This window comes from Desulfonema magnum (assembly GCF_017377395.1).
Taxonomy (GTDB): domain Bacteria; phylum Desulfobacterota; class Desulfobacteria; order Desulfobacterales; family 4be13; genus Desulfonema_C; species Desulfonema_C magnum.
Genome location: NZ_CP061800.1, coordinates 2998919 through 3921664 on the forward strand (window position 1 = coordinate 2998919; position 922746 = coordinate 3921664).

Annotated in this window: 648 protein-coding genes, 10 tRNA genes, 6 pseudogenes, 2 CRISPR repeat arrays and 2 riboswitches (2 of these 668 only partly in view); of the genes and pseudogenes, 373 read left to right on the forward strand and 291 right to left on the reverse strand. The window is 45.4% G+C overall.

Features of this window, described 5'->3' with window-relative positions; all coding sequences use genetic code 11:
• The 6 genes from dnm_RS11905 to dnm_RS11930 form a co-directional block, all read left to right on the forward strand.
• Positions 1–17848, forward strand: the 3' portion of a protein-coding gene (locus dnm_RS11905) for a DUF4347 domain-containing protein (protein WP_207682866.1). The gene continues 2537 nt to the left of window position 1, outside the view; only the last 17848 of its 20385 coding nucleotides appear in the window; the start codon falls outside the window, past its left edge; its stop codon occupies positions 17846–17848.
• A gap of 543 nt (positions 17849–18391) precedes the next feature.
• Positions 18392–19096, forward strand: coding sequence for a SapC family protein (locus tag dnm_RS11910; RefSeq protein ID WP_207682867.1), 705 nt, complete (start codon positions 18392–18394; stop codon positions 19094–19096).
• A 689-nt stretch (positions 19097–19785) separates the two neighbouring features.
• Positions 19786–22188 carry a site-2 protease family protein gene (locus tag dnm_RS11915; RefSeq protein ID WP_207682868.1) on the forward strand — a complete coding sequence of 801 codons (2403 nt, stop codon included), beginning with the start codon at positions 19786–19788 and terminating at the stop codon, positions 22186–22188.
• A 1548-nt stretch (positions 22189–23736) separates the two neighbouring features.
• Entirely contained in the window at positions 23737–24258 is a 522-nt protein-coding gene (locus tag dnm_RS11920; protein WP_207682869.1) for a hypothetical protein, read from the forward strand.
• A gap of 425 nt (positions 24259–24683) precedes the next feature.
• A complete protein-coding gene (locus dnm_RS11925) occupies positions 24684–25568 on the forward strand; it encodes a hypothetical protein (protein WP_207682870.1) in 885 nt (294 codons plus the stop codon).
• Between the two features lie 111 nt (positions 25569–25679).
• Complete coding sequence (locus tag dnm_RS11930) at positions 25680–26450, forward strand: efflux RND transporter periplasmic adaptor subunit (RefSeq protein ID WP_207682871.1); 771 nt, start codon at positions 25680–25682, stop codon at positions 26448–26450.
• A gap of 7 nt (positions 26451–26457) precedes the next feature.
• On the opposite strand, the gene dnm_RS11935 is transcribed toward dnm_RS11930, so the two are convergent.
• Positions 26458–27759: a hypothetical protein gene (locus dnm_RS11935; RefSeq protein ID WP_207682872.1), complete on the reverse strand. Its 1302-nt coding sequence runs from the start codon at positions 27757–27759 to the stop codon at positions 26458–26460.
• Positions 27760–27815: 56 nt separating this feature from the next.
• On the opposite strand from dnm_RS11935, the gene dnm_RS11940 reads away from it, so the two are divergent.
• The 57 genes and pseudogenes from dnm_RS11940 to dnm_RS12215 all read left to right on the forward strand — a co-directional run bounded on the left by dnm_RS11940 (position 27816) and on the right by dnm_RS12215 (position 82065).
• Positions 27816–29249, forward strand: coding sequence for an efflux RND transporter periplasmic adaptor subunit (locus dnm_RS11940; RefSeq protein WP_207682873.1), 1434 nt, complete (start codon positions 27816–27818; stop codon positions 29247–29249).
• Positions 29250–30066: 817 nt separating this feature from the next.
• Positions 30067–30666 (forward strand): AlbA family DNA-binding domain-containing protein, encoded by a 600-nt coding sequence (locus dnm_RS30870; RefSeq protein ID WP_246556296.1) that lies wholly within the window; start codon positions 30067–30069, stop codon positions 30664–30666.
• A gap of 8 nt (positions 30667–30674) precedes the next feature.
• A complete protein-coding gene (locus dnm_RS30875) occupies positions 30675–31214 on the forward strand; it encodes an ATP-binding protein (protein ID WP_246556297.1) in 540 nt (179 codons plus the stop codon).
• Positions 31215–31347: 133 nt separating this feature from the next.
• Positions 31348–33861, forward strand: a complete 2514-nt coding sequence (locus dnm_RS11950; RefSeq protein WP_207682874.1) for an O-linked N-acetylglucosamine transferase family protein — start codon at positions 31348–31350, stop codon at positions 33859–33861.
• Positions 33862–35097: 1236 nt separating this feature from the next.
• Positions 35098–35526, forward strand: a complete 429-nt coding sequence (locus dnm_RS11955; protein ID WP_207682875.1) for a DUF29 family protein — start codon at positions 35098–35100, stop codon at positions 35524–35526.
• Between the two features lie 55 nt (positions 35527–35581).
• Positions 35582–36928, forward strand: a complete 1347-nt coding sequence (locus dnm_RS11960; protein WP_207682876.1) for an MBL fold metallo-hydrolase — start codon at positions 35582–35584, stop codon at positions 36926–36928.
• 466 nt (positions 36929–37394) lie between these two features.
• The gene (locus dnm_RS11965; RefSeq protein ID WP_207682877.1) at positions 37395–37580 is read left to right on the forward strand and encodes a hypothetical protein; all 186 of its coding nucleotides are present in this window, start codon (positions 37395–37397) and stop codon (positions 37578–37580) included.
• Positions 37577–37801: a hypothetical protein gene (locus tag dnm_RS11970; protein WP_207682878.1), complete on the forward strand. Its 225-nt coding sequence runs from the start codon at positions 37577–37579 to the stop codon at positions 37799–37801. The genes dnm_RS11965 and dnm_RS11970 overlap by 4 nt, the downstream gene beginning before the upstream one ends.
• A complete protein-coding gene (locus dnm_RS11975) occupies positions 37798–37935 on the forward strand; it encodes a hypothetical protein (protein ID WP_207682879.1) in 138 nt (45 codons plus the stop codon). The genes dnm_RS11970 and dnm_RS11975 overlap by 4 nt, the downstream gene beginning before the upstream one ends.
• Positions 37936–38897: 962 nt before the next feature.
• Positions 38898–39887 (forward strand): annotated as a pseudogene (locus tag dnm_RS11985) (ISAzo13 family transposase).
• On the forward strand, positions 39857–40078 hold the full coding sequence (locus dnm_RS11990) for a hypothetical protein (RefSeq protein WP_207682884.1): 222 nt from the start codon (positions 39857–39859) through the stop codon (positions 40076–40078). The pseudogene dnm_RS11985 and the gene dnm_RS11990 overlap by 31 nt, the downstream one beginning before the upstream one ends.
• A gap of 392 nt (positions 40079–40470) precedes the next feature.
• Positions 40471–40644, forward strand: coding sequence for a hypothetical protein (locus tag dnm_RS11995; RefSeq protein ID WP_207682885.1), 174 nt, complete (start codon positions 40471–40473; stop codon positions 40642–40644).
• A gap of 50 nt (positions 40645–40694) precedes the next feature.
• Positions 40695–40892 carry a hypothetical protein gene (locus tag dnm_RS12000; protein WP_207682886.1) on the forward strand — a complete coding sequence of 66 codons (198 nt, stop codon included), beginning with the start codon at positions 40695–40697 and terminating at the stop codon, positions 40890–40892.
• Between the two features lie 434 nt (positions 40893–41326).
• Positions 41327–41815: a hypothetical protein gene (locus dnm_RS12005; protein WP_207682888.1), complete on the forward strand. Its 489-nt coding sequence runs from the start codon at positions 41327–41329 to the stop codon at positions 41813–41815.
• 118 nt (positions 41816–41933) lie between these two features.
• On the forward strand, positions 41934–42293 hold the full coding sequence (locus dnm_RS12010; RefSeq protein WP_207682889.1) for a hypothetical protein: 360 nt from the start codon (positions 41934–41936) through the stop codon (positions 42291–42293).
• A gap of 98 nt (positions 42294–42391) precedes the next feature.
• A pseudogene (locus dnm_RS12015) lies at positions 42392–43330 on the forward strand (GSU2086 family protein); the annotation flags it as partial.
• Positions 43331–43440: 110 nt separating this feature from the next.
• On the forward strand, positions 43441–44148 hold the full coding sequence (locus dnm_RS12020; protein ID WP_207682891.1) for a phosphoribosyltransferase: 708 nt from the start codon (positions 43441–43443) through the stop codon (positions 44146–44148).
• A gap of 41 nt (positions 44149–44189) precedes the next feature.
• The gene (locus dnm_RS12025) at positions 44190–44681 is read left to right on the forward strand and encodes an SIS domain-containing protein (RefSeq protein ID WP_207682892.1); all 492 of its coding nucleotides are present in this window, start codon (positions 44190–44192) and stop codon (positions 44679–44681) included.
• 157 nt (positions 44682–44838) lie between these two features.
• Positions 44839–45015: a hypothetical protein gene (locus dnm_RS12030; protein WP_207682893.1), complete on the forward strand. Its 177-nt coding sequence runs from the start codon at positions 44839–44841 to the stop codon at positions 45013–45015.
• Positions 45009–45314 (forward strand): type II toxin-antitoxin system RelE/ParE family toxin, encoded by a 306-nt coding sequence (locus tag dnm_RS12035; RefSeq protein WP_207682894.1) that lies wholly within the window; start codon positions 45009–45011, stop codon positions 45312–45314. Before dnm_RS12030 ends, dnm_RS12035 begins: the two co-directional genes overlap by 7 nt.
• Positions 45315–45574: 260 nt before the next feature.
• Complete coding sequence (locus dnm_RS12040; RefSeq protein WP_207682895.1) at positions 45575–45853, forward strand: hypothetical protein; 279 nt, start codon at positions 45575–45577, stop codon at positions 45851–45853.
• Positions 45854–46174 carry a toxin-antitoxin system TumE family protein gene (locus dnm_RS12045; RefSeq protein ID WP_207683657.1) on the forward strand — a complete coding sequence of 107 codons (321 nt, stop codon included), beginning with the start codon at positions 45854–45856 and terminating at the stop codon, positions 46172–46174.
• 214 nt (positions 46175–46388) lie between these two features.
• Positions 46389–46835 carry a hypothetical protein gene (locus dnm_RS12050; RefSeq protein ID WP_207682896.1) on the forward strand — a complete coding sequence of 149 codons (447 nt, stop codon included), beginning with the start codon at positions 46389–46391 and terminating at the stop codon, positions 46833–46835.
• 131 nt (positions 46836–46966) lie between these two features.
• Positions 46967–47137, forward strand: coding sequence for a hypothetical protein (locus tag dnm_RS12055; protein ID WP_207682897.1), 171 nt, complete (start codon positions 46967–46969; stop codon positions 47135–47137).
• Positions 47138–47161: 24 nt separating this feature from the next.
• A complete protein-coding gene (locus dnm_RS12060; RefSeq protein WP_207682898.1) occupies positions 47162–47470 on the forward strand; it encodes a hypothetical protein in 309 nt (102 codons plus the stop codon).
• On the forward strand, positions 47458–47589 hold the full coding sequence (locus dnm_RS31260; protein ID WP_276571879.1) for a hypothetical protein: 132 nt from the start codon (positions 47458–47460) through the stop codon (positions 47587–47589). Before dnm_RS12060 ends, dnm_RS31260 begins: the two co-directional genes overlap by 13 nt.
• Before the next feature lie 23 nt (positions 47590–47612).
• A complete protein-coding gene (locus dnm_RS12065; protein WP_207682899.1) occupies positions 47613–47804 on the forward strand; it encodes a toxin-antitoxin system TumE family protein in 192 nt (63 codons plus the stop codon).
• A 680-nt stretch (positions 47805–48484) separates the two neighbouring features.
• Positions 48485–49654, forward strand: coding sequence for a UDP-4-amino-4,6-dideoxy-N-acetyl-beta-L-altrosamine transaminase (gene pseC / locus dnm_RS12070; RefSeq protein WP_207682900.1), 1170 nt, complete (start codon positions 48485–48487; stop codon positions 49652–49654).
• The gene (locus tag dnm_RS12075; RefSeq protein ID WP_207682901.1) at positions 49651–50562 is read left to right on the forward strand and encodes an aldo/keto reductase; all 912 of its coding nucleotides are present in this window, start codon (positions 49651–49653) and stop codon (positions 50560–50562) included. Before pseC ends, dnm_RS12075 begins: the two co-directional genes overlap by 4 nt.
• A complete protein-coding gene (locus dnm_RS12080) occupies positions 50559–52649 on the forward strand; it encodes an aminotransferase class III-fold pyridoxal phosphate-dependent enzyme (RefSeq protein WP_207682902.1) in 2091 nt (696 codons plus the stop codon). Before dnm_RS12075 ends, dnm_RS12080 begins: the two co-directional genes overlap by 4 nt.
• Complete coding sequence (gene pseI, locus dnm_RS12085) at positions 52646–53698, forward strand: pseudaminic acid synthase (RefSeq protein ID WP_207682903.1); 1053 nt, start codon at positions 52646–52648, stop codon at positions 53696–53698. The genes dnm_RS12080 and pseI overlap by 4 nt, the downstream gene beginning before the upstream one ends.
• A gap of 3 nt (positions 53699–53701) precedes the next feature.
• Positions 53702–54787, forward strand: a complete 1086-nt coding sequence (gene pseG, locus dnm_RS12090) for a UDP-2,4-diacetamido-2,4,6-trideoxy-beta-L-altropyranose hydrolase (RefSeq protein WP_207682904.1) — start codon at positions 53702–53704, stop codon at positions 54785–54787.
• Entirely contained in the window at positions 54780–55766 is a 987-nt protein-coding gene (gene pseB / locus dnm_RS12095; RefSeq protein ID WP_207682905.1) for a UDP-N-acetylglucosamine 4,6-dehydratase (inverting), read from the forward strand. Before pseG ends, pseB begins: the two co-directional genes overlap by 8 nt.
• A 36-nt stretch (positions 55767–55802) precedes the next feature.
• Positions 55803–56870, forward strand: coding sequence for a radical SAM/SPASM domain-containing protein (locus tag dnm_RS12100; RefSeq protein ID WP_207682906.1), 1068 nt, complete (start codon positions 55803–55805; stop codon positions 56868–56870).
• Between the two features lie 18 nt (positions 56871–56888).
• A complete protein-coding gene (locus dnm_RS12105) occupies positions 56889–58025 on the forward strand; it encodes a hypothetical protein (RefSeq protein ID WP_207682907.1) in 1137 nt (378 codons plus the stop codon).
• Positions 58000–58899, forward strand: a complete 900-nt coding sequence (locus dnm_RS12110; RefSeq protein WP_207682908.1) for a class I SAM-dependent methyltransferase — start codon at positions 58000–58002, stop codon at positions 58897–58899. The genes dnm_RS12105 and dnm_RS12110 overlap by 26 nt, the downstream gene beginning before the upstream one ends.
• A 14-nt stretch (positions 58900–58913) precedes the next feature.
• Positions 58914–60446: a B12-binding domain-containing radical SAM protein gene (locus dnm_RS12115; protein ID WP_207682909.1), complete on the forward strand. Its 1533-nt coding sequence runs from the start codon at positions 58914–58916 to the stop codon at positions 60444–60446.
• A gap of 28 nt (positions 60447–60474) precedes the next feature.
• Complete coding sequence (locus dnm_RS12120) at positions 60475–61353, forward strand: methyltransferase domain-containing protein (RefSeq protein ID WP_207682910.1); 879 nt, start codon at positions 60475–60477, stop codon at positions 61351–61353.
• A 16-nt stretch (positions 61354–61369) separates the two neighbouring features.
• Positions 61370–61870: a GNAT family N-acetyltransferase gene (locus dnm_RS12125; RefSeq protein WP_207682911.1), complete on the forward strand. Its 501-nt coding sequence runs from the start codon at positions 61370–61372 to the stop codon at positions 61868–61870.
• Between the two features lie 8 nt (positions 61871–61878).
• Complete coding sequence (locus dnm_RS12130) at positions 61879–62616, forward strand: WbqC family protein (RefSeq protein ID WP_207682912.1); 738 nt, start codon at positions 61879–61881, stop codon at positions 62614–62616.
• Positions 62600–67267 carry a radical SAM protein gene (locus tag dnm_RS12135; protein ID WP_207682913.1) on the forward strand — a complete coding sequence of 1556 codons (4668 nt, stop codon included), beginning with the start codon at positions 62600–62602 and terminating at the stop codon, positions 67265–67267. The genes dnm_RS12130 and dnm_RS12135 overlap by 17 nt, the downstream gene beginning before the upstream one ends.
• 31 nt (positions 67268–67298) lie before the next feature.
• Positions 67299–67568, forward strand: a complete 270-nt coding sequence (locus tag dnm_RS12140) for a type II toxin-antitoxin system Phd/YefM family antitoxin (RefSeq protein WP_207682914.1) — start codon at positions 67299–67301, stop codon at positions 67566–67568.
• Positions 67549–67803 carry a Txe/YoeB family addiction module toxin gene (locus dnm_RS12145; RefSeq protein WP_207682915.1) on the forward strand — a complete coding sequence of 85 codons (255 nt, stop codon included), beginning with the start codon at positions 67549–67551 and terminating at the stop codon, positions 67801–67803. The genes dnm_RS12140 and dnm_RS12145 overlap by 20 nt, the downstream gene beginning before the upstream one ends.
• Before the next feature lie 75 nt (positions 67804–67878).
• Positions 67879–68925, forward strand: a complete 1047-nt coding sequence (locus dnm_RS12150) for a class I SAM-dependent methyltransferase (protein WP_207682916.1) — start codon at positions 67879–67881, stop codon at positions 68923–68925.
• A gap of 43 nt (positions 68926–68968) precedes the next feature.
• Positions 68969–72889 (forward strand): TylF/MycF/NovP-related O-methyltransferase, encoded by a 3921-nt coding sequence (locus dnm_RS12155; RefSeq protein ID WP_207682917.1) that lies wholly within the window; start codon positions 68969–68971, stop codon positions 72887–72889.
• 103 nt (positions 72890–72992) lie between these two features.
• A complete protein-coding gene (locus tag dnm_RS12160; protein ID WP_207682918.1) occupies positions 72993–73259 on the forward strand; it encodes a hypothetical protein in 267 nt (88 codons plus the stop codon).
• Positions 73259–73684: a type II toxin-antitoxin system VapC family toxin gene (locus tag dnm_RS12165; protein WP_207682919.1), complete on the forward strand. Its 426-nt coding sequence runs from the start codon at positions 73259–73261 to the stop codon at positions 73682–73684. Before dnm_RS12160 ends, dnm_RS12165 begins: the two co-directional genes overlap by 1 nt.
• A gap of 2 nt (positions 73685–73686) precedes the next feature.
• A complete protein-coding gene (locus dnm_RS12170; RefSeq protein ID WP_207682920.1) occupies positions 73687–75057 on the forward strand; it encodes a glycosyltransferase family 4 protein in 1371 nt (456 codons plus the stop codon).
• On the forward strand, positions 75054–75266 hold the full coding sequence (locus dnm_RS12175; RefSeq protein ID WP_207682921.1) for a hypothetical protein: 213 nt from the start codon (positions 75054–75056) through the stop codon (positions 75264–75266). The genes dnm_RS12170 and dnm_RS12175 overlap by 4 nt, the downstream gene beginning before the upstream one ends.
• Before the next feature lie 34 nt (positions 75267–75300).
• Positions 75301–76149, forward strand: coding sequence for a UDP-glucuronic acid decarboxylase family protein (locus tag dnm_RS12180; protein WP_276571880.1), 849 nt, complete (start codon positions 75301–75303; stop codon positions 76147–76149).
• Positions 76150–76508: 359 nt separating this feature from the next.
• Entirely contained in the window at positions 76509–76970 is a 462-nt protein-coding gene (gene tnpA / locus dnm_RS12185; protein ID WP_207682922.1) for an IS200/IS605 family transposase, read from the forward strand.
• Positions 76971–77751: 781 nt separating this feature from the next.
• Entirely contained in the window at positions 77752–78039 is a 288-nt protein-coding gene (locus dnm_RS12190) for a ComEA family DNA-binding protein (RefSeq protein ID WP_207682923.1), read from the forward strand.
• A 55-nt stretch (positions 78040–78094) separates the two neighbouring features.
• Positions 78095–78331 (forward strand): RelB antitoxin-like protein, encoded by a 237-nt coding sequence (locus tag dnm_RS12195; RefSeq protein WP_207682924.1) that lies wholly within the window; start codon positions 78095–78097, stop codon positions 78329–78331.
• Complete coding sequence (locus tag dnm_RS12200) at positions 78321–78632, forward strand: Rossmann-fold NAD(P)-binding domain-containing protein (protein ID WP_207682925.1); 312 nt, start codon at positions 78321–78323, stop codon at positions 78630–78632. Before dnm_RS12195 ends, dnm_RS12200 begins: the two co-directional genes overlap by 11 nt.
• Before the next feature lie 968 nt (positions 78633–79600).
• Positions 79601–80062, forward strand: a complete 462-nt coding sequence (gene tnpA / locus dnm_RS12205; protein ID WP_207682926.1) for an IS200/IS605 family transposase — start codon at positions 79601–79603, stop codon at positions 80060–80062.
• Positions 80063–81286: 1224 nt separating this feature from the next.
• Complete coding sequence (locus dnm_RS12210; protein ID WP_207682927.1) at positions 81287–81766, forward strand: Uma2 family endonuclease; 480 nt, start codon at positions 81287–81289, stop codon at positions 81764–81766.
• A gap of 2 nt (positions 81767–81768) precedes the next feature.
• The gene (locus dnm_RS12215) at positions 81769–82065 is read left to right on the forward strand and encodes a hypothetical protein (RefSeq protein WP_207682928.1); all 297 of its coding nucleotides are present in this window, start codon (positions 81769–81771) and stop codon (positions 82063–82065) included.
• Between the two features lie 10 nt (positions 82066–82075).
• Here dnm_RS12215 and dnm_RS12220 read toward each other — a convergent pair whose 3' ends face one another.
• On the reverse strand, positions 82076–82852 hold the full coding sequence (locus dnm_RS12220; RefSeq protein WP_276571881.1) for an ISAzo13 family transposase: 777 nt from the start codon (positions 82850–82852) through the stop codon (positions 82076–82078).
• A 227-nt stretch (positions 82853–83079) separates the two neighbouring features.
• On the opposite strand from dnm_RS12220, the gene dnm_RS12225 reads away from it, so the two are divergent.
• Complete coding sequence (locus tag dnm_RS12225) at positions 83080–84180, forward strand: transposase (protein WP_207677902.1); 1101 nt, start codon at positions 83080–83082, stop codon at positions 84178–84180.
• Here the strand turns inward: dnm_RS12225 and dnm_RS12230 are convergent.
• From dnm_RS12230 to dnm_RS12245, 4 genes are all read right to left on the reverse strand, one after another.
• Positions 84177–84740, reverse strand: coding sequence for an ISAzo13-like element transposase-related protein (locus tag dnm_RS12230; RefSeq protein WP_207682930.1), 564 nt, complete (start codon positions 84738–84740; stop codon positions 84177–84179). The genes dnm_RS12225 and dnm_RS12230 overlap by 4 nt on opposite strands.
• A 111-nt stretch (positions 84741–84851) precedes the next feature.
• Positions 84852–85484: an HK97 family phage prohead protease gene (locus dnm_RS12235; RefSeq protein WP_207682931.1), complete on the reverse strand. Its 633-nt coding sequence runs from the start codon at positions 85482–85484 to the stop codon at positions 84852–84854.
• Between the two features lie 349 nt (positions 85485–85833).
• Entirely contained in the window at positions 85834–86703 is an 870-nt protein-coding gene (locus dnm_RS12240; protein WP_207682932.1) for a response regulator, read from the reverse strand.
• Between the two features lie 323 nt (positions 86704–87026).
• A complete protein-coding gene (locus tag dnm_RS12245; RefSeq protein WP_207682933.1) occupies positions 87027–88394 on the reverse strand; it encodes a sensor histidine kinase in 1368 nt (455 codons plus the stop codon).
• Positions 88395–89637: 1243 nt separating this feature from the next.
• Here dnm_RS12245 and dnm_RS12250 point away from each other — a divergent pair.
• The 3 genes from dnm_RS12250 to aroB all read left to right on the forward strand — a co-directional run bounded on the left by dnm_RS12250 (position 89638) and on the right by aroB (position 93513).
• On the forward strand, positions 89638–90894 hold the full coding sequence (locus dnm_RS12250; RefSeq protein WP_207677974.1) for an IS110 family RNA-guided transposase: 1257 nt from the start codon (positions 89638–89640) through the stop codon (positions 90892–90894).
• Between the two features lie 409 nt (positions 90895–91303).
• Positions 91304–92326, forward strand: a complete 1023-nt coding sequence (aroF, locus tag dnm_RS12255) for a 3-deoxy-7-phosphoheptulonate synthase (RefSeq protein ID WP_207682934.1) — start codon at positions 91304–91306, stop codon at positions 92324–92326.
• Between the two features lie 161 nt (positions 92327–92487).
• On the forward strand, positions 92488–93513 hold the full coding sequence (gene aroB / locus dnm_RS12260) for a 3-dehydroquinate synthase (protein WP_207682935.1): 1026 nt from the start codon (positions 92488–92490) through the stop codon (positions 93511–93513).
• A gap of 715 nt (positions 93514–94228) precedes the next feature.
• Here aroB and dnm_RS12265 read toward each other — a convergent pair.
• Positions 94229–97096, reverse strand: coding sequence for an efflux RND transporter permease subunit (locus dnm_RS12265; RefSeq protein WP_207682936.1), 2868 nt, complete (start codon positions 97094–97096; stop codon positions 94229–94231).
• 614 nt (positions 97097–97710) lie between these two features.
• On the opposite strand from dnm_RS12265, the gene dnm_RS12270 reads away from it, so the two are divergent.
• From dnm_RS12270 to dnm_RS12290, 5 genes are all read left to right on the forward strand, one after another.
• Complete coding sequence (locus dnm_RS12270; protein ID WP_207682937.1) at positions 97711–98463, forward strand: alpha/beta hydrolase; 753 nt, start codon at positions 97711–97713, stop codon at positions 98461–98463.
• A 113-nt stretch (positions 98464–98576) separates the two neighbouring features.
• The gene (locus dnm_RS12275; protein ID WP_207682938.1) at positions 98577–102632 is read left to right on the forward strand and encodes a choice-of-anchor Q domain-containing protein; all 4056 of its coding nucleotides are present in this window, start codon (positions 98577–98579) and stop codon (positions 102630–102632) included.
• 82 nt (positions 102633–102714) lie between these two features.
• On the forward strand, positions 102715–103293 hold the full coding sequence (locus dnm_RS12280; protein WP_207682939.1) for a PilZ domain-containing protein: 579 nt from the start codon (positions 102715–102717) through the stop codon (positions 103291–103293).
• A 358-nt stretch (positions 103294–103651) separates the two neighbouring features.
• Positions 103652–104185, forward strand: coding sequence for a PilZ domain-containing protein (locus dnm_RS12285; protein WP_207682940.1), 534 nt, complete (start codon positions 103652–103654; stop codon positions 104183–104185).
• Between the two features lie 491 nt (positions 104186–104676).
• Positions 104677–105165: a PilZ domain-containing protein gene (locus dnm_RS12290; RefSeq protein ID WP_207682941.1), complete on the forward strand. Its 489-nt coding sequence runs from the start codon at positions 104677–104679 to the stop codon at positions 105163–105165.
• Between the two features lie 371 nt (positions 105166–105536).
• Here dnm_RS12290 and dnm_RS12295 read toward each other — a convergent pair whose 3' ends face one another.
• Together dnm_RS12295 and dnm_RS12300 are read right to left on the reverse strand one after the other, a co-directional pair.
• The gene (locus tag dnm_RS12295; RefSeq protein WP_207682942.1) at positions 105537–105833 is read right to left on the reverse strand and encodes an integration host factor subunit alpha; all 297 of its coding nucleotides are present in this window, start codon (positions 105831–105833) and stop codon (positions 105537–105539) included.
• A gap of 550 nt (positions 105834–106383) precedes the next feature.
• A tRNA-Thr gene (locus tag dnm_RS12300) sits at positions 106384–106459 on the reverse strand.
• Positions 106460–106488: 29 nt separating this feature from the next.
• On the opposite strand from dnm_RS12300, the gene mfd reads away from it, so the two are divergent.
• From mfd to dnm_RS12335, 7 genes are all read left to right on the forward strand, one after another.
• Positions 106489–110136, forward strand: coding sequence for a transcription-repair coupling factor (gene mfd, locus dnm_RS12305; protein ID WP_207682943.1), 3648 nt, complete (start codon positions 106489–106491; stop codon positions 110134–110136).
• Between the two features lie 202 nt (positions 110137–110338).
• Positions 110339–111031, forward strand: coding sequence for a SurA N-terminal domain-containing protein (locus dnm_RS12310; RefSeq protein WP_207682944.1), 693 nt, complete (start codon positions 110339–110341; stop codon positions 111029–111031).
• Between the two features lie 102 nt (positions 111032–111133).
• The gene (locus tag dnm_RS12315) at positions 111134–112135 is read left to right on the forward strand and encodes a peptidylprolyl isomerase (RefSeq protein ID WP_207682945.1); all 1002 of its coding nucleotides are present in this window, start codon (positions 111134–111136) and stop codon (positions 112133–112135) included.
• A 98-nt stretch (positions 112136–112233) separates the two neighbouring features.
• Positions 112234–113586: a magnesium transporter gene (gene mgtE, locus dnm_RS12320; protein WP_207682946.1), complete on the forward strand. Its 1353-nt coding sequence runs from the start codon at positions 112234–112236 to the stop codon at positions 113584–113586.
• Between the two features lie 360 nt (positions 113587–113946).
• Entirely contained in the window at positions 113947–114204 is a 258-nt protein-coding gene (locus tag dnm_RS12325; RefSeq protein ID WP_207682947.1) for a type II toxin-antitoxin system HicA family toxin, read from the forward strand.
• Positions 114201–114488 carry a type II toxin-antitoxin system HicB family antitoxin gene (locus dnm_RS12330; protein ID WP_207682948.1) on the forward strand — a complete coding sequence of 96 codons (288 nt, stop codon included), beginning with the start codon at positions 114201–114203 and terminating at the stop codon, positions 114486–114488. Before dnm_RS12325 ends, dnm_RS12330 begins: the two co-directional genes overlap by 4 nt.
• Positions 114489–114740 carry a magnesium transporter gene (locus tag dnm_RS12335; protein WP_276571899.1) on the forward strand — a complete coding sequence of 84 codons (252 nt, stop codon included), beginning with the start codon at positions 114489–114491 and terminating at the stop codon, positions 114738–114740. It abuts the gene before it with no gap.
• Between the two features lie 23 nt (positions 114741–114763).
• Here dnm_RS12335 and dnm_RS12340 read toward each other — a convergent pair whose 3' ends face one another.
• The 5 genes from dnm_RS12340 to dnm_RS12360 form a co-directional block, all read right to left on the reverse strand.
• On the reverse strand, positions 114764–115192 hold the full coding sequence (locus tag dnm_RS12340; RefSeq protein WP_207682950.1) for a PaaI family thioesterase: 429 nt from the start codon (positions 115190–115192) through the stop codon (positions 114764–114766).
• Between the two features lie 421 nt (positions 115193–115613).
• On the reverse strand, positions 115614–116327 hold the full coding sequence (locus dnm_RS12345) for a DUF1722 domain-containing protein (RefSeq protein ID WP_246556299.1): 714 nt from the start codon (positions 116325–116327) through the stop codon (positions 115614–115616).
• A gap of 332 nt (positions 116328–116659) precedes the next feature.
• Entirely contained in the window at positions 116660–117616 is a 957-nt protein-coding gene (locus dnm_RS12350; RefSeq protein ID WP_207682951.1) for a hypothetical protein, read from the reverse strand.
• Positions 117613–118992, reverse strand: coding sequence for a CHASE2 domain-containing protein (locus tag dnm_RS12355; RefSeq protein ID WP_207682952.1), 1380 nt, complete (start codon positions 118990–118992; stop codon positions 117613–117615). The genes dnm_RS12350 and dnm_RS12355 overlap by 4 nt, the downstream gene beginning before the upstream one ends.
• Positions 118993–119168: 176 nt before the next feature.
• On the reverse strand, positions 119169–122660 hold the full coding sequence (locus dnm_RS12360; protein ID WP_207682953.1) for a CHAT domain-containing protein: 3492 nt from the start codon (positions 122658–122660) through the stop codon (positions 119169–119171).
• Positions 122661–123090: 430 nt separating this feature from the next.
• Here dnm_RS12360 and dnm_RS12365 point away from each other — a divergent pair, with 430 nt between their 5' ends.
• The 5 genes from dnm_RS12365 (at position 123091) to dnm_RS12385 (ending at position 125215) form a co-directional block, all read left to right on the forward strand.
• Positions 123091–123252, forward strand: coding sequence for a hypothetical protein (locus dnm_RS12365; protein WP_207682954.1), 162 nt, complete (start codon positions 123091–123093; stop codon positions 123250–123252).
• A gap of 77 nt (positions 123253–123329) precedes the next feature.
• On the forward strand, positions 123330–124250 hold the full coding sequence (locus tag dnm_RS12370; protein ID WP_207682955.1) for a hypothetical protein: 921 nt from the start codon (positions 123330–123332) through the stop codon (positions 124248–124250).
• A complete protein-coding gene (locus dnm_RS12375; RefSeq protein WP_207682956.1) occupies positions 124235–124507 on the forward strand; it encodes a hypothetical protein in 273 nt (90 codons plus the stop codon). The genes dnm_RS12370 and dnm_RS12375 overlap by 16 nt, the downstream gene beginning before the upstream one ends.
• 146 nt (positions 124508–124653) lie before the next feature.
• On the forward strand, positions 124654–124911 hold the full coding sequence (locus tag dnm_RS12380; RefSeq protein ID WP_207683660.1) for a type II toxin-antitoxin system RelE/ParE family toxin: 258 nt from the start codon (positions 124654–124656) through the stop codon (positions 124909–124911).
• Positions 124912–124924: 13 nt separating this feature from the next.
• Complete coding sequence (locus dnm_RS12385; RefSeq protein WP_207682957.1) at positions 124925–125215, forward strand: HigA family addiction module antitoxin; 291 nt, start codon at positions 124925–124927, stop codon at positions 125213–125215.
• A 429-nt stretch (positions 125216–125644) separates the two neighbouring features.
• Here the strand turns inward: dnm_RS12385 and dnm_RS12390 are convergent, their stop codons facing one another.
• The 5 genes from dnm_RS12390 to dnm_RS12410 form a co-directional block, all read right to left on the reverse strand.
• A complete protein-coding gene (locus dnm_RS12390; protein ID WP_207682958.1) occupies positions 125645–126550 on the reverse strand; it encodes a response regulator in 906 nt (301 codons plus the stop codon).
• 98 nt (positions 126551–126648) lie between these two features.
• The gene (locus tag dnm_RS12395; protein WP_207682959.1) at positions 126649–127260 is read right to left on the reverse strand and encodes a hypothetical protein; all 612 of its coding nucleotides are present in this window, start codon (positions 127258–127260) and stop codon (positions 126649–126651) included.
• Positions 127261–127352: 92 nt separating this feature from the next.
• Positions 127353–128282 carry an inorganic phosphate transporter gene (locus dnm_RS12400; RefSeq protein ID WP_207682960.1) on the reverse strand — a complete coding sequence of 310 codons (930 nt, stop codon included), beginning with the start codon at positions 128280–128282 and terminating at the stop codon, positions 127353–127355.
• 79 nt (positions 128283–128361) lie between these two features.
• A complete protein-coding gene (locus dnm_RS12405; protein WP_207682961.1) occupies positions 128362–128994 on the reverse strand; it encodes a TIGR00153 family protein in 633 nt (210 codons plus the stop codon).
• Positions 128984–129388 carry a CBS domain-containing protein gene (locus dnm_RS12410; protein ID WP_207682962.1) on the reverse strand — a complete coding sequence of 135 codons (405 nt, stop codon included), beginning with the start codon at positions 129386–129388 and terminating at the stop codon, positions 128984–128986. Before dnm_RS12410 ends, dnm_RS12405 begins: the two co-directional genes overlap by 11 nt.
• Before the next feature lie 1237 nt (positions 129389–130625).
• On the opposite strand from dnm_RS12410, the gene dnm_RS12415 reads away from it, so the two are divergent.
• A complete protein-coding gene (locus tag dnm_RS12415) occupies positions 130626–131666 on the forward strand; it encodes a C-terminal binding protein (protein WP_207682963.1) in 1041 nt (346 codons plus the stop codon).
• Positions 131667–132249: 583 nt separating this feature from the next.
• Here the strand turns inward: dnm_RS12415 and dnm_RS12420 are convergent.
• Positions 132250–133293: a hypothetical protein gene (locus dnm_RS12420; protein WP_207682964.1), complete on the reverse strand. Its 1044-nt coding sequence runs from the start codon at positions 133291–133293 to the stop codon at positions 132250–132252.
• Between the two features lie 934 nt (positions 133294–134227).
• On the opposite strand from dnm_RS12420, the gene thiS reads away from it, so the two are divergent.
• Positions 134228–134440, forward strand: a complete 213-nt coding sequence (gene thiS, locus dnm_RS12425) for a sulfur carrier protein ThiS (RefSeq protein WP_207682965.1) — start codon at positions 134228–134230, stop codon at positions 134438–134440.
• 15 nt (positions 134441–134455) lie between these two features.
• Positions 134456–135016 carry a class I SAM-dependent methyltransferase gene (locus dnm_RS12430; protein ID WP_207682966.1) on the forward strand — a complete coding sequence of 187 codons (561 nt, stop codon included), beginning with the start codon at positions 134456–134458 and terminating at the stop codon, positions 135014–135016.
• 1 nt (position 135017) lies between these two features.
• Here dnm_RS12430 and dnm_RS12435 read toward each other — a convergent pair whose 3' ends face one another.
• The 3 genes from dnm_RS12435 to dnm_RS12445 all read right to left on the reverse strand — a co-directional run bounded on the left by dnm_RS12435 (position 135018) and on the right by dnm_RS12445 (position 142483).
• On the reverse strand, positions 135018–138158 hold the full coding sequence (locus tag dnm_RS12435) for a transglycosylase domain-containing protein (RefSeq protein WP_207682967.1): 3141 nt from the start codon (positions 138156–138158) through the stop codon (positions 135018–135020).
• Between the two features lie 1355 nt (positions 138159–139513).
• On the reverse strand, positions 139514–140689 hold the full coding sequence (gene ahbC, locus dnm_RS12440) for a 12,18-didecarboxysiroheme deacetylase (RefSeq protein WP_207682968.1): 1176 nt from the start codon (positions 140687–140689) through the stop codon (positions 139514–139516).
• A gap of 45 nt (positions 140690–140734) precedes the next feature.
• On the reverse strand, positions 140735–142483 hold the full coding sequence (locus tag dnm_RS12445) for an AAA family ATPase (protein WP_207682969.1): 1749 nt from the start codon (positions 142481–142483) through the stop codon (positions 140735–140737).
• Positions 142484–143467: 984 nt separating this feature from the next.
• Here dnm_RS12445 and dnm_RS12450 point away from each other — a divergent pair.
• On the forward strand, positions 143468–143668 hold the full coding sequence (locus tag dnm_RS12450; RefSeq protein ID WP_207682970.1) for a cold-shock protein: 201 nt from the start codon (positions 143468–143470) through the stop codon (positions 143666–143668).
• 329 nt (positions 143669–143997) lie between these two features.
• Here the strand turns inward: dnm_RS12450 and coaE are convergent, their stop codons facing one another.
• From coaE to dnm_RS12470, 4 genes are all read right to left on the reverse strand, one after another.
• A complete protein-coding gene (coaE, locus tag dnm_RS12455; protein WP_246556301.1) occupies positions 143998–145422 on the reverse strand; it encodes a dephospho-CoA kinase in 1425 nt (474 codons plus the stop codon).
• A gap of 243 nt (positions 145423–145665) precedes the next feature.
• Positions 145666–146871 carry a PHP domain-containing protein gene (locus dnm_RS12460; RefSeq protein ID WP_207682972.1) on the reverse strand — a complete coding sequence of 402 codons (1206 nt, stop codon included), beginning with the start codon at positions 146869–146871 and terminating at the stop codon, positions 145666–145668.
• A 48-nt stretch (positions 146872–146919) separates the two neighbouring features.
• Positions 146920–147417, reverse strand: a complete 498-nt coding sequence (locus dnm_RS12465; protein ID WP_207682973.1) for a DUF2889 domain-containing protein — start codon at positions 147415–147417, stop codon at positions 146920–146922.
• 581 nt (positions 147418–147998) lie between these two features.
• A complete protein-coding gene (locus dnm_RS12470; protein ID WP_207682974.1) occupies positions 147999–149081 on the reverse strand; it encodes a TRAP transporter substrate-binding protein in 1083 nt (360 codons plus the stop codon).
• A 665-nt stretch (positions 149082–149746) separates the two neighbouring features.
• Between dnm_RS12470 and dnm_RS12475 the strand changes: the two genes are divergently transcribed.
• The 32 genes from dnm_RS12475 to dnm_RS12630 all read left to right on the forward strand — a co-directional run bounded on the left by dnm_RS12475 (position 149747) and on the right by dnm_RS12630 (position 188213).
• Positions 149747–151273: a transposase family protein gene (locus dnm_RS12475; RefSeq protein WP_207678904.1), complete on the forward strand. Its 1527-nt coding sequence runs from the start codon at positions 149747–149749 to the stop codon at positions 151271–151273.
• 438 nt (positions 151274–151711) lie between these two features.
• The gene (locus dnm_RS12480; RefSeq protein WP_207682975.1) at positions 151712–152482 is read left to right on the forward strand and encodes a ParA family protein; all 771 of its coding nucleotides are present in this window, start codon (positions 151712–151714) and stop codon (positions 152480–152482) included.
• 304 nt (positions 152483–152786) lie between these two features.
• The gene (locus dnm_RS12485; RefSeq protein ID WP_207682976.1) at positions 152787–153344 is read left to right on the forward strand and encodes a tetratricopeptide repeat protein; all 558 of its coding nucleotides are present in this window, start codon (positions 152787–152789) and stop codon (positions 153342–153344) included.
• Between the two features lie 82 nt (positions 153345–153426).
• A complete protein-coding gene (locus dnm_RS12490) occupies positions 153427–155376 on the forward strand; it encodes a methyl-accepting chemotaxis protein (protein WP_207682977.1) in 1950 nt (649 codons plus the stop codon).
• Between the two features lie 3 nt (positions 155377–155379).
• A complete protein-coding gene (locus dnm_RS12495; protein ID WP_207682978.1) occupies positions 155380–157452 on the forward strand; it encodes a chemotaxis protein CheW in 2073 nt (690 codons plus the stop codon).
• Between the two features lie 235 nt (positions 157453–157687).
• On the forward strand, positions 157688–158770 hold the full coding sequence (locus dnm_RS12500; RefSeq protein ID WP_207682979.1) for a protein-glutamate methylesterase/protein-glutamine glutaminase: 1083 nt from the start codon (positions 157688–157690) through the stop codon (positions 158768–158770).
• 273 nt (positions 158771–159043) lie between these two features.
• Positions 159044–159910, forward strand: coding sequence for a HEAT repeat domain-containing protein (locus dnm_RS12505; RefSeq protein WP_207682980.1), 867 nt, complete (start codon positions 159044–159046; stop codon positions 159908–159910).
• An 87-nt stretch (positions 159911–159997) separates the two neighbouring features.
• Entirely contained in the window at positions 159998–161647 is a 1650-nt protein-coding gene (locus tag dnm_RS12510; protein ID WP_207682981.1) for a chemotaxis protein CheA, read from the forward strand.
• A 294-nt stretch (positions 161648–161941) separates the two neighbouring features.
• Positions 161942–162328 carry a hypothetical protein gene (locus dnm_RS12515; RefSeq protein ID WP_207682982.1) on the forward strand — a complete coding sequence of 129 codons (387 nt, stop codon included), beginning with the start codon at positions 161942–161944 and terminating at the stop codon, positions 162326–162328.
• Between the two features lie 362 nt (positions 162329–162690).
• Positions 162691–163053 carry a response regulator gene (locus dnm_RS12520; protein WP_207682983.1) on the forward strand — a complete coding sequence of 121 codons (363 nt, stop codon included), beginning with the start codon at positions 162691–162693 and terminating at the stop codon, positions 163051–163053.
• Positions 163054–163286: 233 nt separating this feature from the next.
• Positions 163287–163898: a chemotaxis protein CheC gene (locus dnm_RS12525; protein ID WP_207682984.1), complete on the forward strand. Its 612-nt coding sequence runs from the start codon at positions 163287–163289 to the stop codon at positions 163896–163898.
• A gap of 154 nt (positions 163899–164052) precedes the next feature.
• The gene (locus tag dnm_RS12530; protein ID WP_207682985.1) at positions 164053–166653 is read left to right on the forward strand and encodes a response regulator; all 2601 of its coding nucleotides are present in this window, start codon (positions 164053–164055) and stop codon (positions 166651–166653) included.
• 90 nt (positions 166654–166743) lie between these two features.
• Entirely contained in the window at positions 166744–167346 is a 603-nt protein-coding gene (locus dnm_RS12535) for a chemotaxis protein CheC (RefSeq protein ID WP_207682986.1), read from the forward strand.
• A 1317-nt stretch (positions 167347–168663) separates the two neighbouring features.
• On the forward strand, positions 168664–169263 hold the full coding sequence (locus dnm_RS12540) for a hypothetical protein (RefSeq protein WP_207682987.1): 600 nt from the start codon (positions 168664–168666) through the stop codon (positions 169261–169263).
• Positions 169264–169536: 273 nt separating this feature from the next.
• Positions 169537–171651: an ATP-binding protein gene (locus dnm_RS12545; RefSeq protein ID WP_207682988.1), complete on the forward strand. Its 2115-nt coding sequence runs from the start codon at positions 169537–169539 to the stop codon at positions 171649–171651.
• A gap of 512 nt (positions 171652–172163) precedes the next feature.
• Complete coding sequence (locus tag dnm_RS12550; protein ID WP_207682989.1) at positions 172164–174242, forward strand: ATP-binding protein; 2079 nt, start codon at positions 172164–172166, stop codon at positions 174240–174242.
• A gap of 12 nt (positions 174243–174254) precedes the next feature.
• Entirely contained in the window at positions 174255–175088 is an 834-nt protein-coding gene (locus tag dnm_RS12555; protein ID WP_207682990.1) for a CheR family methyltransferase, read from the forward strand.
• 253 nt (positions 175089–175341) lie between these two features.
• On the forward strand, positions 175342–176178 hold the full coding sequence (locus tag dnm_RS12560) for an STAS domain-containing protein (protein WP_207682991.1): 837 nt from the start codon (positions 175342–175344) through the stop codon (positions 176176–176178).
• Between the two features lie 17 nt (positions 176179–176195).
• Positions 176196–176594: an STAS domain-containing protein gene (locus dnm_RS12565; protein ID WP_207682992.1), complete on the forward strand. Its 399-nt coding sequence runs from the start codon at positions 176196–176198 to the stop codon at positions 176592–176594.
• A complete protein-coding gene (locus tag dnm_RS12570; protein ID WP_207682993.1) occupies positions 176575–176994 on the forward strand; it encodes an anti-sigma regulatory factor in 420 nt (139 codons plus the stop codon). Before dnm_RS12565 ends, dnm_RS12570 begins: the two co-directional genes overlap by 20 nt.
• 38 nt (positions 176995–177032) lie before the next feature.
• Positions 177033–178022: an ATP-binding SpoIIE family protein phosphatase gene (locus tag dnm_RS12575; protein ID WP_207682994.1), complete on the forward strand. Its 990-nt coding sequence runs from the start codon at positions 177033–177035 to the stop codon at positions 178020–178022.
• Between the two features lie 99 nt (positions 178023–178121).
• Positions 178122–179168: a hypothetical protein gene (locus tag dnm_RS12580; protein WP_207682995.1), complete on the forward strand. Its 1047-nt coding sequence runs from the start codon at positions 178122–178124 to the stop codon at positions 179166–179168.
• Positions 179152–179346, forward strand: coding sequence for a hypothetical protein (locus dnm_RS12585; protein ID WP_207682996.1), 195 nt, complete (start codon positions 179152–179154; stop codon positions 179344–179346). The genes dnm_RS12580 and dnm_RS12585 overlap by 17 nt, the downstream gene beginning before the upstream one ends.
• A gap of 644 nt (positions 179347–179990) precedes the next feature.
• Positions 179991–180362, forward strand: coding sequence for a response regulator (locus tag dnm_RS12590; protein ID WP_207682997.1), 372 nt, complete (start codon positions 179991–179993; stop codon positions 180360–180362).
• A 238-nt stretch (positions 180363–180600) separates the two neighbouring features.
• The gene (locus dnm_RS12595) at positions 180601–180882 is read left to right on the forward strand and encodes an STAS domain-containing protein (protein WP_207682998.1); all 282 of its coding nucleotides are present in this window, start codon (positions 180601–180603) and stop codon (positions 180880–180882) included.
• A 483-nt stretch (positions 180883–181365) separates the two neighbouring features.
• A complete protein-coding gene (locus dnm_RS12600) occupies positions 181366–181734 on the forward strand; it encodes a response regulator (RefSeq protein ID WP_246556303.1) in 369 nt (122 codons plus the stop codon).
• A 262-nt stretch (positions 181735–181996) separates the two neighbouring features.
• On the forward strand, positions 181997–182356 hold the full coding sequence (locus dnm_RS12605) for a four helix bundle protein (protein WP_207682999.1): 360 nt from the start codon (positions 181997–181999) through the stop codon (positions 182354–182356).
• Between the two features lie 493 nt (positions 182357–182849).
• Positions 182850–183215 carry a response regulator gene (locus dnm_RS12610; protein ID WP_207683000.1) on the forward strand — a complete coding sequence of 122 codons (366 nt, stop codon included), beginning with the start codon at positions 182850–182852 and terminating at the stop codon, positions 183213–183215.
• A gap of 11 nt (positions 183216–183226) precedes the next feature.
• A complete protein-coding gene (locus tag dnm_RS12615; RefSeq protein WP_207683001.1) occupies positions 183227–183592 on the forward strand; it encodes a response regulator in 366 nt (121 codons plus the stop codon).
• A 9-nt stretch (positions 183593–183601) separates the two neighbouring features.
• Positions 183602–186376: a chemotaxis protein CheA gene (locus tag dnm_RS12620; protein WP_207683002.1), complete on the forward strand. Its 2775-nt coding sequence runs from the start codon at positions 183602–183604 to the stop codon at positions 186374–186376.
• A 117-nt stretch (positions 186377–186493) separates the two neighbouring features.
• Positions 186494–187630, forward strand: a complete 1137-nt coding sequence (locus dnm_RS12625; protein ID WP_207683003.1) for a methyl-accepting chemotaxis protein — start codon at positions 186494–186496, stop codon at positions 187628–187630.
• Positions 187631–187901: 271 nt separating this feature from the next.
• Positions 187902–188213: an STAS domain-containing protein gene (locus dnm_RS12630; protein WP_207683004.1), complete on the forward strand. Its 312-nt coding sequence runs from the start codon at positions 187902–187904 to the stop codon at positions 188211–188213.
• A gap of 277 nt (positions 188214–188490) precedes the next feature.
• Here dnm_RS12630 and dnm_RS12635 read toward each other — a convergent pair.
• The 8 genes from dnm_RS12635 to dnm_RS12670 form a co-directional block, all read right to left on the reverse strand.
• A tRNA-Asp gene (locus dnm_RS12635) sits at positions 188491–188569 on the reverse strand.
• A 111-nt stretch (positions 188570–188680) separates the two neighbouring features.
• Positions 188681–188759: transfer RNA gene (locus dnm_RS12640), tRNA-Asp, on the reverse strand.
• A gap of 50 nt (positions 188760–188809) precedes the next feature.
• Positions 188810–188885, reverse strand: a tRNA-Val gene (locus dnm_RS12645).
• Between the two features lie 83 nt (positions 188886–188968).
• Positions 188969–191413, reverse strand: a complete 2445-nt coding sequence (lon, locus tag dnm_RS12650) for an endopeptidase La (protein WP_207683005.1) — start codon at positions 191411–191413, stop codon at positions 188969–188971.
• Between the two features lie 93 nt (positions 191414–191506).
• Positions 191507–192766 (reverse strand): ATP-dependent Clp protease ATP-binding subunit ClpX, encoded by a 1260-nt coding sequence (gene clpX, locus dnm_RS12655; protein WP_207683006.1) that lies wholly within the window; start codon positions 192764–192766, stop codon positions 191507–191509.
• Position 192767: 1 nt separating this feature from the next.
• Complete coding sequence (clpP, locus tag dnm_RS12660) at positions 192768–193397, reverse strand: ATP-dependent Clp endopeptidase proteolytic subunit ClpP (protein ID WP_276571882.1); 630 nt, start codon at positions 193395–193397, stop codon at positions 192768–192770.
• Positions 193398–193494: 97 nt separating this feature from the next.
• Positions 193495–194787 (reverse strand): trigger factor, encoded by a 1293-nt coding sequence (tig, locus tag dnm_RS12665; RefSeq protein WP_207683007.1) that lies wholly within the window; start codon positions 194785–194787, stop codon positions 193495–193497.
• A 105-nt stretch (positions 194788–194892) separates the two neighbouring features.
• A tRNA-Leu gene (locus dnm_RS12670) sits at positions 194893–194979 on the reverse strand.
• A gap of 1012 nt (positions 194980–195991) precedes the next feature.
• Here dnm_RS12670 and dnm_RS12675 point away from each other — a divergent pair.
• From dnm_RS12675 to dnm_RS12685, 3 genes are all read left to right on the forward strand, one after another.
• Positions 195992–196068: transfer RNA gene (locus tag dnm_RS12675), tRNA-Pro, on the forward strand.
• Between the two features lie 710 nt (positions 196069–196778).
• A complete protein-coding gene (locus dnm_RS12680; RefSeq protein WP_207683008.1) occupies positions 196779–197144 on the forward strand; it encodes a response regulator in 366 nt (121 codons plus the stop codon).
• 5 nt (positions 197145–197149) lie between these two features.
• Entirely contained in the window at positions 197150–197662 is a 513-nt protein-coding gene (locus tag dnm_RS12685; RefSeq protein WP_246556304.1) for a type I restriction enzyme HsdR N-terminal domain-containing protein, read from the forward strand.
• A gap of 549 nt (positions 197663–198211) precedes the next feature.
• On the opposite strand, the gene dnm_RS12690 is transcribed toward dnm_RS12685, so the two are convergent.
• Positions 198212–199510 (reverse strand): ATP-binding response regulator, encoded by a 1299-nt coding sequence (locus dnm_RS12690; RefSeq protein WP_207683009.1) that lies wholly within the window; start codon positions 199508–199510, stop codon positions 198212–198214.
• A gap of 705 nt (positions 199511–200215) precedes the next feature.
• Between dnm_RS12690 and dnm_RS12695 the strand changes: the two genes are divergently transcribed.
• From dnm_RS12695 to dnm_RS12705, 3 genes are all read left to right on the forward strand, one after another.
• On the forward strand, positions 200216–201937 hold the full coding sequence (locus dnm_RS12695; protein WP_246556305.1) for a PfaD family polyunsaturated fatty acid/polyketide biosynthesis protein: 1722 nt from the start codon (positions 200216–200218) through the stop codon (positions 201935–201937).
• A 202-nt stretch (positions 201938–202139) separates the two neighbouring features.
• Entirely contained in the window at positions 202140–208973 is a 6834-nt protein-coding gene (locus tag dnm_RS12700) for a type I polyketide synthase (RefSeq protein WP_207683010.1), read from the forward strand.
• Between the two features lie 759 nt (positions 208974–209732).
• Complete coding sequence (locus dnm_RS12705; protein WP_207683011.1) at positions 209733–210254, forward strand: O-acetyl-ADP-ribose deacetylase; 522 nt, start codon at positions 209733–209735, stop codon at positions 210252–210254.
• A gap of 79 nt (positions 210255–210333) precedes the next feature.
• Here the strand turns inward: dnm_RS12705 and dnm_RS12710 are convergent, their stop codons facing one another.
• The 3 genes from dnm_RS12710 to dnm_RS12720 all read right to left on the reverse strand — a co-directional run bounded on the left by dnm_RS12710 (position 210334) and on the right by dnm_RS12720 (position 214870).
• Entirely contained in the window at positions 210334–210558 is a 225-nt protein-coding gene (locus tag dnm_RS12710) for a hypothetical protein (RefSeq protein ID WP_207683012.1), read from the reverse strand.
• A 1294-nt stretch (positions 210559–211852) separates the two neighbouring features.
• Entirely contained in the window at positions 211853–212515 is a 663-nt protein-coding gene (locus tag dnm_RS12715) for a DUF11 domain-containing protein (RefSeq protein ID WP_207683013.1), read from the reverse strand.
• A 930-nt stretch (positions 212516–213445) separates the two neighbouring features.
• On the reverse strand, positions 213446–214870 hold the full coding sequence (locus dnm_RS12720; protein WP_207683014.1) for an ISL3 family transposase: 1425 nt from the start codon (positions 214868–214870) through the stop codon (positions 213446–213448).
• 168 nt (positions 214871–215038) lie between these two features.
• On the opposite strand from dnm_RS12720, the gene dnm_RS12725 reads away from it, so the two are divergent.
• On the forward strand, positions 215039–215530 hold the full coding sequence (locus dnm_RS12725; RefSeq protein WP_276571883.1) for an Rpn family recombination-promoting nuclease/putative transposase: 492 nt from the start codon (positions 215039–215041) through the stop codon (positions 215528–215530).
• Between the two features lie 124 nt (positions 215531–215654).
• On the opposite strand, the gene dnm_RS12730 is transcribed toward dnm_RS12725, so the two are convergent.
• Positions 215655–216908, reverse strand: coding sequence for a transposase (locus dnm_RS12730; protein WP_207683016.1), 1254 nt, complete (start codon positions 216906–216908; stop codon positions 215655–215657).
• Between the two features lie 184 nt (positions 216909–217092).
• Here dnm_RS12730 and dnm_RS12735 point away from each other — a divergent pair, with 184 nt between their 5' ends.
• A complete protein-coding gene (locus tag dnm_RS12735; protein ID WP_207683017.1) occupies positions 217093–217497 on the forward strand; it encodes a hypothetical protein in 405 nt (134 codons plus the stop codon).
• Between the two features lie 418 nt (positions 217498–217915).
• Here dnm_RS12735 and dnm_RS12740 read toward each other — a convergent pair whose 3' ends face one another.
• Genes dnm_RS12740 through dnm_RS12750 form a run of 3 tightly spaced genes read right to left on the reverse strand, consistent with a single transcriptional unit; the run spans position 217916 to position 218387 of the window.
• The gene (locus dnm_RS12740) at positions 217916–218107 is read right to left on the reverse strand and encodes a hypothetical protein (RefSeq protein WP_207683018.1); all 192 of its coding nucleotides are present in this window, start codon (positions 218105–218107) and stop codon (positions 217916–217918) included.
• Entirely contained in the window at positions 218104–218247 is a 144-nt protein-coding gene (locus dnm_RS12745; RefSeq protein ID WP_207683019.1) for a hypothetical protein, read from the reverse strand. The genes dnm_RS12740 and dnm_RS12745 overlap by 4 nt, the downstream gene beginning before the upstream one ends.
• Positions 218244–218387: a hypothetical protein gene (locus tag dnm_RS12750; RefSeq protein WP_207683020.1), complete on the reverse strand. Its 144-nt coding sequence runs from the start codon at positions 218385–218387 to the stop codon at positions 218244–218246. Before dnm_RS12750 ends, dnm_RS12745 begins: the two co-directional genes overlap by 4 nt.
• A gap of 601 nt (positions 218388–218988) precedes the next feature.
• On the opposite strand from dnm_RS12750, the gene dnm_RS31850 reads away from it, so the two are divergent.
• From dnm_RS31850 to dnm_RS12775, 5 genes are all read left to right on the forward strand, one after another.
• A complete protein-coding gene (locus dnm_RS31850) occupies positions 218989–219174 on the forward strand; it encodes a hypothetical protein (RefSeq protein WP_246556306.1) in 186 nt (61 codons plus the stop codon).
• A 162-nt stretch (positions 219175–219336) separates the two neighbouring features.
• Complete coding sequence (locus tag dnm_RS12760) at positions 219337–220053, forward strand: enoyl-CoA hydratase/isomerase family protein (RefSeq protein ID WP_207683022.1); 717 nt, start codon at positions 219337–219339, stop codon at positions 220051–220053.
• A gap of 189 nt (positions 220054–220242) precedes the next feature.
• Entirely contained in the window at positions 220243–221139 is an 897-nt protein-coding gene (locus dnm_RS12765; protein WP_207683023.1) for a TIGR01777 family oxidoreductase, read from the forward strand.
• Positions 221140–221293: 154 nt separating this feature from the next.
• Positions 221294–221941 (forward strand): hypothetical protein, encoded by a 648-nt coding sequence (locus dnm_RS12770; protein WP_207683024.1) that lies wholly within the window; start codon positions 221294–221296, stop codon positions 221939–221941.
• 541 nt (positions 221942–222482) lie between these two features.
• Positions 222483–223025 (forward strand): nitroreductase family protein, encoded by a 543-nt coding sequence (locus tag dnm_RS12775; protein WP_207683025.1) that lies wholly within the window; start codon positions 222483–222485, stop codon positions 223023–223025.
• 149 nt (positions 223026–223174) lie between these two features.
• On the opposite strand, the gene dnm_RS12780 is transcribed toward dnm_RS12775, so the two are convergent.
• The 3 genes from dnm_RS12780 to dnm_RS12790 form a co-directional block, all read right to left on the reverse strand.
• Positions 223175–223891: a transglutaminase-like domain-containing protein gene (locus tag dnm_RS12780; RefSeq protein ID WP_207683026.1), complete on the reverse strand. Its 717-nt coding sequence runs from the start codon at positions 223889–223891 to the stop codon at positions 223175–223177.
• Positions 223892–223896: 5 nt separating this feature from the next.
• Positions 223897–224463 carry a LysM peptidoglycan-binding domain-containing protein gene (locus tag dnm_RS12785; protein WP_207683027.1) on the reverse strand — a complete coding sequence of 189 codons (567 nt, stop codon included), beginning with the start codon at positions 224461–224463 and terminating at the stop codon, positions 223897–223899.
• Positions 224464–224534: 71 nt separating this feature from the next.
• Entirely contained in the window at positions 224535–225140 is a 606-nt protein-coding gene (locus dnm_RS12790) for a hypothetical protein (protein ID WP_207683028.1), read from the reverse strand.
• Positions 225141–226303: 1163 nt separating this feature from the next.
• Here dnm_RS12790 and dnm_RS12795 point away from each other — a divergent pair.
• From dnm_RS12795 to dnm_RS12805, 3 genes are all read left to right on the forward strand, one after another.
• Positions 226304–232498, forward strand: a complete 6195-nt coding sequence (locus dnm_RS12795) for a C13 family peptidase (RefSeq protein ID WP_207683029.1) — start codon at positions 226304–226306, stop codon at positions 232496–232498.
• A gap of 647 nt (positions 232499–233145) precedes the next feature.
• Complete coding sequence (locus tag dnm_RS12800) at positions 233146–236361, forward strand: DUF4114 domain-containing protein (protein ID WP_207683030.1); 3216 nt, start codon at positions 233146–233148, stop codon at positions 236359–236361.
• Positions 236362–237155: 794 nt separating this feature from the next.
• Complete coding sequence (locus tag dnm_RS12805) at positions 237156–237368, forward strand: hypothetical protein (protein WP_207683031.1); 213 nt, start codon at positions 237156–237158, stop codon at positions 237366–237368.
• A gap of 11 nt (positions 237369–237379) precedes the next feature.
• Here the strand turns inward: dnm_RS12805 and dnm_RS12810 are convergent, their stop codons facing one another.
• Positions 237380–238708 (reverse strand): hypothetical protein, encoded by a 1329-nt coding sequence (locus dnm_RS12810; RefSeq protein ID WP_207679484.1) that lies wholly within the window; start codon positions 238706–238708, stop codon positions 237380–237382.
• Positions 238709–238982: 274 nt separating this feature from the next.
• Here dnm_RS12810 and dnm_RS31605 point away from each other — a divergent pair.
• From dnm_RS31605 to dnm_RS12855, 8 genes and pseudogenes are all read left to right on the forward strand, one after another.
• Positions 238983–239393 (forward strand): annotated as a pseudogene (locus dnm_RS31605) (NHL repeat-containing protein); the annotation flags it as partial.
• Between the two features lie 117 nt (positions 239394–239510).
• Positions 239511–244703 (forward strand): DUF4114 domain-containing protein, encoded by a 5193-nt coding sequence (locus tag dnm_RS12825; protein ID WP_207683032.1) that lies wholly within the window; start codon positions 239511–239513, stop codon positions 244701–244703.
• A 109-nt stretch (positions 244704–244812) separates the two neighbouring features.
• Entirely contained in the window at positions 244813–248235 is a 3423-nt protein-coding gene (locus dnm_RS12830) for a MopE-related protein (RefSeq protein ID WP_207683033.1), read from the forward strand.
• A 226-nt stretch (positions 248236–248461) separates the two neighbouring features.
• Positions 248462–256336 (forward strand): CHAT domain-containing protein, encoded by a 7875-nt coding sequence (locus dnm_RS12835; protein ID WP_207683034.1) that lies wholly within the window; start codon positions 248462–248464, stop codon positions 256334–256336.
• Positions 256337–256628: 292 nt separating this feature from the next.
• On the forward strand, positions 256629–257828 hold the full coding sequence (locus tag dnm_RS12840; protein WP_207683035.1) for an exo-beta-N-acetylmuramidase NamZ family protein: 1200 nt from the start codon (positions 256629–256631) through the stop codon (positions 257826–257828).
• Between the two features lie 87 nt (positions 257829–257915).
• Positions 257916–258122, forward strand: coding sequence for a hypothetical protein (locus dnm_RS12845; RefSeq protein ID WP_207683036.1), 207 nt, complete (start codon positions 257916–257918; stop codon positions 258120–258122).
• Between the two features lie 139 nt (positions 258123–258261).
• Entirely contained in the window at positions 258262–259140 is an 879-nt protein-coding gene (locus dnm_RS12850) for an ATP-grasp domain-containing protein (RefSeq protein ID WP_207683037.1), read from the forward strand.
• A complete protein-coding gene (locus dnm_RS12855) occupies positions 259140–259454 on the forward strand; it encodes an HNH endonuclease (protein WP_207683038.1) in 315 nt (104 codons plus the stop codon). Before dnm_RS12850 ends, dnm_RS12855 begins: the two co-directional genes overlap by 1 nt.
• Here the strand turns inward: dnm_RS12855 and dnm_RS12860 are convergent.
• The 10 genes from dnm_RS12860 to dnm_RS12905 all read right to left on the reverse strand — a co-directional run bounded on the left by dnm_RS12860 (position 259434) and on the right by dnm_RS12905 (position 272694).
• Positions 259434–259913, reverse strand: a complete 480-nt coding sequence (locus dnm_RS12860) for a regulatory protein RecX (RefSeq protein WP_207683039.1) — start codon at positions 259911–259913, stop codon at positions 259434–259436. The two genes, dnm_RS12855 and dnm_RS12860, sit on opposite strands and share 21 nt — an antisense overlap.
• A 6-nt stretch (positions 259914–259919) precedes the next feature.
• Positions 259920–260789: a DMT family transporter gene (locus dnm_RS12865; RefSeq protein WP_207683040.1), complete on the reverse strand. Its 870-nt coding sequence runs from the start codon at positions 260787–260789 to the stop codon at positions 259920–259922.
• Positions 260790–261058: 269 nt separating this feature from the next.
• Complete coding sequence (locus dnm_RS12870) at positions 261059–261796, reverse strand: MBL fold metallo-hydrolase (RefSeq protein ID WP_207683041.1); 738 nt, start codon at positions 261794–261796, stop codon at positions 261059–261061.
• 434 nt (positions 261797–262230) lie between these two features.
• A CRISPR array of direct repeats spans positions 262231–264301; the repeat unit is 37 nt; unit sequence GTTCCATCACATAAAGGTTCCGGGTGTCTGTCCTGAC.
• A 720-nt stretch (positions 264302–265021) separates the two neighbouring features.
• A complete protein-coding gene (gene ahcY, locus dnm_RS12875) occupies positions 265022–266278 on the reverse strand; it encodes an adenosylhomocysteinase (protein ID WP_207683042.1) in 1257 nt (418 codons plus the stop codon).
• Between the two features lie 128 nt (positions 266279–266406).
• Positions 266407–267570, reverse strand: coding sequence for a methionine adenosyltransferase (gene metK / locus dnm_RS12880; protein WP_207683043.1), 1164 nt, complete (start codon positions 267568–267570; stop codon positions 266407–266409).
• Positions 267571–267750: 180 nt separating this feature from the next.
• Positions 267751–268611 carry a pantoate--beta-alanine ligase gene (panC, locus tag dnm_RS12885; protein ID WP_207683665.1) on the reverse strand — a complete coding sequence of 287 codons (861 nt, stop codon included), beginning with the start codon at positions 268609–268611 and terminating at the stop codon, positions 267751–267753.
• A 719-nt stretch (positions 268612–269330) separates the two neighbouring features.
• Positions 269331–269813 carry a Crp/Fnr family transcriptional regulator gene (locus dnm_RS12890; protein WP_207683044.1) on the reverse strand — a complete coding sequence of 161 codons (483 nt, stop codon included), beginning with the start codon at positions 269811–269813 and terminating at the stop codon, positions 269331–269333.
• A gap of 69 nt (positions 269814–269882) precedes the next feature.
• Complete coding sequence (gene nuoF, locus dnm_RS12895; protein ID WP_207683045.1) at positions 269883–271667, reverse strand: NADH-quinone oxidoreductase subunit NuoF; 1785 nt, start codon at positions 271665–271667, stop codon at positions 269883–269885.
• 49 nt (positions 271668–271716) lie between these two features.
• Positions 271717–272085, reverse strand: coding sequence for a (2Fe-2S) ferredoxin domain-containing protein (locus tag dnm_RS12900; protein WP_207683046.1), 369 nt, complete (start codon positions 272083–272085; stop codon positions 271717–271719).
• Positions 272086–272199: 114 nt separating this feature from the next.
• Positions 272200–272694, reverse strand: coding sequence for an NADH-quinone oxidoreductase subunit NuoE family protein (locus dnm_RS12905; RefSeq protein ID WP_207683047.1), 495 nt, complete (start codon positions 272692–272694; stop codon positions 272200–272202).
• A gap of 1294 nt (positions 272695–273988) precedes the next feature.
• Positions 273989–274067, forward strand: a riboswitch (cyclic di-GMP riboswitch).
• A 189-nt stretch (positions 274068–274256) separates the two neighbouring features.
• Between dnm_RS12905 and dnm_RS12910 the strand changes: the two genes are divergently transcribed.
• From dnm_RS12910 to dnm_RS12985, 16 genes are all read left to right on the forward strand, one after another.
• Positions 274257–279566 carry a right-handed parallel beta-helix repeat-containing protein gene (locus dnm_RS12910; RefSeq protein WP_207683048.1) on the forward strand — a complete coding sequence of 1770 codons (5310 nt, stop codon included), beginning with the start codon at positions 274257–274259 and terminating at the stop codon, positions 279564–279566.
• A 130-nt stretch (positions 279567–279696) separates the two neighbouring features.
• Entirely contained in the window at positions 279697–280305 is a 609-nt protein-coding gene (locus dnm_RS12915) for a hypothetical protein (RefSeq protein ID WP_207683049.1), read from the forward strand.
• Positions 280306–280814: 509 nt separating this feature from the next.
• Positions 280815–281384 (forward strand): isopentenyl-diphosphate Delta-isomerase, encoded by a 570-nt coding sequence (idi, locus tag dnm_RS12920; RefSeq protein WP_207683050.1) that lies wholly within the window; start codon positions 280815–280817, stop codon positions 281382–281384.
• Positions 281385–281393: 9 nt separating this feature from the next.
• Entirely contained in the window at positions 281394–281609 is a 216-nt protein-coding gene (locus dnm_RS12925; protein WP_207683051.1) for a hypothetical protein, read from the forward strand.
• A 30-nt stretch (positions 281610–281639) separates the two neighbouring features.
• Positions 281640–282992, forward strand: coding sequence for an adenylosuccinate lyase (purB, locus tag dnm_RS12930; protein WP_207683052.1), 1353 nt, complete (start codon positions 281640–281642; stop codon positions 282990–282992).
• 897 nt (positions 282993–283889) lie between these two features.
• On the forward strand, positions 283890–284273 hold the full coding sequence (crcB, locus tag dnm_RS12935; RefSeq protein ID WP_207683053.1) for a fluoride efflux transporter CrcB: 384 nt from the start codon (positions 283890–283892) through the stop codon (positions 284271–284273).
• A gap of 3 nt (positions 284274–284276) precedes the next feature.
• A complete protein-coding gene (locus dnm_RS12940; protein ID WP_207683054.1) occupies positions 284277–284612 on the forward strand; it encodes a putative PII-like signaling protein in 336 nt (111 codons plus the stop codon).
• Between the two features lie 409 nt (positions 284613–285021).
• Positions 285022–288162: a DEAD/DEAH box helicase family protein gene (locus dnm_RS12945; protein ID WP_207683055.1), complete on the forward strand. Its 3141-nt coding sequence runs from the start codon at positions 285022–285024 to the stop codon at positions 288160–288162.
• A 183-nt stretch (positions 288163–288345) separates the two neighbouring features.
• Positions 288346–289359 carry an AAA family ATPase gene (locus tag dnm_RS12950; protein ID WP_207683056.1) on the forward strand — a complete coding sequence of 338 codons (1014 nt, stop codon included), beginning with the start codon at positions 288346–288348 and terminating at the stop codon, positions 289357–289359.
• Positions 289359–292004 carry a S8 family peptidase gene (locus dnm_RS12955; protein WP_207683057.1) on the forward strand — a complete coding sequence of 882 codons (2646 nt, stop codon included), beginning with the start codon at positions 289359–289361 and terminating at the stop codon, positions 292002–292004. Before dnm_RS12950 ends, dnm_RS12955 begins: the two co-directional genes overlap by 1 nt.
• A gap of 154 nt (positions 292005–292158) precedes the next feature.
• Positions 292159–295476: a type ISP restriction/modification enzyme gene (locus dnm_RS12960; RefSeq protein WP_207683058.1), complete on the forward strand. Its 3318-nt coding sequence runs from the start codon at positions 292159–292161 to the stop codon at positions 295474–295476.
• 109 nt (positions 295477–295585) lie between these two features.
• Positions 295586–295753 (forward strand): AAA family ATPase, encoded by a 168-nt coding sequence (locus dnm_RS12965; RefSeq protein WP_207683059.1) that lies wholly within the window; start codon positions 295586–295588, stop codon positions 295751–295753.
• A gap of 489 nt (positions 295754–296242) precedes the next feature.
• Positions 296243–296872, forward strand: a complete 630-nt coding sequence (locus dnm_RS12970; RefSeq protein WP_207683060.1) for a helix-turn-helix domain-containing protein — start codon at positions 296243–296245, stop codon at positions 296870–296872.
• Positions 296873–296886: 14 nt separating this feature from the next.
• Positions 296887–297132: a hypothetical protein gene (locus dnm_RS12975; RefSeq protein WP_207683061.1), complete on the forward strand. Its 246-nt coding sequence runs from the start codon at positions 296887–296889 to the stop codon at positions 297130–297132.
• Positions 297133–297199: 67 nt separating this feature from the next.
• On the forward strand, positions 297200–301051 hold the full coding sequence (locus dnm_RS12980) for a hypothetical protein (protein WP_207683062.1): 3852 nt from the start codon (positions 297200–297202) through the stop codon (positions 301049–301051).
• Positions 301052–301361: 310 nt separating this feature from the next.
• On the forward strand, positions 301362–304568 hold the full coding sequence (locus dnm_RS12985; RefSeq protein ID WP_207683063.1) for a hypothetical protein: 3207 nt from the start codon (positions 301362–301364) through the stop codon (positions 304566–304568).
• A gap of 525 nt (positions 304569–305093) precedes the next feature.
• On the opposite strand, the gene dnm_RS12990 is transcribed toward dnm_RS12985, so the two are convergent.
• From dnm_RS12990 to dnm_RS13005, 4 genes are all read right to left on the reverse strand, one after another.
• Entirely contained in the window at positions 305094–306833 is a 1740-nt protein-coding gene (locus dnm_RS12990) for a PD-(D/E)XK nuclease domain-containing ATP-binding protein (protein ID WP_207683064.1), read from the reverse strand.
• Positions 306834–306941: 108 nt separating this feature from the next.
• Positions 306942–307853, reverse strand: coding sequence for a M28 family peptidase (locus dnm_RS12995; RefSeq protein WP_207683065.1), 912 nt, complete (start codon positions 307851–307853; stop codon positions 306942–306944).
• A gap of 30 nt (positions 307854–307883) precedes the next feature.
• A complete protein-coding gene (locus tag dnm_RS13000) occupies positions 307884–309212 on the reverse strand; it encodes an acetyl ornithine aminotransferase family protein (protein WP_207683066.1) in 1329 nt (442 codons plus the stop codon).
• A 259-nt stretch (positions 309213–309471) separates the two neighbouring features.
• Complete coding sequence (locus tag dnm_RS13005; protein WP_207683067.1) at positions 309472–310266, reverse strand: YkgJ family cysteine cluster protein; 795 nt, start codon at positions 310264–310266, stop codon at positions 309472–309474.
• A 409-nt stretch (positions 310267–310675) separates the two neighbouring features.
• Here dnm_RS13005 and dnm_RS13010 point away from each other — a divergent pair, with 409 nt between their 5' ends.
• The 6 genes from dnm_RS13010 (at position 310676) to dnm_RS13035 (ending at position 317955) form a co-directional block, all read left to right on the forward strand.
• Positions 310676–310819, forward strand: coding sequence for a hypothetical protein (locus dnm_RS13010; protein WP_207683068.1), 144 nt, complete (start codon positions 310676–310678; stop codon positions 310817–310819).
• A gap of 70 nt (positions 310820–310889) precedes the next feature.
• Positions 310890–312020 carry a nuclease-related domain-containing protein gene (locus tag dnm_RS13015; RefSeq protein ID WP_207683069.1) on the forward strand — a complete coding sequence of 377 codons (1131 nt, stop codon included), beginning with the start codon at positions 310890–310892 and terminating at the stop codon, positions 312018–312020.
• Between the two features lie 69 nt (positions 312021–312089).
• Positions 312090–313277 (forward strand): DNA-methyltransferase, encoded by a 1188-nt coding sequence (locus dnm_RS13020; RefSeq protein ID WP_207683070.1) that lies wholly within the window; start codon positions 312090–312092, stop codon positions 313275–313277.
• A 779-nt stretch (positions 313278–314056) separates the two neighbouring features.
• Positions 314057–316678, forward strand: a complete 2622-nt coding sequence (locus dnm_RS13025; RefSeq protein ID WP_207683071.1) for a bacteriohemerythrin — start codon at positions 314057–314059, stop codon at positions 316676–316678.
• Positions 316679–317007: 329 nt separating this feature from the next.
• Entirely contained in the window at positions 317008–317160 is a 153-nt protein-coding gene (locus dnm_RS13030; protein ID WP_207683072.1) for a hypothetical protein, read from the forward strand.
• A 57-nt stretch (positions 317161–317217) separates the two neighbouring features.
• Positions 317218–317955 (forward strand): LutC/YkgG family protein, encoded by a 738-nt coding sequence (locus dnm_RS13035; protein ID WP_207683073.1) that lies wholly within the window; start codon positions 317218–317220, stop codon positions 317953–317955.
• A 342-nt stretch (positions 317956–318297) separates the two neighbouring features.
• Here the strand turns inward: dnm_RS13035 and dnm_RS13040 are convergent, their stop codons facing one another.
• The 3 genes from dnm_RS13040 to dnm_RS13050 form a co-directional block, all read right to left on the reverse strand.
• The gene (locus dnm_RS13040; RefSeq protein WP_207683074.1) at positions 318298–319104 is read right to left on the reverse strand and encodes a hypothetical protein; all 807 of its coding nucleotides are present in this window, start codon (positions 319102–319104) and stop codon (positions 318298–318300) included.
• A gap of 190 nt (positions 319105–319294) precedes the next feature.
• Positions 319295–319747 carry a DUF8741 domain-containing protein gene (locus dnm_RS13045; protein WP_492208005.1) on the reverse strand — a complete coding sequence of 151 codons (453 nt, stop codon included), beginning with the start codon at positions 319745–319747 and terminating at the stop codon, positions 319295–319297.
• A 113-nt stretch (positions 319748–319860) separates the two neighbouring features.
• Entirely contained in the window at positions 319861–320682 is an 822-nt protein-coding gene (locus tag dnm_RS13050) for a BrxR family helix-turn-helix transcriptional regulator (RefSeq protein ID WP_207683076.1), read from the reverse strand.
• A 93-nt stretch (positions 320683–320775) separates the two neighbouring features.
• Here dnm_RS13050 and dnm_RS13055 point away from each other — a divergent pair, with 93 nt between their 5' ends.
• From dnm_RS13055 to dnm_RS13110, 12 genes are all read left to right on the forward strand, one after another.
• A complete protein-coding gene (locus dnm_RS13055; RefSeq protein ID WP_207683077.1) occupies positions 320776–321510 on the forward strand; it encodes a CRISPR-associated endoribonuclease Cas6 in 735 nt (244 codons plus the stop codon).
• A complete protein-coding gene (locus dnm_RS13060) occupies positions 321510–324380 on the forward strand; it encodes a hypothetical protein (protein WP_207683078.1) in 2871 nt (956 codons plus the stop codon). The genes dnm_RS13055 and dnm_RS13060 overlap by 1 nt, the downstream gene beginning before the upstream one ends.
• Complete coding sequence (cas7d, locus tag dnm_RS13065) at positions 324380–325390, forward strand: type I-D CRISPR-associated protein Cas7/Csc2 (RefSeq protein WP_207683079.1); 1011 nt, start codon at positions 324380–324382, stop codon at positions 325388–325390. Before dnm_RS13060 ends, cas7d begins: the two co-directional genes overlap by 1 nt.
• A complete protein-coding gene (locus dnm_RS13070) occupies positions 325387–326025 on the forward strand; it encodes a hypothetical protein (protein WP_207683080.1) in 639 nt (212 codons plus the stop codon). Before cas7d ends, dnm_RS13070 begins: the two co-directional genes overlap by 4 nt.
• Positions 326016–327998, forward strand: coding sequence for a DEAD/DEAH box helicase (locus dnm_RS13075; protein ID WP_207683081.1), 1983 nt, complete (start codon positions 326016–326018; stop codon positions 327996–327998). Before dnm_RS13070 ends, dnm_RS13075 begins: the two co-directional genes overlap by 10 nt.
• A 206-nt stretch (positions 327999–328204) precedes the next feature.
• Complete coding sequence (locus dnm_RS13080) at positions 328205–328747, forward strand: Dna2/Cas4 domain-containing protein (protein ID WP_207683082.1); 543 nt, start codon at positions 328205–328207, stop codon at positions 328745–328747.
• 199 nt (positions 328748–328946) lie between these two features.
• Positions 328947–329090: a PD-(D/E)XK nuclease family protein gene (locus dnm_RS13085; protein WP_276571884.1), complete on the forward strand. Its 144-nt coding sequence runs from the start codon at positions 328947–328949 to the stop codon at positions 329088–329090.
• Between the two features lie 266 nt (positions 329091–329356).
• Positions 329357–330325, forward strand: coding sequence for a CRISPR-associated endonuclease Cas1 (gene cas1 / locus dnm_RS13090; protein ID WP_207683084.1), 969 nt, complete (start codon positions 329357–329359; stop codon positions 330323–330325).
• A gap of 2 nt (positions 330326–330327) precedes the next feature.
• Positions 330328–330630 (forward strand): CRISPR-associated endonuclease Cas2, encoded by a 303-nt coding sequence (cas2, locus tag dnm_RS13095; RefSeq protein ID WP_207683085.1) that lies wholly within the window; start codon positions 330328–330330, stop codon positions 330628–330630.
• Positions 330631–330753: 123 nt separating this feature from the next.
• Positions 330754–337569: direct repeats of the CRISPR family, unit length 28 nt; unit sequence GTTATTTCTCCCCATGAGGGGTTATGAG.
• A 696-nt stretch (positions 337570–338265) separates the two neighbouring features.
• A complete protein-coding gene (locus dnm_RS13100) occupies positions 338266–347709 on the forward strand; it encodes a choice-of-anchor D domain-containing protein (RefSeq protein WP_207683086.1) in 9444 nt (3147 codons plus the stop codon).
• 129 nt (positions 347710–347838) lie between these two features.
• Positions 347839–348900, forward strand: coding sequence for a 4Fe-4S binding protein (locus tag dnm_RS13105; protein WP_207683087.1), 1062 nt, complete (start codon positions 347839–347841; stop codon positions 348898–348900).
• A 119-nt stretch (positions 348901–349019) separates the two neighbouring features.
• Positions 349020–354230 (forward strand): PKD domain-containing protein, encoded by a 5211-nt coding sequence (locus tag dnm_RS13110; protein WP_207683088.1) that lies wholly within the window; start codon positions 349020–349022, stop codon positions 354228–354230.
• Positions 354231–354296: 66 nt separating this feature from the next.
• Here dnm_RS13110 and dnm_RS13115 read toward each other — a convergent pair whose 3' ends face one another.
• The 14 genes from dnm_RS13115 to dnm_RS13180 form a co-directional block, all read right to left on the reverse strand.
• Entirely contained in the window at positions 354297–356201 is a 1905-nt protein-coding gene (locus dnm_RS13115; RefSeq protein ID WP_207683089.1) for a propionyl-CoA synthetase, read from the reverse strand.
• A gap of 201 nt (positions 356202–356402) precedes the next feature.
• On the reverse strand, positions 356403–357335 hold the full coding sequence (gene mdh / locus dnm_RS13120) for a malate dehydrogenase (RefSeq protein ID WP_207683090.1): 933 nt from the start codon (positions 357333–357335) through the stop codon (positions 356403–356405).
• Positions 357336–357471: 136 nt separating this feature from the next.
• Positions 357472–361125 (reverse strand): pyruvate:ferredoxin (flavodoxin) oxidoreductase, encoded by a 3654-nt coding sequence (gene nifJ / locus dnm_RS13125; protein WP_207683091.1) that lies wholly within the window; start codon positions 361123–361125, stop codon positions 357472–357474.
• Positions 361126–361384: 259 nt separating this feature from the next.
• On the reverse strand, positions 361385–362149 hold the full coding sequence (locus dnm_RS13130; RefSeq protein WP_219739704.1) for a succinate dehydrogenase/fumarate reductase iron-sulfur subunit: 765 nt from the start codon (positions 362147–362149) through the stop codon (positions 361385–361387).
• Complete coding sequence (locus dnm_RS13135) at positions 362146–364059, reverse strand: fumarate reductase/succinate dehydrogenase flavoprotein subunit (RefSeq protein ID WP_207683092.1); 1914 nt, start codon at positions 364057–364059, stop codon at positions 362146–362148. Before dnm_RS13135 ends, dnm_RS13130 begins: the two co-directional genes overlap by 4 nt.
• 143 nt (positions 364060–364202) lie before the next feature.
• Entirely contained in the window at positions 364203–364844 is a 642-nt protein-coding gene (locus tag dnm_RS13140) for a succinate dehydrogenase cytochrome b subunit (protein WP_207683093.1), read from the reverse strand.
• A 612-nt stretch (positions 364845–365456) separates the two neighbouring features.
• The gene (locus dnm_RS13145; RefSeq protein WP_207683094.1) at positions 365457–365972 is read right to left on the reverse strand and encodes a hypothetical protein; all 516 of its coding nucleotides are present in this window, start codon (positions 365970–365972) and stop codon (positions 365457–365459) included.
• 231 nt (positions 365973–366203) lie between these two features.
• Complete coding sequence (locus dnm_RS13150; RefSeq protein WP_207683095.1) at positions 366204–366725, reverse strand: NUDIX hydrolase; 522 nt, start codon at positions 366723–366725, stop codon at positions 366204–366206.
• A gap of 52 nt (positions 366726–366777) precedes the next feature.
• On the reverse strand, positions 366778–367536 hold the full coding sequence (locus tag dnm_RS13155) for an ATP-binding protein (RefSeq protein WP_207683096.1): 759 nt from the start codon (positions 367534–367536) through the stop codon (positions 366778–366780).
• A 17-nt stretch (positions 367537–367553) separates the two neighbouring features.
• Positions 367554–368111 (reverse strand): response regulator, encoded by a 558-nt coding sequence (locus dnm_RS13160; protein WP_207683097.1) that lies wholly within the window; start codon positions 368109–368111, stop codon positions 367554–367556.
• Between the two features lie 235 nt (positions 368112–368346).
• Positions 368347–369129 (reverse strand): sensor histidine kinase, encoded by a 783-nt coding sequence (locus dnm_RS13165; protein ID WP_207683098.1) that lies wholly within the window; start codon positions 369127–369129, stop codon positions 368347–368349.
• A gap of 182 nt (positions 369130–369311) precedes the next feature.
• Positions 369312–371639, reverse strand: coding sequence for a sensor histidine kinase (locus tag dnm_RS13170; RefSeq protein WP_246556309.1), 2328 nt, complete (start codon positions 371637–371639; stop codon positions 369312–369314).
• 963 nt (positions 371640–372602) lie between these two features.
• On the reverse strand, positions 372603–373142 hold the full coding sequence (locus tag dnm_RS13175) for a recombinase family protein (protein WP_207683099.1): 540 nt from the start codon (positions 373140–373142) through the stop codon (positions 372603–372605).
• The gene (locus dnm_RS13180; RefSeq protein ID WP_207683100.1) at positions 373114–374109 is read right to left on the reverse strand and encodes a ParA family protein; all 996 of its coding nucleotides are present in this window, start codon (positions 374107–374109) and stop codon (positions 373114–373116) included. The genes dnm_RS13175 and dnm_RS13180 overlap by 29 nt, the downstream gene beginning before the upstream one ends.
• Positions 374110–375032: 923 nt before the next feature.
• Between dnm_RS13180 and dnm_RS13185 the strand changes: the two genes are divergently transcribed.
• The 29 genes from dnm_RS13185 to dnm_RS13320 all read left to right on the forward strand — a co-directional run bounded on the left by dnm_RS13185 (position 375033) and on the right by dnm_RS13320 (position 404082).
• On the forward strand, positions 375033–376541 hold the full coding sequence (locus tag dnm_RS13185; RefSeq protein ID WP_207683101.1) for a serpin family protein: 1509 nt from the start codon (positions 375033–375035) through the stop codon (positions 376539–376541).
• Positions 376542–376717: 176 nt separating this feature from the next.
• A complete protein-coding gene (locus tag dnm_RS13190; protein ID WP_207683102.1) occupies positions 376718–378778 on the forward strand; it encodes a serine protein kinase PrkA in 2061 nt (686 codons plus the stop codon).
• A 96-nt stretch (positions 378779–378874) separates the two neighbouring features.
• On the forward strand, positions 378875–379537 hold the full coding sequence (locus dnm_RS13195) for a cytidylate kinase-like family protein (protein WP_207683103.1): 663 nt from the start codon (positions 378875–378877) through the stop codon (positions 379535–379537).
• 412 nt (positions 379538–379949) lie between these two features.
• Positions 379950–380081, forward strand: a complete 132-nt coding sequence (locus dnm_RS31265; RefSeq protein WP_276571885.1) for a hypothetical protein — start codon at positions 379950–379952, stop codon at positions 380079–380081.
• Positions 380082–380191: 110 nt separating this feature from the next.
• The gene (locus tag dnm_RS13200; RefSeq protein WP_207683104.1) at positions 380192–382429 is read left to right on the forward strand and encodes a CHAP domain-containing protein; all 2238 of its coding nucleotides are present in this window, start codon (positions 380192–380194) and stop codon (positions 382427–382429) included.
• Between the two features lie 374 nt (positions 382430–382803).
• Positions 382804–383085, forward strand: a complete 282-nt coding sequence (locus dnm_RS13205; protein WP_207683105.1) for a hypothetical protein — start codon at positions 382804–382806, stop codon at positions 383083–383085.
• Positions 383069–383338, forward strand: coding sequence for a type II toxin-antitoxin system RelE family toxin (locus dnm_RS13210; protein WP_207683106.1), 270 nt, complete (start codon positions 383069–383071; stop codon positions 383336–383338). The genes dnm_RS13205 and dnm_RS13210 overlap by 17 nt, the downstream gene beginning before the upstream one ends.
• A 77-nt stretch (positions 383339–383415) precedes the next feature.
• Positions 383416–383637, forward strand: coding sequence for a cohesin domain-containing protein (locus dnm_RS13215; RefSeq protein ID WP_207683107.1), 222 nt, complete (start codon positions 383416–383418; stop codon positions 383635–383637).
• Between the two features lie 152 nt (positions 383638–383789).
• Positions 383790–385427 (forward strand): hypothetical protein, encoded by a 1638-nt coding sequence (locus dnm_RS13220; protein ID WP_207678195.1) that lies wholly within the window; start codon positions 383790–383792, stop codon positions 385425–385427.
• 49 nt (positions 385428–385476) lie between these two features.
• Positions 385477–388164 (forward strand): cohesin domain-containing protein, encoded by a 2688-nt coding sequence (locus dnm_RS13225; protein WP_207683108.1) that lies wholly within the window; start codon positions 385477–385479, stop codon positions 388162–388164.
• Positions 388165–388341: 177 nt separating this feature from the next.
• Positions 388342–388680: a type II toxin-antitoxin system RelE/ParE family toxin gene (locus dnm_RS13230; protein WP_246556311.1), complete on the forward strand. Its 339-nt coding sequence runs from the start codon at positions 388342–388344 to the stop codon at positions 388678–388680.
• A 2-nt stretch (positions 388681–388682) separates the two neighbouring features.
• Complete coding sequence (locus dnm_RS13235; protein ID WP_207683109.1) at positions 388683–389021, forward strand: helix-turn-helix domain-containing transcriptional regulator; 339 nt, start codon at positions 388683–388685, stop codon at positions 389019–389021.
• A gap of 219 nt (positions 389022–389240) precedes the next feature.
• Positions 389241–389519 (forward strand): type II toxin-antitoxin system RelE/ParE family toxin, encoded by a 279-nt coding sequence (locus tag dnm_RS13240; RefSeq protein ID WP_207683110.1) that lies wholly within the window; start codon positions 389241–389243, stop codon positions 389517–389519.
• Positions 389520–389527: 8 nt separating this feature from the next.
• Positions 389528–389833 carry a HigA family addiction module antitoxin gene (locus dnm_RS13245; protein WP_207683111.1) on the forward strand — a complete coding sequence of 102 codons (306 nt, stop codon included), beginning with the start codon at positions 389528–389530 and terminating at the stop codon, positions 389831–389833.
• A gap of 123 nt (positions 389834–389956) precedes the next feature.
• A complete protein-coding gene (locus dnm_RS13250; RefSeq protein ID WP_207683112.1) occupies positions 389957–390199 on the forward strand; it encodes a hypothetical protein in 243 nt (80 codons plus the stop codon).
• Positions 390196–390600 carry a type II toxin-antitoxin system VapC family toxin gene (locus dnm_RS13255; protein ID WP_207683113.1) on the forward strand — a complete coding sequence of 135 codons (405 nt, stop codon included), beginning with the start codon at positions 390196–390198 and terminating at the stop codon, positions 390598–390600. The genes dnm_RS13250 and dnm_RS13255 overlap by 4 nt, the downstream gene beginning before the upstream one ends.
• A 345-nt stretch (positions 390601–390945) precedes the next feature.
• On the forward strand, positions 390946–391365 hold the full coding sequence (locus tag dnm_RS13260; protein ID WP_207683114.1) for a CdiA C-terminal domain-containing protein: 420 nt from the start codon (positions 390946–390948) through the stop codon (positions 391363–391365).
• Positions 391366–391609: 244 nt separating this feature from the next.
• Positions 391610–392110: a SitI3 family protein gene (locus dnm_RS13265; RefSeq protein ID WP_207683115.1), complete on the forward strand. Its 501-nt coding sequence runs from the start codon at positions 391610–391612 to the stop codon at positions 392108–392110.
• An 83-nt stretch (positions 392111–392193) separates the two neighbouring features.
• The gene (locus tag dnm_RS13270; protein WP_207683116.1) at positions 392194–392478 is read left to right on the forward strand and encodes a type II toxin-antitoxin system HigB family toxin; all 285 of its coding nucleotides are present in this window, start codon (positions 392194–392196) and stop codon (positions 392476–392478) included.
• A gap of 13 nt (positions 392479–392491) precedes the next feature.
• The gene (locus dnm_RS13275; RefSeq protein ID WP_207683117.1) at positions 392492–392971 is read left to right on the forward strand and encodes a helix-turn-helix domain-containing protein; all 480 of its coding nucleotides are present in this window, start codon (positions 392492–392494) and stop codon (positions 392969–392971) included.
• Entirely contained in the window at positions 392968–393429 is a 462-nt protein-coding gene (locus dnm_RS13280; RefSeq protein ID WP_207683118.1) for a hypothetical protein, read from the forward strand. Before dnm_RS13275 ends, dnm_RS13280 begins: the two co-directional genes overlap by 4 nt.
• Positions 393398–393676, forward strand: a complete 279-nt coding sequence (locus tag dnm_RS13285) for a type II toxin-antitoxin system Phd/YefM family antitoxin (protein ID WP_207683119.1) — start codon at positions 393398–393400, stop codon at positions 393674–393676. The genes dnm_RS13280 and dnm_RS13285 overlap by 32 nt, the downstream gene beginning before the upstream one ends.
• Complete coding sequence (locus dnm_RS31610) at positions 393609–393794, forward strand: Txe/YoeB family addiction module toxin (protein ID WP_353740345.1); 186 nt, start codon at positions 393609–393611, stop codon at positions 393792–393794. The genes dnm_RS13285 and dnm_RS31610 overlap by 68 nt, the downstream gene beginning before the upstream one ends.
• Positions 393795–393957: 163 nt before the next feature.
• On the forward strand, positions 393958–394158 hold the full coding sequence (locus dnm_RS13295) for a hypothetical protein (protein WP_207683121.1): 201 nt from the start codon (positions 393958–393960) through the stop codon (positions 394156–394158).
• A gap of 322 nt (positions 394159–394480) precedes the next feature.
• The gene (locus dnm_RS13300; protein WP_207683122.1) at positions 394481–395863 is read left to right on the forward strand and encodes a DUF444 family protein; all 1383 of its coding nucleotides are present in this window, start codon (positions 394481–394483) and stop codon (positions 395861–395863) included.
• A 97-nt stretch (positions 395864–395960) separates the two neighbouring features.
• Positions 395961–397616: a SpoVR family protein gene (locus dnm_RS13305; RefSeq protein WP_207683123.1), complete on the forward strand. Its 1656-nt coding sequence runs from the start codon at positions 395961–395963 to the stop codon at positions 397614–397616.
• A 413-nt stretch (positions 397617–398029) separates the two neighbouring features.
• Complete coding sequence (locus dnm_RS13310) at positions 398030–399967, forward strand: methyl-accepting chemotaxis protein (RefSeq protein WP_207683124.1); 1938 nt, start codon at positions 398030–398032, stop codon at positions 399965–399967.
• 12 nt (positions 399968–399979) lie between these two features.
• Positions 399980–401245, forward strand: a complete 1266-nt coding sequence (locus tag dnm_RS13315; protein WP_207683125.1) for an ABC transporter substrate-binding protein — start codon at positions 399980–399982, stop codon at positions 401243–401245.
• 512 nt (positions 401246–401757) lie between these two features.
• Entirely contained in the window at positions 401758–404082 is a 2325-nt protein-coding gene (locus dnm_RS13320; protein WP_207683126.1) for a serine protein kinase PrkA, read from the forward strand.
• 281 nt (positions 404083–404363) lie between these two features.
• Here dnm_RS13320 and dnm_RS13325 read toward each other — a convergent pair whose 3' ends face one another.
• Complete coding sequence (locus dnm_RS13325; RefSeq protein ID WP_207683127.1) at positions 404364–404813, reverse strand: cache domain-containing protein; 450 nt, start codon at positions 404811–404813, stop codon at positions 404364–404366.
• A 1228-nt stretch (positions 404814–406041) separates the two neighbouring features.
• On the opposite strand from dnm_RS13325, the gene dnm_RS13330 reads away from it, so the two are divergent.
• Complete coding sequence (locus tag dnm_RS13330; protein WP_207683128.1) at positions 406042–406563, forward strand: gamma carbonic anhydrase family protein; 522 nt, start codon at positions 406042–406044, stop codon at positions 406561–406563.
• Positions 406564–406590: 27 nt separating this feature from the next.
• A complete protein-coding gene (locus dnm_RS13335; protein WP_207683129.1) occupies positions 406591–406890 on the forward strand; it encodes a hypothetical protein in 300 nt (99 codons plus the stop codon).
• 218 nt (positions 406891–407108) lie between these two features.
• On the opposite strand, the gene dnm_RS13340 is transcribed toward dnm_RS13335, so the two are convergent.
• Entirely contained in the window at positions 407109–408224 is a 1116-nt protein-coding gene (locus dnm_RS13340; RefSeq protein ID WP_207683130.1) for an oxidoreductase, read from the reverse strand.
• Positions 408225–410173: 1949 nt separating this feature from the next.
• Between dnm_RS13340 and dnm_RS13345 the strand changes: the two genes are divergently transcribed.
• Complete coding sequence (locus dnm_RS13345) at positions 410174–410824, forward strand: DUF2959 family protein (RefSeq protein ID WP_207683131.1); 651 nt, start codon at positions 410174–410176, stop codon at positions 410822–410824.
• 451 nt (positions 410825–411275) lie between these two features.
• Here the strand turns inward: dnm_RS13345 and dnm_RS13350 are convergent, their stop codons facing one another.
• The 4 genes from dnm_RS13350 to dnm_RS13365 form a co-directional block, all read right to left on the reverse strand.
• The gene (locus tag dnm_RS13350) at positions 411276–411473 is read right to left on the reverse strand and encodes a zinc ribbon domain-containing protein (RefSeq protein WP_276571900.1); all 198 of its coding nucleotides are present in this window, start codon (positions 411471–411473) and stop codon (positions 411276–411278) included.
• The gene (gene efp / locus dnm_RS13355; RefSeq protein ID WP_207683133.1) at positions 411470–412033 is read right to left on the reverse strand and encodes an elongation factor P; all 564 of its coding nucleotides are present in this window, start codon (positions 412031–412033) and stop codon (positions 411470–411472) included. Before efp ends, dnm_RS13350 begins: the two co-directional genes overlap by 4 nt.
• Positions 412034–412149: 116 nt before the next feature.
• Complete coding sequence (locus dnm_RS13360) at positions 412150–412335, reverse strand: hypothetical protein (protein ID WP_207683134.1); 186 nt, start codon at positions 412333–412335, stop codon at positions 412150–412152.
• A gap of 87 nt (positions 412336–412422) precedes the next feature.
• Entirely contained in the window at positions 412423–413286 is an 864-nt protein-coding gene (locus dnm_RS13365) for a phosphoribosylanthranilate isomerase (RefSeq protein ID WP_207683135.1), read from the reverse strand.
• 1263 nt (positions 413287–414549) lie between these two features.
• Here dnm_RS13365 and dnm_RS13370 point away from each other — a divergent pair.
• The 7 genes from dnm_RS13370 to dnm_RS13400 all read left to right on the forward strand — a co-directional run bounded on the left by dnm_RS13370 (position 414550) and on the right by dnm_RS13400 (position 420102).
• Positions 414550–415248: a tetratricopeptide repeat protein gene (locus tag dnm_RS13370; RefSeq protein WP_207683136.1), complete on the forward strand. Its 699-nt coding sequence runs from the start codon at positions 414550–414552 to the stop codon at positions 415246–415248.
• A complete protein-coding gene (locus tag dnm_RS13375) occupies positions 415245–415421 on the forward strand; it encodes a polymorphic toxin-type HINT domain-containing protein (protein WP_207683137.1) in 177 nt (58 codons plus the stop codon). The genes dnm_RS13370 and dnm_RS13375 overlap by 4 nt, the downstream gene beginning before the upstream one ends.
• A gap of 170 nt (positions 415422–415591) precedes the next feature.
• A tRNA-Ser gene (locus tag dnm_RS13380) sits at positions 415592–415681 on the forward strand.
• A gap of 39 nt (positions 415682–415720) precedes the next feature.
• Positions 415721–415813 (forward strand) — tRNA-Ser (locus tag dnm_RS13385).
• Positions 415814–416590: 777 nt separating this feature from the next.
• Entirely contained in the window at positions 416591–418357 is a 1767-nt protein-coding gene (locus dnm_RS13390; RefSeq protein WP_207683138.1) for a flotillin family protein, read from the forward strand.
• Between the two features lie 23 nt (positions 418358–418380).
• Positions 418381–419319: a S1C family serine protease gene (locus tag dnm_RS13395; RefSeq protein ID WP_207683139.1), complete on the forward strand. Its 939-nt coding sequence runs from the start codon at positions 418381–418383 to the stop codon at positions 419317–419319.
• Positions 419320–419457: 138 nt separating this feature from the next.
• Positions 419458–420102, forward strand: a complete 645-nt coding sequence (locus tag dnm_RS13400) for a flavodoxin family protein (RefSeq protein ID WP_207683140.1) — start codon at positions 419458–419460, stop codon at positions 420100–420102.
• A 292-nt stretch (positions 420103–420394) separates the two neighbouring features.
• On the opposite strand, the gene dnm_RS13405 is transcribed toward dnm_RS13400, so the two are convergent.
• From dnm_RS13405 to dnm_RS13485, 17 genes are all read right to left on the reverse strand, one after another.
• On the reverse strand, positions 420395–421186 hold the full coding sequence (locus dnm_RS13405; RefSeq protein WP_207683141.1) for a hypothetical protein: 792 nt from the start codon (positions 421184–421186) through the stop codon (positions 420395–420397).
• A gap of 29 nt (positions 421187–421215) precedes the next feature.
• On the reverse strand, positions 421216–422136 hold the full coding sequence (locus dnm_RS13410; protein WP_207683142.1) for a DUF6268 family outer membrane beta-barrel protein: 921 nt from the start codon (positions 422134–422136) through the stop codon (positions 421216–421218).
• On the reverse strand, positions 422133–422801 hold the full coding sequence (locus dnm_RS13415) for a chemotaxis protein CheW (protein WP_246556313.1): 669 nt from the start codon (positions 422799–422801) through the stop codon (positions 422133–422135). Before dnm_RS13415 ends, dnm_RS13410 begins: the two co-directional genes overlap by 4 nt.
• A gap of 17 nt (positions 422802–422818) precedes the next feature.
• Entirely contained in the window at positions 422819–424486 is a 1668-nt protein-coding gene (locus tag dnm_RS13420) for a methyl-accepting chemotaxis protein (RefSeq protein WP_207683143.1), read from the reverse strand.
• Between the two features lie 668 nt (positions 424487–425154).
• Positions 425155–428526 (reverse strand): CHASE3 domain-containing protein, encoded by a 3372-nt coding sequence (locus dnm_RS13425; RefSeq protein ID WP_207683144.1) that lies wholly within the window; start codon positions 428524–428526, stop codon positions 425155–425157.
• Between the two features lie 258 nt (positions 428527–428784).
• Positions 428785–432114 (reverse strand): methyl-accepting chemotaxis protein, encoded by a 3330-nt coding sequence (locus tag dnm_RS13430; RefSeq protein ID WP_207683145.1) that lies wholly within the window; start codon positions 432112–432114, stop codon positions 428785–428787.
• A gap of 2657 nt (positions 432115–434771) precedes the next feature.
• A complete protein-coding gene (locus tag dnm_RS13435) occupies positions 434772–435143 on the reverse strand; it encodes a response regulator (RefSeq protein WP_207683146.1) in 372 nt (123 codons plus the stop codon).
• A 495-nt stretch (positions 435144–435638) separates the two neighbouring features.
• Positions 435639–437861 (reverse strand): response regulator, encoded by a 2223-nt coding sequence (locus dnm_RS13440; RefSeq protein WP_207683147.1) that lies wholly within the window; start codon positions 437859–437861, stop codon positions 435639–435641.
• 68 nt (positions 437862–437929) lie between these two features.
• On the reverse strand, positions 437930–439885 hold the full coding sequence (locus tag dnm_RS13445; protein WP_207683148.1) for a HAMP domain-containing methyl-accepting chemotaxis protein: 1956 nt from the start codon (positions 439883–439885) through the stop codon (positions 437930–437932).
• Positions 439886–440068: 183 nt separating this feature from the next.
• Positions 440069–442180 (reverse strand): HAMP domain-containing methyl-accepting chemotaxis protein, encoded by a 2112-nt coding sequence (locus dnm_RS13450; protein WP_207683149.1) that lies wholly within the window; start codon positions 442178–442180, stop codon positions 440069–440071.
• Positions 442181–442294: 114 nt separating this feature from the next.
• Complete coding sequence (locus dnm_RS13455; protein WP_207683150.1) at positions 442295–443269, reverse strand: hypothetical protein; 975 nt, start codon at positions 443267–443269, stop codon at positions 442295–442297.
• Positions 443270–443340: 71 nt separating this feature from the next.
• Entirely contained in the window at positions 443341–446235 is a 2895-nt protein-coding gene (locus dnm_RS13460) for a methyl-accepting chemotaxis protein (RefSeq protein WP_207683151.1), read from the reverse strand.
• A 190-nt stretch (positions 446236–446425) separates the two neighbouring features.
• Positions 446426–448579, reverse strand: a complete 2154-nt coding sequence (locus tag dnm_RS13465) for a chemotaxis protein CheA (protein ID WP_207683152.1) — start codon at positions 448577–448579, stop codon at positions 446426–446428.
• 167 nt (positions 448580–448746) lie between these two features.
• Positions 448747–449115: a response regulator gene (locus dnm_RS13470; RefSeq protein ID WP_207683153.1), complete on the reverse strand. Its 369-nt coding sequence runs from the start codon at positions 449113–449115 to the stop codon at positions 448747–448749.
• Entirely contained in the window at positions 449112–449459 is a 348-nt protein-coding gene (locus dnm_RS13475; protein WP_207683154.1) for an STAS domain-containing protein, read from the reverse strand. Before dnm_RS13475 ends, dnm_RS13470 begins: the two co-directional genes overlap by 4 nt.
• A 66-nt stretch (positions 449460–449525) precedes the next feature.
• The gene (locus dnm_RS13480; RefSeq protein ID WP_207683155.1) at positions 449526–451457 is read right to left on the reverse strand and encodes a methyl-accepting chemotaxis protein; all 1932 of its coding nucleotides are present in this window, start codon (positions 451455–451457) and stop codon (positions 449526–449528) included.
• Between the two features lie 1030 nt (positions 451458–452487).
• Entirely contained in the window at positions 452488–454155 is a 1668-nt protein-coding gene (locus dnm_RS13485) for an electron transfer flavoprotein-ubiquinone oxidoreductase (protein ID WP_207683156.1), read from the reverse strand.
• An 813-nt stretch (positions 454156–454968) separates the two neighbouring features.
• Here dnm_RS13485 and dnm_RS13490 point away from each other — a divergent pair.
• Positions 454969–455628 (forward strand): phospholipase D-like domain-containing protein, encoded by a 660-nt coding sequence (locus tag dnm_RS13490; RefSeq protein ID WP_207683157.1) that lies wholly within the window; start codon positions 454969–454971, stop codon positions 455626–455628.
• 103 nt (positions 455629–455731) lie between these two features.
• Positions 455732–456169, forward strand: coding sequence for a hypothetical protein (locus tag dnm_RS13495; RefSeq protein ID WP_207683158.1), 438 nt, complete (start codon positions 455732–455734; stop codon positions 456167–456169).
• Positions 456170–456950: 781 nt separating this feature from the next.
• On the opposite strand, the gene dnm_RS13500 is transcribed toward dnm_RS13495, so the two are convergent.
• The 20 genes from dnm_RS13500 to dnm_RS13590 form a co-directional block, all read right to left on the reverse strand.
• A complete protein-coding gene (locus dnm_RS13500) occupies positions 456951–458096 on the reverse strand; it encodes a glycosyltransferase family 4 protein (RefSeq protein ID WP_207683159.1) in 1146 nt (381 codons plus the stop codon).
• Complete coding sequence (locus tag dnm_RS13505) at positions 458093–459547, reverse strand: lipopolysaccharide biosynthesis protein (RefSeq protein ID WP_207683160.1); 1455 nt, start codon at positions 459545–459547, stop codon at positions 458093–458095. The genes dnm_RS13500 and dnm_RS13505 overlap by 4 nt, the downstream gene beginning before the upstream one ends.
• A gap of 17 nt (positions 459548–459564) precedes the next feature.
• Positions 459565–460512: a sulfotransferase gene (locus dnm_RS13510; RefSeq protein ID WP_207683161.1), complete on the reverse strand. Its 948-nt coding sequence runs from the start codon at positions 460510–460512 to the stop codon at positions 459565–459567.
• An 18-nt stretch (positions 460513–460530) separates the two neighbouring features.
• Positions 460531–461484, reverse strand: coding sequence for a sulfotransferase family protein (locus dnm_RS13515; protein WP_207683162.1), 954 nt, complete (start codon positions 461482–461484; stop codon positions 460531–460533).
• Positions 461474–461791 (reverse strand): hypothetical protein, encoded by a 318-nt coding sequence (locus dnm_RS13520; protein ID WP_207683163.1) that lies wholly within the window; start codon positions 461789–461791, stop codon positions 461474–461476. The genes dnm_RS13515 and dnm_RS13520 overlap by 11 nt, the downstream gene beginning before the upstream one ends.
• 70 nt (positions 461792–461861) lie before the next feature.
• Positions 461862–463568, reverse strand: coding sequence for an SPFH domain-containing protein (locus tag dnm_RS13525; protein WP_207683164.1), 1707 nt, complete (start codon positions 463566–463568; stop codon positions 461862–461864).
• A 141-nt stretch (positions 463569–463709) separates the two neighbouring features.
• Positions 463710–464624, reverse strand: coding sequence for an ORF6N domain-containing protein (locus dnm_RS13530; protein WP_207683165.1), 915 nt, complete (start codon positions 464622–464624; stop codon positions 463710–463712).
• Positions 464625–464690: 66 nt separating this feature from the next.
• Positions 464691–464855, reverse strand: coding sequence for a hypothetical protein (locus dnm_RS13535; protein ID WP_207683166.1), 165 nt, complete (start codon positions 464853–464855; stop codon positions 464691–464693).
• A gap of 254 nt (positions 464856–465109) precedes the next feature.
• Positions 465110–465244, reverse strand: coding sequence for a hypothetical protein (locus tag dnm_RS31270; RefSeq protein ID WP_276571886.1), 135 nt, complete (start codon positions 465242–465244; stop codon positions 465110–465112).
• Between the two features lie 37 nt (positions 465245–465281).
• Positions 465282–465758: a DNA-binding protein gene (locus dnm_RS13540; protein WP_207683167.1), complete on the reverse strand. Its 477-nt coding sequence runs from the start codon at positions 465756–465758 to the stop codon at positions 465282–465284.
• Positions 465759–465817: 59 nt separating this feature from the next.
• Positions 465818–466177 (reverse strand): HNH endonuclease, encoded by a 360-nt coding sequence (locus dnm_RS31615; RefSeq protein ID WP_353740334.1) that lies wholly within the window; start codon positions 466175–466177, stop codon positions 465818–465820.
• The gene (locus dnm_RS13550) at positions 466095–467423 is read right to left on the reverse strand and encodes a hypothetical protein (RefSeq protein WP_207683169.1); all 1329 of its coding nucleotides are present in this window, start codon (positions 467421–467423) and stop codon (positions 466095–466097) included. The genes dnm_RS31615 and dnm_RS13550 overlap by 83 nt, the downstream gene beginning before the upstream one ends.
• A gap of 90 nt (positions 467424–467513) precedes the next feature.
• Positions 467514–467732 (reverse strand): type II toxin-antitoxin system HicB family antitoxin, encoded by a 219-nt coding sequence (locus dnm_RS13555; RefSeq protein ID WP_207683170.1) that lies wholly within the window; start codon positions 467730–467732, stop codon positions 467514–467516.
• Positions 467729–467986: a type II toxin-antitoxin system HicA family toxin gene (locus dnm_RS13560; protein WP_207683171.1), complete on the reverse strand. Its 258-nt coding sequence runs from the start codon at positions 467984–467986 to the stop codon at positions 467729–467731. The genes dnm_RS13555 and dnm_RS13560 overlap by 4 nt, the downstream gene beginning before the upstream one ends.
• A gap of 448 nt (positions 467987–468434) precedes the next feature.
• Positions 468435–468722, reverse strand: coding sequence for a hypothetical protein (locus dnm_RS13565; RefSeq protein WP_207683172.1), 288 nt, complete (start codon positions 468720–468722; stop codon positions 468435–468437).
• A 71-nt stretch (positions 468723–468793) separates the two neighbouring features.
• Positions 468794–468934: a hypothetical protein gene (locus dnm_RS13570; RefSeq protein ID WP_207683173.1), complete on the reverse strand. Its 141-nt coding sequence runs from the start codon at positions 468932–468934 to the stop codon at positions 468794–468796.
• Positions 468915–470348 carry a hypothetical protein gene (locus dnm_RS13575; RefSeq protein ID WP_207683174.1) on the reverse strand — a complete coding sequence of 478 codons (1434 nt, stop codon included), beginning with the start codon at positions 470346–470348 and terminating at the stop codon, positions 468915–468917. The genes dnm_RS13570 and dnm_RS13575 overlap by 20 nt, the downstream gene beginning before the upstream one ends.
• A gap of 190 nt (positions 470349–470538) precedes the next feature.
• A complete protein-coding gene (locus dnm_RS13580) occupies positions 470539–473886 on the reverse strand; it encodes an Eco57I restriction-modification methylase domain-containing protein (protein WP_207683175.1) in 3348 nt (1115 codons plus the stop codon).
• A 243-nt stretch (positions 473887–474129) separates the two neighbouring features.
• The gene (locus dnm_RS13585; RefSeq protein ID WP_207683176.1) at positions 474130–477489 is read right to left on the reverse strand and encodes a helicase-related protein; all 3360 of its coding nucleotides are present in this window, start codon (positions 477487–477489) and stop codon (positions 474130–474132) included.
• A 73-nt stretch (positions 477490–477562) separates the two neighbouring features.
• A complete protein-coding gene (locus dnm_RS13590; RefSeq protein ID WP_207683177.1) occupies positions 477563–478489 on the reverse strand; it encodes a hypothetical protein in 927 nt (308 codons plus the stop codon).
• Between the two features lie 458 nt (positions 478490–478947).
• Here dnm_RS13590 and dnm_RS13595 point away from each other — a divergent pair, with 458 nt between their 5' ends.
• The 4 genes from dnm_RS13595 (at position 478948) to dnm_RS13610 (ending at position 482371) form a co-directional block, all read left to right on the forward strand.
• Positions 478948–479730, forward strand: a complete 783-nt coding sequence (locus dnm_RS13595) for a YkgJ family cysteine cluster protein (protein WP_207683178.1) — start codon at positions 478948–478950, stop codon at positions 479728–479730.
• Positions 479731–480375: 645 nt separating this feature from the next.
• Positions 480376–480840, forward strand: a complete 465-nt coding sequence (locus dnm_RS13600; protein WP_207683179.1) for a tellurite resistance TerB family protein — start codon at positions 480376–480378, stop codon at positions 480838–480840.
• 42 nt (positions 480841–480882) lie between these two features.
• Positions 480883–481167 (forward strand): antibiotic biosynthesis monooxygenase family protein, encoded by a 285-nt coding sequence (locus dnm_RS13605; RefSeq protein ID WP_207683180.1) that lies wholly within the window; start codon positions 480883–480885, stop codon positions 481165–481167.
• 706 nt (positions 481168–481873) lie between these two features.
• Positions 481874–482371: a PilZ domain-containing protein gene (locus tag dnm_RS13610; RefSeq protein WP_207683181.1), complete on the forward strand. Its 498-nt coding sequence runs from the start codon at positions 481874–481876 to the stop codon at positions 482369–482371.
• Between the two features lie 163 nt (positions 482372–482534).
• Here the strand turns inward: dnm_RS13610 and dnm_RS13615 are convergent, their stop codons facing one another.
• From dnm_RS13615 to dnm_RS13625, 3 genes are all read right to left on the reverse strand, one after another.
• Complete coding sequence (locus dnm_RS13615) at positions 482535–482876, reverse strand: type II toxin-antitoxin system PemK/MazF family toxin (protein ID WP_207683182.1); 342 nt, start codon at positions 482874–482876, stop codon at positions 482535–482537.
• On the reverse strand, positions 482869–483087 hold the full coding sequence (locus tag dnm_RS13620) for a hypothetical protein (RefSeq protein ID WP_207683183.1): 219 nt from the start codon (positions 483085–483087) through the stop codon (positions 482869–482871). The genes dnm_RS13615 and dnm_RS13620 overlap by 8 nt, the downstream gene beginning before the upstream one ends.
• 126 nt (positions 483088–483213) lie before the next feature.
• A complete protein-coding gene (locus dnm_RS13625) occupies positions 483214–483750 on the reverse strand; it encodes a Crp/Fnr family transcriptional regulator (protein WP_207683184.1) in 537 nt (178 codons plus the stop codon).
• 1108 nt (positions 483751–484858) lie between these two features.
• Between dnm_RS13625 and dnm_RS13630 the strand changes: the two genes are divergently transcribed.
• Together dnm_RS13630 and dnm_RS13635 are read left to right on the forward strand one after the other, a co-directional pair.
• Positions 484859–486049 (forward strand): M20 metallopeptidase family protein, encoded by a 1191-nt coding sequence (locus dnm_RS13630; RefSeq protein WP_207683185.1) that lies wholly within the window; start codon positions 484859–484861, stop codon positions 486047–486049.
• A 276-nt stretch (positions 486050–486325) separates the two neighbouring features.
• A complete protein-coding gene (locus dnm_RS13635; protein ID WP_207683186.1) occupies positions 486326–488899 on the forward strand; it encodes a M20/M25/M40 family metallo-hydrolase in 2574 nt (857 codons plus the stop codon).
• A gap of 182 nt (positions 488900–489081) precedes the next feature.
• On the opposite strand, the gene dnm_RS13640 is transcribed toward dnm_RS13635, so the two are convergent.
• Complete coding sequence (locus tag dnm_RS13640; protein WP_207683187.1) at positions 489082–490464, reverse strand: UDP-glucose dehydrogenase family protein; 1383 nt, start codon at positions 490462–490464, stop codon at positions 489082–489084.
• Positions 490461–490595 carry a hypothetical protein gene (locus dnm_RS31275; protein ID WP_276571887.1) on the reverse strand — a complete coding sequence of 45 codons (135 nt, stop codon included), beginning with the start codon at positions 490593–490595 and terminating at the stop codon, positions 490461–490463. Before dnm_RS31275 ends, dnm_RS13640 begins: the two co-directional genes overlap by 4 nt.
• A 1064-nt stretch (positions 490596–491659) precedes the next feature.
• Here dnm_RS31275 and dnm_RS13645 point away from each other — a divergent pair.
• The 13 genes from dnm_RS13645 (at position 491660) to dnm_RS13705 (ending at position 509659) form a co-directional block, all read left to right on the forward strand.
• Positions 491660–492916 (forward strand): IS110 family RNA-guided transposase, encoded by a 1257-nt coding sequence (locus dnm_RS13645; protein WP_207677974.1) that lies wholly within the window; start codon positions 491660–491662, stop codon positions 492914–492916.
• Between the two features lie 545 nt (positions 492917–493461).
• Positions 493462–494397 carry a sensor domain-containing diguanylate cyclase gene (locus tag dnm_RS13650; protein ID WP_207683188.1) on the forward strand — a complete coding sequence of 312 codons (936 nt, stop codon included), beginning with the start codon at positions 493462–493464 and terminating at the stop codon, positions 494395–494397.
• A 101-nt stretch (positions 494398–494498) separates the two neighbouring features.
• Positions 494499–495272 (forward strand): metal-dependent transcriptional regulator, encoded by a 774-nt coding sequence (locus tag dnm_RS13655; RefSeq protein WP_207683189.1) that lies wholly within the window; start codon positions 494499–494501, stop codon positions 495270–495272.
• Positions 495273–495392: 120 nt separating this feature from the next.
• Positions 495393–495584, forward strand: a complete 192-nt coding sequence (locus dnm_RS13660; protein WP_207683190.1) for a hypothetical protein — start codon at positions 495393–495395, stop codon at positions 495582–495584.
• 166 nt (positions 495585–495750) lie between these two features.
• Positions 495751–497802: a response regulator gene (locus dnm_RS13665; protein WP_207683191.1), complete on the forward strand. Its 2052-nt coding sequence runs from the start codon at positions 495751–495753 to the stop codon at positions 497800–497802.
• A gap of 43 nt (positions 497803–497845) precedes the next feature.
• Positions 497846–498154: an STAS domain-containing protein gene (locus dnm_RS13670; RefSeq protein ID WP_207683192.1), complete on the forward strand. Its 309-nt coding sequence runs from the start codon at positions 497846–497848 to the stop codon at positions 498152–498154.
• Positions 498155–498222: 68 nt separating this feature from the next.
• Positions 498223–501384, forward strand: coding sequence for a hybrid sensor histidine kinase/response regulator (locus dnm_RS13675; RefSeq protein ID WP_207683193.1), 3162 nt, complete (start codon positions 498223–498225; stop codon positions 501382–501384).
• A 104-nt stretch (positions 501385–501488) separates the two neighbouring features.
• A complete protein-coding gene (locus dnm_RS13680; protein ID WP_207683194.1) occupies positions 501489–501995 on the forward strand; it encodes a chemotaxis protein CheW in 507 nt (168 codons plus the stop codon).
• A gap of 453 nt (positions 501996–502448) precedes the next feature.
• Positions 502449–504473: a methyl-accepting chemotaxis protein gene (locus dnm_RS13685; protein ID WP_207683195.1), complete on the forward strand. Its 2025-nt coding sequence runs from the start codon at positions 502449–502451 to the stop codon at positions 504471–504473.
• 527 nt (positions 504474–505000) lie between these two features.
• On the forward strand, positions 505001–506926 hold the full coding sequence (locus dnm_RS13690; protein ID WP_207683196.1) for a methyl-accepting chemotaxis protein: 1926 nt from the start codon (positions 505001–505003) through the stop codon (positions 506924–506926).
• Positions 506927–506962: 36 nt separating this feature from the next.
• Positions 506963–508183 carry a protein-glutamate methylesterase/protein-glutamine glutaminase gene (locus dnm_RS13695; protein WP_207683197.1) on the forward strand — a complete coding sequence of 407 codons (1221 nt, stop codon included), beginning with the start codon at positions 506963–506965 and terminating at the stop codon, positions 508181–508183.
• Entirely contained in the window at positions 508183–509019 is an 837-nt protein-coding gene (locus dnm_RS13700; RefSeq protein ID WP_207683198.1) for a CheR family methyltransferase, read from the forward strand. The genes dnm_RS13695 and dnm_RS13700 overlap by 1 nt, the downstream gene beginning before the upstream one ends.
• Before the next feature lie 163 nt (positions 509020–509182).
• Entirely contained in the window at positions 509183–509659 is a 477-nt protein-coding gene (locus dnm_RS13705; protein WP_207683199.1) for a response regulator, read from the forward strand.
• Here the strand turns inward: dnm_RS13705 and dnm_RS13710 are convergent.
• Entirely contained in the window at positions 509656–512892 is a 3237-nt protein-coding gene (locus dnm_RS13710; RefSeq protein WP_207683200.1) for a PAS domain S-box protein, read from the reverse strand. The two genes, dnm_RS13705 and dnm_RS13710, sit on opposite strands and share 4 nt — an antisense overlap.
• Positions 512893–514064: 1172 nt before the next feature.
• Between dnm_RS13710 and dnm_RS13715 the strand changes: the two genes are divergently transcribed.
• Positions 514065–514595 (forward strand): gamma carbonic anhydrase family protein, encoded by a 531-nt coding sequence (locus dnm_RS13715; protein WP_207683201.1) that lies wholly within the window; start codon positions 514065–514067, stop codon positions 514593–514595.
• 462 nt (positions 514596–515057) lie between these two features.
• Here dnm_RS13715 and dnm_RS13720 read toward each other — a convergent pair whose 3' ends face one another.
• From dnm_RS13720 to dnm_RS13735, 4 genes are all read right to left on the reverse strand, one after another.
• On the reverse strand, positions 515058–515750 hold the full coding sequence (locus dnm_RS13720) for a response regulator transcription factor (protein WP_207683202.1): 693 nt from the start codon (positions 515748–515750) through the stop codon (positions 515058–515060).
• Entirely contained in the window at positions 515743–517962 is a 2220-nt protein-coding gene (locus tag dnm_RS13725) for a cache domain-containing protein (RefSeq protein ID WP_207683203.1), read from the reverse strand. The genes dnm_RS13720 and dnm_RS13725 overlap by 8 nt, the downstream gene beginning before the upstream one ends.
• A gap of 90 nt (positions 517963–518052) precedes the next feature.
• On the reverse strand, positions 518053–518820 hold the full coding sequence (locus tag dnm_RS13730) for a zinc-ribbon domain-containing protein (protein WP_207683670.1): 768 nt from the start codon (positions 518818–518820) through the stop codon (positions 518053–518055).
• Positions 518821–518877: 57 nt separating this feature from the next.
• Complete coding sequence (locus dnm_RS13735; RefSeq protein WP_207683204.1) at positions 518878–520062, reverse strand: trans-sulfuration enzyme family protein; 1185 nt, start codon at positions 520060–520062, stop codon at positions 518878–518880.
• Positions 520063–521073: 1011 nt separating this feature from the next.
• On the opposite strand from dnm_RS13735, the gene dnm_RS13740 reads away from it, so the two are divergent.
• Entirely contained in the window at positions 521074–521541 is a 468-nt protein-coding gene (locus dnm_RS13740; RefSeq protein WP_207683205.1) for a hypothetical protein, read from the forward strand.
• Positions 521542–521689: 148 nt separating this feature from the next.
• Positions 521690–522760 (forward strand): response regulator, encoded by a 1071-nt coding sequence (locus dnm_RS13745; RefSeq protein ID WP_207683206.1) that lies wholly within the window; start codon positions 521690–521692, stop codon positions 522758–522760.
• A 270-nt stretch (positions 522761–523030) separates the two neighbouring features.
• Here the strand turns inward: dnm_RS13745 and dnm_RS13750 are convergent, their stop codons facing one another.
• Entirely contained in the window at positions 523031–524380 is a 1350-nt protein-coding gene (locus dnm_RS13750) for a Do family serine endopeptidase (RefSeq protein ID WP_207683207.1), read from the reverse strand.
• 320 nt (positions 524381–524700) lie between these two features.
• Between dnm_RS13750 and dnm_RS13755 the strand changes: the two genes are divergently transcribed.
• The 14 genes from dnm_RS13755 to dnm_RS13820 all read left to right on the forward strand — a co-directional run bounded on the left by dnm_RS13755 (position 524701) and on the right by dnm_RS13820 (position 542760).
• Positions 524701–527244 (forward strand): TIGR03960 family B12-binding radical SAM protein, encoded by a 2544-nt coding sequence (locus dnm_RS13755; protein WP_207683208.1) that lies wholly within the window; start codon positions 524701–524703, stop codon positions 527242–527244.
• 25 nt (positions 527245–527269) lie between these two features.
• Entirely contained in the window at positions 527270–528823 is a 1554-nt protein-coding gene (locus tag dnm_RS13760; RefSeq protein ID WP_207683209.1) for an Rne/Rng family ribonuclease, read from the forward strand.
• A 15-nt stretch (positions 528824–528838) separates the two neighbouring features.
• Positions 528839–529171: an STAS domain-containing protein gene (locus dnm_RS13765; protein WP_207683210.1), complete on the forward strand. Its 333-nt coding sequence runs from the start codon at positions 528839–528841 to the stop codon at positions 529169–529171.
• A gap of 4 nt (positions 529172–529175) precedes the next feature.
• The gene (locus tag dnm_RS13770) at positions 529176–529592 is read left to right on the forward strand and encodes an ATP-binding protein (RefSeq protein WP_207683211.1); all 417 of its coding nucleotides are present in this window, start codon (positions 529176–529178) and stop codon (positions 529590–529592) included.
• Positions 529593–530282: 690 nt separating this feature from the next.
• On the forward strand, positions 530283–530513 hold the full coding sequence (locus dnm_RS13775; protein WP_207683212.1) for a hypothetical protein: 231 nt from the start codon (positions 530283–530285) through the stop codon (positions 530511–530513).
• A 686-nt stretch (positions 530514–531199) separates the two neighbouring features.
• Positions 531200–531457 (forward strand): DUF2080 family transposase-associated protein, encoded by a 258-nt coding sequence (locus dnm_RS30885; protein ID WP_246556316.1) that lies wholly within the window; start codon positions 531200–531202, stop codon positions 531455–531457.
• Between the two features lie 63 nt (positions 531458–531520).
• Entirely contained in the window at positions 531521–531958 is a 438-nt protein-coding gene (locus dnm_RS13785) for a GNAT family N-acetyltransferase (protein ID WP_207683213.1), read from the forward strand.
• 875 nt (positions 531959–532833) lie between these two features.
• Positions 532834–534417 (forward strand): Hsp70 family protein, encoded by a 1584-nt coding sequence (locus dnm_RS13790; RefSeq protein WP_207683214.1) that lies wholly within the window; start codon positions 532834–532836, stop codon positions 534415–534417.
• A 135-nt stretch (positions 534418–534552) separates the two neighbouring features.
• On the forward strand, positions 534553–535593 hold the full coding sequence (locus dnm_RS13795) for a DUF4388 domain-containing protein (RefSeq protein ID WP_207683215.1): 1041 nt from the start codon (positions 534553–534555) through the stop codon (positions 535591–535593).
• A gap of 180 nt (positions 535594–535773) precedes the next feature.
• Positions 535774–535851: transfer RNA gene (locus dnm_RS13800), tRNA-Pro, on the forward strand.
• A 73-nt stretch (positions 535852–535924) separates the two neighbouring features.
• Entirely contained in the window at positions 535925–536665 is a 741-nt protein-coding gene (locus dnm_RS13805) for a metal-dependent hydrolase (protein WP_207683216.1), read from the forward strand.
• 552 nt (positions 536666–537217) lie between these two features.
• A complete protein-coding gene (locus dnm_RS13810; RefSeq protein WP_207683217.1) occupies positions 537218–537856 on the forward strand; it encodes a M23 family metallopeptidase in 639 nt (212 codons plus the stop codon).
• Positions 537857–538145: 289 nt separating this feature from the next.
• Complete coding sequence (locus dnm_RS31280) at positions 538146–541235, forward strand: methyl-accepting chemotaxis protein (protein ID WP_207683218.1); 3090 nt, start codon at positions 538146–538148, stop codon at positions 541233–541235.
• A gap of 460 nt (positions 541236–541695) precedes the next feature.
• Complete coding sequence (locus tag dnm_RS13820) at positions 541696–542760, forward strand: ADP-ribosylglycohydrolase family protein (RefSeq protein WP_207683219.1); 1065 nt, start codon at positions 541696–541698, stop codon at positions 542758–542760.
• Positions 542761–542894: 134 nt separating this feature from the next.
• Here the strand turns inward: dnm_RS13820 and dnm_RS13825 are convergent, their stop codons facing one another.
• From dnm_RS13825 to dnm_RS13835, 3 genes are all read right to left on the reverse strand, one after another.
• A complete protein-coding gene (locus dnm_RS13825; RefSeq protein WP_207683220.1) occupies positions 542895–543296 on the reverse strand; it encodes a PilZ domain-containing protein in 402 nt (133 codons plus the stop codon).
• Positions 543297–544098: 802 nt separating this feature from the next.
• Positions 544099–545013 carry a glycosyltransferase family 2 protein gene (locus dnm_RS13830; RefSeq protein ID WP_207683221.1) on the reverse strand — a complete coding sequence of 305 codons (915 nt, stop codon included), beginning with the start codon at positions 545011–545013 and terminating at the stop codon, positions 544099–544101.
• An 876-nt stretch (positions 545014–545889) separates the two neighbouring features.
• Positions 545890–547758 (reverse strand): hypothetical protein, encoded by a 1869-nt coding sequence (locus dnm_RS13835; RefSeq protein WP_207683222.1) that lies wholly within the window; start codon positions 547756–547758, stop codon positions 545890–545892.
• Positions 547759–549060: 1302 nt separating this feature from the next.
• Here dnm_RS13835 and glgP point away from each other — a divergent pair.
• On the forward strand, positions 549061–551610 hold the full coding sequence (gene glgP, locus dnm_RS13840; RefSeq protein ID WP_207683223.1) for an alpha-glucan family phosphorylase: 2550 nt from the start codon (positions 549061–549063) through the stop codon (positions 551608–551610).
• Between the two features lie 568 nt (positions 551611–552178).
• The gene (locus tag dnm_RS13845; RefSeq protein WP_207683224.1) at positions 552179–553756 is read left to right on the forward strand and encodes a hypothetical protein; all 1578 of its coding nucleotides are present in this window, start codon (positions 552179–552181) and stop codon (positions 553754–553756) included.
• An 828-nt stretch (positions 553757–554584) separates the two neighbouring features.
• On the opposite strand, the gene pncB is transcribed toward dnm_RS13845, so the two are convergent.
• Positions 554585–555745 (reverse strand): nicotinate phosphoribosyltransferase, encoded by a 1161-nt coding sequence (gene pncB, locus dnm_RS13850; RefSeq protein WP_207683225.1) that lies wholly within the window; start codon positions 555743–555745, stop codon positions 554585–554587.
• A 713-nt stretch (positions 555746–556458) separates the two neighbouring features.
• Between pncB and dnm_RS13855 the strand changes: the two are divergent.
• Positions 556459–557241 (forward strand): annotated as a pseudogene (locus tag dnm_RS13855) (endonuclease/exonuclease/phosphatase family protein); the annotation flags it as partial.
• A 994-nt stretch (positions 557242–558235) separates the two neighbouring features.
• On the opposite strand, the gene dnm_RS13860 reads toward dnm_RS13855, so the two are convergent.
• The 13 genes from dnm_RS13860 to dnm_RS13920 all read right to left on the reverse strand — a co-directional run bounded on the left by dnm_RS13860 (position 558236) and on the right by dnm_RS13920 (position 574638).
• Positions 558236–561133: a S8 family serine peptidase gene (locus dnm_RS13860; RefSeq protein ID WP_207683226.1), complete on the reverse strand. Its 2898-nt coding sequence runs from the start codon at positions 561131–561133 to the stop codon at positions 558236–558238.
• A gap of 173 nt (positions 561134–561306) precedes the next feature.
• Positions 561307–562656 (reverse strand): phosphomannomutase/phosphoglucomutase, encoded by a 1350-nt coding sequence (locus dnm_RS13865; protein ID WP_207683227.1) that lies wholly within the window; start codon positions 562654–562656, stop codon positions 561307–561309.
• Positions 562657–562877: 221 nt separating this feature from the next.
• On the reverse strand, positions 562878–563696 hold the full coding sequence (locus dnm_RS13870; RefSeq protein WP_207683228.1) for an undecaprenyl-diphosphate phosphatase: 819 nt from the start codon (positions 563694–563696) through the stop codon (positions 562878–562880).
• Between the two features lie 439 nt (positions 563697–564135).
• Positions 564136–564360, reverse strand: coding sequence for a helix-turn-helix domain-containing protein (locus dnm_RS13875; RefSeq protein WP_207683229.1), 225 nt, complete (start codon positions 564358–564360; stop codon positions 564136–564138).
• Positions 564361–564480: 120 nt separating this feature from the next.
• Positions 564481–564666 (reverse strand): YqaE/Pmp3 family membrane protein, encoded by a 186-nt coding sequence (locus tag dnm_RS13880; RefSeq protein WP_207683230.1) that lies wholly within the window; start codon positions 564664–564666, stop codon positions 564481–564483.
• A 120-nt stretch (positions 564667–564786) separates the two neighbouring features.
• Entirely contained in the window at positions 564787–566223 is a 1437-nt protein-coding gene (locus dnm_RS13885; protein ID WP_207683231.1) for an RtcB family protein, read from the reverse strand.
• 554 nt (positions 566224–566777) lie between these two features.
• Entirely contained in the window at positions 566778–568325 is a 1548-nt protein-coding gene (locus tag dnm_RS13890) for an ASKHA domain-containing protein (protein ID WP_207683232.1), read from the reverse strand.
• A 60-nt stretch (positions 568326–568385) separates the two neighbouring features.
• A complete protein-coding gene (locus dnm_RS13895) occupies positions 568386–569132 on the reverse strand; it encodes an SIR2 family NAD-dependent protein deacylase (protein ID WP_207683234.1) in 747 nt (248 codons plus the stop codon).
• A 750-nt stretch (positions 569133–569882) separates the two neighbouring features.
• Positions 569883–570719: an MBL fold metallo-hydrolase gene (locus dnm_RS13900; protein WP_207683235.1), complete on the reverse strand. Its 837-nt coding sequence runs from the start codon at positions 570717–570719 to the stop codon at positions 569883–569885.
• A 4-nt stretch (positions 570720–570723) separates the two neighbouring features.
• A complete protein-coding gene (locus tag dnm_RS13905; protein WP_207683236.1) occupies positions 570724–571593 on the reverse strand; it encodes a 50S ribosomal protein L11 methyltransferase in 870 nt (289 codons plus the stop codon).
• Positions 571590–572267, reverse strand: a complete 678-nt coding sequence (locus dnm_RS13910) for a CBS and ACT domain-containing protein (protein ID WP_207683237.1) — start codon at positions 572265–572267, stop codon at positions 571590–571592. Before dnm_RS13910 ends, dnm_RS13905 begins: the two co-directional genes overlap by 4 nt.
• Before the next feature lie 424 nt (positions 572268–572691).
• Complete coding sequence (locus dnm_RS13915; RefSeq protein WP_207683238.1) at positions 572692–573642, reverse strand: histone deacetylase family protein; 951 nt, start codon at positions 573640–573642, stop codon at positions 572692–572694.
• Between the two features lie 246 nt (positions 573643–573888).
• A complete protein-coding gene (locus tag dnm_RS13920; protein WP_207683239.1) occupies positions 573889–574638 on the reverse strand; it encodes an ATP-binding protein in 750 nt (249 codons plus the stop codon).
• 1154 nt (positions 574639–575792) lie between these two features.
• Between dnm_RS13920 and dnm_RS13925 the strand changes: the two genes are divergently transcribed.
• A complete protein-coding gene (locus dnm_RS13925; RefSeq protein ID WP_207683241.1) occupies positions 575793–575984 on the forward strand; it encodes a hypothetical protein in 192 nt (63 codons plus the stop codon).
• Positions 575985–576173: 189 nt separating this feature from the next.
• On the opposite strand, the gene dnm_RS13930 is transcribed toward dnm_RS13925, so the two are convergent.
• Both dnm_RS13930 and dnm_RS31285 read right to left on the reverse strand, forming a co-directional pair.
• Complete coding sequence (locus dnm_RS13930) at positions 576174–577025, reverse strand: DUF8692 domain-containing protein (RefSeq protein ID WP_207683242.1); 852 nt, start codon at positions 577023–577025, stop codon at positions 576174–576176.
• Between the two features lie 287 nt (positions 577026–577312).
• Complete coding sequence (locus dnm_RS31285) at positions 577313–584380, reverse strand: MopE-related protein (protein WP_207683243.1); 7068 nt, start codon at positions 584378–584380, stop codon at positions 577313–577315.
• 2823 nt (positions 584381–587203) lie between these two features.
• On the opposite strand from dnm_RS31285, the gene dnm_RS13940 reads away from it, so the two are divergent.
• The 3 genes from dnm_RS13940 (at position 587204) to dnm_RS31625 (ending at position 589843) form a co-directional block, all read left to right on the forward strand.
• Positions 587204–588130 carry a ketopantoate reductase family protein gene (locus tag dnm_RS13940; protein ID WP_207683244.1) on the forward strand — a complete coding sequence of 309 codons (927 nt, stop codon included), beginning with the start codon at positions 587204–587206 and terminating at the stop codon, positions 588128–588130.
• A gap of 184 nt (positions 588131–588314) precedes the next feature.
• Entirely contained in the window at positions 588315–589169 is an 855-nt protein-coding gene (panB, locus tag dnm_RS13945; protein WP_207683245.1) for a 3-methyl-2-oxobutanoate hydroxymethyltransferase, read from the forward strand.
• Between the two features lie 422 nt (positions 589170–589591).
• Positions 589592–589843, forward strand: coding sequence for a DNA cytosine methyltransferase (locus tag dnm_RS31625; RefSeq protein ID WP_353740335.1), 252 nt, complete (start codon positions 589592–589594; stop codon positions 589841–589843).
• A 374-nt stretch (positions 589844–590217) separates the two neighbouring features.
• Here dnm_RS31625 and dnm_RS31790 read toward each other — a convergent pair.
• A pseudogene (locus tag dnm_RS31790) lies at positions 590218–590463 on the reverse strand (ISKra4-like element ISBeg3 family transposase); the annotation flags it as partial.
• Positions 590464–591011: 548 nt separating this feature from the next.
• Here dnm_RS31790 and dnm_RS13960 point away from each other — a divergent pair.
• The gene (locus dnm_RS13960; RefSeq protein WP_207683247.1) at positions 591012–591674 is read left to right on the forward strand and encodes a hypothetical protein; all 663 of its coding nucleotides are present in this window, start codon (positions 591012–591014) and stop codon (positions 591672–591674) included.
• A gap of 18 nt (positions 591675–591692) precedes the next feature.
• Positions 591693–592880, forward strand: coding sequence for a C39 family peptidase (locus tag dnm_RS13965; RefSeq protein ID WP_207683248.1), 1188 nt, complete (start codon positions 591693–591695; stop codon positions 592878–592880).
• A gap of 172 nt (positions 592881–593052) precedes the next feature.
• Here dnm_RS13965 and dnm_RS13970 read toward each other — a convergent pair whose 3' ends face one another.
• From dnm_RS13970 to dnm_RS14055, 18 genes are all read right to left on the reverse strand, one after another.
• The gene (locus dnm_RS13970; protein WP_207683249.1) at positions 593053–593655 is read right to left on the reverse strand and encodes a VOC family protein; all 603 of its coding nucleotides are present in this window, start codon (positions 593653–593655) and stop codon (positions 593053–593055) included.
• Between the two features lie 93 nt (positions 593656–593748).
• Complete coding sequence (gene manA / locus dnm_RS13975) at positions 593749–594966, reverse strand: mannose-6-phosphate isomerase, class I (RefSeq protein WP_207683250.1); 1218 nt, start codon at positions 594964–594966, stop codon at positions 593749–593751.
• Entirely contained in the window at positions 594963–597554 is a 2592-nt protein-coding gene (locus tag dnm_RS13980) for a serine protease (RefSeq protein ID WP_207683251.1), read from the reverse strand. The genes manA and dnm_RS13980 overlap by 4 nt, the downstream gene beginning before the upstream one ends.
• Before the next feature lie 334 nt (positions 597555–597888).
• Positions 597889–601104, reverse strand: a complete 3216-nt coding sequence (locus dnm_RS13985) for an ATP-binding protein (protein WP_207683252.1) — start codon at positions 601102–601104, stop codon at positions 597889–597891.
• 61 nt (positions 601105–601165) lie between these two features.
• Complete coding sequence (locus dnm_RS13990) at positions 601166–601942, reverse strand: response regulator (RefSeq protein ID WP_207683253.1); 777 nt, start codon at positions 601940–601942, stop codon at positions 601166–601168.
• A 115-nt stretch (positions 601943–602057) separates the two neighbouring features.
• A complete protein-coding gene (locus dnm_RS13995) occupies positions 602058–604634 on the reverse strand; it encodes an Hsp70 family protein (RefSeq protein ID WP_207683254.1) in 2577 nt (858 codons plus the stop codon).
• Positions 604635–604841: 207 nt separating this feature from the next.
• Positions 604842–606689 (reverse strand): DNA mismatch repair endonuclease MutL, encoded by a 1848-nt coding sequence (mutL, locus tag dnm_RS14000; protein ID WP_207683255.1) that lies wholly within the window; start codon positions 606687–606689, stop codon positions 604842–604844.
• Between the two features lie 286 nt (positions 606690–606975).
• Entirely contained in the window at positions 606976–607155 is a 180-nt protein-coding gene (locus dnm_RS14005) for a hypothetical protein (RefSeq protein WP_207683256.1), read from the reverse strand.
• Positions 607156–607298: 143 nt separating this feature from the next.
• Complete coding sequence (locus tag dnm_RS14010) at positions 607299–607511, reverse strand: hypothetical protein (RefSeq protein WP_207683257.1); 213 nt, start codon at positions 607509–607511, stop codon at positions 607299–607301.
• 161 nt (positions 607512–607672) lie between these two features.
• Complete coding sequence (locus dnm_RS14015) at positions 607673–608437, reverse strand: glutaminyl-peptide cyclotransferase (protein ID WP_207683258.1); 765 nt, start codon at positions 608435–608437, stop codon at positions 607673–607675.
• Between the two features lie 270 nt (positions 608438–608707).
• A complete protein-coding gene (locus dnm_RS14020; protein WP_207683259.1) occupies positions 608708–610201 on the reverse strand; it encodes an ATP-binding protein in 1494 nt (497 codons plus the stop codon).
• A complete protein-coding gene (locus tag dnm_RS14025) occupies positions 610198–610941 on the reverse strand; it encodes a hypothetical protein (RefSeq protein ID WP_207683260.1) in 744 nt (247 codons plus the stop codon). Before dnm_RS14025 ends, dnm_RS14020 begins: the two co-directional genes overlap by 4 nt.
• 96 nt (positions 610942–611037) lie before the next feature.
• Positions 611038–611763 carry a macro domain-containing protein gene (locus tag dnm_RS14030; RefSeq protein ID WP_207683261.1) on the reverse strand — a complete coding sequence of 242 codons (726 nt, stop codon included), beginning with the start codon at positions 611761–611763 and terminating at the stop codon, positions 611038–611040.
• 11 nt (positions 611764–611774) lie between these two features.
• The gene (locus dnm_RS14035; protein WP_337833605.1) at positions 611775–612368 is read right to left on the reverse strand and encodes a DUF4433 domain-containing protein; all 594 of its coding nucleotides are present in this window, start codon (positions 612366–612368) and stop codon (positions 611775–611777) included.
• Positions 612369–612442: 74 nt separating this feature from the next.
• Positions 612443–613729 carry a dihydroorotase gene (locus tag dnm_RS14040; protein WP_207683263.1) on the reverse strand — a complete coding sequence of 429 codons (1287 nt, stop codon included), beginning with the start codon at positions 613727–613729 and terminating at the stop codon, positions 612443–612445.
• Positions 613713–614654 (reverse strand): aspartate carbamoyltransferase catalytic subunit, encoded by a 942-nt coding sequence (locus dnm_RS14045; protein WP_207683264.1) that lies wholly within the window; start codon positions 614652–614654, stop codon positions 613713–613715. Before dnm_RS14045 ends, dnm_RS14040 begins: the two co-directional genes overlap by 17 nt.
• Before the next feature lie 678 nt (positions 614655–615332).
• Positions 615333–616010, reverse strand: coding sequence for a signal peptidase I (lepB, locus tag dnm_RS14050; protein WP_207683265.1), 678 nt, complete (start codon positions 616008–616010; stop codon positions 615333–615335).
• A 622-nt stretch (positions 616011–616632) separates the two neighbouring features.
• Positions 616633–617814, reverse strand: coding sequence for a M20/M25/M40 family metallo-hydrolase (locus dnm_RS14055; protein WP_207683266.1), 1182 nt, complete (start codon positions 617812–617814; stop codon positions 616633–616635).
• Positions 617815–618361: 547 nt separating this feature from the next.
• On the opposite strand from dnm_RS14055, the gene dnm_RS14060 reads away from it, so the two are divergent.
• Positions 618362–618459: transfer RNA gene (locus dnm_RS14060), tRNA-Sec, on the forward strand.
• A gap of 407 nt (positions 618460–618866) precedes the next feature.
• Here the strand turns inward: dnm_RS14060 and dnm_RS14065 are convergent.
• Positions 618867–622760 carry a response regulator gene (locus tag dnm_RS14065; RefSeq protein ID WP_207683267.1) on the reverse strand — a complete coding sequence of 1298 codons (3894 nt, stop codon included), beginning with the start codon at positions 622758–622760 and terminating at the stop codon, positions 618867–618869.
• An 881-nt stretch (positions 622761–623641) separates the two neighbouring features.
• On the opposite strand from dnm_RS14065, the gene dnm_RS14070 reads away from it, so the two are divergent.
• The 11 genes from dnm_RS14070 (at position 623642) to dnm_RS14120 (ending at position 639374) form a co-directional block, all read left to right on the forward strand.
• Positions 623642–627025, forward strand: coding sequence for a TonB-dependent receptor domain-containing protein (locus tag dnm_RS14070; protein ID WP_207683268.1), 3384 nt, complete (start codon positions 623642–623644; stop codon positions 627023–627025).
• 157 nt (positions 627026–627182) lie between these two features.
• Positions 627183–627383 (forward strand): hypothetical protein, encoded by a 201-nt coding sequence (locus dnm_RS14075; RefSeq protein WP_207683269.1) that lies wholly within the window; start codon positions 627183–627185, stop codon positions 627381–627383.
• Between the two features lie 517 nt (positions 627384–627900).
• Complete coding sequence (locus dnm_RS14080) at positions 627901–628776, forward strand: DUF58 domain-containing protein (protein WP_207683270.1); 876 nt, start codon at positions 627901–627903, stop codon at positions 628774–628776.
• A gap of 2 nt (positions 628777–628778) precedes the next feature.
• On the forward strand, positions 628779–629477 hold the full coding sequence (locus dnm_RS14085; protein WP_207683271.1) for a DUF4381 family protein: 699 nt from the start codon (positions 628779–628781) through the stop codon (positions 629475–629477).
• A gap of 470 nt (positions 629478–629947) precedes the next feature.
• A complete protein-coding gene (locus tag dnm_RS14090) occupies positions 629948–630946 on the forward strand; it encodes a vWA domain-containing protein (RefSeq protein ID WP_207683272.1) in 999 nt (332 codons plus the stop codon).
• A gap of 776 nt (positions 630947–631722) precedes the next feature.
• Positions 631723–633105, forward strand: coding sequence for an argininosuccinate lyase (gene argH / locus dnm_RS14095; protein WP_207683273.1), 1383 nt, complete (start codon positions 631723–631725; stop codon positions 633103–633105).
• Positions 633106–633215: 110 nt separating this feature from the next.
• Positions 633216–634043, forward strand: coding sequence for a diaminopimelate epimerase (dapF, locus tag dnm_RS14100; RefSeq protein WP_207683274.1), 828 nt, complete (start codon positions 633216–633218; stop codon positions 634041–634043).
• 112 nt (positions 634044–634155) lie between these two features.
• Positions 634156–634626: a 2-amino-4-hydroxy-6-hydroxymethyldihydropteridine diphosphokinase gene (gene folK, locus dnm_RS14105; protein ID WP_276571902.1), complete on the forward strand. Its 471-nt coding sequence runs from the start codon at positions 634156–634158 to the stop codon at positions 634624–634626.
• The gene (locus dnm_RS14110; protein WP_207683275.1) at positions 634623–634889 is read left to right on the forward strand and encodes a hypothetical protein; all 267 of its coding nucleotides are present in this window, start codon (positions 634623–634625) and stop codon (positions 634887–634889) included. Before folK ends, dnm_RS14110 begins: the two co-directional genes overlap by 4 nt.
• A gap of 103 nt (positions 634890–634992) precedes the next feature.
• A complete protein-coding gene (locus dnm_RS14115) occupies positions 634993–637686 on the forward strand; it encodes a bifunctional acetate--CoA ligase family protein/GNAT family N-acetyltransferase (protein WP_207683276.1) in 2694 nt (897 codons plus the stop codon).
• 2 nt (positions 637687–637688) lie between these two features.
• Complete coding sequence (locus dnm_RS14120; protein ID WP_207683277.1) at positions 637689–639374, forward strand: hypothetical protein; 1686 nt, start codon at positions 637689–637691, stop codon at positions 639372–639374.
• A 75-nt stretch (positions 639375–639449) separates the two neighbouring features.
• Here dnm_RS14120 and dnm_RS14125 read toward each other — a convergent pair whose 3' ends face one another.
• The 3 genes from dnm_RS14125 to dnm_RS14135 all read right to left on the reverse strand — a co-directional run bounded on the left by dnm_RS14125 (position 639450) and on the right by dnm_RS14135 (position 642019).
• Positions 639450–641246 carry a methyl-accepting chemotaxis protein gene (locus tag dnm_RS14125; protein WP_207683278.1) on the reverse strand — a complete coding sequence of 599 codons (1797 nt, stop codon included), beginning with the start codon at positions 641244–641246 and terminating at the stop codon, positions 639450–639452.
• A gap of 261 nt (positions 641247–641507) precedes the next feature.
• Entirely contained in the window at positions 641508–641849 is a 342-nt protein-coding gene (locus dnm_RS14130; protein WP_276571903.1) for a cache domain-containing protein, read from the reverse strand.
• A complete protein-coding gene (locus tag dnm_RS14135) occupies positions 641846–642019 on the reverse strand; it encodes a hypothetical protein (protein ID WP_207683280.1) in 174 nt (57 codons plus the stop codon). The genes dnm_RS14130 and dnm_RS14135 overlap by 4 nt, the downstream gene beginning before the upstream one ends.
• An 800-nt stretch (positions 642020–642819) precedes the next feature.
• Between dnm_RS14135 and dnm_RS14140 the strand changes: the two genes are divergently transcribed.
• Complete coding sequence (locus tag dnm_RS14140; RefSeq protein WP_207683281.1) at positions 642820–643620, forward strand: substrate-binding domain-containing protein; 801 nt, start codon at positions 642820–642822, stop codon at positions 643618–643620.
• A gap of 586 nt (positions 643621–644206) precedes the next feature.
• Positions 644207–645712: an ATP-binding protein gene (locus dnm_RS14145; RefSeq protein ID WP_207683282.1), complete on the forward strand. Its 1506-nt coding sequence runs from the start codon at positions 644207–644209 to the stop codon at positions 645710–645712.
• 454 nt (positions 645713–646166) lie between these two features.
• Here the strand turns inward: dnm_RS14145 and dnm_RS14150 are convergent, their stop codons facing one another.
• The gene (locus dnm_RS14150; protein ID WP_207683283.1) at positions 646167–647996 is read right to left on the reverse strand and encodes a methyl-accepting chemotaxis protein; all 1830 of its coding nucleotides are present in this window, start codon (positions 647994–647996) and stop codon (positions 646167–646169) included.
• Between the two features lie 738 nt (positions 647997–648734).
• Positions 648735–649667, reverse strand: a complete 933-nt coding sequence (locus dnm_RS14155; protein ID WP_207683284.1) for an ABC transporter substrate-binding protein — start codon at positions 649665–649667, stop codon at positions 648735–648737.
• Positions 649668–650339: 672 nt separating this feature from the next.
• Here dnm_RS14155 and dnm_RS14160 point away from each other — a divergent pair.
• Positions 650340–650651 carry a hypothetical protein gene (locus dnm_RS14160; protein ID WP_207683285.1) on the forward strand — a complete coding sequence of 104 codons (312 nt, stop codon included), beginning with the start codon at positions 650340–650342 and terminating at the stop codon, positions 650649–650651.
• A 559-nt stretch (positions 650652–651210) separates the two neighbouring features.
• On the opposite strand, the gene dnm_RS14165 is transcribed toward dnm_RS14160, so the two are convergent.
• The 9 genes from dnm_RS14165 to dnm_RS14205 all read right to left on the reverse strand — a co-directional run bounded on the left by dnm_RS14165 (position 651211) and on the right by dnm_RS14205 (position 670307).
• Complete coding sequence (locus dnm_RS14165; protein ID WP_207683286.1) at positions 651211–654639, reverse strand: Ig-like domain-containing protein; 3429 nt, start codon at positions 654637–654639, stop codon at positions 651211–651213.
• Positions 654636–661073: an invasin domain 3-containing protein gene (locus tag dnm_RS14170; protein WP_207683287.1), complete on the reverse strand. Its 6438-nt coding sequence runs from the start codon at positions 661071–661073 to the stop codon at positions 654636–654638. Before dnm_RS14170 ends, dnm_RS14165 begins: the two co-directional genes overlap by 4 nt.
• A 228-nt stretch (positions 661074–661301) precedes the next feature.
• Positions 661302–664781 (reverse strand): type IV pilus secretin PilQ, encoded by a 3480-nt coding sequence (locus dnm_RS14175; protein ID WP_207683288.1) that lies wholly within the window; start codon positions 664779–664781, stop codon positions 661302–661304.
• Positions 664768–664905: a hypothetical protein gene (locus dnm_RS14180; protein WP_207683289.1), complete on the reverse strand. Its 138-nt coding sequence runs from the start codon at positions 664903–664905 to the stop codon at positions 664768–664770. Before dnm_RS14180 ends, dnm_RS14175 begins: the two co-directional genes overlap by 14 nt.
• A complete protein-coding gene (locus dnm_RS14185) occupies positions 664902–666116 on the reverse strand; it encodes a pilus assembly protein PilP (protein WP_207683290.1) in 1215 nt (404 codons plus the stop codon). Before dnm_RS14185 ends, dnm_RS14180 begins: the two co-directional genes overlap by 4 nt.
• 467 nt (positions 666117–666583) lie before the next feature.
• A complete protein-coding gene (locus dnm_RS14190; RefSeq protein WP_207683291.1) occupies positions 666584–667279 on the reverse strand; it encodes a type IV pilus inner membrane component PilO in 696 nt (231 codons plus the stop codon).
• A gap of 38 nt (positions 667280–667317) precedes the next feature.
• Positions 667318–668010: a PilN domain-containing protein gene (locus tag dnm_RS14195; protein WP_207683292.1), complete on the reverse strand. Its 693-nt coding sequence runs from the start codon at positions 668008–668010 to the stop codon at positions 667318–667320.
• Positions 668011–668080: 70 nt separating this feature from the next.
• Positions 668081–669136: a type IV pilus assembly protein PilM gene (pilM, locus tag dnm_RS14200; RefSeq protein WP_207683293.1), complete on the reverse strand. Its 1056-nt coding sequence runs from the start codon at positions 669134–669136 to the stop codon at positions 668081–668083.
• Between the two features lie 910 nt (positions 669137–670046).
• Positions 670047–670307: a hypothetical protein gene (locus tag dnm_RS14205; protein ID WP_207683294.1), complete on the reverse strand. Its 261-nt coding sequence runs from the start codon at positions 670305–670307 to the stop codon at positions 670047–670049.
• Between the two features lie 272 nt (positions 670308–670579).
• Between dnm_RS14205 and dnm_RS14210 the strand changes: the two genes are divergently transcribed.
• Complete coding sequence (locus dnm_RS14210) at positions 670580–672055, forward strand: two-component system sensor histidine kinase NtrB (RefSeq protein ID WP_246556325.1); 1476 nt, start codon at positions 670580–670582, stop codon at positions 672053–672055.
• Between the two features lie 2 nt (positions 672056–672057).
• A complete protein-coding gene (locus dnm_RS14215; protein WP_207683295.1) occupies positions 672058–673434 on the forward strand; it encodes a sigma-54-dependent transcriptional regulator in 1377 nt (458 codons plus the stop codon).
• A gap of 701 nt (positions 673435–674135) precedes the next feature.
• Here the strand turns inward: dnm_RS14215 and dnm_RS14220 are convergent.
• Complete coding sequence (locus dnm_RS14220) at positions 674136–674864, reverse strand: tetratricopeptide repeat protein (RefSeq protein ID WP_207683296.1); 729 nt, start codon at positions 674862–674864, stop codon at positions 674136–674138.
• Between the two features lie 1199 nt (positions 674865–676063).
• Between dnm_RS14220 and dnm_RS14225 the strand changes: the two genes are divergently transcribed.
• Entirely contained in the window at positions 676064–677830 is a 1767-nt protein-coding gene (locus dnm_RS14225; RefSeq protein ID WP_207683297.1) for a lytic transglycosylase domain-containing protein, read from the forward strand.
• Here dnm_RS14225 and dnm_RS14230 read toward each other — a convergent pair.
• The 14 genes from dnm_RS14230 to dnm_RS14295 all read right to left on the reverse strand — a co-directional run bounded on the left by dnm_RS14230 (position 677785) and on the right by dnm_RS14295 (position 691428).
• On the reverse strand, positions 677785–678015 hold the full coding sequence (locus dnm_RS14230; protein ID WP_337833615.1) for a thioredoxin family protein: 231 nt from the start codon (positions 678013–678015) through the stop codon (positions 677785–677787). The two genes, dnm_RS14225 and dnm_RS14230, sit on opposite strands and share 46 nt — an antisense overlap.
• 57 nt (positions 678016–678072) lie before the next feature.
• Positions 678073–678795, reverse strand: a complete 723-nt coding sequence (locus tag dnm_RS14235) for a cytochrome c biogenesis CcdA family protein (RefSeq protein WP_207683298.1) — start codon at positions 678793–678795, stop codon at positions 678073–678075.
• Between the two features lie 76 nt (positions 678796–678871).
• Complete coding sequence (locus dnm_RS14240) at positions 678872–679261, reverse strand: thioredoxin family protein (protein ID WP_207683299.1); 390 nt, start codon at positions 679259–679261, stop codon at positions 678872–678874.
• 39 nt (positions 679262–679300) lie between these two features.
• On the reverse strand, positions 679301–679825 hold the full coding sequence (locus dnm_RS14245) for a (Fe-S)-binding protein (RefSeq protein ID WP_207683300.1): 525 nt from the start codon (positions 679823–679825) through the stop codon (positions 679301–679303).
• Positions 679826–680174: 349 nt separating this feature from the next.
• The gene (locus tag dnm_RS14250) at positions 680175–680408 is read right to left on the reverse strand and encodes a thioredoxin family protein (protein ID WP_207683301.1); all 234 of its coding nucleotides are present in this window, start codon (positions 680406–680408) and stop codon (positions 680175–680177) included.
• 225 nt (positions 680409–680633) lie between these two features.
• Complete coding sequence (locus dnm_RS14255) at positions 680634–680963, reverse strand: carboxymuconolactone decarboxylase family protein (RefSeq protein WP_207683302.1); 330 nt, start codon at positions 680961–680963, stop codon at positions 680634–680636.
• A gap of 75 nt (positions 680964–681038) precedes the next feature.
• Entirely contained in the window at positions 681039–682211 is a 1173-nt protein-coding gene (locus tag dnm_RS14260) for a permease (RefSeq protein ID WP_207683303.1), read from the reverse strand.
• Positions 682212–682287: 76 nt separating this feature from the next.
• Positions 682288–682632 carry an ArsR/SmtB family transcription factor gene (locus dnm_RS14265; protein ID WP_207683304.1) on the reverse strand — a complete coding sequence of 115 codons (345 nt, stop codon included), beginning with the start codon at positions 682630–682632 and terminating at the stop codon, positions 682288–682290.
• Positions 682633–682827: 195 nt separating this feature from the next.
• Complete coding sequence (locus tag dnm_RS14270; RefSeq protein WP_207683305.1) at positions 682828–683121, reverse strand: hypothetical protein; 294 nt, start codon at positions 683119–683121, stop codon at positions 682828–682830.
• A 310-nt stretch (positions 683122–683431) separates the two neighbouring features.
• A complete protein-coding gene (lgt, locus tag dnm_RS14275) occupies positions 683432–684253 on the reverse strand; it encodes a prolipoprotein diacylglyceryl transferase (protein WP_246556326.1) in 822 nt (273 codons plus the stop codon).
• Positions 684254–684697: 444 nt separating this feature from the next.
• Positions 684698–685195: a signal peptidase II gene (gene lspA / locus dnm_RS14280; RefSeq protein ID WP_207683306.1), complete on the reverse strand. Its 498-nt coding sequence runs from the start codon at positions 685193–685195 to the stop codon at positions 684698–684700.
• Between the two features lie 787 nt (positions 685196–685982).
• A complete protein-coding gene (gene ileS / locus dnm_RS14285; protein WP_207683307.1) occupies positions 685983–688796 on the reverse strand; it encodes an isoleucine--tRNA ligase in 2814 nt (937 codons plus the stop codon).
• A gap of 1952 nt (positions 688797–690748) precedes the next feature.
• The gene (locus dnm_RS14290; RefSeq protein WP_207683308.1) at positions 690749–691249 is read right to left on the reverse strand and encodes a hypothetical protein; all 501 of its coding nucleotides are present in this window, start codon (positions 691247–691249) and stop codon (positions 690749–690751) included.
• Entirely contained in the window at positions 691246–691428 is a 183-nt protein-coding gene (locus tag dnm_RS14295; RefSeq protein WP_207683309.1) for a hypothetical protein, read from the reverse strand. Before dnm_RS14295 ends, dnm_RS14290 begins: the two co-directional genes overlap by 4 nt.
• Before the next feature lie 433 nt (positions 691429–691861).
• Here dnm_RS14295 and dnm_RS31795 point away from each other — a divergent pair.
• Positions 691862–692606, forward strand: a pseudogene (locus dnm_RS31795) (IS1 family transposase).
• A 26-nt stretch (positions 692607–692632) separates the two neighbouring features.
• On the opposite strand, the gene dnm_RS14310 reads toward dnm_RS31795, so the two are convergent.
• Positions 692633–692770 carry a hypothetical protein gene (locus tag dnm_RS14310; protein ID WP_207683311.1) on the reverse strand — a complete coding sequence of 46 codons (138 nt, stop codon included), beginning with the start codon at positions 692768–692770 and terminating at the stop codon, positions 692633–692635.
• 1689 nt (positions 692771–694459) lie between these two features.
• On the opposite strand from dnm_RS14310, the gene dnm_RS14315 reads away from it, so the two are divergent.
• The 6 genes from dnm_RS14315 to dnm_RS14340 all read left to right on the forward strand — a co-directional run bounded on the left by dnm_RS14315 (position 694460) and on the right by dnm_RS14340 (position 703926).
• Positions 694460–695689 (forward strand): SpoIIE family protein phosphatase, encoded by a 1230-nt coding sequence (locus dnm_RS14315; protein WP_207683312.1) that lies wholly within the window; start codon positions 694460–694462, stop codon positions 695687–695689.
• 32 nt (positions 695690–695721) lie between these two features.
• Entirely contained in the window at positions 695722–696450 is a 729-nt protein-coding gene (locus dnm_RS14320) for an ATP-binding protein (RefSeq protein WP_207683313.1), read from the forward strand.
• 18 nt (positions 696451–696468) lie between these two features.
• The gene (locus dnm_RS14325) at positions 696469–698676 is read left to right on the forward strand and encodes a chemotaxis protein CheA (protein ID WP_207683314.1); all 2208 of its coding nucleotides are present in this window, start codon (positions 696469–696471) and stop codon (positions 698674–698676) included.
• Positions 698677–698782: 106 nt separating this feature from the next.
• Positions 698783–699304: a chemotaxis protein CheW gene (locus tag dnm_RS14330; protein ID WP_207683315.1), complete on the forward strand. Its 522-nt coding sequence runs from the start codon at positions 698783–698785 to the stop codon at positions 699302–699304.
• An 821-nt stretch (positions 699305–700125) separates the two neighbouring features.
• Positions 700126–702663 (forward strand): HAMP domain-containing methyl-accepting chemotaxis protein, encoded by a 2538-nt coding sequence (locus tag dnm_RS14335; protein WP_246556327.1) that lies wholly within the window; start codon positions 700126–700128, stop codon positions 702661–702663.
• Positions 702664–702807: 144 nt separating this feature from the next.
• Positions 702808–703926 carry an NADH:flavin oxidoreductase gene (locus dnm_RS14340; RefSeq protein ID WP_207683316.1) on the forward strand — a complete coding sequence of 373 codons (1119 nt, stop codon included), beginning with the start codon at positions 702808–702810 and terminating at the stop codon, positions 703924–703926.
• Here dnm_RS14340 and dnm_RS14345 read toward each other — a convergent pair.
• Positions 703892–704344, reverse strand: a complete 453-nt coding sequence (locus dnm_RS14345; protein WP_207683317.1) for a hypothetical protein — start codon at positions 704342–704344, stop codon at positions 703892–703894. The two genes, dnm_RS14340 and dnm_RS14345, sit on opposite strands and share 35 nt — an antisense overlap.
• Positions 704345–704407: 63 nt before the next feature.
• On the opposite strand from dnm_RS14345, the gene dnm_RS14350 reads away from it, so the two are divergent.
• Positions 704408–704641, forward strand: a complete 234-nt coding sequence (locus dnm_RS14350; protein ID WP_207683318.1) for a hypothetical protein — start codon at positions 704408–704410, stop codon at positions 704639–704641.
• Here the strand turns inward: dnm_RS14350 and dnm_RS14355 are convergent.
• Complete coding sequence (locus dnm_RS14355; RefSeq protein WP_207683319.1) at positions 704617–705774, reverse strand: MFS transporter; 1158 nt, start codon at positions 705772–705774, stop codon at positions 704617–704619. The genes dnm_RS14350 and dnm_RS14355 overlap by 25 nt on opposite strands.
• A gap of 380 nt (positions 705775–706154) precedes the next feature.
• Here dnm_RS14355 and dnm_RS14360 point away from each other — a divergent pair, with 380 nt between their 5' ends.
• Entirely contained in the window at positions 706155–707057 is a 903-nt protein-coding gene (locus dnm_RS14360; RefSeq protein WP_207683320.1) for an MBL fold metallo-hydrolase, read from the forward strand.
• 90 nt (positions 707058–707147) lie between these two features.
• Positions 707148–707987 carry a D-amino-acid transaminase gene (gene dat / locus dnm_RS14365; protein ID WP_207683321.1) on the forward strand — a complete coding sequence of 280 codons (840 nt, stop codon included), beginning with the start codon at positions 707148–707150 and terminating at the stop codon, positions 707985–707987.
• Between the two features lie 203 nt (positions 707988–708190).
• On the opposite strand, the gene dnm_RS14370 is transcribed toward dat, so the two are convergent.
• Positions 708191–710566 carry a penicillin-binding protein 1A gene (locus tag dnm_RS14370; RefSeq protein ID WP_207683322.1) on the reverse strand — a complete coding sequence of 792 codons (2376 nt, stop codon included), beginning with the start codon at positions 710564–710566 and terminating at the stop codon, positions 708191–708193.
• 617 nt (positions 710567–711183) lie between these two features.
• On the opposite strand from dnm_RS14370, the gene hisI reads away from it, so the two are divergent.
• From hisI to dnm_RS14385, 3 genes are all read left to right on the forward strand, one after another.
• Positions 711184–711570, forward strand: a complete 387-nt coding sequence (gene hisI, locus dnm_RS14375; RefSeq protein WP_207683323.1) for a phosphoribosyl-AMP cyclohydrolase — start codon at positions 711184–711186, stop codon at positions 711568–711570.
• Positions 711571–711786: 216 nt separating this feature from the next.
• The gene (locus dnm_RS14380) at positions 711787–712428 is read left to right on the forward strand and encodes a hypothetical protein (RefSeq protein ID WP_207683324.1); all 642 of its coding nucleotides are present in this window, start codon (positions 711787–711789) and stop codon (positions 712426–712428) included.
• An 85-nt stretch (positions 712429–712513) separates the two neighbouring features.
• The gene (locus dnm_RS14385) at positions 712514–714049 is read left to right on the forward strand and encodes a hypothetical protein (protein WP_207683325.1); all 1536 of its coding nucleotides are present in this window, start codon (positions 712514–712516) and stop codon (positions 714047–714049) included.
• A gap of 82 nt (positions 714050–714131) precedes the next feature.
• On the opposite strand, the gene galE is transcribed toward dnm_RS14385, so the two are convergent.
• The 4 genes from galE to dnm_RS14405 all read right to left on the reverse strand — a co-directional run bounded on the left by galE (position 714132) and on the right by dnm_RS14405 (position 719375).
• Positions 714132–715109 carry a UDP-glucose 4-epimerase GalE gene (galE, locus tag dnm_RS14390; protein WP_207683326.1) on the reverse strand — a complete coding sequence of 326 codons (978 nt, stop codon included), beginning with the start codon at positions 715107–715109 and terminating at the stop codon, positions 714132–714134.
• 1 nt (position 715110) lies between these two features.
• The gene (locus dnm_RS14395; protein ID WP_207683327.1) at positions 715111–715773 is read right to left on the reverse strand and encodes a chemotaxis protein CheD; all 663 of its coding nucleotides are present in this window, start codon (positions 715771–715773) and stop codon (positions 715111–715113) included.
• A gap of 19 nt (positions 715774–715792) precedes the next feature.
• Positions 715793–716302: a chemotaxis protein CheW gene (locus tag dnm_RS14400; RefSeq protein WP_207683328.1), complete on the reverse strand. Its 510-nt coding sequence runs from the start codon at positions 716300–716302 to the stop codon at positions 715793–715795.
• Between the two features lie 190 nt (positions 716303–716492).
• Positions 716493–719375, reverse strand: coding sequence for a methyl-accepting chemotaxis protein (locus dnm_RS14405; RefSeq protein ID WP_207683329.1), 2883 nt, complete (start codon positions 719373–719375; stop codon positions 716493–716495).
• Between the two features lie 296 nt (positions 719376–719671).
• Between dnm_RS14405 and dnm_RS14410 the strand changes: the two genes are divergently transcribed.
• The 4 genes from dnm_RS14410 (at position 719672) to dnm_RS14425 (ending at position 723514) form a co-directional block, all read left to right on the forward strand.
• The gene (locus dnm_RS14410; RefSeq protein WP_207683330.1) at positions 719672–720067 is read left to right on the forward strand and encodes a hypothetical protein; all 396 of its coding nucleotides are present in this window, start codon (positions 719672–719674) and stop codon (positions 720065–720067) included.
• Positions 720068–720400: 333 nt separating this feature from the next.
• The gene (locus dnm_RS14415) at positions 720401–720652 is read left to right on the forward strand and encodes a hypothetical protein (RefSeq protein ID WP_207683331.1); all 252 of its coding nucleotides are present in this window, start codon (positions 720401–720403) and stop codon (positions 720650–720652) included.
• Positions 720636–722318, forward strand: coding sequence for a hypothetical protein (locus dnm_RS14420; RefSeq protein WP_207683332.1), 1683 nt, complete (start codon positions 720636–720638; stop codon positions 722316–722318). The genes dnm_RS14415 and dnm_RS14420 overlap by 17 nt, the downstream gene beginning before the upstream one ends.
• A 26-nt stretch (positions 722319–722344) precedes the next feature.
• Positions 722345–723514 (forward strand): DUF4350 domain-containing protein, encoded by a 1170-nt coding sequence (locus dnm_RS14425; protein WP_207683333.1) that lies wholly within the window; start codon positions 722345–722347, stop codon positions 723512–723514.
• 172 nt (positions 723515–723686) lie between these two features.
• Here dnm_RS14425 and dnm_RS14430 read toward each other — a convergent pair whose 3' ends face one another.
• The 5 genes from dnm_RS14430 to dnm_RS14450 form a co-directional block, all read right to left on the reverse strand.
• Positions 723687–723935, reverse strand: coding sequence for a hypothetical protein (locus tag dnm_RS14430; protein ID WP_207683334.1), 249 nt, complete (start codon positions 723933–723935; stop codon positions 723687–723689).
• Positions 723932–724225 (reverse strand): BrnT family toxin, encoded by a 294-nt coding sequence (locus dnm_RS14435; RefSeq protein ID WP_207683335.1) that lies wholly within the window; start codon positions 724223–724225, stop codon positions 723932–723934. The genes dnm_RS14430 and dnm_RS14435 overlap by 4 nt, the downstream gene beginning before the upstream one ends.
• A gap of 355 nt (positions 724226–724580) precedes the next feature.
• On the reverse strand, positions 724581–725948 hold the full coding sequence (locus dnm_RS14440) for a DEAD/DEAH box helicase (RefSeq protein ID WP_207683336.1): 1368 nt from the start codon (positions 725946–725948) through the stop codon (positions 724581–724583).
• A 368-nt stretch (positions 725949–726316) separates the two neighbouring features.
• The gene (locus tag dnm_RS14445; RefSeq protein WP_207683337.1) at positions 726317–727618 is read right to left on the reverse strand and encodes a CBS domain-containing protein; all 1302 of its coding nucleotides are present in this window, start codon (positions 727616–727618) and stop codon (positions 726317–726319) included.
• A gap of 228 nt (positions 727619–727846) precedes the next feature.
• Entirely contained in the window at positions 727847–728719 is an 873-nt protein-coding gene (locus dnm_RS14450) for a hypothetical protein (protein WP_207683338.1), read from the reverse strand.
• Positions 728720–729829: 1110 nt separating this feature from the next.
• On the opposite strand from dnm_RS14450, the gene cbiE reads away from it, so the two are divergent.
• From cbiE to dnm_RS14480, 6 genes are all read left to right on the forward strand, one after another.
• On the forward strand, positions 729830–731062 hold the full coding sequence (gene cbiE, locus dnm_RS14455; protein ID WP_207683339.1) for a precorrin-6y C5,15-methyltransferase (decarboxylating) subunit CbiE: 1233 nt from the start codon (positions 729830–729832) through the stop codon (positions 731060–731062).
• A gap of 290 nt (positions 731063–731352) precedes the next feature.
• Positions 731353–732147, forward strand: a complete 795-nt coding sequence (cobM, locus tag dnm_RS14460) for a precorrin-4 C(11)-methyltransferase (RefSeq protein ID WP_207683340.1) — start codon at positions 731353–731355, stop codon at positions 732145–732147.
• 45 nt (positions 732148–732192) lie between these two features.
• Positions 732193–733221, forward strand: coding sequence for a cobalt-precorrin 5A hydrolase (locus tag dnm_RS14465; protein ID WP_207683341.1), 1029 nt, complete (start codon positions 732193–732195; stop codon positions 733219–733221).
• A gap of 26 nt (positions 733222–733247) precedes the next feature.
• Positions 733248–734003 carry a precorrin-3B C(17)-methyltransferase gene (gene cobJ, locus dnm_RS14470; protein ID WP_246556328.1) on the forward strand — a complete coding sequence of 252 codons (756 nt, stop codon included), beginning with the start codon at positions 733248–733250 and terminating at the stop codon, positions 734001–734003.
• Positions 734004–734708: 705 nt separating this feature from the next.
• Positions 734709–735821 carry a hybrid sensor histidine kinase/response regulator gene (locus dnm_RS14475; RefSeq protein ID WP_207683343.1) on the forward strand — a complete coding sequence of 371 codons (1113 nt, stop codon included), beginning with the start codon at positions 734709–734711 and terminating at the stop codon, positions 735819–735821.
• A gap of 10 nt (positions 735822–735831) precedes the next feature.
• Positions 735832–739083 (forward strand): DUF1156 domain-containing protein, encoded by a 3252-nt coding sequence (locus tag dnm_RS14480; protein WP_207683344.1) that lies wholly within the window; start codon positions 735832–735834, stop codon positions 739081–739083.
• Positions 739084–739249: 166 nt separating this feature from the next.
• Here the strand turns inward: dnm_RS14480 and dnm_RS14485 are convergent, their stop codons facing one another.
• Both dnm_RS14485 and dnm_RS14490 read right to left on the reverse strand, forming a co-directional pair.
• On the reverse strand, positions 739250–741025 hold the full coding sequence (locus dnm_RS14485; protein ID WP_207683345.1) for a sugar phosphate nucleotidyltransferase: 1776 nt from the start codon (positions 741023–741025) through the stop codon (positions 739250–739252).
• Positions 741026–741240: 215 nt separating this feature from the next.
• On the reverse strand, positions 741241–741513 hold the full coding sequence (locus dnm_RS14490; protein WP_207683346.1) for a type II toxin-antitoxin system HicB family antitoxin: 273 nt from the start codon (positions 741511–741513) through the stop codon (positions 741241–741243).
• Between the two features lie 164 nt (positions 741514–741677).
• On the opposite strand from dnm_RS14490, the gene dnm_RS14495 reads away from it, so the two are divergent.
• Entirely contained in the window at positions 741678–743279 is a 1602-nt protein-coding gene (locus dnm_RS14495) for a hypothetical protein (protein ID WP_207678503.1), read from the forward strand.
• A gap of 365 nt (positions 743280–743644) precedes the next feature.
• Here dnm_RS14495 and dnm_RS14500 read toward each other — a convergent pair whose 3' ends face one another.
• The 17 genes from dnm_RS14500 to dnm_RS14580 all read right to left on the reverse strand — a co-directional run bounded on the left by dnm_RS14500 (position 743645) and on the right by dnm_RS14580 (position 756995).
• The gene (locus dnm_RS14500; RefSeq protein WP_207683347.1) at positions 743645–743845 is read right to left on the reverse strand and encodes a hypothetical protein; all 201 of its coding nucleotides are present in this window, start codon (positions 743843–743845) and stop codon (positions 743645–743647) included.
• Positions 743846–744226: 381 nt separating this feature from the next.
• Entirely contained in the window at positions 744227–744628 is a 402-nt protein-coding gene (gene mce / locus dnm_RS14505) for a methylmalonyl-CoA epimerase (protein ID WP_207683348.1), read from the reverse strand.
• A gap of 94 nt (positions 744629–744722) precedes the next feature.
• Positions 744723–745904 (reverse strand): pyridoxal phosphate-dependent aminotransferase, encoded by a 1182-nt coding sequence (locus tag dnm_RS14510; RefSeq protein ID WP_207683349.1) that lies wholly within the window; start codon positions 745902–745904, stop codon positions 744723–744725.
• A 19-nt stretch (positions 745905–745923) separates the two neighbouring features.
• The gene (locus dnm_RS14515) at positions 745924–746145 is read right to left on the reverse strand and encodes a NifU family protein (protein WP_207683350.1); all 222 of its coding nucleotides are present in this window, start codon (positions 746143–746145) and stop codon (positions 745924–745926) included.
• A gap of 156 nt (positions 746146–746301) precedes the next feature.
• A complete protein-coding gene (locus dnm_RS14520; RefSeq protein ID WP_207683351.1) occupies positions 746302–746823 on the reverse strand; it encodes a GNAT family N-acetyltransferase in 522 nt (173 codons plus the stop codon).
• Complete coding sequence (gene tgt / locus dnm_RS14525; protein WP_207683352.1) at positions 746801–747922, reverse strand: tRNA guanosine(34) transglycosylase Tgt; 1122 nt, start codon at positions 747920–747922, stop codon at positions 746801–746803. The genes dnm_RS14520 and tgt overlap by 23 nt, the downstream gene beginning before the upstream one ends.
• Positions 747923–748044: 122 nt before the next feature.
• Entirely contained in the window at positions 748045–748947 is a 903-nt protein-coding gene (locus dnm_RS14530; protein ID WP_207683353.1) for a restriction endonuclease, read from the reverse strand.
• A 199-nt stretch (positions 748948–749146) separates the two neighbouring features.
• Positions 749147–749425 carry a BrnA antitoxin family protein gene (locus dnm_RS14535; protein ID WP_207683354.1) on the reverse strand — a complete coding sequence of 93 codons (279 nt, stop codon included), beginning with the start codon at positions 749423–749425 and terminating at the stop codon, positions 749147–749149.
• Positions 749388–749663 (reverse strand): BrnT family toxin, encoded by a 276-nt coding sequence (locus tag dnm_RS14540; RefSeq protein WP_207683355.1) that lies wholly within the window; start codon positions 749661–749663, stop codon positions 749388–749390. Before dnm_RS14540 ends, dnm_RS14535 begins: the two co-directional genes overlap by 38 nt.
• Before the next feature lie 478 nt (positions 749664–750141).
• Entirely contained in the window at positions 750142–751224 is a 1083-nt protein-coding gene (gene queA / locus dnm_RS14545; protein WP_207683356.1) for a tRNA preQ1(34) S-adenosylmethionine ribosyltransferase-isomerase QueA, read from the reverse strand.
• Between the two features lie 6 nt (positions 751225–751230).
• Positions 751231–751416, reverse strand: coding sequence for a DUF2065 domain-containing protein (locus dnm_RS14550; protein ID WP_207683357.1), 186 nt, complete (start codon positions 751414–751416; stop codon positions 751231–751233).
• Between the two features lie 1287 nt (positions 751417–752703).
• The gene (locus dnm_RS14555) at positions 752704–752973 is read right to left on the reverse strand and encodes a hypothetical protein (RefSeq protein ID WP_207683358.1); all 270 of its coding nucleotides are present in this window, start codon (positions 752971–752973) and stop codon (positions 752704–752706) included.
• On the reverse strand, positions 752942–753580 hold the full coding sequence (locus tag dnm_RS14560) for a hypothetical protein (RefSeq protein WP_207683359.1): 639 nt from the start codon (positions 753578–753580) through the stop codon (positions 752942–752944). Before dnm_RS14560 ends, dnm_RS14555 begins: the two co-directional genes overlap by 32 nt.
• A gap of 256 nt (positions 753581–753836) precedes the next feature.
• Positions 753837–755399 (reverse strand): metal transporter, encoded by a 1563-nt coding sequence (locus dnm_RS14565; RefSeq protein ID WP_207683360.1) that lies wholly within the window; start codon positions 755397–755399, stop codon positions 753837–753839.
• Between the two features lie 235 nt (positions 755400–755634).
• Complete coding sequence (locus tag dnm_RS14570) at positions 755635–755922, reverse strand: hypothetical protein (RefSeq protein ID WP_207683361.1); 288 nt, start codon at positions 755920–755922, stop codon at positions 755635–755637.
• 387 nt (positions 755923–756309) lie between these two features.
• Positions 756310–756549, reverse strand: a complete 240-nt coding sequence (locus tag dnm_RS14575) for a hypothetical protein (RefSeq protein ID WP_207683362.1) — start codon at positions 756547–756549, stop codon at positions 756310–756312.
• Positions 756550–756731: 182 nt separating this feature from the next.
• A complete protein-coding gene (locus tag dnm_RS14580; protein WP_246556329.1) occupies positions 756732–756995 on the reverse strand; it encodes a hypothetical protein in 264 nt (87 codons plus the stop codon).
• A 295-nt stretch (positions 756996–757290) separates the two neighbouring features.
• On the opposite strand from dnm_RS14580, the gene dnm_RS14585 reads away from it, so the two are divergent.
• The 5 genes from dnm_RS14585 (at position 757291) to dnm_RS14605 (ending at position 762765) form a co-directional block, all read left to right on the forward strand.
• Entirely contained in the window at positions 757291–757755 is a 465-nt protein-coding gene (locus tag dnm_RS14585; protein WP_207683363.1) for a polyhydroxyalkanoate synthesis regulator DNA-binding domain-containing protein, read from the forward strand.
• 445 nt (positions 757756–758200) lie between these two features.
• Positions 758201–759097 (forward strand): poly(R)-hydroxyalkanoic acid synthase subunit PhaE, encoded by an 897-nt coding sequence (locus dnm_RS14590; RefSeq protein WP_207683364.1) that lies wholly within the window; start codon positions 758201–758203, stop codon positions 759095–759097.
• A gap of 116 nt (positions 759098–759213) precedes the next feature.
• On the forward strand, positions 759214–760458 hold the full coding sequence (phaC, locus tag dnm_RS14595; RefSeq protein ID WP_207683365.1) for a class III poly(R)-hydroxyalkanoic acid synthase subunit PhaC: 1245 nt from the start codon (positions 759214–759216) through the stop codon (positions 760456–760458).
• Between the two features lie 119 nt (positions 760459–760577).
• Positions 760578–762116, forward strand: a complete 1539-nt coding sequence (locus dnm_RS14600; protein ID WP_207683366.1) for a GAF domain-containing protein — start codon at positions 760578–760580, stop codon at positions 762114–762116.
• Positions 762117–762333: 217 nt separating this feature from the next.
• A complete protein-coding gene (locus dnm_RS14605) occupies positions 762334–762765 on the forward strand; it encodes a MaoC family dehydratase (protein WP_207683367.1) in 432 nt (143 codons plus the stop codon).
• Positions 762766–762852: 87 nt separating this feature from the next.
• Here dnm_RS14605 and dnm_RS14610 read toward each other — a convergent pair whose 3' ends face one another.
• From dnm_RS14610 to dnm_RS14625, 4 genes are all read right to left on the reverse strand, one after another.
• Complete coding sequence (locus dnm_RS14610; protein ID WP_207683368.1) at positions 762853–763344, reverse strand: PilZ domain-containing protein; 492 nt, start codon at positions 763342–763344, stop codon at positions 762853–762855.
• Positions 763345–763581: 237 nt separating this feature from the next.
• The gene (locus dnm_RS14615) at positions 763582–764235 is read right to left on the reverse strand and encodes a hypothetical protein (RefSeq protein ID WP_207683369.1); all 654 of its coding nucleotides are present in this window, start codon (positions 764233–764235) and stop codon (positions 763582–763584) included.
• 1081 nt (positions 764236–765316) lie between these two features.
• Positions 765317–765541, reverse strand: coding sequence for a hypothetical protein (locus dnm_RS14620; protein ID WP_207683370.1), 225 nt, complete (start codon positions 765539–765541; stop codon positions 765317–765319).
• Between the two features lie 527 nt (positions 765542–766068).
• A complete protein-coding gene (locus dnm_RS14625; protein WP_207683371.1) occupies positions 766069–766530 on the reverse strand; it encodes a PilZ domain-containing protein in 462 nt (153 codons plus the stop codon).
• A gap of 2996 nt (positions 766531–769526) precedes the next feature.
• On the opposite strand from dnm_RS14625, the gene dnm_RS14630 reads away from it, so the two are divergent.
• A complete protein-coding gene (locus dnm_RS14630) occupies positions 769527–770258 on the forward strand; it encodes a hypothetical protein (RefSeq protein WP_207683372.1) in 732 nt (243 codons plus the stop codon).
• Between the two features lie 257 nt (positions 770259–770515).
• The gene (locus tag dnm_RS14635; protein ID WP_207683373.1) at positions 770516–771025 is read left to right on the forward strand and encodes a FlgO family outer membrane protein; all 510 of its coding nucleotides are present in this window, start codon (positions 770516–770518) and stop codon (positions 771023–771025) included.
• Positions 771026–771120: 95 nt separating this feature from the next.
• Here the strand turns inward: dnm_RS14635 and dnm_RS14640 are convergent, their stop codons facing one another.
• A complete protein-coding gene (locus dnm_RS14640) occupies positions 771121–771423 on the reverse strand; it encodes a hypothetical protein (RefSeq protein WP_207683374.1) in 303 nt (100 codons plus the stop codon).
• 671 nt (positions 771424–772094) lie between these two features.
• On the opposite strand from dnm_RS14640, the gene ssb reads away from it, so the two are divergent.
• Positions 772095–772607, forward strand: a complete 513-nt coding sequence (ssb, locus tag dnm_RS14645; RefSeq protein ID WP_207683375.1) for a single-stranded DNA-binding protein — start codon at positions 772095–772097, stop codon at positions 772605–772607.
• Between the two features lie 509 nt (positions 772608–773116).
• Positions 773117–773863 (forward strand): IS982 family transposase, encoded by a 747-nt coding sequence (locus dnm_RS14650; protein WP_207683376.1) that lies wholly within the window; start codon positions 773117–773119, stop codon positions 773861–773863.
• Here dnm_RS14650 and dnm_RS30915 read toward each other — a convergent pair whose 3' ends face one another.
• The 6 genes from dnm_RS30915 to dnm_RS14680 all read right to left on the reverse strand — a co-directional run bounded on the left by dnm_RS30915 (position 773864) and on the right by dnm_RS14680 (position 780484).
• Positions 773864–774943 carry a hypothetical protein gene (locus dnm_RS30915; RefSeq protein WP_246556330.1) on the reverse strand — a complete coding sequence of 360 codons (1080 nt, stop codon included), beginning with the start codon at positions 774941–774943 and terminating at the stop codon, positions 773864–773866.
• Between the two features lie 110 nt (positions 774944–775053).
• Complete coding sequence (locus dnm_RS14660) at positions 775054–776076, reverse strand: ABC transporter substrate-binding protein (protein WP_207683377.1); 1023 nt, start codon at positions 776074–776076, stop codon at positions 775054–775056.
• A complete protein-coding gene (locus dnm_RS14665) occupies positions 776077–776853 on the reverse strand; it encodes an ABC transporter ATP-binding protein (protein ID WP_207683378.1) in 777 nt (258 codons plus the stop codon).
• Positions 776854–777017: 164 nt separating this feature from the next.
• A complete protein-coding gene (locus dnm_RS14670; protein WP_276571888.1) occupies positions 777018–778013 on the reverse strand; it encodes a FecCD family ABC transporter permease in 996 nt (331 codons plus the stop codon).
• Between the two features lie 353 nt (positions 778014–778366).
• Positions 778367–779248 (reverse strand): sirohydrochlorin cobaltochelatase, encoded by an 882-nt coding sequence (locus tag dnm_RS14675; protein WP_207683380.1) that lies wholly within the window; start codon positions 779246–779248, stop codon positions 778367–778369.
• Positions 779249–780220: 972 nt separating this feature from the next.
• Positions 780221–780484 carry a hypothetical protein gene (locus dnm_RS14680; protein WP_207683381.1) on the reverse strand — a complete coding sequence of 88 codons (264 nt, stop codon included), beginning with the start codon at positions 780482–780484 and terminating at the stop codon, positions 780221–780223.
• Between the two features lie 136 nt (positions 780485–780620).
• A riboswitch (cobalamin riboswitch) is annotated at positions 780621–780845 on the reverse strand.
• Between the two features lie 765 nt (positions 780846–781610).
• Between dnm_RS14680 and hutH the strand changes: the two genes are divergently transcribed.
• The 7 genes from hutH (at position 781611) to serA (ending at position 791466) form a co-directional block, all read left to right on the forward strand.
• Positions 781611–783140, forward strand: coding sequence for a histidine ammonia-lyase (gene hutH / locus dnm_RS14685; protein ID WP_207683382.1), 1530 nt, complete (start codon positions 781611–781613; stop codon positions 783138–783140).
• A 473-nt stretch (positions 783141–783613) separates the two neighbouring features.
• Entirely contained in the window at positions 783614–784897 is a 1284-nt protein-coding gene (locus dnm_RS14690) for a TolC family protein (RefSeq protein ID WP_207683383.1), read from the forward strand.
• Between the two features lie 150 nt (positions 784898–785047).
• The gene (locus tag dnm_RS14695) at positions 785048–786316 is read left to right on the forward strand and encodes an MFS transporter (RefSeq protein ID WP_219739705.1); all 1269 of its coding nucleotides are present in this window, start codon (positions 785048–785050) and stop codon (positions 786314–786316) included.
• A gap of 113 nt (positions 786317–786429) precedes the next feature.
• Positions 786430–786729 carry an AF1514 family protein gene (locus dnm_RS14700; protein WP_207683384.1) on the forward strand — a complete coding sequence of 100 codons (300 nt, stop codon included), beginning with the start codon at positions 786430–786432 and terminating at the stop codon, positions 786727–786729.
• A 261-nt stretch (positions 786730–786990) separates the two neighbouring features.
• Entirely contained in the window at positions 786991–787875 is an 885-nt protein-coding gene (gene lipA, locus dnm_RS14705) for a lipoyl synthase (RefSeq protein WP_246556331.1), read from the forward strand.
• Between the two features lie 178 nt (positions 787876–788053).
• Positions 788054–789166, forward strand: a complete 1113-nt coding sequence (gene ald, locus dnm_RS14710; RefSeq protein ID WP_207683385.1) for an alanine dehydrogenase — start codon at positions 788054–788056, stop codon at positions 789164–789166.
• 710 nt (positions 789167–789876) lie between these two features.
• Entirely contained in the window at positions 789877–791466 is a 1590-nt protein-coding gene (serA, locus tag dnm_RS14715; RefSeq protein WP_207683386.1) for a phosphoglycerate dehydrogenase, read from the forward strand.
• A gap of 360 nt (positions 791467–791826) precedes the next feature.
• Here serA and dnm_RS14720 read toward each other — a convergent pair whose 3' ends face one another.
• The gene (locus dnm_RS14720) at positions 791827–792069 is read right to left on the reverse strand and encodes a hypothetical protein (RefSeq protein ID WP_207683387.1); all 243 of its coding nucleotides are present in this window, start codon (positions 792067–792069) and stop codon (positions 791827–791829) included.
• A 365-nt stretch (positions 792070–792434) separates the two neighbouring features.
• On the opposite strand from dnm_RS14720, the gene dnm_RS14725 reads away from it, so the two are divergent.
• The 8 genes from dnm_RS14725 to dnm_RS14760 all read left to right on the forward strand — a co-directional run bounded on the left by dnm_RS14725 (position 792435) and on the right by dnm_RS14760 (position 800635).
• Positions 792435–793091: a response regulator gene (locus dnm_RS14725; protein WP_246556332.1), complete on the forward strand. Its 657-nt coding sequence runs from the start codon at positions 792435–792437 to the stop codon at positions 793089–793091.
• Between the two features lie 651 nt (positions 793092–793742).
• Positions 793743–794582 carry a carboxylating nicotinate-nucleotide diphosphorylase gene (nadC, locus tag dnm_RS14730; RefSeq protein WP_207683388.1) on the forward strand — a complete coding sequence of 280 codons (840 nt, stop codon included), beginning with the start codon at positions 793743–793745 and terminating at the stop codon, positions 794580–794582.
• Between the two features lie 175 nt (positions 794583–794757).
• Positions 794758–795777, forward strand: coding sequence for a quinolinate synthase NadA (nadA, locus tag dnm_RS14735; RefSeq protein WP_207683389.1), 1020 nt, complete (start codon positions 794758–794760; stop codon positions 795775–795777).
• 13 nt (positions 795778–795790) lie between these two features.
• A complete protein-coding gene (nadB, locus tag dnm_RS14740) occupies positions 795791–797362 on the forward strand; it encodes an L-aspartate oxidase (protein ID WP_207683390.1) in 1572 nt (523 codons plus the stop codon).
• Between the two features lie 282 nt (positions 797363–797644).
• The gene (locus dnm_RS14745; protein WP_207683391.1) at positions 797645–798901 is read left to right on the forward strand and encodes a glutamate-5-semialdehyde dehydrogenase; all 1257 of its coding nucleotides are present in this window, start codon (positions 797645–797647) and stop codon (positions 798899–798901) included.
• 33 nt (positions 798902–798934) lie between these two features.
• Positions 798935–799654 carry a nicotinate-nucleotide adenylyltransferase gene (nadD, locus tag dnm_RS14750; protein ID WP_207683392.1) on the forward strand — a complete coding sequence of 240 codons (720 nt, stop codon included), beginning with the start codon at positions 798935–798937 and terminating at the stop codon, positions 799652–799654.
• Complete coding sequence (gene rsfS / locus dnm_RS14755; protein WP_207683393.1) at positions 799651–800064, forward strand: ribosome silencing factor; 414 nt, start codon at positions 799651–799653, stop codon at positions 800062–800064. Before nadD ends, rsfS begins: the two co-directional genes overlap by 4 nt.
• A 202-nt stretch (positions 800065–800266) precedes the next feature.
• The gene (locus dnm_RS14760) at positions 800267–800635 is read left to right on the forward strand and encodes a hypothetical protein (protein ID WP_207683394.1); all 369 of its coding nucleotides are present in this window, start codon (positions 800267–800269) and stop codon (positions 800633–800635) included.
• A 168-nt stretch (positions 800636–800803) separates the two neighbouring features.
• Here dnm_RS14760 and dnm_RS14765 read toward each other — a convergent pair whose 3' ends face one another.
• From dnm_RS14765 to dnm_RS14790, 6 genes are all read right to left on the reverse strand, one after another.
• Positions 800804–801595 (reverse strand): tetratricopeptide repeat protein, encoded by a 792-nt coding sequence (locus tag dnm_RS14765; protein WP_207683395.1) that lies wholly within the window; start codon positions 801593–801595, stop codon positions 800804–800806.
• Between the two features lie 825 nt (positions 801596–802420).
• Positions 802421–803461: an MBL fold metallo-hydrolase gene (locus dnm_RS14770; protein WP_207683396.1), complete on the reverse strand. Its 1041-nt coding sequence runs from the start codon at positions 803459–803461 to the stop codon at positions 802421–802423.
• Between the two features lie 619 nt (positions 803462–804080).
• The gene (locus dnm_RS14775) at positions 804081–804884 is read right to left on the reverse strand and encodes a Smr/MutS family protein (protein ID WP_207683397.1); all 804 of its coding nucleotides are present in this window, start codon (positions 804882–804884) and stop codon (positions 804081–804083) included.
• A gap of 234 nt (positions 804885–805118) precedes the next feature.
• Complete coding sequence (locus dnm_RS14780; protein ID WP_207683398.1) at positions 805119–805523, reverse strand: hypothetical protein; 405 nt, start codon at positions 805521–805523, stop codon at positions 805119–805121.
• 11 nt (positions 805524–805534) lie between these two features.
• Entirely contained in the window at positions 805535–806359 is an 825-nt protein-coding gene (locus dnm_RS14785) for a tetratricopeptide repeat protein (RefSeq protein ID WP_207683399.1), read from the reverse strand.
• A gap of 1394 nt (positions 806360–807753) precedes the next feature.
• A complete protein-coding gene (locus tag dnm_RS14790; protein ID WP_207678904.1) occupies positions 807754–809280 on the reverse strand; it encodes a transposase family protein in 1527 nt (508 codons plus the stop codon).
• 453 nt (positions 809281–809733) lie between these two features.
• Here dnm_RS14790 and fusA point away from each other — a divergent pair, with 453 nt between their 5' ends.
• On the forward strand, positions 809734–811806 hold the full coding sequence (gene fusA, locus dnm_RS14795; RefSeq protein WP_207683400.1) for an elongation factor G: 2073 nt from the start codon (positions 809734–809736) through the stop codon (positions 811804–811806).
• Between the two features lie 510 nt (positions 811807–812316).
• Here the strand turns inward: fusA and dnm_RS14800 are convergent.
• The 6 genes from dnm_RS14800 to dnm_RS14825 form a co-directional block, all read right to left on the reverse strand.
• Positions 812317–813507 (reverse strand): ISAs1 family transposase, encoded by a 1191-nt coding sequence (locus tag dnm_RS14800; RefSeq protein ID WP_207683401.1) that lies wholly within the window; start codon positions 813505–813507, stop codon positions 812317–812319.
• Between the two features lie 240 nt (positions 813508–813747).
• On the reverse strand, positions 813748–815067 hold the full coding sequence (locus dnm_RS14805; RefSeq protein WP_207683402.1) for a transposase: 1320 nt from the start codon (positions 815065–815067) through the stop codon (positions 813748–813750).
• A gap of 235 nt (positions 815068–815302) precedes the next feature.
• Entirely contained in the window at positions 815303–815581 is a 279-nt protein-coding gene (locus dnm_RS14810) for a type II toxin-antitoxin system HicB family antitoxin (RefSeq protein WP_207683403.1), read from the reverse strand.
• A 12-nt stretch (positions 815582–815593) separates the two neighbouring features.
• Positions 815594–815782: a type II toxin-antitoxin system HicA family toxin gene (locus dnm_RS14815; RefSeq protein ID WP_207683404.1), complete on the reverse strand. Its 189-nt coding sequence runs from the start codon at positions 815780–815782 to the stop codon at positions 815594–815596.
• An 11-nt stretch (positions 815783–815793) separates the two neighbouring features.
• The gene (locus dnm_RS14820; RefSeq protein WP_207683405.1) at positions 815794–816543 is read right to left on the reverse strand and encodes a hypothetical protein; all 750 of its coding nucleotides are present in this window, start codon (positions 816541–816543) and stop codon (positions 815794–815796) included.
• A gap of 11 nt (positions 816544–816554) precedes the next feature.
• Positions 816555–816980: a helix-turn-helix domain-containing protein gene (locus dnm_RS14825; RefSeq protein ID WP_207683406.1), complete on the reverse strand. Its 426-nt coding sequence runs from the start codon at positions 816978–816980 to the stop codon at positions 816555–816557.
• 161 nt (positions 816981–817141) lie between these two features.
• Between dnm_RS14825 and dnm_RS14830 the strand changes: the two genes are divergently transcribed.
• The 14 genes from dnm_RS14830 (at position 817142) to dnm_RS14895 (ending at position 826740) form a co-directional block, all read left to right on the forward strand.
• Positions 817142–817345 carry a hypothetical protein gene (locus tag dnm_RS14830; protein WP_207683407.1) on the forward strand — a complete coding sequence of 68 codons (204 nt, stop codon included), beginning with the start codon at positions 817142–817144 and terminating at the stop codon, positions 817343–817345.
• A gap of 18 nt (positions 817346–817363) precedes the next feature.
• Positions 817364–818206 carry a P63C domain-containing protein gene (locus dnm_RS14835; protein WP_207683408.1) on the forward strand — a complete coding sequence of 281 codons (843 nt, stop codon included), beginning with the start codon at positions 817364–817366 and terminating at the stop codon, positions 818204–818206.
• Between the two features lie 12 nt (positions 818207–818218).
• Positions 818219–818395, forward strand: coding sequence for a hypothetical protein (locus dnm_RS14840; RefSeq protein ID WP_207683409.1), 177 nt, complete (start codon positions 818219–818221; stop codon positions 818393–818395).
• Positions 818396–818540: 145 nt separating this feature from the next.
• Positions 818541–818735, forward strand: coding sequence for a hypothetical protein (locus tag dnm_RS14845; RefSeq protein WP_207683410.1), 195 nt, complete (start codon positions 818541–818543; stop codon positions 818733–818735).
• A gap of 152 nt (positions 818736–818887) precedes the next feature.
• Positions 818888–819229, forward strand: coding sequence for a hypothetical protein (locus dnm_RS14850; protein WP_207683411.1), 342 nt, complete (start codon positions 818888–818890; stop codon positions 819227–819229).
• 11 nt (positions 819230–819240) lie between these two features.
• Positions 819241–819456: a helix-turn-helix domain-containing protein gene (locus dnm_RS14855; protein ID WP_207683412.1), complete on the forward strand. Its 216-nt coding sequence runs from the start codon at positions 819241–819243 to the stop codon at positions 819454–819456.
• Positions 819457–819693: 237 nt separating this feature from the next.
• Positions 819694–821952 carry a DUF5906 domain-containing protein gene (locus tag dnm_RS14860; protein ID WP_207683413.1) on the forward strand — a complete coding sequence of 753 codons (2259 nt, stop codon included), beginning with the start codon at positions 819694–819696 and terminating at the stop codon, positions 821950–821952.
• A gap of 294 nt (positions 821953–822246) precedes the next feature.
• Positions 822247–822570 carry a hypothetical protein gene (locus dnm_RS14865; protein WP_207683414.1) on the forward strand — a complete coding sequence of 108 codons (324 nt, stop codon included), beginning with the start codon at positions 822247–822249 and terminating at the stop codon, positions 822568–822570.
• Complete coding sequence (locus tag dnm_RS14870) at positions 822567–823034, forward strand: hypothetical protein (RefSeq protein WP_207683415.1); 468 nt, start codon at positions 822567–822569, stop codon at positions 823032–823034. Before dnm_RS14865 ends, dnm_RS14870 begins: the two co-directional genes overlap by 4 nt.
• Entirely contained in the window at positions 823031–823588 is a 558-nt protein-coding gene (locus tag dnm_RS14875; protein WP_207683416.1) for a site-specific integrase, read from the forward strand. Before dnm_RS14870 ends, dnm_RS14875 begins: the two co-directional genes overlap by 4 nt.
• Positions 823585–824301: a hypothetical protein gene (locus dnm_RS14880; RefSeq protein WP_207683417.1), complete on the forward strand. Its 717-nt coding sequence runs from the start codon at positions 823585–823587 to the stop codon at positions 824299–824301. Before dnm_RS14875 ends, dnm_RS14880 begins: the two co-directional genes overlap by 4 nt.
• 68 nt (positions 824302–824369) lie before the next feature.
• Entirely contained in the window at positions 824370–824606 is a 237-nt protein-coding gene (locus dnm_RS14885; protein WP_207683418.1) for a hypothetical protein, read from the forward strand.
• Positions 824607–824698: 92 nt separating this feature from the next.
• Entirely contained in the window at positions 824699–824929 is a 231-nt protein-coding gene (locus dnm_RS14890; RefSeq protein ID WP_207683419.1) for a YozE family protein, read from the forward strand.
• A 506-nt stretch (positions 824930–825435) separates the two neighbouring features.
• A complete protein-coding gene (locus tag dnm_RS14895) occupies positions 825436–826740 on the forward strand; it encodes a tyrosine-type recombinase/integrase (RefSeq protein WP_207683420.1) in 1305 nt (434 codons plus the stop codon).
• Between the two features lie 371 nt (positions 826741–827111).
• Here the strand turns inward: dnm_RS14895 and dnm_RS14900 are convergent, their stop codons facing one another.
• Positions 827112–828284 carry a TraB/GumN family protein gene (locus dnm_RS14900; protein ID WP_207683421.1) on the reverse strand — a complete coding sequence of 391 codons (1173 nt, stop codon included), beginning with the start codon at positions 828282–828284 and terminating at the stop codon, positions 827112–827114.
• 298 nt (positions 828285–828582) lie between these two features.
• On the opposite strand from dnm_RS14900, the gene dnm_RS14905 reads away from it, so the two are divergent.
• Positions 828583–829398 carry a CbbQ/NirQ/NorQ/GpvN family protein gene (locus dnm_RS14905; RefSeq protein ID WP_207683422.1) on the forward strand — a complete coding sequence of 272 codons (816 nt, stop codon included), beginning with the start codon at positions 828583–828585 and terminating at the stop codon, positions 829396–829398.
• 223 nt (positions 829399–829621) lie between these two features.
• Here dnm_RS14905 and dnm_RS14910 read toward each other — a convergent pair whose 3' ends face one another.
• Entirely contained in the window at positions 829622–829951 is a 330-nt protein-coding gene (locus tag dnm_RS14910) for a transporter substrate-binding domain-containing protein (protein WP_207683423.1), read from the reverse strand.
• A 292-nt stretch (positions 829952–830243) separates the two neighbouring features.
• Between dnm_RS14910 and dnm_RS14915 the strand changes: the two genes are divergently transcribed.
• A complete protein-coding gene (locus dnm_RS14915; protein WP_207677902.1) occupies positions 830244–831344 on the forward strand; it encodes a transposase in 1101 nt (366 codons plus the stop codon).
• Here dnm_RS14915 and dnm_RS14920 read toward each other — a convergent pair.
• The 12 genes from dnm_RS14920 to dnm_RS14975 form a co-directional block, all read right to left on the reverse strand.
• Positions 831341–831757 (reverse strand): transporter substrate-binding domain-containing protein, encoded by a 417-nt coding sequence (locus dnm_RS14920; protein ID WP_207683424.1) that lies wholly within the window; start codon positions 831755–831757, stop codon positions 831341–831343. The two genes, dnm_RS14915 and dnm_RS14920, sit on opposite strands and share 4 nt — an antisense overlap.
• Before the next feature lie 757 nt (positions 831758–832514).
• Positions 832515–833420 carry a DUF5777 family beta-barrel protein gene (locus tag dnm_RS14925; protein ID WP_207683425.1) on the reverse strand — a complete coding sequence of 302 codons (906 nt, stop codon included), beginning with the start codon at positions 833418–833420 and terminating at the stop codon, positions 832515–832517.
• Positions 833421–833740: 320 nt separating this feature from the next.
• Positions 833741–835057: an OmpA family protein gene (locus dnm_RS14930; RefSeq protein WP_207683426.1), complete on the reverse strand. Its 1317-nt coding sequence runs from the start codon at positions 835055–835057 to the stop codon at positions 833741–833743.
• A 211-nt stretch (positions 835058–835268) separates the two neighbouring features.
• Positions 835269–869207 (reverse strand): SdrD B-like domain-containing protein, encoded by a 33939-nt coding sequence (locus dnm_RS14935; RefSeq protein ID WP_207683427.1) that lies wholly within the window; start codon positions 869205–869207, stop codon positions 835269–835271.
• Positions 869208–869969: 762 nt separating this feature from the next.
• Complete coding sequence (locus tag dnm_RS14940; RefSeq protein ID WP_207683428.1) at positions 869970–870413, reverse strand: DUF29 domain-containing protein; 444 nt, start codon at positions 870411–870413, stop codon at positions 869970–869972.
• Between the two features lie 446 nt (positions 870414–870859).
• Positions 870860–871087: a type II toxin-antitoxin system HicA family toxin gene (locus tag dnm_RS14945; protein ID WP_207683429.1), complete on the reverse strand. Its 228-nt coding sequence runs from the start codon at positions 871085–871087 to the stop codon at positions 870860–870862.
• A complete protein-coding gene (locus tag dnm_RS14950) occupies positions 871084–871308 on the reverse strand; it encodes a type II toxin-antitoxin system HicB family antitoxin (RefSeq protein WP_207683430.1) in 225 nt (74 codons plus the stop codon). Before dnm_RS14950 ends, dnm_RS14945 begins: the two co-directional genes overlap by 4 nt.
• Positions 871268–871465, reverse strand: coding sequence for a DUF29 family protein (locus tag dnm_RS14955; RefSeq protein ID WP_207683431.1), 198 nt, complete (start codon positions 871463–871465; stop codon positions 871268–871270). Before dnm_RS14955 ends, dnm_RS14950 begins: the two co-directional genes overlap by 41 nt.
• Positions 871466–871783: 318 nt before the next feature.
• Positions 871784–872284 carry a colicin immunity domain-containing protein gene (locus dnm_RS14960; RefSeq protein ID WP_207683432.1) on the reverse strand — a complete coding sequence of 167 codons (501 nt, stop codon included), beginning with the start codon at positions 872282–872284 and terminating at the stop codon, positions 871784–871786.
• Positions 872284–872496, reverse strand: a complete 213-nt coding sequence (locus tag dnm_RS31635; protein WP_353740346.1) for a colicin D domain-containing protein — start codon at positions 872494–872496, stop codon at positions 872284–872286. The genes dnm_RS14960 and dnm_RS31635 overlap by 1 nt, the downstream gene beginning before the upstream one ends.
• A 671-nt stretch (positions 872497–873167) precedes the next feature.
• Entirely contained in the window at positions 873168–873299 is a 132-nt protein-coding gene (locus dnm_RS14970) for a LuxR C-terminal-related transcriptional regulator (protein WP_276571889.1), read from the reverse strand.
• Between the two features lie 200 nt (positions 873300–873499).
• Positions 873500–873676: an ATP-binding protein gene (locus dnm_RS14975; RefSeq protein ID WP_207683435.1), complete on the reverse strand. Its 177-nt coding sequence runs from the start codon at positions 873674–873676 to the stop codon at positions 873500–873502.
• A 607-nt stretch (positions 873677–874283) separates the two neighbouring features.
• Between dnm_RS14975 and dnm_RS14980 the strand changes: the two genes are divergently transcribed.
• The 8 genes from dnm_RS14980 to dnm_RS15010 all read left to right on the forward strand — a co-directional run bounded on the left by dnm_RS14980 (position 874284) and on the right by dnm_RS15010 (position 883855).
• Positions 874284–874580 (forward strand): hypothetical protein, encoded by a 297-nt coding sequence (locus dnm_RS14980; protein WP_207683436.1) that lies wholly within the window; start codon positions 874284–874286, stop codon positions 874578–874580.
• A gap of 194 nt (positions 874581–874774) precedes the next feature.
• Positions 874775–875848, forward strand: a complete 1074-nt coding sequence (locus tag dnm_RS14985) for a zinc dependent phospholipase C family protein (protein ID WP_207683437.1) — start codon at positions 874775–874777, stop codon at positions 875846–875848.
• Positions 875845–876201: a hypothetical protein gene (locus dnm_RS14990; protein WP_207683438.1), complete on the forward strand. Its 357-nt coding sequence runs from the start codon at positions 875845–875847 to the stop codon at positions 876199–876201. The genes dnm_RS14985 and dnm_RS14990 overlap by 4 nt, the downstream gene beginning before the upstream one ends.
• Entirely contained in the window at positions 876201–876377 is a 177-nt protein-coding gene (locus dnm_RS14995) for a hypothetical protein (RefSeq protein WP_207683439.1), read from the forward strand. The genes dnm_RS14990 and dnm_RS14995 overlap by 1 nt, the downstream gene beginning before the upstream one ends.
• A complete protein-coding gene (locus dnm_RS31290; RefSeq protein WP_276571890.1) occupies positions 876370–876495 on the forward strand; it encodes a hypothetical protein in 126 nt (41 codons plus the stop codon). The genes dnm_RS14995 and dnm_RS31290 overlap by 8 nt, the downstream gene beginning before the upstream one ends.
• 181 nt (positions 876496–876676) lie before the next feature.
• A complete protein-coding gene (panP, locus tag dnm_RS15000) occupies positions 876677–878314 on the forward strand; it encodes a pyridoxal-dependent aspartate 1-decarboxylase PanP (protein WP_207683440.1) in 1638 nt (545 codons plus the stop codon).
• A 252-nt stretch (positions 878315–878566) separates the two neighbouring features.
• The gene (gene htpG, locus dnm_RS15005) at positions 878567–880492 is read left to right on the forward strand and encodes a molecular chaperone HtpG (protein WP_207683441.1); all 1926 of its coding nucleotides are present in this window, start codon (positions 878567–878569) and stop codon (positions 880490–880492) included.
• 1059 nt (positions 880493–881551) lie between these two features.
• Positions 881552–883855 (forward strand): HD domain-containing phosphohydrolase, encoded by a 2304-nt coding sequence (locus dnm_RS15010; protein WP_207683442.1) that lies wholly within the window; start codon positions 881552–881554, stop codon positions 883853–883855.
• Between the two features lie 37 nt (positions 883856–883892).
• Here the strand turns inward: dnm_RS15010 and dnm_RS15015 are convergent, their stop codons facing one another.
• Positions 883893–884045 carry a hypothetical protein gene (locus dnm_RS15015; RefSeq protein ID WP_207683443.1) on the reverse strand — a complete coding sequence of 51 codons (153 nt, stop codon included), beginning with the start codon at positions 884043–884045 and terminating at the stop codon, positions 883893–883895.
• 61 nt (positions 884046–884106) lie between these two features.
• Here dnm_RS15015 and dnm_RS15020 point away from each other — a divergent pair, with 61 nt between their 5' ends.
• Positions 884107–888237 carry a hypothetical protein gene (locus dnm_RS15020; protein ID WP_207683444.1) on the forward strand — a complete coding sequence of 1377 codons (4131 nt, stop codon included), beginning with the start codon at positions 884107–884109 and terminating at the stop codon, positions 888235–888237.
• A 180-nt stretch (positions 888238–888417) separates the two neighbouring features.
• On the forward strand, positions 888418–888738 hold the full coding sequence (locus dnm_RS15025; protein WP_207683445.1) for a hypothetical protein: 321 nt from the start codon (positions 888418–888420) through the stop codon (positions 888736–888738).
• A gap of 16 nt (positions 888739–888754) precedes the next feature.
• Here the strand turns inward: dnm_RS15025 and dnm_RS15030 are convergent, their stop codons facing one another.
• From dnm_RS15030 to dnm_RS31640, 4 genes are all read right to left on the reverse strand, one after another.
• Positions 888755–889228: a PD-(D/E)XK nuclease family transposase gene (locus tag dnm_RS15030; RefSeq protein ID WP_207683446.1), complete on the reverse strand. Its 474-nt coding sequence runs from the start codon at positions 889226–889228 to the stop codon at positions 888755–888757.
• A 5-nt stretch (positions 889229–889233) separates the two neighbouring features.
• Positions 889234–889365 carry an Rpn family recombination-promoting nuclease/putative transposase gene (locus tag dnm_RS30720; protein WP_219739706.1) on the reverse strand — a complete coding sequence of 44 codons (132 nt, stop codon included), beginning with the start codon at positions 889363–889365 and terminating at the stop codon, positions 889234–889236.
• 677 nt (positions 889366–890042) lie between these two features.
• Positions 890043–890435, reverse strand: coding sequence for a hypothetical protein (locus dnm_RS15035; protein ID WP_207683447.1), 393 nt, complete (start codon positions 890433–890435; stop codon positions 890043–890045).
• A 264-nt stretch (positions 890436–890699) separates the two neighbouring features.
• Positions 890700–890816, reverse strand: a complete 117-nt coding sequence (locus dnm_RS31640; RefSeq protein WP_207683448.1) for a transposase — start codon at positions 890814–890816, stop codon at positions 890700–890702.
• 156 nt (positions 890817–890972) lie between these two features.
• On the opposite strand from dnm_RS31640, the gene dnm_RS15045 reads away from it, so the two are divergent.
• Positions 890973–891503, forward strand: coding sequence for a hypothetical protein (locus tag dnm_RS15045; protein ID WP_207683449.1), 531 nt, complete (start codon positions 890973–890975; stop codon positions 891501–891503).
• Between the two features lie 367 nt (positions 891504–891870).
• Here the strand turns inward: dnm_RS15045 and dnm_RS15050 are convergent, their stop codons facing one another.
• A complete protein-coding gene (locus dnm_RS15050; protein WP_207683450.1) occupies positions 891871–892065 on the reverse strand; it encodes a hypothetical protein in 195 nt (64 codons plus the stop codon).
• Between the two features lie 539 nt (positions 892066–892604).
• On the opposite strand from dnm_RS15050, the gene dnm_RS15055 reads away from it, so the two are divergent.
• Positions 892605–893495, forward strand: a complete 891-nt coding sequence (locus tag dnm_RS15055) for a transposase (protein ID WP_207683451.1) — start codon at positions 892605–892607, stop codon at positions 893493–893495.
• A 93-nt stretch (positions 893496–893588) separates the two neighbouring features.
• Here dnm_RS15055 and msrA read toward each other — a convergent pair whose 3' ends face one another.
• Positions 893589–894056, reverse strand: coding sequence for a peptide-methionine (S)-S-oxide reductase MsrA (msrA, locus tag dnm_RS15060; RefSeq protein ID WP_246556333.1), 468 nt, complete (start codon positions 894054–894056; stop codon positions 893589–893591).
• 226 nt (positions 894057–894282) lie between these two features.
• Between msrA and dnm_RS15065 the strand changes: the two genes are divergently transcribed.
• From dnm_RS15065 to dnm_RS15120, 12 genes are all read left to right on the forward strand, one after another.
• Positions 894283–894927, forward strand: a complete 645-nt coding sequence (locus dnm_RS15065; protein ID WP_207683453.1) for a hypothetical protein — start codon at positions 894283–894285, stop codon at positions 894925–894927.
• Positions 894928–895250: 323 nt separating this feature from the next.
• Positions 895251–896396: an AAA family ATPase gene (locus dnm_RS15070; RefSeq protein WP_207683454.1), complete on the forward strand. Its 1146-nt coding sequence runs from the start codon at positions 895251–895253 to the stop codon at positions 896394–896396.
• Positions 896397–896470: 74 nt separating this feature from the next.
• Positions 896471–897397, forward strand: a complete 927-nt coding sequence (amrB, locus tag dnm_RS15075) for an AmmeMemoRadiSam system protein B (RefSeq protein ID WP_207683455.1) — start codon at positions 896471–896473, stop codon at positions 897395–897397.
• Positions 897398–897491: 94 nt separating this feature from the next.
• Complete coding sequence (locus dnm_RS15080) at positions 897492–899759, forward strand: spermine/spermidine synthase domain-containing protein (protein ID WP_207683456.1); 2268 nt, start codon at positions 897492–897494, stop codon at positions 899757–899759.
• A 26-nt stretch (positions 899760–899785) separates the two neighbouring features.
• Entirely contained in the window at positions 899786–900256 is a 471-nt protein-coding gene (locus dnm_RS15085) for a hypothetical protein (RefSeq protein ID WP_207683457.1), read from the forward strand.
• Positions 900257–900590: 334 nt separating this feature from the next.
• A complete protein-coding gene (locus dnm_RS15090; RefSeq protein ID WP_207683458.1) occupies positions 900591–901217 on the forward strand; it encodes a GAF domain-containing protein in 627 nt (208 codons plus the stop codon).
• Between the two features lie 367 nt (positions 901218–901584).
• Positions 901585–902799 (forward strand): 4Fe-4S binding protein, encoded by a 1215-nt coding sequence (locus dnm_RS15095; RefSeq protein WP_207683459.1) that lies wholly within the window; start codon positions 901585–901587, stop codon positions 902797–902799.
• Positions 902800–902819: 20 nt separating this feature from the next.
• Positions 902820–904412, forward strand: a complete 1593-nt coding sequence (locus tag dnm_RS15100; RefSeq protein WP_207683460.1) for a hydrogenase iron-sulfur subunit — start codon at positions 902820–902822, stop codon at positions 904410–904412.
• 14 nt (positions 904413–904426) lie between these two features.
• On the forward strand, positions 904427–905134 hold the full coding sequence (locus tag dnm_RS15105) for a 4Fe-4S dicluster domain-containing protein (protein WP_207683461.1): 708 nt from the start codon (positions 904427–904429) through the stop codon (positions 905132–905134).
• A gap of 54 nt (positions 905135–905188) precedes the next feature.
• On the forward strand, positions 905189–905653 hold the full coding sequence (locus dnm_RS15110; RefSeq protein ID WP_207683462.1) for a heterodisulfide reductase-related iron-sulfur binding cluster: 465 nt from the start codon (positions 905189–905191) through the stop codon (positions 905651–905653).
• 633 nt (positions 905654–906286) lie between these two features.
• A complete protein-coding gene (locus tag dnm_RS15115; RefSeq protein ID WP_207683463.1) occupies positions 906287–906799 on the forward strand; it encodes a PocR ligand-binding domain-containing protein in 513 nt (170 codons plus the stop codon).
• A 171-nt stretch (positions 906800–906970) separates the two neighbouring features.
• On the forward strand, positions 906971–909436 hold the full coding sequence (locus tag dnm_RS15120) for a SpoIIE family protein phosphatase (RefSeq protein WP_207683464.1): 2466 nt from the start codon (positions 906971–906973) through the stop codon (positions 909434–909436).
• On the opposite strand, the gene dnm_RS15125 is transcribed toward dnm_RS15120, so the two are convergent.
• From dnm_RS15125 to dnm_RS15150, 7 genes are all read right to left on the reverse strand, one after another.
• Positions 909437–910324 (reverse strand): response regulator, encoded by an 888-nt coding sequence (locus dnm_RS15125; protein ID WP_207683465.1) that lies wholly within the window; start codon positions 910322–910324, stop codon positions 909437–909439.
• A 73-nt stretch (positions 910325–910397) separates the two neighbouring features.
• Positions 910398–910520 carry a hypothetical protein gene (locus dnm_RS31295; RefSeq protein ID WP_276571891.1) on the reverse strand — a complete coding sequence of 41 codons (123 nt, stop codon included), beginning with the start codon at positions 910518–910520 and terminating at the stop codon, positions 910398–910400.
• Between the two features lie 273 nt (positions 910521–910793).
• Complete coding sequence (locus dnm_RS15130) at positions 910794–911816, reverse strand: MlaA family lipoprotein (RefSeq protein ID WP_207683466.1); 1023 nt, start codon at positions 911814–911816, stop codon at positions 910794–910796.
• A 365-nt stretch (positions 911817–912181) separates the two neighbouring features.
• Entirely contained in the window at positions 912182–912811 is a 630-nt protein-coding gene (locus dnm_RS15135) for an MlaC/ttg2D family ABC transporter substrate-binding protein (protein ID WP_207683467.1), read from the reverse strand.
• A 24-nt stretch (positions 912812–912835) separates the two neighbouring features.
• Positions 912836–913282 (reverse strand): outer membrane lipid asymmetry maintenance protein MlaD, encoded by a 447-nt coding sequence (mlaD, locus tag dnm_RS15140; RefSeq protein ID WP_207683468.1) that lies wholly within the window; start codon positions 913280–913282, stop codon positions 912836–912838.
• A gap of 132 nt (positions 913283–913414) precedes the next feature.
• The gene (locus tag dnm_RS15145; RefSeq protein ID WP_207683469.1) at positions 913415–914155 is read right to left on the reverse strand and encodes an ABC transporter ATP-binding protein; all 741 of its coding nucleotides are present in this window, start codon (positions 914153–914155) and stop codon (positions 913415–913417) included.
• Between the two features lie 69 nt (positions 914156–914224).
• Entirely contained in the window at positions 914225–915028 is an 804-nt protein-coding gene (locus dnm_RS15150; RefSeq protein WP_207683470.1) for an MlaE family ABC transporter permease, read from the reverse strand.
• Positions 915029–915512: 484 nt separating this feature from the next.
• Between dnm_RS15150 and dnm_RS15155 the strand changes: the two genes are divergently transcribed.
• Complete coding sequence (locus dnm_RS15155; RefSeq protein WP_207683471.1) at positions 915513–915845, forward strand: hypothetical protein; 333 nt, start codon at positions 915513–915515, stop codon at positions 915843–915845.
• 406 nt (positions 915846–916251) lie between these two features.
• Positions 916252–917229, forward strand: a complete 978-nt coding sequence (gene dusB / locus dnm_RS15160; RefSeq protein WP_207683472.1) for a tRNA dihydrouridine synthase DusB — start codon at positions 916252–916254, stop codon at positions 917227–917229.
• A gap of 340 nt (positions 917230–917569) precedes the next feature.
• Here the strand turns inward: dusB and dnm_RS15165 are convergent, their stop codons facing one another.
• The 7 genes from dnm_RS15165 to gcvPB all read right to left on the reverse strand — a co-directional run.
• The gene (locus dnm_RS15165) at positions 917570–918736 is read right to left on the reverse strand and encodes a DegT/DnrJ/EryC1/StrS family aminotransferase (RefSeq protein ID WP_207683473.1); all 1167 of its coding nucleotides are present in this window, start codon (positions 918734–918736) and stop codon (positions 917570–917572) included.
• Positions 918737–918746: 10 nt separating this feature from the next.
• Positions 918747–918878, reverse strand: coding sequence for a hypothetical protein (locus tag dnm_RS31300; protein ID WP_276571892.1), 132 nt, complete (start codon positions 918876–918878; stop codon positions 918747–918749).
• A gap of 173 nt (positions 918879–919051) precedes the next feature.
• The gene (locus tag dnm_RS15170) at positions 919052–919339 is read right to left on the reverse strand and encodes an FtsB family cell division protein (protein WP_207683474.1); all 288 of its coding nucleotides are present in this window, start codon (positions 919337–919339) and stop codon (positions 919052–919054) included.
• Complete coding sequence (murJ, locus tag dnm_RS15175; RefSeq protein ID WP_246556334.1) at positions 919333–920883, reverse strand: murein biosynthesis integral membrane protein MurJ; 1551 nt, start codon at positions 920881–920883, stop codon at positions 919333–919335. The genes dnm_RS15170 and murJ overlap by 7 nt, the downstream gene beginning before the upstream one ends.
• Positions 920884–921220: 337 nt before the next feature.
• Positions 921221–921940, reverse strand: a complete 720-nt coding sequence (lipB, locus tag dnm_RS15180; RefSeq protein WP_246556335.1) for a lipoyl(octanoyl) transferase LipB — start codon at positions 921938–921940, stop codon at positions 921221–921223.
• Positions 921909–922061, reverse strand: coding sequence for a hypothetical protein (locus dnm_RS15185; RefSeq protein WP_207683476.1), 153 nt, complete (start codon positions 922059–922061; stop codon positions 921909–921911). The genes lipB and dnm_RS15185 overlap by 32 nt, the downstream gene beginning before the upstream one ends.
• A protein-coding gene (gcvPB, locus tag dnm_RS15190) for an aminomethyl-transferring glycine dehydrogenase subunit GcvPB (RefSeq protein WP_207683477.1) crosses the window boundary here: on the reverse strand, positions 922021–922746 show its 3' end. The gene runs 729 nt beyond the window's last position; the window shows 726 of its 1455 coding nt (coding positions 730–1455); the start codon falls outside the window, past its right edge — the gene reads right to left on this strand; its stop codon occupies positions 922021–922023. The genes dnm_RS15185 and gcvPB overlap by 41 nt, the downstream gene beginning before the upstream one ends.

Consider the following 922746-nt stretch of genomic DNA (forward strand, 5'->3'; position numbering starts at 1 on the left):
TAACTTCGAAGGCGGCCAACTGATTGTTGAGATTCTTAATGCAGATGCGGAGGAAGACAAACTTGGGGTATTGCATGAAGGTGACGGAGGAGGCCAGATCGGAATTTTTTCCGATGAGTTTGTCACTTATGATGGTGAGCAGATCGCTTCTGTGACAGGGGTGGGAACAGGAACCCTGACGTTTAATCTCACAGCAGCGGCGGACACAGAGGCCGTGTCCGAGCTGATTCAGAATGTCACTTACTGGAATGCGGATACAGTATCCCCCACTGAAGGGGACCGCACCGTGAAATTTTCCATGACCGACGGTGACGGGAGTTCGGTAACTTCGAGTGAGCAGTCCATGACCCTCACCGTGGAAGCCGTGAACAGCCCGCCGGTTGTCGAAAACCTTGCTGAATTGGAAGCATGGGTAACACCATATCCCGAAAACAGCGGACCTTTCCCTGTCATTCCCGAAGGATTTGATTTTCAACTAACGGACGACGCGGGTGAAGACGCCAACTGGAATGGCGGAAAAGTGGTGGTGGAGATTGAGGATGGGTTCCGTCATGATGACAGACTCTTTGTGGCTGATGGCGCTCCTGAGATTGGAAGTGAGAGCATTTCAACGTATAAGTCCACACTGACTCTGTATATCAATCAGGATGCGAATACTGATGAAGTGGAAAACTGGATAAAAAGCGTGATGTTCGAGGCTGATGACGAAATCGAGGGCTTTCGCAAGGTCACCATCACCATCACCGATCCTGGCGGGGCAGAAATAAAAATTGATCCCGGGTTTGACGTAAGCGCTACAAATGATCCGCCGGTTCTCGCGGGTATTGAGGGAGATACGCAGAGCTATTCAGAGAGATCTGATCCGGTGCTGCTTGAGTCCGGGGATGCGTCTGTGGCAGACGTGGACAGTCCTGATTTTGACGGCGGCTATCTGCGGGTTAAGATTACCAACGACAGTCTTGTTATTGGCGAAGACATGCTGAGTATCCGCAATGAGGGCAACCTCAGCGGAGAGATCAGTGTCAGCGGCAATGATATTTTTTATGGCGGCTCGCCTTTTGGAAGCTTTACCTATGCTGATGACCAGGGCCTTTTGGAAGTCAACCTGCGTAATTATACAGCAGATACGGCTGCTGTATCTGCCCTGATTCATAATATCCAGTATGAAAATCTCAATACAGTTGACCCCACGGCCGGTGAGCGTAACATTGAGTTCCAGTTGAGCGACGGGGATCGTAATGACACTCCTCACAGTGCAACAAGCAATATCGAAACCCTGAAAGTAACCGTGGTTCCGGTGAACGACGCTCCGGTCATTGAAAATCTTGACGCGGCACTGACTTATGTCGAAGGCGGTGGGGATCTGATCCTTGAGCCGGATTCCAATGTCACGATCACTGATGTTGATTCCCCGAATTTCAGCGAGGGCAAGCTGACCCTTACGATTACCGGCGGAGATCCCGACGAAGATGTGCTGAAGATCATAACGAGTGATGATATTTCATCAACGCCCTCCGGTATCACATATCAGGGAGAGGTGATCGCACCCTCCACGGTATTTGATCAGGACGCGGGTGTGTTTGAATTTAACTTCAGCAGTGACAAGGCCACCCCTGAAGCTGTCGAAGCACTGATTGAGACCATCGCTTATAAAAACACAGACAGCGAGAACCCCACAACGGGAACCCGCACCATCGAGTTTAAGTTGGATGACGGCCATGGCGGAACCAGTGAGGGGTCTGTTGTCACGGTCACAGTGGGCGGCGACAATGATGCGCCGGTGATTGATAATGTCGAAGGCAGTGTCACTTACACTGAGTATGACAATTATGACTATGATTTAAATCAGTTATCCACAACAGGACATGAGCCGCTGTACAACCTCCCGCTGGTGGCATTAACCGCTTCTGTCACGGATGTTGACAGTGATAATTTCGGCGGGGGCCGCCTGGAAGTTGAGATATTCAATAATCTTGAGTCAGATGAGGATGTGCTGGCGGTTTCGGATTTGTATGGCCCGGCAGAGTACAGCAGACTCGGAGTTGACGACAGCGGGCAGGTCACTTACGGTTTTACGCCCATCGGCGATGCAAACTATGAGGCAGACAGCGGTCTTTTAACCGTGACGCTGAATGATACCGCGGATACCACATCGGTTTCCAGGCTCATCCAGAGCATCACCTATGCCAACACCAACTCAGATAACCCTGTTGACTCGGACCGCAGTGTCCGGTTTACTTTGTGGGACGGTGACGGCGGATCTGCCGCGTATCAGTATGTGACCGTGAATGTGGAACCGGTAAATGATGCGCCCATAATTCATGAGCTTCAGGACGACTCATCTGTATATACTGAAGATGGTGATCCTGTGCTTCTGGACCTGTCACCTCCGCTTGCATATGCTGAGGATGTGGATTCTCCGAATTTCAGCGGCGGACAGTTGATGGTTCAGGTCACGGATGCTGCTGTCAACACCGAGGATATGCTGGGCATTCGGACCGAAGGGGATATTTTTGCAGATGCTTCTGCTGTTTTATACGATGATACATTGATCGGCTGGCATAGCTATGATTCTGCGTCAGGTATGCTCACGGTGACTCTGAACGCGGACGCGGACGCGGGGGCAGTGTCCGCACTGATCCGGAACATTGAGTACTATAATTCTAACAGTGCGGATCCCACCGAGGGAACCCGCACGGTTGAGTTCACCCTGACCGATGGCGACGGCGGCACAAGCGATGTAAGACAGACCTTCGTGACCGTGGGGGCTGATAATGACGCGCCCGTGATTCAGAATCTTGACGGCGACTTTCTGCCCTATGAGGAAACCGACGGTGCCATGGTCCTTGACCAGTCAACGCTCGCACTCGTGGTGGATGCGGATGACGGCACCGCCCTGAGTTTCGAGGGCGGACATCTCACGGTTGAGATCACCGCAGGCGGAGACACGGCCGAGGATGTCCTTGGGATTGCCACGGCAAGTGACAGCGCGATTCAGGTTTTTGGCAACAAATTCGTCACTTATAACGACGATCAGATTGGTGTGGCAACATTTGACCCGGCCACTGGAAAGCTGGATATCGCCCTGGAATCCGGGGCTGATATTTCCAATGTCTCAGAACTGATTCAGAGCATCACTTATAATAACACAGATTCTTATGATCCCACCGACGGGGTGCGGACCATCCGCTTTTCTTTGTCTGACAGCGCGGATGTGAGCAATGATTATTTTGTGACAGTGGATGTCAATTCTCCCAATGACGCACCGGTGATTGAGCATATTGCCGGTGACACGGCTGTTTTTGTTGAGGATGCGGATCCTCTTGTGCTGGATGTGGATCCTACGGTCGCATTTGTCTCAGATGTGGATAATCCGAACTTTGACGGCGGATATCTGAAGATCAGCATTGATCCTTCGGATTTTCAGTCTTCCCAGGATGTGCTGGGGATTGCCAGCGCAGGGGATATCACTTATGATAACGGCATCAATGTGCTTTATAAGGGTGTCAATATCGGTACCACAGACCTGGCTGAGTCAGGAAGTGTGCTGAATGTGAGCCTGACTGGCGATGCCACACGGGATGCCCTGTCTGCCCTGGTTCAGAGCATTACTTACCAGAATGTTGAAACCGGAAACCCCGTGGCAGGCGACCGCACCATCTCTTTTATGATGTCTGATGGCGAGGCAAGCAACAATACCAGCGCTATCTATGAGATGACGGTCACGGTTCAGGGAACCAATGATATGCCGCAGATCGCCAATCTTGACGGCGATGCAGCGACGTTTACCGAAGATCAGGACACGGCCGGCGTGATCCTGGATGCAAATACAAATGCCCTGGTTTCAGATGCGGATCAGACTGATTTTGACGGCGGTCATCTGCTGGTTGAGATTACCGGCGGCGACACAAATGAAGATGTACTGGGGATTTCCGCAGGTTATGGCGCGTTGTCAATCGGAACCCAGACATTCGATAAGAGCTTGGGCGTGCTGGATATAGCACTCAATGCAGATGCGGATGCTTCGGATGTTTCCGTTCTGATTCAGAATATTATCTACAATAACTCCGATAGCGATAATCCCACACTGGGAGAACGAACTGTAAAATTCACTTTGTCTGATGGTGACGGGGCTACCAGCCCGGAATACCTCACCACGGTCACGGTGGAGGATACCAATGATGCGCCGGTGCTTGCTGATGTCGAGGCCAGTGTCACATATACTGAGGGCGCGGCCGCCCTGGTGGTTGATTCCGCGGTGTCTTTGTCTGATGTGGATTCCCCGAACTTTGACGGCGGCGGTATCACGGTTGAAGTTATCGGGGGCGATCTGACTGAGGATGTTCTCGGTATTCAGAGCGCAGGCCCTATTGGTGTAGATGGAAATAATATTTCATACAATGGCACGCCCATTGCTACGTTTAACTATAATACGGGAATCCTGAATATTGATCTGCTCGGAGATGCCGCAGATACAGTCGCGGTGAAGTCCCTGATTGAGCATGTCACATATGAGAACTCAGATACTGACATGCCCACGGAGGGCAACCGGACGCTCCGGTTTGCCGTGTTTGACGGCGATGGCGGCTCGAGCAGTTATAATTTCGCCACGGTCGGTGTGTGGGGCCTGAATGATCCCCCGGTGATCACAAATCTCAACGGCGATGCTGTCACGTTTAATGAGGGCAACGGTACCACAAGCAGTGCTGTGTTGCTGGATGTGAACGGTAATGCACTGGTGTCAGATGCTGACAGTACGGATTTTAACGGCGGTACGCTCACGGTTACGGTGATGGGAGATGGTTCGCTTGAAGATATGCTGACCATCCGGAACGAGGGGGTACTTGACGGTCAGATCGGCTACAGCGCGGCAGACGGATCCATTTCTTATGAAGGCGATCTGATTGGTACGGTTACAGCAAGCGGCAACAGTCTGACTGTCCAGTTCAACAGCGAGGATGCAGACCCTGAGGCTGTTTCCGCTCTGATTCAGAATATTCAGTTCTATAATTCAAATTCACTGAATCCGACTGAGGGAGATCGCACGGTCCGGTTCCAACTGGTGGACGGCGACGGCACTGCGTGGAACGGTCTGGGAGATGATTCCAGCGAATATAGTGACGTGCTTGTCACTGTGAACGATATGAATGATGCCCCGGTGATTCACGAACTCCAGGGCGATAGTGTGGTGTACAGCGAGGGACAGGAATTTGTCCGGCTCGATGCTGTGGGTACTGCCGCATGGGTTGAAGACCTTGACAGTTCGAATTTTGACGGGGGCCGTCTGACCATTGAGATTGTTGGCGGTTATGAATCAGACGAAGATGTCCTGAAGCTTGTTGATAAGGATGGCGGCCTTGGTACGGGTGCCGGTCAGATCGGTGTTCACGGCAATGCGATCACATATGAGGGTGAGCAGATCGGGGCAGGGAGTTTTGATGCGGACACAGGGCTGTTTAATATCCTTCTTTATGATGATGCTGATACGGTTTCTGTTGGCGAACTGGTTCAGAGTATTACTTACACGAACACTGATACGATTCATCCCACTGCGGGACAACGTACCATCCGCTTTGCCCTGTATGACGGCAATCTCAATAAGAGCGAAGATTATGATGTTACTGTGATGGTTCAGGATAAGAATGATGCGCCGGTGATTCATGAGATTACTGGCGATGTGCTGAACTACACTGAACAGTATAAGGCCACTGACGGCAGCATTGTTGGCGGCGGTGTGGCCCTGCTGGATCAGGTTCCCACCAGTGCTTTTGTCACAGATACGGACAGTGATGACTTTAACGGCGGCGGTCTGAGGGTTGAGATCGCTGGTGTCACTGGCACTGATTTTGATGTGACCGAGGAAGTCCTGAGTATTATGAATGTGGGCAATAATACCGGAGAAATCGGTTACAATGGTGGCGTGGTCACGTTTGAGGGAGATACTATCGGAACAGCGGCGTTTGTTCAGGATGTTGGAAACAGCATGGGCGTGCTGTCCATTGGCTTTAACTCTGCGGAGGCTGATACAGAGGCTGTGTCTGCCCTGCTTCGAAGCATCACTTATAATCATACAGATTCGGATGCGCCCAGCGGTGGTGATCGAACCGTGCGGTTTGTCCTGTATGACGGAGACGGCGCATCAACAACCACATGGAAAGATTCAAGCGAAGCTGCAATTATGACGGTGAAGGTCACGCCGGTGAATGAGTCACCTGAGATTCAGAACATTGGCGGCGACTATGTGGACTACAAAGAAAGCATTGTTTTAGACTCGGCTGTTTATGGTGACACCCTTGCCGCCGGAGAGAGCAATGCGGCGAATCTTGACATCGGTGCCAATGCCTTTGTTACGGATGTTGACAGCACTGATTTTATTACAGGCACATTGACTGTCGAGTTCGATACGGATGCCTTCTATGCGGGCCAAGATCAACTGGGGATAAGAGATTCATGGTACACAGACCCCGGTTCTATTAGTGCCGTTGCTGGCGGCGGCAATGTTGATTATGATGGGGTTACCTTTGGTACTTGGGGCCGGGACACTGCCGGGACTCTGACTGTAGAATTTACTGGCACGGGTGCTACGCCGGATGTTGTATCCGCACTCCTGCAACATATCACTTATGAAAATCTGCTTCTGACAACTGGTGCCACAGAGGGCGAGCGCACCATTCGTTTTAGTCTCTATGACGGCGATTATGTTGCGTATCCGGATCAGGGCACAAGCCTGTTCCATGATGTCACGGTCAATGTGACCACGGATCAGAATGATCCGCCTGTGATTGGGGCCTTGCATGACCAATCCGTGACATTTACAGAAGAGTCCGGTCCGGTTATGCTTGCCGAAAATGTGGCTGCTGATGTGACGGATTTTGACAGCCTTGATTTTAAAGGCGGACATCTGAAGTTCGAGATCGTCGCTGATACGGATACTTCTGGTTATCAGAACACTGAAGACGTACTGGGAATCACAGATCAGGGATCAACTGGCATCAATTATGACGAGGTGACGGGTGATGTTACTTATCAGGGTTCGTTAATTGGTACCAGTGTAGGCTTTAATGCTGGCACAGGCATATTGGATATCACCCTGACCGAGTATGCAAATGAGACCACTGTGGCTGCGCTGATAAACGCCACATACTTCGACAATACAAATACAGCCGATCCGACTGAGGGCTTCCGTTCAGTGCGTTTCACCATGTCAGACGGAGATGGCGGCTTTGCTCCCACCGGCTCTGATTTCTTTGCAACTGTACCTACGGGAGCTGCGGATAGTTATGTGATGAGTGTGTTCGTGAGTGGTGTGAATGATACGCCGGAAATCCATTGGATTGATGGAGATTACGTCAGCTTCAGCGAAGCTGGCACATCACCCGCTGAGGCCATACTATCAGGGAAACTACTGGATCAATGGGGAATTGCTTCCCTGACAGATCCCGATGATCCGGATGACTTTACTGGCGGTTGGCTCGATATTCAGGTCGGCGGTGATAATGCCGAGTCAGATGCGGATTGGCTGGGGTTTCAATCGAGTACGGGAGGCATTACTTTCGACACAGATATGGGAACGGGAACTGGAAGCTATTCAGCACAGACCGTTGCCTACGATGGTACTGTAATCGGAACAGTTGACTGGTCAACCTCATCGAGTACGTTGCATATAGATTTCAATACCTCATCAAATACTGACCGTGTTTCAGAGTTGTTGCAAAGTATCATGTACGCCAACATAGACACTGCCGCACCCAAGCCAGGTGAGCGCACAGTTCGGTTCCAGTTCTATGATGGTGATGGTGATAACGGCACAAGCAACGCCGCCATTATGACGGTGAATGTAACCGGTGATAACGATGCGCCTGAGATCCACGACTGGAACACAGCGCTTCAGACCTTTACTGATTATACGGGCCTGGGGAACAGCGGGGTTTACCTTGAAAGCGACGGGTATCAGGTAAAACTCCAGAGCGGAGCTACAATTTCGGACGTTGACGTGAACATTGCTTCAGGCGGATGGGAACCGTTCAATGATTTTGACGGCGGCCTGCTGACCATTTCGATGACCGACAACTTTGTCGCTACTGAAGATGTGCTGGGTATCTCCGAAGGTAACGGTATCACGCTCAGTGGTAACATCGTGATGTACAATGGCGAACAACTTGGTTACAGTTCGTTCAATAATGGTGTTCTGACCATTGACATAAATAGCGACGATACGACGGTTTCAAATGAATCCGGAGTTTCAACTCTGTTGCGACAGATCACGTACAGCAATACGAACACGAATAATCCCATGCCGGGTGAGCGTACCATCCGGTTTAACTTCCGGGACGGAGACGGCGGCACCACAGGATGGAACGCTTATGCTGGCTCTGACTTGAAATCGGCTCAGATGACTGTGACGGTATCAGGTGTGAATGATGCGCCTGAGATTCATAATCTTGACAGCGATGTGGCGGTGTTTGCGGATGCCGCAACAGATGTGCAGTTCGTGCTTGATACGGAAGGACACGCATCTGTAGAGGATGTTGACGGCTTTGATAAGAGCCGCCTCGGCGTTACCGGGGCTGTGCTGACCATTGATATGGATTCAGATAGTACCGATACGGCTGAAGATTATCTGAGCTTCAGCACAGATACGGGAGACAATATTAGCTTCACTGGTGAGACGGGTACATGGGCGAGTCCCACTGGTTATATCACCCATTCCGATCTTGCTGGCGCAATCGCTTCATATAGCTGGGATGATCAGTCAGATATTTTGACCATAACTGTCACTAATTCCAGTGCCACTGAGGATCAGGTTTCAGAAGTACTCCGGAGCATTACTTACGTTAATCAGGCTACGGACGGCATAACCGATGGTGATCGTACCATCCGATTCAACCTGACCGATCCCGATGGAACGGATTTCGGCGGCAAGGATTCCAGCGGATGGAGTGTCATGACGCTGAACGTGGGCGGTGCCAACGATGCGCCTGTTATTAATCAGCTTAATGCTGATACCAACTTGGGGTATCTGGAAGATAGCACAAGCTTTGGTCTTCCTGTGCTGCTTGATGATGCCGCCACTACAGCTTATGTGACCGATGCTGATATTGCTGACAACTCGAACTTTGACGGCGGACGTCTGGAAGTTCAAATTATTGGCGGAACAGACAGCTATTATGCAGACGAGGATATACTGGCTATCTCAGACAAGGGAAGTATAACCTTTAGCGCTGGACATGTCTATTACGACAGCACTTCAGATGTAGGTACTGTGTCATGGAATGATGCAAATGGTATGCTGACCATAGATTTCCTCGAAGATGCCAACACAACCACTGTATCAGCCCTGCTTGAGAGCATTGTCTATAATAACGAAGACTCTGAAGACCCCACCAGCGGAGATCGTACAATCCGCTTTGCAATGTGGGACGGAGATGGCGGTTCGAGTGATTATGTAAGCGTAACTGTAGGTGTAACCGCTGTGAATGATGCACCTGAAATCTTCAGCCTTGCGGATAATGGCGTGATATTCAGAGAAGGAATGGACACCACTCTCGGCGTGGCCCTTGATGTCAGTTCCGATGCTACCGTGGAGGATGTTGACAGCGATTACTTCAGCAGCCTCAAGGTTGAGTTTACAGACACTGTTTATTCTGATCAGGATCACCTGAGCATACGCCATGAGGGCGCTGGAATTGAACAAGTCGGGTTTGTTGGCAGCAATGTCTCCTATGAAGGCGAGCTGATCGGAACAGTGGATCTTGCTGATATAGGTTCCACAGACCTTACGATAACATTTAACCAAAATGCTGATGCAGAAGCTGTCTCCGCACTGATCCAGAATGTGATTTACTACAATGACAGCGACGGTCCGACTGTGGGAGAGCGTAGCATCCGCTTCACGCTGACGGATTACGGAGATGGAACAGAGGTGGCCGGTATTGATACGCTTCCTTCTGACGCTACAAGCTCAAGCTACTCGACCACAGTGATAGTGGAAGATGTAAACGATCCGCCGGTGATCCATGATCTTGATGGTGATCTTGTCACTTTTAATGAAAGTGCCGGTGCTGGTGCTGCGACCTCGAACAAGGTAATTCTTGATGCAGGATCGAGCGACGTCAGCGTGACAGATGCTGACAGCACGGAATTTGACGGCGGCAAACTGACCGTTAAGATTCTTGGCGGCGACTTAACTGAGGACGTGATAGGTTTCAGTGATAACTTTACCTTCACAGAAGTGACAGCTATTGGCACAGAGAATATCTACGGCACTGTGGGCGTTGATGCTGCTACACAGCTTGGATCATATACATGGAACCAGGCATCAGGTCTTTTGACCATAGACCTGAACTCAAATGCAACGCCGGATAATGTGGATGATCTGATTCATGGAATCTCTTACTACAACAAAGACACCGTGGATCCCACAGCAGGTGAGCGCACAGTTCGCTTCCAGCTCTGGGATGGCGATCCTGTTGGACCAGGAGCTTCCAGCAACATTGCTGATGTGAAACTCACAGTAAATGCCACAAACGATGCGCCTGTGATCCAGGGCATTCACGGCGACAGTGTGATCTATGTTGAGGAATCTGCGCCTGCGGTGCTTGACCAGGTCGGTTCCATGGGTTCAACCATCTTTGCACTGGGTTCTGTAACAGATGCTGACAGCGATGATTTTGACGGCGGCCGTCTCAAGGTACAGATTTCAGGCGGCGGAGAAGCCAAAGATGTCCTGGGCATCCGGGATGAGGGCTTTGCTGCCGGACAGATCGGTGTTCAGAATGGCTACAACGTGCTTTACGAAGGTCTCCCCATCGGGACATTCACCTATGATGAAATGTCTGTCCTGGATGTGGAACTGAACGACAATGCTGATGCAGAAGCCGTATCTGCTCTGGTTCAGAACATCACCTTTTCCAGCACCAACACTGCTGATCTGGACGAGGCACAGCGCACCATTCGGTTTGCATTGTGGGACAGCCAGGGTGATTCCGTCACTGCTGCCAGCGAAATGACAGTGTTTGTGAAGCCTGTAAACGATGCGCCTGTCATCCAGAACATTGCGGGTGATGTGGTAACCTATTATGAGGCGGGTGACACCACCACAAAGAAAGAACTGGATATTGGTCAGAATGCTTTCGTGACAGATCCTGATGATGCTTCGGCGTTCAGCGTCTTCAATACGGCATCGAGTCCCCATCTGTATGTTGAGATTATGAGCGGCTTTGGTGATAGTACTGCTGAAGACGTGCTGACTATGGCGGCCTTAGCAGGTGTTAGCTCTACTTATGACGCTGCCGAACATCGTTTGGATATAACCTTTAGTGCGGAAGAAACCTATGCTGACGTAAACACGGTGCTTCAGAGTATCACCTACACGAACACCGACTCGGTTAACCCCACCGAAGGCGACCGTCTCGTCCGCTTCTGGATGGATGACAACGACGGAACTGAACGTGGTGGTGTGGAATCCAGTGCCAACTACGACATGACTGTTACCGTCGTGGGTGTGAATGATGCGCCTGAACTGACCGGAACCGAAGAATCCACACTCTACTGGGAGAACAATTCCGCAGATCAGGTTATCCTCGGCACTGACTTTGCAGTGAAAGACGCTGACAGCATGAATTTCGACGGCGGCCGCCTCGAAGTTCAGATTTTGAATACCGGAGTTTTTGATAAAACTGAAGATGTCCTGAGCATTGCTGATCTCGGATATTCAGAAGCTGCATGGGCTGATGGTGACACCGCAGCAGGGAACATCACCTTTGTTGACAACAACAATGTGTTCTATGCCAATTCATCTAAGATCGGAGCGGTCACATATGACGCAAACATCGGCAAGCTGACCATTGAGCTGACCGAACATGCTAATACCACCACCGTGTCTGACCTGATGAAGAACATCACTTACGCGAACACGGATTCCGACAATCCCACACCGGGCGACCGTAAAATCCAGTTCACCCTGTTTGACGGAGACGGAACCGCCAACGACGGCGCTGACAGTGCTTCTCTCGTGGCGACGGTGCAGGTGACTGCTGTGAACGACGCACCTGAGATATTCAACATTGACACCGACGTGGCAGCCTTTAAAGAAGGCGGCGGCGCAATCCTGCTTGACCAGGGTGAAGACGGCTGGGCCCGGGATGTGGATAATAATAACTTCAGCACCCTGGTTGTCAGCATAACAGAGAATGTCGATACCAATGGTGACATGCTGAGTATTCGTCACGAGGGCAATCACTGGGATGAGATCGGATTTAACACAACCTCCGGTGTTGTATCATACGGTACTGCCACAATTGGTACTGCGACTGGGTTTGATAGCACGCAACTGACTATAACCTTTAACGGAAATGAGAATAGCGATGCCGTGGCCACTCTGATTCAGAATATCACCTTTAATAATGAAGATGATAATCTGAATACAGATGACCGCACAATCCAGTTTGCCCTGTCAGACTTTGAAACCACTGGTGTTGCTAATATGAAGGTGACCGTGGAGGAAGTGAATGATGCACCGGAGATTAGCGGCCTCGGCGGGATAGTGGGTTATACCGAAGGCCAGGCTGCGCCGACGATTCTTGATGATAATGTAATCAGCATCACGGATGATGACAGTCTTAACTTTGAGGGCGGTCATCTCAAGGTGCAGATCACGAATCCTGACTCCGCTGAGGATCGGCTGTGGATTAATACGGCTGATGCGAATATCAGTATTGATGCCAGCAATAACGTATTCTTTAGCGGCTCACACATCGGAACAGCCCAATTTAATTCTGCAAGCGGTCTGTTGGATGTGACACTGACCCAGTATGCGGAAACGGCTGGCGTGAAAGAACTGATCGAAGCGGTGACGTATGAGAATACCAACACAGGTGATCCGGCTGATCACGACCGACTGGTAGCCTTTACGCTGGATGACGGAGACGGCGGCACAAGCACAGCACATTATGTGACTGTCCAAGTCACTCCTGTGAACGATGCGCCTGCGGTCTATAACCTCATCGGCGATTCGGTGACTTATGTGGAAGGTGCGGATCCCGTTCTCATTGACCAGAACCAGGACGGCTATGCCATAGATGTTGACAACTCGAATTTTGCCGGTGGCTATCTGGCCTTTGATGTCCAGGGTGCAACAGATGAAGATATGCTCAGTATCCAGAATCAGGGCACAGCCGCAGGACAGGTCAGCTTTACTGATCTTGGTAATAATAAGGGTGCTGTGTTCTACGAAGGTGAGCAGATTGGTACATCAGCCTTTGTCGTCGGAGGCGACGGTCCAAATCAAAACCGCCTGACCATCGGCCTGAATGCAAATGCTGATACTGAAGCTGTAAATGCGTTGATCAAGAGCGTCACTTATGAAAACCTGAACACGGTGAACCCGACCGAAGGTGATCGGCAGATTGATTACATCCTCAGCGATGGTGAATCACAGGCATTTAAAGATAACGCCATGACCGTAACCGTCCAGGACGTAAATGACGGTCCGGTGATCCATGATCTTGACGGCGACAAGCTGACTTACACCGAACAAGATGGTACCAAAGTACTGGATGCAGAGAACTACTACCTGAAGGGTGCTTCTGTGACAGATCCCGACTCTACGACCTTTAACGGCGGGCGTCTGTTTGTGGATATCACCGGTGACTATGATCAGGATGAAGATAAGCTGAGTATCGGAAACGTTAAGAATATCACCTTCAGTGGCACTTCTGGTGACATAGTGGCTTATAACAACAAGACTATCGGTACAGCCACATGGATTGATGATCTGGGACGCCTGAAGATCGAGTTCACCACAGACGATGCCAATACTGAGTCTGTGGGTGCGTTGCTTGAAGCGATCACCTATGAGAACACCGACACCATCAGCCCGACCGAGGGGGACCGCACCATCCGGTTTATGATGTGGGATGGTGAGGACAATCCTGATCCGGTATTCGGGGCTTCCAGCGATTACAATTATGTGACCGTGAGCGTGGAAGACGTGAACACCCCGCCGGTGATTAACAACATCCAGGGCGATTCCGTGACCTACAGCGAAGGCGGTGCAGCCGTATTGGTGGACCAGAACGCGAACGCGTTTGTGACAGACCTGGATTCCCCGGACTTTGACGGCGGCAGGCTTGAAGTTCAGATCACAAATGGTCTGGCAGGTGAAGACATGCTGGGTGTCAAGGCCGAAGGTCAGCTTGCGGTTGAAGACGGCATCTTTGTGAACTACGCCGGAAATCTGATCGCAACCATGAACTTTGACGCAGACAGCACCACGCTGGGTTTTGATCTGAGAGCCGATGCTGATACGATTGGCGTATCCGCGCTGATTCAGAGTATCACTTACACCAACAGAAGCGAGGATGACCCCACGGCTGGAAACAGGACCGTTGAGTTCACCTTGTGGGACGGAGATGAAAGACCAAACGCCAGCACTCCGGTTCAGATGACCGTGGGCGTTGTGGCTGTGAATGACGCACCTGAAATCCATAATATTGAGGGTGATCAGCTCATCTACACCGAGGGCGACAAAGTCAAGATACTGGATCAGGGGACGCTTGCCACTGTGTCTGATCCTGACACTCCAATATTTAATACCGGAACACTGGAAGTTCAGATCGTAAGCGGCTTTAATCCTGATGATTCCAATGAGGATAAGCTGGGCATCCGGAGCGATGGTGACGGACTCGGACAGATCAGCGTTGATGGTAATGATATCAAGTACGGCGGCACTGAAATCGGTAAGGTTACGAGTTCCGACACCCACAAACTGGTCATTACCCTGGACGATGATGCAAATCATGGTGCAGTGGCTGCGTTGATCCAGAACATCACTTATGAGAACACGGATACGAACAGTCCTTATGAGGGCGAGCGTGCCATTCAGTTCAAGTTGTCTGACGGTGATGTGAACCCGGCAACCAGCGACGCTTACACCATGACCGTGACAGTAAATGGTGTGAACGATGCGCCGGTGATTGACACGACGACTCTTGGTGGTGAGCGTACCACATTCTATGAAGCCAATGGCGACGTTGACGACGCGGTGATCCTGGATACTGATGAAAACGCCAGTGTCACAGATCCTGACGGCGGTGAGGACTTCAAGAACGGCAAGCTCACGGTTCAGATTGGCGAAGGCTATGATCCTGATGAAGACATCCTCAGTGTTCGTAACGAGGGGAATGGGTTCCATCAGATCGGATTTGATGTTGCCAACAACGTGTTCTTTGAAGGAGAGCAGATTGGTAAGGCCGAGTTTATTGAAAGTTCCGGCCTGTTGGAAATCAGCCTGAACGACAATGCAAAGATAGACAATGTGGCGGTGTCCTCGCTGATTCAGAATATCAGGTACAACAACATGGACACGGACAATCCCACCGAAGGTGAGCGCACAGTCAGCTTTACGGTATGGGATGCTGACGGTGCCTCAAGCAGCACACGAGACACCTTTGTTGATGTACGGGATGTGAACGACGCACCGGTCATCCACAACATTGGCGGTGACACCATGTCGTATGAAGAAGGCGAAGGACCCAAGGTGCTCGACGTGGGCCTCAACGGATATGTCACAGATGTGGATACCACTGAGTTCAGTCTGGGAACCTTGCATGTTGACCTTACGGTGCTTGATACGGACCCTGCCAATTCGAATACGCCTTTGGAAATGCTGAATATCAACAACGAAGGCTCCGGAGCAGGTCAGATCAGCTTTGCCGGATTTGACGAACACGGTCCTAAGAGTGCTGATGTCTTCTTTGACGGTGTGAAGATTGGTGTGGCAGAACAGAGCTACGGCGGTTTGGAAATAGCCTTCAATGACCAGGCCGACGAGGATGCTGTTTCCGCACTGATCCAGAACATCACCTATGAGAACACAGACACCGTGAATCCGGTTGAAGGGGATCGTACCATTCGGTTCCGCATGTCAGACGGATTCGGCAATAGCGCAGACCCGGTTCCGGATCGCTCATGGATGAGTGACGCGTTCAGCGACTGGTATGAGGCAACGGTAAATGTCCAGGGTGTGAATGACGCACCTGAAATTCACGACCTTGATGGTGAAACCCTGACCTACTACAAGAACGAAGGGATGCAGGCACTTGACCAGGGTACGGATGCCTTTGTCACGGACATTGACAGCACCGACTTTGCCGGGGGCCAGCTCTCTGTTCAGATCGTCGGCGGCGGTGTTCAGACCGAGGATGTTCTTGGTATCAGCACATCCGTGGCAGGCCAGAATATCAGTTTGGCAGGTGACGAGGTCTTCTATAACGGTCAGCAGATCGGTACATATGAACTCTCATCAGATAAGGATACGCTGACCATAGACTTTAACGATGCGTTGAATGATGGTACCGGGGCAACACATACAGAAGCAGTGTCCGCGCTGATTAAGAGTGTTGGTTACGAGAATACCAGCACAACAAATCCGCAGTCTGGCGAGCGTCTGGTCCGGTTCTCTGTGTCTGACGGAGACGGCGGCACAAGTGCTTATGCCAACGTGACCGTTGACCTCCTGGGCAACCGTGCGCCGGTGGTGGACGAGGGTATTGAGGATTGGGACAACCTCATGCTCATGGGCGTAAATCGCTTCACGATTCCTAATGATGCATTTACTGATCCGGACCTCAATGACACTCTGACTTATACAGCCAAGTGGCTGGATGACCAGGGCACGCCATATGGGGATGACGGGGATCTGCCCGGATGGCTGTATCTGAATAAGAACTCTGGTGAATTTGTTGCCGAGCCTACGAATGTGGAAGATTTTGCCATCTTTGACGGCAAGATTCAGATCCAGGTTACAGCTACGGATACCGGAGGATTGTCTGCTGAGACCACCTTTACCATCTTCCAGCCGGAGAACGTCAATACTGCACCGGTTTTCACTGATGCCAGCCCGGGTTTCATGATTTCCGAACATGAACCTGCTGCAACAGGAAATACACTGGAGGGCCAGACCGTATCGGATCCTGCTGTTGTTGACGGTAAGCCCGTTTATACGAGTCTGGGAGCAGATACTGAGCCGGTGAAGGTTGAGGCTGTGGATCCGGACGGAGAACCTATACAAGCTTACCGGATTACCGGCGGCACGGGTTCGGGAATCTTCAACATTGGTGAGAAAACAGGAGAGATCACCCTTATAAGTACGACCGGGAATCCTGACACCACTGCTGATGACCTGGACTTTGAGACTGGTCCGAAGGTCTTCACGCTTGAGATTGAAGCTGAAGATGCCGCAGGCGAAGTTGGTACAACAGAGGTTGTTATTCTGGTCAGTGACGAGAACGATCTGCCTGTAGCAAATGACATACCCGACCAGACTGTCTTGGCATCCAGAGGATACTGGAGCTATAACCTTGATGACCCGAAGACAGAGATAGGTCAGGTTGTTGCGTTTACGGATCCGGATGGTGATACATTGACATACCGGGCCGAGGAGCAGGGCAAAGGAACGCTCCCGAGTTGGCTTGATGATTTTAAAGATGGTTGGCTCAAAGGTGATGCCAGCAAGGTGACATCTACAACAACCTATACTATTGAGTTGTTTGCTGATGATGGTACCGATGAAGTCTCCACCACCTTTAACATCGAGGTCATTGTTGCCAGCTTGGATACGGAGCTGCGGGACGCGCTGCGGTATCTTGATGTGGAAGAGGATGTGTATGAGGACCTGCCCATTGAAGGCGAGGAAGTGGAAGTTCATGACGTACTCATGTATGCTGAAGCCCCTGCTGAAGATGCTCCGGCCGATGCAGACATTGCAGACGCCTTGGCCCTGCTGGATGGTTTCGGGATCGAACCCGTGATCCATGACAAAGGCGGTTCGGCTGATGTTGTCGCCTAGAATCTGATTTTAACTAAGAAACCGGGTTCCTCAAAAAATCCGGTTTCCATATACCTTTACAAACATTTTATGTGTGCATAAAAATTTCCCCCTGCGGATTCTCTCGGAGGGGGAAATTTATTTGAATTGAGAATTGAGAAATGAGAATTATTAACGCGATGTGCAACGTGTAATGCCACGAAGACACAAAGGCACGAAGTCCCGCGAAGGCTCTTTGTGTTCCTTTGTGTCTTTGTGTCTTTGTGGCATTTATTTGTCCGTGATTTCCCGAGTTAAAAAAAAAGTTGCACATGGCATTTATTAATAATTAACAATTGAGTGTAACCAAAATTGAAGTTATGTTTTCATGTTGTCCGAACCCTGATTAAAGGATTAAAAGATTGACAGGATTAGGTATGTGTTTCCGCTGCTGATCTTTAATCATGGAAATCTCTGAATCCTTTAATCAGGGTTCGGACAGATAAGCAGGATTCGGACAGAAGAATCGTGTTTTGTTTTTGGCCACACTTTTTTCAATTCTCAATTAAAAAGGGGAAGAATTTTATGTTTAAAAAAACGGTGCCGCTCAACAAACAGCGCCATGCTGCTAAAAAAATTTTACCGGTGAATGTTTTCAAGTTTGCCGAAAAATCTTATATTGTTTCTTTGATCGCCAATGAATTCACCAAGGCCGCGTCTGCTTATCCCATTGTCTTTGTCAAGGATGGTGAGGAACTCAGACCCTTTGCCCTGCTTGGGCTGGAAAAGGGTCAGAATATGTTTGTGAATGAGGATGGCACTTGGAAGTCGCATTATATCCCTGCCATTATCCGGCGATATCCTTTTGTACTTGGGAGAAACGAGGGCAGTTCTGATCTGGTTCTCTGTATTGACGAAGAGAGTGATTTTTTATCTGATACCGAGGGTGAGCCATTGTTTGATGAAAAAGGCGAGCCAGGCCCCATCATCGAGAAAGCCAGGAATTTTCTGATCGAGTTGCAGCGTTTTAATGAAATGACCGGGCTTTTTTCGAAGGAATTAACCAAACGTGAGCTTTTGTCACCTTTGAAAATGCAGATCAGGAACAACCAGGGGGTTGCCATAAAAATAGATGGGATTTTTGGTGTGAATGAACGCAAGCTGAATGAACTGCCGGAAGCGGATTTCATGGATCTGCGCAAGCGGGGTATGCTGCCGCTGATTTACGCTCATCTGATATCCCTGGGCCACATAGAACGCCTGGTTCAGATGCAAAGCGAAAACGGTTAGAGGATTTGTTTTTGCTTCGTTACACTCGATAATCAAGTTTTTTTATTCAATCCGGCCGGACAGCCTGTCATTCCTGCGAAAGCAGGAATCCATTTTTGGCAGAGGCCACGCCTCCGGGAACAGTGGATTCCTGCTTTCGCAGGAATGACAGAAAAAAAACTTGATTATCGAGTAATAAGCAGGGATTATCTCCCGCAGGAGTTCGTTGATCCTTGCTTATCACTAATCCATGTAGATGAACAGGGATTCAAAATGCCGTCCGGCAAAAAGCTTTAAAATAAGTACAAGGAAAGAACATAAGAAAGGGAAAAAATTCCTTTTCTTATCTTTTTTCCCTGTACTTGTTGGTAAGAAAATGTCGAGGCTTGCTCTTCTGATCTCCACGGATTAGTGATAAGCAGGGAAGATGTCCGTCCGGAGTTCGCTAATCCTTGCTTATCAGTTTGCTCATCTACATGGATTAGTGATAAGCAGGGATTATGACACTCCTGCCCCATGTAATCCTTGCTTATCACTAATCCATGTAGATTAAGACGGGATTCAAAACCTCGTCCGGGAAAAAGCTCTGAAAACAAGTACAGGGAAAGAGGATAAGAAAGGGAATTTTCCCTTTCTTATCTCTTTTCCCTGTACTTATTGGTAAAAAAATGTCGAGGCTTTAATTTAAACACTTATCAGGAGATAGAAAAATGCAGCTCGGTCAAATTCAGCCGAAGAAAGTTGATGCTGCTCAGGCGAGGGATGGCCAGTTAAAGGAGGCGCTTGAACAGGGATTGCGTTTCCCCTGGCTGGGGCTTCGCCCTGATCTGATGCTTCATAAGGGCGCACCGGATGAGAACGGGAAAGAGACTTATGTTCTGGAAGACCCTGTCCGGGGAGATCATTTTGAACTGGGAGAGGCAGAGGCCAAATTTTTTCTTTGTCTGGCTGCGGAAAATGACTTAAAAGCAGCAACAGACAAGCTTATGAAGACCACCTCCCTTCGTCCCTCTGTTAAGGATATCCTTTTTTTTGTCAACATGCTACAGCGGGAAAGACTGGCGATTCTTCCGGAAGGGGCAGATTTTGATTCATCTGACTCCGAGCCTGAGTCTGATGAAAAAGAAGAGCAAAAGAAGAAGCCGGGAATCATCAGGAGAACCCTCGGACCAATTTTTGCGGGAATAGTTCTTATTCTTCGATATATCTGGTGGTGGCTCCAAAGATTCAAGGGCGGAGAAGCTGCAACTAAGCCGCCTCCGGGGAAGGAGCAGACAGAAGAACAGAAAAAATCAGGAGGCGAACCCGGGTTTTCTCTTTCCAATATCTATTTTTTCAGAATACCGTTGCTTCGGCCGGACAGCTTTCTCACTGCAATTTATCCCTGGCTCAGTCCTTTATGGTCTAAGCCTTTTTTGTATGTTTACGGGGTATTTTGTCTGACGGGCCTGGTCGCTGTGATTCAGGAATTCGAACTTTACTGGCATACAGCGAGCTATCTTTTTACCTTCAAAGGCTTTCTGATCTTTATGCTCTGTCTCGGAGTGCTGAAGGTCATGCATGAATTTGGTCATGCCCTGGCAGCCAAGCATTATGGGATTTTTGTCCGGCGCATGGGCATTTATATGATGTTTTTCATGCCGATGCTCTACACCGATGCCACTGAAGCATGGAAACTTCCCTCCAAAAAAGCAAGGCTGATGATCGGGGCGGCCGGGGTGCTGGTGGAACTTTACGTGGGAGGGATTACCCTGTTTTTCTGGTCCATTCTGCCGGACGGGGTCCTGCGCAGTCTTATGTTTTACACCTCCGGGGCAGCAGTGATTTCTACGATTCTGGTAAATGTCAGCCCCTTCATGCGGTTTGACGGATATTATGTGCTCATGGATTATCTCGGCATGAGCAATCTGCGTTCCCGTTCCGTGATGATGTATAAATATTATCTCCGCAAAGTGCTTGTGGCCTGGCAAGGTCCCAAACCAGAGGAACATCCCCGGGGACCCTTCATGGCAATTTTCGGGCTTGGATGCAGTCTTTACCTGATTGTTGTCGTATTTGGTATTCAGATCATGATTTACCAGGAGGTGAGCGAACTCCTGGCCATCTGGTCAATGATCATTCTTTTTATTGTTTTTGTCGCGGGTCCTCTGGTTGAGGAGATTGTATTTTTATTGAAAAACTGGAAAGACTGGGGATCAAAGGGGAATCTCCTTGTCAGATCAGTGATTTTGGGCCTTTTGGGAGCTTATTTGTTTGTGCCTGTGCAGAGTTCTGAAATGATCTCCGCATTTTTTCTTTATAAGGATGTGGCTCGTCTGGAAGCACCAGGACGAGGTCGGGTTATGACAGAGCTTCCGGAAATAAATACATCTGTACAAAAAGGAGACCTTCTGGTAAAAATTCAGGATGACGAGCTGGAACAGGAGTTTGAAAGATCGCACTTTGCTCTGATTCAGGTGGAGAAAACCATCAAAAATATCGCAGCAGGCGGGGCTCAGGGCGGTTACAGAAAATGGCTTCTGGCAGAACGGGAGCGTCTGACGGCCGTGAGCGACAAATTACGCCAGAGTCTGAGCCAGCTTGAAATCCGTTCCCCCATTTCCGGACGGGTTGTGGATATGGATAAAACGCTGCAAAAGGGGTCTTATATTTTTAAAAAAGCTTACATGGTTACCGTGGCTGATGACCGCTTCTCCGAAGTTCAGGCTTATGTGCCTGAAAAGATATATCGTAAGCTGAAAGGGAAGGAGCAGGAGATCATTGCAAGCCTGAATGTCATTATTCCGGATTTGGAGGCCGGGACCATCACAGGAAAATTTCGGGAAATGCTTGACTTTCCAGTGACCGAGTTTCCGAACAATTCGCTTTTTGATTTCGCAGGAGGGTCTATCGTGGCTTCTCTGACTGCCAAGCCTTCTAAATCAGGCTCGCTTCGAGCCAGGGATCCCCATTTTCCGATATTTTTTGACATTTCTCAGCCGCCTGCCTATCTTCGGCATGGAACCCCCTGCTTTGTTCGAATAGGCGGGGAAACCATCAGCGTTATGGGGCGTATTGTCCGGGAAATCTATCGTATTCTGGCAACACGGAAAATTATAGCGACATTTCAATAGTTGTCATTTATGCCTTTCGGAGCGCCAAATTTACAGGGGGAAGGCTGATCAAGCCCTGTAAGGGCGGCATATTTGTAGTATTTGAAAAGTCCTGTAAGGACGGCATATTTGTAGCATAAGAGCCGCATCCCCCCATATGCATCAGGCTAAGATCGTAACTCATTGTTTTTATTAACCCGTGATCTGCCGGACGGGGTTTGCAACCCCGTCCGAAATATTTTCCGACCCCCGAAAACAAACGTTTCGGACGGGGTTGCAAACCCTGTCCGGCAGTCTTAGCCTGATGCATATGCCGCATCCCCCCGCCCGAGTCCCGTAGCGACGGCATATCCGGGGCGGACGAGGAAAATTTCTGATTATAACGGATTCAGGGGAGGCCGACTAAGCCCTGTAAGGGCGGCATATTTGTAGCATAAGAGTCGCATTCCCCCGCCCGAGTCCCGTAGGGACGGCATATCCGGGGCGGACGAGGAAAATTTCTGATTATAACGGATTCAGGGGAGGCCGACTAAGCCCTGTAAGGGCGGCATATTTGTAGCATAAGAGTCGCATTCCCCCGCCCGAGTCCCGTAGGGACGGCATATCCGGGGCGGACGAGGAAAATTTCTGATTATAACGGATTCAGGGGAGGCCGACTAAGCCCTGTAAGGGCGGCATATTTGTAGCATAAGAGTCGCATTCCCCCGCCCGAGTCCCGTAGGGACGGCATATCCGGGACGGAGAGGGAAAATTTCTGATTATAACGGATTCAGGGGAGGCCGACTAAGCCCTGTAAGGGCGGCATATTTGTAGCATAAGAGTCGCATTCCCCCGCCCGAGTCCCGTAGGGACGGCATATCCGGGACGGACGAGGAAAATTTCTGATTATAACGGATTCAGGGGAGGCCGACTAAGCCCTGTAAGGGCGGCATATTTGTAGCATAAGAGTCGCATTCCCCCGCCCGAGTCCCGTAGGGACGGCATATCCGGGGCGGACGAGGAAAATTTCTGATTATAACGGATTCAGGGGAGGCCGACTAAGCCCTGTAAGGGCGGCATATTTGTAGCATAAGAGTCGCATTCCCCCGCCCGAGTCCCGTAGGGACGGCATATCCGGGACGGAGAGGGAAAATTTCATGCTGTAAATATGCTATCCCCACAAGACTTGGAAACATGGGAAATATCACCTGTTGCAAATGTACCCTTCCTGCTGGGACTTTTTAAACACACGCTTAGAGCCTGTAGGTTATCAGTGAGGGAACTCGAAATAAACAAAATACCCGATACAAAAAATGTAGGGTGGGTGGAGCGAAGCGTAACCCACCGCACAAGGTGGGTTGCGCTTCGCTCCACCCACCCTACGTTCCGGGTATTTTATTTTTGGGGAAATCCCTGACCAGTAATACTCGATAATCAAGTTTTTTTTGTCATTCCTGCGAAAGCAGGAATCCACAGCCCCGGAACCGTGATATTTGCCAAAAACGGATTCCTGCTTTCGCAGGAATGACAGGCTGTCCGGCCGGACCGGATCAGAAAACTTGATTATCGAATAATAAGGACTATATCGTTATGAACATCCATCAGTTTAATATGCAGTTTAATCCTGAAGAGGACAGAATTATTTTCAGATTAAACACCGTGAACGGGGAAGAATTCAGATTCTTTCTTACCCGACGATTTGTGAAAGTGTTGTGGCCGGTTTTGTTACAGTTGCTGAGTAATGATTTGAAACGGAGGGAGCCGGTAAAAGCGCATGTGGTAAAAGAGGTGTTGGAATTTGAACGGGAGGAAGTGGTTTCCAAAGCAAATTTTAAGCAGCAATATGTTGAACAGGCAAAAACATTTCCTTTGGGTGAAGATATTATCCTTTTATTCCGTATTCAGGTTAAACAGGCTCCCGGTGGTGACATTCTTTGTCTGCACCCCTCCAAGGGAAAAGGAATAGAATTCATGGTGAACAACACTTTTCTCCATCCTTTTTGCAAGCTCTTACAGGATGCCGTGATCAAGGCGCAGTGGGAACTTGATTACTTGTTCGCTCAGAACAGACCGGTTGAAAAAGCACAGCCCTCTCCCAAGGTGCTCCATTAAACTCGATAATCAAGTTTTTTGTTGTCATTCCTGCGAAAGCAGGAATCCACTGCTCCCGGAACCGGGACATCAGAAAAAAACAAATTCCTGCTTTCGCAGGAATGACAGGCTTTTTGTTCGAATCGGATCAAAAAAACTTGATTATCGAGTTAAAATAAAGGATAGGCGCATAAAAGCAGGCATATCTCGTCCAAGCTCGTCATCTCGTTCCCAGGCTCTGCCTCAATACTTTTCTTCACTTAATGCCGTAGGCTGCCTCTGTCAATGAAACAAAGGTTTTATTCTGATGCGCCCTGCCGGAACATATCCTTGACGAATCTGAGGGAAAATGAGATGATTACATCATTATGCCGAATCAGAAACAGGAGATTGACATAATGATACCACTGAGCCGGGCATTCTGACAATTTAAAATTGCTGAAATTATGAAATCAGAATCAAAACCGCAAAAAACACGCTGGCACCGTCTGCTCGGCAGGCTGTTCAGAGAGCTTCTGGTTCCCACAGGCATTCTGGTATATACGGATGTCCCTGTGATGGGAGAGCCGCCGGAAGCGGACATCCTGCTGCTCAGGAAAAAGCGGAGCCGGTGGACGGAAGAACAGAGATCACGTCTTCCGGACGGTGTCAGAGACACCCGGGCAACGCATATCCTGATCGAATTCAAATACACCGAATCGGTGAACAGAAAAGTTCTGGCTCAGACCCTTTGCTATGATTATCTTTATAAAGGCGGCCAGAAGCTGGGGGATCATGATGTCCGGACCTTTCTGGCCAGTTCAAAAACCCCGAGGGCATCAACCCTGGAAAAATTCGGATGGTACCAGACAGACAGACCCGGAGTTTATAAGAGTCACAATCCTCTGGCGGAATCTGTCACCCTCATTCTGCTGAACGAGCTTGCGGACACACCGCACAATGCCTGGATCAAATGCTTTGCCAGCCGGAGGAGGGAAAAAAAATCCGCGTTTGAAACGCTGATGGACAAAAGGTTTTCATCATTAAGCAGCCAGTTGCAGTGGTTCCTTGAGGGACTTCTGCATTACTGGTTTACCATGGGAGGTGAACATATGGATATTGAAATAACACCCGATGATGTGATGAAGATAGGTAAGAAATGGCAGCAGGCCGTATTGTCAGGCATTTCACCGAAAGACCGCCTGGCAGGGCTTGCACCGAAAGACCGTCTCGCAGGGCTTGCACCGAAAGACCGTCTCGCAGGACTTGAGCTGAAAGATATTTTGGCGGAATTTACTCAGGAGGAAATAGAGGCGTATCTGAAAAAACTGAAGAAAAAACAACGGAAATGAGCTGAGAGAATCATCCGCTCGTTCCCGGTCTCTGCTTCACTGTCATTAAGTGAGGCAGACTCTGGGAACGGGAACTCTGGGCTGAATTTCAGTTAAAAGGTGGATTTTATAATGAAATACAAACAGTTTATTCTGGTCTTTTTTGGGATTTCGATTCTGCTTTCCATGGGACACACCTTGTGGGCAGATCAGTTCCCGGTTGTTGTGGAAGCTGAAGTGAGAGCAGTGCTTTCTGCCGAACGTTCAGGCGTCCTTTCCAGTCTTAAAGTTGATGTCGGCGACACCGTAAAAAAGGGAGCTGTCGTGGGCGTTGTTTTTCACAGAGAACTTATTCTGAAAAAGGAGCAGCGCGAAGCCAACAGAAGATACAAAAAAGTTCAGGTGGAAAATCTGACCAAACTGAATGATAAAGGACTGGTCACAGATGAAGAACTGGCCAAAGCCAAGATGGAGCTGGTTATTAATGAAAAAGAGATCAGTATGATTCAGACTGAGATAGAGCATTCAAACATTCGGGCACCTTTTTCAGGCCGAGTGGTGACTCGCCATATCCAGCCCCATGAATGGGTCACTCCGGGGCGGGAAGTGGTGGAATTGTATGATCCCCGCAAACTGAGAATTGTGGCAGATATTCCTGCCGACATTGCAGTGGAATGGAACAAGGGAAAAACAGATAGTCTTTATTTTCCTGATTTAAAGAAGGACATAAAAGCAAAACTGAAGGTGTTTTCTCCCCAGGTGGATGTTCGCAGTAATACGATCAAGGTCTATTGGACCGTGAGCAACAAAGAAAGGAAAACAGCGCATCTTCTGCCCGGAATGAAGGGGGTTCTGAAGTTTGAAGAAGACCCGGAAATACCTTCCGAACTGGATACACAGTAGCAATTCCTCAGAGGATGTTTGAAAAGTCCTGTAGGGACAGCATATTTGTAGCAATGACATGCCCATGTTTCCGAGTCCCGTAGGGACGGCATGTTTGTAGCAGCAATGACATTCCCCGTGTTTCCGAGTCCCGTAGGGACGGCATATTTGTAGCAATAATGACAAGCCCGTATTTCCGAGTCCCGTAGGGACGGCATATTTGTAGCAATAATGGCAAGCCCCGTGTTTCCGAGTCCCGTAGGGACGGCATGTTTGTAGCAATAATGACAAGCCCGTATTTCCGAGTCCCGTAGGGACGGCATGTTTGTAGCAATAATGGCAAGCCCGTGTTTCCGAGTCCCGTAGGGACGGCATGTTTGTAGCAATAATGGCAAGCCCGTGTTTCCGAGTCCCGTAGGGACGGCATGTTTGTAGCAATAATGGCAAGCCCGTATTTCCGAGTCCCGTAGGGACGGCATGTTTGTAGCAATAATGGCAAGCCCGTGTTTCCGAGTCCCGTAGGGACGGCATGTTTGTAGCAATAATGGCAAGCCCGTGTTTCCGAGTCCCGTAGGGACGGCATGTTTGTAGCAATAATGGCAAGCCCGTGTTTCCGAGTCCCGTAGGGACGGCATGTTTGTAGCAATAATGGCAAGCCCGTGTTTCCGAGTCCCGTAGGGACGGCATGTTTGTAGCAATAATGGCAAGCCCGTGTTTCCGAGTCCCGTAGGGACGGCATGTTTGTAGCAATAATGGCAAGCCCGTGTTTCCGAGTTCTGTAGGGACGGCATGTTTGTAGCAATAATGGCAAGCCCGTATTTCCGAGTCCCGTAGGGACGGCATATTTGTAGCAATAATGGCAAGCCCCGTGTTTCCGAGTCCCGTAGGGACGGCATGTTTGTAGCAATAATGGCAAGCCCGTATTTCCGAGTCCCGTAGGGACGGCATGTTTGTAGCAATAATGGCAAGCCCGTATTTCCGAGTCCCGTAGGGACGGCATATTTGTAGCAATAATGGCAAGCCCCGTGTTTCCGAGTCCCGTAGGGACGGCATGTTTGTAGCAATAATGGCAAGCCCGTATTTCCGAGTCCCGTAGGGACGGCATGTTTGTAGCAATAATGGCAAGCCCGTGTTTCCGAGTCCCGTAGGGACGGCATGTTTGTAGCAATAATGGCAAGCCCGTGTTTCCGAGTTCTGTAGGGACGGCATGTTTGTAGCAATAATGGCAAGCCCGTATTTCCGAGTCCCGTAGGGACGGCATGTTTGTAGCAATAATGGCAAGCCCGTGTTTCCGAGTCCCGTAGGGACGGCATGTTTGCTTTTCAAACATGCTCTTAGGGAAAATTGAAAATAACCCGGCAATTCATTGCCGGAGGTGGTGAAAAAGTGGAACAAACACAGCAAAAACTAACAAATATTCAACCTGCTCGCCAAAAACCGGCAGGTGTTCAGCCCCAGGCAGCCAATACGATCCTGGCGCGGCTGATTCATCTGTCAGTGGCCGCACTGGGAGCTGAATCCCCTGACAAAGCAGGTAATCTCATAGTCAACCAGATTCACACCCTGGTAAAAACAGACAGAGCCATGCTTGTTCCCGTGAAGGGAAAAAAAAGAATATTCTGTATTTCCGGCGATATGGAAGTCTGCAAAGGTGAGGATCATCCCTATTCCCAAGCCGTGCATGAGATCAGAAAAAATTTTCGCAAAGAACGCACCCCCCAGGTCATCACCCGGGAAAATCTGCCGTCCGAGGTGAACGCGCCCAATGCCCGGAAAGTCCTTGAAGCAGTGGGAGGGACCAATATCCTGTGGTTCCCCCTGCTGATGGCGGGAAATCAGGATAGCGGCTTTGCCCTGTGGCTGGAACGATGGAACAGCAAACCGTGGGCTCCGGAGGAAATCAAACTTCTCTCTCATGGAGCCATGTTTTTCGGGCATGCCCTGAGTGATCCGCGCTCAAAGCGTGCAGATTCTGAATCCAAAAAGAATAAATGGTGGAAAAAGCTGTTGTCATTTCCGGTCTTTATCTTGCTGATCAGTCTGATTCCCATGAATGCCCGCATCTCCACACCGGTTGAGGTGATTCCGGACAAGCCTTATTATGTGTTTGCGCCGTTTGACGGCATCATGGAGGAATTGGAGGTCCAGCCCGGGGAACAGGTGAAAAAAGGGGACACGCTTTTTCGATACGACACCCGTGTCCTGGAAAAACAGATGGAAGAGGCCCGCCGCGGCGTGGTTGTGGCCCGGGCTGAATTGGCCCGTCTGGAAGGTGCGGCTTATGACGATAAAGATGCCAGAGCCAGGATTCCCGTACAGAAACTTGAAGTGGAGCGGGCACAGGCAGAAGTGAGGTTTTTACAAAGCCAGTTGGAGCTTTCCGAAGTCAAATCCGGTAACAACGGGGTGGTGGTTCTGGATGATCCTGACACATTAATCGGTGCCCCGCTTCAGACAGGACAGATGGTGTTGCGCGTGGCTGATCCTGAACGCACAAAGCTCAGGCTGGAAGTGCCTGTGACAGATGCCGGGATATTTAAGGAAGGTGATCCTGTTTTTGCCCGGATGGATGCTGATCCTTTGGAATCCTTTCCTGCCCGGGTAAAGTGGATCGGATTTGATGTCACGGTTTCATCAGAAGAAAAGAAAACGCCCGTTCCCTCGGTGCTGGTGGAAGCAGTATGGGAAGGAAAGCCGCCTGTTATTCCTGGTCAGCGGGGAAGGGCCAGCATCCACGGGAAAAAAACTGTGCTTGGCATGGTGTGGTTCAGAAGAGCGCTGACAAGATGGCGGAATCGATTTGGAATGCTGGGAATATGATAATTGATAATTGATAATTTCACTTTTTTTAGCCCCGTAGGGGCGGCATATTTTTAGCCCGCCGGACAGTGTGTGTTTTTTTTAGCCCCGTAGGGGCGACATATTTGTAGCGACCCGTCGTACAGCGTATAATTTAGCCCCGTAGGGGCGACATATTTTTAGCCCGCCGGACAGTGTGTGTTTTTTTTAGCCCCGTAGGGGCGACATATTTGTAGCGACCCGTCGTACAGCGTATAATTTAGCCCCGTAGGGGCGACATATTTGTAGCCCGCCGGACAGTGTGTGTTTTTTTTAGCCCCGTAGGGGCGACATATTTGTAGCGACCCGTCGTACAGCGTATAATTTAGCCCCGTAGGGGCGACATATTTGTAGCCCGCCGGACAGTGTGTGTTTTTTTTAGCCCCGTAGGGGCGACATATTTGTAGCGACCCGTCGTACAGCGTATAATTTAGCCCCGTAGGGGCGACATATTTGTAGCCCGCCGGACAGTGTGTGTTTTTTTTAGCCCCGTAGGGGCGACATATTTGTAGCGACCCGTCGTACAGCGTATAATTTAGCCCCGTAGGGGCGACATATTTGTAGCGACCCGTCGTACAGCGTATAATTTAGCCCCGTAGGGGCGACATATTTGTAGCCCGCCGGACAGTGTGTGTTTTTTTTAGCCCCGTAGGGGCGACATATTTGTAGCGACCCGTCGTACAGCGTATAATTTAGCCCCGTAGGGGCGACATATTTGTAGCCCGCCGGACAGTGTGTGTTTTTTTTAGCCCCGTAGGGGCGGCATGTTTGTAGCCCTCCGGAAATGGAAAATCAAAAAATGATATTTGATGAAGCAGATATCCTGGAATTCATCCGCCAGGGTGAAAACACATCGGTGGAATTCAAAGAAAAGGAATCACGGGCAGAAAGTATCGCTAAGGAGATAGTCGCTTTTGCAAACAAAGATGGCGGTTCCCTTGTTTTGGGCGTTGCTGATGACGGAACAATTTCAGGCATATCTGAAGATAAAAATTATGAGGAATGGATTGCAAATATCGCAAGAAACAATGTTATTCCTGCCATTTGCACTGAGTTTTCTCTGGTCTCTGTTGGTGAAAAAAAAGTTGCTGTCATTACCGTGCCAAAAGGAAAAGACAAACCTTATCAGACAACAGAGGGTAAATATCTTATCCGTGTGGGAACGACAAATCGGGTTGCAACACAGCCGGAACTTTTACGATTGTTTCAGGCATCAGGCGCTTTTCATTATGACCTGACGCCTGTTCGTAATACTGGCATAAAAGACCTGAATATGACAAAGCTGGATAATTATTTCCAGCGTTATCATTTTGATTTTTCTCAAGAAAATGAAGAGCAAAAGAAAAATTTTTTGCAAAATACGGATATTCTGGCTGTCAACGGCGAAGGGGCTTGCTGATTTTCGGTATGAATCCTTCCAGATATCTGCCTCAGAATGGGATTTCATTTGCCTGTTTTCGGGGAAAAACCCTGGATGAAGAACTGATTGACAAACAACATATTGATGGAAATCTGGATTATCAGGTAGATATGGGGACTGCTGTGATAAAGAATCACTTGCCGGTCCCTTCTGTAATTCGGGGGACAAAGCGGGAAAATACAAAATATATTTATCCTGACAAAGTTTTTCGGGAACTTTTGACAAATGCTGTGGTTCATCGAAATTATGCTATTGCCGGATCAAAAACCCGGGTTTTTCTCTTTGAAGACCGGCTGGAGGTTATCAGTCCGGGACGGCTTCCCAATACAGTGACCATTGAAAAATTGCGTTTTGGTGTCTCTTACGCAGTCAATCCGATTCTGGTCAAATTTATGGAAAACTTACGCTATATTGATCAGTTGGGCCGGGGCCTTCCGATGGTCTGTCACGAGGCCGTGAACAATGGTAAAAACGTGCAGTTTAAAGAAATCGGGGAAGAATTCAAAGTGATACTGGAAACTCAGTAGCAGCCTATTGAACAGTGTGTGTTTAGCCCGGCCGCATGTTTTGCATGTTTGTAGCATTTGACACCTGACACCTGACACCTGACACCTAACACCCTAACACCTAACACCTAACACCTAACACCCAACTTTTCTTATGGATATAAATCAATTAGAATCTCTTGTGAATACTTACCTGCAATCTCAGCCTGAGACCATGCAGGAGACAGTGCCGGTCCTGGAAACGGAACGCAGATCCTTGGCAGAAGCCTTTCTTGACACCGCAGATACAGACGTAAAAGAGCAGTACCAAGGTCAGAATGGGAAACGATTTCACCTGCTGCGTCGGGCGGATTTGCAGGATATGCCCCGGGACGCGGCCGGAGAGCAGCTAACAGCCCGTATTCTGCAAAAATGGGACCAGGACAAAACCGCTGGCACGCTGCTCGCTGCCATGCTCATGCTTCAGCCCCGTGAACTTCCCCTGCCCGGGCATTTTACAGACATTGCGGACTGGCTGCGCCAGGCTTATGCGGATTTTCTGCTGACTGCCCCGGGTGTGTTCAGCCGCATCGGGGAAGCAGATCAGTTTGCTGTCTTTTTTGCCGCGATGGTGGACTTGTTCCATCGCTCCCTGGTATCTGACACGCGTTTTGCCGGTGCTGATGAAATTCGTACTCTCTTTGTCAATAAAGCGAATTTTATCCAGTTTTATTTTAATGAGAAAAACCTTTGCAGGACCTATCGTCAGCGTGCGGAAATCATGGAATCCTGGGCCTTGTCCCAAAATGCCCCGCTTGCCCATCTTTTTCCGCTCAGACCCAGGAACCCGAAAATAAAGGTGGGTATTCTTTCAGCGCACTTCACGCCTCAGACGGAAATTTATCTGATGCTTTCCTATTTTGATAAGCTTCCAAAAGAGGCATGTTCAGTGACCCTCTATTCCATGCGCCGAACAGAGCATCCGCTTGAGGAATACTGCCGGACCCGTGTGGATAATTTTGTCCTTCTTCCGGAAGGGGCCTATCCCCAGCAGGTGGATCGCATCCGGGCCGATGACCTTGATGTTCTTCTGATCGGAACAAATACATCGGCTGTCACGAATCCGATTGCCATCATGGCTTTGTTCCGCATGGCCAGGACCCATGTAATTGTTGAGAACTCACCGGTTTCAACCGGATTTACTCACACAGATTACTACCTCTCATCCACCTTCAACGAGCCGGATGAGGACGCACATGAACATTATACAGAGGAACTGTATCGTGTTCCCGGAATGCTCAATTATTACGCGTATCATTTTGACAAAGACCCGCGCACAATAAGCATCACGCGCGCCCAACTGGGAATTCCGGAGGATGCGGTGGTTTATTTTTCCGGAGCCAATTTTTTTAAAATTCTGCCTGATCTTTCTAATGTGTGGTCGTGGATATTCAGTCAGGTTCAGAACAGTTATCTGGTGCTGATGCCTTTTAATCCGAACTGGACCAAGCGTTATCTGTCCATTCCTTTTATCAACCGTGTCCGCACACAAATGGCACAGGCAGGTGTGGATTTCAACACCCGGGTTCGGATTCTCAACCGGGTTCCGACCCGTGCGGATGTTCATGCGGTCATGGAGTTGTGCGATGTGTATCTGGACAGCTTTCCCTATGCGGGCGCGTGTTCCCTGATTGATCCCCTGACAGTGGGGCTTCCCATTGTCTGCCGGGAGAGTAAGACCATGCGGGGAAGCCTCGCTGCTGCCATGCTCAGAGGGGCCGGGCTTGAGGAGATGATTGCCAGAGACTCAGGAGCGTATGTGGAACGGGCTGTTGCGCTGGGACGGGATTCAGCACTGCGTGAACGCACCCGACGCAGTATCAGCGATGCTGTTTCCCGTTATAACCCCTTTTTTGACACGGCTGCCTGCGGTGTCAAGATTGCTGCCGCGTTTACGGAGATGGTGGAACGCCGACATCGTGATGAGATGCGCCTGCTTCAGCAGGAGCCGGATCGTTTAAAGGATATTATTGAAATGCTTTGCACCCGGCTGACCAGGACCGGCAATCGTTTTTTTCGGAATCTTGCTGGTACGGAATTGGCCCGGGTGCTGCTTGTTCCCTATTTTCAATCATTGACAAACAATACTGGCCCTCGGCATCTGATTGATCTCGGGGCAGGTTCAGGGCAGTTTGTAATTCCGTTCCTCAATACTGGCTGGCGTGCGGATTTATTCGAGCCGAATCCGGCATATCAGGCCCAACTCAGTTCCCTCGCGCAGCAACTCCCCGGACGGGTGCGGCTGCTTCCGAAACCGGAACCAGACCATAGTTTGAATCGTGCAGACCTTTTCAGAATCGGAATCGGGAAAGAACAGGATTTCAGTGCGCTGATGAACCACGATTTAGACCGTCTGTCCCCTCAGATAGTTATGACTAAAATCGGAAACCAGGAACCTGCCCCAGTTTCAAGTTTCAAGTTTCAAGTTTCAACTTATACCTCGCTTGTTTTCAGCTATGACGATGAACATCGGCTGGCAGACTTTGGTTTTGGTGAGAGATTCACCCTGCAAAATATCAAGTCAGGGAATATTCTTTTTTTCCACAAAAATGACACCATTTTTCTTGTAACCCTGATCCGCCTGCTGCAAAGCTTTTTACCTGCACAGGAGCGGGGGGGGGGAAATTGAAAATTGAAAATTGAAAATTGAAAATTGAAAATTGAAAATTGAAAATTGAAAATTGAAAATTGTAGATCCGAGTCCCGCAGGGACGGCATATTTGTAGCAGCTCGATGATCAAGTTTTTTTCAGTCATTCGATGATCAAATTTTTTTCAGTCATTCCTGCGAAAGCAGGAATCCACAGCTTTCGGAAGGGTGGCATCGGCCAAAAACGGATTCCTGCTTTCGCAGGAATGACAAGGCTTCCTGGTCGAACCAGGTCAAAAACCTGATCATCGGGTGAGAAGAGGGGATTATGGAAGCAATGATATGCTCCGTGTTTCCGAGTCCCGCAGGGACGGCATATTTGTAGCATAAAGAAAGCCCTGCCGTCTTCCGAGTCCTGTAGGGACGGCATGTTTGTAGCATAAAGAGAGTCCGGCCGTCTTCCGAGTCCTGTAAGGACGGCATGTTTGTAGTATAAAGAAAGCCCTGCCGTCTTCCGAGTCCTGTAGGGACGGCATGTTTGTAGTATAAAGAAAGCCCTGCCGTCTTCCGAGTCCTGTAAGGACGGCATGTTTGTAGCATAAAGAGAGTCCGGCCGTCTTCCGAGTCCCGATAGGGACGGCATATTTGTAGCAGCTCGATGATCAAATTTTTTTCAATCATTCGATGATCAAATTTTTTTTAGTCATTCCTGCGAAAGCAGGAATCCACAGCTTTCGGAAGGGTGGCATCGGCCAAAAACGGATTCCTGCCTTCGCAGGAATGACAAGGCTTCCTGGTCGAACCAGGTCAAAAACCTGATCATCGGGTGAGAAGAGGGGATTATGGAAGCAATGATATGCTCCGTGTTTCCGAGTCCCGCAGGGACGGCATATTTGTAGCATAAAGAGAGTCCGGCTGTCTTCCGAGTCCTGTAGGGACGGCATGTTTGTAGCATAAAGAAAGCCCTGCCGTCTTCCGAGTCCTGTAGGGACGGCATGTTTGTAGCATAAAGAGAGTCCGGCCGTCTTCCGAGTCCTGTAAGGACGGCATGTTTGTAGTATAAAGAAAGCCCTGCCGTCTTCCGAGTCCCGATAGGGACGGCATATTTGTAGCAGCTCGATGATCAAATTTTTTTCAATCATTCGATGATCAAATTTTTTTTAGTCATTCCTGCGAAAGCAGGAATCCACGGCTTTCGGAAGGGTGGCATCGGCCAAAAACGGATTCCTGGTCGAACCAGGTCAAAAACCTGATCATCGGGTGAAAAGAGGGGATTATGGAAGAACTATTTGAATTAAAAAGCTATATCGAGCAGAGACGTTATCCGGAGGCGCTGTCTCTGATTGAGGAGATGGAGGAGATGAGCAGAGATGATAAAATTAATAAAATTGGCAGCTTTATAGAAATTTTTCTTCTTCATCTCATTAAAAAACATGCTGAAAAGCGTACCACCCGTTCATGGGAAGTTTCAATGAAAAACGCTCTGGATAACATTGAAGATGTCAATAAGCGAAGAAAAGCAGGGGGATATTATCTTAATCAGGAAGAATTAGAGGCAATTATAGACAGAAGATATCAAAGGGCAATGAGGCGGGCATCGCTTGAAGCGTTTGAGGGACAATTTGATGAATCAGAACTCGCGAAAAAAGTAGATGAGAATCAAATCAAGAAAGAGGCCCTGCAATCAGTGATCAGTGGTCAGTGAATCAGTTTCAAGTTTCGAGTTTCAAGTTTCTAATTTACTGGCAGAGGTTATAAAAATGAGAACAACTTTTGAAATCATTCATATCGGAGCCGACCATGAGGTCACCGGCTCCTGTCATCTGTTGCGGGCAAACGGTCTGAACATCATGACAGACTGCGGCATGGCTCAGGGCCGAGACACCATGTCACCTGTGGAATCATGGCCGGTTAAGCCAAAGGATGTGGATTATCTGTTTCTGACCCATGTTCATATTGATCATATCGGCCGGATACCCGAGCTGATACAAAAGGGCTTTGCCGGAGAAATCATCACGACACATCCCACAAAATCGTTGCTTTTGCCTATGTTGGAAGATGCCATGGACTTTTCCAATCTCACAGAGCATTCAAAGGCACAATTGGCGAAAACCATTGATGATCTTTCATGGGGATTTGAATATGGTGAAAAATTTGATCTGAAAAAAGGGGTCTCTTTCCAGTTAGGCAGGGCCGGGCATATCCTGGGATCGTGCTTTATTTACATTGACACAGGAAAATATTCTGTGGTATTTTCAGGTGATCTGGGGGTAAAAAACACACCGATTCTGCCAGACCCGGATATTCCTGACCCATGCGATATTTTAATTCTGGAATCCACCTACGGCGACAAACTGCACCAAGACAGAACAGAACGAATACAACGACTCGGACGTATTCTCACAAAGGCATTGTCAGATAACGGCAAGGTCTTTGTTCCGGCCTTTTCCCTGGGGCGGACTCAGGAACTGATCTATGAGATGGATCGCCTGTTTTCAGATTCCCAACTCAGGCAGATGTTCCCGGATTTGAACCCGAAGCATAAAATTCCTGTGTTTATAGATTCTCCTCTCGGGCTTGAAGTTACCAAAATTTACGCAGGGTTATCAGAATACTGGGACAAAGAAGCCCGGGAAATTTATCGCACAGGGGATCATCCCATTGATTTTGATCATCTTTATGCGGTCAGAAATTACAAAGACCATCTGAGGCTCCTTGAAATGTCCGGGCCGGCCATTATCATAGCCGGAAGCGGTATGTGTACCGGCGGCAGGATCATTGATCATCTGAAATCAGGCTTGGATGATCCCAAAAATGATGTGCTGTTTGTGGGATATCAGGCCAAAGGCACACTGGGCAGAGATATTCTTCATTATAGCAGAAAATCCGGCGGTTATGTTGTTATACACGGAGAACGCATTCCCATCAGGGCAAAGGTTTATAATCTGACAGGCTACTCTGCTCATGCTGACCAGAAAGAACTCGCGGAATGGGTGGAAGCCATGCCGGAAGCCCCTGGAAAAATCAAGCTGGTACATGGGGAAAGAGCGGCTCAGGATGCTTTGGCGTCAGTGCTTTCAAACAAAGGATACAAGGTTTCTGTGTGAATTTTTATTTTGCTCCTTATGTTAGCGCACTATACCAAAATTCAGTAGATCGAAAAGTTTCCGGACTGAGCTCGGGACAGCAAAGAAACCCGGCTTTTTTTCCCGGACGGGGTGCCTTCCCCATATGCATCAGGCTAAGATCGTAACTCATTGTTTTTATTAACCCGTGATCTGCCGGACGGGGTTTGCAACCCCGTCCGAAATATTTTCCGACCCCCGAAAACAAACGTTTCGGACGGGGTTGCAAACCCCGTCCGGCAGTCTTAGCCTGATGCATATGGGTGCCTTCCCCGCCGGAAAAAGCCGGGTTTCTCCCCCGTGTGTCGTGTCCGCGCTGTGAGAGCCTGAAAACTTTTCGATTTACTGAAATTGATTCCAGCCATGAGAGCTTTTAAAAAAATGGGATATGAACCGGCTGAATATCAGGACAGATTTTTCTAAAAAACTAAATGCAATAAGAGGGCAAGTGGGAAAGAAAGCAATTAGAAAAAGAATAGAGAGCTTGCTGAAGAGGGTAAGAGAACATGAACTGAAGATTCAGAATGAAAAAATGAAAGAACCGCCGGATTACGGGCTTATTCATCATTGGGAAGCTGAAATCGCTGCTTTCCGTGTAAGCATTGGGAGAGCGGAAAAGAGGCTGAAATCATGAAAAAACAAAGAGAGTTTTTATCTGGAAATAACATGCTGCTGTTTGAAGAATTGGAGCAGGAATGCCTGACAGCAATAAGATATATCGAAGCATTGAAAGTCAGAGAACTTTCTGAAAACCAGAAAGAGGATATTTTAGGGGAACTTTCCGCTTCCATAACCCATCTCAGAATTCAGACGGAACAGCTTGATAAGACTTTTGAAGATATAATGGATGTGTGAATGAAACAGAGGCTTTTGAGGGACAATTTACAGAAACAGAACTTGAAAGCAGGGTTGATCCTGCCCAGGTCAGGCAGACGGCGTTTCAGTTCATTCAGGAAGCCTTGTCCGCCAGTAAGACAAAACAACATTAATGGCATAAGACAGCCTGAATTTCCAAAACATGCCTCATTTTCACAGCAAACAGAAAATGAAAAATAAAATTCGATATCCTGTTCCTGCCCGGCTCACTGCCGGACAAATACAGGGATTACAGAAAGCCTTTGAAAATATTTTGGCTCTCTGGTAATTCGTGTTAAAACTTTTATTAAATTAAAACGGAATGATATCATTTTTTACAGCATTTAAAAATGCGCAAAAAGTTTTCCGCATTAAAAATGCAAAAAGCATATTTGACGTAACATACTGAATTTACATATTATACAAAATTTCGGCATCTATGCCGGACAATTCATAATATTCTGTTATTAAAGGATATACTATCTTTAACGCGGATTACCAAAGAGCCATATAAAAGTTGCCCGTCAGACGGGGAGTCATATCATTCTCAGACACCAACATTTTTGTTTATGCCAAAGTGGAACATGGCTGGTTTTCAAAGGAGGGGAGATGCGGCTGAAGAGGAAAAAGATCAGACTGCTTAAGGAATGAGCATGAAATAATATGCCCATTTTGATTTTTATATGTTAAAAAATTGCGTAATCCTGTAAAGTGTATTTCAAAATCACTTTATCAAAAGGAGATTATTATGCAACCCTATTCCTTAGAAGTAGAAGAAATCATGCGGCGATACTATGAGAGTCTGAATGAAAAAGACCGCCGGCGATATGCCGGTATTGAAGCTTTGAAATTGGGACATGGCGGACAAAATTATATTGCCAAAGTCTTGGGTTGCAGCAGGCGGACTGTGCGCAAAGGAGCGATCGAAGTAAGCGGCCTGCCCGGACACATCGTAGCAAAACAAATTGGAAAATCTCCTGCTGAATCTTCTGAAATACGTAAAAAAGGTGGCGGACGCAAACAGTATCTGACTGAGCACCCTGAAATAGACGAGCAGTTTTTGAATGTGGTGCGTGAGCATACAGCAGGAGATCCGATGGATGAAAAGGTACGATGGACAAATCTGAGGGAGTGGGAAATCGCGGAGGCTCTGGAAAAAAAATACGGAGTAAAAGTGAGTCGTAACATTGTCCGTCAATTGCTCAAAAAGCATGACTATCGGTTGCGTAAAGCTCAGAAACGCAAACCTATGAAAAAAAACGGGTAGTGTTCTAAAACTGGACTTGAACCGATATTTCCTAAATTGATTCAAATGGTTAAGATTTTTAGCTCCAGTTTTGGAACACTACCAAAAAACGTACCAGATCGCGACGCTCAGTTTGACAATATTTTGAAACTCAGATCAGAATACCGGAAGGCCGGTAATCCCGTTATCAGCATGGATACCAAGAAAAAAGAATATCTTGGAAATTTTTACAGGAAAGGCCGACTATATACGCTGGAGGAATTGCAAGTTTTCGATCATGATTTTACAAGTTTTGCCGAAGGTGTCATAATTCCGCATTGTTTTTATGACCTGCGACTCAATATCGGGTATGTTCAGGTGGGAACAAGTCATGATACCAGTGAATTTGCCTGTGACAGTTTCCGTCATTGGTGGTATGGTTACGGTTGCCGAATATATCCAAATGCCACGTCAGTTTTGATATTGTGCGATGGTGGCGGCAGCAACAGTTCCCGACATTACCTTTTCAAACAAGATTTACAAATTCTGGCGGATGAAATCGGGATTGAAATCCGAATCGCTCATTACCCGCCCTATTGTTCCAAATTTAATCCGATCGAACATCGCCTGTTTCCTCATATTACTCGTGCGTGTCAGGGAGTAATCTTTTCAAGTTTGGAGGTGGTGACTGATCTGATAGCCAAAACACATACCAAAAAAGGTTTAAAAGTCTTTGTCCATGTTATTGATAAAGTCTATGAAACCGGTCGAAAAGTTGCTGAAACTTTTAAATCAGAAATGCGAATTGTATTCGACAAAATTTTACCCAAATGGAATTATCGTGCAATTCCAATAAATTAAAATGGGAAAGTTATTTAATACCGATTCCTAAATTAGACGAGGCCGATGACAGAGATGACTATGTGGAAGGCGACATGGCTTTCAGGTTGGGAATCGTATGGGAACTGACAAAGGATGTGATGTCATTCCAAAGAGGTTTTGATGCTGAATCAGGATTACAGAGAAATGTTGTCAGTCTTGTCAGACAATGATGTCAGATTTCTGGTTGTGGGAGCTTATGCGATGGCAGGGCACGGATATCCCATATGCATCAGGCTAAGACTGCCGGACGGGGTTTGCAACCCCGTCCGAAACGTTTGTTTTCGGGGGTCGGAAAATATTTCGGACGGGGTTGCAAACCCCGTCCGGCAGATCACGGGTTAATAAAAACAATGAGTTACGATCTTAGCCTGATGCATATGACGGATATCCCCGTGCAACCGGAGATATTGATATATGGGTCGAACCGTCAGAGGAAAACTCGGAAAAAGTCTGCGAATCTCTGGCGGCATTCGGCGCACCAAGTGAATTTTACAATAAAAACACTTTTGAAGAAAAGGGGATCATCCTTCAGATCGGCGTGGCTCCGAGAAGGATTGACATTTTGACCCATATCGGCGATGTTGAATTTTGTGAAGCCTGGGATAAGAGAAAGATTATTGAAATGGAAGGGCTGAAGATACCGATCATCGGGAGAGAGGAACTGATCAAAAGCAAATTATCAGCCGGAAGAGATAAGGATATCGCAGACGTAAAAAAATTGGAAAATAAAAGCTGAAGTACAGCCGGCCCGGAAAGTCATACGCGAACTTGAAAGGAAGCACGGAAATGAAATTACAAAAATATTCGGAATCGTCCAGAACGCTCTCAGCGCCAACGAGGCAACCTATCTCATCGGTTTCAGATCGGCTGATGAGATCAGAAATCGAGTTGTTAAGGCGAAGAAAGAAACATATCTCCGATTACGCTCAAAAGGAATTGAGAGACAGGGTTGAGGCAGCCCTCCGGGCGTTGCAACGAATTTAGATCGTTGCAACTGGCTCCGCTTGGAAGTCGTAAGAAATGACTCGATTTTATTTGATAAGTACCTAACCATAAGTTTTCGATATTTGATCGGGAAAGAAACCCGGCTTTTTTCCCGGAATGATCCGCCTCCCGTGAAGGAAAAAGCCGGGTTTCTCCGCAGTTCGCAGAAAAAAAGATGTATGAAAAACTTTTGATCGGGTACTTATTTCAGAAAAAAAATTTTTTCCATCAGATCATTGCTCCGTTCCGTGGCTTCAAAGATAATTGCGGCCGGAAACTATGGTTCGGCAGTTGTTCTGACGATGGGAGCGCATGTTCTGAGGTCAGGTGTTCAGTGATACCTGACTGATCTGATGGAAAAGAGGGATATTTCTTGTATTCCCGCAAACAGGGCCGGGGCGATCTGAACTCCCTGAGAAGAGGAATCTCATATTATGATGACAGAGGATAATGATTTTAACGACGCTGTTGTTGAGGAATTCAGGCAGAATTTGCAATATTTATATGGAGAGGTGAAATCGTGGCTCACAGGCTTTGTTTATAAAGAAAATCTTATTGAAATCCATGAAGAATATGCAGTTCCGTACAAGGCTCCCGAACTTTACATATACAAGAGCAATAAATTTCTGTGCAAGATCAGGCCAGTGGGCGCTCATATCATTGCCGCTGACGGAAGGGCGGACCTGATCGGAAAGAGAGACACGTTAAGTATCGCTTTCTTAAAAAACTCACGGTCTGTGAAGCTAAATACTGATACAGAATCGGAACAGACAGATGACGCAGGCCAAAAGGAATACGCCTTATATATTGGCTATGAGGGGGCAGGGTGGTATGTCTGCTGGGGAAAGAGAAGGATTACGAAAATATCCTCTGAAAGTTTTTTTGAGGCAATGGAGAGCGTAAGCGGATATAAGCATCTTTGATGATATCCGGAAAAGATATGAACTTACCGAGAGCCTCTTCAAACTTCTCAAAAAAAATGCGGCGATTCAGGAGGAGGTACTTTGGGAACCCGAACGTCTTTCCGACGCGGATGAAACATTGCAATTCATAGGAGATTTGTTTATCATTGATTTTTTTGCCGCTTTTGAGCGATTATTGCGAAACAGATTGTCAGCTTCCATAGCATCTCAGGAAGATGCGTTGAGCGAACATCTGCTGGAAGTTGTTCGTAAGGAGTCTGAATATATAAGAATCGAATATTTTCTGAAGCATTTTGCAGACCCGCAGCATGTCGGCCTTATAAAACAGATAAAAAAATACAGGGATTGGGTTGCACACGGAAGAAGGGAATTGTCCAGATCACCGGCCAAACCGATTGATATTTACATTATTTTTGAGGTAATCAGATTGGTGGCAGTCGTGTTGGACACTGACGGTTTTCTGTATAAAGAAACGTGAACCATTGTGTCGGGATTAGAATATGTCAAAGCAATGAGCAAAATTTTGATACGGATTCCAAAATGATGTTCTCCTGATTTCCCGAATTTGACCACAGTCTTTTGCAACTGGCTCCTCTTGACAGTCGTAAAAATGACTTGACTTTGTCCGATATTTTAGAAATAAATAGAACTTTTCCCATCAGATCAGCGGTCCGGTCCGTGGCTTCAAAGATAATTGCGGCCGGAAACCATGACTCGGCAGTGGTTCTGATGATGGGAGCGCATGTTCTGAGGTCCGGTGTTCAGCGATACCTGATCAATCTGATGGAAAAGGGATATATTTCCTGTATCGCCACAAACGGGGCAGGAGCAATCCATGATTTTGAATTTGCACTGACCGGGGCCACAACAGAAAGTGTCGCACACTATATCAGAAAGGGACAATTCGGTTTATGGCAGGAAACAGGCCGGATTAATGATATTGTCTCAGACGCGGCAAAAAATGATATGGGGCTGGGAGAGGCTGTCGGGCGTGTGATTGAGGAAGAACGATTTCCCCATTGTGATATCAGCATATTTGCCGCGGGGTATCGGCTGGGTATTCCCATAACAGTTCATACCGGCATCGGATATGACATTGTCCATGAGTTTCCGAACTGTGACGGGGCTGCTTACGGTGCAACGAGTTACACGGATTTTCTGAGATTTGCAAAAGTCCTGGAATCCCTTGAGGGCGGGGTTGTTATGAATTTTGGCAGTGCGGTCATGGCTCCGGAAATTTTTCTCAAAGCCCTCTCAATGGTCAGAAATGTTGCCCGGCAGGAAGGCCGGCAGATTTGTCATTTCACAACTTTGGTATGTGATCTGCTGGATCTCCCGGACAATTATCGTGAGGAGGCTTCCAAAGACAATCCGTACTATTATTTCCGCCCGTGGAAGACCATGCTCGTCAGAACTGTGGCTGACGGGGGAGAAAGTTTTTATGTGAAAGGCCGGCACCCCGAGACAATACCGGCTTTATGGACAGCGATCAGTGAACCGGAAAGGGATTTTTGAGAAATGACTGAAAAGCAGTCTTTATATTAGGAGAGGCTTTCTGAATACAGGTAATGATTACACATCAGCAGCATTGACAGCGCTAAGGCGGCTCGGATTTCCGGAAGACGTTGGATAAGCCGTTCTGGTTGTTTGATAATGATCTTGCGCTGAAATCCCACTCCGGGTATCGCGAGGCTAAATCCGGAGATGAAAAGGCTGCGGCAAGTCTGGTTTCGGATTTGGCGACAGACTTTATTGTCAGGATTAAGGAAAGACTCCCATCCGACGTGATTTTCGTTGCCCCGCATGCTTATGAGGCCGCTGGCGACAACGCCATACCCCAGGTTTTTGCGGCAGCATGCGCCATGATTGCAAAGGGAGATATCGATACTGACATCGTTCAGGTCACCCGGGTGTTTCATACCGGTGCTGATCCGATGGAACGTATGAGCCTGAGGGCGGAGTTTGAAGGGTCCGTCACGCCGGGTTCCCGTTATGTTTTGGTGGACGATGTTATGAACATGGGAGGCACCCTCGCGGAGCTTGCGAATCATATCCGGGGCGCAGGCGGAGTTGTGCCTGCAATTGTCATCCTGGTCAACGCGGGTCGGAGTAAGCGACTACAGCCCGACCGGAAAATCATACGCGAACTTGAAAGGAGGCACGGAAATGAAATCACAGAAATATTCGGAATCGTCCCGGCCGCTCTCACCGCCAACGAGGCAAACTACCTCATCGGTTTCAGATCGGCTGACGAGATCAGAAATCGAGTCGTTAAGGCGAAGAAAGAAACATATCTCCGATTACGCTCAAAAGGCATTGAAAGACAGAGTTGAGGCCGCCCTTCGGGCGTTGCAGGTTTCCGGGTGAGCAAATAATGAGCTGGACAAACAATATTTTAAATCTTAAAAATTGTCTGACATCCCTGTCAGTGTTTAGCAAATCAGGAGATGAAACGGCTCCTGACTCAGCTTTTATGCAATGGAAAGAGCGGACAGTTTATGTCCGTGAAAGCAGAAAAACGGCTTACCTGATTGGGAACGGGGCCAGTGCTTCAATGGCAAGCCATTTTGCTGCTGATCTTGCAAAAAACGGGTACGTTCGCACACAGGTTTTTACGGATTTGTCCCTGATCACCGCCCTTGGAAATGATATAAATTATGAATCTGTGTTTGCGGAACCGCTCCGTTGGCAGATAACGGAGGGGGATATGCTGGTGGCGATCAGCAGATCCGGGAACTCGTCTAATGTGCTTGCCGGGTGTAAAACGGCCATGTCTCTCGGCGGTTATGTTGTGACACTTCCGGCGATGAAACCGGACAATGCTTTACGGTCTTTGGGGAAATCTGAATTTTTATGTGCCTGCTGAAACTTACGGGGCTGCTGAAACTTGTCATGCCGCTATTGGATGGATCAGATGCTTTGAAAGCGTTAACTGGCCTGACTTTTTCAAAGAGCAGGCAACTGATCAGGCTGACAAATCAGACACCCGTCCATTTCCAGATAAACAGGCAGGGAGGTGACAGATGGTTGTAAGAGAGCAGTTATACAAAATCGCAGATGAGCTGACACCGAACGCTTCGATTGAAGATGTCATAGAGAAACTGTTATTGTTATATAAGATTGAAAAAGGACTGAACCAGGCGGATGACGGAAAGGTGATTCCGCATAACGAGGTTGAACAGAGAGTTGAAGAATGGTGAGAGTCGTATGGACAGATCAGGCTTATGAGGATTTGGAATCAGTATTCAGATATATCAGGCGTGATTCAAAAAGATATGCCAAATTGTTTGTCGAAAAGATTCTCAAATCAGTAAAGCGACTTGAATATATGCCGGAATCCGGCAGAATTGTTCCGGAATCTGATAAAAGACATATCAGAGAGCTGATTGTCGGCAGGTACAGAATAATTTACAGAATAGCGGAAAATCAGGTTGACATTCTGACCATACGACACGGAGCAAGGTTGTTCACATTGTCGGATATTATTGATATTGACTGATTACCGGATTTTCAGAATATTTCAAGGCAAGGGGCTTTGCAAAAGAGCAATCAGACGCTCTTAATTTAGGCCGTCTAAATCAGTTAATTTTCCTTATCCGCTTTCCGGCCTGCCCCGATCTGCCCTCCGACAGGCTCAGGGCACGGCTGACATGCGTTCCCTGAGCCTGCCGAAGGGGGGGGAACAGAGACGGACAAAAAATAATGGCAAAAAGTGGCATTTTCAGACGGCTTACTCTTAATTGAATAAAGGAGGATGTTATGGTAGTTATCGCCAAGCAGAATGTTGTTGACATACTCCTGATGGAAGCTTTCTATGAAATGCATCAGGTGCGGGACAGATTAAATTTTTTTCAGGAAAAATATCAGCAAACCTTTGAGAATTTTTCAGTATTTATGAAAAAAGAGAATGAGAATTTTGAATACTTTGATGATTATATGGAATGGAAGGCATACACTAAATTATTTGACGAAGTTTTGAAAAAGATTGAAGAACTGAAAAATGGAAATTTTCAAATCGCTTTAACTGCTCTCAGATAGATAGTAAAACGCTTTGAAGTTACAGATTACAAAACTTGGAAAGGCGGATTTTATTTCAAGCTCAGGATTATCTTGAATAATAATACGGTATTATTTGTAAAAGCGTATGTGGATGAAAGTGAACGTAATTATTCGTTTCATTGGCAGGATGCAGATGACAGGCTAATCATCCGATGGGATAATGCTCCACATCACAGACACATAAAAACGTATCCCAATCATAAACATATTGAGGGAGAGGTGCGGGAGAGTTTTGAAATAACACTGAATGACGTTCCGACATATATTGAACAACATAATAAATTGAGAATTGAAAATTGAGAACGGAGAATTTTTTGCAGAACAGGGGTTGTAACTCCGTCTGCAATGTTTTGTGTTGTATTTAAAAGGAAAAAGGAGCCGAACTTTATACCAACTGGTCTGTGGCAACGCCCTGGACTCCTGAAATCAGGTACAGACCCGGGGGGGCTGTGTCAGGAGACGAGGCGGAAGAAATGCTTAATGCGGTGCGTGACAAACCTGACGGGGTACTGAGATGGATAATGAGATATTGGTAAAAGGGTTCCGTAAAATTGTCAGAATTCTGAGGCGGGAACAGGGGGAGATAGCGTTGTTCATGCTTAAGAGTGCTGATACTGATATTGCAGATTATTGGAATGTCATTGTCAGTACACCGGACTACGACAGCCTCACAACCAAAAAGGCTCTGAAACATCTGGTCAGCATACTTCGCAGTAATCTCAGCAAGGATGTTTTCAGAAGAATTCTCCGCGTGACTGTTTTAAAAACAGATGACCCTTTTACAAGGGAAATAAATCGGGCATTTAATGTGAAAAATTCTGAAGAATATATTCACTTATCTGTTGTGTCAGGTATTTATATCGAAAATGCCATCATTTTCGAGTCTGTTTCTGTCCCGTCTGCCGGGAAAATCAGACATAAAAAGAAACATTCACAGAATAAGATGGCTGATGTTCGGTAGTCAAAAGGATTATATATTGAAGCCCTCCCGATTTCCCGAATTTGACCGCAATCTTTTGCAAGTGGCTCCCCCTTCTTGATAATCGTAAAAATATGACTTGACTTTGTTCGATGTTTCAGAAACAACATGGAATGTTTCCCATCAGATCACTAATTCGGTCCGTGGCTTCAAAAATAATTGCGGCCAGAAACCATGATTTGGCAGTGGCTCTGATGATGGGAGCGAATATTCTGAGGTCCGGTGACAAGGCAGAGCTTTGGTGCCCTACAAGGGGGCAGATGAAGGATATTCAGAATCTCTGATTTCAGATCGGGAAGGGACAAACTATGCAGGAAGCAACTCTCAGTGAAGTCACTATAAAGGTTCCCGCCAATGTCGCTGACATGATAACGACCGGGGAGATCATTATCTTGCTGACTGACAAGGCGTTGAGCAGGGCGGAATATTACCGAAGCAAATGTTCGGAAATGGAACAGAGACACGGAATCGGATACACAGACTTTAAAAAAAAAGTTGAGGAGGCCGAAAGGGAGGTCTTTTCCGACTGGGATGATCTGCTCGTCTGGGAAGGATATCATCTTGGTTACAAAGAGTGGATGAACAAATATGAGGAACTGAGAAATTGTACAGTATAATATCAGCCCTGAACGGATCGGATATTTTTGTTTCTGCTGATGTGACCGAGCTTATTGACGAGTCATCCGTAAAACTGATCAAAGTCAGGGCATCTCTCAGAGACGGATTACTGCTGTAGATAACGGAGTTGAGCAGACCGGATTGTCAGAATATTCATACCACTGGCAAGATGACGGGGAACTGATCATGCGATGGGATAACAGTCCCCATTGGAGGAATGTCAGAACATTTCCTTACCACAAACATGAAGGAGACAGAGTATTGCCCTCCGCAAGAGTCCGTATCTGTGATGTGATAAAAGTGATGGAAGAAACATTGGAGCGTCAGGTTTGAGACAACATGGACAACCTGCTGTTGTTGCATAAAAAGGAATGAACCGGCAGGCAGATGAAGGAAAGGTCATTTCGTATGAGCAGGGAGGTGTTGTAAAAATGTGTTCCCAGCCTTCCGATGCTTTGCTTATGCTGAATTTTCAGAATATTTCAAGGTAAAGTTTCAAACTTTGATAAGGGTTTCTTATGCCCTCCCAATTTCCCGAATTTGACCGCAGGCTTTTGTAACTGGCTCCTTTCTGTTGGTAATCATAAAAAAGATTTGACTTTATCCGATATTTTAAATAGAAAAGATAGTTCTGATATTAAACAGGTGTTGCGATTCGTGGCTTGAAAAATCATTATGGCTAAGAACCGTAGAATGGCATTTGTTTTAATGATGGGAGCGCATGTTCGTCGGTCCGTGTGCAGTGCTGCCTGATTGTTTAGAGTCTATTTTTTGGTTGAGAGAACCGTCTCTGTTGAAATCAAAGCCATGATCAGACGTGAATGGTGATGATTTTAAATGTCACCAAATTTCCAGTTGCAAAGATGCGTTTCCGAACTGCCGATGCTTTGGAAATGTCGGGAATCTTTATGATATAACAGCTTAAAAATATTAAAAAATAAAGAACTGTCTGAGATTCCGAACTCACTTTGCAGTCAAATATAGAATTGAAAAAAATATAAATTTTGTAAGCAATGAATAAAAGTTACTCGTATGGAAAACAATATATTGAAAAAGATGATATTCAAGCTGTCATAGATGTGCTGAAATCAGACTGGCTCACCCAGGGACCGACAATAGGCAATTTTGAAAAATTGCTTTGCGAGAAACTAGGTTCATCCTATGCCACAGCAGTTGCAAACGGGACTGCTGCGTTACATTTGATGGCTCTTGCGTTAGGTTGGATGAAGGGGGATGTGGTGCTGACCACGCCTATTACATTTTTGGCGACAGCAAATTCTGTTTTATATGCGAAAGCCATACCCGATTTTGTTGACATTGATGGGGTTTCCTATACAGTTGATATTGATAAGCTTGAAGATAAGATTGAATATTATCAGAAAAAAGGGAAAAAAATTAAAGCTGTTGTTGCTGTGGATTATGCAGGCCATCCTTGTGAGTGGAAGCAACTTCGTTTTTTGGCAGATAAATATGAATTCCAATTAATCAATGATGCCTGCCATGCCATTGGCGCAATGTATAAAAATGAACATCATTATATATCAATGTATGCAGATACAGCGATATTAAGCTTTCATCCTGTAAAACATATCACAACAGGTGAGGGCGGTGCGATACTCACAAATAGTAAAGAATTTCAAGAAAAAGTAAAAATCCTGCGGACCCATGGCATGACAAAAGATGAAAATCGTTTGGAAAAAAATGATGGTCCCTGGTATTATGAAATGCATGAGCTTGGATTCAACTATCGCATCACAGATATTCAATGCGCTTTGGGAATAAGTCAATTGAAAAAATTGGAGCGGTTTATTCAGAGACGACAGGAAATTGCTCATTATTATGATAGTGTTTTTGAAGGGGATGAACGATTTATTATTCCGCAATGCGCTGAAGACATTTCTCATGCTTATCATCTTTATCCCTTGCAAATCAGATTTGACAGAATTTCCATAACAAAGAAAGCGTTGTTTGAGCGACTGAGGGGAAAAAATATATATTGTCAGGTTCATTATATCCCCATACATTTACAGCCCTATTATCGAAAAAACTTTGGTTTTCAGCCGGGTGATTTTCCTGTGGCTGAGAAATTTTATGAGCAGGAAATGAGTATTCCGGTTTATCCGCAGTTGGAAACTGAGGATTTGGAGTATATATCTTCTACTATCAAAATGTTGGCTAAATGAATTCATCGTTATACACTCTCGGTACAGCGCAACTGGGAATGCCATATGGCGTGGCAAATAAGCTTGGAAAACCTGATATAAAACAAGCATTCAATCTGTTAGACAAAGCGGTTGCTCTGGGGATCAGAAGTTTTGATACTGCAACAGCTTATGGCAATTCTGAAGAAATTTTAGGAGATTACTTTTATCAGAATCAAGGGATTGAGCATGAAATCATTACCAAAATCAAACCGTTGATTCTTGACTCACAAACGCCAGAGGATGTCGCAATTCAGGAAGTAAATGAGTCTGTGCAGGTTTCACTTGAAAGGCTGAAAATTGAGTCAATACCTGTTTTGTTGTTTCATCGCTATGATAATCTGATATGGGAAAACTGTTGCCTTCTTGATTATCTTAATAAGTTAAGCTATATTAAAAAAATTGGTGTTTCAGTCTATACGCCTGAACAGGCTGTCACGGCAATTGGTCTTGATGGAATATCAGCCATTCAGTTACCGACAAACCTTCTGGACATGAGGTTTATCAAAGCCAGGGTTTTTGATTTGGCCGAAAAAAAGGACATCCGAATATATATCAGGAGCGTTTATTTACAAGGCTTAATTTTGATGAATATCGAGGAAATACCATCTTATCTGAAAGTGGCTGAACCTTTTATCAGGCGATTAAGAGAACTGAGTGATTATTATAATCTTTCACTTCAGGAATTCACGGTTTCATTTCTAAAGGCTATCCCAGGAGATAATCAGATTGTCATCGGGTGTGAGGCTCCTGAACAGGTGACTGAAAACGCTCGGCTTATAAAGTCTGTTTCACAAATGAATCGGGAAATACGGGAAAAGCTATTTGAAAAAATGGGTGATATACCTGATTACGTCATTAATCCGTCTTTATGGAAGGTCAATATATGATTGCTACAATTGTTCAGGCGAGGACAGGTTCGACTCGCCTCCCCAATAAAATTCTGATGCAGGTTGAAGACAAGCCTTTGTTATGGTATGTCATCCATCGTCTGAAAAAAGCAGAGCGTATTCAGGATATTATCATCGCTACAACGACTAATGATGAAGATGATGCGATTCAGGCAGTTTGTGATGAGTGGAATGTCAAATGTTTTCGAGGCAGTGAAGATGATGTGCTGGACAGATATTATCAGGCAGCGAAAAAATTTGGTGCTGAAACGATTGTAAGAATAACGGCAGACTGTCCGCTGATTGATTTCAGGGTTGTGGATGAGGTGGTTCAATTCTTTCAATCCAATGATTATGATTACATCTCCAATGTTTTAGCTCCCCGCTATCCTGATGGAATGGATATAGAGGTTTTCAGATTTTCGGCTCTTGAAAAAGCATGGAAGGAAGCAGAATTAAAGTCGGACCGGGAACATGTAACACCGTATATTTTGAATAATTCTAGTTTCAATGGAAAAAAGCTTTTTACGGCGGATAACTATGGCTTTGATTCTGATTTTTCGCATCTTAGACTGACGGTTGATGAAATAGAAGATTTTGAAGTTATTAAATTTTTGATTAAAAATACAGAACCGGATGCCCCTTGGATGGATTACGTCGCATTGTTGACAAAAAATATGGATGTGATGCTGAAAAATGCAAAGTATGAACGAAATGAGGGGTATCAGAAATCTTTACTTGAGGATAAATATCAAACCCTAAGCGGTGGTGAGGCTCAATCAAAAAGTCTGGCAATGCAGGAACGTGCAAAACAGCGTATTCCAGGTATGACCCAACTGCTTTCCAAACGTCCGGATCAGTTTTCTTTGGGTGTATGGCCCGGGTATTACAAAAAAGCCAGAGGGGTTGAAGTCTGGGATCTGGATGACAAACGATATATTGATATGAGCATTGGCGGTATCGGTGCGAATGTATTGGGATATGCGGATCCGGATGTGGATGCTGCTGTCAGTGCCGCGATTCGGATGGGGTCAAGTTCCTCACTGAATTGTCCTGAAGAAATCGAGTTAGCTGATTTGCTGTGCGAGATTCATCCGTGGGCGGAAAAGGTACGTTATGCCCGCACCGGCGGGGAGTCAATGGCGATTGCGGTGAGAATCGCAAGGGCTTATACTGGCAGGGACAAGGTCGCATTTTGCGGTTATCACGGCTGGCATGACTGGTATCTTGCCGCCAATCTCCAGACAGAAAATGCTCTGGGAGAACATCTTCTCCCGGGGCTTGATCCGAGAGGTGTGCCAAAGGGGTTAAAGGGTACGGCTCTGCCTTTTCGCTACAATCAGTTAGATGAGTTGGAAACAATTGTTGCGAAACATAAGGGAGAGTTGGCAGCGATTGTGATGGAACCTATCCGAAACGACCCGCCGGAACCTGATTTTCTGGAAGGGGTACGCACTTTGGCGAATGAAACCGGGGCAGTGCTTATTGTTGATGAAATTTCAGCGGGATTTCGTATGAATTCCGGCGGCGCACATCTGATGATAGGGCTTGAACCGGATATGGCGGTTTTTTCCAAAGCCATCGGTAATGGCTATCCGATTGGTGCTGTGATCGGGAAGGGTGAGATCATGCAGGCTGCCCAGAGTACATTTATCAGCAGCACCTGTTGGACCGAGCGCATCGGACCGACTGCCGCACTGACAACGATTCGCAAGCATAAGGAAACTGATGCGGGAAAGCATCTGACGGATATCGGAAATCAGATACAGTCAGGGTGGAGAAAATTGGCGAAAGATCATGGTTTGTCCATTCATGTTGGCGGTATTCCGCCGCTCAGTCATTTCTCATTTGACAGCGAAAATGCCCTCGGTATGAAGGCTTTATTTGTTCAACTGATGCTTGAGAAAGGCTTTTTGGCTTCGACTTCTTTTTATGCGATGTATGCCCATCAGGTCGAACATATTAAAAAATATCTTCAGGCAGCGGATGATGTTTTCGCTCAGTTGAAGGATGCAGAAGAACATGGGAAAATTAGGGGATTGTTAAAGGGACAGCCTGCGATTCAAGGATTTAAGAGGCTTATATGAAAGCAATAAAAATCTCTGACCGGATTATCGGGAAGAATCGTCCGCCGTTTATCGTTGCCGAAATGTCCGGTAATCATAATCATTCTTTAGATCGGGCGTTGAAAATCGTCGAAGCCGCAGCAAAAGCAGGATGTCACGGTTTGAAAATTCAGACCTATACAGCGGACACAATGACGCTTGATTGTGATCGGGATGAATTTTGGGTAAATGATGATGACAGTTTGTGGAAAGGATATTCGCTTCACAAACTTTATCAGCAAGCTTATACACCGTGGGAATGGCATGAGCCGATTTTTAACCGCTGTAAAGAACTGGGAATAATTGGCTTTAGCACACCTTTTGACGAAAGTGCGGTTGACTTTTTAGAATCTCTTGAACCGCCAATGTACAAAATCGCTTCGTTTGAAAATATTGATCTGCCATTGATTGAAAAGGCGGCAGCGACTGGCAAACCGATGATTATTTCTACGGGAATGGCCACAGCAGCGGAACTGGATGAAACTGTTCGTACAGCGAGGAAAGCAGGATGTGATGATTTGGTTTTACTCAGATGTACAAGTTCATATCCGAGTACGCCTGAAGAATCGAACCTGTTGACAATTCCGCATTTGGAATCACTTTTTGATGTCTTTGTCGGTTTGTCGGATCACACGCTGGGAATCGGGGTTGCTCTTGCAAGCATAGCATTGGGCGCAACAGTGATAGAGAAGCATTTTACTCTGAATCGGGCGGATGGGGGCGTTGATTCAGCCTTTTCAATGGAACCGCATGAAATGGAGATGTTGGTCTGTGAAAGTATGAAGGCATATCAGTCATTAGGAAAAATTCATTACGGTCCTACGGAGAAAGAAAAGGATAGTCTCCAATATCGTCGTTCCCTTTTCGCGGTTGCCGACATAAAAAAAGGTGAAAAATTTACCAGAGAAAACATTCGCAGAATTCGTCCTGGGCATGGTTTGGTTCCGAAATATTATACAACAATTATTGGCAAAACTGCATCTCAGGATATTAAGCGGGGAACTCCTTTACGTTGGGAATTGATGGGATAACTGGTGCAAAAAGATATATTGATTATTCGGGCTGATGCGACAAAGGCTATCGGTACGGGGCACATCATGCGGTGTCTGGCTTTGGCACAGGCGTGGCAGGGTCATGGCAGAGGAAAGGTGATATTTGTCAGTTATTGTGAGAGTGAAGAACTGAAACAGCGCATTTATGAAGAGGGGTTTGATTTTGTTTCGATTGAATCACCATATCCTGATGAATCCGATTTGAAGCAGATGTTGGAAACTTTACGTTTCGCATCTGAAACGAACCTTTGGGCTGTGCTGGATGGTTATCATTTTGACGCGAGGTATCAGAAGATGATCCGGGAAGCCGGATATAAGCTGATGGTCGTTGACGATTTAAATAACTGTCAGCGTTATCACGCTAATATATTGCTTAACCAGAACTTAAACGCTGAAAATACCCCTTACTGCTGTGACACCGATACATGCCTGCTTTTGGGGCTTCAATATGTCATGTTGCGAAGAGAATTTTTGAGATACCAAAACAAAACGCGGCGAATTCCCGAAAGGGCAACAAAGATTCTGGTGACTCTCGGCGGCGCAGACACTTATAATGCCACGTTGAAAGTTATTCAGTCATTGAAGCAGATTGAACAGGGAAATTTGGAGATTAAAATCGTCGCTGGTCCGGCAAACCCGAGAATCAAAAGTTATGAAGAGGCAATTCCCGGTTTTTCATCTGAGATGAGGCTGTTATCTGCTGTCAACAATATGCCTGAACTTTTGGTTTGGGCGGATGTAGCCATTATTTGCGCCGGAGGAACACTCTGGGAATGCATGTTCATGGGTTGCCCTGTAATCAGTTTTGCTATCAATGAAGTTCAACATACCATTCTTAAATTTTTACATGACAAAAGTGTCGTATTATATATGGGATATGTTAAAACTACAAATAATGAAGCGTTGAGTAAATCAATTGAGAGCGTACTTCTATCTTATGAATTAAGAAGCAAATTTAGTGAAAAGAGCAGAAAGATGATTGATGGAAAAGGGATTTTGAGAGTTATTGACAGTATGACCGGACTGGGAAGAGAGCCGGAAAATCAAAAGGAAGTCGCTTATGTTTAATGATCAGACAATTTTGATTACAGGTGGAACAGGGTTTTTTGGCAGAAGGTGTACCGAAATCATACTTGAGCGGTATAAGCCCCGTAAGCTGATTATTTTCAGCAGGGATGAGTACAAGCAGTTTGAGATGTCGAAAATTATTTCAGAAGAAAAGTATCCGTGTATCCGATATTTTCTTGGTGATGTTCGGGACAGAAACAGACTATACAGGGCATTCGACAGAGTTGATTATATTATTCATGCGGCAGCACTGAAACAAATTCCCATACTGGAATACAATCCGATTGAAGCTGTCAAAACGAACATTGGCGGTGCCGAAAATGTCATAGCCGCTGCTGCTGACAGAGGCGTAAAAAAAGTGATTGCTCTGAGTTCAGACAAAGCGGCAAATCCGATCAACCTGTACGGTGCGACGAAATTGTGTTCTGACAAGTTATTCATTTCAGCCAATCAGTTTGTCGGAGGCAAAGGTACCAGGTTTTCGGTTGTCAGATACGGGAATGTTTTTGGAAGCCGGGGAAGTGTCATACCGTTTTTTATGAAGATCAGGGACAAAGGTGTATTGCCCATTACCGACGAAAGAATGACAAGATTCTGGATCACAATAGAGCAGGGTATTGATCTTGTATTGAAGGGTTTTCAAACTATGGAAGGAGGTGAGGTTTTCGTCCCCCGAATTCCCAGTATGAAAGTTGTTGATCTCGCCAGAGCTATTTGTCCGAATTGCAAATTGGAATTTATCGGCATACGTCCAGGTGAGAAGCTGCATGAAATAATGATACCGGAAGAGTCCGCACGTCGGACACACGAACTTGATACCCACTTTACGATATTCCCTGATTATGTTGATTTCAATGATCCGTCTAAGGGCTATCAGTTTGGAAAACTCGTTCCTGAGAATTTTGAATACAGTTCCAATACCAATAGCGAATGGCTGAGTGTGGATGATATAAAACAGCTCATTGCAGAATTTTATTAAAAATATCTGTTTGAGCATAAAAGAAGTGTAAAATTTATGGAATTTATCAATCTCAATAATTATATTCCGGTCAGGAATCCTCAGATAGCTCCGTTTTCACAACTTAGGAAAATGGAACCCCTTCTGATAGATCAGGAACTGCGAATTGTTGAACAAGTAAAAAACTTGGAATATGCTCATCAATTGGCTAAGTCGGGACACAAAGTGGTCAGGGTCAGGAAAATGACGATTCGGAATCCGCATGAGGACAGGATCGAATTTCCCAGACGGATCATTGCTGAAATGACGAGCAAATGCAATTTCTTTTGCAGAATGTGTCCTCAACAGAATTTATCCCGTCCGAGAATACATATGGAAGTTGACGCTTATAAAGCGTTGTTTGACGAGATTGAAACCTATGGTGTCGAAGGGTGTTGGCTGTATCATCTCGGAGAATCTTTGTTACATCCGCAGTTTAACGAAATCATTGAACACATCAGTACAAAGAAAAACCTTGGAAAAATTTGGCTTAGTACGAACGGTCAATATTTCACAGAGGATAAAATCCGAATAATATTAGCTTCAACCATCGGATATATTAACTTTTCTTTGCACGCGGTAACACCGGAAGTTTACAAAGAAGTGGCTCCCCAGGGGGATTATGAGGTTGTTCGCTCCAATCTTGAGACATTTCTGGAACTGAAGGGAGCGGACATTCCCAAAAAGCCATATCTTCATCTTCAAATGATTGAGCAGGAGCCGACAGCGGGAGAGGTTGATGCCTTTATTCGCATGTATCATGAGCGGTCCGAAATCGTCAGCATCAATATGTTGGAGTATGTTAATTTACCGAATAACAAAGATTACGGTATGCTTCAGAGAGAACGTAAGCCGCTAAGGTCGTGTACCAGAGTAAGCCGGGGAGATTGTTTTATTTTTTCAAACGGTGACGTGACATTGTGCGATGTGGCTTATAACGCCGAAATCTGTCTTGGAAATATATTTGAAAAATCTCTGTACGAAATATGGAACAGTCCTGAAAGGAAGAAGATACTTGAATTGAACCAAGAAGGTCGGATGTATGAAATAGAGTTTTGCAGGTCGTGTACCGACTATGATATTTAGGGGGGGCTGTTTTTATTTGTGACTGAGCGAAATTTAAAAATTATGATGGTTTGCCATGATACTGGCTCGGCAAATGCGATTTCTGCGCTGGCAAAGAACTGGGAATGTTCGGAAGATACACTCTTGCCGGTAAGTGCAGGTCCCGCCCGAGAAGTTTTCAAGCGTGAGAAAATTCTTCCTGTTGCATCGTTCTCCGATGACATAAAGGCGTCGGATGCGGAGAGCCTTTTAAACGCCTATTGTCCTGATGTTATCTTAACAGGCACAAGTCTTGATGCGATGACAGAACGTCTCTTTATCAGAAAAGCTTATGAGCGGGACATATTTTGCTTATCATTCATAGACTGGTGGACGAATTTTGGGATACGTTTTTCCACTCCTCGAACAAACGATTTGTATTATTTGCCTGATGTTGTGGCGGTTAGCGATGAGACTGCCATGGAGGGATGTATCAGCGAGGGAATTCCTGAAGATCGTTTGTTGATAACCGGCAACCCGTACTGGGAAAGATTACTGGCTGAAAAATCAGATGACAATGGGGAAGAAGCACGGACAAATATCAGGAAATTATTAGGTGTCTCAGAGGAAGATATTTTTGTTTTGATTATATCCGGTGTGATTCGTCATCTAAACGCGTCTCTTGGTTTTGATGAAAAGGACTTCTGGCGTTATATTACACCGCTTCCTGAAGAGACAAAAAACGGTCAGCGAATCAGGTGGGTAATCAAAAAACATCCAAGAGAGTCGAATCAGGATTTTCAGGAGATGGTGAATGAATATGCACCTGAAGTGTCCGTTATCGGGAATTTTTCCCCAACAGATGCTTTGCTGGCTGCGGATTGCGTATTTGGCACGGTCTCATCCATGCTGCTTGAGGCGGCCCTGCTGAAAAAAAGGGTTGTATCATTACAGCCAAACGTAAAAAAGGGAAAGCTGCAATTCCTGAGAATTTTTCAACAACTCGGTATCCCAACGCTCACGAATGAACAGGAAATTCGGAACATCCTTAATCAGTTGGTGAGCTTGGAAATACCCATACCGAATATTCTGAATCTTCCTGCTCCGATCAGAAGAGGGGAATCCCTGTGTATTATCGCTGACGCACTTCATTCAGGAAAGCGGCAAAGGAATGAAAATGGAGAAAAAAGGCTATAAAATCATTGAAGATCCCAAAGACGGATTTTTGCGTATTCATCCCATTCCAAGTGATGAGGATCTGAAGAAGTATTATGAGGAAGAGTTCTATCAGAGCTATCAGCAGTTTAATGACTCATCACTGGAAGTTCAAAAAGCACAAAAGGAATTTTTTGACTGGCGGTGGGGTGATATTCACCGTGTCTTGAAAAAATTCTTTAATGAGAAAGATGAAAAAGAGTCTCTCAGCATATTTGACGTGGGGTGCGGCTTTTCACAGGCACTTATTTATTTTAAAAATCAGGGTTATGAAGTCGCCGGCATGGAAATAGCCGAAGAAGCCGTCGAATATGCAAAAAAGGAAGATATCAATGTCATTCAGGGAGGAATTGATGATATAGACAAGGTCGGTGCAAAATACGATGTCGTGCTTATGCTTGATGTTCTCGAACACCTGCCCGGGCCTGCTGACGCATTGAAGGCAATTCGTGAGAAGATTCTTAACCCATCAGGTATGCTGGTTATTGACGTGCCTAATGACTTCAACGAGTTTCAAAAAGCCGCGGATGAGGTTCATCATCTGGATCAGTGGTGGTTTGTACCGCCCAATCATATCAACTATTTTTCCGTGCCATCGCTTCAGAAACTGGTTTCAGCCTGCGGATATGAGGTTTTTTATTGTGAAACAACATTTCCCTTGGAGCTTTTCCTGCTTATGGGGGATGTTTATGTGGGCAATTCCGAACTGGGGCCAAAATGTCATCAGAAACGAGTAACTTTTGAGCGGACCCTTCGTAATTCCGGGCGAGAGGAACTGTTGCATCAGTTTTACGAATCGCTGGCCAAGGTGGGACTCGGTCGGCAAATCGTTTTGTTCTGCTATCCCAAATCCTGAGAGAGAAGTAAGTCATGACTAAGATTGCTATCATTTTTCCGACACCTATAGCGACGATTCCTACGGGGCTGACCTATGTGATCAAGCGTTTCAAACAGAATGGCTTTGATGTCAGGGTGTTTATCAATACATTTAAAAAATTTAAAAACATGGATCAGATCAAGAATGATGTGATTGATTCCTTTAATCCTGATGTTGTCGGTCTGTCCTATGGCACATATAATATTCTCGAAGTCTATAGATTGCAACGCTTATGCAAGGAAGGCGGGTATTTTGTCATTGCCGGAGGGCCTCATCCGTCAATAGGCGCGGAAGAAAGCCTTCGGCACGGAGCGGATATCGTCTTTCGGGGTGAAGCGGAACTTGGCATTGATGATTTTTGCAGATGGTTTACAGACGGACAGGACAAAACCATGCTTGTGAAAATCCGGGGAGCCTCTTATATTGATTCGGAAGGCAGGGTTCAGCACAATAAAAAACCCCGGAGACTGATGAAAACCGATGAACTCGGAGAGATGGATGTATCATCCATTGACCTTGAACCTTTTACTGTTGCGGATGGCTCGGTAAAGGGGTTAAATGTGATTTCCTGCGGGCGTGGCTGTCCGTTTCGCTGTTCATTTTGTTCTCATAGTGACTGGTATGCATGGGGAAAGCGAAGTGTGGATAGTATTATCGCCGAAATGGTTCATAAGAATGAGGAATATGGAATCACCCATTTCTGGATGTCAGATGAAACCTTTACAATCCATAAGGACAGGATTCACGAGTTCTGCAAACGCTTGAGGAATGAAAAGCTTCCTTTTACATGGGACGCGGGGACCCGTATCAATTGCGTTGACGAATCCCTTTTAAAGACAATGAAAGAAGGAGGGATGACCAAGATTACATACGGCGTTGAAAGCGCGGATGATGAAACCTTAAAAAAAGTGAATAAGGGGTATTCCGCCAAAGATGCTTATGAAACTGTTTTGATGACTGGAAAACTCGGCATCCCCATGTATATCAATCTGATGACCGGATTCCCATGGGAATCTGTTGAACACGTTGAAAACAACATCAGGTTTATTAAAACCGTAGAAAAATATGTATATTGTTTCCAGTTATATGGTGCGGTGATTCCTTATCCTGACACCGGCATTTATGATGAGTATCATGATATTTATGGATTTACCAATTGGTGGATGCAGGAAGAATTTCAAGATGCCGGTATGGTTATTTATCAAAATGTGGCAAATCCTTATAAAGTGAGTACCTTTTTTCAGCGAAATCTGTATGATGATACCTATGTTGCCGAAGATTATTTTTTCAAATTCGATAAGCCTTATAAACAGGCTGTGGCAAAAATGGGTTTTCTGATAGGATGGAAGGCAATTTGCGCTCAATATAACTCACCTGTCAAATGTTATTTTAAATATGCTGTGGGAAGGGGATCGCAGCTTTTATATGAGATTTTTCCGAGGTTGGAGAAAAGAATCGTCGGTTCTTTGATCAAAACAAACAAAATCCATGAAGTCCGTCTTACTGGCAAATTCGTAGAAGAGTGAAAAAATGCATAGATCAAAGAATATGAAGATGTTAAAGAAATTGTACGATCAGGATACCAATATTATCAGGTACCTCAGAGAATCAGACGATTCTTCAACAAGCCTTGTCGAAGCCATATTGATTTCTTATGATTTGCAGGCGGGTTCATATACAGAGATATTGAAAGACCCCAAGGCAGAGAAATCTCAAATAAGATACACAACTGCCATCGCGGAATTGTTTGATGATAAGCATTGTGACTCAATTCTGGAAGCCGGTGTCGGTGAGGCAACAACGCTTGCGAATGTTGTAAATGCAATGGAAAATATACCGGGTGACATTCTGGGATTCGACATATCATGGTCCAGAGTTCACTACGGAAAAAAATATTCAAAGAACAAAAATGTGAATACGGTCTTATTTGTTGGGAGTTATTTTGAAATACCAATAGCGGATGACGCTGTTGATATTGTATACACTTCTCATTCAATAGAGCCTAACCGTGGAAAAGAAAAAGAAATTCTCTCCGAATTATATAGAATAACAAGAAAATATTTGATATTGCTGGAACCATCTAATGAGTTGGGAACCGAACAAACAAAAAAGCATATAAGAGAACAATATTATTGTAAAGATTTATTTAGGCATGCAAAAGAGTTGAATTTTAATGTGACTGAACACAGAATTTTTGATCACTCTACCAATCCTGCTAATCAGACCGCATTAATGATAATAGAAAAAGATATTCATAGTGAGTCGTGTGAGGATGACTTTTTTGCCTGTCCTTGTTGTAAAAATTCTCTGGTCTTACACAAAGGAAATTATTTTTGTGGCGACTGTCTGTTGATATTTCCGGTTATTGATGGCATTCCATGTCTGATGTCGTCATGTGGAATACTTGGAAGCAAATATATGCAAGAATTGTAATGTCGGGTTTATATCCATGAGTTTTTCCGTACAAATAGCTCCTTTTACCGAAAGATCCATAAAAAAGACTTTTTTATGGATCCAAAATCCGATGTTACGGCGTGATTTTTTGATGCGTGGCGAGCTACCGACGTTTGAAACGCATCTTGTATATTTTAAGAAAACATTAAAAGACCCCAGTCAAAAGGTTTTTGCCATTTTATGTAATGAAGAGCATGTCGGGAACTGCGGATTGAAACATATTGTTCTGAATAAGGAATCCGAACTTTGGATATATATTGGAGAAGAGAATTTAAAGAACAAAGGGGTGGCTTCAATAGCGACAAAGCAACTTGTTGATCACGCTTTTAATGAATTAGGGTTAGTGAGATTATATCTTCATCTTGCAGACTTCAATATGGCGGCTGTAAAACTTTATAAAAAACTGGGTTTTAGCGAAGTGCCTTTAAGGGATTCTTTCGAGTGGGCCAACAGAGGCGTAAAAATTATTCGCATGGAGTTATCAAAAAATATATGAATGTGTCAATGATGCAGCCAACATTCCTTCCCTGGCAAGGCTACTTCGAGCTTATCTATAAAGCGGATGTCTTTATATTCTTGGATGATTTTCAATTTTCAGTACAAGGCTATCATCAGCGCAATCGTTTATTTATAAATAAAAATAAAGCCGATTGGCATACTGTTCCGATTGACAAAAAATCTTCCTTTAAAAAAGCTCTCAATGAGACAAAAATCAACGAGAATATTCCATGGCGAAAAAAGATGTGGAAGCGTATAAAACAGAACTACGGCAAAACACCATATTTTGATATGATTGCTCTTTTTTTGGAAAAATGGTTGCTATCCACTTATAATTCTTTAGCCGAGCAAAATATGATTTTTATCAGGTATGTGTGCGAATCTTTTGCGTGGAAGCGTAAATTTGTTCTTAGCTCTTCTTATCCGTCTGAGAAAAAGCGGTCTGAGCATGTGGTAGAATTACTACGAAGATGCAACGCAAAACAATATTACTGCGCTTATGGTTCATTTGACTATATGCTGGAGGACAAAGTTTTTCCCTTAGATGATATTGACGTTTTTTTTCAAAATTATGATCCAAGACCTTATAAACAAATTCTTTCCGATAATTTCATTCCTTACCTTTCCGTTCTTGACGCTTTGTTCAATATCGGATTTGACGCAACTGCTGATCTGATTGTCAATGGAACCGAAAAGTGGATGACGTGGGAAGATATGCTTTCTCTTTATGCTAAAGAATTCTGAGGTAAAAACGAATATGCCGCCAAAAATTGTTTTGATATTAAATCATGCTGAACGAGAGATAAAGACGGTTGAGAAAGTCCGGTCAGCAATTCAAAAGATCAATCCACAAGCCGAAGTACATATACTTGAATATCGTGATCCCGATTTTGCTATAAAAACATTGGATATCAACCCTCATATCATTATGACTTTTCCCTTTACAGCGATATCTACGTCATATTCTTTTTACATACTGAAACATGCTTTGAATTGCGTATTGATTTGTTTCCGGGCTGAAGGCCTTATTATTGGTGATACATCAATTCTTATTGAAGCACTGGTGGGTTTGGAAAAATATGGGAATAATTTCATTGATTATGAAGTCTTTTGGGGAAGAAATCCTGCTCAACTAGTAGGAAATGCACTTTTAGAGAGAAATAAAGTTTCCTCAATTGACAGAATTAAATATTTTGGGTGTCCTTTTTTTGAAGATTATACCGGGCCGGTTCGTAATGTCGAGAAGGTGTTATCTTCTCATATCCGTTCCAAACTTGGCCAGTATCAAAAGGAAAAAATTCTTTTATTTGTTACAGGATTCTCTTATGCTGATTATTCTCCTCAGGAGATAATCGGATGCGGGGACCAGGTGGATAGAAATGCTGAAAATGCACAAGAAGAATTTGAAGACATGTTGTTAGTCGTTGAAAGAACGAAAAAACTGAGGCAGATGTGGATTGACTCTATTATCAAAAACGCTCTTAATTATCCGGAATTGTTGTTTATTATTAAAACTCATCCTCAAGAGAATGCTCACTATAAAAGTAAAAACCTCAATCCTTACTCGGCATTTCAGGATTATAAAAACATCCTTCTTATTATAGAGAATATCCCTTTTTCATCAATTATACATGAGTGTGGAATACTGTTTCATTATGCTTCAACTACGATGCTTGAAGCCTACCTGTCAAAAATACCATCAGTCTGTATTTACTCAAAAGAATTAAGAAAAATTCATTGCAAACGATTAGATTTTCCTAATGAGTTAGAAATATATTCTACCACATCAGTTGATATTGGCGACATTCCTTCGCTTATATCTTCTCATGTGGCTGAACCTATTCAATTTAAACGAAATGAGAGCGTCGAAAAATATTTGGAAGATCAAATAAATCTGAAAATAGGTGAGAATTATAACCCTTCAGAACGGATTGCTCATTTTTTGCTTTCTCTTATTGATAAGAAAGAAAAAGCTCAGGAGATTTCCCCCGATGATAAATATCTGATAAATTCTATTCGCACAAACTGGCCCGGACAGAAGATAATTCGTGATTTGATAAACAAAGGCATTTCAAAAATACAAAACAACGAATTTCAGGATGCCTTGACCACATACTTGGACAAAACTCTGAAATTGGCGCAAGCCGGACAGTTAAAAGTGCAGAAATTGCAATATTTCCGATCAATTTGTCTGGGCAATATGGGCTTAATTGATGACGCTATTACGGCTATAAAACAGGAACTTGCGGATAATCCTGATGATAGTCAGGCACAGGATTTATATCGTCAGTTGCAATCTGTGCCACAAGAAAAGAAGAAAAACGAAACTCAATACCCTGAAGAATTTACCCGATTGATCCCCGAAACATTCGCAGTGGAAACCATTCTGGGTTGTGATTTGAAATGCCCTGAATGCGCCGTTGGCGGAGATTTTGTCACCCGAAAAAAAGGCTGGATGCAATTTGACCAGTTTAAAATCATCGCTGACAAAATCCGCCCTTTTTGCAAACATCTGTATCTGCATATCTGGGGCGAGCCCATGCTGAACAAAGACATTTTCAAAATGATCGAATATGCATCTGCTTTCACCAGCACCAATATCAGCACCAATGGGAAATCAATGACGGAGGAGAAAGCGGAAAGGCTTATCAGATCAGGAGTTACAGATATTATTGTCTCCATTGACGGCGTTTCTCAGGAAGTTTACGAAAAATACAGAGTCGGTGGTCGTGTGGAAAAAGCTGTGGAAGCCTTGAAAATGCTTCAGCATTTTAACCAGAAATATGGCAACAAGGTTCACATCATGCCGCAATTCATTGTTATGAAGCATAACCACCATGAAATGAATGGGTTTCGGAACCTGTCCGAATCTTTGGGACTCAGACCGCTGTTCAAATCGCCATATATCCGAGACCCGAATTCACATTTTTCAGCTTCGGATGACCCCCGTTTCCAACGCCCTTGCTATCCTGATATGGCTTCACTCAGAGCCGCGATGTGCGAATGCGACAGTGTGAGAAAAGCCTTTAATATTCTGGTGGACGGTTCTGTGGTTGCCTGCTGCCATGACTACGAGAAATTTACCTTTTTCGGTAATATGTTCGAGCAGGATGTGATGGGAATTTGGAACAGCGAAAAATATAAGAAATTTCGCTGGAATGTCATGTCCGGCAAAGCACCAAAATTTTGTAGGGAACGCTGTATGTCCTATTTCCTTGAACATCCTGAACAAGCTTTGACAGATGAGCATAAAGATCAGGTATTGGCTGAAAATCCGGGCAAAACCGAATTGCATAAACAAGACGGACTTAAAATCAATTTATGTAGCGGTTCGATAAAGCTTGAAGGGTATGTCAATATTGATATTTTTTCGGGTTCGGACATTATTTTGGACTTGGAAAAAGACCTGCTTCCCTTTCCCGATAACAGTGCAGATATTGTAGCCTGTATTTCTGCGATTAATTATTTTAGCAGACAGCGGGCATCAGAAATCATCAAAGATGTCCACAGGGTATTAAAGCCCGGGGGTATCGCCCGTTTTGGAACGCAGGATTTACATATCTTGGCAAAAGAATATCTGAAAAAAGATTCGGAATTCTACTCTCAAAAACTTCCTGATGGTCGGAATCGTTTTCCGGGAAAGACTATCGGAGATAAATTCAATGAATTTTTCTACGGGTTTCAAAGCGGTAACAAACATTGCAAATATGTTTATGATTTTGAGAGTTTGAAAGTTCTTTTTGAAGAAGCCGGTTTTTCGTTTATCGAACAAAAAAACTACCGTGAAAGCCTTATTCCTCAAGTCGCACAGCTAGATAACAGACCGGAACAGATGTTTTTTTTAGAGGCGATTAAAGACAAGACAAATTCCGCTGTTTCCAATGCGGAAATCACCCGGGTATTAAATGAAATAAAATCATCTGTTCAGGAAAGAAAAACAGAAGCGTCTGCATTGGACAGCATGAGAAATCAGGCATTCCGCTTATGGGAAACCAATGAAAAAGAGCGGGCATGGCAGCTTTTATTAAAAGTCCTTGAACTACAGCCGGACGACCGACAGACCGTTCTCAAATGTGCGGAAATTTTGGGCAGCTTAAATAAATTTGAAGACTTGCTAAAGCTTTGTACAAGTTTTCTTAACTTAAAGCCGGATGATGCTGAAATCAGAAGAATAGCTGGAGAAGCTCAAAATCGAGTAAAAGAGAATTCACCCGATAGTAACGGACTCGAACAACGACGGCTTGAGTTAAGGAAATTCAATGAATTTTCCAATGCGGTTCATCCTGATGAAACCCATCTTTCCGCGTGTATGCAATGGCTGATAAAAGCGCAGGATGTGAACACCGGCGGCGGAGTGTCCGCGGCGTATCATATGGATTCACAGCGTTGGGATGTGGATTACCCTGAAACCACAGGATATATTATTCCGACCTTTTTGTGCTATTCCAAATTGACAGGCGATGCGTCTTATCGGAAACGTGCTATTGACATGGGAAATTGGGAAATAGCGATTCAATCGCCCGAAGGCGGAGCCGGAGAGCCAGTTGGTGTGTATGGCTTACGTCCCCGTGTCTTCAACACCGGACAGGTTATTATCGGATGGGTAGCTCTTTATGCGGAAACCGGCGATCAGAAGTATTTGCAGGCAGCCCGAAAAGCCGCAGATTGGATCATGGAAAATCAGGATCCGGACGGCAAATGGACAAAAAGCACCTATAGCGGACCCAAGGCATATAAAAGCAGGGTGGCATGGGCATTATTGGAATTATATGGTGTAAGCAAAGAAGAAAAATACCGTATAGCGGTGGAACGCTCCGTCAATTGGATATTTTCCCAAGCTTCTGCCAATGCCTGGTTTGCAAATAACAGCCTGAGTGATCCCGGAAAGCCTTGGACTCATCTGGTTGGTTATGTGCTGGTTGGTCTGATGGAGATTTATAGATTGAATATAAACAATCCGCAGTTTAAAAATGTGCTGAATCTTCTGCATCATGCCGCAAAAAATATTTCCATGTTTTATGCAAAATTAAAAGAAGCGACCCAACAGGGATATTTTTCAACGCTTCCCGGAACATTGGACAGCAATTGGTCCAGCAGTGATAATTGGTCTTGTGTAACAGGTAATGCCCAGATCGAATTTTTCATGAGGAGAATGTCCAAATATACAAATGATCCATCGCTGAAATCATCTGCGGATATGCTATTAAATGACTTGAAAATGTTTCATCTGCTTGGTAGCGTAACGGATCCCAATATTTCAGGAGGGTTAGCCGGAAGCTGTCCTGTGGGCGGTCCTTATCTCGGGTATTCAATACCCAACTGGGGTGTCAAATTTTTTGCAGACAGCCTTTTGCAGAGACTGCTTCCTGAACAGGAGCAAAAATATTTAGGATAACTCAAAATGAGAATAATAGAGGATGGTCATTATGAATGCAATAGCTTATTCAAATTTCAGAAAAAATTTTGCTAATATAATGGAAAAAATATGTGAAGATCACGATCCGGTAATTATTACTCGTAAAAATTTAAAACCGGTTGTGATGATGTCTCTTGAGGACTACAATGCCATTGAAGAAACAATGTATTTATTACGCAGTCCTGCCAATGCCGCCCAATTACGTGCCAGCATTGCCGAATTTGAAGCCGGTAATTTTAACATACGGAAAATGATTGATAATGATGATTGCATGGACTGACCGGGCTTGGAACGAATACTTGTACTGGCAAAAACATGACAAAAAAATTGTTAAACGGATCAATGAATTGATACGAGATATCAAACGTCATCCTGAAGAAGGCATTGGTAAACCGGAAGCACTTCGTTTTGATTTGTCAGGAAAATGGTCGCGCAGAATCAATCAGGAGCATAGACTGGTGTACCAAGTCATTGATGAGATGATAGTAATTTTTCAGTGTCGTTATCATTATTAATAAAACAGCAAGGTGAAGATCGGGATGACTTATAATTTGGGCAGGCGTCAGAAGTTCAGAATAAACCTGAGCGGATTGCAGAATGACCTGAGCATCGCCAGAGAGAAGTTCCAAAGCCGCACTTTTTCAGAGGCATTTGACATCTATGAGCAATTGATCGCCGCGTATCCGAAGCAGGCAGTAGAATTGCTTGCCGAAGTCTATGATTGCTATCAACGATTTCCGTACAAAGACCGATATAATCTTTATCAGGCACGTCAGTTTGATTTCGGCATCAAACCTTCTGATAAGGTGCTGGATATCGGAAGCGGCCATATTCCTTTTCCTCTTGCCACACATTTGGCTGACATAGCCTTGGAGGATCACAAATACGGAAGGGCAGGTGTTCCATTCAAATATGTTGAGGGAAAGCCGGTTTTTGAATGCAGTGTTGAAGACACACCTTTTGAAGATAAAGAGTTTGATTTTGTTTACTGTTCCCATGTTTTGGAACATAGTCAACATCCTGAAAAAGCCTGTCAGGAGCTGATGAGAATTGGCAAAAAAGGGTATATTGAAACGCCCACAAAGGGAAAGGATATATTTTTTGACCAAGCGAAGGTTTCCAATCATAAAATATGTGTAGAAGAGTTTAATAGCCGATTGATTTTTACAGAATACACACCTGATGAAATTGAGGGAATGCAGTGTAATGTTCTGATGCAAATACATTCAAATCCGCAAACAATTCGTGAGAAAGCTTTTTCAGCATTAATGTATTTAAAACCTTGTTTAATAAATACAATGTTTTTATGGAGTGACAAATTTGAATACGAGGTTAGAAAATTTTTTACGGATGTTGGTGATAAGGATAAAAAAAAAGCTTCTGTAAATAAAGGAACTGTAGGAAAAGAAAATAATGATAACAGTGAGTTAGACTGTTACTTGGATTCAATATCAGGAATATCTTCTTATAATAATCAGAACCCATTAATCATACTGACAGACAAGCTTTTTAATTCTGGGTACTTGGATGAAGCAAAAAAAGTATGTGATTTAATCGTGAATCAATTTGGAGAAAATCCTGCGGTAATTAACCTGACCGAGTGCATAAGAAATAAACAGAAGCAAATGAACCAATAATTTATAGAAAATCAGAAAATATTTTGAATGAGGAAAAAAGGAGATGCAATTAGGCCATGAACAATCTGCTGATTTGCCATTGGAAAGAACGGAAAAATCACTTTTGAAGTTTTTACAAATTCATACCTTTTATGTCCACTATCTGAGCAATTATTATAAAGCAAATCCCTCTCTTTCTTCTGCCTCATTTAAAGAACAAATTGATGATTTACTCAGAGACGGTCTCGGCGCTATTCACATGTTTGCCCCCTATATGAACGAATTGGAGGATTATGAAGCCCAACTGATCATAGCGAATAACCCCTATTCTCAGCAACAATGGATGCGTGAAAATCATGTCTTACTTACGAATGATAAGGACTGGATGTATGAAATATCAAGAAGGCAGATAGAACATTTAAAACCTGATGTCCTTTACCTTTCCGATCCGATAACATTTGACAGTCGGTTTGTCCGTTCATTGTCGTGGAAACCATCACTGATAATTGGCTGGCGAGCGGCAAATATTCCCGAAGGTACGGATTGGTCGGAGTTTGATATCATGCTATCCAGTCTTTCTGCTTTAAGAGAGACCGCTCTTACCTTAGGTGCCAAATCAGCGGAGCATTTTTTCCCGGGATTTCCTGTTTTCATACATGAAATGATTCGTGATGTGCAACAGCCTTCCTATGATGTCGTTTTCTCAGGGCAATGGACATTAAATCAGCATCCTCGCCGTAATCATTACCTGACAGAAATTGCCAAAGCAGCTTCACAACCGGGGCAGGAATTTTCCTGTGCCTACTATCTGAGCGGTCAGACCGATAAGATTGTTCCTGAAGTGGCAAAGTATAATTTAGGGGCACATTTCGGAATTTCGATGCATCGTGCCCTTCGCTCTGGCAGGATTGCTATTGATGCCAGAGGGATATTAGAGACAAAAAATTCTGCTCATCAAGAGACAACAGACCTTGCTGTTAAGGAAACTGCTAATATGCGAATATTTGAAGTAACCGGCAGCGGCGTTTTCCTCTTGACAGAATATTTTGAAAATCTCAGCCAGTATTTTGAACCGGGAAAGGAAATTGAGACTTTTCGTGATGAAAAAGAACTGATTGACAAGATTCATTATTATTTGGCAAATCCTGATAAAAGAGAGGCTATCGCACAACGGGGACATGAACGATGCTTGCGGGAATACTCTATGCAAAACAGGGCGCTGGAGTTTGACAAAATTATACGCAAGCATCTCGCACAAAAATTTAATTCAATGAGTCCGCAAACCGATAACAAGAATAGCGAAAACAAAATGATCAGAAAAGAAATAAATAAAGAAGGCTGGGATGCCTACGCACATAATTTTGACAAGTACAAAAAAGACGAAAAAATTCCCGGGCTGGTTTCGGAAGATCACACGCAAGTCCAATATCTGGGAGATGAATGGAATGTGATGTGCAAGGCTATGCGACACCCCTACGGCATTAATGTTTTCTCTGTCGAGGAATTCGCCAAATATCTGAATGATCATTTTGTCTCCTCTTACCTCCCGGAAGGTAATAATCTGAATATCATGGAGATCGGCCCCGGCGGCGGAAGGGTTACTCAGTTATTGTTGCCAAGATGCCAACATCTTTACGCAGTAGATATTTCGACTGAAATGCTTAATCAGTTGAAACAAAGATTTCAAGATGAAGAGAAAATTCAGTATATTATAACAAACGGCTCTGAAATAAAGGAAATTCCTCCAGCGTCTCTGGATGTAATGATTTCTTTTGATGCCTTTGTTCATATGGAGCCTTATGAGATATTCCGTTATTTGGAAATCACAAAAGCATTGCTAAAAGAAAACGGGGTTGGCATTCTCCACTTTTCTGATATGGAAACCCCTATCGGATTTCAGAAATTCAGAGATGATGTTCCTTCTCTTGTGCAAAGCGGAGCAAGCTTTTATACATTTTCGGCAATGTGTAAGAGTATTATGCGCAAGTTTCTTGAGGAACTCGGTTTTGAAGTTATAACGATTACCAATGATATCATACCCAGAGACGCTGTCGCGGTTTTCCAACTGAAAGGTAATCAGAAAAAGAATCATCAAAACATTGAGATGCTTCTTGAACAAGCTGTTAAACATTTGAATGCGAATAACAACACAGAGGCACTTGCCCTTCTTGATAATGCCATCTCTCTGAATCCTGGGAATCACTCAGTACGTTATGGCAGGGCTGTAGCGCTTGCACGGCTCGGACGAATGGATGAGGCGATTGACACATTGAATGCTCTGCTGTCTGTCGAACCGAATCATGAAAAAGCACAAGCATTACTTAATGAGATATTTGTAGCTTTCGTATCAAATCTGATGGTACAGGCGGCCAATGCCTTAAATGCAAATAAGAACAATGAAGCATTTGCTTTGCTGAACAAAGCCAAATCATTAAGAAAACCGGCACAGGGACTTGACTATTTGCGGGCAATTTATTTTTTAAGGATTAATCAGCCAGTTTCAGCCCGTGAAGCTTTGCAGGAGGAACTCCGATATTTTCCGAACAACGAAGATGCCAAAAAAGTACTCAGTCAAATTTCTGCCCAGTATCCGCAATTGGCTTCTCCTAAAATTGACGATCCGGAATTTCAGGAATTGCTTCAGCTTATTCGCCCATACACCATGTTGAGCGAGGAACGTCTCTTTTCCCTATTTTCTTTGGCAAAGCAGGTATGTTTGGAAGATATTCCCGGAAATTTTGTTGAATGTGGCGTTGCCGCCGGAGGCTCGACAGCCTTATTGGCCACAGTTATCAAACGCTACAGCAAACGCCCCCGATGGCATTACGCTTTTGATTCCTTTGAAGGTATGCCAACACCCACGGAACAGGATAAGGACGGCAGAGGTGTCGGAGCCGAAGCAACGGGCTGGGGAACAGGCACATGCGCCGCACCAGAGGAAAGTGTAAAAGAAATCTGTGCAAAGCTTGGTGTCTCAGATATTGTCAAACCAGTGAAAGGATATTTTGAGTCCGCTCTGCCCCAGATGAGAGACAACGCCGGAATGATTGCGCTTCTGCATATGGATGGCGACTGGTATGAATCAACAAAGGCAATTTTACATAATCTGTATGACCATGTTGTTAATAACGGGTTTATTCAGGTGGATGATTACGGGTATTGGCAGGGATGCAAAAAGGCGATCCATGAATTTGAATCGTTAAGAAATCTTCAGTTTGAGATTAATCAAATTGACGGAACAGGTGTCTGGTTCCGCAAACCGGATAAATTTCCTGTCAATGAGTCACTTCCCTCTTCGCTTGTCACCGACTTTCAGAACAGTGACCCTTCTCGCAAAGGCGTTGACAGTCAGATGTCGCAGAATGAACGATTTCAATTATTTTATGCAATTCGGAAGCTTCTGCCTGCCAAATCATCTCCTCTGCGATTTGTCGAAATCGGTTCCTGGGCCGGAGCCTCTCTTCTGCTGATTCATGCGGCTATAAAACAGAGAACACCAAATGTTCAGGGATTTTCCATTGAACCGGGCGGACAGCCCCAGTTCTACGAAGTCCTCAAACATCTCAGCAATGAGGTGTCACACCTTCATATGTTTTCACATCAGGCTGCGCCTCAGTTGAAACAGTTCTTTGAGAAAGACGGCAATTTTCCTGAATTCATCTTCATTGACGGTAGCCATACTTATGAAGGTGTCCGGCAGGATATTACAGATTTCTTTCCGCTCCTTGCTCCCGATGGAATAATGATTTTCCATGATTATCTGCCAGCGATGAATGATGAAAACCGAGAAGCGATTTTCTCCCATCATGGTGGAAAAGAACCGGGAATCCGGCAGGCATGTCAGAAATTAATGGAAAACACCTATCATTGTGAGGTCATTGATATCCCATTACTCTGTCCCACTGACCCGACACAGACCCAGCCGCATCTGCCCATTATTCCGGGAGTGTTTTCGACCCTTCGGGCATATCGGAAATCTGTGTAGCGATTTTCACTCTCATCAAGGTGCCATGTTTGTACGAATGGATTGAATGATAAACGGGCTAAAAATATGGCACCCTGACGGGTCTAAAAACAAGGAGAATATCATGGACACAAGTTTGTTGAGGAAGATTAATGTCAGCTATGACAGTGCCGGAAACTTAAATATCACTATTCCCGAATCATGTATCCGGAACTTTGAAAAGCCGCTGCTCCTTAAATCAGTTACGCGTGCCATTGCAGCCTCAGAAAAACAAAGACATCCCCCCGGAAATTGGAAGTATGACCCGGCTCGGGATATTGTGGGAATATGTCAGAGCGATGTGAATGACGGTTCTGTGAATCACGACGCATATATTTACGGGGCGGACTGATGCAATATTTTACAGATACGGGGGCATGGATTGTGCTGGCAGATAAAAAAGACCGATATCATCAAAATGCGAAAGAAGCATACAATGTGATTCTGAGTCGGAATATCTCTTTGGTAACAACAGATTATATTTTTGATGAAACAGTGACGTGGTTGCGCTACAAAATCGGACATACTATAGCGACGGACTGGGGACAAAAACTTCTCAGCAGTCGTATGGTTGAAATTGTTCAGATTTATGACACATATCTGAGGCCGGCATGGAACATTTTTCAAAAATATTCCGACCAGAAATTCAGCTTCACTGATTGCACATCTTTTGCAGTGATGAAGGCACTCGGTCTTGATACAGCTTTCGGATTTGATGATCATTTCAGAATTATGGGGTTAAATCTGATTCCATCACTATCGAACAAAAAGAAATAAGCATGAAATTAGAAGAACTTTTAAGCCAAAAAATTGAATTGTCCGATTTGTTAGAAAAAGCAGGACGTTCTGAAAAAAAATATAAAGTTGTCCACCTTTGTATGCAGGATTTCGGAGGCGCAGGAAAGGCGGCATACCGATTGCACAAGGGACTGCAATCCATTGGTCTTGATTCTGCCATGCTTGTGCTGAACAAAAAAAGCGGCGACCCGACCGTTAAAGTGTTGCCCGTCAGTTATGCCGGGGATAAGGTAAACTGTCTGGATGCCCCTGCTTATAATTCTCCGATATGGAACCAACAATGCGGAAAGTGGCAAACCCTGTTATCCAATTACCCCGGACGTCCTGCCGGACTTGAAATGTTTACAGATGCGGAATCAAGTGTCAGACTTGATCACATTCGAGAAATACAGGAAGCTGATATCATCAACCTTCACTGGGTTGCGGGTGCTATGGATTATTCCAATGCAGGTTTGGCTTTGATGGGTAAGCCCATTGTATGGACGCTTCATGACATGAATCCCTTTACAGGCGGATGTCATTATACAGGAAATTGTCTCAAATATAAAACCTCCTGCGGCGCATGTCCCCAGTTAGGTTCTGATATTACAGATGATCTTTCATACCATACATGGAATCACAAACTGAACGCTTATAGCGATTTAAACATACACATTGTTGCGCTGAGTCGCTGGCTTGCCGGATGCGCAAAAGAAAGCGCATTGTTTTCAAGGTTTCCCATTGATCTTATTCCGAACGGATTTCCTTTGGACATATTCAAACCTTACCCAAAAACACAAATTCGAAAAGCTTCAAATGTCTCCGAAACCGCAAAATTAATTTTATTCGGCGCAGATTCTGTTGTAAACCAGAGAAAAGGCTTGGCATATCTGTTAGAAGCCTTGAACAGATTTCCCCTGAAAAGCGGACATGAGTATATCCTTGTCACATTCGGCAATTTTCCACAAGGTGCAAATATTACGTCTAAATATCAGGTCCTCAACACAGGTCAGATAGCAGATGAAAATCAGCTTGCTTTGGTTTACAGCGCGGCTGACCTCTTTGTTCTTCCGTCTCTGGAAGATAATCTCCCGAATACAGTTGTTGAGGCAATGGCCTGTGGTCTGCCAATAGTCGGTTTTGATATCGGGGGAATGCCGGATATGGTGGAACATGGAAAGACTGGTTATCTGGCAAAGCCAAGAGATATTGCCGGATTAGCTGAAGGCATTAACTGGGTCATATCGTCTTATGACAACGGTGTCAATTTTTCTGAACGATGCAGGGAAAAGGCAGAGAAAGAGTATGCGCCTGATGTTCAGGCTAAGGCATATAACGAGTTGTATAATCGGATATTGGCAGACGAGCTATGATTGCTACGGCTGTCCCAAAAAAAGCCGACGACGATTTTTCAAGAGCGTTACAAATTGATCCGAATGAGCGAAACACCGTCCTGAACTGTGTCAAACTCTTCAAATTCCACAACAAAATTCAAGATGCAAAAGCCCTCTGTTCCTCCTATCTGCAAACAAACCCCGGCGATTCCGTCATCACCGAGGCATTAAGACGTTTGGAAGCTTAGAAAAGACAAGGTTATCTGGCAACGCCAAGAGATATTGCCAGATCAGTTGAAGGCATTAAGCGGGTTATCTTATTTCGAGCTGATGCGCCATGATATCACATTTCCGCTTTATGTGGAGGTGGATGAAATCTGCAACCTGGCATGTCCTGCTTCGCCGATTCACTATCAGTCTGACCCGGTGCAGACCACCAAGACCAGCGTACACGGCGCAATCAACATGCCGGGACTGGCCAGGCGGGTCAAAGCAAAAATCTTTCAGGCTTCCGCCAGCGAAGTGTATGGGGATCCGCATATCCATCCGCAGACGGAAAGTTACCGGGGCAACGTCAGCTGCATCGGGCTGCGATCCTGCTACGACGAAGGCAAACGATGTGCGGAAACCCTTTTTTTTGACTACCATCGTCAGCACGGTCTGAACATAAAAGTCGCCCGGATATTCAATACCTACGGACCCCACATGCACCCCGATGACGGGCGAGTCGTTTCCAATTTTATCATTCAGGCCCTCAGAGGCGATCCCGTCACCATTTACGGAGACGGATCGCAAACCCGTTCTTTTTGTTATGTAGATGACCTGACAGAAGCCTTTATCCGGTTTATGGATTCTCCGGATGATTTTACCGGTCCGGTCAATCTCGGAAATCCTCGGGAATTTACAATTCTTGAGTTGGCAGAAAAGATTATTCGTCTGACAGGCTCCTGTTCGGAAATTGTGTTCAGTTCATTGCCATCAGACGACCCGAAACAGCGGCAGCCCGATATCCGCCTTGCAAAAGAGAAACTGGGATGGGAGCCTGAAATTCCGCTGGAAGAGGGTCTGAGACGCACCATTAAATATTTTGATGCTTTGCTGGCGAAGAATAAGACCGGTTTAAAAAATTGAAAAGCACTTGAAAATAATTTTTCCAAGCACGGCCCGGAAACCCCAACAGAAAGAATCATCGCAGACATCTCCCCGAATCCTCCTAAGAATAATGACAGATAAACCATCCAAGCCCCGTAGAGGCGGCATATTTGTAGAATAAGCGCAGATAAACCGCCCAAGCCCCGTAGGGGCGGCATGTTTGTAGAATAATGACAGATAAACCATCCAAGCCCCGTAGGGGCGGCATATTTGTAGAATAAGCGCATATAAACCATCCAAGCCCCGTAGGGGCGGCATATTTGTAGAATAATGACATATAAACCATCCAAGCCCCGTAGGTGCGGCATGTTTGTAACAAAGCGAGGGATAAAATTAAAATGGCAAATTCATACATACAGGCCTATCTGCACTACGTTTTTGCCGTGCAGGGAAGACAGAATCTGATTTATGAAGGCAATCAGGAAGAATTATATAAATACATTACCGGCATTGTGACGAACAAAGGGCAGAAGCTCCTGGCGGTCGGCGGAATGCCCGATCATGTGCATGTGTTCATCGGGATCAGCAGGTCAATGGATATAGGGGGCTTTGTTTCCGCAATAAAATCAAATTCGTCCCGGTTTATCAATGAGAAAAAATGGATCTTGGGAAAATTTCATTGGCAGGAAGGTTACGGTGCGTTTTCATATTCCCGGTCCCAGATTGACAGCGTTATCAAATATATTCTCAATCAGAAAAAACACCATGAAAAACGGTCATTCAAAGATGAATATATTGAATTATTAGAAAAATTTGATGTATCGTATGATGAAAAATATTTGTTTGATTGGATTGAATGATAAATGCTGTATGCTACAAAGGGCTACAAACATGCCGCCCCTACGGGGCTGTAAATATGGTTCTTCCGGGGGGGCTACAAACATGCCGCCCCTACGGGGCTGTAAATATGGTTCTTCCGGGGGGGCTACAAACATGCCGCCCCTACGGGGCTGTAAATATGGTTCTCCGGGGGGCTACAAACATGCCGCCCCTACGGGGCTGTAAACATGGTCTCCCCGGGGGGCTACAAACATGCCGCCCCTACGGGGCTGTAAATATGGTTCTCCGGGGGGCTACAAACATGCCGCCCCTACGGGGCTGTAAACATGGTCTCCCCGGGGGGCTACAAACATGCCGCCCCTACGGGGCTGTAAGCATGGTCTCCCCGGGGGGCTACAAACATGCCGCCCCTACGGGGCTGTAAATATGGGGCTTCCGGGGGCTACAAACATGCCGCCCCTACGGGGCTAAAAACATGGTCTCCCTGACGAGCTACAAACATGCCGCCCCTACGGGGCTACAAACATGGTTCCCCCGACGAGCTACAAATATGTCGCCGTCGCCCCTACGGGGCTAATCGGACAGCGTGTTTGAAGCCCCGTAGGGGGCGATATGTTTGTAGCCCGTCGGACAGCATATTTTTAGCCCCGTAGGGGCGGCATATTTGTAGAATCAGAAAAAACACCATGAAAAACGGTCATTCAAAGATGAATATATTGAATTGTTAAAAAAATTTGTTTGATTGGATTGAATAATAAATGCTATATGCTACAAAGATGACGCCCCTGCGGGGCTGTAAAAATGGTTCTTCCGCCGGCTCTGATCATGACTGAGAATAAATTTGTATCTCTTGCCGAACGAATCATCAAACATCAGAAGAAATACGGCCCGTTCAGAACGCCCGGAAACATAACAAAATTCAGCGGAATCGGTCCTAAGAACTTTGAAATAAACAAAGACCGGATCACCATCGGAGAGCCGGAGGAAAAAACAAGCAAGGAGAAAGCTTCCGAAAAGAAGGACGCAGGCACGGATAAAATGAAAGATAAAGATAAGGTATCTGGAGATAAGAAAGTCTTTGAAGTATAGGTTCGTATCAGAGATTCGGGAGATATCACAGATATACAGATATAAGGAGAGACAGATGAACGATATACTCGGAGAACAGTATGTTTTTGATAAAAAAGGCAACCCGACAGCAGTCATCCTTCCGATAGAAGAATATGAGAGAATTCTTTCCGCCTTGGAGGAAAGCGGAAATTTCAGCGATACAGAACTGCTCTCAAAGTCGCCGGAGTTTTTGAAACTGGTACGACGGGGCCTGGATGACATCCGTTCAGGCAGAGTCAGACACTGGAAGGAAGTTTGGGATGAACTATGATGTCCTTATCCGGTTTATGAATTCTCCGGATGATTTTACCGGTCCGGTCAATTTAGGAAATCCCCGGGAATTTACAATTCTTGAACTGGCAGAAAATATTATCCGTCTGACAGGCTCCTGTTCGGAAATTGTGTTCAGTTCATTGCCATCGGACGACCCGAAACAGCGGCAGCCCGATATCCGCCTTGCAAAAGAGAAACTGGGATGGGAGCCTGAAATTCCCCTGGAAGAGGGTCTGAGACGCACCATTAAATATTTTGATGCTTTGCTGGCGAAGAATAAGACCGGTTTAAAAAATTGAAAAGCACTTGAAAATAATTTTTCCAAGCACGGCCCGGAAACCCCAACAGAAAGAATCATCGCAGACATCTCCCCGAATCCTCCTAAGAATAATGACAGATAAACCATCCAAGCCCCGTAGAGGCGGCATATTTGTAGAATAAGCGCAGATAAACCGCCCAAGCCCCGTAGGGGCGGCATATTTGTAAATAAGCGCAGATACCCCGTCCAAGCCCCGTAGGGGCGGCATATTTGTAGAATAGCGCAGATACCCCGCCCAAGCCCCGTAGGGGCGGCATATTTGTAGAATAGCGCAGATACCCCGTCCAAGCCCCGTAGAGGCGGCATATTTGTAGAATAGCGCAGATACCCCGTCCAAGCCCCGTAGAGGCGGCATATTTGTAGAATAGCGCAGATACCCCGTCCAAGCCCCGTAGAGGCGGCATATTTGTAGAATAGCGCAGATACCCCGTCCAAGCCCCGTAGGGGCGGCATATTTGTAGAATAAGCGCATATAAACCATCCAAGCCCCGTAGGGGCGGCATATTTGTAGAATAACGGGATATAAACCATCCAAGCCCCGTAGGGGCGGCATATTTGTAGAATAACGGGATATAAACCATCCAAGCCCCGTAGGGGCGGCATATTTGTAGAATAACGGGATATAAACCATCCAAGCCCCGTAGGGGCGACATATTTGTAGAATCAGAAAAAAACACCATGAAAAACGGTCATCCAAAAGTGAATATATTGAATTATTAGAAAAATTTGATGTATTGTATGATGAAAAATATTTGTTTGATTAGATTGATTGATAAATGCTATATGTTACAAATATGCCTGTGAATATGGTTTTTCCAGTAGAATAATCGGCAAAAAACACCGTCCAAGCCCTGTAGGGGCGGCATATTTGTAGAATAATCGGCAAAAAATACCATCCAAGCCCCGTAGGGGCGGCATATTTGTAACAAAGCAAAGGATAAAATTAAAATGGCAAATTCATACATACAGGCCTATCTGCACTACGTTTTTGCCGTGCAGGGAAGGCAGAATCTGATTCATCAGAAGAACGAGGAGGAACTGTACAAATACATCACCGGAATCACGAAGAACAAAGGGCAGAAGCTCCTGGCAGTCGGCGGAATGCCCGATCATGTGCATGTGTTTGTCGGAATCAACAGGTCAATGGAGATAGGGGACTTTGTTTCCGCAATAAAATCAAATTCATCCCGTTTCATCAATGAGAAAAAATGGATACTGGGAAAATTTCATTGGCAGGAAGGTTACGGTGCTTTCTCATATTCCCGGTCCCACATAGACAGAGTTGCCAACTACATTCTCAATCAGAAAAAACACCATGAAAAACGGTCATTCAGAGAAGAATATATCGAATTGCTGAAAAAATTTGAGATAGAGTATGATGAGAAATATTTGTTTGATTGGATTGAATGATAAATGCTGTATGCTACAAAGGGCTACAAACATGCCGCCCCTACGGGGCTGTAAATATGGTTCTTCCGGGGGGGCTACTTGGAAATCCGTCCCTCCTGGGGTGATGAAAATGTCACAAACCGGGCTGACAATTGCGATCCCATTTTTATTCCGAAAATTTTTTATGACTTAAAAATCAGGCAGTTAAAAAATGAGGGGAACAAAAACGGGATCAGCTTTTTCAGAGCCTTGGAAACATTTTCATCACCCCACGTCCCTCCTCTGGCTCTTAATAATTTAAAGGGGTTATTCCCCGAACAGGGGGGGACGAATTTACAAGTTGCTGTAGTAGCTCAGAAAAAACACCAGGATGGTCGTTCAAAGATGAATATATTGAATTGTTAGAAAAATTTGATGTATCGTATGATTAAAATATTTGTTTGATTGAATTGAATGATACCCATTATTCGGTTAATAAAAATGGACTTTTATTAATTTTATATAAAACAATATCAAATAGTTATCAATATTAACCCGTAATATCAGACACTTAAAATAACTATTTGATATGTATATCTATTACATATTTACTAACTATATTACTCATATAGTAATTCGGTTCTTTTAGCACTGGTAAAAAGGTTTTTTATTCCTTAATATCAATTTGTTACACCAACTTATTGATATTGCGGCTTATTATTACAATATATTGATATTTAAGGATAAAGAAATAACCGAATAATGGGATGATAGATACTATATACTACAAATATGCCGCCCATACGGAGCTGCCAATGCAATATTTTACAGATACGGAGGCATGGATTGCGCCGACGGATAAAAGACACGGATATTATCACTCGATGATCAGGTTTTTTTGATCCGATTCGGTCAGTCCCTTTGTCATTCCTGCTTTCGCAGGAATGATAAATAATTTGAATTATCGGGTGACTCCGGATGCAGTGGATTCCTGCTTTCGCAGGAATGACAGAAAAAAACTTTATCATCGAGTCAATACCGTTCGGCACGATTTTTGCATACATTTGTAACTAACTGAATTCATATATCCGGGAAACTGAAATCCCGAAATGTCCGCCGGGCGTTTTTCGGAAACAATTTCTCCAAAATGCGGAAATGCCGGGCATTTCCGTCCGGCTATGCAAAAATCATGCCGAACGATATTGTCATCGAGTACCAGAATGCAAAAAAAGCAAGTGTGAATCAATAAAAAACAGGAAAAACATCATGAACTGGCAAGAAATATGCTCCTATCCGAATTTGCAGAATCTGCCGTTTAAGATCGAATTAAACCAACAGGGACAGATTATTATGAGTCCGGCAAAACTTTATCACGGTGCCTTTCAGAGTGAGATCAGTTACCTTATTAAACGGCTTCAGCATCACGGAAAAATTGTGGTTGAATGTGCTGTCAGAACAAAACACGGGACCAAAGTTGCGGACGTGGCTTGGTTTTCCCAGGAGCGCTGGGAACAGGTGAAAGACGAGTTCGAAAGTCCGGTCGCACCTGAAATCTGCGTGGAGATTGTATCAGAGAGTAATACCCGGGAAGAATTATTTCACAAGAAAAGATTATACTTTGAGAAAGGCGCAAGGGAGTTCTGGCTGTGTGAAAAAAACGGAAAAATGAAATTCCATGATCACCGGAAAGGGGAAATATCAGCGTCTCTGCTGGTTCCCGAATTCCCTGAAATGATTGAAATATAGGTATGGCAAGCGGTGTTGTATCATGCTGTCAGGACGTGTTTTCAAAGAATAACTCAACAAGGGGAGCGAGGCGATTTCTGAAAAATCCCAACCCATTGTTTTGCAATGCAATTCGCAAAGATTTTGAGCAGGTGAGGCAGAATCTCTTAAAAAATGATGCCATAAAGCTTCTTCTGAATGTGGAAATGCACTTGGAAGGCTACAAACATGCCGCCCCTACGGGGCTTTTAAGGATGGGTCTTCCGAAGGTCTACAAACATGCCGCCCCTACGGGGCTTTTAGGAATCGGTATTAAATAACTTTCCCATTTTAATTTATTGGAATTGCACGATAATTCCATTTGGGTAAAATTTTGTCGAATACAATTCGCATTTCTGATTTAAAAGTTTCAGCAACTTTTCGACCGGTTTCATAGACTTTATCAATAACATGGACAAAGACTTTTAAACCTTTTTTGGTATGTGTTTTGGCTATCAGATCAGTCACCACCTCCAAACTTGAAAAGATTACTCCCTGACACGCACGAGTAATATGAGGAAACAGGCGATGTTCGATCGGATTAAATTTGGAACAATAGGGCGGGTAATGAGCGATTCGGATTTCAATCCCGATTTCATCCGCCAGAATTTGTAAATCTTGTTTGAAAAGGTAATGTCGGGAACTGTTGCTGCCGCCACCATCGCACAATATCAAAACTGACGTGGCATTTGGATATATTCGGCAACCGTAACCATACCACCAATGACGGAAACTGTCACAGGCAAATTCACTGGTATCATGACTTGTTCCCACCTGAACATACCCGATATTGAGTCGCAGGTCATAAAAACAATGCGGAATTATGACACCTTCGGCAAAACTTGTAAAATCATGATCGAAAACTTGCAATTCCTCCAGCGTATATAGTCGGCCTTTCCTGTAAAAATTTCCAAGATATTCTTTTTTCTTGGTATCCATGCTGATAACGGGATTACCGGCCTTCCGGTATTCTGATCTGAGTTTCAAAATATTGTCAAACTGAGCGTCGCGATCTGGTACGTTTTTTTTCATAGGTTTGCGTTTCTGAGCTTTACGCAACCGATTCACTACCGTACACTTTTTTTAACTATTTTTAATTATTATATAAAGACGACCATAGTTGGTTTGAAATTTAAATAACTGTTTGTTTTTTAAATTTTTTTAAGATTCACCATCGGCTGTTTTTTCTGAGTAAATATTACTCATCTGAGATTATGACACAAAAAAATCTTAACAGAAAAATATAATAATGGTATGACAGCTTTCAGAAAATAACAGATAACAGGGAGGCTGTCATGAGCGACAATGTGAACAGATATCGTGAGATCAGAAAGGCTTTGGACAATATGTATCCGAAACAGCCGAAGGGAAACGAGGCCCGGCGCCTGAACACGCTGGCCGCGATAATCAGCGGCATCACGGGGAGCGGGAGCTGCCAGCTTCCGAAAATTGCAGGCAAAGTTCCGGATGAGAACGCCGCGCCGGCGAGTGTGGAAAAGCGTATAAAACGTTGGATTTCCAATGACAGCATTGAATCTGAAACATTTTTTCTGCCGTTCGCACAGGCGCTGCTGATCAGTCTGGGACTTTCCGAAATTGTGCTGGCAATGGACGGAAGCACGGTCGGCCGGGGATGCGTAACCCTGATGATCAGTGTGATTTATAAAAAACGTGCCCTGCCCCTTGCTTACACGGTGGTCAGAGGTAAGAAAGGTCATTTCCCGGAAGAAAGCCATGTCGGACTGGTCGGGGAGGTTGCCAACGTGATACCGGAATCCGCGCAGAAGGTTATTTTTCTTGGTGACGGAGAGTTCGACGGTGTCGGTTTGCAAAAAAATCTGGCCGAACGGGGATGGCTGTATGTGTGCCGAACGGCATATAATACCAAAATTTTTTGGGACGGAGAGGAGCATCGTCTTAATGTTCTCGGTGTGTTCACGGTTCCGGACAGCTATCGGTACATACGCAATGTTTTGTTCACAAATAAAAAATACGGACCGGTGACGGTTGTCGTCTGGTGGGCGAAAGGAAATAAGGAACCGATATATCTGGTTACGAATATGAGATCGCCCTGGGAAGCCTGCCAATATTATTCCAAACGGTTTCGTATCGAAACATTTTTTTCCGACCAGAAAAGCCGGGGGTTTAATATTCATAAAAGTCATATTTCCGACCCTGACCGGTTGCGCCGCCTTATGATCGGAGCGTGTCTTGCCTACATCTGGATTGTGTTCCTGGGAACACTGGCAACGGAACAGGGCTGGGACAGAATTATTCACCGTGCCGACCGATGTGATCTGAGTCTCTTTCAATTAGGTCTGAGCCTGTTGGAATATTTTTTAAATTACGACATACCTGTTCCGGTTGCCTTTCAAATGTTCAATCCGACTCTCTAGTCATCAATCATAAACGGAACCTGTGTCACATACAATTTATAAAATAAAATCAGATTATTATAAAAAGTGTACGGTAGTGAACGCAACCGATAGTCATGCTTTTTGAGCAATTGACGGACAATGTTACGACTCACTTTTACTCCGTATTTTTTTTCCAGAGCCTCCGCGATTTCCCACTCCCTCAGATTTGTCCATCGTACCTTTTCATCCATCGGATCTCCTGCTGTATGCTCACGCACCACATTCAAAAACTGCTCGTCTATTTCAGGGTGCTCAGTCAGATACTGTTTGCGTCCGCCACCTTTTTTACGTATTTCAGAAGATTCAGCAGGAGATTTTCCAATTTGTTTTGCTACGATGTGTCCGGGCAGGCCGCTTACTTCGATCGCTCCTTTGCGCACAGTCCGCCTGCTGCAACCCAAGACTTTGGCAATATAATTTTGTCCGCCATGTCCCAATTTCAAAGCTTCAATACCGGCATATCGCCGGCGGTCTTTTTCATTCAGACTCTCATAGTATCGCCGCATGATTTCTTCTACTTCTAAGGAATAGGGTTGCATAATAATCTCCTTTTGATAAAGTGATTTTGAAATACACTTTACAGGATTACGCAATTTTTTAACATATAAAAATCAAAATGGGCATATTATTTCATGCTCATTCCTTAAACATCAGAATATTGCTTTCAACAAAAAAAAAATAAGAATATAAGCTGTAAAAGTAAAGAACAAAATATCCGCAATCTGTCTTCTCTCTTGCTGAGGTTCCGGAGAAAATACAGGCTTTGCATCCTCGTTGGCTCCGATGGGAGTTATGGAAAGTTCAAGCAAATACCAAACCTTGATGATTCTGGTGGGTCCCGGGACAGTCTGCCCGTTTACATTTTCTGTTTTTCCTTCGGGAATCACATATGAATCTTTCAAAACCCATTCAAAACTCACAGAAAAATCTGTGAGATGTCCCTCTCTGACCTTTTGTGCAGCTTCTCTGCCATCAGCAGTTCCGGAAAAAAACACGTCACACACCAGCATCTGGTCTCTGACCTCGAAATTCCGAACACTTCCCAACACACTTGAAACACTTGTCCAATTATGGGAATCCAACAAAGGAACCTGTCCTGATGGCGGCAGCCGGACACCGCTGACAAGGCTTATCATATTAATAAAGATATCATATTCCGGATCATGTCTGAGGATCGGTCTTTCAGTTGCGGCAATAACCTTTACTGACCTGGTTTTGTCATCAAAAGAAGCGGGCGTCACAGGAGTGTCAAGCCGCCTTGTTGTCAGCAGTGGTTCATTCATTTTGTTTCTGAAAAACGATAATCAAGTTTTTTTTCTGTTATTTCTGCAAAAGCCGAAATCCACTGCTCCCGGAATTACTGCATCAGCCAAAAACGGATTCCTGCTTTCGCAGGAATGACAGGCTTTTTATTCGAATCGGGTCAAAAACTTGATCATCGAGTGAAAAAAGGTATTTTGAAAAATATAAGTACCTGAGCAAACGTTTTTATATATCTTTTCCTGCGAACGGCGGAGAAACCCGGATTTTTCCTGCGAAAGAGGGCATCATCCCGGTAAAAGCCCGAGTTTCTTTTCCGGGCAGATATCAAAAAACTTATGGGCTGATACTTATCAGGGAATATACTTCATTTCAATCAAATTTTCTGAGCATTGCCTCAAGCTGATTTATCTTTGCTTCCAATAGTTTTTTCATTTCAGGATCATCAGGAGGACAGTTCTTTAAAACAAAATATCCCGTATTCAGGACATTCCTGCTGCGAATATTGTCAGGGAGTTTGCTGACTTTTAGATATTTATCCAGGGTCCGGGTTCTGGGACCGCTTTTATCCATGGACACCGTCCATATTTTACTTTCCTCCGCCATATCCACTTTTGTTTTTCCTGTTGTCTGCTCCCAGTAACGCAGAGAAAGACCCATTATCTCAACCAGAGCTTCCCGTATTTTGAGATTCGAAAGATCATGCTCCGCTTTTTCACGACGGACAATTTCCTCTTCAAGCAATTCTTCAAGATGATGGCGGTATTTTTTCAGTTCTTTGTTTGCCGCTTTAAGTTTTTCCTTTTCTCGGGTCAGTTCCTCATTTGCCCTCTCAAGTTTTTCCTGTTTCTCTCTGACCTGATGAATCAGTCGGAGTTTTTCCATTCCTTTTTCAATTGCCACATCCAATTCATCAACACTCACAGGCTTTCGCAGATAATTGATTGCCCCGAGTCTCATGGCCTCAATTGCTGTCTCAACATCTCCGTGCCCGGTGATAACAACGCACTGAATGTCCGGATGATGTTCTATGGCCTTCTGCATAAGCTCAATACCATCCAGGCCCGGCATCCGTATATCCGCAATGAGAACATCAGCTTTGCATCCTTGCAGCATATCCAGAGCATCTTCACCGCACTGGGCCGCACGGACCGTGTAAGAACGTGCTTCAAGCTGCCATTTCAAATATTTGATTAATTCCGGTTCATCATCAACCAGAAAAATGGTTCCTTTTGTATTCATTTTTTCATATAATTTAAGTACCGCCGCGATCAGGCTTCTGTTTTCCGGAGCCGGGGAAGGCGCAAATTATACCGGGACTCTGATCTCCCGGAATGAGTTATGAAAATCAGGACGCTGAAACTCGATAATCAAGTTTTTTTGACCTGGTTCAAACAAAAAACCTGTCATTCCTGTGAAAACAGGAATCCACGGTTCCCGAAATCGTGGCACCGGCTAAAAATGGATTCCTGCTTTCGCAGGAATGACAAAAAAAGCTTGGTCATCGAGTGAAAATCATTTTTCGGAATCTTTGCGAAAAATGATTTTCGCACGGCTGTGAATCTTCATGTTTCACTTTTTATTTCCGAATTCTCAGTTTTAATCCTTATGCGAAACACGCTCCCCTTGCCTCCGGCACTTTCTGTCTCAATAGCCATTTTAAATTCTCTCACAAAGCCGTTCACTATGGAGAGTCCGATTCCTGTGCCTTCTCCCACCTCTTTGGTGGTGTAAAAAGGTTCCATACAGCGATCTCGGACTTCCGGAGTCATTCCGATACCATTATCTTCGACTTCGAAAACAACAGTCTCGTCTTCAGGCTCATGCCTGAGACGCACTGCCACTTTCTTTTGATATTCTTTTCCTGAAATTTCGCCCTTTTTATCCACGGCATAGCGGGCATTGGAAAGGAGGTTTACAACGATTTGTTCAAATTTTTGCGGATTGACTCTCACGCTGGGCAGATTATCAGGCAAAGAAAGGGTTAAGGCGATTCGGTGAATTCTGAACTGCTCTTTGAAGAAAGACAGGGCAGCATTCACAGGCGGGACAAGGTCCGAGAGTCTCGGAATATCAGAGCTGATACGCACAAAGGAGCGCATATTATTGATAATAGCGGATGCACGATTCACCTGTCCGATAACAGACTCCACAGCTTCATGTTCCATGATTCCGGGGTCTTTTCGTTTAAAATAGGCGTTCAGGCCGTCTGCCGCGATACGAATAATTGACAGCGGCTGATTGATCTCATGGGCGATCCCTGTAGCCATTTCCCCCATGGCTGTAAGACGACCGGTGTGGACCAACTGAGCCTGTTTCTCCCGTAGTTCTTTCTCAGCTTTTTTTATCTTGGCAATCATGCCGTTCAGGGCAAAACAGGTCAGTATCAGGAGCGCAAGCCCGACGCCTGCTCCCGCGAAAAACATGGATTTCACCCCGTTTTTAAAATACCGGAAGAATTCATTGCTGTTGTGCAGTCTGGCAATTCCCATCGGTTCTTCGCGGCTTTCGGAATAAAGCGGAATTTCAGTGACAAAACACTCATCACAGCTGCTGTTTCCCCTGTTCAGATTTACCTCCCCGCCTTCACAGGACATGATTGCCGCATCACAGTTGACCTTTACCTCCACGCCCACGGTAAAAAGGTTGCCAGTGTCAGGGTCTTTTAAGATAAGCATTTTATCCAACGCTTTTATGACCTGGGCGTTCTGAACGTCCCCTTTCACAGCGTTCAGCGCGTCAGCTAAAAAAAGCGCCTGGGACTGTGCCATGCGGTTTGCAGTGATACTCACTTTTTCCATCACCTGAGGTTCCAATACCATCATCCAATAAACTACCATGGCACCTTCCAGAGCAACTGCCAGAATTAAAAACATGAGGTTAATCCTGACTTGGAGATATACGGTGTTTAATTTTTCACTGTTTCTGATCATGTCAGACATCCTTAAAGTATGAAAGTCAAATTTCCGGCATGTGTGCGGGAGAACAAAAAAAACCGGCTTTTTCCCGGAAAAAGTGCCTCTCCGTGCTTTGCACTTATCGTTTTTAAAAAAATAATGTTTGGCACTCCGGATAATTTTTTCTTAATGCCTGTCAGGGCATGTCGGATTCCGCGACGCTTCATTCATGCCGCGAAATTTTTATAATAAATTATATATGAAGTTGTAAAGAAAATAAATACTCATGAAAAAGCCGGGTTTTTCATCCCCGCTTATGAAAATGTTCTCAGATAAAAAACCCGGCTTTTCAAAATTTATTTTCACGGTAATGATAAATAAGAGATAAACGCACATGAAAAAGCCGGGTTTTTCACCCCCGCTTATGAAAATGTTTTCAGATAAAAACCCCGGGTTTTCAAAATTTATTTTCACGCTAAAATATGACTGATTCTGATGAAAAATGTTCATTATCAATATCCGTTGTCCTATCTTGAAGTTAAAAAACAGAAGACCGTGCGAACAACAACGGTAAAAATAATTTCCATCAGTCTCCTGCGATGAGAAATATCTTGACAACGCAGGACAGGGTTTGATATGTGAAATGGTAAATTATAATTAAGTAAGGATAAGCATGAATTTTCAAATGACACACCTGAATATGCAACATGGTTTTTGGCGCTGGTGGCGGAAAAGCGAGAGGGAGGGGTGTGCCATTTGGTTTGTTATTGTCTGAAACTGACAATAACAGTTTATAAATATTAAATAAAAGACCATGGTCGCTCTGAAGCCCACGGTCTTTTTTTATTTAAAGGGGCTGTGGGATAATATTTCCTACAGCCCTTTTTTTGTCAGGGCCATGAAAATTGGGAATTTTCAATTTATAAAATTTTGTCATAACACAAGGATTTCCGATAAGAAGAGGGGATTTTCATATAAACGGACATGAGCTGCCGGTCACAACGAAGTATGAAAGTTTTGCATTTTTTCCTGACACTTAACACTTAACACCTGACACCTGACACTTTCATATAAACGGGCATGAACTGCCGGTCACAAAGAACAATAAAATTTTTGTAATTTTTTCCTAACACTTAACACCTAACACCTAACACACTTTCATATAAACTCCCATGTCCTGCGGACACAACAAAGGATGAAACTTTTGATTTTTGGTTCAAAATGTCATAACTACTCTCAGAATAAATATTTATCAACAATTATAACAGGAAGGACGGTTATGACTAAAAAATCAGACACCCCGATTATTTCAGTAATGCATCCCGTTTGTTGCGGACTGGACGTTCACAAGAATATTATTTCAGCATGTCTTATTACTCTGAATCCCCTTGGCTCGCCGCAATATGAAGTGAGGGAATTCCCGACTTTTACAGACAGCCTTTTCCTTTTAAGGGACTGGCTGACCGACAATAATTGTCCGACAGTTGCAATGGAAAGTACAAGTGTGTATTGGCGTCCGGTTCACAATATCCTTGAAGGACATCTGGATGTTGTCCTGGTAAATGCGCGCCATATAAAAAATGTTCCCGGCAGAAAGACGGATACCGAGGACAGCAGATGGCTTGCCAATCTCCTTCGCCACGGGCTTGTGAAAGGCAGTTTTATTCCGGCAAAGGAAGTGAGACAATGGCGTGACCTGACAACGCTTCGGAAAAATTACACACAGACTCTCGGAGATTACAAGAGGCGTGTTCATAAACTGTTCGAGACCGCCAATATCAAAATCAGTTCTGTGGTGACCGATCTGTTCGGAGTGACAGGACGTAACCTGATCAGTCTCCTTTGTGACGAAGATGCGGATTTAAGCCTTGAAAATATTGAAAAATGTGCGAAAGGAAGTCTCGGTTCCAAAAGTGCGGAACTTCATCGCAGTATTCAGGGTTTTTTTGAAGATCACCATCGTTTTCAGTTAAAACTGCTTATGGATACAATTGAGGCAACGGAGCGGAATATTAAATCCGTAACTGCCCGTCTTGCCAGGCTTATGAGGCCTCATCAGGAAGTTTTGGATCGTCTGGACGAAGTATACGGGATTAACACAGTGGCCGGTCAGTCAGTGCTCAGTCATATAGGATTCACACTGGAAGAATTCGGAAATGAGGCTGCTTTCTGTTCCTGGGCAGGACTTTGTCCCGGAAATAATGAAAGTGCCGGCAAGCGTAAAAGCGGCAGGTCCCCGGTCCGAAATCATCCCTTTAAAACAGTCATGGTTGAAATTGCATGGTCTGCCATTAAGAAGAGGGACTCATATTATAAGGACAAATATTATCGTATAAAATATCGGCGCGGAGCCAAAAAAGCTGTTGTCGCAGTTGCTCACAGCATAGCAAAGGGAATTTATCATATAATAAAATACGGAGAATCTTTTGAGGATCTGGGTAAAGGATATCTTTCCGGCAAAAATCAGGAAAAAAAGATAAACAGACTAAAAAAACAGGCCGCACAGTTAGGATATGACCTGGTTGCTTCCGCTTAACAGAGAATAACCTTAAAATAAATTGAAAACTGTAAAGAATATGAAGAATATACCGAATCCGTTTTTTAACAGGAAAGGATAATAACAGCCTGATGTAAATAAAACTGAAGCACTTCACATTTTAAGGTCGGTGAAAAAATGGCGCCGCGAGCCCGATATAAACATGACCGGCCGGTCACCTGCACAACAAAATGTCAGCTCTTTTAAGAGACTACGAATATAAAACTTTTTTTTCAGGACCGGCCTCATTTTTTAAGAAGTGCGGAAATATTTTAAAAAGTCGTTCGGAGACTACGGGACAAGTGTTTTTTTACTCTGAATATCCGTATTCGGCAATTATTTTATTCAGATAACGAACTAAATTTATTTCTTATTAATTAGAGTTTCATATAAAAAAGGAGAAATAATAATGCTAGTTGTAATGAATCACAAAGCAACACCCGAAGATATTGACGCTGTGGTAAAGGCCATTGAAAGCAGAGGTTATGTGGCCAAACCGATTCCGGGAGGAGACAGGACAGCCATCGGTGTTCTGTATAACAAAGGAGCTGTTGACAATTCCTTTTTTCTCGGGTTAAAAGGGGTTAAGGACGTTGTTCCTGTCACACGCCCCTATAAGCTGGTCAGTCGTGAATTTCATCCTGAAGACACAGTCATCCGCATTGGTGATGTATCCCTGGGAGCCGAAAATCTCACAATCATAGCCGGGCCCTGTGCCATTGAAAGTGAAACGCAGGCCCTGACCATAGCGGAGCATGTTCAGCGGGCCGGAGCCCATATATTCAGAGGCGGCGCGTTTAAACCGAGAACATCTCCGTATTCCTTTCAGGGTCTGGGAGAGGAGGGATTGAAAATTCTGGCAAAGGTAAGGGAAACCACCGGAATGCCGGTGGTCACCGAAGTCATAGACCATGAAACCTTTGATTTGGTAGAACAATATGCTGATATTATTCAGATTGGCACACGAAATATGCAGAATTTCAGTCTTCTGAAACGCGCGGGACACTCGTCAAAGCCTGTGGTTCTGAAGCGGGGCATGGCCGCGACCATTGATGAATGGCTCATGGCCGCGGAATACATTCTTGAAGGAGGAAATTCCCAGCTCATTCTTTGCGAAAGGGGTGTCCGAACGTTTGTGCATCACAGCCGGAATACGCTGGACCTTTCAGCGGTCCCCGTGGTCCGTAAGGAAAGCCACCTTCCCATTATCATTGATCCCAGCCATGCCGCGGGACGCCGGGACCAGGTGATTCCCCTGAGCCGGGCAGGCGTGGCCGTTTCGGCTCATGGTCTGATGGTGGAAGTGCATCATGCACCTGAGCAGGCCCTGAGTGACGGGGGACAGTCGCTTTATCCGTATCAGTTTGAGCGTCTGTGTCAGCAGGTTCGCTCCATTTTTGGCACGTTCCGGGCTGAAGAAAACGGCCATTGATCAACAGATCAGAACCGCTTCTGTCGGATTGACAAATCCGACAGTTTCAGTTCGGATTTGTCAATCCGAACCGAGCAAAACAGAGCTGTTCCCCAAACTTTTCGATTCACTGAAATTACAGGTTCTTTCGTCTGAGATGAACACGATGAGGAGAAAATATTTTGAAAACTCTTGAAATTCACGGCTCCGGCGGTGATTCAACCATAATGATCGGAGAGAGGCTCCGAAATCTGAAAACATATATTCCTGTGGAAAAAACTGTGATTATCACAGATACCAATGTGAGGCGTCTTTACCAAAAGGAGTTCCCGCCCTGTGAGGTGATTGAAATCGGCTCGGGGGAGGCGATAAAGACGCTGGACACAGTTCAGTTCATATATGAAAAACTCGTGAACCTTGAAGCAGACCGGTCAGCGTTCATCGTGGGGATTGGCGGGGGAATTGTATGTGATATTGCCGGATTTGTCGCATCCACTTATCTGCGCGGGGTCCGGTTCGGTTTTGTGTCCTCAACCCTGCTCTCTCAGGTTGACGCCAGTGTCGGCGGTAAAAACGGTGTCAATTTCAAAGGGTATAAAAACATGGTGGGCGTGTTTAATCAGCCAGAATTTGTCATATGTGATCTTAATCTACTGAAAACACTGCCAGAATCCGAACGACTGTGCGGCTTTGCGGAAATCGTCAAACACGCGGCAATTGCAGATCCGGACCTGTTTGCATTTCTTGAGGAAAATCATGAAGCGGCCCTTGAACTCGACACCAAGGTCATCGAAAAACTGGTCTGTGACTCGGTGGTGATCAAATCATCTGTTGTGAACCAGGATGAAAAGGAAAAAGGAGAGCGCAGAAAACTCAATTTCGGCCACACCTTGGGCCATGCCATTGAGAAAACCGCCCATGTCCGTCACGGGGAAGCCGTCAGCGCGGGCATGGTCGCGGCCTGTGCCATATCCGTGAACCGGGGCTGTCTGGCAATAGAAGACGCGAAACGCGTTGAAACGCTTCTCCATAACTTGAAACTTCCGACCCGCCTTGAAGCTGACAGGGAAAACGCCCTGGATGCCTTAAAAAAAGATAAGAAGAGAGAAGGGGAGCATATCAATTTTGTCTTACTCGATGCTATTGGTCACGCCATTGTGGAGGAAATACCCATTCGGGAACTGGAGAAAGTGATCCGTAAAAATTGAGAAACAGAAATCAGGAAATTAATTGTTGCGGACAGGTCTGCAAATGCTGATGTTATCAAGATAACATATTGTAATTTAAATAAATAAGAACTATACTAATCAAAAGTCACTGACAATTCAGCAGATAACTTGTTCATTTTATCAAAACGTCAAAACTTACAGACCTATGCGATGGGACACAGTCCGGGGTCGGATATGGAAAATTTGTTGACAATCAAGGCTTCGTCACGGTCTGCCAAAGAGAAGTTTCATACCTCCGAAAGAAATGTCTCAGGCCTACTCTCGTTTTCAGCCCGTGAATTGATCCCTCGGCTTTATTTTCGGCCGGGACTGATCTCCTATCTCAAATTTAGCCCCAGCCCGGGGTGATGAAAATGTTTCCAAAGCTCTGAAAAAGCTGATCCCGTTTTTGTTCCCCGAATTTTTTAACTGCCTGATTTTTAAATCATAAAAAAATGCGGAATAAAAATGGCTGATTGTAACGGATTTTGGGGAGGCCCGGGGTTTTTTCCGCGGTATCGGGCAATATGACAGCGGACAGGAGGATGAGACGGATGTCCCGGCCCGGAATATCCGGTAAATCCTTAAATCCGATGTCATATTCGCGGGCCTCCCCCGAATCCGTTATAATCAGAAAAATGGGATTGCAATTATCAGCCGGGTTTGTGACAGTTTCATCACCCCAGCCCCAGCCTCCCGCTCGGATATCCGAAAATTAACTGTTTATCTTACACTTCTCCCGCCGACTCAGCGCGCCGCAAATCACCGCTGCAACCGGAACAATCCCGATGCCGATAAACGTCAGCGTGGTCCATTTCCACGGAACATAGGGCGCGATGCTGAGGATAATAAAAGCCACCGCGGCAAATGCGGAGATGCCGCAGGTGAAGCAATTGCACGAGGCATCCATCGGCTCCTCTCTCACAAAAAGCCGTTTTTCAAGCACACGAATCAGAGCAGGCAGCAGCACCAGCGTAGTGATCCCGCTGATGAGAAGAATCGTTGCCAGCAGCACGCCCACGGTTTTATACGGAACCAGCGGAGCCATAAGCAACGGCAGAAATCCCGCGGCAATCACGACAATATTACGGGTGATGGCGCGGGCCGGTTCCCCAAACACCGTGGGAATGCTCTTCTCCCATGACCCATGCTCCCAGTACATCGCTCTGGAGCGTGCCAGAAAATGGATGGCAAAATCAATCGCCAGACCCAGGGTCAGACTGCTCAACACGGCCACTGGCATATCATAATCTTTCCCCACAATGCCCACAATCCCATAAATCAGGGCAATGGTGATGGTCAGGGGAATCATGCTCAGAAATCCCCACAACGCGGAGCGGAACAAAATCGTCATCAGGAGAAAGACCACCAGGAAACTCCCGCCAAACGCCTCCAGCATCCCTGTCACCATTTTATCCTGCCATATGACATTGATATATGTCAGGCCAAACCATTCGTGTTTCAGAGACATGGGCGGCGGATTCTTTTGCACAAAGTCATCCACCGCATCCACCACTTTCTGCATCTGGTTGTTATCGCCGCTTTTGAGCTGGACCCACAGACTGCTGGTTCGGTAATCCGGTGTGACAAAATGCCAGAGATCATGGGGTCTGTGGCTGTTCTGATACTGAATCAGACATTCCGCGACCATGCGATGATTATCCGGGATGCGGTAATCCTCTGCTTTGCCTGACAGCAGATCCCGGTGAACGGTCCGCACCACATCGGCCAGAGAATTGGATTTGCCCACAATTCCCGTGTCTCTCATAACTTCATCCAGAGAAACAAGATAATTCAGCACCTCGGGGTTTTTGAAAATCTCCCCTTTCTGACGCTGCTGATCCACAAACAATGCAGCTTCATCCCAGGCAAAAGATGCCTCACCTTCTGCTGTCGGCGATTTGTCTCCGGCAGCTTCGGAGAGTTTGTCAAAAAATTCATCTTTGTTCTCTGCCTGCGTTTTTTTCGCCATGACCGCGAGTTCATTAAAAACCATGACCGAAGCTTCAGGAAAATCTGCGGTGAGTTCCTGACCCCGCTTTTTTGCGGCATTTGCGAATTCCGTTGCAGTTTTCTCAGGCTCCCATGCTTCCTCGCCTGCTGAAAGTCCGAGATAAGCCATGTAAGTTCCTGCGAAATACTTATTCAGCTCCTTGTCCGCCACGCGGATGGGATGGGACGGGGTAAACCATTTGACCGGATTGTCATTAATGTTGATCAGGCTGATACCATATCCGGCGATAAGAATCAGAATTCCTGCCAGCGTCAGAATGCCCATTGCCCATTTATAGGCAAATTTTCCAACCCAGCCCAGAAATATGTCAATGATACCGGCATGGGTCTCCCCTTTTTCATGATCATGAACCGCTCCGAAATTCTCCAGCGTCTCCGCGGGAATAAACATCACATAAGCAGGTATGAAAACAATAGTCAGTATCCACGCCATCAGAATTCCGACGGCCACAAACACGCCAAAAACCTGAACCGGCGGAATCGGAGTCATGGCAAGGGAGGCAAAACCGGCCGCGGAGGTCAGGGAGGTGTAAAGCATGGGCATAAAAAGCTCATCAATGACGGTTTCAATGGTCTGAACTTTGTCCTTTGTCTGCTGATACCTGTCAAAGAATTCACTGATGATATGGATGGAATCCAGCACCGCAATGGGCATGATAAAAATGGGAATCATGCTGCTCATAATATGGATAGGGAATCCGGCAATAATCAATGCTCCCATTGTGAAGATCACGGACAACAGCGCGACAATCAGCGGGGAAACGATCAGCACAAGCTTGTGGAAAAAGAACAGCATCAGAATGAAAATCACCACCATGGCCGCGGGCGCGGAAATCGCCATCTGAATAAACATTTCCACGCCAAAGGTATCTTCCGCAACTGGCAGGCCCGTAATGTAAAATTTGTCATTGTTTTTCGGAAACGTGGCAATTTTGTCATTCAGGGCAGAATAGACCCGATAGCTGAGGTCCTTGCTGGTCAGCGGCAGATACAGGCACACAGCCATCCCCGGCTTATCCCCCACGCTGGACACCAATGTATCTCTCAGAAAGGGAATTCTCAGGGCCTTGTCCCGGATTTCAGTGGCTTTTTCCTGGGTTTCCGGGGGCTGTCTCATAAGCCATTCAAATTTGATCATCCCTTCTCCGGGTTCAATATTATCCACTTCAGAGGGCGCAATCAGATCAACCTCAATGACACCGATTTCTTTGCCATGTTCCGTCCATCTGAGGGTTTTGGCAAATTCAGCCAGTTCGTAAACGTTTTTAAGGGACTCAGGATTAAACACGCCTTCAGGATGTGTGTCATTCACAACACCTACCACAACCATGTCGTTCAGGCTGAACTTTTCTTTCATTTCATGATGAAACACACGGACATGCTCATCCGCACCGAGCATGTTTTCCGGATCCGTATCCACCTGAACCGGATTCAGAAATCTGAAAACTCCGGGAAATACAGAGGGCAAAGCTGCCACAAGCGCGATGCACAGCATAACCGCGACCAGTCCGAAGGCTATGGGTTTGTAATGACTGACAGATAATTCTGTAAGACGACTGCTGAATTTCATTTTTTACTCCTTTCTGTAATTCGGTGTTAAGTGTTAAGTGTTAAGTGTTAAGTGTTAAGTGTTAAGTGTTAGGTGTTAGGTGTCAGGACGAGGTTTGTAAGCCCGTCCGGCAAAGGCAAATTATCCCGTCCGACAAAAACTCGGAAATCTCATGTCCCCCTTTCTTTTTCAAAAAAGAAAAACTGAATTACGGCTTTCTTTTTGTAAAAATAGTCTTGATCATTATCCATTATATTATATAATCATAGCAATTCAGTGGTCAGTCTTCAGCTTTCCGTTTTTATCGGATGCGCGCGTCTGCGGCTGCCATTCTCCTGGTTGCCATACAGGATGCTGTTCTGTCATAATATCCTGAAAACCGACGGCTTGCTCAATTTAGGATATGACCTTTTATCATTTTCACTCCCTGTTCATCAATAATTTTTTTTATTGCACAGCCTGAAATTGATAATGAATGATGTGTAAACAACTTATCTGATGGTTGTATTATAGGTGTGAAGTGTCAGGAAAAAAACTCTGATACTTGTTTATGACCGATGCGTCTTAATGCTTATTCAGAGCAGTTCTGAATAATAACCGGTATTCTTTACATAAAGATACCCTATGAGGATTATATGCCAAATAAAACAGAAACAGACTCAGTTTGCAAGAAAATCACTTTTTCATCTGATGGTTTTCTTCTGAACGGAACCCTTCATTTGCCTCCGGTTCCCCGGCCTCCTGTTGTGATCGGCTCTCACGGCCTTTTCAGCGACGGAGACTCTCCGAAACAAATTGCATTGGCCGAGGCATGTAACCAGTGCGGTATTGCTTTTTTCAGATTTGATCACCGAGGCTGCGGTCAGAGCGAAGGGGTATTTAATGATGTGACATCCCTGCAAGCCCGATGTAATGATCTGACAGACGCAATAAAAATCCTGCGATCCGGAAATGACACGGAAAACCGGACAGGGCTTTTCGGGAGCAGTCTGGGCGGTGCGGCCTGCCTCACCGTGGCAAGCGTTCTTGATGTTGATTCACTGGTGACAGTGGCCGCGCCTGTACGCATCACTTCTGATATCGAAGCCATTAACGCCATTGAAAACTCAGCAAATTCAAATATGCCGGATACGTTGTTTTATAAAAAAAATCTCCAGTTTGATATTTCTGACAAACTTTCGATGATTCGCAATATCCTGATATTTCATGGTGATGCTGATGATGTTGTCCCGGTTTCCCATGCCCGGGAAATCTGGGAAAAAGCCGGGGATCCTAAAAAACTGATCATACAAAGACAAGGGGACCACCGCATAAGCGATGAAATTCATCAGAAAGAATTTATCAAAGAGACTGTGTCCTGGTTCAGAACAACCCTTTTGCAACAATGAAAAAATCTTGCTTTAAAAAAAAGAATGTTTTATATATTAAAAAGGACATTTTTTAAAAAATCGTGAACAATATCTCAATAGTTAAGCATAATTCTGAAAAAGGGGAACATCTCATGAAAAAAAAGCAACACATCAGAATAGCCAAAAGCTTTATTTTTGTCTGCGGGCTGGCATTCCTGTTATCAGGACTTCTGAATGTTATGTCTGTTCCCCTGATCTGTGCCGCGACCATCACCGTGGCCAATGGCAATGACAGCGGGGCAGGTTCTCTCCGACAGGCAATTGCCGAAGCAGCACCGGGAGATATCATTAACTTTAATGTGGGAACTGTGACCCTCACCAGTGAACAACTGACGCTTAACAAAAATGTGACCATTGACGGCAGTACCGGGGAAGTCATCATTCAACGAAGCAGTCAGCCGGATACGCCTGACTTTCGTATCTTTTATATTAACAGCGGTGTCACTGCCCAACTGAAGCAAATCAAAGTGACCAACGGCAAATTATCTGATGGCAGTGACGGCGGCGGAATATATGCTGACACGGCCGCGGTCGTGCTGAAAAACACTACGGTGACCGGAAACATGGTCTGCAATAAGAATTTTAACAGCGACACCGGCAACTACGGAGCCAACGGTGCAGGCATATATGTGAACAGCGGCACGATCACCCTGGAAAACACCACGGTGAGCAGTAATACCACAGGGTATGAGGACACTGAAAACACATATTATGGCGGCAATGGTTCCGGAATATATGTGAATGACGGCGCGGTCATGCTGAAAAACAGCGCCGTGACCGGAAACACCACCTCCAAGGGGAATTTTAACGGCGGTGACAGCTATGACGGCGGCAATGGCGGCGGCATCTATGTTGACAGCGCCGGGGTTGTGACGCTGGAAAACAGCGCTGTGACCGGAAATGCCACAGGCCATGGGAATTACAATCGCAGCAGCGGCGACGGCGGCGACGGCGGCGGCATCTATGTGAACAGCCAAAGCGCGGTCATGTTGGAAAACACCACTGTAAGCGGGAATGTCACCGGCCGTGACAGCGGCTATGGCGGAGACGGAGACGGGGGCAGCGGTGCCGGTATCTGTATATATAATGGCACGGTGTTCCTGAAAAACAGCGTTGTCAGCGGAAATGTCACCGGCGACGGCGGTGAGATTGAGAGCGACAGAGGCGGAGGAGAAGGTGCCGGCATATATGTGAACAACGGCACGGCAACATTGAAGAACAGCACGGTGAGCGGAAACATCACCGGAAATTCGGCTGGGAACGGCGGGGGCATCTATGTCGGCAACAGCACGGTCACACTGGAAAATGCCACTGTGACAGCGAACACCGGCAGCATGGGCGGCGGATTATATATCCTTTCCCAAAACCATAACGTCACTCTCAGGAATACCATCCTCGCGGGTAACACAGCTTCGGATGTGAGAGGTCCGGATTGCTATGGCCCGCTTACGTCTGAGGATTACAATCTTATCGGAAACAGATCCGGTTGCACAGCCATATTTCAGGAAAATGATCTGGCAGGGACTTCTGCCAGTCCCACTGATCCTAAACTCGCTTCTCTCGCGAACAATGGCGGCCCCACTCAGACCCATGGTTTGCAGAGCGGTTCCCCTGCGATTGATGCCGGGAGTTGTTATGACATGGCTGGCAATCCTGCTGAATCTGACCAGCGCGGGTATTACAGAAGCGGCACCCGATGCGACATGGGCGCGTTTGAATACCAGGGGCTTAGTCTTAAAAGAATTTTTGTAAAACCAGACGCGCTTGAAACTGGCAAAGGCGATTCCTGGAATAATGCCGCCCGTCTGCAAGATGCCCTTGCTCAGGCTGATGCAAAGGAAATCTGGGTGGCAGCAGGCACTTACACACCGGACAGCGGAACCGGATTTCAACTCAGAAGCGGTGTGGCGGTTTACGGCGGCTTTGACGGAACAGAGACATTTCCTGATGAGCGGGATTGGGAAACCAATCTCACCACGCTCAGAGGCAACGGCAGTTATGCGGTGACCGGGAGCGGTGTGAATAACACGGCCATTCTGGATGGTTTTACTGTTACCAGCGGGGTTGCAGGCGGAATATACAATGACGCAGGCTCTCCCACAGTGACCCGTTGTATTTTTACCGGAAACACCGGCACAAACGGGGGCGGGATGTTCAATAACAGCAGTTCGCCAGTGATGACCCACTGCGTTTTCAGCGAAAATTCCGCGACAAACGGCGGCGGGATATATAATAACGCCGGTTCACCGGTGCTGACCAACTGCATCTTTAATGGAAACACTGCCACAAACGGGGGCGGAATTTACAATGACGCGAGTTCGCCAGTACTGACCAACTGCATTTTCAATGGAAATTCTGCAACCTCATATGGGGGCGGAATGTGCAATAACACCCGTTCTCCCCGTGTGGCAAATTGCACCTTTTATGGAAACACCGCATCCGGCGGCAGCGGAATATATAACATTTCTGCTTCACCTGTGATCACCAACAGTATTTTATGGGGGAATACCGGGCAGATTGGCAACAGTTCCTCGTCTCCCGGTGTTACTTACAGCCTTGTTTATGATGAGAATCCCGAAACTGTTTATCCCGGTACTGGCAACAAAAACGGAGACCCGCTGTTTGCTGACTCTGCGGAGGGCAATTTTCACTTAAAACCGGGATCTCCGGCCATTGACGCAGGTGCTGGCTGTTCAACGCCTGACATGGACGGCGTGACACGGCCCCAGGCCGTGCATGAGAACGCCTGTGATATGGGAGCCTTTGAATTTACTGACCAGCCCCCGAGCGTGACATCTGAAATCCGGGACAGAATCGCGTTTGAAGATGACCCTTACATCGCAATAGAACTGACTCATGTGTTTACAGATCCTGACAATGACCCTGTCACAAAATCAGTGGTCTCGAACAGCAACCCTGATCTGCTTACGGCAATCATCAGCGAGGATAATAATGATATACTGATATTGGATTTACTGGAAAATCAGAGCGGTGAGGCAGAAATTGTGATCCGGGGCACCTCAAATCTCAAATATGCAGAAGATACGTTTACCATCACAGTCAGTTTGGTGAGTGATCCGCCCACGGTGGCAAACCCCATAGAAGATGTGGAAGCGGATGAGGACGGGCCAAATACGATAATAGACCTGAGTAACGTATTTACAGATGTTGACAGTGAGGATGACGCGATTAGCAAATCTGTTCTTCCGATCAGTAATTTCAGTCTGGTTACGGCAACAATTGACGGAAACACGCTGACATTGGATTACCAGAAAGACCAGTACGGCAGCGCGGATATTGTGATTGAAGGATCCTCAAAAGGTCTGACAGTCAAAGATATATTCACTGTGACAGTGAATCCAACAGATGATCCGCCGGTGATCGCGAATCCGATAAAGGATATGGTGGTCAATGATCATGAAGGAACCACTTCCGTCTCTTTATACACCGTATTTACGGACATTGATAACGAAGATTTGTTAATTGAGAAATCTGTGTTGTCAAACAGCAGGCCCTCCCTGGTCTCCGCAAGCATCATCGGCAACACACTCACACTGGATTATCAGGAGAATCAGATCGGCACAGCGGTCATTAGCATTCAGGCCACATCCAATGAAAAAACAGTAACTGATACCTTCACGGTAACGATCAGGGCCATAAGAGCGACAGGTTTTGACAAGGTCATAAACAAAAAACCTCCTCTCACTTTTTCCGGGACCGACTTCAGCAGACAGTTCACCGGAGACACACTGAACAACGTCAGAATTACGTCATTGCCTGCCAACGGAACACTGAAACTGAGCGCCAGTAATGTAAAAGCAGGTCAGCAAATTCCTGTCAGCGATTTGGACAATCTGACCTACTATCCCAATGCCGGCTATTATGGCCAGGACAGTTTCAGATGGAACGGAAGCAATGATGTTGGCTATGCGCCCGAGGACGCATGGGTCAGTCTTACGGTCACGATTGATGCCGGGGATGTGGATTATAACGGGAGTGTTGATCTGAGGGATGCTGTTCTTGCCCTACAGATTATGACAGGTTTTACAACAGGGGATGTCTATATGGGGGCAGATATAAACGCCGATAAAAGGATCGGAACGGAAGATGTGATTCAGATTCTCCTTTATATAATTTCAAATTCCTGACACTGACTGCCGCAATCTGAAAGCATGTGAAAATAAAATTTTCGCACGCGTTTGTTCAGATAAAAAATTCAGGGTGGTGACAATGACAAAAAAAACAGTTTTTATAAATAACGACGGAATGGCCAGATTTGAATGTCCGAATTGCAAAATTACCGTTGTCGCAGATGTTTCTCAGTACAGAAACATTGACAAGGCCGTTAAAATAAAATGCCACTGTAAAACCTGCGGGCATTATCATAGCGTGCTTCTGGAAAGAAGACAGCATTACCGGAAAAAAGTCAATATCCCCGGACTGTACAGGTGGAATCAGGAAAAAATTAAAAGGCCGATGACCGTAAAAAACCTCTCCCGCTCGGGTCTGGGATTCCAACCGGAAATACAAAAAAAATTAAAAATCGGTGACCTGCTGTTCGTGGAGTTTCATTTGGATAACACATTGATCAAAAAAAAAGTGATTGTAAGATCCACGCCAGGTTTTCATATTGGCACTGAATTTTTTAACCTTCCCGGAAAATCAAAAAAACGAGCGGATGAGGATTATGACATGGCTATTGCACGTTATACCTATAAAGATGTGTCTTCCAAACCTGCGGGAACCTTTAATGGGCAGAAAACGCTTTTATGGGAGACATTTGGAATTTCAGATAATTCAAATCAGTAAACTAAAATCATCGCACCTGACTGATTTTAATTCGATGTGTTGTTCTTGTCCGGACGCTGCTGAGTTTAAGATCAGTAAACACAGATTCATATTGACGGTGTTTCCCCTGTGAAATACCGATATGAGTTTTAAAAAAATGCGAATCTCAGATTGTTCCCGGGTACCGGAGTTCGGGAATGAGACAGATATTCAGCCGGGCTTCTAACCACTCGTTATCAAAAAAAATAATTCGAATAGGCAATCTTTTTTAATAAAATTGTTGGTTATGATATGATATTCGGCATTCGCCAAACGGTTCCACTCATTGAATTGTAAAGGCTATCGAACGGATATTTTCAAAATTCTTACGGTGATCAATATGACAAAACAAACGGTTTTTATAAATAACAATGAGATGGCTAAATTTGTATGCCCGAATTGTGAAAATACCGTATTTGCAAATGTTTCCAAATATAAAAATATTGACAAGGCAGTCAGAATAAAATGTCGTTGCAAAAACTGCGGGTATTCTCACGCTGTACTTTTGGAAAGAAGGCAGCATTACCGGAAAAAAGTGAATATTCCCGGATTTTACTTCTGGAACGGAGAAAAGGTAAAAAAACCAATGATGGTAAAAGACCTGTCGCGCTCCGGTCTGGGATTTGAATCAAAGGTCAAAAATGAGCTGAGAATCGGCGACAAACTGCTGGTAGAATTTCGCCTGAATGACAAGAATAAGACACTGATCATCAAAGAGGTTGTCATAAGAGCTATGCCCGGAGTTCATGTTGGTACCGAATTTACCGCAAATCCCAGAAAACCGAAAACCCGTCTTGACAAGGCCTATGATATGGCTATTGCGCATTATATTTTGCACGCGGAGTTAATAGAATCCCGGCAGACCGAAGTATGAAGTTTCAGGTGTCAGATATCAGGGAAAATTCTGAAATATTCATGTCTTGCTGTGAGGGCAGATTCCGGAACTCCGGGTTCGGATTTGTCCATCCGAACCTGGCCTTTTTTAGTGCGAATATGTTTTTTAACGGACTCCTGACACATTTTTATAAAACTGACATTCAGGTGAATGTTCATTTTTTTAATTAATAAAATCAAATGATTAATTTGATTTTTGGTAAAAAGCTGTCACGCGTCTGTTTAAAATAAAATTCTATGCTGATATTCGCAAAAATATGTCAGTCGGATAATTTATTTAAAAACCGAAAAATATATGTCCGGATACTTATAGCTTTTAAGAAAGTATTTTCGGGATTGCCTGTCATAAAGCCATAAAAACAGGCTCAGTGAAGCAGCCGCATCACCTGCGCGCTCCGTCCGATCTGTCCCCGAATATTTTCTTAAATACTATCTTATCTGATAATCAAATTAAAATTCAGGATCATTGAAATGACAGAAACAAAAAAGGTTTTCATAAACAACGATAATCTTGCCACATTCGTATGTCCCGAATGTAACAAGGCAACAACTGCGGATGTTTCCGATCAGATGCAAGTCAACAAAGTCGTTAAGATACAACACACATGCGCGTGCGGATATTCTCAGACCGTTCTTTTGGAAAGAAGGAAATATTATCGAAAATATGTGAACATACCCGGAGAATATTTTTTGAATCAAAAAAAGATGCCAATGACAGTAAGAGATCTGTCACGTTCTGGTCTGAAATTCGAATTAACAGAGGAAAGGCGTCTGAAAGTGGGTGACAAACTGGTCGTACAGTTTGTTTTAGATAACCCGCAACATACACGGATTCAAAAAGAAGTGATTATAAAGAAAATATCCGGTCTTTATATTGGTACCGAATTTTGTTCCAGAGACCCAAATAATCCCATTGACAAGGCTTATGATGTGGCAATCGGGTTTTATACCTTCAGTTAATGTCAGATTCGACAGCATGTAACTGGCCGTGGCAAAAATTGTCACACTCAGATTTTGAGTGTGACCGACAAAATGAAATAATTTCACCAGATGGAAAAAATTTCCTGTTCCCGCGCCCCGTTTTCCTATCCCATGTTCTGCGTGGAAACCTGTCCGGCACATTCACTGTCCCCTGCCGGCAATTGCCAAACCAAAGGGTGGGTAAGTGCTATTGCCTTACCCACCCTGCCCCGATCTTTATTTAAGCAATCAGAAACTGGCTTTTTAATATCTTATAAACGGCCACGAGCGGTCCGCTCACAACGAAGCATGAAAGAACTTTTAACTTTAGTCACTTTAGCTCACTTCAGTCACTTTCATATAAAAAATTTCTAATTGTCGGATTGTTCCGGATGATTGATCTTGTTTCTTAATTTTCCGGAACATTTGAATGTGACAACTCTTCTTTTTCTCAGCATTAAATCTTCACCTGTGGCGGGATTTCGTCCCCGTCGTTTCTTTTTATTTTTTACGCAAAATTTTCCAAATCCGGAAATAAGAACATCTTCTCCTTCTTCCAGTTCTCTTTTAATAATTTCCAGCAGGCCTTCGATAATATCAATAGACTTTTTTTTGGTAAAACCCAGTTCATGTACTTTTGCTACGATATCACTCTTGGTTAACGCCATTTGTATCCTCCTCTTGATCATGACATAAGCCCCGTGGGCATTTTTCTGACATTCCGGGAACGAACAATCGTCATATCCCTTTATTATTAAAGGATTATATTGTGTATGTCCTGCATACGATATCTGTATGGTCGTATGCAAAATGTATCAGAATTTTTGACCGGGTGCTTACTTATTCTTCGGGGTACCAGTACAAAATTATCTTAATTTATATGGATATTGGATAAATGTCAAGATGTTAAGGGATTAAAATAATATTAATGAAATGATTTCTGTAAATGAGCCTTGAAGTTTATAATACTTTTTTGATATGTTTATCTGATTTGATAATATTTTGAAATTCAGCAGGGTCCGAAAGCACGGCCTCGGTTCACTGGAATTTTAAAAAAAACATACGGTTATCAATTTTATTGTATGGTGTTGACAATAACCTGATTGTAATATTATTCTCATTTAACAAAATTCAGTACAGACCAAATAACAAAGGATTTTTACCTTATGTTCTGACACCGGGAGGTGGGAACAAGTGGTAAAAATCCCTTATTTTCAGTGGAGCCGGCGATGGGACTTGAACCCGCGACCTGCTGATTACGAATCAGCTGCTCTGCCACCTGAGCTACGCCGGCATAACAATAAAAACGACCTTAGCGTTTCTATGAACAAAAATCAAGAAAAAAAAGCACTCCGATTCATTATTGATGAAATTCCCGGCAGACGCCATGTTTTCGAATGTTCAGGGCTGTCCGGATCTGACAAGGCTTATTTTATATCCAGATTGTATCAGGAACATAACATACCCATTATTATAATTGTATCTTCATCAAAACATGCAATAAAATTTTCAGAAGACCTGCATTTCTTTTGTTCCCGGATCGGATCCCAGGGGCGAAGAGAATTCCCCATAAAATGTTTCACACCTTATAATATTCTGCCATTTCAATTTCTTTCCTACCATAATAAAACTGCGGCAAATCGGATCCGTGTGCTTTACGGACTGGCAGCAGATGAATCTCCTTCAATCGTGGTGACAACTGCTGAAACTGTTTTGCAAAAACTTATTCCAAAACAGGAATTACGGGATTATGCAGAACTGATGATGGCAGGTGAGGAAATTGACCGGGATTTTTTAATCAGAAAACTGATATCCGGCGGGTATGTTCAGTCCGTTATTGTGGAAGAACCAGGGGATTTTTCCGTGAGAGGGGGAATTGTGGACGTTTTTTCCCCACTCTATCCGGATCCCCTCAGAATAGAGTTTTATGGTGACACTGCTGATTCTTTAAGATTTTTTTCACCTGCAACCCAGCGAACCAAAAGAATTGTACCAGAGGCAGTTATCCTTCCGGCCCGGGAAGCTGTTCTGAAAATGGAAAACATGGATCAGCTTATTAGCCGGATAAAAAGGCAGGCAGTCACGTTTGATCTTCAGCCGAACAAAGTCAGCGATATTATTGACCGTATCAAAAATGAAGGGGCATTTCCAGGCATTGAAAGTCTGATCTCACTGATTTACCCATCACTTGACACTTTTTTTGATTACGCACCGGACAATGCCCTTTTCATCCTCATAGAACCGGATGAATTGGACGCGGCAGCGGAAGCATCCCGAAAGCAGGCATTTAACAATTATATGACTGCCCGTAATGAAGGCAGACTTTGTGTTGAGCCGGAAGCCCTTTATTTAAACTGGTCAGAAGCAAAAGAAATGCTTGCCCGGAAAAGTTCCCTGACACTCAAAGCCCTGCCCGTGTTAAAATCCCCCGAGCCGGAACATGAAAATGAAAATGAAAAAGGAGTTCCAAGTTTCCAGTTTCCAGTTTCCAGTTCCGAGTTTCCAGTTTCCAGTTCCGAGTTTCCAGTTTCCAGTTTCCAGTTTCCAGTTTCCAGTTTCCAGTTTCCAGTTTCCAGTTTCCAGTTTCAAGTTTCAGACAACACCGATATCAGTACGGAACTGAAAAATTACAAAGAAAAAGAGAATGTTCTCTTGCCGCTTGTCAACTGGATAAAGGATAAAAAAGCGTGCAGATACGTCACCGTTTTTGCGTTCAGCACAGGACCGAGGATTGATCGCCTAAAATCACTTCTTGAGCCTTATGGCATCCGGCTCGAATTTGCTGAGACATTCCCCGATATCAAACGCGGCAAAGGGCTTGTCTGGGCATGTCCGGGCCGAATTTCATCAGGATTTGTCTGGCCGGATGAGTCTGTTGCCATTATCACAGAAGATGAAATATTCGGCACCCGATACCGCAGAAAAAAAATTCCCCGGCAAAAGGTTCAGACTGAGCTGCTTGATTATGCAGAATTAAAAACAGGGGAACTTATTGTTCATGCCGAACATGGCATTGGGCGGTATGAAGGTCTTGTAAAGCTGACATTAGACGGAATCATCAATGATTTTCTTCTGATGACCTATAAAGACAATGACAAGCTCTATCTTCCTGTGGATCGGATGAGCATGGTCCAGAAATACATGGGACTGGAGAGCATTGAGCCTGTTCTGGACAAAATGGGGGGCAAATCATGGGAACGGGTGAAAAGCAAAGTAAAAAAATCTGTGGAAAAGATGGCCGGAGACCTGCTGAAGCTCTATGCGGCCCGCAAAGTCAGAAAAGGACATGCGTATGGGAAGCCAAATGATTTTTTTGAAGATTTTGAAGCAGGTTTTCCATATGAAGAAACCGCGGACCAGCTCAACGCCATCAATCACGTACTGGAAGATATGCAGGCCCCGACTCCCATGGACAGGCTGGTCTGCGGTGATGTGGGATATGGCAAAACAGAAGTGGCGCTGCGCGCGTCCCTCATGGCAGTAAACGAAGGCAAACAGGTGGCTGTCCTTGTTCCCACCACTGTTCTTGCTGAACAGCATTTTATGACGTTTTCCGAGCGTTTTGAACGTTATCCTATAAATATTCAGTGCCTGAGCAGATTTCGCTCTTTAAAAGAGCAGCGTGCAATTACAAACAGTCTTAAAGAAGGAACAACGGATATTGTCATCGGAACTCACAGACTGCTTCAGAAAGATGTCAGTTTTAAAGATATCGGGCTTATCGTCATTGACGAAGAGCAGCGGTTTGGCGTCAAGCACAAGGAAAAGCTGAAAAAAATAAGGAGTACCGTGGATGTTCTGGCATTAACCGCGACCCCGATTCCCCGGACGCTTCACATGTCCATGATGGGAATACGGGATATCAGTATTATTTCAACGCCGCCTGAACAGCGTCACGCCATTATCACCTATATTTCCGAATTTGATGATGTCATTATTTCAGAAGCCATAAAAAAGGAACTGGGCAGAAACGGGCAGGTATTTTTTGTACACAACAATATTAATACAATCTATGCAATGGCCGCCCATTTGAAAGAACTGGTCCCCGGGGTGAAAACGGATGTCGCGCATGGCCGGCTGGATGAGAAAGAACTTGAAAAAGTGATGCTCAGGTTCATGAACAAAGAAACAGATTTGCTGGTATGCACCACCATCATTGAATCCGGGCTGGATGTTTCCTCAGCCAACACCATTCTTATTAACAGGGCGGACAGATTTGGTCTGGCCCAGATTTATCAGTTGCGCGGACGGGTGGGGCGGGCAGATGAGCAGGCTTATGCGTATCTTTTTATCCCCAGTGAAAGCACGTTGAGCAAAGATGCCCGGAAACGTCTGAAAGTGTTAATGGAACACAGTGATCTTGGCGCGGGATTTCAAATTGCCATGAGTGATCTCAAGATCAGGGGAGGGGGAACAATCCTTGGAGCATCCCAGTCCGGCCATATTGCCGCGGTCGGTTATGATATGTTTCTGAAGCTCATGGAAAATGCTGTATCTGAATTAAAAGGCGAGCCTGTGGCAGACCCCCTGGAACCGGAAATCAACCTGAATATGTCCGCGTTCATATCTGAATCTTATATCCCTGACATTGACCAGCGTCTTTCAGCATACCGGCGACTGGCAAAAATGACGGACCTCCGGGAACTTGCAGAATTCAAAGCGGAACTCACAGACCGTTTCGGAACTTTGCCTGCTGAGGCGGCCAATCTTCTTTTAAAGATCATGTTGAAAGTATTGTCAATAAAAGCAGGAGTAAAACGGCTTGATCTCACAGAAAATCACCTGTTATGTTATTTTTCAGAAACGCATCAGAAAAATCCCTTTGGAATCATTGACATGATCACCTCAGACCAGGATCGCTTCAGATTCACATCTGACCATATGCTTAAAGTCAGCCTTTCAAAACGCGGGAGTTCTTTGGTTCAGACCAAAAATATCTTGAAACAAATTGCACATCGTGTTAATAATTAAAATTTTGATTTTTCTGATATCTCTTTTACAAAAAAAGCAGAGCCTATGTGAACAATTCAATTACCAGACACTTTTTTTGTTCCGAACACTTAACACCGAACACTTAACACCGAACACCGAACACTTAACACTTAACACCGAACACTGAACACTTAACACCGAACACTTAACACCGAACACTTAACACCTGACACTTTCACAAATGATAAATTATCTTTATAAATTGGCAATCCTGACAGGCGTGTTCCTGGCAATTTGTGTTATATCAGGATGTCCTGACCGAACCTCCGAGGAAAAGGGTAAATTTTTAATTCGGGTCGGGAGCAATGTGATGACAGTGCCTGAGTTCACAAAGGCTTTTGAAATCGTCAAAACAGCTTATCCAACGGATATGATGCAGAATGCTGATTATGCAAATGAGGTTCGCTTACAAGTTCTGAAGCAGATGACCGAAAGAATGATTCTGTTGGAAAGAGCCGGAGAGCTTCATATTGAAATTTCTGACGCAGAACTTGAAGCGGCTGTCGCGGATATAAAAAAAGGCTATCCCGAGGGGATGTTTAAGAAGGTCCTGATTGAGTCTGCCATTTCTTTTGATTCCTGGAAAAATGAATTGAAAATTCGTCTGCTCATGGAGAAGGTGATTGCCAGAGAGCTGGGGGAAAAGATCACCATAACGTCAGAGGAGATTGCAAATTACAGGGAAGAACATCACAGAGCCGATGATTCAGCCACAGAATCAGAAGAGAAAACAGAAGATACGAATGAAATGCTGGCAGGCCGGTTGTACAGAGAAAAAACAGAAGAAGCTTATCACTTGTGGATAAAAAAACTTGAGGAAAAATATACAATTGAAATCAACAAAGCGGAATGGGAGAAGATAGCTGATTTATAATCAGCTCACGGCGGAACATGCCCGGCAATGCCGCCAATTTTATAACCAAAACTCCTGGCGGGTTTCACCACACATCGTCCGCCAGATCATCTCGGAATTAAAATGAGAATCAGATACTTGAATAACTTATTGAAAAAAATCGTATTGCGTGTTATTTGTGCGTTTATTTTCTTTGGATTATTTGCTACTTCAGGAAAAGCTGAACTGGTTGATCGTATTGTTGCCATCGTGAATGATGATATTATTTCACTTTCCGAACTGAACGAGATGTTTGAGCCTTACGCTGAAAATATAAAGTCACGCGGACTTTCATCAGAGGAAGAGCGTGCGGCGCTTTTCAAAGTCCGGGAGGATATACTCAGCCATCTCATTGATCAGAAACTTACGGATCAGGAAACAAAACGATTCGGGATCAGCGTAAAAGAAAAAGAAATAGATAAGACCATCGAGCGTATCAAGGAATCAAATTTTTATACAGATGAAGATCTGAGGAAGGGACTGGCCAGACAAAACCTGACCATGGAGGAGTATCGTGAGCGTATCAGAGAGCAGATACTCAGAAGCAAGCTGGTCAATATGGAAATAAGATCCAGAATCGTCATTACCAAAGAGGATATAAAATCCTATTATGACAGCCACAGCGAAATATACCAGGGAGAGAAAAAATATCATCTCCGGCACATCTTATTGGAAATACCTTCACTTGCCGATGAGACAGGAAAACTTGAGATAAAAGAAAAAGCAGACGCGATGCTTGAAAAAATAAAAACCGGAGAACCCTTTGAAAATATGGCCAGAAAATATTCTCAGTCATCAGCAGCAGCCAAAGGAGGCGACCTGGGGATGTTCGGCCATGACGTGCTTTCTCCCCAGCTTCGGGAGACCCTGAAAGGAATGAAAGCCGGTGAGGTCACACCTGTGCTTGATACGGATCTGGGCTATCAGATATTTCTTGTTCAGGAAATCAGAGATGCCCGGGCCAAATCGTTGGAGGAAGCCTCTCCTGAAATTCAGGAAAAGCTTTACAAAGAGATCGTTGACAAAAAATTTCAATCATGGCTTGAATCTCTGCGCAAACGCTCTCACATAAAAATTATCAGATAATACTCAGAGATTCGAAATTGGAAATCAGATTATCAAATTTCGAATTTTAATTATCAATTATCAATTATCAATTATCAATTATCAATTATCAATTATCAATGCAAGCTGATCGAATAAAAATACTTACCGAAAGCATAAAGAGACTGCTGAGGCGGAACGCCACAAGTCATCTCCGCAAAATTGTGAGCAAAACACATGCAGCGGATTTGTCCGTGGTGTTTCCTTCCCTGGCGATTTCCAACCGGCACAAGCTTTTTGAGATGATGGATACTCAGCAAAAAGGTATTCTTTTCAGTGAACTTGATGAGACCTCGCTTCTGACTTTTATTGAGGAGATACAGCTCGATGAAGTCGTTGAAGTCCTGGAGAAGATGGCTGCCGACGATGTCGCAGACTTTATCGGGAGGCTGCCTGAGGAGAAGTCCGCTGCCATTCTTGAGAAGATGAGAAAAGAGGGATCCGAGGAGGTCGAGGGGCTTCTCCGTTACGGAGATGACACCGCAGGCGGTATCATGGTTCCTGATTTTATTGCCCTGAGAGAAGACACCACCGCCACGGAGGCCATCGGGTCACTTCAGAAGGAGCATATGGATGTGGAAATGCCCTTTTATCTTTATGTGACAGATGAATATGGCAAGCTGGTGGGCGTGTGTTCGCTGCGGCAACTGGTTGTTGTTCCGCCGGATACGCCGCTCAAGGATTTCATGTCAACTGATGTGTTTTCTGTGGAGACTTACACCGACCAGGAGGAAGTTGCAAAACTTGTGGCCCGTTATGATATCCTGGCGGTTCCGGTTGTGGATGACACAAACGAACTGGTCGGCATTGTCACGGTGGATGACGTGATTGACATTTTCAGGGAAGAGGCCACGGAGGACTTTCTGAAACTGGCCGGTGTGAGCGGCGAAGAATTTGTTGAGACCAAATCTGTTTTCAAGAGTATGCGGATTCGTCTGCCGTGGCTGTTTGCGAGCTGTCTCGGAGGCATTTTGGCGTTTTTTGTTATCGGCGGTTTTGAGGAGAGCCTGAGCAAATTCACATATCTTGCGGCATTCTTGCCTGTTATCATGGGCATGGGCGGAAATATCGGAACCCAGTCCTCCACCATTGTGGTGCGGGGGTTGGCGCTCGGATTTCTCAACATAAGGGATATCTGGTCTGTTGTTTTCAAGGAACTGGCTGTGGGCTTCATACTGGGCCTGTTCTACGGAACGCTTATCGGCCTGGTGGCCCAGGCTCAGTACAATCTGGTGGCGGTCGCCATCTCCGTGGGACTTGCCCTTGTTTGTTCCATGTCCGTGGCCGCCCTGGTCGGCTCCATGATGCCCATGCTGTTTGCAAGGATAAACATTGATCCTGCCGTGGCCACAGGCCCCTTTGTCACCACTGCCGTTGACATTATCAGCGTATTCCTCTATTTTCAGATTGCCACCATTCTTATGGGGATATAGGCTGCCATCGCTTATATTTATTTTGAATTACAAATAAATTTCAGATAGTTAAAACTTGAATATAAAAAATAAGTTAAACGTGGCCCGGGCAGGAGATTCCTTTCCAGCTTCTCGGATCGGGAAATCGGAAACAAGAGATCAGAGCGGGTAAAAGTGCGGCATTGCCCGCGGATTTTTCCGCATGATATGCCACCCAGCATAGCTTTCCGGTCTCCGACACAGACACTGCACGCAAAGCCGGAGCTGCGGAAATCCCTGCTTATCACTAATCCATGTAGATAAAACCGAAATATCAGGTTTCGTTCCCCAGCCCAACCGACACGACTGCCTCAGTGAACCGAATGATGAAAAATAAATAATATGACGAAAAAAGACAAACGGATTCAGAGCCTGTTCAGAAATCCGAAAAGTATGCGATTTCCCGAGTTGGATGCAATTCTGACGGAGCTCGGATATGAGAAACGGCAAAGCGGAAAAGGCAGCAGCCATTATGTCTATAGCCATCCGGATATTGAGATGCTGGTTGTTCTGGTATCTCACGGCAGAAACGACATGCTGCCGGAATATCAGGTGAGAAAGGCAGTTCAGTCTGTGAAAAGATTATTGGAGAACTTATGAAAAAAGACCTGTCATATTACATGAACCTCAGGTACCCTGTCAGAATCAGAACCATGACAGACGGCATGTACTGCGCTGAAATCAGAGAAATTCCCGGGCTGTGCGCCTACGGAATCTCGGCTGTGGAAGCGCTCGAAGAATTGGAGACTGTCAGACAGACGGCATTTGAACTGATGCTCAGACAGGGAAAAGAAATTCCTCTTCCCAGAGTTCGCCTGGAAATTCCCATAGATGCGTTTGAACAGTTGCCGAATAAGGAGGATATTGCCAAATTTCTTGTGTGACTGTTCTACGGAACCCTTATCGGCCTGGTGGCCCGGATTCAGTACAGTCTGATGGCGGTCGCCATCTCCGTGGGACTTGCCCTTGTTTGTTCCATGTCCGTGGCCGCCCTGGTCGGCTCCATGATGCCCATGGTGTTTGCAAGGATAAACATTGATCCTGCCGTGGCCACAGGCCCCTTTGTCACCACTGCCGTTGACATCATCAGCGTATTCCTCTACTTTCAGATTGCCGCCATCCTTATGGGGATATAGGCTGTTATCACCTCCTTGTTTTGCTAAGTGAAGGCAGATACTGGCACGGCCATCAACGTTACCATGGCTTTGGAAACAAGCTTCTCCTGATCCTGGGATATGGAAAACACTTGGGATTCCGAAGCGATGATTTTCTTCCCCTTATTGATCACCTCTGACCGACACACGATGACATCACCCACAGCAGGCTTGAAATAATTGATTTTAAATTCGATGGTCAGGATACGAAAGTTCTCTGAAACCGTTGTATATGCGGCGTATCCGCCTGTATGATCAGCCATCGTGGCAATGACCCCCGCATGAACAAATCCGTCCTGTTGTGTGTGTTCCTGACGAATGTTCAGTCGGGTTTCAAAAATTCCGTATTCCACCCGGTCCACTTCAAAACCGCAATACGCCGGAAATCCCTGTATGTAATCCTTTTTTAAAAATTCGATTCGTTCCTTATCCATAGACATTGCTCTCCGTGATCAGGCCGTGGGGGAGTTTCTTTTTTCCTTTGGCTGATTTTTCATATTTTCTGATTATAACGGATTCAGGGGAGGGCGCGGTATGCTGAAACTATCATGTCACAGGACACCGTCCTCCCCGGACGTCATTCAGGGGAAAAGCGGCGCGATGTGCGACCTGCAATAATGCCACAAAGGCACGAAGGTACGAAGTCTCACGAAGGCTCTCTGTGCTTCTTTGTGTCTTCGTGTCTTTGTGGCATTGAAGCCCCGCGGGGGCGGCATATTTGCAGCATGCAAATATGCCGTGGCGGCCTCCCCTGAATCCGTTATAATCAGCATATTTTTTTAAATTTCCTCATTTTTTTCCAATGACAGCAGATCAAAAAGATTCAGCCGCGTTCAGGATATCCGTTTCCGCACTTCATATCCAGACATCAAGCTCACTCAGCGCGGTTGACGCTGTTAAATATGAGGCATTGTCTGCCATAGTTCTCTGCTGAATGTTCATCAATAACGTTTTCAGAGACAGCGATTCGGAAGCTCTGCCGTCCGGTAAGGAGAAATCAGACATATGCCTTTGCATATGCTGCAATGCGTTTCTTATACCGCGTGAACTGGGTTGCTGGCGCAAAATTTCTGTGAGTTCATTTGCCAGGTCCGAGAAATTCTCATTCTTTTTCATCCGGGACACAGCACTGCTGATGGCCTCGTATATGTCCGGATTTCTTGCCAGCACAGAGTATCTGTGCTGGTGCCATAGCTGCCGTGCATTTCTCGGCAAAGAGATTCTTCCTTGTTCTTTGTGCTTATATTTATTTTCGAGAAGACTGAACTGACGGTATGGCTCATCAATATATTTCACCGGCCATTCACCGGTTTCAGGGGGCGGAGGAAGCGGTGACTTATGCCTGAATCCCCGGAGAGACATTTCTGCAACCAATAAATCATGCCGCAGTGTAAGCGCCCGGCCATGGCCCTTCCAGCGAAGTGTCTCAGGATGATTTGAATATCCTTTTTTATTATTGGTAATAACAGACACAATAGCGTGCAGTTCCCTGTGTTCTCCGAGCAGACTCTGACGGTTCAGATATCCCGGATTTATGTCCCAAATTCTCATTTGTTTAGTTGCATTCAATATTTCGCATCCTGAATCATAAAACAGCTCCCATCCCTGTTCCGCAATGCTGTTGGCTTATGAAGTCCCGGGCGGATCCGGAGTGCAAAAATTTTATTTTTGCAATTGCGAAAAAGCATTTTTCGCACTCCGGAGAAATTCGCCTGATCTTAAGTCAACAGTATTGTCCTTGTTCTGAGGCTGTATGACAGGATGCATGACATCTTTCAGCCTCAACTTACGGAACTAAGGAACCGACACTCTTCAAAATAGGACTTTGTACGGAATCGGCTGAATCTTGAGCCTTCCCCAAATCCGTTATAATCAGAATTTTTCATAGAGACATTAAGTCACTATTTCCGGCTGTAATCAGATATCTGTTCAAACACTTTATCCAAGACAGGGATTTCCGCATATTCCATGACCATCCTCAGGCTGTCCGCGTAAAGGTCAAGTTCGGGCGTGATGTCGCTGATGAGCTGAAGATATAAAGCCTGATTCAATTTGGGAGACTGGCCTGCATATGTTTTGCTTATCTCTGCCAGCTGAGACCGAATATCGTCAGACTGTTCTTTCCCCAGGATGCTGAAATGATAACGGTCTGAGACCTCCTTATTGTTTACTTTGACATACCATTTATATGAGGTCGCCGGTCTGAGTTTCTTTCCGCTGACACGCACGAATCTGCCTGTTTTCATATCTGCTTCAATGACCTTGTGTGATTTTTTTTCAGCTCCGACGATGACCAGCTTTGCTTCAGTGTCTGAAGAGATATTGCCATTTTTCCATCTGAAAAGTATCGGCTTTCCATATAGTGCGGTGGTTCCGTTGACCGGCCAGACATCACCTGTGGAAAATTCGCCTATAAAAAACGAGCTGTCTTTTGCTTTGTCCTTGGCTCTGGTACTCATCAAATTTTCTTCAGCAAGATTTCTCCGTTCAATCTTTGTCCTTATCACAACCTCTGAAAAGAGGCTCTTAAGCCATCCTGAGCTACGCTGATTTTTGCATTCCTTGACAATAGTTCTTTTATTCACCATCTTTTCGCCGCAGTCCGTATTTCTGTAAATCAGGGCTACACTTTTATTTTTATGCGGGATGATGATATCATCGTTCAAAACGTAAATATTTGCGGGGGATTTGGTGACAGCTTTTCCGTCCCGCCAGAGGGTATAGCACTCATCAGAAGTCATTTCCGCGGGTATTTTGATATATCCCACACTTTGTGACGATTTGCCAGCCTGCGCTGCCGGGACCATTGATATCAGAAACAAACACACCATAATTTCTAGAAAAAAACTTCTCATCATTCATTCTCCCTTCTTGTTTTTAACCAATCTTCTGCAATTTCACAAAGCCCCACAATATTCTCAAATATCCAAATCGCGACAATCAGGAACCAGAAATCTAAAAACAGTCCCCATGTGCTGAATATCCAGAGACTTATGAGCATATCCGAAAACCAGAAAACTATTGTCAGAAGCAGTGCCGCCAGTGCAAGCGGCATGTGAACGAAAATAATGGCTAACAGAACAATCAACATCGCCACTATCAGATACTTAAGTACAGAATGTTTATGAACCTGATTGCCCCTCAGAAAAAGATTTAATCCGTTGGCAATCACAAAAAACCCCGGCATGTCACCTATCGGCGTAACATGGATATCTCTTATCTCATCGTAAGTGGAGCCGATCAGGACGGTTTTATCCTGGTATATCTTTTCATCAAATTTTCCGCCCAGAAGCATCGCCGGTGTCAGCATCATGTCAATCAGCAAATCTTCCCCGTTACCATAGCCTGTCATCACCTCCCGTGGTGCAATACGAAATTTGAGTCTCGCGGGAAGGCACTCTTTTGACGGGTCCTGATGATACAACTGAATATCGTCAGCACTGCCGTCAGATGGAATTGAAATGCCGTCTCCCAAACCTTTCTTCAGCCGGGCTTCTGTTTCTGCCAGTATTTTATTCCCCTGCTCAAGTCCGTGCCATTGATAAAGTGCTGCCAGGATGGGCAGGGAAAGCAGGACACGGTTCTGATCTTCTGCAATTTTGTAAAAGCGCAAATGCCGAACCTTGCGGTCTGATGTATTGAAGAAGACCGCGGGGCTTCCCTGTTTGATGACCATGCTTTCCTGATCAAGCAATTCATAATATTGACGGGTATATCCCTTTGGATTCGGTATCCTTTCTTTCCACGGCAGGATGATCGCTGTTCCCTGCTTTTTTGCAAGCCTTACAGCTTCCCGCAGCAGGGACAGGTAACGCTGGTTTTCTTCCACAAAAGCCCCGTCCTCGTAGTAAAGCGGAACAGGTTTGTCCAGTGCAAAATCCACGACTACCACTTTTGCGCCGAGTGCTATGGATTTGATGATCGTCCTGCCCAGGAGTTCTCTCGGAGTCCAGAAGCCCTGTCCGGGACTGGCTTCATAGGTCTCGGCATCAAGCTCTATCATGCGGATCGCATCGGAAACCGGTTCTTCCTCCTCACCGGAAACCACCGCCACCCTGAAGTCAGATTTTACCAGAAAGTCATAGGTGTCATTCAGCATCTCCTGTCCGATGCCGGTGTAAGAAGAAATAAGATGGAGAAGGAGAGCAGCCAGAACCCCCCAGACCAGATTCAGCAGAAAATGTTTCATTCGCTCCCGGGGAGAGCGATTGTACCAATTGAAAAAGAGTCCCATGCGCTGTTTTCTCCTGTATCAAAGTATCAAAGCCGGGGGATTAATCCCCCGGCTGGAAAGCTCAAGTGCGCTAAAGCGCACTAAAATTAAGCTGGCTTCAGCCTGCTTTCGCTTTCAGCCCCGGCATTGATGCCGGGGCTTTTATTTCGAGGCTTCAATTTATAAACACGCCCATTTTACAGCCAATTCCCGATCAGCAAAAACGGAGCCCAGTAATAAGGATGGTGATATCCCTGGCTGATGAGTTCCTTCTGGGCATTCTGCAAAGCCTTTGCCTTTGAAATATCGGATTCCCCGAGCCGGCGATAAAATTCTCTCATAGCCAGAGAAGTGGTTTTATCATTGACAGACCATAATGTGGCGATTGCGCTCCTCGCACCTGCTTTAATCGCGACACCGGCAAGCCCCAGCACGGCACGCTCGTTTCCCGAGGCGGTTTGACATGCGCTTAACGTCAGCAATTCCAGCGGATTTTCACGAAATCTGCCAATGCCGACAACGTGTTCAAGTTTGTCCATTGTCAGCTTGCCATCGTATGTCAGCAGAAACGAATTTTTTGCAGTGCCGCCGAATTCACCGTGAGTGGCAATATGAACAATGGAATATTCATGATTTTTAAACTCATAATCAATATTATCAACGGTATATGCTTCATCTTGGAGTATCTTTCCGCCCATCACTGTTTTGATATCGCTTAACTCCTCCGGAACATTTTCCAGAGGTTTAAAATTTTGTCTGGCTTCGGAAAGACCGGAGAGGAGAACTTCGGCATTTTCCTTATCAATCGGCTTGGGATCAACAAGGGTGGTTCCGGGTATGGTGACAATGGCGTATTTTTCGATAAGATAGTGTTTTCCATCACAGAGTGCGGAGAACGGAATTGAACGAAGCGATCCATCCGGAGCAACAATCAGCGTATCAATATTTTCATCGCTTAATTCGGTTTCAATGGGTCGTATTAACTGGTCATAAAGATACTGGGCGGAGTTCCGAAATTCATAACTTCGCAGACTCTGTAACTCATCCCTGAATTGCATTGCTGTATTTCTGAGTTCCTCTGGATTCGCAGGAACAGTAATTTGTTTCATTCCATCACCCAGAATCAGCAACATTGCCAAATGATCGGGTAAAAGAATCGGATAAATGACTGCTGTATGAGAAGAAGCTTTGTCCAGGCGGATGGACTTTTTGCGGAGGGCCGTCACGCATTCATCCTGAAAAAAATCTTCCAACTCCGCGGTTTTCAGAAGTTCCATTGTATCACGGGCCTTGCAGAGAGGGGATGCTTCACCTTCACTGCATAAGACACTCTCAGATGTTTTCGTCTGCTTCAGAAGGAGTTCCGCCAGTCCCAGATAAACTGGCCTGATCTGCTCGCCAAAGGTGTTTTTTATCTGACTGCGATATCCTGTAAAGAATTCGCTGCGGATGGGATTCAGCGTGGATACCGCATTATTGAAAGCGCTGACCGCATTTTCAATATCTCCCTGGCTTCTGAACAGCCTTCCCAACTGCCACTGCCAGCGATATAAAATTTCAGGTGAATCTGTCTGCTGGGCGTAAAATACTGCTTTCCGGGTCATATTGAGCGCATCTGAAAAACGATTCTCCGCCTCATACAATTCTCCGATATATCCGTATGCATAGGCAGCAATCCGTGTATCTTCCAGTGCCTCAGCGATCTGTCTTGCTTTATGCAACAGTTCGTGAGGAATTTCTTCGAGACGGCTTTCAGATGGAAGTTCTTTCCCAATCCTTTGGACAATGAAAGCCAGTGAGATCATATCTGCGGCTTTGTGATGAGAATTTGGAAGACTTTCAATCTGAGATATGATATTCTCCGCTTGTGTGAGGATGTTTCCATCACCGCCAATCCAACTTCTGACACGGAGCAAGTTTATCAATATCTTTGATTTCAGCGGGGTTCCTTCAACAAGATCAGCGCCTTGCATATAGGCTTCTTTTGCCTTGTCATATGCTTCGTTTACCGCAAACACATTGCCCATGTTATTTAAAAGGCTTGTCTCAAGAAGAGGATTTTCCTCGGAATGAACCGCCTTCTGTCCTTTTTCCAAATACGCTTTTGCTTTCTCCGCGTCACCGCAAGAAAGATAAATATCACCGAGAGTGCCGAACAACAAGGCTTTGGCATAAGCGTCATTGTTTTTTTCGATAACAGGAAGGGCTTCCTCAAGGACTGACAATGCTTTTTGGTAATATCCCATTGCCTGATAAGCAGTTGTCAGACAGACCAGCGTATCTGCACAAGAAGCAGGTTTTTTGAAAAAATCTGGTTTCTCTCTTTCTTTTTCCCATATCTCGGCCGCATGTTCAAAATCGCCTTTGTGATAAAAATCCGCTGCATCTGAATCTCCGAAGGCCAGAGGCGGACTTGCCAGCCAGTCGTCAAGCGGAGTTGGCAGGCTGTCCCGTTTGGTCAGCACAAATCGGAGTTCGCTTTCCCCGGTCCGCTTTGCACAAGGGGTTTTTACCCATCGGGTTGCATCAAGATAATTCTCGGGCAAGGCCGCCAACCCTTTGCTGGCATCTTCCTCCGGCGACTTAATTTCCACCAGGCCGTCAATTCCTAATTCTGATGACGCATCTACCTCGCTGCCTGCGGATTGAATGAAATGATCTGCAACAATACGAATATTTCCTCCGTTTCCTTCGTAAGCTTTTGCAATGATCTCGCTCTGATTCAGCGTGACAAATTCCGGATCAATGCTGATATCTCCGGCATCGTCTGAGCCGCCCTGAACCGTGGTGGTAATCCTGCCGTCTGACAAATGAATTGCATTTTTGACATTGATCGTCATTCTGCCGCCGCCGGAAACATCAGATTCCGTTGTCACCGAGCTTTGATCTATCCGCATGCTATCCGCAGAAATGATAAATATATCTCCGGCATGGCCGCTCCGGGTACTTTTGGCAGAAATTGAGGCTTCATTGGTCATGTCCAGCGCATTCACATTTATCAGCCTGATATTTCCGCCCTGGCCTGTACTCTCACTGGCAGCTGATATTGTACCGCCGTGGCTCAGTTCCAGACGTTCCATATCCTGAATGATAATATCACCGGCCCGACCATCTTGCAGCGTATTGCCGTCCCATGTCTCATCTCCGAGAGTATTGGCATAAATATGTCCGTTCTCGCCGATTGTCATGTGCGGCGTTGAAATGGTTAAATCTCCTCCGCTTCCGCTGCTGTGTGTCGCGGTATATATCCAGCTTTTATCCAATTTCACTCCGGAACCGGAAATATTGACAGATTCCCCGGCGAAAATTGAAATATCCCCGGAATCCCCTGCCCCTCGGGTACTGGTGGTTATGGTTCCGCCTTCGTGAACTTCCAGGCGGTTTATATCCAACTCCACATTTCCGCCGCGTCCCCCGCCATAAGTCTGGGCGTTGATCATTGCATCTTTGGTGAGGGTCAGATCATCTGTTTTGATGGTGATCTTTCCTCCGTCTCTTTCTGACATTGTCTGCGAATATACCCCATAATAATCGCCAAACAATCCGAGATCATCAGCCCCGGATCCGGAAATATTGACGGATTCCCCGGCAACAATGGAAATGTTTCCCCCGGGATCAGTGTTTCCGCCAGTGTCCAAACTGCCGGACGAGACATAGCCCTTGTTCATTTCCAGATCATTTGCATTCAACGTAATATCTCCGCCGCGCCCTGCTCCTGCGGAATCATTGCTGATGACACCGTTTCAGAGCCTTGGAAACATTTTCATCACCCCACGGCAGGCCTGTAAAATAAAAATGATATCATAAGGATAAGTTCTGTCTCAGTGAAATTTGTCTGCAAAAACTGTCCGAACCATTGAATCCTTTGCCGCATAAACGGCGGGTTCCGGGTTGAAATCGGAATGACAGTGCCGCCGGGAAGCCTCCCCTAAATCCGTTATAATCAGCAAAAATCTGATTATAACGGATTTAGGGGAGGCTGGGAAAGCCCCGTGGGGGCGGCATATTTGCAGCATCCGTTTATCATGCCGGGCCGGAAAAGCCCCGTGGGGGCGGCATATTTGCAGCATCCGTTTATCATGCCGGGCTGGGAAAGCCCCGTAGGGGCGGCATGTTTGCATGCTACAAATATACCGCCCCTACGGGGCTTGGCGGAGGGGCCTGCAAACCTGCTGCTACAAACATGCCGCCCCTACGGGGCTTGGCGGAGGCCTGCAAACCTGCTGCTACAAATATGCCGCCCCTACGGGGCTTGGTCGGCATCCCCTAAATCCGTTATAATCAGAAAAAAGACATCAGAACCGGCTCCCCGGCAAAATCGGACGATCTGCCTCCCCTTTTCGAGGGAAACCTGGCATGTGACAGCCGGGGACCCCCTTCAGTTCAGGCTGCGTATCGATGAAATGATCGCCGCACATCCCGAACTGTTTCCGCCCGGGGCGGAACGCGGCTGGCGGACAAAGGACAGTTATATTTCGAAAAAACAGGGGATTAAAATCCGACGCATAGAAATCGGCGGAGTGAGTCACACAGTCCGCCCGTCCTTCGTCATGCCTTATACGACAGATATGACCGATGACGCGGAAAACGCCCTGTTTCTCCGAAAATTTGACGTTCCGTTCTGGGCAATTGCCCGTATTTTTGGGAAAAACCCGATGCATTGGCAACGTACGGAACAGTCCCTCGGACGGAACAGCATTGTCGGCACGACCGTGAGAAATCCGGAGAATCTGCCGAAGCACATCGTTGCTGACGAGAAACACACTTCGCTCGGAGGCGGAAAAGCCTATGTCGCCACCACCGTGGCGGAAGAATGCTTTCTCGGCGCCTCCGTCACCGAAGACGCCGGAGAGGAGTCGCTCGGACAGGCATATGGCAAATACAGGGAGGAAGCCCGCAATGCCGATCCTGATTATGCTCCGGAAACCGTCAATACCGACGGATGGAAAGCCACCCGGAACGCCCGGAAAAAGCTTTTTCCGTCCGCCACGCTGATTCTCTGCTTCCTTCACACATTCATAGGCATCCGGAATTGTACGAAAAAAAGTTCGGAGAAATTTATGACGAAGTCGTCGGAAAGCTGTGGAACTGCTATAATGCTCCGAACAGATCCTCTTTTTCGCAGAGAGTCAGACGATTCGCCGAATGGGCGAAGAAAGTCTCCGTCCCTTCCGCAATCGCCGAAAAAATCGCCAAAATGCGGAAAAATATCGCTGACTTCGCCGCTGCATATGATTTTCCGGGGGCGCACAGAACGAGCAATATGCCCGAACGCCTGATGCGGAGAACGGATCGGCATCTCTTCAACACTCAGTATTTTCATGGTGTCATATCTTCCTCCGAACTCGGCATCCGGGGATGGTCCCTCATTCTCAACTTCGCTCCTTCAAACCCTTATACCGTGAAGAAGTACGACGGTTTGCAGAGTCCTGCGGAACGACTTAACGGATTCCGCTATCACGACAACTGGCTGCATAACCTTCTGATATCAGCTTCTCTGGGCGGCTTTCGCGGGCCTCCCCTAAATCCGTTATAATCAGAATATAATATATATAATACAGGTTTGTCGTTAAGTCATCCGAAAACCTTGTCAGACAGGAAAGAGAAAACATAAAACTGACATTCCTCACCCGGATATTTATGATAACCTACTGATTTATAAATAATTTATTTTTAAAACGAATTACCAGAGAACCATTATTTGAAACAGGAAAAAACACAGGTATCCGCCCGGAACATGCACAGCGACTTCGCCGGATACTTGCGCTTCTTGAAACAGCCAGTGTAATTGAAGACATGGATTTACCCGGTCTTAATTTGCATGAACTGAAGGGAAAAAGAAGAGGAACATGGTCAGTCAAAGTAAGCGGCAACTGGCGGATAACATTTCAGATCACCGGAGGTGATGTTTATAATGTCAGTTACGAAGATTATCACTAAAAAGGAGACCGTTATGAGAATGTATAATCCTCCCCATCCCGGAGAAATCATTCGTGAGTGCTGCGTTGAAGCACTCGGATTAAAGATAGCCGATGCGGCAAAAGCACTGGGAGTTTCGCCCAAAAAATTATCGGCATTACTCAGAGGCAAAACAGGTATCAGCCCGGAGATGGCGTTACGTCTCTCAAAAGTATTCGGCCGCACCCCCGAAGGATGGCTCAGACTTCAGTATCAGTATGATCTCTGGAAAACAGAGCAACAGACAGACCTGACTGCATTGAGACGAATTCAGGCGGAATGTTAGATTTTGTATATGCCCGAACCCTGATTCATGTTGTCCGAACCCTGATGAAAGGATGAAAGGATTTTCAGGATTTTTGCCTCGTTCTTTGGGGATTTCTCGGAAGTTCCGCAGGTTTCGGGGGGCTGACAAAAATCATGTTAATCTCTTCATCCTTTCATCAGGGTTCGGACAAAGAGCAAGGAGATGAATGAAATATTATTATGCCATATTCACAGAAACAGAAAATGCTGCGGAAGCTGATTGCCGGGGGATTTATCCCTCGGCTTTGGCTTATTCGGTGGTGTTCTAAAACTGGACTTGCTCCGATATTTACCAAATTGATTCAGAGGGTTAAAAAGTTCAGCTCCACTTTTAGAACATTACCGCTTATTCCTTTGGCTTATTCCTTTGGCTTATTCCTTTGGCTTATTCCTGCCTGCCCACAATCCATTACAAATCCATGCGGATTCTGTCCATTTCAAGGAACAAATCCTGCTCACGAATCATACCGATGACCCTTTCTTCTACAACAACGACTAACCGCCGGACATTATTTGTAACCATTATATAGGCAGCTTCCATGAGACTGGATCTCCCATCAATTGTAACCGGAGCCGGGGACATGATCTCCCTGATTTTTTTTTTTAACAATACCTTCATCTCTTTCGTAAACATGCCTCTCCAAAATACAGGTGAATACTGAATATTTTCAGCCATTGATGGTTTCGGCTCACTGAGATAAGGTGGCATAATACATCCGAGCAGGTCATTGATAGCGAGAATTCCCTGAACATTTCCCTTGTCATCCGTCACCAGAACAGAACGATGCCCTGTTTCCATGATTCTGCTGGTTGATATCCTTGACGCAAATGCTGCTTTCAGCTTTTCAATAGCATCCTTAACGCTCTGTTCCCCGTTTAATTTTGTATATTCCGTAATAGGAACCATCACCCCCATGATACTCTTTTCTCCGGGATGTCCGCGTTTTTTTCTCAGATGATAGGCATCAATGATTTTGGCTGACAGAACATCAATATCACAAGGCTTTGAAAGATAATCAAAGACCCCTTCCACCAGAGCTTCCCTGGCAGACGGCACTGCCCCATGCCCCGTCAGCATGATCACCGGAAGGTCGGGAATTTGCTTTTTGATTTTCTTCAGGGTCCGATGACCATTTATGCCAGGCATTTTAACATCAAGCACCACCACATCCGGCTTTACTCTGAGTTTGGCGACAGCCTCCTCACCACTGGCAGCCAAAATGGTCTCAAACCCTCTTCCGTTGAGAATCTTTTTGGTCGTTGCCCGAAATTGTTCTTCATCATCTGCCATCAGTACTTTTATCATATGACTCATTGCGTTTCCTCTTTATCAAGATCAGAGTTACCAATGGGTTTCACTCATCAGAGATCACTGACATCCAGAGTTACCAAGTGATTATGCTGCATCCGATATTATTCAGACTGAACTTTTGAATTCTTGAAAAGTCCTTCTCCCCCGAAAGTCATAAACCTTGCGAAAAAGAAAGACACAACAATTGCCAGAACCGGTATCAGATAAATCGCCAGACCGAGAAATATCATTATCCCGTTCTCAATCTCTTTTACCTTTGTCATCAGTATGGCAATTCGAATCACTTTTTCTTTTTTATTCGAAAGCAACGCCACATAAAGCATATTCTTATTCAGCGTGTCGCTGAAACGAACAGCCGTCCCGATTCTGCTTTTAAACGCAAGTCTCACTTCCGGTCTTTTCAGATGATTATCTGTTCTGATGAAGTTTCTGTCAGACTCACCAATTACCTTTCCGTTATTCTTTATAATGGTTATTCGGACATTCGCCATCTCCCCGTATTTTTTACAAAATACATCAAGCACAGACGGATTCTCCGTGTTCGGAAGTATGTCTGAGATAATTCTCGCTAACACCAGAACTTCTTGTTGGAGATAAGCCTCCAGTTTTCTTTTTAATTGCGCTTCCAGTATGAAACCGCCTATAGTCATACTCACAATAAGCACAATCGTAAAAATAAGATAAAGCTTCCATATTCGACTAAATCTTATCATGGTTCTCTCCTGAATGAATAAATCCGTATTCGAACAGTTTTCTCTTATATATCCGCTGAGTTTAAGTTTCCGACCTTGCAGAAAACTGACAGCTAAAAGTTGATAACTGATACGAGAAGGCAAGTGAAAATACATGCGGATACCGGCGTCATGATCCAGCCGCCGGCAATTTTCATAAGCATCTTAGGACTTATTGTTTGCAAATCTCCTACAATCCCCACGCCGACCACAGCGCCGACAACTGCCTGAGAAGATGAAACCGGCACCCCGATTTGCGTAAAGATGTGAAGTGTGAGTGCCCCGGTCAGAACAACGACAAAAGCGGAAAACGGGTCTAAGGGAACGATTCCCTTGCCCACGGTCATCATAACTTTTTTGCTGTATGTCAGCACACCGCTGACAATACTCAGCCCTCCGATCAGTGCGGCAGCTTCTGCGGACAGAATTCCCGATCCCACATAAACACCGGTCACATTGGCGACATTATTGGCACCTAATGAATATGCCCCGTAGCATCCTGAAACCAGAATACCAATGAAATATAACATATTACGATGAGTAATATTGAGAACTGTCTTGTTCAGGAGATATCCTGAGAACCGATGAAGAACATACCCGAAAAATATTCCGCTGACAGGGGTGAAGACCCAGCACGAAATAATTTTATAAAGTTTGGAAAAATCCGCTGTTCCCGAAAGCATCCCCGCTCCGATAACGGTTCCGATAATTGCCTGGGACGCGGATGCCGGAACAGCAATAAGTGTCAGTATTGTCATTGTAATGGCGGCAGCCAGGGTACAGCAAAATGCTTCAATCGGTATAAGGCGGGAAACCTCGCTCACGGTCTTCATGCACTTGGGCCCTTCGAGGATGGCACCGATAAATAAAAACACTGATGTCAGGATGATCGCTGTCCGATACCTGACAACTCCGGTGGCAACACCTGTTCCGAATATATTAGCAGAGTCATTGGCGCCAAGACTCCATCCCAGAAAAACACCGCTTAAAACTTTCCACATCATCCGTTCCAATCGCCAGATTTGGGTATTTGAAGATTTTCGAAGCTTCCGAAATTGGGGAAGTCAGTCTGAATTATCGGAGTCATGCTCTCATACTGACATTTATGATCTGAAGATGATCACTGGCGTCTTCAATAATATCGCTTATCGTGGTAAGGCCCGATACAAAATCAGCCAGTATTTTTCCTTCCCAAAAATTAGTTATAGGTAATTTTCGAATATCCCTGATGAGATCAAACTTAATATCATCAATTTTTTTCTCATAGATCCGGATAGCAAGGGTTTTTTCCCGCAGATCATCTCCCTTCACCATGGCGTCAAATGTGATCAGGAGCATTTCACAAATTCTGACATTCAGGAATGACACTCTGGCGCATTCGTCTTTTACCTGTTCAGGAATTTCCGTGTCAAGGTATTGTAAGGCTGTATCCTCAAGCAAGTCGAAAACACGGTCAACGATTTCAACAAATCTGCACAGTTCCGGTCGGAGATATGGCAAAAATGCGCCCTGGTATATATCAGAGATGATATTTCTTCTGACAAAATCGCCTTCACGTTCAAGCTCAATGATATTCCGCATAAGATTGGCATCACGGTTTTTCAGCGCTGTGCTGAAGGTTTCACAAGCCGTGCAGAGAAGTCTGATGTGACGGTTTATGCTCTCTATCACGCTTTGCTCTTTCTTGCCCTGAGATAATATCTTTTCAAGAAACATGTTTTCCTCTTGCCCTCATAATCAGCGAAGCGTCCATGATATCTATCAGGGAAACAACGCCGATAATGTTGTCTCCTTCACATACAAAAACCCTTGCAATATCAGACTGCTCCATTAATTTTGAAGCGTCATATATCTTTGTATTCCGGTCAATGCACATAATTGGTTTTGAGGCAATCTCAGAGACCTTAATATCCTTGGGATTAATCCCTTTCGCCAATACCCCGAAAACAATATCTCTGGCCGTTATAACTCCGTAGTTTGCCGTATCTCCGGGGAATTTGACAATCAGGGAGCGGATTCGTCTGTCAACCATTTTTTCTATTGCATCATACAGAGATTGGTCAGCATCCACAAATTTTATTTTGGTCGTCATGAATTCTTCTAATTTCATTTTTTCTCCTCCTGATTCCGATGCTCAAAATTACAGCTGATAACTGTAATAGTGCAACCCTTATGCCAATAAATATCGGAATAGAAATAGGTTCAATAACTCATTAAAAAAATTAAGCTTAAAAATATAAATAAATTTTTATGTACGACAAAACCGGGAGAATTTCAAGTCAGTATTTTTTACATGTTGTAAAGTGAAATACTTATCTGTTACTAGGTATCAGCGATTATCAGTAGATCGAAAAAAGTTTTCAGGCCCCCGCGGGCAGACAGGGCGGACGGGGAAGAAACCCGGCTTTTTCCGGCGGGAGCGACACTTCGTCCGGGGGAAAAAGCCGGGTTTTTCTGCTCTCCTGCGCTCAGTGCGGAAACTTTTTGATCTGCTGACGGCATATCCGCTTATGGCTAAAAATTTTCTTGAATCTTCGGATAATTCATTGTAAGGGAGTTCCAAATAAATAACATACCCGATTCAAAAAAATGTAGGGTGGGTGTAGCGAAGCGGAACCCACCGTTTGCAGGCCGCCCGGTGGGTTCCGCTTCGCTACACCCACCCTACACCGGGTATTCGCTGTTCACAGAACCGGGGCATAAGCCAATTTTCTGTCATTCCTGCGAAACCAGGAATCCGCTGCTCACGGAATCGGGGCATAAACTAAAAACGGATTCCCGCTTTCACAGGCTTCAGCGTGAACTCACGCGAACCGAATGACAAACTGTGCAACCGGATCGAATCAGAACAACTTGATGATCGAGCGAGTGCGGTGGGTTACGCTTCGCTTCACCCACCCTACACCGGATGTTTTGTTTTTGGGGAAATGTCTCAAAGATAATTCTATAAAAAGCATAAGTGCGGTGGGTTACGCTTCGCTTCACCCACCCTACACCGGATGTTTTGTTTTTGGGGAAATGTCTCAAAGATAATTCTATAAACGGGCATGAGCTGCCGGTCACAACGAATGATGAAAGTTTTACAGTTTTTCCTGACACTTAACACTTAACACCTGACATTTTCATATAAACGGGCATGATCTGCCGGTCACAACGAATGATGAAAGTTTTACAGTTTTTCCTGACACTTAACACTTAACACCTGACACTTTCATATAAACGGGCATGATCTGCCGGTCACAACGAACGATGAAAGTTTTACAGTTTTTCCTGACACTTAACACTTAACACCTGACACTTTCATATAAAAAGCATAAGACAAAACTTATCAGGAAAGGAATAAGACAATGGGCTTTAAAGTGGTAAACACAATCCATCTTCCGGGAGTGGATTTCGGAGAAAACTTGCTGGCTCCCCTGGATGCCGAGTTGGTTAATGTTTTTGGACGAACAGAGGATGAAATCATAAGCAACGCGGCAGATGCGGACGCTGTCATATGTTCCGGCCCGGTTCAGCCCTGGACGGCCCGTGTACTCAGATCACTATCCAAATGCCGTATCATCGCCAGTCTGGGCGTGGGATATGACCGCATTGATTTGGATGTTGCCACTGAGTGTAATATCGCTGTCACCAATGTCCCGGATTACTGCATAGACGAAGTTTCAGGCATGGCAATAGCCCTTATACTCGCTCTGGGCCGCAAGCTTTTTACTATAGATAAGGCTGTAAGAGAAAACCAGATTAATTTTATCCCCCCAAGCAGAAAAAATCTTTCGGATATTGTTCATCCTGTTTTTAGAATGCGGGATCAGACTGTCGGCATCATCGGTTTTGGAAAAATCGGCACTGCGGTTGCCCTTAAAGCCAGGGGCCTGGGCATGAGAGTCATTGCATATGACCCGCATGTTTTCGGATCCGTCATCAGGAGTCACGGAGCAGAGCCTGCTGATTTTGATACGCTCCTCAGAGAGTCGGATTTCATCAGCATAAACGCAGCTCTGAATGAGGAGACCAGAAATATGATCGGCGATGAGGAACTCAGGCAGATGAAATCCGCCTGTTATCTGGTCAACACAGCCCGGGGAGAAATTGTGGATCAGCCTGCCCTTATCCGGGCATTGCAGGAAGGTGTTATCGCCGGGGCAGGGCTTGATGTGACAACTGACGATCCCATGACGGAGGATAATCCCCTGCTCGGAATGTCAAATGTCATTCTCACCGGTCACAGCGGCTGGTACTCTGTTTCCTCTGACTCGGACACGGAGTTCTGGCACAAAGCAATGGCTCAGGCTGTTCTGGCCCTGAAGGGGGAATGGCCACTTTATGCAGTAAATCCGGAAGCACAGAAAAAATGGCTTGAGAAGTGGGGTAAAAAACCGGAAAAATAAGTACCTAACCATAAATTTTCGATATTTGCCCGGAAAAGAAACCCGGCTTTTTTCCCGGAATGACCCGCCGCCTGTGACGGAAAAAGCCGGATTTCTCCCCATATGCATCAGGCTAAGATCGTAACTCATTGTTTTTATTAACCCGTGATCTGCCGGACGGGGTTTGCAACCCCGTCCGAAATATTTTCCGACCCCCGAAAACAAACGTTTCGGACGGGGTTGCAAACCCCGTCCGGCAGTCGCCTGTGACGGAAAAAGCCGGGTTTCTCCCCCGTTCGCGGAAAAAAAGATGTATAAAAAACTTTTGCTCAGGTACTTAGAAACATTGGACGGATAAAGTGCGCTGAAACCCTTCATTCATAGGTGTCTGCTGAAAAAAGTGCTGATGATAACGGATTTAGGGGAGGGCCGACCAAGCCCTGTAAGGGCGGCATATTTGTAGCAGCAAGTTTGCAGGCCTCCCGTCAAGCCCCGTAAAGGCGACATGATGAATGCTACAAATATGTCGCTCCCACGAGGCGTTGCCAGCCTCCCCTAAATCCGTTATCATCAACAAAAATTTTAACGAGTTAATAACTTTTTATTATGTCTCGGTATGTAAAATCGTTTTTAGGATATGGAATATCTCCGCAAACCCGATTTTTCCATCATCGTTCACGTCTGCATTACAAATCTCAGTATCACCGGTGTCTGTTTCTGCCAGAATTTTAAACGCCAATATAAGATCACGCAAATCAGGCTCTCCGCAACTGCAATCAATATCACCGGGAGGGATATCCACATTCACTGTCAGCGTATAAGTTGCATCACTTAACTCATCCGCATTGTCCCTGGCGAGGAAGGTGAACGTCGCATCATCACATGAATCCGGGTCAGGCATGAATATCAGTTTGGTGACATCTGCATATACATTTCCGACCACCGCATCAGTTTTATCATATTCCAAATCTCCGGTGGTTTCCTCGGTCATCAGCTTTATTCCGTTAAAGTCACTCTCATCAATACCGTCAAAGGAGGTAAAATCAGGTGCTTGGAAGGTATAAGCTGTGTTCATTCCGGTCGTAACAAAATTCGGAGGAAATGTAGTTGTTGTGCTTGTTTCAAGGGTACTCGTCGTTGTTGTGGTTGATGTCGTAACTGTGGTTGTCGTGGTTGTCGGCGCAAGGGTTGTCGTGGTTGTCGGCGCAAGCGTTGTGGTTGTCGGCGCAAGCGTTGTCGTGGTTGTCGGCGCAAGGGTTGTCGTGGTTGTCGGCGCAAGGGTCGTCGTGGTTGTCGGCGCAAGGGTCGTCGTGGTTGTCGGCGCAAGCGTTGTCGTGGTTGTCGGCGCAAGAGTAGTGGTGGTTGTCGGCGCAAGCGTTGTCGAGGGCGTACAATCCACATCAGGACATGCCTCCGGTGACATTTCATCATCCCAAACATATGTTCCAAATTTAGATAAACAGATTACCTTCGTAGATTTCCCTCCCTCTTCATGGCATTTACATGTATTTAATTCCCCCTCTGTACATGCGCCATAACCAGTCTTTCCATAAGCAAAATGTCCTGATCCAAATAGCAAACTCATTGCAATGGTTAAGAATATCAGGTTGATGAGACGCATATTTATTCTGGCATAAGACACTTTCATTATTTACCTCCTTTCTAAAAATATTGAAAGACAGTTCATTGAAATAAATTATTAAGTAGCTAACCATAAGTTTTTAATATCTGCCCGGAGAAGAAACCCGGCTTTTTTCCGGAATAATGCGTGTCCGACAAAGGAAAAACCCGGGTTTCTCCGCCGCTCGCAGAAAAAAGTATATAAAAAACGTTTGCTTAGTTACTTATTTTTAAAAAGACGTATTAAAAAAAATAAACGCCCAAATAAAATGCCTATTCTTCAAAGAATACACACAACACCTTTTTTTCTTACATTTTGTGCCTATTCTCGTTTCATTAAACATTTGTTGTTATGGTCATTATTGAGATTGTTTCGGTTGCAACCGTCTCAGCGGCAGTTGTTGTAAATATCATTCGGGAATGAGTTGCCCCCGGGCTGTTCTCAAAAAGCCCTCCGGGACTGAGAAAGCATCGTTTTGTGTAAAAAGCCGGTGCCACCTGTTTTTTTCGATCTGGTGAAAATCTGCACCGCTTTTTTTTCCAGGAGGTCTTGAAATTCGGATAGTATTATATTATATTATACCAATCACAAGTCCGGATTTGAAATTAACAACAATCCATTTTTATAAACGGGCATGAGCTGCCGGTCACAACGAATGATGAAAGTTTTGCAGTTTTTCCTAACACTTGACACCTAACACTTAACACTTTCATATAAACTCACCAGTTGTAAGCTTTCGTAACCAGTTGAAACCATCTGATGCTGAACCCCAACTCCGCCAAATTTGATTATAACGAATTTAGAGGAGGCACACAACTTCCTTGGGCTGCTTAATACCCAATCAGGAGCTAAACACCCGGACAGTGTTCCAATGCCGGATATTCCCCATATTTATCAACAGGAACACAACCGAAAATTTGTCGTGTCCCACTGTATTTAAAAGACAGGAGATAACATCATAATGAATAAAAAAATCAATATCATACTTAACGGATTCAAAGAAAAAGTTCGGGAGAATGCCACCATATCCTTTTTAATTGCTCATTTTAAAGAAGGGGACACTGATCTGATTGTGGAGCATAATGGCCGTTTTGTTTATCCTCATGAATATTCAGACATGACCCTGTCAGAGAAAGACAGTATAGAATTCATTAACCCCAATTTCGGGGGGTAAGGAAAAAACCAGCTTATGATTGATCACTTTGACCTTATTGCGCCGCTTTATGACTGGTTCATTGGCACGCCTGATACAAAACAGCTGCGGTATCTGTTACAACTTCCGACGCGCGGGCGACTGCTGGATGTCGGCGGCGGGACAGGACGGGTTTCATCCCGATTACGCCCGTGGGTTGGCCAAGTTGTCATTACAGATATTTCAAGGCCAATGCTGAAGCGGGCACGCGCCAGGGAGAATCTGTACCCTGTTGAAGCAAAAGCTGAATCCCTTCCTTTTCCGGACGAACAATTTGAGCGGATTCTGGTGGTGGACTCGCTGCATCATTTCCATAACCAGCCCCATGCTGTCCGTGATCTTCTGCGCGTACTCAGACCCGGAGGCCGTCTGGTCATTGAAGAACCGGATATCCGTCGCTTTGCTGTAAATGTTGTGGCCCTGGCTGAGAAACTTGCGCTCATGGGCAGTCATTTTCATTCACCTGAAGAAATTCACGACATGATCACAGCTTATGGTCTGTCAGCAGGAATTGAACGAAATAACAGTTTCAGGGCATGGATTGTGGCGGATAAATGAGTTATGTTGCCGGACGATTCTGTAAATTTGTCACTCCTGACAATCTTTTTACCGGGGACCGGGTTTCCACAAACGTGGGCGGGACAGGGAGGAATCCGGGTTTTTCAGGGGAATCAAGATGCTCGCCCAGGGCAGGGGCCAGCAGTTTGAGAATGCTTACCGGAAGCCCGCTGGTGAAATTATAATCATTGGCTTCGGTACCTGAAACAAAGGCTGTGATCACGCCAAAATATCGGTCACCGATGTAAAACGCAAACGTGGCTGTCCGATTCACGGCTTTGGATGAAATCATATCTCCGGAGCGACTGAATTTTTTAGAACGATTATCTCCAGTTCCTGTTTTTCCTCCCACCCTGATTGGCGTTTTGTCAGTTTTTGTAAAAGCCCCTTTGACTCGCCGGGCTGTTCCCTCTTCCACAACTGCCTGTAACACAGCACATAAGGTGCGGGCAACCGCAGGTTCCATTACCTGGTTCCCGGAAGGCCGGGAAATATCAAAAACAGTATGATAAGGGGTTCCGCTGGCCATCCGTATCTTCTGAATGGACACAGCAGGACGGCGAATGCCATCATTGACAATAATGCCGATAAGTTCCGCAAGCGCCGCGGGCTGATCACATGAACTCCCGATGGAAGTGGAATACGAAGGAACAAGCTTCTTAAAAGGAAAACCTAAGTTCCGCCAGGATGATGTAATATTTACAAAAGCATCTTTCTCGATGCGAGTACGCAGGCGCAGGTCCTGGGGACGGCGCATCTTGGGCTTCAGCAGCCAAGCAGAACAGATACGACGGGCATCGACACTTTTGGGCAAAAGCTTTTTCCATGAAATACCGGGACTGCGAATGAATTCCCCCGCGCACCAGAGTTCCAGCGGATGTTTCTTTAAAAGGTAGCCGTAATCAGACAATGTCAGATGCGGTTTGCTGTAAATGTTAGTCAGATACCGAGCCTTGACAGGAGAAACATTAATTCCCCGATCCTCGAGCCAGCGAGAAAATTCTTCCGCCCCTGCCCCGGGATGCCAGGCAAAAAAAACGATGCCGAGGTGACGCGCCGAGGTGACACGATGTTTCAAAAGACGCTTCAGTATCTTATCCGGTGAAAGCTTTTTATACGCTTTGTAAAACCTTGACAGATGGAGCTTTGCCTCATCATCGGCGATCTCTTCCAGAAGACGGCGTCGGTCAGGATTCTTGGAATCCGCCAGCACCTTATCTGCATCATAAGGCAACCGCACTCTGTGATAACGCACCAAGTCTCTTATCAGGCGGATAAAAACAAGGTTGACAGAACGGATGGTCGCCTCTTTTACCGTTATGATCCGGTGATTGTCCGCGGCGCGAAAATTTTGGAATGTGTGGATTCCGCCGCCAGTAAAAAACGTCTCTTTGGCGCTGGCGGAATATGTTCTTTTTAATGACCGTTGCAACAATTCCTCCAAAGACAGGTCTCTGTTTTGCCTCATGGCCCTGGCAACCCATCGGGTGATGGGATCACGGGCTTTTGCGTAAGCCTTTTTAAGCCCTTTTCTGTCAAGATCGGAAAACTCCCGATATACAAGTGCGATGATCTCAAGATAATGGGCAAGGGTGCGGAGCTTTGCTGTGCTGCCCAGAATCAGCTTCATGCCGCCGTTAAGATCAAAGGGCTGCTTCAGATTATCCGCGCGAACACGCAAGGCATTGCCATAAGGGGTGCTTTCAAAAAGCAGGAAACTGTAAATAACCTTGTCCGGGTCTCCCGAAGCCAGCAGTCTGTGCGCTTTCAGCCCGTTCTCTTTTATAAAATCGGGGTCTTTCAGTTTTTCAAATAATTCCGAAACCTCTTTTTGCAAGGTTGAATTGATCGTTGTTTCCACTTCCAGATCCATACGGTCCAGATCATAGTAACCAGGCACATCCAGATTTCGTGTCAGGCTTGTACGAACAGCGTTGATGGCCTTACGCATTGCCGAGGACACAGAAACAGACACATATTCGCCCGGGGCAAAGACCACAGGTGCTTCACGCACACGGGAAGCAAAGTCCGTGTTAATGAGGCCCTCTTTTTCCAGAAGATTGACGTAACCTGATACCCGGTTTTCCAATGCATCATGGTCATATATCAGGTAATAGCTCGGTGCCCGGACAGCACACACGAGACACAGGGCCTGTTTAAATACCCGGGCCTTTCCGGGATCAGTATCAGGTAAAATAAATGCCTGGCGGACTTCAGGTACATCCATACCAAACCAGGAATAAAATCCTTCCCCCATTCCGTATATTTCACCATGGCCCGGTACGGCAGCCAGCGGTGCAGTGTTGATATAATCCAAAACAATCTGATGTCGCACCGCACGGGTGTCAGGGCCTTCTTTGTAAACTCTGAGAGTGGCGGCTGTCATTTGACGAAGTTTGTCAAAGACCGAATATGTGTTTCCATTGGGAGAATAGCGGTATTTTTCCAACTGGGTGGCAAGGGTGCTGCCGCCTTCCACATGAACCGGCAGTCTCAGTTTGCTGGCACCGTACAAGATGCCTGCCATGACAAGGCGATTCCAGTTGATAACAGGATTTCTGAAAGGAAGTACAGGATTGTCCATCTCACGATCCTCTATAAAGAGAAGCGATTTCACCATAAGGGGAGGGATGTGATCAAACTGGTCAAACACTTGGCGTTTTGCAATGGTATCATAGATGACCTGCCCTTCTGAGTCCCGAATAACAAGACCCACAGCCGGTTTTTCTTGAAATGGCGGTGTCACCCCTTGCTTTGAGGTCTTTAACAGTTCCGGCGAAAAGCGGGCCTGTTCCGTGACATGATAACTTTTGACTTTCAGTCTGCTCTGGAATTCCGGTATCCGATCATATCCGTGCCGCTTGTTAAAAGGGCCGTTCTTTGGAAAAATAATATCCTGGCTCTGACCCGGTTCCACCCAGTAAGAAAGCTTTTCCGCATATTGCGACAAAAACCGTGCCTGGAAAAAAGATGTATGTATCTCGTTCCATATTCCTGCGGAAAGCGATATAAGCAAAAGTATGATCAAGAACCACGGACGTAACCGCCGATTATGGGTTTCCGTAAGCCCGTAAGTTTCAAAGGGTCTTTTGACCCGTCCCCAATTTGTTCGGATTTCAACTTTGTCAGAAAAATTTCCCATCAGACTAAACCCATGACTTGTTTTTTATATAACTGATGTATGTTTCAAGATATGTCCCTCACCATACCAGATAGTTTCTCGTATTTTCCCTTTACCATGAAAATATAACTGAGAAGCCGGATTTTTTAAGTGGGTCTTTATCCATCTCCGGGGGCGAAAAACCCGGCTTCTTTTCATAAATGTTTATTTATCCAAAAGCCGCTAAGATTAGGAAAGGCAACAGAAATACTCGCTCGCATGGCCTTGTATATAAAATACAACCTGTTGAACAAAAACTCTTCCAATTATAAAAATTTCATCTGTCGTGTCATTTCTGCAAGAGCAGGAATAGCAGGTTATTTTTTATAAATGATATTATTATAATCTAATTTAGTTTTTTTGGGGAATAAAAATCGCGTGGCGGTAAAAACAAGAGACTGCCGGAGCTGTTTCAACAGATTCAGTGATCGGAAGCGTCAGTTTTCTGTTTCCGGCCGCTTTAAGCAAAAAACATGCCAGGAAAAACCAAATTAGGATCATCATCAGGATATTCCTGATGTTAGGTTCCGAAAAATCCGATTTCGAGTCAATCTGTACAGTAATTACACAAGGATTCTTTCTTTCTTACATATCATTTTAAAAAGTTATGTCTCTTCCCTGAGTTCACAGCATATTTTTGAAAAAAAAAATTTTTTTTATCCTTATTATCCTTATTATCTTTACTTATTTCATAAACAGAGAGAAAAGTCAACAAAGTAAACATATTATTTTGACGCATACAAATGTCCTGTTGTCGCACAACACTTTCTATTGTATGGGAAATGATAAAAATTTAAAATAATTAAATAGAAGTCGGATAAGAAAAGGAAAAAAATTTCTGTGTTCTTTTTGGAATACTCTGTAGGAAAGGATAAGAATATGGAACAGTTGTAAGGCATCCGGATAAGAAAAGCGCATAAAAAACCCGGCTTTCCAGGAACTGTTTCCATGGTAAAAGGAAAAAAATTTCCTTTTTATCAGACTTTCCTGCGGGTTTGTCCTTTTTGAAATATTATATAAAAAAATTATAAATAGTTATGACAACTACAAGGAAGCCGGATAAGAAAAAACATTCATCAGCTTAAAAATTTTCGGGAAAACCCCTGAAAACTTGATGTTCAAATTTTTTTGTCATTCCTGCGAAAGCAGGAATCCGCGGCTTTCGGAAACACCGCATTTGCCAAAAACGGATTTCTGCTTTCACAGGAATGACAGGCTTTTTGTTCGAACCGGGTCAAAAAACTTGATCATCGAGTGAAAAGGCAAACTATTACAGTCCGGATGACGCCCGACTGTAATTTCCCAATTTTCAATTTTCAATTTTTAATTCTCAATTCTCAAATTTCTTCATCTGTCAGATAACAAGCAGGATCAGGAGCCCATACGTCGCCGGTCACTGCCTCCGCACGCACCCTGAAATTTCCCCCGCAAATATCGAGCCACTTACAGGATGCGCATCTTCCCTTCATATGCTTCTTTTTCTCTTTCAATTTTGCCAAAAGCGGATCAGAATCCCCTGTCCAGATTTCAGAAAATGGCCGTTTCCTGATATTTCCGAAACTGCAATGACGCCAGAACTGGTCCGCATAGATTTCCCCGTCCCAGCTCACGCACCCGATGCCTCTGCCTGAATTATTCCCTTCATTCATTTGGAGAAGTTCGAGAACCTCTGCCGCACGCTCAGGATTTTCTTTGAGCAGCCTCATATAAAGATAGGGGCCGTCAGCATGGTTATCAACCGTTAAAACTTCTTTTGATATTCCCCTGTCATGCAACTGTTTTGTGTAATCCATGATGAGGTCAACTGCCGCACGGGTTTCTTCATGGGACAGATCCTCTTCAACAAGCTTTGAGCCGCGGCCCGCGTAAACCAGATGATAAAAACAGACCCTTGGAATGTCCATGTCTTCAAGGAGATTGAATATTTTCGGAATTTCAGCCGCATTGAATTTATTAATGGTGAATCGAAGCCCGACTTTTATTCCAGCTTCCTTACAGTTTTTAATTCCGTCCAAAGCTGATCTGAAGGCCCCTCTGACTCCCCTGAAACGGTCATTCACCTCTTCCATGCCGTCAACGCTGATCCCCACATAAGAAAGACCGATTTCTTTCAAAGTACCTGCCATTTTTCGTGTGATCAGGGTGCCGTTTGTGGATATGACCGCCCGCATTCCTTTTCCCACAGCATAAGCCGCAAGCTCAGGAAGGTCTTTGCGAACCAGCGGCTCTCCTCCGGAGAGCAAAAGCACAGGCACGCCGAATCCGGCAAGATCATCAATCAGATGCTTTCCTTCTTCGGTGGAGAGTTCATTGTCAAAAGGGATGTCTTTGGCGTGAGCATAACAGTGAACACATTTTAAATTGCATCGTCTCGTGATGTTCCAAACAACCACTGGCCGCTTGTCACGGGAAAACTGAAGCAGATGGGAGGGTAATTGTGATGATTCTCGTCCATACCTGAGGGCATCCGACGGTTCCACAGTTCCACAGTAAAGTTTTGATATTCCAATCATTTTAGTTATCAGTTATCAGTTGTCAATTATCAGTTATCAGTTGACTTAAAAAATTTGGTTTTCTTCCTTTAACAAATTGCCAATAAAAATTTCCGGTGACAAAAGCCCTTCCTTTGTGATGAAGAAGCGGGTTCTGCCAGTTTTTTCCCGAACCAGTTTAAAGCCATGTTCGAAGTCCATTGTCAGTTTTTTGTAAATGTCTTCAAAATCAGGTGAGGAATGTGCAAACTGCCCGATAATGAAATCAATGGCGTCTTCTTCCATAACAATGTTGATGTCATGGTTTTTATAGAAGTACAGCTCTATTTTTTTGATTTCATCTGCATAGGATTTGATCTTCTTGATGACGTTGCCGATTTCCATGATATGTTGGCAATAATACTCGGCAATCGTATTGGTCCGTGACGGGGTCAGGGTGAGGTTGTATTTCTCGGCCAGGTTTTTCTTATTTAAGTTCACATATGCCTTAATAAATTTTTTTTCTTCATCTGACAATTTTTGGAAACTTTCGGTCAGCTGTTTGCTGTCTGGCGATGCCTTCATTTCTTCAAGACTCTTTTCCGGTTCCTTAATGGCTGACTCAGTTACCGGGAACAGACTGACGTTTGCGGAGGGTAATGCCTTTTCAAACAACAGCAAAGCTCTTTCAATGACGCTGACCAGACCTCTTGCCCCTGTATTTTCCATGAAAGCATTCTTCGCCAGCATCCGAAGCACGCTGTCCTGAAATGTTATCCGGATGCCATATGCTGCAAAATCAAGTTTTTTACCAAGAATAACGGGATTGTTCGGATTTTTTAAAATATTGAAAAGATCCTCCCGGGTCAGTCGCTCAAAAACCGCCTGAACCGGAAGGCGGCCCACAAATTCCGATTCAAAACCAAATTCTATCAGGTCCTCGGACCTCACTTGTTTCAGAACGTCATCTTGCTCCTCACGACTTGTGAACTGAGCTCCGAAGCCGATGTTCTTATCTCTCATTCTTCGGTTAATAATGTCAGAAAGCCCCGCGAACGCGCCGCTCATAATAAACAGGATATTTTTTGTATTGACAGTGGTTTTATCCCGCTGGCCTGTCTTACGGAACCGCTCAATTTCCTGAATCATTGAAATGGGATCATGGGGAACCTTTAATTCAACCTCTGTTTCCTCCATCGGTTTGAGCAAGGCACGCTGGACTCCGGTGTGAGAGACGTCCGCGCCAATCAGGTTGCGGCTGGATGCAATTTTGTCTATTTCATCAATATAGATAATTCCGTTCTGAGCCAGCTCGATATCACCGTCAGCTTCCCTGACAAGATCACGGACCAAATCCTCCACATCGCCGCCCACATAGCCTGTTTCGCTAAATTTGGTCGCGTCGCCCTTCACAAAAGGAACGCCTATTTTTTTTGCGATCAGCTTGACCATGTAGGTCTTACCAACACCTGTGGGTCCGATCATCAGCACATTGTTCTTAATACGTCCGACCAAATTATCAATATTATCAGGGTGTTCCTGTACTCGTTTTATTCGGTTAAAATGAGTACATATTTTTGTGGCCAGCACCGCCTTTGCAACATCCTGTTTTACAATATATTGATCAAGATAAGAAACAAGCTCCTCGGGCTTTAAATCAAATTTGATATTCGTCTTTTTGGATGGAGATTCTTTTGTACTTCCCGTAAAGAGTTCCTGGGGAAGATTTATGGGGGACACAACTTTAACTTCCCCTCCGAATTTCTTAGCCAAAAATTCGCCAATTTCTTTCTCAATTTCTTTGGGACTTGGTATTTTTTCGTTGTGTTTTTTCATAATTAAGACCTGTAATATATCATAAAAAGCTCATCAGCAGAACGATATCCAAATAACATGATTGTTCATCAGGCAGCTACCAGCCCACAGTTCATTGCCGGTTGCCAGTTGAAAATCACCGCATAGGAAGACTGCCTCTTATTTCCTGATTACAACAGCATGACCAAATATTTACACTTCGCTCCGTAAAATCAAGCCAATCTTCACAACAATTAAGATGATAATCATAATTATAAAAAAAAGCAAGCCAAGAATTAGGAATCAGAATCCTGAGTCCGAAAATTATATTTTCGGCCGGTAAGGTCTGATATGGATATATAATAAGGTATTGTATTTTTGCAGTGCCCCGCATGGTCAGGACGTAAGCCCTGCTGCACGGCTTCGTGATAACTCGGTGATCAGGTTTTCTGACCTGGTTCGGACAAAAAACCTGTCATTCTGTTCGACGACTCGACTGAGTTCGCTGAAGTCTGAACTCACGCCCAAGTCTGCGAAAGCAGCAATGACAGAAAAAACCCGATCATCGAAGGATTGAACCTGAAGCAGAACACGCCCAATTATTATCTTGACAAAGGGAAGCAACTGTTCAATATTTGATCTACGGCACATTATTTTAATATAATAATTGAATTTAAGTTTGTCCCGGCATGAAAATTGCATTCCTGACAAAACAGCAGGTTTCTGATTCATGTGACCGACTTTCAGGTCAGGCAATTCCCTGTTTTGTCTCAGTTTGCTCTTATGTGTAAAAATCGGACATCAGATTTCTCAAAAGGTTTGAACCTTTTGAAGTCTTGCATAAAAAGTTCAACTATTTAATCTTTAAAGAACAATTATTAATTTAACACAGCAATTGGATTATCATTAATCCTTTAAAGTCGGTATTCAGTGCCTGAGACCGGCTTTTCGCCCAGGCGATGCTGTTCCATGTATGGTTCCCCGGATAATACCCCGCGAATTGTACGAATAAGAAAGGAGATTTTCATGGCGGAAGGTCGGATAAAATGGTATAGCGAAAAAAAAGGATATGGTTTTATTGAAACAGATGAGGAAGGAGATATATTTGTTCACAGCACCGGTATTGAAGATCATGGCTTTTTTACCCTGCAAAAGCTTGATCCGGTGACGTTTGAAATAAAAGAAACATCCCGGGGACGCCAAGCAGTGAAGGTCAGACGGGCATAGACAATAATTGGTAATTGATAATTGATAATTAACAATTGATAATTGATAATTGATAATTGATAAATTCCGATCTCACTTTCATTTCTGGTTGAGAGCTTTTATCATGGCTGTTATAAAAATTCTACAGGGATACTTTTAGTAAGGATTGTTTCCGATCCCTGCTAAATTTAATCCTTGTAGTTATGCGCCTGTTCACCCCGTATTTATAATTTCCTTATAGATAAACAAATACGGGGGCAAGGCAATTTCCCCCGTATTTTATCATATTCTGAAAAAATACAGAATCACTCCGAATCTGTTTCTCGGTAATCCTTATTTTAAACTGAATATTACGAACGGATGCGTTCCTTTTGAATCTTTTTCAGGGATTCCCATAAAACTTCAACCTCTTTTCGGGTTTCTTCAACAGACCCTTCGTTTCTGATTACAAAGTCAGCATATCTTACTTTTTCATTAATAGGTAGCTGGGCTCTGAGAATGTTGGCTGCTTCTTCTTCGCTGATGCCGTCCCTTTTTGCCAGACGCCTTATCTGCTCCTCCTGGGAAATATGGACAATCAGTAATTTATCAAACAAATACTGTAAGTTAAGTTCAATCAGAAGCGGAATTGACACCTGAATGATGGCGTTCGGATCCTTTTCCATAATCGCGTTGACTTCTTCTAAAAAGCCTTCGTGAATGGCCGGATGCGTAAAGCTTTCCAGTTTTTTCCTTTTCTCGAAATCGCTGAAAACAATGTCAGACACCTTTTTTCTGTCCAGGGTCCCGTCTTCCTGAAGCACCTGTTTTCCAAAGTAATCAACAATCTGTTCTAACGCCGGGGTTCCCGGTTCAACCACCCGACGTGCAAGAATATCAAAATCAATAATCGGCGATCCCAGTTCTTCCAGCATATCCGATACCGTACTTTTTCCGCTGGCAATGCCCCCGGTCACTCCAAGAAGCAGACGGCTGTCTTTCCAGCCTATGGCTTTCATCGTGTCTGCCAACTTGCCATAGGCAGGCGGAAATGAAGCCGTGACATCGGCTTCCACGCCCGCAAAACTGATGGGATAGCGAATTCCTCTCCGGTAGAGCGTCTCCATGCCTCTGAGGGCCTTCTCCATCATCCCGGCCGGCACCGCCATAACCAAATCCTCATCCTGAGCATGTCCGTAACGGCGTTCTCCGTAACAAGGAATGGTCAGCGATGGTTTGCCAGTATCATAACATCTGACAATGGCGTCCGAGCATGAGGTTTCTCCCACACAATAGAACTGCATCACCTCGTAGTCCTCAAACTGAAGGGAATTGATCAGAAGCATCATCTGGGCCGGATTGGCATAAATGAGAACAATATCAGGTTCAAAAGGATTGTAAACCAGCGGTGCCATGGCAAGGGCCTCATATTTCCCAAGGGGAAGCCGGGGAATAGAACTCTCATATTTCTTTCCGTCCGCCTTTGTCTTGACCCAGACCAGGCTGCGAAACGTGCCGTCTTTGGCTGTCTCCGGAGTATCCGTCAGCCCCAGAACAGAGGGACATGACGGAGAAATAAAATCGTCAACATCCGCCCCCACACTCCAGTCAAAATTTCTGACGAGCGTGATGAGCTGACAGAGCGTCACTTTATTCTCGGTTCTTCGCATAAAGGGAATCGTTTTGAGGTCTTCCTTGTTCTCCAGCATCTTAAAAGCCACAGGAAAAGATTTGAGGCGCATGAGAAGTTCCATTCTTCGGACCAGTTTTTCCCAGTCAGTTTTCTGTTTTTCCATATTCATTGCTCCTTTTTTTTATAAATGTTCTGCAAGGGTGAATTAATTACCTAACCATAAGTTTTCGATATTTGCCAGGGAAAGAAACCCGGCTTTTTTTCCGGAATGATCCGCCTCCGCTGAAGGAAAAAGCCGGGTTTCTCCGCGGTTCACGGAAAAAAAAGATGTATAAAAAACTTTTGATCGGATACTTATATTGCGTTTCACCCTGTCCGAATATCAAGAGAATTGTTATTTCATGGTTTATGTCAAAGCTCCTCCCTTTCGGAAGGTCACAGGGGAATAATTCCTGTTTTTCAGGGCATTCAGAAGGTCTTTCTCATCCTTTATGGAATCAAAGAACTGTGTGGCATAAATGCCGACTTCGTTCACCTCGTGCGCGTCGCTCCCGCCTGTACTCGGAAAACCAAGACCTGCGGCCACCTGGGAAGAAAACTCATTTTCTTTTTCTGTGACTTTTCCGTTCATGACCTCCACCGCGTCAACATATTTGAAAAGCGGTCTTGTCATGGCATTTTCCACTGTTAATCCGAGCTGTTTCACCCCAAAAACCAGAAATCCCCTGAAAGGATGCGCCGCGATCATGAAGCCGTCTGCTTTCTCCACTCGTTCTCGGAGAACCTCCAGGCTGAGAATGCCGTCCCCGTCAGGCGTGATGTTGTTATTCACTCCGAATACAAGAATATGTCCCTGATCCGTTGTAATTTCAGTGCCTCTGAGAACCAGAAAACCATGTTTCTGTCTCAGTTCTTCCACACGGTTCGCCTCCCATATATAATTGTGGTCGGCCAGACATATCCCGTCCAGACCGATTCGTTTTGCTTCTTCGATCAGATGATCTTCGGAAACAGAACTGCACGGAGACGCGGGAAATGTATGGGTATGCAGATCAATGACAACTCCCCCTGGTTTTCTCTCTCTTTGCACCGGCTTTTCCTGAACCCGGATATGAGGAGTTTCCTTGTTTTCGGGAGGGGCCTGGTTCTGCGTTTTACAGATATCCTCATGGGGGGTTTTACCTGGTTTCGGAGCAGCCTCTGTCTGACCATTGAGAAATGCTTCAAAAGTCAGATCAGGTTGGCTCTCTTTTGCATCTTCCCAGCGTATGATCTTCACGGTTTCTTCGACTGAGTCACAGCACTCAATGAGAAGCGTGGCAAAATGGCGGCATCCTTTTCTGCCAATGATTTTGTGTATCTTTTGGGTGTTATCCTCGTCTTCAATACAAAATCCCACTGCTTCCTGGAGAAAGGGCACTGCCCTGGGACATTCGGGCGTTGTCCACCGGTTCCATTTCCCTTCAACTGACAGAAGTGTGAGATCGGATATTCTCACAGAGACATCCACCTCCACTCCGTAGATCATATCATCGAGGGACCCGTGGACCACCAAGATGTCCTGGTCTTCTCTCACGATGCTGACCACTTTGTTTCTCGAAAATTTCAGCATATTTTATTTATATCCTTTTCCTGAAATGAAAATTGAAATGCGTCAGATTTATTTCGGAGGTTCAAGACCTTCCACAAGGCTGCTCCCGGGCGCAAAAGCCGCACAGCGATTGTATAATCTGATATTGTTTCTGACCATGTTTGCGTAATGTTCTTTTTTCTCCTCATGCTCCTTGGGCGTGTTCAGCAGTGTATCTTTGGTCAGTGATAAAATGACGCCGTGACAGCATTCCTCCACCATGAAAATCAGTTCTTTACAATCTGTTCTGCTCCCGAGAAGCCCCTTGATGATTTCCAGCATCCCCGGACCGATTCGGACCCCCACTGCTTTTTGAAGAAATTCGGTTGACTCAAGACATGCTTTCTGAGAGCTTCGCCGTACCTCTCCCTGAATGGTTGTAATTTCAAGATCAGGCAACCGGGCCGTGATTTCAACATAAGCTTCCGTGAGCGTGTCCTGAAGGCGGCAGGATGATCTGATGGTCTGCTCATCAGTTTGTTCAACATTGGTACTCCTGTTCCTTGAAAACGTGAGGATATTGTTCATGATTCAACTCTCCTGGATTTTATATTTTATTTCGGTCAGCAGACCGAAGAATCTTTTCTGAAAGGGGTTCTGTCCTTGTTTTTCAAACGGTTCGATCCGATGAAATTCATTCTTTACATATTTTAACAGATTTGCCCTTGTTTCATAAGCATAAACAGAATAAAGGTCAACCTCGAATAAACCCCATAAGAATAAGTACCCGTAACAAAAATTTTGGGGTATTTTTTCAAAATCTCATTTAATCAGTTTCAGCAAATTTTCCGAATAATTTTGACTGAAAAATATGTCCGGATACTTACCAGTAACAAATTTGCAGCCACTCGGAACTCAGAATACAGAGGGCAGGATTTATGAATTGAGAGATGTCCCGCAGGGACTTATGAGAATAGTCTGGCAATTCATCACAGCGTCTTTAATAACACTTAAACGGTTTTTTTCTAATATTTTCTTTGAAATTCAATTCTTTTTAAAAAAAAGACACTGATTATGCGCGATTTTGGGGGAAAAATTCTTTAACACAACAACAAAAAAAGGGCAAAGCCGTTTCCGGCTTTGCCCTTTGTGTATCAGCCTTTTTTAAGCTAAGGCTTGTATTCCATATAGTCCTGAACTTCTTTCAGGTAATTTTCAGGCCGATAGGTATCTCCGGGGTAAAGATTGTTGATTTTTTCCATATAATTTTCATGTGTGACATGGCCCTGCTTTTTCAAAAGCGCCATTTCCTCGTCAGAAAGCTTGAAGAATTCAATGCCGGCCTTCTGAGCCTTTGCGATTTCTTCTGCTTCCTGCGCCCTGGTTTCCTGGCGAATTTTTGCACAGATATCATGGACCGTTTCCTTGAATATTTTTTGGAGATCAGCAGGCAGTTTGTTAAACCATGCTTTGTTAAAAATCCATATAAACAGCCCCTGGGCATAGTTCAGCTGGGTGAAATATTTTGCAACTTCAAACTTTTTGGTTACATTGCAGACCGTCGGCGTATGGTCCAGACCCTCGAAAACTCCCTGTTTAAAGGCGATGGGCACATCCGGCCACGGCATGACGACCGGATTAAATCCCCACTCCTTATAAAGCAGCTGATTCACAGCAGCTTCGGCAATACGAAATTTGATTTTTTGGGCGTCTTCAATGGTTTTGACCGGTGTTGTCGTTGCCCAGCCGTAATTCCCGTAACCCGTGATGTCAAAGCCCATAATTCCCTGATGATCCATTGCCATCATAAAATGATCAAAGAGCTTCCCGCTGTTGACGAATTTGTCCAGCTTATCAAATGAGTTGATCAGAAAGGGAAGGTTGATCAGGCCAAACCGGGGGCCCATGTTGGTTGAAGCCACAGAACTCACACTCATCCCCTGAATCGCGCCCATTTGCAACTGATTCAGAACTTCCACCTCACCCCCGAGCATGGAAAAGGGTTTGTAATCCATAAAAATCTGGCCGTTTGTTTTCTTCCATAGTTCATCCCGGATGGCAAATCCGGCATAAACACCTTTGATGACAGGATGGGACACATTGGAAACAATACATTTGTACTTTGCGCCAGAGGGATCAAAACTGGGTTTCCATTTGTCCAGTGAGAGAGCGCCCCCCATTACGGGACCTGCCAGTAATCCAAAAGTGACCAGACAACATGTTGTAAAAATAACCATTTTTTTACATATCATTTTTCTCACATTTCTCCTTTTTAAAATTTTCATAATTTTATAAACGCTATTCATTTACCAAATAACTATTTTGTAGCTATATCACAATTATTTTATTTTTTGTCAAGAAAAAAATGGGCTGTATTTTTGATTTTTCGGACAAACTGCTGACAGAGGCAAAGCCGCAGGCTTTCTTACAATTTTTTCTGACATCCGGATCGAATTTCTCACCACACATATTGCTCATGGTTCGGGCATCGAAAATCCGGGAAAAATATCAGATCAAAAAGTTTTCAGGACAAACGGAGTGCAAAAATAGAGCGAAGCGGTTTTTTGCAGGTGCTTCAAAAGGAGTGCAAAAATAGAGCGAAGCGGTTTTTTGCAGGTGGTTCAAAAGGAGTGCAAAAAAAACGCTTCGCTCTATTTTTGCACTCCGGAAAATATGCTTCTTCCCGGAGAGGTGCGTGTTTTCTTTTCTAAGCAAATCACTTTCCCATCCTTCATCATTTCAATTTCATCTTGACAGTTCTGAAGCATGAAATTTAATTCGTTGATACACAAAGCTTTAATTAAAACCTTAATTTTTTTTGTCGCGCTGTTTTTTGGGGAAGACAAAATTTATTTTTTGTATTATATTGGCATGTATATTGCATCAGATATTTATATTGCATCAGAAAGGAAAAATCATGCCTGAAAAACAGACAGCATCCGGCCGTCCTGACACCGCTGAACTGACAAATCAGAGAGCGGAGAAAAAAAAGGTTGAAAAGCAACTGCGCGAGCATCAGAAAACAGAAGGTCTGAAACCTGCATCCCGGGACTCCCTTCCGAACTGCAAATGTGCCTGTAAGACAGTGGCGGAAGAAAAAGCGGAACGTGAAGAGGCGCTTACAGAGCAAATGAAAATTATAAAAGCTCATCTTCCGGTCCTTCTGAAACGCCTGAGGAAGATTCAGGACCCGAGAAATCCGAAAAAGTGCAAACATAAGATGACGGTCATTCTGATTTACGGAATACTTACCTTTGTATTCCAGATGAGTTCCCGGCGTGAGGCAAATCGGGAGATGACCCGTCCGATGTTTATGGAAAATCTTCGGCTGTATTTTCCTGAACTTGCTGATCTGCCGCATAATGACACACTGATGCGTCTTCTTTCCGCAATTGAAGTTGCCGAGATTGAAGAAGCTTATATTGAACTGGTCCGCCGGTTTGTCAGGAATAAAAAGTTCCGTCGTTATCTGATCGGCAATTGTTATCCTGTGGCTGTTGACGGGACACAGAAGTTTGTAAGAAGTGAGATATGGAGTGAGGAATGTCTGGAACGCAAGATCGGGAAAAGTGAGCGGAGGCAGTATTATGTCTATGTGCTGGAAGCCTGCCTTGCATTTCATAACGGAATGACAATTCCCCTTATGAGTGAATTTCTGAGTTATCCGGAAGGAGATACGGATAACAACAAACAGGACTGTGAGCTGAAGGCTTTTCACAGACTGATGAGGCGTCTGAAAAAGAAATTTCCCCGTCTTCCGGTAATATTGCTGCTTGACGGTCTTTATGCCAACGGCCCTGTGGCGGAGTTGTGCGCAGAGAACAAATGGCAGTTCATGATTGTCCTGAAAGACAATTGTCTGCGCAGTGTGTGGGAGGAATTCAACTCGCTCAGAGGACTTGAGAAAGGCAACAGGGCAAACAGGAAATGGGGGAATCGTAAACAGCATTTTGAATGGGTGAACGGACTGGAATACCGGTACGGAGAGAAATACAGGCGCAAAATTGTGATCCATGTTGTCGTATGTGAGGAGACATGGGAAAAGGTTAATAAAAATGCGGAGACTGAGATCATGACCTCCCGTCATGCCTGGATTTCCAGCGAACCGCTTAACTACGGCAATGTTCACGAACGCTGTAATATGGGAGCACGTCACCGATGGGGTATTGAAACCGGCATACTTGTTGAAAAACGTCACGGGTATAATTATGAACACTGTTTTTCTTACAACTGGAGTGCCATGAAAGGATATCATTATCTGATGAAAACCGGTCATCTGTTCACCATTCTTGCCCAGTATTCCGAATGCCTTATAAAAACAGTTAAAAATCATGGCCTGAAAGGTTTTATCAGATTTATTCGTGAAACAGTTTCCGGCCCGTGGCCGGATGAGGAAACAGTGTTCAGGCGACTGAACAAAAACTTTCAGCTTCGTCTGGCTTAGTCCTGCATCGAAAATATATAAAGACGTGACATCTGAGGGAGAGGTGTGTGCATATATAACATTTTTTTGCTGTATAGTCATCATTAAAAATCTCTGAAAGTAATTCAGTATATGAATTTATTATCACGAGCAAATTTTATTGTTTTTTGCTCCCAAATAACTGCTGAATAAAAACTCATGCTTCAGCACTGTCATCTTGACCCGTCAGTTTTAAAGGTGTTAGGTGTCAGGTGTGTTAGGTGTTAGGTGTCAGGTGTGTTAGGTGTCAGGTGTTAGGTGTCAGGTGTTAGGTGTTTTAAGAAGAACGAAGTTACAGATTCTTGTCAATCTGGCGATTAACACTTAACACTTAACACTTAACACTTAACACCTAACACCTAACACCTAACACACCTAACACACCCAACACCTTTATTCATAATTTCAACAGGAATAACCATGACTCGGTTTATTATATTTGCAAATCGAAAAGGGGGATGCGGAAAAACAACTACGGCTGTCAATGTTGCCCATGCCTTGGCGAAAAAAGAAAAAAAAATTCTTTTGGTTGATGTTGACCCCCAGGCCCATGCCAGTCTTTCAGTGGGAAACGCTCCCGGTATTCAATATCCGACCATTTTCCATCTTCTCAGGGGTGAAGTTTCTTTAAAACATGCCATCGTCCGAACCCACCTTGACGGAGTGAGTCTGATTCCTTCATCACGCGATCTGATCGCTTTTGAAACTGAATTTTCTTCCCAAAAAAGAAGCGAAATGCTTTTGTCAGAGAAACTGACTGGCGATATCGGAGATTTCGATTATCTGATTTTCGACCCGCCGCCCACAGCAGGGCTTCTGACCATCTCCGCTTTGGCAGCCGCACAGGAGGTTTATATTCCCATGCAGATGCATTTTCTGAACTTAGAAGGTCTGGCAGAAATGGTTCGGCTGGTTTATGATGTCAATGCTGCCTGGAATCCGAATCTCCGTATGGAGGGCATCATACCGACATTCTTCAATAAAACGACCCGAATTGCAAAGGAGATCGCAGATGATATTATCAGACATTTTGGAAAAGACAGGCTTTTTCCCGGAATCCGGATGAATATCAGTCTCAGTGAAGCGCCCGGTCATGGCAAATCCATTTTTGAATACGCGCCCGGAAGCACCGGCGCTTCAGATTATATGAAACTGGCAGATAAGATTGATTCAGTGAACAGTTATCCGTAAAAAAACTATCAGCAGGCCAAAAGGCTCCGGCCGGATTAACACATTCAGGAGGATGACGGGCAGGCTTTTCATAATAGCGTTGTTCCCAAATAAGCAGGCTTCCCAGCTCACTATATGACGCGACGAGCGGCTCATGACACCACAAAGACACGAAGGCGCAAAGAGACACGAAGACCCTTCGTGAAGCCCTCGCGGCTTCGTGTCTTTGTGGCATTATTTATTTAGGAACAACGCTAATGTTCTGATCCGTTGACGACTGAGAACTTGAAAATTTTGACGATTATTCACTGACAGGGAGTGGTTTATGGAAGAAAATAAGGCAGAAAATGACGCTCGGGAAGAGAATAAGGCAGAAAACAGCGCCGTGGGAACTCGTTTGGGAGATTTGCTCGTACAAAAAGGTATTGAGAATGTGGAAACTGCCCCTTATGAAGCCAGAATAAAATATCTGGAACAGGAAAATAAGAATTTGGAGCAAAAAAATAAAGACATTTCAGAAAAATTAGCCAGTCTGAAGGCGGTTATGGAACAAAAAAATGATGTTCTTTCTGAGGAACTGGCCCATCAGAAATCGCTCATCCAAAAAATGGAACAAGAAAAAATTGGGGCTGCTGATTCTTTGTTTAAGAGAGCTGTTCAGGAATTAAAGGAAGAAAATTATATTGATGCCATGGGCATGCTGCAAGCTCATATGATTTATGAACCTGAAAACACAAAAGCCATGATCAATCTTGCTGTGGCTTATGCAGAACTTGATTATCATGACAGAGCAAAAAAAATGCTGCATAATGTTCTGGAACATGATCCGGATAATGAAACAGCAAAGAAAAATCTTGCTATATTGAATGAAGATCAGGTATGATTTAGTTGAATAATTGAAAATTAAGAAGTTTACAGCCCCTAACTTTAACCATAGCCCTTTATTTAGCAGGAGGATAACGAATATGGCAAAAAAACTTGCAACGCCTGAATATATTAAGAAAAAAGGCACGACAAAAGTTGAAATGGGAAATACTGACGAACTGGCTAAAAAGCGTGAGGATGCCCGGAAAATGGCCCAGGAAAAAGCCAGAGCCAGGACACTGGCCCGCCAGCAGGCCATCGCGGAAAGGCTGGCTTCCGCAGTGGCGGAAATGACCTCTTCGTTGGAACAGGCCTCCGGAGCTTCCGAAGAACTTGGCAACACCATGGAGACCATTGCCACGACTTCGGAAGAAACTTCTTCAGCAGCAGAAGAATCCCGTGCCGCCATCGGACAGATTGCCAAGTCCGCAGAGCTTGGAAATGAGCGATCCAAAGATTTTCTTGAGAAGTCAAAGAATCTGCAGCGAATGATAAAAGACACGGGCGATGATGTCAACGCACTGGTCAGAGGGGTCAAAAATTCTGCTGCTTCCAACGCTGAATCTACTAAGCTGATCCGGGAGTTAGAGAAAAATTCCGAACAGATCGGTGAAATTGTCGGGGCAGTGGTACGGATTGCGGATCAGACCAACCTGCTGGCCCTGAACGCTGCCATCGAAGCGGCCCGGGCCGGGGAACATGGCCGGGGATTTGCTGTGGTGGCCGATGAAGTGAGAAACCTGGCGGAAATTTCCGAAGAAAGCGCCCGGGGGATTCGTAATGTGGTGGATGAAATTCAGGATCAGGTGCAGCGGGTGGTGGATGATATCGAAGCAGCCACGGAAAGTTCTCTGGAGGAGGTTGAGAAGGCTGAAGTTGTTATAAAAGATTTGGATCAGATTCTTAATGAGCTGGAAGATGTGGTGGAAGCCTCTGCTGAGATTACTCAGAACAACGCGGACATACTGGCCGGTGCCGAAGAATATATGAGAGGTTCCGAGATCATTGCCAGCAATTCCGAAGAACAAAGCAGCGCGGCTGAGGAAGCCAGCAAGGCTGTGGGTGAACAGAACAAGGCTTTCAATGAAATGCAGAGCGCGGCCGAAAATCTGGCGGAACTGACTGAGACGCTGAGAAGCGCTGTTGACAGCACAAAATCTGCGGAAGAGGCGGCGGCCGCAGCGGAGCAGCTCTCAGCAAATATTGAGGAAGCCACGACATCCTCGGCTCAGATCATGACCGCCTTGGAGCAGATTGCCAAAGGTGCCCGGAATCAGAGTATGGCAGGCGATCAGAACAAAGATGTGGGGGAAAAGCTGGAAACTGCCGTTACAACCATGGCTGAACGCGCGCAGGTTTCGGAAAAGAAGATCGCCACGCTCAAAGAACTGGTCGCTAAAAACAAGGGGAGTGTGGACAATCTGATCAGCAATATCAGTAAATCCTCAGAAGCATCCAGCCAGGCCGTGACAAATGTCAGAATACTGGATGACCGCACCAACAATATCAATAAAATCGTTGACAAGATTGTCAATGTCTCGCTGCAAACCAATATGCTGGCTGTGAACGGATCCATTGAAGCGGCCCGGGCCGGCGAATTCGGCAGGGGATTTTCCGTGGTCGCGGGCGATATACGGACACTTGCCAATGATTCATCAGAAAATGCGGAACAGATCAGAGATATGGTACGATCCATGCAGACGCAGATCAACATCGTGGCAGGTGATCTTGAAATAGGGGGCAAAGTCGCAGCCGAAGAAGTGCTGAGTGCTAAGAAAACCACGGATAACCTGGATACCATCGAAGCGGATATGGGGGAAGTTGAGATCGGTATCCAATATATCAGCACAGGTGCGGACGAAATCAAGGTGGCACTGGAGCAGGCAAACAAGGCCGTGATTGTGATTGCCAACGCGGCAGAAGAGGCCAGCAAAGTGACGGATGAGGCATCCAAGGCTGCGGAAGAAGGGAACAAGGGGATGCAGATCATTGCCGAGGCAATTGAGGATATCGCCAGCCAGGCCGACGAGATGCAAAACATAGGAGGCTAAAAAATGCCAGAAACAGATAATGAAGTGAGAAATGGGAAAAAGAGAAGTGAGAATACTCAGTCTTCAGTTCTCAGTTCTCAGTTGTCCGATGAAAGGCAACTGGTCGTGTTCAGGCTGGTGGAGGAAGAATTTGGCGTGGAAATCGAGAACGTCAAAGAGATTGTCCGTCTGCCTGATATCACACCGGTTCCCCGGAGTCCTGATTATGTGGCTGGTATCTGCAACCTGCGCGGGAATGTGCTGCCGGTTATTGACACCCGGACCCGCTTTGCTCTCGATCCCCAGGAATCTACGGATCATACCCGGCTGCTGGTGGTGGAGACAGGCGGTGTGCAGACCAGTCTGGTGGTGGACAGCGTGCGTGAGGTCATGCGTATGCTGAATATGCAGGAGGAGCCTCCGCCCCCTGTCTGCCGCGGCATTGACCGACAGTTCCTGAGCGGTGTGGTAAAGGCGGACAGCGGCGAACGTCTGATATTGAAGCTTAATCTTGATGAAGTCCTGGCTTCGGACATGGAAGCGGATGCAGAGGGAAGAGAAACCTCGGATCATCAGGCAGATATGTCACCCGTTATCGAGGGTGATACTGCCGCGGAAGAGCAACTGGTTTCCTTCAAGGTTGCACAAGATGAATACGCATTTGATATTGACAAAGTCAGCGAGATTATTAACATCACGGAAATTACCGCCGTGCCTAATGTTCCAAGTTATGTCAGGGGCCTGTTCACCATTCGGAACCATTTGCTTCCCATTATTGATTTGCGGGAACTCCTGGGACTTCCGAGCCTGATCTCCGAACGCCATGATGCCATTGACAGAGCAGTCAAAAGACATGGGGAATGGGCGGAAAACCTGAAACATGTTGTGGAAGCCGGGGCACATTTTACAGGGAACATGAACCCGAAAGAGACTGTCTTCGGCATATGGCTGGAAACCTATAAGACGTCCAGTATTGAGATCGAAGCCATTATCAAACGATTGAAAAAAAACCGGTGGGAGTTGTATAATTCAGGAGCGGAGGTTCTTGAACTGAGAAAAACATCCAAACCGGAAGCAATGGCTTTTTTCAGTGAAAGGATATCTCCCCAGTTAAAAATTGTCACTGATATCATGGCTGAACTCAAAAGCGCGCTGGAAGGACATATTCTGGAAGATCAGCGTGCTCTGATGGTGGAGTCGGATTCAATGACCATCGGCTATCTGGTGGACTGGGTGGACGAAGTACTCCGAATTCCCATATCCGTGATTGATGAGACCCCTGTGGTGGCATCCTCGGGCCGAAAAGAAGTCAAAGCCGTGGCAAAATTGAACAAGGGAGAGCGTCTGATTATGATTATGGATGAATCTGCTTTGGTTTCCCGCGAAACATCCCGTGCGCTTTCCGAGCAAATACGAAAGGAAGAGGCTGTGGAAAAAGGAGATGCAAAAGATTCAGAAAAAAAATCTCTGGCCCAGCAGACCATGGACGAAGAGCAACTGGTCACTTTCACCATCAATACCGAAGAGTATGGCATTCGTATTATGCAGGTGCAGGAGATCAACCGGATAACGGAAATCACGACGGTGCCCCGGGCCCCCTATTTTGTTGACGGGATGACAAACCTGCGCGGGAACGTCATTCCGGTCATCAACATCCGCAAGCTTTTTGCCCTGGAAGACCGGGACGTGGAAGACCGCACACGGATCATTATTGTTGACATCGGCGGCAACAAAACCGGTTTGCGGGTGGATCAGGTCAACGAAGTGCTGCGTTTTTCCAAACGGGATATTGAAAAAACGCCTAAAATCGTTATTGCCGGAGGCGTCAACAAATATATGGAAGGGGTCTGTAAAATTGATCACGGCAAACGCATGGTGGTTTTGTTAAACATGGAAAAAATACTGGATGAAAAAGAGCTGATGAACCTGAGTGAGATAGTAAAAGAGTCAGTTTCCGGACAAAACCATATGACAGAAAGCTTTTCAAAGAACGAAGCGCCTCCGGAGAAGACTCAGGCAGAAGAAGCAAAGCTGGACGAGACTGAAAAAATAAAATTAGAAAAGCCTGCAAAGAAAAAATTGGAAATAGCGGAATAATTTCGCTCGTTCCCAGGCTCTGCCTGGGAATGCATCCCCGAGACTCTGCCTCGTATAGCATTATGGGAAACATTGCCTGAAGGATGACATACTCACGAAACGGAGCCTCTTAGTATAATATCCCGGACCGAGCCTGGAACAAGAATTTTCTCACTTTTTTTTGGGGAAAACGCCTGCTGGGTATCCAGTGATAACTATCTATTAATAACTGATCTCTAACCTAAAAAGTTCTGTTATGAAAAAAATAAAAGTGCTGATATGTGATGATTCTGCTCTGATGCGGCGATCTTTGAAAAAAATCGTTGAATCAGACCCTCGTCTTGAGGTGGTCGGTACTGCCAGAGACGGAGAAGACTCTGTAAACAAAGCCCGGGAACTGAATCCTGACGTCGTCACAATGGATGTGAATATGCCAGGAATGGACGGCATCACAGCCTTGCAAATCATCATCAACGAAGAGATTGCACCGGTAGTTATGGTCTCCTCTCTGACCCAGGAGGGGGCTATCGCCACCTTTGAATCCATGATTCTTGGCGCTTTTGATTATGTGCCAAAACCAGGAGGGACTGTCACAGTACAAATGGGGCCGGTGGCCCCTGAGATTATTAAAAAAATCAAGGCTGCGGCCCGGCCCGGAGTACTCAGAAAACTGACCCGCAAGTATTCTTCTCTGGAGAAACCACCTTCATTTCTCCGACCAGGACACCCAAAAGCCCGGAAGTTCAGCCCGATAACTGACAACAGACCAGGTTTCAAAGCCGTGGCCCTTGGTATTTCCACAGGAGGCCCTAAAACGCTGTTTGACGTTCTTCCTTTTCTTCCTGAGGATTTACCTGCTGCTATTTTTCTGGTACAGCACATGCCCAGTCCGTTTATCTCCTCTTTTGCAAAGAGAATTGATTCTCAGTGCCTCATGCGCTGTGTGGAGGCCGAACCCGGAACCGTTGTCGAACCCGGAACGATTTATCTCGCGAAAGGGGGGACTCATCTGATTTTGTTTCAGAGAGCAAACGGGTCCGTTCTGATCCGAACCCCCAGAAAACCAGAACATACTTTCATACCTTCAGTAGATATTATGATGGATTCTGTTTTAAAAATCTTCAAATCAGATACTATCGGAGTTTTAATGACAGGTATGGGAAGAGACGGGGCCGAAACCATGGTGAAAATCAGACAAGGCGGCGGAATAACCATTGCTGAAAGCGAAGAAAGCGCCATTGTTTTCGGAATGCCGGGCGAAGCGATTCGTCTGGGGGGAGCCGATATTATCGCTCCCAGTTGGGATATTGCAGAGGAAATAATAAAGGCAGTACAGTAATCCGTTGTCAAATTTCAACTGTCACTTATATCAGATTTCAATCCACTCCGGCCAAAGTGAGAATTCGTTTTCACTCGATGTTCAAGTTTTTTGACCCGGTTCGACTAAAAAACCTGTCATTCCTGCGAAAGCAGGAATCCATTCTGGGCAGAGGCCACGCTTCCGGAAGCAGCGGATTCCTGCTTTCGCAGGAATGACAAAAAAAAAACTTGAACATCGAGTTTTCAGCAAGAAAAAGATAAAACAACTGGAAACTGAAAAGATGGAGGTAACATGAACGAACTTTTAAAAGCATTAAACAGCTTTGAAGAAGTAGAAAGGATTTATGCAGCTCAGGATATTGCGGAAACAAAACGTCCTGACATGACAGTATATCTGCTTAACAGGCTGTTGCTTGAAGAATCACACGCAGTCAGAGACGCCATTGTTTTCGCTCTGAAAAACTTGCCGTGTTCGGAAATTTATGATATGTTGTTCAAATTGTTCCATTCCCCGGATGCTTATTTAAGAAATGCAGCCATTGGCATTTTTGGATCGGAAGGAAATGAAGCACTTGCTTTTCTTATTTCATATATGGATCATGCGGACGGGGAAGTGAGAAAGCTTATTCTTGATGCGCTTTTTGCGACCAGTGTTCCCAGAGCAATTGAAGCAATCCGCCAAGCCATAGATGATTCGTTTGTGAATGTTCAGATCACTGCGGTGGAATATCTCGGACACCTTGAGGACAACGAAAGTGCGGATAAAATGATCAAACTTTTTCAGAAAAAAACCGAGCCAATGCTGCGGATCGCCATTCTCGAATTTTTTTACATGGTCGGAAGCAAAACAGATATTATGAAAATTTTTTCATTTCTTGCTCCTGACGACAATTTTAATAGCATTGATCCCCTTTATCTGCCTCAGCTAATAAATCTTTCTGCTAAAAGCGGCGATGCGGATATGATATGCAAGATTCTTGACTCAATAACTCATATCGAGATATATGCCGAGGATATTATACATGCCATTGAGCAGGCAAATCGCCAGTTCAAAGATATTTGCAAAAATGATCGTATTATTGAACACATAAAGAGAGTCATGAAAAAAATAAAAGATCAGGAAGTCCGTGCGTTGTGCGAGGAACTGCTGAGGTGTTAAAATTTGCGATTTTTGATTTGTCATTTATCTGTTATTCATGTTCCGAGAGAGAAAAACACTAAATTAGATATTAAATCAAATTGTTATATGACTTATGTTATCAAAATAACGCCGGAGATGAAACGTCAGTTTCGCTCTGAGACAACGGAACATTTAAACAGTCTTGAGCAGTTGCTGATGGTGATCGAAAAGGAACCTCGCAACCAGGAGGCGATTCATTCCGCATTTCGTGATATTCACAGTATTAAAGGAAACAGTGACTATCTGGGGATAAAAGATATCAATATTCTTTCCCATGAGCTTGAGGACCTCATGGATGAGTTCCGAAGCGGCAGAATTCACATTGGCGATGATGTATTAGCCGTTTTATTTAATGGCCTTGACCTTCTGAGAGATATGAATCGGCGGGTGGTGAACGAAGACTATGAGGAAACAGATATTTCCGAAATTCAGACTCGAATACATCGGATAAAAACATTGTTCGGGAAAGAATCTCCTGGAAAAAAAGCTGAGGTGTCGTATTCAGATATTTTTTACAGCGTACTCGAACAAGAAATAAAGGTTGATATTAATAAAATAGATCAGTTCATAAATCATATTTCAGAGCTTGTTATCACAAAAAACACATTGAATTTTCTGACAGAACTAGATTTTTTCCGGGAACAGCATACGAAACGAAGCGGAGAACTAAAAAAAGTGGCAGGCGATATGAGCCGGATCACCAATAATCTTCAAGCCGATGTCATGAGCCTGCGGCTTGTCAAAATCAATACTGTTTTTGAACGGCTCCCCAGGATTGTAAGAGATATTTCATACAGAAGCGGAAAACAAATTGAACTGTCCCTGTCGGGCGGAGAAACAGAGATAGACCGGAAAACCATCGAACAGCTTATTGATCCCCTGATTCATCTCATCCGAAATTCCGTGGATCATGGTATAGAACCGCCAAATGAAAGGGTCAGAAAAGGAAAGCCGGAGTCAGGCGTCGTCACGGTCAGTTCTCGTCAGGAAGGAAATCATGCGGTTATTGAGGTGATGGATGACGGAAAAGGACTTGATATTGATAAGATCAGGCAGGAGGCGTTGAAAAGAAAAATTTTCACCGAAGACACCCTCGTATCTATGAGAGAGGAAGAAATCCTGAATCTGATTTTCCTACCCGGCTTCACCACTCAGCCTGAGGCCACGAAAACTTCCGGAAGAGGTGTGGGCCTTGATGTTGTAAAAAATAACATTAAAATGATCGGAGGAAATATTACCCTTTCCGGAAGTAAGGACATTGGCACCCGGGTGAAAGTCAGAATCCCCGTTTCAATGGCCGTAACAGATGTTCTTTTAACAGAAGTTGCCGGAAGACAATATGCGTTTCCCTTTTCCTCAATACTGAAAACTGTAAAAGTAAAAAAAAAAGATATTCATGGCCTCAAAAAAGGCGAATTTATTCTTTTCAGCGGAACTGTTCTCGGTATCAGATGCCTCGGAGAACTATTAGAAATTTCAGATAAAGAAAGTCTCAGACAAAAAGGTTCGGATGAGGAGATATCTGTTATTGTGATCTCCGTTCAAAACCAGAACATCGGCATCGTTGTTGATAAGATTTTGAAACGGGAAAGTATGCTGATCAAACCCCTTGAAAAATATCTTGCAGGAATAAAAGAATTTTCAGGTGCAGCACTCTCAGGAAACGGAAGCGTTGTACTCGTTATTGACCCGATGGGTCTGAAACTGGAAACTTGAAACTGGAAACTGGAAACTGGAAACTGGAAACTTGAAACTGGAAACTTGAAACTGGAAACTGGAAACTGGAAACTGGAAACTGGAAACTTGAAACTTGAAACTTGAAACTTGAAACTGGAAACTTGAAACTTGAAACTTGAAACTTGAAACTTGAAACTGGAAACTTGAAACTGGAAACTGGAAACTTGAAACTGGAAACTTGAAACTTGAAACTGGAAACTGGAAACTTGAAACTTGAAACTTGAAACTTGAAACTTGAAACTTGGGGCTTAAAACTTGAAGCGGAGGTCTGAGATGAAAGAAGTTTACGAACTGGATGTTTATAAACTGGCTGAAAAACTTTCAGATGCGCTTTGGCATACTTTTGAGGGATGGCCTGAAAAAGCTAAGAACACATTGATTTTGCCGGACGGGGTTTGCAAGATTTTGCCGGACGGGGTTTACAAGATTTTGCCGGACGGGGTTTACAAGATTTTGCCGGACGGGGTTTACAAGATTTTGCCGGACGGGGTTTACAAGATTTTGCCGGACGGGGTTTACAAGATTTTGCCGGACGGGGTTTGCAACCCCGTCCGGAATATTTTCCGGATCGCCGCCCGCAAACGTTTCGGACGGGGTTGCAAACCCCGTCCGGCAGCGAAACGTTTCGGACGGGGTTGCAAACCCCGTCCGGCAGCGTGAAGATTTTGCCGGACGGGTTTTACAAGATTTTGCCGGACGGGTTTTACAAGATTTTGCCGGACGGGGTTTACAAGATTTTGCCGGACGGGGTTTGCAACCCCGTCCGGAATATTTTCCGGATCGCCGCCCGCAAACGTTTCGGACGGGGTTGCAAACCCCGTCCGGCAGCGTGGGGGGGGCGACATATTTGCTATAAATATGCCGCCCCCGCGGGGCTTGGCAGGGGGACAGCAAACCTGCTGCTACAAATATGCCGCCCTTACAGGGCTTGGTCGGCTCTCCCCTAAATCCGTTATAATCAGAATTAACCCTTTGAAAACATAACATTTCCGAGTTTCAATTTTCAAATACGGAGGTATATTATGAAAAAAGTACTGATTGTAGATGATGCGGCTTTTGCCCGATCCATACAAAAACAGATTATAGCATCTGTCGGATACGAGGTGACAGAGGCTGGTAACGGGGCCGAAGCGCTGGAAGTCTTTAAAACGGAGAAACCTGATCTTGTCACATTAGACCTTCTCATGCCGGATATGGACGGCATGGATGTACTCAAAAGCATCCTGGAAGAGGATCCCGATGCCAAAGCAATTATCTGTTCCACGGACAAGCAAAAATTTCGCCAGGAGGAAGCAAAAGAAACCGGAGCATTGGGATTTGTCGCAAAGCCGGTTGATCCTGAAAAATTACTTGAGATGATAAAGAATATCCTTGATGATTCGTGAGACTCATCCCGGACAGGCGGCGGTATAGCGACAGAATAATTTTTCCGCACCGGCTCGGTTTCAGATTGGCAGATCCGCACCGGCCATCGGGATTTCTTAATCCGGAGGAGCGGAAAGGGCGTATTCACGCTTAGGCGATTCGATCCTTTAAATTGTAAATACGCCCGGGCGGAAATGGAAAAATTACTGGGTCACCATTCCTTAAATTTATTTCAATCATAAGGAGTTTTTTTATGTACGATGATAACCTCGATATTGTAAGAGAAGTCATAAATATCGGAATCGGTGAAGCCGCGGATGCGCTTTCAAGACTCGTAAACACCCGGGTGATTATCAAGACACCGGATATTTGCATTATGAATGCGGCGGATGTTCATGATTATATACGAAAAGAGATGACATCCCTCAGCGTCTATATTTCCCAGAATTTCAAAGAGATGATCAAGGGAAAGACAATCCTTTTTTACACAAAGGAATGCGCTGTTTCTCTGTTGAACGCCATCTGCGGCCAAACCATGAAAACATCATCGCTGACGGAAAGCGGAATCGCCACACTCAATGAAATCGGCAACAATATCATGGTAACATGCATGTCCGAAATAAGTAATCAGATAGATGCCAGAATATGGTTTGATCTTCCCGAAGTCACAGTTGAGATATCTGAGAATTATTTTCAAAACCTTCTGAATGACTTGAAAGAATTAGATAAGGCAATTGTTATCAAAAGTGAGATGCGTATCAAAGAAAAAGATATTCAGGGATATCTTTTTATTCTGCTGAGTTTTGAGGATTTTAATCTGCTCATCCAAGGACTTTGGAAAAAAATAAACACTGCTTCGTCATGAACTTCGATAACAAAAAGAATCCGACAAAGAGTTGCAGGCGAGATTTCAACCCCTGACGCGAAGTTGGTTTGTTTGCAGAACAAACAGGCTTTCATTTCCAAACCTGTTTAAAGATATAAATGCTCTGCTTATTCACGGGCATTTAAGGAAAAATATGCTGAATACTATAAATCCCTCGGCCTTTGCTGAAATTCTGACAAAAGGGCTCTCCTTCGGAACTATCATTCTTGACAGGGACTACCGTATCACGCTTTGGAATGAGTGGATGGAAAAGCACAGCGGCATCAGAGAACGTCATATCATCGGGCAAAACATCTTTGAGAAATACCCTGAGATTCAGGAAAGAAACAAAAATAAATATATCACCGAGTGTATGGAAAGGCAAATCCCTTTTCTTTTATCGCCACTCATTCATAATCATCTCATACCGCTCAATATTGTCAAAGGGACTGAGGATATCCGGATGATCCAGAATGTCAGAATATATCCGCTTCCCGATGATGAGGGAAACATTCTCGGTGTTCTTATTATTATCATGGATTTGACAGAGCAGGTCATCCATGAAAAAGAAGTGTTCAGGCTGACATGTCTTCTCGACGGAATCAGGAACATAGATCAGCTCATTACCAGAGCGGAGTCAGAAGATGAATTGCTGAGGGGCGTCTGCAGGACATTGGTCGGACATATTGGTTATATGCTTTCATGGGTGGGATTGCTTGATGAGTCTGACCATATCCGGGTGGCAACGTTTGCATGGGCTGAACATGAAATTTCCGAGTCTGAAATCACAGAACACGATCTTAAAGATGCGTTGGAGATGGTCGGAAACTCATTCAAAATCAAAGGAAGACCTATGGTTGAACGGATTGAAGAAGATATGTTTTCCGCGCCCCTGTATTCGGAGTTCGCAACTAGGACAGGCTATAATTCATTTTGTTCTCTTCCTATAAAAATCGGGGATGATTTTATTGGGACGTTAAATATTCATTCCAAAGAAAAAAATGTCTTTCAGGAGGAAGAACTTGTATTGCTCGAAGAGGTGGCATCGGATATTTCCTTTGGAATAAAAACACTTCGGGAGAGAGAAAAAAAACGCCAGGCAGAAACAGAACTCAGGGAGTCGCAAAAAAAGATGTGGCTCATGATCGAACAACTGACGGAGTCCCGTAAGGCCGCTGAAATTGCAAATAAAGCCAAGAGCGAATTTCTCGCAAACATGGGCCATGAAATCCGCACGCCCATGAATATCATTCTCGGTATGACGGACATCGTTCTGGGCGGTGAACTGACTTCTGATCAGCGGGATTTATTAGAGACGGTTCGTGGTTCTGCAGATTCGCTTATGGAGCTGCTCAACGATATTCTGGACTTATCCACAATTGAAGCGGGCAAACTCAAGATGGAAGAGACAGCGTTTGAACTGGAAGGCTTTTTGGCATCAGTGATAAGGGAGATGGCTTCTGACGCTCACCGGAAAGGGTTGGAACTGGCTTGTCATTTCAAATTTGATGTTCCTTTGTTCATCAGCGGATATCCCGAACGTCTGCGCCAGATACTCCTTAATCTCATGGGAAATGCCATTAAGTTCACCAAAACCGGAGAGGTCATATTAAAAGCAGAGAAAGAAACTGAAAATCTGACAGATATGATGCTTCATTTTTCAGTGACAGATACGGGCATAGGGATTTTTCCCGAACAAATTGCGTTTATTTTTGATCGGTTCACCCAGGGTGACGGTTCCAGTACAAGGCGTTACGGCGGGATAGGCTTGGGCACCGCCATTTCCAAGCAGCTGGTCGAGATGATGGGGGGGCAGATATGGGTGGAAAGCACCCCGGGCCGAGGCAGTGTCTTCCATTTCACCATCAGAGCGAAGCAAAAACATAAACCTGAACCGCGTCCTAAATATGCCGAACTTGACGGCCTCATTCTTCTGATTGCGGATGACAACGATAGCAGCCGTGAAATTCTCGCTGAAATGGTTTCCAGATGGAATATCATACCCATTGGTGCGAAAAACGGACAGACCGCTCTGAAAAAACTCAAAAGGATCAGGGCCGAGGGCGGATATCCTGATATGGTTCTTCTGGATGCTGATATGCCCGGCACAAACGGGCATGAACTGGCTGAACAGCTCCGGATGACCAACAAAACAGAAAATATGCCTGTGATATTTCTCACTTCGTCGGAGGATAATTATAAGCATCTCTCACATCAGAACCTGCCTGGTGCGGTCTGTCTGCCCAAACCGGTTTTGCCCACAGCACTTCTGAAAACGATGCTGGCTGTTCGGAGGGACCATCAACGCCATGCCCTGACTCAGAAAAAAAATGAAATCCCTCAGAAGCAGAAAACTACCATGTCCGGGACAGAGAAAAAATTCAGAATATTGGTGGCCGAAGATAACCAGTTTAATCAGATGCTGATCTCCGTTCTTCTTAACAAAGGAGGACATGAAGTGGTGGCGGTGGGAGATGGAAAGGCTGCCGCGGATGCCTTTGTCCGAGAACAGTTTGATCTGATCTTCATGGATATTCATATGCCGGACACAGACGGCCTGGAAGCCACCCGTATTATAAGGGATAAAGAGAAAAACACAGGAAGCCATATTCCCATAGTCGCCATAACCGCAGATGGCGAAAAAAATGATCTGAACAAATGTGCTGAGGCGGGCATGGACAGTCATATTATCAAACCATTTAATTATGATAATATCTTCGCTGCTATTGAGCGTAATTTGAAACTGAAAACTTGAAAGCTACAAATATGCCGCACCTGCGGGGTCTGGCCCGGATCCGCAAATCTGTTGCTACAAGTTTCAAGTTTCAAACAAGGAGTATCTAAGATGTATGACGATAAAATTATTGATATAATTACAGAAATTTTAAATATCGGAATGGGTGAGGCAGCGAATTCTCTCTCAAAATTAGTTAATACACATATCCTTATCAAAGTGCCGGATGTCCGTGTGATGCAGCTTGCTGATATTCATAAATATATCTCTGATGAATTGGACGCTTCGGGGGTTTATATGTCTCAGATATTTACAGGTTACGCGAAGGGAAAAGCGATTCTTTTTTACCCAAAAGACTGCTCTGTTTCGCTGCTGAACAGCCTCTGCGGACAAACCGATAAAATATCTGATCTGACCGAGGTTGAAATCGCCACCCTCAACGAGATCGGGAACATGGTCATAGGATCGTGTATGGCTGAAATAGCAAATGTGCTGAAAAGCAAAATCTCTTTTGAATTCCCAGAAGTGACAGTGGAGACCTCCGGAAAATATTTCCAAAATATGTTGAAAGACTTAGGAAAATCAGATATGGTAATTATTGTGAAAAATGTGATGTGTATTAAAGAAACTGACATTCAGGGGTATTTCTTTGTTATGCTGAGTTTTGAAGATGTTAACCATATTCTGGATGACTTGCGGAAAAAAATGAATTAAAAACAAGCTGATTATAACGGATTCGGGGGAGGCCCGAGAATATGACATCGGATTTAAGGATTTACCGGATATTCCGGGCCGGGACATCCGTCTCATCCTCCTGTCCGCTGTCATATTGCCCGATACCGCGGAAAAAACCCCGGGCCTCCCCAAAATCCGTTACAATCAGAAAACAAGAAATGCTCTATCAGATGAAATTTGCCTGATTATAACGGAGTTAGGAAAGGGTCAGCCAGCGGCTGTGGTGGATCCGGAGTGCGAAAATGCTTTTTCGCAAGTGCGAAAATGCTTTTTCGCAAGTGCGAAAATGCTTTTTCGCAAGTGCAAAAAATGCTTTTTCGCACTTGCAAAAATACAATTTTTGCACTCCGGATCCCCTAAATCCGTTGGTCAGCCGGCGGCTGTGGCGGCTCCGGAGTGCGAAAATGCTTTTTCGCAAGTGCGAAAATGCTTTTTCGCACTTGCAAAAATACAATTTTTGCACTCCGGATCCCCTAAATCCGTTGGTCAGCCGGCGGCTGTGGCGGCTCCGGAGTGCGAAAATGCTTTTTCGCAAGTGCAAAAATACAATTTTTGCACTCCGGATCCCCTAAATCCGTTGGTCAGCCGGCGGCTGTGGCGGCTCCGGAGTGCGAAAATGCTTTTTCGCAAGTGCAAAAAATGCTTTTTCGCACTTGCAAAAATACAATTTTTGCACTCCGGATCCCCTAAATCCGTTGGTCAGCCGGCGGCTGTGGCGGCTCCGGAGTGCGAAAATGCTTTTTCGCAAGTGCGAAAATGCTTTTTCGCACTTGCAAAAATACAATTTTTGCACTCCGGATCCCCTAAATCCGTTGGTCAGCCGGCGGCTGTGGCGGCTCCGGAGTGCGAAAATGCTTTTTCGCAAGTGCGAAAATGCTTTTTCGCACTTGCAAAAATACAATTTTTGCACTCCGGATCCCCTAAATCCGTTGGTCAGCCGGCGGCTGTGGCGGCTCCGGAGTGCGAAAATGCTTTTTCGCAAGTGCAAAAAATGCTTTTTCGCAAGTGCGAAAAATGCTTTTTCGCACTTGCAAAAATACAATTTTTGCACTCCGGATCCCCTAAATCCGTTGGTCAGCCGGCGGCTGTGGCGGCTCCGGAGTGCGAAAATGCTTTTTCGCAAGTGCGAAAATGCTTTTTCGCACTTGCAAAAATACAATTTTTGCACTCCGGATCCTCTAAATCCTTTATAATCAGGAGATGGTAAAACTTGTTCCGCTGAAGAAGCCTCGTTCGGCGAAGCCCCCTGTCCGGCTAAAAAAACGTCTGGCAAAAAAACAAGGAGAGACAGATAAAATGAATGAGGACAACTTTATTAATTTTATCAGAGAGATTATAAATATCGGAATAGGTGAGGCAGCGAATTCTCTTTCAAAATTGGTAAACACGCGAGTCATTATCAAAGTACCTGATATTCGTATTGTTGAAACCCGGAGTATTGATGAATATGTTTGGAACGAATTCAGCTCCCTCGGGGTTTATATGAGTCAGGATTTCAGTGGTCAGCTTAAAGGAAAGACGCTTCTTTTTTATACCGAAGAGTGTTCTGTATCACTGCTGAACGCCATTTACGGCGGAACCATGAAGACATCAAATCTTACCGAAGTCGGCATCGCCACCCTCCATGAGATCGGAAATATTATCATGGTTTCCTGTATGACTCAGATAATTGATTTTATAGGAGGGAAACTTTCTTTTGACCTTCCGAATGTGACGGTCGAGGTATCTGAGACTTATTTTAAAAATCTACTGAAAGAATTGGGAAAATTTGACAAGGCTGTTGTTGTCAAAAATGAGATGTCTATCAAAGATACAGATATACAGGGATATCTCTTTGTTATGCTGAGTTTTGAAGATTTTAACTTGCTCCTGGACATATTTCGGGAAAAAATATAGCCGGGAGAATGTCCCCGGGAAATAAGTACCCGATCAAAAATTTTTTATACCTCTTTTTTTCCGTGAACCGCGGAGAAAACCGGGTTTTTCCCTCACCGGAGGCGGATATTTCCGGGAAAAAAGCCGGGTTTTTTTCCCTGGCAAATATCGAAAACTTATGGTCAGGTACTTAGATTATCAGCAGATGGAAAATACTTGAAATTCTCCATGGGGAACTCAAAAGGGAATGTTTATCTGCTGATTCACTCTTCACCAGTCAGGAGAATAACTATTTTGAAACACATAGAAATTTCAGAACTGGGTAAAATTCTGACAGACGGACTTGCGCTTGGAATTATCTTTTTAAGCAAAGATTATCGTATCATTGGCTGGAATTATTGGATGGAAAAGCATAGCGGGATCCGGGCATCTGATATTGTCGGGCAGAATATCTTTGACAAATATCCTGATATTCGAAAACGAGATAAAGAGAAATATATTACAGCATGTGTTGAAAGCGGAATTCCGTTTCTTTTATCCCCCTTGTTGCATCATTATCTTATTCCCATTGATATTATTAATAAAAAAAACAAGACTCAGATGCTTCAGTATGTCAGAATATATCCTTTCCGGGATCATGACAGTACTGTCGGAGCTGTCATTATCATCAGAGATATGACCGAGCAGGTGCTCCATGAAAAAGAAATATTCAGACTGAGCCGTGTGCTGAAAGGCATTCGGGATATCCATAAACAGATGATCGGGGCTGAGTCCGAAGAGGCATTGCTGGCAGGTGTCTGTAAAATAATTGTTGAGGATATCGGCTATGAATTTTCCTGGGTCGGACTGACTGAGGAAGGAACTTCGGTTCTCAGACAAGTCTCCTGGACAGGGGACAGATATACTATCAAGGGCCTGAACGCCGAAGGGAGCGAGGCTGAATTCAAAAAAGGGATTCTTGGCAGCGCCATTAAAACTGGAAAAACACAGGTTTTTGAAAGGTCTCAGGAATATGTTCCGGACATATCCCGAACCTGCAACTTCGCCTGTTCGCTGCCCCTGACAAATGGCAATCACACTATCGGATCTCTGGATATTCATTCTGGTGAAGAAAATGTGTTCCAAAGAGAAGAATTAAAATTACTTGAAGAAGTTGCCTCTGATCTTTCTTTTGCCATAAACACGCTTAGGGACAGGCAGAAGCAGCAGGAGGCAGAAAAAAAACTCAGAGAGTCAGAGGAGAGAATTCGCCTCACCAATCAGCTTCAGCAGTCGCAGAAGATGGAAGCCATTGCTCGTCTTGCCGGTGGTATTGCACATGATTTTAACAATCTTCTTGCCATAATACTGGGAAATATTCAACTTGCTGAAATGGATTCAGACCCGGACGACCGTATTTATGAAAATTTATCCGGGGCCTTACAGGGCTGCATCCGTGCCAAACATCTGACAAAACAGTTTCTCACGTTGTCCAAAGGGGAATCGCCGGTTATGAAAACGGGGGCTTTTGGGAATTTTATTCAGGAGACTGCAGATCTTGCGCTTGCAGGTTCAAATGTCAGTTGTGAATTTTTCATCGCTGATAATCTGCTGCCGGTCAGATTTGATGAAGGGCAGATGAGGCAGGTCTTTAACAATGTGATCGCCAATGCCTGTGATTCGTTGCCTGAGGGCGGGACAGTTCAGATTTATGCTGAGAATATCAGCGTCAGTGCAGGAAAGCCGGTTCCGGGTGTTATGATTCAGGATGGAAAATATGTCAGGATCGTGATTCGGGATCAGGGCATTGGCATCCCCCAAAAATATCTTTCTGTCATATTTGATCCCTATTTTTCCACTAAGGAGACCGGCATTCAGAAAGGAACGGGCCTGGGCCTTACGGTTGCCTATTCCATACTTGAAAAGCACGGGGGATATATTCGTGTAACATCTGAGGAGGGAATCGGAACAGACGTATGTATTTATCTCCCAGCCTTTGAACCGGAAATCATCAGGAAAAAAAGAGAGGAGATGCTTCCGTTTAAGGGTAAAATTCTGGTTATGGATGATGAGAAAATGATCTGTGAGCTGTTAAAGAAGGTGCTGAAACGTCTCGGATATAAAGCCGAAACTGTCCGAAGCGGTTTTCAAGCCATTGAATTATATAAAAAAGCTATGAATTCAGGCGACCCTTTTGATGCTGTTATCCTGGATCTGACTGTCCGAGGCGGTATGGGCGGTGAGGAAACCATCAGGAAGCTGATGGAGACAGACAGAAATGTGAGGGCAATTATTTCCAGTGGTTATTCCAATGATCCGGTGATGCGTCATTATGCGCGATACGGTTTTCGAGGGGCAATTCCCAAACCCTGTCAGATAAGAGAACTGGATAACGCGTTATGTTCTGTTCTGATAACGGACAATCAATGATTACAGACGATTTGACCTTATACCTTGAATTCAGTTGCCTTAGGAGCCTTTTTTCTGTAATACATACAGATAGCATCGGAAGGGGGAAATTCTCCGGATTTGGTCCCTGCTTACATTGCCAGACAGGTATTCGAAAACCTGCGAGGTTTCCGAAACCTCGCAGGTCTGCGGAGTTATATCTGAAAATTTATGTCCAGGTGCTTACAATCCTGTCTGACAGAATCTTCTGAAAATAACCAATACAGAAAAAATGATTCTTAAATGCGGTACAGAACGGAACATATTTTGCATTTATTTTATAACTTACGGATATAATACGGACCAATTTTTGACCGTCTGAGCATTATGCCCCAATATCCGAAAGTGCTGTTTTTTTTTCAGCATATTAAAAGGATATTCCCCAGGATGCTCCGCCCGCGCGCAGAAATCTTTCCCGTTTTGTATTGGGCCGAAGTATTATTATTTGGTCTGTATTGGTTTGAAGTATTATTATCTGAAAATGGAGTAAAAGTATGTTGAAGCGGATAACCTCCCTGGATTTTAGTCGAATAGTAAAAAATGGTCTTGGCCTCGGCATCATCGTTGTTGACAGGGATTACCATATTGCTCTCTGGAATCGCTGGATGGAAAAACACAGCGGTATCAGGGAAAGTGACATCATTGGTCAGAATATTTTTGACAAATTTCCTGATATTCGGAAAAGAAACAAAGACTGTTACATTAAAGAATGTGTTGATAACCAAAGGTCATTTCTTTTGTCACCGCTGATTCACCATTATCTTATTCCGCTCGATATTGTCAAAAATGATGAACATGTCCGGATGTTTCAGAATATCAAAATATATCCTTTCCCCAATGCCGAGGTTTCTGTGGGAGCTGTCATTATCATCAGAGATTTGACTGAGCAGGTCCTCCATGAAAAAGAGATACTGAGGCTGACCCGTATTTTGAAAGGAATCAGAAATATCAACCAGCTGATTATCAGGGTCAAATCAGAAGAAGAATTGTTTACCGAGTGTTGTAAAATACTGACAGAAGATATGGGATATGTATTTTCCTGGATCGGATCTGCTGAAGAAGAAACTTTTGATATCAGGCCGCTGTGCCAGGCAGGAACCGGACATGATATCCGCAAATTGAAAATCGGACGGGATGATTCCGAATCCGATTCAGGGGTGATCAGCAGGGCTGTCAGAACCGGAAAAACGCACGTGGCTGACCCGAAATTCGCACGCGAACAAGGCTGCCGGTCTGTTTGTGCGTTGCCGTTAAAGGCTGACAATCATGTGATCGGGTCTCTTAATATCTATTCTGAAGAAAGGACGCTTTTTCAGGAAGAAGAGCTGGATTTGCTTGAGGAACTTAAATCTGATATATCTTTTGCCATAAAAACCTTGCGGGACAGGCAGAAACAACAGGAAGCCGAAGCAGAGAAAACAAAACTTGAGGAGCAGCTTCAGCAGTCTCACAAAATGGAGGCCATTGGCACGCTGGCCAGCGGCATTGCCCATGATTTCAATAATATTATTTATCCTATCCAGGGATATGCCGAACTGACCCTGGAAGAAATACCTAATGACAGCTATATTCGCGGCAATATAAATGAAATACTCAAGGCATCGAATCGTGCCAGGGACCTGATACACCAGATACTCACATTCAGCAGGCAGGGGGAAGATGAATTTATCCGGGTTCAGCTTCATCTCATTATCAAAGAGGTCCTTCAGTTCCTCAGAGCCTCGCTGCCGTCAACCATGGAAATTCGTCACAACATCGTCAAATGCAGACCTGTCATGGCCAATCCCACTCAGATTCATCAGATTATGATAAATCTTTGTATCAATGCCTATCATGCCATGGGAGAGAATACCGGCACACTGGAAGTAAGTTTATGTGAAACAGAGGTCCGTTCAGAAGCCTCGGCTCCATGCCCGGATATGAATAGCGGGCCTTACATTAAACTGAGTGTGAGTGATACAGGATCGGGTATGGATTCAGAGACCATGGACCGGATATTTGAACCCTATTTTACCACGAAGGAAATCGGAAAGGGGACAGGCATGGGGCTGGCTGTTGTACATGGGATCGTAAAACGCTGTCGCGGACACATCAGTGTTCACAGCGAGCCGGGAGCCGGGACAACATTTGATATCTATTTTCCCCCTGTTGAAACCGAACAGGAGCATCCGGCAAAGGCTCTCCGCAGATCGTTCCCCACAGGTAAGGAGCATATTCTTCTGGTGGATGACGAAGCAGATACGGTTATCATGCTTGGGAAAGTATTGGAACACCTGGGCTACACGGTCACCGCACAGACCAGCAGCACGGAAACGCTTGAAATATTCCGCAGAGCACCTGAAAATTTTGATCTTGTGATTACTGATCAGACCATGCCGCGGATGGCAGGTGATGAACTGTCCCGTGAGCTGATACGCATTCGCCCTGATATCCCGATCATCCTCTGCACCGGATTCAGCAAAAAAATAACACCTGAAAATATTCAGGCAATCGGAATTCGAATGCTTCTTGCCAAACCTGTCGGTACCGGGGAACTTGCCGAAGCTATTCGGGAAATATTAGATAAAAAATAATAAGGAACTGATGTGGCGAATATTACTGCCAATGAATTTGAATCCCTGAGTGATCTTATTTACCATAAGACCGGGATACGATTTGAGCCCAAAAAACTTTATTTTGTTTCAAAGCGTATTCAGAAAAGGATGGAAGCACTGGGGACAGAAACCGCTTCCGAGTATATTCGAATACTCCGATTTGCTGACCCTGTTAATCATGAATTTCAAAGACTTACTGATCTTCTCACCATAAATGAAACCTATTTTTTCCGGGATTTCCCTCAGCTTCAGGCTTTTGGCGAACACTGTCTTTTGGACTATTCAGAGGAAAAGGCTGCCCGCGGTGACCGGTCACTCCGTATCTGGTCGGCCGGCTGCTCCACCGGGGAAGAACCTTATACCCTGGGGATTATTATACTTGAAATGCTTGATCATCCGTCCGCGTGGGATATAAACATTACTGCCGGAGATATTGACCTCGGTGCCCTGAAAAAAGCTAAAAAAGGAGTCTATGATGACAGAAGCCTGCGGGATGTGCCGCCGTCATATCTTCAGCGTCACTTTCAGAAAAGACAAAACGGATTATACAGTATTTCACCAAAAGTAAGAAATATGGTCCGCTTTGAACATATTAACCTTTCAGACAAAAAAGAAATCAGAAAAAAAATGGGCTTTGATTTCATATTCTGTCGCAATTTACTGATATATTTCGATGACATTTCAAGGAAACATCTCGTGGATCAGTTTTACGTGGCCCTTAAACCCGGGGGCTACATATTTTTAGGTTCCAGTGAGTCTGTAGGAAGGATCAGCACAGCTTTCAAGATCAGAAGAGCCGGCGGATACATTGTTTATTACAAGTAGGGTGGGTGAAGCGAAGCGCAACCCACCTCATGCCGATGTCCGGTGGGTTTCGCTTCGCTGCACCCACCCTACATTACAGCTGTTTTGCCCGGTTCGGCAGGAGCAGCAGGCGGGAACTAAAACGTTTTACGTGTTGATTTTTTCAACAATATAGTCTAAGACTTTAAATTAAATTCACATTGCAGGAAAAAGCCGGAAAAAATCTGTTTATTCAAATTTCAAGCAATTAGGCAAGTAAGAAGGAGCATAAAAAATGACAGCAATCGCCAAAGAAATCTCAACGCTTTTGTCAGAACACCGACATGATATTTGGGAACTGTGGAACAAGTATCTCATTGTCCGCGCCAAATCTGTTGTGGAAGTTGTGGGCGTGGATGAAACAAAAGCCAGAACCAGAACGCTGCTGGACAATCTTATTCATGTGCTGCCCGCAAAAGATGATAAGACAAATGAATCCTATCAGAAGGTAATGGAAGTGCTTGCAAAGGTGAGCCGCAGAATGAGTGAGCAGAACATGACCCCTTCTGAAACCGCAATGTTTATTCTTTCTGTAAAAGAAGCTGTGTTCCCGGTTATTCAGGAACATTTTGACGATAAAAAATTTGCAGATGCCATAATAACGGTGAATCATCTTATTGATCATTTTGCCCTCACAACCTTTGAGGTGTATCTGGATTCAAGAGAGGAACTGATCTCGGATCAGCAAAACGCATTCCGTGAAATTTCGGTGCCTGTTGTCAAAGTATGGGAAAAAATCATTATGATTCCTTTAATTGGAATGCTTGACAGCGAACGAACCCAGATGATGATGGAGGTTCTGCTCACAGCCCTGGAAGATATGCAGTCAAAAGTGGCGATTCTGGATATTTCAGGAATTCCGGTGGTGGATACACTGGTGGCGAGGCATCTCATCACCGCTGCCTCGGCCGTCAGGCTCATGGGGGCAGAATGTATCATTACCGGTGTCAGAGCAAAGATTGCTCAGACACTGGTTCAGCTGGGAGTTGATCTCGGGGGATTCACAACCTGCACCACCATGGCTGACGGCCTTCAGCTTGCCCTTGAACTGACAGACCAAAAAATAGGCTGAGGGGAGGTGACAGCGGCATGGGAGAAGTGACGATTCTGAACATAGGCAATAATATCATTGTTCCGGTTCAGACGGAACTGCATGATGAGGATGCCAGGCAGCTTCAGACAGATATTTTGAAAAAAATTGAGAACACAGGTGCAAAGGGTCTGCTTATTGATGTTTCAGCGGTGAGTATTATTGACAGCTTCCTGGGAAGGCTTCTGGTGGAGACTTCAAAAATGGCCAGACTTATGGGAACTGAAACCGTCCTGGTAGGAATGAAAAAAGAAGTGGTACTCACGCTCATACAACTCGGATTGCAAATGAAAAACCTTCACACCGCTTTAAACATTGAAGATGGTCTGGCACTTTTGGAAAAAATGATTACAGGCCCTTCCCTGTCGAGGAGAAAGGATGAAAAGTTCAGAAAATAGCAATGAATGCTTTGAAATTCTGATTTCAAATTATGAAGATATTATCCTTGCTCGGCAGAAGGTCAAATCGTTCATGCAGAAAACAGGATTTTCTGTGCTTGCTCAGACACGAATTGTCACGGCTGTGTCCGAACTTGCAAGAAATATTGTGGTTCATGCGGGCCAGGGAAAAATGTCAGCATATCAGATTACCAAAAAAAGAAACAGACCGGGGCTGAAATGTGTTTTTAAAGATCAGGGACCTGGAATTTCAAATATTGACGAAGCCATGAAAGAAGGCTTCAGCACATCAAATTCACTGGGTCTGGGTCTGAGCGGTGCCCGAAAACTCTGCAATGAATTCCATATTGAATCCGCTGAAAAAAAAGGGACGACGATTAGTATCGTTGAATGGCTGTGACCGGTTATTTGTTTCCAATTTTTAACAATATACAATAAATGAATGTAATAACTGAAAAAAAAGTTGTCATCACCGGTGAGATGAATGTTCTCAAGGCCAGAATTTTTGCCAAAAGAATGGCATCTGCCATTGGTTTTGACGAGATCAGCGTGGCAGAGATTGAAATTGTTGTTTCAGAACTGGGAACCAATATTGTCAAACACGCGGGGGCCCCGGGGTCAATCCGATTTCGGCTGGTCAGAGATGGCAGGGTTAGAGGAATTGAAATTTTAGTTTGTGACGAAGGAGAGGGGATTCATAATATTGAATCCATGATCATGGACGGAACTTCAACTACGGGAACGCTGGGAATCGGTCTTTCCGGTGTGAAAAGGCTGATGGACGAATTTGATCTCCGAACCAGTGAACAAAACGGAACGGTTATCTGTGCAAAAAAATGGATCAGAGGGGATTACCGGTCAAAACTCCATTGTTCTGTGCTTTGCAGACCCAAAATGGGAGAAAGGGTATCCGGTGACACCTATTTTTTTAAGCAGCTTCCGTCATTCGCTGTTTTCAGTGTTATTGACGCACTCGGACACGGCCCTGTGGCCCACCAGGTTGCTGAGAAGGCACTGTATATCCTTGAAAACAATTATCAGGATACCCTTCTCAGTATTATTGAACACTGTCACAAAGCATTAATAGGAACCAGGGGATGCGCCATGTCACTTGCCAAAATTGACTTCAGGACAATGAAATTTCATCATATCAGCATCGGCAATGTCGAAACAAGGGTCTATGGAACACCTGCTCCGCTGAAGCCGGTCTGCACGAACGGAACCCTGGGCCTGATTATGGAACACGCCCGCATCAATGTGTATTCTTACACAAAAGGGTCCTGTATTGTGATGTTCTCGGATGGCATTTCTAACAAATTTGAAGTTGAACCTGCAATGCTGCGAAAAACGCCGCAGGAAATAAGCAATTTCATTTTTACCAAATATGCCAGAGACCATGATGATGCAACAGTGCTTGTTTTAAAATAATTTATTCTGCTCCATAATTATCTTATGGATAATATTTAAAATCGCTTGCTCTTTCGTGAACTGCCTGCGTGTTCACGGGCGGAGAGTGGGGAATAAAAAATGTTAATCAGCATATTGGCAACCTTAAATTTTTTGTTTTTCTTTCTGAGTCTGACCCTTTTATATCTGCTGAAAAAAAACAGGAACACTCAAAATAACGAGGCAAAAAAATCTGATGAACATCAGAACACTTCAGATCATCCTTTTTCCCGGTCCATGCCTCGGGAACAGGAAGAAATTCCAAATAAAATTTTAAGTGTATATCAGGAAGTGATTGCCAAAATTGAACGGATCAGAGGATTGCAGACATCTGCCGTTATAAAGGTTGAAAGCGCCACGGAAAGTTCGATTCTCCAGCTTTCAAATCTTATCAGACGTCTGGAGGGCACGAGGAATAAGGCTACAGAAATTCTGAACATGATGAAAGAAAAAATTTCTTTAAGCATTGTAAAAGACACCCTTGAAAAAAAATACGATCTGAATGATTCAGATACTGTCCGAAAAAAATATGAGCAGATGCTGAAAGAAGTGATCGGACAACTGTCACTGATTACCGAACAAAAATCGCAAGATGTGGACAAACTCGACAATATCAGGGAAAAAATAAAGGAAGCAGCCGACGAGATGGGGGACATGGCTTCCTATTTGTCGGGTTCCAGGGAACAGGGATCAGAATCTGCAAAAGCGATTGAAAAAAAGTTAAGAGAGACCAACGCGTTTATTGAAAAATCAGTTGTCTCTTTAAGAGAAGCAGTTTATATTGAATCCCGTTTTATTTATTCGACAATGCTTCTGCTGCAAGATGTTGTTCTGTCCCTGGTTGAATCTTTTATTCAGTTAAATACAATAATGGACAATACATTGGGGGAATCATCCTCCCTGGAAGATGAAATTAATACAATTATTGTGAATCTTCAGTGTGAAGATGTATGCAAGGAAATGTCTGAATATACTCTCCAAATTTTGTCATCAATCGTAAATGATCTGCACGGATTGGACATTGCAGGTCTTGTGGAAAATGATTTTATTAAAATTGATGAAAAAGAAAAACTGCCGGAACCTGAAGCCGTAAATCTGGTGACAGAAGAGGATGTCACTTTTTTTTGAAACTGGAAACTGGAAACTGGAAACTGGAAACTGGAAACTGGAAACTGGAAACTGGAAACTGGAAACTGGAAACTGGAAACTGGAAACTGGAAACTTGGAACAGTCACATATGCATACATTAAAAATCCTCGGAATGTGTTTGAAAAGTCCCAGTAGGGACGGCATGTTTGTAGCATAAAAGTTTTCCCCCTCCTGAGTCGTCCCGTAGAGACGGCATATCCGGAGGGGAATAAAATAATATGCCGTCCCTACGGGACTCGGAAACACAGGGTATGTCATCTGCTACAAATATGCCGTCCCCTACAGGGACTTTTTAAATATGCTCTCAGATCTTTGGATTTCAAGTTTATATCAGACTTGATCGGAAATAAAAAACATCGGTCAAAACCGGACATCCGGAGTGCCAAACTTGCAGTTTGGCAATATTCCGGGATTCCCGGGGGACAGGTGTTTTGCCAAACTGCAAGTTTGGCACTCCGGATTGTCTGGCCGCTTATTTCCGATAATGTCTATTAGGAGTGTTCCTAAAGAAATATGTGCTTAACAAAAAACAGATAGTTAAAATGTGACAATTGCCTTAAAAAGCTTATTTAGGAACAACTCTAATTTACAACTCGATGTTCAAATTTTTTTCTGTTGACTGAATTTATTGGTAATTTTTAAGCCAGGGTTTTTATGTGACAATTAATAATTTCAATATGTTATATTTTTAAAGTTTTTGAACAGAATATTTGCATTAAATTTTTAACCATTTGAAAATACTATTTTTATATAGTCAGGCATAAAAAGCTCGAACATCGAGTTACAAGGGAGTAACAAAAAATGAAAAAAGTCCTGGTGGTTGACGATTCTCCGGTTGTGAGGAGCTTTCATACCAATATTTTGAGGATGTCCGGGTTCAAAGCGGACGGCGCGTGTGACGGCATAGAGGCATTGGAAAAATCCCTGACTACGCCTTATCATCTCATCCTCTGTGACATCAATATGCCCAACATGGACGGCATTACATTTATCAAACGTTACCGGGAACAGGACGAGCATGCGCCGATCATCATTCTGACCACTCAGGAAGATGCCATACATAAAGAAAAGGGATATAAAGCAGGAGCGAATCTGTACCTTGTAAAACCCGTGAAACCGAACAATCTTATCCTGCACATTCAGTTGCTTCTGGGAAGCGAGATTGAAACTTGAAATTTGAAACTCGAAACTTGAGAATACTGAGAGGACGCTTGTTATCCGGACTTCCGGATCAGTATCAATTGTTTCCTTTGAAAAATCAAAGATTCATTTCGGCCTCCTTCACAGAAGCTGAAAAATAGTTCGGACTTTTTCCGAACTGCAAAACAATTTTGCAAAATTGTTTTGCAGCAAAGTATGAACCGACAAATGAAGGATGCCTTCATTTCCACTTCATTCGCGCCGGACAAAAATGAAAACAAACATACAAGATGGAACATTAACGATTATCCTGCCTCCTGACTGCACGATACCGAGAGCAGAATCTGACACAGATAAGATCAGACCGCTTGTTTCAGACGATATCAGAAAAATCGAAGTGCAGGCCAAATCGGTGGAAGAGATGGATACCGCTTATATCCAAATACTTTTGTCTCTGAAAACCACGGCTGACCATATGAAGATACCTTTTCGGATTTCAGAAATGTCCCCTGAAGTTCTGAGGGTTTCCGAACTGCATGGTGCGGAATTTTAATAAGTACCTGAGTAAAAGTTTTCGATCTGTGCTGTTATGTATAACTATTTGAAATTAAAGAGAGATGTAGGGCGGATGGAGCGAAGCGGAACCCACCCTACAAAAATTGTAACTGCACAGGTCGAAAGTTTTTTATAGATATTTTTTCCCCTGCTGGCGGCGAAGAAACCCGGGTTTTTACCGCCGGGAGAAGGAACTTATTCCATGAGAAAAAGCCGGGTTTCTTTCCCCGGGCATATTTTTTCCCCCTGCTGGCGGCGAAGAAACCCGGGTTTTTACCGCCGGGAGAAGGAACTTATTCCATGAGAAAAAGCCGGGTTTCTTTCCCCGGGCATATTTTTTCCCCCTGCTGGCGGCGAAGAAACCCGGGTTTTTACCGCCGGGAGAAGGAACTTATTCCATGAGAAAAAGCCGGGTTTCTTTTCTAGGTACTTATCTGAATATCTGACAGAGGATGTAAGGGCATATCGCCGAAAGGAATTCATGATGTCAAAAACAGTGATGATCGTAGATGATGCGATATCAATTCGGGGATTGGTGAAAATAACTTTGGAGAATGCAGGATATCAGGTGACAGAAGCCTCTGACGGAAAGGATGCCCTGACCAAAATTTCAGCACAGAAGATACATCTGATAATTGCTGACTTGTATATGCCCAATATGAATGGCATGGAACTGATAAAAACCCTGAAGATGAATCCCCGGTACAAATTCATTCCTATCGTTGTTCTTACCAAGGAAAATGATCCGAATATGAAGCAGAAAGGACGGACAGCAGGCGTGAACGCCTGGATTGTAAAGCCTTTCAAACCCAAAACAATCCTGAGTGTCGTTCAAAAAATCATCGGCTAAAAAATGAAACTGGAAACTGGAAACTGGAAACTGGAAACTGGAAACTGGAAACTGGAAACTGGAAACTGGAAACTGGAAACTTGAAACTGGAAACTGGAAACTGGAAACTTGAAACTGGAAACTGGAAACTGGAAACTGGAAACTGGAAACTGGAAACTTGAAACTGGAAACTGGAAACTGGAAACTGGAAACTGGAAACTGGAAACTTGAAACTTCGAAACTTGAAACTTGAAGTTTCAAGTTTCAAAACAGGGGGGCTTATATGAAAGAAGTTTACGAACTGGATGTCTATAAGCTGGCTGAAAAACTTTCGGATGCGGTTTGGCACGCTTTTGACGGATGGCCTGACAAAGCCAGGAAGACAATGGGATATCAGATCATTCGTTCCGCTGACAGCATTGCTGCAAATATTGCCGAAGGATATGGTCGCTACTCTCCGGCTGACAGGAAAAACTTCTATCGGTACGCAAGAGGATCATTTGAAGAAACAAAAGCCTGGCTGAGAAAGGCGATTCGAAGGAAAATCATTTCAAAGGATGAAGTTTGGCAATACACAGAAATTATTGACGAACTTGGCCCCAAACTCAATGCTTTTATTAACAGCACAAAAAAATTAAATTAGCCTTGAAAACATAACGCTTCCGAGTTTCAAGTTTCAAGTTTCAAGTTCCGAGTTTCAAGTTTCAAGTTTCAAGTTTCAAGTTTCCAGTTTCAAGTTTCCAGTTTCAAGTTTCAAGTTTCAAGTTTCAAGTTTCAAGTTTCGAAATTTCAAGTTTCAAGTTTCAAGTTCCGAGTTTCAAGTTTCAAGTTCCGAGTTTCAAGTTCCGAGTTTCAAGTTTCAAGTTTCAAGTTTCAAGTTTCAAGTTTCAAGTTTCAAATTTCAAGTTCCGAGTTTCAAGTTTCAAGTTTCAAGTTTCAAGTTTCAAGTTTCAAGTTTCAAGTTCCGAGTTTCAAGTTCCGAGTTTCAAGTTTCAAGTTTCAAGTTTCAAGTTTCAAGTTTCAAGTTTCAAATTTCAAGTTCCGAGTTTCAAGTTTCAAGTTTCAAGTTTCAAGTTTCAAGTTTCAAGTTTCGAGTTTCAAGTTTCAAGTTTCAAGTTTCAATCTGGGAGATAACTATGCCAAAAACGATCATGATCGTAGATGACGCTGTATCCATCCGTGGGTTGGCAGCTATGACGCTGGAAAATGCGGGCTATCAGGTCATACAGGCCCGTGATGGAAAAGATGCGTTGGAAAAAATTTCAGGCCAGAAAACAGATTTGATCATCGTGGATATCTACATGCCCAATATGGGCGGTATCGAACTGGTAAAAACATTGAAAGCGAATTCTCAGTATAAATTCATTCCCGTCGTCATACTCACCAAAGAAAGTGATTCAGATATGAAACGCCAGGGGCAGATGGCTGGTGCAAAAGCATGGGTGGTGAAGCCTTTCAAACCCAAGACCATTTTGAATGTTGTCCGGAAGATCATCGGATAAGGAGATAAGAAATGCCAAAAACAGTGATGATCGTAGATGATGCCGTATCCATCCGGGGACTGGCCTCCATGACGCTGGAGAACTCGGGGTATCAGGTCATAGAAGCATATGACGGAAAAGATGCGCTGGAGAAAATTTCAGGCCAGAAGGTGAATATGGTGATCACTGATTTGAATATGCCCAATATGGGCGGTTTGGAATTCATAAAAGCAATGAAAGCGGATTCCCGCTACAGATTCATTCCTATTGTCATCCTTACCAAAGAAAATGAGCCGGATTTGAAACATCAGGGTCGGCAGGCAGGCGCAAAGGCATGGATCACCAAACCTTTTAAGCCGAAAACCATTCTGGGAGTTGTTCAGAAGGTCATCGGATAGTAGATTCAAATGACGACAGAAAACTATACTGAATACTACCGAAAGCAGTTTTATCAGGAAGCCAGGGAGATCATTGAAAAAGTCAATGATGATATCCTTCAGGCTGAGGCGGCTCCGGATAATCAGGAGCTTTTACACGCTATTTTCAGAGGAATCCATACAATTAAGGGAAGTGCCGGTTCTTTTGACCTGGAAGATATTTCGGAGTTTACCCATCATCTTGAGGGACTTCTGAGCCTTTTACGCGATGGGAAGATTTCTCTGACTCCGGAACTGGCGGACGTGATTCTTGCCGGAACAGATCACATTTTCAAAATGATTGAAGATCATGCAGCAGGCCGGGAAGCAACCATTGACCAGAATCTGACAAAACGGTTTCAATCTTTTTTAACAGCTTCTCAGCAAACAGAGCTTTCCGGAGAGACTCCGTATGAAATATCTTCGCCAAAAAAGATAGATATTCCTCTTCCTTCTGAAGTTCAGGATGCGTTCCAGGAAGCCGCGGCCATTGGTTTGTATGTGTTTCGGGTGCGCCTGAAGTATTCATCCGAACTCCTTGAAAATGGCTATGATCCGCTGGTTTTTCTGCAAAATCTGAGGCAGTCCTGCACCTTTTATCATGCAGTAATAAACGCTTCTGTTCCTCTGATTGAAGAATTTTCTCCGCTGACGCTTTATCTGTATCCCACGGTTTATGTGGCAACAGCATTGTCAGCAGAAGATATCAAGGAACTGACGTTTGATCCTGATCTGATTCTGGTGGAAGCTGTCCATGTCCGCTTAGATGAAGTTCATGCCGAACCCTTGCATGAATTTGTGGACAGTGCCGTGGAAATACTTGAATCGCTGGAAAAAGCGGTGATTGATTACGAAACCAGCGGTTCTCGAGAATCTCTCAATGAAATTTTCAGAATGGTGCATAATCTGAAAGGGGACGCGGGGCTGATCGGTCTCGAGGAGATCAATGTCTTTGCCCACGCGCTGGAATCCCTGCTGGAACGTCTCCGGTCCGGGACCATTCACCGAACCTTTGCGCTGGTTGATGTGATTTTGCAGTCTGTTGATTTCCTGCGGCAAAGTGTGCTGAAACTGGAACAGGGGATAAAGATACCTGATTTTCCGCCGGTTTTTGAGACGCTTAAATATTATGCGTCAATGAAGGATGATTTGGAGAGGAAACAATCACTTTTAAAGGATGTCTCACCCGAACTCAGAGATGTTTTTACCGAGCAGGCCAGACAATATAAAGATATCCTTCTTGGTCATACTATCAGACCGGACATTGGGGATGCTGAAAAAACAGAAACAGTGAAAATCGTTACAAGAGCATTAAGAGGACTTGCAAAAGCTTCGGAATTTGTGGGTCTCAAAACGCTTCAGGTCCAAGCTCAGAAAGCACTTTCCGCCTCAGACAGAGAAGATGACCAGATGTTAGCTGAGGCAGTGGAAAAAATCACTGCTTTCATAGATGGCCTGGAAGGAGAGCCGGAAGATCAGACCGCTCCCAGGGTTTCGCGGGAAGAGGAAAGTCTCTCGAAAAAAGAACCCGGCATGGAAATCCGGAGTCTGAGAATAGATGAACGAAAAGTGGATCACTTTACCAATATGGTAGGTGAGCTTCTCATCGCACGAAATACTTACGATCATCTTGTGGGGCAGTTGGAAGATGCTGAGAAAACCGGCTCCCGAGGAGCTGATCCGGCTGTCCGAAAAACAGTAAAAGCTCTCAAAGAAAACCTTCACCTGTTTTCCCGTCTGACAAACGATATCCATCACGGTGTCATGTCTCTGAGAATGATTCCTGTAAAAAAAATTTTTCAAAAATTCAACCGAATTATCCGGGATATCAGCAGAAGGCAAAAGAAATCCGTTCAACTGCTTACCGGCGGTGAGGACATCGAGATTGACAAAAAAGTGGCAGATATGCTTTCCGATCCCCTGATACACTTGGTGAGAAACGCATGTGACCATGGGATAGAAATGCCTGAGATTCGAAAGGCCGCGGGCAAACCTGAAAGGGGAACAGTAATTATCAGCGCTTCCCAGGAAGGGAGCAGCATCTACATCAGAATCATTGATGACGGCCAAGGCATTGACAGGCAGAAGCTTTACGAAAAAGCCAAAGAGGCAGGAGTAGCGACGGATTTGCCGGATGACCCTTCTTTGCTGGATCTGGTTTTCATCCCCGGCTTATCCACCAGCACCCAGGTTTCGGATATTTCAGGCAGAGGTGTGGGGATGGATGTGGTGAGAACCACAGTGAATTACCTGGGCGGTACGGTGGGATTGATTTCCAATGAGGGAAAAGGTACGGAAGTCGTTCTTTCAATCCCCACAAGTCTGGGCATTGATACGGTTCTTTTTGTGGAAGCCGGAGGAATATCATATGCAATTCCCCTTGAGTACATCGTGGAAACTCTCAAGATTCCTTTTGAAAAAATAAAAAGCGCCGGCAGACATATGGTGTTTCACCACCGGGGAGAAGTGCTGTCAGTGGAGCGTCTTGAAAAAATTCTTTACAGTAACCACTTATCATCCGACACTTATCAGCGTTCAGAGACAACTGACAGGTCCTCGCCGGAAACGGATGACTGTTCCGTGGTGCTTGTAAAAACCAGGCGGGGAAAATGCGGCCTGATTGTTGACCGTCTTAACAAAAACACAGAGGTTGCCATAAAGCCGCCTCCGGGTATCCTGGCAAGCATTGACATTATCAGCGGTGTCAGCATTATGGGGGACGGAAAGGTTTTTCTTGTGCTGAATCCTGAAAATTTTTTTAAGTGAATTTTTTTAATAAAAAGGAGTGTGAAAATTTTATTTTCGCATAAGCCGGAGCCTGTGTTGCAGAATGCAAAAATATAATTTTCGCACTCCTCCGGTCTTGTAATTCAGAAAAATATTATGGAAAAAAAACAGAAACTGCTATTTCGGGTTTTGCTGGCAACAAGTTTTCTGCCATCATTTGTTTTTTTATTTATCGCCCTGAAGCCGTTATATGCCTTGGCAGGAATTTTTATTTTTATACTTTGCCTCCTCGGGTTCACAAAAATTTATTTTAATTATGTGCGGCGTATTTTGGCCAGTTCTCACACAGACATACAGAATATCATACAACGTCTCGCGGGTGTGAAAGAAAGGACGGAAAGAGAAACCGTAAACATTATATCTCTTTTGCAGTCAATTATCCGAAGAAGCAAAGAAGGATCCGAAGAAGCAGAGGCAGTAGTGGCTTATTTTATGGGGAACCTCAGCGAGGATCGGACCTTCGGAACCAGCTATGTCTCCCGTATGCTTGAGGAAAATGAGTCCGCAGTGGCAAATGCAGGTTCCGTACTCCGGGCCATCGGGCAGATCAACCGGGATTTTCTGGACAATCTGACAAGCATATTCAGCAAAATCGAAACCATTAATCAGTTTGTCTCGGAAATAGATAAAATCGCTTTTCAGACCAGGCTGCTGGCGCTGAACGCGGCTATCGAGGCCGCCAGGGCAGGAGAAAGCGGTCTGGGATTCTCCGTAGTGGCAGAGGAGGTGAGAACCCTGGCAAACCGGTCAGGTGAAACTGCTTCGGATATCAGTAAAACCGTGGAAGAATCCATGAAGATTGTCTCAGAACTGAAAGGAAATATAGATGAGCAGGGGAATATTGGGGATTTTGAGATTGATAATACGGAAAAAGAACTGAAAGAGACCTTTGAGCGATTCAAAAAATCCATAGATAACATATCCGAGGCCATTGATGTGCTGACCAAAAACTATCAGATCATATCAAAAGACATTGAAAATGCCACCGTATCTCTCCAGTTTCAGGATGTGATCAATCAGGAAATAGAGGATATTAATGCTTCAATGCTGAATTTTAAAACTCAGTTTGAAATTGCTTATGGAATATGGGAATATTCGGAAGACAGACATGAATCCGATCTCAAGGCAGATATCACAGAGACCTCTCTGACAATACAGCATAAACAAATCTCCACCGTCAAAACGCAGCAGATATACGGAAAAGAGGATGAGGATGATGTCGAGTTTTTTTAAAACAAGATGCTAAGTACCGGAGCAAAAATTTTTATATATTTTTCCTGTGAGCGGCGGAGAAATCCGGCTTTTCCCTTCACGGGCGGCGGCTCATTCCGGGAAAAAAGCCGGGTTTCTTTCCCTTGCGAATATCGGAAACTTATGATCAGGTACTTATTTTTCCTGCGAAGAAAAGAGCATGATCCCGGGAAAAACCCCGGGTTTCTTTTCCAAGCAAATATAAAACTCAGGGTCTGACTTATCCTCTCTTTTTTTCAAGAGGAAAAAAATAATGATTACATCAACAGAAAAAATAGGCAACAGAATGGTCATCAAAGTGCTTAAAGATATTGATGACATGAAAACTGGTGAGGAATTCAAAGCGGCCATGATGGCGCTTTACACAAAAGGAGAAAAGGAAATTGTCATTGATTTTGGACAAATTAACCTGATCAACAGCCATGGTATCGGAAAAATTCTGATGTTTTACAGGCGATTGAAAGCCATTGGCGGGAAAATATATGTTGCGCCCCTTAATGAATCCATCAGAGAAATATTCGAATCCCTTATGTTGGATAAGCTCATTCCTGAAATAAAGATATAGGAATCCCGCGGAGGAAGAAACCCGGGTTTTTTATCCGGATGAGGCACCTTCCCCGCAGAAAAAAGCCGGGTTTCTCAGCGGCCCGTCTTTTTTGTCCTGTACACAGTCCGGAAACTTTTTGATCTGCTGATATTATTTATTCGGAGTTTCCTTATGAAAACAATTCGCGGCAGATGGTTCAGCAGATGCCTGTTTTTACACGCGGGCAGCGGTATCTTGTTCTGATTCAACAAAAAAAGGGATCAGCTTTTATAAGCAGACCCCTTTGATTTTTTAGTGGCGGGGACGACGAGACTTGAACTCGCGACCTCTGGCTTGACAGGCCAGCGTTCTAACCAAAGCTGAACTACGCCCCCGAATCTGAAACAAAACAATAAACACTCAAAAGAACGTACTGCGGAAGAAATTTGAAAGGATAACAAAAAAGGGCCCCGCAATGACTCAGCCATTCCCTTTTGATTGTTTAGTGGCGGGGACGACGAGACTTGAACTCGCGACCTCTGGCTTGACAGGCCAGCGTTCTAACCAAAGCTGAACTACGCCCCCGAATTTTGAAACAAACACTTTCTTTTTCTTGCCACTACTTCCAGGTGATATGGTAGGCGGAACAGGGCTTGAACCTGTGACCCCCGGCTTGTAAGGCCGGTGCTCTCCCAACTGAGCTACCCGCCCCTGAAAGTCTGTGTTTTAGCAACTTAGTCAGATGATGTCAAGCTTAAAATCATCCTGAAAAATCTTTTTTTTAAAAAGCTGATTTAATTGATGGTTGTCGTCTGTTGTTTTATCTCGTCAGATTTATCGGCCATTATTTCAATGGGCATATCATTTTCATTAAAAAGGACTTCGCCCTCATTGACGATCAGCGCATGGGACAGGACCTCATCCATATGCTCCACCACATGGAATTTGATCTGTTTGAATATGCTGGCAGGTATTTCTTTTAAATCCTTTTCATTTTCTTCGGAAATAATAATCTTCTTAATCCCGCCTCTGTGAGCAGCCAGGACCTTTTCTTTTAAGCCGCCAATGGGAAGGACCCTGCCGCGCAAGGTGATCTCACCTGTCATGGCAATATCCCGATGAACCGGTTTTTTTGTAAGTGCTGAGACAATAGAAGTGCAGATCGTGATGCCTGCCGAGGGCCCGTCCTTGGGAATGGCACCTTCCGGCACATGGATATGAATATCAAATTTTTTGTAAAATTCATTATCAATCATCAGACGGTCCGCACGGGAACGGGCATAACTTACCGCTGCCTGTGCAGATTCCTTCATCACATCCCCCAGCTTGCCGGTGATAATCAGGTCCCCCTTCCCGGGCATGATGAGGGTCTCAATACAGAGGAGTTCGCCCCCCACCTGTGTCCACGCAAGCCCTGTGACAATGCCGATCTGATCTTTTTCTTCAGCCTGGCCATGCCTAAACCGGGGCGGTCCCAGATATTTCGGAACAGATTTTGACGTGACCTTAAAGCCCTTGTCTTCTTTGCTCTTTACAACTTCACGTGCGATTTTCCGACAAATGGAAGCGATCTCCCGCTCCATGTTTCTGACACCGGCCTCGCGGGTATATTCCTGAACAATACGAAGCACAGCATTCTTGGAAAAATGTATTTCCCTACCCTCAAGTCCGTTCAGTCTGAGCTGTTTGGATATAAGAAACTCTTTGGCAATGCGGTATTTTTCATACTCGGTATAGCCTGCCAGACGTATCACTTCCATCCTGTCCTGCAAAGGAAGCGGTATCGTGGGCAACGTGTTGGCAGTGGTGATAAAAAGAATATCTGTGAGATCATAGTCAAGATCAAGATAATGGTCATTGAAGCTGTAATTTTGTTCAGGATCAAGCACTTCCAGGAGGGCAGCGGAAGGGTCTCCCCTGAAATCCATGCTCATTTTATCCACTTCATCCAGACAGAACACCGGATTGCTGACACCGACCTTTTTCAGAGACTGAATGACCTTCCCGGGCATGGCCCCGATATAGGTGCGCCGATGTCCCCGTATCTCAGCCTCATCTCTCACACCGCCCAGGGAGAGGCGTACAAATTTTCTTCCTGTGGCTCTTGCAACAGATTTTGCCAAAGATGTTTTTCCGACACCCGGAGGACCCACAAGACAGAGGATGGGACCCCGGACTTTTTTGATCAGCGCCTGAACTGCCAGATATTCCAGAATGCGTTCTTTGGGTTTTTCCAGCCCGTAATGATCCTCGTTTAATATGTTTTCAGCCTCTTCAAGATCGGTCTTGATTTTGCTCTTATCAAACCAGGGCAGGCCAATGATCCATTCAATATAGTTACGCACCACCGTGGCTTCCGCGGACATGGGGGTCATCATCTTGAGCTTTTTGAATTCCTGCCTGGCCTTGGCCGCGGCCTCTTTTGACATCCGTTTCCGCTTAATACGCTTTTCAAGCTCGTTGAGTTCGCTGCTCGGGTCTTCCTCCGTGCCCATTTCTTTTTTAATGGCCCGCATCTGTTCATTCAGATAATAATTCTTCTGGGTTTTCTCCATCTGGTCTTTGACACGGCCCTTTATTCTCTGATCCATCCTGAACACTTCAATCTCCATGCGGATCAGGCGAAGCAGAAAAGAAAGTCGCTTACCCAGGGAAACAGTTTCCAGCAGCTGTTGTTTATCCTCAATTTTGAATGAAAAATGGGCAGCCACCGTATCAGCCAGTTGCGAAGGGCTTGAAATGGCAGACACATTGTTTACAAGGTCTTTTGAAATATTTTTGTTCAGTTTGGCATATTCTCCGAAACATTCAAGAATAGACCTGGACAACGCCACCTCTTCGGCTGTGGCTTCGCCCGATTCATCAACAGGCGCTATCTCTACTTGAAAATAGTTTTCATTTGGTATAAAATTCAGAATACGCCCTCTGGACTTTCCTTCAATCAGCGCCTTTACCGTACCATCCGGAAGCCGAAGCAGCTGAAGAACAGTGCCGATGGTTCCCACGGGACTGATATCTTTTTCACGAGGATTATCAATACCGGCCTTTTTCTGGGTGGAAAGAAACACTCGCTTGTCATTATTCATTGCATTGGCGAGGGCGTTCACAGATTTTACGCGTCCTACAAAAAGCGGAGCGACCATGTGGGGAAAAACTACAATATCCCTGAGAGGTAAAAGTGGAAATATCATTTTTGAATCAGATCCGTCTTGCTTGAAAATTTTCGGCAGATTTATCATGCGTTTCTCCGTCTGAAAACCTGAAACCTGAAACCTGAAACAGAATATGAGTTTCAAGTTTCAAGTTTCAAGTTTCAAGTTTCAAGTTTCAAGCTATGCCTGTTTTTTGGTTTGTTCATATAAAAGAATCGGTTCTTCTTTATTCAGTACCACATCTTCGCTGATCACACATTCCTTCACATTTTCAATGGAAGGAATTTCATACATGATTTCAAGCATACAGCTTTCCATAATCGCACGAAGTCCCCTGGCCCCTGATTTCCGCTTCAATGCCTCATTTGCAATGGCTGAAAGGGCACTGTCCGTTAATCTGAGGTTCACGCCTTCCATCTCAAAAAGTTTTTTAAACTGTTTGACCAGGGCATTTTTAGGCTCTTTCAATATTCGAATCAGCGAGGGTGCGTTCAGTTCACCAAGGGTCGCAATGACCGGCAGCCGACCCAGGAATTCAGGAATCAGGCCGAATTTGATCAGGTCTTCAGGCTGAATCATTTTCAGGATTTCACCGATATTTTTCTCTTCCATCTTGGCGATATTGGCACCGAATCCCATGACTTTGGACCCGATACGCCGCCGAATAACATTATCCAGCCCGTTAAATGTTCCGCCGCAAATAAACAATATGTTTGACGTGTCAACCTTGACAAAATCCTGCTGAGGATGTTTTCTTCCGCCTTTGGGGGGAACGCTGGCCGTGGTTCCTTCGATAATCTTCAACAACGCCTGCTGAACCCCCTCGCCCGAGACATCACGGGTGATGGACGGATTGTCAGACTTTGAAGCAATTTTGTCAATTTCATCAATATATACGATGCCGCGCTTGGCTCTTTCCACATCATAATCCGCATTCTGAAGCAGCGAAAGGATAATGTTCTCCACATCCTCCCCCACATAACCGGCCTCTGTCAGACTCGTGGCATCCGCAATGGTAAAGGGCACGTTCAGGAACCTGGCAAGGGTCTGGGCCAGCAATGTTTTTCCGCAGCCTGTGGGGCCGATGAGAAGAATGTTGCTTTTCTGAATTTCCACATCTTCACCGGAGCGGGAACCGGAGACACCCATGGAATCAAGCCGCTTGTAGTGATTATAAACCGCGACAGAAAGAATTCGTTTTGCAGAATCCTGTTCGATCACATAATCATCAAGCATGGTCTTAATTTCTTTTGGAACAATCGAAACATCCGTATCTCTGGCGTCTTTTTCATTTTCTTCTTCAATGATTTCGCCGCACAACTGGATACATTCATCACAGATATAAACCGCAGGTCCCGCGATCAGCTTTTTAACCTCTTTCTGACTTTTCCCGCAAAATGAGCAGAAGAGATTCTCAGTCTCGCCTCTGTTTTTCGCCATCTCAAGCCTCCTCATCCGTTGTGGTTATCTCATCCAAATGGTCAAGATCATCCCGGCTGGAAATTACATGATCTACGAGACCATATTTTTGTGCCTCATTACCGGACATAAAAAAGTCGCGGTCCGTATCCTTTTGGACTCTCTTCAAATCTTTACTGGTATGAAACGCAAGGATTTTATTCAACGTATCCTTCATGCGCAGAATTTCCTTGGCCTGAATTGCAATATCAGAGGCCTGTCCCTGAGAGCCTCCTATGGGCTGATGAATCATGATTCTTGCATTGGGCAACGCGTAGCGTTTGCCTTTTGTGCCGGCGGCGAGTAACAAGGCTCCCATACTGGCAGCCTGGCCGATACATACGGTTGCAATATTCGATTTGATGTACTGCATGGTATCATATACGGCCAGACCCGATGTGACCACTCCGCCGGGGGAATTAATATAAAAATTTATGTCCTTTTCAGGATCCTCGGATTCAAGAAAGAGGAGTTGCGCAATCAGAAGGTTGGCAACATCATCACTTATAGGGGTACCCAGAAATATGATCCTGTCCTTGAGAAGTCTTGAATAGATGTCATAAGCCCGCTCCCCCCTGCTGCTCTGATCTATGACCATGGGTATTACTGGCACGAATAATCTCCTTATATGGTTGCTTTCTAAGTATCTGAATGTCTGTCTGTTCAATCCGGGATAACCGAATGAGCCGACATTCAGACACTTATTCAGGTTATCCTTTTTCTTCTACAATAGTGCTGTTTTCAATAATAAGACGGACGACCTGTTTTTCAAGCAAGGCATGTTTGAAATAGTTAAATTCCTCTTCATTCTGCTTATAATGATTTCTTAACTCAGCAGATGTTTTGTTAAGGGCCTGGGCCATCTCTTTTAAAGCATTTTCCACTTCTTCATCAGAGACAGTCATCTTTTCCTGTTCAATCAGCTTGTTCAGTATCAGGCGGCGTTTGGACTGCTTTACTGCGGTGTCACGGTATTTTGCAGAAAGCACTTCCTTTGTAAATCCCTGCTCTTCCATACTGGTATTCTGATAGGTCAGGGATCTGTCGATTTCCGAGATGATGCCTTCCAGTTCGTACTCGGTCATCACATCAGGCACTTCAAAGTCTGTCTTTTCGAGGAGTGCCTCAAAAATCTGTTCAGCCTGTTCCTGCTCAGTCCGCTTTTCATATCCCTGCTTGAGATCAGCAATGATCTCATCTTTCAGTTCATCCAGGGTTTGTTTGCCAAATCGTTTTGCCAATTCATCATTGACTTCAGGGAGAATTTCTTGTTTGATTTCTCTGAGTGACACCTGAAAGGCGATATCAAGATTTGCAAACTTGTCATTGGGATAGGATTCAGGGAAAGAAATGTTTATTTCCTTTGTCTCCCCGGAATTCATGCCGATGAGCTGGTCATCAAAATCTTTCAGAATCTGGTTCATGCCGACTTTCATCAGAAAATTTTCTGTTTTAGGAGTTTCTGCAAAGGGTTTTCCGTCTTTAAATCCCTCAAAATCAATAAGCGCCAAATCTCCTTCCCTGACAGCCCTGTCCTCTTCAAGCGGTTGCTGCTGTGCCATGGCTTTTCGAAGCCTCTCAAACTGCTCTTCCACGGCTTCGTCAGTTATCGTGTAAATATTTTTTTTGATGGTCAGTCCTTTGAAATCAATATCCCCGATTTCAGGTGACTGCTCAATCGTCACATCATATTTATAAGGTTGTTCAGGCTCCATCTCAGGAGGATCAATCAGGGGATTTCCTATGTATTTGAGATCATTTTCCCTGATTGCGGCTTCAAAGGATTCCTGAATCAGCTTGGAGGATATCTCAGCCGTCACAGTTTTCTTATACAGTCTTTCCAGAACGGAACGGGGGACTTTTCCAGGTCGAAACCCTTTTACTTTTGCTGTCTTACCGAGTTCTTTATAGGCATTATTCAGTTCACGGGTAACCTCCTCTTCGGGAATTTCAATATGCAGCACCTTTTTTACGGTACTCACTTCCTCTACACTAACTTGCATGACGTTCCTTTCTGGTATTTTTTTTAGTTGAGGCATTCTCTGCAGCGCCTCTGCAAGAAAGACAAACTCCCGATAAATTCGGTTCGTGTCTTCAGGTATTTTAATTGGTGCGAAAGGGGAGACTTGAACTCCCACTCCGTTGCCGGAACTGGATCCTAAGTCCAGCGCGTCTACCAATTCCGCCACTCTCGCATATCATTATGTTCTATATTACACACCGACAAACTAAAATTCAATAAGAATGAACTTTTTTTTAATATAAATGTTATCAAACATTAAAATCAAATGTAATATCAAATTATATTTGTGTCAAGAAAAATTGAAGGAAAGCACTTGATATGTCAATATTTTGCAAGCTGTATATATAAGAAATATTTTTTATAAATAGTAATGGTTACTATAAGTATCTATTTCAAAAGCATTTAAAAAATGAATATCTGTAATGCTTAAAAAATAAAGCGTGTTATCTCTGTTTTTAGAAAAACTGTGACAGCTTATTATTTTTCAGCATGAAAATACATTCTGAAAAAATCGGATTCTTTATTGGCATCCTTTACAAAAGCTGAAAAGTAGTTTACACTTTTTCCGGGCTGTAAAACAATTTGCGAAATTGTTTTACAGTGAAGCGTAAACTGTCAAATGAAAGATGCTTTTTTATTTTTATAATATGTTCATGCACGGGGGTGAAAAAATCCGATTTTTCATGACTGCTTATATGAAAGTTCGGAGTGCAAAAATTAAGCGAAGCGGTTTTTTGCAGAGACCTTCATGCCTCGTTGTGACCGGCAGGTCATGGCCGCTTATATGAAAGTGTCCGAAGTGACTAAAGTTAATAAAGTGACTGAAGTTAATAAAGTGACTGAAGTTAAAAGTTCTTTCATGTTTCGTCGTGAGCGGACCGTTCATGGCCGTTTATATTAATTTTTTGTTTTCAAAATAACATGTTGTGTGCTTCAGGGCCGCTTTGGGAAATATACAATCTGCTGAATATATGATCTCCCAGTCACAACAAGCCATGGCATTCGGGGCAATTGACAAATTGCAAATTACAACTCACAAATGTATGTTAAAAAAAATAATCTGCTTAAACACTGTCATATAAATATATTATACGATTTTTTCCAAAAAAATATCAGAAATAAACAATTTTTTTAAAATATAGTCTTGCATAAATAAAAAAAGTGTGTTAGACAAATTTTTTAATCGGGGCGTGGCGCAGCCTGGCAGCGCGTCTGCTTTGGGAGCAGAAAGTCGGAGGTTCAAATCCTCTCGCCCCGACCAATATCTATATAATTGTGTGTCAATTTTAAGCGCGAACGGGCAGTATCTTCATATAACAGCAATGATCAAAGCCCACAGCGAAACATAAACGTCTCAGCGTTTATATTAACACTTAACATCTGACACACGGCCATTTCTGAAAACATGGGATGCAAAGTGAAAGAGCCTCCTGCACGTTTAACAGAAATTTACAGAAAAGATTGCGGGGCATTGTAATTCCTCTGGCGTAGGAGAAGCAAGGCTCTGATTTCCCATCTGAAACCTCCCCCTGCCTGAAGAAGTTCTTTTCCCCAATTATTTTCTACAGTAATTCAACTGTTCAGACTATTTTTTATAGCCATGCCTCTGCGGTCACAACCAAATATAAAAGCCGGGGCAAATCACAAATTACAAATTACAAATCACAAATTACAAATCACAAATCACAAATCACAAATCACAAATTACAAATCACAAATTACAAATCACAAATCACAAATTACAAATTACAAATTACAAATTACAAATTACAAATTACAAATTACAAATTACAAATTACAAATTACAAATTACAAATTACAAATTATAAATTACAAATTACAAATTACAAATTACAAATTACAAATTACAAATCACAAATCACAAATTACAAATCACAAATCACAAATCACAAATTACAAATCACAAATCACAAATCACAAATCACAACTTTTTCAGAAGGAGAATACCAAATGTCTAAGATACTTTTGGTTGAAGATAATGAAATGAATCGGGATATGTTATCGCGGCGACTGAAGCGCAAAGGTTATGAAGTAATTATTGCCACAGACGGGGAACAGGGCGTGAGTATGGCAAAGTCAGATTTTCCTGAACTGATCCTGATGGATATGAGTTTGCCAATTTTGGATGGCTGGGAAGCCACACGGCAGCTCAAAACAGCGCCAGAAACTCAATCCATTCCGATTATCGCTCTTACTGCCCACGCCATGGCCGGGGACCGGGACAAGGCTATGGACGCAGGCTGTGACGACTATGATACCAAGCCGATTGAATTGCCCAGGCTCCTGGGTAAGATGAAAACCCTTTTGGAAAAATAAAAAAAATGATTAATGATTTTGTCACAGGAAAAGAACTGCCGGAAATCGGGGCAGAAGCAAACCGTCAGGCAGTTGAACGGTTTCTTGTAAATGAAAAAGGATTTGCCAAAGAAGATATTGAAGTGGATGCTGATATTGAGATGACTGTCGCGGGCCAACCCTATAAATCAAAAACAGACCTTGTGGTTTGTGTAAACAGCATACGGTTTATGGCAATCAAATGTGCGGCAGGGTCATTGGGATCCAGAGAAAGAGAAATTCTTGCCGCGTCCAGACTTCTTGACAAATACCAAATCCCTTTTTCTGTTGCTTCGGATGGCAACACCGCCATTGTGCTGGATACGGTTTCAGGAAAAAAAATTGGTAAGGGACTGGATGCAATTCCTTCCAGGCATGAAGCTGAGGAAAAATTAAAATCGCTGAACCTTGTTCCTTTCCCAAAAGAACGTCTTGAACGGGAACGTCTCATTTTTCGTTCATATGACAGCATGAATGTAAACCGCAGTGTGTCAGGTTAAGCGGATACAAAACATATCGTCTCCTGTTTGTGACGGATAAATGCAGAAACAAGGCATGCATTGTCTCTGCATTTATTGTTCAGATTTACCATTATAAACGCTCATGAAAAAACCGGTTTTTCCACCCCCGGTCATGAAAATATGTGGCGAAAGCAGCTATGTACAGGACAAAAAAAGATGAGCAACAAAGAAACCCGGCTTTTTCCGACGGGGGAAGGTGTCCCGTCCGGGAAAAAAAGCCGGGTTTCTTCCCGCACCGCAACTTTCTGTCCTGTACACAGCGAAAGCAGACAAAAAACCTGGCCTTTCAAAATGTATTTTCATGGTAAAAAAATGGAACACGATGAATTAAATTACAGATAATGCAAACACACAAAATTTTACATATGCGCTGAGGGGAACAGATAAAATGAGGTGTTGCCGAGTGATATAATAATCTGAGCCTAACTGATTTAAATAATATAATAACGTAAAATGGCGGCAAAGACTTGGCAGAAGAAGTTTTAAACACAGGATAATTCTATGGCTGAGTGCAAGCGCTTAATTTTTTTAAAATTTTTCCGGACCTGTTCTGTGACAGTTCTGCCGAAAAATTTGGGCCTTCCAAGGTAACCTCACAGTGAAACGGCTTCCTTTGCCAGCTTCACTGCTGACAGAAATATTCCCTCCATGCAGTTTTGCCATATTATATGCCAATACCAGACCGAGTCCTGTTCCTTCATATCTCCGGGAAAGTCCGCTATCCAATTGGAGGAACGGTCGGAACAGCCGCGCCATGTCTTCTTTGGCGATACCGATCCCTGTATCCCAAATCGTAAAATATATCACCTGCTTCTCTGAATCAGCTTTGGTTTCCAAGCCGATGGACCCCCCTTTCGGAGTAAACTTGACAGCATTGCTCAACAAATGCACAAGAATTTGTTTCACACGGCGTTCATCCGCCTGAATAACGACGGCATCACGGTCAACAGACGAAAAAATTTTCAAGTGTTTTTTTTCAGCGTTTTTTCTAATAAGTTCCAGACTTGCTGAACATATGCTCCCTGTGCTGACCGGAGTAATTTTCAGTTCCAACTCTCCTGCGCTGATCTGAGCAAAATTCAAAATATCATTGATCAGTTCAAGCAGATGACGACCGCTTTTTTCAATAGAAACAACAGCTTCTTGCTGTTCCTGGCTCAAAGTCCCCAGAAGACCGCTATTTAATGCGGATGAGAATCCCAAAATAGGATTCAGAGGCGTGCGAAGTTCATGGCTTATTGTTGAAAGAAAATCATCTTTCAGCCGAAGCGCCTTTGCCAGTTCCGCATTTGATATGCTCAGTTCGGCAGTGCGTTCCTGAACCCGGACTTCCAAATGATCATGCGCTTTCTGTAATGCTTCCTCTGCCCGTTTTCGCTCTATAACTTCCTGCTGAAGCAGAATGTTTTTTTCCTCAAGACACTTTTGTAGATTTCGCAGTGTCAGATGGGTCTGAACACGGGCCAGCACCTCTTCAGGCTGAAACGGTTTGGTAATATAATCCACGCCGCCCATGGAAAACGCTTTTACTTTGTCCGACATTTCATCCAAAGCGCTGAGAAAGATAATGGGAATCTTATGTGTTCTTTCATCTGCTTTCAATTGGTTGCAGACGTCATACCCGTTCATCTCAGGCATCCTGATGTCCAGCAGAATTATATCCGGGGGACTGGCTCCTGCGGCTTTGATTGCCATTGCTCCGTTAGTGACACTGCGCACTTTATATCCCTGTCCCTTTAGTATGTCAGACAGAAGATGCAGGATAGCTACTGTATCATCAACGATCAGAATATCAGATTTGGCCGGGTCAGACGGAGGGATATTCATTTGCTTTTCTCCTTTTTTTACCGTGAAAATACATTTTGAAAAGCCGGGTTTTTTATCTGAAAATATTTTCATAACCGGGGGGCAAAAAACCCGGCTTTTTTATGAGCGTTTATTTGGGTTACACTCGCCAAAGTCATCGCTTGTCAAGTTATGAAAGCTGTTCACTTCACTTCGAAACACTGTGAAAAATGGCTGGAAAAAATTGTCCGGAGGGGCAAACAGTGAGTTTGTCCTTCCGAAGCAGCAGACATCTCCTTAAAAAAATATATTCTTCTGAAATGAAAATCAGTCCGGGCCACTTTTTCATAAAAATATCAAAGTGTAAATACAAAAAGCTCTTTATAATTAACCATCTGTTATTATTTTATAAAATATTAAAAAAAAAGGATCGGGGAGAAGTTGTCCGAAATCACGCCCTCCCTCTGTCCCCTTAGTTCAAGGGGATTTTCCAACATTTTTGACCAGCTGACAACGGGTCCGATTAAACGCCTCGGGCGAAGACCTGTTTTAAGCAGATAACTATCTGAAATAAAAAACACTAATTATCATAAGCAACTGGTTTTCATTACGCTCAGATCGTTTATCCTTCTTGACACATAACTTAATTTTGATTAGACTATAAAATTTTTAAATAATGAGATTAATATATCATTGAAATTTTTAGACATGCTCAGTGAGCTTCAAAAGTTACGGAAATCATAAACATTGCAATCATCATTTAAAAACAAAACAACATCAGGCTGGTGGACAAAACCCGAAACCCCGAGCGACATATCCGAAACACCCAATCCGGAACCCGGAGATACCGCCATTAAAGCCGCAATTACCAAGGTTACTAATCCTGTATTTTTGGTAAATTTCAAAAAACGAATTGCAGCAGCCAGGGGCGGCAGAATCTCCGTGGGCGATCCCCGATCTTTAAATTGCCAATTACCGGAAGATGCCTATCCGTTATGCGCGTATGCGCCTCCGCTCCGCCCTGAAAACCTGGGGGACCCGCTCTTCAAAAAAACTTATGGTCTTCGGTATGCCTACATCGCAGGGGCCATGGCAAACGCCATCACATCCGTAAACATGGTTGAACAGATGGGAAAAGCGGGAATGATGGGTTTTTTTGGCGCGGCCGGCCTTTCCCTTAATGAGGTTGAGGCTGCCATTGTCAGACTACAGAACCTCGGGGGAATACAAGATTCTTTTACAGCAGGTCATCCGGAAAGATTTCCTTTTGGTTTTAATCTGATTCACAGCCCTAACGACCCTGAGCTTGAGGCATCGCTGGTTGATCTGTATCTGAGGCGGGGAATACGTGTGGTCAGCGCATCAGCCTATATGGACCTCACGCTTCCTCTTGTCCGTTTCCGTATTAAGGGAATCTGTCGTGACGAAAACGGCAGGGTTGTCTGTCCCAACAAAGTCGTTGCAAAAGTTTCAAGGATTGAAGTTGCCAGGAAATTTTTTTCTCCCCCGCCGGCAAAGCTTCTGACACAACTCATTGAAAAGCAGATGATTACAAGGGAAGAGGCCGCACTCGCAGAATTCGTGCCCATGGCCGAAGACCTGACGGCAGAAGCAGATTCCGGGGGGCATACAGATAACAGACCTGCAATTTCCCTTCTGCCCACCATCATTGCCGTGCGTAATGAACTGGCTGAAAAATACAAGTATGAAACCCCTCCTCGCGTGGGACTTGGCGGCGGGATATCCACACCGGAATCAACCGCGGCCGCTTTTGCCATGGGGGCAGCCTATGTGCTGACAGGGTCTGTGAATCATGCCTGCGTGGAAGCCGGTACGTCGGAAACTGTTCGCCAAATGCTTGCGGATGCCCGGCAGGCTGATCTTGTCATGGCTCCTGCCGCGGATATGTTTGAAATGGGCGTAAAAGTCCAGGTATTAAAACGCGGAACCATGTTCCCGTTCCGCGCGGCCAAATTATATGATTTATATTGCAATTACAGCAGTCTTGAAGATATCCCCGCAAATCAGCAAGCCATTCTGGAACGGGATTTTTTCCGATGCAGTCTTGAGGAAGAATGGGAACAGACAAAGTCCTTTTTCAACAAACAGGATCCCGGACAGATTATCCGGGCTGAAAAAGATCCCAAACATAAGATGGCCCTTGTTTTTCGCTCTTATCTCGGACAATCCTCAAAATGGGCCACTCACGGAGAACCTTCAAGAAAAATTGATTATCAGATATGGTGCGGTCCCGCGCTGGGCGCGTTTAACGAATGGGTAAAAGGAACATTTCTTGAAAAACCGGAGAACCGGAAAACCGTTACTATTGCAATGAATCTTCTTCTTGGCTCGGCCGTTGTCACTCGTGCAAACTGGCTTCGTAATCAAGGGGTTATGCTGCCGCCCGGAGCTGGCAAATTTTCTCCGGAAGCGCTTTCAAAAATATATGACTTGCTAGGCCAAGAATGATAGTGAGCAACATGGGGCAGTGACAGAAAAATAATCAGCAGATCAAAACGTTCCGGGATTCTCCCTGAGGAGGGAATCCCGGTTCGGATTTCTTAAGTCTTTTGATTCGCTGATTATTATTTTTTTGTGTCCTTTAAATTCAGAAATGCTGAAAATATGTTCACTATAAACTGGAAACCCAATAAAAACAGATGATAGAGATATGAAAGATCACATACCTGTAGCCATTATCGGAATGGCGTGTTTTTTTCCGAAATCTTCGGGGCTGAAAGAATACTGGCGATTACTTTTCCACGGAGAAGATGCGATCACCGACATTCCGGAAACCCACTGGTCCCCCGAAGATTATTTTGATGAAGACCCTAAAAAATCGGATCATGTTTACTGCAAAAGAGGCGGATTTCTTTCCGCGGTCTCTTTTGATCCGTCAGAGTTCGGCATTCCTCCGTCTTCTCTTGAGGCTACGGATACGTCCCAGCTTCTGGGGCTGGTTGCCGCAAAAATGGCGCTGGAAGATTCCGGGTACGGACAGGAACAAAATTTTGACCGGGACAAGGTCAGTGTCCTCCTCGGCGCGACCGGAACCCAGGAGCTTGTCATCCCCTTAGGCGCAAGGCTCGGACACCCCATATGGCGGAAAGCGATTGAGGATTCAGGTGTTTCTCCTGAAAAAACTGAGGAGATTATCACACGCATATCAGATTCGTATGTTTCATGGCAGGAAAACTCGTTTCCGGGTCTTTTGGGAAATGTTATTGCAGGAAGAATCTGTAACCGTCTGGACCTGGGCGGCACGAACTGCGCTGTGGATGCCGCGTGCGCCAGTTCCATGGGAGCAGTGCATTTTTCTCTTATGGAACTGGTATCTGGCAAATCTGATATGGTCGTCACCGGCGGCGTGGACGCGCTCAATGATATTTTCATGCATATGTGTTTCTCCAAAACCCTGATTCTTTCGCCCACAGGAGATGCCCGCCCCTTTTCAAAAGATGCGGATGGCACAGTACTCGGGGAAGGTATCGGGATGTTTGTTTTAAAACGTCTTGAAGACGCGGAAAAAGACGGTGACAAAATTTACGCGGTCATAAAGGCCATGGGAACGTCCAGTGACGGAAAATCCCAAAGCATCTACGCACCCAGCTCCGAGGGACAGCTTAAAGCCCTTCACGCTGTTTATAAGGACACGGATATCTCCTTTGACACGGTTGAACTGATCGAGGCCCATGGCACCGGAACCAAAGTCGGGGACAAAGTCGAGATTGACGCGCTGAAATCCCTCGCCGGTGAGCAGTTGTCATCAGATGCGGCGGATCATAGCCAAAAGCGGTGTGCAATCGGCTCTGTAAAATCCATGATCGGCCACACCAAGGCCGCGGCCGGCGCGGCAGGTCTCATTAAGGCTGCCCTTTCTCTTTATCACAAAGTCCTTCCCCCGACGCTGAAGGCAAATCAGTCTGATCCCAATCTGGGGTTGGAAGAAAGCCCTTTTTATTTAAACACGGACACCCGGCCCTGGTTTTCAAGAAAAGAGCATCCGAGACGTGCGGCGGTCAGTTCTTTTGGGTTCGGAGGCAGCAATTTTCATATGGTTCTTGAAGAACATGGAAAAGAGAAACCCACGGTCTCATGGGATGGTTCTGTTCCCAGGCCGCAAATAGAAAACGAAAAGCGCGGGGAATCGGACGGGTCTCCGGGTAAGATCGCATTTATTTTTCCAGGACAGGGAAGCCAGTATGTTAATATGGCGCGCGATCTGATTTGCACTTTTCCCGAAGCATTTGACGTTTTGGAAAAAGCAAATCATTCGAAATTCGAAATTCGAAATTCGAAATTCGAAACCACGCGTCTGAGCGATTTTATTTATCCTAATCCGGCTCATACAAAAAAAGAAAAGACCTTTCAGGAAGACACATTAAGAAGTACGGATGTCGCGCAACCTGCCATCGGCGTCATCAGCGCGGCCATGCTGAAAATTCTTGAGCGATTCGGGATTAAACCGGATGCCACATGCGGGCACAGCTACGGCGAACTCTCAGCCCTCTATGCCGCGGGTCGGATTGACATGGATACATTTCTCCATCTTTCTGTTGCCAGAGGCACGTTTATGGCCTCGGCCGCGGGCAAGGACAGCGGCACGATGCTGGCTGTGAAAGCCCCGCTGGATGCGCTTGATGAGATGATCAGAGACGCGGACCTTGATGTCATTCTTGCAAACAGAAACAGCCCCACTCAGGGGGTTCTGTCCGGCTCAGTCGAAGCAATTGAACAGGCCCAGAAGTTATGTAAGCAAAAAAAATTCAGAGGAATAAGGCTGGCCGTTGCTGCCGCTTTTCACAGCAAACTGGTAAAAGACGCGCAAAAGCCTTTTATGGAGACATTGCAAAAGGTCAGTATTGTTCCTTCGGATATCCCGGTTTTTTCCAATACCACGGGAGAAATCTATCCGTCCGATCCTGACAAAGCAAAGGAATTGTTAGGCGGACAAATCTTATGCCCTGTGAATTTTGTGAGCGAAATTGAGAATCTCTATGATTCGGGCGTCCGTACATTTTTGGAAGTGGGACCCAAATCTGTGCTGACCGGACTTGTAAAAGCCATTCTCAAAGGCCGTGATTTTCATGCCCTTTCTCTTGACAGTTCCTCAGGCAAGAAATTCGGAATCGCAGATCTTGCAGGAACCCTTTCCGAACTCGGATCCCTGGGCTATCCTGTTGATCCGGATCAGTGGGAACAGCCTGAGACAGCTAAGAAACAGCGCATGAGCATTCCCATTTCAGGAGCAAATTACCGGGCTGAATCAAAACCAAAGCTGCCCGGACCTCAGGGACCGGACAGTTCAGGCAGCTCGGGTCACTCAGATAACGGCCCGAACAGCCCTGTCACTTCAGGCGGCTCAGATAACAGTTCAGATGGTTCAAAGCAAAATACGATGAATGGCCGGCAAACCCGGGCCTTGCCTGAGAAAAAAATACCGGAAAGCGCAACCACGGCGTTCAATAATAAACAGGAAGCCAGTCCCCGGTCTCCGGTCTCCGGTCTCCGCACTCCGTCTTCTGAAAGAAGTCTTGTCGAGAACAGAAAAAATATGGATAAAAATAACCAGAAACAATTTCTCACGAATCCGAATCAGCCCTCTGATGACCATCATCACGGCCGCATCCGGGCATGCGTAGTCACAGATGCTCTGAAAGCCGTACAAGAAGGCATGAAGTCCATGCAGACACTCCAGATGCACACAGCGGAAACCCATAAAAAATTTCTGGAGACGCAGACCGAGGCCAGCCGCACCCTTCAGATGATGATGGAAAATACCCGGCATTTGGCTGAAGTTTCCATGGGGTTTCAGCCTTCAGCCTTCAGTTCTCACCCCTCGGCCCCCGACCCCCGGCCCCCGGCCCGAGTTGTGGAAGAAAAAGTACAAACCGGAGATAATTTTCAATCTGCTGAAACTCCGCCTGCCCCGGTTATTCCGGTTAAAACAGCAGCGGTTTCTGTTGAGAAGCCAAAGGCAGCTCCGGTTAAAACAGCAGCGATTTCTGTTGAGAAGCCAAAGACAGCTCCGGTTAAAACAGCAGAGGCTTCTGTTGAGAAGCCAAAGGCAGCTCCGGTTAAACAAGAAGAAGTTCGGCCATCAGGAAATGGTCGGAAAAAAATCGAAACCGCAATGCTGGACGTTGTGAGCCAACTGACCGGATATCCCGTGGAAATGCTCTCCTTTGATATGGATATTGAGGCGGATCTGGGCATTGATTCCATCAAACGCGTGGAAATCCTTTCCACGATTGAGGAAAAAATGCCGGGCCTGCCCTCTGTCTCACCTGAAATCATGGGAACCCTCAAAACCCTCGGCCAAATCGCCGAATACCTCGCCGGAAACTCGGAACTCGAAACTCGAAACTTGAAACTGGAAACTGGAAACTCGAAACTGGAAACTCGAAACTCGGAACTCGGAACTCGGAACTCGGAACTCGGAACCGGTGGGAACCGAAAAGAAATAGAGAGTATGATGCTGGAGGTGGTCAGCCAACTGACCGGATACCCCGTGGAAATGCTCTCCTTTGATATGGATATTGAGGCGGATCTGGGCATTGATTCCATCAAACGCGTGGAAATCCTTTCCACAGTTGAGGAAAAAATGCCGGGCCTTCCTTCTGTCTCGCCCGAAATCATGGGAACCCTCAAAACCCTCGGGCAGATCGCCGAATACCTCGCCGGAAATTCGAAACTCGAAACTCGAAACTCGAAACTTGAAACTCGAAACTCGAAACTTGAAACTCGGACTTCGGAAGCAGGTTCGGCATCGTCCGGTAACGGGCGGAAAGAAATAGAGAGTATGATGCTGGAGGTGGTCAGCCAACTGACCGGATATCCCGTGGAAATGCTGTCCTTTGATATGGATATCGAGGCGGATCTGGGGATTGATTCCATCAAACGGGTGGAAATCCTTTCCACAGTTGAGGAAAAAATGCCGGGCCTTCCTTCTGTCTCGCCTGAAATCATGGGAACTCTCAAAACCCTCGGACAAATCGCCGAATACCTCGCCGGAAACTCGAAACTCGAAACTCGAAACTCGAAACTCGAAACTCGAAACTCGAAACTCGAAACTGGAAACTCGAAACTGGAAACTGGAAACTCGAAACTGGAAACTGAAAACTCGGAATCAGAACTCGGAACCAGAGGCAGTGTTGAAAGAAATGTCATATCTGTTGTTGAAAAACCGCTTGAAATGGGCACTCAGATTTCTGTGCTGCATGACAGAAAAATTCTGGTCACAGATGACGGAACAGGTCTCGGAGATGCCATTGTCAATGAGTTGAGAACGCTTCAGATGGACGCGTTTCTTGTCTCTGCTGACGCATTAAAGCACAGGCAGGATTTGCCGCCCGCGGGCGGTCTTGTCATTCTTTCCGGCCAGGATCATCAGGATGATCTGTTTTTGAAAGATGCTTTTGCGCTGACGCATCATGTCGGGCCGGACCTTATTGACGCGGCCAAAAACAGCGGCGCGATATTTGCCACCTTAACCCGTCTGGACGGTGCATTCGGATTTAAAGGCAAGGGGGTCATGAATCCTTTGGCAGGCGGACTTTCCGGGCTTGCCAAAACCGCTTCCCTTGAATGGGAAAATGTCTGCTGCCATGCCATAGATATTTCTCCCGACTGGGCTGAAAACAACACGATTGCAAAGGCGGTTGTGGCTGAACTTTTCACCCCGGGTCCTGTTGAAATCGGACTGGAACCAGGATCACGAGTTGTTTTTGAGCTTGAATCTTCGCCATATCCCCGGGGAGAAATAAATCTCAGTCCCGGAGATGTTGTTGTGACCACCGGCGGTGCAAGAGGGGTGACGGCTGCTGCTGTCCGGGTTCTGGCGGACCATGTAAAGCCGACCCTTGTGCTTATCGGACGTTCACCGCATCCGTCTCCTGAACCATCATGGCTTGCGGGGTTGGAAAATGAGGCGGCTGTCAAGAAGGCAATTTTGGAGAATGAATTCGCCGGAAATCCGCCATCGCCAATGCAGTTGGAAAAAGCATTTAAAGCATTGATGGCAAATCGGGAAATTTTGAAAAATCTGGAGGAACTTCGTTCCACAGGCTCGACCGTGCTGTATTATTCGGGTGATGTCCGGGATGCTGACAGAATAAAAGCGATTCTTGATGATGTCCGTTCCGCTTACGGGCCTGTCAGATGCCTGATTCACGGTGCTGGCACACTGGAGGATCGTCTGATTATTGACAAAACCCCGGACCAGTTTGAAAGGGTTTTTGATACCAAAGTCAAAGGACTCAATGTGCTTCTTGAAGCCACCCGGCAGGATGATCTCAGATACATTGTGCTTTTTTCCTCTGTGAGCGCTCGCGTGGGAAACAAGGGACAGGCAGATTATGCCATGGCCAATGAGGTGCTGAATAAAACCGCCCAGCAGGAATGCGTAATGCGAGAGGATTGCAGAGTCATCTCCATCAACTGGGGCCCTTGGGACGGGGGCATGGTCTCTCCTGCTTTGAAACGGGAATTTGAACGAAACGGAATCAAACTGATTCCCACAGATGCCGGGGCTGAATGTATGCTGCATGAGATGATGGGAGATAAAAACTGCCCCGTGGAAGTTGTGATCGGCGCAAGCTTAAAGACAGAGGGAAACGGAAACGGAAACGGAAGCAAAGAGAAACTCTCCCTCAAGTTCAAACGGGAAATAGATGTGAATCGTTATCCGATTCTTGAGTCCCATATCCTGGACGGAAAACCTGTGGTGCCGTTTGCGCTCATGACAGAATGGCTGGGTCATAGCGCGCTTCATGAAAATCCAGGACTTTTCCTCCACGGTCTTGATGACATCCGGCTTTTAAGCGGAATCAAACTGAATGAGGAAAAAAGGCTGATCCGTCTTCTGGCAGGCAAGGCCAGAAAAAACGGGTCTGTGTTTGAAGTTGATGTTGAAATCAGGGACGGCGTAAAAAATGGTAAGGAAGTGATTCACTCCAGGGCAAAAGCCATTCTCACCGACACACTGTCCCAGCCGCCTTTGTTCAATGCCTCAGTCGAGACGGCTGCAAAAGTATATTCCAGAAGCATTGACGAGGTTTATGAAAAAATCCTTTTTCACGGACTTGAACTCCGGGGAATTAGGGAAATCATCAGTTGTTCCTCCCGGGGAATGGTGGCGCAGATTTCTTCGGCTCCTTCTCCTGAAAAATGGATGGCGGATCCGCTGAGAAGAAGATGGATCGGTGATCCTCTTGTTCTTGATTCAGCATTTCAGATGGCCATCATATGGTGTTTTGAAGAAAAAGGTGTGGTTTCGCTGCCCAGTTACAGCGCATCGTATCGCCAGTATCGGAATCGCTTTCCCTCCGAGGGGGTTACCGCGGTGCTGGAAGTGACAGAGGTGACGGATCATAAAATGAAGGGGGATTTTACCTTCTTAGATTCTGATAACAAGGTCGTTGCAAGGCTGACCGGTTATGAGGCCATTATAGATATTTCGCTTTTAAAGGCGTTTAAGTCCCGGGAGTACGTTGCCCGCGTTTAAATACCCGGACAAAACCTTTCCAGCGTTTTTTTCCGGAGTGCGAAAATTTTATTTTCGCAAGCTTGATTTCCGGAGTTATGTAGTTGCCTAATAGTTGCGTAGGTTGGGTTTGGCCCGCAATCTGCATGGATGGGTGATAAGCAGGGATTTCAGATCAGAGGTATGAAAAAATCCTTGTTTATCACTCATCCGTGCAGATCAGATGCAGAAAATGCCGGGTTTCGTTCCTCAATCCAACCGACATGACCAGATGACTGGTTTGGATATCCCGCGGGAGTGAGAACATTCTTTCGCATGGTCAGATTGATAAATCCGAACCATTCGCCGCTGTCGGATTTCCCAATCCAAGAGGAGCAAAAAGTCCCTCCTGCATTCCCGCACAATGTGTGAAAACAAGACACCATCCGGATTTTTCAATCCAACGTGAAAATAATAAAATCATATAATTTTAAAGTGTTGTGGTTATCACCTGAAAATTCTCCAGTTTTTTTTGTCACATTTCCGGAATATGACACGACAAATATAAGTGAAGCGTGAAAATCAGCAGATCGAAAAGTTTTCGGACTGTGCGCGGTGCGGCAAAGAAACCCGGCTTTTTTTCCGGGACGGGGCGCTCTCCCCCGCGGGAAAAAGCCGGGTTTCTCCCCTGTCTCGCCGTGTCCGCCCCGTGACAGCCCGAAAACTTTTCGATCTGCTGAACGTATCTGATCCTGACAACTCAGGTGATGAACTTCGTCAAACAGAAAAAGGAGGGAGAAGATGAACAAGAAATTACATGATCGTATGGAAGTTATGCAGGGAGATATAACAAAGCCTGACGTTGACGCCATCGTGAATGCGGCGAACAATTCGCTGCTGGGAGGAGGCGGTGTGGACGGGGCAATTCACAGCGCCGCAGGACCGGAGCTTCTCGCTGAATGCCGCACCATCGGAGGATGTCCCACTGGCGAGGCGAGAATAACCAAAGGCTATCGCCTGCCTGCCCAGTATATCATTCACACTGTGGGACCGGTCTGTAGCGGAAAGCCCCGGGACAGCAAGCTGCTGACTTCGTGCTGTCAAAACAGCCTTCAGCTTGCTGTTGAAAACAATGTTTCGACCATTGCATTTCCGGCTGTCAGTTGCGGTGTTTACGGCTATCCCATAAAAGACGCGTGCAAAATTGCCGTGGATACCGCCGCCGCGTTTCTCAAAGAGAACCTGTCTGTGAAAAAGGTCATATTTATCCAATTCTCATCTGAAAACTATGATGTTTACATGGATTATCTTAACTCACTGTAAAAAACAGAAGTGTCAGGTGTCAGGCGTTAGAAAATTTGTAAAAATTCACCGTCTGTTTAAACTCCCAACGCATTCTCGTTTATTTGAAAAACAACAAATCCGAGCGAGCTGATCCTGAATTTTCCAATCTGACAGGAACAGCCTCAGAAGACTGTTTCTGATCAGCGTTTTTTTTATCTGTCATCTGCCATGCCTGGAGAATCAGTTCCGCATTCGGAGGGATATCCTTCAGATATTTGTATTGAAGGAAAATGAGACCCCCGAAAATGAGTATCATTATGACTGAAAAAAGAACGAATTCCATAATAGCCCTGCCTTTGCCTGAAAATTTGGTAAGCTGAACATCCTGCATTCACGGGATATCAACTACCTGAAAAGTTAGGTTCCGGGCTGGCTTTCAGATCTGCAACCATCTGAAATCACCCACAACCACAAAATTCTTTAACACTCAAAATAATTAAATAAAAAAAATGTTAATTCTTGATTAGTTACCGGTTAGAATTTGATGAAATTTTGAAACGCCTTAGTCTGTCTGTTTTTTATCATTAGCCACAAAGACACGAAGACATGAAGCCGACACAAATAAACTTCGTGAGCCTCCGTGCCTTTGTGTCTTCGTGGCAAAAAAATTGAACTGTCATAAGAGACAATCATCATATCTCCCTGTCACTGCCCCGTCTCCCCGTCTCCCCGCTGCAAAATAATCAGCCACAAAGACACGAAGACAGAAAGCTGACACAAATAAACTTCGTGAGCCTCCGTGCCTTTGTGTCTTCGTGGCAAAAAAACTGAACTGTGTCTGTCCCCTTTCCGGCTTCCCGGGCCGCGTTCGGAATTGCTTTTCGGATACGCTCTAACAAAAATGATCAGTAAATTCAGCCAGCAGGAAAAAAATGATCATCGAGTATAGGTTGTTAATTCGCTAAAACCATTTTTTTGAGTTTTAAAATAGTGAAAAAAATTTTGGCCGGGTAGTTATGAATTCATCGAAATTGACTTATTGTGAAAATCAGGTTGCTCTGACCGGGTAACTGTGATATAAATGTGATAAATTTTTAGAAAGCCGGCATTGAAATAATTTTTTAGTGAGGTTCCGTCTGCTCCGTCTGCGTTGATAACGCTTAGTTTTTTTAATTTTTTACAGAAGGAGGTGTGCGGACTTTTTTCAACGTCATAAAATGAAGAGAAAGTTGAATGACTATATCTGACAGCACTTACAGCAACGATATGAGTATTGATGAACGGGTAATGATGGGTAGCTGAACACTTTAAAAAGGAAGCTTCTGCTGTTTTAAAGAATTATGAGCTTACGTTTCCTCAATATAACATGCTCAGGGTTTTAGATACTTCAAAAGACGGTCAGAGTACCATGAAGAATATAAACAGGACTGGATTTGAAACACTGCCACCAAGGCTGTCTTGCGGCGGGTGAGGTAAAAAAAGTCTGATTCTGACGGATTTTGCTGACAGGCGGGCCAGAATGACAGCAGACTGTGCCGCCGGCAGTCCGAAAAGTACAGGGAAAACAGATCAGCAAAATCCGTCAGAATCAGAAAAAAATGTTATTCAGAAACGGTCCTCAGTATCCGAATCAGTTCCTATTGACCGGTCTTTTCGTCGCCGTCCACATCCGACTCTGCACAGATTTCGCCAGCATCCGTTCCGATGAGCGTCCGCATGACTCGGATCGCATCCCGGAGATCAATGATACCATTTTCATCAACGTCGCCCTCAAGGCAGCCTTCCACAATGATTCCGGCAAAAGAATCCGCCGCATCTTCATTGGTCTCATCCGTGTTCCGAGTGATGTCGCTGACACCGTCGCCGTCAGTGTCATAGGACACGGTTTCTCGGATACGGACTGACTCACCAGCGGATGTTTCGGGTCTCACTTTCAGGTCAAAGGAGATTTCCGCTGTCTCGCCCGCTCCGATGTCACCGGTCCACCTGATCTGCATCAGATCGCTGTCATGCAATGGATTGGAAGCTTTTTCGGAAATCCTGAGAACCGACCGGATCACAGCCTCCGCAGTCTCCGCGACATATTCAGTGTTCGCAGGAATGGGAAGTGTATAGGTCACGCCCGCTGCATCCCGGTCTCCGGTGTTGGAAATGCTCACAACATAGCGGAGGCTTCCTCCGGGCGGAATGGTTCCGCCTGCCCCGGTGCTGGTTTCGGCGGATGCCCGCAGCTCCGGCCCCGTGGTCACGTTCAGTGCGAAGCCTGTCTCCGTGGTTGTGTCCCCGTCGCTCACGGACACGGTGATATTTGCCGTGCCAGATATGCCCGTGAACGCTGTTTTTGTGAATTTTCAGATAAAAATCCGATATCATACCAATTCACTATTGAAATCAAGTATTGAAAAAGTACAATTATCCGCAACAGAACAAAATAAAGCTTTTGTATAGTATGATTTCAAAACTCAAACGGTATCAGACCTGCGAGGTTTCCGAAACCTCGCAGGTCTTCGGATACCGAAAAACTTTTGTCCGGGTACTTACATTAAACTTGGCATTGTCAGCAAATGGAAATTCTGCCGGACGGGGTTTGCAACCCCGTCCGAAAGGATGCCCCTAAGAGCGCACTGTCCGGCAAAGGGCTGAAAAACAAAAACGCCGGCCGTTCTCCCTGACACCGCAAAAGCGGAGAACGGCCGGCGTGATATAACGAAAGGGCTTTCCCGGATATTACAGTGAGCGGGCACACCTCTAGCTGGCTGAAAAATGCCTGATCTTTTTGAAATGTCAATCTTTTTTTTGAAATATTTGCAGAGGAACTCATAAAAGTAACCTTTTTTTTTCGGGATGTCCGAGTTCTGTTTTCCGAGTAATATAAATTATGTCAGAGGCATTGTCAAATATTTTCCTCCGGCCCCCCGCTGAAAGATTTTAATTAGCTGAAACAAAATGCAATTTTTTGATATTGACAAATCAGTTTCATAAGCGTATTTTAAAAAAAGTTGCTGAGATTACACTACAGACGGAGATATGAAGATCATGCGGAGGATCGAATCTGAAAGATGAGGAAAAAGATAAGACCGACAGTGGACTGTGTGTTCAAGGCGATATTTGGAAAAAATGAGAACAAAAATCGGTTCTCTGGTAATTCGTGTTAAAGCTTTTTATCATACAAAATAATATGTTATCGTTTTTAGTAGCTCTTTGACAATTCATTTTTATTGTTCTCATTATTATGAGGCAAACAAAGAATATCCTCTGAGATCGAGAAATATTCTTCGAAATAGATTTTCAATATTCGTAATACCGTAACACCGCCGTTTTATCACTTTTATCTTGTTATTCAGTCCTTCCGCGAAGCCGCCTGTCTGTCGGTCAGTAAAATAATTTATTATCTCATTATGGCGTTTCTTCAATGTTTTGAGGAAGTTGTCAAAACAGTTCAGCCCGCTCACTCCGACCTGTATTTTCCAGATCCTGATTTTCCGCTTCGCTTCGCTCTTTGAAATATCTTCTTCGAAAATATCTGTGAGTTCTCTGCAGAAATCGTAAGCGAGTTTCAGGTCAGGAGAATATCCGAACAGACGTTTCAGAACCTCCTTTTCCTCATCGCTCAGTTTCTCCTTTTTTTTCCGCAATGCCCGCATTGCTCCTTTCAGTTTTCCGTATTCCTCTTCCGACAATTCCTTTTTCAGACGCCTCATCTCCTTTTTGCGAAGTCCGTCAAAGTCTTTTCTGTACAACTTCGCGACATGAAACCGGTCTGCTATGATTCTCATTCTTTTTCCGAAAACCTCCTTCGCCGCATTGATAAAATCTTCGTACATGTCCGAACATACTCCCCGGACTGTCTTCCTCAGCCTTTTCGGAATTGTTTTCAGAAATTTCCTCACAGTTTCCTTTTTACGGTCTCCGGGAACTGCCAATATCAGGATATCTCCTTGTGTAAGCGATGTCACAATTGTCACAAAATCCTTATGCCCTTTTCTCAGAGAAATTTCATCAGTTCCTATGATATCGATTCTCTTTATTTCGTCCCACTTTGCTTCGGCGGCAATCCGACGGCTGATAATTCCTGTCACAGCCTCGTATCCGAGATTTTCCCTGACACTCACATCTTCTGTGGTGCTGTTAACCGTCTGAAGTAATATATACTTCTCATATTCCCCCGTATGCGGACTTCTCTGTTCGTACCACGACGCCTTCTGTGTTGTCACCGGGCTGCCTTCGCAACAGGCACACTGATATCTCGGAGGACTGATACGGATATAAGTCTTTCTTCCGAAAACAGAAAGATGACGGAGCATGACTTCCCTGCCGTGACCGTAAGGTTTGTTAATTTCCGCGCCGCATCGGTCACAGCAGGTTCCTTCGCAGGTGCTCCTTACCGTTATGATGACATCTCCTGTTTCGTTTATCTCCGTTTTTTCCACCGTCACGTCCGGAATATTCAGCAGTTTTTCCATGTCCGAAAACGTATTCTGAGAAGTATTCCGGCACGGAAAAATGAGGGGAATACGGGGAAACGGATACCGCGCTTCGTGTTTTTCCCTGTCCTCCGTACTGTTTCCGAACGGAAAATACGGATTCTCCCCGGGGAAATAAGAAGAATTTTCCTCCTGTCTGCCAATAGTCTTTGCCTCGGATGTGAATGTCATGTTCCGGTCTCCCTGTTTTTTTTAATATCAGGTTGATAAAATATAATATATATATAATACAGGTTTGTCGTTAAGTCATCCGAAAACCTTGTCAGACAGGAAAGAGAAAACATAAAACTGACATTCCTCACCCGGATATCTATGATAACCTACTGATTTATAAATAATTTGTTTTTAACACGAATTACCAGAGAACCCAAAAATCTTGTGATAAATTTTCTGAACGCGGTGCTGGAAACAGATGAGGAAAACCGGATCACCGAGGTGACGATCCTGAATCCCTACAATGAGAGGGAGTTTGAAAATGCGAAACTGAGCATCGTGGATGTGAAGGTCAGGGATGAGAGCGGAAGATATTACCAGATTGAGATACAGCTTTCCGTGGCCCCGTGGCTGTCGGGGAGAATGCTTCACAACTGGGCCGCCCTGTATCATTCGCAGATGGAGAAGGGAGAGGCTTACGATTCCCTGAAGCCTGCGATCTCGATATGGATACTGGACGGCGTGCTGTTCGCACCTTCCGAGGAGGCTTCGGACACGGATGCGTATCTCCATCTTGCCTTCGAGGCGCGGGAACGGAGTCTCGGATTCCGGATGACCCGAGATTTCGGCATTCATATGTTCTTAAATGTTGCCCGAAATTTTGTTCCTAATCTGTAAATCCTTGCCAGGAAGGGATTCAGCGTTTCTCGTTCATATAAGAGCCGTTATTTATTACTTAAAACTTTCCCGAAAATTTAATTCTGACTCTCAGAGCCTTATTTGGTGAGGATTTACAAATTCGTCATGCGGCAAGAACCGATTTTAACTCATTTTTATATCTGTCGGGACCTCCTATTTTGGTTAACTCATGAATAATATTTGCTGTTTTTTTATTTTCCGGAATTTTTACAACTCTCCGCTGCTTTTCCGGAATCGTGCCGTCTGTTCCGATTCCCGGAAGACCGGCATTCAGCAGAATATAGGCACAGTAAATGAGACTGACATGCGATTCGACGGAGGAGAAATGCTTTGCGGAAATATCTCCGAATCCGAGATGCATTTTGACATGTTTGTGAAAAATTTCGATTTTCCACCTGAGCCGGTATGCGGTGAGAATCTGACAGAGGGTTGCCTTCAGGTCGCCGCATGCGAGATATTTGCGACGTCCGTCGCGTTTTCTTTTAAATTCGGAACATACCGCTCTTATTTTTCCCACACCTTTGAGAAAAACCTCGGCATGTCGCACGCGGAACTCCTTCCGCTTTCTTTTCGGGCCGTCCGTGAGAATACGCACGGTCTGCCATGCAAGCTTCCGATATTTTTTAAAAAACAATCCGACCCCGTCCCATCCGGAGGACTTCGGAGTTTTCGCATACCTCGCCTCCGACTTCACGCCCCGGCAAATTTTCAGGGCGGTGACAAAATGCCATCCTCTGTTCAGAACCGTGTTTTGTATCTTTTTATTGTCATAGCCGCTGTCGGTCAGAACGACAACCTCATTATCTTTGTGAAAACCGACATATTCATACAAATTCAGATCATTAAGATATCCGACAACTCTGTCATGTTCTGTCATGTACGTCAGCCCGTTTTCCCGGCAGTATTTTTTCGTATAAAAAGGGATCGGAGGAAGAGGAATTATTATTCCGTTAAAAAACAAAAGGATATTTGTCCACCGGTGTCCGATGACAAAACCTTTCCCATGATTGAATTTCTGCACATTTTCGGATTTCAGGCTGCTGCGATTTTGCATCGTGCTGTCGATGAGAATAAAAACACGCCACGGAAGAGACTTCGTTTTTTCAAGGACTTTCGAATATATTTTGGCCTGTTTTTTCGAAAGACTTTCCAAAGAATATTTTGCAACATCCTTATTATTCTTTAAAAATTTACTGAAAGCGGACTTTTCCGTCCCCGACAGTTCGGATGCGAAAGTCAGAGAATGTTTCCGGGTTTCAGCCATGAGTGATATCAGATACCACAGACAGACAATCCGCAATCTGAATTTCATACTGATTTTATTCAGTACGGCGTCTCTGAATTTATGAAATCTCATAACCTGACCTCCCGAATTTTTAAATTTGAAGGATTTGTATGACAACTGTCAGAAAATGTAAACAAAAAAGCGGATTGCGATAAAAAGCGGTTTAAAATTCGGTACTTATATAAAGGAGATATTGTGATCTCTTATTTTAAAACAGATTACAGCGCAGAAATAAAATTTCGGGAAACCTTTAAGTATGTTGCAATTGCCGTACTGGAATCCGGAACATCTGCTGAACAGCGACAAGGAACGGTGGGTTCATTTTTTCAGAGAGGGGGAGAACATGGATATGAACAATCTGCCGGAAGGCATGGACACGGAGGAAATGAGACAGGCTTTTGCTGTTTTAGACAACTTTGCGAGCAACAAGGAGGACTATTTTCTCTATCTCAAACGGCTGGAGGCGGCCCGTCAGGAGAGAACGTGGAAAAATGCCGTGGAACAGGCTCGGAAAGAGCTTGAGCAGGCCAGAATGATGGCGGAGCAGGAGTGCAGGGAAAAGGAGCAGGAACGCAGGGAGAAGGAGCAGGCCCGGAAAGAAGCGGAACGTCTGGCCGCACTGCTTAAAAAAGCCGGAATCAGCTATGAAGACGACGAATGAAATGCAGATGTTTCATTCTGATTATAACGGATTCAGGGGAAGCTTCGACCAAGCCCCGCTATTTGTAGCATGTAGGTTTGAAGCTGGGGTGATGAAAATGTTTCCAAGGCTCTGAAAAAGCTGATCCCGTTTTTGTTCCCCGCATTTTTTAACTGCCTGATTTTTAAGTTATAAAAAATTTGCGGAATAAAAATGGGATCGCAATTGTCAGCCCGGTTTGTGACATTTTCATCACCCCAGTTTGAAGCCCTGACCAAACCCCAATACTGTTGACTTAAGCGTAAGCGGGCTTTCCGGTGTTTTCTCCGGAGTGCGAAAAATGCTTTTTCGCAGGCGCAAAAATAAAATTTTTGCACTCCGGGTCCGTTCGGAATTGCCTAAAACAAAACTACTACAAATATGCCGCCCCCACGGGGCTTTACAGGCTTCCTCTAAATCCCTTATACTCAGGGAATTTCTTTTCCTGCCTGAGTGTCACTTCAAATGCGGTATCTGCTGAAATCTCAGGATGACGTTTGGCGATAAAGTGACACCTCTCATAAGCTGGCTTTTCTGTCAGCATCTGCTGAAATCTCAGGATGACGTTTGGCGATAAAGTGACACCTCTCATAAGCTGGCTTTTCTGTCAGCATCTGATGAAATCTCAGGATGACGTTTGGCGATAAAGTGACACCTCTCATAAGCCGGCTTTTCTGTCAGCATCTGCTGAAATCTCAGGATGACGTTTGGCGATAAAGTGACACCTCTCATAAGCCGGCTTTTCTGTCAGCATCTGCTGAAATCTCAGGATGACGTTTGGTAATAAATTGATAACTCTCATAAGCCGGTTTTTCTGTCAGCATCTGATGAAATCTCAGGATGAGGTTTGGCGATAAAGTGACACCTCTCATAAGCCGGTTTTTCTGTCAAAATTTGATGAAGTTTCAAAAATAATTTCAAAAATAAAGTGATAACTCTCATAAGCTGACGCTGTAAAATTTATAATTCACGATTCAGAGATCATAATCAGAGACAACGTGCCATAGAAATAATATAATTAATATCATATAGTTATAAACAGACAGCAATATTTTGGAGAGGCAATCCTCACGCCAGGACAAACCTGAATCTGAAAAATTATGTGATAGTATAAACCTATGGCTATTCATTTTGTTCATTGACAAAGCTGATGACCGTGACTAACTTCAAGGAAAAGGGGGCAGTCTGATATTTTTCTGTGTCTTCTTTTTTTTTAAAGATGGGATCATGGCAACTGTATTTTCCTCCTTTGAAGGTGTGCGGGAAGATTATTGTCAAAAGTTCCTGGTGAGTTAATTTGTATAAATTTCCCAAACTAAGGGAATTTTATTTTTATATTTTTTAAGGAGGATTCTCATGGTTGAAGTAACACCGATAGCAACGACGAAGATTGCTGAGTATTTTAGCGGCAAAGAGGTTTCGCCAATTCGGATATTTCTGAACGAAGGCGGATGAGGCGGCCCTTCCCTTGCAATGGCTCTGGATGAGCCAAAAGATACGGACAATGTTTATGAAGTTGAGGGTTTCAAATACATCGTGGATAAGGATTTTATGGAGAAAGTAGAGCCTATAAAAGTGGATTTTATGGATATTGGCTTCAAACTGACTTCAAGCGTTGATTTCGGGTCAGGGTGCAAGAGTTGCAGCAGTTGCTCCTGATAAAAAAATAGTCTGATAATGATAAGGCAGCACTCTCCGGGTGCTGCCTTTTTTTATTGTTGACCCCTCCCTCCTGACATGCTAATTCCGTTATTTAATACAATATCTTATATTTTTTCCCGTGAATATCATTATTCATCTTACCGCGGAGGCATAAATTATATGGCAATGATCGAATATACTTTGGAAGAAAACGTGGCGATTGTCACACTGAACAGCGGTGAAAATCGCCTTAATCCTGGTTTCATCCAGGCTTTCTTTGATGTTTTGGACACGGTGGAGAAAGAGACCCGGGCCCGGACGCTTGTTGTCACATCCGCGCACGAAAAAATATTTTCAAATGGTATTGATCTGGAATGGCTGATGCCTGTCATTCAGAAAGGGGATACTGATACCGCAAAAAAATTTTTTTATATGCTGAACCGGCTGCTGAAAAGAACCCTTACTTATCCGATGCTCACTGTTGCAGCCATAAACGGCCATACATTTGCCGGGGGTGCGCTCTGGTGCTGTGCTTATGATTTCAGATTTATGCGGTCGGACAGGGGGTTTTTCTGTTTTCCGGAGATAGATTTGGGAATTCCGTTCCTGCCCGGCATGCTGCTTCTTATAAAAAAAACAATACCTGTTTACAAAATGGAGGACATCGTATATACTGGAAACCGTCTCACGGCTGATGAATGCGAAAAATATCATATCATCACAAAGGCGTGTCATCTGGACGATCTCATGAATGAAACCCTTGAGTTTGCAAAGGGACTTAATAAAGAAAGAGGAATGGTTCATGAAATGAAACTCAGGTATTACAAAGATATTGTCCATGCTCTGGATGTCGAAGACATCCCTTATATTGAATCAGGAAAATTTATTTTCGATTAATTTCGGCCTCGTTTTTCGTACAGCGTTTAAGAAAGAAATTATCCGGAGTGCCAAACTTACAGTTTGGCAATGCCTCCGAGTCCTCCAGACCAGAGTGTTTTTTGCCAAACTGCAAGTTTGGCACTCCGGAGCGAGAGACACTTCTTAAAAACTATGGCAGTTGATAACGCATATCATCGGAGGTGAATTATGAAAATATTTGTAACCGGCGGTCTGGGATTTGTTGGGAGAAATCTCTCAGAGCTTCTCCTGAGCAGGGGGAATCAGGTTATTGCCACAGGTACACGTCCGGATCAAAAAGCAATTCATCACAAAAATTTTCGTTATATTTCGGCTGATACAAGCCGGCAGGGTCCGTGGCAGGAATCGTTGAAAGATGTGGATGCTGTTGTGAATCTGGCAGGCAGATCCATATTTAATCTGTGGACTGAAAATTATAAAAAACGCATTTATGACTCACGGGTCCTGACCACACGTCATCTGGTTGAGGCACTGCCAAGAGACAAGAACATTACGCTTTGCAGTACTTCCGCAGCCGGGTACTACGGGAACAGGGGCGATGACATTCTCACGGAAGAAGAACCCAACGGCCATGATTTTCTTGCCAAAGTTTGCAAAGATTGGGAAGCTGAAGCGTTTCAGGCCGAGGAAAAAGGTGTCAGAGTGGTGACGATGCGTTTCGGAGTGGTCCTTGGAAAAAGCGGCGGGGCTATCAGACAGATGCTCCCTGCATTTCGTTTTTTTGCGGGAGGGCCTCTGGGAAACGGCCGGCAATGGTTTCCCTGGATTCATCTGGATGACCTTCTGTCCGCGATACTGTTTGCGTTGGAGAATCAGGAGGTAAAAGGTCCTGTGAATTTTACAGCGACCTATCCGGTCAGAAACCGTGACTTTGCGAAAACCCTCGGACGGATCCTGAAAAGACCCGCGTTTATGCCCACGCCCGGTTTCATGATCCGTTTTATACTGGGAGAATTCGGTGCGTCCATACTTTCCAGTCAACGGGCGATTCCTGAGAAACTTTCAGGATATGGCTTTGATTTTAAATATCCTGATATTGAGAAAGCTCTTAAAAGTATTATATAATCTTTTCAGAGAGTTTCTTAAATAGCAGGAGCATCCGTTCGAAAAGAACTAAGGGAATAAAACGTAGGGTGGGTGGAGCGAAGCGCAACCCACCCTACGTTCCGGGTATTTTATTTTTAGGGAAATCCCTCATGAAGACGGATGGGAAATTTTCATGAAAAATCAACAACAAGAGATTATTTACCGGCGTCAACAATACCTGGGGATCGTGTCACGAAGAGTGAACCCGGGCAGCGGAAGCCGGCCGGAATTTTTACGGAGCAGAACTTTGACTTATTCAATTACGGATCTGAAAAAAATCCTGCCCCAAACGCGTTTTGTTGTCGTAGGCGGCGCTGCCACCCGGCTCTACATGCCAGAACGCATGACGTTGGATGTGGATATTATCATTGCTATTGAAGACGCTATCAAAGCCGAGGAAGAACTGAAAGCGGCAGGTTGTGTAAAACAGGGAGCCTTGTCAATCGGGGGGGACTCCTGGACATTGCCTGACGACTTTTCCTTTCCCTTTGGCTCTCTGGATGTGATTATTCTTAGCGAACCGTGGGTCAGGGAAGCCATTCAGCATCCGAAAATCGGTTCGGACGGCCTGCCTTACATTGACCTGCCCTATTTGGTTCTGATGAAACTTAGCGCAAGCCGTATTCAGGATTTGGCGGATATCAGCCGTATGCTGGGGGGGGCAAATGAAGATGACCTGAAGAAAACCCGGTCAGTTATAAAAAAATATCTTCCAAATGATTTGGAAGATTTGGAAAGCCTGATTTCTCTTGGCAAACTTGAAATGAAGAGGGATACATAATCGGCAGATCGAAAATGCTTCAGAATTGCTCTTTGCGGTTTAAGAAATCCGCCTTCGGAAGCGGACAGCCAAGATGTCCGGGCTGCAATGTGATACCCGGGGGGGGTTCCATCATGTGGGATGCAGTATGGAGATATGTCCTAAATACGGAACTCGATGAATTTGCATATGTTCCGGCTGGAAAGTAAAGATGGATAATGGTTCACCCAACAAATGTAAAATCATAGCATTTGTAAGAAAGATAAAGGATGATGCGAAAAAATAAGAGATGTCCCGGGCTTTAAAGGGAATATCGGAGGGTCGTATGATGTGGCTGACTGTTTTTATATCGTTTTGTATTTTAGTCCTATGCTTATTTTTCTGGATTGTATTTTACAAAAAACCCCAGAAAAATGCCAAAGACGGATCGGTTACATATGTCTGTAGTGAGTGCGGGTCAAGACATTGTAACTGTTACAAAGAAGATCATCTTTCGTCAAAAGAATAATCGCTGAGGAGGTTTTTGGGAATTAGGTATTAAAACAATAAAAAGGAGGATGTTATGGCAGATTTGATGGAAATTATAAAACAAAGACGAAGCGTCCGGAAATATCAGGAAAAAGAAGTGCCGGAAGCAGCACTGAATCAGATCCTTGAGGCGGTCAGATGGTCGCCATCCTGGGCAAATACCCAGTGCTGGGAAGTCATTGTGGTGAAAGACGCGGCTTTAAGGCAGAAACTCCAGGAAACCATTGGCCCGAAAAATCCCGCGACAAAAGCAATTGTTGCGGCCCCCGCACTTCTTGCGCTGTGCGGAAAGCTCGGAACATCAGGATATTATAAGGATCAGGTGACAACCAAATTCGGAGACTGGTTCATGTTTGACCTGGGCCTCGCCACCCAGAGTATCTGCCTTGCTGCCCATAATCTGGGAATCGGCTCCGTTATTGTGGGATTGTTTGACCATAACAAGGCAAAGGATGTTCTGAAAGTGCCCGAGGGGTATGAACTCGTTACCCTTATCCCCCTGGGATATCCTGTGAAAACCGCTACCGGACCCAAACGAAAAGAGACAAGCGAGTTTACGCATTACGACACCTTCTGATACAAACCGCCGCAGTTAAGGAGGCGTGCAAAAAATATTTTTTTGCACTTTGCGAAAATGTAATTTTTGCAAAGTGTCGTGTTCAATGTCCCGGTGAGACTTCCGAAGTCTTCAAAAATTTCGGAAGTCTTATCCTGAGAAACACAGACTCACACAACATTTTCCTTGTGGAAACTGCGTTCCGGCTTTCCTTCTGAGACGTCAAAGTCTTTTATCCATCTTCGGACACGGTCCCTGCCATAGACCTTTTTCCATTCGGCAACAATGATATCCACCGGTATATCCGCATATGTCCCGTGATATTTCACATATTCCATGAACTTTTCCTGCTCTGTATTGTACGCATGGAAAAGAGAATCGTCCCGGCCATTGAATTCAAGGGGCTTCACCTTATGTCTTTTGCAGAGTTCCGCATTAAACGTGGGGGTGGCCTTTACCCATTTCCCTTCCAGATAAAATTCTACAAATCCGTGATAAACAAACAGGTCTGAGCCGATAAATTCAATAAGCGCTTTGGTGGCAAGATGATTTCGGACGGTGGCGAATCCGACCCTTGCGGGGATGCCGCATGCTCTTCCCGCGGCGCATAAAAGAGATGCCTTGCTTATACAAAACCCGCGTCCGTTTTTCAGCACATTGCTTGCACGATAATGTTTCCTGAGACAGAAGGGAACATACGGATCATACCAGATGTCATCCCGGACCGCGTAATAGAGTTTTACCGCCTTTGCCACAGGGTCTTTCCCCGCCCCCTTAACAGAAGCTTCCGCATACGCTGTAATTTTCGGATGATCACTGTCAATAATCGCTGTCGGGGAAAGATATTTTTTATCTGTATCACCGGAATCCGCATTGTCAGCTTTCATAGGCATTACTCTCTTACCTTAAGTTTTTCTCCCGGATGAATGGGCGCGCCGGGAGCCAGTTGGTTAAGACGTCGCAATTCTTCCACGCTTAATTTATATTTGCGACTGATCTGATAGAGATTTTCACCGGCACGGACTTCATGGAATCGGACACCTGTTCTTCTTACAGAAGGCTTTCTCGTTTCAGGGACTTTGACAGGCTTACGGGTGACCGTGTCTCTGGCTCTGAATCCGGCTGTCTTCTTCTCCAAATGTTCCAGCCGTTTCGTAATCTCATCTGTTTTTGAGGAGATGGATGCTTCTATCTTGTCAAGCCGTTGTGCGAAGCTGTCAAGCGTTTTATTCCGTTCTTCAACCCGGGTAACGCGCTCATCCATCCATTCAAGTCCGGAAAGCCTTTCTTCTATCTGCTTCAGTCGGTCTTCGGATGCTTCGGGACTCCTGTCGCCCGGAGTTTCCGGGTCTTTCGGGAAGAGTACAAGAAAAAAGATAATCAGGGCCAAAAGACCCGCTCCCATCAGAACAAAGGGCATTTTATCTTTTCTAAACTGTCTGCTGCTGAGTTTGCTCATTTGTTTTTCCCGGAATGCTTACATTTTTCGGATATCAGGCTGATATGTGATAAGCAGTCGGCCCCTGGAAATCAGTCCTCCGAGCCTTCAATTCTGATGGCTACGTCCACTTGGATATCTGCCTTTCCCACGCCTGCAACTTTTCGAATTATTTCAGCAAATATTTTTTCTATATCCTGGGGCTTTGAAATCGTCATAACTGATTCAGCCGGTGATTTCGCTGCTTTAACGGGTTTTGATTTCGGCGGGTCAGCTTTCTTAACCGTGTTTTTAACAACCGCTTTTTTAGGCTGAGGCTTGGATTTGGGCCGGGCACCAGGTTTGACATATTTTTTTAAGCTAGGAAATTCCTTTAATGCCTGTTCAAGGGTGTATCTGTCCTTGCCTATTTTCAGCGTCAGCTCATATGCTTTTTCTTCTGAAAGCTTAAGAACTTCCTTAACCATGTTGTAAGTAAAACTGTTTCCCTTTTTCACCCTTTTGATAAAGTAACCCAGGTCACTTTTCTCGGTGTTGCTTATTTTGGAAAGCATGCTGGCGACATCCTGAATTTTAATTTTCTTACCCTCTTTTTCAAGAACCATTTCGGAAATATCCCTGGACCTCAGATGCTTGCCGGTCAATAATGCGCCAATAATTAACTGTGCGTTGCTTTTTTGTTTTTTTTGTTTCTTCATGATAACTTCTCCTTTTGAAATATGCCTGCATTCTTTTTTTAATGCAGAAGGAATTTAAAGAATGCGGATACAGGTTTTTAAAAAAAGTTTGTCTGTGGCAGACTCGGAGGTTTCTGCTTACCCTGTCTGATATCTTTTTTTAAAAATTATTATAGATGAATGTCGGAGCAGTGAAACCAGTTATGCAGAAACAGGGAACCTGCTCCGCCACACGTTTTTCTTCTCTTCTGAACTGAAAAAGTGAAAACTGTTTCTGATATGGTCAGATGCGCTTCTAACAGTTAAGAATAAGTATTAAATCAACCCTTATACAGTATGAAAGCGTTTGTCAAGAATTCTGAGCCTCATTTTTTGATCTGTTGACATTTTTTAGCAGATTCCAAAGAAAGATTCAGATTTCTGCTTATATCAGGCCGCATGAATGCGGAATGCCGCATACGCTGAAAAATAAATCCGTCCCAAAGATGAAGCATATCTCATTCAGGAGTGCAGGGTGTTTTAATTGCTCTGAGTCCTCCGAAGATAACACAATTAAGTACAGGGAAAGCAGATAAGAAAGGGAATATGCCCCTTCCCTTCCTTATCCTTTTTCCTTGTACTTTTTATACCGGCCCGCCATATACACATTTCCGCAGATGTCATCTCCTCACCTGCCAGGAGAACTGTATGGCTGAAAGCTGAAAGCTGACTTTTTGCCCCGCTCCTGCTCAAAGCATGTTTGCCCTCTGATTTAGCCGTATTGGCGTTCTTCGTGAATACATATGTTTTTTGCCATAATTATAATATAAATTATATCTATGATAAAACAAATAGTTATAAATCTAATAAAAAATTAACCCAATTATTATAAGAGGTTATTTTATAGGGCGACTGGCATCCAAGTTATAGGGAATTGTTTCTTTTTTTATTGTCAATTAGATAAAATTTTATTTATATTTAAATAACTTATTCTATACTGTTTATTTTTGGCATAATTCTTGCATAACTTTAAGAAAAAGCGTTCTTATTCTTATAAGTACCAGACCATAAATTTTTTGATATTTGTCTGAAAAAAAGTCTGGCCGCTGATTTTTTATCCCGGAGGGATTTATGAAAATAGTCCGGCAATTCACTGCCGGGGGAGAAAATACGCGGATGATGTATCGCCGCAAAGGAGGAAAAAAATGAAAGTAAACCGCATGGTTCAAAACGAAATTCCGAAGAGGAAAATCTTCGGAATGGCAGAAATTATCCTTGTAACTATAATCTTCATTGTTGCCGTGACAGGGCTTGCATGGGCACAGGCTCCGGCAAATGACAACTTTGCAGATGCAGCACTGCTGGAGGGTGAATTCTGCCAGATAACGGTTTCCAATGTGAATGCGACAAGCGAGCCAGATGAGCCGGAACATGCAGATGAATATCCTTGGAGATCAGTCTGGTGGAAATGGACTCCGCCTCAGACCAGTTATTTTACGTTTGATACCAAAGAGAGTTCATTTGATACTATACTGGTAATTTACACAGGTTCAAGCTTTGATACTCTGACCGAGGTAGTTGCCAACAATGATGAGATTGAGGATGACGACTATAGCAGTGTGACTTTTCAAGCTATGGCGGAAACTCAGTATTATATTCTTGTGGACGGATATGATAATGCTTCCGGCAATATTATTTTGAACTGGAAATTTGCTGATCGTCCGGAAAATGATGACTTCGCCAGTGCTTTGGTAATGGAGGGTTTGAAGGGAAATATAGCAGGTTCAAATATGGAAGCCACGAAAGAGGCGAGTGAACCGGATCATGCTGGTAGAACATACTGCAAAAAATCAGTATGGTGGAAATGGACTGCCCCGGAAACCAATTATTTTTTCTTCGAATCATTCGGCACTTTTGACACGCTTCTTTCAGTTTACACAGGTTCGGATGTCAGCCATCTGACAGAGGTTGCCAATAGCGGATATTGGGAGGAAAGTCTGACGGTTCTGGCTCAGGCAGGTGTTCAATATCACATTGCTGTGGATATGGGGGACAGCTATTGCGGAGATTATTACCTATGCTGGACTATCGCAGATCGTCCTGAAAATGACGATTTTGCAAGTGCGCCGCTGCTGTCAGGAGACTCAGGTCAGGCAACAGGATCAAATAAACAAGCCATGAAAGAAGCGGGAGAGCCGGACCATGGGGACAACAAAGGAGGAAAATCCGTATGGTGGAAGTGGACTGCTCCCCGGAGTGACTTTTTTCTGTTTAATACTCTCGAAAGCTTCTTTGACACAACGCTTGCTGTTTATACAGGCTCGGACATTAATAATCTGACAGAAATAACGAGTAACAACAATGGTAGGAAAAATGGCAGAAACACCCTTCAAAGCGTTGTAACTTTTCAGGCCGAGACAGGTGCGGAGTATTATATCGCTGTTGACGGAGCTTATGGAGAAACCGGACAGATTGATCTCAGATGGGAAAGCGTAATGCCGCTGCCAAGCGACGATATTGAAGATGCTTTCGGGCTGACAGGGCTGAACGGACAGGCATATGGTTCAAATATCAGGGCCACCCAGGAGGAGAGCGACGAACCGGATCACGCGGGCAAAGAAGGCGGAAAATCCGTATGGTGGTCATGGTATGCGCCGCAAGCAGGTTCTTTTTCCTTTGATACCCACGGCAGTTCCTTTGATACGCTCCTTGCAATTTACACAATCCCACCTGACAAAGACATTGACGTTGATTATCTGACAGAAATAGCAGCCAGCGATAATGACGGAAACCCGGATAATACCAGCAGCCTGACTTTTCAGGCTCAGGCGGGCCTCCGATACTATATTGCCACAGACGGATATAATGGAGATTCAGGCGATATCTTACTGAACTGGAGAACGGGGCCTCCGAATGGTGTTTTTGCAAATGCGTCGGAATTGACAGGAGCATCAGGACAGGCTTGCGGTTCAAATCTGAATGCGACAACAGAAATAGGAGAGACTGTTATCACCGAGAATGCAGGGGGAAAATCTGTCTGGTGGACTTGGGTTGCTCCGAAAGATGATAATTTTGCTTTTAATACGCATGGCAGTTCTTTTGACACGCTTCTTGCTGTTTACACAGGTTCAGGCATAAATGATCTGACAAAAATAGCAAGCAACGATGATGAAGGGAGTGAAAATACCAGCAGTGTGACCTTTGGGGCGCAGGCAGGCATTCGATATTATATTGCGGTGGACGGAAAAGACAGACAGGAAGGCAATATTATACTGAACTGGAAATTCTCCGCTGCCAGTCATATTTATAAATTTGAACGGATGTGGCCCGGGTTGCAGCAGCCCTGGTACCTCAATCCGGTGGGTGTGGCCACAGACAGCAACGGTTTTATTTATGTGGCAGATTTTGACAGCTATCGTGTCCAGAAATTCACCTCAGACGGCAGATTTGTTGCCAAATGGGGAGGCAGGGGATACGGGGATGGAGAATTCTCCGGTCTTCAGGGATTAACAGTGGATAATAACGGATTCGTTTATGTGGCAGATACTTATAACCATCGCATTCAGAAATTTACTTCAGATGGGCGATTCGTCGCCAAATGGGGACGCATAGGTAGCGAAGATGGGCAATTTCAAGGGCCGACTGGTATCATCACGGATGATGACGGATTTGTCTATGTGGTTGATTCTGGAAATGATCGGATTCAGAAATTCACCTCGGATGGTCAGTTCCAGACTAAATGGATAACCTGTGACAGTGGTGAAGAGAGATTTTCAAATCCTCACGGCATAGCAAGAGATGGGATGGGAATTATCTATGTAGTTCTTGACAGCTCTGAACCTTCTATTCGGAAGTTCACCTCAGATGGGGAACTTATCGGGAAATGGGGAACTTATGGCAAAGGAGAGGGAGAACTCTGGGGACCCCGTGATATAGCAACAGATACCGAAGGTTATGTTTATGTAGCTGATACTCGTAACAATCGTGTCCAGAAGTTCACATCAGAAGGAGATTTTGTCGCTGAATTAAAGACTTATAGTGATGGCGACAGATATTATGACGGCCCATACGGCGTAACCACAGATGCCAGCGGCTTTGTCTATGTGGCGGATTACTCAAACCTTTGTATTCATAAATTCTCATCAGACAATCAGTTTGTGAGCAAATGGGGAAGCAGAGGAAATGAAGACGGTGAATTTTATGGTCCTGTTGATATAGCAACAGACAATGAAGGTTATATTTATGTGGATGATACAGGAAACAACCGAATCCAGAAATTCTCACCTGACGGACAATTTATCGCCAAGTGGGAACAAGAAACCGGCGATTACAGCATTTTTGATAATTCTGACACAGCCTTAGATAGCAATGGCTTCTTTTATGTTCTTGATTCCGCAAATGATTCAGTTGAAAAATTTGATCCGGAGGGACACCTTGTAAAAAGATGGGGATCAGAAGGAAGCGGAGACGGACAGTTTGACGGACTTGGAAGCATAGCTGTGGATAGTAATGATTTTATTTATGTGACAGATAAGGGGAATAGCCGTATCCAAAAATTCACATCAGACGGAGTCTTTATTACAGCTTTCGGAGAGTTCGGATCCAATCCCGGACAGTTGGCTTATCCGAGAGGTCTGGCAATAAGCAGTGATGGTAAAGTTTATGTTTCAGATACCGGCAACAACCGCGTCCAGGTTTTCAAGCCCACCCTGACAAAAGACAAAACCAAGGCCATCGTACTCGCTGGAGGCGGGCCTTATGAGAATGCCTCTGGCGGCCGGTTAAAGGAAAACACCCTGTGGGAAGCGACTCAGCTGAGTGCCAACTTTGCCTACCGTGCGCTGACCTATCAGGGCTTCACCAAAGACAGCATTTTCTACCTCAGTTCGGACACCCAGCTTGATCTGGACGGCAACGGCGAAGCTGACGACGTGGACAGAGATGCCACCAACGCCAACCTGGAATATGCCATCACCGAATGGGCAAAGGATGCGGACAGCCTTGTGATTTATATCACAGACCATGGCGGAGACAATGTTTTTCGGATGAGTCGTACAGAAACCTTGTCCTCGGGAGAACTGGATTCATGGCTGGATACCCTCCAGCAGACCATGCCCGGAAAGGTGATCGTGGTCTATGATGCCTGCGAATCCGGGAGTTTCGTTACAATGCTCACGCCGCCGGCGGACAAAGAGCGTATCGTAGTCGCCAGCACCTCGCCTGACGAACCTGCTTATTTTGTCACCCAGGGTTCCGTGTCCTTCTCCGGCTATTTTTGGACCCATGTGTTTAACGGATTCGACGTGAGGGACGCTTTCGATTTCTCAAAACAGGCCATGGAATCTCCCACGGAATTCCAGCATCCGCTCCTGGATGCTGACAGCGATGGCATGGGAAACAGCTCGGAAGATTACCAGCTTGCACAGAATGTTTATATTGGTAACGGTACAGATATGCCGGGACTGGGACCTGACATTGAAACTGTGTCCTGCGTGCCTGCGGAGGAGACCACTTTCTTCCGCATGACCGCTTCCGGCGTGACAGACGAAGACGGCGTTGTATGTGTATGGGCCGTGATCCGTCCCCCGGATTATAATCCTGGAGCATCCAGCAGCGCGGTGCAGTCGCTCCCATCTGTTGATCTCATTCCGCTACAGGATCAGGCAGGCATTTATGAGAAAGTTTATGACGGATTCAACATCAGGGGAACATATCAGATAGCAGTTTACGCCAAAGACAGAAACGGAAACACCTCTGTTTACGGAGAACCGCTCTCAGTGACAGTTGAAAATCCCCTGACACGGAGGGCCATCATCGTTGCCGGAGGCCCTGACCCCTGGGATAATCCCCTCTGGCCCGCGATTGAGAAAAACGCTGCCCTGGCTTATGAAGCCCTGAAATTCCAGGGATACGGCGATGAAGGCGACAGAGATGACATTTATCTCATCAGCCCGGCAAACATCCCGGGGCAGACCGATTCGCATGTTCCTCCGAGCGTGGATAATCTGAGACATGCCATTGAAACCTGGGCAGCGCAAAACCTCGGGGACCTTGTGTTGTATATGACTGGAAATGCCGAGAGCGGGGCCTTCCGACTCAGCAGCACGGAAAACCTGCTGTCTGCGGATTTGGACCAGTATCTTGATCACCTTCAGAACAGCACATCAGCCAAGGTGACGGTGATTTACGATGCCTGCGGTTCGGGAGCTTTTCTTTCATCCCTGACAACGCCGGAAGCAAAGGACAGGATACTGATATCCAGTGCCACGGGAGATCAATGCCCCAATTTCGTTTCAGAGGGTTCCATCTCTTTTTCCCAATATTTCTGGAACAACGTGATAGATGGAATGAACATCCGGGATGCATTCAAGTGGGCATCTGAGGCAGTCAGAAACCTTGGGCAGATTCCCACGCTGGATGCCAACAGCGACGGTTTAAGCGACGGAATATCTGACAAAAGAATTGCCCAAAAATTCAGCATCGGTGCCGGAATCATGCTGGCCGGAGATGATCCGATCATCGGAGCCGTGTCTGTATCCCCCGGAATATTGAACGGAGAGACTTCCGTGACAATACAGGCCGAAAATGTGACCGCCACCGGCGCTGTGGGAAAAGTTCTGGCACTCGTCATGCCGCCGGATACCAGTCTCACAGAGGCATTGACGAATTTGCCAATAGTGGAACTGACAGATATGGGGAATGGTGTGTATAAGGGAATTTACAGCGATTTTTCCCAAGTCGGCATATATCGGATTATCATCTATGCAGCAGATGAGGCAGGCAATTTATCTCAGCCTTTGGCAAGTCAGATTGAACAGAAAGTTCAGACAGAAACGTCTTCGGAACCTGACATCCTTGAAATCTCGCTGGCTCGTGATGCGTCGGCGAATCTCACGGTTTATGATTCTGAAAACAGGGCGTGCGGCAAGAATTCATGCGACATTCCGGGAGCGGCTTATGAAACCGGAGCCAGCGGGGAACAGATCATCTCCCTGACCGAACTGACAGAGGGAAACTGGCGTGCGGTTCTTCACGGCACGCAAACCGGCCCCTGTGATCTGACAGTAAGCTCCTTTCATGGAACGACCGAATTTTTCTCAGAAACAAGAACGGCGGAGATCAAAGCCCATCAGGTGCTAAGATTGGACATTTCCGTGTCTTCCGAACTGACATTTACTGTTTCAGAGCCAAAGATTCCCGAAGGACCTGACGGAAACCCGCTTTGGTATGATTTTGACGGTGACGGAGACACGGACGATGATGACATAAACCGTGTGAGTTCGATATGGAACACCCAGGCTGGAGATGCGGAATTCGACGCATTTTACGATCTTGATGACGACGGCACCATCACGATTCTTGACATCATGCCGGTAGCCAATAGCAAATCTGTCCGGTGATTTTTTGTCCCGTAGGGACATATGAAAATAGTCCGGCGATTTATTGCCGGAATGGAACTCAGAAAATACAGGGAAAACAGATAAGAAAAGGAAAGATACTTCCCTTTCTTATCTCTTTTCCCTGTACTTTTTTCAAGCCCGACCCCTCAGGCGGCACAGCGACAGATAAAACCCTTTTCTGACATTAACAGAAATAAAGGAAATATTCAGGATGTTATAATCCCCTTCATCTACATGGATTAGCGATAAGCAAGGATTATTCGGTTATGCCATGGAAATCGGTGGTGTTCCAAAACTGGACTTGATTCGGTATTTGCTAAATTGATTCAAAGGGTTAATCGGACAATTGCCTGAACCCTGATTAAACGCTTATAGAAAAAGCCGGGTTTTTCGCCCCCGGTCATGAAAATATTTTCAGATGAAAAACCCGGCTTTTCAAAATGTATTTTCATGGTAAACAGATACTTAATCCTGTCAATCTTTGAATCCTTTTATCAGGGTTCGGACAAAGGGTTCGGACAACATGAAAAAAAATTTCAAAAAAAATGTCCTCAAAAATCAGTTTCGGACATTGACAATTATAAAAAGGAAAAAGCAGAGGTTTCATAATGTTTATTAACGGCAAACAAAAAGAAAGGAGCAGGAAAATGACAAGTGTAAAAAGAAATTCGGTTCTCTCATTTGTATTCATTCTGGTAATGGCTTTATCATTATTTCTTATAACCGCAAACAGCATGGCACAGGTGACGCCGGGAGACGAATCCAAAGGGCATGTCACATTGAATCCGGGGTATATCAAAGGAACTGTGTCCATAGGAAATGAGGACAATAACAGCGTGACAGTATCCAGCGCCAGGATATGGGCAATAAGCAAAGACGCCTCAGGCAACCAGCTTCGTTCCGAAGTCACCATCGGCTCGGAACTTGGAAATTACGAACTGACCGTGCATATTCCCGATGAGACATGGAAGGTGAACGGAACTCAGGAATACACGGTTTACTGCCGGGTGTATTACAAGGAGGGAGCTTCCAAAGCAGACCTCAATTTTCAAAGCCAAGTTGTCAGTGTATCGTATCAGGCCACGTCTGATTTGGATTTCGTGCTGAACGGCGCCTGGGTTCATGGCAACCTCGAGACCAACTGCGGTCTGGATTACGGATGGCTTTACACCAGGGACAGCAACAACACCTGTTATACAAGGATAAAGTTCGGAGCGGACGGGAATATTCATTTTCCGGTGCGTGCGAATACGGAAAGCACAGTGCAGGGAACAGCGACCATGAAAAACGGCTGGGTTTATCACCTGGATGAGCAGTCCGTAAATGTCGGCAAAGGCATGGTAAAACAGCTTGACTGGAGACTCTGGTGCGATTCAGGATGTTCCGGCGAAATCAGCGGAAATATGAACCTTCACGGACTGGGAACAAATGTTCTCGACAGACATAAAGTCTATGTGACAGGCGCAACGAACAGGGATGTCTCTCTTACCAGTGACGGGCCTTATTCCCTGGCAGAACTCCGTCCCGGAGATCATCAGTTTTATGCACAGAGCTGGTTTAACAGCGATGACGATTATTTTGAATATCCTCAGAATTTTTATGCGAAAATAAATGATCTGACCTGCGCCGGTTTAACCAGAGATGTGTCACACACGGCAGCTTTTATCAACGGAAAGATCACCTTTGCCAAAGATGCCACAGTCGTAGCCTTCAAAGATGATCAGGAAGGCATGGATCCTCCCATGGCAAGCGTGAGATGGGCAAGCATATACGGACACGGCATTCCCAATACACCTTCGGCCCAGGGCAGGAGTCGTGACAAAATCAATACTGCGGACGGCAGATATGATATGATTCTGACCGATGGAAAATGGAATCTCTATCACACCGAAGTTAATTTTTTCCACGAAAACATTGACCTTTGCGGCAGAGGAGAAGAACGATATCTGAATTCCACCCTGTATATCAATGATCATACTCGGAAGGATAATGGGAATGAAATTACGCTGGCGAAAGGGCAGACAGTCAGTAACAACGATTTCACTTATGAAACCGGTTCCGTCACCCTGAAATATTATGTCAACGACGGGGGAACCGGGACGCTGAAAAACCCGTATCTCACAGCCACAAGCCATGTGAAAGACGAGGATGGCAAGACAAAGACCTATACGATAGCCAATGCTTCTGGCCGCCCGAATGTGGAAACCAGCGAGGGAGAGGTCACTTTTATCGGCATTCCCGGCAAATATGTTGTTCAGCCCAAAGCCATAGTGAACGGCGCATCCGCAACCTTCGGAGAACAGGTGATCTACGTCATCGGCGGTGTGTGCCGGGTGTTTGAAATGGGCGCGCCGACGCTTGATGTGGAAGGCCCGGCCCCCGGATTTCACACCTGCGCTGAAAACGTCACAGTCTCAGGAAAGGCAACAGATGAGAAAGGTGTCACTGCCATAACTGTCAATGGAATTCCTGCGGATTTTACACCCACAGACAATCCTGAGGACCCCGAGGAAGTCTTCTTCAGCATCACCATTGATCTGAAGGACGGCGCAAACAGCATTGAAACCACTGTTGAAAATGCCGACGGAAAGACTGCCTCGGAAACCAGAACAGTGAACGGTTACACCGCAGGTGTCTTCACCGTGGAAGAGAGCGGTGAGATCAGGGTGGATTATCTCTATGACGGCGGAAACTATGAGCCGGAAATCGGTCTTTTCAGCCTTTCAGGAATGGAGGAACTGGAACCAAATTCAGATGCGTTCATAAAGGAAGCAGTGACACGGGTGATGTCGGACAGCGAAAACGGGCATATCATCCTGAGAGATGCGGAAGACGGCGCACGTTTTCCTGACGGATACCTTGGCGGTTCAGAGGAATCCAGCAGAAATATCGGGGATTACACACCTGTAAGGAAGTTTGAGATGCACCCCGGAGACCGGCTGGCAATGGTGATGATTCCTGACGCGACCTTCGCGGAAATTGACTTGGACAGCGCCGTGACAAATGATCCCCGGAAACGGCCTATTTTCTCGCTTGCGTCACCCAATCCGGGCCTGGGGCTGTATTACGGTCAGATCGCAAATGTGGGCGACGCGGGGAACGCCTTTGTGTTCGAGGATAACCCGGCCTTCAACAGCGACAGGGATTACAATGACATCGTGGTTCAGGTAAAGGGCGTGACCGTATGCTCTCCCACACTGGACGGGCTGATCGCAGACGGTTATATGGAACAAAGCGACGACTGGAGAGTTGTGGAGAATCCGCTGGAAGAGCATATCGAAGTCTCGGAACCCACGCCGGAAACCCTCTGGATGACCGTGACCCTGAAGTCTCCGGCTGATCTGCTGGTCTATGATCCCCGGGGAAATGTGATCGGCAAGGAAGGCGGCTACATTCCGGGCGCAACCTTTGAGGTTGACGAAAACGGCCATCAGATTGTTTCCCTGCCTGCTCTGGAAGAAGGCGAGTATAAGATTGTGCTTCGGGCCATCGGACACGGGGGGTTGTGTCATCTGGAGGTGAAGGGATGGCAGGGGAAGAGCGAACTTCTGGCAAAAGAGGAGCCGTTTGTGATAGAGCCGCATCAGGTTCTCACCACCACGGTGTCTGCGACCGCCTTTGTTGAGGAAATGACCATTGACTTCGCTGCACCGGAGTTGCCCAAAGCAGCGGACGGCACACCGCTCGCTTATGATTTTAATGGAGACGGAAGTACAGATGATGAGGACATTGAAAAGGTTTCCGCACTGTGGAATCTGTGCGAGGGAGACCGGGAATATGATGCCTTCTTTGATTTGGATGATGACGGCTGCATAAGCGTTCTTGACATCATGCCGGTTGCCAACAGCAAGTCGCTTTATTAATTCGCAGGGGGGCACGTCGCTGATGTGCCCCTCTTTATGACTATTGCTTCAGCTCAATGGATGTCAGGGACTTATATATAAAAATACTCGCCAGAGTTTCCAAAACCTGACTTAAATTCTGTAATCTGTGTATAGGACAAAAAAGAAACCCGGGTTTTTCCGGCAGGAGGCAAACACTCTGTCCGGGGAAAAACCCGGGTTTCTTCCCTTGTTGCAATTTTTTGTCCTATACACAGATCTGTAATATATTTAATTAACCTAATAAATATGCTATTGAATCCATTTTTGGAGTATTATCGGATAGCCTGACATTTTATTGTCGGATATGACAAAAAATATCTATAAATATCACTATAATTATAACTTTTATTGTAATATTGACAAATCAAATAGTTATGATACAGGCAAAAAGTTTTAATCTAAATATTACAAAATGTTATCTTTCAGAATTGAAAACATGGAGATTATAGGGGTTCGGTTGCCTTATATATTTCTGAAATTTTAAAAATATATTTCTATTTTAATAGGTTATTTTATCCCTTCTTCCTTTTGGCATAATTATTGCATAAAATTAGGAAAAGGCGTTCTTTTTTTTATGCGTAAATGATAAAATCAGCTCAAACCCGGACATCAATGTCCGGGCTGAAAGCTAAAGCGGACTAAAGCCAACTGGAGTGCGCTGTCAGGCCAGGCAATCAGGCAGTTATGCCTGGGGGATTTCCCAATCCCAGACAAGCATTTACGTTGAACCGCTAAAACTTTAATTTGCTGAAAAGAAAGGAGGAAACAAAAAAATGAAATCAGAAACCAGTAATCTTTTTCGTGTCTTACAAGTCATTCTTGTTTGCCTGATGTTTTTGGCGATATCCAATCCTGTTGCAGCCGAGGAGACCTACCAGTTTGAACGGATGTGGCCCACGCTTCAGCAGCCATGGTATTTTATGGAGGGAAAAATCGCAACGGATAAGCACAAATTTATTTATCTCCTCGATTTTTACTATAATTGACCTTTCTGAAATCACGCTAAAGCCTTATCCAACGTGTGATTATTGGGAATAATACTCTGAAAATGCTCTTTGAAAATTTTTCGGACGTCAACGAACTTCGGGCAGAGTCTGACTAACTTGTTAATGGTCACATTTCGGAAGCGTCGGAGCTTCCTCAGATTCTGCTTCATCATATTGACGACGAGGTATGCGATGACTTTGACGCCGACGCAGGCATGAGCCCCCTTCCGATCTCGGAGATGCATTGCTCCCAGTTCGAGAGTGTCTTTGAGGAGCTTCCGGAATTCTTCGATGCGATGATGGAAGGCGAAGGCATGCAGTGCCTCGCTGCTACGCAGAGGTCGTCCTGCTATAATAAGGTAGCTGACCGCCCGTTTCCCCTTCGGAATATAGAAGACGAGAATAACCTCGCCGAAGGTTTCGCTTACTGCTTCGGTTCGATACACCGGCTGTCCGTCTGTTCCCCATCCGGGAGTAAGACGATCTTTGAAATTTTTCCGCCACTGGCCGGCCTTCCGGATTTCTCCGTCAATTTCAAAGACGTAGTTGTCCTTGCCGCGGAAAATTCCGGTAAGAGTCAGTAAGAGTGCGGGATCGGACGATTCGGCATCTTCGTTCGCAAGGCCGGTGTCTGTAGCTGACGCATCCGATTCGGACGAGGCTTCTTCCGAACATTCACCGCGGCAGAATGCCGCGATATCCTGAGAAAAATATGCCGCATCACCTGTAGTTCCGAGGCGGCTGATGTCAATGCCCGCGGCTTCGAATTTTGCTTCGGCGGCTTTCAGCATCTCCTCATATATCTCAGGCTTGGTTTTAAGCCCCCTGCCCTGTTTGGAGACTATCCGCACGTCGAGAGGGAGAATAATGTCGCCGATTACCAGAATCAGAGCGATCACGTTCTGCCCGTTCGCCACGCGTTTAAGCTGGCCGCTCCACCATTTCCATACATAGCCGAGTTCCGTGGCAATACGGGCAATCACGGAGTCATCGACTGCCATAATCAGTCCGTCCCGGCTTTTTGTGGCATCGCTCATGGTGAGCCTCTCCCGCAGGAGAGGAACAGCGATGCTGTAAAGGTGATTCTGCAGGAACTTACGCCAGCAGTAAACACTGACGTTTTTAACACGGTCATAGGTGGCGGTTTTCGGGAGTCCGAGCACCTGCATAACCTGGTAAACATTGTCCGCTCCGAGAAATACCGCCATGCTGATGAGAAGAAGGGTTTCCATATCCTCATCAGGCATCCGGCGGAAATACGGGCGGAGTATTTTTCCGAACTCCTCGGCGGCACGAAGCATTTCTTCGGTAAAATGTTCCTCAGCGGTTTTCGTTGTCATAATAAGAACCTCCTTATAATATCGGCACCCGGAATCAGGGCGGTCAGAGGCTCGGACATATATTTCCGAACCGTATATTTGTACAGTATATCACGAAGTCCGTCGTATGCCAAGAAAAATTTTAAATCCGAGTGTCTGACTACAGATTCGCATTCTTAAAATATAAGCTGGTTTCAAACGCATTTTCATGAGATTAATTTATGTAAACTCAATATAAACAGCATGTTAATTTCAATACTGGAAAGGTCAATATAATCGCGTCCAAAAATTCACGCTGGACGGGCAATTTGTTACAAAATGGGGGGGGAAGTGGGGGAGTGAAGACGGTGAATTCGGAAGCCCCAAGGGTATAGCGACAGACGCAGATGGTTTTGTTTATGTAGCAGATACAGGAAATCATCGTATTCAAAAATTCACCTCAGATGGGCAGTTTGTCACCAAATGGGGAAGTCGGGGCAGCGGAAACGGAGAATTCAATTCCCCTGCTAATATTGTAACAGATGCCAAAGGCTTTGTCTATGTCGCAGATACAAAAAATCATCGTATTCAAAAATTCTCATCAGAAGGAGAATTTATCTCCAAATGGGGAAACGAAGGTAGCGAAGATGGTGAATTTAACAAACCTGGAGACATAAAATTCGCTGCTGATGGCTACATCTATGTTGCGGACAGCAATAACTCTCGTATTCAAAAATTTTCATCAGAAGGAGAATTTGTCTCCAAATGGGGAAATAAAGAGTCAGGAGATGGAGAGTTAAGCACCTCTTTCCAAATCGTTTCAGATGATGATGGCTATATCTATGTGGCGGACGGGTCACGAGTTCAGAAGTTCACAACAGACGGAGAATTTCTTATCAAATGGGAAGGCTTCTCAGGGCTTCAGGATATTGTGGCGGATAGTAACGGATTTGTCTATACATTTGAGAGTTATCATGACCGCTATAATCGTATTCATCGCATTCAAAAGTTCACATCTGACGGAGAGTTTGTTGCAAAATGGGGCAGAGAGGGGCTGAAAGACGGGCGGGAGCTTATGAAACCTCTTGATTTGACAACAGATAATGAAGGCTTTCTCTATGTGCTTGACCGGCAGAATTGTTGTGTCTGGAAGTTCACACCAGAGGGAAAGTTCATCACCCGATGGGGAGATGGCATTCGAGAGAGAAACGGCCAGTTTTATACGGCATTGAGCATCATAGCGGATAAGAAAGGCTTTCTCTATGTTGCTGGCCCCCTTAACTGCCGTATCCTGAAGTTCACGACTGACGGACAGTTTATAAAAAAATGGGGCAGAAGGGGGATGAAAAACGGAGAATTTATCGGTCCTTCTGATATCGCAATAGACAAGGACGGCTTTCTCTATGTTGCTGATTCCTGGCGTATTCAGAAGTTTGATGCCGATGGTCGCTTTATAACCAAATGGGGACAACATGGCTTCAGAGATGGAGAATTAACAAGTGCGAACGCGGTGGCAGTGGATCGTAACAACATTGTCTATGTGGCAGATGGCACGCGCGTTCAGAAGTTCGACTCAAATGGAAAATTTTTAGGCAAATGGGAAGATCCGGATAATATTGTAAGCATTCATCGTCTGGATGTGGACGACGACGGGTTTGTTTACTTGAGAGATAATTCCTATCCTAACATCTTCAAGTATTCCTCAGACGGACAGCTTTTAGCAAAAATCGGGGAATCCGGCTCTGATCCGGGAAACTTTTCAGGAAGCAATGCAGGAATCTGTTTCAGCCCGAGTGGCAGAATCTATGTTTCGGATGCTTTTAACTATCGCATTCAGGTCTTCAGACCCGGATTACCCACGGATCGAAAAATGAAAGCCATTATTCTGGCGGGCAGGATAGATCCGAGGGACAGTCTGTGGGACGCCACCCAGATATGTACGAATTTTGCGTATCGTGCTTTGGTTTATCAGGGCTTCACCAAAGAAACCATCTATTATCTTTCTTCGGATACCAACGCCGATCTTGACGGCAATGGCGAAGCTGACGAAGTGGACGGAGCTGCCACCAAAGCAAACCTGCGGGATGCCATCACCGCATGGGCAGCAGATGCGGACAGCCTTGTAATCTATCTCACGGATCATGGCGAGGATAAAATATTCCGCATGAGCGAATCTGAGACGCTGACAGCCGGAGAACTTGACTCATGGCTGGATACCCTTCAGACAGATATGACCGGGAAACTCACGGTTGTCTATGACGCGTGCAAGTCAGGAAGTTTTATCTCCGAACTCACGCCGCCTGAAAACAGGGAACGCATTGTGCTTGCAAGCAGCGCTCCGGATGAGCCTGCGTTCTTCGTAACCAAGGGGTCTCTTTCTTTTTCCAGTTCTTTCTGGACTCACATCTTTAACGGCCTGGATGTCAGGGACGCGTTTGAGATGGCACAAGAGACAATGGGAACTCCGGTCGAATTTCAGCATCCGCTTTTGGATGCGGACGGCAATGGTGTGGGCAACGAACCCGGAGATTTTGATCGGGTTCGAAATCTCTTTATCGGTAATGGTACGACCATTTGGGGAGACGGGCCGGCCATCGGCAATGTCTCGCCTCCGCAGACGCTCAATAGCACAAGGTCTGCAACCATCTCTGCTTTTGACGTGACAGATGAGGACGGTATCACCCGGGTATGGGCCGTAATTCGTCCCCCGAATTATCAGCAGGGCACCCCGGGTAATCCCATTGAGAATCTTCCCACCATTGATCTTGTGCCTGCGCAGGGCGAGTCAGGCCAGTATGAAAACACCTATGACGGCTTTGATACCGAGGGAATATATCGCATCGCCATTTACGCCAGAGATGGGAATGGTAATCCTTCCGTGCCAAAGCTGACCACGGTGACGGTCGAGAATCCCCTGAAACGCAGAGCGATTATCGTGGCGGGTGATTCTGTGTCAGAGACCTTTTCCGCGGTTGTTGAAAAAAACGCAGGTCTGTCTTATGAAGCCTTGACATTTCAGGGGTATGCGGATGAGGATATTTATTTTATGAGTCCCGGAGCATTCTCCGCAGGAGTTGACGGACTGCCCACGCAAAGCAATTTGAAATATGCTGTTGAAACCTGGGGTGCGGAGGACACTTATGATCTTGTGCTTTATCTGACAGGAATTGCACAAAAACATGCGTTCCGGCTCAATGATACGGAAACCCTTTCTCCTGGCGAACTGGACACCATGGCAGATACGCTGCAAACCAGCAGAACACTCAGGCTGACGATAATTTATGACGCGTGCGCTGCCGGAAGTTTTCTGTCTTCGCTTCTCCCGCCTGAGGGATCAGAACGAATCCTGATATCAAGTACGAGGGGAGACGAGCCTGCCAGTTTTATTGCCCAGGGCGCAATTTCTTTCTCCCAGTTCTTCTGGAACAATGTGATAGACGGAATGAACCTCCGGGACGCATTTAAATGGGCTTCAGAGGCAGTCAGAAGTATGGAACAGTTTCCGACATTGGATGCTGACGGTGATGGTCTGCCCAATGAAATTTCTGACCGGCGGATCGCCAGAAGATGCAGTATTGGCACGGGGATCATGCTGGCAGGTGATGAACCGGTTATCAGCGAGGTATCGCCGCCTCAGACCCTGAACGGAGAAACATCGGCAACCGTATGGGCCGAAAACATCACTGCCGGTGCTGCCCTGGATAAGGTCTGGGCGGTGATCGTGCCCCCGGGTTATGACATGGGACCCTGTTCAGATTCCTTTGAGGACCTGCCGAAATTCGCTTTGAATGATGTCGGAAACGGACGGTATGAACTCACTTATGAGGATTTCTCTCACGTCGGCACCTATCAGATACTCATTTATGCCACAGATACCGAGGGCAATATTTCCAGCGTGTCTGAAACCCAGGTCAGTCAGTTGAGATCACCCTCATCTCCGCCTGACACGCCCGAACCTCCCGAAGAAGAGCCTGTCGAGGAAATTTATGGCGGTGTCTGCGTCGGAGAGGGCGACTGGATCAACGGAGAGGAATATCGGGGAGACACAGGCTCCAGCACACTGGACGGGGACAACTCCGCAACCATATGGGCGAGAGTCTCTGATGATGGGAACACAGAGGAACTCTGGGTGGTCATCGCACCGCCGGGTGAGGAGATTGATCCCTTTTCCGAAACATTTGAGAACCTGCCAAGGGTGTCGTTGAATGAATTGGGAGATGGCCGATATGCCATAAATTACGATAATTTCTCTGAGCTGGGTACTTATCAGTTGGGGATTTATGCCACAGATGCCAACGGAGATACCACTGAGGTGGCGCAGACCCAGGTGGAGAAAACCGCACAATCTGAGACACCGCCATCAGATCCTCCTGAATCTGAGGACAATACGGAAGAAAATCCTCCTGCGGAGGAACCTGAAGACAGCATATTTACTCTGGGAGAAGATGGAACCTTCGAATGGGAGTATAATGGCGAAATCTATCGGGGTGAAGTCATTCCTGTTACTGTGGATGGTCAGACCATGGCAAGCGTCCGGTTCGATGGGGTTGATCTCGAGGGCGAGATAAAAGACCTGCTGGCAATTGTAATGCCGCCGGATTGCGATATTGATCCAAATACCCTTTCATCAGAAGATTTGGAAAACCTGGGGCTGGACACTTCCTACGAACTCATACACAGCAGCGCCGAAGGAGACGAATATGGGATGCTGGTTTACGCAACCGATGCTGATGGAGATACTCAGCCGCCTTCCGCTGAAATCATCGGCGGTACGTTTACGGTGGGAGAGAACGGATTTGTTGAGATCGAATGGCTGTATGATGGCGGGAGTTATCAGGGAGAACTGGGGATTTTCAGTCTTTCCGGCATGAAGGACTTGACACCAGGATCAGTTGATTTTATAAGGGAAGCCGTGAAACGGTCATTGTCAAACACCGAGGACGGATATGTGGTGCTTTCGGATCCCACGGAAAAAGCACGGTTTGACGGTACGCTTGACGGAGAATCTCAGGACTGGAACAGCGGTGAGTATAAAGGAACCAAAACATTTGAGATGAGGCCCGGAGATATTTTCGCCACCATCCTGGTTCCAAATGCTTCCCTGGAAAGTCTGTTTGAAAATCCGGGAACAACAAATTCTTATAAACGCCCCTTGTTTTCGCTGGTATCATCGGCTCCGGCTTATGGCATGAGTGTGGGCCAGGTCGCTGATGTGAACGGCATGGGCAGAGGCTTTGTGTATGAGGATATGGATGCTGCCAACAGCGATAAAGATTACAACGACCTGATCATCCGAATGCACGGAGCAACACCGACTGAAATTCCGACATTGGACAGAGTCATATCCTCATCAGATTCATCCGCACAAAGCCGAAAAAGACGAAGCACGCGGGATTCATGGTCGGACTGGAGAACAGATTCGGAGCTGGGCAGGCAGATTATGCGGCATGTGGAGATGTCAGACACGGAATCTGACAGGCTTACAATATCTGTTGCCATTGATTCATCCGCGGATCTGCTGCTCTACGATTTCCAGGGGAAAGTGACCGGTAAGGACGGCGGATATATTCCGGGCGCGGCGTTTATGTATGACAGCTCTGGCGGACAGGTCATTTCTTTGCCCGTATCCGAGGAGGAAGGCTTTCTGTTCTGCCGCCTTGTATTGCGCGGAACAAAGGATGGGATCGCTCATTTGACAGTAAAGGCGAGCCAGGGGGAAGAAATTTTTTCGCAAAGAACGGACGCGGTTGAAGTAAATGCCCATCAGGTTCTCACAACTTATGGATGGGTACTTGCTGAAGAAGGAATTGTTGATTTTGGTGTACCGGAAATGCCGACAGACGGGGACGGTAATCCTCTGTTTTACGACTTTGACGGCGACGGAGATATTGACAATGATGACATTGAAAGGGCCGTGTCTCTGTGGAATAAGAGCGAGGGCGATCCTGAATATGATGTCTTTTTTGACCTGGATGATGACGGATATATCAGCGTTCTCGACATCATGCCGGTTGCGAACAGCAAGTCCATGCCCTGATTGTATTAAGCCCTGTCGGGGCTTTTGAAAACAGCCCGGCAATGTGTTGCCGGGCAAATCTGATGGCTGGTGATTGAACGCTGGCCGCGGATAAGAAAGGAAATAAAACATGGAACCATTTCTCAAAAAATTTTCACATATGCTGGCCCTCTTCATCACCTGCCTTATTTTTTCAAACTTTTTTCCTTCAAATGCCTTTACGCAGGATTTACCAAGTCTTGACACTGCATCATCACCATCTGTTTTGGATGACGGGGCAACATCTGCAATCATCCAGGCCGCAGGCGTGAGTAATGCAGCTTCAGTTCTAGCTGTAATTATGCCTCCGGGTTACACAGGGACGGTACCTGCTGATCCTGATGTAGCAGATTTTCCCAAATTGGAACTGACTGATAAAGGAGATGGAAAATACCAAGGAACAACAAGCGAGAATGTATTTTCCAAATTCGGCATGTATGAAGTAGCAGTTTATGCGAAAAATGCCGAAGGCGTTACATCTGACCCCAAGATATTTAATATTCAGCAATTTGTTTACAAAGATGTTTATGAGGATGATGATACATTTGAGCAGGCGAGTGTTATCAATGTCGGCAGTTTTGCTCAACGTCATAATTTTTACGAAGAGGGTGATGCGGACTGGGTAAAATTTTATGGATTTGCCGATCTGCCTTATATATTTGATGTAAAGAATGTGGGAATAAAGGGCAGTGTCATCATCGAACTTTATGAAGACCCTGAGGGTGTTTCAGTGCATTCTGATATGGGTCTTGAAGGGGAAAATGTCTCTATCGGACATTCTTTTACACAGGACGGGGTCTATTATGTGAAATTCATAAATTGTACATCTCCATCTTGCGATGAACTGTCTCTTGCCGAATATGGTGAAAATACAGGATATGACTTTTCCATATCTATAGAGAACGGTGCTATCGGGGATAAGGTGAACTGCACTTTTACTGTTACTGATAAATATTCTTCCATGCTTATTGAGAAGGCAAATATTAGTGCTGAACATTCGACAGAGACTGTTAATAAGTATGCAACAATGTTTAATGAAGACAGCGAAAAATATTCTATGGAGCTTATTGTAGAATCAGAGCCTTACACCCTTACCTGTAGTGCCCCCGGTTACGAGACTCAGAAATATTCTGATTTTGTTGTTTCTGATGTGACCCCGGACAAGACAATCGAAATGGAACTTGAAGCAGGAGCGTTGACAGTGCTTACTCCTGAGTTTTCTCCTCCGCCCGGTACATACCCATCAGCACAAAGTGTCAGCATTACGAGTACTCCCAGCGCCGTCATTTACTATACCATAGACGGAACCGAGCCAAATGCCAATTCAAAGATTTACGGGGATTCGCCGATTGACATACCAGAGGGAAGCACACTGACCATTAAGGCAACAGCTTTCAAAGAAGGGTGGAATAGTGCTAATAATGCAGGAAGCTATACAATAGAAACGAGTAATATTACAACGACAACAAGCTCCACCACCACTTCTCTTGCTCCGACAACCACGGCGGAACCCACCACGACGACGAGTTCCACGACAACTTCTCTTGCTCCGACAACCACGGCGGAACCCACCACGACGACGAGTTCCACGACAACTTCTCTTGCTCCGACAACCACGGCGGAACCCACCACGACGACGAGTTCCACGACAACTTCTTTCGCTCCTAGCACAACATCAACTACCACCTCAACCAGCACTACTTCTTCAACCACAAGCACTACGACTACCAGTACCACAACAACCACTATTGACATCAATGACATAGATAATGACAATGACGGCTATACAGAGAATCAGGGCGACTGCGATGATGCCAATCATTTGATATCTCCGGGAGTTGAGGAAATCTGCAACGATGGAATAGATAATAACTGCGACGGAAAGAAGAATGAATGCTGCGTCATGTATTACAAAGACACTGACAAAGACGGCTATTCTGACGGTCAATCATTAACATCGTGTACGAAACCCAAAGGATACAGACCTAAATCAAAACTAACTGCCACATCAGGAGACTGCAACGATGAAGATTTCTCTGTAAATCCCGGAGCAGAGGAAATCTGCAACAATAAGGACGACAACTGTGATGATAAGACAGATGAATGCTGCGTGGTTTATTACAAAGATGCTGACGGAGACGGATATTCCGACGGCACAGCTTCCGAACCGAGGTGTGACAAACCCGAGGGGTATAAATCCGAGGAGGAACTGACCGCCACATCAGGGGACTGCGATGATGATGATAGCTCAGTAAACCCCGGAGCAGAGGAAATCTGTAACCATAAGGACGACAACTGTGACGATAAGACAGATGAATGCTGCGTTGTTTATTACAAAGACGCTGACGGAGACGGATATTCCGACGGCACAGACTCCGGACCGAGGTGCGACAGACCCGAGGGGTACAAATCCGAGGAGGAACTGACCGCCACATCAGGGGACTGCGATGATGATGATAGCTCAGTAAACCCCGGAGCAGAGGAAATCTGTAACCATAAGGACGACAACTGTGACGATAAGACAGATGAATGCTGCGTTGTTTATTACAAAGACGCTGACGGAGACGGATATTCCGACGGGACAGGTTCCGAACCGAGGTGCGACAGACCCGAGGGGTACAAATCCGAGGAGGAACTGACCGCCACATCAGGGGACTGCGATGATGATGATAGCTCAGTAAACCCCGGAGCAGAGGAAATCTGTAACCATAAGGACGACAACTGTGACGATAAGACAGATGAATGCTGCGTTGTTTATTACAAAGACGCTGACGGAGACGGATATTCCGACGGGACAGGTTCCGAACCGACGTGCGACAAACCCGAGGGCTACAAATCTGAGGATGAACTGGCCGCACTGTTCGGAGACTGTAATGACGAGGAATTCTATATAAATCCCGGAATAACAAGGGAAGTTTGTAACGGAGTGGATGATAACTGTGATGAGCAAATTGATGAATATGTTTGTGATAATCCAGATGAACACGAAGCAGACCGTGCTGATAACGATCATAAAAATGCCGCGTCCATAAAATTGAATACGGAACAATATCATACGTTTCACAGCGAGAATGATGAAGACTGGGTGAAATTCTATGGGTTTATGGATGCTGTTTATACAATTAAACTGAAAACACAGGGTCAGTGCGAGCCATTGATCGAACTTTATGACAGCGACGGAGAAACACCGATATATCGTGATAAAAAACGGAAAGATGAGAATAAAGATATTTTTGAATGGGTATGCTCAAAAACCGGGGAATATTATCTCAAAATGGAAAATGCATCCTCTTATCCTTTGGGCGAAAATACGGAGTATTCTTTGGTGATCAAGGCTGAGTCGCTTGAACTCTCTTTTCTACAGAGGATTATACTTGATTTGCAGATACTCACGGGAGCAAGTGGAGAAGGATGGTGTAATGAATGGGAGGTACTTGATGCTGACGGAGATGGGAGGATTACGCTGAATGATGTTTCTCTGTATGCAAGAAACATTTTGGAAATGAGTGAGTAAGAATTACAGGGAAATCGGATAAGAAAAGGAAAAACATTCTGTGTAAAAGAAACCCGGCTTTTCTGGCAGGGGAAAACGGCTTGTTCAGAAAAAAAAGCCGGGTTTCTTGCATATACTCGCAGGTTTTTCACAACAAAAGAAACCCGGCTTTTTCCGGAAAAAAGCCGGGTTTCTTTCGTTCGCCGCAACTTTCAGTTTCCCATCCAACCAAACAAGGAGACATCAAATGCTTTTGAAAAGCCGTTCCTTATCCACCTTGCTTATTATCATATTCCTGTGCTGCCTTGCCGCTTATACTGTTCAGGCGCAAATTACCTTTGACGGAACCATGGGCCCTTCAAGCGAGCTTTCGGGTCCGCACTACCAAATAGATGAAACCATGGGAAAGCAGGTCGGAGGCAACTTGTTTCACAGCTTTGGCAAATTCAACATCAATACCGATGAAATCGCATTCTTTACCGGCTCAGATACAATAAAGAATGTCATCAGCAGGGTCACCGGAGGAGAACACTCTCTGATTGACGGACGCCTGCGGTCAGAAATACCAGGTGCTGATTTTTTTCTTATCAATCCATGGGGCATCACCTTTGGCCCGAATGGTTTTTTGGATGTCTCCGGCTCTTTTCACCTTAGCACTTCGGATTATCTTCGTTTGGGAGATGAGGGACGTTTTGACGCGGTTCACACTGAAAACACCGTATTAACCACTGCCCCGCCTTCAGCCTTTGGTTTTTTGAGTGATACTCCGTCAGATATAACCCTGGACTCAGGCAGATATCTCGAAATTCCCCGAGGTGAGACACTCTCCCTGACAGGGGGAGATATGGAAATAAAAGACAGATGGATACGGATAGAAGGCGGCCAGGTGAACATTGCCAGTGTCGCATCTCCAGGTGAAGCCATGATTACCAAACCCGGGACAGACATATCTGATTTTGAAAAACATGGCAACCTGTTCGTTTCAGACGGAGCAGCCATTGATGTCAACGGATATGGCGAACGTTCCGGGGAAGTGCATATCCGGGGAGGCCGCTTTGAACTCAGCGGAAAATCATATATCTCATCCATAACGGACAAGGAGGAGGGAGGTGAAATTGATATCCGTCTAAGCGAAGATATGATTGTCGCAGATGGTCAGATTACCACTGTCGCAGAGGAACAAGGAAAAGCCGGAGATATCACATTGGCGGCAAAAAATCTGGAGATAAGAGATGGCGGCGTTGTATCTTCATATAGCAAAAAGGAGGGACAAAGCGGCAATATCAAGATAACCACACGAGAAAATATCAGCATATCCGGATCAGAGACTTCTGAAAAAGTCTTATACACAGATGCCTTTGGTTCCGGAAGTGCAGGAAATATCTCCATGGATGCGAAAAAAGTGGAGATAAATCAGAATGGAAAAATATCAGCCAGCAACGCCGGACACGGCAGCAGCGGTGATATTTCCTTAACGACCCGTGAATTTGTCACGCTTACAGGAGAAAGCGGGCTTTACGCGCAGGCCGAGGGCGATGGATATGGCGGAAACGTCGCCATTTCCGGGGGGATGGTTTCCGTGTCAGATGATTCAAGAATCAGCGCATCTTCTGCCGGATGGGGCGACGCGGGCTATGTGTCCATTGACGCAACCCATCTGAATGTGACCAACGGCGGGCTTGTCATCACCAGTGCGTATGGCTCGGGTTCAAGTGGTGATATTTCCGTGTCCGCGTTTGGTTCTGCTGAAATATCAGGAACTGGAAAAGACACCAGCGCACTGGCGGCGGAATCTTATGGAAACGGAGACGCTGGGAGTATTGCCATTGTAACAAATGATCTGAGACTGGCTGACGAAGGATTCATCACCACTGCTTCCCGCGGAAACGGTCGAGGCGGAAATGTTATTTTAAAAGCAGAGCGCATGGATGTCACCGGCGGAGGAAAAGTCAGCACCGGCACTAACGGAGCCAATGCCGGCGGAGATATTTCTGTGACAATTCAAGATGCCGCTGTTATCTCCGGCACAGACAGATATGACGGTGCCAGCGGATTTTATGCAGATACAAAGGGAAAAGGAAACGCAGGCGCAGTTACGGTTTCCGCAGATTCTCTGACCATTGCGGATAACGGAATCATTACGAGCAGCACCTCCGGCAAAGGCAGCGGTGGAAATCTTACGCTGGACACAGGGCGTCTCAGTTTGCTCGGCGGCGGAAAAGTCGTCTCCGCAGTCTCAGCTGAAGGGAAAGGGAGTAATCTCTCCATAACGGCCCGTGATGATGTCTCTGTTACGGGAACCGGCAGTTTCGGGGCCAGCGGACTATATGCCATCGCTGATCCGGACAGCCAGGGAGACGCTGGCACCATCACCGTTTCCACGAAAAACCTGAGCATCGAAGATAACGGGACCATCTCCGGAGAGATCAGGGGTGCGGGACATGGCGGTAATATGTTGCTGGATGTGGATGAGATGAAACTCACTGGCGGCGGAAGCCTCACCACAACCACTCATGGCTTGGGAAAGGGCGGCGATATTTCCATTCTCGCAGAGGGTGACATCGCCATTTCCGGGAGCGGTGATCTCAACAGCCGAGTGACTGCCAATGCAAATGTCGGAACCAGCGGCAATTCCGGTAATATTCATATTTCCGCGGATTCCCTCAGTGTTGCGGACAAAGGCATTATTTTTGATCAGGCTTATGGCACGGGTCAGAGCGGTGACATCACAATAGATGTGAACCATTTGGAAATAAAGAATGAAAGCAGTGTCAGTACGGATACTTACGGCGGAAACAGCGGCGGAAAACTTTTGGTCGAGGCCCGGGACGCTGTCACCATTTCCGGAACCAGCGAATTATCCGCCAAAACCAAAGGAACCCTTGGCCCCGGAGACGCGGGGGATATCCATATCTCCACAGGTGTTCTCGCTCTTGAAAATGAGGGATTAGTCAATAACGGAACCGGCGGACAAGGAAATGGCGGAAATATTGTCATCAACGCAGACCAGGTGGAGATGCGCAAAGGATATATTACCTCCAGCACTGAAGAGGGAAGCGCAGGCACCGGAGGAGATATATCAATTACCGCGGCAGATTCAGTCCATATTGCGGGATCCGGGGCAGATGATGAAGGAAAATATGCTCCGTACTACGGGGTTTATGCCCAGACTCAGGGGACCGGACACGGCGGAAATATCACCATTTCAGCAGATGAAGTGAGAATGGACAAAGACGGATGGATCAACGGCCAGACATATGGCAGCGGGAACGGCGGAAATGTGACATTAGATGTGAATCGTCTCGAAACGCATGAAGGCGGAATCATAACCACCAGCACCCGATGCACAGGCAATGCCGGGGACATCTCCATCACTGCGGGCGATTCAGTGAATCTTTCCGGTTCCGGTGCAAAGCAGGAAAGAAGCTGGATTTTCACCGCCACTTACAGTTCCGGCAGAGGCGGTGATCTGAGCATTTCAACGCCTGAACTGACAGTGGGCCAAAGCGGAGCGATTTATGCGGATACATTGCAGGAGGATAAAGACTGCTGTGAGGCAGGCAGAGAAAAACCGGACGGACGTGCCGGAGATATTTATCTGAATACGGATCGCATCACTTTGGAACAAGGCGGAGCCGTATCAGCCAGCACATGGACAGCAGGACAGGGCGGAGATATTCGCATCACTGCTAAAGAATCTGTCACCATATCCGGAACCGGGGATGAGGAACACCGCGGATTAAAAGACAGCGGCATATATGCGAGCGCACGGGATAGTGGAAAAGGGGGAACTATTCATGTTTCGACAAACGCCCTGACCATTGCTCAACAGGGACAGATTAACACCTCTGCCTCTGCTTCCGGCGATGGCGGAGATATCACGCTGCTTTCAGAACTGGCGGATATCAGAGAGAATGCCTCGGTGACAGCGAAAAGCTCCGGAACCGGCAAAGCTGGCAATGTCGTTGTCAATGCTTCTGATTCGATTCTCAATCACGGCGGGATCATATCCACTGAATCTGAAATGGCTCAGGGCGGAGATATTGCCATCACCACGCCAAAGTTTTCCGCATCAGAAAATGGCGAGATCAGTGCCAGCGTCCGGGGGGGAGATAAAAAAGGCGGTGAGATCAATTTGAACGTGACAAGCCTGAATCTCAGCAGCGGCGCGCATATTGAAAGCTCAACGGACGGAAAGGGCCAAGGCGGTGAAATTCATGTAACTGCGTCCGATTCCGTGTCTCTGTCCGGAAAGCATAGCGGCCTATACAGCACCGCCAGCTCATCTGGCGACGCTGGCATTATCACCGCTGCCTCGCCGCTCCTGACTTTGGCGGATACCGCTGAAATCAGCACAGAGAGTTCCGGATCAGGCAAAGCCGGAGATATTTCTCTGAAAGATCAGCTTAGAAAACTTACACTGCAAAACGCCGTAATCTCATCTGCCAATTCCGGCAGCGGAGATGCCGGTAAAATCGCCATCAGCACCGAAGAATCCATTATGATGGAATCGGGCAGCGTTAAAACCGAGGCCAGACAGGGACAGGGCGGAAGTATCATCATTGCAACGCCGAAATTATCCGCATCAGGTAAAGGAGCCATCAGTGCCAGTGTTCTGCAAGGTGTTAAAAATGGCGGAAAAATAGAAGTGGATGTGAAAACGCTTAATCTTGATAACGCCAGCCGTGTTGAAAGCTCAACCGGAGGAAAAGGAGAGGGCGGTGAAATTCTTGTCAGCGCCTCTGATTCCATCCGTCTGTCAGGAAAGGATAGCGGATTTTACAGCACCGCAAGTTCGTCCGGTGACGCGGGATTCATTGCAGCCGAGGCACCTGTTCTTGCTCTGAATAATCACGCTAAAATCAGTACGGAAAGTTCCGGATCGGGCAGGGCCGGAAATATTGAATTGAAACACGGACTGAGAAACCTCACTCTTACACAGAATGCTGCTGTTTCCTCTTCCAACAGCGGTGACGGAGATGCCGGAGAGATCATAATTCACGCGGGAGAATCTGTCAGGATTGAGGAGAGTTTTGTTACTACAAAATCAGTAAGAGGCAAAGGCGGAAGCATCACCTTGACAACAGATATGTTATCCGCTTCCGGCTCAGGAACTGTCAGCGCCAGTGTCGCGGGCGGTGAGAAAAAAGGCGGCGACATCACTGTAAACACAACATCCCTTGATCTCAAAAACGGTATTCGCATTGAGGCGTCAACCCGCGGCAAAGGACAGGGCGGAACTGTCCATGTCAATGCCTCGGATTCGGTTCAATTGCACAACGGAGCAATGATTTCCGCCAAAAGCACCGGGACTGGCAATGCCGGGGATATTTCCATCAACGCGGTCAATGCCATCCGCATGGACAAGAGCGCGGTGACCACGGAAGCCGGAAACGCTGATGGCGGAAATATCATGATAAATAATCCTCATCATTTTCATATGCTTGACAGCGAGATAACCGCGACTGTGGGCGGAGGCGAGGGAAATGGCGGAAATATCACGATGGTGCCTGAACTGGCAATTGCAGAAGGAAACAGCGCAATTATAGCCAACGCGTATAAAGGCCGGGGCGGAAATATCCGTATCCGGTCAGACGGGTTTGTCCGGTCTTCTGACACCATTGTTTCCGCGTCATCAGAATTGGGAATTGACGGTTCCGTGGAGATTGAATCCCAGGATATCAGCAGCACACTGAGTGTCTTGCCCGCGAATTTCCTTGACGCGTCCCGTATGCTCCCCTGTTCGGAACGGGTCGGAGAAAACACGAGCAGCTTTGTGCTGGCCGGACGGGACGGCATTCCTACGCCAATGGATGACTGGTTGGCAAGTCCCCGATTACCGTTTAAAAAAACAGAGGCTGCTGAGACGCAGGTGAAAGACCAGCCCGGACAGTTCCTTGTCAGAGGGGAAACATTTTTTCGCAAGGGTGATTTTGTAAAGGCCGCCCAGACATGGGAACAGGCCATAAAGTTTCTGAACACGGAGGAAGAAACTTATCTCCGCACGGTCATATCTCTGGCTGATGCGTACTGCTCCCTGGGACATTATCAAAAACCCTTGTCATTCCTTCGTGAGACCTTATCTGCTATTGAGAAAGAAAATTTTCCTTATCATAATGCGCTGGTTCTCAGCCGTCTTGGTGATCTTTTGCTTTGTCTCGGAAATGTCACGCAGGCGGAGGATTATCTGAAAAAGGCCGAAAGAGAAGCCCGGTTCGCGAACAGACCTTGTTTGCTGGCAGGTGTTTTAAACAATTTGGGAAATGTGCTTGCCGCGGATGAAGATTATCAGGGAGCAATGACAGCCTACGAGAAAAGTCTTTATATTATTGAAAATTCAGCTAAAACGGTCTGTGATCTGTCTCCGCTAAAATCAAAAATTTTAATCAATCTCACGCGTGTCAGACTGATGACGGGCGAGTATGCTGAGGCTGTCAGCACGCTGGATGACACGCTGCTTCAAATCCGAAATCTTGGAGATTCTCATCACAAGGCTTCGGACCTTATCTCCCTGAGTTTGCTTGCCCGGGATATTCAGGACAGGTATACGCCGTGTGCCAGTCATCTGAAGCGTGTTGCTTATGGGTCACTGAACCAGGCAAAACAAATTGGCGACATGCTGAAAGACGACCGTATCCTTTCGTACAGTTACGGATATCTGGCCCGATTTTCCAAAGACAACGGAGATGATGCCGAGGCCGTCCGTCTGACTCGCCGTGCGTTATTTTTCGCGCAGCAGGGGAATCATTCTCCTGAAATTTCATATCTCTGGCAATGGCAATTGGGAAGGCTGTTCAGAGCTTTGGGCGACACCGAGAAATCTGTCAGCGCTTACAGCGACACCATCCGCACACTGGATCCCGTGCGTAAGGAGTTTTTTAACGGGTACCGCGGTCAGGAAGACATATTTGATGAGAAGGTGAAACCTGTGTATCTGGAACTGGCAGAACTTCATTTAAAAGCCGCGGAAACGGTCAGCGAGAAAAGTGTCCGGGAAAAAAGACTGAGAATCGCCATGGACACGATGGAGCTTCTGAAGGCGGCTGAATTGCAGGATTATTTTGAGGATGAGTGTGTGACTGTCATGCAAAAAGACATTCCGAATGAGAAGTACGCGTATCATCCCCCTCCGCACACTGCGCTCATTTATCCGATTCTCTTTCCTGACCACCTGACATTACTGCTGATTCTCCCGGACAGCGTCATGCAGAAAAATGTCCCGGTCAGTTCCGAAGAAATCAGGGAAAAGGCAAACCTGTTTCGGGAGCGGTTACAGGAGGGAGCGAAAACGAACCGGATTCTTTACTATGCGAATCCGCTTTATGACTGGCTGATACGTTCTGTTGAGGCGGAACTGGCGGCCCGGGAGACAGACACGCTTATTGTCGCGCCGGACGGTGTGCTTCGTCTGATACCGTTCGCCGCGCTGCATGACGGCCGTCATTTTCTCACGGAGAAATACGCGGTTGTCACGATTCCCGGAATCAGACTGACAGATTCCGCATCGGTTTCACTGAAAAAGGTCAGGGTGCTTCTCAGCGGGATTTCCGAAGGCGTCCAGGGGTTTGATCCCCTCCCCGGTGTGGAAAGGGAGTTTGAGGAACTTCGGAAAATCACGACGGGCAGTGAGATGTTGCTGAATCAGGAATATACTGCTGACCATCTTTTTGACGAATTTAAAAAGCGTGACTACTCCGTGGTTCATATCTCCACCCACGGCGTATTTGACAGCGATCCTCGTGATACTTTTCTGCTGACCTACGACAGCAGGCTGACCATGGATCAGCTCGGAGAATTTGTCGCTCTCGGGAGATTTCATGAGAGGCAGCTCGAACTCCTCACCCTGAGCGCGTGTCAGACTGCCCTGGGAGATGAGCGTTCGGCCCTGGGGCTTGCGGGTCTGGCCCTCAGCGCGGGCGCGAAGAGTGCGCTTGCCACCTTATGGTCCGTGTATGATGACTCTGCGTCCCTGGCTGTCACAGAGTTTTACCGGCAGCTCGGGAAACCCGGTATTTCAAAGGCAAAGGCGCTGCAAAATGCACAGAAAAAGCTTATTTCCCGACCGCGTTACAGCCATCCGGCCTGCTGGGCACCTTTCCTGCTGATCGGAAACTGGTCATGATGTTGCAGGGAGATGCTGAGAAAACTTTGACGAAAATTTTCCGGACTGAAACCTTGACGAAATTATTTATGATATGATAAGCTGTCCGCTTTTTGTGCCGCCTCCGACTGCACTCAGACAGACTCACCGCACAGCGTTCCCTTCGACAAGCTCAGGGAACGCCGCAGGCGGCAGAGAAACCCGGCTTTTTCCTTCACGGACGGCGGATCACTCCGGAAAAAAAGCCGGGTTTCTTTTCTGGGTAAATATAGAAAACTTATGGTTAGGTATTTATCATCAAAAGATAAGGGAGATGAGCAACGTGACACAATATGTTCAGACAGGGCTTGAGAGATTTCTTGAGACACCGCCGCGATGGATCTTCGGATACCGGCTCGGACTTTTAGGTAATCCTGCTTCGGTTGACAGACAGTTTCGCCATGCTCGTGAGCTGATTAACCAGCGGTTTCCGGGAAAACTGACGACATTATATTCTCCTCAGCACGGCTTTTTTTCGGAAAAACAGGATAATATGATTGAATCGGATCATATGACCGATCCGGTGCTGGGGATTCCTGTTTTCAGCCTTTACGGTGAAACCCGCATTCCCACCCGGGAGATGTTCGAAAATACAGACATTCTGATTATTGATTTGCAGGACGCGGGCACTCGTGTTTATACTTTTGTTTACACCGCGTCTTACTGCCTTGAAGTGGCGAAAAAATTCGGCAAAAAGGTTCTCATTCTGGATCGTCCGAACCCCGTGGGCGGGTCCGTGACAGAAGGAAACTGTCTGTCTCCCGAATGTGCGTCATTTGTGGGACGTTATCCCATTCCCATGCGACACGGGCTGACCATTGGCGAACTGCTCACCCTGTTCAACGACCACTATGGTATTGGCTGTGATCTTGAAGTTATTCCCATGAAAGGCTGGGACCGGTCCATGTATTTTCAGGATACCGGGCTTCCGTGGATTCCTCCGTCTCCCAATCTCCCCACGCCGACATCAGCCATGGTTTACCCCGGGCAGGTATTGTGGGAAGGAACCAATATATCTGAAGGACGGGGAACAACTCAGCCTTTTGAGATTTTCGGCGCGCCGTTCATTGACACGGAAAGAATTCTTTCGAGTCTGGGACATCGGCAGTTGCCCGGGGCGATCCTCAGAGAAATCGCTTTTGAGCCGACATCCAACAAATGGAGCGGAAGTTTATGCAAAGGGTTTCAGATACATATCACGGATCCTCATGAATATCAGCCTTATATCACATCCCTTAAACTGCTTCAGGCGATTCGTTTTCATCATAAGGAACAGTTCAAATGGAAATCTCCGCCTTATGAATATGAATTTGAACGGCTTCCCATTGATCTTCTCATAGGAAGTGCGGAAATTCGTCAGCGCATGGAAAAATTCGATGATTTGGATGAAATTGCGGCATCCTGGAGAATAGCGCTTGAGGAATTCATTCATATAACCCGGGAGTTTCATATCTACACCCGGGCCAGGATTTAAGAGGTCGGGCTATGCCAATCAATTGAAAAATTTGAAAAACAATTAAAATATTGGAAAGAATGAGAAGAGTAACGGAGATGAAGAATAATGGAAAATATTGATGATCTTAAAAAAAGGCTTGAGGTGTTAGGCGATAAAATCAGGGAGGTAAAAAAAAGGCTGCCGGCTCATTCTGTAAAACCACATCAGCTAATGTCTCTGTTTGAACTTGAAGATGAATACGACGATGTTTTGCTGAAAATCAGGAAAATAAAACAGGGTCAGCAAGGGGGGCGGACCACGACAACCACTTGAAAAATATTCAAAAGCGATTAAATTAGAAGTAATTTCAGGGGCGATATTGTACTTTTTGCCATCAAAAAGGGAGTTATAGAAAGATCAATTAATCTGCCCCCTCGGGGGGCCAAAAAATACTAAGGAGATTCACTTATTAATGATTCTGTCATTTCACCCTATTTTTGAAGGGGATAAAAATATTTTATGCGCGGGGCGTGACCCCGGAAAGGATGACCTTGCCGCGATAAAAGCTGCGGATGCGGTGATTCTGCCCCAGGGATGCAGACAAACCCTCTATGACATGGCGCGGGAAAACTGCCCTCATGTTTTCCCAAATTATGACGCGGAGTTCAAATATCCGGGCAAAATCGGCCAGGCGCATCTGTTTCAGAAAACAAATGTCCCGCATCCGAAAACCGAAACTTATCTGACAGTTGACGACTTCACCCAAGTTTCAAGTTTCAAGTTTCAAGTTTCAAGTTTCAAGTTTCAAGTTTCAAGTTTCAAGTTTCAAGTTTCAAGTTTCCCCTTTGTCTTCAAGTTTGACTGGGGCGGAGAAGGCGATAATGTTTTTCTGATCAAGTCTCACGGAGAATTTCAGGAGGTTTTACAAAAAGCCATCTTGTTTGAAAAGACAGGCCAGAAAGGTTTTTTAATACAGGAATATATTCCATCGAAAAACAGGACATTAAGAGTGGTCATCATGGGTGAGAAAATTATCTCTTACTGGCGAGTTCAGGAAGGAGCAGAATGTTTCTGCGCCAACCTGGCCCATGGTGCTGTCATAGATGCGGAATCTGATCCGGATCTGCAGGCAGAGGCAGTCAGATCAGTGAGGCATTTCTGCAAAAAAACAGGAATTAACCTGGCAGGATTTGATTTTCTTTTTTCTCATGATTCGGAATCCGGAACCGATGTGAACATACCGCTTTTTCTTGAGATAAACTATTTTTTTGGCAGGCGCGGTCTGGGCGGTTCTGAAAAATTTTATGAATTACTTATTACAGAAATCAAAAAATGGACGGAGAACCTGTGATGCAACCTTATGCGATGGATTTGGATGATGCGGATATTCGGAGGGAACGCCAAAAAGCACGAGAACTCAGGGCATCCCAGTGGTGGAAACGCCGTTGTGCAAAAGGCGTGTGTTATTACTGCGAACAGCCCACCTCCCCAAAAGAACTGACCATGGACCATATTGTACCCATCTCCCGCGGCGGCAGAAGCACAAAGGGAAATGTTGTTCCCTGTTGCAAGGAATGCAACAATAACAAAAAACAGCTTCTGCCTATGGAATGGGAGGAATATTTAAATGAAGCCCGTAAACGCTCAGATATTTCCGCTGATTAACTCGGATATCACAGACGCGGAGAACCCTTTTGAATAAAGGAATCTGTAAATTTTTTCTTTTCTTTTTCTAGCGTCTTTTTCTCTGTTCAGGGTCCTGAGCTTTTTCTCAAGTGATCTGCGGGCATTTTCCAGTTCGTCCGCGTCTGTGTGATGATCCTCAAGAATGTTGCTGATCAGTTCCTCATTCAGCCCTTTTTTCTTCATTGAGAAACGAATGCGGCGAAGCCCGTATCCCTTTGTCTGAAGTTCCCGAAGGTAGTATTGGGCGGTTTGTTCATCATTGATATAATTGAACTGTTCGCATTCGGAGATCACCTTTGTAATCACTTCGGCGACAAAGCCGCGCTGTTTCAGTTTCTGTCTGATTTCATACTTGGTATGGTTTCGGCGTGAAAGCAGTCTCACCGCGGCATTCATGGCTTTATTGCATGTTCTTTTGAATTCGCTGTCTTCATTCATTTCAGATTACAACCCCTGGAGTGTGATGAGTATGGTTCCGGCCAGCATGAGCAGTGCGCCGCTGAAACGAAATCCGATATTCGCCTCTTTAAAAAGCAGTTTGCCATAAATAACGCCAAACACAACGCTGAGTCGTTTCACTGAGATCATATAGGCTGCTTTTGTAAGCGAAATAGCCAGTCCGTGAAGGAGCGCGTGCAGGAAGAATATGCCTCCTGCGATGACACCTTTTACAAATTCTTCCCTGAATGTTCTTATGCGGACTTTTCGAAATAACAGGAGAAAGAGGAATAATACGAGATTAAACACTGCGAAAAAAGATAAGGTGAAAAAAAGCGGTGAGGAATGGAGAATGGCTTTTTTTCCTATCACGGCGGCAAAACTGAACAAAAAGGAAAGAATAAACATCAGCCATGACCCTGTTTCTTTGAGAATGGCTTTGAACGGTGCCAGAAAAGACCGCCTACCCGGTTCAATATTGAGAATATAACACCCCGCGCAAATAATCAGTATGCCAAGAATCCCCCATGTATTTGGCATTTCATCCAGGAACACATATCCGGTGACGATCATAAACCCCGGGGTAAAGGCCAGATAAGGGACCGTAAGGGAAAGCGGAGAAACCTTGATGGCTTTCATATAGAGAACAAAGGCCACGCCGTTAAGGGGAATACTGATCAGAAAACTCCAGAAAAAAATTGAGTCAAGCCGCGGCACCGGCACAAACAGCACCGCAATGGCAAAAAGCGGCATACTGTAGAAGAGGGGACACATAGCCATTTCATAAGGACTGAGATGAGAGAAAAATTTTTTCATCCAGGCATCCTGGGAAGAAACCGCCAGCGCAGCCAGAAGTGAGAGAATAAACCAGAGCATCAGGAAATACTTGCAAGTAAATTTTTTTTCATAGAATTTCTCTTGTTTCCTCAGACAGTTCAGCCAAGTTTCATAAATCCGGAGTGCAAAAATAAAGCGAAGCGATTTTTTGCATAAATCATAAATCCGGAGTGCAAAAATAAAGCGAAGCGATTTTTTGCATTTTACCGGATTCTTTTTATATCCGATGCAAAAAACCGCTTCGCTTTATTTTTGCACTCCGGAAAAGATTCTTGTACTGCTGAGGGTGGGATTTTATCCCACCGATCTTAACTTTTCAAAAATGAGCGGATAAAGTCTTTTACTTCGTCTTTTCCTCTGAAAATCCCATAATGTCCCTCACAGAGAATATCAGCCTCAAGGGAAATGAGCAGATTCAGAGAGCGCAGATAGTCTTCCTTGTTCGACAGAAGACTCGAATCCAGGGGGCCGTGAACATCCTGTCCGAAAAGCACCCGAAGTCCGTCTGACTCCGTGAGATAGGCCACCGACCCCGGGGAATGTCCCGGAATATGGATGGCCTGAATGATCCTTCCTCCCAGTTTGATATCTTCCTGTGCCCCGGACAATTTTCTATCCACAGCAAAAGGAGTCATTCCTGAACCATACCAGCTTGCGGCAGTTACAATGGGATTTCCCTGCTCAAGAAACGGAGCATCCAATTCGTGAGAAATAACCTTACAGTGAATCTCATCTTTCAGGGCCTTTGCACCGCCCGTATGGTCAAAATGACAATGCGTAAGCAGAAGGTATTCAATCGCATCTGTGCTGACACCGCATGCACGGATGTTTTTTAGCAGTTTTTTATGTGAGCCGCCGCAGCCCGCGTCCACAATTGCTGCATGACCATCAAAATTGATCAGATAAATGGCCGCATCCTCGTATGAAGTAAGTCCCCCGCCGCCGATCTGGAATATTTCATCTGTGATCTTCATTGTAATGACCTTTGCATTGAATTTGCCTGTTTTGATAAAACGCGCAATTGGTTCTGAAATCGCCTGCCTCAATTTATATTCGGCTCTTCTATCACCATAACATTGTCATTTGCAATAAATATTTTCACTAGTCTTTTTCTTGAAATCTATAACAATTTGAATTTATCCAATTTCTGTTTTTTTCTCGTTCCCACGCTTTGCGTGGGAATGCAGGACAGACGCTTTGCGTCCTGATCTCAGTATCATGTGCTAAGACCACAACTCATTATTTCTTTTACCGTGAAAATACATTTTGAAAAGCCGGGTTTTTTATCTGAAAACATTTTCATAACCGGGGGCAAAAAACCCGGCTTTTTTATGAGCGTTTATTGGCTAATGATTTTTCGGACAAAGTTTGCAACCCCGTCCGAAACGTTTGTTTTCGGGGGTCGGAAAATATTTCGGACGGGGTTGCAAACCCCGTCCGGCAGATCCGATCCTGACATTATCAATTATCAATTGAAGGCGTTCCATCACATAAAGGTTCCGGGTGTCTGTCCTGACATCAAAACACAAAGCCTTTAACATCAAAGGCTTATGTTCCATCACATAAAGGTTCCGGGTGTCTGTCCTGACGTAAAAATGAGAAAAATGGCAATAGTAATTTTTGTTCCATCACATAAAGGTTCCGGGTGTCTGTCCTGACTTATGAAGTAACTCCTTATGGAAAAGAGTTTGAAGTTCCATCACATAAAGGTTCCGGGTGTCTGTCCTGACGAATGATTTCGTCAACAACGGTCGTATGACCGGTTCCATCACATAAAGGTTCCGGGTGTCTGTCCTGACAAAAAGATGAAGAAACTGTCATTTTTCCTTCTGCAGTTCCATCACATAAAGGTTCCGGGTGTCTGTCCTGACAAAACAGACCTTGACCTCGCCGCTTTTTACGAGTTCCATCACATAAAGGTTCCGGGTGTCTGTCCTGACTTTCTTTGATAGTGTAACAGATGATAATGTAGGTTCCATCACATAAAGGTTCCGGGTGTCTGTCCTGACTAATCTGGGAGAAGAAGAAATTTCTTCCTTGTTCCATCACATAAAGGTTCCGGGTGTCTGTCCTGACACCATCGATGGCTGGGGATTTGCTCCAAAAGCCGAGGTTCCATCACATAAAGGTTCCGGGTGTCTGTCCTGACCAACTTGGAAGTTGCCTTGGAAAATGCAGATTTTTCGTTCCATCACATAAAGGTTCCGGGTGTCTGTCCTGACTTTTTTCCCAGGTGACATCAATGATGACGGAGTTCCATCACATAAAGGTTCCGGGTGTCTGTCCTGACCGGCTGACCAAGCTTGGTCCGGCCGGGTGGAGTTCGTTCCATCACATAAAGGTTCCGGGTGTCTGTCCTGACTCCGGAGTCAGGTCCATAGGGGACCGGACTCAAAGTTCCATCACATAAAGGTTCCGGGTGTCTGTCCTGACTTGGAGGACCCACAGGAGGGAGCGTTTTGACAGGTTCCATCACATAAAGGTTCCGGGTGTCTGTCCTGACTTAACATCAATGGAGCTGGTTACACCAGTTGTTCCATCACATAAAGGTTCCGGGTGTCTGTCCTGACAGTCTCAGGTGCTAAAACGGCCGACAATTTGACGTTCCATCACATAAAGGTTCCGGGTGTCTGTCCTGACTAAGGCGATTACATATTGCCTTTATTGTTGAAACGTTCCATCACATAAAGGTTCCGGGTGTCTGTCCTGACTGTACTAAAAGAAGCCTACGCGGGTCTTAAAGAACGTTCCATCACATAAAGGTTCCGGGTGTCTGTCCTGACACGCCTTTCATTGGCATAACGCCAAACCTGATCTGGTTCCATCACATAAAGGTTCCGGGTGTCTGTCCTGACAATGCAGAGACGTCTATGACAGCCATGACTGGTGCTGTTCCATCACATAAAGGTTCCGGGTGTCTGTCCTGACATGTAGCTGGCGATGGTGGTGCAGCCATTAACGTTCCATCACATAAAGGTTCCGGGTGTCTGTCCTGACAAAACAGACCTTGACCTCGCCGCTTTTTACGAGTTCCATCACATAAAGGTTCCGGGTGTCTGTCCTGACCTCCAGATGATTTAGATGAAGTCATTTTTCAGTCGTTCCATCACATAAAGGTTCCGGGTGTCTGTCCTGACTATGGCGTCCAGGACAATGGCACGATTGCTGTGGCGTTCCATCACATAAAGGTTCCGGGTGTCTGTCCTGACAATTACAAACTTTTTACTGCAGCAGTTTTTGGTTCCATCACATAAAGGTTCCGGGTGTCTGTCCTGACCCGGAGATCTTCAGCGGGCATCCGATGTCGTGGTTCCATCACATAAAGGTTCCGGGTGTCTGTCCTGACTTAATTTTTACCTGCTTGAATTTTAAGTAGGTTCCATCACATAAAGGTTCCGGGTGTCTGTCCTGACTAAGGTGGAATTTAAAACCACTTTTGCTGGCGAGTTCCATCACATAAAGGTTCCGGGTGTCTGTCCTGACAGGGCCAGCAGGGTTTGAACGTTAACGGAGCGTTCCATCACATAAAGGTTCCGGGTGTCTGTCCTGACCCCCCTCGAAAATTTCAAAAAATGGCTTTTCTGATTTTGAACTTTCGTTAAATTCGTTTTATTATCAGAGAGATAATGACCGCCATTTTCGTTGTTAAGGCTCGTAAGTGTCATTTTGGCTTTTCACCCGGTTTACTGCTAAAAACCTGCCAACATATTGTTTTAATACAAAATAAACTAACTTTTTTCGAAAAAAGGCACCCGGAATTAACATATCGTTAAAAATAAGATAGTTACAAATTTCACCTTTCAGAAAATGAAATTTTTTTTTCTGACAATCAGATTGCCGGCAAAACTGACACCCGGATTTTTTCCAGACCTAACTTTTTATTTTGCGATTGTCAAACTATTTTCCTGCCTGTTAAGTACCTGAGCAAAAGTTTTTTATATTTGCCCGGAAAGAAACCCGGCTTTTTTCCCGGAATGATCCGCCGCCCGTGAAGGAAAAACCCGGGTTTCCCCGCCGTTCGCAGAAAAAAGATATAAAAAACGGTAGTCCTGCAAGGGGAGTGATGAATCTCGTTCAATCCCCTGATTATCGGGAGACTGAATCTCATACCAGCCATTTTTAAAGCCAATTCCAATATAACACTAACTGTCCAAAATTGCTCACAGTTCAGAAAATGCCCGGTAGGTGAGCGACTGAGTGGGAAAACCATATCTCAGTCACTCAGTCCGGAACAAATTTTTCATCAAAAAAAATTATCCACTGTCAGTTCATCATGTGCCCATGGTCCAGGATGCCAAATATTCTTTCTGTTCAGGCGTGAGATCATCAATTGTCACGCCCATAGCCGCGAGTTTTTCTTTTGCAATCTGCATATCTATTTTTTCAGGAACCGGATAAACATTTTTCTCAAGCGACACGCTGCTCTTCACCATATATTCAATACTTAACGCCTGATTGGCAAAGCTCATATCCATAACACTGGAAGGATGTCCCTCTGCTGCGGCAAGGTTAATCAGCCGTCCCTCGCCAAGCACATTAATCCGCCTGCCATCTTCAAGAACATTCTCCTCCACAAATGGCCTTACATATCGTGTTGATTTTGTAAGCTCCTTTAAGCCATCAAGATCCAGTTCCACGTTAAAATGGCCTGAATTTGATATAATGGCACCGTCCTTCATGACATTGAAATGTTCTTTCCGTATGACATTAATGTTACCTGTGACGGTGCAGAAAAAATCACCGATTTTAGCGGCATCCTCAATCGGCATGACACCAAACCCGTCCATGACAGCCTCAAGCGCGGCAACCGGATCCACCTCGGTGACAATCACATTCGCTCCCATTCCCCGTGCCCGCATGGCAAGGCCCCTTCCGCACCATCCGTATCCGCAGACAACAAAATGGGTTCCGGCAAGCAGACGGTTTGTCGCACGAATGATGCCGTCAATGGTGCTTTGCCCCGTACCATACCGGTTATCAAAAAAATGCTTTGTCTGGGCATCATTTACAGCGATGATGGGGTATTTTAAAACCCCTTCCGCGGCCATGCTTCTGAGGCGAATAATTCCCGTGGTGGTCTCTTCGGTGCCGCCCTTCACCTCATTTATAAGTTCTGAGCGCTCAGAATGAAGCGTGGAAACCAGATCTGCCCCGTCATCCATTGTATATTGAGGTTTGTTGTCCAGAAGCGAATTAATATGCTTGTAATAGGTTTTATTGTCCTCGCCTTTTATGGCAAAAACCGGAATCTCATCATGCTTTACAAGTGACGCGGCCACATCATCCTGGGTACTCAGCGGGTTGGACGCGCAAAGAAAAACGCTGGCTCCGCCGGCTTTTAGCGTCTGCATCAGGGAAGCCGTTTCTGTGGTGACATGCAAACAGGCACCGAGACGTACTCCGTTTAACGGTTTCTCTGACTCAAACCGTTTTCGGATGCGGTTTAAAACCGGCATACTCTGGTTTGCCCATTCAATACGCAGTTTTCCTTCCTCTGCCAATTGTATATCTTTAATATCAAAATCCATTTATTTATTAACTCCTTTTTTAAATTGTCGGGGAACGGAGCGAAGGGTCCGTTAGTAATGAATGAGCGATCCAGATAGCTGATAACAGTTCACCGCCCCTCGCCCCTCATCTCTTACCCTCGCCCCCGTTACAATCCGGCTTTTTCTCTGATGATTTCCGCCATATTTGTTTTTTCCCATGTAAATTCAGGTTCACTTCGCCCGAAGTGTCCGTATGCGGATGTTTTTCGATAGATCGGTCGCAGAAGGTCAAGATATTCAATGATGGCGGAGGGCCTCAGGTCAAAAACCTCATTGATGATTTCTTTAACTCGTTGTTTGGGGACAACGCCCGTTTTCATAAGATCTACCATTATGGACACGGGCTTTGACACGCCAATGGCGTAAGCAAGCTGCACTTCACATTTTTTTGAGATGCCAGCTGCCACGATGTTTTTGGCAATATGTCTGGCCATGTAAGATGCGCTTCGGTCCACTTTGGAAGGATCCTTTCCGGAAAAACATCCGCCGCCGTGACTTCCCTGTCCGCCATAAGTGTCAACAATAATTTTCCGTCCGGTAAGCCCGCAGTCCCCCATGGGACCGCCAATGACGAATCTGCCGGTGGCATTGATAAAATAACGGGTATCTCCGTCTATCATTTCCCGAGGAATCACCTTCTTTATAACTTCCTCGATAATGGCCTCTTTCAATTCTTCGGAAGTGACATCCGGTTTGTGCTGTGCCGCGATAACCACCGTGTCAACCCGTTTTGGTGAACCGTTTTCGTATTCAATGGTTACCTGGGATTTGCCGTCAGGCCGGAGAAAATCCAATGCGCCGTTTTTTCGGACCGTGGTAAGCCGGTGGCAGAGCTTGTGTGCAAATGTGACAGGCATCGGCATTAATTCAGGGGTTTCATCAGAAGCAAAACCAAACATAAGTCCCTGGTCACCCGCGCCCTGATCTTTGTCCGGAGCGGTGTTCACTCCCATGGCAATATCCGGAGACTGATGGTCAATACTGGTAACAACAGAACAGGTTTGCCAGTCAAAACCCATCTGGGATGAATGATATCCGATGTCCCGGATCGTATTCCGAACCACCTGGGGCATATCCACATAACAATCGGTTGTAATTTCTCCGGCAATAAAAGCCAGACCTGTTGTTACAAGCGTCTCACAGGCAACCCGGCAGTTCCTGTCCTGTGCCATGATTGCATCTAATATGGAATCTGATATCGCGTCAGCAACTTTGTCGGGATGGCCTTCGGTTACAGATTCGGAAGTGAAAAAAAACGGTTCTTTACTCATAAATGTTCTCCTTTTTATTGTCATTTTATAAACACAATGACAAAAATGGATATTAAAAGACTTCCGAAATTTTCAAAACTTCGGAAGTCTGATATTCCTCTGTATATTTTTCAAATGACAAATGACAAAATTCACGGGAAAGGTCAATGGGGTGAAAACAGTATTCAGGGGTAGCTATTCTTACCTCTGAGAGCCGGGTATATCCAATATCATATTATCTATCACCCGGGTTTTTCCGACCTTGACGGCCAGGGCCATCAGTGCTGGTTTGCTGATGGTTTCCATATCAGCAAGGGTTTCAGGATCGCAAATGGTAATATAATCTATGGCCGTTCCCGGATGGGATGTGATAAGTTCCGAAGCCGCGCGGATGATCTCTGCCGCGTCGGTTATTCCGTTCTCAAGCAGTGTCTGAGCCTTTTTCAGCGACGCATAAAGAGAAAGCGCGGAAACTCGCTGATCAGGTGTCAGATAACTGTTTCGTGAACTCATGGCAAGGCCGTCAGTTTCCCTTACCGTGGGATGTCCCACAATTTCAATGTCAAAATTCAGGTCTTTCACCATTTGGCGAATAACAGCAACCTGCTGATAATCCTTCTGACCGAAGATGGCAAAATGAGGTTTGACAATGTTAAATAGCTTGGTGACAACCGTTGCAACGCCTCTGAAATGAACGGGTCTGGAAATTCCGCACAAATGATTCGGGAGGTCTTCCAGTTTCACATAGGTCTGAAAATTCTTGCCATACAGTTCTTTTTCATTTGGCGCAAAAATTGCGTTCACCCCTTGTTTTTCCGCAAGTTCGCAATCTCTCTCAAAACTTCTCGGATAGGATTCCAAATCTTCTCCGGGGCCAAACTGAGTGGGATTGACAAAAATACTGATGACCACATCATCACAGCGGTTACGCCCTTCTCTCATAAGAGACAGATGTCCTTCATGGAGAAATCCCATGGTGGGAACAAAGGCAATTGTTTTACCGCTGCGTCTTATCATATCGGAGCGTTTCTGTATTTCTTTGACTGTCTTTATAATTTCGATGGCTCGTACCTCTGTATGAAAGTGTTAGGTGTTAGGTGTTAGTAGGTGTTAGGTGTTAGGTGTCAGGTGTTAGTAGGTGTTAGGTGTTAGGTGTTAGGTGTTAGGTGTTAGGTGTTAAGTGTTAAGTGTTAGGTGTTAGGTGTTAGGTGTTAAGTGTTAAGTGTTAGGTGGGGTGATGAAAATGTTTCCAAGGCTCTGAAAAAGCTGATCCCGTTTTTGTTCCCCGCATTTTTTGACTGCCTGATTTTTAAGTCATAAAAAAATTGCGGAATAAAAATGGGATCGCAATTGTCAGCCGGGTTTGTGACATTTTCATCACCCCAGGTGTTGGGTGTTGGGTGTTAGGTGTTAGGAAAAATTCTGAAACTTTTATGTTTCGTTGTAATCCCCGGGTCATGAACTCTATTTAAAAATTTTCGTAATATCAAAGACTCATGGCCGGGATGATTCCCCCGGTCATGAAAATGTACTGACACCTAACACCTAACACCTAACACCTACTAACACCTGACACCTGACACCTAACACCTAACACCTACTGACACCTAACACCTAACACCTACTGACACCTAACACCTAACACCTACTAACACCCAACACATTTGTTTCCGCATCAGGAAAACGAAGGATAAAACACCCTTTGCCAAATGTCAACCTACAGTTTTAATCAAAATAGGCAGATGCGGAACCTCCGTGTCCGAGGGCGGGGTAATCCGACATTACCAGTTGGACATCATTTCCTCTCCCCGGCGTTTTGCTATTTTGTTCTGCAACTTATGGAATCGCTTACTCATAACCGTTGCCAGGTTAGACATCACCGAATATCCGAGTCTGGTATCTTTTTCAAAAAGTTCGAGAAGTTTTTTGCTGTCCACCCTTGCCACCCTGCAAACTCTGCTGGCGCAATAACATGAAAGCGTCATTTTGTAAGGTGGAACCAGGCTTGACCGTCCGAAGGCCATTGTTTCCGATATGGAAGACAGCGTACGTTCATCCGATCCCTCGGTTTCAGGCGAATCCAACCGGAGATCAACCTCTCCCCCTGTCATCATATAGAGATGGGTAGCGTCCTCTCCCTCATCAAAAAGTTTGTCCCCGCGCTGAAACTCCTTTTCCTCGCAACAGCTCTGAATAACAGCCAGCTGATCATCATTAAGACCTTTGAAAATTTCGACTTTTTCCAGAAAATCGAGACTGATCATAATACCTCCTTTTAAAATTGAGGACTGAATAATTTTTCAATTTTCAATTCTCAATTTTCAATTTTCAATTTAAAAAATGGCTCCGAATTTGCACTTTTCAAAGCAGGTCATGCACTTTATACATTTGTCCTTTTGGATGACAGCAACATCTTTCTTCTTCCAGGTAATTGCCTCTGCGGGACAATGTCTGAAACACGCGCCGCATTTTGAACACAGGTCCGGATCAATTTCAAATTTCAACAGGGCCACACAACGCTTTGCCGGACATCGTTTTTCATAGATGTGCGCCTCATATTCATCTCTGAAATATCTCAGCGTGGAGAGAACCGGATTCGGGCCTGTCTGTCCCAGACCGCACAGGGCGGATTCTTTGATAACAGAAGAGAGTTCCTCCAGGTCTTCAATATCTCCGGGCTTTCCTTTTCCCTCGCATATTCTGTTCAGAATTTCCAAAAGCCGGCGGGTTCCTTCACGGCACGGCGTGCATTTTCCGCAGGATTCGTCCTGAATAAAATCCATAAAAAAACGGGCCATGTCAACCATGCAGGTATTTTCGTCCATGACGATCATTCCGCCGGATCCCATGATGGCCCCGACCTTGGCGATTTCTTCGTAATCCACAGGAATATCAAGGTGTTGTTCAGGAACACAGCCGCCTGAGGGACCGCCCAGCTGCACAGCTTTGAATTCCTTCTTGTTGGGAATACCGCCGCCAATGTCAAAGACAATTGTTCTCAGGGATATTCCCATGGGCACTTCCACCAGCCCGATATTGTTCACATCTCCGGAAAGCGCAAAGACTTTTGTTCCCTTGCTTGTTTCGGTGCCCACGCCCGAATACCACTCACCTCCGTTTAATATAATCTGGGGAACATTGGCAAGGGTTTCGACATTGTTTAAAATGGTGGGCTTTTCCCACAACCCCTTTTGCGCGGGAAAAGGCGGACGGGGCCGGGGCATTCCCCGTTTTCCCTCAATGGAACGCATCAGAGCGGTTTCTTCTCCGCAGACAAACGCACCGGCCCCTTCGTAAATTTCTATATCAAAATCAAAGCCGGTTCCGAGGATATCCTCTCCTAAGAGACCATATTCCCTGGCCTGCTGAATGGCAATGGTGAGTCTGCGGATTGCCAGAGGATATTCTGTCCTGGCATAGATATAGCCCTTGTGGGAATTGATGGCCCGGGCCGCGATGATCATTCCTTCGAGAACCGCATGAGGATCAGCTTCCAGAATACTTCTGTCCATGAAAGCGCCCGGGTCCCCCTCATCCGCATTACAGAGGACATATTTGATATCTCCGGGACTTTTGCTGGCAAATTCCCATTTAAGACCCGTGGGAAATCCGGCTCCGCCCCGGCCCCTGAGTCCTGAAATTTTCATCTCTTCTATAATTTGTCCGGGTGTCATCTCCTGTAATGCTTTGGCAGCACCGAAATAACCGTCCCTGGCGATATAATCGTCAATCACCTCAGGATCAATGAGCCCCTTGTTTCGCATCACCCGGAGCATCTGATGTGAGAAAAAAGGGATTTCATTCATGGTGGGGATCGTTTCTTCGGACGCAGGTTCCACATAAAAAAGTTTTTCCACAGGGCGGCCCTTGAGAAGATGTTCCTCCACAATCTCCGGCACATCTTTCGGCTTAATCTTCTGGTAAAAGATTCCTTCTGGCTGAACCAGCATCACAGGCCCCAGGGTACAGAATCCGTTACAGCCTGTTTCCACAATCTGAACTTCTTCCGAAAGCCCCTGACGTTCAAGCTCTTTTTCAAAGACCTCCCGAACCGCCGGACTTGTCGCACTGCATCCTGTGCCGCCACACAACATCAACTGTGTTCTTATCTTGCTCATTGCTTTCTCCTGAAGAATTCTGAAGTTTGAAAACTCGGAAGTCTGAAATCTATCCCCTGGCCAGGGCAAAGTCAGTCTGGACTTCGCCTTTAAGCACATGCCTCTTGAAGACCTGACGCATTTTGTTTGCGTTCATATGCTGATAGATAACCGGCGTCTTTCCTTGTATTTCCACCGTGACATTTGGTTCGCTGCTGCACATTCCCAGACATCCCGAGGCAACCACCTGGATGTTCTCGTGATCTGCCTGACCTAATTCTTCCATGAGGGTTTCCATCACCTCACGGGCACCTGCCGCGATCCCGCACGTTCCCATGTGAACAATGACTTTGATATCTCCCTTTTCACCTCTTAACGTCATTTTTTTTGAAGCGTTTTCTTTTATCTTTTTAAGGTCCTGTATGGTCAGTTTTCCCATAATTTTCCTCCTTGGTGAGGGGGCAAGGGGCAAGAGGCAAGAGGCGTTGGGATTGGAGATTAGCCAAATCCCCAAATCCCCAAGCCTCAAGCCCCAAGCCCCAGGCCCCAAGCCTTATTCATATTTTTCGAGAATATCAATAATGCTCTTTGAACTTGTATGCCCGTAAATATCCTCGTCAACTACCGACACAGGGGCAAGTCCGCATGCCCCCAGACACCTTATGGCTTCTAAAGAAAAACGTCTGTCCTGGCTGGTTCCTCCTTCTTTTAACTGATATTGATCACAGATTCGTCCGATGACTTCTTTTATGCCTTTTACATAACATGCGGTGCCCATACATACTTTTATGGTATGCCTGCCTTTCGGCTCCATTGAGAAAAGTGAATAAAAAGAGGCGACTCCGAAAACTTCGCTGGCGGAAAGATTAAGCCCCCGGCTGATGTGATCCATCATCTCCGCGGGCAGATAACCGACAATGTTCTGGCACTCCCTCAGAACAGGAATAACTGAACCGGATTTTGTCCGGTTTGCCGTAATAATTTCGTTAATCTTTTCCCACATATTTTCTGTAATGTCAGGGTGGTAAGGGTGTATATCATGCAGCATGTTCAGGTCTCCCAATATGTTAAATGAAAAGAACTGTGAAAAAAAGCTGATGAATAGCATTCATAATCAGCAGGCCACAATTCCCCTTCTGAGGGTGAAAGCACTGTCTGAAATCATATCTCCCTGCCCCTTCAAAGGGGGAATTTCCAGTATTTCTGATTTGCTGATTATATTTCATAACAATCATAAAATGTCAATGAGATCATCTGCATCTTTCATTTTTTGAGTATGTCTTTGCTTATGACCATGGTCAGAGTCCGTTTTTTTAAAAAACAAAATCTGTTCAGACTTCCGAAATTTTCAAAATTTCGGAAGTTCTCACCCCGGAATCAGATGAGCAAATTTTCTGAAACTCATCACTTCCTTTTTTTTAAAATTATCATAAGAATTACAGATAGTCGGCTCAAAAAAGACCACGCCCGCCGATTCCTGATTATTCCCAATTTCTGATATCAAATATGATCATATTACCCTGACGTGAACCAGGCAATGTCGGAAAATTTTACACTGAATTACACAATTTTCTCAAATAGATTATAATTTTTCTAATAGGGTAACAAATGGGCAATAAAAATAATTCTAAGCGTATAACATTCTGATCTTAAAATATATAGTTTATTTTATGATAGTTCAGTCTCTGTTATTTTGTCCGGGATATGATAAAAAAATTGTAAAATTTTCCGACACCTTTTTGCTGTTTTCGGCCACTGTATGTTAAGTACCCGATCAAAAGTTTTTTATACATCTCTTTTTCTGCGAACAGCGGAGAAACCCGGCTTTTTCCTTCAGGGACGGCGGATCATTCCGGGAAAAAAGCCGGGTTTCTTCCCCGGGCAGATATTGAAAACTTATGGTTAGGTACTTATGTAAAAATATATTTTATTTTAATTTCAGGTTGTTAATAAAAAAAGCGCATTTCGGAGCAAAAAAAGGTGTCTGAAAATTTGACACTGCTCCTGCCGGGATTTTCCTGATAGTTAATCAGTTAGTTAAATATCCGTACGTTGTAATTGCTGGCATGGTTTTTTCATAAAATTGTCAGCAGTCTGACTGAAAACCTCCGAGGTTTTCAAAACCTCGGAGGTCTGAGCCAGAAGGTCTGAGGTGATTTCTAATATATGAAAAAACAGAACTCAGATTTTTTTCATTTTTTTCGATTCTGTAACCTATCTGTAACTTTTGGTATGTTATGAAAGCATTCAGATAAAACTTTCAAAATGATGAGAGCTTGAAAATTCTGAGTGCGACGCCAGAAGCGTATCATAAAATGTTCGCACAGGTGCTTAAATTATTTACAAGACAGAGCCAAACCCGTCGTGAGACGGTGACGGAAAGCCACGGGTCTTAAATGAAAAGGCATCGGGGTTGCCTTTTAGTAAGAGCAGAGGTGATCCGGCTTTTTTTCATTGTATAGGAAATTATAAAATTCGGCGTGCAGTCTCTGCACAGATTATATGTAATAAAAAGGGCGGTGAGAAATAGTGACGGATCATGCCTGTCGTTTTTATCTGTAGGATATTCAAACCTTTATTTATAAATCTTAATTTATAAGGAGGCCAGGAATGAACATGAAAAATGTAATGACGTATTTTACAATGGTATTAACGCTTCTCTTCTGTGTTGCCTCACAGCAGGTTTTCGCTGAGGAAGTGATTGGTAAGACAGACGTAATTCATCAGAGCACTGCACATCCGTATTCAGCCAAAAGTGCCGGTGAGACAGTTGAATCTTTCAAGGTCAGCAGGAAAGATGCAACATTCATTATTTTACATTTCAGCAATTTTTCCATTAATGACCGCGATTCTGTCGAGATTAGGGACGCCAAAGGGCTTCTGCGGCAGGTCATTACAAATGATAATCCTGGCAAGACTGATTTTTGGGCATTTGCCGTGGACGGAGATACTGCTGTTGTAAATTTGATCTCAGGGGCCGCGGGACCAGAAGCCTATGGCTTTGACATTGATCAATATGGTTATGGCATAGCAACTGTAATGGCTGAATCCATATGCGGTTCTGATGACAAGGTTGATATTGAATGTGTTGCAGAGACAGAGCAGTATGAACAAGCAAAAAGTGTTGGTAAGATGCGTTTCCAGGAGGCTGGCTTGTGGTATAGCTGCACCGGGTTTTTAGTCTCTGATGAAGGTCATTTTCTTAGCAACGAACATTGTGTCAGCTCTCAGACGGTTTTAGACACGTTACAGGTTTATTTCAACTATCAGAACAGCACTTGTAACGGAGAGACATTGGCAGCCTATGACACATATTACGGGGACACCTTTCTCGTAGCCAATTACGAAAATGATTGCGCACTGATGACCTTGGAAGGAAACCCCCAGTCTGAATATGGTTACCTGGCGCTTGATCCCAGGGATATGGTGCTGAACGAAACAATTTACATCCCGCAACATCCTGGCGGATATCCAAAAGAATATGACGAAGGACCGGTTGTCGCTCCTGTTGCTGATGGTGAGACACCAGACAGCGATTTCGGATACAGGGCTGATACAGAAGGCGGAAGTTCCGGTTCCCCTGTACTCTCCATGACAGACCACAAAGTTGTTGGTTTGCACCATTGGGGAGGTTGTGATTCTGAGCGCGGACACAACCAGGGTGTGCTTATGAAAAATGTTTATCCTGTGATTGAGTCGTTTTTACCTGCTGGTTCATCGTGGCATGTTGCCGTAAATGGCTCAGATACAGCCGGAGATGGTTCTCCTGACAATCCTTTCGGAACCATCCGGCATGCCATTGATATGGCGAAAAATGGCGACAGAGTAATCGTTGCCGACGGCACTTATACTGGCTCGGGCAATAAGAATTTGGATTTCAAAGGCAAAGCCATAACGGTTCAGTCTGAAAACGGGCCTGATCATTGTATGATCAACTGTGAAAATAAGGGACGGGCTTTCTGTTTTCATAACGGAGAAGATGGAAACTCGGTGCTGTCCGGCTTTACCATTATTAATGGTCTGGCAGAGGACGGCGGCGGAATTTATTGCAATAATTCCTCCCCGGCGATTACCAACTGCACTGTCAGCGGAAATTCCGCGAACAACTACGGCGGCGGAATTTATTGCTATGATTCCTCCTCCCCGGTGATTACCAACTGCATTGTCAGCGGGAATTCAGCAGACGTGGGCGGCGGGATGTCTTGCTATAATTCTTCATCTCCGACCCTTACCAACTGCACTGTCAGGGGGAACTCGGCAGAGGACGGCGGCGGGATTCATTGTTATGCTTCCTCTCCGGCGATTACCAACTGCATTGTCAGCGGGAATTCGGCAGATGTGGGCGGCGGGATGAGTTGCTATGATACCTCTGCCCCGACCCTTGTCAACTGCACTGTCAGCAGGAATTCGGCAAATAACAGCGGCGGCGGGATGAGTTGCTATGATTCTTCTGCCCCCACGATCACCAACTGTATTTTCTGGGGGGATTCGCCGAATGAATTTTTCATCAATGCCACTCCGGTTGTCACGTATTCTGATATACAGGGGGGATACACCGGCACTGGCAATATTAATGCGGATCCGATGTTTGCTGACCCCGGGAACGACGATTATCATCTCACAGAGGGTTCTCTCTGTATTGACACAGGATCAGATAACGCACCTGACGATGACCTTGACGGTAATCAGAGGCCCCGGGGGATCGGGACTGATATGGGGGCTTATGAATGCTTTTTTTTCCCCGGGTGTGGCGGCAGAGATGATTTTGAAACAGGGACGCTCAGCAGACTTCCCTGGCACACAGGCGGTGACGGGGTCTGGCGTGTGCAGAACGAAACAATGCACGGCGGTTCCTATGCGGCAGAGGCTCCTGTTTCTATTGCTGATAGCCAGTCAGCATATCTTGAGATGACACTGAATATCAGCTCACCGGGTTCTGTTTCCTTCTGGTTCAAAGTATCTTCGGAAAACCGATATGATTATCTCCATTTCTGGATTGATGAGGATCGCAAAAAAAGCTGGGCTGGTGAGCTTGATTGGACCCGGGCAGAATTTGATGTGGGTTCGGGAGAGCATACATTCCGATGGGTGTATAGCAAAGATGGTTCTGTATCAAGAGGACAAGATACCGCATGGATAGATGATGTTTCACTACCTGCCTGTGATTCTGACTCTGACGGCGACGGCATTTCTGATGATGATGACAACTGCCCTGATGCTTCCAATCCGGATCAGACTGACGCTGATGCAGACGGATGGGGGGCCGTCTGTGAGTGTGATGATGACGATGGAAATGTGAATCCCGGCGCGGCAGAGGTCTGTAACGGCACTGATGATAACTGCGACGGCAGTGTTGATGAAGGATTAACTGGCTGCGAACAGGACTGCCACGGAGACTGGGGCGGCACCGCTTATACGGACAACTGCGGCGAATGTGTCGGCGGCAACACCGGAAAGACGGCCTGCGAACAGGACTGTAACGGCGACTGGGGCGGAACTGCCTATACGGACAACTGCGGTGAATGCGTAGGCGGCAACACCGGAAAGACGGCCTGCGAAAAAGACTGCCACGGCGACTGGGGCGGAACTGCCTATACGGACAACTGCGGTGAATGCGTAGGCGGCAACACCGGGAAAACGGCCTGCGAAAAAGACTGCCACGGTGACTGGGGCGGAACTGCCACGACTGACAACTGCGGTGAGTGCGTGGACGGAAACACCGGGAAAACGGCCTGCGAAAAAGACTGCAACGGTGACTGGGGCGGAACTGCCACGACTGACAACTGCGGCGAATGTGTCGGCGGCAACACCGGAAAGACGGCCTGCGAAAAAGACTGCAACGGTGACTGGGGCGGAACTGCCACGACTGACAACTGCGGTGAGTGCGTGGACGGAAACACCGGGAAAACGGCCTGCGAAAAAGACTGCCACGGCGACTGGGGCGGAACTGCCACGACTGACAACTGCGGTGAGTGCGTGGACGGAAACACCGGGAAAACGGCCTGCGAAAAAGACTGCCACGGTGACTGGGGCGGAACTGCCACGACTGACAACTGCGGTGAGTGCGTGGACGGCAACACCGGGAAAACGGCCTGCGAAAAAGACTGCCACGGTGACTGGGGCGGAACTGCCACGACTGACAACTGCGGTGAGTGCGTGGGCGGAAACACCGGAAAGACAGCCTGCGAAAAAGACTGCCACGGCGACTGGGGCGGAACCGCCACGACAGATAACTGCGATGAGTGCGTGGGCGGAAACACCGGGAAAACTGCTTGCGAAAAAGACTGCCACGAAGACTGGGGCGGAACTGCCACGACTGACAACTGCGGCGAATGTGTCGGCGGCAACACCGGAAAGACGGCCTGCGAAAAAGACTGCAACGGTGACTGGGGCGGAACTGCCACGACTGACAACTGCGGTGAGTGCGTGGACGGAAACACCGGGAAAACGGCCTGCGAAAAAGACTGCCACGGTGACTGGGGCGGAACTGCCACGACTGACAACTGCGGTGAGTGCGTGGACGGCAACACCGGGAAAACGGCCTGCGAAAAAGACTGCCACGGTGACTGGGGCGGAACTGCCACGACGGACAATTGCGGCGAGTGTGTCGGCGGAAACACGGGAAAGACGGCATGTGTTCAGGACTGTAACGGCGACTGGGGCGGAACCGCCACGACAGATAACTGCGATGAGTGCGTGGGCGGAAACACCGGGAAAACTGCTTGCGAAAAAGACTGCCACGAAGACTGGGGCGGAACCGCTTATACTGACAACTGCGGTGAGTGTGTCGGCGGAAACACCGGAAAGGTACCATGTGTTCAGGACTGCAACGGTGACTGGGGCGGCACAGTAATGGATGAAGATCAGGACAATGTTTGCGATGATGTGGATAATTGCCTCGGTATCCCAAATACGGATCAGGCAAACACCGACAACGACGCTCTCGGAGACGCATGTGATAATTGTGTCAGTGTTTCCAACCCGGATCAGACCGATACAGACGGCGATGCTCTGGGAGATGTCTGCGACAATTGTCCTGATATTGAAAACCCGAACCAGGACGACACTGACAGTGATGAAATCGGAGATGCCTGCGATAACTGTCCTGAAACTGAAAACCCGGATCAGGAAGACGCTGACGATGACCAAGTCGGAGATATCTGTGACAACTGTCCTGATGATGCCAATGCGAGCCAGGAAGACGAAGACGGGGATACCATCGGAGATATCTGTGACAACTGCATCAGCATCTCCAATTCGGATCAGGCAGACACGGACGGCGACGGCACAGGCGATATTTGCGATGAGTGCGTTGATGTTGATTCTGATGGTGTTTGTGACGAAGAAGACAACTGCCCCGGCACTCCCAACCCGGATCAGACAGATGCTGACAACGACGGCCTGGGCGACGCCTGTGATGACTGTCTCGATATGGATCAGGACACTGTTTGCGACGAAGAAGACAACTGCCCCGGCACTTCCAACCCGAATCAGGCGGATGCTGACAACGACGGCGCGGGAGATGCCTGTGACAACTGCTCTGACCATGTTAATCCGGAACAGGAGGACACAGATAATGACAATGTGGGAGATGCCTGTGATAACTGCGTGAGTGCTTCCAACCCGGATCAGACGGACACGGATAACGACGGTCAGGGAGATGCGTGTGACCAATGTCCCGAAGATCCGTATAAAATCGAACCAGGCAACTGCGGCTGCGGTGTTCCTGATGACAGAACCGGCGATCTTAATAACGACTGCGTTATAGACCGTGACGATATTAATATTATCAAAAATTATCGCAACCAGGATGCCGAGGTTTGCCCGGAATGTGACATTGACGGAAACGGAACAATCACCATTGTGGACGCGAGAAAACTCGTGCTGCTGTGCGACTGTCCGAGATGTGTCTGTGATTAGCCTCAGAAACTGAGTGTGTCATTGTTCCGGCTGTTGGAAAAGATTTATGCGGGGGCGGGATTTTCAGACCGTCCCCGCCCGCGGCCCGAAGCAATGAACAAAACCGACATATTTTAAGGAGAATATTATCATGAAAAAACAGGGAAAAAAAATTCTGATTTGTTTGACAGCGACTCTCACAGCAGTGTTTTTCATTGCTCAGGTATGGGCCGCAAATCTGTCTTTTGACCCGTCTGATATGGTCATCCGCGTTGGCGGGATGACCGATGTGGATATTATTGTTTCGGGGCTGGAAAATGATGATCTGGGCACATTTGATTTCAACGTAAATTATGACGATACAGTTTTGGATTTTACTGGTTACACGCTGGGAAGCGGATTGGGAATTGTCAGTTCGGATGGTTCAGGGGATGCGGAAGACTGGAGCGAGGGCGATCTCGGAGGCGGCAGGATACATCTCAGTGAGCTTTCCATCCTTGATGATCTGAGTTCCCAGCCGGATGCTTTCACCCTGGCAACACTTTCTTTTACCGGAAGCGGCTTTGGAATTAGTGACCTGTCATTTTCCGAAAGCGATCCGAATTTACCAATTCTCAGCGATTTATGGGCGGACCCGCTTTCCTCAGCCCTGGAAAGCGGAAGTGTCAGTGTCAACGCAGTTCCCATCCCCGGTGCGTTATGGCTTCTCGGCTGCGGGTTGATCAGCCTTGCGGGGATCAGGCGGAGAGTTAAAGAATAAGGAATTTCCCCAAAAATAAAATACCCGGAAATATAAAAACGTGCGGTGGGTTCCGCTTCGCTCCACCCACCCCACATTTTTTATCGGATATGAAATTTTCACAAGCATTTTTTTGGGTGTAATTCACGATTGTCAGTCCAACAAATTTTTAACTTGTTAATATTTTAAATATCAACAGGTTATAAAATTGTTAATTTTTTTACTGACAGTCTTGAATTATACCCATTTTTTTTCTTGTCTGTATATAAAAAGATGGTATAAGGTCATTATTCAAATTTTAGGGAAATTATAAGTATCCGATCAAAAGTCTTTGATACATCCTTTTCCGAACAGCGGAGAAACCCGGGTTTTTCCTTCACGGGCAGCAGGTCATTCTGGTAAAAAAAGCCGGGTTTCTTCCCCGGGAAAAATATCGAAAACTTATGGTTAGGTACTTATCAGCTTCGTCCCTGAGCAGTATTTTTGAATGATAAGTCAGAAAGTTTCCGGAGAATGAGGATGGCAGAAATATGAGTTCAGATAAAAATAAGCGTTTGATTACTAAAGAATTACTGATACTGGCAGATAAAAACGATCAGATTGTCGGATATGACACCAAAGAGAAGTGCCATCAGGGAGAAGGTCTCCTCCACCGAGCCTTTTCAATATTCATTTTTAACGATCATAAGCAGGTACTGATGCAAAAGCGAAGCACTGAAAAGCTCCTCTGGCCCTTTTACTGGTCCAACAGTGTTTGCAGTCATCCCCGCAAAGGAGAACGCTATGAAGAAGCAGCGATAAGGCGATTAAATGAAGAACTGGGATTTGAAACATCTTTGCAATTTTTATTTAAATTTCAGTACCAGGCACAATTCAAAAATATTGGTTCTGAAAATGAGATATGCTCGGTTTATATCGGAAAAGCCAACGGAACTGTCCAAGCAAACCCGAGTGAAATCGCTGAGTGGAAATACTCAGATATTAGAGAATTAACTGAAGATGTTCAGGCTCATCCTCATCGCTATACACCGTGGTTTAAAATGGAATGGGAGGAAATTCAGACGCGTTTTTGTCCCCAAATTGAAAATTTATATGTATGAAAGTGTTAGGTGTCAAGTACTAAAATTCTCGTTCCCAGGCTCTGCCTGGGAACGCATACTCAGAGGCTCTGCCTCGTGTGTCAGCGCACGGCAGATAATTCACGAGATTGCCACAAAGGCTCTGCTTCATGTGTCAGCGTGCAGCCGATCACTCACCTGAGGGAGATGCCACGCAAGGCAGAGCCTTGGGGTATGCGTTCCCAGGCGGAGCCTGGGAACGAGTAAATGCAGTTTTGAATGTAAAGGAAAAATATTATGGAACTCTCCTATTTAAACGCAGTTTCGCCTGTTGACGGGCGTTATCGGAAAGCAGTTGAGAAATTTGCTGATTATTTTTCAGAAGGCGCACTGATAAAATATCGTGTGCGGGTTGAGGTCGAATATTTCATAGCATTATGCGACTTGCCATTACCTCAGCTAAAAAGTTTTGACAAGAATCTGTATGAATCTTTAAGAGAAATTTATAAAAATTTTACATTGGAAGATGCTCAGAAAATAAAGGATATTGAGAAAATAACCAATCATGATGTAAAGGCGGTTGAGTATTTTCTCAAGGAAAAATTTGATCATCTCAGATTGGAGGCATACAAAGAATTTATTCATTTCGGTCTGACCTCCCAGGATATCAACAATACAGCCATTCCCCTTTCATTAAAAGAGGGATGGTCTGAAGTATTGCAGCCAGCTTTGGACGAAGTTTGCGACGCATTGAAAGAGAAAGCCAATGCCTGGAAAAACATTCCCATGCTTGCGCGAACTCACGGACAGCCCGCGTCTCCCACAAGCCTGGGCAAAGAAATTTATGTATTTGCCGACCGGCTGGACAGGCAAAAAGAGCTGTTAAAAACCATTCCGTTCTCAGCCAAATTCGGCGGGGCAACCGGTAATTTCAACGCACATCACATTGCCTATCCGGACATTGACTGGATTGCTTTCGGGGATCATCTGGTGAACGATATCCTGGGGCTTGACCGTTCAAAAGTGACCACCCAGATTGAGCATTACGATAATCTGGGGGCATTTTTCGATAATCTGAAACGGATCAACACCATTCTTCTTGATCTGGATCGGGATATCTGGGCTTATATCTCCATGAATTATTTTAAGCAGAAAATTAAAGCCGGAGAAGTGGGATCCTCGGCCATGCCGCATAAGGTCAATCCCATTGACTTTGAAAATTCAGAAGGCAACCTGGGAATTGCCAATGCCATTTTCGAACATCTTTCAGCAAAGCTGCCGATTTCAAGACTGCAAAGAGACCTGACAGACTCCACAGTGACAAGAAATATCGGTATGCCCCTGGCATATACACTGATTGCGTTAAAATCCCTGTTAAAAGGACTGGGCAAACTGATTCTCAATGAAGACGTAATCCGTGCGGATTTGCAGAATAACTGGGCTGTCGTGGCCGAAGCCATTCAGACGGTTTTGCGACGTGAGGGCTATCCCAAGCCTTATGAAGCACTGAAAGAACTCACCCGGACCCATGCCGCTATTGACCAGAAAGCAATTGCGGACTTTATTCAGACCCTGAATGTGTCAGAAAAGGTAAAAGAGGAATTGCTTAAAATCACACCGGAGAATTATACCGGAGTGTGCAATTTCTAGGTGCTGACCTGCATAAGTAACTACCTAACCATAAGTTTTCGATATTCGCACGGGAAAGAAACCCGGGTTTTTCCCCGGAATGATCCGCCGCCCCTGAAGAAAAAAAGCCGGGTTTCTCCGCTGTTCGCGGAAAAAAAGATGTATAAAAAATTTTTGATTATAACGGATTTAGGGGAGGCCGGCAATATGACAACGGATTCAGGGGATGAAACGGATAGTACCGGCCGATATGACAGCGGTTCCCCGAAGGGTGTTTCCGATCCGGAAAGCCTTATCCCGGCAGGCAGCCCGTAATCCGGTGCCGCGGGAAGCCGATCTGAAAAGTCATATCCGTTTCATCCTTTTTATCCGCTGTCATATTCACGGCCGGAGCCTCCCCAAAATCCGTTATAATCAGAAAAATTTTTGATCAGGTACTTATCAGCCAGGCTGTCTAAATCACCTGTTTTTATTCGCCTGCTTTCCCTTTGACAGGCTCAGGGCACGCTGTTCCCGCTCCCTGAGCTTGTCGAAGGGAGCGGAAGCAGGAGCGGATAAGACCGGGTAAAAAATGAAGGAGGATTTAATCCCTTTCTTATCATCCTCTTCTTATATAAAATCCTTGTAGCGAGGAGGAGGAGGAGGAAGCAGCAGCAAACTTACAGGCGACGGGGTCCGCCTTTAAAGTGATTTCCGGAAAAGAACACACCGGCTTTCAGTTCGTAGTTCCGCCTTTAGGCGGTGTCGCAGTTCGTAGTTCCGCCTTTAGGCGGTGTCGCAGTTCGTAGTTCCGCCTTTAGGCGGTGTAAGACCGCCTAAAGGCGGAACTACGAACGGGTATGTTCATTCTTGGGAATTGCCTAAGCGCCGCTGTGCTGATGACGCCTGCTAAAAAAATTATTATTATACGAGGCAGATATGAACAAAATCATTTTGGTAGGAACCGGCGGCTTTGTCGGTGCCATTTTAAGATATGTCATCGGCGGCTATGTTCAGAAATGGACTGCAAGTGTTGGCTTTCCCTACGGAACTCTCTCGGTGAACCTTATCGGATGTCTTGTTATCGGTATGCTTTCACGTATGGATGAGATACGAAGTGTGTTTTCGCCTGAAATACGGCTTTTGGTGTTTGTGGGCGTTCTGGGGGCACTGACCACATTCTCCACCTTCAGTAATGAAACCATCAGTCTGATGAATGATAAGCGGATTTATCTTGCTTTCCTGAACATTGTCATCCATATAATATTCGGACTGTCCGCGGTATTATTGGGTCGCATATTCATTTATCTTATATGGAGGTGAATAATGAAAATTTCAGAACAAGGACAATTACTTCGGATACTTATCGGTGAAACTGACAAGCACGAAGGAAAACCGCTGTATGAGTGGATTGTTATCAAAGCAAGAGAACAGGGACTGGCAGGAGCAACCGTTCTGCGGGGAGTAATGGGATTCGGTGCAAACAGTCGTATTCATACGACCAAAATATTACGTCTTTCCGAGGACCTGCCAATTGTTATTGAAATTGTTGACACCCATGAAAAATTAAAACATTTTCTTGAGACGATTGATAATGTGATCACTGAAGGTCTGGCAACGCTGGAGAAAGCAGATATTCAGTTTTACAGAGGCAGTAAATAGCTGAGACTCGATCATCAAGTTTTTTTTGTCATTCCTGCTTTCGCAGGCTTCGGCGTGAGTTCAGTCGAACGGAATAACAGACTGTTATCGAAATCTGCTCAGAAAACTTGATCATCGAGTTTCATAATCACAAAAAAATAACTTTTTAAAAAATCATTTTTTATCCAACAGTTATGCCTGTCGCTCATATTATTCGGAGTGCCAAACTGCAAGTTTGGCACTCCGGAAGGCCGGCAAAGATGCTACAAATATGCCGCCCTTCCTCTAAATCCGTTATGATCAGTTTTTTTCTACAGAACCCGGCACAGAGAAATAAACGCTCATGAAAAAGCCGGGTTTTTCACCCCTGGCCATGAAAATGTCAGCGGACAAAAACCCGGCTTTTCAAAATGTATTTTCACGGTAAAAAATGGCAAAAAAATTACCAATCATTATAGATAACCGCAACAGAAACACATTATTAAACGCGTTTCAGAAGCTGTTGCCAAATCTTGAAAAAATGGATGTTGCCACGGGCATGTTCGAAGTCGGCGCTTTTCTGCTCTTGGAAGGTCTGTGGCAGCATCTGAATAAAATTCGCATTCTCATGGGAGATGAAACCACAAGGCGGACAAAGCAGGAGCTTGTCAGGGCATTGTCAGAGGCATCAGATAACAGTATTGAAAATGAGAAAGTGCGTGATGACGCGCTGACCGGTCTTGCAGCCGTTCGCCAGGCCATCACAGATAAGCAGATTATCCTGAGAGTATATTCCCGGTCAAAATTTCATGCCAAGTCATATCTGATGGAAGCAAAGGAAACCAGTCCGGTTGATTTTGCCATTGTGGGCAGTTCAAATTTTACCCGCCCGGGACTTACGGAAAATTTGGAACTGAATCTTTTCAGCACGGATCAGGCGCATATTGAAAGCCTTCGCAACTGGTATAATGACATATGGAAAGACAGCGACACGGTCAGCTCGGAATTGCTGAATGTTATTGAGCCGCACCTGAAAGAGTATGACCCGTTTACGGTTTATGCAAAAGCGTTATCAGCATTTTTTGCCGGGCGTGAAAAGAGCCAGGATGAATGGGAGCGTAATCAGTCCGTGATTTATCCCATGCTGTCTCAGTATCAGAAAGACGGCTATCATCAGGCATTGCAGATTTCGGAAAATTGGAGGGGTGCGCTGGTCTGTGACGGCGTGGGTCTTGGCAAAACCTTTATCGGGCTGATGCTCCTGGAACGATGTCTGCATGAAGACAAACGCATTCTGCTAATTGTCCCCAAATCAGCTGAGGAAAGTGTGTGGCAGGCAAATATAAAAAGATATCTGCGTCCGCATTATTCCATAGAACTCAGGGAACGCCTGCGGGTTGAAAAACATACGAGTTTTGGCCGGGAAGGGCTGATTGATGAGGAATGGCTCAGTTATTACCGAAAACGTACCGATGTCATCATCATAGACGAGGCCCATCATTTTCGAAATCCCAAAGCCAACAGGGGCAAACTCCTGATGGATATCGCGGCACATAAAAAACTGTACATGCTGACTGCCACCCCTATCAACAACAGCCTGGATGACCTGTATCATCTGATCAATTATTTTGCACAAAACAGACCTGATCATTTTGCCCGCATCCGCATCCGCAATTTACGCAAGCATTTTCTCACGGCTGAGAAAAAAATGGAAGCGGACAATCCTGACACGGCAATTACCGAGCTTGCAGAGGATGAAGATTTTCTTCGCACGGATGATCTGCTCAGAAATATCCTGATACAAAGGAGCCGGAAGTATGTGAAACAGTCCGAGGGCATAAAAAGCGGGAACAATGCCCCCCTGTTTCCGGTTCGGCAGAAACCGAGCGTCATCAGTTATTCTTTGAAATCTGTATATGCGGGCCTTTACGGAGAGATCAGAGACGCGTTTGACCGCCATCATCCGTTCCTGTCTCTGGCGATTTATAACACGGCATTATATCACAATGACCCGGACAAACGCATTGCAGAATCCCAGAAACAGATTGTCGGCCTTATCAGGACATTGCTGCTGAAAAGACTTGAAAGTTCTTTTAAGGCATTTGAGGCCAGCATTGAGGATCTGCTGGCGAAAATGGCGGATTTTCTGAAATATTATTCTTCGGAGCGTTTTGACGCATGGGAAAAAAGCAACAAACGCTGGTGGAAACGGGTTCAGGATCACATTGTTGAAAGACTTGAACGCGATGAAAAAGAGACCGAAAACGAGGAAGAGGATGATATCCCGGATGTTGCAAAAGAGTTTGATCCGAAACAGCATGACATGCAGCGGCTTTTGGACGATATCCTGGAGGATATGAACCAACTGACAGGTTTTCTGGGCAGAATTTTTCGGCGGTTTTATGTGAAAGGCAAAGAGGGAATAAGGGAAGACCCGAAAAAAGATGACAAGCTGCAAAAATTATTATATCATCTTGGTGAAGATGAATTGCTTAAAGGACAGAAGGTCATCATTTTCAGCGAGTTCAGAAATACGGCCCGGTATCTGGCGGATCAGCTTGCCAGGGCCGGTTTCAAAAACATGGAACAGGTTGACAGCGGCAGAAATGTCAAAAACCGAGAGATGATCATCAAAAGGTTTGCGCCGTATTACAATTGCGTTGCTGATTCTGCTGAATTGTCCCGCTGTCTTAAAAAGCCCATTGACATTCTCATCTCCACCGATGTTTTATCAGAAGGTCTGAATTTGCAGGATGCGAGTCTGATTATCAATTATGATCTCCATTGGAATCCTGTCAGACTCATGCAGCGGATCGGGCGTGTGGACCGCCGCCTTAATCCTGAGACTGAGGAAAAACTTGACCGTGCTTCATTTCTCAAGGGCAAAATTTATTTCTGGAATTTTCTGCCGCCAAAGGAAATGGAAGAACTGCTGCATCTGAAAGAACGATTGGACGGAAAAATCCTCAGAATCAACAAAACCCTCGGGATTGAAGGGGCATTGCTGACCCCGGATGATCCGGATATGGCCATGAAGCTCTTTAATGAGCGGTATGAGAGAAAAGAGTCCACAGAAGAACTCATGCGCCTTGAAAAACAGAGAATCATATCAGAGATGCCCGATGTCTGGAACTCATTGAAAACGCTTCCCAGACGTCTTTTTTCTGGTAAAAAGGCCGGGGCCGGTTTTGGTCCGATTCTGAACAAAAAGGGGGAAGCCATTGATCATATTGTGCCGGATTTTCGGCCAGGGCTGTTTGCCTGTTACCAGATGCCCCATGTGATCGGTCTTGCAAGCGATAATCTTTTTGAGTCAAAAAATGTGAAATATGATCCCAAAAGACACTCCGAAGGCGAGGTGAGATGGTATTTCCGAGATGCGGAAACTGGCAAAATCACCGAAATCCTTGAACAGACCTGGGCCGCGGTGCGATGTTCTCAGGATACGGTCAGGGTTGCGGAGCAGGGCGTGACGCTGTTGGCCGAACCTCGCAAAGCCATTGAAAAGCATATTAAGAACACCTATCTGAAAGACATACAGGCTCCCATAGGTGCAAAACCGGAGCTGGTTGCCTGGATGGAGATTTTATAATTTAAGCAGAAAGGTAACCACGAATCATACGAATAAAAAGGGATGAATGGCAATTATCTTCAGGGAATCAGGGAAGAAAAGCGGATTACAAAATGAAATTCAGAGGTATGAGCGGCGGGATATCTGAAATAATTATTCGTGTGATTCTCGGTTTCAATAATTTACTTGGAAAGAGGCAACTGTATGACCAACTCAGAACTGATTAGACAGCTTTTCTTGTCATTTAATAGCAAAGACAACGAAGCCTTTGTACAGGCGGCAAGGGAATATATTGAACGGGAGAGACGCAAAAAGCATACGATTGTTGCCAAAGAATTGGAAAAAGCCCTGTATCAGACGACGAGCGCATCTGAAAGCCGAAGACGCTTCAGGCAAAGTCTTCCGATTCCCAGAGATACGGAAAAAGGCTTTCCGTTGCTGGAAATTCAGTATTTTGAGCATGATTTAGACAGCCTGATCTTATCTCAGGAGACCAAAGCCCGGCTCGAACGAATTATCCGTGAGTTTAAGGATGCGGATATTTTAGCGACCTACAATTTGGCTTATAAAAAGAAGGTTCTGCTCTGTGGCAAGCCCGGAACAGGCAAAACCTTTTCAGCGCAAATCATCAGTTCTGTGCTGAACATCCCTTTGGTTTATATTCGTTTTGACGCGATTATCTCCTCCTATCTGGGTGAAACTGCGGGCAATTTACGCAAGGTATTCGATTTTATTGAAAACGATACTTGGATAGTTCTGTTTGATGAATTTGACATTATCGCTAAAAACCGTGACGATAGTCACGAACACGGCGAAATCAAACGGGTGGTGAACAACTTCTTGCAAATGCTGGATAATTTCAAAGGTGACAGCATCCTGTTTGCCGCCACCAATCATCAGAACATGCTCGACAGTGCCATTTGGCGACGCTTTGACGCGGTGATTGATTATGAACTGCCCGATGAGGCGACTCGTAAACATCTCTTTGAGCGTTACCTGAGACCGATCAGACGTGATCAAAAAATAGATATCAGCAAAGCCGCAAAGGATAGTCAGGGATTATCGCCTGCGGATATAAAAATGATCGCTGCCGAGGCGATGAAAACCGTTATTATTGATTCCAGAAATACGTTATCTATGAATGATCTGGAAACTGAGATTAAACAATTTGTTCGCCGTGAAAAGGTAAAACATCACAGATTGGAGGATAATGAATAATGGAGAAATATGAAAATCTCAAGCTTCCTCTATTATTTGAAAGCGTAAACAAACACAAACATCTCAAGCTTCCCCTGTTTCAGGGCAATATTGAACGAAGAAAACCCAATGCTGGAGGAGGTGGCTTCTCACTGCCACAAGGAAGGGACAAATCGCTATTTTCACGACAAGCACGCCAACAAGCTAAAAATTTATGCCGTACATTTTCAAGATTGAAAAAACAGCTTTCTGGCAGAATTGACCCCACCCTTATTTTTGAAATTGAAATCAACCAAAGCGTTTCTCCTGTTGCCTTTGAAAAAAGGCTGGCATCCATGGACATCCATGTTTTATCAGTTGCTGAAGGTAAAAAAGGCTTTTGGGTGGTATTTAGTGAAGATGAAGATTTAAACGAGTTCAAACGCAAGCTGGCAACTTACGGTTCAGATGAAGGAGCAGAATATAAATTTTTCCATGCCATTGAATTCTTTGATGCCATTCCACCAGAAAAAAAGATTGGTGAGAGATTAGCCAACCAACCTTTGGATGATATGGCTGATTTTATTGATCTTGAATTGTGGAAGATGACCGATCCTCAAAAAAACGAAAAATTTATCCGACAATTGGAAGAGAGTCACACCGATTTCACACAATTCAGGATCATGGATACCCTGATCACAAAATCCTTTGTTTTGCTCAGGGTGAAGCTCACTAAAGCGGTATTTGATGAAATCATCCAGTTAAAAGAAATCGCACGAGCAGACAGACCTGCCACGGTTCAGTTTAACCCGTTTGAAATGATACGACCCGATGTGGAGGGCATTCAGTTTAACGCGCCTGAAGAAAATGCCATAGGCATATTGGTGATTGATTCAGGAATTGTTTCCAATCATCCCATGTTGGAAAAGTGTGTTGGCGGAGAAGAAAACTTTCAATCGGGTGAACATGAACTACAAGATACCGTCGGACATGGAACGGCTGTGGCTGGTTGCGCCGTTTATGGCGATATTGCAGATCGTCTCAGAAGAAAAAACTTCACTCCTTCAAATTGGCTGTTTTCTGCCAAGGTGATGTATGCAGAAAGGAATGATATTACAGATATTGTATCCGCTGCCTATGATCCGGAAAAATTAATTGAACATCAGTTTAAAGATGCGGTGGAAAGCTTTTTATCCAACCCTGAGTACCATATCAAGGTGGTCAATATTTCGTTGGGCAATCGCAACGAAGTTTGGCATAAGCACTATTCCCGACAGTTGCCATTAGCGGCTTTGATTGATGAACTCGCTTTTACCTTCCCCCATGTGGTTTTTGTCGTGTCTGCTGGCAATCAATCGCCTCTTTATAAATCCATCGCGGATGTCATGGAAAACTATCCGCGCTACCTGATTGGAAATGGAGGTTTTCGTCTGATCAATCCTGCAACTTCGGCTCTGGCATTTACCATTGGTTCTATTGCTGACAAACCACGAATAGAACAAGAACGCTATGGTGCGGAACATATTAAAACAGCAATCGCCCAGACGCAGCAGCCTTCACCTTTTACCCGAACAGGTCCGGGCATCAATGGCATGATCAAGCCGGAGTTGGTGGAATACGGGGGAAATCTGATTTTATCAGAAAATTATGGCCGTATCGTTGAAGATATGGGCGGCAAGCTTGCCCTGTTAAATAACAACGTAACGGACAATATTATTCAATTTGATGTGGGCACAAGCTTTGCAGCTCCGAAAGTTGCCTACCTTGCCGGAAAAATTGCCAATTATTTTCCTGATAAATCAGCTAATTTTATTAAAAATATGTTGCTGGTAGGAGCGGATTACCCATCACCTGTTCCCAATGATCATTTTTATTGTTCTGTTCCAAATAAAATCGGAATCAAAAAATACGAGAATGAAATTCTTGAAAAAATAGATTTAGATTCAGAGAATGTTATTATTACAAAGTCTTATCACAAATCAGAGAAATATTATATACTAAAATCTGACATAACAGAAACCGTTAAAAAAGAGATTTCAGATATTTTTAAAAAAATAGAATTTAAGAGCGGGTTGGGGGCAAAGGATCATTTGTCTGTTTGCGGCTATGGCCTGAGTCACTATGATAAGGCCCTCTATTCCTTTGACAACAGAGCGGTTCTTTGGGATGAAGGTCAAATCGCACTCAATCAGATAAAGGTCTATTCTCTGCAACTGCCGGAACTGTTTTTTACCGAAGCAGGTAAGAAAAAGATAATCGTTACGCTCACTTTCACGCCTGAAACCCGTTCGACCCGCGGGGATAGTTATTTAGGTAATCGCATGGAATTTCATCTGTTTCATTCAGTGAATCCACAAATTTTGATAGAAAAATACGGCGTGATTGGAAATGATGCCGAACAAATCAGTGTGCCCGCTGATTTAAAGAAATTTGAAATTGATTTTTTTCCTGGTGCAAATACCCGGAAAGCAGGATGTCATCAAAAGGCATGGAAATTATACCAAAGAGATATCAAAAACAGACCATCCTCTCCCGTATCATTGGTTCTTTTGAATTTTAACAAATGGATAACAGACGATACGCGAAAGCAGGATTATTGTATTTCAGTGACATTTGAGCATGAAAAAGCAACGAGGCTTTATAACGCCATTAGAACAAATATCCAGACCAGAGCAAGGGTTAGATGATTATAAGATGAACAAACTCACCGAATCCACCATAGAAATCTTCAAAAATGGTGAGTTGGTGGAAAATTCAGTATGTGCAATTTTTGCACATACTGCATCGTGACTTTGGCAATTCTATCAAGTGTTTATTAACCCATTGAAAAAGCATAGGATTATGATGACTGGCATCCCCATCGAACGCATTACAAGAATTAAAAGTTTTCCGTCACTGGTGAAATTTCTCAGGGATGATCTTTATTGGCCCCTTGATGCTGAAGATATCGAAGACCTCACATTTGAGTATGAGCCGGAGGAACTCGGTATTGACCCGAAAATTGCGGTAAAGATAAAAGAGATCAAGCAGCTTCGTCCGCTCGCGGTGAGTCAGCCCTGGGGCATATTTTACATCAGCTTTGAACCAAAACAATTGCCGGTGGTGGTTCTGCGCCGTATTCTGCGGGCTTTGGTGATTAAGAAACGGCAGAGCTCAAACCCTGCGAACCTCCCGGCGTGGAAGCTTCATGACCTGCTGTTCATATCTTCCTACGGAGAAGAAGATCAGCGTGCCATCACGTTTGCCCATTTCAGGGAAGATTCCTGCGGCGATTTGCCCACGCTCCAGGTGATCGGCTGGGATTCTCAGGACACGCCTTTGCACATAGATCAATGTATCCAGGAGCTTGACAAGCTGAGATTTGACGGGGAATTTTCACCGGACCAATGGCGGGAGCAATGGTCGTCCGCGTTTACGCTGAGACACAGAGAGGTGATTTCAACGTCAAAGGAACTTGCTGCCGAACTGGCCCGGCTGGCGGGTCAGATTCGCAGGCGGGTGAATGCGGTACTCCGGGTGGAATCAAGGCAGGGAGCAATGCACAGGCTCTTTCAGGCGATTCAGGAGACGCTTCTACATGATCTGAGTGAGGATCAGTTTGCAGATATGTTTGCCCAGACCATTGCTTATGGTTTGTTTTCCGCCCGATGTTCCCGTGAATCCGGTGCGCTGGTTGCCGACAATTTGACGGATATGATTCCTGAGACCAATCTGTTTCTGAGGGAGCTGCTTTCCACTTTCTTTTCCATCGGAGGCAGGAAAGGAAAGATTGATTTTGACGAGCTGGGTATCAATGATGTGGTGGAGATGCTCAGGGATGCCAATATGGAGGCGGTGCTTGGGGATTTTGAGGACAGGAACCCGTCAGAAGATCCGGTCATCCATTTTTATGAGGGCTTTCTGAAACAATATGACGCACAACAGAAGATTAAGCGAGGTGCGTTTTATACGCCCCGTCCCGTGGTGTCGTTCATTGTTCGCTCTGTCCATGAAATACTGCGCAAGGATTTTGGTCTTGAGGACGGTCTTGCTGACACAACCACTTGGGGAGAAATGACAAGGCAAAACAGAGAGATAAAAATTCCCAAAGGGGTTTCTGAGGATGCGCCTTTTGTCCAGATTCTTGATCCGGCAACAGGAACCGGCACGTTTCTGGTTGAGGTCATTGATCTGATTCATAAGACAATGGTTGAAAAATGGGAAGCTGAGGGCGAAGATGTGAGAAAACGCTGGAACGAATATGTTCCGAAACATCTCCTTCCCCGGATTTACGGGTTTGAGCTGATGATGGCCCCATATACCATTGCTCATATGAAAATCGCTCTGAAGCTGGTGGAAACAAAATATGTTTTTAAGTTTAACGAGATAATACAGATTCATCTCACGAACAGTCTTGAGGAGGCAAAAGATACGATTCCGGGATATCTTGAGGATTTTTCGCCGGCCCTGGCGCATGAGGCGAAGGTAGCAAATTCGGTGAAAAAAGATGCGCGGATAACGGTGGTGGTTGGGAATCCGCCGTACTCTGTTTCCAGTTGCAATAATACATCATTCCTTGCAAACTTGATGAAAACTTATAAGAATGCAGTACGAAATGAGAAAAATATCCAGCCGCTTTCAGATGATTATATCAAATTCATTCGCTTCACACATTGGAAAATAGAAAAAGCAGGAAAAGGAGTGATAGGGCTTATTACCAATAATTCTTTCATTGATGGCCTTATTCACCGGGGGATGCGGGAAGAATTGATAAATACTTTTAATAACATTTATATCTTAAATCTTCATGGTAATACCAATAGAGGGGATGTCTGCTCGGATGGTTCCAAAGATGAAAATGTGTTTGATATAAAACAAGGCGTTTCAATTTCTTTTTTTGTGAAAAAAAGAAAAATAAACATTGAGAAGTCCTCAAGTTATTATTCCTTAAAGGGATTAAGAGAGAAAAAGTCAAATTTTTTTCATAAAAATTTAGTCAGTTCAGTTCAATGGGAAAGGACAGATATCGCCGGCCCTAATTTTTGGTTTGTTAGAAAAAAGTTTGATGCTGAAGACAAGTATTATAAGGATGGAATAAGTGTTATTGAAATTTTTAATGAATACAATAATGGGATAGAATTTGGCAGAGATAATCTTTTTATTGATTTTGAAAAAAATAATTTGATTGATAGAATAAATATTTTATTTTCAGGTAATTATGATAACGCTTTTGTTGAAAAATATAATGTAAAAGATACGAGTTGCTTTGCCCTCCTAAACAGAGTCTCCAAATATTCTTATAATGAGAAGAATATTTATTCAACTCATTACAGACCGTTTGATTTTAGGAATGCTTATTACCAACTTGGAATAGTAAGACGACCCTCATATGAAATAATAAAACATTTTCTCAACAAAAAAAATATAGGCTTGATTTGCGTAAGACAATATGTTGAAGATAAAAATTTCAATCATTGTTTCATTACAAATACAATTACAGATCGAAGAATCACTGTTAGCAATAGGGGGGCTGGTTTTATATTTCCTCTTTATTGCTATCCAGATGGAGAGGCATTTAATATTGGCAAGACTGAAAATTTTAATAATAGATTCAGTAAATTAATCAATAGCCTCTACACTTTTCGGCCTTTAACAGACCAAATTTTAGCTTACATTTATGCTATTCTCCACAGTCCAACTTACCGCAACAGATACGCTGAATTCCTCAAAATTGACTTCCCCCGCATCCCGTTTACAACTAAAGAAAACTTGTTTTTAAAACTGTCCGATCTCGGCAGCGAGTTAATCGGCTTACACCTTTTGGAATCCGAAAAACTCAACAAGCCCATCACAACTTTCCCTGTTTCCGGGGATAATTCGATAACAAAAGTCGGCGAAGCAAAAAAGCAGTTGAAGTATATGGAAAACGGCAAAGGCAGGCTTTACATCAACAAAACCCAGTATTTTGACGGCCTCTCCGAAGATGTATGGAATTTTCATATTGGCGGGTATCAGGTCTGCCACAAATGGCTTTATGACCGCAAGAAAGCCAAGCGCAGATTGTCAGAGGAGGACATCACGCATTATCACAAGATTGTCGTTGCCCTGAATGAGACCATGCGGCTGATGAGACAAATTGACCAAGTGATTGACGCTCACGGGGGCTGGCCCATTCAGTAATTATTTGTCATTTGCCGATAACTCAGCAGATGGAAAAATTTCCCGCAAAGTTGGCAAATACAAGGGATAAGGTTTGGATTAAAAAAAACATTAACACACAAAGCAAACAATGAAAAAACATTTTGAAACCCTTACAATAAAGCAATTCAGAGGATTACAGGAGTCAGAATTATCCCAGCTCGGACGTATCAACCTGCTTGTGGGTCCCAACAATTCAGGGAAAACCAGCATTCTGGAGGCCATATCCGCTTATTGCCATCCCCTTGACCCGTTGTGAACATCGCATGGCATCGGGAGATCAAATCATCAAGGATTCCCATGCTGGATGCGCTGAAATGGTTATTTCCGCAATCGGCTGACAGTGGTCCTGAATTAAGATTTGGTCGCTTATCGGTTGCCATCACCTGAAACAAACGGTAAGATAAAACGCTTCGGAGAAGATTTGCTTTACCGGTTGCGCTATAAACGCGGAATGGATGTGAGGTAAAATTTTATCAATTGCTTATTAACGATTTGATAAGAAAGTGCCGCGTTTTGTAAGCGAAAAAAGAGCATAAATAAAAGCTGATTATAACGGATTTAGGGGAGGCCGGTAAAGCCCCGTAGGGGCGGCATATTTGTAGCATTCATCATGCCGGGTCGGTAAAGCCCCGTGGGGGCGGCATATTTGCAACATGATTTACTACTACTGCCCGACCAAATAAGTTTTGACGGGTGGACTTCCATATGATAATCTCCTTCTCATATTTTTAAAGAGGAGGAGATTATGGCTAAAAGATATATCGTCAGCCTGACTGACGAAGAAAAAGACGAACTGATCGCTCTGACGAAAAAAGGTAAGACCGGTGCGAGGAAAATTAACAGAGCGCATATCCTTCTCCTGGCCGATGAGTGCAGGACAGACAAGGAAATAGCGGTGATTCTCCGCACCGGAGTTTCCACCGTGGAACGCATCAGAAAACGGTTCGTCGGAGGCGGGCCGGAGAAAGCTCTGAACGATGATCCGAGGAACGGCGCTCCGAGAATTCTGAGCGGAAGAGACGAGGCCGTCCTCATCGCCGAGGCTTGCAACGAGGCACCGGAAGGCCGCGTCAGACGGACAATGATGCTGCTGGCGGATCGGGTGGTGGAACTCGGTCTTGCCGATTCGATCTCGGACGAGACCGTCCGTATGATACTGAAAAACAGCGACGTAAAGCCCTGGCAGAAGAAACAGTGGTGCATTCCGACGGTCGGTCCGGAATACGTCTTTCATCTACCCCTCATAATTTATTTGGTCGGACACTACAAATATGCCGCCCCTCCGGGGCTTGGTCGGGGCATGCAAACCTGCTACAAATATGCCGCCCTTACAGGGCTTGGTCGGCCCTCCCCTAAATCCGTTATAATCAGATAAAAGGAGGAGAAGATATGTTTACGATTCATGCCATCCGAACCGGAAATCGGGTGGTACTCTCTGAAAAAGAATTTTCCGAAATACTTGAGAGGCTGCGTCAGATACAACCCACCCGGGTCATTGAGACCGGAGCAGAAGTCATTGAAACAGAAGAAGATCGTCAGGCTTATCTTGAAGGCGTGAAAGAACTGGAAAATGGTGAAGCCGTTGATTTTGATGAGTTGAAGTCATGCTGGCTATCTTCTGAAATACTTCATTAGTTGCGTCAGACACAACCCGTCTGACTCAGCCTGAACTTGTTAATTGTGCTATCTCACAGGAAAAACAATGGACGAATTTGGCAGCGTACAGGGACATACTTATGAACTTGGCGGACAGGCAGGCGCAATTTGTGCATTACGCGCCTTCAGGCTGTCAAAAATATCTGAACAGCAAATTGCCCGCATTACGGGCCAGCTTGCAAAGTTCAGCCTTTCCCGAATATACAGTCATTTCCACAACATACTTGACACATCTTTTCTCTCCGCAGACGCTGTAAAATCAGCCACCTCTGTTTTAAACGCCCGCTTGTTCCAGGGCTATGTCCAGGGATTCTGCGAAACCAGACAGTTTATCCGCTCGCTGCCATGCATAGGACGTCCCACCATCGCATGGGTCTATGCAAATCCCTCTCTCGACGAAACAGGCAATGTCCTCGGCCTCATGGAAACGGAGTTATCCCGGATTGCGGATGTTTCCGATGTTGACTTCAACACCCTTAAAGACACGGGAAAATGTCCTTACGCGGATATGCTGTTTATTGTAAAAACTTACAATGACAATGCGTTTCATTTCCATCTGACAGGCTATGAACTTTCCACTCATAACGCGCCCACCCTGGACACCGAACTGAATCTCACGAACCCTGATGACATTTATGAACGCCTCAGACGCGGCAAATCCCTGATGACTCACGCCATTAAAACCAGAGATTTCCAAATTGCCAGCGACACCCTGGGATTGGAAATATCTCCTGATTTGAAAGATTATTTTCGAGGATTGCTGACCCACGACAAAATCGCCAAAAAGCTGTTTCAGGGCGGGGGGTATGTGTTTTCTCTTTATGACACCATGAAAGACCGCGTTATCGCGGAGAAGCCGTTTGACAGATGGCGAACAGGACAGGGCAATATTGAGTTTCATGTGGTCGCATTTACAGACCAGGGAAGACATTTTCTCCATCTCAAAGAAGATGAATGGGAACTCCTGCGGGAAATGGGCGTGATTTACAAAGGAATCAAAAGCGGGAGGGCGCAGTCATCCGGAGAGGAGCGGAAACTTCGGGAGCGGGAAATCCTGAAAACCCATGATGCGATCTTACGGAAAATACGAAAAAATTCATCATCCGGATTGCGGGCATCGCTGAACGCGTTGTATGACCGCGCTAAAAAGACGTTTTGGGGAAGAGGTTCACTTCCCGAATATCTCAACTATGCGTTTGCTGAAAAAATTCAAGGATACTGTCCCACAGGCACGCGGCCAACGTCTGCGCAACTTGAGTCATGGCTGCCGAGTGATCTTGCCGAACATCTTCAACACGCGGATTTGAAATCCATGCAGGACGCGCACGCGGAAATCGTGAAGCATTTATGGAAACAGGAGGACACGGACATATATGTTCTGTCAGGAACCCCGGGGATTGGAAAAACCACGGCCCTGCGTAACATTCTCTCGGAATATGACAGCGGTTATCTGCTGGTGTATATCAGCCCCAGAATCCAGGTGAACACAGAGCTGATGACAAAGTTTGATCCCGTGAATGACGCCAACCCTCTTTCGGGAAAAGCGGAGATGATCTGCATGAGCACCAACGCGGCCCTTATCAAAGCCGCGGAATGCCATCGTGAAAGACCTGCGGTGAGCTGCTTTGCTCAGCACATACCGGAGGATTCCAAATTCCTGTTTTTACATCCTGAAGATGCGGAATCCCTTGAACGTAAGGGCATGTTTGCCAGAAAAAAAACCGGGTACAGAGCTTTGGAAAAAGGCGGTGTCGGAGAAGTGAATCATTATTTTGGTTCCGGCGTTTTTAAAACCATGATGCAGGCGATTTACAGACTGAATGTTCAGCACCATTACAAACGTATCATTGCCTGCGTGACAACCCAGTCAAATAAGCAGTTGTCAAAGGGCATCACCACGGTCAGCGCACACCTGAGAAAGATCTTTGGCAGCACCCGGGAACTGGATATCAAATCTGTTGAGAAATTCGCAAAAAACATCCCGGAACTTGTATTTTTTATTGATGAAGTCACAGGAGACCGGGCAGGGCGACAGACTGCCCAGGAAATTATTGATTTCCAAAAAGAACTGAAAAATGCGTTCAGCGATGTGGGAAAAACCTGTCCGCTGAAATTCCGCATGATTATCGCAGACGCCTCACTGATTAATGCCTCATCTGTGAAAGCCTTTCTCAGCAAAACTCAGGCCCAGCCTGATCAGATATTGTTCAACGGGAATGCGGATTCCAAAGGTCTGAGCGTTGAGGATACGAAACTCATGAGCCTGTCTGCGAAGATCATCAATGCAAATGTCTATCCGGCTTCAAGCCTCACGTTAAAATGGCGGCCTGTGCTTGAATTCTCCACCACCCGGCCCAAAGGACGGGAAAAAGACCCGGTGTCCAAAGCGTATCGGGATATGGAAAGCCGTATTCTTGAAACGCTTGCTGCGGAGCTGGTTGCAAGATGGCTGCAAAAACCGGAGGAGCAGGTCATTGTCATCATCCAGAATAAGGAGTCTGTGGATGCGCTTGAATCGCATATTCTCGCTTATGCCAGAGAAAACAGCTCCCGCAGGCCGGATATTCTCACCCTTCACGCGGATTCACCGCCTGCCCGCAAACGCGAGATTGTCAGTGCGGCCGCTGAACATGAGAAGAAGCAGAAGAAGCGGGCCGCGGGTATCTGGCAAAAAGGCGATCTTGATGACATCATTATCATGACGTCATCAGGAACACGGGGAATCAGCTTTCCCAACGCGAGTAAAATTATCTGTGTCATTCCCACGTTTTCTCTGGAGAATAATTTCATGGAGTTCTTACAGGGAATTTACAGGGGGCGCGGGACCGGAAAAGGCAACACATTGAATCGTGAGATTGAGATCATTATTCCACAGGTGCTTGTCTCTCCTGCGGAAAGCTCCGAGGCCATCGAGGTGTCACAGATTTCCAATCTTTTTGCCACCCAGATGATCATGCGGATGAGTATTCTTACACGCATATTTGGCGCGTGTGATTTGTTTGGCAGGCCAATATCCTGTATTCCCATATCCGGGAGCCTGGTCAGCGGCGCATCTCAGACCATCACGGACAGTCTGGACAGCGCGATTCGCTCATTGGAACGGGCGCATAAGCGGGACCCTGGTAACACAGAAATCCGGTACATCATAGAACATATACGCGATATTTTTAAAAATGAAAAAGTCATATTGACTCAGAACCTGAACCATTTTGATATCCTGCTCTCAACAGCAAACCGAAACCGTTTGCTCAGGCAGTTTACCCGGGATGCGAACACCGGGCTTCATATCCTTGCCACGGGACATTATATTCCAAAAGGATGTTACACCGTGGGCGAACTCCTGCTGCAAAACCTGGACAACTTGGGAATCAGGGAAAAAAACAAGCATCAGATTGAAACCCATTTGGCGGAGACTCATCAGAAAATCAGAGCGATTTGTGCAAAACTATGGCATATGGCTAAGAATAGGGACACGGTGAAATCCGTGCGTGATTCCGCAAATACGCTGCTTCCCATAATGAATGTTCTTTCCGGGGAATCCGAAAGCGACACAGAAAGCCAGACCAGAGGCTCAACTTTGCACCGATGGCTGATTGTGCCTCTCAGCGCAATGCACATTGATCATTTCTGGAAAAATCAGCCAGAACCGGAGCGATTTAAAGCAGAGATGAAGGAGATGCTCAGAGAATACTTCAGCGTGTATCTGTGCCGACCCCATTATATCCTTCCTCTGCAACACAGCTACAGCGATGCTACGGTACCATGGCTCATGGTCAGAGGCCCGGAAATCGCACAGCAGCTTGACAGCCAGTTCCAAACCCGCTATCTTGTCAGTTCCAGGTCTCTGGCTTTGCTCAATATGATGCTGCTGAGTGGGGAATTGAGAATTGAGAATTGAAAATTGAGAATTGAGAATTGAGAATTGAGAATTGAGAATTGAGAATTGCTGATTATAACGGATTTAGGGGAAATCCGGCCAAGCCCCGTGGGGGCGGCATGTTTGTAGTATTCATCATGCCCGTCCGGCCAAGCCCCGTGGGGGCGGTATATTCGCAGCATGATTTACTACTACAAATATGCTGCCCCTACGGGGCTTGGCGGGGGGTTACAAACCTGCTACAAATATGCTGCCCTTACAGGGCTTGGTCGGCCCTTTCCTAAATCCGTTATAATCAGCACGTTTCCAGTTTCAAACTTAGGAGTATATCATGGGAGATATTATCGCCGGAAGAGAACTCGGGGCCATTGATCTTAATCATGTTATTACGCCGATTATCAAGTGTATTAAAGAATATCCCGAGTGTTTGCTCAGAGGAAGTAAGGAAAAAATTTACGTGGTGACAGATGAGGTCATCAGACGCATTGTTGAGAACAAAAATGTTGTGGAAGAAATGCGCGGGGAGGGCCGCCTTTTTTCCAATATAAAATATGCCGATGCCACTGCCACATGGCCCAGGAGTGATAAGGCCAGTGTAAATCAGGCAAAGGGAATTACTGAGATGGAGGATGAGATTTATGAGCTTCTCCGGTCCGAGGTTAAAGACAAAGAGAGCGAATTTTTTGCTCAAAGCGCATCATCTTATTTTGATGCATTGCGATCATTAAGCACAAAACAGGCAGACACGAATTCTCAGCAGTCTTCTCTGTTTCCTGATGCGAGACTGCTGAGAAAATATCCCGGAACCAAAGCCCGTCTGCGGGTTCCGTATCACACAATTCAGATGAGCGGGGAGATTTCCGCTGCCATCGTGAATGCGGTAAAACAGATCATGCGGAAAAGATTGTCTGATGAACTGCCCGAAGATGAAGTGAATCATATTATCGAAACCTGGAAAAATGGCCTGGGAGAGAATCATAGCAGGCTGAAGACTTTTCTTGATGTTTTGGACAGGGACGCTTATGGCCGAATACGCAGGACTTATGCTTGCAGCGTGCTGGTGAAGATGACCGAGCATCTCCCTGAAACATCTCCGGCCATTCCTTATGCCCGCCGGGTGAGCGATTTTAACGAGCTGGTTCAGGGAACATTGCCGGAAACCGGTCTGGCTGCGGATGAGCTTGTTCTGGAGTTCCCCAATTCCCACGGCAGAGGGACCATGGAATTTGATCTCATGGCTGAATTTCTGTATGCGGATTCTTTAAATTCCCTTCCTTTTTGGATCAGTTTCAATGAACTCATCTCCGAGGAGAGTATCAGAGACAGCGTGACCACCACAATCGGACAGCATTTCAAACTGAACGGAAAAGTGCAGACCCAAGGGGTTGGCTCTGTGTTTGAATTTCATGCTGCCAAATTGGAAACCCTTGCCAAAGACATTCAGACGGCCATTGCAAATGGAAAAATGCCTCCGGATGAACGTGCTGTGTGCAAGGTTTTGCGAATTGCTGTGATGTATTACATTGTGTTTCGTGATGATCCTGGGAAATACAGAAACGCGCTTACAAATTACAAGGCATTCAGAAAAGCCATAAAAAAATGGACCGATGACGGGGTGAGCCTGGATGAAATTCTGAGACGTATTGCAAAGCAGCTTAAAATGGCGATGCCTCTTAACAAACAGATCAGAAATGATTTTAAGACATTGCTGGAGAGCAGGAGACTGGATGATCTCCCTGTGAATAAAGAAAAACTCTGTTTTATCATATCCAGGGGCGTTATCAGCAAAACATCTGAGATGGAAGACGGGGAACCCATCAGACAGCCGCCCTCCGAAGATCATGTGACAAGTTACCTGAGATATCTTAAAATCACACGGCATCCGGGGGATGATGACAATGCGCTTGTTAAGGAGGAGATTCGTTTTACAGAATCCCTGCGTTACCTGATGATTCCGGAGACAGATGAGCGGGAAAGGGAAATGGGGCGGGATATGAACCGGTCCGTGCTGGGTGTGCTTTTTACGCCCAAAGATAACAACATGCTCAGGCTTTCCCTGCCGTTTAACGGCCTGACAAGGCTGGTTATTTCGTATGAGAGAAAGCAGTTGCATGGCACGGATACTTATCTCACGGCCCTTGCACAGCTTATTCATGTGCTGCTGGTTTACGGAACCCTCAAGGCGGTCATCCGTATGGCTGACGATACAAAAGCACACGGAGATAAAACCATGTTGCTGATGCTGTCATTGTTTTCCACCTCTCCGCAGAATGAGAAGTCATTCACCCAAACTTATGGAAATGGAAAGAAAAGAGGGTTCACCCATGACGCGCACAAGGCTGTTGAACATATCATCAGGCAGCATATGCCTGTGAAAAGTCAGGGATTCAGGCTTACAAAATCCAGCCAGTGGGACAACCTGATCCGTTCCGGCAGATTGAAACAAAGATATCCCAATATCAGAGAGGCAGCCAAAGCGCATATTAAGGGAGAACTGAATGATTTTCGCTTCTCGAACATCGTAAGCGGGCTTTCCTCGGGAATGGATGCGTTGTGGTGCTTGCCCCATGCCCCGAGTATTGAGAAAATTGCCCTTCTCAGTGTCACGTCTCGTTCATGTGACAGGCTCCGCAAGCGGTCTGAGGAAGATCGCAGCGTCATGTTCGGCCATATTCATCGTTTTGAATATGAGGCAACAGATGAGGAGAACGGAGAAATTCTCCATTTTTACCGGCACAGACCGGTTCAGGCATTCTGCGATGAAATGGAAACGGCCAACTGCTTCAAAAATCCGTCTGTGCTGTTTAACACCATCAGAAATTTGTACGAAGAGGGGTTCCGGGATGTGATCATCGTGACCAAAGTGCCTTTTACCCGGCGCATCCGCATGACCACTGATGAGGATTCAACTTATACAAATCCGACAATTCTGAAGGCATTGAACAAAGAGATGCCCGGTGTGAGAGTCTATCCGCTGTTCACCCAGAAATCTTACGGCGTGCGTCTTTCCAAAAGCAAGACCGCTGTTCCGATATTCCTCCCGCCCGATGCAGAGAATGATATAACCATCTCTGACGATTCAGGGCGAAGCACATTATTCCGGGCTGGGTCGGTGGTCACCAGCCGAGTTGTCGAGGGCGGAAATGCCGGAGAAAAACTGCATTGCGGCATTACCGATTACCTGTTCCGCTACTATCCGGATACTGTGACTATTCAAAGCGAGGCCATGTCCGCCCTGACCACTCAGGGGAAGGATCAGGTATGTCTGCACGAGGTTTTAAGATTTCTCCATTCAGACGCGTATGAAAAATCCGTGTTTAAAAAAGCGGGGGATAAAAAACCATTGGAAGCAAAGCTGGACGCGCTGGATGATATCATCGGAGAGGAGAGTGTGGGGCAGCAGGCCAATATTTTGCAATTTCCCAAGCCTAAGACAAAACGCAGAGCTGATGACCAGACCTATACATTTTCAGTCAACATCATTGCGTTGCTGAAACATCTGGAGAATCAGTCAGACTTATACCGTGATACTCGATAATCAGGCTTTTTTTCTGTCATTCCTGCGAAAGCAGGAATCCATTTTTGGCAGTCAGACTTATACCGTGATACTCGATAATCAGGCTTTTTTTGTGATTGTAACGGATTTAGGGGAGGGCACTTTTTTCCATTGACAACCTTCCGGATCTGTTGTAAATTTTCCTCCTCAGTTCAGCATTAAGGAGGGAATTCTCATGGACAAAAAAACATCGGAATCTGCCCCGAGGCGGAATCGCACGATCTGCCTCCCTTTTGACTGAGAGACTTATGACGGAACAGTTTCGGACGATTTTCAGTTCAGGCTATATATTGATGAGATGTTCTCATGGCATCCGGAACTGTTTCCTCCCGAAACCGGACGTGGCTGGCGGATGAAGGATAAATAGATATCAAAGAAACAAAATGTTATGATCCGTCGCATAGAAATTTCCGGAATCGCCCATACAATACGTCCGTCCTTTGTCATGCCTTATATGACAGGGATAAAGAGAATAGGAAAACAAGATTTTTCTCACAATCTGTTCGTTCATGTCCCGTGATGCTTATACGCCTCGGCCGCTTTCAGTTCCCATCCGGAAAAGACCAGAGTAAGGCATTTCAATGCCGCGCCCCTGCTTCTTCTCACAACACGCTTATCAGCGGCGTATCCGGCCAGCTGCCTCCCGGCTTCTGCAAGCTGCTCTTTCATTTTTTCGTCTGAGAACTCGCCGCGGCTGATGTATTTCAGTTCAATCAGATAAGCGTATTTCAGATCCGGATATTTGCTCATAAATGGTTCGAGATACAGATCCGCAAACCCTTTTCCCATCTCCTCCTCGGAACGGGTGACATAGTAATCTGTCACATTCAGATACGCCAGCAGAAAGGTCTGAATGACTTTCTCGCCGCTCAGATAGTCTCTCACCGAGGTCTGTTTTTCCACCTCGTCAGCCAGAAACCGGAACACCGGTTCCCATTTTTCTTTGTATGCCATATCCCGGATCAGTTCCCCGATCCGCCAGAAATCAAGATTGAAAACATCCGTATCCTCATACCCCTCGCGCAGATATTCGTACATCAGTTTTTTCACTGTCTGATTTGGGATGCACAGCCTGCCAGTTCCGGTGTGGCTCAGAAGTCCGAAATAGAAAAGCAGGGAGATGAAATTCGAGGGCTTCAGCAGGCGTTCCACAGGAAAACCTTCGGCAATCCTCGCAGACTTCGTTCCCTGTGTTCTGATGATATCCGAAAGATAGCTGAAATTGCCGTTTAACTGGCGATCAAGGACTATGAGATGTCTCAGCTTGCCGTAATCGGTCCGCACATTCTGGTCAATCATATTGTCCGGCGGGGTGCCGGACTCAAGGAAACGGATCATAAAATACAGAACCATATCCGTGTTGAACATCGTCGTTTCCGCCCTGTCCGAAAAACGGTAATTGTCATACCACTCTTTCATCAGCCCCATGATTCTGTCCGAATCGGACTCGGATATCTCGTAATAATCCAGCATCTCTGCAACATCCTGTTCCGTGAATCCCAGCAGTTCGTTAAATTCCGGGAGCAGGCTGATATTGCGTCCGATATTGAACCCGCTGGTGACATCATCCATTGTCACAGGTGAGACCCCGGTGATGAACATGCGGCCGATGCCCGAATCGGCCTGATCTCCCGCGCCTTTTAGGATATTGAAAAAAAAGCGAAAAAACCCCGCACCATGAGTAAGTTCATGATATTTTTCCTTGCCGGCCGTTGTCAGAATCGTATTCGTAAAATTGTCATACTCGTCAATCAGGACATACACTTTCAGACCTTTTGAACTGGCATAATTCATCAGAAATTCAAGTTTCTGATGTGCTTTCCGGTGTTCTGCCATCATTTCAAAATAATCATTGTCCAGAAACTCGCTGTACTTCTTTCCGAAAAAGAAAAAACAGTTTTTCGCATGCCCCTGAAATGAGGCTTCGACTTCGTCAGGATCAGGACTGACCTGGGAAAAATTGAATTTGAGGATCAGATGCGAATTTTTTTCAGGCGTGGGATGGTCTGCGATATAGGTCCCGCTGAACAAAAGTTCAAATTCTTCTTTTCTGGCAATATCATAATAACATTCAAGCACGGTCAGCAGCGAGGATTTTCCGAACCGTCTGGGACGGATCAGAAAAAGAAATTTCCCTGTTTTCTCAAATTGCGGGATGTAGCGGGTTTTATCCACATAATAACAGTTCTCCTGTCTTATCGTCTTGTAGCTTGCTATTCCGTAAGGGATTGTTTTATAAGTGGTCATGGTATCATGTCCTTTAATCAGATGAATCAGGTGAGAGATTTTTATTCTGAGATACCGGCACTCTCCGGAGTGCAAAGCTTTTGCACTCCGGAGAGTCAGAATATTATTTTAAAGCAGTTTTTCATGCGTCAGAATTCTTATCAGCAGCAGCTGCGCCACTTTTCTCATAAATTCATAATTCAAAGTATCTGGCGTATCATGACTGCTATGGTAATTTTCATTTCTGAACTCTGCCGTGTCTGTCCACATCAGGGCAGGTATTCCGGCTTCCCAGAAAGGAGAATGATCACTCCTCCGAAGAAGAGGAAAAAATCTTTCCAGACCGAAATAAACCTTCAGACCCATTACCGGAAAATCATCAAGATAGGTTGCCGCATGTTTCAAAAGCATTTCTGTGATTTTATTGGATGTCTTATTTCCGATAATTCCGAGAAAATCGCCTGTGTCCGGCAGTTTCACAGGGAGACCGTCCGGGAATTTCTGAGAACCGGGTTCATAAGAGCAATACCCTACCATTTCCAAAACATTTGCTTCGGAAATTTTTATTTCATTATTTTTTACATATCGCTCAACAAAATCGCTGCTTCCGAGGAGACCGTCTTCTTCACGGTTGAAGATGACAAACATTGCTGATTTGGGCATTCCGCCTTCTGAAAATATCTTTGCACAGGTAAGCAGTACGGCTATGCCGCTGCCATTATCATCCGCACCAGGTGACCGAGGTACTGTGTCATAATGCGTTGCGGCAATCAGATAAGGTTTTTCCGATTTTCCAGGGGGAATTGCAACAATATTGTCATACCTGCCTTGAAAGAATACCTCATATCCGTAAGACATGAATTGTTTTTTTATCCAAAGCGCAATTCTTTTGTTATTCTCTTTTTCAGCAATATAATGTCTCGGAACAGATACTTTTTCAATCAGATATGTGAGATAATCAACTGAAACCTGACTGATAATATCGTAAATATCTGTAAGCGGTTCCCCCTTGTCCGATTGTGATGATTTTTTTACTATCATTATGAATCCGGTTCTCAGTTCAAGAAGTGTTTAACCACTGACAGCATCTTTCAATGATTCTTCAAACACAGACAGACACACATCTATCTCTTCTTTTGTCACCGTGAGGGCCGGACAAAAGCGAATGGTGTTCTGGCCGCATCCGAGGAGAAGCAGTCCCTTTTTAAATGCTTTTTGGATGAGTTCATTCCGTAAATCAGTGGCCTGCGCTTTGGTTTCACGGTCTTTTACCAGCTCAACCCCCACCATCAGCCCTTTGCCGCGGACATCACCAATGCTTTCTGCGGTTTTTTGCATCTCCCGCAGCTTTGACATTAAATATTCGCCCTGTTTCCTGGCATTTTCCATCAGCTCCGCCTCTAACAGTTCAATGGTTGCCAGTGCCGCACTGCATGAAACCGGATTGCCCCCAAACGTCGAGGCGTGGGAACCGGCCTCCCATACCATGATATCAGACCTTGCCACCATGGCACCAAGGGGCATACCCGATGCAATGCCTTTTGCCAGAGACATGATATCCGGCGATACGCGAAAATGTTCCATGGCAAACATTTTCCCTGTGCGGCCCATGCCGGACTGCACTTCATCCGCCACATAGAGAATACCGTATTTCTTTGCCAGCTTATGCAGTTCAATATGGAACTCAGGCGGCGGCACAATATATCCGCCCTCTCCCTGAATCGGTTCCACAAAAATGGCTGCCACTTCCTCCGGGGGCATGGTGGTACGGAAAAGTGACTCCTCAACCCATCGCACACATTCTGTTCCGCACCCGGGATAACTCATATTGTAAGGACATCGGTAGCAATATGCGTAAGGGATATGGGTGATTCCGGGAATCAGCGGATTATAATGCTTTTTCTGGATCACCTTGCTGGCGGTCAGAGAGAGCGCGCCCATTGTCCGGCCATGAAATGCCCCAAAAAAGGCAATATTCAGTTCCCGCTTTGTTTTCCAGCGGGCAAGCTTGAAAGCTGCCTCCACTGCCTCGGCCCCGGAGTTTCCAAAATAAACCTTGTTATTCCCGTCGCCCGGAACCAGACTGGCGAGTTTTTTTGCCAAAGCAATCTGCGGGGTATAATAAAAATCCGTCCCGGACATATGCAGCAGATTGTCAGCCTGCTTTTTGATGGCGCTGACGACCCGGGGGTGACAATGCCCGGTTGCACAGACAGCAATCCCTGATGTGAAATCCAAAAAGGTATTGCCATCAGGATCATGAATCCACAGTCCCTGCGCCTTTTCTGCGACAAGCGGATAGCCCCGGGTATATGAGGGGGACACATGCGCATTGTCCGTATCAATCAGTGCTGAGGCCCTGGGCCCCGGAAGCGATGTCTTAATATCGGGAAATTTCATTCTGATACTCCTTTCTGAAATGTGACAACGGATTGGGAAATTGAAGAATTAACTTTGCAGGGTGGGTGAGACACAACAGAACCCCACCGTGCGGTACCATCCTCAGTTTTAATAACCCCTCAGTTTATTAATAAGTAAGGCAATCATGCAGAAGCATCTGATGGGTTATGTTGTGTCTGGTCCGCTTTGTAGGAGTGGTTAGCGGAGCTGACCCGCCGAATTTGTCAATCCGGCGGGAGCATTTTTTTTTTATATTGAATCAGGAATCAGGAGATTCAGGACTGCTGTTATTTATTTTAAAATTCCCATTATTAAAAAGAATACTTTGCAGCCAGTTAATGCCGAATTTTAAAAGTTCAACTTCATCCTGTCTGATTTTTTCAACCGTCTCACTATCAATATCATATCTTTTTAAGAAGGTGCTGTTAAACACAAACTCCTTGAATTTATCAATATTGTAACTTGCCAGAAAAAACATTTTTTTGCTTTGTTCTGTAAGCTTGATATTTGGCGGAAACGATCTTTTTCTTACGATCAGGTCCGTCCATTCGGCATTCACTTGGTCGCGGATATCAACGCCCTGGTCTTCGCGCCATTCACGAATGGTCCACTCTTTTTTTTCTTCAAAACCAAGACAGTGAGGCTCGTTCACAAAAAAATAGAAGCCATCATCATCCGCTCCTTCTTTGTGCATCAGAGAGGCTGTTCCCACAGGATAATAACGGCATGCGGTGGGTCTGTCCGTGTAAAGAATACATCCGTCATCCCGGACAAAAGGGCATGATTTCTGGTCATCATCCAGAAGCTTTAATGTAATCACCGGCAGATCCGTTTTCTCTAATAGCTGCGGTTCCGTATATAGGGCCAGAAACTCCTCTGACGACAGTTGCAGCCGGTTTTTCAGCAGGACAATATCATATGGCGTTAAGATGATATTAATGCCTCTGCAACATTTGGTGAAACATTTTACTCCGGGATGACATTCAAAGTTAAATTTACTGTCAAGACTAAGCCTTACCGGATCAATACCGGCCATTTTATCTGATTCGGTCATTTTTTTCCTTTGCATTTAAAAACAGTGCCAAAATTTCAGCAGATTGAATTTACTGAAATACAAAACTTTAAAACAAAAATAATGTTGTCTGCGACTGCCTCTGTCAATACACCTTTTGTCTCTGATATACAAGATTTTTTTGATGGCAGATATCCGGACCATATGGATTGTAAGACTTTCTTCGGCATTGACACATATAAATTAACGCTTTATATCTCTCTTTCCAATGAAGAAAAAAGAATGCAATTCTTGCTTGTAAAACATTTTTGAAAACAAAGGCATAAAAAAACAACGCTTGTCTTTAAATATGATTTTTGCTATATTTTATTATAAATTATAAGCCAAACAGTGGTGTCACACTCATTTTATGACAGTTATTCAGCAAAGCTGAAAATAAGATTTTTTATTGATGCGTTTCTTGAAAACTGAAAAATCGGAAAAGCTGACCGAGGTCTGTGATAAAAGAGGGGCAGACTTGTCCGAATCAGGTGAACTCAAGAAAATATTTGAGAAATGGAATGTCATCTTTGTACCTGAAGCTTGGACAGAGTGAGGTTGAAAGGGATCGTCGAATCCCCTGATCTTAAAAACAAATAAGAACGATAGTGACTTAAAAAAATATAATGAGCGTTGAACTTTGTATCTGTAATGAATTTGATACCTCTTATGAACGTGAGGCATTACACCGCTTTGTGAATAATATGGGAGTGCGTTTTGGTGACACAGATACTCTCTGCCTGATTCTGGCTAATTATGTAATCGGTGGTCGGCAGGTTGATTTAACTGTTTTAAAAAAAGACGCTATTGTTGTTATTGAGTTGAAAGAGTGTAAAGATCCCTTCAAAGCCTATGAAAACAAAGACTGGATAACTGACAGGGGACACAAGATAGGCAGTAACGGGCTGAATCCGTTTAACCAGATCAGACAATATCGTATCAGGTGGTTTGAATTACTAAAGGAGAACAGAGACAGATTTCGCTGTCTGAGAACGGCTCAGAATGACAGACCTTTTTGGTATGTAAAAGGCTTTGTCGCTGTCAGTCCGTCACTTCATAATGACACAGTTAATAAAATTTCAAAAGACAGTTGGTGGTTCAGGCTGTGCGGACTGAATGAACTTGACAGAATAATAGGATTTGAAACGAATAAGTGGATGAATTTCTCAGATGACGAACTGAGATTTATTGCCACTGAACTGTTATCATTAAAAAAGCCGAAAAATATCACTCCTTCGGCAGAGATTCATAAGTTAGAAGAACAACTCAGACAAAGCGCGGACGGACTGCTCAGAATTCTTCAAACCAAGGATGAAAAAATCGTTGAACTCGAAGAAGCTGCTGAATTATTGAATAAGAAAATTCAGGAACAGGACGAACTGATTCTGCAACTCAGACAAAATAAAGAGCAGATGAACAGTGAAATTCAGGAAAAAGATAAGTTACTCATTCAGTTCAGGCAGGATAACGAAGGATCAGACAAAGAAGCTCATCAGATAAGTATTGAGATTCAGAACTATAAAGATAAAATTCATAAATTAGAAGTAGCTGCCCGACAGCAAGAAGAAATAATCCAGAAGAAAGCAAATGCACAGTTTCATTTTGTAACAAAGCATATGTTGTTCAGCGACAACACTCTGAATAACAAACAAAAGACGAGCAGGTTAATGAAATTGTCTCAGAAATTGGGCATAGGCCGTAATCAGGCAATTCATATTATAAAACAAACCATTCAGAAGGGTAAAACTAATACCTGACCTTGTGCGGATCGTAACAAGCTGAATTCGAGAATCCAACATAAGCAACAACAATCAAATAAAAAAAACATGACCAAAAAAAGTATCGTAGCTGAAAAACGAAATTACCGAGTCAAACTTGTTGATGATGCCAAGAAAATCGCATCAGAATACTTAAAAAATATTGAATTGTCAAAAGTGGTTCGCTTTGGACTGCCGGAAATTGATGATCGTTATCACTGCTGGCGTGTGCCATTGGTCAGCCAGAATAAAACCAACATAGGGGAAATTGTAATTGATGCTTTTTCAAGCCTTGTTTCAGAGAAAAAAACCACACAAAAAAAGGTGCTGGAATCCAGACTGCTTGGAAGAAAAACGGGAAAAAGAAAAAAGCGGACAAACGATATTCCCAAAATTTCAAATTTAAGAAATACAATTGGCTTAGGTGACAGCGAAGCACTTCTGACAGAAACCCCTTTGGAATCTGTTGATCTTATTTTCACATCCCCGCCCTATTATAATGCCCGCCCTGAATATTCTGATTTTATAACTTATGAAGAATATTTATTGAAAATGCGGAAAATAATACATCAGTGCCATCGCGTGCTGAACGAGGGCCGGTTTTTTGTACTCAATATTTCTCCGGTTCTGGTGAGAAGGGCAAGTCGCAGCGAGTCTTCCAAAAGAATTGCCGTCCCTTTTGACTTTCATCGGCTTTTCATTGAAGAAGGATATGAATTTATTGATGATATTATCTGGGTAAAACCCGAAGGGGCAGGATGGGCAACCGGAAGAGGAAGACGGTTTTCCGCGGACAGAAATCCTTTGCAATACAAACCCGTTCCGGTCACAGAATATTTGTTAGTTTACAGAAAAAAAACAGATAAGCTGATAGACTGGCATATCAGAAAACATCCTGATAAAGAAATTGTCAGACAGTCAAAGGTTCAGGACGGATACGAAGTGACAAATATCTGGAAAATTCACCCGGCCCATAACAAAGCTCACCCGGCAGTATTTCCTGTTGAATTAGCTGAAAAAGTAATAACTTATTATTCGTTTATAAATGATGTCATTTTGGATCCTTTTGCAGGGACAGGAACCGTGGGCAAAGCAGCTTCCAACCTTAAACGAAGATTTGTGCTTTTTGAAATCAACTCGGAATATATTCAGTATATTAAAAATAATATAGATAAATGGCAAAATACGGATGTTTCTTCAATCAATTGGATCAATAGTGAATCTGTAAGTTATCAATTAAACTTCAACCTTGAATAGAGAAACGAATCAGAGCTATGTTTTATCCCGCACACAGCCTGGAAACTTTTCGATCTGCTGATTATTCATAACAAACTGTTTTTTTACACTTAATAAGAAATACAGAATGCTAATCCGGTTCTGCTCGTGATAAGATAAATCCGGATGTCAATTTTTCCCATGCAGAGGATACTTTGGTGGTGTTCTAAAACTGGACTTGTCCCAATATTTACATAATTGATTCAGAGAGTTATAAAGTTTAGCTCCATTTTTAGAACACTACCGATACTTTTTACTCGATAATTAAGTTTTTTTGATCCGATTCGAACAAAAAGCTTGTCATTCCTGCGAAAGCAGGAATCTGTTTTTTTCTGATGTCCCGGTTCCGGGAGCAGTGGATTCCTGCTTTCGCAGGAATGACAACAAAAAAACTTGATCATCGAGTCTTAGCAATCCGACCCAAAAGGAGTTTTTACTTGAACGCCCTGAAGCTTTTTTGTATAAGTTATCAGGAATGCCATGGCTATTCTGAAAAATAATAACAAAAATATGTGAGCAATGCGACTTTGCCCACCCTTTAATAACAACCTCTCATGAAAACAGACCGCCTCAGAAACTAAGTTTTTTAAAAAACTTAGTTTCTTTTCATGGAGGGTTTAGTCTTAACATGTACCTTAATAATTTCATCAACCAATGGCGTCAGTTACCCGCTGTTAAAAACAGACGGGCGTGCGGTTTGTTGGCGAGTTTTCAATTCCTCCCACGGCTAAAGGCGCGTGGACTTCCCTGAAAGGTTTATCATGCCAAAATTAGGAAAAATTCAAGTTGCCACAGGTGTATTCTGGGTAGAAGTTCCGGAAGTTCAACTTTATGTATTGTGCGGCTGCCCCGCAGACAGCGTGAAACATCTGATGAAACGGGGATTAATTCTGACCAAAGAAGCGGAAGGTGTCACCTTCCAAACCGGTCCCAACGCTGTGTTGCTTTCAGATGTGCTGGTGCAGAACGGAAGTTTTGCCAATCTGGCGGAATTTCCTGTATTGCAGATGCTGTATTTGCAGGGAATGATTTTGCCAAACCATCCCAATAATACGGGGATCAAGCCTATGCTTATCGGCTTGGCAGAGCAGGTGGAAGCGCAGATGGAATACATTTACCGGGGGAATTACGGCCTGGTTTCCGAAGAAGAGATCATGGAGATCGGCAGGATATCTTCGGAAACAGCGCATGAAATGATGCGTCTGAAGTTGAAATTTGCTTTTGGAAAAATCAGCCCCGCGGAGCAGCTTCTGGACACCCGGGTTGTTGAAAGCGAATCTGTTGAAATCAGAGACGGGGTCTTTGTTCGTCGTATCCGCCTGAATGTGTTTGAATTTGAATATAAAGGCGACACAACTGTTGTTGATCTGAACCTGGCCCCCCATGAAAGCTATCAGGCCCCGTATCCGCTGGGATTTCATCATATTAAACGGGAATACTTTGCAGTGATTCATTCCGGGGAAGGCGACGGATGGAATGTGAACAGTCCGTGTATGTCCAGCATCCTGATGTTCCAGGGGAAAATATACTTAATTGATGCCGGCCCCAATGTCTTATACAGCCTTACGGCCCTGGGAATTGGCGTGAATGAAATTGAGGGAATATTTCACACGCATGCACATGATGATCATTTTGCCGGTTTTACAACACTTATGAGAGCCGATCATCAGATCAAATATTATGCCACGCCTCTGGTCCGGGCATCTGTGGCTAAAAAACTCTCCGCCCTCATGTCCATAGAAGAAAAAAATTTGTTTGACTATTTTGAAGTCTATGATCTTGAATTTGATATGTGGAATAATATTAACGGATTGGAGGTGAAGCCGGTATTTTCACCGCATCCGGTGGAAACCAGCATTCTTTTTTTCCGAACATTGTGGGAGGACGGATACCGCTCTTATGCTCATTTTGCAGATATTGTCGCTCTGAACGTCCTCCAAGGCATGGTCACGGATGATGATTCGCAAATCGGCCTGTCCCAGGCATATTATGACCGGGTGAAAAAAGAATATCTCACAAAGGTTCATATTAAAAAGATTGATGTGGGCGGCGGACTGATTCACGGTAATGCCGACGATTTTAAACATGATCCGTCGGAAAAAATTATTTTATCGCATACCTCGTCGGACCTGACCAACACACAAAAAGAAATCGGTTCGGGCGCGCCCTTTGGCATGGTGGATGTTTTAATTCCGACTTCCCAGAATTATCTGCACTTTTACGCACTTGAGTTCCTGAAGTCCTATTTCCCTTCCGCTCCTATCCATGAATTAAGAATTTTGCTGAATAACCAGATGGATACGTTCAATCCGGAATCCATTCTTTTAAAAAGCGGTGTGATCAGTGACGAAGTTTATCTGATACTGACAGGAAATGTGGAACTGATTCAGACCGAGCTGGGGGTGCATAACATCCTCTCAGCCGGTGCGCTGGTGGGAGAAATGTCCGCTTTGGACAAAGTCCCGTCACTGGGAACTTACCGTGCCACCAATTTTGTCCAGGCATTGCGACTGCCTCGCAGCCTGTATTTCAAATTTGTGAATCGGAACAAATTGTACGCCAATATCAAACGGCTTCAGGATAATCGGGAATTTTTGCAAAAAACCTGGCTGTTCGGTGAGGTGGTGTCTTATCCCATACAAAACAAGCTTGCCCAGTCTATGTATTTTCAGCATTATTCCGCGGGCCAGGTGCTTCCGACTGAAATTCAGTCGGCCATATTTCTGGTCAAACGCGGGAAGCTGGAAAGATACATTGATGACGATGTATTTGAAACCCTGACTCCGGGCCATTTTTTCGGAGAAGAATGTGTCCTTTTCGGGACAACGACCCTGTTTCAGGTTCGGGCGGTAAAACCCACGGAACTTTATAAGATTCCGGGAGATGTGCTTCTTGATATTCCTGTTGTTCGCTGGAAACTCTTTGAAACCTTTCAGAAACGAATGCGGCTGATATTGAAGCCGGAGGTGACAGGTATTCCGCCTTTTCACTGGAGGGAGGAATACAACATCAATGTCCGGAAGATGGATAATCAGCACAAAGAGGTTTTTGAAAAGGCGAACAAGGTTTATGAGGCCATTAGTAATAAAAAGGAAAAGCCGGTTTTGGAGGATGCGCTGAATGTTTTGCGTGGTTCCATTGAGTTTCATAACACCGAAGAAGAAGCCCTGATGAAAGCGCAGGACTATCCGGGGTATGAAAGTCACCGAAAGAAGCATGAGCTTATTCTCAATGAGCTTTTGGAAATTCAGGAGCAGTTTAAGAAAAATGGTTCTGAAATAAACGAGGCGTTTTTAGATTTTTTTAAGAGATGGATCATCACCGATATTCTTACACTGGATAGGAATTATGGCCATTTTCTTAATAAAAAAGGACTGTTATAATATTTTTTTTTCAATACAGGGATTTTAAGAAAGAGTTTCCATCCTGTTACTTGATGTTCAAATTTTTTTTGTCATTCCTGCTTTCGCAGGAATGACAGACTTTTTATCCGAACCGGGTCAAAAAATTTCTGATTATAACGGATTTTGGGGATGCCTGTAAAGCCCCGTCGGGGCGGCATATTTGTAGCATACATCATGCAAGCCGGTAAAGCCCCGTCGGGGCGGCATATTCGAGACTATTCAAATATGCCGCCCCCACGGGGCTTGGCGGCAATACTGTTGACTTAAGCGTAAGCGGGTTTTCCGGTGTTTTTTCCGGAGTGCGAAAAATGCTTTTTCGCAGGCGCAGAAATATAATTTTTGCACTCCTGACCTGTTCGGAATTGCCTAAGTCAACAGCATTGGGGCTTGGCGGGGGCTGCAAACCTGCCACTGCTACTACAAATATGCCGCCCTTACAGGGCTTGGTCGGCCTTCCCTAAATCCGTTATAATCAGAAAAATTTGAGCATCGAGTGATACAAATGTAAATAAACTACCATGAATACTGACGGACAAAAACAATTTATTCATAAGGTGAGAACAGCCCTGGGGCATCCTCGTTGTGAAAAGCGAAGCCAGAGTGATTTTAATAAAAAATTTCATCCTCGCAGACATGTGTCTGACAGGCTCCTCGAAAAAATTGAAAACCGAACAGATAAAGACAGGAGAGAACTCCTGAATCATCTGATCAAAGCAGCAGCCCCTCTGAATTTGAATGTCATACCGCAGAAAAATACGGAAATGGTGACCGCGGCCATCGCTGGGCTTGTGCGGGAGAAAGAACCTGAATGGGGAACCCTGAAAAATGTGATTGCCTGGGATCACCCGCTGATCAGAAAATTGAACCTGGCTGAGGCATTGGCCGAGCAAAATGTGCTGGTGGAAACTGGAAGCTGGAAACTGGAAACTCGGAACTCGGCTTGTATTGGGATAACGTCGGCTGATTATTGTATGGCTGAAACAGCCACGCTGGTAATGAAAACCAGACCGGGACAGGCGCGTTCTGTTTCGCTCCTGCCTTCGGTTCATGTTGCTGTGACAGAACTCAGACAAATCATTGCTGACATGAAAGAGCTTTATGCCCTTCTGAAATGGCATCCCGACGAAAAGGCAGAGGGGCTGACCAACTGCATGACGTTTATTACCGGGCCAAGTAAGACAGCAGATATTGAGGCGACGCTGGTTCATGGCGTCCATGGCCCCCGGGAGGTTTATATTTATGTGATTACGGGCTGACTGGCAATTGCAAATTTCTGTTTCGATTTCCGGGAAATCATTTTAATACCCGGAACGTAGAGTCCGACCAAATAAGTTTTGAGGGGTGGGATGTGAAATCCGGCTGAAAATTTATCTGCATAATTTATAAGAGGCTGCGAAGAAAAAACTGATGACCGGATTTTTCGAAAAAATTGTCTCATTTTGCTGATATTTTAATGCCTGTACAGTAGAAAGTTTTAGCTAGTAAACTGAGTAATTCGTAACCGGACAGCAATATGTTTATACCTATATATATAGTCTCATGCGGCAATGTCGGACGAAGTCTCACGACCTCTTCCCCGGATCATCCGCAAAGTTCGGTCAGCCGGAACTTTGCCGAGAGAGGACAGAAATTCCGCCTGAATGACACTCCGCACAACGCCCCTCCGAGGGACAGTCGGAGGAGGCTGTTCTCAGCCAGCCTTCATATTTTCCCAACACCTCGGAACCCCGGGTCAGGGAAAGATACTGAAGAAGTCCGAGGGCGATTCCGGAAAGATTGACAAAACGTTCGATGGCTTCGAGAGTGAGATCAAATTTTTTTCTTTCATTTTCATCAGGACGACAGTATCGGACATCCTCACCCCTGCCGACATCGGGAAAGGCTTTCGTCCGAAAATGGTAGCAAAATCCCCCGATGAGATGCTTCAGCGTCCGAAACATGCTTTCCACCTTGGGACGATAGCAATAAATCGTGACAATCTGTCCGGCCGGGAGTGTCAGATCGGAACACATCAGTATGTAACGGTCGTCTCCGTCGATGACAAAAACAAAACGGATGATGTCTCCGACCGGTTTCCACAAAAGATCCCATGTAAAATATCTGACGGTTCCGAGGTTTCCGGAGATCATCACTTCTGTTTCTCCGAACCGCTCGGAGAAATCGAAAACTTTTATGAGGCTCACCTTGTCTTTTTCCCGGAATGTCTTCTCCGAACTGTCTTCGGGAACAAGGTATCCCACATAATTGTTCTTCGCACGGGTGATAAGATGAACAGACTGTTCGCCGTTGTCGTTGACGGCTTCCCCGAAGGTCAGAAAAGCGGGTCCTGTGGAAAAGCAGGCGTCAAGAGTCACATAACACGGAAATCCCGTCTGTTCCGCTGTCCGGATGACAAGATTCGCCATCCGGGTCAACATGGCTGCCGGACGGGGTTTGCAACCCCGTCCGAAACGTTTGCGGGCGGCGATCCGGAAAATATTCCGGACGGGGTTGCAAACCCCGTCCGGCAAAATCAGAGTTAATAAAAACAGTAGGTTGTAATCTTAGCCTGATGCATATGCTGGTCAGCCCTCCCCTAAATCCGTTATAATCAGCTTATTTCAATGGCAAATAGACATAAGCCCTCAGCACATCCGGAGGAAGATGGGGTTTCACCTGGTACTGAACACCTCTTCCTTGTGATGCTTTTCTTACCCGGGCATGTGCCCTGAGCAACTTTTTGCCATTCTTCTCCTCCGCTGCTTCTGTCAAAGAATACCAGAGCATCTCAAAACTGTCAATCAGTTTGTTCAGAAAATGGACCGCCTGATCTCTGGAAACATTGGCTTCCGGCTTTGCCCGGATCAGTTTCTCCACAATGTCCGCATCCGTCCATTCGGTGCTGGCAGGTGAACCGGCAAAGCCAAGCACCTGGCAATCTTCCGCTATCAGATGCGTTTCTCCATCCCCGGTCTTTGTGATGATATGATATCGAAACCGGACAAGCAAGAGAGTGGCGCGACGTTCCACAAGTCCGGTTCGGATAACGCCGCAGCGTTTTTCAGGTATCTCATGCTTCGTTGTGACAGGAGGTTATCACCGTTTATATGAAAGTGTTAGGTGTTAGGTGTTAAGTGTTAGGAAAAACAGCAAAATTTTCATCATTCGTTGTGACCGGCAGATCATGGCCGTTTATATGATATCCATAGCGGCATTCCGTATTTAGGATATATTGTCCGAACCAGTTTCCGCTCAATATAAATCGCCAATGCTTTTTTGCATCTGATGACACGACATCCCTCGTGTGTATCTTCATAATTTTTCAGGATCGCCTCCTGAACAGACTCGGACAAATCCGGATTCGGCTTAAAATGCAGTTCGACAATATAATGCCATTCCCTGTCCTCTCTTGAAGATACCCAGTCCTTATCTGTAAGCTCCGCGTAAGAAATCCTCGACAGCACAAAATCCCGAAATGACTTTCTCCGATGACAGTATGCACGGATGTGATACCGGTCATCTGCGAATACCAGATGGTTGGGTGAAAGCAGGCGGGTAAAGGGCGACTCCGGGTTTTTGCTGTGATAGTCAATGGAAACCACCCGTTGCCCCAGCAGGGCGGCAATTACAATTCTGGCAGGCTCAAGGGGAAGGTCCGGCCTCAGCAGCCGATCCACATCCACGACGTCAAGATCGCTCCATCCCCTTTCTTCCCGATAATAGCCCGTGAGCGACTCCCCGCGCAGGTAATCCAGAAACAATATGGGGCTGGTTTTGATAATATGGGGTCTGAATGTTTCCGAAGCCTCATGGCGTTTGCGGGACGGATTGTATTCCATCTGTTCCGGATATTCCTCCCGATACCTGTCAATCACAGTCTGCGCGGCCTGCCGGCTCAGGCCGAAAGTTTCTGCCAGCTTTCCTGCGGTAAGCCCATCTCCCCAGAATAATTGCGTTTCTATATACGCAAACCTTTTTTGTTGTTTATATGTGTAAAGTTTCATGACATGTCTTTTAATTTTATGGTTTGACTTTGAAAAAATTATATTTTAAACATCGGAAAAATTCAAGGATAAATCTCAAAAAGGAGAAAGACCATGTTTCGCATACGAATGACGCTGCCAAAAAGAAAGAGCGTCGCTTACAACTATACGGATATTCTGCATGATGCCATTGTCAATGCCTGGATCAGTGCCGGAGCAGACGCGGAAAAGGTGACGGGATTTCATGCCAGGCCGTGGAATTTTGCATCGCTCGGGTGGCGGCGAGGACAGGAAAACCGGGCGCATACCCTGATTATCAGCACTCCTGATCCCGAACTGTCCGAGTATATTAGGAAATTAAAACCCGGGGATACGGCCTATGCCAGAGCTGTTACAGCCGAAGCGGTTGATTTTTCCGAGGCAGAGATATTTGCAGACCCCGACCCCATCGGACCCGGACAGAAGGGCATCGGTGTGCTGATGCTTTCACCTCTGGCAATTTCTCGTAATAATAAAGAAAAAAAAGGGCATCGCTGGCACAGCAACCTGAATGAAGCAGATTTAAGCTCCGTGGTTAATCATCGGCTGTCGCGGCTGGCCGGACGTGAGGTCAGTCTTGAAGTACACGCGGATAAGCTGTATCTGCGCGCCAATCCCCGGCATGATGTGCTGATTCCCGTCAAAGAATTTCCCAATGGAAAGCGGGCCTTTGTCATCGGTATGAAAGCCCCTTTAGTATTGAAAGGGAATGTGAATGACCTCCGGCTGGCCTGGTACGCGGGGATCGGAGAAAAGACGAGAAACGGGTTCGGGTGTGTGGGGCTTGCGGAAAAGGGGGTGGGACGGTGATGGAACATCAATGGATGGAACACGCGACACTTGCTGCCGGAAAGGTTTATAAAAGCTTTCTCACAGAGGTGCTGGAGGCCCATGTGATAAATGATCGGGACGGCGGTGCGCTTGATGAAAAAAATCAGAAGAAGATTGACAAAGGAACGCATATTGATCCCCGTGTGCTGCGTCTGATGAGCTTCAGCGGCAAGGGCGGTGTCGCGGCCAATCCTGAAAAGCAGGAGATTTATGACAAATTCTATAATGTCAGCCTGCTGGATCATATCCTGTCCGTGACTCGCGGCTCGCTGCTCTTGTCCGCGCTGGACTGGATGGGACAGAATCCGGACATGGATTCAAGAATGCTGAATCGCAGGCTCACGGTCATGGCGGTCATCGGGTTTATGCACGATTTGGATAAGGATTTGAAACTTCCCCGCAACGCACCGCTTGAGATCGAAAATGTGGAAGAGCGGATGGAACGCTATGGCATTGCGGATTTTCTCAAAGGTGCGGAAGTTTCACTTTCAGCAAGCCAGCTTCGGTATCTTGTGGAAAAAGTGGAGGGAACACAGGCCCACCGCCATGCGCCGGATACACTGCCCCCGAGAGAATTTGAATCGCTTTCGCGTTATGTGCGTCTCGCTGACCAGTTGGACAGCACTTGGCTCTCCTCTGATCCTGAAACCGGAGGATTTGAGGGCGTCATGAAATGTCTTGAAAAAGATCGCAATCTCCAAGGCGAATTTCTGAAAAAGTGGAAAAGAATTCAGTTGTTTGATCCGCATCATCCTTTTCTTTTGGATGAGCTTCAGCGATGTCTGTCCCGGTTCAGCCTGCGTCTGGCCGGAGTTCCGCCGCTGATCGAGGTGCATCAGGACGGGTATTTGTTTATGCTGATTCCGGAAAGCCGGTCTGAGGAGATTGTTGAGAAAGCAGTGAACATGCTTTGCAACAGTCTGCCGTTTAAACTGTATCTGGATGTGTCAAATCGGGGAATTCCCGCGCTTTATAACGGACAGCCGGGCCATGAGGAATTAGCGGGATTTATTGAGGGAGGACTTAAAGCACAGGAGTTGAGCAATCTCTTCAAAATCAAACGTGAACTGACAGATCAGTTGAAAGAGCCGCTTGATGACCTGCTTGCTGATATGGGTTTGCAGCCCCGCTGGGCGGAAAAAGTCACGACTCAGCTCACCACATTATATTCGAGCTTTAAGGATTTTGAAGAACCAGATAAGGAATGGCTTTACCGGGCTGCACATCTTGTATTGCTTCTGAATCTGAAAGTTGACGCGAAGCCTAAAAATGCTGTTCCGGCCTCTTCTGAAAGAGAAACAGAACTGCTTAAAATTGTGAAAAAAGAGCTGCCGGACTGGATGAGAGAAATAAAAGATGATGCGTCCCGCCGAACACTTACAGGACTTTGCGTGACAGCAATGGCAGAGCAGGATGAGGATCTGCTGGAAAGGGTGTGGGGGGAAGATGACGGACTGTTAAAACAATGGCTCGAAGGTGACGGAAAACGCCCGGGGTTTAATCAGTTCATCAGCGGCGACGGAATAGAAGTATTAAAAGGCGTAAAGCGGCGAATGAATCTCTTGTTGTCTGGGCAGCGGCTCACGGTTGAAAAAGAAAAGGAAAAAGGGCGGTGTGTCTTCACAGACGAACCTGTTCCCTTTAAAAAAACGATAAGTCAGGCTATGAAGTTATATGGCATCAAAGTCTCCGCGTTTTCCGGGAGAGATAATCGCCCTGAAGTCGTCACTTCGGATCAGTCTCATACCAATGTCGGGTTTTCCTCTGTTGCCGAACATAAACTGCGGTCAGAAGTCCACGAATTGCAGGGCGGCAAAGATAACGGCGTTCCCACTTTGGTTTATTCTCCGACAACTGGCGGACTTTTCGGCGGTCTCGGGCTGACAGATGACAAGGCAATGGGAGCCATGTCCTTGTATGATCTGAATCGGCTTGAGATAAAAAAAGGCAAAGTGCTGAGAGGGTTTGAAACATATCAGAGCCGCTATCGCATGGCACGGCTTGAGAAAATGCCTGAGTCTCTTGAGGGACAGGTGAACATCATGCGGATGCTGCTCAATGCCACCCGGCGCATGGGCCGCCCGATTCATATTTTCCGGGGACTTCCCACTTTGCAGAAAGCATATTTTTATTATGATGCCATGCCCAAAGTGCTGGTGAATCTGCTGGGCGGAAATGCGCTGGGACTTGAACAGATTCCCGATGCGCTGAAGCATCTGGATATTGCCAGAGATATTCTTGAAATTTCAGGATTGGGATATGATGTGCTGAGGCTGTATGCTGTTCCAAAAACACGGTTCGCCGCAGTTTGTTTTTCATACTGTTATTTGCGCGATCATGACGAAAAAAAGCCGACCTTGAAAAAACATCTGGAAAAGGAATCTTTTAACTATATGGAGGGAAATCAGACAATGAGTGATCAGGACAAATCTTTGATAAGACTTGGAAGAGCAGGGGCAGGTATTCAGAAAAATCCCGGGGGGAAATCCTCCGGAAGCGATGAGTTGCTGGTGTTCAAACTTTGTCTGGATACGCTGAACGCGGCTCGGAAAGTTAATCAGACAGATGTTGAATCTCTGGTTTATGCAGTGGCAAGCGAATTGGAGACAAATCTGATTCGGCGGGAAAAGGCTGCTGCCAAAGAAAATCGTGGCAAAAAAAGTCTGAGAGAGGGCTGTATTGAAGTTGCGGAAATTTTTGTCAACAATGTCTGGTTCGGTGTCCTCGGAGGACGATCTCCGAGCCAGAAAAGCCGACGGGTTCTGTCTGCCATTTATCGCATGGCATTTTTGAAAACCCATAAGGAAATCAGTGAAAAAAAATCTGAAAACAAGAAGGAGAAAAAATAATGAAACGATTTGAAAATTATCTTGGCAATATTGATCATCTGGTATCATCCAGCCCCAAGGGGGAGAAAAAAGGGGATGACTACATTCATCCGGCATTGAAAAACATGGGCAGTGTTACGATAATTGTTATTCGGGAAGCCATTGCGCCGGTCGTTTTCCGAAACGAGGAACAGGAAATCACGGATATCGAAATCGGAGAAGAAGCTTATGTCCGTGCCGTTCCCAACAAGTTCAAGTATCCTGAAAAGGGCAGAGGGCTTCAGATTCTTCGGGCTTATGGCGTTGGCGGCCGTCTGCCCCAGAACAAAACATTTCTCCGTAAAAGTGAGAAGCCTTCGGATGCCTTTGACATGAACACACTTGTTTTCGGAGATTCAACAATGCACGATAACCGGGTACTTCCTGTTCGTGCCGCAGTGAATTATTCTGACGGACTGAGCCTTCTGCCCAAGCATTTGTGTGTGGATGAGACATTCCACAACCGGGCAATGGAAGACGGCACGCTCTTTGATGCGGAAACCGGAGAGAACAGTGTCAGTCTGTTCTCCCGTCACTTTATCACGCCGGGAACCCTGATGGTGCAGGTTTTGTCAACACGGGGCAAAGTACTTCCTTCTGAGGGGCTGGATCATCTGCTCCTTTCCATGGGCATCGCTGGATTATACGGCGGACAAACTTCCACAACAGGTGTCAATATTCGTTCCCGGATTGCCGGGGTTTACGGAGCCAAGTTTGAACGCGCTGAGACATCGCCATATGAAATCGTGAAATCGCTCAGAGATACGGATGTGGATAAAAAAGACGGCGATGCGGTCATTCAGGCCATTCACACCATGATGGCGGAGGTGCATGAAGCGAGTATGGACGCTGAAGCCGTGGGCGATTATCAAAAAACATTGGTGGAACAATTTGAAAAAGACGATCCAGCTTTGACAGAAAAGTATGAACAGGCTGCCCCGAAGGTGGCGGAGCTTTTTGACAGTTGGTTCGGTACGGGGAAGAAAAAATGAAAACTGTTGCTATCAGCGTAACGGCCCGCACATTGACACCGTTTGCCTACCACAGCTTAATGGTGCAGAGCGGCACAGCCACGCTCCCGGAACTCATCGGGGACCGTGCGGTCGCATTCGGGCTTGCTGCGGCATTGGGCATGACTGCGGCCCGTGTGGCACTGCCGAAAAAAAATTATCAGAAACATCTCGCGGCCATGCCTTTTCGGACATCTGTTTTTACGACAGAGACTCCCCGGCTGCTGGCACCGCTGACTCGGCGGCTGAATCTGGACGCTGAGGCCGGTCTTCAGAAAAAGGTCCAGGATGTTGCCAAAAAAGGAAATCTCAAAGATTTTTTTCGCATTCAGGAAGTTCCCCCGGGTCAGGTTTTTAACGGCGCTGTATTTGGATTGGATGGTTTTGATCCTTTTAAGTATGCGGATCAGGAAAAACTGGTCATCCGGGTGGGGCTGCATCGGAGCGGCATGGTTTTGTTGAGAAAGACTGAGGAACATTTGGTTCGCCTGAATGTTTCCACGGCTGCTTTGTTCAAACAGGAACTGCCCATGGAACGATACTGTCTGCACGGCTTGCAGCTCTCACCTGTTTTCAGCATGGAAGACGCGGCAGAGGAGGTGACAAAATGGAGGTGACAGAACTTACAATTGCCCGCCACTGCGTAAGACAGGAAGGAGAGGCCGGACTTTCTCCGCTTCAACGCTCACTGCTTGAATCGGAAAAAAAGATTCGCATTGCAGAAGCGCCTACGGGTGCGGGTAAGAGTTATGCGTTTCAGCAGGCGGTTGCCCGAAATGAGCGTGTTCTTTTTATTGTTCCCACGCGGCGTCTCGCGCAAAATCTCCTGGCAGGGCTTTCAGAATCCCTGGTCAGAGATAACAACTGGAATAAGGAAGCAGTTTCCAGGAAGCTGGTTCTGTGGAATTCGGACGAGACAAAACGGCTGGCAGAAGCAGGCGAGGTCAATATCACAGCGAGGCGAATTCGGGAGATTTCTGATCTGGATCCGACGCGGGAGGGCGGAGAAATGGTGATTGCTGTCCCCGAGGTTGTGAGCTATCTCCTGCTGCGATATAAACCGGAAAAAGGGCAGTCCGATGCAGGCGTGTTTGATATGCTGAACACATTTGAGCATATTGTTTTTGACGAATTCCATACCATATCTCCGAGAGGTTTCGGTCTGGCCGGGCTTTTTGCAAAACTGGCAACAGAACTTTCGTACCGGGCAAAAGTCAGTTTTCTGTCTGCCACGCCCCTGGATATTGCACCGGTTTTGCGGCGGCTGGATGTGCCTGAAACGGAGATCGCCGAACTTCACGAGGAACTCACGGACAAAGGCAGAGCGGTTCATGGCGATGTGCGTCTCTCTTTGTGTGGCTGCGAAAGCCTGCCGGAGCTGATCAGACAGCATATGGACGCGGTCGCACAGGAGATTGCAAAGGGTCGTCAGGTTGTCATCATTTATAACAAACTGGCGGATTTGCAACTGCATCTCACGGAACTGGAGCAAATTTTCCGAGGAGCAGGGATTCACCCGGGGCGGGTGCTGCTGGTCAACAGCATTGATGATTCCCGCGTCAATAGGTGCGGAAAAGGCTTTTTTGCCGCGGGCCGGCATGAGGATCCCGAGGCGTTTGATGTTCTTGTGGCAACGGCCAGCGTGGAAATGGGGGTTACTTTTCGTGCAAATCTCCTGTTCATGGAGCCGGGTTTCGAGGCGATGAATTTTCTCCAGCGCTACGGCAGGGCAGCAAGAGGAGCGCATGACGGGCAGGTTTTTGTCCGTTTTGATGACAAAATGCTGAATAAATCGCCCTGGTTCCGGCAATTGAAACGGTGGGCTGAGAAACATAATGATGACACGGTTGCCATTCACGATCTGACAAATGTGCTGAGTCAGGCATCGCAGAAGCGGTTTAAAGATTGTCCCGAAGAGGGGAGGAAACATTTCGGCAAACTGCCCAATCGTGCGGCATATTCATCTGGCCTGTATTGGAATGTTCTCATGGGGCATTTCAGCAATATAAAGTATCGCTGGGACCATCTGAAAACGCATCAGCCCAAACCTGCGAAACAGATTTACTGGCTCTTGAAAACCGTCCGGGAAATGGCGTCAGACAGGGAATTCGGAGAGTCGGCAAAGGATTGGTGTGACCGGTTTGAGAATGAGGCCCGGACGCTCAGGGATATTGGAAAAGGGATTCGGATTCTTGAGGATGACGGTCGGGGCGATGCGTTTCATGCACAGGAAATCTGGGTCCGCCGAAATACAGATATTTTGGACAGATTCCCTTTGCTGATGGCGGATGACGGGCTTGAGGAAATCCGCATTCCGGGAAAGCTCGGAGATTTTTTGCTGGAAAAGGGGAATTTCGTGAAAGCAACTCGGAACGCCAGGTTTCCCCATACGCCTTACACCGCGATTCTCAGGGATGACGCGTTTATTGTGGAGGAATGGGCCAGGGAATTTCAGAAGGGTGCGGGTGCTGATCCGCTGGCGTGGGAATTGTATCCTGAAGCCATGAAAGCGGCTGAAAAGCTTGTGCGTCTGACAGGTTTGATTGTCAGTGATGATGAAGATGTGGATGCAGGCAGCGGTGTGTTGTAAATCAGACCTCTGTAAATCAGACCTCCGAGGTTTTTAAAACCTCGGAGGTCTTTCCCGCAAAGAGGAAAACCTGTGTACAGGACAAAAAGTTGCGGGAGGGGAGAAACCCGGCTTTTTCCCCGGACGAGGCGCTTTCCCCTGACGGAAAAAGCCGGGTTTCTTTGCCACTCTTCTTTTTTTGTCCTGTACACAAGAGGAGAACAATAATGATACAAAACTGGAAACATGCAGACGCATTTTATGAGCGTGTGGATCGTCTCGGGTTGCACGGCCTTCATTTTCAGCATGTTGTGCTTTGCGAGCGCAGGGCCTGGATGTATCTCCATAATATCAATTTTGCTCAATGGTACGGCCGGGTACAAACCGGAACCGCAAAGCATTCGACAAGTTATGCAAGAGATCATAGCACGGATGGGCTGTTTGGTCTGGCTCCTGACAGGATTGACTGGGAGAACTGTGTTGTTTATGAAAACAAGGGAAGCGGGGGCGCGGTGGAAGCTTCAAATAATCAGACCGCATTTTATGCGCTGATGTTGTCTATTGCCACAGGCAGGGAATGGCAAGCTGTCACGCATGTTCTTTCCACACGAAAGCGGCGTGATGTTGTGCTGGATGAGCATCGTTTGCAGAAGATGTGGGAGGCTTCTGAACGTCTGGAAGCACTGGCAGTCAGAGAAGATGTCCCCCGGGCCAGGGCCATTCCCCTTTGCAAAACATGCTCTCTGGCCGGATTCTGCGGACATGACTGACTACTTGCCGGACGGGGATTCTTGCCGGACGGGGTTTGCAACCCCGTCCGGCAAAGGGATAAAAGGAGTGCAAAAATGAAGCGAACGCGGAATTTTTGCAAAAATTCCGCGTTCGCTTCATTTTTGCACTCCGGAGAATTGTCATCGGTATCAACTTGCCGGACGGGGTTGCAAACCCCGTCCGGCAAAGCGTGATGTTGTGCTGGACGCAGATCGTTTGCAGAAGATGTGGGAGGCATCGGAGCAGTTGGAAGCACTGGCAGTCAGAGAAGATGTCCCCCGGGCCAGGGCCATTCCCCTTTGCAAAACATGCTCTCTGGCCGGATTCTGCGGACATGACTGACTACTTGCCGGACGGGGATTCTTGCCGGACGGGGTTTGCAACCCCGTCCGGCAAAGGGATAAAAGGAGTGCAAAAATGAAGCGAACGCGGAATTTTTGCAAAAATTCCGCGTTCGCTTCATTTTTGCACTCCGGAGAATTGTCATCGGTATCAACTTGCCGGACGGGGTTGCAAACCCCGTCCGGCAAAGCAAACCCCGTCAGGCAAAGGGATAAAAGGAGAATTGTCACCGGTATCAATTATCAACATCTGGAAGGGTTAGAAATATGGAAACATTATTCGTTTCTCGTGAAGCCCGTCTGAAGCGGCGGGAAAATACTTTGGCAATCGTGTTCAACGGTAAAACAAAATGGTTTCCTGTTGAGAAAATCCGGCATATTGTGCTGTTGTCGGAAAGCAATATGAATTCAAGTCTGCTGTGTCTGTGCGGTGCAAACAGTGTGAGGATTTCGGTGTTTGATTATTATGGCTACTTCAAGGGAGCGTTTGAGCCTGTAGGACAGAATCCATCAGGACGGGTGAAGCTCGAACAGGCCAGAACGATTCTCGATGCCCGGGAAAAAATGCTCATCGCAAAGGAAATCGTACTGGGAGCCGCACATAACATCCTTGCGAATCTGCTGTATTATCGTTATCGGGGCAAAAAGGAGCTTGATACGCAGATAAAAGAAATGCGTCGTCTCATGTCCCACATTGATAAAGCAGATGATACAGCGACTCTCATGGGCGTGGAGGGGAATCTGCGTCAGCTTTATTACAGCGGATGGAAGCTTATTGATCCGAAACTGGATTTTGGCAAACGAATCCGACGACCGCCGAACAATCCTGTTAATTGTCTGATTTCATTTATGAATCAGCTTGTCTATACTGTGGTTCGGCATGAGACTTTTAAGACGCATTTGGATGAAACGCTGAGTTTTCTCCATTCTCCGGGGACAGGCCGTTCTTCGCTGAGTCTGGATTTGTCAGAGCCGTTCAAACCTGTGCTTGCAGATATGCTGATTTTCAGGATGGCCCGAAAGGGGATGATGCATGAGAATTGGTTTCAAGAACATGACGGGGTTTGTCTTTTGACGGAAACAGGGCGGCGTCATGTGGCTGAACAATTCTCTGTCCGTTTGGAGGAAATGAGCGACGGCAGAAGTTATCGGGAACGGATTTATCGGGAAGCTTTGAAGATTGAGCGTCATATTCTTGGTGTTGCGGAATATGAATCTTACAAAAGAAAGGCTTGACAATGTATGTGTTAATGACATATGATGTACGGGCAAAACGCACGGAGAAGTTCAAAAAGCTGCTTCGGAAATATCTTGAACATATCCAATATTCTGTTTTTAGCGGTGATTTGTCAGAGGCGAATTTGATTCACCTGCGCCGGGCAGTCAGCCGCATGCTCCTTCCCGGAGAGCGTGTCACAGAGGTTACGGCAGCGAATCGGAAAAATGTGCATGTTACTCATTTTGTAAAAAATGAAACCGGGAAGGGGGAAGCAAAGCGTGTTGAAGATAATTCACATGCCACGGATTACAGGGTTTTATGATTTGAACTTCGATCCTGGATGAAGCATAAAACACAGGAGAATGAAGTTTTTGCCTAAAGGCTTGATTGCTCTTTTGATGGTATTTTATAATCAAAAAAGGCATGATTGCCTTTAAAATCGGCGGTTATTTCTCCCCATGAGGGGTTATGAGCGGAAGCTGTGGCGAGGATCGGAGCGGACAAGGCTTTGTTATTTCTCCCCATGAGGGGTTATGAGATACAAGGATCGTACAGTTACTTTTACAGAATCTGCTGGTTATTTCTCCCCATGAGGGGTTATGAGCAACATTTTCAGCATAAAAAGTTCTGCCATTTTCACAGTTATTTCTCCCCATGAGGGGTTATGAGATTTCATGTCCCTGAAAAAAATCTTCACCGTATTTTAAGTTATTTCTCCCCATGAGGGGTTATGAGCCGGAAAAACTGAAAGCTGGTCTCCGGACAAATCAAGTTATTTCTCCCCATGAGGGGTTATGAGGCCGAGCGTTATCCGGTCGTCAGTGAGATGCCCGAGGGTTATTTCTCCCCATGAGGGGTTATGAGTTTTTGCTTCAAACCCTGATTCTGAAACATAGACTCGTTATTTCTCCCCATGAGGGGTTATGAGTTCCGGCGATGTAAAGTTTATCTCAATCGTCCTATGTTATTTCTCCCCATGAGGGGTTATGAGAGCCGCCGGTCGGATTTCAGAGCCGGGTTAGGTTTCTTGTTATTTCTCCCCATGAGGGGTTATGAGTTGCTGGACATGGGATGCTGACTGATAACTTGCAGCTTGTTATTTCTCCCCATGAGGGGTTATGAGGCAAAAACAGTGCTTTTATCCCTATCAGCATGTTCCTGTTATTTCTCCCCATGAGGGGTTATGAGCGAAAATGTTCCGCCAGATCGTTTTATTTCAGCTTTAGTTATTTCTCCCCATGAGGGGTTATGAGAAACTTTTGAAGGAGGTTTTAATGCAAACTTTGACTGGTTATTTCTCCCCATGAGGGGTTATGAGAAGAAAAAAATCCGACTGTGAGTCATCTCCGGCAAGTTATTTCTCCCCATGAGGGGTTATGAGCTGAGTTCAGGATTAAATCTTGCCTCATGTCTTTCCGGGAGTTATTTCTCCCCATGAGGGGTTATGAGAACCTCCTTTTTCGGATCGTCAAAGTCTAATTCAAGTTATTTCTCCCCATGAGGGGTTATGAGGGGGTGTATGGTAGCACTGCGGCTGAGCGACTGCGGTTATTTCTCCCCATGAGGGGTTATGAGTGATCCGTCCGTGACAAAACCAAGCCCCTCAATTGCTGTTATTTCTCCCCATGAGGGGTTATGAGTGTCTGATGATCATTTCTCCCCTCCCATGTCATGTTTGTTATTTCTCCCCATGAGGGGTTATGAGGTACGGGACAACCCGCATAACCTGACAGGCAAAGACGTTATTTCTCCCCATGAGGGGTTATGAGTTCGGACTTGTAAGAGTCTTATTCGTGAGGGTCTGAGGTTATTTCTCCCCATGAGGGGTTATGAGGTCTGTAATGTCAGATCAGCAAATTCGGGATTCGTTTGTTATTTCTCCCCATGAGGGGTTATGAGGTGAACATCCTGCACACATCACAAACACCAAAAACAAGTTATTTCTCCCCATGAGGGGTTATGAGAAGCTGGCTTATTCCGGTATTTGAGGAGCATGTGGATGGTTATTTCTCCCCATGAGGGGTTATGAGAGCGAATGGGAGGACAGAGAAGGTAGAAACCGTTTTGTTATTTCTCCCCATGAGGGGTTATGAGTGAGAAAAAAACTTGTCTGCCGTCTTTTTCTTTAAAGTTATTTCTCCCCATGAGGGGTTATGAGATAATCGGTCTTGTCACCGTCCCTGTTTCCAGTCTGGTTATTTCTCCCCATGAGGGGTTATGAGTTCTATAATCCACGTCGCCGTCTATGCTTGTAATTGTGTTATTTCTCCCCATGAGGGGTTATGAGTGAAAGACTGAATGCCGCCAGTCGTTTTTTGTATTTTTGTTATTTCTCCCCATGAGGGGTTATGAGGTTTCGGATGTACGGCGGGAACATTTATGGCGAAGGGTTATTTCTCCCCATGAGGGGTTATGAGCAGAAATCGAAAGCGTGGGTAGGAAGATCAGGTTATGTTATTTCTCCCCATGAGGGGTTATGAGATAGGGTTTTAAGCGGGTACTTCAGGACATCTTACTTAGTTATTTCTCCCCATGAGGGGTTATGAGTCGTTAAAAGATCGAGCGTTCGCTGTTCTAACCTGGTTATTTCTCCCCATGAGGGGTTATGAGTTGCATTTAATCCTGTGATGGTTGTATTGCTTTCGGTGTTATTTCTCCCCATGAGGGGTTATGAGTGTTTATCAAATCGCAAATCCGATTTCTTTACCGGGTTATTTCTCCCCATGAGGGGTTATGAGAGTTTTTATTTGTTTCCGGAAGATCGCTGTCGTCGTGTTATTTCTCCCCATGAGGGGTTATGAGAGTTTGCGATATCCTTGTAATCATCACTCCCATATGTTATTTCTCCCCATGAGGGGTTATGAGACACAGGAGAGGCATATGCCCGCCATATTTCATGTGGTTATTTCTCCCCATGAGGGGTTATGAGCCTCAGAAACGATTATCATTTCTCCTTCGTCGCTGCGTTATTTCTCCCCATGAGGGGTTATGAGTGACCTGTCCCTGACCGGTTCTCACATGATCATCACAGTTATTTCTCCCCATGAGGGGTTATGAGTTATAATAAATTCGGTTGAGGCTCTGACCGAGTTTAGGTTATTTCTCCCCATGAGGGGTTATGAGCTGAAAATGTCGCTACACTATTAAAAAGAACAGCGTGTTATTTCTCCCCATGAGGGGTTATGAGAAATTCGTTCCACCAAGCCTCAATGAAGGGTGCAATAGTTATTTCTCCCCATGAGGGGTTATGAGTCTGACACCCCCTCTTATATCCTCTGCCCGGCGCAGTTATTTCTCCCCATGAGGGGTTATGAGTTGGGATGATCATGGCAGCTGCTGCATTTATGTCGCCGTTATTTCTCCCCATGAGGGGTTATGAGTCTGGCCCCGTATGTCGACAGTCGACACACGCTGCCAGTTATTTCTCCCCATGAGGGGTTATGAGTTTTGCTGAAACGCCTTTGACAAGCTCATATTTAGAGTTATTTCTCCCCATGAGGGGTTATGAGCTCCTGGGGCTCGTACACTTCCCAACAATCCGTATACCCGTTATTTCTCCCCATGAGGGGTTATGAGGACTACCCCCTAATCACAAACCGAAGTGCTGTGACGTTATTTCTCCCCATGAGGGGTTATGAGTTAGAGGACTCTCCTCAAAGTTCGGAGGCGAACCGGTTATTTCTCCCCATGAGGGGTTATGAGTGATTTACAGCTTGCATGTTTAATTCGTGCTGACGCTGTTATTTCTCCCCATGAGGGGTTATGAGCTGAATCCTCAGCCTGTATATCCCGCCTGATTGCAGCGTTATTTCTCCCCATGAGGGGTTATGAGTTGATAGTCGGTATCTTCATATAAACCTTCCTATCCCGTTATTTCTCCCCATGAGGGGTTATGAGTTTTGAATTTTTAATGAATTCAATCTGATAGGATAGGTTATTTCTCCCCATGAGGGGTTATGAGAAGTCCCGCAACTGATTTGGCTCTGTGACTTTTAACCGTTATTTCTCCCCATGAGGGGTTATGAGATACCAGGCTGCCAGCCAGCACAACCCCCGCTCCCACATGTTATTTCTCCCCATGAGGGGTTATGAGACATCGCCAGGTGTAAGTTTCTATGTAAGTTTCTGAGTTATTTCTCCCCATGAGGGGTTATGAGATTTACTGTATTTTCGGGCCGCCCTAAAGCTCAAGTTGTTATTTCTCCCCATGAGGGGTTATGAGCTCCATTAAAAGCCCATGATCCGCATCGAGAAACGCGTTATTTCTCCCCATGAGGGGTTATGAGCGCAAAAATGGCCAGGGTCACACGCATCATACACGCCGTTATTTCTCCCCATGAGGGGTTATGAGGAGATAAACTTCCTTTTCCTGGCAAGTCGACTTGTCGTTATTTCTCCCCATGAGGGGTTATGAGATGCCCACATGACTCCGTACCGAAAAAAATGGTTCCGTTATTTCTCCCCATGAGGGGTTATGAGCTGATTGAAACACAGGGAATTTTTCAGTCTGAGCCGAGTTATTTCTCCCCATGAGGGGTTATGAGTGAAAGGATTGTCAAATTGTAATCGTTCGTAACATTTGTTATTTCTCCCCATGAGGGGTTATGAGTTTCAGGGACTTCCTGATAACCATAAATCAAGTTTTGGTTATTTCTCCCCATGAGGGGTTATGAGAGGGAAGGCTCATGCTTGCTATGTCTTCTTATTCAATGTTATTTCTCCCCATGAGGGGTTATGAGTGTCAGGCGAGAAAAGGCCAAAGTGATAGTTGATAAAGTTATTTCTCCCCATGAGGGGTTATGAGTTTTCGGCAATCTTAATCCACTGGAGTTGGACAATGCGTTATTTCTCCCCATGAGGGGTTATGAGTTATGACAAGAATCTTATTGATCTTATGCGAGATACGAGTTATTTCTCCCCATGAGGGGTTATGAGTGTCAGGCGAGAAAAGGCCAAAGTGATAGTTGATAAAGTTATTTCTCCCCATGAGGGGTTATGAGTCCCTCCGGGGAGTGCTAATAGGCTTAGCAAGAGCCTTGTTATTTCTCCCCATGAGGGGTTATGAGGTATTTTGCTAATCGTAGAAATGCTGTTTTCACCCCATCGTTATTTCTCCCCATGAGGGGTTATGAGTCTGAGAACTGATTTGCAATCTACTCAGGATATTTTTAAGTTATTTCTCCCCATGAGGGGTTATGAGTGCTTCAGACGGCAAGGTAACAATGACTGATATTATGTTATTTCTCCCCATGAGGGGTTATGAGGATTGCATATGCAGCCATACGTCGAGAATATCCTGACGTTATTTCTCCCCATGAGGGGTTATGAGAAGCTGGTTAGTTCCGGTATTTGAGGAGCATGTGGGTTATTTCTCCCCATGAGGGGTTATGAGATACATGCCTCCAGGCCCGCCAGCCCACGGGTCATTAAGTTATTTCTCCCCATGAGGGGTTATGAGGTGAAAACACCTCAAATTATGGAACGCCAATTTGACGTTATTTCTCCCCATGAGGGGTTATGAGGGAACTGCCCCGGCTTTTGCTGGATGGTCTTTTGTTGTTATTTCTCCCCATGAGGGGTTATGAGAATATTCGGCGGCATCATCAAGCGTTTCATGGTCAGCTTGTTATTTCTCCCCATGAGGGGTTATGAGATTTCATATCCCTGAAAGAATTCTTCGCCATATTTGTTATTTCTCCCCATGAGGGGTTATGAGAAGGGAGAAGAAGATGGCTATGACTGGCAGAAACAGTTATTTCTCCCCATGAGGGGTTATGAGTGAAACGCATATCTGATTACGGAATTGAAAATTATGTGTTATTTCTCCCCATGAGGGGTTATGAGGTCATGGCAAAATTGAGCGATATGATTGTTTCAAATGTTATTTCTCCCCATGAGGGGTTATGAGGGCTTAATAGTGACGCTGACTCTTTTTTTCGGTCTGTGTTATTTCTCCCCATGAGGGGTTATGAGGCCTCGCAGCCATGCCTGATCCCTGGTGTCAGGCCCAGTTATTTCTCCCCATGAGGGGTTATGAGACGGATGCTGGCCTTTCGTCGACAACAACAACTTTGTTATTTCTCCCCATGAGGGGTTATGAGTTGGCTTACACATGGCAATCACAAACCTGACGCCCGGGTTATTTCTCCCCATGAGGGGTTATGAGGCCTGAACTCAGGCATCGCCCAAAATCCCTGCGTAGTTATTTCTCCCCATGAGGGGTTATGAGGCATCTCTCTTAGAGTCCGTCCTGTAGTCAAATCTGTCGTTATTTCTCCCCATGAGGGGTTATGAGTTGGCACTCACTGCGGCAGGCTTGGCCATCCCTGTGGTTATTTCTCCCCATGAGGGGTTATGAGAGCTTGTTTTCAGCGGAACATGCCACGACTGCAAAAAGTTATTTCTCCCCATGAGGGGTTATGAGCTTGAACCGCTTTCTCACGGCGGAGATGTCAAGGCCGTTATTTCTCCCCATGAGGGGTTATGAGACGATGATATGTCTCAAATGCTTTTTCCGCCGGATATGTTATTTCTCCCCATGAGGGGTTATGAGTCAGGGCATACACTCCATACCTGGTGAAGTGCTTTTGTTATTTCTCCCCATGAGGGGTTATGAGGGTTTTGAAGATTTGTTACTGCCTGCGGGCCGTCCTGTTATTTCTCCCCATGAGGGGTTATGAGGGAGAGCAGCGGCCAGAGAACAGGCACGGGAAGAAGGTTATTTCTCCCCATGAGGGGTTATGAGATGCCGGGACAAATCACGCTGCCGGGGAATTACTTGTTATTTCTCCCCATGAGGGGTTATGAGCGGTAGAGGGGGTCGGGTCGGTTTACGGGATGCAGAGTTATTTCTCCCCATGAGGGGTTATGAGGTGTCGTTGTGCAGTATCCGTCATCTCTCCGGTACTGCGTTATTTCTCCCCATGAGGGGTTATGAGGACCGTGGCCGGTGCGACCGGAGCAAACGGAGTCACGGTTATTTCTCCCCATGAGGGGTTATGAGTGTTATCGGAAGCGTCCCTCCTGTAACAATGAGGGTAGTTATTTCTCCCCATGAGGGGTTATGAGTCTGAGAACTGATTTGCAATCTACTCAGGATATTTTGTTATTTCTCCCCATGAGGGGTTATGAGCTAATTACCCTGTCGAGAATGTCAGGAACGGCCCGTCGTTATTTCTCCCCATGAGGGGTTATGAGATTCATACGGAGGTGCGCTAATATCGTTACCGTATTGTTATTTCTCCCCATGAGGGGTTATTACTATCCGACCAAATAAGTTTTGAGGGGTGAAATGTGGTTAGTCCTGCAAAGATAGTGATGAATCCCGTTCACTCCCCCGATTATCGGGACACTGAATCTCATTCATCACTGCTTGTGCAGGACTACCAAATTTTTCTGATTATAATGCCTTTTGGGGGAGCCTGACAGACTGTCCCGAATCTTTATCTTGCAAAATTTTATGTCAGAGCTTCCGGAATCCGGCCAGGGCAAAAGAACAGAATATTTCGGATTCAGTGGGACAATCCCCCTGAAACGGGCCGGGATTTGCCTCTTATACATTTTAATTTCAAAAACTTATATCCTTTCTAAAAGGCGTTGTAATCAGAAAAAATGGCTGGAAAATGCGTCAAAGGTGTAACAGCTTTTACCGTCGAAGCCATTATTCCCAAACACATAACAAGTGTTCCTGTTCCCTTTTTACGAGGCCACTCTGTGTCATACCCAACCCCCGAACCGCATCTGAAAAACATCCAAAACAATCTCCTGCAACCCTTTTGTATTTTTCATTTTTTCAGACATATCTGCCGAACCCTTTGACAATCTGAAGCAAATGGGATAACCTGACCTCTGATCCGAACGGGTAATGAATCACCAAAGTGTTTCACATTTCCCTGAAAGAACAGGGAACAGTAAATGGGTTGTCATATTTTAACTTTTATTCAGAAGGGAGAATATCATGAGGCGTTCTGTATCCACTTTTATCATTTCTCTTTTGCTGGCAGGTATCATTCTGAATTTTAGCTGCCTGAGCAAATCCCGGGCAGCAACAAATTGCAGCATTCAGACAAACATTCCGCAAACTGAATGTGAATGTCTGATCTCGTTTTATAACGCCACTGACGGCCCCAACTGGGATGACAGTCCGGACAACAACTGGAATCAGGATAACGACCTGATCAACTGGACGGATCTCACGATCAGCGGCGGGCATGTAACAGAAATAGACAGAAGAAGCGTCAGTCTGACCGGAACGCTTCCTGATCTGAGTGACCTGCCTCAGTTGCAGGTACTCTCACTGGGAACCAACACTCTCACAGGTTCCATCCCTGATTTAAGCAATCTGACAAACTTACAGGAACTCCTTTTACCCAACAATCAGCTGACCGGGACGCTCCCTGATCTGAGCGACCTGACCCGTTTGGAGGCCATCCGGCTGGATAATAATCAGTTTACTGGCGCAATACCTGATAATCTGGATGGTCTGAGCCGCCTGGAAACACTCCGCCTGGACAGAAACCAACTGACAGGGACCATCCCTGATAATCTGAACGCGCTGACCCATCTGGAATACCTTCAGTTATTCGACAACCAACTGACCGGTGACGTCCCGGATCTGAGTGAACTGACCCGTCTGAAAGTGCTGAACCTCTCCGAAAATCAACTGACCGGCACCGTCCCCCCTGTTTTAAACAAGCTGACCCTTTTGGAGAGTCTCAGCCTGTCTGACAACCACCTCAGCGGATATATACCTGATCTGACGACCTTGTTCAGCTTGCAGGAACTCAACCTTTCCGATAACCGATTCAGCGGAACATTTCCCGATCTGACCGGCCTGATTAATCTTCAGGAGCTTTGGCTGCAAAACAACCAACTGAGCGGCGATATTCCGCTTTCTTTCAGCAAACTTGCAAATCTGTCTGATGACAAATTAGATATAGATTATAACAAATTAACCGCTTCTGATGCGGAAGTCATTTCCTTTCTTGCCCTCAAAGCCCCGGGCTGGGCAGAAACTCAGACTGTGCCGCCTGAAAATATAAACGCGGCACTTTTATCAGGAGACAGCGTTAAAATCACCTGGACACCGATTTCATATACAGACGACAGCGGATATTACCGGGTCAGATATGCTCGTGAATCTGGCGGGCCATACACCGAAGCAGGCGTCACAGATGACAAAACCGCGGACCAATATGAGATTAACGGCTTGTCACCCGGGACTTACTATTTTGTGGTGGAAACCTACACACCTGCCCATGATAACCAGCAAAATAATCTGACCAGTGATATCAGTTCGGAAGCGGAAACACATGTCACCGGTTTCCCGGAAATCAATGTAAAAGCAGATACCACTGATATTTCAGATGGCAGCAGTTTTGACTTTGGTTCCGCATCCCTGGGAACCCCAATTTCTGTTATTTTCACCGTGGAAAATAACGGCGATACCGACCTGATTCTCACGGAACCCATTACGCTGCCCCGGGGGTTCACGCTGTTAAGTTCTTTTGACAGCACCACGGTAAGTCCGGCAAGTTCGGCCGTTTTTGAGGTTCAGCTCAATGATGTGCTGGATTCTCCCGGGGGCGAGCTTTCCTTTGAGAACTCCGACCGCGATGAAAATCCGTATCATTTCACCATCAGCGGCACAGTGAATCCTGCCCCGGAAGCGGAAATTGAGGTGTCAGAAGGCAGTGTCACTATCCCGGACGGCGGCAGGGTTCAGTTCGGCACCACCATTGTCGGTGCGCCTGTTACAAAAACCTTTACCATCACCAACAAAGGAACGGATGCCCTGACGCTCAACAATTTTCAGTTACCCTCGGGATTCAGTCTGACCGACGCATTCCCTGACAGTATTGCAGCAGGGGGAACGGAGAATTTTCAGATTCAGTTGGATGCCTCGGGTGAGGGTGTGTTCAGTGGCGAACTTGAGTTTGAGAATAACGACAGTGATGAGACGCCTTACAATTTTACCATCAGCGGGACAGTGAATCCCAAGCCTGTACCGGAAATCGGGATAACATCTGGCAATGTCAGCGTTCCGGATGGCGGCAGCATCGAATTCGGTGTCACTGAGATGGGCGCGCCTGTTGTTAAAATGTTTACTGTCAGCAACACAGGAACGGCTGCTCTGACTCTCAGTCCTCCTGAATTACCAACAGGATTCAGTCTGCTCGGGGCATTTCCTGATAATGTTGCGGCCGGAGGGACAGACAGTTTTCAAGTTCAGATGGACGCATCTGCTGACGGCGAATTCAAAGGGCTTCTCCGCTTCGGGACCAATGACAGCGATGAGAATCCGTATGTTTTTACCCTCAGCGGCACGGTTCATACAGAGCCGGAAATTGAGGTGTCGGAGAACGGCACTGGGATTCCGGACGGGGGCAGTGTGATCTTTGGCAGCACGCTGCCCGGCCAGCCTGTGCTGAAGACATTTACCATTAGCAACACTGGCAAGGCTGTGCTGATGCTTAGTAATTTCACTTTGCCAAATGGCTTTGATTTGGCCGGGACATTCCCTGACAATATTGCAGCAGGCAACACAGGAACTTTTCAGGTTCAACTGAGTGCCGAGACTGACGGCACTTTCAGCGGGACGCTTGAGTTTGAGACCAATGACAGTGATGAGAATCCTTATGATTTCACCATCAGCGGCACGGTAAATCCTGAACCGGCACCGGAAATTGAGATATCAGATGAGGACGATGACATTCCGAACTTTGGCAATGTTCATTTCGGTAACACGACCCTTGGCAAGCCTGTTGTCAAAACCTTTAGCATCAGAAACAGCGGAACAGCTGTGCTGACCCTCGGTAATCCTGAATTCCCAACAGGATTCAGTCTGGCCGGGACATTCCCCGGCACTATCGCAGCAAATGCCACAAGCAGCTTTGGCGTTCAACTAAATGGCGATGCTGAGGGCGAATTCTCAGGCACGGTCCGATTTGAGACCAATGACAGGGATGAAAATCCGTACAATGTCACCCTCAGCGGAACCGTGAAACCGGCCCCGGAACCGGAAATCAGGGTCTCAGATGAAAACCGCGACAAGGTCCCGGATGGCGGAAAAGTTCAGTTCAATGACACCTTCGTGGGAACCCCTGTCATTAAAACCTTCACTGTCAGGAATAAGGGGACAGACTCGCTGAAACTCAGGGACCTTGAAATACCGGAAGGTTTCAGCCTGGTCGGTGCGTTCCCCGGAAAAATTAAACCCGGGGACACAGACACCTTTCAGATTCAGCTTGACGCGGTCAGGATTGGCGAATTCAGCGGTAAACTCCGATTTGACAACAATGACAGCGATGAGTCCCCATACAATTTTACCCTCAGCGGTACGGTGAATGTGATACCGAAACCTGAAATTGAGGTGCTGAGTGACAGCGCAACTATCCCGGATGGCGGCAGCGTGACATTCAGCAGCACCACTGTGGGAATACCTGTCATAAAGCGTTTTACGATCAAAAACACCGGTTCGGCAGAACTGCTCCTCAGTCATCCTGAATTACCAGATGGCTTTGATTTGTTCGGCGTGTTTCCGAGAAATATCGCGGCGGGTGCCTCATCTGATTTTCAGATTCGACTGGACGCGGCAGCAGATGGCGAATTCAAAGGCATCCTCCGGTTTGAGAACAATGACGCCGATGAAAATCCCTACAGTTTTACCCTGAGCAGTATGGTTCATCCGAAACCTGAACCGGAAATCGAGGTGCGGGATGACACCGGACATATCCCGGATGACGGAACAGCTGATTTTTACAATACGCTTGTCAGCATACCGATAACGAAAACCTTCACTGTCAGCAACACGGGAACCGCGGATCTGATCCTGGGTCATCCTGAATTATCGGAAGGATTTATGCTGCTCGGGGATTTCCCGGAAACCATTGCAAAAGGAGAGACTGACAGCTTTGAGATTCAACTCAGCGCTGATGTTGTCGGCATTTTCACTGGCACACTCCGGTTTGACAACAATGATGCTGACGAAAATCCCTATAATTTTATCCTCACAGCAGAGGTTTATCCGGAACCAAAGCCGGAAATCGAGGTGTCGCATGATGGCACGGATATCCCGAATGACGGCACTGTCAGTTTCGGAACCACCACGGTTGGCACTCCTGTCACCAAAATCTTTACCATCAGAAACACAGGTACGGACGTATTAATTCTCAGTGATCCTGAACTGCCCGAAGGCTTCGGCTTACTCGGGGAGTTTCCTGAGAATATTGCCATGGAAGGCACAGCGCGTTTTGAGGTTCAGTTTGACGCATCTTCTGACGGTATATCAGAGGGAATGTTCCGATTTGAAACCAGCGACAGCGATGAGAATCCCTATGTTTTGACGCTCACGGCCGAGGCATCTCCCGAACCGGAGCCGGAAATCGAGGTGTCGCATGATGGCACGGATATCCCGAATGGCGGCGCTGTCAGTTTCAAAAGCACCACGGTCGGCAGTCCTCTCACCAAAATCTTTACCATCAGGAACACGGGGATGGCTGAACTGAATATCGGGGCTATCTCTTTACCAGAAGGCTTCACTTTGAAAGGTGTCCTCCCTGCCAATATCGCAACAGGCGGGACTGACAGTTTTGAGGTTCAACTTGACGCATCTGCGATTGGAGAATTTAGCGGGATTCTCTGGTTTGACAATGATGACAGCGACGAAGCCCCATACAGTTTCACCATCAGCGGCACAGTTCATCCCGAACCAGAGCCGGAGATCGAGGTGTCGGAGGAGAATACTGACATTCCGAAACACGGCCATGTCAATTTTGGCGACACCCTTGTCGGCACACCCGTGATCAAAAATTTTAGCATCAGAAACACAGGCGATGCTGTGCTGAATCTCAGCAACCTTGAATTTCCCAACGGCTTCAGCTTGATTGGAGATTTTCCTGAGGATGTGGCTGCCGGAGAGGCCGACAGTTTTCAGATTCAGCTGGACGCGGGAAATGACGGCGCATTCGAAGGTGTCCTTCTGTTTAATACGAATGACAGCGACAATGACCCCTATGAGTTCACGATTCATGGGGTGGTGACAGCCTTGCCTGTGGCGGATAACAGGCCGGTAATCACCGGACAATATCCTTTATCCACGTCAGAAGAAACTGCACTGACCATTACGTTAAATGATCTGACCGTCACGGACCCGGATAATGTTTATCCTGATGACTTCACGTTGACAGTCCGGGAAGGTGAGAATTACAGGCTTAACCATTCTGTTGCAGACGTTCAGCTCACTCTCGTCATGGTTACAGGAGATGTTGACGGAGACGGCGACGCGGACCTGATTGTAGGAAATTACGGCCAGACCAACCGCATCTATCTGAATAACGGGACAACCGATCCGTTCAGAGGGGTGAGCGGCCTGGATATCTCAACAGACAAACATCGTACTCGGTCATTAGTCCTGAGCGATGTTGACGGAGACGGTGATTTGGACCTGATTGCCGGAAACAACAATGAAACCAATCAGCTTTATCTGAACAACGGGACAAGCAACCCGTTCAGATATGTGAAGGGCCTGGACATTACTGCGGACACGGACCATACTTACTCTGTGGTTACAGGAGATGTTGACGGAGACGGCGACGCGGATCTGATCGCCGGAAACAAGGGCGAAACCAATCGGCTTTATCTCAATAACGGAACACGCAATCCGTTCAGCAATGCGGCAGGTCTGGACATTACAACGGACAGAAATCATACAGTATCGGCAATTCTGGAGGATATTGACGGAGACGGCGATTTGGACCTGATTGCCGGAAACGACGGCGAGACAAACCGGCTTTATCTCAACAACGGGACAACTGAACCATTCAAAGACATCATCGGGACGGACATCAGTACAGACACGGATCATACCCGGGCACTGATTCTGGGGGATGTTGACGGAGACGGCGACGCGGATATGATCGCCGGCAATGACGGTGAGACAAATCGGCTGTACCTAAATAATGGCACATCTGATCCGTTCAGCAATGCAGCCGGCACAGATGTTACTACAGATGTAAGTCATACGGCCTCGCTATTCTTAGATGATGTTGACGGAGACGGTGATCCTGATTTAATCGTGGGAAATGACGGTGAAATAAACCGCGTCTGTTTGAATAACGGAACCCGTGTCCCGTTTTATTCGCCTGCCATGGATATTTCTGCGGATATTCATCACACGCGTTCCGTGCTGCTGGCGGATATGGACGGAGACGGTGATGCGGACCTGATGACCGGCAATTATGGCGAACCCAATCGCCTGTATTTCAATAACGGAACAAGAGAACCTTTTAACGCGGCCGGCGTGAATATTATGAGAGATGAGTATCATACGCTTTCGCTGGCTATGGGCGATATTGACGGAGACGGTGATCCTGATTTGGCTGCCGGAAGGGACAACGGGCAAAGAAACCTTATATATCTGAATAAGGGCCTGAGGAGCGGTCTGTTTGATGAAGATTTGAGAAGTGTTGAAAATCCGCCGGATGACGGCGATACGCTGTGCCTGGTTCTGGGCGATGCGGATAATGACGGCGACGCGGATATGATTACAGGAAACCATGGCGCGAATCGTCTGTATCTCAGTAACGGAACATCGGACCCGTTTCGCAACACAGCAGGAATGAATATTTCAACAGATATTCATCAGACGCGTTCCGCAGCGCTGGGAGATATTGACGGAGACGGCGATTCGGACCTGGTCGCGGGGAACTATGGCGACCCCAATCGTTTGTACCTGAATAATGGGACAGATAACCCGTTTCATGGCATAACTGGCACGGATATTACATCGGACAGTCATCATACCCGCTCGGTGGTTCTGGGAGATGTTGACGGGGACGGTGATTTGGATATGATTGCCGGAAATGACGGCGAGACAAATCGTTTGTATCTCAACAACGGAACCACCGAGCCGTTTGACAACGTAACAGGCATGGAGATTACCAGAGATGTTCATCATACTTATTCTGTTGCTTTGGGGGATGTTGACGGAGACGGGGATTTGGACTTGATTGCCGGAAACGACGGCGAGACAAATTGTGTGTATCTCAACAACGGAACATCTGAGCCGTTCAAACAGGTCATTGGCGCAGATATAACAAAAGATTCTGATCATACTCGTTCCGTGGCTTTGGAAGATGTTGACGGAGACGGGGATTTGGATGTGATTGCCGGGAATGACGGGGAAAGAAATCGTGTGTATCTCAACAACGGAACATCTGAGCCTTTCAAAGACGTAATGGCCGCAGATATTATGAGAGATGCTCATCATACCCGGTCAGTGGTTTTGGGAGATGTTGACGGAGACGGAGACGCGGATATCATTGCGGGGAATCATGGAGAAGGGAATCGTGTGTATCTCAATAACGGCCTGGGAAAATTCTTTGCCGAAACCGCTGGCACAGAGATTGACAATCTCCCCGACAACACCATTATTCCCGCAACGGATTTTAACGGCAGACTCAGCATTCCGGTGAAGGTGAATGACGGTATAAATGACAGTGACGTATTTTATCTTGATGTCCGGGTGGAGAAAGTAAATGATCCGCCGGTGATTACAGGACAGACATTTTTATATGTGCCGGAGGGGACATCCCTGCCCATCACAGCGAATGATCTGACCGTCACAGACCCGGACAATGTGTTTCCTGATGATTTCACCCTGAAAGTCAGCGATGGTGAAAACTACACATTTTCACACACCTCTCCCTTTCAAAGCAGGCAAAAAGAAATTATCATCACCCCGGGAGATGGCTTCAGCGGTATGCTGAGGATTCCGCTAATGGTCAATGACAGCAGAAATGACAGCAATCTGTTTCATCTTAATGTGATGGTGACATCGGAAAATCATCCGCCGGTCATCACGGGACAAACTCCTTTATCCACAAGCACAGGCGTATCACTCACCATTACACTGGAGGATTTGGCAGTGACAGACCCGGACAATGTTTTCCCGGATGACTTCACCCTGATGGTTCAGGAGGGGGAGAACTATACTGTTTCCGAGAACGTCATAAGCCCGGCTGATGATTTTACAGGAATGCTCACAGTTCCGGTAATGGTCAGCGACGGCACCAGTGACAGCAATCTGTTTCTTGCGGATGTCGAAGTGAGAGAAAATCACGTTCCGGTGATTACAGGGCAGAATCCTTTGTCAACAGAGGAAGAAACGCCTCTCACCATCACGCCGGCGGATGTGGTGGTGACGGATCCGGACAATGTGTTTCCGGATGACTTTACGCTCACGGTGCTGGATGGCGAAAACTATGACCGTTCGGAAAACACGATCACCCCGGTTCCCGGTTTCAGCGACACGCTCACGGTTCCGTTGACGGTGAACGACGGGACTGATGAAAGCGATGTCTTTTATCTCAGCGTCATCGTCAGTTCGGACGCGGATGGCGACGGTATGCCGGATACTTGGGAATCGGAATTCGGACTTAATCCGTTTTTTGACGATGCAGACCAGGACCTGGATGGTGACGGATACAGCAATTTGCAAGAGTATCTTTATGGTACGAATCCTGATGATATCAGTTCAGCACCGCAGCCTCCCACAGCCAACGCGGGGGATGATCAGACCGTGGATGAGGGGCTTACGGTGATATTGAACAGTTCTGATACAACAGATCCGAAAAACCTGATTTCCGAATATCGCTGGATTCAGACCGAGGGAATTCCCGTAACCCTGTCCGATGAAAACGCGCCGAATCCGACTTTTGTGACACCGCCAGTAGCTGATGGCAGCCAGATTGTGCTTACCTTTCAGCTGATGATTACGGATCGTGCAGGATTTGAGACAACGGATGAGATAACAGTGAGGATCAATGACAACGGCATTACGGATTTTTCCGATGACGTGCTTGCTTTCAAATCCGCAACCGGAGAAAATATGGGGATCAAAGTTCTCAGTGGCGGAGACCTGATAAGCTTATACGTCATCTCGTCTGATATGATACCGGAGACTGAGGATAAGCCGGAGAATCTGATTTACAGTCTTATTGATATGCAGGTGAAATGCTTTGCCGAAAACGATACCGCACTTCTCGAAATTTATCTCCCCGCGTCCGTGTCGGATCACTATAAAATGTATCAATATCGCTCGGCAGGCGGATGGTCGGATATCGTTGCCAATGCGCTTTTCAACGAGTCCGGAGACCAGATAAGCCTTACGCTGACTGATGGGGGGGCAGTGGATGAGGATGGTATTGTCAACGGGGTTATCGCCGCTATTTATGGGCCTGGCACACCTCCGGAAAGCGGATCTGACGGCGGAGGCGGAGGCTGTTTCATTGCCACTGCAACTTACGGGCATGATTCCTGTTTTGCAGACAGAGGCGTTCAGTTTCTCCTTTTACTCGTACTGGCAACCGTTTTTGCCTTGTTCTCGTATAGAAAATTATAAAATTTGCCCGCCTCCGCCACAGGGATTTCATATAAGAAAGAGATTCAATTCCCTTTCTTATACAAAATCCCTGTGGCGAAAAGGAAAATGCTCATTCCTCTTTACATTATAAAAAAGGAGAATTAAATAATGGAAAATGCAGTTTATGAAAAACTTGCAAAACATCTTGACAAACTTCCGGGAGGTTTTCCTCCTACGGATTCAGGTGTTGAACTGCGGATATTAAAACGGCTCTTTACACCTCATGAGGCGGAAATTGCCACAGCTCTCAGAATGAAGTTGGACCCGCCTTCTGCCATTGCAAAACAGCTTGATATGAACGAATCAGAACTGACACCGCTTCTGGAAAGCATGTCTAAAAAAGGACTTATTCTCCGTTCAGGCAAGAAGGGAAAGAATCATTACATGGCAGCTCAGTTTATGGTCGGCATATGGGAGTATCATGTCAACGATCTTAATGAAGCGCTGATTCATGATGCCAATGAATATATTCCGCATCTGATGAAGGAAATATGGGTAAAGCAGAAAACAAGGCAACTGAGGGTCATTCCCATATCAAAAAGTATTTCTGCGGAAATGAACGTCATGGCGTATGAAGAAGCGGAAAAGATCATCAGAGCAGAGTCAAAAATTGTGGTTGCGCCCTGTATCTGCCGAAAAGAGCACGAAATGGTCGGCAAGGGATGCGGCAAACTTCAGGAAGCCTGTCTCATCTTCGGCGGCGGCGCATTCTTTTATGAGGAAAACGGTCTGGGCCGTCCCATTTCCCAGGAAGAGGCGCTGGAGATTTTGAACAAGGGCATTGAACAAGGGCTTGTGCTTCAGCCCGGAAATTCTCAGAAACCCATGAATATCTGTATGTGCTGCGGGTGTTGCTGCCAGGTGCTGAAAAATCTGAATAAGTTGGAGGAACCTGCCAAGGCTGTGTGTTCTAATTATTACGTCACAGTCAATGAGGAAAACTGCACCGCGTGCGGAACGTGTGAGGAACGCTGTCAGATGAACGCTATCACGGTGGAGGATACAGCACAGGTCAGTTTGGCAAGATGTATCGGATGCGGTATTTGTGTGGCCGCGTGTGATTCCGAAGCAATGGTGCTTGTGGAAAAAGACGCGTCAGAAAAATATATTCCCCCTAAAAATACAGTCAGGATGTATATGAAGCTTGCTCAGGGAAGAGGTGTGATGTAAACACCTCGTTCGCGATAAACAGCAGCCGATCCCGTACCCAAACTCTGTTTTGGGTACGGGTTTTCACACAATTGGAAACCGAATTTCGGGAAGGATACGGGCAAAAAAAGGAGGAAAAAATGAAAAAGGCAATGTATTTTCTTTTAGGTCTCATTCTGTCGGCTTTGGTGGGGATAAATGCTTTTGCGATGGCTGAACTTGAAATTGGTGATGCAGAAGCCCTGCCCGGAGAAACGTTTACAGTGGATATTACCATAAACAATGCAACGTCCGCCATAAGAACCACAGAAATTGACATCGGATATGATTCCGATGTGTTAGCGTTCCAAAACGGCGAGGCTGCTGACGGAGAATGGCTTTTTGAACTTATCAGCGAAGTCGAGCCTGATTTGACAAATCCCCGGTCCGGCCAGGTTAAGATTCTGCTAACTGCGGCATCCATGTACGGAATTGAGGAAAATACAAACGCGGTATTGGCAAAACTGACTTTCAGGATGGCGGCGGATACTGAGATTGCTTCAGACACGCTCTCCTTTTTATCTCCGGGTCCTGTATTACGTGATGCTGATAACGATGATATTCCCTATACATCTTCTGACGGAACCGTTATCAATATTGACACCAGCGGATATATTGAGGGGTATGTCACGCCGAATGTACCGGTGATTCTGACGACAACAGGGAATGGCCGCGGAGAGACTGATCAGGACGGATATTATCGTATATCCCATATCGCAGGTGAGTTCTTTTTGACGGCACAGTCAAAGGCAGCGGATAAGTATAAAACATACACTGCCGAGATTACGGTCAATGAACGGGAGACAACCACAGCGGATATCATCCTGACAGAATTGCCGGTCGCCTCTATAACGTCTCCGTCTTCAAACCTGAGCATAACCGAGGGAGGAACCATTAATTTTCAAGGGACTGTTACCGGCGGAAGCCCCCCGTTTGGTTATTTATGGGACTTTGACGGTGAGGCTGAAAATTCACTTGCAGAAACCCCTCAAAAAATAGCTTTTCAGAATCCGGGAAACTATATTGTTACTTTTACTGTCACCGACGCTGACGGAGATACGAGCAGTGATTCACTGACAATAACAGTAAATGAAAAGATTCTGACGACGACAACAACAGTTCCGGGTGCGACCACAACTTCAACCGTTATTTCTCCGACGACAACAACACTTCCGGGTGCGACCACGACTTCAACCGTTATTTCTCCGACGACAACGACACTTCCGGGTGCGACCACGACTTCAACCGTTATTTCTCCCACGACAACAACACTTCCGGGTGCGACCACGACTTCAACGCTTGCTCCGACGACAACGACAGTTCCGGGTGCGACCACGACTTCAACCGTTATTTCTCCGACGACAACGACAGTTCCGGGTGCGACCACGACTTCAACCGTTATTTCTCCTACGACCACGACTGCTCCGGGTGCGACCACGACTTCAACGCTTGTTCCGACGACAACAACAACACTTCCGAGTGCGGCCACGACTTCAACCGTTATTTCTCCGACAACAACAACAGTTCCGAGTGCGACCACGACCTCAACCGTTATTTCTCCGACAACGACTGCTCCGGGTGCTACCACGACTTCTACCGTTATTTCTCCTACGACAACGACATTGACTCCGGGAGCAGCAACCATCACGGCAATTGCAACCCCGGATAACGGCGGAAGTATAAAGCCGTCCGGCACTGTTATGGTGGCTTACGGAGAAGATCAGAGATTTAAAATCAAACTGAATAACGGATGGAGAATTAATAAAATCAAGGCAGATGGAAATAAAATTGATTTAGAAAAGGACCTGGATGAAAAAAACAGATATATCTTTAAAAAAGTTACCGAAGATCATACCCTGGAAGTGTTTTTCAAACAGACACATATGATCAATGCGTATGTAAAAGAAGGCTGGGAAGCCGGAACCATAGACCCTCCGGGCCTCGTTATGACAGATCACAGAGAAGATCAGACATTTACAGTAACACTCAATGAGGGGTATGAAGACTGGAAATTTGATGTGGCTGCTGACGGAGAATCACTCGGACAGATATCTGCTTATACGTTTACAAATATTACTGAGGATCATGAAATTTCCGTTACATTTCAAGACCCAATGGCAGATTACGGATACATCCGAGGCTTTGTGACACCCAATATCCCGACAATTCTCACCACAACAGGCAACGGATACGCTGACACGGATGAGGAAGGACATTTTTATATGCCGCATCGTTCTGGCGAGTTTATCTTAACAGCCGCTCCGAAAGAATCAGATAAATACAAAACATATCGCGTAAAGATTACCGTCAATAAAGGAGAGACCCGTGAGCTTGATCCTATTGTTCTGGCTGAGTTTCCGTCCGCACTGATCATATCCCCGGGTTCCGATGTGGTCGTTGACACAGGTGAAGCTGTTTATTTCCAGGGAAGCTTTACCGGTGGCAATGCGCCATTTGCCTATTCATGGAATTTTAACGGCGGGGCTGCGGATTCTGAATTAAAAGTTCCCGGAAATATTGTTTTCCAGACTCCGGGAGTTTATCCTGTCAGTTTCGCCGTGACTGACCGAGACGGAGATATGTCCGCTTGTTCAATAACAGTAAGTGTAAACGAACGCATTCCCGAACAGTATATCATAACAGCCGGGGCAGGTCCCAATGGTGTGATAACGCCCGCGGGTGATGTGTTTGTCGAGGAAGGCACAGCACAGACATTTACCATGACACCAGAACCAGGATATCAGGTGTATGATGTCACAACAGACGGAGAATCCCTGGGAACGGTTTATAGCTATATTTTTGCCAATGTCACTGACGATCACGAGATTCATGTTACTTTCAGAGAGTCGCCGGGGGCCGTGACAACATGGGAACCGGGCGGAGAAATACAGGCTCAGGGACAGGACTATCTGATTATCTCGGATCCGGGATATGAAGTGGATAATGTGGTGGCGGACAATGTGTCACTCGGATCAGTTTCCGAACATACATTTCCGGATGACGGTTCCGAACACACCTTACATGCGACCTTTAAAGAATCCTCATTAACAGTTACGTCAGGAGAGAACGGCACTGTCACGGTTACGGTAAATGATGACGGAGGGCGGACCGTCACCATTATTCCTGACTCCGGATATGAGGTGTATGATATCCTGGCAGACCGCGTATCCGCAGGCCCGGATGATACCTATACTTTCCCTGATGACGGCGCTGATCATACAGCGCATGTAACCTTCGGAGAACTGATGGAAATAACGCCAACATGGGGAGCCGGAGGAAGAATAGAAATATGGGATCAGACATTTTTAATCATTCCCGATTCCGGATATGAAGTGCATAATGTAGTGGCGGATGGCGTGTCCCTGGGAGCAGTTTACCAGTATGTCTTCCCGGATGACAGAGAAAATCATACCATCCACGCGACATTCAGGGAATATCCCATAAAGATCACGCTGAATGAAAACGGAAAGGTAAGTGTTACGGCGAATCAGGACGGAACTCACACAGCCGCGATCATTCCTGATTCCGGATCCGAGATATATGGGGTTGTCATAGACGGCGTATCCATGGGACCCATTGAAACTTACACCTTTCCGGATGACGATCTTTCTCATTCCATCCATGCGACTTTCTGGGAACCTGCAATACCGGACGGATATATTGAGGGTTATGTGACGCCGAATATACCCGCGACAGTAAGCACAAGCGCAGGCATCTGTGCTGAGGCGGATGAGGAAGGGTATTATCGGATATCGCACATTCCCGGTGAGTTTGTCTTAACGATCACGCCAAAAGAATCAGATAAGTATCAGCCTTACACCATAGAGATTACTGTCATAAAAGGGCATACCACTCATCTTGACGAAATTACGCTTTCTTCTGTTTGCCAGGCAGTTGCAGCGTTCACAGCATCTCCCGCGGACGGCTCCGCGGGCGTGAGGATAATATTTGACACAACCGGGTCCGCGGGTGAGCTTTCTTTTGATTTCGGAGACGGGGATACAGGAGCAGTCCCGCCAGATGACATCATCACTCATGAGTATGCGGAAACAGGCGAGTTTCAGGTGACGCTGACAGCAACAGGTACGGACGGATGCTCAGATGTTATGACGAAAAAAGTCACTGTCACCGCGGCTGAATCCGGATATATCAAAGGCAGGGTCACGCCGGGCATTCCTGTGATTCTGAGTACAACCGGCGGCAGTTCAGCGGAAACAGATGACGAGGGGCGTTATTATATGTCTCACATCCCCGGAGAGTTTGTTTTAACTGTCCGGGCAAAGGACTCAGACCCCTACAAAACATACACTGCCGAGATTACTGTCATTGAAGGGGAAACAACTGATCTTGATATCACGCTGGTTGAATTACCAGCTGCGTCAATAGCATCTCCCCATATGAATATAACTGTGAACAAGGGAGATTCTGTGAATTTCCAGGGGGCTGTTACCGGCGGCAGGCCGCCATTTTTCTATTCATGGGATTTTGACGGCGGGGCTGAGAATTCCGCAGTAAAAGCGCCCGGAAATGTCATGTTTGAGAAACCGGGGAGCTATGACATCACCTTTACCGTTACTGATGCTGACGGAGATACAGATAGTCATTCTGTGAGGGTAAGCGCAGATGAAACGAGTCTGACAACAACAACCATCAGTCCAACCACTACGACTCTCATTCCGACAACAATGACCACGACGACGGTCACAACTTCCTCAACCCTGACGCCGACGACGGTCACAAGCTCCTCAACCCTGACACCGACGACGGTCACAATCTCCTCAACCCTGACGCCGACGACCGTCACAACTTCCTCAACCCTGACGCCGACGACCGTCACAACTTCCTCAACCCTGACACCGACGACCGTCACAACTTCCTCAACCCTGACACCGACAACACTGCCAGAAGTCTCCGACTTTCCTGTCGCGTCAATCGTGGTCCCGGGTTCGGATATGACGATAAATGAGGGGGAGTCCGTTAAGTTCGAGGGGGCTGTCACAAGCGGAAATCCTCCGTTTGCTTATTCATGGAATTTTGGCGGGGGTGCAGATGAGAATTCAGGGGCAGAACACCCGGAAGATGTGACATTTCAAACTGCCGGAGATTATACGGTTGTTTTTATAGTGACCGATGAAGATGGAAATACAAGCAGTGATTCGGTGAAGATCATCGTAACAGTGTCCGATGATGACGGATGTTTTATTAACGCTGCGGGCGGCCATCATGATTTGCCGATTGCAAAACTTATTGTCCCGGGGCTTATGGTTCTGCTTCTGTCTCTGATAAGGCTGTTCTGTAAAAGTGAAAATTAAAAACAGAGGGTGGGCTTTTGCCAGGCTCGGCCCCCCCTCCGTGATATTTTTTACTTATCGGAAAAACTATTTTCTCGACTTTGCGTATCCAATGGAACTCAGCGCCTCTTCCATTTCTCCCAGCGTCGCGGGATCATCTATGGTGGCAGGGGCTTTGTAGTCTTTGTTGTCCGCAATCTTCTGGATGGTTCCCCTCAGAATCTTCCCGGAACGGGTCTTGGGCAGGCGTTTCACCACCGTGGCCGTCTTGAACGCGGCCACGGGCCCGATGCGCTCCCGCACCATCTGAACCACCTCTTTGATAATTTCATCATTGGCTTTGGTGACACCGGCCTTCAGCACCATGAACCCCACGGGAATCTGCCCTTTGAGCTTGTCCTCGACCCCGAGCACCGCGCATTCGGCCACGTCGGGATGGTCGGAAAGTACCTCCTCCATCGCGCCTGTGGAGAGGCGGTGTCCCGCGACATTGATGATGTCATCGGTACGGGACATGACATAGACATACCCCTCCTCGTCAATATACCCCGCGTCCGCTGTTTTGTAGTATCCCGGAAATTCCTCAAGGTAAGCCTTGACATAGCCGTCGTCATTGTTCCAGAGCGTGGGGAGGGTTCCCGGAGGCAGCGGCAGTTTCACCACCAGCGCGCCGATGTCACCGGCCTTCACCGGCCTGCACTCGGGGTCCACGACCTGGACATTCCACCCCGGCACGGATTTCGTGGGCGAGCCGTATCTGACCGGAAAATGATGCAGGCCCATGCAGTTGGCGCAGATGGCCCACCCGGTCTCGGTCTGCCACCAGTGGTCAATCACCGGCACGCCCAGATTCTTCTCCGACCACTGGATGGTGTCGGGATCGGATCTTTCCCCCGCGAGAAAGAGGATTTTGAAGTTCGAGAGATCATATTTTCTGATGAACTCGCCTTCGGGATCCTCCCGTTTGATGGCGCGGAAGGCCGTGGGCGCGGTGAACTGGATTTTCACCTTATGCTCCGAGATGATCCGCCAGAACACGCCCGCGTCCGGCGTGCCCACCGGTTTTCCCTCGAAAAGTATCGTGGTGGCGCCTTTGAACAGCGGCGCGTAAACAATGTAAGAATGCCCGACCACCCAGCCCACATCGGACGCGGCCCAGAACACATCGCCCTGATCTATGTCATAAATGGCCTTCATGGTCCATTTCAGCGCGACCACATGCCCGCCGTTGTCCCGCACCACGCCCTTGGGCTGGCCGGTTGTCCCGGAGGTGTAAAGAATATACAGGGGATCCGTGGCAGCCACGGGAACGCAGTCATGGGGTTCGGCCTTTGCCATGGCATCGTTCCAGTCAATGTCACGGCCCGCGATCATTGAAGCCGTTTCCATGGGACGCTGGAAAACAATACAATGTTCAGGCTTTGTCTCCGCCATTTCAATGGCGCCGTCGAGAAGCGGTTTGTAGGGAATGACCTTTTTGCCTTCGACACCGCAGGAGGCCGAGACAATCACTTTCGGCTTGGCGTCGTTGATTCGGGTCGCCAGCTCCTTTGCCGCAAATCCGCCGAAAACCACCGAATGCACCGCACCGATACGGGCGCATGCGAGCATGGCAATGGCCGCCTCGGGAATCATGGGCATATAAATAATAACACGATCCCCTTTTGCAGCGCCCTGGGCAGCAAGAACACCTGCAAATTTGGCAACCTCGTCCCTCAGCTCGGTATAAGTATATTTCTTAATCGTGTCCGTAACCGGGCTGTCATAGATCAGGGCAACCTGATCCCCGATGCCGTTATCAACATGATAGTCCAGCGCATTGTAGCAGGTATTGATTTCTCCGCCGACAAACCAGCGATAGAACGGCTTATTGGAGTCATCAAGGACCTTGTCCCATTTTTTATACCAATGACAGTCTTCAGCCGCCTCGCCCCAGAACCCTTCAGGATCATCAATGGACTTTTTAAATGCTTCATCATATGCGTTGCTCATGTTCTTCTCTCCTGTATTTTATTTATGGAAAAAGTGTTAAGTGTTAAGTGTCATGTGCCAGGTCTCAGGTCTCAGGCATCAAATGTCAGACATGTTCTCCGCCTCCGTCCCTTAATCCGCGACTAAAAAATAGCAAGTTTAAATGCTAATCACCAATTACCAATCACTAATCACCAATTACCAATCACTAATCACTAATCACTAATCACTTTTTTTCAAAATTTCCACAAGTTCCTGAACCGCGTCCGCGGATTTGGACAGGGCTGCTTTTTCGTCATCAGTGAGTTTAATCTGAATAATATCTTCTATACCGTTTGTCCCCAGTTTTACAGGAACGCCGATGAACAGATTGTTTATGCCATATTCGCCTTCAAGATAGGCCGCGCAGGGGAGGATTTTTTTCTTGTCTTTGAGTATGGACTCAGCCATTTCCACTGCCGCGGACGCGGGCGCATAAAATGCACTTCCGGTTTTCAAAAGGCTGACGATCTCCGCTCCGCCGTTTGCGGTTCTTTCAACCAGGGCGTCAATGCGCTCTTTGGGCATGAGTTCCGTGATGGGGATGCCGGCCACGGTGGAATACCGGGGCAGCGGAACCATGGTGTCACCGTGGCCCCCGAGGACAAACGCGTGGGTATTTTCAACAGACACGTTAAGCTCCATGGAAATGAAAGCTCTGAACCGGGCAGAATCCAGCACACCGGCCATTCCCAAGACCCTGTTTTTGGGAAAGCCGCTGGCTTCAAACGCGACGTGACACATCGCGTCAAGAGGATTGCTCACAATAATAAGAACCGCATTGGGAGAGTATTTCGCAACTTCGGTAACAACGCTTTTCATGATCCCTTTGTTGGTGCTAATCAGATCATCCCGGCTCATCCCGGGCTTTCTGGGAATTCCCGCCGTGATGATGATGATATCAGAATCTTTGGAAGCCTCATATCCGTTGGCTCCTGTCACATGGGCATCATGCTTTTCAATGGGAGCGGCTTCTGTGAGGTCCAGGGCTTTTCCCTGGGGCATCCCTTCCACGATGTCAATCAGCACAACATCGCATAATTCTTTTTCTGCCAAACGCTGTGCTGCTGTGGCTCCCACGTTGCCTGATCCGATTACGGTAACTTTCTTGTCCATGAATTTCTCCTTTTATATTAAAAATGAATGATTGGCTATGAAAAGTTCGTAGTTACGCCTTTAGGCGGTGTCAGCCCGCCTAAAGGCGGAACTACAAACCTGAGATAAAAATACTGGAAAACTTTTGGTTAGGTACTTACTTGCCTTCTCTTCCGTCGTCACAGGGGGCATCTATATTATCAAGCCGTGAATGTTCCGCAGTGGCGGATACGGCGCAACTCGGATCATCTTCTGCAACTGCGGAGGCTTCGCTGATTTCAGATGTTTTCTGTTCCTCGGTCGGCGTTCCCTCTGCCATAAGCTTCAACCTCTGATAACGGGCTTTGTATTCCTCTTCCAGAGCCGCACGCAGTTTCTTGGATTCCTCCGGAAACGCCTTTTCCAGAGATGCGTAACGGACTTCGCCGGACAGAAATTCCTGAAGGCTGTCATCCGGCTCTTTGGAATCGAGAATAAACGGATTCTTTCCTTGGGCCTTCAAAACCGGGTTGTAACGATACAAGGGCCAGTAACCGCACTGCACCGCGAGTTTGGTCTCTTCCTGGCTCTTGCCCATGCCTTTCTTGATGCCGTGGTTGATGCAGGGCGCATATGCCATGATCAGCGAAGGACCGTCATAATTCTCGGCTTCGGTAAGCGCTTTTATAAGCTGCTGTTTGTTCGCGCCCATGCCCACGTTCGCCACATACACATAGCCGTAGGTCATTGCCATGCCGCCCATGTCCTTTTTGCCGGTCTTCTTGCCGGACGCGGCGAACTTTGCCACCGACCCCGTGGGCGTGGCTTTTGAGGACTGACCCCCGGTGTTGGAATAGACTTCGGTGTCATATACCATGACATTGATATCCTCGCCTGAAGCTAAGATATGATCAATGCCGCCATAGGCAATATCATACGCTGACCCGTCTCCGAGGAATATCCAATAGGACTTTTTCGTAAACAGCTTTGACAGGCTTGAGATTTCGCTCAGAAGCGGATTTTCCCTGTACAACGGCAGAAACGACTTCATTTGGTCCCCGTATTTTTTCGAGCCTTCGGGGTCTTGCATATTGTCGAGCCATCCCTGAATAGCATTTTTCACCTCCTGAGAAATATCCTCATTCAGGGCATTCTGCATCAGGCCAGTCAGTTTTGTACGTTGCTGGAGATGCCCCAAAAGCATCCCATAGGTAAATTCCGCAGGGTCTTCAAACAGGGAACTGCCCCAGCTGGGGCCGAAGCCCTCCTTGTTCACGCAGTAAGGAATGGCCGGTGCGGAACCGCCCCAGATAGAAGTGCAGCCCGTGGCGTTTCCGATGATCATCCGCTCCCCGAACAACTGGGTGAGGAGTTTTGCATAAGGGGTTTCGCCGCATCCCGCGCACGCGCCCGAGAACTCCAGCAGCGGCTCGCAGAACTGGCTGCCTTTGACAGTGTTCCGCTTCGCCAGATCATCCCGCACCGGCAAGGTAAGGGCAAACTCATAGTTGGAAGCCTGTTCTCTCTGGGTGTCAAGAGGTTTCATAACGAGAGCAGGTTTCTTTGCCGGACAAATGTCCGCACAGTTGCCGCAGCCCATGCAGTCCAGAGGGTTGACCTGCATACGAAACTGATACCCTTTGAGTTCTTTGCCTACCGCCTTTTTTGATTCAAACGCCTGCGGCGCTTCAGCAGCCTCGTTATCGCTGATAAGGAACGGACGAATAGCCGCATGAGGACAGACCATGGCACACTGATTACACTGAATGCAGTTGTCCATGATCCATTCCGGCACGTTGATCGCCACGCCTCGTTTTTCATATTTTGCAGTGGCTACGGGAAAGATACCATCCGGTGTAAACGCACTCACCGGAAGTTTGTCACCCTGCTGTGCCACCATGGGACGCAACACTTTTTTCACAAAATCCGGCTCATCTTTGGCCTGTGGGGCCGCGGCCGCGGCATCTGCCCAGGATTCAGGATAACTGATCTCGGTCAGATGATCCAGGGTCTTATCCACCGCGTCGCAGTTCATGTTGACAATCTTATCTCCTTTTTTGCCGAACATTTTTTTAATCTGGCCCTTGAGATAAGTGATGGCATCCTCAACCGGGATGACGTTTGCCAGCTTGAAGAACGCGGTCTGCATGATCATGTTGATTCTGCCCCCGAGTCCTACCTCGCCCGCAATCTTCACCGCGTCAATATTGTAAAATTTAAGCTTTTTCTGAGCAATGGTCCGGCGCATCTCCGCAGGAAGTTTCACTTCCATGTCTTCGGCTGTCCACGGGGAGTTCATGACAAAGGTTCCGCCATCTTTGATCCCTTCCAGTAAATCATAGATATCCACATACGCAGCGTTATGACATGCGATGTAGTCAGCCGCGTCAATCAGATATGTGGATTGGATGGGGGTTTTGCCGAAGCGGAGATGAGACATGGTCACGCCGCCGGATTTCTTGGAGTCATAAGCAAAATACGCCTGGGCATACATGTCTGTGTTGTCGCCGATGATCTTGATCGCGCTCTTGTTTGCGCCCACGGTTCCGTCTGCTCCGAGACCCCAGAATTTGCACTGTACTGTTCCCGGAGGCGCGACATCAAATCCGGGATCCACTTCCAGGGACGTATTTGTCACATCGTCCGTAATTCCCACGGTGAAATGTTTTTTGGGTTCGGCCGACTTCATATTGTCAAAGATTGCCTTTACCATCCCGGGATTGAACTCTTTGGACCCGAGTCCGTATCGTCCGTTGAAGATGGCAGGCATCACACCGCCGCGTTCCATATAAGCTGTACACATATCCAGATAGAGCGGATCTCCCAGCGCGCCCGGCTCTTTGGTACGGTCGAGAACCGAAATGGTCTTAACTGTCTCAGGCATGACTGCAAACAGATGTTCCGCCGAAAACGGGCGATACAGACGCACTTTGATCAGCCCGACCTTTTCTCCTTTTCCCGCGAGATAATTTACAACCTCTTCGATGGTTTCGCAGGAAGAGCCCATCGAGATAATAACCTGTTCCGCATCCCGCGCACCCACATAATCAAAAAGTTTGTAGGGACGTCCGGTAAGGTCGCCGACTTTTTTCATGTACTCGGCCACGATCCCCGGTATTTTGAGATAATACGGATTACGGGTTTCCATGCCTTGAAAATAAATATCCGGGTTCTGGGCTGTTCCCCGAAGTTCAGGTCTTTCCGGATTTGCGGCTCTGGCACGGAATTTCGCAACCGCATTCCAGTTTACCAGATTCGCCATATCATCATACTTGATCATTTCAATCTTCTGGATTTCGTGGGAGGTACGGAACCCGTCAAAGAAATGGAGGAACGGAACACTGCCTTCAATCGCGGCAAGATGCGACACTAAGGCGAGATCCATGGCCTCCTGAACCGAGGCCGAACCCAGAAGCGCAAATCCGGTCTGACGGACTGCCATGACATCCTGATGATCTCCGAAAATGGAAAGCGCATGGGTGGAAATGGCACGGGCTGTGACGTGCAGCACTCCCGGGAGCAGCTCCCCTGACATTTTGTACATATTGGGAATCATCAGAAGAAGTCCCTGGGAAGCGGTGAAAGAAGTGGTGAACGCGCCCGCTGCCAGAGCACCATGAACAGACGCGGCTGCTCCGGCTTCCGACTGCATCTGGCGAACCGTCATAACCTGACCAAAAATATTTTTACGTCCTGCCGCGGCCCATTCATCTGCAACTTCGCCGATGGGGGAGGAAGGTGTAATAGGATAAATTGCGGCCACATCGCTCATGGCATAGGCGACATGAGCTGCCGCAGTGTTTCCGTCAACTGTCTGCATGATTTTTGTCATAATATTGTACCTGTTTTATAGTGTTAGGTGTTAAGTGTTAGGTGTTAAGTGTTAGGTGTTAGGTGTTAAGTGTTAAGTGTTAGGTGTTAGGTGTTAAGTGTTAAGTGTTAGGTGTTAAGTGTTAAGTGTTAGGTGTTAGGGTGTCAGGGTATCAGGTGTTAGGAAAGAATACATAAATTCTATCTTAACACCTAACACTTAACACCTAACACCCTAACACCCTAACACCCTAACACCCTAACACCTAACACCTAACACTTCATATTACCGAAGATAAAAATCCCGCTTTTAAATACTCACGGTTCAGGCGGGCAATGTTGACGATGGATATTTCCTTGGGGCAATCTGCTTCGCATTCTGTTTCATTTGTGCAGTTGCCGAATCCCAGATCATCCATTTTTCTGACCATTGCCAATGCGCGTTCCGCTGCTTCGGGTTTCCCCTGGGGAAGCAAAGCCAGTTGGGATACCTTGGCGCTGACAAAAAGCATGGCAGATGCGTTGGGACAGGATGCCACACACGCGCCGCATCCGATGCATGCGGCCGCGTCCATGGCTTTTTCAGCATTTTCCTGAGAAATGGGAACCGCGTTTCCGTCCGGTGCTCCGCCGGCGTTTACAGAAACATATCCCCCTGCCTGGATGATCTGATCAAAAGCACTGCGATCCACCACAAGGTCTTTGATAATTTTGAATGCCCGTGATCGCCATGGCTCGATAACGACAGTGTCTCCGTCTGAAAAATGCCGCATATGCAGCTGGCAGAGCGTGGTTCCTTTTTCCGGTCCGTGGGCACGGCCGTTGACCACTGAACCGCACATGCCGCAGATACCTTCCCGGCAGTCATGATCAAAGGCAATGGGGTCTTTTCCTTCAAGGGTCAGTTGTTCGTTAATGACATCCAGCATTTCGAGAAACGACATGTCCGTTGAAATATTTTTTGCCTGATAGGTTTCCAGGCGGCCCTTGACATCCGGTCCGAACTGACGCCACACCTTCAGGGTTATATTGATCGTCTTTGTCACTTGTAGCTCCTCTGTGTTAGTTTGACGTGTTCAAAAACCAAAGGCTCCTTGTGAAACACAGGTGCTTTGTCATCTCCTGCCCATTCCCATGCGGCCACATGACAGAAGTTCTCATCATCGCGTCTGGCTTCGTTTTCTTCGGTCTGATAGGCTTCGTTGAAATGCCCTCCGCAGGATTCCTGGCGGGCCAGCGCGTCCGTGAGCATTAATTCTCCGAACTCAAGGAAATCCGCAACACGTCCGGCTCTTTCAAGGCTTTGGTTAAAGGCTTTGCCCCCTCCCGGAACCAGGACATTTTCCCAGAATTCCTCACGAAGCGACCGGATCATTGTTTTGGCTTTGTCCAATCCTTCATTATTTCTCGCCATACCGCAATATTCCCACATGATATGCCCCAGTTCCTTGTGAAAATCATCCACGGTTCGCTTCCCTTTTACAGAAAGAAGCTTGCGGGTGCGTATTTCTGCCTGCTGACTTGCCTCTTTGAACGCGGGATGGTCCGTGGTGACATCCTCCGGAGTTGTTCCTGAAATATAGCCGCCAATGGTGTAAGGAACAACAAAATACCCGTCCGCGAGTCCCTGCATAAGCGCGCTGGCCCCCAGACGATTTGCGCCGTGGTCGGAGAAATTCGCCTCACCAAGAACAAACAGGCCCGGAATGGTACTCATGAGGTTGTAATCCACCCACAATCCGCCCATGGTATAATGGACTGCCGGATAGATCATCATGGGGGTCTGATAGGGATCATCCGCGGTAATTTTTTCGTACATCTGGAAAAGGTTGCCGTATTTCTTTTCAATGACATCCCTGCCGTCTCTTTTTATGGCGTCTTCAAAGTCAAGATATACCGCAAGGGCAGTTTCTCCGACCCCTTTGCCCATGTCGCACTGCTCTTTGGCGTTCCGTGATGCCACATCCCGGGGAACCAGATTTCCGAAGCTGGGATATTTGTTCTCCAGATAATAATCTCTTTCTGCTTCCGGAATCTGATGCGGCGGACGTTTGTCCCCGGGAGTTTTGGGAACCCATACCCGGCCGTCATTTCTCAGGCTTTCGCTCATGAGTGTCAGTTTGGACTGATAATCGCCGTGAACCGGAATGCAGGTGGGATGAATCTGTGTGAAACAGGGGTTCGCAAAAAAAGCTCCTTTTTTATAAGCCCTGTAACTCGCGGTGACATTGGAAGCCATGGCATTGGTGGAGAGGAAAAACACGTTTCCGTAGCCGCCGGTACACAATACCACAGCGTGCGCCTCATGGCGTTCCATTTCGCCGGTCACGAGATTTCTGACCACAATGCCCCTTGCCTGCCCGTTAATCACGACAAGTTCCAGCATTTCCCGGCGGGGAAACATGGTCACTTTGCCGGCGGCAATCTGCCGGGACAGCGAGCTGTACGCGCCCAGCAAAAGCTGCTGGCCTGTCTGTCCTCTGGCGTAAAAGGTTCTTGAGACCTGTGCGCCGCCAAATGAACGGTTTGCCAAAAGTCCGCCGTAATCCCGTGCAAAGGGAACGCCCTGAGCCACACAGTGATCAATAATGTTCGTACTGAGCTGGGCAAGCCGACAGACATTGGCTTCTCTGGCTCTGAAATCTCCGCCTTTCACGGTATCATAAAACAGGCGCCAGATGCTGTCACCGTCATTGGGATAATTTTTAGCCGCGTTAATTCCGCCCTGGGCCGCGATGCTGTGGGCGCGGCGGGGGCTGTCCTGGATACAGAAGTTTTTCACATCATACCCGAGTTCGGCCAGGGTCGCTGCCGCGGATCCTCCTGCAAGACCGGTTCCCACAACAATGATATTGAATTTTCTTTTATTGGCCGGGTTGACCAGTTTCAGTTCAAAACGGTGTCTGTCCCATTTCTCTGTCAGGGGGCCTCCGGGAATCTTTGCGTCAAGCTGCATTGTTGTTCTCCTCTGTAAACTTGAAACTTGAGATTTGAAATTTGAAAGTTTGACAGATATTCTTATGGGCATGTATTCTATTATCCGAGTTTCGAGTTTCAAGTTTCAAGTTTCGAGTTTCAAGTTTCAAGTTTCAAGTTTCGTTATGCAATAAGCGAAATATAAATCGGAATAAAGCCAAAACCGGCTCCCACCAACAGACTGAAAACAACGCCGACGCTTTTAATAAGAGGCATGTACTTGGGGTGATTGGCCCCGAGGGTTTGGAATGCGCTCCAAAATCCGTGACTGACATGAATGGCAGCAATGATCATCGCAAGGATATAAACAATAACATACTCGGGTTGAGCAAATGAATTGGATACGATGTCATAAATGGTCTGGTGGGTTTTGTCTGCGAGATGAAAGTTCTGAATATGAAAAATAATGAAAGCCAGCAGCAAAAGACCCGTGTAAGGCATGGTCTGTGAGCCTACGGTCCGTCCGCCTGCGCTTTTGTTCACCATATATCGTTTGGGTCTTGCGCTGAGGTTCTGATAAAACAGGGTAAGTCCGGTCAGCACATGAACCGCTGCAAGCGATAATAATATGAATTCTGCAAAAGTGATCAGCGACCCCAAAGAGTGCAGATGCCCGGCGTAGCCGTTGAAAGCATCTTTACCGCGAAACAGCGTAAGATTGCCTGCAAAATGGACCGTGAGGAAACCGCAAAAACTCAGGCCGGTAAGCGCCATCATCAGCTTTTTACCGACGGATGATCCGAGTGTGTTTTTCAGCCAGTTCATTTTTTCCTCCGTCTTAATTGAGTTAGAGACTTTCAAGTAAACAAAAATTGTGTCCTCCCGGGTCACAATGAAATATAAAAGCGAAATCAGAATGCTCTCACTTCTCACTTCCGTAAGGCTTCCCCCAGATGGCCGAAATAACAGTCTCGTCAGACGTTATTTCGGCCGGAGAGAAAAATAGCGGAGAATGAGTAAATTCTTTTTGGAGAGTTCCCTCATTTATGAGGATGATAACTATCGAAAAAACTGACTGGTGTAAATCAGCAGGGAAATTATTATTTTGTAGGCAGGGAACGTAAAGCCGGTGTAGGTGATAAACCTACATCCGACAGATCGAAAAGCAATGAAACCTGTTGGGTTCTGATTGACAAAACCGAGTCGGAGTCTCCGGTTTTAAAGGGTCTGACAGGACATTCTCGATCTGAATCCGTTGTTTGAAAACAAAGGAAAACATCGGATTTATTCCAGAGGTTTTATAACTTTTTAATGATGATAAATTTCATTTCATCGTGTTCAGTTCACAGTTCCGGTATGTGCATTTTTGAGAATCGCATAGATAACAGGCAGCTATGCAGATCAAAGCCCAAAAGACCGCTGGCAGATCAAAAAATTTCATTTTACCCCTCCTTCCTCCAACTCGTGAACAGACGCTTGCTCTGCCTGCCCTCGGACCTGCTGCAAGGTTTGTCCGACCTGTTCAAGAAACTTGGCATTTCCCTCATTGCCCTTGTTTTTTTCTTCCGCGATAACATGCTCCAACACAGCGAAAAATGCCTCATCACATTCGTTCATATATTCGGCTGCAAAATGGTCAAGATCTTTTGGGGAGTTGACTTTTTCAAGCAGGATGCGGATAAGATATCGGGCTTCGTCAGTTTTTGCGGCACTTCTTCTTACGACATCCGAAGGCATCACCAATGTCAGCATAAATTCCCCCATCTGATTAAAAAACCGGGCAACGTCTTCATTTCCATCCTCGTTTGCCTTTGCTATGACAGCGAGGATTCCCGTCAGAAAATCCTCATCCAGTTCATCACCATATTTTTCGACAAATGTTTGCAATCCCTCATGTGTCTGTGCCTCTTCCCAGAGAATCTGAAGAAGCTCTTGAATACGTTCAGAAATCATTGTATTTTTCCTTTCATAAAAATGCCAAACTCACCTGTTGTAAATGCCTCGGCACGCGGAGCCTGGCTGTATGCGTTTTCAGGCAGAGCCTCACTGTCATTAAGTTAAGGATTATCCCAAGTGGCAAAAACAGTCTTTGGCGAGGATGCGAAAAATAATTTTCGCACTCCGGAAGCTTAACTTAATGCCAGTGAGGCTCTGCCTGGGAACGAGGAAAAACCTGATGACTCCTTATGAACCATAAAAAATCTGAATCAGCTTGGGCAGGTCTCCCTTTGAAGGCCATCCCCTCTCAATCTTTTCCAATGCCTGCTGAGGTGTCAGCCAGAAGAATTCGATAAAATCCCGCAGATTATAATTCGGAGCATGATCCGATTGTATCTCATAAACCTTCATAAACGCTGACAGGCTATTTTTGTGGGGAGTGAGATAGCCCAAAAAGCGGTAATCAATCTCTTCTGTATCCAGGTTTAATTCTTCTTTTAATTCACGCTGAAAAGCAGCCTCATAACTTTCACCGCTGCTCACATGTCCGCCCATGCTGACATCAAGACACAGGGAAAAAATTTTCTTATCAGCAGTACGGCGGGGGATCCAGATTTGTCCTCGGGAATTTACGAGAAAAGCATTGACCGCCCGGAAGCATGACAAACCTTCCTGATAGACCTCTGAACGCCATTTCTGACCGATAACATTGTCATACCCATCCACGATATCCAGTAATTCATCATTTTGTTCAGAATTCTTTTGCATGACTTTCTCTTCATGAAAAAAAGTGAGACTGACAATTCTCAATTCTCAATTCTCAATTCCCTTTAATAAGGAACTGACACACCTGATCTATCTCCGGAAGCTCCATAGTGAGTTCTTCGCCCTGAAGGGACTTCATAAAGATGGTATTGTTTTTTGAAATTCTGGCAACCACCTTTTCGGAGCTGATATGTTGAGACATTGCGGCTTCAACCTGTTCATCCACCTTATTTAATATAAAGAAAACCGATATCTCCGCGTTCTGCCCCATTTCTTCCATCTTCTTTGCCAGCATAAACGATTCAAAACTGGGATCAACAACACCGAGAATCATGTCACAGCCCGCTTCCAGCCCTCTTCCGAAATGCTCAATCCCGGCCTCTGTGTCAATGATGACCGCGTCATTATCCGTAACCTCAAGATTTGAAAGGAACATTTTGGAAAGCACCCCCATGGGACAGGCGCATCCCTCGCCAAAGTTATGAATCTTACCAATAGGCAGCAGCTTTATTCCGCCGGTCTGTACGGCATATGCCTCGGGAATGTCCTGAATTCCCCATTTTTTATCGAAAACGCCCTGGGATGTCCCTTTTGGAAATGCCTGGGAAATTTTTTTCTTAAATTCTTTTTTACCGCCAAGATTGTCCATAAGGTTGACAGGCATCGGAACGCCCATGAGACGGTGGAGACCTAGGTTAGATTCATCCGCGTCCACCACCAGAACATTATATCCTTTTTTTTTCAGATTTTTAGCGATAAGAACGGACAGGGTACTTTTTCCGCTGCCGCCTTTGCCACAAATTAAGATTTTCATAAAAATGTTTCTCCTCCTCAGACTCCCATGCTGCGAAGTCTTTCGTCTTTTGCAAGTCGTTGCTGAATCCCCTTGCCAACCTGATAAGTACGGCTGAAATCTGACCAGAACGCTTTGTCTTTTTCCTTCCAGTCCTCTCCGAACCGTTCATTAAAATAGTCTCCCAATTTTTCGAATAGAAGTTTCCACGAAGGCTCTCCTCGTTCATGAGCGCCAAGAAGCGATTCCAAAAATTCATCCAGATCAGCAAGAGTTTCTTTGGGAAGATAGGAAATCGCGCCTTTACGAATGGATTCCATGAGGGTTTCGGGATTAACCGCGTGAGCGGTGAGCATTACTGCGGGAATATTTCGTTCCGTAGCTTCTTCCAATAACTGAAGGCCGTTGACCCCCATGATATCCAGGATTACCAGATCGTACCGGGTCTTTTTTATCTTTTCAGACGCGGTTTCGTAGTCACGGGCCCGGTCAATACGGGCCTCATCCAATATGTCTTCAATGGTTTCCAAAATGTCTTCTTCATCATCCACGGCCAGAATGTGCTTTCCTCTGATGTAAGATTTCATTTCTGTCATTTTCAGGTTCTCCTTAGTTTTTTTCTTAGGCGAAGCCTGGGAATGCCTGCCCGGAGGACTTCTGCCTTTCAACGACAGGCAGAGCCCGCCGGTATGCGTTCCCAAGCGAAGTCTTACCGCCAAAGTTAAAGATCATCCGGAGTGGCAGAGACAGTTTTTAGCGAGGGTGCGAAAAATAATTTTCGCACTCCGGAAGCTTAGGTTGATGCCAGTGAGACAGAGCCTGGGAACGAGTCTATATATGGTTTAACGTAATCGGAAGCGTCAGGCGAAACGTGGCACCTTTGCCTTTTTTACTTTTTAATTCTATGTTCCCGCCCAGCCTTTTGGCTAAAATCAGGGCACCTGCGAGCCCCAGTCCGTGACCTTTACGCTGTAATGTCGGGTCTTCGGCCTCCTTTATCTGAGCATATCTCTGAAAAATCATCTGATGATGGTGCGGTTCAACCCCCGGACCGTCGTCAGTGATATCTGCAATCAGACGTCCGTTTTGCTGGTCCATGTTGATCTCAACCCATTTCTTCCGAAAATGGAGGGCATTTTTGATCAGGTTGCCGAGAATCTGGCGAAACTTGGTCTCATCCTGAAGCATCTCCGCATCTGCCAGCCGGGGAGAAATGTTCAGAAAAATACCGCTATCTGCCAGAAATTCAATCACCTCATTTTTCCCTCCGCATGCCTTATATTGCTCAGAAATCGTCCCTGCCATGATTTCCAGAACATCTGCCAAAACATCATACACAACATTTTCAGGCCGGAACCCGCAGCAGTTAAAGCAGCCGGCCTCGGTTCTGCCGACTTCCAACAAATCATACAACATCCCCCGGGCCTTTTGTGTGTTTCTCAATGTACGTTTCAATGTCTTCTCCTGACGAGGAGACAATGCGCCGTATTTTTCTTTTTTTTCCAGCAGGGTCCGAATACCAGTTTCAATAATCGAAATGGGATCCTTTAACTCATGAATGAGAAACTCAACCTGAACTTCCCGGAAGAAATTTTGTGAATCTGTTTTTTTCATTTTTCAATAGCTTACCCATTTATGTCAAACTATATCGTTTTCCGGAGTGCCAAACTGCAAGTTTGGCACTCCGGATGATTTTTTTGGTGGTGTTCTAAAACTGGACTTTATCCGATATGCGATAAATAAATTCAAGGAGTTATAAAGTTTAGCTCCAGTTTCAGAACACTACCGTTTTTTTCTTAAGGCGGAAATTGGACAATCACCGTTGTTCCGCCGGAACAGAAACAATCTTCCGCTGTTTGGCAGTGGTCACAAAGCTCGATTTTTCCCGGACAGATATCCTCATCCCGCGGGATAAATCCGCATCTTTCGGAATTCATCTGAATCTTGAAAGAATAACGCTCAGAAAATATCTTCATCCTGAGTAAATCAAACCCCTTTCCCCCCGCGTTGAAATCATAAGCATTTCGGGAGGAATACTGCATGGTTTCACGAGTGGTGAAATTACTCTCAAAAATGAGACGCTGGTTTTCCTTTGTAATGCCCACGCCAAAGTCTCTGACTTCAAACTCAGGGCCTCTCTCTCCCTTTCTGACCGTCACCTCAATGCGTCCGCCGTCAGGGGTGTTTTCCAGAGCGTTCCGGATCAGTCCCTCTGTAATTTTAGCCAAAACATCAGAAGGAATCCGGACACAAGGAATTTCGAACTTCGAATTTCGAATTTCGAATTGCAAATTGCATTTCCGGTGGGCAAAGCGGGGGCCGAGGGTTTCAATATTTTTTTCAACAAACTCATCCAGCCGGATTTCCTGAGAAACAGAATTACGCTGCCCAAAAATTTCCTCCACCCGATCACGAACGCTCTCTACAATACTTTGAGATATCGAGTTTCCAGTTTCCAACTCAAAAAGCGTTTCCAGTTCATCAGTACAGGCATTTAACAAGGTTGAGAGCATATGATAGGCTTCATAGTCTTTTTCCTTGAGAATATCTTCGATTTCGTATTGCATTTCAAGAATTCTGTCCACACTTCTTTGAGCCCGGCTGAGGATCCGATTCAGGCGATTGTCATTAAGACCGGAAGCTTTTTTTCGCAAAAGACGCAAAGAAGCATCCAGAATGGAGACCGGTGTTTTTAATTCATGGGAAAGGTGGTGTATCACCCGTTCTTTGGCCCGGTTCAGACTTCGGACCTCTTCGTAGGACTGTTTGAGTTTCTGATTGATTCTCGCATTTTCAATGGGAAGGGCTACAGTGCCGGCAATCATGTTCAGCAGTTCGACATCTGTCTGATCAAATTCTCCCTCTTTTTTATCCACGGTGCATAACACACCGATTGTGCGGTCCTGGGTTCGGATGGGAACGTCAAGAAGGTTTCGGGTTTTATAACCGGACCGTTCATCCACCTGATGAAAATAATGAGGGCATTGGGATGTGTCAGACACAAGCAGCGGCTGTCCGGTTCTGTAAACATAACCTGCCACCCCCTTATCTATGGGAAATCTGATCTCTTTTATATTTTCCTCGGTTTTGGTATTTTCATAGGTGGCAGCGCGGAAAAAAAATTCTTTTTTTTCTTCATCAGCCAGGATGATCGAAGCTCCTTCCACTGCAATGAGTTCCTGCACATCCTTTATAATAAACTCCAGGCGTTCATCCAGACCCCGAAAGCGATGCAACGCCTTTGTAATGCGGAAAAGCGCCTGATTGATCCGTGAGATACGCTTTTCTGCGGTGATATCCCGAAAGATTCCCACTTGTCCGGCCAGTTTATTATCTTCCTCATAAATAATCGCGATATCAAGCAAAATATCCAATATTCGGCCATCCTTTGTCAGCCGTTTGGTTTCAACACCATGAACGACTTTTTCCGCAAGCACATGTCGAATGCCCTGACGGGTCTGCTCTTTCAGAAAATCAGGCACAAAGGGGACGTACCTCCCCTCCAGTTCTTCCAATGTCCACCCGAACACTTTCATAAAGGCCGGATTCAGATAAGAGACTGTGCTGTCCATATTAAAGACAATCACAGGGTCGGGCAGAAAATCAAGAAGCGCCCGGTATCGTGTCTCTGCGTTGCGGCTGGCCTGATACTGACAGAGAGCAAGTTGTTCAGATTCCTTTAAGGCTTTCTGAAACAGAAATTTTTCAGTGATGTCCCTTGCAATCCCTCGGAAACCAATTTTTTCCCCGTTATTATCAATGATAAGATTGGCAGAAATTTCGACCATTCGAATCACCCCGTCCTTCCTGATAATTTCCCATATAATATCAGTCGTGCCTTTGCCTGTGCGATAAATATTATTGAAACTTTCAAAGGCTGTTCTGGCGTTTTTTTCATCCATAAATTCACGGAAATTGTGATCTCGGAATTCATTTCTGGAATATCCGTAAATTCGACAGAAGGCATTGTTAAAAAATTTGAAGTTTCCACGCAGGTCGGTTTCATAAAAGCCATCCGCAACATCTTCAATAAAAACCCGATAGCGGTCCTTTTCTATTTTGAGGTCTTCCTCTTTTTCTAGGGGATGATCTTTCACCTTAGCTGCTATCTGCTCCTTTTTCAATAATTGAATGATCTGTCCGTTTCGGGCGTATTTTTAAGAAAATGGATTCCTGCTTTCGCAGAAATGACAAAAAAAGTTGATTATCGAGTAAAATAAATATCCGGACAAAAAATTTTCGATATTTTTTCCGGACTGCTGAAATGAAATTTCAGAACTCCGGATCAGAAAAAATATTTTTAAATTTATGGACGGACTTATAATGACACCCGTATATAAAAAAAATACTGATTCTAACGGATTTTATTGATGTTCTTATCTCCCTGAAACTACAAGGAAAAAATATAAGAAAAGGAAGCGGGCGAGCGCGGTTCCCAAAGTGACGTAAATAAGTACCTAACCATAAGTTTTCGATATCTTCCCGGGGAAGAAACCCGGGTTTTTTTACCGGAACGATCCGCCGTCCGTGACGGAAAAAGCCGGGTTTCTCCGCTGTTCACAGAAAAAAAAGATGTATAAAAAACTTTTGATCAGGTACTTACTTTAACTATTTGAAATAATTAAGATTAGTATCTCAGCAATTTTTTTTGTCCGTATGAGTTATTTCAGAGAGTTATATAATTTTAGCACTTCGGGTCGTCACTTCGGGAACGCGCCCTCCGCATATGCCGTTCCCGGTCGGACAGCATCTCCGGCAGGGCGTTTTCCCTTTTTTATACTTTTTCCCTGTAGTTCCGGGAAGATAAAAATATCAACAACATCCGTTAAAATCGGGAAAAAATAGTTTATACAAAAAAGGCCGTCACTGCAAGCGTTTTATATGAAAAAGGTGCTAGGTGTTAGGTGTCAGGTGTCAGGTGTCAGGTGTCAGGTGTCAGGTGTCAGGTGTCAGGTGTCAGGTGTTAGGTGTTAGGAAAAACCGTAAAACTTTCATCGTTCGTTGTGACCGGCAGCTTATGGCCGTTTATATAAAAAAAATGTCATTCCCATTTTTTCCAAATACTTAGCACACGGGACCTGACATTTTCATATTTCTGATATTTTCTCACGGATAATTTTAGAAACCGCGGAGCGGTGCCATTTGCCCCGTCCTGACAAAGTGGGGACCTTTGTTTTGTTCAGATAGGTTGCGATTTTGGCATGGGAAAATCCTTTCAGATAAAGGCGTTTTATTTCACTGAGTATGGCTTCCCGATCATCTTTCACTCGGAAATCAGATTTTTTTTCGGAATCCTCATTGGTTTTTGTCTGCCGGATTATCAGGTCCGCAAACTGCTTTCTGAGTTCAGTCAGTTCTGATTTCAGTTCGGTCACTTCAGTTCGCAAACTTTGTATCTCTGCTTTTTGAAAAAATAAATCAGTGCCCAATGCCCCGGCCTCTTCTTCAACTGAATCCCTGACACAGCTTTCGATAAAAGATCCGATTTCCGAAAGCAGAGAAATTTTCTGGGGTGATAATAAAGAATGAAGCGGCTTCTGTTCCGCACTGTAACCCGTTTCAATGGTCAACGGATCATATAGGCGTCTTCTTGTTCGCTTAACCTTTATCACGGGCCTTTCTGTCATTTTGATGTCCTTTTAACTTTAAAGCATATCTGACATAGCTGTCATAATCCGCTTTGGCCTTGCTTTTTTTTGAAGACGCAAAAACAGTTTGTTTTTTTTCAAGGGATTTGGAAAATTCCGCGCTTGTCCTGATGGGACACGGGATCAGATATTCTTTATAGTCCGAAGAAAGCCGATTCCAGGCATTTGTTGAAATTTTTAATCTTCTGTCAAACTTTGTGTAAAGAATTTTTATTTCAGGCTTCTCAAGATTAAATGCCTCATGAATTGAAAAGATTTCATTTAATGTCAGTTTCAGCCCTTTAAAAGAAAACTTGTCACTGCAAACCGGAATAACAATAATATCCGCGGCACAGATAGTTGAAATCACCGCTGTTCCCAATGACGGGGGGCAATCAATCAGAATCAGATCAAAACCATTGGCTTTCAGCTCTTCGCAAACCCCGTGAACCGCGTTTTTCTGAGAAACAGGATTGATCAGATTGACATCAAGAAGGCCGTTGTCTAATGATGAGGGAAGAATATACAAGTTTTCCTGAATTTTCTTTAACGATCCCATCACCATTTCCCCCGGGTTTTGCCAGACATCAAAAAAAATAGGATCATCATCTTCCGGAACCATGTCAAAGGCCAGTGAGGCGGACCCCTGGGAATCCATATCCAGAATACATGTCCTGAATCCGTACTGAACAGCCCGGGTGGCCGCGGATATGGTGCTTGTAGTCTTTCCCACACCGCCCTTCAGATTAATGTGCGCCAGGACTTTGAATCCATAGTCAACCCCTTCTTTCAGTGCCAGATAGACCTTGGCCAGTTGGGAAGGGATACCCAGTCTGCTTCCTGACAGGCGAACAAGCTCCTTTTCGCCAAAAAAGTTCGCAACATCATTTGCTGTCTGACCTGTATATTCGCCAAATTCTGACGTACTGATAAGGTACTTAGGAGGCTTTGAATTATTATTTTTCATTTTTCCAACTGAATGATTATGAAGACGAGTGTCAGGTGTCAGAAAAAACACCGGAATGTTCATGTTTTGTTCAGGATAAAAAATAAATCATATAGTATTTAGATTTAGGTATGTCCTGGCACGAAAGTTGCATACAGAGGCGGCCTCCGGGATTCCGAACGGACGAATGAAATTTTCAGGCCCGGAAACGGCTTTTTTTCCGGGACAACCTTCCCATGCAAAAATCATGCCGGGACATACCTAAATCTAAGTACTATAACATAAACTCTAAATAGTTTCAAAAAATTTTAAAAACTTAAAACCATCTGTGAAAGCTGAACAATCCCTGCCGAACCTGCGATTCGGGAGTCAGCTGAACCGCGACACATGGCTTGGGTCTGATTCATCACAAATCATATTTCCCTTTTCAATGTCATTGTCCGGGAATGTTTTAATGAACTTCGCAAAAAGCAAGACAGTGCGGCCAGGATCCCCTGTCCGCGGCGGTAACGGATTTAGTTTGGATGGATTATTGCCACAGTTCTGTGTTTTTGACAATCAAAAAATTTATTTTGAAAAATAGCAAATTGTCAGACAAACACAGCTCAGACAGGAGCAGTCTCCCTGCTGTCCCTTTCCCTGCCTGATTTGTATGACCTTTTCCTTCTTTCTCTCCCCATGTTCCTCACTTATCATGTGATGCGTTTTTTTAACTTTTTTAATATGACTAAAAATATTATTGCATTCAGATGTTGATTCTGGTAAATTAAATATAGTCTGATAAACTTTTATCAGGGATTTTCCGAATCAGACATATGATTTATTCGGAGTTCCCCCATTAAATGTCAGCAGTATTCAGGAATATTGAAAAAATATATTTTTTCAAATAGTTGCTGAGTTATGCCGGTCGGCAGGATAAACAATCTTAAAAAAGCGAAGCGAAAATGACAAAACACATCAGAAACGCAGCATTTTTAATATTCCTTATTTTGACCATCCCCAGTTTGTCTCCCGCGGAAACATCACCCGACAGATCAGTATTTTTCAACGGAGACATTAATGGTGACGGCGAGCTGAATTTAGCTGATATTATTCTGATATTGCAGGTGATGGTAAATTCACATCCGCCATCATCAGTTCTTTATGTCGGGAATGATGCTGACCAGGACGGAAGGTTAGGAACAGCCGATGTCATTTATCTTTCACAGATTGTTGCAAATCTCAGACCACAGCCAATTAAAATGGAGATTGTCAAGTCAGAAAAACCCCGAACAGTCTTATCTGATTTAAGCAAAGCAGATATACCGGAACTGGTGTCCGGAAGCACCGCTTTCGCGCTTGATCTCTACCACGCCATTTCTCATAGGAATGAAAATCTGTTCTGTTCTCCTTACAGCATCTCTCTTATCCTTGCCATGGTCTATGCCGGAACCAGAAATGAAACCGAACAGCAATTGGCAGAAACCCTTTATTTTACGCTTCCTCAGAAGCGCCTGCATGCCGCGTTTAATGCCCTGGATATTGAGCTCACCTGCCGAAGTGAAACCAGTAAAAGTGGAAACAGGGGAGGATTCAGCCTGAATATCACCAATTCCCTCTGGGGGCAGACCGGGCACGCTTTTCTTCCCTCGTATCTGGATATTCTGGCTGAAAATTACGGCGCGGGGATGAACCTTCTTGATTTTCAAAACGCGCCGGAATCAGCCCGGGTTGTCATGAATAACTGGATCAGCAACGAAACAGAAGACAAAATTAAGGACCTGATTCCCCGGGGCGCAGTTGCCAAAGACACTCACCTTGTTCTGAGCAATGCGATTTATTTTAATGCAGCATGGCTCCTTCCTTTCAGAGAAAAGGACACAGAGGACGGACTGTTCCGTCTCCCTGACGGCACCCGGGTCTCAGTGCCGATGATGTCACAAACAACAGATTTTAATTATACAGAAGGAAACGGATACCAGGCAGCAGAATTACTTTATGGCAATGATTTTCGGACCCCCTCGGGGCTGTCAATGGTTGTCCTGCTTCCTGAAGTCGGAAATTTCCAAAGTTTCCAGGATACGCTTGACGCTGTGAAATTAAATGAAATATTAAAAAATCTTCAGGAAAAATATGTGCGGCTGAAGATGCCAAAATTCAGATATGAATCTGCTGTGGTCAGTCTGAGGGAGACGCTTGCTGACATGGGGATGTCCGAACTTTTTACAGATTCCGCTGATTTTTCCGGCATGGACGGAACACAGAATCTTTTTCTAAACGATGTGATTCACAATGCATTTATTTCGGTTGATGAAACAGGCACAGAAGCAGCCGCGGCCACGCCTGTGCCAATTGAAGCTTTAATTCCGCCGGAGCCTGTGGAATTTACCATGGATCATCCCTTTATCTTTTTTATCCGGGACAAAACAGGGGCGATCCTTTTTATGGGCCGCATTGTCAGTCTGGCAGAATGATTTTTTCTGATTGCAGGAGTAAAGTCCTGTGTGTTTTTACGCATAGGTTTTGTTCTTGTTATGACCGTGGTAACCGTTCAGTTCCCTTATTTTGCGGAAAAAAGTGAGAATAACTTTTACCTTTTGCAAAACAAGGGAAAGAATAAAAGAATTTTCAAACTTATATAGGGGGAAAAATGACAAACCCAAAAAACAGTAAACTTCAGCATCACCTGACTGCTGTCAAAGAGGGGGGGCGATGTTTTGAAAACGCTTTTCAGAGCGTCACCAGAATGATTCTGGAAAGCAATATCGAAAAAGTTGTGGTGAATGGCAAAACAACTTACGATTTCAGTATTTTTCGAACAGGAAAAAAGCCGATCATCGGCATGTATGACGAACTTAACAGCTTTGTTTCTTATGTCAAGGACGCGGCCGAGGGGGGCTCATCCAAAGAAATGGCGTATGTGCTTGTAGGAGAGCCGGGGAACGGCAAAACATTCTTTGTCGAATTTCTCTGCACCAAATATCGCAACTTTCTGACCAAGCCGCAAAATCGGAAATATACCTTCAGATTTAAAAACATAGACAAGCTCGGGCATTACGGAAGGATCAGCGTCATAGAATCCCAGACTTACGAAGATCCCATGATTCTGGCCATGAATCTCTTTGAAGACCCGGATGAAAATAAAACTTGGCTGGCCAGCCAATTCGGGTTTTCAGATGATGAGGTTGAGACCTTTTATGAGAACTATCGTCCCATGGGCGCGTGCAGCGGGTATATTTGGAATGATATTGCCAATTTCACAGGCGGCAATATTGATGAAATGCTCAAATTTATTGAAGTGATACCAGTCCCTCTGGTTGAAAGCCTGGGAACCGTGACCGGAAAATATCCGGCAAAAGATAAGATCACCTCCTCAGCCGTGGATCTTTTAGGAGAAGAATCCATCCAGCGACTCCTTCACATCACCGACACCAACAACCCGTATCGTTTTGATTTAAGAAGAGGCGCGCTGGCACGCGTTGCCGGCGGCGGTGTCCATTTCAGCGATGAAATATACAAGAACAAGAAAGACCTGGTACAAGTTTATCTGGGGGTCATTCAGAACCGCAGCATTGAAATTGACGGGTATAAATGGCCCATTGACACCCTGATCATCGCCACGAGTAACAACTCGGAATTTAACCGATTTTTAGCTGAAAAGGAAGAGGCGCCCATTGTTGACAGATGCAGAATCTGCTATGTGTCACACAATACGAACTACAAGCTGCAAAAAGACCTCACCAATTATTCCATCGGAAGCGAGCCCCGGACAACCATTAACCGGGAGAGCCTCCACCAGGACCCCAACCTGAATTACGCCGCGTCTGTGTCCGTAGTTCTGACCCGTCTGCCCCGGTCTGAAAAACTGACACCGGTTGAGACCTTAAAGCTGGCTTCAGGGGAAGTGGCCGGTGAAAAGAGTATCAAGACCCTGGCCGAAGTCATTGACACGCTCAATCAGGACCCGGATATTGTAAAACGTTTTGGTCAGAAAGGTCTGGGGCAGCGAAACCTGGGCAGGGCCATCCAGCTTCTGATCGAAAGCTCCGAGACAAATGAGGGGCAGTGCATGTTCGCGTATGACATCTTCAAAGCGATTGAGCGGGTGATTCTGGATTATGTCACAGATGCCAATGACAGAGCCAAGTATCTTGAAGACCTCAAAATGGCAAAAGGAATGTATCGCGAGCGTATCATGACTGAGATGTTTAATGCGTATATGGACGAACCTCTTGCCATCCGAAAAGATGTTATGAACTACGTCAACATGATCATCGGCATTGACGCTGAAAATTTGGGACCCGACAAGATGTGGAAATACAAGGACCCCCAGACCAGCGAACTCAAGGCCCTGAAGATTGACGAGCGTTATATCAAGAGCGTTGAAGAGCGTCTGGAACTCAAGACCCAGGAAAAACGGGAGACCTTCAGGACATCCATTCGGAAAATTTACGGACAGAAGATATCCGTGGATCCTGATTATGATTTTATGGATAACCTGGAACTGGTCAAAGCCGTGACCGATGTCCGCCTCAAATCTGACATCGCAGGCGCGGGGAGTCTCATCGGCGCGCTGGCAAACCGCACCAATGAGGAAAATCAGAAATTGTATGACCGCATGATAGACACCATGCTGAACAAGCTCAACTACTGTCGGACATGCGCTCAGAAAACCATTGAATATTTTTGCACCCAGGAGGATGAGAAATAGTGAATAACTTGAAACCGTGAATTCTGAGGCGTGCAAGGTTGAGAAATGCGGCAACCGCGTAAGCACAGATTCACCAAACACAAGAAAGGAGGAAATATGGCTAAACGTTCTGTCGAGCAGATGATTGAAGAGCAGGTGCAGAGATGGCAGCTGATGCAAGCGGAGCCAAAGAAAGAGGAGCCTGTCCCTGTCATTACGATCTCCAGAGAGGCCGGAAGCGGAGGCCGCCTGGTGGCCCAGGGGCTTGCAGAAAAGCTTGGTTTGGACTTGTTTCACCAGGAGGTTATCCATGAGATGGCTGAAAGCGCGAAAGTGAGCGACAGACTTCTCGAAACGCTGGATGAAAAAGGTCTGAATGTTCTGGAAAACTGGATTTCTTCCCTTGTAGATGACCGCCACCTCTGGCCGGATCAGTATCTCCGCCATCTCCTGAAAATTGTGGGAGCCATCGGGAAACACGGCCAGGCTGTCATGGTGGGCAGAGGGGCAAACTTTGTGCTGCCTCCTGAAAAAAGGTTCAGGGTGCGAGTGGTTGCCCCGCTGAAAGTGAGAGTGCAAAATGTGTCCCGTGATTTCGGAGTATCTGTTGAAGAGGCAAACCGGCGTGTTATCCGAACAGACTCCGACCGCAAGGCTTTTATAAGAAAATACTTTCATGCGGATATCACAAATCCTTTAAATTATGATCTTGTGATCAATACAGGGACGATAAGCATCGAAGCAGCCGTGAACGCCGTCGCGAAGGTCTTGGAAAAGTAGCCCGTCGGTAAAAAAGAATGTTTGTTTTAAATTCCGTGACTCATAATTCTTTAAGAAAATGTTTTAGTGGGTGCGGTGTTTGATGTTTGCTGTAAACGCCGCACTTAATATCACATGGTCGTGCCCGCTTATTTTAATTCCGTTCCAAGCAAAACCGCTCAAACGCGGTCATTAAATCATCGTGTAATATAAAAAATATCAGGAGTGCAAAAATTATATTTTTGCAAAGCGAGCGAAGCAAAGCGTGAGTGTCTGTCATTCCCTTCTTGTTCTGAGATAAGGGCCGTTTTTGTGTGAAAACATCGCAGTTCCGCTGTTTTTTTAACCCTTCTCAGGCTTGGATTCGCTCGCTTTGCAAAAATGTAATTTTTGCACTCGTTCCGCATGAATTTTCAATTACAAAGGAGAGATCATGTCAAACCATTCAGGAAGTTACATGCTTAGAAATATTCTTGAGTTGCGGGATGAGAACAAAGTTTTTGAGATGGTCGGCAAAGATAACACCTTTTGGATGAACGATTTTCAGTCCCGGAGGGACGACTGAAAATAGCCCGGCAATTCATTGACAGGATGAGATGTTTTTTATTCTAAAAATACCTTGAAGTTGAATAACGTTATTAATCAATAAGTTAACTTCATAAAAAAGGAACAGATATGGAAAAAACAGTTTCAAAATCAGGAGCTTTCGTTTTTATGGTGATTTCTCTTCTGTTTTTATTTCATCCTGTGACAGCTTCGGCTGTTTACGAGTGTGCAGGACAGACAGATGACTGCCAATGCAATGCCAGCAACCCTTTTCCCTGTGATTTAGGAAACTGCACATGGTGGGCGTGGCATAAGATTTGTTGCACATGGGGAGAGGAAGCGGCCCGGGATATTGTGTACAACTGGGAAACACCAAGAGATGCACATACCTGGAATGACAAAGCCGAAAGCAGTTCCGTGTTTACTGTGAGCGACACACCTGCTCCCGGAACTGTGGCAGTAAGAGAAGCGTATTCGGACAACAGCTATCTGGGACATGTCGCCTGGGTTGAATCCGTAAGTGGAAGCCAGATCACAGTTACGGAAATGATGTGGGGTGTCAGTTTTTCCGGGGGATACAGGACAAAGACATACAATGCCAGCCACTTTGACGGAGGCTTTATTTCCCTGAATTCAGGTGGTATGCCCCCGCCGAATCTGAGCAGCCCCTCTGACGGAGCAATCGGTCAGTTGGAAACCTTACGGCTGGATTGGAACGATGTCAGCGGCGCAACGGTTTACCGGGTGTTCATCTCAGATTCTTATGAGTGTCTTAATAGTCTGACGAATAAAGATAAAACCTGTTACTGCTGTGTTGAAAACGAACTCTCATATTCCAGTTTTTATGATGTTCCAAGCGGCATATTGGATGAATGCACCACATATTACTGGATGGTTCGGGCAGGAAACGCCACAGACGGCAGTGACAACTCGGCTATCTGGGAATTTACCACCAAAGACAGTTCGCTTGCCACACCGAGTCTGAGCAGCCCGGCGGACGGAGCCATCGGGCAGTCTGAAACCTTGCGGCTGGACTGGGGAGATGTGAGCGGGGCAGAGAAATACCGAGTGTTCGTTTCCGAGTCCGAAAGCTGTCTCACCAACCTCAGCAACAAGGACAAGACTTGTGACTGCTGCGTCATCAATAAAGAAGTCTTTTCAAGCTATTACGATGTTGGGAGCGGGGATTTGGATGAATGTACGACATATTACTGGATGGTGCGTGCGGGAAATTCCTGTGCGGGCAGCCACAACTCATCTGTCCGGGAATTCACCACCAAAGGCAGCGCGCTCGCCACACCGAGTCTTACATATCCGCTGGACGAGGCAGCAGGGCAGTCTGTAACTCCCCGGCTGAATTGGGACAGCGTCACCGGTTCGGACAAGTATCGGGTGTTTGTTTCCGAATCCGAAAGCTGTCTCACCAATCTCAGTAACAAGGACAAGACCTGTTACTGCTGCGATGTCAATAAGGAAATCTCTCTTATAAGTGAATACACGGTCGAGAGCGGATACTTGGATGAATGTACGACATATTACTGGATGGTGCGTGCGGGAAGTTCGTGCGCTGGCAGCAACAACTCATCTGTCCGGGAATTTGCCACCAGAGGCAGTTCGCTTGACACGCCGGCTCTGCTCAGTCCGTCAGACGGGGCAGCCGACCAGTCCCGGACTTTGCGGCTGGACTGGCGGGATGTGAACGGGGCAGAGAGTTACCGGGTGTTTGTTTCCACGTCTTACAGCACATTGAGCAATCTGAGCGACACTGCCACAGGCTGTTCCGCCTGTGTTGACAATTATGTCACGTTTTACAGTCATCGGGATGTTCCGACCGGCAGGCTGAGTTATGACACCACATACTATTGGATGGTACGGGCGGGAAAATCATGCGCGGGCAGTCATAACTCATCTGTGCGGAGTTTTAAAACTGTTCCCAAGCCGATATCCACAGGCTCGCTGAAAGTGACGATCACTCCCCAGGAGGCCATAACTGAGGGCGCACAATGGCGGGCAGACGGTAGCACATGGCGAAACAGCGGTTACACGGAATCTGATTTGTCTGTGGAAACCCACACTGTGGAGTTTAAAACCATTTCAGGCTGGAAAAAGCCCGATAACAAAGCTGTTGTAATCAATGAGGGGCAGACCACGCAGGTGACTGGCGAGTATGTTCCTGCGCCGCCTTGTACCAAAGGCGATGTCAATGGCGATGGTCGTATCACGCCCGGGGATGCGGTTGCAGCGTATGAGCTTTCCAAAAAATTTTCATTGACAGATGAGGAGCGATGCGTGGCAGATTATAATGAAGATGATTATGTCACCCCCGGAGATGCAGTGGAGATTTATGAAAAGTCCAAGGAATTTTAGCAGGTCAGAATAAGTTATCACTCACAGTCATTCGGGGGAAACTATGATCCGCATACCGACTCATCGGACACCGACCCGTCCGGGAGAAATGCTTCTGGAAGAATTTCTGATTCCCATGAGGTGACCCCTAAGTCGCTGGCAGAAGCAATTCGTGTTCCGTACAGGCAAGTCAGCGAAATAGTCAGCGGACACCGGGGGATCATCCCTTGCATGGATCTGCGTCTGGCAAAATTTTTCGGTGTTTCCCCGGATTTTCTGGATGAATCTTCAGTTGCGATGGGATATATATATAGGTCATATGCTGATAACCTATATTAATGTTGCTATGATTTCAACAAAAACAGGAAAATAAAAAATAAGGAGCTTTGCTTGCCATGAACCAGTCAGTTGTTTCTGTAAATTCAGAGGAATTGGAAACCCTTATCCGCCGTGTGATACGGGAAGAGTTTGTCCGTCTCCTGCAAAATCCGATCCGCTCTCTGCTTGAAGATTGGAAACAAGAGGGGCCCAACGAGCCAGAGGGAGATGAATTGCTGCTCCGTGATGCCCTTGATGTACTTCGAAAACATAAGGATAATCCGGATGCCTGGACGGATTGGGAGGCTTTTGAGGAAGAACTCGATCAGGAGGAGGCAATGAATGAGTTACCGGATTGAAGTTTCCCCGGAGGTGCGGAAAGAAATCAGGTCTTTGCCCGGATATGTTCGTACTCAGGCCCGCCAGCTCATTCGTGAATTGGGAATTCATCCCAGACCTGATCGTGCAAAAGAATTACATGGCAAGCCAGATATTTATCGTATATGGCTTGCGGGACGCTGGCGTATCGCTTATGAAATTGATGATGAAATGAAGCGGCTTCGCATATTGAGAGTAAGGAAAAAAGAAAAAACAGACTATGAGTCTCTGTAAGAACTTTTTTTGAAGATCACAAGAAGGTTTTTTGTTTTTATTTAACGTGTTAAAGAATAAACAGGAGGAATATGGTAATGAAAAAGTCTGTTTGCTTAATTTTTGGTATGATGTTTATCTTTTTGTCCTTTGCGGGTTCCGGGTTGGCTATTACTGTGAGCCCGGGCGATGTGACAGGGAGTGCGGGGCAGTCCGTAACTGTTCCCATCCGCATCACCAATCCGGGAAATGAGATGTCTGTGGATGCGTTCAGCTTTATCATTGAATTTGATGAAAGTGTATTAACCTGGGGCGTCTAAAAACAGCCTTTTTGGCTTAATTTTTTTAACTACAATTTGGACCTCTTCATGTAATCAATTATAGATTCATCTTGATAATATATAGTTTGATTGTTATTTTAACATATTTACCATACTATTATGTCAATATTAATAAAATTACGAGGATTATTATGAGTTCAAAGTCCAAATTGATAAAAAGCAGAGATAACTGGAAGAAAAAAGCGATTGAACGTGGCAAGAATGCACGTTATCATGAAAAAGAAAAGCGCCGTATTAAAAAAGAGCGTGATAAATACAAGAAAGATGCCGATGAAGCCAGAAAACAACTGGAAAAAGAACGTCAGAAAAATACTCAGCCTGTTCACAACAAAGAAGAACTTATCTATATTTGTTTGAAGCTTTTTATAGTTGCTCATATAAGTTTCCGAGCGGTACCGAGAGTTCTCAGAGTTCTTGCTGATTACTTGGGAATAACAAAAGTCCCATGTGTTCAGACAATTATTAACTGGGTCACCCGATTATCCGTAGCAAGACTCCGAAATGCCGTCCCGCTGCGCGGGGCTGAAATTAACAGCAATCCGTTTTCCAACGGCTTTGTTTATATAATAGATATCAGTATTGCCTTAGGAAAAGGTAAAATTCTTACTTTGCTGTCATTGAATGCTAACCATCATGATTTGAATGAAACCGCTCCTACTCTTAAAGATGTAAACTGCGTTGCTGTTTCAGTAGCAGTATCCTGGACTGGTGAGGCCATAGCTGATTTTTTGAAAAAAGTTATCGGTATCGGGGGAATGCCGGTAGCATATCTCAAAGACGGAGGAACAGACCTTGCCAAAGCTACCAGGCTTTTGGCGGAACAAGGCCTTCCCAGTGTCAGCATTGACGATATATCACACACTGTCGCTAATCTTTTAAAACATGAATATCAGAATCATCCGATGTTTGATATCTTTATCTCTGCGGTCGGTAAAGTTTCAAAAAAATTCAAACAGACTGTTCTTGCCTGTCTTGCACCTCCGAAGGTTTCAACAAAATCAAGATTTATGAACCTCCGCCGCCTGGTGAATTGGGCGGCTCAGTTGCTCAGACATTCTCCGAGAGGTCGTGCCCCAAAGGGATCCGTCCTTTCAAAGCTGCGAGCAGGCATTGATCAGATTCCGAGGTGCAGAAATTTTATAGAATGTTTTCTTCGCGACTCAGGTACTCTTTCAGAATGCCAGAAAATACTTAAAACTAAGGGGCTTAACCTGGAAACTTATGAAGAAAGTAAAAAGCTGCTTGAAGCCATTCCTCCGCGATCATCTGTGCGTACAGGTTTTACTAATTGGTTAGACAAACATATCATAATTGCCAAGGAGCTTAAATTAGAAAATATAGGAATGCCAATAACTTCTGATAATATAGAGTCTCTGTTCGCAGTTTCAAAGCAACATGGAACCGGAGAGATAAAAGACGCCAATCGCATAGCTCTGCGCATGCCCGCCATGTGTGGTGAACTGACCAGAGAAGATGCCCGAAGAGTCATGAATATCAGTCTCAGAGAGCAACAAGAATTTTCAGAGTCTTTATTTTCTTTAACCAAACAACGTCGTAAAATCCTGGCAAACCCTGGCAGTCTTGAAATACTCTCGGATAAAACAGCAGAAAATTCTGAGTTTATTCCGGAGTCCGAAAAACGAGCAAAAAAAATTATAAATATAAATATTTCAAGTAATTGTAAAAAAATAACCGGCCCCCTGACCGAGTTGGAAAATCGAGCTGAATCGCTCCCGGAAATTAAGATTTCAGAGGCGGCATGCGGATAAAGTTTTTTTAGGTCAGAGGGATGGTCCAAAAAGCAGTCAAGAAATCGGAGTGAATTTAGACGCCCCAGTATTAACCTTTGTGGAACCGGACGAAGCGGGAACCCTTACGCAAAACTTTGCCGATGTCAGCGGCACGATTAATCCGAGTGATGCTGGCATGGTCAAAATTACAGGCTATGTTTTTTCTGATAACGGAGAGCCTGCCATTGTTGCCTCTGGTGTACAAAACGCCCTGTTTTTAAATCTGAATTTTGAAGTCAATGGAAGTGCGGAGAGGAATTCAAATCTGGCATTATCCGATTTTCAGGATGGGCTTTCAGGGGCGACAACTACGGATGCGATATTTACGCTTGACGATCCGCCAGATGGGGAGATAAAGATTACTGCCAGTGATGGGGAGGCAAAAAATGGATTCGGTTATTCTGTTTCCATTGATGGTGATTATCTGATTGTAGGCTCCACAATCAACGATACTGAACAGGATCATAATCCTGGATCAGCTTACATTTTTAAACAAGATGGAAGCACTTGGGTTCAGCAAGCCAAGGTGACTTCCAGCGATAGCGCTGAGGATGATGCGTTTGGCTGTTCTGTCTCCATTTCCGGGGATTACGCCATAGCAAGTGACCCGAATAATGATGATATGGGGAAGAACTCGGGGTCCGCATATATATTCAAAAGAAATGGGACTAGTTGGGTTCAGACAGCCAAGCTGACCGCCAGCGATGGTGACGCGGGAGATCACTTCGGCCACTCTGTCTCCATTTCCGGCAATTACGCCATCGTAGGTGCTCACTTAAATGATGACATAGTAAATGGTTCTGGTTCGGCATATATTTATAAAAAACCCTCAACAGGCTGGTCAGACATGACGGAGACAGCAAAACTGACTGCCAGTGATGGGGAAGAAAGAGCTTATTTGGGTAAATCTGTTTCCATTTCAGGAGATTATGCCATTGTAGGCACTCATTTTTATGGAGACAAGGGAAGTTATTCCGGTTCGGCCTATATTTTTGAAAAATCGTCAGGAGGTTGGTCAGACATGACAGAAACTGTCAAGCTGACTTCTGATGATGGTGTCAGAGGTGATTATTTTGGCAGTTCGGTTTCTGTCTCCGGCAACTATGCCATTGTTGGTGCTTACGGAAACAGTGATTCAGGCACAGCTTATATCTTTCAACGGGAAGGGGGCACTTGGATTCAGCAAGACAAACTGATTCCCGATGACGGTGTGAAAGACGACCGGTTTGGCAGAGGTGTCTCCATCTCTGGTGATTATGCCATTGCAGGTGCGTATTATAAGGATAATCAAAAGGGATCAGCTTACATTTTCAGACGAGAAGATAACGGATGGATTCAGACCAAGCTGACCGCCACTGACGGTATGGCGGAAGATCGTTTCGGATGTTCTGTTTCTATTTCAGACGAGTATGCTATCGTAGGAGCTTATTTAGATGATGACAAGGGGACGGATTCCGGTTCAATTTACATCTACAAAATAGACTCACCGCCCCCGCCCGAATCAGTTACTCTTTTTGTGGGCGATGCCGGAGGCGCACCGGGGGACAACAACATCCCGGTTTCAATCTCATTAGACAACAACGAGCCGGTCGCCAGCATGGAATTCCGCCTCCGCTACGACGCAGGCACCGGCATTCACGCCAACGGCAGCAGCACGCTTACCTCAAGAACACAGGGATTCGATGCCACCGTGACAGTCACGGAAAACGGCGCAGACTCCGAAGCCCTTGTTCTGCTTTTCAGGATAGGAGGATCCATTGCTTCAGGAACAGGCGAGGTTCTTAAACTGTTATTTGACATTGATTCCGATGCATCCGGCACATCCGCTCTGAGTTTTACGGAATGTGTCGTATTCGATACCTCGGAAGTTCCTGCAAAACTTGATTCGGACTGCACAGATACCGGAAAAATAACGGCATCAGCCTGCTCACTGGAAGGAGACATAAACTGTGACGGGAAAGTAAACATCCAGGACATTCAGTTGTGCATCAACTGCATCACCGGAAAAGGAAGCTGCGAAGGATGCGATATTTTGGCGGACGGCAACCACGACATCGGTGACATTCAGCGAATCATCAATATTATCCTGGGTTCCTCCGGCAAAAGGCGATCCGCAAGGGATTCTGATAAAACAAACACACTGACATTGCCGGATATCCAGTTGCAGCCCAATGAGACAGCCGCTTTCGGGCTCGGGCTGACAAGCGAGACCACCATCGCATCCGGGCAGATTCGTTTTGTTTATGATGCCGCCACAGGTCTGACCATTACAGGTGTGAATCTCACATCCCGCACAGAGGGGTTTTCCGAACCGAGTTTTGAAAGGAATGACACTGACCCGTCGAATACGGAAATTCTGGTTCTGTTTTACGATGCGGACGGAGAAGCAGCAATATCTCCTGACAGCGGAGATATCCTGGAGTTCACCTATGAAACAGACTCCGACGCATCAGGGACAGTGAGCCTTGCCTTTACAGAAGCGATTCTGGCGAACTCCGAGGCAGACTCGCTCAGAACCGTGGGCCAGCCCCCGGGCCTCGGCAATGTTGACCGTGATAAAGACGTTGATCTCAGCGATGCCATTCTCGCTTTAAAAGCGTTGGCAGGCATGATCGGAGACACCCTTTACACCAGTGCGGATGTCAACGATGATCAGAAGATCGGGCTTGAAGAGGCGGTTTATATTTTTCAGGTTGTTGCGGGGATGAGAAACTGATTGGTTTTAAATCGTTACGAAGCTCTGCCTCATACTTCAGCGTGAGGCAGAGTCGGTTCCCAGACCGGAGCTTAGGGAAGCACACCTTGTGACAGAAAAAAATGGATTTCTTTTTTGTCCTGTACACAGATAACGTCCATGTTTGACAACAATTAACTACCTTCTTATTCTATAGTTATGAAGATTCAGGAATACATCAGAGAGGACGGTTCCAATCCATATCAAAAATGGTTTGACAGCTTAGAGCCAGTTGCTGCTGCAAAAATAACCGTCGCCAAAGCTCGATTGGAATTAGGAAATATTTCCAACATCAAATGGTTTGCCGGAATCGGAGAATATAAAATCAACTGGGGGCCAGGCTACAGGATTTATCTGGCACAGGAAGGCAAACGTCTTATCATATTATTTGGCGGCGGAGTCAAAAAAACTCAGCAGCGTGATGTTGATCGGGCAAAAGAATTGTACGAAGAATATAAACAACGCAAAAAAAATACAGATAAGCGTAAGAGGAAATGAACATGGCTGAAATTACCAGAGATTATAAGGAAACAGTCAGCAACCGGCTCCGGCAGGATCCGGCATTTGCCGCGGCATTACTTGATGAGGCCATATCTCTTTTTCTTAATGGTGAGGCGGTCACCGCAAGACTCATATTAAGAGATCTGGTGAATACGACGGTGGGATTTGAAAAACTTGCCCTTGAAACTGACAAACCGAGCAAGAGTCTGTATCGCATGTTGTCTGCCGGCGGAAACCCGACAATGAACAATTTAACCCGTATTATAAGCGTATTACGGCGAAATCTCAACATAAACATAGAGGTCCGTTCCGTTCCTCAACATCAACAAATAACCTGACAAAAGTGAGGGAAAATAAGAAGCCCATCAAGATGAAATATCCCGGCAAATTGCCGAAAATGATGAGGTCTGACCATGGCTCGCTTGGGATTGGCAAACCCCAAGCATTTCCGGGAGATTTGCCAATCTCTCGGGAGCGACTCGGGAACATTTTTCATCTGCTGAGTATGGTAAGAACCTAATTTTAAATTTTAGAGAATTGGACAGTCGGTAGAGCTTATGATTAAGAAATTCAGACATAAAGGCTTGGAACGCTTCTTTGTTCGGGGAACAAAAGCAGGCATTCAGGCCAAACATGCTGAACGTCCGCATCTTATCTTAGCTCGTCTGAACGCCTCGACCTCCCCCGAAGACATGAATCTTCCAGGGCTGGTTTTGCATGAGTTAAGCAGTGACAGGAAAGGTACATGGTCAGTGAAGGTAAGCGGCAACTGGCGGGTGACCTTTACTTTTTCAGGAAAAAATGCTTTTAATGTAAATTATGATGATTACCACTGAGGTGAATTATGATGATGCACAGTCCCCCGCATCCGGGGAAAATTCTGAAATCTTTATGCTTTGACCCTTTGGGATTAAGTGTTGCGGAAGCGGCCGAAGCGCTGGGGATAAACTCTGAGACGTTATCCGACCTTTTAGACGGACATATCGCTGTAACTCCGGAAATGGCCATCCGCCTTTCCGCAGCTTTTGATACGACAGCGGAAAGCTGGATGAATCAGCAGGCCCAGTATGATCTGTGGCAGGCGGAACAGCGCATGGGCAAGGTGAAAGTCAGGAAGTTGTTTCCTCTCCGATTGGCTGAGTTATCTTAAATTAGAAGATCAGGCTGGAAGAGGCGGTGTATATTTTGCAGGTTGTTGCGGGAATGAGGGAGCGTTGATTGTCGGGGACAGGAATTAGATGAGGCAACAGATATTAAGAAAGGAGAAAACAAAATGCAGGAACAACAAGCTTTGAAAGCGGAGATTATCTCTTCGCTTGACTTTCTTCCAACAGACAGCCTGAGATTATTAGCTGAATTTACAACATTTTTGCAGTCAAAATTCGGAAGGGCCAACACGCAGAGGCAAATTGTCAGACTGGGCGGATTATGGGCAGACACTCCTGAAATCACAGCAGAGGATATTGCAGAAGCCCGTCATGAGATGTGGGGAAAATTCGGAGAAAATGAAATATGAACCGTTATGTCACAGACAGCCATGCCCTGATCTGGCATCTTCAGAATCTCCCGAATCTGTCCGCCAGGGTACGGCAAATATTCTCCCAGATAGACGGAGGTGCGGCAACAGCGGTCATTCCGACTATTGTTCCGGTTGAAATGATCTATCTTGCGGAAAAAAGGCGTATTCCGGGAAACCTGCTTAGTGCTGTTTTGAACTTTATAGGGACAAACAGTGTGAATTATGAACTTGCGCCGCTTGATTTTTCTGTAGTCAGCAGTATGCGCCAGATATCTCGCTCTGTAGTCCCGGATATGCCGGATCGCATTATCGCAGCCACAGCACTTGCTCTGGATTTGCCGTTGCTGAGTCGGGATTCAGCCATAAGCAATTTGTCCGAAATTGAGGTCATCTGGTAAAAAGAAATACATAAGGGCTTTGGCAGGCTTTGGCGTGATTCAGTCGAACGAATGACCGGATATACGCTTTACACCAGTGCGGATGTCAGCAATGACCGGAGGATCGGATTGGAAGAAGCGGTTTTTATATTTTCCAAATTGTTGCGGGGATGAGAAACTGATTTGCACCAAAACTCGGCAGATCGAAAAATCATCGGAAATCCGTGTTCCCGCTCGTCCGGGATTGACAAATCCCGGACATTCCCGGCGGATTTGCCAATCCCCGGGAGCATTTCGGGAGACTTTGCGATCTGCTGAAACTGAAGAATTTTCATCAGAAATACTTAGTTCTATGGAAAAAAATGAATGGTTAAGACCTCACTGACAGGAAAAAAACAAGGAAAAGCAAAAGGAGCCAAGTCTCCGGAGAGAGGCGGTCAGAAACATACTCATATGAGAGAGAATCAGGCTGCTGACATACTCGCTGAAAAAGGCTACATTGTGGAACAGAATCCTGGAATGCTTCCGAATGGAAAAAATCCTGACTACAAAATAGAGGGCCGATACTTTGACTGCCTGTCTCCCAAATCGAATAACATAGATCAGATACGGAAAGGCATCTCAAGAAAGGTACGAAGTGGTCAGGCCGACAGAATCGTATTAAATCTTGATGACAGTCTGTTCGTACCGAATGATATAACCGAGGTGCTGTCTCGGAAACCCATAAAAAATTTGCAGGAAGTGATTGGCATCAAAGGAAGTCGCATTATTCAGATATATCCTTAATGCGCTTACCCTTAGAGGGTGTTTGAAAAGTAAAGAATATGTGTAATCATAAGAGATAAAGATCATAACCCTGTGCCGCAGCTATATTTTTCAGAGACATCTCTCTTAAAAACGGTTTCAGGAACGGCTTTTGCCTCTTTTTTTACTTGCCCGGCGGCATTAGGAATTACTTTTCAAACACCCTCTTAGTCGATTCCGAGCGGAAAAGATTAAGAAGTAAGGGGAAGGAGCTCGGACATTATTTTTGAAACAGAGCATTTATCCGAAAATTTTTAAGGAGTACGAAGTCATGGCATCAGATTTCTATTTAACAATCGAAAATATCAATAATGTAATTTCACCGGATCATATCCGGGAATTGCTGACATCAGCGTTTTCGCTTGAAATCTTTCAGAATTCAGGTATTCTGGCGGCGCACGGAGTGAGTATCAGTATATTCAGAGAAGATGATGAAGCATCTGTCTTCAAAAATTTTTATCCTGATGTCTGCGTTTCATTCAGAATTGATAAGTTCAAACAATATGATAAAGGGCTTGACATGATGCTGAAAGTGGTTTTCTGGCTGATGTCACATTTTGAGGGTGACATGATATTGTCACGGGATGATGATGAAGTTCTTTTTCAAAGAATTTCGGGAAAATTAATTTTCAGTGATGATTCTGAGTTCTGGGCTGATGCAAAATTGTCTCTCTTCAATTTGCCTTATCAATATCAGCCGGATCAGATGAATGCCTGTTCGGTATAACTCCGATTCCGAATATTCCCCGGGGAGCAGCATGACCACAGTATCAGAGGGAAGTTATTGCAGCTGGCTTAGTCGAGGAAACAATGCATATCATTTCAAAAAAACGCTTAACAGATTTTTATAAGACTCATCCGACAGCAAAGTCATCCCTGCTTCAATGGTTTCAGGAAATGAAAAAAGGACAGTTCGGAAACATAGAGGAAATCCGTTCATTATATCCCCACGCGGACAAGGTGGGAAGACGAACCGCCTTCAATATCGGCGGGAATAATTACAGACTGACAACCCGTATCAATTACCACTCTCAGAAGGTATTTGTTATCAGTGTTCTCACCCATGCCGAGTATGATAAAAATGAGTGGAAATAGGAGGGAAAATATTATGACATTATTATTAGACGAGGTAAAGACAGCCTGGCCTGTCGTTGCAAATTTTCTTACCCCTCCCCGGTCTGCGGAGGACTACAGACTTCTCCAGGCCCGCCTTGACCAGTTGGAACAGGAAACAGAGGAGGGAGGCAGTCTTGAGACGCTTATGGATTATCTGGGTGAGATGCTCGATCAGTATGAGCTGACTCATTTTCAGGAGGTTGCGAATATTGACACGGGAGATGTTTCGCCAGGAGAAATATTGGAACGCTTCATGGAGCGAAACGGGCTGGAAGCGGATGATCTCGCTCCGATATTCGGTCATACCGTGCAGGTTTCAGAAGTGTTGGCCGGGCAGCGTGAGATTACTCTGGAGCAGCTAAGACAGTTGCATGACATGTACGGGCTTCCTGTGAATCTGTTTTTTAGAGAAAGTGCGACGGTGTTATCATTTCATAAATCAGACAAACGACGAAGAAAAATCAACAAATGAAAAAGACGTATCTTATGATTGTCAGCATGATGATTGCCGCTTTGTTTTTTACAGGATCGGCAGGGGCATTGGAAATCAGTCCGGGCGATGTTGCAGGAAGTTCCGATGGTTCCATTGCCGTTCCGATCAATATTTCAGATGCTGGCAACGTGGAAATGGATGCCAAAACCACCGATAGCGCTGTAACGATAGGACAGGGATCCACACTACTTTCTGTCAATGATAATACTGCTTATCTTCTCCCCATATTCGTATTTGTATCAGATACTAATGGCAATTCAGTGTCCGGAGCCAGAGTTTTCCTGGGAACATGGCCTATCCATTATTCTACAGGATATCGGGGCGAACCTAATGAATGTTTCATAGAAATCATGGGGACTTATTATTCGGGAGTGAATAATATTTTGAAAATTAAGGGAGAAAATAATGCAGACAATAAGCGTACCGGAAGCCTGTGAACGATTATCCGAGCGATGTGAATCCGTTGCCGGGGACTACGAACAGATTATTCTGACCCGTGAAAACGGAAATGTTGTTCTCATTTCAATGGATGAATGGGAAACCTACAGGGAGACAATGCTGCTGTTGACAGACAAAGCAGCTCTGAAAGCCCTGCTCCGGTCTTTTGAAGATCATGATGCGGGGAAGATCCGGGGAAAATCCCCGGAAAGGCACAGGCAAACCGGAAAAACTGAAGCATTTTGAGAGAGAAGTCTGGTCACGCCGGGTTTCACACGAAGATCGTCTGGTTTATGTTGTTTATTCAAAAGAAAAACAGGTTGAAATTGTTTCCTGCAAATCCCATTATGACGGAGTGAAATGATGGGGATTGCCAAATCTCCCCGAAAACTGAGGGCATCTGGCAGGGCTTGTGCAAACCTGACATCATCAGCCTGTACCGCTTCATTGACTGGAGTATGAGGCTGCCGGAAGATTTGGAGACTGCCTATCACCATGAAATTATAAAATTCAGGGAGAAACAGAAAATGCAATATATCACAACTGCCGAACGTATCGGTATGCAAAAGGGAGAGATTATCGGAATAGGAAAGGGCGTACTTATAGGCCAGATACTGATGGCCCGGCCTCTGCCCGGACACTCCGGCTATTCCCGGGACGAGCTTGAAAACAAAACACTTACAGAATTGGAGCGTATTCTTGCGAAAGTCGAGGCAAGGGTGAAATGAAAGCCTTACAAATCGAATCTGCCGAAGCTTCCCGCCTGCTGACAGGACAGTTTTCTTTAACAAAGTATTTTTCAGCGAAAAGGTGTGCGAAGATTTTTTCAGTTAGGGAACTCGAAATAAATAATATACACGGTTCAGGAGAATGTAGGGTGGGTGCAGCGAAGCGTAACCCACCAGACAGCGCGGACGGTGGGTTTCGCTTCGCTGCACCCACCCTACATTTCGAGTAGATTATTTTTTGGGAAATTCCTTACCAGTTTTCAATTTTTTCCCTTGGGGAAAATTTTTGAATAAAATTTAAGTTTAAAGAAGGAGGAAAGCCATGAATTCTGAACTCCGAAAATATTATAATGAACTCAGGGAAAGAGGACTGACCCCGGAACAGGAAGATATCATCCTTTCAGAGTTATATAATGAGGATTCTCATGAGATTCCTGATACCGCGGAACCAGATGTAAAAAACAAAACCTTCCGTCAGCAACCTGACAGTTTTTACGAATATGATGATTTTTCCGTATTGCAGTCAATGCCGCCGCCTCCGGTGACTTATACCACCTGTCTCCGGTCCATAGATGAGCTGCTGGAACAGGACAAGCAAAGAGAGCAGGACGGATTTCCGAGAAAGATACGGGTGGGCCGACTGGTCAAGCCCGGAAAAGGAGGAAAGGACAAAGTTGTTGTTGTTCCCACCACAGTTGAGGAAAAATTCATTCATGACTCAATCCGGTCCCCGGAAGAAGGCGGCGGATCAGGCGGATCAGGAGAGGGCGAGGAAGGGGAGGTCATCGGTGAACAGCCGGTCCATTCGCCCGAAGGCTCGGGAACAGGACCTGGCGAAGGCCAGGGCGGTCCCCACGAAATGGAATCCAGTGCGTATGATCTTGGAAAAATCCTCACTGAGAAGTTTGAACTCCCCAACCTCAAGGACAAGGGAAAAAAGCGATCCCTTACTCGTTACACTTATGACATGACAGACAGACACCGAGGGTTTGGTCAGATTCTTGATAAAAAAGCCACGCTGCGAGAAATCGTCGAAACCAATATCAGCCTGGGGAATCTGGATGATGTTGACGATATTGATCCGACCAAATTCCTAATTTCACCCAGCGACAAAATTTATCGAATCCTTTCCCGTGAAAAGGATTACGAGTCCCAGGCCATGGTCTTTTTTCTGAGAGATTACTCCGGTTCCATGAGAGGGAAACCCACCGAGCTTGTGGTATCTCAGCATGTTCTGATCTACAGTTGGCTGTTGTACCAGTATGAAAAACAGGTGGAAACCCGCTTTGTTCTCCATGATACCGAGGCAAATGAAGTTCCTGATTTTTATACCTACTACAACTCCAAAGTCGCAGGCGGCACAAAAGTCGCGTCTGCTTTCCGTCTGGTCAACCAAATTGTGGAAAAGGAAAATCTGATCCAGGATTACAATATTTATGTGTTTCACGGCACAGACGGGGATGACTGGGATACGGAGGGCAAAGAAACCGTTCCGGAAATAAAAAAGATGCTGGCTTACGCCAACAGAGTCGGTGTGACCATTGCTGAACACGGCATAGGCCCGGGCAGCGGTACTGAAGTTGAGAGATACCTTAAAAAATCCGGCCTGCTCACAGAGCAGCCGAATTTAATACGACTTGATGTCATGCGGAAGGATGCTGACGAACCGCGTCTGATTGAGGGAATTAAGAAACTTATCTCCTAGAAAATTGAGAATTGAAAATTGAGAATTGAAAATTGAATAGCTTGAGAAAGATTTCGAGTTTCGAGTTTCGAGTTTCACAAATTTTAAGGATAAGAAAATGGAACTGATTGACCAACATACAAAGAAAATCATGGAAGGATGCAAGGAGAGGGCCCGGGAGTCCGGATTGCGCTTTCAGAACGAGACGTTGGAATATATTGTGACGAACCGGGATATGCTGGAGCTGTCACCAAAGGTGATGATTCCGACGCTTTATGATTACTGGGTTCACGATGTGGAAGTCCTTAAAGAGAAAGGAAAATATGAACTTTATCCTGGTAATCCGTATGAAACTGTCATTAACACCCGTCCTGCCATCTCTTTCTACAATGATAACAACCCGGACTGGCTGAATGTGATGATTTTTTATCATGTTCTGGGGCATATTGATTTTTTCCAGAACAACCTGTATTTCCGCCATACCTGGGACTACGACTTCACGGGTCAGGCACTTTCAGACAAGCGGCTGGTTGCCAAGCTCAGATCGGAAAAAGGCAGATGGGTGGATTATGTTATTGAATTTTCCCGGGGCATTGATAATCTCGTGGGATATTATACCGAACTTTCTCGGTTAAATCGTCCGCCCACGACAAACCGCTCAAAACGTCTGGACTTCTATTTTGATGTGTTCCTCCAGTCTGAGAAAAAAGTAATCGTCAGTGAATATATCAAAGAAATTGAACGGTATAATGACTGCCTGAAGCAATACGGAGACATGGGAGAACATTCCTTTTTTTCGGAAGTGGAGACCAAGCATCCTGAATTTGAAGCCCTCTTCAAGAAAAGCCTTGAAAAGAAAACCGAGACCAAAACAGATATCCTCCAATTCCTGATGGAGAACTCGATTTTTTTAAATAAAGAGGAGAACAAATGGATGAAGTCGGTGATGCATTTGGTAAGAAAAACCTCTTTATTCTTCCAGCCGCAAATCCGGACCAAAATTATGAATGAGGGATGGGCCAGTTATTGGCATGAAACCCTTTTTTTGCAGGATGACCGCATCAGGGGGCATGAGGTGGATTTTGCCCGGGTCAATGCAAATGTCACCTCCATGCCCCGGGTCGGACTCAACCCTTATGCCCTGGGAATGCGGATGTTTTACTATATTGAGGATTTGGCGGACAAGGGGAAATATTCTTTTGAATTCCGAAAGCTTTTGGATACGGATGAGCGGAAGCAGTTTGACGGAAAAGCAGGACAGGGACAGGACTTTATTTTTAAGATTCGTGAAAATTTCAATGACTTCATGTTTGTCAATACTTTTGTTGATCAGGATTTTGTTACGGGCAATAAGCTGTTCGTGGCAGGCCAGAGGCTGAACCAGGCGAGAATGGTATGGGAATATTATGTGAAGAGCCGGAAAGCGGAAGATTATCGCCAAATGCTGCTGGATTCTCTGTATCATCCGCCTCATATTGAAGTTGATTCTCAAAAAAGTGCCGGCGGTACCCTTTATCTCGTGCATCATTTTGAGGAAAAGCCTCTGGTGAGTGAATTTATTGCCAACACCATGATGGGCATAGAATATCTGTGGGGAGCGCCGGTCAAACTGGAAACAAGCGAAGTGGTCTCTGTTTCCCAGCCGTCTGTACGCGGAGCAGGGTTTATCGCTTCCCCGATATCCGCGCAGGAGGGGCAAGGGCAGCCGGAAATAAAATGGCAGCGGGTTCTCTATACAATGGAGAAACGAAAGCTTTCTAAAAGAAACATATAAAAGGAAATTTGAGACTTTCAAGGTTTCCGAAACTTGGAAAGTCTCAAATTCTTTTTGCAGGGAGGTTCTTGTATGAAAAAAATATATTGGAATTGTCTTTTCAGTATCCCTATGTTTGGTCTTATTTTCCGTATCCGGCTTGGAGAAAAATAGTAAATTCAACCCGGCAAATACAGATTTTAAGAAAATGTCTGTCAGTCCGGAGTGCCAAACTTGCAGTTTGGCGATATTTCCGAAACCCGGAAACGGGACGCTTCCGCCAAACTGCAAGTTTGGCACTCCGGACACTCTTTTTCTTAAAGCCTATAGGAGCCAGAAGGCAGAGTTTCGCTGCCAGGTTGCCAAAGTCTGACTTTGGCACTCCGGAGCCGAAAGTCTGATCATCGAGGGTGATCAAAGGAAAGTCTTTCATAATGAAAATACAGCTAAAGACCAAACTCACACTCGGCGCACTTTCAATGCTGATTATAGCAATGTCTCTTTCTAGTTTTGTGATCTCCGTCATCGTAAGAAAACAGAATCGGGAAACATCCCATGATATATTGAAAAAATCATTAAACGTTATTGTCGAGGAGATATCAGAAGAGCAAGCGGATTTCTTATCCTATTCCCGTCAGATGGCTACAGCAAACGATATCGCTTCAAATATCAGGTATATCGGAGAGAGCAAAGCCGAAGTTGAGTACTCTATCACGAAGTTGGCATATGAAACCATATCCGTGGGCATCTATAAAATCGCCCTGAACGCGGATGTGTGGAGAACTGCTGTTTATGATATCGAGGGTGGGCTCACAGCTTTTTTTATTGCTGAAAACGATGATGTCCGCATGGGATATCTGCATTTCCTTCCCAATGTGACCTATGAAGTCGCGAGCCTCAGAAGCGGAACAAAGTTAACTGAAAATTCCTGGAAATTGCAAAAGTCCTTTCCGGACATCAGATCTGAATTTGGCAAAGACATACCGACACAGGAGGAGGTTCGCTTTGAAGTCATTGATAATTTTCTGTGTCTGGTCTCTTATATTCCGATCATAGGAGAGGTTTATAATGCGGATATTGGAAACACAGAGCCAAAACAGTTCGGTCTGCTTACAGCAGCCATGAAACTTGACAGTGCGTTTGTCAGAAAGATGTCCGGACTGACCGGAGCCTTTGTCAACATTTTCACGCGGAAAGGTTTCAGCGTCGGCTCTCTTAAACAATACAAAACTTATGATCTCAGCGTGTTTGGGGAACAAAAAGGGCAATGGCATATGGCCGGGCAGGAGATTATATTCAATGACATGAGCCTGAATGACAAAAATTACTTCCAGGGCATTTTACCTTTCTATTCTGAGTCCGCATGCATAGCCGCGCTTGTATGTCTCTATTCAAAAAATATCTCAGAGGCCAACACATGGCAGATGATTAAATTGATGAGTCTGGTTTCCGCGGGGTGTATCCTGCTCTTTATTCCCATTACGTTCCTGTTTGCCAATTCTTTAGGCAGACGGATCCAGATTATCGCAGAAAAACTGGCTCAGATATCTGAACGGGTGTCCTCAGTCTCGGCTGAGATATCAGACGCGAGTCAGCAACTGGCAACAAATTCTTTTAAACAATCTGCGAGCATGACTGAAACATCTTCAACATTGAACAATATGTCTCAGCGGATTAAGACGAACGCGAGCTACGCGAATCAGGCTGATGCGCTGCGACAAGAAACAAAGACAGCTTCAAAATCAGCCAATGCGTTCATGGAAGAAACAATTGCGGCCATGGGCAATATGCGTTCAAGCGGAGGAGAAATTAGCAAGATTATCAAGACAATTGATGAAGTTGCCTTTCAAACCAATCTGCTGGCTTTGAACGCGGCCATTGAGGCTGCCAGGGCCGGTGAGGCCGGGGCCGGTTTCGCAGTGGTGGCTGATGAAGTACGCAATTTGGCAATGCGCTCTGCCAAAGCAGCAAAAGATACTCAGATACTGATTGAGAAGACTGTGGCAGATATTCATACGGGTTCTGGATTGGTGCAAAAAACCAGGGATGCGTTTAAGACCACAATCAAAAATAATGTACAGATGGGTGAATTCATAAAAAATATGGCGGAAATACTAAAAGAACAAACTTACGCCATTGAACAGATAACAATCGCGGTGGCCAATACTGACACAGCCACCCAGAATAATGCTGCAAGTGCGGAAGAGTCCAGCAGCACCGCTGTCATAATGAACACTCAGACTGAGAAAATGAAGCAGATGGTGGATGAACTGGCTGCTGTGGTGGGAATTGCTTCGTCAGGTCAGCAGGCGCGAAGAGGGGAATCAGGAAAAAGAGGAATCAGGTGTTGTTCTTCAAATTTAATTCGTTAAGAGGAGATATTTATGTGGAAAAAAACAATCATTCTGTGGCTTTTGGCTGTTTTATTCTCGGATTTCGTATTCGCAGATACTGGTTCAGATGAGAAAATCCTGACCCTGGGCGTTTCAGGAACTTTTACGGGAGCCCTTGCTTCGGTGGGAGAGCATGTTTCAAATGGAATGACAGATTATCTGAATTGGACCGCAAATCATGGCGGAATCGAATTCAAAGACCCTGAAAGCGGTAAAAACAAAAGGATCAGGATAAAGGTGATCTCAGAAGATAATCAGTATAACGCGGTAAAATCGGCAATGGCTTACGCACGCCTGAAATCCCGAGGTGTCAGAGCTATTATTGGTTTTGGAAGCACTCCGGGAGAGGCTTGTGCCGCGCTCGCCTCACGGGATAAAATTCCCTATCTTTCATGGTATGCATACGCGAGTCCCGCGGGATTCAGACCCAGCCCCCAGTATTACTGGACATTTTTACCCACAATTGCTGAAGCTGCGACGCCGATGATAAAATGGTTTGTCAAAAAAAAATGGCACGGTCAGGGACAGCCAAAAATCGGTATTATATCGTTAAATCTGCCCTCGTGGCGGGTGCTTGAGAAACCTGGTCTTACAGATGCTTATGTTGAAAGCATCGGCGGCAGACTCGCTGGAATTGAATTTATCTCTCCGAGGGCTACAGATATCTCCTTACCGCTTACACGGCTTGTGTTTGAGAAAAACGCGGATTGTCTCATTCTCATGGGCGTATTGTCTCAGGCTGTTTTACTGGCAAAGGAGATGCGGCGTATGGGTATTGATCCTGAAAAAGTCATTGTTATCTGCAACATAAGCGCATGGGATGAGAGTATTTTTAAATCCGTTCCAAAGGCCGTGGAAGGATTTCACGGCGAAGTTCATACGGTATCGCTTGATAAAGATGTCCCGGGCATGAGAAAAATTAAAAAAATTGCAAAATGGGCAGGCAGAACATCTGAGGAACTCCTATTGAACTACGCAAACGGATGTCTGGGCGCACTTGTATTGGAAACAGCGATAAAAAGAGCATTGGAGAAGAACGGATATGAAAAAGTTATTCAATCAGGAGAGATGATTCGAAATGAGCTGCACCATTTCAGAGCGTTTAATCCTTCAGAACTGGCCCCTTCCATAGAGGTCAGGAATTCTGATAAGCCTTTTTTCCTGAATTATGCGCGCATTGTCAAGGCAAAGAATGGAAAATTTGTGGACGCGGGGGATTGGATATCCGTAGATGAGATAAAAGGAACCCTTGAATGAAAAGAAAAACAGGAGGATTGGAGGAGAAAGTTATCCTGTCATAGTCTTTTTTTAAGGAGGAGCCGAGCATGAGCGCGCCAAACAAAGCCTGACGAAAATCACCACAGCGTCCGGCGAACCATTTGAAAAAATTGAACAGATAAACACAGCGCTTATGGAAATTGACAGGACAACCCGGGTTTCAGGAATCCGCGTCTTTAAAAAAAGAGAATATTGTTGAATTCGCCTGTGAAAAAAGCGGGTCCTGAACAAATGATTTTCTCGGATGAAGAAGCCTTATCCGCTTAAACAAATTGAGAAAAACGTTTCCGCAAATGATTTGTTCAGATCGGAATTTCTGAAAAATATCTGTTTGGAAAAAAATAATAAATTCAACCGACCTGCGAGGCTTCGCAAACCTCGGAGGTCGTCCGGAAAGAAAGCTGTAGCTTAAAAAAATCTCGGAGTTCTGAAATCCTAAAAATTTCAGAACTCCCCAAACCCGTAACTTATCAACGATTTGGATAAAAGCCATGGAAAATATCAAAAAAGCAATACGGCATCTTGATCGCAGCATGAGCGAGAGAGATCAGCGGTCTCCGATCCCTTTTGAGGAGTTTCTTAAAATACTCAGCGAAAAGCCCTCCGCCGTGATACGCGACGTTTTTCAGGTCTTCCATGATATGATGAAGACCTATGTGAATGAGGGCTTTGATGAGTATCCGAATGACCCCGAGTCCATTAATTTTGTCTATTACGATTGCAGGAAACTGTTTGTCGAAGGCTCTGACAACCCGTTTTTTGCAGACAGGCTCTTTGCCAACAGGCTGATGAATCTTGTTGAATCCTTAAAACGCGGCGCGCAGCAAAACAAAATTTATATTTTTGACGGTCCTCCGGGATGCGGGAAGAGTACTTTCCTGAATAATCTGCTCATGAAATTCGAGGAATATACCAACACAGAAGCCGGATCACGTTATGAGGCGGTATGGCGCCTGAATCGGAAAGTACTGGGCAATTTCAATGAAGCCATTTTTGAGAAGATGTTTCAGATGATGGATCACCCTGTAAAAGATGAAGACGGATTTGTCAGAAGACACAACATGCTGCATTCGTCTCAGGACTCGGATGAATTCTTTGATGAACAGACATCTCCCCATCTCACGGAAGATTACATCGAGGTTCCCTGTCCCAGCCATGATCATCCCATTTTGATGATTCCCAAGCCATACCGGCGTCAGTTTTTTGACGAACTGTTTATGAATGATGAATTTAAGTGGAAACTTTTCACGGACAAAGAATATGACTGGGTCTTCAAAGACAATCCCTGTACCATATGCAGTTCCTTGTACGAATCGTTACAGAACAGGCTGAACAGTCCGCTGGATGTGTTTAAAATGCTCTATGCCCGCCCTTACCGGTTTAACAGACGCCTCGGGGAAGGCATCAGTGTTTTTAACCCCGGGGACAAATCCATGAAGCCGGTTCCCCTTACCAATCCGATGCTCCAAAAACGGATAAACAGTCTTCTCAGGGACAGCAATCAGGTGAAATATCTGTTCTCCCGCTATGCCAAGACCAATAACGGTATTTATGCGCTCATGGACATCAAAACCCACAATGTGGAACGGCTGATCGAGCTCCACAACATTATCAGCGAGGGCGTTCACAAGGTTGAGGATATTGAGGAAAACGTGAATTCGCTTCTGATGGCGCTTATGAATCCTGAAGACAAAAAGAATATCCAGGGTCAGTCTTTTTCAGACAGAATCGAATATGTCCATATTCCATATGTTCTGGACCTGAACACGGAGGTTGATATTTATCGCAATATTTTCGGCGGTCATATTGACGAAAGCTTCCTTCCGAGAGTTCTTCACAATTTCGCCAGGGCAATTATCTCCACACGGCTCAATATCAAATCCGAGGCCATGCTTGAATGGATTAAGGACCCGAAAAAATACTATCTCTATTGCGATGAAAACCTGCAACTGCTTAAAATGGAGATCTACACGGGACATATCCCCACATGGCTGTCTGAAGAAGACAGGAAGCGGTTTACAGCAAAGCGCAGGCGAAAGATCATTGCAGAATCGGAAACAGAGGGGATCAAGGGATTTTCCGGACGGGATGCCATTAAGATATTCAATGAGTTTTACTCCGCGTATGCCAGAGACGACAAACTTATCAATATGAATACCTTATGCACCTTTTTCACCAAAATCCGTAAGGATCTGAGTCACTCCATGCCCCGGGGATTTCTGGATGCTCTGCTTCGTATGTATAATTACATGATCTTGCAGGAAGTTAAGGAATCGCTTTATTATTACAATGAAGAACAGATATCCAGGGATATACAAAATTATCTGTTTGCGGTTAATTTTGAATCCGGATCAGTGGAAACCTGTAATTTTACCGGCGAAAAACTTGAGATTACGGAAGCTTTTTTTGAGAGTATTGAGAATCGTCTTCTGGGAGCAAGGATAGAAAGGGCCAAGCGTCTCACTTTCCGGGCAGATGCTCAGAAAGAATATACTTCCCGGACGCTGACTCAGGAAATTCTGGTTGAAGGAAAACCTGTTACAGAAACCCGGCTTTACAAAGATATGCATGACCGATATGTTTATAATCTCAAGGAAAAGGTGCTGGATCCGTTTCTTGAGAATGAAAATTTCCGGCAGGCCATCAAGGACTATGACGAGGAGACTTTTAAGACGTATGACAAAAGAATCCGGGATGATGTCACCTTTCTGATGAACAATCTGTGCAACAAATGCGGTTATACGAACCAGGGAGCTAAGGAAGTCTGTATTTATGTCATTGACAATGATCTGGCGAGGACTTTCTCAATTTCCTGACATGGAGAGAGGGGCGTCAGAAGATGCAGTCCGACGCTCCTTTTTCTCAAAAGCCCTGTAGGGGCAGCATATTTGTAGCTCTGGGGAGCGTCTGTCTCGGCCGACAAAGCCCCGTAGGAGGGCATATTTGTAGCTCTCAGGAAAATGTTCTCATGGTCCATAACATGGCCCGGGTGGCATCCCGGTTCATATCATAAGCTTTCCTTTAAACGGAGAGGAAACCAATCTCTCAATCAAATCAGTTCCTCTTTTCAGGGTCGGGGAGGTGAAAAGCGGGCGAACTATTTGTAATAACCTGCTCCTACCAACACATCATCAGTAACTTTCAGGATATAACTGCTTTTTGCAGAAGGAGCTTCCTCACCGGGTTTGGGCCACATATAATCCACCCATCCGCTGCCTTTTGATTTGGCAAGCTCCACAAAGTCTTTGAAAAATGCTTTGCCATTCTTATCCTTCTGATCAATCAGATTCTTGCCAATCAGAGACGCTTTCATGGGGTGAGCGATCATGTCACCTTTCATATTCATTGCAAACACATAAATCGAACCTTTGACGAATTTTCCATCTTTTTTGTTAATCTCCGCTTTAGCAGCATTAATATCTGCCTTGATCATCGTGGCAGCGTCCTTGCAGACCTGCTCACATACTTCTTTGTCAGAAGCAAGCGCATTTCCAGTTACACAAAGGCCAAACACGAGAGCCAAGGCTGCTATCATCAACTTCTTCATTGTCATTCTCCTCTGAAATTTTCTGAATCTCAAGATAAACAAAATAAAAAATCTGCTTTCCCATCCAGTGGGCAACTGTTAAGCTCACCCTTCTCCTAATATCAGGACATTCCCCTTATCAGGTTATCTGATGATACATTATAAATTTGGAGATATCCACCATTCCCCTTTCACAGAGGATTCTGAGCGTTTTCTCCAAACTGTGAAATATATCCTGACTCAATTGAGAGATTGAATTCAGTTTTTTTTTATCACATTTATTTATGAATGCAAGAAAAATAAAAAAAATAATTAATCTTTATAAAATGAATTATCATTATTAAATATTTAAATCTTTTATATTCAGTTGGTTGTATTGGATTTTGGAAAATGTTCATCCCAAGACAACAGACCTGGGGATTTCCCCAAAAATAAAATACCCGGACGTAGGGTGGGTGGAGCGAAGCGTAACCCACCGCACTGACTTCTTTCTTGACCGCTCTTTTTTGCCTTCGGCAGAACAACAAAATCCATCAGAACCAGAAATGCCAGAGCGACAGAGGTTTTTTTTGATTCAGAGCGGATTCAGGGATAACCATCTATTATTAGTATAAAAAATAATATACTATACATTTTCAGCCCATTTCCGTTTTCGCGGAAAAGACAGAAAAAACTTGAACTAGTGGGCTTTCGTACATATAAACAAATATGACCTTCGGTTACAGCGAACGATGAAAGCTGGCCCTTGGCCCCTTTCATATAAACGGGCATGAACTGCCGGTCACAACGAATGATGAAAGTTTTGCAGTTTTTCGTAACACTTAACACCTGACACTTAACACTTTCATATAAACGGGCATGAACTGCCGGTCACAACGAATGATGAAAGTTTTGCAGTTTTTCGTAACACTTAACACCTGACACTTAACACTTTCATATAAACGGGCATGAACTGCCGGTCACAACGAATGATGAAAGTTTTGCAGTTTTTCGTAACACTTAACACCTGACACTTAACACTTTCATATAAACGGGCATGAACTGCCGGTCACAACGAATGATGAAAGTTTTGCAGTTTTTCCTAACACTTAACACCTGACACTTAACACTTTCATATAAACGGGCATGAACTGCCGGTCAAAACGAAGCATGAAAAATTTGTAATTTTTCCTGACACCTGACACCTAACACCTTTTTCATATAAACAGTTATGCAAAAATTAAGCAGACAATTCAACAGGCCATGAAAAATGATACTTGAACACAAAGGGAAAAAACCCAAAATTGGTAAAAATGTTTTTATTGCCCTGACCGCGACCGTCATAGGAGACGTGGAAATCGAAGATGGCGCAAGTGTGTGGTACGGCGCTGTTCTGAGAGGGGATATGGCTCCCGTGAAAGTGGGTAAAAATACGAATATTCAGGATAATTGCACTGTTCATACGGATACGGACAAGCCCGCGGTTATCGGAGATAATGTGACAATCGGGCATAATGCCGTTGTTCATGGCTGCACAGTTGAGCGCAACTGTCTCATTGGTATCAATGCTGTTGTGCTGAATGATGCCCATGTAAAAACAGGTTCCGTGGTCGCGTCCGGTTCCGTGGTAAAGGAAGGCCAGCACGTCGGTCCTTGTCATCTTGTGGCGGGCATACCTGCTTCAATGAAGAGAGAAGTCACCGAGGCTGACGCTGAAGAATTCGGGAGACCTGTAAGAGATTATCTCAGACTCGCAAGAGAACATATGGACATCAGGCGGGTTGATGAATAATTCCAATTTAAAGAAAGGAATATCAGAATGAGCAAACCAATAGATAAAGAGTCCTGGGTATGGGTTATAATTCAGGAACCTGAAGCAAACGCCCAAATGCTGGGACAGCAGGATGAGGAGAATAATATATCATTTATTCCGACTTTTTTAGAGAAAGATGAGGCCCTGAGATGTCAGAACAGCCTGGTTATTGAAAAAGGAAAAAAATGCGAAGTGCAGGCTATCCTGTATGAAGAACTGCTAAACCAGGCATCTGAAAGCGGATTTTTAATTTTTATTTTGAACGGGTCTGGGGAGGTATTGGACAGAATTAATCCGCTGCAATGAAAAGGATCTTGATGAGGCGATTTCCGGAAAAAACATGCCGGCGGCATATTTTTTTAGTTCGTAGTTCCGCGTTTAGGCGGTGTCACACCGCCTAAACACGGAACTACAAACCAGTATGTTTATTCTTGGACATCGCCCAGGTGCCAGCGGGTCGAAAATTAACCCCAAGGAGTGCTGAAATTTCATTCCGGCACTCCTTTGATCTGCTGAAACCTGACTTATTCAAATTTTGCCTTCCACGTCTTCATTTTTTCATGGGACCACCGCACACAAAAAGCAGGTTTTCTTTTCATTACCAACTGAATACAGGTGTCACCGCACTCCGGATCACAATGCAAAATATCTTTTTCTCTGCCCTGTCTTACTTTTTCGGGCCATTCAGGATCCGTCCACAGGGGCCGGGCCAGACCAATCAGATCAGCATCTCCCCGCGCGATTATTTCCTCAGCCAGCGCGCCCGTGGCAATACGGCCCGCGGTTATCACCGGAACGCTGACTTCTTTTTTAATGGCCGCGGCCAGGTCCGTCATATATCCTTCTTTTTTTGATTTTTCCACAATTTCCGGCAGAAAAAAGGATTCATATGTTCCGCCCATCACTGAAATATAGGCCACGCCCGCGTCCGCCAGGTTCCGGGCAAACAGCTTTGATTCTTCGAGCTTCAGACCCTGGGGAAGCCATTCGTCCGCGAGAAACCGGTATCCCACGGGGAAATCTTTCACAGCGTCCCTGACCGACGCGACAACCTCCAGAGCAAATCGCTGGCGGTTTTCCAGTGATCCGCCGTACTCATCCTCTCTTTTGTTGGTTCCGGGTGAGAGAAACTGAGCCAGCAAATAGCCTGTGCCGCCGTGAAGCTCCACCATATCAAATCCCGCGTTTCTGACCCTGAGTGCGGCCTCCGCGAACCGGTCTCTGATAAGCTTCAATTCTGATTTGTTCAGGGCTTTGGGCATACGGCCGAATGTCTCCACAGCAGAAGGCGCTACAGGTTCGGAAATACCTGCAAAACGTCCCGCGTGGTTGATCTGCAAACAGGCCAGCGCACCTCCCTGTTTAATAGTCTGAGCCAGTTGTTTCAAGCCTTCCAGATTGTCGTCCGTGTCTGCCCGCAATGTTCTGTCCGAACCGCTGCCCACAGGATGGTCAACCGTGGCATTTTCCACCACCACCATGGCCACACCGCTTTGTCCCATAAGGCGATAATGGTCGGTCAGCAGCCTGCTTACCGTGCCGCCCTTACCCGCATACCCCAGATACAGCGGTGCCATTGTCAGACGATTTTTTAGTTTCAGTCCTCCGACCTCAAAAGCTGAAAAAAGATGAGAATACATGTCACTTTCCTCCGTTAAAAAATAGGCCAGCATATAAAAATCAAATGTTACATTCTCCGGATACGAAAACGCTTTCTAACACCCTATAACCCAGGAAAAAACTCATGTCAACTCGTGTCAGTCACATGTTCAGCAGCTCAAAAAGTTAGAACAAGCAAAATATATCTCATTATCTCGTTCCCACGCTTCGCGTCACTGCCATTAAGTTAAGCTTCCGGAGTGCGAAAATTATTTTTCGCACCCTCGCCGGAAACTGTTTTTGTCACTTCGGATGCTCCTTAACTTAATGGCAGTGACGCTTCGCGTGGGAATGTAGAAGAGACGCTTCGCGTCACTGCCATTAAGTTAAGCTTCCGGAGTGCGAAAATTATTTTTCGCACCCTCGCCGGAAACTGTTTTTGTCACTTCGGATGCTCCTTAACTTAATGGCAGTGACGCTTCGCGTGGGAATGTAGAAGAGACGCTTCGCGTCACTGCCATTAAGTTAAGCTTCCGGAGTGCGAAAATTATTTTTCGCACCCTCGCCGGAAACTGTTTTTGTCACTTCGGATGCTCCTTAACTTAATGGCAGTGACGCTTCGCGTGGGAATGTAGAAGAGACGCTTCGCGTCCTGTGTCCGAGACGCTTCGCGTCCCGAAGGCATTTACTTCATGTAGGTTGGGTTGAGGAACGAAACCCAACATTTTTATGGTCATTCGTTGACGTTGGGTTTTGTTTCTCAACCCAAGCTGCATAAGGGATTTCCCCAAAAATAAAATACCCGGAAATGTGCGGTGGGTTACGCTTCGCTCCACCCACCCTACATTTTTTGTATCGGGTATATTGTTTATTTCGAGTTCCCTAACTGAACCCGCTTCTGAATAAAAAAGCCCGGCAATAAATTGCCGGGCTTTTTTCATTCGTCCCTCCGGGACTGAAAAATACCACCCAGAACTGAAGTGCGGTGGGTTCCGCTTCGCTCCACCCACCCTACATTTTTTGTATCGGGTATATTGTTTATTTCGAGTTCCCTAACTGAACCCGCTTCTGAATAAAAAAGCCCGGCAATAAATTGCCGGGCTTTTTTCATTCGTCCCTCCGGGACTGAAAAATACCACCCAGAACTGAAGTGCGGTGGGTTCCGCTTCGCTCCACCCACCCTACATTTTTTGTATCGGGTATATTGTTTATTTCGAGTTCCCTAACTGAACCCGCTTCTGAATAAAAAAGCCCGGCAATAAATTGCCGGGCTTTTTTCATTCGTCCCTCCGGGACTGAAAAATACCACCCAGAACTGAAGTGCGGTGGGTTACGCTTCGCTCCACCCACCCTACATTTTTTGTATCGGGTATATTGTTTATTTCGAGTTCCCTAACTGAACCCGCTTCTGAATAAAAAAGCCCGGCAATAAATTGCCGGGCTTTTTTCATTCGTCCCTCCGGGACTGAAAAATACCACCCAGAACTGAAGTGCGGTGGGTTACGCTTCGCTCCACCCACCCTACATTTCTGGAAAAGATGATCGGGCATTTTAGTTATTAGTAGTGCGGTGGGTTCCGCTTCGCTCCACCCACCCTACATTTCTATATTTCCGGGTATTTTATTTTTGGGGTAATCCCTTAGTTTATATGAAAGTGTCAGGTGTTAAGTGTCAGGAAAAACCATAAAACTTTCATCGTTCGTTGTGACCGGCAGCTCATGGCCGTTTATATACTTGGATTTTCGAAAAAGAGTTCTTGACATTTTAATCGATTGAATTTGTTGAAATTTAAAATTTATGCCAAAATTCAGCAAAATCAAATAATTTTTATTATCTAACAAAATCAAATAGATATTTTGTCAAATTTTATTTTTCGAAAACTCAAGTATATATAAGGACCCCCAAAAATTCTTCTTTTAAAAAAAGAAACAGTGTGATACTGGATTTAATTTGCATTAAAAAATAAATTTAAATAAAAAAGGAGAATATTATGCTCAATACTTATCTGCGATATGTCTTGGTCACCACATTATTGCTTGCCATGATCACCTGCGGATGTCAGAAAGCCTATTATGCGGCATGGGAAAAGCTGGGCAAGGAAAAACGGCATCTGCTTAAAGATGAGGTAAAAGAGGTTCACAATGAACAAGAAAAAGCAGCCCAGGAATTTAAGGATGTGCTGACCCGGATTAAGGAGATTTACGGATTTACCGGGGGAAATCTTGAAAAATTTTATAATAAGCTTCATGATGATTATGAAGCGTGTGAAGAACGAGCCGATGCTGTCCATAAACGAATTGAATCAGTTGAGACAATTTCACAGGACCTTTTCAATGAATGGGATAAGGAAATTAAGGAAATAACCAACGAAAATCTCAAATCCAAAAGCATACAGACCATGAAAGACGCCAAAAAACGGTATTCCCGTCTTCATGTGACAATGACAAAAGCCAGCAAAAAAATGAATCCTGTTCTTAAAAATCTTCGGGACTATGTACTCTACCTGAAACACAATCTGAACGCCCAGGCTGTAGGTACTCTTAAACAGGAAGTCGGAGAAATCGAAACCGAAGTAGAATCCCTTATTACGGATATCAGCGTATCTGTAAAAGAAGCCGAAGATTTCTTAAAAAAATTCTGAATAAAACAGGACGCAGTTGTCAGTTATCAGCGTTTACCAAGTGTCAGCAGATCGAAAAATTTTCAGGCTGTCACAGGGCGGACACGGCGGACAGGGAAGAAACCCGGGTTTTTCCGGAGGGGGGAGCGCCCCGTCCGGGAAAAAAGCCGGGTTCCTTTGCCGCACCGCGCACACTTCGGAAACGTTTTGATCTGCTGGGTGTGCATTTCCACAACTAGTCATCTTCTCACCTGCCGGGCGGGAAGCCATGGTAGTTTCGTCATAACTTCCTGAGACTGCATAGCTGACAAATGACAACTGATAAGTTTCCGTCCTGAAAAATCTAAGATAATCTGTGATAATCTGTCTTTTTCTTCCTGCTTCACAGAGGCAGTTTCACTGAAAAAGAATTTTCAGCCAGAGCTGCGTTCTCCACAGGCTTAAAATCCGGCGGGACTCACCGTATTGTTTTTTACGCCGACGTGGCGTTGTCTCTGATGTTTTTTGCGGCATTGATGTCTCTGTCCGCCTTATGACCGCAGGACGGACAGACAAACACACGATCTGACAATTTCAGATCATCCCTGACGTGTCCGCAGGCATTGCAGGTTTTGCTTGACGGGAAAAATCTGTCAACATAGGCCACTTTGCTTCCGTACCAGTCCCCTATTCCTTCACCCGCTCCACATACTGACCTGTCCGGGTATCAATCCGAATAAGTTCTCCTTCCTCGACAAAGGGAGGAACCTGTAAAACATAGCCGGTTTCAACCGTAGCCGGTTTTGTACTGCCTGCGGCCGTATCTCCTTTTGCCCAGGGATCCGCCTGAGTAATTTTCAAATCAACAAAATTAGGCAGGGAAAGACCAATGGGTCTTTCCTCGAAAAAAAGCACATTACAAACCGTGTTTTCCTTCAAAAAAGCTTTGGCCTCGCTCACCTGTTCTTCTGTCATAAACTCCTGGTTATAATTGCTTGTATTCATAAAACAGTACTGCTCACCATCTGAATACAAATATTCCATCTGAAGCTCTTCCAGATTTGCTTCATTGAATTTTTCACCGGATCTGTAAGTTCTGTCAAACTGAGCGCCAGTCACCATATTTTTTAATCTGCATTTATAGAGTGCCTGCCCTTTGCCGGGTTTGACAAAATCAAACTGCGTAATGACATAAGGGTCTCCGTCAATCTGAATTTTAAGACCTTTTCTCAGGTCGCCACTTTCATACATATCTCTAAAAATCCTCCTTGTTATTTTGAAACTTGAAACTTAAAACTTGAAAACAGCTTCCGGATACTCAAGTTTCGAATTTCAAGTTTCAAATCTCAAATCTCAAATCTCAAATCTCAAATCCCAAATCCCAAATCCCAAATCCCAAATCCCAAATCCCAAATCTCAAATCCCAAATCCCAAATCCCAAATCTCAAATCCCAAATCCCAAATCCCAAATCCCAAATCCCAAATCCCAAATCCCAAATCTCAAATCCCAAATCCCAAATCCCAAATCCCAAATCCCAAATCCCAAATCTCAAATCTCAAATCCCAAATCTCAAATCTCAAATCCCAAATCCCAAATCCCAAATCCCAAATCCCAAATCTCAAATCTCAAATCTCAAGTTTCAAGTTTCAAGTTTCAAGTTTCTAACTTTTTCAACAAGTTGTTTTACTTTTTCAAGGTCTTTTTTGAATCTTATGGGGTGTCCCTCTGCATCCAGGGCATTGGTACCGGTACAGCTATCAACACCGGCCGGCCTGACGTGCCTGATACCGTCTGATACATTATCCGGTGAGATTCCCCCTGCCAATATGACCGGAATACAGCTTGATTCAACCAACTGTGCAGCAATATCCCAATCGCAGGTTTTACCGGTTATTCCCACAAATCCGTCAACAGACTGAGACTCAGGGGAACTCCCTTGTTGTTCCGAAGCCGAAGCCTGGGAAGGGGACGGAACCTTTGCAAGCAATGTATCTGTCAGAAAATAATCACTTACCGGCTCAAACATCCGGGCAATCTCCATGCTGGGCACAAGATTCGCCATACCTGGCTCCCCTATGGGAACTGACCGCATGATCCTGACTTCAGGAAACCTTTTTTTAACATCTTCCTGTAAACGTATCAGGGCTTCCAGTTCGGGAGCAGGACAAAAACCTTCACGGCTTTCAGAACTACCAGAATGGTTTGTCAGGGCTTCACAAAAATGGATAACATCCGGCCGGTAATAATCCAATACACGAAAAATTGAATCAGGATTGCTGAAAAGCGGAATCAGATTGCTCATGACAGGTGTCTGGGCTGTCATGCTGACTGTCTCTTTGATCAGGGGAACCTTCCATTCCTTTTCCGAAAGAATAATGCTGCCAATGCGGTCCACACCAATTTCAATAAGGGATTCGGCCTCGGACGGTGTCTGTACTTCATAAATCTGAACAATAATATTTTTCATCAATTTTAATGTATCTCGACAGTCGTAAGTTCTCATAACCTCCTGAAATTAATAGTATCGACATTTTCCGAGGCGGCATATGCCGCCCTGTGATTTCAAAAGGTTACGAAACAACTTCTGACTTTGAATTTTGAACTTTTCACTGTTAAGAATGTATCATCAGCATATCGAAAAAAATTTTGATATACTGGTTTTGCTGATAATAAAAAAGGGCATCCTTCATATTTGCCCAAAAGTACTTTACACTTTTGGTGATTTGAAAAAAAGTCCATTTTTTTTCAATCTACAAATTTTGTAGCTAAATAAAAGTAATATTTACAAATAGATATTGTAAAATCTACAAATTTTGTAGTTTTTTACACACTTCAAACATGATTAGCTAAAATTAACTACAAAATTTGTAGTTTTTTTTTGTAATAGGTTGTTTATATTATAAAAATAATCAAAATTATCATGAATTAAAAAAAACATAAAAAATTCATTTTAGCTGAAAGTGTAAACTACTAAATGAAGGATGCCTAAAAAAGAATGCAAAAATTGGCGATAGCAATTTTTTGCATGGAATGTTTCAATAATTTTGGTAAAATGCAAAAAACCGCTTCGCTTAATTTTTGCACTCCGGAAAAAAATTTCTGTTACCTGATAATCAAGTTTTTTTCTGTCATTCCTGCGAAAGCAGGAATCCATTTCTGGCAAATGCCAGGCCTCCGGGAACAGCAGATGACAGGCTGTCCGGCCGGATTGGATAAAAAAAACTTGATTATTGAGTATTCGCTAATATCCGGTGGTCTTTGTAATTTTAATCCTGTCTGGCCTCGTACACGACCAAATAAATTCTGGCAGGCTGTCCGGATGTAAGACAATTTTTCAAATTGTTTTTTAGGACAATTTGAAAAATTGTCCTACATAATTCCGAATTTCTCCCATCCCTCGGAACTTATTTGGTCATGTACTCGTTCCCACTGCCATTAAGTCAGGAGTGAAACACTTACGGAGAATTCATTGCCGGGGGGTATTGGGAACGAGAATTTCCAATTTACAAATTATTATACTACGTTTATGTTATTTTGACAAGTTTCTTCCACATATTCTGACGAAAATTAATAATTATGAGCTTATGACCTTTTTGCTTGACTCTTTCAACATAAATAATTATATAACTATTTCATTGAATTATAAATTTTTTTATGGTTATCAGAAAGCGGGGGAATTATGTTTGGAAAAAAATATATAATTTGGGGAGTTTTATGCCTGTGGACAGCATGCTTATTCGGATGCGGAGGACCTGCAAAGGCAAATTTGAAACTAAAACAAAAAAATTATAATGAGGCCATACCGCTTTATAAAGAATATCTTGCTGAAAATCCGGATTCCGCAGAAGCAAGGCTCAATATGGGCATTGCATATCTGAAGACCGGGTTTGCGGATGCGGCCATTGCCGAATTTGAAACCGTGCTTAAATCATCTCCTAATCATCCTGATGCTGTTTTGTATATGGGACTGGCTCATCTGAGTAAGGGAAAACTCGATGAGGCCATTGTTGTTTTGGAAAACTACAGAAACAGCAGAAAGCCCTTGGTTGAAGAGGAAGTTATGCATCAGATGACCCTGTTGGAAGATCTGTATGCCTCAGATAAAACACTGTTCGAAGAAAATCCCATGATCATTGTGAACCGGGTGGAAACTGCTGTGAACAACGCACTGGCAGAACAAAAAAGGGCAGACCGACAGGCATTGAAGATGTCAAAGGAACAGAATAATAACAAAGGCTGCTTTGCTTATGACACCAATGTGCTTATGGCGGACAAATCTTTAAAGCGCATTATTGATCTGCGTGCGGGTGACACTGTGCAGGCTTATGACGTGGAAACTGAGAAAATGGTGGTCAGGAAGGTTACAGACACCTATCGTGCTGATCAGGATCATTATTATCTGATTAACGGGGAATTGAAAATCACGGCCGCCCATCCGGTTTTCACCACCGAGGGGAGTGGGTGAAAGTGGCTGATCTGAAGGTCGGTGACAGAATTGTAAGTATTGACAGTGAGATAAAAGTCGCTTCTGTTAAAAAAATAAAATATGACCACCGGGTTTATAATTTCAGGGTTGAGAACAGCCACAACTATTTTGTTTCAGCCGATGGAAAGAATTTTTATCTGGTTCACAACTGAAAATAGGTTTTACAGGGCTTGGTAAGCCTTGAAAAAAGCCGGTTTATGTTGTCGTAAATTTTTTTGCATTTTATTCAACAAAAAGGTTGACCTCTGTTTTATAAAGTGATACAAGACAAAATTCAAATGCGGGGGGATCTGTCTTATAAAGATGCCTGCATATATTTTTAGGAGGGATGGCCGAGTGGTTGATGGCGGCGGCCTTGAAAGCCGTTGTGTCTTCACGGGCACCGTGGGTTCGAATCCTACTCCCTCCGCCAACTGAAGGATTTTATTTTTTTACAATTTGTCAGATCCACGGAGAGATGGCCGAGCTGGCTGAAGGCGCTCGCCTGCTAAGCGAGTGTGGGGCGAAAGTTCCACCCAGGGTTCGAATCCCTGTCTCTCCGCCATTATAAAAAAAAGCCTGATTATCATATAGGATAATCAGGCTTTTTTTATTATATACTCGATACTCAAATTTTTACCGGCTGACTGAATTCACTGATAATTTTCAGGCAGGGATTTTTCGGCCCGGTCTGCATTGCCTCTTGCTTTCTGTGTGTCGCTACAATATCGTTCGGCATGATTTTTGCATAGCCGGACGGAAATGCCCGGCATTTCCGCATTTTGGAGAAATTGTTTCCGAAAAACGCCCGGCGGACATTTCGGGATTTCAGTTTTCCGGATATATGAATTCAGTTAGTTACAAATGTATGCAAAAATCGTGCCGAACGGTATTGGTGTCGCTACAAGGATTTTGTAGAAAGGATTGTAAGTATCCGGAAAAATTTTTTCAGTATCCAAAGACCTGCGAGGTTTCGGAAACCTCGCAGGTCTGATGCGGATTTATACCTGAAAATTTATGTCCGGATACTTAAAAAAAGGGATTTAATCCTTTTCTTATACAAAATCCTTGTAGGGAAGATGATAAGTACCTAACCATAAGTTTTCGATATCTTCCCGGGGAAGAAACCCGGCTTTTTTTACCGGAAGGATCCGCGGCCTGTGACGGAAAAAGCCGGGTTTCTCCGCTGTTCGCAAAAAAAAAGATATATAAAAAACTTTTGATCGGGTACTTATTTCTATTCCAAACAGTTTGACAAATCCGCTTGTTTTTGCAAAAATAATTTTTCAAGAAAGATTCAACTATCTCGCCTCATTAACCCTTTCACAGAAAGGAGTATCTTATGTCAAACTTCATGATTGCTGCGTTGAGCATTGGTTTCGGATTATTCACCCTTATCGTGATCGGGCTGATCCTGTCAAAACTGTATGCCCGCGCCTCAAAAGAAGTGTCGTTTGTGCGGACTGGCTGGCGGGGACAGAAGGTCATCATGAATGCCGGCGCGCTGGTCTTTCCTGTGCTGCATCAGGTCATCCCGGTGAACATGAACACCCTCCGGCTTGAGGTGCAGCGTACCAACGTACAGGCACTGATTACCCGTGACCGTATGCGGGTAGATGTCCAGGCTGAGTTCTATGTTCGCGTCAAACCAACAGTCGAGGCCATTGCAAACGCGGCCCAGACCCTGGGGCGGCGAACCATGGATCCCACTGCCCTCAAAGAACTCGTCGAAGGCAAATTTGTGGATGCGCTGCGTGCCGTGGCTGCTGAAATGGCAATAGAGGAACTCCATGAACAGCGCGTTGACTTTGTGCAGAAAGTGCAGACTGCGGTAAGCGAAGACCTGCTCAAAAACGGTCTGGAACTGGAAACAGTGTCTCTGACCGCTCTGGATCAGACGGATCAGAGCCATTTTAACGCGCAGAATATTTTTGATGCCCGGGGACTGACCAAACTGACAGAAGAGATCGAGGCCCGCAGAAAGCAGCGGAATGACATTGAACGGGACACTGAAGTCGAGATACAGAAAAAAAACCTGGGGGCCGAGCGCCAGAAACTTGAATTGTCCAGGGAAGAGGAGTACGCGCGTCTGGAACAGCAACGTGAAATCGAAGTGCGCCGGGCTGAACAGCAGTCCGAGATTGCCAGGGAACAGGCTGAAAAAGAGCGTCAGGCAAAGGAAGCTCAGATTATAGCGAAACAGCAGGTGGATCAGGCGCAGCTTATGGCTGAACGCGGGGTGGAAGAGGAACGCATTGAAAAGGAACGTCTTCTCAGGGAAAAAGATATTGAGAGGAAAAAAGCCATTGAAACTGCTGAAATCGAAAGAAAAAAAAGCGTCACTCTTGCAGACCAGGAACGGGCCATTGCCATTGCTGAAAAATCCAAAGAAAAATCTGTTGCCCAGGCTGAAGCAGACAAAGCCCTTGCCCTGTCAGTCACAGCCGAAGAAAAGGTGTCCACTGCCCGTGAAACTGAAATTGCGGAGCGGCAGAAAGCCATTGAACTGGTGGAGGCCCGCAAGCAGGCAGAACGGGATGCCATCGGCATAATGGTTGCGGCAGACGCGGAAAAAAAGGCCGCGGCCGACAAAGCTGATGCATTGCGGGTTGTGGCGGTCGGTGAGGCAGATAAGATAAAAATTGCCGCACAGGCTGAGGCGCAGGCCAAAGTTGTCCAGGCCGAGGCTGACAAAAAACGCTATGCTGTGGAGGCCGAGGGAACCCGTGCATTGCACGAGGCCGAGAATATTTTGGAACCGGGCATTATTGCCATGCGGATCAAAATATCCCTTATCGAACACCTTGACAAGATCATTCGCGAAAGCGTGAAACCCATTCAGGCGATTGAGGGAATTAAGATTATCCAGGTGGGCGGACTTGGTTCGGCTGGCGGCGGCAGCGCTTCGGGAAAGCAGAAAGGCAGTGAGAATCTGGCGGATCAGATGGTAAACAGCGCGCTGCGTTACCGGGGACAGGCTCCCCTGATTGACAGTCTTCTGAAGGAATTGGGCATTAGCAGTGGTTGCGACATTAACGAACTGACCGCTGGGATTTGTTCTCAGACGGCTGAGTCATCTGATGAGGGTTCGGACACAGACACGGACTAGCCCTGGAAACCGGAGGTAAAAACATGTGCAAAACTATTGTCAGATATGTGCTGATAATCCTCGCACTGGGTGTCAGCTTGTCAGATGCGCATGAGATATATTTGAAAGACGGGAGGACCATAAAAACAAAAAACTGCTGGGAAGAGAATGGCTTGGTAAGATACGAAAGATACGGCGGAATCCTGTCAATAAAAGAAGAACTTGTGGAAAAAATCATATATGAAGCATCCGCTTTTATCGGAAGTGTGACAGAGGAGCAGGCGGTGTTAAGAAAACAAAGGACCGATACACTGGCTTCTGATGAAATATTCCGTATATGCAAACCTGCCGTGGTTGTCATAAAATGCGGCAGAGGTCAGGGGGCAGGCTTTTTCGTAAGCTCCAGAGGACATATTCTCACCAATTTCCATGTGATCCGTCCGAATGCTCCCATCAGTGTGTATTTGTCATCAGGCAGGGAATACACCGGCGGCGTGATTTCCAGCACTGAGCAGCCGGATGTGGCTTTGCTGAAGATTTCGGAAAGTGATCTCCCATATCTTGCCCTTGAAAAAAGCCTTCTTTCAGAGAATGCCGTGGGGAAAAAAGTGTTTGCTGTGGGAAATCCCTTAGGGCTTAAATTTTCAATATCCGGGGGGATCATCAGCCAGATAAGAAATATTGACACAGTGAAATATGTTCAGACCGACACAAAGATCAATCCGGGCAACAGCGGCGGCCCCCTGATTGACACTCATGGAAATGTGGTGGGAATGAATACCTTTAAGATACGAGGCGGCACCGGGCTGAATTTTGCTATTTCATCTGATTATTTATATAACTGGGTTCAGCAGTATTCAGAAAATCCCAGCACTGTTCCAAGATTTTCCGGCTCTCAAAAACGAGAACTGACCAGGGGAGGAGAGGATTCCCGGGAAGGGGGAGGGATTATCATTGTGCCTTTTCCGTTTCCGAGCCGGTAAGCGTTCCGACTGCTGCCATTTCTGATAAGGGATTTCCCCAAAAATAAAATACGCGAAACGTAGGGTGGGTGAAGCGAAGCGTAACCCACCCTACGTTTTTTGTATCTCAAACAACAGGCAAGAAAAAGAGAGAGATTTATGGATACCAATAATCTGAATGACAAAGAGGTGTCTCAGGATATTTTTCCGGAGCCAAAAGTTTTAGGTGTCAGCGCCAGTCCCAGAAGAAAAGGGAATTCAGATGTGCTGTTAAAGCATATTTTGCAGGGCGTCCGGGAGGAGAATCGTTCCGCAGAAAAAATTCATCTGAGAGAGTATTATTTTCAACCGTGTGTCGGATGCGAAAAATGCCGAAAAGATAAGAGATGTTCAGGGTTGAACGACGGGATGCAAATGATCTATCCGAAAATAAGAGAGAGCCAGGGACTTGTACTGATATCACCGACACATAACTATAACATAACAGCATGGATGAAAGCATTTATTGACCGTCTTTATTGTTTTTACAATTTTGATAATCATCGTCCGAGAGGCTGGTCATCCCGTCTGGCCGGTCAGAACAGAAAAGCTTTTATCGCGGCAGTCTGCGAGCAGAATGATAAAAAAGACATGGGATTTACGCTCGAAGCCATGCGCATTCCTTTGGAAGCGTTAGGCTATGAGGTGATCGGGGAACTTCCGGTGTTCGGTATCTTTGACAGAGGAGGAGTCAGAAAACACGAAAAGACATTGATCAGAGCATCAGACTCAGGAAGAGAACTGGCAAAGGCTTTAACTCGATAATCAAAGTTTTTTTTGATAAGTACCTGATCAAAAATTTTTTATACATCTTTTTTTTCCGTGAATGGCGGAGAAACCCGGCTTTTTCCTTTACCGGAGGCGGATCATTCCGGAAAAAAAGCCGGGTTTCTTTCCTTGACAAATATCGAAAACTTATGGTTAGGTACTTACAATCCGGCTGGAAACCGTGTCATTCCTGCGAAAGCAGGAATCCATTTGGGGGCGATGCAGCGGTTTCAGGAGCAGTGGATTCCTGCTTTCGCAGGAATGACAGAAAAAAACTTGATTATCGAGTTTAAGGCAATTTTTGTGTCTGTCCGCCAAAGAGCAATTTTAGCATTCTTTCCATCTGTCCGGAGTGCCAAAGTTGCACTTTGGCATTTTTTCCATCTGTCCGGAGTGCCAAAGTTGCACTTTGGCATTTTTTCCATCTGTCCGGAGTGCCAAAGTTGCACTTTGGCATTTTTTCCATCTGTCCGGAGTGCCAAAGTTGCACTTTGGCATTTTTTCCATCTGTCCGGAGTGCCAAAGTTGCACTTTGGCATTTTTTCCATCTGTCCGGAGTGCCAAAGTTGCACTTTGGCATTTTTTCCATCTGTCCGGAGTGCCAAAGTTGCACTTTGGCATTCTTTCCATCTGTCCGGAGTGCCAAAGTTGCACTTTGGCATTTTTTCCATCTGTCCGGAGTGCCAAAGTTGCACTTTGGCATTTTTTCCATCTGTCCGGAGTGCCAAAGTTGCACTTTGGCATTCTTTCCATCTGTCCGGAGTGCCAAAGTTGCACTTTGGCATTTTTTCCATCTGTCCGGAGTGCCAAAGTTGCACTTTGGCATTTTTTCCATCTGTCCGGAGTGCCAAAGTTGCACTTTGGCATTTTTTCCATCTGTCCGGAGTGCCAAAGTTGCACTTTGGCATTTTTTCCATCTGTCCGGAGTGCCAAAGTTGCACTTTGGCATTTTTTCCATCTGTCCGGAGTGCCAAAGTTGCACTTTGGCATTTTTTCCTATGCTGATCTGCCAAAGTGAAACTTTGGCACTCCGGATGTTGGTTTTTCCGCTTTGGCATTTTTTCCTATGCTGACCTGCCAAAGTGAAACTTTGGCACTCCGGATGCTGCGTTAAAATATCCAGCTTAAACCCACGGACGCACCGAGCGCATCTTCAATATCCACATCCTGAATGGTTTCTCCGTCCTTATCCTGTATTTCCCATTCTCTGCCAAAAAGATAGGTCATTCCCAGGGAGAGACGAAGCGGCTTCATAAGATGAATATCTGCAAATAAGCCGCCCGTGAACCCCTTGATTTCCAGAAGACCCGAAGGAGAGACCTTATTTTCATCTTTCAGGCGATAGGTTTTCATATCCATCTTGGCATTACAATAAACGGCCAAAATTTCATTAAAGGAATAGCGTATTTCCGTCCGCGGCATCCCGAGACTTACCGACCATCCGGAACCATTCTCTGCCATACTGTTCCATCTCATACCCAATACCGGAATATATATGACATCTTCCGGTTTCCGTATGACACCGGCCCCGATGAAATAACTCAGATTAAAGTCTGTGCGACAGACGGCTGCCAGATATCCTCCGTAGGAATAAGAATCTCTGGTTTCATCCTCCCACGCGGCCCCTAAATTGAAGCCAGCAAGAGCAGACCAGTACCGGGTGTAGTTATGGATATATTTTAATCGCATATCTGCGGAACGGAGTTTATCCCAGGGTTCCCGACCGTTGCTGAACACGATTTTTTCAGCATCATCCCAGTCGTATGAAATCTGATCCGCTCTGAATTTCAATTCCAATCTGGCTTGTGTGTCAAAGTGAACAGGCAGCGTAAGCGACACACCGGAACAGGTTTTCTCAGCCTTTCCTGCTGAGTCTGCGTCATCAATTTCCGCACCGGATGTTCTTTCTCCCGTAATGCTCAGAACCGGACTGCCCGGTTCTGCGGCTTTCGTCATAAGAGGAAGACTGATCATCCACATTGTAGCCCAAAATATACAATACATCTTTTTTGAAAAAAAAAGATGTTTCATTTCTGCGCCTCCTCTTGTTTTAACTCAGTTTCTTCTTGTTCCGCCTCGGTAGCACCTTCCGGTAAAGGCATGTCTGTGGCAGTCACTTCCACAATAGCCAATTCATCTGTGGAGAAAATCCGCTCAATATCCAGAATAATGATAAACTGCTCATCCTGTTTTCCGATGCCTTTGATAAATTCCGTGCGCCATCGGCTGCCGATCTTGGGCGGTTTTTCAATTTGATCCGGCCCGATTTCAAGCACCTCATGCACTGAGTCAGCGATAGCCCCGATTACAGTAATTTCACCATCCAGGGACAGTTCCATAACAACAATGCGAGTATCCAGCGTACCTTCAGTTTCGGACAGGCCGAACTTGAGGCGCAGGTCCACCACCGGAACAACACTGCCTCGGACATTGATTACCCCCCGCATAAAATCAGGCGTGCGAGGGACCTTGGTAATCGTGGTTAAATCCAAAACCTCCCGAACCTGAGCAACATCAAGCGCAAACACTTCGTCCCCCAGCTTGAAAGTAAGATACTGTGATGTTTTTATTATATTGATATTTTCCATGACATTTCTCCTTTTATCCCGAATTCTGACATTGTCACATATGGCATACAGAAGCACACGGGGAATATTCCCTTGTTTGAAAGACAAATCTGTAGCCAGGCGCGTCACCGACACTCCCCCTGCAATTAATATCTTTCAAAATTCGAATCATACTTATTCGCTTTATCTGTGTCAATCAAATAATTGAAATCACTGTCCTTCATTTTTATTTTTTTCATATTGGCATCTCCTGATGTCCGAGAATTTTTAATCCTCACGGAATTTATTCCCCGTGTTTCTGAGCCGAATTCGGAATTTTTCCGAGTATTCCGGACAGTCTCCGTAACTCCGAATAAAGCGATGACCTCCCGGAGCTGGTCCGCCTGAACGGACAATTCTTCAGAGGTTGAGGCCATTTCTTCGGCGGCCGACGCATTCCGCTGGATGACCTGGTCCAACTGCTGAACCGCATCATTGATCTGTTCCGTGCCTGTGTTCTGCTCTCTGCCTGCGGCGCTGATCTCCTGGACCAGTTCCGCTGTTTTCTGAATGTCCGGTACAAGCTGCTCCAGCATCTCGCCTGCTGTTTCAGCGATATTCACGCTGGAAACCGATAATTTGCCAATTTTAACTGCTGCCTTCTGACTCCTTTCAGCCAGTTTGCGAACCTCGGACGCTACAACTGCAAACCCTTTTCCCTTTTCCCCGGCCCGGGCCGCCTCGATGGCCGCATTCAGCGCCAGCATATTTGTCTGGCGGGCAACCTCTTCAATAATTGCTGTTTTTTCAGCAATATCCTTCATCGCATTCACTGTTTTAATGACTGCTTTTCCGCTGTCCCGGGCATGTTCAGCAGATTTTAAAGCGATTTTTTCGGTCTGTATGGCGTTATCTGTATTCAGGCTGATGTTGGAGGACATCTCTTCCATGGATGCGGACACTTCTTCAGCCGAAGCTGCCTGTTCCGAGGTTCCCTGGGATACTTGCTGCGCGCTGATATTCAGTTCCTGGCTGCCCGAAGCCACAGTATCAGATGCTCTTCTTACTTGCTTCACAATCTTGCGAAGCCGAGAGTTTACAAAAATTCCAGTGGCAACAGAAATAATAATCAACACCAGGGCCATCATCTGTATTGATAAAAGAATTAAATTTCCTATGGTTACATGATATTCTACATTTTTCTCTGTACGTTTGTCCAGCATCTCCAGAAACTGATCAATCGGCTCCATTATAGAAGCTTTATATTTGTGATACTGCGCATCATGCATAATCCGCCTTGCCATGTCTGAATCAGGTTTATTTTTTTTTACATAATTTCCGGATCCGTCATCATATAATCCTTTCATCGCATTCATGGCAATGGTCTCGGTTTTTACCAGACTATCTGAATTTTTCTGTGCATCTTTTAATTTGTCAAACTCTTCTTTGGTGAACCCGAGATTCTCCATCAGTTTTACAAGCGATATTGTCTGTCCGTCAGGATGCGGCGTATCACCGTAACTTAATACGAGATCCCAGTAAATCCGTTCATAATTTTCAGGACGAGGTTTTTTTCCGTTCCGTATTGCCAGAATATCCCAATATATTTTTTCATATTTGGCATCGCCTGTGACCACATATGTTCTCGCCATCCTGGTCAGATCATCAGAACTTTGACGAAGCTGATCTGCGACAAGATAGGATTGATAACGCTGTTTGTAACTATGATTGACTTTCTTTTCATTCAGGCTCATCAGCAGGGTGAGAATTCCCAAAACAATCACACCAACGGTAATAATGGCATAACTTACGAAAAACATTTTTTTTACAGACATAATTTTCCTTTCATACAGGTCTTTGCAGAAGCTAAGATTTTTGTAACTGATAACACATATGACTATTCGGTAAATTAAAACCTGAGCCGTCTGAAAATTCTGAGTACCTGAACAAAAGTTTTTATATATCTTTTTCTGTCAGCAGCAGCGAAACCCGGCTTTTTCCGTCACGGACGGCGCGTTATTCCGGGAAAAAAAGCCGGGTTTCTTTTTCGGTCAAATATCGAAAACTTATGGTTAGGTACTTATAGCGGATTTAAGGGCTTGGGGGGGCTGCAAACCTGCTGTTACTACAACTATGCCGCCCTAACAGGGCTTGATCGCCCCTCCCCTAAATCCGTTATAATCAGATTTTTGGTAGTCCTGCAAAGGTAGTGATGAATTCCGTTCAGTTGCCCAGATAGCAGGATATTGAATCTCGTTCATCACTACTTGTGCAGGACTACCAGATTTTTTTTGTCCGGTCTGGGTTAAAAAACTTGATTATCGAGTAAAAAGCTAATATTTCTCCTGATTATAACGGATTCGGGGGAGGCCCGCGAATATGACATCGGATTTAAGGATTTACCGGATATTCCGGGCCGGGACATCCGTCTCATCCTCCTGTCCGCTGTCATATTGCCCGATACCGCGGAAAAAACCCCGGGCCTCCCCAAAATCCGTTACAATCAGTATTTCTCAAACTCCGAATCATACTCATCATCTCCCTTTCCAGTTTCATCCATTTTAAATGAATAGCCGGAAGTTTCGCGTGCCGGTTTTGATTTCTCCGCACTCATATTCCGGGTATTATTCCCCTGTTTCATCTTTGGAGAACTGTCTGCGGCCTTTGCTTTGGCCCCTCCGAGAGAGGTGTCCTGAAATGTTTCACCTGAATTTTTCATCACAAAATTCCGAGTGCCATCACCGACCCTGAAAAATGCAATGGTATTTCGGAGATGTTCGGCCTGACCGGAGAGTTCCTCGGATGTCGAAGCCATCTCCTCTGCCGCGGAGGCGTTCTGCTGGATCACCAGATCCAACTGCTGAATGGCTTTGTTTATCTGTTCCGCGCCTCTGTTCTGTTCATTGCTCGCCGCACTGATTTCCTGAACCAGTTCCGCTGTTTTCTGAATATCCGGTACAAGTCTCTCAAGCATCTCGCCTGCGTTTTCCGCAATCTCCACACTTGTGAGTGACAACCCGCTGATTCCGGCCGCGGCCTTCTGACACCGTTTTGCCAGCTTGCGAACCTCGAACGCCACAACTGCGAAACTTTTACCCTTCACACCGGCCCGGGCGGCCTCAATCGCGGCATTCAGGGCCAGGAGCTTTGTCTGTGCGGCAATCTCTTCGATGATTGATATTTTCTCAGTGATTTTTTTCATGGCAGCGACAGTCTCGCTCACTGCTTTTCCGCCTTCCCGGGCACCTTCGGCCGATTTCAGCGCAATCCTTTCCGTCTCCCTTGCATTGTCCGCATTCTGTCCGATATTGGCGACCATCTCTTCCATGGAAGCTGATGCCTCTTCGGCCGAAGCTGCCTGCTCCGAGGCCCCCTGGGACATTTCTTCGGAACTGCCATTCATCATCTGACTCCCGGATGCCACGTTGGCTGATGCGGATTTCACTTCTGTTACGATTTCATTCAGTTTTTTTATCATTGAGTTCAGCGACTGCATCAGTTTGTCCTGATCCGAGCGCTCTCTGACTTCTATGGTCAGATTTCCCTCAGCCATATTTTCAGCAACCTGAGTCACTTCATTCATTGCATCAATAAGCATATTCAGATTATTTCTGATCGCATTAAAATCACCTTTGTAGTTTTCAGATATTTTTTCCGGGATATCTCCCTTGCTGATCCGGTCCACATATTCCGCGGTTGAGTTCAGCGGGGTGATCACAGCATCCAGCGTGTGATTGACTCCCTCCAAAATTCTGGCATAATCGCCGCTGAATTTTGTCACGTCTCCTCTGGTACTCAGCCTGCCTTCCACTGTCGCGTCCGTCAGCATGACAGTTTCGGCCACAAGCCCGTTCACAGCATCTATGCACTGGTTGAGGTTATTCTTAATCCGGTTGAAATCGCCTTTATATTCAGCCGTGATCCTTTCCGGAATATCACCGGCTGATATCCGGTTAAGATGCTCTGCTGTCATGTTAAACGGAGCCATAAAGGTGTCAAGCAGATTATTTATTCCGACAACAAGTTCACGCCAGACTCCGTCAAAGTCCTCCGCATTGATACGGGTATCCAGCCTGCCTTCCCGAATGCGCTCTATCTGCTCATCAGTCCCTTTCAGCACATCATTTATTGTGCCTTTCATTTCTGTCAACGCATTTGCCAGAATGCCGATCTCATCCTTCTGATCTATATTTATCTCAGCGTCAAAGTCTCCCCGGGCAACAGCCTTGATAAAAACAACGCTTTTGGCCAAGGGGCTGGTAATCCGATTTGCAATAAAAAAACCTATGGTCATTCCCAGGATAACGGCTGCCAGCAATCCCCACAAGGTTCCCTGGATTGTCCGCACTGCTGTTTTTGTATTATTTTCCTGACGTGTTTTCATCAGGCCTTCCTCTTCATCTCTGAACTCGGACATCAGCTTTCTGAACCGGTCAAAATACGTCTTGCCTTCTGCTTTCCTGATAAGGTCTGCCATGTCATACATGGTCTTTGCATCACCGATTTTTCTCCTAAGTGCGATGGCCGGATCTGTGACCCCCATTTTCCAAGCTCTCACGGTTTCTTCAATCTCTCCCAGCAGACTGACCTGGTCAGAATTGTCACTGACCATTGCTTTGAGTTCCGAGATAAGATTGAAAAAGCGATTCTCCCCGTCTGTATAAGGTTCAAGAAACTCCTCTTTTCCAGCCAGGAGAAAGCCTCTCATGCCGGTTTCCATGTCAACAGCCGCGGTCAGAATTTCCATTGCCTTCTGCATCACTTGGTAGGAGTGTTCCAGCCTCCTGTCCGCATCGTTTATTTTTTCAAGGTCCGTCACAATCCTGTCTGCCGCGTCTGCCGCGGATTTGTTGCGTCTGATAATCAGGTCTGTTTCAACTTTTGTGAATGCTTTAATTTTTTTGCGAAAAGCATCAAAGTATTTCTTGCTTTTTTTTTGGGATACATACGCATCGAGATCATTCATTGTTTTTTTCCCATTGTTCACTTCCCTGCGAAGCGCAATGGCCGAAGCCGTGATCTGATCAACCCATTCCTGAATCAGTTTCTCACCCTCCTCAAGCCTCCTCACCTGTTCCGGATTGTCTTCCACGGTTTTCTGTAGTTCATGAATTTCATCAAAAAAATATTTTTTTCCAGTATGGTAAGGCTCCAGAAATTTCTCCTCACCGGCAAGTAAAAAGCCCCTCATGCCGGTCTCCATATCAACGGCATGTCCCAGAATACGCTTTGCATTTATAATCACCTTGTAAGTATGATCCGCCCATTGCCTGGCCTCCTTCATCGTTGCAAGGTTTGCGACAGAAGCAGCTTTGGTAGTATTGCCAAGTTGTTTGCGTTCGATAATAAAGCTGCTTTCTCTGCTGATAAAAGTGTCTGTCTGACTGCGAAGCTTATCAAAATATGTCTTGCCCCGTGCTTTTCCGACACGCTCTGCCATGTCATTCATTGTTAGTGCGTCGCTGATTTTTCTGCGAAGCACAATGTTCGGCTCGACAACCTTTTTCTGCCACTCCCTGACTATTTTTTCGATATCTCTGAGCCGCGTGACCTGTTTCGCGTTATCCCCGACCTTTTTCTGAAGGTATCTGATTTTTTCATAAGCTGTCTTTTCTCCTTCCCTGTAAGGTCTGAGAAACTCCTCTTTGCCAGCAAGCAGATAGCCCCTCATGCCGGTTTCCATGTCAACAGCCGACGCTGTAATTTTCACTGCTTCCCCGATCACCGTGTGAGTATGTTCAACCCACTCGCCAGTTTCGATCAGTGACTTGATACTCCTGGTACAGAGATAACCGCCAAGGACCAGGATCGCCAGCAGAGGAACACAAATGCCCGCGATAATTTTTGTTTTTACACCCATATTTTTGAAAATCATCTTTCTTTCCTTTCTGTATGAGTGTCAGGAGTCAACCGAAAATAACAAATTCCAAATTCCAAATCCCAAATTTTCTGTCCGGCTTTTGTTTTCTGACACTCGATGATCAAGTTTTCTGACCCGGTGCAGCCCAAAAGCCTGTCATTCCTGCTTTCGCAGGCTTCGGCGTGAGCTCAGTCGAACGGAATGACAGAAAAAACAAAGGATTAAGATATTGACACCTAACACCTAACACCTAACACTTAACACCTTAACACCTTAATTAACCTTAAAAAACTCAATCGTCTTCCGAAGCTGGTCAGCCTGAACCGCCAGATTTTCGGATGTCGAAGTCATTTCTTCAGACAGCGAAACATTTTGCTGAATCACTATATCCAGCTGCTGAATCGCCTTGTTAATCTGTTCCGCCCCCATATTTTGCTCATTGCTCGATGCGCTGATCTCCTGAACCAATTCTGCGGTTTTCTGAATATTGGGTACGAGCCTGTTAAGCATCTCCCCTGCTTTTTCCGCAATCTCCACGCTTACACCGGACAAATCGCCGATTTCAGCCGCGGCTTTCTGGGCCCGCTCTGCCAGAGAGCGAACCTCGGCTGCCACCACTGCAAACCCCTTGCCGTGTTCTCCGGCCCGGGCCGCTTCAATGGCCGTATTCAGTGCCAGCAGATCCGTCTGAGCGGCAATTTCTTCTATAATCGAAATTTTCTGAGTAATCTTTTTCATGGCGGTGACAGTCTCAGCAACCGCTTTTCCGCCCGCCTGGGCATCCTCGGCTGATTTGAGTGCGATCTTTTCGGTTTGTAATGCATTGTCCGCACTCTGCCTGATATTAGACGTCATCTGTTCCATGGATGCGGACGACTCCTCAGCCGAGGCAGCCTGCTCGGCCGCGCCCTGAGATATTTTTTCCGAACTGGCACTCATTTCCCTGCTCCCGATGGCAACATCATTCGCGGCAGATTTTACATTCATGACCACCTGGTTAAGTCTTCTGACCATTGAATTCAATGCGAGCATGAGTGTGTCCTGGTCAGAACGCTCTCTGATATTGACACCGAGATTTCCGTCAGCCATTTCTTCTGCAAGCTGTGTAATGTCATTCATCGCGTCTATCAGTATATTCAGATTATTCCTGATCTGGTTGAAATCGCCTTTGTATGCATCAGTGACTTTCTCAGGAATGTCTCCCTTGCTGATCCGATCAACATAAGTCGCTGCCATGTTCAGAGGTCCTATCACCGCATCAAGGGTTTCATTCACTCCCTGTATAATCTTGGCATAATCCCCCCTGAATTTTTCCGCGTTTCCCCTGAGACTGAGCCTGCCCTCGGCCGTGGCACCGGTCAGCATGAATATCTCAGCAATAAGGCTGTTCACAGTTTCAACACATTGATTCAGGTTATTTCTGATAGCTTTGAAATCCCCCCTGGCCTCATCAGTGATCTGCTTGGGAATGTCGCCCTGGGATATCCGGGACAGATATTTTGCTGTCATATTGATCGGTATGACAAAGGTGTCCATCAGATTGTTCACTCCCACGATAAGACGCTTCCACCCCCCGTCAAAAGGTTCCGCGTTCACACGGCTATCCAGCCTGCCCTCCTGAACTGCCCGGATCTGGTCTTCCAGTGCTTTCAGAACATCACTTATTTTGCCTTTCATCTCATTTAACGCATTTGCCAGAATACCGATCTCGTCCTTCTGCGATATATCTATCCCGGTGCTGAAATCCCCATCAGCAATGGCCTTGGTAAAATCAGCAGCTTTGACCAGCGGGCCGGCAATTCCTTTGGCGATGAAAAATGCGAAGAAAGCCACCACCAGGGCTATAAACAGCGACATTTTCCATATGGAAACGGCCAGATCGTCAATCGGCTTCCTTACTTCGGATTCATTGATCTCGGCAAGCAGAACCCAGGTCGAATCCCCCGCTTCCAACGGCGTGAAAGCCGAAAGCACCAATTTTCCATGATAGTCCGTGATGATTTTTCTGCCTGTTTTGCCGTTGAGGGCTTCTGTGACCGCCTCGGTCTTGACGCTTCCTTTATCCGGATCAGCAAAAGAGGCTTTTACTGAATGATTTGTTTTATCCATGGAAGAGTCAGACCGCATAAGTTTGTCTGGTCCCACGAGGTAGGTCTCTCCGGAGTCGCCCATGCCCTGACGCTGCTGCATAATACTGTTGATTGCTTTAAGAGAAAGTTGGAGCGCCACTATCATTTGCACTTTTTCATTGTGGATCACCGGCTGTGCAATAAAAGCGACAGGTTCGCCATTGCTTGGTTCATAAGGTTCAAAATCAGCCATACCGAATTGTTTGCTCTCCAATACCTGCATGACCAGTTTGCCAAGCCCGGATTCGGCATATTTGCCGCTGATTATGTTCGTGCCGTAATCTTTTTCTTTCGTCACTGTATAAAAAACCCTTCCCCGGGGATGAATCAGAAAAAGATCATAGTAGTCGTACATTTTGATATATTTGGCAAAAAAATCATCCGCTTCTCCCTCCTCCTTCGGCGCAATTGCCTCTTCCATGGTTATGGTGCTGATAATGGCCCAGTCAAGACCCGGGATGTTCAGGGGAGCATAGCTGGACACCTCCATCTCTCCGGTGCTTCCCTGTTTGACCATTTGCCCGGAGGTGCCGGAAAGTGCTTTATCAATATCAGGCCCGGATTTTTTTTCTCCGATTTTGCCTTTCTTAACCACTCTGTCGCTACGCAAACTGACAATGCCGTGTTTTCTGCCTACGAGATAAGTCTCGCCCGTGTTTCCCATGCCCTGACGCCTTTGGACGATGGTGTTGATGGAATCCGTGGGTATCTGTAGTACGACTATGCCCAAAAGTTTGCCTGAACCATCATTAATAGGGGCACCGATAAAGGCTGTCTGCTGACCTTTGCTGGGTGTGTATGGTGCAAAGTCCTCGATAACCATGTTCTTTGTCCTGACCACCTTATGCCAAAGCCGGGCCAGGCCTTCGTCTTTGTGGGGGCCGTAAGCCAGATTCGTGCCGAGATCATTCTCTTTGGCAACCGTAAACATCACATGCCCGTGGGATGCACAAATGAGGAAAATATCATAATATCCGTAGGTTTTAACATAGTCAGTCAGATATTTGCCATATTTGTCATAAATCTTTTTGTATTCATCGGTCGAGACATCGTAAGGCCCCTTACGAGTGAATTTCATCTCATCATGATATTTTTTGATATGCCTGTACATATTCAGAACATCATCACTTTTCGCAAGGGCAAGGATGTCCTTTTGCACTCTTGCAAAAAGTGCTTTAATCTGGGCTTTTTTGAGTTCCTGCGCGGTTTCAAGCTTATCAAAAGCAGCTTTTCTGAATGACTCCGCGGTTTCCACCAGAACACTCATGTCTCCCCTGCGTTCGGCGAAAAATTTTTCAATCTGGGTCTTTTTGATATCACGCACAGACTCGAGCTGTCCATATGATCTCGCCATGAGCGCTTCGGCGGCCAGTCTGCTACCCTGCCATTCCACAATAATAATGGGAAGAATGCCCACGACCAAAAACAGACCAATAAGTTTCCATTTCATTTTAATATCTTTAAACCTGATCATCTTGTTACCTCCTTTTTTCTGATTATAACGGATTTGGGGGAGGGCTGACCAAGCCCTGTAAGGGCTTCATATTTATAGCAGTATTCATCATGCCAGGCCGGCAAAGCCCCGTGGGGGCGGCATATTTACAGCATGATTTACTACAAAAATCCCCCGGCCCCCTTCAAAGGGCAATGCTGTTGACTCAGGCAGTTCCGAACGGATCCGGAGTGCAAAAATTATATTTTTGCGGCTGCGGAAAAGCATTTTTCGCACTCCGGAGAAAATCCCGGAAAACCGGCTTAGGCCTAAGGGGTCCGGAGTGCAAAAATTATATTTTTGCGGCTGCGGAAAAGCATTTTTCGCACTCCGGAGAAAATCCCGGAAAACCGGCTTAGGCCTAAGGGGTCCGGAGTGCAAAAATTATATTTTTGCGGCTGCGGAAAAGCATTTTTCGCACTCCGGAGAAAATCCCGGAAAACCGGCTTAGGCCTAAGGGTCCGGAGTGCAAAAATTATATTTTTGCGGCTGCGAAAAAGCCTTTTTCGCACTCCGGAGAAAATCCCGGAAAACCGGCTTAGGCCTAAGGGGTCCGGAGTGCAAAAATTATATTTTTGCGGCTGCGGAAAAGCATTTTTCGCACTCCGGAGAAAATCCCGGAAAACCGGCTTAGGCCTAAGGGTCCGGAGTGCAAAAATTATATTTTTGCGGCTGCGGAAAAGCATTTTTCGCACTCCGGAGAAAATCCCGGAAAATTGGCTTAGGCCTAAGGGGTCCGGAGTGCAAAAATTGGTGGTGTTCTAAAACTGGACTTGTTCCGATATTTGCCAAATTGATTCAGAGGGTTAAAAAATTCAGCTCCACTTTTAGAACATTACCCAAAAATTATATTTTTGCGGCTGCGAAAAAGCATTTTTCGCACTCCGGAGAAAATCCCGGAAAATTGGCTTAGGCCTAAGGGGTCCGGAGTGCAAAAATTATATTTTTGCGGCTGCGAAAAAGCATTTTTCGCACTCCGGAGAAAATCCCGGAAAATTGGCTTAGGCCTAAGGGGGCCGGAGTGCAAAAATTATATTTTTGCGGCTGCGAAAAAGCATTTTTCGCACTCCGGAGAAAATCCCGGAAAATTGGCTTAGGCCTAAGGGGTCCGGAGTGCAAAAATTATATTTTTGCGGCTGCGAAAAAGCATTTTTCGCACTCCGGAGAAAATCCCGGAAAACCGGCTTAGGCCTAAGGGGGCCGGAGTGCAAAAATTATATTTTTGCGGCTGCGGAAAAGCATTTTTCGCACTCCGGAGAAAATCCCGGAAAACCGGCTTAGGCCTAAGGGGTCCGGAGTGCAAAAATTATATTTTTGCGGCTGCGGAAAAGCATTTTTCGCACTCCGGAGAAAATCCCGGAAAACCGGCTTAGGCCTAAGGGTCCGGAGTGCAAAAATTATATTTTTGCGGCTGCGGAAAAGCATTTTTCGCACTCCGGAGAAAATCCCGGAAAACCGGCTTAGGCCTAAGGGGTCCGGAGTGCAAAAATTATATTTTTGCGGCTGCGGAAAAGCATTTTTCGCACTCCGGAGAAAATCCCGGAAAACCGGCTTAGGCCTAAGGGTCCGGAGTGCAAAAATTATATTTTTGCGGCTGCGGAAAAGCATTTTTCGCACTCCGGAGAAAATCCCGGAAAACCGGCTTAGGCCTAAGGGGTCCGGAGTGCAAAAATTATATTTTTGCGGCTGCGGAAAAGCATTTTTCGCACTCCGGAGAAAATCCCGGAAAACCGGCTTAGGCCTAAGGGGTCCGGAGTGCAAAAATTATATTTTTGCGGCTGCGGAAAAGCATTTTTCGCACTCCGGAGAAAATCCCGGAAAACCGGCTTAGGCCTAAGGGGTCCGGAGTGCAAAAATTATATTTTTGCGGCTGCGGAAAAGCATTTTTCGCACTCCGGAGAAAATCCCGGAAAACCGGCTTAGGCCTAAGGGGTCCGGAGTGCAAAAATTATATTTTTGCGGCTGCGGAAAAGCATTTTTCGCACTCCGGAGAAAATCCCGGAAAACCGGCTTAGGCCTAAGGGGTCCGGAGTGCAAAAATTATATTTTTGCGGCTGCGGAAAAGCATTTTTCGCACTCCGGAGAAAATCCCGGAAAACCGGCTTAGGCCTAAGGGGTCCGGAGTGCAAAAATTATATTTTTGCGGCTGCGGAAAAGCATTTTTCGCACTCCGGAGAAAATCCCGGAAAATCGGCTTAGGCCTAAGGGGTCCGGAGTGCAAAAATTATATTTTTGCGGCTGCGGAAAAGCATTTTTCGCACTCCGGAGAAAATCCCGGAAAACCGGCTTAGGCCTAAGGGGTCCGGAGTGCAAAAATTATATTTTTGCGGCTGCGGAAAAGCATTTTTCGCACTCCGGAGAAAATCCCGGAAAACCGGCTTAGGTTTAAGGGGGCCGGAGTGCAAAAATTATATTTTTGCGGCTGCGGAAAAGCATTTTTCGCACTCCGGATGATTACCTCACATGCGAAAATAAAATTTTCGCACTCCGGATAAAAATAGTGAAAAAAATCTTTTTTCCAGATGCTTAAAAAAGAACGGAATTTTTGCGCACTACCTCGATATGCAAAAATCCCGATTTGCTTTGTTTTTCCGTGGTATTGAAAAATCTCATCAGAATGATGCCTTTTTCAGCGTCGTTTAAGGCTGTTTGAGGACTTCCTGAATCGCATTCAACAGTTCTTTTCGATCTATAGGCTTTGTGAATGTGAACGCGGCTCCGAATTTTTTGGCGATGTTCAGATATGTTTCCGCACCGATTCTGCCGCCGCCGGATATCGCAATAATTTTCATTTTCGGAGATATCTGTTTTAGTTCAATGATCGTCTCAATGCCTTCCTTTTCAGGCATGATAATATCTGTGATGACCAGGTCCGCGGGACTGTTATTGCTGACTTTGATCCCCTCTTTCCCGTCAGGAGCTTCAAGCACTTCGTATCCCTCACGCTCCAGCATTGTCTTAAGCATAGAACGAACCAGTTCATCATCTTCAATAATAAGAATACGTGCCATAATTATACTTCCTCCTATTTTTATATCGTAATCTGCTAAGTTAAAAAAATTCTGATTATAACGGATTCGGGGGAGGCCCGCGAATATGACATCGGATTTAAGGATTTACCGGATATTCCGGGCCGGGACATCCGTCTCATCCTCCTGTCCGCTGTCATATTGTCCGATACCGCGGAAAAAAAACCGGGCATCCTCAAAATCCTTTATAATCAGCAGGTTTTCTGATTATAACGGATTCGGGGGAGGCCCGCGAATATGACATCGGATTTAAGGATTTACCGGATATTCCGGGCCGGGACATCCGTCTCATCCTCCTGTCCGCTGTCATATTGCCCGATACCGCGGAAAAAACCCCGGGCCTCCCCAAAATCCGTTACAATCAGAAAAAATTTAATCGCAGCCCAAGTAGGAAATCTCTGCTGTCAAATCAGAAAAGTATCTGTTCGAGGTTTCGGAAGGACTGGTGAAAACAGGGATTGAAAACAGCCCGGGAACTCATCCCCGGGGAATATTTTCCTCAGTGTTTTCCTGTTTCAATGTTCGAAGAATAATTTTTGCAAGATCACGTGGCTCAACGGGCTTTCTCACATATTCCCGGATGCCCATGGCCCTGATTTTTTCCTCCCTGATAATTTCTCCGGCTCCGCTGGAAAGAATAATCGGAATACCCGGGCGAATATCAAGCAGTTTTTTTGCCAATTCAACGCCGGTCATACCTGGCATCTTCATATCTGCAATTACAAGATCGAATTTGTCCGGATTCGTCCGGAAGCGTTTCAGGGCTTCAATGCTGTCTGAAAACGTTGTGACATTGAAACCAAAGCGGGCCAAGTTCCTTCTTACTGTATCTCCAAGCATCACTTCGTCATCAACAAACAGAATGTTTCCTCCGGTATTCGGAAAAGATGACGGATCATTTTTTGACCGGGATATACTGACTTTCTGATCTGTAACAGGGAGAAAAACATCAAACCGTGTTCCCTTGCCAGGTTTGCTTTCAACGATGATCACCCCGTTGTGATCCTTAACAATTCCGTGAACAGTGGAAAGCCCCATGCCTGTGCCTTCTCCCACAGGTTTTGTTGTGAAGAAAGGATCAAAAATCCGATCCGCTGTTACCTTGTCTATTCCATGGCCCGTGTCTTTCACTGTGAGCCTTGCGTATCTTCCTTCTCTCAAATCCGGATGTTCTGCGGCAAACTCAGGGCTGACCGCAACCTCTTTCAGGCAAACCTCCAGTATCCCTCCCTGATTACGCATTGAATAGTAGGCATTGGTACATAAATTTATGATCACCTGATGAATTTGAGTGACATCCGCCAGGACTGGTCCGCAGTCTTTGTCAATGGTGTGCCGAATATCTATGTTCGTCAGCATGGTTTTTTTTAAAAGTTTCAAAGATTCATTGATAATCGGATGAATCAGGACAGGAATGCGGTCTGTTTCAGTCTGCCTGCTGAAAGTAAGTATCTGACTGATAAGATCAGATGCCCGCTTTGCAGCGATGAGAATTTGGGATATATCATTATATGCCACACTGTCTTTGGGAATATTATCCATTGCCAAATCAGCATACCCGAGTATGCCATAAAGAATGTTGTTGAAATCATGGGCAATGCCGCCTGCCAGGGTTCCGAGGGACTCCATTTTTTGTGAATGCCGGACCTGGGCTTGCAGTTTGTCCCGTTCATCTTCCGACTGTTTACGCCGGATGGCAAGCGAATAGAGGTCTGCCAGTTTTTCAAGCAGTTCAATATCTCTCCGGGTATAGTTCTGATCCGAATTCGCGACAGAAATTTGTCCGACCAGCTTTTCACCGAGCATCGCAGGTACAGATAAAAAATTACGGATCGGCAAATGGTCTTCAGGGGTTCCGCAGTAACTGGGGTCGTCTGCCGGGGCATTTGTCAGCAGAGGTTTTTTGTTCTTCAAAACCCATCCCCAAAGTCCTGTAAATTTTTTAAATATAAAATTTTTATCCGGAATGCGGCAGGATTTCCAAGTCTCCCGGGTGAGTGTGGGAGTAATAAGACAAGCTGTCTCCGGTTCGATATAACCGGCAAAACCAGTCACACTCGTTGTAAAATGTTTTGCTTTCTCCAGCACCAAATAAGAAATCTCTGCAATGGATTCGGAAGAAATAACGGTTTTGGCCAGCTCGGTCAAAGCCGCGTTAACATCCGCCTCCCGCAACAATGCTTTCTCAGCCTGCTGGCGTTTTTTGTTTTCCAACTGAAGTTGTTTATTTGTTTTTAAGAGTTCAGAGGTGCGTTGGGCAACCAATTCTTCAAGGTGGTCATGATGCTTCCTTAATTCCGTAAGAATGACCTTGTTTTCCATACGCAATCTTCTTTTTTCCAATGCCTGACGGATGACGTTAAAAAGAACTTCGATATCCTCCAAGGGTTTCTTCAGAAAATTAAATGCCCGGTTATCTTTTAATGTTTCAATGGCATTATCAACAGTGGCAAAGGCTGTCAGAACAATAATTTCAACATCTTCATCCGTTTTTTTAAGCTGTTTGATCAGCTCTGTTCCCTCCATTTCCGGCATTTTGAGATCAGTGATCACCAGATCAAAGGGTTCGGATCGAAAGACATCAATGGCTTTTTTTCCGTCTGATGCGCTGGTGATCCTGAAGCCCTCATCAGACAAAACAAACTCGAGAAATTTCAGGGTATCCGGTTCATCATCTACGATAAGTATCTTCTCATTCATGGTTTGCCTCTTTTTATTTTACAACACTCTCCATATCCCCAAACTTACAGCTTGGCAGAATAGAATTCCTAATATCTCTCAAAGCTGTCATCATACTCATCATTATTATCCGGTTCAAAGGAATACTCTGTCATCCGGTCATCAGCATTTTTCAATTTTGTGTTATCTTTTTTTGAATTACTTTTATTTTCAGTAGGTTCAGATTCTGCTATTTCTGCAACCTTATCTTCATGATATGTTATTTTTCGGACATTGTCGGTAATTTTGAGAAACTTGATCATCCGCCAGAGCTGTCCGGCCTGAGTGGACAATACTCCCGCGGTTGAGGCCATCTCTTCTGCGGCTGACGCGTTCTGCTGGATCACCTGATCCAGCTGCTGAATTGCCTTGTTAATCTGCTCTGTGCCTTTGTCCTGCTCATTACATGCAGCGCTGATTTCCTGAACCAGTTCCGCTGTTTTTTGAATATCCGGTACGATTTTAACCAGCATCTCACCGGCGTTTTCAGCAATTTCAACGCTGGAAACCGAGAGATTATTGATCTCTGCGGCAGCTTTCTGACTTCGCTCCGCCAGGTGCCGAATTTCCGAAGCCACAACTGCGAATCCTCTGCCGTGATTCCCGGCTCGTGCCGCTTCAATCGCTGCATTCAGGGCCAAAAGATCTGTCTGGCGGGCAATATCTTCGACAATAGAAATCTTCTCTGCAATCTCCTTCATGGCGACCACGGTTCGGGCGACGGAGTCCCCGCCTTTTCTGGCATTCTCGGCTGATTTCAATGCAATTTTTTCTGTCTGCGACGCATTCTCCGCATTCAGGCTGATGTTGGAACTCATCTGCTCCATAGACGCGGAGACTTCTTCTGCCGAAGCCGCCTGTTCCGCAGCCCCCTGGGACATCTCCTCGGAGCTGGAATTCATCTCCCCTGCTATTGATGTGACCCGACCTGCCGAGTCTCGCAGATTTATGGCAAATCTTGTCAGATTTTCTATCAGGACATTCAGATTATTTTTGATCTCGTTAAAATCGCCTTTATAAATTTCAGTGATCTTTTCCGGAAGGTCGCCCTTGGAAATTCGGTCAATATTTTTTGCTGCCATATGCATCGGGGCCGCGGACGCTTCGATCAGGTTGTTTACCCCGAAAATCATATCACGCCAGCCTCCGGAAAATCGTTCTGCCAGACCCCGGCTATCCAGTTTGCCCTCCTGAATATTCTGCGTGAGTTTGCTCATTTCCTGTAACACATTGGTGATATTGTCTTTCATATTACGGAAAACATCCGCCAAATTGCCGATTTCATCTTTCTGCCGGATTCCGATATCCGCACCAAGATCACCATCTGCGATACGGTCCGCCACATTTACAATTTTTTTCAAAGGCAAGATAATACTCCGAGTCAGTAAATACGCGAGAAGTATTGCTGTTAAAACCGTAAAAAATAAAGCCAGAAAGAGCAGTTTTATCCCTGTGTCATATTTGGCTTGTGCATCCTTTACAAACGTATTTGCCTTATTCTCTGAAAACGCTATAAGTTCACTGATCTCTTCAAGAAGTGAGTTCACATAGTCAGCCCCTTTGCCTCGGATAATCGCTATGGCCTTCTGCCTTTCACCTGAACGCATAAGGGAAATCGTATTTTCACGTATGTTTTTCCAGTTAGCAAAATTGTCCCGAGCTTCATGAACCTGTTTTTTATCTCCGAGAAAAGAGTCCGTAATAAGATCAAAATCTCCATATACGTCCTTTTCATATTGGGATACAGCTGCCATCTCAGCCTCTGCCGCTGTCTGATCTTCAGCCAGAGCAAGCCCTTTCATGGAACGGTGCATCTTGATAATACCGGACTCAATTCTGAGTGCGGCAGTGCTGACAGCATAAGGGTGATCATAAAGTTTCGTGGTCAGTTCTGAGAGTATTTTCATTTGCCTCATGGCAAAGAGACTCATGCCAATCAGAAACAGAATGATTATCCCAAACCCCCATCCCAGCCGTACTCCGGTTTTTACTTGTCCAAAACCCATGTTTTTTTTTCCTTTCGTTTTTAAAAAAGACTTCCGAAGTTTCGGAAACTTCGGAAGTGATCGCCAATTGGCTTAAGTACCCGGACAAAAGTTTTCCGGTATTTTTATCCGAATCTCATTTAAGCTGGCTCATGCGGCTCTGCTGATAATTCTGCCCGAAAAAATATGTCCAGGTACTTAAAATTAATATTTTTCAAATTCATCATCATCATCATAGCCGTCCTTTTCATTGATATTAAAAAAAGATTTGAAGTTTCCGACAACTGATTTGATCTTTCCCTTTTCATTTTCTTCGAGCGGGCTATGATATTTAATTTCCGACGGGTGTTCGGAATCTTCAGTTCTGTTTTCCCGGGTCGTTATATTTTTATCTTCTGATTTCCTCTCTTTTTCCGAATGGCTCTCTGTTTTCGGAGTATTGCCATTTAACCTGAAAAAAGTAATCACCCTCCGGAGCTGATCCGCCTGACTTGACAACTCCTCGGCTGTTGAGGCTGTTTCCTCAGATGCGGTGGCATTTTGCTGCACCACCTGGTTCAGCTGCTGCACCGAGAGGTTGATCTGGGCCGCGCCTCTGTCCTGTTCATTGGTGGCCGCGCTGATTTCCTGAACCAGCTCCGCTGTTTTCTGAATATCCGGAACAAGTCTGGCGAGCATCTCCCCTGCCCTCTCCGCGACTTCCACGCTGGAAACCGACAATTTGTTAATTTTCCTCGCGGCTTTCTGGCTGCGTTCCGACAATTTTCGAACTTCCGAGGCCACCACAGCGAAACCTTGTCCGTATTCCCCGGCCCTTGCCGCCTCAATTGCCGCATTCAGCGCCAGCAGGTCTGTCTGGCGGGCAATATCCTCAATGATCAGAATTTGTTCAGCGATTTCCTTCATCGCTGTCACAGTTTTTGTCACTGCCTTTCCGCTTTCCTGTGCATCCTCGGCAGATTTTAATGCGATTCTCTGGGTTTCCATTGCGTTGTCCGCATTTTGTCTGATATTGGCGGACATCTCTTCCATGGAAGAGGATACCTCTTCTGTGGAGCCGGCCTGCTGGGATGATGCCTGGGACATCTCCTCGGATGAAGAACTCAGCTGCTGGCTTCCGAGCGCTACATTGTCCGACGTTCGGCTCACCTCAGTCACAATTTCCTTCAGTTTTGAGACCATATTTTTCATTGCCGCGAGCAACTGGCCGGTCTCATCCCTGGTGCGGACCTGTATTTGAACCGTGAGGTCACCTTCGGATATCTTATTGCTCGTCCTGACTGCCTCACGCAGGGGCCGGGTCAGAAACCGTGTCATAAAAAAAGCCGCCCCGATACCCACAATAACCGCAATGATAATCCCGATGATAATAATCTTAAAAGCAGAGGAAAGTGAGGATACTGTCTGTTCAGCGATGGTCTCAGTTTCAGTCATTCCTTTTACGACAACAGCTTGGACGCTTTCCAGAACCCGGCCTGCAGCCGCACTTTGTTTTTTGTCAAGTTCCTGCAAAGCCAGCCAGTTGGTAAGAAGATCGTTCATAACGTTTTTATAAACACCAATCGCTTCATTAATCTTATGAATTCGCGTGATATTTTCATTCAGACGGGTGAAAGATAAAAGCTCCTGAAAATTTTTTTCCATAACATCGAAGTTTTTTTGCGCGTCCCGGATATGCTGAGGACTTCGGAGCGTCTGGGACTTGTAAGTGGCAACACGTGTCGCATTCCCAAGATCAATCACCTTATTAACAAGTATGATCTTCTTCAGACGCTCGGAAAGCCTGGCCGGCTCAAATTCCGCGAACATTTCTGTTTCCAGGGTTTCATTCTGATGGCCCAGGAATGCATCACAGCTTTCCATAAATCTCCCGGCCGAGTCGTTGAGCATCTCATAATTCTTCGCAATTTGTTCATTCCTTTCAACAGTTTCATTGGTAAATTTTTCATATGCCAAAATCTCGGCTTCGATTTCCCTTATCGCATCTCTGAATTTTGTCAGCTGAGGGAGAGAGGCAGTCAGGTCTTTTGCTTCTGTGACATATTTTTTAACCGCCTCAAGCTTCTTTTTTCCTTCCTCAAAATATTCTTTTTCCCCGGTTAATCCGTAACCCCGCATATTAAACATTGTTTGCAGCAGAAATCGTTCCAAATTACCGGCGATCTTAACCTGAGGAACATACTCCTCATCCAGCACACCTGACTGATCCTTCACATTGCTCATATTCCAAGCCGCTGTTATCCCAAGGAAAAGCATAATAACAATGAGCAGTCCGAATCCCAAACTGATTTTTGTTCCCAATCTGAAATTTTTCATCCCGGCTTTCTCCTGTAAAAGTTAAGAATTGAAAATTGAAAACCTTAATTCTCAACTTTCAATTTTGGATTACACAATTCATTATGATAATTTTTAATTTTCAATTTTCAATTCTCAATTCTGTTCCAGAGTTCTCTTGGTGAGAATAAAGTTATGCTGGACTAAACGAAACACATCTCCTGACACAATTTTCTCTTTGGTGTTTTTCCAACTGGCATAGCGTGAAGCGTGTTTTTGTGTCAGGCTGCTGTTTCCGCTTCTGACTTTCAGTTCAGCCGCGATAACCTGGGTCAGATCAAATACATCAGCAGGAGAAATGTCATCGCAATCATTGACTTCCACAAGAAGAATCGGCTCATATCCGCCTTTGTTCATGTAGAACTTGGAAATATTCATATAAACATAATACAGAAGCTTATAGACATATCTGGGAATGACCCCGCTCACCGGCTGTTTTGGAAAAGAAAACGTCTTATATTTTACCCCGGCTTCATGGGCAATTCCCTCAGCTACGGGTAAAATATGTTTCACAACAGCTTCATAGACTCGTTCCGGTGTGGCCCAGTCCGTGGTAAGATTCTTTTTCCTTGCGATCTCATGATGATGCAGTGAAACCTGTCTCAGCATTTGGAAAACGTCATTTGGTGTCCGGGTAATTCTCTGTTCCATTGATTGCAAGAAATTATTTTCCGCTATAAGATGACTGCTGATCAGGCTGAGAACCTGATATACATTCTCAGGTCTTGTCCTGATCACGTCCAGGTTACGCGCCTCACTGAGCCTGACCGGATCAATGGCATTGTTATGGAGAAAATTGAACTCCTCGACCACGCTGACAGCCTTGTTATAGACATTCCGAGGTCTGAGATTGTCACTGATTCGCTTTTTGGTTAATGTGCGGGTCAGCCCGTGCGCTGCCATGAGCGAATTATCAATGGATTTTGCCAGATAGTAAACATCTGTGGGCGTGACAGCCTTTTCCGTCTCAATTCCCAATGCATCCGATGGGCATAGCGGAAAACAAAGAACACTGATGGCTATCAGAATAAGATAAATAAAACAGTTGAAAATTTTTGGCCTCAAATTCATAAGCTCCTCCCGGTTTTTGATAAGTTTAAACAGCGTTAACCTCTCTCAGAATTTCGCTTTGCTGAAACAGCTTAATATTTTTCAAACTCGTCATCATAATCGTCATCATATTTTCCGCTTTTGCTCATCTCATTAAAATCTGTGGAAACTTTGGCACCTGTTTTTGTTTTTTCCATATTAGTATCTTTGAGTTTTTGTCTCTCTTTGGCCGACAGCAGTTTTCTTTCAGGGTCTGTTTCGGGTTCGGTCTCGGATGCTGTTATCTGTTCTGCATCATCAAGTTTGAAATAACCAATTGTGTTACGGAGTTGTACAGCCTGACTCGTGAGTTCTTCAGATGTTGAGGCCATTGCTTCGGATGCTGAGGCCATCTCCTCAGATACTGTCGTGTTCTGCTGAATCACCTGCTCCAACTGCTGAATCGCTTTGTTGATCTGTTCGGCACCTGTACTTTGTTCATTGCTTGCTGCGCTGATCTCCTGGACCAGTTCTGCTGTTTTCTCAATATCCGGTACGAGCCGGGCCAGCATTTCTCCTGCCTTTTCTGCAATTTCTACGCTGGAGATTGATAACTCGGCAATTTCAACGGCAGACCTCTGAGTAAGTTCAGCCAATTTGCGAACCTCGGAAGCCACCACTGCAAATCCTTTGCCGTACTTTCCGGCCCGGGCAGCTTCAATCGCGGCATTTAAAGCCAGCAGGTCTGTCTGACGGGCAATATCCTCAATCACAGATATCTTCTGAGCGATATCCCTCATCGCCACGACGGTTCTGGCCACAGCGTCTCCACTTTCCCGGCCGTGCTGGGCAGATTGTAATGCAATTTTTTCGGTTTGTCTCGCATTATCCGCATTCTGAGCGATATTCGCAGACATCTGTTCCATGGACGCTGATGCTTCTTCAGCCGAGGCCGCCTGTTCCGCGGCACCCTGGGACATTTCCTCAGAACTCGAACTTATCTCATTCGCACTGGAACTCAGCCCCAGGCTTCCGCTGGCAACATTGTCGGCCGCATGTTTCACCTCCGTCACAACATTCCTAAGTTTTAATATCATTCCTCCCAGGGCATCCGCAAGAATACCAATCTCATCTTTCTGGTTTACGTTTATCTTGGCATTGAGATTCCCCTCAGCCACTGACTTGGCAAAATAAACGCCTCTGGTCAGGGGCGTTGAAATACCCTTTGCAATAAAAAATGCGAAAACAGCCACCACAATGGCTATCCCCGCACCCATAAACAACATATATTTCATCAGATCACGGATTGGCTGCCTGACCTCATTTTCATCGATCTCGGCGAGCAGGGTCCATGTCAGATTTTCCAGTTTCAGCGGAGTATATGCTGAAAGCACGTCTTTTCCATTATAATCTTTGATGATCTTCTTCCCTGTGGTGCCGGAAATCGCTTCTCTGACAGATTCAGTATCAACTTTTCCCAGGGACGGATTATCAAAAGACGCGTTTACCGTGCGATTCACCGGATCAAGAAATGAATCCGAACGCATGAGTTTATCAGACCCCACCAGATAAGTTTCCCCGGTTTTTCCCATGCCCTCACGCTGCTGCATGATGCTGTTGATCTTTTTTAGAGACAATTGGAGGACCACAATCAGTTCTGTTTCATTGTTATAAAGCAAAGGCTGGGCCATAAATGCCGCGGGTTTGTTATTACTGGGTTCATAGGGTTCAAAATCACCTATGCCAAAAGTTTTGGTCTGCAATACTTTTCTGATCAGCTTGCCAAGTACAGAATCAGCATATTTGCCGCTGATCATGTTGCTCTGATAATCTGCTTCGTGTTTCACAGAATAAAAGACTTTGCCCCGGGGATGGATTAAAAAAAGATCATCATAGTTATACTTTCGGATGTATTTGGCAAAAAAATCATCTTCTTCTCCGCCTTGCTTGGGCGCAATGGCTTCCTCCAGCTTCATCGTGCTGATGATGGCCCAGTTCAATCCCCTGATTTCTATCGGATCATAACTGGCCAGTTTCAAGTCTCCGGTACAGCCGATTTTTATCCTCTGACCGGATTTGCCTTGCAGCGCCATCTCAATTTCAGGGTTGGATTTTTTTTCGCCAATTTTGCCTTCTTTGAGTACCCTGTTGTTGCGGTAAGTGGTCTTTCCGTCAAGTCTGCCGACAAGATAAGCTTCTCCTGTCTTTTCCATCCCTTCATGTTGCTGCATGATAGTGTTGATTTTTTCTATTGACATCTGAAATGCGACATAACCTTTCACTTTCCGACGCGCATCTCGTATTTTGCCTATCATAAAAGCGGCGTACTTATTGTCGGAGGGCGCATAAGACTCAAAATCGGCAATCACGATATCCTCGGCCCCCGGAGATTGAACCGTCTGAAAAGCTTTTCCTAGCCCTGAATGTTTCAGTTCACTTTCAGGGAGATTTATCCCCAGATCAGATTCCTTGGCAACAGTGTAAACAATACAGCCATCAGAGTGAATGAGAAAAATATCATGCCAGCCATTGGCCTTCATAATATCCCTCATACGGGAGTCATACTTTTCCGCAAGGGCATTCCACTCAGGGGTCAGCGTCTTCTCTCCTGCTGCCTCGAATATTTCATGAAACTCGGTTATGGCTGCCGTAACACAGGGATCATTCCTGAGTAACTGCAACTCCTTCATCATCGTCTCAAGATAATCCCTGATATGTGCTTTCCGGATCTCCTGAGAAATTGCCAATTTTTCAAAAGCCTTTTCTATGAAGACAGCTACGGTTTCTGCCAGAATACTCATATCTCCTTTGCGTTCGATAAAAAAGTCCTCAATATAGGCTTTTTTGATTTCACGCACCGCCTCAAGCTGTTCATAGGACTTTGACATAAGGGCATCTGTGGAGAGCTTGCTGCCCCACAGCCCCAGAAGAATAAGGGGAATAATGCCTGTCATAAGAAACAGAGCAATGAGTTTGGGTTTCATTTTAATATCTCTGAGCTTAATCATCTTATTTCTCCTTGAAAGTGTTAGGTGTTGGGTGTCAGGTGTTAGGTGTTAGGTGTCAGGTGTTAAGTGTTAAGTGTTAGGTGTCAGGTGTCAGGTGTCAGGTGTTAGGTGTCAGGTGTTAGGTGTTAGGTGTTAAGTGTCAGAAATAACATGACGGATGAAATTTTATGATTCATCATTGTTTGATCCCTCAGACACTGAACACTTCCTTATCCTCAACACATCGGACCAGCCGGGCAATATCCAGAATGAGCGCCACGGTTCCGTCTCCCAGAATGGTTGCTCCGGAAAAACCTTCCACTTCCCGGTATATTTTCCCCAGAGTCTTGATCACGGTCTGATACTGTCCCATGACACGATCCACACCGAATCCGACCCTGCCGTCCCTGGACTCAACAACAATAATCTGCTCAATGGCAGGATTTTTTCCCTCGACCATAAACATCTCCCGCAAACTCAGATACGGAATGATCTCTCCCCTGAAATTCATCATATTCCGCTGCCTGGCGCTGTTCAGATCATCATGGGCCAGTTCCACACATTCTTCCACTATGGAAAGCGGAAATACAAAAAAGCCCTCATCCATTTTCACCAAAAGACCGTCAATGATCGCCAGCGTGAGCGGCAATTTGAGGGTCACGGTGGTTCCTCTTCCTTTTTTACTGCTGATTCCCACAGTTCCCCGGAGGTTCTCTATGGTTCGTTTTACAACATCCATTCCCACGCCTCGGCCGGACACGCCGGAGAGTTGCTTTGCAGTGGAAAGTCCCGGTATGAATATCAGCGAAAATATTTCCTTATCAGTCAGCTTCGCATCTGGAGATATCAGACCTTTTTCCATGGCTTTGGCCCGGATATCTTCGGGATTGATACCTGAACCGTCACCGGATATCCGGATAAATACATTAGGGCCGGAATGTTCTGCCGCGAGATGAACCGTTCCCTGTCTTGGCTTTCCCAGACTTTCTCTGACATTCGGAGGCTCTATCCCGTGATCTATCGTGTTTCGAATAATATGCATCAGCGGCTCATTCAGCTGATCAATGACGGTCTTATCCAGTTCAGTGTCTCCTCCCTCGATCACCAGGACAGCTTCTTTGTCCAGTTCGTTGCAAAGGTCCCGGACCAGGCGTTTGAACTTGGTGAAAATAGTTCCGATGGGCAGCATACGGATACTCATTGTGTTGTTCCGAATCTCCCCGGTAAGACGCTCAACCTCCTCGGCAATGGAAATTAGTTCCGGTTCGTTTTGAAAAGAAGCTTTCTGACTGAGACGGGCCTGGACCGTGACCAGTTCACCGACCAGATCCACAAGGCTGTCCAGTCTTGCCGCAGGCACTCTGATGCTCGACGCCGTCGGCTTTTCCCGACGGCCGCCAAGCATCTTCTTGACATGCTTTTGTTCGGCCAGGGCAGATTCCACCGCTCCCACCTCAACTTTTTTCTCCTCTACCAGCATTTCTCCGAACAGTTTTTTTGTTTCAAGGACCTGATTCAGATCATCTGTTGACAGATCACCCCGATCAACCAGGATTTCCCCAACTTTTTTGTAAATTGTATCACTTTCTGATCCGGTCTCATCAATCATTTCAATATCAATTTCACAGTTGTCTTCAACAAAGATGAACACATCTTTTATCGAATTGATTCCCTTTGAAGTGGTAAGAATGATATCCCAGGATGTGTAGCAGGCTTCGGGATTAATATCCTCCAATGTCGGAATGTCGTTAATCTGAGCCACCACACTGCAATATCCGATTCCGCGCAGTTCATTAAGTAAGAGGATAGGATTTGTGCCGTTGGTAAAAATATCAGATCCCGGATGAAACCGAATCCGGTAGGTGACATTCTTATGAAAATCGGAATCTGAAATTTGAACCAGTTCCGGGTTTTCAGTTTCCAATTCCGAGTTTTCAGTTTCCGGTTTCCGGTTTCCAGTTTCCAGTTTCCAGTTTCCAGTTTCCAGTTTCCAGTTTCCAGTTTCCAAAAGCAGATTTCTGAAAGAATGAATGATTTCGGATTTGGATATCTCATCACTCTCAGCTTCGTCGAGCATCGCTTTTATATGATCCAGGGAAGACAACGTCAGGTTCATCAGTTCTTTGGAAACAGAAAGTTTTCCATCACGCACCAGTTCAAAAACTGTCTCTATTTCATGTGTGAAGCGTGCGATATCATCGAATCCGAACATTGCCCCCGAACCTTTGATCGTATGCAGTGCTCGAAAAATATTTCCTATCAGTTCCGTATTCTGAGGTGTTTCCTCCAGTTCCAGCAAAGATGCTTCAAGCTTTGCAAGAAGCTCCTGAGCCTCTTCTCTGTAGGCTTCTCTGTGTCTATCCATGAAAAAACCTTTCTGATTGAAAATTGAATATTGCAGTAAGCACAGCCAACCGCAGATTTACGGGAAATCAGAAGCACATCTGATATGCTGAAACCGTCTCGGAAGATTTAAAATCGGTTCTCCGTAATTACGGTTGTCAGCACTAAGAGATACTCAATATTCAATAATTATCCCAACACTTTTTTCACTACAGCCACAAGTTGTTCCGGTCTGAAAGGCTTTACAATCCAGCCTGTGGCACCGGCTGCTTTGCCTTCCTGTTTCTTGGAAGCCTGAGATTCCGTGGTCAGCATGACAATCGGAATAAATTTGTATTCAGGTTTACTTCTCACTGCCCGGATGAGTTCGATACCGTCCATGTTTGGCATGTTAAGGTCAACGAACATCATGCGGACACGGGGCCCTTTCAGTTTGGACAAAGCGTCTGCCCCGTCCACCGCCTCTACTACCTCATAGCCAGATCCTCTCAGCGTAAAACTCACCATCTGGCGAACGCTGGCCGAATCATCCACTGTCATAATAATTTTTTTATTCATTCCCTGTTTCCTCCTATCCAAAGGCAGGTCTTGTAAGAATCCGGAGTGCAACCGGAAAGACGAAAATATCCCGCGTCTTCCACAGTCTGATTGAAAACCTGTGATGCTTCGCTGCTCAGTGTAAGCTTTTTATTCAGATTCAAAGCTGTGCGGTGAGCCGAACAGAGCAACTGAAGACAGGAAAGATCAACGGCTGTCACATTTTCAATCCTGATGCGGACATTGTCTAATGTTTCCAGTGACCTTATCAGCATCTTCCTGAGTTCGGCCGCATGCTCTATGGTCAGCTCACCGCCAATCGTCAATATGCCCATATCACCTGATGGCTTCAATTCGAAATTCATGATCATCTCCGTTTGCATGTTTGGTGTCCGGTGAACACCGGGTATTTAATCAACCCAAGAACCGCCTTAAAAAAGTTCCACGTTGTCCCCGATATCGTCTTTGTCAGGAACAATTTCGACATGATCCTTTTTTTTCCCATGTTCTTGTTCCGATTCTTCTTCTCTGACAAGAATCGGGATATCCTTCTGCTTAATATATTTTTCATGAATACCTCGCTCCTGCCGCATGGTGTATCGCTTCGCCAGTTTCTTTGTTTCAGATGACAATTTCTCAAAATCTTCCCCGACCCGATGCTCAATCATTCGGGCAAAATCTTCCAACTGACGGAGCTGTCCTCTCAGTTCTTCAGCCAGTGCAGGGAGAAAGTCAAGGGTGGAAATTATCTTTGTAATAGCGTCATTCAGGGTCTCCGCGCGTTGAAATAGTGCTGAAGAATCTGTTCTGTACTGTTCGTATGCGCGGGTGATGTCCTGAATTCCCATGTCCAACGATCCGTTATTCTCTGTCCCCCGGGCTTCACCTATGTAGCAGGTTCCCATAGCCTGAACCGAAGCGGAGACGGATTCCAGAATTTCTGCCACCCGGGTCGCAAAAAGATTTGACTGGTCAGACAGGCTTTTGACTTCTCCCGCGAGTACCTCAAGGGTTCTTCCGCCTTCCCCCAGGTGCAATGCCTTCACAATGGCATTCAGGGCCACCAGATGGGTTTCAAAACTGATTTCCCGGACATGCTCTATATAGCCTGAAAGCCTGGCCGTTGTTTCGGAAGCTTCGAGCGCTGTGGCGTGAATCCCTTCAACCAGACCGGTTCCCTGGCTGAGCAGCTGATGAAGGTCCAGAAGAGCGGACTGAAGTACTTCAAATTCCAGAGAAGAACCATTGTCTGACCCTGAAAGTCCGAAACCTGAAAGACTGTGTATGAGCCTGCCCACTTCTTCGTGAATTTTTCCAAACGCCCTCAGACTCTTGTCATACACCTTCTCAATATCTGATATTGTCTGCTTTAACTGCGCGCACTGGATTCCCACGATTGTATAAGCGTCGCAGAATTTTTTTGTATCTTTATGATCAGATGGTTTTTCCGCACAAAATTGTTCCACATCATAAAGTGCGTTGATGATATGAGATATTCGCTGACTCATGCTGTCATGGATCTGAATTCCTGCCACAATTTCACCAATTTGATGAGATACTTCCTGTGTGTGCGCACCAGCTTGTTCCAGAACCTCAAGAGAAAACCGCATTAGCTGCTCAATTTCCCGGCCTGAATTTTTCACAGCTTCCTGGGCACCGTCCGCTACTTTACGCAATTGGCTAAGAGCATCGGAAATCTTGTCATGGACAGCCATCTGGCTGTTGCGCGTGGCTTCGGCATCCTCTCGGATGTTTTCACCGATTTTAATAATCTTTTCAGAAAGATGTAGCGTTTCATGAGAAACCACCGTAAACATATCCACGAATTGTGCCGACCGGGAACTTTCCACACCGATATTTAGCCCCACCACTCTGAGGAACATACCGATTTTTTTAACCATTTCACATATTTTATAAAGATCGCCGAGATGTCTGATGACCCTGCTGACATGATCGATATCAGTAAGAATCTGGGCCTGATAATTTTTAAAATCTGCAAGTGATTCTTTAGCAACCTGTTCAATTTTGACAAGGGGATCTTCTTCTGAACCGCCTCCGAGCAGCCTGACGGTTTCGAGGGTCTGTTGTGAAAGGGTTGTGGCTTCAAAATAAACAGATTCGATATCCTGCCCCAGCCGGATAAACTTTGGCTCAACATGCTTACAGGTTGCTTCCAGAGAATTGGCCAAAACGGATAGGGAAATGGTTGTTATTTCAGAAGCCCTGAGTTCTGATTCTGTATGAGCAGACAATTTTTGTCTTCCTTTTTCCATAAAAGAAAGGGAAAATATTTTTTTAAACAGCCATGCTTTGTAACGTTTAAACAGCAACGCAAGGGTCCGTCCTTTTTTGTAATATTTCATAAATGTTCTTCTTTCAATACGTTGGACAGTTTTTGTAACTTATTGTTTTTATTAGGGCCGACGTTTTTTTATGTTAAGGATTAAAGTCTTTTAATTTCAATAAATTAAAATTTTGTCATTCCTGATTTTCAAAAACTGTCCGAAGTATTGTCTTTAAGACTTGTTCTTTTATCGGAAATTATAAAATTTGTAACATCTGCACGGATTGATTTAGTAAGGATTAAAGCAGGTTGTTCATCATAACCTCAATTCTTACCAAAGGAATCTCTGCAAATCTTGTTTTTTATAGGAAATTATAAAAAACAAGATGTCAGGTATCAGAAAAGAAAGTGTCAGGTATCAGAAAAACTTTCTGAAATTCTATGTTCTGAATGCTTCGGAGATTCAGAAAATTCCACTGCTCACTCCTGCTCTTTCTTCCGCTTTAAAAATTTATGGTTTTTTTCATATTTTAGCAAGCTTTTCTGTATTGCAAATAAAGAACTATCTGAAGTAACAAAAAAATATTTTTTAAAGATTTCAATCCAAGACTTGTCATGGTCAGTCTGAGCAGCTTCTGAAAAATCCAACTTCGGCGTTTTTTGAAGTCTGTATTAATAGTTATGAAGGCGAAGAAAGACATATCTCTCTGGATAAAAAAAGGTCAGAAAAATTTTTGGAGAAATTTTTTTCAGACAGCGGAGGAAATCAGCGGGCAGACAGCCTGCCTGCCTATGAACAGACAGGCTATCTTATACGTTTTTAAAATAATACTTTTAAGGCGTCGGAAGATGTATGAACCTTATTTTATGTGTTTACAAATTTGGTTTATTTCTCTTTTTTCTTACAGCATCCTTCATTTGTCAGTTTTCACCTCACTGCATAACAATTTTTCAACTTGTTCCACAGGCCGGAAAAAGTGTGAACCAGTTTTCAGCTTCTGCGAAGGATGCCTTTTTTTCTTACAAGGCAAGCATTGTACTTCTTCCAAAATTTTTTCTTAAACAGACGTGATCTGCCAGTTACAACAAAACATGAAAGTCTGAGCAAATCACAGAACTGCATAACCCGGCCCGTCCCCTCCTTCCGGGCATGTCCAGGTAATATTCCTGTAAGGATCCTTAATATCACAGGTTTTGCAATGAAGGCAATTGGACGGATTCAGTTTCAGCTGACGCCGGGATGTTTTTTCATCTGTCTCAATTTCATATACATTTCCCGGACAAAATCTCGTACAAGGGTTTTTATAGGTTTCATAACACGCATTGACACAAAGGTTCGGATCATGAACAATGATATGCGGGGGCTGATCTTCCCTGTGCATGGTTTTGGACAGATACACTCCCGTCAGTTTATCCACATACAAAACCCCGTCAAGAGTATTTTTGTTAAAATCAGTCCGCCCGCGATTTTCCCTGGCCTGTTCAAAGGTAGTGCAATCTTCCTCGGAAGGCAGTCGGTCGCGTATTCCTTTCCCTTTGGTAAAATACTGGGCCCCAAGATGGATAAACTTAGCAGGCACTTTTTTTGAAAGGGCCTGGGAAAAATTTCTTCCTTCATAAATTTCTTGTCTTGCCCAGCTTTTTTCAAACAGCTGGGGATAATACTCAAGGGTTTCCCGGGTGAAACTGTCTTTTTCAAGGGCCTTGGCGCACGCTTCCGCGGCAAGCATTCCCGACTTCATGGACACATGAATCCCCTTGAGCGCCGGAGAATTCTGCATGGCCGCACTGCCACCGATAAACATGCCGCCGTGGGTGGCAAGCCTGGGCATGGTAAAATATCCGCCGGTAGAAACTGTCCTTGCTCCCTGTTCAAGAACTTTTCCGTTTCTGATGATATCCGCTACAAACGGATGCTGCTTGAATTTCATGAATTCATCATAAAGATCAAGCATGGGATTCTCATAAGAAAGCCCCACAAGAAATCCCAGGGCAATCTGATTTTCTGTCATTTCATAGATAAAACCGCCCCCTGGAATGTTCAGTCCCAGGGGATAACCAAACGTATGAATATCATTGCCGTCACTTGTGGCAAAATAATTGTCCTCAGGCAGCTGAATGACTTCTTTGATGCCTGTTTCGTACACCTGGGGCATTTTACCGGAAAAAATATCAAGTTTTTGCCCAATCTCCTGGGTCAGACTGCCCCTTGCGCCCTCTCCGAACACGGTGACCTTTGCAAGAAGATCCATTCCCGGCTCAAAATTCCCCTTAGGCTCTCCATCTTTTCCAAGGCCCTTGTCTCCTGTTCGGACACCGACAATTGTTTTCTGATCCGGAGCATAAAGCACTTCTTTTCCTGCAAAACCGGGAAAGATATTGACGCCCATATCTTCGGCGATTTCGGCAAGCCATTTTGTAAACCGGGAAAGACTGATCACATAAAAGCCTTTGTTGTGCATGTATTTGGAAATAAACGGAAGGCGGCGGGAGTTGTTTTGGGTCAGAAAATAGAATTCATCTTCCCTGACCGTGGCCTCAATGGGGCATCCCTTTTCCATAAAATCCGGGATAAGTTCTTTCAATGCAATGGGATTCAGGACAGCCCCGCTCAACGCGTGGGACCCGATATCCGCTCCTTTTTCAATAAGCGCGACTTCAAGTTCTGTGTTTTTCTCTTTCGCGAGCTGCATGAGTTTAATGGCACCGGCAAGGCTTGCAGGGCCTCCGCCCACGAAAAGTATGTCAAATTCTATGCTTTCACGTTCTGTATTCATTATTGTTTCACCGTTGTCAGTTTCAATTTCAATTGAAATATGAAACCGATTGAAAATTTGGGTTCTGTGATTTTTCTGAGGAGAATGATTTGAAATCTTTCTCCGCTGTTTTGGGATTAATAAAATGAGCAATCTGTTTTCAGTTGTCAGTCAGCTTTTGGCGGGCGCATGTTTCCATGACTGCTGCTTTCTCCCCTGCCGGAAAGGACATCTGATGTCTTGATGGCTGAATCTGAAAGCTGATGGCTCAGTTTAAAAATTATGCTGTTCTGACACCGTTCCCTGGTTATAAATGAACCTTGTTAATAAAAAATTTCCTTTTGCGGAAAGGCAATATAGGAATAAAGGCGTTTGTGTGTCAAGTGGTAAAGAACAAGTTTTACAGGGCAGAACAGTTTTATGACAAAAAATATATATGCTTGTAAAAGATAAATATTATAAGCAGTTAAATCTTTAAAACGATAATCAGATTTTTTTTCTGTCCGACCGGATCGGATAAAAAAATCCGGGCAGTGTTCTAAAAACAGAGCTAAATATTATAACCATTTGAATTAATTATTTAAATATTGCAAAAAGTCCAGCTTTGGAACACCACCAAAAACCTGATTATTGAGTTTAAAAAAAGAAAATGCTCAAAGGTAGCATATCACCACCCTCAAATACTCTTTCTGCCCTATTGATTTATTTATACCTCTGTTTTATGAAATGAGTTAATCATGGCTTGCAGGCAGTCTGTTAATCATAGCAGCCTGTTTTCAAAAAAAATCAAATTTATTTTATGACAAATTCATCAGGAATTGAAAGGAGGAGAAAATGGGCAGGTCATCAAAAATTTTAGTGGGTCTGATTGTTTTTTTTATGAGCGGATCATTGGTGGTTTTTAATAACATCAACGGATATTACACTTTTATTGCCATGTGTCTGGCAATTTTATCTGTGTTTACGTTAATTGATTCTTTTTATTACGATATGTTAGAAGAACCCAATGAAAATTTTGAATTAACTGTGAAATCTATCTCCAAGCTCTTTTCTTTGGCTGCTTATTCCATAAAAATTCATTCTGCCACGTTTGCGCCGAATATTTATTTTGATCCGAGGGTGTTTAATGATTTAAAAGCAGCAAAAAAACGAGGGGTGAAAATAGAGATTATTCTTTCCGAACCCGGGATCAATCCGAGATCTGTAAAACCCGATTCTCCCAAAAAGCAAGATAATTTCAGGATGTTTTGGTCCTGGGCAGATGCAGGAACCATATCCGTTATTCACCTAAATGAGAGGCAGTATCCGCATTTCATCATTGTTGATGATATTCATGTGCGAGTAGAAAAAAAGCACAAAATAACAATCGGTGATGACCCGAAACAGATAAAAAGAAAGGCGATAACCCGATACATAGATGTTGACACGGCAGAGAAACATTTAAAATCTTTTAATCTTCTTAAATCGTTAAATAAAATGCAGACTGCCATTTAATTTGATATCTTTTGGGTCAGTTCAGGGAGACGCGATTTACTATTATCCCTTTTCTTTTTGAAGGAGGACAAAGGGCTGCTGATAAATATCGAGGTGAAATCAGATGGAAGTCAATTTTTTTAAATGGACAGAGGGGATTCTCAATAATTTCTCCAACTGCTTAATCTGCAAAAACTATGAATCCCTGCTTTGGTTTGTATCCATAGGTATTGCGCTTACGATTATTGCTCTGAATCTGAAAATTCCCTCATATGAATTACTGCAAAAAATCTATACCGGAGAGATTTTTCCAAGTCTTCCGGTGGATAACAAAAAATATCTCCGGCAGGTACGTTTGTATATCAGACTGCTTTTTTTTATAGAAAACGCAGGCATATGTTATTTTCTTGCCACAATCTGTCTGGTCCTGCTGACCACCTCTCCGCAGCCTCTCCGGCCGCCCTATATCTTATTATCCAATTTAACCTTTCTGCTTGTTGTCATTCCCACAGTTCTGATCGGATTGTATTACAGCTATCTCAAAATTTTTAAAAAAATGTAGAAAAAATTGGCAGCCGTCATTTGTCAGTTGCCCCCCTTCGACAAGCTCAGGGTACTGCGTTCCTTCGACAAGCTCAGGGTTTCCTCACGGCGTTCCCTGAGCTTGTCGAAGGAAACGCCGTGAGGAACCCCGTGAGCCTGCCGAAAGGGGGGAACAACATCGGGCAAAAAATAATCAATAGATAGAAAAAATTTTCAGGCCCCCGCGGAGGACAGGACGAACGGGCAAGAAACCCGGCTTTTCCGACCGGGGAATAGTTCGTCCGGGAAAAAAGCCGGGTTTCTCCGCTGTCCCGCACGCAGCCCGGAAACCGCGGACGGGGAAGAAATCCGGCTTTTCCGGCCGGGGGGAATATTTCGTTCGAGGAAAAAAGCCGGGTTTCTCCGCTGTCCCGCACGCAGCCCGGAAACCGCGGACGGGGAAGAAACCCGGCTTTTCCGCCAGGTGAAATACTACGTCCGGGGAAAAAGCCGGGTTTCTCCGCTGTCCCGCACGCAGCCCGGAAACCGCGGAGGGCGAAGAAACCCGGCTTTTACGACCGGGATACACTTCCTCCGGGGGAAAAAGCCGGGTTTCTCTGCTCTCCCGCACACTGGACGGACACAGCGAAGGGCGAAGAAACCCGGCTTTTACGACCGGGATACACTTCCTCCGGGGGAAAAAAGCCGGGTTTCTCCGATTTCCCGCACTCATCCCGGAAACTTTTTGATCTGCTGATAATAGCAAAAAATAAAATTTTTAGACAGGCAATGTCAGAATTTATTTGTTCGGACACCAGTTTTCATGCTTGTGCGAAGATTTGCTCATACAATTTTCGCAGGCGTTTGGCAATCATAGGCAAGGCGTAATTCCGCCTGATATGTTCACGGGCATGATATCCCAATCTGACACGAGATTCAGGATCACGAGACAGCGTTATGACGGCATTTTCCAGCGCGGAGATATCATGGGGCGGGACAAGCCAGCCATTCTCATTGTGGGTGATGACATCGGATGCTCCCCCGACATCCGTGGCAATGGCAGGAAGTCCCGCGGCCATGGCTTCCAGCAGGGCGTTTGATAATCCCTCCGCGGCCGAAGGAAGCACAAAAATATCCCCAGCCTGCAAATAAGGAGACACATCCTCAACACTGCCGAGAAAGCTGACCCCTGGCCCGGCCATTTGTTCAAGTCCGGCCCGTTCAGGCCCGTCACCAGCCACAAGGAGCAATGCATTGGGACATATCTGCCGCACCCCCGGCCAGAGGGTCAGGAGATGAGGAATTTGTTTTTCAGGTGACAGTCTTCCTGTAAAGATTACAACAGGAGTTCCGGTCAGATTCAGTTCTCTTCTCAGCTCTTCTCTGTCCTGAGCGGACAAGGGGCTGAAGCGTGTGGTATCAACCCCGTTGGGAATGAGAACGCGACGGGAACCAGGAACACCTGACAACGCCAGTTCCGTGTCAATTTCCCGGGTGATTGCCAAAAACATATCAAAATGCCGCCGAAATTTTTCCAGGCGCTGTTTGCCCAACACCCCGCGTCTGAGCCGTTCAATATCACCCAGACCGGCTTTGCCGCCGCCCCCCAGAATCTTAGCGACAACAGGTGTGCCAAACAAATGTTTGGCAGCCAGAGCCGTGGTTGCCGGTGAAATCAGTCCGTGCGTGTGGACAATATCAGGGCGCAGCCTGCCCAGCAGATATAATGCGCCCAGGGTGAAACTCAGAGACGCTGTCACTTTGGGACCGGGTACGGGGAGACGGTAAACAGGGATACCGTGAACCCGCTCAAACGCTACCAGACCCGGATCCCGTCTCGTGATCACATGAACATCCACGCCCTGGTCCCGGAGCAGGGGCGTTAAAGCCGCGAGCTGACGTTCTGCGCCGCCAACACGCGGATAATAGCCGTGACTGATCATTACCACACGAATAGGATTTCTCATAAGACTTTCTCCCGTCCCCGCAGGACAGCCAGGGTCTGACCGAACAGTTTCCGGTTTGTGAGCCAAAGCACAGACACATACAGCAATGCTCCCCATATCACCATCAGCAGCAGACGAATCACCGGAGCGAATGATGAAATCTGCAAACGCAGGAGAAAAAGCCCTGTGAGCATCACTGCCGCGCCTGTGGCAGCCGGTCGGAGGGCTGTCCAGAAGGCCCCCGGCCGGATAACAATCATGCGGCTGGCAATGACAAATTGCAAAATGGCAGCTAAAAATGATATGATTAACTGTCCCACCGCGACATAAAAAATATTGTAGCCGGCCGCTATCCAAAGCACCGGGATAAGCAGCAGCGTCTTGACCAGGCCCACCTGATTTGCAATCATGGGCCGGCCCGTGGCTTTGTAAACCTGGTCAGCATTGGCGCTGAGGGAATTTATCAGGGCATAGAGCGACAACGCCTGCATCACCGGAACGGCCGGTGCCCAGCGTATTGTATAAAAAACTTCCACGAATTCCGGAGCCACAACAAACATTCCCAGTCCTACGGGAACACTGATAAGGGAAACATATTGCAGCGTGGTTAAAAAAGCCTTGCGTAAGGTGTCCTGGTCATCCTGAAGTTTGGTATAAGTCGGAAAAATCGCCTGGCCCACCACTGACTGAATACTGTAAATCACAAGATACGGCAGTTGAAAGGCCATTGTGTAAAACCCCAGTTGTACCGCGTCCATGCGCCGGCCAATGATGAGATAATCTATGTTTTTATAGATAACATGCAGAATCTGGAACACGCCAATGTGCATTCCGTAGCTGATGAGGGACCGGGCGATGTTTAAATCAAACATGATACGCGGACGCCACTGACCCACAATCCAATACAGCACCGTGGCAGTGAATGTGCCGGCCATCTGTCCGCAGACCAGACTCCATACGCCAAAACCGGTGACGGCCAATCCTATGGAAACAGTGCCTTTGGCAAACCGCTGGGTGATTTGCGGAATCACACGCCGCCGAAAATCCAGTTCCTTTCTCAGCCGTACTTCATGAATGCTGCCCAGGGCAGAAATAACAAAGACCACAGAAAGCATTCGGATAATGGGCGTGACCCGGGGTTCTTGGAAAAAGACTGAAATCAGCGGCGCTGTCAGGAGAACAATGACCGTCAGCAGGAGGCCCATCAGCACATTCAGACAGAATGCCACATTGGCTGTCCGCTCCGGATGCTTCTGCCGGTAAATCACGGCCTCCCCGATACCCAGGTCTTTCAGGTTGCTGAGATAATTGATGACAAGAAGTCCCAGCGCCATCAGGCCAAAATCCTTTGGAACCAGCAGACGGGCAAGAATAACCGTGGTCAGGAAAATCAGACCTTTGCTGAAAGCAAATGAGACATAGTTCCATAACGCGCCTTTTACAGCCGCCTGAGCAAGTTTAAAATGTTTCATGTTTCCATTTCAGAATGTTAATTCTCGTAGGAATAGCCTGCCAAAAAGTCAAACCGAGCCATTCGTGTCCTGACAATTTCAATAAGCCCGGGTTCCCATTGAATTTCATGGCGGCTCTTTACAGGAGATTTATAAACAATACTGGCACAGGCTTTTGCATACTCCGCAGAAATGCCCGCGCCTAAGAAGCGGCAGGTCTGAGTGAGTTCTTGCTCAGGATTTTCAATAAACGCTTCATGCCTGACAAACAAGATGTCAGACGGATTAATATATTTCCGGACATCATTAATTCGCCGGCAGGCAGAGAAATAATTGTCAATGTAATGCATTAAGGTGTTTTGCCTATTGTGCCGCAAAAATCTTGTGCTGATGTTGTCATAAGGATTTCTGATAACCACAATCAGCTTTACACTTGTGTCAACGGTCCGGCGCAGTTGTTGAAGCAGTCCGGGGTTGGCTGTCAGTCTTTTGGCTGTCATTCCTCCTTTTTTGTCTCCGATGATTTGAATTTTCCGGCAGGTCCCCTGCCACTGACCAGGGACAGCATAAGAATAATACGCTTTGCCCCGTCGTCCGTCTCGTATCCGGCCGGCCCGGGCATGGGAATGAGATTTTGCCAGAATAAGATGATACATATCTGTTTTGCCGAACCCCGCGTCAATGTATTTAAGGGCATCCAGATCATCTGAAAGCACAATATCAGGATGTGCGTCAAGCAGCGCGGAGATAAGACTGTGACCGCTTCTGGAATGTCCCATGAACATACAAAATGTTTTTACATCCTGAAAGGTGTCTTCTTTGATAAGATGTCTGATGCGGCTTGTATGATAACGCCGGATCAGGGGCCGGCCGTAACAGAGCCAGGCCATGTTCAGCACCGGATATATTTTTCCATATTTGACTTTGTTGTAATAAGGTCTCAGGCGTTTCTTTGCCTTGCCTAAGCCCTGAATCTCTTTTTTCATTATTTTTTCCTTTCCACTTCAGTTCTCGTAAGAATACCCTTCCAGAAAATCAAACTGCGCGATCCGGGCTTTTACAGCGTCAACAAGGTGCGGAGGCCATTCTGTCTCATGGCGGCTTTTTACGGGAGATTTATAAACAATGCCCGCGCAGGCATTCAGGTAATCCGCGGTGGTTTCAACGCCTAAAAAATGACAGATATCATGCAGATACTTTGAAGGCTCCTCAACAAAGGCTTCGTGTCTGACACAAAACATATCTGAATCAGGTATGCGCTGCCGGATGTCATGAATGGTGTGGCAGGCTGAAAAATAATTCTCAATCATATATGTCAGGGGTTTGTCATCCCGCAGGAACATGGTGGTGATGTTATCATAAGGATTTCTGGTGACAAGAATCACCTTAACCTCTGTTTCCGCTGTGTCTCGTAATTGCTGAAAAAGTTTTGGTTTGGAACTGAGTCTCACAGTTGTGGACCCGCCCCGCTTATCCCCGATGACCCGGATTTTCTCATATCGTCCCTGATACTGACCCGGAACAAGATAGAGGTGCTGTTTGCCATGACGTCCGCTTTTTTTTCGGCCTGTCAGGGAGCGGGACCTTTTCAGGATAAAATGAAATATCTGTTCCCTGCTGAATCCCGCGTCAACATATTTGAGTGCGTCAAGTTCATCCGAAAGAATAATATCCGGGTGCGCGTCAAGCAGACTGCCAATGATGGTGTGGCCGCTCCTCGGATGGCCGATGAATATGCAAAATGTCCTTACCTCTCGGAATACATCCTGTGAGATAAGATTCCTGATACTGCGGGAATGATACCGCCAGATCAGGGGACGGGCAAGATAAAGCCATGCTTTGTTCAGCTTTTTATAGTTTTCTGTGTATCTTATTCTGTTATAATAAGGTCTCAGGGACTTTTTTAGTTTAGATAAAACCTGATGTGTTGTTGCCATGTTTTTCTTTTCACTTTTCAATGATGTCATTCCTGTAAAAGCCCTGAAAGGGCGTGTTTATAAAATCCGGGGCAATGCCCGATGCTTTTTCGCAAATTTTTCCGGAGTGCGAAAAATGCTTTTTCGCCAGTCTCTCCGGAGTGCGAAAATGCTTTTTCGCCATTTTCTCCGGAGTGCGAAAATACTTTTTCGCAAATTTTTCCGGAGTGCGAAAATGCTTTTTCGCCATTTTATCCGGAGTGCGAAAATACTTTTTCGCAAATTTTTCCGGAGTGCGAAAATGCTTTTTCGCCATTTTATCCGGAGTGCGAAAAATACTTTTTCGCAAATTTCTCCGGAGTGCGAAAATGCTTTTTCGCAAATGCAAAAATAAAATTTTTGCACTCCGGATTTATGTCTCATTCCTCGGTTTTCCCTCTTATTCCGAGGCTTTCTGCAATTGCCATGATTTTTGCCACAAAAACAGCTAACGAGTCAAAATTCATGTCGCTGTTACCTGTCTGAAGCACTTTAAGTTCATGAATTTCCGGCAGTTGTGCTGCCAAGTCAGGGAGCCTCTTAATAAGGCGGCGCATCAGGTCACGGTCATTAATCAGATTATGGATTTCCTGCTTGGATCGGGAGATGTTGATTTCCCTTTCCATCTGGGCGGTTTTGACACGATTGGCTTGTTCCTCCAGTTCCAACTGAACCTGTTTTTCCTGTTGCCGACGAAGCAAAACAGCTTCCAGCGCTTTTGTCTGTATCTGATTCGCTTGTTCCTGAAGCTGTAATTTCAATTCCGCTTCCTGCTTTCTAAGGGTCTTTTCACGTTCAATACGCTCCTGTTGAGACGTTGTCTTCATCACAGCAACACGGGTATCTTCGGCCATAGCGTGTAAGACCTCTTCAGTCTGCAATGTTTTTTCCCGGGCAGCAGCCTCCTTGTCGAGACGGAATATTTCCAACTGTGTTTCCTGAGATGTTTTCGCTGTCCAAGCTTCAATTCGTTTTTCTGATTCCTGTTTTGCCAGAGTGGTTTGTTCCTCAAGCTGAATTTTCTTTTGAAAGGTTTCCTGTTCCTTGACAAAACGCTGTGATTCTTCCGTGAGTTTCAGTTCCAACGCTTCTGTCTGCTTAGTTTGCTTAATGCGTTCAATTGCGGCCATGGCCTCGGCTTCACGGGTTTCGGCTGACTCACGGATTTCCAGCTCTTTTTGACGGACTTCGCTTTTCATCATAAGATGGCTTGTGCGGGCTGCTTTTTCCTGCTGATGACGAAAAGGGGCCTGTAAATCCTGCCACAGCCGTTGTGAACTGACCAAAGCCTCTCTGATCTGCACGGTGACGATTTTTATCCCCAGTCCCTCCTCTTCCCCTGATCCCTCAGTCTGCTGATTGCGTCCTTCGGTCACGGCTTTGAGGCGGGTGGTGAGTTCTTCAATAACCGGTGCTTTGTCTGTTAAGACCTCCTCCACACTCATTGTGGCGATTTTATCTTTGATGGCTGCTTCGGCCTGCTCGCCCAATTGTGCATTGACAATCCCCAGCGGATCACGATTATCAGAAAAGTCAAGTTTGCGATAGGCCACGGAAAAATCATCAATCTGCCATTGCACATAAGCCAGCACATTGATGCCCTGTTTCTCTTTGGTAATACAGTTCGCGACAACGCCAATGGTCTGCATCGCGGCCGGTACGACCAGATACGCATCTGTATTGGGTTTGTAACGGAAAGATGTGCCCAGTCCGATGGTCACAGGGTCTTTATGCCCGATGCGTGTATGAATCACATATGCGTTTGGCGGAACAATGATCCGCCTCCAAAACCAGCGTCCTGTCTCCCGCACCCGAATCGGCTCTTTTTCCAGTTGGAGTTCCTCAGAGGTCTTCAGTCGGGTTCCCGGTATCTGACTTTGCGGGGACGCGAACTGAGGAGCCGAAGAAGGAGTCTTTTTTTTATAAGAAGCTGCTCTTTCCCCCTTATCGGCCACTTCTGTTAAATTCCCTGCTTCTGAATCCAAATCCATATCAAAAGATAATTCCTCTAATTCACCTTCAGAGGCAGGTTCCCGTAGCATGATATTCTGTTCCTTAAAGACATCTGCGGCTGCTTTACGTTTCATTTTACATTTCCTCTGTGAATGTTAATGAACCTGATTTTTGCCAGTACTCCGGAAAACATCCCGGACAGAGTTACAAACCTCGCCCCCTGAGCCTCCGCCGGCTCCTGAGCTTGTCGAAGGACACCAATGATTGGCAAAACATCACTTTCCGGCAGGTTTCAGTTTCCAAAGCTTGGTGTTTCTGTAGATACCCGCTTCTGTGATGTGATAGCCCCCGACTTGCCGGCGTTTCATTTTTCCCAAGGTTCTGCTGAGTCTGATCTTCTGGCTTTTTTTACTGCCTTTGCCAAGATCAAACGAAATATCATTGTCAATGATCATCTGACGCAGATAATGCGAGTCAACCGCGTCCTCACCATATTTTTCCCACCACATATTGACAAAATCAAGAAAAAAGTCATTTTCTTTTTTCTGGTTCTCAGGCAGCGAACTCGGAGGAGGTGCTGAAATCCGGGCTTCAGAAAGATAACCGGGGCGGACAACCTCCAGAAAATTCACGCCTGTGGTCTCCTTTGTGATGCGGTTCGCTGTCAGCCTTGCCTGATGATCATCTGTAATTCCTGCCAGATTAGCTGCCTCAATCGCCACTTTGAATCTTCTCACGCTCAGATCAAACTGATCTCCGGTGACATGACGCGCCTCAAGCTTTTCCTTCATATTGAAATAGTCTCTGACCATCTGCTTGTACAGTTGCCTGGCAAGCGGGGTTTGAAGGAGTTTGCAAAGAAGCGCATAGCCCTGACGGGAAAACAGATAAATATATTCACTGCGGTTAAGCGCGTTCTTTGTATAAAAATTCAGAAGAAAATCATATAATTGGTCGTTATCGTTCTGAACGATAACGGATTTCAGGTTAAGAATGTCAACTTTTTCGTCAAACCAGTCAAGGTTTTTATTGATGACTTCATTAATGTGCATGAGTTCTCTTTCATGCAGTTCCGCAATTTGCTTTGCAAGAATACAGGGCTGATTGTCTCCGAACCCGCCGTAAATCTTTTTTACGGCATGATTGTTAATTGTCACAATTTCGTTACCCAACGTCAGTTCATTCATCATAAAAGCAGTCTCCTCTCTGCGTGAACCCGCGGTAAATTTTTCTTACGGGATGATTGTTAATGATTGTTAATCATTACTGGCAAAGGCATTTTTTCTATAAAAATTCAGAATAAAATCATATAATTGTTCGTTATCGTTCTGAACGATAACGGATTTCAGGTCAAACAACAGGCACTCGTTACGAGGCTCTGCCTCCCGTATAAAAAATCTGTTTTTTTTTGATTTTATCATGCCTGAGTCTCTTAGAGCGTGTTTGAAAAGTAAAGAATATGAGTAATCATAAGTGGCTGATTTTTTTGCCACGAAGGCACGAAGGTTCACGAAGTCTCTTTATGGCTGATTTTTTGCCACAAAGACACGGAGGCACGAAGGTTCACGAAGTCTCTTTGTGGCTGATTTTTTGCCACGAAGACACGAAGGTGCGAAGGTTCACGAAGTCTTTTTGTGGCTGATTTTTTGCCACGAAGACACGAAGGCACGAAGGTTCACGAAGTCTCTTTGTGGCTGATTTTTTGCCACGAAGACACGAAGGTGCGAAGGTTCACGAAGTCTCTCTGTGTCTCTTTGTGTCTTCGTGCCTTTGTGGCTGATTTTTTTGCCTCGAACACACGAAGGTTCACGAGGTCTCTTTGTCAGTTCGGAAGCACGTCAGATTCGTCAATCAAAACCGATAATAACATTCTTGTTTTTAAAATGCGGCAGCAATGCCTCCAGGGACCCGCCCTTTTCTGCATGGGCAATTCGGATTTCATCGGCCAGCTCCAGAATGAGTCTGTTTCTTATCTCTGCCCGCGCCGAGGTTATCCATTTCACAGACGCGTCAAAAGGGGAAAGGATTAAAAGCCGGTTTTGTCCCAGAGCTGTTTTTATTTCCGGTTCCCATCGTTTTTTCATGCCCCGGGCCAATGCGAGAATCATGGGCTGTTTGCCTTTTGCGAGGATTTGAAACACATCCTTTTCTATCTGGGAATGAAAACATGACATAACGCAGTTGCCCTTTTTCCGCTGCTCAATGGCCCAGTCGTAAGCTTTTACGATCATCTCCGCGGGGCATTTGCGGGAGCAGAGAAACGCTGTTTTACGAACATTTAAGATCGCTTTGTTTCCGAGAAAATGTAAATCAGAGGGTTTCATTGGTGTTCCTGTGTTTAAACGAGTCTTCATTTGCAGCTTTCAAACGGGCTGCTTTCTACTCAACTATCCGGAGGATGCCAGCCAGCCATCACCCAGTAACTTCGGACCTTTAAAGGATCAGAACTCAGGCAGAGCGTCTCAACTGTGGCCCGCCCAGTCGGTGTCCGTCCGATAATACAAATACCATCCTCACTCCATCGGAAATGCTGAGACCATACCTGAATACGCGGGTTGAAAAGAGGGACAATCTGATGTGCTTCCGGATCCGATGATTCAGTTTTATTCCCCTTATGACGATTACAGAAAGGACATGCCAGCCATAAGTTGGATTCATCATCACTGCCCTGTTTCGAGACAGGGATGATGTGTTTTGTAGCAGCAGGTTTGCAAGCCCCCGCCAAGCCCCGTGGGGGCGGCATATTTGTAGCAGCAGGTTTGCAAGCCCCCGCCAAGCCCCGTGGGGGCGGCATATTTGTAGCAGCAGGTTTGCAAGCCCCCGCCAAGCCCCGTGGGGGCGGCATATTTGTAGCAGCAGGTTTTCAAGCCCCCGCCAAGCCCCGTGGGGGCGGCATATTTGTAGCAGCAGGTTTGCAAGCCCCCGCCAAGCCCCGTGGGGGCGGCATATTTGTAGCAGCAGGTTTTCAAGCCCCCGCCAAGCCCCGTGGGGGCGGCATATTTGTAGCAGCAGGTTTTCAAGCCCCCGCCAAGCCCCGTGGGGGCGGCATATTTGTAGCAGCAGGTTTGCAAGCCCCCGCCCAGCCCCGTGGGGGCGGCATATTTGTAGCAGCAGGTTTGCAAGCCCCCGCCCAGCCCCGTGGGGGCGGCATATTTGTAGCAGCAGGTTTTCAAGCCCCCGCCAAGCCCCGTGGGGGCGGCATATTTGTAGCAGCAGGTTTTCAAGCCCCCGCCAAGCCCCGTGGGGGCGGCATATTTGTAGCAGCAGGTTTGCAAGCCCCCGCCAAGCCCCGTGGGGGCGGCATATTTGTAGCAGCAGGTTTGCAAGCCCCCGCCCAGCCCCGTGGGGGCGGCATATTTGTAGCAGCAGGTTTGCAAGCCCCCGCCAAGCCCCGTGGGGGCGGCATATTTGTAGCAGCAGGTTTTCAAGCCCCCGCCAAGCCCCGTGGGGGCGGCATATTTGTAGCAGCAGGTTTGCAAGCCCCCGCCCAGCCCCGTGGGGGCGGCATATTTGTAGCAGCAGGTTTGCAAGCCCCCGCCAAGCCCCGTGGGGGCGGCATATTTGTAGCAGCAGGTTTGCAAGCCCCCGCCAAGCCCCGTGGGGGCGGCATCTTTGTAGCAGCAGGTTTTCAAGCCCCCGCCAAGCCCCGTGGGGGCGGCATATTTGTAGCAGCAGGTTTGCAAGCCCTCGCCAAGCCCCGTGGGGGCGGCATATTTGTAGCAGCAGGTTTGCAAGCCCCCGCCCAGCCCCGTGGGGGCTGCATATTTGTAGCAGCAGGTTTGCAAGCCCCCGCCAAGCCCCGTGGGGGCGGCATATTTGTAGCAGCAGGTTTGCAAGCCCCCGCCAAGCCCCGTGGGGGCGGCATCTTTGTAGCAGCAGGTTTTCAAGCCCCCGCCAAGCCCCGTGGGGGCGGCATATTTGTAGCAGCAGGTTTGCAAGCCCTCGCCAAGCCCCGTGGGGGCGGCATATTTGTAGCAGCAGGTTTGCAAGCCCCCGCCCAGCCCCGTAGGGGCTGCATGTTCGCATTACTACTGCCGGATTTGGCAATCTGCCAGGATTATGAAAGGCCATAATTTTTTTTAAGCGGCCTGATAAATTGCCGGACGGAAACAGGGTTTGGGAATCGGCCTGTTTTCTGAGATTGCAGCTTGAAGCCAGGCTGCCTTTGCCCTCAGCACTTCTTTCAGAGCGTCTTCCGGTGTCTCTCCGAATGCAGAGCAGTATTTCAAATCCGGTATGTCCGCGATATATCCTTCATCTTCCTCACTGTAAAATATGTTGATATGGTAATCTTTCATATATCTTCCTCCATGCTCAGATTATGGCGTTCTACAATCTGTAAAAATTGTTTTATCTGGTAGGGCTTTGTTTTGCCCTTAATATCCTGAAGGTTTATCAGTTCAGGCACGTCAGGGTGTATAAATATATGATGACTGCCGCTGACACGGTTTAAATGAAAGCCGAAGGATTCAATACATGCCACGGCTTCTGAAAAATGAATATTTTTGCCCCCTGAGAGAATCTTTTGTAATATTTTCTGTTTCTTTGTCATTCTTTAATCTTCCTGTGCCTATCGTCCGGTCATATAAGAAAAGGACTGAAGAATCTCCTTCTTATAATCCTCTTCTTATCCGTTCATATAGTGTCTGAAAGCTGAACGTAACCGATTCGCCGTTTATCTTTTTATACGGTGGAAACGGCTGAATCAGTTTATCCGGTGATTCTTTAGTCTTGTATTCACTATATTCGTTTATCCGAAGCCAGTTTGAACCTTTTTCGCTTTGATCAAAATAATGTTCTGCATAAACCTGCGAACTCTTATTGATACAGTAAATGACGATATTTTCTTTACCCCTGTTTTCAAGTAATGCCCATACATCTCCTGAAAAATTCGGGTCATCCTTATAATACCATTGCTGGTTCAGGATAACAAGCTCCTGTTCAAACAGCGATTTAAACTTACTTCTCTGATAGTTAAGCGGTTTTAATACGTCATCTTTTCAGTAATAAACTCTGTCAAATACATTACCCCCGTATGATCTGCGGTGGGTCTCATAATGTCGGGAAATCAGGGCATAGGCATGATTGATGCTTTTGGCTTTCTCTTTTAAAGCAGTAATATTACATTCGCAGTCCGAAAGCTCGGCTTCTTTGGTACAGCGTAAATTAATATACAAGTCTTCTTTTAAACAGATTTCGACAAAGGAGCGCTGTTTACGGAGATACAGCGGCTTTTTTATGATACCGAGTTTCTTCGCATCTTCATTACGGGGGCTTATCTGAACCATCAGAAAAGTATTTTCGGCTAAAAACAGCTTTTTGACTTCCCTCTCCAGAATCGCCAGCTTTTTTTGATCAGTTACACAAAAAAGGGAACAATCAGATCGCCGACAGTGCCGTCTTCTAATTTAGGCAAATCCCCGCCGTAGAAAAATTTTAACTCTCCATTTACTACTTTCACAGGAATTTTGACGGTCTTTTTAAATGGATCCGGTGTCATGTCTCCTCCGATTTCCTTTTTTAAAGTGTTTCGTTGTTCTAAACATCTTCAGATACGGACGGATATCCGCATGAGCAGCAGATTTGCAAGCCCCCGCCAAGCCCCGTGGGGGCGGCATATTTGTAGCAGCAGGTTTGCAAGCCCCGCCAAGCCCCGTGGGGGCGGCATATTTGTAGCAGCAGGTTTGCAAGCCCCCGCCAAGCCCCGTGGGGGCGGCATATTTGTAGCAGCAGGTTTGCAAGCCCCTGCCAAGCCCCGTGGGGGCGGCATATTTGTAGCAGCAGGTTTGCAAGCCCCCGCCAAGCCCCGTGGGGGCGGCATATTTGTAGCAGCAGGTTTGCAAGCCCCCGCCAAGCCCCGTGGGGGCGGCATATTTGTAGCAGCAGGTTTGCAAGCCCCCGCCAAGCCCCGTGGGGGCGGCATATTTGTAGCAGCAGATTTGCAAGCCCCCGCCCAGCCCCGTGGGGGCGGCATATTTGTAGCAGCAGGTTTGCAAGCCCCCGCCAAGCCCCGTGGGGGCGGCATATTTGTAGCAGCAGGTTTGCAAGCCCCCGCCAAGCCCCGTGGGGGCGGCATATTTGTAGCAGCAGGTTTGCAAGCCCCCGCCAAGCCCCGTGGGGGCGGCATATTTGTAGCAGCAGGTTTGCAAGCCCCCGCCAAGCCCCGTGGGGGCGGCATATTTGTAGCAGCAGGTTTTCAAGCCCCCGCCAAGCCCCGTGGGGGCGGCATATTTGTAGCAGCAGGTTTTCAAGCCCCCGCCAAGCCCCGTGGGGGCGGCATATTTGTAGCAGCAGATTTGCAAGCCCCTGCCAAGCCCCGTGGGGGCGGCATATTTGTAGCAGCAGGTTTGCAAGCCCCTGCCAAGCCCCGTGGGGGCGGCATATTTGTAGCAGCAGGTTTGCAAGCCCCCGCCAAGCCCCGTGGGGGCGGCATATTTGTAGCAGCAGGTTTGCAAGCCCCCGCCAAGCCCCGTGGGGGCGGCATATTTGTAGCAGCAGGTTTGCAAGCCCCCGCCAAGCCCCGTGGGGGAGGCATCTTTGTAGCAGCAGGTTTGCAAGCCCCCGCCAAGCCCCGTGGGGGCGGCATATTTGTAGCAGCAGGTTTGCAAGCCCCCGCCAAGCCCCGTGGGGGCGGCATATTTGTAGCAGCAGATTTGCAAGCCCCCGCCAAGCCCCGTGGGGGCGGCATATTTGTAGCAGCAGGTTTGCAAGCCCCCGCCAAGCCCCGTGGGGGCGGCATATTTGTAGCAGCAGGTTTTCAAGCCCCCGCCCAGCCCCGTGGGGGCGGCATATTTGTAGCAGCAGGTTTGCAAGCCCCCGCCAAGCCCCGTGGGGGCGGCATCTTTGTAGCAGCAGGTTTGCAAGCCCCCGCCCAGCCCCGTGGGGGCGGCATATTTGTAGCAGCAGGTTTGCAAGCCCCCGCCAAGCCCCGTGGGGGCGGCATATTCGCATTACTACTACAAATATGCCGCCCCTACGGGGCTTGGCCGGCCCGGTATGATGAATGCTACAAATATGCCGTCCCTACGGGACTTCTCAAACACGCTCTGAAAAAAGGATTGAAAAATCCGCTTCTTATACGAAATCCGTGTAGCGAAATTATTATTATTTCAACTCCTTCCCCATCCGATACTTGATATCGTAGTTGATAATGAAATCGAGTTCTTCCTCTGTGAAGCCGTAGTGCTGGGCGAGGACTTTGTCTATTTCGTCTATGATGGGTTTGGAATATTTTGGATATATACATTGAATTTTTAATTTGCCCCATTTTTTATAATACATTTCTATCTCTTTTGAATGATGATTGAAATCATTCATCAATTTTTTCCTAAACTCTGAAAGCAGGCCAATTGTTTGTGAATTGGTTTTAGAAATATTAACTTTCACTCCAAAAACTTCACGTTTATTTAAATTTCTACAGTCAGATCCAATTGTTAATAGCCAGAAAAAAAGTGAAGAATTTAAAATACAAAGGAATGCGTCACGAGATTTTTCGCCATTAAATGAAAGTGTTTTTAGTTCCGATGGTTCACGTTTATTTCCTGACTCATCAAATATTGATGGAATAAAATCTAAGACTTGAACAAAACCACTTAGTTTGCGTGTATAATATAATAGAGACGAAGAATGCGGATCAAGATAATGCTGCAATGTTTTTTTCTCTTTAATAACCTTGTCCAAAATTGACGATCCTACTCTACTACCTATTTTGGGTATCAAGCCATTCAGAATAAAATCATTACAAATTTCATAAGACAAGCAGTCAAATAAACAATAACGAACCTCGGTATTCCATTTATTATATTTTGTAGAGTAAAGCATACCTTCTGTACATTTCTTTTTATGCAATAAGACTATTGACAAACGGATATGCTCTAAGCCTTCAAATAGCTTTCCCGGTCGATCATTATAGTTACTTATTATAACATCACCGTTGCTTTGCCACATTTTTTGAAGCTTGGAATACCTATCTGTGCAAACAGACGCGACAGGTATAATGAGACCAATTTTTCCAGATTCATTGCATATATTAACAGATTGTTCATAGCAATACGCATATAAATTGGCACAGCTTTCAGTAAGATAACTTTTTACCGTGTACTTATTCCTTATCGTTTTGTACTCCACATACGGCGGATTCCCAATAATCACATCAAACCCGCCTCTGTCCGCCACAATGCTGTAGAACTCCGCAAACCAGTGAAAGGGCTGATGAGATGCCAGCCATTTCTCATATTGCCTTTTCTGCTTTTCCGAGTCAATATTATAAACAGAAGCAAGATAGGTATTCAGCTTGTCATTGAGAGCGCCAAGTCTTTTTGTCACTTCCTGTTTGGCGGCCTTGAAACTCTCATTGTTCATATCTTCAATGAGTTGAGCATCTTTAAACCTTACAAACGCCTTGCTGGTCAGCCCGCACTCTTCCTTGAATTCTTCCAGTTTTTCCTGAGCAAACATCCCCTCTCTGTCTCTGACAGCCTCCATCAGCTCCGTTTCCGTGGCAAACCCCACGAGCGTATTTCCGGACCGAATATTAAAATCAATATCCGGAAGCGGCTCCAGGCCATAATTTGGCTTGCGGGGATTCATATCCACCGAGGCAACAATCCTGAGAAACAGCCTCAGCCTGGCGATTTCCACCGCCTCCTTCATAATATCCACGCCATAGAGATTGTTCAAAATAACAGACTTGCAGATAAAATACTCCCGGCTCGGATGATCCGCAGCATTGACCTCCTTCAGCACCTTTTCAAAACACTTATCTTTTTTCGAGCTTTCCTCGGCAAACTGCTCCATCCGCTCAATACAGCCCTCATACATCGGCTCAAGAATATTCAGTGCGGCAAAGAGAAACGCCCCGGAGCCGCAGGTGGGGTCTAAAATTGAAAGCGGAGGACGATCTTTCTCGTTCGTATTTTGCGGACGCGTATAACCGGCAACCGTCTTATAAAATTCCCTGATAAGTTTCGGATCATCCGTATTTGCAATCAGATCCGCTGTGAACTGGCGGATATTCAGATTATAAGTGATAAAATCATTGATTTCAGTGATCTCCCCGTTTTCAATCTTCTGCCTCACTTCCCCATAACGGGATCTGCGCTCAATCGTCTCCCGCCAGATTTCAGTGGGCAGGGCATACGCTTCAGGCGCGGGCGTGTTCCAGTGTTTGCGGCGTTCCAGCAAATCCGGCGCGGACGTGTCCAGCCCCACAGCAATGTTCTCAGGCAGGTCCAGTTCCACACCTTTTTTCACAGCATCATAAATATAAGCATCCCCGCTGGTTTTCAACATCTGCCATATCTCGCCATCTGGCTTGAACGGTTTTGCATACCTGCGTCTCACCGCATCAAAAACAAAGGGGATAATACAATTTTTGCCAATATATTCCGTAATATCCTCTTTGGTGTAGTACGCGCCCATTGCAGCCCGGTCATTAATATATTTCTCAAAAATATATCCGATAACATCCGGGTTGATATCCTTGCCGCTGGCCTCGGCACGCATATCCAAAAGCCAGTTCCATTGATCAAAAAAATTGAAAACCCGCTCAAAAACCGCATCTCTGATCTGGATATCATCAAACAGAAGTTCCAGCACATGCACATCAAACAGCCCCCCGTTCAGATAAGGAATACGGCCCAGTTCCACCGACACAACCCGCCTGTCCTCGGGCTTGCCAAGCCCCTGATGAAACAGCTCAAGCAGAAATGTCCGGTAAAAATTGTAAAACTGATTTTCCCCGGCCTTTTCCCGGGTTTCCCTCAGCTTATTCTGAAGATAATTCACATCCTGATTCAGATACCCTTTTTTCTGGATAAAATAGCAGAACATCAGGCGGCTGAACATCACAGACACATACCACTGCTTGTTTTTATTCTCCTTATCCGGCAACGCGTCATCAATCCCCTCAACAGATTGCAGAAAAGCCGTGTGATGTTTCTTGAACTCAGTATAGAATTTTTTAGTCACCTTTTCCGAATTCTTTGCAAAATTCTCCATGACCCGTGCCTTCACATCCACAAGGGTGACACTTTCCTCCTCGTCCAGCGTGAACAAAAGTCCCTTCAGCCTTTGGAAAAGCCCCTCACAGTCCTGATGAGAATAATACGAAACCTCCCGGACCTGTCTGGGTTTGCCCTGTTCTCTGAGCGCAAGCTGCCAGACCTGTCGGGACCGGGCAGCATCCGTATAAATGATAAGATGCTCAAAATACGTTTTCGTGACAACATGCTCAATCTGCCTGCGGACACGGCTTAACGGAACATTGCCATTGCTCTCAGGCGGACAATACAGAACAACAAACCCCTTTTTCTCAACCACCCCCGCAAGCTCGAAAACCTCATTTCCCATCGCCACAGGCAGTGAATTATTAAAATGATCCCATCCCAGCTCATTAAAAAGCCTTTTAAAATCAAACGCATTAAGATACCGAGTGAATTTTTTCTTATTCATAATTTTCAGCTTTCAATTTATCAGTTTAACCTCGTTAACCTCGTTAACCTCGTTAATCTCATTCCCACGCTTCGCGTGGGAATGCAGAAGGGACGCTTCGCGTCCCGTGGCTGGACGGATTTGCGTCCGGCCGCCGGACCGATTCGGGACGCGAAGCGTCCGCCGGACCGATTCAGGACGCGAAGCGTCCGCCCTGCATTCCCACGCGAAGCGTGGGAACGAGAGAAACGAGAGAACTAATTCTCAATTCTCAATTATTCCCATGGAGCAGACAATCTGGGGATTTTTATTCTTTGTCTCTGTATTGCTGATGATGCAGAGTTTTCCATCTTCGCGCAGGGTGATGACAAGATTTATGAGCGCCTCATCAGAAATGCCTGTTTTCAATTGGCGGCTGAGGGTTTCCCTGGCATATTCCCGCAGCGGATATTTATAAATATCCTCAACAGCTTTTTTCAGCGAATCCGTGACAAACAGAGGATCGGCATTTTTCTCAACATATTGCGAAAGCCGCATATACATGCGGTAACGTGCCGCGGTTTTTCTGCCAAGCTGCCCCCCGATGCTGTCCTCCACTTTTTTGATATGCCTGACACCGAACTCAACCAGCTTGTGATGATTTTCAGACCTGGGCAGGGCAGGCACATCTGGCTCACATTTTACAGCTTTCAGAATTTCAAACTGGGACTGGGTGACAATATTCCTGTCCTCATCCACCCACGCGAGCATATCATTATCATACGCAGTTCTTGTGTAAACCACAGCCCCGGTTCTGGTTCCTTTGCCAGCTTTTTTGGCCGCGTAAGCAACATCAGGCAGGTCCGGGATCATGTTTTTCAGTTTCGGATTCGCGTCTGTTGCATTTTTCCATATCTGATACGCATACGAGGCAAGATCAATCTCAATGTCTTCCTCATCATCAAAAATCCCTGCTTTTTCATTATACAAATCCCTTATGTTTATGGGATCGCCGTCAAAAAACGTTTCATCAGACCCGATGGTCTCGGCATTTTCCCGGATTCGCTGCCGCAGTCTTGCCCGGAGGTTGATGATGTTTTCAATACCATCTTCCGGCAGAAACGAATAGCAGAGAATCTCAGGCGAGTGCTGACCGATCCGGTCAATTCTGCCTGCCCGCTGAATCAGGCGGATGATGGCCCACGGAAGATCATAATTCAGGACAATATGGGCGTCCTGCAAATTCTGACCTTCGCTGAGAACATCCGTGGTGATCAGCACCCGTATCTCCTGAGATTCAGGGATTTTCTCGAATTTCTCATTGCTTTCCGGGCTGAACCGGTGAGCAAAAGCCGTGGGGTTTTCCGTGTCGCCGGTCACACATGCCACCCTGTCAACGCCTCTGTCCTTCAATGCGCTGAACAAGTAATGAGCCGTATCAGAAAACTGTGTGAATATCAGCACTTTGTCATTTTTATGCGTTTCAGCACAAAGTTTGTAAAGTGCGTTGAGCTGGCGGTCGTCCGCGATGTTCCAGTTTTTTGCGATATTGAGTATTCTGAGCAGTGCGCGGCTGTCTGCCTCAAGATGTTTTTTAAGTTTCCGAGAAAAAAGGCTGCTTCTGATCCAGTCGTATTTTTGGGCCTGTCTGTCAAAAAGATACATGTGAAATGCTTCTGCATGATGCATATATTCCTGCTCGGAAAACAACAAGTCCATATTATTTTTCTCTTCTGTGTCCTCATCCGCATACATAAACGCATCAATCAGACCTGCCTCCTGCTTGCCAACGGGAAAGGGTTTGTCATTTTCTATGGCATATAGGAACAGATAATTTCTCAGAATATGCCGGCTCACAGACAGCAAAAACGAGTACCCGCTGCTTTCAAGGCGTTTGAAAAGATTGGTCCGGGCAAATCCTTTCAGCCTTGCCCCGGCTCTGCCCAGGTTTTTTTGGATTCTGACCTCTTTGTCCGTGGGAATCAGCTCGGTTTTTTTTGACTGATACTGATCCTGTCCCAGACCATAGCGGGGAAGGTTCAGACTGTCAATGAGATCAACAACGGTTTCAGAGTAAAGCCTTGCATACTGATCGGTCGGATCATCCGGATCAAAATTATATTCCACTTTTCTGGGAACACGCTCCGGAAAATAGGAAGTTGTGCCATCAGGGAACAACAGATATTTCCGGCCGTCATGCTCGTCAATTTTCGTATAATTGTCTTTGATGAAACTGCGGGTTCGTCTCACCAGGAACAAACGCATAAGCTCGTTCCAGTCCTCGGAAAAAAGGCTGTTTTCAAACGCGGCAAGGCTGTTTTCACTGACCTGATGATTTGCCAGAAACTGAACACGGCCCCCCTCGCTTTCAATGAGACGTTCCGGACGGATTCCCAGATTTTCATCCTCATTCATAAACAGCCTCAGTTGGCTGGAAAGGTCAAGATAAGATTTGTTGTATGGCGTGGCAGTGAGCAATATCACCTTGCTGTCATTGAGGTGGATATATTCATAAACCGCACGGTACCGCTTGCCCTGACGATTTCTCAGGTTATGGCTTTCATCTATGATGACCAGCCGGTACCGCCTTTCGCGAGGGAGTTTTGACTGTGCCTGGGTGACGGACAGCACCTTTGCCCGGAGCTGATATTTGTGCACATAATCCTCCCACATGACCACAAGGTTTTTGGGACTGATGATCAGGGTTTCAAGAAAGAAATCCTCCTCAAAGACCTTGGCAAGGGCGGCCGCGGTAATGGTCTTTCCCAGGCCCACCACATCGCCGATTATCACACCGCCTCTTTTATGGAGATGATGGGCCGCGACTTTTACCGCATTGGCCTGATAAGGCAGCAGCGCGTGTTTGAACTCACGAGTGAGGTTAAATTCCGATATCCCCGCGCGGGCTTCTCTGGACAAATGGTAGGCAATCTTCAAATAAATATGATACGGCGGTATGAGATTTTCCGAAGCCCAGCTGGTATCTATGATTTCGGCAAGTTCTTTTGTGATGTCAATGCACCAGCGATCTTCCCAGCGGTCCTGAAACCATCGGGACAGTTTCATCGCGGCATCCTGCTCAACAACATCTGTGTTGAGTTCGCCCTGTCTGGACACGCCCGCAAGGGTCAGATTGCTGCTCCCCAGGAAACCAATGATCGGGCTGTTGTAATCTTCCCGATAAATCAGATACAGTTTGGCATGAAGGGGATGACGGAGATGCAGTTTTACAATGACTTTGCCTGATTTTAACTGCTGCGAAAGCCTGCGAAGGGCTTTTTCATCCTGATTGTTGGGGATCCCGATGGTGAGCTGCTCCCGCAGATTTCTTGCCAGCAGCTTTTTTAACTTCAATGCTTCTGCATTGTCCAAAGTGTTCCCGTCATTATCCTCTGAAAAATGCGCACGGAGCAGCTCGTCAGAAAGCCTCTGCATACCGATCAGGACCCGGCAATGATAGAAATGATCATCATCAAATGCTTCAGGGAGATAATCCCCGGGGAGATTTTCGACGTTTTTATATAACTTTGACCAGCCCCGAAGATTGAAATAGCCAATGCAGAAATCCGCACGTCTGGCCCTGTCCAAGGTGTTGTTCAGACCAGTTTCCAAAAATTTTTCAATATTGTCAAAGATGGTGGGCATGAGTTGCTCCTGGTATCAGGTTTGATAGAAAAGGACGTGAATTCAGGTAAATCCCTGTTTTCATGTTTTCATTTCAGCATTCCTTGTGGCTAATGTTCGGGCTGCTGAGATTACTGATGGTATTTTTTCCATAAATATGACCCACGAACCGAATCAGTGCATAAAGAACCAAAACAGGTATGATGACCGTCTGAAGAAGAAAAACAATAATCAGATTCATGGTGTATGTGGCATACTTTGATATTTTGTCCTTCAGAAAAGATATCTTTTTTTTAATATCAACAATTTCTTTTGTGTTTTCATACATTGTTTTCAAGGTATCCAGATAACCCGGATCATCTGCTTTGCTTTTATCATCTTGTTGAGCCTGACTTGTGTCCTTGATTTCACGACTGACTTCTTCCAGGGACTGAACAGATTCGGTATATTTTTTTTTCAGAAAAAGATTGTATGTTTTTTCACTGACAATCGCGGTTGCCGGTATGCAAAACCGGATTACCACGGACACAAGTATCAGTTTATAACCCGCGGACACCAAATTTATTTTTGAAAATCGGGACATCCAAATTCCAATAAATATGATCACCATGGAAAAAGACAGTAAAATTTTGAAGCCAAACCATGTTCCCATCTCCATGAGAATTTTTTGGATACCCAACGACGTGATACTGACCAGCATGACCCAGGAAAAACGCTCCACCAGATCATTCACCGGGTCCAATGCTTCTCCCACAGCCAGCTGAACCCCGATCCCTGCCGGAGAAACCGCAATATCCGTACCCTGAGCCACAGAAATGACACCGTTTATGCCCCTGACAATTGCAAAGGTATAAATGGCTCTTTTAATGGCTTCATCAAAATAAATATTTCCTTTTTCATCCAACTCCTTGAAAAATTTTTTTTGAAACAAAGCATCAAGAAGCGATGTATATGACAATACACCGATAACAAGCACGACCGCACTCAGCAACACTTTCTTATGTATCTGTTTCAATTGCATGGGTTTTAATTTCCTCCTTTCCTATTTCCCGATAATCAAGTTTTCTGCTCTGATCCGGCCGGACATTCTGCTTTCGCAGACTCAGTAGATCGAAAAGTTTTCGGGCTGTCGCGGGACAGACATGGCAAACAGGGGAGAAACCCGGCTTTTTCCGGCGGGGGGAGTCTTCTGTCCGGGAAAAAAAGCCGGGTTTCTCTGTCATACCGCACACAGTCCGGAAACTTTTTGATCTACTGAGACTCCGGCGAACTCAGTCGAGTTGTCGAGCAGAATGACAGAAAAAATTTGATCATCGGGTGTTTAACAGCATGAGATAACTCTGTCTTAGCTATTGTGAGGTTTCGGAAAAATTACACCTCAAAAGACTTGCCAAAATAGAAAAAAATTGTAATCTATCTGAACTGACAATGGTTTTACAAGAATAAAAATATTTGAAGATTTGCTGAGGTGTTGAACATATGAAATATATAGATACGGAAAACTTGGATCAGTTACCAGGCACAAGGCTCGAAGAAGACGACATATTTTCATTTCACTGTCATTCAGGGCTTGACTGTTTTAATTTGTGTTGCCGTAATCTGAATCTTTTTTTATATCCTTATGATGTCATCCGGCTGAAAAATCGGCTCGGTATCACATCAGACCAGTTTATTGATGAATACACAGATATTGTATTGCGCCCCTCTGAGTTCTTTCCGGAAGTGCTGCTGCGTATGGCAGACAATGAAGAAAAAACCTGCCCTTTTTTAACAGAATCCGGTTGTTCGGTCTATCCGGATCGTCCGGATACCTGCCGCACGTTTCCTGTGGAGCAAGGCACGCTTTATGATGCCAAAACAAAAAAAACAAAGCTGATTCATTTTTTCAGGCCCCCTGACTTTTGTCTGGGACAGCATGAAAACAGACCGTTGACCACAAAAACATGGGCCAAGGATCAGGATGCTGTCACCTATAATAAAATGACTGTCCGATGGGCGGAAATAAAACGTCTGTTCCAGACAGATCCCTGGGGGAAAGAAGGCCCTGAAGGTCCCAGGGGGAAAATGGCTTTTATGGCCAGCTACAATACAGATCACTTCCGTGAGTTTATTCTGGGAAGCAGTTTCTTAAAACGTTACAAGGTAAAATCTGCGGTCCTCAAAAAAATCAAAAAGCAAGATGATGAATTGTTAACATTCGGATTTGACTGGATAAAATTCTATCTTTGGGGGATGAAGACAAAATATTTCAGACTGAGATAATCAGAAATCAGGGACCTCAGTCCGGCGATAAATCAGCTTGGCGGAAAGAAACGATTGCATTTTTTATTTTATTCTGATAGGGTTCCTGAAAACTCGATGTTCAAATTTTTTTCTGTCATTCCTGCGAAAGCAGGAATCCGCTGCTTCCGGAAGCGTGGCCTCTGCCCAGAATGGATTCCTGCTTTCGCAGGAATGACAGGCTTTTTAGTCGAACCGGGTCAAAAAACTTGAACATCGAGTGAAAAATAAGTACTTGGACAAAAATTCTCAGATGGTTTTATCCGGAAAATTTACGGACAGATACTTAATATTCGATAATCAAGTTTTTTCTGATTGTAACGGATTTTGGGGAGGCCCGGGGTTTTTTCCGCGGTATCGGGCAATATGACAGCGGACAGGAGGATGAGACGGATGTCCCGGCCCGGAATATCCGGTAAATCCTTAAATCCGATGTCATATTCGCGGGCCTCCCCCGAATCCGTTATAATCAAGTTTTTTTAATACGATCCGGCAGAATAATCTGTCATTCCTGCGAAAGCAGGAATGACAAGTTGTTTGTCCGAACCAGGTCAAAAAAACCTGATTATCGGTTAATAGCCATTGTTTTATAACTTTTCGGCTCTGATTGATGAAGGGGAATAAAAAATGGGAATATTGGATAAAGTAAAAACCTGGGCGTCAGATGCAAAGGAAGAGGTAAAACGATTCAAAAGTAAGAACTTTATGGAAGCTGTGACAGCCGGATGCGCTATGGTCGCGTTTGCCGACGGGGTTATCAAACCCGAAGAAAAGGCGAAAATGGCCGGATTTATCCAGCGAAATGAGGCGTTAAGCGTCTTTGACATGTCTCAGGTCATTAAAAGTTTTGAAAAAAATGTGAATAATTTTGAGTTCGATCTTCACATCGGCAAAGGAGAAGCCCTTAAAACAATTAGCAAGATCAAAAAAAATTCGGACGAAGCAAGGCTGCTCGTGCGTGTCTGCTGTGCTATCGGGGCTTCGGACGGCGATTTTGACGAGGACGAAAAAAAAGTTGTCAGTGAAATATGTCAGGAATTGGGTTTGGATCCGGGTGAATTCGGAATTTCCGAAGCTAAGACAAGGATCTGAAATTGAATAAAATTCTTCTCGTTAAAAAGAAAGGAGGTTGAAATGGCTGTTAAGATTCTCATTAAAAGAAAAGTGGCGGAAGGTAAGGAAAAAGAACTCTCGGGTTTGCTTATGCAGCTCAGAGGTCTTACCATGAATCGGGCCGGATATATTTCCGGTGAAACCTTAAAGCGGTTCGATAAGCCCGGGGAGACGCTGGTCATCAGCACATGGCAGTCTGTTGATGAATGGAGAGACTGGGTTATTAGCAAAGAACGAACCGAAATTCAGGACAAAATAGATAGCTTGCTCGGAGAAAAAACTGAATACGAGATTTATAAGTACTAATACGGTCGTTCAGGATATATGGGTGTTCAGATCTGATTTCTTTGTATAAACATTGAAACGCCTGAACACCTGAATATGTGGCAGGCAGAAATTTTTTTGCCAGACAGAGTTGCAAATCCATATATATCAGGCTAAAATCACAATTCATTGTTTTTATTAATCCATGATTTGCCTTTGACGGACGGGGTGCAAATCCTGTCCGCCAAAACAGGCCTGCAAATGGGGGGAATTGCTCGTTTCGACAAGCTCAACGACCGGCCCGACAGGCTCAAAAACTGGCTGACAGACTCAACCGACTTGCTGACAAGTTCAACGACTTTCTGAAAAACTCAACGACCTGCTGAAAAACTCAACGACCTGCTGAAAAACTCAACGACCTGCTGAAAAACTCAACGACCTGCTGAAAAACTCAACGACCTGCTGAAAAACTCAACAACCTGCTGAAAAACTCAACAACCTGCTGAAAAACTCAACGACCTGCTGACATGGCTCAGGCAGACCTCCCGAACCCTGAGCCGCAAATGCTTTTTGTTAAAATGCTACAAAAGAGGTACTCACTCATTTTCCTGAAACACTTAGAACACGGATGCATCCATGAGCTGAATTTACGGAAGGAGCGTAAAATTTACATTTCTGACATTTCTTTCCTCGTCATCTGAATCTTTCCCTGACTCGTGGATACTTCCCTTAAAGGAGAGTTGAAACCATGGCCTTATATGCAAGAAGAGCTTATCCCCGAGAATACTATGAAGCCCCTATCACATATGCAAAATACAACACGGACGCCTGTTGTGAAGCCACAATGTATAATTGCAGCTTAGGGGGCATGTATTTTGAGTCACAGGACGCGTTCCGAGCGGGAACCTTTATTTATATCAAAATGATAAATTTCTCACCTGATATTTATACTCCCGGAGATTATAAGACATACATGGCCAAGGTCATATGGTGTAAGAAGTTAAACAGTCCCGGCACTTACGGAACAGGTGTCATGCATACCATCAGGGGGTATATTCTTAAAAGGAAAAATGTCCGAAGACCAGACGATGCGTGTGAACTGTGCGGAGGAAATTCTTTGGAGGAAGTTCATAGGACTGAAGATGGTTTATATCTATGCCCGGATTGTTTTAGGCATCTGGGGAGATTGGATAATGGAAAAATCAAAAAAAGCATACTGAAATTCCTGATTGGGAATGTGATGTGAAATCTCAGAAGCAGAAAAGCGGTAAATCCGGAGTGCAAAAAATTCTGCTTAAGTCCGTTTTTGCACTCCTTTGGAAATCGTATTTTTCATTGCTGCCTTAAATATTGCCTGCCTCAAATGCCTGCCCCCACGCCCCGATCAGTCAGAATAAGCTTCGGAGCATTTAAGGGATCGCCAGAACTATTTTTAATGCTTTTGAGACTTCCTGCATTTTGTTTTGTGAAATTGTACCCATTTTTTGAACAAATCTTGTTTTTGACACTGAGCGTATCTGAAAAGTATCAATAGCGGAATTCTTAATTAAACCATTATGTTGGTTTGGTATCAGCTTAACCATCCACGGAGCTATTTCATAGCGATCTTTCCAATCTGTCAAAGGGAGAATTACTTTCAGAGGCAGAATGCCCACAGCATCGTCGTTTATAATAACAGCAGGACGAGTTTTTTTGATTTCAGCGCCAACTGTCGGATCTAAATTTATTAGCCAGATTTCCCCTCTATACATAGAAGTCTTCTCCGTCCAATACAGTAAACACAGTCAGTTCCGAGTCATTTTTATAATCATCTGAAAGTGCCTTTGCCGCATCTTCCAACTTTTTCTTTGTGTTTTCTTGCTCAAGCAGTGCTTTTTCCAAAACAGAATTTATAAATTCATCGGCATTCGGAAGCGATTTGATTCTTCTTCCAATATCATCATTTACTGTAATTCGCATCATATCGAACTCCTTTTATGAAGCAGAAAAGCGTTGATTGGTTGAAAAAAGCAGTAAATCCGGAGTGCAAAAAATTTTGCCTAACTCCGTTTTTGCACTCCTTTGGAAATCGTATTTTTCATTGCTGCCTTAAATATTGCCTGCCTCAAATGCCTGCCCCCACGCCTCGATCAGCTTGTCTGTCCGATTTTGGAGACGCAGCGAAACAATCTCGCTCACCCGTCCCATAATCAGATAGCCCAGTTTGGGGTCTTTGTCAAACATGGCTTTGAGATTGGCGGCCGGGACGGAAAAAGCCCGGACAGGCTGTGAACACTGAGCCGTCGCTGTCCACTGACTTCCCGCGTCACCCACCAGGGATGTCCAACCGAAGACCTCTCCAACCCCCACCCTCTCAACAATGATCGGCTTTTTCAGGACATCAAACCGGACCCGGATGGCTTCCTCATATTCAATATCTGTTTTCATTATTTTTTCTTTAAACATGAGGCTCAGCTCCACCTCTCCTTCCAGAACACCGTAAAGATTCAGAGCCTTATCCCCCCAGTTAAAAACAACATCATCTGAGTTGAACTCCAGGATATCACATTTTGGGGCAATCACCGAAAGTGCGTCATCGGACACATCTGAAAAAAACTTAAATTCTGACAGCAGCTTTTTATCCAAGATAGTCACCTAATTTTACAAAATCCGTCAACCCCTGTTCTGAAAAAATTCAGGCATCACCAAATTTTGAAGGTTGCCTTTCTTCAACCCGTTAAATGAATTGAATCAACAAATTAAGTATAAAACAATCTTAAACTCACTTAACCGCCGAGATATGTTTTTTTTACTTCCGGATCTGCAAAAAAGCTCCGCAGACGCCCGTTCCGGCGTAAGACCGCTTTTTGGGACAACATAACCCTTTCCAATTATTTGGGTTCCCAGTTCCGCAGGCACCAGGCGGGAAATCACCTGTAAAATTTTTCTTAAAAGTTATCTCACCATGTTGAATGAATTAAACAAAAGGTGTATTATTATTTTATATGAAAAAGGTGTTAAGTGTTAGGTGTTAGGTGTTAGGAAAAATTACAAATTTTTCATTTTTCGTTGTGACCACCAGCTCATACCTGTTTATAAAAAAGCCATGTCCTATTTTCTGATTCATTTGATGATAATCATTCATTTTTTTAACACATATATAAATATGAAACTGATTTGTCAAGAAAGATTGGATGAAAAAACGTGAACATTAAAGATCATATAACACAGTTTTTTGAAAGAACGCATTCTCTTAATCGAATTTCAGCAGATCGAAAAGTCTCCGGGATGTGCGCGGGAGAGCGGAGAAACCCGGGGGGTTCCCGGACAAAGTGTCTCACCGGCCGGAAAAAGCCGGATTTCTCACCTGTCTGTCGTGTCCCTCCTGCGACAGCCCGAAAACTTTTTGATCTGCTGAATTTTCCCTTATACTGAAAAATCAGGTCAGGGAAACCGAATTTCTTCTATTTACAAAAATAATGGAAAAAGGTAATTTAAAAAAGACATATCCTAAGCTTTTAAGATTATGATCACTATTTTGTCCCACGGACAGGGGGAGACGACAAACATTATCAAAAATAAGCGTCCGCGGAATGCCAAACCTACAGTTTGCCGGTTTCCGCATTTCGGAAATTTGGTTCCTGCTTTGCCAAACTGTAAGTTTGGCACTCCGGAGGATGTAACGACTTAGCTATACAAAACAAACGGATGTTTATTGCTGTTTTTAATCTATATGACAGAAGGAAGATATAAAATGCCACACAAACTATCAGCGTCTTTTCACCAATGGCTTGTTGAGCTTCGGCGTCAGTTTCACCAGTTTCCGGAACTGCGATATGAAGAAGAAAAAACAGCGATCAGAATTTGTGACACGCTTAAATCATTCAATATCCCTTTTCAGACACAAGTGGGGAAAACCGGTGTCGTTGCGAGGGTTCGTGCAAAGCATGACGGCCCTGTGGTGGCTTTCCGGGCAGATATGGACGCATTGCCCCTGGATGAGGCAAATGATGTTTCTTACAAATCACGGTGCCAGGGACTCATGCACGCCTGCGGCCATGACGCGCATATGACCATTGCTCTCGGGGTGATACGGTGGCTGCTGGAAAACGACTGGCCTCAGAAGGGCGCGGGTGAAATTCTCTTTATTTTTCAACCCGCGGAAGAAGGCGGGGCAGGTGCCAGGGCAATGCTGGACTCCGGCGTTTTCGACAAAGAACCGGTGCAGGCCATTTTTGCCGGGCATGTGTTTCCTGACCTTCCTGTGGGAGATGTGGGAATTGTTCCGGGAATGGCCCATGCGGCAGTGGATACCGTCACTATTCATCTGAAGGGAAAAGGGGGACACGGGGCATATCCGCATCAATGCAAGGACCCCATTGTCGCGGGTTCCTGTCTCGTGACCCAGATCCAGACCCTTATCAGCCGGGATCTTCCCCCGCTGGAAAACGCAGTGTTCACCATTGGGAAATTTCATTCCGGAACAGCGTCAAATATTATTCCTGAACAAGCCGTTCTGGAAGGCACACTCAGAACCCTTAACCCGGGTGTCCGTGAAAACATCCTGAAACGCCTTGAGAAACTGCTTAAAGGTCTCGAAATATCGTTTGATATTTCCGCGACAACTGAGGTGACTGAGGGGTATCCTGTGGTGCTGAATCATCCTGAACTGGCAAGCTATATGGAAACCTCTGCCAGGGAACTTCTGGGAACAGACCATGTGCATATCCGGAAACCCAGTATGGGAGCCGAGGATTTTGCTTATTTTTGCCAAACATGGAAGGGAATAATGATTAATATCGGGTGCCGTGATCCGCAAAAAGAGTTTCAGCATGGTCTGCATTCTCCTTATTTTAATATTGACGAAAATGTCTTAGATGTGGGAACGTGGTTTTTTGGCCATATTCTGACGCAATATATTGAAAAGCTGATGAAGAGTCCGTGACAACAGGACATGACATAATACTCGGAAAAATTTTTACCTGATGATCAGGTTTTCAGATTTGGTTCGGACAGAAAAAAACCTGATCATCGAGTTTCACCAGATCGAAACGAACTGACAATTCAGGTCATGTTCGAAATTCCGCCGTTCAGATAATCTTTGTAAATCAGATATCTGCACGCATAAGACAACCCGCCTGAACGCGGAACCGCGAACGTTTTCGATCTGCCGGGTTTTAAAAACCTCTCAGACCAGATTTGACAGAGGGAGGCGCACAAGATGAACAAGGAGTTATCCCAAAAAATTGAAAAGATGTTCGGGGCTTTGGTGGGCATTCGGAGTGACACGGGAACACCGTCGGAAAAAGATATCGAAGACTATCTTTTTTACTGGCTGGGAAAATTAGAATATTTCAGTCAGAATTCAAATCTGTATGGCAGACACAAACTGCCGTCTGACCCCCTGGAGCGTTCTGTGATATGGGGACTTGTCCGGGGAAACGGAAGCAAAACAGTGATATTCATTCACCACCACGATGTTGTTGATTCCCGAGATTACGGACCATTGTCAGACTGCTCAAATCGCCCGGAAAAATTGCAAAAAGCAATGGAAGACCTTGATCTGTCCGATGACGTCATGAGAGACCTGGAAAGCGGTGAGTGGATTTTTGGCCGGGGAACGGCCGATATGAAGGCCGGAGCAGCCATTCAGCTTGCCTTGCTGGAAGAATATTCAACACGATTCAATTTTAAGGGAAATTTACTTGTTTTATCTTTGCCTGACGGAGAATCACTGTCCGCGGGAATGCGGAGCAGTCTGAAATTATTAAAAGACCTGAAAAAAATATTTAATCTTGAATATCAGATGGTTATCAATTCAAAGCCTCATCACAGGGAAAAAGATAAAAAAGGAATTTTATACGAAGGGGCAGCCGGAAAATTAGTGCCGCTGATATATGTCAGGGGTAAAAGAGGGGCCATCGGAAATAATTTGGAGGGGCTGAGTCCTGTGCTGGTATTGTCTGAGATTGTGCTTCAGACCGAACTGAACACTGATTTTTCCGAAGTGGTTTCAGGCCAGGTATCTCCCCCGCCGTGCTGGAATTTTTTCAGAGACAGGAAAGCGTATTGTGACGCGTCCCCTCCTCTGTCCGCGGGGGGGGATCTGACAGTGACCTCTTTGACAAAATCTCCAGAAGAAACCATGTCACAATTAAAAAAAATATGCGAAAATTCATTTTCCCGTGTCATACATAAGGCGGTTAAGAAATATAATATATTCAGAGGAGAAAAAAATTCGGAAATTACCAATGATCCTCTGTCAGACATTGGAAGCAGGATGAAATTTCATGTGAAGACATTTTCAGAGCTTTATGAGGATGCTTTGAATAATGCCGGGAGGGAGTTTACCGAAGCTTATAATAAAACCATTGAAAAAATAAAAAACGATATCCTGGAAAATAAGCTCAATGTTTCAGAGGGCACCTTTCTTATTATAGAAAAAACACTGGCGCATGTTCCGGACCTGTCACCCATGATCATCATCGCGCTTTCTCCGCCGTATTATCCGCACCTGACAAACACTGATTTTCAAAATCTGTCTGAATCGGTTTCAACATTAAGTGACAGGCTCATCTGTTTTGCCGAAGGCAGATGGAATGAGAAATATAAAAAATTAAATTATGATATGCGTATGACAGATATGAGTTATTCGGCATTGCCGAACGGCGAAAAAGCCATGCCTTACATTATAACCAATATGCCTTTGTGGAAAAATATTTATGATGTCCCTTTTTCGGAAATGAAAGAATTATCCATACCTGTCATAAACATCGGTCCCTGGGGAAAAGACTGCCATAAATTCAGCGAAAGAGTTTTCAAAAGAGATGCGTTGGAAAGAACGCCTGAACTGCTTGAATATGCTGTTGATCATTTACTAATGGCCAAAGGAGGTGGTTTGAAAATGGCGAAAAGCAATCCCGGAGAGCAGACAGCCTGGTCAGAGGAAGCGGTTTATCAGCTTATGAAAAATTTGCATCATTCAGTTTTTCATGAAGAGCGAAAACGCAGGCTTGAAAATCATTCGGTGATAGATTCGGCATTGATCAGAATTTTCGCTTACAGACTTGCCTACCAGAATTTTGACATGTTAAAAAACCGAATCGCCGAAGTTGCCGACGAAATCGTCTCAGATGAAGTCAGACAGGAACTGATAAAACTGGAAGCTGAAAATAAGAAACATCCGGAGAGTGACGCCTCGCATCTGATAAATATCATTCTTATTCTGCTGCGTGAAGAAACAGACAAATATTTAGAGGGAGGGGAAGACTTAGGTATAACACTGGCAGAAGATGAAGAATTGGATTTGTCCCCGGAAGATGAGGAAAAGTTATTAGCATTATCTCCTGAGGACGAGAAAAATTTACTGGGTCTGCCGCCGTATGAAGAAAACCCGGGAGCCTTCCCAACATCGCAACACTCAGAGAAAAAAGAGGATAAAAACCCGCTCGGGATATCTTCATCAGGAACATTCAGACTGACAGGTGAAACATTAGAAGAATTTTCAAAAAGTCTTTCTGAATATACACAAAAAAGAGTTGTGTCATCCGTAGATAAATTAAAAAATCAGACCCCGGAAGAGGAGCCCGAAGTCCCTGGCAATCCGGCAGGAAAAGATGAGCAAAGGATTTTTCAGGAAAAGACAATAAATCCGACAGATGATGATGGTTTTGATATTCTCGCGAGGAAACTGGGAGATCAGCGATTGGATGAGCTGATCTACGGAAAGAAAAAAAAGAAAAAAGATGAACTTGCAGATGAAGATGATGATAATTGGATGGGATGGGTAGATTGACGAACTAATCTCATTCCCACGCCGCGGTGGGAGAACAAGACCCGACATCCGGGGCAGTTTTTCCTCCGAAACTTGAAACTTGAAATCCGGAGAGTCAGCGGATTCTCACGGATGCCAAGTTTCAAATTTCAAGTTTCAAATTTCAAGTTTCAACTTCCAACTTTCAACTTCCAACTTCCAACTTATTCTGGTTTCATCACCATAGCCCCCACTGCCAGATAAGTATATCCTTTGGTGACGATGTCTTCGAAATCCGGGATCATACGTCTGCCGTCCATGACCAGATAAGGGGGCCTGGCTGCCTCTTCTATGGTTCGGGAAAGCCCTCGGAATTCTTCCCAGTCAGTAGAAATAAAGAGCGCGTGAGACCCTTCAATTGCCTCTTTGGCTGTCTCGTAATATTCTATTTTTTCAAAAAGAATATTCTTGGAAGGGGAAAAAGCATGTTTTGCGCTTTCAATGGCTAAGGGATCATAAGCCTTTACCTTGGCCACGCCCTTGCCGAGCAGAGATTCGATAAGTTTGATGGATGACGCGTCCCGCATGTCATTTGTATGCTTCTTAAACGCCAGCCCCAGCACTGCAACGGTTTTGTTATTGAACTTGAAGCCTGCTTCGGCAATGGCTCTTTCAACAAGATAAACCTTCTGGTATTCGTTGACTTCATAAGATGCTTCAAGCATCTTGGTGCTGACATTGACACTCCGGAGCTGATAAATCAGCGAAGCAATATCTTTTCCAAAGCAGCTCCCGCCTGCCCCGTTGCTCACAAAGGATCCCCAGGTACTGATCCTGTCGTCCGAGGTAACGCCCAGTCTGAGATCATCTATTTTCACGTTGGGGAATCGTTCTCCGATTTTCGCTCCCACCCCGTTCCAGAAAGAGATATAGGTGAGAAGCATGGTGTTTGCGACATATTTTATGGCTTCGGCTGTTTCCGGCGTGGTTTCTATATATTTTATTCGGACATGATTGACAAACTGGGAATAAACCCTGCGAAGAATTTTAAAATCTGATTCATGGTCACAGCCCACAACAACGCGGTCCGGTTTACGTGCCTGCTCAACGGCCGTACCTTCTGCCAGAAATTCAGGATTGGATGAGACACCGAAGTTTTTTACCTCATGCGCGTTCATGATGTCCTGTAAGTGTCTGGCTGTTCCGATGGGAACCGTACTCTTATTCACAAAGACAATTCTGTTTTCATCATTCCTTTTGGCCGCTATTTCCGCGATATCCTCAACGGCCGCGTCGTAAAAAACAAGATTTGTGGACCCGTCATTGGGGTTGGGCGGCGTGGGAAGACATAAAAAAATGGCATCAGCACCTTCTATGATTGCGCCCAGATCCGTAGAAAAGAACAAATATTTGCCAAGTGTTTCCTTGATAATATTTACCAGCCCCGGTTCGTTGACGTATTTTTCAATTTCTTCAGCCTGACCATTGGAAAACGCGTTAATTTTATTCACATCATTATCATACGCATACACTTCATGTCCGTATTCCGAGCATACTGCCGCATGGACAAGCCCTACATATCCGGTTCCTGCAACAATAATTTTCATATTATTCCTTTCTCCGATTCACAGATCAGATAACCTGAACTGCCATAGATATTAAGATATGGTCGTCCTGCAAAGGCAGTGATGACATCCCGTTCAGTTTCCCGGATATCAGGGCTCTGAATCTCATTCATCACTGTTTGCGCAGGACTGGCACAATATTTTTTCTGATTATAACGGATTTAGGGGAGGCCGGCCAAGCCCATATGCATCAGGCTAAGAATGCGGGACGGCTGCCGGACGGGGTTTGCAACCCCGTCCGAAACGTTTGCGGGCGGCGATCCGGAAAATATTCCGGACGGGGTTGCAAACCCCGTCCGGCAAAATCAGAGTTAATAAAAACAGTAGGTTGTAATCTTAGCCTGATGCATATGCGGCCAAGCCCCGTGGGGGGCGATATATTTGTAGCATTCATCATGCCGGGCAGGCCAAGCCCCGTGGGGGCGGCATATTTGCAGCAAATCATGCTGCAAATATGCCGCCCTTACAGGGCTTGGCCCCTTTCCTTAAATTCGTTATAATCAGTATTTTTTGCTAAAAAATCAGACAGTATTATAAGTACCTGAGCAAAAGTTTTTTATACAGCTTTTTTCTGAGCAGCAAAGAAACCCGGGTCTTTCCTTTGTCGGAGAATTATCATTCCGGAAAAAAAGCTGGGTCTCTTTCCCGGGCAGATATTAAAAACTTATGGTTAGGTACTTATAAAAACGGTGTCATGTGTTAAGTATCACCCGATGATCAGGTTTTCTGACCTGATTTTCGAACAAAAAGCCTGTCATTCTGTTCGACGACCCGACTGAGATCAGACTTCGGCAGGCTCAGTCGAACAGAATGACAGTAAAAAATTTAATTTTCAAACTGTATAAAATCCTTACGGCAAAGGCAACTTAAATTTAAATACTTATAAACGGACATGACCTGCCGTTCACAATGAAAAATGAAAGTTTTATATTTTTTCCTAACACTTAACACTTAACACCTGACACTTTCATATAAACGGCCATGATCTGCCAGTCACAACGAAGTATGAAAGTTTTGCATTTTTTCCTAACACTTAACACCTGACACCTAACACTTTCATATAAACTCCCATGTCCTGCGGACACAACAAAGGATGAAACTTTTGATTTTTGGTTCAAAATGTCATAACTACTCTCAGAATAAATATTTATCAACAATTATAACAGGAAGGACGGTTATGACTAAAAAATCAGACACCCCGATTATTTCAGTAATGCATCCCGTTTGTTGCGGACTGGACGTTCACAAGAATATTATTTCAGCATGTCTTATTACTCTGAATCCCCTTGGCTCGCCGCAATATGAAGTGAGGGAATTCCCGACTTTTACAGACAGCCTTTTCCTTTTAAGGGACTGGCTGACCGACAATAATTGTCCGACAGTTGCAATGGAAAGTACAAGTGTGTATTGGCGTCCGGTTCACAATATCCTTGAAGGACATCTGGATGTTGTCCTGGTAAATGCGCGCCATATAAAAAATGTTCCCGGCAGAAAGACGGATACCGAGGACAGCAGATGGCTTGCCAATCTCCTTCGCCACGGGCTTGTGAAAGGCAGTTTTATTCCGGCAAAGGAAGTGAGACAATGGCGTGACCTGACAACGCTTCGGAAAAATTACACACAGACTCTCGGAGATTACAAGAGGCGTGTTCATAAACTGTTCGAGACCGCCAATATCAAAATCAGTTCTGTGGTGACCGATCTGTTCGGAGTGACAGGACGTAACCTGATCAGTCTCCTTTGTGACGAAGATGCGGATTTAAGCCTTGAAAATATTGAAAAATGTGCGAAAGGAAGTCTCGGTTCCAAAAGTGCGGAACTTCATCGCAGTATTCAGGGTTTTTTTGAAGATCACCATCGTTTTCAGTTAAAACTGCTTATGGATACAATTGAGGCAACGGAGCGGAATATTAAATCCGTAACTGCCCGTCTTGCCAGGCTTATGAGGCCTCATCAGGAAGTTTTGGATCGTCTGGACGAAGTATACGGGATTAACACAGTGGCCGGTCAGTCAGTGCTCAGTCATATAGGATTCACACTGGAAGAATTCGGAAATGAGGCTGCTTTCTGTTCCTGGGCAGGACTTTGTCCCGGAAATAATGAAAGTGCCGGCAAGCGTAAAAGCGGCAGGTCCCCGGTCCGAAATCATCCCTTTAAAACAGTCATGGTTGAAATTGCATGGTCTGCCATTAAGAAGAGGGACTCATATTATAAGGACAAATATTATCGTATAAAATATCGGCGCGGAGCCAAAAAAGCTGTTGTCGCAGTTGCTCACAGCATAGCAAAGGGAATTTATCATATAATAAAATACGGAGAATCTTTTGAGGATCTGGGTAAAGGATATCTTTCCGGCAAAAATCAGGAAAAAAAGATAAACAGACTAAAAAAACAGGCCGCACAGTTAGGATATGACCTGGTTGCTTCCGCTTAACAGAGAATAACCTTAAAATAAATTGAAAACTGTAAAGAATATGAAGAATATACCGAATCCGTTTTTTAACAGGAAAGGATAATAACAGCCTGATGTAAATAAAACTGAAGCACTTCACATTTTAAGGTCGGTGAAAAAATGGCGCCGCGAGCCCGATATAAACATGACCGGCCGGTCACCTGCACAACAAAATGTCAGCTCTTTTAAGAGACTACGAATATAAAACTTTTTTTTCAGGACCGGCCTCATTTTTTAAGAAGTGCGGAAATATTTTAAAAAGTCGTTCGGAGACTACGGGACAAGTGTTTTTTTACTCTGAATATCCGTATTCGGCAATTATTTTATTCAGATAACGAACTAAATTTATTTCTTATTAATTAGAGTTTCATATAAAATAATCTGAAAAAACTTGATCATTAAACATAACACTTTTATTTTGTGATATTTGAATTTTTTGACACTTTTATAAAAAAAATTTAAAATGATTGTTTTTCAATTATAATTTGCCATTACCAGGGGCAGGGAAATGAAAAGGAAAATATGGAATGAAACTTTCAGATTTAAATGAAAAAGATTTTTTAAAAGATATGGTCTCTCTTTGTCCGGATAGCATCATCGGGGTAAATCGAAAGGGAATTATCATTATTTTTAATCAGGCAGCAGAAAAGCTCATGGGTTACAAAAGGGAACATATCATCAACCTGGCACATATTACCGAAATATACAATTCCATGGAACGCGCGCGCCTTATCAAAAAAAAACTTTACAGTTCTGAATTCGGGGGAAAGGGGCAATTAGAGGGATTTGAAAGCGAAATTGTTCACCGGAACGGACAAAAAATACCGATTCGCCTCTCAGCCACACTGATTTTCAAACACGGCCAGGAAGTGGGCAGCGTGGGGTTCTTCCATGATCTTACGTTCAGAAAACAAATGGAGGCCAGACTTCGGGAACTTTCAATAACAGACAGTCTCAGCGGCCTGTTTAACCAGCGTTATTTCTATTCCATACTGACAGAGGAAATGCTCCGGTCCCGGGAAAACCAGTGTCCGTTAAGCCTGATTTGTTTTGATATTGACAATTTCAAATGTTGTAATGACAGACTTGGCCATCTGGAAGGGGACAATATCATCAGAATGGTGGGACACATTCTGAGAGACACATTGCGCCATAAGGATACGGCGTTCCGATACGGGGGAGATGAATTTATGGTTCTCCTCCCCGGAACGGATCTGAACAATGCACGTTTTTTAGCAGAAAGAATCAGAAAAGCATTCAATTCCCAGTGCAGTTTTTGTTCGGTTTGGGATAAGGACACATTTTCAGAACAGGTGACACTGAGTCTGGGAGTGGCCCAGTTCAATCCTGAAGAGGTGACAGACACATTTGTCAAACGGGCTGACCTGGCCATGTACGAAGCCAAAAGAGCCAGTGGCGATCAGACAGTGGAAGCCGGGATACAGATCGGAAAATACAAATAATTTTTTAATTCCATAGATATTTGTTGAATAAAATAAACAAATGTGTATAATCCATAAGGTTAAAAACTATAATCTGCAACCGAATCAAAGGACCTTTTAATATGGCAAAAAGCGAAGTACTGAGTGCTAGCTTGGAGGATTATCTGGAAGCAATTTTTCATATTGTTTCTGAAAAACAGGCAGCCAGAGCCAAGGACATAGCAAAACGACTCAAAGTGAATAATTCCTCTGTGACCGGAGCGCTTCGTGCATTGGCTGAAAAAGGCTTTATCAACTATGCGCCTTATGATGTCATTACCCTCACACCGAGGGGGAACGAGCTTGCCGAAGAAGTCGTAAGAAAACACGAAGCATTACGGGATTTTTTTGTTAAAATTCTTTATATTGATCCGGGCGAGGCTGAAGAAGCTGCCTGTAAGATGGAACATGCCGTCTCCCGGACTATTCTGGACAAACTTATCCTGTTTATGGAATTCGTGGAATCCTGTCCGAGAGGCGGTGAAAATTGGATAAAAGAATTTTGGAATAACTGTGAATACGTCTGTGAATACGGAAATAAGCCTTATAAAAATTGCGAGCGATGTATCACCCGATCTCTGGACAATTTTAAGGAAAAGAAAAAACTGATGGAAAGCGACCTGAAAGAGACGCTTCTTGGGGAACTCAGTTGTGGTCAGCGGGGAAAAATTCTCAAGATCAAAGGGCGGGGCGGAATAAAAAAACGTATGGCAGCGATGGGGGTGAGGCCCGGAAGCATCATTGAAGTGGAAAACATTTCCCCTGTTGACAATTCCATAGAGGTCAAGGTTAAAGGATATCATCTTACCCTCAGAGATGATGAGGCGTCAAAAATCACCGTTGAATTATATCCTTAGCGTTTTTGCTCTTTACTGGCCTTCTGATTTCGAATAGAATGTTATTCGTTCTTTCCGATAATCACGGCGTTTGTCATAAATCTGACTTCCAACACCCCGAAAAAAAATAGGAATCACCTGATGAAACAGAAGAAGAAAAAGATAAAAATAACACCGGCAGCCATACTGGGCATGATTTTTGCGTTGCTGATTATCGGAGCAGGTTTTTATATCAGTATTGTTCGCGGTGAATATACCGGGTATCCGACAATTGGTCTCGGGTTATGTCTGATGACCCTGATCGTGATAATTTCCCGAAGCCGGAGCAAATAATTCAGACGACGGTGTCTGATATTTCTGATTCTGACAGTTGTTGCTGTCTGGCAGAATTCTCTTTCAGGAGAGAATTCGACAATATCCTGAAAGACATAAAAAAATTTTTAAACATCAGAAGTTTTCTTATGATGGTCCGCAAACACTGAAACCTCAGATTAATCCTATGACTGATTCAGATAAACCCCGTATTCTGATTGTAGATGATAATCCATTTAACAGGGAGTTGTTAAAAGAAATTCTTGAATCAGAAGGTTTTTTTTCAGAGGAGGCCCCAAATGGCAAAGAAGCCATCCGGCGCATGAGGGACTCCGCATTCAAACTGATTCTTATGGATTTGCTCATGCCCGGTATGGACGGTTTTGAAACCATTCGGAGAATTCGCCGTATGGGAATAAAAACCCCTATTATCATTGTGTCTGCCATGGATTCAAAAGAAGATCGCCAAAGATGTCTGGAGGCAGGGGGCAATGATTTTTTGCCCAAACCCATTGATGCTGAAAAGGTAAAGGCATTAATTGAACAATATGAGGAAGACAAAGCAGTACCTTTTGATGATCTGAACTCCTTTCCCCGAAAAGACAACAAATTATTGCATCCCCTGTCTTTAAATTTCTCGGATTATCATGTACTGCTTGTTGAAGAGGATGATATTATCGGGAACCGATATTGCCATTTTTTTATGAATCTCGGATTTGATGTGTCCCGTGTTTGCAACGGTAATCAGGCATGGGATTTATTCCTCAGACATCCGCACAAGTTCGACATTATCATCAGCAATGTTTTTACATCAGGTATTGACGGATTTGGCATTCTTGCAAAAATCAAACGGGACTATTTGAATGTCATGGTTTTTCTCTATGCGAAAACATATGATGCGGACATATTTCAACTCGCAATTCAGCTGGGTGCTGATGGCGTGACAACCGAAGCTGAATTTGAAAACTCCTTTATTGATTTAATCGAATCAGCAATTTATCAGTCTGCCCAGAAAGGCTCCCGCACACAGACAGCTTCAACAGCCAGCCAGGTACGCAAAGCCCAGGAGCAGTTAATCAGATACGGATGCCCCGAGCCTTGCAATTCTATTGATGTCGCGTATTCCTCTCTGAGCGACGCGGGGGGAGATATGGCCTGGTGCCGCCGGTTTAACCGGGCAGGAAGATGCGGAATCATGCTGGGAGATGTCGCGGGCCACAGTGTTATGAGTTCTTATATCAGTGCAATATCCCTGGGTATTCTGACATCCACCTGGGATAAGAACCAGGCTCCGCGAAAACTGCTGCGGATAATTAACGCTGAGTTGAACAAACCTGATTATGACCACTATCATCTTTGCGCCACGGTCCTGCTGTGGGACAGATACCGAAAAAAAATTAAAATTGCCACCGCAGGTAATCCCGGGGGACTTCTTGTGAATGAGGCCGCGGATGCTTCCCCGGAGATTCATGAACTGGAGGGCGGCGGGATGTGCCTCGGCCTGATAGAAGAAAATCAGCTTTTTCTGAATGACAGAATAAAGTTTGACAAAGAGGGGTATTTGTTTCTTTTCTCCGATGGTATCACCAAAGCCCAGATTGCCGAGGTTTTAACATCAGGAAGTGTTCATCTGAACCGGGAAAGCATCCGAGGGGTGTCCCGGGAAATTTTGGACAGAATTCTGGAAAAATATGGGCAAAATGATGATATGATTCTTATTACCCTTAAATCTTTTTTCTCTCGTTCTGACATGGTCCGATCATTCAGAGGAGAAAAAGGGGACCATGACGGGCAGGAGCTGCACTATGAATTTTTGTCCAGTTATGAGGAAGCTGACAAAGCATGCAAATGGGCTGCGGATTATTTTACTCCGGATAAACTTCCCTCGGGAAGAGACCCTTGCTTCATCTCGCTTGCCTTACGCGAAGCACTGATCAACGCGGTGAAACATGGAAACAATTTTAACCCTGCTGCCTTTGTTGATTTATCTTTATTTTTTCGACCCGGGGAACTGAGGATAGAAGTGTCTGACGAAGGCCCGGGGTTTAATCTTCCGGATAAAATTGAAAAAATCGAAGAAATCAATCTGCTCCGCTCAGGGGGCAGAGGATTACCTGTGATGTGGTCCCTTTCTGACAGTCTGGAAGTATCCGGCGGAACAATATCTCTCATCTTTCGGGAAAAAAGGATCAGGATGAAGAAACACTGCCCCCCTGCGGAATGTGGTAAAAAATTTTAACCTCGTTCTGTCCCGAGTCTGAAAACAAGATTACGGAGGATAAATGAAAGTAAAGAAGGAAAATAATACACTGTTTTTAATTCCGGAAACTGATCTTATTGCCAACCGCATTGAAGAACTCAGAGACTATTTTGCGGAACAGTTGAAGGAACATTCAGATGTTTCGCATGTGTTGCTGGATGTAAACGGTGTTGATTTTGTAGATTCCTTGGGAGTAAACCTTATTGTAGGTCTTTACCGACAGGTAACAGCTGCTTCTCAGACCATTGAAATCATCGGAGCCGGAGAAAATTTTATGAAAGTTGCCGCATTTTTCCGATTAACGTCTCTCTTTCCAGTCAAAAGTGAATAGTCAGCTGAGAATTGAGAATTCTCAATTATCCATGATCAATTCTTAATTACAGACGAGGGGAGGTGAAAATGTCAGACTATGATGAGCTTCTTCCTGTTTTTATAGAAGAATCCCAACAGCATCTGCAAACGATTGAGCCGGATATCCTGGCGATTGAACATAGTTCCGGGGCGGTTGATTCCGCTACAATCAACAGAATTTTTCGGGGAGTTCACAGCATAAAGGGCGCTTCAGGATTTTTTGGGCTTCAAAATATCGGAAAACTGAGTCATGTGATAGAAAATTCACTGGTTCTGCTCCGGGACGGAAAAACCGAGCCCAGTTCGGAATTTACAGATGTTTTGCTTAAAGGCGTAGATGCCCTCAGAACAATGGTGGATAATGTCGGAGAAAGTGAACAATTCGACATTCGTAATGAATTGGACCTCCTGCAAAAACTTTTGGATAATGCGGCATGTCCGCCCCAGACCGTGATTGTTTCTGAAATGAGAACCGATAACAAGGGGGCCAAAACTGAACAAAAAACAGAGGAACCTAACAAATTTCATGTCAGCGCAGGGGATATTGAGCATTTTATCTCGGAGGGTCTTCACCTTTATGCTGTAAAAATATTCTTAGATAAAGACCTGAGACAAAAAGACAGATCGCCTTATGAATTCATTAATAATATGGAATCCTTTGGCTATTACGTTGATTCATTTCTGGATATTCGGAGTGTCACAGGGCTTTCGGACTGTCTGAACAATGATCTTGCATTTGATTTTTTATTTGCCACAACACTTTCTCCTGATCTGGTTCCTGAGGGACTGGAACTTCCCGAGGACAGGGTTAGTGTCATAGACCTTGATGAATTCAGAGAGGAATTACAAGCTGAAAAAGCCGCGGCTTTGGAATCTCAAATCTCAAATCTCAAATCTCAGATATCAGCGCCCGGGCCTGAGTCAGAGCCTGACAGAGATAAAACCTCGGATGCGTCTTCCCAAATTGATGACCCCCCCCGTTCTGAAACAGCCGCTCTTTCCAATAAAACAGATGAACCCGATAAAACCGATATTCCTGTAATTCCCCGGGAGGTTCAGACAGAAGAAAAAATACGAGTCGGGGTGAATTTTTTAAATGAGTTGGTGAATCTGGCAGGTGAGCTTGTTCTGGGAAGAAATCAGCTAATGCAGGCTGCGCTTCCGCTGGTCAGGAATACCCCGGGGTTAAATCCTGTTTTGCAGCACATCAGCCGGGTCACATCTGAAATGCAGGAAAAGATCATGCAAATGCGAATGCAGACAATATCTGTTATTTTCGTAAAATTCCACAGATTTGTCCGTACTTTGGCCAAAAATTATAACAAAGAAATAAAACTGGTGACATCCGGAGAAGACGTTGAACTGGACAAAAGCATTATTGAGGGACTTTCGGATCCGCTGACACATCTGATCCGCAATTCAGTTGATCATGGTATCGAACTGCCTGAGGAACGGGAAAAAGCCGGAAAACCCAGGTATGGAACAATTGAACTCAAAGCTTATCATCAGGGAGGCCAGGTTCATCTGGTGGTGAGTGATGACGGAAAAGGGGTGGATGGGAAATTTGTTGCCCAAAAGGCCCTTGACAAGGGGCTGGTCCGTCAGGACCAGTTGGATTCCATGAACGAAAAAGAGCGGGTGCGCCTGATATTCCGTCCCGGGTTCTCAACAGTTGAAAAGGTGACAGATTTAAGCGGAAGGGGCGTGGGAATGGATGTTGTCAGGACAAATATTGAGCATCTGGGAGGCACCGTCAATATTGTCACAAAAGTTGGCAAAGGCACAACAATAAAGCTTGTACTCCCCCTGACCCTTGCCATTGTTTCCGGTCTGTTAATAAAAGCACATAACCAATGTTTTATTCTTCCGGAAGTTGATATTGATGAACTGGTCAGAGTAAAACCGGATGAAATAGCGACCCGTATTGATGTTCTCCAGGACTCGAAGGTGCTTCGCCTTCGGGATATGTTGCTTCCCCTGGTGGATTTGAACCAAATCCTCGGATTGGAGGGGAAACGTTCTCAGGCTTCGGGAGGGCAAGAGCAGGAGAGCCAAGGGGCGAAGGCCAACCTGAAAAGGGAAAATTCTCAATCTCCGATTCTCAAATTTCAATCTGAAAAGCCTTTGAGAATACTTGTTATAAAACATGGCATCTCCCGTTTTGGTCTTATTGTTGACAGCATTGAAAGCACAGAAGAAATCGTTGTAAAACCCCTTCCCCGGTATCTGAAAAAAATGAAATGTTTCAGCGGAGTCTGTATCCTCGGCAATGGCGAGGTGTCCCTGATTCTTGATGTCGCGGGAATACTCAAAAAAGCGGCCATCCGTCATCTTGATGAAACAAAAGAAGTAATGAAACCAAAGGAAACAGTATTGGAAGCCGAAGCTCAGACGCTTCTCTTATTTGACAACAATACCCAGGAACGATTTGCATTGCCTCTTGAGCTGATCTCTCGGATAGAAAGGGTTCCTGCGTCAAAAATCGAACGTATTAAGGACAAGCAGTTTTTACAGTATCAGAATAAAAAGCTGAGGCTGATTTTTTTAGAGAACTATCTGCCGGTGTGCAAACCTGAAAGATCATCAGAAGATATCATCGGAATCATTGTGCCCAAACAGACAAAACACCCTTTGGGCATCGTGATGAACCGCGTCATTAATACGCTTAATGCCGTTGTTGATCTTGACACAACTGCGATAATGGCTCCCGGCCTGTTCGGGTCGGCAGTGCTTGACGGAAAAATTACCCTGTTTCCTGATATCTATCGAATCTTTGAATTGGCGGCCCCTGAATGGTACAAAACTGAAAAAGCCATTCGGACAAATTCGGATCGGAAATATCGGGTTCTGCTTGTGGATGACACGCCTTTTTTCAGAATGGTGGAAAGTGAATATCTCACTTCCGCGGGATATGAGGTCATACAGGCAGAAAACGGTAAAAAAGCAATGCAGATTTTAGAAGAAGAATCAGTTGATGCTGTTATTCTTGATATTGTTATGCCCAAAATGGACGGATGGAAGACCATCAGGGCGATTCGTGCGGATGATCAGCTAAAGCGGCTCCCGGTGATGGCAGTTACTTCTCTGGATAGCGAAGGCTTGTCACAAGAAGGTCTTAAAGCAGGATTCACCGAATGGGAGTTAAAGCTTGATAAAATTCGTCTTATTGAGAAACTGTCTGCCATGCTGAATGCCAGTGTCAATGATTAAAAAAAAAGGTGTGTTTACAATCAGAGCAGAATCAGCAGATCAAAAATTCCCTTTTGCCACCGACTAACTGTCAACTAACCAACCTTTATTCAGGAGGATTGTTCATGAGCCGACAAATAACAACCTTTTTTTTAGGTAATACGCTTTTTGGCGTGGATATTCTGCTTGTGAAGGAGGTGTATCGCCATATGACGGTGAACCCGATTCCCAACGCGCCGAATCACCTGCTGGGATTAATGAATTTACGCGGGAGAGTGGTGACCGTCATAGACCTCAACGTGTGTCTGAATCGTCTTCCGGAGACAAATACAGGTGACCGCCGCCTGCTGATTTTAAAAACCCGGGAAGAAATAAAAAAATATATAAATAATAATCAGTTAAACGATGTTTTTTTAGGAGAGGATATTGTCGGCTTTTTAATAGACAAGATGGATGATGTCCTAACTGTTGAAAATGAGGAAATCCTTCCTCCCCCTCCCAACATTGCTGATCTTGATGAAGATATTATTGAAGGTATTATCAAACAGGGGAAGCGTCTGGTTATTCTGTTGGATGTGACAGTCGTTCTTGAATTGGTCATGAATGCCGCAGTTGAAGCAGAAAATCAATGAGAACTGAAGCTTGAAATCTGTCAGCCTGGTCAGTGATTTTGCTGCTGAAACAGGCCATGTCAGCAGATCGAAAAATTTTCGGGCTGTCACAGGGCAGACACGGCGGGCGGGGGAGAAACCCGGTTTTTTCCGGCAGGGGAGATTGCCCATATGCATCAGGCTAAGAATGAGGGACGGCTGCCGGACGGGGTTTGCAACCCCGTCCGAAACGTTTGCGGGCGGCGATCCGGAAAATATTCCGGACGGGGTTGCAAACCCCGTCCGGCAAAATCAGAGTTAATAAAAACAGTAGGTTGTAATCTTAGCCTGATGCATATGGGGAGATTGCCCCGTCCTGGAAAACACCGGATTTCTTTGCTGCCCCGCGCGCAGTCCGGAAACTTTCTGATCTGCTGAATCCCCTGTAAATTAAAATGAATATTCCCCGCGCTTAATAACTAGGAATAAACAAAGATGAAAAAAAAAAGAATACAGTCGCTGTTTGTAAAACTTATGAGCGGATTCGTAAGTATCACCCTTCTTTTTCTGCTTTTTTCCCTTTATGCTGTCACTCAGTTGGGAGCCGTGGGTGGCTATTTTGACAAAGCGTATAACGAGGCTGTTGTACCCATGGAGAAATGGGCACAATTCAAAATCAGATTGGGCGATATCAAGAGCCTGCTCAACCGCCACATTTCTGAATGGAATTTGGAAGTACAACAGAAGATCGAGTCCGAACTTTCCGAAAAATTCAAGTCAGCAGATGAACTCCTGAAAAAACTGGGAGCAGATATGCTTTCAGAAGATGAGATTGCCAGAATTGAACAGGAACATAAAAATGGTGAAGATCATTCTATCGGGAATTTTAGGGAAGAATCGCTATCAAAAATAATGGTATTGGTTAAGTTTCACCATGATGAATTCAAAGCTGTTTCAGGGGAGGTAATCGAGCATAGCAAGAACTTTATGAAAGAAGATGCTTCTGCGATACTCAATACCGGAGCCGGACTGGAAATAGCAATATTTATGGATAAGATAACTTCTGAAATCCTGGACAGAATGAGATATCGTGTGGCAGATTACCGCGACCAGAGCCTGAAACTTCGCCGCCAGGTGCAGCTATATCTTATCATAGGAAGCGCTTTCGCTGTTTTTATTGCTCTGCTTATCTCCTATTTTTTTGCCCGTAGTATTACAGGACCTGTCAGACTTGTTCTGGCCGGACTCAGGGATATTGCCGAGGGAGAAGGTAATCTCACGAAACGGCTTGATATATATACGAAGGACGAAGTGGGAGAACTGGCAAGATGGTTTAATATATTTGCAGAGAATCTCCAAACAATGATGAAAGAGATTGCTGATACAACATATAATCTTTCAAAAGCATCCGATAAAATGTCAGCTGTTTCTGTAAATATGACATCATCAGCCCAAGACGTGAATTCACAGGCTATTACTGCCGCGGCCGCTTCGGAACAGGTAAACACAAATGTCAGTATGGTGGCATCCGCCGCGGCTCAGTCAAGTTCTTCTTTATCAAATATTGCCTCGATGACCGAGGAGATATCATCTGTTTTCGATAATATTGCCGGGCTGGGAAAGAAAACGGCTGATAATATGACGAGGATGGCTCAGTCAAATGAGGATATCGCAAACCAGGTGAACAGCATTGCCATTTCAACAGAGGAGATGACTGCCTCTTTAAATGAGGTGGCAAAGAACACGGCCCGGGCAAACCGGGTTTCACAAGATACAAACCAGCGAGCGGAGCAGATTAAGGCCAGAATGGACGCACTGGAGTCCTCTTCCAAACAAATTGGCAGAATTGTGGGGATTATCAAAGATATAGCCGATCAGACAAACATGCTGGCGCTGAACGCCACCATTGAAGCCGCGGGGGCAGGAGAAGCCGGAAAAGGTTTCGCTGTGGTAGCAGGCGAGGTAAAAGAACTGGCGAAGCAGTCGGCCGAGGCAAGCGATGAAATCGCCGGACAGATAGACGAAATTCAGAAGTCTGTCAGAGACGCGGGGCAGGCTGTTCAGGATATAAACAAGACCATCAACGAAGTTGCGGGTATTAATGAAATGATTGCATCTTCGGCCGAAGAACAGACCGCAACTGCAAGTGAAATTTCAAAATCCGTCGCCAGTACCGCCGGAACCGTGAGGACCGTTACAGAGAGCGCAAGCGAATCAGCCAATCTGGTGGGAGAAATAGCGAGTTCAACGGATGAGACATCAAAAACACTCAGGGAAATCGCACAAAATACTGATGAATTGCTGAACAATGTGAAAGCAGTTGCCCGGTCTTCTGACGAAGCTGCCCGGGGCGTTGACGATATTTTCAAATATATTAAGGGAATCAGCACTTCATCGGAACAAACTGCTCTTGGCGCGTCCCAAGCGAATGACGCATCTGAAAAATTGGCTAAAACAGCTTCGGCACTTGCGCAAATTATAAGCAGGTTTAAATTGTCGGAACTGAAAAGTGAGAACTGAAAAATTAAAAGTTTGATTATAACGGATTTAGGGGAGGGCCGACCAAGCTCCGTAGGGGCAACATATTTGTAGCATTCTTAGGCAATTCCGAACGGATCCGGAGTGCAAAAATTATATTTTTGCGCCTGCGAAAAAGCATTTTTCGCACTCCGGAGAAAATACCGGAAAACCCGCTTACGCTTAAGTCAACAGTATTGGCCTGGCAGAGGGGGACAGCAAACCTGCTGCTACAATATGCCGTCCATACAGGGCTTGGTCGGCCCTCCCCTAAATTCGTTATAATCAGCAGAAACTTATGGATAGTATCCGACCAAATAAATTCTGAGTGGTGAAATTCGGAAAAACCGGACATATGGAAATCATATAGGACAATTTTTCAAATTGTCCGAAAAACAATTTGAAAAATTGTTTTACATCTCAGCAATCCGTCAGCATTTATTTGCTTGTGTAATAGATACTTATCTGATTGTAATCTTATTTACAAAAATTGTTCCGAGGTTAATGGAAAAATGATGAAATCTGGAAAAATGATGTTAAAAACAAAAATTATGAGCGGAATCTGTGCGCCCCTGCTTTTGCTTATCTGTCTTAGTATCGTTTCTTTTAAAAGTATTCAATCACTGCTGGATAGCAACACATGGGTTAATCATACCTATGTGGCGATTCAAAAAGCAACAGAAATAGAGAAATTAATGGCAGAGTTGGAAACCGGAGAAAGAGGATTTGTTATCGCAGGCAAGGAGGAATTTCTTGAACCATACCTTACAGGAAAGAAAGTCATTGCGGCTAAAATTGCCGATACCAAAAAACATGTCATTGATCATCCGCAACAGGTGGAAAGAATAATTGAAATCGAAACATTGATTAACGCTTGGTATGAAAAAGCGGCGGAAGTGGCAATAGCCGAAAGGCGAAGGTTAAATGAGGGCCACAAAGACGCGTCAATGGAAAATATAATTGCACTGATTGAGGCGGGAACCGGCAAAATGATTACAGATGAGCTGCGTATCAGTATCCGTGATTTTATTAAAGCTGAAGAAAATCTTATGGAAAAAAGGAAAGCTCATGCTTTAAAAAAAGCGAGTCTCGCGATTAATATTGTACGTTTTGGCACAATGGCAACCCTCTTTTTCGCGCTGATCATCTCTTATTTTCTTGCCACCAGCATTATCAGACCTGTCAGACTTGTTGTAAGCGGGCTGAAAGACATTGCAGAGGGGGAAGGGGACCTCACCAGAAGACTTGAGATATATACAACAGACGAAGTGGGGGAACTGGCAGCATGGTTTAACACATTTATTGAAAAGCTGCGGGGAATGATAAAAAATATTGCTGAGACAACAAATGATCTTTCTCTTTCATCTGAAAGTCTGTCAGCAGTCTCCGATCAGATGTCGTCCTCTGCTGATGAGATGAGTTCCCAGTCAGGTATGGTTGCCGCGGCTTCGGAGCAGGTAAGCACAAATGTCGCCACAGTGGCCTCTGCCACGGAGCAATCCAGTTCTTCACTCTCGAATATTGCTTCAATGACTGAAGAAATGTCGGCTTCTTTCATTAATGTCGCGGGGTTCGCAAAAAAGACAGCATATAATGTTAAAACCATGGCACAGTCAAGTGAGGAACTATCCGCACAGATTAACAATATTGCATTTTCTGCCGAGGAGATGACATCATCGTTAAATGAAGTTGCAAAAAATACTGCTGAGGCAAATCAGATTTCACAAAATGCGAATCAGCGAACAGAAGAGATCACCGAGCGGATGGACATACTGGCTTCAGCTTCCAACCAGATTGGCAAAGTTGTCGGCGTAATCAAAGATATAGCTGATCAGACAAATATGCTGGCACTGAACGCCGCAATCGAAGCCGCGAGTGCGGGAGAAGCCGGAAAGGGCTTCGGAGTGGTTGCAGGAGAGGTAAAAGAACTGGCAAGACAATCTGCCGAAGCAACCGATGAAATCGCCGGACAGATCGATAAAATTCAAAAATCCGTCAGAGACGCTGTTCGGAAAGTTCAGGAGATAAACAAGGTCATCAATAACATTGCTGATATAAATGAAATGATTGCGTCTTCGGCCGAAGAACAGACCGCAACTGCAAGTGAAATCTCAAAATCTGTTGCCGGTGCTGCGGGAACAGTTCGAAATGTTGCACAGCATGCCACCGAATCAGCAAATCTGGTGGGGGAAATTGCCACTTCGACAAAAGAGACATCGAGAACCGCGAGTGAAATTACGCTGAATATCAGCGACCTCCGGAACGGAGTCAATGAAGTTGCGCGTTCTTCCGGCGAAGCCGCACAGGGCGTGAGCGATATATCCAAAAACATTCACACCATCAGCATCGCCTCGAGGCAGACGGCACTCAGTGCATCAGAAACCAACAAATCATCCAAAAAATTAGCTGAAATGGCGGCGGCGCTTAACCAATTTGTAAGCAGTTTCAAACTGTAATCAGTTATTCGTTATTTTCGATCTGCTGAGAATTATTTGCTGACGGCTTATGGCAGACAACTGATAACTGAAAAAAAGGAGTATGAGGTGGAAAAGGATTTAAAGATACTTGTTGTAGATGATACCGTCACCTACAGACAGATTCTGTCAAAAATTGTATCCGGTTTTGAAAATGTCGAACTGCTGGGAGTGGCTTCCAATGGGAAAATTGCACTGTCAAAAATCAAGTTGAAAAATCCTGATCTTGTGCTTCTGGATGTGTTTATGCCTGAAATGGATGGCTTGGAAACATTGGATCAGATAAAAAAAGAACATCCTCACATTGATGTTATTATGTTAAGCGGCATGGACAGGGAAAACGCCAATCTCACAGTCAAAGCACTGGCAGCAGGGGCTTTGGACTTTATCCCCAAACCCCGGGGAACATCTGTTGACGACAATATTGCAGAACTCAGGACAGCGCTTTCCCGCCTTATCCTGATGGCACGAACCCGTAAATATTCACGACAGGCCAGGGGGATTTCAGGAAATAACACGCCCGCGACACCTCTGTCTGCCCCGGAAAAGAGGATTGTGAAATCCGCGGCTCCAAAGAAAATTCTTTTACCAGAGACAGACACGGAGAACCTGATCACGCCTCCCAGTGAAAACCGGTACTCTCGAAAACCGGAGCGGATTGATGTTGTGGTCATGGGTGTTTCAACGGGCGGTCCGAACGCGTTGCAGGAGATGATTCCGAAACTTGACGGAGACTTTCCGGTTCCGATACTTGCTGTGCAGCACATGCCTTCCATGTTTACTGCTTCGCTTGCCGCACGTCTGGATAAGGCATCTTCCATAAAAGTTGTCGAGGGTGAAGACGGACAGCTTGTGAAGAAAGGGATTATATATATTGCTCCCGGAGGCAGGCATATGATTGTAAAAAAAGACAGATTTAACAATACAGTGCTGGGGCTGACCGATGCCCTTCCGGTGAACAGCTGCCGCCCTTCTGTGGATGTGCTTTTTCATTCTGTGGCCAAAGTCTACGGAGGCAATGTGCTGGCAATCATTCTGACCGGCATGGGAACTGACGGGGTTTCAGGTGTGGCGGCCATCCGCCGGAGAGGCGGCTATTCAATTGTACAGGATGAGAAAACCAGTGTGATATGGGGAATGCCCGGGGCAGTTGTGGAAGCAAATGAAGCAAATGAAATTATTCCGCTTGACCGTATGGCTTCCAGAATAGCGGGAATAACAAAGAAGAGGCGTTTTTAATGTTTAAAATTACCGAACCTGAATATATCCTCATGAAAAAATATATAGAGGAACATTGCGGCATTCATCTGGAGGCGGACAAAGAATATCTCGTTGAATCGAGGCTTGCTGATCTTCTTATTGAAACCGGTTGCAAATCATTTCAGGAGTTTCATCTTAAAGCACGGAGTAATGATCCCGGCGGAGAACTCAGAGATCGGATTGTTGACGCGATGACCACGAATGAAACATCCTGGTTCCGTGATAAAAACACCTGGGAGTATTTGGAAGAAGTGGCAGTGCCTGCTCTTCTCAGCCAGGCTGCTGAAACAGGCAGGGCAAGTGTCTGGTCCGCGGCAGCGTCAACTGGGCAGGAAGCCTACTCTTTACTGATGCTTTTAGACGAAGCAACAAGACAGAGGGGACTGCCTTCACTTTTAGATCGCGTTGAAATTATTGCCACGGATATCTCTTCATCGGCCGTTCTCACAGGGAGTTCCGCACGATATGATACTATTGCCATGAACCGGGGGCTGCCTGAAGACAAAAAAGAAAAATATTTTACCAAACTTGATAATATATGGCTGTTTGATCAGGAACTTAAAGAGCGGGTTCTGTTTAAAAAATTCAATTTGCAAAATGATTTCATATTTCCTGAAACTTTTGATCTGATACTGTGCAGGTATGTTTCAATATATTTTTCTGAGGATTTTAAATGTGAATTATTCTCAAAGATGGCTCAGGTTTTGAAACCGGGAGGTGTTTTACTGTTAGGGGCAACAGAGTCTTTGAGAGAATTTTCAAATGACTTTGAGATTTCATATTATAAGAGTGTGGTCATCAATAAGAGAAAATAACAAAACCCGGGACACCCTGAATCTTTGCAGAGCCGGACACTTTAACCAGCCATAACTCTGCGGTTACAATGAATAATGAAAATCTTAAAATTTTTTCCTAACACCTAACACTTAACACCTGACACCTGACACCTTCAAAAAAATAAAGACACGGAGACAAGATATGAGTATAAAATCGAGTCGTCCCTCAGCTTCCAAACCGGTTCTCCCCATTCTTTTCGTAGATGACGAACCCACAACTCATCTGATAATAAAAAATCATCTGAAAGGTTGGAATGTAAAATCCGCCTATTCAGCGGAAGAAGCTCTGGACATTCTGAATAAACACCATATACTTATTGTTATCACCGATATTAGTATGCCAGGGATGGATGGCATAACATTTTTACGTGAGATCAGAAAAACACGCGGCATCATTCAGGTGATTATTGTCACGGCTTCTGACCGGATAGACGATCTTATCAACGCATTTGAAGCCGGTGCCACGGATTTTCTGCTCAAACCTTTCAAAAAAGAAGATATTGAAGAGGCACTGGAAAATATCGTATCCAAAATCAACCGATGGAAGGCAACAATGAAAACGCTTTTTGAGAAAAGAAGGCGGGTGAACCTCGAGAATATTTTTCCTCTGGATGATTAATCAAACGCAAACCGTTTCTCGGTAAAAAGTCTGAGGCAGGCATCCGCGACCTGCGGATCATAAAATTTTCCTTTGTGTTGCGAAATCTCCTCCAATGCCTTTTCAATACCCAGCGCCGGCCGGTAAGGCCGGTGAGATGCAATGGCTTCGACAACATCCGCCACCGTCAGTATTTTTGCTTCCAGAAGAATTTCTTTATCTGAAAGCCCCCGGGGATAACCGGATCCGTCTATTTTCTCATGATGCTGAAGCACCATTTGGGCAACTGGCCATGGAAAGTCTATTTTCTTCAGTATGTCGTAAGCGACTTGGGGATGGTCTTTAATGATACCGAATTCATGCTCTGTCAAACGGGCCGGTTTGCTCAGAATAGAGGCTGGCACGCGTATTTTTCCGAGATCATGAACAATGCCTGCCATGCGAATGCCTTCGATTCGTTCCGGTGAAAGTCCCATTTCCTCGGCAATGGCGCAGGCCAGATCCGCGACATGACGCTGATGCCCGGCCGTGTATAAGTCTCTTTTTTCAATTGTGAGTGCCATGGCTTCAATGGTATCTTTCATAACCTCCTGAAGCTTTTCCAGATTATCCTGAAGCGCTTTTTTTGTCCGTCTCAGCTCCGAGATATTTAAAAAAGACACAATGCTTTTTTGGGTTTCCGGAATCATCGCGACCGTGAGACAGACATCTTTGAGATTACCGTTTCTGTCAATTAATTTTGTTTCATATTTCCTCGGCGCATTACCAGGATTGCTTCTTCGCAGATAATGATATCTTTCCATTTGTTCTAAGTTATCTCTGATGAAAAATTTTTTCCAACTTTGCTTGTCATGTATTTCTTTTTTGGAATATCCGGTAAGATTTTCAAACTCCTGATTTATCATGGATATTGTCATGTTTTCTTCTATAATCATTGTCGCAATTCCGGTATTTTCAAAGATAGTCCTATATCTGGCTTCTGATTCGGCAAGGGCTTTTTCAATTTGGAAACGCTCGCTGAGGTCTTTTAAATTATGAATAATGCCAATCAGTTCGTCATCTGAGTTTCGAAGAGGAGTTACTGTTATAGAAAGGGTTTGGCTGCCTTCGGGATGTTCTTGCTCAACATCTCGCTGGACAAGTTCCTCACCGCTGAAAATTTCTGTCATGGGGCATTTTGATGTCTTGCATATGTCAAAACCGAAAACCTCATAACATTTTTTGTTTATGGCATCTGTTTTGCGAATACCAAATATTTTCTCAAATCTTTTGTTCACCTTGAGCATATTGAAATTTCTGTCCGTCACACACATGCCGTCACCCGCGCTTTGGAATATCTGATTCAGTTCTCTGTAAGCGATTTTAACGGACTCCTCTGCCCGCTTTCGTTCGAGAATTGCAGCCTCGAGTCTTGCATTCTCCACTTCAAGTGCCGCTGCCCACATACGATCCGTAATATCCCGAAGGGACGCGAGATAAGCCGGATTTCCGTCCCAGCTGATTCCCACCACACGCATTTCAGCAACGCCAGTTTCTCCGTTGGCCCGATGAATCTCTATCTTTATGGTGTCATCTGTCGCGAGAGAAAAACTGAAGGCCCTGCCTACGAGTTTGTCTGCTTTTTTGTCAAAAAGCACTTCTGCCGCGGGATTGGCAAACTGCACCATTCCGTTGATATCCGCAATGATTATCCCATCAGCTATCTTTTCAATCAGAATTCTCAGACGCTCCTCACTGGCCTTCAGAGCATTCTCAACCTGTTTACGTTTCTCAATCCCTTTAATATTTGCCAAGAAATTGATTACATTTTTCTTATCATCTCTGATCCACGAGGGACTGACAATCACAGGAAAACATTCGCCATTTTTTCGTTTAAATGTAAATTCAAATTCTTCAAAATTTCCGCTCAGAATCTTTTGAAATTCGCGCTCCGTCTCTTCTCTCAGTTCCTCATCCCAATAGATATGCGGCAGACCGGTTCCCACAAGTTCTTCTCTCGAAAACCCGGTCATGCGGCAGAAAGAAGGGTTCACATCAACAAGAACACCGTTTTTGTCTAAAACGCATAATCCGTCTTTCATAGCGGTAATAAGACTTGCGGAAAACTTTTTACTTTCTCCGAGCGCCGCTTCTGCCTGTTTTCGTATATCTATTTCTCTTTGCAAAATCCGGGACCAGCGATAAGGGACTGTAAAAGAACAAACTCCCCCGATTATCAGGATGAAAATAATAAAACCCAGTGCATACTGGTCACTTCGGAAGCTTTTTCTCATGCTCCCCTCCACCTCCTGAACCGGGGCGCATACCGCTATGGACCAGTTTTTATTAAAAGCACGGACAGGTTTGTATGCAATAAACTTTTCTGTTCTTTTTTTTTCTTCACGATGCCATCCGGTGACATACCTTCCTTGTCCTTGTTTTCCGAATATCATTTTTTTCTGGATATGATTTATTGTGTCATAAGACAGATCAGGATTTTTACGCAGTCGTACTTTAAAAGCATCCTGGCCCACGAACGCTTTTTCATAGTGGGACAGGAATATGCCGTCTTCATTCATCAGCCAGGCATATCCTGTATTACCTGACACAATCGGAGAAACAAAAAGAGACAGCGTATCCGGATCAAAAGATCCCATAATGATGCCGTTGAATTTCAGTTTTCCCTGTTCATCCTCCATATAGATCGGCTTTACCACCCGGATACGCATCTCCCCGATTTCATTGGTGATCATGCCTGAAATCAGAATATCTTTGGTTTTTTTAGCCTGTTGAAAATATGTTTCTCCGCTGTAATCTCTTCCGATCAGATTTTTACGCCACTTTTCATCGGGGCAGATGAAACGCATCATCCCTTCTTTATCCAGCCTGCGCAATGATGTCTTACGGGGGATGCCGATATGAAACGCCCGCATCTGACCCAGTGCGCCCGGTTCCATTTTCACCACATCCGGATGAACTGATAAGCGATTGAGATCATTTGCAATATATTTCAGAAATGTTTCTATTTGCTTTGCGACTGATCCGGCCAGTATGGATTGCTGCCGATTAAACTGCTTAGTAATCATATTCACTGTTTCCCGATGGATATTGATACTATGAATGATGGTTGCGGCAATAAGGATCAGCGTAATAGTGATAATAATGAAAACAAATGAAAAGATTGACGGCCGCTTTTCATTATCAGATGAAATAAACACTTCCGAATCGTCAGTCTGAGTACTGAACGGAGGGGTTCTGCGTGTCAATAGGGCCAATTTCTTTCTCCGAATTTTATAAGAATTTTTTCGATATTTTTATGCGGAGTGCTGAAACAATTTCTTACCACCCGGATAAAAAGTGCCGGAAAATTTACGAACAGATAATTACAGCGGATCGAAAAGTTTCCGGGATGCGTGCGGGACAGCAAAGAAACCCGGCTTTTTCCCGGACAAAGTATCTCCCCGGCTGGAAAAAGCCGGGTTTCTGACCCGTCCGTCGTGTCCGTCCCGCGACAGCCTGAAAACCTTTCGATCTGCTGAATTATAATAAATGAAACAGGTTGAAACAATAATGTTCTGAGATGTCCTCAGCCGTGAATACGACGTTCTGCCTTTTGTAAAAATGATGTCATAATAAATTTAATTTTGCAATGGATATCTTTTTTAATACTCGACAATCGAGTTACACATAAATTTCTGTTTTCTGTTGCTGCAGGTCCTGCACAAATAGTGATGAATGAGATTCAGTGTGTCCCGATGTTCGGGGAACCGAACAGAATCCATCACTGCCTTTGCGGGATCATCCTGCTGTTAACGCTTCAATTTTTTAACGATATTCTCAGACGCACATTCCGGAAAAAATATATATCATACTTCCTCTTGAAAGATTTTTTAAATCGTATTATATACCATCGTCATTCGGTCAGGGCAATCTGATTCTTCATATATGAACACCTATAAAAGACGAAATGAAGCTCATTATTATTTTTTTACAGGACCACCTGAAACGGTCAGACAAAGACATCGAAAAAAAGTCTTGAAAGTGTCTGTATATGAAATATCGGAGAGCCGCAAAAAGCCGAAAGACCTTTTCTGTCTGAATTCGAAAGCAGGAAACCGGGCCCCGCGTATATCAGGTGACAAAATTGTCAGGAATTGATATAAGGCGATATATCAAGGTTCGGGATTATGCCAATCCGCATTTGAAAAAATCTGCAAGTTATTTCTGAAAGGGCAGGCATGACAGGAAAGTCAAAACAGCCCTGACACGGGGAGATGTCAACAGCCGGATCGCTCCGTCAGGGTGATCTTTTGAACCTGAGCCGTGTGAAAAGAAATTTTCAAACACGGTTCTCAGAGGGAAGGGGCCGAAAGTCCCCTGACCGACCCGATCATCCACCCAAAATTCATTATAATCGGCTGTAACATAATGGTGAAAGGATTTTGAAATGCTCTATAAATTTGACGGAAAGCGACCGGTAATAGGAAAAAATTCATATATCAGCGACATTGCAAAAGTCATCGGTGATGTCACCATAGGAGAAAACTGCTATATCGGACATGGTGCTATTTTACGGGGCGACTACGGAAGAATTGAAATAGGAGACGGGACAGCAATAGAAGAAGGGGCAATTATTCACGCTCCGCCTGACGATGTGAACAAAATCGGAAAAATGGTTACTATCGGCCACGCTGCCGTGGTGCATGGCAAACACACTGGCAATCACGCTGTTATCGGTATGGGGGCCATAGTCAGCATCTGGGCAGAAATCGGAGAATGGGCTATTGTAGCGGAAGGAAGTGTTGTAACACTTAAACAAGTAATTCCGCCGAAAGTAGTCGCTGCTGGAAATCCGACCAAAATTATACGAGAGCTATCTGAAAAAGATCAGGAATTTTGGAACTGGGGCAAGCAGATATATATTGATTTGGTTAAAAAATATCTGGATGTTGGGATAGAGCCTGTTGACAATGAGTAAAATCTCATTTTGTTATTTTTTATGCACAACAACCATATTAACATAACCATGTTCTCGTAGCGGAGCGAAAAAAGCCGTAAGAGAACTCAAAATAAATAATATACCCGATTGGGTCTGTCCGGTGGGTTTCGCTGCGTTTCACCCACCCTGCATCCTGCATCTGAAGAACGGCATTATGCCGCGGTTCCGAGCAGAAAATACATGCCGGGAAAATTGGCAGCATGTAAAAAAAAGTGTGTCCTGTCTTTTATGCAAATCGGCCGGCTGTCTTTCAGCAGAATGATGGACACATCCGAAAAAGCACCATTCTGCGTAAAAGATGAGACACACCTTATTCACTTGATGATCAAGTTTTCTGAGTTGATTTTGACAATAGCCTGTCATTCCTGCTTTTGCAGGAAGGACAGAAAAAACAGGAATAAAAAAAGAAGCTCGGATCGAGTATTCAGAGATATGGATATATCACCGAGTTTCCTCATTCTCATTTTTAACCCAATGCACAGCAAACCGAATCAGTTCGGCTGCGTTTTTCAAACAGAGTTTCTCTTTGATCCGTTCACGGTACGTGCCAATGGTTTTCTTACTCAGGTTCAGCTTCTCTGCGATCTCCCTGGTGGTAAGCCCCTGTCCGATAAAGTGAAAGACCTCTAATTCTCTGTCCGTAAGTCTGTCAATCGAAGGTTTGTCCTGCATTCCGGGCTGGCTGACAAATTTATTCAAAATATTCGCCATGATCCTTTCACTGGCATATATTTTTCCGTTCAGCACACATCGGATGGCCTTTACAATGGATTCCGAGGCTTCCTGTTTCATGATATAGCCTTTTGCCCCGGCAAGGAGCGCACGTTCCGCGTAAAGTGACTCATCGTGCATGGAAAGGACAAGTATGGGTAGTGTGCTGAAATGTTTACTGATATCCTTTATCAGTTCGATCCCGCTTCTTCCCTTCAAAGAAATGTCCGCAATCACCATGTCAGGGCTTAGTCTTTTTATTTCATTCCAGGCTTTGGTCACATCCTCAGCCTCGCCGCACACAAAAAGGTCTTCTTCCTGATTGATGAGTTCCGCAAGTCCCAGCCTGAAAATGGGATGGTCTTCGACAATGATGATCCTTTTTTTTGGGGAAGAAGAAAACCCGTATTGGTTATCACTCATGCCTCATCTCCATATTGTCAACGCTCTTTTTGAATGAAATTAACACCGTGGTACCGCTGGCATTATTGCGTCTGATAGTAAGCGACGCGTCTATCTTTTTTGCACGCAGGGCCATAATACGCAATCCCATTCCTCCGTTATATGCCTCTTCCGGCATTCCGACACCGTCATCCGTTATTTTTACGATATTTTTACCGTCATTCAACGACAAATCAATAATAATATTTTCGGCGTTGGCATGTTTGACAGCGTTGTGAAGCGACTCCTGAATAATATAAAAAAGCTGGGTTGCGACCGTGTTATTGTTCAGCATGATCGGCCCGCTGCGTCTGAAGACACAGGATATGCCGAACACTTCCTCCACATTACGGGCCAGGTCCTTAACTGAGGCTTCAAGCCCGTGATCAACCAGATATACAGGCAGGAGACCTCTTGTCAGGCTTCTTGTTTTTCCGATGGCTTCCCGGATCAGTATCCTGATCTTGTCGGCCAGGGGACTCTGTTCCGCGGATGTATCTTCCAGTTTTTTCTTCAGCACCTTTGTCAGCGCTTCAATCCCGAGCAAATGAGGACAGAGATCATCATGAAGGTCCTGACCGATCTTCTGGCGAACTTTTTCGCTGATATCCATAATCTCTTTTTCAAGACGTTTTGTCTCCGTGACATCAGCAATATTTGAAAGCATACATTCCTCATTCCAAAGTTCGATGATTTCAGCGGACATGACCCCTGTACGCAGCTCCCCGGCTTTTGTGAGGAATTCCATTTCATGATTTCGAAGCCTGCCGTATTTTTTCAAGGTCTTCAGCAATAAATGCTCATCCTCTCTGACCGGGAGCAGGTTGATTTCTCTGTAAGTTTTTTTGATAACTTCCTCACGGCCATACCCCGTAAAGCTCAGGAAGCTGTCATTCACATTGAGAAAGCGGATGTCTTTCAGCGTGGTGATGGAAATGGCATTGGGACTTGAGTTGAATGCTTTGTAAAACATTTCTTCTGACAGTTTCATCGCCTTTTCCGCCTGCCTGCGCTCACGGATTTCTTCTTTCAGACTGGTGCTGTATTCTTCAAGCCGCTCCATAAAGCTGTTGAAATACGCGGCAAGCTGTCCCACCTCATCTTCTGATTCCATTTTCATGCGGACAGAAAAATTGCCGTTCGCGCCGATTTCAAATTTTTTCATCAGGTCCTCCAGCCGTGTTGTAATGGAAAGACTGATTCGCATAATAAGAGGCAATATCAGAAACAGAGATGAGAAAACAGCGATGATTGTGATGTTCCGCATGGTCCTGAGGGGAGCGTAAAATTCGTCAAGATAACTGGAAGATGCCACGATCCATCTGAATTCCGGAATATAGTTGAATATGACCAGTTTTTCACGATGGACTTTTTCCCCCGGGTTTTTCCACGAATAGATAACTTTTCCGCTTCGCTGTCTGCATATTTCCCGGATAAAATACCGGCCGTCCGCGTCCTTGAAATCAAAAACATTTTTTGCCTCAATTTTCGGGTGAATAACCGCGTTACCTTTTGTATCAATGACAAAGGAATATCCGGTCTCTCCGAACCGAAGGAAAAGAATACTCTCTCGAAAATCATCAACATTGACCAGTTCGCTAAATTCCTCACGATATGTGCTTACGGAGATAATCCAGTCCCAGGGCGAAAAATGCGTCATATAAAGGGCTTTGGGGCGTTCATGCGTCTCCCCGGGATTTTTCCAGTCATATTCAAGATATCCCTCTTTTCTTGATTTTTGTTCCCGGACAAACGCATATTCGGAAATATTCAGACCCAGAAGCGGTTCCCGGGGATGAACCGTGAGAACACCGTTGCTGTTGATGCAGTAAAGATAACCGGATTTGCCGATGCTCTGCTGGAGCATGACATCGCCTGCCTGTTTTTTTGCGTCATCTTCCGTCAGTACCCCGCTTTTATGCAGGCCATAAAAATATTCGGTAATCTCCCGGTTTTTTTCGGTCACCGCGCGTAAATAATTCTTGAGTGAAAGCGCAGCAGAAGTCCTCACCATGTTCAGAATTGTCGTTGTCGAGTTTTGCAGTTCGCTCTCAATGTTCTTCTCAATGGTACTTTTCATATAAAAATAAATGAGAATGCTGCTGAGTGTTATGGCCAGAAAAATGATGACAGAATAAATGGTCAGAAGCTTGTTTCGGATGCCAAGATTATGTAAGGGGTAAAGAAGGTTCATTTTTATTTTTACCTTGAAGTTGCTTTCATACCTCCTGTTCCTCCGAAGCGTATGAGAACGGGGACGCTCGGGACCGAGAGGTGAGCATTCCTAATTCCCGATCCCTTTTCTTGTATTTTCCTCGATTTTAAAGAGAATAATTGTGAGTTCCACACCAATCCGTCCGAGCAGGGCAAACAGAAAATAGGACAGAAAAACAATCGCTGCCCCCTGTCCGTCGCCCTTGCTCAGAAATATACCAAAGCTTATGGCAGCGATAATCCCCCCGAGCAGTATTCCCAGCACATAGACGGCTTTCATCAGGTCAGGTGTGATAAGGTTGGAAAAGGAAAAATCAAAAACTTCGTTAATAATATATCTCAGCCCTTTTTCACTGACGCGATCCTGTGATGAAAGACCCGGTCGTTGGCTTCTGCTTTGCAGGTCTGTCTCATACGCTTTTGTCAGTTGGCGTTTGGAAGCCTGTTGCCTTGTCTCTTGCTTTTTTTCTTTTTTATCTGTATCCCGAGGCTTGACAGACAAAGGTGTCCCACAGTACATACAGGCATCGGACGGAGGCTGCTTATGATTGCATTTTGGGCATTCAACAATTTCCTCTTCTTGTGGCGTATCCTCTTCTTGCGACGTATCCTCTTCTTGCGAAATCGCCTCATGTTTCGGAGCAGCCTCATGTTTTTTCAGAGAATTCTTTTTTTTCGGAACGGCCTTTTGCTGTGAACTTTCCTGCTGAGAGACACTCTCCTTACTTAGAAAAAATCGGGTACGACACTTTCGGCATCGGGTATATGCGCCCTTGTCAGGAACTTTTGAATCATCTAACTGAGATGTAAAGCCGCACTCCGGGCATTGAACTTTCATATTCCCCCCTTTTTTCCTTATACGGTTTCAGTTTATCCGAAATTCAGACAATTCCCCCTATAAAGATAACGCATTTTCAAGGTCTCTGATAATATCGTCCGCATCTTCAATTCCCAGTGAAAGCCGGATCAGACCGTCCGTTATACCGGCCTTTGCTCTCTCCTCTTTTGTGTAAGTGCTGTGGGTCATTGAGGCAGGATGCTGAATCAGTGTCTCACAATCACCGAGACTCACAGCCAGAATACAGAGTTCCACATTATCCATGACTTTTTTTCCTGCTTCCAATCCGCCTTTTACCTCAAACGCGACCATGCCGCCGAACTTCTTCATTTGTTTTTTGGCAATGTGATGATCCGGGTGAGTGTTAAGTCCGGGATAATGGACTTCCGTGACCTTGGGATGGGCTTCAAGCCATTGTGCAACCTTAAGCGCATTGTCACTGTGTTTCTCCATTCTTAAAGCAAGAGTCTTTATCCCTCTTAAAATAAGCCAGGCGTTGAAAGGACTTATGGCCGGCCCGTAGTGCATAATATACTCCTCTTTTATATAATCCGTCATTTTTTCGGTTCCGACAATTATTCCGCCCACGATATCACCGTGTCCGCTGAGGTATTTTGTCGCAGAATGAACAACAATCTCCGCTCCGAGCTTAAGAGGACGTTGCAGGTAAGAGGAGGCAAATGTGTTGTCAACGATTAAAGGCACGCCATGTGTTTTGGCAACAGATGCCCACATTTCAATATCAATGACATCAAGTGTGGGATTTGCAGGGGTTTCCATATAAAGAAATTTGGTCTGGTTATCAACCAGTCTCTCAACTTGTGCTTTTGAACCATGTGAAGACGGATGAATAAAACGCGGCTCAATATTTAAGTCTCTTAAATGTTTGTTGAAAAAAGCAAAGGTTCCGCCATACACGGTACTGCACGCGACAAAATTATGTCCGGGCTTTGCCAGTGCCATTGAGACTGAGGCAATGGCTGACATCCCCGATGATGTGGCAATGGCAGATTCTCCCTCTTCAAGAACCGCCATCTTTTCCTGAAGCAGATCCACCGTAGGGTTGGAAATTCTCGTATAGACATATCCCTGGCTTGTTCCTTGAAATATCTCCGCACCGTGATCTGAATCTTTAAATTTGAATGTGGATGTCATATGAATCGGCGGCACAAGGTCTCTGGATGTTGAGTGAGTTGTATGGATTCCATGAACAATTTCCGTTTCTTTTGTAAGTTTTTTCATTGCAGCCTCCTTGATTAAAAATATTTACGAATCCGTCAGATTTCGGAAGGTTCCAGATTTCAGAAGTTTCATATCATAAAAACTTACTTAAAAATTTAAGATTTATCAAGAAAGAAAATGATAAACTGCTCATCAGCCCCGTGCCGCTCATGGCTTATTCATTCTTTAATATATCATAAACCCTGGCTGCCAATCAACAGAAATAAAATGAAAAAGCTCTGATTATAAAACTTTTTCAGACTTTAATACCGAGTCGGAGATGCAGGACCGATATGGATGCATTCAGGCATAAAAAGGGCATCCGACACGTTCCGGAAATTTTTGATCTGCTGTCAATTTAAATAATATATTCATTGTGTTTTTACAATACAATCATTAAACAATCATCTGCTCTGAGTATCAAAAATTTTCTTGCACAGCGATTTTAAAGGGCTGTTTCATTTTTTCCTGATTATAACGGATTTAGGGGAAGCTGGTAACGCCCCGTAGAGGTGGCATATTTGTAGTATTCATCATGCGGGGCTGGCAAAGCCCCGTAGGGACGGCATGTTTGTAGCAAATCATATTGCGAATATGCCGCCCTTACAGGGCTTGGTCGGCCCTTCCCTAAATCCGTTATAATCAGCATTTTTTTGGGTATGTCCCACTTTTTACACAAGGACAGGTTTTATGTGTGAAAGGCGGGACACATCTGTTTTTTTGCCACGAAGGCGCGAAGTCTCACTAAGTCTCTTTGCGGTTCCTCTGTGTCTCTGTGTCTTTGCGGCTGATTTCTTCGGATGTGTAAAAGATGGGACACACCCATTTTTTTTTAAATACTTGAAGATAAGGCTGTTATATGATAGGAAACTTCTCAGTGAAGCAGACGGGCTGTTTGCAATATCAGCGCATCGAAAAATTTCGGCAGGAGCTTTTCCCCGGGCTGAAAAAAAGCCGGGTTTCTTCCCGGACAAATATTGAAAACTTATGGTCAGGTATTTATTTATAATGCTATGAAATACGGAGGCTATTATGGACTTTGAAAGCAAACTGGTTCCCATTATGAGGGAAGGCATTGACATCATTAAAATGATATTCTTTAAAAAGCTGAAAGCGCATCTTTCTCAGAAATATCCGGATTGGGAACCCGCGTATATTGGTAAATTGTCCGGTGCCATTATCAACGATCTTTTTGGTGTTGTCAACACAGCCGAACCTTTTGCGAGTTTTGCAAAAGAAAACAAGACGCATATTGAGAAGGAGATGAAAACAATTGCCACAGAATTTGAAGAAATGCGTATTCCGCTGACAGATGCCCTCCGCATGCAGTTTCTCTGTGACAGTCAGGAAGGAAATGACACGCCATTCATCCTGGATCGTGCCAAAAAATTTGATATTTTGCTTGTTGAACGGGAAATTCCCTTACCAAATCATTTTCTGACCATGGTACGCAATTTGGGTGACAAATTCAACCTTCTGCATCAGTTGGGAACAGCTTAATACCTGTTCGTAGTTCCGCCTTTAGGCAGTGTGACACTGCCTAAAGGCGAAACTAAATATAGCGGTTTCCGCGAAAACAGAGGCGATTCGGTGAGTTGGGTCTTCTGACTCTATCCGCTGTCACTGATCAATACGAGGCAAAAAGACTATGCCTTTACGGTTTTTAATCATTCACGAAAGTGTTATCATAAGAAATATCATTCAGCAATATATCACTGCTGACCACAGCGAAGCTGTTGCTGATGTGAGTGCTTCATCTGAAGATGCAATCAGGATGCTGAAACAGGAAAAGTACGATGTGATTCTCTCCGGCCTGGAAATGCCAAGGATGGACGGACTGGCTGTCCATAAACATATTCGCAGGTCAGGGCGCAACAAAAACACACCGATGATTATGATGACGCCCACAGATAACAAAGCCCGGCGGGAGCAGTTATCCAAACAAGGTATAAAATACCTTCTTCCCATACCGTTTACTTCTGTCCAATTCAGAAATCTGATTTATAATGTTTTTCATCCGGAGGGACCGGACATTGATATTTTTTTCAATATTCCGAGAACCCGCGCAATTATCCATATAAAAGAAAATCATCAGATTCCCGCGGATGTCGTTCATATCAGCATGGACAGCGTGATTTGTGAACTCATTTGCTCAGAAGAGCCGGATGATCTGATGAGAGCCGGTCAGATCATCGTTCGGTTTCCTGTTGACTACGGCAAAGCCATTGTAATTCATATTACCGGTAATCTGGTTGAATTCAGGGATAAATCTTGGGCGGGGGACGCATATTCGCACCATCAGCGACTCAGGATCACCTGGAAAATAGCCTGGAAGTTCCTTGAACTCAGCACGGCCACCAAGAGGACTCTGAAAATGCCTTTGGGACAGCCCTCTGCTTCGTCCCCTGATTTTCATAAGTATATTCAAAGTACGTCCCCGGGCATTGATTCTCTTGCAAAGGAAAATGAAAAGCTCAGAACAGGGATGGATGCTTTAGTTGCTGAAAAACAGGAACTTTTACTTGAGGTTTCCCGGCTCCGAAAAAAGGTTTCAGAACTGAGAAAAGCAGATGCGGACATGCTTTTAAGAGATATTTCCCTGAGTTCTCTGATTAATGAGGTGGCAAAACGCTCGGATAATCCTTCTAAAAAGCCGATATTTAAACAGATCATCGAGGATAACGTAAAATTAAGACAAGGAACTGGCGTGAAAAAATAATCCTCTGACTTATAATTACCTGATAATTATTTTTTTTCTGTCATTGCGTTCGACTGATCTCACGCGGAAGCCTGCGAAAGCAGGAATCCGCAGTTCCCGGAAGCGCGGGATCTGCCAAAAACGGACTTCTGCTTCCGCAGGCTTCCGCGTGAGCGTTCCCGAAGGCTCATTCGAATGCTCACGCCGAACGGAATGACAGGCTGTCCGGCCGGATTGGATAAAAAACCTGATTACCGAGTATTAACAGTCACCAGGCTTTGTAAAGTCCGCTCAAAACTTTACGGTAATATAATATCCCTGTGAGCCGCGTTGCAGCAGAATCACCACGGATGCTTTGTTGCGATATTTTACAATGGCCTTTTCAAAATCATCCATATTTTTAATGGTCATATCATCTAATTGTCGGATTACATCTCCGGGCCGGGCACCGATGCCTGCCAGATACGACTGACGAAGGATTTCCGAAATCATCACCCCTTCGGCTGCGGTTGTTCCGTGTCTGAAATGTTTTGCCTGGGACAAATTCTCAACCTTTATTCCAAGAAGGCTGTACGCGAGCGATTCTGCCCGTTCCACAGGAAACACTGCCGCGTTTATTGAAACACTTATATCTTTGCCACTGCGCCATAGCTTCATTTTTATCCTGTCTCCGGCAGCAAAACTCTTTATTGCCCCGTGGTAATCCTCACCGGACCCAAGATTTATGCTTCCCACAGACAAAATAATATCACTGTCACGGACACCGGCTTTTTCTGCGGGACTCCCCTGGTCCACACTTTTGACAAGCACGCCCTTATTTCCGGGCAGTTTCAGATATTGGGCAAGCCGTGCATCCATATCCTGAACCGTAAGCCCGACCCAGGGCTGGATGACCTCTCCGTGACGAATAAGATCAGACACGATCCGCTTTGCCTTGCTGATGGGAATGGCAAAACCGATGCCCTGGGCTTTGGCATATATGGCCGTATTTATGCCGATCAGATCACCGTTTATGTTCAGCAGCGGACCTCCGCTGTTTCCGGGATTAATGGACGCGTCCGTCTGTATAAACTCATGATATTCCCTGTCTTCTGTGCGAATGCTCCTGTTGACAGCGCTGATGACGCCGGTTGTGACTGTATGGGAAAATCCAAAAGGATTGCCAATGGCAATCACTGTTTCACCGATCATAATATCATCAGAATTCCCCATTTCAACCGCGGGCAGGCGGGTACTGGAAGAAATCCGCAGGACCGCCAGATCAGAGTCCGGATCCGCCCCCACAATCTGGGCTTCAAATTCACGCTCATCTTTCAGAACCACCGTAATGGTTCCCCGTCTTTCAATAACATGGGAATTGGTAAGAATAAACCCCCGCGTGCCGTCAATAATCACACCGGAACCGAGGCTGTTTTTTTTATATCGGCGTTCAAATCCGTGATCAAAAAAATCCCTGAAAAACGATTCAAAAAACGGATCCATGCCAAATCCGGAAAAAGGGCCGGACCGGACCTCGTATTCCGAACTGATATTCACCACGGCCGGCCCCACCTTCTGAACTGCCCTTACAACCGGATTTTCCCGCTGATAGCCATAAGCGGGTATGCAGAAAATGAATATTCCCCAAAAAAACAACAGCAATTTTATGAGCCTCCTATCCGTTGGAAGCAACTGGCTTTTTTTCAAAAATTCGTTTTTTGTGCGAAGTGAATCTGAATTTTTTACGATCATTTGTCTTTTTATTGTTGGCATTTTCATCATTTTATCCTAAAATTAGAATTTTCAGGTGTCAGGTGTTAGGTGTTAGGTGTTAGGGTGTTATGATATCAGAGTGTTCGGTGTTCGGAATTTACAGTTTTGTTCTTTTCAACTCCTTAACACCTAACACCTAACACTAACCCCCTAAACTCCCTCCCTTTGTTTATTAGTTAAATTATATATTTCAGGTTTATATCACAGTAATGAAAATTATTCAAGACATCTTACCTTTGGTAGAGCAGCCGAGCCGATATTTAGGTTCGGAAATAAATACAATCAGAAAAGATCATGCTCAGATGAAACTTCGGATCGCTCTGGCGTTTCCGGATCTGTATGAAATCGGCACATCACATTTCGGGATTCAGATACTTTATCATATTTTGAATGCCCACAAAGATATTGTTGCGGAAAGGGTGTTCGCACCTGGCACCGATATGGAGGCATCTCTCAGGACAGCAGGCGTTCCTGTTGTGTCTCATGAATCCCATAAGCCGATTCACCAGTTTGATATCATAGGCTTCAGCCTTCTTTATGAACTCAATTATACGAATATACTTACGATACTCGATCTTGCAAATATTCCGTTCTTTGCTTCTCAAAGAGATGACAGTTTCCCGCTTATTATCGCAGGCGGCCCTTGTACCTGTAATCCTGAGCCAATTGCTGATTTTTTTGATGCCATCGTGGTGGGGGACGGAGAGACGGTGATGATGGATATGGCACAGATCTGGCTCAGATGGAAGGAAGACACAGATGGCAAAAAAGAGCGACTCTTAAAAATGTGGTCCGGTATCGAAGGGGTTTATGTACCGGCTTTTTTTGATCCGGAATGGGATGAACATGGTTTTCAGACCCTTGTTCCCCGATTTTCAGATTATACAAAGATTAAAAGAACCATTCTCAGTGATCTTGACAATGCTCCGTTTCCGGATGCCCCGATCATTCCTTATGGCAAACCTGTTCATGACCGTCTTCGTCTTGAAATTTCCAGAGGCTGCACAAGGGGATGCCGCTTTTGTCAGGCCGGAATGATATATCGTCCTGTGCGTGAACGATCTCCGGAACGCCTTCTTTCTCTGTCTGATACGGCCCTCGGGACAACCGGATATGAGGATATTTCCTTATTGTCATTAAGCACAGGTGATTATCGCTGTATTGCTCCTCTGATGGAGGCTCTGATGAAGCGGTGTGAATCTGAACATGTGGCTGTGTCCTTTCCTTCGCTCCGTGCAGGCACACTGACCCCCGAGCTGATGGAACTCATAAAAAAGGTCAGAAAAACAGGCTTTACCATTGCGCCCGAAGCCGGAACCCAGCGGCTCCGGGATGTGATTAACAAAAATATCAGCAAAGATGATATTTTTGACACGGTGAATGATGCCTTCCGTCTGGGCTGGCAGGTGATAAAGTTATATTTTATGATCGGTCTTCCCACGGAAACAGATTCAGATTTGGAAGGCATTGTTGACCTTGTGAAAGAACTTCGTAAAATTAAAGGGCCAAAAGGAAAGGCACGCAAAGGAAGTCACCTTAATGTGAGTGTGACCACATTTATTCCCAAGCCTCATACGCCGTTTCAATGGGTCTCCCAACTTCCCCTGGCCAGATCAAAGGAAAAAATATACGGATTACAGGATCAGCTTAAAATGCCGGGAATCCGTTTCAAATGGCAGAATCCTGAGGTCAGTCTGCTTGAGGGACTCTGGGCCCGCGGCGACAGGCGGCTTTCCTCCCTGCTGGTGACCGCGTATAAAAAAGGCTGTAAATTTGACGGCTGGAGCGATAAATTTCGCTATGACTTATGGAAAGAGGCAATTTCAGAAGAAGGGATTGACATCGGGTTCTACACAACACGCAAGAGAGACATGGCAGAGCCACTGCCATGGGACCATATTGACATCGGTGTTACAAAGGATTTTCTGAAAAAAGAATGGGAAAAAGCCCTTGAGGGAAAATGTACCCCGGACTGTCGGGATGGTGACTGTAATACTTGCGGTGTATGTGACTTTAAGCGGACAGAGCCAAAAGTTTTTGGAAAGTTAAACCCGGAACCCGGAAATCGGAACCCGAAACCCGGAACCCGAAATCCGGAACCCGGAACCCGGAACCCGGGATCTCAACCCATTTTTTTTAAAAAGTTTAAGGTATCTTATTCAAAACAGGGTCAGGCAAAATATTTCGGCCATCTTGAGCTTGTAAACATTTTTTTACGCGCCATACGCCGCGCGGGAATCCCCCTTAAATATTCGGAGGGATTTCATCCCATGCCGAAGATTTCTTTTGAAGACCCGCTGCCTATCGGAATGGAAAGTCTGAACGAATCATTTTATTTATTTGTCCCTGATACGGTAAAACCTCAGGCCATAACAGATTTGAATAACTATCTTCCGGAAGGACTTGTGGTGCGCGATTGTCAGCTGGCTATTGGAAAATCACTTTCCAAAACATTTGATCCGTTTGTTTATCTGATCCGGCTAAAACATGGTGTTTTTGATGAAGATAAATTAAAAAGTTTTACAGAACTCCCTGAACTGATTCTTACCCGTATGACCCGAAAAGGGAAGTTGAAAAAAAGAGACTTAAAGGATATTGTCTTAAAAATTGATTTGCCTGATCCGCAACAACTGAAGATGACAGTGAAATCAGAACCAGGAAAAACAGCAAGACCGTCTGAGATAATGAAAGCAGTTTTCGAACTGCCGGAGGAAACAATAAAACAGGCCAGTGTTTTGAAAATTAACAATTGAAAATTAAAGCTGGAAACTTGCCATAATGTATAAACAACTTGTCATAAATGTTACCGACCATGAAACTCGCGTGGCGCTTCTTGAGGACGGAACCATTGCAGAACTTTTTATCAAACGAAAAGGAGATTCGGATATTGTCGGTAACATATATAAAGGGAGAGTCCAAAGAGTTCTGCCCGGTATGCAGGCAGCCTTTGTGGATATCGGCAGGGATCAGGCTGCTTTTATCTATGTTGATGATATTATACGCGATAATCATAATGAATTTGAACAGTTGTTTATTGAAAACAGCGAAGATGATGTTTCAACATCTGAAAATGCGTATAAAAACAGGAGCAAAGAGACTGAATCTCACAGGATAACCCGGGACTGTCACATTGAAGAGCTTATTACGGAGGGGCAGGAAATACTGGTTCAGGTTGCCAAGTCTCCCATAGGCACCAAAGGATCACGGGTAACTTCCCATATATCCCTTCCTGGCCGTTTTCTTGTTCTTATGCCTACATCCGATCATATCGGCATATCCAGACGTATCGAAGATGACACAGAACGAACCCGTTTAAAAGAAATGATTGTGTCTTTAAGGGAAGAACCCATAGGCTATATTGTAAGAACCGCGGCAGAAGGCGTCCAGCAGGAAAAGCTCACATATGAAATGGATTTTCTCAAAAATTTGTGGGAAACACTTCAGATAAAATACAAAAAAGCGCCGGTACCCTCACTTTTACATCAGGAACTGACCGTGAGTCTTCGTGCTGTTCGGGATCTTTTCATACATGATGCGGATAAACTGACTATAGATTCCCGTTCCGGTTATGAATCCATTCTTTTATTTCTGGATACATTCATGCCGACGCTTAAAGACTCGGTCGAGCTATATGAGGGGTCAGAACTGATTTTTGACGCATATAATCTGGAAGGCGATATTTCCCGCGCCTTGAAAAAGAAAGTCTGGCTAAAATCGGGCGGCTACATTGTGATTGAACACACAGAGGCGCTGGTGGCAATAGACGTAAACACCGGCCGCTATGTGGGCAAGCATAATCTCGAAGAAACAATCTTAAAGACAAATCTTGAAGCGGTAAAGGAAATTGCCTATCAGATCCGCCTGCGGGATATCGGCGGTATTATCATTATTGATTTTATTGACATGGCTAAAAAGCCCAATCAGGAAAAGGTATTTAATGCGCTGAAAGAAGCTTTGAAAAAAGATCGCAGCAAGACCCATATCCTCCCCATGTCGGAGATGGGACTGATACAGATGACTCGGAAGCGGATAAAAAAGTCCCTGACCCGAATGCTGTGCGAACCTTGTTTCTATTGCGAGGGGGAAGGATATCTGATCTCCAGGCAATCTATTTGCTATAATATTTTCCGGGAAATACTTCGGGAAGCAGGGGACCTGATGGGAAGCAAGATTACGCTCAGAGCAAATCCGGAGATTGCAGAACTGCTTCATGGCGAGGAAAATCATATCATTGCTTCTCTTGAAAACAGCCTCGGTAAACAGATTATCATATATCCGAATGCTGATTATCATATGGAAGAATTTGATATTTTTGAAATTTTAAAAGAATAAAAACGGGAGTTTAAAATGGAGCTAAGCAAAAAAGATGTTGACGGGACAGTTGTTGTCTCGGTCAGGGGCAAACTGGATACGGTTGCAGCATCGGAGTTTGAAAAATACATTGTCGAACAAGTGGACAAAAGTGAGAATTCACTTATCGTTAATATGAGTGAACTCATTTACATTGCAAGCGCCGGTCTCAGGGCCGTACTGGCCGCCACAAAAAAACTGAGAGAGAAACAAAAAGACATCCTGTTGGTAGGCTTGCAGAAAACAGTTAAGGACGTATTTAAAATCGCAGGGTTTCTCTCTTTCTGCAAAGTGTTTGACACAGAGGAATCTGCCCTTGAGCAGATATAGATCCATGAATTTTCTTTCACAGATAACGTTGCCTGCAACACTCGACAACTTGTCGGAATTTATTGAATCTGTAAAAAGCTGTGCAAAAAAACAGGGATTCAGTCAAAAAAGGATTTCAGAGATAGAGCTGTCGCTGGAAGAGGTGCTGGTAAATATCTTTGATTATGCCTATAAAAAAAATGAGACAGGAGATGTGAAAGTCTCTTACGGGCCTGATGACGATAACCATTTTGTCATTCAAATTGAAGATGCGGGAATGCCTTTTGACATGCTCTCTTTGGATAAACCTGATCTTACTGCTGATGTTTCAGAACGTGAGATCGGAGGAATAGGGGTGTTTCTTGTCAGAGAGTTAATGGATGATGTGCAATATCGTCGGGAAAATGCTAAAAACATTCTGACATTGAAAGTCAGGAATTAAGATGGCTTGCATATCTTTGCATTCAAAAGGTGGCGGCTTTTTCGAAAGCATACGGTTCAGCTTGTGTTCAGATTATGGGGGAGAGGCACCTTCATTGCCTGTCCTCCTGTCTCCCTTTTTCATGGTTTTTTTCAGAAAAATTGTCATCAGACTCAGTGGGCTGAAAGCCACAGATTCAGTATCCGAGGGTAAGCTATATAAACAATGTTATATTTTTTCAAAAGGCGAATCCCTCCTCTTAAAATTTTATTTCAGCACTTCTCTCTTTCCCTCGCAGCCTCAGCGCATCATGCACTCAGTTTTCAGATTTCCGATGCCCCTCAGGCCTGCCTGTTTTTCAGACGGCTTGATTCTGAACAGACAGATATGACAGCAGGTGTTGAAAGAGCGGCTTTCGAATCTATGGCATCGGCGGGGTAACAGTTTTGGGTTTTTACACCGTGCTTACTGCTACACATATGCCGCCCTCACAGGGCTTGCCCGGGTCTCCCCCAAATTCGTTATAATCAGAAAATATATAATCAGGTACTTATTAACTGATGGATATTCAAAAAAAATGCTATAAATAAAAAATTTAATCTTGACCTTTGTTTTATATGATGTTAATTATTTTTGATAGCTATTTTATAGTTACATTATGAAAAATTTATGTAGATTCAAAAAGTTATAATCATATGAATAGAAAGACTGATGAATGAATTTTTTTTAGAAGAGATTGTCAGTTCATCATGGAAGTTAGAAAAATCTGATTTGGCGTTTGAACGGATCAGCCAATTGCATCCAATAGTCTTCCGGAAGATATTCACTCATCTTCTGGCTGTCTGCGAACTGATTATGGGTTTTTCCGTCAATGCCGCAGTTCATGTAATTAAAGATAACATTCTGTCTGTAATATCTGTATCTGTAAAAGAGAGAAAATGATATGAAACGATATGAATTTATCAGAGAAAGATTATATTGAAAGATTACGGATGAAGCTGATCCTTTCTTCTTATAATATTCTGATTAAAGTTTTTTATGGTGAGGCATACTCCGATTTTGAATATAACTCATGAGGCTGTTTGTATTAGTTTTATATGAAAGTGTCAGGTGTCAGGTGTCAGGTGTTTAGTGTTAGGTGTTAAGTGTTAGGTGTTAGGAAAAAATATAAAATTTTCATCGTTCGTTGTGACCGGCAGCTCATGGCCGTTTATATGAAAGTGTTAAGTGTCAGGTGTTAGGTGTTAAGAAAAAATTATAAAACTTTCATGCTGCGTTGTGACCGGCAGGTCATGGGAGTTTATATGAAAGTGTCTGAAGTGACTAAAGTTAATAAAGTGGCAGAAGTTAAAAGTTCTTTCATGTTTCGTTGTGAGCGGAGCGCTCATGGCCGTTTATATGAAAGTCTCAGCTACTCACTTAAATATCAGCTAATTATATTTTTAACTTTCATGTTTCGTTGTGACCGGCAGTTCATGGCCGTTTATAAATATGAGTGGGTATCCGGAGTCGGAACACAGCCAAAATTTTATAACTCACTGTGCTGATAAAACTCATGCCCGGAAAAACCAGAGTCAGCATATTATATTTACCAAACTATTGTTTTAACAAAAATAAGGTTTTGTAAAGTGCCTACTGAAAAAAAAATTAAACATAGTCGAGATTCCGCTTTTAAGCATGATACCGAAAAAACCATCAAAAACAGTGCTGAAAAAAAATCTGAATATCATGACCCTGCTATTGGTATGAACAAAAGTAAGGTGAAATTCGAGATCTACGGCGAAGAGATGATCGAAAAGAGAGTTAAATCAAGCGGGAACAGCGGCAGAGTTTACCTTCCCCCTGACTGGATAGGTCATCAGGTAAAGATAATCAGGATTGATTAACTAACTATTCAATTTTCTCCTGTTTTTAACAGGCTCACAGGGGAGATTTAAAGGAATTTGTCTGTGGATAATATCCTTATAAGAGAATTAAAAATAGAAGATGCGGATGAAGTCAGAAAAATTAATTCGGCTATCACCCAAAAACCTTCCCAAATTGATTTCAAACGAATTATTGAAGAATATGCGGGAAAGAAGGAGAATGCCTGCTTTGTGGCTGAACTTCAGGGCAAAGTGGTAGGATATATGATCAGCTATATTCTTGCAGGAGGTTTTGGTGTTGAGAAAAGCGCATGGATACCCATGGTGGGCGTTGATCCCAAATTTATGGGCCGTAGTATCGGAAAAAGACTGGCTCAGGAAATATTCAATTTTTACAAGAAAGCAGGCATCAAAAATATTTATACCTCAGTGAGTTGGGATTCGGCGGATCTGTTGTCATTTTTTAAAACTTTGGACTTTGACGGAAGCAGATTTATCAATCTTAGGAAAGTCCTTGAATAAAAAGCTAAGATTATGTTTTGCATGCGCCTGATATGCGTGTGAGTCAGTTTTCTGACAATAATTTGCCCTTGAAAAAAAAGAAGCGTTTGTTGTTATATTGGTGGCTTTTAAGTGCGGACATATAATATTTATCTACAAAATCAAAGTGTTTCAATTTCCCATTCCTGTTAATATTTTTTTCCAGCCTCAAATCTGATAATAATTTTCCGATAATTCTTCCACAAATCCGCTTGCAAAAATTTGCGTGATACTGCATTATATTCTTTAAAGGTGTTAGGTGTTAAGTGTCAGGTGTTAGGAAAAATTACAAATTTTTCATGCTTTGCTGTGACTGGCAAATCATGGCCGTTTATATGAAAGTGTTAAGTGTCAGGTGTTAGGTGTTAGGTGTTAAGTGTTAGGAAAAACTGCAAAACTTTCATACTTCGTTGTGACCGGCAGGTCATGCCCGTTTTATATGAAAGTGTCAGGTGTTAGGTGTTAGGTGTTAAGTGTTAGGAAAAACTGCAAAACTTTCATACTTCGTTGTGACCGGCAGATCATGGCCGTTTATATGAAAGTGTCAGGTGTCAGGTGTCAGGTGTTTAGTGTTAGGTGTTAAGTGTTAGGTGTTAGGAAAAAATATAAAATTTTCATCGTTCGTTGTGACCGGCAGCTCATGGCCGTTTATATGAAAAAGGTGTTAGGTGTCAGGTGTTAGGTGTTAGGAAAAAACAGCAAAATTTTCATCATTCGTTGTGGTCGGCAGATCATGGCCGTTTATATAAAAATTTTTCCTTGTCTGATGGCAAACTGCCTGAGCTCAACATCCGAACAGACTTGGGGAAAATGAATATTGTCTGGCTCTGAATGAAAGCAAACCGGAGGACACGATAATGGCGAATATCGTAGAAAAGAACAGCGGATATGTTTTGGGTATTGATCTTGGAACAACAAACTGTGCTGTTGCCGTTTATAAAGGCGGAAATGCCGAAATAATCACTATTGACGGCTCAAAAACCATGCCGTCTGTGATGTCTGTTTTGAGAAACGGTGAGATTCTTGTCGGCAGCCAGGCGAAATCCCGCAGCCTGACAGACCCTGAAAATACGGTAACATCTGTAAAACGTGAAATGGCAAAAGATTGGGGAAAAGAATTTGCAGGACTGCCGGACAGAACATATTCACCGGCCGACATATCGGCTGAAATTCTTTCCAAGCTGATTTCAGGTGTTCGGGAAAATGAAAACATTGATCTTGGCGGCAACCCCAAGTATGTGGTGATCTGTGTGCCTGCTAATTTCAATGACGCACAGAAAAAGGAAACAAAAAAAGCAGGTGAGTTAGCCAATCTGGAAGTTTTACATCTGTTGGAAGAACCCGTGGCCGCTGCTTACGCTTATGCCATGGAGAGAGAGCGCAGCCAGACCATTCTGGTCTATGATCTCGGGGGGGGAACCTTTGATGTCTCTGTTCTCCAGGTGGATTCGACCGAAAGTGAAAATAAAAATTTCAAGGTGTTATCCAAGGAGGGCATACCGAAACTTGGCGGCGACGATTTTGACCGGATTCTCATGAAAATTGCCGCTGAAAAATTAAAAGAAACTTCCGGAATTGACATTCTTGATCTGAAAAAAGACCAGGGACTCAGCCAGAAAAAATTAGGTGAAGCCCAGCAGAAGCTCAAAGAGGCTGTAATGACAGGCAAACACGAACTCACGGAATCTTTGAATGCCAAAGTGGATCTGCCGAATCTGATTCATGATGAGGGCGGAAAACCGCATCATATTGATATGGAAATCACCCGGGAGCAGTTCAATAATGAAATTCGTGGTCTGATATTGCAAACCAAAGAGGCGGTTCAGAAAGCGATGGACAATGCGGAACTCACTATCGGAGATATTGATCGGATCATCCTGGTGGGCGGCTCCACAAAGGTTCCGCTGGTAAAAGAAATGCTGGAGGAAATGTTCGGAAGAGAACCGTACTCCGACACAGACCCGGACACTGCCATTGCGCGGGGTGCCGCAATTCTGGGAGCCACCCTGAATCTGCCTGAAGACCCGGAACTGGTTCCTAAATATGACGGTGACGAACCTGATTTTGGAATTGTTATTCGGAACAAGGTGACACATCATCTGGGTATTGAAGTTGTCGGGGGAAAATTCAGTTGCCTGATTCCCAAAGGCACGGTCATTCCTGAACATGCCCCGGAAACTGCCACCAAAGAATACAGCACACCCAGAGACAATATGACTGAATTGGCCATACGGGTTTATCAGTCTGCTGAAGACGATGCAGAGTATGTGTCATCAGACGGGGTTAAATGTATCGGGGAATTCTTTCTGACCGGAATTCCGCCCAGACCCCGGGGAGAAGAATGTATCACCGTTAATTTTGAGATTGATGATCAGAACCTGCTGAAAGTAAGGGCAAGCAGTTCAGGTTCTTCCAAAGAATTGGAAATCAGGGAATCGTAGTTGGAATTTGGGGTTTGGGGTTTGGGGCTTGGGGCTTGGGGCTTGGGGCTTGGGGTTTGGGGTTTGGGGTTTGGGGTTTGGGCTTTGGGATTCATCAATTATTCAGTAAGTTATATTGAGTTATAGGGGGGAAGAATGAGTTCTTTCGAAGCTATTATTGAAATTATTGGTTCAGATAGCTGTCCTCTTTACAGAGTGGGAGATGAATTTGACTTATCCGGAAAAGCCCTTTTATCTCCTTATAACAAACCGACCTGTCTCATTCTTGCCGGAGATATAATGGCTGTCCTTATTAAAAGTGAAACCATGGGCAGTGATGTTAAAAATATATTTGACTGTAGCGGCTGCACAGGATCAGCCCGGCTTGAATATAAAAGAAAAAAAGAGTTCACGGTTCCTGCTGTCACTGCCAAACATGATAATTATATCGGCACGATTGTAAATTTGTTAAGCAGTTTTTCAGTTTTTAAAAATCTTAATGAGAATGAAATCAGAGATATTGTTTCTTTTCTGAGACTTGACAGATTTGCCAAAGGTAAAATTATTCTGAAAAGAGGAGAACCTGGGAAAAAATTATTCATTATCATAGACGGGAAGGTTGAAGTGCTGGGTGAGGGCGGTGTAAGAATAGCGACTTTAGGAAAAGGAGAGATATTTGGTGAAATGAGCCTTCTCAGCGGTGATCCTGTCACAGCAACAGTAAAGGCTGTGGCGTCTGCAAAAGTTTTATATTTAAACGGTGCGTATTTCAGAAAAATTTTAAAAAGATTCCCGCCTCTTCAAATCCATCTTGCCCGTTTGCTCGCGCGAAGGCTTGCGAAAACAAACGCGATAAGGGCTGAGGATTTTGTATCCGGAATGGTCGGGAGACTTTCGGAAATGCCCCCCTCCGGCCTGTTTCAAGCTTTGAACTTAAATCAGAAAACAGGTATCTTACTCCTTGAACTGTCCAAAGGGCCGGCAGATTTGTATTTCAGAGACGGGGAAATTATCTATGCAAAATACAATGAAAAAAAAGACAGGGAAGCTTTTTTTGAATTATTAAAAGAAAATGAGGGACAGTTCAGATTTGTTCCCGGCCTGCCCAAAAAGCGAATGAATGCTCCCATACTGGGAGATTTTATGGGGCTTTTAATGGAAGGGATAACAAGGATAGATGAGTCTGAAATCGTGTAAAATTAATTGAAAATTGAAAATTGAAAATTGAAAATTATTAATCGAAATATAAAAATATTATTATCCTTAACACCTAACACCTAACACCTAACACCTGACACATTTTCATAAAAAAAAATAACCCGGGTCATTTTTTTTATTGACAACCATCGGCAGATAGCATATAAAACAAAATTCATTCGGGATGTAGCTCAGCCTGGCTGGAGCGCAGCGTTCGGGACGCTGAGGTCGCTGGTTCAAATCCAGTCATCCCGACCATTTTTATTTTATCTGCAAACTTTCCTTCCCTGCTCATCATCTTTTCACAAAAAAACATTAAAAAAATTTTTCAATGGCTGCTTTCAAAACGCATTTGTCTGTGTCCTGTCTGGCAAGCGGTCTGACCGCCACGGGTTTGTTGCTGACAGGTATGGGCAGCCCGCCAAAGGTTTTTTTGTATTTTATGATGGGTATTATCGGCGGCATATTACCTGATATTGACGCTGATAATTCTGTGCCAATCAGACTGGCTTTTGATTTTCTGGCACCTGTCATTGCTTTTCCTGTCATATTCAGCCAAAGTGCGGGCCGCTCAGTGGCCGAACTTCTCCTTATCTGGCTGGCAGCGTTTTTTACAGTGAAATATTTTGTTTTTTATCTTTTTATCCATCTCACTGCTCATCGGGGGATCATTCACTCTGTTCCTGCCGGGGTTTTCTCCTGGCTTCTGACCACCATCCTGTTGCACCGAATTTTTCTTTTTTCAAATTTTGCCGCCTGGATGGGCGGTTTTTTTGTATTCTTAGGTTTCATTATTCATCTTATTTTGGATGAACTCAACAGTTTTGACCTGTCTGAAATGCGGGTAAAGAAATCTCTGGGTACTGCCCTCAAACTGGGCAGCTTCAAAGACCCTGTGGCAACTTCATTGATTTATCTCGCAATTATCGGCCTGTTTTTGCTGTCTCCCAATGCTGAATCTTTTTTTACGGCCATGCTCGATAAAAATCATTATCTTGACATTCCGTTTCTGCCCCGGGAACACTGGTTTCAGGAATTGCACAGAGGGTTTGCAGAGTGGATCAGCAAATAAAACTCGTTCTGCCTCATTGACATATATATTACGAGCCAAATCAGGATTCACCATATTGCCCGTTTCCGTCAGCAGTATGGTCATAGTTCCCTCTGCTTCTCCTTCTCATAAACGGCCATGATCTGCCGGTCACAACGAATCATGAAAGTTTTATAGTTTTTCCTAACACTTAACACCTAACACCTAACACCTAACACTTTCATATAAACGGCCATGAGCTGCCGGTCACAACGAACGATGAAAATTTTATATTTTTTCCTAACACCTAACACTTAACACCTAACACTAAACACCTGACACCTGACACCTGACACTTTCATATAAAGGCTATATTTTTACGAAAAAGGGGAATAAGCACTTTTTGTATCGGGTCTGTTATTTATTTCGAGTTTCCTTACAAAATCCGTCCGGCAGATCACTCGAAATTTATCTATCAAAATCAAGATGATCAGGCAGCAGTATCTTACCGAATTAAATTTGACGGGTATATTTTTATATGATAACCTTCTTCAACTGACATCAGATACAATCAGAAAACTGAGGAGGAGAAGGATGGTGGCGAATTCAGAATTTTATTTAGAAAAAACAAAATTTACTGAATACATGGTGACATATAACCGTCTTGATGAAACAGGATTCAGGGAATGGTTTTTTTACCCGGGAATGGCCTTCAATTCTCCGGAGAAATGGTGGGGAAACGGAGGATATCGTCATTCCCCCCACGAAGGAACAGATATTTGTTTTTACAAAAACAGAAATAATAAGCGACTGAGACTTGATAAAACAGCTAAAATCCCGGCCATGTACGACGGAGAAGTTGTCAGGATTGGCGATGATTTTTTAGGAAAATCGGTTTATATGAGACATGAAATTTGTGACGGCCGCGGAAGACAGCTTTACACAATTTATGGTCATACAACACCTTGTCATCATCTTCATAGCGGCAGTGTGGTAAAAGAAGGAGAAGTTATTGCCACGATCTCAGATCATAAGAAAAAAGTAAAAATTCTTCCTCATTTGCATATCTCAGTGGCATGGGTACCCGTGTCATATCCTTGCGAAAAACTTGACTGGTCAACCATCAGCAATACTGATGTCATTACACTTGTGAATCCCATGGAGGTCATTGCGGCGCATCTGTCTCCGCATGAAAAATCAAAAAAGCAGGCTGCGATATATCAGTATCCGTAACCAGATGAAACCGCGGCCGATCTCGTTCCCACTCTTCGCGTGGGAATGCAGCACAGACGCTTCGCGTCCTGATTTGCCCTGCTGTTCCGGGAAGCTCCGGAAAAAAAAAGTTTCATGTGAAGCGTGGGAACAAGAAAAAGTGTAAATCTTCCATTTGCTGAGTATCGGAATATCCCGAGATCGCTGAAAAACAGAAAAAAATTTGTGACTCTGGCATCAATTGCAACGCTGACAAAAACTTTTAATTTTTAACAAAAACAAAAGCACTCAGTCACGAGGAGGCCACATAATGTTTAAGAATATGCGTATTAAACCGAAATTATTACTGGGGTTTGTCTTCTGCGGGATCATCTCTCTTCTTATCGGAGGGATCGGTTTTGTAAATATAAGCAAATTACACGCCTTAAATGATGAGATCAGCATCGTGCGTATGCCCAGCATTCATGCGCTGCTTGTCATTTCCGAGGCCCAGTCTGCGATTCGGTCCGCGGAACGAATTGTGATAAATAAAAGAATGTCGTCTGAAGACCGCCGAGGACAGTATAAGATCATTGAACACGCCTGGGACCGGGTTGGACAGGCATGGGCCGCGTATGAATTGCTCCCCCAGACACCTGTAGAAACGCTTACATGGAAAAAATTTGTGCCAGCTTGGAATAAATGGAAGAACGAGCATAATAAGGTAATTGACCTGGCAAAAGAAAAAGACAGGGCCATTGACAGCGGACTCGCCAGCGATGATTCCAGAATCATAGAAAGAGATGACCGCCTTTTTCAACTACAGATCAGCACTCGGGAATCCTTTTATTTGGCGGAATCCCTGATTAACGAACTTGTAAAAATTAACACGGAAATCAGCGATAAAGAAGTAGAAAAAAGTAAGATATCAGCAGAGCGCAGTGAGTTTGCGATGATTCTCATACTGACGGTCGGAGTGATATTATCCCTTGTTTTTGGTGTCCTGATTGCCAACGGAATCGCCAAACCGCTCGAGAAAATAACTCTTGCTGCCGGAGAGATTCAGCAGGGGAATCTGGACGTAAGTATCGAACAAAACTCCCGGGACGAGACCGGCCGGCTTGCCGATGCTTTCCGGGGCATGATTCGCGTGTTGCAGAATGTGCAGCAGGAAATAGAACACGTGACAGCCGCGTCTCAGAACGGACAGTTCTCTGTACGCGGCAGGCCGGAGCAGTTCCGGGGCTCGTATGCAGACATCATCAGAGGCATCAACGATATACTGAACGCCATGCTTATGCCCATTGAAGAAGGCAACCGCATACTGGATCAGGTTGCCAACGGCAAAATTGACGAACTGATCACCGAGACATACAAAGGAGATCACGAAAAGATGAAGCAGAACGTGAACAATATTGCCACGGTTCTTCAAGGTCTTCAGACAGAACTCATCCGGCTCACAGAAGTGTCTCAGCAGGGTAAACTTTCCGAACGCGGCAGACCGGAGCCATTCCGGGGCGCGTATGCGGATATCGTGCTGGGTATAAATGGGATGCTCGACGCCATCCTTCTGCCTATTGCTGAGGGCAACAGAGTTCTCCGCCTGATCTGCGGCGGAAATCTTCGTGAGAAATTTGAGATTGACTGCAAAGGCGATCATGAGGAAATGAAGAAAGCCGTCAACGGGGTGCATAAATGGCTTACCTGCCTGATTGCATATGTAACCAGAATTGCAAACGGAGATATGACAGCGACCATGGAAAAGGCATCTGCCGAAGATCAGGTTCATGAGTGGCTGGAACTGATGAAAAATAATATCCGGGCGTTGGTGGCTGATGCCAACATGCTGACCAATGCGGCAGTGGAGGGAAAACTTGATGTCCGTGCGGACGTGTCAAAACATCAGGGAGATTTTGCCAAAATCATGGCAGGCGTGAACAGCACCCTTGACGCGGTCATCACTCCCCTGAAAGTCGCGGCCGATTATGTGGACAGGATCAGCAAAGGAGATATTCCGGAGAAGATTACTGACGAATCCAAGGGCGATTTCAACGAAATTAAGAATAACCTGAATCAGTGCATTGATGCTGTGAACCTGCTTATCACCGAGGCGAACAGTCTCACCGATGCCGCGGTGGAGGGAAAACTTGATATCCGGGCGGATGTGACAAAACATCAGGGAGATTTTGCCAAAATCATGGCAGGTGTCAACAGCACCCTTGACGCGGTCATCGGTCCCCTGAAAGTCGCGGCCGATTATGTGGACAGGATCAGTAAAGGAGATATTCCGGAGAAGATTACTGACGAATCCAGAGGCGATTTCAATGAAATTAAGAATAATCTGAATCTGCTCACAAACGCGATGAATGAGGTGACAGACCTTGCCTGGGAGATTGCCAAGGGAAATCTGACCGCGGAAATCAGAAAACGCTCGGAACAGGACCAGCTCATGGAGACATTGCAAAAGATGGTCCTGGACCTGACCGGAATCGCCATAAATGTTCAGAAGGCGGCTGAAGATGTGGCATCGGGAAGCCAGGAGATCAGCGCTGGCGCACAGACGATTTCCCAGGGCGCGGCAGAGCAGTCTTCGAGTGTCGAAGAGATATCCGGTTCCATGGAGGAGATGAACAGCACCGTGTCCCAGACGGCTGATAATACCAGGGAGACGGCTATGATCGCTGAAAAAGCAGCCACTGACGCGATAGAAGGGGGAAAGGCGGTCGCTGAGACAGTCCGGGCAATGCGGACTATTGCGGAGAAAATCAGCATCATCGAGGAAATTGCCCGGCAGACAAATATGCTGGCGCTTAATGCTGCCATTGAGGCGGCCCGGGCAGGTGAACACGGTAAGGGGTTTGCTGTGGTAGCCGCGGAAGTTCGCAATCTCGCAGTGCGAAGCCAGACCGCTGCCAAAGAGATCGGAAATCTGTCGGGAAGCAGCGTGGCGGTCGCTGAAAAAGCGGGCAGACTCATAGACGATATTGTGCCGGGTATCCGGAAAACAGCGGAACTGATAACAGAAATCAACGCGTCAAGTGCGGAACAGGCCAGCGGAATTCGGCAGATCGCCAATGCGGTCGGGCAGCTTGATCAGATCACCGGACAGAACGCTTCGGCCACTGAGGAGATGGCTTCCACGAGTGAGGAACTCTCAGCTCGGGCTTACCAGCTCCGGGAGGTGGCCGCTTTCTTTAAGACAGATGCCCGGGAAACACAGGAAACATCGCGGCATCTCCTAACTCATGTATCTCGCTCAGTTTCGGAAAAAGGCCGGAAAGTGCCACATAAGGATAAGCTTAGGAATAAAACCAGGATAAATCCGGTTACCGGAGATGTTTCTGATAATAAAAATATAAAAGGAAAAAGCATATCCTTAAATATTAACGAACCTGCTGACAGTGAATTTGAGGCTTATTGAACTGGGATTTCCGATGACCGGAAAACGATGCCCGCTTGCCAAACTGCAAGTTTGGCACTCCGGATTGATTTTTTCAACTAATTCTGACGGATTTTGTTAATCTGTTATGTTTCCGAAAGTACAGGGAAAAAGGATAAGAAAGGGAAGGCGTATTTTCCTTTTCTTATCCTCCTTCCTTGTACTTTTTGCAGGAGCATATCCTTAAATATTAACGAACCTGCTGACAGTGAATTTGAGGCTTATTGAACTGATATTTCCGATGGCTGGAAAACGTTGTCCGCTTGCCAAACTGCAAGTTTGGCACTCCGGATTGACTTTTTTTAACTAATTCTGACGGATTTTGTTGATCTGTTATGTTTCCGAAAGTACAGGGAAAAAGGATAAGAAAGGGAAGGCGTATTTTCCTTTTCTTATCCTCCTTCCTTGTACTTTTTGCCGGACTGCCGGTAGCTTGTCGCATATGAAATCAAAAGCACATTCAATCACAGGGTGTCTCCTCGGCACCGCGGTCGGAGACGCTATGGGTCTGTGTTTTGAAAATCTGTCCAAAAAAAGGCAGGCCCGTATGTTTCATAACAGAGGAGATTATCATTTTTTTTTCGGAAAAGGAATGGTGTCCGATGACACGGAACACGCGTGCATGTTGGCACAGGCACTGATTTTTTCCGCGGGAGAACCGGAAAAATTTATCCGAAAGCTTTCCCGGAGCTTCCGATTCTGGCTGCTGGGATTACCAGCAGGGGTCGGCTATGCCACACTGAGATCAGTTCTGAAACTCTGGCTCGGATTTTCAGGCCGGAAAAGCGGTGTATTCTCGGCCGGCAACGGCCCTGCCATGCGAAGTCCGCTGATCGGTGTCTGTTATGGTCATGACATCCACAAAATGAGAGAATTGGTTCGGTGTTCCACGCATATCACGCATACGGACCCGAAGGCCGAGTTCGGGGCACTTGCGGTTGCGTTGGCCGCACATATGGCCAGTCAGCAGCATGATGTCTCACCATGGCACTATTATAAACAACTGCAAAATTTTCTCAGGGAAGAAGGAGCAGGGGAATTCCTCAGACAGATAAAACAGACGGTCATCAGTGTTGAAAAACATCATACAACTGAATTTTTTGCTGAGTCAGTCATCTCAGACAAAGGCATCAGCGGATATATATATCACACTGTTCCCCCCGTGATTCATTGCTGGCTGACGCATCAGCATGATTTTGAGAAAGGAATCAGAGAGATCATTCGCTGCGGGGGCGATACTGACACAACCGCGGCTATTTTGGGCGCAATTATCGGTTCTTCCACAGGAACGGACGGGATTCCTCAGAAATGGCTGGAGGATATGTGGGAATGGCCTCGGACAAAAAATTGGATGAGCCGCCTGGGAAATCAGTTGGCAGAAGTTTGTGAATCAGGTTCCCCCCGATCACCACTGATCCTTCCGTTTTACGGAATCATCCTGCGTAATCTGATGTTTCTGATCATTGTTCTTTTCCATGGATTGCGGCGATTATTGCCACCTTACTGAAAGACTCCCAAAATGTTACGTTGAAAACCGTAAGAGGCTCTCTCCGTAATCAAAAATGAGATTTCGTGTGCAGGCCTGTTCCCAAATTAAGGGTTAGAAACAAGGGAACACATCAAAATCACATATTATTTCATTTATGCATTGTATTGAGGGGCCAGACCTGTGGTGTAGTCTGCAATAAAAAGTCCCAAATTCGCCCGATGTCTTTCCGTGATATCTCCGAATTGTATTCCGCATCGCTTTCTGATGATGAAGGAATTTCCCAATATGGAATCTCCGATATCATAAACAACCGTACATGGTATATCAGACATCTGAAAACCGGTTCCGGCCAAAAAAATACCCGCCTGCAAAAATTCTTCTTTTGCATTTCCATTTTCGTTTTCATCTGTCGCATAGTCTGTAAGATACTCGAAGGCCAGACCTCCCATGCTGATATCTCTGATTCTTCCGATTTTAGGGAGTCTTCGTCCGAGTGTGGCAAACGCATTTTCCCGTACTAAGAAACGGGTTGTCTTTCTTCGTTCATTTCCCATTTTTCACCTCCTGACTTTTCCTGATGGTAATTTTAACTGTTTGTGTATATTGAATAATATTTATCCCGCCCGGTATTTGCTGACAACTGACAGAAGGTTTGAACAGCGCCTGTTCGGCGGGAGGCTATTCGTCTCTTCTCATTTTGGCATGTATGTTTACATTTCCTGGTTTGAATATTCGGAAGTATCCGAATTTTGAATACAGTCCGATAATGTTCTGTTTGATAATTCTATGATATTGTACTTTAAAATTTGATGTTATGTGCTAAAATGAGCATATGGAAGCGTTTCCCAGGCGTTTTTCAACACGCTTTCCTGCGAATTTTCGATTTGCTGAAACTATCAAATTTTGTATTCAGATTATTAAAGAAAAGGTTACAAATAGGTTACAGATTCGAAAAAAAGTGAAAAATTTGTGATTTTTTAAAAGAAGAGATTTTTTGAATCAGTCTGTCCGGCAGGGGACATTTTTCAGCAGAGCAGGCACAATATAATTAAGTACCCGATCAAAAGTTTTTTATAAATCTTTTTTTTCCGTGAACCGCGGAGAAACCCGGCTTTTTCCTTCAGCGGAAGCGGATCATTCCGGAAAAAAAGCCGGGTTTCTTTCCTTGGCAAATATCGAAAACTTATGGTTAGATACTTAACAAAAGCTTATAATCAAAATGGTTAGGCAATTTTCAGGAATGGACATACCAGTTCGTCGTTCCGCGTTCAGGCGGTGAAAGACCGCGTGAACGCGGAATGACGAATTGAAAGCCGGTATGTTTTTTGCCAGAAACCACCTTAGGGATCGCTTTTTTCAGTTCCCAAATGGATATTTTGGCAAATTTTCAACATATCCATCTGTACTGCAATACAGAATAAACGTATATAATCCTTTGAAATAATTTATTATTTTTTCTATTTTATTATTTTCCGCTAAAATGATTTTTAAAAGTGTAACTAGCAGATTTTTAGTCTCACTAATGCAAAAAAAGGGAAATCTTTTTCTAAACCTTTTCATGATAATAAGTCTGTTTCTTATCTGATAAAATACCCTCATTGAATTATGTTCGGTAAACTCAAAAAAAAGGTTTTTACTCTTTTTTCCTAATGAGTGTCGGAGCAGGGCATTATGTGATAACAGAATCTTATAACCTTTTTCCCTTAATCTGAAACAGAAATCAAAATCTATATAATCAATAAAAAGTTCACCATCCATAAACCCGATCTTTGAAAAAATATTTTTCTTTACCAAGGTTCCCGATGTGATTTGAAAATCTACAAACGCGTCTTTTTTTGGGGTAAAAATTTTTTTAAGCGAAAATTTATTATAGATGAGTGATGGCAGATAATTGTCACTGTTCTTATCATATACGACGGGTACAACCTGAGCGATAAGATTTTTATCCGCGGAACGATTATAAGACCGAATCATATTTGATACCATATTCTCATCTGAAACAGCGTCCTGGTCAAGCAGTAAAATCCAGTCATTTTTAATTTCCAAGGCTTTGTTTATACCGATATTCAGTGCGTTTGCCAAACCAATATTGGTCTTATTTTTGAAATAATCTATTTTTTTGTCAGGATCGCGGTAAGCGTATCTGTCATTATTTGTACTATTATCAACAATAAATATTCTATCTGCCTGACTGTAAATTGTCTCTATGCAACGATACAATGCACTGAAATCATTATATGCAATTATAATAGCTGTGACATTATCTTTCATTTTTGAATAAAATCTTCCCTGTGTCAGCAGATCGAAAAGTTTCCGGGCGGTGCGCGGGACAGGGGAGAAAACCGGGGGTTTTCTCCGGACGAAGTGACCCCCGCCGGAAAAACCCGGGTTTTTTCCCCGTCGGCCCTGTCCGCCCTGCGAGGGCCTGAAAATTTTTTCGATCTGTTGTGTGTGGTTAATATCGCTACAAACATGCCACTCCCACGGAGCTTGGGCAGAAATGCAGAAATGTAGGGTGGGTGTAGCGAAGCGAAACCCACCATCTGAGCTACAAACATGCCGTTCCCACGGAGCTTGGGCAGATATGCCGTTCCCACGGAGCTTGGGCAGAAATGTAGGGTGGGTGCAGCGAAGCGAAACCCACCATCTGAGCTACAAACATGCCGCTCCTACGGAGCTATTTTGCCGGACGGGGTTTGCAACCCCGTCCGGAATATTTTCGGATCGCCGCCCGCAAACGTTTCGGACGGGGTTGCAAACCCCGTCCGGCAGCCGTCCCGCATTCTTAGCCTGATGCATATGGGCTTGGCCCGTCTCGGCCTCTCTTATAAATCATTTATATAATTAAAAAACTAAAGTTTCAAGTTCCGAGTTTCAAGTTTCAAGTTTCAAGTTTCAAGTTTCAAGTTTCAAGTTTCAAGTTTCAAGTTTCAAGTTTCAAGTTTCAAGTTTCAAGTTTCAAGTTTCAAGTTTCAAGTTTCAAGTTTCAAGTTTCAAGTTTCAAGTTTCAAGTTTCAAGTTTCAAGTTTCAAGTTTCAAGTTTCAAGTTTCAAGTTTCAAGTTTCAAGTTTCAAGTTTCAAGTTTCAAGTTTCAAGTTTCAAGTTTCAAGTTCCGAGTTTCAAGTTTCGAGTTTCGAGTTTCGAGTTTCAAGTTTCAAGTTTCAAGTTTCGAGTTATCTGAATAATTCTGCCGCCCGGAATGGCTTCCCATCCCCAGTTTCTTCCATAGGTCTCATATCTTAACTCATGCACTGATCTCGCCATAACCCAGTAATATATAAGCCTATTAGCGGAATCTCTGTCCCACTTCTTTAAAACAAAATTCTGAGCGTTCTGTTTTTCTGTCTCGTCAAGATATCCTTTGATAAATGAAGTTGTGACATATCTATGCCATAAATTCAGTATGATGATGAATTCTTCGTTCAATCCGGGGATATCAGCCTCATCTGCGGCGTATTGCCCCGCTAACACCAGAGAGGCTTTCCGCTGTCTTTCGTGATCCTCAGAATTTTCGTGATCTAATCCAAGGTGATCATAAAGTGTTGCATTCACCATATACCAAAAACCCTGAATCATACCAGCCAAATCGGTCAGCAGATTTTCACGGGAATCATAGGCATTGCTTACATAATCCTTTGCAGGAGGCCCCTCAAAGTCCACCCATTTTATCATTTCTGCAAGCTGAGAAGCCTGATGACGTGTTTCCATATCACTTCCTCGTTGAATCGAACTCAGGAATTCCTCTATCTTCCCGGAATCACCGAACCATGATCTGATTAACCCCTGGTCCCCGTGAAGGTCCCCGTGAACCTGAGCTTTCATCATAATGCCTTCAAACTGCCGAACACGGTCAGTTACTCTTTTTTTGAAATCAGCATCAGGATGATCAAGTTTATTTGTCAGTTCGGACAGCGTGTTTTCGTGGCATTGTTCCCTGTTTCCGCATCTGAGCGTTGTCATTGCCTGGTCAAAATCATTCAGAATTTTACCAGACCAGCGGGAAATATCATCAGAACTCGCAAGTTCTGCACTGAATCCGGGTCTTCCGCTGTTTAAAAAAGCCGTATGCATATGAGAAATTGTCCTGGCAACCTCATCTGCAAAAAAACAGATTCCCTTTATCTGCTGTTTAAATTTCTGGAGATACTCCCCCGGTTTAATGGTCTTCAGCTCACTGAGCAACTGGGACAACGTTCTGGCAAAAACTTCTCCCACCTGTCCCTCGGCCGATACAGCTTCCATCATTATATGAATAGGAAATTGTTTTCCGTTCGGATGCTGATAATATGCGACACCATACAGTTCAGGAATATTGGAATACCCCCCTGCTACAAGTGCTTCATATCGTCGGACTTCAGGATTGGGAAGCCACATTTTGCCCTTTTGAACAAAAATTCCTCTCATGTCTTTGTAAGTCTTGCTCACCATGGCCTGCCTGTCTGTCCCGGTCATAGTCAGCACATTGGAGGAAGGATATTTCATGGGAAGCGGCCGGACAGTTAATCGGGTGTCATCAATACCGGTCAAAGCAGACCCGGCAGGATGAAAACACACATTCCCGCCCCGTGACGTTCGGATAATGCCTGATTTTCTGTAGTGATGAATAAGTGCTTTTTGAAAGATAAGCGAATGTTCTGCAAAAGAAATATAGCGTTTTCCATCTGAAAGCTTTAATACAAAATTGTCATCTTCCGGTATTCCGCTGACAGTTGTTGAAGAAATAACCACCGGGATAAAATAGTATTTTATCAGGTTCCTGTTTCTGATTCCTTTTAATTCAAAACGTGCGATAATCCCTTCTGCAATCTGATTGCTGTCAGCAGCGAGCCGGAACGTATCTTCTATGGTAATCCCCTCAATATTGGTATTTTTTTCCACAAACCATCGTTTTGCCCTGATCTGATGACGCAGATAAGGAAGACACAATCCCGGGTCAGCATCCGCCCGGGGGCAAGAGAGTTCAATATCAGTCAGCTTTAATTTATGCTGAGATTTTTCAATAGGAAAATTTTTCATTTTTTGTTCAGCCTGCCAAAGTAAAAAAGCACCTTAATCAAATTTTCTTTGTCATTCCTGCGACAGCAGGAATTTGCTTGCAATGCCACGAAGGCACGAAGTCTCACAAAGGCTCCCTGTGTCCCCGTGTCTCCGCGGCATTGTCTTTTCAGTTAAAAAAAAATTGCACGCGGTCCGGCATTTGAAAATATCACGATTTTCCGGAACGGCGGGGGCATCCCCTGAATCCGTTAAAAAAAAATTGCGCGCGGTCCGGCATTTGAAAATATCACGATTTTTCGGAACGGCGGGGGCCTTCCCTGAATCCGTTATAATCAGAGTTTTTTTTCTGTCATTCCTGCGAAAGCAGGAATGACAGGCTTTTTGTTCGAATCGGGTCAAAAAATTTGATCATCGAGGATATAAGTACCTAACCATAAATTTTCAATATCTGCCCGGGAAGAAACCCGGCTTTTTTCCCGAAATGACCCGTCGCCCGTGAAGGAAAAAGCCGGGTTTCTCTGCTGTTCGCGGAAAAATATCTATAAAAAATTTTTGCTCAGGTACTTAAGACCTGCGAGGTTTCGGAAACCTCGCAGGTCTCAGGATACCGAAAAACGTTTGTCCAAGTGTTTATAAACTCAAAACTATTAAAAAACAATAAGCATTTTAAATTAACATCCTTTTTTCATCACCCAAAAGAAAGGAACCATCATTTTTTTGCTTTTCAGTTGTTAAAAATTATGTTAAATAAATTAATTTTAGTATGTCTGAACATTTTAAAATAAAAGATATTTTCTGATTATAACGGATTTAGGGGAGGGCACAACATCCTGAAATGACTATATGTCAGAATGGAAAATCTGTCCGTCACGGGGTTCCGGGAACCGGAAATTCAGGATATTTGTTTTCCCGGAAACCGACGTTTTCCGGGAATGTCCGTCCGGCTTTCTGCGAAAACGGAAGGTCGCGCGCAGCCTCCCGAAATCGGAGCCTCCCCTGAATCCGTTATAATCAGGATATTTTTTTATGTCTTATGCCAACCTGAGCCAGGCCGTCTTAATCACCTATTTTCATTTGCCCGCTTTCCGGTTGCCCTGTTGCCCCCCTTCGACAAGCTCAGGGCACGCCGCCGTTCCCGCTCCCTGAGCTTGTCAAAGGGAGCGGGAACGGCGTGCGGACAAAATCGGATAAAAAATAATGGCAAAAAATGACATTTTCAGACGGCTCAAATTTGAGCCGTGCCCGAGAAAATAACGCGCTTCAGGCAGACTGTCCCGAGGTCGTCACAGCTTATAAACACTTAAACACAGAGGACGCAAAATGAGTCATTTACAAACATTTCAAATATATCCGGATATTCCCGAATCTCTCTCTTTTCTTGAGGATCTGTCCCGGAATCTCTGGTGGTGCTGGCAGCGAGACGCCATAGAGCTTTTCCGCCGTATTAATCCCCAGGTATGGCGTCAGAGCGGGGGAAATCCCATTGCCGCGGGAACTTATATTTCCCAGGAATATTTTGAAAATGTGGCAAAGGATGACAGTTTTCTGGCACATCAGCAGCGGGTAAAAGAAAGCTTTGAAAGTCAGGTGCTTGCCCCTGTGGATCGGTCAGGATATCCTTTTGGAGAGCATGGAACAATTGCTTATTTTTCCATGGAATTCGGAATTCATGAAAGTATTCCGCTGTTTGCCGGAGGTCTCGGGATACTGGCCGGAGATCATCTGAAAGCAGCATCAGATATGAGTCTTCCCCTGGTCGGCATGGGGCTGCTTTATCGGGATGGTTATTTTCGTCAGTTTCTTGACCCCGAGGGATGGCAGCAGGAAGAATATCCCACCACCAATATTCATTACCTTCCCATAAACAAGGCCAGAGATCAGGCTGGTAACAAAATATCTGTTTCGGTTAGCGGACCGGACGGCGACATTCATGCAGCGGTCTGGCAGCTCCGGGTGGGCCGTATTCCTCTCTATCTGCTTGACACCAATTTGCCGGAAAACCCCCCCCAGATCCGGGAGATTACTGCCAGACTCTACGCAGGTGATGAAAAATTACGGGTGGCCCAGGAAATACTTTTGGGAATTGGCGGGATGCGTGCGCTTTATCTCTTGGGAATCCCTCCGATGATATGCCATATGAATGAGGGACATTCCAGCTTTGCCGCGTTAGAACGGCTTGCCCAGATGATTTCAACCTATAATATTGATCTGAAAACTGCCATGGAAATCGTTCCCCGAACCACGGTCTTTACAACCCATACCCCTGTGCCCGCGGGACATGATGTCTTTCCTGCCGATCTTGTCCGACCGTTTCTCAAACCATTGGAGGGACGGCTGGGAGTTTCGGTTGATGAGATTCTGTCATGGGGGCAGGAACCCGGAGCCGGTAAGGATAGCCCTGTTTCCATGTTTGTCCTGGGACTGCATATGGCCCAATACCGAAACGGTGTGAGCGAGCTGCACGGAAAAGTGGCGCGGCGCATGTCATTTCATGTCTGGCCGGAGATACGCGAAGAGGAAATTCCCATTACTCATGTCACGAACGGCGTTCATGTTTCATCATGGATATCCCAGGAAAACGCGTTATTGTTTGAAAGATTCCTCGGTCCCAAATGGCATCGCTATCCTCTGACTTCGGATATCGTCAACCGTATAGACGAAATTTATGACGAAGAATTGTGGCGCGCGCATCAGATGTGTCAGTCCCGTCTCATACGAACTTGTCGGATGCTGATGCTGAAACAATATGCCCGGCGCAATGCTCCCAGGGCGATGATGGAGGATGCGGAAACGGTGTTGGAACAGGGAATACTGACCATTGTTTTTGCCCGGCGATTCGCGACATACAAACGGGCGCATCTTCTCCTCAGTGAGCCGGAACGCCTGGAAGCGATGATCAGATCCAAAACCCACCCGGTGCAGATTATCTTTGCCGGTAAAGCCCATCCCAAAGATCACCAGGGAAAAGACCTGATAAAAAATATCGTCCAATTTGCCCGCAAGTTGGAGGTGCGTCATCGGGTGGCTTTTGTCGAGGATTACGATATCCATCTGGCGCGGCATCTGGTACAAGGGGCAGATGTATGGCTGAACACTCCCCGCCGCCCCCATGAGGCATGCGGCACCTCCGGCATGAAAGCGGCCATTAACGGCGTACTCAATCTGAGTATTCTTGACGGATGGTGGTGCGAGGGGTATAGCTCGGAATCTGGCTGGCGGATCGGCAACGGGGAGGAATATGATGATCATGCGTATCAGGATGCGGTGGAGAGCCGGGCGCTTTATAATATTCTTGAAAACGAAGTCATCCCGTGCTTTTATGAAAAAAAAGGCGGAAACGCCCCCACTCAGTGGGTGAAAATGATGAAATCTTCAATGAAAATGGCGATCATCAACTTTTCCAGCCACCGAATGGTGGCCGACTATGAAAGGCAATTCTATATCCCCGCGGCCGAGCGTCTGAAAACCTTACTCGAAAACGATGCGGCAGAGGCAAGGGCTCTGGCTGCCCAGCGCCGGCGTCTCCGATCTCTCTGGCCTCATATTCATATAAATCCTCCCACAAAAGATAAACACGGTCCTTTCCGAGTGGGAAATCTTTTTAATGTAAGGGCTGAGGTGTATTTGGGAGAACTCCTTCCTCATGAGGTACTGGTGGAGATTTATTATGGTATCATGAAATCCATAGATGAGATGGGTTCGGGCAGTGCCCGGGAGATGAACGTAAAAGAGGACCGCGGAAACGGGAACTATTTGTATGAATGCACAATAAATTGTGAATTATCAGGTCGTTATGGTTTTACTGTCAGAGTGATCCCCCGGGGAGATGACCGAATCAGGTTTGCACCCGGACTTATCACCTGGACATAAATACCAGCGAGCAAAACTAAGGGAGCTCGAAATAAATAATATACCTGGTTCAGGAAAATGTAGGGTGGGTGCAGCGAAGCGAAACCCACCGGACATTTCGGGCAGATTATTTTTTGGGAAATTCCTAAAATAAACGCTTATGAAAAAGCCGGGTTTTTCACCCCCGGTCATAAAAAAGTTTTCAGGTAAAAAACCCGGGTTTTTAAAAAGGGAAATTCCTAAAATAAACGCTTATGAAAAAGCCGGGTTTTTCGCCCCCGGTCATAAAAAAGTTTTCAGGTAAAAAACCCGGGTTTTTAAAAAGGGAAATTCCTAAAATAAACGCTCATGAAAAAGCCGGGTTTTTCGCCCCCCCCGGTCATAAAAATGTTTTCAGGTAAAAAACCCGGGTTTTTAAAAAGGGAAATTCCTAAAATAAACGCTCATGAAAAAGCCGGGTTTTTCGCCCCCGGTCATAAAAAAGTTTTCAGGTAAAAAACCCGGGTTTTTAAAAAGTTTGGCACTCCGGATGTCTGGCTGCTTATTTGCCGATCATGTTTCATAAAACAAGTCAAAAAACACATATCAGATGAAAACAGCAGAACGCTATCTTGACCTTGCATGTAAAAAAATTCCTGTTCTGAAACGTGCCATAACAGAACATGGTGATTGTCCTCTTTCCGATTACCTGAAAAATTTTGTTCTGAAAGCCAGACCATCATATCAGCAACAGGATGATTTTTTGGATGTAATGCAACAGTATGTCACTCCGCTTATGGGTGAATCCGCGGCATGGCAAGCTGTGTGTGACCTTGGAGCCTGTCCTGTGATTCTCACCGCCAATCACCTCGGGGTGGAATACTTTTCCCAATCCCTCCAAAGCAGCCTTCTTTTTTCCCTGAATTCGGCAGCAGCAAACTCTTCTGCCACAACGGTTCCGGTATTTTCATTTGGCAATATTCCGCTTAACAATCTGACATATCCGAGGGGAGTTCTTCTTTATCATGTCATGTCTGCTGAACTGAATCATATGCCTGTAAAATTGCCAATATTCCCGGACCGCCTCAAAAGACAGATCACCGGCATTACCGACGCATTTAATCATGATATGATCCAAAGAGCCGAGGCACGGCTTGATAAAATGGTTCGTGACAAACAAATTTCTCATACGCTTGCAGATACAATGAGAGATATATTTCAGAAAGATTATTGTTCGGATTCGGTGATATATCTGCCGGATTACGCTCACCAATCCGCAGTCCTGAACCGGCGCATCTGGAAACGGCTTTTTTCAGAAGGCATCTCATCGCCTGAACTGATCTATTTTGAAATTGAGAAAATCGTAAGTCTGCTTCTGGAATATGACTTGCCAAATCCAAAAAGCCTTGTCCGGCATGTCATGTTTGATCCGGATATCAGAGAAAGAGTCATTGAAAATCTGGACGGTCTGAGCGGATGCTGGACACGGAAAGAACTTGCACAACGGTTAAACACAGAGTCATCAGTTAATATCCGGAGACATTCTCCTAAAAATCACGGAACCCTTTTTTTTTGGGGAGTTGATGATTCCGGACGAAAAATACCTTTCTCTCTTGAATCTGATAAACGGAATCATTTGGTATTGAAAGGACGTGATGATCGGGGGAAAATTTGGAAGCTAGGCTTTACGCCTCGGGCACTCGTACAAAAATTACAGGAAAAGCAGCTTATCCCTTCTCTTTTCACCTGCTTTCTTACGCTCTCCTTTGCCCGGGGCCTTATCTGTATCGGAGGTTATTTTCAGGGAGAATATCTTCCCGCGATGCAACGAGGTGTTGTAACTGCTTTACAAAAAACAAGCGACTGTCATGATATTGCCCATCTTGTTGCACAAATTCCCACGGACTGCTACCTTTCCGGCATGTTGGGCATAATGAGCAGGACTGATGATAACCATCTGATTCCCGCGGGAGCCGCAGAGATTATTGCCGGAGGTGGCATATCTGGTGAAGACATTGAACAAATGTTGTTGCTTACTGTTCGGGAAGCCCATATCGCGGGGTTATTTGAAACGCTGCCCGATGTTATTCCCCGGAACTCACGCGAGACCAGTTGGAAAAAAGCATTGGCAGCAGACTGTTCCAAGTTGTTGAAAGAAAAAATCGTTGTAAAAAAAATTGAGAATTGAGAATTGAAACGTTTGCGATTTTCAATCGCCTGACCTTAGCTTTCAGTTTTATAATTTTCCAGAGAATCAGCAGATAGAAAAGCACTCTCGTTCCCACGCTTTGCGTGGGAATGCAGCGCGGACGCTTAGCGTCCTGATTCCCCCGCAAAACAGTTTCCGAAAAAGCTGCGAAAAATAATTTTCGCACTCCGGAATTCGCGTCCTGATTCCCCCGCAAAACAGTTTCCGAAAAAGCTGCGAAAAATAATTTTCGCACTCCGGAATTCGCGTCCTGATTCCCCCGCAAAACAGTTTCCGAAAAAGCTGCGAAAAATAATTTTCGCACTCCGGAATTCGCGTCCCGATTCTGCCCGCAAAACAGTTTCCGAAAAAGCTGCGAAAAATAATTTTCGCACTCCGGAATTCGCGTCCCGATTCTGCCCGCAAAATAGTTTCCGGAGAGGCTGCGAAAAATAATTTTCGCACTCCGGAATTCGCGTCCCGATTCTGCCCGCAAAATAGTTTCCGGAGAGGCTGCGAAAAATAATTTTCGCACTCCGGAATTCGCGTCCCGATTCTGCCCGCAAAATAGTTTCCGGAGAGGCTGCGAAAAATAATTTTCGCACTCCGGAAGCCTCATTTAATGGCAATGATGCGAAGCATGGAACCCGCAAAACAGTTTCCGGAGAGGCTGCGAAAAATAATTTTCGCACTCCGGAAGCCTCATTTAATGGCAATGATGCGAAGCATGAAAAAACGCTTATGTGCGAATTTTCCATCTGGTGATAATAAAAAAAAGTAACAGAAAAGGAGATATTATTTTATATCTGTCAGGCAATATGCTGTTTTTTAGCTAAAAACGCTTTTAAGATAGTCAAGATATTGTTCATCCTTACACATCTGCTTTCCCGGAGAATCTGATATTTTTGCCACAGGAGCGCCCTGGCACTTGGTCATTTTGATAACAATCTGCACCGGATCACCCACAATATCATTGGTCAGATTTGTCCCGATGCCGAAAGACGGGATGATACGCCCCTTAAAATACCGATCAATTTCCAATGCTCTGGGAAAAGAAAGTCCGTCGCTGAATACGGCTATCTTAGACCGGGAATCAACTTTCAGTTTCTTATAATGTTCAATCAGCCTGTCGCCCCATTCCAGCGGATCCCCGCTGTCCTGTCTGCATCCGTCAAACAGCTTGGCAAAGTACATATCAAAATCTTTTAAAAACGCGTCAAATCCCATGGTATCTGATAACGCAATGCCAAGGTCTCCCCGATACTCCTGTGCCCAGTGTTCCAAGGCAAATTTCTGACTGTTCGCCAGTTTCGGGCCCAGTGCCTGGGCAGCCATAATCCACTCATGTGCCATCGTACCGATTGGAATAAGGCCGTATTCCATGGCAAAATAAACATTGCTTGTTCCGATTAAATTTTCAGGCAGTTCTTTTTTCAAAATCTGTATAATCTGGCCTTGCCAAACTCTGGAAAACCTCCGTCGTGTGCCAAAGTCCGTAAATCTGAATTCCAGGTTTTCCTTATTTGATTCCTTTACCAGATTTATTTTTTGATATAATTTTTCCTTGCCTGTCTCAAAATCGGGAGCCGGCCGAATATCTTGGAAATAAACCTCATTCACAATGGCCAAAATCGGCACTTCAAATAATATTGTGTGGAGCCACGGGCCTGTTATTTTCAAAGAAAATTTATTGTTATCAGTGCTGATACAAACAAAATCCTTATTGAGCTGAAACAGCCTTAAAAACTGGATGAAATCCTCTTTCATAAACCTCAGTGTTCTCAGATAGTCCAACTCTTTTTTTTCAAACCGCAAATTGCAGAGATGATTTATTTCAGCCTGTATCTGTTCTGCCACCGGCGTAAAATCAATGCCTTCATCTCTGCATTTGAATTCATACTCAACCTCTGCCCACGGAAACTGGTGAAGAACACCTTGCATCATCGTGAGTTTGTATAAATCATTATCCAACAGAGAGTTGATTATCATGGCGGGTTCCTCCTTTGAAACGGGTTTCTAATGAAAGCTTTTCAATTTACTAACTTTTTATATCATATAACGCTTCTGAGGTCAACCTGGTATATTCGAATAATAAAAACCTTGGCGATCTCGTTCTCACGCTTTGCACGGGAACGAAGAATAATCTCTCTGAAAATTTTCCCATACATGCAGAAATGAGCTTTGAATAGTAACAGGGGGAATTTTTCAGCAAATGAAATGAGATAACCACATTATTTTTGCCATTCAAGGCATATCCGCTAACTGTCCCTGTATTGCCAAAAAAATTTTGCCAAAAATTTTTTTAAAATTTGTAAGAGCCCATTAATTATGGCTCTGATCACCTGAATTTTGCGTTCTGACCAATTACAGTATTTGTATGGCCTTGTAATATTTTTAATAGTTATTAATTTTCAGACTGAGTCTTATAAATCTGACAGGCATATCTGTTTGCAATGCCTCAGCAATATTTATATCTATTTAATTTTATTAAAAATCAAGCATAAAATCGTATATATTCGATAAATTTCTTCCCACCTATTTTCAGTAAGTTACACTCTTCAGCTTTTTGAAACTCATTGAAAATTATTTTTTGAAACTTAATAAATTCAGTGTCTCTGAAATTTTTAACAGGTGAAATTTTCATTCAACACACAAAAGGATTGATTTATAATTAACTATTTGATGTTAAGTCTGAAAAAGTTCACCAAACTTTTACTAAAAATCCATTCAGTACAAAGGTGCTAAAAGTGCGGGCAAACTTTTCTTATGCAAGACTTGATCCTTCTTCAATTAAAATTTTAAATTGGAACGTTTACAAAGGCAGAAAAACAAACTGGGAAAACGACTTTCTCAAACTTTCACGAAAACAGGATATCATTCTCATCCAGGAGGCTTACTTAAATAAAAACATGACAGACGTTCTTGATGTACGAAGAATGGAATGGAATTTCGCTCCGGGCTTCATATATCGCAGAAAGAATATTCCCACCGGTGTTCTGACCGCTTCCAAAACACAGTCTCTGACTTCGGATTTTTTAAAAACCAGATATCACGAACCCATTGTCAGAAGCCCCAAAGTTTCTCTTTTCACTCAGTACCATGTGTCAGGTTCCACAAAAACGCTGCTCGTGATCAATGTTCACGGCATTAATTTTGTCAGACTAAACGCCTTCAAATCCCAGTTGGATGATTTGGAAAAAACCTTAGAGGATCATACAGGTCCGATGATCCTGGCAGGAGACTTTAACACATGGAAAAAGAAAAGACTGAGGCTGCTTATGGCTATGACCGGCAGGCTTGGCTTAAACGCAATACATTTCACGCCGGACTACCGAAAGACAATGTTCGGGTATCCCCTTGACCACATCTTCTTTAAAGGACTCCGAGTTCGAAAATACAGCGTGTTAAGAAATATCGCCTCATCCGACCATAAACCCATGGTTGCGGAATTTGTGCTGGAAAATAAACATAAAATTGGAAATTGAGAATTGAGAATTATCAGCAGATCGAAAATGATTGAAAATTCGGCATCCTTCATTTGTCAGTTCACACTTTGCTGTAAAGCAGTCTTGCATATTCAGCAGATCGAAAAGTTTTCGGGCTGTCGCGGGGCAGACATGGCGGACGGGGGAGAAACCCGGCTTTTTTCGGTCCGGGAGAACGCCCGTCCTGGAAAAAAGCCGGGTTTCTTTGCTGCACGGACGGGGGAGAAACCCCATATGCATCAGGCTAAGATTACAACCTACTGTTTTTATTAACTCTGATTTTGCCGGACGGGGTTTGCAACCCCGTCCGGAATATTTTCCGGATCGCCGCCCGCAAACGTTTCGGACGGGGTTGCAAACCCCGTCCGGCAGCCGTCCCTCATTCTTAGCCTGATGCATATGGGGAGAAACCCGGCTTTTTCCGGCCCGGGAGAGCGCCCTGTCCTGGAAAAAAAGCCGGGTTTCTTTGCTGCACGGACGGGGGAGAAACCCGGCTTTTTTCGGTCCGGGAGAACGCCCGTCCTGGAGAAAAAGCCGGGTTTCTTTGCTGAACAGATAGTTCTGCACATAAGACAAAGCATCTGAACGCTGAAGTACGAACCTTTTTGATTTGTTTTGCCGGACGGGGTTTGCAACCCCGTCCGGAATATTTTCCGGATCGTCGCCCGCAAACGTTTCGGACGGGGTTGCAAACCCCGTCCGGCAGCGTCCGGCAGCCGTCCCTCATTCTTAGCCTGATGCATATGGGGAGAAACCCGGCTTTTTCCGGCCCGGGAGAGCGCCCTGTCCTGGAAAAAAAGCCGGGTTTCTTTGCTGCACGGACGGGGGAGAAACCCGGCTTTTTCCGGCCCGGGAGAACGCCCGTCCTGGAAAAAAGCCGGGTTTCTTTGCTGAACAGATAGTTCTGCACATAAGACAAAGCATCTGAACGCTGAAGTACGAACCTTTTTGATTTGCTGATTCTCAATCCTTAATTCCCAATTCTTAATTCATTTCATTTCCCTATTTTTTGCAGCATATAAATAACATCCTCTATGCTGATTCTTCCATCCTTATTGATATCTTTAAGAGATTTCGTATCATCTTTGACATTTATTCCCGATAGCACTTTCAAGACTGATATGGCGTCTCCTAAATTAACATCATCTGTTACATCTTCCAAATTAACATCATCTGTTACGTCTTCCAAATTAACGTCATTATCCTTTAACACTTCAAACGGGATCCCCGGAACCCATTTTGCACCGAAAATTTTCCCCTCATGCCCGTTTCCGGAGCGATCTGTAATCACATTGTCGTATTTATTCATAGGCCAATACCCCACCAGACCTTCCTCGTCTCCTTTCAGGCCAGTATATAAAGCTGAACAGATTTCCGCTTGTGAGCGTACCTTATTCCAGATGCGGACTTCGTCAACAGACCCTTCAAAAGCCCGATCCTGACTCATGGATTCACCAATTAAAAGGGGAAAATCCAGGTTATCAGCAACAGGTCCGGAAGGCGGACCATCAGACTGATGAAGCACCTGTTCTTCACCGTCAATATACATTTTCACTGTGCTGACACCGTCATAAGTTGCGGCCACATGCTGCCATACATTGAGACGGATTGAATTTTCAGGCGTGCATGAGGCAGCGAAAGAATCATTACTAAGATTCATCGCAAAGATCAGGCTCTGATTATTATAATAGGGGCCTGAATTATTGAGGTAAAAGACAATGTTCTCCTTGTCCGCCACTCTGCCATAACCATTATCTGTCATTTCTCCCCAGCCTTCCGGGTAGATCCATGCTTCCATGGTCAGAGGGCCAGTGAGGTTCAGTTCTTCTTTTTTTCCGCAGTCAGCGTACTCATTTCCTCCTTCAAATGCCAATGCAAAATCCGACGCCACAGTTACGGTTACAGTGTTGGTATCCTTTCCGTCCCTGCCATCACTGATGGTGCAGAGGAAGGAATCCACACCGATGAAATCCTTTTTCGGGGTATATGTGATTGTGTTGTCCGCATTCTCGCTAACAGCCCCATACCCCGGTTTCGAGAAATAGTCCACTGTCAGCGTATCACTGTCCGGATCTTTGTCATTGCTTAAAACATCAACGGTCACAGGCATATTTTTATTTGTGAAAGCTTCGTCAGGCCAGGCCAGAGGGCTGTGAGTTCCATACAGAATCAGTTCCCAGGAATCAAAGGTTCCGGAATCTCCGTCAGTTGGATCGGAGACTGTCAATGTCCATTCGCCAACCGAGAATTCGTTCCAATTTCGCACCGTCATAAATTTCCAGGCATCATAGTCCGCGTTTTTGTCACGGGAATGGGTTTTTGCCAGAACACTTTGTGTGCCTGACGGAGACGTCAGCACCACTTGGATATCCCCTCGGCAGGGATGAGTGGCGGTGAAGACGACTTCTGCGTGTTCCAGTTTGATGTTCTGATCAACAGTGATAACGGAACTGACCCCCTCATCGTCTTCATTCGGCACAGACTGATTCACGTTCTCAGGCCCGTAAGACAGGGATAATGCCTCCGGAACTGTTTGCCAAGTCAAAGCCAACTCAACGGCTGCTGCCGCGTCAATCCGGCCAAACCCATATTTATGGTTAATATGTAAGCCTGCCCCGTTAAGGGACCAGTCTTCATCCCCGGGATCATTTTTAACGGCTGTTTTCATCAGGAGATGCTGGACATCCCGCCATGTGAGATTCGGATTGGCTTCCAGCATCAACGCCACGATACCTGCCGCCAGTGGCGAAGATGCAGAAGTGCCGCCAAAATCGTCTGTGCAATCGCCGGGACTTTCCCCGTTACCACCTGAAAGATCAGTGGTGGTAATGGCGATATTTTTCCCATTCAGATAGGTATCGCTCGGGGCAGTGATGAGCATAGCCGCGCCTGGCTCACTATAATTCGCCTGGCATCCGTTAGGTCCCACTGCTCCCACAGCGATAGTAAATCGGGAGTTGGCATATCCGTCGTAGTTGACATTATCACCAAATCTCAGGCCGTTTCCTGCTGCCCATACATAGATATTTCCCAGTCCGTTTCGTCCGTTTTTGGCATTATCCTCCAAAGCTTCCAGAGTAAGGGGACCCGGACCTTCCAAGCGGGTCCCGTCATCTTCGGGTCCCCAGCTGTTGCTGTAAATATGGATGTCGTCCCGCTGATAAGAAAGAGACTTGGCTTCTTCCGCGTCTGTATTTTCTTTGGCAATCAGGCGCAAGCCAGCCAGACCCGAACGATAAGCAGCGCCGACCCCGCAGGACTGATTATCCCGGGCCGCGGCCACCCCTGCTGCGGAAGTGCCATGGCCGTCATATTTCCACGGATCAGGGTCATGATCTTCGTAATTAAAGTCATAGCTGAGTTCTTCCTGGTAATTGGCAATAAGATCAGGGTGATCATGCTCCAAACCATCATCCACAATCGCGATGGTCACACCTTCCCCGGTAAATCCCCGGTCCCAGACAGGCATCACATTCACATCCTCACCTGTTTTTCCACCGCTTTGTCCTGTATTTGCCAGATGCCACTGATCAGAAAAAAGCGGATCATCAGGATTTCCTGTTTCCAGTCTTGGAAACCGCCATCTTGCCACCTGCTGCTCATACCATTGAATACGATTTTCTTTTCTGAGCCTGCTTTGGGTTGAAACAGATTTGGCTTTACTTTGGGAATCAGGAAACCGGAGGAGATAAGTATGGGGCAGATGGCCGATCTGCCCCATATTTTCAGCTCCCATAGCCTTTGCCATTGCTTCCGGATCTTCCCCGGCATTCAGACGAACCGCCCATTCTTCCGTTGGAATCCGTTTATCAGGCGAACGACTGCTGACTGCTGACTGCTGACTGCTGGCTGAAACAAAGGAGGTATTGGTGAAAATGACGAACACCGCCACCAGGGCTGTTATACAACATATTTTTTCATGTTCATAAGTTACCTCCTTATTTGGAGTTTTTTTAAGACATCAGAGAGTTATTTTAAAAATTTCATAACTTTCTAAAATAGTTAAAGACCTCCGAAGTTTCAGAAACTTCGGAGGTCTGAATTTCAATTCTCAATTCTCAATTCTCAATTCTCTCGAATCTCTGCCAGCACAGATTCCACAAGATTTCTTATTTCCGAAAGTCTTTCTTCAGTCATGGCCTCAAAGCGGAGTACCAGGACCGGCTGGGTATTGGATGCCCGTACAAGGCCCCATCCGTCATCAAACAGCACGCGGACACCGTCAATATCAATCACGTTGTAGCGTTCCCGGAAATACTCGGTCACTTTTTCAACCACAGCAAATTTTTTATCATCCGGGCATTCCACCCGTATTTCAGGGGTCGTATAGGTATGGGGAACATCAGATAAAAGCTCGGATATGGTCTTTCCCGTATTCGCCAAAATTTCAAGAAGCCGACAGGAAGCGTAAGTGGCATCATCATAACCAAGATAGCGATCCGCAAAGAACATATGGCCGCTCATCTCACCTGCGAGTTCAGCTTTCTCCTCTTTCATCTTCTGCTTAATCAGAGAATGGCCTGTCCGCCACATGATGGCCTTGCCGCCATGTTTTTCGATGTCATCATACATTGTTTTGGAGCATTTGACCTCGGAGATAAAGGTCGCTCCAGGTTTTCTTGAAAGGATTTCTCTGGCAAAGATAATAATGAGCTTATCACCAAAAATAATATTTCCTTTTTCATCCACCACGCCGATGCGGTCGCCGTCACCGTCGTAGCCAATGCCCACATCCAAGTTTTTCTCTTTTACCAATGCGATAAGTTCCTGCATGTTTTTCGCCACAGTAGGGTCTGCTTCGTGGTTCGGGAATGTGCCGTCCATGTCACAGAAGATGTCATGCACTTCGCATCCCAGGGCCTTTAATATTGGTACAGCAATGAATCCGGCTGTGCCGTTTCCGGCATCTACTCCGACTCTGAGCGGTTTGGAAATATTTATATTTTCCTCAACAAAAGCTTTATATGACGGAATCACATCATCGGCGGATCGTGTGCCCTGTCCCTGGACAAAAGCTTTTTCATTAATAATGCCGAGGATTTGCTGAATCTCTCCGCCGTGTACTGATTCCAATCCCTTGCAGATTTTGAACCCGTTGTATTCTTTAGGATTATGACTTGCAGTAACCATAACCCCGCCTTCCTGCTCAAGATGCTTTATCGAAAAGTAAAGCACCGGTGTGGGGCAGACGCCAATATCCGTCACATCGCATCCGGTTGAAAGCAATCCTTCAATGATTTTTTCAGTGTACGCATCGGATGTCACTCTGCAATCTCTGCCAACAGTAAGTTTGGTACAGCCTTTTTGTTTTAAAAATGTGCCAATTCCCTTTCCAAGAAGCAGCACATCATCCTCTGTCATTTCTTCTCCTGCAATTCCTCTGATATCGTATTCTCTGAAAATTCCCGGATTCATAAATGAAACTCTCCTTTTTTGTTGGTGTTAGGTGTTAGGTGTTAAGTGTTAGGTGTCAGGTGTCAGGTGTTAGGTGTTAGGTGTTAGGTGTCAGGTGTTAGGTGTTAAGTGTTAGGTGTTAGGTGTTAGAAAAGAACAAAGTCGTAAGTTTCGAGCAGAAACATTTAGTACTTAACACTTAACACCTAACACCTACAATACCCAGCACCTAACACCCATTTTTACCATCCCCAAATTAAAGCCACAATCCCAATCACCCAGCAATAAGGCGAAAAAATATGTAACTGGCCTTTTTTTACAATATACACAAGCAATGTCAGCGCACAGTACCCCACAGCACCGGCCATGACTGTGCCAAGAAGCGTCATCATGTCAAGCTGCTGGGCGGTCACATCTTTTAAACTCAGTATTTCTGCCCCGATAATGGCGGGTATTGAAAGAAGAAAGGAATATCTTGCTGCTGTTTCCCGGTTCAGTCTCAGGAAAAGGCCTGCTGCAATGGTTGAACCGGACCTTGAAATTCCGGGTATGATGGCCAGTCCCTGAATGGCACCGATAATCAAAGCATCTTTTACTGAAAAACTGGCAACGCTTTCGCCTTCTTTTTGCATGCCGCGTGTGCCCCACAAAAGCAGACCAGTTACAATGAGGGCAGCACCCACAATAAAAACAGAAGAAAATAGCTGATCCGCCACTTCACGAAATAAAAGCCCGATAAAAGCAGTGGGAACCGACCCGATAATGATAAGAAGGGCCAGTTTTACATCAGCATCTTCCCATATATAATCGAGGAATACTTTTCTTTTTAACAGCAGACCCACAAAACGTATCAGAGAAACAATGATTGCCTGTATTTCTTTCCAAAAGTAAATGATTACGGCAATCAGTGTTCCCGCATGAACGCTGATGTCGAAAAAAAGTTCAGGCTCTTTCAGCCCGAAAAGATGCTGGGAAAGTACTAGATGACCGGAGCTGCTGATGGGCAGAAACTCGGTAAGCCCCTGGATAATGCCTAATACAATTGCCTGAAGAGGTTCCATATAAGTTTTTCCTGATGTTGGATTTCATGTTGCGAGCGGCTGATAAAGACAAACCTGGCTCGGGTGCATTCAAAAAAAGCATAAAAATTCTCGTTCCCAGGCTCTGCCTGGGAACGCATTCTCAGAGGCTCTGCCTCGTGTACCATCGTACGGCCTGGAATTCATGTAGGATACCACGCAAGGCAGAGCCTTGGGATATGTGTTCCCAGGCAGAGCCTAGGAACAAGTGACATATTGAATTCTGTGATATGCAACACGCGACCTAGTTTTTGGGAATGTTCCCCGTTGACTCATGCTGCCCTCTGACTTTATACAATCTGTTGTTCATTCCATAAACCAAAGGCAAACGTCAATGGGGTGGAAACAGTATTTGGGGTTCGCAATATGCTGCTTTTCAAAATCTTTCGGTGAGCATCAGACCTGCGAGGTTTTCAGAACTTCACAGGTCTTCGCCACTCAGATTTTCTTCCGAAAACCACTTCCTGATGTCGTATATCTTGAGACCCATGGCGAGCTTTGCGAGTTTCTCGCCGTTAGGCACTCTCTCGCCCTTCTTATAGCGAGTTAGCGTATCTGGCGTTAATCCGCATCGTTGAGCAGTTACCTTGTTGTTCCACCCCAATTCTTTACGCCTCCGGTTTATTAGTTCATAATTAAATCTCATTTATTCCCCTTTTACTGCTCCGCAAATGCCTGGGATTTATTAATCCCAGGCGAGCATTCTGCGACCGGTTTTCAATCAGTTGTCTGTAAATGACATAAAATACAAAAAAATCTCAGGCTATTATTTCTTGTCATCAAACTTGATGATCACCCATATCGCATGAATCAGCCCTGGAAAATATCCCAGAAGCGTCAGCAGGATATTCAGCCAGAAATGCACTCCGAAACCCACCTGAAAAAAAACGCCCACAGGCGGAAGAATCAATGACAATATGATTCGTATGAGGTCCTTTGTTTTTTCTTCCATTTGTTTTCCTCCTTTTTTGAAACCGGAAACCGGAAACTTGTTCAAGTATTCCAAGTTTCAAGTTTCGAGTTTCGAGTTTCGAGTTTCAAGTTTCAAGTTTCAAGTTTCAAGTTTCAAGTTTCATCCTTTCACGACTCCGATGGGTCTGAGTTTTGCCACTTTCTTGGAAATCCCCGCGCCATGCACCACATCAATGACTTGGGAAATATCTTTGTACGCGTCCGGCATCTCTTCTGCCATTGTGTTTCTGCCCCTCCATCGCACGAGAATGCCCTTATCTTCCAGTTCACGATAGATGGCTCTGCCTTTGCTTGCTTTTTTTGCAGCTTTCCGGCTGAGGACTCGCCCTGCCCCGTGACAGGTCGAACCAAATGTTTCCTCCATAGCCTTTTCTGTTCCCACAAGAACATAAGACGCAGTTCCCATGTCTCCCGGAATGATAATCGGCTGCCCCACAGTCCGGTACGCGTCACATACGGTTTCATGTCCTGCCGGAAACGCCCGGGTAGCCCCTTTTCGATGAACACAGACCACCTGTTTTTTTCCTTCTGTGATATGCGTTTCTTTTTTGGCAATGTTATGACACACATCATAAAGTAGGGTCATGCCGAGGTCTCTCGGACTGATTTCCAAAGTGCGCATAAAAACTTCACGGGATTTGTGCATCATAATCTGCCGGTTGGCCCAGGCATAGTTGGCCGCGCAGGCCATGGCATTGAAATAACGCTTTCCCTCTTCTGACTGTATCATGGCGCAGGAAAGCTGACGATCCGGCAGTTCAAAATCGAGTTTCCTGGCATGTTTTACCATAAACGCGAGAAAATCATCGCAAACCTGGTATCCGAATCCCCTGGAACCCGAATGAAGCATCAGCGTGACCTGTCCCTCAAAAAGCCTGAACGCTCTTGCCACTTCCGGATCATAAATCTCCTCCACCACCCCGATTTCAAGGAAATGATTTCCGGAGCCCAGTGTGCCAAGCTGTTTCCGCCCTCTTTCCAGCGCTCTTTCACTGACAATATCCGGGTCCGCATTTGGCATACAGCCATAATCTTCCGTATGGTCCACATCTGAGTTTTCGCCAAACCCCTCTTTTACAGCCCATTTGCTTCCCTGTTCCAAAACCTTTTTTTCCTCTTTCACGGAAAGTTTTACAGAGCCTTTGGAACCGATACCGCAGGGGATATTCTTATAAAGAGCGTTTACAAGGTCCGCGACTTTTGTCTTTATGTCTTTTTCTTCAAGATGGGTGGTGGCGAGACGCACGCCGCAATTGATGTCGTACCCGACGCCTCCGGGAGATATGACACCTGTTTCCCAGTCAAAGGCCGCGACACCGCCAATGGAAAACCCGTATCCCTGATGAATGTCGGGCATGGCGAGAGATGCCCTGACAATCCCCGGAAGGGTCGCGACATTAGCCACTTGCTTTAAGGCCCCTTCTTTTTCAAGTGCTTTTATCATGGATTTGTTGGCATAAACAATCCCCGGAACCCTCATATTTCCGGTCTGGGGAACTTCCCATTTGTATTCGCTGATTTTTTTTAATTCTGTCATTTTCTTTGCTCCCCTTTTTGTTGTTATTCAAGAATGTTAAGCAGGTCTTCCAGAAATGGTTTGAAGTTATGAGCGTATTTGTCCGGCACCCCGGTAGCTTTCAGGGTCGGCAGATCAAAACATTTTTTTATCCCTTGAAAACCGGATGATTTTTGTCTGAAGCCTTATGCCGGAGCGGGGTTGCAAAGCCCGTCCGACAAAAGGCAGAACATCTGTGATATGGTCAGGCTGTGTTTTCTCAGAAAGAGATTTTTTAGGTAGTGTTCCAAAACTGGAGCTAAAAATTTTAACTCTTTGAATCCATTTGGCAAATATCGGAGCAAATCCAGTTTTAGAACACCACCGATTTTTTAAGGTGTTTGTATCGAAATATATAAAGGCTTATGAAAAATAAGGCGATTTCCGGAAAAGAGCATACCAGCTTTTTCAGTTCGTAGTTCCGCCTTTAGGCGGTGCAAAACCGCCTAAAGGCGGAACTACGAACGGGTATGTTCATTTTCGGAACACTGCCCAATCCTTTTCTGTCTGTCTGCCTGAACTCCTTTTTTTTATGATCATACCTCTACTGAAGGAAAAAGTGAGGTATTCGTATGCGGAAGGAATTTGGCAGCGCTGAACCGGTTCATAAACTCCTGGTTCACATTGAGTTCAAGATAAGTAATACGATTCCTTATTTCATCAATTTCCCTCAGGGCTTCCGCCGACGTAAGCGCAAGCGTCGCACCGCCGAGGGAGCTGTTTCCTAAGGGTTGATAAGACTCAACAGGCAAATCAGGAATCATTCCGATGGATATGGCGGATTTGGGATCAATAAAACATCCGAAAGTGCCGGCCACATAAAATGTTGAAAGCTCGTTAAGCGACATTCCCACAGACATTGTAATTGTCTCAAGAATTGTGAACATGGCGGCTTTGGAGCGTATCAGGCTGTCAATGTCAATTTGGCTGATGAAGAGATCATTTCCGGTCGCGGAATCTTTCGCAGGTGTGACCACAAGTTGGCGGATGCCATTATTCTCATTGAGCCTGGTGCCGCATACCGACGAGACAAATTTGCCCCGGATATCAATCATACCGGAGAGAAAAAGATGGGCCGCAAGATCAATCAGACCGGAACCGCATATGCCTTTTGGCGGCATTTCTTCAATGGTATGAATGTCAAACTCATGCGTATCACGATGAATGGTGATTTTATCAATCACCCCGGGACCCGCCATCATGCCCATCCGCGTGACACCGCCCTCCAGGGCCGGACCTGCTGCCCCGGCACAGGCAATCAGCCAGTGTTTATTGCCGAGAACCACCTCCGCATTGGTTCCCACATCCACCAAAATAGCGGTATCTTCCGCTGTGTTCATACCAGAAAAGAGAATTCCTGCAATAAGGTCTCCGCCAAAATAACTCCCCACATTGGGAAATATAATGACTCTGGCGAGCGGATTGGCCTGAATGCCCAGTTCCCCGGCCTTTACCATTCCGGGAGTGTTTACAACAGGAATATAAGGCTCACGGATAATCCATCGGGGATTCAGCCCCATAAAAAGATGCGTCATTGCTGTGTTACCTGCCACGGAAAGTAAGAAAACATTCTCCGGTCCGAGTTCGCAGGATTTGCACAGCGCTGCCATCTCATGATTTATGCCATCTGTGATCAGATGGCTGATCTTCTCCAGCCCTTCTTCGGTATCCGCATAATGGATTCGTGCCAATATATCCGGGCCTACGGATATCTGAGGATTATCAAAAGACGACTCAGCCAGAGCCTGACCTGTTGAAAGGTCCAAAAGGCGTAAAACAACCCGTGTGGTTCCCAGATCAACTGCCAGTCCGGTAACAGGCTTCGTATCCTGCGCATCTGTAATTCCTGTCAGAAGCCATTCTCCTCCGTTCGGACACGGAACAAGCACGCATCGGACATGATACTCCCACTTTCTAAGAAGGTCCGGCAGACGTTTTAAAAGCGGAAAATCTATCTTTACGGTATCGGTCTGAAGCTCGCTTTTTAAGACACTGACAAGCCGATCCGCATCTGCTGTGTTATCCTGTAAGCTCGGACGCGTGAGAGACACTGTTCGGACAAAACTTTTATTCTTTTCATTCATAATTTTTAAATTACATAAAACATGAAACCGAATAGTTCAACAACACGATTTCTTTTGTTATCAGCCATTAAGGCGTTTCAATTCATCTATTATTCCGTTCATGACCTGTCCTGCTTTTCCCATGATGAGATAATCGCTGGTGTTGCCTGTCAGCGGTGTCCTTTCAGGATTAATCTCTATAATCTTTGCGCCGCTCTGCTTTGCAACAACAGGCATAATGGCCGCGGGATGTACAATTGCCGATGTTCCCACCACCAGCATGACATCGCACTGAGAAGCAATTTCCCTGGAACGGAACAGCGCATCATGCGGAATCATTTCACCAAAAAAGATAACCTCCGGTCTGTAAATGCCGCCGCATTCGCACCGGGGAGGAATTTCCGAAAGATCAATATCGCTTGTTTTGCATTTTTTCTCACAGGCCATGCACCGTTGCCACGCAAAACTGCCATGGAACTCGATCACATCCTTATTTCCCGCCATCTGATGAAGACCGTCAACATTCTGGGTGATGACCGTGTGCAATTTTCCCAATTCTTCAAGTGTTGCCAGTCCTTTATGACCGTCATTCGGCGTTGCTCTGTCAATAAGTTCCTTCATATCTTTGATGAGAACGTTCCAGACATCAGCAGGGTCTCTCATAAACCTGTCAATATCCGCGTAGTCAGGATCAATTTTTTCCCATACGCCCCCTTTTCCGCGGAAAGGCGGAATTCCGCTATCAACAGAAATCCCGGCCCCGGTCAGGGCGACAACACTCCTTGCGCCAGCTATATCTTTCGCAGCTTTTTTAATTAACTCATTCATAATATTCTCCTCTCGGAATAGGTGTTAGGGTGTTAGGTGTTAGGGTGTTAGGGTGTTAGGTGTTAGGTGTTAGGTGTTAAGTGTTAGGTGTTAGGTGTCGGGTGTTAGGCGATTTTCAAGAATGGACATACCAGGGCGTTTTTTAGTTCGTAGTTCCGCCTTTAGGCGGTCTCACACCGCCTAAAGGCGGAACTACGAACTAAACTACGAACTGAAAAATATGTCTTATCCGGAAATCGTCTTAGTATCCGACCAGATATAGGCTTTAAGATAATTATTTTGGGGTAGGCCGGGTTGAACGAAGTGAAACCCGATATTCCGATTTTGTCGGGTTTCGTACCTCAGCCCAAACTACGGGAAACCCCAATTTTATTTCCTGGAAGTCTATAAATTATGACAGGTGAAAATTTTCGAAAATCCTTTTGTAAAAGGAGATTACAGAATCCGGAACCCTACATAATTTGGTAGTCCTGCAAAGGTAGTGATGAATCCCGTTCAGTCCCCCGGTTATCAGGACACTGAATCTCATTCATCACTACTTGTGCAGGACTACCCATAATTTATTTGGTCAGGTATCAGGTGTTATGGAGTCAGGAGGTCACGTCTCAGATGATAAGTATTAAAAAACAACAAAATCAAACGGTTCGACTATCCGACACTTAACACCTAACACCCTAACACCCTAACACCCTAACACCCTAACACCTAACACCTAACACCCTGACACCTAACACCTAACACCTAACCCTCCTACAACATAAACACCGCCCCCGCTCTCACCGCGCAACATTCAAGACTGCTCTTTTTTTCTGCGATGCGATGTTTGCAGTTTTCGACGATTTCATCAACTTGCCAGTCTGCTCTCTCCTGGTTTAAATGGAACAGCCCCAATTTTTTAACCCCGGCTTCAAATGCAAGATCAAGTGCATGAGTGTATGCGGAATGTCCCCAGGTCATAAACATTTCGTATTCTTCCGGCTGATATTCACCATCATGAAAGAGGAGGTCCGCACCGGAACAGAATTCCGCATACGCTTCAAAAGGCAGTCCTCCGGGATGAACAAAACCCAGCTCATTATCCGTGAGAAAAACAAACGATTTGCCATCTTCCACAAATTTGAAGCCAGTACCGGTGTTCGGATGACTGAGTTTTATCGGTGTGATGGTTACGGAACCAATTTCAAACTGGTCAGAACAGGCTTCCTCATAAAAAACTTTTGCCCCTATGTCAGAATATTTTACCGGAAAAGTGGGATATTCCATGACTTTGGAAAGTAATTTTTTCAGATACTCAGAAAACGGACAGCGATGCATCCGTATTTCACAGTCCTTGCTGTAAATGGGTTTGAAAAACGGAAATCCCATCACATGATCCCAATGCGCGTGCGTGAAAATGAGATGAAACACATAACGGCCTTCTCTGACAAGCTGATTACCAAGCTTTCGGATACCTGTTCCCGCATCCACGATAATGATATCATCGCTTTTTGTCCTGATCTCCAGACAGGTCGTATCTCCGCCATATTTGACATATTCTTTCCCGGAAACAGGGACAGACCCTCTTGATCCCCAGCACTTGATATACATTTTTTTACCTTTGTGATTGGTGATTGGTGATTGGTAATGGGTCATCAGCCATGGACAATGACCGACCAAAAAAAGTATGCCAAACACCGTCACGCTCCTGTTTTTTGAGGATTTTGACAGGAAGCTGTGATAATTTACAGGCAATATCTCTTGCCTCGCTGCGCAACAGTCCGGACAGGATAAACCATTTTTTATGAAGAAAACCTTTGGAATTTATCAACTGTCTCATGATGTCATAGTGGATATTCGCGATCATCAGATCCGCGGACCAGTCCATAAAATCCTCAGCCCGTCCCTGAACAGCTAAAATTCTGTGTTCCAGCCGGTTTAATTCCACATTTCTTTTTGCCGTCTTCACTGCCAGAAAATTAAAATCAACCGCCAGGGTACGTCCGCATCCCAGACGGGCTGCGGCAAGTGCAAGCAGCCCCGTGCCTGTTCCAAGATCAATGGCCGACTCAATCCTTTCTTCAGCGCACACCCGCTCGAGCATATCAAGACAGTCATAAGTCGTGGGATGAGTTCCTGTGCCAAAGACAACACCCGGATCCAGTATGATTTGGGATTTGGGATTTGGGATTTGGGAGTTGAACCACGGCGGCGTAATAAGAAAATTACCAACCGTAAAAGGTCTGACCTCTCCTCCCTGCCATTCGTCATAAGTCATATGGAACTGATCAAGAAGACTCAGTTCCGGCTGATCATTCAGAAGGCTTTTCACCTCATCATGGGAAGGCTCGGAGAAAAAGAGAAAGGAAAACCCATCCTCTTCCCAGTTGCCGATGAAGCTGGTTCCGAATATTTCGCGGGATTTCACGCGGCCTTCGATATAATATATATAGAGGTCTTTGTAAGGATTTTCGGATTCAATCATTGTGTCTTAGGTAACTGGTCCAAATACCATTCCATGGGATTAAGTAATTCAAACCCCATATTCTGTAATTTTTTCCTGATATGTGCCACATGATTTGTCAGAAGGTATGGAAAGACAGCCCGCTTTCCCTCATCCCAGTATTTGGCGACAAGGATGCTTCCGAAGGATACGTTTTCCTCAGTGATCGCGTCAACAATTTTTTTCATTTGTCCTTTTTTGTTTTCCACGAGAACACACAAAAGCATTCCGGGTTCTCTGATTCCCAGGACATTGATAAATGCCCGCAAAAGATCACGCACGGAAATCATGCCTTTCAGTTTTCCCTCATCATCCACAACAGGAAACGCCCCGACTTGCGTTTTCTGTATCAGCAAAATAGCGTCCTGAAGGGTATGTAACGGAGAAACAGTGACGATATCCGTTGTCATGATATCTTTTACTTTAAGGTTCTCGATTCTTTTCTTTTCCTCATCAATATCACAAGTATCAACAAAGATCGAAGGCATGGCGCTTCGCACGTCACGATCCGTGACAACACCAATCAGTTTGTTCTCTTTGTCTGTCACCGGCAAATGACGGATTTGATGTTCCGCCATTTTATCCTTTGCTTCAAGGACACCGGCTTCTTTGTCAATAACAATCACATTCTTACTCATTGATTTATCAACAAACATTTTATTCTCCTCTGTAAGTGGAAACTTGAAACTTGAAACTTGAAACTGGAAACTTGATATCCGCAGGGTGGGCGGATTTTTATGTATGTATATGTGACTGTTCCGAGTTTCAGATTTCAGGTTTCAGTTAAGTATTTGGACAAAAGTTTTCCGGCATTTTTATCTGAATCTCGTTTTAGCCGGTTCAGCAGATTCCGCTGATAATTCTATCCGAAAATATATGTCCGGGTACTTACGCTCCTCAGTTTGTATGTGCTAAATAATCTCTGCTGTTAGCGGAACACCAAAGATTTTTTAATATTACTTACCCGTTCACATTTTATTGCAGAACAATTTTGTAAATTGTTCTGCATATCCCAATTTACATATTGTTTCACAGGTTTAAAAATGTGTGAGCAACTTTTTCAACTTCCATGAAAGATGCTTATTTGCCCAATAAAATCTTCACATGATTTTTTGCCAGCTCAGGAAGACGCTCAAGACAGTAACCTCCTTCAAGTATGGAAATCAGCCTTCCGTCGGCATATTTGTCCGCCATTTCCACAATCCTTTCCATTATCCATGAATACCCCTCTGTTGAAAGCATAATACCGGACATATCATCATCAACATGCGCGTCAAATCCGACGGATACAAGAATAACTTCCGGCTGAAATGTGTCAAAAGCCGGAAACAGCTCTCTTTCCATAAGTGACTTATATTCCGGGTCTCCCTGTCCAGGTAATACCGGAGAATTCAGAGTGAAACCTTCCCCAGAACCCGTACCAGTTTCAAAATCACGGCCGGTACCGGGGAAAGCAAATGAAGGGTGTTCATGAATGGAATAATAGAATACCGTGGGATCATGTTCAAAGATATGCTGGGTGCCGTTCCCATGATGCACATCAAAATCTATAATCCCGACCCGTTTTATTTCCCATTCGCTTTGCAGGTATTTGGCTGTAATCGCCACGTTGTTAAAATAACAAAACCCCATGGCTTTGTCAGTTTCAGCATGGTGCCCCGGAGGTCTCACGGAGCAAAATGCGTTATCTATTTTGCCTTCCATAACAAGCTTTGCAGTATCAAGAATGCCTCCCACAGCGAGCATTGCGATATCATAAGTTGCCGCACACATCTGATTATCCGGGTAATCAAATTCCTTCATTCCGTAAAGACAGGTCTCTTCAAACCGTTGGATATATCTTATATTATGAACTGTTTCAATCCACCTTTGCCTTGACCGGCTGGCCTTAATCCGGGTAAGCATAGGAATAAATCCCCCGTCCTCTATGCCTTTATGAATCGCCCTGAGCCTTTCAGGCCGTTCCGGGTGATAATCGCTGGTTTCATGAAGCAAATATCTGTCATCATGCAAAAAACCTGTTTTTTTCATATCTTCTCCCGGGGATTGAGAAATGAGAATGAATAATTAGGGTGTTAGGTGTTAGGTGTTAGGTGTCAGGTGTTAATTACGATTTGTTTTTATTATTAATTAAGGAAGGATTTGATTTACTCCTCCGACCTGACATTTAAAACCTAATACCTAACACTTAACACTCTAACACCTAACACCCCAAATATAATGAAAAATGAGAACTGAAATGTTAAAAATTCTCAATTCTCAATTCTCAATTCTCAATTAGTTGATTATCTTATCAAAAATTCCAAAAGCTGCCTTAACAGCGTCATTATCCTCCGGCATTTCTATGGTCGGGCGTCCGTTTAAATCATATTCATACAAGGTATCATCCTCAGGCACCGTTCCTGCAAGATTCAAACCTGCCTCATCAAGAATATCCAGAACCATATCTGACGGCCCGTTTTTGGCCTGATTGATAATAAGATGGCTCTTATTTGCTCCGATATTAAGCTCCTGTGAAAGCTTGTGGATTCGTGTGGCTGCCTGGAGTCCCCGCCGGGAGGTGTCTGAAACAATAAGCAGAACATCCACATTTCGGGTTGTCAGACGGCTGATATGCTCCATTCCGGCTTCATTATCCATAACAATATAAGGATAATTCGCTGTCAGTTTTTCCAAAAATCCGGTAAGAAGACTGTTTGCAGCACAATAGCATCCTTGTCCTTCGGGCTGTCCCATGACAATAAGGTCAAAATTATCTGTCTCAGTAAGCGCTTCTTCCAGTCTCATGGAGATAAAAATATCTTTGGTCATACCGCTGGGGACTTTTCCTTTTTTCATATCTTCGCGGGCATTACCGATTGTATCAATAATTTTAACGCCCAGAACTTCATTCAGGTTTGCATTGGAATCCGCATCCACTGCAAGGATAGGCTTTTTTTCTTTCATTATCATATATTTAATGAGCATACCCGCAATGGTTGTTTTCCCAGTGCCTCCTTTTCCTGCCAGTGCAATTGAAAAAGGCATATAATATAAATTCCTTTCCATTTTAAAAAAATAATTTTATGATATCTGTAACCACTTTGTTTAATTAGGACAGTTGGAGCGAACAGTCAAGAGACTTTTATCATACAATCTTTCTGATCCGATTAAACATTTGTTCCCGGACTTATTCATAAATCGTCGGCAGATCAGGGGATGCGCCGTCCTGTCATTCTGATTTTAAACCGGAATTCGAGAAATTATGAATAATCTGGATAAACAAAATAACTACTGATTTATTATTTTTATTGGCATCCTTCATTTAGTAGTTTACACTTTCAGCTAAAATGAATTTTTTATGTTTTTTTTAATTCATGATAATTTTGATTATTTTTATAATATAAACAACCTATTACAAAAAAAACTACAAATTTTGTAGTTAATTTTAGCTAATCATGTTTGAAGTGTGTAAAAAACTACAAAATTTGTAGATTTTACAATATCTATTTGTAAATATTACTTTTATTTAGCTACAAAATTTGTAGATTGAAAAAAAATGGACTTTTTTTCAAATCACCAAAAGTGTAAAGTACTTTTGGGCAAATATGAAGGATGCCTTTTTATTTTACACTAATTTTTTTCTTCTTGACAAGGATAAAATTATTACAACTTTCGTCATAGATGAAACCGTAAATGATGCGGATGCAGGGTGGATAAAAGCAGAGCATTGTTCATCGCTGCTTTGAGACTTTGCTTTCTCCCACCACATCTGCCGATATTAAGTACCCGGCCAGAAGTTTTTCAGTATTTTATCAGCGCTGTCCCCTGATCATTCCGAATATGATTTTGAAAAACATATGCCCGGGTAAGTACCTGACCATATATTTTCAATATTTGTCAGGGAGGAAATCCGGCCTTATAAGTACCTAATCATAAGTTTTCGATATATTACCGGGGAAGAAGCCCGGTTTTTTTACCGGAAGGATCTGCCGCCCGTGACGGGAAAAGCCGGATTTCTCCGCTATTCGCAAAAAAGATGAGGCCCATTGAGGCGGTACTCAAAGATCAGCTTCGGCTCAGGACCAATCTCGGATACCGGATCGATTTCTATGACTATGGGAAAGCTGCCCCGTTATGAACTCAGGGCTAGAAGGCGATTCAAGGATTTGAGAAAAAAATAACGTGGGAGGAAATTTATTATGAATATAAAAGAAATAGACGAACAGATTCAGCTTATGATCTCAACAGCCGATGAATTGAAACGGTTGGGCCAGGACTTTCCGGCGTTGTACCGGAATATGGTAAGAATCCGGGCCAGTCTCAAAATGCTCGAACTCAATGTTTCGAATATTACGGAGTTGACAGAAGAAGAAACTCAGAACGCTGTCTGACATGTAAAAAAACCGTCCGGAGTGCCAAACTTACAGTTTGGCACTCCGGAACGATAAGCATTTTCTTGAAAAGTAAAGCAACGCTTTGCATTCCTTCAACAATTCGTCATCTCTGCATATCTGTAAATATGAGACGGAATCAGGGCGTAAGCTGTTTTTCCGCATGTCATTGTTCAGATATTCGGAGAGTTACGGATGGGTGTTCTTTTTTTTATCAGACGGTTGAAGACGATGCTTTGGAAAAAAATGTACTCCTCTACGCGTTAATACCTCGAGATAGCTAAGGAAAGCAAGCCAAAAAAGGGTTGTTCCCATCATCTCGATAAATTCTTCCGCAGATTTTGAAAAATGACGTACTGTATATTTTTTAAGGCCATACTCATGCCGGATCAACGTATGGATATTCCATGTGTGTTTTTTATCCAATCCTTCAATAAAATCAAATCCCACTGCTATGACAAAGCAGGTGAGAGCGAGAATGATCAGAACTCTTGGTCTTTTCCAATTGAGTTCACGCCAAAGAAAAATAACTATGAACAGCCCCATAAGCCCGAAAAGCGGAAGAAACAATACTTGCCAGGGGTAACTCGGAAAAATATCAAGAAGTTTCGCCATCCAGGAAGATGAATCGCCAGCAGAACGCGCTGCTTTGGCCATGGTCTCGAAAGCCGTTCCCATACGCTCGTGTATCTCTGCTCCGTCATCAACTGCCATGTAAGTGAAAAAACTTGCAATTACGCTCCATCCGAGCGTTGTTTTTTTTGATGCTGATGTATGTCTGACAATCCAGACAATAAGCCAAAGTGTCAGACCGACCATGAGTGTCTGAGTGGTTCCGAACCATGAAGCCAATGAGTCTTCTCGTGCAATATTACAAAAACGTTGAATCGCACGAATGTCTATATATTCTCCGTAATTTATGAATCCGTCAAGTAACACGAGGAAAATCTCGAAAGCAATACAAAAAATTACCAAACTCCGGATGATTCGTTCTGTATTCACCTCAATCTGAATCGTTGCCTTACTTTCTTCCTCTTTCATATTTTATCCTTTTTAGGTTGATGAATTATAGTTTTTGAATAAGAAAACAGCACTGATGATCTTACATGTTTATTTTTTTTAGAAAGACTGAAATAAACGCTCATGAAAAACCCGGGTTTTCAAAATGTATTTTCACGGTAAAAAAGGTAAGAATTTGCTGAGAATATTCAGATGGTTTCAATTAAGGTAAAAAGGGGGAAATATAAGGTTTTTGATAGAAAAAAATACCTATGCCTGAGATGATTCGCATCACCTCAGGCATAGGCAGTTAAGTTATTTTCAAACCGCTATGAATTGCTATTGGCCTCGTCGGTCGCAGCCTCGTCAGTGGCAGCCTCATCAGTGGCAGTTTCGTCAGTCGCTTCATCGGTCGCAGCCTCGTCAGTGGCAGCTTCGTCAGTCGCTTCGTCGGTGGCAGCCTCGTCAGTGGCAGCTTCGTCAGTCGCTTCGTCGGTGGCAGCCTCGTCAGTGGCAGCTTCGTCAGTCGCTTCGTCGGTCGCAGCCTCATCAGTGGCAGTTTCGTCAGTCGCTTCGTCGGTCGCAGCCTCGTCAGTGGCAGTTTCGTCAGTCGCTTCGTCGGTGGCAGCCTCGTCAGTGGCAGCTTCGTCAGTCGCTTCGTCAGTGGCAGCCTCATCAGTGGCAGCTTCGTCAGTGGTAGCTTCATCGGTCGCAGCTTCGTCAGTGGCAGCCTCATCAGTGGCAGCTTCGTCAGTCGCAGCCTCATCAGTGGCAGCTTCATCAGTTGCTTCGTCAGTCGCAGCTTCGTCAGTCACTTCGTCAGTGGCTTCGTCAGTGGCTTCATCAGTGGCAGCCTCATCAGTGGCAGCTTCGTCAGTGGCTTCGTCAGTGGCAGCCTCATCAGTGGCAGCTTCGTCAGTGGCTTCGTCAGTCGCAGCCTCATCAGTGGCAGCTTCGTCAGTGGCTTCGTCAGTGGCAGCCTCATCAGTGGCAGCTTCGTCAGTGGCTTCGTCAGTGGCAGCCTCATCAGTGGCAGCTTCATCAGTTGCTTCGTCAGTCGCAGCTTCATCAGTTGCTTCGTCAGTCACTTCGTCAGTGGCTTCGTCAGTGGCAGCTTCGTCAGTAGCTTCGTCGGTCGCAGCCTCATCAGTGGCAGCTTCATCAGTTGCTTCGTCAGTCGCAACTTCGTCAGTCACTTCGTCAGTCACTTCGTCAGTGGCTTCGTCAGTGGCAGCTTCATCATCAGCCATGTCAGTAGTATCGTCTATCTCGACCTCTATCTCGACATCAACTTCAACATCAACATCAACCGTGCCAGTGCCATCATCAGCGCCGGTGTCGTCATCACTGATCTCATCGCCTACATCGGCATCATCAGTGCTGTCGCTGTCATCATCGGCATCATCAGAACTGTCACTGTCATCGTCCTTGCTGTCGTTGTCCTTGCTGTCGTTGTCCTTGCTGTCGCTGTCGTCATCCTTGCTGTCGCTGTCATCGTCCTTGCTGTCGCTGTCGTCATCCTTGCTGTCGCTGTCATCGTCCTTGCTGTCGCTGTCATCGTCCTTGCTGTCGCTGTCGTCATCAGCATCAAGGAAAACTTTGAAATTTGCTTCAAATCTCCATTTTCCACTATGACCAAGCTCTCTGATGCACTTTGAAGCGTCAAACTCCAAGAACAGGCTGGTTGTCATTTCTCCGGTGACAGTGATTCTGTGTTTTATCTTGATACCTGTCTGAGCCCCGCTTGGGATTTCCAAATCATACTCAACACCTTCAGCATCAACAAAGTAATTCAGATCTCCGAGTATCAGCCTCACTTCTTTATACTGGCCTTCTTCCAAACCTTCCAAGGTCAGCCACTCAGCCTCAGCCTCAGCAAGTTCGAGGATATTATAGGTTTCATTCGGAGAGGAAACGACGATCCACCTGCCGTTACCACCTTCCTGAACCTTTACCTCTTTAACCGTCAGGTATATGGCTTCGTAGTCACTCGAAGATTTTGAGAGACTCAGAGAGAATGACAATGCCCCGGTATTCGCCTCAGCCTCATCAGTGTCGTCGGTATCATCAGTGTCGTCGGTATCATCAGTGTCGTCGGTGTCATCAGCATCGTCAAGACAGATCATATCACTTCCGTCACAATCCTGATCAATACCGTCTCCGCAGACTTCCTCGGCTCCTTCATAAATCTCCGGGTTTGTGTCATTACAATCGCCCTGATTTTCAGAGAAGCCGTCACCGTCGTCATCCACATCCTCAGGAGCCAGTTCCCCTCCGTCAAATGTTGCTTCCCAAGTTCCCTGTCCTGCCCCGTCACAATCATTATTCTGATAGAACCATGTGCCGCTACATGTGGTGGGACTGGTAAACGTGCCAAGGAATTCAAGCTCGGATTGTTCGCCGGCATACGAGAATGAAAAACTGCTTCCGACAATAACCGTCTCAATGCTTCCGGTAACGAGCTTATTTGCTCCTATACATTCTCCGGCATATCCGCCATCATAATCCAGCTTTGCTTCAATCGCGGTTACAAACCCGGCACCAGCCGTAAATCTTACATTACGATCCTGATTGGTATATCCCTTCCACTCACCTGCCACCGGAGCTATCAGACAGATAAGGTCACTGCCGTCACAATCCTGATCAATACCATCTCCGCAGATTTCAACTGCTCCCGGATAAATCGTCGGGTCTGTATCGTTGCAATCACCGTCGTTGGTCGTGAAGCCGTCTCCGTCACCATCCGCATCCGGATCTTCAATGCAAATGTCGTCACTGCCGTCACAATCCTGGTCAATTCCGTCTCCGCAGATTTCATCAGCGCCCGGATAGACATCAGGATCAGCATCGTCGCAATCTCCCGCACTCGCGGCGTAACCATCTCCGTCAAGGTCCGAATAGCTCTCGATGTTACTCAAAGTAAGGCTAAGATTAAACTGCGCTCTTACGGCAAGAACCAAAGGTCTCGGTCCTGCTGCTCTGAAGCCTGTCAGACCGGATACAACACTCTGAACAGACGCATCATTTCCAAAGGCCTTGATTGTCAGACTGAAATTAAGAGACATGCTGACAGCGGCGCTTCTCACCGGTTCTGTGATGGAAATACCGTTGTCCGGGTTATCATCATCATCCACCGTTGACAGGAATCTGCATATATTGGTAACTTCCGGATCGGTTTCATCCGCTGCTCCCGGAACCAGATCAACCGGTGTCACCACTGAATCGCCCTCAGCCTCGCCCAGAACAATACCGCCGACAAAGAATTTAACTCTTTCGCCGTGCATATAGCGGAATCTGCCGTGCGAATCTGTTATGCCAGCCTGGGTTGTTGTTCTGTATTCCAGACCAATAACGAGATTATAGGCAAACACACCCTCTTGCAGTTCTTCGGGACATTCGAGATCGCTACCGTCACAATCCTGGTCTATTCCGTCTTCACAAATTTCCTCGGCTCCCGGATAAACAGTGTCATCAGCGTCATTACAATCGCCTTCGTTCTCTGTCACGCCGTCGCCATCATCATCTGTGTTTTCGGGACAGGCAAGATCGCTGCCGTCACAATCCTGGTCAATGCCGTCCTCACAGATGTCCTCGGCTCCCGGATAGATGTCAGCATTTGCATCGTCACAATCGCCTTCACTCTCTGAGAGACCATCCCCGTCATCGTCTGTATTCTCATCTCCGGTACAGACCGTATCGCTTCCGTTGCAATCCTGATCAATGCCATCGCCGCAAATTTCGGCTGCCTCGGGATAGATGTTGGGATTTGTGTCATCACAGTCATTCTCATTCTCTGTAAAGCCGTCGCCATCGTCATCCACATCTTCCGGCGGACAGGCAAGATCACTGCCGTCACAATCCTGGTCAATACCATCTCCGCAGATTTCTTCCGCACCCGGATATCTCGCGGCATCAGCGTCATCACAATCGCCATCAGTCTCTGTTACGCCGTCTCCGTCATCGTCTATATCTTCGGGACAGACAAGATCGCTTCCGTTACAATCCTGATCAATACCATCTCCGCAAATTTCCTCCGCACCTGAGTAAATTGTCGGATCGGTGTCGTCACAATCGCCTTCATTGGGTGTAAGCCCGTCCTCATCTTTGTCCTTATCTTCAGGACATGTGCGGTCTTTTCCATTACAATCCTGGTCAAATCCGTCTCCGCAAATATCTTCCGCATCAGGATTAAATTCGGGATTTGTATCGTCGCAGTCACCTTGATTCTCGGTAAAGCCGTCTCCATCGTTATCTACGTCATCACAGGAGAGGTCATTCCCGTCGCAATCCTGGTCAATGTCATCGCCGCAGACTTCTTCGGCTTCCGGATAAATCGTTGCGTCCTCGTCGTTGCAGTCGCCCTGATTCTCAGTGAACCCGTCCTCGTCGTCGTCTATATCTTCGGGACAGACAACATCGGCTCCGTCGCAATCCTGGTCAATACCATCTCCGCAGATTTCTTCGGCTTCCGGATAAATCGTTGCGTCCTCGTCATTGCAGTCGCCCTGATTTTCAGTGAATCCGTCTTCGTCGTCGTCTATATCTTCGGGACAGACAACATCAGCTCCGTCGCAATCCTGGTCAATGTCATCGCCGCAGACTTCTTCCGCTCCGGGATAAATTGTTGCATCCAGATCGTTGCAATCGCCCTGGTTTTCTGTAAAACCGTCCAGGTCGTCATCTATATCTTCCGGACAAAGCGGATCATCGCCGTCACAATTCTGGTCAATGCCATCGCCGCAGATTTCTTCCGCTCCGGGATAAATTGCAGGATCGGTGTCGTCGCAGTCGCCCTGATTCTCGGTGAGACCATCTTCGTCGTCATCCGTATCTTCAGGACAGATAAGGTCGGTTCCGTTACAATCCTGGTCAATATCATCACCGCAAATCTCGGCTGCCTCGGGATAAATATTGAGGTCCGCATCATTGCAATCCCCCTCATTCTCCGTGAATCCGTCGAGATCATCGTCTATATCTTCGGGGCAAAGCGGATCATTGCCGTCACAATCCTGATCAATGCCATCGCCACAGATTTCTTCCGCTCCGGGATAAGCCGCGGGATCTGTGTCATCGCAATCCCCGTCGGTGATTGTGACACCGTCGCCATCGCTGTCAAGAACAACTTCTTCACATCCGGGACCTGCGATTTCGCCCAAAATAACATCCGGACCTTTGGCAGCGACTTTCACAGTCTCCTCTTTCCAAAGTCCGTCAAGCGTAATCGTAAACTCACCGGTCTGGAAGTCATCATTGGTTTCCCATTTGATACCGCTCAGATTGGCGTTGGGATCAGGGTCAACAAGTTCATAACCTTCAGGTGTGGCACTGGTCACTGTGACACAAGCCGGCAGTTCCAATACCCAGTTGCTAAGGTCCTGAGCTTCGGGCAGTTCCTCAACTGTGTAACGCCATGTGGAGGTGCTGTCATCGTTGTAAACCACTTCTGCAAAAGTGATTTTAAACCCATTGGACAGGGTTACGGAATTATCCTCCTCAGCAACACAAATCAGATCGGTTCCGTCGCAATTCTGGTCAATGCCGTCACCGCAAATTTCTTCGGCTTCCGGATTGATCAAAGCGTCTGCGTCATCACAATCGCCCTGATTTTCTGTGAAACCGTCTTCATCGTCATCCACGTCCTGCGGACAAATGAGATCAGCGCCGCTGCAATCCTGGTCAATGTCATCGCCGCAAATTTCGGTTGCTCCCGGACTGAGGGCGGGGTTCGTGTCATCACAGTCGCCCTGATTCTCGGTGAAACCGTCTCCGTCGTTGTCCACATCATCGCAGGAGAGATCAGCGCCGCTGCAATCCTGGTCAATGTCGTCGCCGCAAATTTCGGTTGCTCCCGGACTGAGAGCGGGGTTTGTGTCATCACAGTCGCCCTGATTCTCGGTGAAACCGTCTCCGTCGTTGTCCACATCATCGCAGGAGAGATCAGCGCCGCTGCAATCCTGGTCAATGTTGTCGCCGCAGACTTCCTCGGCTCCCGGATAAACCGTTGCATCCGCATCATTGCAGTCACCCTGGTTCTCGGTCACGCCGTCTCCGTCGTCATCCACATCTTCCGGGGCAGGCGGACATACAGCGTCTCCTTCGCTGCAATCCTGGTCAATGCCGTCGCCGCAGACTTCCTCGGCTCCCGGATAAACCGTAGCATCCGCATCATTGCAGTCGCCTTGGTTCTCAGTCACGCCGTCTCCGTCGTCATCCACATCTTCCGGGGCAGACGGACATACTGCGTCACCTTCGCTGCAATCCTGGTCAATGCCGTCGCCGCAGACATCCTCGGCTCCCGGATAAACCGTAGCATCCGCATCATTGCAGTCGCCCTGGTTCTCGGTCACGCCGTCTCCGTCGTCATCCACATCTTCCGGGGCAGACGGACATACTGCGTCACCTTCGCTGCAATCCTGGTCAATGCCGTCGCCGCAGATATCCTCGGCTCCCGGATAAACCGTAGCATCCGCATCATTGCAGTCGCCCTGGTTCTCGGTCACGCCGTCTCCGTCGTCATCCACATCTTCCGGGGCAGACGGACATACTGCGTCACCTTCGCTGCAATCCTGGTCAATGCCGTCGCCGCAGATATCCTCGGCTCCCGGATAGATATCGGGATTTGTGTCATCACAGTCGCCATCGTTTTCCGTGACACCGTCTCCGTCATCATCCGTATCCAGTTCTCCGGCGCAGTCACTGCCGCTACAGTCCTGGTCAATGCCGTCACCGCAGATTTCCTCGGCTCCCGGATGAATGTTAGGATCTGCGTCATTGCAGTCGCCATCGTTTTCTGTGAATCCATCTCCGTCATCGTCTATGTCTTCCAGGGTTTCGCTAAGGTGTTCCTGTGCAACCTCAACAGGTACCAAAGCCTCTGCCTCTACGCTTTCGAGAAGCAAATTGACAGACGGATCGTTTTCAAATTCCGTTACGCTTAAGCTGAAATCAACGGACATCTCGGCAGCGGCTTTGATTACATCCTTTGAAATTAAAATACCGTCATCGGGATTACCGTTGTCATCCAAACTCAGTAAAAATCTGGTTATGTTGGTAACCGTGGGATCAGTTACATCTTCGGCCCCTTCAACCAGATCAACAGGAGTTACATCTTCGTCACCCTCTGCCTGGCCTAATTCAACATCTCCGACAGAAAATGTAACGGTTTCGCCTTCAACATAATCAAAGGTACCTTCGGGATCGGTTACGCCGGACTGGGTAGGGGTTTCATATTCTATCCCTTCCACGGCAGTGTCCAGAAACCTGCCCTGTTTGACAACAGGGGAACTGTCATCACTGCTGCTACAGCCGAAGGCGGCGATAGCAATCAGACCAAGTATGATGATAAGATTCAGCCATCTCAGCCTGGAACTGTTTGGAACTTCAGTCTGTTTCTTCATTTTTTAAGTCCCTCTCTTTCCTTTTTCTTAAAATTAAAATTGATTAAAACAAAACCATTAAATGATAATTGGCATCCCCCCTTTTCTTTGTTGGTAAAAAATTTTATAATACTAACAACGGAAGGTAAAGAATTTTATTCTTTACCTCTGCTGCAATAAAAAAGTGTATTCCGCGTTTTACACAAAAGTCGGACGACTGAGTTTCAGTTACTTTCGAGATCATCACTCGGATTAGGCGGACTAAGGCGGCATCAAAATTCATATTTTTAATTTGATTATAAAAATAGTCTGTCCGATCTTAGATCATAACTGTCAACCATCTGAGTAAAATCAGTTTTGTGTGAAAAAAGAGAAACACACCCCCGGAAAACAACAATCATACTTTTATTTAAACTGTCAGCTCAAATAATTCGAAGCCCATTTTCTCTCTCGGAATTTCACTTTTCAGTTAATTAATACACGAAGCAATTTTTTTTCTTACACAGCCATCTCTGTTTTATTTTATTTTTTATAACTAACTGTATTTTTTATTTAAATAAATATTCAAATATTCCTCAAATGAGTAAAAGGGTATAACAAATAAAACAGAGTTAAATTTTTGCATACCGCCATATGCTGTAAAAAATTTGTTTGCCATGTTTTTCCATTCCTGCCGGGGAAACCTTATGCCAATCTGAAATCTCATTTACTGTGTCATACGCTCATCTCGTTTCTGCGTGGAAATAGAATGACGGATTTTAAATCAATGTTTTTAGATATTAATCTGAATCTGATATATTTTACTCTATCTGTTTTTCTCATTCTTAATCAGACTGAGTCAGAACTTGTTTTGATATCTAATTATTTTTTTTATGAAAAACGGGTTGTCAGAGTAAAATTTTGTTAAAAAATGGCAACTACAGATTTAAAAATAAAGCCTGACATATGTCCTTTCATCAGTACCGGATACTCAGAAACTTCGCCATTTTTTTTCTGCGAACCGCGGAGAAACCCGGATTTTTCCTTCAGGGCCGGCGAATCATTCCGGGAAAAGGCCGGGTTTCTTCCCCGTACAAATATCAAAAAGTTTAAAGAAACCCGGCTTTTCCCTGTCAGGGGAAGGAACTGGGTCTGTGAAAAAAGCCGGGTTTCTTCCCATATGCATCAGGCTAAGACTGCCGGACGGGGTTTGCAACCCCGTCCGAAACGTTTGTTTTCGGGGGTCGGAAAATATTTCGGACGGGGTTGCAAACCCCGTCCGGCAGATCACGGGTTAATAAAAACAATGAGTTACGATCTTAGCCTGATGCATATGGGGTTTCTTCCCCGTACAAATATCAAAAAGTTTAAAGAAACCCGGCTTTTCCCTGTCAGGGGAAGGAACTGAGTCTGTGAAAAAAAGCCGGGTTTCTTCCCCGGACAAATATCAATAATTTAAAGAAACCCGGCTTTTCCCTGTCAGGGGAAGCAACTGGGTCTGTGAAAAAAGCCGGGTTTCTTCCCCGGACAAATATCAATAATTTAAAGAAACCCGGCTTTTCCCTGTCAGGGGAAGCAACTGGGTCTGTGAAAAAAGCCGGGTTTCTTCTCCGGACAAATATCAATAATTTAAAGAAGCCCGGCTTTTCCCTGTCAGGGGAAGGAACTGAGTCTGTGAAAAAAAGCCGGGTTTCTTCTCCGGACAAATATCAATAATTTAAAGAAGCCCGGCTTTTCCCTGTCAGGGGAAGCAGCTGAGTCTGTGAAAAAAAGCCGGGTTTCTTCCCCTGACAAATATCAATAATTTAAAGAAACCCGGCTTTTCCCTGTCAGGGGAAGGAACTGGGTCTGTGAAAAAAAGCCGGGTTTCTTCCCCGGACAAATATCAAAAATTTATGGCCAGGTACTTACTTAACACTTCCGATTGTGTGCTTCCTTCAGGAATGTCCGATAAACGGCCCGGCAATTTCCGGGGGATATTGATTCAGATTTATTTCACAAAAGAGAAAGAAAAGTCAAGCCCCGGAATGATATCTGCAATGCACTTAAACTAAGTACCCGATCAAAAGTTTTTTATATATCTTTTTTTCCGCGACCGGCGGAGAAACCCGGCTTTTTCCTTTATCCGGGACGCGTCATTCCGGAAAAAAAGCCGGGTTTCTTTCCGGGCAGATATTAAAAATTTATGGTTAGGTACTTATTTTGCCAGATGATTTTTTAAAATTAATGCATTGAAAATAAAATATTTTTCAATATAGTGTCAGCGATAACTTTGTTTTTACAGAGAAAAAAAGACACGCTTCCCTGCTTATTTCCAGAATGATTCTCGTGAGCAGTCATGCAGAAATTATATCAGACTCCATTGATTTTACCGTGAAAATACATTTTGAAAACCCAGGTTTTTTATCTGAAAATATTTTTATGACCGGGGGCGAAAAATCAGGCTTTTTTATGAGCGTTTATATGGTAATTGCAAAGGACCTTAAACAGCGTACACTGGTTTGTTGAAAAAGAATAAAAAATATTGAAAAAGAATAAGAAGCATGATAAAAACAAAATTACAGGAATTCATTTAATAGGGATGTGTTCATTCTGAATTAAACAGACTGTAATTTTTACGACATCATATAAATTTTTGCAATGATAATGATTTTATATGTTTTCTGTGCAATAAAAAAAACAGAGTGCAAGGCTGACTTACACTCCCAATCTTTTTAAATTTCATTCCTACCTGAGTGACAAAAAACGGGGAATTTATTAAATTCCTGATCCTTAAAAGCCGGCAATGAGTAAGCTGTAACAAGTACTGTTGCCTTACACCATGAGGTCTGTTCCAGACTCATGGCTCGAAAAAAGGAGGAATAAATGCGGATTGCCATCGTAGGAGCCGGGGCCATGGGATCCCTTTTCGGGGCGATGTTGTCATCTGTTTCAGATGTTTATCTGATAACGCTTTCCGAAGAGCATGTTCAGGCCATTAAGAAAAACGGATTGGTGATTGAAAAGACCGACGGAACCTCTGAAACATATCAGATGTTTGCCACAACAGATGCGTCAGAAGTGGAGCCGGACGTTGATTTGGCCATTATTTTCACCAAATCCTATTCCACAGAAGCCGCTGCAAAGAGCGCCAAACCGCTATTGGGACGAAAGGGACTGGCGATCACACTGCAAAACGGGCTGGGAAATCTGGAGGTAATTGCAAATATTGTCGGAAAAGAACGAGCAATTGCAGGTGTCACTTCCCACGGGGCCACGCTCGTGGAGCCGGGACATATACGCCATGCTGGTGAGGGGCCCACTTATATCGGCAGCATTTCCCATCTCAGTCAGTCATTGAACCGAATTGCGGAAACCTTTCAGGCCGGCGGTATTAATGTGAGTGTTTCCGAAAACTTAGACAGCCTGATATGGGGAAAGCTGATTATTAATGTGGGTATCAATGCGCTTGCCGCGATTCTCCGCGTACCCAACGGCGTGCTGGGGGTTACACCGGAATGCAAAAAAATCATGTCAAATGCTGTTTTGGAGGCGGAAACAGTGGCCAGAGCATTTGGTATAGAATTGCCATATGCGAACCCCTTGGAGGCCGTAAAAAAAGTGTGCGAAAATACAGCCGGAAATCGGGCGAGCATGTTGCAGGATATCTTGAAAGGCGCGCATACAGAAGTGGGCGCAATCAACCGGGCAATTGTTAAAAGAGGCAAAGTACTGGGGATTTCCACTCCGTACAATGTCTTTTTATCTGAAATTATTGAAGCGTTGGAGGCGACTTCGGAAAAACGATTTTAAAAAAAGTGTTAGGTGTTAGGGTGTTAGGGTGTTAGGGTGTTAGGTGTTAGGTGTTAGGAACCTGTAGCTTTGGTCCTTCTTAACACTTAACACCTGACACCTAACACCTAACACCTAACACTTAACACCTAACACTTAACACCCTAACACCTAACACCTCTAAACCAAATTGGAGAGATAAAAAATGGAACAAAAGAAAGTGACTATTTTGGATGTTATGGCTCGAAAAACTGTCGGTCCCAAAATTACCATGCTGACTTCCTATGATTACCCCTTCGCGCTTTTGGTGGATCAGGCCGGTATAGATATGATTCTCGTGGGGGACTCTCTGGGAATGGCTGTTCTGGGCTATGAGGATACCGTGTCTGTCACCATGGATGAGATGATCCACCATGTGAAAGCGGTGACAGGTGTGGCCAAAAACGCTCTTGTGGTCGGGGATATGCCTTTTGGTTCATATAATGTTTCTGTGGAAAAAGCCATTGAAAACGCCAACAGATTCATGAAAGAAGGAAGAGCCGACTGTGTTAAGCTGGAAGGCGGAAAAACCATGGTCCCGGTCATAGAAGCAATTGTCAAATCAGGGACACCGGTTCAGGGGCATATCGGCCTTACCCCGCAGACTGCTTCGGCTCTTGGCGGATTTAAGGTTCAGGGGAAAAGTGCCGGAGCCGCACAGGCCCTGATAGATGACGCAAAAGCCCTTGAAGCCGCTGGATGTTTTTCAATTGTTTTGGAGGCGATTCCCTCCCCCATCGCAAAAATGGTCACAGACGCGGTTTCCATTCCCACCATCGGTATTGGTGCGGGTGCGGATTGTGATGGCCAGGTGCTGGTGATACATGATATGGTGGGCTTGTTTGATCGTTTTACGCCTAAATTTGTGAAGCAGTATGCCAAAATCAGTGATACGATTTCCTCTGCTCTTGCCGAGTTTAAAGCAGATGTTGAAAAGGGAACGTTCCCCGAAGAAAAACATGGTTTTACCATGAAGGCAGATGAACTTGAAAAGCTTAAAGAAGCAATGAAATCGGAATAAACGCTTTTGAAAAAATCGGGTTTTCCGCTCCCCTGGTTCATAAAAATATTTTCAGATGAAAAACCCGGGTTTTCAGAATCTGTTCTTTTCGATTTGCTGATGCTCTAAATTAAAGCGGAAGGTATCTGAAAGCATCTATATGTAGATGCTTTCAGATAAAAATTAAAGTCAGGCTATCCAAAAAGCATCTATAACCGAACAAACTCAGCCTCACATTGTAAAAAAGGAAGAGCTTGATAAATGTATCCGATTTTTTAAAGAACTTGTTAAGGCGACTGAATCAGCCTTATCTGAAATATAAGGAGCGCATCTTTGTTTTGTAAGTTGGGGTTGCATGTATGGATTAAAAGCAAAGAAGAATATATTGCATCAGACTTCAGGTTGGCAAAGCTTGTACCGGCCAAAATCAGTCTTGATTTGAGATGCATGCCGCAGATTACGGAGTTCCGCAAATCAGAAAGAGAGTGTTTTTTGTCGGCTTCAGAAGTAAGATACAGTTTGACAAATTTAATCCCCTTCAGCCTACTTGGGGTCATTTAGGTAAAAGATGTTCATCCCAGACCCGTTCCCTGTTTGATGACGGACTGGCAAAAACAGGAGGGGTCAGGGAATGCCTGGGATTGCCAAATATTGGGTTTGACAAGCTGTCATATCAGAAATGCTTTCACTGGTAAGAGAAACACTACTTCTGTTCTGAACAGCGCAGCAGGCCAGAAGCATGGGGAGATATGCAGATACGGCCCAGCGGTGTTCAGGCAGACAGGAAAGAGGCATCGGCGTTTAAGGAAGGCAGGAAGACCGTGAATTTATGGTTCTTCCCCAAACTGTCTCAGAGAATAATATATATCTTGCCTTCTCGAAAAAGTCACCTTTTAAAAGATATCTGCCTTCCATAAATGAAAAATTTCGGCAAATGCTTGATGACGGTTCTCTTGAGGAATTATTTGAGAAAAACATTAAACAAGCGGCATTAGAATTTAGTCAGTAAATGAGATAATTAGCACTTTTTAAAATAAGATGGGTTTGGCTACTTTAGGACGACGAACAATCAGGAGAGATTATTTAAAAATTCAGGCTCGGCATATTCCCCATAATGATTTCTTTCAAATTCCTGCCCCTCATAAAATTCCCGTTAATCGTCGAATTCTCCGCTAATTTTCAGGGATCGTAGTTTTAAAATGGCCTCAGCTCCCCTCAGGCTCCGTCCGGCACCTGTGATGCCCATTATGTCTTTCACAAGATATCGACATGCACCTTTTATAACTCCGGCAGCTATGGGATAACCTTTTTCCAGGCGTGTGTGGCCTCAGTATTATGTGATTTTTTCCAATCACCTGATTTTTACATTAATTTATAACAAAACAGACCGGAATCCTCGCAGAATATAATTCTGATCAGAAAAAATGATTCTCACTTGTAAAAGTTAGGTAATTCAATTTGTTAAGCAAATAAAAACTTTATTTCTGATAAGATTTGTTATAATCAGCAATTCTTTGTGTAAACTGTTAATAATAATAAACGCTCATGAAAAAGCCGGGTTTTTTGCCCCCGGTTATGAAAATGTTTTCAGATAAAAACTCGGCGTTTCAAAATATATTTTCACGGTAAAAGTCATGGAAGGGCATATGCAATACGCCCGTGATGTGACAGTGTAACTTTCTACATTCAGCAGATCGAAAAATTTTCGGGCTGTGCGCGGAAGAGCGGAGAAACCCGGGTTTTTTGCCCGGACAAAGTGTCCCCCGCTGCCGGAAAAAACGGGTTTCTTCCCCGTCTGCCCCGTCTTCCCCGCCAGGGCCTGAAAACTTTTTCAATCTACTGGCATTAAAAGGAGCTTTAATCATGCAGACCAAAAAACAGATTACCCGGATACTTGTTTGTATGCTTCTTCTGCTCCCTGTCGTGTCTGAGAGTATGGCAGCAGACACGCCTCCGGATGTGATTCAGGCGGCAGAAGAGGGGTTGCTGCCATTCCTCAGGCGAATTCCTCAGGGTGAGCAGGAAAGATTCGGTTTTACAAAAACAGACAATCCCGATCAGGCTTACCTGGGAAATCCTTTCAGACTTCACACAATCCCCCCCGCGGCCATCTCCGAATATCAGCCCGGGGATACGGCTGATTCCCTCATCTCTGAAACCCGAATGTGGTATTTCCCGGTGATGCTTAAAGATGAATTTCGGGCCATTCTGATTGTGGATCAGATGAATGGTCAATGGAAGGCAGTCTCACTGGGCCGGGCAAAACTGGCCCGCCAGCTCGGCAAAGTCAGCAAAGTATGGTCCCGAAAGAGGGGATATGCCCCGCGACTGATCGCCGTGTTTCAGGTCGGGGAATATCTTTTCACCGTGCCGGAAAAAGGGGATTATAATCTGACCTCTCTCTCCCCGGAGAAGAGAAGCGTCAAAAAACGATCTGCTCAGACCGATTCAAATTTGGATGAGCTTTCCCATACCATTGAGCGATTGAATATTGAATTGAAAAATGAAAAATTATCTGATTATTAATTCTCATAGGGGGCCGCTATGAAATATTTTTTGTTGATGCAAAAATACCTTCTGCCCGCATTAATAGCTTTTCAACTGGGAATAACAGCCGCTTCCGCCGCTATTCTGAACATTCCCCAGAAAAATCAGGAAAAGTCAGAATGGTGCTGGGCAGCATCTTCCCAAGCCATTCTCGAATATTACGGCGTGGTAAAAACTCAGACTGAGATCGCTGATTACGGAACAGAAGGTGCCAATATTTGGAACTATCTGTGGGGCATCGGCAAAAACCCCCCACGAAACGGGGTGGATAAAATCCTCCTCCACTTCGGCACAATCGGAAGTTCGGGATCCGACGGAGCATTATCTCAGTCCGTTGTTCAGACACAGATGGACGCGGGCAGGCCGGTCGTGGTCAACTGGGAATGGACCAGCGGCGGGGCGCATATCCTTGTTGGCCATGGAATAGACGGTGATACCATGTACCTGATGGATCCGTGGGATGGGCCGACGATAGACACCTATGACTGGGTTGTAAAGGGAGACAACCATGAGTGGAAATGGAGTTTGAAGATCACCAGCAATCCGCCGGAAAGTGTGATACAGGACTGCAACGGAGAGTGGGGCGGCACGGCCTTTATTGACAACTGCGGGGAATGCGTAGAGGGAAACACCGGAAAAACCGCTTGCGAACAGGACTGCAATGGTGATCATCACGGCACGGCCTTTATTGACAACTGCGGGGAATGCGTGGGGGGAAATACCGGAAAGACTGCATGCGAACAGGACTGCAACGGTGATTGGGGCGGCACGGCCTTTATTGACGAATGCGAGGAATGCGTGGGGGGAGATACCGGAAAGACTGCGTGCGAACAGGACTGTAACGGTAATTGGGGCGGCACAGCCTTCTTTGACAACTGTGATGAATGTGTGGGCGGAGATACTGGAAAAGAGGCCTGCATTCAGGACTGCAACGAGGAATGGGGCGGCACTGCATTTATTGACAAATGCGGGAAGTGCGTGGGAGGAAGTACCCAAAAAATCCACTGTGTTGACATTAGTGATGACGGGGCAGCGGGCCTGAATGATATTATCCTGGCCCTGAAAATATTGTCAGAAAGAGACACAGGGGATGTGGCTATTGATCTGAGTGCAGATATAAATGAAGACGGAAAAATTGGGATGCCTGAGGTGATTCACCTGCTGCGGACCCTCGCACTACAATAAGTTTGTTCATCGCTTTGAATACTTATTCGGAAAGATGATGAGGCGATTATTGCGGAGCAGTTGTCTGATGGGGAAAATGTCTTATAAGATAAATGCTACAAATATATCGCCTCCACGAGGCTTGGCCAGCCTCCCCTCGGACTATGAAAGGTTTCTGCTATCCGTCTCCTTGTCAGCCTGCCCCGTCATCGGGGACTAAAGAAGAACTTCTCAGAATTGTCCCCTCACCCGGATAAATTTTACGCGCCTCATGCGGGGTGGGCCTGCTGACTTCCGGCCAATGTCCGGGACGAGGTTCAGCTCCTTCCTGTGCAACCGGAGAGGGATTTGTATCCCTCATTTTCGGGTTTTTTCTGATGTTTATCTCCGCCACAGGTGCGCTGAATTCAATGGCAATATTATTGGGATCAAAGGTGTAAACGGAGTGAATGAAACCATGATCAATCACTTCTGAAACCCAGATATCAGCAGCTTCGAGCTTGTCTTTCAGTTCCCAAAGATCACCATCGCTTTCAACCTCAAATGAGACATGATCAAATGCAAAAGGGCCTCTGACCGGTACGCCATGATCTTTTTCAGGACATTTTTCCACATCAGGCCACTCAAAAAACGCGATCATGTCATGCTCAGTGATCTCGAAAAAATAATGCCGGTACCCGGGATGTCCGAGACCCGCGACAAGACGCATTCCCAGCAAATCCCGCCAGAAACGAATGGTGGTGTCCATGTCTTTTGTGACCATTGCCAGATGACTGATTCCGGTGTATTTTGCCATTTTATATCTCCCCTTTTTCTGAAGATTTCGGTTACCATTTGACCGGAGTTTGCCAGACGAGGGTTGCAGCCCTGTCCGGCAAATGTGATTTTTTCAATATGGCGATATGAGCGGAACCGATGCCTTATAAAACACGGCATTTCCCTCAATGCGATATTTTTCCACGGCAGCGGGAATAATCACGGATGTTCCCTTATTCACTTTGACGGTATATTTCTTATCCGCCGGAATGATCCTGGCCGTCCCTTTGGTGCAGAGGAGCATCTCAACGCTCTTGGTGGCAAAGGTCGCATTTGTCATGTTTTTCTTCACCGAGACAACAGACAGAACAAATTCATCTGCCTTGCCGGAATACACGCTTTCATATTTGCTGATTTTCTGAGGAGTCAGGATATTTAGATCTCGTTCCTGAAAATTGAGTACTCTCAGAAGCTCAGTCAGATCAACATGCTTGGGAGTGAGTCCGCCCCTTAATACATTGTCCGAATTCGCCATGAGTTCGATTCCCACGCCGTCAAGATATGCATGAAGTTCGCCTGCCGGAAGAAACATGGCCTGGCCCGGGTCAAGGCAAATCAGATTCAGAAAAATAGGAGACAACACACCGATATCTGACAGATAAACACTGTGGAGCTTAATGATCCACTTAAAAACCGGATCGTCTTCCGCATATTTATGGGCATTGACAACTGCATTGGCAATGACTTCTTTTTGGCGATGAAGGTCCATTGTCATCAGTCCATGAAAAAAGCGTGTCAAACCTCGCCGATCCGGCTGTTTCAGAAGATCATCAACTTCGTTTTCCAGTCTTTTGGGACAGATTCTCTCCATCAGCGGCAACATATCCGAGATTTTACGAAAACCGTTCAACGCCCAAAAAGGGGTCAGCGCACAAATACATTCGGGCTTGTGGTTGTCATCCTTATAATTCCTGTTGGCCGCGTCCAGGGGAATATTCAGCCGGTTTTCTCTTTCAAAGCCCTGCCTGGCCTGTTTCTGGTTGGGATGCGCCTGGATGGAAAGCGGTTTTGCAGCAGCAAGGACTTTGAAAAGATACGGAAGCTTGTTATTGAATTTTTCCGCGACTGCTTTTCCGAGAATATCCTCCGGATTTTTTTCGATTAACGCTGACAGGGATATCCATTTGCCACCGGATTTGACCCGGGAAGGGGCCTTGGGATGCGCTCCCATCCAGAGTTCGGCCTGGGGATTGTCCGAAGGCGGTTTTTTGCCCAGCAACTCCGACATAGCCGTATGAGACCCCCATGCGTATTCCTGGACCGTGTTTTTCAGCACGCTTATTCTTTTCATATCAAACCTCCTATTGAGTGTAAGATAAATATCGCTTCCTCGGGTCCGATCTTTCCGTTTTCACTGACATCCGCACCTGGATAAATATAATCATCAGTATGGATTCCGGCCAATACTTTTAACGTCAGGATGAGGTCTCGTAAATCCGCGGCACCGCCGCTGTAATCAATATCCCCGGGAACAGTGACTGCATCTTTGTCCGTCACCCGGATGATCTCCGAAACAGACTCGCAATTTTCAGCACACGCGGTAATCGTGACGATCTCCATTCTGTCATAAACACCATCATCAACAACAGTCAGATCAAATGTCGCCGATGTCTGTCCCGCAGGAATAAGCACTGTTTCAGGCACGGTGATTTCAGAAGTGTCATCTGAGCCAAGGCAGATAATGAGCGGACTGTCCGGCGGATGATTCAGACTTACCGCTCCCTGGCCTGTAAGCACAGCATCTCTCTCCGACACGATTTCAGGAAGATTTATCAACAGAAACTTACATGGTCTGTAAGCATTGAGGTCACTCTCCGTAAAATTTTCAGGAACACCGTCTCCCCTTGAAAGCCCTGCGATTCCGTCTCTTGCGGAAATATTCAGATAGGTGATGCGAATGACACCGTTGAAAAACATTTCAATTTGGAAGCTGTTTGAATTCGTGCGAGGAGATTTCAGAACATTCTGTCTGGCGAGAAGGTTATTTTGCGCATGTCCGGCCGGAGTTCGGGAATCCGAGTCTGTAAATTCCGGGATATCCAGATAAGTCACAACAGCTTTGTCAGCCATCTGTTTCCAGGTTATGCTGGTTGTTCCTTCGGGATCCAGATCATCAAGCAGGGCCGAAATACGAGGTTCCTTAAAATGAAACGCCAATGATCTGTCCTGTTCATTGATGCCGGACTTAAAACTGATGTCACCGTCACTTCCCACATAAAATGAGGAATAGCTCACGCCATAAAGGGATACTTGTTTCCCACCTGACAGAAGAACCGATTCATAAGCATCATCCGGAAGAGAAAGCGTGGTTCCGTCCCCGGGATCAGTTGGAAAAGCCGCGGCCGCTTCGTGACAGGCTTCATAGAAATTTTCTGAGCCATCCGGCGTAAATGTAATTCTCTGATAAGCCAGATCATTATTTTCAAATGCTTCGGTGAAAAAATCAAAATCATAATGGGTCACCTTCATATGGCCGGTGCCGGAGTCCCACCCTGTCACTGACGCGGTGATCATTACAGTCTGGGTATCATCTGCTTCTCCATCGTAAATGACTGTAATATCAAATGTCGCCGTGGTCTGACCCGCGGGGATAATCACGTTCGCGGGAACAGTGACTTCAGTTGTATCATCTGAATTCAGCATTACAGATACATCCTGATCCACCGCGATGCTGACCGTAACGGTTCCCTGATCAGAAAGTACGCCATCGCTTTCGGAAGCAGTTTCAGGCACACTGAGGGTGAGACTCGCTTTTTCATTGTCATTTAAATTAATTATGTTAGTTGCACTTCCATACTGAGAAGCTGATGCAGTAATAATAACGGACCGTGAACCATCAAGGAATGTGTTGTCCGGAACAGTGATATCAAAAGCAGCAGAAGTCCGGCCTGCGGGAATAATAACCGTGTCTGGTATGATGGTCTCCAAAGGTTTGTCCGAATTCAGATTCACCAAAAGATCACTCTCCGCCCCTTCCTGTATGCTCACGATTCCCTGTTCTTTAAGGACACCGTCTCCTTCTGTGGCATTGTCAGGAAGGCTGAGGGTCAGGGTGGATACATATTCATGGATAAAATCAAGAAATTGAGATACTCGTGTATAGACGCCGTAATATCCTGGTTCCGCGCATCCTTCCCCCCAACTGACAATTCCTGCCAGAGACCATGTGTTCCCATCACGCACAATAAGGGGGCCGCCGCTGTCACCAAAACATGAATCCTTGCCGCCTTCGGCGTAGCCCGCACACACCATGTTATCTGTAATGTCATCAGCAGCATAAGCCTGGCTGCATATTTCATTGGAGATAATCGGAAGGGAAACCTGCTGCAAGGTCTCCGGCGATTTAAAACTATTCACATCCGTATCTCCCCAGCCCATAGCCACAGCTTCTTTTCCTTCTATGACGCTGTCCTTTGGAACCAGAGGGAGAACTTCCTGAGAAGCTTCTTCTTCTAATTCCAAAAGCGCAATATCTGAATCACACAACTCATCGTCATAGGAAGGATGAGAAATAATTCTTCTGACTTTGATCCGTTGCCCTGTGTCATTTTTCAGATCATGGACACCCAGAACAACATCAATATCTTCAGGAGCTATATCAATGCCAAGCCATTCATCTCTTACGCAGTGGGCTGCTGTGACCACCCAGCGGGGATGGATGAGAGAGCCGCCACAGAAGTGGCCGTCGTAGTTGGAGGACTCGTCACCTTCAATCAATGCTGTCATCCAGGGCCAGTCTCCTGGTTCCGCGTCATGGCCCCCCACAATTCTGACAGATTTTTTAGTCGCTGCTGACGGGTCTGAGCTTTGGCTCAACTCAGCATAAGCTGAAGCAGTAAAAAGGATCATTCCAATGAGTAAGATATAAACAATTTTCATTTGACAGCACCTCTGATTTGTAGCTGATGCAGGCTTTCTGGCAACCTGGACTGAATTTATTCTGATTATAACGGATTCAGGGGAGGGCCCCGCCGTTCCGGAAAATCGTGATATTTTCAGATGCCGGACCGCGTGCGATTTTTTTTTGACCGAAAAGACAATGCCGCAAAGACACGGGGACACAGAGAGACGCAGGGATCCTTTGTGAGACTTCGCGCCTTCGTGCCTTCGTGGCATTGCCGCACATCGCGCCGGTTTTCCCCGGAATGACGTCCGGGGAGGACGGCGTCCTGTGACATGATAATTTCAGCATGCCGCGCCCTCCCCTGAATCTTTATATTCCCTTTAGTTTTTGAATCAGCAGACAAGCGTCATCCGGGTCTTCAATCTCTAGTTCAAGCTCAGTGCCGCTGCCCTGTGCAACAATTTCCCCCAGAATTTCCAAAAACTCATCCAGTGTTTTCATGCCTTCGGGCGGAACATTTTCCATTGTCAGATGAAGCCTGCCGCCATTTGGAATCTCCAAGTCAATCATTTCAAGCGTTCGGATCGTTGATTTGGCACCCCTTGCGTATAAACTCCCGATAGTTCCGAGTAAGGGAAACATCCGATTCGCGCCCTCCCGGCCCGAAAGCATAAAGATTTCTGCTTGTTTCTTTATCCATCCTCGTTTTGTAATAAGCTCCGGTGTGGCAAGGATCGTCTCCGGTCTGACAACAGCGGCAATAACACCTTGTCCGTACATTAAATCCGAAGGTTTTTCCTGCTGATCAGGTTCTCCGCTGTAAGACGCGAGTTTTCCGCCATGAATCAGATCCGTTGTGACATCTGTTACGGTTCTGTCAGGAATATCGCTGAATTCTTTTTTTACCTGACAAATCACATCTGCCACAGTTGCCGCTTCATATTTTTTCACGGTTTCGGCAACCACACTTTTCACCTTTTCCTTATCAATCTGTGCTGGTTCCCAGCCTCGCTGGCCGGCCCCCCGGGAACTGATGAGAGACCAGCCCTTTGCCGAAAGATCTGCATTAAAAGGGAGATTCTCCGTGTCCCGACTGAAAAATTCATCTGGTTTTTCAGTCTGCCCTGCCATGCGAAAAAGACACCAGACCCCTCGTTCCATTCCGGCTCTGATGATCTGATCCAGTAAGGCCGGACTTTCCAGAATGGGCCATTGCCGCTTACAGGCAAAATTCTCCCGTATCGAACTCAGCCCCGGGGTCTGATATCTTTCAAAAAAAAGTTTTTTCAACGCATAAGATGTTTCTTTGGTAAACGCCATATCCGTGGTAATGAGTTCGCCCTCGCTTTTCAGCACACGGCGAATTTCCTCAATCACCGAGGCGCCGCCTTCCCCGCCGCCTGTGCTGATTTCCTTACGAACCACCTGACCCGAAGCCGAAGGAAAACAAAGCCCGTCGTAACACTGAGTTACCGTGGTGATCAGTGCGAGTTCCCGTTCTTTTAACCTGGGTTCAAATTCGTTTTCAATCAGTTTGGTCAGACTTATTCCGTAGTTTTCCGGCTGTTTTCTGAGCCTCCGCATGGCAAGCACCGTGCGCGCCAAGCCCTCCATGCGGTTCAGCATGTCTTTGGCCTGCATGGTTTTTTCCATATCCCGGGACTGGGTGCGGACCGTTCTGGGAACAAGGAGAAAAACCATATTCTGTTGTATTCGCGGCCGGTTTGCACCTGCGGTCGTAAAAAACTGTTCAGGAACAATCTGATCCGCATCCAGCCCGATCATTGCGAGAATCGGTTTTTTGGTTTTGTCCGGCACATGTTCGGGCGCGGAAACATCATGCACCACCTGAAACGTGCCTTCCTCCCGTCTGACAACCTTCCGGGCAGTTGACGCCAGAAGTTCGTCAATCTGGTCCCTTGTAAGTCCGCCCCGAATCGCTGCCAGCGCACGGTTTACCGACGGCTCCAGACTGGCGTAATACCGTGCCTGATGAAAACGGAGATACTGGGCGCTGTTCTCAATCTCTTTTAACGCGGTTTCAACCTGGGGCGGTGTTACCCCGGGAAACGCGACATTCAGAAGCGCGTCCGGCTCTGTAATTCCGAAAAGATTTGAGCCCAGGGATTTTGAGCGTCCCACAAGACTGTGCAGAAACACGGTTTTCCATGTATATTCGTAAAGCGGGTATCCCCGGGGATGCGGATTTTTCTGATCTGCCATCTGGGCATAACTGCGGCCCGCGGCAAGACCTGAAGTATCAGGACCGCCCACATCGGTATTCAGCACCGGAAGAAGGTCCCCTCCGCCAGTTCTGCCTAAAATTTCATTCACCGTTCTCGGATCCGCCAAATGAAGATGGCAGGTGTGAATCATGGGAACACGATTTCCATTTTTCTTCCATAAACCGCGGACAACCAGGGCCAGCACTCTCAGGACACCCCGTGTCCCCTGAAAGGTCTCAATGCTTGCCATTTTTTCATTGAGAAAACGGATAAAGGTGGGATGAAACGGGTAGCTCGCAAGCATGATATCGCGATAATCTTCCCGTGACGCGCGGGCCGGGAGTTCGGAAGCATGTATTTTGTACATCTCCATATAGGTGTCTGCTGTCACTCTCGGTTCCCGGGAGTCAATGGAATGGAAAAGCCTTTTGGAAAGCACGCGGGAAATCTCATTCCCATGAACCGGCACTACTGTTGTGGCGTCTCTGGATACGACGCTGATAACGCTTTTTTCCGCTTTTTGTGTCACCTGGGCAGCCTGTTCAGTACTAATGTCCTCACCTTTCACTTTTGAGATCAGGCTCGCCAGTTTCTCCGTCTCCCTTGCAAATGCGTCGCCCGCGCCCGCCAATGTGAGTACCACGGCAATCCCCGAATGCTGTCTGGCAAAGCCGTGCAATGACATGAGAAATGCCGCAAGCTGATCTCCGCCATCAGGCCGAGCGGCCTGAAGTCTGGCCCCGTACTGAGCCAGTTCATCCAGCATGAGAAGCACTTTTTTTCCGCCCAGAACTGTATCAAAATAATTTCGTCCGGGCGCGGCATACGATGCTGCCTCATTTCTGATCTGATGATACAAGTCCTCACCGCCGACCTGAAACGCAATTTCTCCCCATAGCGTATAAGGCAGAAGAGCGGTTCCCCTGGGCTTATGCACAGGCAGTTCGTCTCCGGCCACCCCCACAACATGAATCTCTCCCGGGGCAGGCAGCAACTCAGGCGCAAGCATCTGGCTGACGTGTTCGGCAAGTTCCCGGCCCCTGAATCCCAGGTGGGCAAGTCCGATCAGCGTATGGGTCTTGCCCCCGCCGAACGCGGTTTCAAGTCTGTGGATCGCGGGAAAAGAATTGTCTCCTGACACGCGGCCAAATACATCTGAGAACAGGCGTCTCATGCCTTCCGTGGGATAGGTCGCGTCACGAAAAAACTGAGCAGCGTCGGTATATAATGAATGGGCAATGGTGGCCTTGGCATTGTAATAGCGGATGACCTGACTCAGATTTGCGGTGAAAATCTCAGGGTTAAAGGTTCCGGTGATAATATCATTTCGAGGAAAACAAGTTTCAACGATGAATTTCATATGTTAAGACCTCTGTTGAAATAGAAAAGTCAATGGTTTTTCTCATTATTTACAGTCCCGGTCATCCTTGCCTGATCAGCGTCATCACTTTGATCAGCTCCTGTTCGAGATTTTCAAAGAACTGCCCGATCTGATCTGACCTCCCCTCTGTAGCGATATCCTCCATCTGTTCTGCAATTTCATAGCAAGATTCGGCACCTATCGCGGCAGCCTGACCTTTGAAAAAATGGGCATAAAAAGCAATGTCTTTTATATTGTCGCTGGTTATGGCCCGCCGGAGCTGTTCTGTTAGTTCCGGAGCCGTTTTGACGAAAATATCATACAGTTTTCGGAGAAGCGCCTCATCCCCCTGAATACGATCTAATGCTTTTTTTTTGTTCAGAATAGTTTGTTCTTTCTCATACACTGTTTTGGCCTTTCCTGAATCACACGGGCCCCTGGCATTCGGAACACTCTGTTGAATCAGTGCATTAAGTTTATGGAAATCAACTGGTTTGGTAATAAAATTGTTCATTCCGACAGATTTGCATTTTTCCCTGACTTCGTTCAGCCTATGGGCGGTCATGGCGATGATGGGAACGCTTCGATTCTCCTCACCGGCCTCGCCGTCACGGATTCGCCGTGTTGTTTCCATTCCGTCCATATCAGGCATTTCCAGGTCCATCAGCACGAGATCAATATGTTCTTTTAAAAGGGCTTCCAAAGCCTCTTTTCCGTCAGCAGCGCTGACAAATGTATGACCTGATTTTGTTAAAAGACGGCTTGCAATCAACGCGTTAAGCGGATTATCCTCGACCAAAAGGATAGTCAGCGATTGTACGGAACACTCCTGTATCATATTTTTTTCTTTCTTACAGTCTGTTCGGACCTTGTTTTTGTCTCCTGTTTTGAAAACAGCGGTGAAGCTAAAACTCGATGATCAAGTTTTTTGATCCGATTCGAACAAAAAGTTTTTAGCGTTTCGTTCTTAACAATTCTTTATCAATGGTGTCGGTCAGGGGCTTGTCAGCCTCAGAGAGGATACCGGATAACTGTTTGACAATATGTTGTAATTTCGTTTTTGAAGGATTTTTCATAATAATTTGTTTTGCCTCACTGATGAGCTGCCTTGCAGCCACCCGGTCTTTCCAGTGATATTTGTCGAATTCTTCATCAAACCGTCTGATATAACTGATCCACAAGCCGATGTCCTGACTTACCAGAGCAAAATCCGAAGCACGGATTTCCTCGGTCAGCGCGTTTGCAAGTTTCACATTCCTTTCCCGGATAATTGTATGCGCCTGCTCCTGATACTGATTCACCAGCTGAGTTGTATTTTCATTGCCGTATCGCTGACAGGTGACAGCGATTTTTTTCAATGCATTGGTGAGTTTCTGCTCTGTTTTTTGCCACTCGCCTTCCTCTTCTGTCTTATCCAGGTCTTTCAATACTTCGCTCAGACGTTCCTTTACCTGGGTTTTTGTGTCCTGATCCTCCCTGGCGTTTTTCAGCAGTCCTGCCAGTTCGTTTAATTCATTCCCTGACTTCCCACATGTGCCCGGCGATATATTCTCCAGTTTTGCGGTGTGTTGTCGCGCTTTCTGAATTTCATTTTCCAGGACATCCGCGTCATAATCTTTTGTCGTATTATCCGGAAGATCAATTTCATAAGTTTCGTCAATATACGGAAAATAAGCGGATAATTTCATCCTTCTCGAACTGTCAATCTCAAGCATCAGTTCCGCATCCATATCCTCGGGCAAATCCTCGGGCAAATCTTCTCCGGTGATTAAGACTTCATGCACCTGGTTATTGTGAATTGCCTGTGTGCCCGGATCCCCTTCATAAATCGGTATCCTGATAACATCCTGCTTATTTCCCGCGTGAATCTTCTTCTGGGTTTTGAAAATGCCCTGTCCCTTTGCAGGTAAGGACTGATTCTTGTCCAAGCCGCTCATGGCCTGCAATGTTTGTTTTCCTTTCTGAGTGTCATAAGCATCAATACACAAGGCAAAGGGCAGGGTGGGGGTTGCGGCTTTCAATCCCTGGATAATGGTAAACTGAGAAGGCTCGCACGGATAAATATTTCCCTGTTCATCAGATAATGTAATGGCAAACCCATTGGTTTTACCCGTGTTCAGAATGATCGGGACAATTTCCGCGTCATTCTGGATTTCAACTTTTCCGCCTGACCATGCCTGATCATTCCGAATGATCTCTGCAAATATTTTTTTCGGAATTTGGCCTGTTGTCCGGGAGCGTTCAATGCGAATACCGATATTTTCCTCTGTCTCCACTGTTGTTTCTGGAAATTTAAGCGTTAATTGAATTTTTGTTCTGTCTCTTTTTTGCAAGTTTAAGGGAATATCCCGGGTTGAAGCAAACAGAGCCGCACCTTTGGCAACCGCGGTCATGGGGTCTGTCGCGGAAGAGAGAAAAGAGAAAATTTGAGAATCTTTGTTGTCATTATCCGCAAACAGGGAATCTGTCAGCATGTTTCTCAGGGTCTGAGATAAGGTGGGGCCGCCGACTAACACAACCGTTTTTAAATCAGAACCTTTTAACTTATTGTTTTCCAAAAGTCTTACGGAAATATCAATGGCGCGTTGAAAGATCGGCCGGGCTGCGTTTTCATAATCGTCCAAAGTGACGGTCAGGTCTAATTCCATGTCCTCGCCGTTGTCATCCTCTCCGAGGGGCTCATCTGTATAGATTTCAAATTGATCTTCAGCAGATAAGACAATTTTGGTTTCTTCCGCAATCCATTTCAAGGCATCTCTCAGCAGTGTTCTGCCCCGCTCGTCCGAAAGGATATTGTCTGTCGTGTAATTCTCTTTTAAATAAGGAATGAGAAGCTTATCCACAATGGCATAATCAATGTTTTTCCCGCCGAGATGATTGTCACCTTCGGTATCCGCAACTTTCATGACGCCTTCTTCAACTTTCATTAATGCAGCGTCAAACGTGCCGCCCCCGAGATCAAACACCAGCCAGTGTCCGTCCATGTCTTTCGCGTCAATGCCGTATGCCAATGACGCGGCTATGGGTTCTTGTAGTAATTCAAAATAATTAAATCCTGCCAGAGTGGCAGCCCGCTGGGTCGCGTCAATCTGATTCTGTCGGAATTTTGCAGGAACCGTAATGATTGCAGCAGTTATATTTTCATTTTTTAAATAGCTTTTCAATTTTTTCAAAACTTCTGCGGATAGTTCTTCCGAAGCAAAAGACTGGTTCATATATTCGCTGGGATAGGATTTATCCGTGCCCATGGTTCTTTTAAATTCAATAAATGTATTGATTTTTGCTTCTGTTGAATCTGATCCGGACCGGGTAAAGGCTTTAAAGGCTTTCAGAGCTTCATATCGGTATCGGTTCAGGGCATCATCGCCGACAAAAACAGCTTTTTTTTTGTTAAACTGAACACAAGAGGGCGTGGTGTCTTTTTGGTATTTATCACTCTTTATAATCCTGATTTCCCCGTTTTCCATAAGGGAAATTGCGGAATTGGTGGTTCCCAGATCAATACCGTAATCAATTTTTGTTCTCGCCATAATCGGCCTCCTGATGATGAAATAATAGCATTTTTACGCTTGTTTTATGGATATGATCGTCTGTACACTTTTTGTTGATTTTATGCAAGCAGTATGTAACGGATAATCCTGAACCGCAGATTAACACGGATGACTCTGATGTCGCCGGCGGTCGAATTTCACCCCTCAGAATTTATTTGGTCGGACAATAGTTTTGTTCAGCGTTTTTTACACAATCCGTTTAAAAGATTTTTCAAGAAATGATAATGTCCATCTGATCAATATGGGGCGTCCGTGGGGGCAGTGGGAGGAATTTTCGCATTCATCCAGCTGGGTCAGAAGTGTTCTGATCTGCTCATCAGAAAGCTGCTGATTTGCCCGAATCGCACCGTGACAGGCCATGAGAATGAGACATTCATCCATAATGTTTTCAAGGCCCGGGGCAACTCCGATATTGGCCATCTTTTCCACAATTTCAGTAATTAGCGGTTTTATCTCTCCGTGTCCGAGAATGGCCGGGACAGATTTCACAACAAAGGTGTTTCCGCCAAAAGGCTCGATTTCAAACCCTGTGTCATTAAAATCAGGAATGAGTTTCTCCAGTATGTCCGCCTCGCTGTAACTGAGGTCAATGGTTTCGGAAATCAGAAGTTTCTGGCTGGTGTTCCGGGAACTTGAAGACTGTTTTTTTAACTGCTCAAAAAGAACCCGCTCATGGGCCGCATGCTGATCAATCAGCACAAGCCCCTCATCAGACTCGCAAATGATGTATGTGCCATGAAACTGTCCGATCACTCTCAGATCACGGAATGGCTTATTTTCCCACAGTGATGCCTGCTTTTCAGGGAAAAACCGCGTTCTTTCATCCCCCTCAGTTTTTATGCTTTCAGATTTCTTTTTTTTCACTGGCAAAGCGGGGCGTATGTCTCCTTTTTTTGAAGACATATCCTGATGTTCTCTTTTTTTTTCCAAGGGAACTGTCTGCGGGCTGAAAAAATCAGCAGTTTCCGAAATATAAGGCTGTTCCGATGGTTCGCGCCGGTCCCAGTTTTTGGCCTGGGAACGAGAGGTGGGCGGCACTGGCCGGTCAGCAAGATTCAGAGCCTTTGACACGGCATCTGCCACAATGCCATGAACCCTGTTTTGCTGTGCAAACCGGACTTCGTTTTTTGTCGGATGAACATTCACATCTACCTGATCAGAGGGAATATTGATGAAAAGAACGGCCACCGGAAACTGTCCTTTCATCAGTCTTCCCGAATATCCCCGGAACAGCGCATGTTGAATGATTTTGTCCTTTACAAATCGGCCGTTTACATAGACATAGATTCCCCGGGAGGTTTTGCGTGCCATCCGGGGAGAAGCAATCCAGCCGGAAACTGAAATCACATTGTCATCTGCGTCCGTCCGGTGAAGCATATTCCTCATATCTTTACCGAGAACATCAGCAATTCTGTCCGCGGGATCAGATACCGCAATCCAGTTTTTAACGATCTTACCATTGTGGTGAAGCCTGAACTGTACCCGGGGCCAGCCTAAGGCGATGTTTGCAACGGTATCCGCTATATGCCCCATTTCCGTGTTGACGGTCTTTAAAAATTTCCGTCTGGCAGGGGTATTAAAAAAAAGCTGTTTCACAGAAATGAGCGTACCCGCGGGCGCGCCAATTTCGGAAACATCTCTTATTGTTCCGCCTTCTATAATGATACGGGTTCCGGCTTCGGAGGTTTTATCTTTGGTCTCAAGGGTAAAACGGGATACGGCCGCGATGCTCGGCAGAGCTTCTCCTCGAAAACCGAGAGTTTTTATTGAAAACAGATCATTATCCTTGCGGATTTTGCTGGTTGCATATCGTTCTGTGGCAAGCAGCGCGTCATCGTGATTCATTCCAATACCGTTATCGGATATCCGGATGAGGGAACGCCCGCCTTTTTCCACTTCCACGATAATTCTGCTGCTGTTTGCGTCCAGCGCGTTTTCGACAAGTTCTTTGACCACGGAAGCCGGGCGTTCGACAACTTCGCCCGCGGCGATTTTATTTGAGAGGTTTTCAGGAAGTATTTTTATTCTGGACACGCTGATATCTCAATTTTTTCTGTTCGGAACACACCTTCTTAAACACAACAATAAGTACCCGGAAACGTAGGGTGGGTGGAGCGAAGCGCAACCCACCGCACTCAATAACAAACCACCTTAAAAGTACCCGGAAACGTAGGGTGGGTGGAGCGAAGCGCAACCCACCGCACTACCCGGAAACGTAGGGTGGGTGGAGCGAAGCGCAACCCACCGCACTACCCGGAAATGTAGGGTGGGTGGAGCGAAGCGCAACCCACCGCACATTTTGGGGGACGAGACGCGCAAATTATGTTTCGTTTTCAATAACAAACCGCCTTAAAAAATCCGCGTCTTTTGGTGACAGATCGAATTTTATGCAGGCTTCCTCTAAGACTTTCTTTATCTCTTTTTCTGAATTGAATTTTCGTTCTTCGGATATCCATTTTACTGCTTTTCTTATTTCCTCGCCTTGGGGTTGGATACTCATGCCGGGTTTCCTTTCCTCATTATTTTTTATTTATTGATAACTGAATCAAAAATATAGCACGAATTTCAGGACTCCGCAATAAAAAATTCTGCCTATGATCTCTGACATCATCTCGTCAATTTCGTATCATCTCGTTAATCTCGTTAATCTCGCTCCCACGCTTTAATTTCGTTAATCTCGTTAATCTCGCTCCCACGCTTTAATTTCGTTAAGCTCGTTAATCTCGTTCCCACGCTTTGCGTGGGAATGCAGGAGGGACGCTTCGCGTCCCGTGACCAGTCATGAGCCTGTGCATTAAACTCGTTCCCACGCTTTGCGTGGGAATGCAGGAGGGACGCTTCGCGTCCCGTGACCAATCATGAGCCTGTGCTTTATCTGCGGAATACGCAGAGAGGAGTCGTGTGCAAAATCGGACGCAAAACCTTTGCCCTGCATTTCCACGCAACGCGTGGGAACGAGAGAACAAAAGAATCGAGGGGAAACGGGAGGGAAAAATGAGAATATAAGCTTCAGAGCGTTATCTGAAAACCAATTTAATTTCAAAGAGTTTGGGCCATAACTTGCCGGTTACAAACAAACGGTCTGCCTCAGTGTCATACGCGATACCGTTGAGTACATCAACCGGATACTTGCGATCATCAGAACTCAGAAGCCCTGCCAGTTCTATCCATCCTGTCACCTGACCTGTCCGGGGGCTGATTCTCGCAATACGATCCGTCTGCCAGACATTGGCGTAAATTTCTCCGTGAATGTATTCCAATTCATTCAGCCGCTCCACCGGGCCGTAAGCGTCAGCCACTTCAATCCGAGCGGTTTCTTTAAAATTTTCAGGGTTCAGAAAATGCAATACAGATGTGCCGTCACTCATAATTAACCGCGTATCATCATGCGTAATGCCCCATCCCTCGGTCGGATAAGTGAAGGTATTAAGCAGTTCAAAACTGTTTTTGTCATAAACAAAGCCGGTACGGGATCGCCAGGTCAGCTGAATGATTTTATTTCCATAAAGCGTGATGCCCTCTCCGAAAAACTGATTTGGCAGTCTGAGAAACTGCAAGACCTTTCCGCTTTGCAATTCCACTTTACGCAAAGAGGAACGTCCCCGGATTCCCGTACTTTCATATAAAACGCCCTTCTCAAAAATAAGTCCCTGGGTAAACGCGCCGGGATCGTGAGGATAGGCGCTCACGATCTTGTAATCATAGATCGGAACAGCTTCGGACTTGGGAGAAACCGCCGAACTTCCGGGAAACGCTGTAAAGATAAAAATGACTGTTGACAAAATACAGAAGATCAGTACACAAAAAAAACGATGGGTTAACAATAGCATATTAAGCTGAGAAAAATGTAACCGGTTTGAAGTAAATACCTGACAAAAATTTTCGCTGTCAGAGACCTCAGAGGTCTTCATGTCCGAAAATTTATGAGCAAATATTTATTTTTTAAAAATTAATAGGAACGATCCGATTCTTTTCAACAGTCTGACATCAGACCTCCGAGGTTTTAAAAACCTCGGAGGTCTGTCGCATGTCAGCATTAATCTGGTCAGATGCTACATCCAGATTGCCTGCGCAGCCACACTCCGAAATCGTTCCAATGTTTGGCTGCCAACGGATTTCAAAGACAATAGCTGTTTATCATTCGCTGAAATCAAATCACCAATGGTTTCAATACCGGCCTCAATAAGTAATTGTATTTTCTGTTCCGTAAGACCGTATGGATAAATTTTAGATTTTGCCAGCTCTCTGACTGATTTATTAATAACAGACAAATCAGCGGAATCAGGCAATTCGGGAAGCTCAATAGTATTGATTTCACTTCCCCTGTGAAATTCAGCAGGTTCATCATGCTCAGTTGACCATTGTTGAAATAAATTATTCGTTAACCGGGTTCCCGGGGTATTTTCCAGAAGAACACACAGGCTTAAAACAAATCGGGAACCCCGTCCCCCGGATTTCATTGCTCTTGACACATCACGCCTTGAGATAAAACCGGCATATTCAAGCATTTCAAATGGTTTTGCTAACTTATTTATAATATTCCGATGGATAATGGCTGATCTTCGTTCCCTTTTACCGCAAATTCCAAACATTATTTCAGCGATATTTATCGCAGGCTCTATCATTAATTCATGTTTCCCCAGCTTGGGCTTCAGTTCCTCAAGCAATGGCCAATAATAATTGCCACAGAGAGAAAGTAAGACCGCTCCTAAATTTGACACACCAATTTTTGCATTGTCAGCACACCGTTCGGAAAGCGCATTGCATGCAAATATAAAGGCTCGCATATTCCCTAAGACAGCCCGTCCTAAAAAACCTGCAAATTTTATAAAATCAAGATCAGTGACAGGCATATTGCCGGAGAAAAATTGGGGAAACCGAAGTCTGATTATTTCGGCAAATAGCTCATCATACCCTGCCAGTTCCTCATTTCGGGAAATTTCTAAGACAGTGGCATCGTTGTAAACATCAAAGCGTGTTCCAAATTTTGTGACTCCCGGATAAATAGCTGCCTTACATGAAACAGTACTGCTTGAAAGCGTCCTGAAAATATCAAAAAAAGCTTCCAGCGGTGCTTCTCTGCCGATATGCGCTGCATCATCAAAAAATAAAACCAGTCTTGATTTCAGTTTGATCGTTAATTTGGAAAGCTCGGTCTGAACAGATGAAACAGATGGCTCCGGGTCAAAAGAAACAGACATCTCTCCCAGGCATTCCCGAACACGATCAATAAGCAGCCTGCAAAGGACCTTTTCATACGCTCTTCCCTCTTTCCGAAGAAGCTCCAGATGACGTAAGCTGATATATACTCCGAATGCTGACGCATCTTTTTTATAAGGCGCAAGCTGACGTGAGGCTTCAATCATCAGAGCGCTTTTACCGCTTCCGCGCCCTCCTCTCAGAAGTACAGGCCCATGTGCGGCCAGTTTTGAAATAAACCGTTTGTCATAAGCCGTAAAACGATGGTAGTCTGAGAATGTTTCAGGAGGATAGTCCTCAGCCGCAAGTATTAATGAAGATTGTTCATCAAAGTCATTTAATGTCATATAATTTCCGCCTTTTGAAAATTTTCATAGTAATCAAGTGATTTTTCAAATGAAATTCTGAAGGGAATATGCGAAACCGAGTTAATCGCCAATCCCAATGAAGCAATGATATAAAATGAATCCTGAATTAAATTTGAAATGGTACTGCGATCAAATATTGATTCTGTTGATATGACAAATTCATGATGTATTCCCTTGGAAAGCGTTGAATATAATCTTCTGAGTTCCCGTCGGATGTTGCTACAAAACCCCTCGCTGCCTATATTTCTGATTCGGGCCAGCCATTCTCCGCCTCTTCCGGTTGGGACATTATCTAAAAGCTTTTCTATCGCATTTTTCCAGAAAATATGTTCGTAATAATCGCCCAAAAGAGCACGGGTGGGTTTCACAATATTTTTATCCTTCCAAAGACCATCCTTTACTTTTTCTGCGAGAATATCGCCCTGCCATTGAATAGAAGCTTTGTTTTGCTTACCAACTTGATAATCAGACTGTTTCTGCACCTCTCGAAGCATAAGAATTCTGAACGGATCAATGCGGGCAAGAACAGCAGTGCAACCAAGTTCTAAAATTGATCGTCCGAGGAAAGGGCCGAAAAATGATATATGATTGCTATCTTTAACAGCCATAAGTCCATCTATAACCGCGCTCAGTGACATTCCAATCTGGTTCAGCGCTTCGCCAAGTTCTGATTCATCATCAGGAACACCGCAAACAAGCCGTTTTAAGTCTCTGTCCATCGATTGAATTCAGCGGCGGCGAGGGATTTGGCGAGACCTTCAATTAAGGAAACGCCCCCTCCGTCCGCTGCTGCAATGAGTAGTTAGGCGGTTCTATCAGATAAAAAGTGGTTGCTGTGTCATTATTTGAGGGAGTTTAGAATTATTTGTACAGACAACATCGCCTTTCTGAGCTTCAATGTAGAATAGCCTGAAGATGCTTTCATAACTCTGCTTTCCGACACCCTTTACTTTTTGTAACTGATAAAATCGATGAAGCGGTAATGCCTTCAGAATGTTATCCGAAATACTTTTCCGTATTTTTAACTTGGACATCCATTGTTCTTCATCCATCTGATTGAGCATGTCAAGCATCTTTTTCTCTATACCGACAGCTTTCCCTTCCTCATCAAGACAAATGTAGACATCTATATCGAGAGGTTTCAGATAGTTTTCCATTAAAGGTTTGACATTTTTCCAATCAAGCTTACCACGACCGCTTCCCAGCTTAGGAAATGCTATGGAACTGATTTCATACCTCTCATAGTTGCTAACAAAATAATCCAAGCCTTCTTCTAACCATTCAATTTTAGACGGATATTTCCAATGATCCTTTGTCGGAAAATTCATAACCATAAAATCACTGTTACATCTGTAAACATAAGGCTTACCAGTTCTGACCCTGCTTTCCTTGCAGAGTTTTTTATAATCTTTATACATTTCCGGAAAACGCAATTTGCATTCAAGGGCAAGACCGGCTCCCATTACCCCGACACAATTCACTGTATTGACAACTGTTTGTACATCAACATTAAAAATAGTTGTCTTACTATATTTAATCATCGTTTTATCCTTTAAAAATACAAGCCCTTATTAATTTCTGTTACAACATGAAATTTTTGTGACAACAAATTTTGAACCGTATTCAACTGTATATTGTTATAACAAAAAATTTTCATGATATATTGAGTGGCGACTCTTTTAGGCACTAAAATTTCAGCACATTTTATTCGCCGTCCGTCATAATGATTATTCCAATATACAGCATTTATGATGTTCCAGGCGAGATTATCAAGCATAGATGTCCCTTTATAAAATGTTGTATCATCTGATGCTGCGTTTCCGTCGGAAAAAATTGTGTTCGGATGCAGAAGTAACTGAGCATCAACTCCAATAAAAATAATTTCATTTTGGAATTCTCTCAAAGCATACAGCATCGGATTTCTAGGCGAAAAGTAAAAACAAACATATCTGTGCAAGGGAATATCGTCTATAATTCTTAAACCTCTGCGAGCCTGAACTGATTGATTCGATATATCGTTAGCAATGAGTCTGTGGCGATGAGCTTCTTCATGTGAAAGCAATCCATACTCCAAAATATTACTCAAATTGCGTATATTTGTCATGTGATACAAATAATGAATATGATGTTTTCTGATATAATTCATAAAGCAGTGGTCTTGTGTTATTTCAATAAAAACCGCCTAACTTATCCTATTGTGGAATTCAAATTTTAAGCAGACTACACCTCCCCCACCTGACACACAAGATCATCAAATACAATGTTGCCGTCTGTCATGGTCAGCACAGCCTTGCCTTTCATATTCCAGCCGTTAAAAGGCGTGTTGCGGCTGCGTGATCGGAAATCATCCGCATTAACCACCCACAGCCTGGCCAGATCAATGATCGTAATATCCGCAGGTCTGCCGACCTTCAGGCCATTCTCAAGTCCGAGTATTCTGGCGGGATTTGTTGCCATCTTTTCAATGAGCTGCGTGATGGTAAGCACCCCTTTTTCAACCAATGTCAGACTCAGAGAAAGCGAAGTCTCAAGTCCGATGATGCCGTTTGCGGCCCGGTCAAATTCCACGTCTTTCTCAAGAGAGGAATGGGGCGCATGATCCGTGACAATCGCATCAAGGGTGCCGTCCGCAAGCCCCTCAAGAACGGCTTCTCTGTCCGAATGGGAACGCAAAGGCGGATTCATCTTTGCATTTGTGTCATATTCCGCGACCGCATCTTCGGTGAGTGTGAAATAATGCGGGGCAGTCTCAGCCGTGACCGGAACGCCTCTTTTTTTGGCCTCTCTTATGGCCTGCACAGATTCGGCCGTGCTGACATGGGCAATATGAAGCCGTGCGCGGGTAAGTTCGCAAAGGGCAATATCCCGCATGACCATTATGCTTTCCGCAGCATTGGGGATTCCGGGAAGTCCCATTTGCGTGGCAAGCGCGCCCTCGTTCATGGCACCGTTTGCAACAAGATCAAGTTCCTCACAATGGGAGATGATGGGAAGATCAAAGCCTTTGGCATATTCCATGGCTCTTCGCATCAGCTGGCTGTTCACAACCGGATGGCCGTCATCTGAAAGTGCGACAGCTCCGGCTTCTTTCAATTCGCCGTATTCGCACAGAACTTTTCCCTCGGTTCCCCTGCTTATCGCGGCAACAGGCCAGACACGGGCCGCGTTTGCCTCTCTGGCTTTTTTGATTATATATTCGGTTATCTGTCCGTTATCATTCACCGGATCGGTATTGGGCATGGCGCAGACTGCTGTCAGACCGCCGTGAATTGCAGCCTGACACCCTGTCTCAATTGTCTCTTTGTATTCATGCCCCGGCTCCCTAAGGTGAACATGCATGTCTATGAGACCCGGTGTCACGATCTTACCCGCGGCATGAATTACCGAGTCTCCGGCTTCCAGTTTCGAGCCGATCTCGATAATTTTTCCGTTCTCGATAAGAATATCCATGATCCCATCCAGATTTCCCGGATCAATAACCCTTCCGCCCCTAATCAGAACTTGCATTTCGAACACCTCCTGAAACTAAGTATAAAAGCGCCATCCGAACCGCGACACCGTTTGTCACCTGATCGAGGATGACAGAATAAGGACCGTCCGCGACATCAGGGGAGATTTCAACCCCCCGGTTCACAGGCCCCGGATGCATAATCAGCACATCATCTTTGGCATGTTTTCTCAGTCTCTCTTTTGAAAGCCCGAACACTCTGGCGTATTCCCGCTCTGTTGAAAACAGGAATCCTTTTTGCCGTTCTTTTTGTATTCTCAGCATCATGATCACATCCGCACCATGAATTGCGTTATCTATATTATGAACAACAGAAACACCAAGGGTTTCAATTCCTCTCGGTATCATGGTGGGAGGACCTGCCAAAACCACATCTGCCCCCATTTTCGTAAACCCCGCAATATCGGATCGCGCCACCCGGCTGTGGGATATGTCGCCAATGATTGCGATACGCAGGTCTCTGAGGGTTCCTTTGTTTTCCCTGACCGTCATCATGTCAAGAAGGGCCTGGGACGGGTGTGCGTGGGTCCCGTCGCCAGCGTTGATGACCGAGGCTTTCAGCCGTTTTGCCAGCATATGGGGCGCACCGGATGAGCTGTGCCGCATCACGATCACATCCGCGTTCATGGCCTCAATATTCCGGGCCGTGTCAATCAGAGTCTCGCCCTTGACCATACTGCTGGTGCTGGCGGATATTGAAATGCTGTCCGCGCTCAGGCGCTTGGCTGCAATGTCAAAAGAGGTTCGTGTACGCGTACTGGCCTCATAAAAAAAAAGAACAATGGTTCTCCCTCTTAACGTGGGAACCTTTTTGACAGGCCGTTCTGAAATTTCCTTCATTCTGTCGGCAGTATCCAGAATCAGCGATATCTCTTCAACTGAAAGGGATGCCATGTCCAGAATATCTTTTTTTACAAACTGCATAAATCTACCTTTTCAGGGATCGGGAAATTTTCTGAATTCTCTCTGAAAAAAAGGCAGAGATTTGAAATGGTTACAGCAGAACACCACTGCACAACCTTATCCTCCCTTTCCTTTTTTTACAAGGATGACCAATATGCCGGAAATTTCTGACAGGTGCATGATATCCCGAGTCCCCTGCCCGATTTGAATTATTAAGTTTTTGAATCTTTAAGTTTTTTATTAGGAAAATTATAAAAGCTGCTCCTCCGCTAAAAGGATTTCATATAAAAAACGGGATTCATAGGAAACGCTCATAAAAAACCCGGTTTTTTTACCCCCGTTTATGAAAATATTTTCAGTGAAAGCAGATAAAAAACCCGGATTTTCAGAAATTGTTTTCATGGTAAAGTATCTAAAAATCCGCTTCTTATACAAAATCCCTGTAGCGAAAAGGAGGGAGCAGGCTTTGTTCTCATAGGAAATTATAAAACTGAAAGTTGAGGTTAAGAACTGAAAATCGCAAACTTATCAATTATCAATTATCAATTATCAATTAAGTACCTAACCATAAGTTTTCGATAGTTTTCCCGGGGAGGAAACCCGGCTTTTTTTCCGGAATGATTCGCTGACCCTGAAGGAAAAAGCCGGGTTTCTCCGCTGCTCGCAGAAAAAATGTATAAAAAACTTTTGATCGGGTACTTATTTCAGCCATTGTCCGATTCTTCCCCACCGGACATAATCGAGTGTGGGGCCGGAATTATCTTTGTTCCAGGACCAGTAAATCATAAAAGCTTTTCCTTTGACTGCTTTCAGATTTACAAATCCCCAGAACCTGCTGTCATAACTCTGGTCCCGGTTATCCCCCATGACAAAAAGGGAATCAGAAGGCACTTTTTGGGGTCCGAAATTATCCCTGGGATGCGTGCTGGTTCCCGGAAGAATATAAGAATCTTTATAAACTGCATAATCCCCGTTAAAAGGCTTGTTATTCACATAAAGCTGTTTGTCGCGGATTTCAATCACATCCCCGGCAACGCCCACAACCCGTTTGATAAAATCCTTTTCAGGGTCTTCGGGAAACTCAAATACAACAATATCCTCGCGTTTGGGTTCTTTGAACGAAACAATGGTCTTTTGAAGATACGGAATCTTTACTCCGTAAATGAATTTGTTGACCAGGATATGGTCTCCTATCTGGAGCGTCTCTTTCATGGATCCGGAAGGAATTTTAAATGCCTGAACAACAAAGGTGCGTATAAACAAGGCAAGTATGATGGCAACGACGATGGCTTCGATATTTTCCCTGAGATTGCTTTTTTTTGTGGGCTGTTTGTTGTTTTTAGGCGGTTTTTCTTTTTCCGAAGGTTTTTTCGACATGTTTCTTATTTTTTCGGTACCTTTCTTTATTATTGGTGGTTGGTGATTGGTGACTGATGATTGGTGACTGGCTGATAACTGGCAAGTAACAAATGACAAATCTCAAATCACCTTTCTGAAAACTTCGGGATGTTTCTATATTCTGGCGTGATTTTTGTCAAGGCATTGTTCGCGAGGCGTGCCAAACCGTAAGCTCTGCACTTCGGATATAGTGGTGTCTGTCACTCGAAAATCAAGTTTTTTGTAATTAAGTACCTAACCATAAGTTTTCGATATTTGTCAGAGAAAGAAACCCGGCTTTTTCCCGGAATGATCCGCCTCCTGTGAAGGAAAAAGCCGGATTTCTCCGCCATTCACAGAAAAAAATATGTATAAAAAACTTTTGATCGGGTACTTATAAAAGCTGGCTCCCGCTGCAAGGATTTTGTATAAGAAACGGGATTCATAAGAAACGCTCATAAAAAACCCGGGGTTTTCACCCCCGGTCATGAAACTATGTGTGAAAACAGACAAAAAACCCGGGTTTTCCAAATGTATTTTCATGGTAAAGGGATTAAATCCTCTTCTTATACAAAATCCTTGCAGCAAAAATTCAGTCAACCGAAAAAAGCTGATGATCGAGTTACTTACCGGATTCTGCTGAATGGACTTTTATAATTTCAAGCAAAAGCCCTGTTGTCCGCACCATGTCATCCAGAGCCACAGATTCCCGAACTGTGTGCATATCCTTCATTCCCGTGCCAAGGACGCCGGTCATAATGCCTTTTTTAAAAAATACATTCGCGTCCGCTCCCCCGCCGGTTATCTTTGTAACCATTTTTCGTCCGAGATTTGAGGCTGCTTTCCGGGCAAGTCTTACAACAGGATGGTCGTCAGGAATATATGTAGGGGAAAAATCTCTTTCCACCTGGATGTCCACCCGGGGAAGCATTTTATCAGACGAAAAATCTGTTCCGCTCTGAGGTTCCGACTTGGAAACAGAATGCCAGTCTTCAATCACAGCCTTAAATGAAGATACGATTTTATTTGTAATCTTAGACAATTTTTTTTCATCATGGCTCCGGGTCTCCCCTTTGACTGTTACAAGATTCGGTACAATATTGGTTGCAATTCCGCCCTCAATAATACCAATGTTGCATGTGGTTTCATGGTCAATTCTGCCAATTTCAAGTCCGGCAATGGCTTTGCATGCAAGGGTGATGGCATTGATTCCCTTTTCAGGGGCTGCTCCTGCATGGGCGTCTTTGCCATGAATTTTGAATTCAAGCCGGTCCGACCCTGGCGCACGGGTGACAATTCCTTCTGTGTCCGTAGCATCCAGTGCGTAACCATAAGTTGCCGTAATCAGATTATGATCAAGATGCTTTGCCCCTAACAGTCCGGTTTCCTCACAAATTGTAAAGACAAGCTCAAGCGGCCCGTAAGGCAGATTGTTTTCCTGAAGAACCCTTATGGTTTCCAAAAGGATGGCAATTGCGCTTTTATCGTCCGCTCCCAGGATTGTTGTCCCGTTGCTTGTAAATACGCCGTCTTTTAGTACAGGAGTGATGCCCTTGCCCGGTTCAACCGTATCCATATGAGCATTCAGAAGAAGGGGCGGGGCCTGGACAGTTCCCCTGAATCTGGCAATAAGGTTTCCTGTGTTGCTTCCCACCTTTTCACCGGCACTGTCAACAACAGTCTCAGCACCTAAATCCTCAAGTATCTTTTTGATTTCATCACAAATATCACCTTCATTTTTTGTTACACTGTCAATTTTGACAAGAAATTTAAATGTTTCTGCTAATCTGTCGCTGTTTATCATTTTTTCTGTTTTCCTTTTTACTCGATGTTCAAGTTTTTTGTACCTGGCTATGTAAAAATGCCACAAAGACACGAAGACACAAAGACACACAAAGAACCTTCGTGAGACTTCGTGAGACTTCGTGCCTTTGTGCCTTCGTGGCAGTGACACAAAGACACTCCCGGATAATATCCCGGGTTAAAAATTGCCAGTGAACTCGGTCAGCGGAAAAAAACTTGAACATCGAGTTTTTAAAAATAGCCATAAGGGAACTCCATATAAACGGGCATGACCTGCCGCTCACAACAAATGATGAAAGTTTTATAATTTTTTCCTAACACTTAGCACCTAACACCTAACACTTAGCACCTAACACCTAACACTTAGCACCTAACACTTAGCACCTAACACCTAACACTTAACACCTAAAACCTAACACCTAACACCTAACACCTAACACTTAACACTTTCATAAAATCATTGACAAAAAGAAAAATAATATATTATAATAATTTTTTTAAGCAGGAAAAGAGAATAAAAAATTAGCTTTTTTAGACTGTTATGTAACGGAAGTGCGCAGCTCACTGGTGGGGCTCCCGGACTTCAAATCCGGTGTGGGGCGTTAAAACCGTCCCGGGTGGGTTCGATTCCCATGCACTTCCGCCATTTTTTGTTATTCTTCCAGCAACGCCCTGACTTGGGCGAGGCTGTCATCTGCCTTTATGTTTTGCAAAAAAACATCTGCAATTTCTTTAAAAAGTGATTCATCACCATCCAATCATCATCAATGATCAACAAACGACCCTGTTTATTTTTTTATGCTTCATGCTCAATAGTTATAAGTGTTAGATGTCAGGTATCACTCGATAATCAAGTTTTTTGTTTTTGCATTTTTAAATGCTGAATTCTGAAGATGTTTAAAAATATATGGTAACTCTGCGGCTGACCGGACTGAAAAAATCCCGGTCTGAGAATTATCAATAAATTCAATCAGCCGAAAAAATTTGATTATCGAGTATCAGGAAAAATACTGAGAGTTTCATATTTCGTTGAGACTCTTTAATTTTCAATTTTCAATTCCCGACCTTCAGTGATTCTGTTATTTGCCTCAGTGTTTTCCGCGCCTGCCTGAAGTTAAACTTATTTATGTCCTTTTCTAAGCAGCTTATCTCTTTGTGAAACCCATAACAACTCAAATTTTCTTTAAAGGAAAGCAGACATTCCGCCGCCTTGGGACTGTTTTTTTCAAGAAGTTGTGAAAGTTCAATGAGCGGAGGTTTAATCTCTGAAATATCAGCCTGAGCCTTTTTATCCGAGGGCCTACATTCCTCATTATCAGAATAAGCTTCTCTTGCACGTTTGTTAAAGCCTTCCACTGATTCCACAACCTGAATTAAAGCAATATCAAGATTATTCAAAAGAGAAGTCAGGTTCTTTGAATTTCCACGTTTGATACCCTTTTCAACCTCATAAACCGCATCATAAATTTCCGTAGCTGACATATTACCGGATACACCTTTAAGTGTGTGGGCCAGCCGTTCTGCAAGTTTTATATCACCTGCCTCCACCGCTTCCCTGATCTTATTCGCCGCGTTGCCATATTCTTTGGAAAAGTCATTTAAAAGCATCATAAACAACTCCTTATTTCCCCGGAGTCTTTTTAAGGCAGATTCAATATCAATTCCCGGTAAACTTTGTGGAAAGGGGGGCAGCGTATGTGATTTTTCAGTTTCCGGTTCCGAGTTTCCAGTCTCCGGTTCCGAATTTCCAGTCTCCGGTTCCGAATTTCCAGTCTCCGGTTCCGAGTTTCCAGTCTCCGGTTCCGAGTTTCCAGTTTCCAGTTTCCAGTTTCCAGTTTCCACCCTTACCCATTTAGCCAAGGTGGAAAAAAGCTTCTCACTTTCGATAGGTTTGCTCACATAGTCATTCATGCCGGATTCCAGACACTTTTCTTGGGCACCGGCCATCGCGTCAGCAGTCATGGCAATGATTGGCAGGTCTTTGTAGGACGGATCACTGCGTATTAATCGTGTGGCATCGTATCCGTCCATTTCCGGCATCTGAACGTCCATGAGTACGGCATCAAAAAGTGAAGACTCCAGAGCCTCGAATCCTTTTCTGCCATTGTCTGCTATTTCCACAAATATGCCTTCGTTCTGAAGCATCTCCGCGGCCACCTGCTGATTAATGAAATTATCCTCGACCAGGAGAATTCTCGCGCCCCTGATGTTTTTCATGATCTCAGAGCGACGGTTTTTTACATGCTTCTGCCCGCCTATATGTATCTCATTATAATTGAAAACCTCCATGATGGTTTCAAAAAGCAGGGTTTGTCTGACCGGCTTGACAAGAAAAGCATTTGCTCCGGCCATCTCTGCCCGATCCATGATCTCCTCCTGCCCGAATCCGACCATCATAATAATGGGGACACTGTTCCGCTGCCGGATCATTTTTGTTATCTCAGTTTCGTCCGTATCCGGCATATTCCCGTCCATGATCACCAGATCATAAGGCTTGTTTCCGTTGACATTGATCAGTTCTCTGATTACGGCCTGAGCGGAACTGACGGATATCACATCAAAGGAAAAACCTCTCAGCGTTTCTCCCAGAACATCTTGTGCGGTTTTGTTATCATCTGCCACCAGAATTTTTAACCCGTGAATATCCTGAGGAGGAACAAATTTATATTCGTGATCTTGGGACTGACGGCCAAACGCGGCATCAAAGTAAAAGGTGCTTCCTTTGCCCGGGCTGCTATCCGCCCATATCTTACCGTTCATCATCCCTACCAGCTGCTTACTGATACTGAGACCAAGACCTGTGCCGCCATATCTCCGGGAAGTGGATTCCTCAGCCTGTGTAAACGCGCTGAACAGCCTTGATATCTGCTCCTTATTTATTCCAATCCCCGTATCACTCACCGAAAAGCGAAGAGATAAAGAATTATCAGACATCAGTAAAGATTTGTCAGTTGTCAGGGAGGAATTATCAGCGAGGCTTTTCTGATCAGTGATTACCGGAACCTGGCCATTCTCCGCTGACAGCTTTTCCCCGCATTCTGCTCTGATGATGATTTCGCCTTGTTCTGTGAATTTCATGGCGTTGTTTGTCAGATTAATGAGTATCTGTCCGAGCCGGAGGGGGTCTCCGACCAGCGCGCAAGGGACTTTCCGATCAATTGAAATCACCATTTCAATTCCCTTTTCAGCAGCTTTGTTGGAAAACATATCTGCCAGATTGTTCATCACCTCGTGCAACTGGAAATTCGTGTTCTCCAGATCAAGTTTGCCTGCCTCAATTTTGGAAAAATCCAGGATATCATTGATAAGCCCGAGGAGCACACCAGCGGAAGCGTTTATCTTTTCTAAATAGTCCCGCTGCTTGTCTGTCAGATCAGTTCGCAGAGCAAGTTCGGACAGTCCTATGATGGCGTTCATCGGTGTCCGTATTTCATGGCTCATATTGGCTAAAAATTCGCTCTTGCTCTGGTTTGCGCTTTCAGCATGTTCCTTGGCCACCTCGGCCTTTTCAAGATTTTCTGTGACGGCCTGACGCTCTCTTACTGTTTCAATATATCTCCATAAAAACGTGCTGAAAAAAGCAAGGGGAGACTGAAACAGCAAAGGAAGAACAATGGGATACCAACTGCCGGTGTTTTCAAACAGCTTCTGAACAATGCTTATATAAAATATACCCAGCAGCATCAGACTGGTTGCTGCGGTAAAAGCAGATAAATAACGGCAAATTATGCCCAGTATGATTCCCCATATGACAATAGTGAGAAGATGATCCCGAAAAATAAGCGGCTGAACAGGCGTATCTTCCAACAGGTTTGCAAAAGCAGTGGCCGCAATTTCAACACCGCTGATATCTATTCCATTTACTTGGGAAAAAACAGTGTAGTAGCCGTCTTTCTGTTCCGGTCTCGTTTGCTCTGAAAGTCCGATAAATACAGCTTTCCCCTTGAAATCAATATTTTTTTGGCTGTCCGCCGACTCCTGGCCAGAGTAAAAGACAGATTTTTTTCGCTTCCCGATCACCTGATCACAGGAAACAGTGGTAATGGTTCCGGGATACCCGTAAAAATTCAGATATCGGCTCTCAGGTCGCTGATACATTTTTATGAGGGATTTAAGAAGCCGCTTTTTTTTCACGTCATACGCCGGTATCTCTGAATACTGTAATTCCTCCATCATTTTTTTTGCAATCAGCGGCTCTTTTTTGAAGATATAGTTCAATGTCTGAATAACGTTTTCAATTGTTCTGCTCTCAGCTATGGCTTGCTTGTTATCCGGCAGTTTGTCAGGGAGAAGGGGACAGACTTTTTTCAGGAGCCAGATAAATTCATCATAGACTTCTGACGCAAAGATCTGAAAAGCCGCCACCGGCAGCGTGGCCTTATCTCCGGCGCTTCCTTTGAATGTCCAATACTGACTGATCTTGACAGGTCTCTTAGGCAGGGGAAAAGGGGCCAGGGCACAAGCAGATTTCGCCAGTTGCGGAATAGGCGGTGTCAGTTTTTCAATACTCACATTTTCAGTACCCATTCCTTCCGGACAAGTCAGGGGGATGATCTCCCTGTGAAGACGCTCAATCAGAACAACATTGCCTGATTTAAGGATGGTTTCAGCAAATAAATTGTCATGTTCCTGATTCCGGTGTTCTTCGAAACTGATGTCAAAGGCGATCACCGCGGCCCCTTGTTTTGCCAATTTTTCAGTAAGGCTCGCATATACAGACCTGGGCCATTTGTCAGGTCTTGACGGCAGATTAAGGTTATCAGCCGAGGCCCTGTCCATATTCACAATAATGACTTCGGAGGGTGCTTCCCTGACACCCCTCAGACTGAAAAGCAAATCCAGGCCGAAGTGTTCTTCTATGTTAAGACAGACAGGAAGACTGCTCGCCAGAAGCCCTATTAGGCCGGTCAGTAATCCCACGATTGCTGCTTTACACGGACGGGACATTGATGCTCCTCAGACTATACGTTAGGCAAATTGTCGCGGATGTGCCCCTGACAACTATGGCCGATGATGTGTATAAACAATTCTGGTGATTTGATTTTTTGAAGATAAGACGGATATCATTCATCCTGAAAATCAGAATTCGAAAATTTTTTAAAATTCCCTTATCACAGAGATTCAAAACTCTCAATCAAAAAACCAGTTTCCGATTTCCAATTCATGTCTGAACCACGGATTATCATAGGTTTCAAGACGTTCAAGGATGGCTGGTGCCAGGATGGTTCACCAAAATTCACCGGGCAGAACCAAGGACTATTATGAATTCCAACAGGTTCCCTATTATCAAAGTACAAGATAACCTATTAAAATTTATAATAATACATCGTTCAGACTTTTTTGTATTTTTTTGTAAGATTTAGCTTTTTCAAAGCATATAATATCATCAAAAACAGTTTATGATACCCCGAACACAGAATAAGTACCACTGGAAATAATATTGAAATAATATTGAGTTAAAATAGAAATTAAATCTGGAACCTTCTGAAACAATTTTAAATAACGCCGATATCGGGTTTGACACAGCATTTTTGTTGATGTATATATGTTTCAAGGGTTCGGACAGTTTTTGAAAATTAAAGATGATCAAGTTTTTTGATTTCCTGCACAGCAGCAAGGTGGCAAGGCAAAAAGGCAAAAAATGAATCCTGGTCGAGCGGTGAATGTGCTTTTCCTCCGGTATGGCTGATCACAGGAATTGACATAGCATTTTTATTGTAATACAGATGATCAGAATAAAAAGGGGGTTCACCCCTCATCTGATGCAAGGACATTTCAATGACGTGCCTTTGTGTCACTGTTTAACATTTTTTATAAGGAGAAAAATTATGTGTCAGGGCAGGATGTTTATTTTTATTTTAGCTATATTAGCAATCCTATCAGGAAGTTGCTGTCCGGTTTCTTTTGCGGGGCCAGCTGAACCGTGTGAGAACTGGGCTGCCCGGGTGGTGTCTGTCCAAGGGGTGGTTCAGGTCCGTAAGCTCAATGAAACCGATTGGAAATCTGTAAGTCTGAATGATACGTTCTGTGCAGATGATATGATCCGTGTGGGAGAAAAAAGCCGGGCTGCCATTGTTCTCCGTAACGAAACCATCTTCCGGCTCGATGAGAACACCACGGTCACTTTCTCCGGGTTCGAGGGGGAAAAACCGCTTTTGCTCAGAATATTCGAGGGAGCCGCTCATTTCTTCAGCCGTCTTCAGCGGAGCCTTACCATAAGCACGCCGTATATCAACGGGTCTGTGGAAGGCACGGAATTTTTTGTAAAGGTTGATGCTGAACAAACGTTGCTGTCAGTGTTCGAGGGCCAGGTCAGGGTGGCAAATAACGCGGGCGAGCTTATCCTGAGGGACGGCCAGGCCGCAACCGCACGGGCCGGTGAGGCACCTGTGTCACAGACGCTGGTGCGTCCCAGGGATGCGGTTCACTGGGCATTGTATTATCCCCCGGTTATGGATTTTCAGCCGGATGATTTTGAAGGAGATGATGAATCCGGCTGGCAGGACATGGTTCGCATGTCTGTGGAATTTTATCGGGATGGTGATCTGGCCGGGGCCTTTTCCATGTTGGAGGACGTTTCTGAAGAAGAAATCCGAGATGCCCGTTTTTTCATCTACCGTGCGGCTCTGCTGCTTTCCGTGGGCCGGGCTGACGAGGCAAAGGCAGATATGGAAAAGGCCGCGGATATTGATCCTGATGACAGTCATATTTTTGTCCTGGGCGCGGTCATGGCTGTGGTGCAGAACCAGACCGACAGGGCAATGGAACTGGCTGAGAAGGCTGTGGATTTGTCTCCTGAGTCAGCAGGGGCAAGGATTGCCCTTTCTTATGCCCAGCAGGCCCGGTTTGATCTTGAGGGTGCTTTGAAAAGCCTTGAGGATGCTGTGCGTCTGGACCCGGAAAATGCGCTGGCATGGTCAGGGCTGGCGGAGTTGTGGTTGTCCTTTGGGAATTTGGACAAAGCCTCGGTTATGGCGAGGAAGGCTGTGGAACGCAATTCCAGGCTGGCACGGACTCAGACGGTATGGGGATTTTCTTATCTTACCCGGATGAAGACCGACGCGGCCATGTGCGTTTTTGAAAAAGCAATTGAACTGGATCAGGCTGCCCCGCTTCCCCGCCTGGGTATGGGCCTGGCAAAGATTCGCCAGGGGGATGTGAAGGGAGGCCGCAGGGAGATCGAGATCGCTGTGAGTCTTGACCCGAACAATGCGCTTATCCGCAGCTACATGGGCAAGGCATATTATGAGGAAAAACGGAACAGGCTGGCTGAGGATCAGTTGATTATTGCCAAGCGCATTGACCCGCTGGACCCGACGCCGTGGTTTTATGATGCGGTGCGGAAACAGAGTCTGAATCGTCCTGTGGAGGCTTTGCATGATCTGCAAAAATCCATTGAGCTGAATGACAACCGGGCGGTGTATCGCTCCCGCCTGCTGCTGGATCAGGACCTTGCGGCACGGGGGGCCGGACTTGCCCGGATTTATGACCAGCTGGGGTTTCAGCAGCTTGCGCTGGCCGAGGGGTGGAAATCCCTGTATGCGGATCCTGGAAACCATAGTGCCCATGAATGGCTTGCGGATGCATACTCGGTGCTGCCACGACACGAGATCGCCAGGGTCAGCGAGCGCCTCCAGGCACAGCTTTTGCAGCCGATTAATATTAACCCGGTCCGGCCGGAGATGACCGAGAGCGAGCTGTATGTGTTCAGCGGGACTGGCCCGGCTGATGCCTCGTTTAACGAGTATTCCCCGCTGTTCAACCGGAACCGGGCCGCTTTGCAGGTAAGCGGCGTGGTCGGGGGAAATTCCACCCTGGGGTGTGAGGGGGTTCTCTCGGGTGTGTGGGAAAATCTGTCCTACAGCCTGGGGGGGTTCCATTATGAAACCGATGGCATACGGGAAAATAACGACCAGGATCAGGATATTTACAATGTGTTCGCCCAAATGAACCTTTCCCATAAGACGAGCATCCAGGGGGAGTATCGGTATAAGGATTTTGACAAGGGGGATCTGAATCTCCGTTTTGACCCTGATAATTTTAAGTCCACAGTGCGAGAACCGGAAAAAACAGAATCTTTCCGCTTTGGTTTCCGACATGCATTTACGCCGAATTCGGAAGTTGTTGCCTCTGCCAGTTATCTGAACAAAGACTATGACAGCAAAGGTGAGTCATATCAGATTGAAGGTGAATATGCTGGCGATGGTGGCGAAGCCCGACATATTTTTCGGTTTGGGCGATCTTATATTACCAGCGGCGTGGGGTACTTTCGTGCAGATAATGAACTTAAACATATTTCTTCTTATCTAACGGATGTTGAGGTTACGAAGACCGAAATCGAACATGCCAATTTCTATGTTTATTCACAGCTCAATTATCCGAAAAGTTTTACTTGGATTGTCGGGGGAAGCGCAGACTTCTTTGAAGACGAAAGTTCTGATTTGAATGTTGAGCAGTTCAATCCGAAATTCGGTCTGATATGGCATCCGATTCCCTCGACTACAATACGTGCGGCTGCATACAGAGCTTTGAAGCGATATCTGATTTCTGACCAGACCCTCGAACCAACGCAGATTGCCGGGTTCAATCAGTTTTTTGATGATATGGGTGGGACAGAGGCATGGCGTTACGGTATCGGGCTGGATCAGAAATTTTCTGATAGCGTGTATGCTGGGGCTGAGTATTCCGAGCGAGACCTCACCACACCGGGAACAATATATGAATTTGCAAAAGGAGAGATGATATCAAGAAAGGCAGAATTTGATTTGGAAGAACAACTGGGCCGTGTTTATATCTATTGGACACCGCATCCCTGGCTGGCCTTCAGCACGGACTATCTGTTTGAGCGTTTTAAAAGGCCGTTGGAAGGTATGGGGCCGGAATATATCCATCGGTTGGATACGCACCGGTTAGCATTCGGGATTAATTTCTTTCATCCTTCAGGGATCAGTCTGCGTCTGAAGCCCACTTATGTTGACCAAGAGGGTGAATTCGGGATCAGGGGTCCATTTTTTGAGGCTGTTCCGGGGGAGGATCAATTCTGGGTGGTTGACGCTTCCCTGAGCTACCGGTTCCCCAAAGGGTGGGGGATTTTCACGCTCGAGGCGAAAAATCTGTTTGACAAGTCCTTCCAATTTCAGGATAGTGAACCCTCAAATTCGAGCATCTATCCGGAATCTCTGATTTTGGGGAGATTCACGGTGGCATTTTAGTATGTAATCTACACGGATTAGGGATAAGAAAGGATTACGCTATGAAATCGAAGAAATCCTTTTCTTATCTCTAATCCGTGTAAATGGTTTGGACAATGCAAAAGGTTCGGACAGTGTAAAACCAAATAATTATCAAAAACCGAAAAGGAGATGAAATATGGGCAAACCAATTATTAAGCTGGAAGTTGATGCATGCGGAAAGGTTGTTTCAGCAAAAAACATGGATGGCAGCGAATTGAAATATAGTCCGGATGAAACAAAACGAATTCCCGAAGGTGCCAGGCTTTATACGCACAATGGATGTTGCTGGAAACAGATTGGTGAACAGTGGATATGCAGCCCAGAGTTTTGCGAATAACTGAACAGCGATTGCATTGCATCTCCTTCTAAAATCTAAAACACAGAAGGAGCGACGCAGATTGCTATGGAAATGAGCTGTCGGGTGGGTTTCCTGCTGTATCGGAATCAGAGTTTCATAAAAACAATTTGAAGAAGGTGTAAAGTAAAGGGTAGTCCTGCACAAGTAGTGGTGAATAAGATTCCGTGTCCCGATAATCGGGGGACTTAACGGGATTCATCACAATTTGCAGGACTACCAACGAATGAATTTTATTTGAAATTGAGAAATAAGTACCTAACCATAAGTTTTAGATATTTGCCAGGGAAAGAAACCCGGCTTTTTTTCCGGAATGATCCGCCTCCGCTGAAGGAAAAAGCCGGGTTTCTCCACAGTTCACGGAAAAAAAGACGTATAAAAAACTTTTGATCGGATACTTAAGTAGCAAGTCGGAGTATCCTGGTAAACAATATATTAATTTTTTTCGATTCGCTGATTATTACATAGTGACTTGAAAACTCAATTTTTACTGAACAATATGCTATCACCTGAAATCATCAAAAAAATAAAAAAAATTCACATCAAAACCGGTCGTATTGTGAACACCATGATGGCGGGTCAGTATAAATCCGTGTTCCGGGGATCGGGCATTGAGTTCGAGGAAGTCCGGGAGTATTCTCCTGGTGATGATGTCAAAAATATTGACTGGAAAGTCTCTGCCCGGCTGGGACGTCCCTTTATTAAACTCTATCGGGAGGAACGTGAGCTGATGGTCATGCTGCTGGTGGATATGAGCGCATCCGGCTATTTCGGGACAACAGAGAACCTGAAAATGGAAACAGCCGCTGAAATCGCCTCCATCCTGGCATTCAACGCCATCCGAAACAATGACAAAGTCGGCGCGATTCTCTTTACTGACCGCGTGGAAAAATATATTCCTCCCCAGAAAGGCTCATCCCATGTCTGGCGGGTCATCAAGGAGATGTTTACCTTTAAGCCGGAAAATAAAGGCACTGACATCCAAAATGCTCTTGCCTATCTTGGCAGAGTTTGCAGGAAAAGAACGGTGTCGTTTCTCATCTCTGATTTCTTAGCTGAGGATTATCTTCGTCAGATCAGAACTGCCTCCAAAAAACATGAACTTATCAGTGTACTGCTCTCTGATCCGGGAGATTTTTCTTTGCCGGAAGCGGGCATTTTTCTGGCTGAAGACTTTGAAACCGGGGAGATGCGTTATTTTGACGCGTCCGACAAAAAGACTCGCGGACAATTCAAAGCGCAGAAAACCCGTGAATATCAAAACGCCCTTCAAACACTGAGAAGTGCTGATATTGACTGTATCGAAGTGGATACGGCCAGCGCTGTCGCGGATGTGCTGACAAAATATTTTCGTTACCGGGAAAAAAGGAAATGAGAATGCATCGGAATATCATACGTTTCTTGCTTGTTGTTTTGATTCTTTTTTTCACTGTGACCGCTTTTGCGCAGCAGAAAGATAATGCAGCGTCTGAACCGCCTGCAAACACAAATGCAAATAAAGCGTCCGGCACAGAACAATCTGTTTCTGACCCAGCGAAAAAGCGAGCGGAAAAACAAAAAACCATTCAGATGACTGATATCCACGATATCAGACCCCCGGAGATTATCGGCGTTGATCTGACAATACTTTATTTGGTACTGCTGACGCTTTTTGTCGCAGGGCTTGTTGTGGCCGCATATTTGTATTTTAAAAAGCGCAGGAAAAAAATAAAGGAAAAAGAAATCGTAAAGCTTTCTCCTGATGAAGCAGCTTTGGCATTGCTGGATGAACTCATGGACATGGAAAATTCAGACGGAAAAGAATTTTATTTTCAGCTTTCAGCCATATTAAGGAATTATATTCAGGGACGTTACAACATCAACGCCCCGGAAATGACCACAGAGGAATTTCTCCCAAAAATTGAAGAACTGGGCTTGCAAAAAGAATTACAGAAAAGCCTCAGAGAGTTGCTTCGTTCCATTGACCCTGTTAAATTTGCAGGAAGTCTCGCTGTTCAAAATAAAATGAAAGACGACCTTAAATTTGTGATAAATTTTGTAAATCAAACAAAAAAACAATTGATAATTGATAATTGATAATTGATAATTGATAATTGATAATTGATAATTGGCAATTGATAATTGATAATCGAATTTGATTTGTCATTCCGTTCGACTGAGTTTACGCTGAATATTTTGTTTGTCATTCCTGCGAAAGCAGGAATCCACTGCTTTCGGATTCGTAAGCTCTGCAAAAAATGGATTCCTGCTTTCGCAGGAATGACAAGTTTTTTTGTCCGAACCAGGTCAGAAAAGCTGATTATTTTGTCTGTCATTCCTGCGGAAGCAGGAGTCCACAGCTTCCGGAGGAATGACAGTTTTTTTTGTCCGAACCGGGTCAGAAAAACTGATTATTTTGTCTGTCATTCCTGCGGAAGCAGGAGTCCACTGCTTTCGCAGGAATGACAGACATTTTTGGGTCAAACTGGATCAAAAACTTGATCATCGTGTAACACCTAACACTTAACACCTGACACCTAACACCTAACACCTAACACCTAAAAAAAATGTTCAGATTTGCTTCACCCTATGTTTTTTTGCTTATTTTGGTAATTCCGATGGCGATTTTTTATCGAAGCCGGCGGCAGACACATCCGTCTATGGGCGTATCCGGCTTGTCATCGGTTCGGGATATTCAGCCTTCTCCTTTTTTAATTATCCGATGGCTTTTGCCAGTTCTGAAATACGTTGCCTTATGCCTTCTGATTATCGCCATGGCCCGGCCCCAGTCGGGAACTCAGAAAGAGAAGATTCTCACAGAGGGAATCAATATTGTCATTGCAGTGGATCTTTCCGAAAGCATGGCTGCCCTTGATTTTAAGCGAAAGGGAAAAATTGTGAACCGTTTGGAAGCGGTAAAAGGCGTTGTGCAGGATTTTATTTCAAAAAGAGAGGGTGACAGAATCGGCATGGTGGTTTTTGGCGATAATGCATACACGCAATTACCGCTGACCCGGGATTACAACAGCATCGCCTCCATACTTGAGCGACTGGAAATCGGGGCGGCCGGAAAGCGTACCGCCATCGGTGATGCTATCGGCATCTCGCTAAAGCGGCTCGAAGATATAAAAAGCCAGTCCAACATCATTATTTTGCTCACAGACGGGCAAAGCAACAGCGGTGAACTGTCCCCGGAAACAGCAACGGAAATTGCAGTTCAAAAAGAAGTGAAGATTTATACCGTGGGTGTGGGAACCCGGGGAGAAGCCCCTTTCCTAGTCAGATATCCCGGTCTGGGGGAAAAATATATTTATCAGCGCGTTGATATTGATGAAGACACGCTTAAAGATATTGCCAATAAAACAAAAGGATTGTATTTCAGAGCAGAAAATATGGAAGGATTACAGAAAATATATGAGACCATAGACAAACTGGAAAAAACTGAAATCAAGATAGATATCTTTGCCGAATACAGCGAACTTTACAGTTTTTTTCTTATTCCTGCTTTTGTTTTGCTGAGTCTTTGGATCATCCTTTCCTATACGAGATTTCTGAGAGTGCCTTGATGATCTTGGGCGTATTGATAACTTGAGGAAGCGCAGACGGTGGGTTCTGCTTCGCTGCACCCACCCTACATTTCTGCTCCCCCAAGTTGTGAATGCGCCCCTCTGATATTTGTAACCAAAAAGCACTTGACGATATAACGGGTTTAGAGTAAGTGTTCGTTCAGTATAAAAAAAGTGGTTAGGGATTTCCCCAAAAATAAAATACCCGGCATTTTTTGTATCGGGCATATTATTTATTTCGAGTTCCCTTACTAAAATTTAAGACCTCACCACAACATTTTTGAAGCCTCAGAAACATCTTTGAAAATTTTCAATAAAATTGAAAATTCAGGTGATAAAAAAAAGACCTGCGAGGTTTTCAAAACCTCGCAGGTCTTTGATTTCTTGGCAGAATGATTGTAGCAGGGTATTTTTACATTAAACATCACACAAATTAGGAGGAAATATTTATGGCAGAAAAGAAATTGTCAAAAAAAGAACGTAAAAGGCGAAAAGTTCGGCGGAAGATGGCTCGGAAATCAAGACGAGTGAATCGTCTGAGAGCTTCGTAACTCCGGGCAGTTAGCTGATCCGCCTTTTATACTCGATGTTCAAGTTTTTTGTCATTCCTGCGAAAGCAGGAATCCGCGGCTTTCGGAAACACCGCATTTGCCAAAAACGGATTCCTGCTTTCGCAGGAATGACAGGCTTTTTGTTCGAACCGGGTCAAAAAATTTGATCATCGAGTTTATATGAACAGAGCCTATCCTTTCACGGATAGGCTGAAAGAGGTTATTATGTCTGAAAAGCCGTGGGACGGCAGATTTTCCCAAAAGACTGACCAAATAACAGAAGCCTTCACATCTTCCATAGATATTGACAAACGGCTCTATGCTTATGATATTGAAGGCAGCATTGCTCACTGCAAGATGCTTGCAAAGGTGTCTGTCATCACAGAAGATGAAGCCTCGTCATTAATACAGGGGCTTGAAACCGTAAAAAAGGAGATCGCTGAGGGAAATTTCCGATTCGACGACAGCCTTGAAGATATCCACATGCACATTGAGACCAGGCTTGCGGAAGTGGTGGGAACGGTTGCCCGAAAACTTCATACTGCAAGAAGCCGAAATGACCAGGTGGCGCTGGATGTGCGGATGTATCTGAAGGCAGAAACCTTAAACATCATCAGTCTTCTGACTGAGCTGCGAAAAGCGATTGTTGATTTTGCAAAGACACGGACCCACGTTGTTTTGCCCGGATACACCCATTTACAGCGGGCGCAGCCAGTGCTTCTGTCTCATCACCTGATGGCATATTATGAAATGTTTTCAAGGGATACGGACCGATTCCGTGATGGTTTGGAACGCGTCAATGTGATGCCCCTGGGAAGCGCGGCCCTTGCTGGAACAACTTACCCCATTGACAGACATTATACAGCAGAGCTGCTTGACTTTCCAAAGGTGTCGGCAAACAGCATTGATTCAGTGTCAGACAGGGATTTCATTATGGAATTTTTGTCATCCGCGAGTATCTGCATGGTGCATTTCAGCCGAATATCAGAGGAACTGATTCTGTGGTCCTCATCTGAATTCGGGTTTATTGAGTTTTCAGATGCTTTTTCCACAGGAAGCAGCATCATGCCGCAAAAGAAAAATCCGGATGTGGCAGAGCTGGTTCGCGGCAAAACCGGCGGTGTTTTCGGAAGTCTCATTGCCATCCTGACCATGATGAAATCTCTGCCGCTTGCTTATAACCGGGATATGCAGGAGGATAAAAAAATTCTGTTCGATGCTGCGGACACCCTGAAAGCGTGTATCGGAATTTATATCAGCATGCTCCCGACAATAAAAATAAACAAAGATATCATGGAACAGGCCACAACCACAGGGTTTCTGAACGCCACAGACATGGCCGATTACCTTGCGGCCAAAGGAATGCCGTTCCGTGAGGCCCATAACTGTGTCGGAAAAGCCGTCAGTTACGCGCTGGGTAAGAAAAAGGAACTGCATGAACTTAGCCTTGAGGAATTAAAATCTTTTTCATCCCTTATCTCAGCAGATATTTTTAATACATTAACCACGGAACAGATAATCAGTCGCAGGAAATCCTTTGGCGGAACTGCCGGGGAAAATGTAATCGCGGCCATAGAAAAGGCTGAAAAAGACCTTGAAAATATTTAATCATTTCAGCAAGAGTCTCATCCTTATTATCGTTGTTTCTTTTCTGTGCGGATGCGGGAAAAAAGGCCCTCCCGTACCGCCGCAGCAAATCTCCCTCCCAGTGGTGAATCATGTTAAAACACATTGATTTTCATAAATTAAGTGGCTGCGGCAATGATTTTATTATTATTGACAACAGAAAAAAAATTGTTGAGGAAACAAATTTCTCTCAATTTGTTGCAAATGTGTGCCGCAGAAAAATGTCTGCCGGGGCAGATGGTCTCATTCTTGTGGAGCCGTCTGAGACTGCTGATTTTAAATGGCAGTTTTTTAATTCCGACGGAACCCGGGCGGAAATGTGCGGAAACGGAGCCAGGTGCGCTGCCCGGTTTGCTTATGTAAACGGGATCGCAGGACCGGAAATGTCCTTTGAAACAGAGGTTGGTCTGATTTCCGCACACGTTATAAATGACCGGGTAAAGATCAATGTGCCGGATCCGACAGCACTCAGAACGGATTTCCCTCTTGAACTGGAAGAAAAGCAATTATCTGTCAGCCGTGTGAATACCGGCGTTCCCCATGTTATCATTGAGACAGACAGCCCTGATGATGCCCAAGTAATTAAACTGGGCAGGGAAATCCGGTTTCATAAAGACTTTGCGCCCGAGGGAACAAATGTCAATTTTGTATGCAGCCACAAGGACGGCACACTTACAAACCGGACTTATGAGCGGGGCGTGGAAGATGAAACCTTGGCATGTGGCACCGGATGTATTGGCGCTGCAATTGTCATGGCTTCCAAATCCAAAACCAAATCACCCACGCGTGTTAATACAAGAAGCGGCGGCTATCTCACCATCCATTACAAACAAAAACAAGACCAGTTTTACGATATTTATCTTGAAGGCGATGCCCGTATCATATACAGAGGAGAACTCTGGAAAGACGCGTGGAATTGAAACTTGAAACTTGAAACTTGAAACTCGAGTTTCCAGTTTCCAGTTTCCAGTTTCAAATTTCAAATTTCAGAAGAGGGGGTGCTTTATACAAGAACATATTGCATATATTTCAATTGGCTCTAATATCGGAGATAAGCTTTTGAACTGTCAGAACGGCATTGCCGCGTTGACGACATCCGGTAAATCTGTTTTACATGCCCAGTCACAGTTTTATAAGACCGAACCTGTTGACTATAAAGATCAGGACTGGTTCATCAATGCAGTTGTAAAGATCGGAACGTCTTCGGATCCTTTTCAACTGCTGAATGAATTAAAATCAATTGAAGGTGAGGCCGGGCGCACAAAGACCATAAGATTCGGACCGCGGATTCTTGATCTGGATATTTTGTTGTACGATGATGTTGTAATAGACAACATATCCGGACTGTCCGTGCCTCATGCCAGAATGCACCAAAGACGCTTTGTGTTAAGGCCCATGTGTGATATTGCACCGGAACTCGTTCATCCTGTTTTAAAAAAGGATATGCAGTATCTGTTAAACCATCTTGATGACAACGAACAAAAAATAATTCAATTCAAATGATAAAATTATTAATATTTTTAGGCGTTTTATACTTTGGCTACAGACAGGTCAAATCCTGGGTGGTGAAAAACGTACTCTCAGGAAAAATATTTTCCGATCAGGTATCCAACAGGGTTGATGATGTGATGGTCAAAGATCCCTTTTGTGAAATTTATTTTCCAAAACGGGAGGGTGTGCATCTGAGGGTTGGCGAAGAGGATTTATATTTTTGCAGCACAGAATGCAGAGACAAGTTCATTGAATCTCGTTCAAAAAAACAATAGGAGATTATAAATGCGGAGATAAGCCATGGCCTTGTTTCTGCATAGCCGCGGGGGAACAGTTTTTATAATTTTCTATACAATAAAAAAAGGAGTTTTTCTGATCATGGGTGTTCATAATTTGGATAAGATGTTTCAGCCGAAATCTGTTGCAGTTATCGGAGCCAGCGAAAAACAGGGAACCATTGGTTCCGCACTGATGCGTAATCTGATTCAGGGAGGATACACCGGAGAAATTTATCCGGTAAATCCCAAGCGTAAAACCATCTGGAATTTGGAGGCATATCCTTCCATACCGGATATTAACGCTCAACCTGATCTTGCGATTATTGCCACGCCGATCACCACAGCATCCCGAATTGTCAGAGAATGTTCTGAAGCCGGGGTGGGAGGTGCGGTCATTATTTCTGCGGGCGGAAAAGAGATGGGTGAAAAGGGCAGAGAAATAGAAGCCGAGATTAAAAAAGAGGCAGAACATTCAGGACTCCGCATTATCGGCCCCAATTGTCTCGGTATTGTCTCCACTCAGTCAAAACTGAACGCCAGCTTTGCAGGCCGTATGCCGCTGCCCGGGAAAATGGCCCTGGTTGCTCAGAGCGGTGCCATCTGCACCTCTATCCTTGATCTTTCCCTTAAAGAGAAAATGGGATTCAGCTATTTCGTGAGTATCGGTTCCATGCTGGATGCGGATTTCGGGGATATGATTGATTATCTGGGCAGTGATTACAAGGTCAGCAGCATTGTCATGTATATTGAGAGCCTCACGCACTTCAGAAAATTTATGAGCGCGGCGCGGGCTGTTTCACGGATAAAACCAATTATTGCCTACAAAGCCGGACGTTCACAGGCTGGCGCACGGGCTGCGGCTTCTCATACAGGAGCGCTTGCCGGAGAAGACGCTATTTATGACGCGGCCTTCAAGCGGGCCGGAATTATCCGGGTGAAAACCTTTGAAGAACTCTTTGACTGTGCGGAACTTCTTGCAAAACAGCCGCGGCCCCTGGGGTCAGGACTGGCAATTGTCACCAATGCCGGAGGCCCCGGGGTCATGGCTGTTGACGCACTTGACTATTACGGTGTGGAGCCTGTCGCATTAAGTTCTGAAACCCTTGGAAAATTAAATGAAATTCTTCCGCCGCACTGGAGTCATGGAAATCCCATAGATATTTTAGGTGATGCGCCTCCTGAACGGTTTCGCAAGGTGGTGGAGATTTGTCTGAAGGCTCGTGAAATCAACGGGCTTCTCATTATGACCGCACCCCAGGCGCTGACCGATCCCACAGATATCGCAAAATCAGTGGCTGATCTTCTTCAGGGAAAACCCTATCCGGTGTTTACGTCGTGGATGGGAGGGGCGGATATGGAAAAAGGGCGGGAAATTTTTAATGAGGCAGGAATTCCCACCTTTGACACGGCAGAGCGGGCTGTTCGGGCATTTATGGACCTTCATCGGTATGGCAAAAAAATTGAAATGCTTCAGGAGATTCCTCCGAGGCTCCCCGGAAAGCTTGAATTTGAACAGGAAAAGGCAAAGGCCATTATACAAAAAGGACTGAAAAGAGAGAATCCGCTTCTCACCGAGACAGAAGCAAAGGACCTGCTTACTGCTTATGGCATTCCGGTGAACCCGACGCATGTGGCCGTGTCTGAGGACGAAGCGGTTCGCAAGGCCACAGATATGGGGTTTCCCGTGGCAATGAAGATCTATTCCCGTGACATCACGCACAAAAGCGACGCGGGCGGTGTGAAACTGAATCTGACAAGCGAAAATGATGTGCGAAATGCATTCACGAGAATCATGGCAGATGCCAAAGCCTATGATCCCAAAGCGGATATTGAAGGTGTTACGATTCAGCCCATGCTCAGACGGCCCGATTACGAGCTTATCCTCGGCACCAAAAAAGATCGGGATTTCGGCCCCGTGATTCTTTTTGGTATGGGAGGCATTATGACTGAGGTACTCAAGGACCGTTCCCTTGCCTTGCCGCCCCTGAACCGCCTCCTGGCAAGACAGATAATGGAGCAGACAAAGGTGTATCGTATTCTCCAGGGCTACCGAAATCATCCGCCTGCGAATTTAATGCTGCTCGAAGAAATACTGATTCGCCTGTCTCAGCTTGTGACAGATTTTCCTGAAATCGAAGAACTGGATATGAATCCCGTGCTTGTGGTGGGAAACGATGTGCGGGCAGTGGATGCCCGGGTGCTTTTGAAACCGTCCGATGTTCCGTCACCTTTACATCTGGTGATCAGTTCCTATCCGAATCACCATGAAATCCGGGCGGAGACAAAACACGGAGACAAAATATTCATAAGACCTGTCAGGCCGGAAGATGCGCCACTTTTTACGAAACTTTTTTATTCACTCTCTCCGCAAAGTGTGTATTTCCGATTTTTCTCTCCCATAAAACATCTCCGTCATGAGGTACTCGCACGCTTCACGCAGATTGATTATGACCGGGAAATTGGGCTGGTGGCAATTCACGAATCTTCGACCGAAGGAGAAAACGGAGGTGAAGAGATGCTGGGCGTGGCCCGTGTCATCACGGAGGCTGGCGGAAAAAAAGCAGAGTTCTCCGTGCTGATCAGTGATTCTTGGCAGGGAAAAGGAATCGGTGCTGCTCTGCTTGAACGCTGTCTGGAGATTGCCAAAGAACACGGCGATATCCAAAAAGTATGGGGAATCGTTCTGCCTGAAAACAGAAACATGCTGGCACTGGGACGGAAACTGGGATTTACAATTCAAAAAGACCCGGATTCAAATGACTATCTGCTGAGTCTGGAGTTTCAGAAAGCATGATAATGCCCTCGTTACGAGAATTTGCCTTGCGAAAGAGCATTTTTCGAACTCCGGCGAAGTTGCGGGCGTATCCGGAGTGCAAAAATTATATTTTTGCGATTGCGAAAAAGCAATTGCGAAAAAGCGATTGCGAAAAAGCAATTTTCGCACTCCGGAGAGTCGCGGGCGTATCCGGGGTGCAAAAATTATATTTTTGCGATTGCGAAAAAGCAATTGCGAAAAAGCAATTTTCGAACTCCGGAGAGTTGCGGGCGTATCCGGAGTGCAAAAATTATATTTTTGCGATTGCGAAAAAGCGATTGCGAAAAAGCAATTTTCGAACTCCGGAGAGTTGCGGGCGTATCCGGAGTGCAAAAATTATATTTTTGCGATTGCGAAAAAGCAATTGCGAAAAAGCAATTTTCGCACTCCGGAGAGTTGCGGGCGTATCCGGAGTGCAAAAATTATATTTTTGCGATTGCGAAAAAGCATTTTTCGCACTCCGGAGAAATTCCGGCCGGATCCGGAGTGCAAAAATTTTATTTTTGCACTTGCGAAAAAGCATTTTTCGCACTCCGGAGAAGTTCCGGCCGGATCCGGAGTGCAAAAATTATATTTTTGCAATTGCGAAAAAGCATTTTTCGCACTCCGGAGAAATTCCGGCCGGATCCGGAGTGCAAAAATTTTATTTTTGCAATTGCGAAAAAGCATTTTTCGCACTCCGGAGAAATTCCGGGCGTATCCGGAGTGCAAAAATTATATTTTTGCGATTGCGAAAAAGCAATTGCGAAAAAGCAATTGCGAAAAAGCAATTGCGAAAAAGCAATTGCGAAAAAGCAATTGCGAAAAAGCAATTGCGAAAAAGCAATTTTCGAACTCCGGAGAGTTGCGGGCGTATCCGGAGTGCAAAAATTATATTTTTGCGATTGCGAAAAAGCAATTGCGAAAAAGCAATTTTCGAACTCCGGAGAGTTGCGGGCGTATCCGGAGTGCAAAAATTATATTTTTGCGATTGCGAAAAAGCAATTGCGAAAAAAGCGATTGCGAAAAAGCATTTTTCGCACTCCGGAGAGTTGCGGGCGTATCCGGAGTGCAAAAATTATATTTTTGCGATTGCGAAAAAGCGATTGCGAAAAAGCAATTTTCGAACTCCGGAGAAATTCCGGCCGGATCCGGAGTGCAAAAATTTTATTTTTGCAATTGCGAAAAAGCATTTTTCGCACTCCGGAGAAATTCCGGCCGGATCCGGAGTGCAAAAATTTTATTTTTGCAATTGCGAAAAAGCATTTTTCGCACTCCGGAGAAATTCCGGCCGGATCCGGAGTGCAAAAATTTTATTTTTGCAATTGCGAAAAAGCATTTTTCGCACTCCGGAGAAATTCCGGCCGGATCCGGAGTGCAAAAATTTTATTTTTGCACTTGCGAAAAAGCATTTTTCGCACTCCGGAGAGTTGCGGGCGTATCCGGAGTGCAAAAATTTTATTTTTGCACTTGCGAAAAAGCATTTTTCGCACTCCGGAGAGTTGCGGGCGTATCCGGAGTGCAAAAATTATATTTTTGCGATTGCGAAAAAGCGATTGCGAAAAAGCAATTTTCGCACTCCGGAGAGTTGCGGGCGTATCCGGAGTGCAAAAATTATATTTTTGCGATTGCGAAAAAGCATTTTTCGCACTCCGGAAACAACACCGGAAAACCTGTTCAGCCTTTAAGTCAACAGTATTGTCTTCCGATGCCGGATATCAGCTTCTTTGGCTGATCACATCACTGATCAGGCTTTACTCCGCCTATCTGACACCAACATATCGCCCGCCTTTTATCAGGGAAATCAGAGACGCCACGATTTTGTTCATATTCTCTGTCTGGATATCCATGGTTTTCGAGGCATCTTCGATACCTTTGGAGTGGTCAACATTTGTCTGGGTCACTAAATTCATCTTTACGACGATTCCGTACAATTGTTCGATTCCCTGCGCCTGTTCGTCAGAAGCGATGTCAATCTCATGAATCAGGTTTCCGATTTTTTCGGCGCTTAACGCCACTTCGGAAAACGCCTCACTCGTTAATGATACCAGCTTTGAGCCATTCTGTATTTTTGTGACGGTATTTTCTATAAGTTCCGAGGTATTTTTTGCAGCATTGGCAGAGCGTATCGCCAGATTTCTTACTTCATCCGCGACTACCGCAAATCCTGCACCTGCTTCTCCTGCCCTGGCCGCCTCAACAGCAGCATTCAATGACAGCAGATTGGTCTGAAATGCGATTTCGTCAATTGTTTTGATGATTTTGGAGATTTCCTCACTTGACTGACTGGTTTCATTCATGTAAGTGGTCAATTCCTTGACAGACATTTTGGCCTTTTCAACAACATCTTCCACTTCTTTCATGAAATGACTGACCTGATTTGCATAATCCGCATTTTGGCGAGTCATGGTGGATAGCTGATCCAGTGAAGATGTGCCTTCTTCGATGGTATGCAATTGTTCCGAAGCTCCCTGCGAAAGCTGCTGACTTGCAGATAAGACATTTTCGGACGCAGAAGATACGTTTTCCGTGCTTTCATTTAAACCGCTGACCACATGGCTGAGAAGATGCGTAATTGAGCGAATCACCCCGATGCTCAAGATCGTGAGAAGCAGGATCGTCATCAAAACAGACAACAAACTAAGCTGATGTCCCTTTTCCTGAATAACAGACATGTTTTCTTTGATTTTTTTTGTAGCTTTCTGAATATGATGTTTCAATTCTGTATTATTTTTTTCGAGTTCCGCGGTCAATAATTTTACCTGTTTCCATTCTGAATAGACTTGGTTTATCGTATATTGAATGGTTTGTCGTTTTTCGACAATTTTTTTCCAAATATCTGTATAGCCCGCTTCATTGACGGCAAGAACTATTCCGCTTGTATTATTAAAACTGATTTCCATATTTTTTGACAAGGCGTGATGTTCTTTTTCGAATTTATCCCTGTCGGAAAACATGAACAGTTCATTGAGGTTCAACAGAGAAGAAGCGGAATAACTCATAATTTCCTTTAGCCCGCTTCGCAATCCCACTTTTTTTTTCGGCAGATCAATTCCTTGTATAATTGTAAGCTCTGTTTCTTCCTTAATAATTTTTTCAATCGCTTTTTTCAGGTAATCATCGCTTTCATTGAAATGAAATACCAAACTGGCCCTGTTTTTTGACAGGCCGAGGACGACTTCAGCGACCTTTTCAAACAGATCGCGGTGGCTCTTTGCCGAGTCCCTGATGTTAATAAATTCCTGACCTCCTATGCTGATCTCAAGCTGTTCCGTGTTTTTTAAAATTTCATCAATCCTTTTGGATTGTTCCAATATATGTTTTAATATATTTTCACTTGGCTGAGTTATATATTTGGTTTCGAGCAGCATCCGTTCCGTTATATACCAAGCGATCTCACTTCCATACTGACTCAGTTGAACTGCCTTATTTCCTTGAATATTAATATACAGGTCTATGCCTTTCACTAAACACAAAGCCAGCAGTCCTAATACGGGCAACAGGGTAATTTTGATTCCGATACTATAGCGATTTCCAATTATATTTATATGTTGCTTCATTCATGACCTCCCCATATGATCACCCTGCCAACAGATAACGGGAAACAGTATCCGTGTCATTTACAGATGCTCGGATTCGGTAAAACATACTGTCACCTAAATTGAGCGATTCTTTGGCCTGAATATGATTCCCGGCTTATAGTATCAGGGCTTCGGCGGTTTCCGGGTTTTCACCCGTTGGGTGAAAAGTGTAAAATACACAAAGCCCTGGTTGCCAGACTTTCAGCCAGTTTTTCTGAAAAGAATCGCTCAATTTAGGTGTCAATCACTTTTTTTTATTGCAGCTTCGACTTCTTTTAACGTCATATCATAAACCCCTACTCCGACGAAAAGTTCATGGTTCGGAACTTTCATAATATAGCTTATTTTTAAGGAAAGTTCTCCGCTTCCCGGTTTGGGCCACCAGTACTGAGACCATCCCATTCCCTTTTCTCTGGCAATTCTCACAAAATCACATGCCAGACATTTTCCGTATTTGTCTTTGATATTCATCATATTTTTACCCACGAGTTCCGGTCTCAGGTGCTGTACTATCGTTCCATCCATATTGTAAGTGAAGACATACAGCTCCCCGTCAACATACTCGCTTTTCGGATCGCTCAGTAACGGGAATGCCCCACATCCCGTCCTTCTTTCTCAATCAGTTTGACGGATTTCCTGGCCAATTCCATGACGCGTTGAGGAGTGACCGGTTCAGCAAATGCGCATATGATGAATAATTGGAAACTGATACACACTCCCAGTATAATCTTTCCCATTGTTTTTTGGTTCATTTTCTTACCTCCTCATTCAGTTTATGTTATTTGTTTACCAAACTCATGCCAGATGTTGATGTATGGTCAGATCGAAAAGTTTGAAAATTCGCTTCTGAGGACCCTGTATGAACACCTGATTAAAAAAGGTGCCTTATGTCCAATAAGTTCCAGCAGTTCTCTGACGGTTCTGACGACCTGAATTCTTTTTAGCATGAGACATGCCTGTGTGATATTTTTTATTATGATAACAAATCATTTTATACCATTATAATTTAAGGTCAAGAAATTTTAATAGGTTATATGAATTTAATGGTAGTGAAACCGTGTTTTGGAACAAAGTTCACCGTTCCATAACTCAGAACAGAATATCTGCAAGGCCGATTTTTCCGCTGTTCCTTCCCGTTTTGTTTGTCATCACCGAATATTAACACTTTACAATTTGTAAAAAAAACCGACAAGTGTTCAGTCATATTTTTTTTAAAATATCTCATGCGTTCAGAATAATTGACAATCATATCGGACAGCTAATTATTGATCAATGATTACGGTCTGTTCTGGCATATCAATTGCAATAATTAAAGATTAAAAAAATCTTGATTTCTTCTGTGCAGGACAGGAGAATTCAGCAAATTTATTAACAAATTGGGCATACTACCGGACAAAAAATTATAACCTATTGAAATTATTAAATTGGGTATAAATGTTCGATTCGTTTAACTATCTGATTTTGAATAATTTAACAAAGATTACGAATTTTTCGTCCGGTAGTATGCAAATTGGGAATGACTCAGACCATTTTGAAAAAAGGAGGCCCCTTTATGAAAAAATCGTCCATTGTAATAATACTGTTTGTCGCGACTATGTTTTCCTGGGCAATGATACCTGATTCGGTGGGAAATGCCGGGGAAATCCTGAAATATAGCTGTTCCGCGCAGATTCGTGAAGCCTTCGGACAGGAGAGCCTGGATGCGTTTGCCAAGGAAACCGGAACCGAGGTCGAAGTCTATGTCTCTTCCTCTGGTTCTGCTGTGTATCGTCTGATGAACGGCTTCAGCGATATCGCAAGCACCACAAGAGGCCTGTATTATCGTCAGAGAGAAAGCGGATACGTGGAAACGCCTTTCTGCAGAGACCCTCTTGCTATTATCACCAATGTATCCTGTCCTGTCAAAAATATTTCCGAACAACAGCTTCGGGATATTTTCAGCGGAACAATTACGAACTGGAAAGAACTGGGCGGACCGAATCAGCCTGTTGTTGTTTTTATTCCGGGAAAAAACACAGCAGCATATAAAAATTTCGAACGTCAGGCCATGAAACATGAGGAAATAAAATATGATTACATGACATTCCAATCTACAATGGTCATTGAAGGCGTTAAAAATTTTCCATGGTCAATCTCTTTTATATCCCTCGGGGCACAGACAACAATGGGAACAACCAAAACATTAAAAGTAAACAATATTGATCCCACAGATAAAGATTATCCTTATTATCAGATATTTTCTTTTGTCACAAAAGGAAAACCCGTGGGTGATGCAAAAAAATTCATTGATTTTGCATTATCAGATAAAGGAATAAAACTTATGAAGAAGAAAGGTATGTTACCTGTAAAATAAACAGACCCGAGTCATTCCTGCTAATTCATGGGACTGCCTGATGTCCGGGCAGTCGCATGACTCGATGATCAAATTTTTTGACCCGATTCGAACAAAAAAACGGGCGGGTCCCACTTTTTATATAAAGCCTCTGCCTGTCCTCAGTCCTGATAAGGCTGCTGCTGAAGCTTATCATTCTGAATATATTTATAAAAATCGTTTTTTTCCAATATCCGCGAAGTCCGGATGTCTGACAGACAGACGTATGATATCCGTTTTCATATAAAAGGTGGGACACACCCGAAAAATTTGGTGTCCTCCAAGATGTGTTCACAATAAAAAAAATACGCCTGATTCCTGCTTGATCAATACTTTTCCCTGTGTTACTAAATTCGCTGATTTTCATGGCGACCGGACAGAATTTTTCCAATATTAAACAATACTTCGGACAGTTTTTGAAAATCAGGAATGACAAAATTTTAACTTATTGAAATTAAAAGACTTTAATCCTTGATATAAAAAAACGTCAGCCCTAATAAAAACAGTAAGTTACAAAAACTGTCCGAAGTATTGATTAAAAAAACAAAAAAAATTATATTGAGGTAAAATGTGGAATCAAATTAATCTGCGTATCCGAATTTATATTATTTTGGCTGCCCTGGCTTTTATCACGCTGATGGGAGGGGTGGTCACGGTGTGGTACACCTACCGAATGGAATCGCTGCTGACCGCCATAATTGATGAAGATGTGGCGGGTTTCCAGAGGGCAGAAGCATTGGAAACAGCTTTGATAAACCAGAAGGGATTTGTGTCTTATTATTTTTTGGACAGCGATCCGGATTGGCTCAGGCAGTTGGGAGAATATCGTCAGATATTCAGAAACCGGCTTAACAAAGCCCGCTCGCTTGTGAACAGTCATCAGCAAAAAGAAGCCGTCAGACAGATCGAATCCGTATATCTGCTTTATGTCACTGCCAAAGACCGGGTCATCGGACATTACAAAGCCGGAGAACAGGAGGCAGGCACCAGACTTCATCAGAAAGTGAGAGAGCATTTTTCCAGACTTTTCGATCTCTGTGAGGCATACAAAAATATTCATAAAAGACAAATCATTCAGACAAAGGCAGAAAACCAGATTCAGGCCAGAAAACTCAGGTTCATCGCAGGGGTCAGCATGCTGACTGTTTTTTCTCTGGGAGTGCTTCTCGCCTTTATCCTTATAAACCATATACTGGGGCCGGTTCGCGAACTGACACTGGAGGCGGACAGCAGGAAGGATGCTGTTCCTCAGTCTGAGGATGAGATCAAAGCCCTCAGCCGAAGTGTGCGGGGGCTGATTGAAGATGTTGATTATACACAGTCCGAGCTTGAAAAAAGCCGTGAACATCTTTTACAGGCCGAGAAAATGGCCATGGTGGGAAAACTGGCCGCGGGCATGGCTCACAGCATCCGGAACCCTTTCACATCAGTGCAAATGCGCTTGTTTTCTTTAAGCCGGTCCCTTGAACTGACCGATGCCCAGAAAGAGGATTTTGATGTTATTTCACAGGAAATTCGCCATATTGACAACATTGTTCAGAATTTTCTTGAATTCTCGCGCCCTCCCAGGCTTAAAATACAGCAAATCAGTCCCTCCGTGGTTGTGGATATGGCGATTCAGTTGTTGGAATATCGCCTGAAATCGTATGATGTGAATGTAAAAATTATTCGTAAGCGTCCGCTTCCGGAGATTCAGGCTGACCCGGAACAGCTCAAGGAGGTTGTCGCCAACCTTGTTGTGAATGCCTGTGAGTCCATGGAAAAAAGAGGGACAATTGTAATCCATGAAGAAGAGGCATTTGTGCAGCCGCTGAACCGGGTGGCGGTTATCCGTCTGAGCGATGACGGCCCCGGAATTCTGAAAAGCATACAGGAAAAAATTTTTCAGCCTTTTTTCACCACCAAAGAGGAAGGCACCGGCCTGGGGCTGAGTATTGCCTCCCGCATTATCGAGGAACACCGGGGCTGGCTGGATGTCAGTTCAGAAGAAGGTGAAGGCACCACATTCATTATTACGCTTCCGATTCCGATGAGTGACGATATCCATGTCCCACCGGCCTCAGTGCCAAAGTAAGTATCAAACCATAAATTTTCTGATACTCGGTAATCAAATTTTTTTTGTCATACCTGCGAAAGCAGGAATCCACTGTTTCCGCAGGTATGGCATCTGCCAAAAACGGACTCCTGCTTTCGCAGGCTGAGGCGTGATCTCAGATTTATTTCGGCGAACTCAGTCGGGTCGTCGGACGGAATGACAGGCAGTCCGGCCGGATTGGATAAAAAAGTTTATTAAGTACCTCATCAAATATTTTGTGCCATTTTTATTGAAGCTGATATTTGTTAATTCAACATTTCACATTATAATTTGGATACAAAACTTTTGCAGAGGTACTTATTGAGTGATATCTGTCCGGAAAAGAAACCCGGCTTTTTTTACCGGAACGATCCGCCGCCTGTGACGGAAAAAGCCGGGTTTCTCCGCTGCTCATAGAAAAAAAGTATAAAAAACTTTTGATCGGGTACTTATATTAAAAATCATCAAAATCCTCATCATCCAAAGGGATGAGAGCGTCAGGCCGAACCTGTTCTCTTTTATCCATAAAATTATTGTTTTCAAGCTGTGGTGAAACTTTTTCAGGGACAGACGCTGTTTTTTTATTTGGCTCCTGCTCCGAAGGTTTATATCCCCTTTTTGCATAACTCTGTCGGCGTTTGCCTGCCATGACAGCCAACTCTTCAACAAATTCATTCATTTGTTCTGCCCGGGCATTCATTTCCTCAGATGTGCCTGCCAGCTCCTCTCCTTTGGATGCATTTCCCTGAACAACTTTATCCATTTTGATCACTGCCTGACTGACCTGACCAATTCCATGTGCCTGCTGGTTCGAACTCACAGCAACTCCTCCCACCAGTTTGCTGACTTTATGAGAATTCGCTTCCACGCTGGCGAAAGTCTGATTTACCATTGAAACAAATTCCGAGCCGTCCTGCACCTTGCTGATGGTACTCTTGATAATCATGGCAGTATTTTTTGATGCCTCGGCCGACTGCATGGCAAGATTTCTCACTTCATCGGCCACCACGGCAAATCCTGCTCCGGCTTCTCCTGCTCTGGCTGCTTCCACTGCGGCATTCAGTGCAAGGAGATTGGTTCGAAAAGCAATTTCATCAATGGTTTTTATAATTTTCCGAATTTCCTCACTTGCCTCGGAAATTTCATTCATGGATTCAATGAGCTGTGACACTGAAAGGTTTGCTGCTCTGACACCTTTCAGCGATCCTTTCACAATCTGGTCCGCATAGGTGGTATTGTCCGCATTTTTTTGGATCGAGGCATCTATCTCCTCAAGAGAGGCAGATGTTTCCTCCAAAGATGTGGCCTGATCCGAAGTGCCGGCCGCGAGCTGATGGCTGGTGGACAGTACCTGAGAAGACGCGGCCATAATTCCTCTGGAAGTATCCTGAAGACCTTTGATAACACGATCCAGCGACTGAGTAACAGACCGGCTCAGGAAAAATACAAGGATGGTGACGGTCAGCGTCATAAAGGATGTTATCAGAAGTACCGCGGTGACTCCTTCGGAAATTTCTTTTTTTAAAGTTTCGGTTCCTTCCTGACCCATTTTTGTGACATTTTGGACGAGTTTTTTCATCATACCCAGCAGAACCTCTGTTTGCGCTTCCATATCATCCAGACTCACCCGGAGGATTCCGGCAACTGTATGAAACTGCAAAACAGTATCCGTATATTTCCGGACATCATGTCTGAGAAGCTCCCCGTACTTGGCAATATCCGGATCAGATGCACTGAGGGTTCGGAGTCTCAGCCGGAGATCGTTCAGCAATGTCAGCATGGGATGCCCCTCTTTTTTCACCGGTGCTTCAAAATATTTCAGCCCCAGCCTGTTAAATCGGATGGTGAGTCGGGGAAGCGTTTCACGATATCCGGAGACCATGAAAGTCAGCTGTTCTATAACCGACGAATCCCTACCTTCCATTGTCAGACTAAGTATTTTTTGAGAAATGACTTCTCCCAGTTGGCTCAACCTGGTATCAATTTGCTGATTAAGCGCATCCATTTCCCGATAGGTAAGGTTCACCGTCTCGCACTGTTTAATAACCTCCTCAATCTTTTGTCTGAATTTGCCCAGCAATTCTTTTAACTGCATATTCGTAGTTTTTTCCATGAGAGCGCTTATCCGACGGATAAGATTTTCACCCTCAGTTTTTAAAAAATCTTCTCTTCCGAAAAATGTGCTGACTAGCAGATCCGAGTCCGCGGCCACTCGTGCAAGTTCTCTCCCGACCTGGGAATTTTCGGAGATGTGATCCAGCTGCACTTTGAATATTCTTGTCATTTCATCTTCGATATATTGAAATGACAACACAACAGAAATGGTCATCAAAATAAAAACAATACACACCAGCAAATTAATGAAAAAAAGTTTTCTAGGAATACTTCTATGAAAAAAAAAGGCTGACTTATTCATTTTTTTCTCCGTTTTTGGTATGACTAATCATCTGTTTTTTTCTGACAGCTTCAAATGATGAACATATCGGAATCACTTAATTTTCTGCATAAATTTCAGGTGATCAGCACCATAACACAATACTATTTTTTTTAACACAAGATTCTTGTTTTTGTCGGAAACAATGTCCGAATAAATTTTTGTCCCAAGCGCTGCGAGGTTTGGGAAACCTCATAGCTGGTATGTCTGATTTAAATACCTAACCATAAGTTTTTGATATCTGCCCGGGGAGGAAACCCGGCTTTTTTCCGGAATGATTCGCTGACCCTGAAGGAAAAGCCCGGGTTTCTCCGCGGTTCGCAGAAAAAAATGTATAAAAAACTTTTGATCGGGTACTTATATCTGAAAATTTATGTCCGGTCACTTAGGGAACTCGGAATAAATAACATACCCGATACAAAAACGTAGGGTGGGTGGAGCGAAGCGCAACCCACCGCACAAGGTGGGTTGCGCTTCGCTCCACCCACCCTACATTTTCGGGTATTTTATTTTTGGGGAAATCCCTTATGACCGGTCACTTCCTTGGCAAACTGTAAGTTTGGCACGCCTTGTTCTTGGTGATGTTCGTCATTCTTCTGTTTTTACCAATTCAGTCCCCAGCAGCGCCTCAGGCTGAGGAATAACTCCCAATGCTTTCATAGCTGTCACATTAAGGACCCTTTCCCCTCTCCGACTTCTGGTGACCGGGATTTTGGAAACAGAAGTTCCCTGCATGGCTTTCAGCAGCATTTTGGCGGCCATCCTGCCCTGTACCTGTCCCCTTTCAACAATGGCGAATAATATCCCATAGGTTATATCAGCCAAACGGCTGCCAAATGTAGGTTTGTCAAATGCTTTTACCAGAATTTTTACCACTTGTTTTTGTGCGAGAGGCTTACCGTCGTCACCGGGTATTCCGTTAAAATTTCCTATGAATAACAGATCACACTGTTTTCTGAGTGTCTTTGTCATTGCCACTGCCTCCCTGAGCGTCTTTGGCATTTTAAAAGCAACAGATTTGGCAGGATATGTGTCTGATTCGCTTAAAACCTGATTCCTAAGCGTCATGGCCTGATGGCCGTCTCTCATGATAAATCCGATGGCTCTGACAGAAGGAATAAGCTGCTGGGCAAAAATAATTGAGCGGTTGAAATGAGGCCGTCGCAAAATTCCCGACACATTTGAAGCCGGATATTCGTATGTCTCCGGCTCCGCCCTGACCCCGCAAAACATCACCGGTGTTCTGACTTTGTTTCTCAGATACGGAACCACAAACATGGACTGGGCATTGTCATCCACAGCAATGACGCCATCAGGCTGAAATTTCTGATACAGCATGTACGCTTCCTGTGCTTTTTGCTCACTGTCGTCCTGGTTCAGTTGGGTATTCATATAAAAATATCTGATTTCACAGGTGCCTGTCAGCAGCGAATCTATACTTTGTCTGATCTCTCTGTTCCACAGAAATTTTTCTTCATAGCTCATCACTACCAGGACTCTGAACGGGGCGGCCTGAGCCATTTGGAAAAACAATCCGTAAATACAAAAAGCAAAGATTCCAGTGAAATAGCACAGCTTTTTTGGGAACACTGCATTCTCCTTTTCATTTTTTTGCTGTAAATATTCTGATAATGACAATATGATATTAAATATTTCTGATATTCTTTCATATTCAGCTAATTATTGCTTTCATCAGTGAATGTCAACAAATGATCCGCAATTTTCATCTGAGCATATTGTCAGCCAAATTACAATATTCCCATTTTTGCTGAGAAAAAAACAAGAAAATTTTGCGAAAGATAAAAACTCAAAAGCGACACCTAAACAAATTTCGTTCTATAAAGGATTTCCTCAAAAATAAAATACCCGAAATACCCGAAATGTAGGGTGGGTGGAGCGAAGCGCAACCCACCTTGTGCGGTGGGTTGCGCTTCGCTCCACCCACCCGTTTTTTGTATCGGGCATATTATTTATTTCGAATTCCCTAAGTTACGCAGCTTTTTTAATTTTTTCTGATTAAGTACCTAACCATAAGTTTTCGATATTTGCCCGGGGAAGAAACCCGGCTTTTTTCCCGGAATGATTCGCCGGCCCTGAGGGAAAAAGCCGGGTTTCTCCGCCGCTCGAAGAAAAAAGAATGTATAAAAAACTTTTGATCGGGTACTTATAACGGATTCAGGGGGGGCAGCGGGGATGAGTGAAAACAGCCCGGCAATTCATTGCCGGGCTTTTTTTGCGGGTAACCATCAGATATTCGGACACACAGTAGATCGAAAAAGTTTTCAGGCCCCCGCGGGCAGACAGGACGGACGGGGAAGAAACCCGGCTTTTTCCGGCGGGAGCGACACTTCGTCCGGGGAAAAAGCCGGGTTTCTCTGTTGTCCTGAACACAGCCCGGAAACTTTTCGATCTACTGACACATACAAAATGGAACTGAAAACTGTGTCTGATATTTCTGATAGTCGGATTACCCGTGTCACTATGGGATTAAGCTTTTCTGAATAGAACGCAGGAAAACACAATATTTCAGGGTAAAATGGATTTTAAAATTATTCGGTGAGGTTACTCAGACAGAAACAATTGCAAGCAGAACAGGACAGAACCGCCGCAAGATTATAACTACCTGTGCAAAAGTTTTTATATATCTTTTTTTCTGCAAACTGCGGAGAAATCCGGCTTTTTCCTTCACGGGCGGCGGGTCTTTCCGGGAAAAAACCCGGGTTTCTTCCCGGACAAATATAAAAAATTTTTGCTCAGGTACTTACAAGCAGAACCGCGGAAAAATACGGATTCCCGGGAGCGGGAATTTTTATCTTCTTCAGGCTTACAGCGCTAAAAATACTTTTTGAAAATTTGTCGGATATCAATAAATTTCAGAAGCTTTGTCGGACAAGGCTTGTAACCCTGTCCGACTCAGCAGTCTGGCCTGACCCGGCTGTGTCAGCAGCTAAAAAATTTTTTCCGGACTGTGCAAAAAACCACTTCGTTCTATTTTTGCACTCCTTTTGTCCTGAAAACGCTTCGGGCTGCTGTGTGGATTTTGACAGGACAAAAACAAACAGATTTAATAATATGAATACGATTGTTCGAGCCCGGAACACCCCGGGGCCTCGGCCCCGCATATCGGGGTGAAGGTAAATATAACTGTTGTATCAACAGTGATGGAAAATACAAAAGGCCTGTTTGTACTCGGATCCGAAGGATCCTTCCAAGTCCCGTCGTAAGTGTAGGTATCCGGATATTGCTCTCGAAAAAGCTTTATTATTCCAACAGGGCTGCCATAGTCTTTTACCACCAAAAGCTCTGATCCCTCCACAGGCGGATTTCCGTTTTCATCCTGAATATATATGGTAAAGGTGACCGTATCATTCTGACTAAATTCTTCAATAGGTATATCAGGTGTGACCTCCATGGTACATTCGCCTGAAAAAAGAATGGGCATCCGAGCCATAATAACATTGCTAAGACCTGTCTTGCTCTCCTGCCAAAGGGGATCGCCAGTCTCCAGACCGGTTAAGGCTTTGAAAAAATTGATACCTTCTCCTCCGACATAAAGCGCTGTCGGATTTTCGGGGACATCCGGTGCGATGATATGCTGGGCAAAAAGGGTTGTATCATCCGGAGGGTCAAACTCAGGAAGCCCTCTGTTTGCCTCTCTCCAATCTCCCGGAGCCATACGGCCATCAGGTTCCAGGTCATGGACATAGATATTGCCCACCGGATGGGGTTCCTTTGTCCCCATGAAATAACTCACTGCGTATAACAGGTTATTTCCCTGATCTACCAAAAGGTCTCTGATGTGCCGTCCCGGATCCCTGGTGGTGCGGAAGGTAAACATGTCCCCCAGCTTAAAACCGCCCTCACCGGAGATGTCATTTATCGTGCCATCAATTATCGTGAAACTCAGCACGTTGGGAATGGTATAGGAACCTGTGCTAATATCATAACTGGCAGCCTGTGTTCCGGAAACCGTCCCCTCCACACTGAAGATTCCCCCCCTGGGCTTTTCTTCTGTACAAGTGACTGTCCACGTTTCAGACAAACACCCTGGCAGAACCGTTACCTTATTATCCTTCACCACACCGAGCCCCTCATTGTCCCTGCCCATGAGCGGAGCAGAGGCACTCAGGCCCCTTCCCATACCGCTCGTATGGGCGGTCCAAGTGGTACCGCTGTCATTGGAGACCCATGTCCCGGCACTTTTTGTTCCTGCATAAAGAATGTCATTTTCTCCGCCTGTGGCATTCGGATGCAAGGCTAAGACAGTGATATAATCGCCAGTAAAGGACCCCTGCTTAGACCATGCCCGGCCCCCGTCCGTACTTTTAAAAACATTTGTCGAGGTACCCGCGTACAACACGGCAGAATCCCTGTGCGTACCGTTCACTTTGACAAAGTCCTGAACATAAGCCCCGTACCCCAGACCGCTTTCTGTCACCTTAAAGCTGAACGTGTCATTTTCTTCAAAACTTCGGGAAGCGCCTCTCTCAACAATCGTAAAAGAGACCTCATTATTATCCGAACTATACGGCTCGTCATTAAAGGCTTTTAATCTCTGCACACCGTTTCTGTCACTTTTTACCTCCCAGTCAAATCTCGGGGGATCATAATCCGCATCCCAATGATAGGTCACTGTCCATGTGTCGCTCCTTGAACTTGCGGAAAGTGTGGGTTCTATCATGTAGCCCTTGCCCTTATTTTGCGAATTGGTGTAATTGCCGGCTGTATTTAGTTCTGTGGGTTCAAGCGGCTCAATCACGTCTCCCCATTGGAAATTCTTTCCGTCACTGGCAAAGTAGGTTCCGTATCCCTGGGTTCCGATCCATACATAGCGGTCATCAGGGCCGTCAGCTCCGTCATCATCACACAAAACCGTTAAAATTGCCGCAAGGCTGTTGAATATGCCGTTCCATTCCTCAGGCGTGTTGCTGTTCCAGTTTAAGCCTCCGTCCAGACTGCGATAAATCTTTCCTTCCCCGAGATAGCCAGTTGCTGCGTATATTGTGTTCGCATTATCCGGGTCCGCCGCGACATCATTGACATAAGGATCAATCCAGTTTTGTCCCTGAACGCTTGAAGAACGACTGATATTTTCCCAGGAAGCTCCGGAGTTCATGGATTTGTAAACACCTCCCCCGTCTGTTCCGGCATAAAGGATCTGATTGTGTTCGGTCTCGGGAACCACTGACAGAGAAGTGACATGGGTGGTTCTTCCCCCGTTAATGGCTTCGGCCGTCACAGACACAACCCCTTGCATGGGAACCGGACTCGGTGTGGAAAGAAGCGATGTTTCAGCCTGCCCTCCCTGTGTGACCGCACTGCCCGGCTCCGCAAGACCGCCTGTGTTATAAGTTTTAAATGAGATCGCCGTGTTATCCGGGATGGCATTTCCCCAAAAATCCCCCACGCTGACCTCGATGGAGTTATTCACTCCCAGACCGCCTATATTTACATTCCGGGCACTGATTCCGAATTCCTCACCCACGGGCGGGCCTGCTTCAATGGCAATCTGACTGGTGGCGGTGGTGACATTACTGTCATAGTGATAGGTGGCCTTAATACTCACAGGCCCTGGTTTGAAACCGCTTCGCAGCACCGTGCTGACCCGTCCGGGCATGTCATTTCCCGTGTTGCTTCTTTCACATTTGCATCCCTTGCTTTTGCACTCATCATCCAGTGCGGAACCGTCGCCACACCTGACCACCCCGTCATCTGTGCAGACAACTCCGCTGTGTCCTGAACAGCATCCCAGACAATAATCATTTGGCTCATATGTGATTTCATCGGGCGTATAAGTAAACGTTGTCGCTGTAATCGGTGAAATCACCTCTCCGCCGTCGGGTCCGCTGAGGATGACAAGGTCAATCCTGTAGCCATCCGCCACAGGCTTGCCCTCTGAATCTTTGACATCAAAAGATATCTGAGAAGTTGACTGACCTCCCGTGCCTTTAATGTTTATGGATTTGGGATTCGGGTTGGGAAAATCCGACGTATCTTCAACCATCCTGATAGAAGCCGGCGGCGGCTGAATCACGAGGGTCTCTGTGCCTTCCACATCATCATTCCACATTGCGGTGATCTCCACCAGGCCGCCTTTGGTGGAGCCTCGGAATTTAACTTTGGCCTCCCCCAGTTCATTGGTTGCGGCTTCTGTGGTTTCAAGTTCCCCCATATTCTGATCATTCAGAAAAAATTTGACACGCTCTCCCTCAGGCACAACATTTCCGTCAACATCTTTTACCGTTGCCGTGATTTCAGCCACCCCCCGGCCCGTGCCCAGAATCGAATTGGGAATGATGAGCATCGAGATGCTTCCTGAAGTATATCTCACATCTATTTCCTGGGTCAGATTTTCCGCTTCCACGCGAATCGTGGCCTCTCCCGCCACAGAACCGCTGGTGAGAATAACAGTGGCAGTACCGTCGTCGGTATTGGCAGTGGTCGTCTTTTTCCCTCCGAAACTTCCTTCTCCCTGAATAACAGAAAAACTCACGCTGGTAACGGGAACAGTTCCCCCCCCTCCACAGTAAAGCTGGCTGTGATTTTAGCTGTGCTGACCCCGTCCGCGGGAAGGCCCCCCTCGGGGTCAAGTTTGAGGCTCATACTGGCAAGAGGAGCTTGGATGGGTTCCTTAAATTTCACAAATGCGGTTGCAGCAGCGTTTATGCCATATCTGGCGGTCACTGCCACTGAGTCCTCCGGCTCGTCAGATGCAACCAGGATAACCGTGGCAATCCCTTTTTCATCTGTTTCCGCAGAATGGGCTGTCAACGTGCCTTTTTCTGTTTCAAAGGTAATTGTCTCACCTGCCACAGCAACGCCGCTCGCGTCATTCAAATGCACTGTTATGACTGTTTCTTCAGTCCCGTTCGCAGTAACAGAGGGCGGATTTCCTTCGGCGCTGAAGAGGGATACCCACAGAAATTCCACATCCGCTTCTTTTTCAACTTTTCTGTTCTCTACCGTTGCCGTGCCTTTTACCGTCACAGTACGATTCCTCTCCCCCACAGGCGATTCTTCAGGGGGTGGGGATATGGGAGATATCAGGGTGGCCTGGGCAACACCGTCCGTGGTCTCCACATTCGGTTCTTCAAAGGTACCGAGTGCTGACTCAAACGTAACCAGTGTGCCGTCTCCGGCCAAATTGTTATTGGCATCTCTCACTTTGGCTGAGATAGCGATTTTATTTTCTCCGTTCGCGTAAACCTTATCCGGATCAGCACTCAGGTCCATACTGGTGGGCGGACCCGGCAGCTGGTTGATATTGACCTCCTCACTCAGATCGCCGCTTTCGGCCCGGATCGTGACCGTCTTTTTGATCTTGGTACTGGTATATGTATATTGAGCATTGCCATTTGCATCAGTGGTCTGAGTCCCCAGATAAACAGGATTTCCCTCGGGAACTTTTTCAATGTTTCCGTCGATTTTAACGGTCCATTCACCGTTGCTTTCCGTGATCTCCAAGTGATAGTTCCCGGGTTCCATTTCCTTTTCTCTTCTCGCATCTACAAAGGTTCCGGTTTTCGTCTCCAGAAGTTCACGCACATTGGTATCATCATTTTGCAGGTAAACCGTGAGCTTCTCACCGGTATGGCTGAGGGTAAATCCCATAAGACCGCCGTTGCTGTGAAATGATGACGCGGTGGAGGCTCCTGTTCCGCTATAGGTATTCCCCGAAGGCAGGGACACCGACGGAATAATATCACTCACATCCTTAAAAACCACGGGAACCCCTGCGATGGGGGTAGTTCCGTCGTCTTCCGTCACAGCAGCGGTTATCGTGGTTGTTGTGGGAGATTTTCCCACACCGGTCACGTATATATCAGTGGGAGAAGCGTTCATTGAAATTCTGCCCACAGTGGTCGGGGCCACCGAAAGTCTTACCGTCTGAGTCGCACCTCCCGCGGAACTGGCGCTGATCACCACCTCTCCGGCGATATCAGATGTCCTGTAAGTGACCGTGGCCACCCCGAGCGTTGTCTGAGATGTCTGGGCGGAAAGCGTTCCTTCTCCCTTTGTGATGGAAAAACGGATCACTTCCCCGCCAACAGGGTTTTCGTGAGCATCTTTGACCAGGGCACGGATCACACTTGTGCTTGCCCCATCCGCCAGAAGGCTGTCAGGCGTTGCCGTCAGGGTAATTCCGCCCTGGGCCACGGGTCCTGCGACAAACTCAACCGACGTTTTTGATGAGACCCCTCCCGCGGTGGCCGTCACCGTTGCTGTTCCCGAAGTTGTGGGACTGATCAGCATGGCAGTGGCCACCCCGTTTGCCGTGGGGGAAATATTGGCAAGCCGTCCCGCTGTGGCGGTGAATGTGACAGTTGTGCCGTCCTTCACCAGGTTCCCTTTTTCATCTGTCACAGTCGCTGAAATCAGTGTCTGTGCGGTCCCATCCGCCACAATGCTCTGAGCGCCGCTTTTCACAGATACGGATCCCACGCGGGCTTCTATCAGTCTGATAGTTGCAGTTCCGAGTTCTGTCCCGTCGGCCGCGCTCACTGTCACCGTGACATTTCCCGGAGTGTCAGACGCTGTATAGACCACCGTGGCCACGCCGTCTGTCGTGGGTACAAGTCCCGAAGAAAGGGAACCCGTCCCCGTTGTCACCTCAAACACAACTGTGGTCCCGTCAGCCACGGGATTTCTGTTTTCATCGCTGACCTTTACCTCAATTTCAGTGGTACTCTTTCTGTCAGCCGTGAGATTCGGAGAGGCCACGGAAATCGTGGTCCTGCTTTTGGCCGGAGCTCCGGGGGTAAAGCTTACCTGAGCGGTTCCGGATACATCTTCATAATCTTTCACCGTCGCGGTAATTGTCGCGGTTCCTGTATATTTCGAACCGGTAAGCCACGCTGTGGCAATACCATCAGATGTGTCTGCCTCGACCTCAACGGTTTCCGACGCCAATCCGGAATTTGCTGAAAGGGTTCCTGATGTGGTGCGAAAGATCACTGTGACCGGTTCTTCCACATTACTGCCGAGAATGTCCACCACATTGGCTTCAATCCTGCTTGTCTTGGAACTGCCGGCCATTAGAACACTCGGTGTCGCAGTTACAAAAACCGCATAAGGTTCCAAATCTTCTATGCCGGTATTATAAGGCGAATGCGGCAAACTCCCTTGCTCACCTTCAAGATAGCCCAGCCATAATTTGTAAGTCGAACGGGTCTCTGTTCCGGATACCAGCACGCTTGCTGAGATTTCAGCCTCAATCCAGATAGCAGACCGCTTCTGATAAACCAGATCAAAATTGGCAACGCCATTCTCATCCGTGGTCACGCTTCCGGGGATCACACCTGCCGCAGTGTTCAGGGGAGTCAGCTCACAATCTCCGTTTTTATCTTCATTCAGTTCACTCGTATTTCCGCAAGGCAGACAATTATCACAGGTCAGATTCCGGTTTTTGTCCTCATTGGGATGCACGCTGATGTGGTAAGGACATATGCCGGACCCGTCCTGACAGGTTCCCCAGTATCCTTTTGCATAACTGACCGGCCATAAGCCAAGAGACACATTCTCATTGGCGACCGGGTTTCCGTTTGCGTCAGACACCATTACGGACATGGGGAGCTGATACGAGGTATCATTGTTGACAGATAACACTTTGTTGCCTGTTCCGATGAGTACGGATCCCGGGGTTTTTCCAATAATAACAGAGACAGTGTCGGCAATAAGCGTATCCACAACGACCGCTCTGATTGTGACGCCTTTTGCGTCCGAACTTAAAGCGCCGGATGTAAATGTGGCTTTTGCAGTACCGCTGTCCTCTGTCAGCACATAAACAGGTGAGACACTCTCTCCGCCGCCCGTGGTGTTTTCAATGGAGAACGCCACAGGCGCGCCCCCCACCACCTGGTCATTTTCATTTTTCACGGTCGCGATCAGGCCCACAGTGTTCACTTCGTCTCCGGTACTCGGGGACATATTCGTAGCTGTGGCCTGAAGCGAAATTTTTGCGGCTTTTGACGCGGAGATGGCTACCTTTAATGTATCTGAGACACTCGGCGTGTCTTCATCCAGAACCTGAACGGTAGCCAGACCGGCCTCATCAGAAGTGAGCAGGGCCGATGCCTTGTCACTGATCACAGGCACATTACTTAACACTTTTTTATCATTACTTAAAACACCCCTGCCTTCATATTCCCAGGTTCCGAAGGTGGTGGTAAATTTCACCTTTTTCCGGCCCGCGGCGCTGACTGTGATTTTCAGATTATTTCCGGTATGCAGGCCGGCAGGGTCTTCTGACGGCTCTGTAATGGCAAACTCAGCGCCCACCGAACTCACTGTATATTCCTGAGTGGCTGTGGCTCCCAGGGCTTCCACCCTCACCATGGCCCCCCCTGTTCTTGTGTTGCCCGTGATTTCCAATTTTAGTTCACCGCTGACATCTGTGGTGTAGGCTTTATAATCCGGGGCAAGCAGGTTCTGAACCAGCATGTTATTTTCCGTGACTGAATCATCAGGATCAACACTCTTGACAACGACAGGCGCTTCATATATGGGAATGTCCCCCGCGTCTTTCACTGTGACAGTGAGAACTGCTTTGCCAAGGTCTGTTCTGTTCGTGGAAAGCGTGACCGTGGTTCCGTCAATCTTCACTGGCACAGATTTCTGATGCTCGCCGGCCGACGCGGTGATAAATACGGTTCTGTTTTCTTTTGTCTCCGTGCCGGATGAAAATTCCACCTGTGCAGTTCCGGTGGCATCGGTTATGGCCGTGGATGCGCTTAACTGACCGCCTTCCGCGCTGAAACTGATGGTAACGCCTTCCAGGGCCGCATTATCAGCATCCAGGGCTGTGGCTGTTATGACTGCTTTGTCTGAATTATCTGATTTTACCGTATTCTGAGACGCGCCCAGGGAAATTTTTTCAGGCTCAACATCGTCAGTTGCTGATTTGACAAACGCCACCGTGATCGTCTTAGAAATGCTGCCGGCAGAACATGTGACCCTGGCATTTCCCGGTGTGTTAGCCGCAGTCAGAGACGCTCTTATTGCTCCGGTCTTATCATCTGTTGCGGTTTCATAACTCATTTTTCCGCTCTCAGCAAATCTGCCCGCAGTTGTGGAAAAAATGACAACGGTCTGTGCAGGAACCGGATTCCCCGAAATATCCTTTACCAGCGCGTCAATCGTTGAAATCGCCATACCGTCAGCCAGGATTTTGATCGGATCTGCACTCAGTTGTATGGAGGCAGGCGGAAACGGGCTTTCCGGTTCAGTCGTAAAATCTACCGTAATTGTTTTAGATACCTTTCCTGCGGAACATGTTACCCTTGCCTCCTCCGGAGTCGTTCCTGATTTCAGCTTGACTGCGACAGTGCCTGTGCTGTCCACGGTTGCTGTCTCATAGCTCATTCTGTCGCTCACGGAAAACCTGCCGGCTGTTGTGGAAAAAACAACAACCGTGTCTTTAGGAACCGGATTTCCCGAACTGTCCCTTATCACCGCATCTATAATCGCTTCTGAAGAACCGTCTGCCACAATGCTTTCTGGTTCGGATTTCAGTTCCACAGATGCCGGCGGATATTGGCTTTCAACGGTTTTGGTAAAGGAAAGCGTAACCGAGTCAGACACCCGGCCGGAGGAACACATTACGATTGCCTCGTCCGGGGTCATTCCGGAGGTGAGTGTGGCCACAACCGTGCCGGTGGCATCCTCTGTTGCTGTCTCATAGCTCATTTTTCCGTTTTTAAATCGGCCGGCCGTTGTGGAAAAAATAACAGATGTTTCAGAAGGAACCGGATTTCCCGAACTGTCTTTTATCAGCGCATCTATCATGGCCTCTGATAATCCGTCTGCCAGAATACTCTTCGGATCTGCTCTCAGTTCCACAGATGCTGCCGGATATTCACTTTCGGGTTCACTCGTAAAATGAACCATTACGGTACCGGAAACGCTGCCGGCGGAACAGGTAACTGTGGCCGCTTCTTGCGAAAAACCGGAAACCAGCGTCACTTTTACTGTTCCGGTAGTATCCTCAGTCGCTGCTTCAAAGATCATTCGTTCATTATCAGCAAATCTGCCGGCTGTTGTGGAAAAAATAACACTTGTTCCTGATGGTACGGGATTCCCCAAATTATCCCTTATCACCGCGTCTATCAATGTCGTACTCTGACCATCTGCCAAAATGCTGCTTTTTTCCGCAGTTAAAGATATGACACCGATATCCAGCAACATCATATCAATGCTTCCTGTTGTATAGCCATTGGCCGATGCCGTAATTATCACGTTTCCGGGTGTTTCTGACGCAGTATATTTAACATTGGCTGTTCCTAGTGTTGAGAGAATTTGACCTGACGTTTCATTCACAGAGACAAATTCTTCCGAACTAAGTGTTCCCGCACCCGATGTGATAGCAAATTCAATGCGTTCTTCCTCTGTTACGACATTGCCTGCCGGGTCTCTCACTGTCGCGGTAATGATACTTTCACTTTTACCATCTGCCAGCAGTTCTTTTGTCACTGCTGAAAGTATAATTCCACCGTTTTCCACCATAATATCTATGGTATCAGAAACGCCGTTTTCCGATTTTGCCTCAATGGTCACCGTACCAGATTCCTCGGACGCTATGAAGGTTACCATCGCCAAACCATTAGACGTGTAATCGTATTCAGTAACCTCATCCTGATACGGAGAGGTAAAACGCCCTGTACCTGATATCATAGTAAAATTTATAAGCTCTTTACCATCCACTAGCTCGCCATCATCATCAGCAACCGTGGCGGTAATAACCGCTTTGCTTTTACCATTTGCCGTAAGAGTATATTTATCAGTAGTAAGCTTAATGCTTTTTACTGGTTTCGATCCGTTTTCATCGCCGCCTTCATTTTTACCACCTTTTGACCCGCAACTCACGAGAAGCAGAAGCAGGAAAAGTGCAATACACATAAAAAACGCAGAACGAATACGTTTTGATTTCATGAAAAGAATCCTTTCTTTTACAAAAAAGTACAGGGAAAGCAGATAAGAAAGGGAAAATTCCCTTTCTTATCTGCTTTCCTTGTAACCGTTTCTATCCCTGAAAGTACGGGAAAAGGGATAAGAAAAAGAAATTTTTCCTTTTCTTATCCTTATTTCCTTGTAGTTATTTGTAATATATAATTAAAAAAATGAGAAGTGAAAAATAAACACACTCGCATTTCCCAATTTTCAATACTGAGAATGACGTTGTTCCAGCTGAACGATTCTGGGCGTGATAAATATCAGGAGTTCCTGCTTGACTTCCGTATCCTTGTCTGTCTTAAACAGCCAGCCAATAAGGGGAATTTTTGACAGTCCGGGAATTCCGCTTGTCTTTTCCGTATCCTCTGTTCTTATAATGCCGCCGATAACAATCGTATCTCCGTCATTTACCAGGAGTTCTGTCTTGGCGGTCTTAGTCGTCAGTGCCGGCCCTTCTTCAGTTTGAACATATACATCATTTTTACTGATCGAAAGTTTCATTGAAATACGATTATCAGGCGTAATGTGCGGTGTCACATCCAAATTCAGATCAACTTTCTTAAATTTGGTGGTTGTCTCTCCTGAATCATCAGTTGTCTGGTACGGATATTCAAATCCCTGGCTGATTGTGGCCGGCTTATTGTCCAGTGTCAGAATCCTCGGCGCGGTAATGATCTTTCCCTCCTCCTGAGATTCCATTGCCATGAGTTTTGCGTTCAGCAAAAACGGGGTTCCGGCTATTCTTGTGAAGTTCAAACCGATACTCCCCAAATTTGCGCCGGGGGGCAGGTTCACCGCCATATTATAGCCATATGTGCCACCCAAAAGATCATAGCTTCTTTGCGGACCGATACCGGCATTCGTGTCGCCCTCCTGGATTCCGCTTTCCAGGCCCCATTCCGTTCCGATTTCCTTTGCAAAATTGGAGTTGGCTTCGACGATTCTTGCTTCAATAATCACCTGCGGGGTCACTCTGTCGAGCTTTGCAACAATTCCTTTGGCTTTCCTTATTGCCTCATCCGTATCTGTTATGATGACCATATTTGTGCGTTTATCCACGGTGACAGTGCCGCGGTCTTTGGTCAGGACATTTTTAATATGCGGCATGATTTCACTCGCGGCATCAGAATAGCTTACTGCGATATATTCGGTCAGAAGCGGATCAAGGGCTTTTTTCTGTTCTTTGAGAGATTGTTCTTCCAATATTTTTTCCTGCCTCAGCTTCTCTTCCTGCTGGAGGGTCTTAACTGTGGCTATACGGATGATATCTCCCTCAAAGGTTTTTCCCAACTGATTCATTTTCAGAACCAGATCAAGTACCTGGTCCCATGGCACAGGACGCTGAAGCGAGAGCGTGACCTTGCCCTTCACGCCTCCGTCTATGGCAAAATTTTTACCGCTGACTTCCCTCAGGATACGAAACACATTCCTGATATCCGTGTCAAAAAAATCCAGAGCGATTTTTTCACCCGTGTATTTCTCTGTAACATCAGGGATCGTAATTTCATCATCTGTGTCCGGCCCCTCAGCATATCTCGGTGCCGCAGGCGGTGGCTGAATATCTGTCCTGACGCTGCCAGCCCCGGCAGGCGGCATTTCCGAGACCACGGGAGCCTGGTGGTCTGTTCCCATATCTGCGCCAGCGGAACGGTCCGTTGCCGGGGGGGTGTCAACATACCGGGGACCTGAAGCCCGCACTTCAGCCTCCGGAGTTTGTGGCTCCGGTTCCGGAAAACGAGACGCATCGGCAATTGTGCTTTCTTTTATTTTTTCCGGCCCTGAGAAACCGGGGACAGGTCCGGGAGATATTGAAGATGCCTCAAAATGCACCATTAAGAGATTTTCCCCTGATTCATCTGTTTGTTCAATAAAATAAGGCACGGCTTCACGCAAATCAATTTCAAAAACAGATGTGTTTGCACCGGGTTTTTGCACAGGAACAATCTGATCAACCGCTGTTTCAAAACGCTTGGTAAGCAGAGGCCCCTGCTTATAGCGATATTCTGGTATTCTGGCGTTAAAAAGTACAAGTCGCAGCTTTTTATCAGCCGTCTCAGTTATATCGTATCTGACCTGTCTCGAGGTCTCGAGAACAAGCGATGACTTGCCCGCATCTTCAGGTACAAAAACGATCAGATCCACCGACGCGGGTTTGCCGGATTCAGGCGATGACGCCAAGCCGGATCTGACATCCGAAGGCATCGTACCTGAAACCTGACCATCTGACCGCGACCGGGAATCTGTCTTGCCAACTTGGATGACAAGACCATTTTTATCCGGATGCGCTGAAAATGCGGAAAGATAAGCTTTTTGCGTATCAATAAAAAGCCTGAGCTTATCAGGATAACTGTTGTATCGGACTCTTTTTATCCATTTGGAATCAACAGGAAACTCGTGTTCCTCGTAAAGACCGCGGACATTAAATATGTCAAAAACAATGCTGGGAGGATTTTCAACCGCGGATGCTTTGTAATCAGTTATTGCACCGTCCCCCCTTACCGTAATAATGATACTGTCTTCCATCTGGGTCGCATATACGGATTGCAGGCGTGTGGCTTCAGGATATTTCACTCCGGATTTCGGACTGTAAGCCTCTTCCATGGTCCTTTTGCTTTCCGCTCTCAGCCTGTCGCTTTGCGCACCCACAAAAATCTCAAGACCCGCTTCAACAGGATAAGCCCAGAAAGCGGAAAGATATGGTTTTTTGGTGTCAAGTACAAGCCGAACTCTGTCAGAATAACCGAAGTATCGGACCTGTTTTACCCATTCGGAGTTGACCGCGACCCGTTTTTCATTTGAGTAAGGACTTCTCACATTAAATATGTCAAAAACAATACGGGCAGGGCTGGCAATGGTGAATACTTTGTAATTTGTTATGGCCCCGTCTGCCCCGACAAAAACTTTTAAACTGTCTTTCAACTGAGTTGCATATACAGATTGCAGCCGGGTGGCCGTGGGCATGGCTGCGATTTGCGATTTGCGATTTGCAATTTGAGGTTTGTGCGTTCCGGAGGCAGGAACCCAGGCTCTGAGTTTCGGATCCCATATTTCAAGCTCAGGACGACGGGTTTCAGGTTCCGGAACAGCAGGGGATATCCCCGAAGTTTCCAAAGACTCCGGACTTCGGGGAGGACGAGTTACCCGGTCCGCATCTTCCTGAAAAAAGCCAGGGAGGGCTTCGTCAGCTGTCTTTACGAAAGATATTTTAATCCCTGTACCTTCACGACTTATATCGTAAGATATGTCTTTTTCCAATAAAATTTCGATTCTGGAAGTCCGCCCGTTCTGAGTCAGTTCGGAAGCTTTGAGTGAACGGATAAGACCGCTTCCCGGAATATCTGTCTGATCTGCTGAGGTGTCAAGACCTGTTTCGGAAAAATAAAGGATCACAGCCAGAGGAATCGGCTGTTTGACTGAGGTATAAGTCAGTGACTGATTTCCTTTAACTAAAACATTAACCGATTCAGAAGTCTCTGAAAGGCTTATGCCGGTAATCATCCTGAGTTGGGAAACCTTTTCCGCACCTTCATTTTTTCCTCTGGAAGTCACATTGGAAGCACACCCCGCAAAAATTAAACTCGAAATCAGAAGGAAGATAATTTGAAACTTGATATTTGAAACTTGAAACTTGATATTTGAAACCTGATATTCGAAATTCGTTTTTAACCATCCCTTATTTCTCTTCATAGTTTCCTCCCCGGTTTTCTAATTTCCAGCTTCCAGTTTCCAGTTTCCAATTTCCGGTTTCCAGTTTCCAGTTTCCAGTTTCCAATTTCCAGTTTCCAGTTTCCAGTTTCCAGTTTCCAGTCATAACAGTTCTTCTCCAAAAGGTTTCTGAAGTTTCAGTTCTCTTTTACGAATGGTTATTTCTCCTGAAAAGTCTTCGTCTTCTTCTTCAACAATGACTCTGTCTCTTAAAATTTCTGAGACTTTCCCTTCATGGATTCCGATATATGTTCCCTCGTTAATAATGTATCCTTTACCAGAGGCTTCTTCCACAAGCGCCCTGTTTCCACTTTCAGCATGGATGATTCCCACTAATTTTAACTGACTCAGATCAACCCTTTCAAGCGGGGTGCGGGGGGTACGTTTTTTTATTCTTTTTATTTGCTTTTTTCCCCTTTTTTTTGCTTCCTCCGCGTCTTTTGCCTTCTTTTCCAGTTCAGCTTTTGTGACGCCCTTTTCTTCTTTGAACAGAGGCTCGAACGGATCCACCTTTCCTTTCGGATTATATTCTTCCGATTTACCAGCAGATTTATCTTCAGACGCCCTCTTGGAGTCGCGACCCAGTGAGGCGGTTATAAAATCTGGCAGTTTTTCATCGGATTTCTCCGCTTTGACGGATTTTTCGGATTTGACGATTTCTGAAGCATCCTTTTTCATTTTATCTTTCTTCTCTGCTATTTTCAGGTCAGGCGGCGATTTATCCGGTTTAGCTGATTTACCGGATTTTGCAATTTCTGAGGCACCTTTCTCAGATTCATCTGTTTTTTTATCTGCTCTGGCTGATTTGGCAGGTTTAATTTTTTCAGAAGCATCAGTCTGTTCCGGCTTTATATCCGTGTCTGTCCTGGCAACTGGTTCTGCCGGGGCCTTTTGAGATTTTGGAGAAGAGGCCACGGGTTTCTGAGCCTTATCTTTTTCATCAGCAACAGTCTTTTTTGCTAACGGTGCTGAAACAGATTTTTTTTCCGGTTCCGGTTTTGTTGCCTTTATCTCCGGAGCTGCCGGCTTCTCAGACGGTTTGGTTTTTTTGGCAATGTCCGAAGTATCGGCTTTTACTGGCGGTAAAATTTTAGCTGGCTGCCCGGTTATCTTTTTTTTAATCACTTTGGAGCCTTTGGATGAAGAAACAACAGGCTCTTGTCCGGGTTCCTGTTTATCTCCGGCTTCTGTCACCAAATGTTTTGCATCAGCTTTTTTCAGCGGTTTCTCTTCCGGTTCAGCTTTGACCTGTTTTATGTCCGCGGGCTTTTCACCCGGGCTCTGATCCGAATCAGCAGAGGGTTTCTCGCTTTTCATCTCCGACACTCCGGTATCTGCCGGAGGGATCATCTTTGCCGGGTGGGCAGTTATCTTTTTTCGGATCACTTTGGTCGTTATCTGAGGTGAGTCAGCTTCACTGACGCTCCCCAAAAAAACGTAAAGAAAACATAAAAAACAGAACAGATAGCGTATCATTTTATTCACCAAGCTCAAAATAAGAAACAATGGTTCAGCAGAAGGGGGGTTCATCATCAATGGGTCAGCAGATTTTGGTATCTTTTATAATTATTTAATTTTATTAAAATTAATCTGAACCAAAGCCTTTGATAAAGGATATTTAAAAATATTTTTACCGTGAAAATACATTTTGAAAACCCGGGTTTTTTATCTGAAAATATTTTCATAACCGGGGGCGAAAAACCCGAAGTCTTCATGAGCGTTTATAGTCATATTTCAATATGCTGCACTGCAGCTCCCTAATTTGGGCAACCTGCCCCTTATAATTATTTCTTTTTCTTCTTCTCTTTCTTTTCATCAGAAGACGAAGCCTTGGGCGGAGTTTCCACAAATTTGTAAGTGACAGCCATGCATGATACTTTTAGTTCATTTTTCTGAGTTCCTTCTTTCTTTTTCCCTTTTCCTCCTGACGGAGCTATGCTGATGTTTCTTATATTCACAATTCTGTTCAGCCTTGAAACTTTGTCAAAAAAAAGTATGGCATTGTGATAGTTTCCCAACACTTCTACTGAGATGGGAATATCAGTGTAAAAGCTTGGTTTTTCTTCTGTTCCTTTTTTCTTTTTCTTCTTTTTTACTTTCTTTTTTGTTTCCGGCCTGAAAAGCAAAAATTCCATGTCCGCATCCTGACCCGCGTGGGAGATGTTTGTCAGAAGGCCCGGTATCTCATCACTCTCGGGAAGCGCTTTTTTTGCAATATTAAATTGAACTTCTACGTCTTTCATCTGTTTTTTGAATTTATCAAGCTCTTTTGCCTTCCGTATGGCTTCTTTAAGTTCAGCTTGCATTTTCTTCAGTTCAGTGGTCAGTTTGTTGATATCATTGTATTGGGGAAGATAAGAAAAATATACAAAAGGTGCAGCGATAAGAATAAGAGTTACAACACATATGACAATTCTGACAGGTTTTGACAGCTTTTCTATTTTTTCAACAAGAGGATCAATGGATTTGGAGAGGCTCATTTTTTATTGCTTTGCTTGTGTCGGGTGACGGATTTTTATTAGTTTTTGGGAGCATTTTTTTGTTTACTTTTTTCGCTCTGTTCCACATCAGCCTTCTGACATTCAATTTGAAATTTTTTAAGGCTTATATCCGGCTTGTTTTTACCACTTTTGATATTCATTTGCATCAGCAACGCTAATTTTATATTGGTAAAGAGATTTGCTCCATCCTGTTTTGCATTCTCAAGGCGGAGCATGAAATCAGCCACGGTTTTATTATCTAAAGCAATCCCTTCAATTTTAATATTGACAATAATCTTTTCTTTTTGTTCTTTTTCACCCTCTTTTTTTTTCTTTTTTTTCTTTGTTTTCTTTGGGATCTGATCAATGGCCTCAAATTTGGTAAGCCACATCCGATTCTCAACCGCCGTTTTTGTCAGAGAGTCAAGAAGACGAAAAGCTGCATAACGATCCGTGTCAAGCTTTTTTATAACTTTCAGCTTTTCCTTCAGAACAGCCATTTTTTGTTTGATTTTTTCAACTTTTTCGACCTCTTTGTTATATCTGACAATCTCTTTCTGTGTTTTTTCTTTTTCGGTTTTCAGCGCGTCTATTTTACCGCTGAACCAGAAATGAAAATACCCCAGGACACAGGTAAAGGCCGCAATAATGAAAAGGAAAATAATAATCTGATTGCGTACGTTCTCTTTTATTTGAGCTGCCCGGTAAGGCAGCAGATTAATTCGTATCATTTGTCTTTTCTATTGAAAATTGAATAGTTGAATATTGTGCTGACAAATCTTCAGTTCTCAATTTTCAATTTTATTTGTCTCCGGCTCTTCTCATAGCAAGTCCCAGACAGATAGCAGCCTGCGGCGATACCTTTTCAAGATATGAGGGATCAAATTCACTGCCTGTGGAAATGCTCTCAAACGGATTGATAATTTCAACTTCAGTTGTCGCCTCTTCGGCCAGAACCTCACGAAATCGCTTAATATTGGCCCCCCCTCCGCTCAGAATTATCCTTTTTATATGATCTCCGGGGTATGTGGAATAAAAAAAATCAAGGGCATGTTTGATCTCCGTATACCAGTCCGTAACAACTGAAGAAATAATTTCAACCACCTCTTTGGCCGGAAGTTCGTCTGATTCGCTGTTTTGGTACATTTTTTCAGCTTCTTCCACAGAACACTCCATACGCGAAATAATCTGCTGGTTTATCTGCCGGCATCCGAGGGAAACATCCCGTACCAATACGCTAAGACCGTTTTTCAGAATATTCAGCGTTGTTTTATTGGCTCCGATATCAATGAGCGCGACACTTTCATCCTCTGTATCATAATTCGCTTCATAGATATTTTGCAAGGCAAATGCGTCCACATCCATAATACAAGGGTTCAGATTGGCCATTTGGATCAGGTTGGCATAATCGTTCACCATTTCTTTTTTGGCCGCGACCAGAAGCACGTCCATGTCGTCCGAATTATCTATATTTTCCCCGAGTATCTGAAAATCAAGGTTTACATCGTTGATATCAAAGGGAATATATGTTTCCGCTTCCTCCTGAATTTGTTCATGAAGTTTTTCTTCATCCATGTTGGGAAGGGTAATTGTTTTGACAATAATCGAATATCCCCCGATGGAAGTGGCAACATTCGGGTCTTTTATTTTATACATCTTGAAGAGCTGACGGATGGAACCGGCAACCGCTTCAGGATTCTTAATGGTCCCCTCTTCGATAAGCCCCGGTTCAATATCGCTCATGCCGAATTTTTTCAGTTCATATCCCTGTTTTGTATCTGCAAGCTCGGCAATTTTTAAAGTCCTGGAGCCTATATCCAAACCAATAATACAAACTTTCTTTTTTCCAAATGCCATAATATATGCCTAATTGTCAAACATCTTGTTTTATCTGTCAGGTGTGACTGTCCGGCTTAAACTCGGACAACTTGTGACAGTGCCTCACAGCGATAATCTGAGCAGGTGAAATTGTATGGTAAAGCGTCAAATCCTTCAAAAGTGATCTGTCAAACTTAATTCAGTCGGGTGGCAGGTGCTTAATTTCTTTTATCATAGTCAGAGCGAATGAAATTTGTATTCAGATGGTCTGCTCTCCTGCTGCATATATCTTTATTATTTATCTCAAAACATAAGATATAAATCAAGACGATAAAGCGTATTCAAAGAAATATTCCGCATTTTTATTTTTGACATATGATATCCGTAACATCCCGCTTGCTTCAGACTTATGAAATCAGGATTCCGGATTTTCTTAAAGCGTTTTTAATAACAGTTCAGAGAAATATCGTCAAGAAAAAGGATACAACCCTCTTTTTTTGTAAAATGAAAAAGAATACATTTATAACATATCGTATTTTAAATACATAAGTATCTGAACAAAAAAATTGGGAAATCTCAGGATGTTATTTCTATATGTAAGTGCCTGACCATAAATTTTCAATATTTGCCCGGGAAGAAACCCGGTTTTTTTTTACCGGAATGATCCGCCCCCCGTGAAGGAAAAACCCGGGGTTCTCCGCTGTTCGCGGAAAAAATATCTGTAAGAAATTTTTGCTCAGGTATTTATATTACTATACAAAAAATTGGACAATTTTTACAAATCAAAAATATATAAAACCTTAACCCATTCAAATAAAAGAATTTATTTTTAAAAAATCTGCAACCTCCATAAAAAAAGTGAGTAGCCTTCATTTGTCAGCCCGCACTTTGTGGCAGAACAATTTTGCAAATCGGATTCTGAGCCTGTCTGCCTGTTCCGTTCCCGATCTTATTCCCACGCGGAAGCATGGGAAATAAGATGAGACAAAATCAGCGGACCGAAAATCCTTTCCGGAGTGCAAAAATAGAGCGAAGCGGTTTTTTGCAGCAGACCGAAAATCCTTTCCGGAGTGCAAAAATAGAGCGAAGCGGTTTTTTGCAGCGGACCGAAAATCTTTTCCGGAGTGCAAAAATAGAGCGAAGCGGTTTTTTGCAGCAGACCGAAAATCTTTTCCGGAGTGCAAAAATAGAGCGAAGCGGTTTTTTGCATCCTGCCACGGTGGTGCAAAAAACCGCTTCGCTCTATTTTTGCACTCCTTTTGTGCTGAAAACTTTTTGAGTGACGTTTTCGGCCCGTTCCCCCTTGACTTTAATAACCATAGGCTTTATCATAAAAAATTCGTACAGTTATAAGTTCTGGTAATATATTGAAGTCACAAATACGGGTAAAATGCATTAAAAACATTTATAATCAATCAGTTAAACAGATTATAAATACGATTTCGGTACTGCTCTCCCGCGCGGGACCGGGATGAATTTTTTTTGATCGCTATTTTTTATATGACTGAAATATCAGAAGAAAAAGTAAAGCCTTTCAGGCTGGTAAAGTATTTCAGCTTTACAAGTTTCATTGTTATTTTTCTGGGAACGCTTGTGCTGTCTTTCCTGAACACCCATTGGGCAAAAGCCATGCAATTTGAAAAAAGTGAAGAATATGCCCAGCTTCTTGTGGAAAATCTTAATCACCAGATTTTTTCAAAATTCATTCTTCCTGTGATGATCAAATTTCGCAAAGTCCAGCTCAGAAACAAAAAACAATTTGAGCGAATGGATGAAGTTGTCAGAAGCACCCTGCACAGCTTTAAGGTGGATACGGTAAACATTTATGATATGAATAATATTATTTCCTATAGTTTTCACCAGGAAATGGTTGGAAAAAAAGATATGGGCGGTCCGGAGTATCATAATGCGGTTTTGGGCAATTTAAGCTCAAAACTGATCTATATTCCTTCATCTTCTCAGGCCGGAGTCTGGGAACAAATCGGGGAAAAGCTGGGTTTCTTTCTCGGATTTCCCCAAAAAAGTAAAATGAGCACCTTTGCTCCGATTCGTGCAGAAAGGCCTTACAGATTATCAGGCCCTGTGCTGGGAGTCATTGAAATCGTACAAGATCTGTCAGAAGATTACAAAGCCATTTTCAGATTTCAGATACGGGTGATCATCACCTGCACCATGGTTATGAGCGTCCTTTTTGTGACACTTCGTTTTCTGGTCAACAGAGGGGAAGGTATTATTCAGACGCGAAACTTGGAAAGAATCCGGTTAAAGGAGCAGCTAAGTCGTGCGCAACGCTTATCTTCGCTGGGTGAGATGGTTGCGGGAATTTCTCATGAAATCCGTAATCCCCTGGGGATTATCAGGAGTTCGGCAGAGCTTTTAAAGAAAAAAATGCTCAAATTTGACCCTTCAAACACCATTCCGAATATCATTGTTGAGGAAGCCAACCGGCTCAATAATATCATAACGGATTTTCTGGATTTTGCAAAACCCAGAGTTCCGAATCTGAGTCCATGCCGTGTTGATGAAATTCTTGAAAAAAATGTCACATTTCTTGCGTCACAGATCAGAGAGCAGAACCATGTCATTGAAAAGGATTATGGCAGTGACCGCCTGGAAATAATGGCGGATTCCGACATGATTTACCAGGCATTTCTTAACATTCTGATAAATGCCATGCAGACCATGCCGGGTGGCGGAAAAATCCGGATTGAGACCGTTTCGGATGATAATCATCTGACAATATTTTTTAAAGATGAAGGGGAGGGGATTTCCGAAAATGTTATGGAGAAAATATGGGATCCTTTTTTTACCACCAAAGATACAGGAACAGGCCTGGGACTCGGCATCGTCAAAAACATCATTGAGTCCCACGGAGGGAATATTCGATTGGATAACAGGCCCGTATGCGGTGCCAAAGTTACCATAGAATTACCCGTAGGGATTGAAAAGGGGAATTAAGCATGGAGACGGTTCTGATTGTAGATGATGAAAAAAATTATCCGCTCATATTAAGCGCGGTTCTGGAAGAAGAAGGATTTGAGACCCTGACAGCAAACAGCAGCCATGAAGCACTTGAAATATTAAAAAATTCAGATGTTGACCTGGTGCTTACCGATATGAAAATGCCTTCCATGGACGGCATTGAACTGCTTGAAAATGTCAAAGTAAAAGATCCGCAGCTCCCGGTGATCATGATGACCGCATATGGTACGGTTGAAAAAGCCGTGGAGGCAATGCAGAAAGGGGCTTATAACTATATTCTCAAGCCGTTTGACAATGAAAGCCTGATTATTTATGTGAACAAAGCCATTGCCATGTACCAGGTGGTCAAAGAAAACAGACATCTCCGCAATGCCGTCGAATCTCAGTACAGTTTCGGAAATATCATCGGAAAAAGTAAAATTATGCAGGATGTTTTTGATACCATCCGTAAAGTGGCTCCGGCCAGCGCAACCGTGCTGATCGAAGGCGAGAGCGGCACCGGCAAGGAACTTGTGGCAAAATCCATTCATTTTAACAGCCCCCGGCATGACAAGCCGTTTGTTGCGGTTAATTGTTCTGCCTTTGCTGAAAATCTTCTTGAAAGTGAACTTTTCGGACATGAAAAAGGGGCATTCACAGGTGCGGCCGCTATGAAAAAGGGACGGTTTGAACTGGCTGACGGCGGCACTTTGTTCCTGGATGAAATTGGTGAACTGTCGCAAAATCTTCAGGTAAAACTCCTGCGGGTGCTTCAGGAAAAATCTTTTGAAAGAGTGGGCGGGGTTAAGCAGATTTCCGTTGATATTCGAATTATCGCGGCCACAAATAAAGAACTGAAAGAGGAAGTCAGCCAGGGTCGGTTTCGTGAGGACCTTTTTTATCGGCTGAATGTGCTGCCTATTGTGCTGCCGACTTTAAGAAAACGCTTAGAAGATATTTATCTGCTGGTAAATCATTTTATAAAAAAATATGCGGATGAACGCAGATCCGATATCCCTGTAAAAAACATTGATCAGGCAGTTGAACATCTGTTTTACGATTACAGTTGGCCAGGAAATGTTCGTGAACTTGAGAATGTGATTGAACGGGCCGTGATTTTATGCCCGGGTGAGATTATCAGGGTCTCTGATCTTCCTAAGAATTTTAAGGATAATGTTTATAATACATTACATCTTGACGGGATACCCGCGAATGCAAAATTAAGCAGGACGCTTGCCATGGTGGAACAAAAAATGATCGAAAGAGCGTTGAAAATGACAGGTAATATTCAGGCGCATGCTGCCCAGCTTCTCGGTATTACAAAAAGCGGACTGAACCAGAAAATAAAACGGTATAAGCTGAGTTTTAAAGACTGAATTTTATTTTCTTATATAACCTATTGTTATAATATATAAAACATTTTATTAAAATTTGGGTTCATAATTTTGAACCTGATAAAAAAAGAATATAATTATTAAAAATAAAGAGGTTATAAAATTTCATCTGAAGAGGGGTTCAAAAAATTGAACAAAAATTCCTTCAGACCCGCAAAACCGATTTCTGTATTCAGCAGATATCCTGGACAGAATCCTTTTATTTTAAAAAATATATTCGTTTAACAATTTAAATTTATAAGATAAAAATATAAGTATCATTTTTTTCAAAAGTGACAGTATTATTTGGCAAGGATTTTGCATAAGAATGATATATAACCTAATAATTTTTTCATCTTTTTTTCCTCCTTAACGGCGAACCCGAATATAATCGGGTCGCCGTTTTGTTTGGAAGACGGAGCAGTGTCTGAGAGATGCTGACGGTGAAAAGAAACGGATCCTGTCCAAAACAGGATAAGGGAAAGATGATGTCAGAAAAATTCGGCGTCTGAGCAATCAAATTTTAATCAGATATCAGAATATAGATGAACAGTATCTGATAAAAGTTTCAGTTTTTTTTAAATAGCAACACCTTTTGGCAAGGAATTTGCATAAGAATAAATATAACCTAATAATTTTTTCATCTTTTTTTCTTCCTTAACGGCGAACCGGGGGGTCGGTTGGCCGTTTTTTTTTGTCCCGGACTATCCGTTCTTTGCTGACTCAGCAGGATCATTTACAAGTTCCTCTGATCGCAGTGTTTCCTTTACAAGTTCAATATATATGGAATCGCCATAGTCAGCAATAATTTTCTTAAAGGCATCCATGCTTTTGTCGGTGTTGCCCATCTCAGCATAAAGTCTGCCCAGATTGAAAAACGCTTCATCTTTCATGATAAGCTCAGGGGCTTTGGTAATCTGTTCAAAGTACTTTACCGCATTTTTGAAATCTTTTTTTCCCTCATACGCATAACCCAGGCTGCTCAGAATAAGGTTTTTAAAAGACGGGTTTGCATCAAAGTCCTGAATCGCTTCGTTATATAGCTGTATGGCCTTGTCAAACGCCCCTCCGTTATAGCAAACTCCGGCATATATTACTCTTGCCAGTTTTCCAGACTCTTTTCCGGAATAGGCTTTCAAAATTTTTTGAAAATCCGTTTGCACCTCAGCATAAGCCTCAGCCGCTGTCTTATCTTTCATTGCTGTTTCATATTTTTCAACAGCCTTTGCGACCAAAGCAGAAGCGTTGGTTTCAGCCCTGTCTGAAAAATACCGAATCCCTGAAATGGCAAGAATAACAGCAAAGAATATCCCCAGTCCAATGGAAATCTGAACCTGATGTTCCATCACAAACAAAAATAATCTTCTTGAAAAACTCAGAAACTCATCTGGTTCCTTGAGCAGTGCTTTCCGTGATACTTTCTTCTTAGCCATCGTTCCTCCGAAATTTTGCTTTTTAAATTATTAAATTAGAATTCGTTAATTCTCAATGATCAAGTTTTTCTGTTCCTGCATAGGAAATTATAAAACTCACCTTTGCTACAGGTATTTCGTATAAAAAACGGGATTCATAAGAGAGGGATTCAATCCGCTTCTTATCTGACTTTCCTGTAGTATCCGACCGCATTGATTATGACGGTTCTGGCTGCCGAAGACCTCCGAGGTTTCCAAAACCTCGGAGGTCTGTCATCCGTCAGGTTCATTTCGGTCAGGTAGTAGTTTTTCTAATTTAAAAAAAATAGGCACAGTCTCGTTTTTTGTGCAAGAACTTTTTTAAATAAAATTATTGATAACCTTGGAACTGGTTAAAAAAGAGTCATTTTAATCAATATCGTTCGGCATGATTTTTGCATAGCCGGACGGAAATGCCCGGCATTTCCGCATTTTGGAGAAATTGTTTCCGAAAAACGCCCGGCGGACATTTCGGGATTTCAGTTTTCCGGATATATGAATTCAGTTAGTTACAAATGTATGCAAAAATCGTGCCGAACGGTATTGCATTTTAATATATTATCCGCAGATTGGAAATACCTGGGCAAAAACCCGGAAAGAGCCTGTTTGCCCAGTCCGGGATGATACTCTGATTTTTTTATGCTCTTGCGTGCTTTATGTCTGTTTTATTTTTTTACTTGCTTTTTAATTCTATTTTTGCTATAGTTTATCTATAATATATTTTATATGGAAATATAGATTATAAATTCAAATTGTTAAAAAATTACTTATTCCCCGCTTTGAGAGTAAATATCCAAATAAAGCAGAACCCCGGTTCAGACCGAAATTTATTCCAGTTCAGACCGAATACCAGATTCAATCAGATTATCCATATTGGTTAACCTATTAAAATCCATTTAAATATCAAATTATTTTTTGTGGTTTTGCTCAGGCTTTTTTAAAGGAAAAAATGAACAGAAGCAACTTTGAGGTATTGAGATGAAGATAACTATGTTGATGACAATATAGAGTTCAGACCCTCTGACAGAAACATTAAGCCCCCTCCTTTTAAAATTATTACTTTTTTTCGCAGGGTCTTTCTTTAAAAAAAGCATATTATATAAGTTCAGAGAGTTCTTTTATAAATTGCTCAGTATCGTTTGTGGATAAAAATATATATTTTTTTTACTAAGGAAATTATTATGACTGAAAAAAATTCTGCGACAGATAATAGTCCTCATGATGCCCAGGATGACCCTGACATATCACGTTTTTCTTCTGCTGAAAAAAAGGAAATGGTTGCTCTCAAAAAATCTTCAGGTTCACGACCGTTTAACATTTTTATTTACTTTAAAAACATGATGGGAGTCATGGTGCTCTCGTGTTTTTTTCTTAGCATTCCTTCTGTAATTCATCAGATCTCTGAGCCTGTTCCTTCAGAAAGAAGAGTGTTCGGCCCATTTCCTATTTTATTGTCGGACTCAGCATCTGCGTCCTTTCCCTTTCCGGATAATATCAGACCCCAGGTTGATTTTTGGAAAAAAATATTCACTGTATATACAGCAGATCATGTGGTCATTCATGATAACTGGTATCTGAATGTTGTTTATGAAGTCATTGATATCGGAGGGAAAAATTTTTTAACGAGAAAAGATGCCCGGATAGCTGTGAAAGCAGCCCGGGAAAAATATAAACAGCTTCTTGAAAACCTTCCCTGGGATGCGCCCGAAAACATGACTAAAGAAGAACAACGAGTTTATTCCCTGTTTGCAGACATTACCGAATCACCCCGTTTCAAAAAAAAAGATGCCAAAGACCGTATCCATGCTCAGTTCGGGATTGCGGATACTTTCAAAGCAGGCCTTATCCGTTCTGGAAAATATATTGACACCATGAAACAAATCTTTGCAAAACAGGGGCTTCCGGAGGATATTGTCTGTCTTCCCATGATCGAGTCAGGATTTAATCCATATGCAAAATCTTATGTGGGTGCATCAGGCATGTGGCAATTCATGAAAAGAACAGGAAAAGAGTATGATCTTATCATTAGCGGGGTGGTGGATGAACGCAGAGATCCGCTTTTATCCACACAGGCCGCGGCCCGATTTTTAAAAAATAATTACAATATTCTGGGATCATGGCCTCTGGCCATTACCTCATATAATCACGGACTACAGGGAATGAAAAATGCTGTAAAGCAAGTGGGATCGGAACATATCGAAGATATTATCGAACAATACGAGAGCAGGAGTTTTCAATTTGCATCCCGAAACTTTTATCCCGAATTTTTAGCAGCCCGGGAGATTGTTACTCAACATACTAAATATTTTAAAGATATCGAACTTGATGAATCTCTGGAAATTATCCGCCTGGAACTTCCGGATTATGTTACCATGAAAACTCTGGAAGAATATTGTCAGATCACGGCAAGTGATATTAAAAAATTGAATCCGGCACTTGACCGATCCGTATTCAGTCACAACACGTTTATTCCCAAAGGATATCAGCTAAATGTGCTGGCTGACCAAAAAGATTTGCTGGCATTAGGATATAAAACCATTCCGGATAACCTGAAATACCAGTATATCCTCCATCAGAAGAAACACCGGGTAAGAAGGGGTCAGACACTTTCTGCAATTGCCAGAGCCCATAAGACTTCAGTAAAAGCATTTATGAGATTAAACGGTATCAGGAACCCTAAAAGGATCAGGATCGGACAATGGTTAAAAATCCCGGGAAAATACATTTCTGCGAATGGTAAAGAAGCACCAAAATTGAAAAAACAGACACGGCGCAAAAAGTCATTAGTCAAGAGCAGGCGGAAGCGCCATCGGGTGAAAAGAGGGCAGACACTGATCAGAATCGCGAAACTTTATAACACTTCCCCGAGGGCAATTATAAAGTTAAATTCTCTGAAAAACCCTCAAAAAATCAGAGCAGGACAATTATTAAGGATTCCCGGAGGGTAATTGATGTTCATATTTTTCAGAAGAAGAGGGGTTCCGAACACACCGTAACCGGCAATTTTCATAACAGTTGTGATCTTTTCAATCTGAGCATCAGCCCCGGTCTCATCAGCCGCCTCCCTGATCAGTTTTTCGATGTGCTTACATTTGCCCCCCCCGGCCCCAATGTTTGGGGGGGAGTTTGGGATTGGTGAACGGTTTTAATTTTCGAAATGAAAAGTATCAGACCTAATAAAAATAATAGGTTATAAAGAATATCCTAGATATTGTAAAAACGGACGAATAATAAAATAAATTCCGAAAACACCAATGGCAATTCCGGAAAACCGTCGGAACCACATACTCCTCTGCTGAAAGCTCCCATTTTCCAAAATCCGCTTTACTGCAGCGGCCGAGCTTCCTGCTACGGCAATGGGAATGCAGTGTCCGACACCAAAGAGTGTGATATAAAAGAGACCAATGACAATCTTTTGCTGAATGGTGATAAAGGCGAGAATCGGTGCAATAAATCCGAAGGTGCAGGAACCGGAAAGAAGGCCGTAGGCAAGCCCCAGGACAAAAGCGCCCGGGAGTCCTTTCAGTTTCAGACGGCTGATTGCGCGGCCGGACATGGAACATGCGCTTACCCCCAGCATGTCCAGCGAGACCCATATCAGAACCGCGCCCACCAGAATGGTCCAGTAAGGCCCGACTTCTCCCAGCATTCTTCCCAGCAAAGAACAAATGATTCCCACAAAGGCTATTGTAATGAAAAGCCCCGCGGTAAAGGCAATAGCATATTGGGCAGCTTGCCTGGGTTCAAGTATCTGGTTCTGTCCTCCCACATATCCCACGATAAGCGGAATGGACGCGAGATGGCAAGGACTGAAAACCACGCTGATCATGCCCCAGAGAAAACAGCCCAGCCCTGCCAGAGCGACTCCCCCCGACATCCATGTATTTACCGTCAAAAACATTTGTTCTAACATATCTTAAAATTCCTTATTAATTCCCTGACAAGTTTTTGCCGAAACAACAGGGATGCGGATAGGGTTCTTAAATTTTTTAAGGCCCCTGTTTTACCCCCAGTTTTTCCAACATACTCACAATGCTTTTTTTGCCCATGAATCCGACATGCCGGGAGACTTCATTGCCTTGTTTGTCAAAAAAAATCTGAGTCGGAATACTCCGAATGCCAAACTTCCTGGCTTGTTCTTTGTTCTGCCACACATCAATAAAGACGATGGAAGCTTTTCCTTCATATTCTTTCTTCAGTTCCTCAAGCACAGGTGCCATCATCTTGCAGGGAATACATTTATGAGCACCGAGGTCTATCATCGTGACCATGCCTTTGGTCGGCGCTTCGGGAACCAGTTCCGAATTCCCGAAAATCTGGCCTGAGTAAAAAATTGAAAAAAAAACACATATGACAAATATCAGAACTCGTTTTTTCATAAAAAAAATCTCCGTTTAAATTTACATCATCATCGAGCTTTAGTAATCCAATTTGAACTGACTCAGGTATTTGCTCAGGTGTTCCTGATTTTCCTCAGTCAGTTGGGGACAGTCTTCGACCCCTTTTACGCCTTCGGCAGCCAGCGACGCAAAAACCATACAGGTGGGCTGGCCGCATTCCCGGCAATTGGTTTTTGGTAATAATTTGAGGATTTCAATCACCTTGGGATGGGGCGCGTTTTCATATAATGGCTCAATCTCCTTACGGCGTTCCCATATTTCATTCATCTGGTTTTTAAGCCAGGTAAGAATCTTATCTGCCTCAGCCTCATCTTTTAAGGCGTTGACAGCGATTTTTTTGGCGTAAATTGTGATTAATCTGCCATATATCTTAAATGTCACGGAGGGCGGCTCTTTTATGAACTGATGCCCGCCCAGTTCAGCATTAAGATATGGAATCACTTCGCTAACATCTTCATCAAGATGCGCATGGCAATGAACATTCTGAAATGACGGATTGCAGTCGGCTCGGAAAATTTTTTTTCGATATCCCCTGAGTAGCATAAAGTCCTCCTCTGTGGCAGTGCTAAAGCATGGCTTTAAGTCCCTAACCATAAATTTTATGACTTTTTCTTATAAACGGGCATGACCTGCCGGTCACAACGAGGCATGAAAAATTTGTAATTTTTCCTAACACCTAACACCTAACACTTAACACCTTTTTCATATAAAAAGATCAGCAGCAAAGAAACCCGGCTTTTTTACCGGATAGGGCCTCTCCCCTCGTCGGAAAAAGCCGGGTTTCTTCGCGCGGCCCGTCTTTTTTCCGCGCACGGAATACTGGGATAAAAATACCGCAGAACTTTTGTCCAGGTGCCTACGCACTGCCCTTAATTCTCACTTTCGTATAAGATTATTTACCGAGCCATTTCTTAATATCCGCTTTTGCCGGAATTTTTCCCACACTTTTCACCTCACCGTCTATAATGACAGCAGGCGTTCCGAACACGCCATAACCGGCAATTTTCATAACATCTGTGACCTTTTCAATCTGAGCATCAGCCCCAGTCTCATCAACCGCCTCCCTGACCAGTTTTTCGGTTTGCTCACATTTGGGACACCCCGGCCCCAATACTTTGATATCCATTTTTATCTCCTTTCAGGGGGCTTGGGGCGAGGGGCTTGGGGCGAGGGGGGTTGTGATTCCCTGTTTATCAGTCCGAGGTAGTCCTGCAAAGGTAGTGATGAATCCCGTTCAGTTCCCCGGTTGTCAGGACACTGAATCTCATTCATCACTACTTGTGCAGGACTACCCAGTCCGATAACCAATCTCCAATCCCCAAGCCTCTCACCCCTCGCCTCTCACCCAAATTTACTTTGAACAACACTCGCTGCTTTGAATACCATCGGCGATCATTTGTTTGTAATCTCCCAGGGCATCATGGGTCCAGCAGTCGTCTCCGCCTGCGCTTTCTCTGAAGGTCAGCGCCATAATATAGGCCAACTCCCTGACTGTGGCTCCGGCTTCCAAAGCGCCCATGAAATGCTTTAAAAGGCAGGGTTTGGACCGATTCTTGATGGAAAGCGCAAAACAGATAAACTGATAGGTCTTTTCATCAATACTTCGTTTTTCTTTGTAAAGTTCATCTATTTTGTCAAATTCTTCTGCAAATTCCGGAAACCATTCAGCTAATAAACGCATATTTTACCTCCTCTTTTGAAACTTGAAACTTGAAACTTGAAATTTGAAACTGATATTTGGAAACATTTAGACATATTATCCAACTATCCAACCGTAACTCATTCCGGCAATGGTTGACAATACTACAATAATGCCGGAAAAAGCAGCGGTCTTTTTCACGCCCATAACGCCGCCAATGACCAGCATATTTGGCAGAGAGAGTGCCGGTCCTGCCAGAAGCAGGGCAAGGGCCGGTCCCTCTCCCATGCCTGATCCGATGAGACCCTGAAGAATCGGTACTTCGGTCAGGGTGGCAAAATACATCAGTGCGCCGGATATCGAGGCAAACAAATTCGCCCATAGTGAATTTCCGCCGACCAGTGCCTGAATATAATGTTCCGGTATCAGCGCCGGGTGTCCGGGTCTCCCCAGTGTGAACCCCGCGACCAGAACGCCCGCTCCCAGGAGCGGAAAAATTTGTTTCATAAACCCCCAGGTGGCCTGTACCCAGTTTGTACGCTCTTCTTTTACAAACCAGGCTTTCAGCATCACGCCAAGGATAACTAAAAGAACGGCAGTGAGGTACCATTTTGCGGCAAAAATAGCAGGCCAGATACCTGTCGAACCCTGGGCCGGTCTGGCAAAAGCTGCAAAAACCAGAATCAGCACCATGGTCAGGATGTAAAGCGTATCTTGCAGCAGCGTGCGCTCTTTTCCCTCCTCATCTGGAAAATAGATCTGACCGGTTGTACGGGCAGCATCGTCTTTACGAAAAATAAACGACATAAGAAGCCCGGTGATAATTGCAAAAAAGACCGCGCCAATGGCACGGGCAAGCCCTAACTGCCAGCCCAATATTTTTGCGGTGAGGGTAATTGCCAGAACATTGATGGCAGGGCCGGAATAAAGAAACGCGGTGGCAGGGCCGATACCCGCGCCGCGGGAATATATGCCTGCAAACAGGGGTAGCACTGTACAGGAGCAAACTGCAAGGATAGTTCCTGAGACGGACGCGACCGAATAGGCAAGCATTTTTTTTGCCTGCGCGCCGAAATATTTAAGTACCGATGCCTGGGAAACAAACACGGCAATAGCGCCTGCAATAAAAAATGCCGGAATCAGGCAGGTCAGCACATGTTCTCTGGCATATTCCTGAAGCATCATAAAGGCTTCAAGCCCTGACTGACGGATTACGGGATGGTCCCAGGGAATATAGTAACATCCGAGAAAAATGGAAATAATGATCAGTAATTTGGTATGTTCTTTCATGCAACATTCTCCTTTTACTTACAAATTCATAGCATAGCTATATGCAAATATAGCTATATATTGAAGGCAAAAAAAATTATTTTTTACAAATATCCTCCCGATTATAAAAAGGAAGCTTTTTCACCAGTTCAGAAATTTCCGGGTCGTCTTCCAGCCAGTGCCTGAGGTTTCCCAGAAGAGTAGCGGCATATGGACTGTTTTTTCCGTCTCCGAGGTAATAATTGACCCACAGACCATCTTTTTTAAAATAAACCAGACCCGCTTCTTCAAGGACTTTCAGATGTTTTGACACCGTAGGCTGGGCAATGCCTAACACGGCCTGCAATTCACACACACACATCACCTTATGCTGTAACAGCTTCACAATCCTTATCCGATTCGGGTCGGAAAGCGCTTTCATAACTTTGACAAAGTCTTTCATAAAAAACCTTTCATATTCTTGTATGGCAATATAGCTACTTATATTTTTGTTGTCAAGTCTTTATTTTTAATATGTGTAATCCAGGATCACAAAAGTTTTTCCGGAGTGCAAAAATAGAGCGAAGCGGTTTTTTGCATCATCCCGCATCAAAAAGCTTTTCCGGAGTGCAAAAATAGAGCGAAGCGGTTTTTTGCATCATCCCGCATCAAAAAGCTTTTCCGGAGTGCAAAAATAGAGCGAAGCGGTTTTTTGCATCGTTCTGCAAAAAACTTTTCCGGAGTGCAAAAATAGAGCGAAGCGGTTTTTTGCATCATCCCGCATCATCATCAAATCTTTTCCGGAGTGCAAAAATAGAGCGAAGCGGTTTTTTGCATCGTTCTGCAAAAAACTTTTCCGGAGTGCAAAAATAGAGCGAAGCGGTTTTTTGCATCGTTCTGCAAAAAGCTTTTCCGGAGTGCAAAAATAGAGCGAAGCGGTTTTTTGCATCATCCCGCATCAAAAAGCTTTTCCGGAGTGCAAAAATAGAGCGAAGCGGTTTTTTGCATCATCCCGCATCAAAAAGCTTTTCCGGAGTGCAAAAATAGAGCGAAGCGGTTTTTTGCATCGTTCTGCAAAAAACTTTTCCGGAGTGTTGTTTGCAAAAAAGCGCTTCGCTCTATTTTTGCACTCCTTTTAACACTTTTATTTTTGCAAAAAAACGCTTCGCTCTATTTTTGCACTCCTTTTAACACTTTTATTTTTGCAAAAAAACGCTTCGCTCTATTTTTGCACTCCTTTTACTGAGTTCAAAAAACAATCCCTAATTCCGAAAATCCGAAGATGTTTTTTTACTGAGAAATATGAGCATGACAATGGCGATAATCGCCATGATTATTCCGATGGTCTGGGAAACAGACAGGACGCCAAAGATAAAATCGCCTCTGTCATCCCCGCGGAACACTTCGATGACAGAACGCGTGATTCCGTAAATTAAAACATAAATCCAGCACAACTGACCGTCAAACTTTTTTCGACGACGGAAAAGCCACAGGAATCCGAAAATCATCAGATTGTTCAGTGCGGAATAAAGCTGGGTGGGATGAAGCGGAATACCGGTCGGGGCCAGGCTGTCAGGATGCGAAAACGTAATGGCCCAGGGAAGATGACAGACTTTGCCGTAACAGCATCCCGCGAAAAAACACCCGATTCTGCCCAGAAAATGTCCGAGAGCAAGTGACGGTGCCAGAATATCCAGTGTTTTCCACAGGGGCATTCTGTGCTTTTTCAGATAAATAAACGCAGTCACTGCCGCACCGATGAAGCCGCCGTAAAACACAAGTCCCCCGTTCCATATTTTAAAGATATCCAAAGGGGCGGAAAGAAACATTTCAAGGTTCACCACAACATAAAACAGGCGTGAGGCGATAATCGCGGAAATCAGGATATAAAAGCAAATATCCATCATTTTATCAGGGTCTTCGCCAACTCTTACCGCTTCTTTTTTGGCCACAGAAATCCCAGCAAGAAAGCCCAGTGCAATAAAAAGGCCATAAGTATAAATAGCTATTTGTCCGAATTTGAAGAGAACAGGATACATTTTTGATAATTGATAATTGATAATTGATAATTGATAATTGGGCATCCTTCATATTTGCCCAAAAGTACTTTACACTTTTGGTGATTTGAAAAAAAGTCCATTTTTTTTCAATCTACAAATTTTGTAGCTAAATAAAAGTAATATTTACAAATAGATATTGTAAAATCTACAAATTTTGTAGTTTTTTACACACTTCAAACATGATTAGCTAAAATTAACTACAAAATTTGTAGTTTTTTTTGTAATAGGTTGTTTATATTATAAAAATAATCAAAATTATCATGAATTAAAAAAAACATAAAAAATTCATTTTAGCTGAAAGTGTAAACTACTAAATGAAGGATGCCGATAATTGATAATTGACAATTGATATTGTTATGGCAATCACAGAAGGAACGGATAATTGGCTGCGCAATCCTCAATCTATAAGGATTGTGCTTTCGACATCGGTTCCCTTTATGCCTGCCAACACAATAATCAATTCAGACACTATTCCGGAATTTTATTTAAAAAAATATGAATCACAAAAACAGCAACGCCGACAGAGATTGCGCTGTCAGCAACATTAAATGCGGGCCAATGCCAATTTCCTATATAAAAATCAAGGAAGTCAACGACTTTTCCAAAACGTATCCTGTCAATCAGATTACCGACCGCCCCTCCGAATATCAGGGCAAATCCGGTGGCAAGCAGAGGATGAGTTTTAGGGGTCTTATTATAAAAATACAGGACAACACATGCGGCAAATGACGAGACAAACAGGAAGAGTATTTTGCGCAACATGGGATTATGGTCAGCGAAAAAACCAAAGGCCCCTCCTGGATTGTGGATATGCGTTATGTCAAAAAATCCTGATATTACCGTAACAGATTCGTAAATCGCCAGGGTGTTTAAAATGACAGCCTTTGTTATCTGGTCGAAGATAATAATCAAACCTGCAATAACCGCAAGTTTTATATACTTTTTTTCAAATATTGATAGGGTCATAATTTTTTTATGTGAAAGTGTCAGGTGTTAGGTGTTAGGTGTTAGGGTGTTAGGTGTTAGGTGTTAGGTGTTAGGTGTTAGGTGTTAGGTGTTAAGTGTTAGGAAAATGTCTCCGGCATCCATAAATCAGGATAGTTCTGCCATAAATCCGGGTACAGGACAAAAAGCTGCGGCGAAGGAAAGATACCCGGCTTTTTCCCCGGATGAGGCCATTTCCCTGCCGGAAAAACCCGGGTTTCTTTGGCACTTATCTTTTTTATCTGTACACAGGCCATAAATATAAATTCGGAAGTACAGACAATTCACAACTGACTATAAAAGTTTTATATTTCTTCCTAACACTTCAATACTTCGGACAGTTTCTATAACATATTGTTTTCATAAGATTTATATATTTTGCAGTCAGAGATTTAAATTATATCTCAAGTTTCGCACCCCTATGAATACCCATATATCAAGGGTTTTCACAGATAATTGGTATCGAAAATTTGGCTTTTCCCGTTTTTTGGGCCACCTGAAATCAGGTAGTTATGCCCCAATGCGAATAAAAGCTGAATCCGACAAATCCCTTTTTGACACAACTATCTATCTGTATTTATTTAATAAGTTAGGTTCGAAACTTGAGTTATATGATTTCAATAAGTTAAAATTTCAGACGCTCTTGATCTTCAAAAACTGTCCGAAGTATTAACACTTAACACCTAACACCTAACACCTAACACCTAACACTTAACACTTAACACTTAACACTTAACACCGAACACCTGACACTTTGAATAAAAAGAAATTAACCTTTCAGAGCCTCAATTTCTTTAAGAGCCGCCTGACACCGGCTGCAAACACCCGGATGTTCAGGGTTTGTCCCGACAGAAGGATCATGTATCCAGCACCGCTCACACTTTTCTCCCGGGGCAGGCACAACCAGAATTGACAAGCCTTCGATATCCTCACATTCATAGGCACCCTCGGGGGGAGCTTCTTCCTGAACCAGCGTGGCTTTGGAAACAATAAACAAAGACCTCAGTTCCTCGGCATATGAACGAAGGATATTATAAGCATTGGCATTCGCCGAGACAATAACAGCCGCATCAAGAGGATGTCCCACCAGTTTCCTGGCTCTGGCTTCTTCCAATGCCTTTGTCACTTCCCCGCGCACTTCAAGCAGGTATTCCCATTTCTCAGCCAGTTCAGGATCATTCCATGCTGCATTCGCAACCGGTAAGGACGTGAGATGAATGCTTTCTTTTTTTCCTTCCCGCTCGGGCATAAACTTCCAAATTTCTTCGGCCGTAAACGGAAGTATCGGGGCCATAAGCCTCACAATGGCGTCCAGAAGCGTATGAATGACGGTCTGGGCGCTTCTTCTTTCCAGCGGTTCAGGTGATGACGCGTATAATCTGTCTTTGAGAATATCCAGGTAGAACGAGGACAGGTCCACGGTGCAATAATTATAAAGCGAGTGATAGATCACATGGAACTCGTATCTGTCATATGCTTTGTGTGCTTTTTCAATCAGCCCGAGAAGTTTATAAAGTGCGAATCTGTCAACCTCCGGCATGGACGAATAGGGAATCGCATCTTTTGAAGGATCAAAATCATACAAATTTCCCAGGAGAAACCGACAGGTGTTCCGGATTTTCCTGTATGCGTCGCTTAATTGTTTCAGAATATTTTCGGAAATGCGGATGTCATCCCTGTAATCGGTTGCAGACACCCACAGGCGGAGAATTTCAGCACCGTATTTGTCAATCACCTGCTTCGGAGCCACAACATTTCCCAAGGATTTGGACATCTTTTTGCCGCTTTCATCCACAACAAAACCGTGAGTCAGCACAGCCTCATAAGGCGCTTTGCCGCGGGTGCCCACAGATGTCAGCAGCGCGCTGTGGAACCATCCCCTGTGCTGGTCGCTGCCTTCGAGGTAAAGATCCGCAGGCCATTTCAGATAGTCCCGCTGTTCAAGAACGGCCGCATGACTCACCCCTGAATCAAACCAGACATCCAGAATATCGGTTTCCTTTTTAAACGCCTTGCTTCCGCAGGTCTCGCACACAGCATCCTCGGGGATAAGCTCTTTTACGTCTTTTTCCAGCCAGATATCCGCTCCGTGCGCCTTAAAAAGCTCAAACACATGATCAATGATATACTGGTTCATAAACGCATTTCCGCAGTCTTCACAATAAAAAACGGTAATGGGAACGCCCCAGGCCCGCTGTCTGGAAACGCACCAGTCCGGGCGATTTTCGATCATGCCATAAATTCGCTCCCGTCCCCAATGGGGTATCCACTTTACTTTGTCAATCTCTTCAAGGGATTTTTTTCTTAACCCTGTTCTTTCCATGGAAATAAACCACTGGGGCGTGGCACGGAAGATCACCGGTCTTTTGCAGCGCCAGCAATGGGGATACTGATGGGTGATATCTTCTTCTGCAATGAGTGCGCCGACTTCCCTGAGTTTCGCGTTAATTTCCTTGTTTGCCTTAAATACGAACTGACCCTTGAAAAACTCAACATCATCAGTAAAGCATCCGTTATCATTTACGGGTGAATACACATCAAGATCATACTGAAGCCCGACCTCATAGTCCTCGCGTCCGTGTCCGGGGGCTGTATGAACGCATCCGGTGCCTGTCTCCAATGTCACATGAGGGGCCAGGATGATAAGTGAGTCACGGTCATAAAGCGGATGAGCGCACCGTTTCCGCTCAAGTGTTTTTGCTTTGATATCGGCAAGGATTGAATAATCAGAAATCCCAAAAGTCTCCATACAGGTTTCAGCCAGATCCCGGGCCAAAATCAGCACTTCGTTGTTTCCTGTGTCCACGGCCGCGTAATCAAAATCAGGATGAAGCGCGATCCCCAGATTTGCAGGAATGGTCCAGGGGGTGGTGGTCCATATCACAACATAAACCTTTTTGCCGGCCAACGCGGGAATGTCTTCGCTTACATCGTCTTTTAACAGGAATTTTATAAAAACAGACGGTGACGTGTCATCATGATATTCAATTTCCGCTTCGGCAAGGGCAGTTTTGCAGTCACAGCACCAGTATATGGGTTTTTTGCTTCTGAAAAGACTCCCGTCCAGGGCAAATTTGCCGCATTCCCTCGCAATAATGGCTTCATATTCATAATTCATTGTGAGATAAGGGTTTTCCCATTCCCCCATCACCCCGAGCCGTTTGAATTCCCCGCGCTGAATATCAATATATTTTTCAGCATATGCCCGGCACAGTCTGCGGATATCTGACTGGGACATTTCTTTTTTTTTGCTGCCGAGTTCCTTGTCAACATTATGCTCAATGGGAAGTCCGTGACAATCCCATCCGGGCACATACACTGCGTCAAACCCTGTCATCTGACGTGAACGGACAATAATATCTTTTAAAATTTTGTTCAGGGCCGTGCCAATATGAATATGACCGTTGGCATATGGGGGGCCGTCGTGCAAAATGAATCGTTCTTTGCCTTTTGATATATCTCTGATTTTATGATACAGTTCGTTTTCCTCCCAGGCTTTTAACTGCTCAGGCTCACGTTTGGCCAGATTTGCCTTCATGGGAAACTTGGTTTTCGGAAGGTTGAGTGTCTTTTTATAATCCATTGAATCCTCGCTTCAGTCCTTAAAGAATGAAAACTAAATAACAGTCATGACCTTGCTGGTCACAACAAAACATGAAAGTTTCATTGCTTTTCCTAACAGCTAACACTTTCATATAAATATTTCCATCCTTCATGCCATTCCCGGGGACAGTCATAATGAAAGTTGAAAGAGGGGTCACAGAACATATAAGAACACGAATCTGTGTGACATTGGGACAGCAGATTCCCGCTTTCAACGGAATGACAGAGATGGGTAACTTATTTAGATATCAATTCTGAATTTTAGTGGATGTTGGTTCAAAATCAAAAAGTTTAGACTCAAAACTATTATGTGTCAAGGAAAAGGTAATAAAAATTAAGTTTGTGAAATAACATGAATGAAAACAAAACAGGACAAGGCGATTCTCCTCCTAGCCCCCTGATCCGGATCATCATCCGAGATGATAAGGTGAAACTCGGTCACCAAGTTTTAATTACAGAACTCGTCAGTCGCAAGTTGTCAGTTGTCAGTCATAAAACATCTGATAACTATATGAAATTATTAACTTCCAACATTACATACCTGTTTCAGAGGTGTTAATGATTTCATCAGGTTATGAGAACTTGCGACTGTCGAGTTACAGAAAAAAGCCGAATTTTTTTGCCATTCACAGAAAAAAGTTAAATTTCTTGTTCAACTATCTGATTGTTCCGAGTGTCAAGTTTCACTCCTTCCAAATCGAGGTCTCTCTGAAATTATAATTAACTGTTTTTAAAAGCTATTTTTATTTTAAAAAATAATGTTTCAATCCATTTTTAAGAGATAAGTACCCGGACAAAAGTTTTCCGGTATTTTTATTTGAATCTTATTCAAGCGGATTCAGGGAATTTTACGAAAATTCTACCCGAAAATATATGTCCGGGTACTTATATCCTGGGCTGATGAAAATCACCTAAAATTAAGGAATAATTAAGTAAAAAATATGATCCCGATTTTGTTCCGGGCACGGCCCGGCTTTCAGACCCGGATTCATGGCAGCACTGTTGTTCCGGTTTATCAGACAGGCAGTTGCCGGAATAAAAATCGGACTGTTATGAAATTACTGTAAATTACTTATTTTCATCACCCCACTTATATCCTATTTTTAAACAGCAACCGGTTAATTTTTTTCTGATTATAACGGATTTGGGGGAGGGTTGCGATACCCGCCCAGAGACGCTGAAATTAACAGATTTTGCAACCAGTTTTCATGGTATCGGAATTTGTTGAGTCGTTCGGCCGGACTCTGAAATCCGTCGTCATATTTTTTCTGAGTGACCGGATTGGAGGGGGCAAAATTCTGAATAAGTGCCCACCCGCGAATACCCAGTTCGTCAGAAAATAAGGAACCGTGAAAAATATTCTGATTATAACGGATTCAGGGGAGGCTCCGATTTCGGGAGGCTGCGCGCGACCTTCCGTTTTCACAGGAAGCCGGACGGACATTCCCGGAAAACGTCGGTTTCCGGGGAAACAAATATCCTGAATTTCCGGTTCCCGGAACCCCGTGACGGACAGATTTTCCATTCTGACATATAGTAATTTCAGGATGTTGTGCCCTCCCCTAAATCCGTTATAATCAGAAAATATTGTGTGTTAAAAAGGGGTCTGTCCATTTTCCGCATCAGTCGGTCGAGCATATTGCTTGTTCTGAAAGCGCCCGGAAAATCATATGCGGCTGAAAAGGAAGCGAGATTCTTATGCACCTTCTCAATTTTCTCACATATTACGGAAGGTACCGAAGTCCTGCGGGCCCATTCGCAAAGCCGTCTCACTCTCTGAGAAAACGATGCTTTGCTCCGAGCTCCATAACAGTTCCGCAATCTGGAGGACACCTCCTGAAAAACATCACCGAATTTTTTGCGGCCCCCGATTTCGGATACCGATAAAGACATGCGGAAAACACAGAATCAGAGTGATCATCGGGAAGATATTCAGAAGAGCCTTCCGGGTGGCTTTCCGGCGGTCTTCGGACTGTATTCCGGATCAATATTCCGGGCTTCTTCCCTGAAGACCTTGTAAGCCTCTTCCAAAGACTCCTCTCCCGCGTCGCCTGCGACGGAAACACCCATGACACATTCTTCGGCTACCGTGGCGGCGACGTAACATTTGTCACCCCGAACCGAACTGTGTTTTTCGTCCGCGCCGATATGCCCGGGAAGATTTTCAGGGTATCTGACAGTGGTGCCGACAATGCTGTTGCGGCCAGGCGACCGCTCCGTTCTCTGCCAGTGCATATGATCTTTTCCGAAAACACGGGCAGGTGCCCGGAAAGGAATGTCGAATTTTCGGAGAAACAGGACAGGTTCGGTGTCGTCAGTCATGGCTGTCATACAGGGCATTACAAAGGACGGATGAATGGTATAACTGTGGTTTCCGATTTTTATCCGGCGTACGGTTATCAGGAGTTTGCCCGAAAAACGACGATCTTTCATCTGATATTTTTCGAAGATTTCGGGGGGAAACAGTTCAGGCGCCCCTTTGCCACCATTTCATCAACAAACAGCCTGAACTGAAAAGCGTCTTCCACAATTCTGCTGTAAGAATTCTGTTCAAAAGGAAGAGAAATTGTGCGGTTCGGGCGGGAGAGTTCCGATTTCAAATCTTTTTGCATAACAAACCTCCTATGAAACTTGAAATTATGATATATACTTACATAAAATCGGCAGCTTGTAAAGCTGTTAATTGGAGCCTCCCCCAAATCCGTTATAATCAGGATTTTTTTTCAATGACATTGAAAGTTGAAGCGACAATATCATACGGCAGCCCTTCGGACACTCCGAAAATAGCCATAATCCGTTTCGCGCCCCGGAGGTCGCCTCTGTTTTCAGCCTGCCTCAGTATCTTTTCCAGCTCGCGGCGGGTCGTTTTTTCCAGAACAATGCGGATATTTCCCGTTTTTTTCTCTCCTTATGCGGTGTGTTTTTGTCATACCTTATCACATCCCGCATTCCTGAAAAAGATGAAAATATTATGGAAAAATTTTTTCTTAAACTCTATAGTATAGTCATTCAGGAGTAAAAAACTGTTTTCGGAGGAATGTTTCGATGGCACTGATTCCTGTCCGCTGTCCGCTCTGCGGAGGTGGGAAAGTGAAAAAAGGAGGAAAGACAGATGACGGAAAGCAGCGTTACCTGTGTCAGAATGAGAATTGCGAGACAAAATCCTTTCTTCTCGACTATACATATAATGCAAGAAAATCAGATATTAAGGACAAAATTATTGAAATGAGTCTCAGCGGCGGCGGTATCCGGGATATCGCCCGCGTGCCGGAAATCAGCACGGACACCGTGATAAGCGAATTAAAAAAAAGGAAAGTCTTCCCGGCCCGGTGAGTTCCGAACTCCTCAGATTTTTGGAAAATACTGAAAATATTGAGGCTGACATATTGAAAGTTGAAGAGGCAGAGGCGGATGGCGGAGTCTCGCAGGCAAAAAGGAGAACCGGAGGTGGCTCCGGCACGCCGTTGATCACAAAACCGGAAAAGTTCCCGCATATATCTTCGGAACACATGAGGACAAAGTCTTCCCCGAATTGAAAAGGCTCTCCGAACGTTTCGGGATTGTAAGGTTTTATACTGACAACCTGGGTGCTTATGAACAAAATCCCGATCCTGCGAATCAAGGGACAGGTAAAAGAAACACTCAGAAAACAGAAAGAAAACATCTGACTCTGAGGACGAGAATCAGACATCTTGCGAGAAAAACAATTTGTTTCTCAAAAATGGAGAAGATGCATGATATCGTCATCGGACTGTTCATCAACGTATATGAATTCGGGCCAGTAATATGAGTAATAAAAAATGACTGGCTCCAGATTTAGAACACTACCGGATTATGACACCCGAAAAAGTGAGCCGCAGCCACGAATATGAACATTTCGAAGGCTTCGATGTCTGTCTGGCGAAACTTTTTGTCGAAAATTACAAAGAACCATTCGATATTATTCTTTAACATAATTGTCCTCCTTATAATTCGTCAGATTTTTATCGAAGGATAACACATAATTCCGAATCATTCAAGGCTTTGAAATTGCGGCTTGTCAGATGATCGGCAATTCCGGAGAATGAGCATTTTCATCATTTATTTTCAACTATTTATACAATAACAGGAAGATACACCGATCTTGGAATTATCAGTTTATCAATTTTTGCTCCAAAATGCCTGCTGAATAAAAACTCATGTTTCAGCACTGATATCTGTTATTGAAATGATTATAAAATTATGTTTTACTCGATGACCAGATTTTTTGGGGCTGACTGAATTTATTGCTAATTTTTGAACAGATAATGTCATAAACAGTTCAGTAAATTCAGTAGGTTAAAATTTTAAGGCATAAAAAGGCGGATATTTGTTATATGCTTCTAAACCTGTTGAAATTTTATTGTTTAAAGAATCAATAACAAAAAAAACTTGATCATTGTGTTTTATAAGAGCAAAATTCGATTTAAAAAGTTCGAAAATCATATTTCACAATTTATTGTTTAAAGAATCAATAACAAAAAAACTTGATCATTGTATTTTATATGAAAAAGGTGTTAAGTGTCAGGTGTCAGGTGTTAGGAAAAATTACAAATTTTTCATGTTTCGTTGTGACCGGCAGATCATGGCCGTTTATATGAAAAAGGTGTTAAGTGTCAGGTGTCAGGTGTTAGGAAAAATTACAAATTTTTCATGTTTCGTTGTGACCGGCAGATCATGGCCGTTTATATGAAAAAGGTGTTAAGTGTCAGGTGTCAGGTGTTAGGAAAAATTACAAATTTTTCATGTTTCATTGTGACCGGCAGATCATGGCCGTTTATATGAAAGTCCGGAGTGCAAAAACAGAGCGAAGCGGTTTTTTGCAGAGACTTTCATCATTCGTTGTGGGCGGCAGATCATGGCCGTTTATAAGAGCAAAATTCGATTCAAAAAGTTCGGAAATCATGTTTCACAACAACTCTGAAAAATAATTTTCAGAGTGCGGATTTTATGATTTTCTACATAAAAGTTATGAACCCGCGGTCACAATGAGATGTGAAAGTTTCAGCGTTTTCCATGACACTTAAACACTTAAGCGCTTAACACCTGACATTTAATGTAAGTATCTGTTCATAAATTTTCCGGAATTTTTTTCAATCCGGAATGCTGAAATAGAATTTCAGCACTCCGGAAAAAATACCGGAAAACTTTTGTAGCTCGATGATCAAATTTTTTCCGGCAGGGATTTCCCCAAGTTCTTCCCCATAAGGATTTGGTATAACATACAGGATTCATAAAAAACTTCCGTGAAAAGCGATTGTCACCCCGGATGATGAAAATGTGTTTTCATGGCAAGGGGGTCGTGTCTCCATATGCATCAGGCTAAGAATGAGGGACGGCTGCCGGACGGGGTTTGCAACCCCGTCCGAAACGTTTGCGGGCGGCGATCCGGAAAATACTCCGGACGGGGTTGCAAACCCCGTCCGGCAAAATCAGAGTTAATAAAAACAGTAGGTTGTAATCTTAGCCTGATGCGTATGGGTCGTGTCTCCCCTTTTATCATCCTCTGTTTATATGAAATCCTTGTAGCGAAGGCGAGTTTTATGGTTTCCTATCTGCCTGTGCAAAGAAAAAAACTTGAACATCGAGTCTATAGATACTTACTGAAATGGGAAAAGAAGAATTATGAACGGCAAGCACATACTTATCTGTGATGATGAGAAGGACTTCCTCGGTTTTTTATCCATTGCATTGGAAGGTAAAGGCTACATTGTTTCAAAAGCGTTGGACGGAAAATCGGCAACAGAAATAATACTCAGAGCGGAGAATAAAGATACGCCGATTGAGCTGCTGGTCACAGATCTTTATATGCCTGAAATGAACGGTCTTGAACTGATCAGACGCATTCGGGATTTGGGATTCTGCTTTCCGGTAATCGTGATAACGGGTTATGGGAACAGAGAAATACTCAAAGAACTGATCAAAATAGGATGTGATGATTTTTTGGACAAACCTTTTAATTTGGATGAGTTATACAAAAAGGTCGCAGAGGTTTTTGAAAAACAGAGACTTATTAAAGGGACTTATGAAAAAGCACATGAAGACCTTCTTAAAAAACACAGCGATTTGTCACGTGAAGCAGAGGCATATAAAAGGAGTTTTGCAAATTTACGAAGAGAATTTGACGCTGCTGTTATCACATATAATGACCTGATAAGCATAAGGGAAGAAGGCTATAATGTTCCCATTGCATATCGTATTAAGGCGTTAAGCCGGCTGGGGGGAGATTACGCGGATATTCACAATACGCCGACCGGATGTGATATTCTTATTGCCGATGTGGCAGGTCACGATCTGGCAGCGTCATATCATACTGTTTTAATAAAAGCTTTTTTTGATGAAAATTGCAGAACCGGCAAAGACGGCCAATCTTTTTTCCATCTTCTGAATCATGCCCTTTTGGATAATGGCAGAAATGAGCGGATGGTCACAGCAATCTTTCTTCGTTTAAATTTGGAAACCATGCGAGGCGAGCTGGTTTCGGCAGGACATCCCAGGATGATTAAGTTTACAAAAGAATTGCCCATAGGTATCAGGGTCAGCTCCGGAGGCACGATACTGGGACTTTACAAAGATGTTTCTTTTGACAGGCTGGTGTTCAGCCTCACTCCCGGAGACCGTCTGTTTTTATATACTGACGGTGTCAGCAATGCGCGTTATATTGACGGTCCCACAGCAAAGAAACACACGCTTGGTGAGAATGGTCTGGAATATCTCATCAGCAAATATAGCGAGCTTTCCATCGGATCCCTTGTTGACCGAGTATGGAATGAAGTGCTGCAATTTTGCAGATACAAACCGTGTGATGATATGCTGCTGTTTGCATTAGAAATTCCCGGAAGAATGAAGAATTAAAAATTGAAAATTGAAAATTGAAAAGAGACGTTATGCTTCATATTTTTCAAAATGAGGAGTTTATACAGTTTAAACTCTCTTCGGAAATTAAAATCGTAAATAATGTCATTCAAAATGTCAGAGGCTATTTAAAACAATATTCAATTGAAGACAATCAGGCATTCATATTAACACTAAGAGAATTGCTGAATAATGCCATTGAACACGGAAACAGTAAAATTCCCGAGTTAAATGTTACTGCGAGTATCGAACGTATCGGAGACATGCGTTTTAAAATCGTCGTTGAAGACGAAGGCAAGGGGTTTGATTACGAGGCCCTGGATCTGAATATGCCTGATGATCCCAGCCAGATTCGTAACAGAGGGCTGAGTCTGGTCAACACTTTTTCCGATCAGCTCGAATTCAGCAGCAAAGGCAACTGTGTCACGTCTTACATTACGCTGACTCGGGAAACCCGTTTTGATGTTACTGACGACACATCCTGGAAAGTTATTAGACCTACAGGCGATATTACCGCGGAAACTGCTGAAGCCTTTCGTACACTTTTGTTAAACTTAATTAATGAAGGCCATTATAAATACCGGTTTGATTTGTCTGATGTGGAAGACATAGACTCAATTGTTCTAAGTATATTTGTCATATTTTCCAATATGGTTTCAGACAGATTCCCCGAGGCTGAATTGCAAATTGTTCATACGAGCAAAGACATTATTAACTTATTCCGTATGACCCGTTTGGATAACAATTATACTATTTCATAAACAGGAGATTCGCGCGTAATGGATTTCGGTCAGGATATTCTTGATGAGTTCGTTATTGAATCACGAGAACACTTTGAACACATAGAAGACGAAATATTGGAACTTTCCCGGCAGAAAGAATCGCCGGACAGGGAACTCGTGGATAAGATATTCCGTTCAATACATTCAGTTAAAGGAGCGGCCGGTTTTCTCGGATTGGACCAGATAGGGAGACTGACTCACGTTATGGAGACATTGCTTTCCATGGTGCGGTCAGATAAAATGAAGCCGGAGACATATTTTATCAACTCACTCCTTGCAGGTGTTGATATTCTCAATATTATGCTGGAAGACGTTGATCAAAGTAATGAGGTTGATATTTCAAGTGTTTATGACCGTCTGAATGATCTGCTCAAAGGTGCGGATTATCGGGAGGTCCGAAATGATCTGAAAACTGATATCTGTTTAGAAAACCCTGATGAATGGGAAGCAGGGCTAAAAATCAACCGGCTTGCCTTAAAGAATCTGCCTTCAGCTCACCGATTTCTCTATATTCTGAAATACGATCTTCTGGAACTGTCCAAAACCCTTGGAAAAAGTCCGGTGCTGCTTATTCGGGAGCTTTTGGATATCGGTGAAATCGTGGATTCAAAAATTGAGGTCTGTTCCAGGGATTTAAGCGAAGGGCTGCCCGAGGGACCCCTGAAATATTTCGTGCTTTACTCCACCAGCCTGACACCGGATATCATTAAGAGTGCCCTCCAAGTGTCTGAAAATGATATTATTCCTATTGATAAGGAAAAGCTGCTGGATACAGATGCCGGTTCTCTTAACATAAATTCTGTGATCATGCCATCAGTCTTACCAGAACAGGCCGTGTCTGAACCCCATCCGTCTCCCATTCCGAAAGACAGGGATCAACAAGAAACAGCCCCGGCAGGAGATGCTTCTCACTCTGAAATCGCACCGTCAGTCTTACCAAAACAGGCAGCGTCTGAACGTCATCGCTCATCCGTTCCAAAGGACAGGCATCAACAAAAAGCAGCTCCGGCAGGAGCGGCTTCTCAGTCTGAGGAGCGTCATGATATCCGTGTTGATCTGGAAAAAGTTGATCTTCTGATAAATCTTGTCGGAGAACTGGTGATTGCGGAATCCATGGTAACAAATAATCCTGATCTGGCAGGTCTTGAATTGGAAAATTTCGAGCATTCAGCCCAGAATTTACGGCGGATTACTAGCGATCTTCAGGACGTGGCAATGTCAATGCGAATGATTCCGCTCTCAAAAACTTTCAGAAAAACAGTCCGTCTTGTGTATGATCTGTCAAACAAGGTGGGCAAGAAATGCAAAGTGGAACTCATCGGCGAAGAAACCGAAGTGGATAAAACGGTTATTGAGCATATCACTGATCCGATGCTTCATATTATCCGTAACTGCGTGGATCACGGCATTGAATCTCCTGAAGAAAGAAAAGCAGCGGGTAAGCCTCAGAGCGGTGTTATTACCATTGAAGCAAAACATGAAGGCGGTGAGGTTCTGATTCGCATATCAGATGACGGACGGGGCCTGAACCGGGAAAACATATTGGAAAAAGCCATGAGAGTGGGGATGCTCAAGGGTAATAAAGATTATTGCAGTGACCAGGATATCTTCAGACTCATCTTTGAGCCTGGTTTTTCCACAGCCGGAAAGATAACTGATGTTTCCGGGCGGGGCGTAGGTCTGGACGTGGTCAAAAGAAACCTTGAAAAACTGAAAGGCAGGACAGATGTCAGAAGCGTACCGGGCAAAGGGACTTCCATGATTCTCAGAATACCTCTGACGCTCGCTATTATTGACGGAATGGTTGTTCGTGTGGGAACAGCCAGTTATACGATCCCCATGCTGTCCATACGCGAATCTTTCCGACCGGATTTTGCCCAGATCACAGCGCCCATGGACGAGCAGGAAGTCGTCAAGGTTCGGGACAAACTGATTTCTGTGGTGCGTTTGCATAAGTTGTATAACATTGTTCCCCGGCATACCGAACTGCACAAAGGAATTCTGATCAATGTCACATCAGGCAACCGAAGCGTCTGTCTTTTTGCTGATGAAATTATCGGACATCATCAGACAGTTATCAAAGGAATGCCAAGTTATGTGGCATCTGCCCGGGGAATTTCAGGCTGCACCATCATGGATAACGGTGATGTGAGTCTGATACTGGATGTGGGAAGTATTATAGATATGAGTGAGAGAGATATATGAAACTTGAAATTGTTACATAAAAATATATGAAAAATCGCCGGATTTCGAGTTTCGAGTTTCAAATCACAAATCACAAATCACAAATCACAAAGGAGAAAAAATTTATATGACAGACAGTCAGGACAAAGATTTCACAGATGAGGATCTTTACGATGATGAGTTTGAAGACACACAGAAAGACAAGTATCTGACCTTTGACATCGGCAAAAGTGTTTATGGAATCGAAATTTATTATGTTATTGAAATTGTCGGTATTCAGAAAATTACCGAGGTTCCGGATATGCCGGATTTCGTGAAAGGCGTGATCAACCTGCGCGGCCAAGTCATTCCGGTGATGGATGTGCGGATCCGTTTTCGTATGAAGCAGCGAGAATATGATGACCGTACCTGCGTGATTGTGGTTCGTAACGATGACACCACCATCGGGCTGTTAGTAGATACAGTAAAAGACGTCCTTGATATTCCCGAAAATGATGTCTCTCCTCCGCCAAAGGTGAGCGAGGGAAACAGCCGCCGTTTTATCAAAGGCATTGGCAAGAGCAACGATGAGGTAAAAATACTTTTAGATTTAAATAAGCTCCTTTTTGATGAGACGCTGGATTCCCTGCCGAATTCATCGCAGTCTTAAATTTTTGCAGCGCGGGTCCATGTTAACAGTGCATATCATAACGGAGGAATGAATTGTTTATATCTCCTTAAATAACAGAAATTTTTATAAATGTGACTTGTCATTCACAACGGACAATAGAATTTTCATATTTTTTTCATAACACCTAACACTTTTTCATATAAACGGCCATGAACTGCCGGTCACAACGAAAAATGAAAGTTTTGCAGTTTTTCCTAACACTTAACACTTAACACTTAACACCTGACACTTTCATATAAACGGTCATGATCTGCCGGTCACAACGAGTGATGAAAATTTTACTGTTTTTTCTAACACTTAACACCTGACACTTTCATATAAACGGTCATGATCTGCCGGTCACAACGAAAAATGAAAGTTTTATAATTTTTCCTAACACTTAACACTTAACACCTGACGCTTTCATATAAACGGCCATGACCTGCCGGTCACAACGAAGTATGAAAGTTTTGCAGTTTTTCCTAACACTTAACACCTAACACTTAACACCTGACACTTTCATATAAACGGTCATGATCTGCCGGTCACAACGAGTGATGAAAATTTTACTGTTTTTTCTAACACTTAACACCTGACACTTTCATATAAACGGTCATGATCTGCCGGTCACAACGAAAAATGAAAGTTTTATAATTTTTCCTAACACTTAACACTTAACACCTGACGCTTTCATATAAACGGCCATGACCTGCCGGTCACAACGAAGTATGAAAGTTTTGCAGTTTTTCCTAACACTTAACACCTAACACCTAACACTTTCATATAAAATATGAACAGATTATCCTGATAAGGAGAATATCGTGCTGAAAAAAATAAAAATAGGAATGAAGCTCTCTCTCGGATTCGGATTTGTGCTTGCACTAACCGCTTTGGTTGCTTTCGTGGGCATTTATGATCTCAACAGCGTACAAAATGGGGTAGAAAAGGCTGACAGCGTCAATCTGATTGCCAGACTGCTTCTTGAGACAAGACGACAGGAAAAAAATTTCATTATCATGAAAGATTCCGCTTATATTGAAGAAGTGCGGAAGGAAATTGAAACTATCTTAGAATATTCTGAAATAACAAAAAATAAATTCATCAAACAAATAAATGCCGACCAAATGGACCAGGTGATAAAACTGACAAAAAATTATGAGAACGCGTTTAAAACATATGCGGAGGTGACAGAAGAAAAAAATGCCCTTAAAGAACAGATGGAAAGCCATGCCGCAGATGTCCTGACACAGGCCGAGGCCATTCAGATGGATCAGAGAGAACAGTTGGAAAAAATGAGATTATATCATGCGGAACAGATGAAAAATAAAAATGTCATGACAGATGACATATATGTACTCTTCAATTATGTTTTTGAAGCAAAAAATTATGAACTGCTTATGATGGATGATAAAAAACAGTTTTTGAATGAATGGAGGACTGTGAATCAGAAGATTTACGCGCTTGTAAATGATATGAAAACACGGTTAAAAAAAGAAAGCAAGAGGTTACATGCGGATAAAATATTTGAAAAATATAAGGAACATGAAGCATCTGTGCTAAAATATTTAGACACAGAAAGTGAGATTGAAAAAAACAGACTGCTTAACACAGGCACGGCCGTGGTGCGGCAGATAAACGCCATAAGGGACAGTAAGGAAAAGGAACTTGCGAGATATCATACAGCATTTGAAGCCGAACTTAATGACAGGGCCAGCAAAATTTTTGATCTGAAAGATATTATCAAATCATTTATCGCATCTGAAAAAAATGAAAAAACATTTATTCTCTCAAATGATATCAAGTATCAGGACATGGCGAAAAAAGACCTTGCAAAAGCAGTTGATCTTGCAAAAACGCTTTCCTCCGAATTTAAATCTGAGCTGAATGCAGAACTGGGACAGGCATTAATTAAATCGCTTGAAGATTACGGAACTGCCTTTGACCGTTTTGTTTCTCTTTTCCTGAGTCAATGGGAAACATACCCCATAATGGTGAAAAGTGCCCGTGAGGCCCAGAATGTGTGCGAAGAGGCGCATACAGATCATAAAAATAAAATGTTTCATGAAATCCGTTCTTCAAAGTGGATCATCTTCATTGCCGCAGTTGCTGCGATGGCTATTGGCTTTATTGCCGCATTCTTTATTACTCAGAGTATTGCCACCCCCATTCGTCAGATTACGGACTTTGTGATTAAATTGAACAAGGGAGACCTCTCCGAGCGTCTTCCCATGGGCCGAGCTGTGAATTGTTCAGAAATCCTTGGCTGCGAGGATAAAGACTGTAGCTGTTTTGGCAAAGAAGCCGAGTGCTGGACAGAAGCCGGTTCATTTTCAATGTTTCCGACATGTTTCAGAGTCATCCAAGGCGAGCATTGCCATACATGCAAGGCATATAAAAAAGCTGCTCCGAATCAGCTTGAGGAAATGGGTCTGACGCTGAATGCCATGGCACACACATTGAATATCAAGGCGAATGCGGCCATGGGTATTGCCGGAGGAGATCTGGATCAGACGATCCGAGTCACTTCCAAAAAAGATATTATTGGTCAGGCACTCAGGGACATGATTGAGGGGCTGAATGACCTTATCCGTCAGGTGAATGAAGCCGGTACAGAGGTGGCTTCGGAATCATCACAGGTCGCGGCTTCCAGTCAGTCTCTTTCCCAGGGGGCCGCGGAGCAGGCATCCTCGCTTGAACAAGCCAGCAGTTCCATGATTGAGATCGGGTCCCGGACCAAAGCCAACGCGGAAAACGCGTCCCGGGCCAATGAACTTGCAGGCCAGACCAAGAAATTGGCTGAACTGGGGATGCAGGAAATGAAAGACATGATTGCTGCCATGGCAAATATTAACAGCGCGAGTCAGGCCATCGCCAAAATTATAAAAGTCATTGATGAAATTGCTTTTCAAACCAATCTGCTGTCACTGAACGCGGCTGTCGAGGCTGCCCGTGCCGGCCGTCACGGCAAAGGATTTGCTGTCGTAGCCGAGGAGGTGCGTAATCTTGCAGGCCGAAGCGCAAAAGCTGCAAAAGAAACTGCCGAAATCATCGAAGGTGCTGTAAAAAAGGCGGAAAAAGGAAATGAAATTGCCAGTCAGACTGATCAGTCGCTGAACAGAATCATGGAATCTGTAACCAAAGTGGCGGAACTCATTAATGAAATTGCCGCTTCATCTGATGAACAGGTTCAGGCAATTGCCCAGGTAAATCAGGGGCTTGGAGAAATTGACCAGGTGACACAGCAGAACGCTGCCAACGCCGAAGAAACTGCTTCGGCTGCCCATGAACTTGCGGAACAGGCGTCTTACCTGCAAGAGATTCTTGGGCAGTTTAAATTGAAAAAAACTGTTCAGGACTGATCTCATTCCCATGCTTGCGCGTGGGAACAGCATGAGCAAGACTGATCACTTCCATGCTTTCGCGTGGAAATGACATGAGCATGTCATCCTGCCTGTGAACAGGCAGACATGATGTAAACCCGATAATTTAAGGAATAGAAAAAAATGTCAAAACTTTTTGAAAAGACCACGATTAACGATATGACACTGGCAAACCGGTTTGTCCGTTCAGCCACATGGGAAGGGATGGCGGATGAGGATGGTTCATGTACTTCCCGGCTGACTGATTTAATGGTGGAACTGGCCCGGGGCGAGGTGGGATTAATTATCACAGGCCATACTTATGTTCGCAGAGAAGGACAGGCCGGTATCCGTCAGTTGGGGGTATATGATGACAAACTGCTTCCGGGTCTCAGTAAGATGACCGAGGCTGTCCATAAATCAGGCGGTAAAATTGTCATGCAGCTGGCCCATGCAGGATGTCATGCGGCAGCCCATCTGACAGAGCTGGAACCCTTAGGGCCTTCGGTCATGGAAAATAAAAAAGGGCCAATTTGCCGGGAAATCACCCTGAAAGAGATTCAGGAGATAGTAAACGCTTTCGGAGAAGGAGCCGTCCGCGCTCAGAAAGCCGGTTTTGACGGTGTTCAGATCCACGGGGCCCACGGATATTTTCTGAGTCAGTTTCTGTCTCCTTTCTACAATAGAAGAGAAGATGAATATGGCGGAAGCATTGAAAACCGGGCGCGTATTGTTTTGGAGGTGTTCAGGAGCATCAGGGCGGCCGTGGGAGATCATTTTCCAATTCTGATCAAGATAAATTCTGAAGATTTTGTGGAAGGGGGCCAGACGCAGGAAGATATGCTTCAGGCAGTGGCAATGCTGGAAAAAGAAGGGATTGACGCCATAGAACTCAGCGGAGGAAGCCAGCGATCAAAACCTGCTCTGTCGCCGGTCAGAGTGGGGAAACTGGATTCTGAAGAAAAAGAGGCTTATTATCGGGAAGCAGCCAGACGTTATAAGAAAAAAACAGGGGTTCCTCTGATGCTTGTGGGCGGAATTCGTTCTTATGATGTGGCTGAAAAATTGACGGATGAGGGGATTGCTGATTACATTTCTCTGTGCCGTCCCCTGATCCGTGAGCCTCATCTCATCCGCCGATGGAAAGCAGGCGATACCCGAAAATCTCCCTGTCTGTCAGATAATCTGTGCTTCAAACCGACTATGAAAGGGCAGGGATTATACTGCGTCACAGAAGAGAGAGAAAACAGCGCGTCAGCATAACCCGATGTGTGCTTTCCGGAGTGCAAAAATAGAGCGAAGCGGTTTTTTGCAACAGAGCGAAAATCTTTTCCGGAGTGCAAAAACAAAGCGAAGCGCTTTCCGGAGTGCAAAAATAGAGCGAAGCGCTTTTTTGCAACAGAGCGAAAATCTTTTCCGGAGTGCAAAAACAAAGCGAAGCGCTTTCCGGAGTGCAAAAATAGAGCGAAGCGGTTTTTTGCAACAGAGCGAAAATCTTTTCCGGAGTGCAAAAACAAAGCGAAGCGCTTTCCGGAGTGCAAAAATAGAGCGAAGCACTTTCCGGAGTACAAAAATAGAGCGAAGCACTTTCCGGAGTGCAAAAATAGAGCGAAGCGGTTTCCGGAGTGCAAAAATAGAGCGAAGCGGTTTTTTGCATCCTGTCGGAATTGGATTTCTGCAAAAAACCGCTTCGCTCTATTTTTGCACTCCGGATTTACAGATTTCCGCACTCCGGATTTATGTTATGCAAAAAACCGCTTCGCTCTATTTTTGCACTCCGGATTTACAGATTTCCGCACTCCGGATTTCTGGTTATGCAAAAAACCGCTTCGCTCTATTTTTGCACTCCGGTTTTACGGATTTATGCAAAAAACCGCTTCGCTCTATTTTTGCACTCCGGATTTACAGATTTCCGCACTCCGGATTTATGGTTATGCAAAAAACCGCTTCGCTCTATTTTTGCACTCCGGATTTATGATAAAATGCGCTCAGAAGGACACCGCCGCCAAGAGCAATGAGAGAACTTATGGCAAATAAGACAAATGAACTCAGATGTTCGTATAAATAGCCGTTAAAAAAAAATCCGGCCATCATACCCAGGCCATAGCTGACAGCGTTATTTATCACCTGTCCTGTTGTCTTTGCCTCATCCGGCGAAAGCAGATCAATGTAAAGAATGCTGGCAATGTGAAATGTCCCGTATGTGACAGCGTGTAAAATTTGTGAGATAAGGATGACAGCAGGTGATTCAGCCCAGCAAAGCAGGAACCATCGTAATGCCGCAACCATAAATGAAAAAAGCAGAACATTCTGAATGGAGAATCGCCTGAATATCTTGTCTGAACTGATCATGACAACAATTTCGGCAACAGACGCGAGCGCCCAGCTCATACCGATAAATACTTTTCCGTATCCCAGGGTTTCAAGATGTATGGAAAAGAAGCCATAATATGTGCCATGACTCATCAGCATCAGAAAAGCACAGATCAGGAAAATGACCACACGCTTTTTAAAAAGCGATTTTGCCCCGGCAATGAAGGAATTCTTTCTGACCATCGTGATATTGGGGATTCTGAGTGCAAAGAGAGCCTGCGCCAAAGAGCCGATAAAAATCGGCAAAAGAATGATTTTCACAGAATACAGGTCAATAATCTTCCCAAATACGGTGACAATCATAATAAAGGCGATGGTTCCCCAGGCCCTTACCCTTCCGTAGCTTTTCTTCTCTCTGCCCAGAATATCCATGCTGAAAGCTTCCATAAAGGATATCACAGGCCCGTAAAATATTGTATAGCATACTGTAATAATCAGCATTAAATAAAAATTATCTGTAAAAAGATAAAATATCCATATGAGCGTACTGGTAAAAGTACATAAGATATAGATCGGTTTTCTGATCTGAAAACGGTCTGCCAGTCCCCCCCATATGAGAGAGAACAGAACCATCACGGCGGATCTGAGAGCGGAGAGAACACCGATCTGAAAACCGCTGAATCCGAGGTGGTAACAGTATAAATTAAAATAGGGCAAAAAAATCCCCAGCACTCCGAAATATAGAAAGTACTGGGAACTTATGATAAATTTGAAAGCCCCCTTATTGTTTTTATCCATCAGCTTGTCCAATTTTTGTTTTGCGGAATATTCTTTTTTTGAGCGGGGTTGCAGCCCATATACATCAGGCTAAGTTGGCCGGACGGGGTTTGCAACCCCGTCCGGCAAATAACTTGAAGCTTTTAACCCGGATGTACAAGGTTTGTCAAAAAGAAAAGCTGAGTCCCTGTAGTTTTTGTTCCCGGATATGAAATTATAAAAATCTGCAACAAGTGCAAGGAAGCAGGATAAGAAAAGGAAAAAAAAGTCCTTTGTTACCTGGCTGTTCCGTAGTTTTGTTCTTGCTCTGCCCGGACAGTTATGCTATGCAGATAAAAGCTTATTTCAATATAAACAAACAATATAATCCAACCTTGTCAGTTCAAAGAAAGGAGTGTGATGTGGTTATAAACAAACCCGGAAATGTTACAGACAGGATCATATTGCTGGGTCGCAACGAGTCAAGTGTCTATATTCTGAAAGGAAAAGATGAATATGCTCTCCTGGGAGGCGGCATGGTTCATATTGTTCCTGAGATGCTTGACCAGTTAAAAGAATTGAAAATCGAACCGGAAAAGATAAAACGGATCATTATTCTTCACTCTCATTTTGATCACTGCGGCGTTGTTCCCTTTTTTAAAAAACGCTGGCCCTGGGCAACGATAACCGCATCGGCAAAAGCAAAAGAACTGTTATCCTCCCCCAAGGTTATCAAAGCAATTGAAAGCATGAATCAGTCGCTTATTGAAAAGCAGGGACGGCAGAAAGAAGCTGAGGAACTCGGACTTTCCTTTTCTGGTATCGCTGTTGAGGAGGTTATCAAAGGCGGCGACACCCTTTCCTGCGGGGAACTGACTCTGGAAGTGATTGATGTTCCGGGTCATTCCTCATGTTCCGTTGCCATCTATGTTCCGGAAGAAAAGGCCATGTTTGCTTCGGACGCAGGGGGGATTCCTTTCGGAGACGAGGTTTTCACAGCCGGAAACTCCAATTTTGATCAGTATCAGGAAAATCTGAACAAGATGGCCGCTTATGATATTGAGATTTATCTTCCCGAACACTATGGGGCCAGGATTGGTGAAGATGCGCGTAATTTTCTGAAAAAATCAATCATCGCGGCCAAAGAAACCCGGAAAATACTGGAAGAATCTCTTCAGCGTACCAAAGATTGGAAAAAAAGCGTTGGAGAAATGACTGACAAAGTGATGGAAAAGGCACCGGCTGACTTTCTTTCAAGGGATATTATCTCTATTGTTATGGGACAGATGTTAAAATATCTTTCCAAACAAATGCCTAACACCTAACACCTGACACCTGACACCTAACACCTGACACCTAACACTTAACACCTGACACCTGACACCTGACACCTTAATATATAAGGGGAAAGAAACATGATTGTTTATTTCAATAACCGTTTTATTCCCAAGGAAGAGGTAAAAATATCCCCTGATGACCGAGGGTTTTTATTTGCCGACGGGGTTTATGAAGTTATTCGGTCATATGATGGAAAATTATTCAGGGTTGAAGATCATTTGAACCGATTGGAACGAAGCCTCCGGGAACTCCGAATCAAGGGGCCGGATACGAAAAATTTTAAGACGATTGCTGATAAGCTGATACAGGATAACCATATGGGGAATGGTGACGCCGCACTTTATATTCAAATCACACGGGGAGCCGCGACACCTCGGAAGCATGTTTTTCCGGATAAAGAAACTCCTCCCACAGTTTATGCGTATGCTTATCCTTTTCAGTCACCTCATGAGGAATGGAAAAAGGGAATCAAAGTTATTCTTGTTCCTGATATACGATGGACCCGTTGTGATATTAAATCAGTGGGCCTGCTGCCAAATGCAATGGCCTGTCAGCAGGCCAGGGAAAACGGAGCGGGAGAAGCTGTGTTTGTCCGTGACGGAGTGATTACCGAAGGGTCCCACACCAATTTCTGTGCAATATTTGACAAAGAACTTGTTACTTATCCTAAAAGCAATTATATCCTTGCCGGGATTACCAGAAAAGTGGTGTCAGAGATTTGCAGGGAACTGAATATTCCTGTCAGAGAATTTCCCATTTTTGAAAAGGATATTGAAAAAGCAGATGAGTGTATGGTTCTGGGCACCACCACTGAAGTCATGCCAGTTGTTCAAGTAAATGATCATATCGTGGGAGATGGAAAACCAGGGCCTCTGACAATGAAATTACAGCAGGCATTCCGTGAGCGTGTAACGTAACTTTTTTGAACGCTTCCGGAGTGCTGAACTTGCAGTTTGGCGATTTTTCGCATTTGCCACTTTGCCGTCCTTTGCCGGACGGGGGGTGCAAGCCCGTCCGCAATGTTTCACAGGATCACTGGCAAAGCACCCGTCGGACGGGATTGCAAATCCCGTCCGGCAAAACGCCCGCGGCCTTGTCAGAGGGGACAGATTTGCAGAATTTACAAATCCGATTTAAAAAACTGCTCCGAGCTGGTAATTGAATCTGATCTTTTTGAATATTCGGTGGGTACGGTTCCTTCTTTAAAACATTCAAAAATCGTTTTTTTTGTCTCAGGAATGGCTAAAAGACCATTTTCCGCATCAATCTTGGAAAAGACAACCCCCCGGGGCACTTTAAAAACCCTGACCGGCTTGTCCGCAAGCACCCGCTTCATAAAACTGAGCCATATGGGACTCGCGGTTCTGCCTCCGTTTTCCTTCTTTCCCAAAGAGCGTTCCTCATCAAAGCCCACCCAGATGCCGGTAATATATTCAGGCGTATATCCCATAAACCATGCGTCCCGATGATTATTTGTTGTTCCGGTCTTACCCGCGGCCGGCCGATTTAACGCCCGGACCCTGGTCGCGGTTCCCTCTTTGATCACACTCTCAAGAAGACTGGTCATTACATAAGCAGTGCTTCTTTCAATAACCTGTTTTTTTTCAATATTCATTTGCTCAATCACATTTCCATCCCGATCAATGATTTTTGTTATGAAAACAGGTTCGATCAGTTCTCCGAGGTTCGCAAAAACCGAATAGACTTTGACAAGTTCAAGCAGAGAAACGCCGGACGCTCCCAGAGCCAGCGAAAGATCGCCGTATAAATCAGACATGATACCGAGTTTTCTGGCATATCCTATGGTATAATCCACGCCGATATCTCTTAAAATCTGTATGGTTGCCAGATTACGTGACTTTGCCAGGGCTTTTCGGAGAAGAATAGGGCCGTAAAATTTTCTGCCGTAATTCTGAGGTTTCCACGTCTTGCTATGTCTTGAAGGTTTATAGACAATGGCATTATCAAGGATCTCGGTCGCAGGCGTGTATCCCTTGTCAATTGCCGCTGCATATACGATGGGCTTAAACGCGGACCCTGGCTGACGTCTGGACTGAACCGCCCGGTTGAACTGGCTTTCCCTGAAATCCCGTCCTCCCATCATTGCTTTTATGAGTCCGGTCCCTGCTTCCACACATGCCAAGGCCCCCTGAACTTTGGGGGTTTGTTCCAAAGCAAGATTCCACAGGGATTCTTCCTTATTTTTTCCTTTAATTTTCACCCAGATGACATCACCGGATTTTATCTTGGATATTTTTGCCCATCGCATATCAGCAGCACGGATCGTCCCCCGGTCATTTCCCATACGAACCGCTATGATTCTGTCCTTTTTGCTCACCCCGATCACCACACCTTTTACGATCTTTCCTTTATACAAACCCGGGAAGGTGTCTTTGTTCAATTTTTCCTGGAGTTTTTTTGAAAATTCTTCAATTTCTTCTAATTTAAGATGCTTAACCGGCCCCCGGTACCCGTGACGTTTGTCAATGACTCTTAAGCCTTTGTCAATTTCCTCCCGGGCCGCTTTCTGCATTTCAATATTTACAGCCGTGTAAACTTTAAGTCCGTCCCTGTATAATGCTTCCCTGCCATATTTTTTTTCAATATAACGCCTGACATGCTCTGTATAAAAAGGAACCTGTTCAATGTACAAATTTCGCCTTGGTTTTATGTCAAGCGTTAAACTGCCAGCTTCCTTTGCCTGTTTATCGGTGATATATCCTTCAGTGACCATCCGATTTAAAACATATAGTTGCCGTTCTTTTGCTTTTTTCGGATTTTTGAAAGGGGAATTTTTCCCGGGGGCCTTGGGAAGTCCTGCCAACATGGCGCATTCTGCAAGATTCAGGTCTTTTGCAGATTTTCCAAAATAGTTTTCTGCCGCGGCACCCACTCCGTAGGCACCATGTCCCAGATAAATCTGGTTCAGATATAAAAAAAGGATTTCCTCTTTGCTAAAGGCCTTTTCAATGCGGTATGCAAGAATAGCTTCCTTGAGTTTTCGTTCATACTTTTTTTCAGATGTCAGCAGGAAATATTTTATGACCTGCTGGGTGATGGTACTGCCCCCCTGAACCACGGTTCCGGCTTCCACATTTTTTAAAAACGCTCTGATAATACTTGTTATATCAACGCCCTTATGTTCAAAAAATCTTGAATCTTCTGCCGCGACAAATGCGTTAATCAGCATTTTCGGCATCTGGGACGGTGAAAGTACAATTCTTCGTTCTTCATAAAATTCAGCGATTTTTCTGTTATCGTCCGAATATACGGTAGTAATTCCGGGGGGACGATAATTCTTTAAACAAGAGATTCGGGGAAGGTCTTCATTAATATGGGAATAAATAAAATAGATAGCGACAGTCGTAGCAATGCCGCATATCATCATAAAAAAGGCTGTCCAAATGAACCATCGGGCAATTTTGGAGACATATCCTTTTTTTTTCTTTTTTTCATTTCGTTTTGATACCTGAAAAACGTGTCTGTCTTTTAACATAAACAAATATACCTGGCCAATTACTTTTTTTGTGATATATTATTAATAATTATCAAATACTTAAATCTTAATTTTTTATGTTATCAAATCTTGGCCTGTTAAGCAAGAAACTTGCTTAATGAATGAAAAAAATTATGTAATTTTTTTTACCCAATAAAAATCAGATGGTTAAATCCCAAAGAATCTTTTCTGGCCTGCGAAAAAGCATTTTTCGCACTCCGGAGAAAATATCGGAAAACCCGCTTTCTCTTAAATCAACAGCATTGGGGAAAATCCCGGCATATGTATCAGGATGAGATCATAACTCCTTATTTTTATTAATCCATAATTTGCCTTTGCCGGACTTTTGCCGGACGGGGTTTGGGTTGTTATCAATTATTCGCTTTCCTCCGCTGGAAATTCGGATCGGCTGAGTTCGGATTTGTATTGGCCTGTTTAACTAAAAAAGAATTTGACTTTGTGCCGTGTTATGGTTACTCAATTTAATGCAATAAACGCTTATGAAAAAGCCGGGTTTTTCGCCCCGGTTATGAAAATGTTTTCAGATAGAAAACCCGGGTTTTCAAAATGTATTTTCACGGTAAATGATAATAAAATAACGATGAGGGATAATTGAAATGATCAAACTTGACTTTGATAAGACGGGCGGTCTGTTGCCTGTCGTGGTTCAGGATTATGAAACCAATGAGGTTTTAATGCTTGCATTTATGAATGAGACAGCATGGGAGGCAACACTTTCCACTAACAAAGCCACATACTATAGCCGATCAAGAAAAAAATTATGGGTAAAAGGGGAATCATCCGGAAATGTACAGAACGTAAAAGAAATCAGAATTGATTGCGATGATGACACCATTCTCCTGAAAGTTGAGCAGGTGGGCGGGGCAGCGTGCCACATGGGATATAAAAGCTGCTTTTTCAGAAAGGTTGAAGACGGCTCTCTTACGGTTATGGGAAAACCTGTGTTTGATCCCAAAGAAGTATATGGTGAGACAAGTCACTAGCGGAAACCCGGGCGCATGAAAATCAGCGGACTGAATCACTGACTGAAAGACGACGCGGCCGAAACACGGTAAAGCGCAGGCTAAAACCGTCTGATGGGCAATTTCGAGAATTGAAGGCCCTGGCTCGCGGTTCCGCGTTTACGCAATTTCTGTGAAATGGGAATGTCAAAAAATTAAGACAGAACTGCGAGAACCTTCATTATCAAGGTATCCGGAGTGCCAGACTTGCAGTTTGGCAGAGCTGTGAAAACTTTCAATCTGCTTAAAATCAGACATCGTCCAGGTATCCGGAATGCCAAACTTGCAGTTTGGCAATGTCATCAGATACTCAAGGTATCCGGAGTGGCAAACTTGCAGTTTGGCAATGTCCTCAGATACTCAAGGTATCCGGAGTGGCAAACTTGCAGTTTGGCAATGTCCTCAGATACTCAAGGTATCCGGAACGCCAAACTTGCAGTTTGGCAATGTCCTCAGATACTCAAGGTATCCGGAGTGCCAAACTTGCAGTTTGGCAATGTCCTCAGATACTCAAGGTATCCGGAGTGGCAAACTTGCAGTTTGGCAATGTCCTCAGATACTCAAGGTATCCGGAGTGGCAAACTTGCAGTTTGGCAATGTCCTCAGATACTCAAGGTAGCCGGAGTGGCAAACTTGCAGTTTGGCAATGTCCTCAGATACTCAAGGTATCCGGAGTGGCAAACTTGCAGTTTGGCAATGTCCTCAGATACTCAAGGTATCCGGAGTGGCAAACTTGCAGTTTGGCAATATCCTCAGATACTCAAGGTATCCGGAGTGCCAAACTTGCAGTTTGGCAATGTCATCAGATACTCGGACCGGAGACAGCCCCTGCCAAACTGAAAGTTTGGCACTCCGGAAAGCGGGCTTATTCGGGATCCCCAACATGCAACTCATAAAAAATACTCATTTTCTGAAGGAGGAAAAAATGAAAAAGGGAACATTCATCAGCTTAATTATTATCTTGACCTTGGTGACTGGAATAAGTTTTGTCACGCCGGCCTTGGCCGTTGTGGCCGGCGGGCACCTGGAAGTGACAGATATCACGGGCACAACAGCGGCCTTCAGTGCAAGTTACAACGAGATGATCAAGCCCATTGAGAAGGGGGCCTGCTGGGATACGACGGATAATCCGAACCCGACGCGAGAAAACTGCTTTGGTCAGACTCCGGTCGCCAATAACGGAGGAATGATTGAGGGGCTGTCTCCCAATACCTCTTACAATTTTGTTATTTACTCAATACTGGCTGACGGTGACGTGCTATACTCAAGGTCGAGCGACATGGTGACTTTTACCACAACACCAGAGGAACCTACAACCACAACTACAACCACAGAGACAACAACCACAACCACAGGGACAGCAACCACAACTACAACGACGGGGGGCACTACGACTACGACTTTAACTACAACCATAACTACAACCACAACTGTTCCCAGTGGAAATAAATATACGATCTCAGCCACATCAGGAGAAAACGGAAGCATAGACCCGGCAGGCGATATCCCGTTAGATGAAGGGACAAACTGGTATTTTCTGATGAATCCTCATCCCGGATATAAAGTCGCAGATGTGACAGTGGATGGAGAATCACAGGGAGCAAGAACCACCTATGCTTTTCAGAATGTTTCTGACAACCATACCATTCATGTCACCTTTGAAACGAGTACAGAAACTCAATATACAATTAAAGCCACATCAGGTGAAAACGGAAGTATCAGCCCGCTTGGTGATATAGTGGTAAACAAGGGGGAAGACAGGACCTTTATAATGGCGCCTGATGTCGGATATAAAGTGGCGGATGTGACCATAGATGGAAAATCAGAAGGACCAAAAACCAGTCACACTTTTACAGATGTTATGAAAAACTATGAAATCCATGTCACCTTCGTCCCTCTGAGCGGAGGCACTCAATATACAATAAATGCGACAGCAGGGGAAGGAGGAAGTATAGGCCCCCCGGGCAGCGTTTTGGTGAATGAGGGTGAAAGTAAGGCATTTTCAATGTATATGGAGACCGGATATATCGTGGAAAATGTCTTGGTGGACGAACAATCCATGGGGCCGATAGAGAATTATACTTTCCCAAATGTCACCGCTAACCATACCATTCATGTAACCTTTAAGAAAAGCGGGGTAACATATATAATCACAGCCACGTCAGAAGAAAACGGAAGTATCAGCCCGTCCGGTCAGATTCAGGTGCCCGAAGGAGAAAGCCAGACCTTCACCATCTATCACAGTTGTGGATATATCGTGGATGATATTTTGGTAGATAATAAATCCGTAGGCTCCGTAAGCACTTACACGTTTCCGTCTGTCATTAAAAACCATAGCATCCATGCAACCTTTACGTTCCCCGGAGTATGCCTTCCCGGTGATGCCAACGATGATGGAAAAATAACGCTGGAAGATGTTATATATAACCTTCAGGTCATAAGCGGGAAAATTGAGAATTGAGAATTGAGAATTGAGAATTGAAAATTGAAAATTTTACACCGGAAGTGGTAAGCTTGGAACCCGAAACATGAAAGATAAGCTGTCAGTTTCTATTCTCAATTCTCCAGGCGGTTCTGATAATTGTTTCCAGGTCTTCATATCGGGGCTTCCATCCGAGCTGTTTTCGGATTTTGTCGGAATTGGCCACCAGTACGGGGGGATCACCGGGTCTTCTTTCCGCTTCAATGACTGAAACGGGCCTGCCTGTCACCTTCCTGGCTAACTCAATGACTTCCCGAACTGAATATCCTCTGCTGTTGCCAAGATTGTAAACCGCACTTCTGCTTCCGTCAAGAAGCGCGTTCAGAGCCAGAAGATGTGCCTGTGCCAGATCGCTGACATGAACATAATCTCTGATACATGTGCCGTCGGCCGTGGGATAATCTGTGCCGAAAATTCTGATGTTTTCACGTTCTCCTGTTGCGGTTTTGAGAATCAGAGGGATCAGGTGGGTTTCAGGAGTGTGCCGTTCCCCGATTTTACCAGACTCATCTGCCCCGGCCGCGTTAAAATAACGCAGGCTCACATATCTGAGATTGTATGCAGAATCGCAATCTTTCAGGATTTGCTCCACGAAGTTCTTTGTTCTGCCGTAAGGATTGGTGGGATCACACGGATGATTTTCGGTGATCGGGATGTTTTCAGGTTTGCCATACACAGCAGCCGAAGATGAAAAAATGAAACATTTCACGTTATGGCGTAACATTGAATTTAGAAGATTTACTGTTCCGGCCACGTTATTTTGATAATATTTCAGCGGAAGTTCAACCGATTCCCCGACAAGGGAAACAGCCGCGAGGTGCATTACCGCGTCAATTTGGTATTCCGAGAATATATCATCAAGTAATGATTTATTCTCAAGGCTGCCTTTAATGAACAGCCCGCCTGTGACCATATCCCGATAACCTGTGGAAAGATTGTCCAGCGTAATCACATGATGCCCCGCATGAAGCAGTTCCTTAACAATATGACTGCCAATATAACCCGCGCCTCCCGGGACCAGTATTGAATATTTTTTCATTTCAAATAGTTTCCGATAAATGAATGGGTGTGTCCCACCTTTTACATAAAAAGATGCTTTTTAAGTTCTCTCTTTGGCGGCGGGATTGAACTGGTTTTTGTTTCCAGTTATCATAAAACAGGTCCACATCAGCCGGCTTCCGAGATTCTCTTCGCACATAGTTGAGCATTTTCAGTTCGTTGACAGTGATATTCGAATAATATCTGGAAGGGATACGTTTTAAAAACACGTCACTTGTATCTGTATGAAAATAAATCCTTCGGGATTCATGACCTTTCAAATCATAGCTGACCATTCTGATTGACTCATTTTTCAAAAATTCAACAACAAATGATGTAATTTTTCTCCCCACTCCGTTTTCTTTGGAAATAGCCGGAAGCAGATGGGCACCGCCGAATGCCTTTGCAATCAGAGAATGGCGATTTCCCCCCAGATTCATAATCCGGTTGATCAGCAACTCCATTGCATTAATGCCATAACGGGCCGGTGCGTCAAAATGTTTCATATCTGCCTTTCCCGGCAGGAGAATATGATTCATCCCTCCGATTTGTGTCACGGGATCAAACAGACACACTGCCACACATGACCCTACCAGCGTTTCTATGACTGCTGGGCGCTTGCTCGCATAATATTCACCGATGTAAATACTGGTTCTTTTCTTCACTTATTTTATATCTTCCATTTCAGTCTTTCGAGTCAGGTTTTAATTCTTCTCCCACGCTTCGCACTACGTCCAGTTCGTCCTCGGACAGCACTTTGTCCATATCGAGAATGATCAGAAAATTCTTATCCTGTTTTCCAATGCCTTTGATAAATTCGGTTCTGAGCCGGGTCCCAAGCCGGGGAGGCGGATTAATTTGGCCAATCTGAAGATTAATCACTTCCTCCACCGAATCTGCCAGCAGTCCCATTTGCGTCAGTTCACCGTCAATTTCAAGCTCCACGATCACGATGCAGGTGTCCGGTGTTTCCTGACTGGCCTTCATATCCAGGCTGAGTCTCAGGTCAATCACCGGGACCGCATCGCCGCGCAGGTTGATCACCCCTTTGAGAAGGTCCGGCATTCGGGGAACTTTGGTGATAACAGTAATATCCAGCACTTCCCGAACTTTATTAATTTCAAGGGCAAACATCTCTTCCCCAAGTCTGAAAGTAAGATACTGATTTGATTGAATTCCTTCGCATTGATCCATAATATTCTCTCCTGATAGGTCATTTGTCATTGCCGAGCTTGTGTTACGGAGCAGAAAAATTTTTTCGAATGAACTAAAAGGAGCGCTGAAATTACATGTTAGCAACAGATGATTCCCGGTAGTCAGGAATACCCAAAGCGGGCTAAAATGTAATTTCAGCACTCCTTTTTCTGGCAACGACGTAAGATGCTTAATATCGTTGAAACTCGCTGTCATTGGGTCCGTCTATATCTAAAACGAATCCTCCCTCTGCCCCTTCCTCTGTAAAAAGTCCGGGCAGATGCTTTTCCAGTTCAGCATGATTCATGTTCATATTTGAAGACTTCTGAGATGTCGAGAGCCTCGGAATACTGGCATATGACAGTTTGGAAACTTTAAAAAATGAGGCAATGTGCAAAAGGTGTTCTGCCTGGGAGGAGAAGCTTTGACTGGTTGACGCCATTTGTTCTGTCCCAACAACATTCTGCTGGATGACCTGGTCCAGCTGCTGAACAGCGTTATTGACCTGTGCGATGCCGCCAGCCTGCTCTTTGCCGGACGCGCTGATTTCCTGAACCAGTTCCGCTGTTTTCCGGATTCCGGGCGCTATTTCTTCAAAAAGCCTGCCAGCTTTTTCGGCAATTTCAACACTGGACACAGAGAGCAGACCAATTTCTTTGGCCGCGGTCTGACTGCGTTCAGCGAGTTTGCGAACTTCAGACGCGACCACTGCGAATCCTTTGCCGTTTTCACCGGCCCGGGCCGCTTCAATGGCTGCGTTCAGCGCCAGCATATTGGTCTGCCGGGCGATATCTTCAATAATGCTGATTTTGTCCGAAATATGCTTCATGGCCTGAACTGTCTCTGCGACTGCTTTCCCTCCTTCCTGAGCATCCAGAGCCGCTTTCATGGCAATTTGGGAGGTCTCCCGGGCATTATCGGCATTCTGCTCCACTGTGCTGTTCATTTCCTCCATGGAACCTGAAATCTCTTCAACGGTCGCGGCCTGCTGATTCGCGCCATGGGCCATTTCCTCAGCACTGGTACTCAGCTGTTCGCTGCCAGAACTCACTTGTTTTGCAGCGGTCTGAACACTGATGGCAAACTGGTTGAGATTTTTGATCATTATATTGATATTATTTCTGATCTCGTTGAAATTTCCCTTGTATGCCTGGGTAATCTCCTCTGGAATATCTCCTCTGGAAATCTGATCCACATATCCGGCTGCCATTTTCAAAGGGCCGATCACCGCATCCAATGTATCGTTAATACCTTTGACGATACAGGCGTAGTCTCCGCCGAATTTTTCCGCATCTCCGCGGGTATCAAGTTTACCCGCGACCGCGCTTTTTGTCAGCATGACAGTTTCCGCTACCAGACCGTTCACGACATCAATGAGATGATTGATATTCTGTCTGATTTCATTGAAATCTCCTTTGTATTGTTCGCTGATTTTATCAGGAATATTCCCTTTGGAAATCTGATTCACATATCCGGCCGCCATTTTCAGGGGGCTGATTACGGCATCCAGGGTTTTGTTCACCTCTCTGACAATTCTGGCATACTCGCCCTCAAATTTCTCCGCACTTCCCCGGTTATCAAGATCACCTTCCAGGGCTGCCTGCGTCAGACTGCTGATTTCCTCGAGAATGTTTCTGATGTTGCTTACCATTGTGGAAAGTGATTTTCCCAGGACATCCTTTTCTGACAAAACATTTACCTCCACCGACAGGTCCCCGCCTGCAACTTTTTCCGCCACGTCAACTGTTCCTCTGAGATTGGATATTAATATGTTGAGATTGTTTATGATCTCGTTGAAATCTCCCTTATATTCATCTGTGATCTTCTCAGGAAAGTCCCCTTTGGAGATACGGTTTACATAAGCTGCCGCGACATTTAACGGTCTGATGACCGAATCCAGCGTATTATTGATGCCGCTGACAATTCTTGCATAGTCACCGCCAAATTTTTCAGGGTTTCCCCTTGTGCCAAGTCTTCCGTTCACAGCACTTTCCGTCAGCATGACGGTTTCGGCCACCAAGCCATTTACGACATCAATACATTGGTTCAGGTTTTTCCTGATTTTGTTAAAATCCCCCTTATATGCCTCGGTAATTTTTTCCGGAATATCCCCTTTGGATATCCGGTCAACATACTGAGCCGTGACATATATCGGAGAAACAAATGCCTCAATGAGATTGTTTATTCCGTGAATAAGTTCACGCCAGCCTCCGTCAAAAGCGTCTGATTTGCCCCGGGTATCAAGTCTGCCTTCCCGAATCTGAAGCGTCAGCGTATTTATCTCTTTGGCAACATCTTTTATCTGGTGTTGCATGCCACGAAAAGCCTGTGCCAGCTTGCCGATTTCATCTTTCTGATCAATGGTTATCTCTTTATTCAGGTCACCGTCTGCAATGATTTTTGACACGTCTGTAAAATATTTTATGGATATGATGATCGGCATAAAAATAAAAATCAGCAGCAAACCTGATACGAATGATAAAACAATGTTTAATATAATCATCAAATCTCTGACAAAAAGGGCAGCTTCATTGACAATAGGGGCAAATCTTGAACTTCTTTCGTTAATCGAAGCAATACCATCCAAAAACTTTTTTTCAAATTTTTCAAGGGGAATTATTTTTCGATCCAACTGTTCCAGAAGCTTCTGTAAAGCATACATATCCGGAGGACCCGAGGCCGCAATATCAAATGCCATGCCAAAACCGAACCACCTGAACAATGTCCTTTCTGTCTTACTTGTAACAATAAACACGCCCTGTTGGAGTTTCACCATTTCTTCTGTTAATTGAAGGATGCCCATTTCCTGGCTGTTGTCGGACCTTGCATTTAACATCTCATAAGCCAGGGATCGGGAATTGTCGCTCCCTTCTTTCATTAGCCGGACATATTTCCGGGCATGAAATTGAAGAAGAGTTGAAAATTCAATATGATCTCTTTCCATCTTTTGCAAATGGTTCGCTGTTGCAATTTCCGCCATTCCCCATATGGAAAATAAGGAAACCGTCAGAAAAACACCGAAGATAATTATGAATTTGGTTTTAATTGGTAAGTTATTTAATACAGATGACATTGTTTAATATCCTTTTGTGAAAGCGTCCGAACCACTGATTGACACTGATGAACACAGGTTGCACTGATATCTTTCACATTCCGTCGAATTCACGGGTAACATTTAAGCCTGTTGATATTTTTCTTGAAATTTTGAAATATTACCTGCGTAATATAAGTTTTGTCAGAACTCGGGACGGGTTGATTTTAATATAAAATTTTTAAAAATCAGACGGTTACACTGAAGATGCCGGGAACCCGACAATCCGCTGATTTTTCAAACAAATCCAGACTTTAAGGATAACCGAAGATCAGATATTGGCAAAGTTTCTCGTGGAAGAAGGTAAGATCACACCGGAACAGATTTCCGCTATTCCCGGCATGTGCCGGATCAATGCGTGGGTTGCGGAATCTGCGAGCCGAAAACTGGCCGATTTGAAGTCAGTAACAATGAGCTGCATATCTGCCCGACCGACAGACTTCACAAAAAAGAATTACCGAAATCATAGCTTCTCTTGTGAACGCGCCGACCCGGCATTGGTTCAGACTGCCCTGAACGCTGACACTCGATGGTCAAGTTTTTTTCTGTCATTCCTGCGAAAGCAGGAATCCAATGCTTCCGGAACGCTGCGTCGGCCAAAAACGGATTCCTGCTTTCGCAGGAATGACAAGTTTTTTGTTCGAATCGGGTCAGAAAACTTGATCATCGAGTGACAAAAAATACATATTGTTCATCTGTTCTATGGCATAGCTATAGAAAAAAATCAAATGCAATTTGAAAAAAATAATCTTTTGTTTATAAATAATTTTTTTGTGTTATCGAGTTATTTATTGTATGAAGATGGTTTGGTGGCCCTGCAAAGGTCGTGATGAATCCCGTTCAGTCCCCCGAATAATCAGCCCGCTGAATCTTATCACCACTACTTGCGCAGGACTGGCGATGGTTTTATGGTTGATTGTTGAACGAAAATCATATAGACTATTGGTTAGTTGAAAAGCATTAAAATAAAGAGAGCAAGTAATCCTTCTCATCAAAAAAATATAAACATGCAAGACATAATCATTAATGGACAGGAAACTGAGTCTGACAGTGAGCTTGCCAGTTATGGGCGATCCGGTGTTTGGCTTCGCGTCACCCGCTTCCCAAATAACAACTCTGTCACGCTCGGTCCGGATTGGCAAATCCGAACCGTTCCGAAGGAGCTGTCAATCCCCCGGAGCAGAGAAACGGATATGAGCGAAGAAGAATTAAACAAACAGGTCAGACAAGGCGAAAAACATAATGGCACACCGAGGTAAAAGAGCATTCGAAATCACAGATGAGGCCGTCCACCTGCTGCGCCTCTCACCATTCAGTCTCCTTTCTGTTTATTATATCGGGACCCTGCCTTTTATCCTCGGCCTGCTTTATTTCTGGGGAGATATGAGCCGAAACGCCTTTGCAAGAGAATATTGCGCTGTCTCCTCATTTGGCATCGCCATTCTGTTTGTGTGGATGAAATGCTGGCAGGCTGCTTTTCTGGTTCACGTCAGAAGTCAGATCAGCCGAAAGCCAATGCCTCACTGGTCTTTCCGTCGTATGATGAGCCTGGCCGTGACACAGACCATCATCCAGCCCACCGGATTTATTGTCCTGCCCGTGGCGCTTATGCTGACAATTCCTTTTGGCTGGTGTTATGCTTTTTATCAGAATGTTTCCGCGGAGGATGACGGTGAATTTCAGGATACAAAACAGATATGCAAAAAAGCGTGGGAACAGGCAAGACGCTGGCCCAGACAAAATCACATCCTGTTATTTGTTTTTTTTCTTTTTGGCAGCTTTATTTTTCTGAATCTGGCTGTCACTGTTTTTTTACTCCCGAGGATGCTGAAAACGCTTCTCGGTATTGAGACCTTGTTTACAATGAGCGGACTGAGTGTACTCAATACCACTTTTTTGGCAGCGATATTCAGTATCACTTATTTATGTATGGATCCGCTGGTAAAAACAGTCTATGCGCTCCGGTGCTTTTACGGATCATCCCTTAAATCAGGAGAAGACCTGAAAGTGGAATTGAAAAACTTTTCCCTTTATGGAAAAAAACTGGTTATGATACTGCTTTTTTTTTCCTGGATGCCAAATGCTGCCCTGGGAGGAATGGAGAATGGAGAATGGAGAATGGAGAATGGAAATTTGAATTCTCAATTCTCAATTCTCCATTCTCAATTCTCAAAAACGATTTCTTCAAAGGAGCTGGACCAATCCATAAATAAAATCATGAGTCAGCGGAAATTCACCTGGCGTATGCCGCGTGAGGAAATTCGGGAAGCATATGAGCCTCCGGGACCTTTTGAATCATTAATGAATTGGATTATAAAAAAAATTAAAAGCTTTGGAAAAACTGTCAAACGATTAATAAACAGTGTGCTGAAACGGCTGGACCAGCTTTTACCTGACAATCACCGAATCAGAGAACTTCGGGCGGCTTCAGATTGGATGCCCTCGGTGCGGAATATCTTCCTCACACTCCTTGTTCTCCTGACATGTATCTTAGCCATTTTCTTCTGGCTGACACGGCGCAAGCGTAAAAAAACTGAGGTGAAAACTGTCAGTAAAGCGATCCCTTCCGCGCCTGATTTAACAGATGATGAAATCAGAGCTGATGATCTTCCGGCAGACCGCTGGCTGCTGATGGCAAAAGAATTGTTGGAAAAAGGTGAACTGCGAATGGCTGTCCGGGCGTTCTATCTGGCGACACTCGCACATTTGGCGGAACATGAAATGATTACCATCGCCAAATACAAATCCAACCGGGATTACCAACAGGAACTTTACAGACGAGCGCATGAAAAGCAAGCCCTTTTGTCTCTTTTCTTAACATGCGTACAGGTTTTTGACAAAGTGTGGTATGGGATGTACGAAGTGAATCAGAAAGATGTGAGCCTGTTCGCCGAGAATTATGAAAAATTGAAACTGGAAATTTGAATCAAACCACAAATCACAAATCACAAATGACAAATCACGAATCACAAATCACAAATCACGAATCACAAATCACAAATCACAAAATACTTATTCTTTTTTTGCTCATTATTTTCAGCGTGTTTATGATCGGGATGGTCAGGCTGTTCGCGCTGCGCTTCGAGACGGGAGATGTTTATCCCAAGTATTCATCCCTTCGCTCGGATCCGCTGGGAACAAGGGGTTTTTATGAAAGCCTCGAAAATTTGGAATATGTGTCGGTCGGCCGCAATTTTCTCCGCCTGTCCGATATGCGCCCTGAGCAGGATACCACCATTTTTTACTTGGGAATCAATGTATATCAGATGAAATCTGCGGATGAACTGTCCCTCAGACATTTTGAGGAGATAGCGGCTGAGGGAGGACGCGTGATCTTTTCCTTCTTTCCTGTAAAAAGGAGGGGGTTTACAAAAAAATTGAAAAAAATTTCTTCTCTTCCTCTTGCAGATCGCTGGGGAATAAATTTTTCTCGTTTTGAACCCGATGAAAAGCCTGACACCATAAAAAAAGCTCAGAAAGTTTTACCTGAAAAAGACCTTCCGTACTCCCTTTCCTGGCATACCGCACTTTATTTTGAAGAACTGGCGAACCCCTGGAAGGTGATTTATGAGTGTGACGGCCATCCGGTCATTATTGAAAAACAATTTGGCAGGGGAAGCATTGTCTTTTCTGCGGACTCATATTTGTTCAGCAACGAAGCATTGCAAAAGGAACGTTATCCTGCATTGCTTCTCTGGTTCATGGGAAAAAATACCCGTGTGATTTTTGATGAATCACATCTGGGACTTCGGGAACAACCGGGCGTCGCAGGTCTTGCCCGAAAATACGGTCTTCAGGGGCTTTTCTGGGGAATTCTCCTGCTTGCCGGGTTGTTTGTCTGGAAAAATTCCACATATTTTGTTCCGCCTCCTGACGATGACGCGTTGACAGATGACTATGATTTTGCTTCGGAAAAAGACACCACCGAAGGCATGGTCAGCCTGCTTCGGCGGAATATTCCCCCTGCTGAAATTCTGGGCGTGTGTGTGAAAGAATGGGAAAAGTCACTGAATCCCGGCAGGGAATTGCCGAATGAGAAATTGGAACAGATAAAGGCTTTGACGGATAAAGACCCGGTCAGAGGATATCAGGATATCTGTCAGATTCTTTCAAAAAAGTAAGGCGTGCAATTCAGATCCCGACAATGTTCCGGAAACTTGCTATTTGCACATTCGGGACTGTCGCTCCCAACTACTTATTCACAGTTCTCGTAGTTCCCGGGGGACCACCCGCCGGACGGCCTTATCGAATTTCACGGGCTATGCATGTCCCCCGATCCTAACGACCCCGATATTATCTTGGCACGAGCAGCGACGGGTTATGCTGTTTTTGTTCAGGCAGCAACTTTCTGGAGATTTCTATATCTTTCTTAATTAGCGAATTGATAATCTCATTTAAGGAAAAATTGCTGTCTTTATATCGGATATTTTCAAAGAAAAATTTTTTAACTTCTTTATCCAGATAGATCGGAATATCCAATTCCTCAAGCGGTCTGTAGAATCTGCCCTGCTCCGCATTTGTAAAATCATATTCTTTCTTCATTTCGGACACCTTTCATGATATGCCTGTTTTTCTTTTTTTGTAGCTCTTCTGGCACTGATAATTCTCACAGACTCTGTGCCGTCATCATCTCTGAAAGTATGAACAACAACAAGAACAGCCTCGCCTAACGATTTCCCCAGCAGTATCCATCTGTCCTCGTTTTCCGAGTGATCGCCGTCGTATTTGTTCAACGCGAACGGATCTGCAAACACATATGACGCCTGTTCAAATGTTATCCCATGTTCCCGTATATTGATTTTCTCTTTATTCGGATCCCATTCAAATTTCATATCTGCCCTGTTCTACGCCTATCTTCCTGTTCCGCCATCTGTCCAATTAAATGCGAAGTTGGTATAAGCATTAATCCAATTAACCGAATCCGCAAAACACACTGACATTAAATACATATTTCAATTTATCGTCTTTCCACCCTGTTAGCCACTGTACCGCTGTTGCCCGTTGCTTTATTTTGTACAGATATTAAAAAGCATAGGAAAAAAAAGTTATTGTTCATCTTCAGCAAGATTGGCAACTTTGATATGCTTATGCGAAAATAAAATTTCCGCACTCCTTGATATGCTTATGCGAAAATAAAATTTTCGCACTCCTTGATATGCTTATGCGAAAATAAAATTTTCGCACTCCTCAAGAAAGCCGGTCCCGCTGATACACGAACTGTCTTGCTTTCGCGGCTGCTTTCAACGGGCCCACATGACTGTCCACATAATCAAAAACCCTGGCCTTTTTCTTACCCGGAGCTGCCCTTAAAATCCTTCCGAGATACTGCACCACCCGCCCGCTGAACCTGATGGGCGTTGCAATGAACAATGTGGACAAATCTTTGCAGTCAAACCCTTCGCCCACCAACTGACCCGTGGCAATCAGCACTTTGACCTCTCCCTTATTCAGCCGGTCAAGCACAGCCCGCCGCTGACTGTTGCTCAAATCTCCTGTCAGCAGATCCGCGGATACTTTGAACTTGTATTTTAAAAGTGATTGCAGCGTCTCACAATGTTTTTTTCTGTCAGACAACACCAGCAAAACCCCCTGGCTCTGTTTCGCCTCCCGGGCCACATCCGAGGCGATGAGCTGATTTCTCTGATCATCAGCAGTCAGTTCGGAAAGCATCTTGCTGTATTCTCTGACCGGATCATAATACGGCCTGAAATCTGTTTCCCTGATAATGGCCTCAGCCTGAAGGATGTCTCCTTTTTCAACCAGTGAAGAATTGTCAACTTCATGGTGAACATCTCCCAGATGCCAGAATATCAGCACAGATAACTTGTCCCGACGCCAGGGGGTGGCGGACAGGCCAAGCATATATTTTGAATCAAAAGCGGTCACAGCTTCTGTAAAAGTCCGGCTGGGCGCTCTGTGGCATTCGTCAACAATCAGATATCCAATGTGTTTGGCGACCTCATTCGCACATTTATAAAGGGTTTGCACCAGTGCGACCGTTATCTTTTCACCGATATTCTTCTTTCCGCCGCCAATGAATCCCACATCTTTTTCCGGGATTCCCAGGAAGTCTCCGATCCGGTTCACCCATTGGAAAGCCAGTTCTTTTGTATGCGTCACGATTAAGGCAGGCTGCCTGCGCTGTGCGATCATGTACAGAGCCATGACGGTTTTTCCGCTTGCAGTGGGCGCGGTCAGTGTGCCAAACTCTTTTGAAAGCATCACTCTGACCGCTTTTTCCTGGAAAGACTTTAGCTCTCCGTTAAACTTGAAATCAGCTTCCGCAAGGACGCGTCTTCGGTCTTCAATCTCATATGAAACATCATGATGCCTGCACAAAAGAATCAGCTGTCGGGCATATCCCCTCGGAATAACAAGCCCCTGTCTGACTTCTGTATAAAACTTCAGCAGTTTCGGAGTGTCATCGTTCCATCGGTGCATACGCTGATTTTCAAGCCATTTGGGATTTGAAAATTTCAGTCTTTCAGTGAGAATCTCTTTTATGTTCTCAGGAATGTCAGAAAGTAAGAGATGATTTGTTATAGTGATTTTCATTGGCGATGAGTCACTGAGTTATTTGAATGTCTGAATGTTAAATTAAGATTTTTTTGCCGGACTTTTTGCCGGACTTGCAACTCCTTTTTGCCGGACGGGGTTTGCAACTCCTTTTTGCCGGACGGGGTTTGCAACTCCTTTTTGCCGGACGGGGTTTGCAACCCCTTTTTGCCGGACGGGGTTTGCAACCCCGTCCGAAATGTTTGCAACCCCGTCCGACAAAGCTTGCAACTCCGTCTGAAATGTTTGCAACCCCGTCCAACAAAGCTTGCAACTCCGTCTGAAATGTTTTACCGGATCACCAGCAATGAAACGTTTCGGACGGGGTTGCAAACCCCGTCCGGCAAACAATTATCAATTATCAATTATTACTCTGGCAAAAGATCATAAAAGTAGTTCATGGCATCGGAGCGGGTGACAATGCCGATAATGCGCCCGTTTTCCACCACCGGAAGACGGCCGATATCATGTTTTACCATCAGTCGGGCCGCATAAACAGGACTTTTTCCCGGTTCTATGGTCATTACATTTGTGGTCATAAAGGCTTTGACCGGCGCATCCAGGGCAGAGTCTTTCCTCAATTTTTGAAAATCCCTTCTGGAGATAATTCCCACTATCTTTTCATCTGCCACCACTGGAACGCCTGTGCAGCCTTTTTCCCTCAGCATGATTGCCACCTCTTTCATACTAGTATCCGGTGATACGGTAAAGACCGGAAAAGACATCATGTCACCGAGCTGTGCTGATAACTGCTGATGGCCTTCGATCATGTCCTTTATTGTTTCTTCCACAGTATCCGGGTCCACAGATTTCAGAATAGCAGACCCCGCTCCTATATGTCCTCCGCCGCCCAGGTTCCGCATGATTGCCCCGATATTGAGGCTGTCGGCATTGGCCCGGCCGATGACCATACATTTTTTCTTATTTTTGCTGGTGAATATGCCAAAGGCCGCATCAACATTTACAATTTCTCTGTACATCTGAACAACCACGGAAAGGCTGCTCACATGCCCTTTGATCTGCAATTTGTTTATGCTGATTTTATATCCGTTTACCTGAGTCCTTTCTGCGGATTTCAGCATTTCAAACAAAATATTTTTTTGTTTTTCCCCGTAAGGATGGCGCAGAAAGGAGTTGAGAATATTTAAATCCGCGTTACGTTCCAGCAAATACGCAGCAGCATAAGCATCTTCGGATTTTGTGGAAGGGAATCTCAGGTTGCCTGTGTCTTCATACAGCCCGGTCAGAAAAAGCGTGGCCTGTATGGGCGTCAGTGCCATTTTTTTCTTTCTTAGCTGTCGTACCATCAATGTAATATTCGCGCCCATTTCCTCTCTGCACTTCCAGGCCGGATTTATATCTCCTTTAATAGTATGATGGTCCCACAGGATCACTTCAAGATCGTCTTTTTGCTTCAGTATGTCCATTTGTTTGTCAAGACGGTCCCATCTGTTGATATCAACAACGACCAGTCTGCTGATGTCGTTTAAATCAATTTCATCGGGTGTACGGATACCGAAAATATCTTTATGGATTGATAAAAAAGCTTTGACATTCGGGTTTATATTCTTCGGAAGCACCGGAATCGTACCCGGATACAGAAGAGTAGCGGCAATGGTGGAAGCCAGAGCGTCAAAATCAGTGTTTTTGTGCGTTGTTACAATTTCCATAACATATTTCCCTGATAAATTGAGTGGAAAGTCTGCGTTGCATTTTTTGCATTGTTTTCGGACCTGTTTTGCAGAAAATCTCTCAGACGTCACACTCAGCAACGATTTTTTTAAACACACTCATGCTATTGGAACCGCTACAAAGCATGAATGACTTTATTATATATTTTATTATACAAAAAAATTATAGCATCAATGACAGTTTGTCCACTCTCCGAGAGATAAAAATCAATTTTTTTTAAAAAATCTGCTTTTCTTAGGTTTTTCAGATTTTGAAGGCGGTGTATCGCCGTTGCCGGTAATATTGTTTTTTTTATCATCCCACCCGAGAAGCGGTTTGTCATTTATTTCATTATGATCATATTCCAACTGAAGCGGAAGACCGCCGGTCTGCTTAAATTCAAGCTGCATACGAAATTTATCCACTTCTGTCTGACTGTCAATGGTTTTTTTGGCAAGAAGATATCTCAGATAAGTGATCCATACGAGAATGCCAAAAGCTGCTAAGAGAACAGCCAGAAAAAACCATTTATACTTGAGTATGGTATCCTCTCCCAATTTCCCAAGATAGATGACCACCTCCGGTATGATCCAATAAGATATGATCACAAGAAAGACAAGAAAACCAATGGCAAAGATGTTGAAACCGCTGACGCTGGCAATGATTTTTTCAAGACGCGTCCCATAGTTCTCTTTGCGCAGATCTGCTTCTTCTTCTTTTTCTTCTCCATAAAAAAGTGCGATATACGCTCTTACAACAAAAGCGAACAGGAGAATGACACCCACGGGAATGCCCACGGCCGCGACAAACCATGCTCTGAACGGAAAGGGAACATAGTTTTTTACAAGTTTCCGCTGATACTGTTCAAAGGGGCCGTGGGTTTTTTCAAAATAATATTTATTGAAATCACTCAGATTTTTTCCGTCTGTCTCATGTATCAGATTTCCTTTGTCATCCAGAATCTGCATTTTATAGTCCCAGCCGGATTTCATGGCGGCAACAGCAAAGATTTCCAATTCGATCAGAAAAAGAGCGATGGCAATCACGATAAAAACAGTCTTATTTTCGACGACCATAGACGCAATACTTTTTTTTGACATATTTTTACTTCCTTTTGGTTTTATATTGTAGAGAAAATTATAACATCCGGAGTCCGAAAATAATTTTTCGGAGTCAGCGCAAAAAAAAATAATTTTCGCACTCTCAGATCAGGTCTTATTTTTTCTATAGATATTTTTAATAAGTGAAACAGTGGCTTACTCTCCTTTCATAAAATTATACAGATCAGGGAATGAACACATATGAGGCTGAAAAAATCTCGACAACATGACACTTTAAATTTCTGACACTCGGAGAACTTCTCTGACTAAGACAGAATTAACAATCAGTCAGCGACCCCCTACCATCCCCCATCGCCAGATTAAGTGAATGTATCTTCAATATGTAACTGATTCTTCACAAAACTTCTTAAAACAACTGCATCTTTCATTTTCAGTTGCTTTACATATCAGAATAAAATAATAACACTTTCCATTAAAAATTGACAAGCTACACCCTCGCATCTTGTAACCCCCCGGATAATTCCTTCCATTTCACGGTTCAGAATATTACATGTTTCCCTTTGGATATTCAGATAATTTTTCAGGTACTTTCCCAACTCCGGATGCTGAATGAATATCTGTTAAGCTAAGATTTTATAAAAAGGAAGCGTCTGAGTGCTTTTTGTCAGCCTGTTGCAACGCGTATCATGCCTTGATGCAGGCGGTCAAGAATGTTTTTTTCGTTTATTTGTCTGCCCAGGTGACAACCACAGGACATTAACCCTATGATCCGATGATTAAATTTTTTTGAACGGGTTCGGATAAAAAATCTGTTATTTTTGCAAAAGCAGGTATCTGTTTCCGGCCGATGCCGCACTTCGGGATGCTGCGAATTAATGCTTGCTATTTTCAAATAAAAATGTATAGTTAGTTCAATAATTGGAATTTTTTAAAAAAAGTATATTAAAATAAGGAGGGTTATATGATTTTATCAAAAAAAACCGCTACAAATATGCCGTCCTTACAGGGCTTGATGGCCCTCCCCTATATCCGTTAATCAGATTTTTTTTTGACCATGACTGTAAAGCCGCAAACCAAAAAAAATTACAGGTAGTTTGCTGACATCTGACACTTACACTTTTTATTTTTTAAGGATATAACTCAGTGATTATGAAACCGGTATCTGTCATCGGAATGGGGCTTTCTCCCCGGGACCTTACAGAAACACATCTAAAGCAAATCAGACAGGCGGATATCCTGATCGGAGGAAAACGGCTGCTTCAGTTTTTTGAGGATTATCAAGTAATTAAAAAAGAAATCAAGGGAAATATAAAAGATATCATACAATATATAAAAGATAAAATGGAGAAGGATACGATTGTCGTTCTCGCATCCGGAGACCCGCTCTTTTTTGGTATCGGTTCTTTGTTGGTAAATGCCATCGGAGCTGAAAATGTTTCTATATATCCTAATATTTCTTCAGTTTCCGCTGCATTTTCCCGTATCAGGGAATCGTGGAGCGATGCCCATGTTATCAGTATGCATGGCCGAAATGATGACGCTGTATTTTTCCATGCGCTTTCTGAAAAGAATAAAATCGCCGTGTTTACGGACCCTGTAAGAAATCCCGCATGGCTTGCAAATACCCTTCTTGAGAACGAGATAACAGATTTTCGTTTATGTGTTCTTGAACAACTTGGCACGCCTTCGGAACGGGTCGGATGGTATGATCCCGCACAAGCCGCGGATATGCAGTTTTCAGAACCCAATATTTTGATTTTAAAGCGAATATCTTCCCAATCCGAAGAGAAAAAAAATCTTTGCTTCGGAATGCCGGACCAAAGCTTTGAACACCAGAAAGGGCTTATTACAAAAGCGGAAGTAAGAGCGGTCACGCTGTCCAAACTTTGTCTCATGCCCGGACATATCGTATGGGACCTCGGAGCCGGAAGCGGTTCTGTCTCCATTGAAGCGGCGTTGTTTGTAAAACATGGAAAAATATTTGCTGTTGAACAGCGAGCCGACAGGAGAGAGTTGATCAGAACGAATCAGAAACGCTTTGGTGTGAAAAATTTGGAAATCATTGAGGCCGTGCTTCCTAAGGGTCTGAAAGATTTGCCCCGGCCTGACCGAATATTTATTGGCGGCGGAGGCAGGGACCTTGAAAAAATCATAGAGGTCGTTTCCTCCTGTCTCATGAACCATGGTATTATTGTTATTAATACGGTTCTTCTGTCCAATATTGAAACTGCCCTCAGCACACTCAGGCGTATCGGCTTTAAAACGGATATCGTCCAGATTCAGATCAGCCGGGGCCAGGACATGCCTTGGAGCGAAAGGCTTGAGGCTCAGAATCCTGTCTGGATCATTTCCGGGCTGAAGAACGGAGAAAACGAAGATTAAAGCAGAGACTCGCTGAACTTTGCCGGACAGAGTACAAATCCTCTTTGGCAAAGTTTGCAACCCCGTCAGCAACAAATCATAACTGACTTTCATGTAAACGGGCATGACTTGCCGGTCATAACGAATAATGAAATTTTTGTAGTTTTTATTAACACCTAACATCTAACACTTAACACCTAACACCTAACACCTAACACCTAACACCTAACACCTAACACCTAACACTTAACACCTAACACCTAACACCTAACACCTAACACCTAACACCTTTTTCATATAAAGGAGATATTATGACCGCTGAAAACCATCCGGTTACATTTGTCGGCGCAGGCCCGGGTGATCCCGAATTAATTACGGTAAAAGGACAGCGAACCCTTATGGACGCTGATATAATTATTTACGCGGGCTCTCTGGTTCCCGAGGCTGTATTAAAATGGGCATCGCCCGAAACAGCCATTTTAAACAGCGCCGCCATGCACCTCGGAGAAATTGTAGAAAGCATTGAAAAAGCTTACACAGAAGGCAAACGGGTTGTACGTCTGCATACGGGGGACCCGAGTCTTTACGGGGCAATTTTTGAGCAGATCGCGGAACTTCAGAAAAGAGAAATACCGTACAATGTTATACCGGGCGTGACCGCCGCTTTTGCCGCGGCCGCGGCAATGGGTATGGAATACACGCTTCCCGAAATTTCTCAGACGCTGATTTTAACCCGAATGGCAGGCAGAACCCCGGTTCCTGAAACAGAGAATCTCGCGTCACTGGCAAGCCATAAGGCTTCTCTGGTGATCTATCTCAGCATATCACTTATTGACAAAGTGGCTGAGATACTCAGAGCAGCATATGGAGAAGATGCCGCGTGTGCTGTCGCGTTTCGTGTAAGTCAGCCTGAAGAAAAAATCATATACACAACACTGAATGAACTCTCAGACGTGGTAAAAGAGCAGGAAATCACGCATCAGGCCCTGATCATCGTGGGGAAAGTTCTGGACATCAGTACAGATACATTAATCCATAAATCAAAACTTTACGATAAAAATTTTTCCCACGGATTCAGAGGCGGCGATATCACAAGTGACAAATGACGAATTACGAATTACCAATCACCAATCACAAATCACAAATCACAAATGACAACTCACAAACTTGCCATATGGGCGGTGACACCAAACGGGGCAAAGCTGGCCCGGAGAATTTCAGCGGGTCTGTCCGGGGCTGATTTGCATTTTTCCGCTTCGCTGGAAAATGAGGGAGATTCATCCGCCACATTTGAAACTCTGTCCGGTGCGTTATCACAAGCTTTTGATAAATACAACGCTCATATTTTTATTATGTCCGCCGGTATCGTGGTCCGGCTGGTTGCGCCGCATATCCGCCACAAAACTTCGGATCCCGCGGTTGTGGTTGCAGATGAAAAGGGATATCATGTCATAAGTCTTCTGTCGGGTCATATCGGCGGAGCCAATGCACTGGCGAAACAGATTGCGGAAATAATTGACGCGACACCTGTTATCACAACAGCCACGGACTTAAACAAGGTTCCGGCCATTGATCTGCTGGCAAAAGAAAAAGGACTTTTCATTGAAAATCCGGATGCCATAAAATACGTCAGCATGGCTTTTCTCAAAGGAAAAAAAATTTGTTGCCATGATCCCTTTCAGTTGATGAGCAACACAATTCTCAGTGCCTGGTTCTCGGTTCTTAATTCTCAGTTCTCGATTTTTATTGATGATGTCGTGGCTGATTTGCCCCCGCATACACTGATACTGAGGCCCAAATCTCTGGTCGCGGGTATCGGGTGCAACCGAAATACGGACAAAAAAGAAATAAAGGAACTTCTTTATGAAGTACTCGAAAAGAACGCACTTGCACGGGGCAGCCTGAAATGTATTGCCACAGTGGATTTAAAAGCAGATGAGCAGGGACTTTTAGCCCTCGGACAGGACCTGAATCTTCCGCTGGAATTTTTCACCAGGGAAGAACTTGAAAAAGTTAAAGACATAAAGACGCCATCCGCGATGGTGGAAAAACATATAGGAGTAAAAAGCGTATGCGAAGCATCAGCAATTCTTGCGACAAAAAAGGGAAAACTGATTGTTCCCAAACACTCAACCCGGAATGTCACGGTAGCCATTGCCAGAATTCCCTTTACATCGTAGGCATTGGCCCCGGAAGTACGGAATATTTGTCCAAACGGGCGCATGATGTGCTTGAAACCGTTGACACAGTTGTGGGATATACCACTTACGTTAATCTGATACGTTCTCTGATAAAAGATAAGCACATTGTCAGCACCACAATGAAAAAAGAGATTGAGCGGGTTGAGGCAGCCATTGACATCGCGCTGGAGGGCAAGTCATGCGCAATTGTCTCAAGCGGAGATCCGGGAATATACGCCATGTCCAGTCTTGTTTTTGAAATGTGCAAGGCAAAAGATATTGTTATCATTCCCCCGGTCAGTGCCGGAAAAATGAAAAATGAAGACTCAGGGACTCTGCTTCAGGTGGAAGTTGTGCCCGGCATACCTGCCCTCTGCTCAGGGGCTTCGCTTCTGGGCGCGCCGCTGAGTCATGATTTTGCGGTCATTAGCCTCAGCGATCTTCTGACACCCTGGGAACTTATCGAACGACGCATTGAGGCGGCCGCCGAGGCTGACTTTGTCATTGTGCTGTATAATCCCAAAAGCAAAAAGCGGAACTGGCAGCTTGAAAGCGCACAGAAAATTATTCTGAATCACAGAGACAGAAACACACCTGTGGGGATTGTCACCAGTGCGATGAGGGAAGAGCAGAAGGTTAAGATTTTTCCCCTCGGTAATCTTCACACCGCACCGGTAAACATGCAGACAACCGTGTTTATCGGAAGCAGCGCATCTGCGCAATATCTTGATTTTATGGTTACCCCGAGAGGGTATTCAAAAAAATATTCAGTTGTTTCCTGAAAAAACTCGCACCTGAAAAAATTGACACATAAGTACCCGATCAAAATTTTTTTATACATCTTTTTTTCTGTGAACGGCTGAGAAACCCGGCTTTTTCCCTCACGGGAGGCGGATCATTCCGGAGAAAAAAGCCGGGTTTCTTTCCCGATCAAATATCGAAAACTTATGGTTAGGTACTTATAATGCAGTGTGTCGTACGCAAAAACACCTGAACATCAGAATCGTCTGTATGTCGGATGTAAGTACCTATCCACTCGATGATCAAGTGTTTTGATCCGATTTGAACAAAAAGCCTGTCATTCCTGTCCGAACAAAAAGCCTCTCATTCCTGCTTTCGCAGGCTTGGGCGTGAGCGTCCGACTGAACTCAGTCAGACGCTCACGCCAATGTCTCGGTCGGACGGAATGGAATGACAGAAAAAAACCTGATCATCAAGTATCCCTATATTTTTTCAGCGTCAGATCCTGAATTATCAGGGAATAGTGCCGATAAGAGGGGAAAAAACTTTTGACCGGTCACCGGGGGGGCAGGACAAAAGTTTTTCGGTATTTTTTCCGGATCGCTTAAATTTTATTATAAATGTTGAGGGTGAAGATCCGCGAGGTCTTCAAAACCTCATCCGAGTACTGAACCAGCAAATCGAAAAATTATAAAAAACATACTCCCGCTATCACTCGTGCCGAATGGGTAAAAAAGAGGTTGCCGATGAATTTGAAAAAATCAGTTTCAGAAGAAAAACCTTTCATCCTCATCGTGGATGATGTTCCGAAAAATCTTCAGATTATAGGAAATATTCTGAGTTCCGAAGGATATCTTTTCACCCCCGCGACAAACGGAAATCAGGCACTTAAAATAATTGAAAAAAGACATCCTGATTTAATTCTGCTGGATATTATGATGCCTGAAATGGATGGTTATGAGGTTTGCAAAATTCTTAAAAATTCTCCGAGAACAAAAGATATTCCGGTGATTTTTCTCACCGCCAGAACTGAAACAGAGGATATTGTCAGAGGATTTGAATCGGGAGGGGTTGATTATATAACCAAGCCATTCAACTCAACAGAATTGCTGGCGAGAATTAAAACTCATCTGGAAATACTGAGCATCAGCAATGAACGTAAGGAATTACTTCATGTTCTGTGTCACGACCTGGCAAATCCTTTTGCGTCAATTGTTTCCGCACTGGAGATAATTAAAGATTATGACACGTTCAAACGCCTGAAAAAATATCTCAGCACAGCGGCCGGTAACGGTCTGAAGGTGATTGATCTTGTCCGTAAGATACGGGCATTGGAGGATAAAAAGATCAACTTGGAACTGGAACCTGTCAATCTGAAAAAAGCCATAGATGAATCTCTGCTTATGCTTGAACAAAAATTTGCTGAAAAACATATTGAAATTATAAAGAATATTGATCCGGCTCTGATAGTTTGCACTGAAAAAATATCATTGCTGAATTCTGTTATAAATAATCTTTTTACCAATGCCATAAAATTCTCTTTCCCTGATTCGAAGATAATTATCGGAGCCTCGCAGGCTGACGATATGGTGACAATTTCCATCAGAGATTTTGGCGTGGGAATGTCACAGGAATTGCAAAAAGATATCTTTGATATGAAAAAAACAACCTCCAGAATAGGAACAGGCGGAGAAGTGGGGACAGGATTCGGAATGCCGCTTGTAAAGAAGTTTGTTCATACTTATGGCGGAAAAATTGAGATATTCTCAAAAGAGGAAAAAGATGACCCGCAGGATCACGGCACTGAAATAAGGCTGACATTAAAAGCAGGAAACGCGAATGTCAGCAGTGAGAACTGAGACCTAAGAAATGCGAAATAGCGACAAACGCCTTATTGAACAAGGTTTTTTTTGCCATCAGGTGGGTGCGGAAACACAGCGAGAGCGGGATACGGGGAAAGCGCCTCCGATTAACCGGCTGCATGTCTGGTGGGCCAGACGTCCGCTCACGCCAAGCCGCGCGGCGGTTTTCAGTTCTCTTGTTTCCGCGGATACTGACCCGGAACGCTTTATTCGCAGCCTGGGAATCGAGAAAGTTCAGGCTATGATAGATGGGGTTCCCCGGACACTGACAGGCAAGCTGTTGGAAAGAGTGAAATCTGTTGAACCCGAACGAGAGATACTGATTGCGGACGGCGTTGTCATTCGGGCGTTGATTGCCGAGGAAAAGCGGCGGGCGGAAAATCGTGAGTTAATTGAAAAGCTCAGGGTAAAAGATTCCGCACTCTCCGATGATCCGGTGATCCTGCGCTGGGAAGCGGAGAGCCTGCCCCTGGCAGATCCCTGGCCCCAGGAGGGCGATACATTGCCAGTGCAAAGAGTGATGGGCGATCCTGCCTGGGCCAAGGAAAAGATGGCTTTTAGCAGGAAACACGGAATTCGGTTTTCAGGCGATGGTTACGGATATGACAGAGCATTTCAGAAATCAGCAATGTCTCCGAAATCTGGCCTGACAGTTCTGGACCCCACGTCAGGCGGCGGATCAATTCCCTTTGAAGCCCTGCGCCTCGGTTACAATGTGATTGCAAATGATCTGAATCCGGTGGCAACAGTCATTCTTTATGCAACACTGGATTATCCCTTACGCTTTGGTTCTGATCTCGGGGATGAGATACAACACTGGGGAGAAAGGCTTTTATCTTATGCCCACGAAAGATTGTATGATGTTTTTCCTGATGGCCAGATATTACCCATTGAGGAGCAGGGACGTCTGAGAAAGACGCTTTCATCATGTCCTGGATACTTTGACGAGTTTAACAAAGAACAAATCGCTGATTTTATTTATGCCCGTCAGGTCAGATGCCCCCACTGCGGTGGCGATGCGCCGCTTCTCAACACCTGCTGGTTATCCAAACAAGCCGCGGACGCCTGGGGTGTGCGAATCATTCCTGATGGCAAATCACGAAACGGAAAGGTGCGTTTTGAAACTTATCGGGTGAGCAAAGGCAAAGGCCCCGGAGGTGAAGACCCCGGTTTTGCCACCGTCACCCGAGGCGTGGGGTTCTGTGTTCACTGCAAACAGGCGATTTCCGGTGATGAAATCAAGGCCCAGGCAAGGGGGGAAGGTTTGCCGGGCGAGGGGCGAGGGGCGAGGGGCGTGGGAGAATCCTCATATGGGAAATGGGAAGACCGTCTTTATTGTGTGGTCGCCAATCGTTCTGAACCTGAGACAGATGGAAACGGGAACCTGAAACGATTCAAATCCGGTACCAGGAAAGGGAAGATAAAAACCCGTAAAATCCGTTTTTTTCGTCCTCCCCGTGAATGTGATCTCAGCGCGTTGGAGGATGCGGAAAAAAAGCTTGCTGAGAAATGGGATGAATGGGAGAGGATGGGGCTGATTCCTACGGAAAAATTCCCAAAAGGTAATGACAAACGACCGGTCATCTATGGTATGCCCCGATGGTGCGACATGTTTACCCCGCGCCAGCTCTTTGCTCATCTGACACTTGTTGAGGGACTGAACAAACTCAGAGCGGAGATTATTGAATTGCTGGGTCAGGAAAAAGCCCGGGCCGTGGTGACATATTTGCAGTTCGCCATTGACAAAGGTCTGGATTACAACAGCAGGCAGACCCGGTGGGAATACACAAGAGGAATTGTCAAGGGAAATTTCGGACGCCATGATTTTTCTCTGAAATGGACTTTCGGAGAAATGATCTTCACAGGCCCCCGTTCCGGAGCAGCTTGGGCACTGGCCCAGGTGACGGACGCATATAAGGGGATAGCCTCTCTTGTGTGTCCGCTCCGTTCAGGAGGAGCAAAAAACAGTCTCCCGTGTCTTACCATTTATAATGGTACTGCCGCGCATATCCCCGGGGTCCCGGATCATTCAGTTGATCTTGTGTGCATGGATCCGCCATATTATGATAATGTGCAGTATGCGGGGCTTTCTGATTTTTTTTATGTCTGGCAGAAGCGAACCCTGAAGGATTTTTATCCTGATATTTTTTCCCGGCGACTCACCAATAAAAAAGAGGAGGCCGTTGCCAATCCGGCCAGGGACGGTTCTGCAAAAGAAGCCAAAAAAGCTTACGAAAAAGTCATGGGAGATATCTTTGCGGAATGTAACAGGGTACTCAGACACGATGGTATCATGACTCTCATGTTCACCCACAAACGCCAGGATGCATGGGAAACCCTGACCCGTTCCCTTATTGAATCCGGGTGGATCATTACCGCGGCGGTTCCGGTTGAATCCGAGGCCGCGGAGTCCATGCATCAGAAAAACATGGCAGCCGCGGCAAGCTCCATTTTCATCTCCTGCCGAAAGCGGAAAGGAGAAAACGCATTTCCCGCGGTGTGGACAGGGATCGGCGGGTCAGGGGTGCAGCGCGGCATTCAGGACGCGGTTGAAGAGGGCCTGAAAGAATTTGAACCGCTCCGACTCAGCCCCGTGGATCAGATGGTCGCGTGCTACGGACGCGCCCTCGGAGTTCTCTCGGAACACTGGCCTGTGACAGACGGAGATGAACTGGTCAGCCCGGTCCTGGCCATGAACGAGGCCAGCCGGATTGTTTCAGCGTATCAGATCAGGCGCATTACGGCAAATCGCCTGACAGTGGATGATCTTGATTCTGAAACAGCAATGGCGCTGACCCTTTTTGGCATCCGGGGGCTTGGCGAATTTTCCTTTGACGAGGCCCTCAGTCTGTCCAAATCCCTGAATATTCCTATTGTGTCAAAAAATTCCGGATACCGCGTCCGGGGCCGGATGATCGGCATGAATAAACAAACCCCGGGCCGCCGCTCCCGGGGTGCGGCAGAGGAGACATCAGGCTTTCACGCACCGCTGATTTGCAGGGGGGCCAAACTCCGAGTTGCCAGACCAGAAGAACGCAGCCCTGCCAGACTCTCTGATCCGCAGACCCAGTGGGATGTTTTCCAGGGATTTATACAGGAATACCGAAAAGGTGATATTCCCCTTGCCCGGCCCTATCTGGAAAAACATGTCCCGGAACATCAGCGGATTATTCTTGATATTCTCCGTGTATGGGCATCTGAAACCGATGATCCTGAATTGAAAAAGGAAGCGGAGAGTCTTCTTTTCAGTTTCAGATGACAGCAATAATGCAGCAATGCAGGGTGGGTGGAGCGAAGCGGAACCCACCCTGCATTTTTTGTATCGGGTATATTATTTACCGTGAAAATACATTCTGAAAAGCCGGGTTTTTTATCTGTTTTCATTGAAAATATTTTCATAACCGGGGATGAAAAACCCGGCTTTTTCATGAGCGTTTATTTCGAGTTCCTTTAACGTTGTCCGACCCCTTAGCGCAGATTTTTGAAATCTCCTTTAACTTGGGAAAATCAGCATTGCCAAACCTGGAAAGATTATATTTCAACGTGTTCACAGCAACCGGAATATATTTTTCAAAATACGTCTTTCCTTTCACACGGCTCAGATAACCAAACGCCCCCAGCATCTGGAGATTTCTGGCGACGGAACAGTATTTATAGCCTGTGCGGAACCGGCCCGGATCAACCCGGATAAACGACGAAAGTTTTTTAATGCAGTATTCCGACAAGTCAGCCTGCACAGAACAGGGCAGCTCAACATATGGATCAATCAGCAACGAAGCAAGATCATACTGAATCGGGCCTATGCGTCCGCCTTGAAAATCAATGAGATAAAACTCGTTTCGTTTTTGGGAATCAGAGCAGGAGCGAACCATAATATTCCGTGACTGCATGTCCCTGTGCATAAAACCGGTCACTGAAAATTCAATTGCTCTGTCCGCCAGGGCTGAAAATTCATCCTCAAAATCTTCAAAGCAGGAATTTGTGCCAAGATATCCCTTTAAAAAAGCATCAACAAAATAGCGGCATTCCTTTTCAAGAATAAGTTCCCTGTCATAATACGCTGTCTGATATGTCCGGGAAAGATCAAAATCCCTGCCCCCGAAAACAGACATTCTTACCAGGATATCAATAACCGATTGGTAATAAGAGATGATTTCTTCAGTCGTCTCAGCATCCCGGACAACGGTCTGAAGATGCACATCTCCCAAATCCTCCAGAAAAACCAGACCTGAAAACATATCATAAAGACGAATTTCCGGCACAGGTATTCCTTTGCCGCGGAGATGGTGTCCGATATTTATAAAAGAATCTGTTTCAGACGTTTCCCCCTGTTTTCTGATGCCATGATCCACCATCACAAGGGACTGGTTATCTCTCGTCAGGCGAAACCATTTTCTGTCTGACCCATCCCCCTTGAGCTGAACATAGCTAATTTCAGGTTGCGAGTTTCCAGTTTCAAGTTTCAAGTTTCCAGTTTTAAAGGCTTTGGCGGCCATTTTTTCAATAACGGCATTCCTAAACCTTTCCAAGTCTCCCACGTCTTGCCAGTCGTACTGTTCCGAAGAAATAAAAGCTTTTATCTTTTTTCCCTCTGATATTAATTTTCTGTATGCGTCTATGCTGCCTGAGAACACACCCGCGGGTATAAGATCAAGAATTTCAGGATCAATAACCTGTATCCCGGTAAAAGCGAGTTTTTGGAAAACTGGGAACCGGGAATCAGAAAAGTCTTTTATTTCCTGAACACGGAAGCCTTTTATAAAATTGTCCTCATCTGCTATCACAGTGTTAAATTCGCTGTCATCATGGAGGACCATTGTCACAGGATGCGTGTGATTCAGATGAAATTCATACACTTCTCGCAGGTCAATATTCGTGACAATATCGCTGTTTATGACCATAAAAGGCTGATCATCCCAGAAATCCGCCACATTTTTTATGCCTCCGCCTGTGCCAAGTATCATTGGCTCATATCGGGTCTGAACAGGAATTTTATAATTTTGTCCGGAAATAAAATCATCTATTTTTTCATGGAGATGATGGGTGTTTACGATGGCAACCTCACAGCCTGCATCTTGCAGACTGCGAATAATAATGTCCAGCAGGGGCCTGCCTGCAAACGGAAATAAAGGTTTGGGCAGCGTTTCGGTAAAGGGAAGAAGCCGTGTGCCGAAACCTGCCGCGAGTATCATTGCTTTCATGTCAGTTATCAGTATTTATATTATAGTATTTGTAGGATTGGCAGGGTGGATGGAGCGATAGTGAAACCTACCATCATTGTTGCATATGTTTCTGATTGATTGCCGGATGGCGTAGTGGCGGGCTGCGTTTCGCTTCGTCCGTCCCCCACACTCTGTAAATGACGGAATGGTGGGTTGCGCTTCGCTTCACCACCCGGCTATTGCTCAGGCAGCGTCTAAAGTGCGAGGGCTGAATACTCAGGTTTTCCAATCTCATTGTTTATAGCTGTTTCAACCAGTTTATTGAGCGAAATATTTTTTTTGAATGCAACTAACGAGGCTTTTCTGTGCAGTTCGGGTTTTATTCTGACATTAAACTTTCCTCTGAAAGTTTTTTGTGGGTCTCTGGCAAGTTTTTCGCATACACTCACATAATGATCAACGGCCTCCTCAAACGCTTTTTTCAAATCTGCAACATTATCGCCTTCAAATGTTACAAAGTCGTTCACCAGCAGAATTTCTCGGCATCCTTCATTTATCAGTTTACACTTTATAAAAACAAAAGTCGGATATGAATCGGATGTCAGGGGGTGACATAATTTTTTTAACATGGTATATGACACAGGGAAAACGATTTTGCAAACGAAAATCTTTATAACGGAAAGGAGGAATTATGTGCGCACCTGTTGTCATAAAAAATGAAAGTCTGTCAGAGCGGGGAAATATAAAACTGACTCCGAAAAAATTCGTACGGCGCGGTGATCTGTCTCCTGTTACAAGGCTGCATATTGCATGTGCTGCTCTCACGGCAATGGTTACCGGAGCGTGGGGAACAGTGACGGCTCTTTCAAAGCAGTTTATGATTTCCCGCACCTTTGTTTATATGCTGGCAGCGACATTGAAAGAGACGGGTGAGGCCGCTTTCGGATATGATTCCTGTGAGCCGTCTGTGACCGGACAGAGATCGGTATTCAGCCACATACTGTCTCTGAGACTTGAAGGCCGGTGTTCTCTGGAAGCCGTATCAACGATTATGAGGCGTTTCGGTATTGACAACGCATCTGTCGGTTTCATCAGTCAGACTCTGAAATATTTCGGTTCCCTGCTGCCTGACACTCTTAAAACTGACAATGGCGAGATACGGCTGCTCGTTTATCTGAGTGATGAGATATTTTCCAAAAGGGTGCCGATACTGGTCACGGCTGACCCGGTCAGTTCGGCAATACTGAAAATCGGGCTGAACGACACGCGGAAGGCCGAAGACTGGAAGAATCACTGGAACTGCCTGGAAAATAACGGATATATGGCAGTTTATGTGGTCAGTGACGAAGGCAGAGGTCTGTGCAAAGCTCAGAAAGAATCCCTGGCCCATATTTTCAGGCAGCCGGACACTTATCACGCTGTGGCACACCGGCTTGGCAGACGGGTCGGAATCCTTGAAAATGCCGCATACAAAGCCATTGGGAAAGAGGAGGAACGCTGGCGTAAGCTCGATTCCGCCAGAAGTGACGCTGTCATTTCGCGGAGAATCAAAGAATACGAGGAGGCAAAAAGGATTGCCGATGAAAAAATCGAACTGTACGACAACTTCAGTTATCTTTATCTTTCTGTCATAAATGAACTCAGACTGTTCGACAATAACGGCAATCTCAGGGAACGTGAGGAGGCGGAAGCCAATATCGGAGAGGGGCTGAATCTTCTGGAATCACTGGGAAAACCCGACATTGCCAAAGCTGTCGGAAAGGTCCGCCGCACTCTGCCTGACCTGCTCGGGTATTTCGATGTGGCAGCTCCGATTGTCTCAGAACTCAGGGGACTGCCGGTCAGTCAGGAGGCATTGCGGGCGCTTTGTCTGGCATGGCAATGGAGAAAAGAGATGATTAAGGCGAAAACCCCCGAAGCACGGAAGCACTGTGAAATGAACGAGGAATTCTGTCTCGAAACCGCGACAGGTCATCTTCAGGCCGATTATGAATATGTCAGAGAGCAGGTTTACAACGAACTGGACCGAATAGTTCGGAGTTCGTCTCTGGTCGAATGCATAAATTCGATAATCCGTCCCTACCTGAACAGTTCAAAAAACAATATAAATCAGGAGACTCTGAACCTGATCATGTTTTACCATAATCACCGCCGTTACAGGGCTGGTAAGAGAAAAGGCAGGACTCCCTATGAACTTCTGACCGGAAGGAAACAGGAAAAAGACTGGATCGAACTTCTGTTTGATACTGTGGAAAAAACGGATCCGTCTTTTGCGGTCACTGTGAATTCGTAAAAAGGAACCGGTTTTTTCAGAAAAATCCGTTTCCGGCCGCCAATTCACAAAATCGTAATATCATATCACCATAACTGAAGGTTCGTCCGCCAGCCTTCTGACACCGGAAGTGTGCCCGAAAACAAGCTTTTAAAAAGTGTCAACTACTTTTATATTAATATGAAGGATGCCAATTTCTCCCTAAAAAATCTCATCTTCCGCCGAATAAACAAGTTTTCCATAATAGCCCTTATATTCAAGTAAATTTGGGTGTGTCCCACCTTTTACACATCCGAAAAAATCAGCCACAAATACACAGAGGAACCGCGGAGAGACTTCGTGAGACTTTGTGTCTTCGCGGCAAAAAAACGGATGCGTCCCGCCTTTTATCCGAAAAAATCAGCCACAAAGACACAAAGACACAAAGGAACCGCAAAAATACGTTCCGAGTCAGGTCCCGGCTCCGAAACTTTGTCGTATTGAATAATCCGTAACTGTCCGCGTCTGTCCCATTTCCCTCCGGCTTGTCTCAATGTCCTTGCAAGTTCTCTCTGCCCCCATTCGCCTTTGCCGGACGGGGTTTGCAACCCATATGCATCAGGCTAAGGATTTTTGTGATTCCGGAACGCCTGAAAATAAAGGTTTTGCCTTTCGGCCGTCGGCCGGTCAGTTTCAATGAAATCAGAATGTTCTGTCCTTAGCCTGATGCGTATGGGTTTGCAACCCGGTAGTCCTGCAAAGGTAGTGATGAATCCCGTTCAGTCCCCCGATTATCAGGACACTGAATCTCATTCATCACTGCTTGTGCAGGACTACCTGCAACCCCGTCCGGAACATTAATTGTTCAGCCGTCGGCAGACGTTTCAGACGGAGCTGCAAACCCCGTCCGGCAAATAAAATGGAAACTTCTTTAGTAGAATTATTTTACCGCTTACTCGTGGACAGACACCAAATAAGAAGGAACGATCTTATCGTTCACACAACTCCACCAAAACCCCTTTGGTTGCCTTGGGATGCAGAAAAGCGATTTTTGCCCCGCCAGCCCCTATCCTGGGAGTTTCGTCAATCAGTTTCACTCCTCTTTCCTTCAGCTCTGCCAATGCCTCTTCAATGTTTTCCACACGAAACGCGACATGCTGTATACCCTCGCCTTTTTTTTCTATGTACTTGGCAACAGGCCCGTCAGGTGACGTGGATTCCAGCAGTTCCACTTCGCTCTCTCCCACGGGGAAAAAACCGGTGGTGACTTTCTGCTCCTGAACAGTTTCAGCCCCTTCAAATTTCAGCCCCAGAATATCTGACCAGAAATTTTTTCCTTCATCCATACTTTTTACGGCAATTCCGAGATGATCAATCTTGAGTATTTTCATTAGTCATTTCCTCCTGATATAAAAGTGTTAGGTGTTAGGTGTTAAGGAAAAACCCTGAAACTTTCATGCTGGTTGCAAACGTTGCTCATAACCCCTATTTAAATTTTTCCATGACTTTTTTAAATCCTAGCATGGAATTTGTAATGGTTGCATCATCCACACAAAAGGCCAGTCTGAAATGCCCGGGCCCTCCGAAGCCGCTCCCGGGCACCGCAAGAATCAGTTCTTCCTGAAGAGCCTTTACAAATTTGACATCGTCCGGAACCGGGGTTTTGGGAAACAGATAAAATGCCCCGGGCGGCGTGACAAATTCATATCCGCAAGCCGCAAGCCCCTCACACAAAAGCTTTCTTTTCCTGTCGTACTCGGAGATATCCACACTCATCCCCTGCATACAGGCGACAACCCGCTGCATCAGAGCAGGCGCGTTCACAAATCCGAGTATCCTGTTGGCAAGAGCAGCCCCCGCCAGAATATCGTTTTTAAAAGTGGCCTTCGGGTTTACCGCGAGAAATCCCATGCGCTCACCGGGGATGGAGATATTCTTGGAATATGAATTGCCGATAACGCTTTCATTGTAGCAGTTAAAAATGCTGGGAACCTCTGCCCCGTCATAAACGATCTGACGATATGGCTCATCCGACAAAAGATATATGGTCTGCTTTATCTCCTTACTTTTCTTTTCCAGAAGCTCCCCGAGTTCCCCGAGGCTTTCTTCCGAATATATCTGACCCGTGGGATTATTCGGAGAGTTAATAATGATGGCTTTGGTTTTCTTAGTGATGGCGTAGGCGATGGCGTCAATATCCAGATTGAAACTCGGGGTGGTCGGTACTGGTTTTAATTCACCGCCGTGGTTGTCCGCGTAAAAATCATATTCCACAAAATAAGGTGCGGGAACCAGAACCTCATCCCCGGGATTGAGGATGGCTTTCAGAATAATATTCAATGCGCCGGCCGCGCCGCAGGTCATAATTATCTCTTTTTCAGAAACTTCTGCCTTCTGCTCTTCGGAAAGGTATTCTGCCACGGATTTGCAAACCTGGGGATAACCGCTATTGGGCATATAACAGTGATCTCCCAGACCACAGGAATCCACGGTATCTCTGAGTACTTCATTGAATTTTTCCGGAGGCGGGACATTCGGGTTTCCCAAACTGAAATCAAAGACATTTTCAGCCCCGTGTTTTGCCTTCAGCTGCGCGCCTTCCTCAAACATTTTCCGTATCCATGAGGACTTGGATAGTATTCTCTCAATTTTATTTGCAATGGTCATAAAACAGTTCTCCGGTTCATCAGGCAGATTCTACGGATTTTACCTCCGGAATCTCTTTTTTCAGCAATTTTTCTATTCCGTTTTTAAGGGTCATCTGGGACATGGGACATCCCGCGCACGCGCCTTGCAGGCGAACTCTGACCACTCCGCTCTCTTCCACCTCAATAAGCTCCACATCACCGCCGTCCGCCTGAAGCGAAGGTCTTATTTTGTCTAACACTTTCTGAACTTTTTCTTTCATAATTTTGTCTCCTTATTGATTTTACCGTAAAAATACATTTTGAAAAGTCGGTTTTTTATCTGAAAACATTTTCATAACCGGAGGCGAAAAACCCGGCTTTTTCATAAGCGTTTATTGTAAGCATAACTCTGAAACACATATCACAGGCAGCTTTTTTCAGAGGTTCAGCTCATACTGCTCTTCGGTAACAGTCACCCCCCAGAGATAATGCGTTTTTTCCTCAGTTTTGACAAACCCTTCTGATCTATATATTTTTGTGGCTGTGGTCAGTTCACTCACTGTCCACAAAAACACGGATTTGTATTGGTTTTGTTTACAGAAGATTATTGCCTTCTGAAGCATTTTTTTCCCAAGCCCCTTTCCGCGGGCATCAGGATGGACAAGTAACCAGCGCAATTGCGCTTTTTCCTCTGAAACAGAAACAATTGCAATGGTGCCGACAATGTTTCCGTGTGTCTCGGCAATCCATATTCGGTTACGGTCAGATGGTGATCTGATAAACTGAGAAAGCGGTTCAGCCACATACGGCTCGAATGTGTGATCAAACCCGTATTCTTTTGCATAAAGTGTCCCGTGGAGATATACAATATACCCCATATCCCCGGGCCTGAGCTGATGTCTGAATTGAAAAGAAAATCCTTTGTCAGCCTGAGCTTTATCTCTGTTCTGATCTTTCATTATAAAACGCTTTCCTGAAAGTTTCAAACTTTCCTTCACATATGGCGGCCCGCATACGCTCCATAAGATTTATAAAATAATGAATATTATGAATCGTATTTAACCGATAGGCAAGCAGCTCCCTTGTCATATAAAGATGACGCAGATAAGCTCTGGAATAATTCCGGCAGGTATAACAGTCGCATCCCGGTTCCACGGGTTCCGTATCATCCTTAAACTGAGCATTGGAAATATTCAGGGTTCCGTTTTTCGTAAACAACTGCCCGTTTCTGGCATTTCTGGTGGGGAGAACACAGTCAAACATATCCGCTCCCCGGGCCACAAGTTCCACAAGGTCCTCCGGTGTTCCCACGCCCATGATATATTTCGGCTTTGAAGCAGGGAGTTTCGGAAGCGTGAATTCCGCAATATCAAGCATGATATCCTTTGGCTCGCCCACGCTCAGTCCGCCAATGGCATAACCGCTGAAACCGATTTCCGTGAGCGCGTTTGCTGACAATTCACGAAGGTCTTTGAACATGCCTCCCTGGACAATGCCAAACAGCGCGTTGGAGTTCCGGGCATTTTCTTCCCACGTTTTTTTGCATCTCTCTGCCCATCGGGTGGTGAGTTCAAGCGCATCTTTGGCATCTTCCCTCTCAGAAGGGTATTTGATGCACTGATCCAGACACATGATAATATCTGAATTCAGGCAACGCTGTATTTCAACCGCTTTTTCAGGCGTGAGCAGATGTCTTGAGCCGTCAATGTGGGACTGGAAATTAACACCTTCTTCTGTGATTTTTGAAAGCTTTGCCAGTGAAAACACCTGAAATCCGCCGCTGTCGGTGAGAATGGGGCCGTCCCAGTTCATAAATTTGTGGAGACCCGAAAAGCGGCTGATGACATCACAGCCCGGCCTGAGATACAAATGATAGGTGTTGCCGAGAATAATCTGTGCGCCTGCATTCAGAAGCTCCTCCGGGGACACGGATTTTACCGTTCCGAGGGTCCCCACCGGCATGAACACAGGGGTTCTGACGGGGCCATGAGCAGTCTCAAAGACACCGGCCCGTGCCTTTGTTGTTTCACATTCTGATATAATTTTAAAATTAAGCATTTATCTTTTAGTAAGTAAAAAAGAAGCCTGCATCCATAATCAGGCAATATAACTGATGCGCCTCGCCCGTCCGCCACATATCCGGGTTATGTGGCATTTTGGGACACAACCCCCTTTATTTTTTATATGTTCATAAACCAATTATGATTAATTGTGATCTCCTCAACTTCCACCTTTTCTGTTTTTACGCCCAGACCAAGCTCTTTCAGTTTATCCACAAGCTGATTACCGTCAATTAAATCTATAGCCGGCGCGCCGTCTCTGGTAGCCTCTTTCATCGCATCTTTTGTATAATTTCCTGTGGTAATGAGCAATGCCTTGTCCGCTCTCCCGACCATTGCCCCCCGAAAGTCCCGAACTTGGCTGGCTGTAACCGAACCCTGATACCGTTTGCACTGAAAAATAACATGAAAGCTGAGAAGCCCGCCCAGACGCATAATTCCCTTGCCGTCAATACCGCCGTCACTGCTCTGGCCTGTCACCTCAACCTGAGTGAAACCTGATTCACGGAGCAGTCTTTGCGCAAGCCGCTCAAATGCCGAAGGTTCCATTTTCAAAAGCGTATCTAAAAGTTCTTCACGCCAAGATATATCTGGTTCGGTTTCGTCAGGGACATCTTTTATGACTGTCAGAGCATTATCCGGATTTGCCTCATCAGGTTCGTCTTTTACCGAACGAATCTTAGCTTTCTTTAATTGTTCTTGTGTGAACTGCCTGACTTTTTTCGAATCCACACTGTCAAGTTTTCTACCTTCGGCTGTTAATGCCCATACACCTCTGCTGGAATTTTCAATTACTCCGTAGTTTTTCAGGTAAGTTCTTGCCCAGGCGAGTCTGTATTCGACTTTGGTTTGCCCACCTTTTTCCGGATTATGTAAAACTTCAATTTGTTCATCTGAAAGCCCTGCGATTTCTGAGGCTTTATTGTTAATTTCTTCAATTGTTCCTGACCCGCCAAGACTTTTGAGAGCCAGAAGAATAGGATTCATTAAGGGGTCAACCGCAGGAACATCCACTTTCGCCATTTGAAATCTCTCTAAAATAAATATTTATCATTATATCATATATTTAATGACATATTGTCCATTCGAGCCGACCGTCAGGGACGGCAGATAAGATTTACCGAATATTTACAAGATAACTGAGGATGTTATCTTTCAAACATCTTCTTAAAAAAAATATGTAAGGAATAGGGACGAAATAACACTTCTGTTTGCCGCCCCATCAGACTGACAGATTACGAATACCCGCTTTCAATATCTCGTTTATCACAGATTCGTATTTTTCGCCTGCCTTCATCTTAAAATATGCGACGACCTCGGCATCAACAAGTATGCCGACTTTACCTTTCCGGACGGGTTTCCCGCCGACACGCAGTCTGGCTTCTGCCATCTGTTCTTCCGTCACTTCAGGTATGTCGGACAGATCAATATCCTCATCCCGCATGGCATCAACACGCTGCCAGTCAGTGTCCGAATCCTTCAAAGTATGTTTTTTGCTCATGTTTCGTTGCCTTTCGCATTGAAATGATACGTATTTCATCATCCTGTTCGGTATGGGCAATTACCACAATTCTGCCTTTCAGCATGCCGAGGGTTATGAATCTGTCTTCCCCATAATATGTCCGATTATCCCCGAATGTGTATGTCATCCCGGCGAATACTGCCTCAGCGTCGGCAAAGTCAAAACCGTGTTTTGCGAGGTTTGTCTTTTGTTTGGTTTGGTCCCATGTGAATTTCATGATCTGATGTGTATCCGGAATCAGTCTGAAAAAACTGGCTCACATATATGCAAGGTGACAGTAATAACATTTTGAAAGAACAAAGATATTTTTTAAAGCAGTACAAACCGGCCAATGAACTGTCGGGCGCACTCAGACCTTCAGCAGATCGAAAAGTTTCCGGGCAGTGTGCGGGACAGCAGAGAAACCCGGCTTTTTTTCCCGGACAGGACGCCTCCCCGGTCGGAAAAAGCCGGATTTCTCCAGGTCCGTCCTGTTTGCCCTGTGACGGCCCAAAAACTTTTCGATTTACTGACCTTAGTTTACCCCACAAAAGATGGGATTGTTTTTTGGGTCTTCTGCCAGAACTACACTGCATTTAGTCAGTATTGATTGATATTTAAAAAGGATAAGGCCACATCAAATGCCTGCCTGCTACCACTGCAACAATATTTTTTTCATAGACTCCCCATGTTCGGCTCATAATGAATAATTGCTGTCATTCAATAAACATGGCATCTCCGTAACTGTAAAACCTGTATTTCTTATCAATGGCCTTCTGGTACGCCTCTAATATTTTTTCACGCCCGGCAAACGCAGATACCAGCATGAGCAGCGTTGATTCCGGCAGATGAAAATTGGTGATCATCGCGTCAACAGCCTTGAATCTGTATCCGGGATATATAAAAAGATCGCAATTCCCGCTGTCATTGATAAGATATCCGTTATCATCTGATGCATATTCCAAGGTGCGCACACAGGTTGTTCCCACAGCCACCACACGGCTGCCATCTGCTTTTGCATGATTTATGATGTCAGCGGATCCTCCGGGGATGGAATACCATTCGGAATGCATTTGATGATCCCTGATATCAGACACTCTTACAGGTAAAAATGTACCATATCCCACATGCAGGGTAATTGCAACCACCTTGACACCTTTGGATTTTATTTTTTCAAGAAGTTTTTCTGAAAAATGCAGTCCTGCCGTGGGGGCCGCAATTGCCCCTTTTTGTGAAGCATATACCGTCTGATATGATATTTTATCATTACAGGCTTCGTTCTGAGACAGATTTCTTTTGATGTAAGGCGGAAGCGGCATGTTTCCGACCTGATAAAGGAGATTTTCAAAATTATCATCACATGAAAATTTTACCGTATGAATTCCATCATTAAAATCTGTAATTTCTGCTTTTAATCCCTGATCAAAAAAAAGCAATGCCCCGGGCCTGGGACGTTTTGAGGCTTTTATCAGACAGTTGTAAGTAACATTTCCATTTTTTTTATCTCCTGGGCCGGAGGGATTTGCTTTGCACCTGTTTCCATAATCTAAGATAAGAACCTCTGCCTTTCCGCCTGTGTCCTTTTTTCCGAACAGACGCCCCGGAATAACCTCGGTGTTGTTTATCACCAGCACATCTGACGGGGAAAGCAGATCATAAATATCAGAAAACGTATGGTGTGAGCATTTGCCAGTTTCACGGCTCAGGTGCAGGAGCTTTGACCGGTCTCTGTTGTCTGCCGGTTTCTGGGCTATCCAATCTTCAGGCAGATCATATGTGTAATCCGTTAGTGAAAACATAATTTTTTAACTTTTTCCCATGTAAACCAGCCAGACTCCGATAAGCACCAGCGCCAAACCGAACCGCTGAAGACTGGTGTCCGACATTTCAATCACTTTTTGTATCCAGTATTTCATTTTTCGGGGGAACAGAGCATAGGGAACCCCCTCTATAAACATCACCATTCCAAGCACACATAGAAAGAATTCCATAATATCCTTCTTCTGAATAATTTTATTATGATCCAGTGTGGGGTTTTCAAATTTTGATATGTCATATCAAATCAGCAAATGAACATTTCAGTCTTACCTCAGTATTTGCTGAGACAGTCTTTTTTGTAGTTCTTTCATATAAACGGTCATGACCTGCCGGTCACAACGAGGCATGAAAGTTTCTGCAAAAAACCGCTTCGCTTAATTTTTGCACTCCGGACTTTCATATAAACTCCCATGTCCTGCCGGTCACAACGAACGATGAAAGTTTTGTAGTTTTTCATGACACTTAACACTTAACACTTAACACTTAACACCTGACACTTTCATATAAACTCCCATGTCCTGCGGACACAACAAACGATAAAAGTTTTGTAGTTTTTCATGACACTTAACACTTAACACTTAACACTTAACACTTAACACCTGACACTTTCATATAAACGTTTAAAATATCGTTTGTCAAAATAAAATAAACACTCATGAAAAATCCGGGTTTTTCGTCCCCGGTTATGAAAATGTTTTCAGATAAAAAAAACAGGTTTTCAAAATGGATTTTTACGGTAAAAAAGGGGAAATAAAACAGGTTATTCAAAGGGATAAGAAAAATTCGAAAAATTCGAAATCATGCGGGTCCGTTTTTCAAATTGTCCGAAAAAACAATTTGAAAAAATGTCTGACATCCGGCCGGTCATGCAGGCTGGGTTGGAGAACGAAACCTGATGCCGCTGACTGATGCATGGGAAGCTTTCAAAAGTCCTGGTGGGTGCTGATAATGTCGGGAAATAAACGGGTATGACCTGCCGGTCACAACGAATGATGAAAGTTCTGTAATTTTTCCTAAGACTTAACGATTAACACCTGACACTTTCATATAAACGGCCATGAGCGGTCCGCTCACAACGAAACATGAAAGAACTTTTAACTTCAGGCACTTTGGTTACTTTAGCTCACTTCAGACACTTTCATATAAACGGCCATGATCTGCCGGTCACAACGAACGATGAAAGTTTTGTAGTTTTTCCTGACATTTAAAACTTAACACCTGACACTTTCATATAAACGCGGGGTGGGAGATATGACAGACACGCTGTTCCAATTTCTGTCTGAAAAAAGCAAAGGACAGACCTCGTTTGCGGCCTGCCCTTTGGGAATTTTTCGATTCATGATTACCCGATGATCAAGTTTTTTGACCTGATTCGAACAAAAAGCCTGTTATTCCTGCTTTCGCAGGCTTCGGCCTCAGTCAAACAGAAAGACAGAAAAAACTTGAACATCGAGTGGTTATCAAATTTTGTTCAGTTGGTCTTTCATCATTACAAAATTATCATCCATTTTTTTTTTTAAGGACTGACATCCCTCTTCATAAGCTAAGTTCCAATTGTCAACGGTTTGTCTCCATTCATCAGGAACCCAGACAGCCTGATTCAGAAACACATCCATCACCTTTTTTGTCCTTGTCTGAACCGCTGCCATTGTATTGAACGAACCTTTGAATACAGTCCTTTGTAAATCTACCATCTCCTCAATGATTTGCTTTTGCTCCTGTTCGATCATCCTTTTTTATCCCCCCCTTCGGCTTGCTATTTTTTTGCTGGTTTTCAGATTCTTTTTTTGCCAGCGCTGATTTTTCGGTCTCATTAAAATGTTGAGAGAAGGTTTTTGTTTCTTGCTTGTTTTCACCCCCCTCTTTTGAAGACTCTGCTTTTTCAGGGGCGGTAAAATACTGGGTAAAGCCCTTCATCATGGTCTGAAACACTTCACCCTGATCCCTTATTATCTCCTGTAACTGATCCGTGCCTCTCGCGTTCATAAGCATTTTCAGATGCTTTATTGTCTCTTCCTGATCCGCACACTTTTCCTTGAGTTTTTCATATTTATCAACTAAGGACAGATGTTCTTTTTTCGGAACAAAAGCCAGCGAACCCATATATTCTTTGAACGATTTTTGAAAATCCTCCATTGCCTTTTCAGTCATTTTTTTGTATTCCGTGCTATGCTCGGATAACTGATCAAGGCCGTAGAACTTTCGGAACATACCTGACAGATCATCAAAACTGTTAAACCCCTTCTGCATCCAGGCAGTCATATCATCTACCTGCTTTTTCTTACGGGCAGTGCTGAGTAAAAAATTCCCCCAAAATTCTAAAAGATTCTCATCCATTATCACGGCCTCTGAAATAAATCATTTTATATGTGACACCTCACCTGTTCGGGACTCACAATGAACAATCCCGCGAAAATCATCTTTCGGAATCTGTTTCTCCGAAGCAAATGGTTTTTTCCTAAATATCCGGTTACTGAATGAAGAGTACTGTCCGAATATATTTCCATTTTTGAATATTATCACTATATGAAAATTCCGACAGGCTCAGGGGCGGGTCAAAACGCCGTTCGCTGAACTTGTCAAAACGCCGAAGTCAGGCTTGGGATTCGGAGGAGTATGCTTCGTTCAGATCCAATTGAAAACGCACAGGCCCCCGGTAGTTTTTATCACCAAAGCGTGTATGAAGTGCGCATACTGATTTCGGATTTGACCATGACGTTGCTATGGCCACATGACCTTTGGGAAAACCGGAGACTTCGACATCTATGTGGTCCAGCGGCGCCAGAGCGGTCTCTTTCTCCACAAGATCATCTTTTTCTCCGTAACAGATCAGCCAGGGAATATTTTTTGCTTTCAGACGCTTAAAATTGAGTTTCCGGTCAAAAAGCTTTACCGGAAGGGTCCCGTCATCTGTAACAGGAATGTTGTATGAATCAAAGCTCATTTTGGTAATGGCAAGGGGAAGGTCACCCCGTTCATTCTTAAGCCAGTAGTTAATCGCAGCAGCGGTTTTACTGATCTTCACTTCGTTTGCACCGCCATTTGGCATAAGCATTGCCATATCTCGGTAAAGGGCAACCAGAGGTGATTCGTTTTCTATGCTTTTGAGTTTATAAACCCAGCCCATGAGATCACCGTCAGCGACTTTGTTGCCATTGGGAAGTGTTTTGGTTCCATACTCAAGGTGATTAAATCTGCGGGGCAGACTTCCGAAAAATTTTATAAATCCCTTACTTCGGGTTCCGTCCATGGGGGAGACACAAGTGATGAGCGCGTCTACCAGACCGTCCAGCTCGCCGGAAAGAATATTACACACAGCAGAAAATCCCCCCTGACAGTAGCCGTTCAGTGTCACGAATTTTCCGTGTCTGGCCCTGACCTTCTCGCAAAAGAATCTGGTGTCCCGGGTGTCGTCTTCACAAGTCATGAGCTGAACTGCCGGGGTCTCGCTGATATCCTTCATGATTCTGATATAGGTGGGAATTCCCTGATTTGCAAAACAATGGGCATAACTCTTATTTTCACCAGGTAAAAAAGCCAGGATATTGGAACCCAGCACATAAGGAGGAAGAATAATGACCGGTTTCCCGTTCTCATTGATTTCAGTTTTTTTATCTGTGGGAAGGATCTGATAAAGAATAAAACGGTCAGTTTCAGCAAACTTTACATTCTCACCCTGCTCAAAGTGGAACCCGTATTCAGGCTCAATATCCTCGATAGCCTCTTCATAGCCATATGCCACCATCTCCATCATTTTGGATTGCCGGGAAACAAATTTTTCTATATTTTCCTCTCCCTCCACATTGAAGATCGTATTGAATAAGGCAGACGTGGCATTGTCCATTTCCCGCTGATTATAATTGCTAATCGCCTTCATGCTGCTGGCAAGCCCCTTGTTTGAAATATCAAGATTGAATGTCAGGAGTTCCATATAGGATTGAAAACTTTCCAGCGGTGACGTGTTGAACAATTTATATTTTTCCACATCCGTGAAATAGTTCACGGCAAGTGTGTAGGGGATCATGAAATCATTCGAGTACTTGGCAAAACTGATCCAGTAATTTTGCGCTGCATTTATTGCCTCTGCCAAAAATAAATTTTTTTTCAAGAGCCTTTCCGGAAAGCATGAGTCTGTGCTGTAACTTAAATCAATCATTTTGAGCAGCTCCTTCTCCTAGATAGACAAATATTTAAGCGATTAGTTGTTTGGTAATATTAAGGTATATGATATTCTCTCATATAGCGGAAGCCGTCCGTGTCCGACAGCTTTCATATTGCCATGTGGCAGTCAGAAAAAGATCGGCAGCCCTCCGGATTTTCCTTTGTTCCTTATATTACAATAAACGAACGAAATATTTACATCTGAGGGTAAATATCAGACAACTGACCACCTAGTCAGATTCGGCTTCTTCCTTGTTTTCGGAATTGGCAAAAAACGCTTCTACTTTACTGAAATTCGTTTCCACAGTTTCTTTAAAACTGTCACGCCCTTTCTTATATGTCCCGAGCCATTCGGCAATGGCTTTTTTTCCCTCCGGGGGGAGCCACGGAGCCTGCTCCAGAAACATGGAAACCATCTGTTCTCCCTGTTCCTGGAGTGTTGACATGGCTTTAAATGAATTGTCAAAAGTTGCTTTTTGAAAATCAATCATTTGTTTGAACAGTATCTTCTGATCCATCTTAAATCTCTCCTTTTTTTCAAAACAATGCAAAGGCTTTCAAAGTGGCCGGGGATTTTTTCAAAAAATACCCGAAATACAGGGGGGGTGAGGTGAGGCCCCCGGACATCACATCCGTATATATGCCCATAAGACAGGCTTCACTTTGTCACGCCCGCCGCGATCTGAATCGCGCATATTCAGCAGATCAAAAAATTTTCGGGCCGTGCAGGACAAAGAGGACGGACGGCAAAGAAATCCGGCTTTTTCCGGAACGGAAGGGTGTCCCGTCCGGGGAAAAGCCGTGTTTCTCCGAGATCCTCCGCACAGCCCGGAAACTTTTCGATCTGCTGATATTATATATCTGAAGTTTCCGTAAAACTTCGAAAGCCCCATATTATTCATGCGTTAGCCAAACAGTTCTTCCATTTTTGCAAAACCGTCATCCACAGCATTTTTAAAGTTTGTGCGGGCTTTTTTGTAAAATTCAGTTGAATTGCTGATGACCTTTTTCCCCTCTTCGTTCACCCACGGAAGCTGGGTCAGGAAATCGCCGGTCATTTTTTCGGTCTGATCCTGAACTGTGCTTACAGCGTTAAAAGCGTTTTCAAAAGCGGTTCTCTGAAAGGTGATTATTTGCTTTGTCATTTTAGCTGCCTCCGTCATTTTAGCTGCCTCCTGATAAGTGTTTAAAGTCTTTGACCATCACAGCAGGTCAGAACCGCATATTAAAGCGGATTACACAGATTACACAGATTTAGAAAAAGCTGTGCAATCCCCTTCCTCAACTGTGTCAATCTGTGGCTCTGAAGCTTTTAGCCTGTTCCTGCCTATTTCTGAATAAACAGTTCTTCCATTTTTGCGAAACCGTCATCCACAGCGTTTTTGAAGTCTGTGCGGGCTTTTTTGTAAAACTCAGTCGAATTGCTGATCGCCTTTTTTCCCTCTTCGTTCACCCAGGGAAGCTGGGCCAGAAAATCACCAGCCATTTTTTCTGTCTGATCCTGAACCATGCTCATCGCGTTAAAGGCGTTTTCAAAAAGGGTTTTTTGAAAAGTGATCATTTGTTTTGCCATTTTACCTGTCTCCATCATTTCTGTTGCCTCCTGATAAATGTTTAAATTTCAGATTCAGTCTCTTTGAGATATTCAGCCAGTTAAATAGTGACTTTTTCATTGAAACTAAAATAATAATAATATATTATTTTTTTTTGTCAAGAAAAAATGATGCAATGCACAAAAAAAGTATTTTATGAATATCAAATATTTTTTATTGAAAAGAATAATATTATAAAAAGGTTATGATTAATACAAAGATATAAGACAGTGATAGGCTAAAAAAAATATTGCACTGTGTCATAATATCATATAAACAAGGAAGGAAAAGCAGATGTCGCATAAACTCACGATTAAAAAATACCCTAACAGACGATTATACGACACGGAAAACAGTTCCTATGTGACTCTCGCGGATGTCGCTGATATAATAAGACAACAGGGTCGGCAGGTGAAAGTTGTTGACGTGAAAAGTAATGAAGATGTCACAGCCTTTATTCTGACTCAGATCATCATGGAGCAAGTGAAGAAAAAAAGCCGCATACTCCCTGTGTCCCTGCTTCATCTGATCATTCGGTCGGGAGAAGATGTTCTCAGCGAATTTTTTGAAAATTATCTTGAAAAAGCCATCGAAAGCTATCTGACTTACAAGAAAACCATGGATGAACAGTTTAAAATATGTCTTGAACTGGGGATGGACTTTTCAAACATGGCGAAAAAGACAATGAAAGACATAACTCCTTTCGGATCTTTTTTTGACAGTGCTTCAGATGAAACAGACAAAAATAAGAAAGCTTAAAGTCAAAATGTCAATTGAATGCATCTCGGATGTCATACCTAAAAAAGCCTTGTTTTTAAATGATAATTAAGGTAATGGAATTCAGGTTTGTCTCGGCGTATTTCATCCTGACAAAAAAGCGGTTCTGCTGATCCGTTTCGGTGAACTGTCGGGTCGGAATTGCCTGTTTTGTCCCGGAGTGATATCAGATGTAAAAAAAATTATGCCGGGACATGCCTGAAATCTGGAGTGATGAAAATGTCACAAACCCGGCTGATAATTGCGATCCCATTTTTATTCCGCAAATTTTTTATGGCTTAAAAATCAGGCAGTTAAAAAATGCAGGGAACAAAAACGGGATCAGCTTTTTCAGAGCTTTGGAAACATTTTCATCACCCCGCCTGAAATCTGACCTTATATAGTATGGATAATCCCAAAAAATAATCAGCATGAATTGGAGTAAAGAATGGATCAGAATCAAAAAGAGGAAACCGGCATGGAATCTTTGTTTGCCGCGTGGGCAAAATCTGTAACGAATTTTTGGGGAGATATGACCAATATGCAGTTTGGCGGTACGGCCAAGCCATCTGACACATCCGAGAAATCCAGGAAGGACCCGATCTATCAGGCTCAGAAAAATTGGGAGACGGGCACCAAGGTTTTACAGTTATTGTTATCAGCATCCGGCAAACCGGAAAACATAAACGATGTTCTTAAAGGAATGCATTCTCTTCCGGAATTCATGATGAAAATGGTTCAGCAGTCATGGGACGGATATTTGGAACTGCAAAAACAATGGGCTGAGAAGGCCGAAAGAATTGGTCAGCATACGGAAGCTTACAATTTTGAAGATATTGATCAGAATATTTTCAAAAGCTGGCGGGAAATTTACGAGAAGGAATTCCAGAAAATTTTAAATATTCCGCAATTGGGGCTGACCCGTTTTCAGCAGGAAAGAATGAACCAGTTTGTGGATAAATATAATGTGTTTTATGCCTCTCTGAATGAGTTCATTTACATGTTTTATGTTCCCATAGAAAAATCGTCCGCGGTTATGCAGGAAAAGATAGAGGAGATGGCTGAACAAGGTGAGATTCATGATAATTTGAAAGATTATTATAACATGTGGATCAAGATTTTGGAAGGTCATTACATGACACTGCTCAAATCACCGGAATATACGCAAGTCATGGACAAAACTGTTGATTCTTTGGTGCAATACAGAAAAGCCAAAGATGAGGTGATGTATGACATTCTCCAGCAGTTTCCTGTCCCCACCAACAAAGATATGGATGAACTTTACAAGGACCTTTACTTACTTAAAAAAAAGGTCAGGGAACTTTCCAAAACAGTGAAAACTTGAAACTCGGAACTTGAGACTCGAAACTCAAAACTTGAACAATCATAGATGTACACATGAAAATCCGCCACTCTTTTAAGTTTCAAATTTCAGATTGCAAGTTGCAGAGGAGGAAATATATGAGCCAGCCTAAAATTGCTGTGGATCTTATCCTGAAGAAATTGGCTGAAACCACGGAACAGGTGAAAACACGCGCCCAGAAAGCATCCGAGGTTTTGCTTGGCCCGCTTGAAACAGATCTTTCAACTACGCCTTACGAGGTCGTTTACGAGGAGGACAGAATCAAGCTGAAATACTACAGGCCGACAGAAATAAAGCAGAAATATCCGCTTCTGGTGGTCTATGCCCTGATCAACAGGGAAACCATGCTGGACCTTCAGCCGGGAAGAAGTGTGGTGCAGACGTTTCTTGATAATGGCATCGAAGTTTATATGATTGACTGGGGATATCCGACCCGTAAGGATCAGTATCTGACCATTGACGATCATGTTGACGGGTATATGGATAATGTCGTTGATTTTATAAGAGACAAACATAATCTGCCCAAAATCAATCTCATGGGAATCTGCATGGGAGGTGCCTTTTCTGTCATGTATTCGGCGCTTTACCCTGAAAAAATAAAAAATCTTGTCACCACAGTGACACCCACCAATTTTGATACGGACAAAGGACTGCTTCATATATGGATGAAACAGACAGATGCATATCTCATGGGAAATTCATATGGCAATATGCCGGGAGACCTGATGAACCTGGGGTTTCTGCTTCTCAATCCCGCCCGTCTGATACTTGACAAATATGTGGGCTTTTTTGAAAACATGGACAACAAGGCATTTGTTGAAAATTTTGTCCGAATGGAGAAATGGATTTTTGACAGTCCGGATGTGCCTGCGGCAACTTTCCAGCAGTTCATAACAGATTGTTATAAAAAGAATCTTCTCATTCAGAGCAAAATGGAACTGAGCGGGAGGCGGGTGGAACTCAAAAACATTACCATGCCTATTTTAAATTTTTACGGCGAGTATGACCATTTGGTGCCGCCCCAGGCATGCGAACTCCTGACACAGAAGGTGGGGGCTGAGGACACGGAGGATATCTGTCTGAAAACCGGACACATCGGAATTTATGTCAGTTCCAGCTGTCAGAAGGAGTTTGCGCCTAAGATTGTGAAATGGCTCAGGGAAAGAGAGGGGGAAGTCAGACCCGGGACTAAAGAACAAGCGACTTTTCCCAACTCGGTAAAAGATAAAATTGGAAAAAAAACCAGCGATGCTTCAAAAAACAAAGGCCGAAAAAATATTGAACTTGTTTTGTCAAACAAGCGAAGCAGAAAAAAAGCCAAATCCGTTTCACCCAAAAAGTAAACTGACGGGGTAAGGAGCGAAGATAAAACTTGAAACTCGGAACAGTTGCATAAGCATAATGACAATCCGCGGATCCCCAAGTTTCAAGTTTCAAGTTTCGATTTACAGAGGAGATAACTATGAAAACCAACACCGATTATTTTAAAACATTCTGCAAAATAAGCAAAGCTTTTGGGACGACTTTTAAAAAAGAAGAACTTCTGGATATCATCGTTCAAAGTGCGATTGACACCATGAAAGGAAAAGCCGCATGTCTTTTTCTGGCAGATGAGGAACAGGATATGTTTGTGGTGGCAGCTCAGAAAGGACTGTCTGAAAACTATTTACACGCGGAACCCATGAAAATTGAGAAGGCAGTGAAAGACCTCATGGAAGCGGGGGGGTATCTCTCTTTTCATGATGCGACCACAGACCCCCGGCTGGATAATCACGAAATAAAAAAGGCCGAAGGAATCGCCTCTGTCCTCACGGTGCCGATTATGGTAAACGGCAAAGCCATTGGCATTCTTGTGCTTTATACTGCCACCCCCAGAGATTTTTCCCAGGATGAAACAGATTTCCTGACCGCCCTGGCCGAACAGGGGGGAATCTGCATCCAACAGACCCGGCTGCTTGAACGGATAAAACAAAATTCAACACTTTTTCACGATCTGGCTTCCAGCATGAATTCCAGCTTTGATATCAAAAAAATCCTGCATATCCTGACGGCCGATATCGCCGAGGCTTTTGGCATGAAAGGGGTGAATATTCGTCTTTTGAATAAAAACACAGGCGTTCTGGAACTCGCGGCAAGCTATGGCCTGAGCGAAGAATTTCTCAGCAAGGGGCCTGTCTCTGCTGATAAAAGTGTGGCACAGACGCTTAATGGCGAAACAGTCATCATCAGGGATGCGAAAACCGATGAGCGTATTCAGTATAAAGAGGCAATGAAAAAAGAAGGCATTGCTTCCATGCTTTGTGTCCCCATAAAGTCCCGGGACGAAGTCATCGGAATGATGAGACTGTACAGCGGCGTTGAAAGAAAATTTCCTGATGATGTGATTATATTGGTTGAAGCTGTCGCGGCCCAGGGGGGAATCGCCATTGAAAACGCCTTGCTGGTTAACCGAATGCGCATGAACACGGAACTTTTCCATGACCTGGCTGTCAATATCAATTCTACATTGGATGTAAAGAAAATCATGCACATCATGTCTGCTGATATCGCTGAAACGCTCGGAGTGAAGGCGAGTTCCGTTCGTCTGCTTGATGAAGAAAAAAAGACATTGGAACTTGTCGCAAGCTACGGTCTGAGCGAAGCATATCTTAATAAGGGGCCTTTGTTCGCTGAAAAAGGCATTTCCGAGGCCCTTAGAAACCGGGTGGTGGTAGTCAGAGACGTGGCTACGGATGAGGGGGTTCAGTACCGAAAAGAAAAGAAAGCAGAAGGTATTGTGTCCATTCTCAGCGTTCCCATAAACGCCAGAGATGATGTGATCGGGGTGATGAGGTTTTACAGCGATGTTCCGCGAGAATTCACCGAAGCGGATGTTATGCTGACGACCGCCATGGCCCATCAGGGAGGTCTGGCCATCCAAAATGCTTCCATGTATCTTATGCTTCAGGAAGATAAAAAAAATCTGGAAGAGGAAATCTGGAGCCACAAATCGTGGTTTTAAATTAGTTAGGTTTGGAATTTGTGATTTGGAATTTGGAATTTGGAATTTGGAATTTGTGATTTGGAATTTGTGATTTGGAATTTGTGATTTGGAATTTGGAATTTGTGATTTGGAATTTGTGATTTGGAATTTGTGATTTGGAATTTGTGATTACAGCTTTAATCGCCAGTCACAAATCACCAGTCACAAATCACAAATAACTAAGGAGGAGAATGTTATGATTATTGGAAAAACTATTGACCAGCTCAAAGTAGGCGACTCGGCCGAGTTCGCCAAAACTATTTCCGAATCTGATATTTATTTGTATGCCGGAGTGACGGGTGATTTTAATCCGGCCCATATTAACGAAGCATATGCGCAACAAACCTTTTTTAAGACCAGAATTGCTCATGGGATGCTTACGGCCGGGTTCATATCGGCTATCCTGGCCAACCAGCTTCCCGGTCCCGGAACTATTTATATGAGCCAGGAACTCAAATTTCTGGCACCTGTCCGCATGGGTGACACGATTACCGCGCGAGCAGAGATTATTGAAATTATCGCTGAAAAAAATAGGGTTCGTTTACAGACAACCTGTGTTAATCATGAAGGGACAAAAGTTTTAGACGGTGAAGCCATTGTCAGCGCTCCCAAACCGCCTAAAAAATAATGCAGAAGTTAAGAATTGGAAATTCAGAAACCAAGTTTTTCAGATAAAAAACTTGGTTTCTTTTTTTGAGATAATCATCTGACATTTTCAAATCACATTCCCCATCAGATAGTTTTCGAGGGTTCCTTTAAGCTTTCCATCCGGTAGGCTCTTCAGGCGTTGAAAACAAGTTGGGCACAGAAAAAGAAAATCGTCGGTTCTTTGTATTTCTGTATATGGAACCGTTTTTCCGCACTGATCGCATATGTTCAGCATGAATCTGACTCCCACTCCGTAAGAAGGATCAGTCTTGTTTTCAGAAATTTTCCTGCACCACATCACTTCGGCACGATAGCCGTCACAAGCCTCGGGACTATGAATATCAGCAGAGTCCACCATTTTGATACAAACTTCAGAACCTCGCCGGAGAGAGTTGTTGCCTGATTCAAAATACATACCGCTTTCACTGATGTTGCACATCTTACCGTCATGGTAATTTTCTGTATTCAAATCCGCGTATTTTATGGGAGCTTCTTCCTTGTTTCGAGAATAGGCCCTGTAGTTACAGGAATGCAGCTTCTTTGCAGAAACATTCATCATACACCTCCTTAACGATTACGTTCAGATTAATGGTATTTTAAGTTTTGTAAGGCGTAGGAAAGTCTTCCGTGGGAGGCAATGCTGCTGATTAACTCTTTGACTTCCTTCTTTTATGGCAAAGTCAAGTGTCTGGCGACTTAATTCAACAGCATTGCCTGAAAAAGGAAGAATTTAAAACGCCTAGCTCCCTTGAATTCAAACAATAATACAGCCTGAAGGGCGGAAACACATCAGGTTTTAAGCGGCTTTTTTTTCAACTTCTGGTTCTTCCTCCGGTGTTTTTTTCTCAATGGGGCTTTTCAAATCATCCGACTCTGTTTTACTCTCACGAGAAGCACTTATCCCACGGCACAGTTTATTCGTTGATTCCAGGAACTCTGTGCAGGTACCTATAAAATTGGGAATAGTGTCATACTCCTGAAGTGTTTTAGCCACGGAGATATTTCCCATTGCCGAAAGGGAGAAATCTATCATGTTATTGTTGAACTCACACATATTCTTGAGAAACCCCGTGGCTTCCTTTTGCTCATGGGAAAAGACATCCAGTGATTTTTTCACTGCCTTGTCAATTTCCTTTATCCCCTCAAAAGGAGTGTCTTTAAAAGCGTCTGTCACCTGGTCCGTAAAATTGTCATAAGCCTCTCTGAACGTTTTGAAGAAGGTGTCCACCTTGATTTCTTCACCCGCAATAGCATCACATCCGGTTTCAAATCCTTTGTCGGTTACTGAATTCACATACTTAAGCCAGGCACCATATATTTTGAAGCCTTTTGTTGCTGTTCCGTTCATGTTCTTCATCGCTTCAAATGGTGAAGGAGCATTTTTAATCCAGGAACCAAAAAACATATTCTTGTAAATTTCAGTAATATCCGCCCTTTTTTTCTCAAGCATATTTTAGCCTCCCTAAAGTTCTCATTTAAAATTAAATTTAAGCCACCAGACAGTATGGGGAATCGCGCAGGCCCTCTGCCACAAAATTAAATTTTTTTTAACGCGTTCCGTATGCCTTCATATTCGTTATGACCGAAAGATCATAACCGTTAATTTAAAAGTAGCATTTTGCTACCCCTAAGTACATATTTTAACCCATTGACTTATCCGCTTTGCTTTGAAATAAGTAAAAGATTCATTTACTTTATAACTATGAAGAATAATATTATCTGAATGAATTTTCAATCAGGGAATTCCTGATTTTAAGTCTGAAATTCCTTATTTTGTTTTAGGAAACAATTAAGCTTAAATTTTTATCAGAATATAACCTCTTTAAATAACAATTAAAAATATTCCACCCGGACGGGTCAGCACGTCATGAAAATTTTTTTCAGATTGGGAAATTCCTTACTTGTCCGACAGAAATATCTGCTGAAATTACTTAACTGTAATTTGGGAAACAATAACGTGACTTGTTGCCATATTTTTCAAATATTTAAAGAGGTTGCCAGAAATAAAAAATCTGGACAAAACAGAGGATTGATCAGAATAATTGAAGGAGAAAAACTGATTATAACGGTTTTTGGGAATGCCGCGTCAGAACCTCCCCTGAATCCGTTATAATCAGAAATCAGGAAAATCAGAAAAAGGAAATGTCAATTAGCAATCTTTTTAATATCAGACTGGTATAATCAGTTCGGACAGTTTTTACAACTAATTATCGGCAGATCGAAAACAAGTCGGAAAGGAGTGCCGGAATGTGCTTGCTAAAATTTTTCGATCAGCTGTTTGTTTTTGCAGGATTCGAAGATTCTGATTTGAAGATCAGATATTATCAGCAGATTGAAAGTTCAGAACCGGTTCAGAGTTCCGGCTTCAGGCAGTTTTTGTAAAAACAGATAATTATGTTTACATAACAGAAAGCTGGAACGCGGAACCATGAATTTTTTGATCTGTTGATTATAATTTCAATATGTTACAGATTTGAGATGTCCTGGTCTGTAAAAACTGTCCCATCTCCTCTTTCATATGTCAGGATTCTTCAGATGACGTTTCCGAGCAGCCATCTCTCCACGCATTCTTTTATCTTTTCATTTGAAGCCTCTGTGTGCTTCAGGCAATTTGAACACAAACAAACAGAACTGTCTGTTTTACAGTACTGTTCTTCCCCATTTCTTCCACACAGATCACATGAGATACTTTGGCCCATGATGACCTCATCATGATTGTCATACTCCCTTTGTCTGTCTGTAACATACTGATACATAAGTCTTCCCTCCATTGTTTTTGTGTTGTAAAAACATACTCATCTGAAAAAGACGGATATTTTATAACCGAAGACAAAGAACCTTTTTTATAATTATTGATATATCAAATAAAAAATATGTAAATCAGGAAATTCCTGATTTTGAGATTTGAAATTGCTGATTTTATGTTAGGGAACTTCAAATAACTGATATGGCTGATTCAGAAAATGCCCTGAATTTCAGGTAGTTTTGGGGGGAAATCCCTCAGAGCGTGTCTGGAAAGCAACATGAATCCCGTAGAGCGGGATATTTGCAGTCCGAAAATATTACCGATTTGATATGCCGTCGCTTCGGGACCCGGGAGGGGAATGTCGCTCTTATGCTACAACTAGACGGATCCCTGTCAGAACTTTTCAAACATGCTTTTAGAGGATGACACAGATGGATTTTTCAGATAAGCGGATTGCAGTATGACAAAGGGGCAATCATTCTGTAGTTAAAGAATCGGGATAGGCACAGAAGGACCGCCCCTGCCAGCGCTGTTTTTTCAAATCACATTCCCCATCAGATAGTTTTCTATTCTCTTCTTGTTTTCAGCAGACAACCTTCCCACATCCTTCACACATGCTGAACACAAAAAAAGGAAATTATCGGTTCTTCGGATTTCGCTATAAGAAACCTTTTGTCCGCATTTATCGCATACATTAACGATAAATCGGATACCAACTGCGTAGCAGGAAATGTCACCTTTAAAAATTTTCCTGCACCACATGACTTCGCCCCGGTACCCGTCACGGATATCAGAACCATGGATATCACAAGAATAATCAGGCAGCTTGATGAAAAGCTCTGATCCCGGAGGGAGATTATGATCTGATTCAAAATACATCCCTCCTTCACTGGTGTTATACATTTTAGCGTCAATGAACTTTTCCGTTCCGTAAACTGCATATGTGATACGGGCTTCATAGTGATCACGTGGAAATGCTCTGTTTGGAATAATAGCCATTTTTACCCCTCCGTTTTTTTGAATTGTTTAAGAATTTATAAAATCAGCCGGACCTCCGAAGTTTTCAAAATTTCAGAAGTCTTTGCCACTCAGACCGTTGTTCCTGCATGAGAAGTCATAAAAACAGGTGTCATCTGTTAAGTGCCAGATGATCGGAACTTGCCATATTCGGCAGATTAAAAAAATTCGCAGTTCCGCGTTCAGGTGGTTTGCCATGTAAGCGAAGGTCTCTGTCTTTAAAAAAGTCAGCTTCAAAATGAAATTGCGAACGGGGCCTGAGTTTTCGTTCAGTTTCGATCTGCTGATATTTATTCTTTTGGCATCTGACTTGTTGTTACATGCTATGCCTGACCTGAGGGATTAACTATTTGATCTGGATGTCATTCCTGTGCGGTAATATCAGTGTCGGGGTTATCAGATTTTTACCTGATTTTTTATGCAGAAGTCGCTCAATTCAGACTGATGGATCTGGAATTTAACTTATTTGATATAATTTGTTATAAGATTTTCAGACATCGGCAGACCACAGGGCGGCAAGGATGTTTTGTGTCCGCCATGCGATTAAACAGACTATAACCTATTCAGCCTTCCAAATTAAATTATACCTGTCTTAGCTAATGATTACAACAAAAATTTTAATGTATCAAATACTTTTTTTCTAACCATTTGAAACAGAAAAAAACATTCTCGCCTCTGCTCACACCAGCCCCCTAACCGGCTCCCTGAGCCTGTCGAAGGGAGCCTGTCGAAGGGAGCCTGTCGAAGGGAGTCAGTCAAAGGGAAAAAATGTAGGGTGGGTGGAGCGAAGCGCAACCCACCGTCTGTCGTTGCGCTTCGCTCCGCCCACCCTGCATGTCTCCCAAGCTCAGATTCAATGAAGTGCTGAAAAATTTAGGAATATATCAATAAAAACAATTTGTTATGGTCTTAATCTGATACATATGCGGGGCATCCCTGATTCCGGAGATAAATAAAATGCGCTCTCCGACTCGAGAAAAAGTTATAAATACCTAACCATAAGTTTTCGATATCTTCCCGGGAAAGAAACCCGGCTTTTTTACCGGAAAGATCCGAAAAAGCCGGGTTTCTCCGCTGTTCGCAAAAAAAAGATATATAAAAAACTTTTGATCGGGCACTTAATTCAATAATCAAATCAGATTGTTTTCTGTCCGAACCGGATCAGAAAAGGCGATCATCGAGTATGAGAGCATGTTTGGAAAAGTGATATCCGGAGTCCCATAGGAGACAACATATTTGTAGTATCTGAGGGGTGAAATTCGGAAAAACCGGACGCATGAGAATCATGCAGGACAATTTTTCAAACTGTCCGAAAAACAATTTGAAAAATTGTTTCACATCTCAGCAACCCGTCAGCATTTATTTGGCCGTGTACCAGATATGATTCGGCCAGGCAGTCGGACGGAATGACAAAAAAACTTGATTACCGAGTGATATGAACATGCTGGTTCGGAGATTGACGGGGAGGGGAGAGAGAGCAAGGGGATATCGTGAAAAATCAAAACGCCGACCGTGTCTCCCAAGCTCAGATTCAATGAAGAGCCGAAAAGTTTAGGGACAGATACTTATTCAACAAAATTCCGCCCTGATATGTCAGTTTTTGGAATACTGAGGTGTCTGGCAAATTTTAAACTCCGGTCTGCTTAAAATCATTTTCCTGTTTTTTTATTTGATTCAGGATGATTGGTATCAGATTTTTTGCTTGTCACCTGACAGGCGTCCCGCATTCAGGTGGAAATTCCCAATTTAGGCAGAATATATGCCTGTAAAAGAAACCAGACCCCGATAATTACCAGAAAAAAGATTATTTCTTTCATTTTCATACTCCTTTTTTAAAAAAGTTTACTGACACTGTGACAGAATGCCAAAATTCTTTTCTTATGTCAAAATATTTCTGGTGCTGACGGATTTTGTGATTTCTGACGCAGGCTGAAAATTTGAATCTGTCCATAAGGTGCGGAGCTGAATTGCCAACTTGCAAGTGAAAATTGTCTGAGCCAAGGTTTTTCTTACTGGCAAATTTTTATATGAAAGTGTCAGGTGTCAGGTGTTAAGTATTAGGAAAAATTGAAAAAATTTCATGTTTCGTTGTGACCGGCAGGTCATGCCCGTTTATATGAAAGTGTCAGGTGTCAGGTGTTAAGTGTTAGGTGTTAAGTGTTAGGAAAAACTGCAAAACTTTCATGTTTCGTTGTGACCGGCAGATCATGGCCGTTTTATAACTCGATGAGATGTGTACAGGACAAAAAAGATGAGCAGCAAAGAAACCCGGGTTTTTCCGACGGGGGAAGGTGTCCCGTCCGGGAAAAAAACCCGGGTTTCTTCCCGCACCGCAACTTTTTGTCCTGTACACAGCTCGATGAGACATCTTTCATTTGTCAGATAGCGCTTTGCTGTAAACTCGATGTTCAAGTTTTTTTCTGTCATTCCTGCGAAAGCAGGAATCCACTGCTCCCGGAAGCGCCGTATATGCCCAAAATGGATTCCTGCTTTCGCAGGTGTTCAAGTTTTTTTCTGTCATTCCTGCGAAAGCAGGAATCCACTGCTCCCGGAAGCGCCGTATATGCCCAAAATGGATTCCTGCTTTCGCAGGAATGACAGGCTTTTTACTCGAACCGGGTCAGAAAACTTGAACATCGAGTGTAAAACAATTTGCGAAATTGTTTTACATGCCGAAAAAAGTGTAACCTGCTTTTCAGCTTTTATGAAGGATGCTCTGTAAAAATAAAATACAGATGATGCTTTCAAACCTCATCTCTGCGGATTGTTTCGTTCTCACACGGCATATGAAAAAATATATTTAGCGTTTTTCGGAAAAAAATATTGCTTATTCATCCATCATATTTTATAGAAAATATGCTCATTTTAAATTACTGGTATCCTTCATTTGTCAGTTCACTCTTTGCTGTAAGACAATTTGGAAAATTGTTTTACATGCCGGAAAAATTGTTCTTAACTTGGATAAGGAGGGCGAAAAGATGAAAAGATTTATTTGGTTATCTTCCATAATCCTGATGCTGCTTTTTATGGGCGGTTGCTACACCCAGACCCCCAAACCTGCCACTTACCAATACAGCACGCAGCAAAAAATGCAGGCCGCTTATCATTGGGATGTTCTGGCTGAGGATGTCGCCTGTCAGATCAAAATGAATCTGAAAAAAAAAGGATATCTGAATCAGCCCGTGTATATCCGGCCCGCTTGCGGAGCCCCCATGGGACCTTGTGACCGGCATTATGAAACACCTTTTGATGAGGGCTTTTACGATCTCTTACTGACCCATCTGGTCAGACAAGGAATGAGAGTCTCGAATGTGGAAAATAACGCATTGGTTGTGACAAACAAGGTGCAGGTGGTCTATCATCGGGAAAACCGGCTGACCCGGACGCTTCGTCCCGGATTCATGACGGCAGTCGGCGCACTCGCGTCAGCCTGGGCCTTGGTGGTTCGGGATGCTTACGAATATGGGGGAGGGGGGGCCAAAGCTGCTGCCCTTGCCGGAGCAGGTCTTACGGGTATTGCTCTGTATGATGCAGCGTCAGGTATGTTCACGAAAGACATGCCGCACAGCGAGGTTATTATCACCACTTCAATCAGGGATTATGACAGGTATTTAATGCGAAAAACAGATATCTACTATATTAATGATGCGGACTACTGGCATTATAAAAGACCACCTTTGCCTCAGATCATTGAGGTTTCAGGTTCCTAAACCAGATTGGAAATCACAGGTAATGGAAACTTTCAAACCGAACCTGCCTTTTCCTTCTATGAGAGAAATAAGGAGGAGTTCGGCGTGGGAGAGCTGAGTACTTGAACAGCAATTTTCTGATTTTTTATCCGGATCGCTGAAATTTATTATTTTATTTCAGCGATCCGGATAAAAAATACTGGAAAATTTGCGGACAGATACTTATTTATCGGGTAATCCCTGATGAAGAATTCAAAAGCATTATCATGGGAGGAAAAGTGGCTAAGAGAATTTTTATTATCAGCTTCTGCATTTTGCTGACAGGGCTTTGCGGGTGCGGCACCAATTTAATCAGATCCAGCTACAAGGCGACTGACGTGCTTGTTGATCAGGCCGTGCCACCGCTTATTCCCCAGCAACCCATACTGATAGCAAGTTTTGTTAATATTGACAACCTGGAAGAATCTTCCACCTTCGGAAGAACCATCTCCGAATATGTCGGTTCCCGCCTGGCCCAGCACAACTATAAGGTCGTTGAAATGAAACTGAGAAAATCTGTTTTTATGAAAAAAAATGCAGGCGAATTTTTGCTTTCAAGAGATTTGAAAGAAATCAGCATCCGACATAATGCTCAGGCAATTGTGGTGGGGACTTATGCTTTGGCAAAAGATATTGTGTATATATCAGCACGGGTGATCAGTCTGGCGGACAGCACGATTCTTTCCTCTTACTCATATAAGCTGAACCTTGACAGAAATACCAGGCAAATGCTCGGTGTTTATTATTAAAAGCGGTGCTTGTCAGCCATTGCTGACACTGGATACCATTTGCCAGTTTTCAAGTTTACCTAAGCCAGTCAGAAAACTTGCGCTGTGCCATTCCCCTAAAAAGAGCCCAGCGGCCTCTTAAATGTAAACGAGGCAGGTTCCGCGACCATTTTTTCATAAGCAGGTTCAATATTTCCTCCCATAACTGAAAAGGGAAGGGACACAACAAACGCGGCAGAACCCAGTAATGTCGCCAGAATTCCAAAAGGCCGGATAAGCAGCAGATCCACTGTCATCGAACCGGCTTCTTTCGTTTCTTCTTCCATTTGTTCCTGGGCCGGAACAGTCGTCACAAAGGGAATAAAAAACAAGCTTGTAATAACAAAAAGAATGATGAGTTGTTTCGAAATATTGTACATGTTTATCTCCTTTTTTTTAAAAGGGTTTGTGGTAAAGGCATCTTTCATTTTCCGGTTACCAAATTCAACAGCGTGTTAAAATTTAATTTCAGCATTTCTTGGAAAAATGCAAACTGCTTTTGGGCTTAAATGAAGGATGCCTTCTAAAATCTTATTTTTTTCTAGTAAGGAAAGGCGCGTTGTGTGTCAAGGAAAAAGATTCACTGATTTACCGAACAGGATCATTTTTTAAGTTATTCATAAGCCTGTCTTCAGCAGCTCAAGAATATATCTGTTGTTTTAATCGTCCGAACCAGCCCCCTGCGTTTCCCAATACTGTTGACTTAAGCGTAAGCGGGTTTTCCGGTATTTTCTCCGGAGTGTGAAAAATGCTTTTTCGCAATTGCAAAAATAAAATTTTTGCACTCCGGATCCGCGCCTAAAAAAACGGGTATGTCCCACCTTTTACATAAGAGCAGGTTTATGTGTGAAAGGCGGGAAACATCCGTTCTATTTCATAAGACAGAAAAGCAGTCAATAGGGTGAACGATGTATTCAGGGATAGAAAATCCCTACTTTTTGAGCCAAAACGCCGATCATGGACGATTCAGGCAGGTTGTTGACATTATGAATTATTTTCTGTAGGTTTAATTTTCAACATTAATAAGAGATAAAATTAAGGGAGGAAATTTATGGCAGGCTATTGCAAAATAATTCTGATTGGTAATCTTGGCCGGGATCCGGAGATTCGTTATACAGCGGATGGCCTTGCAGTTGCCAATTTCAGTATAGCGGTAACAGAAAGGATAAAGGGGGAGGAACGAACACAATGGTATCGTATTATCGCTTTTCGCAAGTTAGCGGAAATATGTGGTGAATATCTTTCAAAAGGTAAGCAGGTTTACATCGAAGGCAAGCTTCAGACCAGTGAATGGACGGATCAGGAGGGAAACAAAAGATTTTCTCTGGAGGTTGTCGCTTCTGAGATGCGTATGTTAGGGAGAAAAGGAGATTCTTACGATAATTCCAGACCGTCTTCTGCTTATGAGACGCCCAGACCGTCTGCCAGTTATGATGAACCCGAACCCTCTGCCGCAAACACACAACCCTCTGCCGCACAAAGACCAGATGCTGTAAATGAACAGCCGGCAGATACGCCCGAGTCCGCGGATTCAGGCCCCGAGGAAGATGATATCCCATTCTGATTTAAAATACATACATTAATTCTCTTCAGCCGAACATCGAAATCAGCCCGCCAATAATTTTGCCGGGCTGATTTCATATAACACCTCCTGAGTATTGTCTCGGCTCTCCGCGAGGAGCTCCAATATGCAGATCAGCTACCATTCCCTGTCTCAGAAATTCAGGTATCTTTTCAGTAAAAAAATAGTCCATGTTAAGAATAAATGGAATTCAGTGTCCTGAGTTTCTTTTTCGGGTAGTACAGCAACTTACAAGTTCGTCCCCCCCTGTTCCGGGGATAACCCCCTTAATTTATTAAGAGCCGGAGGGGGACGGATTTCCAAGTTGTTGTAGTAGTCCTTAAGATGTAGTGATGATTATTGTTCATTAATTGAACAATAGTTTTTTTTAATGACATTGTCAGAATTTTAATGCATACTTTTTTTATTAAATTAACCCAAGTTGCCACCTATGAAATTCTGTCATATCTTTTTCCTGTAAGAAAAACCTTTTTCAGCAGGAGGTAAGAATCATGAAAGCGACGGAAGATCAGATTGCGGCAATATGCTGTCTCACCGAAGACATACTCAGATGGCCTGACCATTATGAGGATCCGCAGTGCCGCATGTCGGATGCGGAAATAGTGACAACCGCCGTTGTCGCGATGATGTTTTTCGGCGGGAACTTTGAAAAATTCCGGGCAATGCTCCGCTCTTCCCGCCATATCCCGAATATGCTGAACGCGAGCTGGTTCTGCCGTCGCCCGCACCGGATAAGAGACCTGTTTTTTGCCATATCCGTTTTCTTTTCGGAAGTTTGGAAAAACCTGAACACGGACTCTGTTTACCTGATCGACAGTTTTCCGGTCGCGGTGTGTGACAACATCCGGATCCCGCACTCCCGGATTTACAAAGAGGAAGAGTGCCGGGGGTACAACGCTTCCGAACGACGGTACTTTTACGGACTTAAGGTTCATATGATGTGTGCCGGCAGGGGGGAACCTGTCGAAATTTTTTTCACTCCCGGTCATGTCAGCGATGCAGAGGGGCTGAGACTGTTCGCTTTCAATCTTCCGGAAAAGAGCATTGTTTACGGAGACAGGTCGTACAACAATTATGAAATCGAAGATATTCTTCGGGAAACCGGAAATATCCGTCTGATGCCGATCCGGAAGAAGAACCTGAGACGTCAGTATCCTCCATATGTCGAATATCTTCGGAAAAAGGCCCGGAAGACGGTTGAAACCGCAAACAGCCTCATTACACACAAAACATGCTGATTATAACGGATTTAGGGGAGGCTCGCGAAAGCCGCCCAGAGAAGCTGATATCAGAAGGTTGTGCAGCCAGTTTTCATGATAGCGGAATCCGTTAAGCCTTTCCGCCGGACTTTGTGATCCCTCGTAATTTTTTACAGTATAAGGGTTTGAAGGAGCGAAATTGAGAATGAGGGACCATCCCCGGATACCGAGTTCTGCTGAAAATATAACACCATGAAAATAATGTGTATTAAAAATATGGCGATCCATCCTCCGCATGAGGCGGTCGAGCATATTGCTCGTTCTGTGCGCGCCCGGGAAAGCGTATGCCCTCGCAAACGCATCGATATTCTTCCGTATTTTGACGATTTTGTCAGCGATTACGGAAGGAACGGAGGTTTTCTCCGCCCATTCGGCGAGACGTCTCACTCTCTGCGAAAAAGAGGCTCTGGTCGGGGCCCCGTAGCACTCCCACAGCCTTGTTACGACCTCATGGTAAATTTCTCCGAATTTCTTTTTCGCACGATCCCGGATACTGATGAACATATGAAGGAAGCACAGAATCAGCGTGACAGACGGAAAAAGGCTTTCCCATGCGTTCATAGTGGCTTTCCATCCGTCGGTGTTCACGGTTTCGGGGGAATAGCCGGGAGCGACACCGAGGGCTTCCTCCTTGTATGTTCCGTAGGCTTTTTTCAGAGAATCCTCGCAGGCGCTGTCCGTGACGGAAGCTCCGAGAACGCATTCTTTCGCCACGGTGGTGGCGACAAAAGCTTTCTCACCTCCGATCCGGGTATGTTTCTCATCCGCGACGACATGTTCAGGCAGTTTCCCGGGGTCTTTCACAGTCGTACCGACAATACTGTTCCGTCCGAGGGATTGTTCCATGCGCTCCCAGTACATGGGGCCCCTGCCGAAAAGGTGCGCTATTCCCCAAAAGGGGACGGAGAATTTACGAAGGAACAATCCCTTCTCCGCATCGTCGGTCATCCCTGTCATATAAGGCATGACAAAGGACGGGCGGATTGTATGGGCGATTCCGGAAATTTCTATGCGGCGGATCATAATATTCTGTTTTTTCGATATATAATTATCCTTCATCCGCCAGCCCTGTCCGGTTTCGGGAGGAAACACCGGATACAATGAAAACATATCATCAATATATAACCTGAACTGAAGATCGTCCGTGACTGTTTCGCCATAACTTTGGATCAAAATTGGGGAGACACAATACCTAATTTATTCGGTTTCAGTTTCCTGTCAGGTTTTTCTTCGTCAACAAATAAGTATTGTGTCCCCCGAATTTCCTGCCATATATCGGGGGTAAACACATCAGGATATAAGGCACTGCCGATTTCAAACGCACCTCGTGCCAGTCTCAGGGTGGGGCGTGACACGATCAGTTCGTCTATAATATGGATCTGGTTATTTTTTACAGCTTTGATGGTATAAAATCCTGGTTCCTGTTTTATGCGCTCTGCCGAACCATAGTTCATTCTTCCGTTCTGTGCAAGATACACATCTGTCTCAGCAGCCCTGGCAAGAATTCGTTCTTTTCCATACACCGCGATATTGCTGTTCCGTCGGGGCGTGGCATCATAGGCGATATTGATTCCCCCGGCTTTCTCCAGGGCAAATATCGCCATTGAATCCGGTGAGAACGTTTTCATTTTTTCGTGAATCGCCTCAAAATAAACCCGTTTGCGCTTTTCATGAGGGATTGTTCCTGCCAGCGATTCAATCTTCCCCATTGTGTTTTTAAAAATACGAATCATCTCATAAGCCCTGTTTTCTTTTCCAGTCAGCAGGCCGAGGATTTTCCAGTATTCATACATATCATCAAGACTCACAGGCTGAAGGGAAACAACAGTGATTCCTGCTTTTCTGAGACGCGTCACAAACGATTCATATGATATGGCGATCATGGGACGTATCAGCACAAGGTCCGGTCGGACCGCCATGAATTTTTCAGCATCATCATGATAGCTGAAATCAGGCTTTGTCATCGCCTTACGCGGATAAACTTCGTTTTGGGAGACCCCGATGATCTCCTTGTCCAGCCCCAGGGAAAAAAGATTCTCCGTGTGCGCGCCATAAAGAGAGATGATTCTTGTAAACGGTTTTTTTACTTCAACGCTCTGACCTGACTGGTCCGTAAACATTTTGGCATATCCCAAGCCACACAGGTTCAGAAACAACACACTCAGCCATAATATTTTAATATGCTTTCGCATTTATTCTCTTATAAACGCCACTTTTTTTGAGTTGGAATACGGCTCAGAATACACCTTTGAACTGACATTAAAAACCGTTTTTATGGTCTCCTCTGTCAACACCTCGTCCGTGTCTCCGTAAGCAGCGATTCCGCCTTGTTTCATAAAGATCATCCGGTCACAGTAAGTGGCCGCCAGATTGATATCCTGTATCACGGCAATCACCGTGTTGCCCTTTTGTTTTACTTTGTCCGCGACGATATCCAGCAGATTCAGCGTATGACTGATATCCAAATTTGATGTGGCTTCGTCAAGCATCAGCACAGGCGTATCCTGAGCCAGGGCCCGGGCAAAAATCACCCGCTGGCGCTCACCGCCGCTCATCTCTGTCATATAGCGATCTTCAAATTTTTTCGTGCCGGTTTTCATCATGATTTCATCTGCCACCTGAATATCCTCGGCAGAAGGCGGGGAAAATCTGGGAATATAGGGGTATCTTCCCATCATGACAATTTCCCTCGCGTTAAACGGAAAATTGATGTAGAAATTCTGAGGAACCAGAGAAATCTCCTTTGCCAGTGCTTTTCGGGAATATGAGGCAATATTTTTCCCTTTATACAGAATTGACCCGGAAGTGATACGCCTGTGTCCCATCAGAAGATCAATAAACGTGGTTTTCCCACAGCCGTTAGGTCCCACAATGCCGTAAAAATGTCCCGGGTCCAGAAGAAGCGAAATATCGTTTAAGACCTTTCGCTCTTCATAAGAAAAACAGATATGATCAATATGAAATCCCATAGTTGAACTGACCTTTGTGTAACTTGATAATGAAGTTTTCTGATGCGACCCGGTCCGTCATTCCTGTGAAAACAGGAATCCATTTTTGACTGATGCCACGGTTCCGGGAACTCTGGATTCCTGCTTTCGCAGGAATGACAAAAAAACTTGATTATCGAGTGTAACTAAACCGATGTCTTTCCCATTTGTTTTTGACGAAAAATATAACAGAAAAAAGGGCCTCCGATGAGTGCGGTGAGTACGCCGATGGGGATTTCATGGGGGAGAACCGCCCGTGTGATCGTATCTGCGCATAAAAGAAGAATGGCTCCGCATAAAAGAGATGCAGGAATCAGACGCCGATTATCCGGGCCGGTCAGTGACCGCATCATATGAGGAACGAGAAGCCCCACAAATCCGATGATACCTGACACGGAAACGCAGACCGCCGCAACCAGAGATGCCGTGATGAGCATCATTAACATGACCCGCCGCGCTTCCACTCCGAGAGATGATGCGGTTCTGTCCCCCATGGCAAGAAGGTTCAGATCACGGGAGAAGAAAAGAGAAATGGAAAATCCGATCATTACAAAGAGCAGCGTAATACCGACATCCCCCCAAGTGCGGGAACCAAAACTTCCCATAAGCCAGAAAACAATCACGGAAACATGCTCATCTGCAAGATATTTCAGAAAACTGAGGCCCGCTGTCAGAATTGACGCGACAATGATTCCCGACAATATAAGATTATTGGAAGATACGCCGCCGCTTGATGAAGACAGATACAACACAAACAAAAGCGTTATTGTCGCGCCCGTGAATGCGAAAAGCGGAACCGAATAGGAACCTATAAAACTGAAATTTATCAGAAGCGCGATTGATGCCCCGAATGCGGCCCCGGCTGAAACTCCCAGCGTGTAAGGATCAGCCAGCGGATTTAACAAAATTCCCTGAAACACGCATCCGGATAAGGCAAGCCCTCCGCCCACAATGGCAGCGGTCAGAATACGGGGCAGACGCACATCCATCACAACCACAGGAAAAAGCGCATCCATTCCGCTTAAAAAGGCATTTTTTCCGGTCAGTTTCGCAGTAATGATTTTAAGAACATCTGCTGAAGATATGGAAATATATCCCATGCCTGTGGAAACGATAATAACGATACATAGTGTGATGAACAAAAAAAAGGTCTGCGCTCCCCATGCAGACCCCAAATAACCTGTACCTTTGTTCCTCTGTTTTATTTTTTTCATCTAATTTTTATTAGGGATTTCCCCAAAAATAAAATACCCGGTGCAGGGTGGCACAAGGTGGGTTGCGCTTCGCTTCACCCACCCTACGTTTTTTGTATCGGGTATATTATTTATTTCGTGTTCCCTTATTGGAAAATTATAACATTCTGCAAAAAGCTACAAGGAAGCCAGATAAGAATCTGGCTTCCCTGTCCTTTTTTGTTTTTATATACTGAGAGTCAGGCTGAGAAACTGAAAATCTCAGCTTTCTCAACTTTCAATTCTCAATTCTCAATTTTTTATTAAAAATGAGCCATCACGTTTTTCAGATGATCCACCCATATATCTGCAATCAGATCATACTCAGCCATTCCTTTAAGTACGGGAACACAACTGATCCCGGATTTTTTGAGAATATTTTTCCATGAATCCGGTTCATCTCCGGCCATATCATTTCTGGCGTGGTCTCCGGCCACGGCCATAAACGGCATCAGATAGGCTTTTTTAACCCCTTTTTTAACGAGCATATCTGTGATATCGCCGAGGGTAGGTTCTCCTTCCACCGTGCCAACGCAGATATTAGGATCTTTTACCTGAAATTTATACATCATGGCCTGATAAAAAGCATTGCCAGGGTGGGGCGTGCCATGTCCCATAAGAATCACGGCCTCATTCCCCTTTCGTTTTTTGGGGATGGTTTTGATCACAGCGTCAGCAACTTTTGTCAGATCATCTGCTGTGCCCAGCAACGGATAGCCCACAAATATCTGTTCAAATCCGCCTGCCATATCGCCAAAAGCGTGGACATTGGTAAGCGTGTCATGAAATTCTTCTCCGCCAATGACATGAAGGGACTGAACTGCCACATGGGTAAAACCTTGTTCCATCATTTTGGCAAGGGCGATCTCCACGGAGTCAAGATTTTGGCCTTGTTTGGCGAGCTTGTGTCTGATGATGTGAGACGTGTAAGCCCAGTGTACCGGCACATCCGGGAAAGCGGCTTTTACCTTTTTTTCAATATTCTCATAAGCAACCTGAGCCTCGGGAATACTGGACCCAAAAGCCACAAGCAGAATGCCCTTTTTCACGGGCTTTTTTTCACCATGTTCTCCGGCAAAAGCCATCGCTGAAAAACACATGAACACACAAACAGCAAGCAAACACACACCGATTCTTTTGATCATAACATCTTTCCTTTCTGATAGTTCCAATTTTTTAAGAAAATCGGACTTCCAAAGGTCAGCAGATCGGAAAGTTTCCGGGCTGTCACAGAGCGGACATGACGGACAGGGGAGAAACCCGGGTTTTTCCAGCCGGAGAGGCCCCGCATCCGGGAAAAAAGTCGGGTTTCTTCACAGTCCGGAAACTTTTCCATCTGCTGAGACGGCGGAGAAACCCGGGTTTTTCGAGCCGGGAGAGGCCCCGCATCCGGGAAAAAAGCCGGATTTTTTCGCAGTCCCGCACGCAGTCCGGAAACTTTTCCATCTGCTGAAACGGGGGGAGAAACCCGGGTTTTTCGAGCCGGGAGAGGCCCCGCATCCGGGAAAAAAGCCGGATTTTTTCGCAGTCCCGCACGCAGTCCGGAAACTTTTCCATCTGCTGAGACGGCGGAGAAACCCGGGTTTTTCGAGCCGGGAGAGGCTCCGCATCCGGGAAAAAAGCCGGGTTTCTTCACAGTCCGGAAACTTTCCCATCTGCTGAGACGGCGGAGAAACCCGGGTTTTTCGAGCCGGAAGAGGCTCCGCATCCGGGAAAAAAGCCGGGTTTCTTCACAGTCCGGAAACTTTCCCATCTGCTGAGACGGCGGAGAAACCCGGGTTTTTCGAGCCGGAAGAGGCTCCGCATCCGGGAAAAAAGCCGGGTTTCTTCACAGTCCGGAAACTTTCCCATCTGCTGAGACGGCGGAGAAACCCGGGTTTTTCGAGCCGGAAGAGGCTCCGCATCCGGGAAAAAAGCCGGGTTTCTTCACAGTCCGGAAACTTTCCCATCTGCTGAAGGTGCGTATTTATAAGTTGTGAGTCCTGAAATGAAATTTTAGCATATTTTTCAGAGGATCCTCGGACGTGAGGCGGTGCTAAAATTTTATTTCAGCACTCCTCCCCCCATTCATAAATACGCCCCTTCCTTTTGAAAACTTTGGAAGTCCTGATCAGTTTTTAATAACCGCAGAGTTGAAATTCACGGCCTGTAAGTTTGATGGCGGAATGTTCCGCAATTTCGCCGAACATGCAGACAATTCTGTGCATTCCTTTTGTGGTAAGCTTGAACCAGGCATCCATGATATCAAAATGCTTTTCCCCGGAAAAAACCACTTCCACCTTGTCTGCCCCGACTTCCAGTTCCTTCACGGCCTTTTTTTCATCAAAAGCATCGTCAGAGGGGTCATTTCCCAAAACATAAATAATAATCCCGGTCTTCATAAACTAACCTCCTTTAATTTATACATTTAAATGGTTAGCAGCCCGGAAATAAAAATCCCCGGACCGAATATATCGATCCGGGGATGTCCCTTTTTTATCCTCAGGATCTTACAAGTAACCCCGGTCCTCGAAGGTTACGCCCCTATTCACCCAGGCAGGTCTTCTGACTCTCGGATCATCCCTCTGGCCGCGCCTTCCCACTTATTAGAAAAAATTGAGGTTATGAAATTTCCCTAAATTTTTTTATGAGCAGTGACATCTTGCGGTCTTGGTCCCCGATTACAGCGGCGGGCCCGCTCCCGATTTTCACGGGATTCCCTTTTCAGCTCACTTACAGAGCACCTGAATTTTTTTAAAAATACTTTTATAATAAAAAAATAAATGAAAGTCAAGAATAAAATAAATGAAATTTGAGGGCCTGTCTTGTTAGGGGGCTATGGGTTAGGTGCTACTCGATAATCAATTTTTTTTGTCATTCCTGCTTTTGCAGAAATGACAATTTTTTTTGTTCGAACCGGGTCAAAAAATTTGATCATCGGGCATTAGGAAAAAAACGAAACTTTCATGTTTCGTTGTAAGCCTCGATCATGGCCGCTTATGGTACAATTATTTTCAACGGTTTTTTTCGGATATTTTATTTAAGTGCCTAACCATAAGTTTTTGGTAGTCCTGCACAAGTAGTGATGAATGAGATTCAGTGTCCTGATAATCAGGGGACTGAACGGGATTCATCACTACCTTTGCAGGACTACCAAGTTTTTAATATCTGCCCGGGGAAGAAACCCGGGTTTCTTTTCTGGAATGATGCTTCTCCGACAAAGGAAAAACCCGGGTGTCTTTGCCGCTCGCAGAAAAAAAGCTGTATAAGAAACTTTTGCTCAGGTACTTAAATTTTCGTCAGCCATAAGTTTCGGTTAATAAGGTTTAAGTTTACATTTTATGGCAAATGGTATATTCGTTTTTCAATCCAGAGTGCCAAACTTTCAGTTTGGCAATATCTCCGATGTTCGGAAACCGGGGACTCTCTGCCAAACTGCAAGTTTGGCACTCCGGATAATTTTTTTCTCAAAAGCCGGACAGGCCATTAGTTAATTATCAAATCAGAACAAAAGGCAAAGGGTGATTTATGAAAGAAGTTATCCTTGATATGGACGGAATGACTTTGGAAGAATTGGCGGCCATTGCAAGAGAAAACGCCCAAATTCGATTATCAGAAGCCTCGGAAAAACGGATCACTGACACCCGGAGACTGGTCGAAAAATGGATACAGGAAGAAAAAACCATTTACGGAATCACAACCGGCTTCGGTGCCCTGAGCGATGTGACCATTTCAAAAAAGGACACCCGGCAGCTTCAGGAGAATATTCTGATGAGCCATGCGGCAGGGGTGGGAAACCTGTTTGATTATGAGACGGTTCGGGCAATCATTGCCCTTCGTGTCAAGGACCTGGCAAGGGGGCATTCAGGTATCCGTCTGGAAACTGTTTCGCTTCTTGTTGAAATTCTCAATCAGGGGATATGTCCCGTGGTTCCGGAAAAAGGTTCTGTGGGCGCGAGCGGGGACCTGATTCCTTTGGCGCATCTTTCTTTGATTCTGCTGGGCATGGGAGAGGCTTTTTATCAGGGGCAGCGATTCGCCGGCGCAGATGCCTTGAAAAAATGCGGTCTGAAGCCCATCCGGCTGGAAGCAGCAGAAGGGCTTGCCCTGATAAATGGCACACAGGCCATGACAGCGATTGCCGGACTTTCAGTTTATGATGCCCTGAAACTTTCCAAAATGACTGACATTGCTGCCTCCATGAGTCTCGAAGTACTCATGGGCAGCAGAACGGAATTTGATTCGAGGATCCAGCAGGTCAGACCTCATCCGGGGCAGGCAGCGGCCGCGGATAATATGTACCGAATCACTCAGAACAGCGACATTATCACTTCTCACAAAGACTGTTCCCGGGTTCAGGATGCCTACACATTAAGATGTTCCCCGCAGGTTCACGGAGCCAGTAAGGATGCCATTGCATACGCGGCAGGAGTGGTGGAAACAGAAATGAACGCCTCAACCAACAATCCCCTGATTTTTTCGGATTCTCAGGAATTTTTGTCCGGTGGAAATTTTCACGGTCAGCCCATTGCCCTTGTCGCGGATTTTCTCAGCATGGCAGTTTCCGAGCTGGCGAATATTTCAGAGCGGCGTATCGAGCGTCTGGTCAACCCGAAACTGAGCGGACTTCCGGCTTTTCTTGTTCATGATGAAGGCATTAATTCAGGATTCATGATTGCCCAATACACTGCCGCGTCCCTTGTGTCTGAGAACAAAGTGCTTTCCCATCCCGCGTGTGTGGACTCCATCCCCACTTCCGCGAACAAGGAGGATCATGTGTCCATGGGCACCATCTCCGCCCGGAAATGCAGAGAAATTGTGAAGAATGCGGAACATGTCGTGGCAATTGAACTCCTGTGCGGCGCACAGGCAATGGATGTTTTTACGAACATAAAACCCGGTGAGGGAACGCTTGCCACATACAGGACGATCCGGGAGACGGTTTCCCATCTGGACAAAGATCGTATTTTGGCAAAAGACATTGAAACCGTCAGACAGCTTATGAAAAGCGGAAAAATTTTGGAAGCCGTTGAAAATGTTGTGGGAGAACTTCAATAGAAAATAAGTACCCGGACATAATTTTTTAGGTAAGCACCTGAGCAAAAGTTTTTTATACAGCTTTTTTTCTTTGAGCGGCAGAGAAACCCGGGTTTTTCCTTTGTCAGAGAAGCATCATTCCGGAAAAAAAAAGTCGGGTTTCTTCCCCGGGCAGACATTAAAAACTTATGGTTAGGTACTTATAAATCCCCATCAGACCTGCGAAGTTTCCAAAACTTCGCAGATTTTCGAATACAAAAAAACTTTTGCCCGGGTATTTAAACCAAACTTCCGGAAGTTCCGAAACCTGGGAAGGCTTTGGTTGTAAAATTTTCTTGAAATCGTATAAAGTCCGTGATAGCCTGTTATTATGCTGGTTATAACGGATTTTGGGGAGAGCCCCGGGAAAACCACAGAATACACGAAAATCCCCCCTTCGACAAGCTCAGGGGGCTAAGGTCGGAGGAAATTCAGATTAAAACGGAGAATAATTAATGAAAAACAGTGTCAACAAAAACAGCCGACTGCTGATAATAGCTGCCTGTATTACGGCATTACTTCTTGTTTCGGGAAGCGCATGGGGGATATCCCTTGCCGAACTTCAGAAAAAAGCCATTGAAAACAGAAAGGTGGTGGAGAAGTACAGAGCAAATGTCCGAAAGGGAGAACTGGATAAAAAAATAAGTGAAAGCCGGTTTATGCCTTCGGCAGATATCAGCTATGTTGCCACCAAACTCGATGAGGATACGCTGGCCGAGGAGAGCGAGAACAGCGTTTTCACAGGTGCGATTACTTATAATGTTTTTTCCGGGTTCAGAGACAAATACAATGTGGAATTCGCGGACCTGCTTAAACAATCAAAAGACTACGAGCTTGAAGGTGTTCTTCAGGATATAAAATATTCCGTGGCGCTCCGGTATCTGGATATCTTCGGGAAACAGAGCCGTCTGAAAGTCGCGGAAGACGAATACACGCTTCTCAAAAAACGCTATAAAGATGCTGAAAACAGACACAGCGTGGGTCTGATAAGAAAAAATGAGCTTTTAAAACTGAAAGTCGAACTGGATGACACCCAGCAGAGCATGAAAAAGGCAGAAGCGGAGTTTATAAAAAGTGTCAATCGTCTTGAATTTGAAACAGATTCGGAAGTTGACGACAACATACTGAATTTTAATGAATTTAACACGGTTCCGGAAATAAAGGCATTTCCATTTTATGAATCCCGGATGTTTGAGAAAAGAAGTGAAATAAAAGCGCTTGAAATGGTGGCTCTGGCAAAAGAAGTCGGTGTGAAAACCGCTCAGTCCGCTTATTATCCCTCGGTGGATGTCTCAGGCATTTATAAAAGATTTGAGGACGGTTACATATTGGGAACCGGTGATGATAATGAAGATGAGATCAGGCTTCAGTTAAGCGTAAAAATGAATCTTTTTGACGGGTTCAGCAAAGATAACACTGTCAGAAAGGCAAGGTGGGATATGAAGAGCGCCGGATATGATCTTTACGAACTCAGGCAACATCTGAGAACTGATCTGAAGAACCTTCTCCTGGATTATGATGTGGCCCTGAAAAATTTGAAAGTTGCGGAGAGCAGTATTTCTCAGGCCGAAGAAAATCTCAGAATAACAGATATTTCATTCAAAGAAGGCGTGGAAACCGCGGCAGATGTCCTGGATGCGATCTTTTATCTCTCAAGAGCAAAATACAATTTTATCAATGCCAGAAACGGATTATTTTCAGATTATTACGGACTGACGAGGATGACAGATGATTTTTAGGCAACGCAAATGACAATATTTCGGACGGGGTTGCAAACCCCGTCCGGCAACGAAGTCCGGCAACGAATTTGGAATTTGAAAATTGGAATTTATTTGGAAATTGGAAATTGGAATTTGTTATTTCCGGTTTATCCGGCCTAGGTGACAAAAATGCCAGACATGACCAAACAAGAAAAAAGCTGGGTTTTATATGATGTGGCAAACTCCGCATTTGTCCTGATCATCATAACGACCATTATGCCGATATTCTTTAAGGACGTTGCTTCCCGGGGCGCAGACAGTGCTGTTTCCACTGCGAACTGGGCATTTGCCAATTCCTTTGCTTCGCTGGTTCTGGCGTTGCTGGCACCTGTCATCGGCGCGGTTGCGGATTACGAGAATTTAAAAAAAAAATTTCTCGTATTTTTCCTTGGCCTCGGAATCCTCGCCACCCTGGCCCTGACCACGGTAAGCGAAGGCGAGTGGCTGCGGTGTCTGCTGATTTTTGTATTTGCCAGGATCGGCTTTGCCGGAGCCAATATCTTTTACGATGCGTTTCTGGTGGATATCACTGTAAAAGAACGCATGAACCGGATTTCAACAGCCGGTTACGCATATGGATATATTGGCAGTGTTATCCCATTTCTCATGGTCATCGGTCTGATTTTACTGGGAACCCCTCCGGGAGCGTCCGCAGGGATATCTGTGAGTGCTGCAAGGGCGGCGTTTGTCATTGTGGCCCTGTGGTGGCTGCTTTTTTCTGTTCCTCTCTTGAAAAATGTAAGGCAGAAGTATTATATGCCGCCTGCAAAACATCCGGTCAGAGACAGTTTTGCCCGGCTGGCAGGGACATTTAAGGAAATTCGGAAATACAGACAGGTCTTTCTTTTTCTGATGGCCTATTTTCTGTATATTGACGGGGTGGACACCATTATCACCATGTCCGCGGCATATGGCCGGGACATCGGGCTGGGTGTGACCGCGCTGATTCTGGCAATTCTGATGATTCAGATCGTGGCGTTTCCTTTTGCGCTTCTCTACGGAAACCTGGCCGACAGATTTTCGGAAAAGACCATGCTATTTGTGGGAATCGCTGTTTATTCGTTTATCACGCTCGTCAGCTTTTTTCTGCCGGACTTACCTACAAAGGAAATGAAGGTCATTGTCTTCTGGATACTTGCTTTTTTTGTCGCAAGTTCGCTGGGAGGAATTCAGGCCCTCAGCCGATCTTTTTTCGGCAGGCTGATTCCTGCGGAACGTTCCGCCGAATTCTTCGGATTTTACAATATATTCGGCAAATTCGCAGCAATTACCGGCCCCTTTCTGATGGGCGTTATCAGCCATATCACCGGACACTCGCGTTATGGCGTGCTGAGTCTTCTCATATTGTTTATTGCCGGGGGAATTATTTTGTCAAAAGTCGGACGTGAAAATCAGTGATTTGGGATTTGGGATTTGGGGTTTGGGATTTGCCCCGAGTTTCATCACTCGTTATGACCGGCAGGTCATGCCCGTTTATATGTTTTTTCAAATTCAAACAAAGGAAATCAGCCATGAAAGCCTGTAAAACTTCCATAAAAGAGTATCTGAGCAATCCTGTAAAAATAAGTGAGGACCCGTGTCCTGATTTTAACAAAGCAAAGGACATTGCCAAACAAAAGGCAAAGACCCTGGGCACGGATCCGATGCTCCTTGCCTGGTACCAGGGAAAAACCGGTGATTATGTTCCAAAGGCTGAGTGCGGCAGCGGAGATAAGCCGGGATGGATCGTGTATGCTGAATCAAGGGGCGGTAATATCACAATAGATATCAATGATGAAGAATATATTTTTATCTATCGCTCCCATGTGTAGATGCCCGGTCTTCAAGGGATTTGCCAATCCAGCGGGAACTGTCAGAGCGTTTTCACGCTGCTGATTGTCGCAAATAAAGATTGTCATACATAATGTTTGATGTTAGTTTAAATGTTTTGAGGCTGTGTACAGGACAAAAAAAGATGAGCAACAAAGAAATCCGGCTTTTTTCGACGAGGGAAAGTGTCCCTTCCGGGGAAAAAAGCCGGATTTTTTCCCGCACCGCAACTTTTTGTCCTGTACACAGGTTTTGAGGTTATAATGATGCAGGATCAGAAAACAAAAGCTCGAATTCAGAAACCCCGTTGGCTCAGGCGGCGTTTGCCAACGGGATATGAATATGAAAATATTCGTAAATTGTTGAACAAAGGCAAACTCCGTACTGTATGCCAGGAAGCCAACTGCCCTAATATATGGGAATGTTTTTCACAGGGGACAGCCACCTTCCTGATCATGGGGTCCCGTTGCACACGCAACTGCCGGTTCTGTGCGGTCGCGCACGGGCCTTCGGACCCGCCTGATCCTGATGAACCGATGAGAGTCGCCAGGGCCGCACAAGACATGGGGCTAGGCTACGTGGTGGTCACCTCTGTCACCCGTGATGATCTTTCTGACGGCGGCGCTGTTTTTTTTGCAGAAACAATTAAGGAGATTCACAAAAGGATTCCCGATGCGCTTGCGGAGGTTCTGATACCGGATTTTCAGGGAAATGCGGACGCACTTCGGACCGTTCTGGCGGCCCGTCCTGATGTTCTCAATCACAATCTTGAGACAGTTCCGCGCCTTTATTCTCTGGTTCGGCCGGAAGCTGTTTATGATCGCTCACTTGAACTGTTAAAACGATCCCGGATCTATGATCCTGGTATTCCCACCAAGTCCGGGCTGATGCTTGGCCTGGGGGAGACGCCTCGGGAAATCAGAAATACTTTGAAAGACCTTCTTGACACGGGCTGCCGCATCCTGACGCTGGGACAGTATCTTCAGCCCTCAGAGGACCATTTGCCGGTGGAATGCTTCATTCCGCCGAAAGTCTTTGACAACTGGCGGGAGACCGCTCTTAAAATGGGCTTTTCCAAAGTTGCCAGCGGGCCTTTTGTACGGAGTTCCTATCACGCGAAAGACTTGTATCAGGCGGTTGAATTCTGATTCAATAAAAGTTTGGTAACTGCTCGGGAGTTAAAATCAAGAGACAAATCCTCCTCCGCAAATCCGATGAATTATCCTGAAGTTCTTCTGACTGCTGAATACCTCATGAAGTTGCAGTGACCTTACATACAAGGTTGCTGCCATATTCCAAACGCCATAAATTTTAAGGAAAAGCAAAATGATTTTAGGAATCTTAAAAGAAATAAAAGCTGAAGAAAATCGTGTTTCCATGACCCCGGCAGGGGTGGAGACGATGAAACAAAACGGGCATACCGTTCTGGTAGAAAAACACGCAGGCATAGGGAGCGGATTTGATGATGCTTTGTATGCCGCTTATGGCGCTGAGATTGTGGACACACCCAAGGAAATCTTTGGTCGCGCCGATATGCTGATGCATGTTAAGGAACCACTTCCTTCTGAATATGATCTCATCAGGGAAGGACAGATTATTTTTACCTATCTGCATCTGGCCGCGGCCAAAGATCTGACAGAAATGCTTATCAAAAAGAAATCCGTCAACATTGCCTATGAGACCATACAAAAGGCGGACGGGTCATTGCCTCTTCTCACCCCCATGAGCGAAGTGGCCGGCCGAATGGCGATTCAGCAGGGGGCCAAATATCTGGAAACGACGCAGGGCGGTCATGGGCTTCTTCTGGGCGGGGTCCCGGGCGTTGATCCGGGGATGGTTGTCATTATCGGCGGCGGCGTCGTGGGAACCAACGCGGCCAAGATGGCCTGCGGTCTGGGCGCAAAAGTTTATCTGCTTGATGTCAGCCTGGACCGTTTGCGTTATCTGAGCGATGTCATGCCCAGCAATTGTTTTTTGCTCATATTCACCCCCTCGATCCTCCGTGATCTCATATCAAGAGCGGATGTGGTTGTGGGAGCGGTTCTCAGACCAGGGGCAAAAGCGCCCAAACTGGCGACACGCGATATGCTGAAATCCATGAAGAAAGGGTCCGTATTGGTGGATGTGGCCATTGATCAGGGGGGATGCTTTGAAACGTCAAAGCCTACCACTCATGCCAATCCGATTTATACTGTTGAGGGCGTTGTGCATTACTGCGTAGCCAACATGCCGGGGGCTGTGCCCAAAACCTCCACTGTTGCGCTCACCAACGCGACCCTGCCTTATGTGGTTGAAATCGCAAACAAGGGATGGAAAAAAGCCATGAAGGAAAATCCCGATATCAGGTACGGAGCCAACGTGGTAAACGGAAACGTCACTTACAAGGGGGTTGCCGACGCTTTTGGTCTTAAATATGTGCCTATTGACACGTTGTTATAAATAAACCTGATCTGAACCACAGATTAACACAGATTTTTTTCTGATTATAACGGATTTTGGGGAGGCCGGTCCGCACCCTGAGCTTGTCGAAGGGGGAGGCGGCTCCCGTTTCGACAAGCTCAACGACCGGTCCGACCGGTTCCGGGCGGTTCCGAACGGTTCCGGGCGGTTCCGAACGGTTCGGCGAGCGGTTTCCGTTTACCCGCCCCGGGCCTGTCCGAAGGGACCTTTCGGAGAATCCGGAACATACGTCTTTTTTCCGTGTGTTCCGCGGTTCGGACCTGTGGTAACCTGATTTTATAATTTTCTGTATAAAAAATAAAAATTAGAAAGAACTCGGATGAGAAGGGAAATTTTTTTCCTCTTCTTATCCGGCGTCCTTGTAGTTCTTACACATTTTTTATAATTTCCTATACACTCGATAATCAAATTTTCTGATCCGATCCGGCCGCACAGTTTGTCATTCTGTTCGACTGAACTCACGCTGAAGCCCGCGAAAACAGGAATCTGTTTTTGGCTGATGCAGCGTTTCCGGGGCTGTGGATTCCTGCTTTCGCAGGAATGACAGAAAAAACTTGATTGTCGGGTACGCAAGAACAGAAGCTGATCCCGATACACACGGACTAAAATATAATATTTTTAAGCAGTTGTCGTGTATTTCATTGTTAAACGTCAGTTTTATAATCAACAAACATAGGAGGTTGCGTATCATGTACAAAATTATGATCAGGGATAATATGTCTCCGATTGCAACGGAGATACTCGAAGCAACCGGGAAGATGGAAGTTATCACAGACAATGACAAAGCAGGCAATGATCCGAAGGTGTTGTCAGAACTTATCGGAGAATATCATGGCCTGGCGGTCCGAAGCGGAACAAAGGTCACGCGGGAGGTGCTGGAAAAAGCCAGGAATCTCAAGGTGATTGGCCGAGCAGGTATCGGTGTTGACAACATAGATGTCCAGGCGGCCACAAGACAGGGGATCGTGGTCATGAACGCTCCGGGCGGAAATACCGTGACCACGGCGGAACACACCATCTCGCTCATGCTTGCTCTTGCCAGAAATATTCCCCAGGCAACCGCGTCTCTTCGTGAGGGCAAGTGGGAAAAAAAGCAACTGACAGGCGTTGAAATCACCGGAAAAACATTAGGTATCATAGGGCTTGGCCATATCGGAAGGGTGGTTGCTGAAAGGACAAGGGGGCTTAAAATGAATGTCATCGCGGCAGACCCCTTTGTCAGCAAAGACGCTGCAAAAGCCCTTGAAGTTGAACTTGTCTCTCTGGATGATCTTTTTGCGCGGGCGGATTTTATCACCCTCCATGTACCTCGTCTCAAAGAAACCATCAACATGATCAACGCGTCCGCGATCAGCAAAATGAAGCAGGGGGTAAGGCTCATCAACTGTTCGAGAGGAGAAATCGTGGATATTGACGCACTTTATCAGGCTGTTTCAGACGGACACGTCGCGGGCGCGGCCCTTGATGTTTTTCCGCAGGAACCCCCGGATGCTTCTCTGCCGATTCTGAAACATCCCCATGTGATCTTTACGCCGCATCTCGGGGCAAGCACCGGCGAAGCCCAGATCAAAGTTGCGGATATGATTGCGAACCAGATGGCAGAATATCTCCTCAGCGGCGTCATCACCCACGCGGTGAATTTTCCGTCCGTGTCCGTGGAAATTATGGAACAGCTTCGTCCTCATATTGATCTTGCGGAAAAGATGGGGTCTCTGATGGGGCAGCTAGTAAGGAAAGTGCATGATATCACCATAACCTACAGCGGGGACCTGACAGCACTTGATACCCGACCCGTGACCCATGCTGTGCTGAAAGGGCTGCTGAGTTCCTTTACGGACAAACCGCTCAACTATGTGAGCGCGCCTGCCCTTGCCGAGGAAAAAGGCATTCATGTCAGAGAGGTTCTGAGTTCTTCAAAGGATGATTTCTCAGGTCTCATCAAGGTAAAATTGGAAGCGCATGAAGAGGGGCCGGATGAGATATGGGGAACCATTTTTGAAAAAAAATATCCGAGAATCGTAAGACTCGGAAAGATTTACATGGATGCCATTCCTGAAGGTCCCATGATCATCATACAGAACATTGACAAGCCCGGGGTCATCGGAAATGTGGGCGTAACACTCGGGAGCAACAATATCAACATCGGCCGGTTTCAGCTCGGAAGACTCGGAGACCGCGCCCTGTGCATGGTGAATGTGGATACGCGGGCAGATGATCAGGTGATTGAGGAGATAAAGGCTTTGCCGAACATCATTTCCGCAGATCAGGTCAATCTTTAAACGTCAGCAGATCGAGAAAGTTTTCAGGTCCTGGCGGGACAGACAGGAAAGACAGGGAAGACACCCGGGGTTTTCCGGGGGGCCGCTTCGTCCGGGAACCCCATACGCATCAGGCTAAGGATTTTTATGATTCCGGAACGCCCGATCGGCCGTCGCCCGGTCAGTTTCAATGAAATCAGAATGTTATGTCCTTAGCCTGATGCGTATGCCGGGAACCCCCCCGGGCGTCTCCGCTGTCCCGCGCACAGCCCGGAATTTTTCGATCTGCTGAATGTGTAAAATATAGCATAAATGAAGCGCATCAGAACTCATTGTCATAGTTTGCACAAAAACAAAGGCGGAGCGTCCGGCCTCCCCGGGTCAGGGAAAAATAAGCTTCTCGCTTTCCTGCGTCCAGTCTCGGAAGCCGGATTTCCTGCTGTTTCGACAGACAGAAGGGACGCGGGAGCGTCCCTTTTCCGTTGTCAGGCAAAACGTGAGAACAAGAGAACATCCGGGATATTCCATCTGACAGCACAGCACTTCTCCGAACATCGCCAGCCATCCTTTTTTGCAAAAAAATATTTCAAAAACTGTCCCGTGTTCAGGTTTCAGAGGGCGCAAACATTGTCACTCAGACCTGATCTGCCAAGGCTTATGGCATACCCGGTAAATGCTTCTGAGGTTTGTTTTCACGGATCACTCAGAACCAGCTTTTAAACCCTTTCATAAAAGCATCTGACCAGCAAAAGATTTCATTTTATCTGCTCACAGCACATATGCACGTCTGTGTTCAGAACTTTTCAATCTGCTGGAATTGGAAAAAAATTTGAAAAACTTTGATTCATACTGTATATTTTTTACCGTGAAAATACATTTTGAAAACCCGGGTTTTTTATCTGAAAATATTTTCATGACCGGGGGCGAAAAACCCGGCTTTTTCATGAGCGTTTATTTATCAGATCAGGTACAGAAATAAAGGAGAATGAATGATGAGAATATTGGTTGCAGATGATGATTTCCTGACTCGCCAGATGATTGAAACGTTGCTGATAAAATGGGGATATGACGTGATAACCTCCTGTAATGGTAATGAAGCGTGGAATATCCTGAAGGATGAGAACGGTCCCCGATTAGCCATTCTTGACTGGATGATGCCGGAAATGGATGGCGCGGAGATTTGCCGAAAAGTCCGCCAGGAGCTTCCCCGTTCTGAAATGATCTGCCTCATTCTTCTGACTTCAAAGGGACATAAGGAAGACATTGTTGAGGGGCTTAAGGCCGGGGCAAATGATTATATCACGAAGCCTTTTAATCATGAGGAACTTCAGGTCCGGGTTCAGAATGCCAGGCAGATGATTGACTTGCAATCCGCACTGGCTGCCCGTGTAAAGGAACTTGAAGAAGCCATGGCTCACATCAAAATCCTTCGGGGATTTTTACCCATCTGTTCTTATTGTAAGAAAATTCGAAATGATCAGAATTACTGGCAGCAATTGGAAATTTATCTGGCAGCCCATTCTGATGTCCAGTTCAGTCACGGTATTTGTCCCGAGTGCTATCAGAAATATGTAAAACCTGAACTTGAAGAACTTAAAAGAATGAATAAGTCTGTTCGGGAAACTGAAAATGCAGCAACAGAGTAGAAAAAAATTAGGAACTTGGCAATGATCACGATCATCGCACGCTCTGTTGTTGTTTCCTGTCTGCTTTCTGACTTTTAAATTATGATCAGCTTTTTGCAGCATCCTTTTTTGGATACTGTTTTTTTATCTGTGTACAGGACAAAAAGTTGCGGTACGGTAAGAAACCCGGCTTTTTTTCCCGGACCGGACACCTTCCCCTGTCGGAAAAACCCGGGTTTCTTTGTTGCCAATCTTTTTTTGTCCTGAAGTGTTAAGTGTTAAATGTTAGGAAAAATTGCAAAACTTTCATGCTTTGTTGTGACTGGCAGGTCGCGGTCGTTTATATGTGAATCCGACTGATTGCTCAGATTCAATTCTGTTGCCTGGTATAATCTTTTTTGCCCTTGCGTTTCATCCTGAACTGGCTTATGATTAAGTATATTCATTTATATTTTTTTCAGAGCAGTGTTCAATACTCGATGATCAAGTTTTTTGACCCGATTCGAATAAAAAGCCTGTCATTCCTGCTTTCGCAGGAATGATAGAAAAAAACTTGAACATCGAGTCAATAGGAGCATTCCCGAATTTTTATAATTTTCTGATTCAATCTGTATTCCGAATATTGAAATCAGTCGAATTTTATTTGCGAATTGGTAATGGTGACAAACTAAAATGAACGATATTTTTACAGATGCGAAAACAATTCTTCTTCGAGTCCTTGAAGAAGATATTGGTGACGGAGACATCACCACGCTGTGTACAGTTCCGCGTGAAGCAATATTAAAGGGCACTTTTATTGCCAAATCGCCCGGTGTCACAGCAGGGTTGGAAATCGCGGGTCTGACCTTCTCCCTTCTTAATGAGCAGGTGCAGTTTACCCCTCATATTGCTGACGGAGACAAAGTGAAGACGGGTCAGGTGATTGCGACGGTGAGCGGTCCTGGCCGGGCCATCCTCAGCGGAGAACGGGTGGCCCTGAATCTGCTTCAGAGGATGTCCGGTATTGCCACCCTCACCCGTGAGTTTTCAGATGCGGTGGAAGGCACCTCTGCCATCATTCTGGACACAAGAAAAACGGTTCCCGGTTTGCGTGTTTTTGACAAATGGGCAGTACGGCTGGGCCGCGGTCAGAACCATCGCTTTGGTTTATATGATATGGTGCTTATTAAGGATAACCACATCGCAGCAGTGGGAAGTATTTCAGAAGCTGTCGCGTGTGTGCGGGCGAAAGATAATCAAAAACGGGCCATTGAAGTTGAAGTCAGAAACCTGACAGAGCTGCAGGAAGCCCTGGAACTGAATCCTGACCGGATTTTGCTGGACAATATGACACCGGATGAAATGCGTGAGGCTGTTCGGACAGCCAATGGCCGTGTTCCCCTGGAAGCGTCCGGGAACGTGTCTTTGGAAAATGTTGCTGCCATTGCCGCCACCGGTGTTGATTATATTTCCGTGGGAATGCTGACGCATTCGGTGAAAGCAATGGATATCAGCCTGCTGATTGAAAATTAAAAACTAAGTACCTGAGCAAAAGTTTTTTTATATACTTTTTTTCCACGAGCGGCGGAGAAACCCGGCTTTTTCCTTTGTCGGAGACGCATCATTCCGGAAAAAAAAGCCGGGTTTCTTCTCCGGGCAGATATTAAAAACTTATGGCCAGGTACTTAAAAACACATTTGGTGAAAATATGACTCATGAAGAAATTTACCTCAAAATGAAAACGCTTCTCAGCGGCATTGTGGCGGATGCCGAACTGAGACACAAAGCCGAACTGGCTTTTGAAATCAACAAACTCAAACAGGAGAAAAATGCTGTTATTCTCGGGCATAACTACATGGACGCTGCCCTGTTTTGCTCTGTGTGTGACTATACCGGCGATTCCCTGGAACTCAGCCGAAAAGCTGCTCAGACGGACAAAGATATCATTGTCTTCTGCGGAGTGGAATTCATGGCAGAGACAGCCAAAATCCTCAGCCCTGAGAAAACCGTTCTGGTTCCCGCGGAAAAAGCAGGCTGCTCCCTCGCGACCGGCATCACAGCCGAGGATGTAAAAGCTTTGAAAAAGCAGTTCCCGGGGGTTCCGGTTGTCACCTATGTGAACACTTATGCGGATGTGAAAGCCGAGTGTGATTTATGCTGCACATCAGGCAATGCTTCCGCAGTGGTGAAATCTCTGGAAAACGATACTGTGATATTTCTCCCTGATGAATATTTGGCGAGAAATGTGGCCCGGGAGACCGGCAAACATATCATTTTTCCCTCCTCACAAAAAACAGAATCAGATTATCAGATGATCGGCTGGCATGCCCGGTGCGAAGTGCATGAAAGATTCACCACCGAAGACATGGCAAATGTCAGAAAGCAGTTTCCGGATGTGGTGATCCTGGCGCATCCTGAATGTCCTCCTGATGTCATCGAAGCCTCTGATTTCGCGGGAAGCACATCTGCCATGATTAAATTTGTTGAAGAGACATCAAAGCCCCGGTATTTACTCTTGACGGAGTGTGCCATGGCTGATAATGTCGCGGCCGCGAACCCGGACAAGGAAATCGTTCGTATGTGCAGAATTCGCTGTCCGCATATGGAACGGATTACGCTGGAAAATACCCTCGATGCTTTGAAATACAATCAGTATGTCATTGAAGTTCCGGAAGATATCCGTGTCAGAGCCGTCCGGTCTGTGGAACGTATGCTGGCTATTGGATAAGGATATTAAGAAAATGACAGAATTAATTGAAACAGATGTATTAATCATCGGGTGCGGCATCGCCGGATGCACAGCCGCCCTTGAACTGGCTGACGCAGGCATATCTGTGACCGTTGTGACCCGGGCAAAGGATCCCAAAAAGTCCAACACCTACTACGCGCAGGGAGGAATTATCTACAAAGGGATTAATGACTCAAAAGCGTCACTGGCCGAGGATATCACCCGGGCAGGAGCCGGACATTGCAACCCCAGGGCAGTTGATATTCTCTCGGAACAAGGCCCGGAATTACTAAAAAAAATCTTACTGGACCGGGTCGGGGTGGAATTTGACTGCACTGCTGACGGTGAATTGTCCCTGGTGCGGGAAGGAGGACATTCCATTCCCCGTATTGTTCATGCCACAGATATTACGGGCAGGGCCATCGAGATCGCACTGATGAGAGCATTGGTTGCCCATCCCAAAATTACGCTGCTGACCGCTCATACCGCGATTGATTTGCTGACTCCCTCGCATCATTCTTTAAACCGTCTGTCTATCTATGAACCGCGTTCCTGCGTGGGCGCTTATGTTCTGAATCGGACAGAAGGACGCGTGATCCGCTGTCTGGCGAAAAATACGATTCTGGCTACCGGGGGGCTGGGGAAAATATTTTTACGGAGTACAAACCCTCGTGGTGCCAGGGGGGACGGCATTGCCATGGCTTATCGGGCCGGGGCGCGGGTGATTAACACCGAATTCATCCAGTTCCATCCCACCACTTTTTATCAGACACAGGCTCCGAGGTTTCTTATTTCCGAAGCAGTGCGCGGAGAGGGTGCCCGGCTGGTTCATGCCAACGGAGAACCTTTTATGCAGAATTACAATGCGGAGTGGAAAGACCTTGCCCCTCGGGATATTGTCGCACGCTGCATTCATGAGGAAATGTTAAAAAATGATATTTCAAATGTTTATCTGGATCTCCGGTCTTATATTCCCACCCCGCGGATCAGGGAGCATTTCCCCAATATCCATGAAACATGCCTGGGCTACGGCATTGACATCACCCGTGATCTTGTCCCGGTCGTGCCTGCCTCGCATTATTCCTGCGGCGGCGTATGGGTTGACCAATGGGGGGAGACCACTATTCGCCATCTTTACTCGGTCGGAGAAGTGGCATGCACGGGCCTTCACGGAGCCAACCGGCTGGCAAGCACATCGCTGTTAGAAGGGCTGGTATGGGGAAGCATATCTGCCCGGCGCATTTTGCATACACTTCCGGATCAGTCTGCTCCCCGGGCAGCGGATATTCCCCTCTGGTATGATAATGACGGTATGGAAATGCCTGACCCGGCGCTCATCAGCCAGGATATGAGTTATGTCAAACATATCATGTGGAATTATGTGGGCTTGGTGAGAACTTCGGTCCGTCTCAAGCGGGCCATGCGGGAACTCCGTAATCTGGAAATTGAAACAGAGCGATTCTATCGAGTCATCCGTCTCACCGACAGCCTGATCGGAGTACGCAACGCAGTTCGTACCGCTATAATTGTGACATCCGCAGCATGGGAAAACAAGAGAAGCATGGGATGTCATTATCGGAAATAAGGAAATACCGGCACGACTGACCAACACTTCAGGAGTGCAAAAATTTTATTTTTGCAAAGCGAGCGAAGCGAAGCTTGAGTGACTGTGGCTTTCCTCCGACCCTTTCAGATCGGCGAAAGTCATTAATCGTTATTATATAAAAAAATCAAAATTTTGCTACTTTTCAAACAAGACTCACGCTTTACTTCGTCCGCGTGCAAAAATAAAATTTTTGCACTCCTTATTAAAGACCTTTTGAATTTTAAAAAGTATTAAAAATAAATCGTTAGGAGCATAACTAAAATGTCTGTCGAATCAGCAATCACAGAAATGGCAAAAGCAGCAAGCGCCGCATCCATAGAAATGGCACGATGTTCTTCGGCCAAAAAAAACGAAGTCCTTCTCAGACTAGCAGACAAAATTGAAGCGAACGCGTCTCACATCAAAGCGGAGAATGAAAAAGATATTATCTTTGCAAAAGAGAAGAGCCTCTCCAATGCCATGATTGACCGCCTTACCGTAAAAGACGCAACCATCAAATCCATGGCAGACGGACTTAGGGAAGTGGCGCAGTTGGAAGACCCCGTGGGAGCCATGAGCAAAACATGGAAAAGACCCAACAGCCTGGAAGTCTCCCGTATGCGAATCCCTCTCGGAGTTATCGGCATCATTTACGAATCCCGCCCCAACGTCACCATAGATGCAGCGGGACTCTGTTTTAAGGCAGGAAACGCCGTAATTCTTCGCGGGGGGTCCGAAGCATTGAATTCCAACCAGGCCCTTGCAGGTATCGTGAGTGACGCGCTTCGTGAAACCGGGCTTCCGGAGAAAGCTGTTCAGGTGGTGTCCGTGAGAGACCGGGAAGCTGTGAATGTTCTTCTGAGTCAGGAGGAATATGTTGATCTGATCATTCCCCGGGGCGGTGAGGGCCTGATCCGTTTTGTGGTGGAGAATTCAAAAATACCGGTGCTGAAACATTACAAGGGCGTGTGTCATGTGTATGTTGATGAAGGGGCTGACCTTGAAATGGCAAAAGAAATCTGTTACAATTCAAAAGTACAGCGGCCCGGGGTCTGTAATGCAATGGAGACCATGCTTGTTCATAAATCCGAGGCAGAGAAATTCTTACCGGAAATAGCAAAACAGTTTTCAGAAGCAGACGTGGAACTCAGGGGATGTCCTGAAACCTGCCGTATCCTGCCGGACATAAAAACAGCGGAGGAAGCGGACTGGCCTGCTGAATACGTGGACCTTATTCTGGCGGTAAAAGTCGTACAGGATATGGATGATGCCCTTGGTCATATCGCAAAATACGGTTCCAGCCATACGGAATCCATTGTCACTTCGGATTATGAAAGGGCGCGGCGATTTCTCCGTGAAGCAGACTCCTCTGTTGTTCTTGTGAATGCCTCAACCCGGTTTAACGACGGCGGAGAATTAGGTTTGGGAGCGGAAATCGGCATCAGCACCTCCAAACTTCACGCATTCGGCCCCATGGGCTTGGAAGAACTGACCACCACCAAATTTGTGGTGTTTGGCGACGGACAGGTTAGGAATTGATAATTGATAATTCTCGAATTTCAGGTTTAAAAATTGACGAATCAAGCTTCAAGTTTCAAGTTTCAAGTTTCAAGTTTCAAATCACTAGGGCTGTTTGGCGGGACATTTAATCCCATTCATCTGGGGCATCTTCGGGCGGCTCAGGAAGTGAAGGACGGTTTCGGGCTGGATAAGATTTGTCTGATTCCGTCGGCCATTCCGCCGCATAAGTCGCCGGAGGGTATTGTTGACGCTGAAAATCGGCTTGAGATGATTCGTCTTGCGGTTTCAGATTGTCCGGATTTTATGGTTTCCGATGTTGAACTCAAGCGTTCAGGCCCTTCTTATACCATTGATACGGTTCGCTATTTTAAATCTGTTTTGCCCGAAGATGCCCGGCCTTTTTTTATTATCGGGCTTGACGCGTTTCTTGAAATGGATATCTGGAAATCTTACAAGGAACTTTTCCTGCGGATTCCTTTTATCGTGATGGCGAGGCCCGGGGGAGCGGATGCTTCGCCGACATATCTCCGTAAACGGTGGAAGCTTGTGGAAACGTTTCTGAAATCCAGAATCTCTGACGGGTATCAGTTTTCTGATTCGCGGAGATGTTATGTTCATGCTGAAAAACAGCCGGTTTATATTTTTGATGCGACGCTGCTGGATATTTCAGCAACAAAAATTCGCAAATTAGTAAAACAGAGGAAATCCATTCGATTTCTGACACCTGAAAAGGTGGAAAAATTTATTCAAACAAAAGGATTTTTTTTATGAGTTATGAAGTTGATCCGTCGCTTGATCTTTATGTAAAAGCGGCGCTGGGAAAAAAAGCGTCCGGGGTTGTGGTGCTTGATGTTCATGAACTTACATCCATTGCAGATGTGTTTATCCTGTGCAGCGGACGTTCAAACCGTCAGGTCACGGCAATTGCGGAATTTATTCAGCGGGAACTGAAGAAAAGCGGAAAAAAGCCTCTCAGTGTGGAGGGCGAGAAAGAGGGGCATTGGGTGCTGCTTGATTACGGCCATGTGATTATCCATGTTTTCTACGAATCTGTTCGCCATTTCTATGATCTTGAGGGATTATGGACTGATGCAAAACGGATAAAAACTGAAAGTCTTGAGGATTATGTGGAAGAAGATGATTTTGATGAGGAAGAAGATTATGAAGTGGAAATAATATGAAACCGCCAAGTCGAAAAAATATGGAAAAAAGGGAGGCACGTCGGTGACGTGCCTTCCGACGAATACTTAATTTCTCCTTACCATTCTTCTCTTACCTGTCTCGGCCGATACCACCAGAAAGGATACGGGAAAACGTGCTGAAACCAATAAAAGCGGTATGAAACGCAGACTGTCTTCCGGATAAAAAAAGAATTCCGAAAGAATGGCCGCCGCGGCTCCGGTTTATCTGAGTGACCGTTTTACGCGGCTTCCGGAACATATTATCGGGGAACTGTCCGGCATAAAAAACGAAACGGAAGGAAAACGTCCGAAGCCTTTTGGAAAGAGAGTCCGGGCAGGTGCGAAGCATTCTTTTGAAACAATTGTAAGTGAAATGTCTGACGAGGCGGAGAAGAAGGACCCTGAGAGGAAAAAGGAATGGGCGGGACTTGCTGACAGAGACAGAAAGCAGATAAGATATCTGGCCGCCGAAGCCAAAAAGCATGGTGTGAGAATAATCATAGTCTGTGATTTCATCCATACGCCTGAATATCTGTGGGAGGCAGGTCACGCTTTTTTTTGCGGAGTTTGAAAAACCTGAGCGATGGGTGGGAGAAAGACTCTCAGGAGTTCTTAATGGCAAGCCAGGTCTGACAGCGGCGGGAATTAGGCGGTCAGCGATAAACAAGAGGCTGACTCAGAGGAAAGCTGTTGATAAATGTGCTTCTTATATATAAAATCAGATATGGGACACTGCCTGTCAAATGACACCTGCCTGGGATTGTCTGATCCATCCGATTTTCCCCTCTGAAAAATATATTCTGAAAAATGCTTTGTTTTCTTTCTCAATTTTCACTTTTGTTCCCGCGTGAAGGACAAAAAGCTCTGTGGACTCGTCCGTCAGACCGGACCGCACCGACACTTGGGACGGAAGAATAATCCCGTGTCTGATATATGCAGCCTCGTAATAATTATAAAACGCTGTTGCTGTGAATATAATAGCAAAAATAAAAATCAGATAAACCGACGTTCTGAGTATTTTTTTTTTCAGTATGATCTGTAAGATCACAATCAGCCAAAAAATCACATTTAAAGTAATTGCTGTTCCCTGAACGGTCTTCACGCTGAAAATATGCTTCCAGAAAAACAAAATCCGAAAGATGGAAATCTCTTTTTCCTCCCTTGCATCTTTTATCTGAGAAAGCGCATGTTCATAGTTAAACTTCAGATCAGGGTCATCCGGCGTGAGTTTTAATGCGCGTTCATACCATAACATGGCATTTCCCAGATCACCATTTTTCAAATAAGCATTTCCGAGATTATAAAAAAGTTTGCTGTTCCTGACTCCGGTTTCGGCAATTTTTAAAAACGCGGAAATGGCCCGGGGAAAATCATCTGCTTTGTAATATTGGATACCTTCAAGAAACATCCGGGGCATTTCAGTTGCCTGCGTGCTGCTCACAAAAAGAATAAAGATTATAAAACACCACAAACCGGATTTCTTAAAAAAAGCCGCTATATTTTTAAAAAGGGTATGTTTCAGATTCATCATAGCAAAAACAATCATTTCTTTTATATGAAAAAGTGTCAGGTGTTAAGTGTTAGGTGTTATAAGTGTCAGGTGTTAGGTGTTAGGTGTTAAGTGTCAGGAAAAACTGTAAAATTTTCATCATTCGTTGTGACTGACAAATCATGACCGTTTATATGAAAGTGTCAGGTGTTAGGTGTTAAGTATCAGGAAAAACTATAAAATTTTCATCATTCGTTGTGACTGGCAAATCATGACCGTCTATACGAATGGTTCCGCGTTCCGCGGGAACCGGAGCCGTTTATTTGTTCCGCATTCATGAGCGGTCTGCTTCCACGGAAAAAATATAACCTTGAAATAACCGACATGAAAAAGCGGACTGAAACAAAGCTTTTTCATGTCCGCTTCGCTGGCGGGTTATGTGCTTAACTCATTTTTATGTTTTTATATAATCAATCAGACGCTTTGCTTAGTCAAAACACTTCATCAAAATTTTTGGCGTGGTTCAAAAAAAGCTGTTTTCGGGTAACACGCAGACACAGGTATATTAGCCCTTAAAAAAGGATAAAAATGTATCGTAGCAAGTATTTCAGTACAGCAGAATTAAAATCAGGCTTTTTGAAATGGAAGTGCCGAAAAAACTATCATTTCAAGCCAATGAGGATGTTTTTCCCCTTTCAGCAGTTCAGCCGGAGTTTTCCCCTCCCTATCAGATTTACGATGGCCTATATTTTTTTTAAACTGCCAACCTCAGATTACTGAAAATAATTATTAAATGGCGGAGCCGTCATCCGGGGACGGCTCTCACGTTTTCAGGCATACATAACTCCGGAATATCCCACAAATGATTTATTCCGGATAAATATGCGAATCTCCGGCTTTTAAAACGCCATAAAACATGCCACTCGGAACTTTCGGATATGCGTCATAATGATAAAGCAGGCATTTTTTTTGGATATCCGGATCCAGATGGTTGATCAGATCAGATATATGCGGATGCACTCCGGATCGGTTTTCACTTGTTTCACAATCCATATAAATTCTGTTTGCCCGTCTGTAGTGCAGTTCCAATTGTTGCTGCATCATATGCTGAGTATCTGTGGGCATGAGAACATTGTAGCCGCTGGAATGTTGCAGACTGATTCCATAACTCGCCATTTCCTCGGAACTGGAGATAACATGCATCGCGAATATGGGTGTCATGGTCCACTCACCGTCATCATCCTGAAACACCCAGGTTTTTGTCTGTCCGTCTTCCTGTTTGCCGATCAGATGGATGTCAAAATACGTTTCAAGCGATACATTCGGCACCCCCTGCACCGTGTCCAAACCCGGCCCCACCGATCTTTTCAAAGGCTCAAGCACTTTTCTGTGAATAAAAATATCCGGTTTGGCATTGGCAGGAGGACCTGACCACCATTCCTGTTCGAGAAATAATTTGTCAGCAATAAATTCGTCACCCAGCCATTTTTTTTTGGCAGGTGTATAAAAAGGATTAAAAAGTGTCGTAAGCCCCAGGTATTCCATTCCGCCGATATGATCATTGTGCGGATGGGAAATATAAACACCGTCTATGTCGGTGGAGCTCAGCCCCAGGCCCTTTAAAGCATGTCTTATATCCCCTCCGACATCAACAAGCAGACGATACGGGCCTTCGCCTCTTTTGCTTGGCATATCAAATTCAATCAGGAAATTGGACTGCCATTTCGGCTTATAGCGACATTGGCTCAGTTTGTTTATCACAGATTCAATTACTTTTTTGGAGGCCCCCTCGAATTCCGGTGAATTCGCTATTTTAAAAGCAATTTCACATGCCTGTTTTGCAGAGATGACATTCTCATACTCTCCTGTTCCAAATGCAGAATTGACGCCTACTGCTGTTATTTTCATATTTCTTCCCCTTTCATCATGGCTTACATTCCCATCTGCTGACTTATGCCACATGCCTGACCTTGTCCTGGTCCGATTGATATTTCAGGTCACAAGTCGTCCTTTGGGCCAGGTACGGACGCAGTATAACCCGGACAGAAATAATCTGTCGAGGCAATTTCCATACGCATTCCTAAACAAACACCGGACACATACTGAGACGCCGGGGCAGTCACAGAGAGATTGCACCGGCGATAATACGGGTCTCTTTTTACAGCAAGATAGAAAATTTCCAACGTCTTGGGTTATACTCTCACAGACTTCCTCCCCATAGAATATTTCACAGAACAGTGAAACAAGTCAATGGGGCGGAAATAGTATTCAAGGGGTATAAATTTCCTCTTTTTGGAATTTCGCCCGAATAGTCAAAAAATGATTGTATGACTGCGCTGAAAGCACATAACAAAAAACTGTCTGTGCGTCAAAACAATAATGCCCCCTCATTTTTTTGAATCTGTATATGACAATACTTCGGATATTTTTATAACATATTGTTTTTTTTATTTTATATAACGATTTTTATTTCAAAAATTAAAACCGTTCAATTTCAATAAGTCAGTTTTTTTATCATCCCTGATTTTCAAAAACTGTCCGAAGTATTGATACGAGATTCCGTAAGATATACAATCACAGATCCGCTTTTAAGTTTTCCACGTTTTTCCCATTTAAAGGTCAGAACTAAATTTTTTTTCTTTAATTCTGAAATTTTATTCTCCACCACATCACGCAGCACGGCCTTACCCCGGGAATGTAATCCTTTGCCAACAATAATACGCAGTGTAAGAATTCCCTTCCAACGGGCAGTTTCTATGAAAGATTCGGTTTTTTTCTCTGCTTCTTTAGCCGTATAGCCGTGCAAATCAATTTCATCTTCGGGAAGGGGGTACATTTTTATTTTTTCACTGATTGTTAATTCTTTTTTCGGGAACAGGTTTTCTGATTTCTCCTGCAACATGGCCTGAACATTCTCTTCGGAGAATGAGTTTTGAACAATTTCACTAAAATCATCATCAAGTTTCTCTTCAGATTTTTCACAGACAAATAATTCAACCAGGTTATCGCCTTTTGTCAGTATAGGAATTCCATGTTTATTAGTTTTGGGCGGAGGAATTTTTTTAGTTTTTCTTTTTTTTGTTCTCTTTCTTTTTTCCTGCTTTATCAGGGGAGGCGCAGTCTCTTCCTCCGATATTTCCTGTATCTCCTCCCGGACAGGAATTTCTTGCTCCGAAACAGGAGCTGTATCAATGTCATGGGATACATCTTGTTCATATGATATTTTTTCTTCGATTTTTTCCGTAACAACAGGCTCATGTTTTTTACGGATAAAGAAGCCAAAGAATTTGCGGAGAAAACCGCTAGAAAATTTAAGGAAGTTATCGAACATTATTTTTTTCTCCTCAAAAGTTTCAAATAAATATCCGGCAGATACTAAAAAGGAGTGCCAAACTTGCAGTTTGGCAAATAAGTCCCTGGCGGATGAAGTAAAGGAGCGACGAATTTACAGTTTGGCAAATAAGTCCCTGGCGGATGAAGTAAAGGATCGACAAATTTACAGTTTGGCAAATAAGTCCCTGGCGGATGAAGTAAAGGAGCGGCAAATTTACAGTTTGGCAAATACTCAGTCATCGCTTACAAAAGTGTTATCCCTGACTTTTTGCTCATATATTGCTTGTTTCAGCTTTCTTGCCCGCTTAAAAAATTTAAAAATGCCTGTGCTGCCGCCTGCGATGAACAAACCAGTGACAACCATGGATATAAAAGAAGGTTCCCTCATGTTAAAAATCATGGCGATAATATCAAGGTCCAGTTTAAAAACAATGGCGATGGACAGCAGGCTTGCTATCCATGGCTTGATGTCCAAAAAATCTTCCCCGACCTGTTTGTCCAGACGTTTCTCAACAAAACCCCACACCTTTGAATCAAAAATCTGATACAGCGCCCGCTCAATAATAAGAGAAAGCACGCTGAACCCCAGCAGGACCGCGATAAAGTTTTCCCAGTATTCAGAACTGATTACTGGCATGAAAATACCTCCTATTTTATCCGCCACGGCTTATGGTTTCTGTAAGATTTCAAGTGATCTTCGTATATTTTCAAATGACTTGTATCTCCCCTGTCATTTAATAATTTAATAATTTTTTCCATAGTTGCAACCGCGTCGTCAAAATTGCCTGCCTCGGCATGGGCCGCGGCCAACGTGTCCAAAGTAAAAACATCGTGGTTAAGTTCCACTGCTTTTTCCGCCAGTGTGACAGCCTTGTCACCGCTCCGATACGCAGGATCCGAACAAGTTGCCAGGAGCCAGGCCAGATTATTATATGGCACAAAAAGTTTCGGATTAAGTTCCAATGCCTTAACATAATCATTAATGGCTTTGCCATACTCTTTTTTCATTTGCCAGGCATTTCCCCGGGTATCATAAATTGTGCCATCATTCGGATTAAGTTCCAGGGCTTTATTGAAATCGCTAATGGCTTTCTCATACTCACCTTTCTTACCCCAGGCAGTGCCTCGGTCATGATAGGCTTTTTCGAGTTCGGGATTGAGTTCCAGGACTTTACTGTAATCTTTGATGGCTTTGTCAAGTTTGCCTTTTTCTTCCCATACATGGCCTCTGAAATAATATGCGCTTGTGTATAGCGGATCTATCTCTGTCACCTTATTATAAGCTGATATTGCCTGATCATAGTCCCCTTTTTCAGCCCATACGTTCCCCTTGTCAAACCACGCTTTCGGATCTGGTTTTTCTTCAGTGCGCTGTTCATCCGGGGTTTTGTCATTTCTTGAATGACAGCCTCCGGTAACCAGCAGACAAATGACAGATAGAAAACACAGTGTCAAAATAACAATTTTTCTCATTTTATTCACCTCTGATCATACGTTTTATGAATTCTGTGCGGCAATCCTGCAAAGGCAGTGATGAATCCTGTTCCGTCCCCGGAATATCGGGACATTGGAATTTCATTTATCATTATTTTTGCAGGACTGGCAAGAAATGCAGGCTATATTATTTATTTCGAGTTCCCTTATATACATACCTAACCATAAGCTTTCGATATCTGATCGAAAAACAAATCCTCGGCAGATCGAAAAGTTTCCGGGCTGTGTGCGGGAAAACGAAGAACCCGGCTTTTTTCCGGACGAAGTGTCTCTCCGGCCGGAAAAAGCCGGGTTTTTCCCCTGTCCGTCGTGTCCGCCCTGTTACGGCCCGAAAATTTTTCAATCTGCGGGCCCGGATTTTTTCCCAGAATGACCCGCCGTCCATGACGTAAAACCCCGCGTTTCTCTGCTGACCACAGAAAAAAAAGATATATAAAAATTTCTGATTATAACGGATTCAGGGGAGGCCGGCCAATGCTGCAAATATGGGTGTGTCCCGCCTTTCACACATCCGAAAAAATCAGCCACAAAGGCACAAAGACACAAAGGAGGCACAAAGAGACTTCGTGAGACTTCGCGCCTTCGTGCCTTCGTGGCAAAAAAACGGATGTGTCCCGCCTTTTATCCAAAAAAATCAGCCACAAAGACACAAAGGAGGCACAAAGAGACTTTGTGAGACTTTGTGAGACTTTGCGCCTTCGTGCCTTCGTGGCAAAAAAACGGATGCGTCCCGCCTTTTACACATAAAATCTGTTCCTGTGTAAAAGCCGGGGCACACCCGCAAATATGCCGCCCTTACAGGGCCTGGTCGGCCCTCCCCTAAATCCGTTATAATCAGAAAAATTTTTTGCTCAGGTACTTATCTGATTTGGGAAAATACAGGGCGGATAAGGCATCTCAGGCATTTTATTTTTTGGATATATCTTATTTACGGACGTATATCCGGAATTTTATAGACTTTATCGGAAATAAAAAACATCGGTCAAAACCGGACATCCGGATTGCCAAACTTGCAGTTTGGCAATATTCCAGTATAGGTGTTTTGCCAAACTGCAAGTTTGACACTCCGGATTGTCTGGCCGCTTATTTCCGATAATGTCTTATGATAGCCGTTACTTTCCTTTGTATATCTCGATAATTTATCATAAAATCTTTGCATAAGCAAGCTTGTTGACAAATCATCAGTGCTGAAGCATGAGTTTTTATTCAGCAGTTATTTGGGAGCAAAAAACAATAAAATTTGCTCGTGATAATAAATTCATATACTGAATTACTTTCAGAGATTTTTAATGATGACTATACAGCAAAAAAATGTTATATATGCACACACCTCTCCCTCAGATGTCACGTCTTTATATATTTTCGATGCAGGACTAAGCCAGACGAAGCTGAAAGTTTTTGTTCAGTCGCCTGAACACTGTTTCCTCATCCGGCCACGGGCCGGAAACTGTTTCACGAATAAATCTGATAAAACCTTTCAGGCCATGATTTTTAACTGTTTTTATAAGGCATTCGGAATACTGGGCAAGAATGGTGAACAGATGACCGGTTTTCATCAGATAATGATATCCTTTCATGGCACTCCAGTTGTAAGAAAAACAGTGTTCATAATTATACCCGTGACGTTTTTCAACAAGTATGCCGGTTTCAATACCCCATCGGTGACGTGCTCCCATATTACAGCGTTCGTGAACATTGCCGTAGTTAAGCGGTTCGCTGGAAATCCAGGCATGACGGGAGGTCATGATCTCAGTCTCCGCATTTTTATTAACCTTTTCCCATGTCTCCTCACATACGACAACATGGATCACAATTTTGCGCCTGTATTTCTCTCCGTACCGGTATTCCAGTCCGTTCACCCATTCAAAATGCTGTTTACGATTCCCCCATTTCCTGTTTGCCCTGTTGCCTTTCTCAAGTCCTCTGAGCGAGTTGAATTCCTCCCACACACTGCGCAGACAATTGTCTTTCAGGACAATCATGAACTGCCATTTGTTCTCTGCGCACAACTCCGCCACAGGGCCGTTGGCATAAAGACCGTCAAGCAGCAATATTACCGGAAGACGGGGAAATTTCTTTTTCAGACGCCTCATCAGTCTGTGAAAAGCCTTCAGCTCACAGTCCTGTTTGTTGTTATCCGTATCTCCTTCCGGATAACTCAGAAATTCACTCATAAGGGGAATTGTCATTCCGTTATGAAATGCAAGGCAGGCTTCCAGCACATAGACATAATACTGCCTCCGCTCACTTTTCCCGATCTTGCGTTCCAGACATTCCTCACTCCATATCTCACTTCTTACAAACTTCTGTGTCCCGTCAACAGCCACAGGATAACAATTGCCGATCAGATAACGACGGAACTTTTTATTCCTGACAAACCGGCGGACCAGTTCAATATAAGCTTCTTCAATCTCGGCAACTTCAATTGCGGAAAGAAGACGCATCAGTGTGTCATTATGCGGCAGATCAGCAAGTTCAGGAAAATACAGCCGAAGATTTTCCATAAACATCGGACGGGTCATCTCCCGATTTGCCTCACGCCGGGAACTCATCTGGAATACAAAGGTAAGTATTCCGTAAATCAGAATGACCGTCATCTTATGTTTGCACTTTTTCGGATTTCTCGGGTCCTGAATCTTCCTCAGGCGTTTCAGAAGGACCGGAAGATGAGCTTTTATAATTTTCATTTGCTCTGTAAGCGCCTCTTCACGTTCCGCTTTTTCTTCCGCCACTGTCTTACAGGCACATTTGCAGTTCGGAAGGGAGTCCCGGGATGCAGGTTTCAGACCTTCTGTTTTCTGATGCTCGCGCAGTTGCTTTTCAACCTTTTTTTTCTCCGCTCTCTGATTTGTCAGTTCAGCGGTGTCAGGACGGCCGGATGCTGTCTGTTTTTCAGGCATGATTTTTCCTTTCTGATGCAATATAAATATCTGATGCAATATACATGCCAATATAATACAAAAAATAAATTTTGTCTTCCCCAAAAAACAGCGCGACAAAAAAAATTAAGGTTTTAATTAAAGCTTTGTGTATCAACGAATTAAATTTCATGCTTCAGAACTGACAAATCATCCGCTACCGGAGAAAAGAAATCATCAAAAATGTGCAGGCATCCGGGAACCCGGATGCCGGACTGATGCGCTTATTTGTAAAAATCAGCAGTGTCCTGAATCCGGATATAAACTCATATTTATCAAATTGATTCAGATAGTTAAGATGCTTATACTCAGAACCGGAACACGACCCGGATTTTGCACTTGATTTTTTTCCCTTAAACAGATAGAAGCAGTTATTTTACAGTTCAGCTTGATCTTGTAAAATTTTAAAAAATCCCAATGCAGAGAGGAGTACTTATGAGTGAGATGATGGAAAAATTAAGAAACATTGCCCTTGTTTCCCATGGAGATGCCGGAAAGACGTCACTGGCAGAGGTTATGCTTTTCAAGGCAGGAGTTACCAACCGGGTGGGACGTGTGGAAGATGGTAACACTGTAATGGACTTCGAGCCGGAAGAACTCAAGCGTCAGATTAGCATCAGCAGCGGATTCCATCAGTATAATTGGAAAAAACATACCGTAAATCTTATCGACACTCCTGGTGATCAGAATTTTTTTTCAGATACCAAAACGTGTATGCAGGCTGCCGACGGCGTTGTTGTCATCATTGATGCCGTGGATGGCGTAAAGGTTCAGACTGAACAGGCATGGGATTTTGCAACGGAATTCAATTTACCCTGTATGATCTTCATCAACAAACTTGACAGGGAACGGGCGGATTTCTCCCGCACATTTGAGGATGCAAAAGGATGTTTTGAGGAACCAAAGCCGATTATTTTTCAACTCCCCATCGGAACTGAGGCTGATTTCAAAGGTGTTGTTGATCTGATCAGTATGAAGGCATATACTTATGACGCAGATGGCAACGCCACAGTCGGAGATATCCCTTCTGATATGCAGGAAACAGCAGAGAGCGAAAGAGAATCACTGATAGAAAATATCGCAGAGGCTGATGATGAACTGCTTGAAAGATATCTTGAAGGAGAAACCGTGTCTGATGAAGAAATCATGGCGGTTTTAAGAAAAGGTATCGTATCCCGAATATTTACACCGGTTCTTTGCGGTTCTGCCACAAACAATGTGGGGGTTGACCTTCTCATGGATTTTATCACAAGCAGTATGCCCTCCCCTCTTGACCGGGGGCCGAAAACCGGTACGGAGCCTGACAGTGAAAATGAAATTGAACGTTCGCCTGACCCGGACGCGCCCTTTTCCGGGTTTGTGTTTAAGACTGTGGCCGACCCCTACGCTGGACGTCTTACATTGTTCAAAATTGTTTCAGGACAGTTGGGGGGAGACGGGACTTTTTATAATACCACCAAAGATACAAAGGAACGCTTTACCCAGTTGTTAAGAATTGCCGGCAAAGAACAAAAGCCGATAAAAGAAGCAGGCCCCGGAGATATTGTGGCCGTGGCCAAACTTAAGGAAACGACTACAGGGGATACCCTTTGCGCTGATAATGCCAAAATAAAATATCAATGTGCAGAACCGCTTCCCAATATTATTTCTTTTGCGATCACGCCGAAATCCAAAGGGGATGAGGATAAACTGTTTTCTTCCATTGCCAAGCTTCTTGAAGAGGATACAGCTCTGAAAATGGAGCGGAACGCTGAAACAAAGCAAATTCTGTTGTTGGGAATGGGACAGGTCCATATTGAAGCCACTGTGGAAAAGCTTAAAAGGAAGTATAATGTTGAAGTCGAGCTGAACACGCCCAAAGTGCCTTATAAGGAGACCATCAAAAAGAAAGTCAGGGTTCAGGGAAAGCATAAGAAACAGTCCGGGGGCCACGGACAGTATGGAGATTGCTGGATTCAGATGGAACCTTTGCCCAAGGGCAGCGGGTTTGAGTTTGTTGATGCTATCGTGGGAGGCGTTATTCCAAGGCAATACATCCCTGCTGTGGAAAAAGGTATTATTGAGGCTTCTGCCAAAGGTGTGCTTGCCGGGTTTCCCTGTATTGACTTCAAAGTGACGCTGGATTATGGTTCCTTTCATGCTGTGGATTCTTCTGAGATGGCGTTTAAAGTTGCCGGCTCTCTTGCCTTTAAGAAAGCATCGGAAGAGGCCCAGCCCGTATTGCTGGAGCCCATCATGAAGATTACCATTATCACTCCGGATGATTACATGGGGGATATCATGGGGGATCTGAACGGAAAGCGCGGCAGGGTCTTAGGAATGGATAACAAAGGTAAAAACCAGGTCATTAACGCAAATGTGCCCATGTCAGAATTCCTGACGTATGCCCCGGATCTCAGATCAATGACAGGCGGCCGAGGCATGTTCTTCATGGAGTTTTCACATTATGACGAGGTTCCTGCCCAGATAGCCGAGAAGATTATAGAGGAACTTAAGAGTAAGGAATAAGTATTTTAAATGTCTGAGTGCTTGGATAATACCAACCACTCAGACTTTCAGCAGATCGAAATTTTTTCCGGAGTGCAAAAATAGAGCGAAGCGGTTTTTTGCACTCCGGATTTAGGGACTAACGGATTATGCCAAAACCTGAGACCCGGAAAGCTACTGTCGAAACCTCATAAAGCCTTGTCAGTTCTATGTCTTATGGGAAAATCAGGTTAAAAAATGACCTGTAAGAAAATGGTGACTTATGCAATTTTTATGATCATGCGCTTTCCGAAAAACATGACGAAACAAAACAAATTCGGAGAATTACAAATTCAAAGAAAAGTGCCGGGGTTAAAACTTTCGAAAGTTTTAACGCATGAGGGTATGACATGCCGGAAAAAAAACGCCGGGGCGCGTGGCATCCCGCAGGCAGTTTTTCAAGCCGGGGGAGGGGGGCACGGCTTTCTCATAAAAATATAGAGCTAAATTTCAGATAGTTAAAAAATTACTTATATGATTTTCTCATCTTCTTCATATAAAATTTATTCTGCGAAGCATATTTTCGAATTTATCCGTACAGTCAGTGAATTTTTCGATTGCGGCCTGAAAATTGGAAATACCGACTGCGCGAAATATTTTCATCGCCAGGGTGCGGAGAATGCCCATGACCTGAGCCTGATTTTTGTCTTTCGCTCTCACTTTGTCCTCCTGAAAAGTGACATCCCTTATCCAGTTGTCAGATTCAACGCCCCAGTGCCCCCGGATCGCCGTCAGAAACTCATATTGCAGTTCATCCTGCGATTTTCCGATTTTTTCATTGGTTATATAATAGGAGATTTCCTCCGTGCAGCCGTTCCCGGAAATATTACAGGTCATCCGGGTTGCCACGATCAGAGTCCTGATCCCGCTGTCATTCCAACGTTCTGCCACAGGCACATTTTCCATATCAAAGAATTCGGCGAACCGGATTTCGATCCGTCCGTGACCTTCGTCCGTACTCGCCTGAATTCCCAGGGACTCACCCTCTTCCGCCAGCGTTTCGCACCGCTGTCTCAGTTTCGGCTGGTTGTCCTTAACCTGTGTGACATATGTGCCGCCCGCAGAATTAATCTGCGATGTTGTTTCGGGATTGCAATGAAGAGCGTCCGCCGTGACCTTCCCTTTTTCAAGTCCCGTTTCTTTCAGGAACTGACGTGCCGTTGTAATTTCGTCGTCTCCCGGGCCGGACATAGCCGTCTGACCGAGAATTGTCCGTGTCGTATGGGTCACTCCTGCGAATATGCGTTCGCTTTGCCCGCTGTCCGGATCGGCGGTGCCGCGGAGTGTTTTGCCGTCAACCGCGACCCATTCGCCGTTTGTGTCACATTGTATACGGACTCCGAAAAAAATTTCTGTTGTCTCACTGAGTTCCTGCCAGTTTATGAGGGACAGCAGACGGGGAAGGTGGGCGCGTGACACCGGTTTCGCATCGGACATTCCGGTTATTTCACGCAGCCATCCGATCTTATTTTCAATATATCTTTGGATACTTGAAACTTTCGAACGGCCTGCCATGACTGCCAGGGCGACCACGATGATTACAAATATCAGACTGTGACGCTTGCCGCGATTGTCACGAGGGTCTGTGATCACGGAACTGAGCACAGTAAGAAACGAAAATATCCGCGAGGGATCACCGGCAGGACTTTCATTTTTCATGATTTTACAGATCGGAACACACATGATTTTCTCCTCTCTTTAATAAGTATCTGCTGAATTTTTCTTTCAACAGATTAATCCATACCTTGCCATACCTCCGGCAGGGGACTCCGATTTTTCGAATTTAAGAGGTTTTTAATGATTTTTACAAAATTTTTGGAAAAAAACTATGTAAAATACCTTTTTCCGGGCAGACCTCTCCTCTCTTCGGAATATGGGATTCCGGCTCGGAATAAAATCGAAGCTTCGAAAAGTCTTTTAAAATCAGGCCAGTCCGAGTTCTTTCATACTTTCTTCTTCTATTTTGTCAGCAAACCACATCTGAAGAAACTTTTTAAGATTGTAAGCCGTCTGACACAGCACGGACCATATCCTATGCCCTTTCAGTCCGTGATAAGGACTTTTGCCGAAGCCCCTGATATTCTTGGCAACAGCAATGAACCCTTCCGTGGCGGAGCGCGCACTGCGGCAGAAGTCACGTCTGTCTTCGGCCACGTCGGTGCCGCGTCCCATAAAAACGTGAGCAACCTCCGGAGGCGTGTTCCCGATATTGGCCTGACTGCGGTATCCGAGGTCAGTGACAACTGTGCCGGGACACTCCCCCGTCCGGCTTATGAAGAGTCCGAGGGTGTCACCGTAAAGGGTCTTATCCCCCGGATTTCCGATGAAATTCTCGGCGGTGATCATAAAACCGGCCCGGCTGAAAGTCATTTGCACCGTGGTCCCGAACTCGCATTTCGGATGACTCTTTCCTTTTTTAATCGGCCGGGCGTCGGGATCATCAAGGGAGACGATCCTATCTTTTATATGCCGCTCGCCTCTGAGCTTCTGTGCTGTCTGTTCTTCAAGGAGGTTCAGGAGATTAAGAAGATTACAGGCTTTGTTTCTCCGCCTGTCCGAAGTTTTCAGATATCTGATCTTTTCCTGAAAAATTTTCAATGCGGGAACAAACAGTTCGTCAAATCTGATCAGCCATGTCGCCCGGTTTCCTTTTTTATCCAGGCCGAATTCCCGCCACAGTTTTTTCAGAAGAGTGTCATCCCACCAGAAGGAAATGTTGTGCAACCGGCAGAAAGCTCTCAGTTTTTTAAAAGCTTTGTAAATCAGCTGAACATCATTCGGATAAATTATGTCACTTTCCAAAACAGTCGAATCGATCAGCGCCTCATCTCCCCGGATGACGCCGGCACGAAGGAGCATTTCAAAAATTTCATTCTCAATGAGTGCGGCGCCTTCCTCACCCAGACGTTTTCTGAAAACACTGAGCGAGGACGGATGAAGAAAAGTTTGCAGACCTTCGTCCGGAACATTACAGAAATACTGAATATACCGATTTTCTTTCACCTGTCTCACAGCCTCACGGTCACTCAGTCCGCGGAGCCGGGAAACTGTCAGGAGGGCGGTCATGGTTCGGAGAGATTTCCCCACAGCCCCCGCCGTTCTGTCATAAAAAGGTGTCAGACTGTCAATTATTTTTTCCCACGGAATTATTTTCCGCAAAACAATAAGTTCATGAGCCGGTTCTGTGATGTTTTTTTTAATCCGTTCCGGGGAAAATGCCTCTTCAAATTTTTCTCTGATCATTTCATTGCCTCCTTATTTACAATTTTGTCAGAAATTACGGCTGAGGGTCTCAGAGCCTCTCAGATCAAAAATTCAAAAGTACCATATAACAATATGGAAAGGCAACAGATAATAGAAATTCAGCAGATACTAAGTAAGGGGGTTGCACAGATTTTTTTACTGCGAAATCTGTGCTAATCTGTTTTTGCCTGCGGTTCGGGGCGTTATGATCACCGAACGGAGAAATAAGCAGATGTCAGGCCGCATTCGCAAAAATGCCCGGATCCGCATGCACAAATGTGAACACATCACCCGCCGAGATATTTATCTCTCCGAGGTGTTCCCCGGGATCACGGGGTTCGGGAAGCGGATCACCGTCCTCACAAAGCCCCTCCAGATGAAAGGCCAGCGCATCTTTCATGTTTTCCAGTGTCTCCTCAAGGGTCTTTCCTGTTGTCACGCACCCCGGAACATCGGGGCTGTATGCGCTGAAATTGCCTTCACCTTTCTCAATCACAACCATGTAGTATGCCATAATGATTCCCTCCTATCTGTCCAGTCCCGCCTGTTTCAGAACCGAATTCAGTGTGCCGGGTCTGACATCATCCCCGGGATGACCTGAAACAGTCACTTTCCCCGTTTTTTCAGGATGTCGGAACTGTCTGTGAGAGCCCCGGGTTCTCACCATCTCCCACCCGTCGCTTTTAAGCAGCTTTAAAAGTTCTCTTATTTTCATGGATACTCACATTACCCCTGTTCAAGCTTGTCCGCCTGACCTTCGAGGTGTTGGACAAATTGCCAGTGTTGCAAATCCGTCAGGTGCTTGTGAGAGGTAACGCTGAAAGCATTAAAAAGTCTTTCTTTGACTTCGGGGCCATCCATTTTGAAGCCGAGAAGCGAAAGCAGTTCTCTTTCCCGTTTATAGAGAACAGGTCTTTTAGGAAGCTGGTTCTTACGCGCCCAAGCTTTTTTACATCTGCCAGCAATAGTATCATCATATAGCTTCTGTAGGTACTTTATAATTTTAGGAGCGCATTGTTTAGGCCATGTCCATATAATTGTCCACTTATTATCACCTTTGATACCAAAGTCCCTCTTGAAATTTATGTACATCACAGGATAGGCACTTTTACCAAAACGTTTCTCTCTCTCCTTAGCGAGCCTGTTGAACAAGGTCTGAATATTCTGTTTAAGAAGCGGATCAGCGCCAATACTGTCAGGAGGAGGTAATATCGGCGGAGATTTCGGTGCTTTGTAGTTGATTTGAGTAAAATCTCTGCCGATATTATACGCACCATTACCGGAGGAGCTTTGAGACACTACGGACCCGCCATCAGTGACATTTCCGCCAATTTGAACATTGCCATTCCCGGAAATACTTAAAGCGGGACTTTTTTTCCGTCCTTTCTTAAACTTAGGATGCTTTGTTATGTCAATAGGCTCTTCCTTATTCTCCTCAATAGCCTGTTCTAATGTCTTTTTTAAATCGTCAGTCATTAATTGCCCCTTTAGTTAAATACTGATACAAGGTCTCTTATTTTTCCCTTTGAATTTTCCTCGCCTTTCCTCAATTCCTCACGTAAGATTTTTGCAACCGCCTCACGCTGTTTCGGGTTCAGCAGATATCCTGTTTCCTGTTCGACTTCCCGGATGATCTGTACCGCCTTATCTATAGAATGAACTGTATCCTGAGTGTCAGTTGTTTTCACCCCCAACAACTGCCTTCCCAATATCAGAAAGTCAGGCAGTGAGTAACCGCACTCGTTCGCAATTTTTGAATATATGTCAATCTTGGCCTTGCGCTGCCCGCTGAGAATCTGACTCAAATACGATGCGGATATGCCGATAGCGTCTGCTAAGACCTTCTGGTTGAACCCTTTTTTATTTTTCACGGTGTGTTTTACCGCTGCATAAAAAAAATCATTTTCAAGCATTTTTCACCCCCTCTGTTAAAAAACTCCATGATTTTATTATAATAATATCAATTAATGAAAGATTTGCAATAGCAAAAAAATTACAAATATAAGAATAATTTATTGACAGCAAATATTTTATTCGCTATATGCAAATTTAAAAAATTAAGGAGGTATAAATTATGAAACACGGAATCCAAAAGATAATCGCTGTAAAAGCGGGGCTGAGTCAGCCTTTTTTCTGTCAGATTCTCAGCAGAAAACGCATGCCGTCATGGACAAGTGCCAAGCGGCTTGCTGAAGTTACAAATACCAAACCTGAATTATGGCTTGAAGGTACAAGCGCAGAAATAAAGAAAGCCCTAACTGAATCATATGCGGATTAAGTTTAAAGGAGGGAACGTATGAATAATAAAATCAAATCACCGTTTGCAAAATACAGCGGTGTTCTGGATCTCGGAAACACGCCTGTTGAATGTTATGTCTTGGACACCCTGAAACGGGTTATTAGTCTCAGAGCAGTCTTGAAAGCGATTGCGAATATTGAAGGCGGTGTCGTGGAGGATTATATAGGTGTAAAAGCATTAAAACCCTATATAAACAAAAGGTTGATCGTGGAGGAAAATATCAGTTTCACCATCCCTGGAAATCCCAAAGCAGGCAAGGGGATCACCTCGGATAATTTCCTGAAGATTTGCAGAGCCTATGTCAGTGCGCTTTCAGACGGTAAGTTAAAAACAGAGACGCAGAAAAACATAGCCATCCGGTGCAGCATTATCCTGAGTGCCTGTGCGGAAGTCGGTCTCATTGCCCTGATTGACGAGGCCACAGGCTATCAGCACGCACGCGGGGAGAATGCGTTACAAGTCACGCTGAACACCTTTATTGCAGAGGAAATGCAGGCATGGGAGAAGGTCTTTCCTGACGAACTGTGGGAAGAGTTCGGAAGGCTGACCAACTGGCAGGGGCCTCTGCATTCGAGACCGAAATACTGGGGAAAGCTTGTCACCCAGATCATTTACAACACCCTCTCCCCCGAAATTGCCAACTACCTGAAACACAACAGACCGTCACGCTCCGGGAAACATCATCAGTGGTTCACACGGGATGTGGGACTCAAATCGCTGATCCCCCATATCTGGCAGATCATCGGCATTGCAAAAACCTGTGACACCATTGAGGAACTTCGGGAACAGGCAAATTATCAGTTCGGCGACGGAAAGCTTCAGATGCGGATGAATTTTTGAAGGAGGTAAGCAATGTCTAAGAAAGAAACATACAAAGAGATTATGAGATGCTTTCCGAGAAAGGAAGACAGGAAGCGAGAGATCCGCAGGCTTCGGAGGCTTCAAAAAATGAGCAGTGACAAAGAGGTGACTTCGAAGATTGATGAATGGGTTTCTGATATTCGGAACGCTGAGAGGATGTGTCGCTGAACAGCAAAAGGAAAAAGCTGTCTGCCGAACACACGGCAGACAGCCGACACAAAATGAAAAACCTTCGGCAAAAATCCGAAGCGACCTCTTTGTAATAAGAAAACTCCGGATTTGTCAAGCCGTAATTATAAAAGGAGGCAGGATTATGAAAAATATGCAAAATGATATCGGAAGCCGTGTTGTCAGGTGCAGACCGGGAGACATGCTTGTATTTTCAGGAACCGGCCAGACCCAGGATATTCAGATAGCTGTCACAGACCGGAACGGACAGGACATCAGTGAAAAATCCTATCTCATCCGGATCACCAAAAATAACAGACCCCAGATTCTCACCAGGTGAAACAGACAGAAAGCAGCAAAGCTTTCAACGAATTAAAACCCGGCAAGCCAGTGAAGGCAAGCCAGCCTGAAACAGCCAGCCGGACGCAGGGACACGCCATCCGTGTTCCCTGTGTCCGGCTTTTTTTGTTTTCAGGCAAAGGAGGGATTTTTATGACACAGGAACCAGAATGGCGGTCAGAGGAGAAGATCGGAACGCTCCTGAAGGAGAATAGCGAATTCAGGGCAAAGCCTGAATATCCGGAGAGATATTTTGCGAACCAGGCCGGTAAGGTCGGAAGTGCTGAAAAACAGAAACAAAGGGCTGAGTCCCTGCAAACTTCAATAACAGAGGCACTCACACAGATCCGTGTCTGCGTTCAGGACATTGAGACCATCACCGGCGAGGAGATCACGCACAAGGAGAAAAATGCGGCCCTGTGGCTGGTGACAAAGCGGCTCATGCGGCTTTCCCGGTTTTTGGAGATGGCTGATGCAGGCGAAATCCCGTTCTGAGGGAGAAAAAAATGCAACAATGGTTCAGGAAGAAAACAGCGGCCCGTTACTGCGATATCAGTCCGAAAACGCTGCAAAAATGGTTCGAGGCCGGGCTTCCGCATTTTCGGGTGGGCCGGGTTGTTTTGGTAAAAAAGTCCGATCTTGACGAATTTATTGAGCGCAACCCGGTTCGCAAACATGAGATAGACACTGTTATTGATGATGTGATGAAAAACGACAACTGATTTCTGAAAGCCCGTGTCCGGAAGGCAAAAGCCCCGTCCGTATCAGGGTTCGGACAGGGCTTTCAGAAAAACTGTCTGGCGGGCCGGGTAGTTCGCCGGACACAAAAAAGGACGCTGAAACTATGAAGAAGATAACGGAAAAGAGCGGAATTGTCAAGCAAAATGACGATTTTCAGGCAGTAAAAGCGAAAATTGATATTGTATCTGAATCTGAATCTGAGAAAGGATATTGAAGCCATGAAGACAAAGAAAAAAGCGAAAAACAATTTTTCCAGGGCGGACTTTTTCAGAACGCTCTGGCAGTACTGCGAAGGAGGGGACGCTGATCTTCGGGCATTTCCCTCGAAAAGAACGGAACTGGTCCCCTCTGACAAACCGGAAGCTGTTGACAAATTTTGTGCTGACAATGATGCCGACAATCTTTTTTTCGGTGTGGCGCTGAGGCGCGGCGGAAGAACCAAAAAACATATCACTGAAATCCCCGCGGTATGGTGTGACGTGGATTACAAAGACACTCCCCGGAAAGCGTTTATTGAAAAGTCAAAACATTTTCCTTTCAAACCCTCTGTCATGGTTTTCTCAGGCGGAGGTGTCCATCTGTATTGGATTTTACAGGAACCGGTCACGCAGGTTGAAATCGGACAGGTCGAACTCATAAACCGTAAGATTGCCTCTGCCCTCGGGGGTGATATGAATGCCACGGATGCCAGCCGTATCTTACGCATTCCGGATACCGTCAACCGGAAACCGGAGCGGAACAATGCCCTGTGCAAAGTGGAACGAATTGACAATTTTGCCTACTTTCTTGATGATTTTGATGATCTGGCAGAACCGGACACGGTAAAAACCGTATCAGACAAGGACACAGACTATGATCCCGCGAAAAAAAACAGACGGGCGGAACAAATCATGCAATGTGCATTTATGGCACATTGCCAGGCGGACGCGGCCACGCTCCCGAAAATCCAATGGTATGCCATGATCAGCCAGCTTGTACGGGAAAAGGGAGGGGTCAGGCTTATCCATGAACTGTCACGACCTTACCCTGCGTACTCGGCTCAGGAGACAGACTCAAAAATTCTTCACGCACTGAATGACACCGGCCCTCTCACCTGCAAGCGCATCAGGGATTTGTGGGACTGCGGAAAGGACTGCGGTGTGAAGTCTCCGGCCGCACTGGCACATAAGAAGGAGGCGGATGACAACATCCGGGAGCAGATTCAAAAGCTGAATGAAAAATACGCGGTGGTGATGCTCGGAGGCAAGTGTCTTGTGATGCAGGAAACCGTCAACCCTATTTTGGGGACTCCGGATGTTGTCTTTTCAGCCCTGAAGGATTTTAAAAACTTCCATGCGAACTGTTTTGTCCGGGGGCCTGACAACAAGAAAATCAGTCTCCCGGGTCTCTGGATACAGTCAGAAGAGCGGAGGCAGTACAGGGACATTGTCTGCGAACCGAACGGAACACCGGACGGATGTTACAATCTCTGGCGCGGTCTGGCGGTCGAACCGGTGCAGGGGGAATGGTCAGCTTTTAAAAATCATATTTTTGAGGTCATCTGCGATGAGGACAGAGACCTTTTCAGGTGGGTGCTGGCGTGGATTGCCGATCTTTTTCAGAATCCCGGGGGGGAGAGGCCAGGAACTGCGATTGTTCTCAGAGGAGGCCAGGGAACCGGAAAAGGAACCTTTGTGGAACAGATCGGGAAAATTTTGGGAAAGCACTATCTCCCCGTGGCAAGTCAGAGCCAGGTCACGGGAAGATTCAACAACCATCTGAAGGACACTTTCCTGCTGTTCTGTGACGAGGCTCTGTGGGGCGGAGACAGGAGCAAGGCCGGGGTTCTGAAGAATCTGATCACAGAACCGATAATCATGATCGAGGCAAAGAACAAGGACGCGTTTCCCCTGAAAAACCGTGTCCGGATGATCATGGCTTCAAATGAGGACTGGGTGGTTCCCGCGGGCATAGATGAACGCCGTTTTGCTGTCATGGATGTCTCAGACCGTTATAAAAAGAACTACCCCTATATTGAAAAGATAAAGGATGAGATGAAAAACGGGGGCCGTGAGGCCATGCTGTATGATCTGCTGAATCTGGACATTTCTGACGTGAATCTCCGGGAAATACCCAAGACAAAGGCTTTGCTCGAACAGAAGATCAACAGCATGAACACGGTTCAGAAATACTGGTATGACCCCCTGGCTGACGGCGAGGGCGACACCATATGGGAAAACTGGGTGAAAAGCGATGAACTCTATCAGAATTATCTGATGTTCTGTGACAACATCGGACAGAAGAAATATCGGGTTCTGAAGCCCATGTTCGTCAAAGAGATGAAAAAACTCTGTCCGAAAATGACACTGTCACGACCACGCGCCGAGAACCAAGTGAGAGGGTACAACTTTCCGTCACTGGAACACTGTCGGGAAATGTTTGAGAAGTTTATCAACATGCCGCTCGACTGGTATGAGCCGGAAGATAAAATCTTGTGACGTTTTGCCCGGCTCACCCGGCTCACCCGGCTCAAATTAATAATTTCAATATGTTATAAAATAGCCTTACCCGTCTCATACCCGTCTCATACCCGTCTCAGATTATATTTATATTAATTTAATAATAAAAACAAAATATTAAAAATGAGACGGGGGGGTGAGCCGGGCAAAACAGACAATGAGACGGGTATGGTATGGTTATAACTATCTGAAATAAAAGGAGTGAGCCGGGTGAGCCAAATGAAACGGGGTTTTTTGACAAAATTTCTACAGGAAAAAAACGGAGAAAAAAAAATGAAAATATCATTTGATGATCTGATGAAAGATTTGCCGGAAAAGAAAGAGACCTGTTTTTCTGACAAAGCCCTTTCGCCACAGCCTCCGGCTCCCGAACCCCTGACCTTTCCCATTGATTTGGCAAAGCTGAAGCGTCTGAAAGCGCAGTGGCGGGCCGAGGGTTCCGTGGAACCGGAAGCAATCTCGCAAGCCGGGAAGTGCCTGGGCATCCCCTGCGATGATGTGCGCTATGAAAATGACGGATTTCTGCTTTTCTGCGGTCATTTGGAAAAGGCGGTCATTGATCTGCCAAAGTGTCCGAAAGGGAAATGGAAACGATGAAGAAAAAAGTCAGATATCTTTTTGAACCGGTGACAGCGCCGCAGATGCGCTATATATGGGGACTGGCAAAAGGAAGGACTGAGCAGCTTTATGAAATGTGTGTCCGCCTGACTGGGTTCCCGTCTGTGTCTTTTCTGTCAATGCAGGAAGCCAGCTATGTCATTGAAACTTTGAAAGGCCCGACCCGATGGCTGAAACCCCCTCCTCCCAAAACAGCGGAGCAGATCGGCGGGGACACAACCGCCATGCCCTCTTATGGTCAGATGGTCGGGATCCGCAAACTTGCGCTTGAGACGGGATGGGACAAGGAACACCTTAAAAGCCATATTGAACGGCAGTATAAGACCGCTTTCAGGAGCCTTGACCGGGAACAGGCGCGGGGCGTGTATGCGGGACTGGTGAATATTCGGACTTACCCGGATAAAAATGAACTGGAAAGCGGTCTGAGAAGGGCTTTGAGATGATCTGCCGAAAATGGGATTGCCGGTATTACGACGGATGCCTTGAAAAACACAGTCTTGACGGCGGGCCGGATGATTTTTGCAAAGATTGCGGCCGATATGTCAGAATCCCGACAATTGACATTGTGGGATTTGACGACATTGAAAGTTATTATTTTTTGCTGGATGTGATCTTTTCCGGGCATGTCCGGGGACGGACAGATGACAGCAGGGGACTTGTGAAGGGTGTGAAAACCGAAAAAAAGAAGGAGATCAGGGTTTTTCTGAAAGACGGGACAGCAAAGCCCCTGCTGTCAAAATTCCTTCGGACAAAATCACAAAACAATGAAGGACTGTACAGGAGCGAGGTTGTCAGCTTCTTCAGTTTTCTTGGCTGTTCCGATTATGAGGGCGTGACAGGGAACGATTTTGAAAGATACAAGGCGCATCTTGGCACAAAGGGACTGAAACAAAGCACTTTGAAAACCAGAATCAGAGTCTTGAAAAGCTTTTTGTCATTTGTTGAAAAATCTGAAAAAAAAGACATGGAAGGCGGTCTGAGGAGGGCTATGAAATGAAGTGTCTGAAATGTGCCAAGCAGTTTAAGGCATCACGGCGTGATGCGGTGTTCTGTTCTGACAGATGCCGTGTCGCCTACAACCGGGACAAAAAGCGTAACAATCATGTTACGGATAATTCATCAAAAATAATCATGTCCCTGTGCGATTTCACCGGGAACTGGTGCGAACCGTACCGAAAGGCGGGATACACAGTCAGACAGGCTGATATTAAGACCGGCTGCGATGTCCGCACATTGAAATTTCCGGGTGAGATATACGGAGTGCTGGCGGCACCTCCCTGTACCCACTTTGCAAGATCAGGCGCAAGATGGTGGAAAAGCAAGGGTGAGCAGGCCCTGCTTGAAGCTCTCGGCATCTTTGACGCGTGCTGCCGAATAGCCCTTTTCTGCAATCCGGTTTTCTGGTGTTTCGAGAATCCGGTCGGCAGGCTGTCTCAGTATGTCGGAAAGCCGAAATTCACATTCAACCCCTGTGATTACGGAGATTACGGGGAAGCCTACACCAAAAAAACATGCCTGTGGGGAAAATTCAATGCGCCCAAACCGCGTAACCGGTTGGAACCGGTCACAACTAAGACAGGACACCATTCGATAGATGAATTTTATATTCATCACAGAAAACGGGTCATAGGCAGCTTTGAAAAGCGGGCATCCGCACGGAGTGAGACTCCGAAAGGCTTTGCCCGGGCTTTCTTTGAGGCAAATCGTTAAATCTTGACTGGCTGTGTGGAAAGTGGGAAAATAAAATGAACTGATTAAGAAAAGAAAAGGAGGTTAAGGTGTTTCACGGGAAAAATTATTCAGATGGCAAATGGAAGGTCATGTGTCAGGAGATATCAGATGATGCAAATCTGTCACTGACACAAATTCACAGCGGACTGACGCATAAACAGGCAATAGAACTGGCGTACAGGAAAAATAAGGAGGACGGAACAAGAGAAACAGAAGCTTTTTGCCCGATAGACCGGAAGGATTACAAAATCATTTCTGTCTATTATGTTGAGAAAGATAAATAGGAAAATTGAATTCTGATTTTCATTTTTTTATAAGATAATCAAATTGAAAGCTCAAACTTGAAAAAAACGATGCAAAACAGAGGAGGGGAGAGATGACTTTTTTTAAATGGTTACAGAATCAGTCGGAACGTGATGACATGATAGGTGATCTTGCACGGGATGTGCGGTTGGATAAGACATTTCCGAAGAGCAGTAGTCTGGAAAAAATTAGAAATCACCTTGAATCCAGCGGTGCATGTGAGGGAGCAGTCAGCGCATTGGAAATGGCTTACACTGAATGGCATCCTTCATATTTGCCCAAAAGTACTTTACACTTTTGGTGATTTGAAAAAAAGTCCATTTTTTTTCAATCTACAAATTTTGTAGCTAAATAAAAGTAATATTTACAAATAGATATTGTAAAATCTACAAATTTTGTAGTTTTTTACACACTTCAAACATGATTAGCTAAAATTAACTACAAAATTTGTAGTTTTTTTTGTAATAGGTTGTTTATATTATAAAAATAATCAAAATTATCATGAATTAAAAAAAACATAAAAAATTCATTTTAGCTGAAAGTGTAAACTACTAAATGAAGGATGCCCACTGAATTCAGTAAAATAAACCTAAATCCTGAAGAAACATCGGTTTCAAAAGAGTATTGAAAAGAGCTTTACAAATCAGAATGTTGTAAATTTTATTTTTTCAAATCAGTATGTTAAAACAAAAAATCCGCTTGACTGTCTGACAGAAAACCGGCTATGTTAAACCCTCCTGAAACCACATTTAAACAGCGGTTTAATGCTGTTTGCAAAAGAGATTACAAAAGAGGGGGGTTATTCGTAAAATGAGCTGGCTTGACACATCAGAAGGCAGGACCCTGTCTGACAGCTATCTGAAAAAATTTGCAGGAAAGAGCAGTCAGAAAGTTTACCGCTCCGAAATCAGGCAGTTTTTTCAATTTTTTTCCGGTGATCTGTCGGAACTGACAGCCGGTGTTTTTGTTCAGTACCGGGAACACCTGAGCCACAGATCAAAAAACGCAACCGTGAAGCGCAAATTTTCAATGCTGAACGGTTTTTTCAAATTCTGTGAGACGCAGATACCCGGTTTTCAGTCTCCCATAGGCCGGAATTATGGTGATTTGCAGGCGTTCGGCGATTCCGATTATGCCGAATCCGAAGCCTTTGAACACCATATTGACGGATGGAAGGAGACCCTGATCTGTGAATCCACAAAAGAGACATATTCGGGGCATGTGAGGCTTTTTTTCCGATGGTTCGGGAAGTATCCGAAGGAAGTGACCCAGGCGGTTCTTGTCGCGTACCGTGACCATCTGCTCAGGGAGAGAAAACTGAAGCATTCGACCGTGTGGAACCGTTTTGTGGCCATGAACGGTTTTTTCAAGTTTCTGGCGGCCCGGTCACGGAAATTTAAGAATCCCATGAATTTCAAAGGGCTGAAGCTTGTGCCCCCGCGAAAGGACACAGGTTATTATTCTGTCCTTTCCGAAAAACAGATCAGAGCTTTTCTTGACCAGCCGGACACATCCGAACCCGCGGGGATCAGAGATCATGCCATGCTCCGGCTGTTATGCACATACGGACTCCGGGCCGGGGAAGTCTGCAAGCTCCGGTTCGGTGATCTGGAACCGGAGCGTGTCGGGGGTCAGCAGAAAATATGGGTCATGGACAGGAAGGGACAGATCGGCAGGCGTGAGAACACGGCCATCATTCTGAACGGTCCCGTGCTGGCAGCCGTTGACATCTGGCTTGACTGGCTGAGGCATCGGGGGGTTCATGCGGACGCGCTCACACCGATATTCCTGCCTTTCCATCATGACCGGAAGGAATTACGGATCCGCCTGAACCGGAAGCGGGCCATGGAAAAAAAGCCGCCGACCGTGCAGACCGTTGAAAACATTGTTGCCCGGTACGCGGACAGCGCCGGACTGAAAACCGGGGCATCCCGCGTGGTCTCTCCCCACGCGCTCAGGCATTCGGCGCTTACCATGCTGGCCAGGGAAGGGATCAAGCTCATTGATCTGAAATACCTTGCCGGTCATCAGGATGTTTCCACCACCATGATATATCTGCACGCGGTGCAGTCTTATGATGACCATGTGGGTCTGCACAGCCCCGTCAACCGGTGAAAGTTTTAATTCCCTCGGAAAAAGTTTTAACCATTTTTTAAAGTCTCTGTTTTCAGCATGTTACAGGGATATTTATTATATTTCCCAAAATAACGGATTTCCCCAAAAATAAAATACCCGGAAATGTGGAAATGTGGAAATGTGGAAATGTAGGGTGGGTGGAGCGAAGCGGAACCCACCTTGTGCGGTGGGTTCCGCTTCGCTCCACCCACCCTACGTTTTTGTATCGGGTACATTCTTTACCGTGAAAATGCATTCTGAAAAGCCGGGTTTTTTATCTGAAAATATTTTCATAACCGGGGGCGAAAAACCCGGCTTTTTCATGAGCGTTTATTTCGAGTTCCCTTATACAAATTTGCGATCCGCTGACTTTAACTGATTATTTTCACCATCAGCGGAATGGCCACAAAAGACCCCAGCGAACTGCCCAGGTTTGTAAACACCACAACCAGAAGAATCCGGGTGACTTTGTTTTTCCAAAATCCTTTCACGGAAAGGATGTCCTCCGCAAGACTTTCAAAATCCCGGACTTTTGGTTTTCTTGAAAATGCTTCCACCAGCCCGGAGACCCATCCTGCCGCGATCATGGGATTTAAGGATGTCAGCGGGGCAGCCAGAACCGAAGACAAAATCGTGAGGGGATGCGCCAGAGCGATAATCGCGCCGATACCTGCCAGCACGCCGTTTGCAACGATCCACAATGTGATCATATCTGTCCCGGCCTTGGTTCCGCCCCAAAAAAAACCAAGAATGAACAGTAGCAGAATGGCTGCTGGAAAGCCCCATTTGAAAATGCCGGATATTTTCCCTGTGGGCGGAATTTCTTCAAGCGCCTTTATATCCATATCGGTTTCCCAGTATTTCTTTATGCCGGGTACATGACCCGCGCCCACAACTGCCACAATTTTATTTCCAGGAGCGGTTTTTATCTTATGGGAAAGATATTTGTCCCTCTCATCAATAAGAATTTCCCTTAACGCGGGAAATGATTTTCCCACATCCGCAAGGAGCATCTCAAGGATGTCCTCCTGCTTCATTTTTTCAATTTCTTCTTCGGTGATGTCATCTATTCCCCCCACCATGGATAAAATAAGCTGAAACAAAATTTTAAGCTTGTCCCACAGCCCCATGATTCGCCAGGTTCTTGATAACGTGACCCGAATGTCCCGGTCTGCAAGATGTATCTGAGCATTCACAGCCTCAGCGCTTTCAACAGCCTTTATCATTTCTTCTCCGGGATTGACGTCCAGCTTTTCAGCAATACGTTTCTGAAATGACGCGAGAAAGAGATTTGAAAGCAGGAGAAATGCCTTTTTCTCTTTAATTACCTTAATAATATCCATCTCCTGCCATCGGTCCTTTTGCCGGACAGACTGAAATCTGGACTCACACAATTCCACACAAACTGTATCAGGTTTTTCTTCTTCGATAACACGAGTGACCAGTTCCACGCTTTCTCTGGACACATGAGCAGTGCCCAGGAGTATGACTTCTTTATCTCCGATATGAAGCTGATCTATATTCTTCTTGTCTGTTGTCTGCATTTAGTATATAGTTCCTTAAAAAAAAATAAGGTGTTAAGGTATTAGGATGTAAGGTGTCAAGTGTCAGAAGTGTAAGATGTTGGTATTTTTTTATGATCGAGACTCACAACAAAGCATGAAAAATCAGAGCAAATTAAAAACGCTCGATAATTATAGGGGTCACGGGCAAATAAGGAACCTGATCATCCAAAAATTACAACTCACAACTCACAACTCACAACTTTCCATTTTTCACTTTCATATTATATTTATCATATCAAATAAAGCAAGAGGAATCAGGAGGAAATATTTTTTATAAATGAAAAACAAAATATTATCAGACAGTGATGATTATTTATTAGAAAATGAGCCTTATTATATTGAAACCGGGGATGAAATCAGCATATTCAAAGCTGCTTATGAGGCAAAACTGCCTGTGATGCTGAAAGGGCCTACTGGTTGCGGCAAAACACGATTTGTGGAACATATGGCCTGGCGTCTGAAGCGTCCCCTTGTCACAGTGGCCTGTCATGAGGACCTTTTTGCATCTGATATGCTCGGACGTTATCTGTTGAAAAATGATGAGACTGTGTGGAACGACGGTCCCCTCACCCGAGCGGTGCGTATGGGAGCCATCTGCTATCTTGATGAGATTGTGGAGGCCCGCAAAGATACCACGGTTGTTATCCATCCGTTGAGCGATGACCGGAGGACCCTTGCCATTGATAAAAAAGGGGAAATCATACACGCACATCCTGATTTTTTGCTTGTGATTTCTTATAATCCCGGGTACCAGTCTGTCCTGAAAGACCTCAAGCAGAGTACTCGTCAGCGTTTTGTTTCCCTTGACTTTAATTATCCCGAGGCGGAAAAAGAGGCTGAAATTGTTTCCCGGGAAGGGAATATTCAAATGGAAACTGCTCTCAGGCTCGTGTCTCTTGCAGGAAAAATCAGAAATATCAGGGAACATGGACTCACAGAAGGGGCCAGCACCCGTCTGCTGATCTATGCAGCCCGGCTGATTGGAAATGATATTCCTGTGCATGATGCATGCAGATCAGCCATATGTCTCCCGCTGACAGATGACATGAAATTGCAGGAAACCCTGAACGAGCTGATTGATGATATTTTTTAAGCGTCGGGGATCCTTTAGGCAGTGTTCCAAAACTGGGTAGTGTTTCAAAACTGGAGCTGAAATTTTTAACCATTTTGAATTAATTTAGGAAATATCGGCTCAAGTCCAGTTTTAAAACACCACCGCAGAGACAAGGCGTGCCCTGTCTCTGCCATTTACTATCTGTTTTTCTCGTGGTGAATCACATTTTATAAAACATAGAGCAAGGCATGCTTTGTCTCTGTCATTCGCAATCTGCTGCTTTTTTTGTGGAAGTCACATGGTGATAGCGTTCAATAATCTTCGGAATTTCCCCCGAATCATATCCTTCTTCCATAACCTGGCTAAAGTGCTTCAAAAATTTTGTCATTTTCATATGTTTGGCAAAGGCCAGATGGTTCGGGGTTAATCCCAGCGGTTTTTTCAAAGCTACAAATTGATCTTTATTTTTCAGCAAACATGGGTCGCTATTTATGATCATCTTCAAAGCTGCCAATCCCGGATTAACGACTGCAACATCAGCTCTTCCTTTTAATAACATTCGCAAAATTGTTATATTTGTATCAGCTTCCATAAGCGAAAATATTTTGTTGGCTGATTGTTCGAATTCTTTTCCATGACTCGCTCCCCGGATTTCACTACCGTACACTTTTTTTAACTATTTTTAATTATTATATAAAGACGACCATAGTTGGTTTGAAATTTAAATAACTGTTTGTTTTTTAAATTTTTTTAAGATTCACCATCGGCTGTTTTTTCTGAGTAAATATTACTCATCTGAGATTATGACACAAAAAAATCTTAACAGAAAAATATAATAATGGTATGACAGCTTTCAGAAAATAACAGATAACAGGGAGGCTGTCATGAGCGACAATGTGAACAGATATCGTGAGATCAGAAAGGCTTTGGACAATATGTATCCGAAACAGCCGAAGGGAAACGAGGCCCGGCGCCTGAACACGCTGGCCGCGATAATCAGCGGCATCACGGGGAGCGGGAGCTGCCAGCTTCCGAAAATTGCAGGCAAAGTTCCGGATGAGAACGCCGCGCCGGCGAGTGTGGAAAAGCGTATAAAACGTTGGATTTCCAATGACAGCATTGAATCTGAAACATTTTTTCTGCCGTTCGCACAGGCGCTGCTGATCAGTCTGGGACTTTCCGAAATTGTGCTGGCAATGGACGGAAGCACGGTCGGCCGGGGATGCGTAACCCTGATGATCAGTGTGATTTATAAAAAACGTGCCCTGCCCCTTGCTTACACGGTGGTCAGAGGTAAGAAAGGTCATTTCCCGGAAGAAAGCCATGTCGGACTGGTCGGGGAGGTTGCCAACGTGATACCGGAATCCGCGCAGAAGGTTATTTTTCTTGGTGACGGAGAGTTCGACGGTGTCGGTTTGCAAAAAAATCTGGCCGAACGGGGATGGCTGTATGTGTGCCGAACGGCATATAATACCAAAATTTTTTGGGACGGAGAGGAGCATCGTCTTAATGTTCTCGGTGTGTTCACGGTTCCGGACAGCTATCGGTACATACGCAATGTTTTGTTCACAAATAAAAAATACGGACCGGTGACGGTTGTCGTCTGGTGGGCGAAAGGAAATAAGGAACCGATATATCTGGTTACGAATATGAGATCGCCCTGGGAAGCCTGCCAATATTATTCCAAACGGTTTCGTATCGAAACATTTTTTTCCGACCAGAAAAGCCGGGGGTTTAATATTCATAAAAGTCATATTTCCGACCCTGACCGGTTGCGCCGCCTTATGATCGGAGCGTGTCTTGCCTACATCTGGATTGTGTTCCTGGGAACACTGGCAACGGAACAGGGCTGGGACAGAATTATTCACCGTGCCGACCGATGTGATCTGAGTCTCTTTCAATTAGGTCTGAGCCTGTTGGAATATTTTTTAAATTACGACATACCTGTTCCGGTTGCCTTTCAAATGTTCAATCCGACTCTCTAGTCATCAATCATAAACGGAACCTGTGTCACATACAATTTATAAAATAAAATCAGATTATTATAAAAAGTGTACGGTAGTGAACCCCGGATTTGTATAAGTTCTTTTCCTTCCAAATCCCCGATGTTCTCAAATTGAAAGGTGTTCTTTTGGGTTGTGACCAGAAGTGTCTCATCAATATACATCGGGTGTTCAGCATACTCGAATTTCTCCAGGCGCTTCGGCGTTTTTGCAAAACCAATGATACCGCCTTTTCCGCAATAAGCTTGGCGTTGCGCCCTTTTCCAAGGACGCAGACACACTTTGAAATTAATCTTCATTTTTTTACCAGCATATTTAACGATATCTATCAATATTCCATCAGGTTTTCCATCTTTAAAATAAGCTTTGGGCGGTTTATTCTCATTAGCAAACAAAATAATTGTTTCCGTACAGAAAACGTCTGATGCATGTATTAAACAACATATCAATATAAAAATCAGTGTTCGTCTGTAAATCATAAGTCATCTCCCTTCAAACTGATTGTATTTCTGGTTTCAGGTACCAAGATGAAGACAGAAAAAATTTGATTATCGAGTATGACAAATTTTTTCATTTGATAAACTTTTTTCTGATTATAACGAAATCCCAGGCGGATCCGAAGTGCAAAAATTATATTTTTGCGATTGCTTTGCAATTGCGAAGAAGCATTTTTCGCACTCCAGAGAGAACACCGGAAAGCCCGCTTACCCTTAACTCAACAGCATTGCCCGGCAACGCCCCGTGGGGATGGCATATTATAATATTCTTAGGATGTATTTCTGCCTGAAAAAAAATTACCAGAATACGGAACAGGTGGGCGACGATAATTGATTGTGTAATGTTCGGAAAATATGTGAAGTGTGGAGATAAGCAGTGCCAAAGCGGCCTGGAAATTCAGCATCTGACCCTCCTTTGGATTTAAAAAATCGGAAAACTGATTCCAATTCATGTTATTAGGAAGCTAAAAGCTATTAACATAATTTTTCTGGTTTGTCATTATCTTTTTTAAAAAAAGTAAAAAATACCCGGTGTAGGGTGGGTGGAGCGAAGCGCAACCCACCGCACAAGGTGGGTTGCGCTTCGCTCCACCCACCCTATGTTTTTGTATCGGGTATGTTATTTATTTCGAGTTTCCTTACTCGACAATCTATTTCAGAAAGACAGATTTATCAGAGCTGCTACACGGACATCCGGGGATGTCGGTGTGAGTCCTGCCCCTGCATGGATTTTGAACCCCCACTGGTCTTTGAGCCACGCCACTCCGATTCCCAGTTCACGGATATCCTCATCCGAGTCTTCATCATAACAGGGCGAGGATTCGGGATATACAGTGGTGTTGCTGTGTTCCTTGTTTATAAACTCAGCGTAAGTGGTCACAGTCTCAGATACCTGATATTCCGCGGTCAGCCCGATAAAAAGCGTGGTATTGTCCGCATCCTCGTCCTCATTATCGTCCTCGTCTGTATCTACATAATGAAGCCCCACATTGCCTGTAAGGTAGAAACGATCCCAGCGTTTACCCAGAAGCAGATTGCCCCCATAAGACGGATCATCTTCGTCCGAGGCGCTGTAACGGTAGAGATCGCCCACGGACTTATCCCTGTCGCCAGTGGAAATAAGCGCATATGGCATCACCGAAACATCCACAAATGAACCTTTGTCCTGTCTCAGAATGCGGACCTTTCCGCCTAAGAACACGTCACCAATACCGTTTTCATTCACATCAAAATCAGTATTCTCCCAGCGTTCCCAATGCGTGGCAGCGGAAACCTCCCACCAATCGCCGTCTCCGTAAGTGAGACTCAGGGGCACCGCCCATATATTGCCATCTCTGCAATTCAGATTGTCATCACGAAACAGATTATCTCCATGAAACGAGGAATACATGACACCTGTCTGAAGGTGCAATCCGTCAACCACAAGCGGAGAATATGTATAAGCATAGCCTTTAAGCCCGTAAAGCGCGAGATTTTCATCCGCCATCACCGTTGAAGGCAGAGACAGTATCGCAATGATCACCAAAGACACAGTCCATTTTAAACGGGTTATATTTTTCATTTATTCTGTTCCTTTCACTCGATGATCAAATTTTTTTTGTTATTCCGTTCGACTGAGCTCACGCCGAAGCCTGCGAAAGCAGGAATCCAACAGCTTTTTTTATCGGCAGGCATCAGCAAAATCATATTCCTGCTTTCACAGGAATGACAAGACTTTCTATTCGAACCAGGCCAAAAAATTTGATTATCGAGTTTCATAAGTGAAGGGAAATGAGAAGTGAGAAGTGAGAACTGAGAAAAATTTTCTTTTCTTTCTCACTTGCCTTCCCTTTGACCTATAGCCTATAGCCTCTCACCTATAGCCTCTATCCTCTGGCCCCCTCACTTCTTTGGTTTTAGTTCGACTCTGCGGTTCATTGTCCTGCCCTCCGGCGTGGTGTTCGGAGCCACCGGCTTTTTAAATCCGTAGCCGGACGAGGACAGCCGTCCCGGATCGGTTCCCTTTTTCATAAAATATTTCATGACAGACTCTGCCCGTCTTTCAGAAAGCTTCTGATTGTACGCGGCCGTTCCCACATTGTCCGTGTGTCCCTGAATCTCCACTTTCAGATCAGGATTCTTTTTCAGAACGGTCATAGCTTCGTCCAGTTCCGGGTAGAACTGAGGCCGGATATTCCATTTTGCTGTTTCAAACAGAACACCGCCGAGGACCCAGCATCCGTATTTGTTCACCTTTGCGCCCACTGGCGTTCCAAGACATTTATCCTCATGATCATAGATACCGTCTCTGTCCGTATCCTCGGGTTCCTCTTCCATTACTTCCTCAGGTTCCTGAACAGGCGTTTTTTCAGGTTCCGAAGACACAACCATCACTGGCTCGGACTCTTTTTCCGGTTCGCTCCTGACCGTCGCGGCAATCTTCTCCCCGGGACAGAGCAGCGCGCAAACATCTGTCAGATATTTGCTGTTTCCAAGCAGTTCTGTGCCGGAAAAATGCTTCCCTCCGGCCGCGGATGCCATGCGCGTCAGGAGCATCTCTCCGCTGTCATCCCTGTCTTTATTCTTCTTTCCCAGGAAAACTGTGTGCAGAATAAAATTCTGACCATATTTTTCTTTCAGACGGCGGATTTCGCTCAGAGGACCTCTGATGTCATCCTCGGGTTCTGTCTCTTCATCTCTGTTTTCTTCCTCGTCATCTTCAAAATCATAAAAGCTTTCCCTCCCGTCGGAAATGAGCAGCAAAGTCAGCTGTCCTTTTATCTTCTCAAGTTCCTGTTCATCCAGTTGGCGGAACATATCTGCCAATGGTGTGCGGCGGTTGAAAACAGCATAATCCGTGACAAATTTGTCTCTGATTTGTTTCCCTCGTTCTTTCTGTTCATAAGTTCCGGGGGACAGAAACTGTTCATAAAGCTCATTGTTCCCGGACAGGTGACGCACCCGGTAAACCCCTGTGTCACAGATTAGTTCCCGGTTCAGCCTGATGAGCAGTTTTTTCAGCGCATGAACCTTTGGCACGTCTTCCTTATTTTCGTCCTCATCTTCCCATATCATATTTTCCTGCATGGAACCGGAAACATCAGCAAGAATCAGCACTGAATTTCTGAGACTGTCTGCTGCAAATGCGGATAAGGGAAACAGAATCATCCCCCACACAAGAATAAACCATGTCAGCACGCGGCATTCTTGAATTTTCATCATCATCTCCTTGTCTTTAAAAAGGGTTTGTCAGGCACAAACAAAGCTTCCGAAGTTTTGAAAACTTCGGAAGCTTTTTTTCGGAATAAGCGATTCAGGTATCATCAGCAGATCCAATATCTTTTCCGGAGTGCAAAAAACCGCTTCGCTCTATTTTTGCACTCCGGATTTATGGAAATTTTCGATCTGCTGAAGTTATCTGACCTGCCGCTTAAAACGGTTTCATGGGCACAAGCTCAATTTCATAACAGAATCCGAAATCAACACTCAGATTGGTGTTCGGATCCGTGTCACCGTCGTTAATCGGCTCGGCATTTTCTGTCAGAGTGATGGCTGTCGTTATTACACCATAGCCGTCAAGAGGATCGCCGTTATCGTCATTGTCCACATCGTTGTCCGGATCAGAACTGGCACCACTGCTGATATAACCTCGGAGTACTCCGCCTGCGTCAAAATTTGACGGATCAATCTGAACAATATAGGTGTCTGCTCCCAGATCCCTGAAAATATAACGTCCTGCCTCGCCGTCAGATGTGTGGGTGATGGCCGCGGCAACAAATTCATCGGTTCCCGCGCTATATTTCCCATCCTGGTCCCTGTCTGTATAAAGATTGACAATCACGCCATTGATACCGGTTTCTTCGCCAAACTGATACACCCCGTCCTGATTGGCGTCATCCCATACAACATTTCCCAGACTCAGACTGCACGGGCACACAGGACAAGTTTTCTCTGAAAAACCAAAATCCACGGTGAGGTTGCTTTCAGAATCCGTATCTCCGTCATCAACAGGCTCATCTCCCGCGGTCAGGGTAACCGCTCTGCTGACCACCCCGTATCCGGGCATGGAATAGCCATTGTCATCATTGTCCGCGTCATTGTTCGGGTCCGGGCTTCCCGGACTGTCAGTATATATGCTAAGTTCGCCGTCCGCATTAAAATTCAGGGGATCAATCTGAACAATATAATCTCCTTCGGTCAGATTTGCAAACAAATAATATCCCGGGTCTCCCGCTTTTGTCCTGGACTGAGATTCACCATAGAATCCGGTAACGGTCGAACCGGCAAACACATCCGAGTCAGGCGTGTAATCGCCGCTGCCGTCGCTGTCCCGCCAGAGGTTTACCCTGACGCCGTTGATACCGGATTCGGTTTCAGGCTGATAAATCCCGTCATTATTGATGTCATGCCAGACCAAATTGCCCAGACTGAGAGTGCAGGTCCCGTCGCACCAGACTGTCGGGGTCAGTCCCTCTGTATTGGGATCATCGGTGCAGACCTGATCCGAGTCATCCCGCCAGTCGCCGTTACCGTTTTTATCCCATGCAGCGCATGCCTGGTTCTCCACGCGGTCCATATCATCCGGCACTGTCGTTTCAAACCATATTCTGACATTGCCGCCGCTTCCGGCCACCATGCCTTCCCATATGACTTTGTTTTCATTTCTGTCATACCAGACATCGCCATAGTCAGCACCGAAGGAACCCTCCACATAAGTTGTATTAGCAGGCACAGGGTCCTCGATATGCACCAGGAGCGCGTTTGCATTCTTTTCATTGATCCAGTTCATTTCCCAGTGAATCACCGGACGAGATCCGGAAACAATCTTCTCAGAAGACGGCGGATCAAAAACACCCGGTTCCCATATCACCACAACATTCGTGGGATCATCTTCAACAAAAGTTAACGGATCATCTGTGGGTTCTTCCGGATACTGGTCAGAAGTCACCCTGCCCTGATTCGGAATCATGACACCGTTCGGCGCGTCCTCGGCAACCAGCACATGGAACCGGACAAAAGCGATTTCTCCCGGAGCAAGGGTGGGAATTTCAGCCTGCACTTCCCTGTCACCGGAGCTGTTTCCGGCTGTGACGGCTCCCTTTGTATTGCTGACCGTTCCCGGAATCAGGGAAATATATCCCTCGGGCAAATCATAAAACACAATATTGGTGACGTCTGTCAGGCCGGCATTGATCATCATCACCTCATACAGCAGTTCATCTCCCGGACAGACAGCACCGCCGTTCAGATCTGAAACACTTATATATGCTTCAAGATATGGCGGTTCACCGAGCATTGTCACAAGAGTGGGATCGCCCGGATCCGATGTGGCAGGATCGTCAGTCTCTGTCTGGATACCATTGTTTCCGTTTATAATGCCCTGGTTAAAGAGGGTCATATTCTCCGGCGCATTCGTATCAATCCTTACCCGGAAAGCAATGTCAACGGTTTCATTTGGCGCAAGATCACCGATGAAAACGGTTAGCGGGGAAGATTCAGCTACCGAACCCTTTGAGGTTGTGAGACTTCCGGTTTCCAGTCTGGTATAAACAGGTATTTTGTCTTTAAATACCAGGTCCGAGGCTGTATCCGGTCCTTTGTTGATCACATGAATACGGTATTCAATGATATCCCCGGGTATCAGATTCCCGCCATTTATATCTGTCGCTGTTTTCTGAGCCGCCAGCTCCGAATTTACGGTTACATTGGCCAGAGGACCTATGACTGTGGGATCGCTGTTTGTCAGCGTATCTGGAAAATCCGTGGGCGTATCTTCAAAATTCGTACCCGCGACCATTCCCTGATTTTCTATCCACACGCCCCGGGGCGTATCCTGCGAAATGCGGACATAATATGTGAGCGTAACGGTTCCGCCGACGGGAATATCGCCAATTTCCACGCGAATCTCTGTATCTCCGGTATTGTTTCCTGAAACAACGGTTCCCTGGCTGACAGTTACGGAATTATCCAGGGCAACAGTGGTGTATTCGAGTGTATCTGTATATACCACGCCATTTGCAACAGCTTTGCCTGTATTGGAAATTCCCACACCATACCAGAGAATATCGCCCGTTTCAAGGGTCTGTATATCTATTTCTTCCTTTATGTCTCTTACAACTTTGACTGCCCGGATATCTGGAATTCCGATAAATCCCGCGTCAACTGAGTCAATCTGTGCTCCCGGGGAAAGCGTGACCGGTCCAGTTTTGCCAGTCTCCGGATCCGCATCGCTGTCCAGTGTGTCATCTCCGGCATTCTGAGGACTGAAAGAATAGCTGTCCCGAAGCAATATAAATTCAATCACATAATCTCCGGGAACCACTTCTGTGAATCCATAAAAACCGGAACTGTCCGTTGTAACGGAAGCAAGTGTCGCTCCGGTTGCCGGGTCTGTAAGATTGACTCTGACATCGGCAATGCCTGGCTCATCCGAATCCTGAATGCCGTCCTGATTCAAATCATGCCATACAGTATCGCCAATACTTCCGGCGAGGGCATGGTCTCCGAAATTCGCAGTGACTGATCCCTGAGATGGAACAGCGACTGTGACAGTGTTCGGAGTGGTACTGTCAAATCCCGCAGGATCAGACTCGCTGAGGGTGTAACTGCCTTCTGGTAGATCCGTAATCATATAGGAACCATCCTCAGCAGTGGTGACAGAAGCAATGATATTTCCGTTGCTGTCTGATATTTCGATGGTGACACCGCCAAGACCGGTTTCTTCCGCATCCTGCACGCCATTACCGTTACTGTCATTGAAGACCAGGCCAGTAATACTGCCTGTTTCAAATTCCTCATGGTCGCCGAAATCGGCAATGCCGACACCGCCCGCGGGGGCTGTCACCGAAACCCCATTCTCCGTTGTGCTGAAAAAGCCTTCGGGGTCGGTCTCACGCACAATGTAATCGCCGGGAACGAGATCGTTGAAACGATAAGTTCCGTCCGCACCGGTCGTCGTGACCGCAATCACGTTTCCGTCAGTGCTGACCAGTTCGACTGTCACGCCGCCGAGACCTGCCTCGCCGTCGTCTCTGACCATATTGCCGTTCAGATCATTGAATACCGCGCCCGTGATCGCTGAAATTACCGGTGTCTCGCTGACATTGCCGAAGCTGGCCGTGGCTGCATCACCCGGTTCCAGTGTCACCGGAACGCTGCTGTCGCCGGTGCTGACATAGCCCGGGGGATCGGTCTCCTCAATTATGTAATCTCCCGGAACAACATCATCAAATATATAATTGCCGTTTTCATCCGTGGTTGTCGTGTCAACAACATTCCCGTCGGAATCCACAAGTTCGATGACAGCGCCGGGGATGCCTTCCTCGCCCGGATCAGGCTCGCCGTTGCCGTTGATGTCGTTGAACACCACGCCCGATATGCTGTTCGCCTCACGGTCGCCGAAATCGGCGGTTCCCACACCGCCCGCGGGGGCTGTCACTGAAACCGCATTGTCCGTGGTGCTGAAAAAGCCTTCGGGGTCGGTCTCACGCACAATGTAATCGCCGGGGAAAATATCTCCGAAACGATAAGTTCCGTCCGCATCTGTCACGGTTGTCGCAATCACATTTCCGTCAGCACCGACCAGTTCGACTGTCACGCCGCCGAAACCTGCCTCGCCGTCGTCTCTGACCAAATTGCTGTTCAGATCATTGAACACCACGCCCGTGATCGCTGAGATTACCGGTGTCTCACTCACATTGCCGAAGCTGGCGGTGGCGGCATCACCCGGTTCCAGCGTCACCGGAACGCTGCTGTCGCCGGTGCTGACAAAGCCCGGAGGATCGGTCTCCTCAATTATGTAGTCTCCCGGAGCAACATCATCAAAAATGTAAATTCCGTTCTCATCCGTGGTTGTCGTGTCAGCAACATTTCCGTCAGGATCCGTCAGTTCGATCACAACACCGGGAATGCCCTCCTCTCCGGGATCGGGCGTGCCGTTTCCGTTGATGTCGTTGAAAACCGCACCTGATATGCTGTTCTCCTCACGGTCACCGAAACTGGCCGTGCCGGTTCCGCCCTGGGGAACTGTCACTGTCACCGCATTGTCCGTGGTGCTGAAGAAACCTTCGGGATCGGTTTCGTCCACGGTATAAGTCCCGGCCTCGACCTCACGGAAGACATAATGCCCGTTCTCATCCGTGGCTGTCGTGTCTGTCACATCGCCATCATTATCCGACAAGGTGACGGTGGCACCGGGGATGCCCTCCTCGCCCGGTTCCTGGATTCCGTTTCCGTTAATATCGTCAAAGACCACGCCCGAAACAGTGGCCGCCTCACGGTCGCCGAAACTGGCCGTGCTTGTTCCGCCCTCCGTCACGGTCACCGGGACGGTGTTGTTGTCCGTGTCGCTGACAAAGCCCGGAGGATCGGTCTCCTCAACAATATAGTCTCCCGGGGGAACGTCTTTAAAAGTGTAAATTCCGTTCTCATCCGTGGTCGCCGTGTCAACGACATTCCCGTCGGGATCCGTCAGTTCGATCACAACCCCGGGGACACCCGCTTCTCCCGAATCGGGCGAGCCGTTGCCGTTAATGTCGTTGAAAACCGAACCTGATATGCTGTTCTTCTGACGGTCGCCGAAATCGGCAGTTCCTACACCGCCCGCGGGGGCTGTCACCGAAACCGAATTATCGGTGGTGCTGAAAAAGCCTTCGGGGTCGGTCTCACGAACCGTGTAATCGCCGGGAGCGAGATCGCCGAAACGGTAACTTCCGTCCGCATCGGTTGTCGTGACCGCAATCACGTTTCCATCAGCCCCGATGAGTTCGAGCGTGACGTTTCCGATAACTTCCTCGCCGGCATCCCGGATTTCGTTGTCGTTAATATCGTTGAACACCGTGCCTGTGATCGCCGAGATTACCGGAGTCCCGCCCACATCACCAAAGCTGGCGGTGGCAGAGTCTCCCGGTTCCAGCGTCACCGGAACACTGTTGTCCGTGGTGCTGGCAAAACCCGGGGGATCGGTTTCCTCAACAATGTAGTCTCCCGGAGGAACATTGTCAAAAGTGTAATTTCCGTTCTCATCCGTGGTGGCCGTGTCAACAACATTCCCGTCGGGATCAAGCAGTTCAATGGTGACACCTGCGATGCCCTCTTTATCCGGATCACGGAGCATATCACCATCCGCGTCATTAAAGACCGTGCCGCTGATGCTGTTTTGCTCACGGTCACCAAAATTGGCTGTGCCGGTTCCGCCCTGCGGAACTGTCACTGTCACCGCATTGTCCGTGGTGCTGAAGAAACCTTCGGGATCGGTCTCTTTCACGGTATAAGTCCCGGCCTCAGCCTCACGGAAGATATAATGCCCGTTCTCATCCGTGGTGGTCGTACCTGTCACATCGCCGTCATTATCCAATAACGTAACAGTCACACCGGGAATGCCGTCCTCGCCTGGCTGCTGAATTCCGTCTCCGCTGATGTCGTTGAAAACCACGCCCGAAACAGTGGCCGCCTCACGGTCGCCGAAACTGGCCGTTCCGGTTCCGCCCTCCGTCATGGTCACTGGGGCGGTGTTGTTGTCCGTGTCGCTGACAAAGCCCGGAGGATCGGTCTCCTCAACAATATAGTCTCCCGGGGGAACGTCTTTAAAAGTGTAAATTCCGTTCTCATCCGTGGTCGCCGTGTCAACGACATTCCCGTCGGGATCCGTCAGTTCGATCACAACCCCGGGGACACCCGCTTCTCCCGAATCGGGCGAGCCGTTGCCGTTAATGTCGTTGAAAACCGAACCTGATATGCTGTTTTCCCTGCGGTCGCCGAAATCGGCAATGCCCACGCCGCCCTCGGGGGCTGTCACCGAAACCGAATTATCGGTGGTGCTGAAAAAGCCTTCGGGGTCGGTCTCACGAACCGTGTAATCGCCGGGAGCGAGATCGCCGAAACGGTAACTTCCGTCCGCATCGGTTGTCGTGACCGCAATCACGTTTCCATCAGCCCCGATGAGTTCGAGCGTGACGTTTCCGATAACTTCCTCGCCGGCATCCCGGATTTCGTTGTCGTTAATATCGTTGAACACCGTGCCTGTGATCGCCGAGATTACCGGAGTCCCGCCCACATCGCCAAAGCTGGCGGTGGCAGAGTCTCCCGGTTCCAGCGTCACCGGAACACTGTTGTCCGTGGTGCTGGCAAAACCCGGGGGATCGGTTTCCTCAACAATGTAGTCTCCCGGAGGAACATTGTCAAAAGTGTAATTTCCGTTCTCATCCGTGGTGGCCGTGTCAACAACATTCCCGTCGGGATCAAGCAGTTCAATGGTGACACCTGCGATGCCCTCTTCATCCGGATCACGGAGCATATCACCATCCGCGTCATTAAAGACCGTGCCGCTGATGCTGTTTTGCTCACGGTCACCAAAATTGGCTGTGCCGGTTCCGCCTTCCGGTACTGTCACATCCGGCATGTTGTCAGTGGTGCTGGCAAAACCGTCGGGATCACTCTCCTCCACAGTATAAGTCCCAGGCTCAACATCACGGAAAATATAATTTCCGTTCTCATCCGTGGTTGTCGTACCTGTCACATCACCGTCATTATCCAACAATGTGACAGTTACACCGGAAATGCCCGCCTCGCCCGGATCCTGGATTCTGTTTCCGTTAATATCATTGAAGACCACGCCCGACACAGTGGCTATCTCACGATCTCCGAAATTGACCGCAGCCGTTTCCCCTTCGGTTACAGATACCGGGGATGAATTGTCCGTGCTGCTGACAAAGCCCGGGGGATCAGTTTCCTCAACTGTGTAGTCTCCAGGAGGAATATCGCTGAATGTGTAAACGCCATTATCATCCGTAGTTGTCGTGCCAACAAGCTCTCCATCGGGAGTCACCAGTTCAATCACGACACCGGGGATGCCCGTCTCTCCCGGATCAGGTGTGCCATTTCCGTTGATATCATTAAAGACCACACCCGACAAACTGTTTCCTTCACGGTCTCCGAAATCTGCCGTGCCGGTTCCGCCCGAAGGAACAATAACCGAAACTGTATTATCCGTGGTGCTGGCAAATCCGGCAGGATCCGTCTCCTCAACCGCATAGGTTCCGGGGGACACATTGGTAAAAATGTATTCCCCGTCAGTGTTAGTGGTTGTCGTATCAATGACATTGCTGTCAGTGTCCAGCAACTCAATAATAACACCGCCAAGTCCCTGTTCTCCGGAATCCTGGTTCTCATTATCATTGACATCATTAAAGACCACGCCAGTGATGCTTCCTTCCTCCTGGTCGCCAAAAATGGCAGTGCCAAATCCGCCTGAGGGAACAACCACTGTTACAACATTATCAGTGGTACTGACAAATCCGGAGGGATCCGTCTCACGCACAGCATAGGTTCCGGATGAGACATCTTCAAAAATATAAACACCGTTCTCATCCGTGATTGTCGTATCAACAATATTACCAAAAATATTTGTCAGATCAACCGTGACCCCTTCGATACCGGATTCATTCGGATCCTGGATCATATTGTCATTGACATCATTAAAGACCACACCGGTAACAGTGGCAGTTTCATGATCGCCAAAATTGGCAATGCCTGTTCCGTCCGAAGGAACCGTCACCAAGACATTATTGTCCGTGGTGCTGACAAAACCCGCCGGGTCGGTTTCACGAACCGTATAAGTACCAGCAGTAACGCCGCTGAACTGATACGCTCCGTTTTCACCCGTAGTTGTGGTATCCAACACATTGCCATCGCTGTCCAGCAATTCAACAGTGACACCATCAAGCCCTTCCTCAGCAGGGTCCTGAATCATATTGTCATTGACATCATTAAAGACCACGCCAGTAATCGTTCCCTTTTCGTGATCACCGAAATTGCCTGAGCCCGAGCCGCCCGGAAGCATTGTCACCGTGAGGCTGTTGTCCGTGGTGCTGACATAGCCTAGCGGATCAGCTTCCTCCACAGTATAAATCCCTGGCGGAACATCCCTGAACACATAAATTCCGTTTTCGTCAGCGGTTGTGGTATCCACCACGTTTCCGCTACTATCCTTCAACGTCACCGTGACATCGCGGATACCATCTTCATCACTTCCCTGGTTTCCGTCGCCATTGATGTCATTAAAAACAACACCTGCGATAATGCCTTCCTCACGGTCGCCAAAGTCGGCAGTGCCTGTTCCGCCTGACGGAACTGTGACTTGGACAGTGTTATCCGTGGTACTGATAAAACCATCCGGATCCTTTTCCTCAACCGTATAATCCCCCGGTGTGAGGCTGGTGAAGCTGTAAGCCCCGTTCTCATCTGTCAGCGTTGTGGCGACAACTTCTCCGTTCTCATCCCTCAGTTCCACAGTGGCACCGGAGATACCGCTTTCACTCGGTTCCAGGGTTTCGTTATTATTAATATCGTTAAAAACAACACCTGTGATACTGCCCTGTCCATAGTCGCCAAAATTGGCAACACCTGTTCCGCCCGGCGACACTGTCACCGTCACGGTGTTCTCAGTGGTGCTGACAAAGCCATCGGGATCGCTTTCCTGAACCGTGTAAACACCCGGGGGAACATCTGAGAAAACATAATTCCCGTTTTCATCGGTGGTTGTTGTGTCTGTCACGTTCCCCAGACTGTCCAGCAATTCAACGGTCACACCGCTGATGCCTTCCTCATCCGGGTCGTTGTTCATATTATTATTGGTGTCATTAAAGACGGTTCCCCCTATGACACCGTCTGTCACAACGCTGCCCGAGCCGCTGTCTCCGAAATCAGCCGTGACACTTCCTGACGGCGGCACGGTTACAGTCACGGTATTGTCCGTGGTGCTGACAAAATCCGGGGGATCTGTCTCCTGAACCGTGTAAGCTCCGGCCGGAATATCACTGAAACTGTAAGTTCCGTCCGCGCCTGTAACAGTCGTTCCCACCACGTTCCCATCATCATCCAGCAATTTGATGGTCACCCCGGGAATGCCGCCTTCCTCCGCCCCCTGGCTCATATCGCCATTGGCATCATTGAAAACCACGCCCGTGATGCCATTCCTCATATTGCGATCACCAAAATTGGCTTGGGCATAGTTCCCCGGCGGCACAGTTACAGATACAATGTTGTCCGTGGTGCTGACAAAATCGGAGGGATCGGTTTCCTGTACGATATAATCCCCGGGAGCGAGATCACTGAACTCATAATATCCGCTAAAATCCGTGGTTGTTGTATCCAGCACACTGCCGGAGGTGTCCAGCAGCTCAACTGAGACATTTTCCAGACCGGTTTCACCCGGATCCCGGGATCCGTCATTATCGGTGTCGTCAAATACCACGCCCAGGATTCCGCCGGTCACACCTTCCCCGGTATCTCCAAAGTCTGCTGTGGCTGTTCCCTCTCCCGGGACTGTCACAGTAAGCGTGTCAAGGGTGGTGCTGGTGAAATCAGGCAAATTGGTTTCCTGAACCGTATAATCACCCGGTTCTATATTGGTGAAGCGATAGAAACCGTTTTCATCTGTCACGGTTGTGGCAATCACATTGCCGCTGGTATCTGTCAGGGTTAGGGTGACATTCGGGATTCCTGTCTCATCTGCATCCAGAAAACCGTCGCTGTCCCCATCATAAAAGACCGTGCCGGTGATGCCGCTGACCCGGTAATGATCCCCGAAGCTGGCATAGGCTGATCCGTTAGAGGGAACGGTCACATCCTCGGAATTGTCAGTGGTGCTGACATAGCCGGACAGGTCTGTCTCGGTTACGGTGTAATTGCCCGGGGTCAGATCCTCAAAAACATAATTCCCCGAGCCATCGGTTCTTACGGATCCGACCGCATTTCCGGTGCTGTCAACCAGTTCCACAAGGACATTCCCGATACCGTGTTCATCAGGATCACGAATTCCGTCCATATTGGCATCGTCAAACACGGTTCCGCTGATGGTTCCCTGCTGACGGTCGCCGAAACTGGCATACGCTGATCCGTTCACGGGAACGGTCACATCTTCGGAGTTGTCCGTGGTGCTGATGTAACCGGACGGATCCGTCTCGGTCACGGTGTAATCGCCTGGTTCCACATCCTCGAATGTGTAATTTCCGGATGAATTCGTGGTGGCCTCGGCAATCACGCTGCCTGTGCTGTCCAGAAGTTCCACGAAGACATTCAGAATGCCTCTTTCACCAGAATCCTGGACACCGTTTCCATTTATATCATCATAAACAGTTCCGCTTATGCTTCCCTGCTGGCGATCTCCGAAATTGACAGAAGCAGATCCGTCGGGCAGCACTGTCACATCCGCGGTGTTGGCCGTGGTGCTGACGTAGCCCGGGGGATCGGTTTCTGTCACCGTGTAATCACCCGGAAGCACATCCTCAAACGTGTAATTGCCCGAAGGATCGGTCATCACCGTCTCGATCACATTTCCCTCACCGTCGCTCAGTTCCACGACCACATTGCCGATGCCGTCCTCACCGGGTTCCTGCATGCCGTTCCCGTTCATGTCGTCAAACACGGTTCCGCTTACAGTTCCCTGCTGACGATCTCCGAAATTGGCAGAGCCGGTTCCGTCAGGCGGCACTGTCACGGCAACGGTGTTTTCCGTGGTGCTGGTGTAGCCCGGGGGATCGGTCTCTGTAACCATATAATCGCCGGGCACAACATTCCGGAAGTTGTAATTGCCGGAGGGATCTGTGACAGCCTCAGCGATCACATTACCCGTGTCATCAACAAGCTGCACAATGACATTGCCGATGCCGTCCTCTCCGGGTTCCTGTACGCCGTTCCCGTTGATGTCGTCAAACACGGTTCCGCTCACGCTTCCCTGCTGGCGGTCTCCGAAACTGGCAAATCCGGTTCCGTCAGGCGGGACTGTCACGGCAACGGTGTTGTCCGTGGTGCTGGTGTATCCCGAAGGATCGGTTTCGCTCACCGTGTAATCACCGGGAAGCACATCTTGGAATATGTAACTGCCTGTCGGATCTGTGACTGCTTCCGCTATCATATTGCCGGCTTCGGCAGGTTCAGCCAACTCCAGCAATTTCACGGGGACATCCGGGATGCCTTCCTCATCAGCGTCCTGTATGCCGTTCCCGTTGATATCGTCAAACACGGTTCCGCTTACGGTTCCCTGCTGACGGTCTCCGAAGTTTGCAAATCCTGCACCGTTGGGCGGGACTGTCACAACCGCGCTGTTGTCCGTGGTGCTGACCCAGCCGGAGGGGTCAGCCTCGGTGACTGTGTAATCACCAGGTTGCACATTTTTAAAGATATAATTCCCCTGGCTGTCTGTTTTCACAGCCTTGGGAACAATGGAGCCGCCTCCCAGGAGTTTCACAGTGACACCCGGGATGCCTTCCTCACCAGGATCACGGGTTCCGTTCCCGTTGATGTCGTCGTAAACGGTTCCGCTCACGGTTCCCTGCTGACGGTCTCCGAAATTCGCAATTGCCGTTCCGTAAGCCGGGACTGTCACATCGCGGGTATTGTCTGTTGTGCTGAGGTAATCCTCGGGATCCGTCTCGCTTACGGTGTAATCAGCGGGGATAACATTTTCAAAAGCATAGTTTCCGTCAGCATCCGTGGTTGTGGTTCCGGCGACATTTCCGTCGGCATCCAGGAGTTCCACGGTGATATTTCCGATACCATATTCCCCGTCATCCTGGCTTCCGTCCCCGTTAATATCGTCAAATACGGTTCCGATGACCGCGCCCAGAGGAACCACAGGGATAACCGTGGGCTGTTCGCCCGGGACATCCGGGTCGCCATCTGTCTGTTCCCTGCCGTCATTCACACCGTCCCCGTCTGTGTCATAATTGACAATGCTCTGGTTCCGGATTTCATAGACCCCGTTTGAAAGGGGATTATCCAGGATGACACGGAAGGTGATGGTTTCCTCCCCGGATGCGGGGATATCAATGCCGGAAACACGGATCACAGGGGATTCGCCCTCTATAGTACTGCCCGCGGGCCCGCTGACGCTGCCCGGGACAATGACGGTATGGTCAGGAACTTCGTCAACAAATTCCATGCCCGATACATCGGAGGTTCCCGGGTTCCTCAGCGTAACAGTGTAAAGCAGTTCATCACCCGGCTCCAGGGTTCCGCCGTTCACATCGGAAACGGTCTTGATCGCCAAGGCGCCCGGGGTTCCGCCCACCGGAACATCTGTGGGCTGGTTTCCCGGATCCGAAATATCGCTGTCCGTGGGTTCTGACGCATCATTTACGCCGTCCCCGTCGGGGTCATACAGCACGTCGCCCTGGTTAGAGATGACGGTTCCCGAGGGAACGCCGCCGTCCACCTTTACGTCAAATGTGAGTGCGATGTCCTGACCTGCCGCGACATCACCTGTCCACTCGATCCGGTTTTCTGTTTCATTGTATGAAGCGGTTCCGGATTCCGCGGTTACGCTACCTGTTACATAAGCGGTGTTTTCGGGGATTTCATCATAGAACTCAACCCCGTATCCGCCTCCTGTACCGGTGTTGGATATTACCGCTGTATAGCGGAGGGTATCCCCGGATGTCACCACGCTGTTGCTGTCCGCATCATCGTGCAGGGAAACTTCTTTGGTGGTTTCGGTAAAATTGAGACCTGTGGTGAGCGGCAGAATCGTGGGCTGCTGTCCCGGTTCTTCCAAATCCCCGTCAGTTTCCCATACCCGGTATCCCAGTCCCGGGGTGATGTGGCTGTAGGTCATGACTGCCTGATTTGCGATTTCTGTCACGCCTTCAGGCAGGGGCGCGTCCACCTTCACCCGGAACGTGGCTGTTGCCTGTCCGTGCGGCGGCACGGTGATGCCGGTGATCCGGATGGTCGGGGTTTCGCTTTCGATCACCCCGCCCGGAGGCGTTGTCAGGCTGCCGGGGACGTAGGTTGTGTAAGCGGGAATGCTGTCAACAATCTCGGTTCCGCTGCCTTCCCGATGGCTCTTGTTGGTGAGAATGACGGTATAAAGAATCTCATCCCCCGGCTCCAGGTTCCCGCCGTTGATATCCTCCGCAGTCTTCACGGCAATACAGACCATGCCGCTGGTGATGACATCCGTGGGCTGATCACCGGGACTTTCCGGATCCCAGTCCGTGGGTTCCGAAGCATCATTCACCCCGTCCCCGTCGGAATCGTACTCAACAACTCCCTGGTTGGATATGGTGGTCATCACAGGAACATCCGGGTTGATGATCACATCAAAGAACAGGGTGATGTCCTGGCCCGCGGCAACATCCCCGCGCCATTCCACCTGGTTTTCAGCCCTGTTGAAAGAAGCGGTTCCACTTTCCGCGGTCACGCTGTCCTGGATGTATGCGGTATCTTCGGGAATGCTGTCCTTAAAAATAACGCCGTCAGCATCCTGATTCCCGGTGTTGCGGATGACCACTGTGTATCTCAGGGTATCCCCGGAATTGCCCACCGAGTTGAAATCCGCATCATTTTCAAGGCTTACATCCTTGGTGGTTTCTGTGAAATTGGGGCCTGCGGTAACAGGCAACACCGTGGGCTGATCTCCCACAACTGTGGTGTCCCCGTCCGTGGGCTTTTCACCGTCATTGATGCCGTCCCCGGTGCTGTCATACGCGAGGAGGCCCTGGTTGCTGATCTCATCCGTGCCACGCGGGAGAGGATCATCCACAATCACCCGGAATGTCACCGTAACCTGCCCGTTACCAGGGATGCTGATGCCCGTGATCCGGATAGGTTCTTCGCTCTGCACTTTGCTGCCCGGGGGCGAGCTGATGCTGTCCGGGATGTATGTTGTGTTTTCCGGGATATCGTCTGTGAATTCAGTTCCGGAAAGATCAAAATGATCTGTATTTTCCAGGAGAACGGTGTAGGTCAGCTCGTCCCCGGGTTCCAGGTTCCCGCCGTTGATATCTTTGACGCTTTTGAGAACCACGGGCACACTTCCCTTTCGGACATCCCCGAAATTGGCAGTTGCCGCGCCGTTCCGAGGCACGGTGACAGCTACTTCATCAGGAGTGGTGCTCACGTCGCCGATGAGATTGGTTTCTGTAACTGTGTAATCCCCCGGGGGAACATCCTCGAAATTGTAAGCGCCGTTGGAATTGGTGAGGGTTGTCGCGATATCGTTCCCGTCTTTGTCCGTAAGGGTTATGGTGACATTGCCGATGCCGGTTTCCCCGGATTCCTGAGCTTCGCTGCTGTCTGTATCATTATAAACAACTCCGCTGATGCTTCCGGTCTGCTGATCCCCGAAATCGGCTGTGGCAGCCCCCCCGCGGGGAACTGTCACAGACACCTTGTTGTCCGAGGTGCTGGTGTAACCTTCGGGATCCGTTTCTTTTACGGTGTAATCCCCCCGTGAGACATTCGGGAAGATGTAGAACCCGTCCGCATCTGTTGTGGTTGTGGCGATCACATCCCCGGAATCCAGGAGTTCCACTTTGACATTCTGGATGCCCGGTTCCCCGGGATCCTGTATCCCGTTGCCGTTGATATCATTGAATACAGAACCGCTGACAGTCCCTTTCTGCTGATCCCCGAAATTCGCGACTGCCGAACCGCCCGGGGGAACCGTTACGTCCCGGGTATTGTCTGTGGTGCTGGTGTAACCGGAAAGGTCGCTTTCCTGCACGGTGTAATCACCGGGCGAGACATTCCCGAATGTGTATGCTCCGTTTGTGTTGGTGAGGATTGTGTCAATGACATTGCCCTCACTGTCCAGAAGTTCCACGGTGACATTGGCGATGCCTTCCTCACCGGTGTTCTGATCTCCGTCACCGTTCATATCATTGAATACCACACCGGTTATGGTTGCTTCCTGGTGATCTCCGAAATTGGCAACCCCTTCGCCGCCGTCCACAGGTATGGTGACGGGCACGGAATTGGCTGTGGTGCTGGCATAGCCTTCAGGGTCGCTCTCACGCACGGTGTAATAGACCCCTGGCACCGCGCCTGTGAATATGTAATTTCCGTTTGCATCTGTGGTTGCCTCCGCGACAACCCTGCCAGTGGTGTCAATGAGTTCTATGGTTACGTTCTGGATCCCTGTTTCACCGGGATCCTTGTTTCCATCCCCATTGAGATCATTGAACACTACGCCGGTGATGCTGCCGGATACGCGGTCACCAAAATTGGCAATACCCGAGCCGCCCGGGGGCAGGGTGACATCAGATGTGTTCGCGGTGGTGCTGGTGTATCCCGCGGGATCGGTTTCGCGCACGGTGTAATCGCCCGGTGGCAGATCCGGGAACTTATAACTTCCGCCGGTGTCTGTCATGGTGGTGCTGATCACATTTCCGTCGCTGTCCAGGAGTTCCACGGTTACGTTCTGGATGCCGTCATCCCCGGGATCATGAATCCCGTCGCCGCTGATATCGTTGAACACCACGCCGCTGATGCTGCTCTTTTCATGATCTCCGAAGTTGGCAATGCCCGCACCGCCCGGGGGCAGCGGGACTTCCTTAATGTTTGCCGTGGTGCTGGTGTATCCTTGGGCATCGGTTTCACGAACTGTGTAATTCCCGGGGGTCAGTCCTGTGAAGCTATAATTCCCGTCCGGGTTTGTAAAGGTTGTTTCAATGACGTTCCCATCATTGTCCAGGAGTTCCACAAACACATTTTCCAGCCCGGTTTCATCAGATTCATGGCTTCCGTTTCCGTCAATATCGTTGAACACGATTCCGGTAATGGAACCTTCCCGGTGATCTCCGAAATTGGCGATGCCCGCGCCGCCGGCCGGCAGGAACAGTTCCACGCTGTTGTCCGTGGTGCTGGTGAATCCCTCCGGGTCGGTTTCTTCCACAACATAGTAGGCTCCGGGGGGCATATCCGCGAAGCTGTAATCCCCGTTCGGGTCAGTTAAGGTTTCGGCGATGACGTTTCCATCCGTATCCAGGAGTTTCACGGTAACGCCTTCCAGCCCGGGTTCACCCGGCCCATGCGTTCCGTTTCCGTCTATGTCCTCAAAGACCACGCCGGTTATCAGACCTTCCCGGTGATCTCCGAAATCCGCTATGCCCATGCCTCCCGCGGGTGCTGTCACAGGCAGGGAATTGGGAGTTGTGCTGATGTATTCGTCGGGATCGGTTTCACGAACTGTGTAATCCCCGGGGATGAGTCCGGAGAAGCTATAGTTTCCATCCGAATCTGTAAGGGCTGTCCCGACCACAGCGCCCGAAGCATCCAGGAGTTCCACAGTTATGTTTTCAAGGCCGGTTTCCCCAGTTTCCTGATTCCCGTTTCCGTCAATATCGTCAAATACGGTTCCGGATATTTCAGACATGGGAGGAACCGAAATGACCGTGGGCTGTTCACCCGGGCTGTCCTCATCCCCGTCAGTCTGCTGCCGGCCGTCATTCACACCGTCCCCGTCTGTGTCGTAATTGACAATGGCCTGATTCCGGATTTCCGTCACGCCCGGGGAAAGCGGATCATCCAGCGTGACGCGGAAGATGATGACCTGCTCGGTGTGGGCAGGCACATCTATCCCGCTGATGCGGATGATGGGGGATTCACTTACAACAGTGCTGCCCGTGGGCACCTCAACACTTCCCGGGACAATACTGGTGTGGGCAGGCACCTCATCCACAAATTCTATGCCATTTGCGTCAAAGTTGCTCTGATTCTGCAAGGTGACTTTGTAACGCAGTTTGTCACCAGGCTCCAAAAAGCCGCCATTCACGTCTTTAACGGTCTTGATGGCAATGCCTTCAGGGGTTCCGCCGGTGACGACATCCGTTGGCTGATTTCCCGGCTCCGTGACATCGCTGTCCGTGGGTTCGGACGCATCATTCACGCCGTCATCATCCGGGTCATACAACACTTCTCCCTGGTTGGAGATGAGCGTTCCCATGGGAAGGCCGCTGTCCACCTTCACGTCATAAGTGAGGGTGACATCTTTGCCAGCAGATACGTCTCCTGTCCACCGGATCTGATTTTCAGCGGCATTGTATGAAGCACTTCCGGATTCCGCATCCGCGCTGCCTGTCACATAAGTGGTATTTTCGGGAATTACGTCATAAAATTCCGCATCATTTTCATTCCGGGTTCCGGTGTTGGAAATCACCACCGTATAGCGGAGGGTGTCCCCGGGTGTCACCACGCCGTTTCCGTCCGCGTCATCCTGAATAGAAACAGTTTTGGTGGTTTCCGAGAAATTGGAGCCGCTGGTAACGGGCAGGATCGTAGGCTGCTGGCCCGGTTCTGACGGATCCCCGTCTGTCTCCCATACCCGGTACCCGAGTCCCGGGGTGATATGGCTGTAAGTCATGGTTGCCTGATTCGCGATCTCGGTCACGCCCTCAGGAAGCGGAGAATCCACCTTCACCCGGAACGTGGCAGTTGCCTGTCCGTGAGGCGGCACAGTGATGCCGGTAATGCGGATGGTGGGAGTTTCGCTTTCGATCACGCTGTCCGGAGGCGCTGTCAGGCTGCCCGGCACATAAGTTGTATATGCGGGAATGCTGTCAACAATCTCGGTTCCCTTGCCTTCCCGGTGGCTCTTGTTGGTCAGGATGATGGTGAAAAGAATCTCATCTCCCGGCTCCAGGTTGCCGCCGTTGATATCTTCCGCGCTCTTCACAGCCACGCAGACCATGCCGCTGGTGATGACATCCGTGGGCTGGTCACCCGGACTTTCCGGATCCCAGTCCGTGGGTTCCGAAGTATCGTTCACGCCGTCCCCGTCGGAATCGTACTCCACCGTTCCCTGGTTGGAAATGGTGGTCATCACGGGAACCCCCGGATTGATGGTCACATCAAAAGTCAGGGTGATGCTCTGACCCGAAGCAACATCGCCGTTCCATTCCACCCGCTTCTCAGCTTCATTATAGAGCGCACTTCCGCTTCCCCCGGTGACTGAGCCTGTCGAAGTCACACTGTCCGGGACATATGCGGTATCCCCGGGAATGCTGTCCTGGAAAACGACTCCGGAAGCGTTCTGATTCCCAGTGTTGCGGATGATCACGGTATATCGCAGGGTATCCCCGGAATTGCCCACCGCGTTGTTATCCGCATCGTTCTCCAATGCGACATCTTTGGTGGTTTCGGCAAAATTGGGGCCTGCGCTTATGGGGAGAACCGTGGGCTGATCTCCGACAACTGTGGTATCCCCGTCCGTGGGTTTTTCACCGTCATTGATGCCGTCCCCGGTGCTGTCATACGCCAGGATACCTTGGTTACTGATCTCATCCGCACCTGTGGACAGGGGATCATCCACAATTACATGAAATACCACGGACACCTGCCCGTTCCCGGGTATGCTGATGTCCGCAATCCGGATTGTCGGGGTTTCGCTCACCACCACGCTGCCCGCGGGGATGGCAAGACTGTCAGTCACATATTCGGTATGTTCGGGAATATCATCTGTGAATTCCGCACCGGACAGATCAAAATGATCCGGATTTTCCAATGTCACGGTATAACTCAGTTCATCCCCGGGTTCAAGATTTCCGCCGTTGATATCCGTGACGCTCTTGAGAACAACGGGCACACTTCCCTTGCGGATATCGCCGAAATTGGCAACTGCTGATCCGTTGGGCGGCACTGTCACCGTCACAGAGTTGGGCGTGGTGCTGGTATCGCCGATAAAATCCGTTTCCGTCACCGTATAATCCCCGGCCGGGATGCCTGTAAAACTGTACTCTCCTTCGGAATCTGTGAAGGTTGTCGCGATCACGTTCCCGCTGCTGTCTGCAAGGGTGATGGTGATATTCGCGATGCCAGTTTCACCGGAATCCTGAACTTCGCTGCTGTTCCTGTCGTTAAACACCACTCCGGCAATACCGCCTATCTGGTTTTCCCCGAAATCCGCCACGCCCGAGCCTCCCGGGGGAACTGTCAGTTCCACGGTATTGGGGGTGGTGCTGACGTAATTCGCGGGATCGGTTTCCCGTACGGTATAATCTCCCGGGGAAACGCCCGGGAAGGTGTAAAAACCGCTGGTATCTGTGGTAACAGTGTCAATCACACTGTCCGAGCTGTCCAGGAGTTCCACGGTGACATTCTGAATCCCGGTTTCCCCGGGGTCATGAACCCCGTTGCCGTTCACATCATTGAATACCGCACCACTGATGGTTCCCTGTTCCCGGTCTCCGAAATTGGCAACGCCTGCCCCGCCCGGTGGCACGGTTACGGGCTGCGTATTGTCCGTGGTGCTGAGATACCCGGAAAGATCGGTTTCCCGAACTGTATAATCTCCCGGGGTCACATTTTCAAACACATAAGCCCCGGACGTGTTGGTGAGAGTTGTTCCGATGATATTCCCGGCTTCGACAGGCTCAGCCCACTCCAGGAGTTCCACCGTGACATTCTGAATGCCTTCCTCACCGGTATCCTGGATTCCGTTGCCGTTGATGTCATTGAATACCACACCTGTGACAGTTCCTTCCTGATGATCCCCGAAATTTGCGACTCCCTCGCCGCCGCCCACCGGGATGGTCACAGGCACGGAATTGGCAGTGGTGCTGACGTATCCTGACGGATCGGTCTCCCGCACGGTATAATACACACCCGGGATGGCATTCGGGAAGACATAGTTCCCATTGGAATCTGTGGTAGTCGTCGCCACTACTGCGCCTGTGGTGTCAACCAGTTCGATTGTGACGTTCTGAAGCCCGGTTTCCCCGGGATCCCTGTTTCCATCGCCGTTGACATCATCAAATACAACGCCGCTGATGGTGCCTTCCTGGCGATCTCCGAAATTCGCAACCCCTGAGCCGCCCGCGGGAACTGTCACCGGCACAGTGTTCGCGGAGGTGCTGTTGTATCCCGCGGGATCGGTTTCTTTCACGGTATAGGTTCCGGGAATCAGACCCGTGAAACTGTATCCGCCGCTCGCGTCCGTGAGGGCAGTGTCAACAACATTTCCGCTGCTGTCCAGCAATTCCACAGACACGTTCTGGATACCGCTTTCCCCCGGAGCCTGTGTTCCGTCACCATTCATATCATTGAATACAATGCCGCTGATGCCGCCTTCCTGACGGTCTCCGAAATTCGCAACCCCTGAGCCGCCCGCAGGAACTGTCACAGGCACACTGTTCGCAGTGGTGCTGTTGTATCCCGAAGGATCTGTCTCATTCACCGTGTAACCGCCGGGGATCAGTCCTGTGAAACTGTATCCGCCGCTCGCGTCCGTGACAGTTGTCTCAATGACATTTCCGCTGCTGTTCAGGAGTTCCACGGTGACGTTCTGGATGCCGGTTTCCCCGGCTCCCTGCGCCCCGTCGCCATTTGTATCATTGAACACAACGCCGGTGATGCCGCCCTGCTGGCGGTCTCCGAAATTGGCAACGCCCGAGCCGCCCGCGGGAACTGTCACCGGCAGGCTGTTCGCGGTGGTGCTGTTGTATCCGGCGGGATCGGTTTCCCTCACCGTGTAATCACCGGGGATCAGTCCTGTGAAACTGTATCCTCCGAGGGGCCCCGTCAAAGCTGTGTCAATGACGTTTCCGCTGCTGTCCAGGAGTTCCACGGTGACATTCTGGATACCGGTTTCTCCGGTGCCCTGGGTTCCGTCGCCGTTGTTGTCATTGAACACAACACCGGTGATGCCGCCTTCCTGGCGGTCTCCGAAATTGGCAGAACCCGAGCCGCCCGGGGGAACTGTCACAGGCAGACTGTTCGCTGTGGTGCTGTTGTATCCCGAGGGATCGGTCTCATCCACCGTGTAATCACCCGGAACAAGCCCTGTGAAGCTGTAAGTTCCGTCCGCGGCCGTTGTTGTTGTATCAATGACGTTTCCGCTGCTGTCCAAAAGTTTCACGGTAACGTTCTGGATACCGGTTTCTCCGGCACCCTGGGTTCCGTCGCCGTTGGCATCATTGAACACAACACCGGTAATGCCGCCCTGCTGGCGATCTCCGAAATTGGCAGTTCCCGAACCGCCCGGGGGAACTGTCACCGGCAGACTGTTCGCAGTGGTGCTGCTGTATCCCGAGGGATCGGTCTCATTCACCGTGTAATCACCGGGAACCAGTCCTGTGAAACTGTAAGAACCGTCCGCGGCCGTGGTTGTTGTATCAATGACGTTTCCGCCGCTGTCCGAAAGCTGCACAGTGACATTCTGAATCCCGGTTTCACCAGCGCCCTGGCTTCCGTTGCCGTTGTTGTCATTGAAAACAACACCGCTGATGCCGCCCTGCTGACGGTCTCCGAAATTCGCGGTTCCCGAACCGCCCGGGGGAACTGTCACAGGCAGACTGTTCGCGGTGGTACTGTTGTATCCCGAGAGATCCGTTTCCCTTACCGTGTAATTACCAGGAACCAGTCCTGTGAAACTGTAGCCTCCGCCAGAGCCGGTGGTGGCTGTGTCAATGACATTTCCGCTGCTGTCCAGCAATTCCACGGTGACATTCTGGATTCCAGTTTCGCCAGTTCCCTGGACTCCGTCGCCGTTGTTGTCATTAAACACAACACCGCTGATGCCGCCCTGCTGACGGTCTCCAAAATTCGCAACACCTGAGCCGCCCACGGGAAGCGTCACCGGCACACTGTTCACAGTGGTGCTGGTGTATCCCCCGGGATCGGTTTCATTTACTGTGTAATCCCCCGGGGTCAGCCCGCCGAAACTATAGGCCCCGTCAGCGTCCGTAGTCGCCGTGGCAACCACGGCTCCGGTATCATCCAGCAATTTCACGGTGACATTCTGAATCCCAGCCTCACCAGCCTCATGGGTTCCGTCACCGTTGTTGTCGTTGAATACCACACCGCTGATGCTGTTCCCCAGGCGGTCGCCGAAATTCGCAATGCCGGCCCCTCCGGCCGGAAGCGTCACTGTAACACTGTTCGCTGTGGTGCTGATGTAGTCCGCGGGGTCAGTTTCGTTCACCGTGTAATCATCAGGCCCCAGCCCTGTGAAGCTGTAAGCCCCGTCCGCGTCCGTGGTGACAGTACCCACCGATGCTCCGGTGCTGTCAATCAGTTCCACCGGGACATTGGCAATGCCTGCTTCCCCGGGGTCACGGGTTCCGCTGCTGTTAATATCATTATAAACCACACCGGTGATCGCGGCTTCCTCATGATCTCCGAAATTCGCAACTCCCGAACCGCCCGCGGGAAGTGTCACCGGGACACTGTTCGGAGTGATGCTCACATATCCCGAGGGATCGGTTTCGTTCACCGTGTAGTTCCCGGGAATCACGCCAGTGAAGCTGTAATCCCCGTTCGCGTCTGTTGTGGTTGTGTCAACCACGTTTCCGGTGCTGTCCAGCAGTTCCACTGTGACATTGCCAAGCCCGGCCTCACCCGGCCCGTGAATTCCGTTTCCGTCAATATCATCAAAAACCACGCCGGTGATCGCGCCTTCCTCGTGATCTCCGAAATTCGCGACCCCCGAAGCGCCCGCGGGAAGCGTTACCGGCACACTGTTCGAGGTGGTGCTGGTATATCCCGAAGGATCGGTTTCGTTGACCGTGTAGTCACCAGGAGTCAGATCCGGGAAGCTGTAAGCACCGGTTCCGTCCGTGGTGGCGGTGTCAATCACATTTCCGCTGCTGTCAAGCAGTTCCACGGTGACATTATTCAGCCCGGCCTCACCTGGTTCCTGTGTCCCGTCCCCGTTAATATCATCAAAAACCACACCGCTTATCAGCCCCTGGGGGACTGCAATGACAGTGGGCTGTGCCCCGGGCTGGGTATCATTCCCGTCGGTCTGCAAGCTGCTGTCATTCACACCGTCCCCGTCCGGGTCATAATTCACCGTGCCCTGGTTGGAAATCTGTGTGACTCCCTGGGGCAGGGGATCATCCACCTGAACCTGGAAAGAAATTGTGATCTGACTGTTTGCAGGAACATGAATATCTGTAATCACAAGGGCCGGGGTTTCGCTGAAAACCGTACTCCCCGAAGGCTCGTTCACGCTCGCGGGCACATAGGCTGTATTTGACGGCATATTATCCACAAACTCAACCCCGGACACGCCGGACACGCTCTGGTTCTCCAGCACGACCGTATAAGTCAGGATATCTCCCGGCTCCAGATTGCCACCGTTCTCATCCGCCACGGTTTTGGCAGCCGTCACAGACACGGTTCCGCCCACGGTCATATCCGTAGTCTGATTCCCGGGCGCGGTTGTGTCCCCGTCCGTATCCTCGGACCCGTCATTGATCCCGTCCCCGTCCGAATCGTATTCAACCTGACCCTGGTTGGAAAGCACGGTTCCCACATTCACGCCCGCATTCACCGTAACATCAAACCTCAGGGTGACAGATGCCCCGGCCGCGATATCTCCGGCCCATTCAATGCGGTTGGCAGCAGAATTATAGATGGCAGTTCCGTCCGAAGCTGTCACACTGGCATCCACATAAGTGGTATTGGCCGGCACAGGATCAAGAAAGCCCGTGCCGGTGCTGTCCTGGTTGCCGGTATTGGGGATCACCACGGTATATCTCAGGGTATCCCCGGGAGTAATGGCTGAATCGCCGTCCGCATCATTTTCGAGCACTACGGTTTTAACCGTCTCTGTAAAATTGGGCCCCGCGGTAACCGGAATCACCGTGGGCTGCTCACCCGGAACCGACGTATCCCCGTCTGTCTGCTGAAGACTGTCATTGGCCCCGTCGCCGTCCGAGTCATAATTCACCGTACCCTGATTGGAAATCTGGTTCACTCCCGCGGGTATGGGCGTATTCACCTGAACACGGAAGGAAAGCGTGACTTGGCTGTGCGCTACGATGTCAATCCCCTGGATTCGAAGAACCGGGGATTCGCTCACCACGGTGGTTCCCGCAGGTGTGCTCACACTGGATGCCACATAAACGGTATTCGCGGGGATATCATCCACAAACTCCATACCAAAAACATCAAATCCGCTCTGGTTGTCCAAGACAACATCATAGCGCAGGATGTCCCCCGGCTCCAGATTCCCGCCGTTCTCATCTGTCACACTCTTGACGGCAACCCCGTGGGGAACTCCGCCTACAGTGACATCCGTAGGCTGGTGCCCGGGATCCGTGGGATCGCTGTCCGTAGGATGAGACGCGTCATTCACGCCGTCGCCGTCAGGATCATAGCTCAGGGTTCCCTGGTTGGAAATAAGCGTTCCCACGGTAATGCCCGAATCCACCGTCACATCAAAGGTGATGGTGACAGTTGCTCCGGCTGCAATATCCCCGATCCAGTCAATGCTGTTGTCAGTGCTGTTGTACGAAGCTGTTCCGCCTGTTGCTGTCGCGCTGGAATCCACATAGGTGGTATTTGCGGGAACAGGATCTGTGAGTTCCGCTCCTGTGACTCCCTGGTCGCCTGTATTTTCAATTGTCACAATATATGACAGGGTATCCCCGGGAGTGATCACGCCGTTGCCGTCCGCATCGTCCTTCAGGTTCACATCCTTGAGGGTGTTCTCAAGGTTGGGGCCTGCGGTAACCGGTATGACGACGGGCTGTTCCCCCGGTGTCACAGTATCGCCGTCGGTCTGCTGACTGGTTTCGTTTACGCCGTCGCCCTCTGCGTCATAGCTGACGGTTCCCTGGTTTGAAATATCGGTCACGCCCGCAGGCAGCGGATTATTCACGCGCACTCGGAATGTAATGGTCACCTGGCCCCCTGCCGGCACACTGATATCCGTGATATTCAGCACCGGGGTTTCGCTCACCAGGGTGGTTCCCGCAGGCGCGCTCACACTGGATGCCACATATGCGGTATTTGCCGGTATGGTGTCGGAAAATTCAATGCCTGTTGCATCTGCCCCGCTGCTGTTCTGTATCACAACCGTATAGAGCAGGGTGTCATCCGTCTCCAGGTTCCCACCGTTCTCATCAGTCACGCTCTTTGTGCTTGTAAGGGAAACCTGACGCTGGTATCCGAAATCCGCGTCATTGTAGTCCTGTCCGTCAGTCACCGTGACCGCGAGGGGATCTGTCCCGCCTGTCAGGGTGTGGCCCCCAAGTACACTGCCGGTATCGGTAACATTCACAATGTAATTTCCGCCTGCAAGCCCTGTGAAATCATATGCGCCGTTCACATCGGTGGTCTGGTCGCCCAGATCAGTATCTCCGGCATCAATGGCTCCGTCGTCGTTGTTGTCCTGGTACAGCTTCACAGTGACGCCGGCAATCCCGGTCTCCCCGGCATCCTGGACTCCGTCGCCGTTCGCATCATTCCAGATAAAATCTCCGATGCTGGCCCCGGACGGCTGATACCCGAAATCCGCGTCATTATAGTCCTGCCCGACTGTAAGCGTGACCCCAAGGGGATCCGTCCCGCCGGTCAGGGGGTAGCCTGTGAGCACACCGCCGGTATCCGTGACATCCACAATATAGTTCCCGGGAGTCAGCCCCGTGAAATCATACAGACCGTTCACATCCGTAGTCTGGTCGCCCAGATCAGTGTCCGCACCGTCAATGGCTCCGTCGTCGTTGTTGTCCTGGTACAGCTTCACAGTGACGCCGGCAATCCCGGTCTCCCCGGCATCCTGGACTCCGTCGCCGTTCGCATCATTCCAGATAAAATCTCCGATGCTGGCCCCGGGCTGCTGATAGCCGAAATCAGCGTCATTGTAATCCTGCCCGACTGTAAGCGTGACCCCAAGAGGATCAGTCCCGAAGGTGGAGGTGTAGCCTGTGAGCACACCGCCGGTATCCGTGACATCCACAATATAATCCCCGGGCGCAAGGCCAGTAAAATCATACGCGCCGTTCGCGTCCGTGGTCTGGTCGCCCAGATCAGTGTCCGCGCCGTCAACGGATCCGTCACCGTTGTTGTCCTGGTACAGCTTCACCGTGACGCCTGCGATCCCAGTTTCCCCGGCATCCTGAACGCCGTCGCCATTCACATCATTCCAGATAAAATCCCCGATGCTGGCAGCGATTCCATCCTCAAAATCTTGGTCAGCCCTGTTTTCTCCCACTCCCAGGATGAAACTGATATTATCGGGATCATTCCCGTCTGCGTCAGCGAGACTGTCGTAGCCACTCGGGTTGGTTTCAACAATCTGGTAAATTCCCGGGAACAGATCAACGAATGTGTAATCCCCGTTCGTGTCTGTAACCTCGGTTGAGCTTGTATCATCAGCCGTGCCAAGAATGCCGTCATCCCCCGCATAAGTCAGGGTGATGGTGACACCGCTCAGGGCGGTTTCACCGACATCGGCGAGGCCGTTACCGTCTCCTTCAACCACAGTACCGCTCACAGAACCCAGGTTCTCGTGGTATCCGAAATCCTGATCTGCAACATCCGCGGTAATGTTCGTGATGGTGAGCGGATCAGAAGTGGTCAGGATGTACGCGCTGTTCGGCAATGTGGTCTCATCCGCGGAAATGGAAATATCGCTTCCGTCAAGGATTCCGCTCACGCTGTAATTGCCGTCTGCGTCAGTGGCCGCGGTGATAGTATAAACATCACCCGTCGGCGGGGTGATGGTCAGTTCCAGAGTCACATTTGCCAGACCGGGTTCTGTTCCTTCCTGCGTCCCGTTTCCTGGTGTTCCGCCGTCGCCATTGTCGTCAAATACAGTTCCGCTGATAACATGCGTGGGCGTGAGGGGCTGATATCCGAAATCCACAGCCAGATTTCCCACACCGGAACTTCCCTGGTTATCCAGGGTTCCGTCGGGGTCTGCCGTCTGGATGTAATCGTCCGGCAGGGTGGTGTCATTCACCTGAACAGAATAGGTCGCGCTGGCAAGCCCCTCAAAAAGATACGCGCCGTGTTCATCAGTTGCCGCGACACTGAGCAGATTGCCGCTGCCGTCGTAAAGCTGCACAGTGACATCAGGAATACCAGGCTCGTCCGGGTCCTGGGTCCCGTCGCCGTTTGCATCGAGAAAAACCGTATCCCCGATAATCCCGCTATGATCAAAGCCAAAATGCGCGGAGTTATTTTCCTGACCCGGATGAAGCACAAGCGGGTATTCAATCGGCGTAGTCGGAGCCAGTCCCCCTGGCGCACCGGAGACATAGCTCACAGTGTATTCGCCTGCCGGGATATGGAACTCATAGATACCGGAAGCATCTGTGGTGGTGGTGAGACTAACCGGACTGCCTCCGACATCCGTGCCGGTGATACTGACGGCTGCACCTCCGATACCTGGCTCGTCACTCCCCTGGATCGCGCTGTTATCCGTATCAAGAAAAACCGATCCAGTGACCATGGCACCTTCAAAATACCCGAAATCCGCATCCCGGTGATGTCCGTCAATGCCCAGCGTTACCCCGTAGGTTGCCGGGGTGGATGTTGTCATAAGACCGAGTTCGCCCCCGGGAGACACCAGACTGTCCTCATACACATCCACCACATAGTCGCCGGGCGGAATGTTCGTAAGCAGGTATTTCCCATCCGCGTCGGTCGGTGTGTAACTGACCTGGGGATCGGTCGGATCAATCATCCCGTTTCCGTTCAGGTCTTTGTAGAGCAGGACTGCTGCCCCGGCAATCGGCAATTCGCCTGTATCCCATACACCATTGGCATTGGTATCGTACCAGGCTTCGTCCCCGATGGTTCCGGCCCAGTTATACCCGAAATCAGCGTCCGTATAAACCTCATCATCGGCCGTGAGAGTGACACCTGTGAGGTTGATCAGATCTGCCGGGTCAGCGGATCCGCTCACAGAAACCACTTCCATAGCGGTTCCCAAAGGCGTGGCAGTTCCGTCGGGTGCGGTGATCTCACTGGTCTCATCCACTTCAACCAGAAAATCCCCCGCGTTCAGTCCTTCAAACAGATAGTTTCCATTCTCATCTGTCACAGCCGTGTCAAAGGGTATATCACCGTCGTCAATGACACCGTCATTGTTCATGTCAATATAAAGATTGACTGTGATACCGGACAGAGGGTTTTCTCCCATGTTCAGGAACCCGTTGTTATTCTCATCCAGCCAGACCGTATCCCCGATGCTCGCTTCTCCGGGAGGTTTCAGTCCCAGACCCGCATCCGTATAATGGTGGGTATCGCTGATCAGGGTGGCATCCTCAGTAATGGGCATATCGGGCATATACCCTTCGGGGAAGGTGTCGGGGTTATATGTCACTGTGTAATCACCCGGGATCAGATTGTGAACGACAAAGTCCCCCGCTCCGTCACTGGTGGTGGTGTAAGTTGTTCCGTCGGATGCGGTGACCGTAACCTCCACATTAGCCAATCCGGGTTCGTCCGGATCTTTCACCCCGTCGCCATTCATATCCGCCCATATGGTTCCCCCGATGCTGGCCCTGAGGTCAGTATAAACAGTGTCTGTGTCCGTGGGGGGAATGTTCCCGCTGTCATCTTTGATGGTGGCGATATTTTCCACAGTCCCCACCTCTGGCGGGGGGCCGTTTACAGTGACCTCAAAGGTGAGCGGGGGAGAGACAATCACGCCGTTGGATGTGGCTGTGGCAAAGCCTGCTTCCCCTGATGAGGACGCGCCCGCTTCAAATGTCACATTTCCGGGTTCGGTTCCCGCGGTGATAACACATGCCCATGTAAATATAGCGGTTCCGCCGTCTGTGCCAATATCCTGGGTGGCCGGTATCGGACTGCCGCAGGTGGTTGATGCTCCGTGGTCCGCATGGGTAATCAGGGTATCCGGCGTAATTCCCGTAACCTCTCCGTCAGATGTCAGGGTCATGGTGACTTTCACCGTTCCCCCGTCACTGATGAGGCTGGGACCTGCCTTGATGTTCGTGGTGGTTGAGGGAGTCTGAGGCTCAAGAACCCAGTCCACCAGGAGATACGGGTGACGGGTCTCATTGCCCTCTTCCCTGGAATAATACTGTGCATCTCCCGTATCCGTGCCCTGTGCCAATAAGACGATACCCTCATTGGCAACCCCGTTATTCACCCAGTCATTGACCAAATCGGTGAGGTCCGCGGTGTGATAGATATCTTTGGTATCCGGAGTGATGGTTCCCAGGGATAGCGCGTCATCATAATCTCCTGTGCCAAAAGCCCCTGCGGACCATCCGGTTCCGTAAACCGCGCCGGTTTCGGTCCAGGCTGTGGTCATGCGGTAGATTTCGGCCGTGTGATTGGTCCGGTTGCCAGCGACCATGACACCGAATTCCGCTGAATTGATGACCGCACCCGGAGGGATGATGCTCATGTCAAATTTAAAAAACGCATGCTTCTGCTTCAAAGCCTCGGGCCGGGTCATCACCTTGCTTTCATCGCCAAAGTTGTCAGCAGATTTGTCCTCCTGGACAAAGGTGTCCGCAACAGGAGAGAGCGTATCTGCTTTGGCGCATCCCCCGGGAATGGGCCGCAAATAAGTAATGACCAATTCAGGATGGCGGCTCTCCGTGCCGTCATCACTGCTGTACCACTGGGCATCGCCGTTGTCTGTTCCGGTGGCGATCATGGCCACGCCGTTATTGGCGCTGGTCTGCCATTTTTTCACCAGATCAGTCAGATCAGCGGAAACCCGGGCATCCCCTCCGACCGGAAGCCATGTGGCATAAAGAACTGTTCCGTCATAGTCCGCACTGGTGAAACCTGATCCCCCTGCCCAGGTTCCGGTCCCTGTGCTGTTCCAGGTCGCGGCGGACTGAGTCCAGGGGGTGAGCAGTTCCCGGACTTCCACATTGTGATCAGACCGGCTGTTTTTGCTCATCAGCCGGAGGTCTGCGGAAGTAATCACCGCGTCCTCAGGAATACCGCTAATATCAAAATGAAGGAGAGCGTATTTTTCCTTGAGGGATTCGGGGTTGGTAAAAACCTGATTGCTCGTGCCCTGGTTTTCATCAGGTTTGTCATGATTAATATAGGTATCCTCATCCGGAGTCAGGGTTTCCTGGAACGAACACATGGCTGTTCCCGGCTCGTCAGCCGGCACGGCCGGGGTGTTGCTCCCCATATTCCAGGCCACATCATTGACAGTGCCAGGCCCCGGGGAGGTATAAGTCACCGTGATTTTCGGAGGGGTCGCGCCCTGTCTGGCCATGAATTCGTGAATGGGCTGGTCCTTATCAGATTCAAGGTCCTGCCTCAGCATAAGCCCGAAATTACTCTGTGCGCCGCTTCTCCAGTCCAGAAGCAAAGTGCTTATATCCCAGGTGTAGGTGCCGTTGGCACTGACCGCGGCCGTGGCAACGGCCGTGGCATTGAAATCTCCGCCTTCGGATGCCCAGGAATTGGTTCCGTCATAGCTTTTCCAGGTCGCGCCGGTCTCTGTCCAGGACTGAGTGAGCGCATGCACCGCAATAGTATCGCTGACGGCCTCGCCCCCGGTCTTTTCCAGGGTCAGCACGGCAGAATCAATGGTCGCGTCGTTGGGAATACTGCTCAGATCAAACTGGAGCAGTGCCCGCTTGTATTTGTCTTTCTCTCCCTCGACGATCAGGGTGCTGCTTTCACCATAGTTGTTATCCCTGTTGTCGCGCCGGATATAGGTATCCCTGACAGGAATAAGATCAAGGGTTCTGGTTACACCCACATCGCCGGTGTTTCCCCCCTGGCCAATGGCGGACAGGGTTGTTCCTGTGGGAACGGGATCAAGAATCACCACATTGTTCAGCACATCAGTACCCGGATATCCGGGAACAATAGTGTAAGTCAGGGTGTCTCCGGTGGCAGCGTTGGTCTTATCAACAGATTTGCTGAGAAGCTGCACAAAGGGAAAATCCACATCATCCCGGTTTTCCGCAATGCCCAGGTTTACCACAGCCGGATCATTTCCGGCAAGATACCCGCCCGGAACATTCGCGTCGTTATGATCCACATCCACAATGTAATTCCCGGGGCCGATATCTTCAAAGATGTAATTTCCCATAACATCAGATACGGTGGTCTTAAAGAGACGGTCTCCCGCGTCAATCTGGCCGTCGCTGTTGATGTCCTGATACAGAGTGACCGGCACAAAGGCCAGGGGCTCGTCACCTGTGTCATAAACCCCGCTCGCGTTTTCATCCAGAAAGAGCTGATCCCCGATGGAACCGGGAATGATCTCAAAGAACCCGAAGTCCGCTTCCGTGACATCCCCTGTGAGATTTGGCACAGGACGGGGATCGGGTGTGGTGTTCAATATCTGGTTCGGGGCAAAATGGGCGATCAGATCAGGATCTGTCTGATCCGGGTCAGCGATATAATCAAGACCTTCGGCTAATCCGGTGAAACTGTAATTTCCATTCGGGTCCGTAGTCGTGGTGGCAACCACCGCGTCCTCAGGATCAATCTGGCCGTTGCCGTTGGTGTCCTCATAGAGACTGACGGTGACATTTGCAATGCCGACATCCCCCAGGGCCGGATCAAAGAGTCCGTCATTTCCCATATCCTCAAAAACAAGATCACCAACGGATCCGTTTCCCCCGGGAAGATAGCCGATATTATTGCTCAGGCTTTCCTGGTAATCATCCGCGAGGGTGATGGTAAAGCTGGTCGGAGTGGTGGCTGTATAGCCGCCGGGAACCCCGCTGATGATGTTCACAGTGTATGTGCCTGCTGTAAGCCCGTTAAAGCGGTAGGTTCCATCCTCGTTCACGGTGGTGGTGGGGCAGTCCGCACCCGGGGTGCATGAGCCATTATTCAGTTCAAGCACGATGGGCGCGACAGGGGTTCCGATCCCTTCATCAATGAGGGTATCGGTGGTTTTGTCCTGTGTGCTGTCATTATCCCAGTCGTGAAAAATATTCCCGCCGATGGCCGCGCCGCCCACTGTGACCGGGGCTTCCGAGCCGTTGGCAAGGGTCACAGTTCCGATAGCCGGGTCCTTGTGGGTGAGCGAGAAGGTATTATAATAGGTGGCGGCCGTGACATTGTCGCCGATTTTGACCGTAAAGGTGAGCAGGAGTTCCTGACCCCCGTTCACTGCCTGATTCACAGTGAAGATCGGCTGCCGGGGATTGGTGCTGTCTGTGGTTGTAGCGCCGAGCGCGCTGGCTCCGTTCACCATCACGCTGTCCAGACTCTCAAAGGAAAAACCTTCGGGCAGGTGGTCGGTAAGGGTGAGAGGATTGCCGCTGGCCCCGGTTCCGTCATTTTGGACTTTGAGGGTGTATTGGATATTCCCGCCCGGAGGTGCGCTCTCCGGGGTCACGGTTTTGCTCAGAATCAGGATGGGACTGAATCCGAGCCAGACCCCGTCCGAGGCTTCCGCGTGGTGTCCCTGGTCATTGTCCGCGGTGATGGTGTTGGTGGCCATCACGCCGCTGGATTTGGCCCGCACAGTGACAATGGCCTCGAACATTTCACCTTTCCCGAGTTTCTCAATGTGCCATACCAGAGGGTCTGTGCTTATCGGGGCAGGAACTGCGCTGACCAGTTCCAACTCGCCCGGCATTGTATCCACAATCCGAATGCCTGTGAGATCCGCCCGGCCCGTGTTCCAATACCTGACATTAAAAGTGAAATCTGTCCCGCTCGGGGTGATATCCACATCCGCATCTTTCCAGAGCGCGGAACAGGTGTCAATGTATGCGTGGGTGGGATCATAGTAACGCCACAGGTGGTCCTTGCCGCCCTGCTCGCCTCCGGCATCACCGCCGAACACATCGCCGTGGAGTTGGAAACAGCCGTCTGCGCTGATGAAAGGCGGGAGGGGCGGTTCACTCATGACCTTGATTTTCACATATACATATTCAGACTTGCTCGCGGTGAGCATTCCCACGCTCCAGCGGATCGCGTTGGTGGAATCAGGAAGAGGATTGGAGGGGCTGACGACCCGGCCCAGGCTGCTCGCGTCGGCCCCTGCGTATCCGAGTATATCATCTGTGTTTCCGGGAACATCCGCGCCGATCTGGCTCCCGGGGTACTGGATCCGATTCCAGGGACCGATGTCATTGGCCGCGTCCTTCATGTTGGACCCGTTCCAGACATCCAAGTCAAACTGCCACGCGTATCCGGTTTCAGGACCGGCCACGCCTGAGGCCAGACCCCAGGGCGCGTTGCCTCGGCCGTCGCTGTAATCCACAATGGGCTTTGAGGGGCTGCTGCTGCCATAAGCGAGCAGCTGTTCAGCATCCCATTTGTTGTTGGGAAAGATGGTCTCGCCCCGGTTGTTCACAATGGAGTAATTGCCCGAAGCGTAATTGGCCCAGCTCTGCCAGACCGTATCTGCATGGGTGGAGTAAAAAATACCAGTGTCGCCATAGACCCCGGCCAAGGTTCCGAGGTGCGCGCCGCCCAGATCAACTGCATCTGCCGTGTTGCCCAGGACATTCGGTCCCAGGGTCAGGCCGATCAGTTCGGATGTGGAGCCGCTGCCGACCGGGCCGGAACTCAGGGGCATAATGGACTGGCCTTTCATGGGTATCTTATCATACCCGCCGCTGCCATCGGGCCAGACATAGCCCACGTCAATGACACGGACACCGTCTGGCACATAAAAATTGACATAACCGCCGACACCGGTGGTGGCCCCGTTGGGTTCAGGGAGGTTTTTGATGATGATGCCTAACTCATCACCGGCGTTTACAGGCTCACGGCCTGCGTCTACGTTGGCCATGATCATGTCTATGGTTTCCTGGTCAAAAAACATCCAGGCCATGCGCTGGTCAACATTGTGCGCCGTAACCGGAGTAGTCAGTCCGTAAATGATTATCAGAGATAGAATTATCAGTTTTACCAAGTTCATTGTCTGTCTTATCATCTTTTTTCTCCCCTGTAATTTTTAGCAGAACACAGATACGCACGCATTTTTATATTATCCGTGTTCTGTCTTGTTTACCGTTTAATATAACCGTTTAATATAACCTGATTATAACGGATTTCGGGGGACCTGCAATATGACAACGGATTCCGGGATTAAACGGATATTCCCGGCCGGTATTACGGCGTATCCGCAACAGATGTTCCCGCGAGAGCCGGAATATCCGTTTCATCCTTTTTATCCGCTGTCATATTCCCTCCCCGAAATCCGTTACAATCAGAATATAACTAATCCACAATTGCTCAGTCAGGTTGTCCGAACCCTGATTAAAAGATTAAAGGATTTTCCTAATTTATCTGAACAATTTGAAAACCGGTGACCTGATCCTGCAAATCTTTTAATCCTTTAATCAGGGTTCACCAACTTGGCTCGGTTCGAATTGGCAAATCCAAACCATTCGCTTCCCCGGGGATTTATCAATCCCCCGGGAGCAAACTGCTGAATTCGCCCAGTTCGGCCAATCCCAACCTCTGTTTCGCTCGGTTCGGCTTCGGCGTGAGCTCAGTCGAACGATTGGCAAATCCGAACCATTCATGTTTCTCAGGATTTGTCAATCCCGATCATATTCGTCCTCCGGAAGCAACTCTGACCGTCTGCTGCCCTGACTTCCCATGGCATGTCAGGACTGCTGACTTTTGCTGCTGATTGCTTTTGAGGAATTTGTATCTAATGAATACTGACTCCGACATGAGAGCGTCTCTGTTATGCTTCCGGATAAAAATCTTCGTCCAGCGCCTCTTCCAAAACATACGGGCAGGTTTTCGGAAACACGGATTTGGAGATGCCTGTCTCTGCTGCGGCGTATCCCACCGCCTTATTGTAAGCTTTCGAAATTTTTTGCTCCATCTTATGTTTCAGACTCGGACTCATTTCCAACAACTGCTCAATTTGATATCTCTGTTCGAGAATAGTTCCCTTCCAACTGCCCGAACGATGGTCAGGCTGGAATTGCCATTTGAGCAGGTGGGCGAACAGTACTCTCAGCCGACTGAGCAACTCACGATGCTGACTTTTGCCCATAGCATCCAATTCCTCCGCTATGTTTTCAATATCAATTTCCTCGATTCTGCCCTCTCGCAGCAGTTCTGTATTCTGACAGAGCCACAGATAAAAATCCTGATCATATACGGCTGCCAAGTTGTTCATAATGACCTCGTTCTTTTGTCAGTTGTCCGTTGTTTTTTATTCCCTCGGGAGCAAGCTGCTTAATTTCTCAATCCCCCGGGAGCAAGCTGCCTAACTCGTCCGGTTCGGATTGGCAAATCCGAACCATTTATGTTTCACCCGAGGATTTGTCAATTCTTCGGGAGCAAGCTGCCTAACTCGCTCGGTTCGGATTGGCAAATCCGAACCACTTATGTTTCACCGGGGGATTCGTCAATCCCTCGGGAGCAAGCTGCCTAACTCACTCAGTTCGGGAGATTTTCAATCCCCGGCTTCCTTTTTACTTTTCGCTACAGGGATGCTGTATAAGAAAAGACTGCCCAAAACAGGATGAATTTTGCATCGCGTGATTCACTCTGCATACCTCAATTTTATCCTTTTGCCTGTTGTTTCTTTGAACGACAGGGATTGGCAATCTGGGGGATCATTCACATATTTCGTAAAAAATCTGAGACATCCATTTCAAGATCATAACGGATAATTTTTAGCAAAAGCCCCTTAGGCACATCTTTGTTGCCATGATCCGGAATGGTTGTCTTACGACCATCCGAATGAACAAACCGGATATGAGAACCCTTTTGACGGACCTTTATAAAACCGATCTTCTTTATTCTTTTTTGCAGCTCGGCAAACGAAATCGTCGGCATATCAGTCATGACAGAACGACCTCCAAGTCCCGGACTCCGATGAAAGTTGTGGAAATTTCTTCGTGAATCTGTTCGTCCTCGATGCAAAGTTCCACAGCTTCTCTGATATTTTCCAATGCCTCACTCATTGTATGGCCGTAACTTCGGCATCCTCTGAAAACAGGACATTCGACAATAAAAACGCCGTCGCTATCCTGTTCGATAATAATCGGATAATGTTTTTTTAACATATCGATCTCCCCTGGAATGCTTATTGCCCATAGCATCCAATTCCTCCGCTATGTTTTCAATATCAATTTCCTCAATTCTGCCCTCTCGCAGCAGTTCTGTATTCTGACAGAGCCACAGATAAAAATCCTGATCATATACGGCTGCCAAGTTGTTCATAAGGAGCCTCGTTCTTTTGTCAGTTGTCCGTTGTCAGTTGTCAGTTGTCAGTTGTTTTTTTATTCTCCACGGTACTCTTAACTATATCCATCAGATTCAGAAAATCTCTGTTTGAAAAAAATATACATAAAAAAAATATATTATTCGGTTGTCGGCTGTGACCTCCCTGGCTCGACATCACCGTTTTTTAAAACATACTCCTAAATTCAAAAATTTCAATCTAAAACAATATAGATAAAACATAGAGGTAATCTATATACTATTCAAAAGAAAGCAGATGCGTTCTGACCGTCTGCCGCCCTGACTTCCCATGGCATGTCAGGACTGCTGACTTTTGCTGCTGACTGCTTTTGAGGAATTTGCATCTAATGTATGCAATTCTTCTGATAACGTATTTTTTACAATTACAGGTAAAATTTCATTCAATTTTTCTTCAACAATTCTGTCTATAAGCAATGGAAGATTATTAATTAACTCATTTAGTTCAGTTAATAATTGTTTTATATTCGTTTCATCTTTCACAGGTTGAAGATTCTTATCATCAGCTATATATAATTTTTCCAACTTGTCTAATGTTCCCTTAGCGGCTTCTGCCAACTGATTTTCATCCAAATCATCATCCTCTCGTATTTCCGAATCTGAACAAAAATCTTCAACTGCATAAAAGAGTGGTTTTATAATTTCATAGAAATTTTCATCACAGGATTTGTCACTTTTAAACAGCTTCAAAAATTCTGTTTCAAATTCCAATGCGCTAATTTCTTTTTTATCTGTAAACAAAACGATCAGTTCTTTATAATCAGAGATCAAAGAATTCATTATAAACTCCCTCTTGCCATAATATGAAATTGTTGCATGCCTGACAATTTCCAGCATGAAAGAAATTTTTTGTCTTTGCAGATAACATTTATTTTAGTTGTTTTGCTATAGTAATGATTAACAGATTTTCCCCTGTAAGTACCTGGTATCAAAATAGTATTCTTATCCAGAAAGTGGTTAGTTATTGCATCTTTAAATGCTTCGGCATTCATGCTGCTATAATTTCCAATTATCCCAAAATCTGATGCATGTTTGAATTTTTTCCTAAATTGAATTTTTGTCAACCTGCACTTCCAAATCAGCAAACGTATATAATTTTTTATTTTTATAAGCATCATAATACGCCATTTTCCAGTGGGAATTCATCAGGCAAATCCAAACCATTTCTCTCTCCGGGGGATTTCCCAATCCCCGGGAGCAACCTCATATGCATCAAGCTAAAACCTAAATTGAGCGATTCTTTTCAGAAAAACTGGCTAAGAGTCCGGCAGCCGGGGCTTTTTGTATTTTACACTTTTCACCCGATGGGTGAAAACCCGGAAACCGCCGAAGCCCTTATACTACAAGCCGGGAATCATATTCAGGCCAAAGAATCGCTCAATTTAGGTAAAATGTAGAACAATTTTCCAAATTGTTCAAAACCGGCACAATTTGAAAAATTGTGCTACAGCCCCGGAGTTAATAAAATCAGAAAGTTATCCCCTTAGCTTGATACATATGGGGAGCAACCTGCTTAATCTGCCTGGTTTGGAAAATCCGAGCCGGACAATAAATTTTGTCATACCAGCTTGTGAAGGGATGACATCATCCTTTTCCAAACATACTCCCAAATTCAAAAATTACAATCTAAAACAATATAAAGAAAATATAGAGGATATCTATATTATTCAAGTGAACGCAGATGCGTTCTGAGATTGGCCTTTTTATTTCTGAGTTTGAGTTTCTTTCGGACATTGTGCCGATGGGTCAGGATCGTACCCGCTGGCAGGTTCATCAGTTCCGCTATCTCTTTCAAAGTGAATTAATAATTTTCTGACATCTCATACCGAATTTTCAGCCTGCCACTGTCTCGGAGATATTATAAAACTTTTGAACAGATGCTTATTTGCTCGGTTAGATATCCGACCCCTGATTAAAAGATTAAAGGATTTTCGTGATTCATCTGTACAATTTGAAAACCGATGACTTAATCCTGCAAATCTTTTAATCCTTTAATCAGGGTTCGGACATTCCCGGCAAAGTGATGAAAACATCTGTTCCCTCACCAACCCTGCTTTCAATCCGGATATATCCATTATAAAATTCCGTGACATGCTTTGCCACCGAAAGCCCCAGACCCAGTCCGTTAATATTCAGCATATTAATAAGATTAACCAGTTCAGACTCATTCATCGTTTCATCTCATTTTTAACTATAGTATTTAGATTTAGGTATGTCCTGGCACGAAAGTTGCATACAGAGGCGGCCTCCGGGATTCCGAACGGACGAATGAAATTTTCAGGCCCGGAAACGGCTTTTTTTCCGGGACAACCTTCCCATGCAAAAATCATGCCGGGACATACCTAAATCTAAGTACTATATCTAATAATTAAGGTTACTCAGACAAAAATTTTCATTTCCTAAATTGCGTATTCTGCCCCATCCAAATACTTCCGTTACCCCATTGCATATTTTTTAATTTTATGCAAGAATTAAATGTTATTTTAAATTAATATTTAGTAATAATTTCTATTACCGTTTTTTAAAAAAGCAAACATATATGTTATAAATTTTTATATAAGGGATACAGACTTGTTTATATGGAGTTTAACATTTTAATATTATAATATATATAAATTTTTAAAACTCCGGGGACCGTTTGGGAAATGCGAAACAGGAACGGTGAGCAGAGCAAAAAAGATAGCTGTTTTATAATTTCAGATAAAAAGAAAAATATTTTATTAAAAGAATAATCCTGTATTTTCAATAAAAAAATTTTTTAATCTGTGATATTTCTTATATGCAAAAAGCATACCATGTATTAGTGATGTTAATCAGTAGATGGAAAATCAGACAGACACTCGTTCCCATGCTTCGCGTGAGAATGCCTTTCGGACGCTTCGCGTCCTTTGCCGCGGGGAGTTTCGTGACGCGAAGCGTCTGTCCTGCATTCCCACGCAAAGCGTGGGAACGAGATCAAGGAGCCAATAGCAGATTGACGTTTACAGAAGCGAACATGAAGGGAGACGGATATGAATATGGAACATCAGATTTTTTCAGGGAAGTATTGAAATGTGAATTTTGTTATGCTATTTAGTCTGACTCGATGATCAAATTTTCTGACTTGGTTCGGACAAAAAGCCTGTTGTCATTCTGTTCGGCGATCCGACCGAGCCTGCCAAAGCCTGATCATTGAGTATGACGTATCTGCCCCCCGAAATATCTTATCCCAGAGCGACCAAATATCCGGGGGCCGAATCCGAAGCTGTGTCCGCAACAGGATGGATAACAATGCCAAAAGAAATAACACATTGGATGCTGGCGGAAAAAGTCTGTCAGAATATTGACGCTGATTCCCCTTTGAAGAACATCATAAATCATCACAAAAATCTTTATCTCGCGGGCGCGGTGATTGTGGACAGCCCCCTTTATCTCTTATTTGGCAGAGCAGCAAAGATGATGAATCTGCTGGGGCAAAAGATACACGACAACCCGGAAGACAGTTACAAACCAGTTGCCAATCTGATTCATTATTATGGGCAGAATGTTCCTGATGATGTTCTGTCGCTGCTTCTCGGGGTGATCTCACATATTCATGCTGACAGTTTGTTCCATCCTTTGGTGTATTATGTCAGCGGTAACAACCTGACAGATCAGAAGACAGGCAGAGACCAGTCCATGGCCCTTCACCGCATATTGGAAACATACATAGACCTTTATTATGCAGACGGATTTCAGTTACAAAACAGAGGACTTGTTTCCCAGGCCCTGAATAACGCGGAAATGGAAAAACATCGTCTGCTGAATGTGCTGGCAATGCTTTATTCCGGCCTTGACGGTTTTCAAAACCTGAAAGATATCCGAATCCCGATTAAGAATGCCCTCCGCTCACATGCGCTGATCCAGAAACTGTTTGACAACAATCCGCTGAAGATTATCCTGAGGCTGTTGGACGCCATACCCGGAGCGGACATGGAATTTTGCACCTCACTGCTTTATCCGTTTCACGCGCCCGAACCTGCTTCAATATTTCGTTATCCCTTTTCATACAGGCATCCTGTCACCGGAGAGAAATTTCAGCATTCCGTAAAAGATTTGGAAGAAAAAATGATCCGGGAAACGCTGCATGTCTTTGGTCTTATTGAAAAGCATTTAAAAAATTATTCACCTGCCAGGGCATTTTCTCAATTAAGAGGCCCCAATCTTTGTACCGGCATACCAGGGACCCGGGCCTCAGATATGCGCTATTTCTGCAATAAGGAACGTATGACAGAACTGATTTTTCATATGGACTGTCCCCCGGAGACTTATGAAAACAGTCTGGCAATTCATTGCCGGATTCATGGAGATAAAAAAATTTTATGAACGTTCAGGAAGCGATTATCGCATTTTCTCAAAGCGAAAAGATCAAATCAAGTCTCATCTGGATTTCCCAGTCCCTTGATATGCTTCAGTCCTTTCCCGCGGAAGACAGGCGGGGCGGGGAAAAAATGATAAAAACCATAACAGAGATGGTTGCATATGAGATTCATATTGCTAAAAGGGTGACAAAGGAAGATTCATGGACAGATGTTGAAAAGCACGTTGACATGGCATTGGTGATGATTCGTTCCGGAGTGCCCCATGAGGGCGCGTTTCATTTGTCCCGCGCCATGACCCATGTTACAAGTATTGGTCATCATGCCATGTCTTTTTTAAAAGCCCAAAAAATGCTTTAATGCCGAAGATCAGAATAAAATGGGTGGCTGTTTTACTTTGTTTACTGATGCTTTCTGCCGATATTTGCGTCAGAATCCCGGCACACAAGGAAAGACCAATGACAGATATTCAGAGAACCATTGAAAATCTGGAAGCTCATCTCAGGACACTTACGGTAACCATTGCGGATGGCTGATGCCTGCGGTGAGACTCAGTATTATCATAAGGCATCGGATACCATGGAAAAATTAGACTTTTGTTTTATGGCGGAACTGGTGGAGAGCTTGGTCATTTTTTTTCGCTCTCATCATTAGAAAAAAAATTCTCATTCCCAAGCTCCGCCCGAACGCATACACATATGGCTGCCCCTCGTATCAGCCATAGCCAAAGATTCGCAACGCACCCGTTCGGCAACCAAATGTTATGAATGCAATTCATATATTTTTAACCTGTTGAAACAGCAATTTTATTTCAACATTCTTAGCAGGGACCATAATGACAGACAAACAATCTTTTTCAGAAAAAACAGCGTTAGTTGCAAACTGGCAGAACTTGCAGCGAATATTTATCCGCCCCGAAACAGAGGAGTCCAGGGCTGTTCTGGTAAAATACATGGAACAGATTCTCTTTGGCCTGCACGATTTTCTAAGGAAACATGTGGGCATCACAAAGGAGGCGAGCCTCAAAAAACTTTCAGAGCAGTTCACAGACAGCAGGATCAACGTAAATCCTGTAAAAAAACTGGCTGATGTCATCAGAGGAATCATTGAAGATATCGCGCCCCACGCGGTGAACGTGGCCTCACCTTATTTTATCGGACATATGACTTCCGCGATTCCTTTTTTCATGGTTCATCTTCAGACCATTGTCGCGGCCCTGAATCAGAATCCCGTGAAACTGGAAACATCCAAAATTGTGTCAGCCCTTGAACGGCAGGTATTGGCTAAAATACACAGAAGAATATACAATCAGAATGAGGCGTTTTATAATGAACACATCCAGCAGCCCGACAGCACTTTTGGCAGTTTCGTGGAAGACGGAACCCTGGCAAACCTTACTGCCCTCTGGGTTGCCAGAAATTTTTTTTTCAAACCCAGACCCGGATTTGCCGGTGTTGAAAAAGAAGGGATGATGGCCGCGTGTCAGGCTTACGGAATTGAAAGATGTGTGGTGCTGGTTTCCCAACTGGCTCACTATTCCCTGCGAAAAGCCGGAGGCGTCTTAGGCATTGGCAATACCAATATCCTCCCCATTGAAGTTGATGCCAACAACACGATCAATCTGGACAAACTGAAATCCGCGGTTCAGGCCATCCAAAAAAATGACCCAAAAACAAAAATCCTGGCCCTGGTGGGAATTGCCGGTGCCACGGAAACAGGAACCGTGGACCCCTTACCCAAAATCGCCGAACTATGCGCGGAACACAAAATCCATTTTCATGTGGATGCGGCCTGGGGCGGTCCCACACTGCTCTCGGAAAAATACCGTTCGCTCCTGTCCGGTATTGAAAAAGCGGATTCTGTTACCATTGACGGACACAAACAGTTTTATATGCCCATGAGCTGCGGCATGGTCTATTTCAAAGACCCCCACATCATGGATGTGGTTGCCTATCACGCGGCTTATATCAACCGTCCTGGTTCGGTGGACCTGGGGATTCGGTCCCTGGTCGGTTCCAGGGCAGCCACCTCCCTGATACTGAAAAGCGCATTGGAGATCATGGGCACCGAAGGTTATGCTCTGCTGATTGATCATGGCATTGAAACAGCCCGCGCGTTTGCAGAGGAGATACAAAAAAGACCTCTTTTTGAACTGGTGACTCGCCCCCAGCTAAATATTCTCACTTACAGAATCTTTCCCGAACCCATCAGAAAAGAATGGGACGCGGCCGATACTCAGAAACGGAAAGCATTAACAGAGAGGCTTAATAATATCAACATCATCGTGCAGCGCCTGCAGCGGGAAGCAGGGAAAAGCTTTGTTTCCAGAACAACACTGAGAAGAGCGGGGCGTGAAGATACCGTTGTCTTACGTTCCGTGATTATGAATCCCATGACCACAATGGAGATTATTCGTGAGATTTTGGATGAACAGGAACATATTTACCATAGTCAGTTTGCAATTCAGGCTTGACAATTTAAAAATAGCTCCCATTTTTTATCAGAAAGTATGAAGAGGTGATATGAGACCTCCGAGGACTTCGGCGAGCTCAGTCGAACCGTAGCGAGCTCAGTCGAATCGTGGCGAGATATGTCGAACCGTAGCGAGCTCAGTCGAATCGTGGCGAGATCTGTCGAACCCTCTTTAAAACCTCGGAGGTCTTTCACAGGCGCTGACACCTGACTCATTACAAACTATTATTCAATAAAACAGGGAGCTATTTTTATGACTGCCAAAAAAGAAACCCACGAATTTAAAACCGAAGTCCAGCAACTATTAAACCTTATTATTAATTCTCTTTATTCCAATAAAGATATTTTTCTGAGGGAGCTGATTTCCAATGCTTCCGACGCGATTGACAAACTTCGTTTCAAATCCCAGACAGACCCTGAAATTCTTGGTGATGACACTGAATTCAAAATCCGAATTGTTGCAGATAGCGAAAAACAGACCCTGGAAATATCCGACAACGGCATTGGCATGACCTATGACGAGGTCATGGAAAATATCGGCACCATTGCCAAAAGCGGCACAGCTGCGTTTCTGGAAGCTTTGGAACAGTCCCAAAAACAGGAAACCCTGACACCTGAACTGATTGGTCAGTTCGGTGTGGGATTTTACAGCGCGTTTATCGCTGCTGACAAAGTGACGCTCATCACCCGGGCCGCGGGTCCGGAAGCAACAGCCACCCAATGGGAATCCGCAGGCGACGGGTCCTTTACCATTGAAGAAACAACCAAAGATTCCCGGGGAACCACTGTTATCCTGAATTTGAAAAAAACAGAACCGGACGAGAAAAATTTTACAGATGAATGGGTCATCCGCAATATTATAAAGACATATTCGGATTTTGTAGAGTATCCTGTCCTGATGGATGTTGAAAAGGATGAGCCGATTCCTGAAAAAGAACAGGTTCTGGACAAAGACAACAATCCGGTCGCGACCACCCGAAAAGTCATCACAGAAGACACCCTGAACTCCATGAAAGCCATATGGGCAAAGGACAAGAAAGAGGTTACGGATGATGAATATAAGGAATTTTACAAACATATCAGCCATGACTGGAATGATCCGCTGACCCATATTCACCTGAAGCTCGAGGGAACCACCGAATATACTATGCTGCTGTATATTCCCTCCAAAGCCCCGTTTGATATGTTTCAGCAGGACCGTAAGCATGGGATTCACTTGTACTGCAAACGGGTTTTCATCATGGATGACTGCAAGGAACTCCTGCCGGAATATTTACGGTTTGTAAAAGGCGTTGTGGACGCACCGGACCTGAACCTGAATGTCAGCCGCGAAATCCTGCAACAGGACCGGCTGGTAAAAAATATACGCAAAAATCTTGTGAAAAAAGTTCTGGAGCTTTTTGCCGGTATGGAAAAAGAGACTTATGAGAATTTTTACAATGAATTCGGACAGGTCATCAAAGAAGGCGCTCACACAGACTGGGAAAACAAGGATAAAATTGCCGATCTGCTCCGTTACAAAACCACCAAATCCGATGACAAATTGGTGTCACTCCAGGATTATATCACAAACATGAAGGCGGATCAGAAGGAGATTTACTATATTACCGGGGATAATCTTTCCACGCTGATTAACAGCCCGCACCTTGAACAGCTCAAGGAAAAAGACTATGAAGTCCTGCTCATGACAGATCCGGTGGATGAATGGGTCACCATGGCCCTGACAGAGTACAAGGAAAAGAAGTTCAAAAGCGCGGAAAAAGGGGACCTTGAGCTGGACAAGGTGGATGATGACAAGAAAGATGAATATACCACCTTGTTTGATTATATCAAATCCAACCTTGAAGACAAAATCAAAGAGGTCAAACCGTCTTCCAGGCTGAAAGATTCCGTGGCCTGCCTGTCCGGAGACGACTACGACATGAGCGCGTATATGGAAAAAATTCTCAAAGCCTCGGGTCAGCAGGCACCTGAAGTCAAACGGGTACTGGAACTGAACGTGAATCATCCGGTCCTTTCAAAAATAAAGGCCCTGTTTGAAAAGGACAAAGACAGCCAGGTATTGAAAGACTACAGCAACCTGCTCTTGGATATGGCGATTATCAGTGAAGGGGGCAAGCTGGAAAATCCGTCACAGTTCAGTAAAATGATCGGAGACCTGATGTCTCACGCATTATAAACCGGGCAGTCCAGTTTTCAGTTTTCAGCCATGCGGTTTTGTCATGTCATGACGAAACGCAGGGCTGTCAAAAACTGAAAACTGATCACATCTCTTCATACACACCCTTCCCCTTATTTTATACTCGATGATCAGGTTTTTTTTGTCATTCCTGCGAAAGCAGGAATGAGAGGCTTTTTGTCCGAGCCAGGTCAAAAATTTGATCATGGAGTTAGGGAACTCGAAATAAACAACATACCCGATAAAAAAATGTAGGGTGGGTGGAACCCCATATGCATCAGGCTAAGATCGTAACTCATTGTTTTTATTAACATGTGATCTGCCGGACGGGGTTTGCAACCCCGTCCGAAATATTTTCCGACCCCCGAAAACAAACGTTTCGGACGGGGTTGCAAACCCCGTCCGGCAGTCTTAGCCTGATGCATATGGGGTGGAACCCACCTTGTGCGGTGGGTTCCACCCACCCTACACTCTGAATTCCGGGTATTTTATTTTTGGGGAACTCCCTTATCTGATATGAATAAGCACAGATGACTGAGATCACCCGTGCTTGTCTGTGTTATTCCCCCATTTCAACCTCAGCGGTTCTCAAAATATCGTTTGTGCTTGCCTTATTATTTGTGTTAAATTATATACAGATAATCAGGTTACTCATCGGAGGTTCAGGAATCAGAATGAATAGTCCTCAGCAGCTCGAAAGGCTTTTCTCGTTTTCCTCGTTCTCGCGCTTTGTGTCCGGGAGGGCAGGGGATAAGGACACAAAGCGTCTGTGCTGCATTCCCACGCGAAGCATCACTGCCATTAAGTTAAGGATAAGGAGCATCCGAAGTGACAAAAACAGTTTCCGGCGAGGGTGCGAAAAATAATTTTCGCACTCCGGAAGCTTAACTTAATGGCAGTGACGCGAAGCGTGGGAACGAGGTCGAAGAGGTTGCTGTTTTTAATGCTTTCTGTTTTTATTGCTATTTGTTTTGTAAGGGAAAAAACATGAATTCTTCACAATATTTTGTTCCAGAAGTTAGTCACCACCGATCTGATATCTGTTCTGATATAACTAACTTGTCACAAGATAGCAGACTGAACAAGCTTCTTCAAACGGTTGTCAGGGAAGTGAGCCTTTATGCGGAAGACCAGATAAAACACATCAGACAGGGCGCGGAGATCGGAAAAGCCCTTTCGGCTGAAAGTGACATCAATAAAATTCTGGAAATGATCGTTAATGAGGCCAGAGCCATGACCCGGGCCGATGCAGGCACATTATATATTCTTGATAAAGATAAAAAAGAACTCCGTGCCAAAATATTACAAAATAATTCAATGAAAATACAGATGGGAGGGGTGAAAAATATTGATATCAGCCTGCCGGATGTCCCGCTGCCAAATGTTCCGCTTTATTATAAAAACGGAGAAGAAAATCGTTCCAATGTGTCATCATATGCGGCCCTGACTGGCGAGACAATAAATATTCCGGATGTATATAAAGCCAAAGGCTTTGACTTTACCGGCCCGAGAAATTATGATGTGTCAACAGGGTACCGCTCAAAGTCCATGCTGGTTATCCCTCTGAAAAACCATGAAAATCATATCATCGGCGTACTGCAGCTTCTGAACGCTCAGGATATCGAAACCGGCGAAGTGGTTGCATTTTCTTCGGAGTATGTGGACATGATTGCCTCCCTGGCGTCGCAGGCGGCTGTGGTTCTGACAAATACCTGGCTGATTCAAAACCTGAAAGATCGGATTAAGCGTATCCGAAAAGGGGCCGAGATCGGAAAGGCCCTTTCTGTTGAAAGAGATATCAGCAAACTTCTGGAGATGATCGTTGACGAGGCCAGAGCCATGTCCAAGGCCGACGCTGGCACATTATATATTCTTGATAAGGACCAGAAATATCTCCAGGTTGAGATCTTTCAAAATGACACCATGAAAACCCGCATGGACGGAGCCAAGAAAATTGCGTCCTTACCCAACGCGCCGTTTCCCCTGCCTCATGTGCCGCTTTATAATGAAAAAGGAAAAGGCAATTATTCCCAGGTGTCATCCTATGTGGCCCTGACAGGCGAAATTGTAAACATTCCGGATGTATATGATATTCCGGGGATGTATAAAAATAAAGGATTTGATTTCACAGGACCCAAAAATTACGATAAAAAAAGCGGGTATCTTTCCAAATCCATGCTGGTTATTCCTTTAAAAAATCACGAAAATAAGATTATTGGCGTACTCCAGCTCCTGAATGCTCAGAATAAAAGCGGTGAAGTCATTGCATTTTCCCCGGACCTTGAGAACCTGGTTGCCTCCCTGGCGTCACAGGCGGCCGTGGCCCTGACAAATAATCAGCTGATCCGGGATTTAAAAGATGCGCTCCAGAAGATAAAAAATCTGTTTGACGCGTTTATCAAAAGCATTGCCACGGCTATCGAAAAAAAATCTTTATACACTGGCGGACATATTGAGCGGGTTGTCAAGCTGACAATGATGATTGCAAAAAAAATCAATGAAACCTCCGAAGGCCCGTTAAAAGATGCCTGTTTCGATGAAAATGAAATGGAGGAACTGCGGCTGGCCGCATGGATGCACGATATTGGCAAAATAACCACACCTCAGTATATTATGGATAAGGCAACAAAACTCGAAGCCATAGTTGACCGTATTCATCTGATTGAAACAAGATTTCATCTGATTGCCAAGTCTGTTGAAAACAGATACCTGCAACGGAAAATTGAGATATTGCAAAGCGGAAAAAATTTCTCAGAAACCGAACACGCGGACAAAAAATTTTCAAACGAAATAAAAACCCTTTATGAAGAATTGGAATTTATCAGATTATGCAACAGAGACTTCATGGATGAGGATAAGATAAAACACCTGCGGAAAATTGCCGGCAAAACATATTTTATGAATGGTGAAACCCTTCCCTACCTGACCCGGGACGAGGTCAGAAATTTGTGTGTCCGAAAAGGAACCCTTACGGATGAGGAACGTGAGATTATTGAAAACCATGCCACAATGACATGGAATATTTTATTTCAACTCCCTTTTCCCAGGGCGTTGGCAAGTGTTCCGGATTACGCATGGGCACACCATGAAAAACTGGACGGATCAGGCTATCCCCAGGGACTTTCAGGAAAAGATATTCCCTTGCAGTCCCGTATTATGGTCATCGCGGACATATTCGAAGCCCTTACCGCGGGGGACCGTCCGTATAAGAAACCTGCCACACTCTCCGAGGCAGTCGGAATACTGGAGAACATGAAAAAGGAGAATAAGATTGACCCGGATGTTTATGACCTTTTTATCAAGGAAGGCCTGTATCGGGAGTATGCAAAAAAACAGATGAATCCGGAACAGCTTGATCACTAGCGTTAGGCGATTTCCGGAAAATAACATGCCGGCTTTTTCAGTTCGTAGTTCCGCCTTTAGGCGGTGTGACACAGCAGTTCGTAGTTCCGCCTTTAGGCGGTGTGACACAGCAGTTCGTAGTTCCGCCTTTAGGCGGTGTCACACCGCCTAAAGGCGGAACTACGAACTGGTTCATTCTTGGAAATGGCATTAAGTCTCTGTGTTCAAGGATTACAACACCACATGCTTTTCAAACCACTCTGGAGAACCCCATGTTTAAAATACGAATTCAGGTTGTTTTTATCATAGGTATTTTCATGGCAGGCTTTTTCTTCTCCCTGCCCCTTTTTGCAGCAGATTCAGAACAAACAGATATCCCCCCTGAACTGGCGAACTGGAAATCGTGGGTGCTTCATGACACAGAAGAACAACAGTGTCCCACAAATTATAATAACGGTCAGATCAGCCGATGCACCTGGCCCTCCCGGTTAAATTTATTTATCGAATCAAACAGGGGGCGATTTGAACAGGAATGGCTCATTTTTGCAAAAGCATGGGTTCCGCTTCCGGGCAGCCCGAAAATCTGGCCCGGACATGTCCGGCTGGATTATAAAAACGTGCCAGTTATGAATCGGCACTCTGTTCCATGTATTGGTATGGTTCCCGGAGAACACCGGGCAGAGGGCATTTTTGAATGGAGCGAAATGCCTGAGATGATACGGATTCCTCCTGATATCGGTCTGGTAAATCTTTTTATAAACAATCAGCCCGTGGCTTCTCCCGTACTTGATAAAAACGGTCAGTTATGGCTCCAGAAACAAGCTGTGTCCCAGGATGAGGAGGATCGTCTGGATGTGAAAATTTATCGCCTGTTAAATGACACCATCCCCATGGAAGTCACCACTCACCTTCAACTCAACATTTCGGGCCGGGCCAGGGAGGTCAGACTGGAGGAAGTCCTTTTGCAAAACGCCATTCCCATGCGTCTTAAAAGCCGGCTGCCTGCGAGAATCACTCCCGAACACGGGCTGATGATTCAGGCACGTCCCGGACGATGGGAGATTCGAATTCTTACCCGGTTTGAATCGCCAGTTTATGAAATCGGACCTGTCAAGGGGATGTTCGGACAGGAAATCTGGTCTTTCAAATCTCAGCATCACCTTCGCATGACAGAGATTAAAGGGGTCTCGTCCGTAGAACCTGCCCAGACGGACACGCCTTCGGAATGGAGAAAATTTCCCGCCTATATCATTCAGCCCGGTGCGAAGATGATATTGAAAGAAATTCGCCGGGGAGACCCTGAGCCAGCGCCGGATCGTTTAAATCTCCATAGAATATGGTGGCTGGATTTTGACGGCAACGGATTTACCATCCAGGATAAGATCACAGGAACCCTGAAACGTCAATGGTATCTTTCCATGAATCCGCCCGGGATTCTGGGGCGGGTTTCCGCGGACGGCACGGATCAGCTCATCACGGTTCAGGCAGATAAAAAACCAGGGGTGGAGCTGCGTCGCGGAGAACTCTCTCTGGTAGCGGATTCCAGGTTTGACGCGTCTGCCCGTACAGTTCCCGCGGTAGGATGGGATCATGATTTCCAAAAAGTGTCCGGAGTGATGAACCTGCCTCCGGGATGGCGTGTTCTCACCGCACAAGGCGTGGATGTCCTGCCGGGAACATGGTTTCAACGCTGGACTTTGCTGGATTTCTTTATTGTCCTTATCATCGGAATTTCAGTCTTAAAACTCAGGAGCCGGGGCTATGGCATTTTAGCTCTGGTCACAATGGTTCTCATTTATCATGAGCCGGGTGCGCCTCGTTTTGTGTGGCTGCATCTGTTGGCGGCCATGGCGCTTTTACGGGTTCTGCCCGAAGGATGGATAAAAAAGCTTGTCATGCTGTGGGGGATTGGTTCCGTGATTGTCCTGCTGGTTGCGGCGATTCCTTTTATGGTTCAGCAGATGCGATGGGGGATTTATCCTCAGTTGGAACTTGCCCGGGAAATTACGAGGGACAGCCTTTCTTACAGCACGAAAAATGAACAATACATGTCATCGGAATCTGTTCCTCAGGTAAAATCTTATTCAGATTCATCTTCTCAGTGGGCAAAGCAGGAAAAAAGTCTTTATCATCGTAAGCAGGCGGTTTTTAAACAGGACCCCAACGCCCTGATTCAGACCGGTCCGGGGCTGCCCGCGTGGAAATGGCGGTCTGTCAGCATGAGATGGAACGGGCCTGTGGATAAGGATCAGCATATCCGGCTATGGCTGCTGTCGCCTTTTACAAACCTTGTGCTTTCCTTTTTGCGGGTGATGCTCCTTGGTTTTTTCATTTTCAGTCTGACAGATCTGCGCCACTGGTGGCAGGAGATGAACAAAAAACTGAATCCCGCAGTCCTCACACTTGCATTTCTGATGCTGTGGGGAACATTTTCAAATGCGGAATCCGGTGCGCGGGATGCGAATACGTCGGACTCAGGAAAAGATTCAAATCTCGAATTTCAAATTTCAAATTTCTCCCCTTATCCGCCAAAGGAACTTTTACAGGAACTTCGGGACCGGCTTTTGGAAAAACCGGACTGTCTGCCCAGTTGCGCGGACTGCAACCGTATGGAACTGAAGGTGTCTCCTGACAGCCTGCAAATTCTTCTCCAAATTCACGCGGCCTGTGAAACAGCCGTTCCTTTGCCCGGGTCATCAGAATCCTGGATTCCCGATGAGGTGTTTCTGAATTTGAACCAGCAATCTGCGAAAGCACTTGCAAGGGATGCCGAGGGGCTGTTATGGACACGGGTTCCCCAGGGCATCCACACCATCACCCTGATGGGCAAAACAGGCCGTGGAAATTCTGTCCAGATTCCTTTGCCATTAAAGCCGCATCGGGCTGTGTTTACAAGCGAGGGATGGGATGTGCAGGGAATCCGTGAGAACGGCACGGTTGAAACGGGTATTCAGCTGACCCGGGTGAAAAAAAATGCCCGAGATAATTTCACGGGTCAGAACAATACGCTTCCGCCATTTCTTCATGTGGAGCGGGTGCTGCACCTGGGACTGACCTGGGAAATTTCCACCACCATCAGGCGGCTGACCCCCGCGGGTATTCCGGTGGTCGTATCCATGCCGCTTATTGAAGGGGAATCTGTCACCACTGCTGGAATCCATGTGGAAAAAGGGCAGGCCATGATTAACATGGATGCCAGAGCAAAGGAAATCACATGGACATCCGCACTTGACATGTCTCCTGAAATCCGGCTGCAAGCCCCGCAATCGGTTCCCTGGACCGAAACCTGGGTTTTGGATGCGAGTCCCATATGGCATTGTGAAACATCGGGAATCTCGGTCATTCATCATCAGGACGAGGCCGGACACTGGCGACCCAAATGGCGGCCCTGGCCCGGAGAAAGCGTTCAGATTGAAATTTCACGGCCCAAAGCAATTCCCGGGCAACTGCTTACCATTGACAGCGCCCATTTGCAATGGACTCCGGGCCAGCCCAGAGATAAAATTGTCAATAAGGCGGGACTGACCTTAAAAGTACGGACAAGCCGGGGCGGGCAGCATGAAATAACGCTGCCGGAGGACGCTCAGTTGCAGTTGGTGAAAATCAATGATAAGAGCCAGCCCATCCGGCAGGAGGGGCAAAAAGTGGTCATTCCGCTTCGCCCCGGAAGCCAGAAAATTTATGTGGAATGGTATCAGATGACCTCATCATCTCTTTTGACAGAGGGACCTGAGATCAGGATCGGAGAACAGGCTGTGAACGCGAATGTCACTTTTCATATGCCGAGAAACAGATGGATTCTCTGGACAGCCGGTCCGAGACTGGGGCCAGCGGTATTATTCTGGAGTTATCTTTTTGTTGTGCTTCTGGCGGCCTTATGCCTCGGAAAAACAACCCTGACACCTTTGAAAATTCGCCACTGGCTTTTGCTGAGTCTGGGACTCACACAAGTTTCTCCTGAATCCGCCCTTCTTATTGTGGGCTGGCTCCTGGCCCTGGGGTTGCGTAAAAAATATATGCCTCCGGATCACTGGTTCTTTTTCAACGGAATTCAGTTGGGGCTTACGGGCTGGACACTGGCGGCGTTTATTGCGCTTTATGAGGCCATCAGAAAGGGATTGCTGGGAATTCCCAGGATGCAGATTTCAGGCAATGGTTCCGGGAATTTTTATCTGCACTGGACCCAGGACAGAATTGAGGCGATGATGCCTCAGCCCCAGGTTTTTTCTTTGCCGCAATGGGTCTTTCATCTTTTAATGCTTCTCTGGTCCCTGTGGCTGGCGATATCGCTTCTGAAATGGCTCGGGTGGGGCTGGAACTGTTTCATCCAGGGAAAAATCTGGAGAAAAGTATCGTTTCGCAGGCAAGAACAGCCGCCTCCGCTGAAGGGTAAGAAGTGTTAGGGTGTTAGGGTGTTAGGTGTTAGGTGTTAGGTGTTAGGTGTTAGGTGTTAGGTGTTAGGTGCTAGGTGTTAGGTGTTAGGTGTTAGGTGTCTCGAAATCCTGTTAAACTTTTATGTTTCGTTGTAACCGAGGGGTCATAACCGTTTAAAAAAATGTTGTCCGGAGTGCCAAACTTGCAGTTTGGCAGGCAATATCCGGAGTGCCAAACTTGCAGTTTGGCAGAAGCTGAACTGCAAGTTCAGTACTCCTTTCAGTTCCCCTTCCGGAGTGCCAAACTTGCAGTTTGGCAATTATCAGAATTATGGGAAATGCCACCGTGTCAGCAGGAACAGTTCTGCTGTGACCAAGGCAAAAATGGCTTGCTGTATCGAAATGCGGATTGTGAAACCTTTCATGGCGACGCTATCCGGAAGCGACAGCCCGGGGCTTTACTTCCTGTTCCAGACGGTTTCTGGTGATTCCCAGGCATTCCCACATGGAAAACCGGGCAGTCTGCTTTGATGGTGAGGTTCGCTGTTTATTTCCTGACAGCTTTCACTCTGTCTTCGGGGATATCCAGCATATCGGCAATACGTTCATCCGCATACCCTGCTTCTCTCAGACCCATAACGGAACGTTTTTCCCTTTCTTTTAACTCAGCTTCCGCCTTTTTTCTCAGCCGTGTCTCGGCCGCCAGTTTTTCCTTAATTTCCACGCGTTCCCGCTCCATGGTCCGCTGGTCTCTGAGCCATGCCTCATGCAGCCGGTACTGCTCTCTCAGTCTTTCGTCCTCTGTAAATTCCTGCAACATTTCATGTACCTTCCTTATCCCTTTGTTATTTCTGAATTTTTCTTCCAGAGGCTCCGACGGTTCATGGGTCTCAGACAGAAATTTGCACCACTGCTCCAGTGAGTTCCACGACACGCCGCCCTCCCTCAGGGCTTTCTGAAATTTACCGAGTTCCATATAATAGAGATTCCAATGCCTGCTTAAAAGTTTATGACTTTTCACATTTGTCATTCGGTAGCAGTTGTACCAGGGGGATCATATCCCGTAACCGCATTCAGCAGGGAAATCAGCGGCTTTGTCTGTTCCTGCCTTCCGAAAGCCCATTTGAACGCCACGTCATTATAAAGACAAATTTTCATTGACCCACCGTTTTCCGAAGGCTGTCCGTTTTTTCAGTCCGTCAACCTGTTTCTGCAAATTTGCGCTCATGGCAGCCCCTCCTTGTTTTTTATTTTCTGTTATCAAAATATATGGAAAATGGTGGTGTGTCAACAGAAACATCCCTTTGGTCTGCAAGGGGAAGCCAGATCGGAGTAAGGTGGAGGGGGGATGCTTCAACGGAGCCGAGGTATAATAAGTACCTGTGCAAAAGTTTTTTATATATCTTTTTTCTGCGAACGGCGGAGAAACCCGGCTTTTTCCTTCACGGGCGGCGGGTCATTCCAGGAAAAAAGCCGGGTTTCTTCCCGGGCAAATATAAAAAACTTTTGCTCAGGTACTTACCTCGGTGTTTCTTTTTCTGAGGTTGTAGAGGCATTAATAAAAAATCAGCTTCAACGAAGCCGAGGTATAATACCTCGGTGTTTCTCATACCAAGTTAGAAGCTTACATTGAGGCTTATGCTTCAACGGAGCCGAGGTATAATACCTCGGTGTTTCCCGGAGTTACTGACATCTCAAGCCAGTGCAATGTGCTTCAACGGAGCCGAGGTATAATACCTCGGTGTTTCACTTTTCGGGAAAGAGGGTATCGGCAATCTCGGAGCTTCAACGGAGCCGAGGTATAATACCATAGGTGTAAAGTTAAGCACACTTAATTAAGCTGCTAACGGAATGATTTCAAAAAACAAATTAATATTTATCAGGTTGAAAAAACGGAAAGACAGAGAAAAACTTCTGGCCGGACATCCGGGTTCTGACAGGTTTATCTTTACATATTTATAATGTTCGGGAAAGGATCCGTCAGTCAGTATGTCCGATGAGTTCTTTCTGCTTTTCTGCCTCTCTTTCCGGCATGAGCGGACTGTTTTTATTATCATTTTTCTGACCTCTTTTGCAGCTTTGTCAGCAGAATCCGAAAGCAGCACTTTCAGTCCGGCTATGTTTCTTCTGAAGTATTTCACTGTCTTGTCAATACTTATTTCCTCACCGAGCAGCCGCCAGGCTTCCGACCTGGCATTTGAATAACAATAAGATATGAACATCACCACTGTCGCTTTTCCCAGTATCTCGCATCTGAGTCTGTGTTCATTATTTTTCTGATTATAACGGATTCAGGGGAGGCTCCGATTTCGGGAGGCTGTGCGCGACCTTCCGTTTTCGCAGAAAGCCGGACGGACATTCCCGGAAAACGTCGGTTTCCGGGAAAACAAATATCCTGAATTTCCGGTTCCCGGAACCCCGTGACGGACAGATTTTCCATTCTGACATATAGTCATTTCAGGATGTTGTGCCCTCCCCTAAATCCGTTATAATCAGTTATTTTTCACCTCTGTCTTATGAATGTTCAGTACCGATTTGAACTGTTTGAAAAATAATTCGACAGACCATCGGATCGGATAAAATGCGAGAATGGTTCTCACATCCGCCATTTTTTCAACCGGTATGTTCGTTAATCCTCGTCCGAATCGGATACGTCGGCTACAGCTCCGCTGTCCGATACCAGCCTTGCAAACGAAGACGTAGGATCGTCAGATACTGTCCTTTTACCGACCATCACCGGAATTTTCCGTGGAAAAGATAACTATGTGTTCGAGATTGACGGACAAAGCCGGAAGGCCGGTCAGTGGCGGAAAGATATGAAAGACAGCCTCACTCCCGGATGGGGAACGGCCGGACAGCCGGTGTGTCGCACCGAAGCCGTCAGCGAGACTTTCGGCAAGGTCATTCTCGTCTTCTATATTCCGAAAGGCAAACGGGCGGTCAGCTACCTTATTATAACAGGACGACCTCTGCGTAGCAGTGAGGCACTGCATGCCTTCGCCTTCCATCATCGCATCGAAGAATTCCGGAAGCTCATCAAAAACACTTTCGAACTGGGAGCAATGCATCTCCGGGATCGGAAGGGGGCTCATGCCTGCGTCGGCATCAAAGTAATCGCATACCTCGTTGTCAACATGATTAAACAAAATCTGAGGAAGCTCCGACGCTTCCGAGACGTGACTATCAACAAGTTAGTCAGACTCTGCCCGAAATTCGTTGACGTCAGAGAAATTTTCAAAGAGCATTTTCAGAGTATTATTCCCGATAATCACATGTTGGACAAGGCTTTGGCGTGATTATGGAAAGGTCAATAATATAACAAATTGCTGATTATAATGGATTTAGGGGAGGGCGCAACATCCTGAAATTATTAAATGATAAAGCGTAAAATTTCTCCGTGCCGGGGTTCTGAGAACCGGAAATCCGGGACATCCGTCCCCTCCGAAAACCCGGTTTTCCGGGTATGTGCGCCCGGCTGTCTGTAAAAACAGAAGGTTGCGGACAGCATCCCGAAATCGGAGCCTCCCCTAAATCCGTTATAATCAGACAAATTGTTATATTACTAACTAAAGTCTCATCCAATTTTTATTCTACCTTTTTGTTATCAGGGAGTTACAGAACGTATTTCAGGGCTTTTTTATGCAAGTTATTGAAAATAAATCATTATATGTCGTGAAGTTCCCGTGCTATGAGTCTGACCGCCCGTCGGAAACTTGTTTTCCGGGAACACTGACGGCGGAAAAGAGCGACGATGAGACCCGCCATGGCGACACAGGAGAGATGGGAGCGCACCGACGCCGCCTTCCGAAACTTGGATTTTCCAAGCATAAGATATTGCTTGTAATATTTGAAACACATTTCGATTTCCCACCGTTCCTTATACGCCTTGTGAATTCTCACCGCATTGTAAAATTTTTTGTTGCATATGACTAAAGTATAACGGCTTTTTAATTCTCATATTTTATTATCAGCATGTTACAGAACATATTTCGGGCTAAAATTATGCAAATTGCTGAATATAAAATATTTTCTGACTCATTATTTTTTTTGAAATATTTTCTTGCTTTTTTACTCCTGTTCCGTAATATATAAGGTAAAAAATTTCAGAAAAGGAGACTTGCCATGAGCAAAAAAACACAGAAAAAAAATGTCATTCCCTGTTCGGACGCCTGACGGACAGATATCTGAGAACCCTGCTGATCCGGGCAGGTTTTCCTTATCATAAGGCTCCTCATCTGTGGCAGTGGCTGTGGGTCATAATATTCCTCCCTTTCACGGAGGAGGACACTCTTAACGATCTCATTGGGAAATATGGCCGGGATCTGCGAAAATTTTACAGAATTCTCGCCCGTTATCCGCATGCTTTTGAAAAACTGCTTCACATGCTGAGCATGCCTGTGTTTTTCGAATTTATCGAAGAATTCGAAAATTCCGACGACACGGGAAAAAGCCGGCTGAGAGTCAGGATTATCGCCGATGACACGAAATCCGAGAAGTTCGGAAAATGTATCGAATTTGTAAAAAAACTGTTCGACAACGGCAAAAAACGCCATATCACGGGCCATAACTATGTCCTGGTTCTCGCTGTTTCCGGCGACATGGTGATTCCTCTCTCCTTTGTCATGTGGTTTCCGAAGGATCATCCCGACCACCGTTCGAAAAACGATATCGTGCGGGATGAGATTAATCTTCTGAAAAAAGAGTGCGACAGACGGGAAGTGAGTCTCGGAGAGGCGGAATTCCTCGCCGACAGCGCCTTCTGTGTTCAGAAAGTTATGACAGCCGCGGAGGTCGCCGGACTTCGCATCGTGACCAGACCCGGCAACAGGCACAAATTCGAATTCGGAGGCGAACTGCTGACGCCGAACGAAATTGTCGGAAAAGTGGCGGACCGCCAATGGAATTATTCGGAAGCAGGTCATTGCTATCAGCGAATATCCGCACGGCATCATGTTTACGGAGAGGTGATACTCGTGATACGCCGCCGCGTGCTGAGGAACGGAAAAATTGTTCACGACGTTCTCATATGCAACAAAAAATTTTACAATGCGGTGAGAATTCACAAGGCGTATAAGGAACGGTGGGAAATCGAAATGTGTTTCAAATATTACAAGCAATATCTTATGCTTGGAAAATCCAAGTTTCGGAAGGCGGCGTCGGTGCGCTCCCATCTCTCCTGTGTCGCCATGGCGGGTCTCATCGTCGCTCTTTTCCGCCGTCAGTGTTCCCGGAAAACAAGTTTCCGACGGGCGGTCAGACTCATAGCACGGGAACTTCACGACATATAATGATTTATTTTCAATAACTTGCATAAAAAAGCCCTGAAATACGTTCTGTAACTCCCTGATAACAAAAAGGTAGAATAAAAATTGGATGAGACTTTAGTTTTTATAATAATCCTGATGATATTCCTCAGCCTCATAAAATGATTTAAACTCAAGAATTTCTGTGATAACAGGCCTGTCAAACCGTCCTGACATATCCAGCGATTTTCTGGATATCTCGGCCAGGCGTTTTTGCTCGTTGTTGTGGAAAAAGATCACCGGACGATACTGACTGCCTCTGTCCGCAAACTGTCCTCCGCTGTCTGTGGGATTCACATGCCTCCAGAAGACATCCAGCAATTCCTCGTAAGTCAGACGGGATGGATCATACCAGACCTGAACTGCTTCCACATGGCCGGTATCTCCTGAGGAAACCTCTTCATAAGAGGGATTTTCTTTATGGCCTTCGGTATATCCTGAAACTGTTCGAATCACTCCGTCAATTTTTGCAAAATCTGATTCCACACACCAGAAACATCCTCCGGCAAATGTTGCAACGTGCATCTCTTTAAATTTATTGTCCATTTTTTTTATCTCCTGTGTATCTGAATTTTCAGCATACAGAAAAATTATAAACCATCCGAATATAATAACCAATATAATCATAATGAATTGCATTATCTTCATTTTTATATTCCTTTTCAGAATGTTTAAATTTAGTTTATAGTAACGATTACTAATAAGAATAATTTAAACATAAAAAAAGATTTAGCAAGCTTCAGCAGATTGAAAAGTTTTCGGGACAAAAAGAGTGCAAAAAAGCGCTTCGCTCTATTTTTGCACTTCGGATTTTTGCGCTCCGGATTTATGCAAAAAAGCGCTTCGCTCTATTTTTGCACTTCGGATTTTTGCACTCCGAATTTATGCAAAAAAGCGCTTCGCTCTATTTTTGCACTCCGGATTTTTGCACTCCGAATTTATGCAAAAAAGCGCTTCGCTCTATTTTTGCACTTCGGATTTTTGCGCTCCGGATTTATGCAAAAAAGCGCTTCGCTCTATTTTTGCACTCCGAATTTTTGCGCTCCGGATTTATGCAAAAAAGCGCTTCGCTCTATTTTTGCACTCCGGATTTTTGCGCTCCGGATTTATGCAAAAAAGCGCTTCGCTCTATTTTTGCACTCCGGATTTTTGCGCTCCGGATTTATGCAAAAAAGCGCTTCGCTCTATTTTTGCACTCCGAATTTTTGCACTCCGGATTTTTGCACTCCGAATTTATGCAAAAAAGCGCTTCGCTCTATTTTTACACTCCGGATTTTTGCGCTCCGGATTTATGCAAAAAAGCGCTTCGCTCTATTTTTGCACTCCGAATTTTTGCAAAAAAGCGCTTCGCTCTATTTTTACACTCCGGATTTTTGCACTTCGGATTTTTGCCAACCCTCCTGCAAAAATTTTTTAACATATTCAACTCAAAATTCCTATCTTGACATGATGCCCAATTTCGATCATATATATTTGTAATATATTCGCTATTACCCGATGATAAAGTTTTCTGAGCCAATTTCGATAACAGTCTGTTATTCCTGCGAAAGCAGGTATCCGTTTTTGCCGACGTTTGCCGATAAAAAGGCAGTGGATTCCTGCTTTCGCAGGCTTCGGCGTGAACTCAGTCGAACGGAATGACAGAAAAAAAAACAGACAAAGCATATGACAGCACGAAAACTTTTCGATAAATATATCCGTCACTGAACTTCTGCGTTAACTGTAAAATTTAATGAGACTATGATGAAAATAAACAGTTTCAGTTTTAAAAACTTAAATTTGGGATTAGTAATAGAACCAATTCATTTCTCAAATTTATCCCTGCTGGTCGGAGTTTCAGGTGTGGGGAAGACAATAATATTACAATCGTTGTCAGATTTAAAAGAAATTGCAAAAGGAAAATCTTTGGACGGAGCAGAATGGGAAATACAATTTTCAATTAAAAATAAGAACTATTTATGGCAGGGAGCATTTGAACAGAGCGGACTTGCGGATTTCTCATATGGTGATTTTTTTGAAGATGAGGAAAAGGCTGAGGCTGTATCCCGTCCTAAAATAATTTATGAAAAGCTGTCTTTAAATGATGAACTCCTTGTTGAAAGAAAAGAAAATGAAATTAAATTGGAGGGAAAAAAAACTCCTAAGCTCTCATCTTATAAAAGCGCCTTAAATCTTTTTAATGAGGAAGAAAGAATCGCTCCGGTATTTCAAGGTTTAAATAAAATTATTCGGAGTGATGATTACGATACCGGAGGAATTCCAATTTTTGAAAACTTTGATCGCTTTGTAAAAAAACATCCGACATTGGAAAGCATTCGAAATGCCAATATTCCGACATATCTGAAACTTGCTTTGGTGTATAAAACTCAGTCGGACGTATTTAATATAATTAAGGAAAATTTTATTAATATATTCTCTCAGGTTGAAAATATAAAATTAGAACCTGTGAAAGAAGGTTATTTACCTTTTTTTATTCGTAATAGCCCGCATCTTCAAATAAAAGAAAAAAATGTTTCCAAATGGATTTTTCACAATAAAATTTCTTCAGGTATGTTCAAAACATTACTTCAGATCAGCCAATTATTTCTTTGTACGGAAAGCACTGTCATATTAATTGACGAATTTGAAAACAGTTTGGGAATTAATTGCATAGATACATTAACTGAAAATTTACTGTATGATAACCGTAATATTCAGTTTATTTTAACCAGCCATCATCCCTACATTATTAATGCCATAGGCATGGAATATTGGAAGGTTGTTTTTAGGAAAGGCGGAGTAATTTCCACCAAAGATGCAAAAGATTATAATCTTGGAAAATCAAGGCATGAATCTTTTAAACAACTCATACAATTAAATGACTACAGAAGAGGGATAAGACTCTGATGAATATATACTTTTTGGTTGAGGGGCAAAGCACTGAACCAAATATTTTTAACCTGTTGGCGTGAGGAGAAAAAATGAAAAGAAAAATAGTATGCCTTGCTTTAATCATCATTCTGAGCCAGAGCAGCGGCTTGCCTGCCGAAACAGACCTGAATGTTAACGCCAAAGTCCGGGCCCCTGCTGTCGCAGGTCAGTTCTATCCGGCAGATCCGTCTGAATTGGCAAAGATCGTGAAAAGTTATCTTGAACACGCTGTAAAGCCCTCAGGGAAAAGACCCGTGGCGATTATCTCGCCTCATGCGGGGTATGTTTACTCCGGTCAGATTGCGGCAAACGCGTTTAACGAAGCTGCCAGCCACACTTATGATCTGATCATCCTGCTGGGAACCAATCACACCACTTTTGGTTTTACCGGTGTCTCTGTTTATCCGGGAAACTATAAAACCCCGTTGGGAATCATAGAGACCGACAAAGATATTGCAAAACAACTCACTGATGCTGAAAAAGATTTTGTGTCTGACGAATCTGTTCATGCCCGTGAGCATTCCATTGAAGTTCAGGTTCCCTTTGTTCAGACCCTTTTTCCAAATGTTAAAGTTGTCGCCGCAGTTATCGGAACACCAAATTTGGAGTTATGCACCCGGTTCGGTAATGTCTTGGCAAATGTGGTAAAAAACCGACAAGTCTTAATTGTGGCAAGCTCCGATCTTTCTCATTATCCCAACTATGAAGACGCCAACAGAGTGGATAAAAAAACACTGGACGCCATTTTGACATTAGACCCGAAAATCGTAAGCACGACGATAAAAAAACAGGAAACAGGCAATATTAAAAACCTGTCAACATGCGCGTGCGGTCTGGCTCCCATTATGACCGCCATGATAACGGCAAAACAACTCGGGGCAAACTCAGCAAGACTCATCAGCTACGCCAATTCTGGTGACTCTCCCGTAGGAAGCCGCTATCGGGTGGTGGGGTATGGCGCGGTATGCTTTTTTTGATGTTTGAAACTTGAAACTTGAAACTTGAAACTCGGAACTCGGAACTCGGAACTTGAAACTTGAAACTGAAAAATCGAAATCGGAGGCTGAAAATTTGAGACTTGAATCTGAAAACTTGAAATTATGGCGTGTCTTGGGCATCCCAAGTTTCAAGTTTCAAGTTTCAAGTTTCTATCTCCTCACTATTGGTTTTATTTCTATTCTTGGTCAGGTCATCATTCTCCGTGAACTGAATGTGGCGTTTTACGGTGTTGAGTTAATTTATATTCTGGCGATGGGGGTCTGGCTGTTCTGGACTGCCATCGGCGCTGTGATCGGACGGAGAACGTATTCACCTTCGGTAATGGTTGTCAGGTTTTTATTTGTCATTTTTGGTATTCTGTTACCGCTCGAGGTGGTGTTTATCCGTTCTGTCAGGTTGTTGTTCGGAGGGATACCAGGGGCATACCTTCCGTTCGGACAGCAGATCACGGCGATTATCCTCTCCCTTCTTCCCATTGGTGTTTTACTGGGACTGCTGTTCCAATGGGCCGCAAAACTGTATGTTGAAAAAGACCGGACGCTTGCCATGGCTTATGCGATTGAAAGCGCAGGCGGGCTGGCAGGCGGGCTGACATCAACCCTGCTTTTATTGTTCGGTGTTCAAAATTTTACAATTGCAATGGTGTGCAGCCTGCTGGCGGTTTTATCCTCTTTTATTCGCTATCTGCCAAAGGGCCATACCCCCATTCCAATTAGCAGCTATGTGAGAACTTTGGTATTTCTGATGCTGATGCTTATTTTCTTATCTGCTTCGGCTATTGATCACTACATGACCCAATGGAATCATCCCCGTCTTGTTGATTCTTATGATTCGCCTTACAGCCGGATTACCATTGAGGGTGAGGCAGGTCAGTTCGTGGTGTTTGAAAATGGCGTGCTGGGGTTTGATACGGAAAACACCGCGGCTGAGGAATTTGTCCATTTTGCAGCAATACAGCATGAGGAACCGGCCCGGGTGCTGATCTCAGGAGGCGGTCTTGAGGGCATTGTCAGGGAAATTTTAAAACATAAGCCTCGGAAAGTGGATTATGTGGAACTGAATGCTGCCCTGTTTGATCTGGCACGGAAACATCTGCCTGAAAATTATCTGAATGTACTGAATTCAAAATCTGTCACAGTCCGTCATGCTGATCCGAGAGCATTTTTAGAAGACAGGGAGCCATATGACCTCATATTAATGGGAATGTCCGAGCCTTCTTCGGGTCAGTCAAACCGATTTTATACCCGTGAGTATTTCAAACAATGCGCTGACAAACTAAAACCAGGCGGGATTCTGGCGTTTCGTCTGCCGTCATCGGAAAATATCTGGACCCAGTTTCTTACCTACCGGAATGCAAGTATTTATCTGGCGCTGACCTCTGTGTTTGGTGATGTTCTGGTACTTCCGGGAGTGACCAATATCGTCCTCGCGTCAAACGCTCCCTTAATCAGAAATCCGTCCGAACTGACTGAGCGATTTAATGAAAGACAGATAAACACGAGGCTCATCACCCCTGCGTATATCAGTTATATACTCACAAATGACAGGTTTTTCCAAATCCCCCGTCAGATATCTTCTGTAAAAGCCCCCCTTAACACGGACAGCCGGCCGGTTTGCTACCAGTATTCCGGCATGATCTGGCTGTCAAAATTTATCCCCGACATGAGAAACTGGGATATTTCATCTGTCACTGCTTCAAAAGATATCCCATATCTTTATATAGTTCCGCTGATGGGTTTATTTTTATTGGCCCGCCGCGGACCGAAGCTCAGAAGAATTACCCTTGCCGCCCTGGCTGGTTTTATGGGAATGGTTGTGGAAACCATGCTCATTCTTCATTATCAGATAAAAAGCGGGGTGCTGTTTCAGAATATCGGAATTTTGCTGATGGTGTTTATGGCCGGACTGTCTGCGGGATCACTCGCGGTGATGAGACTGACATTGAAAATGGCAGGAAATCAGGACCCGATACAACCTGATAAAAATCTGGTGTTCAGCCGCACAGTCCGGTGGGGGATAGGAAGCAGTTTGTTCACCGGTTTCGGCATCCTCAGTCTGGTTTTTATTGTTTTATTAAAATCAGGCTATCCCTCAGGTCTTTTTCTTGTATCATTTTTTCAGTTTATAGCCGGTTTTCTGGTATCCGGCATTTTTGCCTTTGCCAGTCTGTCCGGCGTACAGGACCAGAAACTTGTGGTCTCGCCCCTCTATGCCGCGGATTTGCTGGGCGGGTGTATTGGCTCATTACTTGCGAGCCTGCTCTTTATTCCGTTTTTGGGTATGGAACAGACAGCGGCAATTATGGCGGTACTGGCTTTGGCAGCTTTATCTCTTATCTGACTGTTCTTCATATTGAAAACTGATTTTTGCAAAAAACCGCTTCGCTCTGTTTTTGCACTCCGGATTTTTGCAAAAAACCGCTTCGCTCTGTTTTTGCACTCCGGATTTTTGCAAAAAACCGCTTCGCTCTGTTTTTGCACTCCGGATTTTTGCAAAAAACCGCTTCGCTCTGTTTTTGCACTCCGGATTTTTGCAAAAAACCGCTTCGCTCTGTTTTTGCACTCCGGATTTTTGCAAAAAACCGCTTCGCTTTGTTTTTGCACTCCGGATTTTTGCAAAAAACCGCTTCGCTCTGTTTTTGCACTCCGGATTTATACAAAAAACCGCTTCGAGAATGCCGGACGGGGTTTGCAACCCCGTCCGAGACGTTCAAACCCCGTCCGGCAAAAGCACTCCTGAATGCCGGACGGCAAAAGCACTCCTTTTGTTCCAGTTGCAAAACCCTGTCCTGTAAAGCCTGGCAAAAGGAATTTTTTTCAATTCGGGAATTTTCATGAAAAAATCAGGGTTTTCCTGATTTACAATATTTTCTCATTTGGATATGATGTAAAATATTTTAAAACAACAGGACGTTTTATTCCATAATATGGAGCAAAATTTTCAAGCCTTTGGGTCTTTGTCAAAATCATAACAATATCTGGGTCGTAATTTGTTTTTATGTCCTTATATCCGGCTCACAAATGAAGGAGGGGGAAATGAAACTCAAAATTTGTCTGCCCGGGCTTCTGACAAAATATTTTCATCTATGTCCGAAGCCCTGAGTGTCGGTCTCATAAAGTTCAACTGTACGGCTAATTTCCATTCTAACACTGATAAGAGGAGGAGATCGTTATGAAAAAACAGCTCGTAAATTACGAAACACTGCTTAAGGTTACAAGGGCTATTTCCCATTCCAAAGACCCGGAAGAAGTTGTGCTGATGACAGTGGAAGCCATCACAATGGCTTTGGAAGTCAAAGGATGTGCGTTGTTTCTTATCAATCGTAAAACCGATGAACTGGAGCTGGCTGCGTCATTCGGACTGAGCGATGAATACCTTAACAAAGGTCCTGTGAGTGCGCTGCGTTCCATTGCCCAGTCTTTGGAAGAAGGTCCCGTGGCTATTTATGATACTAACGATGATCCCAGACTTCAGTATCCTGAGGCAGCAAAGAAGGAGGGAATTGCCTCTATTCTGGCTGTGCCTATTGTGACTGCCGGTAATGTGGTCGGGGCCATGCGGATCTATACGACAGAACCCTGGGAATTCACGCTGGAAGATGTGAATTTTGCCCAGGCCATGGCTCAGATGGCCGGAATGGCCATAGAAATGGCAAGAAATTATAAGGGACTGAAGGACAGTATTGAGATATTGAAGACCATGAGAGATCCAAAGTTCCTGTCTGATACTAAAAAAAGGACCCCATATGAAGGTGTCCCGGTGAGTGTTTCCCGTGATGAACTCGGTAAAAAAGGTTAAACTGAGTATCAGCGTTGTATTAAAAATGTGAATAACTGGTTTCAGGGAGTTCCAGAGCGAAATTGCTTATATTTTCGCTGAAAAACTCCCTTTTTGTATTTATGACGCAGGCCGGATGATGATTGGGTGTGCTGGTGAAAAGTACAGGGAAAAGGGATAAGAAAGGGAAAATTTTCCGCTTCTTATCTTTTTTCCCTGTAAATTTTTGTATGGGAAATTATGAAGCCTTGTCATAACGACAAAGATGGTTTATAAGAAAAAAAAATCAGGGGATCAAAAAAGTCCTTTCTTATAAGCCATCCCTATGACTATGTTTTCAGATCATCATAAAATTATTTAACTGATTAAAAAGTATCGGAATTCAATTATGGCTGACAAAAATGTTCTTGTATTAGGCGGCGGGATAGCCGGTCTGTCGGCTGCCCGTAAACTGGCAGACTTTGATATCGGTGTTCAACTGATTGAAAAGTCAGCGTTTCTAGGCGGACATGGCATTCAGTTCTCATGCAAAGCCACAGATAAATGTGTAAAATGCGGTGCCTGTGTTGTGGAAGAAACTCTGGAAAATGTGGTTCGGCATCCGAAAATCAATGTGCTGCTGAACACTCAGACACAGAAAATAACCCGGTCTGACGGACAGTTTTCCGTGACCCTTCAAAAAAACCCCGCATATATTGACCCTGAAAAATGCACAGGATGCGGCCTGTGCTTTGAAAAATGCCCGGCACACGGGGCAATTTCGCGGGGATTTTCAAAAAGCAATCTTCCTTTTTACGCCATTAGTGAAAAAAACTGTCTGTTTATGAAAGACAAATCTTGCAGTTTATGTCAGGACACATGTCCTGAAGAAGCGATCACACTGGATCAGAAAAGAACTGACCATGTCTGCGAAACAGATGCAATCATTGTGGCTACGGGTTTTGAAGCGTTTAATCCTGAAAGCAAACCTTACGGATACAACGTGTTTGATAATGTGATCACCAGCCTGGAGCTGGAGCGGACGCTGAGACAGGAAAGCATCGTGTCCAGACCCTCAGACAATAAGCCCCCGGAAAAGATCGCGTTTATCCAATGCGTGGGAAGCCGGGACGCCAAACTCGGTCATCTGTGGTGTTCCAAAATATGCTGCGGCTCGTCCCTGCGTATGGCAAAGCTCATCAGGTCAAGGCAGCCTGAAACTGAGATGGCGTTCTTTTATATGGATGTTCAGACCTTTGGCAAAGATTTTCAAGTGTTTTATGAAACTGTTCAGGATGATATCCGCATGATACGGGCGATTCCCGGAGATATTTTCAGGACAGAAACAGATCGTCTGCGGATGGCGTTTTTGGACAACAGCACACATGAAATTCTGGAAGAGATATTTGATCTTGTGGTTCTCTCGGTGGGGATTACGCCTGGCAAAGACACAAAAGAACTGGCGGACCAGCTTCATCTGGCTGTTTCGGATTCCGGATTTCTCAGCCCTTCTGAAAATGGTATTTTCACAGCAGGCACGGCACTGGGGCCTATGAGCATAGCCGAAACCATTTCAAATGCAGGTAACGCTGTATGGGAAACGTTGAAATATTTAAGAATTTAAAAATGAAAAAGGTGACACCCTTGACTGAAAAAACATTGGTAATCGGAAACGGACCCCAAGCCCGCTGCATAGCAGAAGAACTGCTTGCTAAAGACGCTGACCTTATCGTCGCGTCAGAAGAGAATGCGTTTGTTTTGCCTTTTCCTGAAAAAACAGAAATACTTACAGGCGTGAAAATACGCTCCTGTGAAGGTTCTGTGGGAAATTTTAATCTCACCCTGGACAAAGACGGCGAAAAAGTATCCAGAATCGTGGAAAACGTGATCATCGCGGAGGAAGCCGTAAGAAAACCGAATTTTTCTCTTTACGGTCTCACGCCGTGTGCCAACGTGATTTCACTTTCCCAGCTTAAAGAATCGCTTTCAGATGATTCGCGACCGTTTTTCAAAAACAAAAAATTTGTTTTTCTCACGGGGCTGGCAAAAGAGAGTAACGCGGTTATTCTCGAAGAAATTATGCGCGCTTCCTTAAAACTGCAATCGGAGTTTCATGCGAAGACTTATATTCTCACAAAAAATCTCAAAGTCGCGGGACACGGACTTGAACTCTTATACCGAAGGACAAAAGAGGCCGGTGCGGTTTATATTAAATTTACAGAGAGTCAGCCGGAAATTCACCAGCAAGAAGATGACGGCCCTGTTATTCTGACATTTACAGATGATATCACAGGGGAACAGTTCAGACTCACCCCGGATATCACTGTTGCTGACGAAACCATTTCACCGCCTGAGAACACATCAGATTTGGCCGCAATATTCGGCCTGGATACAGATCCGCACGGATTTCTCCAGTCAGACAATGTTCACCGCATAAGCGTGCTGACAAACAGAAAAGGCATCATGGTCGCAGGTCCCTCGAGGGATATCCAATCTCCCGGAGAAGAGATAACAGATACCGGAAACCTTGCTCTTTCCATTTTCAAGCCCTCAGACGAGCGGGAAACTGCCTCTGCATACAAGGCTCAGATTAACCCCCGTTTATGTTCAGGGTGCCTCACCTGTTATAGTGTCTGTCCCTATAATGCAATTTTGCCGGACACCACAGCTTCTGTGATGCCTGATGCGTGTGAGCAATGTGGCGTATGTGCCGCGGTATGTCTTTCCCGTGCAATCACGATAAAAGGACTTACCTATATTGAAATTTCAGATCACATAGAAAAAAACACGCCTCAGAAAAAGGAGACATTTACCCCGTTTCTGTTGGCTTTCTGCTGTAAGCGTTCTGCTGCCCGGGCTCATGAACTTGCGTCATGTATGGGGCATAAATTGCCTCCCGGTTTAAAGATCATAGAGGTTCCCTGTGCAGGCGGCGTATCCCATTATCATATTTTTTTAGCTTTGCGTAATAACGCGGACGGTGTTCTGGTTCTGACCTGTCATGAAGGAAACTGCCATTCTGAACGGGGAAATCTTTATGCACATGAACAGCTGAATATGATAGGGAGTTTCCTGGAAATCGCGGGTTTTGAAAAAGAACGGCTTCTCATAAAGCCGCTCGCGTCCAATATGAGTAAAGAATTTGCTGAGATTACAAACACTTTTGAAAAAAAGATTCTTGATCTCGGCCCGAGCAGATTTAAAATGAAGAAGCAGGACTTCTCATTTCTCACTTAAAAAAAGGTGAAATCATGGAACAAACATGCGAAATAATTGATATGGATCAGTTGGATCATGGCCGGTTCGGATCATGGTCTTTTTCACAGGATTTCTGTGTGACCTGCGGGCTTTGTTCAAGTTCCTGTCCGGCCTCCGGCATAGACGGATTTGATCCCCGGAAATTTGTCCGTATGGTGTCACTGGGACTTGAAGATAAGGTGGTTGAGGCGAGATGGCCGTGGATATGCACTATGTGTGCCAAATGCGAGCATGTCTGCCCCATGGAGATTGATATTCCTGCCATGGTCAGAAGCGTGAGGGGCCTCCGGGAGCGTGAAAAGGTTCCGGGAGTTCTTCATAAGGGACTGGCTGCTGCTTTGGAAACAGGGAATAATCTCAGCCTGCCCAAAGAGGATTTTGTATTTATCTTAGAGGATGTCGCGGAGGAAATTGCGGAGGAACCGGGGTTTGAAGGATTCACGGTTCCCATTGACAAGGAAGGGGCAAATATCCTCACCACCATCCATAACAAGCTGGTGAATACCCACACCGAAGACCTCAAGCACTGGTGGAAAATCTTCCACGCGGCAAAAGAAGACTGGACCGTGCCTTCTGACAACTGGGAAGGAACCAACTGGGGACTGTTTACCGGAGACGACGAGGCCATGAAGATCATGGCGGGACGCGTTGCGGAGCAGATGGAAAAACTGAAAGTTAAAAATCTCCTCTGGCCCGAATGAGGGCATGCCTATCTTGCGACCAGGTCTGGTCTTGAAAAATGGTACCCCGAGGCATTGAAAAAATTCGGAGCGGTTACGGTATTTGATCTTCTCATCAAATATATTAAGGAAGGCACAATCAAACTGGACAAATCACGGTTCGATAATGTGCTGGCGACCTATCATGATCCCTGCAATTATGGCAGAAAAGCCGAGACATTGTTTGGCCACGGATATTTTGACGAGCCAAGATGGATATTGGATCAGTGTATGGATAATTGGATTGATCTCTATCCCACAAAAAAAGATCAGTTCTGCTGCGGTGGCGGCGGCGGAACTCTTACCACGGGATACAACACCGAGCGTATTCTCTATGGCAGAAAAAAAATGGATCAGATTAAGGCCACACGCGCAACCATGCTTGTGGTGCCTTGTCATAGCTGCCACGGTCAGATGAATAATATCAAAAAGGAATATGGAATGGAGGACCTTGAGGTAAAATATCTGTGGGAACTGGTGGCGGATTGTCTTATTCTGTGATATTTATGTGTCAGGGCGTTAGGGTGTTAGGTGTTAGGTGTTAGGGTGTTAGGTGTTAGGTGTCAGGTGTTTAAAAAGTCCCGACATGGACGGCATATTTTAGTTTGTAGTTCCGCCTTTAGGCGGTGTGTGAGACCGCCTAAAGGCGGAACTACGAACTGCGGTGTGTGTGACCGCCTAAAGGCGGAACTACGAACTGCGGTGTGTGAGACCGCCTAAAGGCGGAACTACGAACTGCGGTGTGTGAGACCGCCTAAAGGCGGAACTACGAACTGCGGTGTGTGAGACCGCCTAAAGGCGGAACTACGAACTGCGGTGTGTGTGACCGCCTAAAGGCGGAACTACGAACTGCGGTGTGTGAGACCGCCTAAAGGCGGAACTACGAACTGCGGTGTGTGAGACCGCCTAAAGGCGGAACTACGAACTGCGGTGTGTGAGACCGCCTAAAGGCGGAACTACGAACTGCGGTGTGTGTGACCGCCTAAAGGCGGAACTACGAACTGCGGTGTGTGAGACCGCCTAAAGGCGGAACTACGAACTGCGGTGTGTGAGACCGCCTAAAGGCGGAACTACGAACTGCGGTGTGTGTGACCGCCTAAAGACTTTCAAACAATAAGGAGTAAATAGAGGAAAATGGAACTTACCGATATTCTGTCCATTGAAAAATGGACTGAATTTGAAAAAGATATTGTCGGCAGATCAAGATTGGATGCTTCTGTTTTTAATACAGACGGTATTCGGATAACAAATTTCAGGCAGTTGGCCAACCGCCTGTGTCCCGAGGTTAAGGCAACAGACAGGGGCCAGAGTTTTATCTGTGCTGTCGCGCACATGAATCTTGCTGCCCAGGCCATGCAGACAAAAAAACCTGTTATTGAGGAATGTGACGCGGGACTTTTAAAGCTTGTTGTTCCCATATTTGTGAAGGATGAATTTGTGGGAGCGGTCGGAGCGTGCGGTTTTCTTCTCGATGACGGTGAGATTGATTCGTTTATGGTCAACAAAACAACGGATATCCCCGAAGAAAAAATCGAAAGCCTGTCAGAAGGCATTGAGACAATCTCGACCGAAAAAGCAGAATCTCTTGCCGCGTATATTCAGAAACAATTGGACAACTTTGTGAATGATTTTGAAAAACAGCAATAAATAAACTCTCAGCAGATCATAAATCCGGCGTGCAAAAATTAAGCGAAGCGGTTTTTTGCACATAATCGCAAATCTTCAAGAAGGTTTTCGATCTACTGAGTCTGTGAAAGACCTCCGAGGTTTTCAAAACCTCGGAGGTCTCGTATTAGTAAATTTCACCAGGAAAAAATAATGCAGCAGCAGCAGACACAGCTCAAATTACTGATCGTGGATGATGACCCTGATATTACACAGCTTATATCCCGTGTGTTAATGAAGCTGTCATATGATATCCGCACAGCCACTTCAGCTTCGGAGGCACTGAACATATTACGCGGATGCCCGACGGATATTCTCATTACTGATATTGATATGCCCGGTATGAACGGCATAAAATTGATGGAAGAAGTGTTACGGCTATATCCGAATACGGTTGCTATCGGGATAACAGGATATGGGAACATAGATTTTGCTGTAAATTTTATGAAACGCGGGGGAACTGATTTTTTACAGAAGCCGATAAATGTTGATACCATAAAGTTTGCGGTGAACTCGGCTGCGGAAAAATACCGATTAAAGCAGGAACTGAGACGGAGCAATGAAGAACTCAGACGAAACAACATCGCTCTTCAGAAAGAAATTAAGGCTCGGGTTGAAAGTGATGAACTGAACAAAAAGCTGTTTGAAACCCATTCTGCCATCATGCTTGTGATTGATCCGGAAACCGGTGATATCGTGAACGCCAATCTGGCTGCCTGTAATTATTACGGATACAGCAAAAAAGAGATCGCCCGCTTAAAAATTACGGATTTAAATACACTGACGAAGGAAGAAGTTTTTGCAGAGATGAACAGGGCAAAAACCCAGGAAAAAAACTTCTTTTGCTTTCGTCATCGTCTGGCAAACGGAGAAATCCGGGAGGTTGAAGTTATCAGTGTTCCCACGAAAATGGAGAACAGGCAGTTTTTATATTCGACAATCCGGGATGTCAGCAGGCGCATCAGGGCTGAAAAAGCATTGCAAGCATCTGAGCAGAGATACCGTGAGGTCTTTGAAAATGCGCCTGTGGGCATTTATCAGGCTTCTGTGGAGGGAAAATTTCTAAAGGTAAATCCGGCCATGGCCCGAATATTTGGCTATAGCTCTGCTGATGAAATGATATCGGATGTAAAAAATATCTCAGAACAAATATATACCCATAAGGATCATCGGAAAAAATTCTTTGAAAAAATTCGAAAACACAGGGGATGGCTGACCATTGAAGAAGAATATTTTCGTAAGGACAAAACCATTATCATTGCCAAAGTAACCCTGCGGCTTGTCCGGGATGAGCATGAAAACCCACTTTATGTGGAGGGCTTTATTGAAGATGTTACCGAAAAAAGACAACAGGAGGACGCGTTTAATTTGGAAATGTCCAGGGCAAAAGAACTTCACGACCTGGTTCTGGAACCCCGGCTGCCAATAATGCCAGGTCTCCAAATCAATATAAAATGTCTTCCCGCGGAATGTATCGGCGGCGATGTTCTGGAATTTTTGAAACTGGATGATAAGCGGCTACTTGTTTTTCTTGCGGATGTGACCGGTCACGGCATTCCCGCGGCCATCACAGGCAATACCCTGAAAATGCTCTTCAGGGAACTGTCAGAAACAGATAGCAATCCTGTTTCGATATGCCAGAATTTGAATCAGAAAATGCATAAGATCATTCTTACGGACGATATTATTGCCGCATTTTGCGGACAGATTGATCTGGAATCCATGAAACTTACCTATTGCCTTTGCGGTATTCCCTCTCCTATCATTCTCAGGAATCACGAACGGATATACCTGAAACCGACAGGTTTGCCTCTGGGGGTCTTTGACGATGCCACATATGATGACAGAACCCTCACACTTATGAAAAATGACACCCTTGTTGCTTTCACCGACGGCATAACAGAGGCAAAGGCTGAACATGGTGAAATTTTTGGGTTAAAAAGAGTGGCAGACAGCATTGGAAAGGGAAAGTACGATGTACATACAGTTATTGACAATATTATAAAAAAAGCCCGTGCATTTCAGAAAAAAGAGACGTTCCGAGATGATGTGATTATTTTCAAAGTTAATATATTTGATGAACATGAATCGCTTTCCATAAAACCGCGGAACAGATTTTGTTCAGCCAACAAATGTCGTTATAAAATAAAAACAAAATACATCAGCATTGGTAAACTGGTCCGTTTTTTTACAGAACATATGGCAGAGAAATCAAGAGAATCTTTTGATAATCTGAAAAAACTGAGAATAGCGTTTTTTGAAATGCTGACGAATGCTATTGAACACGGAAATCTGGAGCTGACCGACCTGAAGAGAGATAATGAATTTTACGATTCAAAAAAATATCGGGAAATTTATAAAAATCGAATACATTCAGATAAATATGGCGAAAGACTGATCTGCATAGAATGCCTGTATAGTGATAAGCAACTGGAAATTTCAATAGAAGATGAAGGTAAGGGATTTAATATAAAGAATGTTCCTGATCCGACCCATGAAGACAATATTACCAAACTCTCCGGGAGAGGCATTGCCATTGCAAAAATGAATACGGACCAAGTCACTTATAACGCCAAAGGGAACAAGGTGGTATTGCGGCATAAAATTATTTATGAATAGTCATCTGTGAATTACCGCTAAGACCTGATTGCCCGGGTCGGTATATTCAAGCCGGTCAAAACTCGTGGTTCTGGCTAACTGGATACCGCGTCCGTGGGGATCAAAGGCTCGCTCCACGCTATATTCCATAAATGATTTCCAGTTAAATCCCGCACCCTGGTCCCGAATCAGAAACCGGATTTCATTATCTGAACGTTCAAACCGGACAGAAACTGTCTTTGAGGCATTTTTCGGTAAAGCCATCCGTCGTTTCATCTCAATGAGCCATTTATCATCTTCAATCAGTCGTGATTTTTCCTTATAGGTAATCTCGAGATTACCGTGTTCCACGGCGTTAAGCAATAACTCCCATAAACCAATGGCAGTCTTGTCCGGTTTGGGACAAACTGCTGCCAGAAGCGTGGCAAGCATCTGAGCTTCTTCCATGTCTCGGAATTCAAAAAGCCCTGTTTTCATCAAGGTTAACGCATGTGTGGTTCGACGAATAGCTTCCTGCATGGATTTATGAGTAAGATAAGTGGATAATGCTGCTTTTACAGTGGCCTGAAGGATTTCTTTTTTGTAGGGTTTTGTGAGATAATAATCAACCCCGGCCTGAAAGCCTTCCAAAATATTTTCTTCCCCATCCATTGAGGTTTGAAAAATGACCGGCACCATTTTTAAAATCTCGTGATTTTTCATCCTGGACAACACTTCCAGGCCATCCAGACCCGGCATCATCCGGTCCAAGATAACCGTATCATATGTTTTTGGTGATTTTTTCAACAATGTCCATGCGTTCATACCATTTTCAGCGATAACTATCTGATACCCCATGTTTTTAAGTTGCAGGGTAATCAGTTGCAAGGTAGCTGTGTTGTCATCTGCTACCAGCAATGTTGGCTTCATAAATATTGCCTCATCCTTTTGTTTTCTTTACTTTACAGGTATAAATTAGTGTTATATCCGATGGGAGGGTTTTTCATGGCTGAATTTCCTGATAGTTTTCAGACAGGAAATTTCTGATCTGACCAATGTCATCTTCCGCTTCTGTCATGTCGTTATAGTATTTAGATTTAGGTATGTCCTGGCACGAAAGTTGCATACAGAGGCGGCCTCCGGGATTCCGAACGGACGAATGAAATTTTCAGGCCCGGAAACGGCTTTTTTTCCGGGACAACCTTCCCATGCAAAAATCATGCCGGGACATACCTAAATCTAAGTACTATACAAGGATTTGTTATAAGAACGGGATTGATAAGAAAGGGACTGAATCGCCTTTCTTATCATCCCGTTCTTATAGCAAATCCCTGTAACAAAATTTCGCCTTTTCCGTGTTCTCAGAATCTCACGGAAATTTTTCTGACCAGTCACCCCTTTATTTTATCCATTCTTTTATCAGATTATCGTACCTTCTTTCACTTCGTTTTTCTTCCCTGTCTTCTGTTTTATTTTTGCGATACTGGAGATAGGCGTCCCGAAATGCCTCATAGGGTTCAATGGCAGCATCTTTGATGGCCTCATAATCTCCGATTCGGAATGAGGTCTCATTTACGGTCTCAAAACCGGTGAGCCCCAGAGTCGCCTCAGCAGGCAGTTCCGTCCAGGTGGTGATATTCAGAAACCGGTCTCCGATCATTCCCACGGAATCCCGCAGAGTGGAAGGCCCCAGAAGCGGCCACACAAGGTAAAATCCGTTCCCGACCCCGTAAGTGGAAAGGGTCTGTCCCAAATCTTCCTCAGGCGGTTTGGCAAATCTGGGGTTATTTTTGGCGATGTCTCCGAATCCGAGAACACCCACCGTGCTGTTGATCAGAAATCTGGCAAGTTCAATTTCCGCTGTGTGTATCTTTCCCTGAAGAAGACAGTTCGCCATTCGGATAGGCGTGGTGAGATTATCAAAAAAATTTTTCACACCAAGTCTGAAAGGCTCAGGCGTGATACTTTTGTATCCTTTAGCCACGGGTTTCAGCACCCAGAAGTATAATTTATCATTAAAATGGAACATGAGACGATTGAAGGGGGCCAAAGGATCCGCCACTCTTACTGTGTCGTCTGTGGCTTCTTCATCCCAGAGTTCAGAATCGTCATCAAAATCCTCATCAAGAAAAACATCATCTTCGTCGTCTTCGATATCTGAGACCATCTGGCCTCCGGAAGACGCATCTGCTTTATAATTCTGATCAGATTCGATATCGTCATCAAGATCATCATCAAGAAAATCTTCATCTTCATTGGCATCTTGCGGAGCAGCCACATCTGATTTATGGTTCTCATCAGATAAAAGGGATACGCCAGAGGTATCCACAACAGCCTGATGCGCACACCCGACTGAAAATAAAGCAAAAAATACAAAAAGTAATAACAGGCGATACAAAGCGTTCTTACACAGTGTTATCATTTGTCAGTACCGTTCTTTTTGTTTTTCTGTTTTTCGACATCAATCATCAATAAATAAGTACCTGACCATAAGTTTCCGATATTTTCCCGGGGAAGAAACCCGGCTTTTTTTTACCGGAACGATCCGCCGCCCGTGACGGAAAAAGCCGGGTTTCTTCGCTGTTCACAGAAAAAAAGATGTATAAAAAATTTTTGATCGGGTACTTAGTTCGGACAGTTTTTAAAAAGTTAAGAATATCCAAAATTTTAACTTTTTGAAATTAGGGAACTCGAGATAAATAACATACCCGATACAAAAAATGTAGGGTGGGTGGAGCGAAGCGCAACCCACCGCACTATCAATTATCAATTGCAAATTATCAATTATCAATTATCAATTTTTTCCTTTTTCTGCTTTTCGACCTTTGTTCTCACCTGCTCAATCAGATGGTCAGGTGATTTGTTCAAAAGGATGTTTTGAAACTGATTCCGATAATTTTTTACCAGACTCACCCCTTCGACTTTGATATCATAGACCCGCCAGACCCCCTTATTCAGCCACATACGATAATCCACTGGAATCTCAACATTTTCCCGGGTCACCTTCGTTTTAACCAGTGCCATATTTGACTTGGATTTAGCGCCTATTTTCTGGCTCAGATAGTTGATCTTTTCGTTTTTATATTCCGCCTGTATCTTGTTGAGATAAGTATCTTCAAGGAGTTTGGCAAAAAGATCTGTAAATTCTTTTAACTGCTTCTCATCGAATTTTTTCCGATATTTGGCCAGGGCCAAATGAGCGATTTTATTAAAGTCAAAAATCTCTCTGATAATATTCCATATCTTTTCACGTTGCACTTCTTTTTGTTCAGGTGCCTGATACTGAGGGTCCTTGAGGATGTTGATGACCTCATCCAAAGGTCCCTGGATCGCCTCCATCGGCCCTGTTGAACTGTGGGCAGACACGGGCAAACCAATAACCAACAAAAGAAAAAAAGCAGCAATAATTCTTTTCATAGCGTCCTCCTTATTTTAAAAGTTTTATACTCCGCCAAAAACATATTTGCTGACCAGCTCTTCTATATCCAAAGCTGACTCCGTTTCATCAATACTATCCCCCGGACTGAGAAATTCATCCGAGCCGCCGGCTGAAAGTTTGATATATTTATCCCCGATCAGTCCGGCAGTTTTGACAGATGCGATGACATCATCAGCCAGTTTTATTTCATTGTTTACCTTTATCTCCACCAGAGCCACTTTATCCTCCAGATCCAGAGATACAGAATGAACTTTTCCAACAGGGACTCCCGCCATTTGCACTTCGGCTCCGGCCTTGAGACCTGAAACAGATTCAAACCGGGCGTAAAGGGCATAGTCATTCCCTCCGATCCACTCCATCTTTCCGAGCTTGATGGACAGATACCCTGCACAAAGGATGCCGATAATCACAAAAATTCCCACTGATATCTCAACAGATGACTTTTTCACGATTCCTCCGAATGAATAGGTGTTAGGTGTTAGGTGTTAGGTGTTAAGTGTCAGGTGTTAAGTGTTAGGTGTCAGGTGTCAAGTCTTTGTTCTTCTTAACTTAACACCTAACACCTAACACCTAACACCTTTTTAACTTTCAACCCCCTGAATAAAGTTCTGCACCACAGAGTCAGGGAGTTTTTGAATCTCATCCGGGCTTCCTTCAAAAAGGATTTTGCCCTGCTCCAGCATGGCAATGCGCTGGGAAATATAAAAAACATCAGGGATTTCATGGCTCACCACCACGGCTGTAAATCCGAATTTTTTCTGGTAATCAGAGATCATGCTGTGAACCGCATTTTTGCGGATCGGATCCAGGCCGGTGGTAGGTTCGTCAAAAAGAACAATCTCCGGATCAGTTATCAATGCTCTTGCCATTGCCACCCGTTTTTTCATCCCCCCGGAAAGCTGAGAAGGATATTTGTCATTGATATCATTCAGGTCAAGCTGCTGCATTTTCTCCTCAACCTGTTGCTGAATCTCTTTTTTCCGCAACGAAGTCTTTTCCATAAGCGGAAGGGCAATGTTTTCAAAAACCGTCATGGAATCAAAAAGAGCTGTTCCCTGGAACATATAACTGAATTTTTTTCTCATAGCCCTTTTCTCAGCCTTTTTCATCTCTGAAACTGGCTGTCCCTGAAAGAGAATCATGCCGGAATCAGGTTCCACCAAGCCGATGATATGTTTGAGCAATACACTTTTGCCCCCGCCGCTTTTGCCGATGACCGTGGTAACTTCCCCTTTGTAAATACAAAAATCAGCGCCGTTCAGGACATGATTATCACCAAATTTTTTAGAGATGTTTTTAATTTGAATAAGCGGTTGGTCCATAAATCTCGAACCCCTTAAAATTAAAGTTAAGAATTGAAAAACGCAAATTTCTCAATTCTCAATTTTTTCCTAAAGCAAAAAAGAAGTCAGAACATAGTCAGTCACAAGAATCAGCACACAGGAATGAACCACCGCCGTCGTGGTGGAAATCCCCACGCCTTTGGCCCCGAACCCTCCGGCACGGGTGTGCGTGTAATACCCCTGAAAACAGCATATAGTCACAACCACTGCGGCAAAAGCAAGTGACTTGATAAATCCGCCATTAATGTCCACCATTGAGACACTTGTTTCCATTCCGGAAAAATAAATACCGGGATTGACGCCGAGCAGTAACGAACCTGTCAGATATCCCCCGAAAATTCCCACCACATCAAAAAGCGCGGCAAGAAGGGGAAAACTGATAAGTGCAGCCGCCATCCTGGGACCGACAAGAAAACGTATGGGATTAATATCCATGGTTTTCAGAGCGTCGATTTGTTCGGAGATTCGCATGATACCGATTTCAGAAGCCATGGCAGACCCGGCCATGCCCGTGACCATGATGGCACTGAGAACCGGTCCCAGTTCCCGGATCAGCGTAAGCCCTATGGCCGACCCCAGCACGCCTTCGGACCCAAATTTTATCAGCGTGTAATATAACTGAAGCCCCAGAACCATTCCGGTAAATGCCCCTGTCAGACAGATAACAAAAAGAGATTTCATACCGATAAAATAAATTTGATGTATGATTTTAGATAGCTGAAGGGGAAACGTAAAGATATGAATAAATCCCTTGAAAAAGAAAATGGTAATTTTGCCTGTTTCCTGAACCAGGGAAATGATTCGTCTGCCAAGGACAGACAAAGGTATTGTCATGAAATCAGTTTGATTCATAACCCGCTTCCTGTTGAAATTTTTAGAGAAAAGACAAAAAATAATAATCAGAATCAGATTTGTTCCAACATAATTTGTTGCATTTGAGACTGAAACAGAGTAAACTAAATTATTTTAGTTCGAAAAATTCGCTCAGACAAACGAAAATATTGATATAGTCAACAAACTTCCGAAGTTTCCAACACTTCGGAAGTCTTCGATTTTATGCAATTCTTATGCCAGAACACATCTGAAATACTTCAAAATAATTTTATTTGGCGAATATAGTGAACTAAGGCTTGTATGTCAAGCAGAGTTGTGTAATAATTTAATCTGTTCCCGGACACCGACGAAAAATAAGTCTGAAGAATCAGGATGTTGTAAATAAACGCTCATGAAAAACCCGGGTTTTTCGCTCCCGGTTATGAAGATATTTTCAGATAAAAAACCCGGGTTTTCAAAATTTATTTTCACGGTAAAGATCAATTCAAAGGATGGTAAAAACATGGCTCAGGAAAACGATATTGTGCTTATATATTTTGAAGATAACCCTCTTATGTTTGCCAGGATAGAAGATATTTCCCCGGATGTTAAAAGGGACTGGTATCATGTGAAACTGCTTCTTCTTCAGATACCGTTGCAGGTTGTCACATGGATATTAAGGGATGTTTATATCAATGGTGAGGAATTCACCATGAACGGAAAAAAAATGCGAATGGAAGAGGTTATCTGCCCTGAACAACCTGAAATTCCCGAACCTTCCCAAGAAGAAGAGGAAGCACCGAAAAACTCCGGTGACGCAAAGGTGATATCTCTGACAAATCGAAAGAAAAACTAAGCGCTGACTGTCATCGTCAGACATCTGGTTTCCGGGTAAATGCTAAAATGCAATTGCTAAAACTCAATGATCAAGTTTGCTGACCCGGTTCGGACAAAAAATTTGTCATTCCTGCGAAAGCAGGAATCTGTTTTTGACCGATGCGGCGTTCCGAGAGCAGTGGATTCCTGCTTTCGCAGGAATGACAGAAAAAAATTTGAACATTGAGCAAAATAAAATTTTAGCACTCCTTATTCGTATCTCGACAGTCGCAAGTTCTCATAACCTCCTGAAATTAACGGCACTGATATTTTCCGAGAGGCATATATCGCCCTTTGATTTCAAAAGGTTATGGAACAACTTCCAACTTTGAATTTTGAACTTTTCACTGTTGAGTTCGTATTTATGACAATTATAAGACAAAGAAATGAAAATCGGTTCACTTTCACTTAAAAATATTACAGTGCTGGCACCGCTCGCGGGCATTACCAATCTGCCTTTTCGGCTTCTGGTAAAAGAGGCCGGATGCGCATTGGTCTGTTCTGAAATGATCAGTGCCAACGGACTTGTCTATAAATCCCACAAAACCATCCGGATGCTCGAAAGCGCAGCAGAAGAAAAACCCTTATCTGTTCAGATATTTGGCTCAGATCCGTCAATAATGGCTGACGCGGCCGCAATGGTTGAGGCGTCAGGGGCTGATGTGCTTGATATCAATTTTGGCTGCTCAGTTAAAAAGGTACTCAAAACAGGGTCCGGGTCCGCCCTGATGAAAGCACCTGAAAAAACAGAAGCCATTCTCAAAGCCGTTCGGAACTCAGTAAAAATTCCTTTCACCATAAAAATCAGAAGCGGATGGGATTATTCCGGAACACAGGCGCTCAAAATTGCCGAAATTGCAGAATCATGCGGGGTAAATGCCATTGCCGTGCATCCGAGAACCGCCACCCAGGGTTTCGGAGGATCCGCTGACTGGTCTGTTATCGCGGCAATAAAGAAAAGCGTGTCCATGCCTGTTATCGGAAACGGGGATATCGTTGCCCCGGAAGATGCAATAAGAATGCAAAATCAGACAGGCTGCGACGCTGTTATGATCGGAAGGGCTGGCATTGGAAATCCGTGGATTTTTTCTCAGGTTTTGTCCCTTATCCGGGGAGAACCTGTGATACCTGTGGATATTCCCCTGCGTTATAAGACCATGATACGCTATCTGGAGGCATCCGTGGAATATATCGGGGAGGAACATGCGTGCCGTATCATGCGAAGCCGTCTCGGATGGTTTACAAAAGGACTTCCGCACAGCAGCGTATTTCGTGAATCCATCAAGCGGATTTCATCTGAAGACGAGGCAAAAAGACTTATAAAATTATATATGGACTCACTTCTTGAAAAAAAGGAGTACTAAAATTACATTTTAGCAAAAGAGGGATTTTGTCTGGTTTTTTCCACCTGTTCGATCTGCTGAAACCCGATAATCAAGTTTTTTTTTCTGTCATTCCTGCGAAAGCAGGAATCCACAGTTCCCGGGACCGCTGCATCGGCTAAAAATGGATTCCTGCTTTCGCAGGAATGACAGACTGTTTGTTCAAACCAGGTCAACAAGCTGATTACCGAGTGAAACTCTTTTCTGAGAAATTCGCTAAAATGTAATTTTAGCACTCCTTGTTTTTTTTTGTATGGGAAATTATAAAATTGAATAAAAATTACAAGGAAGATGGATAAGAAAAGGAAAAAAATTCCCTTTCTTATCCGATTTCCCTGTAGTTTGGTTCCTTAACACCCGCCGCTAAAATTTCCACAATCCGCTCCTGTTCCTCCCTGGTCAGATACGGATGCATGGGAAGGCTGAAAATACGCCGGGAAAAATCCTCACTTATGGGAAAATCCCCTTGCTTATACCCCAAATACTCAAAAGCAGGCTGAAGATGCAGAGGTCTGGGGTAATAAATCGCGGTGGGGATTTCTGCTGCTCCGAGTTTTGCCTGAATCGCGGCACGGTGCTGCTCATCTTGCGCCAAAATGGAATACTGCGCCCAGACACTTTTCATTCCATCAGGAAGAGAAGGCGGAATCAGCAAAGCCTGCCCCTGATCATCCGCAGGGAAATAAGACCTGATGCCGTCCGTATATCGTTGGGCAACCTGCTGACGGAGTTCGGTCTCTTCCGGGAAAATATCAAGTTTGGCTAATAAAATCGCAGCCTGAATGGCATCTATCCGTCCGTTAATACCGATCCGGGCATTGTCATATTTATGTGAACTTTGCCCATGAATCCGAATGGAGATCATTTTTTCCGCCAGTTCGTCATTATCTGTAAACACAGCCCCGCCATCGCCATAACAGCCCAGGGGTTTGGCCGGAAAAAAAGACGTACACGCAACATCAGCAAGAGAACACGCTTTCCTGCCATGATATTCGGCCCCGAAAGACTGTGCTGCGTCCTCAATCACAAAAAGGCCGTGTTTTTGGGCAATGGTATTGATGGAATTATAATCAGCAGGAAGTCCGAAAAGATCAACCCCGATAATTCCTTTCGGAGTAAGTTCAGCGTTTCCAGTTTCCAGTTTCCAGTTTCCAGTTTCCAGATTAAATGTTTTTGGATCAATATCCCAAAATACCGGTGTCGCTCCGAGGAGGCTTATGACTTCGGCAGTGGCAATGAAAGTAAAAGGCGTCGTGAAAACAGCATCACCCGGGCCCACATCATAAGCCATCAGCGCCATAAGGAGGGCATCGGTTCCTGAAGAACATGCAATGGCGTGTTTCACACCCGTATAAGCACTTAGCCGGTCTTCCAGTTCCTTAATTTCGGGCCCCATAACATATTGTCCATGATCAAGGACAGCCTTTATATTTGCTTCGATTTTTGTACGAATCCGCTGCTGCTGGGCAGCAAGATCAATGAATTGCATAAAATATTCCTTAATACTCGTTCCCAGGCTCTGCCTGGGAACGCATTCTCAGAGGCTCTGCCTCGTGTGTGATCACAAGCCAATACCACGCAAGGCTCTGCCTCGTGTGTGACCACAAGCCAATACCACGAATACCACGCAAGGCAGATTCCCCTGGGGTATGCGTTCTCAGAGGCTGGTATTGTCTTGTGTGTGATCACAAGCCAATACCACGCAAGGCAGAGCCTTGCAGTATGCGTTCCCAGGCGGAGCCTGGGAACGAGAAGTTTTTTGCAGTATGCGTTCCCAGGCGGAGCCTGGGAACGAGAAGTTTTTTTATTGTTTACTGATTTTGAATATGATCTCGTTTTTGCTGACAACCCCGAGTTCCTGCCTTGCTATATTTTCAATAAAAACAAGGTCATTTTTTAATCGCTCTATTGAATGATATAAAGAGATGTTTTCCTGCACGAGCATTTCGTTTTTGTCCTTCAGACCGTCTCTGGCTTTTTTAAGCATATTGAGGTCGGCAAGGCCCTTGTCACCGAATATAATAAGCAGAAACAGGCAAAACAACGCTGCGATTGCAGAAGTTACCAGCATATTTTGTTTTAAGTTCAGCATTTTTTCAACCCTTTTTTTGCCATTGTCAGCACTTTTTCAAATTCCTGGCTTTTCGTCAAAAAGGAAAAAAATCCGTAAGCAAGCAAACCGACTGCGATACTTATCACAACCCCTGAAAAAAGATTCAATACTGTTCCGTGTTCTGGCGGGATAATCAGAGATGCCGCACTCCGCACAAAAATTGCCATTAATAATGAACATAACACAGAATTGAAAACGGATTTTAATATGCTTCTCCATTTTAACAAACCGAGTTTTTTTCTTAGCGAGCGGATAAGAAGTCCGAGATTCAGCATTGAAGCCAGTGAGGTGGATAATGCAAGCCCCCCGTGACCCATGGGGATCATCAGAATGATTCCCAGCACCATATTTGCAAAGATGGATATGACAGCGATTTTTGTAGGGGTTTTTGTATCCTGCAACGCGTAAAACGTGGAAACTACGATGCGAACTGCTGAAAACGCCCAGAGTCCCACACTGTAATACAACAGCGCATAAGCGGTCATGCGCGTTGTTTCAATATCAAACGCCCCTCTTTTAAATAACAGCGCCACAATCGGTTCTCTTAAAACAATAAGACCTGCCATGGAAGGAATAGTGATAAAGGAAACCAGTTTCATGGCATAGCCGAATGTATCTCTGACAGCCTCAAAATCCTTTGCAGCCGCCTGCCTGGACAGACTCGGCAGAACAGCCGTGGCTGTGGCAATGGCAAAAATCCCCAGGGGAAACTGCACCAGCCGGTCCGCATAATAAAGATAGGAGACACTTCCTTCGGGCAGCAAAGAGGCAAGCAGGGTTCCGATGAGAATGTTCAACTGATAAACCGAAGCACCGAACACAGCCGGGAGCATCAGGGTTCCCACTTTTTTTATTCCAGGATGGTAAAAGCTTGCTTTTTGCCAGAAATAAAGCCCTTTTTTTATCAGAAACGGCAACTGAAGCCCGAGCTGCAAAAACCCTCCGATAAGAACACCGATGGCAAGCCCTGTTACCGGTTCAGCCATATAAGGCGCAATAAAAAACGCAGAAAAGATCAGTGCAAGATTCAGAAACACCGGCGCGAGGGCAGGTGCGGCAAAATGGCCGAGCGTATTAAGAATTCCCATGCAAAGGGCCACAAGGCAGATAAAAAAAATGTAAGGGAACATGATACGGGTGAGCGTGACTGTCAGAGAAAATTTTTCAGGCGAATCCGTAAAACCCGGCGCGATCACCTGTATGATGATGGGAGCCAGCAGAATCCCTAAAATGACCATGACAACCAGAATGGCGGACAACAGCCTTATGGCGGACCGTGCCAGATGAAAAGCCTCATCTTTCCCCTGGTTGGTAAGATATTCGGTAAAAACGGGGATAAATGCAATGCTCAGGGACCCTTCGGCAAAAAGCCGTCTTAACAGGTTAGGAATTCTGAACGCCACAAAAAAGGCATCCGAACTCAGCCCGGCTCCGAAGAACCAGGCAATGACAACATCTCTTATAAAACCGAAAATGCGGCTCAGAAATGTTGCCGAACCGACAATACCGGCCGCTTTTGTCATACGGGAATTTTCAGACATAATTTGTAATTTGTGGTTTGCAAGTTGTGATTTGTGATTTGTAATTTGTGGTTTGCAAGTTGTGATTTGTAATTTGTGATTTGTAATTTGTGATTTGTAATTTGTGATTTGTAATTTGTAATTTGTAATTTGTGATTTGTAATTTGTAATTTGTAATTTGTAATTAGGTTCTCTCCCTCGTGTTAAGATTTTGCAACAATTGCACTTTCAAGTTTTGCGGCACCGGCAGCAGCTCCGAGCAGTTCTTTGTTATCAGGTGTCCACGCGTTGAGGACCCTGAAAGCAGCCGTGCCTTCGAGTGCTTTTGGGGGAATGTTTTTTACACAGCCCTCTTCAGAAGACGCTGCAATTCGGAGATATCTGTCATAGCGAGTTCGACCTTGAAAACCGATTGAAAGTATTGCCTGACGCTTTTCCGTACTTGTTTCATAGACACACTTTGCAAAAGCTCCTGCTCCAGCGTTGTTACGCCTATGCCATGCAAACCGCACGGATTTATCCATCCAAAAGGTTCCAAAGAAAGATTCACATTAAACGCAAACCCATGAAAGCAAATCCCCCGGCGGACCGCAATCCCGATGCTGCCCAGCTTGTTATTGCTCACCCATACGCCCCGGTTCATGGGATTGCGTTCAGCCTGCACACCAAAATCCGCAGCCGTGCGAATCATGACCTCCTCCAATTTTTCCACATAATCCGTGACACTCAGCCTGGCCCCTTGCAGGTTTATGATAGGATATCCCACAAGCTGGCCAGGCCCGTGAAAAGTGATATTACCGCCCCGCTCCGCATGAAACACCGGAATACCTGATTCTTTCAGAAAAGCTTCAGACACAATCAGATTTTCAAGACCTCCCCTTCGGCCCAGAGTGAACACCGGAAGATGCTCTAACAGCAAGACAACATCACGCTCAAGCCTGCCGTCCCTTCTCGCAGCCACAAGCTCAACCTGCAAATCCCAAGCTTCCCCATATTCAATAACAGGCATTTCCGCACAGAGCCAAATTTCAAATTTCGAGTTTCCAGTTTCCAGTTTCAAGTTTCCAGTTTCCAGTTTCCAGTTTCCAGTTTCCAGTTTCCAGTTTCAAGTTTCCAGTTTCAAGTTTCCAGTTTCCAGTTTCACCCCATAAGACACGGATGCCGTGCGGCTGTAGTTTCATCCAGCCGTCTGACTTTCGGGCTTGTGGGGGCTTCGTGCAGTTGATCGGGATTTGTTTTGGCCTCTTCTGCAATGGTCTTAAACGTTTCAATAAAAAGGTCAAGATTTTCTTTGGATTCAGTTTCCGTAGGCTCCACCATAATTGCACCGTGGACAACCAGCGGAAAATAGATGGTGGGCGGATGAAATCCGTAATCCATGAGGCGTTTTGCCATATCCAGGGTGGTGACTTTCTGAGCAGCCTGATTTTTATCGGAAAACACGCATTCATGCATACAAGGTCTGTCATAAGGAAGATACAAAACTCCCTTTAATTTTTCTTTGATATAATTGGCGTTTAACACCGCCAACTGACTTACCTTTTTCAAATCCGCCCCCATGCTCAGAATATAGCTGTAAGCCTTTATCAGCACCCCGAAATTTCCGTAAAATCCGTGCAGTTTTCCCACAGATTGCGGAAAATCTTCAGAAAGAATATATTTTCCATTCTTCTCCATCACACGGGGAACCGGGAGAAAAGGCTCCAGATGCTTTTTCACGCACACCGGACCGGCTCCCGGGCCTCCGCCGCCATGGGGGGTTGAAAATGTTTTATGGAGATTCAGATGCAAGACATCAACGCCAATATCGCCCATATTGACGATCCCCATGAGTGCGTTCATATTTGCCCCGTCGCAATAGATCAG

Bases quoted from the DNA above. Each gene is read 5' to 3' on its own strand.
- dnm_RS11910 (WP_207682867.1), top strand. From the start codon at position 18,392: ATGTTTAAAAAAACGGTGCCGCTCAACAAACAGCGCCATGCTGCTAAA.
- dnm_RS11915 (WP_207682868.1), top strand. From the start codon at position 19,786: ATGCAGCTCGGTCAAATTCAGCCGAAGAAAGTTGATGCTGCTCAGGCG.
- dnm_RS11920 (WP_207682869.1), top strand. From the start codon at position 23,737: ATGAACATCCATCAGTTTAATATGCAGTTTAATCCTGAAGAGGACAGA.
- dnm_RS11925 (WP_207682870.1), top strand. From the start codon at position 24,684: ATGAAATCAGAATCAAAACCGCAAAAAACACGCTGGCACCGTCTGCTC.
- dnm_RS11930 (WP_207682871.1), top strand. From the start codon at position 25,680: ATGAAATACAAACAGTTTATTCTGGTCTTTTTTGGGATTTCGATTCTG.
- dnm_RS11935 (WP_207682872.1), bottom strand. From the start codon at position 27,759: ATGTTTGAAAAGCAAACATGCCGTCCCTACGGGACTCGGAAACACGGG.
- dnm_RS30870 (WP_246556296.1), top strand. From the start codon at position 30,067: ATGATATTTGATGAAGCAGATATCCTGGAATTCATCCGCCAGGGTGAA.
- dnm_RS30875 (WP_246556297.1), top strand. From the start codon at position 30,675: ATGAATCCTTCCAGATATCTGCCTCAGAATGGGATTTCATTTGCCTGT.
- dnm_RS11950 (WP_207682874.1), top strand. From the start codon at position 31,348: ATGGATATAAATCAATTAGAATCTCTTGTGAATACTTACCTGCAATCT.
- dnm_RS11955 (WP_207682875.1), top strand. From the start codon at position 35,098: ATGGAAGAACTATTTGAATTAAAAAGCTATATCGAGCAGAGACGTTAT.
- dnm_RS11960 (WP_207682876.1), top strand. From the start codon at position 35,582: ATGAGAACAACTTTTGAAATCATTCATATCGGAGCCGACCATGAGGTC.
- dnm_RS11970 (WP_207682878.1), top strand. From the start codon at position 37,577: ATGAAAAAACAAAGAGAGTTTTTATCTGGAAATAACATGCTGCTGTTT.
- dnm_RS11990 (WP_207682884.1), top strand. From the start codon at position 39,857: ATGGAATTATCGTGCAATTCCAATAAATTAAAATGGGAAAGTTATTTA.
- dnm_RS12000 (WP_207682886.1), top strand. From the start codon at position 40,695: ATGAAATTACAAAAATATTCGGAATCGTCCAGAACGCTCTCAGCGCCA.
- dnm_RS12005 (WP_207682888.1), top strand. From the start codon at position 41,327: ATGATGACAGAGGATAATGATTTTAACGACGCTGTTGTTGAGGAATTC.
- dnm_RS12025 (WP_207682892.1), top strand. From the start codon at position 44,190: ATGAGCTGGACAAACAATATTTTAAATCTTAAAAATTGTCTGACATCC.
- dnm_RS12030 (WP_207682893.1), top strand. From the start codon at position 44,839: ATGGTTGTAAGAGAGCAGTTATACAAAATCGCAGATGAGCTGACACCG.
- dnm_RS12035 (WP_207682894.1), top strand. From the start codon at position 45,009: ATGGTGAGAGTCGTATGGACAGATCAGGCTTATGAGGATTTGGAATCA.
- dnm_RS12040 (WP_207682895.1), top strand. From the start codon at position 45,575: ATGGTAGTTATCGCCAAGCAGAATGTTGTTGACATACTCCTGATGGAA.
- dnm_RS12050 (WP_207682896.1), top strand. From the start codon at position 46,389: ATGGATAATGAGATATTGGTAAAAGGGTTCCGTAAAATTGTCAGAATT.
- dnm_RS12055 (WP_207682897.1), top strand. From the start codon at position 46,967: ATGTTTCCCATCAGATCACTAATTCGGTCCGTGGCTTCAAAAATAATT.
- dnm_RS12060 (WP_207682898.1), top strand. From the start codon at position 47,162: ATGCAGGAAGCAACTCTCAGTGAAGTCACTATAAAGGTTCCCGCCAAT.
- pseC (WP_207682900.1), top strand. From the start codon at position 48,485: ATGAATAAAAGTTACTCGTATGGAAAACAATATATTGAAAAAGATGAT.
- dnm_RS12075 (WP_207682901.1), top strand. From the start codon at position 49,651: ATGAATTCATCGTTATACACTCTCGGTACAGCGCAACTGGGAATGCCA.
- dnm_RS12080 (WP_207682902.1), top strand. From the start codon at position 50,559: ATGATTGCTACAATTGTTCAGGCGAGGACAGGTTCGACTCGCCTCCCC.
- pseI (WP_207682903.1), top strand. From the start codon at position 52,646: ATGAAAGCAATAAAAATCTCTGACCGGATTATCGGGAAGAATCGTCCG.
- pseB (WP_207682905.1), top strand. From the start codon at position 54,780: ATGTTTAATGATCAGACAATTTTGATTACAGGTGGAACAGGGTTTTTT.
- dnm_RS12100 (WP_207682906.1), top strand. From the start codon at position 55,803: ATGGAATTTATCAATCTCAATAATTATATTCCGGTCAGGAATCCTCAG.
- dnm_RS12110 (WP_207682908.1), top strand. From the start codon at position 58,000: ATGAAAATGGAGAAAAAAGGCTATAAAATCATTGAAGATCCCAAAGAC.
- dnm_RS12115 (WP_207682909.1), top strand. From the start codon at position 58,914: ATGACTAAGATTGCTATCATTTTTCCGACACCTATAGCGACGATTCCT.
- dnm_RS12120 (WP_207682910.1), top strand. From the start codon at position 60,475: ATGTTAAAGAAATTGTACGATCAGGATACCAATATTATCAGGTACCTC.
- dnm_RS12125 (WP_207682911.1), top strand. From the start codon at position 61,370: ATGAGTTTTTCCGTACAAATAGCTCCTTTTACCGAAAGATCCATAAAA.
- dnm_RS12130 (WP_207682912.1), top strand. From the start codon at position 61,879: ATGATGCAGCCAACATTCCTTCCCTGGCAAGGCTACTTCGAGCTTATC.
- dnm_RS12135 (WP_207682913.1), top strand. From the start codon at position 62,600: ATGCTAAAGAATTCTGAGGTAAAAACGAATATGCCGCCAAAAATTGTT.
- dnm_RS12140 (WP_207682914.1), top strand. From the start codon at position 67,299: ATGAATGCAATAGCTTATTCAAATTTCAGAAAAAATTTTGCTAATATA.
- dnm_RS12145 (WP_207682915.1), top strand. From the start codon at position 67,549: ATGATGATTGCATGGACTGACCGGGCTTGGAACGAATACTTGTACTGG.
- dnm_RS12155 (WP_207682917.1), top strand. From the start codon at position 68,969: ATGCAATTAGGCCATGAACAATCTGCTGATTTGCCATTGGAAAGAACG.
- dnm_RS12160 (WP_207682918.1), top strand. From the start codon at position 72,993: ATGGACACAAGTTTGTTGAGGAAGATTAATGTCAGCTATGACAGTGCC.
- dnm_RS12165 (WP_207682919.1), top strand. From the start codon at position 73,259: ATGCAATATTTTACAGATACGGGGGCATGGATTGTGCTGGCAGATAAA.
- dnm_RS12170 (WP_207682920.1), top strand. From the start codon at position 73,687: ATGAAATTAGAAGAACTTTTAAGCCAAAAAATTGAATTGTCCGATTTG.
- dnm_RS12175 (WP_207682921.1), top strand. From the start codon at position 75,054: ATGATTGCTACGGCTGTCCCAAAAAAAGCCGACGACGATTTTTCAAGA.
- tnpA (WP_207682922.1), top strand. From the start codon at position 76,509: ATGGCAAATTCATACATACAGGCCTATCTGCACTACGTTTTTGCCGTG.
- dnm_RS12190 (WP_207682923.1), top strand. From the start codon at position 77,752: ATGGTTCTTCCGCCGGCTCTGATCATGACTGAGAATAAATTTGTATCT.
- dnm_RS12195 (WP_207682924.1), top strand. From the start codon at position 78,095: ATGAACGATATACTCGGAGAACAGTATGTTTTTGATAAAAAAGGCAAC.
- dnm_RS12200 (WP_207682925.1), top strand. From the start codon at position 78,321: ATGAACTATGATGTCCTTATCCGGTTTATGAATTCTCCGGATGATTTT.
- tnpA (WP_207682926.1), top strand. From the start codon at position 79,601: ATGGCAAATTCATACATACAGGCCTATCTGCACTACGTTTTTGCCGTG.
- dnm_RS12210 (WP_207682927.1), top strand. From the start codon at position 81,287: ATGAACTGGCAAGAAATATGCTCCTATCCGAATTTGCAGAATCTGCCG.
- dnm_RS12215 (WP_207682928.1), top strand. From the start codon at position 81,769: ATGGCAAGCGGTGTTGTATCATGCTGTCAGGACGTGTTTTCAAAGAAT.
- dnm_RS12225 (WP_207677902.1), top strand. From the start codon at position 83,080: ATGAGCGACAATGTGAACAGATATCGTGAGATCAGAAAGGCTTTGGAC.
- dnm_RS12230 (WP_207682930.1), bottom strand. From the start codon at position 84,740: ATGCAACCCTATTCCTTAGAAGTAGAAGAAATCATGCGGCGATACTAT.
- dnm_RS12235 (WP_207682931.1), bottom strand. From the start codon at position 85,484: ATGAATGAACCACTGCTGACAACAAGGCGGCTTGACACTCCTGTGACG.
- dnm_RS12240 (WP_207682932.1), bottom strand. From the start codon at position 86,703: ATGAATACAAAAGGAACCATTTTTCTGGTTGATGATGAACCGGAATTA.
- dnm_RS12245 (WP_207682933.1), bottom strand. From the start codon at position 88,394: ATGATCAGAAACAGTGAAAAATTAAACACCGTATATCTCCAAGTCAGG.
- dnm_RS12250 (WP_207677974.1), top strand. From the start codon at position 89,638: ATGACTAAAAAATCAGACACCCCGATTATTTCAGTAATGCATCCCGTT.
- aroF (WP_207682934.1), top strand. From the start codon at position 91,304: ATGCTAGTTGTAATGAATCACAAAGCAACACCCGAAGATATTGACGCT.
- dnm_RS12265 (WP_207682936.1), bottom strand. From the start codon at position 97,096: ATGAAATTCAGCAGTCGTCTTACAGAATTATCTGTCAGTCATTACAAA.
- dnm_RS12270 (WP_207682937.1), top strand. From the start codon at position 97,711: ATGCCAAATAAAACAGAAACAGACTCAGTTTGCAAGAAAATCACTTTT.
- dnm_RS12275 (WP_207682938.1), top strand. From the start codon at position 98,577: ATGAAAAAAAAGCAACACATCAGAATAGCCAAAAGCTTTATTTTTGTC.
- dnm_RS12280 (WP_207682939.1), top strand. From the start codon at position 102,715: ATGACAAAAAAAACAGTTTTTATAAATAACGACGGAATGGCCAGATTT.
- dnm_RS12285 (WP_207682940.1), top strand. From the start codon at position 103,652: ATGACAAAACAAACGGTTTTTATAAATAACAATGAGATGGCTAAATTT.
- dnm_RS12290 (WP_207682941.1), top strand. From the start codon at position 104,677: ATGACAGAAACAAAAAAGGTTTTCATAAACAACGATAATCTTGCCACA.
- dnm_RS12295 (WP_207682942.1), bottom strand. From the start codon at position 105,833: ATGGCGTTAACCAAGAGTGATATCGTAGCAAAAGTACATGAACTGGGT.
- mfd (WP_207682943.1), top strand. From the start codon at position 106,489: ATGAACAAAAATCAAGAAAAAAAAGCACTCCGATTCATTATTGATGAA.
- dnm_RS12310 (WP_207682944.1), top strand. From the start codon at position 110,339: ATGATAAATTATCTTTATAAATTGGCAATCCTGACAGGCGTGTTCCTG.
- dnm_RS12315 (WP_207682945.1), top strand. From the start codon at position 111,134: ATGAGAATCAGATACTTGAATAACTTATTGAAAAAAATCGTATTGCGT.
- mgtE (WP_207682946.1), top strand. From the start codon at position 112,234: ATGCAAGCTGATCGAATAAAAATACTTACCGAAAGCATAAAGAGACTG.
- dnm_RS12325 (WP_207682947.1), top strand. From the start codon at position 113,947: ATGACGAAAAAAGACAAACGGATTCAGAGCCTGTTCAGAAATCCGAAA.
- dnm_RS12330 (WP_207682948.1), top strand. From the start codon at position 114,201: ATGAAAAAAGACCTGTCATATTACATGAACCTCAGGTACCCTGTCAGA.
- dnm_RS12340 (WP_207682950.1), bottom strand. From the start codon at position 115,192: ATGGATAAGGAACGAATCGAATTTTTAAAAAAGGATTACATACAGGGA.
- dnm_RS12350 (WP_207682951.1), bottom strand. From the start codon at position 117,616: ATGATGAGAAGTTTTTTTCTAGAAATTATGGTGTGTTTGTTTCTGATA.
- dnm_RS12355 (WP_207682952.1), bottom strand. From the start codon at position 118,992: ATGGGACTCTTTTTCAATTGGTACAATCGCTCTCCCCGGGAGCGAATG.
- dnm_RS12365 (WP_207682954.1), top strand. From the start codon at position 123,091: ATGCTACAAATATACCGCCCCTACGGGGCTTGGCGGAGGGGCCTGCAA.
- dnm_RS12375 (WP_207682956.1), top strand. From the start codon at position 124,235: ATGCCCGAACGCCTGATGCGGAGAACGGATCGGCATCTCTTCAACACT.
- dnm_RS12385 (WP_207682957.1), top strand. From the start codon at position 124,925: ATGAGAATGTATAATCCTCCCCATCCCGGAGAAATCATTCGTGAGTGC.
- dnm_RS12390 (WP_207682958.1), bottom strand. From the start codon at position 126,550: ATGAGTCATATGATAAAAGTACTGATGGCAGATGATGAAGAACAATTT.
- dnm_RS12395 (WP_207682959.1), bottom strand. From the start codon at position 127,260: ATGATAAGATTTAGTCGAATATGGAAGCTTTATCTTATTTTTACGATT.
- dnm_RS12400 (WP_207682960.1), bottom strand. From the start codon at position 128,282: ATGATGTGGAAAGTTTTAAGCGGTGTTTTTCTGGGATGGAGTCTTGGC.
- dnm_RS12405 (WP_207682961.1), bottom strand. From the start codon at position 128,994: ATGTTTCTTGAAAAGATATTATCTCAGGGCAAGAAAGAGCAAAGCGTG.
- dnm_RS12410 (WP_207682962.1), bottom strand. From the start codon at position 129,388: ATGAAATTAGAAGAATTCATGACGACCAAAATAAAATTTGTGGATGCT.
- dnm_RS12415 (WP_207682963.1), top strand. From the start codon at position 130,626: ATGGGCTTTAAAGTGGTAAACACAATCCATCTTCCGGGAGTGGATTTC.
- dnm_RS12420 (WP_207682964.1), bottom strand. From the start codon at position 133,293: ATGAAAGTGTCTTATGCCAGAATAAATATGCGTCTCATCAACCTGATA.
- thiS (WP_207682965.1), top strand. From the start codon at position 134,228: ATGAATAAAAAAATCAATATCATACTTAACGGATTCAAAGAAAAAGTT.
- dnm_RS12430 (WP_207682966.1), top strand. From the start codon at position 134,456: ATGATTGATCACTTTGACCTTATTGCGCCGCTTTATGACTGGTTCATT.
- dnm_RS12435 (WP_207682967.1), bottom strand. From the start codon at position 138,158: ATGGGAAATTTTTCTGACAAAGTTGAAATCCGAACAAATTGGGGACGG.
- ahbC (WP_207682968.1), bottom strand. From the start codon at position 140,689: ATGATTGGAATATCAAAACTTTACTGTGGAACTGTGGAACCGTCGGAT.
- dnm_RS12445 (WP_207682969.1), bottom strand. From the start codon at position 142,483: ATGAAAAAACACAACGAAAAAATACCAAGTCCCAAAGAAATTGAGAAA.
- dnm_RS12450 (WP_207682970.1), top strand. From the start codon at position 143,468: ATGGCGGAAGGTCGGATAAAATGGTATAGCGAAAAAAAAGGATATGGT.
- coaE (WP_246556301.1), bottom strand. From the start codon at position 145,422: ATGGAAAAACAGAAAACTGACTGGGAAAAACTGGTCCGAAGAATGGAA.
- dnm_RS12460 (WP_207682972.1), bottom strand. From the start codon at position 146,871: ATGCTGAAATTTTCGAGAAACAAAGTGGTCAGCATCGTGAGAGAAGAC.
- dnm_RS12465 (WP_207682973.1), bottom strand. From the start codon at position 147,417: ATGAACAATATCCTCACGTTTTCAAGGAACAGGAGTACCAATGTTGAA.
- dnm_RS12470 (WP_207682974.1), bottom strand. From the start codon at position 149,081: ATGATATGTAAAAAAATGGTTATTTTTACAACATGTTGTCTGGTCACT.
- dnm_RS12475 (WP_207678904.1), top strand. From the start codon at position 149,747: ATGCCTGAAAAACAGACAGCATCCGGCCGTCCTGACACCGCTGAACTG.
- dnm_RS12480 (WP_207682975.1), top strand. From the start codon at position 151,712: ATGACTCGGTTTATTATATTTGCAAATCGAAAAGGGGGATGCGGAAAA.
- dnm_RS12485 (WP_207682976.1), top strand. From the start codon at position 152,787: ATGGAAGAAAATAAGGCAGAAAATGACGCTCGGGAAGAGAATAAGGCA.
- dnm_RS12490 (WP_207682977.1), top strand. From the start codon at position 153,427: ATGGCAAAAAAACTTGCAACGCCTGAATATATTAAGAAAAAAGGCACG.
- dnm_RS12495 (WP_207682978.1), top strand. From the start codon at position 155,380: ATGCCAGAAACAGATAATGAAGTGAGAAATGGGAAAAAGAGAAGTGAG.
- dnm_RS12500 (WP_207682979.1), top strand. From the start codon at position 157,688: ATGAAAAAAATAAAAGTGCTGATATGTGATGATTCTGCTCTGATGCGG.
- dnm_RS12505 (WP_207682980.1), top strand. From the start codon at position 159,044: ATGAACGAACTTTTAAAAGCATTAAACAGCTTTGAAGAAGTAGAAAGG.
- dnm_RS12510 (WP_207682981.1), top strand. From the start codon at position 159,998: ATGACTTATGTTATCAAAATAACGCCGGAGATGAAACGTCAGTTTCGC.
- dnm_RS12515 (WP_207682982.1), top strand. From the start codon at position 161,942: ATGAAAGAAGTTTACGAACTGGATGTTTATAAACTGGCTGAAAAACTT.
- dnm_RS12520 (WP_207682983.1), top strand. From the start codon at position 162,691: ATGAAAAAAGTACTGATTGTAGATGATGCGGCTTTTGCCCGATCCATA.
- dnm_RS12525 (WP_207682984.1), top strand. From the start codon at position 163,287: ATGTACGATGATAACCTCGATATTGTAAGAGAAGTCATAAATATCGGA.
- dnm_RS12530 (WP_207682985.1), top strand. From the start codon at position 164,053: ATGCTGAATACTATAAATCCCTCGGCCTTTGCTGAAATTCTGACAAAA.
- dnm_RS12535 (WP_207682986.1), top strand. From the start codon at position 166,744: ATGTATGACGATAAAATTATTGATATAATTACAGAAATTTTAAATATC.
- dnm_RS12540 (WP_207682987.1), top strand. From the start codon at position 168,664: ATGAATGAGGACAACTTTATTAATTTTATCAGAGAGATTATAAATATC.
- dnm_RS12550 (WP_207682989.1), top strand. From the start codon at position 172,164: ATGTTGAAGCGGATAACCTCCCTGGATTTTAGTCGAATAGTAAAAAAT.
- dnm_RS12560 (WP_207682991.1), top strand. From the start codon at position 175,342: ATGACAGCAATCGCCAAAGAAATCTCAACGCTTTTGTCAGAACACCGA.
- dnm_RS12565 (WP_207682992.1), top strand. From the start codon at position 176,196: ATGGGAGAAGTGACGATTCTGAACATAGGCAATAATATCATTGTTCCG.
- dnm_RS12570 (WP_207682993.1), top strand. From the start codon at position 176,575: ATGAAAAGTTCAGAAAATAGCAATGAATGCTTTGAAATTCTGATTTCA.
- dnm_RS12575 (WP_207682994.1), top strand. From the start codon at position 177,033: ATGAATGTAATAACTGAAAAAAAAGTTGTCATCACCGGTGAGATGAAT.
- dnm_RS12580 (WP_207682995.1), top strand. From the start codon at position 178,122: ATGTTAATCAGCATATTGGCAACCTTAAATTTTTTGTTTTTCTTTCTG.
- dnm_RS12585 (WP_207682996.1), top strand. From the start codon at position 179,152: ATGTCACTTTTTTTTGAAACTGGAAACTGGAAACTGGAAACTGGAAAC.
- dnm_RS12590 (WP_207682997.1), top strand. From the start codon at position 179,991: ATGAAAAAAGTCCTGGTGGTTGACGATTCTCCGGTTGTGAGGAGCTTT.
- dnm_RS12595 (WP_207682998.1), top strand. From the start codon at position 180,601: ATGAAAACAAACATACAAGATGGAACATTAACGATTATCCTGCCTCCT.
- dnm_RS12600 (WP_246556303.1), top strand. From the start codon at position 181,366: ATGATGTCAAAAACAGTGATGATCGTAGATGATGCGATATCAATTCGG.
- dnm_RS12605 (WP_207682999.1), top strand. From the start codon at position 181,997: ATGAAAGAAGTTTACGAACTGGATGTCTATAAGCTGGCTGAAAAACTT.
- dnm_RS12610 (WP_207683000.1), top strand. From the start codon at position 182,850: ATGCCAAAAACGATCATGATCGTAGATGACGCTGTATCCATCCGTGGG.
- dnm_RS12615 (WP_207683001.1), top strand. From the start codon at position 183,227: ATGCCAAAAACAGTGATGATCGTAGATGATGCCGTATCCATCCGGGGA.
- dnm_RS12620 (WP_207683002.1), top strand. From the start codon at position 183,602: ATGACGACAGAAAACTATACTGAATACTACCGAAAGCAGTTTTATCAG.
- dnm_RS12625 (WP_207683003.1), top strand. From the start codon at position 186,494: ATGGAAAAAAAACAGAAACTGCTATTTCGGGTTTTGCTGGCAACAAGT.
- dnm_RS12630 (WP_207683004.1), top strand. From the start codon at position 187,902: ATGATTACATCAACAGAAAAAATAGGCAACAGAATGGTCATCAAAGTG.
- lon (WP_207683005.1), bottom strand. From the start codon at position 191,413: ATGATAAATCTGCCGAAAATTTTCAAGCAAGACGGATCTGATTCAAAA.
- clpX (WP_207683006.1), bottom strand. From the start codon at position 192,766: ATGGCGAAAAACAGAGGCGAGACTGAGAATCTCTTCTGCTCATTTTGC.
- tig (WP_207683007.1), bottom strand. From the start codon at position 194,787: ATGCAAGTTAGTGTAGAGGAAGTGAGTACCGTAAAAAAGGTGCTGCAT.
- dnm_RS12680 (WP_207683008.1), top strand. From the start codon at position 196,779: ATGTCTAAGATACTTTTGGTTGAAGATAATGAAATGAATCGGGATATG.
- dnm_RS12685 (WP_246556304.1), top strand. From the start codon at position 197,150: ATGATTAATGATTTTGTCACAGGAAAAGAACTGCCGGAAATCGGGGCA.
- dnm_RS12690 (WP_207683009.1), bottom strand. From the start codon at position 199,510: ATGAATATCCCTCCGTCTGACCCGGCCAAATCTGATATTCTGATCGTT.
- dnm_RS12700 (WP_207683010.1), top strand. From the start codon at position 202,140: ATGAAAGATCACATACCTGTAGCCATTATCGGAATGGCGTGTTTTTTT.
- dnm_RS12705 (WP_207683011.1), top strand. From the start codon at position 209,733: ATGAACAAGAAATTACATGATCGTATGGAAGTTATGCAGGGAGATATA.
- dnm_RS12710 (WP_207683012.1), bottom strand. From the start codon at position 210,558: ATGGAATTCGTTCTTTTTTCAGTCATAATGATACTCATTTTCGGGGGT.
- dnm_RS12720 (WP_207683014.1), bottom strand. From the start codon at position 214,870: ATGACATTCACATCCGAGGCAAAGACTATTGGCAGACAGGAGGAAAAT.
- dnm_RS12730 (WP_207683016.1), bottom strand. From the start codon at position 216,908: ATGAGATTTCATAAATTCAGAGACGCCGTACTGAATAAAATCAGTATG.
- dnm_RS12735 (WP_207683017.1), top strand. From the start codon at position 217,093: ATGTTGCAATTGCCGTACTGGAATCCGGAACATCTGCTGAACAGCGAC.
- dnm_RS12740 (WP_207683018.1), bottom strand. From the start codon at position 218,107: ATGAGAGGTGTCACTTTATCGCCAAACGTCATCCTGAGATTTCAGCAG.
- dnm_RS12745 (WP_207683019.1), bottom strand. From the start codon at position 218,247: ATGAGAGGTGTCACTTTATCGCCAAACGTCATCCTGAGATTTCAGCAG.
- dnm_RS12750 (WP_207683020.1), bottom strand. From the start codon at position 218,387: ATGAGAGGTGTCACTTTATCGCCAAACCTCATCCTGAGATTTCATCAG.
- dnm_RS31850 (WP_246556306.1), top strand. From the start codon at position 218,989: ATGGCTCTGGATGAGCCAAAAGATACGGACAATGTTTATGAAGTTGAG.
- dnm_RS12760 (WP_207683022.1), top strand. From the start codon at position 219,337: ATGGCAATGATCGAATATACTTTGGAAGAAAACGTGGCGATTGTCACA.
- dnm_RS12765 (WP_207683023.1), top strand. From the start codon at position 220,243: ATGAAAATATTTGTAACCGGCGGTCTGGGATTTGTTGGGAGAAATCTC.
- dnm_RS12770 (WP_207683024.1), top strand. From the start codon at position 221,294: ATGAAAAATCAACAACAAGAGATTATTTACCGGCGTCAACAATACCTG.
- dnm_RS12775 (WP_207683025.1), top strand. From the start codon at position 222,483: ATGGCAGATTTGATGGAAATTATAAAACAAAGACGAAGCGTCCGGAAA.
- dnm_RS12780 (WP_207683026.1), bottom strand. From the start codon at position 223,891: ATGAAAGCTGACAATGCGGATTCCGGTGATACAGATAAAAAATATCTT.
- dnm_RS12785 (WP_207683027.1), bottom strand. From the start codon at position 224,463: ATGAGCAAACTCAGCAGCAGACAGTTTAGAAAAGATAAAATGCCCTTT.
- dnm_RS12790 (WP_207683028.1), bottom strand. From the start codon at position 225,140: ATGAAGAAACAAAAAAAACAAAAAAGCAACGCACAGTTAATTATTGGC.
- dnm_RS12795 (WP_207683029.1), top strand. From the start codon at position 226,304: ATGAAAGTAAACCGCATGGTTCAAAACGAAATTCCGAAGAGGAAAATC.
- dnm_RS12800 (WP_207683030.1), top strand. From the start codon at position 233,146: ATGACAAGTGTAAAAAGAAATTCGGTTCTCTCATTTGTATTCATTCTG.
- dnm_RS12805 (WP_207683031.1), top strand. From the start codon at position 237,156: ATGAAATCAGAAACCAGTAATCTTTTTCGTGTCTTACAAGTCATTCTT.
- dnm_RS12810 (WP_207679484.1), bottom strand. From the start codon at position 238,708: ATGACAACGAAAACCGCTGAGGAACATTTTACCGAAGAAATGCTTCGT.
- dnm_RS12830 (WP_207683033.1), top strand. From the start codon at position 244,813: ATGGAACCATTTCTCAAAAAATTTTCACATATGCTGGCCCTCTTCATC.
- dnm_RS12835 (WP_207683034.1), top strand. From the start codon at position 248,462: ATGCTTTTGAAAAGCCGTTCCTTATCCACCTTGCTTATTATCATATTC.
- dnm_RS12840 (WP_207683035.1), top strand. From the start codon at position 256,629: ATGAGCAACGTGACACAATATGTTCAGACAGGGCTTGAGAGATTTCTT.
- dnm_RS12845 (WP_207683036.1), top strand. From the start codon at position 257,916: ATGGAAAATATTGATGATCTTAAAAAAAGGCTTGAGGTGTTAGGCGAT.
- dnm_RS12850 (WP_207683037.1), top strand. From the start codon at position 258,262: ATGATTCTGTCATTTCACCCTATTTTTGAAGGGGATAAAAATATTTTA.
- dnm_RS12855 (WP_207683038.1), top strand. From the start codon at position 259,140: ATGCAACCTTATGCGATGGATTTGGATGATGCGGATATTCGGAGGGAA.
- dnm_RS12860 (WP_207683039.1), bottom strand. From the start codon at position 259,913: ATGAATGAAGACAGCGAATTCAAAAGAACATGCAATAAAGCCATGAAT.
- dnm_RS12865 (WP_207683040.1), bottom strand. From the start codon at position 260,789: ATGCTCTGGTTTATTCTCTCACTTCTGGCTGCGCTGGCGGTTTCTTCC.
- ahcY (WP_207683042.1), bottom strand. From the start codon at position 266,278: ATGGATTTTGATATTAAAGATATACAATTGGCAGAGGAAGGAAAACTG.
- metK (WP_207683043.1), bottom strand. From the start codon at position 267,570: ATGAGTAAAGAACCGTTTTTTTTCACTTCCGAATCTGTAACCGAAGGC.
- dnm_RS12890 (WP_207683044.1), bottom strand. From the start codon at position 269,813: ATGATCAGTCTCGATTTTCTGGAAAAAGTCGAAATTTTCAAAGGTCTT.
- nuoF (WP_207683045.1), bottom strand. From the start codon at position 271,667: ATGAGCAAGATAAGAACACAGTTGATGTTGTGTGGCGGCACAGGATGC.
- dnm_RS12900 (WP_207683046.1), bottom strand. From the start codon at position 272,085: ATGGGAAAACTGACCATACAGGACCTTAAAAAGATAAAAGAAAACGCT.
- dnm_RS12905 (WP_207683047.1), bottom strand. From the start codon at position 272,694: ATGCTGCATGATATACACCCTTACCACCCTGACATTACAGAAAATATG.
- dnm_RS12910 (WP_207683048.1), top strand. From the start codon at position 274,257: ATGAACATGAAAAATGTAATGACGTATTTTACAATGGTATTAACGCTT.
- dnm_RS12915 (WP_207683049.1), top strand. From the start codon at position 279,697: ATGAAAAAACAGGGAAAAAAAATTCTGATTTGTTTGACAGCGACTCTC.
- idi (WP_207683050.1), top strand. From the start codon at position 280,815: ATGAGTTCAGATAAAAATAAGCGTTTGATTACTAAAGAATTACTGATA.
- purB (WP_207683052.1), top strand. From the start codon at position 281,640: ATGGAACTCTCCTATTTAAACGCAGTTTCGCCTGTTGACGGGCGTTAT.
- crcB (WP_207683053.1), top strand. From the start codon at position 283,890: ATGAACAAAATCATTTTGGTAGGAACCGGCGGCTTTGTCGGTGCCATT.
- dnm_RS12940 (WP_207683054.1), top strand. From the start codon at position 284,277: ATGAAAATTTCAGAACAAGGACAATTACTTCGGATACTTATCGGTGAA.
- dnm_RS12945 (WP_207683055.1), top strand. From the start codon at position 285,022: ATGGCAAAAAAATTACCAATCATTATAGATAACCGCAACAGAAACACA.
- dnm_RS12950 (WP_207683056.1), top strand. From the start codon at position 288,346: ATGACCAACTCAGAACTGATTAGACAGCTTTTCTTGTCATTTAATAGC.
- dnm_RS12955 (WP_207683057.1), top strand. From the start codon at position 289,359: ATGGAGAAATATGAAAATCTCAAGCTTCCTCTATTATTTGAAAGCGTA.
- dnm_RS12960 (WP_207683058.1), top strand. From the start codon at position 292,159: ATGATGACTGGCATCCCCATCGAACGCATTACAAGAATTAAAAGTTTT.
- dnm_RS12965 (WP_207683059.1), top strand. From the start codon at position 295,586: ATGAAAAAACATTTTGAAACCCTTACAATAAAGCAATTCAGAGGATTA.
- dnm_RS12970 (WP_207683060.1), top strand. From the start codon at position 296,243: ATGGCTAAAAGATATATCGTCAGCCTGACTGACGAAGAAAAAGACGAA.
- dnm_RS12975 (WP_207683061.1), top strand. From the start codon at position 296,887: ATGTTTACGATTCATGCCATCCGAACCGGAAATCGGGTGGTACTCTCT.
- dnm_RS12980 (WP_207683062.1), top strand. From the start codon at position 297,200: ATGGACGAATTTGGCAGCGTACAGGGACATACTTATGAACTTGGCGGA.
- dnm_RS12985 (WP_207683063.1), top strand. From the start codon at position 301,362: ATGGGAGATATTATCGCCGGAAGAGAACTCGGGGCCATTGATCTTAAT.
- dnm_RS12990 (WP_207683064.1), bottom strand. From the start codon at position 306,833: ATGACCACTTATAAAACAATCCCTTACGGAATAGCAAGCTACAAGACG.
- dnm_RS12995 (WP_207683065.1), bottom strand. From the start codon at position 307,853: ATGATAGTAAAAAAATCATCACAATCGGACAAGGGGGAACCGCTTACA.
- dnm_RS13000 (WP_207683066.1), bottom strand. From the start codon at position 309,212: ATGAAATTTCCCGATATTAAGACATCGCTTCCGGGGCCCAGGGCCTCA.
- dnm_RS13005 (WP_207683067.1), bottom strand. From the start codon at position 310,266: ATGACCGAATCAGATAAAATGGCCGGTATTGATCCGGTAAGGCTTAGT.
- dnm_RS13010 (WP_207683068.1), top strand. From the start codon at position 310,676: ATGCGTTTCTTGAAAACTGAAAAATCGGAAAAGCTGACCGAGGTCTGT.
- dnm_RS13015 (WP_207683069.1), top strand. From the start codon at position 310,890: ATGAGCGTTGAACTTTGTATCTGTAATGAATTTGATACCTCTTATGAA.
- dnm_RS13020 (WP_207683070.1), top strand. From the start codon at position 312,090: ATGACCAAAAAAAGTATCGTAGCTGAAAAACGAAATTACCGAGTCAAA.
- dnm_RS13025 (WP_207683071.1), top strand. From the start codon at position 314,057: ATGCCAAAATTAGGAAAAATTCAAGTTGCCACAGGTGTATTCTGGGTA.
- dnm_RS13030 (WP_207683072.1), top strand. From the start codon at position 317,008: ATGCTTTTTCGCAGGCGCAGAAATATAATTTTTGCACTCCTGACCTGT.
- dnm_RS13035 (WP_207683073.1), top strand. From the start codon at position 317,218: ATGAATACTGACGGACAAAAACAATTTATTCATAAGGTGAGAACAGCC.
- dnm_RS13040 (WP_207683074.1), bottom strand. From the start codon at position 319,104: ATGGCGAATCTTGTCATCCGGACAGCGGAACAGACGGGATTTCCGTGT.
- dnm_RS13050 (WP_207683076.1), bottom strand. From the start codon at position 320,682: ATGAAACTTTACACATATAAACAACAAAAAAGGTTTGCGTATATAGAA.
- dnm_RS13055 (WP_207683077.1), top strand. From the start codon at position 320,776: ATGTTTCGCATACGAATGACGCTGCCAAAAAGAAAGAGCGTCGCTTAC.
- dnm_RS13060 (WP_207683078.1), top strand. From the start codon at position 321,510: ATGGAACATCAATGGATGGAACACGCGACACTTGCTGCCGGAAAGGTT.
- cas7d (WP_207683079.1), top strand. From the start codon at position 324,380: ATGAAACGATTTGAAAATTATCTTGGCAATATTGATCATCTGGTATCA.
- dnm_RS13070 (WP_207683080.1), top strand. From the start codon at position 325,387: ATGAAAACTGTTGCTATCAGCGTAACGGCCCGCACATTGACACCGTTT.
- dnm_RS13075 (WP_207683081.1), top strand. From the start codon at position 326,016: ATGGAGGTGACAGAACTTACAATTGCCCGCCACTGCGTAAGACAGGAA.
- dnm_RS13080 (WP_207683082.1), top strand. From the start codon at position 328,205: ATGATACAAAACTGGAAACATGCAGACGCATTTTATGAGCGTGTGGAT.
- cas1 (WP_207683084.1), top strand. From the start codon at position 329,357: ATGGAAACATTATTCGTTTCTCGTGAAGCCCGTCTGAAGCGGCGGGAA.
- cas2 (WP_207683085.1), top strand. From the start codon at position 330,328: ATGTATGTGTTAATGACATATGATGTACGGGCAAAACGCACGGAGAAG.
- dnm_RS13100 (WP_207683086.1), top strand. From the start codon at position 338,266: ATGAGGCGTTCTGTATCCACTTTTATCATTTCTCTTTTGCTGGCAGGT.
- dnm_RS13105 (WP_207683087.1), top strand. From the start codon at position 347,839: ATGGAAAATGCAGTTTATGAAAAACTTGCAAAACATCTTGACAAACTT.
- dnm_RS13110 (WP_207683088.1), top strand. From the start codon at position 349,020: ATGAAAAAGGCAATGTATTTTCTTTTAGGTCTCATTCTGTCGGCTTTG.
- dnm_RS13115 (WP_207683089.1), bottom strand. From the start codon at position 356,201: ATGAGCAACGCATATGATGAAGCATTTAAAAAGTCCATTGATGATCCT.
- mdh (WP_207683090.1), bottom strand. From the start codon at position 357,335: ATGGACAAGAAAGTTACCGTAATCGGATCAGGCAACGTGGGAGCCACA.
- nifJ (WP_207683091.1), bottom strand. From the start codon at position 361,125: ATGACAAAAATCATGCAGACAGTTGACGGAAACACTGCGGCAGCTCAT.
- dnm_RS13135 (WP_207683092.1), bottom strand. From the start codon at position 364,059: ATGCAGCTTGACGCAAAGATTCCCGGAGGCCCCCTGACAGAGAAATGG.
- dnm_RS13140 (WP_207683093.1), bottom strand. From the start codon at position 364,844: ATGAACTGGCTGAAAAACACACTCGGATCATCCGTCGGTAAAAAGCTG.
- dnm_RS13145 (WP_207683094.1), bottom strand. From the start codon at position 365,972: ATGATTTCTGAACGTATTCAAGAGCTTCTTCAGATTCTCTGGGAAGAG.
- dnm_RS13150 (WP_207683095.1), bottom strand. From the start codon at position 366,725: ATGCAAAAGAATTCTGAACAAAATGATGAATTACTGGATATCGTGGAT.
- dnm_RS13155 (WP_207683096.1), bottom strand. From the start codon at position 367,536: ATGAAAATCTTAATTTGTGGCAAAGGCGGCAGCGGAAAAAGTACCCTG.
- dnm_RS13160 (WP_207683097.1), bottom strand. From the start codon at position 368,111: ATGACAGAAATGAAATCTTACATCAGAGGAAAGCACATTCTGGCCGTG.
- dnm_RS13165 (WP_207683098.1), bottom strand. From the start codon at position 369,129: ATGAAAAAAACAGATTCACAAAATTTCTTCCGGGAAGTTCAGGTTGAG.
- dnm_RS13175 (WP_207683099.1), bottom strand. From the start codon at position 373,142: ATGACAGAAAGGCCCGTGATAAAGGTTAAGCGAACAAGAAGACGCCTA.
- dnm_RS13180 (WP_207683100.1), bottom strand. From the start codon at position 374,109: ATGAAAAATAATAATTCAAAGCCTCCTAAGTACCTTATCAGTACGTCA.
- dnm_RS13185 (WP_207683101.1), top strand. From the start codon at position 375,033: ATGACAAAACACATCAGAAACGCAGCATTTTTAATATTCCTTATTTTG.
- dnm_RS13190 (WP_207683102.1), top strand. From the start codon at position 376,718: ATGACAAACCCAAAAAACAGTAAACTTCAGCATCACCTGACTGCTGTC.
- dnm_RS13195 (WP_207683103.1), top strand. From the start codon at position 378,875: ATGGCTAAACGTTCTGTCGAGCAGATGATTGAAGAGCAGGTGCAGAGA.
- dnm_RS31265 (WP_276571885.1), top strand. From the start codon at position 379,950: ATGTCAAACCATTCAGGAAGTTACATGCTTAGAAATATTCTTGAGTTG.
- dnm_RS13200 (WP_207683104.1), top strand. From the start codon at position 380,192: ATGGAAAAAACAGTTTCAAAATCAGGAGCTTTCGTTTTTATGGTGATT.
- dnm_RS13205 (WP_207683105.1), top strand. From the start codon at position 382,804: ATGAACCAGTCAGTTGTTTCTGTAAATTCAGAGGAATTGGAAACCCTT.
- dnm_RS13210 (WP_207683106.1), top strand. From the start codon at position 383,069: ATGAGTTACCGGATTGAAGTTTCCCCGGAGGTGCGGAAAGAAATCAGG.
- dnm_RS13215 (WP_207683107.1), top strand. From the start codon at position 383,416: ATGAAAAAGTCTGTTTGCTTAATTTTTGGTATGATGTTTATCTTTTTG.
- dnm_RS13220 (WP_207678195.1), top strand. From the start codon at position 383,790: ATGAGTTCAAAGTCCAAATTGATAAAAAGCAGAGATAACTGGAAGAAA.
- dnm_RS13230 (WP_246556311.1), top strand. From the start codon at position 388,342: ATGAAGATTCAGGAATACATCAGAGAGGACGGTTCCAATCCATATCAA.
- dnm_RS13235 (WP_207683109.1), top strand. From the start codon at position 388,683: ATGGCTGAAATTACCAGAGATTATAAGGAAACAGTCAGCAACCGGCTC.
- dnm_RS13240 (WP_207683110.1), top strand. From the start codon at position 389,241: ATGATTAAGAAATTCAGACATAAAGGCTTGGAACGCTTCTTTGTTCGG.
- dnm_RS13245 (WP_207683111.1), top strand. From the start codon at position 389,528: ATGATGATGCACAGTCCCCCGCATCCGGGGAAAATTCTGAAATCTTTA.
- dnm_RS13250 (WP_207683112.1), top strand. From the start codon at position 389,957: ATGCAGGAACAACAAGCTTTGAAAGCGGAGATTATCTCTTCGCTTGAC.
- dnm_RS13255 (WP_207683113.1), top strand. From the start codon at position 390,196: ATGAACCGTTATGTCACAGACAGCCATGCCCTGATCTGGCATCTTCAG.
- dnm_RS13260 (WP_207683114.1), top strand. From the start codon at position 390,946: ATGGTTAAGACCTCACTGACAGGAAAAAAACAAGGAAAAGCAAAAGGA.
- dnm_RS13270 (WP_207683116.1), top strand. From the start codon at position 392,194: ATGCATATCATTTCAAAAAAACGCTTAACAGATTTTTATAAGACTCAT.
- dnm_RS13275 (WP_207683117.1), top strand. From the start codon at position 392,492: ATGACATTATTATTAGACGAGGTAAAGACAGCCTGGCCTGTCGTTGCA.
- dnm_RS13280 (WP_207683118.1), top strand. From the start codon at position 392,968: ATGAAAAAGACGTATCTTATGATTGTCAGCATGATGATTGCCGCTTTG.
- dnm_RS13285 (WP_207683119.1), top strand. From the start codon at position 393,398: ATGCAGACAATAAGCGTACCGGAAGCCTGTGAACGATTATCCGAGCGA.
- dnm_RS31610 (WP_353740345.1), top strand. From the start codon at position 393,609: ATGCGGGGAAGATCCGGGGAAAATCCCCGGAAAGGCACAGGCAAACCG.
- dnm_RS13295 (WP_207683121.1), top strand. From the start codon at position 393,958: ATGCAATATATCACAACTGCCGAACGTATCGGTATGCAAAAGGGAGAG.
- dnm_RS13300 (WP_207683122.1), top strand. From the start codon at position 394,481: ATGAATTCTGAACTCCGAAAATATTATAATGAACTCAGGGAAAGAGGA.
- dnm_RS13305 (WP_207683123.1), top strand. From the start codon at position 395,961: ATGGAACTGATTGACCAACATACAAAGAAAATCATGGAAGGATGCAAG.
- dnm_RS13310 (WP_207683124.1), top strand. From the start codon at position 398,030: ATGAAAATACAGCTAAAGACCAAACTCACACTCGGCGCACTTTCAATG.
- dnm_RS13315 (WP_207683125.1), top strand. From the start codon at position 399,980: ATGTGGAAAAAAACAATCATTCTGTGGCTTTTGGCTGTTTTATTCTCG.
- dnm_RS13320 (WP_207683126.1), top strand. From the start codon at position 401,758: ATGGAAAATATCAAAAAAGCAATACGGCATCTTGATCGCAGCATGAGC.
- dnm_RS13325 (WP_207683127.1), bottom strand. From the start codon at position 404,813: ATGAAGAAGTTGATGATAGCAGCCTTGGCTCTCGTGTTTGGCCTTTGT.
- dnm_RS13330 (WP_207683128.1), top strand. From the start codon at position 406,042: ATGATACTTGAACACAAAGGGAAAAAACCCAAAATTGGTAAAAATGTT.
- dnm_RS13335 (WP_207683129.1), top strand. From the start codon at position 406,591: ATGAGCAAACCAATAGATAAAGAGTCCTGGGTATGGGTTATAATTCAG.
- dnm_RS13340 (WP_207683130.1), bottom strand. From the start codon at position 408,224: ATGTATTCTCATCTTTTTTCAGCTTTTGAGGTCGGAGGACTGAAACTA.
- dnm_RS13345 (WP_207683131.1), top strand. From the start codon at position 410,174: ATGCTCAATACTTATCTGCGATATGTCTTGGTCACCACATTATTGCTT.
- efp (WP_207683133.1), bottom strand. From the start codon at position 412,033: ATGTATGAAAGTGGCGACCTGAGAAAAGGTCTTAAAATTCAGATTGAC.
- dnm_RS13365 (WP_207683135.1), bottom strand. From the start codon at position 413,286: ATGAGAACTTACGACTGTCGAGATACATTAAAATTGATGAAAAATATT.
- dnm_RS13390 (WP_207683138.1), top strand. From the start codon at position 416,591: ATGTCAAACTTCATGATTGCTGCGTTGAGCATTGGTTTCGGATTATTC.
- dnm_RS13395 (WP_207683139.1), top strand. From the start codon at position 418,381: ATGTGCAAAACTATTGTCAGATATGTGCTGATAATCCTCGCACTGGGT.
- dnm_RS13400 (WP_207683140.1), top strand. From the start codon at position 419,458: ATGGATACCAATAATCTGAATGACAAAGAGGTGTCTCAGGATATTTTT.
- dnm_RS13410 (WP_207683142.1), bottom strand. From the start codon at position 422,136: ATGAAACATCTTTTTTTTTCAAAAAAGATGTATTGTATATTTTGGGCT.
- dnm_RS13420 (WP_207683143.1), bottom strand. From the start codon at position 424,486: ATGTCTGTAAAAAAAATGTTTTTCGTAAGTTATGCCATTATTACCGTT.
- dnm_RS13425 (WP_207683144.1), bottom strand. From the start codon at position 428,526: ATGATTTTCAAAAATATGGGTGTAAAAACAAAAATTATCGCGGGCATT.
- dnm_RS13430 (WP_207683145.1), bottom strand. From the start codon at position 432,114: ATGATCAGGTTTAAAGATATTAAAATGAAATGGAAACTTATTGGTCTG.
- dnm_RS13435 (WP_207683146.1), bottom strand. From the start codon at position 435,143: ATGGCACGTATTCTTATTATTGAAGATGATGAACTGGTTCGTTCTATG.
- dnm_RS13440 (WP_207683147.1), bottom strand. From the start codon at position 437,861: ATGAATGAGAAGATACTTATCGTAGATGATGAACCGGATACCCTGAAA.
- dnm_RS13445 (WP_207683148.1), bottom strand. From the start codon at position 439,885: ATGGGTTTTGGACAAGTAAAAACCGGAGTACGGCTGGGATGGGGGTTT.
- dnm_RS13450 (WP_207683149.1), bottom strand. From the start codon at position 442,180: ATGAAAAATTTCAGATTGGGAACAAAAATCAGTTTGGGATTCGGACTG.
- dnm_RS13455 (WP_207683150.1), bottom strand. From the start codon at position 443,269: ATGAATTTGAGGCCAAAAATTTTCAACTGTTTTATTTATCTTATTCTG.
- dnm_RS13460 (WP_207683151.1), bottom strand. From the start codon at position 446,235: ATGATTAAGCTCAGAGATATTAAAATGAAACCCAAACTCATTGCTCTG.
- dnm_RS13465 (WP_207683152.1), bottom strand. From the start codon at position 448,579: ATGGATAGACACAGAGAAGCCTACAGAGAAGAGGCTCAGGAGCTTCTT.
- dnm_RS13470 (WP_207683153.1), bottom strand. From the start codon at position 449,115: ATGAATAAAAAAATTATTATGACAGTGGATGATTCGGCCAGCGTTCGC.
- dnm_RS13475 (WP_207683154.1), bottom strand. From the start codon at position 449,459: ATGAATTTCGAATTGAAGCCATCAGGTGATATGGGCATATTGACGATT.
- dnm_RS13480 (WP_207683155.1), bottom strand. From the start codon at position 451,457: ATGAAATATTACAAAAAAGGACGGACCCTTGCGTTGCTGTTTAAACGT.
- dnm_RS13485 (WP_207683156.1), bottom strand. From the start codon at position 454,155: ATGAATACAGAACGTGAAAGCATAGAATTTGACATACTTTTCGTGGGC.
- dnm_RS13490 (WP_207683157.1), top strand. From the start codon at position 454,969: ATGGGCAGGTCATCAAAAATTTTAGTGGGTCTGATTGTTTTTTTTATG.
- dnm_RS13495 (WP_207683158.1), top strand. From the start codon at position 455,732: ATGGAAGTCAATTTTTTTAAATGGACAGAGGGGATTCTCAATAATTTC.
- dnm_RS13500 (WP_207683159.1), bottom strand. From the start codon at position 458,096: ATGAGAAATCCTATTCGTGTGGTAATGATCAGTCACGGCTATTATCCG.
- dnm_RS13505 (WP_207683160.1), bottom strand. From the start codon at position 459,547: ATGAAACATTTTAAACTTGCTCAGGCGGCTGTAAAAGGCGCGTTATGG.
- dnm_RS13510 (WP_207683161.1), bottom strand. From the start codon at position 460,512: ATGAAAAAAGAGATTCAGGGCTTAGGCAAGGCAAAGAAACGCCTGAGA.
- dnm_RS13525 (WP_207683164.1), bottom strand. From the start codon at position 463,568: ATGAAACGTAAAGCAGCCGCAGATGTCTTTAAGGAACAGAATATCATG.
- dnm_RS13530 (WP_207683165.1), bottom strand. From the start codon at position 464,624: ATGATGAATGAACTGACGTTGGGTAACGAAATTGTGACAATTAACAAT.
- dnm_RS13535 (WP_207683166.1), bottom strand. From the start codon at position 464,855: ATGATAAAATCAAAAAAAAACAGATTTTTTATACGGGAGGCAGAGCCT.
- dnm_RS13540 (WP_207683167.1), bottom strand. From the start codon at position 465,758: ATGAAACCCTCTGATTTACATTTTCTCGGAAACAAAGCGATCTTAAAT.
- dnm_RS31615 (WP_353740334.1), bottom strand. From the start codon at position 466,177: ATGCCGCCCCCACGGGGCTTGGCGGGGGCTTGCAAACCTGCTGCTACA.
- dnm_RS13555 (WP_207683170.1), bottom strand. From the start codon at position 467,732: ATGAAAGATTACCATATCAACATATTTTACAGTGAGGAAGATGAAGGA.
- dnm_RS13560 (WP_207683171.1), bottom strand. From the start codon at position 467,986: ATGACAAAGAAACAGAAAATATTACAAAAGATTCTCTCAGGGGGCAAA.
- dnm_RS13565 (WP_207683172.1), bottom strand. From the start codon at position 468,722: ATGGTTCAGATAAGCCCCCGTAATGAAGATGCGAAGAAACTCGGTATC.
- dnm_RS13570 (WP_207683173.1), bottom strand. From the start codon at position 468,934: ATGACACCGGATCCATTTAAAAAGACCGTCAAAATTCCTGTGAAAGTA.
- dnm_RS13580 (WP_207683175.1), bottom strand. From the start codon at position 473,886: ATGAATAAGAAAAAATTCACTCGGTATCTTAATGCGTTTGATTTTAAA.
- dnm_RS13585 (WP_207683176.1), bottom strand. From the start codon at position 477,489: ATGCCCACCATCTTTGACAATATTGAAAAATTTTTGGAAACTGGTCTG.
- dnm_RS13590 (WP_207683177.1), bottom strand. From the start codon at position 478,489: ATGCAATTGAAACAGATACATAAGAAAGTGTTGCTGAGTGCGGTCGTG.
- dnm_RS13595 (WP_207683178.1), top strand. From the start codon at position 478,948: ATGAAATATATAGATACGGAAAACTTGGATCAGTTACCAGGCACAAGG.
- dnm_RS13600 (WP_207683179.1), top strand. From the start codon at position 480,376: ATGGGAATATTGGATAAAGTAAAAACCTGGGCGTCAGATGCAAAGGAA.
- dnm_RS13605 (WP_207683180.1), top strand. From the start codon at position 480,883: ATGGCTGTTAAGATTCTCATTAAAAGAAAAGTGGCGGAAGGTAAGGAA.
- dnm_RS13610 (WP_207683181.1), top strand. From the start codon at position 481,874: ATGGCCTTATATGCAAGAAGAGCTTATCCCCGAGAATACTATGAAGCC.
- dnm_RS13615 (WP_207683182.1), bottom strand. From the start codon at position 482,876: ATGTATAGAGGGGAAATCTGGCTAATAAATTTAGATCCGACAGTTGGC.
- dnm_RS13620 (WP_207683183.1), bottom strand. From the start codon at position 483,087: ATGATGCGAATTACAGTAAATGATGATATTGGAAGAAGAATCAAATCG.
- dnm_RS13630 (WP_207683185.1), top strand. From the start codon at position 484,859: ATGCCACACAAACTATCAGCGTCTTTTCACCAATGGCTTGTTGAGCTT.
- dnm_RS13635 (WP_207683186.1), top strand. From the start codon at position 486,326: ATGAACAAGGAGTTATCCCAAAAAATTGAAAAGATGTTCGGGGCTTTG.
- dnm_RS13640 (WP_207683187.1), bottom strand. From the start codon at position 490,464: ATGAAAATTATTGTTGCAGGAACCGGATATGTAGGGCTTGTCCATGCG.
- dnm_RS31275 (WP_276571887.1), bottom strand. From the start codon at position 490,595: ATGAATGAGATTCAGAGCCCTGATATCCGGGAAACTGAACGGGATGTC.
- dnm_RS13645 (WP_207677974.1), top strand. From the start codon at position 491,660: ATGACTAAAAAATCAGACACCCCGATTATTTCAGTAATGCATCCCGTT.
- dnm_RS13650 (WP_207683188.1), top strand. From the start codon at position 493,462: ATGAAACTTTCAGATTTAAATGAAAAAGATTTTTTAAAAGATATGGTC.
- dnm_RS13655 (WP_207683189.1), top strand. From the start codon at position 494,499: ATGGCAAAAAGCGAAGTACTGAGTGCTAGCTTGGAGGATTATCTGGAA.
- dnm_RS13660 (WP_207683190.1), top strand. From the start codon at position 495,393: ATGAAACAGAAGAAGAAAAAGATAAAAATAACACCGGCAGCCATACTG.
- dnm_RS13665 (WP_207683191.1), top strand. From the start codon at position 495,751: ATGACTGATTCAGATAAACCCCGTATTCTGATTGTAGATGATAATCCA.
- dnm_RS13670 (WP_207683192.1), top strand. From the start codon at position 497,846: ATGAAAGTAAAGAAGGAAAATAATACACTGTTTTTAATTCCGGAAACT.
- dnm_RS13675 (WP_207683193.1), top strand. From the start codon at position 498,223: ATGTCAGACTATGATGAGCTTCTTCCTGTTTTTATAGAAGAATCCCAA.
- dnm_RS13680 (WP_207683194.1), top strand. From the start codon at position 501,489: ATGAGCCGACAAATAACAACCTTTTTTTTAGGTAATACGCTTTTTGGC.
- dnm_RS13685 (WP_207683195.1), top strand. From the start codon at position 502,449: ATGAAAAAAAAAAGAATACAGTCGCTGTTTGTAAAACTTATGAGCGGA.
- dnm_RS13690 (WP_207683196.1), top strand. From the start codon at position 505,001: ATGATGTTAAAAACAAAAATTATGAGCGGAATCTGTGCGCCCCTGCTT.
- dnm_RS13700 (WP_207683198.1), top strand. From the start codon at position 508,183: ATGTTTAAAATTACCGAACCTGAATATATCCTCATGAAAAAATATATA.
- dnm_RS13705 (WP_207683199.1), top strand. From the start codon at position 509,183: ATGAGTATAAAATCGAGTCGTCCCTCAGCTTCCAAACCGGTTCTCCCC.
- dnm_RS13715 (WP_207683201.1), top strand. From the start codon at position 514,065: ATGCTCTATAAATTTGACGGAAAGCGACCGGTAATAGGAAAAAATTCA.
- dnm_RS13720 (WP_207683202.1), bottom strand. From the start codon at position 515,750: ATGAGTGATAACCAATACGGGTTTTCTTCTTCCCCAAAAAAAAGGATC.
- dnm_RS13725 (WP_207683203.1), bottom strand. From the start codon at position 517,962: ATGAACCTTCTTTACCCCTTACATAATCTTGGCATCCGAAACAAGCTT.
- dnm_RS13730 (WP_207683670.1), bottom strand. From the start codon at position 518,820: ATGAAAGTTCAATGCCCGGAGTGCGGCTTTACATCTCAGTTAGATGAT.
- dnm_RS13735 (WP_207683204.1), bottom strand. From the start codon at position 520,062: ATGAAAAAACTTACAAAAGAAACGGAAATTGTTCATGGAATCCATACA.
- dnm_RS13740 (WP_207683205.1), top strand. From the start codon at position 521,074: ATGGACTTTGAAAGCAAACTGGTTCCCATTATGAGGGAAGGCATTGAC.
- dnm_RS13745 (WP_207683206.1), top strand. From the start codon at position 521,690: ATGCCTTTACGGTTTTTAATCATTCACGAAAGTGTTATCATAAGAAAT.
- dnm_RS13755 (WP_207683208.1), top strand. From the start codon at position 524,701: ATGAAAATTATTCAAGACATCTTACCTTTGGTAGAGCAGCCGAGCCGA.
- dnm_RS13760 (WP_207683209.1), top strand. From the start codon at position 527,270: ATGTATAAACAACTTGTCATAAATGTTACCGACCATGAAACTCGCGTG.
- dnm_RS13765 (WP_207683210.1), top strand. From the start codon at position 528,839: ATGGAGCTAAGCAAAAAAGATGTTGACGGGACAGTTGTTGTCTCGGTC.
- dnm_RS13770 (WP_207683211.1), top strand. From the start codon at position 529,176: ATGAATTTTCTTTCACAGATAACGTTGCCTGCAACACTCGACAACTTG.
- dnm_RS13775 (WP_207683212.1), top strand. From the start codon at position 530,283: ATGAATGAATTTTTTTTAGAAGAGATTGTCAGTTCATCATGGAAGTTA.
- dnm_RS13790 (WP_207683214.1), top strand. From the start codon at position 532,834: ATGGCGAATATCGTAGAAAAGAACAGCGGATATGTTTTGGGTATTGAT.
- dnm_RS13795 (WP_207683215.1), top strand. From the start codon at position 534,553: ATGAGTTCTTTCGAAGCTATTATTGAAATTATTGGTTCAGATAGCTGT.
- dnm_RS13805 (WP_207683216.1), top strand. From the start codon at position 535,925: ATGGCTGCTTTCAAAACGCATTTGTCTGTGTCCTGTCTGGCAAGCGGT.
- dnm_RS13810 (WP_207683217.1), top strand. From the start codon at position 537,218: ATGGTGGCGAATTCAGAATTTTATTTAGAAAAAACAAAATTTACTGAA.
- dnm_RS31280 (WP_207683218.1), top strand. From the start codon at position 538,146: ATGTTTAAGAATATGCGTATTAAACCGAAATTATTACTGGGGTTTGTC.
- dnm_RS13820 (WP_207683219.1), top strand. From the start codon at position 541,696: ATGAAATCAAAAGCACATTCAATCACAGGGTGTCTCCTCGGCACCGCG.
- dnm_RS13825 (WP_207683220.1), bottom strand. From the start codon at position 543,296: ATGGGAAATGAACGAAGAAAGACAACCCGTTTCTTAGTACGGGAAAAT.
- dnm_RS13830 (WP_207683221.1), bottom strand. From the start codon at position 545,013: ATGAAAGATAATGTCACAGCTATTATAATTGCATATAATGATTTCAGT.
- dnm_RS13835 (WP_207683222.1), bottom strand. From the start codon at position 547,758: ATGAAAAATTTTCCTATTGAAAAATCTCAGCATAAATTAAAGCTGACT.
- glgP (WP_207683223.1), top strand. From the start codon at position 549,061: ATGAGTCATTTACAAACATTTCAAATATATCCGGATATTCCCGAATCT.
- dnm_RS13845 (WP_207683224.1), top strand. From the start codon at position 552,179: ATGAAAACAGCAGAACGCTATCTTGACCTTGCATGTAAAAAAATTCCT.
- pncB (WP_207683225.1), bottom strand. From the start codon at position 555,745: ATGATAATCAACTCTCTGTTGGATAATGATTTATACAAACTCACGATG.
- dnm_RS13865 (WP_207683227.1), bottom strand. From the start codon at position 562,656: ATGAATCCGGGAATTTTCAGAGAATACGATATCAGAGGAATTGCAGGA.
- dnm_RS13870 (WP_207683228.1), bottom strand. From the start codon at position 563,696: ATGGAACCTCTTCAGGCAATTGTATTAGGCATTATCCAGGGGCTTACC.
- dnm_RS13875 (WP_207683229.1), bottom strand. From the start codon at position 564,360: ATGAGATTTAATTATGAACTAATAAACCGGAGGCGTAAAGAATTGGGG.
- dnm_RS13880 (WP_207683230.1), bottom strand. From the start codon at position 564,666: ATGGAAGAAAAAACAAAGGACCTCATACGAATCATATTGTCATTGATT.
- dnm_RS13885 (WP_207683231.1), bottom strand. From the start codon at position 566,223: ATGACAGAATTAAAAAAAATCAGCGAATACAAATGGGAAGTTCCCCAG.
- dnm_RS13890 (WP_207683232.1), bottom strand. From the start codon at position 568,325: ATGAATGAAAAGAATAAAAGTTTTGTCCGAACAGTGTCTCTCACGCGT.
- dnm_RS13895 (WP_207683234.1), bottom strand. From the start codon at position 569,132: ATGAATGAGTTAATTAAAAAAGCTGCGAAAGATATAGCTGGCGCAAGG.
- dnm_RS13900 (WP_207683235.1), bottom strand. From the start codon at position 570,719: ATGTATATCAAGTGCTGGGGATCAAGAGGGTCTGTCCCTGTTTCCGGG.
- dnm_RS13905 (WP_207683236.1), bottom strand. From the start codon at position 571,593: ATGATTGAATCCGAAAATCCTTACAAAGACCTCTATATATATTATATC.
- dnm_RS13910 (WP_207683237.1), bottom strand. From the start codon at position 572,267: ATGTTTGTTGATAAATCAATGAGTAAGAATGTGATTGTTATTGACAAA.
- dnm_RS13915 (WP_207683238.1), bottom strand. From the start codon at position 573,642: ATGAAAAAAACAGGTTTTTTGCATGATGACAGATATTTGCTTCATGAA.
- dnm_RS13920 (WP_207683239.1), bottom strand. From the start codon at position 574,638: ATGCCTTTTTCAATTGCACTGGCAGGAAAAGGAGGCACTGGGAAAACA.
- dnm_RS13925 (WP_207683241.1), top strand. From the start codon at position 575,793: ATGAATATAAAAGAAATAGACGAACAGATTCAGCTTATGATCTCAACA.
- dnm_RS13930 (WP_207683242.1), bottom strand. From the start codon at position 577,025: ATGAAAGAGGAAGAAAGTAAGGCAACGATTCAGATTGAGGTGAATACA.
- dnm_RS31285 (WP_207683243.1), bottom strand. From the start codon at position 584,380: ATGAAGAAACAGACTGAAGTTCCAAACAGTTCCAGGCTGAGATGGCTG.
- dnm_RS13940 (WP_207683244.1), top strand. From the start codon at position 587,204: ATGCGGATTGCCATCGTAGGAGCCGGGGCCATGGGATCCCTTTTCGGG.
- panB (WP_207683245.1), top strand. From the start codon at position 588,315: ATGGAACAAAAGAAAGTGACTATTTTGGATGTTATGGCTCGAAAAACT.
- dnm_RS31625 (WP_353740335.1), top strand. From the start codon at position 589,592: ATGCATGCCGCAGATTACGGAGTTCCGCAAATCAGAAAGAGAGTGTTT.
- dnm_RS13960 (WP_207683247.1), top strand. From the start codon at position 591,012: ATGCAGACCAAAAAACAGATTACCCGGATACTTGTTTGTATGCTTCTT.
- dnm_RS13965 (WP_207683248.1), top strand. From the start codon at position 591,693: ATGAAATATTTTTTGTTGATGCAAAAATACCTTCTGCCCGCATTAATA.
- dnm_RS13970 (WP_207683249.1), bottom strand. From the start codon at position 593,655: ATGGCAAAATACACCGGAATCAGTCATCTGGCAATGGTCACAAAAGAC.
- manA (WP_207683250.1), bottom strand. From the start codon at position 594,966: ATGAAAAGAATAAGCGTGCTGAAAAACACGGTCCAGGAATACGCATGG.
- dnm_RS13980 (WP_207683251.1), bottom strand. From the start codon at position 597,554: ATGAAAATTGTTTATATCTTACTCATTGGAATGATCCTTTTTACTGCT.
- dnm_RS13985 (WP_207683252.1), bottom strand. From the start codon at position 601,104: ATGAAATTCATCGTTGAAACTTGTTTTCCTCGAAATGATATTATCACC.
- dnm_RS13990 (WP_207683253.1), bottom strand. From the start codon at position 601,942: ATGATACAGGAGTGTTCCGTACAATCGCTGACTATCCTTTTGGTCGAG.
- dnm_RS13995 (WP_207683254.1), bottom strand. From the start codon at position 604,634: ATGGCGAGAACAAAAATTGATTACGGTATTGATCTGGGAACCACCAAT.
- dnm_RS14005 (WP_207683256.1), bottom strand. From the start codon at position 607,155: ATGAGTATCCAACCCCAAGGCGAGGAAATAAGAAAAGCAGTAAAATGG.
- dnm_RS14020 (WP_207683259.1), bottom strand. From the start codon at position 610,201: ATGACATTAAATGACTTTGATGAACAATCTTCATTAATACTTGCGGCT.
- dnm_RS14025 (WP_207683260.1), bottom strand. From the start codon at position 610,941: ATGGACAGAGACTTAAAACGGCTTGTTTGCGGTGTTCCTGATGATGAA.
- dnm_RS14030 (WP_207683261.1), bottom strand. From the start codon at position 611,763: ATGATTAAATATAGTAAGACAACTATTTTTAATGTTGATGTACAAACA.
- dnm_RS14035 (WP_337833605.1), bottom strand. From the start codon at position 612,368: ATGAATTATATCAGAAAACATCATATTCATTATTTGTATCACATGACA.
- dnm_RS14040 (WP_207683263.1), bottom strand. From the start codon at position 613,729: ATGCAAGTTCTGATTAGGGGCGGAAGGGTTATTGATCCGGGAAATCTG.
- dnm_RS14045 (WP_207683264.1), bottom strand. From the start codon at position 614,654: ATGCAGTTTGTAAAAAAAGATATTCTGGACATGGCATCCCTTTCAGTT.
- lepB (WP_207683265.1), bottom strand. From the start codon at position 616,010: ATGTCGAAAAAACCTTCGGAAAAAGAAAAACCGCCTAAAAACAACAAA.
- dnm_RS14055 (WP_207683266.1), bottom strand. From the start codon at position 617,814: ATGATAAACAGCGACAGATTAGCAGAAACATTTAAATTTCTTGTCAAA.
- dnm_RS14065 (WP_207683267.1), bottom strand. From the start codon at position 622,760: ATGTCCCGTCCGTGTAAAGCAGCAATCGTGGGATTACTGACCGGCCTA.
- dnm_RS14070 (WP_207683268.1), top strand. From the start codon at position 623,642: ATGTGTCAGGGCAGGATGTTTATTTTTATTTTAGCTATATTAGCAATC.
- dnm_RS14075 (WP_207683269.1), top strand. From the start codon at position 627,183: ATGGGCAAACCAATTATTAAGCTGGAAGTTGATGCATGCGGAAAGGTT.
- dnm_RS14080 (WP_207683270.1), top strand. From the start codon at position 627,901: ATGCTATCACCTGAAATCATCAAAAAAATAAAAAAAATTCACATCAAA.
- dnm_RS14085 (WP_207683271.1), top strand. From the start codon at position 628,779: ATGCATCGGAATATCATACGTTTCTTGCTTGTTGTTTTGATTCTTTTT.
- dnm_RS14090 (WP_207683272.1), top strand. From the start codon at position 629,948: ATGTTCAGATTTGCTTCACCCTATGTTTTTTTGCTTATTTTGGTAATT.
- argH (WP_207683273.1), top strand. From the start codon at position 631,723: ATGTCTGAAAAGCCGTGGGACGGCAGATTTTCCCAAAAGACTGACCAA.
- dapF (WP_207683274.1), top strand. From the start codon at position 633,216: ATGTTAAAACACATTGATTTTCATAAATTAAGTGGCTGCGGCAATGAT.
- dnm_RS14110 (WP_207683275.1), top strand. From the start codon at position 634,623: ATGATAAAATTATTAATATTTTTAGGCGTTTTATACTTTGGCTACAGA.
- dnm_RS14115 (WP_207683276.1), top strand. From the start codon at position 634,993: ATGGGTGTTCATAATTTGGATAAGATGTTTCAGCCGAAATCTGTTGCA.
- dnm_RS14120 (WP_207683277.1), top strand. From the start codon at position 637,689: ATGCCCTCGTTACGAGAATTTGCCTTGCGAAAGAGCATTTTTCGAACT.
- dnm_RS14125 (WP_207683278.1), bottom strand. From the start codon at position 641,246: ATGAAGCAACATATAAATATAATTGGAAATCGCTATAGTATCGGAATC.
- dnm_RS14135 (WP_207683280.1), bottom strand. From the start codon at position 642,019: ATGAACCAAAAAACAATGGGAAAGATTATACTGGGAGTGTGTATCAGT.
- dnm_RS14140 (WP_207683281.1), top strand. From the start codon at position 642,820: ATGAAAAAATCGTCCATTGTAATAATACTGTTTGTCGCGACTATGTTT.
- dnm_RS14145 (WP_207683282.1), top strand. From the start codon at position 644,207: ATGTGGAATCAAATTAATCTGCGTATCCGAATTTATATTATTTTGGCT.
- dnm_RS14150 (WP_207683283.1), bottom strand. From the start codon at position 647,996: ATGACAAGAATATTCAAAGTGCAGCTGGATCACATCTCCGAAAATTCC.
- dnm_RS14155 (WP_207683284.1), bottom strand. From the start codon at position 649,667: ATGGCTCAGGCCGCCCCGTTCAGAGTCCTGGTAGTGATGAGCTATGAA.
- dnm_RS14160 (WP_207683285.1), top strand. From the start codon at position 650,340: ATGAGTGAAAACAGCCCGGCAATTCATTGCCGGGCTTTTTTTGCGGGT.
- dnm_RS14170 (WP_207683287.1), bottom strand. From the start codon at position 661,073: ATGAAATCAAAACGTATTCGTTCTGCGTTTTTTATGTGTATTGCACTT.
- dnm_RS14175 (WP_207683288.1), bottom strand. From the start codon at position 664,781: ATGAAGAGAAATAAGGGATGGTTAAAAACGAATTTCGAATATCAGGTT.
- dnm_RS14180 (WP_207683289.1), bottom strand. From the start codon at position 664,905: ATGACTGGAAACTGGAAACTGGAAACTGGAAACTGGAAATTGGAAACT.
- dnm_RS14185 (WP_207683290.1), bottom strand. From the start codon at position 666,116: ATGAAAAGCGAGAAACCCTCTGCTGATTCGGATCAGAGCCCGGGTGAA.
- dnm_RS14190 (WP_207683291.1), bottom strand. From the start codon at position 667,279: ATGAGCCTCTCCAAATCCATTGATCCTCTTGTTGAAAAAATAGAAAAG.
- dnm_RS14195 (WP_207683292.1), bottom strand. From the start codon at position 668,010: ATGATACGAATTAATCTGCTGCCTTACCGGGCAGCTCAAATAAAAGAG.
- pilM (WP_207683293.1), bottom strand. From the start codon at position 669,136: ATGGCATTTGGAAAAAAGAAAGTTTGTATTATTGGTTTGGATATAGGC.
- dnm_RS14205 (WP_207683294.1), bottom strand. From the start codon at position 670,307: ATGCAAAAAACCGCTTCGCTCTATTTTTGCACTCCGGAAAAGATTTTC.
- dnm_RS14215 (WP_207683295.1), top strand. From the start codon at position 672,058: ATGGAGACGGTTCTGATTGTAGATGATGAAAAAAATTATCCGCTCATA.
- dnm_RS14220 (WP_207683296.1), bottom strand. From the start codon at position 674,864: ATGGCTAAGAAGAAAGTATCACGGAAAGCACTGCTCAAGGAACCAGAT.
- dnm_RS14225 (WP_207683297.1), top strand. From the start codon at position 676,064: ATGACTGAAAAAAATTCTGCGACAGATAATAGTCCTCATGATGCCCAG.
- dnm_RS14235 (WP_207683298.1), bottom strand. From the start codon at position 678,795: ATGTTAGAACAAATGTTTTTGACGGTAAATACATGGATGTCGGGGGGA.
- dnm_RS14240 (WP_207683299.1), bottom strand. From the start codon at position 679,261: ATGAAAAAACGAGTTCTGATATTTGTCATATGTGTTTTTTTTTCAATT.
- dnm_RS14245 (WP_207683300.1), bottom strand. From the start codon at position 679,825: ATGCTACTCAGGGGATATCGAAAAAAAATTTTCCGAGCCGACTGCAAT.
- dnm_RS14250 (WP_207683301.1), bottom strand. From the start codon at position 680,408: ATGGATATCAAAGTATTGGGGCCGGGGTGTCCCAAATGTGAGCAAACC.
- dnm_RS14255 (WP_207683302.1), bottom strand. From the start codon at position 680,963: ATGCGTTTATTAGCTGAATGGTTTCCGGAATTTGCAGAAGAATTTGAC.
- dnm_RS14260 (WP_207683303.1), bottom strand. From the start codon at position 682,211: ATGAAAGAACATACCAAATTACTGATCATTATTTCCATTTTTCTCGGA.
- dnm_RS14265 (WP_207683304.1), bottom strand. From the start codon at position 682,632: ATGAAAGACTTTGTCAAAGTTATGAAAGCGCTTTCCGACCCGAATCGG.
- dnm_RS14270 (WP_207683305.1), bottom strand. From the start codon at position 683,121: ATGATGCAAAAAACCGCTTCGCTCTATTTTTGCACTCCGGAAAAGCTT.
- lgt (WP_246556326.1), bottom strand. From the start codon at position 684,253: ATGCCCAATTATCAATTATCAATTATCAATTATCAATTATCAAAAATG.
- lspA (WP_207683306.1), bottom strand. From the start codon at position 685,195: ATGACCCTATCAATATTTGAAAAAAAGTATATAAAACTTGCGGTTATT.
- ileS (WP_207683307.1), bottom strand. From the start codon at position 688,796: ATGGATTATAAAAAGACACTCAACCTTCCGAAAACCAAGTTTCCCATG.
- dnm_RS14290 (WP_207683308.1), bottom strand. From the start codon at position 691,249: ATGAAAGATCGTCGTTTTTCGGGCAAACTCCTGATAACCGTACGCCGG.
- dnm_RS14295 (WP_207683309.1), bottom strand. From the start codon at position 691,428: ATGCAAAAAGATTTGAAATCGGAACTCTCCCGCCCGAACCGCACAATT.
- dnm_RS14310 (WP_207683311.1), bottom strand. From the start codon at position 692,770: ATGTTAAAGAATAATATCGAATGGTTCTTTGTAATTTTCGACAAAAAG.
- dnm_RS14315 (WP_207683312.1), top strand. From the start codon at position 694,460: ATGAACGGCAAGCACATACTTATCTGTGATGATGAGAAGGACTTCCTC.
- dnm_RS14320 (WP_207683313.1), top strand. From the start codon at position 695,722: ATGCTTCATATTTTTCAAAATGAGGAGTTTATACAGTTTAAACTCTCT.
- dnm_RS14325 (WP_207683314.1), top strand. From the start codon at position 696,469: ATGGATTTCGGTCAGGATATTCTTGATGAGTTCGTTATTGAATCACGA.
- dnm_RS14330 (WP_207683315.1), top strand. From the start codon at position 698,783: ATGACAGACAGTCAGGACAAAGATTTCACAGATGAGGATCTTTACGAT.
- dnm_RS14340 (WP_207683316.1), top strand. From the start codon at position 702,808: ATGTCAAAACTTTTTGAAAAGACCACGATTAACGATATGACACTGGCA.
- dnm_RS14350 (WP_207683318.1), top strand. From the start codon at position 704,408: ATGCAAAAAACCGCTTCGCTCTATTTTTGCACTCCGGATTTACAGATT.
- dnm_RS14355 (WP_207683319.1), bottom strand. From the start codon at position 705,774: ATGGATAAAAACAATAAGGGGGCTTTCAAATTTATCATAAGTTCCCAG.
- dat (WP_207683321.1), top strand. From the start codon at position 707,148: ATGATTGTTTATTTCAATAACCGTTTTATTCCCAAGGAAGAGGTAAAA.
- dnm_RS14370 (WP_207683322.1), bottom strand. From the start codon at position 710,566: ATGTTAAAAGACAGACACGTTTTTCAGGTATCAAAACGAAATGAAAAA.
- hisI (WP_207683323.1), top strand. From the start codon at position 711,184: ATGATCAAACTTGACTTTGATAAGACGGGCGGTCTGTTGCCTGTCGTG.
- dnm_RS14385 (WP_207683325.1), top strand. From the start codon at position 712,514: ATGAAAAAGGGAACATTCATCAGCTTAATTATTATCTTGACCTTGGTG.
- galE (WP_207683326.1), bottom strand. From the start codon at position 715,109: ATGAAAAAATATTCAATACTGGTCCCGGGAGGCGCGGGTTATATTGGC.
- dnm_RS14400 (WP_207683328.1), bottom strand. From the start codon at position 716,302: ATGGATCAATGCGAAGGAATTCAATCAAATCAGTATCTTACTTTCAGA.
- dnm_RS14405 (WP_207683329.1), bottom strand. From the start codon at position 719,375: ATGTCATCTGTATTAAATAACTTACCAATTAAAACCAAATTCATAATT.
- dnm_RS14415 (WP_207683331.1), top strand. From the start codon at position 720,401: ATGCAAGACATAATCATTAATGGACAGGAAACTGAGTCTGACAGTGAG.
- dnm_RS14420 (WP_207683332.1), top strand. From the start codon at position 720,636: ATGGCACACCGAGGTAAAAGAGCATTCGAAATCACAGATGAGGCCGTC.
- dnm_RS14425 (WP_207683333.1), top strand. From the start codon at position 722,345: ATGACAAATCACGAATCACAAATCACAAATCACGAATCACAAATCACA.
- dnm_RS14430 (WP_207683334.1), bottom strand. From the start codon at position 723,935: ATGAAGAAAGAATATGATTTTACAAATGCGGAGCAGGGCAGATTCTAC.
- dnm_RS14435 (WP_207683335.1), bottom strand. From the start codon at position 724,225: ATGAAATTTGAATGGGATCCGAATAAAGAGAAAATCAATATACGGGAA.
- dnm_RS14440 (WP_207683336.1), bottom strand. From the start codon at position 725,948: ATGAAAATCACTATAACAAATCATCTCTTACTTTCTGACATTCCTGAG.
- dnm_RS14445 (WP_207683337.1), bottom strand. From the start codon at position 727,618: ATGGAAATTGTAACAACGCACAAAAACACTGATTTTGACGCTCTGGCT.
- dnm_RS14450 (WP_207683338.1), bottom strand. From the start codon at position 728,719: ATGTCAAAAAAAAGTATTGCGTCTATGGTCGTCGAAAATAAGACTGTT.
- cbiE (WP_207683339.1), top strand. From the start codon at position 729,830: ATGAAACCGGTATCTGTCATCGGAATGGGGCTTTCTCCCCGGGACCTT.
- cobM (WP_207683340.1), top strand. From the start codon at position 731,353: ATGACCGCTGAAAACCATCCGGTTACATTTGTCGGCGCAGGCCCGGGT.
- dnm_RS14465 (WP_207683341.1), top strand. From the start codon at position 732,193: ATGACAACTCACAAACTTGCCATATGGGCGGTGACACCAAACGGGGCA.
- dnm_RS14475 (WP_207683343.1), top strand. From the start codon at position 734,709: ATGAATTTGAAAAAATCAGTTTCAGAAGAAAAACCTTTCATCCTCATC.
- dnm_RS14480 (WP_207683344.1), top strand. From the start codon at position 735,832: ATGCGAAATAGCGACAAACGCCTTATTGAACAAGGTTTTTTTTGCCAT.
- dnm_RS14485 (WP_207683345.1), bottom strand. From the start codon at position 741,025: ATGAAAGCAATGATACTCGCGGCAGGTTTCGGCACACGGCTTCTTCCC.
- dnm_RS14495 (WP_207678503.1), top strand. From the start codon at position 741,678: ATGTGCGCACCTGTTGTCATAAAAAATGAAAGTCTGTCAGAGCGGGGA.
- mce (WP_207683348.1), bottom strand. From the start codon at position 744,628: ATGAAAATACTCAAGATTGATCATCTCGGAATTGCCGTAAAAAGTATG.
- dnm_RS14510 (WP_207683349.1), bottom strand. From the start codon at position 745,904: ATGACCATTGCAAATAAAATTGAGAGAATACTATCCAAGTCCTCATGG.
- dnm_RS14515 (WP_207683350.1), bottom strand. From the start codon at position 746,145: ATGAAAGAAAAAGTTCAGAAAGTGTTAGACAAAATAAGACCTTCGCTT.
- dnm_RS14520 (WP_207683351.1), bottom strand. From the start codon at position 746,823: ATGAAAGATCAGAACAGAGATAAAGCTCAGGCTGACAAAGGATTTTCT.
- tgt (WP_207683352.1), bottom strand. From the start codon at position 747,922: ATGCTTAATTTTAAAATTATATCAGAATGTGAAACAACAAAGGCACGG.
- dnm_RS14530 (WP_207683353.1), bottom strand. From the start codon at position 748,947: ATGGCGAAAGTGGATGTTCCTGCGGTTGACCCCTTAATGAATCCTATT.
- dnm_RS14535 (WP_207683354.1), bottom strand. From the start codon at position 749,425: ATGAGCAAAAAACATACTTTGAAGGATTCGGACACTGACTGGCAGCGT.
- dnm_RS14540 (WP_207683355.1), bottom strand. From the start codon at position 749,663: ATGAAATTCACATGGGACCAAACCAAACAAAAGACAAACCTCGCAAAA.
- queA (WP_207683356.1), bottom strand. From the start codon at position 751,224: ATGTTTTCACTAACGGATTACACATATGATCTGCCTGAAGATTGGATA.
- dnm_RS14550 (WP_207683357.1), bottom strand. From the start codon at position 751,416: ATGGAATTCTTTCTATGTGTGCTTGGAATGGTGATGTTTATAGAGGGG.
- dnm_RS14555 (WP_207683358.1), bottom strand. From the start codon at position 752,973: ATGATCGAACAGGAGCAAAAGCAAATCATTGAGGAGATGGTAGATTTA.
- dnm_RS14560 (WP_207683359.1), bottom strand. From the start codon at position 753,580: ATGGATGAGAATCTTTTAGAATTTTGGGGGAATTTTTTACTCAGCACT.
- dnm_RS14565 (WP_207683360.1), bottom strand. From the start codon at position 755,399: ATGATTGATTTAAGTTACAGCACAGACTCATGCTTTCCGGAAAGGCTC.
- dnm_RS14570 (WP_207683361.1), bottom strand. From the start codon at position 755,922: ATGGATCAGAAGATACTGTTCAAACAAATGATTGATTTTCAAAAAGCA.
- dnm_RS14575 (WP_207683362.1), bottom strand. From the start codon at position 756,549: ATGACAAAGCAAATAATCACCTTTCAGAGAACCGCTTTTGAAAACGCT.
- dnm_RS14580 (WP_246556329.1), bottom strand. From the start codon at position 756,995: ATGATGGAGACAGGTAAAATGGCAAAACAAATGATCACTTTTCAAAAA.
- dnm_RS14585 (WP_207683363.1), top strand. From the start codon at position 757,291: ATGTCGCATAAACTCACGATTAAAAAATACCCTAACAGACGATTATAC.
- dnm_RS14590 (WP_207683364.1), top strand. From the start codon at position 758,201: ATGGATCAGAATCAAAAAGAGGAAACCGGCATGGAATCTTTGTTTGCC.
- phaC (WP_207683365.1), top strand. From the start codon at position 759,214: ATGAGCCAGCCTAAAATTGCTGTGGATCTTATCCTGAAGAAATTGGCT.
- dnm_RS14600 (WP_207683366.1), top strand. From the start codon at position 760,578: ATGAAAACCAACACCGATTATTTTAAAACATTCTGCAAAATAAGCAAA.
- dnm_RS14605 (WP_207683367.1), top strand. From the start codon at position 762,334: ATGATTATTGGAAAAACTATTGACCAGCTCAAAGTAGGCGACTCGGCC.
- dnm_RS14610 (WP_207683368.1), bottom strand. From the start codon at position 763,344: ATGATGAATGTTTCTGCAAAGAAGCTGCATTCCTGTAACTACAGGGCC.
- dnm_RS14615 (WP_207683369.1), bottom strand. From the start codon at position 764,235: ATGCTTGAGAAAAAAAGGGCGGATATTACTGAAATTTACAAGAATATG.
- dnm_RS14620 (WP_207683370.1), bottom strand. From the start codon at position 765,541: ATGTATCAGTATGTTACAGACAGACAAAGGGAGTATGACAATCATGAT.
- dnm_RS14625 (WP_207683371.1), bottom strand. From the start codon at position 766,530: ATGGCTATTATTCCAAACAGAGCATTTCCACGTGATCACTATGAAGCC.
- dnm_RS14630 (WP_207683372.1), top strand. From the start codon at position 769,527: ATGAAAAGATTTATTTGGTTATCTTCCATAATCCTGATGCTGCTTTTT.
- dnm_RS14640 (WP_207683374.1), bottom strand. From the start codon at position 771,423: ATGTACAATATTTCGAAACAACTCATCATTCTTTTTGTTATTACAAGC.
- ssb (WP_207683375.1), top strand. From the start codon at position 772,095: ATGGCAGGCTATTGCAAAATAATTCTGATTGGTAATCTTGGCCGGGAT.
- dnm_RS14650 (WP_207683376.1), top strand. From the start codon at position 773,117: ATGAAAGCGACGGAAGATCAGATTGCGGCAATATGCTGTCTCACCGAA.
- dnm_RS30915 (WP_246556330.1), bottom strand. From the start codon at position 774,943: ATGAAGGATAATTATATATCGAAAAAACAGAATATTATGATCCGCCGC.
- dnm_RS14660 (WP_207683377.1), bottom strand. From the start codon at position 776,076: ATGCGAAAGCATATTAAAATATTATGGCTGAGTGTGTTGTTTCTGAAC.
- dnm_RS14665 (WP_207683378.1), bottom strand. From the start codon at position 776,853: ATGGGATTTCATATTGATCATATCTGTTTTTCTTATGAAGAGCGAAAG.
- dnm_RS14675 (WP_207683380.1), bottom strand. From the start codon at position 779,248: ATGATCAAAAGAATCGGTGTGTGTTTGCTTGCTGTTTGTGTGTTCATG.
- dnm_RS14680 (WP_207683381.1), bottom strand. From the start codon at position 780,484: ATGAAGACCGGGATTATTATTTATGTTTTGGGAAATGACCCCTCTGAC.
- hutH (WP_207683382.1), top strand. From the start codon at position 781,611: ATGAAAGAAGTTATCCTTGATATGGACGGAATGACTTTGGAAGAATTG.
- dnm_RS14690 (WP_207683383.1), top strand. From the start codon at position 783,614: ATGAAAAACAGTGTCAACAAAAACAGCCGACTGCTGATAATAGCTGCC.
- dnm_RS14695 (WP_219739705.1), top strand. From the start codon at position 785,048: ATGCCAGACATGACCAAACAAGAAAAAAGCTGGGTTTTATATGATGTG.
- dnm_RS14700 (WP_207683384.1), top strand. From the start codon at position 786,430: ATGAAAGCCTGTAAAACTTCCATAAAAGAGTATCTGAGCAATCCTGTA.
- lipA (WP_246556331.1), top strand. From the start codon at position 786,991: ATGATGCAGGATCAGAAAACAAAAGCTCGAATTCAGAAACCCCGTTGG.
- ald (WP_207683385.1), top strand. From the start codon at position 788,054: ATGATTTTAGGAATCTTAAAAGAAATAAAAGCTGAAGAAAATCGTGTT.
- serA (WP_207683386.1), top strand. From the start codon at position 789,877: ATGTACAAAATTATGATCAGGGATAATATGTCTCCGATTGCAACGGAG.
- dnm_RS14725 (WP_246556332.1), top strand. From the start codon at position 792,435: ATGATGAGAATATTGGTTGCAGATGATGATTTCCTGACTCGCCAGATG.
- nadC (WP_207683388.1), top strand. From the start codon at position 793,743: ATGAACGATATTTTTACAGATGCGAAAACAATTCTTCTTCGAGTCCTT.
- nadA (WP_207683389.1), top strand. From the start codon at position 794,758: ATGACTCATGAAGAAATTTACCTCAAAATGAAAACGCTTCTCAGCGGC.
- nadB (WP_207683390.1), top strand. From the start codon at position 795,791: ATGACAGAATTAATTGAAACAGATGTATTAATCATCGGGTGCGGCATC.
- dnm_RS14745 (WP_207683391.1), top strand. From the start codon at position 797,645: ATGTCTGTCGAATCAGCAATCACAGAAATGGCAAAAGCAGCAAGCGCC.
- rsfS (WP_207683393.1), top strand. From the start codon at position 799,651: ATGAGTTATGAAGTTGATCCGTCGCTTGATCTTTATGTAAAAGCGGCG.
- dnm_RS14760 (WP_207683394.1), top strand. From the start codon at position 800,267: ATGGCCGCCGCGGCTCCGGTTTATCTGAGTGACCGTTTTACGCGGCTT.
- dnm_RS14765 (WP_207683395.1), bottom strand. From the start codon at position 801,595: ATGATGAATCTGAAACATACCCTTTTTAAAAATATAGCGGCTTTTTTT.
- dnm_RS14770 (WP_207683396.1), bottom strand. From the start codon at position 803,461: ATGAAAATAACAGCAGTAGGCGTCAATTCTGCATTTGGAACAGGAGAG.
- dnm_RS14775 (WP_207683397.1), bottom strand. From the start codon at position 804,884: ATGTTCGATAACTTCCTTAAATTTTCTAGCGGTTTTCTCCGCAAATTC.
- dnm_RS14780 (WP_207683398.1), bottom strand. From the start codon at position 805,523: ATGCCAGTAATCAGTTCTGAATACTGGGAAAACTTTATCGCGGTCCTG.
- dnm_RS14785 (WP_207683399.1), bottom strand. From the start codon at position 806,359: ATGAGAAAAATTGTTATTTTGACACTGTGTTTTCTATCTGTCATTTGT.
- dnm_RS14790 (WP_207678904.1), bottom strand. From the start codon at position 809,280: ATGCCTGAAAAACAGACAGCATCCGGCCGTCCTGACACCGCTGAACTG.
- fusA (WP_207683400.1), top strand. From the start codon at position 809,734: ATGAGTGAGATGATGGAAAAATTAAGAAACATTGCCCTTGTTTCCCAT.
- dnm_RS14800 (WP_207683401.1), bottom strand. From the start codon at position 813,507: ATGTGTGTTCCGATCTGTAAAATCATGAAAAATGAAAGTCCTGCCGGT.
- dnm_RS14805 (WP_207683402.1), bottom strand. From the start codon at position 815,067: ATGATCAGAGAAAAATTTGAAGAGGCATTTTCCCCGGAACGGATTAAA.
- dnm_RS14810 (WP_207683403.1), bottom strand. From the start codon at position 815,581: ATGGCATACTACATGGTTGTGATTGAGAAAGGTGAAGGCAATTTCAGC.
- dnm_RS14815 (WP_207683404.1), bottom strand. From the start codon at position 815,782: ATGAAAATAAGAGAACTTTTAAAGCTGCTTAAAAGCGACGGGTGGGAG.
- dnm_RS14820 (WP_207683405.1), bottom strand. From the start codon at position 816,543: ATGACTGACGATTTAAAAAAGACATTAGAACAGGCTATTGAGGAGAAT.
- dnm_RS14825 (WP_207683406.1), bottom strand. From the start codon at position 816,980: ATGCTTGAAAATGATTTTTTTTATGCAGCGGTAAAACACACCGTGAAA.
- dnm_RS14830 (WP_207683407.1), top strand. From the start codon at position 817,142: ATGAAACACGGAATCCAAAAGATAATCGCTGTAAAAGCGGGGCTGAGT.
- dnm_RS14835 (WP_207683408.1), top strand. From the start codon at position 817,364: ATGAATAATAAAATCAAATCACCGTTTGCAAAATACAGCGGTGTTCTG.
- dnm_RS14840 (WP_207683409.1), top strand. From the start codon at position 818,219: ATGTCTAAGAAAGAAACATACAAAGAGATTATGAGATGCTTTCCGAGA.
- dnm_RS14845 (WP_207683410.1), top strand. From the start codon at position 818,541: ATGAAAAATATGCAAAATGATATCGGAAGCCGTGTTGTCAGGTGCAGA.
- dnm_RS14850 (WP_207683411.1), top strand. From the start codon at position 818,888: ATGACACAGGAACCAGAATGGCGGTCAGAGGAGAAGATCGGAACGCTC.
- dnm_RS14855 (WP_207683412.1), top strand. From the start codon at position 819,241: ATGCAACAATGGTTCAGGAAGAAAACAGCGGCCCGTTACTGCGATATC.
- dnm_RS14860 (WP_207683413.1), top strand. From the start codon at position 819,694: ATGAAGACAAAGAAAAAAGCGAAAAACAATTTTTCCAGGGCGGACTTT.
- dnm_RS14865 (WP_207683414.1), top strand. From the start codon at position 822,247: ATGAAAATATCATTTGATGATCTGATGAAAGATTTGCCGGAAAAGAAA.
- dnm_RS14870 (WP_207683415.1), top strand. From the start codon at position 822,567: ATGAAGAAAAAAGTCAGATATCTTTTTGAACCGGTGACAGCGCCGCAG.
- dnm_RS14875 (WP_207683416.1), top strand. From the start codon at position 823,031: ATGATCTGCCGAAAATGGGATTGCCGGTATTACGACGGATGCCTTGAA.
- dnm_RS14880 (WP_207683417.1), top strand. From the start codon at position 823,585: ATGAAGTGTCTGAAATGTGCCAAGCAGTTTAAGGCATCACGGCGTGAT.
- dnm_RS14890 (WP_207683419.1), top strand. From the start codon at position 824,699: ATGACTTTTTTTAAATGGTTACAGAATCAGTCGGAACGTGATGACATG.
- dnm_RS14895 (WP_207683420.1), top strand. From the start codon at position 825,436: ATGAGCTGGCTTGACACATCAGAAGGCAGGACCCTGTCTGACAGCTAT.
- dnm_RS14900 (WP_207683421.1), bottom strand. From the start codon at position 828,284: ATGCAGACAACAGACAAGAAGAATATAGATCAGCTTCATATCGGAGAT.
- dnm_RS14905 (WP_207683422.1), top strand. From the start codon at position 828,583: ATGAAAAACAAAATATTATCAGACAGTGATGATTATTTATTAGAAAAT.
- dnm_RS14910 (WP_207683423.1), bottom strand. From the start codon at position 829,951: ATGGAAGCTGATACAAATATAACAATTTTGCGAATGTTATTAAAAGGA.
- dnm_RS14915 (WP_207677902.1), top strand. From the start codon at position 830,244: ATGAGCGACAATGTGAACAGATATCGTGAGATCAGAAAGGCTTTGGAC.
- dnm_RS14925 (WP_207683425.1), bottom strand. From the start codon at position 833,420: ATGAAAAATATAACCCGTTTAAAATGGACTGTGTCTTTGGTGATCATT.
- dnm_RS14930 (WP_207683426.1), bottom strand. From the start codon at position 835,057: ATGAAAATTCAAGAATGCCGCGTGCTGACATGGTTTATTCTTGTGTGG.
- dnm_RS14935 (WP_207683427.1), bottom strand. From the start codon at position 869,207: ATGATAAGACAGACAATGAACTTGGTAAAACTGATAATTCTATCTCTG.
- dnm_RS14940 (WP_207683428.1), bottom strand. From the start codon at position 870,413: ATGAACAACTTGGCAGCCGTATATGATCAGGATTTTTATCTGTGGCTC.
- dnm_RS14945 (WP_207683429.1), bottom strand. From the start codon at position 871,087: ATGACTGATATGCCGACGATTTCGTTTGCCGAGCTGCAAAAAAGAATA.
- dnm_RS14950 (WP_207683430.1), bottom strand. From the start codon at position 871,308: ATGTTAAAAAAACATTATCCGATTATTATCGAACAGGATAGCGACGGC.
- dnm_RS14955 (WP_207683431.1), bottom strand. From the start codon at position 871,465: ATGAACAACTTGGCAGCCGTATATGATCAGGATTTTTATCTGTGGCTC.
- dnm_RS14960 (WP_207683432.1), bottom strand. From the start codon at position 872,284: ATGAATTCTTTGATCTCTGATTATAAAGAACTGATCGTTTTGTTTACA.
- dnm_RS31635 (WP_353740346.1), bottom strand. From the start codon at position 872,496: ATGAATGCCGAAGCATTTAAAGATGCAATAACTAACCACTTTCTGGAT.
- dnm_RS14975 (WP_207683435.1), bottom strand. From the start codon at position 873,676: ATGAATGAGTCTGAACTGGTTAATCTTATTAATATGCTGAATATTAAC.
- dnm_RS14980 (WP_207683436.1), top strand. From the start codon at position 874,284: ATGCAAAAAGCATACCATGTATTAGTGATGTTAATCAGTAGATGGAAA.
- dnm_RS14985 (WP_207683437.1), top strand. From the start codon at position 874,775: ATGCCAAAAGAAATAACACATTGGATGCTGGCGGAAAAAGTCTGTCAG.
- dnm_RS14990 (WP_207683438.1), top strand. From the start codon at position 875,845: ATGAACGTTCAGGAAGCGATTATCGCATTTTCTCAAAGCGAAAAGATC.
- dnm_RS14995 (WP_207683439.1), top strand. From the start codon at position 876,201: ATGCCGAAGATCAGAATAAAATGGGTGGCTGTTTTACTTTGTTTACTG.
- dnm_RS31290 (WP_276571890.1), top strand. From the start codon at position 876,370: ATGGCTGATGCCTGCGGTGAGACTCAGTATTATCATAAGGCATCGGAT.
- panP (WP_207683440.1), top strand. From the start codon at position 876,677: ATGACAGACAAACAATCTTTTTCAGAAAAAACAGCGTTAGTTGCAAAC.
- htpG (WP_207683441.1), top strand. From the start codon at position 878,567: ATGACTGCCAAAAAAGAAACCCACGAATTTAAAACCGAAGTCCAGCAA.
- dnm_RS15015 (WP_207683443.1), bottom strand. From the start codon at position 884,045: ATGCCATTTCCAAGAATGAACCAGTTCGTAGTTCCGCCTTTAGGCGGT.
- dnm_RS15020 (WP_207683444.1), top strand. From the start codon at position 884,107: ATGTTTAAAATACGAATTCAGGTTGTTTTTATCATAGGTATTTTCATG.
- dnm_RS30720 (WP_219739706.1), bottom strand. From the start codon at position 889,365: ATGAAAATTTGTCTTTATAATGACGTGGCGTTCAAATGGGCTTTCGGA.
- dnm_RS31640 (WP_207683448.1), bottom strand. From the start codon at position 890,816: ATGGCGGATGTGAGAACCATTCTCGCATTTTATCCGATCCGATGGTCT.
- dnm_RS15050 (WP_207683450.1), bottom strand. From the start codon at position 892,065: ATGTGTTTCAAATATTACAAGCAATATCTTATGCTTGGAAAATCCAAG.
- msrA (WP_246556333.1), bottom strand. From the start codon at position 894,056: ATGGACAATAAATTTAAAGAGATGCACGTTGCAACATTTGCCGGAGGA.
- dnm_RS15070 (WP_207683454.1), top strand. From the start codon at position 895,251: ATGATGAAAATAAACAGTTTCAGTTTTAAAAACTTAAATTTGGGATTA.
- amrB (WP_207683455.1), top strand. From the start codon at position 896,471: ATGAAAAGAAAAATAGTATGCCTTGCTTTAATCATCATTCTGAGCCAG.
- dnm_RS15090 (WP_207683458.1), top strand. From the start codon at position 900,591: ATGAAAAAACAGCTCGTAAATTACGAAACACTGCTTAAGGTTACAAGG.
- dnm_RS15095 (WP_207683459.1), top strand. From the start codon at position 901,585: ATGGCTGACAAAAATGTTCTTGTATTAGGCGGCGGGATAGCCGGTCTG.
- dnm_RS15105 (WP_207683461.1), top strand. From the start codon at position 904,427: ATGGAACAAACATGCGAAATAATTGATATGGATCAGTTGGATCATGGC.
- dnm_RS15115 (WP_207683463.1), top strand. From the start codon at position 906,287: ATGGAACTTACCGATATTCTGTCCATTGAAAAATGGACTGAATTTGAA.
- dnm_RS15120 (WP_207683464.1), top strand. From the start codon at position 906,971: ATGCAGCAGCAGCAGACACAGCTCAAATTACTGATCGTGGATGATGAC.
- dnm_RS15125 (WP_207683465.1), bottom strand. From the start codon at position 910,324: ATGAAGCCAACATTGCTGGTAGCAGATGACAACACAGCTACCTTGCAA.
- dnm_RS31295 (WP_276571891.1), bottom strand. From the start codon at position 910,520: ATGCAACTTTCGTGCCAGGACATACCTAAATCTAAATACTATAACGAC.
- dnm_RS15130 (WP_207683466.1), bottom strand. From the start codon at position 911,816: ATGATAACACTGTGTAAGAACGCTTTGTATCGCCTGTTATTACTTTTT.
- dnm_RS15135 (WP_207683467.1), bottom strand. From the start codon at position 912,811: ATGAAAAGAATTATTGCTGCTTTTTTTCTTTTGTTGGTTATTGGTTTG.
- dnm_RS15145 (WP_207683469.1), bottom strand. From the start codon at position 914,155: ATGGACCAACCGCTTATTCAAATTAAAAACATCTCTAAAAAATTTGGT.
- dnm_RS15150 (WP_207683470.1), bottom strand. From the start codon at position 915,028: ATGAATCAAACTGATTTCATGACAATACCTTTGTCTGTCCTTGGCAGA.
- dnm_RS15155 (WP_207683471.1), top strand. From the start codon at position 915,513: ATGGCTCAGGAAAACGATATTGTGCTTATATATTTTGAAGATAACCCT.
- dusB (WP_207683472.1), top strand. From the start codon at position 916,252: ATGAAAATCGGTTCACTTTCACTTAAAAATATTACAGTGCTGGCACCG.
- dnm_RS15165 (WP_207683473.1), bottom strand. From the start codon at position 918,736: ATGCAATTCATTGATCTTGCTGCCCAGCAGCAGCGGATTCGTACAAAA.
- dnm_RS15170 (WP_207683474.1), bottom strand. From the start codon at position 919,339: ATGCTGAACTTAAAACAAAATATGCTGGTAACTTCTGCAATCGCAGCG.
- murJ (WP_246556334.1), bottom strand. From the start codon at position 920,883: ATGACAAAAGCGGCCGGTATTGTCGGTTCGGCAACATTTCTGAGCCGC.
- dnm_RS15185 (WP_207683476.1), bottom strand. From the start codon at position 922,061: ATGAAACTACAGCCGCACGGCATCCGTGTCTTATGGGGTGAAACTGGA.